We start from the raw sequence: 922,746 nt of genomic DNA, 5'->3' as shown, positions 1-922,746 counted from the left end.
CACCTTGTTTTCGTCTTTTGGATAATAATAAAGCCGCAGCTCGGCCAGGTTGATGACAATGCCTTTGCGCGGGGTGTCCGGCAGCAGCATTTGCGTCGGTATGGTCAGGACCGACCCGGCCTGGGGCAGATAAGGGTCCGTGCCCGGATTGGCCTCCAGCATGGCAAGCAGGCCGATTTTGTGCGCCGCGGCGATGGCTTCCAGCGAACCGCCGTCATTGGCGACGGTGGCGGTAATATTTTCCCCGATTAAACGGCTGTTTTCCGCCGGCAGGGCATATTCGGTGGCGCCGGCGGAGGAGCTCCCCAGCAGAAGTCCCCCGGCGAGGCTGGTAACGAAAGCGAAGCATTTAAGGGTCCGCGCATAGTTCATATTGATTTCCCGCATTGTTTTTATCGTAAGCCGAAGACCCTGTTCCGTTGTCGCGGCGGCGACAGTCCGGGGTCCGGCTCCACGTTTAACAGCCAAACCTCGCGCTCGCTATCAGATAACGCTGATAATGTGAGTTTAGCAAAGGAACAAAATGATGGCGGGTTAAGCGCAGCGGCAAGCACACCTTTCGCCCGGGTGTTATCTGGGCGGCAGGCAATGCGGTGTTGCGGGCGGGGATGGGCGTGATCGCGCAGAAGGCGCCCCCTCAGGCGCGCGATTCTGGCTCACAAGAAGACGGCGGCAATGGGTATTACAGGTTAGCAGCCTTGGCCCTGATGCTGCGCACCATGGCTTCCAGGCCCTGCGAGCGGGACGGCGTCAAATGCTGGCCGAGCGCCAGTTCGTTAAAAAATGGCCGCACGTCCAGCGCCACGACCTGCTGCGGCGTCAATCCCTGGTAAAGAATAAACACCGTGGCGATCAGGCCTTTGACAATGGCCGCGTCGCTGTCGCCCAGCAGCCGGACATTGCCCCGGTCGTCGGTGGCGATAACAATCCATACCTGGCTCTGGCAGCCGGCGATAAGGTTTGCGGCGCTGCGCGCGCCCTCGGGGAGCGGCGGCAACTGAGCGCCCAGCTCGATGATATACATGTACTTCTCTTCCCAGTTGCCGCAGCGGGAAAAGTTACGCAGCAGTTTCTCTTTGTCCGGCAAATTTGCCATCAACGGTTCTCCCTGGCTATCAGTATTAACCCAGCAATTGACGCACGCGGATCAAACCGGCCACCAGCCTGTCGATATCTTCCCGGGTGGTATAGAGCGCCAGCGAGGCGCGGCACATGCTAGGCACCTGATAATACGCCATCAGCGGCATTGCGCAATGGTGCCCGGTACGAATGGCGATCCCATACTGATCGAGGAAACTGCCCACGTCGTAGGCATGATGCTTGCCCAGATTAAAGGCGATCACCCCGGCCCGGTCGGCGGGACCGTACAGGATCAGATCCGGCACCTGCGTCAGCGCCTCAAGCGCGTAGCGCATCAGTTCCCGCTCGTAGACGTGGATATTCTCGATGCCCAGGCTCTCCACATAGCTCAGCGCCGCCCCCAGCCCCATCATCCCGCCGGTATTGGGGGAGCCCGCCTCAAAGCGCCACGGCGCTTCCAGAAAGGTGGTGCCTTCGCTCAGGCTGACGGTGCGGATCATCGAACCGCCCCCTTCCCATGGCGGCATCAGGTCCAGCAGCTGTTTTTTGCCATACAGTATGCCGATGCCGGTGGGACCGTAGATCTTATGGCCGGAAAAGACGTAGAAATCGCAGCCCAGCGCCTGCACATCCACTTTCTGGTGCATAATGCCCTGGGCGCCGTCCACCAGCACCACCAGATCGGCGGCGGCGGCCCGCGCCCGGGCGATCAGGCGCTCAAGCGGGTTCACCGTGCCCAACACGTTGGAAACCTGGGTGATCGCCAGCAGCCGGGTACGGTCGTCCACCAGCGCATCCAGGCGCGATTCATCCAGCGTGCCGTCGGGCAGCAGCGGCAATACCCGGATTTCCACCTGTTTTTCCCCGGCGATAATCTGCCAGGGAACGATATTGGAATGATGCTCCATCTCGGTGATGACGAGGTTGTCGCCGGGCTTGAAAAAATGGCGTCCATAGCTGTTGGCCACCAGGTTGATGCCTTCGGTGGTGCCTTTGACAAAAATGATTTCATCCGTCGAGGCCGCGTTGATAAAACGCGCGGCCTGGGCGCGGACATCTTCCATCCGGCCGGTGGCTTCGGCGCTCAGGGTGTGGATGCCGCGATGCACGGCAGCGTATCCCTGGCGGTAATAGTCACTTTCGGCATCGATGACGACACTGGGTTTCTGGGCGCTGGCGGCGCTGTCGAGATAGGTTAGCGGTTGTCCGTTAACCTGCCGCGCCAAAATCGGGAAATCCGACCGTACACGTTCAATGGGATACGACATTTATTCCCCCCTGCAATGAATCGGCAATACGCGTCAAGACCGTTTCCCGCACCGTCTGGTTATCAATCGCCTCGGTAATGGCGGCGGCGAAGGCATGGATAATCATTTTTTCAGCATCCTCCCGTTTAATGCCCCGGGATCGCAGGTAGAACATCTGCTCTTCGTCGATGCGCCCCACGGTGGCGCCGTGGCTGCATTTCACGTCGTCGGCATAAATTTCCAGCTGCGGTTTGGTATCCACCTCGGCGAGGCGATCCATCAGCAGATTGTTATTGGTCATCTGGCCGTCGGTCTTGATGGCGTGTTTGGCCACTTTGATCAGGCCGTTAAAGACCCCTTTGCCACGCTCGCGCGCGATGATCTTATGGAGCTGGCGGCTCAGGCAATAGCCTTTATTATGTTCAAGATAGGTACGGGTATCCGCCACGTCGTTGCCCGACGGCAACAGCAGGCTGTTGATAGCCAGATCGGCGCCTTCGCCGTCGAGGCGGGCGCTGGTCTGGTGGCGGGCCAACCCCGCCCCCAGCAGGAAGCTGCTGCTGCGCACCACCGCGTCGCGGCCGATATGGATATCGTTATGGGCGAAGTGGTAGCTCACACGGTTTTCAAACGCCAGCTTGATATGCGCCAACCGGGCATTATCGCCTACCGCCAGCGTCAACCGCGACCCGGTGAAATGGGCCAGGGTTTCGTCGACGCTTGCGAAATGCTCGATAATCTGTCCCTGCGCGCCGCCGCCCACATCGATATGGTGGCGATAGTGGAGCGTATTCAATTCTTCCGGGTTCGCCCCGCCACTGCTCAGGTGCAGCAGATACAGCGGTTTTTCGGCCGTTTTACCCGCCGGAAGGCGAATGCGCGTGGTTTCGCAACTCAGGCTCTCGGTCAGGTGCAGGAAGATTTCCGGCTGGATGGGCGCCGGCAACGGCAGGCGTTCGGCGCCCTGCTCGACCGTCACCTGCCAGAAGCCGGTGTCGCTATCGCTCAGATGCGGCGCAAAACGGCCGTTGACGAACACCAGGCGCACGGCATCCAGATCCAGACTCAGCCGGTCGCGCTCATCCAGGCTAAGGCGTTTGCCCGCCGCAAAGGCGAATCGGTGCGCTAACAGGCCGTCCAGCGGCGTGTATTTCCAGTGTTCGTGTTTACGCGTCGGCAGGCCGAGGCGCTCGACGCTTTGCCAGTGTTCATAAGCCTGGGCGGAGCGGCTCAGGCTCTGCCCTTCGAACAGATGGTGCCATTGTTGCAACGCCTGGGCATTATTGTTGTTCGGTAAGCCAGCCATAGCCTTGCTCCTCAAGCTGTTTCACCAGGGAAAAATCGCCGGATTTTACGATGCGGCCCTGGTAAAGCACGTGCACGTGATCCGGTTTTATATAATCCAGAATACGTTGGTAATGGGTGACGATAATAAAAGAGCGCTGTTCATTGCGCAGCGTATTGACGCCGTGCGCCACCACTTTCAGCGCATCGATATCCAGCCCGGAATCGGTCTCGTCCAGGATGCACAGGTCCGGCTCCAGCGCCGCCATTTGCAGAATATCGTTACGTTTTTTTTCACCGCCGGAAAAGCCGACGTTTACCGATCGGGTCAGCAGATCGGGGGGCATTTTCAACAAGGCGATTTTTTCTTCGATAAAATCGGCAAAATCAAAGCGGTCCAGGGGTTCTTGCTGCCGGTATTTACGCACCGCGTTCACCGCGGTCTGCAAAAAGAACTGATTGCTGACGCCGGGAATCTCCACCGGATACTGGAAGGCCATGAAAATACCTTCGCCCGCCCGCTCTTCCGGCTCCAGCGCCAGCAGATCCTTGCCTTTGAACAGCACTTCGCCGTCGGTGACCTGATAGTCATCCCGCCCGGCAAGCGTGGCCGACAAGGTACTTTTGCCGGACCCGTTAGGTCCCATGATCGCATGCACCTCGCCGGGCCTGACTTCCAGGTTCACTCCCTTGAGGATGACGTTATCTTCCACACTGACGTTTAAATTGCGAACTGTTAACATATTTTTTCCTTTACCCGACTTTCGGTGCGCCCGTACGGGCAGCACATGCTGGTGCGCAGTCGGCAACTAAAAAGCGGGATTAGCCCACGCTGTGTTCCAGGCTGATAGCCAAAAGTTTTTGCGCCTCGACGGCGAATTCCAGCGGCAGTTCCGAGAACACATCCTTACAGAACCCGTTTACAATCATAGAGATGGCGTCATCCTCGCTGATCCCGCGCTGGCGGCAATAAAACAGCTGATCTTCACCGATGCGCGAGGTCGTCGCCTCATGTTCCAACTGGGCGGTATTGTTGCGCACTTCCACATAAGGGAAGGTGTGCGCACCGCAGTCCGCGCCGATCAGCATCGAGTCGCATTGCGTGAAATTACGCGCATTGGTGGCGCTGGGCATGATTTTCACCAGCCCGCGGTAAGTGTTCTCGCTTTTCCCCGCCGAGATACCCTTGGAAATAATGGTCGAACGGGTGTTCTTGCCGATATGGATCATCTTGGTGCCGGTATCGGCCTGCTGGCGTCCATTGGTCAGGGCCACCGAGAAGAACTCGCCCACCGAATTGTCGCCGCGCAGAATAACGCTGGGGTACTTCCAGGTAATGGCCGAACCGGTTTCCGACTGCGTCCATGACATCTTGGAGTTTTCGCCGGCGCACAGCGCCCGCTTGGTAACGAAGTTCAGGATGCCGCCTTCGGATTCGCTGCCGGCGAACCAGTTCTGCACCGTGGAATATTTCACCTCGGCGTTTTTGTGGGCGATAACTTCCACCACCGCGGCGTGCAGCTGATAGCTGTCGCGCACCGGCGCCGAGCAGCCTTCGATATAACTGACGTAACTGTCTTCGTCGGCAATCAGGATGGTGCGCTCGAACTGCCCGGTTTTCGCGGCGTTAATGCGAAAGTAGGTGGACAGCTCCATCGGGCAACGCACGCCTTTGGGGATGTAGACAAAGGTGCCGTCGGAAGCCACGGCGGAATTCAGGGCCGCGAAAAAGTTATCGTTGGGCGGCACCACGCTGCCCAGGTACTGCCGCACCAGATCCGGATGTTCATGGATGGCTTCGCCAAACGAACAGAAGATAATGCCTTCCTTCGCCAGCTTGTCGCGATAGGTGGTCGATACCGACACCGAGTCGAAAATGGCGTCGACCGCTACCTCGGCGCCTTCACGCACCGGTACGCCCAGTTGGTTGAACGCTTTTTCCACTTCATCGGTCAGGTAATTCTTGGCCGCGTCCTGGCCTGGCTGCTGCATGGCGCCGGGTTGGGAACCGCAGTTGTCGTCGCAGCTGCCGCAGGAAGGGGCGGAATAATAGCTGTAATCGTTATAATCCAGTTTTTTATAATGCGCTTTCAACCAGTGCGGCTCTTCCATTTCCAGCCAGGCGCGGTAGGCATTAAGGCGAAACTCCAGCATCCATTCCGGTTCATTACGTTTAGCCGAGATTGCCCGCACCACGTCTTCACTGATGCCATGTGCCAGCTCGTCGGTGACCAGTTGGGTAAAAAAGCCTTCTTTATAACGTTCGCTTTTTATCCAGGGCTGCGCGGCGTCAATCGCCTCGGGAGTTTCAATAGTGCTTCGTGCCATAATGGTTCATCGCTCAAAGGCCAAAACTTTCGCCACACCCGCAGGCATGTTGAGCTTTGGGATTGTTGAATTTAAATACGTGATTCAAGCCTTCCTGCACGAAGTCCACTTCCGTGCCGTCGATAAAAGGCATGGCTTTCAGCGGGACAAAAAGCCGCGCGCCGTCACGCTCATAAACCAGTTCGCTTTCTTCGGCCGCAGCGGTCGCCACGTCCATCACATAACCGAAACCGGCGCAGCCGGATTGTTTCACGCCAAGCCGTAACCCTTGCATGGCGGAATTTTGTTCCATCAGATGACGGATTTGCCTGGCGGCGCTGGCGCTGAGGGTCAGGCCTTGCCAGATGTTTTCTTCCAGTGAAAACGTTTCAACCGTGTCCATTTGCATAAAACTTACCTCTCAATGTTTCAAGACGATAAACAGCAATCTCTCTATGTTAGTGATATGAATATTCACTGCAACCTTGCACTTTGCATGGGAATAGCTAAAAACGGCGGTTAAAACAGGCATTAAGTTAATTATAGTCGCTATATTACTGCCCGGCCCGCCGCACCCTCGGCAGGCTGTTTTTATAATCCACTGAAATAAAAGGCATTTTATCTCGAATACCCCTATTAAAAATACCAGAACTTTTCGGCGCGCGAATATAAAAATAATCATCGAAAAAAACTATTTTTACGAGAGGTTTAAACAAAAATATCATTACCGCGTCAGGTTAGCGCAATTGTTACCCATTTTTTAATAGCCCAGCGCCGGTGGACGCGCCTCTATTTGCTGAAAACAGCGCCGCCCCAATTGATAATGATAACCATCTCGATTTTAATTAGCATTAATTGCGCATAGGTATTCATAATAATGCAATTTTGACGCCTAAAAAGGCCGGCCCCGCGCAACGATAATCGGGTTTACCATACCCCTGCGCAAGGGTAGCGGCACAAGCAATACGTGCGGTACGTCACACGCGGCAGCATCGTTCCATTCACATTTATTATACAATTATATCACAGTTAGAACCAGATATCGCCGGCGCTGTCGATCCGACGCAGGCGGGTTAACCCGCGATATTTTTTTACATCATTTCGCGCGCCTCCCGGCATGGCGGGCGGTATGCTAAGACTCACGTTTTTTTCCGGAATAGTCCTTTATGCCCTCCCCAGCCGTTTCTCCCCCGGTCCTGTCCTCGCCGCAGCTGAACCGGCGGATATTTCCCATTATCTTTTTCACCTTTATCTGCTACCTGACCATCGGCATACCGCTGGCGATCATTCCCGGATTTACCCATAACACCCTGGGCTACAATCAGGTGATCGCGGGTTTTGCCATCAGCATCCAATATGCGGCGACCCTGCTCAGCCGCCCTTACGCCGGGCGTTACGCCGACCTGCTGGGGCCAAAAAAAGGGGTGCTGCTCGGACTGGGATGTTGCAGCCTGAGCGGGGTGTTTTGCCTGCTGGCCAGTGGGTCCGAGAGCCTGCCGTGGGCCAGCCTCGGCCTGCTGTTCGCCGGGCGCCTGATATTGGGCGTGGGCGAAAGTTTCGCCAGTACCGGCGCCATCTTATGGGGTATTGCCAGCGTCGGGCAGCGCCATACCGCCCGGGTGATATCCTGGAACGGCGTCGCCACCTATGGCGCCATCGCCATTGGCGCGCCGCTGGGCGTGTGGCTAAACGCCATCGGCGGCCTGGGCGTCATCGGCGCGTTTATCCTGGTCGCCGCCCTGCTCGCCTGGGTGCTGGCGCTGCGTAAAACCCCGGTGGCGATTGTTCCCGGTAAACGCATCGCCTTTGGCATCGTGGTCGGCAAGATCTGGCTTTATGGCGTGGGACTGGGATTGGGTACCCTGGGGTTTGGGGTCATCGTCAGTTTTATCACGCTTTATTACGCCGAATATGCCTGGGACGGCGCCGCCTTCGCGCTGACCCTGATGAGCGGCGCTTTTGTCGGCGTGCGCCTGGTGCTCGGCAACGCCATCCATAAGTACGGCGGGCTGAACGTCGCGCTGGCGTCGTTTACCGCCGAGGCGCTGGGACTCTTGTTGATATGGGCGGCCCCCGGCCCGGTGCTGGCGTCCCTGGGCGCCCTGCTGACCGGCGCCGGCTTTTCGCTGGTCTTCCCGGCCCTGGGCGTAGAAGCGGTCAAACAGGTCGCGCCGCAAAACCAGGGCACCGCCCTCGGCACCTTCTCGGCCTTTCTGGACCTTGGGCTCAGCCTGGCCGGACCGGCGGCGGGACTGGTGATGTCGCACCTGGGCATGTCGAGCATCTATCTGTGCGCGGCGGCGATGGCCGCCCTGGCCGCGGTATTGATGCTCAGGCTGAAAGCGCGGGTTAGCCCCGGGCAGCCGGGTTAGGCAACTCTTCCCCGGCCCTGAGCACCACCGTGGTCAGGCGGGAAATACAGTTAAGCCTGCCGCGGCCATCGGATATCAGGATCTCCCATACCTGATGCGTTTTCCCCAGATGGATGGCCCGGCACACGGCGCGCACCTGGCCGTCGGTAACCGGGCGCAGGTGGTTGGCGTTGATATCCAGGCCCACCACGATGTCCTCGCCCTGCGTGCACAGATAGCCGGCCACCGATCCCAGGGTTTCGGCTAACGCCACCGAGGCGCCGCCGTGCAGCAGGCCGTACGGCTGGCGGGTGCGCTCGTCCACCGGCATCACCGCCTCCAGTTCATCCGCGCCAATACGGGTGAAGACGATGCCCAGATGCGCGGCCAGGGTGCCCGCGCTTTTCTGGTTAAGCGCGTCCAGGGACGCGGGACGTTTCCAAATCATCAGATAATCTCCAGCAAGGCTTGCAGGGGGTGGCGGATGCCTTCCCCTTCGATACGTTTCACCTGGCTGCGGCACGAATAGCCGGTCGCCAGGCAGCGGGCGCGCGGCAAGCGCTGCAAGGCCTGCTGCCAGGACAGGGCGTAGATGCCCAGTGAATTATCCAGGTTGGCGCTTTCATGGCCATAGGTGCCGGCCATGCCGCAGCATCCGACGCCGACGGTTTCAAGACTGGCGCCGTAACGGGCAAAAATAGCGGACCACTGCTGACCGCTGACCGGCAGCTCGGTGGATTCGGTGCAATGGCCGAATAAATACCACCCCTGCGGGGGCTGAGCAACCGGCTGCGCGCCGCCGGCATCAGGTCGGCCAGCGGGTACCGGTAACCCGGCGGTATCTTGTGACGTTGTCACTGATACCGGCGGCGGCAGCGTCATCAGCCATTCATGTACCAGCTGTACCTGGAAGTCTCCGCGCCGGTCGCCGAGGATCTCGCGATACTCATCCCGGTAACACAGCACCAGCGCGGGATCCACGCCCACCATGGGCAGCCCCAGGCGCGCGGTGCGGTTAAGGAAATCGGCGGTTCTGGCGGCGGTTTTGGCGAAGCGCTGTAAAAAACCCTTGATATGCTGGGCCTTGCCGTTGGGTGAGAACGGCAGCAATACCGGAATCCCGCCCAGTTTTTCCACCAGACGGACAAAATCCGCCACCACGGCGGCATCGTAATAGCTGGTAAAGGGATCCTGTACAATCAGGACATGGCCCCGGCGCTGCGCGGCCGTCATCGCCTCCAGCTGTTCCAGGGTGATGCCGGCGGCGCGATGCCCCATAAGACGTGTGCGCAGCGAGGGCGTCGACAGCAGGGGTAAATCCACCATGCCGATGCGCGTCCGGCTCAGTTCGCGCAGCCAGGGCTGCTGCAGGAAAAAGTTAAACAGCCTGGGCGCGCGTGCCATCAGCGGCGCGTAGCTTTCGACGCCGGCCACCAGGTGATCGCGCGCCGGACGGAGATAACGGCTGTGATACAGCTGGAGAAAACGGGAACGGAAACCCGGCACATCGATTTTAATCGGGCATTGCGTCGAGCAGGCTTTGCAGGCCAGGCAACCGGCCATCGCCGCCTTGACCTCATGGGAAAAATCATACTCGCCCTGTTTCGCCCGCCGGCTGTTGCGCACCCTGCCGGCCAAATCGCGCAGCGTGGCGATACCGCTGGGCAGTTTTTTTTCCAGCAGCAGCGGGTCGACCCCCTGCACGGCCAGCAGCCTGAGCCATTCCCTGACCAGCGTGGCGCGGCCTTTTGGCGAGTGGATACGGTCGCCGGTGATTTTCATGGACGGGCACATCGGGCTGCGCGCGTCGAAATTGAAACACAGGCCATTGCCGTTGCATTCCAGCGCGCCGCGAAATGACCCGCGCACCGCCACCGGGATCTGCCGGTCGTAGGTGCCGCGTTTGACGGCGTCGATGTGTTTCATCGGCGCGTCGCTGTCCACCGGCGCGCATATCTTGCCGGGATTGAGGCGGTTGCCGGGGTCGAAAGCCGATTTTATACGCCGTAGCTCATGATAGAGCGTCGCGCCGAAAAACGCCGGGCTGTACTCGGCGCGAAACCCCTTGCCATGCTCCCCCCACAGCAGGCCGCCATATTTTGCCGTCAGTTGTACTATGCGATCCGACAACTGTTTCATTAATATTTCCTGGGCGGGATCGCACATATCCAGCGCCGGACGAACGTGCAACACGCCGGCATCTACATGGCCGAACATGCCGTAGCTGAGGTGATGTTCGTCCAGCAGTTGGCGGAACTCGGCGATATAATCGGCCAGATGCTCGGGCGGAACGCAGGTATCCTCGGCGAAAGGTATGGGTTTGGCCGCGCCCTTGCTATTGCCCAGCAGGCCCACCGCCTTTTTGCGCATGGCGTAGATGCGTTCGATGTCGGCCAGCCGATCGCAGATCTGGTAGCCGATGACACCGCCGCCGCCTTCAGCCATCAGCCGATCAAGGCCCTGGCATAACGCCGCCACCCTGGCGGCGACAAGGGACGCGTCGTCACCGGCGAACTCAACGATATTCAGTCCCAGCATCTCCCGCGCTGGCACATCCCGGATCAGCTCGCGGACTGAATGCCAGACAATATCCTCGCGGGCCAGGTTCAGTACCGTCGAGTCCACCGTTTCCACCGACAACGCATGGGCCTGCAGCATAAACGGCGCGTTGCGCAAGGCGGAGTTGAATGAATCATATTTTACATTCACCAAGCGGCGCACCTTCGGCAAAGGCGTAATATCCAGCCGCGCTTCGGTGATGAAGGCGAGCGTTCCCTCCGACCCGGTCAGGATGCGCGTCAGGTCAAACGTTTGCAGGTCGTCGCTGTAGACATGGCGCAAATCGTACCCCGTCAGGAAGCGATTTAACTTGGGAAATGAGTCCAGGATCAGCTGGCGCCGCTCGCGGCAGCGATCCAGCACCGTGCGGTAAATCCGCCCTGCCGCGCCCGCTTCCCCGGCTATCTTTTCCGCCTGCGCGGTAGGCATGGCGCAGGTATCCAGCACTTCGCCCGCCATCAGCACCGCGCGCAGGCCCAGGACATGATCGGACGTTTTGCCGTACACCAGCGACCCCTGGCCCGACGCGTCGGTATTGATCATGCCGCCAAGCGTGGCGCGATTACTGGTGGACAGCTCGGGGGCAAAAAAATAGCCCAGCGGGCGCAGATATTCATTGAGCTGATCCTTGATGACGCCCGCCTCGACCCTGACCCATCCCTGTTCGGGATTAACTTCGAGGATATGGTTCATATGTCGCGACATATCCACCACTACGCCGCTATTAAGCGCCTGGCCATTGGTGCCGGTGCCGCCGCCGCGCGGGGTAAAGGCCAACGAGGCAAAACGCGGCTCCCGCGCCAGCCGGCTGATTAACAGCACATCATCGGTTGAACGCGGAAACAGCACGGCGTCGGGCAACAACTGGTAAATACTGTTATCGGTCGCCATGGTCAGGCGATCGGCGTAGGACGTGGCGCTGTCGCCAGTAAAGCCGCTGCGTTGCAATTGGGCAATAAACTCGAGAACCGGTTGGGCAATTCCCGGCGCCTGGGAGATCTGTGGGATCATTAACTCTGAGCCTGCTTTTCAAGTGTAAAGGGGGCCGGCATAAGGATTTTTATGAAGGTCCGACCCGATTGTTTTATCATATTTTTTTTGGACGCGCGCGTGGACGGAGAAATTTTTTGCCCCAGGCGATGATACCCCGGCGCTGCCGGCAACGCCGGTTGGCCCTAGCGGGCGTTAAAATTGTTGTTATGGCCTGTTAAAAAACGGGGAAATAACGCATCATTAAGACTATTGCTGAACAACGGATCCCCTTTCTCCGATCGTTGCCTTACCCTATTTACCCGCTGTTTATTGAGGTGAAAACTTTTTCATGGATTACCCGCGTCAACTGCTTGATCTGCCAAGGATGCTCTTTAGCGTAACTTTTATCGCGCTGATGACATTAGCCTGTTTTTGGGTGGTGCAGCCTTTTATCCTGGGTTTTGCCTGGGCCAGCATGGTGGTCATCGCCACCTGGCCGCTACTGATCAAAATCCAGGCGTTATTATGGGGACGCCGTTCGCTGGCGGTGCTCGTCATGACCCTGTTGCTGGTATTGTTGTTCGTCCTGCCGCTGTCCGTGCTTATCAGCAGCGTCATTGACAACAGCGCGCCGCTGGTGGCGTGGGCGACCGAGCCAAACCGGCTCACCCTGCCGGCGCTGCACTGGCTGCGCGATGTGCCGCTGGTCGGCCATAAGCTTTATTCCGGCTGGCAGGCGACGATTTCCGGTGGCGGCGGCCCGCTGGTGGCCAAGATACAGCCTTACATCGGCCAGTCGGCGACCTGGCTGTTGTCGCAGGTGGCGCAGGTGGGCAGTTTTCTTATCCATTGCGCCCTGATGCTGCTGTTCAGCGTACTGCTGTATATCCGTGGTGAACGGGTGGCTCTGGCGGTGCGCCATTTTGCCATCCGCCTGGGCGCCGAACGCGGCGACGCCTCGGTCCTGCTGGCTGCGCAAGCCATCCGGGCGGTGGCGCTGGGCGTGGTATTGACCGCCATCGTGCAAGCGGTATTGGGCGGCATCGGGCTGGCGGTATCCGGCATCCCCTTCGCCACCATTCTGACCATCATCATGTTTATCACCTGCATAGCCCAGTTGGGTCCGCTGCCCATCCTAATCCCAGCCATGATCTGGCTGTACTGGAGCGGCGATACCACCTGGGGCACGGTGCTGCTGGTATGGAACTGCGTGGTCGCCACGCTCGACAATATTCTCCGGCCGATCTTTATCCGCATGGGCGCGGATTTACCGATCCTGCTGGTGCTGTGCGGCGTTATCGGCGGCCTGCTGGCGTTCGGGATGATTGGCCTGTTTATCGGGCCGGTGGTGCTGGCGGTATCTTACCGGCTGATCTTTGCCTGGGTGCACGAGGCGCCTTCGCCGAGTGAAATGCACGACCCCGAGAAACACCTCAGTGATTTGTCGGAATTCTAAGCTTAAATTTAATTCGCCAATATAATTTTTCCAGATGAGATAAAACTCATCTGGAAATTAATATACCAACATCATTAATTGTTAGCTTCTTTAACTTTTAATTTACTTATTCGGAGGATTCTTAATGACTCCGCCTCATGTAATTAATATTATTAGCACATCAATTAACTCAACTCACTGATTTTACATCAAGGTTTCCCCTGAGTTAAACGAATTGCTGTGTGTAGTCTTTGCCCGTCTCATAGGATGGGCTTTTTTTTCGCCTTTTTCCCCGCGCAGATTAATCATTGCCTTGGATATTGTTGCCATAAAAGGTGAGCTATAAATCTTTGGCTAAAACAAAAAAGCCGGGGGCGTCCCCGGCTTTTTTTTTCGGTGTTTTTCAGCGAACGGAATATCAGAGTTCGGCCAGGCTTAGCCAGGTCTTTACCACGGTATCCGGATTCAGGGACAAGCTGTCGATACCCTGCTCCATCAGCCAGGCGGCGAAATCTTCATGATCCGAGGGACCCTGCCCGCAGATACCGACGTATTTACCTTGCCCCTTGGCCGCTTTGATAGCCATCGACAGCAGGGCTTTTACCGCCTCGTCCCGCTCGTCGAACAATTCGGAGACTAATCCTGAGTCGCGGTCCAGGCCCAGCGCCAACTGCGTCATATCATTCGACCCGATGGAAAATCCGTCAAAGTGTTGCAGGAACTGATCCGCCAGCAGGGCGTTGGAGGGAATTTCGCACATCATGATGATTTTCAGCCCCTGCTCGCCGCGTTTCAATCCCTGGCGCGCCAGCTCATCCACCACCGCCTTGCCCTGGGCGACGGTACGCACGAACGGCACCATGATTTCCACGTTGGTCAGTCCCATGTCGTTGCGCACGCGTTTAATGGCGTCGCACTCCAGCGCAAAACAGGCTTTGAAATTCTCGGAAACGTAACGGCCCGCGCCGCGAAAGCCCAGCATCGGGTTTTCCTCGTCGGGTTCGTAGCGCTCGCCCCCCACCAGGTTGGCGTATTCATTGGATTTGAAGTCGGACAGGCGCACGATCACCCGTTTCGGCCAGAATGCCGCGGCAAGCGTGGAAACGCCTTCGGTAAGGCGGGCAATGTAGTATTCCTTCGGGCTGTCATAGCCCTGGATCAAATCGTTGATTTCCTGTTTCAGCTTCGGCGTCTGATCATCGAACTCCAGCAGCGCGCGGGGATGGACCCCAATCATACGATTGATGATAAACTCCAGTCGCGCCAGGCCCACACCGTCGTTGGGCAGCCCGGCAAAATCAAATGCCCGGTCGGGATTGCCGACGTTCATCATGATCTTCAGCGGCAGCGCCGGCATCTTATCGATGGCGGAACTGTTAACGGCGAAATCCAGCCGTTCCTGGTAGACGTAACCGGTATCGCCCTCGGCGCAGGAGACGGTAACCTCCAGGCCCTCGGCAAGGCGCTCGGTGGCGTCGCCGCAGCCCACCACCGCCGGGATGCCCAGTTCACGGGCGATGATCGCCGCATGGCACGTGCGCCCGCCGCGATTGGTCACGATGGCGGATGCTTTTTTCATGATCGGTTCCCAATCCGGGTCGGTCATGTCGGTGACCAGCACATCCCCGGCCGCGACCCGATCCATTTCGCTGATATCATGAATCACCTTAACCGGACCGGCGCCGATGCGATGACCGATGGCCCGCCCTTCAATCAGCACCTCGCCGCGGGATTTAAGCTGGTAGCGCTCCATCACCTGGCCGCGCGAGCGTACGGTTTCAGGCCGCGCCTGGACAATAAACAACTGGCCGGTATGGCCGTCCTTGGCCCATTCGATATCCATCGGCCGCTGGTAATGCTGTTCGATTTGCAGCGCCTGACGCGCCAGATCCTGCACTTCCTCATCGGTAAGGGCGAAACGGCGACGCTCGCGTTCGGGAACATCCTCGATGCGCACCTGTTTACTGTGTTCCTGGCTATCGGCATACACCATGCGGATTTTTTTCGAGCCGATATTGCGCCGGACAATCGCCGGTTTGCCCGCCGCCAGCGTGGGTTTATGCACATAGAATTCATCGGGATTGACCGCGCCCTGCACCACCATTTCACCCAGGCCGTAGGCGGCGGTAATAAACACCACCTGGTCAAAACCGGATTCGGTATCGATGGTAAACATCACGCCGGCCGCCGCCAGATCGGAGCGGACCATGCGCTGTACCCCGGCAGAAAGCGCCACGCCGCGGTGGTCGTAGCCCTGGTGTACCCGGTAGGAAATGGCGCGATCGTTGAACAGCGAGGCGTAGACGTGCTTGATAGCCGTCATGACGGCATCAATGCCCTGGACATTGAGAAAGGTTTCCTGCTGGCCGGCGAACGAGGCGTCGGGCATATCCTCGGCGGTGGCGGAGGAACGCACCGCAAACGACGCCTCGTCGTCATCCGCCGACAGCTGCCCATACGCGGCGCTGATGGCGTTTGCGAGTTCCGGCTGGAAAGGGGTATCGATAATCCATTGCCGAATCTGCTTCCCGGCCTGGGACAATGCGCCGATATCGTCGATATCAGTATGATCCAGCAGATCATAGATACGCTGGTTGATGCCGCTCTGATTGAGAAAATCATTAAACGCTTTGGCCGTGGTGGCGAAACCGTTCGGCACGGAAACCCCCAGGGCGGATAAATGGGTAATCATTTCCCCCAGAGAAGCATTCTTACCACCAACGCGGTCTACGTCATGCATTCCGAGCTGGTTGTACCATAATACGCTATCTGAATCATTGTCAGTCTGAGACATCTGATCATCCTTTTATAACTTATAATGAAATAGGGTATTGCTAGTGATAATGCCGGGTGTTAACGATTATTTGACAGAGCGTAGCATAAACTTTATTGCATCTGCCTAGGATGAATCGTGCCAGCGCCAAAAATCAGAGTTTGCCGCAATGGATTTATCGATAAAAACACCCTTAAAGCAACATGCGTACAACATCAGGAGAACATCATGGAACGCAGCGTATTCTTTATTTCCGACGGCACGGCCATTACCGCTGAAGTGGTCGGCCACGCGGTGCTGTCCCAATTTCCCGTCTCCACCACCAGCTATACCCTGCCGTTTGTGGAAACCGAGACCCGGGCCATGGCGGTGAGCGAGCAGATCAATGCGCTCTATAAACAGAGCGGCGTGCGTCCCCTGGTGTTTTATTCCATCGTATCGCCGGTTATCCGCACCATTGTGGAAAACAGCGCCGGATTTTGCCAGGACGTGGTCCAGGCGCTGGTGGCGCCGCTACAGCAGGAACTGGGATTGGCACCGGATCCGGTGGCGCATCGCACCCATGGGCTGACCGCCACCAACCTGACCAAATACGATGCCCGCATCGCCGCCATCGATTACACCTTGGCCCATGATGACGGCATCTCGCTGCGCAACCTGGATCAGGCGCAGATTATCCTGCTGGGCGTGTCGCGCTGCGGCAAAACCCCCACCAGCATTTACCTCGCCATGCAGTACGGTATCCGCGCCGCCAATTATCCCTTTATCGCCGACGACATGGATAACCTGCGCCTGCCGGCGGCGCTGAAACCCTACCATGATAAACTGTTCGGCCTGACCATCGATCCGGAGCGTCTGGCGGCCATTCGCGATGAACGCATGAACAACAGCCAGTACGCCTCGCTGCGCCAGTGCCGGCTGGAAGTTAACGAAGTCCAGTCGCTGTTTCGCAACCATCAGATCCCTTTTCTCAACTCCACCAATCATTCAGTAGAGGAAATGGCGACCAAAATAATGGATTTACTGGGCTTGAACCGGCGCATGTACTAATGCAAATTGCATTATTTTTTTTGAATTCATCTGCTTTTGGTTTATTGTGATCGGCATCACTTCCCGGTATTTCCACCGTTGCGAAGAAGCCATTTTAGAGATTGTCCATGTTTAACACAGATGAATTGCGCACCAGGCGCATTGGTCGTCTTATTGAGCCGGCGAAGCTTGCCGAACTTTTGCCTCTCACCCCGCAGATAACGGATCATGTCAACGGCGCACGCCGGCGTATTGAAAATATCCTTCACGGCAACGATCCGCGCCTGCTGGTGGTGGTGGGCCCCTGCTCCATCCATGATACCGACGCCGCCATCGATTATGCGCGCCAGTTGAATACCCTGCGCGTTCGCTACCAGGATCGCCTGGAGATCGTTATGCGCGCCTATTTTGAAAAACCGCGCACAGTGGTCGGATGGAAAGGCATGATTTCCGATCCTGGCCTGGACGGCAGCTATCGTGTCAATGACGGGCTGGCAGCCGCGCGCCGCCTGCTGCTGGCGCTGAATGAAATGGGGATGCCCACCGCCACGGAATTTCTTGATATGGTGATCGGCCAGTATATTGCCGATTTAATCAGCTGGGGCGCCATCGGCGCCCGCACCACTGAAAGCCAGATCCACCGGGAAATGGCGTCGGCGCTGTCATGCCCGGTCGGGTTTAAAAACGGTACCGACGGCAACACACAAATCGCCGTTGACGCCATTCGCGCCGCCCGCGCTTCCCATATGTTCCTGTCGCCGGATAAGCAGGGCCAAATGACCATTTACCAAACGTCCGGCAATCCCTACGGCCATATCATCATGCGCGGCGGGCGCACGCCTAATTACCACGCCGCGGATGTGCAGCAGGCCTGCGCCCATTTGCAGGAGTTCGGGCTACCGCCGCATTTGCTGGTGGATTTCAGCCATGGCAACAGCCAGAAGCAGTATCGCCGCCAGCTGGACGTGGCCGAATCGGTATGCGCGCAGATACGCGGCGGCTCACGGCGGGTGGCGGGCGTGATGGCCGAAAGTTTCCTGGTGGAAGGCAGCCAGGCCCTGCTACCCGGCCAGGCGTTGACCTATGGCCAATCCATTACCGACGGCTGCCTGGGCTGGGAAGATACCGAAAGACTGCTGGCCATGCTGGCCAACGCGGTGGATACCCGCTTTTGAGCGCATGGACCCCGTCAAAATAGCGCCGAGCTTAGTTAACGCGCCAAGGCCGCCTGAAGGCGGCTTTTTAGATAATAATCCCCACAAAAAACGACGGCAATAAAATCTCATTTTTTGTTAAACCGCCACAAAGTATTAAGTTTTGATTCACCCGCGCAGTGATATGATAAACCCATGCTGGCAAATATTAACATCATTGCACCCGCACGATATATCATTCACCGATCACGACCATAATCTTGCCCGCATAATAACCCCATTAATCATTGTCAATCATAATGAATAAGGAAGAATTCATGCCTAACATGACAAACGCAATAGATATTAACTCTCATGGCAATATGCGGTGCATCGATCAAAAATTGATGACACATAGTTCAAGACATCCTTATACCGAAGCGGTTATGAATGTCAAAAATATTTACTTAGAAGATAAAATCAATAAAACTGAAATAAATGGACACAGCACTGCCCGAGATGGTGATGCACAAGTAGAAAAGAACCATGAGAAAAATATCGACTATTTATTTTGTTGCGTCAATGAACTCCGAAATAACCTGGATTGTTTATTGCGCCCCGGCAATACAAAATATATCGCAATTGAATTAATGGGGAACAAAAAATCCATACCCGCAAAAAACATCTCATTGCCCAGCGGCAGGTCAATTTATGCTGGGTATGTTGAGGAAAGATTAATTGTATCGGACGGCCGCAATTATCATATCGAACACTCCTGGCACACACCATTAACCTGGAAAGCAACTTTTGCCAATTTGCTTGCTCACCTTACCTACGCAAGCGGTTGGTCGAACGCAAAGGACCGGCCCGGCTGGATGCATAAAGCGTTTAACTGGCTTGGCAGCATGGGCGACCCGTTAATTTTCCCACAGGCCGACGGCAAGCCGTTAGTCCCTACCAATTTCACTTCCGGTAATGTTATTTACGCCGCGCAGGCTGATTTTTCGGCGCAGTTAGGCCCGGCAGACACGATTTCACGCGAGGAAAAAGACATTGAGACCACCATCTTATCACCGCCGGTCAAGCAGGCCTTGTCTTCTTCATCTGGGACCGATAAGGCCGTGAAGACCGCCGTTATTCCCAGTCAGTTAATATTTATTATCGATAGCCATGAGTTCAAAATTGCACCCGCGAATCTGGAAGCCGAGGCTCAGTTGCAAAGCCTTATACATTATTTTTTTCAGCAAAACGCAGCGCAGGTGGCCAAGCCCCTGACCATGCTACTTGAATTTGACGCGTATATCGGCCGCGAAATGGCGATTATGTTTCATCAGGGTTTATATCTTAAAGAAAAAAACAACTCGCTTAATATTATTATTTTCAAGATGATTTCCGAAAACATTATTTCCACCATGAACATATTGGCGTTAAAAGGCTCACCCACTGCCGATGACATCGCCAAATATTCTGAAGATCAAATAAGAATTGGCGATTACATTACTGATTTAGAACAAAGAGTGCTGGATGCCACTCGGCGTGTTGATACTAAAATCATCAAAGAGTTGGTGTCGCACATAAGAAATAAAGACTTCCCCACAGCCAAAAAGGAAATAATCGATAATATTAAGCAATCTACATTTGAGATGCGTGTTTATTACAAAAGATTGCTGCATTATTTCATATTATTCACTCAGGCCCTTGATGAATACCGACACCAAATGACACTGGACGATTTCCCTTCATTGGAAAAAGCTTTGTACATTAATTCCCAAGATATTTACAGTGCGTTGATTAGCGGCAACGCTGAACATTTGACAAACAGTTTAATAAAGCTAAAATTCCTTTATATCTTCGAATATACACGTTCCAATGGCATCAGTATATTTACATCAAATTTTATCGTACCGGGAGAAATATCAAACCTGTGGCATATTTTTGTTGAAGATGAAATTGAATTCGACAAAGAGGGGATGAATAAATTATTTGCCGAGGAACTAATAAGTTTCATTTATCAACACAAAACGTCGCACCTGCATTTCGATCAAGCTTTGGATTTAATCGAAATTTCCCGCCTAGATGAAATAAACACAAACGATAAAGGCAACTGGATGGAAAATAACATAAGCTATTTTTATCGTGCACAGGAAATATTATCAAATATTATCGAAGCTAACCAATTTGAAAAAGAAAAATTCCTTGAGAATATTTTTTGGTATAATGACTTCGTCAGCAGGCTTCACAATGACAAAACGCTATTCATTATGATGACATATTTAATTAATTTGCAAAAGCTATTTATTAATGAAGTGGTTAATTTTCGAAGCAACAAAAGACATATAGTTGCAACAACTCAGGAACAACGTATCGCAGCTGCAAAAATTGAAGCGGCACGCAATATATCCCTAAAGGAAACGCAAGAAAAAGATGATTATAGCTTAATACTGGAATATAATAATCTCGAATCAAACGGTCACTTAGAAGTTCTAACCAAGGCCGCGGTTGCCTGGTATATGTCACAACAAAATAATATCGATGATGGTTTTTTAAGCGCTATCAATGTACTCTATATACTCAAACACTTTATCTCGGCTCAACAGAAAATCTCACATGAGCATCACATTCGGCAGCAACAACCTTTCACCAGTGTTTTCCAGCTCAAACCTTCATCACAGATAGATTCGGCTGATGGATATTATAATCAATTCAGATACTACAAAATTCATGATTCTTTTTCTGAAGCACAAAAACTCACCATGATTGCCTTAAATAACTCAACTTTGAATTATTTAGATGTTATTTATCCACCAAAAGACATTATCTGCTTCAAGATATTTTCCCGCAATTACGTCACTAACCATTTATCCCCCTTTACAACGGTATATCTCCCTGCGGAAAATCTTGGCTATCTATCCATTGCAACATTACATAGCAACCGGCAGGTATTATTATCCACATTGAATGGTTTCCCATTCATCGCCGATATCGACACACCGGAAAAAACCGACATTATCCTTCAAATGAAATCATATTGGGCTAATTGCGATACTATTTTTTCGTTACGCAATCGGCCTCAGTTTCCTATTAATGAAACGACACTAGCGTCGCTATTCCCCAAAATCGACGCCAATAGTAATAGACTAACGTCCATGGTTGAAATACTGCTGCGTCCTCCCGAGGAGGAATCAATCGACATCGCCGCGCCGGCATATGGGTTGGTTGCCGTAAAAGATAATGATATAAATTTAATCATCACACCTTATACACCTCAGCAACAGAATACATTCCACCCCTTAAGCATCAACCACTCTTTACTAACAAATTTTGACTATATGAATCAGGCAACATTGATATCCATTGCTGATGAGTTGAAAGAAAAGTTATATGAAGCCACTTGGTTGGAATACATTGCCGCTTTTATCCCATTTTTCACCACGCTTTGCCGTCACTGGCATGATGAAGAGCATGAAATAAAATTTGAAGACGTTATTTTTGATATTTATGATCTAATGTTGACATTAGCTTCTTTTGCCGGGCAGTTTAAAAAAATATCTGAAAACACATTAAAACATGCCTTACATAAGGCCATCGAGCAGAAAATACGGCATGATCTTTTTAAAAAATTTGTCATCAACGAGTTAATCAACGCATCCCCGGAAATAGGGATAAAGTTTACCAAAACCGCTCTAAATGAATTTTTTTCTTACTTTAACGTTATCCATCCTTCAGGTAAGGCTTTATCGGTCTTTGTAGATAATATACAAGTTAACATTCTAGATTCAATAGCGATCGCTAATCGCGCCTTAAAATCCGATAGTGCGTTTAAAAAAAAACTCCGCCAACCTTGGAGAGCAAATGTAAGTGATAAGATATTAGAAACATTAAACACAGGAGTTGCCACAACAAATTCAACATCGGCTGAATTATTTTACGTCATCAATAATAATGACTACTTCCCGGTATTTTGGGATAAATATAACGGTGAATGGAGAATCATCAATTCACATGGCCCCAATTATAAAAACTTTGCTATTCCCGTTGCCCGCACCCATTCTGGCAACTGGGTTGCGAGCGCGGGGCAATTAGTGGACTTGAAATTTTCATCCTTCAGCATAAGTCCAATGAATCACAAGAAATTTGATAATAAAATAATCTTCATGGAGCCTATAAAAACAAGTAGTTATCAAAACATTTCAGATAATTATTTAATTGATTTCCATAAAAAAATATTACATTTTTATCTACAAAGGCATTATTACTCACAAAGGATAATTGGCGCCGAGATAGACATTAATGTTTTTCTGGATCACTCTTTTCATTTTTTTTCCATCAAGCAAGAAATACTGGCTTTACAAGAATTCAATGGATTTACTTATGATATAAAATCAAGCGAACTTGTGATAAAAACGTTAAGTGGCATTGATGATAGCAAAGTGCAATTCCGAGCAGTATGCGGCTGGCGCAGCAAGAACGACATGATGGCAGAAACATATTTCGCCTTGGCCATTAAGATAGGAGAGATGAAATACATCCTTGATTTAAATGAAATCCGTTCTATTTTTGGCTTCAATGACACAAGAGATGTTTTCACAGAAAACGAATGGGTCATGATGATGAATAACTCACCGTCTCCCTTTGAACTGATAAAATTTAAAGATTTTGAATTTATTGGTGATGCCAAATATTTTAATTATCGTGAGGCGACAGCACCGCACACTTATATAAAAAATGGGTTTTTACTAAAAGAGCCCTCTTGGTATAGATCATTAACTATAAAAACAAATACCAGTTTAAAGAACCTCAATGTTTTTCAAGAAACCATTATTAATCCTGAAATTCATTTAGTAGCAAGAGTATTGCGAAATCATTTCGAAAGTTATAATTTTAATGAAGAATTTATTTTATATGTGTTACTAAAATCTGCAATAATTGATAATGCGGGCGCCGCAAGATTATTAAATTTAATCACCCAGGCCAAATCCAACAGGGTGATGAGTCTAGCCATTTTAAGTAATCAGCAAATAATACCCTCTACCTCCGCCTTATTAAAAATCAATAAAGGTAAACTGATTGCTGTTTTTAATTATCTCGATCAGCTTGAGCATTTATTGCTATGTTTGGGTAATGGACGTTTCATAGGTTTGGGCAATGATTTTTTTGGTTTTGCACCCCAGGCAAGAGCCACGTTAATTATCGCCGAGCAGATGGGTACCTTCATCCATGGTCTGTTAAAACCTCATCATGTGGAACAAACTTTTACAGTATTCGCCGGTGATGCGTTCGGCGCGAAAGACGATGCCCCGGTAATGCTGGACGATGTTCCCAGAGAGAAAATCCCTGAATATTTTATCGATGGTCGCATAAAAAAATATCGGGAACAACATATTCCCCGGGAACAGGTACTGTTGGGTAAAGATTGCCATATATCCCGCATTAACGGAGCCACGCCGCGTTTATCTATAAAATTGCGTGGCACACCTTTTATGGTTAATCATATGGACGTTGTCGAGTTTTCCGACATCCTTAAAGGACTGAAATATTTAGATGGTGAGAAATTTGATTTGCGTAGTATTAACAGCATCGAGTTGACATCCTGCTTCAGTGGCTATGGAAGCCGCTATTCTACCGCGCAGGCCCTGGCTAATGAACTGGGGATTAGAGTTTATACTGTACCACCTTATATCAGTGATACTGTAAGGTTAAGAAGGCCTGAATGGTTTCATGACTATTATCCCGAAGAAGTTAGTATGAGCACGAAGGGCACTCCCAGCGAACTGCCGCATTGGACTCACCACCAGGAATATATCAAAGTGCAAAATATGCAGCGCGCAATGCACGAAATTTTGTATGCCATGCGCGACGTTATTCGCCGATTGGAATTCATACAACGCGGGCAAAACATTACAGACAGTCCCTTTCATGGTGTGTCCCAACACGTTCCTTTTATTTACATCGACATATTGCGGTTATTCTACCCACCTAACCCTCACCACCCTCTTATTATAGGGGATATAATATTGCGTCCCGATTCTCTTAAATTGCTTAAAGAAATTATCGCGGATTATACTATTGTCGCCGGCAACGAGGTTTTCATTATCGAACAAGCCTTTATGGATATTATCCTATCAATTGATGAGTATAAATATTTATCCAATCAATTCAATACTACCTCTCTTCAAGACTAAGCGCACGAGCACACTGTCTTAGCTCAAGCACAGAATCACTCAATGCCGGGCTCAGTCAGGCGGCGGCGCGGGAAAGTCGTTAAACGCCGGTCCGTCGTCAAACGGACGGCGCGGAGTCTGGTGTGGCCCGGCCAAATGTGGCGTTGTTTTGTTCGGCCCAGCTGATTATTTGCTGGGCCAGAGAGTGGCGCAGGATAAGGTGGCGATTTTAAGAGGTCACGCCCATGTCGTGCCGCTACCCAATAAATGCAGCGTCTCAAACGCCTGAAACCCGCGCCCTACGCAGCGGGGGGCTGCCATGGAGAAAGAAGAACCCTGTAATACCGGTGTCTGTGCCACGGCGCTAAGACGTTCAAGTGTCGAAAGACTGGCGGCATTTTTTTACTGGCGACGACGTCAAATCAACAGGCTAAATACGCCGCGCCCGCCTATCGGCTTTATGCCAGTTGACATTGCATATGTCGTCATAGCTGTCCGATGCATGGATAAGCATAGGCGAAAGACTATTTACCAAACGACGGGTAACCGTAGCGGCCATATCATCATACGCGGTGGCTACCTGGGCTGACAGTGAACAGCCACCTGAGCGGCTGGCCGGTGCGGTTGATTTGCGCAGCCGACGGCAAAAAGCAAGTTAAGCCAGCCTTTATGGGCCGGCATCAAAGGTTGCCCTTCCCTGCGGCTTTTTTATGGCGGATTATCACCGCGTCTCCCCGACTTAACCTCTCAATCAATTAAACAAAATCTTATTAAAGCTTAATTAAGCTACTCGTTTATATTATGGTAGGTCACTAACTCCTTGCATAACCAATAATACCAACCGGAAATAGGTCGTACACCATTTATCATTGACGTTATCTGGCCCGTACTCATTTCGCCCTCAACCTCGTGAGCATAAGCACAACTTAAGGAAATATATGGTTAATTTAATCAATTACGGCACATCCAATGCCCCATCGGCGTCATCTTTTTATTTGAAACCAATAAATAGTTTGCATTCATTTTCAAAAGTTATCATTAAAGCTAGAAATATTAATCACCCAAAAGAGCCAGATATTCGCCATCAAGGAAACCAGACGGGTATTGCCGGCGACAAACAGCGGTCCACGCCGGGCTCAGATGATAGAATTAATTATTTATATCAATGTGCAAATGAATTGATTCGCAACAAAGACTGCTTACTCACGGCCGGCGGCGTTCGTTATATTAATATCACGCTAATGGATACAACAATTAATCTCCCCGTCAGGCATATTACTTTGCCTAGCGGCCGGGCTATTCTAGCGGGATATTTGGACAGCCGGTTGGTTGTGGTCCACGAAAATAATTATTATATTGAAGATCTGCTGCAGGCGCCCCTCACTGTCACCTCGGCGCTGGGCCAATTGCTGGCGCACCTGGCTCAGGGATATAACACGGGGTATATCCTGGCGCGCCCGGCTTGGCTGGATACGGCTTTAAACTGGTTCGCCAACGCGCGGGATCCGCTGATATTCCCCCAGACGAGCGGCCTGCAGCTCCATGAGCCCGCAGGGCGCCAAACCCTTTATTCAGCCGCTGCCGAGATATCAGCGCATCCGGCCCCCGCGGGCGATAGCCCACGCCCATTAGAAGTCAAGCCGGCTCCGGCGCTTCCAACAGACGCCGTGATGCCCCATCCGCTCGGTGCGCGCACTGATGGCTCGCCTGAGCTTGGCCGCTTTTTCATTGATGACCAGGAATTCAACCTTACACCCGCCAACCCCGCCGGCCGGGCGGTGTTACATGAGCTGGGGCGGGAATTGCAGGCGACGGGCGTTAACCTTGCCAACGGCAATCGCGAGACGTTAATAGAGTTAGACAAGCTTATCGCCGCCAAGGCTGAAGATATATTTTATTATGGGCTTTATTTTAAAGACAAAGCGTATGTACTGCACGTACTGATCCTTAAAACGTTAACCGAAAAACTCTTGACGTCGTTGCTGGGTTTAAGCGCAACAGACACCGACGGTCATCGCCTGATCAAACAGCATATGGCTGATTATAAAACTCTGCACGACTATATTCCGGATATAGAAGGAAAGCTTGTCGAGGCTTATGAAGATATCAATATCGATATCATTAGTCATACTGTAGCTTTGCTGAAAAACAGGGATTTCGCCTCAGTCGTAAATGAACAGATATTAAAAATAAAAAATACCTCATTTTATGATCATGCCTTTCATGTCGAAATATACAACACGCTCAAAGTCATGAAAATAGCTCATGATGAATATACCGCACAGCTTTTCCAAGCCGACCATACCACTTTGGAACGGGTCACTTACACGACCAATCAGGATATTTACACCGCACTGATTGATAACAATAAAAAAGCCTTAACCGAGAGCCTGCTGAAATTAAGGTTTTATTATATATTTGAGTATACTCGTTTTAATGAAATAAGCGTTCATACTAATAACTTTTTATTGCCAGGAGAAATGACCAATCTTGGATACCCTTTCGTCGCTGATGAAACTATAATTGATATTGCGGATATGGAAAGACTCTTTATAAATGAGGCGGAAAATTACATCCATTTTAGGCATAATAAGCATACCCATCTAAATTTTATTCTTAAAATGGTAGAGTTATCTCGGCTGAATGAAGTTCAACCTGAAGACGAGGCATCCTGGCAAGAAAAAAACATTGCACCCTGGGACCAGGCATATGCTATTTTATCGGAAATACTGATTGCAAATTACCAAGAGCAAGAAAAATTCCACACAGAGCAGAAATGGTATAACGACTTAAAAATAAACTCACATGCATATAAGTCAACGCTTATATTACTTGCTTACTTCAAGAATTTGCAAAGAATATTTATAAACATCATTGATTATTTTAGGGGCAAAAATATAACCCTTGTGGCGGATAATGCTGAACAATATATTGCTGCGGCAAAAATTGAGGCGATGAGAACCGAAACTAAAAAAACGCAAGGCCACCATACAGATTATCAGATGCTTTTGTCATATCAGCGACGGGTTTTGGAAGGTGATGTTGAACTTATGATGAAAGCCTCCGTATTTTGGTATCTAAGCACAAAAAACAATTTTGATGAAGACCTATTGTCTTCATTACAAGCATTGTATATTCTAAGAAGTTTTGTCAGCGAACAACAGCATTTTTTCATTGAGTATAAAACGCGCGAACAAGTGGGCCATTTAAGCATTTATCAATTGTCACCTTCAGATAAAAAAGATTCTTTAGAAGATTATTATAAACAATTTTATGATTATAAGCATTTTTACGCCGGTCATGAAGCCCGTAAAAGCAGCCTGGCGGCGATTAACTTGTCCGCAATCGATTATGTCGACGCCATATACCCGCCAAAAGAAATATTTTGCTTTGAAGTTCTCTCGCGAAACTATGTTTCTAACAGCCTATCCCCGTTTAATTATGTTTATTTCCCCCATAAAAATATTGGCTACCTCTCACTTTTGCGATTACAAAGCGGCAAGCTTTTTCTTTTATCAACCCTTAGCGGTTATGTCTTTATCCATGACATTGATAAATTTGATAACCAGCCTTTTGTGCAACAGATGATTGCTTACTGGCGCGGCTATAACGCGAATAAGCAATCGGGGCGCCCAGAGCCGCTGGGGTGCGGGGCTGATTTCCTGGCGGGACTGTTTCCTAATATCGACGCTAACAGCGGCGATCTTACCACCATGATCGACCTGGTGCTTTCTCCTCCGGAAGACGAGCCCATGGGTATGCATGCGGCGCCCTTTACGCTGGTTGCAGTCAATAGTAGCGATATCATATCATTGATCAAACCCTATATTTCACAACCGATTGACTCGTCACCGCCGGTAAGTCTTGATACGCCGCTGATTAACAATATTGATTATTTGTCTCATGCGACACTGCTTACCATTGCCGATCGATTGAAAGAAACGCTGCGTAACCATAGTTGGCCTGAATATATAGCCTCGTTTATTCCTTTTTTCGATACGCTTTGCAAACACTGGTATGATAAAGAGCATGAAATAAAATTCAATGAAATCATGTTCGATCTATTTGATCTCATCACCACGATTGTATTTATGGGGGGGCAATTTAAAAAAATCTCTGAAAACACATTAAAACATGCATTATACAAAGCCATAAAAAACAATACACCGCGAGAGATGCTACAACGATTTATTCTTAATGAATTAGTGCTATCCGCACCTGAAGTGGGAAAAAAACTCGCCGCGGCGTCGGTTAAGGAATTTGCTTCTTTCCTTTTTCCGCTACAGCCTTACGGCAGCTTACTGTTTTTTCTTACCTTGAACATTAAAAATAAAATCACCGAAATTGTTTCAATCGTCAACGAAGCTATCAGAGCAGAATCACGGCGCAAGAAAAATTTGCGGCAGGCATGGAAAACAGATATTGATGCCCGTCTACTGGAAATAAAATCAACGGGTGTTTTGGTTGATAAAATCACGCAAAACAAATTATATTATGTTGTAAATGATAATGACTATTTCAAGGTTTTCTGGGATAAACATTATGGAGGATGGAGGATTATCAATAAAAAAATGACTAATGAAAAAGATTTTGCTGTGCCGGTAGTACGCAGCAGCACCGGCAATTGGATAGCCAGTGTCGGTAGTCGTTCCAGTCATTTCATTGCCTCCTACGATTTTTATGAAGTAGCAAAAAAAAACCGCAATCATATTGAGATAATACAATGTGAAGCTGCGCCCACCTTGTCAAAAAAACCGGATATCGATAACAGCACCATAGATTTCTATAAGCGCGTGATACGATTTTATCTTTATAAAAATGATTATGTGCGTGATATCATTAATCAAAACATACAGCATGAAAATTTTATTGGCAGATTTCATCGCAGCTTTTTCTTTCGCCAGGAGATTATTGATGCTTTAAAGTTTAACGGTTATAGCCAGGATGAAGAATTTTTGGTTTCCGCTATACGGGCCTTGACTGAAAAACAGGAAGGGATTATGCGTTTCCGTGCTATTTGCGGCTGGAAAAACAAGCATTCAACAGTACCTGAAACCTATTTTGCATTAACACTTGATATTGAAAATTATAAATTTATTATTGATCTTAAAGAAATGCGTGGTTCATTCATTTTACTGGATACCATGGATGTTTTCACCGAAAATGAATGGTTGAGCATGTATGACAAATCGCCATTAGAATTCGAACTCATTAAATATAAAGATATCGACTCATTAGAGGATGTTAATTATCTGACATACCGGGAGGCTACGTCGCCGTCCAGTATTCTTAAAAACGGTTTCTTGCTTAAAGAACCAGCATGGTATTTTCCTTTGATTATCAGAAGCAATAATGCTCCTGGCAAACTAAAATATTCAACCGGTTATATGCAATCATCCGATTTTCGTCTGGCCGCACGGGCATTACGCCATTCAACTTATACCTATACGTTTAAAGAAGAATTCCCCCTGCATGTTTTATACAAAACCAAAAAATTGGATAATGAAAGCGCAATAAAACTGACCCGAATGATAAACCAGGCAAAAATAGATAATTTTAATAGCCACGCCATTCTTTCCGACAAATTCAGGATAACATCCATAGAGAACATGCTCAAAATTAACGAAGGCAACCTTTTGGCGCTCTACAGCACGGCCAATTTACTTGAGCATCTATTGCTTTGTCAGGGCCACGGTCGATTTATCGGCGTAGAAAATCACTTTTTTGATCCCGACCTGCCGGCAAGGGTTTCCATCGTTATCGCCGAACAAATGGGCACGTTCGGGCAAGGGCTGCTGACGCTGCGCCACAACGGCAAAAACCTCTTCGTCATGGCGGGCAAGGCCTTTGGCTCGAAGATTGAGATCCCCACATTAATGGATGAACTTCCTCGTGAAAAAGTGCCTATTTATCTGAGTGGCGGCCAGCAAAGAGGCTACAGGGAGCAGCAGGTTTCGCGCGAAAAAATCCTGTTGGGAAAAGATTGTCATATCGACCTGATCAGTGATGCCAAGACGCGCTTAAGGATAAAACTGCATGGCGCGCCCTTTAATGTGAATAACATGGATGCCATTGAGTTTTCAGACATTGTCCGCGGGCTCCCGTATCTGGATAATGCCAAATTCAGGTTTCAGGATTTGGAAAGCATTGAACTTTTTTCCTGTTACAGCGGCTATGGCCGCCGCTATTCGACGGGGCAAATCCTTGCCAATGAGCTAGGTCTGCCTATTAAGGCTTACCCGTATAAAATCAGCGACGATATCCGCCAGCGCAGGCCTGAATGGTTTACCTGGTTTCGACCGGGTAAGCAGCATATGAGCCCGGCCCGCGGCAGCGTCGATTCCTCTCATGGTTCCGAGGATGGAAGCTTCAGCCAAAGCCAGAGGATACATCGCCGGTTGCATGATTTGATAAGCTTCGTACTGAATATGCATAAAAGAATTTTAGTCCAGCGCAACAAGCGCAATCGTGCGGCGGCGCCAAATAACACCACGGCGACGGGCCCTATCCCGGCATCAGCCCCAAATGCTGGTCAAATGCCGTTAATCTATCTGGATATTTTGCAGCAATTATATGGCTATGCCCCGCCCAACGCGGATATTCCCCTTCATATACAATCCCTTAGTCCGCAGTCCTTACATATACTGGATGCCATTATCGCCGAATATCACTTAACCGGCGAGGAGGAGCGCTTTATTGTCGAGCAGGCTTTTCTGGATGTCATACTCTCGCTGGACGAATACCGTTATCTGTCCGATTGGTTTGCGAATGAAATCTGTCCGGGCGATCGGCACTGATGGCATAACCGGACGGATGACGGATAAAGGGCGCGCGCGCAGGCAATCATCTCAACTTGAACAGGATATCTCCAAATGCCTGCCCCACTCCGGCGGCGGCGCGGCCAGGTCGTTAAACGCCGCATCGCCATCAAACGGACGGCGCAGGGCCTGGTGAAGCCTGGCTAAAAAAGCGGTGTCGTTTTGTTCAGCGCCGTCGATAGCCTGCTGGGCCAGATAGTTGCGCAGGATGATGTTGGGGTTTTTAGCCAGCATGGCCTGCCTGCGCCGATCGTTATCGACGTCTTCCTGCAGTAGCCGGCGGCGGTAAGACTGATACCAGCTGTCAAAACCCGCCAGGTCTTTCATTTCATCGCGTAGCGGCGAGCGCGGATTGCGAGCCTCGCTTTCACTTAACAAGCGAAACACCTGCGTGTAGTCGCTGCCTTCACGCGCCATGAGTCCAAGCAGGCCGGTGAGAATATCATTATCTTGTCGATCGCGCGTGGTAAAGCCCAGTTTGGCGCGCATCTCCTCGCCATAAGCGTCCATCAGCGCCGGTTCATAGCAAGCCAGCGCCCGCTCAAGAGAGTCGACCGGCATCAGGCCGGATAACGCCTGCGCCAGTCGATGCAAATTCCATAAACCCACCGCCGGCTGGTTGTCAAACGCATAGCGGCCCTGATGGTCGGTATGGTTGCAGATATAATCCGGCTGGTACGCATCAAGAAAACCAAAGGGGCCATAATCTATGGTAATGCCCAAAATCGACATGTTGTCGGTATTCATCACGCCATGGGCAAATCCCACCGCCTGCCACTGGGCAATCATGCGCGCCGTCCTTTCCACCACATCCGTCAGCCATAAACGGTAGCGATCTTCCAGGCCCAGCCATTGCGGCCAGTGGCGGCCGATAACATAATCCGCCAACTGGCGTACCTTATCGGGTTCGCGCCGGTAGTAGAAATGCTCGAAATGCCCAAAGCGCACATGGCTTGGCGCCACCCGCAGCAGCATGGCGCCCGGCTCCGCTTTTTCGCGCCATACCGGCTCGTCGCTGGTGACGATGGTCAGTGCCCGCGTCGTGCCGATGCCAAGATAATGCAGCGCTTCGGACGCCAGAAACTCGCGTACCACGGAACGCAGCACCGCGCGGCCGTCCCCCATGCGCGAATAGGGCGTGAGGCCGGCGCCTTTCAGATGCCAGTCCATCGACCTTCCGTCCGCCAGTTGCTGTTCGCCGAGCAGTATGCCGCGCCCGTCGCCCAGTTGGCCCGCCCAGGCGCCGAACTGATGGCCACTGTAAACCTGCGCCAGCGGCTGCATGCCGGGCAGCAGCTGTTCGCCGGACCATATCGCCGCATGCCGCTCGTCGAACAGTTCATCGGCAAGAGCCAGCTCGCCGGCCAATGCCGCGCTATGGTAAAGCAATCGCGCGCCGCGCAGCGGCGTGGGCGCAAGAGCGGTATAAAAACCGGGCAACTGGTGGAAATAGCTATTCTTGAATATCGGGGTCTGTGCCATGGTGCCTCCTTACTCAAGTGTAGAACGTCCGGCGACATACCTGTAGTGCGACCACCGGTCTCCCCGTCACCGCTTGCCGCCGCATGAGCCATGGCCGGCCATGCCGCCGGGAAAAATTCCTTTTAGCGCACGGCGTCGCTCAACCACGCGCTGACGTCTTCCAGCGCGTCGCGGTCCTGCGCAAAATCGGCCATTATCCGCCGGCAAGCCAATGCCATATCGGCGGGACGATAGGTTACGCCGGGCAATGCCCTGGCCAATGCCTCCAGGGGACTGGGATTCAAACTGTCGGTAAAGAGTTGGCAGCGGGTTATCACGCCGTGTTCCATGTCCATATGCAATTCCACCCCGCCCCAGGCAAAACGCGCATCCAGCGTATGGCTGAAGGCCGGCGCCTGGCCAAAATTCCATTCCCAACTGCTTTGTTTGGCAAATTGCGCGGCAAACCCGGGCAGGTCCGGCACCTTGTCCGGCGAAATGATTTCGGGCATCACCGGTTCGCCATACCATTGGCTGAACGCGTCGCTCAGGTAGCGGCATAACTGGTGATGCTCGATAGCGGGCAGCACCTCGACAAGATTGGCCACTCTGGCGCGCACCGAGGAAATGCCCTTTGCCTGTAATTTTTTCACATCGGGATTAAGGTATAGCGCCAGTCGATCCAGATCGGCGTTGAGCAGCAGAGTGCCGTGGTGAAATCCCCGATCAGCCGTTTCGCGATAGGCGGAGCCGGAGATTTTACGCTCGCCGTCGGAGGTGCCCAACACCAGGTCGTTACGCCCCGACGCGGTCGCCGCGATGCCCATATCGCGCAGGCCATTGAGGATAATTTGGGTGGAAATGGATTTATCATAGCCCGGCTTGCCGGCCATAAAAGTGAAGCACGTATTACCCAGATCGTGAAATACCGCGCCGCCTCCGCTGCTACGCCGGGCCAGTTTGATATGGTCCTGCGCCATGCGCCGGGTATTGCATTCTTTCCAGGGATTCTGCGCGCGGCCAATCACCACCGTATCCGCATTGCGCCATAAAAACAGCACGCGTTGGGTGGCCGGCATCTGGCGGAAAATACACTCTTCCACCGCCAGGTTAAACCAGGGATCGTAGGAATCGGACAAAAATAGCCGCAGGGATGACATACTTTCTCCCGTCGTGACGACGTTAAATCAGCCGGTTAAATACGCCGCGCCTGCCAATAGGCTTTGCGCCAGTAAACATTGTCCAGCGATGAGCGTATGACGCCGCGGCTGGTCGAGGCATGGATAAACAGATCGTCGGTATCATAGATACCCACATGCAGTCCGTTGGCGCCGCTGCCCGTTTTGAAAAACACCAGATCCCCCGGCAATAGATCGTCACGGGAGATGCGCGTGCCGACTTTAGTCTGCGCCTCTGTGGAGCGCGGTAATATGATGTCAAACCGGTCCCTGAAGGTGCGATAGACAAAACCGGAGCAGTCCACCCCGTCCTGGTTCAGACCGCCATAGCGGTAGGGCGTGCCGTGCCATTGGCGCAGCTGCGCATGGAGACGGGATTGCACCACGCTGGCGTTGGCCAGCCGCGGGTCGGGACTGGGCGCATGGTGGCTACAGCCGGTAATCAATAACGTTACTGCCAACAGCCAAAAGGACATCCGTCTCATTTTCTACTTATGACTCTTTATATTGACCATGCTGATTAAGAAGCGCCCGAAATCATCCGCTGCGACGGTAAAGACGGGCCCGATGCCACCAGCCAGGGGCGCTCGCCGGCCTGGAGCAGGGTAAAATCCACGCCGAACACCGGCGAAAGGATCTCGGGACGCATAACCTGCCCCGCGCTGCCCTGCGCCGCCAGGGCGCCGGAAGACATAAGCCACACCCGGCCGGCATGATGCAGGGTATGGTTAAGATCATGGGCGCAGATCAGCACGCCGAGCCCCGCGGCCGCGACTTCCGCCAGCAGCGCATCCAGGGCCACGCGCTGGGCGATATCCAGGCTGGCGGCGGGTTCGTCGAGCAGCAGTAGCCGGCCAAGGGGGTTCACGTCCGGCCAGATCTGCAGAAACACCGCCGCTAGCCTTACCCGTTGCCATTCGCCGCCGGATAGCTGGCTTAACGGCCGGTCGAGTTTATCCGCCAGCGACAAGGCCGCAGCCAGGTATCCTACGGTTCGATCAATCGCGGCCTCGTCGGCGTTGCGCGGCTGATGCAGCATCAGATACTGGAATACCGGCATGGCGGTGGAGGGCAGCGCCTGCTGGCATAAATAGCCCCGGCGCAGGGCCAGGTCGGCGCCATGCCACTGCCCCACCGGCCGGCCGAGCAGGCTGACGTCGCCCGCCGACGCCATCAGGCCGGCGATACAGGCCAGCAGCGTGCTTTTCCCCGCGCCGTTAGGTCCGATGATATGGATCAGGCTGCCGGGCGGTACTTGGACCGATATCTTCGCCAGGCGCCGCGGCACCGATACGCGCCGCAGATCCAGTAATAACGGCGGCTGCATGGCCGGTGCGCCGTTTATTGCGCCAGGGCCCGTTTGACGGCATCGAGGAGAATGGGATCCTGAGGCGTCATATCCGGGGCAAAGCGTTCGAGGACGGTACCGTCGCGCCCTACCAGGAATTTTTCAAAATTCCATAAAATATCCTGCGGCTGCTTAGGCGCGCGCCCTTTTCCCGCCAGACGCTCATAAAATGCGCTGCCCTGCGGTTTTATCGCCGTGGGTTTCGCGGCGATCAGCGTCCGGTAAAGCGGGTGGCGCTGCTCGCCGTTGACTTCAATTTTACTGAACATGGGAAATTCGACGCCGAATGTCCCGCGACAAAAGGCCAGTATCTCTTCATCGCTGCCGGGTTCCTGGCCGGCAAACTCATTGGAGGGAAAGCCTAAAACCTCCAGCCCCTGGGCATGCCAGGTTTTATAAAGCGCTTCCAGTCCTTCGTATTGATCGGTCAGACCGCATTTCGAGGCGACGTTGACAATCAGCAGTACCGAGCCACGGTAATTTTCCAGGGTGGTAACTTCCCCGGTAATGGTCTTCAGCGGCAGGGTATAAAGGGTATCACTCATCTGAATCTCCTACGGGTTACAGTTAAAATCAGCAGCTTAACGCCATACACCAGCTTATCCTCTTATCCGGATTAATAGCCAGATAAATATCGGCGAGCCAAGGGTGGCGGTTACCACGCCTATCGGCAGTTCCGCGGCATACAGCGCGATGCGGGCAATCACATCCGCCAGCAGCAGTATGCCCGCGCCGGCCAGGGCGCAGCCGGGAAGCAGCCGTCGGTGATCGGTTAATCCCCATAAACGCAAGATATGCGGGACCACCAGGCCGATAAAGCCAATCACGCCGGCCAGGGCTACGCTGATGCCCACCATCCAGCCGAAGGCCAGTACAAACACATTGCGCCAGACAAACACCGGTAAGCCCAATTGCATCGCCTGCTGTTCGCCCAAGGCCTGCAGGTTCATCACCCGGCCCTGCAGGCACAGCCAGAGAATAAAGGGCAGCAGGGACAATACCAGCCATTTGTCGCGCCAGTCCACGCCGCCAAAGCCCCCCATCATCCAATATAATAATTGGCGCAGATCCAGGCTGGTACTGAAATAGACCGCCCAGGTCATCACGGCGCTGCAAACAATGCCAAGCGCGACCCCGACCAGCAGTAGCCGGGCGTTGGAGGCGCGGCGTCTGGCAAACCACAGCAGCAGCATCGTAATCGCCAGCGCGCCGGCCACCGCGCACAGACCCAGGCCCCACACCGGTATCGTCCCCCGGCCAAGCAGTACGCCGAGGGTAAGCGCTACGCCTGCGCCGTTGGCCACGCCCAGCAATCCTGGCTCGGCCAGCGGATTTTCAAAAATATTCTGCATCGCGGCGCCGGCCAGCGCCAGCGCCGCGCCGACGGCCATCACCGCCAGGGCGCGGGGCAGCCTCAGTTGCCAGATGAACATGCGGGGCGTGTCGTCAAGCCATTGGGTCGGCCAGTACCAGACATCGCCGGCGCACAGGCTCACCAGCAGGGCAATAAACACAAACAGCGCCAAAACGCGGACGCGCGCGGCATCGCGACGGGATTGCCGATATTTCAGATCGCTGAAAAGTGGACTGTTTGACGGCATCATCACTTAAGGTCCGGTAATACAAGGTTATCTGGGCACGGAAAACGGGCTTTTATCCTACCGGGATTAACGGCAAAGCGGTAGCGCCAATGGCGGGAAAATGAAGGTTGTGATATCGACGGGATAAACGGCGTTTTACCGGCGGGGCGGGAAGTACTGAAAGAAAAAAAACCGGCGCCATAAGTGGGGAATCAGATGGCGCCGGGTAAGGTGACCCATAGGGTCAATATTAACTCTGTTGTTATTGTTGCGGCTGTTTTATCGGTTCACCGCCGCTTCCCTGGTGTTGGTTTTCCTGACTTTTGCTCTCATGGCCGCTCTGTGCCTGTCCCTGCTTGCCGTTATCACCATTGGGCTGGGCGTGGGTATTATGATCGTCGCCGGTATTGCGGGACGTTGTTTTATGCGCTACCGGCTGCTGGCGCGCCTTGGCGGTTTTACCTTGTCCCGCGGGCGGCTTGGGCGACCAGCGGCCGCCATCCCAATATTCGCCGCGGGTGTTGCGTTCGCCTACATACTTGCCCTTGTGTCCACGCCACCAGGTCGGAGTACGCCAGTCATAGCCATCCCAGTAATAGCCCCGATCGTTACGCGCGCCGATTTGCACCGAGACGCCCTGGGCAGAGGTATGGACCAGCATGCCCGCCATGGCGCCCGTGGGGATGACGCAAGGCGTTGCCAAAAGAGCCATGGCCAAAAATACTGCTTTTTGTTTCATATTCTGTGTCCCTGAATCCATTTGCAGTGGTTATAACAGCCGCGGCAAAATGCCACTATCAGACAAGCACGGATTTGCATTACTCTTACGCTAACCTGACGAAATACTCACACTGAGCCCCGATGCTTTACGGCGAACTGCCGCCCACTGCCCCGCATCCCTAAACGGGCTTTGGCCGGGTTTAATGCGGCTTCGGCCTGATTATTTCATTGCCGCCCTGGTGCGGCTGACCGCCGCCGTTCTGCTGCGGCCGGTTATCATTGCCGCCCTGGTGCGGCTGACCGCCGCCGTTCTGCTGCGGCCGGTTATCATTGCCGCCCTGGTGCGGCTGACCGCCGCCGTTCTGCTGCGGCCGGTTGTCATTGCCGCCCTGGTGCGGCTGCCCGCCGCCGTTCTGCTGCGGCCGGTTATCATTGCCGCCCTGGTGCGGCTGCCCGCCGCCGTTCTGCTGCGGCCGGTTGTCATTGCCGCCCTGATGCCACTGCCCACCGCCGTTCTGCTGCGGCCGGTTATCATTGCCGCCCTGGTGCGGCTGCCCGCCGCCGTTCTGCTGCGGCCGGTTATCATTGCCGCCCTGGTGCGGCTGCCCGCCGCCGTTCTGCTGCGGCCGGTTGTCATTGCCGCCCTGATGCCACTGTCCGCCGCCGTTTTGCTGCGGCCGGTTATCATTGCCGCCCTGATGCCACTGTCCGCCGCCGTTTTGCTGCGGCCGGTTATCATTGCCGCCCTGATGCCACTGTCCGCCGCCGTTTTGCTGCGGCCGGCTATCGTGCCTGTCGTTATGATCCCAGGTGGAAAATTCCTGCCGCCGGCTCGGTTCATGATAGTTGCGCCCGCGCCGGCCATAGCCTGGCGGCGGCGCTATGGTCCAGATACCGTTATACCAATACTGGCCCCGGTCGTTGCGCATGCCGTCAGGCATTTCCTCTATCCAGCGCCCGCCGTCCCAGTACCAGCCGAAATCATTACGATCGCCGATATCATCATCCTCATGTTCGTACCACCACTGTGGCGTACGCCATTGGTAACCATCCCAAAACCACCCGCGCTCGTTGCGTTCGCCGACATGCCGGCCGCGGTGATCGTACCACCAGTGCGGCGGACGCCACTCGTCGCCATCCCAGAAATAACCGCGCTGATCCTGGCTGCCCAGGTTAATCACCATGCCGGGATTATTGGTGCTGATAAATACATCCGCCAGCGCGCCGCAGGGCATCAGCAGCGCCAGCGCACATAATAAGGTGGTCTTTCTCATGATATCTACCTGTGATACAGATACGATTTGCCGCCGTTATAGCAGCGGCCAACGGCCGCCACTATCAGACAATGTCGCCTTTACGATAAACAGGCGATCCCCTTACCAAAACCTGACAATCCGCCATCCCGCGGGGCGCCGGTACGGATTTCCCCCGGGTGCTAAAAGAAGCGGGCATGATGATAATGCCCTGACGGGTAACGCATGCCGCCCCTTTCCCGCCGGCACCCGCCATGTTGACGAAAAAAAAGGCCGCACGGGGCGGCCTTTTCAGAGAGAGGACAATACATCACTCTTTAGGTGAGGCATTCTCGACACGGCTTTTCAACTTTTGCCCCGGACGAAACGTCACCACCCGCCGGGCAGTGATAGGAATATCTTCACCGGTTTTCGGATTACGCCCTGGACGTTGATTTTTGTCGCGCAGATCAAAATTACCAAAACCGGATAATTTTACCTGCTCGCCATTTTCCAGCGCTCGCCGGACTTCCTCAAAAAACAGTTCCACTATTTCTTTGGCATCCCGTTTGCTCAGCCCGAGCTTTTCAAACAGGTATTCTGACATTTCAGCTTTAGTAAGCGCCATAGGTTCAATCCCTCAAGGATGCTTGGAATCGCTGTTTTAGTGCCGCCACACATTTTGCTACGGTCGCGGCAATAGCCTCTTCTTCCAGTGTACGAGCGGTATCCTGTAGTATCAGGCTGATAGCCAGGCTCTTAAAACCTTCCGCTACGCCCTTCCCCCGGTACACATCAAACAAGTTTACGCCAACTACCTGATTTGCGCCAACTTTCTTACACTCTGCCATAATATCTGCTGCAGGGACACTTTCAGCCACCACAATAGCGATGTCGCGGCGGTTGGCCGGGAAGCGTGAAATGTCACTGGCTTCAGGAACTTTACGCGCTGCAACCTTATCCCAGCGTAGTTCAAAGACCAGAGTACGGCCATTTAAATCCAGCTTTGCTTCAAGTTCAGGGTGTATAACGCCAATAAATCCAATATGTTCCCCTGCTAAATACAATGCCGCGCTCTGGCCCGGGTGTAAAGCGGGATTATGCTCAGGTTTGAATTCAATATCAGCAAGTTTGCCGGTAAGTTCAAGTAATGATTCAAGATCGCCTTTCAAATCGTAAAAATCCACCGGCTGGCGCGCTAGATCCCAATGTTCGTCAAAACGCGGACCGGTAATGACCCCCGCCAGCATAAGATCCTGACGAATGCCGAGGTCCGCTGTTTTATCAGGAACAAAGCGCAGTCCACTTTCGAATAAACGAATCCGGTTTTGCTGGCGGTTCTGGTTGTAAACCACCGCGCCCAAAAGTCCACTCCACAGGGACAACCGCATGGCGGACATTTCCACCGAGATGGGGCTGGGCAGCAGCAGCGGCTCCTGGTCAGGGTGCAGCAGTGATTGTATCTTCGGATCGACAAAGCTGTAAGTGATCGCTTCCTGATAACCCCGATCCACCAGCAGCGTTTTTACGCGATTAAGCGGCAATGCCGCCTCCTGGTGCCGGGTCATTTCCAGATTGGCGCGCACGGGCACATTCGGAATGTTATTGTAGCCAAACACCCGGGCCACTTCTTCCACCAAATCTTCTTCGATCTCCATATCAAAACGCCAGGTCGGCGCCACCGCTTGCCAGTTGTCTTGCCCGGCGGTCACGGTACATCCCAGCCGTGACAGGATATCACCGACATCGGCATCGGGAACGCGGTGGCCTATCAGGCGATCGAGTTTTTCGCGACGCAGGGTGATGGTGGCCTGGCGCGGCAGCGCGGACGGTGCGCTCACGTCCACAACCGGCCCAGGCCGGCCGCCGCAGATAGCCAGCAGCAGGCCGGTGGCGCGCTCCATGGCCCGGTGCTGCAACGCGGGATCCACGCCGCGCTCATAGCGATGCGATGCGTCGGTGTGCAGGCCGTAGCGGCGCGCGCGGCCGGCGATAGCCAAGGGGCTGAAAAAAGCGCACTCCAATACCACATCCTGGGTGTCGGCGCTGATGCCGGAGAATTCGCCGCCGAAAATACCGCCCAGCGCCAATGCCTTTTCCCGATCGGCAATGACCAGCGTATCGGCCCGCAGGCGGGTTTGCGTCCCGTCCAGCAGCGTCAGGCTTTCGCCTTCTTCCGCCATGCGCACCACGATGCCGCCGTCAATGCGCTGCAGATCAAACGCATGCATCGGCTGCCCTAGTTCCAGCAGGACAAAATTGGTAATGTCCACCACCGCGTCCACTGAACGCAGGCCGCAGCGGCGCAGCTTTTCCTTCATCCACAACGGCGTGGGCGCGGCGACGTTTATCCCCTTGATCACGCGGCCAAGATAGCGCGGACAGGCGTCGGGGGCATCGACGCGGATCGGCAACCGGTCCTCGATAACCGGCGCCACGACCTCGATGGCCGGTATGTTCAGCGGCAGGCGGTTGATTAACGCCACGTCGCGGGCTATGCCGATAAGTCCCAGGCAATCGGCCCGATTAGGCGTAACGCTGATATCGATAATACGATCGTCAAGCTGCAAATAATCGCGGATATCGACGCCCAGCGGGGCATCCGCGGGCAGTTCGATAATGCCGCTATGGTCGTCCGCCAGGCCCAGTTCGGTGAAGGAGCACAGCATGCCTTCGGACGGCTCGCCGCGCAGTTTAGCGGCTTTGATCTTAACATCACCCGGCAGCACGGCGCCGATGGTCGCCACCGCCACCGTCAAGCCTTCGCGGCAATTGGGCGCGCCGCAGACGATATCCAGCAGCGCGTCGCCGCCGATATCGATTTTGGTCACCCGCAGTTTATCGGCGTTGGGATGCTGGCGGCATTGCGCTACCCGGCCCACCACCACGCCGGTGAAGGCGGGGGCGGCGTCGGCGACGCCGTCGACTTCCAGGCCGGCCATGGTGATCTGTTCCGCCAGCTCATCGCTGGTGATAGCGGGATTCACCCATTCACGCAGCCAAAGTTCACTGAATTTCATGTGCTCGTCCCGCCCTATTTAAACTGTTTAAGAAAACGCAGATCGTTTTCGAAGAATGCGCGCAAATCTGTGACACCGTAACGTAACATCGTCAAGCGTTCCATGCCCATGCCGAACGCAAAACCGGAGTAGACTTCGGGGTCAATACCGACATTGCGTAATACGTTCGGATGCACCATGCCGCAGCCCAACACTTCGAGCCATTTGCCATTTTTACCCATCACATCGACTTCGGCGGAGGGTTCGGTAAAAGGGAAATAAGACGGGCGGAACCGTACCTGCAGGTCTTCTTCAAAGAAATTGCGCAGGAAATCGTGCAAGGTTCCCTTCAGGTTGGTAAAACTGATATTGGTATCAATGATCAGCCCTTCCATCTGGTGAAACATCGGGGTATGGGTCTGATCGTAGTCGTTACGATAAACGCGTCCCGGGGCAATGATGCGGATCGGCGGCTGTTGATTTTTCATGGTGCGGATCTGCACGCCGGAGGTCTGGGTGCGCAACAACCGCGTGGCGTCGAACCAAAAGGTATCATGATCCGCCCTGGCCGGATGGTGGGCAGGGATATTCAGGGCGTCGAAGTTATGATAATCATCTTCAATCTCCGGGCCGGTGGCCACAGAAAAACCCAGTTCGCCGAAGAAGTGCTCAATGCGGGAAATAGTGCGGGTCACCGGATGCAGCCCGCCATTCTCCATACGTCTGCCGGGTAACGATACATCCAGGGTCTCCTGCGCCAGGCGGGCATTGAGCGCCTGCGACTCCAGGCTTTCCTTACGTTCATTCAGCGCCTGCTGCACCTCCAGCTTAACCTGGTTGATCACCGCGCCCGCCGCCGGCCGCTCTTCCGCCGGCAAATCGCGTAAGGTGGTCATTTGCAGGGTTAAATGCCCTTTTTTGCCAAGATATTCGACGCGCACGTTATCGAGCGCCGCGCTGTCCTGGGCTTGTGCGATGGCTGCTTTGGCTTGCACAACCAAATCTCTCAGATGTGGCATTGCTTTCCTCTTTTTCCGGCCTTAATGGCTTAATCGTTAATGGCGAGCAAAAAAAAACCTCCACACCGGGAGGCTTTAGCGCTATTTTTCGTTTCTTTTCTTACGCGCAAGCCCCCGGGATCAGGTGCTAAAGTAAAAAAAGAAGCGGAAAATGGCAGCATTCATGCTTGCATTACCTTAAACGTTGTCGGGGAAGTATCCGTTAGGTGATTGATACTAGCGTAATAAATAAATCCAAAAAATAAAAGAGGGAGTTAAACTCCCTCTCTCATTCATATCACGCCAGCGCGCCTTTCGCTTTTTCGGCAAGGGCGGTAAACGCCACTTTGTCGAATACAGCGATGTCTGCCAGGATTTTACGGTCAATTTCAATAGAGGCTTTTTTCAGGCCGTTAATGAAACGACTGTATGATATGCCGTTCTGGCGGGCAGCGGCGTTAATACGCGCGATCCACAGTTGACGGAACTGACGTTTCTTCTGACGGCGGTCACGGTAGGCATATTGGCCTGCTTTGATAACCGCCTGAAAGGCAACACGGTAGACGCGTGAACGGGCGCCATAATAACCTTTCGCTTTTTTCAGAATCTTTTTGTGACGTGCACGAGCTGTCACACCACGTTTTACGCGAGCCATATGCTCTCTCCTAAAGTCTTATTCGAACCAGTTAAAATGACGCTTATGCGTACGGCAGACATGCGATGACCAAACCCAGATCGCCTTTGGAGACCATGGATTTAGGACGCAGGTGACGTTTACGCTTAGTGGCTTTTTTGGTCAGAATATGACGCAGGTTAGCATGCTTGCGCTTGAAGCCGCCGGAAGCGGTTTTCTTAAAGCGCTTGGCAGCACCGCGTACTGTCTTGATTTTTGGCATTGTCTATTTCTCTACTGCGCATTGTTGATAAAATGAAGCAATGAGGCGAAGGCAACTTACCGCCGTTTGGCGCCAGGCTGCCCTACTTGTCAGGCCTTATTGTTTCTTCTTGGGTGCGAGCACCATGATCATCTGGCGTCCTTCGATTTTACTCGGGAAAGACTCAACTACCGCCAGTTCACTCAAATCGTCACGAACGCGGTTAAGCACTTCGATACCGATCTGCTGATGCGCCATTTCACGTCCACGAAACCGCAGGGTGATTTTGGCTTTATCGCCGTCTTCCAGAAAACGAATCAGGTTGCGTAGTTTTACCTGATAGTCGCCTTCGTCGGTACCAGGCCGGAATTTGATTTCCTTAACCTGAATAACTTTTTGTTTCTTTTTCTGCTCTTTGGTGGACTTGCTCTTCTCATAGAGGAACTTGCCGTAATCCATGATTCGGCAAACCGGCGGCTCGGCATTAGGGCTGATTTCAACTAAATCAACACCCGACTCCTCGGCTTTCTCAAGCGCTTCGTTGAGGCTGACTATGCCGATTTGCTCGCCGTCGATTCCCGTCAGACGAACCTCTGCCGCGCGAATTTCTCGGTTGATACGATTCGGACGCGCCGGTTGAACTCGTTTTCCGCCTTTAATACTTTATACCTCCAGTTGATGAAGATTACGGCTGCGTATCTCTTGCTGCAGCTTTTCAATAATCTCGTTAACGTCGATGCTGCCCAAATCGATGCCGCGGCGTGTACGCACGGCAACTTTGCCCGCTTCGGTTTCTTTATCACCGCAGACCAGCATATAGGGCACCCGACGCAAAGTATGCTCGCGGATTTTAAAGCCTATTTTCTCATTTCTCAAGTCCGCTTTTACACGAATGCCGGCTGCGGACAATCTTTCTGTCACTTTTGCGACGTAATCAGACTGATTGTCGGTGATATTCATCACCACAACCTGGGTCGGCGCCAGCCAGGTAGGATAAAAACCCGCATATTCTTCGGTCAGGATACCGATAAACCGCTCCATCGAACCCAATATGGCGCGATGGATCATTACCGGTACCAAACGCTCGTTGTTCTCGCCTATATAAGAGGCGCTCAGGCGACCCGGCAAGGAAAAGTCCAACTGTACCGTGCCGCACTGCCAGGCGCGATCCAGGCAATCAAGCAGGGTAAATTCAATCTTAGGACCGTAAAACGCCCCTTCACCCGGCTGATATTCAAACGCGATGCCGTTTTCAGTCAACGCGGCGGCCAGGTCTTTTTCCGCCCGATCCCAGGTATCGTCGGTACCGATACGCTTAGCCGGCCGGGTGGAAAGTTTAACCAGGATATTATCGAAGCCAAACGTGCTGTAAATATCATACACCATTTTGATGCAATTGTTTACTTCATCCCGCACCTGGTCCTCGGTACAAAAGATATGGGCGTCATCCTGGGTAAACCCCCGCACGCGCATCAGGCCGTGCAGCGAGCCGGACGGTTCGTTGCGATGGCAACTGCCGAACTCGGCCATGCGCAGCGGCAGGTCGCGGTAGGATTTCAATCCCTGGTTGAAAATCTGCACATGGCCGGGGCAGTTCATCGGCTTAATGCAGTATTCGCGGTTTTCCGAGGACGTGGTGAACATATGCTCGGCATAGTTTTCCCAATGGCCCGTTTTTTCCCACAGGACACGGTCCATCATAAAGGGACCCTTTACTTCCTGATAGTGGTACGCCTTGAGCTTCATGCGCACAAAGGCTTCCAGCTCGCGAAAAATGGTCCAGCCGTCATTGTGCCAGAACACCATGCCCGGCGCTTCTTCCTGCATATGGTACAAATCGAGCTGCTTGCCTATTTTGCGGTGGTCGCGCTTGGCGGCCTCTTCCAGGTGCTGCAGATAGGTGTTGAGCTGTTTTTTATCGCCCCAGGCGGTGCCGTAGATGCGCTGCAGCATTTTATTTTTGCTGTCGCCGCGCCAATAGGCGCCGGACGTCTTCTGCAGCTTGAAATGATGGCAAAAGCGCATATTGGGCACGTGCGGACCGCGGCACATATCAACATATTCTTCATGGTGATACAGGCCTGGCCGGTCGTCATGGCTGATATTTTCATCCAGGATCGCCACCTTATACTGCTCGCCGCGGGCGACAAACGTATCGCGCGCCTGCTGCCAGCTCACTTTTTCCTTAATGACGTCATAGTCTTTATCGGCCAGCTCGTGCATACGCTTTTCCAGCAGGTCGAGATCTTCCTGGGTCAGCGTCCGCTCCAGATCCACGTCGTAATAAAAACCTTTGTCGATTACCGGGCCGATGGCCATCTTGGTGTCGGGCCACAGCTGCTTGATGGCGTGTCCCAGCAAATGCGCGCAGGAGTGGCGGATGATCTCCAGCCCGGCTTCGTCTTTAGCGGTGATAATGGCCAGTTGGGCATCATCGGTAATCAAATCGACGGCGTCGACCAGTTCGCCGTTCACGCGTCCGGCAATACAGGCTTTCGCCAGGCCGGGACCGATATCGCGGGCCACATCAAGGGGTGATACGGGATGATCGAACTGACGCTGGCTTCCATCAGGAAGAGTAATAACAGGCATGGTGGTTTCCTTAATTTGCAGTGGTGATCCATACGCAAGACCACATACAAATTTAATTTATATAGTAAAATCAGAAGGTTGATTGTGCTATCTCGTTATACCTTACGAAATATGGACACAAAGGCGCGCACAATTTCTGTTAGCGCCGCTGTATGACACCGCAACCAGGGCCTGATAGTAACACCATGAACTTATTGGCATCTACAAAAATTTCCCTTGTTCCGCGCCCCCGTCCCCAGGCTCCCCTATTGCCTTAAGCGCCGGGATACGCCGCCGGGCCCGGCGGCGTGCGAAAATCCAGCGTCTGCCGTGATAGGCGTAAACAAAAGGGTGATAAGCGCTAAAAATCCATAACAATTGTGTCCCTTTGTATCGTCCGTGGTGCTAAGCTCCCGCGCGGCGACGTTTGTTCTTCAACATGCTCCGTTTCGTTGGAAATGATTCATGAAAATATCACTGGTTGTCCCTGTTTATAATGAAGCTGAAGCCATACCGCTGTTTTATAAAGCGGTGCGGGAATTTGAGCCCCTGCGGCAATTTGAAGTGGAAATAGTGTTTATCAACGACGGCAGCCGGGACAATACCGCTGAGATCATCGACGCGCTGGCATTGGCCGACAGCCTGGTTAAAAAGGTGGACTTTACCCGCAATTTCGGCAAGGAACCCGCCCTGTTCGCCGGGCTGCGTTATGCCGGCGGCGAGGCGGTCATTCCCATCGATGTCGATTTACAAGACCCGATCGACGTCATCCCCCGGCTAATCGATAAATGGCGCGACGGCGCGGATATCGTCCTGGCAAAACGCTCGGACCGCATGACCGACAGCCGGATGAAACGCACAACCGCCGAATGGTTCTATAAACTGCATAATAAAATCAGTTCGCCCAAAATCGAGGAAAACGTCGGTGATTTCCGCTTAATGTCCCGCGAGGTGGTGGATAATATTCTCACCTTGCCCGAGCGGAACCTGTTTATGAAGGGAATTCTTTCCTGGGTGGGCGGGCGCACCGCGGTAGTGGAATACTCCCGCGCCAGCCGCGTGGCCGGCGAATCCAAATTCAACGGCTGGAAATTATGGAACCTCGCTATCGAGGGCATCACCAGTTTTTCCACTTTCCCCCTGCGCATGTGGTCCTACATCGGACTGAGCGTCGCCCTGTCCTCTTTTTTCTACGCTATCTGGATGGTCATCGACAAATTGGTCTGGGGCAATAACGTGCCCGGTTATCCATCCCTGATGACGGCCATTCTGTTTTTGGGCGGTGTGCAGCTGATCGGCATAGGGGTATTGGGTGAATATATCGGCCGTATCTATATGGAAACTAAAAACCGGCCAAGGTATATAATAAAGAAATAAGCACAGCCCGATAGATGCCGGCAATCATGCCGGCGCTACGCCAGAAACGGAGGGCTATCTGGTGAAAACGGCGGGCGGCGTTTTTGCTACAGAATGCAAACATCTTTATAATCGGGGCTCAACAGAACATTATCATGGCGTATAAAGTGTCAAGTAAAAAAAATGGTTTTGCACCAAAAAGCAGCAAACCCGCCGAAGCGGGTTTGTTTGAATCAGCATGTCATCATGAGGTAAATTATACCAAAGCAGTAACGACAGCGACCCAAAAAGCCATGCATATCAATACTATGCTGGGCAACGTTAAACGATAGAACTGATCCATAACCACCTCACATTTACCTGACATCTTTTAAGAATAATCCTACGCCAATTCTTGTATAAAAAACAGGATCTGGATCATTCTTTAATACATTTAATCTATCAAAAACGCTTACTGGATCACGTAACGGACACCCTTTTCCCTCTTTTCAGCATGCCTTGCGGGTCGCTGGGCGTCAGTGCGTTACATCTGGCCGTTCACCTGCATCAAGACGCCTGACAATCCGGCTAAAACGACCAGTAAAAGCAGGCTAATCCACTTCCAACGTTGTTCTGATTTGCTATTCATCGCGTTCCCCCTCAATCGTCTATGCCTATATCGTCCGGCGGGGCAGAAACTTGAGCGAAAAAATAAAAATAATGACAGCGCCGCTTTTTACGCGCCTGGGACGGGTGGCGATTGGTGCTATGCTGGGAGCCATTTCATTATAAGGAGATTGTTATGACCCAAATAACGACCCTGACCCTGGCGCCTTCGCTGGATAGCGCCACCACCACCGACCGCATGTATGCCGAAGGCAAGCTGCGCTGCTCCGCGCCCCAGTTCGAGCCGGGCGGCGGCGGCATCAATGTGGCGCGGGCGATCGTGCATCTGGGGGGACGGGCCACGGCGCTTTTTCCCGTCGGCGGCCCTACGGGACGGCACCTGGCCGATCTGTTGACCGCGGAGGGCGTCACCGCCGTCGCGCTGGAAACCCAGGACTGGACGCGGCAGAACCTGCATGTCCACGTGGCGAGCACCGGCGAGCAGTATCGCTTTGTCATGCCCGGCGCACGATTGACGGCGGATGAATTCCAGCGGTTCGAAAGCCATCTGTCGGGACTGCCGCAAGGCTCGCTGCTGGTGATAAGCGGTAGCCTGCCGCCGGGTGTGAGCGTGGAAAACCTGCAGCATCTGTTGCGCGAGGCGCAACGCCTGGGACTGCAGTGTATCGTCGACAGCTCGGGTCCGGCGCTGAAAGCCTGCCTGGATGTCGGCAGCCTGGCGCTGGTCAAGCCGAATCAAAAAGAACTGGCCGAACTGGTCAACCGTGAACTGAACGATCCCGACGCGGTAAGGCAGGCGGCCCTGGAAATCATCAGACAGGGCAAAACCCAGCGGGTGGTGGTGTCGCTCGGTCCCCAGGGCGCGCTGGCGGTGGATAAGGATAATGTGTTCCAGGTGGTGCCGCCGCCGGTTAAAAAAATGAGCACCGTCGGCGCCGGCGACAGCATGGTGGGCGCCATGACGCTGAAACTGGCCGACGGCGCGGATTTGCTGGATATGGTGCGCTACGGCGTCGCGGCGGGCAGCGCGGCCACGCTGCATAAAGGCACCCGCTTATGTACCCTGGAAGATACCGGACGTATCTATGATTACCTGCGTCGGGAAAGTATGATCTAAGACCCTAAGCCCACGCCGCCGGATATCGGTTGCAGAATTAGCAGTTGACATCGGCGGCGTTCGCAACAACACTCTCTCAACGCTTGACGGAACGGCGCCCTGCGCTAGCCGCTCGTCCGGCTTTTTAGATTAAGCCCTTTCTTTTGAACCCGGTACGCGCCGTTTCAGGCCGTGCAGTTGCCGGTTCGCTCCAAGGCTCATCGTCGCCGCATCGCCGGCGGTTGCGCCGCGCTGCTTGTTTTTGCGAAGTTGTCACCGAGTTGTCATCAAAAAATTCATACCTTATCGGCAAAACGACTGTAGGGGGATATGACGATGTGGCACGCCATTAGCACCATGTTGGCAGAAAAATTTAACAGGGATGAAATCAGCGAACGGCGGGAACTGCCCGGCGGGGAGTTACACGCCGCCTGGTATCTCCGTTACGGCGAACACGCGGTGTTTGTAAAGTCCGATACGCGCGAGCTGCTGCAAAAATTCACCAACGAGGCCGATCAGCTGGCGATGCTGGCCCGTAGCCATACGGTGCGGGTACCGGAGGTGTACGGCGTCGGCAGCGCCAAGGATGAAAGCTTTTTGCTGCTCGAATTCCTGGTGGAGCGCCCTTTTGACGCCCACGGGGCCTATTGCCTCGGCCAGCAGCTTGCCCGGCTGCATCAATGGAGCGAGCAGCCGCAGTTCGGCCTGGATTTTGACAATGACCTCTCCACCGTAACGCAGCCCAACGCCTGGCAGCGCCGCTGGTCGGTGTTCTACGCCGAACAGCGTATAGGCTGGCAACTGCAGTTGGCGGCGGAAAAAGGGCTCTATTTTGGCGATATTGATAAGATTATCGCCCAGGTCGCGGACCGCCTGCACGATCGCCAGCCCCAGCCTTCACTGCTGCACGGCGATCTGTGGCCGGATAATTGCGCCAACAGCGCTCAGGGTGGCTTTTTATACGATCCGGCGTGTTATTGGGGCGATCGCGAATGTGATTTGGCCATGCTGCCGCTCTACGATCGGCTGCTGCCGCAAATTTACGACGGTTATCAGAGCGTGTGGCCGCTGGATAAGGGGTTTATCGAACGACAGCCGCTTTACCAGCTCTATTACCTGTTGAACCGGGCCAACCTGTTTGGCGGCGAGCATATCGCCATCGCCAACGAAGCTCTGGATAAAATACTGAGCAGTGATTAAGCGGAGCCATGCGGGCGGCCCTGCGGCTGCCCGCGCGTCTTCAGAGCATGCCGAGCAGCTTGAGGACAAAATAGCCCACCACCGCCAGGATAATGGGCAGGATGTATAAAGGAAAAAATTGCAGCAAAATCGTATGACGCGGCATCACGATCTTTTCTTCCAGCTGGGTACGACTCAGCCCCTGGCTGCCGCGGGCCTGCTCCAGCACCATCTGATCCTCGACCCCTTCGCGCACGTGCCTGACCTGGCGCGACATGCGCGCGCCGGAAGCCTGCAGGGCCAGGCCGACAAAAATCAGGAAATAAATTAGCCAGAACATCAGGTTAGCGCTAAACCCCTGGCCATCGAACACCGGTTGCGGCGAGTTGTACCAGAAAACATTCAGAAATGAGGTGTTAAAACGCAGCATATCTATCATGACATGGAAAAAATCAGCCATGACCGCATTGATTCCCTTATTTTGCTCACTATGCTGATAGAGAAATTTCAGGATAGAAATCACGGTAGAAAGTAAAGCCGGTATAAAAATAATCCATCCCGCGAGGCGTTTGATCACGGCCAGGCGGCCAGCTTGTTGATACGTCATGCGTTCCCCTTGTTAAACGACGCCAACCATAGCCCTTAAGTTTATCTATAATTTACCTTTTCTGCTGTGTTTTATTGGTGCTACCCTCTTTCCTCGCCCTTTTTTTGCAAACAGGAGCCCAAGGTATGGCGTTAACCCTACCCAAGGAAGCTGTAATATTTGATATGGATGGACTGATTATCGACTCCGAGCCCTTATGGCATCAGGCTGAGCTGGATGTCTTCGCCGCCATGGGCATGGACGTGTCGGTGCATGACGCGATTCCGGATACATTGGGTATGCGCATCGATCAGGTGGTGAAGGCCTGGTATCAGTTAAGTCCGTGGCAGGGGGCTTCTCTGGAGGAAGTCAGCAACAGCATCATTCAGCGCGCGTTGGCGTTGGTGGATGAACGCCGTCCGCTGCTGCCCGGGGTCGCCCATGCGCTGGAGACCGCCAGGGATTGCGGCATGAAGATTGGCATGGCCTCGGCGTCACCGCTGTTTATGCTGGAACATGTGCTGGAGATGTTTGACCTGCGCCATTATTTCGACCATCTGGCATCGGCGCAGAACCTGCCTTACAGCAAACCGCATCCTGAAGTCTATATCCAGGCGGCGTTAAGCCTGGGCGTCGCGCCTGAGCGCTGTACCACCCTGGAAGATTCCTTCAATGGCATGATTGCCACCAAAGCGGCGCGGATGCGCTCGATAGTCGTGCCCGACATCGCCTTTCGCGCCGATCCCCGCTGGGTGCTGGCGGACGTCAGGCTGGCGTCGCTGGCGGAAATAACGCCCGATCATTTGCGTTAACCCCGGCGCCGGCATCGCCGTCACTTCCGCCGCGCAGGGAGCCACCTGAAAACTCACGTGCGGGCGCCACGCGGCGGGATGGCGTGCTTCAGAGAAAATCGTCGCGCTTGGGCGTAAAGGTATCAATCAGCACGCTATTATCTTCCAGCGCCACCACGCCGTGCATCTCATGCTTTACCGCGCGGTAGGCATCGCCGGTTTTCAGTACCCGCTCATGGCCTTCGATGGTCACCTTGAAGCTGCCGGCGGCGACATAGGCAATCTGATCGTGGATGTCATGCTGATGCGGCGTGCCGATAGCGCCCTTGGCAAAATGCACGCAGACCATCATCAGGTCGTCGCTCCAGGTCATGATTTTGCGTTTAACGCCCTCGCCCACGGCTTCCCACGGCGTTTCTTCGTCAATATAAAAAGTCTTCATGCTTTATTCTCCATTAACCAACCCATTCCGGCGCGATCCTGACGAAGGGCGCGACGGGATACGACGTATTTCCGCTGCTTCATTTTAAGGTCCGGCTTGTGGAATGAAACCGAAAAACATCAAAAGCATGACGCTCCTCATAAAATAAATAAAACAATATTTCATTTTTATTGAATTCACATCCCGGTAGCACTATCATTTCAGCAATAAAAGGACAACGCTTTCCCCCGGGTCAAAGCCATACTACGTACATATTCTGAAAGAGAGGCATTACGACTATGCAAGTTCGCCAAAGCATTCACAGCGATCACGCTAAACAACTGGATACCGAAGGCCTGCGCAGCCAGTTCATGATCGAAAAGATCTTCGAAGAAGATGCCTACACCATGACCTATAGCCATATCGACCGCATCATCGTCGGCGGCATCAAGCCGGTCACCAAAGCGGTGACCATCGGCGGCGAAGTCGGTAAACAGCTGGGCGTGAGTTATTTCCTGGAACGCCGCGAGCTGGGTGTCATTAATATCGGCGGCCCCGGGGTGATTGTCGTCGACGGCAAAACCTACGAGATCGGCCACCAGGAAGCCCTGTATGTGGGCATGGGCGCCAAAGACGTGCAGTTCACCAGCGTCGACGCCGCTAAACCTGCGAAGTTTTACTATAACAGCGCCCCGGCCCATATGACTTACCCCAGCCGTAAAATCACGCTGGCCGAAGCCTCGCCGCAGACCATCGGCGACAACGCCACCAGCAATCTGCGCACCATCAATAAATTTATTGTTCCCGACGTATTGCCGACCTGCCAGCTAACCATGGGTTTGACCAAGCTGGCTGAAGGCAACTTGTGGAACACCATGCCGTGCCATACCCATGAACGCCGCATGGAAGTCTATTTCTATTTTGATATGGATGAAGAAACCGCGGTATTCCATATGATGGGCCAACCGCAGCAAACACGTCACCTGCTGGTGCATAACGAACAGGCGGTGATTTCACCGAGCTGGTCGATCCATGCCGGCGTGGGCACGAAAAACTATACCTTTATCTGGGGCATGGTCGGCGAAAATCAGGTTTTCGACGATATGGACCACGTAAAAGTCAGCGAAATCCGCTAATTATCCCCGGCCGGCGTGTTCCGGCCCTTTAAACACACTACGCTGGCGATGTCCTACCGCCGCCAGCAATGAGGTTCTGGTATGATTTTAGATTCATTCAATTTGCAGGGTAAAGTGGCGCTGATTACCGGTTGCGACACCGGCCTGGGTCAGGGCATGGCTATCGGCCTGGCGGAAGCCGGCTGTGATATCGTTGGCGTCAACATCGTCGACCCTGAAGAAACCATCGCCAAAGTGACCGCCCTTGGCCGTCGTTTCCTGAGCCTGACCGCTGATTTAACCAAAATCGACGATATCCCGGGCATCATTGAGAAATCAGTGGCTGAATACGGCCATATCGATATCCTGGTCAACAACGCGGGCATTATCCGTCGCGAAGACGCCATCGAGTTCAGCGAAAAGAACTGGGACGACGTCATGAACATCAATATCAAAACCGTGTTCTTTATGTCGCAGGCGGTTGCGCGCCAGTTTATCAAGCAGGGCAAAGGGGGCAAAATCATCAATATCGCCTCCATGCTGTCCTTCCAGGGCGGGATCCGCGTGCCTTCCTACACCGCGTCGAAAAGCGCTGTCATGGGCGTTACCCGCCTGCTGGCCAACGAATGGGCTAAGCATAACATCAATGTCAACGCCATCGCGCCGGGTTACATGGCCACGAATAATACCCAGCAACTGCGTGCCGACGAAGGCCGCAGCAAAGAAATCCTGGAACGCATCCCCGCCGGTCGCTGGGGTTTGCCGGACGATCTGAAAGGACCGGCCATATTCCTGGCCTCCACCGCGTCCGATTATATCAACGGCTATACCATCGCCGTGGACGGCGGCTGGCTGGCGCGCTAAGCCCGCGCCCACCCGCCCCCAAGGCGTGGTAAAGGGAAGGCGCGCCTTAGGGCGTGTTTTTCCCGTCCGCCCGGGTCACAGTATTGCGGTAGCTTGCGGTAGCTTGCGGTAGCTTGCGGTAGCTTGCGGTAGCTTGCGGTAGCTTGCGGTAGCTTGCGGTAGCTTGCGGTAGCTTGCGGTAGGGCATATGTCATCTCGGGAAGGTTTCGCTTGCCGTGCGTGAGGGTGTTTTATGTCCTGCCCGGTACCGGCAAGCGACAAAGAGGCCGTACCGTGACGGCCTCCTTGACCTCCACGCGTCCGGCAGTGCGTGCGCCGCTGCGCGGTTCCCGGCATCGCCCATCACGGCTTGTGGACCGCACGGGACGCGCTCCCGGCGCGGCCCTTAGCTTTCGCCGCTCCCGGCGGCTCATCCAGCCGCGATGCGCGCTGCCGGCGCACTCTATGCCGGCACCACGTCAACACCATCGTCTGTGAGTAAAATGGCGTTTTGGGTTCCTTAGTGGTATGTATTTACCGGGAAATCATAACGGTTACATACCCGACACCAGACACTATCCCAAGCAACAGCGCCGCTGTCGTTTCATAAAACGCATTGCCAACAGCGACATGTGGACCGGCATAAAGCGCGCTGACGGCGTCTGTGACCCCGGCATGAGCCGCCGGGAGCGGCGAAAGGCCCGGTTGCGCCGGGAGCGCATACCGGGCCGGTGCATCACGGGGGCATGGGCGACGGAAGGCATCGCACAGCGACGCGCGACCTGCCGGGCGCGCGGAGGTCAAGGAGGCCGTCGCGGTACGGCCTCTTTGTCGCTTGCCGGCACCCGGCATTCCATATAACCGCCAAACGCACGGCAAGCGAAACCCTCACCGCGGCGACATAGATCACCCAGCGAACTGCCAGCGAAACTCACGCTGCGGCCCCATAATCACCCTGAAAACCGCCAGCAAAACCCTCACCGCGGCGACATAGATCACCCAGCGAACTGCCAGCGAAACCCTCACTGCGGCCACCGACATCACCCTGAAAACCGCCAGCAAAACCCTCACTGCGACCACAGACATCACCCTGAAAACCGCCAGCGAAACCCTCACCGCGGCGACAGCCATCTGCACGGCTGTCCAATATCACCAGACCCTATCGGCCGCATAACACCCCAGGGCGGCGATCGCCAAATCGACACACAGCGGATGAAACGGAATCTGTCCCTATGGCGTTTTATCGGGTGGGGTTTCCCCGCCCGAACGAGGCACCATGGCGCAAAAGGCCCGCTATCACCCGCACTGGATAAACCCGGTGGCAAGACCCCGCGCCGCGGGGTTTTTTATTTGTTACAAGGTAACCTATTCCCGCCGCCGACGGATTCCTTTATACTGGACAAATGACCAGTTTAACCGATCGCATCCGCTATGACCGCTGAAGGGCATCTTATCTTCGCTCTGGCGAGCACCATTTTAGCCAAAAAAATGGAGCTCTCGCCCGCGCTTGCCCACGGCGACTGGTGGCATATCGTGGCCGGCGGCCTGGTAACCTGCCTGCTGCCCGACATCGATCATCCCCGCTCCTTCCTCGGCCAACGCCTGCAGTGGATCTCGCTGCCCATCGCCCGCGTCTTCGGTCATCGCGGTTTTACCCATAGCCTGCTGGCCATCATCGCCAGCATCGTGCTCTTTACCCTGAAACTCGACCCGGGAATGCTTATCCCGCTGGACGCGTTCCACGGCATGATCATTGGTTATCTCAGCCATATTCTCGCCGATATGCTGACGCCGGCCGGCGTTCCGCTGCTCTGGCCCTGCCGCTGGCGGTTCCGCCTGCCGGTATTGTATCCGCAAAAAGGCAACCAGCTTGAGCGGGTGCTGTGCGTGGCGGTGCTGATTTTCGCCGTGCAGCATCCGCAGGGCGCGCCGCTGGGCACCCGCATGCCCATCCCGGATTCCGTTGCGGCGTTATGGTCCAAGGTGCGCGGTAATTTCTAATAGCCGTTTTGCAGACAATATCATCTTTTCAGAAAATACCGGGCAATTGCGCGCTGCGCGCCGGTTCCCCGAAAAAACTGTTCTATAGTTGATCTACCGCTCAGATAACCATAACCGCGGACCAGCCACTGTTTGCCATTACACTGGTAAGAGGAGCAATCGACTATGTCAAAACCCACCGATCCTTCACAAGGCAAAACCCCCCTAACCCATCAGGCCCCCGCCCCCGACGGCAGTTCGGCGCAGCCCGGGCTGGGCCATCTCGCGCCGGACGACAACAGCCATCTGGCGCAGCCCGGCACATCGGAGCCGGGTAAACAACCCACCGTATCGGGCTCGGTTAAAAGCCCGCAAAACAGCAATGCCAAGCTTGACGCGCTACAGCCGCATCGTAAATCAGGGTATCAGCAACCCCTGACCACCGATCAGGGCGTAAAAATATCCGACGACCAGAATTCGCTGCGCGCCGGCAAGCGCGGACCGACCCTGCTGGAAGATTTTATCCTGCGCGAAAAAATCACCCATTTTGACCATGAGCGCATCCCCGAACGTATCGTCCACGCCCGCGGCTCCGCCGCACATGGCGTGTTTGAGGTCTACCGTCCGCTGACCGAGATCACCAAGGCCGGATTTCTCAGCGATCCGGCGGTGAAAACGCCGGTATACGTACGTTTTTCCACGGTACAGGGTTCCCGCGGGTCGGCGGACACCGTGCGCGATATCCGCGGTTTCGCCACTAAATTTTATACTCAGGAAGGCAACTTCGATCTGGTGGGCAATAATACGCCGGTATTTTTTATCCAGGACGCGGTTAAATTCCCGGATTTCGTGCATGCGGTCAAACCCGAGCCGCATAACGAAATGCCCCAGGGCGGTTCCGCGCATGACACATTCTGGGATTACGTCTCCCTTCAGCCGGAAACCCTGCACAATGTCTTCTGGGCCATGTCCGACCGCGGCATTCCACGCAGCTACCGCACCATGGAAGGATTCGGCATCCACACCTTCCGCCTGATCAATGCCCAGGGCAAAGCCACCTTTGTGCGTTTCCATTGGAAACCCCTGGCGGGTAAAGCATCGCTGGTCTGGGATGAAGCGCAAAAACTGGCCGGTAAGGATGCTGATTTCCACCGGCGCGACCTGTGGGACGCCATCGAGGCCGGCGACTATCCGGAATACGAACTGGGCCTGCAGCTGATACCGGAAGCAGACGAGCATAAGTTCGACTTCGATCTGCTCGATCCCACCAAGCTGATCCCCGAGGCGCTGGTGCCGGTGGAAATCGTGGGTAAAATGACGCTGAACCGCAATCCGGATAACTTTTTTGCGGAAACCGAACAGGTGGCGTTTCACCCCGGCCACATCGTGCCCGGCATTGATTTTACCAACGATCCGCTGCTGCAGGGCCGGTTATTCTCTTATACCGATACGCAAATCAGCCGGCTCGGCGGGCCGAACTTCCATGAAATCCCGATAAACCGTCCGGTCTGTCCTTATCATAATTTCCAGCGCGACGGTATGCACCGCCAGGATATAGACACCAATCCCGCCGCCCATGGACCCAACTCCATCAATGATAACTGGCCGCGGGAAACCGCGCCGGCGGCGGAAAACGGCGGTTTCGCGTCTTATCAGGAACGGGTGGACGGCCATAAAATTCGCGAGCGCAGCGACTCGTTCCTGGAATACTTCTCGCATCCCCGCCTGTTCTGGCTCAGCCAGACCCCGGCCGAGCAGCAGCATATCGTCGATGCCTTCAGCTTTGAGCTGGGCAAGGTCGGCCGCGCCTATATTCGCGAGCGAGTCGTGGATTTGCTGACCCGCGTCGACGTGGAGCTGGCCAAACAGGTCGCCGCCAAACTCGGCATCCGGCTTTCCGACGATGCGCTTAACACGCCGCCGCCCAAACCGGTCAATGGCGTAGCGCAAGATCCGACCCTCAGCCTGTATGCCACCGGCAGCGGCGCGCTGAAAGGCCGCCAGGTGGCGCTGCTGGTCAGCGACGGCGTCGACGCCGCCGACGTGCTGGAGGCATTGCAGGCACTGAAGGCGGAAGGCGTGCATGCCAAAATACTGGCCTCGCACGGCGGCAACGTGGTGGCGAACGACGGCTCTACGCTGCCTATCGACGCCACCTTTGACGGATCGCCCTCGATTACGGTCGACGGGGTTATCGTGCCGGACGGCAACCTGGACGCCTTGCTGCTCAGCGGCGCCGCGCGGCATTATATTCTGGAAGCCTACAAGCATCTGAAAGTCATCGGCCTTAGCGGTGACGCCAATCGGTTTAAACAGCCCCTGGGGCTGACCGATCTGCCGGAGGACGGCATTTGTGAAGGCGCCGCCACACAAGGCCGGCTGATGCAGGATTTTCTGGATCAGCTGAAGCTGCACCGGGTATGGTCGCGGATTAGCAAAATTGACGGCGTGCCGGCTTAGCGGGCGCGGTCACCGCCAGGCGTCCGTCGCGCGCGCCTGGCGGTGAAAAACGAAATGGGCGATAAGTGAAAAAATTCACTTATCGCCCATCACTTTTCCTACCCGGCGATCATTACAGCATTATTTTTGCGGGTTGGTATCGTATTCCTGGCAGCTCTGGAAGCCCTTATTCAGGACAATATTATTTTGGTCGTAGCTGACGAAATAGTTAATCGGCTTGCCGTCGCGTGTGCCCAGGACATAGGAGTCGCAGGTACCACGGGCGTTAATCATGGTGGCGGAGGTGGACGGAATGCCCCCGATAGCACGGGCCTGCTGTTTAGTCATGCCTTTTTTGACATCACTCACTACAGGTTTTTTCATATAACTGTCGGCACGATCGTAAACGGTACAACCGGAAAGAATGGTAAGCGCGGTAGCGGCGGTAAAGGCAATAACAATTTTCTTATTCATAAGTGTCACCTCATTTTGATATGTATGGATAAGTGTAGAAGACAAAAGGCTTTTTTACAAATCTAAGCGCAACGGTAAGTCACCTTTTTTTTCGTTCGCCCACGGCGGGGCCGTTAACCGTTTTTAGCCATGCTGATGCTTTCGCTAAATTCCAATTCGTTTTACAATCAGGAAATTAATCTTTTTTTTTGCGTCGAACTCGTTGCGACGCCTGCGAGGGAAATAGACACATGACTCGGCAACAAGACATTATTGCAGCGCTAGGGGCAAAACCCGTTATCGATCCGGCCGCGGAATTTCGCGTCAGCGTCGATTTCCTGAAACGTTATCTGCAGCGCTATACCTTTATCCACACGCTGGTGCTGGGCATCAGCGGCGGGCAGGATTCGACGCTTACCGGTAAGGTTTGCCAGGCCGCCATCAGCGAACTGCGCGGGGAAACGGGCGATGAGCGCTACCAATTCATCGCCGTGCGCCTACCCTACGGCGCGCAGCAGGATGAGGCGGATTGCCGGGATGCCATCGCCTTTATCCAACCCGATCGCGTATTGACGGTAAATATCAAAAATGCCGTCCTGGCCAGCGAGGCCGCGCTGCTGGAGGCTGGCATCACCCTGAGCGATTTTATCAAGGGCAATGAAAAGGCCCGCGAACGCATGAAAGCGCAGTACAGCATCGCCGGCATGAACGCGGGTATCGTGGTCGGCACCGATCATGCGGCCGAGGCGGTAACCGGCTTTTTTACCAAATATGGCGACGGCGGCACGGATATCAATCCCATCTATCGCCTGAACAAACGCCAGGGCCGGGCCATATTGGCCTATCTGGGCTGTCCGCAGCACCTGTATCTTAAAGCCCCGACCGCCGATCTGGAGGAGGATCGCCCGGCGCTGCCGGATGAATCGGCGCTCGGCGTCACCTATGAAATGATTGATGATTACCTGGAAGGGAAAACCGTCGCGCCCGAGGCGGCGAAGATCATTGAAGGCTGGTATGCCCGCACCGAGCATAAACGGCATCCGCCAATCACGGTATTTGATGATTTCTGGCGATAAAAAAAAGCGGCCCGCGGGCCGCTTTTTTAACGATGATTTCTGGCTATCTTTTATTTAGTCGCGTCGCGCTGCTGCATTTTTTGCGCGCGTTCCTGGAATTTTTTATTAAACTCCGCTTTTTGTTCCGGCGTTAACACATTATACATCTTGTTTTGCATTTCCAGATTGGCGAGCATTCTTTGGTTTTGTTCCTGCGCCATGCTATTTACCAGGGCCTGGGCCTTGGCGGAATCAAAGCTGTCGGCGGCGATCACGTCATGCATCTGCTGATGCTCGGCGGCCGATGGCTTTTTCATATCTTTCATGGAATCGCGCGCAATGTCATGCATTTTCTGGCGCTGTTGTTCCGTGAGTTTAAGATCCTTAAACATATGGTCCATCATAGGGCCGCGCTGATGTTGCATACCGCCTTTATGATGCATTTCGCCTTGCGCGGTATCGCCGGCTGGCGCCGCGGTAGCGCTGCTGTCCGCGGCGACGGCTAACTGAGCTGAACCTAACACCAGGGTAGTAGCCATAAATAAAGCAGTTAATTTGCGCATAATTTCCTCATATCTGATTATTGTCTGCCGCAAAATAATTTCGCCGGCAGGGTTCGTTACAGATATAAGTGTACTCGCGTTATCTTCAAGTAATGCGAGTAAAAGTAAATAACTTAAAGCCTGAAACTCACTTTTAAGGCAATCATGGAGAAAATATGGATTTTATGTGTGGAAAGCGTTATTTTCCGTGGCAATAAAATGAGGTTTTAGCCACGTCAATATGATAACTCTTACTTTACTCACCGCCAACGAATATTCAGTAATTTCTCTAGCCGCCGCGCCGCAATGATTATTTTCTGTATTTACCGATGGCGCATATTATAAATCAAGCCCGCCGGTTGCGGGCCCGGGCAAGGCGGCCTAGGCAAGCGCGCCCCATGGCGCGGTTCCCTGAGCCATGGATTTATTGCTGGAATGGATAAATCGCGCCCAGGTCCAGCAACTGCGTCAGTTCGTCCAGCGCGGTGCGAACCTCGTTAAGCAGCGAGGGATCCGCCAGATCGTCCTGATTCAGCCGGTCGCGGTAATGCTTGTCGACCCAGAGGTTAAGGCGGTCAAACAGCGCCGGCGTCATCAGCGTGGCGGGATTCACCGCGCCCTGCTCCTGCGCAGTAAGGATCACGCGCAAACGCAGGCACGCCGGACCGCCGCCGTTACGCATGCTCTCGCGCAAATCGACGACGCTCACCCGGTCTATCGCCCGGCCTTCGGCCGCCAGCTCATTAAGATATGCCCAGACGCCATCATGCTCGCGGCACTCCTGCGGCACCACAATAGTCATCTTGCCGTCCCGGCGGCTTAATAACTGGCTGTTGAATAAATAGGTCGCCACCGCGTCGGCCACGGATACGCGCCGCGCCGGCACTTCGAGCGCCGTCAATTCCTGGCCGAGCTGCGCCAGCGCGCGGCTTAGCCGCTCACGGACCCCCTCTCCCCCGGCGAACGCCTGTTGATGATAAAACAACACCTGTTCATTGCTGACGGAAATCACGTCATTATGGAATACGCCCTGGTCGATGACGGCGGGATCCTGCTGGACCATCAGACAACGTTCCGGCGCCAGCAGATGCAGGCGCGCCACGGCTTCGCTGGCCTCACGCGTCTGCCTGGCGGGATAACGCCCCGGTTCGCTGCCCGCCTCCAGGCCGCTTTTGCCATACACGAACATTTGTACCCCCGGGGAATCATAACGTCCCAGGCGATTATGGTTTGCCGCGCCCTCGTCGCCGAACAGCGCGGACTGGGGCAACGCCTCATGGTGGCGGAAAAAGCGCGCGTCTCGAAACACCGCCCGCAGGATAGCCCCTGTGGTTTCGGCCTCTATGGCGCGATGGAATTTATTATGCAGGTTGGCGGGGGTAAAGTGCACCCGGCCGTCGGCGCTGTCCGCCGACGGGCTGACGGTGGCCGCGTTGGCGACCCACATTGCCGACGCGGAACTGAGTATCGACAACAATTGCCGGTGGTCGCGCGCCACCTGCGCCAGGATCTGCGCGTCGTTGCCGGTGAAGCCCAGACGCCGCAAATACGCTAAATGCGGCCGTTCATGGGGCGGCAATACCCCCTGCATAAATCCCGCGTCGGACAACGCTTTCATTTTGGCCAGCCCTTGCCGGGCGGCCAGTCGCGGATTGGCATCTTCGCGCCGGTGGCGCGTCGAGGCTTCGTTGCCGAAGGAGAGGCCCGCATAATGATGGGTGGGGCCGACCAGACCGTCGAAGTTCGCTTCAACACAATGCTGCATGGGCACATCCTGTTTGCTGTGGTGAGGTTGAGCCCGCGCGCGTGCGGCCGTCCGCATACAGCGTCGCCGCCCGCAGCGCTTGCCCCGGCGCCAGGCCGAGCGCGGCGGCCGTGGCAAGGTCAATTTCCAGTGATTCGCGGCCGATTTCACACCGGCAGGCCACGGCGCGAAAACCCTGGTAGTCCTCATTGGCCAACAGGCACCAGGCGGCGTCTTGATTGTGGCGCCCGGCGTCGTCATCCGCCATGATTTGCGCCGTCACCCTGCGGCTGTCGCGCACCGTGCGAATCTGATCAATTTCGGCCTCGAGCGTCGGGCCGCCGTCGAAAATATCGATATATCCCTGGTAACGCAGCCCCTCGGATTCCAGCAGCGCCCTGGCCGGCTCGGTCTGCGGGTGTACCCGGCCGATGACTGCGCGGGCCTCCGGCGCCAGGAAATCCACGTACAGCGGATGCTTGGGCATCAGTTCGGCAATAAACGCCTTGTTGCCGGTACCGCTTAAATAATCGGCGCGGGCAAAGTCAATGGAAAAAAACCGCTGGCCCAGATTGGCCCAGAAAGGAGAATAGCCCTGTTCATCGCAATAGCCGCGCATTTCGGCGAGTACGCGCTGGCCGAAATAATCGCGGAAGGCCGCCATAAACATCAGCCGCGCCTTGACCAGCAACTGGCCGTTGGCGCCATGGCGATAGTCGGGATCGAGAAATAACGTACAGAGTTCACTCAGGCCGGTATGATCGTTGCTCAGGTAAAGGGTCGGCACGGCGTTATAAACATTTAACGCCGTGGAGGCATGCACCAGGGTGCCGACGCGGAAATTATACCAGGGTTCCTTGAGGCCCACCGCCACCTCGATGGCGCTGACCCCGACCACCTTGCCCCGGTCGCTGTCTTCCAGCGCGAACAGATATCCCTGCTCGCCGCGCGCGAGGCCGCCCTGCCAGGTGCGCACCGATCGATCGATGCGGGCCGCCAAAACCTCCTCATTCGCCGGCAGGGAGGTCAGTCCCGCGCCGGCCTTGCCCGCCAGCGTCAGGATATCCAGCAGGTCACGGTGTTCTACCGGTCGGATGATCATCATAATTACTACTCCTCGCCACGCCATGGGGCATAAAACGGTTTTCAACCGATCGCACGATAAACGGGCACCTAAAAGGGCGCCGGGTTGCCGATAACGTGCCGGGCCTTTCCCTGCCTGCAAGTCACGGGCAAACACGCCAGCTGATAATGAGTATAGATTGCACACAACGTGCCAGCTATAGCCAGATAAATGAATAAAATTTATTGGTGTCTTTAAAAACAATAAGTTACACGACATCATTATTCATTTTTAATGAATAAAAAATGAATATTATGCATTGCCGGCGGGGTTGCGCGCTTAAAGGGAATAATTTATGCACCCCGTCGCAGCGGGTGACAGTGGGGCCGGAGAGACGGATTAAAAGTGCGAAACGCCGGCGCGGCATCGCCCTCTTGGCGCCAGCGCTTTAAAAAAGTGCAGTAACGCACCATGGCAGGGCGCCGGCCCTGTGTTCCAGGCGCGCAATAATGCGCGGGCGGTAAGCCAGGCCCGGCTAATCGAAGACCGCGCCGGCGGTTCCGAGCGCTAACGGCGGGTCGACTTTCAGCACAATCCAGTTCGAGGTGACGCGCTGCTGTTTTTCATCCTCCACCGTCAGCGAGAGATGATATTCGTTGCTGGCTCCCGCCTCGTCATGCCATTGCGGCATGATAATCGTCCAGCCGTCGGGCTGATTGCTGCGGGGGGGCGGCGTCAGGCTCAGGGCGTGGGTATCGCCTTGCCAACTGACGGCGGTAATGGTATTGCGGGCGACGACCTCGGGTTTAAGCTCAAGGGATTCACCGCTGTGTAATGACCAGGGCGGGGTGGCGAGAAAAACCGACAGCGTTTTTCGTTGCCGGAACGCCAGCACCGGGGCATTGTTGCGCGCCACCAAATCATAGCGGCTGCCGCGCAGCGTGTGCGCCTGCGCAACGTTGCGTGATGAAAGCTGTTGTTCCAGGGGCACGCCCAGGCGGTAATTGACCGTCAGGGCATAGTTATCCTGCGATTCTCCGCTGTCGCCCTGCGTATGGCTGGCCGTCAGGGTCATCAGCGGCACCGGGGTATAATTAACGCCAAATGCAAACGCCGCGGGGTCGTTACGATAATTGCCGCTATCAAACAAATCCACATTATCGCCGTAGTAGCGCTCATATTTGACCGAGGCGCCCAGCTGCCGGTAAAAGGGCAGGTAACCGCGCGTCGTCAGGTCATAGCCGCCGGCCGTTTGGCGCAGGAACCTGGCGGAATTTTGTTCGGCTTTCATGGCGGACAACGGATAATAGAAATTAGTGGACAGGCTGAGATAATCGCCGCTGGCCTCGGCGCCGACGGCGCCGCGCCGCAGGGAGTCATGGGCGAGAAACTGGTCGTAAAACAGGTTATAGCCCACCTGCCAGCGGCCGGCGTTCCAGCGCTGCCCGAGGCCGATATTCGCCACCGCGCCCTGCGCCGACCCCTGCACGCCGACCTGGCTGAACGTCAGCGCCCGGTTGGGATTATCCCACAGCGGCAACAGCAGTTGTCCTGAACTGCCGGCCAGATCGCCCTGGGGCGAGACATCGAGCGAGATGCTGGAATACCCCAGCGGCTGCAGCATGCTTTCGCTTTGCTGCTGCAGTTGCGTCAACACTTTTTCTTTTGCCTGTTCGACCAGATAAGAACGCCACGACCGATCGCTGGCGTCATTGTTCGCCTCGGCCAGCTGTTTTGCCAAAGTGGCGAGTTTCTTTTCCGTTTCACTTTCGTTTAAATTCCCGCCGCCTAAATCGGGTAGGCTCTGGTGTTCGGAATTTACTGCAACGGAATTATTCTGTGAGGTGGACGAATCCGTGGTCAATGCCGCTGCGCTTAAAGAGAGCCACCCCAGGCATCCAACCACCAGCGGCAGAAAATAAGCGCATACCTGATCCAGACGCACATAGGGCATAAGGACAATATCCCTCTCAGTTCACACCCGGTAAACAAGGCATGGTGCTTTGATGACCGGCTCAATGCCGGACTGCTCATAAAGTAACCCGAGAAAGGCACTATACCATAAACCCGTGACGGTCATGAACCTCCTATCCAGCTCAGTATTTTAAACTACAATTATTAAGCTGCTATGCTTTAATCGGCACCTGCCCGCCACAAAAAAAGTCATATAAGACTAAGGCCCGGAGATAACGATATGAAACCCTTAGAAAAGGAACGATTCAATGGCTTAGAATGGCTGCGCTTTTTGCTCGGTTGTTATGTCATGCTTTACCATACCGCCCATACCTATCCCCAGCTACAAAGCATCAGGGGAATAGGCGAACTGACCAGCATGGGATTTTTCGCCACCAGTTCTTTTTTTGTCTTGTCCGGTTTCCTGCTGGCGCATGTCTACGTCCGCGGCAATCAGCTGCGCGAGCCGGCCACCACGTTCTGGGCCAAACGTTTTTTTAACCTTTACCCGATTCATATCGTGGCGCTGGTGTCCTCCATCCTGGTCATCGCCCTGATGCAATGGCTGGCGATCCCGCCGGACGGGCCCGGCGCCAGCGTGCGCTTCGTGGTCTACGATACCAATGACATACTCGGGCAAACCAATCCGGAGCTGTTCCGCCATTATATGGATAACGCTCAACTGGCGTTCAACAGCGTTTTACAATTGCTGATGCTCCAGGCCTGGAACCCCTACTTCCTGACCTTTAACGCGCCGCTGTGGTCGCTTTCCACGCTGTTTTTCTTTTATATCCTTTTCCCCTGGTTTGCGCCGCGGCTGATGAACGCGCGCAGGACCTGGCTCTGGCTGGCGGTGATCTGGGCGCTCTACCTGCTGCCGCCGGCCTGGGTGGTATGGCAACATTTATACGGCATTCCTTATACCGGGCTGCTGCAGCGGGTGCCGATTTTTCGCGTGCCGGAGTTTTTTGGCGGGATACTCGGTTATGCCTTGTTCCGCCGCGCCCGGTTAAAAGAACAGGTTCTCAGCCGCTGGCAGCGTCGCGCCATGGCCTGTTTCATCCTGGTCTGCTTCCTGGTTGCCGCCGCGCTGTTTACCCATGGCCCCAAGTACTGGTATTTCCTGCTGCATAACGGCCTGCTGCTGCCGTCGCAAATCGCGCTGATTTATCTTTGCGCCCTGGCGCGCACGCCTGACAGCGAATGGCTGCGGCATTGGTCTACACGCCTGGGAGCGGCGTCGCTGTCCATGTTTGCGCTGCATGTGCCGCTGTTCAATCTCGCGCGCACCCTGGAACAATTTTTTCGCGGCGATCCCAAAGCCTGTTTCAGCGATTGGCCCGGGTGCATCGCGGCGGCCGGCGACGTACAGCCCTCCCTGGGCGGCTACCTTATTTATATGCTGACGACTATCGCGCTATGCGTGCTGTTCCAGGAACAGTTTGTGGCGCGCATGCGTAAACGCCTGGTGGCACGCTACCTGACCAAAGAGGCGCGGGTCGGGCGTATCGGCTCCCCCGACCGGTCCCATTCCTGAGCACGGCGAGGCCCTCCCGGTCAATGCCGGCCGGGAAAAGGTAAGCCGGACGTCGTCAAGGTAAGCCCCCGTAGCCGGGAGTCGCGGTTTTTAATATGCAGCGGTTGCGTAACCGGCGCCCCGCACCGGGGGCGGTGATGTCACAGCGCCAGCGGGGAGCCGTCAAAGGGATGACGGTTTATAGCGGAGCGCGCCTGCAGCAGTTGGCGGACGTGTTTTACTAATTCAACCATACATTCATCATGCATCCCGTGGTTATTCAGCTCTTGTTCCAGCGCAAACAAATACTGCGCATTGGTCCCGAGCGGACCGCTGGCACAGGCAATTAGCGGGGCGATAATCTGCGAACGGGTATCCGCTTCAAAAAAAGGATGCTTTGGATCCATCACAAACGCCAGCGCCGTGACTTTTTCATCCCCTTCAAGTTGAAGCTCCGTCCAGGTGGGAATATAACAGCCGGTAAGCATTTCCCGCTTCCATAACAGTTCGAGTTCCTCATGCAGTTTGGCTTCCGGCAACCTGAAGGCCAGGCCGGTGGTCTGGCCGCCTTCTTTGAGCGCCAGCATCCTGCCGGGCTGAGTGGCGGTGCCGCGCCCGGCGGTAAGGCGCAGGCAAAAGGCGCGATGCCACCCCATCAGCGTAGCGGGACTGACTTTATCGGCTTCAAATATCGGGTTCCACATTAAGGAGCCGTAACCAAAGATCCACACCGGGCTATTATCCGGCCTGCGGGAAAGCGTACATTGCAATGAGGCATGACGTTGTTCAGGGGACAGTAACAGCGCCTCGTCTATAATGCCGAAGGCGGTTTTACAATCGGCTTTCTGTAAAAAGTCACGTGTTAACACTCGTTTTTCTTCTCCCGGCTGACGATCGCCACACACTAAGGTAAAGCCGTTCACCCGACACTAACAATAAGAATTATGTAAGAGTCAATTATTTTATTGTGAACATTATGACATTATTCGTTTATCGGGACGCTGGCAAGTTTGATCTTTATCACGTTTAAAAAAGCAGCGGCCCTACCCGGCGCTAAAATCCGGCGCTAGGCGTCCGCCGCTGTCGGGAAGGAAGGTGGCGGGAACGGATGACGGCCGTCAGGTCCGGTTATTTCTTGGGATGCCATCGATCGTCATCGCCTTTCTGGTAACCGTGCTTTACCGCCGCCCAGGCGACCTTGTGCGCGGTCTCCTCGCGGGATTCATCCCCGCGCCGCTCCGACTTATCGGCATATTGATCCCAGGCGTGGTTGAACGCCTCGCGATAAATATCCTGGGCATGCTTGGGTAAAACGTTGGTCACGCTGTCCGGTAAGTCTGAATTGCTTTTATAGGGCATGGTGCGTCTCCTTGGCGAACATGGCTAAGTGTCACTTAAGTATAGAAACTTTGCGGGCACGCGCCAGGCCGGCCGGGGGAAAAACGGGACACATAAATTTATTTATAGATATCTGATAGGCACACTGCCACGAAACAGGCGGATAAAGACGATTAGATGAATAACATAAGATGATTAAAGGGGATATTTTTTGTATTTTACTAGCTTATAATGTGACTTGCCCGATAAAAATCATCTTATAGCCTGTTTTTCCCATCGCTTCCGGATTATTTTCTTCAAGACGGATATTTATACATAACTTGACATTTTATACAGCCGTTTTCTGGTAGGCTTATTCCATAAATTTTATCGTTGGCGCCTGGTTATAATGATAACCGGTAGCAAGCCTGACTCTTTGCAAGGAGATTACCTATCATGAAATCCGCCGATCAGGGGATCAAAACGCGTCACAAGGAATATACCCTGCTGTTTCCCATTGCAGCGCTGGCGGTATTGATAGTATGGGGCGCCACGCCCACTTTCGCCGTGACGGTCATCATCAATCTTATCGCCCTCATCGCCATCCTTGTCAGCGCGTTTAACGTCGTGCGCCATGCCGACGTGCTGGCGCACCGGCTGGGAGAACCCTTTGGTTCGCTGATCCTCAGCCTGTCGGTGGTGATCCTCGAGGTGAGCCTGATTTCGGCGCTGATGGCCACCGGCAATGCCTCGCCCGGCCTGATGCGCGATACCCTGTTTTCGGTCATCATGATTGTCACTACCGGCTTGGTCGGTTTTTCCCTGCTGCTGGGCGGGCGTAAATTCGCCACCCAGTCGGTGAACCTGGCCGGCATCAAGCAATACCTGATGGCCATCATCCCGCTGGTGGTGATTGTGCTGGTGCTGCCCACGGCCCTGCCGGATGGCAATTTCAGCATCGCCCAGGCACTGTTTGCCGCCGCTATCTCCGCCGCCATGTACGGCGTATTCCTGTTGATACAGACTAAAACGCACCAACGCTATTTTATCTACGAGCATGAAGACGGCGACGACGATGATTCCCACGGCAAACCCTCCGCACACAGCTCCAAATGGCACGGCATTTGGCTACTGTTGCATCTGCTGGCGGTGGTAACCGTGACCAAGTTCAACGCCGGTCCGCTGGAACAACTGCTCGGTGATTTGCATGCGCCCCAACAATTCACCGGCTTCCTGGTCGCGCTGCTGATCCTGTCGCCCGAGGGCCTGGGCGCCATCAGGGCGGTGCTTAAAAACCAGGTGCAACGCGCCATGAATTTGTTTTTCGGTTCAGTGCTCGCCACCATTTCCCTCACGGTGCCCACCGTCACCATCATCGCCATCCTGACAGGCCATCCGCTGGCGTTCGGCCTGGGCATGCCGCAAGTGGTGGTGTTGTTAACCGCCATGATCCTGTGCCAAATCTCCTTTTCAACCGGCCGTACCAATGTATTGAACGGAACCGCGCATCTGGCGCTTTTCGGTGCTTATGTGATGACCCTCATGCTGTAGGGCCGACGGCATTTCCTCCCTCATATTGAAGGGGTTAGCGGGCGTCCGCCGTTCCAGGGCCCCGTACTCGTCTACCGGCGAGATAAAAAAATCGAACCGGTATTTCCCTTACCCGGCGCGATAAAACCCTTTCTTCCGCTGATAAGAAAGAATTTTAAGCAAAATATTCGCCATATCGGTTCTTTTTCACCTATTTGATGATGTAGCACTGGTGTTCCGTTCATCATAACTGGTATTTTAGTGTCTCTTTACGACGGACCGCACGGCCCGCCCTGCTCACGTTTTGGCTCGTTGTTTTAATGAAAAATCATCTCTTCACCGGTCTTCGCCCGTTCAGCGCGCTTATTGACGCCTGCTGGAAAGAACCTTACACCACCCAGCGCTTTATCAAAGACATCATCGCCGGTATTACCGTCGGCATCATCGCCATTCCCCTGGCCATGGCGCTGGCCATTGGCAGCGGCGTGGCGCCCCAGTACGGCCTGTATACCTCCGCCGTGGCGGGTATTGTCATCGCCCTGTGCGGGGGTTCCAGGTTTAGCGTGTCGGGTCCGACCGCGGCCTTTGTGGTCATACTTTATCCGGTGTCGCAACAGTTCGGGCTTGCCGGTTTGCTGATTGCCACCCTGCTTTCCGGCGTGATCCTGGTGATTATGGGTTTTGCCCGGCTGGGCAAGCTTATCGAGTTTATTCCGCTCTCGGTCACACTGGGCTTTACCTCGGGCATTGCCATCACCATCGCCACCATGCAAATCAAAGACTTTTTTGGTCTTACCCTGCCCGTGGTGCCGGAGGAGTATGTCGGCAAGGTAGCGGCGCTTTTCGCGGCGTTGCCGACGTTCAATCCCGGAGATACGCTGATTGGCATAGGCACCATGGCGGTGCTGGTCTATTGGCCACGCCTGGGCATCCGTTTCCCGGCGCACCTGCCGGCGCTGATAGCCGGCTCCGGCATCATGGCGGTGCTGTGGCTATTTGATATGCCGGTGGCGACCATCGGCACCCGTTTCGGTTATATCCTGGCGGACGGCACCCATGGGCAGGGTATTCCCCCGATCCTGCCGCAGTGGCTGCTGCCGTGGACGCTGCCCGATGTGCACGGCGTGCCGATGGGCTTAAACTGGCATACCGTTTCCGCCCTGCTGCCCGCCGCATTCTCGATGGCGATGCTCGGCGCGATTGAGTCGTTGCTGTGCGCCGTGGTGCTTGACGGCATGACCGGCAAAAAGCATCAGTCTAATAATGAACTTATCGGACAGGGAGTGGGCAATATCATCGCGCCGTTCTTCGGCGGCATTACCGCCACCGCCGCCATTGCGCGTTCGGCGGCCAACGTGCGCGCCGGCGCCACCTCGCCGGTGTCGTCGCTGGTACATTCCCTGCTGGTGCTGCTGGCGCTGCTGGTGCTGGCGCCGGCCCTGTCCTATCTGCCCCTGTCGGCCATGGCCGCGCTGCTGTTGCTGGTAGCCTGGAACATGAGCGAGGCGCGCAAGGTCATTTACCTGCTGCGCCGGGCGCCCAGGGACGATATCGTGGTCATGCTGCTGTGCATGTCGCTGACGGTATTGTTCGATATGGTGATCGCCATTACGGTGGGCATCGTCCTGGCCTCGCTGCTGTTTATGCGCCGTATCGCCGCCATGACCCGTATCAGCGAATTGCCGCAAAGCACCAGCGGCAAGCTCAGGGCGCTGCGGGTCAACGGTCCGCTGTTCTTTGCCGCCGCCGAACGCATTTTTGAGGAAATCGCCGTGCTGACGGCGCAGGATGACGTGATTATTCTGCAATGGGATGCGGTGCCGGTACTGGATGCCGGCGGCCTGCAGGCGTTTGTGCACTTCAGCGAAAACCTGGCGGCGGGCAAACGCCTGGTGATAACCGATATCCCCTTCCAGCCGCTGAAAACGCTGGCGCGGGCCAATATCCATCCCATCCCCGGCCGGCTGGCATTCTACAGCACGTTGGAACAGGCGCTGGCGGAGGAAGCCAAATAAGCCAACACCGGGCTTAATGCCGCCGTGTTAAAGGGAACCCGTGCCGATGGGGTCGAATCGGGCGTGGTGTTCCGCCCGACCGAGCGCCCCATGGCACGGTAAGCCCGCCAACACCGGGCTTAAAGCAGACCGTGTTCAAGGGAGAGCGTGCCGATGGGGTCGAATCGGGCGTGGTGTTCCCGCCCGACCGAGCGCCCCATGGCACGCTAGGCCCGCCAACACCGGGCTTAAAGCAGCCGTGTTCAAGGGAGAGCGTGCCTATGGGGTCGAATCGGGCGTGGTGTTCCCGCCCGACCGAGCGCCCCATGGCACGCTAGGCCCGCCAACACCGGACTTAAAGCAGCCGTGTTCAAGGGAGAGCGTGCCTATGGGGTCGAATCGGGCGTGGTGTTCCCGCCCGACCGAGCGCCCCATGGCACGCTAGGCCCGCCAACACCGGGCTTAAAGCAGCCGTGTTCAAGGGAGACCGTGCCTATGGGGTCGAATCGGGCGTGGTGTTCCCGCCCGACCGAGCGCCCCATGGCACGCTAGGCCCGCCAACACCGGGCTTAAAGCAGCCGTGTTCAAGGGAGAGCGTGCCTATGGGGTCGAATCGGGCGTGGTGTTCCCGCCCGACCGGGCGCCCCATGGCACGCTAGGCCCGCCAACACCGGGCTTAAAGCAGCCGTGTTCAAGGGAGAGCGTGCCTATGGGGTCGAATCGGGCGTGGTGTTCCCGCCCGACCGAGCGCCCCATGGCACGCTAGGCCCGCCAACACCGGACTTAAAGCAGCCGTGTTCAAGGGAGACCGTGCCGATGGGGGTCGATGCAGACAGGACGTTAACTGCCCGTATCCAGCGCCGGAAAGCTTTTCACCAAATCGTCAATGGCTTTCATCTGCACCAGGAACGGCTCGAGCTTATCCAGCGGCAGCGCCGACGGGCCATCGCATTTGGCATGATCGGGATCGGGATGGGCCTCGATAAACAGCCCGGCAATACCCACCGCCATACCGGCGCGGGCCAGCTCGCCCACCTGCGCGCGACGACCGCCCGAGGCGGCGCCGAACGGATCTCGCGTCTGCAGCGCATGGGTCACGTCAAAAATCACCGGACAGCCGCCGGAAACGCGGTTCATCACGTTAAATCCCAATATATCCACCACCAGGTTATCGTAGCCGAAATTACTGCCGCGATCGCACAGGATAACCTGCTCATTACCGGCTTCACGGAATTTATCAACGATATTGCCCACCTGCGACGGGCTGATAAACTGCGGTTTTTTAACGTTTATCACCGCACCCGTGCGGGCCATGGCCTCCACCAGATCGGTCTGGCGCGCCAGGAATGCCGGCAACTGTATCACGTCCACCACCCCGGCCACCGTCTGCGCCTGAGCCGCCTCATGCACGTCGGTAATGACCTTCACGCCAAACTGCGCTTTCAGCTCCTGAAAGATCTTCATGCCCTCTTCCAAGCCCGGACCGCGATAAGAGTGAATAGATGAACGGTTGGCTTTATCAAACGAAGCTTTGAACACATACGGAATACCCAGTTTTTGGGTCACGGTCACGTAATGCTCACAAATGCGCATGGCCAGATCGCGCGATTCAAGCACATTCATGCCGCCGAACAGCACAAAAGGACGATCGTTCGCCACCGGGATATCGCCGATATTCACCACAAGTTGTTTCATACCTGTACCTTATACTTTTTATCGACCTGCCGGCCGGGGTAATACCGTCCGGCATCGGGTTAATGTAGGGTCACCGACTTCTGCTCGATGGAATGTATCTGAACCTTGATCATTTCACTGATGGGATCTTCCGGACACTGCTCGACAAAATAATTCAGGTCCGAAAGCGCCACGTGATCACACTCCAGCTGGGCATAAATCAAACCGCGATCGCGGATTTCATAAGGATCGTCGGGATCAAATTCCAGCATCGCCTCGCTGGCGCCCAGGGCCAGCTCCATCTGTTTTTCGTCCATCAGCGCCGATTTTAAGGTGTCGAGCAATTTACGCACCACGGTATTGTTATCCGCTTCTTCCAGATCTTCATCCGCCAGCTCGATACCGGTGCCGATATTGCCGCGCAGCCAAATATCCAGCGTATGCTCATCAAGGGTATCGCCGTTAATCGGGTTGATAAGCCACATCTCGCCGTCAAGCCAGCCCGCGCGCAGTATCATCTGGGTAGGGAAAATCACCGGCAGCAGGGGAATGCCCATGGACTGCGCCACATGCAGCAGGATAATGCCCAACGACGCAGGCAGACCCTGGCGGCGCTCCAGCACATTATCAAGCCACAGGGCGTCCGACAGGCGATACACGCCGCCAACGCCGCCAAATCCCCAGGTACGATAAAACAGCTTGAGCAAAAGCCCAAGCTGTTCGTCCTGGTTCAGCTCCACCGAGATCTGCTCCCGCGCGTCCTCGGCCAGCAAACGCAGCTGCTGGCGAACGCTATCGGCGGGAAAATCCTCCCGGATGGCGAGGGAAATACGTATGACACCCTCGCTAAGCGGTGAAAGATTATATTCAAAATCCGCAATATTACTCATAGAAATCCTGTCAGCAGGGGAAGCTTACTGCTAGCCAGCCGGTAAATAGTGTACAGACACGCCAGCCCGCAGATAAATGCCAGCCAGCGGATTTTTTCGCGCCGCGTATTGTTGCCCAGCGCAACAGAGCCGAGCAGGATATAAATAACGACCAACACCAGTTTATCCAGCAGCCAGCGGCCGTCGGCGGTGAAGGGAGAAATGCCCGAGAGGATAATCAGCGTGACGCCGGATATCAATAACAGGGTATCGTTGATATGCGGGACAATGCGCACCCACCCTTTGCTCAGCAGGGTGGAACCGCGCCAGCGCCAATAAAAACGGATGATAAACAGCGTAATGGTGATCCATACCGTTGTTAAATGTAAGTACTTGATGGTCATGTAAGCACTCATCACTGCTCCAGCATCCTATAACCGGCGGGTCTTAACCCGGCCATTGTCCCATTGTTACGCGTTCATTGCCGCCATAATCCCGCCGGGAACCCACCAGGACGAAACCGGCGCGCGCCAACAGGCCGCGCACCGCCTCGCCCTGATGCCAGCCATGCTCCAGCGCCACCCAGCCACCGGGATGCAGGTGGTCGGCGGCGCCCACGACGATGGCCGTCAAATCGGCCAGTCCGTTATCGTCCGCCACCAGCGCGCTTTGCGGCTCGAAACGCACGTCTCCCTGATGCAGATGCGGGTCGTCCACGGCGATATAGGGCGGATTACTCACAATAAGGGTATAGCGCATTCCCTGCAATGATTTAAACCAACTTCCCGTCGCGAAGCGCGCATTGGCGATACCCAGCTGCAGGGCGTTCTCACGCGCCAATGCCACCGCCTCGGGCCGCAAGTCCACGCCGGTCACCCGCCATGACGGCCTTTCGCTGGCCAATGCCAGGGCAATGGCGCCGGTGCCGGTGCCCAGATCCAGCACCTGCGCCGGCTGGTCGGGCAGCAGCGCCAGCGCCTGCTCCACCAAACATTCGGTGTCGGGACGCGGGATAAGCGTGGCGGACGAAACCTTAAGCTTCAGGGACCAAAATTCACGCTCGCCGGTCAGGTAGGCTATCGGTTCCCCCGCCGCGCGCCGCAACAGCAGGGCGTCGAGTCGCGCAAGCTCCTCCGGCGTCAGGGGTGTTTCGCCAAAGGCCAGCAGCCAGGTACGCGCACGTCCGGTGACAAAACCGAGCAGGATTTCGGCATCCCGTCTAGGGCTGTCGCCGCCGGCGAGCCGGCGCGCGGCGCCATCAAGCCACTGGCCGCACTGCATCAGGATTGCTCTGCCAGCGCCGCCAGCTGATCCGCCTGGTACTCCTGCATGATCGGCTGGATCAGCATATCCAGTTTGCCTTCAATCACTTCATCCAGGCGATAAAGCGTCAGGCCGATACGGTGATCGGTCACGCGCCCCTGGGGGAAATTATAGGTCCGGATACGATCGGAGCGATCGCCGCTGCCCAGCAGGTTGCGGCGGGTCGACGCCTCCTCCAGCTGGCGCCGGCGCACCTCGGCCGCGCGCAGCCTGGCGCCCAGCACCGCCAGCGCCTTGGCTTTGTTCTTGTGCTGCGACCGTTCGTCCTGGCATTCAACCACCAGGCCGGTTGGAAGATGGGTAATGCGGATGGCGGAATCGGTGGTATTGACGTGCTGGCCGCCCGCGCCGGAGGACCGAAAGGTATCGATACGCAAATCCCCGGCATTGATCACCGGCAATTCCTCTTCCGGGATTGCGGGCATGACCGCCACCGTGCAGGCGGAAGTGTGGATGCGGCCCTGGGATTCGGTTTCCGGCACCCGCTGCACGCGATGGCCGCCGGACTCGAACTTCAGCTGGCCATAGGCGCCGTCGTTGTCTATTTTAGCGATCACTTCCTTGTAGCCGCCGTGCTCGCCGTCGCTGGCGCTGACGATCTCTACCCGCCAGCGCCGGGTTTCGGCAAAGCGGCTGTACATCCTGAACAGATCGCCGGCAAAGATGGCGGCTTCGTCGCCGCCGGTGCCGGCGCGCACTTCCAGGAAACAGCCGCGTTCATCATCCGGGTCTTGCGGCAGCAGCAGCAACTGCAACTGCTGCTCCAGCTCTTCCTGCAATGCTTTTAACTCTTTCAGTTCTTCTTGCGCCATATCGCGCATTTCCGGGTCGTCGAGCATCGTTTCCGCGGTGTGGATATCCTCCTGTACCTGCTGCCAGCGCTTAAAGGACGCGGTAACATCGGTCAGCTGCGCATATTCTTTCGACAGCGCGCGAAATCTATCCTGATCGTTAATGATGCCGGCGTCGCCAAGCAACACCTCGACTTCTTCTTGGCGCTCTTGCAACGCTTCCAGTTTGGCAACGATAGAAGGCTTCATAGGTGATGGTTTTACCTTATTAGTATAATGAGCTAGTCCAGTCCCAGACTGTCCCGCAGTATTTGCAGCCGTTCGACATCACCGTCACGGGCGGCCTGTTGCAGTGATTTGGTTGGAGCGTGGATAAGACGATTGGTCAGGCGGTGGGCCATGTCGCGGATCACCGCCTCGGGGTCGGCGCCGAGCCTGATGGCCGCCACGGCGCGCTCCTCTATTTCCGCACGCAGGCTATCGGCCTGGGAACGGAAATCGCGAATGGTTTCCACCGCGCTTTGCGCGCGCAGCCAGCCCATGAAATCCAGGCATTCCTGCGCGACGATGGTTTCGGCCTGGACGGCCGCCGACTGTCGCTGGGCGAGGTTTTTTTCAATAATGGCCTGTAAATCATCCACCGTATAAAGATAGGCGTTGGGGACCTTGCCCACGTCCGGCTCGATATCGCGCGGCACCGCGATATCCACCAGCAACATCGGCTGGTTGCGGCGCTGCTTCATAGCCCGCTCGACCATGCCCTTGCCGATAATGGGAAGCGTGCTGGCGGTGGAACTGATAATGATATCGGCACTGGCCAGGCGGTCGTCGAGCCCGGCCAGGTCGATGACCTGCGCCCCGACCTCGTCGGCCAGCAGTTGCGCGCGCTCGCGGGTGCGGTTGGCGATGATCAGCTGCTTGACATGGTGCTCACGCAGATGACGCGCAACCAGTTCGATGGTTTCGCCGGCGCCGACCAGCAGCACCGTGACATCAGCCAGGGATTCAAAAATCTGCCGCGCCAGGGTACAGGCGGCAAACGCCACCGATACCGCGTTGGACCCAATTTCGGTTTCAGTGCGCACCCGCTTGGCGACGGAAAAGGATTTCTGGAATAAGCGTTCCAGCTCGCCGGAAACGGTATGCCCGCGTTGGGAATCCGCAAAGGCTTTTTTTACCTGCCCGAGGATCTGCGGCTCGCCCAGCACCATGGAATCCAGCCCGCTGGCGACCCGCATCAAGTGGCTGACCGCGCCGTCGTCCAGATGCCAGTAGAGGCTTTGGCGCACCTCGTCCGGCTGCAAATGATGATAATCGCATAACCAGCCCACCAGAGATTCCTTGAAATTTTCCTGCTGCGCCACGCTTAGGTATAATTCGGTCCGGTTGCATGTAGACAGCACGACGCCGCCCCGCACCAGCGGTTGCTGGAGCAGGCTGACCAGCGCCTGGTCAAGGGTTTCGGGCGAAAACGCTATCCGCTCGCGTAACGCAACCGGCGCTGTTTTATGATTAATACCTAATGCGAGCAGGGTCATGGAATACGGCTATTAAATAATACGAGTGTTAGTATGGTTATGGTTTGAGTGCATTCTACTTGATGCGCGTGATCAAGAAAAGTCACACCGCATTTTCGACCTATCAGGGCGTGGCGCCGGTAATGAAATAAATGCCGCTTAGCGTGAAAATTGACGCTATCATGGTGTTAAACACCGGACAAAACGCCTTACCCACGAGAAAATTAAGGAAGCAGTTCCCTATGCCGAAGCGTATTCCCGCCTACTACCGCGTATTGCCGCTGGCCGGCCTGCTATTGGCCGCCTGTAGCGTCCACACGCCCTCAGGCCCCGCTAAAAGCCAAACCTCCCCCGAGTGGCAACAGCATCAACGCTCGGTGTCGCAGCTGTCCAGCTACCAGACGCGCGGCTCTTTCGCCTATATTTCCGGCCAGCAAAAAGTCTATGCCCGCTTTAACTGGCAGCAAACCGGCGCCGATCGCTACCGCCTGCTGCTGACCAATCCGCTCGGCAGCACCGAAATGGATTTGAACGTGCAGCCCGGCGTGGCCCAGATTACCAATAACCAGGGTAAGAAGTATGTCAGCAACGATCCGCAGCAGATGATCCAAAAGCTGACCGGCATGAATATTCCCCTCGACAACCTGCGTAAATGGATGCTGGGGCTGCCGGGCGACGCCACCGATTTCACCCTCGATTCGCGCGGCTTGCTCAAACAGGTCAACTACAGCCAGGACGGCCAGCAATGGACAGTGGTTTACCTGGGCTACCATGACGACAGCCGGCCGGTGCTGCCGGCCAATCTGGAACTGCGCCAGGGCGAGCAGCGTATTAAACTCAAAATGGACAGCTGGACCCTGCAATGATTCATCAATGGCCGGCGCCGGCTAAACTCAATTTATTTTTATATATTACCGGCCGGCGGCCCGACGGCTACCATCAGTTGCAAACGCTGTTCCAGTTTCTTGACTACGGCGATACGTTGACCATCGAGCCGGTCGCAGGCGGGGATATCCGGCTGCTGACGCCCCTTGCCGGCGTACGCGACGACGATAACCTTATCGTCCGGGCGGCGCGGTTGCTGCAGCGTCGCCGGTGGGGGGCTAAAAATAATTCCGCCCTGCCCGGCGCCGATATTCGCCTGGTTAAACGCCTGCCGATGGGCGGCGGGCTCGGCGGGGGATCCTCCGACGCCGCCACGGTGCTGGTGGCCCTTAATCATCTGTGGCGCTGCGGCCTTGAGCAGGAAGCGCTGGCCCGTCTGGGCCTCGAACTTGGCGCCGACGTACCGGTGTTCGTGCGGGGCCACGCGGCCTTTGCCGAGGGAATCGGCGAAATATTGACCCCGGCCGATCCGCCGGAAAAATGGTACCTGGTCACCCTCCCCGGCGTAAGCATATCGACGCCGGCGATATTCGCCGATCCGGCGTTAAAAAGAGACTCGCCGGTACGCGCGCTGGAGGCGTTATTAGCGCAGCCTTTTCATAATGATTGTGAGCCAATCGCAAGAAAACATTTTTACGAGGTTGAACAGCATCTTTCATGGCTGTTAGAATACGCGCCGTCGCGACTGACTGGCACCGGCGCTTGTGTATTTGCCGAATTCGATACCGAGTCCGCCGCCCGTCAGGTGCTGGAGCATTCCCCGGCGTGGATGCGTGGTTTTGTGGCGCGAGGCGTTAACGTTTCGCCGCTGCACCGCGTGTTGACCGGGGCGCATTAAGGTAACCGGACCGTTATGCCGCCGCTAGGTGACGGTTCCGCCAGGTTATCTCGATTTATCTTTACCCGTGTGGCATTGCCCTGTATGGCGCTCCGGTCCCGAGTGTTATGCTGTGCAATACCTTCTCTGGACGCAAGCCTGAGGTTCTTCTCGTGCCTGATATGAAGCTTTTTGCTGGTAACGCCACCCCGGAACTAGCACAACGTATTGCCAACCGTTTATATACCAGTCTTGGTGACGCCGCTGTAGGTCGCTTTAGCGACGGCGAAGTCAGCGTGCAAATCAATGAAAATGTACGCGGTGGTGATATTTTCATCATCCAGTCCACCTGTGCGCCAACCAATGACAACCTGATGGAACTGGTGGTCATGGTCGACGCGTTACGCCGCGCATCCGCCGGTCGTATCACCGCCGTTATCCCCTATTTTGGTTATGCCCGCCAGGATCGGCGCGTGCGTTCCGCACGTGTGCCCATCACCGCGAAAGTGGTGGCGGACTTCTTATCCAGCGTAGGGGTTGACCGTGTCCTGACGGTGGATCTGCACGCGGAACAGATCCAAGGCTTCTTTGATGTTCCGGTCGACAACGTTTTCGGCAGCCCGATTCTGCTGGAGGATATGCTGCAGCAGGATTTGGAAAATCCGATCGTGGTATCGCCGGATATCGGCGGCGTGGTACGCGCCCGCGCCATCGCCAAATTGCTGAACGATACCGATATGGCCATCATCGATAAACGCCGTCCGCGCGCAAACGTTTCCCAGGTGATGCATATCATCGGTGACGTGGCGGGCCGCGACTGTGTGTTGGTGGACGATATGATCGATACCGGCGGCACCCTGTGCAAAGCGGCGGAGGCGCTGAAGGATCGGGGCGCAAAACGTGTTTTTGCCTATGCCACCCATCCGATTTTTTCCGGTAATGCGTTCGACAACATCAAGAATTCGGTTATCGATGAGGTCATTGTTTGCGATACCATTCCGTTGGATCCCAAGATTAAAGCACTGCCCAACGTCCGTACCCTGACCCTGTCGGGCATGTTGGCCGAGGCCATTCGTCGCATCAGCAACGAAGAATCCATCTCCGCCATGTTCGAGCATTAATAGCCGCCGACGTCGCCGCCCCGGCGGCGCGCCTTGCTCATTCCACGCCACGGCGATCGGCCGGCGTGTGGTTTAGCCCCCGGATACGGGCCGCCCGGCCCGCCCGTATTAGTGTTTCCCGCTTTTTATGCAAAAAAAATCCCGAACCCGTAAGCAGGTTCAGGACAGGAAATAAAACCAGTCATCGTTGATATTAATCTATGTCGTTGTTTTTTCAATTGTTATCGCCCGCGTTAACGGACAGTGAGAGACACAAGCCGCTGTTTCGACGGCGGCGTTAAATGACCGGTTGCCAACCAGCGGCGCCAATAAAGACCTCCGCCGGATCAGTGCATTTGTCAAAAACCTGGCTCAACCTGCCGGCGCTTAATGATGTCCGGTACGACGGCAGCGGGAATCAAACCTGCGATGCCACCAGTAACGATCGCTGATGCGTTCGTGCCCGCCCATGCGCGCCCCTGCAACCCATAACAAGGCGCCGATAAAAATACCCATGATGGCGCTATGCGCGACCAATGGCGTAAAGTGCAATTGCGGAAGCTGATTTAATACTGAGCAGGCAAGCCCTGCGAGCATCATTATCATACCTACGCCCATCAGGCTGTTGCCACATAAGAGTGCTGATTTGCGTTTCATCGTTCACCTCCGGGTTACTCAATGAAATCGTGAATTGTTCATTCGTCGTCCTTATCAATCTGTGTAAAGTATAGTCAATATCTTGCTAAAGGCATCGTGCCCGCGATCACAGAGTTGACAATAAGTCACACAAATCATAATTCCCTGTCATTTTGTTTTTAAAAGAAATTGATCTCGATCAATGAGATGCGCAATAGCGTGCCGGCACGCGGAATTGCAGCTTTTTTGAACGGCCGGTCACAGCCTGGGGCCAGGGATTACCTCATGATCGGATCAGACGAGAGGAGGTGACTATGTACACTGACGATCTGGAAGTGATAACCAGCCTCGGACTTGCACTGACGATTATCATTCTGTTTTGCGCGTTGCTGTAACGGGCGGGTTTACAAATCGAGGCTCATGTCGACGCAAGACAGATAGCGTTGCGCCGAGGCGGAATAATATTGCCCCTCGCCCAGGATGCTGAAACCGCGGCGACGATAAAATTGCACGGCGTTCGGCGTCGAGGCCAAGGTTAAACGGGTTAACCCCCGGGTTTTCGCCTCGCTGATAATCCGCGCCAGGATACGCGCGGCATATCCCCTGCCCTGGTACGCCGGCAGGGTAAAGATGGCCTCCACCGACGCCCTGGTGACATCCAGGAACCCCGTTGCCACAGGCCCGCCGGCGGCTGTCGCGGCAATGACGAAAAAAGGATTTTGCGTGATGCAGGCAACAAAGCCCGCCGGCATGATGTCCGGCGTAAAAGCCATGATGGTGTCGGCATCATACACGTCCACGCAGCGGGCCCGGACGGCCTGATTGCGGATTAGCCATAATGCCTGCGCCTCCTGGGCGCGCGCCAGCCGCAGTTCCATAATGCCCCCATGACGTTTTCACGCGTTACACATCATCCCATTATTGCCATCAATCCGCCGGCAACGAAAGTGTGTTTTCGCGCGCCAGGGCACCCGCAAGGCCATGAGGCTTGCCCGACGGGGTGATGACACTTCGCTAAGCCGCTGCGGCGCAAATCTGTTAACATGACCGCGGGATCACCGGCGCAGGACCACGGCCGCCTGATTTCCCGTTGTGCGTTGGTCTGTTTAATCGAGAGCAATAGTTGAGAATGAAACCGTAATGACTATCAAGTTGATTGTTGGCCTGGCGAATCCGGGCGCGGAATATGCCGCCACCCGCCATAACGCGGGCGCCTGGTATGTGGATCTGCTGGCGGAACAGTTTCGCCAGTCCCTCAGGGAAGAGAGCAAATTCTACGGGTATACCGCCCGCCTGGCGATTGCCGGACAGGACGTCAGGCTGCTGGTCCCGACCACCTTTATGAATCTGAGCGGCAAGGCGGTCGCCTCTGTTGCCACGTTTTACCGTATTCTGCCGGAAGAAATCCTGGTGGCGCACGATGAGCTGGATCTGTTGCCGGGCAACGCCCGCTTGAAGCTGGGCGGCGGCCATGGCGGCCATAACGGCCTGAAGGATATCATCAGCCGGTTGGGCAATAATCCCAACTTCCATCGTCTGCGCATCGGCATCGGCCATCCGGGCGACAAAAGCAAAGTGGTGGGTTTTGTGCTGGGCAAGCCGCCGGCCAGCGAACTGGACTTAATCGATCAAGCCGTGGCTGAGGCGGTTAAATGCACCGAGATCTTAATCCAGGAAGGCCCGGTAAAAGCGATGAATCGCCTGCACGCCTTCAAAGCCGCCTGATGGCTCTCCGATCCGGAGCAAAAACGGTCTGCCGCCGCGTGCGGACCTATACCAGGCTATGACTCCGGTCGCCCCGGCGCCAATCGAGTTATGCGCGGTTTATGTGTATAATGGGGCATTAACGTATTGATGGTACGGTAAGACTAATTTAACCATCTGATAATAAAGCTATTTAAGGTGATATAACCATGGGTTTCAAATGCGGTATTGTGGGTCTGCCGAACGTGGGTAAGTCCACGCTATTCAATGCATTGACCAAAGCGGGAATTGAAGCGGCCAATTTTCCGTTCTGTACGATTGAACCGAATACCGGCGTGGTGCCGATGCCTGATCCGCGCCTGGACCAGCTGGCGGCCATCGTCAAGCCGCAGCGTATCGTGCCGACCACCATGGAATTCGTTGATATCGCCGGCCTGGTCAAAGGCGCGTCGAAGGGCGAAGGACTGGGCAACCAGTTCCTGACCAATATCCGCGAAACCGAGGCCATCGGCCATGTGGTGCGCTGCTTCGAGAACGATAATATCATCCACGTTGCCGGCAAAGTCGACCCGGTGGATGATATCGACGTGATTAATACCGAGCTGGCGCTGTCCGATCTGGAAGCCTGCGAGCGCGCTATCTTCCGGGTGCAAAAACGCGCCAAGGGCGGCGATAAGGATGCCAAGATCGAGCTGTCCGCGCTGGAAAAATGCCTGCCGCACCTGGGCAACGCTGGCATGCTGCGCACGCTCGATCTCAATGAGGAAGAAAAAGCGGCTATCCGTTATCTCAGCTTCCTGACGCTTAAGCCGACCATGTATATCGCCAACGTCAATGAAGACGGCTACGAAAACAACCCCTACCTGGATAAAGTCCGGGCTATCGCCGCCGGGGAAGGCTCGGTTGTGGTGGCGGTTTGCGCCGCGGTGGAATCCGATATCGCCGAACTGGAAGAAGAGGAGCGAGCGGAATTCATGGCGGAACTGGGGCTGGAAGAACCGGGCCTGAACCGGGTGATCCGCGCCGGCTACGAGTTGCTGAACCTGCAAACCTACTTTACCGCCGGGGTCAAGGAAGTGCGCGCCTGGACCATCCCGGTCGGCGCCACCGCCCCGCAGGCGGCCGGTAAAATCCATACTGATTTCGAAAAAGGTTTTATCCGCGCCCAGACCATCGCGTTTGAAGATTTTATTGCCTATAAAGGCGAGCAAGGCGCCAAGGAAGCCGGCAAGATGCGCTCCGAAGGCAAGGAATATATCGTCAAGGATGGCGATGTGATGAACTTCTTGTTTAATGTTTAATTAAATAGGTCACTCAACTTCGACGCGTCACAGGGCATTTCAAATAAATGATTATCCTAAATCCACGCGGTTGCGTGGATTTTTCGTTTTTAACCGTCTCAACACAGTTATGCTCACTTCTTGATGAGTGGCTGGCTGACTGTCATAAGCAGCATAGCGTTGAGGCGCCGTTATGTGAACTTGACGAGATCCTTGAAGATCAGTTTACCCCAGGTATTGCCCCTGGCCTGGACGAGCAGGCCGCCATCCTTGAGCGGTCCTAGCGCAATCGGCGCGAAACCGAGCTGTTCGGCGAGAACCGCGACCGGCGCCAGCGCATTTTCGTCATCGCTCGACAAAAACACGACGCGGCTGCCGCCATTCACGCTCGGATCAGCGGCCAGAACGCCGGCGGCCAGATGGTTAAAACCCTTTACGAACCCGGCGTCGGTAAAGGCTTTGGCGACAACCGCGGACGACGGCTGATCTTGCAAGTCTTCAACGGCAACGCCGAAAGCATTGGTCATGTCGATGACGGTCTTGCCGCGCCAGGTGGTTTTCTGTTTCGCGACGTCCCGATGTTCCCAAAACGGCACCGCCAAAAAGATGATGTCGGACGCGATGGCATCCTGCAGCGTCCTGGGGACAACGGTGGGGCCGATCGCTTGTGCCCGCTGCATCAACGCTTCGGGAGGGCGACGGCTAGCAACGCTCACATTAATGTTCTTTCTTGCAAACGCCCGGGCGAGCGCCTGGCCTACCGCGCCAAAGCCAATAATCGAATAACTCATGCAAACTCTCCCTTCAGTAGGGGTGACCGGCAGCGTAAGCAGACATGGCAATACCCGCTGGACAATCACCGAAATCAGTCCCGTTAATTGAACGGGATGCCCTATTTATCGACATAACCCGGATCATCTTCGCCACGTTAGCGGGCCGCCACCCGCTTTCCAGCGCGATTTCAGATGGCCGAGGTGCCGCCGTCGACATACAATTCCACCCCATTCACGAAGCTCGATTCGTCTGAAGCAAGAAACAGCGCCACCGCCGCGATTTCCTCAGGCCCCCCCATCTTTCCCCGCGGCACCAGGGATTCGAAATACCGCTTCGTCTCTTCGTCGAAGAGTTGCTCTTGAATAGGGGTGGCGATCTGCCCTGGGCTCAGCACGTTCACCCGGATTTTGCGGCCCTTCAGTTCGTTGAGCCACCCGCGGGCGAATGCAAGCAACGTCGCCTTGCTCGCCGCATAGACGCTGAAACCAGGAAAACCTTTGATTGACGCAATTGACCCGGTCATAAAGATCGATCCGCCATCGTTAAACAACGGCAACGCCTTCTGAACCGTAAACAGCGTGCCGCGCGTATTCAGGCCGAAGGTCGCATCGAAATGCTGCTCGGTAATCTCGCCGAGCGGGACGGCTTCGCCGGTGCCAGCGCTCGCGTACAAGACATCGATCTTGCCCTTTTCCCGTTTGACCGTCGCGAACAGGCGGTCGAGGTCGTCGAGATTGGACGCGTCGCCGCGCACGCCGGTCACGTTGCGCCCGATGAGCTTAACGGCCTCGTCCAACGTCTCTTGCCTGCGGCCCGTGATAAAAACATAGGCGCCTTCTTCTACGAACCGCTTGGCGCTCGCCAGCGCCATGCCGCTTGAGCCACCCGTGATAACTGCGACCTTACCTTCCAGCTTTCCCATGACGTTTCCCCTTTCATCGTGTCGGACAGCGTCTGTATTGCCATTGGTATCAGGACGCTGTATCTTGTGGATCACCGGTCCAGATCATCAAGCCAGTATCTGGACCACTGATCCAAATATACGGATCACTGATCCATTTGTCAAGGTACCCTATGCGAGCCGACGCCAGAAAAAATTACAGCCATCTCCTTACCGTCGCGCGTGAGGTCGTCACCGAGCAGGGCGCGGATGCGTCCATGCGCGAGATCGCCCGCCGGGCCGGCGTCGGGCTGGCCACACTGCTCCGGCATTTCCCGACGCGCGAAGCCTTGTTCGAAGCGTTGCTGCGCACGAATCTGGAGACTCTGACGCAAAAGGCAGGCGAAGTTGAGACGTCGAAGCCACCTGACGAGGCGCTCGTGTCCTGGTTTCACGCCGGGGTGGCGTTCGTTGATAGCTACAGCGGCGTAGTCGCCTTGATGGCCAGCGCCCACGCAGACCCGGAGTCCGCGCTTTACGCGCCATGCATCGCGGTGCGCTCGGCGGGCGCGCGACTGCTGCGCCGTGCCCAGGCCGAGGGAACGGCGCGCGCAGATATGGATGCGGACGACCTGTTCGCCCTGATGTCGGCGCTCGGCTGGCTCGTCGCCCAGCCCGGATTCGCGCCGCGGCGGGATCATCTCTTTCATCTTATTACGAGCGCCATCCTGACAAATCAGCCGGGCAACGCCATTAACAAGGCAACGTAGCAGAGCGCAACGCATGGCTGTTCGCATTGCGTGAGATTGTCCGTTGGCTGGGCGTGGCGGACTATTGTGGCGCGTCAGTCTGATAGCCTGCCACGCCACCCCGCCATGGGTCGTCAGCCGATGAGGATGGCGCCAGCGGCGATCACCGCGCACGCCAGCATCTTGCGCACCGTCAGCGCCTCGCCCAGGAAAAAATACCCCATCGCCGCCGCGAACAGGATGCTGGTTTCGCGCAATGCCGATACCGCCCCCATCGGAGCGCCCGCCATGGCGTAAATGACGATGCCATAGGCCAGCAGAGACACCAGCCCGCCGATAAAAGCCGTGATGAACCCGGGCCGGGGGGTCAATAAACTCGTTACGCCGCGCAGGCCGATGTATACCGCCGGCATCAAGATGCCCCACAAGGCGCACATCCATGCCGTGTATGCCATCGGCGCGCCGGACAAGCGCACGCCGATGCCGTCCGTTACGCTGTAAGCGGCAATGAAACATCCGGTTCCCAGGGCATACGACAGGTTTGCCGGCGCCAGCCGGCGCCCGGTGAAGGTCAGGGAAATGATACCGCCCGATATCAGGGCAATGCCAACCAGAGCGCCCATCCCTATCCGCTCGCCGTCGAACACCGATGCCGCGACGGTGATTAACAAAGGCGAGGAACCGCGTGAAACCGGATAGGTTTGCCCTAGGTCTCCAGCCTGATAGCTCCTGACGAGAAACAGGTTATAACCCACATGCAGCCCCGCCGAAAACAGCGCATACATCCAGCTGGCTTTGGCTGGAGGCGCAAGGCACAAGGCGATGGCGGCGCTGGCAACCGCTACCGCCAGGCACATGACCGTCATCGACCACAGCCTGTCGGCTCCGCCGCGCAAAAGCGTATTCCAGCCGGCATGCAAGAGCGCGGCGCACAGTATCAGTAAAATAATATGAAAGGGCATGCGCCATAGTAAGCAGCCCGGCGCCTTGATGAAAGCAAAGTCTCCTCATTGCTGCATGAAGATATCCTCATGTATCGGTATCAGAGATAGCCTTGTTGGGCCTGGGCTGATTGCGCCATGAGCCAGTGGCGAAAGCTGACGATATGAGGCTGCGATTCGACAGCTTTTGGACAGACAAAATAATAAGCGACCGGCGAAGGGAACGGTATGTCGAACAGCCGGACCAGGCTGCCGTCGCGTAGTTCAGTTTCGACATGTCCGCTGCGGGCCAGGGCTATACCCTGGCCCAGCAGCGCCGCCTGGACCGTCATATTCGTGTCGGCGAACCTGACGCTTTCCCTGAGCGCGGAAATGCCGACCCCCGCCTGTTGCAGCCACAGCGCCCATTTCGGCACCAGATCCGCGCCGTCTCTTGTCAGCAGCGGGTAGCGCAATAATTCGGCAGGCTCATGGGGCGCGCCAAATCGATGCAAAAGATCGGGACTGGCAACCGGAAAGATCTGCTCCCTGAACATGAATTCCGAGTACAGGCCTGGATAATTGCCGGTGCCGAAACGGATGGCCACGTCCGACTCGGCGCTGGAAAAATTGATGGCTTTGTCCGTGGTTTCCAGCGTGACCAGAATTTCCGGATGCCGCTGGGACAAATCCGGCAATCTTGGCAGCAGCCATTTCAGGGCGAAGGAGTAGGTGGTACTAAGCCTGAGCCGGACCCTGCCCTTTTGCTCTCTCAGATCGCTGAGCGTCGCCTCCAGGTGCATAAAGAATTCACGCACGATGGGCGCCAGCGCTGCGCCTGCAGGCGTCAGGCTCAATGATTTACCACGCTGAAATAGCGACAAGCCCCAGATCTCTTCGAGATGTTTAAGCTGATGGCTTACCGCGCTTTGGGTAATATGCAATTCGTCCGCAGCGGCGGTGAACGTTGCATGCCGCGTCGCCACCTCAAAGGCGCGCAGCGTGGCGGTGGGAGGCAGATCCCTCATCATGTTGTTTCCTCGGTGAACACACGCCATAGCGGCTTATATGAACAGAAGCTCATGGTAATACATTCTACACCCCGGCTGAAAAAAAGACGCCGGGGTCTTGCGGTTCTGAATTCATCGAAAATCTACCCCAAGGACGGAACGGGACGTTCAGGCGCCGCCCGTACGCGGCCAAGTCCCCGAAAATTTATATGCCTACGGCATTTGTATTTGATTTCCGTGCCCATCATGCGGCATGCTTTTTTAACATTCGCAAAACGCATTATATCTATGACCCTATTTTGCTTCCCTCGACGCTGGTTCGCATGACCGCTTTTGCCTTTAGCGTAGTGCTGTTTGCCGCTGTGTTGCACGCCACCTGGAATGCCGTGGTCAAAGGCGGCGCCGATAAACTACTAACGACCATACTGGTCACCGCGTGCGCCGCGCTGATCGCCGCCCTGGCGCTGCCGTTTTTGCCCGCCCCCGCCAAGGAAAGCTGGCCTTTTATCGGCGCGTCGGCCCTGCTGCAAGTTCTGTATTTTTGCCTGGTGGCGAGAACCTATCGCATCGCCGATATGAGTCAGACCTATCCTTTAATGCGCGGCAGCGCCCCGCTTATCGTCGCGGCCATGGGCGCGTTATTTTTTGGCGTGGTATTCACGCCGACCGCCTGGCTGGGAATTGCCATAATTTGCGCAGGTATAATAAGCATGGCCATATTTGCGCACGGGCAAGACAAAAAAGGGGTGGTGTTGGCGTTGCTCAATGCCGCTGTTATCGCCGGTTACACCCTTATTGACGGGCAAGGCGTGCGGTTATCCCGCGCCCCCGCCGCGTATACGTTGTTGATTTTCCTGTTTACCGGAGTGCCCCTGCTTGCCTGGGCCATGTGCAGGCGACGCGCTGCGGTAAAAGGCTATTTCGCCGCCAATTGGCATCTGGGCATGGCGGGCGGATTTGGCACCGTCGCCTCCTATGGGCTGGCGCTGTGGGCCATGACGGTTGCGCCGGTCGCCGTGGTTGCCGCGCTGCGGGAAACCTCGATAGTATTTGGGCTTATTCTCTCGGGCCTGGTCCTGCGCGAACGCATAAGTCCATCACGGGTCGTGGCGGCCTGCATCATAGCGATAGGCGCGGGAGTGTTGCGGTTGGCTTAAAATCCCGGCGCTAAAATTTCCCCCAGCCGTTAAGCAATTAATCTGGTTTACATCGCGTAGTACCGAAGGCGATCGCCAGCGCCGGCATTAGAAAGAGACAGCGACGAAAGGCCGTGCCGCAATGCCGTGATGACCACTACAGATTCATTGTTCCCTTATCGTAATCCATCTGGGCTTGCAGAACCTGGGCTGAATGAGTAACCGTCCAGTCAAATAATGCCCGAAACGGCACCTCCAGCGTGCGCCCCAGCGGCGTGACGCTGTACTCCACCGCGACCTGGGAAGCAGGAATAACCCGGCGGGCAAGGATGCCGCTGCGCTCGAGGCGCCTTAGGCTAAGGGTCAGTGATTTTTGGGAAATGCCGTCCAGGCAACGCCTGATTTCATTGAAGCGCAAGGGCTTATGGCACAGCGCCGCCAGGATCAGCACCGACCATTTATCCGTGATCTGATCCAGCAGTAAACGGCTTGAACCGCCGGCTCCCCCCGCCTCTATGGCCGGCTCGTCTTGAGCCGCCGTTTGCCCAGCCTGATTCAACATGCGGTTTCCTCCGGGATACCTGATGACATATTAGTGCCTAATTGACACCTAGTATACGTCATATACCATATGGATTCATAACCCACAAGGAGTTACCCATGTCATCTTTATATCCTGAGCAAACCGCCGATACGCTCGCCGTGGTCGAGGCGTTGTACCGGTTCGCCGCGGGCATCGATCTGCGCGATACCGACCTGCTCGCCTCAGCGCTGGCGGAAGATGCGGTGTCCGATTTCCGGCCCGCCGCGGCAAAAGCCGGATTTGAATACCCGGTGCTGGAAGGCCGGGACACTATTGTCACGGCCCTGTCGAACGCACTTAGCCAGCTCGACACGACACATTCCGTGAGCAATCCGCGGGTCTGCATTAACGGCGATAAGGCGCATCTGGAGGCGTTGGTGGAGGCGCAGCACGTAGCGCGCAATGATAACTCGCGCCACTACCTGATGAAAAACCGCTATAACGTCGAGCTGGTAAGGCGTGACCAGGTATGGCTTATTCAGCGCAACACGGTCGACAACGTCTGGCGGACCGGGGATCCAACGGTGCTCGCGGGTGCTTAGGATCCTTTAACATCCCGCGGCGCGCAGGAAGCCCGTCACCATCTGCGTGAATTCTTCGGGGCGTTCCAGCATCGCCAGGTGTCCGCTGTCCAGTTCGGCATAGCGGGCGCCGGCTATTTGCGCGGCCAGCGCCCGCCCGTGGGCGGGCGGCACCCTATAGTCATGAGTGCAGCCTATGACCAGCGCGGGTTGGGTAATGCGCCCGACCCGATCGCTTACGACCAGAACCAGGTCCAGTTCCACCTGGCGCCCTGTTACTTTCCCCGTCACCGCCGGTGCCATGTACCAATACCAGACCAGGACCCTCGCCATCAACCCGATAGGACACTGTCGTACCCTCGATTTTAACCATTGGCATGATATAAACTCTCACCGTAATCAAAGGAGGCTTTAGGCTAAACTCTGACCGTGCTGTCAAGGTCAAGAGAAAATTCAGGGGTAGCCTGGACGGCTTGCCGTGGTGGAGCGTTGCCGGACGTCATAAAAGCCCTGTTACGTTTTATAAGAACGCGCGCGATCGGTGCGCATTCAAAATATTCTCTTACGTCTTAATAAGAACGCGATCGATCAGTCCCCACTCAAGCGCTTCCTCCGCCGTCATAAAACGGTCGCGATCGAGCGTGCGCTCAACCTCTTCATAGCTGCGCCCGCAATGCTCGGCATATAATCGCGTAATCCGGCGTTTCGTTTGCCGCATTTCTTCGGCGTGGATAAAGATGTCCGAGGCCTGTCCCTGATAACCGCCCAAAGGTTGATGCACGTGCAAACTGGCGTTGGGCAGCGCCACCCGCTGGCCGGGCGCGCCCGCCATCAACAGAAATGATCCCATCGAGCGCGCGGTTCCCATGCAAAGGGTATAGACCGGCGCCTGAATAAACTGCATGGTGTCATACATGGCGAAACCGCTGGTAACGACGCCGCCGGGCGAATTGATATACAGATGGATGGGCTTTTCCGGATTCTCGGCTTCCAGGAAAAGAAGCTGCGCGCAGACCAATGCCGACATCGTATCGTCGACTTCACCATTGAGGAAGATAATGCGTTCGCGCAACAGCCGTGAATAAATATCGAAAGATCGTTCACCCCGGCTGGATTGCTCGACCACCATCGGGATGAGTTGCAGCGCTTCGCGCATGGGCGACTCCTTATGGTTATGGCAAAAATACGCTGTGGCCCGCCAGGCGGATCAGGCGGCAAGCATCAGAGAAGACGTGTCGTCGTTGGCCGCAGGGGGCACCGGGCTGCCCAGCCGCGCATCTGCCAGCCGGTGGATAATAGTCAGAATGGTCCCGCCCGCGTCATTCGGCCTGATATGCAATGTGACATGGCTTGCAAGGAAAGGCGGTTCTGCTTCCCGCAGGCGATAACGTATTTTGCCTTCCCGGGTTGATGAGAGGGGTGCGCATTGCCCCAGGGCCACGCCGGGTAGCCATTTCTCACGCAGCGCGGGAATACTGATGGCCCGCCAGACCTTTTCCGCAGGCGCATCAAGTTCATATTCGAATCGCAGCTCGTTGACGCGATCCCCGGTTTTAGGGTTTGTCATTGATCCATATCCTTCAGCAAAACTTTCAAATCATCCACCCGCGCGGGCCAGTAGGCCCGATACTTCGCCAGCCAGCGGGCGATAAGCGCCAAACCCTGCGGATTAATGTCGTAGTTGACAAAACGGCCCCGCCGCTCTTCGCGCACCAGACCGGCGTTGCGCAGTACCGCCAGGTGCTGCGACATGGCGGATTGGCTAATTTCGATGCCCACGCGCAGCGCGCTGGCGTTCATACTGCCGTCCGCCAGTTTTTCGAAGATGGCGCGTCGCGTCGGATCGGCTAACGCCTTAAAGATGTCGTTTTCTATCATAGCAAACACATTAGCACTTACTTATGTGTCGTGCAAGCTTCCACGCTATTTAAGCGCCCTGAACGCGTGATGGTGCGCGAAAAAGCATGGCGCTATACTGTTTATGTCGCACCGGTTCAAGGCGGTCTGTGACAAACCGGCCCGATATGGCGATAATACGGCAAAGCACCCTTGGGGAAAGGCAACGGCATGACGACAGCGCAGGATGACAATCTGCTGGGAAACTATCTCAGGTATCGCCGCACCAGGCTCGACGCGGCAAGCCTGGGCTATTCCATGACCCGCAGGCGTACGCCCGGCCTGCGCCGCGAGGAGGTGGCGCTGCTCGCCAACGTCAGTACCACATGGTATACCTGGCTTGAGCAGGGCCGCGGCGGCGCGCCGTCGGCCGACGTGCTCGACCGCCTCGCCCGCGCGCTTGCCCTGACGGATGTCGAGCGCGAGCATTTATTCCTGCTGGCCCAGAACCGGCCGCCGGAGGTGGCTTATGCCAAGCGCCGCGGCGTGACGCCGCAGTTGCAACGTATGCTTGACTCGCTGGAATATTGTCCCGCGTATGTCAAAACCGCCGAATGGGACATTATTGCCTGGAATCGCGCCGCCACGGTGGTGCTGGCCAATTATCCGGCGCTGCCCGAATCCCGGCGCAATATTTTGCGCATCATTTTCTGCGACCCCGGCATCAGGACAAAAATACCCAATTGGGAAAGCGTGGCTCGTTTCGTGGTCACCACCTTTCGCACCGAAACGGCCAGGACCGGCGTAGGCGCGCATGCCAGGGCGCTGGTAGAGGAATTAAGCCTGGCCAGCCCGGAGTTCGCGGCCTTGTGGCGTGACCATGACGTCGGCATTTACGGTGAGGGAACCAAGTATATCCGGCATTCGACCCTGGGACTGATCACGCTCGAATATTCGGCTTTCTCCGTCGACGGCAAGCCGGATCTGGGCCTGGTTATCTATAATCCGGCAACGCCCGGCGATCGGGCCGGCATCCGGGCGCTGTTGGCGGCAACCCAGGCGCCTGCGCCGCTACCGCCGGCGATGCCGGAGTAGAAGCCCAGGCCAGGGCGGCGGCGCATTGGCCCCCTGCTACGCTTTTAGCCCCAGGCTTTGCTTGAGGGATTTAAGGTAGCGCCGGCTGACCGGCACCGTCTGGCCGTTGCTCAGTACAATCTCCGCCTGGCCGGAGTCTTCCAGGCGAATTTCGCGCAAATGCGCCAGATTGACCAGGAACTGCCGGTGACACCGCACCAGCGGGGTACGGCTTTCCAGCAGTTTCAGCGTCAGCTCGGTGAAACATTCCCCGCCCTCGATACCGGTGACATACACCCCGCTCAGCCTGGAGTTGGCGAACAGCACGTCCTCGGTTTTCAAAAGATAGATGCGGCTGTGGCCGGTGCAGGGAATGTATTTCAGGGCGCTTTCCTGAACCGCCAGCAGGCCGATATCCTGCTCCGGGCGTTCATTGTGCAGACGGCCAAGCGTCTTGGCCAGGCGCCGCGACTCGATAGGTTTTAGCAGATAATCAAAGGCGTGTTCCTCGAACGCGCGGACGGCGTACTCATCAAAGGCGGTCAGGAAGACGATATACGGCATGCAGGCCGGATCGATCATGCCGACCATTTCCAGCCCGCTGATGCGCGGCATCTGGATATCCAGAAAGATGACGTCCGGATGCAGCCGGTGCACCGCCCCTATCGCTTCCAGGGCATTGGCGCTCTCGCCGACGATGGCAATTTGCGGATCCTGCTGGAGCAGGCAGCGCAGGTTTTCCCGCGCCAGCGGTTCGTCATCGACAATCAGCACGCTCAGCATGGGACCTCTTCCTCCAGCGGCAGGCTCAGGATAATACGGGTAAACAGCTCGGGACGGGATTCGACGCTGATGCCGTACTCCTCGCCATAGCGCACCCGTACGCGCTTATCCACCAGATTCATGCCAAGCCCGGTATTGCCGGCGACCAACCGATACAGACCGGCATTGTCCTCGATGCACAACAGCAGGCGGTGGTCATGCTGCCGCGCGCTCAGGGTCACGATGCCCTGACCCAGCAGTTGCGAGGTGCCGTGCTTAATGGCGTTTTCCACCAGGGGCTGCAGGGAGAAGGCCGGCAGATGCATGCCGAGCAATGCCTCGGGCAGATCAAAGCGGATTTGCAGACGGTCCTGAAAACGCGCCTTTTCAATTTGCAGGTAGGCATTGACATGCTCGATTTCGTCGGCGAGCGTGACCACCTCCTCCGAGCGTTTCAGATTCTTGCGAAAAAACGTCGAGAGATTCTGCACCAGTTGGCTGGCCTGATCGCTGTCGCGGCGGATCACCGCCACCAGCGTATTCAGGGCGTTAAATAAAAAATGCGGATTGACCTGGGCATGCAGCAGCTTGATTTCCGACTGCGTCAGCAACAGTTTATGCCGTTCGTACTGCCCGGCCAGGATCTGCGCGGACAGCAGGCTGGCGATGCCTTCGCCCAGGGTACGGTTGATGGAGCTGAACAGCCGGTTTTTGGCCTCGTACAGCTTGATTGTGCCAATCACCTCACCGTTTTCGCCTTGCAGCGGGATGACCAGCGCCGACCCCAGCTTGCAGTGACGTTGTAACGAACACTGGTACGGCGTCTCGTTGCCGTCGGCATAGAACACTTCATTATTATCAATGGCCCGGCGCGAATGCGCGGAGGAAATCGGCGTGCCGGGTACGTGGTGATCGTCGCCGATGCCGATAAACGCCAGCAGCTTTTCCCGGTCGGTAATGGCGACGGCGCCGATATCCAGCTCCTGGTAGATGACCTCCGCCACCTTCATGCTGTTTTCCTGGTTAAATCCCTGGCGCAGAAAACCTTCGGTACAAACGGCGATTTTCAGCGCGCGGGCGGAAAAGGCCGAGGTATATTTCTCGAACATCGCCCGCCGGTCCAGCAGGATGCGCATAAACATCGCCGCCCCGACGCTGTTGGTGACGATCATCGGCAAGGCGATGCTCCTGACCAGCCGCAGCGCCTCTTCATAAGGACGGGCCACCGCCAGGATAATCATCATCTGCAGCATTTCCGCCAGCAGCGTGACGCCGGCGGCGGTAAACGGATTAAACAGGCGATCGATACGCCCGCGCCTGATCAGCAGCCGGTGCGCCAGACCGCCGAGCAGGCCTTCCACCACCGTGGAAATCATGCAGCTGACGGCAGTCATGCCGCCCAGGGAATAACGGTGCAGACCCCCGGTCAAACCGACCAGCACGCCGACCACCGGCCCGCCCAGCAGGCCGCCCAGCACCGCGCCGATGGCGCGGGTATTGGCGATGGAATCCTGAATATGCAGGCCGAAATAGGTGCCCATAATGCAAAACATGGAAAACATGACATAGCACAAGAGCTTATGGGGCAGTCGGACGGTAACTTGCATCAGCGGGATAAACAGCGGCGTTTTACTCAGCAGGTACGCAATAACCAAATAGACGCACATCTGCTGTAACAACAGTAAAACCAAATTGAACTCATGCATAAACAACGGCTCGTAAAATAACGCCCGTCATGCGCGGCGCGCGCGGGACTCAGTGGCGCTAACTTACCGAAAAACGCCGGCGTTGTCTTTGATGGTACTCACTAATTTGTATGCTGATTACATTAAAAGCGCTGTAAACGGCGGCGGTAGGTTTTGACCCCGCCGCCGCCGTTCTGTTACGCAGGCGCTAAGGCGTAAGCCCGGCCGGCGGCAATACCGTACGCGCGGCTATCAGTCCTTAGGATCAGAACCCTTCCAGCACTAACTTGCCCCGGGATTTGCCGCTTTCCAGCAGCGCGTGCGCTTTGCGCAGATTGGCGGCGTTGATGGCGCCGAAATGCTGGGCGAACGTGGTCTGGAGCACGCCCTGGTCGATAAGCGCGGCAATGCGTTCAAGCAGGTGGTGCTGGTTAATCATATCCGCAGTTTCAAACCGGGAACGGGTGAACATCAATTCCCAGTGCAGGGACAGGGACTTGGCCTTAAGCGGCAATGCGTCGAGCGCGGCCGGATCGTCAATCAGGGCCAGGCGTCCCTGTGGCGCCAGAGCCTCGATCAGTTGCGGATAATAGCTGTCGGTATGCGTCAGGCTCGCCACGTGGGTGACATTGGCGATACCCAACTGCGTTAACTGATCCAGCAGGGGACGGGAATGATCGATCACATGGTGCGCGCCCAGTTTCAGCACCCAGTCGCGGGTTTCCTGACGCGAGGCGGTGCCGACCACCGTCATTCGGGTCAGCCTTCGCGCCAGTTGGGTGAGTATCGACCCCACCCCGCCGCCGGCGCCGATAATCAGCAGCACGTCGCCTTCGCCGCCGTTTTCGGCCACGCCCAGCCGGTCAAACAACAATTCCCAGGCGGTGACCGAGGTCAGCGGCAGCGCGGCGGCATGGGCGAAGTCCAGCGAGGCTGGTTTGTGCCCGGCGATGCGCTCATCCACCAGGTGAAATTCGCTGTTGCAGCCCGGCCGTGTAATGGAACCGGCATAAAAAACCTCATCGCCGGGTTTAAACAGCGTGACGTCCGCGCCCACCGCCTCGACAACGCCGGCGACATCCCAGCCCAGCACGCGCGGTGCGCTGACCTCCGCTTTGGCGCGCACCTTGGTGTCGACCGGATTGACGGAAATCGCCTTGACCGCCACCAGCAAATCGCGCGCTCCCGGTGTCGGTTTGGGCAGGTCGATATCCACCAGCGCCTGGGGATCTTCAATAGGCAGTCCATGCCGGGTATAGGCAATCGCTTTCATCAGTTTTTCTCCCGTAGATCGTCTTAATAAAATGCGGCCCGGGCCATCTGGCGTTCAAGCGTGGCGCAACGCCGGCGCCGGGCGCAATGCGGATTCATCAACATTCTGAAAGTCTAGACTTTTTTTTTACCGCCACCTACCCATAAAATGCACTAACACCTACTCTGTAGAAGTGTAAATCAGCGGCGCCGGAAAGCACATGGCTATTCTGACGCATCATGTTGTATATTTGATGCACTGTGTTTATTTGCCGCCGCGGCGGCCTTCAGGCGGGAAAAGCGGTGAGTTATCAACCAGGCCCAATAGAACACTCTTACCTCGGTTCCAGCGTATACGCCAATCTGCGCCAGGCATTGATTACCGGCCAGCTGAAACCTAACGATCGATTACGCATCCGCGAACTGGCGGCGCAGGTCGGCACCAGCGTAACCCCGGTCAGGGACGCGGTATTGCAGTTGGCCAAAGAACAGGCGCTGGAGATGCGCACGCCCAAAGACATTCGCGTGCCGTCCCTTAACCAAGAACAATACCTGGAGCTGAAAACCCTGCGCCTGGAGCTGGAAGGCATGGGCGCGCAGCGCGCGGCCATGCGCGTCACCCCCGCCGCCGTCCAGCTGTTGACCGTCAATATCCGGCGCAATATTCGCGCCATTACCGAAGAGGATTGGGTGTCCGCGCTCAGGCTTAACAGCGAATTTCATTTACTGGTGGCGCAAAGCGCCATGATGCCGGTGCTGAGCAGCTTTATCGACCGGTTGTGGATGCGCACCGGGCCGCTGATTGCCCAAGCCTACGCCCAGCTCACCCAACAGATGACCATCGGCCATCACCAGACGCTGCTGGCCGCGTTGCGCCAGCGGGACGGTGACGCGGCCGCCAACGCCATGCGCCAGGATATCCTGGACAGCGATGCGATGCTGGCCCGATTTACCGCCGCCAGCCAGACGGCGCCGCCGGGGTAAACCGGTAAACCCGCTCCCGGTCAGACGTGCTGCCCGCCGTTAACCGGAATTTCCGCGCCGTTGACATAGGCGGCGCCGTTGGTGGAAAGAAAATAAATCAGCGAGGCCACTTCCTCCGGCCGGCCCAGGCGCTGCAAGGGTACCTGCCGTTCGATAATATCCTGGGTGCCGGGTGAGAGGATGGCGGTATCGATTTCCCCCGGCGCAATGGCATTGACGCGGATGCCGAAACGGCCGAAATCATAGGCCATTTCGCGGGTCAGCGCGGACAGCGCCGCCTTGGAGGTGGCATAGGCGACGCCGGCGAAAGGATGCACCCGGGTGCCGGCAATGGAGGTCACGTTGATGATCCCGCCCTGGGCCTGCCGCAGCTCCGCAAACAGGCCGTTGGCCAGCAGCGCGGTGGAGAACAGGTTGACATTGAACACCCGCATCCAGGTGGCGTAATCGGTTTCGCGCACCCCCAGCCTGCCGCCGTCGGCGGCCTTGGGCGAGATGCCGGCGTTATTGACCAGCGCGTCCAGCCGCCCGCCCAGTTTTTCTTTGATAAGCGGCAGCGCGGACTCGACGCCGGCGATATCTTCCAGATCCAGATGGATGTGATTGAGCATTTTTTCGGCCCAGGGACATTCTTCCACCCAGCTTTGGCGCGAGGCGGTAAAAATCCGCCAGCCGGCCGCATGGAAATGCTTGACGGTGGCATGGCCGATCCCGCGGCTGGCGCCGGTCAGCAATAAGGTTTTCTGCTCCAAGGCGTTCACTCCCCGGTGATGCGTGATGCAACAAAATCTACCTGAAAACCCTTGCCGGGGCATCCGCTTTTTTCCGCTTGGCGCCGCCCCCCTTATCACCGTTGCGCCATCTTATCTCCCGCGCCCTTCCGATCCGCGGATGCGTGCGGAACGGCGGCGGAGCATTTCCATCACCAATAATAATATCAGCGAGGCGCCCACCATCAGCGAGGCGGCGGCGGCAATGGTCGGATCCAGGTTTTCGCGGATGCCGGCGAACATTTGGATTGGCAGGGTACGCTGTCCGGGACTGGCCAGGAACAAAGTGACCACCACCTCGTCGAATGAGGCGGCAAAGGCAAATAAGGCGCCGGAAAACACGCCGGGGGCAATCAGCGGCAGCGTTACCCTGGCAAACACCAGCCACGGCGGCGCGCCAAGGCTGGCGGCGGCGCGGGACAGGTTGCGATCGTAGTTTTTCAGCACCGCGGTGACGGTGATGACCACAAAAGGCACGCCCAGCATGGCGTGCGCCAGCACCAGGCCGAGATAGCTGTTCAACAGCGATATGCGGGCGAAAAAGAAAAACAGGCCCACCGCCACGATCACCACCGGCGCTATCATCGGCGAGACGATAATCGCCATCACCAGGGTCTTGCCGCGGAACTCGCCGCGCACCAGGCCCACCGAGGCCAGGACGCCGAGAATGGTGGCCAGCAGCGTGGCCAGCGGCGCTATCAGCAAACTATTGCCCAGCGCCCCCAGCCACTCGCGGGAATGAAAAAACGCCTGATACCAGCGCAGTGAAAATCCGTTTAGCGGATAGCTGAGAAACGAGCCGGAGTTAAACGACAGCGGCACGATGATCAGCACCGGCACCACCAAAAACAGCAGTATCGCCGCGCCGTAAAAATTAAAGGCGGTATGCCACAACCGCATCAGGAACAGGCCTTCCTGTCTTATCATCATCATTCTCCCGGTTAATGCGCGGCCAGCTCCGCCTGCGTCCGGGTAACCCGGATGTAGACGATATAGAGCAGGATCACGATGATGAGCAATTGGCTGCCGAGAGCCGCCGCCATGCCCCAATTCATCGTGGTATTGGTGAAGAACGCCACAAAATAGCTCAGCATCTGGTCGCCGGGGCCACCGAGCAGCGCGGGCGTGATGTAATAACCGATGGCCATGATAAACACCAGCAGTCCCCCCGCCGCAATGCCGGCATAGGTTTGCGGCACATACACCCGCCAGAAGGCGGTAAAGGGATGCGCGCCCAGCGAAATGGCGGCGCGCATATAGTTAGGCGAGATGCCTTTCATCACGGCATACAGCGGCAGGACGATAAAGGGCAGCAAAATATGGGTCATGGCGATATACACGCCGACGCGGTTAAACACCAGCACCAGGGGCTTGTCGATAATGCCGGCATACAACAGGGCGCCGTTGATCAAGCCGCCCGATTGCAACAGCACAATCCAACTGGCGGTACGAACAATTAACGAAGTCCAGAAGGGCAGCAGCACCATGATCAGCAGCAGGTTGGCGCGGCCGGCCGGCTGTTTCGACAGCCAGTAAGCCAGCGGGTAGCCCAGCGCCAGGCAGATAAGCGTCACCACCGCCGCCATCAGCAGCGTACGCAGCAGCACCCCGATATACAGCGCCTGCCCCTCGGGCAAACGGGTTATCTCCCCGGTCTGGATATCCACCTTGCGATCAAACACCGCCAGGACATAATAACCGGTAAAAGGCCGGCTGGCCCGCTGCACCGAGCGCCAGACGGTAATATCGCCCCATTGCGGTAAGGCCTGGATCAGCGCGGCGCGGGTCATGCCCGGCGCGTCAGGCGCGGCGCGGGTCATGCCCGGCGCGTCAGGCGCGGCGCGCAGCGTACGCATAATCAGCCCGCGGTAAGCGGGGCTTTCGTAGCTCAGGCGTTTTGCCACCGTGGCAATCTGCCCGTCGGCGCGCGCCCGGCGCAGATCGCTGACCAGCGCCTGGAAAACGGCCTCATCCGGCAGCGCGGTGCCGTCCCACCGGGACAGCGCCGCCGTCACGTTGGGCAGCCCGTCGCGAACCTCGGGGTTCGCCACGCTTTTTATCAGGATAGAGGCGATGGGCACCACAAAACTTATCAGGATAAACAGCAACAGCGGAGCCACCAGCAGCCAGGTGCGGCGCTTGTAAATCCTTTGCGACTGAGACAACTGCTGCTTCAGCGTGGCGGTATTTAACGTGCCGTCGTCGGCATCCCGCGCCGGCATGGCTCTACTTGATGTCATTGTTTCGTCTCCGGAATGCGTGGCGATCCCATGCCGCCAACCCTTACTGGGCGGCCCAGGCGTTAAAGCGCTGCTCAAGATCTTCGCCATGCTCGATCCAGAACTGCGTATCCACCGCCAGGGCATTGGCCAGGTTATCCGGCGACGTCGGCAGGTTGGCGGCAATCGCCGGCGCGATCAGGCCGATGGCGTTTTTATTGGTTGGCCCGTAGGGAATATTTTCCGCAAAGACCTTTTGGTTTTCCGGCTGGTTGGCGAAGGCGATAAACTGTTCCGCCAGGGCCTTATGCTTGGATCCTTTGACGATGGCCCAGCTATCCAGATCGTAGAGGCTGTTGTCCCATACCATTTTGAAATCATGCCCTTCGGTGGCGGCGGCGGCCACACGGCCGTTATAGGCGGAGCTCATGACCACATCGCCGGAAACCAGCCACTGCAGCGGCTGCGCGCCGGATTCCCACCATTGAATATTCGATTTGATTTCATCAAGTTTGCGAAAGGCCCGGTCAACCCCCACCGGCGTCGCCAGCTGCGAATAGACATCCTCGCGCCTTACGCCATCCGCCAGCAGGGCGATTTCGAGGGTAAACTTGGCGCTCTTGCGCAGCGCGCGCTTGCCGGGGAAATCCTTCACATTCCAGAAGTCGGCCCAGCTGGTCGGCGCTTTTTTCAGTTTCTGCGCATCATAGGTCAGCACGGTGGACCACAGGAAAATACCGGCGCCGCACTCGGTGGCCGAACCCGGCACATACTCGCTTTTATCGCCCAGCTTGGACCAGTCCAGGGTTTCAAACAGGCCTTCGTCGCAGCCGCGACGCAGTTCCGGGCCTTCCACCTCCACCAGATCCCAGCCTACCTGGCCGGTTTCCACCATGGAGCGGATCTTGGCCATTTCGCCGTTGTATTCCCCAGCCTCGATGTCGCCTTTGCCCGATGCTTTAAACGGCTGGTAAAAGGCTTTTTCCTGCGCCACTTTGTTCTGGCCGCCGAAGGAAATCACGGTCAGTGTTTCCGCCTGGGCCTGGAAGGCCAGCCCGACCAGCAATGTGGATACCGCTAATTGTTTCAACATATCCTGTCCCCTAAAAAATGCGCCAACGAAAAGTTAAATGATGCATCATACATCAAGCATCTTTCGTGCCACTCTGGCATTTTTTCTTCAGGGAGTCCGCACGCGGTGAATACGGGGGTCTGTCATGGAATGGATGCCGGGTTGCACCCGGGTTATGCGTTAAAGCCGTGCAAAGTTGCAACAGGTTGCACCCTGGCGATGCAGCCGCGTTTGCTTCCCCGGCCTGTATCGGCGACAGGCCGGGAAAAGCGGATTATCACGCTGAGGCGATAGCCACGCACAGGTATTTCATTTCCAGGTATTCGTCGATGCCGAAGCGCGATCCTTCACGACCGAGCCCCGACTGCTTAACGCCGCCGAACGGCGCCACTTCATTGGAGATAAGACCGGTATTCACGCCTACCATGCCGTACTCCAGCGCTTCGGGCACGCGCCATTGCCGGGCGGCGTCGCGGGTAAACACATAGGCGGCAAGCCCGAATTCGGTGGCATTGGCCAAAGCCACGGCCTCTTCTTCGTCGCTGAAGGGGAACAGCGGCGCCACGGGGCCAAAAGTCTCCTCGCGAGCAAAACGCATCTTGCCGGTGACGTCGCCTATCAGGGTCGGTTCAAAAAAGGTGCCGCCCAGCGCGTGGGGCTTACCGCCGGCCAGCAGCGTGGCGCCCTGGGACAACGCGTCGTCGATATGCGCGCGCACCTTGTCGACGGCAGCCGCATCGATGAGCGGTCCCTGCGTGGTGCCTTCCGCCATGCCGTCGCCCACCTTAAGCCGCGCCACTTCGGCTACCAGCCGGGCGACCAGGGCGGGATAAATGCCCCGCTGCACATAGATACGGTTGGCGCAAACGCAGGTCTGGCCGCTGTTGCGGAATTTCGAGGCCATGATGCCGGCCACGGCGCTGTCCAGATCCGCGTCGTCAAACACGAGTACCGGCGCGTTGCCGCCCAGTTCCAGGGAAAGTTTTTTGATAGTTGGCGCGCATTGCGCCATCAGCAGACGCCCCACCTCGGTCGAGCCGGTGAAGCTCAGCTTGCGCACCACGGGACTGGCGCACAGCACCTGTCCCACATCGGCGGCGGGGCCGGTGACCACCTGCAAAACGCCGCGCGGAATACCCGCCTGTACCGCCAGCTCGGCCAGGGCCAGGGCGGTAAGCGGCGTTTGTTCCGCGGGTTTAACAATCATGGTGCAACCTGCCGCCAACGCCGGGGCCACTTTGCGCGTAATCATCGCCGCCGGAAAATTCCAGGGCGTGATCGCCGCGGTCACGCCGATGGGCTGCTTCAGCACCAGCAGCCGCTGCCGGGCCTGGGGCGACTGCAGCACGCTGCCCTCCACCCGTTTTCCCTCTTCGGCAAACCATTCGATAAAGCTGTTGGCATAGGCGATTTCGCCGCGCGCCTCGGCCAGCGATTTACCCTGTTCGGCGGTCAACAGCCGCGCCAAATCCTCCTGGTGCGCGGCAATCAACATAGCCCATTTTTGCAGCAGCACGGCGCGTTGTTTACCGGTCAGCGCCCGCCAGGACACCAGCGCCAGCGCTGCGGCATCGATGGCGCGCGCCGTTTGGGCGGCGCTCACCTGCGCCACCTCGGCCAGTATTTCCCCGGTCGCCGGATTGGTGACGGCTTCGCGCGCGCCGCTGTCGCCGTCGCACCATTCACCGTCGATCAACGCCTGGTGACGGAGCAATTGCGGGTTATTAAGCTGCATCATCTTTCTATCCTTACGTATTTATGACTTGAGCAACCGGCTCAGCAGGTCCAGCGCCGCGGTGAACTGATCATCGGGGATGGTGAGCGGGTACAGAAAACGAATCACATTGCCGTGCACGCCACAGGTCAACAGCAATAATCCCTGTGCCAGCGCCTGTTTTTGGATACTCTTGGCGTACTGCGCGTCAGGCTTGCCGGTAGCCGGGTCGGCAAATTCGACCGCCACCATGGACCCCAGCCCGCGCACGGCGGAAATGGACGGACACGTCTGCCGGGCCTGTTGCAGCACTTCCACCAAATGGCCGCCAAGGCGCTGGGCGCGCTGGCAAAGCTGTTCTTCATCAATTACATCAAGCACCGCCAGCGCGGACGCCACGGCCAGCGGGTTGCCGGCGTAGGTACCGCCCAGCCCGCCCGGCGCCGGAGCGTCCATCACCTCGGCGCGGCCGGCGACGGCGGAAATGGGGATGCCGCCGCCCAGGCTTTTCGCCATGGTAATCAGATCCACTTTCACCTGCGGGCAGTGATCCATGGCGAACAGCCTGCCGGTACGGGCAAAGCCGCTTTGCACTTCGTCGGCAATCAATAAAATGCCGTGCTGGTCGCACAGTTGGCGCAGGCCGACGATAAACTCGGGCGGCGCGACGTTAAAGCCGCCTTCCCCCTGCACAGGTTCGAACAAAATGGCCGCCACCTGATCAGGACTGATATCGGTATGGAACAGGCTGTCGATGCTGGCCAGGGCCTGGTCGACCGACACGCCGTGCAGCGCATTGGGATAAGCCGCATGGAAAACCTGTCCGGGCAGCGGCCCGAATCCCAGTTTATAGGGCGCGACTTTACCGGTCAGCGCCAGCGTCAGCAGCGTACGGCCATGGAACGCGCCGCCGAAAGTAATGACGCCGGGGCGTCGGGTATAGGCGCGGGCTATTTTCACCGCGTTTTCCACCGCTTCCGCGCCGGTGCTGAACAGCGTGGTTTTCGCCGGGCCGGCCACCGGCACCCGGGCGTTGAGCTTTTCAGCCAGTTCGACATAATTGCCGTAAGGCACTATCTGATAGGCGGTATGGGTAAACAGCTCCAACTGCCCTTTGATCGCCGCGACGATTTTCGGATGGCGATGGCCGGTGTTTAATACCGCGATGCCGGCGGCGAAGTCGGTATACTCGCGACCCTCGACGTCCCACAGCGTGGCGTTTTCCGCCCGCGCGGCATAAAAATCACACATTACGCCGACGCCGCGCGGCGTGGCGGCCAGACGACGTTGGTTCAGTTCGCTGTTGTTCATGGTGCTGCTTCTCCCAAAATGGTGCGGCTAAACGTGCGCTATTACAGATCCCAGCCTAACTCCCGATTCTATTTATCCGCTTTGTGGCTCTATAATCCAGTGCCAGTTTTAATTTTTTGCAGGTGCCAATTGCGTTCGTTATTAACCGATATGCTGCTGCAGCATCTCTCCGCCCGCACCGGGGGGCCGCTGCACCGGCGTTTATATGACTGCATCCGCCTGGCGATCCTCGACGGCGGTATTCGCGCGGGCAGCCGCCTGCCGCCGACGCGCGACCTGGCGAAAGAACTGGCGCTGTCGCGCAATACCGTCAGCGCCGCCTACGAACAGCTGCTGGCCGAGGGCTATATATTTACCCGCGCCGGCAGCGGCACCTTTGTGACCGATCATATGCCCGACGGGGCCATGGCGCCGGTGAACGAGCAGCAGCCCGCCTGCGAGCGCCCGGCCGGGGAAGAATTTTCGGCGCGCGGCGCTAATTTGCTGGCCCGGTCGGGCGCCTCGCCCCATCAATGGGGGGCGTTTATGCCGGGGGTGCCTGATGTGTCCGGCTTTCCGCACGGTCTGTGGCGCCGTATCCATTCCCGGCTTATCCGGCGCATCAAGCCCGATTACCTCACCTATTCGCGCATGGGTGGCAGCCCGGAACTGCAGCAGGCGCTGGTGGATTATCTGCGGGTGGCGCGTTCGGTGAACTGTAGCGCGCAGCAGATTATTATTACCGAGGGCACTCACCAGGCCGTCGATCTGCTGGCCAAAATGCTGTGCAATCCCGGCGATCGCGCCTGGATTGAGGAACCCAGCTACTGGGGCATGCGCAATGTGTTGACCATCAACGGCGTCGACGTACAGCCGGTGCCGGTGGATGATCAGGGTTTAAACCCGCCGGACACGGCCGTTGCGGCGTCGCCGCGGCTGATTTGCGTGACGCCGTCACATCAGTACCCCACCGGCGCGGTAATGAGCCTGCAGCGGCGCCAGCGCCTGCTGGCGCTGGCCCAGGAACATAACGCCTGGGTGATTGAGGATGATTACGATAGCGAGTTCCGTTTTTCGGGCAACCCTATTCCCGCGTTGCAAAGTCTGGCGCCGCAGGCGCCGGTTATCTATATCGGCACCTTCAGCAAGACGCTGTATCCGGGCCTGCGCATCAGCTATATGGTGCTGCCGCCGGCGCTGGCGCAGGAGATGCGCGTGGCCCACGCCGAACTGTATCGCGGCGGTCACTGGATAACGCAACTGGCCCTGGCGCAGTTTATCGCCGAGGGACATTACGCCTCCCATATCCGCCGCATGCGCCTGCTGTACGGTAAGCGCCGCGCCGTCCTGAGCCGCTTGATCCTTCAGCATCTGGGTGCGGACGCGCTGCGCGACGACAGCAATGCCGGCCTGCATCTGGTGATGTCGCTGCCGGACGATGTCGATGATATCAAGCTGTCGCAGGCGGCGGGACGGCAAGGCGTTTATGTCAGACCCCTGTCGACCTATTACCTCGGCCCGTCGCGCAAAAAAGGATTATTGCTGGGATATGCCTGCGTGGATGAAGAGCGGATAGAAAGCGCCTTTATGACCCTGCTGGGCTGCATGGGACAACCGGCTCCCGTTGCGCCGCCGCGTTGATACGGCGCAGATAGTGGCGAAGCCGCCCGCGCGGCGCCTGAACGGTAAGTGTTGCAGTATAAACGGATTGCCGCCTTGTGGTGCAGTATGCCGGCGACATCAGCGTGGTAATCATCAAGGCGTCCGACCTGCTGGGGGAACGGCAGAGAACGCCGGCACGGCCTCTTGTTTACGGATAAAAAGCGCAGAAATTCATGAGCTTGCTTACCTTAAGCCTGCCCAGGATATTTGCCTTTTCAGCGTGGAAATCGCTTGTGGCGGTACGGGCGCGATGGTAAATATACTCACCGTAAGCACAAAAACATGCCGCCCGCCTTAGGATAAGCATATTTCGTGCCATAACCTCGTCGGCAAACCGCTGCGCCTGCTTAACTCCCATTAACAGACGTCGTTTCCGAACCGGTCTAGTTACGAGGTTGGATTTTCTTATGCAAAATTACGTGAGTTTTAAAAATATTCAAAAGACCTACGACGGCGACAAGCTGGTGGTGAAAAATCTCAACCTGGATATTGGCGAAGGCGAATTTCTGACGCTGCTCGGCCCGTCGGGTTCCGGTAAAACCACCAGCCTGATGATGCTGGCGGGGTTTGAAACGCCCACCCAGGGCGAAATTTACCTGCGCGGCCAGCCGCTGCACCATCTTCCACCGCACCGGCGCGATATCGGCATGGTGTTCCAGAATTACGCGCTTTTTCCCCATATGACGGTGGCGCAGAACCTGGCCTTTCCGTTGTCGATTCGCCGCATGAATAAAGCCGATATCCAGGAAAAAGTGGATAAAGTATTGGATCGGGTGAAGCTGACCGCCCTCGCCGACCGCTATCCCGCCCAGATGTCCGGCGGCCAGCAGCAGCGCGTGGCGCTGGCGCGGGCGCTGGTGTTTGAACCCAAGCTGGTATTAATGGATGAACCGCTGGGGGCGCTGGATAAACAGCTGCGCGAGCATATGCAGATGGAAATCAAGGCGCTGCACCAGGCGCTGGAGTTGACCATCGTCTATGTCACCCACGATCAAAGCGAAGCGATGACCATGTCGGATCGGGTGGCGGTGTTCAACGACGGCATTATCCAGCAGATCAACAGCCCCAGCACGCTGTATGAGGAACCGCAGAACAGCTTCGTGGCCCAGTTTATCGGCGAGAACAACGGCCTGCTGGCGACCCAGGCAGGCAGCGAGGATGAATTTTATCGCGCCGTCCTGGATGACGGCACCTCGCTGCGCGCGCTGAAGGTACGTCCCAGCTCGCCGGGGCGCAAGATCATGCTGTGCATCCGGCCGGAGCGCGTCAGAATCAATGTGCCGGCCGGCCAGCTGCCGGCGGGGTCGCAGCAAATTAGCGCCAGGATTACGCAGTTTATCTATTTGGGCGATCATGTGCGCATGATAACCGAGGTGGCGGGACAACCCGATTTTATGGTCAAACTCAGCGCCGCCGATTTGGACCCCGCCTGGGTGCCGGGCGGCGCGGTGACCCTGTCCTGGCAGGAGCGGCATCTGCGGGCGCTGGACGCCGTGACCCTGCAATAAACAAAGGCTGGCAATGCCAGCCTTTATTACTTTGGATATGCGCCAGGCGCCGGCCTACATTTTACATGCCGCTTCCCTGTACCTGGCGCCATCGGTGCGGCCCACCACTTGGTCTCCATTAAACAAGCTCACGACCGGGCGCCCGTTATAACTTCCATCCTTAGTCCAAAAACCCTCTGAATTCGCTTCCGTTACTGCTTCACCCGGCCAGCCGCCGGGACGCGCGCCCCATTCCCCAAACATACTGCCCACCGCCCGCTGATTGACGCCGGAGGTCAGATCTGCCGCCACCAGCATTGATTTACCATTGGAGGCACACAATGTTTGAGTATCATCCCACGAATACCTGTTGGTGGAATTAGGTCGATAATAGGTAAGCCATTTTCTTACAGTAAATTTATAAGTGTAATAATACTGATCACCACGCGCCATCAGGGTGACCTCACTGCTGGGGCGGGCATTAAGGGTAACAATACCGTTCTCATCTATTGGCGCGTTTACCGCATTCGAACTGCTCCAGGTCAAACTGCCATTGTCGCCGATGTTGCCCATAGGGTTGATCTGGAACCTTGGCTTGCTGCTGCCGGCATACGGCCCCGCATCAAAACCCACGTTGGGGAAACCCGAGTTTGGCCCAAAGCTGTGAGGATTAGCGACGGGCGAAACGGAATTGATCGCCCGGGGAGACAGGAAGATTGTATCTTGCGTGACGTCCACGCCGTCTACCTGAGCCGTCACGGTGGCGGTACCGCCACGAGTGTTGGTGAAGGTAACCTTGGCTTTTCCATCCGCGCCGGTGACGGCATTTGCCGGCGACGTCAGGCTCGCGCCATTGTTCACCGAGAAAACGACGCTCTTGCCCTCCATCCCGGCGCCCATGCCATTCTCCACCAACAGCTGTACTTCATTATATTCCGCGCCGTTGTCCAGCGACCGGTTACGCAATACATCAAGCGTCAGGATGGCCGGTGAGACAATAAAACTCAATGGCGCGCTGGCTTTGGTGAAACCCGCCACCGCGGCGTTAATCACGACCAGACCGGCCTGGTCGCTGGTGACGTCGACGGCCAGCGTACCGTCGGCGGCAGTGTCGCCGCCCTGCCGGGAAAAGGTGACTCCGGGGCTGGCGGAGGCAAAGGTGACCGCCTGCCCGGCAACCGGGTTATCGTGGGCGTCGCGCACCCGGACCTTGACCTGATGGGCCTCAAGGCCGGCCTCTTTATCGCCGGTGGTGATGACCTCTATCAAGGTGGTATTTTCCGCCGCCGCGCCGGCGACAAAAGTCATGCCGTCGCTGGCTAACGTAAAGCCCGCCACCGTGGCGAAGACCGTTACCGCGCCCGCGCGGGTACTGGTGACACCCACGTCGATAGTGCCGTCGGCCGCTGTCGTGCCGCCGGGATTGGACAGCGCGGCGCCAGGGGTGACGGTGGCAAAGCTGACCGCCTGCCCCGCAATGGGATTGCTGTTGGCGTCGCGCACCTGGACCTTCACCCGATGGCCGTCGCTGTCGCCGGCCACCTTATCACCGGTGGTCAATACCTCTATGGTGGAGCGGGTCTCCGACGCGGGGCCGGCGACAAACTGCATGCCGTCGCTGGACTTGGTAAAGCCCGCCACCGTAGCGCTGACCACTACCGTGCCCGCCAGGGTATTGGTGACGCCGACCTCGAGGGTGCCGTCGGCCGCCGTATCGCCGCCGGGGCTGGAAAGCATGGCGCCGGGACTGGTGGTGGCGAAGGTGACCGCCTGCCCCCTGATGGGATTATCATTGGCGTCGCGCACCGTGATTTTCACCCGATGGCCGTCACTGTCGCCGGCCACCTTATCGCCGGTGGTGACCACCTCGACGGCGGTGCGGGTTTCCGCTGCGGCGCCGGCGACAAAACCCATGCCGTCGCTGTCCCTGGTAAAGCCCGCCACCGTGGCGCTGACCACTACCGTGCCCGCCTGGTTACTGGTGACGCCGACCTCGAGGGTGCCATCGGCCGCCGTATCGCCGCCGGGGCTGGAAAGTGTGGCGCCGGGGCTTGCGGTGGCGAAGGTCACCGCCTGTCCGCCAACCGGATTGTCATTGGCATCGCGCACCGTAACCTTCACCCGATGGCCGTCGCTGTCGCTGTCGCCGGCGATCTTGTCGCCGCGTGTGATAACCTCGACGACGGTGCGGGTTTCCGCTGCGGCGCCGGCGACAAAACGCATGCCATCACTGGCTTTGATAAAGCCCGGCAACGCGGCGGAGACAATGACCACCCCCGCCCGGTTGCTGGTCACATCCACCGTCAGCATGCCATCCTCACCGGTTTCGCCGCCGGGGATGGACAGATGCGCGTCATCGCCCGCCGCCACCCATTTCACCACCGCGCCGGCGACCGGGTTGTCCTGGGCGTCGCGCGCGGTTACCCGCACCTGATGCGCTTGTGAACCCGCAATCTTATCTCCCTGGGTCAGCACCTGGATAAGGGTATTAGCCTCGGAAGCTTTGCCGGCAATAAACGTCATCTCAACGCCGCGGGTGGTAAAATCGCCCACCGTGGCGGTAACCGTTTGCAGCCCCGCCCGGGAGGACACGACGGTCGCCATCAGGGTGCCGTCGTCACCGGTAACATCGCCCTCCAGGGGGGTTACCTGCGCGTCGTTGTCGGCGCCAAAGCTCACCGCCTGGCCGCCGATGGGATTATTAAGGGCATCGCGCACCGTCAGCCTGACCCGATGCGCGTCAATGCCATCCGCCGCCTTATTTCCCGTGGTCAGGACTTCAAGCTGTGTCTGGGTTTGGTCGGCGCCGCCGGCCACAAAGGCGACGGCGGCCTGCTGCGACGAGCCGTCCAGGCTTGCCCGCGCCATAACGGGACCGACGGTGCGGGAGGTAATACCGGTTTCGGTAAAGCCGTCGTCATCGCTCACCGCCGTGGGGGATAATACCGTGGCGCTGTTATCGGCGCTGAAAGCGACCGTCTCGCCGGGCACAGGGTTGCCATTGCCATCGATAACCCTGGCCCGGACGCGAATGGCGGTTTGGCCATCGGCGACCGCGTTGTTGTTCTCTACCGCCAGGCTTGCCAGGGTAACGATTTCCGGTGCGGTCACATTCACCGAAGTCACCGCCCGGTTGGAGAGATTACCCCGGTTATCATGGGCTATCGCGTTGATGCGATAGGTATTATCCGCCCCCGGGGTACCCTGGTAGGCCGGCATGACAACGGTTATCGCCTGCGGAGAAACCTGGGTGATACGCCCGCCGCTCGCCAGCAGCGGCGCGCTGTCCCAATCAATGCGATCCAACCCGTGTTCGGCGGTGATGTCGGCGGTTAAGGTAACCGACGTGCCCGCCGCACCGGTGATTTGGGCCGGTAGCGCCAGACGGATCAGATCCCGACGCTGATAATCGAGCACGATATTATAGTTGCGGTCGACCAGATCGTAGCGGCTGCCGGCCAGGGTTCTGGACGGTCCGACTTTAGAGGAATCGAGATGCGACTGCCAGGATTCGCCCAGCCGGTAATTCAGCTGGAAATTCAGGCTGCTGTCGTTCGCGCCGCCTTTGCCGGTCCGGTGCTGCGCGCCGACGGTGAACAAGGGGATGGGCGTATAGTTAATGCCGGCGGTCAGGGCATAGGGATCTTTTTGCCGACTATCCTTGCCGAACAACGCCACCTCATCGCCGCGGTATTGCTCAAACATCAGCGAACCGCCCAGCTGTGGGTAAGATGGCAGCCAGGCTTGGGCGCGCAGATCGAACCCGTTGGCCGGCCGTTCGTTATAGTCGGCGAAATCCCGCGACGGGTGCCAATCCGTCAGGCCGAAATAACTATTGGCCGACAGCCGCAAATAATCCGTCCAGGCTTCGGCCCCGACGCCGAGCCGGCGATTGTTGCCGGTAATATCGTTATCATAAAAAGTATTGGCGCCGTACAACCAGCCGTCCTTTTCGGTGCGCACGCCCAGGCCGAGATTCACCGTATTGCGCTGGTCGCTGTTACGCACCCCTAATTGCGAAAATACCGTCGAGCGTTCGGTATCCCGCAGGGGAACCAGCAAATCCACCGCGCTGTCGGTAAATCTGAAATCCCGGTCGGCGTTGAGCTGGACGCGGGCGGTGCCGAACTGGTTCAGCCATTGCTCGCCCGCCTGCCCGGCGCCGCCCACCACGCTTGAACGCGCCAAATCGGCGGCGGCGCCGCCGGTGTTGCCGCCCGAGAACAGGGAGCCGGCCGTCTGTGCGCCGCGCGCCAGCTTATCCTCTGCCTGCGAAGATGACTGGACCGGGATGGCTGAGTTAAACAAAGACGTGTGGCTGCGGGGAACGTCGATCTCGTCGCCGGTGCCCAGCGCGGAAAACGATTTGGCGAAATTGCGCAGTCCATTGAGCGTTTTTAGCTCTTCCAGCGTCAGGTTATAGCGTGTCGCCACCGACAATGTCGTCTCGCCCGGCCCCAAAACATAAGGAACCGTGGCGATGGCCATTAAGGGCGCCGCCGTTGACGGCAACGCTGCGGGCGCGGCTTTCGCCATGGCCGGCGTAAAAGACAGGCTAAGCGGAAAGACTATCTGGAAAGCGATATTCAGCCACGCCACCGCACGCCAACGTTGATGAATTACCGGCGGCGGCGTAGATTGGATTTTTTTCATTTGATAATAGCTAAAGAGATTCTTAAAAAGCATCAATTTATCCCACTGGTCAATAACTTCAATTCCCGGCCATATTAATCCGCCGTCGGCAAAGGTTATCCGGCGTAACAAGACCCCATTTAAATAGTGTTACAGGCCAGCATAACTGGCAGCAATATCGAAGAAAATAGCTTTAGTCGATAATATTGCAGACCATACCAGAAATGAAATTAAAAATATTCACTTGAACCATTAAATAGATAAAAAATTACAAATCCTTTAAATTCATTGAATTGCATTAACTTGGTCACTATTTAATTTTTTTAATTAATCTTTAATTTCCTGTAAACTCAATAAACATAACTCATAATATTTTATGGCCGATATACCGGAATATGGCCTGTATTAGTGCTACTACGTGCATTAATTGGCAATCTGCATTCATCGTGGGATAACGGCGCTTAAAGGGATAATATTCATGAAGAAGATGACGTATCCTTGCTGGGACCTCGGGTTTATCCGGGTTAACAGGGGCCATTAAGGCAGCTTCATTTATTTAATAAATAATATGAATGAATCAGGAAAGCAGCAGGCGTGAAGGGGGAGAGAAGCGGGTATTCCCTGCCGACTGAGGCAGGCAAAGGGAATACCCTGATTATTGATTACGGCGTATGAGCGGTCATAACGCCGGTTATCTGCGTACCAACCGGTAAATCCACAGCACCACGATAGCGCCGATCACCGCCACGACAAAACTGCCGAAGTTAAAGCCGTCGACGCGTCCATAACCAAAGAACGTGCTGATATAACCGCCGACCACGGCGCCGATGATACCGAGAATGATGGTAATGATAAATCCGCCGCCGTCCCTGCCCGGCATGATGAATTTAGCGATAATGCCGGCGATAAGTCCAAAAATAATCCAAGATAAAATTCCCATAACAACACTCCTTTATAGCGATTGCCTGTACTTAAAAATCCGTGATGGATACCTAGCCTGAAAGAGCAGTACCAGAAACCTGTTTTATTATAGTCAATGCTCATGATTATGCTGGAAATAATACAGAGAACATCGAGTACCGGAATAGCAAACGCCGGGCGCGATGTCCAGGCCTAAAACGGCAGGCTGGTGATGTCAACCAAGGTTAACGTCCCGCCGAAGACCGCGCCGGTATCAATATAGAACTGATTATAAAAATGCCTGACGCGTTCGAGCGGCGTATGGCCGAAAAAGAAGTGCGTCGCGCCGCTGATGGGCGCCCCGCGCCCGCGCTGGTTGCGGTTGATGCGCTGCCGGCTCCACACCACCAGCTCGGGGTCGACGGTCTGCTGGTAGCGATAATTGTCCAGGGGATAATCCGCGTGCGCGATCACAATATGACGCTGCGCCATTTCAAGGTCGATAATCAGCGGCAGATAAGCGCAGCGCTCAATCAATGCCGCCGCCCGCCGCCGCTGTTCCTCATCCAGGCGCCAAAACCATTGGCCGCCGTTGGCCAGCCACAGGTTCTCTTCGCCGCGGGAAAGGGCGTCGATGGCCATTTGCTCATGGTTGCCGCGAACCGCGCAGAACCAGGGTTGTTCAAGCAGTTCCAGGCATTGCAGGTTTTGCGCGCCGCGATCGATCAGATCACCGACCGAGATCAGCAAATCGCGCGCGCGATCAAACCGCTGGCGCGCCAGTTTCGCCAGCAGCAAATCGTAACAGCCATGCACATCCCCGACCACGAAGATACGCCGCCAGTCGTCTGGGTTGATTTTGCGGTATATCTGTTCCGGCATCATCTGATTCATCATCCCCCCCGATAAGCTCAAGGCCATCATTATCAGCATAGCAGGCTGGGACACGCGGACATCAATAATCTCGCCATGGGGGAAATCGATGATAAAACGTCATTAAAAGCTGTTAAAACAGCCTGATAACGGGCAGCATGAAGGTCTGCACCTTTGTCCGGTATGCTGTATGAATAAACGCCACGCCCTGGTTTCGCTGAATATCGCGGCCTTCTTTTTTGGCCTTTCAGGCATTTTAGGTAAAGTCATTACCACCTCGCCCGCCGCCATAGTATTTGGCCGCGCGCTGTTCGCGGTGCTGGCGTTATCGCTGCTGATGCTCGGCGTACGCGGCTTTCGCTGGCAACGCATCAGCGGCGGCAGCGCTCTGGTGGTCATTGGCGCCAGCGCTATCCTGGCCGGGCACTGGCTCACCTTCTTCATTTCGGTCAAAGCCTCGGGCGTGGCGATTGCCACGCTTGGATTCGCCAGTTTCCCGGCCTTTACCACCCTGTTTGAAAGCATCGGTTTCCGGGAGCGCATTTCGCTTAACGAGATCCTGCTCATCGTCCTGATTTGCCTTGGCCTGATGATGGTCTGCCCGTCCTTTGATATCAGCAGCGGCAGTACGCGCGGGTTTTTATGGGGAATTTTATCCGGCGCGCTGTTGGCGTTGCTTATTATCTGCAACCGCATTACCGCCATCAGTATCCGGCCGGTACAGGCGGCGTTATGTCAAAACGCCGTTATCTGCCTGCTGATGCTGCCCTTCGCTTTCCACGCGTTGCCGCAAGCCTCCGCCGGCGACTGGTTTTACCTGGTGCTGCTGGGGGTATTCTGTACCGGCGTGGCGCACAGCCTGATGGTCACCAGTTTACGTTTCGTCAAGGCGCGCGCCGCGGCGGTGTTTTTCGCCCTGGAGCCGGTCTACGCCATTCTTTTTGCCTGGGCATTGTTCGGCGAACGGCCGACCCCCGGCATGTTTGCCGGCGCCGCGGTGATTATTCTTTCAGTAACGGCGTTTTCACGTCACGATAAAAAAGCGCCGTCTGAGCGGCAAGCCTGACGGGCGAAGGCGCGGGGGAAAGCGCGGGGATTGCCGGCGAGGGACGGGGTTCCCCGCCGGTGGTTGCCGTGCCAGGCGGTTAGCGGATCATCGGCAGCTTAAGGCCGTATTTTTCCGCGCAGGCGATGGCCTCGGGGTAACCGGCATCGGCATGGCGCATCACGCCGGTGGCCGGGTCGTTCCATAATACCCGCGCCAGGCGCTCATCGGCCTTTTCGCTGCCGTCGCAGACGATAACCATGCCCGCGTGCTGGGAGAACCCCATACCCACGCCGCCGCCGTGATGCAGACTGACCCAGGTGGCGCCCCCGGCGGTGCTGAGCAGGGCGTTCAGCAACGGCCAGTCGGAAACGGCGTCCGAGCCGTCTTTCATCGCTTCGGTTTCACGGTTGGGCGAGGCGACCGACCCGCAGTCGAGATGATCACGGCCGATAACAATCGGCGCTTTCAGCTCGCCGGTGCGCACCATCTCGTTAAACGCCAGCCCGGCGAGGTGACGTTCGCCCAGCCCCAGCCAGCAGATGCGCGCCGGCAGGCCCTGGAAGGCGATGCGCTCCTGCGCCATATCCAGCCAGTTATGCAGCAGCCGGTTGTCCGGAAACAGCTCCTTGAGCTTGGCATCGGTCTTATAGATATCTTCCGCATCCCCCGACAACGCCACCCAGCGGAACGGCCCCTTACCTTCGCAAAACAGCGGACGGATATAGGCGGGTACAAAACCGGGGAAATCGAAGGCGTTCGCCACCCCCTCCTCCAGCGCCACCTGGCGGATATTGTTGCCGTAATCCACCGTCGGCACGCCCATTTCATGGAACGCCAGCATCGCCTTGACGTGTTCGGCCATCGACGCCCTGGCCGCGCTGATAACGCTTTGCGGATCGTCTTTTTTGGCCTGGTTCCATTGTTCCAGGCTCCAGCCGGCCGGCAGGTAGCCGTTGAGCGGGTCATGGGCGGAAGTCTGGTCGGTGACGATATGCGGACGGGCGCCGCCGCCGGCGGCGCGTTTGGCCAGCTCCGGCATGATCTGCGCCGCATTGCCCAGTAGCCCGACGGAAATTGCCTCGCCTTTGGCGCAGGCGTATTCAATTAGCGCCAGCGCTTCGTCGATGGTAAACGCCTTGCGGTCGAGGTAGCGGGTGCGCAGGCGAAAATCTATGCGCGACTCCTGGCATTCAATGGCCAGCACGCAGGCGCCGGCCAGCACGCCGGCCAGCGGCTGGGCGCCGCCCATGCCGCCCAGGCCGGCGGTAAGGATCCATTTCCCCTTGAGATCGTTGTCGTAATGTTGGCGGCCCGCTTCGGCAAAGGTTTCGAAGGTGCCCTGCACGATGCCTTGGGCGCCGATATAAATCCAGGAGCCGGCGGTCATTTGCCCGTACATCATCAGCCCGGCCCGGTCCAGTTCATGGAAATGTTCCCAGGTGGCCCAATGCGGCACCAGGTTGGAATTGGCAATCATCACGCGCGGCGCGTCCACATGGGTGCGGAACACGCCGACCGGTTTACCGGATTGCACCAGCAGGGTCTCGTCTTCCTCCAGGTCGCGCAGGCTTTGCAATATGGTTTCGAAACAGGGCCAGTTACGCGCCGCCTTGCCGATGCCGCCGTAGACCACCAAATCGTCGGGACGCTCGGCGACATCCGGATCGAGGTTGTTCTGGATCATGCGGTACGGCGCTTCAATCAGCCAGTTTTTGCAGGTCAGCGCGGTGCCGCGCGGCGCGCTGACGGGACGTGAAACGGCATTGCTAAAATCGTATTTCATCAGGGGTTCCTTTATCTTTAGCGCGTTGACGCATAGCTGGGTAACAAGGATTGTACTTCCGCGGGCAGGGTGAATTCAGCGACCCAAAGACGCATCGCTTCGATATCCGGCGCCAGGAGCCGATCGCTTGCCAGGAAGGCGACACGGTTACGGATAGCCACAAGCTGTTGTTCGAGCGCCGCCGAGCTGTTCAGCGGCCGGTTAAAATCAATGCCCTGGGCGGCGGCCATGGCTTCGATGCCCACCACCACCGAGGTGTTGAAACACATATCCCCCAGCCGGCGGGCGGCAAAGGTGGCCATCGACACATGGTCCTCCTGGTTGGCGGAGGTCGGCAGGCTGTCGACGCTGGCCGGGTGCGCCAGGGACTTGTTTTCCGAGGCCAGCGCCGCGGCGGTGACCTGGGCTATCATAAAGCCCGAGTTCACGCCGCCTTCATTGATCAGGAACGGCGGCAGGCCCGACAGGCCGGTATCGAGCAGCAGCGCCAGGCGGCGTTCTGAAATAGCGCCGATTTCGGCTATCGCCAGCGCGAGGATATCGGCGGCGAACGCCACCGGCTCGGCGTGGAAATTGCCGCCGGAAATCACTTCGCCGCTATCGGTAAACACCAGCGGGTTATCGGACGCGGCGTTGGCCTCGATTTGCAGGATGCGCGCCGCATAGGTCAGGTTATCCAGGCAGGCGCCCATCACCTGCGGCACGCAGCGGATGGAATAGGGATCTTGTACCCGGCCGCAGTCGGCATGGGATACCACGATTTCGCTGCCGTCAAGCAGCGTAGATACCGCCCGCGCCACCGCTATCTGGCCGGCCTGGCCGCGCGCCTGGTGGATACGCGCGTCGAAAGGCTTGACCGAGCCTTTGATGGCCTCAAGCGTCAGGGCGCCCGCCACCAGCCCGGCGGCAAAGGATCGTTCCGCTTCAAACAGGCCGACCAGCGCCAGCGAGGTGGAAACCTGGGTGCCGTTCAGCAATGCCAGCCCTTCTTTCGGCGCCAGCACGATGGGACGCAAGCCGGCCAGCGCCAGCCCTTCCACCGCGCTTATCAGCGCTCCCTTGACCCGCACCTGCCCCTCGCCGATAAGCATCAGGGACAAATGCGCCAGCGGGGCCAGGTCGCCCGAGGCGCCCACCGAGCCTTTGGCCGGGATACAGGGCATGACGCCGGCGTTATACAAGGACAGCAGGGCCTCCACCACCGATAACCGGATGCCGGAATGGCCGCGCGCCAGGCTTATCACTTTGCAGGCCATGATAAGCCGCGTCACATTGTCTTCGAGCAACGCGCCGGTGCCGACGCTGTGCGACAGCACCAGGTTACGCTGCAGTTCCGCCAGCCGTTCGGCGGGAATGCGGGTTTGCGCCAGTTTGCCGAAACCGGTGTTGATGCCGTAGACCACGTCGCCGGTGGCCAGGATCTCCTCCACCGTTTGCTGCGCGGCGTTGATGGCGGTGAAGGCGGCGGGATCAAGCGACAGTTCCAGCTCGCCATGATAGATGGCACGCAGCGTCGCCAGGTCTACCTCGCCCGGCACCAGACGGCATGGGCGTAAAGATGTTACAGAAGATGACATAATCTATTCCTGTCTATACAAGTAAAACCGGCACTTGGGCGCATTACTGGGTTGCGCCCGGGTGCCGCAGTTGCGGCCCGTTGTTGTGCCCTGCTCCGCGAAACCTGGCGAACCATTGCGGTTCGGATTGCAAAGTCAAAGCGCCATGCTTTGCAGCGTTTCGCTGCGTATTTCCTCGGTAACGCGCGCCTTGAGCGCCATAAATTCCGCCGTGGTCTTTAAGGTGTAGTCACGGGGATGGGGGAAGTTTATCGCCACCTCGGTTTTAATCCGTCCCGGTCTGGCGCTGAAGATGGCGACTTTATTGGCCATAAAAATGGCCTCGTCGATATCATGCGTGACAAACAGCACCGTCTTGCGTGACGACTCCCATATTTTCAACAATAATTCCTGCATCAGCACCCGCGTTTGATTGTCCAGCGCGCCGAAGGGTTCATCCATCAGCAGGACTTTCGGATCGTTGGCCAGCGCGCGGGCGATGGCGGTGCGCTGCTGCATGCCGCCGGACAGCTGGCGCGGGAAATGCTGCTCAAACCCGCGCAGGCCGACCTGATCGACAAAATAATCGCAGCGCTCGCGCTGCACGCCCGGGCTCAGGCCCCGTTCCCGCAGCCCAAAACAGATGTTCTGCGCCACCGTCAGCCACGGAAACAACGTATAGCTCTGGAAGACCATGCCCCGATCGGCGCCCGGGCCGTCAATCAGTCCCCCGTCCAGCCACACTTCCCCGGTGGTGGGCCGATCGAGACCGGCGACAATCCGCAGCAGGGTGGATTTACCGCAGCCCGACGGGCCGAGGATGGTAATAAAATCGTTTTCCTCCACCCGGTAGTCGATGGGCAGCAACGCCTGGGTCTGCTGGCCCTTGGGGCCGTTAAAGACGCGCGACACCTGGCGGATGGCGAGTTTTCCGGGGGTCATGAGGAAATGCTCCAGGCAAACAGGCGGCGGTTCACCGCCTTGAACAGGAAATCGGAAATCAGGCCGATACAGCCGATAACGATAATGCCGAAAATAATCTGCCCGGTATTGAGCAGCGCCTGGCTGTCGACAATCATATGGCCGATACCGCTGGACGAGCCGATTAGCTCAGCCACGATCACATAGGTCCAGGCCCAGCCCAGCACCAGGCGCAGCAATTCGGCAATCTCGGGCGCCGCGCCTGGGATCAGCACCCGTCGCACGATACTGCGGTTCGAGGCGCCCAGGGTATAGGCGGCTTCCACCAGATCGCGCCGCGCCGCGCCCACGGTGACCGCGATCATCAGCACAATCTGAAAAAACGAGCCGATAAAAATCACCAGAATTTTTTGCATTTCGCCAATGCCGGCCCACAGGATCAGCAGGGGAATAAACGCCGACGCGGGCAGGTAGCGGCAAAACGAGACAAAAGGTTCAAGAAACGCCTCCACCAGTTTATACGACCCCATCATGATGCCGAGCGGCACCGCCAGTACCGCCGCCAGGATAAATCCGCCCAGCACGCGCATCACCGTCATGCCGATATCCAGCGAAAAATTGTACTCGGTAAACAGCAGGTAGCCTTCGTGCACCATGGTCAGCGGGTCGGTCAAAAAGGTCGGCGACACCCAGCCGGCGAACGTGGCCCAGGCCCAAAAGCCGAAAAACAGGATAAAAAAACCCAGCCCGAGAAACCAGCGCTGCCCGGTTGAAACCGCGCGCAGCGGCACCATCAGCGGGTTGTGCCGTACTTTCTTCGCCGCCGGCAACGGCGCCGGTTGCCCGGCGGCCGGCGAGGCCTTGTCAACGGACATTGCGCGCCCCTTATTGATTAACGTAGCTGGCGTCATACAGTGTCTTGATATCGGGGATTTTGCGGATCACCTTCATTTGCAGCAGCAGTTGCGCCGCCTCCCGGCTGAAGCTGTCGATTTCGCCATTAAAGAACTGGCGGTTCTGCGCCCGGTCCTGCCAGCGCAGGTAGCTGGCCGACTCGGCAAATTCCTTGCCCGATTCCTTAACCGCCGCGCCCATGATTTCATTGGCTTTATCCGGCTGAGCCTTGATCATATCCAGCGCGTCGAAATAGCTGGCGACCAGCGCCTTGGCGGCCTGGGGATTTTGCTTGAGGAAGGCGGGCGTACAGCCCAGCGTATCCATAACCATCGGATAATCGAGGGTGGTGGCCAGGATCTTGCCTTTATCCGGGCTTTGCCGCACCGAGGAAAGATAAGGCTCGTAGGTCATGGCGGCATCGTTGCTGCCGGCGATAAACGAATGGGCGGCGGCTTCGGGCGAGAGCGTGGTGGTCTTGACGTCTTTAAGGCTCATGCCGTTTTTATCCAACATCCAGGCCAAGGCGAAATACGGCGAGGTGCCCGGTGCGTCGACGCTGATGGTTTTGCCCTTCAGCGCCTTGATGCTGTCGATGCCGTTGCGCACCACCAGGCCGTCGGCGCCGTAGGATTTATCCAGCTGGACAATCTGGGTGATGGGCACGCCGTTGGCGTTCCAGGAAATATAGGTTTCCACCGTGGTGGCGGCGCACTGCACGTCGCCGGAGGCAATAGCCAGGTGGCGGTCTTTTTGCGGGATCATTTTGACGGTGACATCCAGGCCGTGGCGTTTAAATATCCCCGCCTTGTCCGCCAGGGTCAGCGGCGCAAACCCGGTCCAGCCGGAAATACCGATGGCCAGCGGCGTGTCGGCCGCCATCGCCGGCAGGGCACCGGCCAGGCCGAGCGCCAGAATAAGGGCGGTCTTCAGCGGTTGAACGCGGCGTTGCAATGACGTACTGGCACAGGCGATGCTCATATCCCACTCCTGAAATAACGCCGGCTAAATTAACCGGCAAAAATGTGTTCGCGGCCGGCTAAGGCGCCTGCCGCCCTGGCTAACAACTGTATAAGCTTGTCTATACAAGACTCTTTACCTAGGCAGGAACTAAGCAAAGCTTGTGCCATCTTGCCCGTGGCCGGTTATTTGACGATAAGCGTCGCCCTGAACGGGCGAGTCCCGCAATCACGGACGCGCCGCGTTGGCAGCGCGCACCCCGTGGCGCGGCCGATGAATCATTATGGCGCGCCATGCACCAAAATCATGCAGGCGATGCTTCTATCGGCCATAAGAGCCGCCTGGCGCGGCTAGCGACGGGAGATATCCGCCCATAGCGCCACGCCATCGCCGTCGGCGGGCCACAGGCGCAGCGGCGCGCCGAGTTGTCGCCACCAGATGCCCTCGCGTTGCGTCAGCGGCGTCTCGCCCTCAAGGTGCCAGCGGCCCGCCAGTACATAGATTACGCCGTCGCCGCCCGCGGGCAGGCGCTGCTCGCCGGTCAGGCGCTCTACTCGCGCCCGCCGGTCCTGGCGGCGGGTCATGATATTGAAATCCCGGCTCGGGCCGCCCGCCAGCCGCGCGCTGATGGCGTCCTCGCCGGCAAAGGCATGCGGCACGCCGGGCCGGGTCAGGGCATGGGATCCGCCGGCGGCGTTATGCAGCGTCACGCCGTCGCCCTCCAGCAGGGCGATAATCCGATCCACGCCGGGGAAGGAGGAAAAGGCCCCGTCGCGGTCGATGGTGGCGATGCTGGCGCGCCAGGCAAACGCCGCCGGGTCGCCGCCCGCCGGCAACGCAGCGGGCGCATCAGGCGGGCAGCTGATAATTTCGCGCGTTTCGCCGCCGCCGTTGCGCCAGGGGGACACCGGCAGGCCGGTGAACGAAAACCTGACCGGCCGGCTCACAGCGCCTCCCGGCGCAGGTCGCGCAGCACGCGGGCGAAAGACTGGGCGCTTTCCCGTTCCAGGGCATGGTGCCCGTCGCTGATTACCCGGCGGCCGGCGACGAACACATCGCGGATTTGGCCGGGGCCGCCGGCAAACAGCCAGCGATTGAGCAGGTCGCCGTCGTCGGCCGAGGCGATATAGGGATCTTCGCCGTCCAGCACCAGCCAGTCGGCGCGCATACCGACCGCCAGCGCGCCCAGCGGTACGCCGCAGGCCTGCGCCCCGCCCCGCAGCGCCGCGCCGTAAAGATTATCGCCGAGCGTGGGGTGCAGCGCGTCGGCCAGACGGTTGCGCCGCCGGTCGCGCAGGCGCTGTCCGTATTCCAGCCAGCGCAGCTCTTCCACCACGTTGAGCGAAACATGGCTGTCGGAGCCGATGCCCCAGCGGCCGCCCTGCCGAACATAGCCATCGGCCGGGAAGATACCGTCGCCCAGGTTGGCCTCGGTGGTGGGACACAGCCCCGCTACCGCGCCGCTGCGCGCCAGGCGGGCCAGTTCTTCCTCATCGAGATGGGTGGCATGGATCAGGCACCAGCGTTCATCCACCTTAACCTGATCCATCAGCCAGCGAACCGGACGGGTTCCCGACCAGGCCAGGCAATCCTCCACCTCTTTTGTCTGCTCGGCCACGTGGATATGTACCGGCAATTCCGCCGCCGAGGCCTGCAGGACCTCGTGGATTTGCCGCGCGCTGACGGCGCGCAGGGAATGGAAACACAGGCCCAGGCGCTGGTGCGGCTGCGTGGCCAGATGGGCTTGCAGCGCCTGCTGCTGGCGCAGGTAGCTGCCGGTATCCTGGATAAAACGCCGCTGCCCGGGGGCCGCCGCCTGTTCGCCGAAACCGCCGTAGGAGTACAGCACCGGCAGCAGCGTCAGGCCGATACCGCTCTCGGCCGCCGCCTGGCTGACGCGCAGCGCCATTTCCGCCGGATCGGCGTACGCATGGCCCTGGGGATCGTGATGCAGGTAATGGAATTCCGCCACCTGGCTGTAGCCGCCCTTTAGCATCTCGATATACAGCTGGCGGGCGATAATGCCCACCTGCTCCGGCGACAGCCGTTGCACCATGCGGTACATCACATCGCGCCAGGTCCAGAAGCTGTCCTTCGGATCGCCGAAGACTTCAGTCAGTCCGGCCATGGCGCGCTGAAAGGCGTGGGAATGCAAATTGGCCATGGCGGGCAATACCGGCCCGGCGAGAGACTCGGCGTCCTGTGCGCCGGCATCTGATTCAATAGCGACGATCGTTCCCTGGGCGTCGATCTGCAGTCGGACATTGTGGGTCCATCCCTGCGCCAGCAGCGCACGGGGGGCAAAATAAACGGGCATGGCGGTTTCCGGTTAAAGTGAGAGTGATAGGAGTGTCTATCCAGACGAAATGCTTATCCACTTGTCTATACATATACATACGCTGAATTGAACAGTAAACTGTTTTGTTATTATCCCTGTCATCAGAGGTCGGAAACGTGTCTGAACTACTGTCAGCGGCGCAACTGTCCGCCATCATGAGCGATACGCCGGCGCCCATTTATCAACGGGTTAAACAGGCGATCGTGCAGCAGATACGTTCCGGGGCCTGGGAGCCTCATCGGCGCATCCCGTCGGAAAGCGAACTGGTGGCGGAGCTGGGGGTCAGCAGGATGACCATTAACCGGGCGCTGCGCGAGCTGACCGGCGAGGGTTATCTGCTGCGGATGCAGGGCGTCGGTACCTTTGTCGCCGAGCTCAAGCCCCAGACCGCCATGCTGGAAGTGCGCAATATCGCCGATGAAATCGCCGCGCGCGGCCATCGCCACAGCAGCACCCTGCTGACCCTGGAAGCGCGCCAGGCGACCGGCGAGGAAGCGTTATCCCTGGGCATCCAGCCGGGTGAGCAGTTGTTCCATTCGCTGATCGTGCATTACGAAAACGATATTGCCGTACAGTTGGAAGACCGCTGCGTCAATCCCTTGACCGCGCCCGATTATCTGCGGCAGGATTTCAACCTGATTACGCCCTATTTCTACCTGACGCAGGCCGCGCCGCTTACCGCCGGCGAGCATCGGGTCGAGGCGGTAAACGCCAGCAGCCGCGAACGCGAGCTGCTCCAGCTGGCGGATAACGAACCCTGTTTGCTGATTCACCGGCGCACCTGGTTCGGCAAACTGGTGGTGACCTCCGCGCGCCTGCTGTATCCCGGCACGCGTTATCAGCTGTTTGGCAGCTTTATCGCCTAGCGCGGGGTGCGCCGCGGTCCAGGGCGGCGCGTTGCCTGAACGGCTGTGGGGTTTCAATAGACTTTTTTATCAACCTAGCGGGAGATCAATCCATGCCGGTAACGGAACATTTTGACGCCGTATGGTCGGGGGCCGACGTGGCGACCCTGCGCAACGGCCGCTATGACATCATCAGGGACGGCGCGATTGCCGTCAGGGGCGAACGCATCGCCTGGGTCGGACCCAGGGACGAGCTGCCGGCGGCGGACGTGGCGGCCCGGCATGATTTCGGCGGCGGCATCGTCACCCCCGGCTTTATCGACTGTCATACCCACCTGGTATTCGGCGGCAATCGCAGCCATGAATTCGAACAGCGGCTTAACGGCGTCAGCTATGCGGACATAGCGGCCGCCGGCGGCGGCATTCTGTCCACGGTCAACGCCACCCGCGGCGCGTCCGAGGATGAACTGATGGCCGCGGCCGTTCCCCGGCTGGCGATGCTGATGGCCGACGGCGTCACCTGTATCGAGATAAAATCCGGCTACGGACTGACGCTTGAGAGCGAAATAAAAATGCTGCGCGTCGCCCGGCGCATCGCGCAGGCCTATCCGGTCCAGGTCAGGACCACGCTGCTGGCGGCCCACGCGCTGCCGCCGGAATACCGGGGGCGCTCCGACGAGTATATTACGCTTATCTGTGAACACTGGATTCCCGAGGTGGCGGCGCTGGGACTGGCCGACGCGGTAGACGGTTTTTGTGAACACCTGGCCTTCTCGCCCGCGCAGATAGCCCGGGTATTTACTGCCGCCCGGCAGGCGGGCCTGCCGGTCAAACTCCATGCCGAACAGCTCTCATCCCTGGGCGGCAGCAGCCTGGCCGCGCGTTACGGCGCGCTGTCGGCGGATCATCTGGAATATGCCACCGACGACGACGCCCGCGCCATGGCGCAGTCCGGCACCGTGGCGGTCCTGCTGCCGGGCGCCTGTTATATGCTGCGGGAAACCCAGCTGCCGCCGGTGGCGCTGTTTCGCCGGCATGGCACGCCGATGGCGCTGGCCAGCGATATCAATCCAGGCACCTCGCCCGCCTGTTCCCTGCGTCTGATGTTGAACATGGGCTGCACCCTGTTTCGCATGACGCCGGAGGAGGCGTTGGCCGGCGTGACGATTAACGCGGCGCGGGCGCTGGGACTGGCGGAATCGCAGGGCACCCTTGAAGCCGGCAAGCTGGCCGATTTTGTTCACTGGCCGGTGGCGCATCCGGCGGAATTAGCTTACTGGCTGGGCGGCCAACTGGCCGGCAGCGTTATTTACCGCGGCGTACGCCGCGCGTAATCCTTCTTTTCAACAGGGTTTTCCAGGAGGGCATCCGCGATGAGCATTACCGAACCTTATACTTTTGAAGCTGGCACCATTCCGTTGTTATTGAGCATCCCCCATGCCGGCACGCGGCTGACGCCCGCGGTGGCGGACGGACTGAGCGACGCCGCCCGGCCGCTGCCGGATACCGATTGGCATATCCCCAGGCTGTACGATTTCGCCCGCGCCCTCGGCGCGCATATCCTCATCGGCACCTACTCGCGGATGGTTATCGATCTTAACCGGCCCGCCGACGACCAGCCCCTGTACACCACCGCCACCACCGGCCTGTATCCCGAAACGCTGTTTGACGGCACGCCGGTGTTTAAACCGGGCGCCACGCCCGATAAGGGGGAACGCCGGCGTTACCTTGATGAAATCTGGCATCCCTACCATCGCAAACTGCAGGATTGCCTGAGCGACATCAAAGCGCAGCATGAATATGCGCTGTTGCTGGACGCCCATTCCATCGCCTCGGTTATCCCGCGGCTGTTCGAAGGCACCCTGCCCGATTTGAATTTCGGCACCAACGACGGCATGAGCTGCGCGCCGTCGCTGGGCGAGGCGCTGGCCTCGTTTTGCCGGCAACAGCCGTTTACCCATGTGATTAACGGCCGTTTCAAGGGGGGATATATTACCCGCGCCTACGGTCAGCCCCACGCCCGCCAGCATGCGGTGCAGCTGGAACTGGCGCAGTGCAATTATATGCGCGAGGAACAGCCGTTCGACTACCTGCCGGAGCGCGCCGGCCAGCTACAGCAGGCGCTGCGCTCGCTGGTTGCCACGCTGCTGAGCTGGGGCCAGCAACCGCGCTAGCGTTGTGTCGCGCCGGTTACCGAGGCGCGCAGGGCGTGGTACGGCGCGGCCCTTTGCTGAGCGGACGGCTGAGCGGACGGCGGGCCGTCGCCCGCTCAGTCGTCGGGGGCGAAACAGAGGGTATATTCGCAGCAACCGTCGCAGCTTGGCGATCGGCAGGTCAACTCGCCGGTCTGCGCCAGGCAAACCTGGCGATAAAAAAACTTCTTCCAGCGCATATTGCGATCGTTCATCGCCACCAGCGCCGGAAAGCAGGCCTGCATCAGTTCCCGCAGTTCGCCGCGCGAGGCCAGGCCCAAATCCTGCCACAAATGGTTAAATCCCAGCGCGGCGACGGCAAGCAGCCGGTTCAGCGGTTCGGCGCCGGCGCACATATATTGCGCCAGCCAGTCGCCGAGCGCCTGGCATTCCTGCTGGCGGGTGCGCGCGAGCAGGGCGAGCAGCGCATCCTGTTGCTGCAATACCGCGCCGCGGGAACCGGGATCCAGCCCTACGCGCCGCGCCAGTGCCTGGTATTGATCGGGGGACAGTCCCATGGCGGCGGGAAAACGCGCGCTTCCCGCCAGATGGTTGGCCAGCAGCCGGCGCAGCCAAATGTCCGGCGGCGCGCTAAGCGGTTGATGCGCGGGACAGGCGACCATCAGGCGACCCCCTTGACGGCGGCGGCGGTCTTTTGGCCGCGCTGTCGCCACCATTGGCCGAGCGTGGCGGCGACCGGCTGCCAGGCGCCGCCGACACAAGGCTCGATGCCGGCCTGTTCCAGGCGCTCCCAGGGTCCCATGCCGATACGGGCGCAGAACACCGCCGCCATGTCCGCCAGCAAATCCACCACGGCGTCCAGGCGCAGCTCCGGCTGGAGCGCCTCGTCGTCGCAGTCGGTTTTACCGCTGCAAAACGGCGGGGTAAAACGTTCGCCGATGGGAATCACGCCGGCGGCGGATACGCTGTAAATCTGGAAGCGCCGCGCATGGCCGAAATGCTCGTCGATGGCGGTTCCATGGGCGGTCGCCACCGCCACCAGGCAGGCGCCGGCGGACTCAGACTCGCCCTGCGAGGCGATGCCGGCCTGGATTTGCGCGCGCTGGCGCATCACCGGCAGGTAGGATCCGGCGTTCTGTGGTATCGCCGACAGCGGGAAGCTCTGGCTGCGATCCTCCCCGAGCATGCCGATGGCATCGGCGCGGCACTGCTGGCAATGCGCCATTTGCGGCATGGATCCGCCGCATAAACCGCGCACCGCCTCGACTTCCCCGGCGGTAGGTTCCGGCTGGCCGCGCAGGCCGTATACCGTGCCATGCTCCGGACGGGAAATCAGCGGCATGACATTATGCAAAAACGCGCCCCACTCCCGTGCTTTTTCGCTGACCGCCGGCAAATGCCGGTCGTTAATGCCGGGGATAAGCACCGAATTGATTTTCACCAGCACGCCGCGCGCGGTGAGACGGCGGATGCCTTCCTGCTGGCGGTCCAGCAGCAGGGCCGCCGCCTCCCGGCCCTCCAGGCGCTCGCCGTCAAACCAGAGCCAGGGATAGATCCGCGCCGCGATATCCGCATCCAGCGCATTCACCGTCACGGTAACGTGATCGACACCGATATCCACCAGCCGGTCGACCACGTCCGGCAGCGCCAGTCCATTGGTGGACAGGCACAGTTTCATATCCGGCAGCGCCAGCCGCAGTCCTTCCAGGGTTTTAAAGGTGCGGGCAATATTCGCCAGCGGATCGCCGGGACCGGCGATGCCAATCACCGACAGCTGCGGCAACGCCGCCGCCACATGGCGCGCCTTGGCGATGGCCTCGGCGGGAGTCAGGACCTCCGATACCACGCCGGGGCGGGATTCGTTGCTGCAGTCGTATTTGCGATTGCAGTAATGGCATTGCAGATTGCAAGCCGGCGCCACCGCCAGGTGCATGCGGGCGTAGCGGTGATGGGCAAAGCGCGAATAGCACGGATGCTGCGCCGCCTTGTCCGCCTGAAGCGGAGTCAGGGAAGCGCCGGGGCCGGAAGAGCCGCAGCCGCTGGATGAGGACTGACAAGATGCCATGTGAACCGCCTTATGCAAAACGACATGACAGGAGTGCTGCAATCGCCATGCCCAGACAAAAGCAGAATAAAATTCTTTTTTTACAAGCCATTACGCCTCTGCAGCATTTACCGTCCCCGGCGTATGACAACATGGCGTGCCGACATTGTCTTAAACCCGACAACACGCCAAAGACGCCGGGCTTAGCGTTGGTCCGTCGTCCGTTCGTCCTGGCTGGCCAGGCGGTAAAGGGTAAAGCCATTGTCGTCGGCCGGCCGGCCGCCGCGCCATAACGGTAACCACCGGGGTCCTGGTTTTTTCTCCGGGCGGGTCAGGCTGTCCTGCACCAGCAGGAGCGTGCAGAGCCGGACGGCCGGATTTTTTGTGACACCGTCACCCTGACCGGAATGACCCGCATAAAGGCGCCGGCCCGCCATACCGGTGACATAATGCAGCATACCCAGTTCCGACTCGCCCATGCCATCGGTGGCCAGGCAACCGGCATCACCCACCCAATTGGCCAGGGGCGAGAAGACTTCTTTATAACTGCGCGCCGCGTCAAACCAGGGCATCAGCAGAACAAAGGCCACCCCCCACAGGGTCGACAGACCGGAAGTCCACGCCAGGAGCAAGCCGACACCGCGGTGGGCGCGCAATATCAGCCACCATAGCGACACCAGCCCACAGGCGGCCATCGCCGCCAGCGGATCGGGGCGCAGCGTAAAAGGCAACGGGAAAACGTGATCCACCCCGGGCCATATGACGCGCAGCAACGCCGGTTCGATGCCGTTGGCCAGCGCAGACCAGGTGGCGACGACCACCATCAGCGCCATGCCGAACAGAGCGTCCAATGCCCGCCGCGCGACGGCCCATCCCTTGCCGTCCCGGCACGCCAGCCCGGCTGCCGCCGGCAGGGCCAGCAACGCCAGGGCGGGATAAACCGGCAACAAATAGATATCGCGCGCCGATCCCGAGGCGCACAGCACCGCCACGCCCACGGCGGAAAAGAGCGCCGTCACGCCATAAACCGGCCGGTGCGCCAGCCAGGCCGATAGTCCAGTCCGCCCCGCCGGCGGCACGGCGTTCACGGCGCCGGCCGGGCGCATCTCCGGCCCGGCCGCCTTAGGGCATAAGCGTCCCGGCGCCAGCCGACTTAGCCCTGCGCGTGCGGCCCGCATCAGGCCGGCAAACACGCCCGCCAGCACGATGACGGAGGCGGGGGCGCCGCCGACCAGCACCGCCCTGATCCTGTCCTGGAATGGATTATCATGCCCGCCAAGCAGGGTATTCCCGGTGAAACGACCGATATTATTCACCCAGAACCACTCGGCGAATAAATCCGGGTCCGCGCGATACAATGCCCATGGCCATGGCAGCGCGAAAGGCAGCGCCGCCGTCGCCGCGCCAAGCCAAAACCGCCGCCCCGCGCGCTGATAGAAGCCGGGTATCAGCGCCAGGCACAGCATCAGCGTCACGCCGGCAATACCCGGCACCAGCAGCCCTTTGCTCAAAAAGGCCACGCCGGCGCCCAGCCCGAACAGCAGGCCATAACGACCGCCCTTTCCTGGCGATGCGGCATACCCCGCCGGGCCGGAGATGCCTGGCCGCGAACCCGCCAACGCCAACCCGGCCAGCGCCAGCGCCGCGCCCGCCATCTGCCCCAGGTCGGCGGTAAATTTATGCCCATGTTCGGTAAGCCCGGCGGTGCCCGCCAGCAGACAAACCGCCGTCAGACGCCAGTCTTGCCACGTGGTAACGCCCTCTTCCCGCCGCGTATCATGCCTCTCGTCATATAAACGCCGCGCCACCCGGCAGCAGGCCCAGAACGTCACGACAAGGCATACCGGCACCGCCAGCCGGGAGGACTCATGGGGCGGCAGCCAGGGAATCAGCCTGGCGCACAGCGCCCCAAGCCAGAACATCAGCGGCGGTTTTTCCAGAAAGGGATCCCCGCCCACATGCGGCACCAGCCAATGCCCGTAGGTCAGCATATTCCAGACAATGCTGAACGAATACGGCTCATCCGCCTTCCAGGGGAAACGGCCGAAGGTACCCAGCACAAAATAGGCGGCAAACAGCAGGTAGGCGCCGCGGCGCATCAGGATCCGGCCGTGCGCGCCATCACCGGTGGCGTCAGCCCGGGGAAAACGGCCCTTTAAGGTCTTTAACATTATTTAATCTTCTATCCCTAACAATTACACTGTGTATTTTATTACACATAAATATATGAATATACACACTTTTATTCACCTGAGGCCGTCTATCATCCCTTTTTCCGGCCGCGATGCCAAGCCTGTCCCACCACAATTTTCGCGCGGTGCGCCGCCGGCGGAGGCAGCGCTGGCAGCCCGGGCCGGCGAAGGCGCCTGGCGGCCTTTTGGACCGCTATGTGTTATCTTAAGCGCCGGAAAAGCCCGTCAGAGCATGACGGCTTATGGATGGATCACTACGTGGTGGAATTTATGATGGAAAAAAAGAAGACCTTCCCGCAGCAGAAAAATCACCTGCATCCGCGCAACCGTCATCGTTCACGCTATGATTTCACCGCGTTGATAGCCAGCCTTCCGGCGCTGGAACCCTTTGTCAAACCCAACGCCTGGGACGATATTTCCGTGGATTTCGCCGATCCCAATGCGGTAAAAATGCTCAATCGCGCGCTGCTAAAGCATTATTACGGCATTGAGCATTGGGATATTCCCGCCAATTATCTCTGCCCGCCGATCCCGGGGCGCGCCGACTATCTGCATTATCTCGCGGATCTGCTGGCGGAAAGCAACGGCGGGGAGATTCCCACCGGCAAAGGTGTGGCCGTGCTGGACATCGGCATCGGCGCCAACTGCATTTATCCCATTATCGGCCAGCGCGAATACGGCTGGCGCTTTACCGGTACGGAAAACGATCCCCTGTCGCTGAACGCGGCGAAAATGATCGTCAGCATGAACCCGACGCTTAAAAATAGCGTGCGGCTGCGCCAGCAAAAAGACAGTAACGCCATCCTTGACGGCATGATCGGTATTGCCGAGCGTTTTGACGTCACCCTGTGCAACCCGCCGTTCCATGCCTCGCAGGAAGAAGCGATCGCCAGCACGCGGCGTAAATTGCATAAGCTGGGCAAAGGCGAGGTGGCCGCCAAGCCGGTGCAGAACTTTGGTGGCAAAAGCAGCGAACTGTGGTGCGAAGGCGGTGAACTGGCGTTTGTCGGCAAAATGGTGACGGAGAGCGTCGGCAAAAGCAAAAATTGCCTGTGGTTTACCTCGCTGATTTCCAAGCACACGACGCTGCCGCCGCTCTATGAGGCCCTAAAACAGGCCGCGGCCGCCGACGTGCGCACCGTGGAAATGGCCCAGGGCCAGAAAATCAGCCGCTTTATCGCCTGGACCTTCCATGACGCGCAACAGCGCGCGCAATGGGCCGCCGAACGCTGGCACTGATGCCGTCGTCGTCGTACCGGCTTGCGGGCAAACGGCCCGCCATGGCCCGAGAGCATCCCCTTTGTTCCCGCCGACACGTCGCCGTGCCGCTTACAAACGGTGCATATTGATATTGAGGATCTGGATGCGATAGGCGACCTGGCGCGGAGTCATGCCCAGCAACCGCGCCGCCTTGGCCTGCACCCAGCCTGATTTTTCCAGCGCCGCGATAAGTTTTTGCCGATCGTCCATATCGCTATCCCCCGGCGCCTCCGCATGCGGCGCGGGCGCCATGCCGCGTGGTATCGCCGCCGGCGCCATGGCGGACGCCTCGCTGTGGTTGAACAGGATCACGTCGCGATCGATAAGCCCTTCTTCCGACATCACCGACGCCCGCTCCAGGCAGTTTTCCAGCTCACGCACATTGCCCGGCCAGCCATACCCCATCAGCAGGCGCAGCGCGCCGTCGCTGATGCGCAGGTCCCGTCCCTGCTTTGCCGCCAGCTTGGCGATCAGGAACTGGGCCAGACCGACGATATCGTCCTGGCGCTCGCGCAGGGGCGGCAGGTTAATAGGCATTACGTTAAGCCGATAGTACAAATCCTCGCGAAAGCGCCCCGCGCGCACCTCTTCCTCCAGGTTGCGGTTGGTGGCGGCGATAATACGCACGTTGACCTTAATGGTGGTATCGCCGCCCACGCGCTCCATTTCGCCTTCCTGCAAAATGCGCAGCAGCTTGGCCTGGAACGACGCGCTGCTCTCGCCGATTTCATCCAGGAACAGCGTGCCGCCGTCGGCCAGCTCGAACCGGCCTTTGCGCTGGCGCACCGCGCCGGTAAAGGCGCCCTTTTCATGGCCGAACAGTTCGCTTTCCAGCAGGTTGTCCGGCAGCGCCGCGCAGTTGAACTTCACGAACGGCTCAAGGGTGCGCGGCGAGTTGTAATGAATGGCGTTGGCAATCAGCTCCTTGCCGGTGCCGCTTTCGCCGCGCACCAGCACGGTGGTATCCCATTTCGCCACCTGGCGGATCACATCGAAAATCTGGCGCATCGGCTGGCTGTTGCCCACCATGTTGTCAAAGCCGTACTGATGCTTGACCTTGCGGCGCAAGGTGTCGCGTTCCTGGCGCAAGGCCTCGGTCTCGACGCTCATATGGCCGACCAGGCGCACGGTCTGGCAAATCAGATTGGCCACCATTTCCAGAAAGCGGGTGCTGGCCGGCAGCCGATCCTCGTGCAGTTCCATCGGCTGCGCCGCCAGCACGCCCAGCGGCACCCCATCCGGTCCCGGTATCGGCACGCAGATAAACGGCAAGCCGTAATCATACAGGTTCAGCCGGTCGAGAAAGCGCGGGTCGTCGGACACGCGCGGCAGCACCAGCGAACGCTGCTGGCTCATCACCGTGCCCAGAATGCCTTCGCCGATGCGATATCGGACATTCTTGCATCCTTTCACCACCTCGGTATCGGCGCCATACAGCGCTTCGATAAACAGGGCGCTGCGGGATTTGTCAAACAGGCACACCATGCCGTACTGCATATAGGCGTGTTCATACAAGGCCTGGATCATGGCCTCCAGGGTCTGTCCCAGGTCAAGTGAGCGGCTGAGCGCCACGCTTATTTTATGCAGCGCGGTAAACTGCTGGGAAAGATCAAAACGCCGTGAAGCCTGCGTGGGAGTGGGGAATTGGCTCATTTTGATTCTCCTGTCATCACCGGACGCCGGAATGGCATGGCGGGCAGCGGCAGGCGCAGGGTCAATAAGGTCCCGCCCTCCGCGTGGATATGAAGATCGATCATGCCCTGATGGTTGCCGATCAGGGTTTGTATCAGCCGCAGCTCCATACCGTGCCCCGGCAGGGTAAAGGTTTGCGCCGGCACGGCGTTTTGCACCGGATGCAGGGACAGATTGTCCTGAAGCGCAAAAAAGAACGCATTATCCTGCGTGTAGGCATGCAGGGTCAGGAGCAGCGGCGAGGCCGGACGTTCACCGGCGAGGATCAGGCAGCGGTCTAGCCACAGGCTTAACGACGCCAGAATCTGGTGGCGCTGTCCGTAGCCCAACAGCACTTCCGGTTCGCACCGCCATTGCAGTTCGCCCAGTGAGCGGATGCGCGGCAGGTACAGATCGGTCAAATCCTGCAGCAGATCGCCTATCGACCAGAAATCGCTTTCTTCTTGTTCCAGGGACGGCCGGCAGGCCTGCAGCCGCGCCAGCGCCTGCTGCCCTTCCTGCCAGGCGGCGTCCAGCCCGGGATGCACCAGGCCGGCGGGGCTCAGGCGGCGCGCGGCGGCCAGCATATTCAGCGGACCGCTTAACTGTACCATCGCCGCGTCCAGTGATTCGCGGATTGCCGCCAGCAGTTTGCCGGAGACCAATTTCTGTTTAAGCTGGTCCAGCCGCTGCTGCGCGCGCTGTCGCTGCTGTTCGCTGTCATCAATCAAGGTCACCAGGGTACGCGGCGGCGCGACATCGGAGAAATAACGGCTGACCTCTTCATTGACTTCCGACAGCGGCCAGATACTCAGCCCGAACACCCGCGGCACGCCGCCGATATGCACGGTGACGCGCTCGCCGGACGCCAGCCGCGCTTTATTTTCCGGATAGCCCATTTCCGCCAGCAGTTCCCGGCCGCCGTAGTCGGCGCACAGTGTTTTATAGGCCAGGTTGTCCATCACGATGGCGTCATGTTCGTCCAGCACCACCACCGGCGCCGGCACGTTGTTCAATACCGCGGCGATCAGGGACATCTGGTTGCGCAGGCGCTGCATCAGGGCGTAGCTGTCGGAGATGTCTTTATGCATGCCGAGGAAATGCTCGATCTGGCCGTCGGGGCTGAAAATGGGCGATATGCTGACCTCGGCCAGGTACAGGCTGCCGTTCTTGCGCTGGTTAATCAGCTGCCCGACCCAGGGCAATCCCTGGATGAGGGTGCTCCACATTTCCTGGTAATGTTTTTTCGGCGTCTGGCGGCTGGCCAAGATATTGTGGTTCACCCCGGTCAGCTCAGGTTCGTCATAACCGGTCAATTGCCGGAACGCCAGATTGGTATAAACGATGCGCGCGTTGGGATCGGTTATCGAAATCGCCACCGACGACTGCTCCACCGCCGTATAAAACAGCCCGGGACGCAATGTTGACAACGCCGGGGCACAGACGGTGGTAGCCATCAACGATGCATCATCAAATAAAGGAATACGCATAACCTCTCCTGCGGGTCGGGATAAAAACAGGCTGTGCGATTCACGACAATTTGTCTGATCTTCCGACAGGATGATGTGAACCGCAGTAACCCGATAAATTGTGCAAGATTAATACCGCATGTTGAAAAACCGGCGAAAACCTTGATCTGAACAGGGGTTTTGCGGCCAAAAAGGGCCGTTGGCGCCCATCATCATCCCCCTGCCGCTCCCCGGCCGGCGGCGGCGCGCGCCGTTATGATCCCTTTTCTGCACCGTATTTGCCCATTTTTTGCCCAGCCTACATTGGCACAGCTTTCGCAATACCCCTTATGAATAGGTATTGCGTCGTCGGGGATCCGAATGAAAGAAATATTGCTGATCGTGCTGGCCAACGGCCTGGTGAACAACATCGTGCTCGCGCGCTTTCTCGGCCTGTGCTCCTTTATGGGCGTCACCAATAAAGTGGATTCGGCGTTGGGCATGTCGATGGCCACCACCTTTGTCATCACCCTGTCCGCCGGCCTGGGGTGGGTTATCTATCACTGGATCCTGGTGCCGCTGGGCATGGAATATTTGCGCCTGCTGTCGCTGATTATGGTGATTGCCTCGCTGGTACAACTGCTGGAGCTGTTTATCGCCAAACAAAGCCCGGCGCTGTACCGCACGCTGGGCATTTTCCTGCCGCTTATCACCACCAACTGCGCGGTGCTGGGCGTGGCGCTGCTGGTGCTGGACGATAACCTCAGCTTCCTGCACAGCGTGGTCTTCGGCTTCAGTTCGTCGCTGGGGTATTCGCTGGTGATGGTGATTTTCTCCGGCCTGCGCGAGCGCCAGGGTAACGCTTCGCCGCCGCTGGTGTTTCGCGGCGCGCCGATAAACTTTATTACCGCCGGCATACTGGCGCTGGCGTTTACCGGCTTCGCCGGGCTGGCCGGATAAGGAGAACAGCGTGGAGAGTATCTTACCGGTGCTGGCGGTTCCCGCCATCGGCACCCTGATCGGTTACCTGCTGGGATATGCCGCCATCTATTTTAAGGTGGAAAAAGATCCGCGCATCGAAGCGGTCATCGCCCTGCTGCCCAACGGCCAGTGCGGCCAGTGCGGTTTTCCCGGCTGCGCCCAGGCCGCCGGCGCCATGGTGCGCGGCGAAGCGCCGGTCGGCGCCTGTACCCCGGGCGGGGCGGCGCTGGCGAAACGCATCGCCTTGCTGTTGGATCGGCCGGCGGACGACGGCGCCGAAAGCGCGCCGCAGGTGGCGGTGATCGACGCCCAGTCCTGCGACGGCTGCGGCCGCTGCCAGAAAAAGTGTAATTTCGACGCTATTATCGGCGCGGCGCGGCAACAGCACGGCATCCTGGGCGATGATTGCACCGGCTGCGCCGCCTGTCTCTCCGTCTGCCCGCGGCAGGCCATCGCGCTGCGGGCCGACCCGCAGCTCACCCCATCGGCCGCAAAACCCCGTTTTGACGTCCGGGAGTCATCCTATGTTTAGCGCCCGCTTAAAACCCCACGGCGGTATCCGCCCCTATAGCCATAAATCCCTGACCCGCGATATCGCCATCCGCCCGCTGGTCATGCCGCGCCAGTTGATTATCCCGCTGCGCCAGCATACCGGGCCGGCGGCGGTGCCGCTGGTCGCCTTGGGTGACAGTGTCACCGCTGGCCAGCGGATAGCCGAGGCGCGCGAAAGAATGTCCGCGCCGGTGCATACCGCGCTGGCCGGCGTGGTCACCCGCATCGTTGAAGGCGAACAAGGCGCGGTTACCGTCAACGTGTCCGCCGACCAGCCGGCGGCGCCCCGCCTGTTGGCCGCCGCCGGCCTGGACGAAGCGCAGGCCATGCTGTCGCTGATTGAACAGGCAGGCATTGTCGGCATGGGGGGCGCCATGTTCCCGGCCGCCGATAAAATACGCATGAGCCTGCGTTATCCCATTGAAACGCTTATCGTCAACGGCGGCGAATGCGAGCCTTATCTCACCACCGACGATCGTTTAATGCGTGAGCAGGCGGAATTTATCATCGGCGGCATCCGCTACCTGCAGGCCATAACCCACGCCAGGCAGGTTTATATCGGCATCGAGGATAATAAAACCGAGGCCATCGCCCGGCTGGACGCGCTGTGCCGGCAGGAAGAACATATCGAGGTGGTGATTCTGCCCTCGCTCTATCCCATCGGTTCGGCCAAACAAATGATAGAAGCGGTGACCGGTCGCCAGATTCCGCAAAACCGCCGTTCCACCGAAATGGGTGTGCTGGTGCAAAATGTCGGCACCTGTATCGCCATCTTCCACGCCATCCGTTTCGGCAAACCGGTTACCCACCGGGTCATTACCGTCAGCGGCCGCGCCATTGAACAGCCGGCCAATCTGCTGGTGCCCATCGGCACGACGATTAAGGATATTATCGGCCAGTGCGGCGGCCTGAAATCACAGCCGGCGCGCATGGTGCTCGGCGGACCGATGATGGGCCGGGCGGTGGAATCGCTGGATACGCCCATCACCAAAGGCACCAGCGGACTGCTGCTGCTTAACGGCGACGAATTGCCGCAGACCCGTCCCAGCGCCTGCCTGCGCTGCGGCCGTTGCCTGGATGCCTGCCCGATGAGCCTGGCGCCGCAGGCCATGTTTGCCGAACTGAAAAACGACGGTTTCGCCAAGGCCCGGCAGCAAGGACTGGATGCCTGCCTGTTGTGCGGATCCTGCGCGTATGTCTGCCCGGCGGCGCTGCCGTTGACGCAGTTTTTCGACTGGGGTCAGCAGCAGTTGCGTCTTATCAAGCGCCAGGAAGACAAGCTGGAGCGCACCCGGCACAACAGCGCCAAACGTCAGGAACGCCTGGCGCGGGAAGCCGCCGATAAAGCGGCCGCCCAGGCGGCGAAACCCGCCAGGCGCGCCAGGCGCGCCGCACCGCCCTCGGAGGAAACACCATGTTAACCGCGCCACATGCCCATCAGGGACTCAGCGTCGACCGGCTGATGTACCGGGTCAATATTTCCCTGTTCCCGGTCGTGATCCTGGCCTTTTTGCAATTTGGCGCCCAGTCGGTCCTGCTGATTTTTTGCTGCCTGCTGACCGCGCTTATCTGTGAGGCCCTGTGCCTGAAACTCAATCCGGCGGCCCAGGGTCATACCTTCGACGGCGCCGCCATTCTCACGGCGCTTATCCTGGCGCTGAGCCTGCCGCCCCATGCGCCGCTGTGGCTGGGCGCTTTCGGCAGCGCGGTGGCGATTATCTTCGGCAAACATATCTACGGCGGCCTGGGGCAAAACCTGTTTAACCCCGCCATGCTGGCGCGGGTGGTATTGCTGATCGCCTTCCCGGTGGAGATGACCCGTTGGGTCAGTCCCGCCGCCTTTTACAACGGCGCCTTTTACCACCTGGGCGTGGACGGCATGACCGGCGCCACCCTGCTGGGCGGCTTCAAGGAAAGCGGCCGCGCCCATCTGGAGCTGCTGTCCAACCTGCTGGGCAACCGCAGCGGCAGCCTGGGCGAAACCTCGTCGCTGCTGCTGCTGCTCGGCGGGCTGTGGCTTATTCAGCAGCGGGTATTCAGCTGGCATATCCCGGTGGCGACCCTGCTGGGATGCCTGGTCCCCGGCCTTATCCACTGGCTGATCGCGCCGGCGGGCATCGTGCCGCCCCTGGCCCAGCTCACCAGCGGCGGGCTGCTGCTCGGGGCGTTTTATATCCTTACCGATCCGGTCACCGGTCCGGGCAGCGTGCGCGGCCGGCTGATCTACGGCCTGCTGGCGGGGTTTATCACCTATTGCATCCGCGCCTTCGGCAATTTCCCCGAGGGTATGGCTTTCGCCGTACTGCTGGTGAATGCGGTCACGCCCCTGATTGACAACTATACCCAGCCGAAGGCCTACGGCTACGTGGGCGGCAAGGAGAAATCATCATGAGCAATCTGCTTGGCCGCGCGGCGGCGCACTACCTGCCGGCGCGGGAAAGCCCGTTTACCCAGGGGTTTTTACTCGGATCCTTTACCCTGATCGTTTGTCTGCTGGTGGCCGGCTGCTGGTGGCTGACCCACGAACAGATCGTGCAGCGCGAAAAGGAGGATACCCAGGCCATGCTGTCGCAGGTGTTCCCCGCCAGTCATTATGACAACGCATTGGCGGACGCGCAGCGAAGCCTGGTTATCGACGGCCGGACGGTGAGCTTTTTCCGCGCCAGCCTCAACGGGCAACCCAGCGGCATCGTCATGACCAGCGAAACCCAGGGCTACGGCGGCCCGATCCAGCTGCTGACCGGCATTGACGCCAAGGGCGCCATCACCGGCGTCAGGGTGATTAGCCATAAGGAAACCCCGGGCCTGGGCGACGCCATCGAGCTCGGCCATAGCCCGTGGATCCGCAGCTTTGACGGCAAGTCGCTGACTAATCTTACCGAGCAGCAGTGGCATGTCAAAAAAGACGGCGGTCAGTTTGACGCCTTTACCGGCGCCACCATCACGCCGCGCGCCGTGGTCAAGGGCGTGCATGAAAACCTGGTGCTGTATCGTGAAAAACAGGCGGAATTCTTGGGCGGCCAAGGCGCGCCGGAAAACGGGGAGAACGAATGATGAGTGAAAACAGCCAGCCGCAGCTGCGGGATATTTTGACCTCCGGCATATGGACCAATAACGTCACCTTTGTGCAAATCCTCGGGCTGTGCCCGCTGATGGCCATCACCACCACCGCCACCAACGGGCTGGGCCTGGGCCTGATGACCGCCATGGTATTGGCCTGCTCCAATTTTATCGTCTCGGCGCTGCGCAAGGTCACGCCCAACCAGATCCGTATTCCGGTCTACATTTCCATTATCGCGTCGCTGGTGACCATTCTCGATCTGACCATGAATGCCTGGATGCACGATTTGCATAAGGTCATGGGTCTGTTTATTCCGCTGATCGTCGCCAACTGCGCCCTGCTTGGTCGGGCGGAAGCATTTGCCGCCCACCATAAAATTATACCGGCGGCGCTGGACGGCCTGGCCACCGGACTGGGGTTTACCCTGGGCCTGACCAGCGTCGGCGCGGTACGCGAGATCCTCGGCAGCGGCACGCTGTTCAGCGGCGCCGCCCTGCTGCTCGGTCCCCATTTTCATTTTCTCGAACTGCATCTGCTGCCCGGCTACCGCGGCTTTTTGCTGATGCTGCTGCCGCCCGGCGGGTTTGTGGTGATGGGCATGCTGCTCAGCGGCATCCGTCTGGTAAAGCGCCTGACCAGCCGGGAAAGCGCATCGCTTAAGCTTGCCCGTCAACCCACCGGAGGTTGTCACTGATGAAATTTTCCGTGGCTCACGTCAACGGCGCGCAGGGCCGCTGTATTGAAATGAAACTCGACGCGCCGGTCACGGTGCGCCAGGCCATCCTGGCCTCGCCGCTGCCGCAGCTGTTTCCTTATCTTGACCCGGATACGCACCGCATCGGCATCTACGGCCGGCTGTGCCCGCCGGATACGCAGGTCGGCGAAGGCGATCGGGTGGAGATTTATTTACCGGCGACGCGCCGCGCCGAAGATGAGGAAGATGAGCAGGATTAACGCCGGCCGGGATCATCCTCTGGTGCAAGGCACGTTATCCGCCCGGCGCCCGCTCCCGGCGGGGTGCGTCGGGGCGCGGGTTATCCGGCCAGGGCTTTTTTTGACAAAGTTAACAATTGGGGAACATTCTTATGGCTAAGATCGGCATTTTTTTTGGTACCGACACCGGCAAAACCCGCAAGATCGCCAAGCTGATCCATCAGCAGTTTGACGGCGAGGCGGACGAACCGAAAAACATCAACCGCGCCACCCTTGAGGATCTGCTCGCCTACCCGGTACTGATCCTCGGTACGCCGACGCTGGCCGACGGCCAGTTGCCGGGCCTGGACGCGGAATGCCAGAGCGAATCCTGGGCGGAATTCGCCGATACCCTGGCGCAGGCGGATTTAAGCGGTAAAACCGTGGCGCTGTTCGGCTTGGGCGACCAGGAGGCCTATCCGGATAATTTCGTCAGCGCCATGGGTGAACTTTACGATATCGTCGCGGACGCGGGCGCCAACGTCGTCGGCGCCTGGCCGCGGGAAGGCTATGTCTTCAGGGCGTCGGCGGCGCTGGAAGGCGACGAATTCGTCGGACTGGCGCTGGACCAGGATAACCAGGCCGACCTGAGCGCCGATCGGGTGGCAACCTGGGTCAGCCTGGTGAAAGCCGCGCTCTAGCGTAGCCGGGATCCCGGCTACGCCGGGGTCGACTCATCCAGCATCACCAGGGCGTCGTGCAGGATTTTCTCCACGTCCATCATGCCGTAGTCAATGCTGCGGATAATGGCGACGGGCTTGGACGGCGAGTTGTAGATGCCGACGATTTCATTCAGTTTGTACTGAATATGCGGCCCCAGCAGCAGGCAGTCGTAGTCGGCGCAGGTATCGCCGATATGCTCCAGATCGACAAAGCTGACCTGGACAGCAAGGCCCTTGGCCGCGGCCAGCGCCTGCATCCTGCGGGCCAGCACCGACGAAGAGGTGCCGGAAACGCAGCATAAGAGAATTTTTTTCATGCTTAACCCTTATCTTTATGAGGTTAAGCCTAGTATGCACCGGCGGCCGGGGAAAATTGTGCCTCATCTCCCGAATTACACTTCGGGTTAATCCCGGACCAACGCCCGCCGGGCGGCGTGTCGGCCGCTACGTCCCGTGTGCGGCTGATTCAGTAAAGCGTCTTTTTCAGCCGGTCCGGCAAGGCCTGGTCGTAGGCGTCGCCATCAATGCCGGCGTTGGAAATCGCTTTCAGCACAGTCCCCGCGCTGGGCAGCCTGTCGCGCGCGATTTGCGTGGCGGGATCCCACAGGCGCGCGCGGATAACGGCGCGGCTGCATTGGAAGAAAACGCTTTGCACCCTGATGCGCAGCACCGTGCGCGGCGGGTTGCCCGCCATGGCGAAACGCGCCAGCAGCGCCGGTTCAACGCTGATGTCGGCCGTGCCGTTGACCCGCAGCGTTTCGCCGATGCCCGGGATCAGGAATAATAACGCGACGCGCGGGTCCTCGACGATGTTCCTGAGGCTATCGATGCGGTTATTGCCGCGCCGGTCGGGCAAGAGCAGCGTGCGGCTGTCCTCGATATGAACAAATCCGGCCGGATCGCCGCGCGGCGACGCATCCAGGCCGCTGCCGCCCGCCGTTGCCAGCACCGCGAACGGCGCGGCTTCGATAAACGGCCGGTAGGCCGGATGAAGATAATCCGTTTCCTTGACAATCGAGGGGGGCGCTACCGCGCCGTATATCGCCTCCAGCTGTGCAGCCGTGGTGAGGCGAAAGTCATCTTGTGGCATAGGTTTCTCCTGCGGGATAATGCGGGCGCAGCGGTAAAAGCGTCATCCATACCTGGCCCGGGACCCTGAGGGCTTAATTGACGATGGAGAGGGAAAGCCCGTCCCATCCTTTGCATCCCACGGTTTGCAGGGCTGTCGACGTCAGCTTGATATTAGCAGACAAGGCGGCAAAAAAGCGCCGCACGCCGATCACGCTCGCATCCTGGCTGGCGCTGTCCAGTATGGCGCCGCCGCGGATCACATTATCGGCGATAATGACCGTGCCGGGATGGGACAGACGCAGCGACCAATCCAGGTAAGCCGTATTATTCACCTTATCGGCGTCGATAAAAATCAGGTCGAAAGGGGCCATGTCATCCCAGGCCGCAAGCGTCGCCAGCGCCGGCCCCACCCGCAGGCTGACCCGTGCGCCAAGGCCGGCGCGCTTGAGATTGTCGCGCGCGACGGCCGCATGTTTTTCCTGGCATTCCAGCGTTATCAGCTCGCCGTCCTCAGGCAGCGCCCTTGCCAGCCAAAGGGTGCTGTACCCGCCCAGCGTGCCGATTTCAAGAATCCGCCGCGCCCTGACCATGCGGGCAAATATAAACAGCAGTTTGCCCTGGTTAGGGGCGACATCATGGGGCGGCAGGCCCGCCCGGCGGTTTGCCGCCGCGACCCGCCGCAGGATCGGATCTTCCGGGACCAGCAGGCGGTTAAGATAATCATCCACTGCCTGGCACATTTGTTGTTGCATACGGCCTCCTGTTGTCATTGCACCTTTCTTTTGCATACCACCCTACTTCCTGATTAGATGGCTGTTAATCGACTTTTGCTGACAAGCTAAGTGAGAAAAAATCACCATGAGACGCCGCATCCCCTCACTGAACGCGCTCAAGGCCTTTGAAGCGGCCGGGCGGCTGGGACTGATGAAATTGGCGGCTGAGGAGCTGTGCGTCACGCACGGCGCCGTCAGCAGGCAGGTTAAACAGCTGGAAAACTGGCTTGGCGTCGCCCTGTTCGCCGGCCCGAAACATGCGCCGACGCTGACGGAGGCGGGATACCGGCTATTGCCGGCCTTGACCTGCGCCTTTGATCAGGTGGATCTGGCCGTGCGGCAGATTGCGGATACCGATGAGGGCACGCTTGACGTTTCATGTCCCGGCACCTTTACCATGCGCTGGCTGATACCGCGCCTGCATCACTTTAACGCGCATCATCCCCGGGTCGAGGTACGCCTGAACTCGGCGGGCACCTCGGCGGATCCCATCGGGGATAATGTCGACGTGGCGATCAGGGTGGGCCGCGCGCCCTGGCCGCCGGGCGTCGACGTCATCCCCTTGTTCAGCGAGAAATTCGGCCCGGTCCATGCGCCGTCAATCCGGCTTGCCGCCGGAAAGCCATGGCCGGCGGCGCTGTTGCACACGGTTTCCCGGCGCAACGCCTGGTCTGACTGGAGCGCGCGCTCGGGCATCGCCGCGGCCGGTGAAGGCGCGGCCGAGTTCGAGCATTTTTATTTTATGCTGGAAGCGGCTATCGCGGGGCTGGGCGTATCGATATCCCCCTGGCCGCTGGTGGCGGAAGATGTGGCGGCGGGACGATTGATCGCCCCCTTCGGCTTTATCGACAGCGGTCTCGGCTATGTGGCCCTGCGTCGCCAAAAGCAAAACCGCAAGGCCGACATTTTTTGCCGGTGGCTGGAAACCGCAGCGCGGGAGTATGTCGCAGGCGCGCGATCCAGACCGCCGGAGGCGACACAGCCATAACGCCGTGCCACGCGTACCTCCTTGCCGGCCATCGTCTAGTTGCCGGCCCGCCCTGCCGGCTTAGCGCGCCGCCGCCGGCGGCTGGCCGTCCCGCGCCAGCGTTTCCAGCCACTGGCGCTGGTAAGCCTGGCGCGCTTTGGCGCGAAGCCTGGTTTCAACGGCATTCATGGCCTCGTCCTGCGGTATCGGCGCGGCCGGGCGGATGTCCCGGCAGTAAAGGATATGCAGCCCCATGGGGCTAGTGACAACGTCACTGATATGCCGCGCCGGCAGGGCAAACAGGGTTTCATCAAGGGAAGCATATAACAGGCCGCGGCTGACCCAACCCAGGTTGCCGCCGTCAAGGGCGGTGGGACATTGCGAATGGCGCTGCGCCAGCCCGGCGAAGTCGCGCACGTCGCGGCGCAGACGCCGGTGCAGGATGGCGATGCGCCGCGCCGCCTGGTCCGGCTGGCAACCCGGCTGCTCTTCATCCACCGTCAGCAGTATATGACTGCATGCGCGCTGCTCCGGACGCATAAAGTTGTCCCGATGGGCGGCGTACCACTGCGCCACGTCCGCCGCCGAAGGCGCCGGAGCCTGCTGCGCCACGTGTTCAAGGACCTTGTCCAGCAGGACTTCATGGGTCATGGCCTCATAGAGGCCCCTGGCGTCCAGCCCTATGGCCGCCAATTGCCGCGGCTGCAGCGCGGCATCGGCCAGGCGCTGATCGAGCTCGGCCACCGCCGCGCGGATATCGTTTTCCGTGGCGCGCAGCCCAAGCGCCCCGGCCTGGTCCACCACCCGGCTTTCAAGCCGCAGCTGGCGGGCATAGCGTGGTTCGAACTCCGTCAGCTGTTCGGCGGTTAATAGCCACGGCGGCGTTTCATACAAAGCCAGCGCCAGTTTTAAGCGGGAAAATACCTGCCATTTTTCCATTAGGGTTTCCTGTGGGTTGATGCGTTTGCCCGCGGCGCGTCCTGTGCCGCCGTGGCGCCGCCAGGAGCCTGGCTCAGCTTTCGCAGACCCGGGGGGTCAGCGCCACCTCCGGCACCCGGAACAACCTGCCTTCGAACAGCACCACATAGGCCATGGGCTGGACATCGCGGATTTCATCCATAATCTGGCCCACCTGGCCCTCCGTCACCACCGGATCGCCGTTAATCGCCAGCGGCAGCGCGGCGCTCACCCAGTCGCCAAACTGGAATTGCCCGGCAATCCAGGGGGCCGAGCCTGAAATCAGCTCATGCTCGCGACAGCCCACGATGCAGTCCTCCGCGACGAAATGCACCTGGTAGATAATCTCATCCTGTAAAAACGTGCCCCATTCCCGCACGTAGCCGATACTGCCCTTGCGGACCAGCTTCTCGCCCCGGGCCTTGCCGGGAAAGGTGCCGTCATTGCGCAGCGATCGGATAACCCGTACCCGATCGCCAAAGTCATAGGTCGGTTTCAAGGATGCACCTCCATTAATCCGCTCCAGGGGATAAAACAGCGTTTGTGGCGTTGATACACCGATAGCCCCGACTGCGCCGCCACCTCGCCTTGCAGAAAGTGCCGGTAGCTGTCGTTCAGCAGGCTCCTGGCCAGCGACCAGTACGCCTTGTTTCTGCGCATTTCACCGGCGTCGCCCGGCGGCAGATCGGCCAGCGGCAGGCTTATCACCCCCGCCAGGCGCTGGTGGAAATCATGCATGATATGCAGGCGTTTCGCGCGGATCACCGCCGGGTCGCAGGGCAGCTCGAAATAAGCGAAAAACGCCTCGGCGGATTCCAGCTCATCAACGCCGGGTAATGTGCTAAACCACTCCATTCTAGCCTCCCGCGCAGCGGGCCAAACCGAAGTCCGGTCCGGGCAAAGCGAATAATTCGCTGTAAAGATCGCGCAGCCGCTCGTCGCTTGGAATCTGCTTCCACTCCTCGGCGCGCGCGCGCAAGGCGTGCAGCAGTTGCTCCACCTGGCCGCCGGTAAGCCGGTATCCCAGCTCGCCGTAGATACGCTCGACCGCGTGCCGCCCTGAATGCTTGCCCAGCACCAGGCGGTGGCCGCGCCCCAGCCGGGCCGGATCGATGCTTTGATAGCAGGCGGGATTTTTCAGCAACCCGGCCACGTGGATACCCGATTCATGGGTAAACACCTGTTCCCCCACCAGCGGTTGCTGGGGGTCGATCGGGCGCCGCGCCGCCTGCGCCACCTGCGCGCATAAGCCGGGCAGATGGTCGAGCCGGATACCGGTGTCGACCTGCAGGCAGGCCTCCAGCGCCATCGCCACGCTTTCAAGCGCGGCGTTGCCCGCGCGCTCGCCCAGCCCCGAGACCGTGGTATTGACATGGGTCGCCCCGGCCCGCACCGCCGCCAGGGTGTTGGCGGTCGCCAGCCCCAGGTCATTATGGGCGTGCATTTCGGTTTCGCCGTGCCAGTGACAGCGTAACGCCGTGATGCGTTCAAAGGTAACGAAGGGATCGAGCACGCCCAGCGTGTCGGCAAAGCGCAGCCGCAGCGCGCCGGCGTCGCCGGCCACCAGGGCTATCTGCCGCAGTTCCTCGTCGCTGGCGCGCGAGGCGTCCTCGCAGCCGACGCTGACCCGCAGCCCCAAAGTTCGCGCGTAGGCAATATGGCCGGACAGCTCCCGCGCCAGCTGCGGCCAGCCCATATGCAGCTTGTAAGCGCGCATCGGCCCGGACGCCGGCAGCGATATATCCACCCAGTCCAGCCCCAGGTCCGCCGACAGCCGGATATCATGGCGGTTCAACCGGCACCAGGACATCAAGGTCTGCCGCGGCAGCGCCCGGCGCACCAGCGCGATGCGCCGGCATTCTTCATCGCCCATCGCCGGCGTGCCGACCTCCAGCTCGCCCGCCCCGGCCCCGGTCAGGGCGCGGGCGATGGCGACCTTTTCCCCGGCGCTGAACGCCACGCCGGGGCTTTGTTCGCCGTCGCGCAGCGTAGTGTCGTTAATCACGATAGCGGTCATCGGCCTGGCTCTCCCGGGTTAACCATAGGTCGGCGCAAAGGCGGCGTTTTCCACCGCCAGCGGACGATCGCCCTGCCAGTACGGCGATAAGGCGCGCAGTTGGGCTATGATCGGCGGCAATTGCTCAATGACATACTCAATCTCTTTTTCGCGGGTATAGCGGGATAGCGAAAAACGGATGGTGCCGTGGGCGGCGGTATACGGAATGCCCATGGCGCGCATCACATGGGACGGCTCCAGGGAACCGGACGTACAGGCGCTGCCGCTGGAGGCGGCGATGCCGACATGGTTTAGCAACAGCAGGATGGCCTCGCCCTCGATATATTCGAAGGCGATATTGACCGTGTTCGGCGTGCGCGGCTGCCCGCCGCCCATCACCAGGGTATGGCCGACGGCGCCGAGAATACCGTCTTGCAGACGATCGCGCATTCGGGCAATCTCGCTGTCCATCATCGGCAAATGGATATCCGCCAGCGCCGCCGCCGCGCCCATGCCGACAATGCCGGCAATGTTCTCGGTGCCGGCGCGCCGCCCGCGCTCCTGGTGGCCGCCGCGCAGCAACGGCCGGAACCGGGTGCCGCGGCGCAGATAGAGGCAGCCGATCCCCTTGGGACCATGAAATTTATGGCCGGAGCAGGACAGCATATCAATGGCGCTCGCGCCGACGGCCACCGGCAATTTACCCACCGCCTGCACCGCGTCGCAATGGAACAGTATCCCTTGTTCATGGGCAAGCTCGGCCATGGCCGCCACCGGATACACCACGCCGGTTTCGTTATTGGCCCACATCAGGGTAACCAGCGCCACGCGGTCGCTGAGCGCCGCCCGGTAGGCGGCCATATCCAGCGCGCCCTCGCCGTCCACCGGCAGGCGGTGGATCAGGTAGCCCTGCCGTTCCAGGTATTCGCATACCGCAAGCGTCGCGGGATGTTCCACAATGCTGGTAATGATTTCCCGCCGCTCCGGGTAGGCCGCCACCGCCGACAGGATGGCGGTGGACGTGGCCTCGGTGGCGCAGGAGGTAAAAATGATTTCACTGTCGTGGCGCGCGCCCAAAAGGCTCGCCACCTGTTCCCGCGCCTTGGCCAGCGCAATGCCCGCGGGCTGGCCGAAATCATGGATCGACGATGGATTGCCGTAGTGTTCGCTGAGAAACGGCATCATCGCTTCCAGGACCATCGGGTCCAGACGTGTCGTGGCGTTATTATCCAGATAAACAGCTTTCATCGGCTTACCTCATTCAACTTCGCTGGTGGAGACCGTGGCCGGGTCGGCCACCACGTGCATAAACCGGCCCAGGCGTTCGATAAGCTTCTGCTGCAGCCAGGCCAGGGTCATATCGGTCATCATGCAACCGCTGCAACTGCCGGACAGCGAGACGGTCACCTGTTTATCGTTCACGCTCAGCAGGCGCATATCGCCGCCGTCGGCCTGGATGTGCGGACGCAGGCCGGCGATGACCTCTTCCACCGCCAGCCAGTTTTCATCGCGGGGCTGCGGCTGCGGCGCGGGCTTGCCTACGGCCTGCGCCACTGCCGGCCTGGCGCTCAATATCTGCTCGAGGGTCTGCTCGATTTTTTCATGGCAGGAGGTACAGCCGCCGCCGGCCTTGGTGTAGTTGATCACATCCTCAAGGGTGGTGAGGCCGTTTTCCAGCACCGCGCGGCGGATATGGCCTTCGTCGACGCCGAAACACTTGCAGATAAGCGCGCCTTCTTCGTGATCGGCGTCCGGCGCCTCGCCCCTGAACTGGGCGATGGCGGCGCGCAGCGCTTCCTGCCCCATCACCGAGCAGTGCATTTTTTCCGGCGGCAGGCCGTCGAGGTAATCGGCAATCTGCTTATTGGTCAGCTGCGCCGCGTCCGTCAGGGTGCGGCCGATAATCAGTTCGGTCAGGGCCGAGGAAGAGGCGATGGCGCTGCCGCAGCCGAAGGTCTGGAAACCCGCCTCCTCGATAATTTCCGTCTCGGGGTCGACGCGAAGCATCAGGCGCAGGGCGTCGCCGCAGCTCAGCGAACCGACGTCGCCTATGGCGTTCGCCTGCTCGACGACTTTGGCATTGCGCGGATGAAAAAAATGATCTTTAACTTTTTCTGAATAATTCCACATACATTTTTCTCCAGTTCACGGGGCGATGCTTGGCGATACCCCGGGTGAATGCCTTAGCTGAATGCCGGTTATGATGCGCAGGTCTGGTGGTCGCACTGGCAGGCCGACGCCTGAAGATCTATCCAGAGGCCCGGCTCGCCGTCCCGGGCGCCCGCCGCGAGCGTCGCGCCCTGCAGATAGGGCCAGTGCGTAACGGCCGCCAGCAGCACCAATCCCTGATACTCGACGCGATACTCCTCCTCCCGCTGCGCCGCGCTCCACTCCAGGGAAACCCGCCAGCCCTGGCAGGCATCGCCCTCAAGCCAAAGGCGCAGGCCGGCACAGGGCGCGGTCAATTGCCGGCGCAATAAAAGCAGCTGTTGCAGGGCTTCCGCTTCAATCTGAATCATGATGTCGCTCCGCGTGGGGGGTACTTAATCATGAGCAAATGTGATGCCAGTCACATCTTTATCGTTATTTCAATAAGATAGCGCCGCGCGGCGCACTAAAAACCCCGAACATGTCGGGGTTGGTTGTCGGTTTTGTCAGGGAATTGACACAAATCAGCGCTGTTCCCGCGCTACTCTTCCTCCCAGCGGCTCTCCTGCCGGAAACGCTCGAAGCGCCTGGGATCGCGTTTTTCCTGATGGCGCTGTACCGTCGGCGCATCCCAGTTTTGCTGGATTTCCGTCAGCAGATGGACGATGGAGGTGGCGGCGGGCACGCTCACCGCCCGTACCCCGACGCGCAGCAGCTGCCGGAACACGCTTTCGCCCACCGCCACGCAGTACAGCGAGAGGCAACCCTCCAGCGCCGCGATACGACAGCCCAGCTTATCCAGGTCATGTCCGGGCTGGACGATAAAATCCGTGACCTGCAGCAGCGTCACCCGATCGGGTTTGACGCCGTAAATCGCCAGCCGGGGCGTCGAGCCGAAATGCTGGTTGACCTGGTGCAGGTCGGTGCTGGCGAACGCGACCCGCAGCGCCCAGTCGGAGGCGGTGGTCACCGTAAGATTGCGCTGGAAGTTGTTCATACGCCGGCGTCCTGTGCAAGTGAGACGGCAGGAAATTGCTGTTTCAGCGGCGAGTGGTACACCGGCTGATGATGATGGCGATGGCGCATCAGGTTGCCCAGTTCGAACAGGGTGTCGCGGATGCCGGCATACCCCTGCCGGGTACGGCGAAATTCGCCCAGACGGTCGTAGAGGGGGAAACCGGTGCGCACCAGCGGCATATCCAGGCGCTCAGCCAGGGAGGCGGCGTGGGAGTTGGCAAAAATCATGTCGGCGGGGGTCTCGGCCAGCAGATCCGCCAAATCCTCCAGATCGCCAATGATGACTTTTTCCACCGGCAGCGCGGCCAGCCCGGGCTGGTTGACCGGCGCCACCGCGTTCACCACGCTCATGCCCTGGCTGACGGCGAAATCGCACCAGCCGCGCAGCAAATCCGCCTCGGCGGCCACCGCCATGCGCCCGCCCTGCAGCTCGCCGTGGCAATCGATCATCGCGTCCAGCATCTGCCCGCGCTGCCGCTCTATCCAGGCCGGCACCTCGCGACCGGAAATCTGGTGCAGCTGTCCGATAAACGCATCCATATGCGCAAGCGTCATCAGATGCGGCAAACGCACGCAGATGCCGCGTCCGCGCGGCTCAATCAGCGCGGCCACGCGGGTGAGCGAAACGCCGATCACAAAGGTGGCGACGCTTTGTCCCAACTGTTCCATCAGGCGCAGCGGTGTGCCGCCCTGGGTCAGCGAGCTGTAATCGCCCGCCGCCAGATGTCCGTCCATGGACTGCGTCAGGTCGGGCAGGATCACCGGCTGCAGGCCGAAAGCCTCGACATAGCTGCGGATCAGCTCCTGATCGCCCGGGGTAAACATATGGCTCAGAAAAATATTCACCCGTTTGCCGCGAATCCCGGCCGCGGGCTCAGCGGGCACCCACTGCTGCACCACGCTTTCCAGCAGCGCGGCATAGCCGTTTTCCATCGAGCCGTAAAAATCCGGCGTGCTGACGGTCAGGATGCCGACCTGCCGGTGCTTGGGATGGCTTGCGCGAAACAGCGCCACCGCCCGCCCCAAATCGCTGCCCTGCGCTTCCGACAGGCCGGTGCTGAGCAGGACGATAATGCGCGGCGCATTGCGCTCGCACAAGGTCTCCAGTGCGGTAAAAATATTGTCGTCGGCGCCCATGATGGTGGTGATCGGCTCCATGGCGGTGGATTGCAGCGGCACCGGCTCGTGGAAATGCTGGATAAAAAACACTTTGGCGAAAGCGCTGCAACCCTGGGCGCCGTGCACCAGCGGGATACAGCTTTCCAGCCCCATGGCGGCCAGGATGGCGCCCAGCGGCTGACCGCTCTTGATCGGGCTGGTGGCCAGCGGTTTTACCGAACGGACAACGTGCGTCATGATCTTCTCCTCAGGCTTTTATCTGCCAGGGCGCCGGCTGGTTAACCTGCGTCCAGACCGGGCTTTCCAGCGTGCGGCACACCGCCTCGGCCAGGTTAACCATGCCGCCGTAGCCGGCGAAGGCCTCTTCGCGCTCCTGGTTGATATCCAGGAACGGCAGCCGGGCTTTATAGGCGGTATACATATTCCTGCCGCCGGCGATCATCATGTCGGCGCGGAAACGATAGGCGGTATCCAGCAGCAGGCGCGGGTTGCCCTCGTCAAGCATCAGCGCGTCCTCCCCCATCAGGGCGCGGATGCGCGCCTTGTCCTCCTCGGTGGATTTGCGCGTGCCGGTGGCCACCACGTCCAGCCCCAAATCCTGCAATGCCGAGACCACCGACCAGGACTTCACGCCGCCCGTGTACAGCAACACCCGCTTGCCGCGCAGCCGGTCGCGCCAGGGCTCAAGGCGCAGCTGGGTCGCCGCCTCCTCGCGCGCGATTAGCAGCTCGGTGCGCGCGGTGAGATCCGCATCGTCCAGCAGCTGCGCCAGCTGGCGCAGCGAGGCCGACATTTCACGCATGCCGTAAAAGCTGCCCTCGAACCAGGGCGTGTCGTACCGCTCCTCCAGCCTGCGCGCAACGTTAATCAGGGCGCGGGAGCAGACCAGCATATTGGCCTCGGCGCGGTGCATGGTCTGGATTTCAGCGAAACGCGCGTCGCCGGAAAGCGTGCACAGGACGCGCACGCCCAGCTCATCAAGCAGCGGCAGCACCTGCCAGAACTCGCCGGCGATATTGTATTCGCCGATAAGGCAGATGTTATGGCCGCGCGCCGCGGGCACCGGATAATCCGCCGGCCAGGGCGCGGGCTCGCGTTGCCCTACGACCTGGCGCAGCATCACATCGCCCGCGATGCGGTTGCCCAGGTTTTTGCTGCCGTAAAAACCGGCGGCGTCGACGGCCACGACCGGAATGCCGGCCGCCGCCGAGGCCGAGCGGCACACCGCCTCGATATCGTCGCCCTCCATGGCCGGCACGCAGGTGTTATAGATAAAGACCGCCGCGGGGTGGTAGCGCTCGGCGATATGCTTCACGGCGTGGAACAGCCGGCGCTCGCCGCGTCCCATGATCACATCCTGCTCGCTTAAATCGGTGGTGAAACCCAGCCGGTTAAGGGCCGGTCCCGAGCTGCGGCTGCCCCGGTTATCCCAGGAACTGCCGGCGCAGCCAATCGGCCCGTGCACCAGATGCGCCACGTCCGCCACCGGCAGCAGGGTAATCTGCGCGCCGTCAAAGGCGCAGCCGCCCGCGGTGGATCCCGGCTTGGGCGGTTTGCACCCGGTTTTATGCTTGCCGTTATGCTCGCAGGCAGGCTCCACGAACAGGGCGGCGATATCAGTATTTTTCATCAGGTTCTCTCCGTAACCGGCAATAGTCTTGCTATGACTCTGGTTTGCAAATCACGGGCCAGCGGCTACCCGCTGTTTTGAAAAGAATTTTTATTGTCGTGAACGCGACAAAACAGACAACCGGCCTGACAGGGGAATACCTGCCCGGCGACATAAGCTGCCCTCAGTAGCCCCTGGCGTTCCAGAATGCGCAGCGATGCCTGAGGGCGAAGTCCTCCACAAAACCGGTATGCTGTACGGCAAGCGCATAGGGCCGCGCGCCGTCGAACACCGGCCAGGCCGGCATAGCCGCGGGCTGGCCGGTATGGGCGAAGGTCCCCCACGCCTGCTGAATACGCGCGGCCAGATCCTGCTGCCGGGCGTCGAAGTCGCGCGGGTCGGCCAGCGCCCAGGGCCGCTGGAAAACATAGGCGATTTCCGCGGCATGATAGGATCCCATGGCCGGGGTAAACGGCGCGCGCGGCAATGACATCGGCGCGTGGGGATCGTCGAACTCGTAGGCGTAGAAGGCCGCCCGTGCGCCCAGCAGCCGGTGCATCGTCAGGATCGGACAGGCGAAGTGCGAGTCCGTGACAATATCGGCGAAAGCCTGATAGTACGACCGGGCGGCGACGTCCGCATACGTCTTCAGCACGGGGGCGGTATCGCCGGGCAAGGCGCGCGCGACGGCGTCCTCAAACCCCCGGCGGTGACTCATGGCAAAGGTGAACGCCTTGAAATTGGCGAACAGCCGCCCTTCGTCGCGGTTGCTGCCCATCAGCACCGGCACCGGAGCGCCCTTGCCCGCCGCAAACGCCTGGTACGGCGGCTCAGGCAGCGCATCCCCTCCCGTCATCGGCGCCCAGCCGTCCCTGCCGCTATTGCCGCGCCGATGGCTGGTCGCCTGGTAAAGCTTTTTCGCCGGCACGCGGCGCAAACACGCCAGCGCGGTCCGCTCATCGCCGCAGCCGAGGTCGCGCGCCATTATCAGCCCGCCGGCTTCCGCCTCCGCGCGCGGTAATGACGTGTCCGGCTGCGCGCAGCTGTCGCTTTGCAGGATCGCCCGCTGGAACAACCCCCGCGATCCGGGCGACAGGAGATGAACGCAGGTGCTGAGCGCCCCGGCCGATTCACCGAACAGAGTGACGTTGTCCGCATCGCCGCCGAACGCGGCGATATTACGCTTTACCCAGCGCAGCGCGGCCTGCTGATCCAGCACGCCATAATTTCCCTCCCCCGGGCCCCGCAGCGCCGGATGCGCCAGGAAGCCCAGGGCGCCGGTGCGATAGTTGGGCGCGACGACGATCACGCCCTGCCGTTCCGCCAGTACGCTGGGGTCATATTGCCCGTTGGAGCCCAGTTCGAGCGCGCCGCCATAAATCCATACCATCACCGGGAAAACCCCGCCCTTGCCGGCATTATGCGGCGCGTAGATATTCAGCGTCAGGCAATCCTCGGCGCTATTGCCGGCCACCGGCAAGGCGGGCTGCGGACACGCCGGCCCGATGCGATCGGCGCTTCGCACCCCGCGCCAGGGGATCGCCGGCGCCGGCGGTGCGAAGCGCAGTTCCCCCACGGGCGGCGCCGCGAACGGAACCCCCAGGAAGGCTTGCCCGTGCGCCGAGACGACACCCCGCACCGAGCCGTCCGCGGTAGCAACAATCCTTGCGGATGCGGCGGGATCGTTGACGATTTGGGGCACTTTCCCCGGCATGTCCATGCAGCCGCACAGCATCCCCCCTAACAACGCCAGCCAGACGCGCCGCCAGATAAACGCGCCGTTACTTTTTTTACCGACCATCCCTTAGCCTCTTAATCGCCAGATACCATGAACAACAGCCCATCACCGTCGTCAGCGCTGAAACGCCCATCCCCTGACTATATTAGCCGCCGCGTTAAAGGATGGCCGCTTTTCACCCTACTTTCGTCAGGATAAAAAAAAACGGCGCCCACAAGGGCGCCTAAACGGACTGACGACGGGATTGGCCAGGGCGGCGGCGAGCCCGCCGCGCCCCGCGCGCCCCTGTTATACCCCCGGGGCAAGCCCGCGGGACGTCACAGCGAAAACTGGTGCTGCGCAAGAGGGTGGGTTTTTCCCAGGCGTTTCGCCAGCCAGGGCGGGATACGCCCCGCCAGCATGGCGCGCAACGCCTGTAATTGCTGTTCAATGGTCATCGGCGGCTTAATCTTGATGGGATGGATATTATTGCGGATCACGCGAGCGGCGGCCGGGCCGCCTATCGCCTCGCAAAACAGCAGATGACAATCGCTTAACATGCGCGCCCGCGCTTCGTTGCCTTCCTCCAGCGCGTCGGGATCGTCGCGATAGCGCCTGACCTGTTGCAGGTAAGGCCCCCGATCGTCAAAAGCATAGATAAAAAACAGCTTGGCCTGGCCGAAATGGCCGTCGATCGCCAGGCCGTCGCCGGAGGCGAAGGCGGCGCGTAATTGCAACGGCTCCGCCCGCTCCGGCTGGGTGGTCAGATGCTGCGGCAGTTCTCCGGCCAGGCAAGACATCACCTGTTGCCACAGCGCCACCGTCGGCTGGCCGGCGCCGGCGGGAAACGCCCGCGCCAGTTGATCAAGGCTCAGCCGGGCCAGCCGCGCCGGCGTCAACGGCTGGCCGGACGCCTTCTCCAGCCAGAGGATCATCTCCCGTGGGGGCATCTGCGGCAGGGTCTGCGCCAGGGCGAACAGACGCCAGAATAAAGGATCGTCGGTTGCGACATTCATCGGTAGGCTCCTGTGGCCATGGGGTTATCCGGCATTTTTACTGGCGCGTAAACGCACCGGGAACGGCGGTTTCCCCGGCTGTGGAAAGATGTAATACGACTTGCCGCCCTCCAGCTCGAACATGCCGCCCCAGCAGGCGGCATCGTCAAATTCAATGCGCACGACCCGCGCCTCCAAATCCTGTTTGGCGATATAGCAGTACAGGTCGGCGCCTTTTTCACTGAATAACACACTCGGCATAGCGGCTTTCTCCCGTAGGGCGGCCCAGGACGCGCCTGGGCCGGTCGGTCAGCGGATCAGGTCGAAGTTATAATCGGTCTTGCCGATTTTCATGGTGTCGCGGTCCAGTTTTTCCAGGGTGGCGTTGACCAGGGTGGTCAATACCGTCATGGCGCCCTCGTAGCCCCAGGTGGCGATACGATGCAGATGATGCCGGTCGAAAATCGGGAAGCCGATGCGGATCAACGGCACTTCAAACTGCTCGCCCAAGGCCAGGGTATCGCGCTGGATAAACTTGCCGTAGGAATTGCCAATCATAAAATCCGGTTTGCGGGTAAACATCAGCGAACGGAAATGCCACAGATCGCAGTTGATATACACCTCGCTTTCCTGGCCGTAAGGCGACGCGGCCAGCACCTTCTTCAGCTCTTTCTGCCAGCGTTTATTGGCGTTATGACACAGGATCACCGTCGGTTCGCAGCCCAGTTCCAGCAGGAACTTGGTCATGCCCATGACAAAATCCGGATCACCGTACAGGCCGTAGCTTTTACCGTGGATCCAGGTATGGGAGTCGAGCATCATATCCACCAGCCGGCCGCGCTCAAGCGTCAGGGCGTCCGGAATCGGCTTGCCGGTCAGCTGGCTTACGGTCATCAGCAGCCGGTCGGTGGCTTCCAGTCCCAGCGGCACATCCACCGGCGTGGCCGGCTGCTGCCAGTTCTCCTGCACCATTTTTTTGGTTTTCAGCAGGTGCCAGGGTTGCAGCAGCAGGGTATCGATGGCGTTCGGCGCGTCGCGCATTTCGTCCTGGGTAGTGCCGCCGGCATACATGCGGTATTCACCGTCCGCCGGGGTGTCCAGCACTTCGGAGGGATCGGACAGCAGGCTGTAGCCAACGCCCATCTGCTCCATCATGCGTTTCAGCACCCGGAAATTGCCGAGATAGGTTTCAAAACCGGTCACCAGGTTGATTTTGCCGTTACGGCCGGGCTGGTAATCCCGGGCGTCGGTTTTATCGGTATATTCGCGGGCGAAACCCTCGAACATATTATCCCAGCCGGTGATATGGCTGCCGATAAAGCTCGGGGTATGGGCATAAGGCACCGGTACCGCGGGGTCGATAAAGCCGTCTTTCTTGGCATTGGCGATAAAGGCGCTCAGGTCGTCGCCGATCACCTCCGCCATGCAGGTGGTGGAGACGGCGATAGCCTGCGGCTTATACAGCGCATGGGCGTTCTGCAGGCCGTTGTTCAGGTTGTTATTGCCGCCGAACACCGCCGCGTCCTCGGTCATCGAATCCGACACGCAGGCCACGGGTTCCTTAAAATGGCGGTTGAAATAGGTACGGAAATACGCCACGCAGCCCTGCGAGCCGTGCACATAGGGCAGCGTATTGGCGAAACCGAGCGAACAAAGCACCGCGCCCAGCGGCTGGCAGGCCTTGGCGGGGTCGATGGTCAGCGCCTCGCGCTTAAAATTCAGCTCCTGGTATTCCCGGGTGGTGGTCCACTCGAAGACTTCCTTGACCCGGGCTTCGCCGTGGGCCTCTTCCAGCTCGCGTTTGCTGGTAAACAGCGCCTGGTATTCCGCTTGCTCGAACAGCGGATAGCAGGCCTTGGTTTTTTCTACACTCTGACTCATGATTCTCTCCTCCCGCGCCACAAATCTGTGAACTGACGGGTTCAGGCTTCAGGCAAACAATCTCAGGCGGTTTTCAGCCAGGGCGCGGTCAACTGGGTCCAGCTCGGGTTATTCAGGGTCATGTCCATATCGCGGGCGAAAACGGCGAAACCGTCGTAACCGTGATAAGGGCCGGAGTAATCCCAGGAATGCATCTGGCGGAACGGGAAACCCATTTTCTGGAAGATGTATTTTTCCTTGATGCCGGAGCCGATAAGATCCGGTTTCAGCGCCTTGATGATTTCCTCCAGCTCGTAACTGCTGGCGTCATCGAACAACAGCGTCCCTTTTTTCAGGTCCGGCAACGTGCGGTCATAGTCATCGTTATGGGCGAATTCATAGCCGCTGCCGATGATTTCCATCCCCAAATCTTCATACGCGCCGATCACATGGCGCGGGCGCAGGCCGCCGAGATACAGCAGCACGCGCTTGCCCGTAAGCCTGGGGCGGAATTTAGCGATAATGGCGTCGGTCTGGGCCTGGTATTTGGCGATCACCGCCTCGGTATTGGCCTGAATGGTCTCGTCGAACAGCGCGGCGATTTTGCGCAGGGACTCGGCAATCTTTGTCGGGCCGAAGAAGTTATATTCCATCCAGGGAATGCCGTATTTTTCTTCCATATGGCGCGAGATGTAGTTCATGGAGCGATAGCAGTGCACCAGGTTCAGCTTCACCTTGGGGGTATTTTCCATTTCCACCAGGGTGCCGTCGCCGGACCATTGCGCCACCACGCGCAGGCCGATTTCTTCCAGCAGGATCCTGGAGGCCCAGGCGTCGCCGCCGATATTGTAGTCGCCGATAATGGCGATATCGTAAGGGGTGGTTTCAAACGCTTCGTCATCGCGGTTGGATAAAATCCAGTCGCGCACCACGTCGTTGGCGATATGATGACCCAGCGACTGGGATACCCCGCGGAACCCTTCGCACCGCACCGGCACGATCGGTTTATCGAGTTTTTTCTGCATTTCCCGCGCCACCGCCTCGATATCGTCGCCGATAAGGCCCACCGGGCACTCGGACTGGATGGAGATGCCTTTGGTCAACGGGAACAGGGTTTCCATTTCTTCAATCAGTTTGGTCAGCTTTTTGTCGCCGCCGAACACAATGTCTTTTTCCTGGAAATCCGAGGTAAAGTTCAGGGTGCCGAAGGCGTTGACGCCGCTGACGCCGGTATAGTAGTTGCGGCGGCCGGCGCGGGAATACTGGCCGCAGCCGATGGGGCCATGGGAGATATGGGCCATGTCCTTGATAGGTCCGAACACCACCCCTTTCGAGCCGGCGTAGGCGCAGCCGCGCACCGTCATCACGCCGGGCTGGGATTTACGGTTGGAAGTAATGCATTTGCCAACGCTTTCCATTTCCGGATCGCTCAGCATATAGTGCTTGGCACGCTCTTTGCGGGCTTTTTCAGGAAAGACTTCCAGAACTTCCTGAATCAGCGCCAGCGTTTGTTCGCCGGTTATATCGGTCATGGCGATGTCCTTACATAATAAATGGGATAGTGACCTAAGCCAGCCGTTGCCGGCTCAGGGCCCCGCGCGGCCGTATCAGGCTGACTGCGCTTCTTCCGCCGCGGTTTTGCCGATGATGGTTTCGTCTTCCACATCCATGATGCCGAATTCCATCAACAGTGCTTCCAGCTCGTCCATGGTGACCGGGGTGGGCACTATCATTTTTTTGTTGTCGACGATTTTGCGGGCAAGCGTGCGGTACTCTTCGGCCTGGCCGCAGGTTGGATCGTATTCGATGACCGTCATACGGCGGATTTCAGCCCGCTGCACGATGTTATGGCGCGGCACGAAGTGGATCATTTGCGTACCGAGCTTGTCCGCCAGCGCCATGATCAGCTCGTCTTCGCGATCGGTCTGGCGCGAGTTGCAGATCAGGCCGCCGAGGCGCACCTTGCCGGACTTGGCGTATTTGACGATGCCTTTGCAGATATTGTTGGCGGCGTACATCGCCATCATTTCGCCGGAGCAGACGATATAGATTTCCTGCGCCTTGTTTTCGCGGATCGGCATGGCGAACCCGCCGCAGACCACGTCGCCCAGCACATCGTAAAACACAAAATCCAGATCTTCCTCGTACGCGCCCTCTTCCTCCAGGAAGTTAATGGCGGTGATAACGCCTCGGCCGGCGCAGCCGACGCCCGGCTCAGGGCCGCCTGATTCGGCGCAGCGCACGCCGCGATAACCGATTTGCAAAACGTCTTCCAGCTCCAGATCTTCTACCGAGCCGACTTCGGCGGCCAGTTCCATAATGGTGTTCTGTGCTTTGGCATGCAGGATCAGACGGGTGGAATCCGCTTTGGGATCGCAGCCGATAATCATCACCTTTTTGCCAATCTCGGCCAGAGCGGCAACGAGATTTTGTGTCGTAGTGGATTTACCTATGCCACCTTTGCCATAAATGGCGCATTGACGGATAGCCATGTGCATTCTCCTGTTAGTCGGTTGACCCTTTCTATTAAGCAGGGAACGTACCAGAAGCCGTCATATTTCAACTTAATGAAATTGCAGAATATTTTTTTAATGAGAAGATTTATCGCCACCGGGTTATGAACAAAGTTCAAACCTTTTGTCATAAAGCAGACACAGCCGGTGCGCACAACGGCTGGCCGCGCGCCAGGTTGGCTTCGCCATTTCGTCATTAAAGGGAACAAACACGCCCCGCCTCTTGCCGCCCACGCGATAAACGAGCGGATAAGCTGCCGCGAATCAGCGAAAATTGTGCGGATTATCAGCAAACTGGCGATCTCCTGGCCATCCGGAGGGAAATGCTGAAAAGAACTTTGACAAAACGGGCCGGCGCCTTTAGTATTCGCCCCGTTCTCGCGATTCCTCTGTAGTTCAGTCGGTAGAACGGCGGACTGTTAATCCGTATGTCACTGGTTCGAGTCCAGTCAGAGGAGCCAAATTTGTGTTTTCATGCCTCTTTGCGAATCTTTATACGATTTAGATTCAATAAGTTAGCGCGAAAAATCTTCCCGATGTATTTTCAGTTTTCCCTCCGCATCGGGAGAATTTGGTGGTCAGATTTGGGGTCATGTTGGTTCGATGACGGAGTGACCCCCAAATGTCTCTTAACGACTCAAAAATCCGCAACTTAAAATCATCTGCAAAACCCTTCAAAGTTTCCGATTCTCACGGCCTGTACCTATTAGTAAATCCAGTCGGTTCACGTCTCTGGTATCTCAAATATCGTATCAATAGTAAAGAATCCCGCCTTGGCTTAGGCGCCTACCCCTACGTATCTTTGGCTGATGCTCGTCAACAGCGTGATGGTATCCGTAAATTGCTGGCGCATAATATCAATCCAGCACAACAGCGCTCTGCTGAAAGAGCCACTTCCTCGCCAGAAAAAACTTTTAAGTATGTGGCACTGGACTGGCATAAAAGCAACCGAACATGGTCAGAGAACCACGCCTCCCGTCTGCTTGCCAGCATGAACAATCATATATTTCCTGTGATTGGACACTTGCCGGTAGCTGAACTGAAACCCCGTCACTTTATCGACCTGCTGAAAGGCATTGAGCAAAAAGGTCTGCTGGAAGTCGCAGCACGTACCCGGCAGCATATGTGCAACATCATGCGTCATGCCGTACATAATGAGTTGATAGAGCAGAATCCTGCAGCAAATCTGGACGGTATCATCGCCCCGCCCGTTAAACGCCACTACCCTGCCCTTCCGCTGGAGCGACTGCCGGAACTATTGGCTCGCATTGAGGACTACCAGCAAGGACGAGAGTTAACCCGCCTGGCCCTATCACTCACCCTTCACCTATTTATCCGCTCCAGCGAGCTGCGCTTCGCCCGTTGGTCTGAGATCGATATCAGAAACAAAATCTGGACCATTCCAGCCACACGCGAAGCTATCCCTGGTGTCCGCTATTCTGGGCGTGGTGCAAAAATGCGCACTCCACACATCGTTCCACTCTCCCGTCAGTCCATCTCTATTCTGGAACAGATACGGGAAATATCCGGGCATCAGGAGTCTGGTATTCCCCGGCGATCACAATCCATATAAACCGATGTGTGAAAACACGGTCAATAAGGCGCTACGCCTGATGGGCTATGACACAAAAGATGAAATCTGCGGCCACGGGTTTCGTGCAATGGCCTGTAGTGCCCTGATGGAGTCTGGCCTATGGGCACAGGGTGCGGTTGAACGGCAGATGAGTCACCAGGAACGCAATAGCGTTCGAGCGGCTTACATCCATAAAGCAGAATATCTCGATGCCCGTAAAGCGATGATGCAATGGTGGTCGGATTATCTGGATGCATGCAGTGATGCTTTTCTGCCTCCTTATGTATGGAGCCGGGTGCAGAAAAGATAAATATCCTAATTAAGAATATCAGTAATTGACGAATACAATAAAAGCAGAACAGGTCGTTTAGTGTACTGCTTTTTATATTAGCTAGCATCATGTCTTAAACAGAACTTCTCATATTGCTAAAACAAATTAGCCCGCAAAACTGTGGTTGAACCTCCCACATTTCAGTACATCACTACCGCATAACAAGCAGGTTACTTTAAGCAATAGACAGAGGCCTACCCTGGTAATTTCCTTTTTTGTTTGAGGGACTTGGTTCTGCTAATAAAACAAAGAACAAAGTTATATGTTGCAGATGTTAATGGAAAAAAATCATTTATCACAAATCATTAACTTAAATGGGTGAGAAAAATCACCCCAAAAAAAGTTAAGGAGTGATGAAGTCAAATTTTCAATGGAGTAAAACAAATGAAATAATAAATTATTGGAGACTGTATGGCTAACGATGTTGTTATTGTATCAGCGGCAAGAACTGCTATTGGTTCTTTTGGGGGAAGTCTATCAAACTTTCCAGCAATTGACTTAGGGGCAGAAGTAATAAAGGGGCTAGTTGATAGAGTCAAAATATCCAAAGAAATTATTCAAGAAGTTGTTATGGGGAATGTCCTCACCGCAGGACTTGGACAAAACCCCGCCCGACAGGCAGCATTGAAAGCTGGACTACCTATTGAAACCTGTGCCTATACCATTAATGAAGTATGTGGTTCAGGTTTAAAAGCAATAGCGTTAGCATACAATGATATTAAATGCGGCAATGCCGATATTGTCATCGCCGGTGGTCAAGAAAATATGGATATGGCCGCTAGAATTCTGTCAGGTTCTCGTACAGGGAAAAGAATTGGCGACTTAAAACTAATTGACACACTTATTAACGATGGATTAAGTGATGCATATAGTAAATGTCATATGGGTGTAACCGCCGAAAATATAGCAAATCACTTTCATATAACAAGAGATGAACAAGACGAGTTTTCTTATGGTTCCCAACAAAAATGTCGAAAAGCTGTTGATGAAGGGAAATTTATTAATGAAATTGTTCCATTATTTTTGGAAAATAATGCTACAGATACAGTTTTTGATAAAGATGAGTTTCCAAGGCCAAATACGACACTAGAAAAACTTCATTCTTTAAAACCAGCATTTGATAAAAATGGCACCGTCACAGCAGGAAATTCGACTGGTATAAACAATGGGGCATCAGCAGTAATTTTAATGTCTGAAAAAAAAGCCAGTGAATTAATGTTGAATCCTATGGTTAGAATCATCGCCTGGGCAGAAGTAGGGGTTGAACCTAGTTTAATGGGGACTGGGCCAATAGAAGCATCTCTAAAAGTGCTTAAAAAAGCAAATCTAAAAATAGAAGATTTAGATTTAATAGAAGTCAATGAAGCTTTTGCAGCCCAGGTGATTTGTATAAACAGAAAATTAGGGTGGGACGTTGAGAAAGTAAATGTCAATGGCGGTTCAATAGCATTAGGCCATCCAATTGGTGCTTCCGGTGCAAGGATCCTTACGACATTAATTTTCGAGATGATAAGAAGAAAATCTCATTATGGATTAGCAACATTATGTATTGGCGGAGGGATGGGAATCGCAATGATTGTCGAAAATATTAATAGTTAAATCTTATATTAATCGAGGTGGGCATGAAAGGAAAAATAGCTTTAGTTACTGGAGGAACCCGAGGCATCGGCTCCTCTATAGCTAAAATGCTACATAATGAAGGATTGAAAGTTATTGTTATATCAAAAAATAAATCATTGGGTGAAAAATGGATAAACGATTCTCATGCAGAAGGATATGATGATTTAATATATTTCCCATGTGATATAAATGACTATGCCTCATGTAATAGCCTCATTTCACAAATAATCAATGAATATGGCTCTATAGATGTATTGATTAATAATGCAGGCATTACAAGGGATAGAACATTTAAAAAAATGTCCATTGAAGACTGGTCAATTGTATTAACTACCAATTTAGTTAGCCTATTTAACATCACTCAACCAATTGTAAGTAAGATGATAGAAAGTAAATATGGAAGAATAGTTAACATTTCGTCGGTTAATGCAGAAAAAGGACAGTTTGGTCAAACTAATTATTGCGCGGCTAAAGCTGGAGTTGTAGGCTTTACCAAAGCATTAGCATTAGAACTAGCAAGCAGCGGAATCACAGTAAATGTTGTATCCCCAGGATATACTGAGACCGATATGGTATTGGGTAAAATACCAACGACCACTCTGGGAAATATTTTAAAAGAAATACCAATTAAAAGACTCCTAAAACCTACTGAAATAGCCGAAGTTGTACGCCTACTGATACAAGAGGATTCTACCTACATCACGGGAGCAAATTTCAACATTAATGGGGGTTATTATATGTAGCAGATGTTATTGAAAACCATTAAGGAGTTAATAATCATGAGCTGTGGAATTACAAGTATCGGGCTATATATACCCCCTCAAACAATAACATCATCCCAAATATCTAAAGAAACTGGGATTCCTGAAAGCATATTGATAAATAAATATGGAATTAGTAAAAAGCGAATAGCTCGCAGTCATGAAACAAGTTATTTTATGGGAATTAAAGCGGCTGAAGATGCTTTGAAAAAATCCGAAATAACCGCTACAGACTTGGATGTAATAATTTGGGTCGGGAGCCAGAATACCGAGAAGTTTATGTGGGTTACGGCGATTAGTTTAGCTTCGGATCTAGGTGCTGATAATGCCTGGGCATTTGATATGACCGCTTTATGTGGATCAATGCTGGCAGGGATATCCATTGCAAAATCATTATTAGATTCGCACCAAGAGTACAGCAACATTCTTCTTGTTGGAGGATGTAGAGACATGGATTATTTAGATACAAACAACCCAAACACACACTTTCTATTAGATTTAAGTTCTGGAGCAGCGTCAGTTTTAATTAGCAATGAAAATTGTAGCAACACCATATTAGGGGATAGTTTCAAATGTGATGGCTCTCTATCTAATATGTGCTATGCAACGCGAGAAACAAAAAAAACACATGGCAATAGTGACATGCAAATAAGATTTCTCATGAATGATTCTGAGAAATTCAAAAACACGTTGAACATGACATCAATAAATAACTTTGAAACTGTAATAAAAAATGCATTGAAAAAATCCAATATGACTCCGAGTGATATTGACTATCTTGCAATTTTGCATATCAAGAGGTCAGCACATGAAGAAATATTAAAAAGAATAAACTTGGAAAATTCAAAATCATTATACCTGTCAAACTTTGGCCACATGGAACAATTTGATCCCATTTTGTCATTATTTTTAGCAGAATCGAAAGGTTTAATTAATAAAGGAAGTAATGTGGTATTGGTTAGTGCTGGCCTTGGGTTTATTTGGGGAGCAATTGTAATCTATTATAAATAATTTAATAAAATATCGAGGCTAATATGAACAAAATATTTACTGCAAATGATGCTGTAGCAAGAGGCGCGTTTGAGTCAGGTGTTAAGGTCGCTACTGGTTATCCTGGTACACCATCAACATCAATCATCGATGATATTATGAGGGATTATAAAGATATTTATTGCGAATGGTCTGTAAATGAGAAGGTAGCATTAGAAGTCGCAATGGGGGCATCATTTTCTGGTGCTAGAAGTTTAGCGGTAATGAAGACCGTTGGTTTAAACGTAGCTCACGATGCCTTGATCTCAGCAGCACAATCACAGATAAACGGGGGCCTTGTTATTGTAGTTGCTGACGATGTCGGAAGAATAACCGATGATTATAATGATTGCCGTTATTACGGTAGAAGTGCCGGCGTCCCGATATTGGAACCAAGTGATAGTTTAGATGCACTAAAATTGACAAAACTTGCATTTAAATTAAGTGAACTATACAGTCTCCCTGTGATAATCAGACTTACTACTGTTACGTGTAAAACTAGTTCGCTTGTAAATATAGATGAAAACTATCAATATTCAGCGAGCAAAAACTTGAAATTTAAAAGTAGCTGCTATGCCGTATTAACCACTACAACTATCATGGGAATGAAAAACAGTGATAATCCGAAAGTTACAAGATTCAATAATGATTTTGTTCATTCGATGGATAGATTGACAGACAATTTATCAAATAATAGCAACATCAACCCTATTGAGTTAAAAGATAAAAAAATTGGTTTTATAACATCTGGCGCATCATACCTCTACTTGAAAGAAACGTTACCTGATGCCTCCATACTTAAACTTGGTGCTATACACCCCTACCCATAGGATTGATAAAAAAAATATCCACCTATGTGGATAAATTATATGTAATTGAAGATGGGCAATCTGTCATCGAAAAAGAAATAAGATCCATGGGCATTAACATCGCTAAAGACGTTGATCTCAAAAAATTCCCAGATTTCACATTCTTCACCCCGGAAATAATAAAAAGCAAATTCCTAGTGAATGATATCGTTGCACAACCATTGCAAGACATTCCATTTAGGCTGCCAATGAATTGTGCTGGCTGCTCTCATCTGTTTGTATATTATATACTGAAAAAATATCACCTTAAGGCAACTACAGATGTAACTTGTGGCGGGTTAGGTATTTTTCCACACATCAATGCATTCACTAATGCTAAACATATGGGAAGTTCTATCGGAATAGCGCACGGTTTCAATTGCGCTAATGATGATAAAGAGAACTATATAGCCGTTATAGGGGATGGAGGTTTTTGGGCTACAGGTATAAATGGTTTAATAAATCTTACTTTCAATAAGGGTAATACAAAAGTAATCATCGTCGATAATCAATGTATCGCAATGACTGGTGGCCAGGATGTCCCATCCTCCAGACCTGAATATTCATCGTCACTCGATATAAAAGAGACTTGTCATGCTTTAGGCATTCAAGATGTAATAGAAGTCGATCCTTATAAAATTGATGATTTTGAAAAAGACGTAATTTCCTCACTCAATAGAGATGGGAACGGGGTAATTATCGTCAAAAAAGAATGCCTAGTTAAGTTTAAACCAGAAGTAAAAGGACAGTGTACAATAGATAACGAAGCCTGTTTGAAATGCAAAGCTTGTCTTCAAATCAGTTGTCCCGCTCTGGAAATATTAAAAGATAATGGTGAAGAGAAGATACATATTGATTCTGGTCTGTGCGTGGGATGTAAATTATGTCAAACAAACTGTAAAAATGGGGCAATTAATTATGAAGCAATTCAATAAACTAAATATAATATTTTGTGGTATTGGTGGCCAAGGTATTGTCTCGCTTGCTAAACTAACTCATAAAATACTATTTATTGAAGGGTATGAAGTTAAATGCTTCGATGTCATGGGATTAGGGCAAAGAGGAGGAAGTGTTTCTTCTCATCTTCGGTTCTCTAAAGAAAAAATCTTATCACCTTTAATACCCGTAGGTCAGGTTGATTATCTAGTCGGCCTTGAACAAACAGAAGTACTGAGGAACATACATTATTTATCAACTGATGGATACTTAGTTGCGAGCGATTACAAGTTAACTTCGCCTAGCGTCAATGCTGGCTTGGAACGTGATACCCCTTACACCGTGAATGATGTATGTGCCACCAAAAAAATAAAAAAAACAATTTTTTATAAAAATATTCTAGAGAATGAAAACATAAGTTACGTGAATCTTAATTTTTCCTTATTGTCTATATTATTATGCTTGCTAGATTATGATTTAGAGTCTGCAAAAGAGACTATAAAGACAATCATTCCACAAAATAGAGATCCAAGAAAATATTCTTGCTTTTGAAAAAGGAATAGATTACTTCAAAAAGCAAGCCTAAGTTGAATCATATAACCCGGAGTCAGAAATGGAGCTTATGAAAGATCGATATTCATCTGTGACAATGTACCAAATAAAAACACTTATATTTGCAATTCCATTTTTAATGGGATTAGGAATTGATTTATATGTTCCCTCATTACCTGCAATAGCAAACTCATTTAACTCACCGAAAACTGCGGTACAACTATCTATTGCAACATATATGTTTGGCTATGGGATCGGTCAGTTTTTTTTAGGTATAATTTCCGATTCTTTAGGGAGACGATTAATTCTTAAAATTTGCAGCATAGTTTTTATCTTATCGAGTTTACTTTGCATTTTTTTATCTCCATCAATTTACTGGTTAAATTTTTGGCGATTTATTCAAGGATTAAGTATTGCCGGACTTGCTGTTGTTGCGCGCGCTATGATTGTTGATGTCTTTTCTGGAAAAGATTTATTTAAATTTACGAATTACTTTGGGCTATGTTGGTCACTCGGCCCAATAATAGGCCCTAATATTGGCGGATATTTACAAAATTATTTTAGCTGGCAAGCTAATTTCCTTTTCTTTGCTATTTATGGTCTCGCTCTGGCCTTTGTATCTTTCAATAGATTCCCTGAGACCAATAATAATTTAAAAAAAATAGGTGAATCATTCAACACTGACAATATAAAAACAGTAGCTTTAGATACTCGCTTCTTGATTTATTGTTTTATAGGTGGTGTCGGGTATGGGGTTATTGTACTTTTTAATGTTGTGGGACCATTTTTATTACAAAAAAAGTACTTAATTACTCCTATCCAATATGGGCACTATGCTCTATTGCTCGGGTTTGCATATTTTTTGGGTTCATTAACAAATAAAAAACTAGTTGACACACATAAAAATGGTGACATTTTGATGTTAGGGCTTAGTGCATGTGTTGCAATCAGCATTACATTTTCATTATGGTCACAATATTCTGTCTCTTCTTTAAAAATCATCATTAGCGGTCTCTTCCTTATTTTCTTTTTCATAGGATTTATTGTCCCAAATACTTTAGCTAACTCAATGAAAATTTTCCCATCAGAAGCCGGCACTGCAAGTTCAATTTTCGGTACGCTAACAGGAGTCATAGTTTCGGTAATATCGTCTGTAGGCTCCGCCACCATATTACTGACGGCAAGCTCACTTTTCTTTAATTACATTTTTTACTTCCTCATTTCTCTTTTTCTTTTTTTAATAATAAAGATTAGATTTATTTCAATGAATGGAGATAACAATGAATAGAGAAGTATTTCAATTATCCATCTATGGAGCAACTTTTGTTGGCCTGCTGGATGGTGTTTTAGATTTAGCACAAATTAAAAAGTATGGCGATTTTGGAATTGGTGCAATAGAAAGCTTAGAGGGCGAGCTAACTCTTTCTAATGGTATTTTTTATCACGCAAATTCTGACGGCGACATTCAAACTCCTGAACCACATTTTAAAACTCCAAAGATGACAGTAACGAAATATATTGCTGACAGAAAATTCACTATTGATGAAGAAATTACTTATCCAACTTTTAAAAAAATCTTGATGGGAAAACTACCTTCTTTAAATTACATATATGCAATTAGAGTAAAGGCAACTTATAAATGGGTGAAATTAATGTCTTATCCAAAACAGGTGAAACCTTATCCAACAATTGATGTAATCTCTGGTAACAAGATAATTAATACAATTAATAATATAGAAGGGAGCATGATCGGATTTTATACACCTTTACCACTAGTAGATTTATGTGGCCCTAGTTTACATTTTCATTTCTTTGATAGTGAACATAAGCTTGGAGGACATATTGTTGATTTTTGTTTTTCTGGCATCACAGTCGAATATCAATATAAAAACACGTTAAACATTCAACTTCCTGATAATGATGATTTTCATAAAAGTAATCTAGATGGAGTAAAAGAACAACTTGATAAAATAATTTCTTCTTTAGCTAACTCATAAGAAAATTGGAGGCAACATGCTTAATTCAAATGAAATTGATAGTTACACTCAAATATCCACAAGCCAAACATTGTGCAGCGGTTTGTTAGAAACCAATTTCAAAGTCAAAGACTTATTGAATTACGGTGATTTTGGATTTGGCGCTACGGCAGGAATGCAGCATAATATAATGATCTTGGATGGGGAAATAATATCCCCGACACTTGATTTTATTGATGAACATGTAGCTATTAGTTTTATATCACACTTTACACTAGATGGTAACTTACAGATAAATAATGCGATGGGCATTAAGGAACTGCGCAATAAAATTAAAGATAATTTCAATTCAACAAATATCATCAATTTAGTTAAAATTAAAGGTAATTTCGATTTTGTGAAAACTTCTTCATTTCCTAAGTTTTCAAGGCCATACCCTGTAATCACAGCTGACATTGTTAATCGATCAGTTAATAGCTGCCATTATTCAACATCAGGTACCCTACTGGCTTTCTGGCTTCCTGAATTTTGCAAATGCATTAATGCAGGAGCAGGAGGATTGCACATTCATTATATAAGTAATGATAAAATGATTTGCGGACATGTTTTGGATTGCAATATTTCGTCAGGAACTGCTGAGTTTTCATCCAAGCACACAATATCATTAAAACTACCTGAAAGCTCTGAATTTCAAAACCTAGAGTTAGGAAGTAATGATGAACTTATCGATAATAGAATAGAAGCCTGGGCCAAAGATGGTGTTGGTGGTAAAGAGCTTTGAGGATCTATATGAATACGGACATTGAAAATTCATTCTCTCGGGAAAAGTACTTTCACCCTCCATAATAATTATTTGTGATCCTTATATAATTTATTAGCATATAGAAATGTTTATTGTAACTTATTGAATTTATTGCATTTAAGTTGACATTTTTTTTCGCCCTTGCTTTTAAAGGCTTAATGGTATTAATGTAAAGGAAATATATTGAACAATGTTAGGTATATAATGAATTACATACAGTTAAAGAATGGTTATTCATCTCTAGAAGTTTCTGATGACAGGCCCAAGCTGCAGCTTTCGGATATGGAAACTCAGAACACTCTTAAAAGAAACAATCATCTAATTCAAAGTACGAAATCATTCTTAATTCATGTTCTTGACAACATTTTGGTAGAAGATAAATTCATTATTTTAAGTGACGAGACGGGAGCAATAATTAATATAATTAGTGACACCCCTATCATGCAACGTTTTTTTGAATGCGGCTTCAAATTAGGCACTAAAATGACTATCGATTCAATAGGAGAAAACGCTCTTGCTCGCTCACTAATAAGTAAAAATATAAATATATCCAGACCTGACCAACATCAAATCAATTTTTTAAAACAATGGACTGAAATTGGAACGCCAATTATTGTAAATGATGACATCGTAGGTGTAATTTCCATATACATAAAATTTGAAGAAGATATATCACACTGTAACCTAGTCATTGATTTAATATCAAGATACATTTCAGCTCTATTAGAAAAAGAAAGTTTATCTAAATATAAAACTGACAAAACCCGTTTTTTTGGATACCTGATATTAAACAATGAGTTCGGATTGACACCTAAGGAAATACAAATTTTATACGAATTATTTCGTGGTGAAAAGTTATCTTCGCTGCCAAAAAAATTATTCGTATCGACTAATACTATAAAAACGCATTTAAAAAACATTTATAGCAAATTAAATGTAAAAGGATATAAGGAATGTTTATCTCTGATTGATGGTGTAATCATGGATAAATTACGAAATTCATAGTATCCAGTGTCCATAGAAACTAATTATGTACTATATCATCCATTAATTATTTTTTATTGCCTTTTCAGAAGCCATGATTACTTTTTCAATTTCTTGTGTGGAGTTTGTCCCAACAATAACAATTCAAAAGAATATCAATAATAAACCATCCAATTTACAAATACCTCACTCAGTTTAAAAGGCTCATGATTTATCTGTTCTTAATGATTTGCATAATATTTTAAGGGTAATTATTCCTCTACACACATCTATCCTTCCCTGGTTTATTCAATGTGGCTTGCTGCCCAAGAGTCGTGGTTAGATGAAAGGAGAAATATAATGCCAGAAAATAACAACCCGGTAAGATTCATGCAAAAGACGCAAGAATGGGTGACTATTCAAGAGGCTGTAGAAATAGCTTCTGATCATTTCGATATGAAAATCAGTTATAGTGATATTTTACGTAACGTTCTTTATGGGAATGTTTTTATATCCATATATTTCCAATCACCGGTTATACTCCGCAAGGTAAAAACCACTAATTACAAAGTAAAACTAACTCCCCTAAATGGTTCACTCATTCATCGTCTTTGCAATTTGGATAGCGTAAGCTTTATAAATAATGAGCGCTTTAAAGTTAGCACTGAACATGAATATATCAGATCTAAGGAGCGAGTTATTGATACTCCCTTACTTGGCTATGAATATGTTATTATTCAGAGTTTGCTTGCACAGTCCCTCAAATTACCCTTACCCATAAAGGGGGCACATGATAATAACTATGGCATTTCAGTTTGTTATAAAGGAGATATATTCCAAATCTTTGAAAATATAACATTGCACGACAGAATTAAGCAACAAATAGAACGACTTCCAAAAGATATTACACCAATATTTTCTGAACATGATCCTTATGTAGACGTGGATGAACAAAGTTCGAAAAAAATTTTCCCTATTTATATTTTACCAAAAGATGCTTTTTTTGTTATCCGTAATGAGGAGTTCGATAAATTACTTAATCTCATTGTTAAAAATAAAATTCCGCCATCATCTTCTACACGGATATCAACACCACTATCTCGCTTGCTCTGGCTTGCCTGTAGGCATAATGAGACTATTAGTCCTTTAGTAAAACAACCATATAAACTCCTCTCAATCTTTGAACAATGGGCATCAGCCGATGGCATAACCGATAGACTGAGCGGAGATACACTTAAAACCGCACTGGAACGCGGATCTCCCCTTTATACACCTGCTTCCAAACAAAAATGATATTTCATGATCTGACCTAAAAACCCGAATTACGGATCATCAAATCCTTAATACGGGTTCATCAGCTTTACCTTCCAGCTTTCCTCGTGCTTTTTTGTAGCCTCCAGAATTTTTTTTATTTTTGTACTGGAGGAAGTTATGACATCTCATCAGTTATTACGACTTAAACAGGTTGAAGAAAAAACAGGCCTGAAGCGCTCTCAAATCTATCTGTATATGAAGGACGGTACCTTTCCCCGTTCAATAAAGATTGGCCCGGCCAGTGTGGCCTGGCTCGAATCGGAAATTGACGAATGGATCAATATTAAATTAGTCCGCCGCTCAATAGGCTGAAGGGAGAAAACACCATGACTATCCCATCACTGAATTACGCCGTATTAACCGAGGCTCTGCACGCATTGAAGGATGGTAACATCCGTCATTGTGAATTGCTCGGATTCACTTTCGACGAAATGAATGCCCTCAACCAATTGTCGCTAGACGAGCTGTTTATCATTAGTCGGGAGTCTTCGCCATTTTTGGTTGTGACGGTTCATCACGACGCATTACGCCTGCTTCTGGCGAAATCCCGCGAGGAGGTTCTGCAGCAACAATGTATCAATCACGCCATCCGGCTGGGTGGGTCGATTGCGCTGCTAACTCACTATTTCGGTCTCACATCCAATGAGGTCAGCCTGCGTCGTAGGTTGCTGGCTATCACCATCCCTCATGGCCGGACACCCATCCCGGATGAAGAGACCGATGCCCGGATCTGGAGGCAATGGCAAAAATGCAGGGTAGCTAATCTAGAATCAGCCGAGGCACTGGAAGCGATGATACAGGTCACTGAGAAATTGTCCGCCCAGCCCGATAACCCCTCACTCACTGTCGTCTGGAACCGTATCAAACTTTTCGAACGTGAAGTGTCTGACAGGGAGACGTCGCATGCCGGATGAGATCGACCGCGATCAGGAGTTCAATGAACAGCGGCTGGAAGATATGATTGAACAAAGCCGTTTCAAACCTGCTGTAACGCCTTCATTATTTCACTGTCAATTTTGCGGTAACTCTATTCCTGAGAAAAGGCGGGAAACGCTCCCTGGGGTGACCACATGTACAGAATGCCAGTCTATCCTTGAACGACGCAGGCGCTAGTCATCATGCCTGCCATGCGCGGGGAAATTATTTTCTCCGCGCATTATTTTTCGCAGAATGACACCGCTCATTTTAGTGCTGGGTAACCCGCTGAATAATAAATTTATTCTTTTTTTAAGCGCTCTTGCGGGGTTTGCCACTTCAGCAACCTTTCAATCGCCGTATCCTCAGACAGGAACTGACGAGCCAGTTGCAGCCGTTCCATAACCTGCACCTTCTGCTGTACATTAAGCGTTGCCGTATCTGATTCTGCTTCGTGAAAAAACTGTTCCAGCCGTTTGTCTTCAGTCCACTGAGCTATAATTGATTTCAGCTCGGTACGGCTGGCACGGTAAGCTTCCTCTTCCCGACCTATCCGCTCCTTTTCAAGATATATGGCAAATTCCCGCTCACGCTGGACACACCTCTCCTCAGCTTTGATTCTGGCATCTTCTAGCTGCTTTGAAATTAGCGGAACAGCCTCCTGCATCGCCGAAATCATCTTAGGGATTTGGCTAATCAACCCACACTGTTTTGTCTGCCGGAACTGAACCAGCCATTCTGCGGAAGAATAAGGTGAGTAAAGTTGCAACAAAAATCGCCCGGTAGGTAGGGTATGTTTCGATACGTGTATCAAAGACTCACTATTTTTCCCACGTATCCACCGTCCCATCTGTTCGTCACGAACATAGCGTTTTTTGACTTTTTTCGCCGGAACATACTCCGTCATTTCAGCAAGATTAAACCCAAAGTACATATCACCGACACAAATAATACTTGGCGTATAAGGCCGCCATAAATTGTCCCAGCGATATCCTCCCGCTTTTAGATCTTCCTTAATATCAATATCCGTACGATGTAGCCTGTCTCCCGGAGCACCCAGCGTTACCCGATAACCCTTTTTTCCCAGAGCTTCAAAAAACCGATTCAGGAACTCAATTCCGTTATCAAATCCCGAATCAGAAACGTTGAGATCCAGTAATTTCTTTTTCGCAGGTTTATAATAGCCATCTTCAGTAACCGAGGAGACTGGCAGATACATTTTAAGATCATTTATCAATCCATAGCCATTACTCGTAACAGAAGCTTGCTTTTGGGCTACCGAAGATGCTGCTTTTGATGCCGTAATGGCAGCAGATTGCATTGATGGGTTGTCATTCTCATGTACCTTTACCGCCTTACTCTTTTTCAAAGCGGGCAGAGCGGGAATTGCAGGCGCAGTCCCTTTCGCCAACGCTTTCCAGTATCCTGCAAGCGGCCTGGGTATCCGCATTTCGCTGCATCGCTTTGCCAGTAACTCAGTACTGATACCATACAGCACAGTTATACGCTCCGCGGGCTCGCTCCAGACCAAGTGGTACAGTGTTTCCCGATCCTGGGGTAAAGTCTGTGCGGCATCGTGTGGATTAATCTCTGACATTGCGTCTCACCTCCTTTGGCCTACATTATCAGAAATATTTGCCTGTTGGTGATTGAAAAAAATCTGACCTGCTTCACATGGATTGGCGCACGATGCTGTTAAAAAAATCGATCGCGATCAGGAGTAGTGGCTCGAAGAGATGATTTAACAGAGCCGTTTCAAACCAGCGACAACGCCCTCATTATTTCATTGTCAATTTTGCGGCATGCCTATTCCTAAGAAACAGCGGCAGACACTGCGCGGTGTGACTACATGCAGGGAATGCCAGTCTATTCTTGAACGCCGAAGACGTTAATCATCATGCCATCCATTCGCGGGGAAATTATTTTCTCCAAGCATTTTTATATTTTCGGTGAGTTAATAATTCTTTATTTTATTTCCCTTCCGCATTAAAAATTAATTACCCCGACAGATAAAACCATTCTTTATCTCATTAACTCTCTCAGTTCTATTTTTAATTTTCTGTTCCAAATCCGTAGTTGATATTGCACCCTGAGTGCGCCGTTAATCACTGACTGACCTGATGGATGTTTATTAGTTCGGGACGATCATTGCTCTTTAAAAATAAAATTCGGGCTGTCACATAACCACAATTCAGGGTGCCGCTGGATGTTCTCGCTGGCCCGTTTAAACCGGAATGCAGAATTGGGATGTGACATTTATTGAACTCCTCAATGTTTTCATTAAAGGAAAATCCATGCGAAAACCCCTTTATCACGTGTTTGTCACCCAGGAAAGTCAACCCGACCCACAGGGAGAAAAAAACACATGGTGGACGAAAATCGGCGTGGCTTTTGCCCACCACGGCAAACCCGGTCTGAACGTGGTGCTGACACCCGGTATTGCCGTTTCCGGAAAGCTGGTGCTCCTTGAGCCCCGGGATGACGGCGATACGACACAGGTTACTCAGCCCGTTTAACCGCCCTTTCCCCTTTTTCCGGCCTTGTGCCGTCTGATGGCGGTACACGTTGCCCGGTTTACCATTCCGAGGCCATCATGCTTTCCACCACCGTATTTCTGGCGGCGGCTATGCAGTGCGCCCCCAGCATTCACCCGTCCACGGCGCTTGATGTGGCGCGGGTTGAATCCGGTTTGAATCCGTATGCCATCGCTGAAATTCTGCCCGGTGGCAAAGGCGTGATTTCACATTTCCCCACGAGCAGGGATGAGGCCATCAGCCTCACCGGACGGCTGGCAGCACAGGGCCGACGCTATTCGGTCGGGCTGATGCAAATCACCAGCACCAATTTCCGCCATTACGACGTGACCGCCCGTGACCTTCTTGCCCCCTGTACCAACCTGTACGTGTTTGAGCGCATCCTCACCGACTGCTACCGCCGTGGCCGTTCCCTGAAGCGTGCGCTCAGTTGCTACTACTCAGGAAATTTCACGACCGGCCAACAGCCGGAATCCGCGTTTAACCAGACCAGCTACATCCAGCGCATCGGCTACGCCGTACCGTCAACGCGGGAAGACCGGCAGCGACCACCCGCCGAAAAGCTCGTGCCTGAAATCCGTTACCCCACCGCCGTCATGCGTGGCGAGCTTACCAATAACGCCACGTCAGTTCTGACATCCCTGCGCTACCCCAATGCCGTGATACGCGGCGCGATACCCTTTCCCGGCCCCAGGAGGAACAATGATGAAACGAAAACAAACTGACTGGCCCGTCCTCTCTTCCTTGTTAATAGCAAGCCCGGCGCTGGCAGCAGACAGCGGATTTAATAAAGCCAATGAGACGCTGAGCAACACCTCTACCGGCCTGCTCGGACTGGCCGCCGTCACCATCACGCTGGCCACCATGTGGGTGGGATACAAAGTCTTGTTTGACGGCAAGAGCCTGCATGACATGCGCAACGTCATCATTGGCGCCATCCTTATCGTCGGCGCGTCAGGTTTCGGTGCCTACTGGGCATCATAAGGGAGGTAACGATGGCTACGCTGAACAAAGCGCTGACGCGGCCTGCCGCCATAGCCGGCATTCCCCTCGTGCCGTTCGTGATGGTCAGCGGGGCCATCGTCCTGCTGGCGGTCTATGTCAGCTATTACCTGATATTACTGCTTATCCCTGCCTGGCTGGAGATGAAGGCAAAGGCCAGAACCGATATTCACTATTTCGGGCTGCTCTGGCTGGCCTTTAAAACCCGTGGACGGTTTGGCACCAATAAACATTTTGGTGCCAATGCCCTGCTGGCAAACCGCTATGACGCCGTCGACGTCTCGGAGTTTATTGAAAAGATGAAGTTAAACGAGCGCGTTACGCTGGAGAAATACATTCCGTATTCCTCCCATATTCATCCGCACGTCATCAGAAACCGCCAGGGTGATTTGGTTGCCAGCTGGGAGCTGGAGGGCACCGTTTTTGAATGCGAGGACGAACACCACCTGACGTTAATGGCGACGCATCTCAATAACGTGATTCGTGCATATGAAGGCCTGCCAGTCACTTTCTATCTTCACCGTATCCGGGAAAAATACCACGATATCTTTGACGCGAATTCAGGCATTCCCTTTTCTGATGAAGTGACCCGGCTGTATTCCCAGCCGATCAACGAAAAGCCGTTCTGGCGGCACCGGCTGTTTTTCACCCTCTGCTACGCGCCCTTCTCTCCGCTGGAGAAAAAGGCCATGAAGGCGCAGCCGTCCGGTAAACGCAAAGCGGCACTGGATGATGCCCTGAAAGTGATGCTGGAATACCGGGAGGCACTGGCATCGGCGCTGTCCCGCTATACGGCGACGCCGCTGGGGATGTATGAAGACAACGGGCGGGTGTATTCCGCCCAGTTGTCCTTGTATCACCGCCTGCTCACCGGCCAGTGGCAAAAGGTGGCGGTCACGCGTGCGCCATTTTACGAAACGTTAAGCACGCCGGATGTTTTTTTTACCACCGACACCGCCGAGTGCCAGACGATCGGCGGCTCCCGCTTTTTTCGCAGTCTGGAAATCAAAGATTATTCGCCTGAAACCGCGACCGGCCTGCTGGACGCGCTGCTGTATGCCGAAAGCGAGTATGTGCTGACGCAGTCCTTCACCTGCATGGCCCGCGATGAGGCGCAGAAGCATATTCGCCTGGCGGAAAAGCGCCTGAATTCGGCGGACGACGACGCCATCTCGCAGCGCGAAGAGCTGATTGTATTGCGCGACCTGCTCCAGTCCGGGCATGTCTCCTGCGGGAAATACCACTTCTCCCTGCTGGTATCTTCAGACAGCCCCGAGCAGGTGGTGAAGGACACCAACGCGCTGGCGCAGCCCTTCGCCGACCTCGGCATCATGACAACGCTGTCCACGCTGTCGCTGCCCGCCGCGTACCTGGCGCAACTGCCGGGGGTGTATACGCTGCGCCCCCGTCTGGTGGCCGTCAGCAGCCAGAACTTTGCCGACCTGGCGAGCCTGCACAATTTTCATCCTCATAAACGAAACGACAATCCCTGGGGCGATGCCATCGCCATCCTCAAATCCCCTGGCGGTGGCGGGTATTACCTGAACCTGCACGACAGCCAGAGCGGACGGGATGACTTCAACGAAAAAACGCCGGGTAATACGGCGATTATCGGTAAAACTGGCTCCGGGAAAACGATGCTGATGACCGTCATGCAGCAACTTATGCAGAAGTACCGCAATCCGGCGACGTTCTCCGCCTCAGCCACAATCCAGCGGTTCACCACGGTGTATTTCGACAAGGACCGGGCGGCGGAGATGGCAATACGCCAGATGGGCGGACGCTACTTCCGTATCCGTACCGGCACGCCCACCGGGTTTAACCCGTTTTCGCTTGCCCCAACCCGGCGGAATATCAGCTTTATCAAACGACTGGTGCGCATGCTGTGCGGCCGCAACGGCAAGCCGCTCGATCCGCGCGATGAGGAGCGGATCAGTGCCGCCGTAGATACCATTATGCTCGACTACCCGCCGGAATACCGCAAGTTCGGTATCACCCGACTGCTGGAAGTCCTGCCGGAGCCGCCAACCACCGATGCCCGCCTCAACGGGTTACGTATTCGCCTTAAACAGTGGGCGCAGGGCGGCGAGTTCGGCTGGGTATTCGACAATGAGGAGGACACCTTCAACATCAGCGACGTCGAAAATTTTGGTATCGACGGTACGGAATTTCTCGATGATGACGATATTCGCGGCCCCATCACGTTTTATCTGCTTTATCGCGTCACCGGTCTGCTGGATGGTCGCCGGCTGGTGATGTTCATGGACGAGTTCTGGAAATGGCTGGCCGATGTCGAATTCTCCCGCTTCTCGCTCAATATGCTGAAAGTGATCCGCAAGCTGAACGGCATCTTCGTCCCCGCCACCCAGTCACCTGACGAAATCGTCAAACACCCGATTGCTCCGGCGATTATCGAGCAGTGCAGCACGCAAATTTTTCTCGCCAACCCGAAGGCCAGCCGGGCGGATTACGTGGAAAAGATGAAAGTGCCGGAAAACGTGTACGACACCGTCAGAAACCTCGATCCGGGTGAGCGCTACATGGTGGTTCTGAAAACGCCGTTACGCGCAGGTGAAACCCGACCGTTTGTGGCGATGGCGAAAATGGATTTAGCGGGTCTCGGGAAACTTACCAAAATGCTGAGCGGGAGCGAAGACAACCTGAAACTGTTCGACACCCTGTATCAGGAAGGAATGCAGCCTGATGACTGGAAAGCCGCCTTCCTTGAACAAGCCCTGTAATATCCATGACGGAGGTAATGAAAATGCGGTTCAGAGATATCATACTGGCGTTATCGCTGTTTATTTCCACCCAGGCGATGAGCGCCGGAATACCGGTATTCGACGCCGTACAGAATACCGAATCCATGAATCAGTGGATCCAGAAACTCCAGCAGTGGCAGGAAACCGTCACCCACTATAGAAGTGAACTCGATGCCTACAAGCAGCAATTAGCCACGGCAACGGGCGTGCGGGACGTTCAGGCATTTCTCCGCGAGGCCAAAAGTCTGAAAACCGATATCGATAATCTTCGTCAAAACGGTATTTCACTGGATGACCTGCTGAGCAACCAAAGCGGGTCATATTCGTCTGAACTTAGTAGCTTGTATAACAAATATAAAACGTTCGATACCTGTAACCCGTCCAGTTCCTCACAGCGTTATCTGGACAGCTGCAAACAGATGATCCTGAATCAGGCCGTAGCGATAGAAAATACGTCCGAGGTTGAAAACAAGATCACGGGCACGCTCGGTGATATATCAGATTTATCAGACCGTATTGCTAATGCGCAGGATTCGAAAGAGTCACAGGACCTGGCTAACGCCATCGCGGCCAAAAGCGTACAATTGAATGCGCTGACCAGCCAGTGGGAGATGTCAGTCAAACAGACTGAACAGCGAGCAACGCTGCTGGAACAGCAAAAACAGAAAGCCTTCGAGCAACAGCAATTAACTGCGCCCGTTGCTGATCTGAACTCTCTATAGGGAGGTTAACATGTTAAAACCCGTATTAACCTTATGCGTCATGTCAGGCATTCTAGTCTTATCCGGTTGTAAAGAGACGAAATCAGAAGCCTGGTATAAAGAACATCCCGATGAAACCTATAAGGTCTATACGCAATGCCTCAGGGATGGCGAGGCAAGCGACAACTGCGAGTTTGCACACCGGGCAGCATTAATGTTTGCCCAGACCGGCAAACCCGGCATCAGGGAAAAATTCGAGACACTGTTTCAGCAGGAAGCCCAAAAAAGAAAATCCGTCACTCAGTAATATTCCCGCCAATAAAAACAGGGGTTCTTCCCTGTTTTATCCCCTGTCTGTTCCTGACTAATGAGAGGCACCATGTCCGGTGGTATTTTTGTTGGTATGGACAAAAACATCATGGATGGACTCAATGCCGTTTTAGAAGGTCAGTCTTCTACCTACGGCACCCTAATCAGTGTGATTATCGTCAGTTCCTTCACCCTATTTATTACGTATCGCGGGTATCAGACGCTTGGCGGCAAACTCCAGACACCGGTTGAAGATGTTGTCTGGGATGTGGGGCGCATGTTGCTGATCACCACTTTCGTTTTAAACCGCGATGGCTGGCTGAATGCTATCATTGCGGCCATTGAAGGGCTTAAGGACGGCATTAGTGGCGATGATAATGTCTGGGCGCTGCTCGACACGGTGTGGGAAAAGGCACAAGCGCTGGGGCAAACGCTGTTTAATCTCGATACCTCCACCTACGTTAAAATGAATGGCGGCTTTGCCGAGGTGCTGGTCTGGGGCGGTGCAACCGTTCTGTTACTGGCTGCAACCTTTGTCAACCTGCTCGCCGAAATCACCATTTTGTTAATGACCACCACCGCCCCACTCTTTATTTTCTGCCTGCTGTACGGTTTTCTTAAACCCATGTTTGATAACTGGCTGAAAACAATATTTACCGCAATCTTAACGATCATGTTCTCTGCCCTGTCTGTCCGGATCGCCATCAACTACCTGAATAAAATACTGGATGCCGCCACAGCAACGTCTGCTGAAAGCAATATGGTGACCCTGGCGGCGCAATGTTTGCTGGCCGGGATTGCCGCAGGCGTCGTGGTGTATTTTTCAGTGAAAATAGCCACTGCGCTGAGCGGTGCCGCCGTGCAGGCCGTGTTACAGGGTGCAGCCATGAGCGGACTGCGCGGGCTGGCGAGCAAATCTGCCGACGTCGCCAGACCCGGCATAAAGGCCGGGGGCCGACTGACCGCCAAAGGTGGCATGGCCGCAGCAGCGACAACCGGCAGGTTCATTGCCGCAGGGGCGGGCAAAGCCGTGAACGCCTGGCAGAAACGTGCCACCGCCATTGAAAGCATTAAACGCCAGAATCAGCAGCGTCACCGTTAGTCCTCCCGACCGTTAATCTCATTTCTCCGTCACGCCGTGGCCTCTGCCAGCGGTGCGGCTTTCCTGCATTTGTCCGATAAGAGGCTTCCATGAAATTCAGCATCTTGCTTCTGGTGCTGTGCGCGCTTACGGGCTGCGCGCAGCATCAGGGCAACCTCCCGCCGGTGTCCGGCGATCCCCAGCCGGTGAATTCCCCCGCCATCATTCAGGAGCTGACTCACCATGTCTGATATTCAGCGCATCATTAATGTCTCGCGCTCTTTTGAATCCATCCTGCTGGAAAAGGAAGAGAGTTCCCGTAACACCGCCTGGCGGGTGGCCGCTGCCGGGCTGATTCTGGCTGCACTGGCAATTATGGCCATTCTTATTCTGCTGCCGCTGAAAACCACTGACATTGAATTGTGGTCGGTGGATAAACAAACCGGCCGTTATGAGTATATGACCCGCATTAAAGAGCGGGATATTGCGTCTGAAAAAGCGCTGGCGCATTCACTGGCGGCACACTATGTCAGACTCCGCGAAGGGTATAATTATTTCTCCCTCCAGCGTGATTACGACGACGTACAATTATTTAACAGCGACAGCGTGAACCGGGATTATCTGGACGGGTTTAACGGCGACCAGGCACCGGACGTTATTTTTAATAAAGCCGAATATGTCGTCTATATCGACATTATTTCCAATGTGCATGCGTCTGCCACCGGGCCGGATAACCTGGCAACCCTGCGTATCAAGCGTACCCTTCGCCGTATCTCTGATAATTCAGTGAAAACGGACTTCTGGAATATCCGCCTCACTTACCGCTATGTCCCGCATCAGCAACTGACGGACAGCCAGCGTGAAGTGAACCCGCTGGGCTTTATCGTCACCAGCTACCAGCGCGATAAAGAACTGAGGAGCGAATGATGCTGAAAAATATCCTGCTCCTGACAGGCTTACTCGCGTCATGCGCGACATGGAGTGCCGCCACCCCGCGCGGCAGCGGCTATGACAGCCGGATGCAGAACGTATCGTATAACAGCCAGAACGCCACCGTGGTGAACACCCGCCCCGGCTACGTCACCACGCTGCTGTTTGACGACGATGAAGCTGTGATTGATGCGCAAGCGGGTTTTCCCAAAGGCTGGACGGTGACGAAGAGTGATAACCGGGTAGGCGTCAGCCCGAACCCCATCACCCAGCCGGTGACGGACGCCAGCGGCAACAACATCAGCCAGGTGTTCCTGCCCACGGCAAAGGACTGGAAGACCAACCTCTTCGTGGTGACCTCAAAGCGTGATTACAGTCTGGAGCTGAACGTGCTGGACCACGATTCCCCCGCGCAGGCGTTCGTTATCCGTTATCACTATCCGTCCGAGGTTCGCCAGCAATCCGCCGCCGCCAGCGCCGCACGTCAGACGCAGCTACGGGAAAGACAGGAGAAGCAGCAGATAGCAGCGGCATTCGGACAGGCCACCACGCCACGCAACTGGCGCTACACCAAACGGGTCGCCGCCGGTTCGGCCACCATCGCACCGGATTTTTCCTGGGATGATGGTCGTTTTGCTTATATCGGTTTTTCCCCCATCAGAACCCTGCCTTCCGTTTTCCGGGTGGTTAACGGACGGGAGCAGGCGCTCACGCCCCGGACAGTTAAGCAGGGTAATTACACCGTGATGGTGGTTCCGGCAGCGCCACAACTGGTGTTGCGTTACGGCACCTCGGTGGTGGGGATCGAAAACGACGGATTCGGGCGCATCCCGATAACCCGCAGCGACACTGTTTCACCGTCCGTTACGCTGGAGGCGAAATGACCGATAAACCTGTCCCGGATGAACCGGAAAAAACCACCGCAGAGCGGGAAGCGGAGGCCCGCGAACGCGCCCGTGCGGCAATGGCGTATCAGGAGCCGGAGCAGAAAACACCGCCCGGCCAGCCGGAAGTGACCCGTTTTCGTAAGGCATCCGGTCGACGCACGCTGATCGTCAGCCTGCTGAGTCTGGCGCTGGTGATCGCCCTGGCATCCGGCGGCGATCGTCTTTTCAGTGCATTGAAAGGGGGTAATGAGAAAGAAGCCAACACCGCGCCGCCGCCCTCCTCCGGGAAGACGCTGCATGAGCGTCAAAATCTGGGCATGGACAATAACCCGTTTAGCCTGTTCGGGCCACACACACAGGACGGAACAGACCCTGCCAGCCAGACCGTCACTCCCGCACCAACGCAGCCACCGGCCCCACCCGCCCTGAACAAGGCAGCCGCGCTGGCTGACGGGGTGAACAACGACCGAACAATGCCGGGCGATAATGCACGCACGTCCCCGGGTGAAACGCGCAGCCACGCAGAAACATCCGACAGTGGGTCATCATCCACGACGTACATATCCTGCCCGTCAGTACTGACCAGGGGAAGGGATGGCAGCCTTCGCTGCCCGGATACTGCCGCGCCGGAAACGGGTAACAACGACAATGCGGGCGTCGCCCGTGTCACCGGCGTCAGACGGTTGGGTCTCGATCCTGATCTCTATATCCCGGTGGACCGCTATATCCCGTGTTCGATGATGTGGCGCTTCGTGTCCGATGTCGGGGGGCATATTTCCTGCCTGGTCAGTGAAGATGTTTACAGCGCCAGCAACCATGTGACGCTGATCCCGGCGGGAACGGTCGCCCGTGGCATCTACCGCACGGGGGCGCTGCAACACGGACGCAGCCGGATGTTTGTGCTGTGGACGGAGCTGCGTACGCCTGAGCCCGGCAGCCTGCAAATCCCGCTAACTGATACGCTGGCCAGCGGCCCGCTCGGCGAGGCGGGGATCTCAGGTTGGATCGACGACCATTTCTGGGAGCGCTTCGGCAATGCCCTGATGCTCAGTACCGTGCAGGACGTGGCTGCTGCGGCGTCGGATGCTGCCCCGGGGAAAGACCGCAATACCGACTACACCGAAAACACCCGCGCCGCCACGGCGGAAATGGCGAAAACGACGCTGGACAGCAGCATCAATATCCCGCCCACCCTGTACCTGAATCAGGGTGATGTCATCGGGATCATGACCGGCACCGACATTGATTTCTCATCCGTCTGGCAGCTACGACTGAAAAAGAGGTGGTATGAACGCTGAAAACCTGTCGCTGGATTTTATGAAAAACCAGCTGTTTGGTGATTTTATTGCGCAGGACGGCCTGACGGAAATTGCCGTTAACCGGCCGGGTGAACTGCATACCAAAATCCGGGGGAAATGGCGAAGACATGAAGCCCCGATTACGCTGCGCCAGTGTTACGCCTTTGCCAGAGCGCTGGCGTCCTGGCAGGACGATAATATCGACGACACCTCGCCGATCCTTTCCGCCACGCTTGAATCAGGCGAGCGCATTCAGGCCATTATTCCCCCGGCCTGTGAGCGTAATACCGTGTCTATTACGCTGCGCAAACCCTCATTCGGGCAGAAAGCACATCAGTCATGGATTAATGCAGGATTTTATAACCGGGTAACGCCACTGAACCCCTGTAGAACGCTTTCAACATTTTGCGTACAAGCCCATTTTAACGGGACACGGGAGCAGACGGTTCAATAAGCACGTTGAATTTACTGAGCGGGGCTGAGTTTCGCGCAGGCCGACGCAATGCGCCGCCCGGCTTCAGCCACCGTGGCGTTATCGGTGGCAATCGATAGGCGGAAATAGGGCGACAAGCCGTATGCGCTGCCGCCCACGCCGGACACGCCGCTTTCCAGCAGATAATCCAGCACGTCAGCTTCGCTTTCGATTTTCGCCCCACCCGGCCGGTAACGCCCGATTAATCCGGCGCAGCGGCAAAAGACAAAGAAACCACCCTGCGGCACCCGCAATTCCAGCCCGTCAATCGTCGCCAGAATATCGGTTATCACGTCGCGCCGTTGCTGATAAGCCGCAACCTGTGGTGCAACAAAATCCAGCCCACCGTTAAAGGCTGCCAGCGCAGCCGCCTGACTCACCGAACTGGCCCCGGAGCTGATTTGCGACTGTACCACTGTCATGGCGGTAATAAGCGCCTTTGGCCCGGCACCGAAACCAATCCGCCAGCCGGTCATCGCATAGGTTTTGGATACGCCACCCACCAGCAGGCTGCGCGCCTGAAAATCAGCGGCCACGTTGAGCAAATTCTGATGTTCGCAGCCATCAAACAGAATGTGCTCATATAAGTCATCGAGCATTACCAGCACCTGCGGATGCCTGCGCAGGACGGCGGCCAGCGCCTGTAATTCAGCAGTGGAATATACCGCACCGCTCGGATTTCCCGGATGATTGAGCACCAGCCAGCGGGTGCGCGGTGTAATACTGGCGGCCAGCTGTTCCGGCGTCAGTTTGTAGGCCTGCTCCAGATGACATTCGACAAAAACCGGCGTGCCGCCGTTAAAACGCACGCTATCCGGAAACGTCGGCCAGTACGGCACCGGCACAATCACTTCGTCGCCATCATTAAGCGTAGCGGCAAAGGCATTGAAAATGACCTGCTTGGCACCATTGGCTATCATGATGTCGGCAACAGCGTATTCCAGCCGATTTTCCCGCTGCAATTTCTGCTGCACCGCCTCACGCAACGCCGGAATGCCCGGCGTCGGCGTGTATTTGGTTTCACCACGCGAAATGGCCTCGTATGCCGCCTGTTTAATGTGATCGGGCGTATCAAAATCCGGTTCGCCGGTGGTGAGATCCAAAATATCCACCCCGGCTTTTTTCAGGTCATTGGTGCGCTGTTTCGCCGCCGCATTGGCGGAAAGTGACACGCGCTGAACGCGGTCTGACAAAGAAATCGTCATCGTAATTTTCCAAAGCTAAAGTTAAGACTGAGGGTTAAAGTCAGGCTCAGGCAGACCGAGGTTTTCACGCAGCGTGCTGAATTCGTATTCTTCACGGAACAACCCGCGACGACGCAATTCGGGGATCACCAGCTCAACAAACAGCGAAAGCTGTTCCGGCATCACTGCAGGCATGATGTTGAAACCGTCTGCCCCGCCTTCTTCCAGCCAGTGCTGGAAATCATCGGCGATATCTTCCGCCGTACCGACCAGCACGCGATGCCCGCGCGAGCCGGCAGCAATTGCGGCCAGTTCACGTAAGGTCAGATTTTCGCGATACGCCAGGTCGGTCAGCAGTTTCACACGGCTCTGATTACCTTCACCGGCAGGCACATCCGGCACCGGCCCGTCGAGCGGAAACACACTCAGATCCATATTAAAGCGGGTGGAAAGCTGGCGGATGCCGTTATCAATATCCACCAGCGAATTCAGTTCGCGCCAGGTTTCGCGCGCTTCTTCCCGCGTGCGGCCCACGATGGGCATTACGCCCGGCAAAATCAGCACGTGATCCGGGTTACGTCCGGCCTCTTTCACCTGCTGTTTCTGCGCACGGTAAAACGTCTGCGCTTCTTCCAGCGTCGCGGCAGCGGTAAACACAACTTCGGCGGTGGCCGCCGCCAGTTTCTGGCCGTCAGCAGAAGAACCGGCTTCAATAATCACCGGACGCCCCTGCGGCGAACGGGTGATATTCAGCGGGCCCTGTACCTGAAAATATTTGCCCTGATGATTCACCGGCTGGATTTTCTCATTCACGAAATACTGACCGCTGACGTTGTCCGGCTGTACCGCCCCTTCCTGCCAGCCTTCCCACAATTTGAACGTCACTTCGAGAAACTCATGCGCCACGGCGTAGCGTTCGGTATGCGCGGGCATATCGTCACGGCTGAAATTGCGCGCCACATCAGTGGAAAACGACGTCACCACGTTCCACGCCGCCCGGCCGTGGCTGATGTGATCAAGAGAAGAAAAGCTGCGTGCCAGATTAAACGGATCGCTGAATGTCGTTGAAGCCGTGGCGGCCAGCCCGATATGGCGGGTTTGTACCGCCAGCGCCGACAGCAAGGTCAGCGGTTCAAGCCGCGCCATGGTGGACGGCAAACGGTAGACACTGGTCGCCAGGGCATCGCCGATGAAGAACATATCGAATTTGCCCTCTTCGGCTTTTTTGGCGATCCACGCCAGCCAGTCGATGTCGGTCGGCGAACCAAGGTTTTCAGTTAAGCGCCAGCCGCTGACGTGATGCCCGAGCGGCTGCACAAACAGGCCAAGACGCAATTTACGCGTGTTTTTTGCAGAAGGTGAAGAAGAAGTCATGGTGTTATCCCTGAGAATAATGGTGAGTTTCGGTTGCCCGCAGGGCTTTTTCGATGTTTTCGGCCGCCATTGAGAACGGCAAACGGGCGGCATTTTCGGCGGAGAATTTCACTTCACGGGCAATGGCCGTAATAATCGTATCGCGGTCACCGTTTAACGAAGGCAATGCCAGTGGTGCGTGATACTGACGCAATAACGCCAGCAACTGCGGCTCAGGCTGGCCGTTATGGTTTTCCATCAACGACTGCACCAGCAAGCCGAAACCGACTTTTTCGCCGTGCAGCCAGCCATGTAATTCCGGCTGATGGGTGAAACGGTTGTGGATCGCGTGCGCCACGCCCGGCGCGGGGGTTTCATCGCGCATACTGTTGGCCATGCCCGCTACCGCGATATTGGCATCGATAACTTTCATCAGCGCCGGTGTCACTTCATGGCGGGCATTGTCCTGTAACGCCTGCGCGCCATACTGTTCAAAGACTTCCACCGCCAGTTGTGCCGCCTGCACTTTCAGGTTCAGCGCCAGACTGTCGTCGCTTTTTTGTTTATACGGGCGGAATTCGTACCATTTAGCCAGCGCATCCACGATGCCCGCTTTGAGATAACGCACATCGTTTTGCGCAATCACATTCGTGTCGACCAGCAGCATCAGTGGCATACGCGACAACGGCTGGCTGCGCACATGTCCGCCGTGCTCGTTATAAATGATGCTGACCGGCGACCAGGCGGCGCAGGTCGCGGCAACGGTCGGCATTGTCACCAGTTCGACGTCGGTCAGCAAATTCGCCACCGCTTTGGCGCAATCAAGCACCCGCCCGCCGCCAATGCCCATCACCAGCGTGGCGTTTTGTTCACGCACGCTGACCAGATGTGTTTCGATTGCCGCATCGGTGCATTCCGTGGTGAGAAAATTGACCTGCCAGCGAATACCGGCCGCCTTCAGGCTGGTTTCCAGTTGCGGATTCACCGCCCCCCATGCTTTCGGGCTGGTGATGATCGCGATATCGGCGGAATGAACGGCAAGCAGATCACCGGTGCGTGAAAGCAGGCCGGGCTGATGATGATAGGTTTGCGGTGATTTTATGGCGAACACGTCGATGTCCTGTAGTTTGTCGTCTGGTAAAGAGAACCTGCCCGTAATTAAACACGGATGTGGATATGGGATATATTCAAGTGTTATTAAAAACATCCTACGAGAATTGAAAAAATTAACAAAGCGCTGAGTGCGGATCCTTATTCACTTATTCGCAATAGAATAGATGAATTTTCGCTATAGCTTATAAACCCCTTGCATCCTGTGCTGGATCAAAGAAATGATAGTGCCAGACAGGGCTAATTTAACTCAATGAAAACAGACGCATCTGGCATCTGCTTATACCGGATACGCTATTTTGATGATTTGTTTTTAATTACAGACTTAAAAACAACGTTAATTAACCCTTATATAAGAAGAGAGTATTATGTCCTCACATCCGATAGATTTTCTTTTACTTGGTAACAATTTTGGCACACCAGAAATGCGGGAAATCTGGTCAGAGCAAAATCGCCTGACACAGCAAATAAATGTCGAAGTTGCGCTGGCATTGGCCGAAGGTGAACTGGGTGTGATCCCGCAACAGGCCGCGCTGACCATTGCGGAGCTGGCCGATGCCAGCCAGCTGAATATTGAGGACATCGCCCTCTCCGGCGCGCAGATGAAACATTCCCTGATGCCGGTGCTCACCGCACTGCAACAGCAATGCGGTGACGCGGGGGAATACATTCATTACGGCGCGACCACGCAGGATATCGTCGATACCGCCACCGTTTTACAGCTGGCACAAACCCTGAAAGTGATCGTCCGTGACAGCACCGCCGTGGCGAATCTGCTGAAATCTTTGGCGCGTGAGCATCAGCACACGCTGATGGCTGGCCGCACCCACGGCATGCAGGCGCTGCCGACCACGTTTGGCTTTAAAGTCGCTGTCTGGCTGGATGAATTTATCCGCCATCTCGACCGCCTTGCCACCATCACGCCGCGCCTGCTGACCGGCAATATCAGCGGGGCGATCAGTACTTACGCCGCACTGGGCGGCGCGGGTCCGGAAGTTGAACGCCGCACACTGGCGCGTCTGAACCTCAATACGCCGAATATCGGCTGGCAGGCCGCGCGTGACCGCTTTTCGGAATACGCCTCGGTGGCGGTGCTGATCAGCGGCACGCTGGGCAAAATCGGCAACGAACTTTACAACCTGATGCGCACCGAAATTAATGAAGTCGAGGAACCGTTCAGCAGCGGAAAAATCGGCTCCACCACCATGCCGCACAAACGCAATCCCGCTGCCCTCGAAGGTCTCGCCAGCCTGACCCAGCCGCTGCTGCACAGCGCATCACTGATTTATCAGTCGATGCACGTGGAGCATGAACGCGATGCGATGAGCTGGCGCGCCGAGTGGATCGCCCTGCCGGAAATCTCGATTTATCTTTCTGCACAGTTGCAAAATGCTCAGGCGATTCTCTCCGGCCTGACGGTCAATAAAGCCCGCATGCTGGCGAATTTGCAGATGCAGGACGGACTGCTGCTGTCCGAAAAAGTGATGTTTGAGGTCGGTAAAAAACTCGGCAAACAAACCGCACATCATCTGGTTTATGACTGCGCCATGCAGGCGTTTGAAAAACAGCAATCTTTTAAAACCGTTCTGCTTGCACATCCGGTTCTGGCTGCCAGTATTACTGAGCAGGATCTTGACCACTGGTTAGATCCGGCTCATTACACCGGCTGCGCCGCGCAAAAAGTCGATGACGTCATCCGCTTTGCCGGGCAGTCCGGCCATTTAACTTCTTCTGGGGATCCGGGTTATGACACAACATTTCAGGCGGCTGACGCTGGATGATAAACACGATTATCTGGCACTGATGCTGGCCGCCTACGCGCCTATAAAAGCGCTCGGGATTCACTTTGATGCCGCCACCGCCGATCTGGCACGCGTTACACAACATCTCGACGATCACGCGGTGTTTGCGCTGTTTGATGACCAGCGGATGGTGGCTTCAGTCACCCTGCGTTTCCCGTGGGGCGCGATGCCGGGGCCGATGGACCTGCCGCATATTGGCTGGTTCGGCACGCATCCGGACTACACCGGTCAGAGTCTCGGCAAAAGGCTGCTGAACTGGTTGGAAGACAATATTCTGATCCGCGAACTGAAAGCCCCGGCTTACTCGCTGGGCACCGCCACCAGCCATCCGTGGCTGCGCGACATGTACCTGAAACTGGGTTTTCAGCCGGTCTTCGAAAGAGACCTCGGCAAAGGGCATATCACGCTGTACCTGAAAAAAATTCTTGATGAAAAAAGCCACACCCGCTGGCTGGAACGTCAGCTACCTACCGGAGTTTAAATGTCAGATATCATGCAGGACCACCAGCCGCTGGCGGTGTTTATTCAGGATTTCCGCCACCAGATGCACCGCCATCCGGAGCTGTCCAACGAAGAATTTAACACCACCGCCAGCATCAGGGCGGCACTGGATAAATATCAGATCCGCGTGTTGGATTTGCCGCTCAAAACCGGTCTGGTGGCAGAAATTGGCGGCATCAAACCCGGCGAACTGGTGGTGCTGCGTTCTGATATCGATGCCCTGCCGATTGAAGAAAAATCCGGCGTGGATTACACCTCGCAAAATCCCGGTGTGATGCACGCCTGCGGCCACGATTTCCACACCTCGGCGGCACTTGGTGCGGCGATTTTGCTGAAAGCACAGGAAGATTCGCTTTCCGGCACGGTGCGCATTCTGTTTCAGGCGGCTGAGGAAACCGGTCACGGTGCCCCGGTGCTGATTGACACCGGCGCGCTCGACAACGCCGCCGTCATTTTCGGCATTCATAACGATCCTGCTTTACCGGTCGGCGTTATCGGCAGCAAAGAAGGCGCATTAACAGCGGGCGTGGATCGCTTTGCGATCACCATCTCCGGTACCGGCAGCCACGCGGCACGTCCGCACGAAGGTAACGACCCGATTATTATCGCCGGACAGGTGATTTCCGCGCTGCAAACCCTGATCGCCCGCAACGTGCCGTCCGCACACAACGCGGTGGTTTCCATCACCCAGGTTCACAGCGGCAGTACCTGGAACGTAATCCCGGATTCCGCCTGGCTGGAAGGCACCGTCCGCACCTTTAATCAGGACACACGGGAACTGATCGAACGCCGTTTCCGGCAGGTTCTCGCGGGCATCGCTGCTGCATTTGATACCGACATCAGCCTCGACTGGCAGCCCGGCCCGCCGTCAGTGGTCAACACGGCTAAATGGGTGGATTTTGCGCTGGCACACGGTGAAGGCTCCGGCTTCGAAGCCCGCCGCGTTGAAGCCAGCCCGATTGGGGAAGACTTCGCGTTTTATCAGCAAAAATTGCCCGGCGCGTTCATCATGATCGGCTCCGGCGGTCCTTACGCGCTGCATCATCCGCAATTTCGCGTTGATGATCGCGCCCTGTTTCCGGCTGCACATTACCTGTCACAACTGGCGGTACAAGCGCTGCAGATTCTCAGTGCGGAAATTCTCAGTAAGGATAAAATCGCATGAATCAGCAGAGACATTTTTCGGTGGAATTACTTCGTCAGCAAACCATGATCATTTTGACCGGGTGGGGAATGCCCGAAAATATTGCGCAGGAAACCGCTGAACTGATGCTGGAAACCGATTTGCTGGGCATTGACTCTCATGGCATATCAATGCTGCCGCATTACGACAAATTACGTCAGGAAGGGAAATGGCACCCTGATGCCCAGGTCACTGTCGTCAGCCAGACGCCGGTAACTGCGGTGCTGGACGGCGGTCATGCCCTCGGCCATGTCACAGCGATGACTGCCATGAAACTCGCGATAGCCAAAAGTGAAAATACCGGTGTAGGGGCCGTTGTTGTGCGCAATTCCAATCATTTTGGCGCAGCCGGGTTGTATGCCCGTTATGCTGCCGCACGCGGTAAAATTGCACTGGTGACCAGCACAACGCGCAGCCGGATGCTGGTGCCGAGCCGGGCGAAATTTCCGGTGCTCGGCACTAACCCGATAGCCTTTGCTGCCCCGTCAGGTGAAAAAGAAGATTTCGTACTGGATATGGCCACCACTACCGTCGCGGCCAATAAAGTCAAAGTGTATGAATTTAATGGCAGCGACCTCCCCGCAGGTTGGGTGGTCAATGAAGAAGGGACGCAAGTTACCGACAGTTCACAAGGAATGGATTATGTTTATCGCCGTAAAGAAGGGGGGCTAACTCCGCTGGGTGGCCTTGAGCAAAGCGGCGGGCACAAGGGTTACGGGCTGGCGATGATGGCGCAAATTCTGGCCGGACCGCTGGCCGGCGCGGCATTCGCCCCAACCCGCGAAGCCGGGGGAATGCCCAATATCGGGCATTTCTTTCTGGCGCTCGATCCGGCGGCTTTTGGTGATCCCGATGTGTTCAAAGCCGAGCTGGATACTATCATCAACACCCTGCACGCCACGCCATCCGCTGCCCCTCAGTCGCCCGTGTTAGTGGCCGGTGAACCGGAAAACCAGAGGCATCGGCAACGCCAGCGCGACGGGATCCCGGTTTCAGACGCCCTTCTGGCACAACTGCATGCGCTCTGCGAGCGTGAACATTTCGTTGATTTATTATCTCCGGTCACCCGGACCTGAAGCGGGAAATACGCCTATGACATTAACGCAGTCGCTGGCGAAACTTATCGTCAGTTCGTTCCCTTCTCCCGCCGCTCACGAAGCAGCACGCGAAGGGTTACTGGATTTTCTGGCGGTCACCCTGCCGGTTTTACGCGGCGATTTACCCGATGCAGGGCTGAACAGTTTGCATCAGGTTTACCGCGCTGACGATCAGGCGACCCGTGCGTTACTGCTCGGGTATGCCGGTCACGCGCTGGATTTTGATGATTTCCATCCCGATTTTCGCGGCCATCCCGGCGTGGTGATTTTGCCCGCGCTGCTGGCGCTGGCATCACAACAACCCGATATCAACGGCGAACAATTTCTCGATGCGTACGTGACCGGCGTGGAAATGGCCGGACGCCTCGGGCTGGCCGCCGGTTCTCAGCATTACAAACTCGGTTTTCACAATACCGCCACACTCGGCACGATTGCGGCCGCCGCCGCCTGTGCGCGGCTGGTGAATGCCGCTGAAAAACAAACGGCGGTGATTCTGGGGATCGCAGCGACACAGTCCGCAGGGTTACGTGCGCAGTTCGGCAGTGACGTCAAACCTCTGCATGCTGGGCTGGCGGCACAGACCGCCGTCATTGCCACACAGTTGACGCTGGCAGGCTTTCACGGCCAGGCAGACAACGTGCTTGACAGCTTTTTATCGGCTTATTGCGCCGGTCAGCAACAGCCGGAAAAACTCATTTCAGACTGGGGCGCGCTGTGGCGGATTGTCTCGCCCGGTCTGGAATTCAAACCCTATCCGACCTGCGGTGGCACGCACAGCGCTGCCGATGCCGCGCGGACTATTCGTCATGACTGGCTGCAAACCGGTCAAAGCACAGACGCACTGATCAGCGCCATCGAACGGATTGAGGTGTCTTTCCCGCCGGGTGGTGATATTGCGGCGTCGGTGCGAAAACCTGCCACCGGCGTTGAAGCGCGGTTCAGCCTGGAATACGTGATTGCGGCGTGTTTGCTGCGCGGGGAACTGCGCTTAGAGGATTTCACTCCGGCACCGGTGAAGACAGAGATTGCCGCGCTGGCAGAGAAGGTGGCACGTTGCCCGGATTTCTCCGCGCCGCCGGACGAGTTCAACCCCGCCGCACGTTTTCATCAGGTGACGGTGTTTTTGCCTGACGGCAACCGGCTGCAACAGCGTTTCACCCGTCAGCAAAGTCTGGCGATCCCGTTTGATTTACCGGCAAAATTGCGTGCCTGTTTACCTGAATTCTCCGACGCACAGAGGACGGAGATTGTGGCGCTGAGCAGGCTGGAAAACCGCGACAGTCTGCCGCGGCTGGTTGACATGTTGTTTGCGAAACAGATTAACGAAGCGCCATTATAAAACGGTCGACAGAAAATGGCGGACACGGACGTTCTCCGCTTCATCCAGCACACTTTTCGTCGGCCCCGACGTCACAATCTTTCCGCCCTCCATAAAGATGACGTTGTCTGCCACTTCACGTGCAAAGCCGATTTCGTGGGTGACGATCACCATCGTTATCCCCGAATGCGCCAGCTTTTTGATCACCTGCAACACTTCGCCCACCAGTTCAGGATCCAGCGCGGAGGTGGGTTCATCGAACAACATCACGTCAGGATCCATCGCCAGCGCACGGGCAATGGCCACGCGCTGCTGCTGCCCGCCGGAAAGCTGCTGCGGCCAGTCATCTTCACGGCTGGCTAACCCGACCTGCCGGAGCAACGCGCGGCCTTTACTGAGTACCTGCTGACGGTTTTGCTTCTTCACCCGCAGCGGCGCATCGGTAATATTTTGCAAAACAGTGCGGTGCGGGAACAGATTAAATTGCTGAAATACCATGCCGGTACGACTGCGCTGCGCGGCTATTTTGCGGCTGCTCAGTTCATACAGCGCCTGCCCTTTCTGCTGATAACCAACCAGTTCGCCACCGATACGGATCGTGCCACCATCGAGCTTTTCAAGATGATTGATGCAGCGCAGCAAGGTGGATTTTCCCGAGCCGGAAGGCCCGAGGATCACCGTGACCGAACCGGCAGGAATATCGAGGCTGATTTCATCCAGAATGGTATTACCGGAGAAACGTTTGGTGACTTTGCGAAATTCAATGGCTTCACCCATGGCTGGTTTCTCCTGCGCTGATACTAGCGCTACTCACCGAGCCTGACGCAGAAGTTTTCCCGGCTTTGCGTTTTACCTTCCGGTGACTGCTGCGGCTGAAATGTCGTTCAACGTAATACTGAATCACTGAAAGCAATGACGTCAGCAGCAGGTACCACAAGGTGGCGACCAGCAGCAGCGGGATAACTTCATAGGTGCGCTGATAAATAATCTGCGCGGAGAACAGCACATCCTGTAATGAAATCACCGAGACAACCGCCGTGGTTTTCAGCTGACCGATCACTTCATTCCCGGCCGGAGGCAGAATGGCACGCATCGCCTGCGGCAAAATGGTGTGGCGGAATATCTGTGCCGGACGGTAACCCAGAGCACGTGCGGCCTCAACTTGCCCGGTGCCGACGCTCTGGATCCCGGCGCGGATAATCTCTGCGGCATAGGCAGACTGATGCATCACTAATGCAATCACGGCGGCGCTGAACGGGCTAATCAGTGAGTTCGCGGAAGCGCTCCAGATTTCACCCACCCACGGCAGCGAAATTGAAATATTCGGGTAAAGCGCGGCAATGTTGTACCAGAGAAACAGCTGAACCAGCATCGGCACACCCCGGAAAAACCAGGTATATCCCCAGCTGACGGCGACCAGTACCGGATTGGATGATAAGCGCATCAGCGCCAGAACCGTACCGCCTGCAAAGCCAAAAATCACGGAAATTGCGGTCAGCTGCAATGTCATCAGTACGCCCTGAATGATCGACGGACCGGTAAAGTTCCCGGCGATCACCGACCATTCAAAACGCGGATTGCTGAGCATGGAATTCCCCACAGCCAGCAATATCAGCAATACGATCAGGGCGCTTATCCAGCGCCCGATATATTTTTTACCGACGATCCGCAGTTCTTCCGGCTGCTGATCGCGTGTTTCACTGCTCATCCGAAAATCTCTTCATTACGTTTTGACTCTTTGACTGCGCCAAAACCGATGGACCATTTATCGAGGATCTTCTGGTAGGTGCCGTCTTTGATCAGCGAGTTCAGGGAGGCCTGCACTGCCTCTTCCAGCCCCGACTGTTTAGGGAACGCCACGGAAACAGGCGCATCATCCACATGAATGGTGCCGGTCAGCGTCAGCGGTTTGACCTGGCTGACCTGATACGTCAGACCTTCATACGGGCCGAAGAACATCGGTACGCGACCGCTGACCACGGCCTGTACACCTGACGGGCGATCCGGGAATACGGCAATTTTGATTGGCGGTTTACCGGCATCAGTACAAATTTTGCTGGCCGCCTCAAGACGCCCGATCTGCGTAGTGCCCGCTCCTGCGCCCACTTCCTGCCCGCACACGGCATCAAAAGAGGTAAATGGCGCAATATTGGCGTCTTTACGCGAGATCACACCCAGGCGCGACGCATCGTAATAACTGACGAAATCGACCTGCTCGAGACGTTTTTTGGTGGCATTGATATTGGATAGCGCGACGTCATAGCGACCGGATTTCAGCCCCGGAATAATGTTGTCGAAACCGCCGGTATCCTGCCAGCGCACTTCCACACCGAGCCTTGCCGCCACGGCATTCATCACATCAATCTCACGCCCGGCGAGCGTTTTATTGTCTTCCTGGAAAAAAGTGGTCGGCGGAGTATTCGGATTGGTGCCTGCAACGATATATCCGCGTTTGGCGATATCCGCCGGAAGCTTACTTTTGAGCGCATCATCAGCGGTGACATGAAAGGTGGTTGAAGACGGAACAATCTGCTCGGCAGCCCACGCAGAAGAGAGACTCCCGGCAATCAGCAAAGGGAGCAGTAATTTAGATAACGTCATGACGGAGCCTTTTCCTGGTTAAAACCTGTGAAAAACCACATAAGAGTTGCGGTAAAAGAGGCAAGGTCATTAGAGGGGCTTCATCATTCATAGAGCAACACCCGCCCTGCCTTAGACCTGATTTTGCGGGCATATACCTTTTACTGGCAAATGAGAAAAAGAGATAAAGATTTCGAAAAAGCGGGAAAGTCAGGGGCGGACTTAAGAGCTCTTTTAATTCAAATTCAAGGTCAACACCGTGGGCTCGCCGCCCACACTGGCCCAAGGGTTTTAAACGAAATCCTTTGGAATCCTACGTTTTTCAACTGTGCGCTAACGCTTGCTGCCTATGTTTCAGGTACAGCAATGACAGGCTGGAATCTTGCCGCGTTGCGGTTCCTTCTCTAAGTCCTGGGGCCTAAGGTGCAAGGTTCAGTCTTTAGGCTCGGAACAGGCCCACTCCATTTCATGTAGTGGTAGCTAACCCCTCCCGACCGTTAATCTCTTTTCCGCGTCACGTTGTGTCCTCTGCCAGCAGAGCGGCTTTTGTCATTTATCCGATAAGAGGTTTCCATGGAATTCAGCATATTACTTCTGGTGTGTACGCGCTCACAGGCTGCGCCGGGAAGACCGCAATACCGACTTCACCGAAAATACCCGCGCCGACACGGCGGAAATGGCGAAAACGACGCTGGACAACAGCATCAATATCCCCCCGGTACCTGAATCAGTGTGATGTCACCGGCATCATGACCGGCACCGATATTGACTTCTCATCCGTCTGGCAGCTACGACTGAAAAAGAGGTGGTATGAACGCTGAAAACCTGTCGCTGGATTTTATGAAAAACCAGCTGTTTGGTGATTTTATTGCGCAGGACGGCCTGACGGAAATTGCCGTTAACCGGCCGGGTGAACTGCATACCAAAATCCGGGGGAAATGGCGAAGACACGAAGCCCCGGTTACGCTGCGTCAGTGTTACGCCTTTGCCAGAGCGCTGGCATCCTGGCAGGACGATAATATCGACGACACCTCGCCAATCCTTTCCGCTACGCTTGAGTCAGGCGAGCGCATTCAGGCCATTATTCCCCCGGCCTGTGAGCGTAATACCGTGTCTATTACGCTGCGCAAACCCTCATTCGGGCAGAAAACGCATCAGTCATGGATTGATGCAGGGTTTTATAACCGGGTGACCGGTAAGGAGCGAACGGAAGGCAAAGATGTTGAACTGACCCGCTATTATCAGAGTGAGGATATGCCCCGATTTATGGAAAAAGCGGTGGAATACGGCAAGACGATCTTTATCGTCGGTGAAACCGGATCCGGTAAAACCACCTATATGAAAACGCTGCTGCACTATATTCCCCGGCACCTCAGGCTTACCACCATCGAGGATAATCCCGAAATCCGGTTCTATCACCACACTAATTATGTCCATCTCTTTTATCCGGCGGATGCCGGGGATAATGCCATTGTCACGCCCGGCAGGCTGATACGCGCCAATTATCGTATGAACCCTGACCGGATATTACTGGCTGAAATTCGCGGACAAGAAGCCTGGGATGCGCTGAAAATCGTCGGTTCCGGGCATGAGGGGTTAATGACTTCCCTGCATGCAGGCAGCCCGGAAGAATGTATTGAAGGGCTGATTGACCGCTGCTATGAAAACCCCAACTGCCGGAACATGCCTTTCGACGTGCTGTTACGCAAGGTGCTTAAGAGCATTGATGTGATAGTCAGCATTGACATTCACAGTGACATACGCCGGATGAGTGATGTTTATTTTAAACCCCTTCATCTCAATAACATGAGAGGTGTATTCAGCAAAGGGCTCCAATAAATAACATATCGAATTACGCAACCCTCGTTCAAATATGAAGGTGACCGAAATGAAAAAAGTAATATCCTCCGCATTATTACTCAGCGCTATGGCGTCATATTCAACCTCCGTCATGGCCGCTGACGCCTGTGAAGTGGTGTTATGCATGTACGGTAAAGCCACCGGTAACGGCGGCGGCAATGAATGCCATTCGGCTGAACGTGCATTCTTTAAAATCGTGAAAAAGAACAAGCACGGTTTTCTGCCGGACCATACTGCCGATGCCAGAAAATCATTCTTACTTGAGTGTGATTCGGCAGACCCGACCATTATCCGTCAGATTATCAGTAAATTTGGCCGCATGCGTGGTTAGTCAGCGGAGGTTATCTTTATGACCAAGCCGGGTTTTATTCAGCACCCCTGGACACATCAGCGCGGGGATTCCATGCGCGCAGCCTGTGTTATTGAGCACATTGAAAATGAGGCGATGCACGGATGCGGCCTTTATTATGAAATTTATCACTACCGGGTTATATGCCGGTTATTGCAATTACTGCAAACACTGAACGCCACTGACAGAATAACGCTGACAGAGGAAGCTAACCGGCGTGGGTTTACACTGGATGAAACCAGCATTAAAGAAAGTCGTCAGTGTTATTCCGACATCATCAGGGAAATCCGCGAGAGCCTCTATTAATCCCTGTATTAATTTTATTCACAGGTCCCCTAGAGCGCCAAAATATTTCAGCCGAGTCCGGCTTAAGGCGTACCGGTTTCAGGTTTTTACGGCCCAGCACATTTTTCGCGGATTAAGGAGTAAAGAAATGGGGGCCGTAAAAATGAGGCAACGGATTACAATTCAGCGCCCACCTTAAGTTAAATTCATTTAAATAATTTCAATAGATAAGCATTATTATTTACCACAAAAAATAATAACCCTAAGAACTAATGGCTGTTTGCAGACAAGCGTAAATAGCGCAATGTAATTTGCGCTATTTACTTACCTATTTATATCCTTACTCTATACTGACTATCGCCTTACCAATATTCCCACCTCTAAGCATGGAAAGAAAAGCGTCTACAATATTATTAAAACCGAGGGTCACTGTGTCTTCTGGGACCACTCTTCCACTTTGAATGTGAGGAATAATGAATTCCTCCAGCTCGTCCTGAAAATCTTTATAGTCGCGCACCAGGAAGCCTTGCAGAGTTAGGCTCTTACCCACAACATCAAACAGGTTATAAGGCGCAATGAGCGGAGTTAACGCGCTGTATTGCGCGATCGCGCCGATAAGCGCCGCGCGCCCAAAATCTTTAAATGCAGCAATAGCAGCCTCGAGCTGTTCACCGCCCACATTGTCCAGATAAACATCGATGCCTTCAGGAATGACATCACGTAACTGCGCGCTTATCTTGCCAGATTGATAGACAAACGCATCGGTATAACCGAGTCTCTCAGTCAGAATTTTAGATTTTTCAGCATTGCGTGTGCTACCAACTATGCGGTTTGCACCAAGCAGTGCTGCAAACTGGGCGGCTGCCGAGCCTACCCCGCCTGCCGCCGAGGAGATATACAGTGACTCGCCGGGCTGCAAGCGGGCAATTTTGGTCAGTGCCACCCAAGCGGTAAGTCCCGTACCTCCTAGCAGACTCAGCCATGCACGTAACGGCACGCCCTCAACGGGGGCAATAACGCGGCCTTCTTCCGGCGTCACTTGTGCATAAGTCCGCCAGCCTTTGCGATGAAATACCCAGTCGCCTGGATGCAGGGCAGGCGTATTCGAGCGTATCACTCGCCCAATCGTTCTGCCTTCTAATGGTTCGTTTAATTCCCAGTCACCATCCATACACTCCCGCATATAAGGATCGACAGAGAAGTGAACGTTCTCGACCCATGCAGCTCCTTGTCCCAAGGGTTCCAGCGGCTGCTCAACGAAGCGGAAATTCTCTGCCAGAGGTTCGCCGTGGGGCCTGGAAATTTGATGAACAAAAATATTATGCTGATTTATAAAATTATCACTACTCACATTAACTACCTTGGTAACATTTAACTAGAGAGGTAACTGTAGTATTGGTTGTGTCAGGAGTTAAATGCTGATTAAGAAATAATAATTAATATATTTGCATAAGCCTGCTTTATCTGGGGCTTTACGTTTTTACGGCCCACCACATTTTTTCGGATTAAGGAGTGAAGAAATGCGGGCCGTAAAAATGAGGCAGCGGACAGAATTATTTTCGCGGGTTAAGGAGCGAAAATAGTTCAGGCACCGCGCCTCACCGGCAAACAGCCGCGCCCACGCGGATTTTGCCGGCCGGGGGGAGCCGAATAAATTTCGCCGCCCCAGCGAGCGAAAAGCTGTCGCCCACGACAGCGGTTTATTTGGGGGGCACAGCCCCGCACACCGTCGCGGCTAAGTCTCCGGCCAAAAGCCGGTAGCGTGGCGCGACCACCCTCTTTAAAGGTCAGCTTCCCTTTTATTCCCGCTGCGAGGCACGAGCAAAGGGAATAAAAAGGCGAAAGCGACCGTCTTAAAGGGGGTGGTCGCGCGTAGCGGGCGACGGTGTGCCGCCGTTGACGTTGGGGGTTTTGGCGCAGCGTCCAGCCGCGACATTACCCCCATGTGACATTACATAAGGGCGTCCAGCCCGCATGTACTGGCGCACGCCGTTCGGGCAGGCAAGCATGCTTTCCTGCACATGGTCGCACAGCGGCCACCTTCTTCGTCCCTGATGGTCGCCCCGCCTTTTCGCCCGACACCGTGAGGCGAACTGATGGGGCGATGTCATGGGGCGAACTGCTGACGAAGGAGGCATCGTGATTTTGAATAAGCTGGCCGTTTCACTGTCGCCGATAGTGAATGGCGCGCTGAGCTTCCTGGCTTTTATGCAACAGCATCAGCTGATGCTGGCGCTGTTATCGGGGCTGACGATGCCGTTTTTCGCGTCGATGAAAAGCGATGAACGGCAAAAAGCCCCGTTGTGGCAAAAGCTGATTATTGCTTTTTCCCTGCTGTGTTTTCTTTCCGGTACGATGGCCCCGGTTGTTATCTGGATTTTCCAGTGGCTTTATCAAGGGCGGGTAGTCGCCAGCATTCCCGTTCTGGCATGGCCGGTGCTGATTACCTTTACTGTAACGGGTTTTATTTTGCATATTCTGCTGCGCAGAGTATTAACACCTGAATTAGACAAAATAAAGAAACACCTCGTGAGGAAAACTACGCTTGAACGGGAATTACGCACCGATGTGCGCACGGTGAAATCACAGCTGCCGGAAACGCTGCATTATGACCCGCTGGATTATATCGATCTGAACAAAGGGTTATTTATTGGCATTGACCGAGATATTCACCCGATGTATTTGCCGTTAAAAGACTGGCAAAAACAACACGCGGATATTATCGGCACCACCGGCGCCGGTAAAGGGGTTGCCACCGGCATATTACTATATCAAAGCATTCTGGCCGGTGAAGGCGTATTTGTGATGGACCCTAAGGATGATGAATGGGCACCCCACCTTTACCGCAAGGCCTGTGAGGATGCTGGGAAACCTTTTGCCCTGATTGACCTGCGAAAACCCCAATACCAGTTTAACCTGATTGAAGAGATCACCGCCGATGAGCTGGAAGAGCTTTTTGTTGCTGGTTTCAGTCTGGCGGAAAAAGGTCAGGAGTCGGACTTTTATCGCATTGACGACCGGAAAGCGGCCCGGATAGCCGCGCAGTTTGTCACCCGTAATACTGCCTCAACCATCCGGGATGTGTATAACGGAGACTACGTTCAGGGTATTGCCGATAAGATAAAAGCCTTTTTTGGGAAAATTGAAGAGCTGGCCTTGCTCAATGCCATTAATGCCCCCACCGAATTTTCGCTTAAGAGGATATTTGAGGAAGGCGGTTGCTGCTATGTGATTGGCTCAATGCGCAACAGCAAAATCATTACCGCTCAGCGCATGCTGCTGGTTCGCCTGTACCAGCTGGCTGAAAGGCGCGAGCGGGTGAAAGACATGCCTCGCCCCATTGCTATTTATCTTTCCGAACTGAAATACCATTTATCCAGGCCCGCGCTGGAAGGCTTAGGCGCGGCGCGCGATAAAGGCGTGCATATTATTATGGACCATCAGTCTATTGCCGATTTAAAAGACTGTCCGGCAGATTTGAAAGGTGACGCCGTTGTCGGCGCTGTCGTTGAGAACGCCAAATTCAAACTGGTTTATCGTGTCATGGATCCGGACACCGCTGAATGGGTGGCCAGAATGTCCGGTACTATATTAGTCGATGATGAGGTCCGCAAAGCGAAAACCGACGCCGTGCTGACAGAGACTATCGACAGTGAACGCACCATCAGGCAGGCCGAGCGTTTCTTTACCGACAGCAATATGATCCTGAACCTACCCGATTTTGTCAGCTTCATCTTTACGACAAAAACTCTCCCCTCTGCTTCTCTGATTTCGCCCATCAGGGTGAAAAAACGCGAACTGGAGATCTGTGCCGTATCGCCCGCGATTGCCGCCACCGCCACAACGGTAAACATCACCCTGGATTTTAGCGAGGAGGAAATCGCCCCCGGACCGGCATCAACGCCGGATATCACCACAACGCGGCCCGATCTTTTTTTTGAAGAGGTGGGCGAAAAAGACACAACAACACCGAATGCCGATAAAGAGGAAAACCCGTCATTGCTGGATTTTTAAAAGGGGGGAATGATGCTTATCACCGCATACCGCGAACGCCAGACGCGGCACCGCGAAAAAATACAACGACTGCTGAATTTCCTGAAGGAAGAAACGTACAGTGACTTTAAAACGCTGATGCTGCTATTCGGCTTCAGAGACCATAAATCGCTGTATTCCCTTCTTTCAAAAGTCGAGGGTATGGGCTTAATACAAAAACATGTCCTGGTATCGCGCACGATGAAAATTTCATTGTGGGGCATAACCAGTGACGGACTGGCCGTAGTGTTAACCCCCGACGATACACTTTTTCCGGCACGGTTTGAGCCATCAAAAATTACCGGCTGGACGCTGGAGCACCACCTTGATAATCAGGCAGCCCGCATCATCCTTGAGCAAAAAGGCGCATCTGGATGGATAAACGGAGATCGCACATCCTTCCTCAGTCGTTATCAGACCAGCCATCGCCCGGACGGACTGATTGCCCTGCCCGGCGGCACCGTGATCGCCATTGAGACCGAGCGCCGCCTGAAAACCAGAGCCCGTTATCAGTCGATCATCGCCAGCCATTTACTGGCCCGGACCCGTAAAGACTGGATTTACGTTTTTTATATCGTGCCGGACCCGCAGAAAAAACGCGGTCTTGAACGGCTCTTTGACACCATCAGGCACGTCATCGTTAACCATCAGCACATCCCGCTGGAAACCCGCCACCGAAATGTCTTCCGCATCTACACGCTCGACGAGTTGCAACGGCTGGATTTAGGCAACTGCATATAGTTGTTCTGTATCACCAACTGCCCCAACCAGCCCACCAGCGGCGCAATGACCGGAAGTAATGCCCTACCGAAATACTCCCCCATCATCAGAATAGACTGGAGTCCAGAATGAACAGAGAAACTGACCGACTTTCGGACGTACTAACCGAAATGAGCGCAAAAGCGCTGGTGACATGGATGACGCATTCCGCATTGCAGGACATACCACGCGAAGCATTACTGGTTCGCGGCCACGATTTTGTCTATGCCCTGCACGCAAATTTTGTGCTGCTGCGTGATGTTCTGTCAGAAACGCTGGAAGATATTGAGCAGAAGAGCCATGACCTCGAAGAAAGACTGGATAGCCTGGAACAGCGGCTGCAGACGCTCCAGAAAGATACTGATAATTTGTATTAGCTCAGACTTGGCCTGGCACAACTACGACACAGGGCCAAACCTAATCTGACAGGCAGCTCTGTGCCCAGGCTGTGTAAAAACTCGGTTTTTGCATTATCTGAGAGCTATCCCCGGTCAGGGACGCAAGATATTTCTGATATTGACTGTATTCGCTGTGATTTGTATGTAGAGGCAGAACGAGGCTTTTTTGGCTTGATATGGAGTGCTAATGGCTTGTTATTAGGGGTTAAAGCAGCCACTACAGCTAGTTGCATTGTTTTCGCAGCTTAATGGCCAAGCCTTCGGTACCCCAGATGGACATCATCCTTTTCAGGTTATAAGCCAGCACATGCAGACTGATTTCTGTGCTGACGTTTTTAAACCGTTTCGTCAGGAAGTGCGTCGCTCCCATCCACATTTTTATTGTCCCGAACGGATGCTCTACCGTTTGCTTTCGCACGACAGCTGTTTGTGGCGATGCGTTAAGCCTGGCTTGCATGTCTTCCATTTCTACTTCATGAACCCAGCGCCTTATACGTCTCGGATCGCGTTTTGATGTGGTGCACCTTGACCGCTGACTGCAATCACGACAGGCCATATTGTTAAAGTACATTTGCTGTTCTAAACCATCCTCAACCACCGTAAATCGGTTCTGAAGCTCGCTACCCATCGGGCAAATATAAATATCTTTTTCCTGGTCATATTTGAACAATGAACGATTGAAAAGACCTTTGCGGTCAGCGCCAGAGGTATCGCCTTTTGGTACTAAGGCTGCGGCACCTAAGTCCTGCGTTGCTTTAATATCACTCCGGCTGTAATAACCTTTATCAGCCAGTACGGTAATATCCGCTTTGCCAACAGCGTCCTGCGCTAATTTTGTCACCGCTGTTAGCTGCCCACGGTCTGGTGTATTCGTTACTTCATGCGCAACAATCAGGTGATATTTAGCATCAACGGCAGTCTGAACGTTATAGCTAACCTGGCGGTTAACATTGTTTATCTTCATCAGCCGGGAATCAGGATCTGTTAGTGACAGCTGCTTATCAGGGTGCTGCACGACGGCCTGTTGGATTCTCTTGAGTTCTTTCAGACGCTTTTGCAGCCATGCCAGTTTTGAAGCGGTTAAATCTATATTTTTTTCGGGCTCAGCAGCCTTGTCAGCTTCATCGAGCTTATTCAGGTAAAGAGCGATACTTTGCTCAACCCTTTCGATGTGGCCTTTTGTTTTCTGGGGCGTGAAGTTGTTCGATTTGCTGTTTACCGCCTTGAACTTACTACCGTCAATGGCAACCACCACATCGGTGAACATCTGCATCTGCCGACACAGATCAATGAAAGCCCGGCAAGCATTTTTGATGCCTTTACCATTGTTTTTTCTGAAGTCTGCAATGGTTTTAAAATCAGGTGTTAATCGCTCAAGTAACCACATCAATTCAACGTTACGATGGGCTTCTTTTTCTAACCTGCGGGATGACTGAATGCGGTTCAGATATCCATAAATGTACAGCTTCAGCATGGTTGCGGGGTGATATCCAGGCCGCCCGGTTTGTTTTGCATTAACGCGCTCGAAGCCAAGCGCATCAAGCTGTAATTCATCAACAAAGACATCAATAACCCTGACAGAGTTGTCTTCTGTGACAAAATCATCCAGCACTTCAGGGAGCAACGTCACCTGATGTCTGCCTTGACCTTTAATGTGGTGAGTCATTTTTTCACCCGCAATATTTAATCGTATGATTCTAATTTTATTAAATAAAGTAGGTTTCAGCATGGGTTTATCAAGAATGGTTGATCATATAAAGCCACTGCTTAGACCAAAAAGTGATCAGCAGTTTTCACACAGCCTGTGCCAGAAGCGGACGTTACTGACAATCTTATATAAAATAATCAGCCTGAAATCATAGCTTCAATTTCCGCTTTGCATTTCATCAAAGATACGATGAGAAACTCCTTTTTTTCCTCAAACCGCAGGGACGGCACGGCAACGGAGACAGCATACAACTCGCTCAGGGAAGACTGTATATGAACGCTGAGGCCGCATACACCCTGCGCATGTTCTTGATAATCCATCGCATGTCCCGCCTTTCGCACTTTGGCGACTTCAGCAAGAATATCTTCCACGCTGCTTAATGATTTTTGCGTCCTGATTTCAGGCGTATGGCTATAAAACGATACTATCTGCTCGTCTTCCAGACGGGCAAGCAGCGCTTTTCCTGGAGCAGTACAGTGGCTAGGGAAAGCTGTTCCAACCGGTGAAATGACACGCAACTCCTGATCGGAAGCATACTGACTGATGAGCAGCGCATGGGCACCACGCATAACGCTGAGATCGACGGTTTCCCGCGTCCGGCGTCCCAGCATTTCCATAGGCGTACGCGCCAGAGCAACCACATCCGTATGCGCTGAAGCCGCAAGTCTTGTCAGCGCAGGACCCAGCCGGATAAAACCTGCCGCACTCAGTAAAAGTTCTTCAGCCTCCAGTGAACTGACCAGCCGGTGTACCGTCGTACGCGGCATTCCGGTATAACGCGACAAAGCGGCGATCGTCAGCCCACGAGGATGTTCTTCCAGCGTCCGCAGCAGCAGAGCTGCCCGAACGATAACACTTGTACCTGAATCAGCAGATTTGGCCGGCATGGAGACTCCTTACTTTCAACTTACATTTTGCGCATTGACATCATCGGATAGAAGCCAGAATACTATATCCGAATGGCGGACGATATCGTCCGAATAACGGTCATTATGGAGCAATTTATGTTACAGATAAATAAAATTGGGGGGGTTACGCTTCTGGCCGTGGCCTGCCTGACAATTATGGTGGGATGCGTAATCGTGCCGGGACTGACCAGTATTTCTGATGCGCTGAACGTGAAAGGTGCAGAGAGCTGGCTTGTTACCTTACCGTCTTTGGGAGTGGTGCTGCTTGGACCGCTTGCCGGTAAATTCATCGAGCGGGCGGGGCTTTACAGGGCACTGTGCCTCGGGCTTTTCCTGTACGGCTTGTTAGGTTCAGCCGGTGCATTTCTTTCCGGTTACATTACAGTCTTTGCCGATCGCTTCCTGCTGGGAGGGGCGACGGCGCTGATCATGACTGCAGGAACGGGTCTGATTTCAGTATTTTATAATGGGCCAGAACGTATGAAGATGATTGCGCGGCAGGGTATGTCGATTGAGCTGGGCGGCGTCATATTCCTGTTTATCGGTGGGTTACTTGCCGCTGCAGGGTGGCGCTGGCCGTTCGCGCTCTATTTATTTGCCTGGCTGATGCTGCTGATGGTACTGATGTTTGTTCCGCGACCTGACAACAGAGCGGAGTCTGAACAGATTAAAACGGATGTCAGCCACGGTACCACTTCACCAGCCGTTCTGATGACCTGGGCAGCCGCGCTGATGTCCATGATTGTCTTCTTTACCGCCATTGTTGTCTTACCCCTGCACCTGCATAAAATGGGAAACACCGAGTCTCAGACGGGATATTTTCTCTCATTTGTTTCTCTGGTTGCCGTCTGTGGGGCCTGGCTGATGCCAAAGCTGGTAAGCCGTTACAGTGATTTTTCAACCTTATCCATTGCTTTCGGCTTTTACGCGCTTGCTCATCTGATCTTTGCTTTTGCGTCTTCCATGCCTTTCCTGATCCCCGGGGGAATCGCGCTGGGACTGGGATTCGGTTTTTCCGTTCCCCTGGTAAATCACCTTATTGTCGAGCTCAGCAGTAACGCTGTGCGTGGAAGAAATCTGGCACGGCTATCAATGGCTATCTTTCTTGGGCAGTTTTTGTCCGCGTTCATGGCTTATCTTCCGGGTACCACTTCAACCGTATTTTTATCCGCTGCGGTAATCGGTGCGTTATTTTCATTGTTTATAAAATTTCGCGCGCCTGCCAGAGTCGCATCCAATACATAATTCACCGTCCGGCTTCATGTGCCGTCAATGTGATTACTTATCCAGTCGGTCAGCCTTTCAATATGTGCCGCCGCCTCAAGTCCCTGAGCGGTGAGCGCATATTCAGTATGAGGCGGTAAAACGGGATAAACCTTTCTCTGGACCAGTGACGTGCTTTCAAGTTCCTTCAGCGTTTTTATCAACATTCTTTCGTTAATTCCGCCCATTTTACGTTTCAGCTCTCCAAAACGATGAGTACCATCCAGGAGGGTTATCAGCGTCAGGGTTCCCCACCGGCTTGTCAGGTGACTGAGCAGCCTTCTGGAAGGACACGTCGCATCAAATATTTCACCGTTACGTAACCGGGTCGCAAGCACATTTTTTTTTACTTCAGCAGGTTCAGAGAATACAGACATTTTTGTAGGTACTTATCCTGGACGTTAAAGAGGGCTAAAGTCATAGTTTACTCTATCGGATACGGGGAAAACCTTCACGATGAAAGCTGTACTCCTTGGCAATGAAGCGGGCGTAGATAATATCGCCTTTACAGACGTTACCGATCCGGGCCAGCCAGGCAAAGGTGAAATACGCGTCCGCATTCATAATGTCTCGCTTAACTTTCACGATTACAACGTCGCTGCGGGTATCCTGCCAGCGCAGGCGGGTCGTATCCTGATGTCTGACGGCGCTGGAACCGTCGAAAGCGTCGGAGAAGGCGTCACAGATTTTCAACCCGGGGATGCGGTGGTATCAACATTTTTTCCCGACTGGGACAAAGGAGAGTGTCCACTCGCCGGTTTCAGCCGAACACCCGGAGACGGCATTGATGGATATGCCACGGAATACGTTGTCCGTCCCGCCCGTTTCTTCACGCATTCCCCCGCAGGATGGACGCATGCCGAGGCGTCAACGCTCCCTACCGCAGCACTGACGGCCTGGCGGGCGTTGATTACCGAAGGCGATCTGCGCCCGGGGGAAGATGTTCTTATCCTGGGCACCGGGGGCGTATCCGTTTTTGCCCTGCAGCTGGCAAAAATGACCGGAGCCCGGGTCTGGGGCACGTCTTCCTCTGAAGAAAAAATGGCCTGGCTGCGTGATCAGGGTGTTGCCGGTGTAGTTAATTACCGTAAAGAGCCGCATTGGGGTAAAAAAATCTTCGAGCTCACCGGTGGACGGGGGGTTGATCATGTAATTGAAATTGGCGGCCCCGGCACGCTGGCTCAGTCAATTGCCGCAGCGCGCATAGGCGGCCGGATTACGCTTATTGGCGTATTTACCGGCATTGCCGGAGAAGTCCCGACGGCGGCAATAATGGGCAAGCAGCTAACCGTACGGGGCATCACCGTTGGAAGTCGTGAGCATCAGAAAGAGATGATCCGCGCTTTTGAAGCCTCTGATGTACGTCCCGTTATTGATAAAGTTTTGCCGCTCGGGGAACTGCAGGACGCATTCCGGCATCAGCTTGCCGGTAAGCACATGGGTAAAATTGTCATAGAGATTTAACAAGTCAGGCCAGCGGAAGCTGGCTTTTTTTTTGCACAAAATGCGGTCTCGATCGTGTTCCGGCACCAAGCAGATTGACTTGTAAACGATGCGCTTTAGAATTAAATCATCAACTGATGATTTATGGAGAGTGTGATGAATAAAGTGAAACCAGCTGGCCTGGAAGTTTCACGGCGCTCGCTACTGGCGGGTGCAGTGGGAATGGCCGTTACACATATGATGTTGCCGCGACTGGCATTTGCTCAGAGCGGCAGTACAAACGGGAATCGTATCGTGCAAAATACAAAAATTTATGGCGACAGCGCTTATCCTGTCTGGTATCGGCGTCCGCTGCCTCTTAATGCTCCCCGCGCTCGCTATACCGGTTTTGCTCCCGGCACGACTCTGCTCAAAAAAGGCACCATCCGGCGTGAAGGGGCAAAACCACTGCCCTGCGACATCATCTTTGAGCGGGACGTGGCTCTTAAAATGCGTGACGGTACAACCATTTATACGGATGTTTTTCGGCCGGTAGCGGAAGGGAAATACCCGGCTCTGGTAGCATGGAGTCCATATGGAAAAGAGATAGGCGGTCAGTGGCTGGATGATATACACGAGCGCTCCGGCGTGCCGCTGGAGTGGGTCTCAGAACTTCAGAAGTTTGAAGGCCCCGATCCGGCCTTTTGGGTCAATGAAGGCTACGTAATTCTGAATCCAGATCCACGTGGGGCTTATAAATCTGAAGGTGATATCTCTTACTGGGGACGGCAGCTGGCTGAAGACGGTTATGATTTTATTGAATGGGCCGCGCAGCAGTCATGGTCAAGTGGAAAAGTGGGTATGGCGGGAAACTCCTGGCTTGCCGTCTCGCAGTGGTTTATTGCAGCCGAGCAGCCTCCCCATCTCACGGCTATCGCGCCCTGGGAAGGGTTTGTCGATCATTTCAGAGAAACGGGCAATCGCGGAGGAATACCTGCGCCGGCATTTCCTGAAGTCATACTGAAATCTTTCGCCGGCGAGAACCTTGTCGAAGATCAGCCCCGGATGATTATGGAAAAACAGCTGATGGATGCCTACTGGGAAGACAAAAAGGCAAGGCTTGAGCGTATCAGCATCCCGGCGTACGTTGTCGCAAGCTATACCAATCACGCTCATACCCACGGATCGTTTGCCGGTTACCGTCAGGTAGCTTCAGAAGAAAAATGGCTGAGAGTTAATAACACAAACGAATGGCTGGATTTTTATACGCCTGCCTATTCGCAGGAGCTTCTGGCATTTTTTGACCATTATCTCAAGGGCCATAACAATGGCTGGGAAAACACCCCCCGCGTGCGTATCTGCGTTCTGGATGATGGCGGTACAGATATTGTTGACCGGACTGAAGACAGCTGGCCACTGCCCCATACTCAGCTGAAAAAAATGTTTATTACTTCCGGCGCGCAGCTCAGCCCTCTGGGTCAGAACATACCGGCGTCTCTGTCCTATGACGTTTCCGGTGAAGGAAAAACGGAGCTTCACTTTACCTTCACGCAGGATACAGAGCTCACAGGCTACATGAAACTGAAGCTCTGGGTGGAAGCCCAGGGGGCTGATGATATGGAGCTTGAGGTTGGCGTTGAGAAACGAAGTAAAGACGGAAAACCGTTTGAACGTCTGCTGGGAGAAGGCGTGAAAGGTCCGGTGGTCGCATCAGGTCTACTGAGGGTTTCCCAGCGCGCGCTTGATCCCAGGCTGTCAACTGAAACAGAGCCATTCCACACGCACACCCGTGAAGAGAAGCTGCACGATGGGGAGATTGTACCTGTGGAAATAGGTATCTGGCCGATGAGCATGCTTTATCATGCAGGTGAAAAACTGGTGCTGACCATTGCCGCACATCGCCCAATACCCACAAGTATTGACATGGGGTTTGGCTCTGCCGTTATTGAACTGCCAGCTTCCGGAGGAACCTTTATGCCAGATGAGAAAATTAAACGTATTTCCCTCGGCGGTCCGGCGTCAACGCTTCTGCCATTTGTCAGTGAACAGCAGGTAGCTACCCCGGTGAGCCGGAATGCAGGCTGGCATATCATTCATTTTGGTGGAAAATATGACAGTTACCTTCAGATCCCGGTTGTGAGTAAAATGGGCAGGGTATTTTGATCAGTAAAAAGCACCGGCCTGGTCCGGTGCTTATCAAGACGGAATCACATGAGCTCACAAGACAGCAGACCTTCAGTACGGGGTCGCCGCCCCGGCGGGGCAGTATCAGGGCGGGATGCGCTTCTTCCCGTAGCTACACGTTTTTTTTCACAAAATGGTTATGACGGTACATCTTTACGAAAAATCGCAGCTGAAGCCGGTGTGGATATGGCTCTGGTGGCGCGCCTTTTCGGTTCAAAATCCGATCTCTGGAATGCGGTTCTTGAACATCTGCTGGATAAGCAACGGCATCATCTTGAAGAAATCAGTGCAATTGAAGACTCGTTCAGTATCAATCCAGCTGAAGGGTTTCGCCGGTTTATCCGCCACCTGACCGCTATCAGCGTGGAAATTCCAGAGTTTCCCTCGCTGCTGCTGAACGAGGCGGCGAGGGGCGACGAACGGCTTGAATACCTTCTCCTGCATCTGGTTACGCCGTTTCGTGACAGCTGTCTGCCCGTCATCAGACTGGCGATGGAGAAAGGCATCATCAGAAGTAATCAACCCTCGCTGACTTTTGCATTAATGATTTCAGCAATTTCGTTGCCTTTGGTCACTCCCGGTCTGATCGATCCGGATGCCCCTCAATCCACCTCTCTTTCCTCTGATATTGCTGATGAGGCTATACGTCTGTTCGTTGTCTCTGAACATTCCTGAACCACTGACCTGTCGCATAAGTGCGTCATGCTTTTAGCAGGTGGCGTCTCAAAGAGACCGGCGATGTATGCAGGCAAACCCGTAAAAAGAAAACGCCCACGCAATATATCATCGGTTGATGATATATTGCTGCTATACATGATGCCCGTCCCTGTTTTACTTGTCGGGCCATCATAAAATTTTTCGTTAGCCTGATTATGTCAAAAGAGGAGTAAGCGATGAAAAACGGAATGCTGGCGTTAAGTATGACTGCAGTGATGAACATGGCCACTGCAGCTGACGTTCCTGATAATTTTCTGTGGGGGGCGGCTTCTGCTGCCTATCAGGTTGAGGGAGCAACAAATAAAGACGGTAAAGGCCGGTCTGTATGGGATTACTATCTTGATGAGAAGCACCTGGCCGGCCCCGGCATATCGGGGAGCGTTGCGATTAACTTTTACGACCGTGATCAGTACCTAAAAGATATCCAGCTGTTTAAAGAGCTCGGGCTGAACAGCTACCGCTTCTCTATCGCCTGGACACGTATTATCCCGGACGGACAGGGACCCGTAAATCTGAGGGCGGTTGCGCACTATCGGCAGTTTATTACCGACTTAAAGGCTGCTGGAATAAAGCCTCTGGTAACTCTTTACCATTGGGATATGCCTGAGTCGCTGTCTGCTGCGGGGGGATGGGAAAACCGGGAGTCGGTGGAATGGTTTCAACGTTATGCTGAAGTTATCTTTGCTAACTTCTCCGATCAGGTTGACCAGTTTGTACTGATTAATGAACCAACCGTTGAAGTTGCAACAAAAATCATGGCCGAGAAGCGGCTGAAAGGTGAGGAGCTTACACTCCCTCCTATTGTTCCTGCTGGTCCCTATCTCGAAACTTCCCTGAAGTCCTATAACCATATTCTGCTGGCCTCCGCAGCAGCAGCGGAGAGTTTTAAGGCAAAAGGCTACAAAGGCCGGCTAGGAATTGCTCTGCCATTTTTCCCGGTACTGACGACAGAGAACGCATCAGATAAAGACAAAGCTGATGCCAGACTTGTTGACGCCATTCTTAATCGCTGGTTCCTTGATGCCATGTACAAAGGAAGCTATCCGGCCGATGTTCTCAAGCTGGCAGCAGACCGACACCTGAATATTGACGTCCAGCCAGGAGATGCAGAACGCATTCATGATGCGGGCATGGGTTTTCTGGGCATTAATTACTATGCGCCTTTCTTTATTCGCCATCAGAAAAATGCTTCAGAAGTCTATTCGCCCGAAATAATCTTCCCGAAAAATGAAAAGCTCGCCTTCAATGGCGCAGTAAGACCCGATCAGTTTTCCGCCCTGCTTGAGCGCGTGCGTGATGAGTACGGCAATCCACCGGTCATCATTACAGAAAATGGTGCAGGGTTTGAGGGGGAAGATCAGTTGATGAATGGAAAAGTGAACGATGTAAACCGCTGCCTGTATCTGGTAGACCACATCCATGCAATGAGGGAGTCGATTGCAAGGGGGGCTAATGTACAGGGTTATCACGTCTGGTCCAGTCATGACAATCTGGAATGGTTGAGTGGCTATAAAAGCCGCTTTGGCATGATATACGTGGACTATGATACCCAGAAACGTACACCAAAACTCAGTGCGGAAATCTATGGAAAAATCATCCGCGGTGAAAATATCCGCGATGCTGACTGTAAAGCGGCAAATTAACTTCTGAATCGAAAGCATTCTGTTAGCCGGGCATTGATTAAAATTAACTGAGTCTGATGAGCTGTAGCTTATTGTGAGCAGTTTCTGATGAAGGTTCGCTCCTCGCTCTCAGCAGACCTTCAGCGTCACGTGTTTGTCTGCTGTGTGCCCAGGCAGTGTGAAAACCCTGACCAAAAACTGAAGTGCGCACGTCTACGCAAAATCTGGAATTGATCGACTGGTTAGTAGAGGAGAATTTTACGTATGAGCGCGGTTTTCAGCTCTGTTTTTGGCAGTTTCAGCGGCCAAAAAAGTTTTCACACAACCTGTGCCAGAAGCGGACGCTGCAAATGGCACTCCGCATCGATTATTGAACGATGTTTGAATAGCCAATTGTAAAAATCAATGCTTTTTTAACCCAGTAAATAATGTGAAAATAATTGTGGGATTATAAGTGATTTTTGAGCTGGCCGTTACCTCACAAACGGAAGAACATAATCAAAATACTCTAATCGAGCAGTCCGAAAAACTTTCCAGTGCTTAGCATTAGCCGGTTCATCACGCTTGTTCGTATGAGTTAAAATAAGGCGTCTCTTTGCTCGCGAAACACCGACAAAAAACGCGCAGCGATTTTCTTCTTCTTTACCAAAGAAAGTCTCATTTTCTACAGCCATGATTACAACCGAATCAAACTCTAATCCTTTGCTTTTGTGAATGGTCAAAATTCGCACAGCTTGATCATCTGCAAATCGTTTTAATGCGAGGGGTAAATCAGATTCGATTTCCAATAAATCTTTGATACGTTCTCTGGCATCGCGAATAACCTGTTTCAGACGCTCATGGGACTCATAATCAGGAGATAATGCAACAAGCGTCTGTAAACCTATATGCTTTAAAAGAGCGCGACCAAATCTCCACCATTCAGAAAAGGGCGTTTCCGTTTTTTTTGCATCAGACACTTCCTTACGATGCTTTCTTATAAGTTGATCAAGACCTTTTCGTACGCTGGTCTGAATCTCTTCATTAGCAAAGGGAACCAGCTGGTTCATCAGGCGGATCCAGGCTTTAGGTTCCCGCTGCGCATAAAGACAGGACAGGTAATCAACGATTAAACGAGCCACTGGTTCGACCGTGATGTCCTGCATTTGCTGCTCATTGCGGTAGGGAATTCCGCGCTGCTCTAACTCTCTGAAGAGGTGATCAGCATACAAATCTGGTTGCCTTGAAACCAGGACTGCAATTTCAGCTGGAGGTAGCTGCTCTTTATTTATCCATCCATCAATTAGGTCAGCCAGATAGATAGCTTCAGTTTGACTGTCTTCAAATTTCCAGGCAAAAACCTCCCCTTCGTCCCCTTTCAGTTGATCATCAGGCATTACAGAGTCAGGATCTAACTTACGAATAATTTCGTTCTGAACACGCAGCAATGTTGGTTTTGAGCGGAAATTGCGATACATGTTGAGCGGCACCGCATTAAAGTCCTCTGTGAAGGACTGGAAAATGCCGTCCAGAGCACCTGCCCAAGCCATAATTTTCTGTTTTGTGTCACCGACTGCAGTCAGTCGAATTTTGGTTCCCTGAAAAGCGAGCTTTACCAGTTCATATTGTAAATTTGTGCAGTCCTGAAATTCATCAAGGAAAATGTCACTATAAGTTTGCCGGATTGCATTTCGGGCTATTTGTGACGTTTGCAATATTTTAATTGCACAGGGAACCAGATCGCCGAATGCTATTTCGTGACGAGATGCCCCGCTTTTCTTGTCTACAATGGTGTAACCAGCATCTAAGGCATATTCACCCGTGAGTACCGGCCTAAATCGATCTATGATGCGCTTGGCAAATGCGTGGAAGGTAAAACTGTCAAAGCGAGAAGCCAGATCCCGTCCACACCTGCGTTCAACGCGTTCTGTAAGGTTTCTGCTGGCATCAACCTTAAATGAGATCGCCAGAATCCTTTTGGGGTATCGACATGTTCCTGTTCGCAAAAGGAAGTCAGCACGCTGTGCAAGCATTTCCGTCTTACCCGCCCCCGGTCCGGCAGTCAGTGCCAGGCAACGTTTACTCGCTTTCGCTGCACGTTTCGCATTAGGTTCCAGCGTCAATCCATCTGCGGGCTGCCATTCTTCGACAGTAATCATTCTGGCAGTTCCGAGAGTTTGGCAATAACCGCATCAGCCAACCTGTCCAGTGAATCTGGCATGCTTTTAAGTAGATCAGCATCATTTAGCTGAGTTAACGCCTCAATGTGAGCTGCGGGTTTACTGCCGAGCTTGAAACGTTGGTGATAGGTATTAAAAAGCGCTAATTCAACATCCCTGTACTGAGATGAATCGTAATGACTTTTTCCAAGAACAGCTTTTATAGTTGCATTGTCGGGCTTCTCTTCCTCAACGTTATAGGCTTCTGGGTACGCAAGTAACATTGCAAAGTCTAAATCCATCGGGTAGGAGAAAAACACGCCGCGCTCTTCAAGCATGTCGAGATAATGTTCGAAGTCTCGAATTTTATGTTTTTCATCATCCCATTTTGGAATTCCGTGAGATTCAGGAAGTTTGTAACGCCTTTGACGTTTGGAAAACTGGTCATTTACGTACTTAATTCGCCCCCATCCTGCCCCATGGCGGGCTACATCAAGATCGAGCAGTGTAAAAAAGGGAATCTTTAACGCTGTAAGTAATCGCCAGAAATGGTTTACATGCCGCCCCCCCAAAGGCGCTATCGTGATGGCTGATTCATCAACGGGCGCACCCTTGGCCTGAAGCAAGCGTGGCAGCACAATCTCTTCGCTATCACCTTCGCCAAGCACTACCAGCCTTGAAAAATAGACTTCCGGAAACGCCTGGACGGCTTCCCTCACAAACTTATGTGCCTCATCAGTTTCATCAGGCAATTTAATACAAGTGACCTGTGTCTCTCGTGACTCATTCAGTCGAAGATAACGTATGAACTCAGGTACTACCCGTCGCAGCATTGTGGGCGCATGCGTAGCAATGAGAGCTTGCGCATCCAGGTTTTTTGTCATGACATTTAGGGAGCTAACAATGCGGCCCAAGTAATGTGGTGAAAGGCTGTTTTCTGGCTCCTCAAGGGCTACCAGAGTGAAGACTGGTGGACGTAATTTATCGGGATCAAACGATACATCTTCTTCTGCAAGAACAGCCCTGCCAATAGCCTGAGACGATAAGACAAGAGAAAGGTAAAGCATGGACTTTTGGCCATCGCTCAGCCTTGAAAAATCGACAAATGAGCCATCGTGACTTGGTGTAAATGAAACAGACAGATGCCTTAACAGCGATTCAATTTCTGATGCGACAAAAGTAATTTTAGGGTCAGCAAAAAATTTACCTTTATGCAGCGTTGCCCATGTTGCCTTTAAACTCTCACTGAAAGCATTCACCGAGGGGTTTGCCGCAAGGCTGTCACTTATTTGATCGGTCAGCCCTTTAATCGTTTCGCGCTCAGCGTCCCAACGAACAGCGCGAAGTAAACGCCCTAGTAATGCATTCGCACCGTAAGTAATATGGTCAGCCGGATCGCGTCTGGCAGGCAGATAGTGTACCTGGATATGATTACGTTCAGCGCGTGGAACCTGAGCGACATTCAGAGGCAAGTCATCTCCATCAACTTCCAGGACATATACCAAAGCGTCTTCAATATCTCCATCCAGCCCTATAGTCGCATTAAGGCGAAAACGCACGCGCGGAACCCCATCCGGCTCGTCCAGTCGCATATGACTAAAATGGGGAGCTACGGTACTGTTGTCCTCGTCATCTTCCAGTTCGGGAAACAGAAAATCAGCCTCTATCCACAGCTGGCGCTCAAGCGGAACCTCCTCCTCATCAAAGGGAACGTGGAAATCTGAACGCTGGATCCGCCTTAACGAAGGGTCGAATGCAAAAAGTCGACACAAAGCCTGGAGAACTGCGGTTTTACCTGAACCATTAGGGCCAATGACATATGTTATATCTTCAAGGCTCAGTTCGGTTGATTCATGTCCAAACGACTGAAAACCAGATAAACGAATCGTTTCAAGCTTCATGCGCCTCCCTACACAGATTAATTATATTTCTAAATCAATTACTTAATCCACTTGCCATCTAACAGCGACGTTCTGTTAAACTCAGACAGAAATATGATAATTACAGAAATTTCTTATTCCTTATTCTTAATAAATTTTAATAACAGTTTTAATGAAAACATTAAAGTCATTTTTGTTAATCCAGTCATTAGGTAATCTCGCTCCCCGACAGCAGAGCTGACACTCGGGTTAGGGCAGAACGCAAATAGGCCGAAGCCGGGGGGAAGTGAGAGCTAAAATTAAGCAAAGCGACTCTTGCATAAGGTCGCCCGGGTGGCGGATTTCTGCACGACTTAAGGACCGGGAAACGAAGCAGCATGCAGAGATTTCGACCATGTAAAGCCCCGGATCGCGTCAGTGTTTTGGTTCAGTCCTTAGTAGCCACTTAATTCGCTACCAGGAAGTTAGCTGCATGCCAGTTATTTACCACCAGACACAAGCCACTAGCCCCGAAATGCCGCCTCTGGTGGTCCAGCGTTGCTTACCGGCTTTACGGTTAGTGGAATCGGACTAACGACCCGAAAGTTCAGGGAATCTAGGGTGGCAGAGAAAAAAGGATGTGTAACCGAGTCTCTTACTACCAAGTTTAGGTGACCTGCTCCCTATGACTCAAGACACCTTGATGTAAGTTTGCATTCCGAACTTCCGCTTCTGGCTCGTTGCCGACTATCAAGTGAAATCGTGTTCTAACAGAGAACACTGCCAGATCAAGTCTGCTCTAATGTATCTAAAAGGAATGAGCGGGCTCTTTGCCGCCCGCCCCGCAGTCTGCGAATTTTCCTGACACTGTATGCCAGTAAAATTCGCATTGGAATTATACACCCTAACACCACTGCTACTCCTCCCACCGCTATGTAAGGTTAAAGCCACATTCCTTTGCGGCTTCTTGCCCCTGCCCTCAGGCTTTATCCATTAAATAACTATGCGCTTTTGAGGCGGCGCTGACCGCTTTGAAAACATAGCGCTTGTCGTTTTTTAGCGCCTGGAGCCATGAGGCAATATAGCTTTCATGCTGCACCTCTCCGACAATCCCCAAATCCGCCATCAGAAAAGCACTTCCCAGCTCCGCCACTAATTCCTCCTCCGCATAATCTGCACTGCCGAATTTCCCTTTCATTTCACGGTTAAGGCGTTTTTTACCACCGCTCCAGTGAACCAGCTCATGCAGGCCGGTAGCATAGAAATTAGCTGCATCAGAAAACAGATGGCGCTCTGGTAGCCATACTTGATCAGTTGAGGGTTGGAAAAAGGCGTTTTGTCCTTTCTCAATGATGTTTGCGCCGCTTTTTCGGATAAGATTTTCAGCCTCCGGCAACGGGTCAAAAGTTGCATCCGGGCTGATGGTTTCAGTTGTCAGCGGAAGACCATCAATTTGCTGAACGTTAAACACGGTGAAGGTTTTCAGCATTGGTATCTGGACAATTTCGCCGTCTTCGCTTTCCTTCTCTAAGGTTGCATAGAAAATGGCTGTCGTGCCGTGCTCCCCTTTGCGCACTTGCCCGCCTTCCGCTTGCGCCTGTTTATAGGTCATCCAGCGTGAATCGTTGAATCCTTGCTCTGACGCACTGCCCCACAACAACATGATATTCATCCCACTGTAAGCAGTACCTGTCGCGTAATTTGAAGGTAATCCTGACATACCAGGTACGCGCTGCCACGGGCATGACCACGGCTTAACTCCTGCTTCAAGTGCAGAAATGATGTTGTCAGTGACAGTCTGATAAATATCGGTTTTGGTTTTGGAAAATTTCGTTTTTGAGGAGCCTGACTGCTCCAGCGGGGATACGCTAGTTGCTGCTGCGGTGTTAGGGGCGCTAGTCTGGCTATGCAGGGAAATAGTCATGTTTTTTCTCCGTCAGTGGTGTGATTTTCGTCTTCGTATCGCCTGACGGTTCGCTTTCCCGGCACCGTTCCGGCCAGCAAGGGCGCAGAATGCGTGCTATTTACCCTTGCGGGACGGGTTGTGTTGGGAAACGATTAACCGGAAGCTGATACGAGAACGGAAGTCACCCGGAGAAAAAGCTGTCACTGCATAGGCGGGCGTAGCGCCCCTTGGTTCGCAGCGGTGAAATAGGTGGAGGGTTGAATTTAGCGATGTTAGTTCAAAGCTGAACTGGCAGTATTTTGAGGTAGACCACATAAGATATGGCAGTCTGAATTGCGAGAGGCGGGAACGTTCGAGGCTAATAGACTAGGAATAAAGCTCCACCCAAAGGCTGTGTTTTCAGTAGGATCGTGAACTCTGCTCAGTAAACAGGTAAGTTTTGCAGTCATTGTAAAGTCCTACAATGTCTACAGCTATGTGGCTGTTGTTTACATGTTAACGCAACAATACCCCCGAGGTTTCGCATTAGCCTGTCTTAAGCATTACCAGCCGACTTTGGGCATTTAGCTGATAGCGAATGATTTTATCGATGAAAACCAATAGGCTAAATTTGGTCATGTTTTGGTTTTAACCCTCGCAATATAGAAGTATTATTTTAAGATTAATCTACTTCCACCTGCTTTCCCTCGCCATTTTTCGGCGTATGTGAAAAGTCATCTCTAAGGTTATTGCCCATGGAGTTATGGATATTTATAGCGGCGATTTATGTAATTTATCTATTGTTTTTCAAAAAGAAAAAACATAAATCTGCAGGATCTTATCCTTCCAAAACCGTGAAAGCGCCACCTAAAGAATGGCTTGCTGACATCAAGAAAAAAGAGGCTGTTGTGAGAAAAGATGACAGTGAAGATGATGATCTGGCAACTTTTACACTGGACAGCGGCCGGAGTGTCGAATACAGAGTAACAACGATTCAACCACAGAATCCCCCTAAAACTACTGGTACTTTGGCTCGATGGGTGCTGCCGGGTGAGGTGACTACTGTGGGTGGTGTGAAGATCACCGATGGTAACTTCTACTTCGGACAGCGGATGAAGCCCGCCGGGCAAAGCATGAGCGGCTATTATGATGATGGCAGCGAGGCATCATTAATTGACGGCACGCTTAAGATATACCCAAAACCTTATCTTTACGAAGATAACTCATTGGGATACTGGCCCAGTTATTCCTCGCTTTCACCTGATGCGCGCGGCGCGTATCTAAACTGGCTGGCAAGTGACAGGCATGATGCAGCATGCCCTGTAGGTTACGTTTTTATCTATCTGTATGGCCTGGAAAGAAAGGCACTGGTTGACAGCCGAGATAATAATACTTCTGGCGCTGAGTTCCGTACTCTATTTAATGAAGTATGCCGGTTACGAACGGTTTTCATTGAAAATCGCTCCTTCCGGAATTACTCGTCCCAGTTACTGGAAGCAATGTCTATTCTGCGCCCGGACGTTGGCCTGGTCGATGTTCTTGACCGTGATTTGAGTTCCAGCAAAGATATGCTGTTTAAGCTTGCGCTGGCAAAGGCTGTGGATGCTGGAGTTCCTGTGTCAGCCGATCTGGCGCTAACGTGGGTAACAAACCACACGGAGTATTCGTTACGAACTCCCGCTCGCCGCTGCGCGAAAGAATTTGCTGCACTTTTCAAACGGCGCTATACCCTCAAATACGGTGAGGGTATGGTTGTCAAACCTAATAAAACGCGACTGCGTCTGGATTACACCCCTGCAAGTCCCAGCTTGCGCGGCGTTCGACTTCCTGTACCAGACTTGCCCGACCCTAGTGCATTGAAGGGCCCAGTCCAGAAAATCATGACGCTTGCAGAGATCTGTACAGATGAACTGGATGCTTACAGCCGCTATCTTGGAAGGAAAGGTACGTCAGAAAATGATACTGCGGCAATTATGTTGCTGCCAGTGGAAATCATTAATGAAAGCGCAGGAAAAGTTTTAAGTACATTCAAACGCTGGGCTGATGAAGTGATCGCGAGTCGCATGGGGTTAACCACCGTTGCTGACTTCTGGGCATATATGGAAGCCAAGTGTCCGGCGAAAATCAATAAAAAAGAGGCCGACCTGATGCAGGCCTTTGCACTGAAAATGGGCTACTGCCTGGCACCTGATCCGCTTTACCACCATGTGAAAGCAGAAGCTGACGGCGCACTGGTTTTATTTGCCGCTGGTGAGGGAACGCGCTTACCACCATCTCCGACTTTTATCTCAGCGGTGATGACGCTAAGGCTGGGCTCAATGGTGGCCTTAATCGACAATAGCCTAGATCAGGCCGAGCAGAAAGTGCTGGAAAATGCTATCGACCATAATTCTGGCCTTAACGAAGATGAAAAACGCTCTTTACACGCGTATTTGACATGGCAGCTTCATACCCCGGCAAACATGACTGGAATGAAAAATAGAATAGCGCTGCTGAGTACGATGGAAAAATCAGCAGTAGGTAAGGTTATCGTGGGGGTCGCCTGCTCGGATGGCAGAATTGAGCCTGCCGAAATCAAGCAACTGGAAAAGATTTATTCCGGCTTGGGATTAGACCCTTCAACTATCTCCGGCAACATCCATCAGCATTCTACGGCAGAGGTTACCCAGCTGTCGTCTGCATCAGAGAGCCCTAGGGCCGCTGAGTTCACGCTGGACGCCAGCGTGCTGTCTCGCCATGAGTCGGCCACAGACGATGTCCGTAAATTACTTAGCGCGATTTTCACCGAGGACGATCCGGAATTGCGTGAGAGCACTCCCGTAGCCGGGGCGCAGGATGGTGGCCTTGATAATACACATAGCCAGCTTTACCACAGGCTTCTGGAAAAGGAACAATGGCCTCGTAAAGAGGCGACAGAACTGTGCGAGAATTTTAATTTGATGCTCAACGGTGCACTAGAGGTTATTAATGATTGGTCCTATGCGGTGGTTGATGCACCAGTGCTGGATGACGCCAATGATGATATCTGGGTAGATCTGCAAATTGCCAAAGAATTAGAGGGATAGTTGATGTCTGTGACACGCATAAGAGTTAAAGAACGGGATGCTATTATCCAATCACTGAAGTCTGGTGTAACGCCAAGAATAGGCATTCAGCACATTCAGGTGGGCCGGATGCATGAGATAACGGCCCTCCACCAGGATATTGAGCGGATAGCGGACGGCGGCGCAAGCTTCAGACTTATCATCGGTGAATATGGATCAGGCAAAACGTTCTTTATGAGCGTAGTACGTTCTATTGCACTTGAAAAAAAGCTGGTAACAGTCAGCGCAGACCTTTCCCCCGACAGGCGCATTCACTCATCGGGAGGTCAGGCGCGCAATCTCTACTCAGAACTTATGAAAAACATGTCCACCCGCAACAAACCTGATGGTAATGCGTTACTCAGTGTTGTGGAGAGGTTCGTCACGGAGGCGAGGAAGGAGGCTGATGCGGATGGCACTCCAGTCTCGTCGGTTATTCACCAACGCCTGGCTGCTCTGTCAGACATGGTGGGGGGATATGACTTTGCTAAAGTCATCGATGCCTTCTGGCGCGGACATGAACAGGATAGCGAGACGTTAAAATCCAATGCCATTCGCTGGCTGCGGGGCGAATACACCACAAAAACCGATGCCCGCAACGATCTCGACGTCCGGACGATTATCTCAGATGCCTCGTTCTACGATTCATTGAAGCTGGTAAGCCTGTTTGTCCGTCAGGCAGGCTATGCCGGATTACTGGTCAACCTCGACGAGATGGTAAACCTTTATAAGCTGAACAACACTCAGGCGAGGACGGCGAACTATGAACAGATCCTGCGGATCCTGAATGACTGTCTGCAGGGTTCTGCAGAGAATATTGGTTTTGTTCTTGGAGGCACGCCAGAATTCTTGTTTGATCCGCGTAAGGGGCTTTACAGTTATGAGGCGCTGCAATCGCGTCTGGCGGAAAATCGGTTCGCTCAGAAGGCAGGTGTGATTGACTACTCGTCACCCACGCTACATCTTGCCAGCCTCACCCCAGAGGAATTGTATATTTTACTGAAAAATCTTCGCCATGTTTATGCAGGCGGAGAGCCCGAGAAGTATCTGGTATCGGATGATGCACTTACCGGTTTTCTGCACCACTGCAGTAAAACCATAGGGGATGCTTACTTCCGTACCCCCCGAAATACCATCAAAGGTTTCCTGGACATGCTGGCCGTGCTGGAACAAAACAGCTCGATAAACTGGCAGACGCTAATCTCGGGTGTGGCAATTGAAGATGACAGGCCCAGCGATATGGATGACGGCATTGCACAGGATGAAGATGATGATGACGGCCTGGCCAACTTCAAATTATGAGCAGCGCTTACGATAGTCTCGATCCACGCGTTCGTAAGTGGGTTTATAAGCAGGGCTGGTCTGCCTTAAGACCCCTACAAGAGAGCGCCATCCCGGCAGTTTTAGCCCGTGACCGGGACGTGCTAATTAGTGCAAGCACTGCAGCGGGTAAAACAGAGGCTTTCTTTCTGCCTGCCTGTTCAGCAATTGCAGGTATCACTAACGGGTTTGGTATTGTTTATATCAGCCCACTTAAGGCGCTGATTAACGACCAGTACCGTCGTCTTGAGAGCCTGGGCGAGGCGTTAGATATGCCGGTGACACCCTGGCACGGTGATGTACCACAAAGCATAAAGAAGAAAATCCGCACTAACCCGTCTGGCATCTTGCTTATTACACCGGAATCACTTGAGTCTTTGCTCATAAACTCACCGGGCTGGCTCAAACAGGCGTTCTCGCCAGTGGCCTACATTGTTATTGATGAGTTTCACGCTTTTATTGGTTCTGAGCGCGGCATGCAACTACTCTCGCTTCTCAACAGAATTGATCATGTGCTGGGACGTCATGCGAATCCGGTTCCCCGCGTTGCATTGAGTGCTACGTTAGGAGAACTGGATAAGGTGCCTGAACTGTTGCGTCCGGATAAGCGATTGTCCTGCGAAACTGTGACAGACAATAATAGCTCGTCCACACTGCAGGTGCAGGTCAAAGGCTATCTCGAGCCAGTGACTAAAAAGGGAGAAGAACCTCAACGCTCAGCAGAAGAACAGGTCTGCGCTGACATCTTCAGACTCTGCCGTGGCGACTCCCATTTAGTCTTTGCAAACAGTCGAAAGCGCACTGAAAGCATTGCGGCGACGCTGAGCGACATGTGTGAGGAAAATGTTGTTCCGAATGAATTCTTTCCACATCACGGATCCTTGTCCAGGGAATTACGCGAGACGCTTGAAGCCCGCCTACAGCAGGGGAATTTGCCCACAACAGCAATCTGTACCATGACGCTTGAGCTGGGTATTGATATAGGTAAGGTGCAGTCAGTTATACAGGTCACTCCTCCGCATTCCGTCTCCAGCTTGCGTCAGCGTATGGGCCGGTCAGGGCGACGCGATTCTCCATCGGTTCTGAGAATGCTGATCTCTGAACAAGAACTTACCGCAACCAGCAGCATTGTAGATCACTTGCGGCTGCAGCTTGTCCAGTCGATGGCGATGATCAGATTGATGATCTCTAAGCGATGGTTCGAACCAGCAGATACTCGCCAGATGCACTACTCCACACTGCTGCACCAGATTCTTGCGATCACCGCACAATGGGGCGGAGTTCGAGCCGATCAACTTTGGACGCAATTATGTCAGACCGGTCCGTTCCGAAACATTGACGTAAATGATTTCAAAAGTCTGCTTAAGTATATGGGGGCAAAAAGCCTCCTCACACAACTTGCTAGCGGAGAAATGGTTATCGGGGCTGAGGGGGAAAAACTAACTAACCATTATACGTTTTACGCTGTGTTCAATACTCCAGAAGAATTCCGCATTGTCACAGGAAACCGAACCCTTGGCACAGTGCCTGTGGACTCCCCTCTTCTGCCTGACCAGCATATAATCTTCGGTGGACGACGCTGGAAAGTGACACAGATCGAGGTGGAGAAAAAAGTTATCTATGTTGAGGCGACCAAAGGAGGACAGCCGCCACAGTTTAGTGGTGGGGGTATGTCTGTACATGATGTTGTTCGCCAGGAGATGCTCGCTATCTACAAGGAAAATGATTACCGCATAGCCATAGGTAGCAAGAGAGTCGATTATGCAGATGCCACCGTCAGAAGCCTCTTTGCAGAAGGCTGTAACAACTTTAAGCGTTACAATCTGCAAAACTCCCATTTTATTTCCGACGGCCAGCGTAGTTACGTTCTCCCCTGGATGGGGGATAAAGTCGTTAATACGATAACGGCCTTGCTCATGCGTAGCAGCTTCAAAGCCAGTTCATTTTCCGGTGTTATAGAGATAGAGCACGCAAGTTTGTCATCGGTCCAACATGCGCTAAAAGAAATGCAGTTGTCGGGCTTACCTTCAGCGTCTGAGCTCGCTGCAGATGTTCCAGAAAAATATCTGGATAAATATGACGATTATTTGCCGGAGTCCCTACTTACGAAAGGATATGGGGCAAAGGCGTATGACATAGAAGGCACGCAGATCTGGCTACAGAACAATATGCTGTAATCTATTGTCATAATTAGGGCATAAAGAAATTATTTACACCCTAATTTATTTTCTCACTGATATTTTTATTTACCTGTAGATTTACTCGGTTTTAGCCCCGGTGTGTTACCCGGAGTATCCTTATTATCACGCCGGCGTTTATCAGGTTTTCCTGTCGATTTAGCAATTGGTTTGGGACCAGGTTTAATAGCCATGATAGTTATCCTTTAACGGTTTAAGAGGGAAGCCCTCTACATCGATATATGGGATGTAATGAAAGTTTTCAATTGAGGTGAACTGTCTTCCAACGATTAACTTGTTATTGTGTGAGCTATGCCCAATATTTTTATGGAATGGAACAATGTGTACTGCAATCGGTCTACTATGAGCGAAAAACGCATGTAAACGCCGAATTCAGCAACTTGTTTGCTTTAGCACTTTGTTAGCATTCATTGCTATCACTCAACTCGACGCTGCTTTAATATTTTGCTTATTTCGTTCACTGCCGCCTGCTCTTCTTTTTGGAACGTATTTGGTTCAATGGTCGCAATCAAAGATTGATAACCTAAAAATGCGGAAACAGCTCCCATCAATATCGTAATAAGATCAGTCTTTCCGTTGTACATAGCCCAGATAGCCGCAGCGAAAGCTAACAAAACGGTAAGAGCAAAGAAAGGCTTCAAGCGCTGAATTTTCTTTCGTTGTTCAATTTTGATGTTTTCAGCTCTAAAGGGACGGTCAGCCAGTAATTCTTCGTTTGTGCAATGAATATAGAGTTTAAACTCACTTTTAGAATTATCATTTACGTTAAAATCCCCGCTAACGTTTATGTCACCGCCATTGTTAAAGTCTCTCAATTTTAACTCCATACTCTAACATTCCACGATTGAATGCTAACAATTTAATAGATGGTGCCTCACCCGTAAGTGGTGCACTCCCCACCTTCTTTTCTGATCATTACTCATACCAAATTAACGTCGATATACATCTTTTCAACATGTTTTCCTGAAATAGCCAATACGTCTCCCGATAAAATTTATACATAGAGTGTAAGTATCCCGCTTAGCGGCCACGTCAGAATCAAGCGGTATTTTTGAAAGCTCTTCGTATTCTCATTTGATTTTATCGAGGCTGCTCATTCACACCGTCATTTACCTAAGCGGGTGTATGCAAATTCTCCTAACCCGGCATTTCCTGTTTGCAGGGTTAGAAGGTGTTCAGATTTTTTCAGTCAACCAGCCACGCCTTACGGCAAAGAGTGTATTACTCAACTATTACTCCCTTTTAGATGCCTTCTTGGCATACCAAATGCGGGGGGAAACACCACATCGCTTCAAGATTACATACCGTTCTCGGATGCCAGATGAGTCGCTTGATTTGTATTTTGAGAAACTGAGCGTGAAGATGAGGCCTCGTTTGCTGGATTTGAGCACTTCGTCGAGCCAGTCACGTTCTGCCCACAGGATAGTCCCCTCATCCCGATATTTACTATGAGCATCTGGTTCTTGCCTCCACTCACCCCAGACTCCGCTCTTCAATACCAGTCTATTTGTATGATCATGCCACAGCCGTTCATCATCATCGGAGGCCAGTCCAAGCAACTTGTTGAGAGACAGCCCTAGTTTTGGACGGGCTTTAGCTCCCCGAGCGGCCCACTCTTCACCCTCGTCAATACCAATGGGATATTTCTCCGGTTCCCAAATCAATGGGTTGAACGGATTATTCGCAGTGTAGCGATCAACACGTCCATCTGAACCAAAACGTGGCAACCAAAGATCGTAATCAGGGGACCTTGAAAACTTTGTACATTGCCCGACCGCACCACGCCCCTTAATCAGCGCGGAATCTATACGGACATGTACGCCATCCGGTGAAGTCCAGTAACCGTAAAGCGGTAGGAACTGATCATCCGAGTCTTGGGAAAAACCGACCTTTGCAAACAGCGACTCTTTGCCAAGAAGCGTTTCTTGATTTTCTTTGCGCTCGCCGAGTAGATATGCCCGAGCCTCTTCTGGAACACAGTCTTTATGATCTGATAACCATGAGCCATCATCAAACGAAACATCTTCGTCTTGTAGGAATTCTTGCCAAGGGTTCAGGCCATCCAAATAATAGCATTGCCGTGCCACGGGCAAGGTCTTCACGAGTGTGGTTACTGCAAAAAGGCGAGCATGCCGTTGAATGTGTTCAGCATAGGTCTCGAACTGTTCGTCGGGACGGTAGCGAACCGTTTCGGGAAAATCGGAAATGCTTTTTGCACTTGGCCAACGTTTGATCACTTCATCGGTTATGTAATCACTGGCTTCATTTTTCGATATATCAAAAAGTCTTGCCAAGCTTGGAATATCGGTTTTATCAAATTCATATCCAAAATCAAAATCAGTTCGTCGGTCTTTATTGACCGGCAAGCCATCGCGTTCAACGATACCTTTTAGAGGCGTTTGAACATCTACCCACAGTTTCTCCAGTTCGGAACTCATGAATTTATCGCCCTCGATATGTCTAAGGCATCGGGCAAGATGAAGTTTGTTGAGCACGTGCAAATCGGTTCGCTTTGCTAGCGCTGCAATTTTTGAACTCAGAGGTTTGAGCTTTTCTCCATTGTGCAGAGCCGCGCGCGCCAATCCCATCAACAGCCATTGCTGTGCATTCAGAAAAGCAAAATGATGCTTATCTGAGGCCAGAGATGAGTTGTCAACCGAATCAAAACGATCAAGCAAGCACCCTATATCTTCTGTCAATCCGATATCAAGCATGCCCTTCAGACTTCGTGCGGCACTCCATCTGACAAAGGCATCACTATCACCAAGCAGATGCCAGATGATATCAGCGAGGACGTCACTTTCGTCACTCTTGCCTGCGAACGCAGCGCGATACTCACCTTCGCCAATTTCATCACCAACCTTTGCAACTGAACTGGAAAGCAAGTTCTCAAAAGCATCTAAAGCCGTCGAAGGGTCAGTGTGGCGAGATAGACTGGTCGCCAGTTGAAGCCATTCGTCTCCTCCGAGCTCAAGGCGCTCCTTCGCTACCGTTTCTAAAACAGTTTGCAACACGAATTTTGGATCGCCGCAGAGTTTGGATAGACGAAGGATGTGTCTGGAGATGCCCGAATAGTGGAGCTCGAAAAGCTCGGATCCCTTGAATGCAAAAAGCTTCTTGATCAGATCAGGTGCGCTCTTCGTTGCATGCACCGAACTATTGCCCCAAACCTCCACACATTCGATTATAAGGTCGAGTGCGCGATCAAATTCAAGCTCGGTAGACTCACAAAGAGCCTCAAGAAACTTGACCCTTTTGTCATACGGGCAAGCAGTCTGGAGTTCCTCTAGCAGGCGACTTCTGCTACCGAACAGCAGCCCATCACTGGCCTCAACTTCTTGAATTGCCGCATCCACCGATGATGCAGATGTAAAGTCACATTTGGCAACAATCGCCGCGACGGCTTTGTTTCGAGCCTGTTCATCCTGCTTCTTGCTACGCTCCTGTACTCCGTATTCAGCGCTCGCCCCACCATAATTTCTTTTGGTATTTTCGATAACGCGCCTACGCCGCGCAGCTTCCCACTGACCTTGGAGATGATCACGCAAACTCTCGTCATTGATCTCTTCAACGGCATCCACACAGCCCAGCAGGCTCTCCCATAGCCCTTCCCACCCACCAAAACTGTGCTCTTGATCGAGCTTCGCTGCCACAAGAGAGAAGATTGCAGCCTTTTCCTTAGGATTGGCAATCGAAAGCAGATCGTGCAACCCCTTACCGACTTGCCACTCATGCCAGCCATGATCTTCACATATTGTAAGAAGCACCGCCGCACGGCGCGCATCAAGATGTCCCGCTTTCGCGAGGTAGCAGGCAAGCTGTGGAAGTCCGTAGGAATAATCCACAACATCCTGATCATCCCAGCGTATCAGCTTGTATATCGCCGGAAAGCCGATGGATGAAGCGGCGGCACGTCCGAACAGTGTCCATCCGAACTTTGATGGCTCATGCTGGAAGATCGTCTGACAAAGGTTCATGAGCCGGTGCGAGACCTCCGGCTTCACAAACCCTCCAGGCTGTTCTGCGGCGTAGTGCAAGGCGGAGTAAATCAAGTCGAAGTCATTACCACCCATCTGATCAAGTTGAACCAAACCTTGTGCGTAGTACTCTTGTGCTTCACCAATGTTCATCGGTAGCAACGATGCAGCCAAATCCTGGTAGGACTCGCCGCGTTGTTCGATGTAGTCATCCTTTACTATGTCGCTGGAAATCATCGCGGAGTACGCTCCTGCGACATCGGACAGATTGGGGCACCTAGCGATAAGAGCGAGTACGCTTAGCTTGTCACCCAGCGAAAACCGGTTCAAGCCAATGATTTCTATGAGCTCTTCAGCCTCTTTCTTTTCGACCGTTTCGCAATGGCGAAGCAGCAGTCTGGCAAGCCCAATGCCGACGTGTCGCGCAACATTGTCTCTTCCGGTTTCAGCTCTCCAGTGGACATCGGGTCTCAACGAAGATTTCCAGACAGTCAAGAATTCGGCCAGAACGTCATTTGAAAGCGTAACCTTCGACAGAAGGGCTGCCTCAATAGGTTTGACTAGCTGCAGGACGCAGGCCACGCCCTTCACAATATCTTCTCGTTCATGCCCGGAAAACTGCTTGCGCTTCTCTGGCTTCCGACCCTTTCGCCCCCTGTTGTGGTCTCTTGTCATGATGAGGCTATCAAGGAACGCGCTGAAGTCAGCTTCGGTGGCTATAGATTTTGCCTTTCGCCCTGTTTTCACTTCCTCCGGCAAAAGATGATGAAAAGACAGCTCTTTGCCTGACGACCAGGACGTGATGCAAGCCGATTGAACAGACATCCAAACCCCGTTAATGCCATGACGTTCGCCATAGTCGTAGCATGATGGCCTACGGTGTCGACATAACTTGAGCAACCGCTTCGCGGCCTGCCTTGAATTCACGATTAAGGAGTCCATCGCCGCACCAGCAATAGCCCCCTGCAGCTCCATTTTATAGTCGGAGTTATCTTTCGGAACTTTGTTCTTGTAACTCTGTGAAAGCAAACTCGTCGCTAGCGAAACAGCCTTGAGTTGACTTTTCGAAAGGCCACACTCCTTAGACAGGAGACCGATTTGCAAGGTAAGAGACAGGCACCTTTTCGATGCTGCGAATTTGGCCAGGGTCTGCAAAGCCTCACTTCCATTCGAGACTTCGTGTTGTGCGCAAAGAGTGATCAGTTCTTCAATTACGGAAAGTGCAAACTTGAAACTCCATATCTGGATATTCCGGTTAAACGACGAGTACTCGTTCTTCAGTACACTCAAGAACATAATCGCCGCGACGTCAGATGCCTCCGGCCCCGAGCGGTCAAACCGTTTGGTCTCATCATCATTATTAAGATGCCAATTTATCCACCCAATGGCCCTGTTTTGATGAATGCGCGCTTCGTCCAGTTCATCGGTAAAACTGTAAGCGACGATCAGACGTGCATCACGCCCACCGCGCCAGCCAGATCGATCATTGAACAGGCGGCGAGAGGCATCAGAATCTCCAAGGATCGTCGCCAGTGCCGGAGAACGCCGGATAAACTGATCACCCCTCGCATTTGCCGAGGCTACCTGTGAGAGTTGCATGGTCAAGCTCAGTACTCTGTCTAGGTTGTCGTCTCGTATGGCAAGCGAGAATGCCGCATAAAGACGCGCAAGTTTCAATTTTCGCCGTCCATATTCAGTCTCGATCATAGAAGGAAACTCATCGGAACCAGCAAGCTGATAAGCTCTGTCGCTGTCGCCAATTACCGCAAGGAAATGCGGAAGCGCTTCTGCAGCGTACATTGAATCCTTCTGGCGCGTTAGGAGCCTTTGTGCAATGGACTGCTGGGCTGCAGCCTCTCTTGCATAGTGGTCCTTGATATAGGTTTCAGTGGGTTCGTCGCGAAAAATCGCACCATGTTTGACCAGCTCAAGCATCGGCGCAAGATCGGATGCCGCGCTTTTGACTTGCGTTTCTGACCAGCCCAGAGCCTCAGCAAGTTCAGTTAACGGAATGGGCGGTGGAAGAAGCGACAAAGCGGCGAAGAATTCGCGAATCTCGATCTCAAGCCAGCCTGCCATATGTAGATCCCGGAATATCTTCACGCATTTTTGTGCGATCAATTCTTCGACGAATATTTCGCTCTGCGGCGCATTGCCGGACACATGCGAGTCCCAACTTTCGACGAGGTACTCAAGGACGCGGGCATTTCCTTGCGAACGCGCGAAAACTGCGGAAAATTCTACATCGGTGATATTTTTACGCCTTGTTTCAAGAAAGCTCCAAGTTTCCTCCTTCGTGAATGGTTCGAGCGCGAGACGCTTCGTCTGGCTCTTTCCGATTACACTTTCCATCCTGTGAGGACGCGCAGTAAGCAGAAGCTTCACACCTTCGATAGGTTCTGCGCTCAGCGATGCAAGGAGAAGCCTAGGGAAGGCGATTTCATTTCGCGCCTCGGCTTCCAACTGCGCATTGTCTGCTGCGTCCAAAACAACCAGTATACCTTGCAGTGAAGACTGACTTTTGACAGTCTCGCTCGCCTGCTTGAAACGCTTGCGGGCAATTTCGATCAACCCATATTGATCGCTGTCGGTTGGAAAAAGTGGATCGCAGAGTCCGCGGGTCGCCAGTTCATTGACGATTTGCAGAAGGCCAACCCGAGGAAGGTGACGTGCCTGGGCTTCGGAGCGATACGACCCGCCTCCGAAACAGTCGAACACCACGATTTCGAAAGTATCTGTCAGATATGTGGTCAGGCTCTGGATGAAGACAGTTTTTCCAACACCGCCGTCAGCATGGAGGAATACGGGAAGATTGCTGGCTTCTATCTCGTCTTTGACATCTTGAGAGGCGCTGCGCTCAACGACATCACCAACATCAACAAACCGCGTATCCGCTGGAAATAACTGATCCTCATCACATTCAAGAGCATCGAGGATATCTTCACGCCTGATAGAATTCTTGCCCTGCCCCTCGATTTGCGACTTCTCTCGGACAAGCTCTACGAGTGCAAACAGCCTCCTTGCAGCCAGTCCGCTTGAGTCAGCCGACCAATCACTGATTGTTCGTCGCAAGAATCGGTTCTGCGCAGGCAAATCATTTGTTGCAGCGCGAAACTCGATGAGCAGGAAAATGTCCTCCGCTTCGACCTTCTCTTCCTTGCACCAGGTTTTGAGGTACTCAAGTTGCTTCTTGGCGCTATTGGACCCCGGTGCGCGACCCGATTTCAAGCACGCGATAGCATCCCAAAGCTCACCAGAAAATTCCGCATTCGTCACGAACCCGAATGACAGTTTCTTCACTATGTCTTCATCCGAAATGCTGGCTTTAAAATTTCGCAGTGTTGCGGCGAATTTCTTGATCGTTTTTTTCAGATAGGATGATGTGACGGGCTCGGAAGCTTCCTTGTATTTGAACTGCAAAATCTGCTGGGCTGTGCAGGTTTCGAAAGTATCTCCATTGCCATAATAAAGAACAAGGTCGGCTATATCCTCTGCCTCCTTTCCAAGCTTTAGATCTTCGTTAGGGGATAGGCCTTCGATCACTATCGCGAAAAGATTATCCTTCGGGAACACAAGCTGAAGAGCTCGCCGCGCTGTCCACCTTTCATGAAAAGTGTGTCCCGCACGTGATACTCTGACTTTGTCTACGTTCCTTACTGCTATATTCATAGAAATCTTGACCCTTAAAAATTATTTGATTTCACCATATCCACGTTTAGAGACCCAAGCCAGAACATAATATTGTAACTACTTGAATACTTTGAACGTCCGCTATTGGCGCAGACTGTGTGAAAACCCTTGCCAAAAACTTAGGGCGCGCGTCTACGCAAAATATGAAATTGCTCATTTGATTAGTTAGGGCCAAATTTTACACACGAGTACGGTTTTTAGCTCTATTTTCGGCAGTATCTCTTTGACCAAAAACCTTTTCACACAACATATGCACAGAACAGGCTCCCAGGTATTTTCTCGGGTACAATTCCACTATGAGGACAGAAACAACACTACCCTCGTAGACATAACCATAGTAACGATTACCAAATGAACGTAGACCGCTCAAATCAATTTATGTAACCCGGCCTATTGGTGGTCACTTTGGTGGTCTTGACAAGAGCCGAATTCAGGTTTAGCTTTTTATTCAGCCAGTTACTGGCAAAGGCGATCCCAGTCAGAGGAGCCAATTTTTGTTCCAGGGATGTCTGCCTAAATCCATGGAAGTAGTAAAATCAATAAGATAGTAATAAATACGGTGACACCCCGTTCCGTGTTGTTCTATTGACTGCCACATCATTTGGGGGCTTTATTGGGGGCCTTGACCGGTTCGATATTTACGGAGCCCCCAAATGCCGTTAACCGATACCACCCTTCGTTATGCTAAACCCCGATCAACAGTCTATAAGCTGACTGATACTCAGGGCCTCTACCTACTTGTTAAACCCAATGGTTCAAAACTCTGGCAGCTTAAATACCGCTACGCGGGCAAAGAAAAGAAACTGTCCTTCGGAGCCTACCCTGCAGTTTCGTTGGTTCAGGCCCGGCAACAGCGTGACAGTGCTCGTAGGCTACTCAGTCAAGATACTGATCCTGCCCTTATCCGCAGCCGGGAAAAACAGGCAAAAAAAATGGGCTTCATGCTTGAAGATGTGGCGCGCCAGTGGCATCAGAGTAACCGGACATGGTCGGAAGATCATGCAAAACGGATCTTGCGTAGCCTGGAAATCTATCTTTTCCCTGTTCTAGGAAGGCGTAATATCACCACTATTGAAACCATTGACCTGCTTCATGTGGTTCAGGCAGTCGAGAGAAAAGGATTTTCTGAGGTGGCGTTGCGCCTGCAACAGCGGCTGACCACCATTATGCGTTTTGCCGTTCAGCACCAGATAATCAAATACAACCCCGCGCTGGATTTAGCCGGCGTAGTCTCTACTCCGCCCATGCAACATCGTCCCGCGCTTCCGTTAACATCAGTGCCGGACTTTTTCTCCCGACTTTCAAACGATAAAGGACGCAAGCTGACCCAACTGGCGTTACGCTTGAATTTTTATGTATTTATCCGCTCCAGTGAACTACGGTTTGCCCGTTGGAAGGAAATCGATTTTGATAATGCTGTCTGGGTTATTCCAGCCAGAAGAGATCCTCTCCCTGGAGTTCGTTTTTCCCACCGCGGTACTAAAATGAAAACCCCTCACCTGATCCCTTTATCACATCAGTCACTAGCCCTTCTAAAAGAAATTGAGCAGATTACGGGTCATTTGCCGATTTTGTTTCCCAATGATCACGACCCAAATAAAACCATGAGTGAGAATACGCTGAATAAAATTCTGCAGCGGCTGGGTTATGACACCAAACAGGATGTATGCGTGCATGGTTTTCGGGCAATGGCCTGTAGCGCCTTACTTGAGTCAGGAAAATGGTCACGCGAAGCGATTGAACTCCAGATGAGCCATCAGGAAAGAAATTCGATCAGAGCTGCCTATAGCCATTTAGCCGAGCATCTTGAGGTAAGAAAACTGATGATGCAGTGGTGGGCGGACTATCTGGATGCAAATCAAAATAATTACGTCGCACCCTATTGTTTTTACAGTAAATAATTAAATAGGTTACCTAGAACTAGCCGAAATGTGCAAAATGTCAGCAGATCTTTTAAAATTGGCAATACAACAATAAAATTCTTGCGCTACTTGTTTAGTCGGAAGTCTGCGCCGATATCAACCAACGGTGCTTGGGCCAGTGTTTGAGGCGGGAAGTCGTAAGCGAGATGAGCAACCGCATTGGAGCGCAGGCCAGATTTGTTATCTTGGCGGATGGATGCATACCCAGCCTGATCCATTTACACACGTAAGATTTTGTCACTTTTTGTCCCTTATTGAAAAGGATAAAAAATGGTAGGGTCAAGACTGTACCTTGTTCGTCCCTAATCGAATTTATATTCATTACGATAGCCACTTTCCCAGATGGTAAATGAATGACGAAATGCCATCACTTTTGCCATTTCGCTTGGCGCCTGTCTGTTAATTGGATAGTTCAAATTATGTCTCGTTTTATCAAATCTCTGCTTATAGTCGCCTATTTTTTTGGTTTTATTCATTCGGCCATGGCCGTAACGCCGGTATACGGACCGCAGCTTCAGGGATTCACCTATCCTTATCCACTGCACTATTATTCCTTTACTTCCCAGGGTGTACCCTTGGCAATGGGTTATATGGATATCCCACCACGAGGATCCGCCAACGGCGAGACGGTGGTGCTACTGCATGGGAAAAATTTTTGCGCAGCCACTTGGCAGGATACCATCAAGGCCTTGAGCCAGCATGGTTACCGGGTGATAACGCCCGATCAGATTGGCTTTTGCACTTCAACCAAACCCGAGCATTACCAGTACAGTTTTCAGCAATTGGCCACCAATACCCACTCATTGCTGCTTAGCCTGGGTATCGATAAGGCGATAGTGGTAGGCCATTCTACCGGTGGTATGTTGGCAACGCGCTATGCGTTGATGTATCCCGCCGCAGTGCAAAAGCTGGTGCTGGTGAATCCAATAGGTCTCGAGGATTGGAAAGCACTCGGTGTACCATACCGTACACCCGACCAATGGTATGAACGTGAACTGAAGACTTCCGCCGCTAGCATCCGCCAATACGAACTCACCACCTATTATGTCGGCCACTGGAAGCCAGAATACAACCGTTGGGTGGATATGCTGGCCGGTTTGAATCAAGGGCCAGGGCATCAACTGGTTGCCTGGAATTCGGCGTTAATATACGACATGATTTTTACCCAGCCTGTGGTCTATGAATTCAAGGATTTAAAGGTGCCAACGACGCTGATAATCGGTACGGCGGATACCACCGCCATCGGTAGTGACATTGCGTCTGCGGAGGTAAAAGCAACGCTGGGTCATTATGACCAGCTTGGCAAAGAGACGGTTAAGCGTATACCCGAGGGAAAATTGATTGAGTTCGCGGGTTTGGGGCACGCACCGCAGATGGAAGAGCCGGAGCAGTTCAATAACACTCTTTTGCATGTACTGAACCGATAATTCACTATCAGTGTCTTATAGGCGAAAACCGGCAACCCTGCCAGGTTTTCGCCTTTGAATATTCTGAATCAATATGAGCGGCTAACTATGGAATGACGCATCGGGCTTTCAAATTTCATGCCCGCACCTGATTACGCCCAAAAGAATAAATCATGTCCCGAATCTACATAGTACTAACGTTCAACCTCTCACATGCTGCCCCGTTTAATGCCATATCCAGACACCGGATCATTGGCAAAGGATGACGTTTAGTTAATAAGCCAATATCATGCTGGACAGGGACCAATCGAAAAATGCCAATAGAAACAATCCGATTGAGAATAAGATTGAAAGAAAGCGCCCTCCCTGGACTCGTCAAGCCTCACGAATAACGCATAAAGCGCGTCCTAAAGATCGAAGTTCCATATCCCATGGCTGGATACAAACTTGTATAAATGGGACAAGCCAACTACTTTTTACGAAATGATGAATCTGCAAGCATGTTCATTACCAAAATAAATCCATTTATTCAATAAGTTAACGTTAAAATCGTAAAAGTGCGTGCGGACATACAATATAACATTTCGATATATCAAATCTCTCATTCAACTTTCATTTGAAACTTTAATTACTTATGTACAATATTTATTCCATAATCATCATATACATCTACCGTCGCCGAAGAGTCTTATCTCGTGCATTAATCAAATCAGGCATGTAGGCACTTCCAGCGGGCACCGATTTCCCCCACGAATGGAGATGCAATATGAGGATTCGTCACCTTAAATATTTCTTGGTTATCGCAGAAGAATTGAATTTTACACACGCATCGGAGCGCGTGCATATTGAGCCTTCCTCACTGGCTCACGCTATCCATGACCTAGAGGCACAGCTCAACGTAAAACTACTAAACAAACGTAAAGGAAATATTCAACTAACTTGGCCCGGTGAGGTAATGCTTGAAGAGGCTCGTCGAATGCTATCCTTTTTTGAGGATGCGCAATCTCGGGTACACGCCGCTTCCAACGGCCTGTTCGGCAGGATTCGCATTGGTTTAGCTGACGGACTTACTCAACCACGGCTCACAAAATTGCTTGCGAAAAGCCGTGAAGAAGATCCTACCATCGAAATTCGTATCACTGAAATGACGACCACCGAAATGTGGAGTGCCCTTCGTCACAATCAAATTGATATTGGCATAACCGTAGATGGTGAATTCAAGCAAGGATTCATCGCTCAAAATGTTTGGAACGATTCACCTGCCGTGGCAATACCGACTAATCATCCTCTACTTACCGCCAGTAAAGTGTACTTGCTAGAAGCAATGAAATATCCAATGATTATGTGCCATCCTGAAAAATGTGCGGGTGGTTACAAAGTTGTCTCTCGATGGTTTTCAAGCAGAGCACTTTCTTTGCCTGAAGCGGCCGAATATGTTTCGGGACATGAACAAATGCTGATGCTCGTCGCCGCTGGCTACGGAATCGGAATGGGATTGGCCTCGCAACTTTCTCTCTATACCTACCCAGGGGTGATTGTCAGACCCATGGAAGATGATGTGCCGGAGTCATCAATATGCTTTGTCAGAACGGAGCTAGAACCTGAATGCGCCATCGAGCGTTTTATGCATAGAGCCGAAGTGATTAACAACCTTAAGTAAAATCATGAAATCAATTCCTACCTCTCAGGCATGGTCGATTCATGCGGCCATGTTTTTTTATCATCTTACTGAGAAAATATATCGTTTCGTCAACACTCCTATATGAATTTCCCTTGATCAAAAAAATCCAATCTATCGCAAATTCAACGATAAATTAATCAATATGATCTCTATGAATAGCTCATAATTTTTCCTATGCTGACTGTTTTTTTTCAATTTTTTTCAGCACCATAAAATAAGTGTAGTTAACTAATAATTTAACTTTTTGTTACCTCCTCGTTTCACCATCTATGTTCATTCTTTGGTTCGTGCTACCTCGCTCTTACACCAGCCTGACTAAGCGGTGGAGTACACATTACTCGTCAAAACAATACGGTGAGCTACATGAGCCCATTCTTTGCTGAATTTCCGTGTTGGCTTTCCTGTAATACAGGCTAGTCCCGTGAATGTCACCGTGTACTAAGGAGTAACCAATATGCTTAATAAAACACCTGTTACTGATCAGGAGCATCGCATCCTTCGCCGTGCTGAAGTTGAGGCGAAAACCGGCTTTAAGCGTGCCCATATCTATAACATGATGAAAGAAGGCAAATTCCCCAAAGCCTTGCGACTTGGTATACGCGCCGTCGGATGGGATTCAGCCGAAATTGATCAGTGGATCATGGACCGTCTTAACGAGCGCATCTGACTGCTCCAAGTTTTTCGATAACCAGGAGCAAACTATGCAGGTGATTTCTGTCATTTCGACAAAAGGTGGGGTGGGTAAAACAACCGTCGCCGTGAACCTCGGTGGTTTTATCGCCGATGCCGGACTGCGGGTGCTACTGCTTGATCTGGACATACAACCCACTTTGTCGTCCTACTATGAACTGGTCCACCGTGCCCCTGGCGGTATTTATGAATTTTTGGCCTTCAACAAACGTGATCTTGCGCGCCTGTCTTCCCACACCGCAATCAAACACCTGGAAATGATGTTATCTAACGACGAGCATCGTCAACTGAGGCTGAGATGGATCGCACCAGCGAAAGGGGAAACTGACTATGCCTGATATCTCCCCACAGGATATGGCGGTGAAACTAATGGCCGACGGTTTTACCCGTACTGCCACGGTAGCAAACACCCTAAGCGATCCGATTTCAGATACACCAATAATCGTCACGCTTGACGAACTACGCCCTTATGAACTGGACCCACGCCTAACACGCAATCCACTCTATGAGGAAATAAAGGCCTCCATTCACGAGCGAGGACTTGATGCCCCACCCCCGATTACCCGCCGGCCGGATGCTGACCATTACATCATTCGCAACGGTGGAAACACCCGACTGGCAATACTTCGCGAGCTATGGGCTGAAACAAGGGAAGCGCGTTTCTTCCGTATTTCATGTCTGTTTCGCCCCTGGCCGGACCGTGGCGAAATTATCGCGTTGACCGGCCACCTAGCGGAGGACGAATTACATGGCAGACTATCCTTTATTGAGCGGGCGCTCGGTGTTGAGAGAGCTCGCGAACTCTACGAGCAGGAAACCGGCAAATCGCCATCACAGTCAGAGCTTGCGCGCCGCCTCAAGGCCGATGGGTATCCCGTTCCACAGCCTCACATCAGCCGCATGCAAGAAACCATCCAGTATCTGCTGCCGGCCATCCCGACAGTTCTGTTTGCCGGACTCGGGCGACCACAAATCGAGCAACTGACCAGCCTGCGCCGGGCTGGCGCCAGAGCCTGGGAGTCACTTTGCACGACAAAAAGTTCACCTGTAGATTTCCCCACTTTGTTCCAGGACGTGCTGGCTTTGTTCGACAATGCACCTGGGAACTTCAGCGCTCAACGGGTCCAGGACGAATTGATCGGCCAAATGTCCGAGCTGCTCGGCGTCGAATATGACACATTGGCCTTTGAGATCTTTGATGCTGAAAAGCGCTGGCAAATACTGAGTAGTGAAGCCTCTTCGCCGCCGGTAAACGCGTCTAAGGTAGCCCTCTCAACACCGCAACAGAAAGCGATATCACCCGCTACTTCCAAGGCATCAACCCTATCGCAACCGGCACCAGTCATAATGCCACCGAAAACAGCCGCTATTCCTAGATCTAGCGTGCCGAGTATTATCTCTCCCGTATCATCGCCAAGCGGCGAAACTCCACCGGATGGTCAAGATGAGGGAAATGCCCTACTCGCCTCAGTGCTGCAGGAGCATATCGTCACCCCCGCGGGAACGACAGAAAGGCTTGAGTCGATTCAGCAACTCATTGCCGACCATACCGGTCAAACCCACCCGGACTTCGAACAAAACGTTCTGCGGGCCATCCCCGTGCAGGTTGGCGGTCTTTATCCGATCACCGACATCTGGTACATCGATCCGACGCTGGACGAGCCTGGCCGCTTGCGTACCCATATCGCCCAGTTCGCGAGTGAAATCGCTAGCGAAGCCGGGGATGCTGACAACATTGAAACCTGTGAAATCGGTATTGGTTTTCGGTTCCGTCAGGACGCTGTAGTCTTTGAGCCATTAAGCAGTCCAGTTCTGTCACTGTTACATGCACTGAGTGCGACTTATGATTCCGCTGACTATGCCGCTGCGCGCGCTGAAACGTTGCCCTTGGCAAATGTTCTGGGCCATCTGCTGCTGGGAACTCCAGACCAGGCCAGCCCGTCTCAGGAACAGTTTTACCGGCTCAGCGACAGCGGCCTAGTGAAGCTGTTCCGTTTGCTTAGACTTGCCCGGCGGCTAATGGATATAGAGGCCGGCATCAAAAATAGCGTTAATGCCGTCCACGGGTCATGAGGAGCACCGCTATGTCCGGTCCGCATCCGCTCAACCAGGCAGTGATCGCCCAGGCGCTTCATGATTTGCGCAACGGTCAGTTGCGTCGAGCCAAATCCATGGGATTTGACGATGAGGATTTGGATGCGCTTAAGCGTCCGGCAATGGCTAGCGTACTGGCCAACGCCACCGTGTCTTGGTGCTCCGTCAGCGTGAACCACGATGTGCTACGCCGTTTATTGCGCCAGGTCGACAACGTCACCCAGGAGATCGAACAAATCGATCGACTCCTACGCCTGGGCGCCAGTACCGACCTCATTTGTAAATTCTTTGGCCTGACCCACCAAGAGATAGCACTGCGTCGTAGCATAATCGGTTTGCCCAGGCGTAAGGGCCGCCATCCCATACTGACTGAGGAGCAGGACACCGATTTATGGCACCGCTGGTCCGCCGCCGTGAAAAAATCCGGCATAGCACCGACAAACGATATGGCAATGCTGGACATCGCTGCCGACTTTGCAGAAAACACGGCTCTGCCCCTTTCAGTTATCTGGAATGCCATACGCGGATGGATTGATGAAGGGTTGACCTGATGGATAGTCCACGCCGATCTCGCGGCCCCGTACCGCTGGACGAGCTGTTCGATCAGGCGTTTCAACGCCTCGACATTCAGCACTCGGTTTTGGCCAGACCACTATCCTCGCCGACCGACGGGTTCATTTTCAGTGGCAATAGGCACGATAGCGTGCCGCGCGCCCTGCTGCTCGATAAACGTCTGACCCCACTTGAACGCAACGCCTGGCAGGTCTTCCGGCTTTTGCTCAATGAGGATGGCATCACCGTTTTGCCCACCTACAACCAGTTGGCTCCTTGGCTGGCATCGATGCCATGTGCCGCGCGCGCGTCACATGAAACGGTGGCTCGCGCCCTTACACTGCTGCGGCTGACGCGCTGGCTGAGTCTGGTCAGGCGTCGCCGTGACCCGATGACGGGACGTATACAGGGCAATCTGTATGTCCTGCATGACGAACCGCTCACCCCTTACGAAGCGATCCAGCTTGATACAGATTATTTGGAACTGGCCAGCAAGTCTCTGGCGCATGCCAACAAATCAGTACAGCGTGTGGGCATGCATACCCTGAGAGAATTGACAGAAGACCCCATGCTCAAGGGGCAAGTACTACCAAGTCGCCTGCAGGTATTGTCGCAGCGATTGCAGGCTCAAGGCTGGGACGCGGCATCAAGTTATCCACAAGGAATGGATAATTACGATCCCGAAGACCGGACAAAAGACCTTCTTCGGAATTGTGATGCACCGTCTTCGGGATCCGAAGCAGGTGAGAAAACCAGCAAAACCCACTCTCTTCGGGATCCGAAGGCTGATAGTACAGTACGTAAAAAAGAAAAAATAAAAGAAGTACGTACAGTACCGCGCGCGCAAGGCGTTTTGCACCTACCCGGCCGTTTCATGGCGCTCAGTGCCGAGCAGAAGACTGGCGCACTGGCGGCATTACAATCGCTCGACTCGGAGCTACACCAGGCCATTCTGGAAGAATGGGATGTCCGGTGTGGATCCAAAGAGGTGCGCAATCCAGCCGGCTACTTGTTTGGTATTATTCAGAAGGCCATGCGCGGCGAGTTTCACACCTGGGCGGGACAGAAGACAGCAACGGCAAGCCGAGCACCCGAGCCACAATCTTCGCGACCGGTTGATCTCGAGGGCGCACAAGCGCATATCGCCCGGCTACGCGCCTTACTTCGTTTGTCATAACCGCAACTGATATGAAGACCCCTCTCATAATAAAATTATCATCCGTGTCCGAATGTCTGCTGAATTCCATAGCCGCCTATACCACTGGTATAGCTCTACACACAGCTTTCCGGCACCGAATGGAACATGCAAAGTCCTGACGAAACTTATCCCACAAACAGGCTGTCCGGCAGTGCGGTTTAATGACTGACGGCATTCCGAATAATACCGATGCTAACGACTCATTTCATCAACGATGAGTCATCGCTATGGCAAACGAAACAGAATCTTTGCAGTTGAACCTGGGATCATTACGCAGCGCGATGTCGCTGACACTGCATACCCATCACGCTTCTCGCATCTGGCACGGACGAGCGGCTACCGAGGGCAAGCCTGGCATTGTCGGCTTGAATGGTTTCGTTGCGATAATGAACAAACTCAAACGCGGTGCAGAACAAGACGATCCCTATTCCGATTGGTGGATGCTGCGTATCGAAGACAAACTCGCCGCCACCAGCGAGCAACTCCAGAACCTGCGCGAACAGGTTGACCAGGCGCTGGCAGAGGTGCCACCGGCCCTGTCGCTGGGTGAGAACCTCAACGTGCAACCTGTGAAGTTGCCGCTGTTCGTGGCATCCCAACTCGGCTTCATGGCGGTCTACCTGCTTGCCGATTATGACGATCTGGCCCGGCGCATGATCCTGGCGCATCACACTGCCATGATTGACCGCAGCACGCTGGAGCGCTGGCTTAAAGAAGGCGCGCATGCATTACGTAGTCTTTTCAGTCTGGCGCAACAGTACCGCTACTCTGGCACGAAGCGTGACGATTTTGCCGCGAACAATGCCGCGGCGCGCGTTGTCCTGGAGAAATATGGCGAACTGCCGCAAGACGTGCTTGAAGGCACCCACCGTTCCCGATTTGCGCCGCCACTGCAACATCGGTTGACGATACCCACAACATCACGTCGCGATGAAACTGAACAGGGTGTGACGGATGATAGCCCCGGTCTCGTAGCCGGTACGCCAACCCCTCAGGCTGGATTGCCTAAAGACGAGGCAACCGATTTCGATGACGAAGGGGAGCCAGAATGAACGTTTCGAATCGTTTTGTCGGGCTGGAACAGGCAGACTTCCGCAGTCTGGAACACGCAGCCTACCTAAAAGGCCTTTTAAGACCTTTTAAAGGTAAGGGGAGTCTGGAGGACTGGGCCAGCCAATGTATTTCACTGCGCGACGACCTGATCGCACTGGCGCAACGGCGAGTGATGCCGCAGACCGACACCTACCCATTCAACCTGCTATACGTGCAACTGGCCCAGCAAAAGACTGGCGCAGGGACGACCTTCCTACGCTGGCGCAACCCTGACCGTTCCAGGATGGGTGTAGGACTGTGGGAAGAACTGATGAACAGCTCATTACAAAGAATGCCCTCTACCCTTCGTGAGAACCTTTACGCCATTGAGCAACAACGCATCGTACTCAACATGCAAATCAGCCTCACCCATCACTTCGCCCGACAGGCTATGGACTGCGCCAGCAAAATGGCACAGGCCGAAGCAGTTTACCAGCGGTACAACATGACCCACACCACTGAGGAACACAACCTATGAGCACACATTTCTACGGCGAGGGCAATATTGGTTCTGCGCCAGAATTCCGGGAGTTTCCAAACGGCAACGAGGGGCCGCGTCGGCTGCTGCGCCTGAACATCTATTTCGACAACCCGGTACCGATCAAGGATGGCGGCTTTGAGGATCGCGGAGGCTTCTGGGCCCCGGTGGAGATCTGGCATCGTGATGCCCAACACTGGGCCGGTCTTTACCAAAGGGGGATGAGGGTGCTAGTTGAAGGCCGCACAGTACGCGATGAATGGGAAGACGCCGACGAGAACGAACGCGTGACGTTCAAAATTGAGGCTCGTCGTGTCGGCATACTGCCGTACCGCGTCGAGTCGCTGAAGCTCAGTCCGAAACCGACGGCGGAAGAACAAGCGGCGGTTAAGTAATTAAGCAGTTTTACAGGCGAAACTTGTGAACTAGGGCCGCCTGTGCGCCCAGAACGGGACTATTATCGGTTGCAAGGTGTACAAGCCGGCAGCCCAGCAGTTGGGGGGGAAATCCTCGAATTAGGGATTCTTCCGGAAATCCCTTTACGATTCAAAGGATTAATCCAAAAAGACTTCCTCGTTTAAGTCCGGACGGATCTCGATACTAAATCTACCGTCATCCCTAATTGACCATTTTTTAATCAAGTCTTTATTCTGGAATGCTGCCAGCAAGGATGATGCCTCCTCAATATTAACGAGGGTGAGTGTTGCCTTATATTTCTGATTGAAGATTTTGGAGTATTCTTTTTCACTTAGATACTCTACTAAAACAGCAACATCTGCTCTTCGATTATAGCTAGCATCCAGTAACTTAATAATTATTTTTATTTTAAGTGAGTCATTATCTGATATCGCAATGATAGACTGCATCACTTCATGTGAAGTAGCAAGATTGTCAAGAAACGATGCATTATACTTATCATGATATCTTACCAGCAGAGTAGCCTTTTCTTTCGTATTGAATTTATCGGAATTATTTATGGCCTGTAGCATTTTCTCAAGGAATGTATCTTCGGCAGATGAATGAAGATAGTAATTGGTATCGCGGAAAAACTCTTCTTTATTTTTTGAAAACCAGTTAACAAAAACCTCTACGACGGCAACTTCATTTAATTTAATGAAAAGCTCAGAGATTTTATCAAATACATCTGAATCAAGGGTAAGTTTATTGTTTTTAACAAGCCTATTGAAGTTATCAATACTAAGTCGCTCGTCAAACTCATGGATATTTATATAGACAGATTTCATGGCTTCAGCATATGCACTGTCGCTGAGCTTATCATTACAAATGACCTTCATATAAAGGAGGTCATAATTTGCTCCATCAACTACTCCGGCGTCTCGATTGCTTAGGTATATCGCATGCTGCTCAATATAGCCTGTCAGAACGTCTTGATTGCAGTCTTCATAAATGTAGGCAAGAAGCGTTTCCCAGCTTGGTGCAACACGGTCGTAGCGATAAAACATGTCATGGTAAGAAAGGAGATCTTCCCCCACATCTACCGCTTCAGTAAAGCGGCCAAGGTCTGAAACGGTAAACGTCATGTTTTTAAGGATCTCAATCCTGAGTGCATCGCTCAGCGCAGGGTGTTTGAGCATTTTCACTACCGTTGCGCTATCCTCTTCTGAATCAATAAAGATGTCGCGCACAAAAGTATCAATATTATTGTCAACATACTCTCTTACTGTATTTAGCTGGTGTTCATTAATTAACGAAAAGGGTGTTTTATCAACCTGTTCGCAATCAATATTTTTATTTTCCAGCAATGCAGAGACAACGATCCTATAGTTCGATTTTGTGAAAGTGTACATAAAGTTATTTGCCACAAACTTTAAAGCCTGATACTCAATATCAACAACAGGCAATGCAACTTCATCATATACAACACCGAGCGATTTTATGTTATCTAAAAATGGATTTATCGTTGCGGCATCAAGACTGGATATAATACCATAACCCCTATTTTTCACGAATGTTTGGTATTTGTTTCGTTGTATAGATGCTTTGAGGCTGACATAGGCTATCATATTAACCGTAATTTTGGTTTGTATAACACCTGTTCCACTTTCTTCAAGAACTGATACCATTTTGTCGAGATAACGGTTTTCTTCCAGTGCAGCCTTGATGAATTGTACAAATAATGAAGGTTGAACAAATTTAGTATCTAATACTGTAAACACAGGTATTATTTTTGTTGAATATTTATTAAAAATCGCCGAGATCATTTCATCAAGATTTGAAATACAATTGTTCAGCATATACGCAACAACTTGGTGGTGTATCGCTCCCTCACGATATATAAAATGCTGGCTTACCAATTCTGCAAGAACTTCTTTTTCATTATCAAGAGAATAGTTATCATTAGCTTCTTCGCAACTTATATATCTACCTACTGATTTAATGTAATCATTGTCATTAACGGAAATGGAACCCTCTTGGAATATAGAACGGAACATCATGAAATCCTGCATCAGAAAACCATTCGCAAGCAAATAGTAAAGTGCTTCAAATCCTCCGTGACGAAGACCTGAGCGGATAGTCTTGAGTTGCTCTTCCCCAATAATATCGGGATCATTCATACTTTCAAAATATTGCTCAGCTAGCTCCTTGAATTTGACCCATCCGATCAACTTCGTTAGCTCTGATAATGATATCGCATTACGTGTTCGGATGTTTTCCTTTACCATTTCTATTTCAGACAGTATTTTCTTGTATTCGGCATCCCTGCCAGAGGCTACTAACACTGCTCTGCGGTTATACTCATCAATTACATTGCTTTTTCCGAACTCTATGTAATGATCCCCATATCTCTTGTCGATAAGCCCAATATATGTTTTCTTTGATGAACTGAAGAAGGAAACGAAATCACTTTGGTTAACACATAGACCATCAGCGTTATAGTAGGTTTTACTAGAATAAGAATTTTCTGCAAGTGCAAAATTTACAATGCTCCATAATTCCTTCGAGACATATCTACAAATAATTTCTTCTCTTACATCTGAATCCGAGGTGGCTTTTTCTTTTTTAATAATTTCAAGTTTAATAGATAATTTATCTAATTTATCATCAAGGGAGGAAAAATATTCTTCATGTAGCTTCCTTTGCCGATAATCATTTATGAACGAATAAAGGACACCAGATTTCTTATCAACGAGATTATAATCCTGGGCGTACAGATTTTTATAAAAAACCAGTGCAAATATTTTTGCATCATTATGATTATTATCAACAACCTGCTTGAATAGATTGAATTCATTGGCAATGTTTTGTAATGAGCGCATATCGCTTATATACAATGATGTTTGCTTAAGAAGACTATCTTCTGCAACTGGGAAATCTTTAAGTTTGTTTTTCAGATGCGTGTAAGCGTTTCGGCTATCCATGATTGGGATAATTGGAAGAATGAAGTCGAAAAATTTAGTCCGTACATCAGCCCCCAAAAAAATATCATCTCTGCATGCGTACACGAATCTGACAGGTTCGCTCCCGATATTATTATTCACAATCTGGTTGATCTCTCTAAGTTTTACAAAAACCTCTGTATTACCCAGTCTATCTAGATCTTCAAAAACAACTATTTTCCGTCTTGTCCGGGAGAAAAAGTAGACGATTTCATCCATGCAATTATTGAGCAGTGATGGTGAATCCTGGGTGGTTATATCAGCGCTACCTTGCAAAAATGCTATTTTGCTGAGTTTTAATTTCTTATCAAAAATACCAGCTTTGGATGCCACGCTGACAATACTGAACAAAGTTATTAATGCAAAAACCGATGATAGTCCAAACCGTAAAAGATAAATGCTTTTAAAATAGAGAATATTATCTGCTTCAGCGCCAAAAAACGTTAGTATTTTTGGGGTAAACACTGATAAAAAGAAAAGAGATAACGGGACTACAATTCCTAGGGAAGAGATGAACAGTGAAATTATATGCTTTTTGTTTCTGTTCTGAATTCGGTCTATTCGAGAATCGGGAAGGTTTTCACGACTTTCCTTGTAAAGGATCTGCTGCAGTATACTGAGCTCAACCTCAGCATTTTCATGTGGTTGTTTGTTCCCTTTTTCCGATATATCAAAATCGGCCAATGAAACATTGATATACCCGTTTTCGTAACGTGTATTCAAATAAGAAAGAATTACCGTACTTTTACCGGCCCCATAAGGACCAGTGATAGCAATATTCTTGGTGTCTTTCTTTGAAAAGGCGAAATCCAAGGCTTTGAAGTATTCACGGACGCGTTCGTCGGTTATTATTTTTGGTGTCAGCGTGTCATAAGTTACATCATCTTCTGCGCTCTCAATGACAGGCTGACGGCGAAAATATGTCTGAATTTTGCTAAACAGCCCTTTTATCCTGCATGAAAGTATCATCTATTTTCCTTCATCCTCATAGGATAAGCCTTATTTATTAGTATGGTTTACAAATTAGGATTTTCGACCAGTTATTTCTTAACATGCCTATGATAATATTACATTTTCCCCTTCGATGGTACTAATAACGATGATAAAATTACATGTTGTAAATCAAAGGAATCGATAACTACAGCCATGTTAATTTAAGTTGTCGCTAACGCACCTCTTAACCAGTCGGTCATGAAACTTCTGATTAGCCTGTTCTAGCTCCCCCGATGATGTTAAGAGTCCCCAGTATGCGATCGAATTGAGTCCGACCAATGCAGCTGTGGGCATGTGGGTTGTTGATGCGAAAAAAATCGCATTATTTTTTATAAAATATCAGTTGTCCCACCCGTTTTGGTTTTTATTAGCGTACTGATAAATGAGATTTTTAGTTGAGTTCTGCGTTTCTGACCATACCTCGACCTGAGACGTCCTCCTATGGGTCTGCTAATAGAATACGGTAGCGACCTGATCCCGGTTTTCTGCTGACTGTGAAGACTCAATCACACAGATTGTTATGCATCCTGTAATCACATGTTTGCCGGAACTCAAATGCGAATTTATCTGTGCGAGAAACCGTCTCAGGGTAAAGACATCGGGCGCGTTCTGGGCGCAAAGCAGCGCGCCGATGGCTACCTCAATGGGCCGGGAGTCGTCGTAACATGGTGCATCGGCCATCTCGTCGAGGCCGCGCCGCCAGAAACTTACAGTAAGCAGTACAAGCGCTGGTCCATTGAGCAGTTGCCCATCATTCCCGAACGCTGGCATGTTGAGATCAAATCCAAAACGGCCTCCCAGTTCAAGGTCGTCAAGGCGCTGCTGGCTAAGGCCACCGAACTCATTATAGCGACCGACGCCGACCGAGAAGGCGAGCTAATCGCCCGCGAGCTCATCGACTTATGTGGCTATCACGGGCCAATTCAACGCCTGTGGCTGTCGGCACTGAACGATGCGTCCATCCGCAAAGCGCTCAGTGCGTTGAGGCCTTCAGCCGAAACGTTACCAATGTACTATTCGGCTCTGGCGCGCTCCCGAGCCGATTGGCTGGTTGGCATAAATCTGAGCCGTCTGTTCACCGTTTTGGGACGCCAGGCCGGCTATGATGGCGTATTCTCGGTCGGCCGCGTTCAAACGCCGACACTAAGGCTGATTGTTGACCGCGACCGCGAAATCGCGCGATTTGTGCCCTTGGCTTTCTGGGCCATCGGCGTGACGCTGTCGGCAAATGGACAACCGTTCACTGCGGAATGGATTGCGCCTGACGCCTGTAGCGACGGCAATGGCAGATGCCTGCAGGAGAGCGCCGCGCAACAAGCGACACAACGTATTCGCGCGGCCGGTACTGCTCAGATAATATCAGTCGACACAGAGCGGATGCGTGAAGGCCCACCGCTGCCTTTCGACCTCAGCACGCTTCAGGAAGTCGGCTCCAGGCAGTTGGGACTCGACGTGCAGGAGACACTGGACATTGCTCAGGTATTGTACGAGACGCATAAAGCGACCACTTATCCGCGCTCCGATTCAGGCTTTCTACCTGAAAGCATGCTGACCGAAGTGTCCACGGTCCTCGACAGCCTGCTCAAAACCGACCCCACGCTGCAACCGTTCATCGACCAGCTCGATCGCAACCAACGCTCGCGTGCCTGGAACGACAGCAAAGTCACGGCACACCACGGTATTATTCCAACGTTGGAGCCGGTCGATTTTTCGAAGCTGAACGAGAAAGAGCGGGCAGTTTACCGGCTAATCCGTGCGCATTATCTTGCACAATTTTTTCCCCACCACGAATTCGACCGCACCACCGCGCGTCTCACCTGTGGTGGTCAAATGCTCCAGGCCGTAGGCAAGCAGGTGATCATTCCAGGCTGGCATCTGGTGCTGACCGAGCCGCAGCCGGATAATGATGGCGACGTTGCTGCCAGCAGCCAAGTATTGCCTGCGCTATACCAGGGTCTGTCATGCCATGTGAACGGTATCGATCTCAAGGCACTCAAAACGCTGCCCCCAAGGCATTACACGCAGGGAGAGCTCGTTAAAGCGATGAAGGGTGTCGCCAAATTGGTATCCGATCCTCGCCTGCAACAGAAACTTAAAGACACTGTGGGCATCGGCACCGAGGCAACACGAGCAAACATCATCAGTGGCCTGCTGACCCGCGGCTACCTGCTGAAGAAAGGCCGGGCGATCCGCGCTTCAGACGCGGCGTTTACACTCATTGACGCTGTACCGGCGGCTATTGCCGATCCGGGCACAACCGCAATCTGGGAGCAGGCTCTGGACAGGATTGAGGCCGGACAACTGACGTTGGACATATTCATCGAAAAGCAATCCATCTGGCTGACTCAATTGGTTCAGCAATACCGCGGCTTTACCTTGTCCATCCAGGCCCCTGAAGGCCCAGCCTGCCCGATTTGCGGGGCCGCGACGCGGCAGCGTACCGGCAAAACCGGCGTCTTTTGGTCATGTAGCCGTTATCCCGATTGCAAAGGCACCGTGTCGATCGAATCCTCCGGAGGCGAACGCACAACCGCCCGCAAGCGGCGTGCGGCTCCCAAGGCGTGTTGAGATCAGATAAGTGCTGCTCGTACCGCGATTTCCCGCGGTCGTCAGGCATTGTCCCGCAAACAGCGGGGTATCCCGAGCATGTCCCCACCTTCTGCAAAGGCATGTATCCCGCCAATACTTCGTGTTGCTGGTAGGGATGGAGGTATTTTTCTGCCTGGTTGCGTAGGCGCAACCTGTTGATCAACGATGTCTACGTCCGACCCGAAGGGTCTCCTAGTGACTTGTGCGCGAGATGCCAGGAGACCCCTCGGGGACGACGGTGTTCGATACCGGTACCCGCCGGTGAAACAATGGGTTCCTTTTGTGCGCGGATGTGCGCCGAGCGATACCGACCCCAGCCACGAAACGGGTCGGGTGAGATCTGTTTCAGCGACAGGCCTTGACGACGGCCAAGTCTCTGCAACAGCCACGGGTGGTCCCTCTTTCCCCCGCTGGAGGCATGCTGCCTCCGGCGCCCTGTTCCTCTCCTTCTTAAGATTGAACGTCGTCGGCCCCACAAGCCGGCCAGCATCGGCGCCTTCGCCCCAACCAGAACAGGAGATGACCCATGAACCATCCACCGCTTAAATATGGCAGTGTGTGCAGCGGCATCGAAGCCGTGAGCCTCGCCTGGCAGCCCTTGGGCATGATGCCAGCTTGGTTCTCGTAGATTGAACCGTTTCCCTGCGCTGTCCTCGCCCACCATCACCCACAGGTCCCGAACCTGGGCGATATGACCACCATCGCTGCCCGCATACGCGACGGCAGCGTCTATGCACCCGACATTCTGGTAGGCGGTACCCCTGCCAGGCCTTCAGCATTGCCGGCGTTCGCCAGGGTCTGTCAGACCCACGCGGCGCGCTGACTATCAACTATATGGAGTTAGCCGATGCAATCGATCAAACCAGAGAAGAGCAACACCAACAACCGTCGGTCGTTGTCTGGGAAAACGTCCCAGGCGTCCTCAGCGACCACCCTCTTTCAAGAGGGTGTTTTCATATACACAATCCTTTATGTTAAGGAAAGAATATCAAGATTAATGGTTTATCCCTGCCTTGAGTCTCCGTACAATACCGGCTTTAGATAATATTATCTGATGATGCGCTAAGTTAAGGAAAAGTATGCCGTCACACCAGAACCAGGATCTTACAGAAGAAGTTGCTGGTTTTTTAGCCCATTTCTCATTTTGCGCTCTGGTGGCGCTGAATTTGGCTCGTCAGGACGGGCGCGCCGGCAATACCGTGTCAGACCATCTGTTTTTGATGCGCTGGCTTGAAGGCGCTCAGCGGCAAAAACGCTTCCCCCGGGAAGTCGCCGCCGAGATGCTTTTACTTCAGCGTTTAGGCAAAAAAAATGGCCCTCCAGCTAATTTGCCTAAAAAACTGCAACACCTATGGGAAATTTGTACCGGTATTCGACCGCAACTCAGCGATGTGGCTCTATTAAACACTGCCATTGCGCAATTAAAAGAAAACGGTTGGCTCAACGAATTACTCAGCCAAGCGGAATGGCGCCAGGGTATTCCGACGGATATTGTGCATTCCGGCATTAATGCCATCCTGGCCGAACGCCTGGCGATTGAATCAGCATTCAGCAAAAACGGCATGCTAATGTCTCCCCTGGAGTTTTTGATTTGCGGTGACGCCGCCGCTGCCATCAATGCGTTCACCGACGTTTCATTGACCTTGAGCTCCACATCAGAACCACAAAAATTCCAACTGCTGCCGCCGGTAGCGGCCATAAAGACAGCATGAAGCAAGCTAGGGATCTCACAAGGCATATTCAATTGGATAATGTTGCCTCTTTTGAGAATCAAGACAAATGCCCATCAGGGCACTCCAAAGCCCTGCGTATATATATGGCTAATGGGATTATACGTTTGTCGTCGAATATATCGAGATGCTCTATCACTATCGGAAATAGCGCGTGTTTAAACGGAACTGAAGCTACCATTCACTTGGAAATTGCGTCATACCCCCACCCTGAAATTCATTAGGGCGACGGTTGAATCCATAGCGACTATAAAACTCATCTTTTCCCAGTGCCGCCATTAGCCCTATCACGGAGCCTGGCTTTGCTGTGGCATGCAAGAATGCCATGACCTCATCCATTAATCGTTTTCCGTATCCTTGGCCGCGCAGACGCTCAATTACGCTCACATCCTGAATATAAAAGGCCAGACCACCGTCACCGACCACCTGCGCCTTACCAACCAATTGCCCCGACTGACGCAGGGTGACTGAGAAAAGGGAATGTTGTAAAGCCAAGGTGGTTATGTCGGATGCTGCACTTCCCCACCCCAGGGTTATGCGCATAGCATTGTATTCATCTGCCCCGGGAATTTCATGACGAAGTGTGATCTTCAATTATCCATTCCTTATTTATCCTGACTTTGGCCTGGGAAATTTATACTTTTTATTTTTATTAGGTGATCAATATATAACATTTTTCCCTTGTATCTTTGTAGGAATTATCCTTTTCCTGCCCCTAGTGGTGGGACTCTTTTCTCTACTTCTTTACTCATCCTATTTTAACGATGGGGGTTAAAGAACGGCGCACCCAGATTATCGTTGGCAATACACCCTTTCAATGACGCATCAATAAGGGATGCTTCAACTGCGGATTTATCGTCGCTGACTTTGCCAGGAAATGCCAGTCTGACGCATTGTTCTGCTGACGCTGTCAGTAACATACCCAGGTAGTCCCGGCCTTTAAGACTACGGTGCGACCTGTCGTGCTGGCCATTATCCTCTCCGACGCTTTTCGCGTCTTGTTACTCACCCCTCAAGGGCATCTTCCCTTGCAGGGCGGGTGCCCTTGGTTTCCACAAGGAGTTCCCATGGATCATCAAGCCATTCGTACCCTGATGCCAAAGCTCGTATCGGGTCATATTCCTCGCAATAGCCGGACGTTCAAATTTCGAGTCTTCGACGGGCAGCCGCAGCCGTCCACACTCGGCTTCTACATTGATCCCAAACCGTTCGAAGGCAAAATTATCGCCAAGACCGACGAGGCCATCATCGTCAAAACCGGGCGTGCCGACTTCGCTGCTCTGGATCGTCATTTGGCCACCCAGGAGCCGGACGAAGGCGCGAAGGTGCTGGTTCAACCCTACGCTCGTCGGCGTTTCGACGGTCAGCGCGCGGATACACCCGAAGAGCGCACAGAGTTCGCCTCGGACGGTACGCCCTACATTGTCAAAACGTACATTCTCGGATCAGCACCTGCGAAGTTGCCGGTCCCTGAACTGCGTTGCCCGGAGCTGCAGGAACTAGTTCATCAATTGGAGCAATTGCCTGTATCCGATGGTTTCCGGCGCATAACCCACATGCTTGTGGATGCGGGTGCCAAGGACTTCAACTGGGTCGATCCGCTGCCGCGCGACATCATCAAGACGCCGCCGGCGGTAAGCTTCACCGTTTCCACGGCGAAATTCCAGGGCCAGGTCACCGTGCTCTATAAGCGCGGCGATGACCTCTATGCCGTGGAACTACGTCGCGGCGAAGAGCTGGTCCAACGAGTAGATGAGATTTTCTTCGATATGCTCGGGGAAACGCTGGAACGTCTGATCGATGACGGTACCTGGAAGCAAATCCGGATAGAAGTCGTTTCTGAAAAACGTAGGGTAACTGGTAATTGAAACCGATATGTGACGTTTATTCCAACATAGCCTCCGCAGCCGGGGGCTTTTTTTCAACCCTTAACCCCACACTTTCGTCCGCTCAAGGTGGGCATATCGCCACGAATACGGACACCGGGCAGTACCAATTATTGGTCGATCTCAAGCGGAACATGCGGCACGCTTTGACCATGTTCCGCTGACGATGTCAGCGACATGCCAGGCAGCTTTTGGTCTTTGAAGTTGCGCACAATTTACCGTGTGACCGAACCAGTTCGCACCGCATCCTCGCGCGAACGGCCACCGACCTGTCGGTGGTGATGCTTGCTTTATTCCCTTAACCCACCGCGGTGTTACACACTTTCCCTCAGGGGCGAGTGTGTCCGCTTTTTTGTCCCCAAGCCTGGAGATCACCATGACTATCTCAACCACCGAAAAATCTTTCTTCGATCTGCACATCTCGGGTCTCGGATATCTCAATCGTATCCGCGAAGTGAAACCCAAGAAAGGCGATGCTTTTCTTGCCTGTGACATTGCAGCGCTTAACGGTCCCAGCGATGACGCCTCATATGTACGTTTCGATACGCGTGTATCGGGTTCGGAAGCGCAGCACCTGGTTCGTCGCTGCATCGACGCCGTTGAGGCGGAGAAGAAAGTGATGATCGGGTTCCGCCTCGGCGACCTGTGGACCGACACCTTCACTTATTCCAAGGGGAAGCGTGCCGGCGAACAAGGTGTAAGTCTCAAAGCTCGGTTGCTTTTCATCAGTTGGATCAAGGTAGATGGCAAACAGGTTTATAAGGCCGAGACGAAGTCGACCGATACTGGCGATCATGAAGCGCAAACCACTGCGACGTCCGTTGCACCTTTATCACAGGAAGAGCCAGAACCCTCCACACCTGCTACCGAAGCCGCCGCTAATACCTCCGTATCAGCCGTTGCCGAATCGTTCTGATCGCAAGGCCCCTCCCAGGGGCCGTTTTTTTCCCGACAAAAAACCGGACAGGGTTGGTTTCCCATTGTCTGCTGTCGTCGTAGCTTTTGCCTGCGAAGGTGGAACAAAAGACCAAGGGAACCAAACTATGCCATCATTTTTTTCCTACCCCGGCGACATCAAGAATGCTAGCCTGACTGGACTGGCGCTCGTGGCCGGGTTGTTGGCGGGATGCGCGGTTGCGCCAACATCCGCCCCCACGCCCACTCCGCCACGGGACACACCAAAGGTGGTAGCCCTATCCGGCCCGGAATTCGTACCCGTCGTCCGCTACGGGCGCTATACCCTGGTCGAACTCGTTCCACAACCAGCTCAGCGTGATCTGCTGTTGCAGGTCATCGACGTTTCGGTACCGTCCGCATTTAACGCCAACGTGGGCGATGCCCTGCGACATGTGCTGATGCGCACCGGTTACCAGCTTTGCCACACGCCCGAAACCGCATCGCTGTATGCGCTGCCACTGCCTGCCGCTCACTTTCGCTTCGGCCCCCTGCTGCTGCGCGACGCACTGCTGATGCTGGTTGGTCCGGCATGGGACCTCTCGGTAGACGACGCGAACCGGAAGGTCTGTTTCGACCGGCACGTCGCAACGAAGCACATACACGATGCCATCGCCGGCCAGACCGGGGGCGGTGTTCCCTCCTCCGCTAAAAACGCACAGTCGGTAACGGCGAATGAATCGCCGCCCAGGAAACTGCAACCATGAACATTCAACAAAGCGAGGCCGGACAGGGCCGCCATTCGAGCTGGCTGAAGATCGCGGCTGCCGTCTGGCTGTTCACCATCAGTTTTCTTACGATCACCAATACCGTCGGCATTTCACAGCAGAGTCCTCAGCAACAGATTGCCGCGCTGGACGCCAGGTTCGAGATTTTTGCCGGACGGATGGCAGATATTGAGCAACAGGCCAATGCGGACAAACGCCAGCCAAAACCGGTCACTCACGCCGAATTCACCAGCGCACACCAGGCGCTTCAGGCACGTATCGAGCGGTTTGAACAAACGCATACCGCTGATGCGCAGACCAGAGACCTTCGGGCACTCCAGCGTCGCGTCGAATCTCTTGAACGTCTCGCCAATGCTCTTCAGAAATCCACTCCGGTCGCGACAGTACGCCGCCCGGCAGAGAAGGCGTCGAGACCTTCGATGCCGAACCTACCGTTTCGTGTGGTCGGGGTGGAACTCCGCGGCGGCGAGCGACTGCTGTCGGTCGTGCCACCGGCATCGACATCGCTCAACGATATGCGCCTACTGCGTCAGGGGGACGCCGAGAGTGGATGGATATTGCAATCCATTGAGGCTGATGCCGCGCTGTTTCGCGCCGGCGGCCAGGCGCGGCGCGTGCCGTTGGCCCGGGAGTAACCCATGGCTCCGCGACTGCTCTCCTCTGCCGCGTTCGTCGCCAGTCTCATGTTTTTTGGCGCTGGCCTGACTACGGCACAACCTATGGCGACCACCCCTTCTCGCCTGATCCCTAGCCAACTTCGTCCGAGTATGGCTACCGTCTCTGACGAACGCCAAGCGCAGGACTGGGGGCTGCGCCCAGAAGAGTGGACACGCTACCGGGAACTGATGAAAGGACCGCTCGGTATCTGGTCGCCCAACATTGATCCGCTGACCGCACTCGGCATCGAAGCGCGCAGCGATGAAGAGCGGGACCATTACGCCGAACTGCAGGCGCGAGCGGAAGCCCGCCGCGTGGAGAAGATCCTGGCTTATCAACGTGCCTATGATACTGCCTGGTTAAGGCTGTTCCCCGGCCAGCAGCGCGTGAACTTTCCTGGCACTCCATCGCCCGATACCCGCAACACGGGCTCTGACCGTCTGGCGGTGTTTATCAAAGCGAACTGCCCGCCCTGCCAACAGCGCGTGCAGCAACTGCAGGCCGCAGGGACGGCTATTGATATTTACATGGTCGGCAGCCGGCAGGACGATGAGCGCATCCGCACGTGGGCGACGCAGGCCGGTATCGACCCGGTGAAAGTGCGTGAACGTACTATCACGCTCAACCACGACAGCGGCCGCTGGCTCTCGCTTGGCCTGCCCGGCAACCTGCCTGCGGTAGTGCGTGAGGTGAACGGCCAATGGCAGCGGCAGTAAACACCCCATACCGACTTTGGGCGGCAACAGCGGCTTTGCTGCTGACGCTTGGCACCGGAACCGGCCGCGCCCTGGAGGTGCCACCGCCAGCCTACCAGCTCGCTGCACAGCAGGCGGGCGTGCCGTCTCCGGTCCTCTACGCCGTTGCCCTGCAGGAAAGCGGTACCCGGCTTCGCGGAAGGATCGTGCCTTGGCCGTGGACAATCAATGTTGCTGGCCGCGCCGAGCGTTATGCCACCCATGCCGAAGCTTGTGCCGGCATTCGCCGGGCATTATCCCGGGTTCCTGCAAACCGTATCGACGCAGGCCTTGCACAAGTCAACTTGGGTTACCAGGCCCATCGCTACAACGGCCCCTGTGAAGTACTCGATCCCTATCGGAATCTCGCGATCGCCGCACAAATCCTGCGCGAACAGCATACCCCCGGTGAGGACTGGCTACTCGCTATCGGGCGTTATTACCGGCCCGCTGGCGGCGCCCCCGCTGCGCGCTACCGCCGCAGCGTCAACCAGCACCTTGCGCGTGTCCTTGGCCCCGGAATATCCCTGACTTCTGCGCGGAGTATCACACCATGAAGAAAATATTCTTCCTGCTACTCACCTTGGCGCTGTTTCACTCGACAGCCTTCGCCCAATCCCCCTCTACAAATTTGATCGTCGTTGAAGATCGCGGTGGTGTCTCGGCACTGCCCTATTATCGGGCGCTCGCCCCTCAGGAACTGGCACCATCAGAAGATCATGAACCGGCCCCTACCCCACACAAGGGTGGCCCGGCCGATGCCGAGGCATCTATGCTGCCGATACGCTCCATGCTACTTTCGCCTGGTGTAGAATCGCAACGCATCATTCGCGCACCCGGCCTGTCGCCGCTATTTCTTATCGGGGATGATGAAAGCTCACGCACCTGGTTGCAGCAGCATCGTGTCGCGCTGAGCGAACTCAACGCCATAGGCCTGATCGTCAACGTAGAGACGGCCGAGGCACTGGCCTCCCTGCGACACCTCGCCCCGGATCTTAGGCTCTCGCCTGTTCCTGCCGACGACTTGGCCCAGCGGCTCGGCATTCGCCACTACCCGGTGCTCATCACCGCCACCGGCATCGAACCCTGACGTGAAGTACGTGCTATGGCCCATTCCGTTGAAGTTTTGCTACGCCCCGCGGTGGAGTTGTATACCGTGGCGATCTGCACCGCCGCCGCGACGCTGTGCCTGGTGGCACCGTGGTCGCTCGCGCTGAGCCCGCGACTCGGCCACGGCTCCGCACTGGCTTTCCTGACCTTCGGTATCATCCGCTTTCGTGATGCCTGGACCATCCTGCGTTACCGCCGCAATATCCGCCGCTTGCCTCGCTACATGATTACCAGCCGCGACGTGCCGGTAAGCCAGCAAAGGCTGTTCGTCGGACGGGGCTTTCGGTGGGACCAGCGGCACACCCACCGGCTGATGCAGACCTATCGGCCAGAGTTTCGCCGTTACGTGGAACCCACGACACCCTACCGCCTGGCCCGGCGCCTTGAGGAACGACTGGAGTTTGCACCATTCCCGCTTTCCCGGCTCGCGCGACTGACGTCCTGGGATACACCATGTAACCCTGTACGACCGTTGCCCCCTGTCGGAGGTATGCCGCGACTGCACGGCATCGAACCCCATGAGATGGATGTCACACTACCTCTGGGCGAACGCGTCGGGCACAGCCTTGTGCTGGGAACAACGCGCGTGGGTAAGACGCGGCTGGCCGAGTTGTTCATTACTCAGGATATCCGGCGCAAGAACGCCCTTGGCGAGCACGAGGTGGTCATCGTTTTCGATCCCAAAGGCGACGCCGACCTGCTTAAGCGCATGTATGTAGAGGCCAGACGCGCCGGGCGTGAAGGCGAATTTTATGTTTTTCACCTGGGATGGCCGGATATTTCCGCGCGCTACAACGCCGTAGGGCGTTTCGGCCGCATCTCGGAGGTCGCCACACGCATCGCCGGGCAGCTTTCCGGCGAAGGGAACTCTGCAGCTTTTCGTGAGTTTGCCTGGCGTTTTGTCAACATCATTGCCCGCGCTTTGGTCGAGTTGGGGCAACGCCCCGACTATCTGCTGATCCAGCGTCACGTCATCAACATTGATGCCCTTTTCATGGAGTATGCCGCACAATTTTTTGCCAAGACTGAGCCTAAGGCCTGGGACATCATTGTCCAACTCGAAGCCAAGCTCAACGACAAGAATATCCCACGTAATATGATCGGGCGTGAAAAGCGCGTCATCGCCATTGAACAGTATTTGTCCCAGGTGCGTGTATACGACCCGGTGCTGGATGGTTTGAGGTCTGCGGTTCGTTACGACCGCACCTATTTCGACAAAATAGTGGCAAGCCTGCTGCCGCTACTGGAAAAACTTACCACCGGCAAGACTGCACAGTTGCTGGCACCGGACTATGCCGATTTGAATGACCCACGACCCATCTTCGACTGGATGCAGATCATCCGCAAACGTGCGGTGGTTTATGTCGGACTGGACGCATTGTCCGACGCTGAAGTCGCTGCCGCGGTGGGCAACTCCATGTTCAGCGACCTGGTCTCAGTCGCTGGACATATCTACAAGTTCGGCGTCGACGATGGGCTTCCCGGTGTGGCCAGCGATGTGAAGGTGCCAATTAACGTCCACGCGGACGAATTCAATGAGCTGATGGGCGATGAGTTCATCCCTATGGTCAACAAAGGCGGCGGCGCCGGTATACAGGTCACGGCTTATACCCAAACGCTCTCGGACATCGAAGCCCGCATCGGCAATCGCGCCAAGGCCGGCCAGGTGGTCGGCAACTTCAATAACCTCTTCATGTTACGCGTGCGCGAAACGGCAACTGCCGAACTGCTGACGCGCCAACTGCCAAAAGTGGAGGTCTACGCCACCTCGCTCATGAGTGGTGCAACCGACAGTTCAGATCCTCATGGCAATACCGCGTTTACCTCCAACACCCAAGACCGCATCAGCAGCACAAGCGTACCGCTGATTGAGCCGGCGCATGTCGTCGGGTTACCCAAAGGACAATGCTTTGCGCTGATTGAGGGGGGTAACCTCTGGAAAGTACGGATGCCCCTACCGGCCCATGATCCTGATGAGGACATGCCAAAGGATTTACAAGAGCTGGCCGGTTACATGCGTCAACGCTACGTCGAAGCCGGCGACTGGTGGGACCACCAAGCGGGACCACAGCTTCAGAATACTGAACTGCCGGCGGATCTGGCAGAGGGATCCCTTCAAATGGCGAATGCCGATGAGGAGAAGAAAGGATGAGAGACCCCGCCGTTGTAGCACAGAAGCAGCAGGCGCGGCAGCAGGGCCTGGTCATCGGCCTGATAACGCTGCCTTTCCGGTTTTTAGGTGTGTTATGCGGCTCGCTGCTGCTGTGTATCGTCATTGAGTGTATCGGCACGCACTTTTTTTGGTCTGAACAGGGCTGGCATCATGCTCAGGGCATGTTGCAATATGAAATGACCCAATTCTCTGGGTATTTCATACGTAGCGTTTTGGTACAGGAGCCTGGTCGAACCGCGACTTGGCTGGTCGAAAAGGCCTACAGCTGGCTGTTTGTCAAGAGCGGTCTACTGAACTGGATTCAGGACGCGGCAACACAGGCCAAAGCAAGCGCTCGCAATCAGACCCAAGACTTTCGCTACTACCTGTGTCTGGTCTACATCCATCTGGAGGACGACTTGATCGCTGCCACGTACACTATCCTGATTTTCTTGGTGCGCTTGCTGGTGCTGTGCCTGACCTTGCCGTTATTCGTAATGGCCACATTTGTTGGTTTTGTGGACGGACTCGTTCGGCGTGATGTCCGCCGCTTTAGTGCTGGCCGGGAATCGGGGTTTGTTTACCATCGGGTGAGAGCTAGCCTAAGGCCTTTAACCGTTTTGCCTTGGGTAACTTACCTTGCAATGCCGGTAAGCATTCATCCGTTGCTGATCTTGCTGCCCTGCGCCATTGCATTGAGTATCGCGACAGCCGTCACGGCAAGCACGTTCAAAAAATATTTATGATTGATCATGTTCTTCACAGGAAAAAACTGTACATGGCATTTTCACTTGACTATGATTGCGTTGCGCTTATATCAAAACCCACTGTCAGAAGTTGTCGAGAATAAATTTATAACCAACGAAAAAAAGAACATTTAAATTCACAGCTTAGGCATGGTCAAATGAGACTTCAAACCGTTAGGCTTTTGAATTTCCAATCTTTTGGCAATAAATCTACAGAGCTATTACTTAAAAACACGACATATTTAATCGGCCCGAATGGTTCCGGTAAAACAGCTGCACTACAGGCGCTGTGCCGACTTTTTGCATTCGACCCATCATTGCGTAGAATCAGACGCTCGGACTTCCACGTCCCGTTCGATGAGAAAGCTGCGCCGAATGAGCGACAACTCTGGATAGAAGCAGACTTCTTATTTCCAGAATTAGCCAAGGATGAAGATAACAGCACAGTAGCGCCTCATTTTGGACATATGCGGCTCGATGAACCAGGTGGGATCCCTCGTGTGCGTTATCGTCTCAGTGCCAACATGGGTATTGATGGAGATATCGAAGAAAAATTCGTTTATGTTTTGGATGTGAATGAAGATAATTCTCCGCTTAATACATCAGAAGTACCGCGGACCGAACGTAACCACATCCACGTTCACTACCTGCCGGCAAGGCGCGATCCTGCTGACCATATTGCTTATAGCGCCAATGCATTACTTGGGCGAATACTTCGTTCAGTAAATTGGGACAATGAACGCGATGCGATTAAGGGGCTAACTGATCAAATCAGCAACAATTTGGCTGCCAACCCATCGATAAATGCATTCAGTGAGAGCCTTAAAAAAGCATGGGGGGCGCTACATAAAGGCCGTTTTTTTGCCGATCCTAAGATCACGTTTGTGGCCTCCGAGATTGAGGCCTTGTTGCGTCACATGTCAGTTTCATTCTCCCCAGGACACGATGAAAATCTGGTAGATTTTTCTCGGTTGAGCGACGGTCAGAAGTCGATGCTTTACCTGTCGCTTGTTCTTTCATCTCAGGCAATAGGCAGATCAGTGCTTGCCGGTGATAATGCATCTTTTGACCCGGATAAATTACGACCGCCTGTTTTCACGCTGGTTGCCGTTGAAGAGCCTGAGAACAGTCTTTCACCTCATTATCTTGGGCGAATTGTAAACGCACTAAATACGATGGCTGAAAATGAGGATGCCCAAGCCCTTATAGCCACGCATGCCCCCTCCATGTTGAGACGTGTTGCACCCGAACATATACGCTATTTACGCCTCACTGAAACCCGAACGACACATATTTCGCGCATCCGTTTACCCAAGATGGCTGACGAAGCTCATAAATTTGTCCGCGAGGCTGTCCAGGCATTTCCAGAAATCTATTTCTCGCGCTTAGTTGTTTTGGGTGAAGGGGATAGCGAAGAAATTGTGCTGCCACGTATTCTACAAGCGAAAGGTGCACCGGTTGACGAATATGCAATCACAATAGCGCCGTTGGGAGGTAGACATGTCAACCATTTCTGGCGGCTTCTTTCAGTTCTAAAAATACCCTATATCACCCTACTCGATCTCGATGTGGCAAGGTATCAAGGGGGCTGGGGACGGATCAAGTACACTAATGATCAATTAAGCGAATATCAACCAGACAAAAAACTTCCCCCGAATTTTCAAATTCCGAATTGGAATTCGGATAAAAAAATGATCCGCAATAATCTTAACTACCTTGATGAACTCGAAAAACGGGATATCTATTTTTCTTTCCCGATGGATTTGGACTTCTCCATGCTGCTTGCCTACCCTGCTGCATATGATGTACAGAAAGATCAGTCCGATGAAGCAATAGTTAGAGCTGTTTTAGGTAAAAGTCACCATGAGGCTTCCCAATACAGCAAAAACGAACTAAAGCTTTTCAACACCTACCACCAACGTTTCAAGCTTGGTAGTAAACCAGCTGCACATATTGAAGCATTGGCTCGTCTAAACGACGCTGAATTACTTGCAAACATGCCCGCATCGCTTCAAAGATTGGCGGACGCAATCATTCTCAGAATTGCGGAGTTGCCCGAATGATTGCGATTGATACCTGGACTCCTGCCGATGGACTCACGCTAGAACCCAACGCTCTGCGGGCAGCGAAAGCCCGGAAGCGTTGCCTTGCACTAACAGCAGGGCCGGGCGCGGGCAAAACTGAAATGCTCGCGCAAAGAGCGGATTTCTTATTGCGTACTGGCAGTTGTCGCTACCCAAAGCGGATTCTCGCGATTTCTTTTAAGGTGGATGCCAGTAAGAATCTGAAGAAACGGGTTCTGCAGCGTTGCGGCTTCAATCTCGCCTCACGGTTCGACAGTTATACCTTTCATGCCTTTGCTAAACGTATCATCGACAGATTCCGACCTATTCTGACAGGCAATGACGCCCTAGATATAGATTACAAAATTGGCGATAGAAAATTTATCCGAAAGCAGATTGAATTCAGTGACCTAGTGCCACTTGCAATCCAGATCCTCAATAAATCGGTCATGGCCAGAAATGCGGTTCGTCAGACTTACAGCGATGTTTTTCTTGATGAATTTCAAGATTGTACCAACCAGCAATACGAACTTTTGAAAATTGCATTTAAGGGCACAGCCATTCGATTGACCGCTGTTGGTGATACCAAACAAAAAATCATGGGCTGGGCTGGTGCCCTTGATGGCATATTTAAGACTTTCGTCACAGATTTTGCTGCGGTACCGCTCAATATGTACCGTAATTTCCGCTCAAAGCCGCGTTTGCTGCGCATGCAAAACGAGATCATTCGTAAGCTAGATCCAGCATCGGTCATGCCAGATGAGCAAATCGTTGGTGATGAAGGTGAGGTTTTCGCGTGGCGTTTTGAAGATAGTCGCGACGAGGCAGAATACCTAGCAAATTTGATTTCAGTATGGGTGAAAACAGAACATGTGCCACTTTCGGAAATTGCTATCCTGGTTTCCAAGCAACTAGATTTATATGCCGAACATCTTATGACAGAGCTAGATGCGCGGGGCATCCCATTTCGCAACGAGCAGCAAATGCAGGACATTACGTCGGAACCCGCAGCTCGATTAATCGTGGATTATTTATCTTGTATCTATAGTCAGCGAGAACCTAAAGCCTGGATAAGACTGATGGCTCAGTTAAGCCCGTTTGCTGATGACGAAATGCAGGCTAACTTTAGACAAAGTTTAGACCGAATGCTCAAACAAAACCGAAATAGCGTTGCCAGCGTAGAAATGATTGGCGACTCATTCTCAGGATGGTGGGAGCTGGTAGGAACCTTTTTGAAAAAACTCGGTATGGAAACTCTCACCTCGTTATCACCAGACTATGAATCGCATGATCGGCTCAATGAAATTATCCAAGAAACCAAGACACGCATTGAGGAACTGCTAAAACTTGAACCAAACCTGCCGAAGGCACTTGAACGCTTTTCTGATGACCAAGCAGTACGTATTTTGACCATCCACAAATGCAAAGGTCTGGAATTTGACTCAGTTGTCATAATGGCCGTCGAAAATGAAATATTTTTCGGTGATCAAGATGCCAATCGCTGCGCATTTTTCGTTGGTGTGTCCCGTGCCAAGAGACGACTTGTCCTCACATATGCCAATAGACGATCGCGCCCGGATGGATATACTAAGCGCTGGGACGAGGAACGTTCTTTTCAGAAGGAATATTTCAGCTACGCATTACCCTTTATTTGAATTAGTTATTGCTCAATCTGACAGTCCGCTAAGAACTCAGGCTGTGTGAAAAACCCTAACCAAAAACTGAAATGTGCGCATCTACGCAAAGTATGAAATTGATCTACTGGTTAGTTAGAGCCGAATATTACGTATGAGCGCGATTTTCAGTTCTTTTTTGGCAGTCTCATCGACCAAAAACGTTTTCACACAACCTGAGCGTGAAGCGGGAATTGGTACCCACAACACCGAGAAGAAGGAATATTGTATGAAATATCCTGAGTTTCTATCTTCAGCGAAGAGACATAATTATACATGTAAAGTCTTAAATGAAAAAATAGAAAGTCTAATCAATGATGAGTTGAGTGCTGATGAATATAAATTTCTGGTTGGATCTTTATATTATCTGGCAGGATATATCATAGAATGCTCATTAAAATTCAAAATATTTGAAATAAGTCAGTTTAATAAAACATCTGAAGTAGATGAGTGTGAGTGTACAAAATTAGGTATTGACTACAAAAAAAGAATAAAAACTCATAACTTTTCCAAGCTTCAGGATTATTTAGACTCATTAATAAGTGATGTAAGTTATAAGAGCGATAAAGAGGAAGTAAATAAATTGCTAAAACAATGGTCTCCTGAAATTAGATATTCAAATATAGATCTTGATTACAGTAAAGTAAAAACTCTTTATGCACACACAAATAATTTCCTGAAAAGGATGTAGGTATATAATGCTAAAATCAATCGATTTGATAAATAGACTACATGATGATTTAATGGAAAATATAAACCAAAAAAACATTCATGATTTTTACATCGAGTTACGAATAAATCAAACCATTGATGCTTATATTGTTAGTGACAGTATAAAAAATATTGATGAGCTTTTTTTAAAATCTATTAATAGCGAAGAGTTAAAAAATAAAAATATTGACGTTACATTTTTAAGCGTAAAAAATTCGCAAGACGATGATTATGAACATTTATTCAAAGGTGTAAAAAAATCTCTTGGATTAAGACGTTCATTGGGCGCACTTTTTAACATAAAAAATAATAGTATGCAGAGGAGGAGTAATTTAGTCACCTTTTTTAGTTATAAAGGAGGAGTTGGGAGAACAACTTCACTGGCTTTGACGGCTACCTATTTGTCACGTCAAGGTAAGAGTATTTTTGTTATTGACTGCGATTTCGAAGCTCCAGGATTGATTAATTTTTTTAACAGTTCTCAAACTATTAGCAATAAAAATGGTTTAGTGGAATATCTCAATGATAAAGAGTTTGTCGAAAATTGTAATATTGAGGAATATGTATACAATATTGAAAAGAACTATTCGGGTAGCGGCACAATTAATATGCTGCCTGCGGGAAATATCCTGCATAATGATGAAGATTTGGAAAATTATCTTGAAGGTCTTGCAAAAATAGATTTGCAAGGCTCTAGACTTGTTAACATCTTAGACAAGTTGTTAAATGATGTAAATACAAAATATAATCCTGACGTAATATTAATTGATTCAAGAACAGGTTTTAACAATGTTTTCGGTGCTTTGGCTCAAATATCTAATACAGTAATTGTTTTAGCTGGTGATGATGCACAAAACCAGCCTGGTATTGAATACGTGACTAAAACGTTAAATGAAACTAGTGTTAACTCATGTTTTATTCTATCTATTTTAAGTAGTAACTTCAGTCGCCGATATAATAATTTTGTTAATCAAATTCAAGGCCTATCATCATTTGATGCGGAAATTTTTTATTTCGACCGCCAAAATACGTTGGAATTTATTGGCACACAACTAGAAGATAAAGATGATTTAGATGATTTTATAAACGGCGAAAATGGCTCCACACAATATCAAAAGTTTTTTAAATATATTCATGAAGTAACATCTCACTCTGTACAATTGTTCAAAGGACATAATACTAGCCCAAAGGAAGTTAAAGAAAATGAGCTACTCCTATCTCCAATTGAGAAAGTAAAGGCTGAAACTACGGAAACTACGGAAACTACGGAAACTACGGAACAAATAGAAGAAAATACAACGTTAGATTCTTCGCTGCAAGATAAGATATTAAATAATATAAAATATAAACTACCTAACCTATATGCAGAAAACATCAGGTATTCAGACGAATATATTAGCAAGTACTTTTACTTTCGTCCCTGTATGGAGGATTTATTTATACCAGAAAAAAACATACTTCTTGGGGATAAGGGAACAGGAAAAACAGCTTTCTATAAAGCTCTTCAAATCGATAGTTTTTTTAGTATGTTAACAGCTAAAGCGCAAAAAAATCATTTAGATTACCATGTATTGAATGTTACAAATTTTGAAAATGATAATTTTGAATTTATAGGCTTCGATAGTTATATCAAAGATGAGCTTTTCATTAAAAGATTTTGGATGTTTTATATTTGGAATGCAATTTGCTCTAGGGGGACGTTTGGTGGAGATAATAATGAATTATTAATAAATCTTGACAGCTTCGGCGCACAAGACAAGATCATAAACCTTATCAATGACTCTAATTCTTATGCGAAAATTGAAGAAGAGCTAAATAGCATAAATAATAAATTGAAAAGCGAAGATAAAAGACTAATTGTGACATTTGATCAACTAGATAATATTGTAAAACCATTCCTTTGGAATGATGTCGTTTCTCCATTAGTTAAAATTGCAATGAGATTTTCATACGACAATATTCATCCTAAACTTTTCTTGCGTCGAGATCTTTATGAACGATTGGGTAATCTCACTAATAAGAGTTCCTTTAGTGCTAGAGTTATAAATTTGGAATGGTCTCAAGATGAGATATTTTCATTTTTTCTAAAAATAGTATTTAGCTATTCCAAAGATAGCTTCTTTGAATTCTTATTTAAATCTCTTTCAAGTTCCTCTCTTGTATCCCAGATACGGAAAAAACTGAAGACAAAGGATTTTGAACACAATCAAATTCCGCTGGATAAATATTTAATTCAACCCGTAATCAATGCTTTTTTTGGTGACCCAAGGATGAAAAGCAATGGCAGGGTAAGTACAGCTTATGAAGATTTATATCGCAATATACAAAGTGCAGATAAGACTGTAAATTTACGCCCTTTTATTGACTTATTGATTAATGCCATAAAAGAGCAGGATGAACAAGATTATGAAAAGAAATTTAGGAAAAACTCCATATTAGGTTTAGCTTATTGCACTAGTAGTCACGTCAGGAAAAGTGCTGTAGTTAACTACTTAGAAGATTTATGGAATGAAAAAGGGAATGAGTTTGTCAAATATTTCTGTTTAGACCTATCTAATAATAAGGTTAATGCAGAATATAAAAAAAATGTTTTGAACGAACATGCTTTTGATAAACTGCTTGAAGAGGTGAAACGTAACCATAGCGATGATGAAATTATTAAAAATGGGACTTTAGAAGAGTTTAAACAAGTTTTAATAGCTAATAAAATAATTACACCGTATATGGTTGGGAGCAAGACTAAATACGGATTTGCTTATCTATATACTAATTATCTAGGAATGTAAAAGCTCAACGTATTGCTATTCTAAGCAGTGTTCCGCACTGCTAGAATGGAAGTGACAACAGATTTAAGGACAAATATAAATTGACTTGATCAGTATTTCCCTGTTGTTAGGAATGTAGGGATATGAACTCTTCAAATCTAAGGAATTTTACAGTAAAGAGATCTTGTTGTAGGCGTTGATAGATTTTATCATCAGAAATAAACAGATCGACGCCGTCGCTATAAGCTAAATGTGTTATGTCATGTCCATCATTCCTGCCGGGCTGGCGGCCGTTCGCCATTGCATCCAGAACATAAGAAGTTAGGCAATATAAATAGTTCGTCAAGGGATTGGAATTATTGTAATGCTCAATTGCCTTCATGTATTCTGGGGTGAATTTTTCGATGCCAAGACTATGAAGAAAGCCAACTATGGTCATTTCCGAATAGACCCGGATGGTCGCAGGTGTATAGGAATTCGCCCGGAGTGACTGACGATCCTCCTTTGATGTTGATAATGTTCTACTTAAAGCAGATACACTTTCATCCATGAGCATCGTATCGTATTGAGTAAGTGTACTGATAGCATAGGTATTGCCGCCAAGATCAACTTCGATTTTCTCCGCTTCGGCAAGTGTTGTTGTTTTTATGATTTTTTCCATTAGCACTTTGGTGGCGGGTACGTCATAGTCAGGAATATTAAGAGCGAATGCTTTAGATTGTAAGGTTGCAGGTGATTCCCAAACTATTGAAATATCCCGTGCCAATATATTCATAAGCGAGGACTTTCGGATACGATACTCCCATTCCGATGTCATTCCCGAAATCAGTTCCATGATGCCGAGCTGCGAACATGTCAGCTCAATCGTTATTGTTTCTGGAATTTTGTTAATTTGTCTGAGGATGTTGGTATCAAGGTAGGCTTTCAATTTTATCAAATTCCATATCTTGGGGTGTACGTGAGTTGTGAAAATTTTAATTAAATCATTATCATTGTGCTCTGAAACAATAACTCAGTAAAGACATTTACAAATGAAATGCCTAAGAAACTAACAATATCTGTATCTGCTTGCAGTAATGACTGCTCTTGGACCTAGTTTGACTGTCAGATCTAATTAGACCCAGAGTAGCAATGGTGTCTGATTAAGTATGAACCATTACACTTTATCGCTCAATAGTTTCTATTTTCATCTTCTAATCGCATATAGAGCAAATCATCGTCAGGTCCGGTGCTATGCCCCCACCTCTTAGACATAAATACGATTTCCGTTCACCATAAAAAAACGGTGACCTTCGGCTGCCGATTGTTTACAGCGCACAATTGTACGTAGTCCCATCATCGAGCCATTAGATCCAGAATTTTCGGAGACCAGCACGATGAAACCTATCCACACCTTTGCGAGTCCATGGTGTCTCTATGTCAGCTTGTTGTTGCTCACGCTTACCAGCCGGCAACAAGCATATGCAGCTAGCATCGCAAGCGAGCACGAACAGCTGACTGCACTCACTCGGCAGATTGATCTAGCCGACCGTATGGCAAGCCAGGCTGCCAGCAATGCGCCACAGGAGCGCTCGCGTTACTACTTCGATTACTTGCGTCTACATGCAGACCTGAAACAAGTACGCACCGGTGTGCAGGACTACCTCGTTCCCCAACGTGCCCAACCTCGCGATCCAATCCCATTAAGCGGCAACTACGTCGGCGAATCACTCAGGACTGATGAGGTTTCGCCATGAGCCCGTCAGCCGCTCAGGTTACCGCATTCCAAGCCGATGGAGGATTCCCGCTTACAGTGGTCTCCACCCTTGTGCTCGGCGTCGTCTTCGCCGTACTGCTGCTGTGGGGCGTCTGGGCCATGCGTACCGCCTATGTGGGCTGGGCTGACCAGCGTCTGACACAACGCCAATACTTCGCGGTCATCGTGCGATTCCTCGCGATTTATCTGGTGCTGGGTTTTTTCCTTCTGTCCTGACTGAAACAAAAGGGTTGACTGACATGAACAAATTTTTGGCTTCTCATCACACATACCGCCACATTCTGGCAGTGCTGCTCCCGATGGGGATGACATCTATGCCATGGACATCATTTGCGGCAGGTTTGCCCACCATGGAAGACCCGTCACGCGAGCTCTGGCAGCGGCATCATGCAGACGCTGCAAAACTACGGTTACGACATCGTGATGCTGGTGGCACTGCTCGTCGTTGCGTCCATGTTCGTCGGCGTCTGCTACCACGCCTATACACGCTATTCCGAAATCCACACCGGACGGGCGACCTGGGGCCAATTTGGCCTGACGGTTGCCGTAGGCGCGGTGCTGCTCGTGGTAGGCATCTGGCTGCTAACCACCGCAACCGGCGTGCTGTAAGGACAGTCCCATGGTCAGCGTTTCACTTCCCACACACGACGGACTCGTCACCTTCCTGCCGCACCGTCTCAATCGCCAGCCGGTGGTGGTGCGCGGACTGACGGCCGACGAACTGTGGGTCTGCGCCGGCCTGTCGGCGGCGGTCGGGCTGATCCCGGGACTGTTGCTGGCCTGGCTGACCGGCAGTATCGCCATGGTGCCCTCGTTTATCGTCGCCGGTATTGCACTGGGGGTTTTAGCCGGTGGCGGATATCTGCGCCGGCAAAAACGCGGACGCCCCGACATCTGGCTGTACCGGCAGTTGCAGTGGTGTCTGGCCCAGCGCCACCTCGGACTGGCGGTGCAACTGGGTGGCGAAAGTCTTATTACCCGTTCGGGCTGGTGGACCACGCGACGTATTGCTCGCGCTCATACCTTTCGGAGGGGCGCATGAGCCGCTTTCGCAACGAGGTCCTGCACCTGAAGTCGCATGTCAAGACGCTGCGCCTCGGAGCCTGCGCGCTGTTCGTTGTCTCGCTGATGCTGGGCTTCGGTTGGTGGAACGCGCCCAGGGACCTCACCATCCATGTCCCACCGGACCTGCGTTCAGGCAGCACACGCCCATGGTGGGATGTGCCGCCGGAGAGCGTATACGCCTTCACCTTCTACATTTTCCAACAGCTCAACCGCTGGCCGACCAACGGTGAGGAGGACTATCCGCGCAACCTGCACGCGCTGTCGGCCTACCTTACCCCCGAATGTCGGGCCTTTCTGCAACAGGACTACGAGTATCGCCGCAGCGGCGGCGAGCTGCGCCAACGCGTACGCGGCCTCTACGAAATCCCCGGACGCGGCTATGGCGACGACCCCATCTCACGCGTACGAGCAATATCAAATCACGATTGGATTGTGACGCTCGACGTGAGCGCTGACGAGTACTTCGGTGCCGAACAGGTAAAACGCGCATTGGTACGCTACCGGATTAAAACCACCCGCCTGGACGTCGACCCGGAGCGCAACCCCTTCGGTCTGGCGCTGGATTGCTACGCCGGCGCGCCACAACGCATCGAGACGCCTCCACCCCCATCTGGCACTCCGGCCAATGCCACGGGCGTCCCGCAGGGAGATACCCCATGAAAAAACATGTCCTTTCTGCCCTGGCGGGCCTTTGCCTAAGCCTGGAACTGGCGTCCAACGGTCATGCGGTGGAGATCCTGCGCTGGGAACGTCTGCCGCTGGCCGTCCCCCTGGTCGTCGGCCAGGAGCGCGTAGTGTTCATCGATCGCAATGTGCGCATCGGCATGCCGGCCAGCGTTGGCGACCTGCTGCGCATACAAAGCGCCGGTGGCGCGGTCTACCTGCGTGCCAGCGGACCGATTCCTCCCACACGACTGCAATTGCAGGATGTGACGTCCGGCGCACTGATCCTGCTGGATGTCGCCGCCGAGCCTGCCAAAGACGGCCAGGCGCCGCTGGAGCCGGTGCGCATCGTCGAGGGCGAAGCACCGGCCGTCCACTACGGGGTCGGGGTCGGCATCGACACCGCCACCGACTTTGACAAGCAGACCCAGGGCGCACCGGAACAGCCCACCGCTGCGCGCGAGACTCCCGTCCCCGTCGTGCTGACCCGCTATGCGGCGCAAAACCTCTATGCCCCGTTACGCACCGTCGAGCCCGTCGCCGGCATCGCACGGGTGAACCTGCGCCACAACCTCGCCCTGGACACGCTGCTGCCGACCCTGCCGGTGCGCGCCCAGGCGCTGGCCGCCTGGCGACTTGAGGGTGTGTGGGTCACGGCCGTCCGGCTCACCAACACCGCGGCACGCTGGCTCGATCTGGACCCGCGGGCACTGCAGGGCGATTTCGTGGCCGCGACCTTCCAGCATCCGACGCTCGGTCCCGCCGGCGCGTCGACCGACACCACCGTGGTATATCTCATCACCCGCGGCCATGGCCTGGCTGAATCGCTACTCCCTGTGGTGTCAGCCATTGATGCCACGCAGAATCTTCCGCCCACAGCGGCAGGCCAGGTTTCGGGAGGCGTGCCGCATGAAAAGTAATCCACTGCTCAAATGGCTGCTGATCCCCGTCGTACTGTTGCTGGTGTTCGTCGGCGTCCGCCTCTTCTCTGGCGGCGGCAAGAACCAGCCGGCACCCCAAAATACCGCCAGCAAGCTGACACCTGAAGAGATGAAGGCCCTGGGCATCGAGGGCGATACGCCCCGCGATACTGTCGCCACCCTTGTCGCCCAGGTCAAGCAACTGCGTAACGAGCTTGGAACGGCACTGACCGACAACAAAAACCAGAAGACCGAGAACGAGCGCCTGCGTTCGCGCGAAAGCGCTATCGACCAACGCATCCAGACCGCGCTGGAGGGTGAACGCAGCCGGATGCAGCAGGAGCGTAACCAAGTTGTGAGCGAACGACAGCAAACACAGGGACTGTTGCAAGACCTTCAACAACGGCTGGACGGAATCACCGGTAAGGGCAACAACGCCGACCTGCCGGTGGGGCTCGGTCTCGAAGACGGTGATGGTCAGCAATTCAGCAAGGATGTGAAGTGGATCGAACCTGAAAATGGAAAATCGGGCAACAAAAACACCGGAGCTGGCAGCACGCCATCCTTTCCGACCAGCTTTGCCCCGGCACAGAAGACGCTGCAAGCGACAGCGGAGGCGGTCGCTGATGCAGGCAGCCGCGCCGCGGGTGCCTCCACCAAACCGGTTTACACCGTGCCATCGAACTCAACGCTGATGGGCTCGGTTGCAATGTCCGCGTTGATCGGGCGCGTGCCGATCGACGGCACCGTAAACGATCCTTATCCGTTCAAGGTGCTCATCGGGCCAGATAACCTGACCGCCAACGGCATCGACATCCCTGACGTTGCCGGTGCGGTGGTCAGCGGTACGGCGTCGGGAGACTGGACACTTTCATGCGTGCGCGGCCAGATCCGCAGCGTCACGTTTGTGTTCCAGGACGGCACCATCCGCACCGTACCGGAAGGCAATCCCAGTGATAGAAACGGCGGCAACAGCAATGGCGGTAGCCAGAACGCCAGCACTACCACGCAGGGAGGGCTGGGTTGGATCAGCGACCCCTACGGTATCCCCTGCGTCTCCGGAGAGCGGCGCAGCAACGCTCAACAGTATCTGGGCAGCCAGGCGCTCATCACCGCGGCCGGCGCCGGCGCTGCGTCGCTGATCAAATCCGACAGCGGCAACGTTTCTTACGTTAGCAACAGCAGCGGCTCACTGGGTACCGTCGGTATCACGGGCAACGAAGCCATGGGCCGTATCCTGGCCGGCGGTGTGCAGGAAATGTCGCAGTGGGTCAACAAGCTCTACGGCCAGGCGTTCGCCGCAGTCTATGTGCAGCCTGGTGCCAAGGTTGCCATCCACCTCGAACAACCGCTCGACATCGACTACGACGCCCGCGGGCGCCGGGTCAACAATCAAACCGGAGCCGCTCATGCATCGGATCTGGATTGAAACCTTGGTCGCCCTTTTCGTGGTCTCCTTGCTGGGGGGCTGCGCCACCAGTAAGGAGAAGCTAATGCCCCACGGTGAGCATACCATGCTCGACATCTGGGAGCAGGAAACCGGCGGCAGTGCCGGTGGCAGCCGGGCTGCGCGCCAGTTGCTTGATGCCCGGCAGGATCTACGCCGCCCGCTGACCGCTGACGACCAGCAGGCAACACCGGCCGCCAACGCAACATACACCCGCACCGCGGCTACCGAGATCTATCGCCAGTTCCACCGGCTGCCAAACCCCGATCTGGTGATGTTCGTATTTCCGCACCTTGCGGGTACCGATCCGGTGCCGGTGCCCGGTTACACCACCCTCTTTCCGCTGTATCAGCGTGTGCAATACGCCCTGCCTGACGAGCGCACGGAGCCGTACTGATGACGTGGTTCAAGGCGAGACGTCGCCAGATTCCAGACGCGCCACAAGCACCGGCGGACGCCTGGGAGCACCATATATCGACGCTGGCCGCGCACGGCATTCCCGAGCCCGGCAGCGCACTGAACCCTGGCCTACCGGCCACGGAGGCTGATGCCCAGGCGCTCTACGACATCGCCCCGTCATTTGCGGATCTTCTGCCCTGGGTGGAATACCTGCCCGGCTCGCAGAGCATGCTGCTCGAAGACGGGCACTCGGTCGCCGCCTTCTTTGAACTGACCCCGGTCGGCACCGAAGGGCGTGAACTGAACTGGCTCTGGCAGGCACGCGATGCGCTGGAAAATGCGTTGCAGGATTCGTTCGACGAACTCGATGACAACCCCTGGGTGGTCCAGCTCTACGCCCAGGACGAAACGAGCTGGGACAGCTACTTGCGAACGCTACGGGATTACATCCAGCCACGCGCGTTAGATAGCACTTTTACCGATTTCTACCTGCAATTCTTTGCGCATCATCTGCGCGCTATTGCCAAACCCGGAGGCCTGTTTGAGGACAATACCGTTACGCGCCTGCCCTGGCGCGGTCAGCTCCGGCGGGTGCGGATGGTGGTCTATCGGCGCATCCCTACAACCGAGGTTTCCCGGCGCGGTCAGTCGCCTGAGCAGGCGCTGACCACCATCTGCGACCGCCTCACCGGCGGGTTGGCAAACGCAGGGGTGAAGGCCCAACGTCTGGGTGCCGCGGACATCCATGCCTGGTTACTACGCTGGTTCAATCCGCATCCCACCCTGCTGGGTGATTCCGCGGATGACCAGGCGCGCTTCTTTGCGTTGACGCGCTATCCCGACGAGACCGAAGCGGGCACACTTGAATTGGTCAGCGGTGATTTTGCCCAGCGACTGTTCTTCGACCAGCCGCGCTCAGACGTGGCAACGGGTAGCTGGTATTTCGACGGCTTGCCGCACCGCGTCATTGTGATGGATCGCCTACGCACACCCCCGCAGACCGGCCATATCACCGGAGAGACACACAAAGGCGGCGATGCATACAACGCGCTGTTCGACCAGATGCCGGAAGATACCGTGATGTGTCTGACGCTGGTCGCCACACCACAAGATGTGCTCGAAGCGCATCTTAACCACCTGGCCAAAAAAGCGGTAGGAGAAACACTGGCATCCGAGCAGACCCGTCAGGACGTGCAGGAGGCGCGTAGCCTTATCGGCAGTGCGCACAAACTCTACCGCGGCGCGCTGGCGTTCTATTTGCGCGGGCGCGATAGCGAAGAGCTTACTGCGCGCGGCCTGCAACTGGTCAACGTGATGCTCAATGCCGGCTTGCAACCGGTACGTGAGGAAGATGAAGTGGCACCGCTCAACAGCTACCTGCGGTGGTTGCCCTGCGTATTCGACCCGGCCCTCGACAAGCGGCAGTGGTACACCCAACTCATGTTCGCCCAGCATGCCGCGAATCTCGCTCCGGTCTGGGGCCGGAGTCGGGGCACCGGCCATCCGGGCATCACCTTCTTCAATCGCGGCGGAGAGCCCATCACGTTCGATCCCCTCAACCGACTCGACCGGCAGATGAACGCCCATCTGTTCCTGTTCGGTCCAACCGGTTCAGGCAAGAGCGCGACGCTCAACAACATCCTGAGCCAGGTCACCGCCCTCTACCGGCCGCGGTTGTTCATTGTCGAAGCCGGCAACAGCTTCGGCTTGTTCGGTGACTTCGCCGTCCGCCTGGGGCTGTCGGTGCATCGTATCCGCCTCGCGCCGGGGGCGGGTGTCAGCCTCGCCCCGTTTGCCGACGCCTGGCGCCTGGTGGACACCCCCGGCCAGGTCCAGACACTCGATGCCGATGCGCTGGACGAAGACCGGGAGCCTTCAGCCGCATCGTCTGAAGGCGACGAACAGCGCGATGTGCTGGGCGAGCTTGAGATCACTGCGCGGTTGATGATAACCGGCGGCGAAGACAAGGAGGAAGCTCGAATGACTCGTGCCGACCGCAGTCTCATTCGCCAGTGCATTCTTGATGCGGCCCAACGGTGCGTTGCAGAGCATCGCACCGTGCTGACGCGTGACGTGCGGGATGCCCTGCGCGAACGCGGGCGTGATGCAACACTGCCGGAGATGCGTCGCACGCGCCTGCAGGAAATGGCCGACGCCATGGGCATGTTTTGTCAAGGCATCGACGGCGAGATGTTCGACCGGGCCGGCAGCCCCTGGCCCGAGGCCGACATCACCATCGTAGATCTGGCCACGTTTGCACGCGAGGGCTACAACGCCCAGCTCTCGATTGCCTACATCAGCCTCATCAACACCGTGAATAACCTCGCTGAGCGCGACCAGTTCCTGGGGCGGCCGATCATTAACGTCACCGACGAAGGGCACGTGATCACCAAGAATCCGTTGCTGGCCCCCTATGTGGTCAAAATTACCAAAATGTGGCGCAAGCTCGGCGCGTGGTACTGGCTGGCAACGCAGAACATCGACGACCTACCCAAGGCCGCAGAGCCGATGCTCAATATGATTGAATGGTGGATCTGCCTGAGCATGCCGCCGGACGAAGTGGAGAAAATTGCCCGGTTCCGCGAGCTCACTCCTGGGCAGAAGACGTTGATGCTCTCTGCACGCAAGGAAGCCGGCAAGTTCACCGAAGGAGTGATCCTGTCGCGATCGATGGAAATCCTGTTCCGGGCGGTGCCGCCCAGCCTGTATCTCGCCCTTGCCCAGACCGAGCCCGAAGAGAAGGCCGAGCGATTCGCCTTGATGCAGCAATACGGCATTAGCGAACTGGACGCGGCGGTCAAAGTCGCCGAAAAGATTGACCAGGCGCGCGGCATCGAATCGCTCACGCTTGATGCGATGACCTGATGAGAGATCCCACGATGCAACAACATCGGCGTTTCAGTTACCGCTCCAAGTTCGCTTCCTGGCTGACCGTCCTGGTAATAGTCATCGCATTGGGCATCGTCATGTGGGCGTTCCAACAGGGCCAACACAGCACGCTTCACACAGAAAAAACTGCCGACCAAACCCATGAATCAATACTCATACCTGAAGGACCGCCCTGGCTCTATGGCAATCCCGACGCCCGCTACACCCTCATCGAGTACGCCGACCTTGAATGCCCCTATTGCCGAGCCTACTTCCCGGTGCTTAGGCAGTGGATTGGTGCGAATCCGGAGGTGAACTGGCAGTGGCACCATCTGCCGCTGGCGATGCACGAGCCGGCGGCCACCGACGAGGCCAGGCTTGTCGAATGTGCCGGCGAAACCGCCGGGAACGCTGCTTTCTGGCAGGCGGTGAGCTGGGTCTATACCCACACCGGCGGCGACGGCCAGGGCCTGCCGCAGGATGCGCAGTACCCCGACATGACCCCAGTCCTGCGCCAATGCCTGGCAAGTGCCCCGCCCGATGACATCGTTCGCGTCCAGGCCGCCGAGGCGGCACGAGAAAACATCACTGCCACGCCGACCCTGCAACTGCGGGACAACCAGACCAGAAAAACGCTACGGCTATCCGGCCCCGTTGAGGGTGATGCCCTGCTGTCAGCGCTCGATCTGCTGTCGGCCGGGAGCGAAACGGGTGTCCCAGGCCCCCAAATGCCTGCCGGCGCAGTCGGTGACATGCCCAGGTAGCCGGGATCTTCAAGGCTACGACGTGGTCCGTTCGCGTTGATCCTGCCTTGCTCGCTTCGCATCCCTTCATCGCGAGCAGCCACCGCGTTCCCGGTGGCGGATGCATTCTCGTCCATCTCAACTCATCCCCTGGAGGGCTTTGCCCTTCACCGGGTGGCGCTCTCCTTTTCACTGAAAGGAGGTTTGTCATGTCCCTGACCATCGCTCATTCCCAAGGCGAGCTCCGCGCGTTGTCTGCGCCGGAGCACGAAGATCGGATCATCCAGCACGCCATCGCGTTACTCGAACGCCGCATCTTTCAGGCGGGTCCAACATTGTCTAGGCCTTCCGCTGTGGGCGACTTCCTGCGTCTGAAGCTGGCAGGTGAACCCAATGAGGTTTTTGCTGCGATTTTTCTCAATAGCGCCCACGAGGTGCTGGCTTACGAGCCACTGTTCCATGGCAGCATAACCGAGGCCGCCATCTATCCCCGTGTCGTGGTCCAGCACGCCATGATGCACAACGCGGCAGCGCTGATTATGGCCCATCAACATCCGTCAGGAAACACCGAACCCTCCGCGGCCGACCGGGCAATCACCCAGCAATTGAAGGTGGCGCTTGCGATCATTGATGTAAGGGTATTGGATCACCTCATCATTGGCAAAGGCATGCCCTACTCGTTCGACGAGGCAGGCCTACTGTAGTGCCAACGGCTTGTGCAGATGGCCCGAAACTCTGTCGCAACGCACCATGTCCACGACGATCTTATCCTCACGGGAGCCTTGGCTTCCGTTTTTCCCCATATTGACAAGACACCTGCGCGCACTGCGCTGAATTGCGCCAGGTTCGGTTCAGCAGGGCCAAAAAGTCAGGCTGTCGCGTTCATGTTCAGACCATAAAGACGGCAAGAAATCTATTCTTCAAACTGGATATTTGGCCAAATGGCTATGAAGATGACAATACTGGCAGGGTGTGCCGTCGCCGGCGACCAGGTTCTATAACCACCTTCTATCTTCTATCCGACAGCCGCTCCCCGTGGCCTCGCGGGTCGCTGTTTCATCGAGCGCCTGAAGCTATGAACTTATAAGCAAACGGCCGCTACCAACGTGGATACCTCCATCGCGGCCCCAATCGTCGTAACAACCTGTTCAATCTGGTCGCGCCGACGGCAATCCCGCGCCGCGCGCACATCGAGGGATACATGAATTTACCAGGTTTCGGTGCGTTCCAGGCCAGGTGCCTGATACCTCCCATTGTTCTTCCCGCAAAAAACTGGGTACTCCCAAGTCCGGATTCTTTGTCGCGGCGCGACCCCTTTCGCGGTGGACTGAACCCCTTGATCCATTTCATGAGCGTTCGACATGCAGATTTCCCTTTCCCGCCACCCGGACAGGCACGTAGCAAGCCCGTGGATGCTCGGGTTGTGCCTGGCCCTGCTCAGCCTGGGCGCGCGCGCCGAAGTGCTGGTCGTCACCGACCGCCAGCACCCCGTCCAGTCCGTCCCCAACGCGCGGGTCATCGAGCTGGATGCGCCCGGACGCATCGAGGCCGACTTGGCCGCCAACCTGCCCACCGACCCCGACCAGGCCGCCGCCACCATGCAGCAACGCCTCCAACAAGGAGGCGACCCGCTGCAACGCCGCCTTGGCGCCGCCTGGCAGGGCGTGGCCGAGTCCTGGGGGCTGGGCATCGCCAAGGTCCCCGCCGTGGTGGTCGATCGCCGCTATGTCGTCTATGGCCAACCCGATGTCGCAGCCGCCGTGGCGCGCATCGACAGCTTCCGGAGGACACAGCCGTGATGCGTTCGCTCCCCCGGCGCCTGCGGCTGGCCGCGGCATCGCTGCTGCTGGTGGCGGCCAGCCCCTCCTGGGCCCTGGACACCGCCACCATCGTGGCCTCCACCCTATCGCCCGACTGCCTGGCCTACCGAGTCGTCGGTATCTGCTACTGGCTGTACTGCACCCCGTTTGGCTGCACCGTGCGCACCTCGGTCAAGGTCCGCCACTACATCCCCGATGCGGTGGTCTCCAGCTACACCCAAACCGGCGAGAACCCCTGGACCGAAGTCCGTGTCCTGGGCCTGCCCAACACCACCGCCCAGTCCGGCGGCGACGGCACCACCGGCCACCCGGGCGAGAACAACCTGTCCAAATTCAAGAACGCCGACGTCATCGGCCATCCGGGCGCCGAAGTCTTCAGCCGCTTCGCCAGCGCCTCCGGCTACACCTGCACCGGCGCCGGCACGGCCTTCATGCCGTACTTGCTGAGCACCCTGGACACGGTGGCCTGGCGCTACAACGTCCCCGAATCGGTCTATCCCGAAGCCCTGGTCCCTGGCCAGCGCGAGATCGGCGCGCGCAGCACGCTCAACCTGTGGGGCAGCGTCTACCCACGCGGCGGCTTCCTGCACCAGGCCGACGACTACAAGGCCGGCGCCGTCATCGCCCAGCGTGCCGGCGATATCGTCACCCGCAGCGGCCAGATCCACATCTACCAGCCGCTGCGCGCCACTGCTCGCGACGGCTACTGGCCGGCCGGCGACCTGGTGGAAAGCGATGCTGATACCGGCAAGTGGCAGGAACTGACCCCTACGCTCTCCAGCAGTTGCGCGGTCTTCCCCCACAACAGTACTCAGGTCCAGGCGCAGCAAGGCGACTACGCCTGGGCCCTGTGGCGCCCATATGCATGCTGCCAGCGCCGCGGACAGACCTTCCTTGGCAGTACGGATATTCAGTGAGGCCGGCCATGAACGTATCCCCTTTGCGTAACGTCTTCCGCGGGTGTCTGCTCCCCCTGGCGTTGACCGTTTCGCTGGCAACCGCCAGCGTCAGCGCAGCCCAGACCCGCATCGACAACAGCGGTATCAGCGCCAGCGGTAGCGTCATTGGCGATGACGTGCTCTACAGCATCGGCGGCGGCCGGGCCGTGTCCATGGGCAGCGCCGGCAACATGCGCAGCATCGGAGTCGGGGCGGGCTGGAACAGCAACCTGATCTGCGGCGACATGTCCATCTCCACCACCATCCAAAACCAGCTCAACGGCGTCACCAATGGCTTCCAAACCATCATGTCGTCGGTGATCCAGAACGCCACCAGTGCCGTGGCCTCGCTGCCCGCGCTGATCATCCAGCGCGCCGACCCAGGCCTCTACAACCTGTTGAGCAATGGGATCCTACAAGCCCGGATGGATTTCGACCGCTCCAAGATGACCTGCCGGGCGATTGGCAACCGCCTGGCCGACACGGCCGGCGGCCAGGCCGGCTGGAACCAGTTGGCCGAAGGAGTGGCACTCAAAAGCGCCGTCGGCAGCACCGATGCGGTCTCGGCCATCGAACAGGCCGAATCCAGCAAGGGCAACAGCGGCGTGCCCTGGGTGGGCGGCAGCAACGCCGGCGGGTCCGGCCAAAACGCCATCAAGGTGGTCAGCGACGTCACCCGCGCCGGCTACAACCTGCTCAATGGCCGCGGCGTCACCGACACCGCGTCCATCACCCAGGACGACTGCGGCGAACGGCTGACCTGCCAGGCCTGGTCCTCGCCACAAGCGGCCGCCGATTGGGCCAACCGTGTGCTGGGCGAGCGCGAACAGCAGACCTGCGAATCCTGCACCAAGACCGAGACCACGCCCGGCGTGGGCCTGACACCGGTTATCCAGGAAGAGTACGAAGAAAAACTTCAGGCCCTCCAGGAACTCGTCTCGGGAGCCAAACCCACGACTACCGAGAACCTGGACGTTGCCGGCAGCAACGCGCTGCCGATCACCCGCGGCGTGATCGAAGCCCTGCGCGACGAACCCGACCAGGACCTGCTGGGCAAGCGCCTGGCTTCAGAGGCCGCCCTTTCCAGCGTGCTGGAAAAAGCCTTGCTGCTGCAACGCACCCTACTGACCGGCCGACAGGAGCCCAATGTCGCGGCCAATGAGCTGGCAGTCAAGGCGGTAGATCAGGAAAATAGCACGCTGGAGCAGGAGATTAACAATCTCAAGACCGAGCTGGAACTGCGGCACACCCTGGCCAACAACACCGCCATGGCCATTATCCAGCGTCATGGTTCGAGGGCCGCGGGCTCACGCGGCATCTTCGAAGGCGACACCTTGCGTAACCGACTCGATGAAATTCAGAAGTCGGGCAGCGATACACAATGAGCGTCCCAGCAAGGACCTGGATTTTGCGGCTGTTCAGCCACCGGATTATTCTGGCGCTGGTGGGTTTGCTGCTCGTTATCGGTACCGCCCTGTCCATACACTTTTCCGGTGACCGCATCGTAGATTACATCGCTGATGGTGAGCGCTGGTTGTGGGCATATTCTGGTTATTTTTTCGTCTGGCGCCTGCTTCTCTATACGGCTACAGCCACAGGCTGGCGGCGGCTATGTACACGCCTGCGACAGCAGGACCCTTCAAAGGAATTGTCCCAACGCATAAGGAGAATTGAAATATTTACAGTGATTGCGGTCATTTTACTGGAAAGCCAGTATTCGCTTTCTTAACGCGAATACTTTCTAAACGGTAGCACTCGCTGCCGGCTGCCAAAAGCGATGCACAAAGGGCCCTGGAAGGGGCAAGGGAATGGGGTCCAAGGGGAACGGGCCTACCTGGAAATGATTGATCTTTTCCAAAAGGAAAAGGCTCACCGCTAATCGTACTTTCAGGGGGGGTTATGCTTTCACTGTTTCACCGAAAACGTGTCATCCCTACGGTCGCCACCGCACCGACCGCCGCGGCAAATAGCAAAGAGCTGATGCGTCCGGAATCGGCCGCCACGCTGCTGGCCTCCCCACGCCGGAAGAAATTGCTGGAGCATATCTGGCAACGCACGTCACTCTCGCGCAAGCAGTTCGCGGCACTGTATCTGGTCCCGTTGGAGCGCTATGCCGAACTGGTCCAGCACTTCCCGGCCTCGGAAAGCCACCACCATGCCTATCCGGGCGGTATGCTTGACCACGGTCTGGAAACTGTCGCCTACGCGCTCAAACTGAGACAGTCCCATCTGTTACCTTCCGGCGCAACGCCAGAAGACCAAGCCGCACAAGCCGAAGCGTGGACGGCCGCCACGGCCTACGCCGCGCTGTTGCACGATATCGGCAAGGTGGCCGTGGACCTGCTCGTTGAGCAGGCCGACGGCAGCACCTGGCATCCCTGGCATGGCCCGTTACAGCAGCGCTATCGCTTTCGCTACCGGCCAGAGCGCGAATACCGGTTGCATAGCGCGGCCTCCGGGTTGCTCTACAACCACCTGCTCGACAACTCGGCCCTTGACTGGCTCAGCGATTATCCCGCGCTCTGGTCGGCGCTCCTCTACGTCCTGGCAGGACAATACGAGCATGCCGGTGTGCTCGGTGAGCTGGTAACCCACGCTGATCGCGCTTCCGTTTCACAAGCGCTGGGAGGGGACCCGACCAAGGCGCTGGCGGTACCGAAACACGCTTTGCAACGCAAACTCCTGGCAGGTTTGCGTTATCTGCTTAAGGAAGAGTTCAAGCTAAATCAGCCCGGGCCCTCGGATGGCTGGTTAACCGACGATGCCCTTTGGTTAGTGAGTAAAACCGTTGCCGACAAGCTGCGCGCCCATCTCCTGTCCCAAGGCATCGAGGGCATACCCAGCAGCAATACGGCGGTATTCGACGTGCTTCAGGACCACGGTATCGTCCAGGCGACGCCCGACGGCAAGGCCATATGGCGGGCGACGGTTTCCAGCAGCAGCGGCTGGTCGAATCCCTTCACCTTTCTGAAAATGTCACCTTCGCTCATCTGGGAGCCGGCAAACCGACCCGCACCATTCGAGGGCTCAGTCGAGACTGAACCCATGGTTGAAAATGCCCCCCAGACGACGTTGGTAAACGAAACGCCAGGGGTCGACAGCGCAATAACTACGGCGCCCCAACTCTCCACCAAGACGATAGACATTCTCCTCAATCTGCTTGGCACGCCTGAGCCCGACACTATCGCGCCGGCTGAGGAAGCCATTGTCCCTGAGGATTCAGTACATCACCAGGACGCGCCACCGCTTGATGCAATATCATCAGAAAAAGGCGCTTTCGATATGACCATTGCGCCCTCCGGTCAGCATTTCGTCGAATGGTTACAGCAGGCCATCCAGTCCCATACACTGATTATCAACGATGCCAAGGCTCTGGTGCATACCGTTAACGGTACGGTCTACCTTGTCAGCCCGGGGATATTCCAGCGCTATGTGCAGGAGCATCCGCAGATTACAACCTTTGCCAAGCAGGATCATCTGGCCGCCTGGCAATGGGTGCAAAAGCGCTTCGAAAAGCTGCAACTGCACCGTAAGCAAGACAATGGCCTGAACATCTGGACCTGTGAGGTGACTGGACCACGCAAATCCAGGCGTTTGCACGGTTATTTATTAAAAGACTCTTCATCATTATTTGTTGATAGCCCGCTCAATAACCCTTATCTCACGCTTATCAATGAGTGATGAAATGTCAGATTTGTCAGCACCCGGTGATCCGTGTTAACGATGTTTCGCGATAGCGAACAACAACGCCTCAAACGCCAATTAGCGCTGCCGCATGTCTTATCTATCGCGCAAGGAGAAGAAATAAAAGAGCGCTAGAGTGCGTTCGTGGGCCAGTTTATGCCCAGGCGTACGGCCAGCGTGGCCAGACGCTTGTCCAGCGTCCACAGCCGAGCGTTGGGGGTAATCAGGGTGGAGGCCAGTAACGTCATATCCACCAGGCCGCAACCTTGCCCATAAAGACCTTCCTGCTCAATCAAATTCCTGACCTCGGTCTGATTGGCAGAATGGCAGGTACGTAGCAGCGCTAAATCGCCCAGCGTTCTCCTGCGGGGCGTAGGGGGGGTGCCGCACGCTAATTCCGTCAATACAAACGGGTGGATAAGCACCCTATCCTGCATCATCAGATCAACCAGTTCGACATTGTTTTGGCGGAAATGCTCAATCCAGACACTGGTATCGACCAACACGTCCTGAACAACAGGCATCAGCGGCTCGATTCTTGACGGCGGCGCGGCACGTCTGACATCGCCGGCGCGCTACCGCCGAGGGCCGCAAGACGCTTGGCGGCCTGCACACGGACAAAGGTGTGGATGGCTTCACGGAAAAGGTCAGCTTTGTCCATGTCCGGGCCAGCTAACTCCAGCGCCTGCTCGTACAAATTGTCATCAATAGTGACGGTGGTACGCATGATGTATTATCTCTGTGGCAATGCATCTAACTTGATTCCATTTAACATCAATACCCGCATCTTTGCAATATGCCATCACTACAGATCTTCTCATAGATAGCTTCTTTATACCGGTTTGGATAACCGTGGCAGGCGCGGCTGTGTCGGTCCGGTCACCTAATAGTTAGGTTTTATACTAAATGGCAGCATGGTTTGCTGGAAAGACTGAACATTAGGCTAACCACAGCTAACTGCGGAAAACTATAGGGGACACATTCGTTTCGCATTGTTCATCGCCTTTTCATCGTAGCTGCGATGAACTCAAACGATGTCCATCCGGTGTGGAGAAACACCTATGACTCCCCTCAGTCCTGGCGTACGTGCGATGCGACGGCCTTTACTGCTGTTGCTGAGGATCTTGGTTCTGCTGTTCTTTGCCGCACTGGTTGCCAACCTCCTGGGTATCTACCTGTGCGCCGGTATCGCGGATTGGCAGCAGTGGCTCAAGGACCATAGCGTTCATTTCTTCGTTTGGCGCCTGTGCCTGTATGCATCTCTGCTGGCCGTTTGGCCCTGGGTACGGCGGCACAGGCTTCAGCGTGAACCGCGTTCTGCCCGGGCGCTGCGAACCCTTGAAGTCCTGAGCGTGGGAGCGATCGTGTGCTCCGAAGCCAGCCAGTGGCTGCGCGTAGTATAGGAGGCGGTGATGACCTTGCAGACCACCGACTATCTGGAGTACTACCTGACGCTGATCGCCTGGCTCGTTAACAACGGCGTCTGGAACATCCTCGTTGCCAGCGGCCTGTTCGCCCTGCCCTTTGCCGGGATTTTCATCCAGGAATGGCTGCGGGCGCGAACAGAGGGGGCAGACGAGGGCAATAAAGGCGTGCTGTCATCGATGCGTATTGAGAACCGCATTTGGATGGCGATAGTGGTCATCCTGTTTGGTTGTGTGCCGTATATCGATGTCGACCTGTCTACCATCAAATTTGATACCACCCGCTCTACGCAATGCCAGGTCAGCATCCCGCTGCCCACGGAGACGGGTTGGGAAAAATCCTTTACCACGCTCAACAACCAGAGCGCAAAAGTCCCGGTCTGGTGGTTCTTCATGCATGCCATCTCCAAAGCCGTGACCGGCGCAGCGGTGGCCGCCATCCCCTGTGGCACAGACCTGCGGCAGATGCGCATGGAAATCGACAGCACGCGTATTGACGACCCGGTACTGGCGCAAGAGATAGCCGATTTCATCCACGATTGCTACGGCCCGGCGCGGGCAAAACTGTTTATGGGGCGCCCAGAACTGAGCGAAGCACAGATGTATGACGTTACCTGGATCGGTTCGAACTTTTTTCTCGATACCGGCGGTTATTACGACAGTTATCACTCAAAGACACCGCGCACGGCCTGGCCCTATGACACCACGCGCGACGCGGGGCTGGCGCAGGTGGACAGCGGCGGCGGCTACCCAACGTGTCGACAATGGTGGACCGATGCGGACACTGGCCTGCGCGCCCGGGTACTGGCCGTGGTCAATCCCGACCTGATGACCCGGATGGCGAGGTGGGCAGGCTTCGTCTCACGCACTGAACTTGACGATTCGGTGATCCGCGCGATCGCCGCCCCGCGCCAGCAGAAGATGAACCAGGGGGCGGTATATGCGGACTACGGCGGACAAATCGACATGACGCTGCCCAACATCGCCACCCGCGCCGCGGCGGACGCCGGCGTCACCGTGGGTGCCATTGCCTATTTCCCGGCAATGGATGCGGTACGCCAGGCCCTGCCCATGGTGCTGTCACTGCTGAAGATGGCAGTGATCATCTGCATCCCCCTGGTATTGATGCTAGCGACCTACGATCTGAAGGCTTTCGTGACGGTCAGTTGCGTGTTCTTCGCGCTGTACTTCGTGGAATTCTGGTTTCAACTGGCCCGTTGGCTGGACTCCACCATCCTGGATGCGCTTTACGGATGGGGGCTGGGTGCAGATCGGCCTCAGACAAATTTTGATCCGCTGCTTGGACTCAACAACGCTTTCGGCGACATGTTGCTGAACTTTGTCATGGCGACAATGTTTCTTGTGCTACCAACATTTTGGGTTACAGCTTTAGGATGGGCCGGTGTTCGAGCAGGAAATATGCTACAAGGCTTGACGAATGGCTCCCGGGACGTGGGACAAGCCGGGAGCAAAGGCTCAGATATACTGATCAGCACAGCAAAGAAGTAGCCTTGGTCTCAGTCGTCCTCAAACCGAGGATCGGGGTCATCGTTGTAGTTGTAGGGATGGTAAGAGAGGCTATCGCGATGATCCAGTTCTTCTGTCTTACTCCCCAAGAAGTCGGATTCATCTTGCCCCGTTGAATGTTCGCCTCCCCAAGCTGCTGCAACCGCAAACACCACTAGCAAAGCCAACCAGAACGTAATATACAGAAGCAACCCAAGCAGTACGAGTTTGGCGAGCCACAACAACGCCTTGGCTCCAATCGCAGGAACGCCGCGAGAAATGATCCAGCCAGAGACATGGCGCTCACGACGCACATACCCACGCCAAACCTGTCCCATACCTCGGCCAATTCGATAGGTCCATCGTTTGAAATGTGCGTGCGTAGCCATTGTGATACCTCGTGTCTCAGTTTTCCATTAAATGGATAACTACTCCCAAGGTGTACCCTGCAAAATATGTTGTTCGAGTTCCATCGCATCATGCAGAACCCGGCCAACGACCATCAAATCCTCAGCGTCTATCCGATATATAAGAAAATGACGCGGGCGATGAACAACCCCATCCTTCGATTTGGCACGCTCAGCACTCAACTTAAGATGCCATGACCTCGCGCCTTTGCCGAGTTCTTTTCGCACCACACTACCGAGCCGGCCAGGGTCTGAAGCCACGTCCCGCAACGCTGTAACCAAAAGACGCTCATAGCGCCTACGTGCAGCCTCACCGAACTGAATATGAGTCCATTTGAGTATATTAATTATATCCGATTGGGCAGCGGCCGAAAGTCGATAGCGCATCATTTGCGATGTTGATTCTGCTCACTGCCCGCAGCGCGAACGCCTAACTCACCGATGAAATCTTCGAGCTTGTCATTCTGAACATCTGTAAAACGGCCATCATCGATTTCCCTCCAGCCTACTTGCGCGGCCGCTTTCAGTGCATCAAGTTTGGCCTCCTCAACGTCCTCTCGCTGCTCGAGCAGGCGTAACCCGTCACGCAACACTTCGCTCGCATTCTGATAACGACCTGAATTAACAAGCCTTTCGACCACCTCGTGCTGATGGTCAGTCAGTACCACATTGCGCGTGGGCATGGCTTCCCCCCAAATAACCGTTTGTTCTCAGAATATCACCATTGGCAGATTATGCCAATGGTGCCAGTGGACGTCCACAACTGCGATTTCATGGCTCCATCGAAAGAACTACCGCCTCACGATTCAGGCGGTTCCACCTTGTCCAGCCAGCTCATTAACCCTGTGCGAAGGATTTCTGATCGTAAGGCTGTCCTCCAGAATCTGCCCGTGGCTCATGTCTTCGGTGTACAAGATCTGGCAACCGGCCGTCGCCGCGGCTGCGACGATACAAGCATCATAAAACGAGATCTGGTGCCGATCCGCAATCTGTTGTGCGCGGTCATGAACATCCACCGTCAGCGGTACGACATTGCAGAAGCTACGTACCAGCTCCAGAAAATGTCCAATATCTTCCCAGCTCATCGCAAGCTTGCGACGACACAAGCTGGTCACTTCGTTGAGGACTTGTACGCTAATCACCGGATTCGTCTTCAATAATGCTTCAGCGCTGTCGGCTTTCGTTGGATCTTCAGACAATAGATAGAGCAATACATTGCTGTCCAAAAATGAACTAAATTTAGCCACGCTCATTGGCCTCGTCCCGGCAGAACTTGAAATCGGCTGGCAACTTACCGCGAAAATCACGTAGCCGCGCCAATAAAGCATCAGCCCCTGGCTTCTTGCGAACCGCAAACGTGCGCGGGTCATCGACCACGATCTCAATATCATCGCCTTCACGCAACTCCAGCGCTTCGACCAGGCTGGCCGGTAACCTCACCGCCAGACTGTTACCCCATTTAGCTACTTGCATGACCACCCCTCAATAGATATACATATTCAATTGTATATCCACGAACAGAAATCGCAAGACTCTGATGAAAGAGAAGTCAGCCACAGCTCATTCCTGTTAATTGCTGGCAGTCTGGCGGCGTATACAAAAGGATTTGATAGGGCGGTCAGTAAGGGTGAATGGAATGGCTCAGAAGGGGAACGGGCCTATATGAAAAAGGAAAAGGCCGCCGCCGGCTATAACTCGAGGTGATTTGATGTTCGCGCTATTCCAAAAAAAACGCGCCTCGCCGGCGCCAACGGTCCCGACGGAAATCGATGAAAAAAGTAAAGGACTGATAAAATGGGTATTGACGAATTTGAACCCGCTCGTGCAATTCATTTAGCTGCTACGTTAGCAAGACCATTGGTCAATACAAAGTTATATGATAGAGCACCTGCAGCTCAGATTCATGAATATTTTAAGGATATACCTTCACCTATCTACTTACTCGATCGAAGCATGACTTATTTACAAATGTGGGAAAGCTGTGATGAATCAGTGTTTGAAGCTGATATAGACATTAGGGCTTTACAATCACAACTTCCAGATGGATATCGCTTAATCTAGATGTCAAAAAAGGGGGTCGCACAGATAAGTTGTTCGCAATGGTAATGGTAGGGACTGAAAGTAATGGTCCTGAAAGTGCTGCTTATCATGCCAAGCGATTAGTCGATCTTGTAAATAATATGGTTCCATCACTTAAAGAACTCGTTGAATTAATTTGGCCCGGTGCTGTGTTAGTGACTAAACGATTTTGGCGAGACGAAGTAGGTATGTTTTTTGAGGACGGTAAGGTAATAGGACGTGCCTGGGTTATGCTTACTCCTGCTGACAACACTTCTGACCAAACTCCCAAACTATACATTATTCGACCTGATCAGTTAGCAGAAAGTAAATAGAATAACCGTTGGTCACTTGCGCCTTTGGAACGTTATATGAGTCCATACATCCAGTTAGTTACAACTCTAAAAAGCACACTAATGGGAAAATTTTTTAAAACGAGCGGGAGCGGACCGTCAGTCCTATAGCGGTCTGCTTCGCGCCAAAAGTGGACGTTTTTAGTACCTTTGTTCCTTAAATATAGGAATCAGGCCAGTTAATGGGTAAAACTTTTCATGAGCAGATGAATTAAACTAAACATGCGATGATATAGGTACTCAATATGATCGCTCTCTTGAATTTTCACCTGATTCATTTCGGCGTGACGTATAAAATATTGGTTACCAATGTTGGTCAAATATTTAGCTTCAGCTTCCAAAATATTCCGAAATTCAGGTTTCTCGGTTGCATCATCTAGTAACTGTGTAGCTGATATTTTCTTATTTGATGGGTTGTGTAGACTTTTCAGTCGCTCCCAGAAGTCCCAGAGCTCTTTCACAGCGTCATACCGAATCTGAACATCAAAATTAACGATTTTAGCATTTGCGCGAGCAAGTATTTTCTTTAGCTCAACTTCCGCAGGAACATTCACGCTGGACATCATTTGAACTAATTCAGGGCTAAGAAGCCGGATAATTTCTCCTGATTTCTGAAGCTCGTAAGCCATACCATTTCTGGCAAAAATGACGTTAACTTTTTCGTGAAATTCATTTCTGCCAGCATCAACATCAAAATCGTCAATATGAGTGTGACGGTAGTACGAGTGGTAATCGGTGCCTTCTATAGGAAGGGCAACATGCTTATAGCAAAATTGAAGTAAATCCATAACGTCCAGATAGTCTGGAATGAACGTAACTTGTGTTCTTGACCTGTAACCATACCGACCTTCATCTTCAGGATCGACTCCCAATGGCCATCCTAAATTTGGTACTTCCGCCTGTAGTGCAGCTTTGAAAGTATCTTCATTTGTACCAATACACCCTTGTCCGTCAGGACATTCTTCTGGAAAGTATTTCCCAAAGTAGCCCTTATTTACCAGGACATTGATGTACGAGACAAACCCGGTCCAGACGGTCATAGAGACATCATTGTTGGTTCTCGGTGCAAAACCTTTCTCTTTATCGCTAAAATATTCCACATTCCCCCCTGGGGGTTTATGACTTACCAAAAATCTATGACTGATTCAATTGTTGAGCAAGCATAATTGAGTGAATGTGATGAGATCGATGGTTAAAAAATTACCCAAGTTCCCATTTCCGCTTCATCGCTACTAGCCGACATTCAGATTTGCCTGTACATTTTTACAGCATTAAGCTGACAACTCCTATGTTGCCTGATGCTTAACACTGTCGGCAGATTCAATTCGGTAAACTTCCCGTAAAACCGAATTGCCGGTATCGTCGGATCTGATGCCAAGCAGCTCTGACAGGCAGTTCAGTGCCAGAAGCGGACATCGAATAGTTTCAGCAGCACTAAACCTTATTGACCAAATTGCCTCAACTCATATGGACATGTCTCCGGACGTGTCAACTTCTTTAACTGGCTCACTTTGAGCCTGATCCTCACTCTCTTGGCCGTAAGTGGCTTGCCAGTATTTCATCGTAGGGTTCATTAGTATGTGCAGTACAAGCCACCAGGCAAAAATGCAGGGGGATTGATTGTAATAACTGGCAGGCACATATCCGTGAGCAAGTTGGTTTCGTAAATCACCATAGATTTTATCCACCAGTAAGGCCTGAAGGTTGCCAATTATGTCTACACCGAAAGCTTCAATAATCAGTGGATTATCCAGTAATCCCTTGAGTCCATTTCGCTCTTGCGAACCGTCCCCATGAAGCTGCGATGGCTCTTCACCTTTGATTTTCGCCACATATCTCAGACTATTTTCGAACTGGGGAATCAGCACGTGGCATGCCGTCATAAAGTCTCCATTGAAACCGCAAACCACACCCTTGATGAAAAACTCTTCATGCCCAAACGGGATAAAGGGATGATTGATGAACACATCGCGGAAAAACGCTTCTGAGATTGGATATTTCATTGTGATTTCATCCTTAGCAGGGATAATTTGCCCGGCTACGGCCAACTCATGTTCGATGCGCATTCCCTTCATCATTATAGGCCAAATAACTGCTCCATCTGCATCATCAATCCCCAATCCTGCGGGTATGCGAGCAACGGTCATTCCCTCATGATCAATATGCGTTGCTCCAAACATCCAAGCTATGCTGTTGGCCTTTTGTTCTATTGCCTGAGCCTTAAGTCTCTCGATACCAGTTGGCCGACTGACCAGCATTGCAAGCCTGAAAACCATATCAAACAAATCTCTTCCGACTACCCGACTCTTGGCTTGGTGGACAATCTCACTGATGTCTTGAGGTGGAGACTGAAGGATAGCCATCTGGTGACGGGATTCGATCTGGTAATCACGCATTTCTTCATACAGCGCAAGACGTTCTACTCGGGTTCCTGGAATATTAGCCAGTGCTTCAATAGCATTCTGCATGCAGGCGGCCGAAATCATACCGCCATCTTGGAATTTTGATTCTTCCAGATGCGTATCAGCAAGAAGCCGCCAGAACTCAAACTGTGTATCCCTGTCAGAGCAACTATTCGCAAGCGGGATTGCTGTTTTACAAGCGTCGACGGCAAATGAAAATAGTCGTTGAGCCAGATATTTTTTTGACAGAGACAGAAGTTCTTGGACAATAAAAGGAGGCTCACTCACTTTACAGTCGATCGCGAGTTGCAAGAGTCGCAATGGATAAGGTGAATCCGCTTGTACTTTGGTACGTTCATACTCTGCTAGTAGATATGCCGAAAGCTGATCAAACTCGACCCTGAAATCAGTATTCTTTCGGAAAAAACAACATAGCCGAAGCGCACGCTCTAGGCGCTCTAGAGCACTAGCCCACGCTCCTTGCGATGCCATAATAGCCATGCTGGACGCATAATAAGCGCGAACCGCCAGTAGAGGAAAACGGATTCCACCAATTTTACGAACCCAAAGTGTATCGGCAATACGGGCTTGAAGTTCGGGTAACTCTATCGTCGGGCAAAATTGAGAAAGTACCTCCAGCGACAACCTGCTAATGTCATCCGGAATTGCTGATCTACCCTGACTGCTCTGAAAGCCCGGACCAAATGGTACCTGTGGATTATCTGGACGAAAGTGAAAACCGCAAATATGGATTAGCAGTCTTATCTCCGCTCTTCCATCCCCTAGGCTCGAAAGATACTTTGTGATATCAAAACAGGTAACTGCCAGTTTACTCTGAATTAAGGGTGATAAATCGATAGTGTTAAGTTCATCGAGATTGATATTAATATCGTCCATGTCGTCACCTTGATAATTTGTTAATGCGGAGGACAACTTTTTAAACGCACCTGAGACCGCGAATTGGCGATGAAGCCAACCTGTATAGCTATGTGCATCTACCCGCTGGATTTTTACATGTGAATTGCTATCTTGACTCGCTCTCTCTTTATATACACGGCACTAAATTATGGCAGCTTCTCGCTCAAACCAGACTGTCAGATTTGATAATGTTCTACCTACGAAATCTGTCAGATCAAGTCTGAGCTAATACAACTGATACGCCCAGAAACCACTGCATCTCTGTTATCCACACCTCGGCGGCAGAGATTGCTGGAACATATCTGGCAACGCACGTCACTCTCGCGCAAGCAGTTCGCGGCACTGTATCTGGTCCCGTTGGAGCGCTATGCCGAACTGGTCCAGCTCTTCCCGGCCTCGGAAAGCCACCATCACGCCTATCCGGGCGGTATGCTTGACCACGGTCTGGAAACTGTCGCCTACGCGCTCAAACTGAGGCAGTCCCATCTGCTGCCTGTCGGCACCTCGCCCGAAGACCAGGCTGCACAGGCCGAAGTCTGGACCGCGGCCACAGCCTACGCCGCGCTGCTGCACGATATCGGCAAAATCGCCGTCGATCTTCAGGTCAAGTACGCTGATGGTAGAATTTGGCATCCATGGCATGACCCACTCCGAAAGCCGTACCGCTTCCGCTACCGCAAGGATCGCGAATACCGTCTGCATAACGACGCGACCGGCCTACTTTACAACTGGCTGCTCGACACCCAAATCCTTGACTCGCTCAGCAGCTACCCTGCCCCCTGGTCGGCACTTATCTGTGTACTGGCCGGCCAGTATGAGTACGCTGGGGTGCTAGGTGAACTGGTGATGCAGGCAGACCAGGCTTCCGTGGCTCAGGAACTCGGTGGCGATCCGGCAAAAGCGTTGGCGGCGCCGAAACATGCACTTCAGCGCAAACTGCTCGAAGGTCTTCGCTACCTGCTCAGGGAAGAGCTGAATTTGAATCAGTCACAGGCTTCTGATGGATGGTTGACCCAGGATGCATTGTGGCTGGTCAGCAAGACGGTACCGGACAAACTGCGTGCTCATCTGCTGTCTCAGGGCATCGAGGGCATACCCGCGAACAACACCTCGGTTTTCAACGTGCTGCAAGACCACGGCATCGCCCAACCCACACCGGAAGGCAAGGCGATCTGGAAAGCCACTGCCACAAGCGATACAAACTGGTAGAAAAGCTTCACCTTTCTGCGACTGTCGCCAGCGCTGATCTGGGAATCTGGAGAATGCCCCGAGCCATTCGCCGGCACGGTGACCATTGATAGTACCCTGCCTGGGGACAGTCTTGCTACAAATCCAGACTCGAAAGCAACCTCCGCCTCCTTGTCTGAGCCGGATGCACCATCAACAGTTGCTCCAGCACAGCAAGCCGATCCTGCGCCGAACTGCTGTCGATATTCTACACCCCATCCCCTGAGCATAAAGAAGAATCGCCCGCAAAGTCTGAGGTTATCAAGACATCGTCCTCCTTATCGGCTGCGGTTACACCAACGCTCAAAAAACCCATCCTCGCGTTGGCCGCAGCGCTCATTGAACTTCAAGACTCCCCGGGGCCATCCGGTGAACACTTCATGGACTGGTTGAAACAAGGCATCCAGTCGCACAAGCTTATCATCAACTTTGCCAAGGCCCTGGCGCATTCCGTGGCCGATACCATTTACCTGGTTAGCCCGGGCATCTTCCAGCGTTATGCCCAGGAGCATCCGCAGACGGCTTTACTGGCCAGGCAAGAATATGTGGCGGACTGTCACTGGGTGCAAAAGCGCCTCGATAAGCTGGGGCTTCATCGCAAGCAGGCCTATGGGCTGAACATCTGGACCTGCAACGTCACCGGCCCACGCAAGTCACGACAGCTGCACGGCTATTTGCTTGAAACGTCCGGGCGGCTGCTCGACGAGATGCCCCCCAACAATCTCTATCTGTCGGTTGTCCAGTGAGAGCACGTGCCAGGTGGATACCATGGGTTTACAGACTCCTACCTACCAAGATGGAGAACTCCAGATCAATGCTACCAGGCAGCAGGTACTGGCCGTGGATGCAGGCGATCAGCGCCGACCCGACCAATCCGTTCGGGGGGTCGATACGCTCGCCGAGGCGGGTACCACCACCTGGCCGATATCATGTCCATGGAAGCCGGCAAATCCCATGTCTTGCGGAATGCGCAATCCCTGGCGCTGACATTCGAACATGGCGCCGACCGCCAAATCATCATTTGTGCAAAATACAACATCGACCCGACGGTAGCGATGGCGCCATGTGAACAGCAAATTGTCATTGATGCCATGTTCTCGCGCCAGCTTTTGAGTGCATTCTTTGACGGGTAACCCAACTGCCGAAGGGTAGCTGCGGTGCGTTTTCCAAGTCTGATGTAGAGCCTAGCCGCACGAATGCGATCTTCGTATGAATACATGGACTACCTCCAAAGTGGTCCAAGTTTTCGTCCACACCCCCGGTGGATCACTTTTGCACCGATGGCGACACAAACATCCGTTTCACGCCCTTAGTAGCCATAAAATAGGTATTCTCTGTCCTTTCTGAGCGAAAAGTTGACTGCAGAAAACATTGAAAAATTCCAGTCGAATGGATAATTATCAAGGAGTGGCCTGCAAAGAATTGGCCAGCATTTCCTCTATTAGTCCTCTAGTCCTCGGCGTTGTTGATCGCTAATTCCTGGACAATAACATCAATCAGCCTCGCCACCCGACGTGGCTGAACGCGAGCGGGTGGATAAACGATATGTAAAGCGGTCGGGGAAAGAGCGTAGGGGGCCAGAACCTCGACCAGTCGGCCTGCAGCAAGGTCTGCCTGAACATCCCATATGGACTTTTTACACAGTCCTTGACCCTGCAATGCCCACTGTTTGATTAACTGGCCATTGTTGGTTGTACGTTGTCCGTTAACCGAGACTGCATAGGGTGCGCCATTGGCCTGAAAAGACCATATACGATCGATTCCCTGCATAAAGCGCATCATGATGCATTCATGATGCAAGAGGTCATCGGGATGCAATGGAATGCCTCTATGATGTAAATAATTGGGTGACCCGCAAATCAAACGACGATTTTCCCCAATTGGTTTGGCCTTAAGCGTGGTATTGGAAAATTTTCCATAACGAATCGCAAAGTCGATTCCCTGACTCACCAGATCAACAAAGCTATCGGTCAGGTTGAGATCGATGGTGACATCGGGGTGTTGGGCAAGGAAACGATCGAGAATCGGCACAACACGGGTTTGCCCTAAATCGACTGGTGCAGTAATTTTAATCGGACCAGATATTTTTTGCGTTCCTGATCTTATGCGGCTTTCAAGCTCGTCGGCCTCGGCCAGCAGTCGACGTGCCCCTTCAGCGAAAACTCTTCCTTCGTCAGTGAGACTTAACGAGCGAGTCGTTCGCGTCAGGAAGGTAGCCTTGTAATACGCCTCCAGCATCATCAGACGTTCAGAAACAGAAGCTGGGGAAAGCCCAAGCTCTCGTCCAGCCGCTGAAAGGCTGCCTTTTTCAACAATCATCAGAAACAATTTCAGATTTTCAAGCATTGTTCGGAAATCTCGAAAGATACTTTCGTTATTGCAGCACTTATCAATAATTTCCGCAAGGCATACACTTCCCCTTTCCACCAGAATCAATTAACTGAGGCAGAGACAGATTTTGACGACAAAAACGACGCAGCAACCCGACATCGCACCAGAAATGGCTAGCCTGACGGTATCTATTGTCACACTTTTTGCTTTTGCCTGCGGAGCCACTACAGCCAATGTTTATTATTCCCAGTCGATTGCGGGACTGATCGCCAGCAGCACACATCTTCCTGCGAGCCTTGCGGGACTAATTGTCACTACCACCCAGATTGGTTATGGCATGGGTCTGTTTTTTCTGGTTTGCCTGGCCGATTTGGTTGAAAACCGTCGGCTAGTATTGATCACCACCGTCGGTACCATACTTAGCCTGATTGGCGTCGCGACCAGTACCAGCCCCTCGGTTTTACTAATCACTTCGTTTTCGCTTGGGATTTGTACCGTAGGCAGCCAGGTTCTGGTGCCGCTTGCCGTTCATCTTTCACCCGAACATAAACGCGGGAAAATCATTGGTAACATTATGTTCGGGCTGGTCTCTGGCATTATGCTCTCCCGTCCCCTGGCAAGTTTTTTGGCAGGGCTCTGGGGATGGCGAGCCATATTTGTCTTCTCTGCTGTAGTGATGTTCGGCACCTTCGTGCTAATAGCTCGGGTTTTGCCACAATGGTATCCCCAGCCGAAGCGGGGTTATCTGGCTACGCTGCGCTCAATGTTTAACTTGCTGTCCACTTCAAGGACGCTGCAACGCCGGGCTGCCTATCAGGGTACGATGTTCGGCGTATTCAATATGTTCTGGACTGCCGCTCCGCCCATGCTGCACCTGCGTTTTGGTCTCACACAGTCGGGTATTGCGGCCTTTGCGCTGGCAGGGGCGGCTGGCGCACTTTCAGCACCGCTGGCAGGTAAAGTTGCAGACCGTGGCGGATCAAAAATCGGCACCGGCGTGGTGATTAGTTGTGCAGGTATTGCCCTGCTTATGAGCGGCTGGGGACAGGCGGTAGCATCATTGATGACTCTGGTGTTTGCAGCGATTATTCTCGACGCCGCAACACAGGCGAATCAGGTCTTCGGTCAGCGCGCCATCCAAAGCCTCGATGCCGGGGCTCGGGGTCGGTTAAATGCGGCTTATATGACAGTCATCTTCATTTGCGGTGCGATTGGTTCGGCACTGGGTTCATTTACTTATTATCATAGGGGATGGGACACGACCGCCGTGGTGGGAGCCTGTCTGGCACTGGCGATACTGCTGGTGTTTATGACTGAACTGCGTGCGAAAAAATCTGCATGAATCTCGGCCAGGATGCGGCCCGCGACGGTATGACCTGCATTCTGGGGACCCATGAAATGCATTTTGCTCGCGAGGTAGCCGACCGGATTTATTTCACGGACAAGGAGCGCATAGTCGAAAGCTGACGCGCTTTGGCGTCCGTCCCGGCATACGCATGGTACTTTACTCCACCGCCGATCCCTGGCGGGCAACACGCGTTTGGTGGTTGTTGCGCGTTTTAGGTTTCGATAACGCCGGCGTGCTAGATGGAGGATTCCGAAATGGCAGCGCGAAAACCGGCCGTTGGAAAACGGTGTTAGCCGATGGCGGACCGCGGGCCGGTTCACGGCGACGCCGCGTTCGCAGTTGGTGGCTCAGCGTGATAGCGGCCAGGACGTCATCGGCAACGACCAGATTTGCATTCTCAGCGCGCGGCTGTCGGCACAATTCGCCGGCGTGGAAGGCAACAATTATGGCCGGGCCGGGCGTATCGCGGGCAGTCAAAATATCCCCGCCGCCAGCCTGTTCGATGCGGATGGCGGTACTTTTCTCCCATTGGATCAACTGCGCGCAGATTCTCGCCGTAGCGGCTACGCGGGCGGTGGGAGAACATAGGATCATAACGTTGGTGGAAGTGGACGCGGCAATCAATTGAGATACGATTGAGGCGATGGCAAGGAATCACGGACGACAAGCTTCGGCTTAATGATCATTTCATGCACCTCGCCTTCACGCCTTCCAACATTTGATAGTTGGCTACATCTGCTTAGAATCCTAACCTCACTTTTCCGTAGCGCGGAAATTTATTTGCCTGATCATTTCTACCCATCAGTGAACCTTTACGACAACCATATTCTTCCATACGAATATTTATTAATTTCATATGAAAGTTTATTTGACGCCGATCAAAATATAATATAATTGCGAATGTTATAAGTTAAAAGACTTGTTACAACTCACACTTTTTGAGGAAATGACAATGGAACTCTATCTGGATTCGGCTAATGTAGTGGAACTAAAACAACTCTCGCTAATTATTCCGCTTGCAGGCGTGACCACCAATCCAAGCATTATCGCCGCCAGTAAAATCGCGTTGTGGGATGTACTGCCCCGCTTGCAGGAAGCAGTGGGTAAAGAAGGTCGTTTATTTGCGCAAGTAATGGGTTGCAACGCGGCAGCCATGATTGCTCAAGGAAAGAAACTGTCCGAACGTATTCCAGGGATTGTAGTAAAAATACCCGTTACTGCTGAAGGACTCGTCGCAATTAAGCAATTGAATGCGTCAGGGATTTTAACTCTAGGCACCGCGGTTTACAGCCCAGCGCAGGGTTTGCTCGCTGCATTGGCCGGTGCAAAATATGTTGCCCCTTATGTTAACCGCGTTGATGTACAAGGAGGCGACGGTATCAAAACTATTCAGGAGCTAAAGACGCTTCTCGACTTGCATGCTCCCCAGAGCAAAATACTAGCCGCCAGCGTTAAAACCCTACGCCAAGCCCTTGATTGCCTACTGGCGGGTTGCGAATCCATCACCTTACCGTTGGATATTATACAGCAACTTATTGGCATTCCCTCTATCGCCACCGCCATCTATGAATTCAAGCATGACTCAAATCAAGTGCCTAGCAGACTGAATGTTAGAAATCCAGCATCGCACATTATTAGAGAGAATGTGGCCCCACATCCTTACCTGACCCGATATACAACTTCTGAGTTGAATCAAGATAAAATGCTATTCCCTGATTGAACCACAGCAATGCATCGACACCTAGCAACTCATTGTTTTTAATAAAAATGCATTGTTGGCTACAACCTTTGATATGTGGCACTTTTAATTACAGGGCGAAGTAGAATAAAGATTTCTTAACTTCTGACAATGCCAGCAACCTTTACCGAAAACTATCTTTCTAAAACACGCACGAGAATAAATATTTTAGGCCTCAGATAAAAAACATCGATGCTTCCATGTTAAAAAATATATAAGAAGTGTTATTTTTCTGACTTTCTTTAAGTACAGAATTATAATCAGCATCGATTGAGGCCTAATATTAATCATGAACTATTTAGTTATCGTTTAATGCTCAAATTTCATTCCTTTAGTTTCAGGAGCGTAAAACGTTGAAACAACTGAAATTAACGCTAATACCGAGATATAAACCGATATCGGCCAATACTGACCACTCGATAAACTTAGAAGTCCTGCTGCTACAAAGGGTGCTATTCCGCCTGAAATAAGTGAGGCAAACTCCTTGCTGATCGCGATCCCGGTATAGCGGTAACGTGCATCAAATAGTTCAGGGAAATAGGCTCCCTGAACCGCATACATACCAAATGACCCCAGGCTGATGGCTACTGCCATAGAAAGCACGATCAGATAGGGATCATGTGTGTTGAATAACATAAATGCTGGGAAAGCCCATACAAGAGCGATTAAGGCAGTAATACGGTACATAATTCGGCGGCCAAATTTATCTGACAAATAACCAATAAAAGGTATGGTGAACAGGGACAAACCTGCTGAAACCACTAGACCCATAGTACCGATTGATTTATCAATCAATAAAACCTTAGTTAAATAACTTAGCGCAAACACCTGATACAGATAGGATGTACCATTTTCCCCAACACGTAACCCACAGGCAACAATCAAATTTTTCCTTGAATACTTGAATAAATCCTTAACCGGTTGCTTGCTAGCTTGATTATGCTGCTTCATATGTTCGAATACGGGGCTTTCTTTCACACGCATGCGGATAAGAATACCTACCGCAATCACTACCGAGCTTAAAAGAAATGGAATTCGCCATCCCCAGGATGCGAATTTTTCGTCAGGAAGCCTTTGTACCAACGCAAACACGCCCGCAGCCATCAAAATCCCTACGATAATGCCGGCAAACGGAAGCGAGGCATAAAACCCCCGCTGCTTTGCCGGCGCAAATTCCGACACAATCAGTGATGCGCCAGCCTGTTCCGCCCCGGAACCAAATCCTTGCAATAGCCTTAATACAATTAATAGTATGGTAGACCAAATTCCAATATCATGATAAGCAGGCAGCAATCCAATCAAGAAGGTTGATATCCCCATCAGCAAAATAGTAGAAACCAGCACAACTTTCCTGCCATGGCGGTCACCAATCCTGCCAAAAAAAATGCCGCCAAGCGGACGAGCAAGAAAACCAACTGCGTAGGTTGCAAATGTTGCTAACAAGGCCGTCAACTTATCTAAACCAGGGAAAAAAATTTCAGAAAAAATAAGAGCGGAAGCAGTACCGTATATTGAAAAGTCATACCATTCCATGGCACTGCCAGATACACTGGCAGCAATAACCCGATTCAAATCCTTTTTTTGGACGATAGTATCGTTGTGTGATATATCTTCATTTTCTGAACTTGCACTTGCAATTCCACTCATATAGACCTCATAGGATAAGAGAAACCGTGATTCAATCTTAACGGGTGCAGCCATATTTTTTTGAACTGTCGTACTGTCAATGCCAAGCCCGGCATCAATAATTTGTTTGACCCTCTGAACGAATATCGAAGCCTACCAGGTAGTTATTTGAGTGCAATCCATGTCGGTACTAAGTCCGTTATCCACTTTGGATATGTCTTTAATTAAAACCGTACAGCACGTGATGATCTTTGCCACGATGTTACTCATCATCTTATGTCGCTTGCTATCAGCATCTTGGTACGGTCAGATAAAGCGTCACAGGTGAAACAATTTGCTTAAAGTTTTTTGTTCCTTTTGTTGCACCAGAGCTTTAACACCATTAACTCCCCCGACTACGACGGGTGAAGTATTGTTAAACACTTGTCCTGGATAGTAGATCGTCAAAACCCCCTGCCATCGCGGCTAATAACGAGCCAAGGCCTAAGTAGACTTGGCGGCTGCTCCCAGAAACATCTACCACATCGCTACAGAGCGCAGCTGCTCCGACCGCGTTTATTTTTTTCAAAGTACATACTTTTGTCATCATTACGATTTTTTATACCTTGTTATGGCGTATTCAAAATTTCCGCATCAACAAGACCAAGCGCGCTAACTTAAAAAAATTTCTCCGTCCATTGCTGGCGTTTTAATATCTATTAAATATCAATAAGTTGATGATAAATTGCGTCATCATTTTGTGAATTTCAGCTCATTTTCTTCTACAAAATTCCTCTAACAGTACTAACTCTGCATTTTCAAATATGTACGAAAAAAGTATTATAGGACGTCTAGGAACGTTCCAATAAACATTTGGAACGTTCCAAAAGACTATAATCTGACATAATCTAAGTCAACACGGCACAAATCCAAAATTTCTAAAATGAGATGCACGTCAAAAAAATACATCATGAGCCAAGCCAATGGTAGCGGACAGTAGTAAGGGAGTACCTTTAGTCAATGCAAAATTGATTGAAACGCTTTTTTTGCATATTTCTGTGTTTCACTTGATGCTAAACTAATGCTTATTTTGCAGTTTTATGCTTTCATATGACACTAAGATAGCCTTTGGATGACTTGGCAGCCGATGGATATGAATTCACGACAACAGAATATTTTACAACTTGTTAACGAACGCAGGACAATCAGCGTTAGCGAACTGGCTCGGATTTCGGGTGTTTCAGAAGTCACGATCCGCCAGGACCTTAACATCCTTGAAAAGCGCAGTTATCTCAAACGCATTCATGGTTCAGCTGTTGCTTACGAAAGCGACGATGTTGATGCACGTATGTTGACTAACTTTCAGTTAAAAAAAGAACTTGCAGAGTATGCGGCATCTCAAGTTAATGATGGGGAGACCGTATTTATTGAAGGCGGTAGCACCAACGCCCTGCTGGCTCGGCATCTCGCTGCGATGAAAAAAGTTACCCTGATAACGGTTAGCCACTACATAGCCAATTTATTGAAAGATACAGAATGTGACGTAATCATCCTCGGTGGCCTTTATCAGAAAAATAGTGAATCCGTTGTTGGGCCTTTAACTCGTTCATGTATCCAGCAGGTCCATTTCAATAAAGCTTTCATTGGCATTGATGGCTACATTGCTGAAACAGGGTTTACCGGTAAAGATATGATGCGTTGCGATGTCATCAGCGCCGTGCTGGCAAAAGGCGTGGAAACAATCGCACTTACGGATTCGTCAAAGTTCGGACAAATCCAGCCTTACCCTCTGGCTTCCACTGGCCAGATTAATCGTGTGATAACTGATAATTTTCTTTCCAAGGATTATCAACAACAGCTAAGGCAGAAAGGTATCCAATTAGATTTAGTCGGAGATGATAGGCAGCATGCCTACCCCGATTAATGATATAACATGCTGATAAATATTCAATTATAATCTACAGACTATGATGTTGGCGACTTCAAATTACAGCTATTGCCCTGGCTAACTGGCAAAAAGGGGACATATTTATCCCCTATTTGCTGAACAAAGATCAGACTATCGCGCGGAGATAATCATCCATATCGGTTTTCAGGTTATCGGACTTGGTGCCAAAAATGGCTTGCACACCCGTTCCCGCGATTAGAACACCTGCCGCGCCCAGTTTTTTCAGGGCAGCCTGATCAACTTTGGTAATATCAAGAACACTAACACGTAACCGCGTGATACAAGCGTCCAGATTAGCGATGTTGCCTTTGCCGCCAAATGCAGCCACTAACGCCGGCGCCAGTTCACTGGTACTCACGGTGGACGCTTCAGTCGTGGCATCCTCACGTCCTGGTGTTTTAAGATCAAGCACTTTTATCAATACGCGGAAAACGGTGTAATATACTGCGGCATACCCCATCCCGATAATCGGGAACAGCCATAACCTACTGCCGTTGCCACTGAGTACTATGAAATCGATCAAACCATGTGAGAAACTGGTGCCGTCACGCATGCCGAGAAAAATACAAATAGGGAACGCCAGACCGGCTAAAATAGCATGGATAACATATAGAACGGGCGCAACAAATAAAAAAGCAAATTCAATAGGCTCCGTAATTCCCGTCAGAAAAGAAGTTAAAGCGGCAGAAATCATTATCCCGCCAATTTTTGCTTTATTCTCTGGTTTGGCAGAATGCCAAATGGCAATAGCAGCAGCCGGCAATCCATACATTTTAAACAAAAAACCGCCAGATAATTTGCCTGCGGTAGGGTCTCCAGCCATATAACGTGGAATATCGCCATGGAATACTTGACCAGCGGAATTGGTAAATTCACCAATTTGCATCCAGAAGGGAAAGTTCCAGATATGGTGTAAACCGAAAGGAACCAGCGCACGTTCAACAACACCATAGATACTAAAAGCGACCAGAGGACTTTGATAGGCCGCCCATTGTGAGAACGAGTGAATGACGTTTCCGATGTAAGGCCAGATGAACGCTAAGATAATACCCACAAAAATAGCTGCAAGCCCGGAAATGATCGGTACAAATCTTTTTCCAGCAAAAAAACCCAGATATTCCGGTAGCTTAATTTTATAAAAGCGGTTGAACATATAGGCCGCCAGCGCGCCAGATAATATTCCTCCTAAGACGCCCGTATCAGCGAGATGATTCGCGGCCACTTCGGCGGGAGAAACATGTAAGACCATGGGGGCGATCACAGCCAAGGTTTTAACCATGATGCCATAAGCAACCACTGAAGCCAGCGCAGAGACCCCATCATTATGGGTGAACCCCAAAGCAACACCTATCGCAAATAAAAGCGGCATATTCGTAAATACCGATCCGCCCGCTTCGGCCATGACCTGTGATACCACAACTGGCAGCCAGGTAAAGTTGGCTGAGCCAACACCTAAGAGAATACCTGCAATCGGCAGTACTGAGACCGGAAGCATTAACGATTTGCCGATTTGTTGCAGGTTAGCAAATGCATTTTTAAACATAATGTTGGGTACTCCTGTTTATCATTTATGTTTGCGCAGTGCCCGATGCCATTAAACGTCTGCATTGAGGGCTACCTGAGCGCCTTTTGGACATCACGCAACTTTTCAATATTAAAATATTTAAAAATCAAATATTCCCATTTGCTTTAACCTGTATTTAACAAGTTTGAATGGATCCGCCTTTTATTAAGTGAAAATCATTGCCCATCCCGTAGGTAACCCCCTCATTCCTAAATTTGTGTTAATGACACATTGAGGCTAAGGCACGCAATTGACTTCTAGGGTTCGATTGCTCAAATCAGGCTACCGCTCACCTGTGCGCACCCAGCTGTCGAATCGACTACCTAAAAGGACAAAAATGTCCTTAGCTATGGTTCAGTCCAAACAGCTGTAGATCGCTTCAATCTACATTTATTTTTATACAGAGATTAAAATACTTTCGAATGAAGTATTATTTGATGTCTATCAAAATAAAATGTTATTACGAGTACTATAATTTACAAAGTTTGCTACAACTCACACTTTCTGAGGAAATGACAATGGAACTCTATCTGGATACGGCTGATGTGGTGGCAGTAAAGCGCCTGGCCCGTGTGTTACCTCTTGCTGGGGTGACCACAAATCCCAGCATCATTGCAAGCGGACGGAAACCTATTTGGGAAGTGTTACCCGCGCTTCGCGAAGCCTTAGGGGGCAAAGGTCGTCTTTTTGCTCAAGTTTTGGCATCTACGGCTGATGAAATGGTTGTAGAGGCAAGAAAACTTACGCATACGATTGAAAATCTAATTGTTAAAATTCCTGTCACTTCCGAAGGGCTGGTTGCCATAAAAGCGCTGCGTGAGGAAGGGATTATTACACTAGGCACGGCCGTCTACGGCGCGGGTCAAGGCTTGATTGGTGCTCTAGCCGGTGCTGAGTATATCGCACCTTATGTAAACCGACTGGATGCTCAGGGGGGTAACGGCATTCAAACGGTTACGGAGTTGCAGCGTTTATTAACTCAACATGCACCACATGCTAAAATACTTGCCGCCAGTTTCAAAACTCCGCGACAGGTTCTCGATTGCCTTCTTGCGGGTTGTCAATCTGTAACATTGCCGGTGGATGTGGCAGAACAATTTATTGCAACCCCGGCCGTAAAGGCTGCGGTGGAAAAATTTGAACAAGACTGGCGCAATGCATTCGACTCAACAACACTAGGGTAAATAGGCATACATAGCAGTAGTACCCAAGGGGCGATTTTTTGCCCTTTGGGTAGCGTGTATTATTACAGTTTATCTCTATAGATCAGCTTTTTACTGTCTTAGGGATCATTAAATTTTAGGTAAATTGTGGAATACAATTTTTTTCTTTTGAGACCCACTTATTATTTTATTCCCGCCTGATGAAAATCGTATAAATTAATCGCTCCCACTACTTTTCCGTCATCATCAACAACCGGCGCGGCATTTATATGATGCTCATGCAAAACGTCGAGTGCGTTTGCGGCCAGCATATTCGCCGATAATACAAAACCGGGTTGTGTCATTGCTTCAGAGATAGAAGCATCAAGGCTCCCCTTTTGAATAAGCCAGCGCCGAAGATCGCCATCGGTAAACACACCGACTACGCGTCCTGCCTTATCACAGATTGCAATCAAACCCAGACCTGTTCGGCTGAGTTCCAGCAGGGCGTCGGTAATTGTACTTTCACGAGCAACAATTGGCATCCATTCGCCACGACGCATTATATGATGAACTTTTTTTAGTAACCGGATACCTAGACTTCCGCCAGGATGAGAATGGGCGAACTGTTCGGCACTAAACCCACGGAAGCGCATCACCGCCATAGCGAGAGCATCACCCATCATCAACGTATTTACCGAACTCGCTGTTGGAGCCAGGCCCATGGGGCAAGCTTCGCGTTCAACTCCGACATCAAGCACACATAAGGCCCCTTTGGCTAAAGGAGAGGTTAAATCTCCCGTCATCGCAATTACGGGAATACCATTATCAGCTATGAGTGGCAAAATAGTATCTAACTCATGTGCTCTACCCGAATAGGAAATAAATACCACAACATCTTGAGCATCAATCATCCCTAGATCGCCGTGCAACGCCTCAGCAGGATGCACAAAAAAAGCAGGAGTGCCTGTGCTGGCCAGAGACGCGGCAATTTTTTTACCTATATGCCCTGACTTACCCATTCCTGAAACGACGACTTTACCTTTACACCTTAATAACAACTGGCATGCCAATTCAATACTATTATCCAAACGGGCAAGCATTCGTTGAGCCTCTCGAATTTCTGTTTCCAACGTTTCTTTGGCAAACCCCAAAAAATCCAAATGCATATAGGCTCCTGGCAGTATTTAATATCATTAAAAATCTTAAAGCGAAAATGAACAGACGGACTCAATAATAACTTTTGAATGAGTTAAATTTAAATAAGTATCGGCAAGTTTAAAATCGTATTTTTCCCGTAAAAGCGAACTTAAAATGATGCTTTCAGAATAGTAATTCAGCCGCACCTATTATTCCAAAATCATCACAAAGCTCTGCATTTTTGAAATAAACAGGCATATCATTATGATTATATACATCAAAAACCTCTCTGATTCGAGGAAATAATTTGTCGCCAAAATTTAACAAACCTCCGCCAAAAATGAAACAATTTATATTTAGCGTTGTGTATAAGTTATAAAGCCACACACCCATATAAGTAGCCATCTGCTCCACTGCCCAATTAGCTAGCGGGTCATCGTAATCCAAGGCTTTGATGAGGTGATGAGTATTAATCATATCTGTGCTGCCAGCTAATTCAGTGAGGATACTTTTAGTCCCTTGATCAATTTTACTTTTGATATGCTTGATAATCATCGAACCTGAGCAATATGACATTAGACAACCTTTATTTCCACATCCGCATTCAATACCCTTGCCAGGGGTGACAATCATATGCCCACTTTCTCCCGCCCAGCCATAGCGTCCGCGAAAAAGTTCATTGTTTATAATTATACCTGTTGATATGCCTGTGCTTACCGGGCAATAAAGCATATGTTTAAATCCCCTTCCAGCACCGTTCCGATGTTCGGCTAACGCACCGGTATGAGCATCATTATCAAGCATCACCCGAATATTACCGCCCAAACTCTTTATCATATAATTTCTTGCTGCAAAATTATTTATTTTTGGTAGATTCGCTGTTTTTATAATTTTACCTTCTTCATAAAATACAAAGGACGGCATACCGATACCCACGCCACGAAGATTATTAACCTTTAGGCGCTGGTCTCGCATTATTGTATTAATATTAGACAATATTTCATCAAAAAAACCTTGTGCATCCAAATCAGCATTTGATGCCGTTTTATACTTTAGTACGAGATTTTTATCACCATCAAATAACCCATATGCTGTTTTGGTACCGCCGACATCAATGCCAATCGTAAATGTATTCACAGTTATCGTCCTGTTTAAAATAAAATTTATGAGATTTATTGTGGTAACGACCATAACCATTCTTTCCGGCGATTATCATTAACCAAGGCTAAGGTTTTTTTCGAATTATTTCGATTTTTTTATAAACGGATATAATAAGTCATTAATTTAACCGCAATAAATAATTATATATATAAAAAATACATTTAATAAACTCAAAAAAGACAGCATTTCCCTTATATGCAAAAAGCAAGATAGTACTAACACTACTACCTTGCTCTGTATGGTATTTATAACGTATGTTCCGTACGTGCTATAATATCATCCTGAGATTCAGGAGATAGAGATGTGAAGAATGCAGAATATCCTGCAACTCGCACAACTAGGTCGCGGTGGAGATCTGGATGCTTTTTAGCATCAATCAATGTTTCACGTGAGACCACATTGTACTGGATATGCCATCCTTTCCGATCTTCAAACAGTGTACGTAACAATGATATTAGCTTAGCCCTGTCACTACTGGTTTCTAATGTCGTTGGATTAAGTTTTTGATTCAGTAGCACTCCGCCTAGAATTGAACCTGTAGGTAGTTTACCTACGGAATTTATTACTGCTGTAGGACCCAACCGGTCAGTACTCGCGCTTGGGCTAGCGCCTTCAGCCAACGGGGTTTTGGCTTTCCGACCATCAGGTGTGGCTTGAGTTTCCGCCCCATAAGGCACATTGGCCGAAATAGATGATGTCCCGGCGAAATAAGTGCCACCAATAGGTCCACGCCCATGCCGGGGATTGACGTAGTTTTTCAATTCATCAATATATGCCTGATAAGCTCTTATTAGTAGGATATCAACATTATCATCATCATTACCATATTTAGGCGCGCCATTGATAAGACGCTGCCTCATTTGTTCAGCGGAGTTGCCTTCAAAATTTGTCGCTAAAGCTTTAGCCAACTCTGCTTGTTTAATGGTTTTTTTCTCAAAAACCAGCGTTTTCACTGCCGCCAGACTATTACCTAAATTGGCGATCCCTACTTGTAGCCCCGAAACGAAGTCATATTTGGCACCCCCCTCTTTAATACTTTTCCCCCTTTCGATGCAATCATCAACCAGAGCGGAGCATAAAATATCAGGTACATTTTCTTCGAGCATAGTATCGACTACATATTCTAATTCGATTGATTTGCGAGTAAAGTAGCGGATCTGCCGATCCCATGACATTAATACATCATCAAAACTAGCGAAATTTTCCTTTGATAACGCCTTTTCTTGCGGTAAAAATACATTACCTGATGTCGCATCACGCCCCCCTTCAAGCGAGGCCAGCAACATTCGGGCCATGTTCATGAAACTCATGCCGGTAACCCGATAGCCCCACTTCCCACCAACCGCGCATTCTATACAACCGATGGCGGCATATTCATAGGCATCTTCAGGCTCAACTCCGAGTTTTATAAATTCAGGGATGACGATCTCATCATTATTAAAAGCCGGCATCCCAAAACCGCAGCGGATGACCTTGATACAGGCATCCAGAAAATCACTACTGATGCCAGCATGATAGCGGACACTCAAATTGGGCTGCGTGGAACGCAGGCGTCCGCAGGATTCCAGGATGGCATAGGATAATGGGTTAACCGCATCGACAGCTTCACCATTGACCAATTTCTGCCCACCAATAGTCACATTCTGATAAAGCGGACTTCCCGCGGATGCTTTTGAATGCGAGCCAGAACGGATCTTATTGACTTCGAGAAGTTTAAGCCAGCAGCTTTGTAATAATTCGATAGCATTCGCTCTGCTTAAACTCTGTTTGAGTTCAACATCACGGCGGTAATACGGATAAAGGTATTGGTCAAGACGGCCAAAGGAAACAGAATGACCATTTGACTCAATTTGCAAAATTAACTGAATAAAATAAACTAATTGTAAGGCCTGCCAAAATGTCTGCGGAGGTTGATGGGCGATCAAATCACAATTGTCCGCAATAGCTTGCAGCTCGATTTTTCTGGAAATTCGGGACTCAGTTTCAGATTCACTTCGTGCAAGTCCGGCAAAACGTTTAATATGTTTGCTTACCGCCGCAAGAGTGATATCAACACCTTTCAGAAATTGTTCTTTATGCAGATCGGCCAAATCAGTGAGATTAATACGTGAACGCCGTTCAGCAACTTTTTCCCGCAGACCATCCAGACCCTTCTCAAGGATAGATTGATAATCAACGGCCAAGTGGCCATCCCCTGCATTCATATTACCTTCCACTTTGATAATACCCGACTCGACAATTTTTTTTTGTTCGTCAGTGAAGATACCAAAGCAACGATCACGAACTGTCTGTCCATGCCACCACGGGCAAATTTCATGGATAAAAGCTTTGTCCTGTTCGGAGACTTCGTACCCGGCACCAGGTCGGGTATCCAATTCATCTATCTCATCTTCCAGCCAATCCACAGTATATTCTGGAAATAGGGGTGCGGCGCGCACTTTGCTGGCCTGGTTACCGATAATTAGTTCGTCGTTCTTGATCCAGATCGACCGATTTTCAAGATGATAGGCCAAGGCCAGGGCACGTCTGATTGGTAAGGGTTTATCAAGATGAAGTTTATAAACCTCAGTATAATGCCGTGCGCGTTCCGTACAGACCGCGGGTTTAACTATATTTACCAGCACATTTTTGTGAGCTCTAATGCGATCACTCACTGAAGTCAGATCCAGCTCGGTTGATGGAGTTAAATTCATAATACTCATTAACTTATCCTCTTAACATAACTGTCATTTCCTTACTTCGCAAAATTCATCAAATTTAAGCAAAGAAGGATCTTCAATGATTTTTTCGGGCCATATGTGTAGCTCGAGCGCCGATGTCAGCATTTGCAACATGCGTTAAATACGAAAGACAGTCGTTTCGGCAAACGATAAACTTCTCCTTATGTAAATTAATATACTTTCATACGAAATATATATTGATTATGATCAAAGTTATCAAAACTTCCTGGTTTCTCATCTTAAAAGTATGCGTTACCTCACACTTTGATCATCAACTAAAAGTAACTCATTGGTATTAAAGAAAAATCTGGCGTACCCTAGCGCTTATGCTTCATTCGTTGAGCAGCATTAAAAGCCCCACGCCAGGAGACTATTAGCTTTTAACATCATTTTTATCAGGCGCTATGTCGCACTGTTAATCCCGATTATTTGCCGGCATATAAGCACACTGTTTTTAACAAAAAAACAATATAATGGACACTGGCGCAACAACTAAAAAACATATATATGCAAATACACAACACATAAGTACCGAGTGCTTCCATTTTTACCGAAAAATAAGTGAAACCGTGAACCACGTCATGAAATCTTCATGTGAGCTATAATACTGTTACGAATGAAAGATATTGTCATTCCGTTGGACAATTTCATGCTTTTGGAATTTGATTTTTTTGGTATTAGAAATAGTATTCATTGAAAGCATTATGATTTAAGGGAAGTGTTTTTCCGTTTTTATTTTATAACAGAAAATCATTAGTTAATGAAAATAGGAGCATATATGAGTAAATTTATTTTCTCATCACCACGTAAATATGTGCAGGGCGAAGGCGTCATTTCACAATTAGGTGACTATATCGCCGAGCTAGGTAACAATGCCTTTTTGATCGCTGATGATGTGGTCTGGGGACTCATCGGTGAGCAGGTAGCATCCTCACTTAAAGCAAAGAATGTTAAATTTCATTATGAACGCTTCAATGGGGAAGCTTCACAAAATGAGATATTACGACTGGCTGACCATTCTCGAAAAGCAGAAGCTTCTGTCATTGTCGGCTTAGGTGGCGGCAAAACCCTTGATACGTCGAAAGCCGTAGCGGATGAACTAAAACAGCCCATAGTAATTGTCCCGACCATCGCCTCTACCGATGCACCTTGTAGTGCGCTTTCTGTCATATATACGGACCAAGGAGTTTTTGAAAGCTACCGCTTCTACACAAAGAACCCCGACCTGGTACTGGTTGATACCAAAATCTGTGCTCAAGCCCCAGTGCGCCTGTTTGCCTCGGGTATCGCCGATGGTCTTGCTACCTATGTCGAAGCCCTGGCTGTCAAACGCTCGCATTCCAAATCTATGGTTGACGGTTTACCCACAATTGCCGGAATGGCCATTGCTGAAGCCTGCGAAAAAACGCTGCTGACCTATGGTTACAGCGCTTATGTGGCAGTGGCGGAACACGCCGTTACCCCTGCGGTAGAAGCTGTAGTCGAAGCTAATACACTTCTGTCGGGCCTTGGTTTTGAAAACGCAGGTCTCGCTGGAGCGCATGCTATCCACAACGGTTTTACCGCCATTCAGGGAGAAATACATCATTTAACGCATGGCGAAAAAGTGGCTTACGGCACCCTGACGCAAATGGTGTTAGAACAACGTCCTGATGAAGAAGTTGCCCGGTACATTCGCTTTTACCGCAGTATTAAAATGCCCACATCATTGAAAGAGCTGCATTTGGAAAATGAAAGTTGGGAAAATTTGGTGAAGATAGGCGCGTTAGCAAATAGTGATGGAGATACGCTAAAAAATCTCAATCCCAATCTCACTGCCGAGGACGTAGCCTATGCTATTCGTGCTGTGGATGCTTTTAGTAGAACAGTGATTTAATTTGTTAATCAAAACACTTAAGTAAGAAGACTCTATTTTTTATTTAGAGTGTTGCAGGAAGCGTGAAGGATATGCTGATTTATTATTAAATTAGTTATCCTTCATTGTCCTATTAACTCATTTATCAATTCTGATTTACATTCCCAGATTTTATCACTTTCATTATTTCAAAAAGCTAACATACCGAATTTATTATTTAACGGCTTAAGTTGCATTTTGATAACTCAGCCTCATTTTGGCATCTTTCAATCATTAAAATCCATGTTGATACAGTCTACATTTTAATGCAAAAAAAACGGCCGGTAATCGGCCGTTGAAGATCATATCATATGGAATTAAAGCGTATGTTCCGTTCGGGCAATAATATCATCCTGAGCGTCTGGGGACAAGGCTGTGAAAAATGCAGAATAACCAGCAACCCTCACCACCAAATCACGATATTGGTCAGGATGTTGTTTTGCCTTGACCAGTGTCTCCCTAGAAACAATATTATACTGGATATGCCAACCTTTATGTTCCTCAAAGAATGTGCGGAGCAGAAACATGAGTTTCTGTCGATCGTTGACATTATCGAGTGTCGAAGGATTAAGTTTCTGGTTCAGTAGCACACCACCGAGAATGGATCCGGTCGGCAATCTGCCAACAGAGCTGATTACGGCTGTAGGGCCCAGATGATCGGTACCTGAAGCTGGGCTTGCACCCTCGGCCAGAGGGGCCTTCGCTTTTCTGCCATCCGGCGTAGCCATAGTTGCCGCGCCAAACGGTACGTTCGCCGAAATAGAGGATGTGCCGGCATAATAATTACCACCAATCGGACCACGGCCATAACGCGGGTTATGATAATTTTTGATTTCATTTATGTAAGTCTGGTAAGCACGCGCCAAAAGCTCATCGACACTTTCGTCGTCATTACCATATTTAGGTGCGTTATTGACCAGGCGCTGACGTAATTGCTCACCGGTAAGTCCGTCGAAATCATCTTCCAGCGCTTGGGCAAGTTCTTGCTGGCCAATAACCCCCTCATCAAATACCAATTTCTTGACTGCTTCAAGACTGTTGCCCAAGTTCGCGATACCAACTTGTAATCCTGAAACCCAGTCGTACTTTGCCCCACCCTGCTTGATGCTTTTTGCGCGTTCGATACAGTCATCCACTAGCGCTGAACAGAGAATATCATGGGCATTTTCTTCCAGTACAGTATCTACCACATATTCAATTTCGATAGATTTACGGGTGTAATACTTAATCTGGTTATCCCATGCGTCCAAAACCTGGTTGAATGTATCGAAATTCCCTTTGGAAAGTGCATATTCCTGCGGCAAGAATACTTTTTTACTTGTGGCATCGCGGCCACCTTCCAGCGCGGCAAGCACCACCCGGGCAAAATTTATAAAGCTCATGCCCGTGCAACGATAGCCCCATTTACCCCCTACCGCCGTTTCAATACACCCTATTGCGGCATATTCATAAGCATCTTCTTTCTCTACACCCAGTTTGATGAATTCAGGAATCACGATTTCATCATTGTTGAATGCCGGCATACCGAACCCACAGCGTATAACCTGCACACACGCATCCAGGAAATCTTCACTCATGCCCGCATGATAGCGGACACTAAGATTGGGCTGCGTGGAGCGCAGCCGTCCGCAGGACTCCAGAATGGCATAGGATAAGGGATTAACGGCGTCAACAGCTTCGCCATTGATCAGCTTTTGTCCACCGATTGTCACATTCTGATAAAGGGGACTTCCCGCTGATGCTTTTGAATGCGAGCCCGAACGAATTTTATTAACCTCTAGCAACTTAAGCCAGCAGCTTTGTAGCAGCTCGATAGCCTTTTCGCGGCCAAGGTTTTGTTCGAGTTCAACATCACGGCGATAATATGGGTAAAGATATTGATCCATGCGACCGAAAGAAACAGAGTGACCATTTGATTCGATTTGAAGGACAAGCTGGACAAAATAACATAATTGTAATGCCTGATAAAACGTCCTCGGCGGTTCATGAGCTAACAAATCACAATTTTCCGCGATCAACAAAAGTTCTTCCTTACGGGAAAAACGATGTTCTTTCGCTGCCGTTCTTCTTGCAAGATCCGCATAACGCTCGATGTGATGACTCAACGCTTCCAATGTTATATCAATGGACTTTAAAAACTGTTCACCATGAAGATCTTCCAGAACGGTCAGATTTATACGCGAACGCCTTTCCGATACCTTCTCACGTAAACCATCAAGACCTTTTTCAAGAAGGAGTGGAAAATTAACCGCCAGATGGGCATCTCCCGAAGTCATATTACCTTCGGCTTTGATTATGCCCGTGGCGAGCAGTTCTTTATGTTCGTTGGTAAACATGCCATAGCAGCGATCTTGAACGGTCTGTCCGCGCCACCAGGGACAAACAAGGTGGAGAATACGCTTATTTTCTTCGCTGATCGAAAACCCGGCGCCAGGACGCTCGGCCAGATCGTCAATTTCATTTTCAATCCAATTTACCGTGTATTCAGGAAAAATGGGGGCGGCTCTCACTTCACTTGCCTGATTACCCACTATCAATTCGTCATGTTTTATCCAGATAGTGCGATTTGACAAATGGTAGGCCAGCGCCAGCGCGCGGCGAACCGGAATGGGTTTATCCTGATGAGACTGATAAGCCGCCGTATAATGCTGGGCGCGCTCTGTGCATACCGGTGGTTTCACAATATGAATGAGTGAACTTTTATGTATCTTTGTACGTTCACTCAAAGTTTCTAAATTTAAAGTTGTCATGCAATTATCCTCTCAAGGTAACTTTTAGCCCTTTTTCGTGAGCATATTTTTCAGCAAATTCGAGCAATTCAGGGTCATCAAGTGGTTTTTTAGCCGCAAGATAAGGTTGATCTAACAATGTATATTTATTCATGCCTAATGTGTGATAAGGAAGTATATGGATATCTAACACATCCAGTTCATTGGCTGCAAAATCAATTATTGATATTATTGAATCCTTATCAGCGTTAAATTGGGGGATCAAGGGCACGCGAATGACTATTCTTTTACCAGCCTTTGAAAGCTTTTTAAGGTTCGCCATAACGCGATGTGCCGAACCGTCGGTCCATTCCTTAAATATCTTTGCATTAACATGCTTCAGGTCAGCAAGGAATAAGTCAATATAAGGCAAAGAGGGTTCGATGTAAGACCAAGGCACATGCAAGCATGTTTCGACAGCTGTATGTATGCCTTGCTCATGGCTGCGCTTAAAAAGTTCAAAGGCGGTTTCTGGTGACATAAATGGCTCACCGCCGGATATAGTCATGCCGCCGCCGCTGCGTTGATAAAAAGGTTTATCCCGCAAAACGGTAGACATGATTTTGTCTACATCGGCTTCCTCCCCGCATACGGTTAAAGCCTGACTAGGGCATACATCTTGCAAAAGGGCAAAATGCCTTTCTTCTATTTTTTCACGGTCTATGACAATGCCGTTTAGGGTTCTTTCAATGATTCCTGGGACAGCTTGTTGACACAGATCGCACCCATCCATACACAGTCTGGCATCAAATAGGATGTCTTTCTTACGTGAACGGCTTTCAGGATTCTGGCACCAACGACATCCAAGCGAACACCCCTTTAAAAACACCACTGTTCTGATGCCAGGGCCATCATGTGTCGAGTAACGCTGAATATTAAAGATCATAAGTGAAACCCATTTAGTTCCATATGAAGATTAAACATCTTTCATAAGAAAGCAACATTGATCCATATCAATTTTGGCATAAGTTTGATGATCCGGCCTTGGCAAACATCGAGCAGCATCACAAATCCAGTGTTTTTTCCTATAAAAGAGGCTTTACTATTGTTTCCTCTTGAAATTCGTGCTGAAAGAAACCTCAGGTCCGGAACTTAAAATGAGTCTTTATTTGGCATGTTGAAATATGTTCAAAAATCAGTCATGTGATGGTAATCAACTCTTTAAGGCGGCTCACCACGGCGAACAATTTCCCACTTTCATCAATAAAAGCAATACCATACACAATTGATCTGTAAGCTTTTTTTGTCTTAAACTACACAGGAGTCTAGACCGATTCCCTAGTGGTTTTTAATTCACACCCTGAGGTTTAGCCTCAAAGTGCATTTTTGTGCGCAAAGTCGACTTATCAATGTTGCATTTCCGTTGACGTAATATGATACTTGTGTACGAAACTATTTTCTTCTTCGTATGAAGATCATTGTAACATCGATTATGTGAGGTTGAATATGGAACAGTCATTCACAAGCGCTGTCTTGCCCGAAGATTATAAGGACAACATTGTCCGAATGAAGAAGGAATTACGCAGTAAAATCAATGATGTAGAAGGATTATTCAAAGAAGTATCAGATAAAATTGAGAATGAAATCAATGAAATAAACGCGTTAAAGGAGAAAGGCCACACAGCCTGGCCAGTTATCTCTTACGCGGATATAGCCGCAGGTAATGTTTCCCAAGACACTCTTCAAAATCTCAAGAAAAGAGGTTGCCTGGTGGTCAAAGGACATTTTGCCCGCGAGCAGGCATTGAATTGGGACAAGTCCATGGTCGACTATCTCGATTCCAATAACTTCGATGCTCAGTACCGTGGGCCGGGTGATAATTTTTTCGGTACACTGGAAGCATCAAAACCTGAAATATTTCCTATTTACTGGTCCCATGCTCAGATGGAAGCTCGTCAAGACGAGAGAATGGCAAATGTTCAATCATTTCTGAATAAGTTATGGAAATTCGAATCAAACGGAAAAACCTGGTTTGACCCTGATACCAATATTATTTATCCAGACCGGATCAGACACCGTCGTCCAGGAACCACATCGAAGGGTTTGGGTGCCCACACTGATTCAGGCGCTTTAGAACGTTGGCTGTTGCCTGCCTACCAAAAAGTATTCCGCAATATATTTACCAATCATTTTGATGAATACGATCCTTGGGATGCAGCTTATCGTACTGAGGTAGATGAATATGACGTTCCTAATACCACTAAATGTTCTGCTTTTCGCACTTTTCAGGGATGGACTGCACTTTCTGACATGGAGATAGGCCAAGGACTTCTTCATGTTGTGCCGATCCCCGTGGCCATGGCGTACGTTTTATTACGCCCCTTGCTGAATGATGTGCCTGAAGATGAATTATGTGGTGTCGCCCCTGGAAGGGTTCTTCCTGTCTCAGAAAAATGGCATCCATTATTGATGAAGGGACTCAGCAGCATACCCTCCCTTGAAGCAGGGGATTCTGTTTGGTGGCATTGCGATGTCATTCATTCTGTCGCACCGGTAGAAAACCAGCGCGGCTGGGGTAATGTAATGTATATACCGGCCGCCCCTATGTGTGAAAAGAATCTCGCTTATGCAAGAAGCGTGGCGCAGGCCTTATCACGCGGGGAATCGCCTAATGATTTTCCTAAAGAAGATTACGAGGCAAAGTGGGATAATAGATTTAAGGTTGAAAACTTAAATACTATTGGTAAGAAAAGCCTCGGAATGGAGTCTTAAGCAAAAAGTCAAAACCATGCTGCATCTTAGATAAACAGCATGGTTTATTTCCCGAATGCTTTTTGTGATTGCAATGGCAGTCAATACAGTGCCATATCCGAAAAAAATGTATTTCCTTATATTAGCGCATGATCACTTGGATTCCTGCTGCTACAATCCCCGTATCAACTCCATAAAACTATTCTATTATTTGGCCTAATGATTGCCTGATATAGGAACCCGCTCCTAACAAACCCGGATAAGGATGCCGGATAAGAAAGACAGGCACATCACGTAAATAATCCATGAATCGGCCTTTGCTTTCAAAATTTTTTCTAAACGCAGAAATCAAGAAATCAAGAAAACGAGGAACAATTCCACCCGCTATATACACCCCACCGAAAGCGGCCATACTCAACGCCAAATTTCCACCGAAACGACCCAATATCGCGCAAAAAATAGTCAGCGCCCGTCGGCAATAGCCACAGCCTTCTTTCATTGCCCGATCGGAAACATCTTGGGGAGTAAGACGTTCGGGGATGCCGCCTTCATGCCTGACAATCGCTTTATAAATATTTACCAATCCTGGACCTGAGAGGAGGCGCTCAGCTGAAACATGTCCGAATTCTTTTCTCAATTCCGAAAGGATATAATCCTCTTCTTCGCTATCCGGGGCAAAATCTACATGTCCCCCCTCCCCTGGTAGGCTGATCCACCTTTCGTCAACGTGAATAATATGGGACACACCCAACCCGGTTCCAGCACCATAAACGACAATCGGCATATTCTTAACGGGGTCTTTGCCACCGACTTTGATTATGTCCTTTTCACTAAGCATGGGAACAGCCAATGATACGGCCGTAAAATCATTTATAACTTGGAAATTCTCGAAACCTAGGCTTGCTTTTATCTCACGAATCGAAAAGTGCCAGTTATGGTTAGTCATAGTGACGTTGTCATCACTCACTGGACACGCTATGGCGATACAGCCACAGTGAACCCTACACCGTTGTGTATCCAAATAATGCCTGATAACCGATTCCAGGGAGGGAAAATCCGCTCCAGGAAAAGACTGAATTTGTGTTAACTCACCCGTATGGATGTCGCATAAGCAAAGACGCGCATTGGTACCACCAATATCGCCTACAAGGGCAAATTGAGTCATTTTCTGTTCCTGTTTTTTTATCACTTATCAGTACCCACATTAAACATATGGGCACTGGGTTGTTCGTTTATTTTTATTATTGAGGCGGGTCGACCTGTTCTGTTTAGAGCAAATTGTATCGAATCTAAGATTCACAAATTATGAGAAATTCAGGCGCAATTGGTCGGTCTGTAGCCTTTAAAACCATAATAAGCAATGTACACATAACACAATAACGGGACCACAAATGAAGCCAATAGAGAAAGATGATCGGCAATAGTAGCTTGGAGTATGGGGATTAAGGCACCACCAACAATACCCATACACAGCACACCTGAAGCTCGGCCAGTCAGCTTGCCAAGTTTGTCTAAAGCCAATGAAAAAATAGTCGGGAACATTATCGAGTTGAATAGTCCGATAGCTAGTATCCCCCACATGCCCCATAGGCCGCCGAACGCTATTGCTGATGCGATCAAGAGCACAATGACGATAGCATTAAAAGCCAATAGACGGTTAGGCTTGATACGAGTCATCAAGAAGCTACCGATAAAACGCCCAACCATTGCACCACCCCAGTAAAGGGATAATTTTTTGCTTGCTTCAACTGCTGTGAGCGAAGCAATATCAGGACGTTCCATGAGGCTAATTAAATAACTGCCAATGGAAACTTCAGCACCGACATAAGCGAAAAGACCAATAACCCCTAGTACCAAATGGCGTCTTTTCCAGAGGCTATGGTCTTGCACCTCACCGGTTTCCTTCTCATCACTCAAGATAGGCAATCGGCTAAACCAGATAATAATAGCAATCAGGATAAGGACGCCGGTCAGCACAAGATACGGTGATTGTACCGATGCCGATTCAGTCGCGAAATAATGCTGGGCCTCCACGGGTGGAAGTTGACTTATCTGACCTGCGGTCAATACGGCAGCGGAAAGAATAAATAAGCCGCCAAGAACTGGGCCGATTGTGGTGCCCAGAGAATTAAAAGCCTGCGTCAGATTCAAACGACTTGCTGCTGTTTCAGGACTTCCCAACGAGTTGACATAAGGGTTAGCGGCGACCTGAAGCAAGGTTAGTCCTGAAGCCAAAATAAACAGCGATAATAAAAATAGCGGGTATGACCGTAACGCTGCAGAAGGATAGAAAAGTGCACAACCACCCGCCGCGATCAATAATCCGAGGATAATACCCGCTTTGTAACCTGACTTGCTGACGATTTTTCCTGCCGGATAAGACATGACAAAGTACGCGAAAAAGAAGCTGAATTGCACAAGTGAGGCTTGAACGTAGCTAAGCTCGAAGAGCGATTTCAGGTGAGGCACCAGAATATCATTAAGTGAAGTGATTAATCCCCATATAAAAAACAAGGCTGTTAATATTATCAGTGAACCGCGATAGCTGTTTGTACGTTGTTTGTTCATTTTTTCTCCATTTAAACGAGTAGATTCTCAACCCGTTCCCCTGCCTGATCGGTATATACAGTAAAGTTGAGAAACTCGAATACCCGCTACTTCGTAAATGTTATTAACTTTTGTATAACACTAAGACCATAATATGTATGGATCTTTCATATAAAGAAATAATTCTTCACTCGAAAGATTACACTATCTTCAAATGAAGGCAATCTGCAAATTCAGCATCATTTCAACCGATTTGGTAAGAGCCTGCTTCAAATGTAATAATTTGTTAACGGAAGGGAGGTAATGTAAAGAAAGGGAATAATTCAACGAATTAGAGCGCACTCTTTGCAATGAAAAAACCATAATTAATTGAAATGATTGATTTATTTTTTTTAAAATGCTATAGCCATTTTATTACTTTACTTACTTTGTTCCTCTTTTATGGAGTAAGGACTTTTGTAACTGTCATGTAATCAGCTGCGGCCCAAAGTCTTATACCAATTTAAGATGGAGCCCATTTTAGCCATACGCCGCGATAACATTAAAATTTTACGTATGGAATATTCTGTTGCACAATTTTGTCACACCGAAATTAGAGCTGGCAGACACCATTCACCATTAGCCTTGCTCCCGTAAGGCATGTTTAGCCATATTAGGCGACGATATATCAGCCCTCAACGCACATACAACATAGCGTCGCAGCGGACGTCACACAGGCCTTATTTGCAAAAAGCATATTCCTTTAAGCCTTTTTTGTACTTATTGGCTTGTCCTTAAAGGCAGTCGTCCAGGTTATAAATTCGTAGACGCCATGAATCTCAATAACGGCAGTGACCAACTTTTCGTGATATTTTTCACCAAAAGCAACATGTATAAATTTCAACCACAGGCTGCATTGTCAATGCACAAAAAGAGGAAGCAAAAGGGGAAATTTTTATGTTAACAATATTTGAGACTAGAATAGCATTAACCATATGATTTATATATAAATTATTTTCTAAAAACAAACTCGACTAAACTTTAAAAAAATAATTTAAACCAATCAGCTACAAAGATCTAACCTTAACACAACATTATCCATTTTGAAAACATGTAGTTAACAAATCATCATGGGAATATTCGGTCAAAATTATTCCCAAACAAGTATGGTTAATGGCTTATAAAGAGGAAAAAATTTCAAAAACTCGGCACTATATCATTTTTTTGTTTATTGATATTATTATATTAGAGGAGACACTTATGAAAAATGCAATGCAATTCACGTTTTACCTTCGTTACTTTGAAAAAACTCAGGATGCATCCGCGAGAATATTTAAAAATATATCCGCGGAAACTCGTTATCATATGCTTAATGAATTGATGCAATGGCATATTTCAGATACTCATGAAGACAAAACTTGCTAAGTATAAGTTGTTGCCTAGTACCATCAACGTTACCGGCGGAGCCATTTGTGCTCAAGGATAACTTTATCTAGAGATCACTGGATTCGTTTACCGTCGATAAACAAAGCTATGCTTGTCAAGCAGGTCTTCTTTACTACCGGAAAGCACTTTTGCTTTGCTTGAGAAACGACATTAATTTTTCACATTGCCTATAAATCCAGATTATACTGTATAGAAAGACATATTTCTTTCATCAACATTTTATGAAATTATGTAGAGAACCTGATTTGAGGCAAAGTAATATGATAAAAATGATTGCTGTAGATATGGACGGCACTTTTTTAGATGACGAAAAAAAATACAATAAACCGCGTTTTTTAGCGCTATACAAACAGTTGAAAAAAGAGAATATCCAATTCGTAGTAGCAAGCGGTAACCAATATTATCAATTAATCTCTTTTTTTCCTGAAATTTTTAACGAAATATCATTTGTTGCAGAAAATGGGGCTTATGTTGTACAAGGAGAAGATCCATTATTTTGTGGCAAGATGTCAAAACGAGATGTAGCAAAGATCCTATCTATTCTTTCTGATATTCCTTATCTAAGTTTTGTGGTTTGTGGAAAGGACAATGCTTACATACATTCCGCATCTGCGCCAAATTTCATTCAACTTATGTCAAAACATTATTATCGTCTACAGATAATTGATGATTTTAGTAATATAGAAGATACAATATTTAAATTTTCACTAAACCTTCAAGACAAAAGAATTCCTGAATTAATGACTTTTTTAGGGCATTCTTTGGATGGCATAATTAATCCAGTATCCAGCGGTTATGGCTTTGTCGATTTAATTATACCAGGCATACATAAAGCGCATGGGTTATCTTTGCTGCAAAAAGAATGGAAGATAAATAATGATGAGGTGGTTGCTATCGGTGATAGTGGTAACGACTTAGAAATGGTGGCTCAAGCCGGTTTCGGATTTTCCATGTCAAATGCGCAAGATAAAATTCATAAAATTGCTAAATACAGAACAGAAGATAATAACAATGAAGGCGTTCTCAATGTTATTGAAAAAGTATTATGCCGAACGTATCCTTTTGATTAAAAAAAATTAATTTCTTTGCTTGCAACCCACGTTCTAACTAATAATGTTGTTTCGTCATCTTTATGGTCGGTCATGAAGCGCTGTTATCCTGATTATGTTTTTCATTTAGACTAGGCCTCGCTGTGGGACAAAAGAACGTTCCATGCATTAGGTCTCAGCTTAATATTTATAAACCGTCCCCCTTCAACGTGATCAGCCATTTTGTCACTACAGCGGAACAAATCACTTTTCGTGGAAATGTTACGGTTAGCGAAATTTATCTTTAATTAGATACTTCGCTTTAGTGATTGCAATGGAATAGGCCGGTCCTGAACCACAGTCTTCATTACCAGGGTGGAGGTTAAACGTTGAACACCAGGCATGGCAGATAATTTTTCATCATACAGTTGCTGAAACGCCTGCAAGTCACGGGTAATCACATTTAAAAGATAGTCCGGGTCCCCAAAAAGCCTTTGCGCCTGGATAATCTGAGAAATTTCCAAGACTGCCGCTTCGAAAGCCTTTACCGAATTCCGATCGCCCTCACGCAGGGTAACAAAAACAATTGCGGAGAAATTGAAACCCAGGCTGCCGGGATCAAGGTTGGCACGATAGCCTCTGATAACGCCCGCCGCTTCCAGCGCACGCACTCTACGATGGCAAGGGGAAAGACTTAACCCTACTTTGTCAGCCAACTCCGTTAATGAAAGACGACCGTCAGATTGCAGTTCCGCAAGAATATTACGATCTATTTTATCCATTTGGTAAAATCTCCCTTAAAATGCAATTAATTTGCGAAGAGTTGGAAGCACATTTTAACAACATCAGGATATTCTTGCTACCAAATGAAAAAAATGGACAGAACTGTCTTTTTCTACAGCCTGACATCACGTTCAATGGGGATGGTCAACAAAATGACATTGAGTATTTTTATGACATTCTGGGCAGTATCAGCCCTATTTGTTATCACCCCAGGTGCAGACTGGGCTTATGCAATCTCTGCGGGAATACGAGGTAGTACCGTGGTACCGGCGGTGGGTGGTTTGCTGTTCGGGCATCTCATTGCAACAATAATTGTCGCGGCTGGCGTTGGTACTTTTGTGGCGGGTTATCCCGCCGCCTTAACATTTCTTACCGTAGCTGGGGCCGCCTATCTGATGTGGCTCGGCATCAATATGCTGGTTTATCCGTCCCTACCCAAAGTCAGAGAAGGACATGATTCTGGCTCATGGATGCGATGGGCAGCCAAGGGGATCTGTGTCAGCGGTTTGAATCCGAAGGTATTTCTGTTGTTCCTTGCTTTATTGCCTCAATTTATTGTTCCAGCCTCCTCTTGGCCGATACCTGTGCAGATCATTGCGCTGGGGCTGGTACATATTATGAGTTGTGGGGTAGTCTATTTACTGGTTGGTTATGGTTCCCGCGCAGTATTACAGACGCGTCCCCGGGCGGCACAAATCGTTAGCCGAATCTCCGGTACCGCGATGGTTATCATCGCGGTGCTCTTATTAGCTGAGCAGTTCTTCCGAGAATACACACAATGACGAATATAACGCTCACCCGGCTTCAGACCATGAAACAGCGCGGCGATAAAATAGCCATGCTGACCTGCTATGATGCCACTTTCGCTCATACGGCCAGTATTGCAGGCGTGGATATGTTGCTCATCGGCGATACGCTCGGCATGATCCTGCAGGGACATGACAGTACCCTGCCCGTCACGCTTGAAGATATGGTTTATCACACAGCCTGTGTGAAGCGCGGTAACACCGGCAGCTTTATCATTGCAGACCTGTCTTTCCTGACCTATTCATCTCCCGAGCAGGCGTTGATGAGCTCAGGACTGCTGATGCAGGCCGGCGCGCAGATGGTCAAGCTGGAAGGGGGTGCCTGGCTGTGTGAATCAGTGCGCCAGCTCACCCGTAATGGCGTGCCCGTCTGTGCGCATATCGGGCTGACGCCACAGTCAGTGAATGTTTTTGGTGGGTTTAAAGTGCAGGGGCGCGATCCAGAGCATGCCAAGGAGCTCGTTGAATCTGCCAAAACACTCGAGGAAGCGGGTGCGGCGATGATCCTGGTTGAGGCCGTTCCGGCGTCATTGGGTAAGTCGCTCAGCGAAGCCGTCAGTGTTCCTGTCATCGGGATCGGGGCCGGGGCCGGCACAGATGGTCAGGTGCTGGTGCTGCACGACATGCTCGGTCTTACCCTGACCGGACGGGTACCCAAGTTTGTCCGCAATTTCATGACCGGGCAGGATAGCATTCAGGCCGCGCTTCAGAGTTATGTTGCGGCGGTTAAAGATGGTACTTTTCCGGCAGAAGAACATTGTTACCTGGAATAAATATTTTTATAGAATACAACTGGTGTGATTGATTCTCTCTAAGGGATATAATTATTAATCCATAATAATATTTCTTATAGCGCACTCGTTTTCAATAAGTATTATTAATATTATTCCAGAGTACATTCAGGGAGGGTGCCGTTGGAGACTATCCCTGAATGTTAGACTGAGCAAACACAATGTCATTTGTGGCTAATGGATATGCCGCGCCAAGAATTGATAATTACGCTCGAGGTTATTGGTCGTATGGAAATATAAATCTTCCGCATGATGAGCGCTCATTAATAAATTATATTCAACATTATCACTACCAATGGCCTTTGCAAGGCGAGCAGCGAACTCTTGGCTTTGCAAGCGTGGAATGGTGTCATCCAAGTAACCATGCTGGATCAGGAATGGGGGAGCATCTGCAGTAATATAGTTTTCTGGGTTAGTTGTATCCATTACGCTCTTATCAACTTTGGTTATCTGTTTCCTCATTAACAAGGACTCAAATGAGTCTTCCGTTGAATGCTTCTGTCCATCTATGCCGATTTCTTTCCATTGTGGATCCATCGTCAAAAAATTGATCGGAGGATACCAGGCAATAACTGCCCGGACGCGCGTTGAAACATCGGCATTACCCAGTTTAGGATCTTCCAGGGATTTTACATCCGCAGAAACACCTGCCAGCGCCACCAGGTTGCCCCCGGCTGAACCGCCCATCAGAATGATATTCTCCGGGTCGAAGTTATATTTATTCGCATTGGCGCGAACAAATTTTATTGCGGCTTTCACATCGTTGATCTGCGCTGGCCAAGGTGCTTCAGGGCTGAGACGATAGTTGATGTTCGCTACGGCATAACCTTTCTGTAAACCATAGAGCGCGGGAACCAACTGGTTGTCCATTTTATCACAACCAAAAAACGCGCCGCCGTGGACGTTGATAATGACCGGGTATTTTAACTTCCACTGTTCCGGAAGAAAGATATCCATCTTTTCCGCAGGCGAAACATTTGCATAACTGACATCTAGATACTTGTTTTTAATCCGAGAAATATCCGGGGCCTGACCGCAAGCGTTTGGTCCTTGCGGTGGGCCAATGATTTTTTTGCCATGCCAATCTGATGGCATCGGCACATCTGCCGCATGACTCAATGGGATGCCAGCGAAAAATGCGGCAAGCAAGAGATATCCAATCCTGTTTTTCATTCTTATTACGCTCCTTAAGGCGGTCTTCATTGCCAAGCATAAGGGTTAAAGTTACTCTAAGGTCAAGAGTTCACGTGGAATTTAGCCAAAAGCATGTATCAACATGACAACATTGATTTATAGCATTCACGAATTTGCAGCCCTTAGCGGCATCACGGAATATAACTTGCGTTATTTCGACAAGATTGGCTTATTACCCGCGCAGCGCGACACCAATGGCTATCGGGTTTATCACCAGCGTCAAATAGCCTCGGCACAAATGGTGGTCACACTGCAAAATGCCAGGTTGTCTAATGCCCAGATCAAAACGCTGCTGAAGGATTACACTTCCCGGCATAGTCTGGCAATGCTTAAACAAACCCAGCAACAGCTTACTGCCTATATCCATACTCTTCACAACGCCCAAACGTTCATCGCCTGTCAAATAAGCCAGTTGGAAACGATCCATATCATCAACAATCAGTTGGACACGCCCTTCACGGAAGAAAAAAAATCGGAGTTGGTGGGCGTTATCAGCCTTGAAACGCAGCATATCGGCGATTTTTTTCAGCGGGCAAGTGAATTCAATGCCCCACCTAATTGGTATCTTCACCATCGTTATGGTTTTTTACTGGCTGAAAAAGATATCCAATCAAAGAGTTATCCATTGGATAAATTTTATTGCACCGAACCCTCTATTATCGATCACCGCAGCCAGTATTTATCAGCAGGACGCTATATCAGCCAGTATTGCTCTGGTAGCTTGGAAAACAATCAAAAAGTTTGGTCTTTTGTACAACATATTCGGCAGAATGGATATCGGATCCAAGGCGACATTTTGATTGAGAATGTCAGTGGACCGGCAGTACAGACAAAAAAAAGCGATTTTCTTATCAAAATCATGGTGCCGATAAACTAGATGGTGTGCCATCCGGTCCAGGGAGAGATACAATGACCCGACAAACAACCCTGGGCGTTGAGAAAAACGATCGGCAGTCATATATAACATTCTGATAAACATCATATAAGTTGGATGATCAAGCGCCGAGCATGATCCCGCCGTCCACAGCAATATGCTGACCGGTGACGAAGCCATTTTTCATCAAAAACAGATATGTTGAGGCAAGTTCATCGATACTGGCCAACCGGCGCAAGGGGATGTTTTGTTCAAAATGTTGGCGCGTAGCATCAAGCTGCCGTTGCGGCACATCACGCCAGAACGGGGTGAGCGTCCAGGTCGGCGATACCGCGTTGACACGAATGTTAGGCGCCAGCTCGGCGGCAAGTCCCTCCACCAGGGCATTGATACCCATATTCCCCACATAGCTAGCACAAGCGTCCTGCGCCCTTCCGCCCGTTCCTGAGGTGAACACCATGCTGCCACCCTCACGAATCTTGCCGGCAGCCAATTGACCGATGCGTACGTTGGTAAAGAACTTTGACTCGATGACATGACGGATGACCGTGATGTCGGAACGGACAAAGCCACCTCCCATTACATCGCCAACCATCGAGACGAGATGGTCGAATGCGAGAAGCTTTTCAAACAGGTCTGCAAGCAGGTCGTGGTCATGCGCATCCGCCAGATATGTTTGCACGTTGGTCCCGCGCCGCGTGAGAAAGTCAAGTGCGGCATCCAGCCGTTCCTGATGTCGCCCGACGATGATCAGCCGTGCGCCTTCATCCGCGGCCATCTGCGCCACGCGCAGCCCGATGCCGGAACTGCCGCCGATGACGACCAGCGTCTTATTTTGCATTGTATACATGTTAACTCCTGTTTGGTTATTATTTAAACACAGATACCGCAGCAGCGCTGTTTGTCAGTCTCTTGGTTAAACCACCAGTTCAAATATCAATGGATTCACTGAAAGATGTATGAGTGGGCGACCAATGCAGAAAGAGGCGCGCCTTGTCAGCATTGATGCGGCAGTCAGAACCCAGTGCGACAGTCGCCATCATTTTTCCCCAATATTCGTTTGCTTTCTCCTGACTTAAGGACACCGGCTGTCCCGCAAACTGAAGCTTATTATGGATAGCTAAAGCCATTTCTTTAAACGATGCGTCCCCATTTTCAGCAAAGAATAGTGAGCCGGGCTTAGCGCGCTCCATTGCGGCAAGGTAAAGCTCAGCCAGATCCTCAATATGGACCTGACTCCATCGATGATTTCCATCACCGATATAAACAGCATTGCCAAGCTGTTTAGCCGTTGACGCCAATAAGGGGATTTGTTTGCTTTTTTTACTCAAAAACAAGCCGGTACCGTAAACCATGCCAGGGACGATTACGATGCTGCGGACCCCGGAAAGCGATGCGCGCAAGACTTCTTTGTTAATGTCTACCCGATTGGGAAAAGGCTCCCGGCTTTCCAGAGGGAAATCTTCGGTGAAAACGAAACTTGATGTTTCGGGATACTGCCAGTTTGCCACGATGGCGGAACCAGACGTATAGATAAATGTTTTCCCGGTTCCTCGCAAATGGGCGAGGAAAACAGACGCAATAACCGGGTTGTCGCACTCAGCAGTATGGATAACGGCATCGCACTGTTCCAGCGCCCTCACGATAACTTCGGTGTTATTCAGGTCGCCACGTACAGGTATCATGCCGGCATCCTGAACGAACGCTGCATCGCTGCCCCGCCGCACTAATCCCAATACACTGTAACCGCTTTTTTTTAATACGACGGCCAGACTGCCGCCAATATATCCGGATATACCGGTAACGAAGATCGTTTTTATATTATTCATATTTTTATCCAGTAAACTCCATCCAGGCACCGGCCATGCCTGGGATAAAAAATGAAAGAAATTTGATGTCAATTCACCGTCGGCTAACATGCCGCTGAGTCGGCAGCGAATTAAATATGAGTTTATTTATGGTGCCAGTAAGCCACAGCGCGAACAAAGGCCTCATCACAGCCACGGCGCTGGGTAAAATAATCACTCAGCATCTTTACCGTCTCTCCTTCGCCGGTCAGCCAGATAAAATAGTCGTCAGTTGGCAAAGAAACCTTATCGAGGGCGCCTATAAGTATACCGAGATTATCGCTATGCATCATTCCGCTTCCCAGCCAACTGACGTCGATACCAGTGAGGTCGCCCAGATAATCACGGCCAGTGGATTCATTCGTATAGGCAAACAAATGGAGCTGGTCAGCTTTGATGGCGGGCTTGCGACGCTTGAACGCCGGCAGGCCGGTTTCATCACAGATATAGAGCTGGAAAAGATAATCCTCCGGTACGATAACCGATCCACGTGGACCGCCAATGACCAGCTCTTGTCCGAGCCGCGCATGCTCGGCCCAATCGCTGGCGACACCGCCCTGGTGGATATAAAAATCCAGCGTCAGGGTGTTTTCAGTGTCAAATGCCAGCGGCGTATAATCGCGCGCCAAAGGACGCACCCCGTCTTTCCAGACAACGCCTTCTGAGGTCACCTGGGGCAGATTCAGGGCACCGGTCTTCGGATCGGGAAAGAACAGTTTGACGTGATCGTCAAAACCAGGGGAGTTGAAACCCTTTAAATCCGAACCGACGAACTCAATGCGCCAGAAGTCCTTCGCCACGCGAGTTTTGTTGGCAATCTTAATGCGTCGGAAACACAGTTCGTTGCGTACGCGCTGCGGTTCACGGCTATGATTATTTTCAGTCTTTTTTTTACCCAAAAGAAAATTCCTTGCGTCACGGTGGAATAAAATGTTCTGGTTGGCGCCCACTGCCATTAATGCTTCAGAGCGCGGCGACAATACATTTAGCCAAACTCAGGTCGCCTTCACCCGTGGATCCGCTGACGCCCACGGCGCCGATAATCTCACCGCCGGCACACAGCGGCAAGCCGCCCTTTAACGGCACCAGATGCGGCACAGACAGCATCGCCACTTCCCCTCGATTGATCATGCTTTCAAACAGCTCGGTACTGTCCTGGATGGCGGCGGCGGTGCGGGCTTTACCTTCCGCTACGCTGGCGGAAATCGGCGGCGCGGCGTCCATTTTGCCGAAGGCCACCAGTTGTCCGGCGCGGTCAACCACCGCGATACTGACAGCGATTTTTTGTTTTATGGCGGTCTCGATGCCAACGTTAAGTAATCCCTGCGCCGCCATGAAAGTAATATTATTAGCGGCATAATAATTTAATTGTGACATAAGTATTCCTTGAGAAAGCGGGAGACATTACACTGCCGAGTTCAATGGGCTAACCTAACAGTTGTCCGGGCAATGCGGTACCCTCATTCCTGGTAACAGAGCATTGACTAAAAGGGGAGTCATCATGCCGGTACTGGATGATATAAAGGGATTCGTCACCGTTGCTGAAACCGGTGGATTTACCCACGCGGCCAGAAAGCTGGCTATTTCCACCTCGGTGGTCAGCCGTCGCATTGATCGGCTGGAAACCGAGCTTGGGGTCTGTTTAATGCTGCGCAATACCCGCGGCGTCACGCTGACCCCGGCGGGCAATGAATTTTACCGCCGGGCGCAGTTGATCCTCCGGGAGCTGGATAACGCCTATCAGGCCGTTGCCGAAAGAAAAGAAGAGATCACCGGCTGTTTACATATCAGCACGCCCTACTCTTTCGGTATTCGCCATCTTGAACCGGTGCTGAACCGGTTGAGCACCAGTTATCCCACATTGGAATTTGATATTTCCTACAACGATCGCTACGTGGATTTATTAAAAGAATCCTTTGATGCCGTCATCCGTATCGGCGCCATTAGCGAACTGAGCTTTGCCGCGCGCCGTATCGGCCCCATACCTACCGTCCTGGTGGCCAGTCCGGCCTATCTGGAAAAGCACGGGACATTGCAAACGCCTAATCAGATTTCAGAACATCAATGCCTGATTTATTCCGGCCGGACCCATGCCGAGTGGGTCTTTCAGCGGGGCGAAAACAGGTGGGCCCTCTTGCCCGCAGGTCGTTTCTATTCCGATAGCGGTGAGGTGTTGCTTAAGTGGGCATTGAGCGGGCGCGGGATCGCCGTATTTCCCCATTTCATGGTCAAGGAGGCCCTGTCCGGGGGCGGGCTGGTGCGGCTGTTGCCGGACTATGCCATGCCGGAACACGATCTGTATATTTTGCGTCCCCCGGGCGTGCGGGTGGCGGGCAAGGTACGGGTGCTGTTTGATGAAATGGTGGCCTATTGCCGGGATGCGCTACAGGGACCGTGACAGCCGCAGACGATTCTCCCCTGTTTTGCATCAACTTTTCGGGTGATCAAAAATGGTGATATGGCATGGTCAAAATAACGCTGACGTTAGCGGTAGTACACAGCGATATGCTGATTATTCAGCCATTCAATGGCTACCGGCGTATCAAAAATGTCCTCCAGGATCGCCGGCGTCATGATGTGCGCCGGCGTCCCCTGATAAATCACCCGGCCTTCCTTCATGGCGATGATGTCATCCGAATAGACCGAGGCGAAGTTGATATCGTGGATCACCAGGACGATGGTTTTACCCAGCTCATCCGCCGCGCGGCGGAGCTGCTTCATCATCGCCACCGCGTGTTTCATGTCCAGGTTATTAAGCGGTTCGTCCAGCAGGACATATTTCGTATCTTGGCACAGCACCATCGCCACATAGGTCCGCTGGCGCTGCCCGCCGGAGAGCTCATCCAGATAGCGATGCTGCAAATCGGTCAGGTTCAGGAAGTCCATCGCCGCGGCGATGCGTCCGCGATCGTCCTCATTCAGCCGTCCCTTGGTGTAGGGATAACGGCCGAACCCCACCAGATCCGCCACGGTTAAACGGCTGGTAAACTGATTCTCCTGCCGTAATACCGACAGGTATGTCGCCAGCTTATCCCCCGGCGTAGTGGCCACATCCAGGCCATTTACCCTTACCTGTCCGCCATCCGCCGGCAGCAGGCGGCTGATGACCGAAAGCAGGCTTGACTTGCCCGCGCCGTTGGGACCGATTATCGAGGTGATCCCGCCCTCGGCAATGGTCGCCGTAATCCCTTTCAGTACGGCGACATCGCCATAGCGTTTGCTGACATTCCTGATCTCAATCACAGGGTGGCCTTTTTCAATAGCAAAAACAGGAACAGGGAACCGCCGAGGAACTCAATGACCACCGACAACGCACCGGACATTTTCAGCAGGTGTTCCAGAATCAATTGGCCGCCCACCAGGGAAATGATGCCGAGCAGGAAGGCGGTGGGCAGCAGAAAACGGTGCTGATGGGATCCGCCGATGAGATAAGCCAGGTTCGCCACCATAAACCCCAGGAAGGTCAGAGGGCCCACCAGCGCGGTGGAAATGGCCACCAGCACCGACACCAGCAGCAGGATCACGGTCACGTTGTGCCGATAATCAATGCCCAGGCTAACGGCGGTATCACGCCCCAGCGCCAAAACATCAAAGCGAAAACGCATGCGCCAAATGATAGGCGCCGCCGCCAATATCACGGCCGCCGATACCCCCAGCAGCTCCGGCGGCGCACGGGTAAAGGTGGCGAACATCCGCCCCTGCAGGATGGCAAACTCGCCGGGGGTGAGCAGCCGCTGCAGCAGAGTGGCAAAACTGCGAAACAGGGTGCCGCAGATAATCCCCACCAGCAGCAACAGATGCAGGTCATTGCCCCGCCCGATAAACAGCCAGCGATACAACAACGCGGAAAACAGCACCAGCAGCAGCGATTCGCAAAGGAATTTCCCGACGACACCGAGCAAACTGATGCCTGGTGCATCGATAAAAAAAATCATGGCGGTCTGCAGCAGAACGAACAGCGCCTCAAAACCCATAATCGACGGCGTCAGGACTCGATTATGGGTGACCGTCTGGAATAACAGGGTTGAGACGCCGGCGGCAAAGGCCACCAGCAGCATGGTGGCCAGGATCAGGGCGCGATGCACCAGGATATAGTGCAGATTGCCGCCCAGATTTACCGTCATGAACAGCGCCATGACCGCCAGCGACAGGCCCCCCAGCAGTAATAACCGCTGTTTCGGCGATACTTTTCGATTAAGGGAGATGATGACCGGCGATAGCGCCGGCCTGGCTTTATTCTCTGACATGACGTTTTTGGCTGAGCAGTAACATAAGAAAAACCACGGCGCCGATAACACCCAGGATCACGCTGACCGGAATTTCAAAAGGGTAGCGGATAATCCGCCCGATCATGTCGCAAAACAGTACCAGGCCGCCCCCGAGCAGGCATACCCACGGGACGGTCTTGCGCATATTATCCCCCATCAGCATGCGGACAAGATTGGGAACAATCAATCCCAGGAACGGCAGCGCTCCCACCACTACCACCACCACGCCGCTAACCAGGGCGATAATCGCCAGTCCCATCAGCATAACGCGCCGGTAGTCCAGCCCGACGTTGACGGCGAATGCGCGTCCCATCCCGGCAACCGTAAACCTGTCGGCGACCCAGCAGGCCAGCAGCGTCAGCCCGCCAACCAGCCACAGCAGCTCATAACGGCCTGCCAGCACACCGGAAAAATCCCCGCTTTCCCAGTTGCCCAGCGACTGCATCAGATCGAAATGCAGGGCGGCGAAGATGGTCATGGCGCTGATCACCGCCCCAAACATAATACCCACCAGGGGAACCACCAGCGCCGATTTCAGCACCACCCGCGTCAAAAGCTTCATGAACAGCCAGGTTCCCCCCAGGGCGAACAGGCTCGCCACCGCCATTTTCATCATGATCGACGCCGACGGCATAAGCACCATCATGATCAGCAGGCCCAGGCTGGCCGATTGCGTCGTGCCGGCCATGGAGGGCTCAACGAAACGGTTTTGGGTCAGCAACTGCATGATAAGGCCGGCCACGCTCATAGCACTGCCGGCCAGCAGCAGGGCCAGTGTGCGGGGGACGCGGCTGATGAAGAAAATGTCTTGCATGATGGGGTCGGACCATACCGCCAGCGGGCCGACCGCCCCCGCTCCCGTAAACAGGCTGGCGGCCACCAGGCACAGCAGCGCCAGAAGGCTCAATGCCAGGGGATGCGGCTTCATGCTTCTATAGCGGTAAAGATGTTCATTTCCTGTCCAACGCCTGGTTCACGGTACTCATCAACTGAATATAACTTTGCAGGCCGCCGGCGATATACAGGGACGTCGAGTCCAGATAGACCACCTGCCGCTTTTGCCAGGCGGTGGTTTTGGCGATCAGGGGGTTATCAAGCACCTGTTGCGCCGACTCCCCGGCCGGGCGCCCGATGGCGCTGTCGCGATCCAGTACGAACAGCCAGTCGGGATTGACGCTGAGCACAAATTCAGAGGTGACGATGTTGCCATGCTTGCCCGTCTCTGAGAATACCGTGGCCGGTTTGAATCCCAGTTCATCAAAAATGAAGCCGAAACGGGACCCCGGGCCATAAGCCGATATTTTCCCGCCGCTGACCATCAGCACCAGGGCGCTGCCCGCATTGGCCGTTTTTCCCTTTATCAGGGCTATCTGCTGTCTGAAGGCGTCCAACTGCGTTTTAGCTTGCGCTTCTTTGCCGAAAATAGCGGCCAACTGCTCGGTGCGTTGGGTAAAACTGGCCAGGAAGTGCTGATCGTCCACATCCAATGCAATAGTGGGCGCAATAGCGCTCAGTTTATCGTAGGCATCATGGGCGCGGCCGCCGGCAATGATCAGATCAGGGTTGGCGTTGCTCAGTGCCTCGTAATCCGGTTCAAACAGCGTGCCGGCATTCAAATAGCCGCCGCCGCTGTATTTGGCCAGAAAGGGCGGCAGATGTGTGCTGGTCTGCGGCACGCCTGCCACCGCAATCCCGAGCGCATCCATGGTATCCAGCGTCTGGGGGTTTAACACGATAACTTTTTTCGGCCGCAGCGGGACTTTTGTCGTGCCCTGCGCATGTTCAATGGACAGAGTTGCAGCCTGTCCGGCGGCAACGGCCTGCTCATACCCCCCCGCCAGCGCCAGCATTGACGCCAATAGCGTTATTTTTAAAGCCAAACTCAAGCGCATCATAGACTCCTTGATATCCCTTTCATGCATCATGTTATAAACATAATTTTAACATTGAATAATTCTCATTCTTATTAAAATGAGTGTAATCCCATATCTTTTTCATTTAAAGAGTCTTGCTTCACTCTTTTGTTCATAACGCCGATTCTCGATGTGCTCTACTTCCGCCGCGGGCACGTAGTAATCTACGTCTTCGTTGAAGCTGTGGATAATCCAGGTCACTATCATGCCGGCAAAGCCGACAATCGCCAGCCACCAGATATGCCAGATCATGGCGAAGCCGAAAAACAGGCTGAAGGCGGCGATAATGACGCCTGCGCCGGTATTCTTCGGCATATGGATCTGTTCGTAGGCCAGCGGTTTCTGATAAGCCGTTCCGTCTTCCTTCATCTGCCAGAAGGCGTCGCGATGATCGTTGACATCCGGCACCAGGGCAAAGTTATAGAACGGCGGCGGTGAGGAGGTGGACCATTCCAGGGTGCGTCCGCCCCACGGATCGCCGGTGAGATCCCGGTTCTGATCCCGCTGGATGACGCTGAGAACGATTTGCACCACCTGGCACAAAATGCCCAGGGCGATAAGGACTACGCCGCCGGCCGCCACCATCAGCAGCGGATGGAATTGCGGGTCGATTTGCTGGCTTAAACGACGGGTCATGCCCATGAAACCCAACGCATACAGCGGCATGAACGCAACGTAGAAACCGATAATCCAGAACCAGAAGGCGCGTTTGCCCCATTTCTCGTTCAGGGTGTAACCGAAGGCTTTCGGCCACCAGTAGGTCATGCCGGCGAAACAGCCGAACACCACGCCGCCGATAATAACGTTATGGAAATGCGCTATCAGGAACAGACTGTTGTGCAGGACAAAGTCGGCGCCCGGCACCGCCAGCAGCACCCCGGTCATGCCGCCGATGGAGAAAGTGATGATAAAACCGATGGACCACAGCATGGCGGAATGAAAAACGATGCGGCCCTGATAGATAGTGAACAACCAATTAAAGATCTTCACCCCGGTGGGTATGGCGATAATCATCGTCATGATGCCGAAGAACGCGTTGACGTTGGCGCCGGACCCCATGGTGAAGAAGTGGTGCAGCCAAACACAGAACGACAATATTGTGATGGCAATGGTGGCCCATACCAGGGAGGTGTAGCCGAACAGCCGTTTTTGCGAGAAGGTAGCCACAACTTCGGAAAAGACCCCGAACACCGGCAGGATAAGAATATAGACTTCCGGATGGCCCCAAGCCCAGAACAGGTTGACATACATCATCATGTTGCCGCCCATATCATTGGTAAAGAAATGGGTGCCCAGATAGCGATCCAGGGTCAACAGAACGATGGTGACGGTGAGGATGGGGAATGCGGCGATAATCAGGATATTGGTGCACAGTGCCGTCCAGGTAAACACCGGCATTTTCATCAGCGGCATGTTCGGCGCGCGCATTTTCATGATGGTGGCGAAGAAGTTCACACCGGTCAACGTGGTGCCAATACCCGTCAACTGGATGCTCCAAATCCAATAATCCACCCCTACGCCGGGGCTATACTCTTTTCCCGATAATGGCGGGTATGCCACCCAGCCAGTTTGGGCAAACTCACCCACCCCCAAGGAAACATTAATTAGTATCACCCCCACCACGAAGAACCAGAAGCTCAGGGAGTTCAGGAAGGGAAAGGCCACGTCGCGGGCGCCGATTTGCAGCGGCACAACCAGATTCATCAATCCGATTACGAAAGGCGTCGCCATAAAGATAATCATGATGACGCCGTGAGCGGTGACCACCTGATCATAATGGTGGGGCGGCAGGAAACCGGCTTCGCCGGCGGAGGCCAGCGCCTGCTGCGAGCGCATCATGATGGCGTCCGCAAAGCCGCGCAGCAGCATTACGAAGGCCACAATCATATACATTACGCCGATTTTTTTATGATCCACCGAGGTAAACCATTCATTCCACAGATATTGCCATTTGCCAAAATAGGTAATGGCCGCCACCAGAGCCAGCCCGATAACGACAATGGCGGCCACGGTGATAATAATGATCGGTTCATGATACGGAACCGAATCCAGCGTTAATAAACCGAACATCAGCAATTCCTCGGTCCGGGCATGAAAATGCCCACAGCTAAATTGATAAGTTGAGTAATGTCAGCACCGTAGTGAAGAAATTGTAAACAGTATCGTTAACCTAACAGCAGACTGAAATAGCCGGTACTTCTATTCTTGGTAACAGAGCATTGACTAAAACGGGGGCCCACCATGCCGGTACTTGGTGATATAAAGGGTTACAAGACCGTCGCTGAAACCGGGGAATGACTCATGCAGCGAGAAAATTAGCCATTTCCACTTCCGATGTCAGCTGTCGTCCTGATTGGAGCCGGGGATAATTTTATTCAGGCGTAAAACCCGTGAGAAGACGAAAAATAGATACAGTGAAAAAATAAGGAGTGGATAGTTTTAAGTCAGCGGCTTCTGAAACCCAAAGGAGAATGCCATGATCACTCTTCACCACGCGATGGTGAATGGTCCCGGGACGACTCCCACAGGGCATTCTGCAATACACATTGGGGCGAAGTTCTGCATCGCCTTAAAACTCACATCGAAAAAATTTGAGGGATATAAAAACATGCCGCAGAAACGCGCAACGACCTACCACATCGTAAAACCGGGCGATCCTCATCCGATGGGCTGGACGGTCCCGCCGGTGAACGATCTGCGCTCAGCAATCGAACTCCTTAAGACCTTGCCCGGTCAATACATTGAAACCGACCGGGAGGTGGACCCAAAAGACGAGTTGGCCGGGGTCTACCGATATATCGGCGCCGGCGGCACGGTGATGCGACCGACGCGCATCGGTCCAGCCATGACATTCAATTCCATCAAAGGTTATCCCGGTTCGCGCGTGCTGGTGGGCATGCTGGCAAGTCGAGAGCGCGTCAGCGCCCTGCTCGGCGCGCCAGTGCGGGAACTTGGCATCCAAATGGCGAAGGCCCGACAAAACGTGATACCGCCGGTGGTGATCGACAGGAAAGATGCGCCTTGCCAAGAAGTGGTCTATCGCGCCGATGACGAAGGTTTCGACCTGCGCAAACTCCTACCCGCGCCAACCAATACCACTGAGGACGCAGGCCCCTACTTTTGCCTGGGACTGGTACTGGGGAGCGATCCTGATGACCGTGACAATGTCGATGTAACCATCCACCGGCTTTGCGTACAGAGCAAGGACGAATTGTCGATTTTCTTTGCACCCGGCCGCCATATCGACGCCTTCCGCCAGAAAGCCGAGGCCCATGGCAAGCCGCTGCCTGTATCGATCAATATGGGGCTCGATCCGGCCATCCCCATCGGGGCAACCTTTGAAGCGCCGACGACTCCGTTCGGTTTCGATGAGCTGTGTGTGGCCGGCGGCCTGCGGGGCCGTCCCGTCGAACTGGTGGAATGCCTGACCGTGCCGCAATGGGCCATCGCCCGCGCCGAAATTGTTATCGAAGGGGAGATTCTGCCAAATGTGCGGGTCGCCGAGGATCAAAACAGCAAGACCGGCAAAGCGATGCCGGAATTTCCCGGATATACCGGCGATGCCAATCCTTCCCTGCCCGTTATCAAGGTCAAGTCGATCACTACCCGCAAGAACCCGATATTGCAAACCCTGGTTGGGCCCGGGGAAGAGCATGTCAGCCTGGCAGGCATCCCGACCGAAGCCAGCATTTATCTGGAATGTCATGACGCTCTGCCGGGACTGGTTAAGAACGTATACGCTCACAGCGCCGGCGGCGGAAAGTTTCTTGCCATCCTCCAGGTGGAGAAGAAAAACGCTGGCGACGATGGGATGACCAGACAGGCGGCAATGACCGCCCTCGCCGTCTATCGCGAACTTAAGAACGTGATACTCGTCGACGAAGATGTCGATTTGTTCGATACCAATGACGTGCTTTGGGCAATGCAGACGCGCTTCTCAGGCGATCTGGATACGATCTTCGTACCGGGACTGGCGGGCCACGTTCTCGATCCCTCCCAGACCCCGGAATACGACCCGCGAGTGACGGCCAAAGGCACTACGACGAAGACCATCTTCGACTGCACGGTGCCGTTCCATCTGAAAAAGCATTTCGTCCGCGCGCAGTTCAAGGAGGTTGACCCCAGTCTATGGGCGCCGTCCCTTTTCGGGAAGGCTTCTGTATGACCGAGGAGCCCACGCTACACACTGCCCATTGTCGTAATCACAAATGTGGGCATCGTTAGCCGCATATGGAACGGGTCTATTGAATTACCTGTTTATGCATATCAGCAGTAAACATCCCATGGAGATAATCAAATGAACAATTCAACTCCGCTTCACTTCGTCACACTTCTTGGCAGCCTTCGCAAAGGTTCCTTCAACGCGGCGGTCGCACGCGCCCTGCCCTCGCTGGCGCCTGACGGCGTAAACATCACCGCCTTGGGTTCGGTCCGTGAGTTTCCGCATTACGATGCCGACGAGCAGGCAGCGGGTTTTCCGGCGCCGGTGCTAGCCATGGCTGAACAAATCAAGGCAGCGGATGGTGTCATCATCGTTTCGCCCGAATACAACTACTCCGTCCCTGGCGTGCTTAAGAACTGCCTCGACTGGTTGTCCCGTCTAACTCCGCAACCCTTCGCCGGCAAACCGATTGCCATTCAAACGGCGTCACAGGGGGTGATCGGCGGTGCGCGGGCGCAATATCACCTGCGGCAAAGCCTTGTTTTCCTTGACGCCCAGGTGCTTAATAAGCCTGAGGTCATGATCGGACAGGTCGCTGGCAAGGTGAACTCTGAAACGCTGGAACTTACTGATACAACAACACGCGACTTCATCGCGGGACAGCTCCAGGCGTTCGTTGCTTTCGTCAGCCATTTCAGCAACAATGAAAAATAAGGCTTTATTTTATAGTCGCTAGGGGGCAATGACTATAACAGTGAAAACATTTGACCATTGAATAACCAGAGTGCCCTAATCCTAATTCAGCCGTATCCCGGCATCCACCACAAACTGCGCGCCGGTACAGCCGCGCGCATCATCCGAGGCCACAAACAGCGCCATGGCGGCAATGTCACTGCCCTGTAGATCTATCTTGATGGCCTGCATGTCCATAATCTCCTGCTGAACCGGCGGGGTACGCCAAAGCGCCTGCTGTCGTGGAGTGGAGATGGCCCCGGGCACGATGCAGTTTACCCGGATGCCAAAGGGCCCAAGTTCTCGGGTCAGGGTCCGGTTTAGGCCGAGGATCGCCGCCTTGGCGGTGGTGTAGCCCACCATGCCCGGACGTCCTTTCATCACCGAGGTGGAGCTGGTTAGGATAATGGCTCCGGACTGACGTTCACGCATCGGTATCGCCACTGCCTGGGTGGCGAAGAATTGGTGATCGAGATTGACCGCCATCCGATTGCGCCAATATTCCGGCTCAACGGCAAACATGTCATGTCGGTCGTCGTCGGCGGCATTATTGATCAGCACATCAATACCTCCTTCGCGAGCAGCAATGTCGCCAATTACGGTTCGCAGCGCCGGAATGTCGCGCAGGTCGCAATAATGAAACACCGCGCCATGGACCGCCGACAGCGCCTCGCCGGCGACGGTATTGATGTCGAGAAAATGCACCCGGCTGTGCTGCTGGCTAAACGCCGCCACCAGATCGGCCCCTATACCGCTTGCGCCCCCGGTAATAAGCACCGTTTTCCCCGCCAGGCTCTGGTATTGGGTATAAAGATGTTCACTCATGAGCACTCCTTATTATGATTATGCTGCCCGGCCGCGCTGGCGAAGGTCACTGAGCCGCGTCGCGCGTCAGAAAGTCATAAATAACGTTACCATCCAGCGCGTCGTGTTCCATGCCCAGCAAGTGGGCGATGGTGGCAGCCGGATCTGTCATGCGATGGGGACCCCGTTGCAGACGATCGCGGTAGTAGCCTTTTCTGATGCCCGCCCCATAGGCCAGGATCACGCCATAATTAGCGCTGTGCTCTGTTTCCGCCGTCGGTTTCTGCGGACCATGATTGGCGCCGGGGGCGTTGACCGGGCAGATATCCTCGCCATGGCGGCTGGTGCCCCAGACAAATCCTGTATTATAGGTAAACAACACATCCCCGGCATGGTCGCCCCAATAGCCCACACTCGCCGCATCGGCTTTGCGCAGCGCCCAGGCCACGGCCTTGCGCGGTTGGCCGTCATGCAGCACCTGCCATTCGCCGAGCGCCTTCAGCACCTGCTCCGTCACCGCTTCATAACGGGCCGCAGGCACAATGCCCCCCGCTTCGCGTCCGGCAAGATTAATGAAGATTTCCAGACCGCCGCGCTCGTCCTTTAGATAGACCTGGCTCCGGGCCGCCAAAGGCCGCCCCTGCGCATCCAGGGTAACCAGCCCGCGCCGCGCCAGGTAACGATGAATATCGCACATGTACTCATTGGGTACCGCTCCGTGATCGGAAGCCAGTAGCAGCGTGCAGTCGTCATCCATGGCGGCAATAATTTTGCCGATAGAGCGATCAAGAATCTGATAGCATTCGCGCATCACCGCTTCGTAGCGCGGCGCCTGCGCTGCATCGTAAAACGGCGAACGCGGATCATACTGGCCCAGGCAAAGATGGTGCGACTCATCAATCAGATGATGTACGGCGATCCACAGGGCATAACCCTGCTGATGGGTGAGGTACAACGCGCTGTCCGCCAGCCACAGCGACTGATCTTCCGCATCCCGATACGTTGAGCGGATATAGGTTTCCTGCACCGCGGCTTTCACCGCCCACTGACTGATAAACGGACCGAGTTGTCCCACCAGCGCCTTGCCGAGCTGAGCATCGGAAGCCATGCGCCCAGGCAGCGTAACCTGGCTCTGGATGATTTCGATATCGTTGTGCTCCGGGTCGTAGCGCCCGGGGTAGAAACGCACCTGCCCATAGTCATCATCCGGTCCCAGTGCCAGCCACGGGCTCCATCGGCCTGGCACCAGCTCGGTCCCCCGCTCGCCGTCGCGAATAAGCGGCGTGGCATGGCGGCAGTCCAGCAAAAACGTTTTACCGGTTGCGGGATAATCCAGTCGATAGAGGTTCTTTTCATCTGTCGTGTTCAGCGGCCGCCAGAGCCCTTTATCGTGATAGGCCAGCGGCGACGACGGCGGCCAGCCCAGCGTCTGGCTGCGTTCGGTTCGTGCCTGGCGGCGAGCCTCATAGCGGGTGGTGAATACGGCGGGCGGATATAGCTCCCACGGGCACGGTTCGGCGCGCCCCCAGTAAGGTGAAAAGGTAAAATGCGGAGCCGGGGCGGCGATGCTTTCCGGGAAATGCACCAGGGCGGCCCGCAGCCCGTTGCGCTCAAGCTGATACAGCAAATTAGCGTTCCTGGCGTTGTCCGCGGGAATAGCCTGCCCCACCCAGGCGGTGCCCGGGCTTTGGCCTGATAAAAACGACACCCAGTTCACGTCCCCCCAGGCGGAGATAAACGGCAACAGTTCCGCCGCCGCGCCCTGCTCCAGCATGGTGCGGATGTGGGGTAGCGCGCCCTCGGCCGCGAATTTTTGGATAAGCGGCATCATTAGCCCATCGACGCCGAACACAATGACTTTTTTGCTCATTTCCGGTTTCTTCTCTCGCGCATTTATCCCAAGCTTTTGGGGGAATCAGTTCAGCCGCAACCCGCTTTTGTCATCAAACAGATGCACCCGGCGCGTATCCGGCAGCAAGCTCAGCGTTTCGCCAGGCCGCGCCATGATGCGGTCATGAAATAATGCCGTGGCTTTCTGGTCACCAATATTGAGCATGATCTGGGTTTCGCTGCCGGTGGGTTCAACCACGTTAACCTGTGCATGCAGCCCCCCCGGCTGCTGCAGCTCAAAGTGCTGCGGACGGATACCGTATAACACCCGCAGCCCCGCCGGCTGGCGAGGCATTTCTTGCAGCGGCAGGCGAATACCGTCATCCGTAACCACCCAGCCGGCGTTATCCAGCCGTCCGGCAAACAGGTTCATGGACGGGGAGCCGATAAACCCCGCCACAAAGGCGTTGGCAGGTCGGTCGTAAAGCTCCAGCGGGGTGCCGGTCTGTTCGATTTTTCCCTCGCGCAGCACCACGATGCGGTCCGCCATGGTCATGGCTTCCACCTGGTCATGGGTGACGTATATCATGGTCGTGTTCAGGCGCTGGTGCAGCGCTTTGATCTCGGTACGCAGCTCGACACGCAGCTTGGCATCCAGATTCGAGAGCGGTTCATCAAACAAAAACAGGCGCGGATGGCGCAGGATAGCCCGTCCCATGGCGACCCGTTGCCGCTGCCCGCCAGACAGCTGGGCCGGCCGGCGCTTGAGCAAGGGCGTCAAGCCGAGGGTGACGGCCACCCGCTCTACCTGCTGCTGAATAGCGGTTTTGGCCAACTTCTGCATCCGCAGCGAAAACCCGAGGTTTTCCGCCACGGTCATATGGGGGTACAGGGCGTAGTTTTGAAACACCATCGCCATATCGCGGTCCTGGGGCGACAAATCGTTGATCACCTCGCCATCCAGCGCGATTTCGCCGCTGGTGATGCTTTCCAGTCCGGCAATCATGCGCAGCAAAGTCGATTTACCGCAGCCGGAAGGGCCAACCAGGGCGACAAACTCGCCCGGAAGGATGGTCAAGTCGAGACCGCGGATAATCTGGTTATCTTCGTAACGTTTTTCTATCTGTCGTAATGTCAGGGTAGCCATGGGTTAATCCTTGAGTCCACCAGCGGTCAGGCCATGCACCAGATAGCGGCGCATCAGCAGGGTGAACGCCACCACCGGCAACATCACCAGCGTGCCGCTCGCGGCGATCTTGCTCCACTCCCAACCTTCATATTGGAGAAAATTCACAATCGCGACCGGCGCGGTTATGGCGTGTGTGCGCGTCAAAATCAGCGCGTAAAAAAAGTCATTCCACGAAAAGATGAAACAGAGGATAGCGGTGGCAGCCAAACCGGGTTTCACCAGCGGCAGGGATATCAGCCAGAAGCTGCGCCATAGCGCGCAGCCGTCCAACCAGGAGGCTTCTTCCAACGCCACCGGCACCGCGGCAAAAAAAGTCTGCATCAGCCAAATCACAATAGCCAGATTGAAAGTGAGATAGACGATGGACAGCCCGATGACAGTGTCCAGCAGCCCCAACCAGCGCCAGGCAAGGAAAAACGGAATGGTGAAGGCGATGGGAGGCGCCATGCGCGTCACCAGTATCCACAGCGCGACCTGGCTTCGGGCGCGAAATCGCCAGCGGGTCAATACCCAGGCGGCGGGGACGCCCAGCACCAGAGATAATACCGTTGATATAGCGCTTACCCACAGGCTATTGCTGAACGATGCAAGGAAATTGCCGTCCCGAAGCGCCCTAAACGCATCAACGGTGGGGTGAAACCACAGCGTCAGGTCAAAGACGTCGGCGGCGGGCCGAAACGCCATGATCACCATCCACAAAAATGGCGACAGCAGCAGCAGTACCAGAAAAAGGGTCAATAGCTCCCGTCCTCCTTTGAGGTACGCCCGCCGGGGACGATGCCGCAAGCGCTTTTGTGACATGTTTAGCGTCAGCGCAGCGCTGGCTTCGCCATCAGGTTGTTTTATAGTCATTATTCCACCCCGCCTGGCCAATCAGCCAGCTTAGTACAAAGACGCCCACCAGGATGACCACAGCAATGGCGCTACCATATCCCCACCATGAAAAGTTAAACGCCTGGATAAAGCCGTAATAATTGGTCACTTCAGTCACTGAACCCGGTCCGCCGTCGGTGAGCACGTAGATCAGCGGAAATGCTTTAAAACTGTCGATCAAACGAAACAGCACGCATACCGCCAGCACCGGTTTCAAATAGGGGAAGACGATAAAACGGAAAATGTTGAATGGCCGCGCGCCGTCAAGGCTGGCCGCCTCCTGAGGCTCATTCGGGATCATCTGCAACGCGGCCAGCACCATCAGCATGGTAAAAGGAAACCACTGCCAGACATCCGCCACCGCAATGGCCCACAGCGCCGTGGAAGGATTGGCCAGCAGCGAGTCCAGCGGGTAGCCAAGCCTATCCAAAACCTGATGCAGAGGGCTGATATCCGGGGTGTAAATAATCTTCCAAACCAGCGCCACGATAATCGGCGGCAACACCATGGGGATTAATAACAATGTGCGGGCGCCCTGTAATATCCATGTCCGGCCATTGAGCAATAATGCCAGCAGCAAACCGGTCAGCACCTGGAAAAAAACGCTAAAGAGCGACAGCTTGATTTGCGTGACGAGAGAATGAAGAAAACGATCGTCATGTAATAATTGCTGATAATTTTGCAACGGATGGGCGAAATTAAATGATGTCTGCGGATGGGTCAGGCTAAAAGGCGTCAAGCTGGTGATCACCAGCGCCAATGCGGGCACCAGCGTCAGCGCGGCCAATACCACCAGCGAAGGCGCCAATCCAAGCAGATATGCATTCCTCTGCCGGGTATGCCAGGTAACTTTTGTTTGTTGCATCACATGCCCCGATTATATTTTGACGCCGGCCCGTTTCAGGTCCGCGATAGTGCCGGCCTGCGCCTGCGCCATGGCCTGCTTCGCCGGCATCTGGCCGGACGCAATCAAGGCGATGGCTTTATTGAGCTGTTGGTCTACCTGAGGATAGACGTCGACGGTACGGTACTTCATGTAACCGCCCTTACCGGCCTGCTCAATGGCATCAAGTGATAACTGCGCCAGATCAACGCCGTTTATCACCTGTTTGCTACGGTATGCCGCCGAATCGATATCGCTGCGCCGGGTCGGGGAACCATACCCTGCCTGTACCGCCCGCTGCGTAAGCGGCTTCGACAGCGCCCATTGAATAAAGGCCCATGCCGCTTCTTTATTTTTCGACCCGGCGGGGATACCCAGCGCATGTACCGCCATCCCGGGGAAACGCCCTTTCGGCCCGCCGACCATCGGCCCGAAATGAGCGGTTTTCAGTGTCCGGGAGGTGGCGGGATCGCCTAATTGCGCGAGGTAGGTTTGGCTGGCATCCGTGAAGTTGACCCGTCCTTGCTTCAGTGCCTGGAGCGCCTGATCGGCGCTATAGGTAATACCGCCGTTGGGGCCGAATTCGCGGATCAGATTGGCGAAATAATCCGCCGCCGCCACCGCTTCCGGCGTATCCAGGGTAGGAAACAAATCATCCGGCGCGGAATGGAAGACGTTGCCGCCGAACCCCTGCAGATAGGGGATAAACGTCCAACCATAGTGGTTATCGGTAATATAGCCTGCCACCCGTTCTTTTTTATTAATCGCGCGCAGCACTGTCAGCAGGTCATCTGTGGTTTGTGGAAACGCCAGTCCGGCCTGCTGGATCAAGTCGTAGCGCGATGCCCCGGCCAGCATGGCTTCCACCACCCAGGGAATGCCATACAGCTTGCCGTCGCGCCCGGTTTCCGGCGCCAAGGTGCCCGGCAGAAAATCCTTCAGATCCCAATCGCCCGGGGTGAGATTCGGATTTGCAATGAACTCATCGAGCGGAGTCAGCCAGCCGGCGTTAATCCAGCGGCTGGTGTAGATAAAGGTGACGCTTACCACATCATAGGCCGACCCTTGTGTGGACAGCTCCAGGTCGGCGCGTTGGTTGTACACCGGGAAAGACGGCGTATCCAGTTGAACCTTAGCGCCGGTCAGCGCTTCAAATTCCGGCAAGGAGCGGCGTATGAGCGCCGGCCAGGCCGCGCTAAAGGTAGAAACGTTGAGCGTCACCCCTTCGTATTTCCTTGCGCTATCGGCACCCCGCGCAATGGCGGGCACCATAGCGTAAACACCAAAGGCCGCCATTGCCTTTAACAAATCACGACGTTGCATTATCCGCTTCCTTGATGTAATTGATGGATTCGTCTGGCGCAGCTGCCAACGCACGGTGTTTGCCAGACGAATAATACGGTTTTACAATGATTCGAAAATACACGCTATTTCGCGGCTGTCAGGCAAACATCATAGGAATGAAAGCAAACTCGCCAAAAGACCATTTCGGTATATTGATATTATCAACATTCTCATAAGCTAAGTTATTAACAGGCTATAGCCGGCCAGGTCATATAAGGGAAAGTAAATGGAATTTTTACATATCAGCCCGCTATTCAAAATTCTCTCTGCGAGAGTTCATAGAAAGATAATGAGCTATTAATCCACGCAAGGATAACCACATTAGTGCTCCCCGAAAAAGACTGGCTGGCGCTGATGTGCATATGGCGGAAGTCGGTGAAAACCTTATTACCTGGGAGTGTTTGATTATGGCGCCTAAACTGGGGTTTGCGGCTACGCCCGCAGAAAGACGGCCTTTAGCGCACTGGGCGAATCTGGCGTGATTGGGCCGCCGGTCTTACTTTCTGTGCCACATCCATACGGGCCGCCCTGGATTGCAGGTTGTTAGCCCTGCGGCCAGACTGCCCGGACACTTTTGCCCTGACAAGACAGCCTGGCGGCCTGCCCTACGTTACTTTTTTTGTACCTGATAAAGGTTGTGTTGATCCTGCGGGTGCTTGCGGCCGAGAATAAATGCGCCGACAAAAACAATCAAAATGCTCAGCAGAATGAAGAACAGAATAGCCATGACGATCCACACAGCGTTTATTGCCGCGCCTTGTGCATTTTCCGGCAGCAATAAGCCAATGACCGCCAGGGTAAGGATTAGCACCGCCGCGCTAAAAAGGGTGATATTCACTTCAAACGCCAGCCATTTACCAATAAATGGCGGGCGATAGGGAACCACGCCATTTTCGTCGTAATTGGCGCCGTCGTAAAAGGCCCTTGACAGGACCGCGAAGAAAAAGCCGCCGTAGGCGGCAATCGACATGGCGGTGGCAAACCATAAATGCAGTCTTGCTTCATCACTGGGCGCCCAAATAAAGAATAAGGCAATCAGGGCAAAGCCGACATAACTTGCAACCTGCCAGACAACATGAAAACGCGCATGGGGCACCCATCTTGGGTTAGTCATATGCGTGTCGTTAGTATCGAATATCGCCGGGATAGCACTGTATCCCAGCGTGCTTATGGTAAGAAGAATTTGTAGGGTAAGTATGTTCATTATATTGTCTCCGGTTCCAGCGTCTTTGACTTTATTTTTATCATCTGTAGTCCGCTTGCCATTGAATAAGAATCCCCAGGGTTCGGGTTTACGGCAAACAAAACCTATTGATGAATTGAAAATAATCAGGCACTTAATCGATTACACCGATGCAATCTATTCTTTAGTTATGAGACAAGTCATTCAATCTGCGAGCATATTTCAACTTGTATTATGTTATCTATTCAATAGGGTAAATAAAAAGCGATCTACCGGGTTTCCCTCTATTTTGGTCATTAAAAACCTCCTTCATTGGCTGACGCTTTGTCCTTAAGAAGGTCTAGGGCGACGTCGACGATCATATCCTCCTGTCCGCCCACCATACGGCGGCGGCCGAGTTCCAGCAGAATATCCGCTGTCTTGAGGTTGTACTTGCCGGCTGCGGCTTCCGCATGACGTAAAAAGCTGGAATAAACCCCGGCATAACCCAGCGCCAGCGTTTCACGGTCGACGCGGACCGGGCGTTCCTGTAGCGGGCGTACTATCTCATCCGCGGCATCCATCAACCTATAGAGATCGCATCCGTGCCGCAAACCCTCACGTTCCGCGGCGGCGATAAATACCTCCAGCGGTGCGTTGCCCGCCCCGGCGCCCATACCGGCTAAACTGGCGTCGATGCGTTCGCAGCCTTCCGCGGCCGCCACCAGCGAATTGGCGACGCTAAGGGCGAGGTTATGATGGGCATGGATACCCACTTGAGTTTCGGGCTTAAGCCGGTCTTTCAATGCCCGCACCCGATCGCGCACGCCGCTCATGCCAAGGGCGCCGCTGGAATCCACGACATACACACAGCTCGCGCCATAGCTTTCCATCAGCACTGCTTGCTCAGCCAGACCTTGTGGCGTGTTCATATGGCTCATCATTAGAAAACCCACCGGATCCATACCCATTTCGCGCGCGCACTCCAAGTGCTGGCGTGATACATCCGCTTCGGTACAGTGGGTGGCGACACGGACTATGCGAGCGCCGGCATCGTAAGCATTGCGTAAATCTTTTACCGTGCCGATGCCCGGGATCAGTAGCGTGGCGATACGGGCGGACTTAACGTTTTCCGCAGCCGTGGCGATCCATTCCACATCGCTGTGCCTACCAAAGCCATAGTTGAAACTCGACCCGTCGATACCGTCGCCGTGCGCCACTTCAATGCTATCCACACCGGCGCGATCGAGGGCGGTGGCAATGGCCTTGACATTATCAAGGCTATATTGATGGCGCACGGCATGATTGCCGTCACGCAGAGTGACATCGGAAATGTAGAGTTTTTTTGTGCTGGCAGTCATCAGAGTGTCTCCTTTTGGCCACGGGCCACGCCGGCGGCAATACGACGCTGTGCGATCCTATCGGCACAAGCCAGCGCGGCGGACGTCATGATATCCAGATTGCCCGCATAGGCAGGTAAATAGTGCGCGGCGCCTTCCACCTCGATAAAAAGGGAGGTTTTCAGGCCATGGGTCATGCCCAGGCCCGGCAGATTGACCGGTTTTTCCGGCGGGATGATCTCGAACTGTACTTTTTGTTTGAGATGGTAACCCGGTACGTACTCCTGTACATGGGAGACCATCAGGTCAATGCTCTCTTCAATCTTCCGCTGGTCGGCCAGCTCGGAAAGCACATAGACCGTATCGCGCATCATTAAAGGCGGTTCGGCCGGATTGAGGATAATGATTGCTTTGCCACGTGTTGCGCCGCCGAGTTTCTCTATTGCCGCGCGGGTGGTTTCCGTGAATTCGTCAATATTTGCCCGGGTTCCTGGCCCCGCTGATTTACTGGCGATGGAGGCGACGATTTCGGCATAGTGCACTTTGGCGACCCTGGATACCGCGGCAACCAGGGGGATAGTCGCTTGCCCGCCGCAGGTGACCATATTGATGTTGGAGGCATTTTCCCCATCGAGATTGATGGCGGGAACCACATAGGGGCCTAATGCCGCCGGCGTCAGATCAATCACCTGGATATCATGGGCCTGTAAAACCGCATTGTGATGGGGATGGGCGCTGGCTGAGGTGGCATCGAAAACAATATCGATATCCTTGAACACATCAAGCTTGAGCAGGCCTTCAATGCCTTCGGACGTGGTGGCGATGCCCCATTTGTTAGCCAGGGCAAGGCCGTCGGAGCTGGCAATCACGCCGACCATGGCACCCATTTCCAGGTATTTGCTGTTACGCATCACTTTGATCATCAGATCGGTACCGATATTACCGGGCCCAATGATGCCCACTTTCACTTTTTTTATCATATCCACTCCATATTATTATTCAGCCGGCTGATATGATGCTATCTGTCGAACCTGGCCGGGCGCGCTACTCATTCAGCATCAGATGAAGGTGAGAGACGGAATCCGGCGCTGCCCAATCGCTCCATATCAACTGAAATATATTGTCCCGCTTCAATCCAGTCTGCGGAGGTAGCGCCGCCGGCCATCACTATCCAGCCCTCCTGCAAGGGTTCGTTCGCCTCCGCGGCAAGGCGTGCGGCGGCCACCAGCGAGCGTAGCGGATGGCCGAGCAGCGCCGCGGTGGAACCCACCTGCATCACACGTCCGTTAATATTCAACGTGAGGCCCAGATTGGAAAAATCGATATGCGGATCGCACCATGGCCCGATGACAAAACCGCTTGATGATGCGTTGTCAGCGATCACTTCCGGTAAAGTGAAACGAAAATCTTTATAGCGGGAATCGATAATTTCCAGCGCGGGGGCTATCGCTTCTACCGCGGCCAGCGCCTGTGGGCCGGTTACGTTGCCCGCCAGGGTTTTTTTCAAAATAAACGCAATTTCCGGTTCACAGCGCGGGCGCACAAACCGTGAAATGTCTATTGCTGAACCTTCCTCGATTTGCATCCCTCCGGTGAGCCGGCCCCAAATCACATCGGACAGGCCCATCTGCAGCATCTTTGCCCGGCTGGTGAAGCCCATTTTTACCCCGACGCGCCGTTCCCCTCGGGCTTCACGGCATTTAACCACCGCAGATTGAATGGCGTAGGCCTGCTCAAGAGATAAATGCCCCTCGGGATCAAACTGGCCGATTGCCGTCCCGTTGCGCGCGGCCTGATCGAGCAGCGTTGCGATTTCTGTTACCTGGCTCATGCCGTCACCTCATGATTTTCTTCATTATCCCGAGCCTCAAATACCGCCCGAACCGTACCCAGGCCATTGATGCGCGCAGTAAAAATGTCACCCGGCGCCACCAGAGCCATCGGTCCCAGCGCCCCCGAAAGTACGACATCACCCTCTTTCAATGGGGTCCCCAGGCTGCTCATGGTCCGGGCCAGCCAGACCACAGCGTTAATAGGGTTGCCGAGACAGGCGGCGCCGGCGCCTACACTGACCGGATTGCCATGCTGCTCCAGCACCATGCCGCACAAACGCAGATCGAACTCGGAGATAAGGCGCGGGCTGGTACCCAATACAAAAGCGGACGAGGAAGCGTTATCCGCAATCGTATCCGTGATGCGGATTTTCCAGTTGGCGATGCGGCTGCCGACAATCTCCAGTGCCGGCAACGCATATTCAATAGCGTTAATCACATCCAGATGGCCGGGATGGGTCACCGTGATATCGCGCCCCATGACAAAAGCAATCTCCGCTTCAATCTTGGGCTGCGCCAAAATCGATGAAGGGATGGGTTCGCCGTCGCCGTATTGCATGTTGTCCAATAAAACGCCGAAATCCGGTGTGTCGACACCGAGCTGCTGCTGTACTGCTTTGGAGGTCAGGCCAATCTTGCAGCCCACTATGCGATGGCCTGAGGCGACCTGTCTTTCGATGTTCATCTGTTGAATGGCATAGGCGTCGGTAATTGATAAATCGCTATACCTTTCGCTGAGCGGAGAGAGGTATTCCCTCGTTTCCCCGGCGGTGAAAAGTGCTCTCGCCGCCTCTTCAATCATGTCGCGCGATATCATTTGGTATTGCCTCCGGTCACGGGTTGCATTTCATCTTTGGTGCGGTCCCCGACGGCCCAATGCGTCGCCGGGACGACCGTGGCATACACGCGAATACTCTCCAACGGCGCCCCGGTGCTTTCATGCACCGCGCGGGCAACGCTTTTCAGACAGGTTTTAATGACGTCATCGCTGCGTCCTTCCACAAAAGAAATATGAACAACAGGCATGGTAATTCCCCTTTTATCTGTAGCGATTAGACCTATCCGCCATTTACCATGGATGTTAAATCCTGACCTTGTTATCAGTAATTTGACGGATCCTTATGGTGGAATCATAGTGAGGGCGTTAACCTGCGACCAATACCGAATTTATGATTTACGATACGGGTTGAGTATTGCCCTGGGATCACATTGAAGACAGCCATCAGGCCTATCCGCGGACGTGCAGAAATGCCGGCGGTGGTTCGCCGGGGCAGCCTGCTTCACCGGTAAATTATGGTTTTTCTAACAAAATGTTAACGTTATGAACGTCCAAGTCGATACGGATGGGTAATAAAAATTTCGCTGCGTGAGACCTGATCGAGGAATGCTGTACAGTCCGACAGACAATAAAATATGCCGGTGCTATGTCACATTTTTATCCGATTGAGGCTGGAAATCAGGTCGACAAAATTGTGAAGCAGTTAACATTTCTATCTCAAGGCCTGTCATGGGTTATGCCATGAGCTTAATAGAAGGCCGGAATGTGTGGATGAAAAGGAAAAGATATGGAAATTAAACAGATGCGTTACTTTCTTGCCCTGGCGCAGGAAAATAATTTCGGTCGCGCGGCTGAACGTTTGCATATCACCCAGCCGCCCTTGACGCGGCAAATCCATACGCTGGAAGAAGAATTAGGCACGCCATTATTCATCCGTACCAATAAAGGGGTTGAATTAACCGAAGCTGGACAAGCTCTGCTGGCGGAAGTGCCGAATATTCTCGCCCTGTCCAAGCGCGCGGAACAACAGGCACAGCTTGCCGGCAGCGGGTATATCGGCAGGCTCGATGTCGGCATTTTTACCTCCGGGGTGCTGAACATCATCCCGCGGTTACTGGCTGATTTCCATGCGTTGCGCCCGGAAGTGAAGATCGGTTTGTACAGCATGTCGAAAACCGAGCAAATCGCCGCATTGCATGAACGGCGCATTACCATCGGCTTTAATCGGTTAGTGCCTTATGACGAAGATATCGCAGTGGACTGGGTACAGCGGGAGCCTTATTTGGTCGCGCTCTATGAAGAGCATCCCCTGTGCAAAAAGAAGGTGCTCACACTGCGCGACTTGGACAATGAACCGATGATTCTCTATCCCGATGCGCCGGTCGCCGGTTTGATCGACGTGATCGCGGACGCATTCCGGGCCGAAAAAGCAGCGTTGCGTATCGAGCAAAAAGTGGAGGACGTGGTGACCTGCATCGCGCTGGTGGCCAGCCGCTTTGGTATCTGCGTGACAACGGCTTCTGCCAGTAATTTGCGTTTGCCCGGCGTAGTGTACCGGCCATTGAAATCAGCACATTTAAAAGATATTGAGCTGAGCTGCCTCTATCGCCGGGAAGATAATTCTCCTATTTTACGCGCTTTCCTGGCGTTGATTAAAACGTCACGAGTCGGTCAATGAGCATAGGCCTATGGGTCTTCAATACGTGCTCGGAAACCTTATTCAAAAATTGAATTCCCATTTGTAGCCCATGATGCGGGAAATTTCACGCGCGGCATTGAGTAAGGCAGCGATATTTTTGTCGCTATGCTATTTCGGTAAATAATGGATTGAGCCAATGATGGCAATAATGCCGAACAGGTGGCCGCTAGCCTGGAAAAAGGGGCGCCGAAAAGCATTGATTCCCACGTACAGTTCTTCCGGCGCATCAGCCTAGCCCCGTTTGCGAATCAACGCCAACTCTTCGCGCAATTTATCCGGCGACGTAATCGTGCGGGAAGTCTGGAAAGGAAGCGGCATGGAAAGATAACGTTCGGCCAGCGAGGACGGCCCAAAAGCCAGCACGATTCTCCCCTGCGCCACCGAGTTCAGCTCAATTCTTGAGCCTAGCCGCAGCGAAATTCCCAGCTGGTTCGTCCCATTAATAAAGTTTTATAACTAAAACCACTTAAATAGATATTGATTTTTACCTAGCTAATCGACATAAAAAATTCAGAAAAAAATGATCTAACTTCAATCCTTGTTATGCTCATCGCTTATTTGTTGGCAGCGAGTATAAATTGTTTTTATTTTCTCTTCAAAGCATGAGCTATCGCCACAGTTCAGTTCTGCGCGTAACCAAGAAATTTCATTATAGATAATTTTATGAAAAATTTTCTTTTCTTGAGCATTTTTTAGCCAGCGATGAATATATAGTTTCATTGCATTATCAGTCATGAGCATTTTATCCCTTTTGGCAATTTTTATAGCAATGAGTAAACAATAATAAAAATGAGTAATCAGGATAATTTTTTGCTTATTTTCCATGATTTGGCACCATGTTTTCAGCTAAACCCCAGAACATCCAACTATATAGGCTAAATAGGCTAAGGAAGGTTCCCTATGTCTGGGTTTAGGCAGCGCTGCATGCCGAAAATCACTTCAAGGACCGACATGTTCCATATGAAGATTAAAACACCTCCGAACGAAATATAAATTGATTTTAATCAACCATTTCGATCAAATGTGGCCTGTTCATCTTTAAAACAAGCGCTACCTCACAATTCCCATTTTTTTAGCGAAACAATATCTTCCCTAGCTAATCACTAGAGGGGTTAAACATACTCGCCACAGCAAGCATTCCTCTTACACCATGTGTTTAATGAATTTCATGCGGTGTAGTATTATATTTGATAATCCTTCTCAACGTTGGCACTACTGGTATTAATACCAATCATTTTTTTATTTATGAGCACAGCAAGGGAGCACATAAAAAGCGGGATGGCGAGGAAGTAGAACATAGAAATAGCCTGAATGCCCGTTGCTAGAATCAACCCGCCAATGTAGGCACCAAAGATGGCTCCTGTTCTGCCAATAGCCGTCATTGTACTGGTTCCTGTTGCTCTTATTAATGTTGGATAATAACTAGAAGATAATGACGTCCAGCCAGTATTAACAGAATTTACCGTAACGCCCAGAAAGAAGGCTAAGAAACCGATTATCATGAGATTATAATGAAATTGCGTTAACAACAGAGAAAAGACAACTGCCCCAAGCAAGCCGAAATACATCGTCCGGTGGTAACCTTGTTTATCCATCAGCCAGCCAATTGAAATATTACCTAAAGTGCCGCCAATTTGTGCTATAGCACCAATTAAAGCCGCATCTGAAAGGGTAAAACCACTTTCTCTAATTAATACAGGCATCCAGTTGCTTAAGAAATTAACGCACATCAGGTTCATAAACAAACCAAGCCATAGGCTAAGTGTACAATATAAATATGGCCTCTTTAAAATCTCAATAAGAGTGAATTTCCGGGGAGATAAATTCACATGAGTTATATTTTCTTTAAAATGAATCAGCTCTATATTTTCGCTATGATTTTTAGTTAATTTATTCACAATAGATTGCACATAATCTCTTTTTTTATTTTTTTCCAAAAGATATTGTATAGACTCTGGAAGAAAGAAGATTATTAGTATCAATGAGACAATTGGAAGTATCCCGCCCGTTATAAAAACACCTTGCCAGCCGAAAATTGGCACAACGATTTTTGCTATAAGTCCCACCAAAGCGCTGCCTAATGTTATACCGCAATATATTACACATATCATTGTGGATTTATATTTTACAGGGGCATACTCAGCTATCAGCGTAGCAATATTGGGCTGAGCTGCGCCGAGCCCCAAACCGGTAAAGAACCGCAAAATAATAAGTATATCTACATTTGGTGAATAAGCCGATAAAATAGATAGCAGTCCAAAAAATAATACGGCGCAAAAGATGACTTTTTTTCGTCCAAAACGGTCTGCTACAGTACCTCCAATCAGAACCCCGCAAGCCAAACCGATCAAACCAGAACTCATTACAATACCCATAACTTCATGGTTCACCTTCCATTCATCCATGATGGAGGATGCGACAAAACCCATGATGGTCATATCGAAGCCATCTAATGTCAGGATTAATAAACAAATTAATGTTAAGTAAATGTGAAATCTTAGTAAGGGTTGTGATTCGAGAAACTGCCGAAGTTCTGAAGCATTAGAAATTTTCATGATTCTACCCAAATAAGCATAATTTGTAAGAAAAGAGACAAATATTAGTAAATATTGCCCATTAACCAATCTGGCCAATTTTTCTCGAAAAATATTCTAGAGAGATCCACCGGTGGGTTTACTGGTCGGTTAAAATTATAAAAACTTTCGCCATTCCAACGGATAAGGTATTTTTTAAGTCTATCATTTTCGTTTTCCTGCCGGAATCGCCATTTTTCAATGAGGTCGTCTCGGCCGTTCGGAACCCCGTCACCTTTTGGATCAAGGATAATGCGTGCGCCTCGGCTTCCGCCGCCAGCACTTATATAATCATCAAGCATAGAAAAAATGGCAGCAGATGTGATGGCAAAATGACGCCATAAAATAGCCTCAGTCAACTGAGTCAAACTGTTTATGTGTATTCCATTTTCGATGACCTGCTTCATGGTCATCAATGCCGCAGAACATTCATTACCTGTTTCCTGGGCTGACACGACAAAACCAGCCTTATCGGTCATTCTGTCACGAATAATCTTGCGTAGTTCATCTAAAGGTACAGCAGATTCTGAGAGTGAATTGTCCGCCCACCTTTTAACATCACTAATAGCAATTTCGGCTTGGATTAGATCAACAGACTCGTTCACACTGGTTGACACATCATGTGCAATTTTTTGCGCTACCCTGACACCAAATACTTGGCCCGAATTTAAAGCTGCGCCACCTGGTCGGGTGACACCATGAGTACCGGCCACTTCTCCAAGAGCAAAGCAGCCGCGCAGGCTTGATTCACCCCAGATATCCACATCTATTCCGCCATTCATATGTTGGTTATTGACAGAAAATTCAAGAGGAGCAGCAGTAATGTCATGGCCATGCATTGCATAAAGTTCTATTGCCAGCGGGTTCATACGTTTAAGCCGCTGGAACGGGAGACTATCTTTACAGCCATTATTATTTAAATAGGTCTGTACGTCTGGGTCCAATCTTTCAAGTGAAAATGGCAAATCATCATGCACAGGAACCGGATTACGGTTAAAGTCCATATAGACACGATGACCTTTACGTTTTTGTTCGTCTATAGCCATGTCGATCAAACTTGAACCATAATCCAATGTACGCGTTGCATGGAATGGCCACTGGTACCCTTTGCGAAATATATTTGATGCCAACTCACAGGTTGTCCGATAATAATCAGCCAAAAAATTATGTTCTTTTCCTGTATCGTCTACAGAATAGATATAAGGAATCACTTGCACATAAGTTCCGGAAAGATTCCATGGAAAAGCTGTCCGGGGGGTTCCTATACCAAATTGACTTTCAATGATATTTGTTAATTTAAGCCCAGCTTCGAGCGCCAACCCGAGCGATCCATAACACTTTTTGGGATAAACACTATCACGATACATATCGCCCGGACCGCCCGTGGCTAACACCACATAGGGTGCGTCGATAATTCCCAATCGATACGCATTGTGAGCGGCACTGCTGGTGCTGATCAATAAACCGGTACAGTTTTCATCTCCATTGGCTTTTTTTTTCTTCAGCAATTGCAAGGCCGTAGCACCAGTTAGTAAAGGGATACCTAACCGCTTAGTCTCTTCAAGTAAGACCTTTACCATAAGACGGGAAGTTCGCGGACCGCAACTTGTTGCTCTACCTGCTTCATCATGATCCGTCTGGTAACGCAGAATCGAACCATAGCGGTCTTCCGGAATTTCGAGCCCCAGGAATTGTAGTCCCGCAAGAGTATGAATGGACCCTACTGCCTCCACGTAGGCGATATCTTTATCCATACCGCCCCCCGAGCTGAGAGCATCTGCGAGATGATGGAAGTTATCGCCATTCTTCGCTGTTGCCGCAGTAAACAATGTTTGTTTATCCGAGCCTGAGCACGCGGATGTCCCCATATACAGGCCAGAGGTAGCCAGCAGCACATTAATATTTTTTCGTTTCAGCTCTACGGCGGCACGTAATCCGGCTGCTCCGGTTCCGACAACAACTGCGTCATAACGGTAAAGAGGTATATTCATTCCCTCAATATTTAGGACTTCATCTTCCCTGACCTTATTGAACCCTTTCGGGAAATCGACCTGTGTCAGGTTGTTAAGAATTTGCTGACTGACAATACTCATGTTTATTCCTGATAAAACATATTACGGGTGGCCAAAATAAGCACATATGCCTTGCATGCCGTAAATAAATAATGACGATGAAGTAGAACTCAAATATCGGAATGGCAATTGGTATGGTGAATTGAACCGCTATCGGCCTCCAAGTATGAGATCCGCTGCTTTCTCAGCAAGCATGATGGTCGGCGCGTTGGTATTGCTGCTCGGTACGCGGGGAATGACCGATGAGTCAGTAATTCTCAGTCTATCGATACCAAATACTTTTAGATTTTCATCAACCACTGCCTGACTATCGCCGTTAATCCCCATACGGCAGGTCCCCACCGGATGATGATCTGTTTTGGCGTTCGCACAGGCATATGCAAACAATTCCTGCTCAGTTTTGACCTGAGGTCCAGGCAAGTGAATAGCCTTTATAAAGGGTTTAAGGGCATCCTGGGAAAGGATCTCTCTGACCTGATTCAGACCGCGAATGGACATCTCCCGGTCATAAGGATCCGCCCAGTAGTTCGGGTCAATAAGTGGTGCCGTCAGTGGATCACTGTCCGCAAGCCGCAACGTTCCACGCGAACGAGGCCTGAGAAAGGCTGAATTAAGGGTGACGCCAGAGTTTTTCATCTGTTCCACACCGGCCTCTATGCCCGATCCCAAGCCGAGGTGAAACTGAACATCGGGCGAGCGCGCGTTTTTATCCAAGTACCAGAACCCACCAGTTTCAAACAAGCTTGAAGCAACGGGCCCTTTTTTCAATAGTAAATATTGCAGACCGGCCCAGGCAGCATAATGCGGCTTGAGGTAGGGGTCGTAGGTGTGATCGCCGGTACATTCAGCAATAGCGAAAAGATCAAGGTGATCCTGTAAATTATTGCCCACACCTTCAAGATTAAGAATGACGTTTATTCCCAATTGTTCAAGATGGCCAGCAGGACCGATACCAGACAGCATTAACATTTTTGGTGAGCCGAACGCACCGGCAGAAAGAATAACTTCCCGTTCGGCCCTGACTACCTGTTTTGAACTACCGGATTTGGCCGCAATTTCCACGCCAGTGGCCCTATTGTCTTCAACAATAATTCGAAGCGTTAACGTATTGAGCATAACGGTAAGATTTGGTCTTGACTGGGCAGGACGTAAATAAGCTACTGACGTTGAGGAACGCCTGGCATTGAGCTGGGTTAACTGGTAATAACCAAGGCCGTCTTGCTTCTCGCCATTAAAATCAGGATTGAAAGGTATTGATAGCTCCTGGCCCGCCTGAAAAAAAGCTTCACATATCGGTAATGGGCTAATAGGATTAGAAACACCAAGTGGCCCTTTATAATCATGATATTCATTGACAAATCGCTGATTTTTTTCCGCTTTTTTAAAATAGGGCAAAACATCCTTATAAGCCCATCCTTTTACACCATAGGTTTCTTCCCACTCGTCATAGTCATAACGAGAGCCTCTCGTATAAACCTGCGCATTAATAGAGGAACCGCCACCGATGACCTTAGCCTGGGTAAAACGCAAAACACGATTATTCAGGTGTTTTTGAGGAACAGTATGCCACCCCCAACTGCCCAGCCCTTTGGTCATTTTGGCGAATCCGGCAGGCATACTAAACAATGGATTCTTATCCCCTCCGCCAGCTTCGATTAAAAGAACTTTATTATTGGTGTCTTCGCTAAGGCGATTCGCCAGCACACAACCCGCAGAGCCGCCCCCGATGATGATATAATCGTATTTCACTTTTAACCTCATATAATCGGTATGTAGCTACCAGGACGCTGGCAGCCAAATATTCGGCAAATCTTTATTATTCGAAATAGCGCCTGGCTATTACTTGCCGTTTTTTAACCACCAGTTGGTTCTAGACCCGCTATGCAGCTGTATTGTTTTTTGTTCGGTATAGTCTTCAACAGCATGTTTACCTAATTCCCGGCCCAGGCCCGACTGTTTAAAACCGCCGAAAGGTAATTCAGCAAAACCGTCAAGGAAGGTATTTACCCACACCGTGCCTGCATGAATTTTTCGTGCAGCTTCAAGGCAAATATCAATATCTTTACTCCAGACGGCGGCGGAAAGACCATAGCAGGTGTCATTGGCAATGCTAATCGCCTGATCCTTATCATCGAATGTCAGCACTGACAGCACAGGACCGAACACCTCTTCACGGGCAATATCCATATCAGGTTTTACTTTGCTGACGATGGTCGGTTCAAGGAAAATACCTTTATCCGTCGTGATGCGCTTACCTCCAAGCAGAACTTCGGCGCCCTTTTCTCTGGCGGTCTTGATGGCTTGCTCAATGGTGTTTAACTGATTGTTATTGATTATGGCGCCAACTTTTACTTCAGGATGCAGCGGGTCACCAACAGGTACCTGTCTGGCCTTTTCCACGACCGCCCTGACAAATGTATCGGCAATCTCTTTATGCACCAGAATACGGCTGCCACTATTACAACACTCACCAGCATTAAAATAGACACCAAAAACCACCGCATCCACAGCCGCCTCCCAGTCACAATCAGGGAAGATGATTTGCGGATTCTTGCCGCCGAGTTCGAGAGATACTTTTTTCAGCTGTCGACCAGCTTCTGCCGCAATATGGCGCCCTACACGTGTGGAGCCTGTAAATGAAATCATATCGACATGTTCATGCGTAACCATCGGGCCACCGACTTTATCCCCCAGCCCCGTCACAATGTTCACAACCCCACGCGGCAATCCGGCCTGCTGCATGATCTCACCCAGCATCAGCGTTGTGCCATTTGTAAATTCACTGGGTTTAATAATCGCGGTACAACCCGCGGCAAGGGCAAAAGGCAATTTTTGGCTCAAAATCCATATCGGGAAGTTCCAGGGTGTGATCATCGACACCACACCCACAGGCTGGCGGATAACCACCCCCAACGTAGCATCACCCAGCGAGTTATAGCTTTCGCCGTGTAAAGTTCGAGCTAACGAGGCGGCATAACGCCATAGGTCAACACACCCGCTGACTTCCCCTCGTGCCTGGGTCAACGGCTTGCCTGTTTCCAGACATTCGATCATGGCCATTTCTTCGACCCGGGCGGCGATGCCATCGGCGACCTTAAGCAAAATGTCGGCGCGTTCTTTACCAGAAAGCGATGACCAATCTCCTTTATCGAAAGCACGTCGAGCTGAGGAAATCGCCAGGTCGACATCTTCACGGCTTCCGTCAGGGTAATTCCCCACCACAATGCCATGGGCAGGACCGATACGGTCAACGCGCGCCCGGGAAACAGAGTCGCAAAACTCCCCGTTGATCAGCATCAACCCATTGTAAGGCTTATAATTAGCCAGGATGGTCTCATCGGCTTTCAGAAAATTCATTTTATTCTCCCTGGTAAAGTGCTTTGCGTCTTTCTGAGAAACTGGCCATTCCTTCTTTTGCATCCCTTGTCGTTGCGGACAAGGCGCCGGCCAATGCTTCGAGCGTCATTGCGGTATCGTTACCCAGCCCGGCATCAATAATCTGGCGGGTGAGTTGGACCGCTACAGGGGCCTGAGTGCTGATTTTCTCTGCCAAAGCCAAGGCACTGTTCAGCACGTCCCCTTGCGCGCAAATTTCCTGTACCAGGCCGATATCCAAGGCACGTTGTGCATCCATCCGAATGCCGGTCAGGGCAAGGTACTTAACCTGGCCGGGACCGATAAGCTGCACCAAACGTTGAGTGCCGGACCATCCAGGACAGGTAGCGATACCCGCTTCAGGTAGGGCAAAGGTTGCGGTAGAATCGCAAACACGGATATCGCTGGTGGCCAGCAACTCCAGACCACCGCCAAAAGCATGACCGTTAATTGCTGCAATGACGGGGATACGTAACGCTGCCCAGCGATCAAAAACCCGGTGCCCCTTTCGGACCCATTTTCGCCACATATCCAAAGGGGCCAGAGAAGACCAGATACCGATGTCCGCCCCCACGCAGAAAGCCCGATTGCCCGATGCCGTCAGGATGGCAACACGCAATGATGGGGTATCCTCAATTTCATCAGCAACTCGGTTTAACTCCCCGAGCATAAAGGGGGTCAGCGCATTCAATTTTTCCGGGCGGCAAAGGGTGACAATGGCTATATTATCTTGTATTTCCAGCAACACGCTGCCGTGGTTATCGGCCATGATTGACCTCCGATAGTGTCAGATCCATAGGACATTCAACAAAAATGCGGTTGTCCATTTCCTTTATATTTTCAGAGACCAGGAGAGGAAAATCGGCCTGAGAAAGGATGTCGTTATCCAGATCCATACCCGGTGCTATTTCTGTTACCATAAGACCGTCGGAAGTCAGCTTCATCACACACCGTTCCGTCACATAGGTCACATCCTGACCGCGCTCAATTGCCATGCGGCCGCTGAAAGTAACGTGATCAACATCATTGATGAATTTGCGCGTTTTTCCTTCCAGCTCAATGATCAGTTGGCCATCGTCAATACGCTGTTTTGCTCCCGCCTTAAAGTAGCCTGAGAACACTAATTTTTTGGCATGCGTTGTTATATCCACAAAACCACCACAACCAGCGGTTAGATAGGGTTTGCCAGGCAGTTTAGAGACGTTAACATTGCCGTATTGATCGATTTGCAGGAATGAAAGCAGCGCAATATCAAATCCGCCGCCTTGGAAATAGGTAAACTGTGTGGAGGCCGGCACTATTGCATCAGCATTCGCGGCGCAACCAAATGCAAACCCCAGCAGAGGCATACCGCCTACTGCACCCTGCTCGATCACCCAGGTAACGTCCCCGTTCATACCTTCTTCAAGGAGAATACGCGGAATATTTGCAGAGATACCAAAGCCAAGATTGGCAGTCATGCCTTTCTGTAGTTGCATGGCTGCACGGCGTGCAATTACTTTTTCCGTCCCCCACGGCGCGATCTCGAAAGCACTTTCTGGATGAAAAATTTCGCCGCTTATAGCCGGATCATACTGCACCATCGTGGTCTGCATCTGATCCGGGGCTACCACGACATAATCGACCAGGTTACAGGGAACGTGAACATGATGGGGCTTGAGCGTACCTGCTTTAGTCAGGCGTTTAACCTGGGCGATAACAATACCGCCGTTGTTGCGCACGGCTAAAGCCTGATCGACGGCCCCCAATACACCACCTTCATGCTCAAAGGAGAGATTTCCTCGTTCATCCGACGTGGTGGCCCGGATGATTGCCACATTTGGGACTAGAGGATGGAAATGAAGCCATGTTTCATTGGCGAACTCAATTTTTGAGACCAGCGGCTCGGCTTCGGCCAGGGCATTCATGGCGCAGCCTTGCCGATCAGGGTCGACAAAGGTATCAAGGCCCACCTTAGTTAGCACACCGGGTCTTTTTGCCGCTGCGTCTTTGTGCAGATCAAATAATACCCCGCTTGGCACGTTGTAACCTGCGATCTCATTTTCCACTATCATCCGCCAAATGTTAGGCATGGGTAGGGATGAGGGGCCACTGGGAAGAGAACCCGCGATCACTTTTTTAATCAGACCTGGCTTGGCCAGATGCTCAATGCCTGGGATACCATACATATCGCCGGCGGCGATAGGATGAATCATCGTTAGATTTACCGGCTGGCCTTCCACTTCATAACGCTTACCCAGGGCTCCTAACACAGCATCCGGGCAGTTTAAACCACTGGCTGAGCTAACGGTTATATAAGCGTTATCAGGAATTAAGGCTGCTGCTTTTTGCGCTGTAATGAGTTTTTTCATGGCCTTCACGTATTAAAGATCTTAGGAACCGCAAAACAGAAAATCTGAACCCTGCTTTGCCCGTCATACAATTCTGTGGTTTTGATAAAGCCCAGTAGGACTAAACATTAATTTTTAAAAATAAACTTATAAATCAAAAGTAAAAACCGATTTCAGGCCCTAACATCTCAATCCGATTCATATAATTATGGTGAGGATTGCTGGTAATCAGAGCCAGCTCGTTGTAAAAAATTTGCCTTAACGGGGTCAAAAAAATCAAAATCGAATCGTTCTAGTTTTTTTTGGAACGTTCCAAAAGACTAATACTGTAAGATTTCCGTGTCAATCATGTTAAACACTTATATTTGAAAATTTGATCAGTGTCGCAAAGCTCAATGTAAGACGTAGAAGACTGATAGCAAGCGGCTTAACCTCAAGCGAGGTAGTAGATTTTGCTTCTTTAGCGGTTTACTCTTACGACAACTTTGCACTGTTGGGGAAAAATGTGGTTCTTTCAGCACAAGATGGAAAAGCGACGATCATGGATATTGCTCGCGCTGCAGGCGTGTCGAAATCTACGGTTTCTCTTGTATTGAACAATAGCCCGTTGGTAAAGCCGCTGACGGCAGAAAAAGTAAAAAACGCGGCTGAAAAGCTCGGCTATGTCTATAACCGTAGCGCCGCTAGCCTGCGCCAGGGCACGAGTAACGTTGTCGCTATGGTAGTGAATGACCTGACGAATTCTTTCTTTGTTGAACTGCTAATCGGCGCAGAAAGAAAGTTATTAGAATCCGGTTTTATTACCCTGCTCTCTCACACAGGAGAGGACATTAAACTGCAGGCGCAGGTTCTGTCATCAATGCGGGAACAGAAAGCGGCCGGCCTGATTCTTTGCCCAGCGCTTTATACCCCGCCTGAACTCGCTATAACGCTAAAAAAATGGGGCATGCCTTTCGTAACCGTTATGCGTTCCTTGAATGATGAAGAATCTGATTTTATTGGCTGTGACAATTATCAAGGAATCAAGCTTGCTACCCAGCATCTTGTCAATCTAGGGCATACTGATATTGCGTTTATCGGCCGTAATAGGACTAACAGCGTCAGTGTGGTCAGGCAGGATGGCTATGAGGACTGCCTGAGAGAGAATAATATCAGGATTCATTCTCCCTGGATTATTGCGAGTAAAATCAGTATGCAGGACGGTAAAGTCGCTATACGCAGACTCCTGGCATTGAAAAAACGGCCTACGGCCGTTGTGTGTTATAACGATTTGATCGCAATCGGCGTGCTCAATGAGATCGGTGAGCAGGGGTTGACTGCAGGCAGAGACATCGCGGTGGTCGGCAGCGACGGTGTTGCCATGGCTGGTTTCTGCAATCCCCCTCTTACTACTGTTGCCTTACATAGCCACAAGGTCGGTGAACTGGCGAGTCAGATACTGTTAGAAAGAGTAAAAAATCCTGATGCGCCAGTAGTGAAGCAGCTTTTAAAACCCGAGCTCATCGTGCGCAAATCCTGTGGTGCAGATATTCAGTCGAAAAGTCTTTCTCCTGACGCTTCCTGATAATCTTTTACCAACTGCTTGTGCCAAGTCTGGATACGCGTAGCGGTCTCTTTGTCCTGATTGGCATCATCTAGTGCCAGACCGACAAAAAACGTCGCATTATCTGTCAAGGCACGGGACTGTGAAAACTGGTACCCCTCCGTAGGCCAATATCCCAGAGGAAAAGCCCCTAGCGCAAGTAGACGTGAATGCAGGTCGCCCATTGCGTCTTGGAACCAAGCACTATAGCCAAGCTGATCGCCCATACCGAAAATGGCAAAATACTTACCCTCAATTTTCAGATTATCAAGTTCGCCCCAGCGTTCCTGCCAGTCTTCCTGTACCCCACCGTAATCCCAGGTGGATATACCAAAGATGATCAGAGAATAGCCCTCAACAACATCCACGGTATCGTCCACAGCGTTGTAAATATCGCAGCATCCTTCTGGGAAACAATCAAAAATTCTCTCAGCCGCCATTTCGGTAAATCCGGTGCTGGAACCGAAATAAATACAAACTTTGCCCATAGACATCCCCTTTACTTATCGCCATAATTCAGATTGAATCGACAACAGCAAAAAAAATCAACCTTTTTTTATACTCTATCTAACTTTATGTTTAAGATAAAAACACTAGAGAGTTTATTTTTTCCGATTAAAAAGGCGTTTGAATAACGAAAAAATTCACATCATAAAGATGATATTAAAAAAATAAGTCATAATGTTATTTAATTTTTTACTTTGAAAAGATATTTTAATATTTCTGTAAAATACAAAAAAACATACATCTAAACCAATCACCTTAATATTTTTATCATGTTACAAAAAAGTTTAATTTATTTAAGATAAAATTAATTGGATTAATAAACCTCTTCCGTTATAAATAAGCAAGCGCTTAGAATATGGATTACGATTAATCACGATGACTCAAAAAATTTTATCTTAAGTGATAATGATCACCATGCGCATTTACAAATTTCACTCTCTAACCTTTATATTTATACAAAGAGGTGCTCAATCGAATTAAGCTAATCTCTTTTCATCCGAAAAACGCAAATAGAATCCTTTCCGCCAGGCACTGGGCGTTGTGTGCTTGTATTCTCTGAAATGTCGATTAAATAGTGCCAATGATGAGTACCCGACTTCTTCTGCGATTAACGAGATCGGTTTCTTGCTGATTATTAGTAGGTTACATGCATGATTGATACGTAACTGATTAATATACTCCGTCGCCGTTCTATTGGTATGCTTCTTGAACATTCGGTGAAATGCAGAAATACTGACGCAGGCCATCTCAGCCAGCGTGTCGATTTTAATTCTTTCGCTATAGTTATCATGGATATAAGCGATTAACTGGTTAACCCTCTCATCCTTAAAGTTTTTGTTTAGCGTCGGTTTGGCTTCAGAAACATTAATAAACTCCATCTTTGAATCTTTGGTCATTTTGTAAAGAATGGTGATAAAACGAATTAACCGCTCTGGCCCCTCGTCTGACGCCATGGAAATAATGTCTTCACGAAGAGAGGTAGCGATATTAAGGCTAAAAATCACAGACTGCTGACCAATATCTCGAAAAATCTTCAATGGGGTCATCTCAGGAAAAGTCGTGATAATTTTCTCAATCCATTCAGTGCTGAACCACATGACCACCGCACGATGTGGCTCTGAGGGATTTATTTTCCCATAAGAATGCCAGGAGTGCGGAACATTTGGTCCAAGCAGCACTAAATCATTATCACTGTAGCTTCGAATTTCACTACCAAGATACTTTCTGCCATAGCTATTCAACGTCAGAGTAATTTCATATTCAGGGTGATGGTGCCAGAGGAAAGGGATCCCCTTATCTAGTATACGGTCAAACAGTGACCATGATGAGTTCATATCTATCTGAACTTTTTCATATTGTGGTTTCATAAATCCCCTCGGTTCATAAACGCCATAATAGTACTAGAAACGGAGATTATAGCACTTAACTGAAATGATTAAATCGTCGATCCTTGATCAACAGAGTTATGTTCAACTCAATTGAATATCGAGGTTAATGTTAATTTTCAATTGTTGTTACTCCATTGAAAACTTTGAAAATATGCCATCAACCTTAACAAAAATATTACTTTTAAATCAAAAATGTGATCGTGATCATAAAAAAGGATAACGCCCGATGAGTAGCTCTACGATTATATCCACTGAGCCAGTGAGCACTGATAGCCCAGACTATTCAAAACTCAAGATAATGGTTTACTTCTTGTTTTTCATTTTTGGCAGCATTACCAGCTTGAATGATGTTTTGATACCTAAATTGAAACACCTTTTCAGCTTAAGTTATACGGAAGCCATGCTGGTGCAGTCTTCGTTCTTCTTCGCCTACTTTATCGCCTCGATACCCGCAGGCTTACTGATAATCAAAATGGGCTATATGCGCGCGGCCACTATGGGCTTAGTCACCATGGCCACCGGTTGTCTGCTGTTTATTCCCGCTACCCATGTAGCACAATTTTACGCTTTCCTTTCGGCGCTTTTTATATTAGCTGTTGGGGTTACCTTTATACAGGTTGTAGCCAATCCGCTCATCTCGATGTTGGGGAGCACGCATAGTGCGCATAGCCGGATTACCTTTGGCCATGCATTCAATTCTGTGGGTACTACCGTCGCTCCTTACGTAGGTTCACTGTTTATCCTGGGCAGTCTTTCGCAGGTGGACAGTTCCACATTATCTGGTGATGCCCTGAAAACCTTTTTGGCAAAAGAAGCCACCGTTATTAGCAACACTTACCTGGGAATTGCCATTTTACTTACCGCCATCGCAATGATCATATGGAGCTTTCGCAAAGCGATACCCCCCATACAATACAGCCATAGCATTAATCCCTTTTCAGCGTTTGATTTATTTAAAAGACCAAGATATCTCTTTGGTTTTATTTGCCTTTTTCTGTACGTTGGCGCAGAAGTAGCTATCGGCAGTGTCTTAGTCAGTTTTTTAATGCAATCATCTGTTTTCGGCTTCAGTGCTGAAGTGGCCGGCAAACACGTCGCATTTTATTGGGGTGGCGCCATGGTCGGTCGCTTTATTGGCGCAATGATGATGCGTTATGTTGCACCGGGTAAATTGTTATCCTGCGCAGCCATTGCCATTATTCTTCTGATTACCTATGCCACACTCAGCCACGGCGCCGCTGCCGGCTGGTCAGTACTGGCAATTGGCTTCTTCAATTCTATAATGTTCCCTACCATATTTTCACTTGCATCTGAAGGTCTAGGCAAACGTGCGGCCGAAGGTTCGGGGTTGATATGTTGTGCCATCGTCGGTGGCGCGGTTATTCCACCGATTACGGGCTTTACCGCCGATATATCAAGTTTAACCCTATCACTCTTTGTCCCCGCAATCTGCTATTTGGGCATTTGTCTGTTTGGCATATTTACAACGAAAGCTCGTCAATACCAACCCTCTGCGGGAGATAAATAATGAAATGGGCACTAATCGGTTGCAGTAATATTGCAAGAGAATGGGTTTACGACGCAATTAACGCTGTCGGGGATAGTGTGGAATATATTGTCAGTAGCGACCTGGCTCGCGCCAGCGCTTTTGCTGCCGAACATAATATCCCGAACCCAACTGATGATTTGTTGGTTGCACTACGCGATCCAGATGTCACCGCCGTGTATATTTCCACCAAAAATCATCTTCACTGTAGCCAGGCGTTATCTGCAATTGCATACAATAAGCATGTTATGTGTGAAAAGCCCATTGCGCTGACAGCGGACGATGCTTATCAAATGCTTATGGCAGCGCAGCAACAAAATGTGGTTTTAGCTGTGAATCACCATCTCAGGAATGCCGCGTCAATAAAAAAAATACGCGAAATAATAAAAAGCGGGATCATTGGCCAGATTCTTACCGTCAGCCTACGACATGCAGTTTATCTTCCTGAAAGTTTGCGAGGCTGGAGAATCCATGATAAGGAAAATGGCGGAGGTGTGATTTTGGATATTACCGTCCATGATGCTGATACCCTGCGTTTTATACTTGATGATGACCCGGTTTCAGTTTCTGCAATGGCTCAGTCGGGTACACTCAGCAACGGCGATATTCCTGAGAGTGTGATGGGGATAATGCGCTTCAAGTCCGGCATTCTGGTTAATTTTTATGATTCTTTTACCGCAAAATATGCACAGACCGGATTGGACATTATCGGTACCGAAGGGTCAATTATCGCTAAAGATATCATGACGCAAAATCCTCGCGGTGAGATCTACCTTGTTAATCAGGATGGCTGCAATCCGATCACTATCCACCATGAGAACCTTTATGAGAATTCCTTCAGGCAGTTCAAGGACGCGGTGCAGCATGGACAGGCTCCCGCGGCTTCAAGTGAAGATGGTCAATGGTCTTTGACCATCGGACTGGCGGTGAATGAAGCCGCGTGCAGTGGTAAAACAGTGACCGTTGCAATCAAGGAGTGAACATGCGTTCTGACATTCCTGCCCCTGATATTCTTATTATTGGTTCAGGCATTGGCGGAGCCACTATGGCTGCCGCACTGGCTCCGACTGGAGCCAGTATCTTGATTCTGGAAGCGGGGAAACAGATTATTGACTCTCCCCATAACAGCGATCAGGTGAGTATTTTCCAACATAATTATTTTAAACCTGATGAAGAATGGTTTGACCAAAACATGAAACCTTTTCGCCCGGGTAATTATTATAATATAGGGGGCAATTCCAAATTCTATGGCGCAGTACTGGCACGTTATCGCAAAGAAGATTTTGAAGAAATGCAGCATCTTGATGGTGTTTCTCCCGCCTGGCCATTCGCCTACAACGTTCTGGAGCCTTGGTATAGTAAAGCCGAACAACTTTATCAGGTACGTGGCAACTTTGCCGAGGACCCAAGCGAACCGCACCATTCCTTGGCTTACCCCTACCCGCCGATACCGGATGAACCCTGTATTCGTTCAGTAAGGGATAAACTGATCGCCTTAGGATTAAAACCCTATTCATTGCCTCTCGGCGTTGATATCGATCAATGGCGTAAAACCCGCAACACCCCATGGGATGCACATCCCCATTTCTTTGAGGGAAAAATGGATGCGGAGACCGCAGCGTTAAGCCAGGCGCTGAAATATGGCAATGTCCAGATTCAAACGGAAAGTAAAGTAGTGAGGCTGAACGCCTGTCAGACTACGGGTAAAATTACAGACGTTGAATTTATCTGCCAAGGTGTTCATCAGAAAATAAAATCGCCATTGGTGATACTCTCAGCCGGCGCCATTCATTCAGCCGTATTGCTGTTGCGTTCATCCAGTGATCACTACCCTGCCGGACTGGCAAACAGCTCAGATATGGTAGGTCGCAATTTTATGAATCATAATGCTTCAGCGTTGATTGCTTTCAGTCCCACGTTCAACAACGACTCTTTTTATCAAAAAACTTTTGGATTAAATGATTTCTATCTGTCAGATCCCGAGCTGAGTTGCCCGCTGGGCAATATACAGTTACTGGGTCGGGTTTCAGAAAATATCTTGAAAAGTAGCCTACAGAGAGTTCCTAAATGTGCCTTACGCTATTTATCGAAACATAGCATTGATTTTTATGCCATGAGCGAAGATCTTCCCGAACGTGACAATCGCGTAATGATTGAGGGGGATAAAATTATCCTCAAATGGAAACGCAATAACTGGCGGTCACATATGTTGTTGGTTAAGCGGATGAAAAAGGCTCTAAAGTCCTGCGGCTTCCCGTTGGTATTCAGTAAACCTTTCGACAAAAGAACACCTTCTCATCAATGCGGTACCGTACGCATGGGAGTGGATCCTAAGCTCTCACCCCTAGATCCTTTTTGCCGCGCCTGGAACCATGACAACCTGTTCGTCGTAGATGCCAGTTTCATGCCCACCTCAGCAGCGGTTAATCCCTCTCTGACTATCGCTGCTCAAGCTTTGCGCGTGGCCGATGAAATCATCCGCAGTGAAAGACTGGCCAGCGTGACAAGTATGGAAAACAGCGTGGGCACTGGCTGATATCACGGATTAGGCCATGGCCTGTAATGCAATCTGATCAAAACCAACATCCATGCTCTGCCGACATCAACCAAGCACTGAGGATTGGTATCAGGCGGAGCGAAAGGGGATTAGCAACAATATCACTTACCGGTCTCGTGGATATCGCCGCAACGTTGATCGATGGTTTGAACTACCTTGTGTCACCAAGGCTATATGTTCGATGAACAAGAACGCGATGTTATTATTACAGCGTTGTTGTAGTCATCGAAATACGGCAGATGTCCCAGGCGCAAAGGCATTGACCAGCCAGTCGATGAAACTGCGTACTTTAGGTGCCAAATGGTTGCGACTAGTATACACCGCATAGACGCCGACCGGCGGCGGCGACCAGTCCGGCAGCACCTGCACCAAACGCCCCTCGGCCAGCGCCTCACCGACCACGAATTCCGGCTCACGAACGATACCCATGCCAGCGAGCGCCGCCTCTCGCAACAAATAGCCGTTGTTGGCGCGCAGAGCCCCATCTACCCGCACAATGACCTTGCCGGACGGACCATGCAGGCTCCAGTTCTCACCGCCCAGCACATAGCTGTAAGCCAGGCATTCATGTCCAGCCAGATCGGCAGGTATTAAGGGCGTGCCGGCACGGGCGAGATATTCAGGCGAGGCACAGAGCAATACTCTGGAATCGGTCAGTTTACGCGCGATTAGATTAGGCGCGGGCTGATTGGTGATGCGGATAGACACGTCGAAGCCTTCTTCAACCATGTCTACCATGCGATCGCTCAGCGACAAGTCTAACTTTACCTGCGGATACTGGGCATTGTAACCGGCCAATACTGCACCCAGGCATTCTACGCCGAAACCGACCGGCGCGTTAACGCGCAATAATCCCGCAGGCACCAGGGTATGGGAGCTAACTTCTGCCTCAATATCGTCAAGCTCGGCCACTAACTGTACTACGCGCTGATAGTAAGCCGCGCCGGCGCTGGTCAGGCTGACTCTGCGTGTTGTGCGATTGAGTAACCGGGTGTTCAGCCGTTTCTCCAAGGCGACGATTTGACGCGTGACACTCACGCTAGAGAGATCCATCGCGTCGGCGGCGGCGCTAAAACCACTGTGCTCGGCGACGGCAATAAACACGCGCATGGCTTCGATAGTGTCCATTATTACACTTTATGAAATAAATAATTAATTGTAGCCATATTTATCTCTCTAGTCGATCTCAATAAGCTAAAACCACATTCCCGATTGGCTGGAGACCTCAATGAACACAGACTTCTCTTTGCGACTGAGCGCGTATGGCGCCGCGCTATTGCGCATCACCTTGGGCGCGCTATTTCTCTCCCATGGACTCACCAAACTGCTGGTATCCACACCGGCCGGCACCTCGGCCTTCTTTCAGTCCATTGGCCTTCCCGGCTGGTTAGCTTATTTGACCATGGCCATCGAGCTTGGCCTCGGCGTGGCGCTGGTATTAGGAACCTATGCTCGCTGGCTGGGGTTGATCGGCGTGCCCTTGCTGTTGGGCACGATAGTCAGTGTGCACGGTGCCAACGGTTTCAGCTTTGCCAATGCCGGCGGTGGCTGGGAGTATCCCGCAGTGTGGGCAGTGATGCTGGTCGTTCTGGCGCTGGTCGGTGAGGGGGCCTTTGCATTACGGGCGTCGAACCAGTGAAAAGTATTACGCCGACTATTTAAGACATTCTATGTCACCCAGGATTTTAAAAATTGAAACAATCAATAAATAACCATGAAATGGAGTTAAACATCATGCAGATAACCAGAAAAATCGCTCTCCCTATGTTAATAATTTCTGCTCTATCGTTCAGTTCATTAGCGGCAACCGAAGTGCAAAGCGCTGAGACACATATTGTTATCGGCCATGTTTCTGTCAGCGGGAAAACAACCCGTGATGAGGTGATTGCCGGACTGGAGAAAAAAGCAGAAGAGGCAGGTGCCTCATTCTTTGAAGTCACTGCCGTCGGCGGTAAAAACAAAATGTACGGCAATGCGGTCTTGTTCAAGTAATTTATTCTGTAGCTGAATAGCGAGATAGGCGAATAAGAGGTGATGCCCTCACCTCTTATCTTTTTGACGATACCCGCCGCTATATTGACAAACTAAACTCCCGGCCTCCTTCCAATATTGCATATCGTCCACTGGGGAATATGACTTTCTTCCGGCATGCTTGGGTCAGAAAATTCTTCGCAGCGACCGGATCTCTCTTCGCCTACAACTATAAAAGTGGATAAGCTAATGGGGGATCCGGAAGTGTATGTACCGACTTCCGGATTGCCGTTAACATCACCTGGAACGCTGGATTATCATTATCCACGCGCCAAACCAAATAAAGCAGACTCAGGACGCCCGGCGGCAACTCAATGTCGCGGAACCGTGTGTTGTCGAAACGGATTTTGGTGGCGCTCTCCGGCACCAGTGCCAGCCCCATGCCCGTATTAACCAATGCCAGGATAGTCAGCGTCGAACCAATATGCTGCACAAATTCTGGCCGCACCTCGGCGGAGCGAAACATACCTGCCATCAATTCATGAAAAGGCTGCCAGCTGGAGAGAGCATAAATAATAAAGGGCTGATCATCTAAATCCCGCAGCGTGACTTGCCGTTGCGTGGCCAGAGAATGTTCCCGAGGCACCGCCAGAACAAATTTTTCACGCACCAGGCACTCACAGCCGAATCCCTGCTGATCCAGCGGCGAACGCACAATACCGATATCAGTGCGGTGCAAACGCAGCGCCTCCAACTGCTCAGCGGTGGTCATTTCCCTGAGCGCGATATTGATATGGGGATGGCTCTTCCTGCCTTCAGCGATCACATTGGGCAGGAACTCATAGACGGCGCTGGAAACAAAGCTGATGGTCACTGTGCCTATATCGCCCTGTGCCACTTTGCGGGCGGTGAACGCGGCGCTATGGGCGCGCTCCAGGAGATCCTGCGCCTCGATAAAAAACGCCCTTCCGGCCGCAGTCAGCACCACCGATCGGGTCGTGCGATCAAACAAGCGTATACCGAGCTGATGCTCAAGCAACTGGATCTGCCGGCTAAGAGGAGGCTGAGTCATATTCAGCCGCACGGCGGCACGGGAAAAACTTCTCTCCGTCGCCACCGCCAGAAAACAGCGCAATTGTCCAAGTTCAAACATTTATGCAATTCCTGTATTAATCTATGCCTTGATTGGATTAGACAGCATGAGTCAGCGCATCCAAGATAACACCAGGTCGCGAATTAAAACAGATTTAAGGCAATAACCTATAGCCGGAAAATTTGTGACCTCTATTCACTCTTTAGAACATCCTTACTTGCACTTAATTATAAACATCACTCTTAAGGTGATGAAATATAAAAATATATTCATGAAAACTCATTGGATTCAATGGATATGTACTGTACCCGCGCCGAGGACCGACTATGACCGCTGCAATACAACCCGCTCAGGTAAAACGAACAAATATACGATTTATAATTTTATTATTCATCTTTCTGGCCACGGTATTCAATTACGTAGACCGGGCCACCCTCTCTATTGCCGCACCTTTTATGAGCAAGGAACTCGGATTCGACGCCGTCACGATGGGATGGGCATTCTCCGCGTTCGGTTGGGCCTATGTTGCCATGCAATTACCGGGAGGCTGGTTGCTGGATAAATATGGATCCCGGCTAGTTTATGGGGTTGGTCTCATTGTCTGGTCTTTATTAACCTTTTTACAAGGCTACGTGCATCTCTTTTCGCACGCATTTCTTATCCTGTTTGGGCTGCGTTTTTTAATGGGCATGGTAGAAGCGCCGGCGTTTCCCGCCAACAGCCGGCTCAGCGTGCAGTGGTTCCCGAATAAGGAGCGCGGTTTTGTCACGGCGGTCTATTCGGCGGCGCAGTATATTGCACTCGGTATATTTACCCCCATTATGACATTTATCCTGCAACAATGGAGCTGGCATTCTGTTTTCCACTGGGCCGGCGGCGTGGGTGTTATTTTAGGAGGGTTATGGCTGTGGTATGTGCGCGACCCCCGTCATCATAAGCAGGTGAACCATGCCGAGTATGACTACATCAAGGATGGCGGCGGTATTCCCGATCTGAGCTCCGATGATAAAAAAAAATCCATTACCACCAAGCAGCTTAAATACCTGGTATGCAATCGTATGATGGCCGGTGTTTACGTGGGGCAATTTTGTTTGACATCCATCACCTGGTTTTTTCTCACCTGGTTTCCCACCTATCTTTATCAGGCCAGGGGAATGTCGATACTCAAAGTGGGCGTTGTTGCATCGATTCCCGCTGTAGCCGGTTTTATCGGGGGATTGGTGGGCGGCGTGTTTTCCGATTATTTATTACGGAAAGGTTTTAGCTTAACCGTGGCGAGAAAAACTCCTATAATGGCCGGCATGATTTTATCGAGTACGATTATTCTGGCGAATTATGTTCAGTCCGATGTGGCTATTGTCATTGTGATGAGCGTCGCCTTTTTCTCCAAAGGTTTCGGCAATATCGGCTGGTGCATTCTCAGTGATACTTCGCCGAAAGAAGTGCTGGGTATCGCAGGCGGCGTATTTAATTTTTTCGGCAATATCGCCAGTATTATCACTCCCCTGTGCATCGGTTTTATTCTCTCCCGCACCGGTTCTTTTAATCTGGCCATCCTGTATGTCGGGATGATGGGTATCGTTGGGGCAGTCTCTTATCTCTTTATCGTGGGACCCTTAAAACGCCTGGATTTTGCGGTCCAGTCTTAATACATCGGTTTAATTCATAAAACGTCCATTGCCTGCGGATTAACAGACGTTCTTTCGTACGGTATTACATACTACAGTTGGAAAGGTAAAAGATGACAACTCAATCTCAAAGCGGCGGCGCCATGCAGACGGACCGGATACTGAATATCAAACTTTCTTCAGTGAATGTGCCCTTAACCACCGCGGTCAGTGACGCAAAAGTCTTGACCGGACGGCAAAAGGCCCTGGATGAAGTGGCGCTATTATTCGCTGAAATCGAAACGGAACAGGGCTTCAACGGGTTGGGTTTTACCTATACCCTGCGCACCGGCGGACCGGCGCAATTTGCCCATGCCAAAGAGATCGCGCCGTTGCTTATTGGCGAGGATCCCAATGATATTGCCCGTCTATGGGGCAAAATGGTCTGGGCTGGCGCTTCGGTGGGCCGAAGCGGACTGGCGACCCAGGCTATCGCCGCCATCGATACCGCTTTGTGGGATATGAAAGCCAAGCGCGCCGGATTATCGCTAGCTAAATTACTCGGCGCACACCGGGACGAAGTACGCTGTTACAATACCTCCGGCGGCTATTTGCAGGCGTCGATCGATGAAATGCTGGATAAATCCAGCCAATCCCTGGCGCGCGGTATCGGCGGCGTGAAGATGAAAGTCGGCCATCCGGATCGTAAAGTAGATTTGCAGCGGGTGGACGCGGTGCGTAAACATCTGGGTGATAATGTTCCGCTGATGGTAGATGCCAATCAGCAGTGGGATCGCACCACCGCCCTGCGCATGGGCCGGGTACTGGAACAATATAATCTGCAATGGATCGAGGAACCGCTGGATGCCTATGATGTAGAGGGGCATCGCGCGCTCTCCGCCCAGCTCGACACGCCGATTGGTACCGGGGAAATGCTCACCAGTGTTAATGAAGTAGCTGACTATATTCAAAAGGGCGCCATCGATTTAGTGATGCATGACGCCCCGCGGGTCGGTGGAATCACGCCGTTCCTGAAAGTGGCGAAGATGGCGGAAAATCACGGCTTAATGATGGCCCCCCACTTTGTGATGGAGATCCATTTGCATCTGGCCGCCGCTTATGCTCATGAAACTTGGGTTGAGCATTTTGAATGGCTTGAGCCGGTATTTAATGAACGGCTGGAAATCCGCAATGGCCATATGATCGTTCCTACACGCCCCGGACTGGGTTTTACCCTCCATGAGCAAGTGCGATCCTGGACGGTGGCTCAATATAAAACCGGGCAAGGGAAATAAGCGGCCGATGGCTACGCTTAGAAAGAAGCAGTATTATTAACTTATAAAACCATCAACTTTAGGGTTATTCTCACCCCTGTGACTGAATTATCATGCACAATATTTTTTCAATATTGTGCATTTATTTTTATATAATTTAGCGACATTAATCCCCTTCGAAATTTTGATTAATCAACTGTTGATTTTGAAAAAAATACCATAGTACCTATTATTAATTTCATTGTGACACAAATCACAATATTATGGTGATTTGCACTAGTATAAGCGGAATTTTTAAAACTCATTCATACAAACGCACAATGTTTTATTGCTTTTTATCACTTACAATCCACGAATCATATCTTGGTAATACATTATTTATTATCCGAACGGGATATCCGATATCCTTTTATATCGAACTACAAGCATAACTCTTGGTGACTATTGTTATCATGACTTACAGTCCCCCTACTATAATGCAGAGGTATATTTTAATGAACGTCCAGTCTGAAATTTCACGTAAACAAAACAGCCATATTCGCTATCTAATATTGATTATTGTTTTTTTGATTACCAGTGTTAACTACGCAGACCGCGCAACCCTTTCTATAGCCGGCAGTACTGTTGCGAAGGAACTTGGTTTAGATACGGCGGATATGGGACTGATTTTTTCTGCCTTCGGCTGGTCATATTTATTGATGCAATTGCCTGGAGGCTGGTTGCTCGATAAATACGGTTCAAAAAAAGTTTATGCCTTTAGCCTTTTTTTCTGGTCTCTGTTTACTTTCTTGCAGGGATTCGTGCATCTTCTGCCGCTAGCCTATACAGTAGTCACCTTTTTTATCTTGCGCTTTCTATTGGGCGTAGCCGAGGCCCCTTCATTTCCCGCAAATGCACGCATTGTCGCTGCCTGGTTTCCAACCCGTGAACGCGCCACCGCCTCTTCTTTTTTTAATGCCGGCCAATATTTTGCTTTGGCACTATTTTCCCCGCTGTTGGGATGGTTGACTTATGCCTGGGGCTGGCAACATGTTTTCACCGTGATGGGGAGCGTTGGGTTTGTCTTGACGCTTATTTGGTTGAAATATATACATAACCCATCGGAACATCCGGCGATGTCAGCCAGAGAACTTGACTATATAGTGCAAGGAGGGGCCATGATTGATATGGATTATAAAAAAATCGACCCCTTACAAAATGGACCTAAGTGGAACTACGTCAAACAGATGCTAAGTAACCGTATGCTGATGGGCGTTTTCCTGGGTCAATACTTTATCAATACCATTACTTGGTTTTTCCTTACATGGTTTCCGATATATTTGGTACAGGAAAGAGGCATGTCCATCCTAAAAGTCGGTTTAGTTGCTTCTATACCGGCCATTTGTGGTTTCACCGGTGGCATTTTGGGCGGCATTAGCTCCGATTGGCTGTTAAAGCGTGGTTTAAGCCTAACTGCTGCCCGAAAAATACCTATTGTAGCTGGGATGCTCCTCGCCACCACGATTATTCTATGCAATTACACCGACAATGAAATTCTCGTGGTCGCGCTCATGGCCTTGTCTTTCTTTGGCAAAGGGTTTGGAGCATTGGGCTGGCCGGTGATCTCTGATACCGCGCCGAAAGAAGCAGCAGGACTATGCGGCGGTATTTTCAACGCCTTCGGTAACGTCGCGTCTATTGCCACCCCGCTGATCATTGGCTATATGGTAAAAGAAATGCACTCTTTCAATAGTGCGCTGGTTTTTATCGGAGCCTCGGCCATTGCCGCATTGCTCTGTTATTTACTGGTGGTAGGGGAAATAAAAAGAATGGAGTTGAAAAAAAGCACCATAAACAATGGGTAACGTAAATTGCGTATCATAGCAAGGAACGTTAAGCTACTTTGCTGCCGCGGCGATGAGTTTTAGCAATCGTCAGGCAGCAGGTACGATAGCGGCAACATTAATGGAGATAATCAATGTGATTATAGATGCTTCAAGCAACTATAGATCACGTTTACAGGCTGGCCGCGCGCCTTTCGGATCGGTGGCCAAAGCGGCGGGAAATAAGGGCTGCACTTTCGCTTAGCGCTCGCTGCAACTTTTGTAGCCGGGTGTTAATAGCCTCTTCCGTCGGCAGGATACAACCTATGGCCCCCAGTACTTCGCCCGAATCTCCCCGCAACGCACAGGCTAAGCCGGATAGGCCTGGTAAAAACTCTTCATCTTCCAGAGCAAAGCCATGGCGACGGATTTGGCGCAAGCTTTCAACCAATGTAGCCAACGAACCTATCGTTTTAGCTGTAAACGGCGTAAGCCCCTGATCGGCGACTACTCGCGCGATTTTTGGCTCAGGCAGCCATGCCAGCATCACTTTACCAACCGCAGTCGCATGAGCTGCGGCACTAATATCCTCTATTATCTTCATCGGTTGATTATCCGGTGGCTCCTGGCGCGTTATAATGGTCAGATTGGAGCCGGAAAATGCCGCTAATAATAATGTCACACCTAACTCATGACTTAACCGCCGTAATTCCGGCAGCGACTCGCTTACTAAATCAAAAGGGCCGCTATAGTTATAAGCGAGTTCCAGTAGTCGTGTTCCTAATTGATAGGTCCGGTTATCATCCCGGCGATTGACATAACCCCTAAAGACCAGTGTATTGAGCAAATGGTGGCACGTCGAACTATTCAACCCGCAGCCAGCGGTAATATCCTGTAGCCGTAATGCGTCTGGCTGCTTCGCCAGAATTTCAAGGATATCAAGCGCACGGTTTACCGACTGAATAAGCGTTTTGTCACTAGTCTCCACTGCCGGTATAAAAGAAGGTATTGGCGGACTGATGTCATCGGCCGGCACGATGTTATACATAGTATCTAACACGGGCCAGACATCCTCCGGCTCTAGCCTACGAAACGGCTTGTCAGCTTCATGCGCGCCAGGCGCCAAAGGCTTGGTCATGATGAATCCTTATTACCAAACTACTTAAATGCGAAAGAGTTTCAGCCAGCATTGGCGGACTGCTGATTTATACTCAACAAACGAAATTGAATCACTATGGCTAAAGTGCAAAAGCCCGCGCCGGCAATACATATCCCATACCAATGTCCTTGCTGCCAGACTATACCGCCAACCAACGTGCCCAATGCCCCGCCGAGAAAACGCGTTACCATGTAAAGCGTATTCAGTCGACTCACGGCCTTGGAATCCAGCTGGTAATTACGATTCATACTAATAACATGGCTGATCTGCATCCCCAAATCCATAATTATCACACCGGGTATGAGAGCAAAGGCATTACCGAAACTCAATGCAAACGACAAAAACGACAGCAACATCATCCCTCCGCCGATTAACAATAGAAGGGTCGGGTTTATGCGGGTGGATAAACGGCCCGCCGCTGGCGCAGCCAACACCCCTGCAGCGCCCACCAGACCGAACAAACCCGCATCTCTGGCGGTATAGCCCTGCTGTAGGCTATCCAGGTAAAATGCCAACGTGGTCCAGAAGAGACTAAAAGCACCGAATTGTAACGCAGCGGCCAGCGAGGTAATGCGCAGGATTTGATGACGCTTTACCAGCCCGGTCAGACTGATCAGCAACGACAAATAATTACCTTTAAAGGTGGGCTTTGCCGCTGGCAGCAGAGCCCGCAGCGCAAAGAGCAAAATAATCATGACGGTCGCCGCCATATAATACACTACCTGCCAGCCCAGCCAGGCGCCAATCTGGCCTGAGACAAAGCGTGATAATAAAATACCCAGCAGCAACCCACCCATAACCAGGCCTACCGCCTCCCCCGCCTTTTCCGGACCGGCCAGTTTAGCGGCGAACGGCGGCAATATTTGCGGCACGATACTGGTGAAACCAATCAGAAAGGCAAAGACCAGCAACAACCGGAAATCCGTCGCACGAGCAAACAACAGCAAAGCCAAGCAGGCTAACGTTAGCATTATCGTTACCAGGCGACGACGTTCCATTTTGTCCCCGAGCGGCAGCAGCAAAAACATGCCCAGCGCATAGCCAAATTGGGTCAACGCCGCGATCGCGCTGGCGCTTTGCTGCGTGACGTGAAAACTCACTGCCAGCGTTGCCAGCAGAGGTTGATTGTAATAATTATTGGCGACAACCAGACCGGCGGTTAACGCCATCACCCATAGAGTAAGACGTTGCATAACTACCATTTCTGTTTTCTCTACAGCCATTTCCGCTTTTCCAATGATGATAAATACATACCAGATTCACATATACCGAGTACTAATGAAACTTAAGAATTTGAACAATTTCATAATATGAAATTACAATGGATAGCCATCTTTATTCTTACTGCTAAAAACTCTATCATGACGACTAGAAATAAACAAATTGTGTTTTCAGGGTGTGATTCGTTCGTTCACCGTATATCTACGTTTAGAACCATGAATATAATTTCATATTATGAAATATATCTTTGCCCCTGAGTGTGTTCTAATGGATGTAAGTATCCCGCATAATCGCACCAAGTAATTTTAGGGATAGTCTCACATATTGAAAATTATACTTTTTGATATTTTATTTATTGTATGCACTGTAGGAAATTCGATTTTTTCCACCCCTGCTTACCAGATTCAGGCATTGCCATGTTGGGTAGTCCAGCCGTCAATACGCCGTGGTGATGAAACATGCCTCTGTCAGAAATGTTGGCCAAGACAAGGTTAACCCGTTACACCAGGGCAACATCCTTAATCGGCGTGTCCATCCTGAGATAACTGCCGAAACAATCTCATTGGCAACGGTTGACCGCCCTCTCCAATTTGATGTGTGAATAATTTGACTTATGCATTAATAGACTTGATCATCTTGATGTACAGTTACTGTTGGAGAAAATAACTTTATGTCGAATCCGTGGGAAAAATTAGATCTGGCTTATTATGAAGGCCACATGCAATTCGAAAGCGTACGTCAGGCGCAGATTTTAAGTGAGATAATGCAAAGTCAGTTTAATGATTATACTGTTAGTTCCATCTGTATACTGGGCATTGCGGGTGGGAATGGGCTTGAGCACATAAACAAAAACACAATTTCGAAAGTATATGGCATTGATGTTAATGAACAATATCTTCATGCCTGCCAGAATCGTTTTACAACATTAGATAGCATTCTGGAGCTTCGCCATGCTGACTTGACGTTATCAGATGCCTATGTCCCTGAGGTCGATATTATTGTGGCAAACCTTGTTATTGAATATATCGGATTAAATATCTTTACCAAATTACTGGCTGAAAATCCGCCTAAATATGTTTCATGTGTTATACAGCTTAATTGCGAGAATGCATTTGTTTCCTCAACGCCCTTTGAAGAGCATTTCGAAGAGATTTCTTCATTTCATAATGACATTAATGAAAAACAACTCATTAAGACGTTACAATTAATTGGATTCAGAAATAATTTTGTCAAGGCGCACTCCTTACCTAATAAGAAAAACTTCCTCAGACTCGACTTTGTGAGAGGATAGCGCATTAAATATCAAGCCATACTTAAAAAGAGCAGATAAATGGTACACAGGCACATCAACCCAGGATAGCGACATGCCAAATAGGCATAACAATATAAGAAAGGCGGTCGGGCTGGTCTAGCCCGGAAAAAAACGCGAAAGTCAGTGAACACTCAGCAACGTGTTCTGACCTTGAGGCACAAGGCGAGTGGCTGATAATGATACTGCGCTAACGGCGCCTTACCTTTACTTCGGCAGGTGCTGCGGTTCATCCTCACGGCAAGTTGCTTTCCCAGCCATTATTAGATCACCGACTTCCACAACGCTGCCACCGACAGGCTAGATGTGACTATATTAGTTAAGTTACATTAATGTGTATGAAAATGAGAAAAATGTAAAATTTTTATTTTCTAAAACAATCCAGAGTCGAATTGTGAGTTTGATTCAAAATCAAAAAAATTAAGTTAAATAAATGCAAAATAATAAAAGGAGTTCTTAATCCGCGGTGAGAGCCAAGATTCTAGCGCCAAGGAGTTCCAATGGATCCCCTGGCCTTTTCATTTATAGCTTACGATAAGCTCACGCTTTTAAGCATAACGCTACTGCGTTCAATTTTGTGATTCTGGAAGCCGGTACATTTCGGGGTTTCAACTAAGCCCTACAGCTAACCACTATCGTAGCGGTACAGTTTTTTGGTCACGATAAACTGAAAAATAACTTACTCGATTAAAAGGATACTTGTAAATTTGGGACGAACCATGCTCAGGCGGCAATAGCGCGGTCTTTCTCGAAGCTAAAAGCGCGCGGAGTCACGACAGCATCACCTTCGAAGTTACGAGTAATCTCCACCGTAATAAGGCTATCGCCGGGAAATGCCGGGCTGAGTTCAAGAGTCAGATAGTCAAATAGTGCACGCTCATGAACAGCGATAATGATTTGGCGGTCCATCCCCTTAGATAAGGTGCGCAGTAGCGCTGCGAATTGAGCGATATGGACATCGTCCATCGATTGGACAGGATCGTCGAGTATAAGCCATGGCATGCGTACTGGCACTGATAGGTGAAGCGCCAAAAACAACGTCAGTGCTGCGGTATTGAGGTTACCTTGGCTCAGCATCGCGCCAGGTGAACCCGATGCCTTTCCAGAGCGATGCAAGGTTTCTAGGATGGCTTCGACCTTTCCACCGGCACTGGTGGGAAGCTTGAACGAGGGCACGAACTGCTCCGATGGTGCAAGCCGCACGAAAAGATCGCGCCATACCTTGTTAAGTGAGGTGCTGAAGACTTTCTTAACGATGTTGGATCGCACTGTGTTCGCAGCTTCCGACACCTTCTTCGCCTGGTCGCGGCTGGTCTCGACCTCCTTTAGAGCCTTCTCTATATTCGTCATTCGTGCAGCGTTGTGTTTATGTTCAGCACGCAGAGCATTAAGTTGCTCAAAGTCGCGTATGCGCCTAGCGATTAAGGACTGTGCCTCGATGCACAACGCGGCGACACGCTCTGCATCACCAGAGCGTGCCTCAGTCAGGCGCATTGCCTCTCCGAGCGCTTGGTCGATGCCAGCAAAGTTGCTGGCTGGCTGCCCAACTACCCCCTGAACAGCTGTCTCTATTTCAGGCAGCATAGAGATTGACAATTCATTGCGACGACGCGAGAGAATCAACATCTGTCGTGCCGCGGTTGCAGCAACCATCAACCGTGTGCCTTCGTCAGCAGAAAGTTCCAGGTCTCGAAGTTGCCAAACAATATCCTCCATCAGCGCCTTGCGGACGGTGATTTCAGAAAGATCCTCTGCCGAGAGTTTGCCGTTTCCAGCGCTAAGGAGTTCACGCTGAGCAGCGGCCAAGCGATTACTTTCTTCAGCACGCTCAGTCGTAAGCGCCTGCAAACGGCCGGCTTCATTGGTCAGAGATGCAATCTTGGCGGCGACGTTTACAGCGAGCGGTCCTGCATCTTGATCAGCGAAATCGCGATTGCAGACCGGGCAAATTTCACCACTAATATGCGGGGCAATGCCGGCCAGAGCGTTAGCGAGAGATTTCGCATCCTGGACAGCGCCGGCAAGATCCTTGTTCAGTTCTTCAATGCGGATGGTGGCTCGTTGCACGACCGAGTTGAGTTTATTTACACGCTCGGCGGCGGCGGCATGAGTTTTAAGTAGAGCTTTGCAGCGCGCGACCTCTGCAGCGGCACGACTTAAGGCATCCAGCCGGCTCTTCTCTGGGCCTTCGTCAAGCGGCGGCACGTCGGTAAAGACCTCTCGTACCGTATCGACAGCGCGACCGAGCCCAGCACCTGTGCCCGAGCGCCAAGCAGCCAATTTCTGAATCGCTACCTGGTCGTCGCGTTCCTTATTAGCCTGGTCTCGACTCGCAGCCTCGGACGGCAGTGCTTGCCAGCGCTCTAGTAAGCCGCGAAGCTCCGACCGCATACGACTTAAGTCGGTAAGGCGCTGGTCTTGGTTATACGAGGTGTTTAGCGCCAAGCGAAGCTCGGCAAGATCGGTCGCTTCGGTAACGACTATAGCGGGGCTATCGACTGCAATTTTGGACAGCACCTCGTTGATACGTGTTCTCTGGTCTTCAGCGGCATCGGCCGCATTCGTGAAAGCACGATCTGTTTTGTCGATTTGGTCCTGCAACGATGTTTTCAGCGCTTCTAGACGGCGATAGTCTGGTGCAATCTTTCGAATTCGTGTCACGTGAAACGCAGGATCAAGCCCGTCTACAAGGGCATCAAGGGGGTCGAGCCCGAGCAGTTCCTTTACGAACAGAGTTAGTGGCGAAGTGCTGCCCGTCCTCTGATCGTCATATATTTCGAGGAGGCGTCCAAGCGTCGCCTGGGGCAAATAACAGCGTTCAGCGAAGAAATGAGCGTCACCCTGACCGAACAGTGGATCGGCGATGAAGCTTTTATCGCTGAAAACCAGCGAACCTTCAGTCGCCCCACCTTCGTGTTGCGACGACGTGGAGGTGAGGGCGATTGAACCTCCACCGGTGTCGAGGCTGGTAAGATACGATCTATAAGCATCACCGTCGGCTGCAAGATGCGCAATTTTTCCAGTAAGGCCAAGCTCAAGTGCAGATAAGATGCTCGTCTTACCCATGCCGTTAGTGCCGTGCACCAGCACCACTTGCGCATCGAGCGGCACGACAACTTTACCGCGCAAGCTTCTGAAATTCTCGATGACGAGGCTTTTGAGACGTATGTCAGTCAATGTGGGTCTCCTTCATTATCAAGCACGGCACTGACCGAACCGCCAATGTTCTCGGCTAGCACGCTCTCGACGACGTCCTTGCCCAGCGGCGCGGCCGCAATGAGTGCCTCCATCAGAGTCCCTTTTGCAGTCATAGGTATGGCTCTACGCAAATCTGCCTCCCAGTCGAGCATAGTGTCGACAGAAGGCGGCTGAGTCAGCGGTAGAAGAACAGCAAGCCAATCACGTAGTGCGGCGATCACATCAGGCCCCGTGGGCGCGCCCACGGGCAGGACGCGGCAAACCTTGCTGATCGATTGAACGGTCTCGGAGCGCGGTTGCCCCGAGGTGAGAATAGCAGTCACCGGCCGCTTCGAGCGCATGACATCAAGTGCACGGGTCAATGCCAAGACCTTGCGGACAATGACATCGTCGGCGGTGTCGCCTTTAAGCTCGATGACGATGACAAGGTCATTAGCCCGTTTGCCAGCGACGAGCCCATGTGTGAAATCGAACGATTGAGACCCAACTTTGAACGGTCTGGAAAGCTCGCGGTAACCGCCTTCCTGAACGAGGATATTGATGACGTGATCGCTTGTGCTCATAAGCCAATCTCTCCACGGAACTGGTCGCGTAGCTCTTCGAGATTTGTGGCATCGCTCAGCATTGGCCCCAAGGCTATATATCTAGGACCTACGGAGCCATTACGCCAATTGCCTCTCGGGCTGCGTTGTTGTCGATCTGCTACACGGCCAGAGCAGATCACCACGACATCTTCATCGGTCTCATCGAACGCGCCGCATTCGAGAAGATTAATGATCGTGTTATCATTGGAGGCTAGAAAAATCCGGGCACTTGCCTCTGGCGAGGTCAGGCGAAGCGCGCCCGACCGGGTGTCGGCGGGGTCATCTACCGAGCTAGCCCAACTGGTCGCAGCTTCGTCGAGCCCAATCAGACCGAGCGCAACGGCGGCCTCGCGCTGGCCCGAACTCTTGAGCGCAAGCTTGCCCTTCATTAGATGCGCGGGTTGGTCGTCAATGGGGAAATAAACCTGAACACCGGCAGAGCTCGTTCCGTTCTGGATTTGGTGACGGGCTCTAGCTAAGCCGCTAGCGAGCGCGCGGGCGAACCCAATGCGATCGTGATTGCCGGCGTCGGCAACACGGTCGCGCAGGACCTTGATACCATCGATTATTGCAGCGCGCGCATCTGGATTAAGGCTCGGAGCATCGGCATCGCTGGCCAAGACTTCAAGTTTGGCGGTCAGGACATTTAGGAGCAAAGCGAGAAGCATGGGCTTGGCATAAACTTGCAAACGCGCAGCCTCGCAGATTTCGTCGTGGTGCGCCTCATAATCCTCGTCGCCATAGACAACATTAAGCAAGTTCTTCTGTTCGTCACCGAGATCCTGAGCCGAGAACACGATCGGTGTCGGCTGATCGGTCCATTTCCATCCCCGATGTTGATTTACTGTCGCGAACAGATGCTGGACATTGGCGTCCTGCGCCGACATGCCGATCATCAGCGTTCGTTTGGTCTGGACGAGCGCACTAAGCTGATCGCGTATGATTTTGAACGTGTCGTTGCTACTCCAACTAGTGATCTGCGCCGAACGCGCTACAAGCAATGGTCGATATTTGCCTTCGTTGTCGATAGCGCGCAAGGCACAACCGTGGAATTTGTAGAGAATGGCGGCGGCCGCGGGGTTGCGCAGGTCCTCCCCAGTCACTGTGACACGGTAAAAAGTATCTTCATAGCCGAGTTCCTTCATGGCAGCTTCGAGCAGCCCGTCCCAGTTTGCAGATGCGAATTCAGTCACCGCCCCTTCAAGTGCTAGCATGCCAATAGCGAGATGTTCAGCATCAGCCAATTGGTTCGCGAATGTGTTAGCAAAGTCTAGCCCGACCCAAAGGAGGTAATCCCGGGGCTGACCAGCAAGCTCAACCGACAAAACTGCTGAATACTGTTTCCAAAGGCGACTAAGAAGAACCGGCAGACAAGTCCATTGAATTGAAGTCGTGGCAAAGTCGATTTGTGCACGCTCATCCTCTGATGGCACCGCCATCTCGATGATCCTCTGAAGCGCAAGACGGTATGCGCAATTTGGATTGCCGGTCGCGTTTGCACGTAGAAACTCGAGCAATTTTGCTAGAACACCGTCAAGACCGATGATCCGGTCACGCGATATGCCAGAACCAAGCCAGAAGGCATAGGAACCCTGCGCCACGCCGGTTCCGATACCGGAGAATCTGTTATCTAACAGTGCCAAAGTCTCCTTAATGGAAATAGATGCGGCAGTAGGCAAAGTTTGATCTCCCCATGACATTATCGAACCACTATCGCATCCTCCATGCCCCTTTGCCATCAGTTATTGTGAAGTTGTAGCCCCTCCTGGATTTAGTCTTTCCGCTTAATTAAGTGCTCTGGTTAAAATATAACCCACGGAATGCTCATCATGGAGAAAACGCGTTTCACTAAAACTCAGATCTTGCGAGTCCTGAAAGAAGTTGAAGGTGGCCGGCATGTAAAGGATGCCTGCCGCGAAAATGGTGTTTCAGCAGCCAGCCACAATAACTGAAAATCCAAATATGGAGGAATGAAATCCTCTGATATCAATCGGATGAAAGAGTTTGAAGTAGAAAATTGCCGTCTAAAGCCGAGTTATGCCTCCCTGAGTTTGGATCATGGAATTCATACGGATGTCATAGCAAAAACTTTAACGGCACCTGTAAAACGTGAGTTGGTTGTTATGCCGAGAGGTTATCCGGTCTATATTCGAAGTAACATCGGACCCGAACTTATTGCCGTTGCCCTCGCTGAATGGGCAGAGCATAACGGTGTCATGCTGGATTTTATTCCGTCTGGCTGTCCAATGCAAAACGGGTTTATCGAGCGGACTAACAAAACCCGGCTAACAGAAATACTCAATATGTAGTTGTTCTGGACGCTATACGACGTGAGGTTTTAATAAAAAACTGGCGTACAGAATATATCTAGGGGCAACCCCCAGCTCGCTCAGGCATTGCCGTCAGTTTGGACTGCCCCGTCCCCATAGACAATTTTTGTCCTAACGGTCCGGCCCGTTCAAAGGTCTTCGGACACGACATCCACGAACCTGACCGGTCTCTGGCATGTAATGCACAATTTCATGCTCTTTTATGTTTACTTCTAGGGACGTAAATTTTATTTTTTCTATTTTCCAAGGCTACTAGGTGATATTGTCTGAAAGAAACTACAGGGGAAGCGGAGATCTACCGCTGAACGTTGAATGGCAACAGGTGCTCTTTGTTTAAGTTAACCATTTTAGCCGTTCAGCCGATAGATAGGACTTGAGCATGATAGGGGCTTCTACAGATAAATACGCTGTCGGCAAACAAGGCTTGGGATATATTTATCAGCCTCGCTTCTCAAACTATTGCAATTGCCAGAAAGCACGTCGGTTTTAATTGAAAAGGACGATGACCTCGACTTTGTCGACTCGAATGGAGTCAAAACTCTAGCATCGCTTAAACACAAAGGAGTCGGCGATAGTCTCACCGACCTGTCTACTGATTTCTGGAAGTCGGTTCGAATAGGGCTGGATCGCTATAATCGCGATGGACGCAGCGAAGCCAGTGACGCTTCTTTCTATTTACGACCGGCACTGTTTCGAGCACGTCATTACTGCGACACTTCGTGTTCGAACCACCGATGGATAATGCTGAGGCAGTATCGCTGCCACAGCTTGTTGCCGATGTTCTGGTTATGACCAGATCAAAACTCATCACTCCAATTGCCAATAAATTCAAAAAGCTCAGTGATAATGTGAAAGAAGATTTCCTATCACGGATCGTGATCTTTGATGGTGGACCTCATATTGAGGACGTTCCTTCGATTATCAAAGAACAGCACATGCGCATTATCTGGCGCGATAACGGAGACGCTATCTTCGAACGTCTTGAAGGTTGGTGGAATAATACGATTATCGATCTGCTGGTAGGGAAGCGCAAAGAAGCAATTTTGGGATACGAGATTTCCGACAAGCTGGCAGCATTTTCCGAAGAGTACAAATCGGACAATCTTCTGATTACGTTCAGAGGAAAAATGCCCACTGGAGAAATCGATGCGGTGAACGACCAACGAATCTTTATTGTTCAACTCAGGGAAATAGGCATTTCTTCCAATCGTATTCGTAACGCCATTCTCGACTACTACCGCGCGTTTAAGCAGCGTTCCTCATGGGCTCGCGAAAATCTCTTAGTGGCCGGATAGATGGAAGATTATGAAGACCGCCTCGTCGATGAATGGAACCGCTATCGAGACGTTGTTTTTGAAGAGCTCGATGAGAATGCCGCCGACAAAGTACTTATTGCTGCGGGAAAAGCGCTGTACCAGTGGGCCGACCTTGAGAGCGGTAACATTGGCTCGCTTTGCATCCGAGAACGAGTGACTGAGCCCTATTTGGTGCGGGGAGGATTTCATATCCTTGCGAACAGCCGGCCGCTACCAAGTGTTTTCTGGCACCCTCATTTCCTCAATAGAGTTGGCCAGTTGTTAGGAGCCATGGAATGAAGCGATGGGATCAGCGACCATTCGAAATAAGGAATCTTTTCGATCCTGCATTCTGTGGGCTTGTGCTATTCAGGGCATTGCTGGGCTACGAAGAAAGAATCCCTACGGCATGCCATTTTCTCTCGCACTTCTAATTTTGCCATTATGTCTGCAAAAAGACTCTCGCCAAGTAATTGCAGGAAACCCTCGTAGTTATCTGTTAAAGATCATCGAAAATAATCCCCAACTGCTTGTCGGCTTCGCTGACTGTGCCAGTGATATGCTCCATTTGTGTTTGAAGCCTTCGGGGTGCTCATGGAACGAGGATGCTTTGTCGTGACGCAAGATGGCCGAATGAAAATTGTGTCCAATAGAGTTCGAAAAACGGTTACGGGAACTGATGAATCCATCTCGTGCCAGCGCGTTGCTCGCTTTATTGGAAAAGAATTTTCTCGTATCGCAGACCGCGTTACAGTGTACACGACCTTTGGAATACGCCCATGAAGATTAAGTCGATTCATGTCTACAGCCATGATGGACAACGCCGAGATCTACAGTTTAAAGTAGATGGCTTGAACGTAATCACTGGCCGATCATCCACCGGAAAATCAGCGCTTGCAGAGATCATCGAATACTGTATGGGTCGTTCAATCTTTAACGTGCCTGAGGGCATTATTCGCGACAAAGTATCGCGGTTCGCCGTCATTTATCAATTTTTGCCGGAACAGGGCTAATCGCCAAGCCAACACCTAGGGCAGGTGCCACAAGCTGCGGCACCGTTATGCTACGAAGGGGAAGCTAACTGGTAGTCCCGGATTTTGAGGACCTGGTGGTTAACACCGACGACGACTCGGTGGTCGCATTGCTGTAACGGCTGCTCGGCATCCCGGCTAATCGTACAGATGTGGCGATAGATCAGAGCCGGGAAAACTATGGCGCAAACATCAAACATACCTCCAACTACGCCTAACCGGCAATTTCAAATAATGAACGAAACTTATTCGGGGTTCGGGTAAACCGGCCCAGGGAAGCAGCATAGATTGTTCAGGATCCGGGGCGCGGATCAAATGAAGATAGACCCATTAATTTAGATAATATATCATCTAGAAAAACTATCAGTGAGAAAGTCAGATGAACGACATAATAAAAAAACAAGAAAAAAATATAAAAAATGATAACCTAATTAAATTGAGTAAACCCCATCTTAAAAACTCATTAGCTACCAAGTTGGGAAAAATCACCGAAAAATCTTCTTATTTAGATATGTTTTTAACTGCAATATTCATTATTATTTTATGCGCTGTCTTTTTTTGGCTAGCGCCTGAAGGTCTAGGATTAAAAGAAAATAGAGGTTTCTTAGATGGTTTGTATTTTTGCTTTATAACATTCACAACTGTAGGTTATGGCGATTTATTACCTGTGGGTTTGGGGAGGATAATTTCTATCATACTTGCAATGAATGGATTAGTGATTACCGCTCTCTTAATTGGGAAATTCGCATCAGAAAGACAACAAGCAATTTTGCTACTGTTTCATACGAGCAAACCACCTCAGGTTCGAATGGCCAATTTCCTGCTTAAAGGATTACTAGATAATTAATGACGCCGTTTACCTTATTTTTTGAAGGAATAATCATAATGGAAAAAACAATCCATACTCTAAACGCAAGAGGAAATGTAATGCTTGTGGTGACTCGCGATTACTTTAAATTATCCCCACAAAACATGCATGATCAGATAAACTCAATGAGAGATCAGTTGGTCAAAATTTTAGATGGCAAAGGCATCAAATATGAGAACTTAAAAAGCTCTTTAACTCCTGACAGAAAACGTAAAGAAGTGGTGTTTGTATTTGACACAACTTCGATTGAAAGCGATTCGTATGGTAATAATGTTTTTAAAGAAATGATTCCACTATTCAAAAAGGAAAGCAATCATAGTGTTTTGGTCGGTGATTATATAGGAAGCTCTTTTAATCAGGATTTGTTATATAAATCTTTTTGTGAATCTGTTGTATTAAGTAAAAACGTGAATTATAGACACAGCTCTCAATTTTACATGGTATATATTAATAATTTATCGCAAGACATGTTATCATGTTTTACCGATGGTTTGAAAAATCATCCTGGATATGTTGGATATGCAGACATGTCGTTTCAGTCAAGCCTGAAGATGATTTTATCAACAATGCTAGTCAATTTTTTTATTAAAAATAAAAAATACATAATACAGAGGCATGAGCCTGATCGGGATCATACCGAAGATATAAATATATGCGGATATCCATTTGAGGATAACGGATTTCATTGTAGAAGCTTATCATCTGACCTTTTTGATGTCTTATTGTCTTATAAAATTGAACGACCTGTTATTGATGGATTTAAAGAAGATACGCATTTCTCATTAAATGCTGTACACATTAACCCTTCTGACTTAGATACTTTAAATGTATTAGTTGAAGACGCTCGACTAGAATATATTAAAGGCTTCAAAAAGGAATCATTATCAAGAGCAGGAATGGAAAAAGTATCAGCCGAAGAACTAGCAAATATAATCAAGAAAAAAATTAACTCAAATTATATTTATAGCATGACATACAATTCACAATACAAATTCTCAAAATTCAATATTTTATTGGAATTTAAAAATGTAGATCATGATAGACCAGTAAAGCTTTTGGCTGCAATGTTTTATAAACCTGACATTAACACATTGGAATTACTGACTTTTTTTTAAAATTATAAAGACATGCTCCCTAGGTGTCATTTGTTAGAACATCTATGTGTTAGTTGTCTACCTTGTCGTTTCTTTAACGGAAGCCAGATAGGGTCGGCTGTGCGTCGCAGCACGGCTTCCCGCTGTGGCGTTGCACGCAGACCCAATCGTGTAGACCTCATAGCTGTTAACTGATTGGATTACCTCCGGGGTGATTGCGAACTCGTACGTCATGTTGGCACAACAGACGTACAAAGACCAATCCAGCCCGTTTTGGCGGGCCGTATCTTAGCCAAGCTGCATTGAATATTATAAAACGAGATCAATATCACAATTTTTATCTTCTAATACTTTTCGGGGCCTAACTGGGGGCTTCATTCTAAAACTGAAAAATTAAGTTTAACAAATACAGAGCAATAAAAGGAAATTCGAGTCCAGTCAGAGGAGCCAAGATTTTAGAAAAGCCCGCTTCAGGGAACTGAAGCGGGCTTTTTGTTTTTCATGCAATGGCGCGAATCCCTATATAATTTTGAGGCGATAGGTTAACGTGAAAAATCTTCCCGGTGCATTTTCAGTTTTCCCTCTGCATCGGGAGAATTTAGTGGTCAGATTTGGGGTCATGTTGGTTCGATGACGGAGTGACCCCCAAATGTCTCTCAACGACACGAAAATCCGCAGTCTCAAGCCCTCTGATAAACCTTTCAAAATCTCCGATTCACACGGTTTGTATCTTTTGATCAATCCAGGCGGTTCACGTCTCTGGTATCTCAAGTACCGTATCAACGGTAAAGAATCCCGCCTTGGTTTAGGTGCTTATCCCGATGTATCTCTGTCTGGCGCACGGCAGCAACGCGACGGTATCCGCAAGTTGCTGGCGCAAAACATTAACCCCGCTCAGCAACGTATCGCCGAAAGGGCCGCCCGCTCGCCGGAAAAAGTCTTTGAGACCGCGGCACTGGGCTGGCATAAAAATAATAAGAAGTGGTCGCAGAATACCGCAGACCGCCTGCTTGCCAGCATGAGAAATCATATCTTTCCGGTAATTGGTCATCTGCCGGTAACAGAACTGAAACCCCGTCATTTCATCGATCTGCTGAAAGATATCGAGGCGAAAGATCTGCTGGAAGTCGCGTCCCGCACGAGGCAGCATCTCTGTAACGTCATGCGCTATGCCGTGCATCAGGGGTTAATAGAAAATAACCCGGCGGCGAATCTAGATGGCGTGACAGCCCCACCCGTTACGCGCCACTACCCTGCCCTGCCACTGGAGCGTCTGCCGGAACTGCTGGAACGCATTGATGACTATCAGCAGGGACGGGAATTAACCCATCTGGCCGTTCTGCTGACGCTTCACCGGTTTATCCGCTCCAGTGAACTGCGTTTTGCCCGATGGTCAGAGATTGATTTCAGAAACCGAATCTGGACCATTCCCGCCACCCGCGAAGCTTTTCTGCCATATTTGACATAGAGTTCAACAGCACGGATACGCTCTTCGAACGAATACATGGACTACCTCCAAAGCAGTCCAAGTTTCGTCCGCACTCCCCAACAGATGTGGTGTCCTTTGTCAGGATTGTGTAACAGGGCAAGCAACCACCGAAGAGACAAAATCCAGGAAAGCACGGGTTTTCGCCGGTAGATGATTGCGTGACGGATATAGTGCGTAAAGTGGAAAAAGTTCATCAGGCCATTCAGGGAACAGATTAACCAGTTTACCCTGTGCTAGTAGATGCTCAGCGCCCAACTCCATGACCTGTGCAATTCCATATCCTGCAAGACAGGCGCCATGCATAGTACCGACATTATTCACAATAAGCTGACCACTCAAATTCAGCGATTTTATCTCTTTACCACGTTGAAATTCCCAGGTAAAGAGTTTGCCCGTTTCGGGAGATCGAAACTGAATGCATGAGTGTTCGGGTAAAGCCAAATCATCAGGCGTCACTGGCTTTCCATGCTGCTTAATATATACAGGTGAAGCAACCGTGAGAATACGGGTGTTTAGTAGTTTACGCGCTACTAACGTCGAGGATTTATGTTCACCAAAACGAATTGCCAGGTCAAACCCCTCTGCAACCAGATCGCCCAGCTCTTCACGAGTAGAAAGCTCAACCTGCAATTCAGGATATTGTTTTAGAAAACTTCCTAACCGAGGCCCAAGTATCAGTCTTGAAAAAAACGGATGCACATTGACCCGCAGGCGTCCGCGTACGGAAATACGACCATTGATCGCACAAGCTGCGGCCTCTTCCAGTCCGGCCAGTAACGGGGCGATTTGCTGATAGAAACGGTGCCCCTCATCAGTTAAAGATATTGCTCGGGTAGTACGTTCAAACAGACGGATACCAAGCCGACCTTCCAGCCGGACGATCGCACGACTTACGCCTGATGGGGACATATCCAATGCTTCAGCCGCAGCGGCAAAACTCCCACCATTTACCACAGCAGATAGTACGCCCATACCCTTTAACATGCGCTCGTCGAATGCCATTTTTTCTCCCTTTATTCTGACTGGTAAAGGCCTCGAACTCTATATAACCATGACATTTTGTCATGAGTTATCAGTTATTCATACCCTTTCGCGTTACATAATCCGGTGAGATCAATACCAATATACCGCCATAATTAATGACTTTTTGTCACTTCAAATGTGACATTGATGATATGGATTAACTAATTTTTGTACCGTAAACTTTCCACCATTCATTATTAATACACTCATAGAGGATCACCTATGTTCGTTATTACTGGTATTACTGGCCAGGTTGGCGGTGTGATTGCTCGCTTATTACTTTCAAAGAACCATGAAGTGCGTGCTGTTGTTCGCTCTGTGAAAAAGGGTCAGTACTGGGCCAGCCAGGGTTGTGATGTGGCGATTGCAGAAATGAATGATGCGGTAGCCCTGAGCAAAGCATTCACAAATGTTGAGGGTGTTTTCATTCTTTTACCGCCTAATTTTGACCCATCTGCGGGTTTTCCAGAAAGTCGTGAAATCATTACTGCTTTACGTATCGCGCTGGAGGAAACTCGTCCTCAAAAGGTGGTGTGTTTATCCACCATTGGTGCACAGGCCACGCAGCCGAACTTGCTAACCCAACTGGGAATCATGGAAGACGTATTAGGCACATTACCACTGCCTACCGCATTCATTAGAGCTGCCTGGTTTATTGAAAATGCCGCATGGGATATCCCCTCAGCACAGGAGCAGGGAGAGATCCCGTCTTTTTTGCAACCGCTGGACCGGGCTATTCCTATGGTGGCTACTGCTGATGTTGGCTGCACTGCGGCTGCATTGTTGCAGGAAACATGGTCCGGAAAGCGGATCATTGAGCTTCGCGGACCAGAGAGTATCAGTCCAAACCAACTGGCCGCCAGCTTTACACGGCTATTGGGACGGAAGGTAAAAGCATATGCCGTACCTCGCTACGACTGGAATGCCCTGTTTCTTGCTCAGGGTATGCAAAACCCGTTACCAAGAATACAAATGCTTGATGGCTTCAATGCTGGCTGGATTACATTTTCAGGCAGTCAAACCGAGCAGCGGGTGGGGATACTTGGACTGGAAGCCGTATTGAGCACATTGATTAAAAAACATTTTTCTGAACAACCGGAGATTTTATGAATACGTCGGAAAATCAACCTACCGCATTAATTATTGGGGCCAGTCGTGGCCTGGGGCTGGGGTTAACTGAACGCTTTCTGGAACGTGGCTGGCAAGTCATTGCTACTGAACGTGAGGGCTCAACCCGCCCTGAACTGCGTCAGCTCGCCGCGCGCGACTCACATTTGTCTGTTGAAACACTTGATATGAACAGCGATGAGTCACTTGAAGAATTGTATACTCGCCTGGCAGGAAAAACGCTGGATCTGCTGATGGTGAACGCCGGAACGGTGGGCTCTCCTGATGAATCTTTCGCTAAGCGGCTACTAACAGTAATGCGCACCAATGTCGTAGGTGCAATGTCTGCCTTACGCATTCTGTCACCGACGGTCCGGGCCGACGGTGTGGTCGCCGTTATGTCATCAGAACTGGCAAGTATTGCGGCGAATACGCAGGGTGGATGGGAACCTTATCGTTCCAGTAAATCGGCGCTGAATCAGTCACTGCGCAGTTTTATCGCAGAAAACCCGCAGACACCTTGGTCATTGACGGCGGTAGCGCCCGGTTGGGTACGTACTGAAATGGGTGGTCCTGATGCGCTACTGGATATCGAAACCAGTACACGCGGCGTAACAGAAATGATGATGACCCGTTTTAACCAGCGAGGTATCGCTTTCCTTAATTACCAGGGCAAAACGCTGGAATGGTGAGTCATCAGCGCCATTAATGGCGTTGGCAGTTCATTACACTTTAAAGCTGAGGAACACTATGTCGACCCCTTCTTCCGACAATACTGCATTATCTGCACAACGGACCGTAGCAGAGAGTTTGCCGGACCGCGCTACCGCGCGCACCTAGCTGGCAATGCTTGCGCTAGCCGTCGGCTGTTTTACCTTTGTGAGTTCTGAGATGTTGCCCATCGGGCTACTTGGCCCGATTTCCGACAGCATCCATAGCCGGTCACACCCCGCCCGCCCCCACGCTTTTACCTGTCCATATCACCGAAAATCCCGTGACGCCTGCTGCCCCGCAGAGATCTCCGCTGGAGCACCCCTGTTCCTGTGAAATCACATTTCCCCGGGGACGGATGATGTTGACGTCACCTTCGGCCGAGTTGCTGACCGTCCTGGTTCGTGAGTTCATGCAAGGCCCGCAATCATGATCGGCTTACCGGCGGGCACCCGTATCTGGCTGGTCGCCGGCCAGACTGACATGCGAAAGGGCTTCCAGGGCCTGGCCGGCCAAGTCGTGTCCGCCCTCCGGGAAGATCCATTGTCCGGCCATGTCTTTGTCTTCCGGGGGAAACGAGGCAACCTGATAAAGGTCCTGTGGTCAACCGGTGACGGCCTGTGCCTGCAGGCAAAACGCCTTGAGCGCGGCCGCTTGGTCTGGCCGCAGGTCAAGGAGGGTAAAGTCTTACTGACGCAAGCCAAAAGCGCCTTCAAGGTGATAAAAACCCGGCGTAAAAAGAAAGCCTGCGCCCGCTGCGATGTCATCGTCCAGGCGCCGGCGCCGTCGCGTCCCATCGAGCGCGGCATCGCCGGACCGGGCCTGCTGGCGCGCGTGATGACGGCGAAATACGCCGAGCACTTGCCGCTATATCGCCTGTCGGAAATGTCATCTTCTGTGATGGCCGCTGATGCCTGTGAAGTCGTTTTATGTATGTACGGTAAAACGACGGGAAACGGCGGAGGAAGTCAAGGTCATCCCGCTGAACGCTCTTTCTTTCATATCGTAAAAAAGAACAAACACGGTTTTATCCCCAGCCATACAGCCGATGCCCGTAAAGCATTTTTGCTCGAATGCGAATCAGCGGACCCGGAAATTATCAGCCTAATCATCAGCTAATTTCCGATGATGAAATGTGTGACTTTATGAGATTTTATGCTAGAGTGCATATGAGATAAAGTTACACTGATAGCTTAGGAGAAAACTATGTCACTTACTCGTTTACGCCAGCAGGGGGGCGCCGTGGTTCTTACAATCCCTAGCGACATCGCCACTGATATGGGATGGCAAGTAGGTATAAAACTCGATGTAAAAGCTTCCGGGGACACGATCAGCATTAAACCGGCAGGCAGGGTAGCGCGCGGTCGCAAATCGCTCGCAACGTTGTTGCAGGGCATTGATGAGGAAGAAGTACGTGCGTTCAACGAAGCATCTTATGACGAGCTGAATTCTTATCCGGTCGGTAAAGAGGTGATTTAATGGTTCGCAGAAGAAGCGCCCCGGCGAAGGGTGAAATTTGGCATGCGAGCGGCGATCCGGTCAGCGGAAGAGAGTTTAAAGGCCCGCATTTTTACCTGATTATCACTGAGCAGGCGCTTAACAAAAAGTTAGGTACGGCTATTTGTGTACCTATCACCGGTGGTGGCGGGTTGGCTCGATCAGAAGCGGTTACCGTTTATTTTGATGGTGCAAGTACCGATACCGGCAAGATTACCGGTGTAGCGCTATGTTATCAGGTTCGATCCTTAGACCTGATTGAGCGTCAGGCAAAATATGCTGCAACGGCCGAATCTAGTATCGTTGACGAGGTTTTGGCAAAAGTTATTGATATTCTGGACCCTCAACTGAATTAATCTCAGCCAGAATATATCCCATTATAATACAATTTCCTCAGGCATCCACTTGGGGGAGCATGCATCTTCCACTGATTTAAGTGGGTTGCGCAACATCATGCCGCTGCCTAGCTTGTAAATGGCGCGTTCCACCGGAAGCGGTCATGTTTACTGCCTTGATCTGTCTTTATGGGAACGATTATGTGCTTTCACATACCCTATTCCAATCTTCGCTACGTGGTGGTCACTTTGGGGGTCTTGATAAGAGCAGTGTCCTGCTTTATATTATTTATTAGCCACTTACTGACAACGGCGATCCTAGTCAGAGGAGCCAAGATTTTAGAAAAGCCCGCGTTAGGGATGACCTGACGCGGGCTTTTTGTTTTTGATTTAGTAGCGATTTCGCGTAAGGGATCGGGCATATCGCCTCGCTGATAGATAGTCGCTATGAAATATTCATTTCACTCATTTACCAGCGTGAATTCAATCATGATAAAGCGGCACACCCGGACTGAACAGCAGCAGCATATTGATGCTTGGCAACACCGCGGATTAACTAAACAGCCTTATTGTGAACAGCAGGGTATGACATTCAGTAATTTTTATTGTTAGGTTCATATCTGGCAATGTTATGGATAAAAATTACCGCAGTGGGACCAACCGCAAAATACTTCCCCCACTCCATGCGCCTAACACAGTATTTTTCAACTGATTTATATAAGAAATTCGGTGATTTCATAAAAAGAAATCTATAAATCGCTAATTTCATCCCTGACAATGCAGCGTATTGGTGTCAAAAAATTATTTAGTTATCAAACGCGCCGTCGGAGATATGGATTTTCATGCCTTGAGGGCTAAATCAATTTTATATAGCAATATATTTCAATGGATTAAACTAATCTTCCTATTGAGCTCTACCATGAAGAAACCACCTGTAAATATACATAATTAGTATTATATACTGAGATAAATGGAAAGGACCCATTACAGCGCAAGGCAAGAGGAAGAAGTTGATAATAGAAAATGACGTTCTAGTTTTTAGAATTGGCGATGCTGATCAAGAACCACATGACATATATTTGCTACAAAACATATCCATTGCATCACAAAATCCACCAGCCTATTTAAAGCAACATAATGTTGCGATATTCGACAGCGGTAGTTTCAAAAAAATATGTCCCTTGTATCACAATGACTGTAGGAGACAGTATATGCGAGCGTTAGTTAAAGCAAATCCTCGCGCTGGGCTCTGGTTACAGGACGTACCGATCCCACAAGTTCGCGATGATGAGGTGCTGATCAAGATCCGCAAGACCGGTATTTGCGGAACGGATCTGCATATATGGAACTGGGACGAATGGGCCCAAAAAACGGTACCCGTTCCTCTGGTAACAGGCCATGAATATGCCGGAGAAGTTGTAGAAGTAGGCCGTAATGTCACGCAAATAAGCATTGGCCAGCGCGTCAGCGGTGAGGGACATCTTGTCGATCTCGGTTGCACCGCAGCCAGGGCAGGAAATTTTCATCTGGATCCTCATAGCTTGTCAGTAGGAGTAAACCATCCTGGTGCCTTTGCGGAGTATCTGGCGCTGCCTGCATTCAATGTTATTGCTCTCCCCGATGAGATTGACGATGAACTGGGGGCTATTCTCGACCCGCTTGGTAATGCGGTTCATGTCGCTCAGTCATTTGATTTGGTGGGCAACGATGTATTGATCATGGGTGCGGGGCCTATTGGGATAATGGCGGCCGCGGTTGCGCGATTTGTCGGCGCGCATCGTATATTCATCGCCGATATCAATGCCGAGCGCCTAGCGCTTGCGAACCGGATAGTCGACGCGATTACCCTGGATCCGGACAACACGTCGTTAACAGAAGTTGCTCAGCGTTACGGTTTGTCTGATGGATTCCCTATCGGTTTTGAAATGAGTGGTAGTAATGAAGCGCTGGAATCCTTAATCGGTGCCATGACTTCCGGTGGCCAGATAGCCTGTCTGGGATTGCCTACGCGTAAAGTGACATTGGATTGGAATACAGTAGTTTGCAAGAGCCTGCGTATCAAAGGGGTTTATGGGCGAGAAATGTTCGAGACCTGGCGCAAGACCCTCAACATGCTACAAAGCGGTTTGAACGTTAGGGATATCATCACTCACCGCTTGCCTGTCGATGACTTCCACGCAGGTTTCCAGGCGATGCAAGCAGGGACAGCCGGCAAGGTTATTTTGAATTGGTCTACTTAAGTACAGAGTCGTTACGGCTCTGTTTGTCAGAAAAATTATTTGCCAGTCCGATAAGCCAACGGAGGTTGCGATGACCATTACCCTTGATATTATCAATACCGTTAAAGACCTGGATCCGGCTGAGTATCGCGCGTTTTTTCTTCAAAGCAAGGCGCCCATGTTTTACGATCTGCGATTTCTTATCGCGGCTGAGCAGTCACCCTTGTTAAATGTCAGTAAAATCTTCTATGTGCTGGCGCGGGAGGAAAGGCGGCTGGTTGCGCTGGTCCCGATTTATCTGCAAGACTTTAAGTCTGTTGATCCGTTAGGGTTATTAGTTTCCTCCGCTAAGCTCTCGATAATACCTGAAGAGCGCGGACTGTTCAGTCATATCATGCATTGTACGGACACCACAATCCCGATGTTGGGCGATGCCCCTAGTCTGTATGCCCTAATATTCGATGCTCTTACGAGTATCGCACTGGCTGAGAAGGCGCGCTATTTCTGTTTTCTCAATGTGCAGGATGGCGTGCTTCTGCGTGAAGCTCAACGTTATGGGCTGAATATAAATTACATGGTGGATAAATATACACTCGAACTGGATGCTTTTGCGGATTTTGACAGTTTTGTGCAGGCTTTGCCAAAGGACGGGCGTCATGAAATGGTACGCCAGCTTCGTATCTTTAAACGCGGCGGTGCGCGAGTTCGAATACTGGCTCCTCCCTTTGATAATGAAATTGAGAAACTGGCCCGGTTGTGTTATTTGACAACCAAACGGCTGGGGACGCCGCATTATTGGCCAGAAGCACAATTGGCTGTTTTTTGCCGTCTTTGCGGCGATCTGGTTCGCCTTAGCGTCGTAGAACAGAACGGGCAAATTGTCAGCGGCATTATCTGCTTCGAGGAAGACGGAACTCTCCATGCCTGGTCGGCCGGCATGGATTACGAGCAATCCGAATTCAGCCCTTATACCCTGGCCTTCGCTGCCTTGTACCGCTATGCATTCGAAAGCGGAATTAATCTTATCGAGGGCGGCCGCTTGAATGCCCGCATCAAGACTCGCTTGGGATTGAAACCGAAACGGCTGTATTCCATCGTCAGCCAGGACTTGGGGATACCCGCCGCTACGCAGACTTCTGTGTCTCGACTGAAGCTGGCATCGCAACTGGATGGCGAGGTTCGTCTTGCTTCGCATCCCGCCTTTGATGAGTGGTACCTCACCAGTACCTGGAACGGTCGAGGCCCAACGCGTAGACCTGCCGGAATAGTACGCGCCGCGACTGAGGCCGATGTGATTCGCGCGATTGCATTTGCCAAGGAGCGAGGCATGGAAGTGAGCGTGCGTGGAAATGGGCATAACTACGCCGGTTGTTTTCTTCGCTTTGATTCGCTGATGTTGGATGTTTCCGGCTTGAAGGGACTTGATATCGATAGCCGGCGCACGCGCGCCATCGTTGAACCTGGGGTCAGTAGCGGCCAATTGAGTCATGCACTGGCGGCTAAAGGTTTGGCTTTTCCCACAGGGCATGTAAAAGAAGTGGGTATCAGCGGATTCCTGTTGGGTGGAGGGCTTGGGATCAACTGCAGCCAATGGGGAGGAATGAGCGTGTTCAACGTACAAGCCCTGGACATTGTCACCGCGGACGGTCGTCTACGACATGTTTCCGAAACCCAGTAGCCAGACTTGTTCTGGGCCGCTCGTGGCGCCGGGCCCTGTTCGTTTTTTGTCGTGACCCGCTTTTACCTCAGTTGCTACTCGTTGCCTCGGGCAATAACCAACAGCTTATACACGCTACCTTTCACGCATTTGCACGATTTATTGGCGGGGCTTGACGTCGCATCTCCCCCTGCAAATCTTCAGGTGACGCTGTCTGTCAGCCCCACGACGACGGGTGGCATACCGGCAGTGCAGTTAAATATCTTGGCGTTCGCCGCTAGCCCGCAAGAAGCGCAGGCGCTACGCGAATCTTTTGAAGCCAGCCTGGAACTGCCGCTCACAGCCTTGGCCATCGACCAGCCCTCAAACTTCGAGGCCATTTACGAGCAGTTCAACGGCATGGTGTTATCAAAAAGGTTTTGTGCCGACAATATCCTTACAGATAACACGCAGGAATTGGTTTCCATCCTATCCCGGTATTTATCAGGCGCGCCTTCTCGGAGTACCCTTACAGCGATTCTCTGGCGGGGTGTGACCACCTATCCGCAAGCCGCATTTTCGGCACAGGGCAAGTTTTTTGTATCTACATACGCCCAATGGAACGATGCAAAAGATGACAATATCAATCGATATTGGTTAAAACAGATGTATGACGAGCTTCAGGAGATTGCCCGTAGCAGTTATGTCAACGAGTACGATCTTGAGACAAGGGCGGCCGAGACCAGCAGGTGCTTCGCCGCTGAAAATTGGGAACGATTGCAAAGGCTCAGGCTTGAATACGACCCTGACGGCGTATTTGTTGACGTGCAACAATTGGGGGAGCATGGCGATCTGCCAGGAGCGAAAAACTAAATGGAATGTCGTCGCCTTGGTTCGCCGCGATGGCGTGGCTGATAAAAAGGGGTCTGCAACGCCCTATCGGCGTGTACATCAGCGCCGCCCGGTCGCCACCGCTGTCCGAGCCCATGAACAAATACGCGGGAGGCGCCCAGGCCTCCCCCGGCCGTATTTATTTCAGCGCAATGCGCGCGACACTATCATTCATGCGTTATTGGGGATGCTGATCCGAGTATTTTTCTGACAGCTGCCTTTCTGAATAAATGTGACTTATATCACCTTTTTTCGATCCTGATCCGGTCCCTGAAAATGTGACCCCTCTCCATCACATCATTCGCCGTTTTTCATATTATAGTCGTGAAGTTGTACATAATTGTCTATAGACAACTCAGGATGTTCAGGTGCGCGCCATGAAAGCTTTAAGTAAAAATTCCCAGATCCCACTTTACCAGCAGGTGGCGGAGTGGATAAGAGAAAGTATCTACACCGGAGAGTTGGTCGAGGACGACCGTATTCCCTCTGAATTCCAGATTATGGACATGCTGGAAGTCAGCCGGGGCACCGTAAAGAAGGCGGTCGCCCAGTTGGTGAAAGCCGGGACGCTGGTTCAGGTCCAGGGAAAAGGCACTTTTGTCAAAAAGGAGAACATCGCCTACCCGCTGGGTGAAGGATTATTGTCGTTTGCCGAATCGCTGGAAAGTCAAAAAATCAGCTTCAGCACCTGTGTGGTAACTTCACGAATTGAATCAGCAAATCGTTTTGTTGCTGAGAAGCTGCAAATAAAACCGGGGCAGGACATTTTATACCTTGAACGTCTGCGTTCTATTGGCGATGAAAAGGCCATGCTGATTGAGAACCGTATTAATATTGAGCTTTGTCCGGGCATTACCGAAGTGGATTTTAACAAGGAAAATTTGTTTCCAACGATCGAGCGCCTTTCTCAGCAAAAAATCCGCTACTCAGAAAGCCGTTACGCCGCCCGGTTGATTGGTAATGAGCGTGGTCATTTCCTGGATATCAGCGAAGAAGCGCCGGTATTACACCTGGAACAGCTGGTTTTTTTCTCCCGGACTTTGCCCGTAGAGTTCGGCAATGTCTGGCTGAAAGGTAATAAATACTACCTGGGCACCATCCTGCAGCGCCGGGAGGTGAGTTGAGGCGGTTTTGATAATTATCCAATCGTCATCAATCCAAGCCATTGTCGAGTAACGTGATTAATGAGGAATTTATGCAGGGCATTGAATTCAAATCCGAGTACGTTCAACGCATCCCTGCGGGAATGAGTGTTGATGCGCTCATCCGCCGACTGGCGCAACCGCTGATTGCCGATGGACAGGTGGTCGGGGATTTTGCCGACCATGTCCTGGCGCGTGAAAAGAAATTCCCTACCGGCCTGCCTACAGATCCGGTTGGCGTAGCAATACCGCATACCGATCATCGTTATGTGCGCCGCAACGCCTTCGCCATTGGTATCCTGCCGGAGCCGGTGGCGTTCGCGGATATGGGCGGTGAGCCAGACCCGGTGCCGGTGCGCGTGGTTTTCTTACTGGCGCTGAGTGAAAGCAACAAGCAACTCAATGTGCTGGGCTGGATAATGGATCTGATTCAGGATGACGGGTTTATGCAGAAATTATTCGCCATGAGTAATGAACAAATTCACCAGGCTATTTTAGATAAACTCAATGAACGAGGTGAAATATGAGCCAGACTATTTTATTTGTATGCGCCACCGGCATCGCGACCTCCACCGCGGTGGCCGAAAAGGTAATGGAGTATTGTAAGGAACAAGGACTGGATGTCAATTATTCACAAACTAATGTCGCGTCCCTGCCAAGCAATACCGACGGAGCGACTTTAGTGGTATCCACCACCAAAGTGCCTTATGAACTGGATATTCCGGTAGTTAATGGCCTACCTATAATTACGGGCATAGGCGAGGATAAGGTGCTGGAGAAAATAGCATCGATCCTGAAAGACCAAAAATAATTAATTTAAACTATTCCGATTAATTTATAAAGGCGCTAACGCGAGGTCCCGTTACGTCTGCAACAGGGGTTTGCCATGAATGAAATAGCCCATACCCTATATACGGTCGTGCAATATATCCTGGGTTTTGGCCCGACGGTATTATTGCCGCTGGTATTATTTATTCTTGCTTTGTTCTTTAAAGTAAGACCGGCCAAAGCGCTGCGTTCATCCCTCACTGTCGGTATCGGCTTCGTGGGAATCTATGCCATTTTTGATATTTTGACCAGCAACGTGGGACCCGCGGCCCAGGCCATGGTGGAACGTACCGGTATCAACCTGCCGGTAGTGGATCTTGGCTGGCCGCCGCTGTCCGCCATTACCTGGGGATCGCCGATCGCGCCTTTCGTGATCCCGCTGACCATCCTGATTAACGTGGCGATGCTGGCGCTTAACAAGACGCGTACCGTCGATGTGGATATGTGGAATTACTGGCACTTCGCCTTGGCCGGTACCCTGGTTTATTACAGTACGGGCAGTTTCGTGTTTGGTCTGCTGGCCGCCGGCATCGCCGCGGTGGTGGTACTCAAACTGGCGGACTGGTCTGCGCCGATGGTGCAGAAGTATTTCGGTCTGGAGGGTATTTCATTACCGACGCTATCCGCGGTGGTGTTCTTCCCAATAGGGCTGTTGGTGGACAAAATCATCGAAAAAATCCCGGGGCTTAACCGTATTCATATCGATCCGGAAACTGTGCAGAAGAAGCTCGGCATTTTCGGTGAACCGATGATGGTGGGCACCATCCTTGGCGTGCTGCTGGGCGTTATCGCCGGTTATGATTTCAAACATATCCTGTTATTGGGTATCAGTATCGGCGGGGTAATGTTTATTCTGCCGCGTATGGTCCGCATCCTGATGGAAGGCCTGTTGCCGCTGTCAGAGGCCATCAAAAAATACCTCAACGCCAAATATCCGGGACGCGATGATTTATACATCGGGCTGGATATCGCGGTGGCGGTAGGTAACCCGGCAATTATCTCAACGGCGCTGTTGCTGACGCCCATTTCGGTTTTCATCGCTTTTGTTCTGCCGGGAAATAAAGTGCTGCCGCTCGGGGATTTGGCGAATCTGGCGGTGATGGCGTCAATGATTGCGCTGGCCTGCCGCGGCAACATTTTCCGCACCCTGCTGGGGGCGATTCCGGTCATTGCCGCGGACCTGTGGATTGCCACCAAAATCGCGCCGTTTATCACCACTATGGCGAAAGATGTCAACTTTAAATTTGCTGATGGCTCTAGCGGGCAGGTTTCCAGTTTCTTGGATGGCGGCAACCCATTCCGCTTCTGGCTGCTTGAAATCTTTAACGGCAACATTATCGCTATCGGTTTGGTGCCGGTAATCGGCCTGGTGCTATATGGGGTGTTCCGAATGACGCGGAGAACCGTATATGCCTGATTCCAGCGCGGCTATCGTCATTGATATCGGTACCACCAATTGTAAAGTCACCTGTTTTTCCTGCCAGGATGCCACGCGGCTGGGGGCCAGAAAATTTGTTACTCCCAAACTGATATCGACGCAGGGCGCGGTTGATTTTGACGTCGACCAGCTGTGGCTGGAGATTAAGGCGGCAATGTCCGGCCTGGCGGCGGAATCATCGCTGCCGGTGGGACGCATCAGCATTGCAAGCTTTGGCGAATCCGGTGTGTTCATTGATGATAAGGGAGAAATACTGACGCCGATGCTGGCTTGGTATGATCGCCGCGGCGAAGAATATCTGGCGGCGCTGAGCGAGGTGGAAAGCGCAAGGCTGTATGCCATCACCGGGTTACCTCCGCACAGTAACTACTCCGCTTTCAAAATGCGCTGGTTGCTGGATCGCTATCATTTACACGGACGGGAAGACATCTGCTGGCTGCATGCCCCCGAGTTACTGCTGTGGCGGCTAACCGGACAACGACGCACCGAGATCACGCTCGCCAGCCGCACACTTTGCCTCGATGTCAGCCACGGCGCCTGGTCGCGGGAAGCAGCCGATATTATGCAACTGCCGTTTGCCGCCTTTGCGCCGCTGCTGACGCCGGGGGAAGTTGCGGGCTGGGTCGCTCCCGAACTGGGCCGCGATCTGGGTTTCTGCGAACACGTCAGCGTCACGCTAGCCGGACACGACCACATGGTGGGCGCCCGGGCCCTGCAAATGAAGACGGGGGAAATATTGAACTCAACGGGGACGACAGAGGGCATTTTGCTGCTCAACTCCCGCCCCGCCTTGAGCGTACAGGCAAGCCGGGACAAACTGGCCAATGGCCGTTATTCGTTGCCGGATCTTTATACCCTGTTCGCCTCTTTGCCGGTCGGCGGTTTTGCCCTGGAATGGCTGAGCAACACCTTTCGTTTTACCTTCGGCGAAATCGAAGCTGCCCTGGAGCGCGGCTACCGGCATTATCTGGACGAGATGTGGACACTAGAGGATGTGCCGGTATTTATCCCCCATTTGCGCGGCTCGGGGTCCCCGCATAAGAACCGTCATACCCGGGGACTGCTGTATGGCCTGGGCGACAGTCTGTCCATCGATACGCTGGTCGCTGGTATTTCGCTGGGGCTGGCGATGGAATTCGCCAACTGCTTTGCCTGCTTTGGTGTCCCTGCGGGGCAAACGCTGAAGGTGATTGGACCGGCCACAGGCAATCCGCTCTGGTTGCAATTAAAAGCTGATATTTTGCAGCGCCCGGTGGACGCCATTGCATTTGATGAAGCCGTCTCGGTAGGGGCGCTGCTCACCGCCTGTCCGACGCTGGCGCCGCCGGAGGTGACCGTCGCCGCGCGCTATCTTCCCAATATGCGGCGATACCGGGCGCTGCAAGGTTATCAATTACGCTGGCAGGAGTTTTATCGCTTCAAGCTTCAACAGGAAGGTGTTATTGCTGAATAAGCCTAGGTGGCGCGAAGTACCTAAGCAAATAACTTGAATAAAATAATGCCTTGAATAGTGCATTATTTTATGAGCCAGGAGAGGAATTGGGTTAGTAAATTAAAATTTATCTCTATGTTAGCAACACTAAATGAGGAAAATACTATGCCATTAGTTAATGGAAAGATCCTGCTCGACCGAATTCGCGAAAAGAAAGTGCTGGCGGGTGCTTTTAATACCACGAACCTGGAAACCACAATTTCTATTCTGAATGCCATTGAACGATCGGGATTACCTAATTTTATTCAGATCGCGCCGACCAATGCCCAATTGTCAGGTTATGATTATATTTATGAAATTGTTAAGCGGCATGCCGATAAAATGGATGTCCCGGTAAGTTTGCATCTCGATCATGGTAAATCGCTGGATGATGTGAAACAGGCGGTGCGCGCTGGGTTCACCTCGGTGATGATTGATGGCGCAGCGTTTTCATTTGATGAAAATATTGCGTTTACGCGTGAAGCGGTTGATTTCTGCAAATCATTCGGTGTGCCTGTTGAAGCGGAACTCGGCGCCATTCTGGGTAAAGAAGACGATCATGTCAGCGAAGCCGACTGTAAAACCGAACCGGAAAAAGTAAAGGCGTTCGTCGAGCAAACCGGCTGCGACCTGCTCGCGGTCTCGGTGGGCAATGTCCATGGTTTGGACGATATTCCCCGTATCGATATTCCGTTGCTCCAGCGTATTGCCGCGGTGTCCCCGGTGCCGCTGGTTATTCATGGCGGTTCAGGTATTCATGAGGATATCCTGCGCAGCTTCGTCAATTACAATGTTGTCAAAGTGAATATCGCCAGCGACCTGCGAAAAGCGTTTATTACATCCGTGGGCAAAGCCTATGTTGATAATAACAATGAGGCTAACCTGGCCCGCGTAATGGCGCGCGCAAAATATGCGGTTGAAGAGGATGTCTACGCCAAAATCCTGATGATGAATAAAGGTCACCGCTATATTCGTAAAGCATCTTAAGGTTCACCGAAACCATCTGAGGATAGTATGATCAGGCAAAGCGTCAAAGTAATAAACAGTACGGGATTACATGCCCGCCCGGCGGCTTGTTTAGCCAAGATAGTAAAAAAATATCATTCATCACTTACCCTGATAAACAACGGGAAGGAAATCCCGATTAAAGGAATGATGAGTATATTAGGCGCCGGCGTGAAAGGAAATACCACGATTGATTTGCTGTGCGACGGTCAGGATGAGCATGAGTTTTTGGAGGAACTTAAAACGGAATTTGCCCGTGGCTTCGGTGAAAAAGATTAGTCATTTTAATCTTCAACTTGATGTGATTACCACCACTGCCGCATCTTCAACAAACTCGGGCGGGGTCATCCCGCCCAGGGCAGAATGGGGACGGTACCGATTATAGTGTACGCGCCAGGCTTCAATCTTGCACCGCGCATCGGCCAAGGACATGAACCATTTCTCATTCAGGCACCCCAGCCGGAGTCTGCCGTTGAACGACTCGACCGTCGCATTATCACCGCGCTGATGTTCGCCTGCCCAGAATGGGCGGGCGGGCAGTAAAGTTTCTTAATCATGAAGCGCCAGAATTTCCGCGGCTCCCATGGCATGGTCAAGACTGCTCAACCAGCCATGGCAGTTATAAAAATCATCGTCGGTCAGTTAGCTGTTCCATGGCGGCGCATCACTTTGCTGGATTTGATATTACATAGCTTCATTTCCTGTCATCACCTATATCTCTCTACCCACGCGTGCATTCTATTATCGCTGCATGGGGTTGCTGCTGATAAGGTTGCAAAAAAGCCGTATCCTCGGCGGAGGTATTTTCCGCCCATATTAGCGGACGCCATAGTATATTGTTAAATCCAGCCGCGGCCAAGGTACTTTCAAGAGTATGAGCTGACCAATAGTAAGTTTGCAGGTCGATATCATAAGGCGGTTTATGAAGGTGCAACCCAACTTTGCTTCCATCAGCCCTGGCTTCTGTTTCAGTCAAACTGAAGCCGAATGGGAGGTAATACAACGGATCCGTATTGAAATCAGGGTGAAGTGGCAGAGTTATTAGTTTTCCGCCGGGCTTAAGCAGGGATGCAAAAGACATGAACAAAGTTGATAAATCTTCCAGGCTGTTGATATAAGGTATGACATAGATCGATAGTACAATATCAAAAGTGTTATTTAATGATTCATCAAGATGGGAAAGAAATGTGATACCCTTGGCATCCTTTTTTTCTTGATAAATGGCATGATCAAGCATACCTTTCGATATATCATAGCCAAACACCTCTTTAGCGCCATTATCTATCAGCCACCGCGCATAAAACCCCGGACCGCAGCCGAAATCCATAATTCGCTTGCCGCTTAATTTTCCTAAATGAAACTTTATGGTGGGTGTTTCCAATTGTGTCCGATAGGGTTGAAGAGAAAAAGAATCATAAAGTTCAGCATATTCATCAAAAGTTGCGGGGTCAAAAGTGGTCGCGGACTCTTGGCCTATATTGTTGTCTTGAGAATTGGAATCACTCATTTGTCCTCCGTAAAGCCCTAGAAGGGTGTTATATTTTTTTAAACAGTAGGCATCTCTAATTGACAAGATAATATGATTTAACAGAATTCATTTTTCTGGTTCACCCGAAGAGCGACATGTTATAAACTTAATACCAGTGGAGACAATGATAATGTTCATGAATAACATAAATTTTTTAATAAACATTTTGATCAAGATATCAAGCCGGCCTGATTTACATCTTTATATATAGAAGACAGATAACGCATAGATAACATTCATATTAACTGAGAAGGGAAGCAAATCAATTGCCATTTTTGATGGGCCTGTGTCAAAAAAAGCAATCTCCATGACACCTGTGCTATCAAAGGTGAGTGAAGCCGCTTCATGTCCCGTTGATAACTGGCGGGTTGTCAGGCTGTGCGTCCAATTCAGGCACCGGGTCGACCCCATCTCCCGCCACGACCCCGGGGCTGTGACATTTGCCAGGATTATAGTTAAAGTTGAATCGGCCCCGGTCGCGATAGCGATAGCACGGGGCCATTTTGCGCCGTCGGTTTACCAGCACCCGGTGGTGGGTGTTAAATATGTTCCGCAACCGGTGACGATCAGCGCCGGGATACCATCATTGACCCGCCCATGGGACTATGTTGGTCAAACGTGCGGTACTTGGCCGGCTGTCGCACCGTGCTGTGGCAACGCCACCCGAACACCCAGGGCAATCACGAGCGCAGCGAGCAGCATCACAGCGCCTGCGGCGATAAAGACGCCGGTGACGCCGCTAAAACCGAACACTATGCCGCCCACTGCGGCGCCGGCGGCTATTGACGATTGCACCGCCGCGACGACCATGCCGCCCGCGGTCTCCGCTTGATCCGGGACGGCACGCGCCACCCAGTTAGACCATGCCACCGGCACGCCGCCGAAGGCCAGCCCCCACAAAGCCACCAACAGCATCAGGCCTGTTTCGTGGACGGGGAGCCAGATCATGCCGAACGCCGCCACGCCCACCAGCACAGGCATCAATACCAACGTAGCGCGCAGGCTACGTTCCATCAGCCAGCCGGCCAGCAGCGTGCCGACGAAGTTGGCGATACCAAACCCCAGAAGCATCAGAGACAAACCGTCAGCATCAATAGGGGCCACGCTTTCCAGCGCGGGGCGGATATAGGTGAACAAGGCATACTGGCCCGTATGAGCCAGCACGCAGCCCATCATCCCGATCCCAATGCCTGGGCGGCGGAGCAATTCCAGAACCGATGCGGTGCGCGCCATCTTGCGCGCAGTCATGCGGGGCAGCGTGAACAATTGGAAGACAAGTGTTAACCCGCCAACACCCGCCGCCGCCACAAATGCACTGCGCCAGCCATAGAGTCCCCCCAGGTAGCTTCCCAACGGCACAGAAACCACCGTCCCGATCGCAATGCCGCTGAAGATGATGGATAGCGCCCGCGGCACTGATTTCGCAGGCACCAGCCGCATAGCCACGGCTGCCGCCATGCTCCAAAAACCGCCCAACGCGATGCCCAGCAAAATGCGCATCACCAGTAACACTGTCAGGCTGGAGGACAACGCCACAAGCACGTTGGAGGCGATCATCAGCACGGTAAAAGCCAACAAGACGACGCGCCGGTCAAACCTACGCGTCAGACCGGGCACCAGCAGCCCGGCAAACAGGGCGATGACGGCGGTTACCGTCACCGCTTGGCCGGCAAGCGCCTCCGACACGCCGAGATCGGCTGCCATTGGCGTCAACAGGCTGGCGGGTAGATACTCCGCCGTCAGCAACCCGAACACACCCATCGCCAATGAAAACACGGCCATCCACGCGGGTGCCGCAGGCGCTACGCCGGCCGCACTGCCTGTGTTGGCGGTGGGTCGGCCATCAAAAACGTCATTACTCATCTCGAACATCCCTGGATATCGGTTGTAGCCGCAAGTCTAGCGGCGCAACACAGGATGATCTATGATGCTAAGTCTTGATGTTTTGCTCGAAACGCCGAAAATGACTGAACAAGAACAATTTGCCCTATCGTCAGATCTCATCAGCGAACTGCTGACCGGCATGCGCCTGCAGGGTGTTCAGTACCGTCGCATCCAGACCGGCCCCACCTTTGGCCTGGGTTTCGATGCCAGGCCGGGACATGCTTACTTCCATTTCCTGGCCGTCGGCAATGCCGTACTGCGCACCGATGATGGTACATTGCATGCATTGTCTGCGGGTAGCGCCGTGTTCATGCCTCAAGGCGAGGCTCATCAACTGCTGTCCGCGGCCGAAGTTTCATTTCAGGACATCGGCATGTTCGACGCGGCGCCCCTCGGCGAGGCCGTGAGCGGGGTGAACACATGCCCCAGTACGCATGCTACGCCCAGCGCGGTTCTCTTTTACGGCTGCATGGAGTTCGATCTCGGCGCCATGCAGGGACTCGGCAAGATGATGCCAAGCGTCATGGTGGCTGACACACAAGAGCAGCGCTACCCTGGTTTGCTGGCGATTCTTGACGCAATGAAACGTGAAATCTGCGCAGGCCGCATCGGCTTCGCCGGTATTCTGGCCCGGCTCGCTGAGGTGGCAGGAGCCATGATCGTGCGCGGCTGGATCGAATGCGGTTGTGAGAACGCCTCTGGTCTTGTCGCGGCATTGCGTGATCCGCGCCTGGCCCGCGCCATATTGGCGTTGCACCGCCAGCCTGGCCGTGCATGGACAGTTACAGCGTTGGCCGCGGAGTCGCATGTCTCTCGTTCTGTTTTCGCGCAACGCTTTCACGCCACCATCGGAATGCCGCCCCTGCGCTATGCCACGGAGCTGAGGATGCGTCTTGCCAGCCAATGGCTGCTTCACGAGAGATTATCCATCGACGCCGTCGCCCAGCGTCTCGGCTACACCTCTCAAGCTGCATTCAGTCGCGCCTTCAAGCGCGTCATCGGCCAGCCGCCGGGCGCCAGTCGGCATCGGCTTACATAAGCAAGCGCTTTGGCCGCACTGGACTGACGTTATTTGCGCCGCGCGCACGCGAGGATAAGGCGGACTTTAATCGCGGGTGCAGACCAGACTTCAGGTATCATATTCATCACATAAGCGTGATTTCCGTCGCAAATCCAATATAAGAAGAAAATTTTTTGACTTTTATATATAAAAATCATTATGCATCTTTATGCGATTAACTCTCTGAATCAAATACTCTTTATTCGCACAACGCCTCTCAGACAATCACCGGATTTTTATATATAAAAGTCCGAGATTCGCCCTCGCACTGAAATGCCTTTTTTATCGCAAAACCGAAAAAAAGAGTGATGCCGCCCCCAGGTTGACTTGATCGGCAAGCCTCCTAGAATCCGTCATTATGTCAACACATTGAAGCCAAGATAACAGGTCGGCACGTGATAAAGACCAGTCATGATCGGCGGATAACCATGGGCGCCATTGCGCGAAACAGAGTGCATAAACGATGACGAACAAGAGACGAAGCCAGGAATGGTTTGGACGAACGGATAAATCCGGTTTTATCGCCCGCAGCTGGTTGAAAAACCAAGGCTTGCCTAACGATGTTTTTGACGGCCGGCCGGTTATCGGCATTTGTAATACGTGGTCGGAGCTCACGCCATGTAATGCGCATTTGCGCGATCTGGCCGACCAGGTAAAACAGGGCGTGCTGGAAGCCGGCGGCATTGCGTTCGAATTCCCGGTGATGTCGCTGGGCGAAGCGCTCATGAAGCCCACCACCATGTTATTTCGCAATCTTGCCAGCATGGACGTGGAAGAATCGATTCGCGCCAATCCCATAGACGGGGTCGTGCTGCTGGTCAATTGCGACAAAACCACGCCCGCCTGCCTGATGGGCGCCGCCAGCGTCGATCTGCCCACCATCGTGGTCAGCGGCGGACCGATGCTTAACGGCAAACACCACGGCAAAGATCTGGGTTCAGGCACCGATCTGTGGAAATTCAGCGAAGATTTACGCGCGCAAAAAATCACCCAGGAAGAGTTTAATCAGGCGGAAAACAGCATGTCCCGCAGCCCCGGCGCCTGCAACACCATGGGCACCGCCTCCACCCTCGCCTGCATGGTGGAGGCCCTGGGCCTGACGCTGCCGGGGGGCGCCGCCATTCCGGCGGTGGATGCCAACCGCCGGCGCCTATCGCGCCTCGCCGGCCGGCGCATTGTGGCCATGGTCGAGCAAGACCAGCGGTTATCGCAGATCCTGACGCGGCAAGCATTTGAAAACGCCATCGTGGTTAACGCGGCCATCGGCGGCTCAACCAATTTTATCCTGCACCTGCTGGCCATTGCCGGACGGCTGGGGGTGGAATTGACGCTGGATGACTTTGATCGCCTCAGCCAACGCGTGCCGCTGCTGGCTAACCTGAAACCCTCGGGCGACTACCTGATGGAAGATTTTTATTACGCCGGCGGGGTACCGGCGGTCATCAGCCAGTTGGCGCACCGGCTGCACGGCGAGGTGATACAGGCCAACGGCCTGTGCCTGACGGATAACTACCGTGGCGGCCGCAGTTATAACAATGCGGTGATCGCCGATGCCGCCGCCCCGGTGCAAGAAGACGCCGGCACCGTGGTGTTGCGCGGCAATCTCGCCCCCGACGGCGCAATAATCAAGCCCTCCGCCGCTTCACCTGATCTGTTGTGCCATACCGGACGGGCGTTCGTATTCGAGAATATCGAACACTATAACGCGGTGATTAACGATTTGACCCTGCCGGTGGAAAAAGACGACATCCTGGTGATGAAAGGCGCCGGCCCGCGCGGCTATCCGGGAATGCCCGAGGTAGGCAATTTCGGCTTGCCGAAAAAACTTTTGCTCGAAGGTGTGCGGGATATGGTGCGCATCTCCGACGGGCGCATGTCCGGCACCGCTTTCGGCACTATTGTCCTGCACGTCAGCCCGGAATCGGAGATTGGCGGCACGCTGGCCCTGGTGCAGACCGGCGATTTTATCGAGCTGGACGCCCGGGAAAAAATCCTGCATTTGCGCGTGTCCGAGGATGAGCTGGCCCGGCGCCGGCAGCGCTGGACGCCGACGCTGCCCGCCATCACGCGCGGCTATGCCAGTTTATATATCGCGACCGTGCAGCAGGCTCATCTCGGCGCCGATCTGGACTTCCTGGTAGGTCACTCCGGCGATCATATCGACCGGGAACCGCACCCCGAGTAGCGCCTGCGTATTACCCTCAGCCCAGGCCGCCATGACGGCGACCATTCCAACCCTTGCACTTGATGATGAATCGACTGGAGAGAACGATGAAAAACCATTGGCCTGATGATGCCGCCCTGTTTGCCCTGGCGCGTGAAAAATTATTCGTGGCGTTGGTGGGCGATATCCTGGATACCATGGGTTTGCAGCACCAGTATTTACATCCGCACTTGAAACCCGTCGATCCCGCCGCGGTGATCCTCGGTCGCGCCATGCCGGTACTGGAAGCGGATTTTTTCGATACGCAATATGAGGGTCATAATCCTCTGAGCGCCCAGCCATTCGGCCTGATGTTCCAGGCCCTGGACGACCTGCAAAAGGACGAGGTTTACATTTGCGCCGGCGGTTCCCATCGCTATGCCCAATTTGGCGGATTAATGGCGACCCGCGCCCTTTATTGCGGCGCGGCGGGCGCGGTCGTTCACGGTTTTCACCGCGATACCAACGAAATTCTGAAATTACGGTTTCCGGTAGCGTCTTTCGGCAGTTATGCGCAGGATCAAGGGCCGCGCGGCAAAGTGGTGGACTGGCGGGTACCGATAGAATTGGACGGCATCAAAGTGATGCCCGGCGACGTCATTTACGGGGACCGCGACGGCGTACTGGTGGTGCCTGCCGCCGCAGTGGACGATGCGTTCCACGGCGCATTCGAGAAAGCCAAAGGCGAAAATAACGTATTGGAGGCGTTACGGCAAGGTATGCGCACCACCGATGCCTTTGAGAAATTCGGCATTATGTAGCCGCCGCTTATTGCGGTAAGCCTATCCTTCTGCGAGACAATAAGCGGTTCACTGGGTGCCCTCACCTTTTATTGCCTGGAGTCTGAAAAATGGAAAGTCATATCCACCTCGAAGAAAAGGCGCTGATGAAAAAAATAAGCGTCAAAATTATCCCTCTAATGTTATTAATGTATATTATTGCTTATATCGACCGGCAGAATATCGGTTTTGCCAAATTACATATGGTTGATAGCCTGGGCTTAAGCGAAACCGCCTTTGGCCTGGGCGCATCGCTATTTTTTATCGGTTATTTATTTTTTGAAATTCCAAGCAATATCTTTTTGCATAAAATAGGTCCGCGTATTTGGTTTGCCCGCATCATGATCACGTGGGGTATCATTACCATTCTGCTGGCTTTTACCACCAGCGCCACCATGTTTTATATCTTACGGTTTTTAATCGGCGCGGCCGAGGCAGGACTGTATCCCGGTTTGCTTTATTATATGACCCGCTGGTTCCCGCTTGAATATCGGCCAAAAGTCGTCAGCTATCTCATTATGGCCAGCCTGTTTGCCAATCTGGTCGGCGCCCCGCTCAACGGGATGTTGCTCAGCATGCACGGCGTACTGGGGCTTGACGGCTGGCAGTGGATTTTTATCGGCACCGGCGTGCCGGCGGTGCTGTTGATTATTCCGGTCGTGATGTTTTTAGCCGAAACCCCTGAAAAAGCCAACTTCCTGGACGAAACGGAAAAGCGCTGGCTGGTCAACCGTCTCGACCTTGAGCGCGAGGCCCATCAGGATCATCGCATAACCGGCGTATTGCAGACGTTGATCGACCGCCGCGTCCTTCTGCTGGCGTTGGTGCTTGGGTTTATTTCCTTTGGCGCCTACGGCTTGAGCTACTGGATGCCCACTATCGTCAAAGGGTTCGGCGTATCCGACTTGCATAATGGCTTTATTAATATGCTGCCCTGGCTGATGTCGATTCTGCTGCTGTGGTGGTTAACCGCGAAACCGGGTCGCACCGCCAGCCCGGTGCTCAACATTGCGCTGCCGATGTTCGTCGCGGCGGTGTTCCTGGTGGCCAGCGCCTGGTTTATCAACACGCCCGTACTGAGTTTTTTCTCGATTACCCTGGTGATAATGGCGATATTTTCCATCCAGCCGTGCTTTTGGAACCTGACGCGTTTTCTGAGCGGCAGCGCCGCGGCAGCCGGGCTGGCCGCCATCAATTCCCTGGCCAACCTGGGCGGATTTTTTGCGCAGAATACGGTTCCGGCGATCCGTGATATGACCGGCAGCAGCAGCGCCCCTATGTATTACCTCGGCGTTTGCATGGCCGTCGGCGGCGTGGTCACCTTGCTGGTTATCCGCTATTTGCGCCGCAGCGAAACGCCGCAAAAATCCACCGAACGGGCGGATATCATCCCGCGCTAGGCGCGGCGCCCTACTGCTGCGATTCTTGCCCGCGCGGATAGCAGCAGTTATTTTTGACAGCGCCAGCGGGGTTACCTAAGGTAGGATTTATCCTTTTGCGCCTGATAACCGAAAGCCACCATGAATACGCCCAGCCAGGAATACAAAGCGCCGGCCCTCACTCGCGGACTTAAAATTATCGAATACTTCGCCAAAACCGGGGCGCCGAAAAGTATGGGGCAATTGGCGGCTGAACTAGGGCTGTCATTCAATCACATTTATCGCATCGTGCAGTGCCTGTCGGCAGAAGGCTATTTGTATCAAGATGCCGCCCGGCTTTACCATCTGACCGATAAGGTGCAAGTCAAATACGCCGTCAGTCCAATCCAGCAATTCGCCCTTTCCGAGCAGTGCCAGCGCCTGATGCGCGATTTCTCCTGGCAAACCAATCAGCCCTGCCACTTAGCCTCGTTGAAGGAAGATGATTTTGTGGTGCTGGCGCATGCTTATCCTGAATTCTCCCCCGCCATTGGCGCCCGCGCAGGGGCTACCCTGAATGCGGTTAAATCCAGCTCGGCGTTGTTGTTCCTGGCAATGGCCTCCGACCAGGCCGCACTGCGCCTTATTCGTCATGCCCCGCTGGGACCGGAACTGCGGGCCAACCTGCATCAACAATTAGCGCAAATCGGCGAGCAAGGATTTTCCGAGATCAAACACGACCGGATAATCGGCCTGACATCGGTCTCGTTCCCTGTTTTGGGCCATGACGACCGGGCCGAGGCGGTGATAACCTGCCCCCATTTTGATCATGTGCCCGGTGATTATGATGAACTCAAAAAAAGCTTGCGCGAACTGGCCTCGGCATTAACCCAAATGTATCGCCGATAGACATCCCGGTCCTACTTTTAAGCGGCTTTTTAAGGGCCATATCCAGGACCCATTCCGGCGCGATAGAGAATTGCCCCACATGCCTGAATCCGACAATGTTATCCAGCAAGCCAAACCCCGCTGAACGCTGAAGGGAAGGTGCGGTCCCTATAACATCACTTTTTCCGCCATTTCCCTGCTGTAATTGCGGCTGGCATCGACCAGCACGCGGGTGTAATCCTGCTGAATATCGCCGCGCAGCAGCGCGTCGGTTTCCAGCGTTTCGAGGATTTTGCCGTATTGCATGACGGCAACACGCTGGCAGAGGTGGGCGATGACGCCCAGATCATGCGTCACCATCAAATAGGTCAGCCCTTCCTCTTTCTGCAGGTCGAACAACAAATTGAGGATTTCCGCCTGCACCGACACATCCAGCGCCGAAGTCGGTTCGTCAAGCAGCAGTACGCGCGGCTTGAGGATCAGCGCGCGGGCGATAGCGACACGCTGCCGCTGGCCACCGGAAAGCTGATGCGGATACCGCCGGCGGAACGCGCGGTTCAGACCGACTTTGTCCAGGATAATGTTAATCCGCCGATCACGCTGATCGATACGGTGGATTTGCAACGGCTCCTCAAGAATATCGCCGATCGTGTGACGGGGATGCAGCGAGCCATAGGGATCCTGAAACACCATTTGCACCAGACGGCAGCGGTCGCGGCCAATGCGGTGCTGGAGCGGCTGACCGTCGATTTCCAGCTCACCGCGCCAATGGGTAAACAGCCCGGCGAGACATTTCAGCACCGTGGTTTTCCCGGAGCCCGACTCCCCCACCAGCCCGAAGATTTCCCCTTCACGGACATCGATATTCACCTCCGTCAGTACCTGGGTGGTTTTCGCGCCTTCACCGAACGCAAGATTCAGATTGCGCACGTCGATCATGGTTTTCGTTTGCATTTCGGCTCCTTAATCGGTAAGCCAACTGGCCTGACGGTGCATCACCGGCAGCGGATAACGACGGTTATCCATGTCCGGCAGCGCGCTAAGCAAACCGCGCGTATAGGGATGCCGCGCATTATCCAGATCGGTGGCGGCAATCGACTCCACAATGCGTCCGGCATACATCACCAGCACGCGGTCGCAGAAGCTGCGCACCAGATTGATGTCATGGCTGATAAAAATCAGTCCCAGTCCACGGGTTTTCACCAGATCGTCGAGCAGCGCCAGCACCTGTAAACGCACCGAGACGTCCAGCGCGGAGGTCGGCTCATCGGCAATCACCATTTCCGGGTCAGTGATAAGCATCATGGCGATCATGATGCGCTGCCCCTGCCCGCCTGAAATCTCATGCGGATACAGATGATAAACACGTTGCGGATCGCGGATGCGCACCACATCGAGCATATTGAGCACTTTGCTTTTCGCCTCCCGATAGGAACAGGTGTGATGCGAACGCCACGCTTCGGCAATCTGATCGCCGACGCACAGTACCGGATTGAGCGAGTATTTCGGGTCCTGCATAATCATCGATATGCGTTTCCCGCGCACCCGCCGCATCTGCCGCGGGCTGGCGTTAAGCAAATCGATATCACCGAATTGCATTTTTTCAGCGGTAATGCGTGCTTTTGCCGGATGAAGCTGCAACAGCGCCCGTCCGACGGTGGATTTGCCCGAACCGGATTCACCGACAATCGCCAGTTTTTCCCGCCCGAGTTGGAAGGAAACGCCGCGCACCGCCTGCGTTTCCTGACGTCCATTGACAAAGCTGACGTGCAGATCGCGCACATCGAGTAACGCCGGGGCGTCATTCACTACGGGGATCGAGGATGTCACGCAGGCCATCTCCTAAAAAGTTGAACGCCAGGCTGTTAATCATGATCGCCAGACCGGGAAAGGTCGCAACCCACCAACACTCCATCATGTACGTCCGGCCACTGGAAATCATTGCGCCCCACTCGGGATCGGGCGGCTGCGCGCCCAGGCCGAGGAACCCCAGGCCCGCGGCGGTGAGAATAATTCCCGCCATGTTCATGGTGATACGGATAATGACCGACGGCAGACACAGCGGCACAATGTGGCGCCACAACACCCGCGCCGGGGACGCGCCCAGCAAACGCACCGCCGAGATAAAATCGGCCTGGCGCAGCGAGAGCGTTTCAGCGCGGGCCAGGCGCGCAATCGGCGGCCAGGCGGTGAGCGTAATGGCGATCACCACGTGTTCCAGCCCCGGGCCGAGCGCGGCGACAAACGCCAGCGCCAGCACCAGGCTCGGAAAGGAGATGAAAATATCCGTCACCCGCATCAGCACCATATCCGTTTTACCGCCGAAATAACCCGCGGTGACGCCGAGCAGCAACCCGAGCGGCCCGACGGTGACGGAGACCAGCAGCACGATATAGAGCGTGATGCGCGAGCCGTAAACCAGCCGGCTGAAGATATCGCGGCCAAACTCATCGGTGCCAAACCAATGCGCCGCCGACGGCGGGCTGAGCGCGTTATTCAGGTCCTGCACCAGCGGATGGAACGGCGCGATCCAGGGTGCGAAGAGCGCCACAACCATCAGCAGCAGAACAATGGCGCCGCCGATAGCCGTCAGCGGGTTGCTCGCCATCCGCCACAAAAAATTGCCGATGCGGCCCAACGCCCGCTTCACGCGCCGGCGTTTTTCATCACCGGCGCTGAGCGCCGCAGAATCAAGGGATATCGTCATACTTTTGTCCTCGGGTCAAAAACCTGGTACAGCAGGTCAGAGAGCAGATTCAGCATCACGAAAATTAAACCGACCACCAGCACGCAGCCCATCACCGCGTTCATGTCGCCAAGCATCAGGCTGCTGGTGAGATACGAACCGAAGCCCGGCCAGGAGAAAACCGTTTCAATCAGCACCGCGCCTTCGAGCAGCGAGCCGTAAGCCAGCGCAACCACGGTCAGCAACTGGACCAGAATATTGCGGAACGCGTGATTCCACAGCACATGCCATTCGCTCAGGCCTTTCACCCGGGCGGTGATAATGAATTCCTGCGATAGCTGCGCCAGCATAAAGCTACGCGTCATGCGGCTGATATAGGCCAGAGAGTGAAAGCCGAGTAACGACGCAGGCAGGATCAGGTGATTCAGCGCGTCGCGAAATACCGTCCCGTTGCCGGCAATCAGCGCGTCGATCAGCATAAAACCGCTGTGGCGCGTGACCTGTCCGTCGAGGCTGAAATCCAGCCGGCCCGCGCCGCCTACCCAACCGAGCCAGGCGTAAAACACCAGCAGCCCCATCATCCCGACCCAGAATATCGGCGTGGAATAGCCGGCCAGGCTGATAATCCGCACGACGTAATCCGCAATGCTGTTGCGTTTTGCCGCTGCCAGCACGCCCAGAGGAATGCCGACGCCGGCACCGAGAATGATCGCCAGCGTCGCCAGTTCCATGGTGGCCGGGAACACGCGCAAAATGTCCCGCGTCACCGGCTTGCCGGTCAGCAGCGCATTGCCCAAATCACCGTGCGCCAGGCCGGAAAGGTAAATGCCGAATTGTGTCCACAGCGGTTTATCAAAACCGAGCTGATGGTAAACCTGTTGATAAGTGCTGTGGTCGGCGTCGGGGCCGACAATCGCCAGCACCGGATCCACCGGCATTACGCGGCCAATAAAAAACGTCAGCAGCAGCAGGCCGAACAACGTCACTACGACCTGGAGCAGGCGTTTGCCGATCCGCCCCGCGGGGAAAGGCGCGCGCGCGGTTTGCTTTGTAACCGGCGCCGGAATGGGCATGGTCATAATCCCTTCCCTCCGGCTGGCTGCGCACCCGGCGACACAGGCTGCCGGCTCTCGTCTTTATAGACATCGCGCAAAAAGGTGGTGGCCGACGGATGCGGCAGATAGTTTTTGACGTCCCTGCGCACCACGATGGAATCGATCATTTGCGAAACCGGCACCAGCGCCGGGATCAGGGCGTCGTAGCGTTCCTGAATGGCAAAGTACTCCTGCTTTTGTTTTTCAGGATCACGTTCCAGCAGCGCCCGGTCGATGTCTGTATTGAGCTGTTTATCGTAAAAACCCGTGCGCCAGCCCTGGAAATTGGTGAGACGCGCCGCGTCGCTGTTATCCGGGTTATAGACCAGCGCGCGCAGGCTGGAATGCGGATGCGGTTCCACACCGCTGCCGCCGCGCCCGACCAGCATGGCGAACTTGCGTTCACGCATGGCGCCGTAGATCTGGTTGCCGGTGCCGGTGACTATTTTGGCGCGGATCCCCGCCTGCATCAGCGTGGACTGTACGGCAATCGCGATATTGAGAAACGGCTGATCGGCCAGCACCCGCAGCGTGGTATCAAAGCCGTCGGGATAACCGGCATCGGCCAGCAGCGCTTTGGCGCGCGGAATATCCAGTTTGTAGCCCGGATCCGGCAGGGTTGCCGGCATGCCGACCTGGATCGGCCGCTGGTGCACAATGCCGTAACCGGTCATCAGCGCTTTACCGATGCCCTGATAATCGATGAGATAACGCACAGCTTCGCGTACTTTCGCGTTGGCGAAATGCGGATCTTTCATGCTCATCGCCACGTAATAAATCGTGCCTTTCTTTACCTGCTCGACAACCAGCGCCGGGTCGTGGCTGAGCGCGTTGACATCGGCAACCGCCATGTTATTGGCGATATCCAGGTCGCCCTTTTCAATCATCAAACGCAGTGTTTGCGATTCCTGAAAATGGCGGAACACCACGCGGGATAGCCGTGGATTTCCGCGCCAGTACTGCGGGTTTCGGCTTATATTCAACACGTCTTTGGCCTGCCACCCGTCGAGGCGAAACGGGCCGGAACCCGCTTCATTGGTGGTCAGCCAGCGGTTGCCCCAATCGCCGTTCACCTCATGTGCCTGCACCGTTTTACGATCCAACGCCACCACGCTGCCGAGCGCGGCCAGCGAATAGATCACCAGTTTCGGGTCATTCGGTTTCGGCAGTTGGATTTCAACGGTATCAGGCGACGGCGCACGTACCATTTCATCGACGTTATCTTTGCTGAATCCATAGGATTTCCATACCGATGCCTGCGCCAGGTTCAAATGCAAAATGCGGCGCATCGACCACACCACATCGTCTGAGGTGACCGGATTGCCGGAGTGGAATGTCACGCCTGCGCGCAGATGGAACGTCAGAAGATTGCCGGCATCGTTGACCTGCCACGAGGTCGCCAGCGCCGGACGCACATGCGTCAGCTGTTGCGGATCGAGCTCAATGAGCGGGTCATAAAGGTTGACCACGATACCGACGATATCATTGCCGGTCATCGCTGCCGGATCGAGCGTCAGCAGGTTGTTCATATTCATGCCGACGATCAGCTGGTCGGGCGGCGTTTTCGCCTGCGCCGTCCAGCAGCTCATCATCAGCAGGAGCGCGAATAACCACGCCCCGGGGGGTGTGCCAGTGTTCATGATGTACCTTCCGGGTAGAGTCAGAGGTTTAGTATTTTTTCTGCCCGCAGGTCAGTCGCGGCTGACGGTATGCGTTTCTATGTAGTCAAAATTAATGTCCTCTCCGAGGCCGGGGCGATTGGAAAGATGGACAAAACCCTGCTTATCCATCGGGTCGACAATACTGTTCAGGTAGGCGGCGGGTTCGTCGTATTCGAGGAACGGATGCAACAGGCCGCGTTCGTACCACCGGCAATTGCGGATCGCGCCGACCACGGCCAGGCTGGCCGCGCCGTTGCCGTGCACTTCGCAGTCCATGCCGAACGCTTCAGCCAGACCGGCGACTTTCATGCACGGCGAGATCCCGCCGACGCCGTTGGCTCCGGCGCGTAGGATGTCGCAGGCGCCCGCCTTCACCCAGTCGGCGCGGCTGTGGTGTTTGCCGCCCAGGCTTTCCGGGCCGATCACATCGATAGCGAGGTTTTCCGCCAGCCAGGCATAGGAGGCCATGCTTTCTTCTTCCATCGGCTCTTCGAACCAGGCAAAGTTGAGTTTTTCCAGCGCCTTGCCGATGGTCAACGCCTGGCTGCGGCTGTACCAGTGATAACCGTCGAGCATCAGTTCGATGTCCGGCCCGACGGCTTCGCGCACGGCGGCGCAGGCTTTGATGTCCATTTTCGGGTCTGGCGCGAACGCCACCGGCGGCATCCAGGTATGCAGCTTGATGGCCTGATAACCGCGCGCCACCAGCTTCTCGGCAAACCGGGCGAACTCATCCGGCGTGGAAAGGCCGCCCATCAGCTCATCACCGCACATGGTGCTGCCGTATGCCGGCACTTTTTCCCGGAATCCGCCCAGCAGTTTGTGCACCGGCATGTTCAGTTTACGGCCGATTAAATCCCAGAGCGCCTGCTCAACAAACGACAGCGCGCGTTCGGTCAGCTGGTGCGCGCTGCCGCGCTGCCAGTGCGCCAGATCCTGCCACAACCGTTCGCGGTCAAACGGATTCTGCCCCACCAATACTTTTCTAAAGAAAGCGTTGACCACGTGTGGCCGCACCACTTCCGGCGGCGCGAATGAATATCCGCAGTCACCCTCGTCAGTGGTCAGCGTCAACAACGCCATTTTTGCCTGACTTTCTTCACCCGGATGCGAATGGCCCGCGCTATCAGAAACGCGACGTGTCGGATACGTAAAAACAGAGACCTCAACTGACGTTATTTTCACAGCGATACCTACCATTTCTGGGAGAGTTAACGCCCGCCAGGGCGCGCCGGAGTTACGGCCACATTGAGTAATGTGAGCGCACTCACAATTTTATGAAACTTACAATCACAAATAATAAAATGGTATTTCATTATCGAAGTTAGTCAGTTTGTTTTCATATTTCCTCTGCCAGACGCCGAAAATTTCACCGTAAGTTTGGGCATCCGCATAGGGATATGTGAACAGCTTCACGAAAGAGAGGGGAAATGAGCGCGGCGCAGAAAATAGGCGTAGAGAAGTTGGGGGAATTATTGGCCGGCCTGATGTTGCCAAGGGCTTTCGCTACCGGGCTAGGATGCGCGCAGTTCGCCCACGATCCCGTCCCAACCCTTTGGCCGCGTTAGGGTTTTATCCGCGGCCGGCAAAATCCTGTTGCGGACTTGAAAATTTTGCGCACGCACCCTATTTTCTTTTTTGCTATCGCTGCGTTTGACGCGCCTTTCATCACTTATTGTTGGTATGGAGATAAGCTAATGAAAATTGCTCAAATTGCGCCGCTGTACGAAGCGGTTCCCCCCAAACTCTATGGCGGCACCGAACGGATCGTCGCCAATCTTACCGACGCATTGATTAAAAAAGGACATGATGTCACGCTGTTCGCTTCCGGCGACAGCCAAACCCTGGCGCCATTGCATGCCGGCCGCGATCGGGCGCTGCGTCTTGATCCCGCTCCGCTGAAATCGGATCTGGCCGCCCATTATGTGATGTTCGATGAGCTGCGCGAGCGCGCCGGCGAGTTCGATGTGCTGCATTTCCATACCGATCTGCTGCATTTCCCGTTCTTCGAGTCCGTGGCCGCCAAGACCCTGACCACGTTGCACGGCCGGTTGGATATGACCGATCTGCCCACGGCTTTCCATCGCTGGCGGCAATATCCCCTGGTATCCATTTCCGATTCGCAGCGCCAGCCGCTGCCGTTCGCCAACTGGGCCGGCACGGTATGGCATGGGCTGGATCCCGAACGCTATAGGTTCACCGCCGCTCCCCGGGGGGACTACCTGGCTTTCCTCGGCCGCATCTCGCCGGAAAAACGCCCGGATCGGGCTATCGCCATCGCCCGTCAGGCCGGGATTCCGCTCAAGATTGCCGCCAAGGTGGATGATGCCGATAAAAACTATTTCCGCCAGGTGATTGAACCGCTGCTGCAGGGCGGCGGCGTGGAGTTTATCGGTGAAATCAACGACCGGCAGAAAGCGGATTTCCTCGGCCAGGCGCGGGCGTTGCTGTTCCCCATCGACTGGCCGGAGCCGTTCGGGCTGGTCATGATTGAAGCGATGGCCTGCGGCACGCCGGTCGTGGCCTGGCGCTGCGGTTCGGTGCCGGAAGTGATCGAACCGGGTGTCACCGGCTTTATCGTAGAAGACGAAACGCAGGCGGTGGCCGCCTGCCGCGCCGTGGACACGCTGGACCGCTGCCGGGTACGGACAGAGTTCGAGCAACGCTTTTCGGCCGACGTCATGGCCGATCGCTATGTACAATTGTACCGCCGTTTGCGGCAGCCGGCCGCCAACAGCGATGCCCTGTTGCATGTGGAAAAGGCGGGGTAAGCGCCATGGAAAATCAGCCCCGCTCATCCTGCGACGTGCAGGAACAATCCCCGCACACGGAAGCGAAACGTCCCTCGCTGTATGTCCTTAAGGAAGGCGACAGCTTTCTGGTGACCGATGACTTCGGCGATATCACCGGCCGGAGCGACGGACTCTTTACCGATGATACCCGCCTCTTGTCCGGACTAGGGCTGACTATTGGCGATAATGTGCAGCCGGCGTTTCTCTCCTCGACCGTCAGCCGCGACAACGTATTCTTTACCGCGCATCTGACCAACCCGCCGCTGACGGTAGACGGCCAAACCTTGCCCGCCAACGCGCTGCATATCGAACGCACCTGCTTTTTGTGGCAAAACCGCTTGTATCTGCGCATCGCCATCCGCAATTACAGCGAATACGCGCTGAGTCTGCCGGTCGGCCTGCGTTTCGCTACCGATTTTCGCGACATCTTTGAGATTCGCGGAGCCCGGCGGCCGTTGCGCGGCAGCACGCTGGCGCAACAGCCCATTGAACAGGGCGTCGCCCTGGCCTATCAGGGACTGGACGCGGTTCGCCGGCAAACCGCGCTGACGTTTTCACCCCAGCCGGAGGCCTTGGGCGAAGGCCTGGCGCGCTTTCAGGCACCCTTGCCGCCCCATGGCCACTGGCAATTGCTGATGGAAGCCGGCCGGCAAGCCAGTATCCCGACCGCCGGCCGTTTCCGGCGCGGCGCGGTGGAGGCGAGACGCAAGATGCGCCAGCGCCGGCGCCGGGGGGCGCAACTGACGTGCTCCCAGCCGCTGTTCCAGGCCTGGCTCGACAAAGCGCGCGCCGATTTGGCATTGCTGACCAGCGATTTGCCCACCGGCCCGTATCCTTATGCCGGTATTCCCTGGTTTTCCACGCCGTTCGGACGCGATGCCATCATCACCGCCCTGCAAACGCTTTGGATCGATCCGGCGCTGGCCAAAGGCGTGCTGGCCTATCTGGCCGGCCATCAGGCGGCGGAAGCGTCCACCTTCCGGGATGCCCAACCGGGCAAGATCATGCACGAGACCCGCAAGGGCGAGATGACCGCCACCAATGAGCTGCCGTTCGGGTTTTATTATGGCGGAGTGGATACCACGCCGCTGTTTATCATGCTGGCCGGCGCCTGGTATAAGCGCACCGGGGACGAGGCGTTTATCAGCCGGATCTGGCCGCAGCTGACCGCCGCCATCGCCTGGATAGAATCCAGGCTGGATGCCAGCCCGCTCGGGCTGCTCGACTACCAGCGCGGGGAGCGCAGCGGGCTGGCGAACCAGGGCTGGAAGGACAGCCATGACTCGGTGTCCCATGCCGACGGACGGCTGGCCGAAGGCCCTATCGCGCTGGTGGAGGTGCAGGGCTATGCCTGGCGCGCGCTGCTGGACATGGCGAGCATGGCGGCCAGACGGGGCGAGGCGGAACCCGCCGGGCGCTGGCGCGAACGGGCGGAACGGTTGCGCCAGACCGTGGAGCAGCGGTTCTGGCTGCAGGAGCGCCGTTTTTATGCTTTGGCGTTGGACGGCGCCGGCCGGCCCTGCCAGGTGGAGGCATCCAATGCCGGCCATCTGCTGTACGTCGGCCTGCCGGACCATCAACGCGCATCCCAGGTGATCCGCCGGCTGCTGTCGCCCGCCTTCAACACCGGCTGGGGCATTCGCACGCTGTCCGGCGAAGCGGCCCGCTTCAATCCGATGTCATATCACAACGGCTCGGTATGGCCCCATGATGTCGGTTTGTGCGCGGCCGGCCTGGCGCGCTACGGCGAACGCCAGGGCACGGCGGCACTATTAAGCAATCTGTTCGAAGCGGCCCTGGCGTTTTCCCTGCGTCTGCCCGAGCTGTTTTGCGGTTTTTCCCGCGCGGCAAGCGAGCAGCCCATCGTCTATCCGGTGGCGTGCCAGCCGCAGTCATGGGCTTCAGGTGCGGTATTCATGCTGCTGCAAGCCACGTTGGGACTGGAAATCGACGCCGACCGCCGCCGGATCCGCGTCAACCGTCCCGCATTGCCGGACGGCGTGGACCGCCTGACGGTGGATGACTTGCCCCTTGGGGAAGGCAGGGTATCGCTGGAATTCCGCCGGGTTGGAGGCCGCACCGTCGCTTTCCTGCAACAGCAAGACGGCATCGACGGAGTCACGCTACAATTCAATCAATAACCACGATGCCCGGCTCGCATCGAGACCGGGCATTGTCGTCTCTTACGGAAATTACCTGCCAGTATTAAAAAAGGCCACGGTTTCGGTCAGCCTACGGGTTTGCTCTTCCAGGCCACTTGCCGCTACCACCGCCTGCTGCACAAGCACGGAGTTCTGGTGCGTCACCGCATCGATTTGCACAACGGCTTCGTTAACATGGCTAATGGCTTTGCTTTGTTCATCCGTGGCGTAGGAAATTTGCGACATAATATCCGAAACCCGCTGCACGGCCTCTATCATGTCGTCGATATTGCTCCCGGCCTTTTTGATCTGTGTGGAGCCGCTGTTGACGCGAGCCATGGACTCTTCCACCAGCCCTTTTATCTCCTGCGCCGCCTGAGAGCAGCGTAACGCCAGGCTGCGCACCTCGCCGGCGACCACGGCGAAACCCCTGCCTTGCTCACCGGCCCTGGCCGCTTCCACCGCCGCATTCAGGGCAAGGATATTGGTCTGAAAAGCGATACCGTTTACCACTTCAATAATACTGGCTATTTTGATGGCGCTTTCAGAAATACCGGTCATGGTGTCATTCACGCTCTGCATCATCACGCCGCCGCGAGAAGCAATATCCACCGCGCCGCGGGCCAGTTCGCGCGCTTGCCCCGAATTCTCCGCATTTTGTTTTACGGCGGCGGTAATCTCTTCCATGCTGGAGGAGGTTCTTTCCAGCGATATAGCCTGCTGCTCGGAATGAGCGACTATCTCCTGATTTCCGGCGACGATATCATGGGTGCTGGCGTTGATGATATCAGCGCCATCGCGGATCTCTTCAATAACCGTGGTGAGTTGTTTGCGCATAACACCCATTTCATATATCAGGCTTGAGCTGTCACTGGTTTTTTTATCCACCGCGTGGGAAAGATCGCCTGAAGCAATCCGGGCGGCGACTTCAACGGCATAGCGCGGCTCGCCGCCCAGGGTTCGCAATATCCCCCGGTTGATCACATAGACGAGCAACGAGAGCAGAATGCTGATGGTAACGAATTCAACGATATTCTGATAAAGCGAAACCAGAAATGCCTCGTCGATATCATCAACATACAGGCCGGTCGTGATGATCCAGCCCCAGGGCGACCACGGAATGCTGTAGGCGATTTTCGGCTGAGGTTTCGTCTCGCCCGGACGGGGGAAAACATAGGCGGTATAACCGGCATTATTGTCCCTGGTAACGGCCACCATGTCTCTGAAAATATAGGCCCCGTTGGCATCAGCGATGTCAGACCCTTTGCCAATCAGCATTGCATTGATGGGGTGCATGATGACCTGCGCCTGGGTATTCAAAATCGTGAAATACCCCGAGTTACCATAACGCAGATTCTTGATGGTCTGGAGTGCGCGCTGTTGCGCTTCCGCTTGTGAGATCAATCCTTTGTCAGCAAGATCGGCCTGCATTTTCACTACGCTCTGGGCCAGTTGCGAGACATCCTGTATCGCATTTTTCCGCAGTGTCAGTTGGTCTTGTTTAATCGTCACCGAGCCAAAAAATAACGTTCCGGCCAGGCACACCAACGCGACGACGAGCGGGAGCCATAGTTTATGGGCAAGTGATAATTTCATGGCATGATTCCCTGTGGTTTTATATGGCTGGCAACGCATCGTGCCCCGGAAGTCGGACTGCGCCTTCATATGTTTATCGGAAATAAAAAAAAACAAATTAATCGTTAAAAGTGATATAGAGACGTAATATGTTAATTTTTTGCTATAAGCGAATTAACTGTCTAATAATTAATGATATATTTTCGACCAGGTAATTAACGCGTTGATTTATTTAGATGTAAACACGCGCGTGATCACACTAATAATGGGCAAAGCGTGGGAAGAACGCAGGCTTGTTTGATTGCTGGGAAGCTGCGCCACAGCGGGAATAACCGGGGGCTGCGAAGCATGATGATTAACTGCGGGAAGCCCCCGCGGGAGCGGAAACCGGGGGCTAAGACCCTGCAACCCGCGGCGGGCCGTTATTCCGTCAGCGTCCGATCCGGGCACGGCGTTCCCGCGTCCCGGGGTGAAAGCAGGATAAATACCGAGACCGCGGCGGCCAGGGTGACGGTCATCAATACATAGAGCAGCATGGTGAATGCGGTGTCATAGGCCATGGTCAGGGCATCGCGTCCCAGAGGGGCGAGCATGCGCGTTGCCTGATCGAGGTTGCCGGTAGCGAGCTGGCGCGACGCCTCGACGAGAGGCTGATGTGCGCCATCGCCGGCGCCCGCCCGTGTCACCGCCAAGAACACAAAAGCCGATAGCAGCGCATTCACCATGGCCAAGGCGATACCTTCACTGGCCACCTTGGTGGTGTTGAAGATGCCACTGGCCATACCGGCCTGGTCCCGCGGCACGACGGTCACCGACAGGCCGTCCATCAGGCCCCAGGGAATACCGGTCCCAAGGCCGATAACCAGCAGCGGGCCGGTCAACGCCAGCATTGAGCCGCCGGATCCGACCCGGCTCAGCCAGAACAACCCGCCGGCGGCGACGAACAGGCCTGCGCTTGCCAGCCAGCTTGCGGGTATCGTCCGGGCAAGGATGGCGGCGCCGGCGGGAACGATAAGCATGGGCGCGGAAAGCGCAAGCATCAGCAGACCGGTTTGTATTTCGCTGTAACCCTCCACGCCGATGAAACGCATGGGGAGCACGATAAGCAGGACGACATACGCATAGCAGGTTGCGATGGGCAGGATCTGAACGCCGACGAATCTTCCGTAGCGGAACAGGGAGAGTTCGAGCAGCGGTTGTTTAATGCGGGTCTCTATCATTGCGAAGAGGGCAAACGCGGCGATGGACAGGGCAAACGCGCCGAGCACTATCGCCGCGGACCAGCCGCGATCGGGCGCTTCGTTCAGCCCGAGCGTCAGGAAACCGAGCGCGGCGACAAAAGCCACGGCGCCGGCGCTGTCGAAGCGGGAACTGCCCGGATTGCGCGTTTCTTTCATCACGCCTTGGGCGATAACCAGGGCAATCACGTCCAGGATCGTGCCCGTCAGGAAGATTGAGCGCCAGCCGAAATGTTCTATCAGGCTGCCGGAAACGATCGGCCCCAGGGCAAGGCCGATGCCGAACGTGGTGCCGATCATACTGAACGCCCGGGTCTGCGCATGGCCGGTAAACTCCTGCGCCAGCGCGGCCGAGCCGCCGGCCAGGGCCGCGGCGGCTCCCGCCCCCTGCAGCGCGCGCAACAGGTTCAGCGTAGTGATATCAGGTGCAAAATCGAGCGCAAGGGAGCCCATGGCGAACAGCGCGGCCCCGCCCATAAAAACGCGCTTCCTGCCGTAAACATCCGCCAGTGCGCCTGCGGGAAGCATAAAGCTGCCGAAGGTGAGCATAAAACTATTGGTGATCCAGTTAAGTTGGGCGGCGCTTGCCGAGAACTCAATCCCGATGGTATGCGTGGCCAGCGCCGCGCCGGTAAAGCTGAGCGGCAGGGCCAATGCCGCCAGGCAAACGGCAAACAGCACCAGCGGGCCGCTGCGGGCGTACGAAGACGCCGGGCTTGATGACATGATAAACACCTCGTATGAAAGGGACGATATTGTCCTTCACCGCGACGATAGGCGTTGTTGATTCGGGGATAAATACCGGCAGCGGCGCAGCTGTGTCTCCGGTGGGGAGACAATCACGCGCTTATTCCGCGGTCGCCGAACGCATAAGATCGGCCAGGTGCTCGAGTACCACGCGCGTTTTCAGCGGCATTCGCCGGCCAAGGGGGAGAAGCGCATGCACCGGGGGTCCCTCAATGGATGCCGCCGGCAGCACCCGCCGCAGTTCGCCGCAGGCGACATAGGGATCCCCGACGCGGTCAAAAACCTGCGCAATGCCAAGCCCGCCCCTGGCGGCATCCACCAGCGACCTGCCGTCGGACACAATGGCGCTGATATTGGGGGAAAATTCCCGCACGCGGCCCTCGTCAAAGATATGCCATTGTCTGAGCTTGCCGGAGGCAGAACGGAAAATAACCGCTTCGTGGCGCATCAGATCGCTGACGGAACGGATTGAGGGCCGGCCGTCGAGATAGGCCGGCGCGGCATACAGGCACAGGCGCAGGCCACAAAGTTTTCTCACGGTCATTTCACCGTCCGCCGGCAGTTCTCCCACCCGCACCACGATATCCCATCCTTCGCCCACGGCATCAGTGGCCTTATCGGTAAGTGAAATATCCAGGGTCACCAGGGGATAACGCGCACGAAGCGCGGGAAGCGAGGGAAGAATAAATCCGCCGAACCCCACGGGAATGTCCAGTCTGACCCGGCCGGCGGGATGGTCGCGGCGGGCGGCCAATGCCGTTTCCGCTTCGTGTAAACCGCCTAATGCCGCACGGGCCGCGTCAAGATAGGTATTGCCATCCTCGGTCAAGGTTACCGATCGGGTGGTTCGCTGAAAAAGCTTGGTCCCGAGGCGCGCCTCCAGGCGCTGCACCGCTTTACCCACGTTTGCCTTGCTGGTTCCCAGCTGTTCGGCCGCCCGGGTAAAGCTTGCATGCTGGGCCACGGCCACAAAGGCGGCGATATCCTGCAGTGAAGGAGAAGATTGCGTCATGATTGATCTTCCGGAAACGATAACGTCCTAAATTAGGGTATCGCCGTCGTTTAGTAAATGGTTATCCCAACGGCATTGTCGCTCCCGGAGCTACAGAGAGTCGCTTTTACCGGCGTTTATTTCCCCAGCGCGGCCGGTTATGTTTTCCGTCATCGAAACGCCGCGCGTCTGCCGGCGATCGCCTTAACGGAGCCCTGTTATGCAAAACATCACTGAAAGCGAGCTGAACACTACCCTTTCGCCTTTCGTTATCAACATCCCCCAGCCAGTGCTGGACGACTTAAAGCGCCGCCTGGACGCGACCCGGTTTCCCGAGCGGGAAACCGTACCCGATGCTTCCCAGGGGCCGCAGCTGGCGCGGGTCAGGGAACTCATCGAATACTGGCGCACGCGGTATGACTGGCGCCGCGTGGAGCAACGCCTGAACCGGTATCCCCAGTTCAAAACGAAAATCGATGGGCTCGGCATTCATTTCCTGCACGTCCGATCCCGTCATCCGCATGCGATACCGCTGATCATAACCCACGGCTGGCCGGGTTCGGTGCTGGAATTCCTGGATACCATCGACTTGCTGGTCGATCCCACCGCGCACGGCGGCCGGGCGGAAGATGCCTTCCATCTCGTTATTCCCTCCCTCCCCGGCTATGGCTTTTCAGACAAGCCGGCCGAGACCGGCTGGAACCGGGACCGTATCGCCAAAGCCTGGCATGAACTGATGCACAGGCTGGGCTACGCCGAATATGTGGCCCAGGGCGGCGATTGGGGCAGTCATATCACCATTGCAATGGCCCGGCTTGAACTCCCCGGCTTGCGCGCCATCCATACCAACCTGCCGCTGGTGGCGCCGAAAGAAAAACCGGCGAACCCGACGCCTGATGAACAGCGAGTGTTTGATCAGCTTGACGCGTTCGCTCGGGATGGCTCCGGCTATTATTGGGAAATGGTCACGCGTCCCCAGACTATCGGCTATGCCCTGGCGGATTCCCCCGCCGGACAGTTAAGCTGGATTTACGAAAAATTCGAGTCTTGGTCGGACTGCGACGGCGACCCGGTAAGCGCCTTTGGTTACGATAAAATCCTCGACGATGTGACCTGGTACTGGGTAACCAACTCGGGCGCTTCTTCTGCGCGCATGTATGCCGAACATCCGCACCTGGATTTCTACTCGCTGCCGGTGCGGATCCCGGTCGGCGTATCGGTATTCCCGCGCGAGATCTGGACCGCGCCGCAATCCTGGGCGCAGCAAACCTATCCGAACCTTATCTATTGGAATAAAACGACGCGCGGCGGCCATTTCGCGGCATTCGAACAGCCGCGGATCTTCGCGGATGAAATACGCGCGGCCTTTCGCAGCCTGCGCCCGGCGCACGCGCCCCGCTGAGCAAGACCGGGTTTTGCCTCACGGCCCGTTTATCCGGCACGCGGGCAACCCTATACATCCCATAACGCCGCAACTATCCTAGGATCACCCAATGAAACTGTATATCGCTGATAAAACCTGCTCTGAAGCCGTCCAGATTATCGCCAACGAACTCGGCCTCGAGCCTGAGCTTATTCACTTCGACGTGTTCGGCAAATCCACCTCGAACGGCGATGACTTTACGCAGCTCAACCCCATGCAATACGTTCCTCTGCTGGTTATCGATGAAGAAGAACATCATCCGATTTCCGAGACAATCGTGATTATTTCCTACCTCGCCGACCAGTATCCCGCGACCGGACTGATCCCATTGCGCGGCACGCTTGAGCGCGTCAGGTACGACCAGCTCCTGGTGTTTATCGCCACCGAAATCGCCCAGAAACATATCCCTCTGATGCGCAAACTGATGACGGAACAAGGCATTGCCTGGACCAGCGGCAAAATCGCCGCGGCCTACAGCATCCTTGATGACCGTCTTGCCGACGGCCGCGCTTTTCTGACCGGCGAGACAATGACGGTGGCGGATGCCTATCTCTGGGCCACATTCTGGGGCGATCGCTCGGGGGTCGACATCAGCCACCTTAAAAACGTGGCGAGCTGGAAAGATCGGATGGACGCACGGCCATCGGTGCAAAAGGCGCTCAGCGACGAGCAACGCCTTGTCAACGCGCACCGCGCCGCGCTGACCGCACCGGCGGAATAAGGCAAGCGGGCTCACTTCGCCGTGGTCCAGGCACGGCGTAACCCTTATATTCGCGCCGGCCGGCGGGCCACGAGCACGGCACGGCGCGCCGGCGGATTACGAGGAAAGATAACCAGGGCGGCGGCGGAAATCAGCCCGCCCAGTCACTCATTAAATGGCTCAGATGATCAGTCATCAATTGAGTGGTTAATTCACCATCCCCGGATAACATGGCATCAAGGATAGGTTGATGCTCTTGCGCGGATTTTACCAGCCCGCCACTTTCACGCAGCGCCTTGAGACCATACTGACGGGACTGATCGCGCAGGTTTTCAACAATGGTCACCAAGGGTTCATTTTCGAGCAGCGACAGCAGGCCAAGATGGAACTGGCGATCCATTTCCAGATAACCCGCAATATTCCCTTCCTTGGCATACCCCACCATGTCGGAGGCAATATGTGAAAACTCCTCCCGGCGCGCTTCCACCCGCGGCCTGAGCCTAGCAAGTTTGGCCATCGACGGCACTTCAAGCAATAACCGCAGCTCATAGACGTTATGACGCTCTTTATCGCTGAAATGCACCACGCGAAAACCGCGATTACGCACCGTTTCCATCAATCCCTGGTTAACCAGCGTCAGCATGGCCTCGCGAACCGGGCTATTGGAAACGCCTAATTCTTCGGCCAAGGCCGAGGCGGAATAAATTTGGCCCGGCGCCAGATCGCCGGAAACCAGACGCAATTTCAAAATGGACAGCGCCTGATCGCGCAGATTGGCTTGCCGCAGTATAGGATGTTCCTGTTCCATATAAACCTCAGACTGACATCTTAGTAGTCGATAACATGCTACATTTTAGCCCGAATGAAGGTTCTACTCAATATAGATTCTATTTTCTTATGACCCGGCCGCTAAATTGTTGCTCACCGTGGCGGTACCAGGGCGATGACATAACATTTCCTTATTATAATAAGTAATAGTTATCTGCCTAATCGTTAAACTTCCCATCCCTGGGAGCCTCATCAGAAACTGTATTTCGGCGGCGTTGACCCTTCCTGGTAAATTTCCGCGCTTTTGACGGCGCCGAAGGCGGTATCGTTCTTTTCTAGGATCTTGGCGTATTCGCCGTTCTGAATCAAACGATCGTAGGCGGCTTTCAATGCTTGCAGCAATTGAGCCGAATTCGCGTTGCGCGCCACCGCCGTCGCGGTCGGTCCCCCGCCGATTTCGCCCGAGGCGCTAAGTCCCGCATCGACGCGTATCGATTCCTGCGCCCCGCCGCGGTTAATCAACACGCCGTCGACCCGGCCGCTGTTAAGGGCCAGCACGGCATTATTAATGGATGGAAATGCGCTGACCACAGACGCCTTGTCCGTACATTTCAGCGCGGCGGAGTTGAGCGTGGCCAGCTCAGCGGAACCGGCCATGGCGCCGACTTTATGGCCGCAAATATCAGCCAGCGCCTTGGCCTGGAAGGGCTGGCCTTTTTTCACCAGGAAAGTGCTGTAATCCTGCCAGTTAGTCACAAAATCGGCGACTTTTAATCGTTCCGTCGTGACATAGAACTCGCCATAGGAGATATCGTATTTATTCGATTGCAAGCCGGCCAGCGCGGTGGCGAAAGGGATGAGGCGAATATCGGCCTTCAGACCCAGTATGGCGGCAACCGATTGCGCGAGATCGACATCCATCCCCTTAAGCACGCCGCCTTCTTTATAAGCCAAGGGTTTTCCGGTGTCCGGAACGGCGATGCGCAGTTCGCCGGCGTCCTTTATCGATTGCGGCAGCTGCGCAGCCACGTCATCGGCCTTGCCAATCGCCTCCTGAGACCAGGCGCCGGCGGCGGGAAGCGCGCCTGCCGCCAGCGCGGCAATCAGGCACAAAAGTCGTGAATAATTGAATTTCATATAACTCTCCTGGGATGAATTAAGGGCGCGACGCGGGCTTGAACACTCACTGAACATTGACAATAGCGTGTTACACGTAATATATTACCCGTAACACTTAGCTGCTGCAAGCGCGATGTTTATCCCGCCGTCCGGGCCAGGGTCCTCCAGGAACATCCTCTGCGAGGCAAGTCAATTCAACACGTAAGCGATTGAGGTGAAATAAAAATGGTTAAACCGGAATTTGATGTTGTGATTATCGGCGGCGGCCCATCGGGCTTGTCGGCGGCCTGGGAGCTGAGGGACAAGAATATTCTGGTGCTGGAAAAATCGCATCGTCTTGGCGGACGTCTCTACTCGGTATCACGGGGAGACTATTGGCTGAATCTCGGCGGTCACTTGTTTCCACCGCCGGGATCGCATATGCGCAACATCCTTCATTCCATAGGCCTGGATATCATCAAGATCCCCGGCAATAAATTCGCGATTTATTGGGGCGGTAAAGTGTATAAGCCCAAAATGGTTTCCGCCCTGCCGCTGACCATGCCGATGACACTGCGTGAGCGTTTCGCCCTGGCGACCAAAGGCATGCGGATTCTTAAGGCGGTGAAAGGCTGGCAAAAAGCGATGGCGCCGGTATATGGCGAAAGTAACCAGCGCCGCCGGGCGCGGGTCGCCAGCTATCTGTCGGATAAATCCTTTCGCGAATTTATGGGACCGCTGCCCAAACGGCTTGAAGCGCTTTTTCAATCCGCGGCCCGGCGCGCGGCGGCGGAAATGGAAGACCAGCACGCGGGGGTCGGCGTTTCGCTTTTTGGCGCCGTATGGGCCGGTAAAGGCGATGCCATGGCGCTTAATCTTGACGGGGGTTCGGGCCGTTTCGGCGAGGTAATGATGGAATTGCTGGGCGATCGCGTGCGCTATGACGCTACCGTGAAATCAGTGAGTAAAACCGGCGACCTGGTTACCGTGGTCTATGAAACCGACGGGCGTGAACATAGCGTAACCGCCGCGGAAGTGGTGGTGGCGGTGCCGGCTTACCAGGCATCTGACATGGTCCGCGATATACCCGATGATGTTCGCCAGACCCTTATAAGCGTTCAGTACGGTCCGTTCCCCACCATGGGAATCATCACCGACGAGCCGGGCCCGATGCCCTATGACGATATCTATGCCATCACCACGCCGGATGCCTCGTTTGACATGTTTTTTAATCATGCTAATCCGCTGAGAACAGGCCCGCGCAAACCGGGCGGCAGCCTGATGGTTTATTCCGGCGGTACCCCGGCGCGCGAAATGCTTAAGCTGACCGATGATGAGATTCGTGATCGTTATCTTGCCGATATCTACAAAATGTTCCCGCAATTGCAGGGGCATGTGAAGGAAACCATTGTGCAACGCTGGGTGCCCGGCAATACGTATCGCCCGGCCGGGTTCAATTTTGCCCCCATGCTCGCCTACTGCGAACGCAACGACGTCAATATCCATTTTGCGGGCGACTACTTTGCCGAAATCGGCAATATGGAGATCGCCACCGGCTCCGGCCACGAAGCGGCGCGGCGCGCCCGCGTGCACCTGATGAGCCAGGCGCAAAAAAAGACGCAGCTGAGCATCGTCGAACGGGACCGTATCGCCACCGCCGGGCAGGTGAAGGAAAATGTCTGAATAAAGCCGCGCTCCCGTTTCGCATCGGCATTATTGGGGCGGGCGTGGCGGCAGAACCCCTGCCCGCGAGTTAACGCGGGTCGAAGGTGCGGTCGTCTGCGCCGTTTTCTGCCGTGACATGGACAAAGGGGCGGCCTTGGCGGCCGCTTTTTCAATACCGCAGGCCTGTCACCGCCTGGACGCAGGGCCCTGCCCTCAGTGAGGCCGATCGGGCGCAGGCCACGGTCAAGGTGGTGGATGCGCTTCACCGCCCGGCCGCCACGCGCCGTCTGCCGCAAGCACTATAGCGCCCCGCATGCCGGCTCCCGGTTTCCCCTAAAGCCGGCCCCACGTCAGCGTAAATAATCCCGTGGCGCGCAAAAAAAAGCGTGGTTTTTACTGCCAACCACGCTTGAATAGAGCGATTGAACCCAACCTAAGCGGCTCGTTCCATGCCGTTTTTATAGCGCTGTACCGCGCCCGGCAATTGGCTCCATTCGGTATACCATTGATTGAACAAGCGGAATTGCGCCTCCACGTAGCCGCGCTGACTGTCGGTAAGCGCGTCGGTCCGATTGAAATGCAGCGCGTACTCTTTATTCCCCTTCAGCACCATCATATATTTGAAGAACAGCACCAGATCCGGACCGGCATCGAATGACGACAGAATCGCCAGCGCCTGTTCAAGCTCCTGCGCCCGTTGGCGCGCGTCGCTATCACCGGCCGCCGCCGCCTGAGAAAGATGACACAGATGCAGCACTTCTTCGGGCAGCACGTTGCCAATGCCGGTGATGGCGCCGGTGGCGCCACAGTTGACGAAGCCATGCACTACGGCGGTATCGACGCCAATCATCAGCGTAACGTCATCGTCGCGGCTGGTGATATTCTCCGCGGCGTAACGCAGGTCATCCATGCCCCCGAACTCTTTAAAACCGACCAGGTTGGCATGTTCGCCGCGCAAGGCGAAAAACAGATCGGCGCGGGTAGCGAAACCATAATAGGGACTGTTATAGATAACCGCCGGCAGCTCCGGCGCGGCGGCAAGGATGGCTTTAAAGTGTTCTTTTTGCGCCGCGATCACCGAACCGCGCGATAGCACCCGCGGAATAACCATCAGGCCTTTGGCCCCAACGCTCTGCGCGTGGGCGGCATGGGCCACCGCAGCGGCGGTATTCACCGCGCCGGTGCCGACGATGACCGGAATGCCGGCCTGGGTCAGGCGCTCCACCCCTTCCATGCGCTGCGCGTCGGTCAGCAATGGCCAGTCGCCCATCGAACCGCAATAGACCACCGCCGACATACCCGCGCCGATCAATTCCTGCGCTTTACGCACCAGGGCATCAAAATCGGGCTGCCTGGCCTGTGTGCAAGGCGTCATCAACGCCGGGATCACCCCGGAAAATATATCTGCTTTCATACTACCTCTCCAATGATGGTTCTTAACGGACGGCGTAACGGGATTGCCGGTGCCGTTGGGTTACCGGCGCGCCGCGCCGGTCAGCAATGCCGGATCTATGGCGGAAATGGCCTGCCTGAGCGCCGCTTTCTGCACGGTGGAATAAGGCGGAATCGGCGCGCGCACCGGCCCGACGCTCAGCCCCAGGATTTCACAGGCGGCCTTGATGCCGCTGTTGTAGCGGCCCGCGCCTAGCAGGCGGATCAGCGGATACACTTGCCGCCAGAGATCCGCAACCGCCTGGTCGTCGCCGCTTTCGCTCGCGCGCTGTAATTTCACCAGCCCCGGCGCCATAAAATTGCCGGTGCCCATCACCATGCCGGGCGCTTTCAGCATCAGCGCGGGCAGCATCAGCACGTCTTCGCCGTTGAAAAAAGTGATTTCATCGGCATGATCCATCAGCAGCGCGCTCATTTGCATGATGTTGGCCGACGAATCCTTGACGTATTTGACCTGCGGTATCTCCCTGGCCAGTTTTAGCAGGAAATCCACGTCGAGATGCAGACCAGTGGCCGGGGGAAAGTTGTAAGCGCAAATGGGCAGGCTGGTGGCCGCGGCGACTTCGGCGTAATACGCGAACGCCTCATCAAAACCGATGGGCTCATAGTAGGGGGTCGCCAGCATGATGGCGGTGGCGCCCACGCTTTCGGCGTGCCTGGAAAATGCAATGGCTTCCCGGGACGAGGTTGCGCCGGTATGGGCCAGTACCGTGGCCTTGCCAGCCGCCTGCTCGGCCACGATCGCGACTAAACGTAATCTCTCCTGGTGGGAAAGGACAGAAAACTCGCCGGTACCGCCGGCAGGAACAAAACCATCGACGCCGTCAGCGATATTTTGGTCTACGAGCTTGCGTAGCGCCGCTTCATCGATACCTTCACCGTCAGCGGTGAACGGCGTAACAATAGCGGACAGTACTCCCTTAAGGATCATAAGCTGAATCTCCATTGATAAAAGTCAGAGGGGCGGAAAACCATCGGCGAGCTCGTCTTCCGAGTCCGCCGCAATAGTCAGAAAGCCGTTGATATAGGCACGCCCGGTCAGCGCCGGCGTAATAAACGTACGCGGGCCGGCGCCGCGCACCTGCGCAGCCGTTACCGTAAAAGTGGAACCGATAATGCTCTGCGTGGTGACGGTATCCTGCGGCCGGACCTTGCCTTCGGTGACCAGTTTGGCGAACAGCGCGCTGGTCCCGGTACCGCAAGGAGAACGGTCTATAACGCCCGGCGGCGCCACCACCACGATTTTCGCCCGCAGGTGTTGCGCGGGATCGCAGCGGTAAAACAATACCTGATAGACATCCAGCGCCGCGCCGGTAAGCGGATCGGTGACGCCTTCCCTGGTATAGGCCTCGCGCAGCAGCCGGGCCAGGCGGACAATTTCAGTGGCGTTGTCGCGATCGAGCGACAGGCCGATGCTCTCGGCGGCCACAGAAATATAATAATCGCCGCCATAAAGCAGCTCGACCTGAACCAGACGGCCTTCCAGCCGGCATTCCCCCCGGCCGACCACAAAAGATTCAACGTTGGTAAGCGTTACGGTCGTGAATTTTTCGCCCTCACGCCTGGCCGTCACGCCAACCGGCCCCGCTGGCGTGCGAATGCGAAATGACGTGCTGTCCGCGCGCTCGCGCCACAGATTGGGCAAAAGATTCAGCTCGACTATCACCGAGGCGAAGCCAATCATGCAGTGTCCGCACATCGGCGGGTACGAACCGGGTTCCAGGATCACCGCCCCGATATCGCAGCCATCTTCCTGCGACATAATCGGCACTACGGCACAGGTGAGCCCGCCGCCGCGCGGCTCGTGCACTAGACGGCGCCGCCAGTGGTCGGCCCGGTCGCGCAGCCAGCGCCGCGCGCCGTCAACGGTTGCCGCCTGCGCGGGCAAATCAATACCCGAGAGCACGATGCGCGTCGGATTGCCGCCGGTGTGCGAATCCACCGCGAATATCACCTGCCGATCCCGGCGGCTAAGCCAATCGATGGCGCTTTGCGGCAAGGCGCGGTTATCGGCCATGGTTTTCCACCCGGAACAGCGGCGCGCCTAATGACCGGGCATCAACGGCGATCCCTAGTCCGGGCGCGGTGGGCGCTTTGCCCCGTCCCCGCACGGAGCGCGGGGCATAACCGGCGACATGCTCAAGCGTCCAGTCGTTGAAAAAGGAGGCGTGCATCAGCGCATCCGCGCGGGTACTGGCGGCAACGTGCGCTACTGCGGCGGTGGTCACATCGCCGCCCCAGACATCCTCAATACAAACCGTCATGCCTAAATCCTGCGCCTGGTCACGCATACGCACCGCGCCGGTGATGCCGCCTACCCGCGCCAGCTTGATATTGACCGAGACTGCGCCCGCGTCGTATTTCGCCCGGTACAGCTCCGCGGCATTGATCACCGACTCGTCCATCACTAGCGGCAGCGAACTCATGCGCTGCACCAGCGCACAATCGGCGGTATCGCGGCAGGGTTGCTCGATAAAAATATTCAGGCCGGCCAGTTCCCGCACCGCGATCGCCGCCGACTGCAGATTCCAGCCGCCGTTGGCGTCGGCGACGATCGTCACATCATCGCGACAGGCTTCCACGACGCTGCGGGTCCGCGCGGCATCATCGAAAGGATCGTTGCCCACTTTCAGTTGAAAACGGCTGATGCCCGCCTCCCCGCGCATGCGCACAAAGGCGGCCATGTCGCCGGGGGATGACAGGGGCACCGCTTCATATAAAGGAAAATCCGGCTGGGTCACGCCGCCCAGCAGCGTGGCGATCGGCAGGTTCGCCATTTTGCCCAACACATCCCAACAGGCTATATCGATGGCGCTTTTGGCGCTGTTTTGACCCAGCAGGCAGGCATTCATGCGTTGATGGATGACCGCCAGGTTGGTGGGGTCCAGCCCCAGCAGCGCGGGCGCCATAAGGCAAATCCCCGCGCGCGTCCCTTCGGCGAAATCCGGCAGATAGGTGCCGCCGAGGGTGCAGCTTTCCCCCCAGCCTTCCAGCCCCTCACTGGTAATAATCCGCACCAGCGTGGATGCCTGTCGCTGAGCGGCGCGGCCTTGGGACATCACGTATTCGCCATGGGCGTAGGTCAGTTGATAGCCGTAAACTTCAATTGCCGCGATCTTCATTGTGCTCTCACTTATAGTGATTGGTTATGGGTAATATATTACATTCAACGTTAAGTCTGTCAATGCGCTTTTTCAAACACGGCGTTATGCAAACAGCTCGGCAAAATGCGGATTTAAAAACAGATCGAGCGGGTCCATCTGCCGGCGAATTTGTATAAAACGCGTGTAATCGGGGTAAAGTTCGCTCACCCGCCGGCGGTCGAGAAAGTGCAGCTTGCCCCAGTGCGGCCGGGCCGAAAGCGGTCGCAAAGTCTGATCCACCGCCTGCAAGAAGGGACAATAATTGCTGCCTATGGCGCCTGAAACGGAGATGGACGTGCTGTCACGGCCGCTCTGCGGCGAAATATAGCCGGTATCGGCTTTCTGCCAGCGGACCTGCAGCGGCGAGATCTCATGGGGAAATCCGCTGCGCATCAGATATTGCATGCGTTCGACCGCCTCCCGCGCATCGGCGGCGTCCACCATGTACTCCAGTTCATGGAATTGCGCATCGGTAGTGCCATCGGGATAGATGCGATACGCCCGATCCGTGCGCCGATTCATTGCGCCCTGAGGGAGGTCGGGTCCATCGGCGGACACTTCCCGCAGCAGTTTGACAAAGCAGTGATCGGCCGGCACCTCGCCCAGTTGGTACATCTGGGCGGAATGCGCGCTGGGCATCCACCAAAAAGAAAAATGCCGGTATGCGCCGAGCAGGTAATCCCACTGGCGCAGCACCTCCGACATGGGCAGAATGATATTTTCCTCTTTTAGCCGGTAGGCTGGGACCAGTTGTAAACCGACGCGCACCACCGGCCCGAGCAAACCGAGCGAAACCTGGCCTGCGCGCAGATAATCAGCGGTTTCACCATCGATATCCACCACCTCCCCGAGCCCATTGACGATACGCAGGCTGACCACCTTTGATGACAGCGACCCAAAAGCGGTGCCCGAACCTTTGGTGCCGGTGGCGACGGCGCCGGCGATGGATTGCACGTCGATATCCCCCTGGTTTTCAAGCGACAGTCCCGCGGACCACAGCGGTTCGCCGAGGGCGGCAATGGAGGAACCCGCCGCGACCTGCGCCTGTTGATGCCCCTTATCGATGGCGATGACGCCGCTCAGCGCGCTGAGATCGAGCAATAAACCACCCGTGCGAACGATAGGCGTAAACGAGTGGCCGCTGCCGGCAACCCGCACAGGCTGTCCTTGGCTTACCGCCTGGCGAATGCCTGCGATTGCCTCCTCTTCGCTTGCCGGCCGGAAACAGTTGTCCACGGTGAAGGTTTGATTGCCACCCCAGTTGGTCCATTTGAATTGAGACATCGTCATCACTCCCATTTTTGCGCGATTGAACTTGACGGATAAAAACTAAACTAACATTATGTAAACGGCTACCGGTTATCGATTACCGTAAAGTCTCACATACATCCATAGCGAGTTTCAAGTATGTTTAGGGGAACGAAAGTGACACAGACACAATTGTTAAATCGGCAGGTAGTGGGAGACATCGGAGAACATCAGAGCATGCCCGTGGTGCCGTTGAAATATCATGGGCGTTGGATTGCGGCGGGACTTCTTATCATTGTGGCGGCGGGGTTGATCGTTTCACTTATCACCAATCCGCGTTATCAATGGCAGGTGGTTTCCCAATACCTTTTCGATGCTTCGATTCTCTCTGGCCTGATGGCAACCGTCTGGCTGACACTCGCCGCCATGAGCATCGGCGTGGTATTAGGTACGCTGCTCGCCCTGATGCGCATGTCAAAAAATCCGGTGCTCAACAGTATCTCCTTTATCTATTTATGGATGTTTCGCGGCACGCCGCTGCTGGTGCAACTGATATTTTGGTACAACCTGTCCGCGCTTTATCCGGAGATTACCATTGGTTTTCCGTTCGGGCCCAATCTAGGCACCTTTGACGCCAATCAGTACATTACGGTCTATGCCGCGGCGCTGCTTGGCCTGGGGCTGAATGAAGGAGCCTATATGTCCGAGATCGTGCGGGCGGGCTTGAATTCAGTGCCTGGCGGACAACGGGAAGCGGCGGAAGCGCTGGGCATGTCAAGCTTTCGCGTGATGGTGAAAATCATCCTGCCGCAGGCGATGCGCATTATCATTCCGCCAACCGGCAACCAGCTGATCGGCATGCTCAAGACCACTTCCCTCGTCAGCGTGATCGCCCTGCAGGAATTGCTCTACTCCGCGCAGCTCATCTATACCGCGAACTTCCAGACCATCCCGCTGCTGATTGTGGCCTCGCTATGGTATCTGGTGCTCACCTCTGTTCTTTGCGTGCTGCAGCACTATACCGAGAAGCATTTTTCCAAAAGCGATCATCATTCCCAGGCGCTGCCAGCGCCGGCGGACGAGAAACTTGACGATCACACAGTAAGGAATGCCTGACTATGCCTTTTTCCCCATCTTCCCCGCACGGACACCACTTTGCGGTAGTGGCGCGCGGCGTCGAGAAATCATATGGCCATCTGCCGGTGCTCAAGGGCATTGACCTGACCGTCGAATACGGCAACGTATGCTGCATCCTCGGACCTTCCGGATCGGGTAAAAGCACATTTCTACGCTGCATGAACCATCTTGAGCGTATTGAAAAGGGGTTATTGCAGGTCGGCGGCGAAACGGTCGGCTATCGCGAACACAACGGCAAGCTTTATGAGATGAAAAAGTCCGAAGTGGCCCGGCAACGGGCCGATATCGGCATGGTTTTCCAGAGCTTTAACCTGTTCCCCCATATGACGGTAATGGAAAACATCATTGAAGCGCCGATGCACGTCAAAAAAATCCGTAAATCACACGCCGTCGAACAGGCGATGGTGATGCTGTCCAAGGTGGGGCTGACCGGTAAGGCCAATGCCTATCCCCGTACGCTCTCCGGCGGCCAGCAGCAGCGCGTCGCCATTGCCCGCGCGCTGGCGATGAAGCCCAAATTGATGCTGTTTGACGAGCCGACCAGCGCCCTCGATCCCGAACTGGTCGGCGAAGTGCTGAGCGTCATGCGCGAACTGGCCGACGAGGGCATGACCATGATCGTCGTGACCCATGAGCTTGGTTTCGCCCGCGAAGTTTCCGACCAGGTGGTCTTCATGGACAACGGCGTGGTGGTAGAGCAAGGCAACCCGACTGAATTTTTCAGCCATACCAAAAATGAACGCGCCAAAGCCTTTCTTGGCAAAGTGCTATAACATCCCTTCTGGAGTGCATATGATTGCTTTACCTGACACTGTACGGACCCGCGCTTTTATCAACGGCGAATATGTCGACGCTGAACACCAGCGGGTCTTCGATAACTTTAATCCCGCGACCGGTAAACTGCTCAACCAGATTGCCGCCTGCTCCGCCGCCGACGTTGATAAAGCGGTTAAGGCCGCCCGCGCCGCCTTTGAGCGCGGTGAATGGAGCCGCATGGAGCCGCGCGAGCGTAAGCGCATCCTGCATACTTTTGCCAATCTTATCGAACAACATGCCGCCGAGTTAGCCCTGCTGGATTCGCTGGATGCCGGCAAGCCGTTGGCGGATTGCGAAAATTTCGACCTACCCGATGTGGTCAACAACATTCGCTGGTATGCCGAAGCCATCGATAAGGTCTTCGGCAAGATATCGCCCACCGGCGCGGGCAACCTTGGCCTGATTATTCGTGAACCGGTGGGCGTGGTCGGCATGGTATTGCCGTGGAACTTCCCTGCCGCCACCTTGTCATGGAAAATTTCGCCGGCGCTGGCGGCTGGCAACTCGCTGGTGATCAAGCCGGCGGAACTGGCCTCGCTGTCGACGATACGTATCGCCGGGCTGGCGCGGGAAGCGGGCATCCCCGCAGGCGTATTCAACGTGGTGCCCGGCTTAGGCCATATCGCCGGTAAAGCCTTAGGGCTGCATAACGATGTCGATGCGCTGACCTTCACCGGCTCAACAGAAATCGGCCGGCAGTTCCTGCGCTACGCCGCCGACAGCAACCTGAAGAAAGTGGTGCTGGAATGCGGCGGCAAAAGCCCGCAGATCGTCATGGCGGATATGGCGGAAGACCTGGACGCCATCGCCGAAAACCTGGCCAATGCGGCATTCTGGAATATGGGGCAAAACTGCACCTGCGGTTCGCGCATCCTGGTGCACTCCGCCATTAAAGAACCCTTTATGAAGGCTTTTATCCGGGCCGCGCAGGTATGGAAAACCGGCGACCCCACCGACCGCGCCACCAGGCTGGGGCCACTGATCGAGCCTGACGCGCTGGCGCGGGTATTGAGCGCCATCGCGCAGGCCCAACAGCAAGGCGCCACTGTGCTGCACGGCGGTAGCCAGGTGCGGCAGGATAGCGGCGGCTGGTTTGTCGAAGCCACGATTATTGATGGCGTCACGCCGGATATGGCCTTGGCCCGGGACGAAATCTTCGGTCCGGTGGTGGCGATCCTCACTTTCGACAGCGAGGAACAGGCGGTAAAAATCGCCAATGACTCCGCTTATGGCCTGGCGGCTACGGTATTTTCCAATGACATCAACATCGCCGTGCGCATGGCGCGTCAAATACAGGCCGGCACCGTGGCGGTTAACGGTTACGGTGAAGGCGATATCACCACGCCGTTTGGCGGCCTCAAAACCTCGGGATTCGGCGGCTATGACAAAGGATTCGAAGCCTTTGATCAATACACCCAAATGAAAACCATCTGGGTAACCCTCAGTTGACGCTGAACGCGGCACCGTCCGCCGGCGCTGATCTTATTTTCAACACGTATCAAGGTTCCGCTATGCAAATTCTGGGTGAAAACTTTATCCGCGGTGAACGCAGCCGGCAAAACAGCGTCACGCTGGCCAGTTATGATGCATTTACCGGCGAGGCGCTGCCCTACACTTTTTATCAAGCCACGGAGCAGGAAGCCGTCCAGGCCTGCCTGGCCGCCGAACAGGCTTTCCCAGCCTATCACAGCGCGCCTGCGCGTGACCGCGCCCTTTTTCTCGATGCCATTGCCGATAGGCTGGATGCGCTGGGCGATGAGTTTATCCAGCTGGCGATGCGGGAAACAGCGCTGCCTGAAGGCCGTATCCGCGGGGAGCGCGCGCGTACCAGCGGGCAAATGCGGCTGTTTGCTTCCGTGCTGCGGCGCGGGGATTGCTTTGGCGCCCGTATCGATACCGCGCTACCGCAGCGCGCCCCGCTGCCGCGCCCCGATGTGCGTCAGATAAAACGGGGCATCGGGCCGGTGGCGGTGTTCGGCGCCAGTAACTTTCCCCTCGCCTTCTCCACCGCCGGCGGCGATACCGCCTCCGCCCTGGCGGCGGGCTGTCCGGTAGTCATGAAAGCGCATAATGGCCATATGGGCACCGCCGATTGCGTGGCTAACGCCATCGTGCTCGCCGCCCGGCAAACCGGCATGCCTGCCGGAGTGTTCAATATGATTTATGGCGGCGATATCGGACAAGTCCTGGTGCGGCATCCGGCTATTCAGGCGGTGGGGTTTACCGGTTCGCTGAAAGGCGGCCGCGCGTTATATGATCTGGCCGCCGCGCGCCCCGATCCGATCCCCGTGTTTGCCGAAATGAGCAGCATTAACCCGATGATCCTGCTGCCCGGCGCGCTGGCGGCGCGCGGCGAGGGGATCGCCCGTGAGCTGACGGCTTCCGTGGTCGCCGGCTGCGGGCAATTTTGCACCAATCCAGGGTTAATAATCGGTATATCTTCGCCTGACTTCAGCGCTTTTTTGCAGATGATGCGGCAAAATATCCGGCGCAGCCCGCCGCAAACCATGCTCAACCGCGGCGTACTCGCCAGCTATGAAAACGGACTCGCGCAATTACATCAACACCAGGGCATCACCCATCTCGCCGGGGAGCCGCAGCAAGGTATGCAGGCGGTGCCCCAGCTGTTCCAGGCGCAATCCGGTTTGTTGACCACAGGCGATCCACTGTTGCAGGAAGAGGTTTTCGGGCCGGTGACCATCGCCGTCGCCGTGGCGGACCATGCCGAGCTGACGCGGGCCCTGACGGGGCTGCGGGGGCAGTTGACCGCGACGCTGGTGGCGGAAACGGAAGATTTGCGCCATTTTGCCCATCTGGTTCCTTTACTGGAACGCAAAGCCGGCCGCCTGCTGTTAAATGCTTATCCCACCGGCGTCGAAGTCTGTGACGCCATGGTACACGGCGGCCCCTGGCCGGCGACCTCCGATGCCCGCGGTACCTCGGTGGGCACGCTGGCAATCGATCGTTTCCTGCGCCCGGTCTGCTATCAGGATTATCCGCAGGAATTACTGCCCGATGCGCTAAAAGATGACAACCCGCTGAATCTTTCGCGTTTGGTCAACGGCGTTTACACGCGCGAAAAAATCCGTGCTTAATCAGGTGGCGACGTAAGAAAAGATAACGCTTATCACGGTGCGCTGCGCCCCGAAGGCCAAATGATCTTCGGGGCGTTTTTTTTGATAACCGATACGCTTTGGCGTAACAGGCGCTGGCATAGGTGCGTTTGCCGCGTGGCATGGCACCGCTATTCCTGTACATCCATTCCTAGGCGGTCCGGTTTGCCGGCGGCAACGCATCGCTGCCGTAGCCGACGCCGAAACCCTCGGCAAAAGGGTCTTCGGGATCAAGCAGGAAGGTCGATTGCGCAATAATATGGGCGCGGCCGCGTATTTTCGGGATAATGGCTTCGACATGGGGAGTCAGCTTCGTCGTCTCCTCGAAAGTACCCTCAAAGACTGAACCGATAATGCTTTCGTGCCGGAACCTGTCGCCTAGCCCCTGCTGGCGGCGATAAAAGCGCTGGGCCATGCGCGCCGACGTTCCCGTGCCGCCGGGAGATCGGTCAACGCCTGCTTCGCCGAAAAACACCAGGTTACGGTAGCTGCCGGCGCTGTTTTGCTCTTCGGTGAAAATCACCATCGGCACGTGGCAAGCCTTGCCGGTGGCGGGATCGATGATATGCAGATCGCGATTGACGCTATCGCGAATGGCGCGACCCGCGCTCACCAGTTGCTCCGCATACGCCGGTTGCACCGCCAGCCCCAAACTTGATGCGGCGACCAGCGCATAGTAATTCCCGCCGAAGACGATATCCAGGGTAACGGGACCGCGCGCCGGCAAGTCCACCACCTGGTCTGGGGCCACCATATAAGAGGCGACGTTTTGGATGGTGACCCCTTTCACCACGCCATTAGCGACCTCGACTTCCGCGGTGACCAGGCCGGCGGGGGTATCAAATGAGATGCGCGAAAGGGGTTCGGTCACCTCGACATACCCGTTTTCCACCATCACCGTTGCGGCGCCGATGGTTCCCGCGCCGCACATTAACGGCCACCCGCCGGTTTCGATAAAGACGATGCCAATGTCGGCCCGTGGATCGCAGGGCTGCATCAAGATGCTGCCGCACATTTCCGAACTCCCGCGCGGTTCATACATGAGTAGCTTCCTGATGGCGTCGTGATGCTCCATCAGATAGGCGCGCTTTTCGCTGATACGCGCGCCGGGAACGGGCGCGACGCCGCCGATAACCACCCGTGCGGGCGCGCCGGCGCTATGGGCATCAATCACGGAATACTGGACGCTTGACTTCATATGTGATCCTTACCGTCTGAAAAAACGGGACGCTTCGCATCCGCCGCATAGCCGACCCCAAATCCCTCCTGGAACGGATCCTCCGGATCGACAAAAAAGTTGCGCAGGCCAATAACAAACGCCCGCCCTGTGATAAGAGGTAGCACCATTTCTTTTCCAGCCACGATGTGTACGCCGGTCAGCTTGCCGGTGAAACGGGAGCCGATAATGCTTTCATGGACAAAGGTTTCATCCAATGCCAACGCACCCCGCGCATACAGCTGCGCCATGCGCGCCGATGTCCCCGTCCCGCCGGGAGAACGATCGACACCGGCTTCACCAAACAACACCAGATTTCGATGGGTGCCCGGATGCGAGCCAGGCCCGGTGAAAATCACGTTGGGGATCGGCGTCGCCCCCGTTTCCAATGGATGCCTGACGGCGAGGGTGGCGTTAGTGCTTTCCCGTACTTGCCGGCCAATCAACACCAGCCGTTCCGCACAGGCCGGGACCAACGCCAGATCGAAGCGGTCAGCGGGGACAATGACGTAAAAATTGCCGCCATAGGCAATATCGACATCGACACGACCCTGTCCGGGCACATCGATCTGGTGGTCCTTGACCGCGAGGTATGACGGCACATTAGAGAGCGAGACGCCCTGGACCGCGCCGTCTTTAAGAGCAATATGCGCCGTCACCAGACCGGCCGGCGTGTCAAATACGATCTGCGCGCGTGCGCCGGCCGCTTTAAACATGCCGGTCTCGATCAACGCGGTCGCCGCGCCGATGGTGCCTGCGCCGCACATGGTCAGCCAGCCGCCGCTTTCGATAAACACAATACCCACATCGGCGCGCGGATCGCAGGGCGCCATAATCAGGCTTCCGCTCATCTGTGAACCGCCGCGGGGTTCATACATCAGCAGCTTGCGCACATGATCATAGTGAGCAGCCAAGTACAGCCGCTTTTCATTCATGGTATTGCCCTTGGCTTGCGGGACGCCGCCGATCACAACCCGCGCTTGCGCTCCGGCGGCGTGCATATCAACAACAGAATAGTGAGATCTTGAATGCATCAGGTCTCCTGGGGGATAAAAGAAGCGATAATATCTACCTATCAGAGCGTTGGATAACCTTTACTCGATGGTATAAGCCGGCAGGGCGTCGCCTTGTTTATAGATAGTGGGATCAGTGATCATGCCGTAATCCGTGCCCCACCGCTTATGGATTTGCGCATATTTTCCCGACGCGATCAGGTGCACATAGGCGGCCTGCAGGGCTTGCAGCAACCCCGCGCTTGACTCATTGCGCGCCACGGCCGTGGCGCAGGGACCACCGCCCACACGGCCTGTAGGCACAAAAGGCTGTCCCGACGCCACCAGGGTTAACCCCACTTCGCGGCCGGTCAGCACCGCCTCGACGCGTTTGCTGGCGAGCGCAAGCACGGCATCCGCCATTTGCGGAAAGACGCTGACCTGAGGCGCCGGTTTGCCTTCATCCGCACAGCGCGCCTTGCCGGTTTCCATGGCGGGAACGCCGGAAGACCCCCCCAGGATCGCTATCTTATGCCCGCAGACATCCGCGATGCTTTCAGGCATATATTTGCTGCCTTTATTCACCACGAACGCATCGAAATTACTCCATTCGGTGACAAAGTCGGCAACTTCGACACGGTCTTTGCGCACGAAAAACTCGCCCATGCCGATATCGTATTTCTGTGCCTGCAGCCCTAACAGAATCGCGGGGAAATCCATACCCTGGATCTCCGCTTTCAGCCCCATCGTTTGGGCGACAGCGCTAACCATCTCCGGAATCATGCCGACAGTTTTCCCGTTGGCGACAAAAGAAAAAGGCTGGTATTTTGTCATGGTGGCGACGCGGAGCACCCCGCGTTTTTTTATCGCCTCGGGCACCAGCGCGACAATCTCGGGCACAGCCGCAATGCCGCCCTCCTCACCGGTGGGCATGCTGTTGGCGGGCGCCGCATATGCATATGTTGAGGCGGCACACAGCATCAGCGCGGAACCGACCCATGCCACGCCGATAGTTTTTCGAAAGCGCATTACCCTTCTCCTCAGTCAGTTGTTATCTGTAAGGTGTTATATATTACCGATAGACGATAGCATGTTACGATTTTGTGTCAATCCCTTTCCCCGTCGCCATGATCGGCGCCAGGCTTATCCGCCTTGCTGCGGCCTGGCTAAGTGGCCTTTTGCCGGCACACCCCGCCTCCCCTCCCCTTATTAACTTGTGATGAAACACACAGAAATTATCCCCTGCGCTGCCTATAGTTGTTCTATTAGATGATATCTAGTTCTATCAGACAGAACACGAGGCAATATTATGGCGCGAACAGAGGGGACAAATCCCCAACCCCTGGGCGTAACCCCCAGCGGCGTCGATGTGATCGATCGGGCGATGGCGCTGCTGTTCGCCTTCAGGCAAGAAGATCGGTCGTTAACCCTGACCGAACTCGCCAGGCGCACCGGCTTGTATAAAAGCACGGTGCTCAGGCTGGCGGCGGCGCTTTGCCATCACCGGATGATGATCCGCCTGGAGGATGGCCGTTACAGCCTCGGCTCCGCCACCTTCAGCCTGGGAAACCATTACTTAGCCCACCTGAATCTCAGCGATGTGCTGCTGCCGTTAATGCGTGAGCTTAATGAACAGCTTGGCGAAACCGTGTCTTTTCATATCCGGGAAGGGGATCACCGCTTGTGCCTGTTTCGGATTAATTCGCAATTTGCCGTGCGCGTAAACGTACAGCAGGGCGATGTGCAATCGCTTGAGCGTGGTGCCGGCGGCAGGATCCTGCTGGCCTTTTCCGGAGAGCCCGGCGACATCTACGAACAGGTGCGCCGGGCCCATACCTACGCGTCGCACGGCGAGCGCGACGAGGAAACCGCCGGCATTTCCGCGCCGGTATTCGGCCCCGGCCAGCGGCTTATCGGCGCGCTGGGCATCGTGGCGCCCATCAGCCGGCTGGACATGGCGTTGATGGCGCGGTATCGCCCCATCCTGCTGGAGATTGCCGCCCGCGCGACGGAACGGCTGGGGGGCGACGCGCTACCGCTGCTACGTGCAAAAGAGATAGCTGTTTAATACGTGCTCATCGTTTGGAGTTCGGCGCAAAACGAATCCCATGCTGTCGATAAGTGAAACGATATTGCCTGTAAAAGCCCTTTCAATACCGGGGAGACGGTTTATAACGCCGGTGGCGAAGGCATAAAGGGGACATGATGATGTTTCAATGGTTCACATCGCTTAACAAAATCGAAAAACGCACCTTCTGGGCCTGCTTCAGCGGCTGGGGGCTGGACGCCATGGATACGCAGATGTATGCCCTGTCCATCCCGACGCTTATCGCCCTGTGGGGCATGACCAAAGGACAGGCGGGCATCCTGGGCACCACCGTGCTGATCATGGCGGCGCTGGGCGGCTGGATTGCCGGTATTTTATCCGATCGCTATGGCCGGGTGCGGATCCTGCAGGTGACCATCGCCTGGTTTTCCCTCTTTACGTTCCTGTCGGCATTTACCGATTCCTTTTGGCAGTTGATGATCACCCGCGGCCTGCAGGGCATCGGTTTTGGCGGCGAGTGGGCGGTCGGGGCGGTGCTTATCAGCGAGACCATCAACGCCCGGGTGCGCGGGCGCGTGGTCGGCGCGCTGCAGGCGGGCTGGGCCATCGGCTACGGTATTACCGTTATTATTTCGACCATTATCTTTAATTCTTTTCCCGCCGATACCGCCTGGCGCATCCTGTTTGCCCTGGGACTGCTGCCCGCGCTGCTGGTATTGTGGATCCGGCGCAATATCCAGGAAGCGCCGCTGTATAAAAAAGAACATGCCGACGTCCAGGATCAGTCCAACAGTATTTGGGATGTTTTTTCCTCCCCTTATCGCGCCACCACCCTGAAGGCCATTCTGCTGACCTTTGGTATTTACGGCGGCAATTACGTGATGATTACCTGGCTGCCGGCTTACCTGAAACTGGTGCTGCATCTGTCGATTAACAACGTCGGCGGCTATCTGGCCATTAATATCCTCGGGTCGTTCGCCGGCGCCTTCCTTAATGGCTGGATGGCCGATGCGTTCGGCAGGCGTAAAACCTTTATGATCATCGCCTGCTGCCAGGCCGTGGCGGTAGGGGTCTATACGCTGGCGCCGATCAACCTGACCATCACCCTGCTGCTGGGATTTGTGCTCGGCACGCTGCAATCAGGCACCGCCGCAGGCACCGGCGCCTTTATCGCCGAACTGTTCCCCACCCGGGTGCGCGGTTCGGCGCAGGGCCTGTGCGGTAACGCCGGCCGCGCCCTGGGCGCGGTGATGCCGACCATGGTGGGATTACTGAGCATCAATATGGATTTGGGACCGGCCATGGGCATATGCGCCTGCGCGTCCTATGTCATCGTGGTGCTTGCCGCCATGATGCTGCCGGAAACCCGGGGGCGCGATCTGGGTCATATCGTCATGGCTGAAAACCACACCGCCGAGAGGGCAAAAATGCAATGATTATCGATATCCACGGGCACTACACTACCGCGCCGGATGCCCTTGAGGACTGGCGCAAGCGCCAGGTGGCCGCCCTGACCGACCCCGCTTCCGGCATCAGCGCCGCCGATTTGCGTATCACCGATGAGCAAATCAGGGCAAGCATCGAGCAGAACCAACTGCAAAAAATGCGCGAGCGCGGTATCGACGTAACCCTTTTTTCGCCGCGCGCCAGCTTTATGGCCCACCATATCGGCAACGCCGCCACCAGCGCGGCGTGGGCCGGGATCTGCAATGAATTATGCTATCGGGTCAGCGCGCTGTATCCGGCCTTTTTCGCCGGCGCCGCCATGCTGCCGCAGTCGCCGGGCGTCGACACCCGCTCATGCCTGGCGGAAATGGATCGCTGCGTGCGGGAGTACGGTTTCGTCGCCATCAATCTTAATCCGGACCCCTCCGGCGGCCACTGGACGTCGCCGCCCTTGTCCGATCGATATTGGTATCCGATTTACGAAAAAATGCAGGAATATGATCTGCCGGCGATGATCCACGTCAGCACCAGCTGCAACCCGGCGTTTCACACCACCGGCGCCCATTACCTGAACGCCGACACCACGGCCTTTATGCAGTGCCTGGCCTCGGATCTGTTTACCGATTTCCCCCGGCTGCGCTTTATTATTCCCCACGGCGGCGGCGCCGTGCCCTACCACTGGGGCCGCTTCCGTGGACTGGCGCAGGCGATGCGCATCGACGATATCGAGGAAAAGCTGCTGAACAATATTTTCTTCGATACCTGCGTCTACCATCAGCCGGGCATCGACCTGCTTACCCGCGTGATCCCCGTCAGGAATGTGCTGTTCGCCTCGGAAATGATCGGCGCGGTCAGGGGTATCGACCCGCAAACCGGGTTCGCGTTTGACGATACCCGCCGTTATATTGAATGCGCCCGGCTTGACGACGCTGAACGCCAGCTGATATTCGAGGGCAATGCACGCCGCGTCTATCCCCTTCTCGATCAACGACTTAAGGCCCAGGGCCGTTAAGGAGGCAGTATGCATACCCGAATCAATGCATTAGGTATAGTCAAACGCAACATCGAGCGCACCGATCCGGCCCTGGTCAGACGGCTGGGGGATTTTGGCGTGGCCACGCTGCATGAGGCCATGGGCCGCACCGGCCTTATGCGACCCCACATCCGCCCGGCCTTTGCCGGCGCCCGGTTATGCGGCAACGCGGTGACCGTGCTGGCCCAGCCCGGCGATAACCTGATGCTGCATGTCGCCGCAGAGCAGATCCGGCAAGGCGATATCGTGGTGGTGGCCTGTACCGTGGAAAACGGCGACGGCATGTTCGGCGAACTGCTGGCCACCTCTTACCGCGCCCGCGGCGCCGCCGGCCTGGTGAGCGAGGCGGGAGTACGCGATGTCGGCGCCCTGCGCGACATGGGGTTCCCGGTATTCTCCCGCGTCATCAGCGCCAAAGGCACCGCCCGCGCCACCCTGGGCTCAGTCAATGTGCCGGTGATTTGCGCCGGCGCGCTGGTCAATCCCGGCGATGTGATCGTCGCCGATGACGACGGCGTGGTGGTGGTGCCGCGCGACCTCGCCCGGCAAACGGCCGACGCGGCGCAGCAACGCGAAGATAACGAACAGGCGAAGCGCGAGCGCTTCGCTAAGGGCGAGCTGGGCCTGGATATGTATCATATGCGCGATATGCTGGAGCAGGCCGGGTTAAAGTATATCGATTAAAGCCCATAGGGATGGCCGGAAAGCGTATGAACCCTCTCAGCGTCCCCCCGGCAGCATCAGCATGGCTGTTAAGACCATAAGCGCGGCAGTAGGCAGATGGATGCCGAAGGCGCTTTTGGCGGAGCCTTTCGCGGCGAGAATAAGCAGCATGTCGCCGACCGGAATAAGGGCGCCCACCAACAGGATAAGGCCGACGCCGCGCGGGGTATCCCACGCCATGAACGCCAGTACCATGAATCCCGTCGTCAGGTCGCGCACGCCCTTCAGGCGCAGCCACCATGGAATGTTGACGCCGCTTTCCGGCAGCGGCAGGCCGAAACTGCGGGTCGCGGCGGTGGGGTTCACCATATAGAGGCTGCCAATCGCGATAATCGCGAGTGCCAGGAACAGCGCCAGTCCGAACGTTAGCCAATGCATTTGAGTGTCCCAGGGTGGTAATATAGCAATAGAATATAATCTATCATTGCTAGATTATCAAGCCATCGTATAATAACCGGCAATGACGGCTAAGGTGGTCCGGGAGATAAAAGCATGAGTATCGCCGAGCGGAAAGGCAGGCAGCGGGCGGAACGCGAATCCCGCATTATCGCGGCAGCGCGCGCGATCGCAGAGCGCGAAGGATGGAATGCGGTGACCATCCGCCGCCTGGCACAAGAGATAGAATACAGCCAGCCCGTGCTTTATTCACATTTCGAGAACCGGGATGCGATTGTTGCCGCCGTGGCGATCGAGGGTTTCCAAGAGATCACCGCGGCGCTTCGTGCCGCGGCGCGTGAATCGGACGGACAGCGGAACGCCCTGGAGAATGTCGCCATGGCTTATCTCGGCTTTGCCTTCCGCTGGCCCGCGCTCTACGAGGCCATGTTTGTCCTCCCGACCCCTCTGCGGTTCGCCGAGGCGGATACCAGGCCGGAACTGCGGGCTGCTTTCGACGCCATCGCGACGGTGGTCACGCCGTTTTGCGCCGACGCAGAGGTCATGACCGAGACGTTTTGGGCGACCCTGCATGGCCTCGCCGAACTCGAGCGTTCAGGTCGAATCAGGCCCGGCGCGCGGGTTGAACGCATCCTGCTCGCCGTGCGGGCGCTGCTCGCGTCCCGCAACGATGCTCCCGACCCCGGCGAACAGCCGGGACCCGCATAATCCCGCCGCCTGTCAGTGGGAAGCAGAGGTACTGCGCTCGGCACGAACGGCGGTGCCCAGCGCGCTTAGCATCACATCGCGGGTATGGTTCAGATGTTCAGACAAAATAGACACGGCACGGTCCGCGTTGCCGTCTAATATTGCCTGCAACAGTTCATTGTGATCGCTGTTGCGTTCCCCCTGCTCTGTTGAAACCGGTAAAAGCACCCGCTGATAAATTGAAAACGCCTCGGCAAGCTGTTTGACCATCAAAAAAAGCCATTTGCTGCCGCAGTTTTCCATCATGATAAAATTGAACACCTCATGGCGCGTATGCCATTCAGGATTAAATTTGTCCGGCGACTCAGGTAAGGTCTGGGGAGTATGGACCAGGCGGTGATTAGCGGCGATAAGGCGCGCCTGCCACTCAATATCCCCGCTGGCGATCGACTTGCGCAAGGCAATCCCTTCCAACGTAATCCGCTGTTCCGTTAAATCGATAAGCTCGCCCGCATTCAGCCCGCGCACGCTGAATCCTTGCTGCGGCGCAACGTCCACCAGCAATTCGCCCGCCAGGCGGCTCAGGGCCTCGCGTATGACATTCATGCTCACATCAAACCGCTGGGCAAGTTCGGAAATCTTAAGTTTATTCCCCGGCAGAAGCTGTCCGGTAAGAATCAAGCCCCGGACATGAGAATAAATCGTCTCATTTAGCGACCTTCCCTCTTTGAGAACCTTCATTTTCCTTCTCCAGTGAATTCTTATTTTTCAAATAGTTAAAAGCTTGCTCTGCTAATTAATTCCCATAATAACATAGCCAAAATTAAAAGGATATTCATACATAAAACTTATAATATGCTAAAAAATCCATTTTTTGCTTTAAAAAAGTTTTTTGCCGCGTATTATCAATTTCACCCCCACCGGTGTCAGCCAGGAGTCAGCATGAATGTTCCACTGAATAAGGCGTCCATTGAATTTGAAGGCATGCAGGCAGGCTATTACCACGCCGGGAAAGGCAAGCCGCTGATGCTGATTCATGGTTCCGGCCCTGGCGCCTCCAGTTTAGGCAACTGGAGCCGCGTGCTGGAGCCGCTGGGCCATGACTATCACATCTTCGCCATGGATCTTATCGGTTTTGGCATCAGCGATCGCAAGGCGGAACCACCCTACTTTGATTTCCCCCTGTGGATTCGCCAGGCTAAAGCGATGCTGGATTATATCGGCGCGGCCGAGATCGGCATCATCGGCCATTCGCTGTCCGCCGCCATCGCACTGTCACTGGCGTCTTCCGACAAGCGGGTGTCGGCAGTGCTGACCACCGGCGCTATCGGCGCGCCCTTCCTTGCCACGGCCGCGACTCAGCGCATCTGGCGCTGTCCGCAAAACCGGGACGAACTGATCGCCACGCTGGGTACGCTTATTCATGATCAATCGATCATTGATGACAACTATATCAAGGCAAGAGAGCCGGTCGTGTTTGCGCCCGGTTATGCCGAATATTTCAATGCCATGTTTACCGGCGAACCGCAGCGTTATGTCGAAATGACCACCCTGGGTGATGAGGTGTTGTCCGCTATTAACTGCCCGGTCGTCATGCTGCACGGGCGCGATGATATTCCTTTTCCCAAAAGTACCTCTGAATATTTATCAGCAAAGATTAAATATGCCGATTTACACATCCTGAGTGAATGCTCTCACTCTGTGGCATTTGAAAGAACCAGAGCCTTTATGGCGGCAGCGCATCAACTGTTTCAGTAATTCCATCGCTGCGCCCGAGATGACAAGAATAAAGCGATGTGCGTGGCGATAACGCATCGCCGCAATGCTTAATGACGGTCCGATAATAAGTCGGCTTTTCACTACAAAACACCCTTTCACAGGGAATTATGTTTGCTGTCCTGTCGCGGTATTACAACGAGGAAATTATAATGAATTGGCTGTCTCACTTTAAAAAACGCACGTCCCCTTTATTCTTTTCCTATATTCTGGCGTCAACGGCGCTATCAGCCTTTATGACTACCCCGGTAAAAGCAGAGGAAGACAGATTAGTCGGGTTGATTCCCGCGCTTAAAGCGGAAAAGCCGTTCAAGCTGGGGGTGACCGTAGTCCATCTGAACGATGATTTTTATAAAGGCATTATTTACGGCATTACCGATGAAGCCAAACGCTCCGGCGTGGACGTGGTCCAGGTGTCGGTGGCCGGCGCATACGGCAATGTGCGTGAACAGTTTGCCCAGCTGGAGGCGTTGAAAAGCATCGGCGCCGACGTGGCGGTGTTGGCCCCGGCCGCCTTCAACGGTTTTGACCCCATCATTAAATCCCTCAAAGCGGGCGGCATGAAGGTCGCATCGGTCGGCATCCCCGTGGACAGTAAAAATATCGACTTCGGCGTTCTGCAGGATGATACCTATATCGGCAAACTTATGGCGGACGCCGTCTGTAAATCCCCGGTCACGCCGAAAAATGTCGCCATGATCCCAGGACCCGCCGGGGCCGAATGGGTACGCCTTCGTTATGAAGGTTTCAAGGCGCAGGCAGGTAAATGCGCAACGCCCGTTTCCGTGGTTGAAACGGGATTTGGCGGCGGCATCGATCTGCAGGAAGGTCTGGCCAAGGCCTCCGACCTGATGCTACGCAACCCTGAGGTCAATTTTATCTATACCCCGCAGATTACGCTGGGCATGGGGGCGGTCCAGGCTATCCGCCAGCAGCACCGGCAGGCGTCCGTCGTGAGCTCGGCCATGGTTAAAAGGGCCGTGCCGATGATAGAAGACGGGAAAATGCTGGCCGTGGTATCCGAGCCGGGCATCATCATGGGACGCCTGATTGTTCAGTACGCCATCCGCGCCATGGCGGGAAAACCGCTGCCTAACCTGGCGCCGGCAGGTACCGATGGACTGAATTACGCCCATTACAATGTGCCGAATAAGGTGCTGGACAAGAGCAACGTGGCGACACATCCCTTTGAAACCTATGAAATCGCGCCGGCTGAATGGAAAGTGCCTGCAATGCAGTAAGCCTGGTACGAGGTAACAACGATGTCGACAGAACAGGTAACGGGTAAGGCGCTAAGTCAGGGAAGCTCGCCGCTGCTGCGGATCAGCGGCTTGTCCAAGCGGTTTGGCGCCACGCAGGCGCTGAACCAGGTTTCCATCCAGTTCCAGGCCGGGGAGATCCACTGCGTGCTGGGCGAGAACGGGGCCGGCAAGTCAACTATCGGCAAGATCATCAGCGGATTATATCCAGCAGACGAAGGCGCGATCTGGTATGGCGAACGGCAAGTCTCGTTCAGCAGTTCCCGTGAAGCGCGCCATGCCGGCATAGTGATGGTGTATCAGGAACTGTCCCTGGCGCCGAGCCTGTCGGTCCGCGCCAACCTGTGGCTGGGCGCGGAGAAAGGCAAAACGGTGTTTTCGTTTATCCGCAAAGCCCGGGAAGTCGCCCGGGTGCAGGAAGTCCTGGCCCAGCTTGGGCTGGCCGACATTGATATGGAACGGTCGGTAAGCGCTTTCCCGGTAGCCATACAGCAGCTTATCGAAATCGGGAAATCGTTACTGTCCCAGCCGCGGGTGATTATCTTCGACGAGCCGACGGCCATGCTGGGCGCCGTCGAGAAGGAACGCTTTTTCCGGGTGCTGGAAAAACTGCGGGCAGCGGGTCTGGCCTCGATTTTAGTGACTCATCATATTGATGATGTGATCGCGGTCAGTGACAGGGTCACTATTATGCGCAATGGACAAGTCGTGGACTCATTCCCCGTCGGCGGCGATGTGGATGCTGATGTCATTGTCTCGCGCCTTACGGGCAAGGCGCCCGGCAGCCACGAAATGAATGACAAAGGCAACCTGCGCTTCCCGCCCTTGCTCGACGTGGAAAACCTGCCGGTCAGCCGCGGCGGAACCCGGGTTTTTTCTGTCGGTCGCGGCGAAGTGGTTGGCATCTATGGGGTGGTCGGCTGCGGAGGCGAGGCCTTGCTGCATAACCTGGTCGGCTTCCTGCCCATGCCAGGCGACACCCCTCTCAGCTTCAAATTAGAGGGTTATGCATGGCGGCCCGCAAACGTGTCCGAGGCGCTGAAAAAAGGGGTTTCCTGGCTGCCTGCCGGCAGGGCGGCCAATGGCGTGTATCCGTCCCTGTCCATCGCGGAAAACTTGATGATGACCCAGTTAAAACGGTTCGCTCGCAGCGGATTCATCCGTATTGGCCGGGCAGAATCCATGGCGGACCAACTGCTGCAAGCCTGCGGCGTGAAATACGCTGATAAGCATGACCCGCTTACCAGCCTCAGCGGCGGCAACCAGCAGAAGGTTCTGCTCGCCCGGGCCATGGCCAGCGCCGGAAAAGTGCTGGTACTGGAAGAACCCACCGCCGGCGTCGATATCGCGGCCAAACATGAAATCCATCAGCGCATTCGCGCGCTGGCCTCGACCGGGGTATCGGTGCTGATGTTATCAAGCGATCTGGCCGAAACGATGGCGCTGTGCGACACGGTGTGGACAATGTTCCACGGCAGTATCGTCACGGCATACCGCAACCCTGACGAACATGACAAAGCGTCGATTATCGCAGACGTTGTCGGCCAGGCCGGTCAGGACCAGCCAGATCATTAACCCTTACGTAATGATGAAGCAGGAGTTTGCATCATGAGTACAAGCAGAGAAGCGGGGCTCCTGGCGTCGGGAAAAGGCGTGAAAACCAGACGATTTTCGCTTTCGGACTGGATGCTTCCCCTGTTGATTGTGTTAACCGCCGTCATCGCGGGCTTTATCCAGCCGAGATTTATGTCCGTCAGTAACGGGATAAATCTGGCCTGCCAACTGGCCCCTCTGCTTATTATCTCACTTGGCCAGGCCGTGGCCGTAATAAGGGGGGGACTGGATCTGTCGCTTTCTTCTGCCATGTCCCTCGCAGGCGTCGCGGGCGTGATGATCATGAATCAGTTCGGCGTCCCCGCGGGCCTGGTCGCCATGCTGCTGGTCGGCACGTTAACCGGCGCCGCGTCAGGCATCCTTATCGCGGTTTTTAATACCTCCCCCCTGGTGATTACCCTGGGGATGCTGTCCGTCGCTCAGGCATTCGCTTTAATATTGTCGGGCGGCGTGCCCATTTACGACGTTCCCGCCTCATATATCGAAGCCGTGGGCTATGGCACATTATTAGGGCTTCCCGTGATGGTATGGATTGCCATCGCCTTGACCATCATGATTGGCGTATTGCTCAAATACACGCTGTTCGGCCGCTATGTCTATGCCATGGGCTCCAATGTGTCCGCGGCGTCCAAATCGGGAATCAACGTAAAATGGAATACGGTCCTGGTCTATATGGTCAGCGGTTTCTGCGCCGGAACGGGGGCCATCATCTTAACCGCCTGGACCAGCTCCGCCCAGCCCATCGCGGCGGCGAACCTGACGCTGCAGTCCCTGGCGGCGGTCGTTCTCGGGGGCGTGGCGCTGACCGGCGGCGCAGGCAATCTTCGGCAGGTGATTACCGGTGTGGTGGTATTAACGCTGCTGTCAAACGTGATGAACATGGTAGGCGTATCCGCCTATTACCAGACGCTCGCCGTGGGTGTCGTCATTATTTTCGCCGTTATTCTCGATCGTTTCCGCCGCCATGATTCGCATTAACATTATATTGGCTTCATCCCTATTATCATCGAGGAGTATTACCGTGTCCGATAAGGTGCAATACATCAATCCGGAAAACGCCAGCCCCGCGCAAGGACTCTATTCTAACCTGACCAAAGTGAGCGCGGGAGACCTTTATTATATCTCCGGTCAACTTTCAGTAGGTTCCGATGGCGGCGTGGTAGGTAAAAACGATTTTGACGCGCAGTTTGCGCAGGTGTTTAACAATTTAGGCGCGGTGCTGGCAGCGGTAGGCTGCGATTACAACGATGTGGTGAAATTTAATACCTATCTGGTGGCATCCCAGCATATTGACGCTTTTATGAAAAACCGGAAAGAACTGTTTCCAACACTTTTCGCCACGCCGGATTATGCGCCGAATACGCTGCTGGTAGTGGACCGGCTGGTTAAAGAAGAATTCCTCATTGAAGTGGAAGCCGTGGCCCGCGCGCGCGATTAATTAATATAGCGTTTTTATTGTAAGGTAAAATATGAAACTGGTTACGTATCTGCTTTCCGGCGAGAAAAAAATCGGCGTAATTAACACTGCCGGAAAAGTAGTCGATGTCACTGATATTGTTGCTACCAATGATATGAATGTGCTGATTGACAGCTATGCGACATTTGCCGACAGGCTGCAACGCTACAGTGAACGTCCCGATGAGGATGGCCTGGCGCAGGAAGACGTGCGTTTACTGGCGCCGATTCCCTGTACCCGGCGCAATATTTTTTGCGTCGGCAAAAATTACTCGGCCCATGCGCAAGAGTTTGCAAACAGCGGGTTTGATTCGAGCGCCGCGGCGGGAAATGTCCCCGCGCATCCTATTATCTTCAGCAAACCCTCCACCTCGGTCAGTGGCCCCGGCGACGAGGTAGACAGTACGCTTGATCCCTACCATACCCTCGATTACGAAGCCGAGTTAGCCGTGGTGCTGGGCAAAAAAGGACGCGTGACGCAGAGCGACGATCCCATGTCTTATGTCTTCGGCTACACGCTGGTCAACGACCTCACCTCGCGTCATCTGCAAAAACAGCATAGCCAGTGGCTGCTCGGCAAGGGCATTGACGGATTCTGCCCGATGGGCCCGGTCCTGGTGACTGCCGATGAGTTTGGCGAACCCGGTTCCCAGACAATAGCCTGTACCGTCAACGGCGAAAAACGCCAGGAGGCCGCCATTGCGGATCTTATCTTTGACGTTGCGACCCTAATCAAGACCATTGGACAAAACATTACGCTGCTGCCGGGCGATATTATCGCCACCGGTACGCCTGCTGGTGTTGGAATAGGTTTTACGCCGCCTAGATATTTAAAAAAGGGAGATAAAGTGACGGTGGCAATGAAGGAGATCGGCGAATTAACCAATACGATTATTTGATTTGCAGATAATACATTTTCTCAGGCGTTCACGTTGAAAAATCACCTATTCAGATAACGAGGTTATGATATGGCTAAGATTGTCAGTGCCATCAGTATGTCCCATGTTCCCGGTGCGCTTGGCTGGGCAGACGCGCCCTCCCCCGAGCAGCGAAAACGCCTGGCCGCCATACATGCGCGGTTGAAACACTGTATCGACGATACCAAACCAAATCTGATTATTGCGTTTTTAGACGATCATTTTGAAAACAATTTCCGCAACTTAATGCCGACCCTGGGCGTTCCAGTCAGTGACGCGAATATCGGGCCGGCGGAATATATGATGGAAGCGCTGAAATTCACTACTCAGCACAGCATTGCCAGTAATGCCGGCATTGCGCAAACGTTGCTTGAAAAATTGATTCATGGCGGGTTTGACGCAACACGCATGGGCGCGATTGAATATGGCAATAATCTGATGATGCCCCTGGTCTTCATCAACCCGGAATTCAATATTCCGGTGGTGCCAGTCTATATCAACGTCTTCTCTCCGCCGCTTATGCCGTATTCACGGGCCTACGATCTGGGGTTAAAAGTCCGCGAAATCATCGACACATTGCCTGATGACTATCGTATTCATTTTCTGGCGACAGGCGGGCTTTCGCACTGGCCGCCGGTATGGACTGAAGGCGCGCCGGAAGATGATAAGCTGCTGCAGCGCATGAAGGTGTATCAGACCATCGGTAAGGAAGCGCTGATTGACGACCCGACGCTGTATACCGATTTCGCCCAATATGAAATAGATATGATGAGCAAAATGGAATGGCCGCTCGGTAATAGCCATCCGCTGGTCAATGAAGAATGGGATAGGGAAATGCTGGAGCGCTTTGCCGCGGGTGATGTGGAATATATGCGCGCGCTGACCTATGAGGAAGTGGAGGAGCGCGGCGGACACGGCGGCCATGAGGCGCTCAACTGGGTGGCGCTGATGGGGGCGATGAAAGGCGCGCGCCCTGACTACGTTGCATATGAATCCGTACCGGAATGGATAACGGGAATGAGTTATTTAACTTACCCCGGTCAACAATAAACTTATTTCATACACATTTATCATCGGGAAAAGGAATTTCCTGCGTAAGCTACATTTAAATTAATTAATCTGGTCATAAGGCCATGGGAATATTTTATTCAGCCTGCGGCCAAGCCTTATTTTAAATACTGCCGATTATTGTTTTATTTAAAGATAAATGCGTACTTCATCTGAAAGTTGTAAGACGATGTTTACCAACATGATTGGAGAAGAACTGCCATGGCACGAATTGCAGTAGTTGGCGCTGGCATGGGCGGGCTGGCCTTTGCCTGCGCCATGAAAAACAGCAAACATGAGGTTATTGTGTATGAGCAGGCCAGAGAACTGGTTGAGCTTGGTGCGGGCATCTCGCTGTGGGCGAACGGCACGCGCCTGTTTGCCGAGCTGGGCATTGCGGCGCGCATGGCGGAATGTTCCTGTGAAACGGAAGCCGCGTTTTTTCGCAATGAAGACGGCAGCGTGGCGGCCTCGCAGTTGCTCGCCCGCGATAACTGGTACAGAAATGAATACGGGCACCCCTACTACGGCGCCTTCCGTACCGACCTGCAGGCGGCCTTGCTTGACGTTATCGGCAAAGAACATATCCGGCTGGGCAAACAGCTTACCCGTCTGGAGGATGCAGGCAGCGAAGCGAAACTTTACTGGGCTGATGGTTCGGTGGCGACGGCGGACCTGGTGGTGGGCGCCGACGGCATTAAATCCGTCGTCCGCAATGCGATCAGTGCCTCCGCCACGCCGGTATTCACCGGCAACAGCGCGTTTCGCGGACTGGCCAAAACCGCCGATCTCGACCTCCTTCCCGAACCGCATTCCTTTACCGACTGGATGGGCGATGGCAAGCACGTACTGAATTTTCCCATCGGGAAAAACTTTGCATATCAGACGATCGTGGTTTTTATGGATGGTCCGGAAATATGGCGGCAGGAAGCCTGGCGGGTCCCCGCCGACGCCGGCGCCATCGCCGGGATGTTTAACGGCTGGCATCCCGCCGTCGGGCAGCTTCTTGAACACGTTAACCTGTCCGAGCGCTGGGGGATGTTCCAGGTCAGCCCGATGGCGGCCTGGTATCGCGGGCGCGCCGTGCTCATCGGCGATGCCGCGCACGGCATGATGCCCCATCACGGCCAGGGCGCGATTTCATCGTTCGAAGATGCCGTCGCCCTCGCGCACATCATGAATAATGATGCCCTGGATTCCATCGAATCAAAGCTCGAGAGCTACCAACGCGAACGTAAAGCCCGTGGTGAAAGAATTCAGGCATCGTCGCGCCGGGTGAATGACTGTCTGCATCTTGCGCAGGGACCTGCCCGGGCGGAGCGTGATGCCGTGCTCAACAGTCTTGGCCGGCATTTTTCATGGCTACACGGCTACACGCTGGCCGTGTAACTTTCAGCGCAACGCGCGGCCGCGACGCCGAAGCAGGATACACCGGCGGTTCGCGGCCCTGGCTGGAAGTACCCTGCTTACGCCGTCAGACGGCGAATGGCCGAACAACGCAGCCGCATGGCCTGTTGGGCGATGGCTGAATGCGGGGCCAGCAACTCAAAACCGTGATTGACGCCGGGGTAGAGATGAAATTCCACCGGCACGCCGGCGGCGGCCAGATTTCCCGCCCAGGCCAGGTTCTCCGCGCAAAAGAGATCCAGCTCGCCCACGTCAATATACGTGGGGGCAAGTCCTGTAAAATCGTCCAGCCTGGCCGGGATAATGCGGTTCAGTTGTCCGTCATCCGCTCCGTCCGGGATCCTGGCGCGCCATGCGGTCTGTATTTCGCTGGCGGTGATGGTAAGAAAGGGCGATATTTCCGCTGTCGCATCCGTCGTCCGGTCATCCAGCATGGGGTAAACGAGGATCTGCCCGGCTAAGGCAATGTGTCGATCCCGCGCGAGAATGGCCGCGGACGCCGCGATCCCCCCGCCGCCGCTGTCACCCATCAGCACAATACGATCCGGTTCGATGGACAACTGCGCGCTGTTTTCCTGTAGCCAAGCCAGACCGCTAATAATTTGTTCCGCCTGGCTATCCCCCGCTATCTCCGGGGCAAGGTGATAATCCAGCGCCAGAAAACTGACGCCGCTTTGTGCCACATAGTTCGCCACTATTTTATGATAGGCGGCGATATCGGCGGAGACGCCGCCACCGCCATGCACAAAGAGCACCGTGCCGCGCGAGGGCTCGCCCGCGTTCTGATACCAGCGCGCCAGGCGTTTTTCATTACCCATGGGAATGAAAAATTCCCGGGTCTCTATGCCGGTCGCCTCGGGAAAATGGTCGTTAAGCAATGCGTAAAAGGCGTTGCTCTTGTCCCGCCAGCTCAGAACATCGCCGGGTTGAAAGGCGGGAAAACGTGCAAGCTCGGGCTGCAATTGTGCTAAACGTGCCGCAAGTTCACTGTCCATGACATAAGGCATCACATTTCTCCTGAAACCGTTGATTGACGCCGGTCAGTATTCCACACCATACTTTTGTCTGAAATGACATAAAAAGGGCTTTTTAGGACATGACGCGTCGCATTGGTTTTCTGATTTTTCCCGGTTTCAATCTGCTTGACCTTAGCGGGCCGCTCAGCGTGTTCGAGACCGCTAATCTCCACCTGCCGCCAAAGGAACAATTCCAGCTGGATGTGTGCGCCGTGCGGGCCGGGATGTTCGCCAGTTCCAATGGCCTGGCGGTACACGCCAGCGCTGGCGGAGGCAAACGATTCGATACCCTGGTGGTGGTGGGGGGCAGCGGCGTCGGCCGGGCAAGCTGCGATCCCGCGCTATTGGCGTTGCTGCGGGAGGATATTGCCCACCGCTATGTCTCCGTCTGCACCGGCGCTTTTGTGCTGGCGGCGGCGGGCAGGTTGGCAGGAAGAAAGGTGACCACCCACTGGCGCCGGGTGGCGGAACTGCAGCGTCTGGTCCCTGACGCCCGGCTGCTGGCCGACAGTATCGTGGTGCAGGATGATGATATCTGGACGTCGGCCGGAGCCACTGCCGGAATGGATATGGCGCTCGCGCTGGTCGCGGCGGAACACGGCGAGCCGCTGGCGCATCTTATTGCCCGGGAGTTGCTGATCCCCCGCCGTCGTACCCATGGCCAGTTGCAGTTTATGCGCATGCGGGATATTACCCCGCCTTCGCCACGGATCCAGCGGGTGCTGGCGTTTATCAACCGCAATCTGCGGGGTGACCTCTCCGTTACCATGATGGCGGAAGAGGCGCATCTCTCACCGCGCCAGTTTTCCCGGGAATTTGTCGCCAATACCGGTCTTTCCCCCGCGCGGGCCGTGGAGCGCTTGCGGGTGGAGTTTGCCCGCAGCCGGGTGGAAAACAGCAACCAGACGCTGGCGGCCATCGCGCTGGAGGCGGGTTTTAGTGATACTGCATTAATGCGAAAGGCCTTTTTACGCTGCCTTGGATCCACGCCGCAAAGAATGCGCAAGGTGCCATGGTGAATGCCGCTTCAGTCAGGTGAAATACAGCGCCGGATGAGCACAAAAGCCCGGCCATACTCTCCCTGGCAGGAAGCATACGTATAATGGAAATATGGAATACGATAAGAAAATAGCTAAGAAATAGAACGCTAGAATATCACATCATTACCTGAGTAAATCAGGGAATAGAGTAATCCCTTGCCTTCCTGCGTAACCTTTTCGATACCGTTAAATTTATGCATAGAGCCAAAGAAGCGGTTACGGTAGCTCATTTTATCATTATGGAACTCGCTCGGCCCCCTGATCGCTTGCACAATCGTGGCTCTGGCCAGGTTTTGCCGCACAAACGTATATATTTTCTTTACACCGTCATCTGATAAATCAAGATCGGATACACCCCCTTCATAAGTCATAATCCATATGGGTTTTTTATCTTTTAGAATCAACACGGTGCCATTGGTTTTGCGATAGCCTATAAAATAATTACGATAAATGTAATTATCTCTGGAATATTCGATAAGTTTCATATCCCCATTGGGGGAATCTTTTATGATGATATTCTCAGGAAAGCGATACAAAAAATGATTTGCTTCAACTATAAATGGGATCATTATATTTTACTTATACCCTCATTCGACACTCAGGTTATCCTAAAGCAAAACAAAAACAGCAAAATAAAAAAGCTGAAAAATGACATAAAACATTATGATGAAATTTATCGGCAACAGATGAAATGATGTGATTTTCGTGAGTATAGTCCACAGCGGGTTATTGTCAACAGCAGTGGCAGTCCATGCGACTGAGGTAGGGGAAAGCACGAAAAATCCCGGCGGGCGGTAATCTTCACAAAGAAGAGCCAATGTTCACCCGCCCTGGAGGGGCATCATTGGCGCCATTCCCAAATTTCAACCGGGCGACTTTTGAAATGTCTAACTACGCCGCGGCAAAAATAAACGCCGTCAGGATACGATTATAGCCGGTGGTCTACCCTTTATAAGTCGGTAAAGTCCGTATGAACAGGATGACGCTTTCGAAAGCCACCCTGCTGGAGGATATGAATAGAAGCTGAAGGTTTAAAATGAAGTCCATTCTTCATTGAGCGCTTTATTCATTGTGCCAGGCTTGGACGGGCTTTTTCTTTTTGCCATCTCCAAGGATTCACCAGCGGCGCTTTCCTGCGCGCGACCCACTCTGACCTTAAAGATAGCGACCATATCATTGAGATTTCTTGCCTGCTGTTCCAGGGAAATGGCGGCGGCCGAGGATTCCTGAACCAGCGCCGCGTTTTGTTGCGTGGTGGAATCCATCTCCACCATGGCTTTACTGATCTGATCAATGCCGTGGCTTTGTTCGGTTGACGACGTGGCGATTTCATCGATGATTTGGCTGACATGCGTCACCGACTGCACGATATCCCCCATGCTGGATCCCGCATGATTGACCAATTCCGTACCTGAGCTAATGCGCAGCACCGACTCGTTAATCAGGGATTCAATTTCTTTGGCGGCGGTAGCGCTTCGTTGCGCCAGCGTTCTTACCTCGCCGGCCACGACGGCGAATCCCCGTCCCTGCTCGCCTGCCCGCGCCGCTTCGACCGCGGCATTCAAGGCCAGGATGTTGGTTTGGAAAGCGATACTGTTGATGACACCGATAATGTCGGTGATTTTCTTTGAACTGTCGGCAATGCCGTTCATGGTCAGCACCACATTGTCGACGATTTCACCGCCTTTGCGCGCGTCGAGGGTGGCGCTGGCGGCCAGTTTATTTGCCTGCAGGGCATTATCCGCATTCAGCCTGACGGTCGAGGTCAGCTCTTCCATACTGGACGCTGTTTCCACGACGGCCGCCGACTGCTGTTCAGTCCTCGAGGCCAGATCCGTATTCCCGGCCGCGATTTGCGAAGACGCGCTGGCGAGGTGGCCGACGCTTTCCCGTATGCCCGTAATGATTTCGCTCAGTTTGGTGTTCATTGCGCCCATGGCGCGCGTGAGCTGGCCAAGCTCATCACCGGAATTGGAGGAGATCGCTGAGGTAAGGTCCCCGCGGGCAATGCGTTCCGCCATCGCCAGGTTTTCGATGATGGGGAGTGTTATTTGGCGGGTAATGTACCAGGCCGCCAATAATCCGACGAGGACCGCGGCTACCGCGAGCGCGGAGATGAAGACGATGGCGTCCGTAATGACTCTTTCATTATCATAATCCTGTGCTTCAATAAGATCGCTTGTCGCACTGTTAAGTTCGTCTGCAACGTTGCTCATGCTGTCAGAGGATTTTTGGCTTTCCACGGCTGCTGGGAAGTAAGCGTAGGTACTGGCCTTAATTTTTTGGAAATACGCCAACACGGGAATGACTACCGCTTTTTCTGAGTCGGGAAGCTTAGTAATGCTGGCGGAATAAAGGGTTTCGGCATCATTGTACGACGTCTTAAAAACCGCAAATGCGTCATCAGTATGTTGGGTTATCAGTGTATTCGCGGCATCACGCAGGTTGTCGAGCGACAGCGAAATGTCAAGGAGCGTTGCCCGTATACCAGGTTCAACGGAGGAATCCTGCATTTTTCTCTGCAGGTCATTCAAAACACGCTGTCCATTATCCTGCGTTATTTCTTTGGCAAGTGCGTTACTGTGAACAATATTAGCGAAAAATACATCCCGCAGCTGCTTATAATGCTTTATTTTTTCAGTTAATATTTCGTATTTATTTTTTGTATTGCCCTGCCAATGAGAGACGTCTTCTTTTTCGATTAAGACTTGCATACTGCTTAACGCTTCGCCATTGGCTTTGATCATCTGCTCATCCCCCGTTTGCATATACAACAGGCGATTCCTTCGGGCCAACTCAAGCAAATCGCCAATCTTGTTGGTGTGGTTTGTCCTGACCGCATTACGTTGAATCACATCTAAAGAGTAAATACTGTAACATGACATACCAATGATAATGACAATCAACATTACGAACCCAGTAAAAAGCTTCTTGCCTATGGAGAAATTACGAAACATCAATTTGCCGGTAAACATATAAAATCCCTTGTTAACATATGGATATGCTTTTTAGAATAATATTCAAGTATTCCAAAATGATAATATTTTCATGCTAAAAAGCTTATCGGCAAAAAACTTAATTTTCTTAAGACTAAATTAAGAAAAAGGATATAAAAAGTAAGCTTATGATTTATATGAATTAAATTTATTTACATTTCCCTTAAAACCAGAAAAATGGTGCAATTGTGCGTTTAATGATGAATTGCAATATGAAAAAAATAACATAAAATGCCGTAACTGCAATTTTATAGTGAGATATCTTCCTGAAGCTTCACTTAACCTAAATACATCAAAAAATCCCAGCTAAAATAAAAAATTCAAGAAATTTACGGTCTTTTGGCGTGATGCACATCAAGCTCTAATGACAAAAAAGTAAAAATTTAAAAATAAACATCCGCCAAAAAAATCACGAATTTATATAGCTTATTTATCAAAGATAAACACGTCCAAATTTAACGTGAGAGTGCTTATTTCAGGCATGCATTATTACTTTTCATCATGGATTTTTTCAGCCAGAGGTAGCGGGATTCCAGGCCCTGGCATCCCGTTGAACGCCAGGGCGTTTTTTATGGCCGCATAACGGGATAGTGTCAAAATCCCTATTGCACGACATTATATGCCCGCATACCACTCATAGCCGCGATCTTCCCAGTAGCCGCCTTTTCCGCTGCCCAGAGCATCAAACGCGGTAACGACTTCGATGCGCATCAGATACTTCGCATGCTTATAGCCGAGCTGTCTTTCAACCCGCAGACGCAGCGGCGCGCCATGGGCCACGGGCAGATCCCCGCCGTTCATGCCATAGGCCAGGAGAGTCTGGGGGTGGTAGGCATCGAGCAAATCGATACTTTCATAATAGCGGCCGCTGCCATCCAGCGTCCTCTCCAGCTCGTCCGCGCAATGGAACACCACGTAGCGGGCGCCCGGTTTCACTCCCGCCGCATCCAGCACCCGCCCCAGCGGAACGCCTTGCCATTTGCCGATGGCGCTCCATCCCTCGACGCAATCGTGCCGGGTGATCTGGGTACGGGCCGGAAACCGTTTCAGGTCGGACAGCGACAGGCTCAGCGGTTGCCGCACCAGCCCGTCCACCTGCAGACGCCAGTCGGCAAAGCCGCGCTCCAGCAAGCGGGCATAGTCCTCCGAGTCCGGCATCTGCGTTCCGTTGGCGCGAAAGACCGGCGACAGGTCGGCCTCAGTGTATTCCCGTGCCAGCGATTGACGCCCGAGCAGCATGCGTTGACTGCCCATGGTCAGCTTTTCCACCTTATCCAGCCATGCGGTCACTTGCGCGTTCTGCGTCAGGCCATCGCACCCGGTGAGCAATGTCCCCCCCGCCCCGGCGAGCAGGCCGGCCAGGAGACGCCGGCGTGAAAACTGAGGTTTCATGGCTTGTCTCCTGTTTCGTCAATGGCGTATCGGCCGCTAATCATCGAGCGCAGATTGTTCCAAAGGCCCGAGGCGACCACCATCGCCACATGCACGATGACGAACAGCACCAGGAAAGACGCGGTGAGGAAGTGCAGCGTGCGCGCCGAAGGACGTCCGCCGAACAGATCCGGCAGGAATGGAAACACGGCGTTGAGACCCGGCGACATCGCCAGTCCGGTCAACACCATAAGCGGGATCGCGCCGCCGACGACCGTCAGATAGGCCAGCTTTTGCAATGCGTTGTAGCGCCGCGCCGCTTCCCCCCTGGCGAAGCGCAGGCGCGCGTGGTCGATCACTTCCCGCCACAAATGGCGTAATGACAGCTGAGCCCTGGTAGGCAACAGGTCCCGCCGTAGGTGGCCGCGCCATAGCCCATGCGCCAGGTAGACCAGACCATTAATGACCAGCAGCCAGGCGAAGAAAAAATGCCAATGCCGTCCGGCGCCCAGATCGTGATAGGACGGTAGGGTAAGCCAGGTCGGGAATGCGCGTGCGGCCGCGGCGCCGTCTTCGCTGGAAACGCCGAGAAAGCCGGTGGTTTCGATGCCCAGCGGGCCGATTTGGATATAGCCGCGCGATGTATCGCCCAGTTGCCTGGCGCCAATGGCGATAAACGCCCGATCCGCGTCGGCGCCGTATTGCCCCCAGTAGAGCCGGGGATGGGCATTAAAAATCTGCAATCCGCTCAGTAACAGAATCGACAGGCAGAGGACGTTCACCCAATGCGTAATGCGTACAGGCAATGAGTGCCGCTTAACGAGCCGGCGGCGCCCAGGCGGGGCTGATGGGGTCGGCGCGCTTGATGTATCAGGTTTGTTCATGACAGGCTCCTTGACCGGCTGGCCGACACCGCCAGCCGGCGGGGGTGATTGATTACATCGGGGGAACAACGCCGTTTTTGCCGACGATAAGATTACCGGCGGAAAGCTCGCCGTCCGCGCCCTTCTCTGCGCTGACGAAAACCACCGAGCCGGGCTTCACATCCTCAGGTGTGGCCGGCGCCAGCGTGACGACCGGCGTGCCTTGCGCAATGGAAATCTTTTTTTCCCGGCCGTGATAGCTGACCGTAACGTCGCTGCTGCCCACCGACTTGACCGCATCGGCCACGGTGGCATTGGTCATCGTGCTGTTGGGCTTCAGATCCCAGCCGAAGCTGCCTTCCGCCGCGCCTTTCAGCTGGGGCGGGAAGATCAGCACTTCCAGCGCCCCGTCGCCCCCCGCCGATGTGGGGAGCGACGCGATGCCGACGTAGTCGCCCGGCTTAATGTCGGCGATACCGGCCTTGGCTACCGCCGAGACCCTCCAGCCGGGTTTCAGGGTGACCATGACGGCTTGGCCCTCGCGCGACGTCACCTGGAGCCGGTCACCCGTCAGGGCGGCGACGGTACCCCGTACCCTGACGCTGTTATCGGCGGCGGCAGCCGGCGTCAGAGCGCTGGACATAAGGAGCGCGCCGGTCAGGCCGAGGGCCAGGAAGCGGGTTATTCTTGGAACAGTCATGTTGAATCTCCTGAGCGATGCGGGCACCGCGATAGATTGATATGGCGCATTAAAAAGAAAAACCGTCGCAGGCGGCGCCTGGAAAGCCTGCGACGTGATAACAAACCCCGGTTGGCGGGTATGCACCCGCGACAGCGTAATCAACCTACTAGTTGGTAGGCTTACTGCAGCGCAAAAAACCCCCGGCCACCCCGTTCCGCTGGAGCGGATCAGGCTGACGCGGTCAAATGATGGATCGTAGGCTGGATAATGGACTGAAAAGTTTGCGGATTGCCATAGGCCCGGGCGGCCAGCATCGCGCCGTGGACCGTGGCCATGAAAGCGCCGGCCTCGACGGCCGCACTGGCGCGCAGGTGGAATTGCCCCTGGGCCGCGCCGTTCTGGAGCAGCGACGCGAGCCAGTCAGACTGATCCTGAAAATGCCCGCGGACTTCATCCGCCACCCGGACCGGGATTGTCAGCAGTTCGGCGGCCAGCATCGCGCAAATGCAAAAAGAAGACGTACCATCGCGAATGCAGGTGATCCAGTAATCGGCATAGGCGTTAAGCTCCGCCAGCGGGTCGGCGAGCTGGCTATCAAGGGCCGCCATGCCTGCCCGCGCCTCTTCCCGATACAGGGCGACCACGGTTCTGACCAGTTCTTCCTTGCTGGGGAAATGATGATGGATGCTGGCCTTGCTGATGTGTACCCGGGCGGAAATATCAGCATAGCTGAAGCTGTTATAGCCGCCGGCGGCCAGCAGTAACCGCGCATGGGCGGCGATTTCCGCGGCCTTGGGAGAAAGCTCTGCGTTCATGATAAAAGTCCATCGACCAAACAAAGGGGGTGCGGCGAATGCTGCTTTACCGGCATTGCGGCCCCCGCAATAATGCGGGCGGGGCCCGACACAGGAAAGCCAGAACGCCGTCGCGTGCAATCACCCTACTAGTTGGTAGCCTGGCTGTCAAGAGATCGATCACGCAGGGGCGGCCGGCTATATCCATGACGGCTGCCCGGCCGGAGCCTTTTAGCCCGGTTGCCCTTCCTTATGAAAATGCTGCACCAGCATATCGATGAACAGGCGTACCTTCGCCGCCAGATGTCTCCTGTCGGGATAAATGGCATGGATGGGTATCTCGCTGCCCTGGTATTGCGGGAATAATTTTACCAGCCGGTTTTTCCTCGCGTCATCCTCAGCCAGAAAGGACGGCAGGTAGGCAATGCCCATGCCTTCTACCGCGGCGTCCTTGATGGCCTCGCCGCTGTCAAAACGCAGGCGGCGGCGGCCGTCGATAAGGACCGGCGTCCCATCGGGCCCGGCCAGAGGCCAGGCGCCCGATGCGGAATGCAGGCCGTAGATAAGCCGCTGATGGCCGCTGAGGTCCGCTATGTTTTCTGGCGTGCCATAGCCTTGCAGATAGGCCGGCGCGGCATAAAGACAGGGACGGTATTTCGCAATCAGCCGGGCGACCATCAGCGAGTCGACGGGCATATCGCCCATGCGGATACCGAGATCGAACCCCTCTTCCACCAGGTCGACGACCCTGTCCGTAAAGCTGACCTCGACTTCCAGCTCCGGCCATGTTTTCAGGAATTGATTCAGCAACGGCAGGATAACTATCCTTCCGAAGGCCGCGGTCACGGTGAGGCGCAGCGTACCCCTGGGTTGCAGGCGGCCCTGCCTGACGCTGTGCTCGGCCTCGTCCAGATCGGACAGTATCTGCACGCAGCGCTCGTAAAAATTTTGCCCATCGGTTGTCAGCGACACCCTGCGGGTGGTGCGGTGCAGCAAGCGCGTACCCAGGTAGGCTTCCAGCCGTGCCAGCGACTTTCCGGCCGCGGAGCGGGTCAATCCCATGATTTTGCCGCCGGCGACAAAGCTGCCTGACTCGGCGATGGCCACAAAGGCACGCATGGTGTTGAGTTCAATTCCCCCGCCGCCATGCTGGCCGGCCGCGACGTGACGGACACTCACTGTAGAATCCTTTTCCCGAATGGTTGCGATAGAGTGATTGTGTAGAAACTTATTCACCCAGAAGGATATGCAATGTTACCTGTAAATGCCAGAAAAACGCTGGATGGCTGGATACAAGCGGCGCTGCCTGTGGTCCAGAAAATGAATGGCCAGAGCGAGGCCGGATGGCCCGAGGCGCGCGCGGCCTATACGGCTGGACTGGAAAGGTTATTCCCGGCGCCCGGCGGGGTGTCGTTTACCCCTGTTGATTTGGGCGGCGTCGCCGCGCTGCGGGTCACGCCGGAAAATGTGCTGGAGGACCGCGTGCTGTTCTATATACACGGGGGCGGCTATGTCCATGGCGGGATAAACGCCTACCGCGGCCTGGCCGGAAAATATGCCACGCTGCTGCGCGCCAGCGTCTATGTGCCCGATTACCGGCAAGCCCCGGAGCACCCGTTCCCGGTGCCGATTGAAGATACTTTTACCGCCTATCGCGCGCTGCTTGATAACGGCGTCGACCCGCGTTCCCTGGCGATATCCGGTGATTCGGCCGGCGGAGCGATGGTGGTGACCATTATGAGAAAAGCCAGGGACGCCGGCGTGCCCCTACCCGCCGCCGCCGTCGCCCTTTCACCCTGGGCGGATCTCACGCACAGCGGAAATTCGGCAACCGTCAGGGACGGTATCGATCCGCTGTGCAGCACGGCGTTTCTTAACCAACTGGCCCGTATATTCCTGGCCGGAGAATTGCCGACTCACCCTGATGCCTCGCCGATCTTCGCCGATGTCCGGGGGATTGCGCCCACCCTGATCCAAATTGGCGAAAATGAGGTCATGCTGAGCGGGGCCCTCCGCCTTGCGGCCCATCTCGGGGAAAGCCGGGTACGGACATCACTTGAGGTCTGGCCCGGCATGTTCCATGTCTGGCATTTGTTCTCCGGGGTTCTCCCCGAAGCCGACCAGGCGCTGCGTAACGCGGTGAGGTTTTTGGACGATGCCCTCCCCGCCGCGCCAGGCAATCCGTAAGCCCGCAACGCCGCATCGGCGGCGCGGCGTTTTCCCTTACGCGACGCAACACAGCGGCTATCAGGCCGCCGGGCGGCCCCCGTCACGCTCAGTGGGCAGGTTGCCGGCCGCTGGACGGCTGGCGTCCGCTTATTTTTTCCACAGTTTTTTACTGGCGAGGTCGGCGCCCGCGCGCAGGGCGCGGAATTTTTCCCGCACCACCGTGGGATGCACTTCCGTGCGATAGGTGGCCTGCGAAGAGAAACCGCAGTCGGCGCCGGCAATAACATTGTCGCGACCTACCCGTTCGGCAAAGCGGACCAGGCGTTCGGCAATCAGTTCCGGATGTTCCACGGTGTTGCTGGCATGGCATATCACGCCCGGGATCAACCGCTTGCCCGCCGGCAGCGTAATCTCTTCCCAGAGGTGGTATTCATGTTCGTGGCGTACATTGCCCGCCTCGAAGGAATAATCCGATGCGTTGATATTGAGCATATAGCGCACAAACTCCACGAAGGGCACATCGTGAATGCGCGGACCTTCGTTAATGCTGTAGCAGGTATGATAGCGAATTCTTTCCTGCGGCAGGCCCCGCAGCGCATGATTCAGGATCTCGACGTACTCGCCCGCCTTGCGGTGAATCGCCGCATTGTCCAGGGCGCGATCGGCAAACAGATCGGGCAGGAACGGATCGTCGATTTGCAGGCTGAATCCCGCGTCAATCACCGCTTTATACTCGACGCGCAGCGCCTCGGCCACCGCCGAGAGATACTCGCCTTCGCTGGCATAAAACGCATTGCTGCCCACGCCGGTCGGCGCCACCGACGGGACAAACGCCGAATGGGCGCTCACTTTACCCAATGCGGCCGCCAGGTTGGCCAGGTCGCGCTGCAATTGCGCCGTGCCGTGATAGGCGATAGGTCCGGTGCAGGCCACCGGGACGAATGGCACCAGGTTGCCGCCGAGCATCGCTTCGCCGAAATAGTGCTGATAATAATCGGGAAACGCCTCGATCTCCGCGTCAAAAGCCGTATAACGTTGCCCGGGGCGCGCAGAGAAGCCGCTCATGCGATCGCGGACATAGGCAAAGAAACCGACTTTGGATTGTTCACCGTCGGTAACGATATCAATGCCGTCATCGACCTGTTGCTGGACCGACTCGATCACCGCGTCTTTAATGCAGCGGTCCAGCTCCGCCTGATTATCCGCGCCGTCAATATTCGCCTTCATCAGATCCAGCAATTTCACAGGCCGTGGGAGACTGCCGACATGGGTGGTTAAAATACGTTCAGAGCCTTGCAGTGTGGACATTATTACCCTTCATCTGATGTCAAAATAGGTGAGAAAATAACTTACTATGGCCACAGGCGGATGGGAAGTCCCCCGGCTACGGCGCCTGGACCGGCGCCTCCAGCTGATAGCCGCCATTCTCCAGCAGCTTAAGCTGCGGCAGGCAGGAAAGCAGCCGCCGGGTATAGTCGTGCTGCGGCCGGTCCAGCACATCGTCGCTCCAGCCGTTTTCCACCAGCCGGCCTTTTTCCATGACCATGATGCGATCGGCGACCTGCTCCACCGCGCCCAGGTCGTGGGTGATAAACAGGCAGGCGAAACCGTAGCTGTCCTGCAGGCGGCGCAGCAGCGTCAAAATCTGCTTTTGCACGGTCATATCCAGCGCCGAGGTCGGCTCGTCGGCGACGATAAAAGCCGGTTTGCGGATCACGGCGCGGGCGATGGCCACGCGCTGGCGCTGGCCGCCGGAAAGCTGGTGCGGATAGCGGTCGATGAAAAATTCCGCCAGGCCGACTTCGTTCAATACCTCTTTGACGCGCGCCAGGCGGTGCGCGCGCCCGGTATCATTGAAGACCCGCAGCGGCTCCTCCAGGATCTGGCCGATTTTCATGCGCGGATTGAGGGAGGAATAGGGATCCTGCTGGATGATCTGGCAGGCCAGGCGCCACCGGCGTTTTAACGCCGGGTCCCGGTCGTTGACATCCCGGCCCTCGAACAACAGCGAGCCGGCGCTCACCGGCAACATACCGGCAATCGCCTTGCCGATGGTGGTTTTCCCCGAGCCGCTGGCGCCGACCAGCGCCACCGTTTCGCCCCGGCGCACGTTAAAACTGACGCTGTTCACCGCCCGGGTGACGCGCGCCGGTTGCAACCATGTTTTCTGCCCCGGATAATCGATACTCACGTCGCTCAGCGTCAGTACCGCCGATGCCGACAGTAGCGAGCGGCGGTCGGCGGGCGCTTTTCTGACGGGCATCGCGTCCAGCAGCCGGCGGGTATAGGGATGCCGGGGTTCGGCCAGCAGCCGGCGGCTTTCGCCCTGCTCCACCAGCGCGCCCTGCTCCATCACCATGATGCGCGAGGCGTAGTTGGCCACCATCGACAGATCGTGGCTTATCAGGATTACCGCGCTGCCCTGCTCGGCGGTCAGGGACAGCATCAGGCTCATCACTTCGTGCTGCACCAGCACATCCAGCGCCGTGGTGGGTTCATCGGCGATAATCAGTTTCGGTTCCAGCAGCATCACCGCGGCAATCATCACCCGCTGGCGCATCCCGCCGGAAAATTGGTGGGGAAAGCTGGCCAGCAGCGTTTCGCCGCCGTCCAGCCCGACGCGGCGCAGCATGGCGACGATTTTCTGTTTGCGCTCCTGCGGCGTCAGCGTGGTGTGCAGCGCCAGCCCTTCATCCAGCTGGCGGCCGATGGTCATGGCCGGATTTAGCGAGGTCATCGGTTCCTGGAACACCATGCCGATACCGGCGCCGCGCACCTGGCGCAGTTGCTCGTTATCCAGCGCCAGCAAATCCTGGCCGGCGAACCGCAGCCGATCGGCCCGGCGCGCGATATTGGACGGCAGCAGCCCCATCAGCGCACGCATCGCCAGGGTTTTGCCGCTGCCCGATTCGCCGACCACCGCCAGCACTTCGCGCGGCTGCAGGCAAAAGGAAATGCCGTTCACCACCGTGCGATCCTGCACGCTAATGGTCAGGTTACCGACGTCCAGCAGAGGCTGCGCGGTGTTATTCATTATTGCATCCTCGGGTCAAGATAATCGCGCAGCGCGTCCCCCAGCAGGTTGACGCCCAGCAGCGCAAGGGAAATACAGCACCCCGGCAGCAGGGCCAGGTAGGGCGCCTGGGAAAGATAGGTACGGCTTGCCGCCAGCATATTGCCCCAGGTGGGTTCCGGCGGCGGTACCCCGAGCCCGAGGAATGACAGGGCGCTTTCCGAAATCAGCACCCAGCCCAGCATGGACGTGGCCAGCACCGTCAGCGGCGCGATGCAGTTGGGCAGGATATGATGCAGCAGGATAAATCCTTCGCGATGTCCCATCACCCGGGAGGCGTGGACAAAATCCGTCTCGCGCAGCCCCAGCACCGTTCCGCGCACCACCCGCACCACCGAGGGGGTATAGGCCAGGCCCAGGGCGAGAATAATGCCGTAGCGGTTACTGCCCAGGATGCTCAGCAGGCCGAGTGCCAGCAGGATGCCCGGAAACGCCAGCAGCGTATCGGTCACCATCATGATGACCCGGTCGGTCACGCCGCGCAGATAGCCGCTCAGCAAGCCCAGCACAATCCCCGTCAGCAGCGCGAAGGCCACCGTCAGCACCGAAATGCTGATGCTGGCGCTGGCGCCGAGCATAATGCGGCTCAATACGTCGCGGCCGTATTCGTCGGTGCCGAACCAGTGCGCGGCGCCGGGACTTTGCAGCCGGGCCAGAATATTGATCCGGCTGGGGTCGAACGGCGTCCAGAAGAACCCCACCAGGCTGGCGCAGACGATAATCCCGATCATTAGCCCGCCCAGCAGGGCGTTGGGCGCCAAAAATATTGAGCGTTTCATGATGCGGCCACCCTGGGATCAAACAGCGGATAAAGGGCATCTATCACCAGATTGGTCAGGACATAGATACCGGCGATAAACAGCATGCACCCCTGGATAACCGGATAATCACGGGCATAGATGCCGTCCACCAGCAGCCTGCCGAGGCCCGGCAGGCTAAACACCGTTTCGGTTACCGCCACGCCGCTCAGCAGGTTGCCGAGCGTAAGGCCTATCAGCGTCCAGGTCGGCCCGAAGGCATTGGGAAACACATGGCGCGACAGTACGGTACGCTCGCGCAGCCCCTTGGCGCGGGCGTGGGTGACATAATCCAGGCGCAGCACCTCCAGGGTGCTGGCGCGCATCATGCGCACCAGCGCGCCCACTTCCACCAGCACCAGCGTCAGCACCGGCATCAGCAGATAGAGCACGCCCTGCCAGGCGTTGTCCCGAATCGAGACATACCCCACCACCGGCAGCCAGCCGAGCTTCAGGCCGAAAAACATCAGGATCAGCAGCCCCATCCAAAAACTCGGTATCGACAGCAGAAACGTCGAGAACATCACCAGGCCGACATCAAGACGGGTGTTCTGTTTCCATGCCGCCAGCATGCCGAAAGGCACGGCGACCAGCGCGGCCACGACCACCGCCGCCAGCACCACGCTCATGGTGACGGAAAACCGTTCGAGGATCAGCGGCAGTATCGCCTGTCCGCTCTGGATGGAGTGACCGAAGTCGCCGTGCAGCACCTGGCCGAACCAGATAAAAAACTGCGTCAACAGCGATTGATCCAGGCCCATGTTATGGCGCAAATCCGCCAGGCTGCTCTCGGTCGCCAGATCGCCGAGCATCAGCAGCGCCGGATCGCCGGGCACCAGCCTGGTCAGCAGGAAGACGATCACCGTCACCAGCAGCAGCGTCGGGATCGCCGACGCCACCCGCCTGAAGATAAAACTCAGCATGACGACTCCTTGCCGCTATGACTTAACGGATACGTTCCACAGGCGGGCGGCGGCGGCCAGCCAGGGTTTATAGCCTACGATAACCTTGCGGTGCGCGATAATATCCAGCCCCGGATAGAAAATAATCAGCGGCACCTGTTCGATCATCATGCGGTGCAGCTGGTCGACGATATCCTGCCGCTGTTTGCTGTCGCTGACATAGGCCAGGCTGTCCACCAGTTTGTTGGCCTGGGGATCGTCCCAAACCTTGCGCGGCTGCTTGGCTTTATCGCCGTTGATTTGCTCAAACGCCAGCGCCGGTTCAAAGCGCGCCGAGAAGGTAAAGGTCATCATCTGGTAGCGGCCGGCCTGGTAGCGTTCAAGCTGGGTGGCCCATTCCATGGTGGTGATTTTGGCGTTGATGCCGGCGGCCTGCAGCATCGCCTGCACGATAACCGCCATATCGAAGCTGGGCACGGTGGAGCGTTTATTGGCGATGATTTCAATCGTCTCGCCTTTATATCCGGCTTCCTTCAGCAGCTGTTTGGTACGGGCGGGATCATATTTATAGCCCTGCTTTTCCACTTCTTTATAGTAACCGGAGGCCACGGAAATATTGGAATTGCTCGGCGTGGCCAGCCCCTCGCTGGTGCCCATGGCGATTTGTTCGGTATCCAGCGCCGCGGCGATCGCCTGGCGCAGCTTGAGGTTTTTCAGCAGCGGATCCGCCGTTTGGATAAGCAGCGCGTGGCGCTGGGCGTTGGGCGCCACCGCGATGGCCACATTGGGGTCGGTTTTCAGGTCCGACGCGTCGATGGGGCTGACCTGGGCAACGTCCACCGCACCGGAGCGCAGCCCCGCTTTCACCGTGGCGGCGTCCGGCACGGCCATAAACCGCACTTCGTCCACCAGCGCTTTCTTGCCGCCGACAAAACCATCCGGCGCGCCGGCGCGGGAGCTGTAGCCGTCAAAACGTTTCAGAGAAACGTATTCACCGTGCTTCCAGTTATCGAAGGTAAAAGGACCGGTGGCGATAGGCTTGATCCAGTTGCCCTGCCCGTCCACGGATTTGGGACTGACGACCGCCGCGGCGCCGCAGTCGGTGCGGGCCAGCGTATCGAGAAACAGCGCCACCGGCTGCGCCAGCGTCATCACCACCGTACTGTCGTCCGGCGCGCTTACCGACGTGACGTTGATCTGGCTGCTGCCGTCGAATTCCCGCAGGCAGCGCCACTGGGTTTTCGGATCGGTCCAGTGCTTCCAGCTCCACAGCACATCCTGCGCGCCCAGGGTATCGCCGTTGTGGAATTTGATATTTTTGCGCAGATGGAACACATATTTTTTGCCGCCGTCCTGCACCTCCCAGGTGTCGGCCAGCATCGGCCCGACGGTGCCGTCCTCCCGATAGCCCACCAGCCCTTCCACCACGTGCATCAGCACGTCGTCGGTATTGCCGTCGCGGTTCACGCCCGGCTGGCTGCTGCGGATGTCCTGGTTTAAGGCAAAACGGATGACGCTGTTGTCGGCCGCGCCGGCCCGGGCCGCCATCATTCCCGGCAGGAGCATAACGATACACGCGATTATCTGCTTCATAGTATCCTCAATGGGTCGTTGTTTCGTTCGGACGGCGGCTGTCAGGACAGGGCCAGGGAATATCGGGTAAATTCGCGGTTAATCGCCGGCAGCGGCGCCACCTCCATCGTGCCCGCGGTGGAGTCCATAACGATCATCGCCACGGTGGCCGACAAATCGCTTTGAAAACCGGGACGCGGCGGCCGGCATACCGAATACGGCGCGCCGAAGTCGTCAAAAAAGGCATTTTTCAAATCGTCTGCGCTGAGCTTGGGCTTAGCGCGCAGCAATTGATTCACCCGCCAGGCGCGGTACAGGGTATCGGGCGACGTGCCAATGCCCATTTCGCGGATTTTGCTTTTTGCCGCGTCGCTTTCCCAATGGTTGGCGTGCACCAGGATGCCGTCGGTGGGGTACAGGGTAAAAGACTCATCCGGCGCGCATTCAAAATCAATGGCGAACCCCTCGCGGGTGCTGAGCATCATATTGTTGGAGCAGGACTTGGGCGTGACCGCCACCACCCGCATCGCCAGCGCCATATGCTGCTGCTCCAGCACCTTGCGACGGATCAGGGAAATCGGCACGCCGATCTGGCGGTAGTCGCGCTCGCAGCGCAGATAGTTGGCGGTGATGGCCAGGCCGGCCTGGTTTACGCCGCTGCGCGCCAGGCCGCCGGCCTCCACAAAGGTCAGGTAATCTGGGCCGTCGTCGCGGTGCACTTTCAGTACGATGGAACTGTCGGCGCATTCGGCGCGCCAGTCCCAATTCTGCCCGTGGATCAGCCGTCCGCTGGCGCTGCGCTGCGGCAAAATCACCGCGCCGCTGCAGCCGTCCTTGATAGTATCGTCATGGGCGTCGCGCTGCTCTTTCAGCAACCGGGCCTTGGCGATCACCTCGGTGCGGGCGTTGATCATCACGATGCCTTCCAGCGGTACGCCCGCCCCGGTCGCGATGCCGGTCATTTCCGTCAGGTAGTCGGCATCGAAATCGCGGATGATGGCGCTGAAGGCGGTAATGAGTTCCTCGCGCTGGGCTTGGCTTAATCCTAGCTCGCGCAGCTGATCGCCGTAGAGTCCGACGCTCAGGCGGATGCGATCGCGGGCGATTTCGCCGTATTGCAACCCGCGTTCATGGGCGCTGCCGGATACGGTAACCAGCGGAAAGGGGGTAATCTGCGACATCGTGTCTCCTTAACGGGGGGGTGGCGCGCAACGGTGGCTGCGCAGCACGCGCAGGAAAAAATCCTTTACGGTATCCAGCACTTTCATGCCGTCATGGCCGACATTGGGCACGATGTCCTGGCGCGCGTCGACGCCGTGCCCGAGCAGGCTCTGGTAAAGCGCGGTATTGCGCTCGATGCGGGTCGCGCCGGCGTCGTTACAGCCCGGCATATAATATTTGCCTCCCGGCCGGTGGGTAATTTCCCAGGTTTCCACATCGACCTTGCCCACCACCAGTTGCACCGGCACCTGCCGCAGCGCGGCATAATTCAGCGGTTTGCCGAACATCTGTTCAAAATTGCGCACGCCCACCCACCAGTCCTGGTGTTCATCCAGCAGGGTAACGGAGCCCGGCGCGCCGATGGAGACGCCCAGCAGGCGTTCGGGATGGATATACAGGAAGCGGTGCACAAAATGGCCGCCGCCGGAATACCCGAACAGTAAAAACCGGTCGAACGGCGTGCCGAGGGATGCGGCGACTTCATCCACCATCGACAGCAGTACCCGATCATAGCGGATGCCCTGCTCGATGATGTACTTAAAACCATGGGAGTTGCCGTCTTGCAACGGTCCCACCGGGAACAGCGGCGCCAGGATCACGCAGCGGTTATAGCGGCCGAATTCGGCGAAAGCGTCGCGGTAGGCGGTCATGCTGCGCCCGGTGCCGTGCATGACCACCGCCAGGCAATGTCCGGCGGGATCGGCGTCAAAATCGGGCGGAACGTACATGCAATAGGCAAAACGGGGGTCCTGCCTGCTGGCGAAAATGGTGGTATGGCCGCGCTGATAAAGCGCGCGTCCGCGGGTTTCCGCCAGTTGGGTTTCGTCGAGGGCCATTTTTTTCCTGTTGAAATGACAGGGTGATGAGTGATTTTCATTCAAACATAAAACCAAAATTGGCGCCAATTTAATTGGATAAATATGCGCAAAAACTATCGCCCCCATCACATTTCCCGGTAATATAAAAGTATCCGCTGCGGCAATAACCCAGTAACACGATGATTTACGATAAGAAGCCGCGCGCCGTCCCGCCCATTTCTCCATAGGGTTTTATTATGGCGGCGGTATTTCAGGCGGCGCAAAACGCCTTATAATGCTCTGAATCGACGACCGCCAGGTTAATGAAGGACGCTAAACATGAAGCAAAAAAAGCCCGGCGCATCCGCCAATGTCGCCAACGATATCGCCAAGGATATTAATACCGGCGAATTCACCGCCGGCATGTGGCTGAAACAGGCCGAGCTGGAAGAACGCTATGGCTGCACCCGCGCCGATGTGCGCCGCGCCCTTGACCAACTGGTGATTGAACGGCTGGTGCAGCACGTGCCCAACAAGGGGTACCACGTCTACGCGCCCAATTTGCAGCAGCGCCGGAATATTTCGGCTATCCGCTGTATCCTGGAGTGCGCGGCCGCGCCGGATATTGTCGAGAATATCGGCGAACAGGGCATCGCGCGCCTGACGGACTGCGCGCAGGCGTTCGCCGATGCCACCTGGCACGGCACGTTGCTTGAGCAGTATGAGGCCAATATGGCTTTTCACCGGGCGCTGCTGGCGCCCTGCCTGAACCAGGATATGGTGGAGCTGATTTTCGATCTGCGCAGCCGGGTGCCCTCCGCCCCGCTGGGGCAATGGAGCTCCCATGCCCGGATAGAAAAATCGTCCGGCGAACATTTCGCCATGGTGGCGGCGATCCGCGATCGGGATGCGCCAAAGCTGGCGCGCCTGATTGCGCAACATATCCAGCAGTTGGAATCCAGCGGGGAATAAAGGAAAGCGGCGTCCTCATGTCAGGATTCGGATGATGGCGAGGAAAAAAGACCATCATCCGCTTGAGACGGCGCGGCGCGACAGGGTGCGGCGTCCCTCAGGCCAGCTGCATGGCCAGTTTTATCGCTATCGCCATGCTGTCGGCCTTGGCCTTGCCGGTCCAGGCAATATCAAACGCCGTGCCGTGATCGGCTGAGGTGCGGATGAACGGCAGGCCGGCGGTAATGTTGACACCGTCATAAAACCCTAGTAATTTCAACGGGATATGCCCCTGATCGTGGTACATCGCCACCACCATATCATAATGGCCTTCATAGGTTTGCAGAAAGACGGTATCGGGCGGGCACGCGCCGGTGACGTCCAGCCCTTTGTCGCGCATGGCGGCCACCGCGGGATTAACGACGGTAATTTCCTCGTCGCCGAACAGGCCGTGCTCACCCGCGTGCGGGTTGACGCCGGCTACCGCGATGCGCGGGTGGGGGAAACCGACCCGCCTGAGAAAGGTATCCGCCATTTGAATGACCGTTTCCACCCGCTCGCGGCTCAGCGTGTCGAGAAATTTACGCAGCGCGATATGCGTGGTGACATGAATCACCTTCAGCCGGTCGGTGTACAGTACCATGGCGTAATCCCGGCTCTGCGTCAGCTTGGCCAGCAATTCGGTATGGCCGGGGTAAATATGGCCGGCGGCATGCAGCGCCTCCTTGTTCAGCGGCGCGGTGGCGATGGCGTGGACCTCGCCGGCCAGCGCCAGTCCGGTGGCGTGTTTTACGCAGCGATAGGCCAGGTCGCCCGCCTGCGGCTGCACCTGGCCGGGAACCAATGCCGCGGGCTGTTGCAGCGGCTCATCGATGATATTGATAACCCCGGGCGCAAACCGCGCGTCGGCGGGACGGGCAATGATTTTCAATTCGGCGGGCGGTGTGATCCGCAGCGACAGGATACGGCGCAGGGTGGAAACACAGCCCACCACCACCACCGGCGCACCGGAAAATTCACCTTCAGCCAACGCTTTAATGATAATTTCCGGACCAATGCCCGCCGGATCTCCCATGGTTACCGCAATTGTCTTAGTCACGCGACATCTCCTCAATAAAGCGAATAACTTCTGATAGCGTGGTTTCACCGCCGAAACCGCCCGCTTTGGTCATTACCGGTATGTTTTGCGCCACGCCGCCCAGCAAGCGCCCGTAAGGGACGCAGGCGGCAATCTGTCCCCGGATGTGGAAGCCGGTCGCATCCAGAGCGGAGGCGACCGCGACGGCAACGTCGCCGCCGGTCAGATACAGCCCGCCGATGGGTTGGGCGTCGACCACCCGGCGCGTCAGGCGGCCGAGCGCCAGGCAGATATCCTCGCCCAACCGCTGGCGGCTGATGCCGTGTTGTCGACAGACCGCTTCGATATGCCGTCGCTGATCTTCATCCTGGCAGGTACGAACCACGCAGTGCCTGCCCGCGCGCAATGCCGCGCTCACGTCACCGACCCATTGATCGATCAAGCTCGCCGGGTTTGCGCTGAACAGACGCAGCACATCAATATCCACCAGCCTGACCGCCGCGTTATCCCGCGCGTGGTCGATTTGCCGCCGGGCCGCGGCGCTCATGGAGCCGATAACCGCCAGCAGGGGCGGCGCCGGCGCGAACGGCAGGCTGCGCGCCAACGGGTCAATCAAGCCCGCCGATCCCACCAGCAGCGGCTTGAACGGCAACTGCCGCAGCGCCGCGACGATACGCTGTAAATCGTCGTCCAGCAGGCTGTCGAGCACCACCAGCCGGCAACCCTGTTCCGCCAGGGCGGTAATCCGCATTGCCAGGGAAGCGTCGCGCACCGCCGCTACATCCAGCTCCGCCAGCGGCAGCGCGCTTTGCTCGTTGATCCGTCCGGCTATGGAGGAGGTGGCGACCGGCGTATTGGGATCGCTGGCAAATTCGGTATCGGTTAACCTGCGGCCGTTGACTTCGCAGTGGCCGTTGCGGATGCACCGGCCCATGGCGGGCGCGGCCGCGGCGATAATCGCCAGCGGCGCCTGCGCGCCGTTGAGTGCCGCCTCGATTTCGGCGCCCAGGTTGCCGCGCAGCGTGGAATCGATCTTTTTATACAGCCAGCCGTCCGGCGCGACGGCACGTAATTGCCCTACCGCCCTGCCCACCCTCCGCGCCGCCTCCCCGGCCGGCAGGGCGCGGCTGTCGGTACTGATAACCCAGGCGTCGGCGCAACCGCCGTCGGTGATCGCGTCCGCGCCGCCGAACAGCACATTGACCCGGGCGCCGTGGCGGGTCAGCCCCACGCCCGCATCATTGGCCCCGGTAAAATCGTCGGCGATCACCCCTATCTGCGCGTTGTTTTGCCCGGCCGGCATAGACATTCCTTAGGTTATTATCGGTGGTCACGAGTTATAATGATTATATTTAATCATATTTGATTAACCGTGAGCAAGATCAAATTATCCAAACGGAGACTTAACGCTGATACATGCCACATGGCAGTAGTTTATGACATATTATGATTGAAATCGCGCAATGAGACTAACCGCGGTCAAACAACGCCGGATATCGTTGGCCAACAGCCGCCAACGCGTCGGCCGTGGCAGGTTGCATGCCTTATACGTCTGCCTGACCCGGCGTGGGCGGTACCGGGCCGCAGCTGGCGCGGTTTTCAAACCAGGTTGGCAAGAGAATATGTTCTTTATCATGAGGATGCCGCAGCTGTCCCAGTAACAGCTCCGCGGCACGTTTGCCCAATAAGCCGTTATCGCGCATCACGGTGGCAATCGGCGGCGAGAACAGGCGGCCGATGGCGACATCGTCACAACACACCAGCGACAGATCGCGGCCGAGGACCAGGTTGCGCTGCCCCACCGCTTTCAGCGCACCCTCCAGTAATTGGTTACCGCCCAAAATCACCGCGGTCGGCGGGTGGGACAATGCCAGTAAGCGCGCCATAGCCCGCTCGCCGTGGGCGACCGACAGGATACCTGCCTCTATCATAAAATCAGGCGCCGCCTGGCATGCCTGATAGGCCTCCCGCACGGCGCGGATACGCTCCCGGGTCGGGCGCACATCTCGTCCGACGATCAGGCCGATACGCCGGTGGCCCAACTGCAATAGCGCCCTGGCGGCGGCGCCTACGCCGGTAAAATGATCGGATAATACCGTATTGGCGTTGACATCATCCGGCAACGTACGGTCAATCACCACCATGGGAATGGTGCTTTTACGCAGCACGCTCAGGGTCGCTTCATCATTTTCCAGCGAAGGCAGCAAAATCAGCCCGTCCACCTGGCGTTGTTGCAATACGTCAATATGTTCCGCATCCATTGCCGGCACCCCGCCGGAATTGGTCAGCAGCAGGGAAAACCCCGAGGCCGTCAGGACACTTTCCGCGCCGCTGACGATTGAGGCCAGCAATGGATTGGTGATATCCGAACAGACAAAACCGATAGATTTGGTTGAACGGCGACGCAGGCTTTGCGCCAGGACATTGGGGGTATAACGTAACTTCTCCGCCGCAGCCAGTACCCTTTCCGTCATTTCTTTACTGACGCCCGGTTGCCCTGACAGCACGCGGGAAACGGAGGCGATCCCCACGCCGGCCAGTTCAGCAACTTGACGGATTCCGGCCCGTTCATTGACCGGTGTCTCATTTTTTGAACTCATATACATCCTCGCGCCAAAGAAACTTGACAGTCTGTGTCAACCGCTTTTTAATCACTGGAAACGTTTCCGGAAACGTTTCCAAGCATCATATAACAACATATCGCCGATTATTTTAGGGTTATTACCACCGCCTCGCACGCTGGATGCGAAGGTAAGCATAACTCGTATGTGGTTTTTTATTCCAACGTTGGCCAAACCTGTACACCTACCTATAAGGGGCTCGTCGTGGAACAAGCAATCGCGCAAACGCCGGCAACCCGGCAAGTCATCCGTAATACCATTCTCAGCGCCATCATCGGCACGACGGTTGAATGGTATGATTATTATCTGTATGCCACCGCTGCGGCAACGTTATTCAATACCTTATTTTTCCCGTCTTTCGACCACTTGACCGGTACTATTCTGGCTTTTGCCAGCTTTAGCATCGGCTTTTTCGTCCGCCCGTTCGGCAGCGTGCTGTTTGGCTATCTCGGCGATCGCATCGGCCGTAAAAAAGTGCTGGTGATCACCTTACTCTTAATGGGAAGTTCAACCACCCTGATGGGGCTGTTGCCGACCTATGCCCAGGCGGGTATAGCGGCGCCTATCCTGCTGACCCTGCTTCGCGCCCTGCAGGGGCTTGGCTCAGGCGCTGAATATGCCGGCGCGGTATTGATCGTTGTTGAAAATGCGCCGGCTGAACGGCGCGGTCTTTATGGCGCGATGCCTTATATGGGAGTGGCCCTGGGCCTGTTGTTATCGCTGGCCACCTTCAACTTCTCTTCGCATTTATCTAAAGAAGCATTTGAGGTATGGGGATGGCGCATACCGTTTTTATTAAGCACCGTGGTCATTGCGTTTGGCGTTATTATACGCATGAAGTTAAAAGAGTCGCCCATCTTTGAAGAATTAAAACGCAAGAACGCCGTTATCAAAAACCCGGTGCGTGAAGTATTCAAAACGTCGAAACGCCAGCTGTTTTGCGCCTGGGGCGCTCGGTTAGGCGATAATTCCCTGGCGTATATCTACGAATCATTTGTCATTGTGTATGTCACCCAGCAATTACATATCGCCAGGGACGAAATTGTCACCGCGCTAATGTTCAGCACCGCCTTGCAATTCATTACCGTGCCCTTATTTGGCTGGGTCTCCGATAAAGTGGGGCGTAAGCCCGTTTACATGGGGGGCGCGATTCTTTCCGGCCTGGCGATTATTCCTTTTTTCCATCTGCTGCAAACCCGGGAGCTGGTATGGATTTACGCCGGCCTGTTTCTGGTCTCTTCCATTGCCAAGACCATGATGACCTCGGCGCAAAGTCCATGGCTGGCGGAGATGTTCCCTTCACGGGTGCGCTATACCGGTTTTTCGCTGGCGAGGGAAGTCACCTCGCCCATTTCCGGAGGGATAGCCCCCATCATCGCCCTCAGTTTATTAGCCGTGGGCGACGGGGATCCCAAACTGGTTTGCGCCTACGTCATCGTGCTGTCGGTCCTGACGGCCGTATCGGTATTTCTCGGGCCGGAAACCCGTGGTCGTGATTTACGTGATGTCGAGGCCGAAGGCGGCAAGCAGGCGCACGAGCACGGCGCCTATTCGTCACATCCAAACCGGTAAAAAAATTTCGCGATATAAACAGTCAGTGAGGAGCCTATGAAAATAACCCGAGTTGAGCCATTGCATATTGGTCAGTTCATGTTTGCCCGCGTGGAAACCGACAGCGGATTGGTTGGCTATGGCGAATCCGGTGCCTGGGGCCATATTGAGGCCTCGGGCGCCGCTATCCAGCGTTTCGCTGAATATCTGGAGGGAAGATCAGCGTTTGATATCGAACACCACTGGAATGTAATGCATCGGTTCAGCTATTTCCAGGGACTGGCCATCAATGCGGCCATTTCGGCGATAGATATCGCGCTTTGGGATATTAAAGGCCAGGCCCTGAATGTGCCGATTTATCAATTATTGGGAGGACCGGTGCGCAAAAAAGCGCGGATATATGGCCATATCTATGAACAGACCATTGAGAAAATACTGGAAGAATGCCAGGCTAAAATGGATGCGGGATTTACGGCATTCGGTCATCTCAATCCTTTCCTGGATGAAGGTAATGACAAGGTTTATTTTAAAACCCATATCCGCAAAATGCGTGATGCCATCAATAACGTCAGGCGTATGCGGGAAGTGGTCGGCGATCGGGTCGATTTGTTGATTGAGTTGCACCGGCGCCTGACGCCGCCGGAAGCGGTGACCTTTACCCGCGGCATAGAAGAATATCATCCTATGTTTGTGGAAGACCCCATCCGGCCGGAAAATGCCGATGCCATGGCGCGGGTGGCGGATAAAATCCATGTTCCCATCGCCACCGGGGAGCGCTTTTCCACCCTCTATGAATTCCAGGCCCTGCTGAGCCGCAACGCGATGGAGTTCGCCCGCGTGGATTTGTGCCTGTGCGGTGGAATTACCGGCGGCAAAAAAGTCGCGGCGATGGCCGAAGCGCATCATGTCCAGGTGGTTCCCCATAATCCGCTCTCACCCATCGGCCTGGCCGCCTGTCTGCACTTGGCGGCCGCTATTCCTAATTTCGCCATTCAGGAATATGCCACCGGCTTTGAAGCGGGCATTTTCGCATCCCGCCCCGAGCATTTGGGGAGCAATATCGTGGATAAAGTTCCCCTGCCGCTGGACGGTTTTGTGGATATTCCCGACGGGCCAGGCCTGGGAATGAAATTACTGCCCGACGCGCAGCGTATCCGTCCGCCGTTAAGCAAACCCATTTCCATGCGCCCGCACCTGGATGGTTTTATTGTCGATCAATAACGGCCTGAAGGCGGAAGCGGCACCGCGTGCGTGGCTCGGCGCGTGGCGCACTACGCCGGCGGCCCTTAGCGGATATCCCGATATTCGGAGGTGGCGGGCTTATTGCGGATGGCCTCGGACATAAAGTTCAGGACGTAGCGTAGCGCCGTGGTGGCGAAGCCTTCCTCTTTCAGGCGGCGTGCCGACGTTTCCATCACCATATCCAGGTCAAACTGTACCCGCCCCTCGCCCGCCAGCCGACGGGCGATATTGGTATCTTCGCCATAAAACGCGATAGACGTATCAAAGCCGCCGATACGCAGCAAGGCCCGTTTACTGGCGGCGAAATTACCGCCCACCGCCATATAGCCGGTGCACCAGTAAGTGGGTTTCGCCAGCGCCAGCCAGTAGAATTTCACCAGGACGCTTTTTATTCCCGGCAGGTCGAAATAACGGTATGGGCCGCTGATACAGACCAGATCGCCGCGCTGCGCATAGGCATGCAGCACTTTATCCAGCCAGCCGGACGGCATACGCGTGTCGGCGTCGATAAAGGCCAGAATATCGCCGCAGGCCGATTCCAGCCCTTTCTGGCGGGCGCGGGTGAGGCCTTTTATCGGTTCGTATACGACGCGAACCCCACTGAAGCCGGCGGCGATGTCCGACGTCCGGTCGGTACTGGCGTTATTAACGACAATAATTTCGTACTCACCGGGATGTGCGTGCGCCGTCAGCTCCCGCAGGGCGTATTGCAGGCAGGTCGCAAGATACAACTCTTCGTTATACGCTGGGATTATTAAACTGAGTTTCATCATTACGCTCCTGAGATACGCGACATGCCCTCGGGTACTGCCAGACCGATCCGGGCATAAATCTCTTCCCAGCGGCTTGTCACGGTAGTGATGGAAAAATGCCTGGTTTGCCGCGCGGCATGCTCGCCCATTTTCTGGCGCAGCGCTTTCGCGCGCAGCAAGTGGGTCAGCCTGCGGGCAAAATCCTCAGGGTCCCCCGGCTGCGCCAGGAACCCCGATTGCGCGTCGATATATTCCGGCAGCGCGCGCCAGCGCGCCCCGACCACGGGCAGGCCCGCGCTCATTGCCTGGATCAATACCATGCTTTGTGTTTCAGACGTGCTGGCGATGGCAAAGATGTCCGCCGCGTGAAACACATCCGCCAGCGTGGCTTTATCCAGCGTGCCGGTAAACCTGACGCGATCGCCGACCCCCAGCGCCCGCGCCAGGTGCTCCAGGCGATGGCGGGCGGAGCCGTGCCCCGCCAATACCAGCAGCGCATCGGGCACCTCCGCGGCGATAAGCGCCAGGGCGCGAATCAGCACATCGATTTTTTTTTCGTCCGCCAGACGGCCGGCATAGACAATGGTTGCGTCGCTGAAACCGTGCGCCCGTTTAAGCATGGCGCGGCGTTCGTCCGGGACCGGATGGAACTGGGCGGGATCCACCGGATTGGACAGCACGCAGTGGGGACTGCGCAGGCCAAACGCGCGCATTTCGTCAATCACGGAATGGGAAGGACCGGTCACTAATGCGCAGTGGTTGTAATAGCGGTTGACCGCCCGCAGGCTGACGTTGCGGAAAAATTGCGCCGAAAACGGCGTATAGCCGGCAAACTCCCCGATGGCCCAGTGATTGGTGCCTATCAGCGGAATATCCAGTTGGCGCGCGGCGCTCAGCGCTTCCAGACCGGCGCCGAGAAAAGTATGGGTATGGATAATATCCGGCGCGAAAGACAACAACTGGCGCCAGCGCCGCCCGGTTGGCACCACCAGGCGGGATTGCCCGGTCGAACTGGGCACCGGCAGCGAAAACAGCCGGCGGATGGAAACATTTTTCCCCGCGTCGACTTCCCGTGCGGGTACGCCGGCCACGGCAAAGTCATGTCCGGTGGCGCGTGGCGCAAGAATCACCACCTGATGACCGCGTTTGCCCAATTCCCGGCATCCGGACAATACCGAATCCTGGATACCGCCCAGCTCCGGATAAAAACTGTCGGTAAATACAGCAATACGCATGGAATTACCCCCCTGGCAGCTCAACTCCGTTATTCCGGCGCCGGTAGACGACCACCGCGATGGCGAGCGACACCAGCAACGCACAGGAAAACAGCCACAGCCATACATTGATACGCGCCCATGCGGCGCCGGCAAACCAGCCCAGCAAGAGCAATAAGCCGGACTTGGGCAGCGTCGCCAGGAGATTGAAACCAAGAAACAGCCCGAGCGGAATTTTTGCCGCGCCGGCGCTTAACAACACCACGAACCCCGCCGCATGCGTCAGCTTCGCCGTGACCAGCACGCGCCCGGGATGGCGGCGAAACCGCGCCATCAGCGGCTCCAGCTGCCGGCCGCCCTGGAGGTCGAAACGGCGCCGCAGCAACAACGTGGTGATGCGCCCACTCCGGCCCAGCCCATAGAGAATAACGTCCCCGGTCAGGTCGCCCGCCACGCTGACGGCATAAACGCCGCTAATATGCAGCAGTCCCTGGGATGCCAGGATCGCGCCAAAGACTGTCGCCATCGGGCCTTCCACCAGAACGGCGATAAACAGGGCGGCGTATCCGTAGTTGGCAATGGCGGTCGATATCCATTGCGGCATAGTCCCTCCCGGCATCATTGTTGTTCGCCATTTACCAATACGCTATTTCGCGCCGATATTCTGCGGTAGAAACCATACTATAGAGTTGTTACTGGCATATTACCAAGCTTTGACGAATAAAAATCGGCGGTGCTTTTTTTCTGGCGATGTATGATGATTAAAGATTAAGACCGGTATTTTAATAGCCGGCTTAATCTTTTAATTAAGTAATGTATTAATGCACCGCGATGATTTCTAAAACGCCATTTATTATAAACTGCACCCCTACGCATACCAGCAGAAAACCCATTAATCGGGATATGGCATCGATACCGCTTTTGCCAATCAGGCGCATAATAACGCCGGAGCCGTTCAGGCAAATCCAAAGGATAAAAGAGATGGTGGCAAAGGTCAGCGCTGGACTGACCAGCAATACCCAGCTTTCAAACCCCAGAGAATTATCTTTTAACGTGGAAACCGAACTGATGATCATGGCGATGGTGCCGGGCCCGGCGCTGCCCGGCATGGCCAATGGCACAAAGGCAATGCTTTCCGAACCCTCGTTCAGCATCTCTTGATGTTTGGCATCCACGATAGAGGATTTTTCATGGCGGGGATGGGGAAAAAGCATGCGAAAACCGATAAACGCGACAATCAGCCCGCCGGCAATCCTGAGTCCCGGGATGGAAATGCCAAAGGTGTTCATCACCAGCTGGCCGGCATAAAAAGCGACGATCATGATGAAAAAGACGTACACCGAGGCCAGAAACGCCTGATGTTTGACTTCTTTATAGCTCATGTTGCCGGAAAGGCTTAATAACAGCGCAACCGATGTTAACGGATTCACCAGCGGCAACAGCAATACCAAACCCAAGGTTACCGCTTGCAACAATTGGGAAAGTCCTAACATGGGGCGTACCTCAAACAATCACAGGAACAGACGGCGCATAGCTTAGCATGAAAAAATTACCCTGGCATGGCGCGGCAGGGACAATATTGGCTGACTGCTGTTATAAGCATCTCCTGTAAATAGGTTATATCTTAACGAATGTTAACGGTGGCGAAATAGTGATTCCCGTCCGGAACAGGGTAATGATAAATTTAATTTAAGCGCCGGCGTGGCGCGAATAAGTAAAAATACCGGCGGGCAATGATCCATGCCGCCATGACCGCCGCGCCGCTAATGCGGCGCGCAGGCGCCGGTACGGTCAGCGCCAGCCCAGGCCGGGCGCGACATGGTGCAATATCGCCTCGATCACGTGCGCGTTATAGTCGACGCCTAACTGGTTCGGTACGGTTAGCAGCAGCGTGTCGGCCTCGGCAATCGCTTCATCCTGCGCCAGTTCCTTTATCAGCACATCCGGTTCGGCGGCGTAGCTGCGGCCGAAGATGGCGCGGGTCTTTTCGTCGAGGAAACCGATCTGGTCGCCGTCGCGGCTGCTGTTGCCGAAATAGGCGCGATCGCGCTCGTCCATCAGGGCGAAGATGCTGCGGCTCACCGATACCCGGGGCGCGCGCGTATGCCCGGCTTCCTGCCATGCCGCGCGGTAGGCGCGGATCTGCGCGGCCTGCTGCACATGGAACGGCTCGCCGGTCTCGTCATCCTTTAGCGTGGAGCTTTGCAGGTTCATCCCAAGCTTTGCCGCCCAGACCGCGGTGGCATTTGAGCCGGCCCCCCACCAGATACGCTCGCGCAGGCCGGCGGAGTAAGGTTCGAGACGCAGCAGTCCCGGCGGGTTGGGAAACATCGGCTGCGGATTGGGCTGGGCGAATCCTTCTCCGCGCAGCACCTCAAGCAGGGTTTCGGTATGGCGCCGGGCCATATCGGCATCCGTCTCGCCTTCGGCGGGCCGGTAGCCGAAGTGGCGCCAGCCCTCGATGACCTGCTCGGGCGAACCCCGGCTGATGCCGAGCTGCAGGCGCCCGCCGGCGATAAGGTCGGCCGCGCCGGCGTCCTCGGCCATATAATGAGGGTTTTCATAACGCATATCGATAACGCCGGTGCCGATCTCGATACGGCGGGTCCTGGCGCCGACCGCGGCCAGCAGCGGGAACGGAGAGCTGAGCTGGCGGGCGAAGTGGTGCACGCGGAAATAGGCGCCGTCCGCGCCCAGTTCCTCGGCGGCGACGGCCAGCTCGATGGATTGCAGCAGCGCATCGGCGGCGGAGCGGGTCCCCGACTGCGGGGAAGGCGTCCAGTGGCCAAACGACAAAAATCCAATCTTCTTCATGGCGTATTGTCCTTCTCTTCAGAGTGGCTGGCCGGCATGGTCACCATAAACCTTAGCAATGAGGTTAAATAAATACACAATACTGCTAAGAATTACAACGCCGGCCGTTCAGGCCATCCTGAGAAAAGCGCGCCCCGCGACTCCTGGCGGCGCGCGGAGGTTTCCGCCAGTTATACCGGCAGGCGCCGGCGCAGCGCAAAGCCATACATGACGGCCGAAACGAGCGCCATGGCGCCGGCCACCACCAGCGCGGGGACAAAACCGCCGAACTTGTCGACCACCACGCCGGTGACGATGGGCGAACAGGCGCCGCCGAGGAAGCCGCCGAAATTCTGGATACTGCCCACCGAGGCGACCAGGCGTCTGGAGGTGACGGCTTCGGCGGCCAAAGTCCAGTAGTTGCCGGAGGAAAGGCTGTAGGTAAACATGCCGAGCGTCAGCAGCGCCACCGCCAGCGCCGGCCCGTTGGACGCGGCGGTGACAAACATCGCCAGCGCGGTCATTACCGCGGCCCCGGCGATGGTGCAGCGGCGGGCCTTGAACGGATCCACGCCGCGGCTCACCAGTCGATCGGAGAATCGGCCGCCGATCAGCACCGCCACGCCGCCGGCAATATAAGGCAGCGCCGAGAGCAGGCCCGCGCGGTTAAGGGTAAAGCCCTGCGCCTGCTGGAGGTAGGTCGGCAGCCAGGTGATGTAGAACCAGAAGACGTATTGCAGGCAAAAGCCGCCGATCACCATGTACCAGGTGGTGGCGTAGGTGAACAGGCCGCTCCATTCGCGCAGCGAAACCCGGCCCCGGCCGGCAAGCGCGGCGTCGCGGCGCTGCTGCTGGCCGGCGCTGATATAGCGCAGCTCGTCCCGGTGCAGCCGGGGATGCCGCTCCGGTTCGCGGTAGATAACCAGCCAGCCGATGAGGGCGATAAAACCCAGCATCCCCATGATGATAAACATTACCGGCCAGCCGAATTGCGCCATCAGCAGTGTCGAAATGGGCGGCGCCAGCGCCAGCCCCACTTGGGTGGCCGCAATATACGCGCTGGTGGCCGCCGCTTTTTCCCGTTCGGGAAACCAGGTATCGGCCGCTTTCAGCGCGGCGGGGAATAACGGCGCCTCGCTGATGCCCAGCGCGACGCGCAGGCCGATAAACGCGCCGACGCCGCGGGCAAAGCCGGTAAGGATGGCGACAATCGACCACAGCCCCGCCGCCAGCGCGAGCAACAGCCTGACGCCAAAACGGTCCACCGCCCAGCCGGCGGGCAAATTCATGATGGCGTAAGGCCAGACAAAGGCCGAGAGGATCACCCCCATCATGGCGTTGCTGATATGCAAATCCCGCATAATCTGCGGCGCCGCCACGGAGAGATTGCCGCGATCCAGATAATTGGTAATAGTGAGTAGTGCAATGATGCCAATAATGAGCCATCGCAGATTATGGTGTTTAGGCCTGGTCAGGTTCAGGTATGCCGGCGCGGTATTTTCATGCGCATCGGCCGCGAATGCAGAGTGATAAGATTTCATCGCCGTTCGCCTCCATCGCGCCGGGTACGGGGGCGCTGGGCTATGATTATGGGCCTGCGTCCCAGCGTGGACGCAGGCCGGAGTGGCTTTACCCCATCAGGTGATCAAAAGCCTGTTTGATCTGGCGTTTCAGCGCTTCGCTGACCGGCTGCATCGGCGGACGCGGCTGGAACAGCGGCACCCCTTGCAGCGACTGGATATATTTTACGCAGGCGGGCAAATTATCGTGGGGCAGCGTATTCCACAGCCCGGCCAGGCCGAAATGCAGGGCGCGCGCGGTGGCGTGATCGTTGTTTTCCACGGCGGTAAACAGGTCATGCACCACTGAGGGCACCGCGCTGGTCAGCGCCGAAATCGCGCCCTGGCAGCCCAGGGCAAAAGCGGGGTACAGCAGCGCATCCACGCCGCTGAGGATAATTTTATCCGGGCAGCTGAGCAGCAGATCGGACACGGCTTTCAGGTCGCCGGAGCTTTGCTTCATGCCCACCACGCCGGGCACTTCATCCATAATGCGGCCCATCAGCTCCAGGCTGAGGTAGTTCCAGGGGATAACGTTATAGATAAGGATAGGAACGCCGGTGGCATCGTAGATTTCACGAAAATGCCGCACCGTGGCCTCGGCATCCGGCTTGAACAGATAGTGCACCGGCGTGACCTGCAGCGCATCGAGTTTCATGCCGGCCAGCATTTTGACGCGGGCAATCGCCTGGCGGGTGCTGTTAACGATAAGTCCCGCGACGAAGGGCACGCGGCCGTTATTGGCTTCATATGCCTCGGTCATCGCCTGTTTAAATTCACTGTCGGAGAGCGTATGGCCTTCGCCGGTGCTGCCGCCGACCACAATCGCGCCGGCGCCGCTGTTGATAATAAAATCAATCTGCGGTTTCAGCCCGCCGGTCACCAGTTCACCCCGGGCATCGAACGGCATGGCGATAGGCGGCAGCACCCCGCGCAGTTTAGCCTTTAGATCAGCATGGTTATTCTGACTCATTTTACACTCCTGTTATGGGGATGTTGCGAATACGATATACATCTATTAATGTGAGATAATTTTTCTTTGATCAATACTAAATCCATCAATATGGGATTTAAATCACATTTAATAGCAATAAAATCCAAATAAAATAACCACTATTATAAAATAATTACATTCAACTTTATGATTAATAGCTATTTAATCAAATAACGAAATGAAAACCCAAGCGTAGCCGCAGTAAAATCACAGCGGGTTCTATTTACATTACGGTATATAACCGTAAAATTAATTATTCATATCCCACATTATGGGATTTACGCGATGATTATGGCGCCGGGTCAGAGGACACGCGCCGCGTTTTCATGAGGAGGCAGGCGATGGAGCTTACAGGCAACCTGATTATTGGCAGCGAAATGCAACAAGGGGGCGGCACGCGGTTCTACGCCGCCGATCCCGCCGGCGACAGGCCGCTGGCACCTGATTTTTATGATGCCGCGCCCGCGCAGATCGATCGCGCCTGCCAACTGGCGGAACAGGCCTTTGATGTTTACCGCGCGCTGCCGCTGACGCTGCGCGCCGATTTCCTGACGCGCATCGGCGACAATATTCAGGCGTTGGGCGATGCGCTGATTGCGCGCGCCGTACAGGAAACCGGGCTGCCGCGCGGGCGTATCGAGGGCGAGCGGGCCCGTACCCTTGGACAGCTGGCGCTGTTTGCCGAGGTGGTGCGGCGCGGGGAATTTTTGCAGGTCATCATTGAACAAGCGCTGCCCGCGCGCAAGCCGCTGCCGCGCCCGGACTTACGCCAGCGTCATATCGCGCTCGGGCCGGTGGCCGTATTCGGCGCCAGTAATTTTCCGCTGGCGTTTTCGGTTGCCGGCGGCGATAGCGCCTCGGCGCTGGCGGCCGGTTGCCCGATTGTGGTCAAGGCGCATCCGGCGCATCCCGGTACCAGCGAGCTGGTGGGACGGGCCATCCAGCAGGCGGCGGAGCAACTGCGGCTGCCGCCCGGCGTGTTTTCGCTGCTGCATGGCGCCGAACACAGCGTGGGCGAACGGCTGGTGGCGCATCCGCTGATCCAGGCGGTAGGCTTTACCGGCTCGCGGGCGGGCGGCCTGGCGCTGGTGGCCCAGGCGCGGCAACGCGCCGTGCCGATACCGGTGTATGCCGAAATGAGCAGCGTTAATCCCCAGATCCTGTTGCCGGCCGCGTTGGCTCACCGGGGCGCAGCCATCGCCGGCGGCTATGTGGAGTCGCTGACCTTGGGCGCCGGCCAGTTCTGCACCTGCCCCGGACTGGTGTTGGCCATCGACGGCGAACCGCTGCGGCATTTCTGCCGGCAGGTAACACTGGCGCTGCGAGAGAAGCCCGCCGCCACCATGCTGACCGGCGCCATCTGGCGGGCATGGCGGGAAAACACCGCGGCGCTCGGCGCTGCCGGCGGCGTCGGCCGGCTTGCCGCGGGACAACCGGCGCGGGCGCCCAACCAGGCGCAGGCGGCGGTGCTGGTGACGGATGCCGGCGATTTCCTCGCCCAGCCGTCGCTGAGCCAGGAAGTGTTCGGCCCCACTTCACTGGTGGTGCGCTGCCGGGATAACCGGCAATTGCTGGCGGCGGTACAGGCGCTGGAAGGCCAGCTGACCGTCAGCCTGCATCTGGACGATGCCGATCACGACGATGCGCGGGCGCTGCTGCCCACCCTGGAGCGCCGCGCCGGACGGCTGCTGGTCAACGGCTTCCCCACAGGAGTGGACGTGGGTTACGCCATGGTGCATGGCGGTCCCTTCCCCGCCACCAGCGATGCGCGCACCACGTCGGTGGGCGCCGGCGCCATTAGCCGCTTCCTGCGTCCGGTCTGTTACCAGGATTTCCCCGCCGCGCTGCTGCCCCCGGAACTGCGGCCGCATGGCGCCGCGCCGGTATAAGGCGGCGCGCCGGGCGTGATTGACTCAGCGCGTGAACATCCCGCAATTCGGGATATAATGGCGATGAAGGTTTTTTTTAAGCAAAAACGGCGCATGCGCGCTGGCAAAGGGCGGCCACGTCCGGACCTGGCCCGGGCATGGTAAGCTAAGCGACGGTAGGTAAGCCATCGCGGTGGTCCGTTATCTGATGCAGGGAGTAGGTATGAAAACACGCGCCGACGCTGAAGTCGCCCAGCAGGCATCGATCAAAAGCCTGATCAAGGTTATGCAAATCTTGGAATGCTTCTCCCAACGCGACGCCGATCTGACGCCGGCGGATATTGCCGCGCGCACAGGATTGCCGCGCGCCACTACCCATCGCCTGGTGTCGTCGCTGCGGGATATCGGTTTGCTGGAACAAAACGGCAAACGGGATACCTACAAGCTGGGCATGAAATTATTTCAGCTGGGGAGCCTGGTATTGCAAAACCTCGATCTGGACAGCCATGCCCGTCCTTATGCTACCCGGCTGCAGCTGATCACCGGCGAAAATACGCATCTGTGCATTTTTGACGGCGCGCAGATGGCCTTTGTGGAACGGCAGGCCATGAACAGCAGCGGCAATACCATGATAACCCGCATCGAGGCGGCGCCGGTGCACTGTACCAGCGTCGGCAAGGCGTTTCTCGCCTGGCAATCCGCCGGCCTTATACATAAAATCATTAGCGATTCCCTGCCGGAACGCACGCCGCACACCATTACCGACGGCGATCTGCTGCTGGCGGAACTGCGGCTGATTCATGAACGAGGCTGCGCTTACGATTTGCAGGAAAATGAACTTGGCGTGCACTGCGTCGGCGCGCCCATACGCGGCGCCAATGGCCAGGTTTTCGCCGCGCTCAGTGTGTCCGGGCCGGCGGAACGGTTGCCCCTCCCCCGCCTGGAGGGACTGGCCGGGCTGGTGATGGAGACCGCCCACAAAATTTCGCTGGAGCTGGGCTGGTTGCCGGGCCGCACTGTCGCCGCGGCAACGGCATTCACGCGCCACGATAGCCGCCCGGACCATGCCGGCTGATAGCGGGACGCCCTAAAAAAAGAAGACCGCCAGGCGGCCTTCTCAGGATAACATCACGACCCGGTGCGCTTTATGAGGTTAGCGCCTCCGTGTCGGGCTGCGCAGGCACGGTCGCCTCGCTGCTGGCCAAACGGCTGCGGGGGACCTTGCTGAGATCGAGAATACCCTTGTCCGATATCGCACCGGCCATCGCCGCGTTTGCCGCGCCAAGCGGGGATTCCCCGGCTATTGCGCCAACCATCGCGCCGCCGGGCACGCCGCCGGTGGCGCCCTCGATAATCCCATTGCCGGGTAAGCCGCCGGCGGGGCCGTCAATGATTCCAACGCCGGGCAAATCTGGGACGGGGTCGCCAATTATGCCATCGCCGTGCAAGCCCCCGGTTAACCATCCAGGCAGTACTCCCCCCAGCAATGCGCCGGCGCTGAACAGCCCACCGGACAGCAGGATGCCGGGCAGCATCTTATCGATTAACGATGCCAGCGGGGTATTGGCGATATACAGCTTTAATGTCCCCGACAGATTGGCGGGTAAGCGTGCCAACTGGGTATCGGAGGCATGGATGATCGCCAAACCCTCGGGTAACGTGGGCAGCTCAGTGAGCATCGTGTTACTGACGTCGAGGCTGGTGAGCGTCGAAGGCAGTTCGGGCAAAGCGGTCAAGTTTGTGCGGTTGGCGGAAAGCGTCTGCAACCCCTGGGGCAGACCGGCTGAAATGCTTTCCAGCGGCGTGTTGCTGACGCTCAGTGTCTGTAATCCCTCCGGCAGAGTATCCGATAACTTCGCCAGGTGCGTATTATCAAGGTAAAGCGACGTCAGCGTCGGCGGCAAGCTTGCCGGCAAGCTTGAAATATTCAGGCAGTTCAGGTTCAGATAGGTCGCGCCGCGTTCCAGACAATCTTTTAGCATAAGCACGGCTTTGTTGCGATATTCAGCCTCGCCGTCCGGCGCCAGCTTAGCCCAGTTGTCCCACTCGGCCAATAGAGCGTTATTTTGTTGTGTATCAGCGTGGTCAAATCCATTTACAATTCCCGGAGAGAGACCGGCGGATGAGATTGCGGGGATATCCATATATTTCCTCATTGAAGTGCGTCGAAAATGTGGCACTGAAGAATTCTCAGGTCTGTTTATATCCAGCGGCATGCCCAGATCTCACAGGCCGGCGGGTGTCCGCCCTGTGCTGGCCGCCGCCAAACACCATAAGCGTAGATATTGATTTATGGATGGGTTAAGTCATTATGGTAAAAGAGATAATGACCACGGCCGGCGATGGTTCTTTTCCGGCGGGTACAACGGCGAAATATTCATATAAGCACAGGCTGGTAAGCGGATAATGATAAGCCAACAACGGCGCGCGGATTTGTTATTAGTGGCAACAACGTTAATTGCGGGTTTTGGATGGATCTTCTCCAAGGAATCGTTACAGGGAATGCCGACGTTCGGTTTTATCGGCGCGCGGTTTTTACTTGCCGCCGCGTTCCTGCTGCCCTTTTGCTTCGGCCGGCGAAACCACATCATCCCGGCGGCGATCCCCGGCATTATCGGCGTGGGTTGCCTGCAGGCGGTATCGCTATTGCTGTGGATCTATGCGGTATCGCTCAGTCATGCCCTGGGAGAAGGCGCGTTTATCATGAGCCTGTCCATGCTGTTTGTGCCGTTGGCGGCGTGGATTCTATTCAGGATGCCGCCGTCGCGCCCGTTTTGGGAATCGTTGCCGCTGGCGCTGGCGGGTCTGGCCCTGCTTACCCTGACCCACGGCTGGCAACTTTCCGTCAGCCAGTTCTGGTTTCTCTGCGCCGCGCTGGCCCAAGCGGTATATTTTTGTGTGAACAGCCGTTTTGCCCGTTTAATGCCGGTATTGCCCTTAACCTGTATCCAGTTGTTTTGCACCGGCCTCTGCGGCGTGGCGCTTTCATGGTACTACGAGACATGGCCCGCCGCGATCGGCGCCGATATTTGGCTATGGTTCGCGGCCAGCGCGATTATTGCCACCTCGTTACGATTTTTATTGCAAATGGCGGGGCAGAAAAAAACCAGCGTGGCCAATGCCGCCATTATCATGGTATTGGAACCGGTATGGACCGTTCTGCTCGCGACCCTATGGTATGGAGAAAATATGCCGGCGCAAAAGGCCGTGGGCTGTTGCCTGATTTTGCTGGCGTTAATACTGTATCGCGGCCGTCAATACCTGCTGCTGAAAAAAATTAACGCCTAGCGGCGCGGCGCCTATATCTTGATTTCAGGTTTATAAAGTACATTACGGCAATAGCCGGCCCTGGGTTGTTTATTTTCGGCGCCATTTAGCCTCACGTCCTAATATATAATCATTAGTTATTAACCATAACTTAATAGTAATACCCAGTCCGTGGCATTTCCGCTATTTTTCGGGGAACAGCGGCTTTTTACCCGCTGATTATTCTAATAATCACTTCTCCATTAGGGCAGGAATAATGAGCATAAGCGAACATAACGGCGCGGCAATCGTCCCGCCTGAAGAGCCGCGGGCGTCCCGCTGGTGGCAACAGGAGGACTGGTGGTCGATCATCCTGGCGCTCGCGTTAATCGGGACCGCGTTTATCCTGTTTTCACAGGGCGGCAGTATCAAATGGCTGGCTACCGCGCCGGCGAAATGGACCACCCTGGATGAGGCGGGCCGGGATCTGGTCAGCCGCCTGCCCGCGCTGGCGGGGCTGTACCTGGTCTGGGCGGTGCTGCTTACCGTCAGCGGCGCCATTATCGGCCACCGGCCCGGCACGTTCCTGGCCGGTTTTACCGTGCTGTTTATTGTGGCGGTATTTATTTTCCAGCTCGGCGCCTGGGCCAGCGCCTCGCGTTATAATCTGGAACCGCCGCTGCTGGCCCTGGTGCTGGGTCTGGCGGTGTCCAATCTCTGGCGGATACCGGACTGGCTGGCGCAAAGCCTGCGCGTGGAATACTTTATTAAAATCGGCATCGTGCTGCTGGGCGCCACGCTGCCGCTGACGCTTATCCTCTGGGCCGGTCCGGTGGCGATCGGACAGGCGGCTATCGTGTCGCTGGTCACCTTTTTTGTCATCTATTACGCCGCCCGCCTGCTGGGGCTTGAGCAGCGTTTCGCCGCGGTGCTGGGCGTCGGCGGCGCCGTTTGCGGCGTATCGGCGGCCATCGCCGTGGCGGGCGCGGTGCGCGCCAAACGCGAGCAGGCCTCGGTGGCCATTTCGCTGGTGATTATCTGGGCTATCGTGTCGTTGCTGGTGCTGCCGTTTGCGGCGCGCGCGCTCGGGCTTTCCACCGGCGTCGCCGGCGCCTGGATAGGCACGTCGGAATTTGCCGACGCGGCCGGCATCGCGGCGGCGCAAACCTACAGTGATTTTGCCGCCCATTCGGCCGGCGCCATCGCCGGCAAACCGGATGCCGCGGTGCAGGCGTTTACCCTGATGAAAGTGATTGGCCGCGATATCTGGATCGGCATCTGGGCATTTGCATTGGCTATCGTCGCCACCACCCGCTGGCGCAACGCGGATAATGACATCGACGCCAGGACCGGGGCGGCGGAAATCTGGCAGCGCTTCCCCAAATTCGTGTTGGGTTTTGTGCTGGCCTCGCTGTTCGTTACCTGGCTAAGCAGCCACTACACTCTGGCGGAATACCGCACCACCCTGACGCCGGCCTTTATCGCCCCGATCACGGCGCTGCGCACCTGGGCGTTTATTTTCTGCTTTTTAAGCATTGGCCTGAGCACCCGCTTCTCCCGCCTGACCAGCACCGGCCTGCGGCCGTTTTGGGCATTTACCCTCGGGGTCGTGGTCAATGTCATCCTCGGTTATTTCCTTTCCGCCCATGTCTTTGCGGACTTTTGGAACCAGCTGGGTAATCTGTAATGGCACGGCAAAACCACGCTGTCCGCTGTGCGCACTGTCGTTTTTGCCGGCGCGACCGGGCCGAGATGGAACGTAAGATGCCCGGGCTGTCGGCGCTGGGGTCGGCCTTCGGCGCCAGCCTGGGGGACTCCCGCCTGTGCCTGCATCACGACAGGCTGGTTTCGCCGGACGACCGCTGCGCGGCATTTGCCGCCACACTGATAACGCTACTCTGAAGCCACCGAGGTATGACGTGAAAACACGCCTGTTAACGACCGGATTGCCCTTAGGCATCCTCCTTTTTTCATCAACGCTTGCCGCGCAAACGCTGGTGTATTGTTCGGAAGGCTCCCCCGAAGGATTCAACCCGCAGCTCTTTACCGCGGGCACCACATACGATGCCAGCTCGATACCGATATACAACCGCATCGTGCAGTTCAAAATAGGCACCACGGAAACACAGCCGGGATTAGCGGAGAGATGGGATATCAGCGACGATAAAAAAACCTACACCTTTCATTTGCGCCATGGCGTGAAATGGCAGAGTAATGCCGATTTTACCCCCACGCGCGATTTTAACGCCGACGACATCCTGTTTACCTTTAATCGCCAGAAAGACGCCGATAACCCCTATCACAATGTCTCCGGCGGCAACTATCAATACTTTTCCGGCATGGGTCTGGACAAGCTTATCGCCAGGATAGAGAAGGTCGATGATGATACCGTCCGTTTTGTCCTGAACCGGCCCGAATCGCCGTTCCTTGCCGACCTGGCAATGGATTTCGCCTCCATTACCTCCGCCGAATATGCCGCGAAGATGCTGAAGGCGGGCACCCCGGAAAAAATCGATCTGCAGCCCATCGGCACCGGACCTTTCCAATTAGTGCAATACCAGAAGGATTCCAAAATTGTTTACAACGCGTTTGCCGGCTATTGGGGCGAGAAACCCAAAATCGACCGTTTGATTTTTTCCATTACGCCCGATGCGTCCATACGCTACGCGAAACTGCAAAAAAATGAATGTCAGGTCATGTCATTCCCCAACCCCGCCGATATCGCCAAAATGAAAGACAATAAAGACATCGTGGTAAAGGAACAGGCGGGCCTGAACGTCGGCTATCTTTCCTTTAACGTGGAAAAAAAACCGCTGGACCAGCTTAAGGTCCGCCAGGCGCTAATCCAGGCGGTGGATAAGCAATCCATCCTTGACGCGGTCTATCTCGGCGGCGGACAGGCGGCGAAAAATCTCATCCCCCCGATCCTGTGGGGCTATAACGACGCCGTGCAGGACTATCCCTACGATCCGGCCAAGGCCCGGCAATTACTCAAGGAGGCGGGGCTGGCGGACGGGTTCGCCATCGACCTGTGGGCCATGCCGGTACAGCGTCCTTATAATCCGAATGCGCGCCGCATGGCTGAGATGATCCAGTCGGACTGGGCAAAAATCGGCGTCACCGCCAGGATTGTCACCTATGAATGGGGGGAGTACCTGAAACGGGCAAAAAACGGCGAGCATCAGACGATGATGGCGGGCTGGACCGGCGATAACGGCGATCCGGACAATTTTTTCGCCACGTTATTCGGCTGCGACGCCGCGCACAATGGTTCCAATTACTCCAAATGGTGCTACCCGCCTTTTGAGACGGTGATCCAGGCCGCCCGGATCGAGTCGGACCCGCAAAAACGCGCCGCCCTGTACCGGCAGGCCCAGGTGATCATGCACGACCAGGCGCCCGCGCTGCTGATTGCCCATTCCACGGTCTACGAGCCGATCCGCAAGGAGGTGAAGGGCTATATCGTCGATCGCAAACATCATTTTGAAATCGTCTCGGTAGAGTAAACGGCGCGGTCGGGCTGATGAAGCCCGGCCGTTTCTCCCCCCTTCCCTCCTTGGCAAACATCTGCTGGTCTGCATCCCATGTCCGCTAAGATTCATCAACCCCGCCGGGAAAAATATCTTTCCCGGCGTTGCGTATGGCGGCGATATGCGCGGGGCCGATGCCGCAGCAGCCGCCGACCATGGTGGCGCCCTGGCCGACCCAGCGGCGGATCCACTTCAGGTAGTTTTCCGGACTGAGATCGTCCCTGAGGCGCGAAATGCCGGCATAGGGTTCATCGGAAGGAGGCTCCGGCATAAAGGCGTTGGCGTAGACCCCAAGCGCCGCCGTGGGGGTTGCCGATGCGTCAATGACGCGCCGGGCCGCGACGATCGCCTCGCCCATCGCCTCGGGCTGGCTGCAGTTAAACAATATTCCGGCGGCGCCCGCCCGCAACGTCGCGGCCGCGGCGTCCGCCACCGGTTCCCCCGAGCGCAGCTCCGGCGGACCGGTGCGCCCGGCCTCGTCCTTAAGAGTATACGCGACATACACCGGCAGAGGGCTGACACGCCTGACCGCGTTCAGCGCCGTCAGCGCCTCGCGCGTCGAACTCTGGGTCTCAATCAGCCAAAAGTCGATCCAGGGGGCCAATCCCGCGATCAGCGGCGTCAGTATTTCATCCGCGCGGGCGGGGATGAATTTATCCGGCCGATAGCTTTCAAACAGCGGCGGCAGCGAGCCGGCCACCAATATGGCGGACGGCGGACGGGCGGCGCCGGCCTGGTCGGCCACGCTGCGCGCCAGTTGTCCCGCCAGCCCGGCCAGCGACCTGGCCCGGCGGTGAAAACGCGCCTCCCCCAGCATATGCGGCACCAGCCCGAAGGTATTGGTGGTCAGCACTTGGGCGCCGCTGTCGGCGTAGATTTGATGGGCGCGCGTAACATACTCCGGCGCCTCGATCAGCGCCAGCGCCGACCATTCGGGCAGGCGGAACGGCGCGCCCAGCTGTTCCAGCAGTCGGCCCATGCCGCCATCCAGAACAGTGATGCCGCGGCGGGTGTTTTTTTGCTCGGCGTTGCTCATGATTTGCGACTCCTGAATAAAGTGAAGTGATGCCGCCCGCGCAGGCTCACCGGGGCGTGCCGCGCTGCGGGTAACCCCGGCCGAAACGGCGTTCCAGCCGCCCCTGGAACAGCTCGAGCACCATGGACATCAGCCAGTAAATGGCCGCCGCGGTCGTCAGCATTTCCATATAATGATAGGTGCTGCGGCCATAGGATTGCGCCAGGAAATTCAGCTCCCATAACCCCATCAACGACACCAGCGACGAGTCTTTCAGCATGGAAATAAACAGCGACCCCACCGGCGGCACGATAATCCGCAGCGCCTGCGGCGCGATAATATGGAAGATAATCACCCCGCGCGGCAATCCCAGCGCCATGGCGGCCTCGGTCTGGCCCCGGGGCACGGCAATGACGCCGCCGCGAATGGTTTCGGCCAGGTAGGCACCATAGTTAAGCGAGAGGGCTATGATGCCGGAGCTGAAGGCGCCGAGCACAATGCCCGCCTGCGGCAGCGCCAGATAGATAATCAATACCTGCACCAGCAGCGGCGTGCCGCGAAACAGCGAGGTATAAAACGTCGCGCAGCCGAAGGCGACGGCGCTGGACGACAAGCGGCCGGCGGCGGTCGCTATGCCCAGCAGCGTGCAAAACAGCATCGACAGCGCGGTAATCACCAGGGTTAGGGCCGCGCCCTGGATAAAGCCGTCCGGGGACAGGCGCAGGCCAAGCATAAACGGCAGTTTTTGCCCTATCAGCGCAAAATCCAGATCCAGACGGGAAAACAGCCCCAGCAGCAGCGCCAGCAACAGCGCCCAGGTCAGGGTGGCGCGCAGCCGGAACCCGGCGCGGCCCTGCCGCAAGAACGCGGCGCCGTCGGGAGCCGGTTTTTCCGTGCCGGCGACGGACGACGGCGGCATTACTTCGGCGCCCGGGTAATATCTTCTCCCAGCCAGCGGCGCGAAATCTGCGCCAGCGTTCCGTCGGCGCGCAGGGCGTTTACCGTATCCGCCACGGTCTGATCCCATTGCGCGTCCCCTTTATCGGTGGCGACCCAGTTTGGCTCGGCATACAGCTCGCCGGCGATGCGGAAACGATCGCTTTTGGCGATACGCGCCTTGGCGGTGGCCAGGTCGGACACTACCGCGTCCAGGCGGGCGCCGGCGCCCAGGGCCAGGTTCTGGAACGCGACGGTTTCATCCGTCGGCACCACCTGCACATGATCAAACGGGAAAACAATGGGACGGGCGCCGGGGATCACCAGGCTTTTATTGAGGTAACTTTCATAACTGGAGCCAATACCGACACCGACTTTTTTATTGGTGAGGTCGGCGGCACCCTTAATATTTTTCTCATCTTTATTCACCACCAGCACCGCCGGCGAACTGTAATATGGCACCGGAAAATTAAGGACTTTCGCCCGTTCGGTATTGGGGGTCATGGAGCAGATGCATATATCCCAGCGCCCCCGCCATTTGCCGCCGACGATGGCCTCCCATCCCGGCGTGGCCAGCTCGAGCTTTACGCCCAGTTTTTGCGCCACGGCCCTGGCCACATCGACATCAAACCCGGCCAGCTGGTTATTGTCATCGATAAAACCAAACGGCGGATAATCGTTTACCAGTACGTCGCGCAGCACCTTGGTCTGGTTAACCCGGTCCAGGGTGGCGCCGGCATAGGCCGCGGAAGCGGCGGTGAGTGAAAAAAGCGTTAAAAACGTCAGGGCGGTTAACAAGCGCTGCATAATTTTTCCTGCCGGGGTAAGGGAGTGACTGTCATGACCTCACCATACAGAATGGACGGAATTTGCAAAATATCATCGCAGCATATCTTATATATTTATCAGCTAACAACTTGAAATGACGTTGAAAAGCGCGGCGAAGGCGGTTCGGCCGCACGGAAACGGGATGCGCCGGGGGATGATATTAACCGCGCCAGGATAGCGTGCCGGGCCCGCCAGGCGCGTGACGGCGTCGCCATCCTGTCCCGGTTTTACGCCCGGGAATAAATGTTATTAATTTGTGATACCGCTCATCCGCATCTTTCTGTCATTGCCACTGTGCGGCAAGAGATGGCAATGGCGTAAAGGCGGCGCGCGGCGCCAGGTTCTAGAGTCATAACACTACCTTCCAGGAAGGTTCATGCTTATGATTGCCGGCCACGACCCTACAGCGGCTTTGCCGCAGCCTCAATCCGGAACCGCAATTGCGCCGGGCGTCACGACCATGCCGCGTCCTTTTTATTACCCTGTATTTCCCACGCAGTATTATCAGCTGGAGTACATACGATGACATTAAAAAAAATACTCAGTTGTGCCCTGATGGCGTCTTGCCTGGCGTTGGCCGGCACGGCGTCCGCCGAAATCAAAATCGCGCTGGTGGCAAAATCCCTGGGCAACGGCTTCTTCGAGGCGGCGAACGTCGGCGCCCAGCAGGCCGCCAAGGAACTGGGCGACGTGAAGGTGATTTATACCGGGCCCACCACCACCACCGCGGAAGCGCAGATTGAAGTGCTTAACGGCCTGATTGCGCAAGGCGTGGACGCCATCGCCGTCTCGGCCAACGACCCGGACGCCCTGGTGCCGGTATTGAAAAAAGCCATGCAGCGCGGCATCAAAGTGGTGTCCTGGGATTCCGGCGTGGCCAAGGAGGGTCGCCAGATCCATCTCAATCCGTCCAGCAACGACCTGATTGGCCAGATGAACGTACAGTTGGCGGCCGACGCCATCACCGCCCTGGGCCTGCAAAAGGGGGATACGGCGATCTTAAGCGCCACACCCACCTCCACCAACCAGAACCTGTGGATTGCGGAAATGAAAAAAGTGCTGCCGCACTATCCGTCGGTCAACCTGGTGACCGTGGCTTATGGGGATGATCTGTCTGATAAAAGTTACCGTGAAACCGTCGGCCTGCTGAAGACCTACCCCAACCTGAAGGTGATCATTTCCCCGTCGTCCGTGGGCATCGTCGCCGCGGCGCAGGCGGTAAAGGACCAGGGCAAGATCGGCCAGGTCTACGTGACCGGCCTGGGCCTGCCCTCGGAAATGGCCGGCGCGGTCAAATCCGGCGCCACCAAGAGTTTCGCCATCTGGAACCCGATCGATCTGGGTTATGCGGCCACGTATCTCGCCTATGATCTGGTGAAAGGCAAAACCACCGCCACCCAGGCCGGCATGGGCCGGTTGGGCAACGTGCAGCTGGATGCCGACGGCAACGGCGCCATGTCGAAGCCGTTTGTCTATGATGCCGGCAATATCGATAAATTTTCCAAAATATTCTGATGTGGGCCCCGGCTTATCCCCGGGCGGGATAAGCCGGCGTTTATGCTGGCGGCAGGGTAATGCGGAGGACGTCATGGCCGATGCCACACCATTGTTAGCGTTAAAGGGGATCACGAAAATCTTTCCGGGCGTGCGCGCGCTGGAAAATGTGCGGGTCGACCTCTATCCCGGCAAAGTGACGGCGCTGATTGGCGAAAACGGCGCGGGCAAATCGACGCTGGTGAAGGTGATGACCGGGATTTACCAGCCGGAGGAAGGCGAGATACTCTATAAAGACATCCCGGTAAAACTGGCCACCCCGGACGCCGCCCATAAGCTGGGCATTACCGCGATCCATCAGGAAACCGTGCTGTTTGACGAGCTGTCGGTGACCGAGAATATTTTTGCCGGCCACTACCTGGTCAGCGGGGTATTTAAACGTCTCGACTGGCCGCGGATGCACCGGCAAACCCGCGCGATCCTCAGCCGGCTGGACGTGCAGATCGATCCGCGCGCGGTGTTGAAAGAGCTGAGCATCGCGCAGCGCCATATGGTGGCAATTGCCCGCGCGCTCTCCTTCGACGCCCAGGTGGTGATCCTCGACGAACCGACCGCGGCGCTGTCGCAACATGAAATCAGCGAATTTTACCGCATCGTGGCGCGGTTAAAACAGGAACGCAAAGCGATCCTGTTTATTTCGCATAAATTCGATGAGATTTTTTCCATCTCGGACTATTACACCGTCCTGCGCGACGGCAGTTATATCGGTTCGGGACATATCAGCGATATGACCGAGGCGAAAATGGTCACCATGATGGTCGGGCGCGAAATCAGCCAGGCCTATCCCGCGCCCACGCACCAGCCCGGCGACACCGTGCTGGCGGTCCGCGATCTGAGCCATCCGACCGAGTTTTCCGCCATCTCCTTCAAGCTGCGCCAGGGCGAAATCCTGGGGTTTTACGGCCTGGTCGGCGCCGGGCGCACGGAGTTAATGAAAGCGCTGTTCGGCGTCACCCAGCCCAGCCGGGGGGACATCATTATCGGCGGCAAAGCGCGGCGCTTCGCCAACCCCGCCGAGGCTATCGACGCCGGGATCGTTTACGTGCCCGAGGAGCGCCAGCAGCAGGGGGCGGTAATCGCTTTGCCCATCTATCAAAACATCAGCCTGCCGCAGCTGAGCCGGTTGAATCCGCACGGCATCCTCAATGAAAGCAAAGAAATGGCCCTGGCCGACGACTACGCCCGGCGCCTGCAGGTGAAGGCGTTCAGCTGGCGGCAATCGGTGGAAACCCTCTCGGGCGGCAATCAGCAAAAAGTGGTTATTGGCAAATGGCTGGCGACGCGGCCGCGCATCGTGATCCTCGATGAACCCACTAAGGGGATCGATATCGGTTCGAAAGCGGCGGTGCATCAGTTTATGGCCGAACTGGTCGGCCAGGGGCTGGCGGTGATTATGGTCTCGTCCGAGCTGCCTGAAATCATGGGCATGGCGAACCGCATTATCGTGATGCACGAGGGATTGATGGTGGGCGAATTCAACGCCGCCGACGTCACGGCGGAAACGATAGTCAGTGTCGCCAGCGGCGCCGGCCTTGAGGTAGCATAAACAATGAAAACATTACTTAAACACCGCGAACTGTTCCTGGCCGTGGTGATCCTGCTGATGATCCTGGGTGTGGGCGGCCGCGCGCCGGAATTTCTGCAGCCCGGCAACCTGCTGGAAATGTTCAACGATACCGCGATCCTGATTATCCTGGCCCTGGGGCAGATGATGGTGCTGCTGACCAGGGGCATCGATTTATCGATGGCCGCCAACCTGGCGCTGACCGGCATGATCGTGGCGCTGCTGAACTTTCATTACCCGGCGCTGCCGATCGGGCTGCTGGTGGTTATCGCCACGGCCGGCGGTTTAGCGATGGGCGCCATTAACGGCCTGCTGGTGTGGAAACTTGGCATTCCCTCGATTGTCGTGACGCTCGGCACCATGAGTATTTACCGCGGCATTATCTTTTTACTGTCCGGCGGCGGCTGGATCAACGCCCACCAGATGAGCCCCGGTTTCCTAAGCCTGCCCCGCACCCTGTTCCTGCATTTGCCGATCCTTGGGTGGTGCGCGCTCGCCGTCCTGGCCGCGGTGGGCTATTTCATGCGCTACAGCCGCACGGGGCGCGCCATGTATACCGCCGGCGGCAACGCCACCGCGGCGTACTATGCCGGCATCAACGCCGGCAAAATGCAGTTTATCAGCTTCTGCATCTCCGGCGCGCTGGCCGGCTTCAGCGGCTATCTCTGGATCACCCGGTTCGCGGTGGCCTACGTGGATGTCGCCAACGGTTTTGAACTGCAGATCGTCGCCGCCTGCGTTATCGGCGGCATCAGCACCATGGGCGGCATCGGCACCGTGGCGGGTTGCCTGTTGGGCGCATTGTTCCTGGGGGTTATCAATAACGCCCTGCCGGTTATCGGCGTATCGCCATTCTGGCAGATGGCGATTTCCGGCGGCGTGATTGTTATCGCCGTGATGATGAATGAACGCGCCAACCGGCGTAAGGGACGCCTGATCCTGCATGACGCCGCGCTGGCGCCGCAGCCGGGGCTGAAAAAAGAGGGCAGTATATGAACAAGACCTTATCCTCCCATCCGCAGCCCGAGCCGGTCCCCCTGCGCCAGCATCCGTTGGTCCGCCGCCTGCTGAGCTGGGAGGGGTTTCTGCTGGTCGTGACGCTGCTGGTTTTCGCTGTCAACGCCGCCGCATCCCCTTATTTCCTCAATCTCTGGAACCTGTCGGACGCTACGTTTAATTTCACCGAAAAAGCCATTATCGTCCTGCCGATGGCCATGCTGATTATCGCCCGGGAAATCGATCTGTCGGTCGCATCCATTATGGCGCTCAGCTCCACCCTGATGGGATTTTGCGCGCAGGCCGGGCTGGCGACGCCGGGCCTGGTCTGCGTCGGCCTGGCGGTCGGGCTGCTGTGCGGCCTGATCAACGGCCTGCTGGTAACGCGCCTGAATCTGTCCTCCATCGTGATCACCATCGGCACCATGAGCCTATTTCGCGGCATCACCTATGTGCTGTTGGGCGACCAGTCCATCAACCATTACCCCGCCGGCTTCGCTTTTTTCGGCCAGGGGTATGTGTTCGGCGCGCTGTCGTTCGAGTTCGCGTTATTTATCCTGCTGGCCCTGCTGTTCTACTTCCTGCTGCACCGGACCAACTTCGGGCGCCGCACCTTCGCCATCGGCAATAATCCCGTCGCGGCCTATTATTCCGGCATTAACGTCAAACGCCATAACCTGACGCTTTTTGTCCTGGTGGGACTGCTATCCGGCCTGGCGGCGGTGCTGCTCACCTCGCGCCTGGGCAGCACGCGCCCTACCCTGGCGCTGGGCTGGGAGCTGAGCGTCATCACCATGGTGGTGCTGGGCGGCGTCAACGTACTGGGCGGATCGGGCAGCATGACCGGGGTCATCATCGCCGCCTTTCTGATGGGGCTGGTGACCTTTGGCCTGAGCTTGCTGAACGTGCCCGGCATCGTGATGTCCATTATCGTCGGCCTGATGCTGATAGCGGTGATCTCGCTGCCGATCCTCACCCGCCGCGTTATGGCGCGCAACGGTTAACGCCTCGCGGCATGGCAGAAGAATGGCCTGCGCCCGCTGCTTTTTTGCCAGGCGATCCCACAGAGGGTTAAACCTGCATCCGCCGGGCTGCTACACTTAACTCACGTTTTTTACCTGAAGGCTAACCCGCACTATGTCGGAAAATAACTATCAACCGCCCAAAGTCTGGACCTGGCAGCCGAAACAAGGCGGCGCGTTCGCCAATATCAACCGCCCCATCGCCGGCCCGACCCACGAGGCGACGCTGCCGGTCGGTAAACATCCGCTGCAGCTTTACTCCATGGGCACGCCTAACGGGCAGAAAATCACCATCCTGCTGGAGGAGTTGCTGGCGCTGGGCGAAAGCGGCGCGGAGTATGATGCGTTCCTTATCCGCATCAGCGAAGGCGATCAGTTTTCCAGCGGTTTCGTGGCCGTCAATCCCAATTCCAAAATTCCCGCGCTGCTCGATCGTTCGGCGTCGCCGGCTATCCGCGTATTTGAATCCGGTTCCATCCTGCTTTATCTGGCGGAAAAATTCGGGCGTTTCCTGCCCCAGGAGCGCGCCGCGCGCACCGAAGTGCTGAACTGGCTTTTCTGGTTGCAGGGCTCCGCGCCTTATCTGGGCGGCGGCTTCGGCCACTTCTATAATTATGCGCCGGTAAAAATTGAATACGCCATCGATCGTTTCACCATGGAAGCCAAACGCCAGCTCGACGTGCTGGACCGGCAACTGGCCGAACACCGTTTTATCGCCGGCGAGGATTATTCGATTGCGGATATCGCCATCTGGCCATGGTACGGCAGCCTGGTGCAGGGTGGGCTGTATGACGCCGGCGAGTTCCTGGATATTACCTCCTACCGGCATTTCACGCGCTGGGCCGAGGACATCAGCCGGCGCCCCGCCGTGCAGCGCGGACGCAAGGTCAACCGTACCTGGGGCGATCCCGCCGAGCAGTTGCATGAGCGCCACGACGCGGCTGATTTCGAGCACAATACCGCAGACAAACGCGGCGCGTCTTAAAGCCCGGCGCCAGGGGGCGTTAAAGCTGGTGTAGCGCCCCATGGCACGGTATGTGATTTGATTTAGCGCCATTGGACACCCGGAGGGGGTTTCGCTAGCGGGGAGGCTTATGTTGCCGCGGTGGTGAGGCTTATGTTGCCGCGGCGGTGAGGTTTATGTGGCCGCGGCGGTGAGGTTTATGTGGCCGCGGCGGTGAGGTTTATGTGGCCGCGGTGGTGAGGTTTATGTGGCCGCGGTGGTGAGGTTTATGTGGCCGCGGTGGTGAGGTTTATGTGGCCGCGGCGGTGAGGTTTATGTGGCCGCGGCGGTGAGGTTTATGTGGCCGCGGTGGTGAGGTTTATGTGGCCGCGGTGGTGAGGTTTATGTGGCCGCGGTGGTGAGGTTTATGTGGCCGCGGTGGTGAGGTTTATGTGGCCGCGGTGGTGAGGTTTATGTGGCCGCGGTGGTGAGGTTTATGTGGCCGCGGTGAGGGTTTCGCTTGCCGTGCGTGAGGTGTTCATATGTATTGCCGGGCGCCGGCAAGCGACAAAGAGGCCGTACCGCGACGGCCTCCTTGACCTCCGCGCGCCCGGCAGGTCGCGCGTCGCTGCGCGATGCCTTCCGTCGCCCATGCCCCCGTGATGCACCGGCCCGGTATGCGCTCCCGGCGCCACCGGGCCTTTCGCCGCTCCCGGCGGCTCATGCCGGGGGCACAGGCGCCGTCAGCGCGCTTTATGCCGGTCCACATGTCGCTGTTGGCGCTGCATATTATGAAACAACAGCGGCGCTGTAGTTTTGGATAGGGTCTGGCGTCGGAATGCGATTGACGGTTCTGGAATACAACGGGTACGGAATGCAGCTGGCACAGCGAAAAGTTGGACATGCAGTCATGCAGTCATGCAGTCATGCAGTCATGCAGTCATGCAGTCATGCAGTCATGCAGTCATGCAGTCATGCAGTCATGCAGTCATGCAGTCATACAATATGGCGTTCATCATTCATGCAACTTAAACCTTACGCTTTCAGCCATCAGCCCAAAATAGATACTGATATTTTTCCCGGTAATCACATACCGCGATGAACCCCAAAACGCTGTTTTACTCACAGGCGATGGTGTTGACGTGGTGCCGGCATAGAGTGCGCCGGCAGCGCGCATCTTGGCTGGATGAGCCGCCGGGAGCGGCGAAAGCCCGGTTTGCGCCGGGAGCGCATACCGGGCGGTCCACAAGCCGGGATGGGGGATGCCGGGGACCGCGCAGCGGCGCACGACCTGCCGGACGCGCGGAGGTCAAGGAGGCCGTCGCGGTACGGCCTCTTTGTCGCTTGCCGGCGCCCGGCAATACATATGAACACCTCACGCACGGCAAGCGAAACCCTCACCGCTGCAACATAAGCCTTACCGCCGCGGCACCATAAGCCTCACCGCGCACTACAAACGAAACCCTCACCGCGGCAACATAAGCCCGCCGCAGGCGAATTACGCCGCATCCTCCAGGGTGCTCAGCTCGCGATCCCTCACTTCCGGCATACAGGCGGCGGAGAATAGCCCAATACAGGAATATACGACGATCATCGCGGTAATCGGCCACCAGGAACCGGTCATACTGCAAAAAATACCGGCCAGGACGGGACCGAACCCAACGGCGACCAATCCCCCCAGCTCCTTGGAAATCGCCATCCGGGTGAAACGATTACGCGAGCCGAACATTTCCGCCATGGTGATATTTTCCAGCGCGAACAGCCCCAGCACGGCGAAATTATGGATAATGATAATGCAGGCCATAATGGTGTTAACGTCGTTGCTCTTGTCGACAATCATCGACAGCATAGGATACGCCAGGATAATCGCCGAAATATTCAGCAGGATATAAGGCAACCGCCGGCCGATTTTATCGGACAGCCAGCCAATCAGGGGAATACTGAGAAAGCCTATCACCGAACTTATCATCAGCGCGTCGGTGGGGATCTTTTTTTCAAACAACAGCGTCTGCACCAGATAGCCGGCCAGGAAGGTCTGGATCAATCCTGAATTGCCGGCCTGGCCAAAACGCAGCCCGGTCGCCAGCCAGAAGGCCTTGCTGCCGAACATCGCCGCCAGGGAATGGGTATCAAGCACCGCGTCGGTAACCGCGACCTTGCCTTCGCCGCTGTCCTTCACCTCTTCAAAAACCGGGCTTTCTTTCAGGTTCAGGCGCAGCCAGATGGCAAAAATCATCACCACGATGCTGGATAAAAAAGGAATACGCCAGCCCCAGGCCACCAACTGCTCTTTATCCAGCACAAAAAACATCACGGCCCAAATCGCGGTGGCCGACAGGGTGCCGCAGTTGGTCCCCATGGCGACCAGGGAGGAGATAAGCCCCCGTTTTCCCTTGGGCGCATATTCGGCCAGCATGGTGCCGGCGCCGGAGATTTCGGCGCCCGCGCCCAGCCCCTGGATAATACGCAGAATGATCAACAGTAACGGCGCGTAGATGCCGATCTGGGCGTAGGTAGGCAACACGCCGATTAACGTGGTACAGATACCCATCATGGCGATGGTGATGAACAGCACCCGTTTGCGCCCGATGGTATCGCCCATCCGGCCGAAGATAAACGCGCCGACGATACGGGCGATATACCCCGCGCCGTAGGTGCCCATGGCCAGGATCAATGCCATGGCGGCGGATTGTTCCGGAAAAAACACCTCATGAAAAACCAATGCCGCGCCCAGCGAATACAGCTGGAAATCCATAAACTCCAGGGCGGTGCCCAGCCAGCCGGATACGGAAACCTTGACCAGATCAGCGGTGCTTCGTACCGGCTGATGGCGTGTTGACTCTGTTTTTATACTCATAGGGTTATTCTCTGCAAATTGTCTCAGGCACAGTTTCAGGTACAGAGAGGGGATATCTCCGTTATACATGCCATCAGCGGCGCGCAATGGCGCCCGCCGAATGAATGTGGTGAAAAGATATGCAGATGCTTACTACCATACAAGTATTTTTTGTTCGTTTACCGATCTCCATCACATTTAATTTACATACCAGTGACACCCGCGCGAACGGCGAAAAGCGGCATAAGAGCAGGCGGCCAGGCCGCATGGCGCTGATGCGCGCCAGGCCCGCGGCGCCGTCGCCATGAGGCCTGGCCCGTTCAGCGGATAAAAAGCCGGGACCTGCCGGGCGGCGGACACGGGGCGAACGCGCCGTCCCAGCCTGCAGGCGTCGCCGGCCTAGGCCAGCAGGTATCGGGTGGTGCGCGCGCCGTCGATATACAGCGCGCGCGTATCGCCTGCGGGCAGTTGCAGGACCAGCTCGCGCCAGGCCGGCCGGTAATCGCCGCGCCGCCGGAACCGGATATCCACCCGGCCGGGACCGGCCTGCATATCCCATTCCAGCCAGAGCGCATGCCCGTCCCGCCAGGCGAAACTTTCGCCGTCATCCTCGTACAGCATTCCCGAACTTTCCTCTGTCCCCGGCAGGGGAAACAGCGCCAGGCGGCGTTCATCATCCAGGGTGGGATCCTGGCACTGATAACAGCCGGAAAGCGCAATGGCGGCCCCGGCCCGCACCAGCATCGGCAGGCGCTCCAGCGGCGCGTCCAGGACGATATCCTGGCCGCCGGCAAACCATTGTCCGCTGTGCCAGTCATACCAGCCGGTGGTGTTGTCCGGCAGGTAGACCCGCCTTTTACGCGCGCCCGGCTCCACGACGCTCGCGACCAGGAGATCGCGCCCCAGCATAAAATCATCGGTTTCGGCAAAGGTGCGCTCATCGTGCTCATGATCGAGAAACGTCGGGCGCAGCATAGGTTCGTCCTCGCTGCACGCCTGCCAGAACAGGGTATACAGATAGGGCATCAGGCGATAGCGCAGGCGGATGGCCGAGCGCACCATGGCCGTCGACGACGGGTACATCCAGGGTTCGTTGACCGTGCCGTCATCATTCCAGGAGTGGATGGTAAAACGCGGATGCATCACGCCGTTTTGCACCCAGCGCACAAACAGCTCCGCATCCGGCTTGTCGCCGGCGAAACCGCCGACATCATGGCCGATGTTATAAAGCCCGGACAGGCTCATGCCCAGCCCCATACGGGTATTAAACCGCAGCGTTTGCCAACTGGTGCGGTTATCGCCGCTCCAGGTCTGGACATAACGCTGCATGCCGGCGCAGCCCGAGCGGGAAATCAGATACGGCCGCTTTTGCGGCGCGAACCGCTGCTGGGCGGCCAGGGAGGCGCGCATCATCAGCAGCGGCATGACCGGGCGGATATGTTTAATGGCGATTTCACGGCCAAACCCCTGGCAGCGCGCCTCGCCGTCCCACAGTTCATATTCGTTATTGTCGTTCCAGGTGGCGTCGATGCCGACCTCCAGCAGTTGCCGGGTGACATTTCCCTGCCACCAGGCCAGGGTACGCGGGTTGGTAAAATCGAGATTGGCGCCCTCGTCGTCCCAAAACAGCGAGTTCGCCGGGCCGTCATGCTGGGAATCGCGGATAAACAGACCCTGCTCCGCCGCCGCGGCATACTGGGGATGATCCCGCAGCAGGCAGGGTTTGATATTGGCGGCCAGCTTGATCCCCGCCTGGTGAAACGCCTGTGTCATCTCCCGCGGGCGCGGAAACTTTTCCCGGTTCCAGTTGAAAACATAGCGTTTGTCGTGAATGGAGGTATAGCCGGACGACAGCTGGAACGAATCGCAGGGAATGGCATGTTCGCGGCATAAGGCGATAAAAGCCAGCAGCTGCTGCTGGGCGTCCGGGGCATCGGTGTAATGCATGGTCGACCCGCTGTAGCCAAGGCTCCATTTGGGGCCGAACGCCGTTTTGCCCGTCAGCCGCACCAAAGCCTTGGTGACGTCCAGCACGCGCGGGCCCAGAAACAGATAATAATCCAGATCCCCCGCCTCGGCGCGATAGCGCCGATAGGCCGGATGGTAATTATCCAGCTCGTTGCCTAAATCAAACCAGCTGTTGCTGAGATTATCGTAGAACAGGCCGAAGCTGGCGTCGCCGCGCTGCGTGATGGTGAACGGGATATGCTTATACAGCGGGTCGGTGGACGCCGCGTTATACCCCATGGCGTCGAGATTGCGCATTTCATAGCGCTTGCCGAGGCGATTAAGATCGCCCGCCTTTTCGCCCAGGCCGTAATAACGGTCCTGCCCATACCGGCGCTGATAATGCTCCGCGCCGTCGCCATGGGCGTTAAGCAAATACGCGCCGGTGGGACGATCGCAGGCCAGCGGCAGCCAGCCGCCCGGCGCTATCCGGTATTCCCATTCCAGCCACAGCGGCTGGTGCACCGTTACCCTCACCCGGTCGGTGCTCAGGCGCAGGGACTTGTCGCAATGCTCAAGCTCGAAGGCGGGCAAGGCAAAATCATCGATATATTCGCGATCCCGCCCTTCCCAGGGGACATCCCGCTGCGGCGCGATGCTCCAGGTGCGATCGAGCGCCAGCTCCCCGCCCTTTTTGATCAGCACGCGGAACAGGCCATTTTCCAGCACATACAGGCGGAAAAGATGCGCGCCGTCCACGCTAAGCTCAATAAAGTGGTCGGTTTGCCGGTTCAGTTGCCACTGTTTCAACGTCTTCATAATCTGTTGCTTCCTCTACGTCATACCGGCGCGCCAACGCGCCGTTCGGCAATAAACATCACCAGGAAAATAGCGCCGATCAGGTCAAAAAAACCCATCGCGACAAAGAGCGGGTTAAAGCCGATGGTATCGGCGGTGACGCCGATAATTAATGAAAAAAGAAAACTGGCGATCCACGCGCAGGAACCGCGCATGCCGTTCACCGTCGCCATCTGGCCCTTATCGAAAGATTCCACCACCAGGGCGCTGAGCATGCAGGAGATCACCTGATGGCCGAAACCACCAATGGAAATCAGCAGGATGGCCAGCCAGGGGGTTTGCACCAGCGTCATCAACGCCAGCGACAACATCAGAAAAGCGCCGGTGATGGAACTGGCGACGATCGAATTGATGCGCGTACAGCCAAACCAGCGAATATACAGGCGGGTAAGATAACCGCTGGCGATACTGCCTAAATCGGCGGCGAGAAACGGCAGCCAGGCGAACAGCACAATCTGTTTCAGTTCCATGCCGCGTTCGTTGGCCAGGTAGAGCGGCACCCAAAAACTCAGCACGCCCCAGGCCGGTTCGGCCAGGAAGGCCGGAATGGCGATGCCGTAGAAACGCTTGAGCCGGGCAATGGTTTTCAGCGCTTGCCAGAACGGCTGCCGAACCGGGTCGGGATCATGGTCCTGGCCGATAAACCCGCGTTCATCCTCGCCCAGATTGGGATGGGTCGCGGGAGAGTGGTAAAGCCACCACCATATGCCCGCCCATAGCAGGCCAAGGCCGCCGGAGAGAAAAAAGGCGCCGTGCCAGCCGAAGCTGGCGTGCGCCAGATAAATGATCGGCGGCGCCAGCATGGCGCCGATGGAAAACCCGACGCCGGCCCAACCCGCCGCCACGGGACGTTCTTTTTTAGGAAACCAGTCGCCAATCGCCTTGGCGTTGGCGGGTGTGGCCGCCGCTTCCGACGCGCCCATAAAAAAGCGCAGGATGGCCAGTTGCACCCAACTCCCCGCCCCGGCGTGCAGCAGGCACATGACCGACCAGATCAGGGCGCAAACGAAAAACCCCATTTTTAAACCAATCACATCAATCAGCCAGCCGCAAAACGGTTGGAACACCGTATAGGCCAGTTGGAAGGCGGCGATGATCCACGAATACTGTTCGGTGGTCATATGCAGACTGACTTTTAGCTCGGGCGCCAGGATCCCCAGCGCGTTGCGCGTGATGTAGTTAACGGTGACCCCAAGCAGGAACAGGGCCAGCATCCACCAGCGTAAATTTCGCACTACCCGTTTACCCGCCAGGGAAAGCGCTTTGGTATGGCCTTCAAGATTCATGATTTACCCCAGGTTGCGAACGGCGGGCGCGAGGCGGGAGACGCTGCGCGTTCCGCCGGCTTGCCGTCCATCGGATTACCCTCATTCACACCGCCCGCGTCCAGACGTAAAACGTGACCATCGCCCGACAGTAAAAGAGCCCAAAACGCGGGTCGAGGCCATTTTTTGCAAAGATTTTCATGAGATAGTGAATCCGGCGCCTCTCTGCGCCGGGGGCCCGGGGACGCTGCTGAAGGCGTTATGAAAATTTTTTCATTTGCTAATTTGAAGGCGATCACAAAATGAAAGAAAAGTTGAAAATCACCGATATCGCCCGGGAAACGGGACTGTCCATCAGTACCGTTTCCCGGGTGCTGGCGGGCAAAGCCAATACCAGTCCCGCGGCGCGGTCCCGCGTACTACAGGCCGCCCGGCTGGAGGGGGTCATGAATAATTTGTCCACCGGCCGGTTGCTGTTGAACAGTTTGCTGGTGTTTGCCCCGCCGCGGGCGTTCGACGTGCGTACCGATATTTTTTATTACAAGGTGATCCAGGGAATAAGCCGGGCGCTGGAGCAGCATGAGGTGCGGCTGCGCTACTGCGCGCTGGACGAGAACGACAGCGACGCCGCCCTGTTCCTCGCCAGGATGAACCAGCCGCAGACGGAAGCGGCGCTGCTGGTCGGCATTGATGATGACCGCATCCATACCCTGGCGGCCGAACTGCATAAACCCTGCGTACTGATCAACTGTTACGATCGCCGCATGCGCCTGCCCTCGGTATCGCCGCATCACCAGCTGATTGGCGAATTTTCCGCCCATTACCTCTTCGAGCAGGGACACCGTAATATCCTGACCCTGCAATGCCTGCGACGCTACACCATGGAACTGCGTATGAACGGGATACGCGAAGCCTGGCATGCCCATAACCTGCCCTTTGACGAAGAACGCCATCAGCTGGTGGTGCAAGGGTTCGGTACCGCGGAGTCGGAACGGGCGCTGGGGGATTTTATCCGCCGCTGCCCGCCGGCGCAGCGCCCAAGCGCCATTCTGGCCGGCGGGGATTTTATGGCGGTGGGCGCCGTCAACGCCCTGCGCCAGGCCGGCCTGCGCGTGCCGCAGGATGTGTCGGTGATGAGCATGGACGGTTTTAACCTGGCGGCGATTCATGATATCCCGCTGACGTCGGTGCACGTGCCGCGCGACGAACTGGGCGTGGAGGCCGTCAGGACGCTGCAGCAGCGGCTGTTGTGTCCCGACGCGCCGGTGGGCAATCTGCTGCTGAACGGCAAATTGATGATCAGGGATTCCGTGCGCCGCATCCGCGACAATAAAAACCATTCCGCCGTGCAACGCGACGGTTTGTATGATTAACCTTCAGCCGCATTCCCTTTCAATATGAAGTGAAAACCGGTGGACGGCCGTCACGGCAAATGCCGGTTTCCCGCGCTATATTGGCCGGATTCCATGCCGGCGACATGGCGCGGCGGCAACGATGGCGCACTCCGGGAGCACACCGCATGACCATTCATGATAAACAGCAGATAGCCCTGACTGACGTGTTGCGCCTGCTGGCCTGCGTGGTGATTGTGCTGGCGGGCGTGCATCTGGCCGCCCCGGTTATCGTACCGCTGCTGCTGGCGCTGTTTCTGGCGATTGTCCTGGAGCCGCTGATCGGCCTGATGACACGCCTGGGCCTGCCGCGGCTGGCGGGGGTGGCGCTGCTGAGCGGCGGCCTGCTCATCGCGCTGCTGTTCACGTTGCTCAACATCATGGACGCCCTGCCGGAACTCAACCAGATGAGCAGCCAGGCGGGCGGCCTGCTATCCGGTCCCCTGTCCGCCGGACTGGCCCCGCTGGCGCGCGCCGGGGTCACGCTGACGCCGGACGACGTCATGACCTATCTCGACCCGGGCCAGCTGCTGCGGATGGCCACCCGTACCCTCGGCCGGATTTCGGACATTCTGTCGACGGTACTGGTGGTGTTCCTGATGGTGCTGTTTATGCTTATCGAAGTGCCCGCCCTGGTGGCGAAAAGCCAGCGCCTGCTGCACGCCTCATCGCCGGGCATGGCGGCCATGCGCCAGGGCATCGGCTTCGTCAGTCATTACCTGGCGATAAAAACGCTCTCCAGCCTGGTCAGCGGCCTGATTATCTGGGGCGCCCTCCTGCTGCTGCAGGTCAAGTTCGCCTTTATCTGGGGCGCGCTGGCCTGCCTGCTGAATTTTATCCCGGTCATCGGCTCGGTGCTGGCCGCGATACCGCCGGTCATCCAGGCGTTTATCTTTAACGGCGCCGGCGCGGGCGCGGCGGTGCTGATGGTGTTCCTGGCGCTGAACCTGCTGTTGGGATGCATGCTGGAGCCCTACATCATCGGACGTAAGCTGGATATGACCACCAGCACCGTGATCATCTCCCTGGTGGTATGGGACGGACTGCTGGGCATGACCGGCGTGCTGCTGGCGGTGCCGCTGACCCTGTCGGTTAAACTGGCGCTGGAACAGACCCGCGGCGGCCGTAAACTGGCCTTTATGATGGGTGCGAAGCGCTGATCCGGTCAAAAGCCCCCGGCGCCGCAATAAAAAACCATTACCCCCCCGCCTCATTATTACTTTATCTTATGCCCCGCGAAACGGTTCCCCTTTCACAGCTATCGGCCGGCAGAGCCGACACAACATCACTGACAGGAATAGGTCTATATGGTTGAACATTCTACACAGAGCCCGGCAACGCAAGCGCCTGCGGATACGCTGCAACGCAGCCTGAATAACCGCCATATCCAGCTGATCGCCATCGGCGGCGCCATTGGCACCGGCCTGTTTATGGGTTCCGGCAAAACCATCAGCCTGGCCGGGCCCTCGATCATTTTCGTTTATCTGATTATCGGTTTTATGCTGTTTTTCGTGATGCGCGCGATGGGCGAGCTGCTGCTCTCCAACCTGGCCTATAAATCTTTCAGCGATTTCGCCGCCGACCTGCTCGGCCCCTGGGCGGGTTACTTTACCGGCTGGACCTACTGGTTCTGCTGGGTGGTGACCGGCATTGCCGACGTGGTGGCCATCAGCGCCTATTTTCAGCTGTGGTTTCCCGGCTTCTCCATCTGGATGAGCGCCCTGCTGTGCGTCGCGGTGTTCTTTTCGCTGAATATCGCCACCGTGCGGCTGTTCGGCGAGCTGGAATTCTGGTTCGCCCTGGTCAAGATCATCGCCATCGTCGCCCTGATCGCGACCGGCGCGCTGCTGGCGGCGATGCACTACCACTCGCCCGCCGGCGGCACGGCATCCATTGCGAATCTCTGGCAGCACGGCGGCCTGTTTCCCAAAGGTCTCGACGGTTTTTTCGCCGGGTTCCAAATTGCGGTATTCGCCTTTGTCGGGATTGAACTGGTCGGCACCACCGCGGCGGAAACCCGCGACCCCTACACCGTATTGCCGCGCGCCATCAACGCCATCCCCCTGCGGGTGATTATGTTTTACGTGCTGGCGCTGATGGCCATTATGGCGGTAACGCCCTGGGACAGCGTGGCGCCGGACCACAGCCCGTTTGTGTCGATGTTTATGATGACCGGCCTGCCCGCCGCCGCCAGCGTGGTGAATTTTGTGGTGCTCACCTCCGCGGCCTCCTCGGCCAACAGCGGCATGTTTTCCACCAGCCGCATGCTGTACGGCCTGGCGGAACAGGGCGTGGCCCACCGGCGTTTCGCGCTGCTATCGCGTCGCGCCGTGCCGACCAACGGCCTGGTGTTCTCCTGCCTGTGCCTGCTTATCGGCGTGGCGCTGATCTACCTGATCCCGAACGTGATGACGGTATTTACCCTGGTGACCACGGTATCCGCCATTCTGTTTATGTTTGTCTGGACCATTATTCTCTGCTCTTACCTGGCCTATCGGAAACGCTATCCCGAGCGCCACCGGCAGTCGCGCTTTAAAATGCCGCTGGGCAAGGTGATGTGCTGGGTCTGCATGGCCTTCTTCCTGTTTGTGCTGGTGTTGCTGACGCTGCAGGAGGATACCCGCGCGGCGCTGATGGTCACGCCGCTGTGGTTTATTCTTCTCGCCGCCGGCTGGCGGCTGCGCGGCAAAAATGCGGCCTGAGGCCAGGGCGCCGTCAGCGGTTGCCCGGCGGCCCCGGCGCCGGCATCTGGCGCAAGGTGCGGCATCGGTGATAATGTGGTCGGACGGGACGGCAACACCCATGGGTTTGCCGGCGCACGCCAGCCAGACGACAGTGGCCTGCCAATAAAAGCAGGCAACCATAAGGATCAACAGATGAAAAAGATTCGGGTAGGCGTCATTTTTGGCGGGAAATCGGCCGAGCATGAGGTCTCTTTGCAATCGGCGAAAAACATTGTTGACAATATCGACCGTGAAAAATTTGATGTGACCCTGTTGGGCATCGATAAACAGGGCATCTGGCACGTTAACGATGCCTCGGATTACCTGCTTCATCAGGACAATCCGGCCCGTATCGCCCTGAACCCGTCCCATACCGGCGTGGCGCTGGTGCCCGGACAGGCGAGCCATCAGCTTATCGAAAGCCGTAACGCCAGCGCGCTGGCGCAGATGGACGTGATTTTTCCCATTGTTCACGGCACGCTCGGCGAGGACGGCTCGTTACAAGGCCTGCTGCGCATGGCCAATATTCCGTTTGTCGGCAGCGGCGTGCTGGGATCGGCGCTCTGCATGGATAAAGACATCGCCAAACGTCTGCTGCGCGATGCCGGCCTGCCGGTGGCGCCATTTGTGACCCTGACCCGGGCCAATAGCGCCAGCCATGATTTCGCCTCGGTCAGCGCCCGGCTCGGGCTGCCGCTGTTTATCAAGCCGGCCAACCAGGGATCCTCCATCGGCGTCAGCAAAGTGGCCGACGAAGCCGGATTCAACCACGCGGTGCAACTGGCATTCCGCTATGACCATAAGGTGGTGGTGGAGGCGGCCATTACCGGGCGCGAGATCGAATGCGCGGTATTGGGCAATGACCAGCCGCAGGCCAGCGGCTGCGGAGAAATTATTCTCAGCGACGCGTTTTACAGTTACGAAACCAAATATATCAACGAACAGGGCGCGACGGTGGCGATCCCCGCCGATATCCCCGCCCTGGTCAACGAGCGCATCCGCGCCATGGCCGTCAAGGCCTACCAGGCGCTGGAGTGCCAGGGCATGGCCCGGGTGGACCTGTTCCTCACCGCCGCCGGCGACGCCATTGTCAACGAGGTCAATACCCTGCCCGGCTTTACCAATATCAGCATGTACCCGAAATTATGGCAGGCGAGCGGCATCGGCTATGCCGAGCTTATCACCCGGTTGATCACGCTGGCGCTCGAACGCCATCAGCAGGATAACCAGCTGAAAAGCACCCACCTCGACGCCCCCGGAGCATAAGAGGCCGCTGGCGCGGCATCAGGCCCGCCGCGGTTACGCCAGATAACGCCGGAACCAGGCGATGGTGCGTTGCCAGGCGAGATCGGCGGCCGCCTGGTCATAGCGCGGCGTGGAATCGTTATGGAATCCGTGGTTCACGCCGGGGTAAATATAGGCCTCATAGGTCTTGCCGGCGTCTTTCAGCGCCGTCTCATAAGCGGGCCAGCCCGAGGTAATGGGGGTATCGAGCCCGGCATAATGCAAGAGCAGCGGCGCCTTGATGCGCGGCACGTCCTCCGGTTTCGGCTGCCGGCCGTAAAAAGGCACGGCGGCGCCAAGCTCGGGATAGGCCACGGCCGCCGCGTTGGCCACCCCGCCGCCGTAGCAAAAACCGGTGATGCCCACCTTGCCGTTGGTTTGCCCGCGCCCCATCAGATACTCAATGGCGGCGAAAAAATCATTCATCAGTTTGGTGGGATCCACCTGCTGCTGCAGTTCGCGGCCTTTGTCGTCATTGCCGGGATAACCGCCGACGGAGCTGAGTCCATCGGGGGCGAGGGCCACGAATCCCGCCTTGGCGACGCGCCTGGCCACATCCTCGATATACGGATTGAGCCCGCGGTTCTCATGTACCACCACCACCCCCGCCACCGGCTCCCTGGCCGCCGCGGGACGCACCCGGTAAGCGCGCACCTGGCCGTGGCCGTTGGGCGACGGGTAGGTAATATATTCCGCGGCGATATCCGGGTCGGTAAATTCAACCTGCTGGGCAAGGGCATAATTGGGGCTGAGCAAGGACAGTATGCCGGCGGCGGTCAAACCGCCGACGGCGAAGTGCGCCGCCTTGACCAGGAATTGACGCTTGGTGATCTTGCCATGGACGTAATAGTCATACAGCTCAAGCAGCTGCGGATCAAAATCGTTAGCGTTAAGACGGGTCATGATATCGCTCCTTTCATCCTGGACACGAATTAATCTAGCAGATCCGCAACCGCAAACGAAACGGGTTTCCGCGGTCATGGCGGGAGAGCGGGAAATACGCTGCGGCGTGTTTTTTCATGAGCTTATCTAAACCAAAAAGGTTTACCGGCTGAATATAAACGGTACTTTATCCATTACGTGGCCGGGGATATAGTCTTCGCAGGATGTATATCACTGTCTTTTCGGAGGAAAAATGTCAGAACAGAACCCTAACACCGATCGGCAACCCGTACAGGATCTCCGGTCGGCCATCGCCCTACTGGAAACGATTGCCGGTGAATTCGTCAGCACCGATGTCGAGGTCGATCCCGAGGCTGAATTATCCGGCGTCTATCGCTACGTCGGCGCGGGCGGCACCTGCCAGCGCCCGACACGCAAAGGGCCGGCGATGATGTTCAATACCATTAAGGGATTCCCCGGCGTGCGCGTGGTGACCGGCCTGATGTCTACCCGCGAACGCGTGGGCCATCTGCTTAACTGCGCACCGGAAAGATTGGGTTTCCTGTTAAAGGAATCGGTAGCCAACGCCATAGCGCCGGTCGTGGTCGGCAAGGAAAAGGCGGTATGCCAGGAAGTGGTCCATCTCGCCTCGGATCCGGCGTTTGACCTGCGGACATTATTACCGGCGCCGACCAATACCGAAGAAGATGCCGGCCCGTATTTCACCATGGGGTTATGCTACGCCTCCGACCCGGAAACCAAACAATCCGATATCACCATTCATCGTCTTTGCATTCAAAGCCGCGATGAACTGTCCATGTGGCTGACGCCGGGCCGGCATATCGACGCCTTCCGTGAAAAAGCCGAACGGCTGGGACAGGCGCTGCCGATTTCCATCAGCATCGGCGTCGATCCCGCCATCGAAATCGCCGCCTGCTTCGAGCCGCCCACCACCCCGCTTGGCTTTAACGAACTCAGTATCGCCGGCGCGCTGCGCGGCAAAGCCGTCGAGCTGGTCAATTGCCTGACCATCGACGAGCGCGCCATCGCGCACGCCGAAATTGTTATCGAAGGCGAACTGTTGCCCAACGTACGCGTGCGGGAAGACCAGAACACCCATACCGGTAAAGCCATGCCCGAATTCCCCGGTTATACCGGCGAAGCCAAGGCGGCGCTGCCGGTTATCAAGGTCAAGGCGGTCACCTACCGAAAACACCCGATCCTGCAAACCACCCTCGGTCCCAGCGGCGAGCATGTCAGCATGGCGGGCATTCCCACCGAGGCCAGTATCCTGGATATGATTGAACGGGCCATGCCGGGGCGGGTGCTGAACGTGCATGCCCACACCTCCGGCGGCGGCAAGCTGCTGGCGGTGCTGCAATGCAAAAAAGCCTCGCCGGTTGACGAAGGCCGGCAACGGCAGGCGGCGCTGCTGGCCTTCGCCGCGTTTTCGGAACTCAAGCACGTCATCCTGGTCGATGAGGATGTCGATATCTTTGATACCGACGATATCCTGTGGGCGATGCAGACCCGCTATCAGGGCGACGTCGATACCATCTTTATCCCCGGCGTGCGTTGCCACCCCCTGGACCCGTCGCAGGTGCCGGAATACAGCCCGAGCATTTCGCAGCAGGGCGTATCCTGTAAAACCATTTTTGACTGCACGGTACCCTTTCATCTGAAATCGCACTTTGTCCGTTCCAAATTCAAAAAAGTCGACGTGCGGAAATTTCTGCCTGATTTTAAATAAACCGAGTTGTTAAGATGAGTAAGCGGCGCATTATCGTAGGCATCAGCGGGGCTTCCGGGTTCCAGTACGGCATGAAAGTGCTGGAGCTGCTACATGAACAGGATATTGAAGTGCATCTGGTCATCAGCAAAGGAGCGGAAGCCACCAGGGCGCTCGAAACGACCTATGAGCGCCAGGAGGTGGTGAAACTGGCGGATGAAGTGCACAGCGTAACCAATCTGGGCGCCGCGATAGCCAGCGGCTCGTTTACAACGCTCGGCATGATAATCGCGCCCTGTTCAATGAACAGTCTCGCCGCGATTGCCCATGGACTGGCCGGCAATCTTCTGACCCGGGCCGCCGATGTGATTTTAAAAGAGCGGCGCAGGCTGGTGCTGATGGTCAGGGAAACCCCCCTGCATCTTACCCATCTGAAAAACATGCAATCGGTAACGGAAATGGGCGGGATAATATTCCCTCCCGTTCCCGCCTTTTACCAGGCCCCGCAAAGCGTGGACGATATCGTCCGTCACAGCGCCGCCCGCGCGCTGGATTTATTCGGTCTGGACGTCGGCAATCTTAAACGCTGGGGCGAAATCCCGCGCGGCTGATGCGGAAATAGTCTTCATTCTAAGGAATAATTGATGTTAATTGGTCCATTCGTCAACGGCTGCGCCGTTTTGGCGGGCGGTATTGTCGGCGCATTTTTTGGCGACAAAATCCCCGAGCGGCTGCGCATTGCCTTACCGCTGACCTTCGGTCTCTCCTCAATGGGGCTGGGTATCGCGCTTATTGTCAAAATCCACAGCCTGCCGGTGGTGATATTATCGCTTATCGTCGGCGCGGCCATCGGCGAGCTGGTTTATCTGGAAAGACGTATCGGCATGATGGGTAATATCGCCAAAGGCATTGCCAATCGTTTTTCAGCGGATGACGGCAAGCTGGATCCGGCGGTATTCACCGAAAAATTCGTGGCGATCCTGGTGCTGTTTTGCGCCAGCGGCACCGGTATTATCGGCGCCATGACCGAAGGCATGACCCACGACGCCAATATCCTGTTCGTTAAATCCATCATGGATATATTCACCGCGGCGATTTTCGCCACCGTGCTGGGTTACGCCGTCGCCCTGATTGCCGTGCCGCAGTTAGTTATCCAGCTGTGCATCGCCTCGGCCGCCGTGCTGATTATGCCGCACACCACCCCTGAAATGATGGGCGACTTTACCGCCGCCGGCGGATTTATCATGCTGGCCACCGGGTTTCGTATTGCCGGCATTAAATCGTTCCCGGTGGGAAATCTCTTACCGGCGCTGGTGCTGGTGCTGCCCATTTCCCATTTCTGGACCCTGTTTATTCACTGATCGCCAGGCCATCCCCTTGACACAAATACCGCGGCCCATCTTAGCGGTACCGGGATTTACTGCTATGCTGTGCTCACGTCAGGGGGCACCGGGAGAGTGGAATGGACCTGAAAAGGCTGCGGTATTTTTGCGCTATCGCCGAGCAGGGATCGATCAGCAAGGCGGCCAAGCTGCTGAATATCGCCCAACCGCCGCTGGGCAAAAGGCTGCACGAGCTGGAGGCGGAAATCGGTTCGCCGCTGTTTATCCGCACCCCGAAAAAAATGCTGCTCACCGAGGCGGGCGCCTTTCTTTACCGCCATTCCTGCGAGGTGTTAAGCCAGGTTAACGCGCTGAAAAAACAGACCATCGCTATCGCCACCCGGCAAAAAAGAGTGGTCAAAATCGGCGTATCCTATTTGTATTTGCGTTATTTTAACCAAACCCTGCTGGATTTTTACCAGCGGCAGCCTGACTGGGATATTAACGTACTGGTCTCAGATTCCAGCCATCTTGAAGCGTTATTGGCGCAAAAGGCGCTGGATATCGCGCTGATCCAAAGCCCCAGGGAATGCAGCTCTTTTTATGTACGCGAACTGGCGCCGGTAAAACTTATCGCCGTATTATCAGCCTCATTTTCCCGCCCGTTCGCCGGCAAGCGCGTTAATTTATCCGACATCGGCAAGCTGCCGCTGATATTGCATCACCGTATCGACGGCGAGGGAACCTATGAATTCTTGCTGAATAAACTCTACGCGGAGATTGAGGAAGTGAATATCCTGATGAAGGTGTCCGAGCCGCGGCTGATTCTGGATCTGCTCAATGCGGGTCTGGAGGGCGCGGCGTTTATACCTGATTCAGAGTTTGTCCCCAGCCGGGACGGACATTATTTCTCCTTCGACATCATCCAGGATATCCAAATCTATCAACCCGCTATCGTCACACTGAATACCGCCAAAAATTCTCTTATTCCCTGATTCTTTATAGCGCTCACCACCGCCGGCACTCCTTTCCGCGGCCAGCCCGGCACGGACCGCATAAACTGCGCATGTTAATCCGCACCGGGCCGGAGTGTCGTCTTGTCAGCGAAGAGCGGAAAAGTCCGTCGGCGTTAAAAAGGAATTTTCAATACGTTCGACAATAGGTTTATCCGCCTCGCTGGCCGTACGCTTGGCTATCCACGCCGTATCCGCCTGGAAGGCGCTCCAGCGGACCTCGCGATCGGCCAGGCTGTCCCACTTCAGCAAATAGGTCAGGCTATGGTTGCTGGGGCCGATGAGGGTGGTCCAGAAACCTATCGGCTCGATACCGTACTGGGCAAATAAAGCCAGCGTGGTATTCCTAAAGCGGTCCTGAAGTGCCGGCAGGCGGCCGGGAAGGCAATGATAAACACGCATCTCAACAATCATGTATTTTCTCCGTTAGAGGGGTTTCCCCGGCGGCGGTAGCGGGTAGCGCCGGCGAATCGCAACCGGGGATGACATCATCGGGCAAATGCGCCGGCCGGTAAAGGGTCAGGACATCCCGCGGGTCATATTGCCGTCATCTAGATGTGATGTGATGCGCCTGCGTATATCATCATTGCTGCCAGCCCCGCCGCCCGGCAAGGGCCGGTAGACGACGAGAGACGAGATAATAATATTGAGGCGGAAATGGACATAGTCACTCAGCAGGATATTGACGAACGCTACCGTTTTGCCTGTGAACTGGCGAAAACCGGCGCCCGCCGCGCGTTTGCCTTTTATCAGCAGCGCCACCGGCTGGACGTGGAGCATAAGGGCGGGGATTTGCAGGATGTGGTCAGCATTGCCGACCGCGCCGTGGAGGCCCTTATCCACCAGGCCATCACCGCCAGGTTCCCGCAGGATGGCTTTCTCGGCGAGGAAACCGGCGGCGGCCAAACCGCGTCTTGTACCTGGGTGGTCGATCCGATAGACGGCACCAGCGCTTTTCTCAACGGACTGCATACCTGGTGCGTTGCCATCGGGGTGGTTATCCAGGGCGAACCCATCATCGGCGTGGTCTGCGATCCCAACCACGATGAAATCTTCCACGCCTGCGCCGGCAAAGGCGCCTTTGTCAACGATACGCCGCTGCGGGTACACGGCGGCCAAGCGGTGCGCGACGGCCTGGTGGGCGTGGGGACCTCGGGCCGGGTCGCCCCCGGGGTGTTTACGCCTTTTATCGGCAACCTGCTGCGCGCCGGCGGCATGTTTATCCGCAACGGGTCCGGCGCGTTGATGACGTCCTATGTGGCGGCCGGCCGGCTGATCGGCTATTACGAACCCCATATGAACGCCTGGGACAGCCTGCCGGGCATCGTTATGGTGCGCGAGGCCGGCGGCGTGACGAATGATTTTATGCATAACCAGGGGTTGATGAACGGTAATGCGGTGCTGATGGCCAATCCGGCCGTTTATCGGCAATTGCTGGCGCTTATTGATCAGTCCTGAGGCGATGGGCGCCAGCGCGGCACGCCCAGCTCATGAAACGGGTATCGGCGATGACGGCCTAAGGGTAGCGTGCGCATTCACCTGGCCGGGAATGCAGCACCCCGGCCGAATAAGCCGTTTTGCACGCTAACCGGCAACAGCCATGCCGACGGTCATATGCAATCCATAAAATACCCCGCGGGCCACCAGTTCTCCCGCCACCACCAAGGCAAAACCCAGCGCCAGACCGGCGACGCCGCTGTTGACGCGCCGCAGCATCGGCCAGACCCAGCAGCCCAGGCCAAGGACGACCAGCGCCAGCCGCAGCGCCATCAGTTCGCCGTACCAGGGCACCAGCGCGGCGGACTGCTGCACTGAACTCTGTATTGCCGCCAGTCCGGCCGCCTGCATGACGGCAGCCCCCATACTGACAAGCAACGCCGCGATGCTAAGCGTAACCAGCATCCGGCGGCGGCGGATCTCGATCCCGGCGGCCCGCAGCAATAGCGCGCCCAGCAGCGGCCCGCCGATGAGCACCGTCAGAAAGAAATTCAGCGCGGTATAGCCGTTATTCCAGGTGGGTACGGTATCAATCCGGTAAACCCGGGTCATGGCATAGACGAATACCAGGCCCAGCGCCATGGCAAGCCCCAGCCACGCCTTGCCCAGCGCGCGCGGCATCCTGCCCGTCACCGTCAGCAGCCAGTAGAGGCCGCCCGCGGCGAAAAACAGCGACCCGGCGGCGATTTCATTACTGAGTCCCGACGAACCCAGCCGATTGAGCGAATTAAGCGCCCGCAGCGGCGTGCCCAGGTGCAGCACCGACGCCAGAAACGCCAGGCCCATCAGCAGCCAGAGAACGCTCATCCAGCGATGCAGCCGCAGATGCTGCCCGGCATCGTAATGGCCGGCCATCCGCGCCAGCCCCATGACGATAAACCCGCCCACCACACACTGCCCCAGCACCGTAAACCAAATCAGGGGCCATTCCTGCCATCCCGTACCCATATTACACCTCCCTCGGATTAGCCAGATAGCCGGTGGTATCGTCGCAAGGACGGCTATTGGCGTTAGGCTTAAGCACAATGTTAGGCTTGGTGTAGCGAGCCTGCGGCAACGGCGCCAGCTGAGCCAGCGTACCGTGTTGCCGGCGCAGATCCTCAATGGGACCGAAGTCGAGCGCCCGCAAGGGACAGGATTCGACACAGACCGGTTTCAGACCGACGGCCAAACGCTCCTGGCAGCCATCGCACTTGGTCATATGCCCTTTCGCCTCATTATACTGCGGCGCGCCGTAGGGACAGGCCATGGCGCAGTAGCGGCAGCCGATGCAGACATCCTCGTTAACCACCACCAGGCCGTCATCGCGCTTATGCATGGCCCCGCTCGGGCAGACCTTGACGCAGGCCGGATCCTCGCAATGATTACAGGCAATGGAGAGATAATAGCTAAAGACGTTCTGCTGCCAGCTGCCGTCCGCTTCCTGCCGCCATGTGCCGCCGGCATATTCATAAATGCGGCGAAAACTGACGTCCGGCGCCAGATTTTTATAGTCTTTGCAGGCCATTTCGCAGGTCTTGCAGCCGGTGCAACGACTTGAATCAATATAAAATCCATATTGTGTCGACATGGACTACTCCTTAAAGTCGGACAACTTCCACCAAATTGGTATGCGAAGGATTACCCTTGGCCAGCGGAGAAGGGCGCTGCGTGGTCAGCACGTTAATGCTGCCGGCATGGTCGATACGATTCCCGTCCGGCGCATACCAGGCGCCCTCGCCCAAACCCACTACCCCGGGCATCATTCGCGGCGTGACTCTGGCATTGATCCTCACCTCCCCCCGGTCGTTGAATATGCGGATAATGTCGCCGTCTTTGATCCCGCGCGCTTGCGCATCAAGGGGATTTATCCAGATTTCCTGCGGGTTCGCGGCCTTTAAAATAGCGATATTGCCGTAGGTTGAATGAGTGCGCGCCTTGTAATGAAACCCGGTCAGCTGCAAGGGGTATTTTTTATTCAGCGCATCATCGTAGTTTTCAAAACCCGGGCTATAGACGGGCAGCGGGTTGATTTCATCGCCGGGGGACAGTTGCCAGGTAGCCGCCAGCGTTGCCAGCGCGGCGGAATAGATTTCAATTTTACCAGAGGGCGTGGTGAGCGGATTGGCCGCCGGATCGGCGCGAAAGGCTTTATAAGCCACGAAATGGCCGTCCGGATCGCGCTGCTTGAATATGCCCTGGGCCTGGAGCTGTTCAAATCCCGGCAGCGCCGGAACGGCCAGCCGCGACTGCTGATAAAGATAACGCAGCCACTCTTCCTGCGTGCGCCCTTCGGTAAACTGCTGCTCGACCCCCATGCGGCGGGCGATTTCGCTGGTCATATCGTAGATATTCTTGCATTCGAACCGCGGCTTGATAGCCTGGCTGGCAAAAATCACGTACCCCATATCACCGCTTGACGCGTCCAGACAAAAATCCATTTGCTCCGACGCCGTACAATCCGGCAGCACCAGATCGGCATATTGGGCCGACGAGGTCATATGGTTATCGATCACCACAATCATCTCGCATTTCTTGTCATCCTGCAGGATGTCATGGGTACGGTTGATGTCGGAATGTTGATTGATCAGGCAGTTGCCGGCGTAATTCCAGATAAATTTTATCGGGACGTCAAGCTTGTCCTTGCCGCGTACCCCGTCGCGGGTCGCGGTCATCTCGGTGGCGCGCACGATGGCATCGGTCCATAAGAACATGGAAATACTGGTTTTTACCGGGTTTTCCAGCGTCGGCATACGGACAAAGGGGATTTCATAGGACCCTTCGCGGGCGCCGCTGTTGCCGCCGCTGATGCCGACGTTGCCGGTCAGGATGGCCAGCATCGCGATGGCGCGGGTGGTCGTCTCGCCGTTGGCGTGGCGCTGCGGCCCCCACCCCTGGCAGATATAGGCCGGCTTGGCGCTGCCGATTTCCCGCGCCAGCTGGATGATGCGCGCGGCGGGGATGCCGGTGATGGCGGCGCCCCAGGCCGGCGTCTTCGCCGTCCCGTCCTGGCCTTGGCCCAGGATATAGGCTTTATAATGGCCATTGGCCGGCGCGCCGGCAGGCAGTGTTTTTTCGTCATAACCGACGCAGTATTTATCCAGGAAGGGCTGGTCCACCAGATTTTCGCTAATAAGCACATAAGCCAGCGCAGAAGCCAGCGCGGCGTCCGTGCCCGGCCGGATGGGCAGCCACTCGTCTTCGCGGCCGGCGGCGGTATCGGTATACCGGGGATCGATAACCACCATCCGGGTATTGGACTGTTCGCGCGCCTGCTCCAGCAAATAGGTCACCCCGCCGCCGCTCATACGGGTTTCACCGGGATTATTGCCGAACATCACCACCAGCTTGCTATTTACGATATCGGTCGGGCTGTTGCCTTCCGCCCAGCCGCCGTAAGTATAGTTCAATCCCGCCGCGATTTGCGCCGAACTGTAGTCGCCATAATGGTTCAGATAGCCGCCGCAGCAGTTCATCAGGCGGGCAATCAGCGTTTTCCCCGGCGGCCAGGAGCGGGTCATGGTGCCGCCGAGCGTGCCGGTGCCGTAATTCAGGTAAATGGCCTCGTTGCCATAATCCTTAATAATGCGCTTAAGGTTAGCGCTGATTAAACCGAACGCCTCGTCCCAGCTGATGCGTTTGAATTTGCCTTCGCCACGTTGCCCTACCCGCAGCATCGGGTATTTCAGCCGATCGGGATTATAGACCCGGCGTCGCATCGACCGCCCGCGCAGGCAGGCGCGTACCTGGTGCAGATCCCCATACACGTCATTGCCGGTATTATCGGTTTCCACATATGTGATTTCGCCATCGGCCACATGCATGCGCAGCGGACAACGGCTGCCGCAGTTTACCGTACAGGCGCTCCAGACGATTTTTTCAGCGGCGGGGGACGGGGGTAGGGTTGCCGGATCTCCGTCGGCCCGGGCCTGGCGGCTGAACGGCAGCGCCACGCCGCCGGCGGCCAGCGCCAGTCCGCACACTGCGCTATCCTTCACCAGATTTCGCCGAGTTAGGGGGATATTTAGTAAAGTATTATTATTTTTGCTTTTCATGATAATTCACCCTGAAGATCTCAAATCCCTGTTTAACGATGACATCAATCCGGAACAGTCTCGCCACGCATAAAATGCTACCGAACACAGAAAGCGCGGCGGAAATTCATTGCGGCATAATCATCCTCGCAATGAGATTACCCTTAGGATAGACAGGGGTATTGTCCGGCATCAATAAAACCGATATATATAATTTTATATAACACTTCTTGAATTAATTAATACTTAAAATTCAATTAGTTATTTATTAAATCCCTCTTTGCATTTAAATAATATTGATTCATTAAAGAATTAAAATATGAGTTTGCGCACAGATTTTCGCCCTATTGACCGTACAACGGGGAGAATAAAGACGTTCTTTCTCCCCATGGCGAAAAATATCGCCGGCGCACCCGGCCCGCCATAAGCGAAATAAAGAATAAAACGACCCGCCAGATTTTTAAAAAAACAAGTCCGTTATGGGTATAACGCCCTCCCCCTGGCGATAAAATATAAATACTAATCACTCGCATGTTATTTCGCATTACGAAGCACGACGGATGATCATCGCCGGTTGCCAACCGTTCTATACTGACTTATCACCTTGCGGCATACACCACAGGAGCGCCCTGATGAAACTTCCCGCGACAAGGCACGTGCGCACCCCCATGCTCGACCTGGCTTATGAGGAATATGGTCCGCGGGACGGCGCGGCGGTGATTTTACTGCATGGCTTTCCCTACGATCCGCGCGCCTATGATGACGTGGCGCCTGGGCTGGTAGCGCGGGGCTACCGGGTGATGGTGCCTTATCTGCGCGGCTACGGCCCCACCCGGTTTATCAACGACGGCGTCATGCGCTCGGGGCAGCAGGCCGCCCTGGCCCGTGATCTGCTGGATATGATGGACGCGCTGTCGCTGGAGAAGGCCGTCCTGGCGGGCTATGACTGGGGCGGGCGCGCGGCCTGTATCCTCGCCGCTCTTTGGCCCGCCAGGGTGACGGCCCTGGTCAGCGCGGGCGGTTACAATATCCAGGATATCGCCGCTTCAGCCGCGCCGCAGGATCCCGAGGCGGAGCACCGGTACTGGTACCAATATTATTTCCATACCCCGCGCGGCCGCGCCGGACTGACGGCCAACCGGGCGGCTTTTTGCCGCCTGCTGTGGCGGTTATGGTCGCCTTCCTGGCATTTTACCGACGCCGCCTACGCGCGCACCGCCGCCTCATTCGACAACCCGGATTTTGTCGAGGTGGTGATCCATTCCTACCGCCACCGGTACGGCTATATGGCGGGAGATCCCCTACTGCAGCCGATCGAGGATCGGTTACAACGCCTGCCGGTTATCGCGGTGCCCACCATTTCGCTATGCGGTCTTGACGACGGCGTGGGCGCGGGTCTCGACACCGGCGCGCCGGGCGCCGCCGATCCCGATCGCGATAAATTTTCCGCCTATTATCAACGGCGCCTGTTAGCGGGCATCGGGCATAATATTCCCCAGGAAGCGCCGCAGGCCGTAGTGGACGCCATCGTGGATTTACTGAACCTGTAACGGCGCGGTTTATTGCATGACGGATACGGCATTAATTAAAATGATATATCGCCGGGAAGTTATACATTAATAAGGGTGACCGTAACCATCATAGCGATTTTTCACTGGTCTGGTTACCCTGTCATTCCACGCCTCGTGGCGTGATGGCGACCGCGGTAAAACATAAATTTATCTGGTGCTTATTTGGCGACTGTTTATTTCCTTGTCTCATTTACGATTATAATTATTCAATTAATAACTTGGCAAATTATTGCTCCGGCTCCCGAAATATATCTCTAAATAATAGTAATGTTGGATAAAAGTATTATCCAGTCGCAATGACCGCCGAAAAAAATAACCGGATCGTCCGTTTATACCAGGAATTATTATGCCGAACTCAATAGCCTATGAGCTTGCCGTGATGACGCTGCCTTACCAGCAATGGCACCTTGACCGGCCAGACGCGTCCGCCGTCGTCGCGGCGCTGGAAGAGGGCAAAATTCTGTATTTACCCCGCTTGTCTTTTATATTAACCCCGCAAGAAGAGGCCTTGCTCGATCCCGTCCTGCTGGAGCCGGAACGCAAAAATATCAGCTATCGGCCCGATCGCGACCGGCTGGACGGCGTGGCGGCGCCGGAGCAGCGTCCGGCGGCGCGGCAACTGCTGCAGCGTTATTATCAGGACTGCCGCGCCCTGATGGCGTCATTGCTACCGGCCTACCTTGACGCCTGCCACAGCCCGGCCGGTACCCTGCGGCTGCATCAGGTCGCCGACTGGCGCGCCAGGGCCTCCTGGCGCAAGGATGATAGCCGCCTGCACGTGGACGCCTTTCCTTCACGACCCAACCGCGGCGAGCGCATACTGCGCGTTTTCACCAATATCAATCCTTATGGCATAAGCCGTACCTGGCGCATCGGCGAGCCCTTCCCCCCGCTGGCGCAGCGTTTTCTGCCGCGGCTCAGGCGCTATTCCCCTTTGGCAAGCTGGTGGCTAAACGCCGTTGGCATCACCCAAACACGGCGCAGCCGTTACGATCATCTGATGCTGCAATTGCATGACGCCATGAAAGCCGATGCGAACTATCAGCGCGACGGCCCGCAGTTGGTGATAGCATTCCCGCCGGGCAGCACCTGGATCTGTTTTTCCGATCAAACGCCCCACGCGGCGATGGACGGACAATTCCTGCTTGAACAGACTTTTATGCTGCCGTTGTCCGCCATGCGCGATCCCAGGCGGGCACCGTTAAGCGTGTTGCAATCCCTCGTGCACGAATCCCTCATCTAGCCCGGGCGTCAGCGCCCGTCACATCTGCTGATTAAAAAGACTTTGCAAATTCACAGGTCTTTTACCATCATCAAGTAAAGCGCCCGTCTTTTTCTACAGCTGGAACTATCTTGCAAAACATCACAGTAGCGTTGCGGCACGCCATCGAGCGTACGGCGTGGTATCCCAAACGGCATTCCTATCGGGTGCTGTTCTGGCGAGAAATCACCCCGCTCGCGGTGCCGATCCTGTTCGAAAATATGTGCGTCTTGCTGATGGGGGTGTTGAGCACGTTCCTGGTCAGTTGGCTGGGCAAGGAAGCCATGGCCGGCGTGGGCCTGGCCGACAGTTTTAACATGGTGATCATCGCGTTTTTCGCCGCCGTGGATCTGGGCACCACGGTGGTGGTGGCGTTCAGCCTGGGGAAACTCAATCCCCAGCGGGCACGCGCCGCCACCAGGCAATCGCTGGCGCTGATGACGGTGATCGCCGTGCTGCTGGCGCTGGGAATCGAATTCTACGGCCAGGCGATTATCGATGTGATCGCCGGCAGCGCCGCGCCGCAGGTGAAAGCCCTGGCGTTAAGCTACCTGAAAATCACCGCCTGGAGCTACCCGGCCGCCGCCATCGCGCTTATCGGCAGCGGCGCGTTGCGCGGCGCGGGCAATACCAAGATCCCGATGCTTATCAACGGCGGGATGAATATCCTCAATATTATTATCAGCACTATCCTGATTTACGGCGTGTTTTCATGGCCGGGACTGGGGTTTATCGGCGCCGGCCTGGGACTGACCATCACCCGCTATATCGGCGCTGCGGCGGTAATTTACGTACTGATGATCGGGTTTAACCCGGCGCTGAAAATTTCGCTGAAGAGCTATTTTTACCGGCTGGATACCAGCATCCTGAAGGAAGTGCTGGGCATCGGTATTCCCGCCAGTATTGAATCAGTGCTGTTTAACGGCGGCAAGCTGCTGACCCAGGTGTTCGTGGCGGGTATGGGCACCGATGTGATTGCCGGCAATTTCATCGCTTTTTCCATCGCTTCCCTGATCAATTTGCCCGGCAATGCGTTGGGGTCCGCCGCGACCATTATTGTCGGCACGCGTTTGGGAAAACGCCAGCGCGGCCAGGCGGAACGCCAGTTGAAGCATATCTTCTGGCTGTCCACCCTGGGATTATCGCTGATCGCCTTCCTCTCGGTGCCGTTCGCCGGTCTGCTGGCCGCGTTTTATACCCGCGAGGAGGATGTTATCCACGTGGTGAAAATACTGGTCTGGCTTAACGCCGCGTTTATGCCGTTCTGGGCCGCGTCATGGGTCTTGCCTGCGGGGCTGAAGGGCGCGCGCGACGCGCGTTTCACCATGTGGATATCCATGCTTGGCATGTGGGGATGCCGCATCGTGGTGGGATATACGCTTGGGATCGTGCTGGGTTTCGGCGTGGTGGGCATTTGGCTGGGAATGTTCCTGGACTGGATTGTGCGCGGCCTGTTTTTCTACTGGCGCCTGGCCAGCGGCCGCTGGCTGAAAAAATACCCTAAACTCCGCTCGACCTCCTGACGCGCGCCCGGTGGGGTTTGCGCCGGGAAAATACTATCCCGGCGCCCCCAGGGCAATGCCGGGATAAGCCCTGGATGCGGATTAATACAGCCCCAGCACCCGCCACCAGGTCAGGCCCACGCCCATAAAAATAATCTGGTTGATCACGCTGACCACAAAACCGGTGCGCCACCAGACACGGGTCGGCACATAGCCGGCGCCAAACAGGATGGGACCGCGCGCATGGGTATACTGGGTTAAGGAACAATACAGGCTGCTGGTAAACGCCAGCATAAAGGCCATGGGCAGCACCGGAATGCCGAGCGTCATGCCGACGGCCAGGAATACCGCGTACAGCGCCGCAATCTGCGCGTTGCCGCTGGCGAAAAAATAATGCGTATAAAGATAGGCGGCGTTCAGCAGCAGCAGTACCCAGACCCAGCTGGTCCCGGCCATAAGGTGGCCGATATTGGTGCCGATCAGATCGCCGAACCAAGTGGTGAACCCCAGATTTTTCAGCTGGTTGGCCATCATCAGCAGCGCGGCGAACCACACCAGCGTATCCCAGGCGCCCTTCTCGCTTTTAATTTCTTCCCAGGTCAGGACACCGGTCAACAGCAAAAAGGACAGGCCGACAAAGGACGCGGTGGTGGGGTCGATGCCAAGCCAGGTGCCAAAAATCCACAGCACCAGCAGCAGCAGCACCGTTGCCAGCATTAACCATTCGCCCTTGCCCAGCGGCCCCATTTTTTCCAGCTCGGCGGCGGCGAATACCGGCGCGTCCGGGGTTTTTTTGATCTCCGGGCGAACCAGATAATAAATGCAGGGCGGGACGATAAGCAGCGACACCACGCAGGGCAGCAGCGCGGCCATAAACCAGCCGAACCAGGTGATATGGATGCCGGCGTTGGCCGCCAGTTTGACCGCCAGCAGATTGCCGGTATACGCGGTCATAAACAGCGCCGAGGTAATATCGTTGACATTGCCGATGCACACGATGAGGAAGGTGCCGATCTTGCTGCGCGAGGCATCGTCCGGGTGCGAATTAAAACTGCGCGCCAGGGAATCGGCGATGGGATAGATCACCCCGCCGCAGCGCGCGGTGTTGCTGGGCATGGCCGGCGCCAGCAGCAGGTCGGCAAACGCCAGCCCGTAGGCCAGGCCGAGGGTGCGCTTGCCCAACAGGCGAATCAGCATCAACGCCACGCGCCGCCCAAGCCCGGTCTTGATAAACCCGCGCGCAATCATGAACGCGACCACGATAAGCCAGATAAGCGAACTGTTCAGCTCGCTGAGGGCCGTCACGATGGCGCCGCTGGCGGTTTTATCACCCGCCGCATACGTCAGGGCAAAAATAGTGATGCTGATAATGCCAATGGCGCCGATGGGCAGGACGTTGGCGACGATGGCGACGATGGTGGCGACAAAAATCACCGCGGAATGCCAGGCGGCCGCGCTGAGGCCGGTTGGCGGCGTAAGCGGCCACAGCGCCAGCGCGATGGCGACAATCACCACCAGGGGCAGCCAGCTCAGGCCATAAGACGTTTTTATCTTCACCGGAACTCTTCCTATATTTGCGTTAGGTTGACGAGAGTGAAATCAATTTTAAAAAATGATTTCATTGTGAATAATTCTTATTTGAACGGAACACGACCCACCCTTAAATCGTTCATTGAACAGGGTAGAAAATGTTATTGATAAAATGCGTCAATCCGGTTTATTAAATTGTTTCCTGAATACTGCCGTGGCCGGATCATGCTGAGGCCTTTCAGGACGTTGCCAAACATAGTAATGCAATCTTATTTTAATTAAAAAGAGAAAAAAACGGCGCGCAGGTTAGGTTGATCTATATCAACCCTTTTTGAGTAATGCGCCTGATTTTGCCTATCCTCAGGGAAATTTCATTTTTTATTGTAACAATGTTTAACGCATTATTTCCCGTCCATGGCATTTATCCGCCGGCCATGGCGCCAATCGCGTTATCCCCGCGGACGCCGTCAGGCGAAAATCCGGTTGAAAGGTCAGGACCGACTCGCCACAATGGCTATAGCAACCGCGGGAAACCGTCCCAATCACATTAAGGTCGTCACAGTGCCGTCGTCTTCTTTCCAGGGTTTTACGCCCACCGGGCTGGAATTTCTGCAACAGGTGGTCAAGGAAAACAGCAAGGAGTGGTTCGAGTCTCATCGCGGGGAGTATCAGCGTCATCTGCTGGCCCCGTTTCGCGCCCTGGTGGAGGATCTTGCCCCGGCGATGCTGGCCATCGACGACCAGGTCGAAACGCGCCCGGCGGTGGGCAAAACGCTGTCGCGCATGTATCGCGATACCCGGTTTTCCCGCGATAAATCGCTGTTTCGCAATCGGATGTGGCTGACCTTTAAACGCCATTCAAAGGAATGGACCGACGCGCCGGTGTTTTTTTTCGAAATCACCCCCGATTTTTTTCATTATGGCCTGGGCTATTACTCCGCCAGCAAAGCCACCATGGACCGTTTTCGCCACCTGATGCTGCGCCAGCCGGAAGAGTTTGCCCGCGCCGCCGCCTGCGCGCGCGCGCCGTTTGCGCTGGCCGGCGAAAGCTATAAACGCCCGCTTATCAAAGACCAGGATCCGGCGCTGGCGAGCTGGTACAATCGCAAATCCTTTGCCGTGATGACGACGGATAATAATATCGCCTCCCTGTTTTCACCGGCGCTGGTTGCGCGGCTGATGCGGGATTTTACCCGCCTGCAGCCGCTGTACGCGCTGCTGATGCGCGTGGAAACCCTCAAACAGGTGCCGCTGGAAGATCTCTGAACCGCCGCGCACGGAAGATAACTGGCGCCTGTCACCGGGTTAAATCATCACATTAAAGGGAACGTCTCATGTCATCCTCCGCCGCCGCCAGACTGATTCCCTTTCTGTTGGTATTGGGTTCCATATTGTCGCTCAGCATCGGTTCCTCGCTTGCCAAGGCGCTGCTGTTTCCCCTGATCGGCGCCACCGGCACCACCGCGCTCAGGACGGGGTTTTCCGCCATCGTCCTGATGTTGCTGTGGCGTCCCTGGCGGGCGTCAATCACCTTGCGCGAATATCAATCCATCGCCCTTTACGGCCTGACGCTTGGGATGATGAACCTGTGCTTTTATCTCGCCCTCGAAAGCATCCCGTTCGGCCTGGCGGTGGCGATTGAGTTTGTCGGCCCCCTGGCCGTTACCGTACTGTATTCCCGCAAACTCAGCGATTTTATTTGGATAGCCCTGGCCGTTACCGGCGTTCTGCTGCTGTTGCCGCTGCGCGGCAACGACAGCGGGCTGCCGCTGTCCGGCGTGCTGTTTGCGCTGGCCGCCGCGTTATGCTGGGCGCTGTATATTGTGTTCGGCAAGACCGTCAGCCACCTGCACTCGGGCCAAACCGTGGCCGTCGGCCTGGTGTTCGCCTCGATGGTCACCTTGCCGGTGGGCATGATGGATGCCGGCGCCATCCTTACCCGTCCCGACCTGCTGGCCATGGGGCTGCTTATCGCCCTGCTCTCCAGTTCCCTGCCGATGACGCTGGAAATGGCCGCTTTAAAGCGGCTGCCGCATAAGGCCTTCGGTATCCTGGTCAGCATGGAGCCGGCCGTCGCGGCGCTGGTGGCCTTTGTCATGCTGTCGGAAACCCTGACGCCGACCCAGATTATCGCCGTCGTATTTTCCATTACGGCGGGCATGGGCAGCGCCATCACCGCGCGCGGCAGCGTCGAAACCGTGGTGACCTAGGCTTAATTTGCGCGTATCAAGGACGTCAGCTACTCTTTTCTGCGGACAATAACCCAGGGAGAGGCGATGATGGATTTTTCAGGCTGGCGCTGGTTGAACGAGCCGGATCAATGGGCCCTGAACGGGTCGGTGCTGCGGGTGGCGACCAACGGCAAGACGGATTTCTGGCAACGGACCTGGTACGGATTCCAGCGTCATTCCGGCCATGTGTTCGGCTGCGATATGCGCGCGGATTTCACATTGCAGGCGCGCGTGCGCGGCGATTATCGCCGGTTATACGATCAGGCCGGCCTGATGGTGCTTAAGGACCAGAGGCATTGGCTGAAAGCGGGGATCGAATATACCGACGACCAGCCGATGATGGGCAGCGTGCTGACCGCGCCGGACTCCGACTGGTCAAGCATGCCGTTCGCGGGCGACGCCGGCTGTTTTTGGCTGCGTCTGACGCTCGCCGACGGCTGCGTGCGGCTGCAATATTCCGCCGACGGGAAATACTGGCCGCTGCTGCGCCTTTGCCCGTTTCCGTCCGCGCCGCCCTGGTTCGCCGGCGTGATGTGCTGCACGCCGGAACGCGCGGGGCTGACGGTCGCCTTCGACGATATCCGCCTCGGCAAGCCGCAGGCGAAAGACCTGCACGATTTGACATAACCCGCACCGCCCTCCCTGCCGGCCCCAAGCCCGCGCGGAAAACCCTTTCACTGCAATGCGGACCCTGCTCTCCAGGGAGCTGACCGTATCCGGCTTAGCGCCATACTGTTGCACGGTAACTTACAGCGTCCCCCCATCCGGTAACGCCGGCGCACCGTTGGGATTTTTTCAGCCCTATACCGCACATCGCCATCACACCCGCCAGCCGCTGTCCGTTGCCGGTAATGCCTGAACTTACCCTAGACGGGCGCGATAATTCTGAAGGATTTGTGAGAATAATCGCAGATATCACATTCTGTCGTTTTCACGACCGTGGATAGTGATCTGGCGACATGTATTGCCGGAAAAACAGCATATGATTGGGCCAGAAATAATAATCGTGGTTGATCCGTTTGGAAATACAGCCAATAGCCCTATTTTTACCGATCTGCTCGTCAATACGATGCTTAAAAGGAGATTTGCATGTTAAACGCTCGTCCCAGCGGCCCTATTTGCTTCACACTTCAGGTCTTTCCGGTATTTTTCCATGACAGTCTCTCTTCTCCTGGCGGGATAAGACCGGCGGCGATAGGGTTCAGGTCCCAGCCACGGGGAGGCCGGTTATGCTAGCGGTCGAACTTATCATTGTCTTACTGGCTATTTTCCTCGGCGCCCGCCTGGGCGGTATCGGCATCGGCTTTGCCGGCGGCCTCGGCGTGCTGGTCCTGGCGATGCTCGGGGTTAAACCCGGCAGCATCCCGTTCGACGTCATTTCCATCATCATGGCGGTTATCGCCGCCATCGCCGCCATGCAGGTCGCCGGCGGCATGGATTACCTGGTACAGCAAACGGAAAAAATACTGCGTAAAAACCCCCGGCACATTACGCTGCTGGCGCCGGTGGTGACCTATTTCCTGACCCTGTTTGCCGGCACCGGCAATATTTCGCTTTCCGCCCTGCCGGTGATTGCGGAAGTGGCCAAGGAACAGGGCATTAAACCCTGCCGTCCCCTCTCCACCGCGGTGGTCTCCGCGCAAATCGCCATTACCGCCTCGCCGATATCCGCGGCGGTGGTGTATATGTCGTCCGTGATGGAAAGCCATGGCGTGAGCTATATCCACCTGTTGTCGGTGGTCATTCCCTCCACCTTTTGCGGCGTGGTGCTGATGTCGCTGCTGGTCGGGAGACTGTTTAACGCCAGGCTGTCCGATGACCCGGTTTATCTGAAACGGCTTGAGGACGGCCTGGTCGCCCTGCGCGGCAACCAGGTGACGCAGATCAAGCCGCGGGCGAAAATATCGGTGCTGCTGTTCCTTGCCGGCGTGCTGGGCGTCGTCGCCTACGCCATTATCAACAGTCCCGGCCTCGGCCTGGTGGCAACCCCGGTCATGACCACCACCAGCGCCATCCTTATCATTATGCTCAGCGTCGCCACCCTGATTACCCTCACCTGCGCCGTCGCCACCGAAGCGGTGATCAATTCCAGCACCTTTAAGGCGGGAATGAGCGCCTGTATCTGTATCCTGGGCGTGGCCTGGCTGGGCGATACGTTTGTCCAGGCCAATTTGGATTGGATCAAAACGACGGCGGGCGGCGTTATCCAGGGCCATCCCTGGCTGCTGGCGGTGATTTTCTTTTTCTGCTCCGCACTGCTGTATTCGCAGGCCGCCACCGCCAAGGCGCTGATGCCGATGGCGCTGGCGCTGAACGTCTCGCCCCTGACCGTGGTGGCGTCGTTTGCCGCTGTCTCGGGGCTGTTTATCCTGCCGACCTATCCTACCCTGGTGGCGGCGGTACAGATGGACGATACCGGCACCACCCGTATCGGCCGGTTTGTCTTTAACCATCCGTTCTTTATTCCCGGCACGCTGGGCGTCACCTTCTCGGTGGTGTTCGGTTTCCTGCTCGGCAGCGTTATTCTTTAACCCCCCGGCCCCGGCATGGGGCCGCTTTCCCTTTCCTGCTGATGAGTGCACGCCATGGCGGCGGTTTTGGCTAAAAATGTGATCGCCGCTGAAAAATGACCATTTATTACTTGTATGGTAGTTGGTTCAGAACTATTTTTCCTGTTGCATTCCCTCCGGCATGACCTCCCCCTACTGAAAGGTGAAAACATGGCGACTCAGACAGAAACGCTCAGCGAAAAAGACTCACGGTCGTTGATACGCCGCGTTGCCAGCGCGTCGGCCATCGGCACGGCGGCGGAATATTATGATTTTTTTGCCTACGGCACCGCCGCAGTGCTGTTTTTCGGTCATCTGTTTTTTCCCAGCAGCGACCCGCTGGTCAGCACCCTGGCGGCCTTCGCCACCTATGCGGTGGGCTTTTTGGCGCGCCCCGTCGGCGGCATCGTCTTCGGCCATATCGGCGATAAAGTCGGGCGCAAGAAAGCGCTGGTGATCACCATTTTGATCGTCGGTCTCGGTACGTTTTGCATCGGCCTGCTGCCCACCTATGAGAAAATCGGCGTTTGGGCGCCGGTGCTGCTGATCCTAATCCGTATATTGCAGGGGTTCGGCGTCGGCGGCGAACAGGCGGGAGCGGTGCTGATGACCGCCGAGTATTCACAGCCCGCCCGGCGCGGCTTTTTTGCCAGCTGGGTGCAAATCGGCGCGCCGCTGGGCTTTTTATTGCCGCTGGCGTTGTTTGCCGCGCTGAACGCCGCCCTGTCCCCCGAGCAGATGATGAGCTTCGGCTGGCGCATTCCGTTCCTGCTCAGCCTGCTGCTGGTGGTGGTGGGGCTGTTTATCCGCCTGCGTATCGACGAGTCGCCGGTGTTCGCTAAAATCCGCGCCACCAAAGCCGTGGAGTCGCGTCCGGTCATGGAAGTGATCCGCGACTTTCCCGGCATCGTCGTCAAGGGGGTGTGCGCGAAGCTGATTGAAGCCTGCGTCTTCGCCATGTTTACCGTGATTGTGCTGGCCTACGTCAAGGCCAATAATCTCAGTACCAACCTGCTGATGGAAACCATGATTATCGCCGTGGCGCTGGAGATCCCCGCCATCCCGCTAATGGGGCATCTGTCGGATCGCCTGGGGCGCAAACCCGTTTATATGGCGGGCGCGCTGCTGCAAGTGATTATGATCGTGCCGTTTTTCCTGGCCATTAACCAGGACAGTTTCTGGCTGACGCAGTTGGTGATGATACTGGTGCTGACCCTTGGGCATAGCATGTGCTACGCGCCGCAGGCGTCTTTTTTCCCCGAACTGTTCCCAACCCATATCCGCTGCAGCGGCATCGCCCTTATTTGGCAAATCGGCTCGTTGATCGGCAGCGGCGTGCTCGGCCTGGTGGCGGTAAAAATATTGCAGGTCACCGGCGGGCATTATTACGGTCTGGCGATGTATGTCACGGTGCTGGGGGTGGCGTCGGTAATAGGCCTGGCGCTGATGCCGGAGACGGCGCCGCTGCGGCGCAAGCAAGAATACCAGGACTGGACCAGGCATTAAGCGGGGGCCCGCGTTAACACGTGCGTGTTGTAGCACGGCGTTGGCGGGCATAGCGCCCCGGCGATGGAGGGATAGGGCGAGATAAACGTAAAAATGTGATCAATGTAGCAAAAATACCTTAACGTAACTTGTATGGTAGTATGCATTGATTAGTGGTCAACCTGTTTGTTGCTAAGGGTCATATTGATGAAAATTGTAAAAGCGGAAGTCTTTGTCACCTGCCCCGGCAGAAATTTTGTGACGTTGAAAATCACCACCGACGACGGCCTCACGGGGCTGGGCGACGCCACGCTTAATGGCCGCGAACTGCCGGTAGCCTCCTATCTTAAGGACCATGTCTGTCCGCAGTTGATCGGCCGCGACGCCCATCAAATCGAGGATATCTGGCAATTCTTTTATAAAGGCGCCTACTGGCGGCGCGGGCCGGTGACCATGTCCGCCATTTCCGCCGTGGATATGGCGCTGTGGGACATTAAGGCCAAGGCCGCGAATATGCCGCTATACCAGCTGTTGGGCGGCGCGTCGCGTACCGGCGTCATGGTGTACTGCCATACCACTGGCCATACTATAGACGAAGTGCTGGACGATTACGCCAAACATCAGGAAATGGGCTTCAAGGCCATTCGCGTGCAGTGCGGCGTACCCGGCATGAAAACCACCTACGGCATGGCCAAGGGCAAAGGCCTGGCCTACGAGCCGGCCACCAAGGGCAGCTGGCCGGAAGAGCAGCTGTGGTCGACGGAAAAATACCTCGATTTTACCCCGCAGCTGTTCGCGGCGGTGCGTGAGAAATTCGGCTTTAATGAACACCTGCTGCACGATATGCACCATCGCCTGACGCCCATCGAGGCCGCCCGCTTCGGTAAAAGCGTCGAGCCCTACCGCCTGTTCTGGATGGAAGATCCCACGCCGGCGGAGAACCAGTCCAGTTTCCGCCTGATCCGCCAGCACACCGTGACGCCGATTGCGGTGGGCGAAGTCTTCAACAGTATCTGGGATTGTAAACAGCTTATCGAAGAGCAGCTGATCGACTATATCCGCACCACCATTACCCATGCGGGCGGCATTACCGGCATGCGCCGGATTGCGGATTTCGCCTCGCTTTACCAGGTGCGCACCGGCTCGCACGGCCCATCCGACCTTTCGCCGGTCTGCATGGCGGCGGCGCTGCATTTTGACCTGTGGGTGCCTAACTTCGGCGTACAGGAATATATGGGGTATAGCGAACAGATGCTGGAAGTGTTCCCGCATAACTGGACATTTGACGACGGTTATATGCATCCGGGCGACAAGCCGGGACTGGGCATCGAATTCGATGAAAAACTGGCGGCGAAATACCCCTACGAACCGGCCCATTTACCGGTGGCGCGTCTGGAAGACGGCACCTTGTGGAACTGGTAACAGGAGAAGCGGCGATGAACAGCGTAGTTATCGAACAACCCGGCAAACTGGCGATCCAGCAGCGCGCGATCCCGCAACCCGCCGCCGGTGAAGTGCGCGTGCGGGTAAAATATGCCGGCATCTGCGGCTCCGATGTGCACATTTACCATGGACACAACCCTTTCGCCAAATATCCCCGGGTTATCGGCCATGAGTTTTTCGGCGAAATCGACGCGGTGGGCGCGGGCGTGGACGCGGGCCGTATCGGCGAAAGGGTGGCGGTCGATCCGGTCGTCAGCTGCGGCCATTGCTATCCCTGCTCGGTGGGACGGCCGAATGTGTGTACCGAACTGTCGGTTATCGGCGTGCACCGCGACGGCGGCTTTAGCGAGTACGCCTGCGCGCCGGCTGAAAATGCCTACGTCATCCCGGCGGAAATACCGGACCAGGTGGCCAGCATGGTGGAGCCGTTTACCATCGCCGCCAATATTACCGCCTTTTTGCAGCCCACGCCGCGCGACGTGGCGCTGGTGTATGGCGCCGGACCGATGGGCCTGACCGCTGTACAGGTGCTGAAAGGGGTGTATGGTGTCAGCCGGGTAATCGTCGCCGACCGCATCGCGGAACGTCTTGAGATGGCGCTGGACAGCGGCGCCGACCAGGTGATCAACAATACCGGCCTGTCCTTGCAGGACGAGCTGGCGAAACAGGGCATCCGGCCGACGCTGGTGATTGATGCCGCCTGCCACCCCGCCATCCTGCAGGAGGCGGTCAATCTCGCCTCGCCGGCGGCGCGCATCGGCCTGCTGGGATTTTCCGGCGAGGCGAGCAGCGTGACGCAGCAGAGCATCACCAGTAAGGAAATCTCTATTTTCACCTCGCGCCTGAACAGCCACCGTTTTCCCCAGGTTATCGAGTGGATGGTGCAGGGCAAGATCGATGTGGCCAAATTGATTACCCATTATATGGACGCAGCGGAAGTGGAAGCCGCATTGACGATATTCGAGAAAGATCAGCGCCATTGCTGCAAGGTCATCTTGAAATTCTGATGTGGTGATCCAGGCGATGGCCCCCGGCCATCGCCGCGCTGTCCCTTTTTCATTTCAACACCGAGCCTATGATTATGATGACATTATCAGCAACAAGTCCCGTGGCCGAGGGCGTCAGCACGCCGAAATACGATCGCGACCGCATCAAGACACGCATCGTCCATCTCGGATTCGGCGCGTTCCATCGCGCGCACCAAGGGGTATACGCCGACCGGCTGGCGGCGGAGCATGGCAGCGACTGGGGCTATTGCGAGGTGAACCTGATTGGCGGCGAGAAGCAGATCGCCGATATCCAGCGCCAGGATCTGCTGTATTCGGTTTCGGAAATGGCCGACACGGGCTGGAACTGCCGCGTGGTGGGCACGGTAAAACGCGCCATGCACCAAAGCGTCGACGGCATCCAGGCCATACTTGACGCCATGGCGCACCCGGACATCGCCATCGTCTCCATTACCGTCACCGAGAAAGGTTACTGCCACCACCCCGCCAGCGGCAAGCTCAACCAGCAGCATCCGCTTATCCAGCATGACCTTGCCCACCCGGATGAGCCGCAGTCGGTGGCCGGCGTGATCGTCGCCGCGCTCAAGCTGCGCCGGCAGCGCGGCTTACCGGCGTTTAGCGTAATGTCGTGCGACAACATGCCGGAGAACGGCCATGTCACGCGCAATGTGGTGCTTGAACTGGCCGCGCTGGAGGATGACGGCCTTGCCCGCTGGATTGAGGGCAACGCCACCTTTCCGTCCACCATGGTAGATCGCATCGTGCCGGCGGTAACGGATGAAACCCTGGCGAAAATACAACAGCTGCTGGGCGTCAACGACCCGGCCGGCGTGGCCTGCGAGCCTTTTTGCCAGTGGGTTATCGAGGATAATTTTGTCCAGGGCCGCCCCGCCTGGGAAAAGGTCGGCGCGGAGCTGGTCAAGGATGTCCTGCCCTACGAGGAAATGAAGCTGCGCATGCTTAACGGCAGCCACTCCTTCCTGGCTTACCTGGGCTACCTGGCCGGTTACCAGCACATCAGCGACTGCATGCAGGATCCGCACTACGTCGCGGCGGCCAGGAAGCTGATGATAAACGAGCAGGCGCCGACGCTGCGCACCGTGGATGTGGATCTCGCGGCCTACGCCGATTCCCTGATAGCGCGCTACCGTAATACCGCCCTGAAACACCGCACCTGGCAGATCGCCATGGACGGCACGCAAAAACTGCCGCAGCGCTGGCTGGATGCGATTCGCTGGCATTTGCGCCAGGGCGACAGCTTTGACTACCTGGCGCTGGGCGTTGCCGGCTGGATGCGGTTTGTCGGCGGCGTCGATGAGCAGGGCCAGCCCATCGAGGTCAGCGATCCGCTGCTTGACCAGCTACAAGGCCTGGTAGCGCAAAGCGAACAAGGCGCGGAACGGGTGCATGCCCTGCTCTCCCTGCAGGCGGTATTCGGCGATGATTTACCCGCCAACCCGCGGTTTATCGCACGGGTGCAGCAGGCCTATCAAACGCTGCTGACCCACGGCGCCCGCGAAACCGTGGCGCAGTGGCCCACGGCGGGCTGACCGGCCCAAGTTTTCTGCCGGCAACGCCGGCCGGGGCGTTGCGCCCCGGCCGTTATCGCGCCTGAACGCGCGCGGCTATCCCGCGGCGGATAACATCGCACCGGCACGCCAACCCGCGCGGGCGGGTTCGCGGCTTATTACGTATCGTCGTTGACACAATATTTATTTATGTTCTGCCTATAGTGAGAGTCCCCGTTTTTTGCATAACCCAAAACGTCCCAGGCAGTCACCGCAGTCCCCGAAGTTAAGTTTGACCCTGCAATATAATAAAAATCATCGTGAGGAAAATTCAGAATGCACCATCAAGACAGCGATACCACCGCCCCCGGCGGTCATCACTCCCCCTCCGGGCAGCAACCCGATAACGGCGGCGGTTTTCGCCGGTTCCTGCCGAAGGCGCATCCGATATCCTGGTGGATGCTGGTCATTACCACCCTGGCCATCCTGATGAACTCCATCGACCGGATCATCTTGCCCACGCTGCTGCCGGCTATCATGAAGGATTTCAATCTTAGCGAAATGCAGGCCGGCTGGCTCAATTCCCTGAGTTTTATCGGCACGCTGCTGGGCGCGGTGATTTTCGGGATATTTTCCGATTATATCGGCACCGGCTACAAACGCTGCTATAGCTGGACCGTGGCGGTATTGTTCGAAGTGGTCGCCGGCGTCGCCACCGCCTTTTGCAAAACCCTCGGCGCCTTCCAGTTCCTGCGGGTGATGATGGGCATGGGCACCGGCGGCTCCGAGCCCATCAACGTCGCCCTGCTCGGTGAGTGGTGGCACAAGGAAAACCGCGGGTTCGCCATCGGCGTGCATCATACCGGCTTCCCGCTCGGGCAGTTTATCGGGCCGGCGCTGATTGCGCTGATCCTGGCCTTCGGCACCTGGCGGCAGGCCTTCCTGTTTATCCCGCTGATTGGCCTGAGCATCGTCGTGCTGCAGTTTTTTGTCGGCACGCGGAAAAACCAGGATAAGGTCTATACCTGGATCAAAGACAATAACCTGACGGTGCCGATTGAGGACCACCGGCAAAGCCGGCCCAGCAACCTCAGGCATACCCTGAAGGAATCCTTTTCCTGCCTGAAGAACCGCAACTGCCTGCTGGCCATCGCCCTGATTTTCGGTTTTACCTGGGCGGAGATGGGCATCGCCAATTTCCTTACACTGCAGCTGACGCGTGAGGTGGGGCTGGACCTCTCCACCGCGGCGATTATTTCCGGCGCCTCCGGCATTACCGGCTGGATTGGGCAAATTTTGTGGGGCGGTTATTCCGATATCAAAGGCCGCAGGATTTCACTGTGCGTCATTATCCTGGGATGGATCCTGGCGGCGGCGCTGTGCATGTTTATTACCTCCGCCACCGTCGGCTGGATCATCCTGATTTTCTGGGGGCTGTTTCGCAATTCCCCCTATCCGGTGGCCTACGCGCTGCTGATCGATTCGGCGCCCCAGGCGGCGGCCTCGAGCATGGGTTTGATGATCGGCCTGGCGGTGGGCATCGCGGGCATCCTGGTGGCGCCGACGGCCGGATGGATTATCCATCACTTTGGCTTCGACGTGCATTATATGGTGATCGTCGGCGTGCTGGCCCTCTCCTGTATCCCGCTGTTCCTGATCAAAGAAACGGTCAACGTGAGGAAAATGTGATATGAATACTGAACTGGCCGAGCTGTTGCTGAAGAAAGATATTATCGAGCTGAACCATCTCTATGAAGAATTGATGCCGGTCTGGCCGACCCATCCCAAATTCCATACAAGCAGCGAGGAGACCATCGCCGGCGGCGATGGCAATTATAATACCCTGCTGCATATGGGCGATCATTGCGGCACCCATGTGGATGCGCCCGCCCATTTTATCGCCGGCGGCGCCACCATCGAGACCGTGGCGGCACGGCGGTTAATCGGCCGGGGCATCAAGATTGATGTTTCTTTTCTGCAGCCAAGCCAGGAAATCGCCCTGTCCGCGATTACGGCCTGGGAGGCGCAGAACGGCGCTATCAACGCCGGGGATATCGTGATATTTCGCACCGGCTATGATAAAAAATGGCGCAACAGACCGCACCACCAGGCGTTTATCGCCGATTGGCCCGGACTGTCCGCCGACGGCGCCCGCTATCTGATCGATAAAGGCGTCAACGCCATTGGCACGGACGCCATGTCGTTGGATGCCTATACCAACGCCGATTATCCCTCCCATCACATCGTGCTGGGCGCCGGCGCCTTGATTATCGAAAACCTGGCCAATCTTGACGCCCTGCCGCAGACCTTTTTATTCCTCGCCCTGCCGCTGCGCATCAAGGGCGGTTCGGCCTCGCCCATCCGGGCCGTGGCCCTGGTGTGACGGCGCCGGCGCGGCAATGCCTGTTTATTGCCGCGCCGCGCACAGCCTAATGGCTCAGCTCAAGGCGCAATAGCCGCTCTCCCGCTGCCTGCTTAGCAGCCCACCACCTTGCCCAGGAACGCCTGGCAAAGTTCCAGCTGTTCGAGGGTGACATATTCATCGGCTTTATGCGCCTGGGCGATGGACCCCGGTCCACACACCACCGTCGGAATACCCGCCTGCTGGAACAGTCCCGCCTCGGTGCCGAATGACAGCGAGTCGAAGGACACCTGTTCCAGCGCGCCGGCGCAGCGTTGTTTGAGCTCATCGATGGAGCCGTCGTCGCGCAGCCCGGGATATTCCGACTGTAGCTCCAGCCGGATATCCGCGCCTTCAGCCACCTCGCGCATCGCGGGCAGCAGCTCCCGGGCCACGTTATCCAGCGCGTTTGCCAGCAGGTGGTGGCGAGTGTGCGGCAGCGGGCGGATTTCAAAATCAAACTCGCACCTATCGGGCACCACGTTGACCGCGCTGCCGCCGTGGATGGTGCCCACCTGTACCGTTGACCAGGGCGGTTCGTAGCGGGCGTCGGTATCGCCGTCGCGCCACAACCGTCCCTGATTGCGCAGGAACAGAACCAGTTCGGCGGCGTAGTCGATGGCATTCACGCCCAGATGATTTTGCGAGGAGTGCGCCGCCTGCCCCTGCACCGTGCAGCGCCAGGCGCTTTTCCCCTTATGGGCGGTGGCGACGCGCATCAGGGTCGGCTCGCCGATAATACACCCGGTGGGCCGCGCCCGGTCGCGCGCCAGCTCGGCAAGCAACCCGCGCACCCCGACGCAGCCGATCTCCTCGTCATAGCTGATGGCGATATGCACCGGCCGGGCATCGGCGGCCCGGGCGGCCTGGATAAAGCGGGGCACCATCGCCAGCACGCAGGCCAGGTAGCCCTTCATATCGGTGCTGCCCCGGCCATACAGACGCTGGCCGCGCCGGGTAAGGACAAAGGGATCGCTGCGCCATGGCTGCCCCTGCGCCGGCACCACGTCCGAATGGCCGGACAGGCAGATACCGCCCCGATCGACGGGGCCGATGGTGGCGTACAGATTGGCGCGCTCGCCGTCGGCGCTGTAAACCCGGCGGCTGGCAACACCGTAACCGGCCAGATAGGATTCGACAAAATCAATCAGCGCCAGGTTGGAGCGGCGGCTTAGCGTCGGATAACCCACCAGCGTCGACAGCAGTTCTATGACATCGCTCAATTACGGCTCCTTTGGTTTCACGGTATCGGGCCGGCGTTAACGCCGCTGCTATCAAGGCGTTCTATCCCGCGCGCGGCGTGCTTATGATGACGGGGCGCCCCGCCTTTTGCTGCGCGGCAACCGGCCAGGCCGCGGGGCAGGTTATGATTTTACGGCGATAACATCGATCTCCACCCACCACTCCGGGCGCGCCAGCGAGGTGATCATCAGCCCGGTGGATACCGGGAACACGCCTTTCAGCCAGCGGCCCATAATGTTGTAGACCGTCTCGCGGTAGCGCACATCGGTCAGATAGACCGTAATCTTACAGATATCCTCAAGCTTGCTGCCCGCTTCTTCCAGCAGCATGTTGATATTGTACATGGCCTGCTCGGTTTGCGCGGCCACATCACCCTTGCCCACCGATTCGCGGGTATCCAGGTCCTGGCCTATCTGGCCGCGCAGGAACACCATATTGCCGGCCACCACGGCCTGGCACAAATCGTTATCCAGATTCTGCTCGGGATAGGTTTTCTTGGTATTGAAGGGGCGGATACGGGTGTGACTCATGATGCGTTCTCCATTGTTGCGATTTTAGGTTTGTGGCCGGAAAGCCCCCGGCCGGGTATGGCATTCGCCCGGCGTTTCACGCCAGGAACTGTTTTAACTCCGCGGTGCGCGGATGATCGAAAATGTCCTCGGGGGTTCCCATTTCATGGACGCGCCCCTGGTGCATAAACACGATGCGATCGGCGACCTTGCGCGCAAAGCCCATTTCGTGGGTGACCATGATGATGGTCATGCCGTCGGCGGCGAGCCCTTCGATCACCTGCAGCACTTCGCCCACCAGTTCGGGGTCGAGGGCGGAGGTGATTTCGTCGCACAGCAGCACTTCGGGGTTCATCGCCAGCGAGCGCGCAATCGCCACCCGCTGCTGCTGGCCGCCGGAAAGATTGCCGGGCCAGGTGGCGAATTTCTCTTCCAGGCCGACGCGTTTTAGCAAAACGCGCGCCGTGCGCTCCGCCTGTTCGCGCGGCATTTTTTTCACCAGCGTCGGCGCCAGCATGACGTTTTTACCCACCGTCAGGTGCGGAAACAGGTTAAAGCTCTGGAAAATCATGCCGACGTTTTGGCGCAGCTCGCGCATGGCGGCCGGGTCATGCTGCCGGATGGCCTGTCCGTCCACCGTCAGCTCGCCCTCCTCAAAACTTTCCAGGCCGTTGATGCAGCGCAGCAGCGTGCTTTTACCCGAGCCGCTCTTGCCCAGGATGCAGACCACTTCCTGGCGTTTAATCTGTAAATCAATGCCCTTGAGCACCTCATTGTCGCCAAACCGCTTGTGCAGGCCGCGAATATCGACCACCGCGAAGGCGGTGTCCGCAGGAGTACTATCAGTCATGTCCGTCGGCTCCCTGGATGAGTTGTTTTTCTAAATGCCGGCTCCACCAAGACAGCGGAAAGCACAGGATAAAATAAAGCGCCGCGACGCTGCCGTAGACCAGGAACGGGGCAAAGGTGGCGTTGGAAATAATTTGTCCCGAGCGGGTCAGCTCGACGAAGCCTATCACCGACGCCAGGGCGGTGGCCTTCACCGCCTGGACCAAAAACCCCACCGTCGGCGCCACCGCTACTCGCAGCGCCTGGGGCAGGATGACGTAGCGCAGCTGTTCGCCAAAGGTTAACGCCAGGCTGGCGGATGCCTCCCATTGCTGGCGGGGAATACTCTCCACGCTGCCGCGCCAGATTTCGGCAAGATAGGCGCTGGCATACAAGGTCAGGCACAGGCTGGCGGCGAACAGCGGCGAGGTGTCGACGCCCAGCAGCGCCAGGCCGAAATAGGTCAAAAACAGTTGCAGCAGCAAAGGCGTGCCCTGGAACAGATTGACATAGAGGATCACCAGCACCTGCAGCCAGCGCCGGTGCGATAGCCTGAGCACCAACAGGATGGCGCCGACGATGCCGCCGCCGGCAAACGCGATGGCCGACAGGCCGACGGTCCAGCGCAGCGCCAGCAGCAGGTTGCGGTATATGTCCCATAAAGAGAAATCACTCATGATTTTTTCCCAAGCGACGGTCCGAAGATAAACCGCGGCCCCAGCCAGCCGAGGAACTGGCGCACCATCACCGCCAGCGCCAGGTAAATCACCGCGGCGACGATAAAGGCTTCGAAATTGCGGAAAGAGCGACTGGCGATCAGGTTGGCGCTGAACGACAGTTCCTCGGTGGATATCTGGCTGCAAACCGCCGATCCCAGCATGATGATAATCACCTGGCTTATCAGTGACGGCCAGACGCGCGACAGCGCGGGCGGCAGCACCACGCGGGTAAAAATCTGCCAGCGGTCCAGCGCCAGGCTCTGGGCGGCTTCGACCTGGCTGCGCGCCGTGGCCTCAATGCCGGCGCGGGTGATCTCGGCCGCGTAGGCGCCGAGGTTCAGCACCAGCGACAGTACGCTTGCGGTCACGGCCGACATATGCAATCCCAGGGCGGGCAGGCCGAAAAAGATAAAAAACAGCTGCACGATATACGGCGTATTGCGCACCAGTTCGACATAGCACCCCACCGCGAAACGCAGCCAAACGCCGCCGTGGGCCCGCGCCCAGCCGCAGGCGATGCCAAGCAGCAGTCCAAGCAGCGTGGACACAAGCGTCATGGCCAGGGTGACCAGCGTACCGCCAAGCAATAGCGGCCATTGCTGCAGAATCGGGGAAAAATCAAAAACCATTACCCATGCTCCTTTGGTGTCGGTTCCGCCAGCACCAGCGTCGCCACGTCAGTCATAACGGGCAGCCGCCACAGGCTCGCCAGCAGTTGTCCGGCCGCCTGCGGCGCCAGGCAGCGGGCGGCGCAGCGCAGAAATTTATCGCCCAGGGCCCGGTCTTCCAGCGGGCGGGCGGCGCTGCCGGCGGCCTTGGCGACAAAACACTGCAATTTAGCGCCGTCGCGCAGGGTTATCGTCACGTCCGCGCCTTCCGGGGCGTCGGTGAACAGCGCAGGGTCGGCCCAGCGCGCGCCGCTGGTCATGCTCACCCGGCTCATCAGGTCAATGAGGGTCTTATCCGTCATCAGTCCGTCGTCCAGATGGTCCAGGGTCAGTTCGCCGAACAGTAACGACGCCGCGATGGCGAAGGGCAGGCTAAACTGCGCTTGCTGGGCGGTGCGCGGCTGCGGGTAGATCAGGTTCGCCATGACTACCGGCGGCACGTCGCAGGCGATGCCGGCTATCTGGTCCGGTTCCAGCCGGTGGCGCCTCGCCAGATCCAGCACGCCGTCCACCGCCGCATGTGAGGAGAGGCAGACCGGGATGCGTTTAACATCCACTCCCGGCGCCAGCAGGCACCAGCGTCCGTCCCCCGGCGCCAGCCATCCGGCGTCAAGTTCGCCGTTGTTGCACAGGGCCGCCAGTCCGTAGCCATGGGACAGCGCGCCGGCGGGGCCGTTCGCGCCCTGTTGCGCCAGCAGCGCCGCCGTCACGCCGCCCTCGGCGGCGCGCCCCGCCAACAGTGGTTTGGCGTCGCTGCCAAACGCGCATTTCATGCCGCCGGCGCCGGCAATCGCCAATCCTAACGCATGCGCGGTGGCGTCCACATCCAGCGCCAGCAGTTTGGCGGCCGCCGCGCACGCGCCGATGCCCCCAAGCAGGCCGGTGGTCCACCAGCCGCGATCGTAAAGGGTGCGGCCAAGGGCCATGCCGACGCGGTACTGGCACTCCGCCCCGGCCACCAGCGCGGTCAGCAACGCCGCGCCGTCGGCATGGCGCGCCTGCGCCACCGCCAGCGCCGCCGGAACAATCACCGCCGAGCCATGGACAAATCCGGCATAACAGTTATCGTCAAAATCGAGGGCGTGGGCGGCGACGCCATTGGCAAACGCCGCCGCCGGCGCCGCAAGACGCCGGGAGGCGCCCGCCACCGCCGCGTGACCGTCGGCCGAGGTCTGCGCCGTTAACCGCCGGGCGCGGCCGGCGACGGGGGTAACCGAACCCGCCAGCATCACGCCCAGGGTGTCCACCAGGCAGCGCAGCGCCACCCGGCTCACCGCTTGCGGAATCTCCCCGGGAACCAGGGCCGCCACCCACTGCGCCAGCGGCCGGGTGTCGCCCGGCGCGGCAACTTCTACGGCCGCCCCGCCGGGTTTATCACCCCGCTCTGGCCAAACCGGAGTACCTGTCGTTGTCATAATGTCCGCTCCTGCCGTGGCCTGTTGGCGTCGTCAACCAGCCGGGCCCGCCAGGGTCCGCTGGTGTTCATCAGACCCTGCGCCGGTGCGCGCTCCGTGGTCATCGTCATGCCGCGCGCCGGCATCCCGTTTTATTCCGGCAGGTCGCCCGCCGGGGCGCCCAGCCATTTTTGCGAAATCTTATCCAGGGTGCCGTCGGCCTTGGCGGCGCGCAGGATTTCGTTGACCTTGGCCAGCAGGGCGGGTTGGTCTTTTGGCAACCCGACGTAACAAGGCGAATTGGATAAAATTACCTTCAGGTGCAGGTCCAACTGCGGATGCTTTTGCTTCATCGCGGCGGCAACCGTGGTGCCGATGGCCACCAACTGCGTCTGGCCCGACAAGAAGGCGGAGATGGTGCTGTTATTATCCTCAAAGCGTTTTACCTGCGCGTCCGGCGCCAGCCGGCTTAGCTCTTCGTCCTGCATTGAACCGCGGGTCACGGCGACGGTTTTGCCGGCCAGTTCACCGAAATTGGCCGCCTGGGTCTTGTCGGCGCCGAAGACCGCGTCAAAAAACGGCGCGTAGGCGATGCTGTAGTCGATAACCTTGGCCCGCTCGGCGGTTTTGCCCAGCGACGAGATGGTCATGTCCGCTTTACCGGTTTGCAGGTAGGGCACCCGGTTCGGTCCGGTAACCGGCACCAGGATCACCTTGGCGCCCAGCTTTTGCCCGAGCAGATTGGCCACGTCGATATCCAGCCCCTGCGGCGCCATATCGCCGCCTACGTACCCATAGGGCGGGTAATCCACCGGCACCGCCACGCGCAGCGTTTTCTGGCTCATGATGTTATCGAGCACATCGGCGGCGTTGGCCGCCGTCAGGGTAAAAGCGGCCAGCGCGCCCATCAGCAGCGCTATCACGAAGTGTCTTTTCATAACGATTATCCTGTGTAGACGAAAAAAGGAACCAGGTCCGGCGCCGCATCCGCGCCGGCGCCGGCAGTAATGGCTTAGATGTTATTTCCTGAAATACCCCGCTCTCACCGCCATGCCGATCAGGTTGACAAAAAAACGGCAGGCGGTAATGGCGGTAATGCCGTTCAGGTCTTTTTTCGGCGTGATCTCAACGATATCCATGCCCACCACCCGGCCCTTTTTCACCAGGCCGTGGATGATTTTCCGCGCCTCGCAATAGGTGACGCCGCCCAGGGCCGGGCCGTTGACGGCAGGCATAATAGTAGGATCGATACCGTCCGCATCGAGGGTAATGTAGTAGTTTCCGCCGTCGGGTATACGATCGAGCACCGACTGCGCGCCCTCATCGTGCAGTTCGTGGGCGGTAATAAGATGCGCGCCATACGCCAGCGCGGCGTCCACTTCCTCCTGGCGGGCCGAGCCGTTGGCGCGCAGGCCGATCTGGAAAATTTCGCCGATATGCGCCATTTCCGAGGCGCGGCGTATCGGGCTGGAGTAACCGTCGGTCACGCCGTTAACCTCCTGGCGCCAGTCCAGATGCGCATCAATATGGACCAGGGTAATGGGGCCCAGGGTGTCAAGCGCGCGCAATACCGGAATGGGTATGCCATGGTCGCCGCCTATCACCAGCGGCATGCCGCCCAGGGAAATGATTTTGCGCACCACCGCTTCGGCGGCGTCATAATGGCCGCCCAGTTCACGCGCGTCGCCGGCGATATCGCCGCAGTCCACCATCCGGATCGGCTGGTTGTCCATCAGCGGGCCGCCGATGTCGAAATCATAGCGCTCGATGCTGCGCACGGCGCGATCGGTGGCCTGGCGCACGGCGGTGGGCGCATTGGTCTGGTCGTTGGTCACCTCATCGATGGAGTAAGGCGAACCGTAGGGGATACCCAGCACGGCGATATCCACCGACTCCAGGGTATTGAGGTCGGTAACCACTTCCGAATACAGCAGGCTTTTATGGCCGTGTTTCGGCGCGGTGGTCAGTTCCGGTTTATAGCGGGTCATAGTCATGTCCTGTACTGGTTGTCTAAAAACGTGGGTAACGGCGGCGGGTCAATCCACGCTCCACCACTCCCCCATTGCCCATAGCGTTTCCTCGGTCTCGCTGACCAGGGCGCGTACATCCACTTTCGAGGTGGCGGCCATCAGCGCCACCAGTAATTCGCTCACCATAAAGGCAGGCGTTATGGTGTCGAAAAAAGAGGCGGTCTTTTTTTTCACCAGGATGGTCTCACCGGCCAGACGCGCCACCGGCGAGCTGGCGTTATCGCTGATGGCGACGATTTTCACCTTTTGCTGGGACAGGTAGCGGGTCAGGGCCACCGTGCGCCGCGAATAAGGCGACAGGCAGGAGACCAGCAGGGCGTCTTTTGGTCCGAGAGTGCGCATCAGCGCCATGACGCCGCTCTCCCCGGCCCCTTCCACCAAATGGACGTTATCCTTGAAATAGGACGCCACATGGCAAAAATGAAACGCCACCGGGAAAGACGAGCGCAGGCCAAGACAATAAATATCCCGCGCCTGCGCTAGGATGGCGGCGGCGCGCACCATGGCGGCAAGGTTGTCGTCCCGGCAGGATGCCTGGATATGCCCGGCAGTGGTATTGGCCAGCTCCAGCAGCAGGGAAGACTCGCCCACCTTCTGTTTCATTTCCACCAGCGCCGGCACCCTTGAGCCGTATTCATAGCCTTTCGCGCGCACCGCGTTGACAAAAACAGCGCGGATATCGTCATACCCTTTGAGTCCAAGGCGCTTGGCCAGCCGTGTCATGGTGGAGGGCGGGATCCCCGCCAGCCGCGCCTGTTCACGCATGGACATCACCGCCACTTCCTGCGGGTGATCCAGGACAAATCTGGCCGCCAGCCGCACCTGTTTCGGCAGGGACTCGTACTGGGCATTAATGGCCTGAGTGAGCGTGAGCTGATCCATAAAAGGGGTCCCTAATGCCTATCGTCATAAGCATGATTGCAACAGGTATGCCAAAAATGATTACTAATGATTCAATTGATTCATTTTCGCGGCGGCAGGTACGGCTGGCGAAGGGCGCCGTCGGGAAGACGATGCGACAAAATGATTCCTTTGATTCATTTCCGCGCCAAATTAATTTTTGCCGCGGGTGGCGCGACGGCGGCATCGCTTGGGCACGCCGCGCCAATGCCCGGCTTAGCGGGGAGCCGGTGCCTCATGATGGTGCAAAAGCACCTATTTAGTGCATAGCCTTTTACATGTAATATCGCCAAGAAGCAGGCCTCTAAAAAAATCCAATATTTATCAATTAGATATAATTACAACGCTACTGGCACGCCCTTTGCTTATCTTATATAACGGGACCGAGTTCCATTTTATGAGATAAGCATGAGCATACTGAACAGTACCGCCGCGATTTTGCGCCTGATGAGCACCCTGAAACGCGGCGTGACGGTGACCGATTTGGTCGAACATTTGCAATTCCCCAAAAGCACCGCCTCCCGCGTGCTAAAGCAACTGGCCGAAGCGGGCTTTTTGGACCGGGACGCCAGCTCGCTCGCCTATCAGCCCGGGCTGATGCTGCTGGAAGTGACCCATCTGGTGCGGCGCAATTCCTCATTAACGGATCTTATCGAACAGGCGCTGCGCGAACTGTGCGGATTAACCGGGCATACCGGTTACCTGTCGGTGCTTGACGGCAACGATGTGCTGGTACTGCGCGTTATCCCAGGCGTGCACGCGCTGCGGGTGATCCGCAACGCGGGATCCCGCTCGCCGGCCTGGGGCACCTCCACCGGCCGCGCGCTGCTGGCCCGGCTGCCGGATACCCAGCTGAACGCCCAGTTCCGCGCCGTGCTGTCGCCCGCCAACGACCTGCCGATGCATTTCACCCAGCTGATGGATCGGCTGGCGGTCGTGCGCCGCTGCCATTGGGCGTCGGCGGTTAACGAAGCGGTGGCCGGCGCGGCGTCGGTCAGCTGCGCTGTGGGCGACCCCCACAGCGGCGAAACCGTGGCGTTTTGCCTGACCTTTCCGGCCTCGATGGCGGATGACACGGAAATCCAGCGTCTTTCCCGGCTGTTGTGCGCGGCGGCGATGCAAATCGGCAAAAAGGTCGGCGACCCCTACTGGTTTCGCTAACCGCCGGACGCAGGGTCCCGTGGCCGCATTTCGCCGTTATTTTGCTTTATTTTCAGGAGTGGTTTATGTCACATCGTCAGCATCCCAGCAGCTTTAACCCGGGCACCTTGCTGTTTCTCACGGTGCTCAGCATCTTTGGCGCGGTCATCGGCATCCAGCTGCTGACTACGCTTGGCGTCACGCCCAATACCTCGATTATCGGCGCGCTGGTGGCGATGATCATCGCCCGGGTGCCGCTGCAGCTGTTCAAACGTTTCCGCTCCATACATATCCAGAACCTGGCGCAAAGCGCCATTTCATCCGCCACCTTCGGCGCGGCCAACAGCTTGCTGCTGCCCATCGGCATTCCTTATATTTTCGGCCGGCCGGATCTCGTGCTGCCGATGTTTATCGGCGTTTCGCTGGCCATGCTGCTGGACGGTTATCTGCTCTACCGCATGTTCAACACCACGGTATTTCCGGCCGCCGGCGCCTGGCCGCCGGGCGTCGCCGCGGCGGAATCCATCAAGGCCGGCGATCAGGGTGGGCAACAGGCGGGCATTCTCGGCGCCGGCTTGCTGATAGGCGCCGTCGGTTCCTGGTTTAAGTTCCCCATGGCGGCGCTGGGCACGGCGTTTATCGGTAATATCTGGGCGTTGTCGATGTTCGGCGTCGGCCTGCTGATCCGCGGTTACAGCCTGCCGTTAACCGGGTTCGATATTAATAAAAACTATATTCCCCACGGCATGATGATCGGCGCCGGCCTGGTGGCGCTGTGCCAGGTGATCGCCATGATCCGCGGTAAGAAACTCGATCGTGCCACCGCCACCGCCGATGCGCTGAGCGCGGCGGACGCCGACCGCCGCCATATTCTCGGCTCCCTCGGGCTTGGCGCGGCAGGGTATATCCTTATTGCCACGCTGATTGCGCTGGGCGGCGGGCTGTATACCGCAATGCCGATGGGCATGTTATTGGCCTTTATCGTCTATGCCGCTTTCGCCGCGTTTATCCATGAACTGATCGTCGGCCTGGCGGCCATGCATTCCGGCTGGTTCCCGGCTTTTGCCGTGGCGCTTATTACCCTGATTATCGGCATCATGATTGGGTTTCCGCCGGTGGCGCTGGTCATGCTGTGCGGTTTCTCGGTGGCCACCGGGCCGGCGTTCGCCGATATGGGATACGATCTGAAAGCCGGGTTTATCCTGCGCGGCAATAACGCCGATATCGCTTTTGAGCTGGAAGGACGCCGCCAGCAGCTGTTCGCCGCCCTGATCGCCTTTGTTATCGCCATGCCGGTGGTCTACCTCAGCTACCAGGGCTACTTCGCCAAGGGGCTGGTGCCGCCGGTGGCTAAAGTGTATGCCGCCACCATCCAGGCCGGCGTGTCCACGGACATTGCCAAATCACTGCTGATCTGGGCGGTGCCGGGCGCCCTGATCCAATGGATAGGCGGGTCTTCGCGCCAGTTGGGCGTACTGCTGGCCACCGGCCTGCTGATTGCCAATCCGCTGGCCGGGTGGGCGGTATTGATCGGTATCGCCATACGCCTGGTGGTGCTGCGCCTTGGCGGTGAGCAGCGCCGTCATCAGCTGGAGGTCTTTGCCGCCGGACTGATTGCCGGCGATGCCCTGTTCAGCTTCTTTAATTCGGTTTTTGCCGGCAAGAGCGGTAAATAACGCGGTATCCGCGGGCCATGGCGTTTTTGCAACCCGGGCTATCCTGACCCTTCGTTGAGAGATATTTATGACTTTATTACAGACCCTGCACGTATTTGAAGCATTCGACTCCGCCTTTGCCAGCGGGCAGACGGTGGCGCAACTGCTGGCCGCCTATCCCGCGGCCCAGGTCAGCATTACCGAAATCAGCGGCCCCAAGGGCAAAACCGATTTCGTCAAAGTCGTTATCCCCGGCACCCAGGGGAAACGCGGCGGCGGCGCGGCCCCGACGCTGGGTATTGTCGGGCGTTTGGGCGGCATCGGCGCGCGCCCTACCCGCATCGGCCTGGTATCCGACGCCGACGGCGCCGTAGCCGCCATCGCCGCCGCCGTTAAGCTTGCGCATATGCAAACCCAGGGCGATAGCCTGCCCGGCGATGTGATCATCACCACCCATATTTGCCCCGACGCGCCGACCCGGCCGCATGAGCCGGTGGATTTTATGGATTCGCCGGTGGAAACCGAAGAGATGAACGCTCAGGAAGTGCTGCCGGAAATGGACGCGGTGCTGTCCATCGACACCACCAAGGGTAATCGTATCATCAACCATAATGGGTTTGCCCTGTCGCCCACGGTGAAACAGGGCTACATCCTGCGCGTGGCGGAAGATCTGCTGCGCATTATGGAAATGACCAGCGGACGGCTGCCGGTGACCTTTCCCATTACCACGCAGGATATTACTCCCTACGGCAACGGCGTTTTCCATCTCAACAGTATCCTGCAGCCGTCCATCGCCACGGCGGCGCCGGTGGTGGGCGTGGCCATTTGCGCGCAAAGCGCGGTACCCGGTTGCGGCACCGGCGCCAGCCAGGAAACCGATATCGCCGCCGCCGCCAAATTCGTGGTGGAAGTCGCCAAGGAGTTTACCCGCGGCACCTGCAGTTTTTACGATAGCGCCGAATACGCCCGCCTGTTGGAACTGTATGGTTCCCTGGCCCATTTACAGCAACGTCAATAAGCGAGGTCGTTATGTCCGCAACCTTACTGGGTACCCTGACCATCGGCCAGGCGCCGCGCGCCGATATTACCCCTATCCTGACCGAGCACCTGCCCGCGGGGGTGGAATGCATCCATCTGGGCGTGCTCGACGGCCTGGATCACGCCACTATCGCCCGGCGCTTTCCCGTCCGGCCCGGCGAGGCGGTGCTGACGACCCGGCTGCTGGACGGCAGCGCCGTGATCCTGGGTAAAAGCGCGGTTCGCGAGGCGGTCCAGGCAAAACTCAATGAACTTGAACATGTGGGCTGCCGCACCATCGCGCTGTTATGCACCGGTGAATTCCACGGTCTGGGCTGTGGGCAGGCCTGGCTGCTGGAACCCGATTTGCTGGTGCCGCCGGTGGTAACGGCGCTGACGAACGGGCGCCAGGCCGGCATCCTGGTGCCGTTGCCCGAGCAGATGGCGAGCGAAGGCGCAAAATGGCGCGCCCTGGCGCGTCCGCCGGTGTATGCCGCCGCGTCGCCGTACAACAGTACGCCGCAGCAGTTGACCGCCGCCGCCCTGGCGCTGAAGACCCAGGCCGCGGACGTGATTGTCATGGACTGCATGGGCTATACCGAACAGCATCGCCGGATAGTGCGTGAAGCCACCGGCCTGCCGGTGATATTATCGAACGCCCTGTTGGCCCGCCTGCTGGCCGCCCTACTGTAGCCATGGAAGCCATGGCGCCGCGACCGGCAAAGCCGCCATGGTAATTCATTAAGGAGTGGATGTATGGAACTGCTGTTACTGAGTAATTCGGTGCTGCCCGGCCACGGCTATCTGGCCCATGCCGTCGATCCGATGCGCGCGCTGTTAAAGAACCGCCGCAAGGCGCTGTTTGTACCTTTTGCCGGCGTCACCGTCGCATGGGACGATTATACCGCCAAGGTACGCCAGGCCATGGCGCCGCTGGGCATCGAGCTGACAAGCGTACACACGCTGGATGACGCGGCGGCGGCGGTGGCCCGCGCCGAGGCGATTATCGTCGGCGGCGGCAATACCTTTCATCTGCTGAAATGCTGCCGCGAGCGCGGGCTGCTGGGGGCCATCACCGAGCGCGTGCGCCAGGGCGCGGCCTATATCGGCTGGAGCGCCGGGGCCAACCTGGCCTGCCCCACGCTGTGCACCACCAATGATATGCCGATCGTCGATCCGGGCGGTTTTGCGTCCCTGGGACTGGTGGACTACCAGATCAATCCCCACTATACCAATCAGTTGCCCGCCGGACATCAGGGGGAAACGCGCAACCAGCGTCTGGCCGAGCTGCTGCGTGCCCGGCCGGAGATGACCGTGATCGGCCTGCCGGAGGGCGACTGGCTGACGGTCGCCGACGGCGAGACGCGGCTGGCGGGGCCTTACGACGCGGTGTTGTTCCGCGCCGGCCGGGAGCCGCAGACGCTGAAACCCGGCGCCGCCCCGCTTGACCTTGCCATAACGCGGTAGTCGCCGGTGCGGTTGTCCATTACCAGCCCGGCGGGCTGGAGCCGGGCAGGGTTGCCCCTGCCGGCTGGACACCCTCCGAACCGGCTTAACGCTTATCCTGTGGTCAGGGAATATTCGCCATGAATAGTGCGGAATTATCCGTTAAGACATTAAGCGATTTATGACCTGCAAACGCTGAGAAATATTCATTATATTTAATATTAATAAGAAATTATTTTCCAATAAATTACAATAACATGTTCGCAAAATAAATACTCTTCTCATTATTATACCAGCGCCGCCGATCTGATGAAACATACGCAACAATAAGCGGATACCGCAGGAAAAAATAACTCAACGATAAAAGATATAGAGTGCTGGAAATAGAATTATCCCGCCAATACTTTGAACCAGCCCCCATTTTTGGTCAAATATCCCATCGCCGGCGTTAAATCCGGCTAAAATTGCTAAATCTTGTCTATTCAAAGGCATAACAATGCCCTCCCCGCGCCGCGGCCGGTTCAATGGCGGGCGGCGCCCTATCCAAAAGGAGATACCCATGCTGGCGCCTTATTCAGTTGGATTAAGGAACATACTGTTGGCGATAGTTCTGGCGGCCGGTGCCGGCCCCGCCGTTACCGCCATGGCCGCGCCTCAGCCGGTCGAATCCGGTCCCCTGGCCCCCGCGGCGGCGGTGCTGCCGCCCGATATTCTTTTTGGGCCGTTGTTCGAGGCGGTGCAGCAGGCCAGAATTTTCCCCGATCAGAAAACCTTTGCCGACGCGGTGCCGCGGGAGAACCCCGCCGCCATCCTGGCGCAGTATCAGGATCAGCACGCCCAGGCCGGGTTCGATCTCAAGCGTTTTGTCGCGACCCATTTTATCCTGCCCAGCGAAGGCAAACCCTACCAGCCGCCTGCGGGACAGACCCTGCGGGCGCATATTGACGGGCTTTGGCCGGTGCTGACCCGTAAAACCGATAGCGTGCCACCCTTTGATTCACTGCTGCCGCTGCCGGAAAGCTATGTGGTGCCCGGCGGCCGCTTTCGGGAAGTGTATTATTGGGACAGTTATTTTACCATGCTGGGCCTGGCCGAAAGCGGCAACTGGGAACGGGTCAAAAACATGACCGATAATTTCGCGCATGAAATCGATACCTACGGTCATATCCCCAACGGCAACCGCAGTTATTACCTGAGCCGCTCCCAGCCGCCGTTTTTCTCGTTTATGGTGGAACTGCTCGCCGCGCAGGAAGGCGACGCGGTGTATGCGCGCTACCTGCCGCAGCTGAAAAAGGAATACGACTACTGGATGCGCGGCGCCGACGGCCTCGCCAAGGGCGCCGCCGCCGAACGCGTGGTGCGCCTGGACGACGGCGGCCTGCTTAACCGGTATTGGGACGATCGCGACGTGCCGCGCACCGAGTCCTGGATGGAGGATATCGCCACCGCCGCCAGGGCGAAAAACCGGCCGGCGGCGGAAGTCTACCGCGACCTGCGCGCCGGCGCCGCCTCCGGCTGGGACTTCAGCTCGCGCTGGCTGACCGATCCCCATGATCTCGCCACTATCCATACCACCGACATTATCCCGGTGGATCTGAACGCCCTGCTGTTCCATCTGGAACAGACGCTGTCCCGCGCCAGCAAGGCCGCCGGCGCGTCCGGGGACGAACTGCGCTATACCCGGCTGGCCGACGCGCGCAGCCACGCCATCAACCGCGTGCTGTGGAACCAGCAGGACGGTTATTACACCGATTATGACTGGCGGCAGAAAAAAATCACCCGCCCGATCACCGCCGCCACGGTATTCCCGCTGTTTGTGCGTATCGCGCCGCGCGAGCGTGCGGTCAGCACCGCGCAGGCGGTGCGCGACCAGTTGCTGAAAGAAGGCGGATTAACCACCACCACCGTCAATAACGGCCAGCAATGGGATGCGCCCAACGGCTGGGCGCCCCTGCAGTGGGTCGCGGTACAAGGGCTGCAAAATTACGGCCAGGACGCCCTGGCGCAGTCCATCGGCACCCGTTTTCTTAAAAATGTGCAAAATCTGTATGACGCGCAGCACAAGCTGGTGGAAAAATATGTGGTCGAAGGCAAAGGACTGGGCGGCGGCGGCGGCGGCGAATATGCGCTGCAGGACGGCTTCGGCTGGACCAACGGCGTCACGCTGAAACTGCTGGATGCCTATTGCGGCGCGCTCACGGACTGCAAAAAACACGATCCGGCAGCGGCGGCGCAGCCGGCGCATTAACTGCCGGGAGCACGCCGGAAGGCGTGCTTCAACCACCAGCACCACGCTATCTCTGATGCAGGGCGAAGGGGTAAAAGGGAGGATTACCTTGCAGCCAACAGCGCGCCCAAATGGCCCGCCGGATGGTTTTTGGAAAAATCCTGCGCGGAAAATCCTCTCAATTCCATAAGCGCAATGGCCATGGCGTCCCCGATAGCAAGCGTGGCGCTCGCGCTCACCGTGGGCACGATATCATAGGAACAGGCCTCGCCCTTGATATCAAAGGCAATGGTAATATCCACACTTTCCGCCAGGGGTGAAAGTCTATTCCCCGTTATCGCTATTATCGGTACGCCGCGTTCATGTAAAATAGGGACAAGCTGCATGATTTCTTCGGTTCTGCCGCTATATGAAATTAAGAGAATAATGTCATCAGCGGTAATCATGCCCAAGTCACCATGTTTCGCTTCAACCGGATGGATAAAAAAACTTGGTGTGCCTATGGATGACAGGCTGGAACAAATTTTACGCCCGACATGCCCGCTCTTCCCTACGCCCAGGATAATGACATGGCCGGTGGACGCATGAATTAAATTAACCGCCTCATAAAAGCCGGAGTTGCCGAGTGACGAGGCTATCGCATATAACGCATCGGCTTCTTTAACCATAACCCTGCCGCCAATATGCAGTATCGCTTGCTTATCCATATATTTCTCCTCCTGATAACATGATGGCGCGGGCTCAGACCAGGAGACTGCGCGCTATATTAAGGTCATCCAGGGTGTCAACGCCCAGGGGATTGACATCCACAATGGAAATATCGATGCGCATGCCGTGCTCCAATGCCCGCAGTTGCTCCAGTTTTTCCCGCTGTTCCAGCGGACTGGGCGGCAGTTGGGAAAAGCGGGTCAAAGCATCGCGCCTGTACGCATACAGACCTATATGGTGATAATGCTCGCCGCCGCCCCAGGGAATAGTGTTGCGGCTAAAATAGATGGCCCGTCCGGCCTTGCTTCCCGGCGGCATAGAGACGGCCACCTTAACCACGCTATCGGAAAGCCGCTCGTTCGGGGCGGCGATAACCGATGCCAGCGTCGCCACTTCGGCGCCGGGGCGGCGCAGCGGCGCCACCAGCGTTGTCAGCATCGCGGGATTGGCCGTGGGCATATCTCCCTGCAGGTTCACGATCACCTCATATTTGCCTGCCGGGTCGACAGCTTCCAGTGCGGCAAATACCCGGTCAGACCCGCTGTTAAGCCGTGGATCGGTCATGACCGCCTCACCTCCCACGTCGCGGATGGCCCCGGCAATCGCTTTATCGCCGCAGGCGACAATGACCGGCCCAAGATCGGCTTCTATGCCGCGCCGCCAAACGTGAACAATCATAGGGAGGCCGTTAATATCGGCCAGCGCCTTGTTCGGTAGCCGGGTTGAGGCCAACCGGCTGGGAATAATCGTGACGATATTCATATTATCCTCGGTTGAATCGCGCTTTAAAGCTGCTCATGCGTGATGATTTTTTTATTGGATTTAATTTTCCCATAATTAGCAAAAACATTATTAATATCCTCAAGCGAATGAAAACTCAGTAAATTATCATGCTGCGTACTCCAATTATCCGCCAGCAGCGCCGCGGCGTCGGCCATATGGATACTATCGCCATTCAGATGACACAATATGATTTCAGGCTGTTTCCAGGGTAATCGTTCTGGAATAAACGGCTCATCGGCATGGTATCTGCTGAGCACCACCAGCCTGGAACATTTATCCAGTAGATCACAAGCCTGGCGAAAGCCACGGGAAGCGCCGGTCGCTTCGAATATAAGTTGAAAGCGTTGCCCGGCCATGGGGGCCTTGATTCGGTCCGGATACAGGCTTCGTAATTGGTCGACTTTATAATCATTATGATCATGGATATAAACATCGGCCCCGGTGATTTCGAGCAGCGCGAAAATAAGCAAGCTCCCCAACCCGCCGCAGCCCAGCACCAATATTTCGCCTTTACGGCCCGATACATTGCTTAACGCCACGGCATGAAGCGCCACCGAGAGGGGCTCTACAAGCGCGCCGATATGATCTTTCCGGTAAGCGGGTAATTTATGGACGTACGAATAATGGATGTCTATGTACCCGGCATACCCACGGTTGGTATAATGTTGCTCACCGCCCCTGACGCAAAGATGGCCTTTTTTTTGCCGGCAATAATGGCATTGACCGCAGCGAAAGTTGGGGTCGATAACCACCTGGCTGCCTGGCTGCAAGTTGATTACGCCGGCGCCGGCGGCTTTGATCACACCGCAATGTTCATGCCCTAACGATACGGGATAGCCTTCGTTCCTGTGGCCCAGATAAAATGATTTATCCGTACCGCAAACGCCGCAATAATTTATTTTTATCCTGACATAACCAGGGGCGACCTCTTCCTCAAGCTGACGGCTGGCAAAAGAAAACCGCCCCGGCTCCAGTAGTATCGCTACGGTATTTACGCACGCTCCGCTCATGCGAGCCCCCCCGTCTGTTCCAGCGCCGCAACCGCGGCGGCGGCTTGCTCAAGGGTGTAGTCGATATCAGCGGCGCAATGGGCCGTGGAGACATACCATAGTCCCTCGGGGGTAATCCTGACGCCCCTCGCCTGCAATGCCGCATGCCACATGACGAGCAGCGGATGGCTGAGTTCACGCCGAGCTGTACGATAATCGCGGGCAACCGCCGGCGCTGCCCGAAAAGTGGTGGTCACCGCGCCGGGACTTGCCCTGACTTGCAGGGGCAACGCCGTGCCGTCGGCAATGTCTTGTAATCCCGCCCGCAGCGACTCACTCAGCAGATGAATCCTAGCCAGCTCCGCGCCGCCGTTATCGGCGAGTATTTCCAGGTTAGTTATTGCGCCGGCAAGGAAAGGCGGGAACGCATTATAGGTACCGGTATGCAAGGTTTGGGCGCCGGCAAGCAATCGCATATACTGTTCTTTACCGCCGACAGCCGCCAGGCAAACCGGACCGCCCAGCGCCTTGGCGAAAGTGGCGATATCGGGGATTACGCCATACCTGGCCTGGGCGCCGCCTATAGCTGTCCTGAAACCCGTTTGGATTTCGTCGAATATCAGCGGAATACGGTAGTGGTCGCACAGCTCCCGCATTCTGGCGAGATAGTTTTTTTCCGGCAGGATATTGCTCCAGAAGCTGTTAAACATGATGGGCTCGGTCACCACCGCGGCGATATCCCCGGCCTGGCTGGCTAACACGCGCTCCAGCGCGTCGGTATCGTTCCAGCGTAACGCGAGGATATTACCGGCGTCGCCGGCGGGTTGCCCACGCGACATGGCTAACAGGGCGCCGGTATCTTGGGCGGTGTCTTCCGGGGTACTGAATCCCCAGGCGATATTGTCGAGCCAGCCGTGGTAATGCCCCTCGAAACGGATGATTTTTTCACGGCCGGTGGCGGATCTGGCCAGGCGCAGCGCGACATGCACCGCCTCCGAGCCGGAATTGCAAAAGCGGACCATCTCCGCGCCGGGCACCAAGGCTTTTATTTTTTCCGCCAGGACAATCTCCAGTTCGGTTTGCCCGGCGAAAAATTGGCCCGCCTGATATTGCTGCGCAATGGCGTCAAGGATACGGGGATGGGAATGACCGGTAATTAACGGCCCCCGGCCCAGGACATAATCTATGTATTTATTTTCATCGACATCCCATACATATGCCCCTCGCGCTTTTTGATAGAACAGGGGGTGCGGTTGCCAGTTGGCCCGATTATTACTGGACACGCCTCCGGGAATAACATTCGACGCTTTTTTATACAGCGCGTCGGAAATGGCATAATTCATGCTCATTCATCCTCCTTTTGCTAAATCACCAGTGACCGAAAGTCTTTGATAATGTGAAATGTGATTAGGTTGGTATATTGCCCATTTTTTGCAAAGCAATCGCCGGATCGCGCCACCAAAAATATGTCCTGTCCTGAAATGACAAAAGAGGGGTAATTCCTGGCGTGATATTCTGTTTCACCTTTGCTGATAACGCTCGCCTGCACCCAATCAATGCAATTGGATGAATAATAAAGCCCTAAAATATTTCTTTGGTTCGACGGTAAATTATACCTTCCCTGCGGCGTGGCGGATAATTTACACATTGAGTCTGTGATTATTGAAGATGCCATCCAATACAAGTGGGTGAGGGTGTCGTATGTGATAAAAAATTTCAGGCTGCCGCCGGGAAACGGGATAAACGATAATAACTTGCCCGACGGCGCGGTAACGACCTGCAGGGCGATACCGCCGTCCCGCTGCTCCACCGCTTTAAGCACCGCGGCATAACCGCTGCCGTTGGTATTGGTGCGCATGATGATGTAAAGCGTTGCATTCGCGGGATCGTGCCAGATATGTTTAGGATCCGTTATTCGGACCACATTCCCCTCAAGCCAGCCTGGCGGGGAGGCGTTGATGGTCGGCATCAGGGATCGTGGACCGGCGGTTTCGGAAGGATAAAAGGGAATACCAAAATTCTCCCCGAAGCTCGCCGCGCAATAGTTGAATTTTTCGTTAAAGGAAAAACCGGTGGAAAATGTCCAGGCCGACCTGTCCAGCAGATTATCACGCCCATTGCCCCGCAGTACGACCGGCGTCAGCCCCGCGACGTTCCAGCCGGATATGCCCAAATCGGTTCTTAAATCCATGCACATATAGATAGCGCCGTTTTCCTGCAATATATTCGTCGCAGAACCATGCCACAATTGATTGCGGGTCAGTGCCGCCGGCGCCGACCACGTCAAGCCGTCGTCCTGCGATCTGATGATATAGAGATCGCCAGCGTTGCCGATAATGTAAAGGCAGCCCTGGCATTCGAACAGCCGCGCGTGCCAGAAGGGAAAGGATCCCTGCTCAGCCCAGTGCCGGCCCTGATCGTTGGAAATAAATATTTTACCTATGCCGCGGCGTTTTGTACGGCTTCCGTTGCTGGCTTCCTGGTTATCCAGGCCGGGGCCACCGAGATCCATGGTCACAACCAGCCTGCCGCTGGTCGTTTTTACTATTGAAGGGGTATAGCACCAAAGCCGGGTTGGATTGTTAGAGCGATAAATAATACGCCCATTAGAGTCAGTGTTATCCATAGGTCTGCTCCATGCCATAATCGCATCCTTTAGCGCACTTGTTATTACATTCTTATTGCATTATTTGATACATTCTTATTACGCTCGTTGCTGCGCATCAAAGAACGCTTAATAGTTTTATTTATTATTATTGGAAACTATGTTCAAATTAAACACATGTGGAATAATTCATGTGGAATATTTTAATGACGCATCTAAAAGCATTAAATAATATATCTATAACAGCCTATGCGGCGCGCTGATAAAAAATCATCAGCGTCAGCCACTCCACTCTGGTACATTTTTCTGGTTAATGTCAATATGTATTGATGAAATATATAAACAGTTACTCAACCCGATTAATTTGATAAGGACATAGCGCCCCGCTCATCCTCATTTTATGATATTGGCGCCATATCTCATTGCCAAAAAAGCGCTCGCGGTAAAGATGCGCAGCGGCTTCGCATACCTTAGCCGTAAAGCAAACGTTGGCACTTCCGTCGATAACGGCGCCCAGCACAGGCACCCATAATAAGCAGCATATTCCCCAACGGCCCGCAGATTGAGCAGAATAAGGGCGGGGAACGCAGTCAGCAGTCCGGTAACACCGGTGGCGCCGGCCAGTCTCAACCATGGCGATGCTTTTATCTTTAAGCGGCAGGCCGCCGACGGTGCTTCAGCGCGCTATTCCAAAATGATTCCAGGGAATGCAAGAGGCTGATATTCTTCAGAAGCAAGCCGCATAAATAGCCCCCGCCGCTGATACTCCCATGGCAATGTGTTACTCTTTTACCGGCAACGCCCAAGGCGCCTTTTATTGCCCAATGATGACATTGCCATGGCGGCATGCCGGGATCAGGGGTTGGGTAAAGACAGTATTTTGGCGGAAACTGCAGTTAAACAAGACGGTAATTATGGTAAAAAAATCCACTAAAAACGCCGCCAGCGCGTCGGCGCAAAGCCCTACCCTTATCGATGTCGCCAGGATAGCCGGCGTTTCCCCCATCACCGTGTCGCGCGCCCTGAACCGCCCGGAGCTGGTCTCCCCCGCGGCCCAGGAAAAAGTCTTCGCCGCGGTGCGCGCCACCGGCTATGTGCCGAATATGCTGGCGGGAGGGCTTGCCACCAGCAAAAGCCGGCTGATTGCCATTTTTGTCCCCACCATCGCCAACTCCATTTTCGCCGATACCGTGCAGGCGCTGATGGACAGCCTGACCGCCGAGGGTTATCAAACCCTGCTGGGCCTGACGGGCTACTCCAGCGAGCGGGAGGAGCAACTGCTCGACGCCATTCTGGGCCGCCGCCCCGACGGTATCGTGCTGGCGGGCACGCTGCATACCGATGAAAGCCGCGAGAAGCTGCGCAAAGCGGGCATACCGGTGGTGGAGATTTGGGACTTAAGCGACGCGCCCATCGATATGCAGATCGGTTTTTCCCATGAGCAGGTGGGTATCGAGGTGGCGAATCATTTATTCCAGCGCGGCTACCGGCGCTTCTCGCTGCTCACCCTTGAGGACGCGCGCGGCTTGCGCCGCAGCCGCAGCGTGATAGCCGAACTGGCGTCCTGCGGCGTGCAGGACGTTTCCATCGAGATTATGCCTGCTCCCGCCACGCTGGCCTCCGGGCGCGAAGGGTTAACACGCATTCTGGCGCAGCACGGCTTACCCGAAGTTATCGTGTGCAGCTCTGACACCATCGCCGAGGGGGTGCTCGCCGAGGCGGCCAGCCGGGGAATCCGGGTGCCGGATGAGCTGTCGGTCATGGGTTTTGGCGATCTGTCCAGCGCCGCGCAGGTTTTTCCCGCCCTTTCCACCGTCAGGGTGGACGGCGCCAGGATCGGCCTGCTGGTCGCCCAGGCGCTGCTGGCGCGTTTTAACGCTAAAAACCAGGAGCCCGCCCCGCTGCGCATCGATACCGGTTTTAGCCTGATCGAACGCGGCACCACAAAATTAATATGAATTGGCTCACAAATAACAGGTCTTTTTATTGAATGATTGCGCAATCATATTAGCATGATCGGTGTCAGTCATCGGACCTGGTGTTCCCGCGATCGTAAATGATTGCGCAATCATATCGAACCCCATCTCCTTTTTATCTACCCAGCGCCGCCTGGTACCCTACAAAAAGGAAATAACGTGAACAATAACACCGTCCCGGCGAAGACGAATGTTCGCTATTTGATACTCGCGATGATTTTTCTCGTGACCATTTTTAATTATGTTGATCGTGCCACCCTGTCCATCGCCGCGCCCATGTTGCGCAAAGATCTGGGGTTCGACGCCGTGTCGATGGGCATCGCCTTCTCCGCCTTTGGCTGGGCTTACACCGGCATGCAGATTCCAGGCGGCATCATCCTCGATCGTTTCGGCTTGCGCCTGGTGCTGGGCGTCAGCCTGATCGCCTGGTCGGTGCTGACTTTTCTGCAGGGTTTTGTCGATCTGTTCAGCTCCGCCCTGCTGGCGTTGTTTGTCCTGCGCTTTTTGATGGGCATTGCGGAATCACCGGCCTTCCCCGCCAACAACCGGCTGACGGTGATGTGGTTCCCCGGGCACGAGCGCGGCATGGCCACCGCGGTATTCCAGTCCGCGCAGTACGCCGCGCTGGCGATTTTCACCCCTGTCATGCTATGGCTGCTCAGTACCTGGGGCTGGCAGCATGTGTTTTTCTTTACCGGCGGTACCGGCATCCTGATCGGCCTGCTGTGGTTTTATGTGGTGCGGGACCCGGCCAGACATAAACGGGTCAATCAGGCGGAGCTGGATTATATCGAAGCTGGCGGCGGCCTGGCGTCCATCGGCGAGGCGCCGACGCCGTTCAGCTGGCGCCAGATCAGGACCATCGGCGCTAATCGCATGATGCTCGGCATCTACCTGGGGCAGTTTTGCCTGACCTCCATCACCTGGTTCTTCCTGACCTGGTTTCCCACCTATCTTATCGAGGCCAAGGGCATGACCATCCTCAAGGTGGGGCTGGCGGCGGCCATCCCGGCGGTGGCCGGCTGTCTTGGCGGTATCGTCGGCGGCGCCTGGTCCGACTGGATGCTGCGCCGCGGTTTCAGCCTGACCGCGGCACGGAAAACCCCCATTATCTGCGGCCTGTTATTATCCAGCAGCATCGTTATCGCCAACTATGTGCAATCCGTTCCGCTGATCATCGCCGTGATGTCGCTGGCGTTTTTCGCCAAAGGCGTGGGCAACCTCGGCTGGTGCATCGTCGGCGATGTCTCCCCCCGGCACGCCCTGGGCATCAGCGGCGGCATGTTTAACCTGTGCGGCAACCTGGCCAGCATCGTTACCCCCATCGCCATCGGCGTGATAATCAAGCAATTCGGTTCATTTGATTGGGCGCTGGTGTATGTCGCCGCCATGGGCCTGCTCGGCGCCTTCGCCTATCTGGTTATCGTCGGCCGGCTGCGCCGCCTCGACAGCGAGGACGCGGCGACGCCCGGCGCCGGACATTTCGCCGCCGGTGCAAAACAATCCTAACCCCCATCCCTTTCACAGGAGAATGTATGATGTCCATTACCCCATCCACTGCTCAATGCGCGGATAACGATACCATCAGCTGGGTACGCGTTTCCTCGGTATTCCTGCCTCTGGCCAATCCGATAAGCGATGCCAAGGTGCTTACCGGCCGGCAAAAACCCATGACCGAAATCGCCATTTTATTTGCCGAAATCGAAACCCGCGACGGCCATCAAGGGCTGGGTTTCAGTTATTCAAAACGCGCCGGCGGACCCGGCCAGTTCGCCCACGCCGGCGAAATTGCGCCGGTGCTTATCGGCGAGAACCCCAGCGATATCGCCAAACTGTGGGACAAGCTGTGCTGGGCCGGCGCGTCGGTCGGGCGCAGCGGGCTGGCCACCCAGGCCATCGGCGCCTTTGACGTGGCGCTATGGGACCTGAAGGCCAAACGGGCCAACCTGTCGCTGGCGCGTCTGCTGGGCGCGCAGCGCGATTCGGTGCGCTGCTATAACACCTCGGGCGGTTTCTTGCACACGCCCCTCGATCAACTGATGAAAAACACCGATATCTCGCGGGAGAAGGGCATCGGCGGCATCAAGCTGAAAGTCGGCCAGCCCGATTGCGCGCTGGATATTCAGCGGGTCAGCGCCATCCGTAAGCATCTTGGCGACGGCTTCCCGCTGATGGTGGACGCCAACCAGCAGTGGGACCGCCCCACCGCGCAGCGTATGTGCCGCCATTTCGAAGCGCTGAACCTTATCTGGATCGAGGAGCCGCTTGATTGTTACGACGCGGAAGGCCACGCGGCCCTGGCGGCGCAGTTTGACACGCCCATCGCCACCGGCGAGATGCTGACCAGCGTCGCCGAGCATTGGGAATTTATCAAAAACCGCGCGGCGGATTACCTGATGCCCGATGCCCCGAGAGTCGGCGGCATTACGCCATACCTGAAGGTGGCCGCGCTGGCCGAGCATGCCGGCCTGATGATTGCCCCGCATTTCGCCATGGAGCTGCATGTGCACCTCGCGGCGGCTTATCCGACCGAACCCTGGGTGGAGCATTTTGAATGGCTGGAACCGCTGTTTAATGAACGTCTGGCGATCAAGGACGGCCGCATGCTGGTGCCCACCCGTCCCGGCCTTGGCCTGACGCTGAGTGAACAGGTGGCGGCCTGGACCGCGCAGACCCTGGAAGCCGGCCGGCGCGCCTGACGCACGCCATGCTGGTCAGCGCCTTCCTGTCGGCCGCCGGCGGGGTAAAGCAAAAGCGCCGGCCAGGACCCGGGCAGGCTGAAAAACCTTGTTCAGGGATAACGGCATCGCGCGCGCCGCTGTTTAACCGGCGCGGTGATATTGCTTTCGCCGCCGGCGCTGCTGCATGATGGCGGGGCGGCGGGAACGCTGCGCATAATAAGGCATGCGCGGTACGGCACCCAAGGCGATACCGCGCTGGTCGCGACGGAGGCGGGATGATTTATTGCAAACGCGTTTATGAACCGGTTGAACCCGGCGACGGCTACCGGGTATTGGTTGATCGATTGTGGCCGCGCGGGGTGAAAAAAAACGCCCTGCCGATGGATTTATGGTGCAAAGAGGTCGCGCCGTCGCAGGCGTTGCGGCAGGCGTTTCATGCCTCTTTGCTGGACTATGACGGTTTCCGCGCCGCTTACCGCCAGGAGCTGCGGGACAATGAGGCGGCGTGGCGCCCCCTGGCTACGCGCGCCGCCACGGGGGATGTCACGTTACTTTATGCCTCGCGGGATACGCTGCGCAACCACGCCATGGTGCTGGCGGAATTTTTACTCACCGCCGGTTGACGGCGTCACGCGCTTAAAATATCGGGCACCGTTTTATTGATAAACGTACGGGTATCGGTATCGGCCCGGATGACGTTAATGGTTTTCAGTTCATCCACGTAGGCCGCCAGCTCGGCGCGCAGATGATGGCCGGTGGTGTGGTGGCCGTGGGTATGCTCGGCGAGGATGGCCTTGACCTGCGCCGCGCTGATGGTGCTGGGCAGAAAAGGCGCGAAGATCTCGGCGGTTTCTTCAGGATTATCCACCGCCCACTGCTGGGCGTCGACCACCGCCTGGGTTATCGCCCGGGCGGTCCCGGGGTCGTTGCGCACCAGCGCGCCGCTTAGCGCCAGTACACAGCAGGTGCGATCATGGTAAGCGCCGCTGAGGTTGGTGGCCACCTCGAACAGATCGTCGCGTTCACGGATCAGCCAGCCCTGCGGGTCGGTGGCGGCAATCGCCTGTACCTCGCCCTTGCGCAGCGCCTCGCCGGACAACTGTTCGGGATATTGTACCCAATTGACATCGCTGTCGGGATGGAATCCCTGTTTAGCCAGCTGGATGGCGAAAAAGTTTTTTACCGGGCTTGCCTGGTCGCTTACCGCCACCGCCTTCCCCACCAGATCCCGCACCTGGGTAATGCCGCTGTTTTTGGCGGTGACAAGCCGCATGCAGCCGCCGTGGGTACCCACGGTCAGGGCGACGTCAAACCCCTGCTCCAGGGGTTTTAGCCAGCGCAGCGCCATGCCGATGCCGGCCTCGGCCTGGCCGGTTGACAGCGCGACCAGCGGGGTATCGCCGTCGGTAAAGTTGACCGTTTCCACCTGCAAGCCGTACTTGGTGAAAAACCCCTTTTTATAGGCCACTGAAATCGGCGCCTGGCAAATGCCGGCCTGATGCCAGGCGATGCGCACGGTTTTCAGCGGCGCGGCGACGGGTGCGCCCACGGCCCGGGCCAGGGGTAAGCCGGAGAATAGCCCTCCGCCCAGGGCCACGCCGCCCAATACGCCCGCCGATTGCAAAAAATGCCGTCTTGTAACCTTAATATTCGCCATCATGACTCCCGAAAGAAAATATAAAAAATACGATTTGCGGCGTTATTTATGGGTGCCGAAACCCGCAATAATTACCATTTCACCGCCCCGCTCTGCCAGGCCAGCAAACGATCGCGCACGGCGAACAGCACCGTTATCAAGGTGGAAAATAATAACGCCATCACAATCAGCGCGCCGTACATATTGGAATAAGCGGCCCAACCCTGCGCCCATTGCAAATACCAGCCCAGGCCTGATTTCACTCCCATCATTTCGGCGGCCACCAGTACCGAAAAAGAGGCGCCCAGCCCCATGAACAGGCCGACAAATACATGCGGCAGCGCCGCTGGAATAACCACCCGGGTAATCAGAAACAGGGGTTTGGCGCCCAGGGTGCGTGCCACGTCATAATAACTTTTATCGACGCTCGCCACGCCGGACCAGGTTAATACCGTCACCGGAAACCAGGTGGCCAGGGCAATCAGGAATATCGCCGCCGAAAAGCTGGAAGGAAAGAAATAAAGCGTCAGCGGTAATAATGCCGTTGACGGCACCGGCCCGAGAAACCGTAATATCGGGTGCAGCCAATATCCCAGACTTTTTGAACAGCCGATGGCGACGCCGGTTAAAAATCCGCTCAGGCTGCCGAATAAAAAACCGAAGAACAGCAGACGCAGGGAGTGCAGCAGACTGTCGCCCAGCCGGAGCCAGTCGGTGGCGTAGGCTTCCACCAGCGCATGCGGCGGCGCGAAAAACGGCGCCGGCAGCCACGCCAGCTTGGCGGTCGACACCTCCCAGGCCGCGACAAACAGCGCCAGGGCAAAAAACCATTTACCACCGGACCGGACATGGCGCGTTAGCGGGGCGATAATCAAGCGTAGCAGCGGCAGGCGTTCTCCCAGGGAAAACAATAATAATAACAGGGCGATGCCCGCCGCCAGGGCGTGCGTTTGCGCAATATAAAGCGGGCGGGCAAAACCGACCGGTTTATCCGGCCAGAGGATCATCAGCGCCGCCACCGCGCCCCAGGCGACGGCGGCGCAAAAGCCCATGGTCCAGAACCCCAAGTCCTGCCCTTGCCCTCGCGCAGAGACTGCCGCGGCGGACGAGGCCGCCGGCTCCCATGCCTCGGATGTCATATAACCTCCCGGTAATTTTTGGCGATATAGCCTGGCCGATAAAGAAGCCAAAAAATGAAGGCGACATTATCCGCTGCGGGTATATGCGTTTTTATTCTTTATAAATGCGTTCCCAATGAATATACTCAAATGTGTGTAGCCATAAAGTATATTAATCAAACCCATTCTCATTTAAGCTGCCTGACAGGGGATAAATGTTATTATCAATTAACATTGTTTGGCGATATTTAGCATATTATTAACGTTTACCTTTGCCGGCTAAAACGTTTAATTCAGCAGATGAAGTGACAATATAACTACGCCGCAATTCTCAATAAGTAAATATCATTCTGGAATTAAATATAATTAATTAGACCATAGGTGCGCTTGTGATGGAATTTTTACCGCGTTACGTTAGGGGAAGAAAAAAGTGCCGGATATATATGCATAAAGTAATTATCGTTATGCGGCAATAAGCTTTCGCTATTTATTTAAGGAAACAGCATATGACCCTGATCATCAATAAGCCCGACGCTCCGTCCACCTTTACGCCGTCAGGCGCCGGCGCCGGTCTGCGACTGGATATAAACCGGGTCAGCCATGGTTTTGATCTTGGCGGCGGGCTATTGCCGGTATTGGAGCAGGTCTCAATCAGCGTGGCGCCCGGCGAGTTTATCGCGCTGCTGGGACCGTCGGGCTGCGGCAAATCCACCCTGCTCAGGCTGGTGGCCGGCCTGGAAAATCCGCTTTCCGGCCAACTGCTGGAAGACGGCGAGCCTATTCGGCGGCCCGATCCGGCGCGGGTGGTGGTATTCCAGGATCCCACGCTGTTTCCCTGGCGCACCGTCTGGCAAAACGTGGCGCTGGGCCTGCAAGCGCAGGGATTACTTAACGAACGGGGCCGGCGGCGGGTCGATGGGGTGCTGGAACGCGTGGGGCTGGCGCAGTTTGCCCAGGCCTATCCCCGGCAGCTTTCGGGCGGCATGGCGCAGCGCGCGGCGTTGGCCCGCGCGCTGGTCAACGACCCGCGTCTGTTGATCCTGGACGAACCGCTGGGCAAGCTGGACTCGCTGACGCGCATCCGTATGCAGGGGGAACTGGTCGGCCTGTGGCGGGAAAAGCGCTACAGCGTGCTGATGGTCACCCACGACGTGGAGGAAGCGCTGCTGATGGCCAACCGGGTCGTGGTGTTCGGACCGCGTCCCGCGCGTATCCTGGAAACCATCCCGGTCGCACTGCCCTATCCGCGCAGGCGTAATCATCCCACGCTTATCGCCTTGCGCACCCGGGCCTTGGCGCTGCTGGGGGCCGAAGCCGGCGCCTGACCCGGGCTGCGCGCGGGTTTATTCGAACGCTTTCGCAATGCCCAGCGTATGCGCGTATACCGCTCCGGCCCGGAGCACCAACGCCACCGCATACCCCTCTTCCAGCGCCTGCGGCAGCGCCCCGGCCCGCAGCGCCGCCTGGTGAAACGCCAGCCGCAGCCCTTCCCGCTCTTTGGCCAGGGCCACCGCGGCGGCGGTCACATAACGCAGCGTCAGCGGCAGCGTCGGTTCCCTCAGCAGGGTATTAACGAAAATAGTGCGGTCGTTCTCCACCGGCAGTCCGCTCAACGGCGATGATCGCACACTAATAGCGCCGTCCGCGCTAATATCGATATCGCCGCCCGGCAGTGTTTCCAGCGCCGCGGTGATATAGGCGGCGGCCAAGACGTCGTTCCTGACGGCGCCCAGCCGGCGCGCCAACCGCGCATGGTGTTCAATACAATAAGCACAGCGCGTCACCTGCGCGACCGCCACCGCCACCAGATGTTTATCCCTGCTGCTTAGCGCCCCATTGTTCCAATGCCTGCGGGACAGGTTTCTGAACGCCGCGGCATGCGGACTGGCGGCCTCAAGCGTCGCCAAAATATCGGCATCATGTTGATGGCTCATGCGAGATCCTCGGCATCTAACGAGACGGCGCCCGCCGGCGCGGCGCGTGCCGCGTTACGGCCATCCCGCACCGGATCTTGCGCGGCGAAGGCGGCAATCAGGCTTAACAGGGCGTAAAACGAGATATAGGCGCTGATAAGCCAGGGCGAACCGTCACCCACCGAAAACAGATAGGTGGCGATAAATGGCGTCAGGCCGCCGGAGATAAGCGTCCCTACCTGATAACCGATGGAGACGCCGCTGTAGCGCACCTCGATGGGAAATTGCTCCGAAAACCAGGCCGCGCCCGGTCCATATATCGCGGCGTCGAACACCGCCAGCGCCACGGCCACCACCAGCGGCAGAAACGTCAGATTGCCGTGGTCCAAAAACCAAAAGAACGGCCAGACCAGAATGCCGATGCCCAGGATGCCGAAGACCGCCGGCGCGCGGCGGCCGATTTTGTCGGAGAGCAGCGCCCAGAAAGGCGTGGCGATAATCGCCGCCGCGGAACCGACCAGAACGGCGGTCAGCGCCATGGTGGCGTCGCCGCGTTTTAATACCAGGTAGCTCAGCGCGTACGTGGTTAGGATGGCATACATCGCCGGCTGCGCCAGGCGTAATCCGATGGTGACCAGCAACCCGCGCGGATGCCGGCGGATCGCCTGCGCCACGGGAAAGCGCTGTATTTTCCCGGCGGCCTTGGCGCGCAAAAAAGCCTCGGGTTCGTCAATACGCAGGCGGACGAAAATACCGATGCCGATAAGCACGATGCTGAACAAAAAAGGCAGCCGCCAACCCCAGGCGGCAAAGGCGTCCGCGCTGATCGACGCCCTGACGATAAGAAACGTGCCCGACGCCAGCAGCATGCCGGCCGCCGAGCCGATTTGCGTGAAAGAGCCTAAAAATCCCCGGTTTTTCGGCGTGGCGTGCTCGACCGACAGCAGCGAGGCGCCGCCCCATTCCGCCCCCGTCGCGATACCCTGCAGCAACCGCAGCAAGACCAGCAGGACGGTGGCCCACAGTCCGGCGACGGCATAAGTAGGCAATAACCCGGTCAGCAGCGTCGCGACGCCCATTAAAACCAGGGAGGAGACCAGCACCCGTTTGCGCCCGACCCGATCGCCGAAATGGCCGGCAATGATACCGCCCAGCGGGCGCGCAAAAAAGCCCACGCCATAAGCGGCAAAAGATCCCAACAGACCGGATAGCGGATTGGATGAAGGCGGAAAAAAGGTATGGCTGAAAATCAGCGCCGCGGCGGTACTGTAAATATAAAAATCATACCATTCTACGGTGGTGCCGATAAACGCGGCAAACGCCACTTTACGGCTTCGGCTTCGGTTCCGGCCGGCGCCGGGCAGGTCAACATAATGCGTCATTTTAATACCCCTTTAGCTTGCGTCTTAATACTAAAGCGGCAGGCGGCCCGGGCCGTCAAATAACATTCATTGCTGACGATAGCCGATATTTATCTGAAGTCCCGCCATGGGTCGGCGCGATATTGTGAGCTGCTCAGATTAGCTTATTTTCGGCATAAGATATCACTTTTTCATATTGGATCACCGCGCTTAACTCATCCTACACTGCGGTTTATTAAGCGCCCCAGAGTTAATCAGTGAGCAGCTCACAAGCAGAGGAAGAGACGGTCACATGCCATTATTAAGCAAGACAGCGGATTTACCCCTGGGTGATGTCGCCTATAACCGCATCAGGCACGACATTCTTTGCTGCCGCCTGCTGCCGGGTTCCATGATTACCGAACCGGAGCTGATGGAAAATTATGCCATCGGCAAAAGCAGTTGCCGCGTGGCGCTGGCGAGGCTGTGCCATGAGCATCTGGTTGAATCGCGTCCGCGCAAAGGGTACCGCATCGCGCCGATTACCGTGCAGGACGTCGAGGAGATTTTCACCCTGCGCGTCCAGCTGGAACCGCTGGCGGCGCGGCTGGCGGTAGGCCGTGTCGATATCCAGGAACTGCGCGAGCTGGAGGCGGCCTGCCGTGTGGAGCTGCATGCGCCGTTGCCGGAACAGATCGATGTTTTTATGAACGCCAACAAGCGCTTTCACCTGGCCATCGCCCGGGCGTCGGGCAATAACCACCTGATCCGCACCCTGTCGAGCCTGATGGACGAAATGTCGCGGCTGGTGGCGCTGGGCTTTAACGTGCAGAAAACCAAACCCGAGATCAAGCACGATCATAACGCCATGATTCAGGCGTTTATCGATGGCGATGCCCGGCGGGTGGAGACCATCGCACGCCGCCATATCGAGACCTTCCAGGTGATGACGATGGAAAAGGTCTACGCCACGCTCAGCAAAGGCGGCGCGATCCTGCCGATCCTCGAGCGGAGCATGTCCTTATGAACCCGCCATTGATGACGTTGGCGGCGCGGTCCCAGGATGCCGCGGCGGGGGAAATTATCCGCGCCGAAGGCATCGGCAAGCGTTTCGGCCAGCTGCGGGTATTGGACAATATTTCCCTGGCGGTACGCGAGGGGGAAATCCTCGCCCTGCTCGGCGCCTCGGGATGCGGCAAAAGCACCCTGCTCAATATCCTCTCCGGATTGCTGACCCCCGACGAGGGCGATGTTTTTATCCAGGGCCAGTCCGCCGCCCGCTTCGACCATTGGGAGAAAGTGGCCTATTTGTTCCAGGAGGACCGCTTGCTGCCCTGGCGCAGCGTGCAGCAAAACGTTAATTTCGGGCTGGAGAATACCCGGTTGACGCGCACCGAGCGCGCGGCAAAGGTCGACGACGCGCTGCGGCTGGTGGGGCTGCATGATTTTCGCCACGCCTGGCCGCATCAGCTCTCCGGCGGCATGCGCAGCCGGGTGGCCCTGGCGCGCAGCCTGGTGGTGGAGCCGGAAATTTTATTGATGGACGAGCCCTTTTCCAAGCTCGATCCGCAAACCCGCGGCGTGATGCATAACGAACTGCTGCGTATCCAGCAGTTGAAAGGCGTTACCGTGGTGATGGTCACCCATGACGTGGAAGAGGCGGTGGTGCTGGCCGATCGGGTAGTGCTGCTCAAACCCAACCCCGGCCGTATTCATAAAATCATCGAGATGTCGCTGCCCCATCCCCGCGTGCCCACCGAGCGCGCGGTTGCGGAACAGTCGCGCCTGTTAAGGCTGGAGGTGTGAACATGAAATCATCCGCATCCTGGATTACGCTTATCGGCCAGCGCCTGGTGCTGCTTGCCCTGTTCCTGGTTATCTGGTGGCTGGCGTCCCAGCGCATGCCGTCGTTCGTGCTGCCGGGACCGCTGAAGACCTGGCAGGCGCTGGAAGCCTTGTGGCATGGCGATTCCCTGCTGCACGATATCGGCATCACCTTCTCCCGCGTCTTGTCCGGGTTTCTGCTGGCGACGCTAGTGGGCACGGTATTCGGCCTGGCGCTCGGCGCCAGCCGGCTGCTGGCGCAGTTCTTCGAACCCCTGCTGGCGGTGTTCAATACCGTCTCGTCGGCCATTTGGGCGATATTCGCCATTATCTGGTTCGGCATTTCCGGCGCCACCACCATCTTTGTGGTGTTCATGACCGCCATGCCGCTGATCCTGACCAACGTCTGGCAGGGCGCGCAAACCGTGGATGCGCAGTATGTGGAGCTGGCGCGCAGTTTTCGCATGGGCCGCTGGCAAACGCTCTTCAAGATCTACCTGCCGACCATCCTGCCCTACTTTTTCTCCGGCGCCCGGCTGGCCTTCGGCTTTGGCTGGCGGGTGTCGCTGGTGGCCGAAACCCTCGGCGCCTCGGACGGTATCGGCTACCGTCTGCGCCAGGCCGGGGATCTGGTGCAAACCGATCAGGTGTTCGCCTGGACCTTACTGCTGGTGGCCATGATGCTGTTGCTCGAAGGAGGGCTGCTCAAGCCGCTGGAACGTCATCTTTTCCGCTGGAAACAACGCACACAGGAATAATCGTTATGAAAAAGATATTGATGGCGGCTGCGCTGGCCGCCGGCACGCTGCTGGCCCTGGGTTCCCAGGCGGCGGAAAAAGTCCGCATCGGCTACTGGACCAGCGGCGTCAGCCTGGGGTACGGCGCGGTGCTGGAAAGCCGGGATTTCCTGGCTAAACGCGGTATCGACGCCGAATTTATCCATTTTCCCGATGTGAACGCCCCCATCAAGGCGCTGGCCTCGGGATCGATAGACCTGGCCTTCGGCGCGCCGCTGGCGGGCGTGTTCAGCACCGCGTCAGAAGGCGTGCCGATCAAAATCTTCGCCGCCACCCAGCCGGCCGACGTGCAGTTCGTGGTGCCGGCCGGTTCGCCGATAACCAGCCTGGCGCAGCTACAGGGTAAAAAAGTCGGCATGTCGCCGGCCGGTTCGTCGGTGGCGGTTATCGCCAGCACCATTTTGCAGCAGAACTACGCTATCAAGCCGGCGGATTTCTCGCTGATTGGCGGCAATGAATCGCGCCTGGCGCAGTTCCTGGCGCAAAAGCAGGTGGACGCCGCGGCCCTGCGCTCGCTGACCATCAGCCAGCTTGACGAACTGAAGGTGACCTCCATCGGCAGCTTTGCCGGCGAATGGAAAAAACTGACCCATACCGATGCCCTGCCCTATATCGGCGTCGGCGCGGTGCGCGCCGATCTGATTAACCAGCATCCCGACACCGTGGCGCGAGTCATTGCCGCGCTGCGCGATACCCTGGCCTGGGGCAAGGCGAATCCCGACGCCGTGGTGGCCATTTTGCAAAAACAGGCCAACCTGCCGCAAAAAGACGCGCAGGTCTACATGAGCCGCTGGGACAGCATGAACCGTATCGAGTTCGAGCCGGCGGATATCGACACCCTGAAGCGCGAACATCAGGTCTTTGTCGCCAGCGGCGCCATCAAGGGCGACCTGGACGACGGCCTGTTCGATAACCGCCCTTACCTGGCCGCCAAATCCATCAAGTAATCAGGAGCAATCTGTGAGTAACGTTATGAAAGCCTTAATTCTGGAGCAGCACGGCGACCTCGACCAACTGCGGGTGGTGAACGACAAGCCGCGTCCCGTCGCCGCGGCCGGCCATGTGGTGGTGCGCGTCGGCGCGTCGTCCTTTAATTACCACGATGTGTTTACCGTCAAGGGCATGCCCGGCATCAAGGTGCCGCTGCCGGTGGTGATCGGCTTGGATCTGGCGGGCACAATTACCGAACTGGGCGCGGGCGTCGAGGGCTGGTCCGTTGGCGATCGGGTGCTGGTCAATCCGTTAAAGCCCGGCGTCGGCCTGATGGGTGAAATGACCGACGGCGGCATGGCCGAATATGCCGCGGTGGACGCGCTGCAGCTTATCAGGCTTCCGGCCGGCGTCGGCTTTGCACAGGCCGCCGCGCTGCCGGTGGCCTACGGCACCGCCCACCGCATGCTGATAACCCATAATACCGTCAAAAAAGGCGACCGGGTGCTGATCCTGGGCGCCAGCGGCGGCGTGGGCACCGCCTGCGTGATCCTGGCCAAGCATCTGGGCGCCGAGGTCATCGCCTGTGCCGGCAGCGAGGAAAAAGCCCAGGCGCTGAAAGCCCTCGGCGCCGATCATGTGGTCAATTACCGTGAAACGGATTTTTCAAAATGGGCCATCGGCCAGTACGGCAAGCCACAGCGCCGCACCACGGAAGGCGGCGTCGATGTGGTGATCAACTTTACCGGCGGCGATACCTGGCGCCCCTCCCTGAAGTGTCTGAAACGCGGGGGCATCCTGCTGGTGTGCGGCGCCACCGCCGGCTACGACCCGCAGGAAGACCTGCGTTATGTCTGGAGCTTCGAGCTGACCATCAAGGGTTCCAACAGCTTCTATCGCGACAACCTCGAAGACCTGCTGTCGATGATCGCCGACGGCCGTATCGATCCGGTTATCGACCGGGTCTTGCCCCTGGAACAGGCGGCGGAAGGCCTGCGCCTGATTCGCGATCGCGAGGTGCTGGGCAAAGTGATCGTCGCGCCGTAACGCCGCGCGCGACCCGGCCGGCCGGGGTAGGTTTATGGCCCCGCGCCGTCCGGCCGTTTTGTTTGCAGACTGCATGCTATTAAGGAACAGATTATGACCGATATTACCGTCCCCACCGCCGCCGAAGTCCAGGAGCGGTTGTTAAAAGGCCCGTATCATCAATGGCTCGGGCTGGAAGTCCTGACCGTCGGCGAGGGCGAAATTACCCTGAAGGCGCGCTGGCGCGAGGAGTGGGTGGTTAACCCCGCCGGCGGCTATACCCACGGCGGCATCCTGGCCGCCCTGGTGGATTTGACCGCCGACTGGGCGCTGGTGGCGTTTACCGGCAAAGGCGTGCCGACCCTGGATTTGCGTGTCGACTACCACCGTCCGGCAAAAGGGGATTTAACCGCCGTCGGCACCGTGATCAAAGTGGGCAAGCAGTTTTCCAGCGCCGAGGCGCGGGTGTTCGACAGCGAGGGCCGGCTGGTGGCCAGCGGGCGCGGACTGTACGCCACGGCAACCGCCTAGGAAACCATCATGACCCTCCCGTTGGACCATCTGGTTATCAATACCCACTTCGCCACCGAGCGGGCGGCGCAGTGGTTCCGGGCGCTGGGTTTTACCCTGACGCCGCGCGGCTACCATTCATTGGGGTCGATTAATTACCTGATGATGTTTGCCGATCGCTATCTTGAAATCGTCGGCCTGCCCACCGACGGCGGGCGCCTGCGCCAGGAGCTGCTGGACAGTCCGGCGGGTATCGACGGCCTGGTGTTCGCCACCCGGGATGCCGGGGGCACCGCGCGCGCGCTGGCGGACGCCGGTTTTGCCCTGCAGCCGATCCAGGATTTTTCCCGCGAGGTGGCCAGCGGCGATGAGCATGGGCTGGCCAGGTTCACCACGGTGCGCCTTGCCGCCGGAACCTTTCCCGCCGGGCGGGTGTACTTTTGCCAGCACCACACCCCCGAATGGGTCTGGCGTCCCGAATGGCTTAGCCATGAAAACCAGGTCCAAAGCATTACCGGCCTGACCGTGATCAGCGGCGATGTGGAGCACTGCGGGCGTCAATACCGGCGCCTGGGCGATACCGGGCGTGATTTTGCCTTGCATATCGCCGATTACGCGGCCTTTGCCCGCCGGTTCGATGGACTGCCGTTGCCCGCCGCGGGCCGGGAGATGTTTGCCGCCGTGCATTTTCTGGGCGGCGATCTGGCGCGCATCGCCCGGGGCGCCGAGGCGCAGGGACTGCCGCTATGCTGGCGCGCGGGACGGTTACAGGTGGCGCTGCCCGAATTATCCACCCTACTCGAGTTTTTACCATGATGCAGACAACCAACCTGGGCGCCATGATCGATACCCGGCAGCCGGGCGGGCAGATTGCTTTTATCGCCCCGCTGGCGGACGACACCGCGCAGGAAATCACCTTTGACGAACTCGGCGCGCGCGCCGACGGCATCGGACGCGCGCTGCTGGCGCGGGGCTACCGCGCCGGGGAACGCGTCGCCATCCTGGGGCGCAACTCCATAGATTATATTGCCAGTCTGTTGGGCATCCTGCGCGCCGGGCTGGTGGCCGTCCCGATTAATTTCAAATTTCCGGTCGAGACGCTGGAGAATATCCTGCGCGATAGCGGCGCCCGTGTGCTGCTGGGCGATGCCGATCAGCTGTCCCGGCCGGCGATCGACCTGCCGCGCGTGGTATTTGACGGCGCGGGCGCGGACGGGCTGGCGGCCTTTATCGACCCCGGAGAGCTGACGCCCTTCCCCGCCGGACCGGACGATCTGGCGCTGCTGCTGTATACCTCGGGTTCCACCGGCATGCCGAAAGGGGTGCGATTAACCCATGCCAGCCATGCCTGGGTGGTGCGTACCCGCCTTGAGAACCATGAGCTGGAGGGCGAGCGGGTGCTAATCGCCGCCCCGCTTTACCATATGAACGCGCTGGCGCTGGCGCTGTTAACGCTTGCCAGCCATGTCACCACCGTGCTGCTGCCGCAGTTCAGCGCCCGCGACTATATTAACGCCATTAGCCGCTACCGCTGCAGCTGGCTGACGGCGGTGCCGCCGATGATCGCCATGATGCTGCAGGAAAAGGATTTACTGGCGCGCAGTGATTTAACCAGCGTCAGGGTAGTGCGCATGGGATCGGCGCCGGTAACCGACAGCCTGTTCCAGCAAATCGGCCAGCTGTTGCCGCAGGCGCGCATCATTAACGCCTACGGCACCACCGAAGGCGGACCGGTGGTATTCGGCCCGCATCCGCGGGGCATCCCCACACCGCGGCTGAGCGCCGGCGCCGCCCATCCCCAGGTTAGCCTGCGTTTGCGCGATCCCCAGGGCCGGGAGGCCGCGCGCGGCATTCTGGAGCTGAAAAGCCCGGGCCTGATGCAGGGCTATCACCAGCGTCCGGACCTGCGGCCGCCGTTTACCGATGACGGTTATTATATCACCGGCGATGTGTTCGCCCGCGACGACCAGGGGTTTTATACCTTTATCGGCCGGCTGGACGATATGTTCGTCAGCGGCGCCGAGAATATCTACCCGAGCGAAGTGGAGCACCTTATCGAACGGCATCCCGCGGTACAACAGGCCTGCGTGGTGCCGGTGGCGGACGAGATAAAAGGCACCAAGCCGGTGGCCTGGGTGATCCTGCGCCCCGGCCGGCAGGCCAGCGCCGGGGAACTGAAGGCGTTTACCCTGCGCCACGGCGCGGCCTACCTGCATCCGCGCCATATCTGGCTGGTGGACAGTTTTCCCCTGGCCGGCACCAATAAGATCGACCGCCGCGCGCTGCTGCTCGAGGCGGAGCGGCGCCTTCACCAGGATGACCCATCCCCCCAGGCCACGCCGGGAGCACAGCATGACATTTAACTGGCATAACCCCTATCCCACCGTACGCGCGCCGTTATTTGCCCGCAATGTGGTGGCGACGTCCCACCCCATCGCCGCCCAGGCCGGCAACAGCGTCCTGCTGGACGGCGGCAACGCGGTGGATGCGGCCATTGCCGCCGCCGCGACGCTAACGGTGGTGGAACCCTGCTCCAACGGCCTGGGCAGCGATGCCTTCGCCATGGTCTGGGACGGCGCGCGACTGCACGGCCTCAACGCTTCCGGCCCGGCGCCGGCCAGCTGGGATCTGGCCCACTTCCGCCGCCGTCATGGCGAGGACGGCAACGGCATGGCCAAACGCCCGGAACGGGGCTGGGACTCGGTCACCGTACCGGGCGCCGTCGCGGGCTGGACGGCGCTGCACCAGCGCTTCGGCCGGCTGCCGTTCGAACGGCTGATGCAGACCGCCATCGACGTGGCCGAGCGCGGCGTGACTATTGCGCCGATTGTCGCGGCGAAATGGCGGGCGGCGGTGACCCTACTGGCCGGGCAGCCCGGTTTTGCCGACGCCTTTATGCCCGGGGGGCGCGCCCCCGATATCGGCGAAAAGTTTGTCTTTCCAGCCGCCGCGCGCAGCTTGCGGCTGCTGGCGCGGCAGGGCGGCCGCGCTTTTTATGAAGGCGAAATCGCCGAAAAAATCGTCGCCTGGTCACAGACCAGCGGCGGCAGCCTGACGCGCGGCGATCTGGCCGCCTACCAGCCGGAATGGGTAACGCCCATCAGCCAGGACTACCGCGGTTATACCCTGCATGAAATGCCGCCCAACGGCCAGGGCATCGCCGCGCTTATCGCCCTCGGCATCCTGGAGCACTTTGATCTGGCCGGACTCGCCCTTGACGGCGCCGCGGCCCAGCATCTGCAAATCGAGGCCATGAAGCTGGCCTTCGCCGATGTCTACCGCTACGTTGCCGATCCGGCCAGCATGGATGTGACGCCGTCACAAATGCTGGATAAAGCCTATCTGGCCGGCCGGGCGCGCCTGATCGAGCCGGGCCGGGCGGCGGATCCCCAGGCCGGCCTGCCCGCCAGCGGCGGCACCGTTTACCTGGCCACCGCCGATGAAAGCGGCATGATGGTCTCGTTTATCCAATCCAATTATATGGGCTTCGGGTCGGGAGTGGTGGTGCCGGATTACGGCATCAGCCTGCAAAACCGGGGCGCCGGGTTCTCCAGCGACCCGCGTTCGGTTAACGTGGTGGCGCCCGGCAAGCGCCCGTTCCAGACTATTATCCCGGCCTTTTTGACCAAAGACGGCCAGGCGCAGATGAGTTTTGGCGTCATGGGCGGCGATATGCAGCCGCAGGGCCATATGCAGACGCTGGTGCGCATGCTGGATTTCCACCAGCAGCCCCAGGCCGCCTGCGACGCGCCGCGCTGGAAGGTCAACCGTGATTTTACCCTGGATCTGGAATCCACCGTCAATCCGCTGGTGGCGGAACAGCTGCGCGCCATGGGCCACCGGCTGAAATCGGTTAACGATCCTTATATGGATTTCGGCTCGGGCCAGTTTATCTGGCGGCTGTCGGCGGATCGCGACCACGGTTATGTCGCCGCCAGCGACAGCCGGCGCGACGGCCAGGCGGTCGGATTTTAGCATCAAAATGGCTTTATTTATGAACCGCATACTGATAAGAATGAGGCTTGTGCTTTTGGCGGACAGCCATTATTCGGGGATATGATATGAAGCCGGGATTAAATCACCTATCAGGTAAAGGAACAAAGACCAATACGGGACGTCCGTCGGCGGCAATAGTGACGCTGGCGGCATTGGCGCTGGCCGTCAGCGGCGCGGCGTCGGCCAAAACGCTGGTGTTCTGCTCGGAAGGCTCGCCGGAAAACTTTAACCCGCAGCTGTATACCTCGGGCACCAGCGTGGATGCCAGCGCGGTGCCGGTTTATAACCGGCTGGTGGATTTCAAGACCGGCACCACCGAGCTGCAGCCCAGCCTGGCCGAAAGCTGGGATATCAGCGCCGACGGCAAGATCTATACTTTCCATCTGCGCCAGGGCGTAAAATTCCAGGGTAACAAATACTTTAAGCCCACCCGTGATTTCAACGCCGACGACGTGATTTTTTCGTTTATGCGGCAAAAGGATAAGCAGCATCCTTACCACAATGTGTCCAACGGCACCTATGCCAATTTTGACAGCCTGGAGTTCGGCACGCTGCTGACCGCCATCGACAAGGTGGACGATCACACCGTGCGCTTTACCCTTGCCCATGCCGAGGCGCCGTTCCTGGCCGATCTGGCCTGGTATTTCGCTTCGATACTGTCAAGCGAATACGCCGACGCCATGTTAAAGGCCGGCACGCCGGAACGGGTGGATAGGGATCCCGTCGGCACGGGACCGTTCCAGCTGACCCAGTATCAAAAGGATTCGCGCATTCTGTTCAGCGCCTTCCCCGACTATTGGCAGGGCAAGGCCAAGCTTGACCGTCTGGTCTACGCCATTACCCCCGACGCCTCGGTGCGCTTCGCCAAGCTGGAAAAAGGCGAGTGCCAGGTCATGCCGTTTCCCAATCCGGCCGATCTGCCGCGCATGCGCGACAATAAAGATATTACGCTTATGCAAAAAGCCGGGCTTAACACCGGTTTTCTGGCCTTTAATACGCAAAAGCCGCCGCTTGACAACGTGAAGGTACGCCAGGCGCTGGCCATGGCCATTAACAAACCGGCGATTATCGCGGCCATCTTCCAGGGCACCGGTACCGCCGCGAAAAATATCCTGCCGCCGGGGGTCTGGAGCGCCAAGGAGGATCTGCGCGATTATGAGTTTAATCCGGACCAGGCCCGCGCCCTGCTCAAGGACGCGGGGTTCCCCGACGGCCTGACCATCGATCTGTGGGCGATGCCGGTACAGCGGCCGTATAACCCCAACGCCCGGCGCATGGCGGAAATGATCCAGTCCGATTGGGCGAAAATCGGCGTCAAGGCCAATATCGTCACCTATGAGTGGGGCGAGTACCTGAAGCGGGTCAGGAGCGGCGAGCATCAGGCGGCGCTGATGGGCTGGACCACCGCCACCGGCGATCCGGATAACTTTTTCGGCCCGCTGTTTTCCTGCACTTCGGCCAACGGCGGTTCCAATTCGGCCAGATGGTGTTACGCGCCGTTTGATAAATTGATTACCGAAGCGCGCGCCAGCAGCGACCATAACCGGCGCATCGCGCTTTACCAGCAGGCGCAGGACATGATGCACGAGCAGATGCCGGCGGTGATGATTGCCCATTCAACCATTTTTGAACCGGTGCGCAAGGACGTCACCGGCTACGAAATCGACCCCTTCGGCAAGCATATTTTTTATCAGGTGGACGTCAAGCAATAGCCCCTTCACTCCGCCAGTTCCATAGCCGCCTCCAGGAGCGGCCGCGCCCAAGCCGGAGTGGCGCTCAACGCCCGGGCATCATCGGCCGGGGGAAATACCATTTTCCCCCGCACCGTTTCAAGCACCAGAGTCGGGTCCGGAATTGCGTCGCCGGGCCTGGCATCCAGACTGTTATCGAAAACCTGCACATGGGCAAGCAACGGCAGCAGCTTTATCAGATTAGCCCGCGACGTGACCCACCGTTCCCGTATTTTCTGGGAGGGTATGGCATGGCCGCCATGACTCACGCGCAGCTGTACGCGCCTGATATGCTGCTCCGGTGATGATAGCCCGCAGAACAGCATGATCACCTCATGCGTTTCGCAGGCCTGGCTCAGCAGCCGTGGCATGGTATTGCCGCCCAGCGTGGTTTCAAAGGCATAGTTGGCGCCCCCGGCGATGGCGGCCTCCAGCCGCGAACGTCCAAAGGTCCATGCCCGGCCGTTCGCCTCGTCAGGCTCCAGCCCCAGTTGGGTCATAAGCTCACGGGCATAGGCATCCGGATTAAACCATGCCAGGCCGTGCTCTGCCAGCAGGCTGCCGCCCACCGAACTTTTGCCGCCGCCGTTAACGCCCGCCAGAACAAAAATAAACGGCCGCGCCATTAGAAGCCCTCGCCCGCCTTGGGCCGCCGTTTCAGCGCCCCCCGCCGCGCCAGCACAGAAGCTACATTCACGGCGGCGTCCGGATTTTCTAGCACCGCCAGCCGTGCATTGAACCTGTCGGTCAGGTCATCCAGTACCGATTGCTCACGTGCTTTAAGCAGCAGCAAAGAGTGAGTCAATTCACGATAGGTGGCGACATCCAGCAGCACCATTTCCACGGTGGAATGATTGGTAATGGCCAGGGTTCCGCCCTGATGCACCCTCCGCACCACCTCCCCCCATTTGTTTTTCACTTGCGAGGCGTTTGCCTGCGGCAATTCATCGAAATTAAGCAGTTCCGTGATCATGGTGTAATCTCCGCGAGCGGTATGATTTAGCCATTATGGCAAAAACAGCCTTATATAGCCATTCGAGATTGCTCAGGTGATGAAGAGGTGTTTGGGGAACAAACCGGCATAATGGGCAAGACGTCAACCTCGCCATAAGTTCTGCTTGCCCATCATACCCGCCGCACGTTCCCGCGCGGGCTTGCCGGTGGGTTATTTTATCACCGCGCAGGCGACACGGTCGCCGGCGCCGCCGATGGGCTGGCTTTGGTAATCATCAGGATTGGCGTGGATAACCACCGAGGAACCGTCGCCGTCCAGCAGCGCGGGGCGCGGGGTACCGGGCGTCACCGACACCAGCGTCGAATAGATTTCCGCAAAGGCCTTGCCGTCGGCGCCGGCGTAGATATTGGTCAGGTCGCCCTGATCGTTGGCATTGGCGTTCAACAAACCATGCACCACCGGCATCGCGGAGTGGACATGCCCGCCGGCGTCCTTGAACTTATCTTTGGCATCGCAAACCCCCTTTTCATGGAAATGAATACCGTGCCAGCCGGGAGCAAGCCCCGTGGCCTCCACGCGCATAATCACCCCTTTAGGCGCGTCCGAAAGGGTAATCTTACCCATATCCTTGCCGTCGGCGCCCACCAGGCTTGCGGTATGCACCGCCGGCTGGGGCTGGGCCAACGCCATATTGGCGGTTAAGGCCGTGGCGATGAAAAACACAATACGCCGCATAATAAACTCCTGTAGCAGAACCTGCCGACTGCGGAAGTGCAATGTCGGTCAATGTAGATAAGCGTAGACAGTGGGACGCATATTGTCCTGATTAGCGGCGCTATTCTTGATGTCGGTCATGCCATGCACACCGCCCGGCATCGCGCCATGCCCCGGCCCGGCACCGGCGGCGGCGTATTTATCCGGCGTTAAGCGCCACGGGGACCAGGCCTGGACGGCGCGCCATGTTGATGGTAGGAATGGTGGAGACTGCCGGACAGACATTATTTATCCGCGACAATAAGGAGGGGGAGGCATGAAGACAACCAGACTGCCGGGCATTACACTGGCGGGATTTACCCTGGGCGCGATGGCCGCGCTGTTGCCGGCCGCCACGGCCCTGGGCGCCGAGGTGCCCGCCGGAGTCGAACTGGCGGCCCGGCAGGACATCGTGCGCAATAACGGCAGCGAGCCGGCTTCCCTCGATCCCCACCGGGTCGAGAGCGATGTGGAATTTAATATCATCAGCGACTTCTTCGACGGACTGGTCAGCATCGACAACCACGGCGCCGTGGCGCCGCGCCTTGCCGCCGGCTGGGATAATCCCCGTCCCGGGGTGTGGATTTTTCACCTGCGCCCCGGCATTACCTGGTCGAACGGCCAGCCGATTACCGCCGGCGATCTGGTCTACAGCTGGCGACGCTTAATCGATCCCGCCACCACCTCGCCTTACGAAAGTTATCTGGTAAGCATGCATGTGCTGAACGCCGCCGAGATCGCCTCGGGCCAAAAGCCGGCGGACAGCCTGGGCGTGCGGGCGCTGGACGACGCCACGCTGCAAATCGACCTCACCCAGCCGGTAAGCGCCTTTCTCAGCATGCTGGCGCATCCGTCCCTGGTGGCGATTAATCCCCGGGCCGTCGCGCAGTTCGGCGATAAATGGACCCAGCCGCAGAATTTTGTCGGCAGCGGCGCCTTCACCCTGGCGCAATGGGTAGTGAATGAAAAAGTGGTGGGTGTCAGGAACAGCCGCTACTGGGATAACCAGCATACCGTGATTAACCGCATCACCTATTTGCCCATCGCGTCGGAAACCGCCGATATCAATCGTTATAAGGCGGGTGAAATCGATATTACCGCGAGCGTACCGCAAACGTTATTCCGGTCGCTGCAAACGGACCTGGGCGCGCAGGTGCATATTTCGCCCAAGCTGGCGGTCTATTATTATGAATTTAATACGCAAAAGCCGCCGTTTAACGATCCGCGGGTGCGGCTGGCGCTTAACCTGGGGCTGGATAAAACCATTATCGCCGAAAAAGTGCTGGGGCAAGGCCAACGACCGGCCTATCTGTTCAGCCCGGACAACACCGGCGGCTTTGCGCTCACCCCCCCTGTTTACGCTGGCTGGACCCAGCAGCAGCGGGTGGCCGAGGCCAGGACATTGCTGGCGCAGGCCGGATTTACCCCGGCGCGGCCGCTGAAATTCTCGCTGTTGTATAACACCTCCGAATCGCACCAGCGCATCGCCATCGCCGCCAGCTCCATGTGGAAAAAAAACCTGGGGGTGGAGGCCACGCTTAACAGCCAGGAATGGAAGAGCATGCTTGACACCCTACACGGGCCTAATTTCGACGTGGTGCGCTACGCCTGGATAGCCGACTATAACGAACCGTCCACCTTCCTCAATAACTACGTCACCAACGACAGCAATAATACGGCAAAATACAGTAACGCGGATTACGACCGGGCGGTAAATAATGCCGCCGCCGCGTCGACAAAAGAGGATCGGGCGCGGTATTACCAGCAGGCCGAGGATATTTTGACCAGAGAATCACCGGCCATCCCCGTTTATCAATATGTCTCGGTAAAACTGGTCAAACCCTATATCGGCGGCTTCCATGAAAGCCCACTGGGATATGTCTACGCCCGGGACCTGTACGTGGTTAAACACTAGCTCCCGCCTCCACTGCCCCGCGCAAATAAAATGGGGACCTGCGCAAAGCAGGTCCCCGTATACATCCGATAATGATTAAAGCATCGGATTAATTGTTAAATCCTGCCCAATAAGACCAAGATCAGCAGAATGACGACCACCACGCCGAGCAGGCCGCTTGGGTAATAACCCCAGCTGCGGCTGTGGGGCCAACTCGGGAAAGCACCAATTAGCAGAAGTATTAATACGATTAAGACGATTGTTCCGATGCCCATGGAAAACTCCTTTGTTTATTGACTTGCTGTTTCCAGCGCATTTGCCTCGTTCTAAACAGAGTTTACGTCTTATGAAAGAAATGAGCTCAGTCAGAGATAACGTAATGAGTATAGACATCTTTTCGCGTTTGCCCCGGCTAAATTTCAACGGGTGGCGATTGCTGCATGGACTGAATGGCTGTCAGGGCGATGGTATAGACGATATCGTCCACCAGCGCCCCGCGCGAAAGGTCGTTGACCGGCTTGCGCAGGCCTTGCAGCATGGGCCCGATGGAAACCAGCGCCGCTGAGCGCTGAACCGCTTTGTAGGTGGTATTGCCGGTATTCAGGTCCGGGAAAATAAACACCGTGGCCTGACCGGCCACCGGCGAATCGGGCGCTTTGGTTTTGGCCACATCGGCCATAATGGCGGCGTCGTATTGCAAAGGACCGTCGATCGCCAGATCGGGGCGTTTTTCGCGCGCCAGCCGGGTGGCTTCGCGCACTTTATCCACGTCGCTGCCGGTGCCTGACGTGCCGGTGGAGTAGGAGATCATGGCCACGCGCGGTTCGATGCCGAAGGCCGCGGCCGAGTCGGCCGACTGGATGGCGATGTCGGCCAATTGCCCGGCGTCGGGATCGGGATTGATGGCGCAATCGCCATACACCAGCACCTGTTCAGGCAACAGCATAAAGAACACCGATGACACCAGCGAACTGCCCGGCGCGGTTTTGATCAGCTGCAGCGCCGGGCGGATGGTATTGGCGGTGGTATGCACCGCGCCGGAGACCAGGCCGTCCACGTGCCCCTGTTCCAGCATCAGGGTACCCAGCACGACGTTATCCTCCAGCTGTTCCCGCGCAATCAGCTCCGTCATGCCCTTGCCCTGGCGCAGCGCCACCAGCCGCGCCAGGTAATGTCCCCGCGCGGCGGCCGGATCGATCAAATCGATTCCCGCGCCCAGCGTCACGCCCTGCGCCGCGGCGATACGGCGTATTTCATCGGGGTTGCCCAGCAGCACGCAGCGCGCGATACCACGCTCGGCGCAGATCGCCGCGGCCTTGATGGTGCGGGGTTCATCGCCTTCAGGCAAGACGATGCGTTTGGCGGCCCGCCGGGCCATTTCGGTCAGTTGATAACGGAAGGCCGGCGGCGACTGGCGGCGCGGGCGTTCAGAGACGGCGGTCAGGGAGGCTACCCACCCGGCATCGATATAGCCGGCAATATAGTCCTGCAGATTTTCAACGCGCTGATGATCTTCGGCCGGCACCTCCAGGTTGAAGTTTTGCAGGTTAAGCGAGGTTTGCCAGGTATTGGTGTCCACCATCAATACCGGCAGGCCGGTCTGGAACGCGCGCGCGCACAGCCGGCCTATCGACGGCGCGATATCATAGCCGCCGGTCAGCAGGATGGCGCCGATGTCCACGCCGTTCATGGCCGCCAGGCAGGCCGACACCAGCACTTCCGGGCGGTCCGCGCAGGTCACCAGCAGCGAGCCGGGACGAAACAGGTCGACCATGCCGGTGAGCCCGCGCGCGCAAAAGGTCACCGAACGCACCCGCCGGGTCTGGATATCGCCGGCGTTGACGATACGGGCGTTAAGGTGATGCGCCATATCGATGACGCGCGTGGCGATAAGCGCCATGCTCCAGGGGATAGCGCCCAGGATCGGCATGGGAAAATGACTGAACGGCGGCAACGCCGCATCGGCGGCGCCGTCCTGGCTGGCCTGGTCGAAGATTTCCGACAGGTCGGGACGGGTGCGGCCCTGTTCGTCCAGCGGCGCGTTGATTTTATTGATGATGACGCCCGCCACGCCGCTGTGTTTGCCGATGCCCGCGCACGCCAGCTCCAGCCGCTCCCGCAACTGCGCCGGTGTACCGGTTCCCAGCGCGGTGACCAGCACGATTTCCGCGCCCAGCGCCTTGGCGATGTCGTGGTTCAGCTGGTTGGCGAACTGGTGGCGCCGCGTCAGCATCAGCCCCTCGATCAGCACCACGTCCGCCTGTCCCAGGGCGCTGTGATAACGCGCGACGATGTCTTCCATCAGGACGTCGCGCGCATTGGATCCCAACAACATCTCGACATAGCCCATCTCCAGGGGCGGCGCGACGGCAATCGCGGAGTTGGCCCGGATGATGGCGGTGGTCTGGTCCGGCCGGCTGCTGCCGTCGCGCGGCTGGGCAACCGGCTTGAATACGCTCAGGCGTATGCCTTTGCGCTCAATGGCCCGGATCACGCCCAGGGTGACGCTGGTTAATCCGACGCTAAGGTCGGTTGGGATCAACATAATAGTACGTGGCACGGCGCAACCCCCGGCAATATTCTGGAACGCTATTTTCTCCTATTTTGTGTGAGTTATGCCGTGAGGCCGCCGACAGTTGTCGGCATAAGCCGTCTCATGTCACCGATTGCCCCGCCCCGCCGCGGACCGGCCATTGACCGTCATCACAAAACCGCAACCGGTTTCTGAAACCGGTTGCAGAAAAAAAGTCCATCAGGTATTACTCCCTACACCATGTCATAAGAGGGCCGCTGTATGCCAAAGATCCTATTGTGTTGCGCCGCCGGAATGTCCACCAGCATGGTGGTGAAAAAAATGCAGAAAGCCGCTGAAATAAAAGGACTGGACGTCGAAATAAAAGCGGTGGGGCTGGAAGAGTTTGCCGAGCAATTACCCCATTACGATTGCTGCCTGCTGGGGCCGCAGATCAAATATAAGCTCGGCGATTTCAAAATCATCGCCGATGAGCAGCATAAACCCATCGTGGTTATTAACAGTATGGATTACGGCATGATGAACGGCGAAAAGATATTAAACGACACGCTGGCGCTGCTTAACGCCTAGGAGAAACTATGTCCGGAATTAGCGCATCGGTATTTGGCGTCATTGAAAACACCATCAGTCCCATTGCGGGCAGATTATCCAGCCAGCGCCACGTAATGGCGATCAGGGATGGTTTTATTTCCGCCATGCCGTTCCTGATCGTCGGCTCCTTTATGCTGGTGTTCGCGCACCCGCCTTTTTCCGCCACCAGCGATTGGGCATTTGCGCAATGGTGGCTGCGCATGGCGGCGCAATATGAGTCGGTTATCCTCATGCCGTACAATATGACCATGGGCATTATGTCGCTGTTTATTGCCGCCGCCATCGCTTATAACCTGGCCAACAGTTATAAAATGAACGGGTTTATGGCCGCCATGTTATCGCTGATGGCGTTCATGGTGGTAGCCGCCCCGCAAACCGATAAAATGCTGCCGGTCTCCTCGCTGGGCGGCACCGGGATATTTACCGCCCTGCTGGTGGCGATTTTCGCCACCGAATTAATGCATTTTCTGCAAGTCAGGAATATTGGCTTCCATCTGCCGGAGCAGGTGCCGCCGAAAATACAGCAATCCTTTGATTTACTGATTCCGGTGCTGGCCATATTTTTTACCCTCTATCCCCTGAGCCTGTTTATCCAATCGCAGTTCGGCATGTTGCTGCCTCAAGCCATCATGGCGCTGTTCGGCCCGATTATTTCCGCCGCCGATACGCTGCCGGCGATTTTGATCGCGGTCTTGATCTGCCATTTATTATGGTTTGCCGGCATCCACGGCGCGGTCATCGTCGGCGGCATGCTGCAGGCCTTCTGGCTGACTAATCTTGGCATCAACCAGCAGGAACTGACCGCCGGCCAGCCGCTGACCCATATCTTTATCGAACCCTTCTGGCAGTTTTTTATCGTCATCGGCGGCTCCGGCTCCACCATGGGACTGGTGTTGCTTTATCTGCGCAGCCGTTCCGCCCACCTGCGGTCCATCGGCAAACTCAGCCTGGTGCCCTGCCTGTTCAATATCAACGAGCCGGTGATTTTCGGCTCGCCGGTGGTGATGAATCCGACGCTGTTTATTCCCTTTATCACCGCGCCGCTGATTAACGCCACGCTTGCGTATATCGCCACCCGCACCGAACTGGTTGGCCGGGTGATTTCCATGGCGCCCTGGACGACCCCGGCCCCCATCGGCGCGGCCTGGTCCACCGGCTGGGATCTCCGCGCGGCGCTGCTGGTGGTGGTGCTGCTGGTCGTGTCGACCCTGGTGTATTACCCCTTTTTCAAAATCTATGAACGCCAGCTGCTGGCGCAGGATCGCCCGCTGCCGCAGACCCGGCCGCAGGCGGCATAAGCCGCGCAAAGGTCATCACAATACTCACTGAGGAAGATGGATATGCATTATCAGACGTTGCCCCCTTTTCCAGCGGACTTTCTCTGGGGCGCCTCCACCTCGGCGTATCAGGTGGAGGGCGCCTGGAACGAGGACGGCAAAGGCCCGACGGTGATCGATCGGGCGCAATTCCCGCCGGCGCTGAGCGATTTCACCGTCGCAAGCGATCACTATCACCGCTTTGCCGGGGACATCGCCCTGTTCGCCGAACTGGGGCTGAAGACCTACCGCTTTTCCATTGCCTGGAGCCGGCTGTATCCCGAGGGCGACGGCGAGCTCAATCCGCTGGGTGTGGCCTTTTACCAGCGGCTGATTGATGACATTCGCCGCCACGGCATCGAACCGCTGGTGACGCTGTACCATTTCGATTTGCCCTGGGCGCTGCAGCTTCAGGGCGGCTGGTCGAACCCGCGCACCATCGCGGCCTTTGAACGCTTTGCCCGCACCGCCTTTGCCCTCTTCGGCGATCGTGTCCACTACTGGCTGACGATCAACGAACAGAACATGATGATCCTGAAAGGCGACGTCATCGGTACCCTGCCCCCCGGCACCCCCGATCCGCAAAAGACCCTCTACCAGCAAAACCACCATATGATGCTGGCGCAGGCCAGGGCGATGATCGCCTGCCATGAGCTGCTGCCGGCCGCCAAAATCGGCCCGGCGCCGAATATTTCCTGCGTCTATCCGGCCAGCCCGCGCCCGGAGGATGCGATCGCCGCCAATAATTATTCGTCCATCCGCAACTGGCTTTACCTGGATCTGGCCTGCCATGGCCGGTATAACGCGCTGGCCTGGCGTTTTATGGCGGAAAAAGGCTATCTGCCGCGCATCGCCGACGAGGACATGAACCTGCTTGCGCAGGGGCGTCCTGATTTTATCGCCTTTAATTATTATGCCTCCACCACGGTGGCGGCGGACGTGCCGCGGGAAAACGCCGCCCCGGACAACGCACGCGACATCGAGGATCAGCAATTGCCCGGCATGGATCGCGCGGTGTATATCGGCGCCGATAATCCGCATCTGGAACATAATCAGTTCGGCTGGTATATCGACCCGGTGGGATTGCGCGTGACCTGCCGGGAAATTTATGAGCGTTACCACCTGCCGCTGATCGTGACCGAAAACGGCCTGGGCGCATTTGATACGCTGGCGGCGGGCAACAAGGTGTATGACGATGACCGTATCCGGTATCTCAGCGACCATATACGCCAGTTGCGGTTAGCCCTTGCCGACGGTGTGGCGCTGTTCGGGTATTGCCCCTGGTCGGCGATTGACTTGGTCAGCACCCATCAGGGCATCGGCAAACGCTACGGCTTCGTGTATGTCAATCGCGACGAGCACGACCTGAAGGATTTGGCCCGCTTGCGGAAAAAGAGTTTTTTCTGGTACCAGCGGGTGATTAAAAGCAACGGACAGCGCCTGGAGACGGATATCGGGTATTAAGCCAGCACCCCTTCGCCGGGCGGTCATTTACCGCCCGGCGAAGGGACCGGGAATAACGGAGTCGCGCACCATCAGCCGGCCGCTAAAGGGCTTGAGCGGCGATACCCCCTTGCCGTCAAGTACGTTGACCACCTGCTCCAGCGCGCTTTCAATCATCTGCGCCACCGGCACATGCACGGTGGTCAGCGGCGGATTAAGATAAGACGCCACGGGAATATCGTCAAAACCGAGCAACGAGATCTCGCCGGGCACCGCCCGGCCGCGCTCACGCAGCGCCCTGGCAGCGCCGATGGCCATATCGTCGTTGGCGCACACCAGCGCGCTGAAGGCGGCCGCGCCGTCCAGCAGCGCCAGGCAGGCGTTAAACCCGCTGTTTAACGACCATTGACCGGCGGCGAGCAGCGATTCATTCACAGGTATGCCCGCGGCGTCCAGGGCCAGGCGGTATCCCGCCGCGCGCGCGGCGGCGGTGGGCGACCCGGCCGCGCCGGTGATAAAGGCGATGTCCCGGTGTCCCTGCGCGATGAGATACGCCACCGCCTCGCGGGCGTCGCGCTGATGATCGGCGAATACGCAATGCTCGCGGGCATGCGGCAAATCGCGGTTGATCACCAGGAACGGGATATCGTGCCGGGCGATCAGGCCCATCAACTCCGCTTCACCCAGGAAGCTCGGATAGATAATAATGGCGTCGCAGCGGCGATCCAGCAGGAACTGGATCGCTTCAAGCTCGCTGTCGACGCTGTGTTTCCCGTCCACCAGGATAAGCTGCCGGCCGTAGTTTTCGGTCATTTTGGCGGTCTGGTACAACAGTTCGCTGAAATAAGGACCGTTAAACAGGGTGTTGGTGACGATCAGGCCGATACTTTGCGAATTTTTGGTCGCCAGGCTCCTGGCCAGCAGGTTGGGACGGTAGCCGGATTCTTCAATAGCCTTGAATACCCGTTGGCGCGTTGTTTCCTTGACATAATTATCGCCCGACAGGACACGGGACACCGTGGATTTGGAGACGCCCGCCTTGATCGCAACATCCTGCATGGTAATCATTGCAAAACCCTATTCATCCCATGACTGGGGAGAAAATCGCCTGGCGCTGATTTTAGCATACCGGCCTTGCCGGGATAAGATATCCGCGCTGTTTACGGCGCTTTTGCCGCGGCGGTGGGATGAGAGGAATAGCGCCCCGGATTAAGCGCCGGCGCCGGCCCCGCCCGCGCCAGTCCGGGCCGCAGGGGGGGTTAGCCGAGCGCGGCGTCGATGGCGCGCAGCAGCCGCGGATCGTCAGCGGTGACATCGGGCGCAAACCGCGCGATAACCTTGCCCTGCCGGTTGATAAGGAACTTTTCAAAATTCCATAATACGTCCTGGCGATTGGTGGGGTCGACCCCATAGCCCTTCAGGCGCTCGCGAAACGGGCCGTCGCCGGTAGCCACCGGTTGCGCCGCGGTCAGCTGGGCGTATAAAGGATGCTGATCCTCGCCAAGCACCGATAATTTGGAAAACATCGGGAAGTGCACGTCATAGTTGACGGCGCAGAAGTCGCTGATTTCCGCGTCGCTGCCCGGTTCCTGGCCCTTGAAGTTATTGGCGGGAAAACCCAGCACTTCCAGCCCGCCGGCGCGCCGTTCCTGGTAAAGTTTTTCCAGCCCTTCATACTGCGGCGTCAGCCCACATTTGGACGCCACGTTGACCACCAGCAGCACCTTGCCGCGGTACGCCGCCAGGCTACCGGGAGTACCGTCAATGTGTTTAAGCGGTATGTCGTAAAGAGACTCGGTCATGTTTTATCCTTTTCAAATGATAGAGGGCCAGGTTTCATCGGCGGCACGCCCCGCCAGGGGAACGCCGGGCGCCGCCGGTCATGCCGCGCAAACGACCTATGACAATAGCGCGCCCGGGGCGCAGGCGCAAGGCAAGGCGCGCCGGCGGTCAACCTGACAGCGCCGGGTCCCGCGCCGGCCGTCAGGGCGCAAGCCGGCCGTTTTCAATGCAAACGGTATCGAAGGCATACAGCACCTCCGGGTCCGGCAGAGCCAGGTTCTTATCCTTGCCCTGGTATGGCAGGCGCCCCAGCAGGTCGCGCAGGATATTGACGCGCGCCGTATGTTTATCGTCGGTATGCACCACTATCCACGGCGTGGTCGGGGTATGGGTGCGGGTCAGCATGAGGTTGCGCGCCTCGCTGTACGGCTTCCACAGCTTGGTGGCCTGCTGGTCGATGGGGCTGATTTTCCACTGTTTCAGGGGATCGGTGAGACGGGATTCCAGCCGCTCCTTTTGTTCGCGCTTGCTGATATCCAGATAATATTTGATAAGCTTAATGCCCGAGCGCACCAGCAGCTGTTCAAAATCCGTCACGGTGTTCATAAATTCTTCGTACTGCTCGTCGGTGCAAAACTTCATCACGCGCTCGACGCCGGCGCGGTTGTACCAGCTGCGGTTGAACAGCACCATTTCCTGCGCCGCCGGCAGCTGCGCCACGTAGCGTTGGAAATACCATTCGGCCTGATCCCGTTCCGAGGGTTTGCCAAGGGCGACTACCCGGATTTCACGCGCGCTCAGGTGTTCGGAAATGGTTTTGATAATGCCGTCTTTGCCCGCCGCGTCGCGGCCCTCGAAGATCACCACGATTTTATCGTTGGCGCTGATGATTTCGCGCTGCAGCTTGACCAGCTCTACCTGCAGTAAATGCAGGACCTGATCGTACTCCTTGCCGGACGGGATCTGCGCGGAGGGTGATTCCTGGTCGTCGTTATGGTGCTTTTTTTTGCTCATTGTTACTCCCGATGGATGAGATTCCTGATTTCAGCCCTGAGTATGGCATTCAATTGGCCGTTGCGTGAGGATGGCGGGTTTTAATGTTTTTTATACAGAACTATCAAGCGCAAGCGTTATGATGGCGTTACTGCTGGAACAATAACCGGGGGATGCCATTGGAACTGTACACCGAGAGAATGCATTTGCGCCCCGTACGGGTAAGCGACGGCGACAGCCTGTACCGCATCTACGGCGACCCGGAAACCCAGACCTTTAATCCCGCCGGTCCCTATCCCGATCTTGCCTATGCCAAGCGGGTGCTGGCCGGCTGGCTGACCCATTGGCAGGCTTTCGGTTTCGGCACCTGGGCGATTAAGCTCAACCGCGGGCCGGAGGCGATTATCGGCTTTGGCGGCCTGAGCGTGCGCCCCTTGGGCGACCGGGTCATCAATAACCTGGGTTACCGGTTCGCGGCCGATGCCTGGGGAATGGGCCTTGCCACCGAATTTGCGCGGGCGGCGGTCGCCGCCGGCTTCGGCGCGCTCGGGCTCGCGGAGATCTCCGCCACCGTCCGGGAAAACCATCTGTCGTCGCAGCGGGTGCTGATTAAAGCGGGACTCGTACGGGCCGGCAGCATTGACGATGTGCCGGGCCACGTACCCAGCCTGCTGTTCACGCTGCGCGCTGGCGACTATGATCCCGGCAAAAACGCGGCAGACGACCCTCCCGGGCGATAGCGCGGCCAGTACGATGTTGTCCTTGACAGCCGCTGGAATTCCCGATAATTTGCCACTTTATAAAACACTTTTATAAAGTCGTCCTGCCCGCCGCCCCGGCACACAATAGCGCGGCGACAGACTCTGGAGCGCGGATGAGCATCAAAATGATTGCGGTGGATATGGACGGCACGTTCCTGGACGACGGCAAAAATTATGACCGGCAGCGATTCAGCCGGCAATACGACAGCCTGCGCCGGCGGGGCGTAAAGTTTGTGGTGGCCAGCGGTAATCAGTACTACCAGCTGATCTCCTTTTTCCCCGACATTGCCGGTGAAATCGCCTTTGTCGCCGAGAATGGCGCCTACGTCGTCAACGGCGGCCAGGAAGTGTTCTGCGGCGAGTTCAGCCGGGAACACTATGAAAGGATCTTGGCCGTGCTGGCGGAGATACCTTATCTGCACACCGTCGTCTGCGCCAGGGAAAGCGCCTATCTGCTTAACAGCGTCGCACCGCACCTCTACCGGCGGATCAACCGTTATTATCATCGCCTGGCGGGGGTAGATAATTTTTCCGCCGTCACCGGCACGATATTTAAATTTGCGCTCTCGCTGCCCGATGAAAAATTACCCGGGTTTATCCGTTTTATCGCCGCTGAACTGGAGGGCATCGTCACCCCGGTATCCAGCGGCCATGGGTCGGTCGATCTGATTATTCCCGGCCTGCATAAGGCCAACGGGCTGCGGATACTTCAGCGGCTATGGCATATCTTGGATGATGAGGTGGCGGCCTTCGGCGACGGCGGCAACGACCTCGAAATGCTGCAACAGGCGGGCTACGGCTACGCCATGGCCAACGCGCCGGACACGATCAAAGCGGCGGCCCGTTACCTCGCCGCCTCGAATAATGAGGCCGGCGTATTAGGCATTATCGACGACATTTTGCTGCCCGCCCCGCCCTTCGCCTGAGAACCGCCGTTTTTCGTGTTCGATCAGCCACTGCTTGCGCCATAAGCCGCCGCCGTAGCCGGTCAGGGTGCCGTCGGCGCCGATGACCCGGTGGCAGGGTATCAAAATGGCAATCTGGTTGGCGCCGTTGGCCCGGGCCACCGCCCTGGTCGCGGTGGGACGCGCGATGGCGGCGGCCACCGCCGAATAGCTTCTTACCTGGCCCGCGGGGATGGCGCGCAAGGCATCCCAGACCCGGCGGGTAAATAGCGATCCATGCTCGGCCAGCGGCGTGGCGAAGCGGCAGGATGCGCCGGCGAAATAGTCGTTCAGCTCGCGCTCCAACTGGTCGGTGACCGGCGTGCTATCCATCACGATCTCCGAGGCGGTGAGGTTCCTGAGCCGGGTGAGTTCCGCGGGCAACGCCGGGCGATCGGCAAACTCCAGCAGGTGCAGCGCCTGCTGGTCCGCCACCGCCAGCATGGAGCCGAGCGGGGTGTCCAGCCAGCGGCTTTTCAGAAACCGGTGCCGCCGGGCCTGGCTGGGATTCATGCCCAGGTGCCGGGTAATGGCGGCGCGAAAACCGCTGCCCGATTCAAAGCTGGCCTCCAGCTGGGCCTCGATGACGTCCGCCCCCATCGTCAGTTGGTGAATGCCCTTGCCCAGCCGGCGCAGCCGCGCCATCTCAAGAAAGGTGACGCCAAACTGGCGTTTAAACGCCCGCCTTACGGTGGAGGGATCCAAACCCGCCGCGGTCAGGTCGTCTTCCGACCATTTTTTTTCCGGGTCGCTTTCCAGGCGGGCCAGCAGCATGCCCAGGGTTTTATCCCGCGCGCCGAACAACGACAGGGGCTGGCACCGTTTGCACGGTCTGAAACCCGCCTCCATGGCCTCGACCACGGTGGCGTAAAAAACGGCATGTTCTTTTTTGGGCTTGCGCGCCGGGCAGGTCAGGCGGCAAAACACGCCGGTGCTTTTGACCCCCACGAACGCAAAACCATCATAGACCGGGTCGCGCGCCAGCAGCGCGGCGTATAGCGTATCCACATCAGGCAGTTCAAAAAACATCGCGATCGGCACCCTGTAACCCAACATAAGCGCCATCTTAAAGGAATGTATTTTTGCCGACGACATTTTTCGGGCGTTGATTTTTTTGCCCGATCCGCGCGGCGACGCCCCTAGTATCGCGCCGCCAGCCGGCGGGCGAACCGGGCCACGCACTCCAGGCCGTGCGGCCAGGCGCCAAAACCGGACTGGGCGTTGATATGGCCGGCCTCCCCCACATCCACCAGTTCGCTGCCCCAGGCGTCGGCCCAGTATTGCGCGCGCGGGAACGCCAGCAGTGGATCGTTATGGCTGGCGAACATCAGGCTGGGCACCGGCAGCAGTACCGGCAGGATGCGATCCTCGATTTCAAAGCGCACCGGCTCGGCGGGCGCCACCAGGACGACCCCGGCTATTTGGCCGGCGCAGCGGCTGGCATAATACCAGGACGACAACGCGCCAAAGCTATGGCCTATCAGCAATGCCGGCGGCGCCGGTGCGTCCAGCGCGCGCCTGATGGCCGTTTGCCAGCCGTCGAGATCCGGCTGCAGCCAGTCGCGCTGGGCAATACGCCGCCAGGCGGGAAACGCCCGCTGCCAGCAGGTTTGCCAATGCTCGGGGCCGCTGTCGTTGATGCCTGGCACCAGTATCACGCGCAGCGGCGCATAAACGTCGGCGGCGGGCGATTGGCCGTCGGCGGCCCGCGGCGGATAAACGCCCGGCCCAGAGCGCGCCGTATCGCCGGGCGCGGCGCGTTCTGGCCCAGGCTGCCCGTTCACGGCCCGTTGCTGCGCCGGCCGGCGAAGGTTCATGCCGGGAACCGCGCCAGCACGGACATGACCGCCAGCAGATCGGCGCTGCCCCCGGGGCTGAGATTGCGCCGCGTCAGCGCGCGATCCATGACCTCCAGATCCTGCTCGCGCCAGCCGTCCGCCAGCAGCCGCCGGGCATAGCCGCGCACAAACCGCAGCCCGCCGAGGCCGCCGCGCGCCACCAGATTGGTATCGGGATTATGGGCCATCAGCACCAGCAGGCAGTGCAGCAGCGCGCTTTCTCTTTCCGTCCCCACCGCCAGCAGCCGATCCCAGGCCGGCAGGGCATGATCGCGCACGGTGGCGAATCCGCGGGCGGCCTCGCCCCGCGCGCCGGTCAGGCCATGGCGCAGGTAAATATGCTCGCCCACGGTAGCCGCCCGGCGGCAACCGGCCAGTTCCGTCGCCACCAGCCGGGCGCAGATCGCCGCCACGTCGGCGCATAACCCGCTGCGGGTCAACGCCTGCCCCATCCCGCTCAGGCGCCCGGCGGCGACGCACAGCAAGCCCAGGGAAAAAATTCCCCCTTTATGGGTATTGACGCCGCCGGTAGCGGCAAACATGGCGTGCTCGCAGGCCAGGCCGGTGGGGCGGATTTCAGCCAGTACCCGCTCCGCCGGCATACCGGCGCACCGCCCGCCCAACGCGATAAACCGGCCGAACCAGGGCGCGATGGCCGTTATGCTTTGCATAAACAGCGGCAAATCCATATCGCGGTGCGCGCCGTTGTTGCGGCCGTCCACCAGCCCGGGTTTTGGCGTCAGCATCACTTCCTCGCGCAGCGCGGCGGCGGCCAGCAGATCAAGCGCTGGCGGCGGCGCGGCCTGACGGCCGGCGTCATCCCATATCATTGGCGACGCGGATGGCGCAGCCCATACCGGGTAGCCGGCGCCGGCCGTCCGAACGCCGTTATCAGCGGGCAAAATAAGCATCCAGCAGCCCCTCTATTTTAGCAATAACCTCTTCCTGCGGATGGCGGCGCGACCGCGCGCAGGCATGGGCGGGCTGGTCGCACAGCAAACACGGCCGTCCCGCCTGATCAAGGGAGCGGCGGCCGATAACGCCGCCGGCCGGGGAAAGCACATCAATATCCCACAGCCGCCCCAGGGGATGCTCCTGCTCTAGCGCCACCGTGGCGGCCTTGATTTCCACGGCGGCATGATCCACCGCCCAAAATGCCTCCGGACCGGTGTCCGGCCACCACACCGCGCGCGCCAGCACCGGCCAGCCGCGCTGCGCCAGCAGCGCGTCGCAGGCCGCCAGCGCGGCGCGCATCGAGCGCCGGTAGCGGGCCGAATCCTTCACCGGGCCAGGCGACACCAGGGTCAATGAAATAAGCGGGCGCCGGTGGCGCGTGAGCCATTCCGTTTGCCGCGCGGCGCGCAGATCCCGGGCCGTCAGCAATTCCTCCAGCGAAACGGCGAACTGCAGTGAATCGGCGATCGTCATTTAGCTGTCCTCTTGAACCTGGCGCACCACGTCAATGACGCTGCCGTCACGATAGCGGATAACGCCGACAATGCGCCGGGTAAACGCGATGGCCTTCGGCTCGCCGGTCAACCCCACCGCCCGTTGATAAAGCTGTTCGATATCCAAGACCTCCAGACCGGCGTCCACCAGACGCTGGCGCACTTCCGGCCGCGCCGGATTGACGGCAATCCCCTGATCGGTCACCAGAACGTCGATGCTCTCGCCGGGCGTCACCAGGGTGGTGACCCGGCGCACTACGGTTGGGATCCGGCTGCGCGTCAGCGGCGCCACCACGATGGTCAGGTTGGCGGCGGCGGCCACGTCGCAGTGCCCGCCGGACGCGCCGCGCATCACCCCGTCGGAGCCGGTTATCACATTGACGTTAAACGCCAGGTCGATTTCCAGGGCGCTTAAAATCACGATATCCAGCTGGTCGCAGCAGGCGGCCTTGGCGCCGGGATTGGCATAGACGTTGGTGGAGATCTCGATATGATTGGCGTTGTGCTCAAGGGAGGCCGCCGCCTGGCCGTCGAAGGATTGCGTATCCAGCAGCCTGGCGATCAGGCCCTGCTCAAACAGATCGACGATGCTGCCGGTAATGCCGCCCAGCGCAAAGCGCGCCGCGATACCCAGGCGTTCCATTTTCTGCGCCAGGAAGCGGGTGCAGGCGGTGGAGGATGCGCCGGAGCCGGTCTGGAGGGAAAAACCCTCGACAAAATAGCCGGAGTGTTCGATGACATCGGCGGCGGTGCGGGCAATCATCAGCTCGCGCGGATTACTGGTCACGCGTGCCGCCCCCACGCTTATCTTGGCCGGGTCGCCCACCTGATCCACCGTCACGATATAATCCACCTGATCCTGCCCCAGGCTGGCCGGCATATTGGGAAACGGCACCAGCGCCTCGGTAAGCAGCACCACTTTGCGGGCAAACTGCGCGTCCACCATGGCGTATCCCAGCGAACCGCAGCGGGATTTGCCTTGGGTGCCGTTGGCATTGCCGAACTCGTCGCTGCAGGGCACGCCCAGAAAGGCCACATCTATCTTCAGCTCACCGTCCTGCAGCAGTTTCACCCGGCCGCCGTGGGAATGGATTTGCACCGGTTCTTCCATCAGGCCGTGGGAAATGGCGTCCGCCAGCTTGCCGCGCATGCCGGAGGTATAAATTTTGCTGATGACGCCGGCGCGGATCGGCTCGATCAGCGCATCGTTGCAGGTCATCAGCGAGCTGGAGGCCAGCGTCAGGTTTTTAAATCCCAGCCGGGCCAGCGTCTCGACCACCCGGTTGATCACCATATCGCCCTCACGGAAGGCATGGTGAAAAGAGATGGTCATGCCGTCCCGCAGGCCGCTGCGCTCGATGGCCTGCTCCAGGCTGGCGCACAGTTTACGCTGGTGTTTGGCCTGGCCGTCGGCCAGCCACGGCGTAAGGCTGTTGGCATGGCTGAACGGCGCCAGCGGCGGCAAATGGCGGTACTGCGCCTGTAAATCGTCTGTTACGTCACTCATTAGGTATTCCTGTCATTCTGTTAACGTGAAAACACTTACCGCCGCACACCGGAAGCCCGGGCGCGCTCCAATACCACCTGGGCATGGTTGATAATGGGGCCGTCAATCATCTTGCCGTTAAGTGAAATCACCCCCAGCCCGTTGCGTTCGCCTTCTTCGGCCGCCTGGATGACGCGCTCGGCGTAATCCACCGCTTCCTGGGTGGGCGCGTAGGCGTTGTGCAGCAGTTCAATCTGGCGCGGGTTAATCAGCGATTTGCCGTTAAAACCCATTTTGCGCACCAGATCGACCTCGCGCAGGAAACCGGCATCGTCGTTGATATCGGCATAGACCACGTCAAAGGCGTCGATCCCGGCGGCGCGGGCGGCGTGCAGCACCGCGCAGCGGGCATAGAACAGTTCCGTGCCGTCGCCGCGCTCCGTTTGCATATCCATGACATAATCGAACGCCGCCAGCGCGATGCCGATAAGCCGGGGCGAGCAGCGGGCTATCGCCACCGCATTAATAACGCCGATGGCGGATTCGATAGCCGCCATAATGCGGGTGGATCCAACCTCGCGCCCGCATTCGCGCTCGATGCGCTCGATATGGGTTTCCAGCTCGTGGATATCCTCCGGACTGTCGGTTTTAGGCAGTCGCACCACGTCGGCGCCGGCGCGAACCACCGCCGCCAGATCCTTCAGGCCGAAGGGCGTATTCAGCGGATTGATGCGCACCACGGTTTCGATATCGCGGTACATCGGGTGCTGCAGCGCATGGAATACCAAAATGCGCGCACTGTCCTTCTCGCGCAGGGACACCGCGTCCTCCAGATCGAACATGATGGAGTCAGGACGGTAGATAAAGGCGGTGGACAACATGGCGGCGTTGGCGCCGGGGATAAACAGCATACTGCGGCGAAGCTTTTTCATGACAGGTGTTCCCATTGGATGCGATCGGCCCCGGCGGCCCGGAGCACCGCCGTCTGCACGCGGGCGCGGATCACGCAGTCCAGCGCCCCTTTATCGTCGATAATGATCAGTCCTTCTTTGACATCCATGGCCGCCAGCGTCGCGTCGATCACCCGGCGGATCTGCGCGCCGAACTGCTTTATCACCTCGCTGTTGATCACCACGCTTAATTCGCCGCTGTTAGGCGCGACCTTGACCAGCAAATCGCTGGACTCAAAGGTGCCCGCCAGGGCCTCTTGTATGATTTTCATAATGCGTTCCTGATTAAAAAACACGGCTAAATAAAAGGTCCCGGGCCACATTACGCGCCCGTTGCGCAGATCCCGGCCAGCGGCCTCGTCTCGCGCCGGCAAAGATAAGCAAAGGTGCTCGGCGGGACGAGGTCGCGGATGCGCGCCATTTGCCGTTGCGAAAGCAGCGCCCGCACCTCGGAAGCTGATATCGCCCGGCCCGGCGCATGGCATGCGCGCGCGATCTCCACTACCCGCAACGGCGGCTGCGCCGCGCGATCCGGGTCTTCGAGCCACTCGTGCATATCGTGGTTATATTGATGGGTCACCGGGCAATAGGGCTCGGTGCCGACATAACGGTGGGTAATGCCCAGCGGCGGCGCGATATAATGACGGAAAATCAGTAAATCCATGGCGCTGTAGGTTTTGCCCACCAGCCCGGCGTCACGCAGGAAGTAGCCGGGAAAGGTGGCGCGCGAGATCAGGTAGTCGGACCCGTCATGCACCGTCACGTTGGCCAGATGCGCCACGCCCTGGCGCACCATGTCCAGGCGCGCGGCATACGGAAACAGCGACACGTCTTCGCGCACCACAAAGATATGCACCCAGGCGCAGGCGGCGGCAGCCTGTTCCGCCAGATAGCGGTGGCCGAGGGTGAAGGGGTTGGCGTTCATCACCACCGCGCCGATGGGCGCGCCCGGCCGGTAATATTGCGCAAGCGAACGGCTGTAGCGCCGCACGCCCACCGGCGTATTTTCCATCAGCACCGCCACCTGGCCCGTCTGCGCCAGGGGGTAAAAACCGCAGCCGCGAAATACGCCGATGTTCGCCGGCCGGGTATACAGGAACAGATGGAAATGGCCCTGGCGTATGGCCAGTTGCTCCACCTCGCCCACCAGCCGTGCGCTCAGGTTATCGCCCCGGTAATCCGCCGCCACCGCGACGCATTTGATCACATTTCCCGCAATGCCGGCGCATCCCACCAGCCGCCCGCCGCTGCGGGCCACCACGAATCTGGCGATATCCGCGTCCATGCCCAGAAGACTTGCCTCCAGCAACGCGCGCACGTCCGCCAGGTTATCGCGCGGGTGGTTAACGGTCAGCACGGAAAAGTCCAGGGGGTCCCGATCGTACATACAGTTTTTCCTATCATGGAGTAAAAAGCCGGCGGCGCAGGCGCGGCGCTACGCGGCGATATGGGACGCCGCGGCGGCCGTGGGCCGCTGCGCGTCGATGACCATATTGCGCAAATGGCCGATATTTTCTATTTCGACCTCGATGCAGTCGCCGGCCTTCATAAACAGCGGCGGCGTGCGTTTTTTACCGACGCCGCCCGGCGACCCGGTAATAATCACATCGCCGGCATTCAGCCGGGTAAAGGTGCTGATATATTCAATCAGCTCGGCGATGCTATGGATCATGCTGCGGGTATTGTCGTCCTGCACCATCAGGCCGTTAAGCCAGGTCCGGATGCTGAGCGCATGGGGATCGGGGATTTCGTCGGCGGTGGTCAGGTAGGGTCCGAACGCGCCGGTCCGCCGCCAGTTCTTGCCGGCGGTGAACCAGGTGTGCTGCCAGTCGCGGGCGGAGCCGTCCATATAACAGCTGTAGCCAGCGACATGGGATAAGGCGCGATCGGCGGGGATATCCTCGCCGCCCCGGCCGATAATCACCGCCAGTTCCCCCTCGTAATCAAACTCCGCCGAATGGCTGGGTTTTTCGACCGGCGTGCCGTGCCCGGTCTGTGAATCGGCAAAACGCACGAAGAGGGTGGGCGCCGGATTCATTTCATTGAACTCCCGGCGTTTGGCGGCATAGTTCATGCCGACGCATAAAATTTTGTCCGGATGTTCGATTACCGGCAGGAACGTCAGCCCGGCGAGGGCAATATCCGCCGGCGCGCCGGCCAGTTCGCGGGCCAGGGGCAGCGCGTTGCCCGCCAGCAGGGCCTTCAAATCCGGATAACGCTGGCCGAAACGACGGCCCAGGTCCACGATGCCGCCGGGCGTGACGATGCCGTAGCTTTTGGTGCCCTGATGAAGATAACTTGCGAGTTTCATAAACATTCCTGTGTTAACTACCGGCGCCGGCGCCGGTTCAGAGAATAAAATTGCCCAAGACCAGCAACGCGACCGAGACATTGATGGCACCGCCGATGCGGGTGGCAATCTGGGCGAACGGCATCAGCGCCATGCGGTTGCCGGCGGTGAGGATGGCCACGTCGCCGGTGCCGCCCTGCCCGCTCTGGCAACAGGAGACGATGGCCACGTCGATGGGGTGCATGCCGATTTTTTTGCCCACCAGGAAACCGGTGCCGACCAGGGTGCCGACGGTGCTGACTATCACCAGCAGGTTGGTCAGGGTGAAGGCGTTGACCAGCTCTTGCCAGGGGGTGATGGCCACGCCCACGGCAAACAGGATCGGATAGGTCACCGATGTCTGGAAGAATTTATATACCACCTGCGAGCCTTCCAGCATGCGCGGCGATACGCCGTGGGCCAGTTTGATCAGCACCGCGATAAACAGCATGCCCACCGGCGCCGGCAGGCCGATAAGCTTATAGCCCAGCATGCCCACCATATAGAGCAGCACGGCCAGCAGCGCGCCGGCGGCAATGGTGGTCACGTCGGTTTTACCGGCGGCGGCCTGGGCCGGTTCCGCGTCGGCGGCGTCTTGCGCGCCGGGCCTGGTGGGCATCAGGTTGCCTTCGCCGGTGAGGTGGGGATAACGCTTGCCCACGCGGTTAAGGCAGCCGGCAATCACAATGGCGGTCAGGCCGCCGAGCATCACAATCGGCAGGATGCGGCCAAGCGCCACTCCCTGCTCCATGTGCAACAGCGAGGCGTAGCCGATGGAGAGCGGAATGGCGCCCTCGCCGACGCCGCCGGCCATGATGGGCAGGATCAGGAAAAAGAAAATCTGGAACGGCGGCAGGCCGAGCATCAGCCCGACGCCCATGCCCACCAGCATGCCTGCCACTTCGCCGCACAGCATCGGGAAAAAAATGCGCAGGAATCCCTGGATCAGCGTGCGCCGGTTCATGCTCATGATGCTGCCGACAATAATGCAGCAAATATAGAGATAAAGAATATTGGTGGTTTTAAAAAACGCGGTGGTGGAAGCGACCACGACATCGGGTAATAACCCGTAATGCACCAGCGCCGAAGGAATAAAGGTGGCACAGATGGCGGCGGCCCCCATTTTACCGATAATCGGCAGTCGTTTGCCGAATTCACCGCAGGCGAAGCCAAAAAATGCCAGCGTGGCCACCATTACCACGATATCGCTGGGTAATTTCCCGCTCAGGCAATCAATGCCGATCAGCGCCCCGGCCAATAAAAATAGCGGCAGGGGAATAATACCTACTTTCCAGGTATCCAGGATATGCCACCATTTTTCCTTTGCGGAAATTTTTTTTGCGTGTGTTGTATCCGCGACAACAATATATGAATCATCTGTCGTGCTCATTATCTGCCCCTTTATCAATTAGTGCAGGCATAATAAAGACCAGTACGCATGAAATATGTGATTGCATTCAAATTAAAACCGCTATTTTAAAGGCATTTAAGATTTTAATGGTTTTAATTATTTCATGTACAATCAATAGATTCAATTTAACGCCATGAAGTTTTAATGGTGTCTATGGCGTTAATGGTTTTTAGTGTTTTAATGGTTTTAATTCCCGGCAAGGGTATATGTTAATGAAAGGTGATGGGAATGTATTATATTTACCTGATGCTATTTTTAATCGCGGGACGAGGAAGGCTAAAGCATTGCCAGGCTGTGTTTGCGATCACATTTTGCGGGGCAGCCCCTTACAGCCTTTTTTAATCATGATAAGCTGAATTATCAGGTAATCATTCTTCCTATGGCCGAAGTATATTATGCGCGTGAGAATCTCATTCCATATAAAGCTTTTTATAAGCCTTATCGTTTTTTTCTCGCTGCTGCTTACGCTGATAGGTATTTATTATTACTACGATCTCGATAAACAACTGTATGCGGAAATCGGTGCGCGGGCCCAGGTGCAGGCGCGGGAAATCGCCATGATCCCATCGCTGATAGACGCGGTCAAAATCAAGGATATAGCCGCAATCGCCGCCCTGATGGACACCTTGGCCCAGCGCAGCGACGCCAGTTATATCGTTATCGGCGACCAGCAGGGGCTGCATTTGTATCATTCGCGTTATCCGGAGCAGGTGGGCAAGTCGATGATCGGCGGGGATAATAGCGAAGTGCTGGCGGGGAAAAATATTATCTCCATTCGTAAAGGCGGTCTGGGCATATCCCTGCGCAGCAAAGCGCCTATTTTCGACAAGCATAATAATATTATCGGCATCGTCTCCATTGGCTATTTGAAAACGCATATCGACACCCTCAGCGCCGGCAAATTGGTTAACATACTGCTGGTGGCATTACTGTTGCTGCTGGCGTTGTTTATCTTTTCATGGTGGTTTTCCAATACCATGAAAAAGCAAATGTTCTCACTGGAGCCGCGGGAAATCGGTTTATTGGTGCGCCAGCAAAAGGCGCTGCTGGAATCGATCTTCGAAGGGGTGATAGCCATTGATAAAGAATACAGGATTGCGCAAATTAACCGGGCGGCAAAATTATTATTATCCCTGTCGGCCACCTCGCGCGAACTGCGCGGCCGCCCTTTGTCGGCGGTAATTAAACCCATCGCTTTCCTCGCTGAACACACCATGCTGGCCGGCGACACCCATGACGAAATATGCCTGTTCAACGACGTCACGGTTATCGCCAGCCGGGTAAGGATCATGCTGGAAGGCAAGTTGCAGGGGTGGGTGATCAGTTTCCGCGACCAAAAGGATATCGATAGCCTGAGCATTCAACTCAGCCAGGTGAAACGTTATGCCGACAACCTGCGCATCCTGCGGCATGAACAGCTGAACTGGACCGCCACGCTTGCCGGTTTGCTGCATATGAAACGTTACGACGAAGCCATCCATTATATTGAAGCACAATCGGAAAGCGCCCAGGAAATACTCGATTTCATCTCCGCGCGGTTCTGCTCGCCGGCGCTGTGCGGCCTGCTGCTGGGAAAATATGCCGGCGCCCGCGAAAAAGGCGTGCAGTTGCTGTTCGACCCGGCCTGTCATTTAACCCGCATTCCTCCCCGCCTGCGCGACACCGAATTAATGTCGGTGGTCGGCAATATCCTCGACAACGCCATTGAAGCGACCCTGCAGCGCGAGGGCGAGCATTACCCGATCGAAGTCTATATCGTTGGCGGCGACCGGGAACTGGTGATTGAAATCGCCGATCAGGGTATCGGCATCGCGCAGGACAACGTCGAACGCATCTTTACGTTTGGCGTGACCACCAAACTTCATGGCGACCATGGCCTGGGTCTGCATCTGGTCGCCAGCTACGTCCACCACGCCGGCGGCGCGATAGAAGTCTCCGCCAACCAACCCTACGGGACGGTATTTTCCGTATTTATACCCGTAACCAGCCTTGCGACCACGGTGGGCCCCCTCACCCCGGATGAACCTTATTATGCAACCTGAAATTTTTGACGTGCTTATTGTTGAAGATGAAAGCTCACTGGCGCGGCTGCATGCCGATTTTATCGATAACCACGACAAGCTCCGGCTGGTGGGCGTTGCCGGTACGTTGAAAGAAGCGCGCGAACAGCTGCTGCAAAAACGTCCCCGGCTGATATTGCTGGATAATTATCTCCCCGACGGCCAGGGTATCTCGCTTATCGACAGCGAACTGCTGCGCGGGCTTGAGTGCTCGGTGATTTTCATTACCGCCGCCAGCGACATGAACACCTGCAGCCAGGCCATCCGCTGCGGCGCGTTCGACTATATTCTGAAACCGGTATCCTGGAAGCGCCTGCGTCATTCCCTGGAGCGTTTTATCCAGTTTGCTTTGACTCAGCGGGCGTTTAAGGTGGTGGATCAGCAAAATGTCGATATCCTCTACCAGCTCCAGTCGAAAACCTTCAGTCAGGAGGCCGGCAGCAAAGGCATCGAGGAAAATACCCTCGGTCTGGTAAAGCAGATATTCAGCGCCGGTGACAGTGATTTACTTTCGGTTGACGATATCGTCGGCCGCACCGGGCTGAGCAAAACCACCGCTCGCCGCTATCTGGAATATTGCGTTGACACCGGGTTCCTCGGCGTGGAAATGCGCTATGGCAATATCGGTCATCCGCGGCGCTTATATCGCCGCGCTCCGCCGGACGCGCAACCCGGCGCGCAGTAGCATAGCCATGGCGCGCCGGGCCCGTCGATACCGCGGGGTTACAATGGTTCCGTCTGCGCCTCCACCACCGCCAGCGCCACCATATTGACGATACGCCGCACCGAGGCCACCGGCGTGAGGATATGCACCGGTTTCGCCACCCCCATCAGCACCGGCCCGACGGTAACGCCTTCGGAAGAGGACACCCGCAGCAGGTTATAGCTGATGCGCGCGGCCTCCATATTGGGCATGATCAGGATGTTGGCCGCGCCCTTGAGCGGGCTGTCCGGCATCAGGTCGCGGCGAATGCTTTCCACCAGCGCCGCGTCGCCGTGCATCTCGCCGTCAATTTCCAAATCGGGCGCCATCTGGTTGACCAATTGCAGGGTCTTGCGCATCTTGCGCGCCGCCGGGCAATCCGAACTGCCGAAACTGGAGTGCGACAGCAACGCCACCTTGGGCTCGATGCCGAACCGCCGCACCGTCTCGGCCGCCATCAGGGTAATTTCCGCCAGTTGCTCCGGCGTCGGGTCGTCATTGACATAGGTATCGGCGATAAAGGTATTGCCGCTGGGCAGCAGCAGCGCGTTCATCGCGCCGGCCACATGCACGCCCTCGCGATAGCCGAAGACCGATTCCACCACCGCAAAGTGCTCTTGATAACTGCCGACGGTGCCGCAGATCATTGCGTCGGCCTCGCCGCGCCGCACCATAATGGCGGCTATCAGCGACGGATTGCCGATCAGCGCCCGCTGCGCCTGCTCGGGCGAGACGCCCTGGCGTTTCATGATCTGGTAATATTCGCCCCAGTACTCCTTAAAACGCGGGTCGGATTCATTGTTCACCACTTCAAAATCCTTGCCGGCGATAATCTGCAGGCCCAGCTTTTGCAAGCGCATCTCGATAACGCTCGGGCGGCCGATCAGGATCGGCAGCGCCAGCTTCATGGTGACCATTTCCTGGGTGGCGCGCAGTACGCGTTCCTCCTCCCCTTCCGCCAGCACCACGCGTTTCAGCTGTTTGCGCGCCTGGGCGAAAATCGGCCGCATAAACAGATTGGTTTTATAGACGAATTCGGTCAGTTTTTCGGTATAAGCGTCGAAATCCTTGATGGGACGGGTCGCCACGCCGGAGTCCATCGCTGCGCGCGCCACCGCCGGGGCAATCTTGACGATAAGCCTTGGGTCGAAGGGTTTGGGAATAATATACTCCGGCCCGAACGACACATCCTGGTCGCCGTAAGCGGAAGCCACCACATCGCTTTGCTCGGCCAGCGCCAGATCGGCGATGGCGCGCACGCAGGCCAGCTTCATTTCCTCATTGATGGTGGTGGCGCCCACGTCCAGCGCGCCGCGAAAAATAAACGGGAAGCAAAGTACGTTATTGACCTGATTGGGATAGTCGGAGCGGCCGGTACAGATAATGGCATCGGGGCGCACCGCCTTCGCCAGCGGCGGCAGAATTTCCGGCTCGGGATTGGCCAGCGCCAGAATCAGCGGCCGCGGCCCCATGGTCTTCACCATAGCCTGGGTCAGCACGCCGGGGCCTGAGCAGCCCAAAAAGATATCGGCGCCGGGGATGGCGTCCGCCAGGCTGCGCATGCCGTTATCCTTGATGGCGTAGGCGGCCTTGGTTTCCGCCATGTTCTCTTCCCGGCCCTCGAAGATTACGCCGCGCGAATCGCAAACGACGATATTATGACGCTGCAGCCCCAGCGCCACCAGTAGGTTCAGGCAGGCGATGGAGGCGGCGCCGGCGCCGGAGACCACCAGCTTGACGTCGCTCATATTCTTTTCCACTACCCGCAGGCCGTTCAATACCGCGGCGGTGCAGATGATGGCGGTGCCATGCTGATCGTCGTGGAATACCGGGATTTTCATGCGTTCACGCAGTTTTTTCTCGATATAAAAACATTCCGGCGCCTTGATATCCTCCAGGTTGATGCCGCCGAAGGTCGGCTCCAGGGCGGCGATCACCTCGATAAGCTTATCGGGATCCAGCTCATCCACCTCGATATCAAACACATCGATGCCGGAAAACTTCTTAAACAAAACGCCCTTGCCTTCCATCACCGGTTTGCCGGCCAGGGCGCCGATATTCCCCAAGCCCAGCACCGCGGTGCCGTTGGAGATAACCGCCACCAGGTTGCCGCGCGCGGTATATTTAAACGCGGCCAGCGGATCCCGGGCGATCTCCAGGCATGGCGCCGCGACGCCCGGCGAATAGGCCAGCGCCAGATCGTGCTGGGTGGCCAAGGGTTTGGTCGGGGAAACCTGGATCTTGCCGGGCTGCGGGAACTGATGAAAATCCAAAGCGCTTTGTTTTAGCTGTTCGTCCATTGTAGGATCCCTTGTATTCTCTTAAGACTTGTAAAGGAATGGTTCGACGTTAGATCCCCTCTAGTATAAAGAGCGCGCACAGTCAAACTATGAAGCAAGGCATAGTCTGCATAACATTATGAGACACGTATCACGTCCAGAAAATAAAACACTTTTTCATTATCTATTTCCCTTCAGGGTAGCATAACCAAAACATATTGGCGGAAAGGCATGATCTACACCCCGGCGCGCAATTCCACCTGTCCGCCGGGTCCCCTAACCCGTCCGGAGATATCCCGTTGCCGTACTGTTTTACCCGGGACAACTAATATGTATACCTCTTCGTGTTTCGCTTTGAGGAATACACCCATGCAAAAAGGACTTCCGCTCACTTCACCTCCCTGTTCTGGTCCTTATCAGTCCGTTCCCCAAGCGGATCAGGCACAGAAAAGCCCTGTGCCTGGGAAAACGGCATTTTCACACCGTCTTGACGTTGCCTCCTGTTCCTCTGAACAGGTTGCCCTGAAATTACCATCGGATACCCGCCGGCCGGCCGGCCAAACCAGGTCTTACTGGAAGATCTGGCTCGCGGGCGTTGCCGTTCTGGGCGGCGCGACCTGTGCTTACGGCTCTTTTCTTCGCTGGCGGTCGGGAAATATCGACGGCGGCCTGGCAGGCGCCGGCGTGCGGGACAATCTTCTTCCTTACCCGTTAGCGTTGGGTGCGCTAAACAGTACAGACCTGAATAGGCTTATGCCGCTTGCAACGTTGCCGGAGGATACAGCATCGTCATCACGCGGACTTAACCCCTATCGCGGCCATGTTACGACGCGTGGGGACGGGGCGTTCGCAGCCGAATTGCACAATAAGAACAAACAAATTATTCGATTTCTCAAGAAAACCCATTATCTGGATAAAGGTAAGAAACCGCATGAATTCAGTAAGGTGGAGATAACCGCCGCGGTTGCCAAATACCTATCTTTCGCGGAGCCGAAGGATAAAAAATCTATCGCCCGGCTGCTGCTGAACGCCGCCAATTTTTATGACGCCCATAAGAACGACACATTATCATCGGAACAAGCCGGCTCAGTCATCGGGCAGTGGCTTTTCGACAATATACTGGGAACATCACCCGATATGGCAATGGCGATAAGTGTCGCTAACGCCAGCTACCCTTTTATGTTTACCATCGACAGCATAAGGTACTTGCTTTCCTCTGAGGGCTTACAAGCGGAAGGGAAAGTGGATTTTAATATCTTGACTGAAACGGACCAGGCGATATTAAAAAACAAATGGGACAGCGAGGTATGCAAACACATCCCCCTATTGACTTATTATGGTCGTGACCCACAGGTAAAACACTTATCCCTGGATGATTTTGAATTCGCCTCGCTGTTCTCCGGCTCATTATTTTTATATGAAAACGGCATAAACCTGGGGGAAACCCATTGGCGCGAGGTGGTAAAAACCGGCGCGCTATTATGGGATATTGCGCTGCGCGACGGCGTCAGCGCGGATATGCTTAAATACTACTCGCTGCCCGCCCTGCTCTTCCAGGCCGTTAACCATCCTGGGAAATTCATTGCCGAGGAGGAGTCAAATCCGTTGCTACTGCGGGCCAGGGCGCTGGACGAATACCGGGCGCACAGAGTCCAGGTAAGGAACGCGCTCGAGGACCTCGACAACAAAATCAACCGCTTTAAGAAAGCCGTAGAACAATGGCTAACACGGGGGCAGCTTGCCGACAGTATCATTGACCGTTGCCCGCGCGACACTATTTTTCCTTTGACCATCATGGTCAATCCGGCGATGACCCTTGAACAGAGAAACAGTGAAGGCAAAAAGCACGCCAAAGAAGCCTATTTAAACAACGTCTTTGTTCCCTGTAAAACAGCGCCGGAAAGCCTTGATAATGAGTACAAAAAGCACACCAATATTGTCGCAGACCGTTATTCCGAGTGGGATGAAATCCTGATCAAAAATGCGCTTGGTTCAGTAGAAAAAACTGAGCGTGACTTTATTTTAGCAGACCACGCCATCATTCATCGCCTGCGGATAATACCCTTCTTAAAGGCTAACGCACTTATTCCCGCCATGCGGGATAATGGCGCTGGCCACTATGATTTTGATAATATCAAAGAAGCGGATGTTTTTTCAGTGAGCCTCAGCGGTGAAAAACGCTATTATGCCATGAAGGGGAAAATCGGCATTGGTTATCACATTATGCGGTTTGACCAGCATCTGCCGCATGATGGCAGAAAAGAATACAGTAATTTACATCCGCTTATTGCCTATTTTAACGGAGAGGCTGAAAAAAGCGTCATCAAAAATGAGGACCAAACCAACGACGGCTTGACTGTTTTTATGACAAACAGCCACCGGGAGACATTCTATAATGCCCTTTATCAGTCGGGATATACGCTCTCTGACCTGCAAAAAATATGGGCTGTGGCAAAAAATATCATCCCCTTTTATGACTGTGTTGATGGTGCTTTGAAGCACGATCTTGAAAAAGCCGTTCCCGCCTGTTTGCTGGACGCTGTGGCGTTTTTTACCGTGACTGCGAAAATAGCCGATGTGAGCCAAAAATTTGGCGCCAGTATTATCAAAGGGTTGAGTAAAAGCCAAATGGTGTTTGCTGGTAATGCGCTGACTAAAAACACCCTGAAGTCGGCGGGCGCTCAAGTTATCCATCACATCAGGCTGCCAACCGGTAAAGAAAGCACTTCTCTGCTAATAGGTACCCTCAAGGCCGCTGATCCTGGCGTTGACATATTGTCCGCCATAAGCAGCCATTCCCTAAGAAAATTAATTAAACATTTTGAACAATATGGCAAAAAAAACCAGTTTGATAAACTCGTTGATAAACTGAAATTCGCGGAAATGAAAAAGAGCATACCACCACCGGTCAGGCTCAATGAGGGAAAACCGCTATCGTCGCCGGTAAGAGAGCACACCGCGCAATCTAAATCGGGAATCCTGGCTGGTGGGGGACAAGAACAGCAAAAGCTTCAATTTATGTTTAATAATAACCACGGGCACCCACCTCAGCCCGCATGGGCCGACAACCCATTGGTTGATCTGGCTGGCATACCCGACCGTTCCACGTTTATGGCGCCGATGAACCGATTCTATGCTGAACTTTATCCGTATAAATTCGACCATACCCGCGATATTGCCGATGCTATTAAGCAGCATTATGCTTCGCCGACAACTTACCAGTTTGGTTATGGAGAAGATATCTTAAAAATTCCAGCGGAATTTTCTTTGCTGAGAAACCATATCAATCAATTTATTCAGGAAGTGGATCGAGCCCATAGCCATGCGGCGTTTGTTAAGGACAAGTTCCATAGGACAACGATGACACTGCCGGAAGGCATTATGCAATATCCTGAAAAAAATCCAATAAAATGTTATTTATCAAAGGTTTTGAAAACCGATGATCCGTCCATTATTTTCCAGGCCATGACCAGGCTGAGATATCACACCGAACAGATTGTAAAGTACTTCGAAACCACCAAACAAAGCATCATTTTCGCCACTTGCTCCACATCGGCGCGCCCCTACGCATATCGCGCCCAAAGTCCCATGGGATTTACTTATGCGGACGATATAAAAAGCAGGGTAATCATTATGGTTGATAATTTTTATGCCGCGCAGCCCCTGAGCACCCTACCCCGCCACACCGTGCTGCATGAAGTTTCACACCATTCCGGTTCATTAGATTTCTTGATATCACCCTCTACAAGCAGAGTGGGAGATGCCAGTGAGTTTATGGAGAGTTTTGATGATGCGCTAAACAACCGCTGTACAAACTACGTTAATATTGAGGATGATTTTGCCAGGGCATTCAATTACGATCGCGGCAACATGGCCCTGGGTAAGCAGCAGATTCGTGAACTGCTGCTTAGGGATCCGATGTTGAAAGCAAATGCTGTCATGGATAATGCCGATTTTATAGCAAGATTTCTTACTGATATAGCTGAGAATAAGCCTTTTGATTATGATTATATCAAGCCAAAAAACAAAAGGGCGGCTGCGCTAATGCCAGATAATATAAGGTTAGACGCTATGGTTTCTTTTATTTACAGAATGGCCATGAATAGCATATATAATAGCGATCCAGATGCTACATAAAGCAAGCCTATTAACGGGAAAACCATGTCACCATTGATTGTATTGGCCGCCGGCAGCCTGCGCCCGGCGCTAACGCCGCTGCTGGCCCGTTACCGTACCGTTGCCGGCCAACAGGTGACGGTGGAGTTCGGCCCCGCCGGCCTGCTGTCCCGGCGCATCGAGGCGGGCGAGCACTGCGATCTGTTCGCCTCGGCCAATACCGGCCATCCCGCCCGGCTGCGGGAAAAGGGGTTGGCGCTGGAGGTCCGGCCCTTTGCCCGCAACCGGTTGTGCCTGACGGTAAAACGCGGACCGCGCACCGACGGCGCCGACTGGCTGGCGCTGTTGAGCGATCCCGGGTTGGTTATCGGCACCTCCACGCCAGGCTGCGATCCTTCCGGCGACTACGCCTGGCAATTGTTCAATACCGCCGCCGCCCTGTTGCATACCGGCGCGGCCCCTCTGAAACAGCGCGCCCGGCCGCTGGTGGGCGGCGCGGATACCGCGCCCATTCCCGCGGGCGAGCTGGCCGCCGGGTGGATTATCCGCCGTGGGCTGGCCGATATCTTTATCGGCTACGCGCATTACGCGCCAAGGCTTGAACAGGATCCGACGCTGCGGGTGGTCGTTATCCCGGACTGCCATAATGTCTTCGCCACCTATGCCCTGGCGCTGCGTTCGGCGCCGGCCCGCGCGCTCGCGGACTTTATTCTTTCGGCGCCGGGGCAGTTTTTTTTGCGCCAAGCCGGATTCCTGTCCCCCTGCGCCCCCTTGTCCTGAGCGCGACGCAGGCGAGACAATCGCCATAGCGCCCGCTTGGCGCAATCTTATGACGCCGCATCCGGCCCGCGCAGGTCAAACAGCGGAGCCAGGACCCGATGTTGCCGGCCCCGGTCATCAATATCTATCCCCTTGACCACGATATCGTAGGCGCGTTTCAGGTTTTCTTCGCTTAATACCGTACGCGAGGCGCCGTGCAGCCACTCCCGCTCCGGCAACAGCAGCACGGTATTATCGGCCAGCAGCGACGCATGGCAGGGATCGTGGGTGGTAAACAGCACGCTGACGCCATGGCGGCGGGCCAGCCGGCGGATCAGGCGCATCACCGCCTGCTGGTTAAACAAATCCAGCGCCGCCATGGGTTCATCCAGCACCAGCAAATCGCTGTGGGTCGCCAACGCCCTGGCGATCAGCACCAGTTGCTGCTGTCCGCCCGACAGCGACAGGTAGGCGCGCGGCGCCAGCGCCGCGATTCCCAGCATCTCCAGCGCCTCACGGGCCATGGCTTCGTCCCGGCGCGAGGGCATCTGCAACAGCCCGACGTGGCCCGCCCGTCCCATCAGCACGATATCAAACACCCGGTAGGAAAAGGCCGGCGTAAAACGCTGCGGGACAAAACCAATACCGCCGTGGCAGCGGATATCGCCGCTCAGTGCGGGCAGAATACCGACCAGGGTATGCAGCAACGTGCTCTTGCCGCGCCCGTTGGCGCCAAGGACGGCGCAGATCTCGCCGGGCTCGCAGGCGAAGTCCAGCGGCCGGAATAACGGCTCCCCATGACCGAATGCCAGGCCCCGGGCATTGAGCGTAGCGCCGATCATTGCGTTCTCCCGCGGCTGTCGCGGATCAGCAGCCAGGCAAACAGCGGCGCGCCGAGCAGCGCGGTAATAATGCCCAGAGGGATTTCGGCCTGGCTTAGCGTACGCGCCACATCGTCCACCAGCACCATAAAGGCGCCGCCGAGCCAGAACGCCGTGGGCAACAGGCGCCGGTGATCGGCGCCCACCAGCATGCGCGCAAGGTGCGGGATCACCAGCCCAATCCAGCCTATACTGCCGCTGACCGCCACCTGCGCCGCCGTCAGCAGCGCGCACAGCACCAAGACCAGGCGCCGCAGGTTAACCACCGCCATGCCCAGCGCGCGCGCATCGTCGTCGCCCAGGGAAAGAATATTGATGCGCCAGCGCAGGCGATACAGCAGCGTACCCGCGCCCAGTACCGGCGCGAACAGCATCAGCAACTTATGCCAGCTGGCGGTGGCGAAGCTGCCCAACAGCCAAAATACGATACTCGGCAGCTTTTCCTCGGTATCGGCCAGATATTGCAGCAGGCTGACCAGCGCGGCAAAAAAGCCGCCCAGGATAATGCCCGCCAGGATCAGCATCAGCCGGTTTTCGCGCCCCAGGGTGGCGGCAATCATATACACCAGCAGCAGCGCCAGCAGGCCGAAGAAAAAGGTGGAGGCCATCAGCAGCAGCGGCGCGAGGCCAAGCAGGATAGCCAGGGTGCCGCCAAACGCGGCGCCCGCGCTGACGCCGATAATATGGGGATCCACCAGCGGATTATGGAATACCCCCTGCAACGCGGCGCCGCACAGCGCCAGCGCCCCGCCCGCCAGGCAGGCGGTAAGGATGCGCGGCATACGGATGGTCCAGATAACCTGGTAGTCCAATGTTCCCGGCTGCAGGGGATGGGCCAGTTGCTGCATGACGCGCAGGGGCGACAGGCTGAACTGCCCGATGCCCAGGGACAGGAAAACCATGGCGATCGTCAGCACCGCCAGCAGCCAGGGGGCCGCGGCGCTAAGCTCTGGCTTCGCCCTAGCCGGCATCGGGACGCGGCCGCCACGCCATGCGGTAAAAATGGCGATAATAGGCATCGGCCTGCTTATCGATATCCACATCGGCAAAACGCTGCGGATAGAGCTTTTTCGCCATCCAGAGCTCGCCGACGGCCAGCGCCTCCGGCATCGGATATCCCCAGGCCTTGGCATATTCCGGCATCAGATAGACCCGGTGATGTTTAACCGCGTCGACGGATTGCCAGGCCGGATCGCCGTTAATCTGTTGCACCACCTCAGGATAGCGGTCCTGGACAAAAATCACCTGCGGATCCCAGGCCAGCACCTGTTCCATCGACACCTGCTTAAAGCCGCTGACGCTGGCGGCGGCCACGTTCAGCGCGCCGGCGTGGCGCATCATCAGGCCGGTATACTTGCCCGCGCCGTAAGTGGTTAACTCCGGGTTGGCCATATACACGCGGATACGCTTATCGGCTGGAATGTCCTTGAGCCGGTCGTCGGTACGCGCCCGCGCGCTGAAGGTATAGTTAATCAGCGCCTCGCCCTGATCCCGGCGGTTTACCACCTCGGCTATCAGCCGGATACCCTGGCGCAAGCCCTGGTTGTATGCCTCTTCCTCATCCGCCATGGCGGGATTGAGCTTGCCCTGTTCCCCCGGCTGATCCTGGCGTAACGACACCGCGATCACCGGGATCCCGGCGGATTCTATTTGCCTGATCATTTCCGGCGGCGCGTAATTGGCGACAAACACCACCTGGGGATGCAGCGCCAGCAGGCTTTCGATATTCACCTGGTTAAGATCGCCGGGCATCGGCAGGGTCGCCAGGCGCGGAGCGAAGCGGGCAAAATCCGGTCCAAGCTGCTTTTTCCAGCTCGACAGCACGCCGACCACGTCGTCCGCCGCGTCCAGTTGCACCAGCAGGTTCAGGGTTTGATGTTGCAATACCACCACCCGGTCCACGCGGTCGGGTAGCGTAACGCTGCGCCCCAGCTGATCGGTGAGGGTCCGCGCCGCGGCAGCGCCGGCGCTGGCCGTCATCGCCAGGGAAAGGAGGACAAACGTGAGGAAAACGCGTAAACGTGCTGCAAAGTGAGACATAATAATCGCTATGGGAGGAGGAATTCGGTGTGTAATGAAATATATAACGAGTGCCCCGGTTGCACAAGGACCTAAGAGCGGCGCCACGCCGGAAACTTATGCTCCCGGCGTGCCATCGGAGACGATATCAAGCGCGTCAACGCGGCGCCCCTGATGGCGGGAAACAACGCTTTCCCGCCCTGACGGACGGGAAAGCGACGCAATCATTCCCAGCGTTTTAGCAGGATGCTGGCGTTCACGCCGCCAAAACCAAAACCATTGGACAGCGCATAGGTCATGGCCACCGGTTCCGGCTCGCCGCGCACCAGATGCAAACCCGCCGCCGCCGGATCGGGATTGTCCAGGTTAAGGGTGGCGGGCACGATTTGGTCGCGCAGCGCCAGCACGGTAAAGATGGCTTCCAGGCCGCCTGCGGCGCCCAGCAGATGCCCGGTGGCCGATTTGGTGGAGGTAATGGCCAGTTCGCTGTGGTCGCCGAACAGATGTTTTACCGCGTTGATCTCGCCCAGATCCCCCACCGGCGTCGAGGTGGCATGAGCATTCAGATGCCGTACCTGCGCGGGGGTGATACCGCCCTGGCGCAGGGCGATCTTCATCGCCCGGTAGGCGCCGTCGCCGTCTTCCGCACCCGACGTCATATGGTAGGCATCGGCGCTGGTGCCGTAGCCGATGATTTCCGCCAGCGGCGTGGCGCCGCGCGCCAGCGCGTGCTCGAGTTCTTCAACCACCAGCAGTCCGGCGCCTTCCCCCATGACAAAACCATCGCGGTCGCGATCGAACGGACGCGAGGCGGTGGCGGGAGCGGCGTTGAAATGCGTGGAAATGGCCCTGGCGGCGGCAAACCCTCCCAGGCTGACGGTATCGATGGCGGCCTCGGCGCCGCCGCACAAGGCAATATCCGCCTCGTCGTTGCGGATCAGGCGCACCGCGTCGCCAATAGCCTGCACACCCGCCGCGCAGGCGGTAACCGGCGCGCCGATCGGCCCTTTGAACTGGTGTTTAATGGAAACATGGCCGGCGGCCAGGTTGGCGAGAAACGACGGCACCGTAAAGGGCGACAGCCGGCCCGGACCGCGATTATCCGAGGTGCGCACCGCGTTGGCGATGGCCGGGAAACCGCCGATGCCGGTGGCGATAATGGTCGCGGTGCGTTCTTTCTGCTCATCCGTGCTTGCCGTCCAGCCCGCCTGGCGCAGCGCTTCATCGGCCGCCGCCATGGCGAACAGGATAAACCGGTCCATTTTCTTCTGGTCTTTCGGCGGCACAAAACGGTCCGGATACAGGCCGCCTTCCGGGTCTTGTTCCGGGTCGGGAACCTGGCCGCCGATTTTCACCGGCAGTTGTGCAACCATCGCCTCCGGCAAGGGGCGGATGCCGGACTGGCCCGCCAGCAGGCGCCGCCATACGGTTTCTGTACCGCAGCCTAAAGGCGATACCGCGCCCATACCGGTAATAACGATTCGACGGTTACTCATAAAAATTCCTTGTGCGGATATGCATCATGATGGTTTTGCTTTTCCTGTCTTGTTTCCAGCCGACGCTTTATGCTTTCACCAGCACGCGGCCCGGCGGCAATTGTGACGTTTAGATGGGTGAGCGTCTCGCCGGTATCCCGGTCGACGAGCACCGGCGCGACTTTCCCGGCATGCCGGCGGTTAACAGGCACGATGGCGATATCCTCCTGCGCAAGGGCCTGGTTGCCCCATTGCAGCAGGGTCAGCAGTACCGGAAAAAACGCCTCGCCCCGTTCGGTCAGTAAATATTCAAACCGCGCCGGACGCGTGCTGTAGGCCTGTTTGTATAAAATGCCGTTGCGCACCAGGGTTTTCAGCCGACGGGTAAGCATGGTCGGCGACAGACCCAGGCTGCGCTGAAATTCATCAAACTTGCTGAGTCCCTGGAAGGCGTCGCGTAAAATCAACATGCTCCACCATTCCCCCACCAGCTCAAGCGATTGCGCGATGGGGCAATCCATCGCGCCGATATTGGTTTTTTGCATGGCTGAACGCTCCTGGTGCCCCAAGCCGGCCCGTTTTGCGCAGGTGACTACCATAATTGTAGCCTTCGGGGAAGTCACTCTAGCGTACAAGTGTACGCTGAACAAGTCCGATCAGTGCGGGTCATTGGTTTGCGCCGCCGCGTCGCGCCGCCGGCAGCTTTTTATGCGCATGTTTACGCCATTTTTGGCGATTAACCCTGTTTGTGTTGTTTTCCAGCGGTATTAACCTTTCCTTTTATCGCAATAGCTATAATTCCGCACAGATAGCCACCATGATTAAATTAATTTGCCGCAGGAAATATATAAGTTTTTTTTATCGACCCGGCCTATTACTGGCTGCGCTTTTATTTATTTTATTTCAGTGCATATATTGATAGCGGCTATAAGTATTGGCGCACTGTCCATCGGCATGGAGAAGGCAATGAAGTATCTGATCAACGATCGCATTGTATTTAATACGCTGGAATATCGTTTATCCTTATTAGCGGATGATGAAACGGCGGTCAATCTCTCCAATACAGCCGGGCGCGTATTAGAAGCGCTTATTATTTCCCATGGCAACGGAGATACCGTCAGCCGGGAAGATTTATTTGCCAACGTCTGGGAAAAACATGGCTTATCCCCCTCCAACGGTAATTTAAATCAACAGGTCAGCCTGATCAGGAAAGCGCTGATCGCGCTTGGGCTGGAGGCCTCGGCCATCGTCACCCTGCCTAAACGCGGACTTAAGCTAAACGATCGTTTGGCTATCGCCGTATATGATCAATCGCCGGATCCCGCATTGGACACACCCATTGCCGATGATAACGGCGGCGGTATGGAGACCGTAGCCCCGAAGACAGATCCTTTCACTAAAGAACTTATGATAAATTTATTTTTAGCGCTGTCGATTATTATCACCGCGTCGACTACCTATGTCTATTTCAGGCAAGACGACAGGCAGCCTCTCTATTTCTTTAAGAATATTGATTCATGCAATATTTATACCTTGCGTCCGATAAACGACCGGGAGCGCCCGGATCTGGCCGCGCATATCCAGCGGGCCATGGCGGGAAATATTGCACGCTGCGACGCCCATGACAAGGTGCTGTTCTCCCGTACCGCCGCCACGATAAAGGACGGCATCAACCGCCGTACTTTCCTGGCGAAATGTGAACAGGAGGCCGGCGGTAAACTCACCGGTTGCCTCAATTTCTACTTTTATAACTGGGACGTCTGATGAAAAGAATCTGGCTTATCCTGGCGTTGCTCCTGTTATCGCTTACGCTGTTTTACCGCAGTCATTACCGCGGCGGTATTTCCGGCTACCAGTGTTCCGCCCTGATGGTTTATCGTTCAGCCATTCCCGCCGGATCGTTAACCTACACGGTGGAAGCCAAAATGTTTTTTACCAGTCCGAGCCAGGGTTTTTATGCCCTTAACGGCACCCTGGCCCATGACGATCGCCTCTATAACCTGCACCGGAGCCGCTTTTTTAGTTACCGGCAGCAAAACCAGCAGGGTTTATATGAAATAACCATTACCCGCGAAATTGTCTCCACGCTGGATAACGCCCCCGACGGTATCGCCAGCCCGGTGCTCCTGCCGGTAGGCGCATCCCTGTTGCCCAGCTTTAGGCGTATCGATAAAAACGCCATCCTGGTCAGCCTGCTGTATTCGCCATTTTTTATCTGTGCGAGTGATTAAGCATCATTATCAATTTACCCGGCCTGGATTGCCGCCTGCGGCGCCACAATTCGCCCGCGCCGCGGCGGCGGCGAATTAACGCCGCCCTATCTTTGACTAACCGGCCCGGAAGATAAATACTTCTAATGCAATCCGGCCGCGTAGCGCGCCATTGCCGCGGCGGCCGGTTGTCCCGTCCCGTTACCGAGAGTCCAGGTATGCCATTGATATAACCTTATGAGAAAAAGCAGATATTTCGGTTTTCCCCGGCCAGATAAACAGACGGCGCCATCGCCTGAACGCCCCCGCTTTACCCTGCTGTTTGAATTGGGCGCATCCGCCGCGCTGCTGATCGTCGCCCTGATAGCCATTAACGTCTGGCATCTCTGGCAAACCTACCAGTCGGCGCTGGCCAAATCCCAGACCGCCACCATGAACCTGACCCAGGCGCTGTCGCAGCATGCCAGCGATACCTTCGCCCAGGCCGAAGCCACGCTTGATGAACTGGCGCAACAGATCGCCGCCCTGGGCAGCGGCGCGGCGCAGTTGCCCAGGCTGCATCAGCTTTTCCAGCAAAAAACCGCCGGGTTAAAGCAAATCAGCGCGCTGTCGCTGTTTGACGCCACGGGCCAGATGATCGTCACGGCGGCTGAGCGGTTGCCCGCCGTCAACGGCTACGCCGACCGGGATTATTTTATCTATCACCGCGACCATCCCGAACTGACCCCGCGCATCGGCAAGGTTATCCGCAGCCGCATGACCAATGCGCTGATCGTGCCCATTTCACGCCGGCTCAACCATCCCGACGGCAGTTTTGCCGGCGTACTGCTGGAAAGCATTATGATCGATCATTTCCGCAGCTTTTATACCCGGTTTATGATAAGCGATGATTCAACGTTAATGATGCTGCTCGACAACGGTACCGTGCTTTACCGTCACCCGTATAATGAAAAAGTCATCGGCACCACCATCGCCGGTTCGCCGCTATACCGGGATAATATCCGCCAGCACAGCTCGGGTATCGTCAACAGCGCCCTGGGAGCCGATCCGGCGCAAAAACTCTATAGCTATACGCATCTCAAGCAGTTCCCGGTGATCGTCACTACCGGCCTGTCGCTGGATCAGACCATGGCGGACTGGCGCCAGGACGCGTTCAACCATGTGGTGATGACGCTTATTTTTATCGCGATGATTACCGTGGTCTGCCTGGTGCTGATGCGTCAGGCGCGCGCGCGGATGCGCGCCGAGCAACAGCTCATCCACGCCCAGCAGGAGCTGCGCAAGTTAAACCGGTCGCTGGAGCGGCTGGCGCGTTCGGACGGACTGACCGGGCTTTACAACCGGCGGCATTTTGATCTGTCGCTGGACAATGAATTCCAGCGCGCGCTGCGCACGCAGCAGGTATTGGGCATCATTCTGCTGGACGTGGATTATTTTAAACAATTTAACGATCTGTACGGCCATGTGGCCGGTGATAATTGCCTCAAGCGTATCGGGCACACCCTGAAAAACCTGCCGCTGCGCCACCGCGACGTGGTGGCGCGCTACGGCGGGGAAGAATTTATCGTCCTGCTGCCCGCCACCGACCGGGACGGCGCCCTGGCGGTGGCGCGGCGCATCCAGCAAGGGATCGTGGCGTTGAATATTCCCCACCAGGGCAGCCCGGCCGGTATCCTGACGTCCAGCCTGGGCGTTTTTGTCGGCCTGCCGGAGGCTGGGCAGGACACGCCCAGCCGGCTGGTGGTCAAGGCGGATTCGGCCCTGTACCAGGCAAAACGCCAGGGACGCAACCAGATTTGCCAGGCCTGATGATCCAGGCGTCAGATGCCGCTGAACCAGTTATACCCCTGATCTTCCCAATAACCGCCGGGGTTGGTGTTGTCCACCGACAGGGAAACGATATGCTTGGCGTTTTTAAAGCCCAGCTTGGTCGGTACCCTGAGCCTGAGCGGGAATCCATAGGCGTCCGGGAGTGCCTTGCCGGCAAAATCCAGCGCCAGGGTGGTTTGCGGATGCAGGGCGGTGGCCATGTCGATACTGGAATAATAGCGATCGGCGCAGCGGAAGCCGACGAAGCCGGCGCGCAGGTCCGCCCCGACCCGTTCAAGAAAGGTACGCAGCGGCACCCCGCTCCACTGGCCGATGGCGCTCCATCCCTCAATGCAGATAAGCCGGGTAATCTGGCTTTGCCGCGGCAGCGCCCGCAGTGTATCCAGCGTCCAGGGCCGCTTATCGGCCACCCGCCCCGACACCTCCAGCCGATAAGTGGAGAGATCGATTTCCGGCACATTATATTCGGGATAAAAAGCATTGAAGGGGAACGGGTTGGCAACCTGATCCGCGCGATAGGTTTGCGCCAGGCGCTGCCCGCTGAACAGCCAGCCTTGGACCCGGTCGTTCCAGCGCGACATGGCCCAAAGCACCTTATCCACCTCGTCGCCGTCCTGCAGGTTACAGCCGGTAAGCAGGGTCAGCGCGCCCAGGGTCAGGCCGGAGCGCAGCAACAGACGCCGCTGCAAACGATAAAGCGCCTTCTGCTGCGCCGGTTCGAGCTTTAATCCGCTGTTTGATCTGTTATTCATCCTGCGCATCCCGGGGCGAACGGCGTATAACGCCGGTGATCATGGGCCAAAAGGTGGACGGCACGGCGATCACCATCGCGACATGAACCACGGCGAATAATACTATGCCGCTCATGGCGAAAAAATGCACATACCGCGCCCGGTCGAAGCCGCCAAACAGCGCCGCCAGCCGGTAAAGCTGTACCGGCTTCCACATGGACAGCCCGGAAAGGACCAGCAGCAGCCCGCATGCCAGGGCAAACCAGTAAAAGGCCTTCTGAATGGCGTTATAACGCCCAAGCCGGTGCGCCAGGCGCAAGGTCAGCGCCAGCTTAACGTCGCGCGCCAGCGTGCGCGGCGTCAGCGGCAGGAAGTCGCGGCGAAAATGCCCGCTGCCGATCCCCCACAGAATATACAGCAGGCCGTTTGCCGCCAGCGCCCACATCACCGCCAAATGCCAGGCGATGGCGCCGCCCAGCCACCCGCCCAGGGTGAGGACGCTGGGAAAGGTAAAGGCGGGAAAAATCGGCGAGGCATTGTAAATGCCCCAGCCGCTCATCAGCATGGCGCACAGTATCGGCACATTCAGCCAGTGCATGATGCGCACCGGGGCGCGGTGCCGGCGTATTTTGGTTAACGACGGGGAAGAAGGTGGGTTCACTGGCGCTCCAGGATCGGCCGGTTAACAGGCCGGGCGGCCACGCCGCCCGGCCTGAAACACGCATCGGATATTACATGGGAGGCACGGTGCCGTTAACACCGGCCACAATACGCGCCGCCACGACATGATCCGCGCTGCCCGGCGCCGGGAACAGGATAATATGCGCGCCGGGTTTCAACAGCGAGCGATCACCGGGTGACAGTGTCACAACAGGCACATCATCCGGCACCACAACCTTTTTTTCGCCGTTCTGGTACTTCACCGTCATGGTGCGTCCGTTGGCATTTACCAGCGTGCCCACGGTGCCGTTGGTCATGGTGCCGACCTGGCCGTCGGATCCCTGCCAGGGCCGGAACCCTTCGCCGGAACCGCGCAGCGACGGGTCGAACACATGGACTTCAAGGGCTTTTAAGGTGCCGTCCGGCTGCGGCGCCGCGGCGGTGCCGATAAAGCTATTCGGTTTAATATCGCTGATTTTACCCTGCGCCACCGCGGAAATGGTGGTTTTGTCATTCAGGGTGGCGGTGACCGCCGCGCCCTTGCGATCGGTAAACTTCAGCTGGTCGCCGCTGAACTGCGTCACCGTGCCCCGCACCGCCATCGGTCTGGCGGGGGCGTCCGCCGCCATGACGGCGGGGGCGCACAGCGTAAGCATGCCCAGCAGCATGCCGGATAAAAGGGTATAACGAGCCATGAACGTCTCCTGTTCCAGTTTTGCGGCCTGTGGCGCGCCGGATATAACATTTTTTATACGACTTTATAACATTACGCGCGTTTTTGACATTTGGCTTGGGCAAAAAACGCTTTCGCGGCGGGAAGATGTTGAAAGATATTTCAGCATGAACGGCATCAAGGCCTGGCGCAGACAGAATAAAGCGGCGGCAGGGCATGGCGGCAAGACGATTAAAAGCGCGTGACCAGGGCGCGATGCATGGCTCACATCCTGTGGGCCATCCCACGGGCCAACGCCTGCGGCGTTGTGCTAAAGCGCTCCCGGGTGTCGTGGTATGGCTCACCTCCCTGTGGGCCAACGCCGTATCATTCAGGGTTTGAGGATGACTTTGGTCCAGCCCTCGTCGCGATCGTCAAAATGCTGGTATGCCTCCGGCGCCTGCGCCAATTGCAGGCGATGGGAAATAATTTGTGACGGTTTCGCCTTGCCCTGGTGAATCAGGCGCGCCAGCTGACGGTTATAGGCCTTGACGTTGGCCTGGCCGGTGCGGATTTGCTGGCCTTTAAACCAAAAGCTGCCGAAATCGAACGGCATTTTACCCTCTTTGGCCAGCTCCTGGCGCGCACCCGGATCCTGCGGAACAAATACCCCCACCACGCCGATGCCGCCGGTGGCTTTGGTGGAGGCCACCAGGCTGTTCATGGTAACGGAGATATCCTCATGGCCGTGTTTATCGCAACACTGGTAGCCGACGCATTCGCAGCCGCAGTCGGTGCCGCGCCCGTCGGTCAGGTTTAAAATTTTCTCCACCGCCGCGTCGCCGACGCCGTTAATGGCCGTGGCGCCGAGTTTCTCGGCCAAGGCCAGACGGCTTGGGTGGGTATCCACCACAAACACCTGCGACGCGCCCTTGATGATGGCCGAATGGGCGGCCATCAGCCCCACCGGGCCGGCGCCGTAGATGGCGACGCTATCGCCCGGACGCAATCCCGCCAGTTCCGTGGCATGCCAGCCGGTGGGGAAAATATCGGATAGCATCACGTAATCGTCCTCTTTCTCCTGCGCGTCGCGCGGCAGCACCAGACAGTTGAAATCGCCGAAGGGCACGCGCAGCAACTCCGCCTGACCGCCCTCATAAGGTCCCATTTCGGCAAAGCCGTAGGCGGCCCCCGCCGATCCGGGGTTGGCGGTCAGGCAGAACCCGGTCAGCCCGCGTTCGCAGTTTTCACAAAACCCGCAGCCGATGTTAAACGGCAGGCAAACATAATCCCCGACCTTGATGCGCTCCACCCCCGCCCCGGTTTCAATAACCCGGCCCAGGTTTTCATGTCCGAAAATACGGCCCGTTTCAAAGCTGGTGCGGCCTTCATACATATGCAAATCCGAACCGCAGATATTGGTGGTGGTGATGCGCACCAGTACGTCGGTTGGCTTGATGATTTTCGCGTCCGGCATATCCTTCACCGCCACATCGCGTGGACCGTTATAAACGACTGCTTTCATGATTTCCTCCGGAACATGTCACTGTGATTGGGGGCAAAATGGTTTCTATCCGCATGCTTAACGGATAGACCAAAAGCCGCCGGGGCGCTATTAATGATGAGTTTTTTTACACAAAATATCGCGGCGGATAAGGATAACAATCGAGGCGGGACGTGCGTTAGAGTGAGATGACCTGTGGCATAAGGCGCTGAATAAAGGCTAATTAATCAGTATTGATGAACAGTGACCGGCGCAATACGACCTTGCGGGTACAACATCATGCCCCGCTCGGCGGCGGGGCATGATGCCTGGCGGTTAACGATTAACGTCGACGACAATCCGGCCACGGACTTTGCCGTCCAGCAGCGCGCCCGCGGTGGCGATGACCTCGCCCAGGCCGATTTCCCGGCTGATGCTGTTTAACAGGCCGTCGTCCACCAGGGCGGCGATTCGCTGCCAGGCGATCAGGCGATCGGCCACCGGGCGCATCACGCTATCCACCCCGGCCAGGGTCACGCCGCGCAGGATAAACGGCGCCACGCTTGCCGGCAAATCCATGCCCTGGGCCAGGCCGCAGGCGGCCACGGTACCCTGGTAGCGTAAACCGGCGCAGACATTGGCCAGCGTATGGCTGCCGACGCTGTCGATGGCGGCGGCCCATTGTTCCTTACCCAGCGGACGCCCCGGCGCGGAAAGCTGCGCCCGGTCGATAACCTCGGCTGCGCCCAGTTGCCGCAGATGTTCCGCCTCCTCCTGACGCCCGGTGGACGCCGTTACCTCATAGCCCAGGCGGGAGAGGAACGCGATGGCAAAGCTGCCGACGCCGCCGTTGGCGCCGGTAACCAGTACCTTGCCCCCCGCCGGCGTCACGCCGTTTTTCTCCAGCGCCAGCAACGCCAGCATGGCGGTATAACCGGCGGTGCCTATCGCCATGGCCTGCCGGGCGGTCAGCCCCGCGGGCAGCGGGATCAGCCAGTCGCCGTTCAGCCGCGCTTTTTGCGCCAGCCCGCCCCAGTGTTTTTCCCCCACGCCCCAGCCGTTAAGCAGCACCGCGTCGCCCGCTTTAAAAGCGCTATGATCGCTATGCGTGACGATACCGGCCAGATCAATGCCCGGCACCAGGGGGAACGTGCGTACCACCGGGCCTTTACCGGTAATGGCCAGCCCGTCTTTATAGTTGAGCGTGGAATACGCAACATCTATCTGCACATCGCCCGCGGGCAGCTGCGCCTCGTCCAGGCGGGTATGGCGGGCACGATAGCCTTGTTCGTCTTTCTCAACCAAGATTGCGTTAAACATGCTGATTCCTCAAATGGTCTTTAAATATCGTGAGCCCGGCAAGGGTTCAGCGCGGCAGACCGGCGAAAAACCCGTCGGCGAACCGCTGTAAAGGTTGGGGGCCGCCGGCCAGCCGGGCGCGCATTACCGCCCCTTCCCAGCCGATCCAGAAAAATTCCGCCAGGCCTTCGCAGTCCGCGTCCGGCGGTAATTGCCCGGCGGCGCGCGCCAGCCGCAGGCAGCAGGCGACCCGCTGTTGCCATTGCTGCAAAATGTCGCTGAGCTGGCGGCGGTAGCTTGCCGGCAGCACGTTGATTTCCTGCCCGAGATTGCCCACCAGGCAACCGCGTCTGAAATCGTATTTCGCCATGCCCAGGCTGAGGTCGGACACCAGCGCCCGCAGGCGCTCCAGCGGCGGCAGGGTTTCGTCCAGCAGCCAATGGTCCAGCTTGCGCAGAAAATAGCGGCCGTAGTAGTCGATAATCGCCTGCCCGAACGCTTCCTTGCTCTCGAAGTAGTAGTAAAACGAGCCTTTCGGCACGCCCACCTGCTTCAGGATGCCGTCGATACCCGAGGCGCTGAACCCCTGCTCGGTCAGGATAGCGGTACCGCAGCGAATCAGATTTTCACGGGTATCCGGCTGGTCCCGGGCGATTTTCGGCGGACGCCCGCGCCGCGCGGCAACAGTTTTTTCATTCATGGTAATAATATAGACCGATCGTCTATAAAAATCGAGTGTAACCTGTTCCACCGCGCGGTTTATTGCGCCGGATCATGATCCGGCAAACGCCAGGCCAACCGGCCTGGCGAACGTCGCGGGCAGCGTTACCCGGAGGAATCAGTCATGCGCGGTGACCGCGGCAGGCGCCGGCTCCGCCTGCAATTGCGTCGCCGGCCGGTTCCGGCCGCGCATAAACCACGCCGGGATAATCGCCAGGAAGAAAAACACCGCCACGATATAAAACCCGTCCTGATAGGCGAACAGCTGCGCCTTCGGCACCAGCATGGTTTCCAGGTAGGCCATTGAGCCGGGATTCACGCCTTGCGGTAAGCGGCTGCCGAACGGATTGCCCCAGTGGGAATAGAGCAGCGCCAGGCGGGAGATGGATTCCGCCGCCGTGGCGTTGGCGGCCGTCAGCGCCTGCGCCAGGGCGTCGCCGTGAAAAATGGTACGCCGGTCGATAATCACCGACAGCAGGTTAACGCCAAAGGCGCCGCCCAGCTGGCGGACAAAATTAAGGCTGCCGGATCCCTGGGCCAGCTTATCCGCCGGCAGCGCCCGCAGCGCCCCGGCGTTCAGCGCCGGCAGCATAACGCCCAACCCGATACGACCCAGCACGACCCACAGGGCCATGGTCCAGAAAGGGGTATCGACATCGACGCCGCCGGACAGCCAGCAGGACAGGCCGAAAATCGCCAGCCCGGCCATCACCGGCAGATGCGGCGGCAGGCGATCGCTCAGTTGTCCGGCAATGGGAAATATCAATCCCAGCACCAGCCCGGAGGGCATCAGCAATAATCCGGAGCGGGTGGGCGTATACCCCTGCACGGTTTGGACAAACAGCGGGATGATATAGGTGGAACCGTAAATGCCGGCCCCCAGCGCGAAGGCCACCACGCACCCGGCGGAAAAACGCAGGTTATTGAATACCCGCAGGCTAAGCAACGGCTGCGGCGCCACCAGTTCCCACAGGATAAACGCGGCGGCGGTTATCAGGGCGGCGGCAAACATGCCGATAATAAAAAAAGAATCCCATCCCTCGCGCTGGCCGTTGGACAAACCGGTGAGCAGCGTGATCAGCGCGCAGACCAACAGCAAAAACCCGAGGCCGTCGAACCTGCGGCGCGGCGCGGCGGCCTGCTTATCCAGCCCCGGCAGGATAACCATCGCCGCCGCCATGCCGGCAACGCAGAATGGCACCACCACCAGAAAGACAAAACGCCAGTCGTACTGATCGACCATCAGGCCGCCGACCGTCGGCCCCAGCGCCGGGGCCAGCACCACGCCCACCCCATAGATGCCCATGGCCTTGCCGCGCTGCGCGGGAGGAAATACCTGCGAGAGCACCACCATCGCCATCGGCTGGATAATGCCCGACGCGCAACCCTGTAGCACCCGGGCCAAAATCACTTCGGCGCCGCTGGCGCTGGCAAAGCCCAGCAGGCTGCCGGCGATAAACACCGCCAGCGCGCCGACAAACGCCCGCCGGTAGCCGAACCGCTCCAATACCCAGGCGGTCATCAGCATGGTGGCGGTCATCGAGGCTAAAAAAGCGGTGGAGAGCCATTGCACCTGATCCTGCCCCAGGCCAAACGCCCCCATGATATCGCGCATGGCCACGTTAACGATGGTGGCGGTGGCGGTGGTGGCGATGGTGCCCAGCATCACCGTGCCGGTGGCCAGCCAGCGATACGCGGGACCAAAACGCTGCGCCTGGGTCTCAATGGGCGACATTGATGGCCACCTCAACCATCAGGCCGGGTTTCAGCCGCGCGTCGGCCTGGTCAAAGGCAATACGCACCGGCACCCGCTGGGTGATTTTGGTAAAGTTGCCGGACGGATTGGGACTGGGCAGCAGGGCGAATTGATTGGTGGCGGTATTGCCGACCCGGATCACGTGCCCATGGGAAACCAGATCGGGATAGGCGTCGATGCCGATATCCACCGGCTGGCCCACCGCCACCTTATTCAGCGCCGTTTCCTTAATGTTCGCCTCCACCCAGACGTTGTGCGGATCGTGGACCATCATCACCCACTGTCCTGCCTGCACATAATCCCCCACATCGCCCAGCGTACGATCCACCACCCCGTCCACCGGCGAGCGCAGGGTACGATCGGCGATTTCCTGGGTAATCTGCTGCGCCTGCGCCGTCAGCGCCACCAACTGCTGGCGCTGCATATCGATCTGCCGGTCCAGCACCTGCAGCTGCCCGCGCTGCGCCCGGGCATTGGCCAGCGCCGCCCGCTGCGACAGCAGCTGCGCCTCGGCCTCCCGCTGCTGATCCTGACGCTGCAGCAGGGCGGTATGGCTTTCATCCCAGGTCTTGCGCGGCGTCAGTCCGCTTTTCACCAAACTATCGTCACGCTGGAAATTGGCTTGCGCCAGCGCCAGCTGATGCCCGGCGTCGGACAGCGTCGACTCCGCCACGGTCAGTTGCGCCTGCGCCTGCTCAAGGGTGGCCTGGGTGGTTAAATCGGCGGTCTGGCGCTGCGCCTCGGTATAGCGGATTTGCGCATTGGCGGATGCCAGGTCGCCTTGCACCGCCGCCAGCCGCAGCCGGGCGTCGCGGTCGTCGATCTGCGCCAGGACCTGGCCTTTTTTAACATGATCGCCATCCATCACCGGACGCGCCACCAGCCAGCCGTCCACCCGGCTGGCCAGGGTCACCACCTCGCCGCTAATATGGGCATCATTCTCGGCCACATGGGCAAAACGCCAGTCAAGCCAGGTGATAAACCAGATAGCCAGCGCTATCACCACCACCAGCCCGGCGATAACCCAGGTTTTCTGCCGATTGTTAAGACGTTTAAACCGGGTGAGGGACAGAAATCGCCGCTCGTGTACACCACTATTCATACGGGTTCCCTGTCGACGACGGCCAAACTGACCAGCACCTGTTCCAGCAAACGGTTCATTTGTTCGATATCGTTATCGTCCACGCCGGCCAGCGCCCGATCGCGCACCTGCTGGGCCATCCCCTCCACCTGCTGGACCCGCTGCATGCCGGATTCGGTCAGATGGATCTCTTTGGCGCGGCGATCGCTGCCTTCGCGCCGCTCGATAAACCCCTGGTTTTGCAGGTTATCCAACAGGCGCACCACCGAGGACGCATCCAGATAAATGGCTTCGGCCAGGTCTTTTTGCAGCATCGGCTTGTCCGCGCGCGCCAGGTATAACAGCGGCACCCAGGTGGCTTCCGTCAGGCCATAGGGCTGGAGCTTGCGATCGATAACCCGCCGCCATTGCCGCGCGGTCTGGGCAATCAGGTTGGCGAAATGGCGCTTGGGCGACGGAGCGGGCAGCGTTGAATCGGTTAAAGACGAGGTAGGTGTTGATGACATAGGGAATAGATTCCAACACATTAGTTGATATATAAATAATAACTCCCTGTACCTATATATTGTCAAGACTTTACCGGCGCGACACGCCATTCCCCCTGCCCCATTGACCTTACTGGCGATTACGAGGCATTATCATTTGGTCAACATATTCATAATCATCGTAAAAGTGATCCCGCATTGCGATTTTGTCAGAGGACGCATTGATGCTCCGCCGTTTTTTTAGCTACTACCTTCCTTATAAGCGCTTGTTTGCGCTCGATTTCGGCTGCGCCATTCTCGCCGGCCTGCTTGAGCTGGGTTTTCCCATGGCGGTAAAACTCTTTATCGACAAATTACTGCCCGCCCAGGACTGGGTGCTGGTATGCGTCTCCGCCGCCGGCCTGCTGCTGATTTATTTGCTCAATACCGGGCTGATGGCGGTGGTTAACTATTGGGGCCACGCCCTGGGCGTGGGCATAGAAACCGATATGCGCCGCGAGGCGTTTAATCATCTGCAGAAGCTCTCGTTCCGTTATTACGACAATACCAAGACCGGCCACATCATCACCCACGTCACCAAGGATCTGGAGGAGGTCGGCGAAATCGCCCATCACGGCCCGGAAGATCTGTTTATCGCCCTGATGACGTTTATCGGCGCGTTTATCCTGATGGCCACCGTCCATGTGCCGCTGGCGATGCTGACCGTTATCATTGTCCCCGCCATGACCTGGCTGGTCAGCAGCCAGGGCGCGCAGATGACGGACACCTGGCGCAAGCTGTTCCGCCAGGTGGGTAATTTCAACGCCCGCATCGAGGAGAGCATCGGCGGCATCCGCGTGGTCAAGGCCTTTGCCAACGAACGCCAGGAAGAAGCCCTGTTTGCCCGTGATAACGACAGCTACCGCGCCACCAAGCTGCGCGCCTACCGCATCATGACCGCCAGCCTGACCCTAAGTTATCTCAGCACCCGCCTGGTCCAGCTGATCGTGATGGTTGCCGGCACCTGGTATGTTATCAAGGGCGAGCTAAGCTACGGCGGTTTTGTCGGTTTCCTGCTGCTGGTGGAAGTCTTTTTCCGCCCGGTTGCCAAGATTTCGGCGGTGCTGGAGAGCTATCCCAAGGGCATTGCCGGCTTTAAGCGTTTTACCGGGCTGATGGATACCGTGGCCGATATCACCGACCGCCCCGCCGCCCTGGCGGTGGACAGCCTGCGCGGCGATATCGTCTATCGCGACGTCAGCTTCGGCTACCGGGCCGATAAACCGATCTTCAGCCATCTGAACCTGACCATCCGCGCCGGCGAAACCGTGGCCTTTGTCGGCCCGTCCGGCGCGGGTAAAACCACGCTGTGCTCTTTGCTGCCGCGCTTTTATGACGTGGATGCCGGAAGCATCAGCGTGGACGGCATCGATATCCGCGATATGACCCAGGCTTCGCTGCGCGGCAATATCGGCATTGTGCAACAGGACGTATTCCTGTTCGGCGGATCGATCCGCGAAAATATCGCCTATGGCAAACTGGACGCCACCGATGAGGAAATCTGGCAGGCGGCGCGGCGGGCGCGCCTTGACGAGCTGATCGCCGCCCTGCCGGAAGGACTGGATACCCTGGTGGGCGAGCGCGGGGTAAAGTTGTCCGGCGGCCAGAAGCAGCGTCTGTCCATTGCGCGTATTTTCCTGAAGAACCCGCCAATCCTGATCCTCGACGAAGCCACCTCGGCGCTGGATACCGCCACCGAGCAGGCCATCCAGCACTCGCTGTCCGACCTGTCACGGGGACGTACCACGCTGGTGATAGCCCATCGCCTGGCCACTATCCAGCATGCCGATCGCATCGTGGTGGTGGATACGCAGGGCATTATTGAACAGGGCAGCCACAAGGAACTGCTGTTGCGGCACGGCACTTATGCCCGCCTGCATCAGGCCCAATTCGGCGCGGCCTGATTGCCGCGCGAATTAACCGAATAGCGTTGAAGTTATGTTAATGAAATAACCTCAACGGCTATTCTTTTTGACCAAAAACAATAATCATCCATTAATTACAAGGCAATGCAATTATAACTCAGGGTATTATATCTTGTGACTCATCTCGCCTATTAATCAATTTTCTCGTAATAACACCCCTATCTTAGATTTGACGCAACGAATTGTGTGGTCAACAGGCCGATATTAGCGGTTAACAAAAAACGTTAACTTTCTTTGAGGAATGTATGGACTTCTTTATTCAACTGGCCGTTATTCTGGCCTGTCTGTTATACGGCGCCAGAAAGGGCGGTATCGCCCTCGGCCTCCTGGGCGGTATCGGGCTGGTTATCCTGGTCTTCGTCTTCCATCTCGAACCCGGTAAACCCCCGGTCGACGTCATGCTGGTGATTATCGCCGTGGTCGCCGCCTCCGCCACCCTGCAAGCCTCCGGCGGCCTGGACGTCATGCTACAAATCGCCGAGCGACTCCTGCGGCGCAACCCCAAATACGTCTCCATCGTCGCCCCCTTCGTCACCTGCTGCCTGACCATCCTCTGCGGCACCGGCCATGTGGTCTACACCATTTTGCCCATCATCTACGACGTGGCGATTAAAAATAATATCCGCCCCGAACGTCCCATGGCCGCCAGCTCCGTCGGCGCCCAGATGGGTATTATCGCCAGCCCCGTGTCGGTCGCGGTGGTCTCCCTGGTGGCCATGCTCGGCAATGTGTCTTTTAACGGCCGCCACCTCGACTTCCTCGACCTGCTGGCCATCACCGTTCCCTCCACCCTGTGCGGCATCCTGGCCATCGGCATTTTCAGCTGGTTCCGCGGCAAGGACCTGGATAAGGACGAGGTGTTCCAGAAATTTATCGCCGACCCCGAAAACCGCCACTATGTCTACGGCGATACCGCCACCCTGCTCAACCAGAAGCTGCCGCGCAGCAACTGGGTGGCGATGTGGATTTTCCTCGCCACCATCGCCGTCGTCGCGCTGCTGGGCGCGATGCCGCAGCTGCTGCCGGTGTTCGGCGGCAAACGGCTGTCGATGGTATTGGTTATCCAGATGTGCATGCTGTTTTCCGGCGCCCTGATTATCATCGCCACCAAGACCAACCCGGCGGCCATCTCGAAAAACGAAGTCTTCCGCTCCGGCATGATTGCCATCGTGGCGGTCTACGGCATCGCCTGGATGGCGGAAACCATCTTCGGCGCGCACCTGGCCGAAATCGAAGCCAGCCTCGGCGCCATTATCAAGGTCCATCCCTGGGCCTACGCGCTGGCGCTGCTGGTGGTCTCGAAGTTCGTCAACTCCCAGGCCGCGGCGCTGGCGGCGATTGTGCCCCTGGCCCTGGCCATCGGCGTCGACCCGGCCTATATCGTCGCCTCGGCGCCCGCCTGCTACGGCTATTATATCCTGCCGACCTATCCCAGCGACCTGGCGGCTATCCAGTTTGACCGTTCCGGCACCACCCATATCGGCAAGTATGTCATCAACCACAGCTTTATCCTGGTGGGCCTGATTGGCGTGGGCGTCTCAAGCCTTGTCGGCTGGATCCTGGCCGCCGCCTACGGCTTTTTATAATAATCCGCTAGAAAATCCCGCCGCATTGCGGCGGGATGCGGGCGAATGCGCAATCTCTGAGCAAACAGACCCTTTACGTCCCTTCCCCCTTTGACATCGCCCACCACCATCGCTATTATGCGAACCCAGCGATTCCTCTGTAGTTCAGTCGGTAGAACGGCGGACTGTTAATCCGTATGTCACTGGTTCGAGTCCAGTCAGAGGAGCCAATTTCTTGTTTTCATGCCGCTTTACGAATCCCTATGTGGTTCATATTCAATAAGTTAGCGTGAGAAATCTTCCCGATGCATTTTCAGTTTTCCCTCTGCATCGGGAGAATTTGGTGGTCAGATTTGGGGTCAAGTTGGTTCGATGACGGAGTGACCCCCAAATGTCTCTTAACGACACAAAAATCCGCAGCTCAAAACCATCCGCTAAACCCTTCAAAGTTTCCGATTCTCATGGCCTGTACCTTTTGATCAATCCCGGCGGTTCACGTCTCTGCTATATCAAATATCGCATCAATGGTAAGGAATCCCGGCTTGGCTTAGGGGCTTATCCCGATGTTTCTCTGGCTTACACCCGGCAGCAACGTGATGGCATACGCAAGCCGCTGGCGCAGAATATCAATCCAGCACAGCAACGTATCGCAGAGATAGCTGCCAGCTCCCCTGAAAAATCCTTTAAACACGTTGCATTAACCTGGCATAAAAGCAATCGAACCTGGTCACAGAACCACTCCGTACGTCTGCTTGCCAACATGAACAATCACATCTTCCCGAAATGTGCCAACCCTACCGCGCGCAGACAAAGGGCAAGGTCGAGCGCTTCAACGGTTACTTGTGGCGTTCGTTTTATGTGCCGCCGGCAAGTCGTCTGAGCCAGAGCGGCTTGCAGCTCGATGTCGTCACCGCCAATGCCGAAGTGGCGCGTTGGCTGCGAGAAGTTGCCAACGACCGGGTGCACGGCACGACACAGGAAAGGCCGGCGGCACGGCTGGCAAAGGAAGTGCCCTGTCTACAGGCGCTGGCTGTGCCCTGGCGCGGGAATATCGCTGCTGCGCGGCCACAAGGGCAAGCCGCAAAGGAGCCCGCCCCGCCACGTCGGCCGGCAATCGTGCCTGAGCGGCTGGCAGAAACGACGCCTGAGCAGCACCCCTGGCCGTCTATGAGCAACTGCTGTTCAACGTCCGGCAAGGGATGGCGGTATGAACTTACAACATGAACGGATAGCCCGGTTGTGCGAGACTCTGAAGCTCTCCTTCATGGCACAAGGCTACGGCGCGGCGGCTCAGCAGGCGGCCAAGGATGAGACGGCTTACAGCGACTTCCTGGAGGCGTTGCTGCGCAAAGAGGTCGCGGGACGGAACGTGCGAAAACAAAGCATGATGACACGCATGGCGGGCTTCCCGGCGATCAAGACGCTGGAACAGTTCAACTATGACTTCGCCAAAGGCGTTAAGCGCAGCCAGATTGAAGAACTGGCCGGACTGGGATTTATCGAACGCAACGAGAACGTGGTGTTGGTCGGCCCCAGCGGCGTGGGCAAAACCCATTTGGCGATGGCGCTGGGTTACAAGGCAACGCAGGCCAACATCAAAACGCGTTTTACGACAGCATCGGACTTGCTGCTGGCGTTGAGCACGGCACACGCGCAAAACGGTGATGCGCCGGGCCATCAAGGCTTACCGCCTGCTTATCATCGATGAAATAGGCTATCTACCGATGAACCGCGAGCAGGCCAACCTGTTCTTCCAGGTGATCGCGGCGCTCTACGAAAAGGGCAGTTTAATCGTGACCAGTAACCTGCCGTTCGGGCAGTGGGATGCAACGTTCGCGCATGACGCCACCCTGACGGCGGCACTACTGGATCGGCTGCTGCATCATGCCCATATCGTGCCGATTGCCGGCGAAAACTACCGACTCAAGCACCAACGGCAGGCCGGAATGGTTCATGGAAACAAAGTAGCCTGATCCAGCAGTGAAATCAGTGAACAACCAGGACTTGCTAGTATTGATACAACCCCGGCTAAATTATCCGTTTCGCAACCAGTCAATAAATGCCCTCATCGCTGGCGATATAGCTTTACCCACGATCCAGCAAAGGTAATATCCATCAAACTGACTCTCCCATGCCTCGAGAACGCGATGAAGCGCGCCAGAGTCGAGATGAACACTCACTCTTTCCGCTGTGACCTGAGCAACGCCGATCCCCGCGATGGCAGCCCGATATTGACGTTCCCGGTCATCCACTACCAGATTTCCTGTAACGGAAATATTTTTTAACTGTCCATTAAAAGAAAACTGCCAGGGCTCTGGGGTCACCTTGCCCGGCCAACGCCAGCCAATGCAATTATGCTGGCTTAAATCTTCCGGCTGTTTAATGTTTCCACGTGCTTCAAGATAGGATGGCGCGGCCACCACTATTTGATGTAACCGCTCACCAATGGGAACCGCAACTAATCCTGGGTCAAGTACTTCACCAAGCCGTAGAGAGAGATCGAATCGTCCCGCCATAAGATCCGCGGGGCAGTCATTTATCGTGAGATCAATATGCACATCGGGGAAAGAGGCAAGAAAACCCGCTACCTTACAATCCAGAAACATTTCAGCAGCCGAACGAAAGGCATGAATTCGAATATTTCCTTTAACGATACTGCTTCGCGAATGCGCTTGCATGAACGCATCGGCAAGATTTTCCAGTAATGGCGCAGTTTGAAGATACAGCACTCGCCCCTCCTCAGTGAGACACACTGAGCGTGTGGTGCGATTTAAAAGTCTCAATCCCAAGCGCTCTTCAAGTCCCTGGATTTGTTGGCTGACCGCAGAGGCGGATATACCGAGTTTGTCCGCCACAGCCCTGAAGTTCAGTTTCTCCGCCACCATGATAAAAGTCTTAAGCGCCAAAAAATCCGAACGGCTAATCATTACTACCTCTCTATTATTAAATTGCTCTAATAACTGCATCCAGTTATGGCTGTATTAATTAATTAAAAAGAACAATTATAATAGCGGCAATCCAGACAAACCAGCAAACTAGGAGAAGGGGCTAATGGTTGACAGAAACCGACTTACCTTAGAACAACGACTGCAGATAACGGAAGATAAGCTGGCCATTTATGAGCTTATTGCCTCTCATCCCCCCAGTGCCGACAGCGGGCTCGCTGAATATACGGCCTCTGTTTATATGGAGGATGGTGTGTTTAATCGAGGTGAAGGGTTAGATGGTGCTAAAGGCGTGAACGCGATCGCAGCATTTATTCTCAGACCAGCACATGAAAAGGCAATTAAAAGCGGACTAGCACATTTTGCCGGGCTGCCGCTTATCGACTTACGAGGCGATACGGCTATTGTCACCTCCTATTTACAGCTATTACAGTTGGATCAACAGGGAGAACCACGTGAGATGGCCAACCATGGATATTCTACCGGGTATCGTATCCATCGGGTAGTGGTTAATCGTTGGGAGCTGGAACGTCACGATAATCGCTGGAAAATACGCAGCAGAACGCTTCTTCCTGTCGACGGAACCGATGCGCCGCGTCAACTGTTAGCCCGCGGTCTCTCTGATATTCTTAAAAGCACACGTCAGAATTCATAAACAGCCAGGAGATACATAATGAGTGAAGAAAATCGCCAGTTCTTATCGTCGCTTTTCCAGTCGGTAGCCAACCAAGGATGGGGAGAGAATTTTATGGCCGCATTACACGAGGATCTGGAATTTAATGCACTGGGAACTTCGCCAGTTTCAGGATGCTATCGGGGGAAGATAAACTACAGGAATAATCTTCTTAACCACCTTGATGACAAACTGGAATCATGGCCTGTGCCGATCATCGATGCAATGATAGTTGACGGAGATTATGCCTGCCTGCGTTTCCATGCTACAGGCGGTAAAGGTAAAAACGGCGTGAACTTCAATATGCAATACTGCTGGGTACTGCGCATAAAGGATAAACAAATTGTAAAAATCTGGGGGTATTATGATTCGATCATCATGAATGCACTTTTTGAAAAGTCGTAACTAAAATTGAGTGACAGTTGTTTGATAAAAAATAAATTACCGCAAAAACATAGCTTTATACTAAAAAACAGTAGGGCTAATAATCAACTTCTATAAAAGAAGTATTGCTGAAATATAGTTATATTAAGATATTCATAAACCAGTGACGTATGCCATACTATGACCAGTCCCCCCTCTGGTTAATCCATCGCCAGGCTAGTAATGTTTAATGGGAAGAGATCACTGATATAAAGCCCCCGAGAGCACAGTCAGAGGAATCCATCAGCACTTCCCCGATGGAACTCAGTCTTTGAACCGCCCACGGACAGCATTAAGTTCGCGGATAAACGTGGGGGGTTCCTTGGCGAGGGGTAAACTGTCCCGGTCCCGAATGGCGTCGTAGCCGTCGATAGGATCGACCGGCAGTGCCGAGAAAAGCGGCTCCAGATCGGACTGGGCAGCGCCTTGTTCGGCGACCAGCTCAAAGGTTTTGCGATTCGCGGCAGGCGAGGTCAGCGAAGCGACGAGGACCTGGGCGATCTGGGCACGGGCAACCACACCGTCGGAAGGCGATCCGGCCCAGTGCGTGTCTCCTTGTCGCATCACGAGACGGTGCTGTTCGGGTGTATTGTAGTCAAACCATCCGGGACGAACGATGGTGTAAGGCAGACCACTGGCGCGCACAAGCCGCTCCCCACGCCGCTTCCAGTCGTGTCCGATAGTGGGTTTCGTGACACCGACCGTGGTCATTAGAGCGATCCGCGCCGGGGCTTGCAAAACGCTCAAGATGTTGCGCACCGCGCCGTAGTTCACCTGCTCGGCTCCTTGCGGATCGTTCCCGCTGATGCCATGTGTGAAGATGATGCCTGTGACGCCTGCGACCGCGTCGTGCAGTGTCTCGGCCCGGGTCAGGTCACCCACGACGACCTGGACGCCAGCGGGGAACAATTTCGCCTGGCCCGGATCACGCACCAGAGCCCTGGTCTCATATCCCTTCCTGAATGCTTCCGCGACGACCGGTCTGCCGATGCTACCGCTTGCACCGACAACCAGGACAACAGGTTTATTTGTACTCATTAGCTTCTCCGGTCCGGGATCACTTTCAGTTGATTGTAAAGCCGCCTGCGGCTGCTTCGAAGCGGCGATGGCAGTGCCGGCTAACAGTAAATGAGCAAGCATGAGCGTCAGAAATATTTTGCAGGCGAAACAATTCATGTCGCACACTCCCTGAGTGATATCAATAAGATGTTATATCGCACGGCTCCGCCATCGTGTGAATTGCTGCATTGCTTTGCCTCTTTGTCGAGACAAACCATCACCCCAGAGATCGACGTAAGCGGGCGGTGCGGCAGTCGGTGACGCCCGAATAAGAAGCACATTGAGAACCCGAACGGAAGCGGCATTGCCAGTGGTCTGTGTTTGTCTAAATCCAGCATCGATGAATTCAAATGCGACAAACGGTCCTCATTAAAGCTATAAGGTGCAAACAGGGCATAGCGCCAAGCCGGGATGACATTTATGTCCTCACATTGAATTCTTTTTCAGCACGACCCATCTTACGTAGGAAGCTGACTTTAATTAAGAGGGTTATAACGCATTCAATGTTGAATGAAATTAATAAATAACTTCACGTCAGCGCCGGATTAACGGCTCTGGCGGTAAGCAATGTTCTGTGCAACCGTTAGCGTTTCGCAAACCTCAGAAATAGAGTTCACCTTTAAAATTCCCGGAAGCTTCTGCGTGTCCATCGGCAAACATCCTTACAAATTCGAAATCGAAATAATCCACCAGTTGTTCCTGTCCGACAAAAAACAGCGCCGTCGCCAGGCCATCCGCGGTGGCGGCATCGTCGGCAACAGCCCAGGTTGCAACGACATCTCGAACCGGTAGTCCTGTGCGGGCATCAAGCACATGATGGAGTCCATCACCCCATGCCCGTCGGTTAACTGCGGATGCACACAGCGCGCGTCCCTGTAAAGCGGCAACCCCGATCGCCATTGTGGGATTGAACGGATGCTCCAGCCCAATCCGGAGGGTGGATCTCCCAAAGTGACGGATATCACCACTGCCATCGACGACAAACTGGTCAAAACCTGCATCTCGGAGAATTTCAGAAACCATGTCCACCAGGTAACCTTTTCCCACAGCGCCAACATCGATCACAACAGCCCTGCGTGTGTTAAGCGAAGTTCCCTGACGCATAATGTCCTTCGACCAGACCGCTGTGTCACTCTCTATTACTGCGTTCCTGACCAGGTCAGGCGCGGGTTTAAGCGTATAATTTCTGTCATAACCGAGCAATTCGAGGGCACGCCCCACCAAGGGATCCACGGCACCGCCGGTTATGGCGTGCAGCCGGTCATAGAGAGAGAATAATGCGTGCGCATCCTCAGGAAAATCAAAACATCCTCCATTGGGCGCCGCGGCGATTCGAGACACCAGAGAATCTGCTCGAAAGCGCGAATAAACCGCCTCAAATAGCGCGATCCTATCAAGGATGGATTGACGCACACCGGTCCCCAATGGGATAAGCGTCTCGATTTCCCATCGGGTTCCTATGGCCTCAAATGAAAATTTTCCCATATACCGCCTTTTCAATACCCTCAAACTCCCTTATGCGCCGCGGTATGCCTTTCACCTTACCGCATGGTTTATTTCCGCGGCATAACCATGAATTAATCACACGCAGCCGAGGTCAAGGGCCGAAGCGTCCCGATGGCTATTTCCACGCCGTGACACCCTATCCATCTTGAAATTAACAATAGTTACATCAGATTACTTGTGCATCAGGCTTGGGCGGCAGGTCGATATCGGTAATCACCCCGCTATCGTTAACATCTATTAGCAAGGGGGGATACCTTCTCAGCACCTCTTTTGCCCCACAAACGCCCCGCAATTGCAAAAGCACATCAATCGCCTGCGCGGAAAAACCTACCGGATGCCCTGGTTGATGACGATATACCGGCCTGACAGTCACATGCTGGTCAAGCGCAAGTGCAACTTGCTGATAAATAGCGTGGCTGACAAAAGGCATATCAGCTAATTGTACCAACCACCCTTTCCAGCCCCGACACGTATTTACCCCCGCGGCAATCGTTTCTCCAAGCCCATCGGTATCAGCACAGCTAAAAGTCACGTGGAAAGTCCGGCATATCTGATGAATTGACGTGTAAGAGGAACGAGTCACAACGTGAATTGGTAGGCCAGAACGACTCGCATTGAGCAAGGTCTGCTGGAACACAGTGACGCCATTATCAAGCAGATGCTCGAGTTTGAGTCCTATACCGCCGGCTGTTCTATATCGAAGCCCGTGACCGGCGGCGGCAATCAGTATACCAACAGGAAGCATTGCCCTTGCCCTCTCGCAACACATTCGATGAATCGCCCCATAACGTACAACCGTCGATATCATGATTAACCATTATAATTATACATCTCACATCTGGAAGGTTAACTTTATTGTGGTTTAGGCATTTTGTGACTGATAATCAAGATCTTGTTAACCTTATGCTATACCTGATCAATGAACCCATGACACATTGCATCCTCTCGCCAAAACGCGGCTATCTTCATTAGGTATGAAATATTGTGTTGCCAAAGATCGGGTGGCGAATCGAGGCGTGTTTTCCAAACTCGGAATGACACAGGTATAAATTTATGTATTAAATGCTATTAATCAATGCGTTAAAGAGATTTAATCACTAAATCTATCGCCTTTTATTCATGATTTAATGGCGACACAACCAGATCATATGATGAACAGTTATGAATAATTTTCACTAAGCCTAGCAAGTTTCAACAATAATCAATTGCTGCCCACCTGTTAAACTTACACGGTGAAAATGTTTACTGAATGTCAGCGTTTTGAATTTTACGGCATAGGATAGAGACAACATGACCCTACGTTATATATGACGCTATCGCGGTTTCATGCTGTCATGATTTAAGTTAAAAAACGTTCATATCATTAGAAAATAAAGCGTTTTTAGCGATGATAATAGAAGGGATTCTAAATATTAAAAAAGTAGATGCGCGATTAGAAATCTGCACCGGTGGCTGAGATATAGCAGTTAATCGTTATTATAATAAATACTGATTACGACTCTCTATTCAGATGGGTATTTTTAGACTCAAAATTGGGTTATGTCCATGCCAAGAGTAAACGATCCGATATTTATCATTTAATGCTTACATAGCTAAATCTTATAGTAACACCTTGTCAAAGGGATATTTGCATTCGCCATTATAACGAGAGCGCAACCTTGTTGCATTCAAGATGAATCCTACTTATTACTGGAATACAAATATGGCTGAAAACATACCGTTAAACATCATTGTCAATGGTGAGCCTCATGAGCTTTCTGTTGATCCCCGGGTTACCCTTCTGGACGTGCTGCGCGAGCACCTGGCGCTGACAGGCACTAAAAAAGGCTGTGACCAAGGCCAATGTGGTGCCTGTACCGTACATATTGATGGGAAACGCGTGCTGAGTTGCCTGACCCTGGCGGCGCAAGCAGACGAAAAACAGATAACAACCATCGAGGGATTGGTCAAACGCGATGGTACTTTACATCCTGTACAGGCGTGTTTTTTGCAACATGACGCTTTTCAGTGCGGTTATTGCACACCGGGACAAATTATGTCGGCGGTGGCGTGCATCAGGGAGGGACATGCCGGATCCGAACAAGAGATCCGCGAATACATGAGTGGCAATATCTGCCGCTGCGGCGCCTATCCGCATATCGTCGATGCCATCAAACAGGCGGCCCTTGCGCTGAATAAGGAGTCGGCATGAATGAATTCTCTTACCATCGGGCACAAACTTTAGATGATGCATTGTCGCAGGTCACCCCTGAAGGCGGGCGTATTCTGGCCGGCGGCACAACCCAACTGGATTTGATGAAGTGTAATGTTGAAAAACCGCAGCGGCTTATCGATATCACCCGCCTGCCCGGTTTGAGCGACATTTTTTTCTCGGCGCAGTCCATCCGGTTCGGGGCGCTGGTACGGATGAGTGAATTGGCAGCTCATCCGGATTGCCGCAATCTCGCTCCGGTTGTTTACGGCAGTCTTTGGCAGGCCGCCTCTCCCCAGATCAGAAATATGGCGACTATTGGCGGCAACCTGCGCCAGCGTACCCGCTGCGTTTATTTTCGCGATCCGGAAACATTTTCCGCGTGCAATAAGCGTCACCCCGGATCCGGGTGCGCCGCTCTTAAGGGCATTAACCGTAATCACGCGATACTTGGCGCAAGCGCCAGCTGTGTCGCGGTGTATCCGGGAGATTTGGCGGTCGCGCTCACGGCCTTCGACGCCAGAGTGATATTACGCAATACCGCCCAGCGTGAACGCAGTGTCCCTATTGGACAATTTTATCAATTACCTGGAACCACGCCTGACAAGGAACACGACATTGCGCCAGATGAGATCATTATCGCTGTCGAAATACCACGTGTTCCCGCGTTGGAACACTCCTATTATTTGAAAGTGCGCGATCGCGCGTCCTATGAGTTCGCCGCGGCCAGCGCGGCGGTGGGTATCGAACTGGATGGTCGAATGATCCGTGATGTGCATATTGCGCTCGGCGGCGTGGCCACCAAACCCTGGCGTGCAGTCCAGGTTGAAAACGCCTTGCGCGGCAAGACATTCAGTGAAGAAAACATCAGTGAAGCGGCACAGTTGGTCATCGCGGATGCCCGGCCATTGGAGCACAATCATTTTAAAATGGTGCTCGCGCCGAAGGTTATTACCCGCGCATTGCTCACCGCAGGAGGATTATCATGAAGCAAGAAACCGATAAGGTACGCCGCGGCTTGCTTAAAGCGACAGCCATTGCTTCCGTCGTCAATGGAAGCGGTATTGGTTTTGGTTCGGCGCAGGCGGCGCAACAAACCGGGACCGCCACGCCGCCCGAAACCGGGAAATATGAGGCCCTGGGGGCCGCCCGCCCGAGGGGCGACGGCGCGGTGAAAGTCAGTGGAGCAGCCACCTATGCTGTTGAACACCAGGTAGCCAATGTACTTTATGGCGTCGTCATTCAATCCACCATTTCCAGCGGCCGAATTATCGGTATGCAGACGGACGCCGCCCTGGGTGCGCAAGGGGTCGTCGCCGTTTACACCCATTTAAACACGTTGAAGATACACAGACCCACGCCGATATCCCAGGGGGGAGCGGCGCAATCAACCTATACTCCGCTTCAGGATGACCGGATTATCCACAACGGGCAAAATATCGGTATTGTGATTGCCGAGACTTTTGAGCAAGCCACCTATGCGGCCTCGCTGGTTAAAGTTGAGTATCAGGAGACGCAGGCCCTGATCGCGGCGACCGATCCCAACGCCAAGCCTAAAAACATGGATGCGCTTAGCATCAATATCGGCAATGCACAGCAGGCTATGGCCAGCGCCGACGTTAGAATAAGCGGCCATTACATCACGCCACGCGAATACAATATGCCGATGGAACCCCATGCCTGTATCGCCCAATGGCAAGATAACAAGCTGACGGTATGGGAGCCAAGCCAGTGGGTGGCGGGCGCCCAGGTGGAGATCGCCGAATGGATGGGCATCGACAGGAGCGATGTCCACATTATTTCTCCTTATGTCGGCGGGGGATTTGGCTCCAAACCGGTGCCCTACAGTCATGTTGCGCTGGCCTGTGCCGCGGCACGGGAGTTAAAACGTCCGGTGAAAGTGTCGTTAACCCGGCCGCAGACGTTCACCGGTTTTGGCGGACGAGCGGCGACCTCACAACATTTAGAGATGGGCGCGACGCGTGACGGCAAGATAACGGCCATTATTCACGACAGTTTTAGTGAAACATCCTTAGACGACGTTTACGCTGAGAACTGCAATCGTGTGACGGCGCGGCTGTATGGCATTCCCAATGTGCAGTCCCGCCATCGTGTCGTGCCTATCAATACCGTGACTCCGGGCTGGATGCGCGCGCCGGGAGAAAACCCCAGCGCCTTCGGTTTGGAAGTGGCGATGGATGAAATGGCTTATGCGCTTAATATCGATCCGCTTGAACTCAGGTTGCGTAATTGGGCTGATCATGACTATCAGCTCAACAAACCCTGGAGCCTGCGCCGGTTGCGCGAAGCTTACCTTGAAGGCGCGAAAGCCTTTGGCTGGGTTAAGCGCAGCATGGCGCCGCGGTCAATGCGCGAAGGTCGTGAGCTCATCGGCTGGGGTATGGCCTCGGGAACCTATCCGGTAAACCTTCAGCCCGCTGAAGCAAAACTCATTTTGCAACCCGACGGCAGGTTTATTTTGCAGAGCGCCGGGGCGGATATAGGGACCGGGACCTATACCATACTGGCGCAAACGGCCGCGGAAGTACTGCAAATCCCCTCAGAAAAGATAACCGTGCAGCTTGGCGATACCTTTTTGCCCAGGGCTGGTGTTGCCGGTGGCTCCCAGCTCGCTGGCAATCTGGCGGCCGCAGTGAATAAAACCTCTTCTTTGATGAGGGAGCGTTTGTTGACCTTGGCTGTCGAGACGCCGGATTCGCCGCTGCATGGGGTTGACCGCGGGCGTTTAGTGCTGGCTAATGGCGAAATCCGTATGGCGCTGCGCCCCAGTAAGACCATCACCCTATCACGATTGCTTCAGGTGGCGAATATGGACCGTCTGGAGGTGACAGGCGGCACATTTTCGCAGGATGCATCGTCTGAGGAGCGGGATAAAATTGTGGGAGCACTGAATACCATGACCCGGCCGCAGGATGTTTCCGCCCACAGCTGGAGCGCTCAATTCGTCGAAGTCAGGGTTGATCAGGATTTTGGCACCGTACGCGTCAAACGCATGGTAGGCGCCTTTGATAGTGGCCGTATTTTTAATCCCACGCTCGCACGGAGCCAATGGATTGGCGGTATGATTATGGGGCTGGGCCAATCATTGCTCGAGGAAGGCATTATCGACCCTAATAACGGTCGGGTGATCAATAATAATTTGGCTGACTATCTGGTGCCGGTCAATGCCGACGTTCCCGAGATTGTCACCATTGATGTGGGCCAGCCTGACTACAAGGCGACAACCATGGGCGGTAAAGCCGTGGGAGAATTGGGTATTGTCGGGGTTGCCGCGGCGATAAGCAATGCGGTGTTTCACGCGACCGGCAAGCGTATCAGGGAACTGCCTATCACCATGGATAAATTGATTTAATAAGGAAGGGGCTTATCACCAATAAGCCCCTATAATCCTTGCTACGGGATATGATTTTTTTCTTTCACAATATGGCACATAACCGACAAGGCAATTTCCGCCGGGGTTTTACTGCCAATATTGATGCCGATAGGTGCATGCACCCGTTCCAGTTGCTGAGAGGTTAACCCCCCTATTTCAGCCAGCCGGCGTAACCGGGTATTGCTATTACGCTCCGACCCCATCACACCCAGATAAAACGCCGGGGTATTGACCGCTTCCATTAAGGTCAAATCATCAATACGCGGATCATGCGTCAATGCCACTATTGCAGTATTGGCATGGCAACCATTGAGCTCCAGGTACCTGGCGGGAAATACATTTTTCAGGATGGCCTGGCGGTGAATGCGATGTCTGAAGTTATCAAGGATATCGTCCCGAGTCTCACATATGATGGTTTCGAAACCCAGCCCAACGGCAAATTCCATGCAACAAATGGCCACTTCTGACAAGCCGGCGATGATGACGCGCGGCGCTGCCGCAATAGTCAGAACGATTTTTTCATCATGACGTTCTACCACCGTACTGCTACGCCATTCCGCTTTTTCAAGAGATTCGCAACTAAACGGCGGCGCAACGACTTTTCGCAAAGAAAATCGCCCTAGGAGCGCCTGGTGCAATTCCACAAGACGGTTTGTATAGTGCGATGCCACGGGTAAATACTCAATAAGAATATCAAGCACACCGCCGCAGGGCAATGTGCGATCAGGGGGCAACCCGCCCTCGCCATAACGGACAACCTGGCTTGCATGCCGGAACTCACCTTCCTGTATCCTGCGAATAAAATCTTCTTCGATACACCCTCCTGACAATGAACCGCAGAATTGACCTGCCATATTGATAGACATCATGGTGCCGGGTGGGCGGGGGGAAGAGCCAAACGTGTTCAATACGGTGCAAAGCCACACCGGTTGTGTTTTAATCCAATTAATTGCGTGTTCAATGACCATGATATCGAGATTTTGCATTCTTAGAGTCCCTGAAAATTTAGGTATTAAATTTTCGCGCAAGCTCAGTTAAAATATAGAAAAGCATGAACTTAGCTTCAACAAACGAAATATCAATTTTCCGTATCGCGAAACCCTTAAAGAATCCAAACACCCTATTCTTTTAGAAACATTGATTGCTGATAGAGTGACACCGCAGTAAATATAACTTTCTTTAATAAAATCAGCGAAGAACAAGAATACTTTAGTATAGCTAATAAAATAAAATTGACTATACCGATATATTGATAAGGCCTGTGAGTTTTTTTCATTAATTCAACTGGCTATTTTAGTAAAATTACATGAAATAAATATTCATCTATTATTTTTCATCGGCCATACGGTATCTATTTCAGTGAGCATCTGAATGCCCTAGGGATATTATTGCGAATCAATCTGAAACAATTTAGCATATGACTTTTCCGCCAAATATCGGGCGACCACAGCCGTATGGCGCGAAAGCTTCATCTCAATCAGTCTCTCTGTTAACAGTTCTGGATAGCGTTAGCTGGCTGCGGGTCCCAAGCCAGACACTTAAGCCGAGCCAAAGCGCGGAAAGCGGCACGGCGACGATGGAAATACCCGTCATGCTCAACCCCAGCCCCACCAGTCCGGCATAGGTCCACCCTGCGACCTGATCGCCGACGCGATACACCACGGTATCGATGAAATTTTTTGCCTTATAACGATCCTCGCGAGCCACTGAGGTGAACAGGACCTCGCGCGTGGGCCTTGCCAGGCTGAAATTCGTCACCCGGCGTATCACCTGTACCACGACGAATAAACCGATCGCCGGATAGGCGGCAATGCCGGCAAATCCCACCAGGCTAAACAGCGGCAGCGCGCACAGAGTGACCACCACGCCCAGCCAGCCGATAAGACGTCCGGTCAGGAAAAGCTGTAAAACCAGGGTGATGGCATTCACCCAGAAATCTATACGGGCAAAAAATACCGTCCTGGCCGCGCTGTTCACAAAATTACCCTCGGCAATACTGGCCTGCTGAAAATACAAAAAGGTGGAGGTGACGCTATAAAACAACATGAAAAACGCAATGCCCAATAAATAGGGGGAGCGAAAGGTATGCGTCATGCCGGCGAACAGTCCCCCGCCCAGGGCCTTATTGGATTCGTCGCCCCGCAGGGGGCGTTGGAAGACATCGCTGACCCTGGACAGCCGGCGCGAAGCAAACACGGCCATCTCAAGCAGGATCATGGCAATGATAAGCAAACCGTTCTGCCCCACCATTTCAACAAAACCCGCCGTCAGGCTCGACCCCACCAAACCGCCGAGCGTCGCCCCGGCGGCCAGGAAACCAAACAGCCGTTTGCCTTGTTCACGGTCGAACACATCGACGATAAACGACCAGAATACCGACACCACAAACAGATTAAAGACGGAAACCCAAATAAAGAATGCCCTGCCGACCCACACCGATTGGCCGGGTGTGGCCACCGTCATCAGCAGCATGAAGATAAGCAGGTTGACGATAAAAAAACGATAGGTTACTGCAATAAAACGCTCGCGCGGCCATCGCCGCACCGCGGCGGCAAACAGGGGATTCACCGCCAGCATCGCCAGCAGCGTGCCGGTAAAAAGCCAGGGCAAATTGCGCACGCCGCCCGCCACGCCCAACTCATCCCGAATCGGCCGCAACACATAATAAGCCAGGAAAAGGGCAAACACATACAGCCAGGACCATGCCAGCGCCGGGATCTCTTCAGGTTGGATATTAACGATCCGTCGTAACGAACCGGTGAGTGTGGTGATAACTCTTTTTTTGCCATTGATCAATTTTGTGGGCATGGCATGACTATTCCGTCGTTTTTGGGTCTATTAAGCGTTAATGGGCCGTATCCAGAGTTTCCAGAGCCAACGCAGCGATTATTCCAACACTAAACTTAACAGGCGCACACTGTATAAAACAGTCCGCAAATCCGCATAGACTTATGAAAATGGTGCATTAATGGTAATTTTCTCCTCCTCGGCGATGTCGCCTTTTCCACGCTATATCACCTATGACTGTTCCTAATGAATATGAAGGGATGGTCCTGGCTCTCGGAAAGTAAAGTAATCCCAGCACGAAGACTCATGAATATCACTCATAACGGCAAGTAAAACATAAGAGTAATTTTTCATCACTATTTCTTCTATAGTCCCTTATATAAGCAATTGATTATTCTTTTGCGGAAATGAATGGATTTTGATCAGGTTCGTGTGAGTAAAAATGATATTCCCCCTTTCAGTACTGATGAGGAATATTTATCAGCTATCACTCAAGAATCTGCTTATCGGATGCTTCATCATTGTTAAAAACTGTAGCTTATGCGAAAGAAAACGCTTCCGTCCCGAACGATAACACAATTTTCTGAGGTACTTTCTCTATGCCAACATGGTTAATTACCGGTTGTTCCACCGGACTTGGTCGCTATCTCGCTCAGGCGGTTCTTGAGCGTGGATGGAACGCGGTGGTTACCGCGCGGGATCCGGTAAAGGTTCAGGATATTGTCACATCCTATCCCGACACCGCGCTGGCCGTGGCGCTGGATGTGACCGACAGCACCCAGATCGCCGAGGTGGTGCGCCAGGCTGAAGCTCGCTTCGGCGGGGTGGACGTGCTGGTGAACAACGCCGGCCACGGCTACCGCGCTGCGGTGGAGGAAGGCGACGAGGCAGATGTCGACGAACTGTTCGCCACCAATTTTTTTGGCCCAATAAAGATGATCAAGGCGATACTGCCCGGCATGCGGTCCCGGCGCAGCGGCGCCATCGTCAACGTTTCATCCATCGCCGGTCGCGGCGCCGAGCCAGGGTCCGGATATTACGCGGCGACCAAATTCGCACTAGAGGGTATGTCGGACGCGCTGCGAAAAGAGATCAGTCCGCTTGGTATCAAGGTGCTGGTGGTGGAACCCGGTGCGTTTCGTACAGATTTTGCCGGCCGTTCATTGCAGCAATCAAAGACTGTTATCGCTGATTACGCCAATACCGCCGGACTGCGCCGGAAAGAAAAGGATAATAGCCATGGTAAGCAGCCCGGCGATTGCGCGCGCGGTGCCCAGGTAATCATCAAGGCCGTCGAGGCGGCTGACGCGCCCTTCAGGCTGCTATTGGGCAGCGATGCCGTTAAGTATGTCCGCTCCCAATTGGAAACCCAGCTAACAGAAGTGAATGCCTGGGAAAAAATCAGTGTCACCACCGATTTTCCCAGTTGAGATCTCCGCCGCCGCGGCTTACTTATTTCCCCAGTCAGGGCGGCGATAATGGCATTGTTAATATTCTGGCAGTGGCTTGCGGGTATCAACCAAGAGGATAAGGCAAGAATCATCCATGAATACGCCTATTGTTTAGCCGCCAAAGTATTACTCTTTTTACAGCACAACGCGATATATTCACAATGCCGGATACGACTGCTTTAATAAATAGCAGACAATTCAGGACCTTCAAGAGTTCTGTTCCTGAATTATCATTATCCAGAACAAGGGAGTCAACAGATGAAAACCACCGGCTATGCCGCCTTCAGTACCACTACCCCATTGGCGCCGTTTGTATTCGAACGGCGCGCGCTGCGCCCTAACGATGTCGCCATGGAGATACTCTTTTGTGGAGTCTGCCATTCGGATCTGCATACGGCGCATAACGACTGGGGCTGGACAACCTACCCTATTGTCCCCGGTCATGAAATTGTCGGCCGCGTCACCGACGTCGGCCCCGACGTCACCCGCTATAAGGTGGGTGATGCGGTGGCCGTAGGCTGCATGGTGGACAGTTGTATGGAATGTGACCAGTGCCATAACGGAGAGGAGCAGCTGTGCCGGGAAGGCAATACCGGCACCTACTGTGGTCTGGACCGCATTACCCATGAACCGACACAAGGCGGTTACTCCAAGCATTTAGTGGTGCGCGAAGAGTTTGTGCTGCGCGTGCCGGACGGGCTGGATCTTTCACGGACCGCACCGCTACTGTGCGCCGGCATCACCACCTATTCACCGCTGCGCACCTGGAACGTCGGTCCGGGCAGCCGGGTCGGCGTGATTGGCCTTGGCGGGTTGGGCCATATGGCGGTCAAGCTGGCGGTTGGCCTGGGCGCGGACGTGACTGTCCTGAGCCGCACCGCCAACAAGGAAGCCGATGCCCTTGCCCTGGGCGCCGACTGCCTGCTGATTTCCACGGATGAGGAGGCCATGGCGAAAGCCGCCTCCGGGTTCGATTTGATTATCGACACCGTGCCGGTCAAGCACGATCTCAATCCTTATATGCCGCTGCTGGATATCGACGGCACATTAGTACTGGTGGGCCAGGTCGGTCCCCTTGCCGAACCGAGCACCGTGCCTCTGATCCTGGGCCGTCGCCGGATCGCCGGCTCGCCCATCGGGGGCATTCGCGAAACCCAGGAAATGCTCGACTTCTGCGCAAAGAAAAACATCCTGCCCGACTGCGAGATGATCCGTATGGATCAGATAAACGAGGCTTTTACGCGGATGGAACAGGCGGACGTACACTATCGTTTTGTGATAGACATGGCCTCTCTACCGGCTTGATACTGTATGGATTTTAGGTAATTAGCTACTTTTATCATTACAATACAGGTTGAGTCACGGTGATTTTTTGTGCAAAACAGGAGATAATTAGGAGTGAAAATTCTAGCAGTCGATAAATACTAATCATCAGTTGAAAAGATTATTTGAAAAAGGCGACGTACTGTCGCCTTTTCTTATTTTTAATCATACAGTTAAAGAAGAAATATCTATAACAAAGCGATATTTCACATCACTTTTCAGCATGCGTTTCCAGGCATCATTGATATCCTGGATATTAATCATTTCAACATCAGCAGTGATGCCGTGCTCACCACAAAAATCCAGCATTTCCTGGGTTTCTGCAATGCCGCCAATCACCGAACCGGCGACTGATTTACGTCCCAGGACCAGCGGTGCGGAGTTCAGCACCGGGTCCAGTTCGCCCAAATAGCCCACCAGCACCAAGGTACCGTTAAGGGCGAGCGTCGTGACATAAGGCTTAAGATCGTGAACATAAGGCACCGTATCGACGATAAGGTCAAATTCTCCTTTTACTGCCGCCATTTGGTCGTCATCGGTGGAGATCACTATGTGATCGGCACCAAGCCGGCGCGCATCCTGCTCTTTACCGGGAGAACGGCTAAAGAGTGTGACCTCGGCGCCTAACGCTTTGGCGAATTTCAGCCCCATATGGCCCAAGCCGCCAAGGCCGACCACCGCCACTTTGGTCCCTTTGCCTACTTTCCAGTGGCGCAATGGCGACCAGGTAGTGATACCGGCGCACAATAGCGGCGCCGCGCCCTTCAGATCCAGGCCATCCGGCACTTTGACCACGAACTTATCCGATACCACGATGGTTTCGGAGTAGCCGCCATAGGTCGGCATTTTATCGTGACGATCGATATCGTTGTAGGTCAGCGTATTGCCTTCTTCGCAATACTGCTCAAGCCCCTGCTTACAAGGATCGCAGTGCTGGCAGGAATCCACCATGCAACCGACGCCAACATGATCACCGGCTTTAAAACGCGTAACTTCCGCCCCCACCCGGGTGACGCGGCCAATGATTTCATGCCCGGGCACCATTGGGAAGGTCGCATTGCCCCAATCATTGTAAGCATTATGAATATCTGAATGGCACACGCCACTGTACAAAATTTCAATCACCACATCATTAGCCCGGGGATCGCGGCGCACAAAATTGTGCGGCACCAAATCTTCTTTCACGGCCAGTGCGGCGTAACCACGTACATTCATCGTCATACTTTTCTCCGGAATCGCCTGTTTTGCGTTACGAATTATAGAGATTAGGCTCTAAAAGCGAATTAATGAGATATTAAATAATTAACCTTTATAAGGTTATCAAGGATTGCAATTCACGATTAGAGGTGAATTTCAGATTGCACCAATGAATCTTATTCACCAATAACCCTGTACAGATGGCGCCACCACGCATTAACACCGCTTGAGGCGACAATAGGGTCCCTCAGTCCCGGACCAATCACCTTTTCGGGCGCATTCAACACCCGGGCGCGATGCCGTGATACAGGGCGGCCAAGCTTGTGCAGGAACACACCGTCCGGCCAACGCGACCGCTCTTCCAAAGCCTGGCGGGCGTCAGCGTATGATATCTGCGTATGAAAATTGCAGCTTGAAATAAGAATATTGCGGTGTAATAAAGTGAGATTAAAACGCATAAACAACCCGCTTAAGGTTCCTTAAGCGGGTTGCGGGTTGATCTTCAACGGGATAGAGCAATGGCGGCTCAGCTTTCGCTGCCGACGGCATCATGCGGCAAATCGCCATAAGGACATTGCGCCACGCCGATGGTGCCGCGGGTGATGCGCTCCACGTTTTCCTGCGCTTTTTTCGCATCCAGCACCCAGGTCCGGTAGAAATCAAACGGACATTCGGCAATGCCCTTTTCACCATCGCCCGAATGATAGACGCCGGTATAGCCTCGATGGAGCAATTTAAAAAGATGGTTCTGTGACTGATCGTATTTACGCGCATCGCGAATTTCAGGTATCGACAACTGGGCATACTGAATACCCATCTCCTCTTCCCCGCATTCACCCAGCGTATGGCCGTCAAACCCGATAATGGCGGAATGGCCGAAATAGGTATAAACGCCATCAAAGCCGGTGCAGTTCGCCACCGCGACATAGCAGTTATTGGCCCAGGCCATGGCTTTGGAAATAAGCACCTGCTGGTCTTTCGCCGGATACATATACCCCTGGCACCTGACAATCAACTCGGCGCCCTTCATGGCGCAATCGCGCCATATTTCCGGGTAATTACCATCATCACAGATGATAAGACTAATATTGATCCCTTTCGGTCCCGCGACCACATGAGTGGTATCGCCAGGATACCACCCCTCCACCGGGACCCACGGCAGGATTTTGCGATATTTTTGAATAATATCGCCTTGATTGTCAATCAGGATCAGGGTGTTATACGGGACTTTGGCCGGATGTTCCTCATGCCGTTCGCCGGTAATGGAAAACACGCCCCACACATTAGCTTCACGGCATGCAGCCGAAAAAACCGCCGTTTCATCACCAGGAATGGTCGACGCCGTGGTCATCATTTCGTCCGGATCGTACATAATGCCCATGGTGCTATACTCAGGGAAAATAATTAAGTCCATCCCCGGCAGGCCTGATTTAACACCTTTAACCACTTCCGCTATTTTTCGCGCATTCTCCATAACTTCCTGCCGGGTATGCAAACGCGGGATTTTATAGTTTACAACCGCGACCCCGACACTGGTCGGGCTACTGGAAATATCACCATGACGCATATTAACTCCTTACATGTTTTTAAGAAAAAGGGTATCGGCACATCATTGCGATGTGAAATTTAACAATTACAAGAATAACCCCAGGCCTGCTTTATAAGGGTGCGTGACGCATAACACACTTATCGCCATTTACTCCACTGGCAATAATCTAGGCCAGCGTATCCATGGATTTTTTATGGCTATATTTTTTATTACGGAAATAATGAAAGGCTAAAAATAGCAACATTAAAATGACAAACCCTGCCCCGACCATAGTGAAGACAAGCTCGTTAAAAGCAATTTCAGGATTAAACTCGACTGTAATGTTATAAACAGCCACGAAAAAAGACATAAATACAATCAGGTAGCCCAGGCTGTTGCGCCAGACGTTTTTTGTCTGTATTGACTCCGTCTGCTGGCTTAGCCGGTTAACAATCCTGCCATCCATGGTATCGGTTATCATCATGCCGGCGGTAAATACGCATCCCATGATGGCCGCATACATCGCCTGCCAATTTTGATTGCTATTGCTGGCAACATAACCCCACGCCGCCGCCTGCGTCGCCGTATCGAACACCGCGGCGAATATGACCCCGACCAGAATAATAGACAACGGATTGGACTGTTTTAATAATCGGGTCGGGAACAATTTCATTTTCCAACCTACCGGGCGGTAATTGGCGCTGTTCATTAGTGTCCACAGATTTGTCACGCCAATGGCCAAGAGCATTAACGTCGGCAGCCAATCAAGGGAAAACCGCACAGGGGGGGGCAAGGTAAGGGTTTGCGTAAAATAGCTTACGAATATGGCAATGCCTGTCACCAGGCCGCCGTGGCCGATGGCAAACAATGTCCCCACCCACTTGGCATGACCATGCTTATGCCTGATAGCATGCCAGGTCAGGCCGTCGATACAGGCGATATGATCGGGATCGAGGCCATGCCTCAATCCTAGGGCAAACATGATCAGTAAACTTGATAGCTGTAGGTTTAATTCAGTCATAATATAATCACTCCGTTCCGGGGGGTAAAAACGCAATGGGAAAATTCAGCTTTCAGCATCTCGGGATCAAGATCTTTACCAATTACCACCAACTCGCTTTCATGTACGGCATCCCCCATCCATTCATCGAGATGATTTAGCGTGGTGAGCATGCGCACGCTCTGAAATACCACCGGTTCCGTAAAACCCTTGGCATTTAGCAGACCTTTCGTCCGAATCATTTTATCGCCATCCACAGCGAGCAGTGCGGTCATCCATGCCATGAAACGGTTAATATCCAGCGGCGAGCGTTCCCGCAGCACCAGGGTAGAAATGGATGGGTCATGCTCATGGGTATGATCGGTTAATAAATCAGGCTCAATTTTCAATTTTTCCGTCAAACTAAAGCCATGGGTATTCATGAGTTCGGTGATATCCACGCGGCCATATTCACTGACGTGGATATGCGCAATGGGATTGAGAGATTGTATCCGTTGTTTGACCTGATGGAGCCTTTCGGGCGTAACCAGATCGGCTTTGTTCAGGATGATAATATCGGCAAAAGCAATTTGCTCTTTTGCCTCCAGGCTACCTGCAAGATTTTTATCAATATTAACCGCATCCACCACCGAGATAAACGCGTCCAACTGGGCGCGGCGGCTTATCTCATCGGAAACAAAAAAAGTGGACGCCACCGGCGCCGGGTCGGCAAGGCCGGTTGTTTCAATAAATATATATTCAATATCATCCGAGCGCTGCATCAGCTGATCAATCGTTTCTATAAGATCACCGCGCACCGTGCAGCATAAACAGCCGTTATTAAATTCAATCAGCTGCTCATCGCTGTGTGTGACTAACAGTTTTGCGTCAATGCTCATTTCACCGAATTCATTGACAATAACCGCGATTTTGGCGCCTTCATTTTGCAAAAGCATATGATTTAATAAAGTCGTTTTTCCGGAACCTAAATAGCCGGTAATCACTGTGATGGCGATATGCCGTTTGTTAATCATAATAGCCCCTGTAGCAGTTGACCTTTATGTCAGCTACCCTAAAGATGAAATAATCGAGCCTGGGAGGGTGGGTGATTACTGCGGTGTGGCAACCACCGTTTCCGTCATTTTTCGAATCGCCTCCTCGCGAATCACTTTACGGTTGGCCGGCGGCAATACATCACCGCGCAGTTGATCGTAAGGCACCACCACCCAGCAGGCGCATCCCCAGATACATTCACCGGCCATGCCTTTAAAACGAATGGCGGGTTCGGAAATCATCGGTCCGAGATCGATAAGCCAGGCATGTTCAGCCAGCTTCGCTTTCCAGTTGAGCGCATCGTAATTCTTCTGGCTATTCCAGAACGCGGCCAAATCGGTTTTTGCCACCCCGGGTAAAATCACGTTGCAGTAAGACGTCAGGGCATCAAAAAATTCGTAATGATAGACTTGCAGCGACGAGCCGGTTTCCATCAGATAGCTGCCGGTAATGGCTTCCTTAACATTGTGCGTCAGTTTTTCCAGGTTCATTTCGCGAGAGCAATGGATATGCAGTTCGGCAAAATCGGTTTCGAAACTGTCGGTCAAACCGTCGAAAGTCGCAATAAACTTAGTCCACTGCGCCAGGGTTTCATCCCAGACATCGCCGCTTTGTCCTGGGAGCACCTGTACCCCGGGATGGGTCAGCTTGGCAACGTTGAACAGCGTCCAGTTGCGGGATTTGGAACTGATGGTTTCGTGCGGTGCGCCGGTGAAGCCGGTCGGACGTAAAGAACGAAATAATACCCGGCTCTTGTCAAGCACGGCGAACCGCATAAAAGAATCGGCGACGAAGCGATTAGTCACCAGTTGTTTAAATTCATGGCGTACTTTTTGATTGCCGGTATCGGTATAGGATGACAGCCGTTGCCAGCTTTGCTCTGGATTTACGACAAAGAACCCGCCGGTAAAGGGGCTACGGTACAGATCGCCCCAAACTGTGGTCACGCCAGCATTTTTATCGTCATCAAGCATGCAATCGAGCTCATTAAGCGTGGTGTAAAGCCCTGGACTTTCTTTGTAGATATCCGGATCGCCGCTATGGGGCAACTGGCCGACGCCTATCACAGGCATGCGGCGCCCCAGTTTTACCGTCGCCAGGTGGCGCGCCAAATCCATCACGATCCCGCTGCCGGTTCCCCCCGCCAGGCTGAAGGACACCGTAATCATAGAGGGTAAGGTTGCCTCTTCAATATGGCTGACGAATTGCTCCAACGCGTTATGCATCGGGCGGTTGCCGTCATAATAGGCATTGGCGTATAAACCCTTGGCAATGGAGCGTGGGAAATGCTCTCCCGCCTTGGGGAATTTAGTATCATGGGGCACATAGGACTCGTAATTGGGATTCCAATAATAACGGGGATATTCCAGTTTCAGATATTCACGCGTGCGGTTCATCCCTGAAAAGTAGCTGTCCGTATCTTTCATATCCAGAACAATAGCCTGGAATTTGAAACGCGAAGCGGGAATGCCGCGCTCCTCAAGACGTTTTACCAAGGCGCCGGCATAATCCTTGGCGATTTGCATATCCTGATCGCCGATATCAACCACCATGGCGGCAAAGCGGGCACGCGGATCCTCCAATAAGTCCTCGACTTCACCGGTGCGCAGCAAAGCTTCCACATACGCAATGCCGGTCCTGCCAATACCGATGGCATGCAAGCAGTGCGGAGCCTGGACACCGGTAGCGCTGTTATATAAAGAAGCTGTCATTTTATATTCTCCTGGAGTACATGATTAACATTGCGCATATTCGGTTGGATATGCGGTACAAAGCCACAACTTAATCACACTGAATTCAACAGCGAACACTGAAAGTTTCGATTTTATCCAAAAATCCGAGATCTCTTAAGATATGCGCAACGGAGGTTGCCCGCTCATTGGCGACATATAAGATATAGTCTTCGACAAATAATCCCGGGTCGGAGGATATTATGCCTTCCTCTATTAACCTGACGCCTTTTTCCAGGTTTTCCCTGTGCAATTGTGTTCGCCAAATAGGTGATGAGATGGTAATAGCCTCATTATCGACTTTCTCAATATGCAGAAATTTATCGCCCACTACCGTGGGGACCTGGTAGCCGTCACCGTATTTTATGATCACTTCGTTCCAGTTAAGCGGCATGGTGGACTCCTTTATATTTCTCCCCGAATAGCCGGGTATGGCAGATTTATCCATCGTTTGCCGGTTATGATATTGCGGCCGGCCACGCCTGTCTGCGCGTCGGAAGGCTCGCAAAGCAGCAAACCCTGTTCGAGTAATAAGGCATGGGATAGCCTTTTTTCATTTTGGCTACTTGCGTCATAACGCGTTTTCGCCTGCGCGAACAGCCGCAGATCGCTTTTCGCCAGGGACGGCAGGATAAAACGCATCTCTTGAGCGGAGCCGGCGGCGTAATGATTCACCATGATGTTCTGCCCGAAAGACTGGTGGATCGCGCGGGTCAGTTGTTCGGCCGTTTTTTTACTCAAACGCGCGCAAACCACTTCGACAAAAGCCGGCTCATAGCCGTCGGAAATGCCTAGCTGGTTTTTCAACGCGGCAAATGCCGATGGCTCTTTTACCGCCATCATGACCAACACGTGCAGCCAGCGATTGCCCCACGGGGTACGCGCGGCTGAATGTTGCGTCAATGGCGCCGCCAGCCAGTTAAGCTGGCGTAGTATTTCCCACAACCCTGCTCCGGCGCGATCCTGCAGCAATGAAGATAACGCCTGATACAACTTCCCTTGTTCTGATGGGGTCGGCTCCAGGTCCGGCACCATCAGGAAACCTGCGGTAAAGGGATTTTTGAACAAATCACCGCACGATGGCGTAATACGCTGATTCAATTGATCATTACACAGACATTCCAATTCATTTAACGTGGTATAGACATTCGCCGGCGCGATAGTGTCATTCGCCGCCGAAGCCGGTGCCAGACCTATGCCAGTAACCAGGATCCGGCGACCGAACCGCACGGTGGATAAATGCCGGCTGAGATCCATCGCAATAGCGCTTCCGACCGCATCAGCCAGGGAAAACACAATGCAGACCACGGATTCGGTTTCTGTTTGGCCGACGCTTTGGGCGAATCTTTTCAGGGCATGCCAGGCGGGCCGTTCACCGTGATAATAGGCCAGGCTATACATGGCCTTGACATAGGCCCGGCTGAGGCTATCCCGGTCCGGCGCGTTCCGCTCCGATTCCGTTAGCCAGGGAGCAAAGGTATCCGGATTAGGTATCAAGGGATATTCCAGTTGGAGGTGCGCGGCGTGCTGGCTGAAAAAATCGCCAAGCGCATCGGGTTTACCTTGCTCGATTGCCAATGATTCATAAAAGTATTTATTACCGTCCAGGGCCGCGGGCAATACTGGGAGACCAGCGTCTGCCTCTCCGGCCATATCCACCGAAAGGATGCTCAGCCGTGACCGTTCATGATCCAGCAGAGTGTCGGGCATTTGGCTGACAAATTGACGCAAGAAAGCATTGGCCGCCATGCCGATACATACCAGATGAACATTGTAAGGCACCGCCTCGTCATCGCTGATACGGTGTATACCTCGGGTTAAGGCGTCAAGTTTGCGCTGGCGCAGTTTGGCATCGGTACTGCCGATGGCCGGAACCGGCCTGCCGCGTAGTAAATCTATCCCAATCGCTGATGGCATACATCCTACCTCGTCTGTGTTTAACATTTCAGCCCGGCGATACATTGGCCCGTCTTCGCGAACCAGAGAGTCAACATTCTGGCTGGCGGCAAGCCGGCGGGCTTTATAGCTCATCAAGGCAAAAAAAAAGAGCCCCAAAAATGCGTGGTTGAACGCATTTTTAGAGGCTCTCTTGCCTGGAGTGATATCGGCCATCTGGGCGATAACATGGTTAAACCTTAAACATCAGGGTGCCTAAAGTCAACACCCCGGCAACATGAGATTATTTTTTTTTAACCTATTGATATTAGGCATATCGAATTTATCTTTTTACAAATTTTCCTTAGGATTAAGATGGTTACATAAATCATTCCCTTGAAGATGTTTTTCTTATACATCAGCGCATTTATTGAAAGATTTTAATATCGCCATACATATTAGTACATGGTTAATATGCTGGATAGAAAACATCTTATGACACATCCGACTAAGTAAATCGTTACCAGCGACGTAATTCAATTATCACATCGTATAAGTAAATATGATTTTCAATCCGGTTGCTTTATTTTTATTCTGCTTTTAACTACTGGATATCGCGGATGACATATAATCCAAATATCATATTCAACAAAAATCCTGGCGAAAACTGGAAAAGGAAATTAACCAATGATATTAAACAAGCATAGTGATGCCGTCAGGGTTGGCGTCTTATTCTCCTCGACGGGATTCACCTCAAAAATCGAAAGATCGCAAATGGAGGGAACATTTTTTGCCATTGAAGAAATCAACAATAATGGAGGAATCAATGGCAGGGAAATTATTCCTATTTACTACGATCCCGCCAGTTCGCCTTACCGTTTCGCTGTTTATGCGGAAAAACTGATAAAAGAAGATCTGGTCAACGTGGTTTTCGGCTGTTATATGTCCAGCACGCGAAAAGCCGTGATGCCTATTATAGAAAAATGGCAAAAATTACTCTTTTACCCAACACCTTATGAAGGTTTTGAATTTTCAAACAATATCATCTACACCGGTGCGTCACCCAATCAAAATAGCTTTTTTTTGGCTGATTATATGGCAAGCAATTATGGTACCCGTGTTTATATGGTTGGCAGTAATTATATTTACCCTTATGAGTCAAATCGCATCATGAGCGATTTCATGACCAACTTTCCGGGAGGGGCGGTGGTGAGCGAGCGTTATGTGGATCTGAATGCCGGCCGGGAAGATTTTCACTCTATTGTACAGGACATTAAATTAACCCACCCCGATTTTATATTTTCCACAGTGGTTGGTAGAAGTACCCAAGAATTTTATTTAGCCTGCCATGATGCAGGACTTCATCCAGATAAAATTCCAATAGCCAGCCTGACCACCAGCGAAGCGGAAATTTCAGAAATGCGCACGGGGGTGTCAGCAGGACATATCACTTCAGCGCCCTATTTTCAATCAATTGATTCTAAACGCAATAAAGACGTTCTCAGCCGATTTAAATCTAGCCCGTTTTATACCGTTGAGCCGAATATGTGTTGGGAGGCCGCCTATTTTCAGGTGCATCTTTTCGCTAATGCAATGGCAAAATCCGATACCGATGACATAAGCCAGCTGTTTCCGTATCTGCTGAACAGCGAATATGACGCCCCGCAAGGAAGGGTGAAAATCAATCCGCACAATAATCACACATTATTGTATCCTAAAATTGGCAAAGTGAATAAACAGGGGCAATTTTCCATTATCAAAGAAGTCACTCAAGGGGTGGATGCAGATCCCTACTTTGTTAACTATTCTCCGCCTGGGGTTGATAATGATAACGCATAAAATTTTCAACCGGGCAAAAAACAAAAGCGCCAGCCTGCGTTTTTTCAGACGTATCAGGAGCTGTAAAGTCGTTATATTTCATCCTGATGATGATGACCTCAAAATTCTCACGCAGCAACTGCACCGTATTGGCTGCCAAAGCCTGACAATATGGCCGCCAGTAAAAGAGGTGCCCGACGATATCGACGCGATATTCTGGGCCGTGCGCATGGAATACCTCGCTGATGAATACCTGATGCAGCATACGGATATCCCGGTCATTGCCATTATCAATTATGAAAATCCCACCGTTATCGACGCCGCGCTGCATGTAGGGGCTAAGACATTGATGAGCAGTCCCATCCGTCCAATCGGGGTACTTTCCAGCCTGGTGATGGCATTTAAAAATCATTACGACTGGAAGGACTTAAACCGTCGCATGGAAAAACTTTCCACCAAATTACGTATTGCCGATGTCATCAGTCAGGCAAAGGTGATTATTTCCACCATCCGGGGCGTTGATGAACTTGAAGCCTACGCGATCATTCGCGAGATGGCCATGAATGAAAGAATGTCGATCGAAGACATGTCGAAATCCTTGATTCGGGCCAATGAATTACTCCAGCTAAATAAAAAAAAGCATGACTTAAAATGAACACAATCCCCGAGTGATAAAGTGAACGCGGGCCGGTAGATTCCCGTTAATGCGCCAGCCCGGTGCTTTCCCAGTATTCAATATCGGCATCACAAGCGTCATCACTCCGGGTAGCGCAGCGCATCGACGATGACGGATAAGGCAGGAGAAAATTGCCGCCGGTTCGGATAGTAGAGATGATAGCCGGGATAGGGATCGCACCAATCATTAAGCATACGAATCAACCTTCCCTCGGCGATGTGCTCAAGCACCATATCTTCGGGGACAAAGGCCAGGCCGTGTCCAGCCAGTGCCGCCCTGACGATGGACGAACTGTTGTTAAATACCCATTGTCCCGACACACGGAGCTTGACCTGCTGTCCATCCTTATCAAAATCCCACGGCAATAAGCCGCCATGGGTTGGAAGCCGAAGATTGATGCAATTGTGCTGAGCCAAATCACTTGGCGTCCCGGGCAGAGGCCGCTTTGCTAAATAGGCAGGTGAGCCGACGACAGCGATGCGCATATCGGGACCGATACGCACGGCGATCATATCCTTAGCCACCTGATTGCCCAGGCGAACACCGGCGTCGTAGCGCTGGGACACGATGTCCGCCATGGTGTAATCAATAGTGATCTCGACATTGATATCGGGATACTCGCCGAGGACTTTGGATAGTTTTGGCCACAGCACACTGTTTGCAGCATGCTCAGCCGATGTAATACGAACCGTTCCTGCGGGCTTGTCACGCAGCGCATCCACGACGCCCAGTTCAGCATCGATCTCCTCAAGACGAGTCGAAACGTTAAGGAATAGCCGCTCCCCGGCTTCGGTAGTGGAAATACTCCGGGTGGTGCGGGTCAGCAATTGGACGCCCACCTGAGCTTCGAGTCCACTGATGGCATGGCTTAATGCGGAAGGGGTTACGCCAAGCAAGGCAGCCGCCCGGGTAAAGCTACCTTCGCGCACGACGTTGATAAAGGCGAGGACCTGGCTGAAGTTTTTGCGGGCCATTCTAGGACACCTCCGCCAGATCGGACGGATAGCGTAGCGCTTCAATCAGCACGGCCATGGCTCGCGAAGAAGATTGACGGCGTATCGGATAACAGAGGTGATACCCCGGAAATATTGGGCTCCACTCTTTCAAAACCTGTATTAGCTCGCCACGGTTAATATAGGGCTGCGCCATTTCCTCCGGCACATATCCCAGACCGAAACCTGCCAGCGCGGCATGCAGAATCTGCCTGGTGCTATTAAAAACCAGTTGACCGTCGACCCGCACATTCAATTGCTGCGGGCCCTTTTTGAACTCCCAGGCGTAGATTTCGCCGTGGCTCATCAGATATAAATTGATACACTCATGCTCCGTGAGATCGTGCGGCGTTCCGGGAGCAGGACGCCTTGCCAGGTAGTCTGGCGAAGCAACAATCGCCACACGCATGTCCGGTGCAATCCTTATAGCAGTCATATCACGAGCCACTTCACTGCCCAGGCGTATCCCCATGTCATATCGTTCAGCGACAATATCGGTAAAACGGGACTCCACAATGAGTTCGACCTTGATATCGGGATACTTGGGCAGCAGTTTGACCAGCCTGGGCCACAATACGGTTTCGGCCGCATTTTCAGTAGCTGAAATACGAATGGTGCCTGCGGGCTTGTCGCGCAATTCGCCGACGGCTGTCATTTCCTCCTCGATTTCCTCGAACCGGGGCGCAATGCGATCTATCAAGCGTTGACCGACCTCTGTCGGCGATACGCTGCGGGTGGTTCGGGTCAGCAGACGGACCCCCATTCTTTCTTCAAGGGAACGCATGGTGTGGCTCAGTGCCGACTGGGACATTCCGAGTTGCGCGGCAGCGCGCGTAAAACTTTTTTCGCGTGCCACCGCAATGAAGACCAACAGATCACTGTAGTTATCTCTCGGCATTGCCATAGTCCCTATAGATATTATTCATGAAAATGACTCACAAGTGTTTCCCAACTTTACCATCTAGTCGCCGCCAGATCCATTATCTATAGTAAGGCTCATAGTAAGAATGCGTCACAACAGCGTCGCACAGGTCCCTCGCCTCTTCATTGCCGCGCCTCGAATGCGCGGTTGATATGGGGTTTCGAGATGGAGGCGGATCAGCAAAGACGCACTATGGAAAGTATGACGGAATGGCTGAAAGCAGTAGTGATAAACGACTGACCAAAAGCTCGCTTGAGCCTATCGAACCGCTCAAGGAAGAATCCATTCAATTAAGCAGGACGATAAGGACCGCCGATGAAGTCACTTGCATTGAATACCGCCGTTTTGCTGCTTCTTGCTGCGAATGTATCAGCCCGGCAGATTCCAGAGGTGATGGTCACCCGTGCCGGCTCGCAGGCGTCCAGCGCAGGTCCCGAGAAGAATTTTACGGGGCCGGTTCGTGTGGATTCCCGTTTTCAGGCGATCTCGCCGGGCAGGGCCGGCGGCGGTATAGTCACGTTCGAGCCGGGTGCTCGCACCGCCTGGCATACCCATCCACTGGGGCAAACCTTGATCGTCACAGCCGGCGTGGGCTGGGTTCAGCAATGGGGAAAATCACCGCAAGAAATCCGACCGGGTGATATCGTCCAGATCCCACCAGGTGCCAAACACTGGCATGGCGCCGCCGCCACCACCGGTATGACCCACATGGCCATCGCCGAAGCGCTTGACGGAAAATCGGTCGATTGGCTGGAAAAAGTATCGAACGACCAGTATCAAACCGCGACGTCGCACGCAGCGACGAAGTAGCGACGCCGCCTTGTCAAGGATTTAGCTTTTTGGCATCGCGCGGTGGCGAACCGGGAACGACGGACGGTAACACTGTTGAAAGTCAAATCCGACGCGCTGGCAACGCTGCCTAAGTTAGACAAATCAAAGGAACTGCCCATGTCTGGTATTGATTTACAACGCGAGCCAAGTGGCCGCGAAACAATAAACCTGCAGCGCCGTCATTTGCTGGCTTCAGCCGCAATCCTGGGCATTGCGCCATGGGTGCTCTCTGCCTGTATGACGTCCGCAGCTTTCGCGGCCGATACCCAGACCTCTTCCACCGCCGGTTCACTGCCGGCCAGCCAGCGGCGCAAACTGGGCACCCTTGAAGTCTCCTCCATTGGCCTGGGCTGCCAGTGGGTACCGGGTACGACCAGGGATTCGGTATCCGACTTCTATCATAGCCCCCTCGATCGGAAAGCGGCGATAACACTCATCAGGACGGCAGTCGAGCGTGGAATTACGCTTATCGACACCGCTGAAGCCTACGGTCCCTTCATCTCCGAAGAAATTGTCGGCGAGGCACTGCAGGGCATACGCGGAAAAGTGGTCATTGAGACCAAATACGGCTGGAATTTCGATCAAAAGACAGGCAAGCCGCTCGGCGGCCTCAACAGCCGGCCGGAACACATCAAGCTCGTGGTCGAAGGCATGCTGCGGCGTCTGCGCACCGATCGCATCGACCTGCTCTACCAACACCGCGTCGACCCGGCCGTGCCGATCGAAGACGTGGCCGGGGCGCTCAAGGATCTGATCGCCGAGGGCAAAGTGCTGCACTACGGCCTTTCCGAACCCGGCATCCAGACCATCCGCCGTGCGCATGCGGTGCATCCGCTGACGGCTATCCAGAACGAGTACTCAATGCTTTGGCGTGGACCGCAGGCGGCGGTCCTGCCGGTCTGCGAGGAGCTGGGCATTGGTTTTGTCTGCTGGAGCCCGCTTGGCATGGGCTTTCTGACCGGCAAGATCACCGCCGATACGCGCTTCGTTGCCGACGGTCCGCGGGAGTTTCGCGCTACAGTGCCCCGCTTCGCCCCCGATGCCCTGCGCGCCAACATGGCGCTGGTGGACGTGGTCAGGACCTGGGCCGAACGTAAGAACGCGACGCCGGCCCAACTGGCGCTGGCGTGGCTGCTGGCGCAAAAACCCTGGATTGTGCCGATCCCCGGCACCACGAAAATTGCCCATATGGAAGAAAACCTTGGCGCCACCGCGATAAGGTTCACTCCCAATGAACTGCGCGAACTCAACGCGGCCGTGGCGTCAGTCAAGATCCAAGGCGATCGGCTTTCAAAAGGCGTGCTCGCGTTGTCAGACGTTGAAGCGCCGCCGAAAGACTAGCGAAACCCCATGCTTTGGCCCGTGGCGGAGTAAGCCTACTGCTAGAGGGCAGCGCTTTATCTTACGGCTTTACCGCTATCGACCAGGCCGGCTTGCGCGGCGTTATGTTTCACCACGGTTGGCGGTCCGATTCATTCAGCAACGGACGACCACCTTGCCAAAATGCGAACCGCTGTCGAGGTGGGCATAAGCTGCCCTGGCATCGTTAAACTCAAAAATGCGGTCAATCGCTGGTTTGATATTGGACATCGCCATAATCGCACAAACATCTTCCAGCGTTTCACGACTGCCCACTGAAAACGGCCTGAAGGTTGCCAGGCTGCCAAATAACGCTAAAAAATCGATGCCTGCTCCCTGGGCGCTTAAAAAGCCAATGGATGCGATTTCGCCGCCAGGAGCAATCGCGCGCAGCGACTCGGCGATAGTTCCCGGTCCACCGACTTCCACAATACGATCAACGCCCTTGCCCTGCGTCAATTCACGCACCCGCTCGCCCCAATGGGGTTCTTCCTGGTAATTGATAACCTCGCTGGCGCCAAACTGGCGTAATCGTTCCGCCTTGGCGGCACTTGAGGTTGTTGCAATGACCGACGCGCCAAGAACCCGGGCAAATTGCAAAGCGAAGATAGAGACGCCGCCGGTTCCTTGGATAAGTACGGTGTGTCCAGCGCGTATTTGCGCGGTGCCGCTCAATGCGTTCCATGCCGTAACCGCTGCGCAAGGCAGGGTCGCCGCCTCCTCAAAGGAAAGATTGTCGGGCATATGAACGACAGCTTCCTGGCTAACCACTTTGAATTCGCAAAGCCAGCCATCGTTCTCACTGCCATAACCGCGCTGATTCGAATACATCGGCATACGCCCGCCAAACCAGCGGGCATGGAATAGACCCACCACCCGATCGCCTATTTTAAAATCGTGCACATCCGGCCCGACGTCGACAACCTCCCCCGCGCCATCGCTGGTCGGCACCAAGCCCTTACGATGACTAAGGGGATAGCGATTGCCCAGCATGGCAATATCGCGATAATTCAGTGAAACGGCCCGAACCCGGATTAATACTTCGCCTCGTTGCGGTCGCGGCGTCTCTTCTTCACACTGTTGAAGATCATCTAAGCTTCTAAAATCAAGCAACCGGTAAGCTTTCATAATATTAGTCCTCTATAATTTTATAAGCTGCCGCCAGCCAATCTCTGCCACGAATAGGGAAACCGTAGTGTTTTTCCCCAAGAATAATGGCAAGACGGCAATACCCGCACGGCGCAGCTTGCTGATGGTTGTGAACGGCGATAAGTAGCCGATCCACCCGAAACCATCTACGTCCCTGAATTACAGCGTTCTTCCATAGAAGGCGGTCAGCTTGCCGATGGCGGCGTTCACATACTTGGGAACCCAGTAGGTTTCGATATGTGTGGCGCCATCAATAATAAACAATTCCTTGTCCTTGGTGCCGGTGGCCTTGGGGAACGCATCTTTGGTCATGTACAGGCTGTCGGCCTTGCTGCCCGCGATCATCAGCAACGGCTGTTGGATAAGATCAATATGGTCGGTGGCGTCGAAGCGCATCAGGTCCAGCAGGCTGCTGGTGGTGTACTTGAAGGTTGAGCCGGGGTGCGCATACGTCTTCCAGTAGTACTCGTAGCCCTGGCGATACAGTTCAAACGGCAATTTGGCAATCTGCGCATCGGTGAGATTGGCATCACCCGAATAGAGTACTTTACCGCCGGCCGCTTCCTGGGCGCGGGCGGCGGAAGCCTGCTGCAGGCGCTGCTGGATAGTGTCCATTTGCGAATCGTTGTAGCCATTGCGGCGAACCCGTCCCGAATTGAACATGCTCACCGTCGCCAGCGACTTGAATCGCTTGTCGGTTTGCGCCGCGGCCAGCGAGTATCCCCCGCCGCCGCAGATGCCGAGCAGACCCAGGCGTTTCCCATCGACGCCGGCATATTGAGTGATGTAGTCCGCCATACCGTGGATATCCTCAATGCGGTACATCGGTTTGTCCACGCTGCGCGGTTCGCCACCGCTGGCTCCCTGATACGCCGCATCGGCGGTGATGGTAATGTAGCCATGCTCAGCCAGTCGCTGCGCATACAGACCGGCCACCTGCTCTTTCACCCCGCCGTTCGGATGCGCTACCACCACCGTCGGATAGGACTTCTTCGGATCATAGTTGGCAGGGGTATAGACGTTGGCGGCAATATCCAGGCCATTGAGCTTATAGGTGACCGGATGGATATTGACCTTACCGGGCTCATTTTGGGTAATGGCGCCATCGTAGACCAGGGTAAACGGGTTATTCCGATAGTCCGCCGCCCCGGCATTGCCTGCCGAGAGGCTGACCATGGCGGCCAAGAGCATGGCCTTGATCATTTTGTTTTTCATATTAATACTCCTAAAGGTGAAAACGTCGCGCGCCGGCAAGATGTTCCGCCATCATCGCGACCACCGGTCTTTGCCTGCGCGGCGCCCGGGCTACTCGCCGCGGTTGACCTGTTGTTTTGTCAGTCCAGTTTTTTCTCGGCAAGGAACGTCGACACGAGATCCGCAATCTGGACATTATTTAAGTCTGCAAACGGAAAATGGGTGTTGCCTTTAATACCGATCTCGGGCAGATGTACGACCGTGACATCACCGCCGTGCTTGTTAACGACATCACGCCACTTGCGCGCCATTTCAAGACGCGCGCGCCAGCTATCCTGGGCCGGCATGTCAGTCGGTTTGTCAGGGATATTGTCGCCGTAATAAATGACTATGGGGATGCGCGTCAGCGCCATGAATCTGTCCAGGGGAACAGTCTCGCCCCGCACAATATCAAAGGAACTGGTGATCGGCGCCGGTACCTCGCCATCAGGAAAGATAAAGCTGCTGCCCGGCTCAAATGCCACGATAGCTTTGACATTCTTGTTCTTGATGGCCGTCAGCCAGCCCGGCCCGCCGCCTTGCGAATGAGTGAACAGGATACCTGGGCCTATCTTGTCAAAGAGCGCGGAAGCACCGTCGGAGACGACATTCATGTCAAACGGTCCGGTATTGGGGGTCATCGACCGGAAGAACTGATCGAGCGTCCCGGCGCTGCGGTCAAATTGCACGCCTTTGAAATACTCAGGCCAGACTCCCACGCGAAATTGGTTGAACCACATTTGTTCGTCCGGCGTAGGCTTGACCAGGGTTTCGACCATACTGCGGCCGGCATTTCCCCGACGAGGCTGGTCAATCAGATACGTGGAGAAACCCCGTCGTAGAAAAATGTTTTGAAAACCCTCGCGGCCATCCGCCGTGGTTTCCCAGGTTTTGGAGAATTGACCGGCGCCATGCCACATGACGATGGGATACTTCCGGGGATTGACCGGTATCTGATAAAAAGCATAGAGATGGTCGCCGTGATAGGTTTGCCCTGCTGGCTCCATGGGCTTTTTGGGGTCAAATGTGCCCGGCGCGGTGTTCACATTCCCGCCGACGGTAAAACTTCCCTGCGCTTGAATGACCAGCGGCTTTTGCGAGTTTGTGTCAGCGGCGGTCGCATTAAAACCAGCGGCCATAGAGGCCACCACCCACGTAATAGCCCAGAGTCGTTTCCAGCGGCTTGCTATCATATTATTATTTCCTCTTCACGTTACTTATCAGGTTGCGCATATACGGCTTTGATAATGGGTAAGGACGACATTGCACGTGGCCACCCTGCATAAAATGCGAGTTGAGTGGCAACCTCCGCCGCCTGGGTCTTCGTCAATCCACTTTCACGGGCCTTGTTCAGGTGGAAGGAAAGCTGCTCGAGCTGCCCTCGGGCGATAAGTGCAGCGACCGTAACCAAACTGCGATCACGGGCTGCCAGATCGGGTTGGCGCCATAAGTCCGCAAACAGAACATCGTCGGTATAACGCGCCAATTCGGGCGCAACCGGTGCGATATTTTCCTTTACAAGCGCCGCCCGCTCAGCCTCGGCGGCCTTATCGACCGGCAACAGTGCCGACGACTCGGGACGTGATGTGTCGGGTGTGATCCCACGTTGTTTGAAAACGCTCTTCGCGACGCCTACAGCCGACATGGCATTCGGCCACCCCGTGTAGAAAGCAAGATGAGTGATCAGCCCGATGATTTCACTGGGCTTAACGCCATTATCCAGCGCCAGATTGATGTGCGAGGTCATCTGCGCCGCTTGCCCATTGGCGAGCAATGCGGACAAGGTCACCAGGCTGCGGTCGCGTGGAATGAGCTCGGTGCGCTTCCACAAATCGCCAAACAGCACGTTCTGGGTGTAGGCAAAGAGCTGTGGCGCGGTTTCTCTGGCCTCGCGCGCAGCTGGGGTATCGGGTACAACATCCTGGGCGGTGGCCTGCGCCGGCAGGCTAACCAAGAGAATGGGAATCAGCGTGCTGAGAAGTTTCATGACAGTAACTTCCTCTTCAATCCGAGTGGTTTTCTACCCGGATACTACGGGCAAACTCTCTTTTGATTAAGAGCACTATTACGCATGTCTTGTTGAATGAGATTCATTAATGAGTATTGCTATAGGTTGCTAAATATTGCTATAGCGTATAAATCCGCGCCTGATGGTCGTTTAATTTCGCCATTGATGAAATGGATTCAAAAGTCTTTGCTGATTTTGCCATCTAGTCACCTACCCGGGTAAAAGCTAAATTTCAGGAGTAGTAAATCTTTATCGCCAATGGCATAGACGACGCCACTTCGGTTGTGGCTGGTACATAACCCTCCTTGTGATGCCGTGTGATGCTGCTGCCGACAATTACTGATAATGAGGGCAAGATTTCAGTCGCTCGCTATCCCGCCGCTCTAAAGGCCCGCGTCGGGTGTTAATTTTGTGAGAAATAACGTTGGAGATGAACATATGCAAATGCAGGATCTGAAAGGTAAAGTCGCGGTAATTACCGGCGCCTCAAGTGGCATCGGCGAAGCCACGGCACGTCTGCTGGTCGCTGAGGGCGTCCATATCGTATTGGCGGCGCGGCGGCGCGATCGAATCGAAGCACTGGTTGAAGAGCTTGGCAACAAGGCGACCGCTATAGTGACCGACGTTACTGACAATAGCCAGGTCGAATGGCTGTTTGCACAGGTAAAAGAGACTTTCGGCGGGCTCGACCTGCTGCTGAACAATGCCGGCCTTGGTATCCATGCCCCCTTTGCCGAGAGTGCGCCGGAACAATGGCGCGGCATGATCGATACCAATCTGATTGGGCTGCTTAATTGCACCCATGCCGCCATTCCGCTGCTGCAGGGTCGCCCTGGCGCGATGATCGCCTCGATATCCAGCACTGGCGGCCGCTATGGCGTAGAAGGCTGGTCGGTCTACTGCGCGACCAAGTACGCCGTGGTCGGCTTCCACGAAACATTGCGTAAGGAACTGGGCGCGGTAGGTATTCGCGTTTCTGTTATTGAACCCGGCGCGGTCTGGACGGAATTTGGCCACAACCTGCCTGAGCAGGCGCTACGCGAGCGGCGCGCAGCTTTGGATGCCCTGCACGCCGAGGATGTCGCCCAGGCGGTTGTTTATGCCTTTGCTCAACCGCCCCGCGTACTGGTGCAGGAAATCCTTGTTCGGCCTGTAAAGCAGGTTGCGCCCTAATCAAGCAATTCGCTTCGGCAAATGATCCTTATCCCTGCTATCGGCACCTCATGGAGATTCGTTACGCCGCGACCGCTTAGCACAGCACTACAGCAATGTGCCCTCAGCCGGATAGCCTGTATTAATGCGATCTTCCCACGGTATCGCGCTGACTCGCTTGTTACATATATAGCCAGAGAATGAGATGAACGTAAAAGCAAAAGTAACGACAGTGGCGTGGATGGCCACCTCTATCGTCATGACAGCTGGATGGCCGGTCGGTAACGCGGCCGAACGCCAATCCACATCCGTAACCGCCAGCACTGAAGTATGGAAAGTGGCAAACATACGCACCGCCTACGCGGACGGCACCTATACCGCTACGGGGCAATACGGGAATGCGCCCTCGTTTATCACGGTTACCGTTACCCTGCATGCTGGTCTCATTACATCCGCAAACATCAAAACCCATGCTACCAATCCCATTTCACTGGATTATCAGCGGCGGTTCGCCGACGCGGTTCCTGCGGTCGTGGTCGGCAAGCCTATTGAGCAGGTCAAAGTGGACCGTCTTGCCGGCTCAAGCGGCACGCCGGAGGGCTTTAATGCCGCTCTGGAACAAATCAAGAAACGGGCAGCCAAATCAGGTTGACCCGGCTGATACAACCCGCGGTTGTATACCGGTACAAGCCAGGTTTACAGGACCTCATTTATTTGCGCCAGCCCTTTCACCTTTGCGCCGGCAGCGCGGTCGGTATAGATAAAACCGACGACAGAAACAAGTCGTAGCACACGCCGTGCAGCAGGACGCCGAGATACAGCAGGAACCGCCCTTTCTCACTGACGCCCAGGGCGAAAAAAGCGTAGCGAACGAACCTGTCCAGCATGCCGATCAGCAGCATGTACTTAACGCCCAGGCGGCGGAACAGCAAAGGGATGCACAGCATAAAAAAGATTTCAGACGTTTGGCCGAAAACCATGGCGGTGCTGACATCGCTAAGCCAACATCGCGCGGAACGCGAGATACCATGGGCCCGGCTGCGAGCCCTTTTGATATACCCACCCGTAAACCTCAGCGCCAGTCACCGGACGCCCAAGCCCCGTCCTGGACGGCAGACCTGGTATTTATAGCGGGGCAGCCCGTAAGCCTGCATTTCATCTCCTGATGTATACCGGGAGTGGAACTCAGCTTTATCGTCTGCTAACAACTCTATTAATTAACTTGTTATTATTTATTGTTATTTTTCACCCAGGTTTGCATCTGATCGATTTCCGGCTGCTGAGCGTTGATGATATCTTGCGCTAATTTCCTCATTTCAGGATCTTTACCATATTTGAGTTCAGTTTTAGCCATTTCAATGGCGCCTTGATGATGCGCGGTCATACCTTTTGCAAAGGCTACATCCGGGTTGGACGACATCATTCCCGCCATCATGTTGTCATGCATACTTTGCATTCCAGACATGTACTCTTGTGCTGCTGGCGACATTGAGGACTGATTATCCATATTCATACTTTGGCCGGCGGCGAACACAGCTACGGGAGACATCAACGCTATCACCACAACTAATAATTTCTTGTTCATTTAGTTACCTCATTATGTTAGGTATTATTAACATTATAAATATTAACGATATTTATTTTTTTGAAAGACCACAATGGCATACGAACAATTGTGGTCCTATAATGAAACTCAATTCATTTTCTTCAAATGTTCATCAGCCATTTGCTGATGGACTTCTGAAAATCCATTTTTACCGTTCTCGTGTATGACAGCTGCTTTTTCATGCTCATTCATATCCTTGAAGGGCTGGGCCGTCACCGGTTTTTTCACTTCCTGGTTATTACCCATCATTTTTTTGTGCTGCTCAGCCATATACTGATGGGCTTGGGATTGTCCATTTTTCGTGGATTCATGAATATTAGCTGCTTCCTCATGTTGGTCCTGCTGCAGCTTGCCAGCAGCAATCTTATTTTGTTCTGGGGATTTTTTCACCATCAATTGATGGGCCTGCGCGCTACTGTTATTAACAGACTCATGCACATTGCCATCACTCGCAGCATAAGCACTCGTAGCAAAAACTAAGGCCATTGCGGTAGTCAAAATAATTTTTTTCATCTTAAATTCTCCAATTATGGATACTTCAGCGTTCAGATGGGTAGAGACCTAGTATCCGAAGTTTTATTTCCAGAAGCTGACTCATTTGTTAAAAAAATTGTTATAGCTCAATAATCAGGGCTAAGGATAAATTATTCAGCACGCTGTGCCGCCAAAAGAATTAACCGTTAACTCATATATTATCTCAGGATGCTTGCAAGTTAAGACTAATTATATAACGCGAATTCTGTTTAACACGTGACTGCATGATGACATTTTTGTCATTCTTGATAGTTAAAACATATATACAATTCAATATGTTACAATTATAGTGTTACAGACTTATCCTTAATCCGCCAAAAACAAACGAGGGTGCGCTGAGTGACTGCGTTGCGCATGGAATTTACAGCATTTTATCTTGCTCAAGGGAGCCGATGACTCCGGCGCATCGCCGGAGTCAATCACTCGGTGTTGAATGATTAATTAACCGGTAACTTCAATAAAACGCATTCATCCCCTTCACCAACGACACACCTAAACTAAATCACAATAGATCAGAGTAAAGAAAATAATCAATATGGACACAAGTTTATTATTTCGAGTGTCATTAAAGATTTGCTGAATATGGCTATTTTGGCAAGCTTATTATAAACTTTGTTGATATAACATCGGAGGTAACGGATATCTTACCTTGATGCGCGCCAATAATAGATTTCACAATGGCTAAACCGATACCACTACCATCGCTGCTTCTTTGTCTCGAAGGATCGACACGGTAAAAACGGTCGAAAAGCCGCGGCAGATGCTCGGCGGGTATGGGGGTACCTGGGTTTTCAACAACTAGCTGTACATCATCGATAGTATCCGTCACGCTCACTGTGACTGAATGGCCTGGGGACGTATAACGTACGGCATTTGACAGCAGGTTACTGATAACGCGGCGTAGCATCAGAGGGTCGCCTTTTACCAATAATGGACTGCCAATGAAGTGCAAGCTTACCCCGCGTTCTTCAGCTAACGCTTCAAAAAAATCGAATACTTTGATAATTTCTTTTTTGAGATCAATAGAAACACATTCAGGGATAAGTAAGTTATTATCGGCCTGAGCAAGGAATAACATGTCATTCACCATATTTGCCATTCGAGAAAATTCTTCCAGATTTGAATAAAGAATATCCTGATACTCCTTTGATGAACGAGTCTGGCTAAGTGTAATCTCCGTTTGCGTCACCAAGTTAGTAATCGGGGTCCGTATCTCATGGGCAATATCCGCGGAAAAATTTGACTGGCGAGTGAAAACATCTTCAATTCTGCCAATCATGTGATTAAATGACACAATGAGTTGTTCTAGTTCAATGGGTACTTTCGTTGACAATAATCTCACATGCAAATTTTCTGAAGTGATGCTTTTTATCTTTCTGCTTACACGTCTAAGCGGTGCATGCCCTTGATAAACAGCAAATAATACAACCAGTACAATAATCATACTGAACAAGAGCGCGGTGATTATCAGTTTATATTTCAGCTCTTGGATGTAGTGCAAATGGAAGTCGATGGAAAGTGCAATAAGAAGTGTATATCTTGTCGTTTTACCGTTAACGAAGGTACTGACAGGTAGTGCCACAACGCGATAACTGGCCGCTTCCATTTTGCTGTTATTGATAACGGCTTCCCCTGTGGATTCATCTTGCCACATGATAATATTATTGGCATTAATTTTATCGAAAGCAGGAAGTAATGCTCTTATCTTAGTAAAATCAGGGCCGTCCGTGGATTGATAAATAACCTGATTTTTATCATTTGCGAGATTGACGAAGATATTTTTATGATTAACAATTGCGTTAATGATTTTATCTAAGCGTATGTTTTCAGATTCTTCTTTCTCGCTGAGTATATTAGCCAAGGTCGCGCTGATTTGTTTTAAATCGGCTATATCCTGCTCGCCAAAATGCCTTTCGACAGAATTGATCATAATCCAGGTGAAGACGAAAAAAGCGGCAATGGTTGTCAAGCTGATAAAGAAGGTTAACCGGAAGGCCAGAGAGAAAGGGCGTTGCATCGGCTTAATCAGCATCCGGCACCTCTAGTACATAACCTACGCCGCGTACTGTCTGGATAAGTTTTGGCGTAAAATCATTATCTATTTTCGCCCGCAGGCGTTTAACAGCAACATCAATTGCGTTTGTATCGCTATCAAAGTTCATATCCCAAACCTGGGAAGCAATCAAGGAACGAGGCAATACTTCCCCAGTATGACGGATAAAAAACTCTAAAAGTGTAAACTCTTTACTGGTCAGTATAATTTTCACACCGCCCCGGGTTACCCGCCGTGTGACCAAATCCAACGTCAAATCCGCAATGCGAAACTGGCTTTCAGCAATAACGGTGGTACCCCGTCGCAACAAAGTGCGTACCCGCGCCAAGAGTTCAGCAAACGCAAAGGGTTTAATCAAATAATCGTCGGCCCCCAATTCAAGTCCTTTTACCCGATGCTCCACTGTGCCCAATGCGGTCAAAAGTAAAATCGGCATGCCCTTTTCCGCTGAACGCAGCATTTTGACAATATCCCATCCATTAACATCAGGCAGCATGATATCAAGGATCACTAAATCATACTCCGCTGTCATTGCAAGGTGATAGCCTGTCATACCGTTATCCGCTAAATCAACAATAAAACCAGCCTCTGTTAATCCCTTGCAGAGATATTCTCCTGTCTTCACCTCATCTTCAACAACCAATAATTTCACGCATCCTCCGACACAACGACGTTGTTACATCATTCTAGTGAGCCGATAGCCGATATCAATAGACGATCACTAAAATGACAGCATTGTCATCGTTTTGTCATGCGTTAATCAGATTAGGCCAATTTATGTCTGTCCATAATAATCTTTAAGGGTCCAGTCCATTCGGGCGGCGAGGCCGTGTTGATCTGCCTCGCGTCCGTGCCAGGCCGGGCATTAATGACATGGTGCATATTACGCGGTTAAACGCTGTTTACTTTAACATGCACTTCTCCTTGATTGGCGAACATTCATTCAAATTCCAATCGCTGGCCGATTAAAGCTCTGCCCCTGGCCCCCCAGAAGGTACGCCGCGAGAAATGGTTATTATCACTGCTATTTATTAATCCAGCTAATAAAGCCATGCGGATTACAACCACTAATCTCATAACGACATCTACGCTATCCTTATAAAATAGATAGACAAAGATTTTCACATTTTCATATTTTCACAGAGGATAACGCTATGCAAACCCTAACATTGAATAACGGAATTGAGATGCCCTTGATTGGGTTTGGTGTTTTTCAGATGACTGACGCAGCGGAGTGCGAGCGTGCTGTCATTTCCGCCATTGAAACCGGTTATCGTCTAATCGATACAGCAGCCTCTTATCAGAATGAAACCCAGGTCGGTAACGCATTAAAACAAAGTGGCATTGCGCGCAACGAGCTATTTATCACCACCAAACTTTGGTTGCAGGACACCAGTTATGACGGCGCCAAGGCGCAGTTTGAGCGTTCACTTAATCGACTCCAGCTTGATTATGTCGATTTATATTTAATCCATCAGCCCTATGGTGATGTCCACGGTGCATGGCGGGCAATGGAAGAACTGAATCAGACTGGAAAAATTCGCGCCATAGGCGTAAGCAACTTTCATCCCGATCGCCTGGCGGACTTAATGGCATTCAATAAAATCCCCCCGGCAGTCAATCAGGTCGAGGTCAATCCGTTCAATCAGCAACTTCAGGCGGTCCCCTGGATGAAAAGTCGTGGCATCCAGCCAGAAGCCTGGGCGCCATTTGCGGAAGGACGCAACGGACTTTTTCAAAATCCAGTATTAACGAAAATAGGGGCGAAATACGGTAAAAGTGTCGGACAGGTGATATTGCAATGGCTTTATCAGCGCGGCATTGTTTCTCTGGCAAAAACAGTTAGAAAAGAACGTATGGCAGAAAATATTAATGTACTTGATTTCGAACTGAACACCGATGAAATGACTCATGTCGCAGCAATGGACACCGCGACCAGCGCTTTCTTTTCGCATCGTGACCCGGCAATGGTGGAATGGCTGGCTACGCGCAAGCTGGATGTCTAAGCCGAACTCAGAACAGAAATTTTCCGACTTAAATCTGCTAAGAGTGCATGCTTATTAGCGGGGCGCCCCGGCCAAATACGTATCCAACGCGGAACAAGGTGTGAAACAAAGGGCATCCTGCCTGGTTGATGTGCGCCGTCATCTCCTGCACGACATGGCACAAAACGGGCAATGAGCAGGCATGTCACTAATCCGACCGCGCCCGCCAAGGCAAACACGAAATGCCAGCTGAAAAGCTGGCCAATCCATAAGCCCAGCGGAACCCCCACCCGTATGGCCACAGCCAGGCCCGGCATCATCCGGCTTAATGCGCTGCCGCGCCACTAAAGAGCTACTGCCTTCTGATATGACGCCGCTGCGGCCGTCATGCCAGGCCTTCGTGGCAGCCTTCGTCAGCGATCAACCGTCTTGTCGGCGTCGTCGCTGCGGATGCAGAAGTATCAGGAACAGCATCAGGGCGATCGCGACCAGGAGAGCAAGCCCGGCGAACGCAATACGATAGCCAAGGAGGCTAATCGACACGCCGAGCAGCACGGCGCCGAGTCCGTAGCCGATGTCGGCGGTGGCAAAAAATGTCGCGCTGGCAACCCCGCGGCGGTCCTCGGGTGCAATGGCATATGTGATGGACTGCAGGAGCGGCAGTGCCACCCCGTAGCCGAGGCCGAACAGCGCGGCCGAGGTCAGGAAGACGGTGAGACCGTCTGCCCAGCCGAGGACGAGAAGTCCGGCAAGCATCGCGGCGACGCCGGGAACGAACACGATTGTCGCGCCGAAGCGGTCGGTTATCCGTCCGACGCCAAGGCGTACGACGAGAAGGGCGAGGGCGAAGACGGTGAAATAAAGGCCGATGTGCGTGACGCCCTGGTGGATGCCATAGGCGGCGACGTAGGCCATGATCGCCCCGTAGGGCATGACGACGAACAGGAGGACCGCACACACGCGCAGCACGCTCTTCTCGAGCAAACGCTCCCAGCCCCGCGGCGACACTACGGGATCAGGGACCGACGTCGGGAGGGAAACCTTGGATTGTCGGCACCGGCGTCGATCCCCGACCCATAGGCCGGTGATGATGGCGACCAGGCCGGAGGCGACGCTGGCGATAAACAGCCAGTTGGCGCCCCACTGCTGGTGGATCATCAGTCCGAGGTTTGGGCCGGCGGCCATGCCGATGGTATTGGCAAGCGCATAGTAGCCGATGCCCTCGCTGCGGCGAGAGGCTGGAACGAGGTCGGCGGCGACCGTCGCGGCTCCGGTTGAGGAGGCGCTGAACCCGACTCCCTGGACCAGGCGCAGGCTGATGATCACCGGGAGTATGCCGGCGACGGTGAACAATGGGGAGATGACGGCCATGATCGCCACGCCCAGCAGGTAGACGGGACGTCGACCCCAGCTGTCGGCAAGGCTGCCCCACATAAGCCGGGGCAGGAGCGATCCGACGGTATATCCGGCGACGATGACGCCGCCCGCCGCGGTGGTGCCGGCGCCGATGTCCTGCACGAACAGGGGCAGCGTCGGGGTGAGCATGAATGTCATCATATACATGAACACCGCGCTGACCAGCAGCAGGACAAACCGGGACGTCCATAGCGGGTCCCGGGCGGCGGCGCGGTGCCCCTGGCCTGTCATACTTGCCATGCAGGACCCGTCTTTCCCCCGGCGACGGAGGCCTTACTCCCACACAATGGAGCGCCCCCCCATCCCATGCCCGCCATTTTCAATAGCGTTGGACGGCCAGACTCGGCGGGCAGAGATCCCCAATTGGCTTCGTTACATTGAATACACACAATAAGTTTCCATCAATCAATTCGGGGGTCGTAAAAACGCGCCTCATGTGCCCCTCAGCTTTAAAAAAGCCGGCGGCCTGGCGTAAGAGACGAAGCTTTGAATGCAATGCTGCGCAAGTAGCACGACAGCGCTGGACGCGGTGGCTCCGTCACTGAAAAGCCTACAAGCACTTGGCCCCCTCGTTAAGGCCATAATCCCGCATGCCCTATTGAACTGAATTCATGAATACACAACGGATAGCGTTTCCCGCGTGGCAGATCCCGCAACGTGCCAGCGAATGGCATAACACGGCGACTCAGCGAAAATGAAAGAGAGCTTAATGGCGATGGCCCGGTAGTCAGCGTGAACGCCGGCAGCTTAGTCTGCTGCGTGACGGGGATCGGTGGTTGAGTGATGACTATCGAACCTGGCAATTTTTAATGACCCGGGCGCGCGCCGGCTTACTTTGCATGCAAGCGCACTCTTTCTTTATGCTAACAGCATCACTCCCCCACCCCTAGCTGCGCCAAGAAAAAAGAAAGTGAGAGATTACTCATGGGGTAACACGTTTTTAAAAACCCTCTTCAGCAGGGGACCATGTTAAAAGAGCCTCTGAATCAGAGGCTCTTGCCATCATGAAAAAACATTTAAATGAGGGTGCTCAGATTTGCAGTTTGCGATCAGTTGGTTTTATCCTGGCCGCGATGCTGCTCGGCCTGCTGCTCATGAATAATCGATGATTGACCATTATTGGATTTTTCATGAGCGACGGCGGCCTTTTCATGCTCGCTCATGTCAGTAAAGGTTTTTGACGTGGCAGTGTCACCCGGCGCCTTGTTTTTTATCTGCTTTTTGTGCATTTCCGCCATACTCTGATGGACAGGGGAATTACTATTTTTTAGATTTTCATGTGACAGCGCGGCTTTACCATGTTCATCCATATCCATCGTTTTCGGATCAGTTCCCTGGATTGCGGCATCCTGCTTTGATGACATCATCTGATGTGCCGGTGCCTGGGCATTATTTATCTGGTCATGCACATCCACGGTTTCAGCTGCCCATGCGGAAGAAGCGAAGATCATGGCAACAGCGAGGGTAATAAGATTTTTTTTCATAGTTCATACTCTCCAGTAACAAACAGTAGATGGTTAGCGTTTCATGATCGGAATCCGGGATGTCTACCCGCGGTTTATTTATGACTCGCAACCCCAGTTTTTATTTCAGTCCAGGTCTTAAGCGAAACGTCTCATTCCACTGTTATCCTGATTTACGATTGAGTATAAAGATCTGGTTCTGTTTAACGCGTGACGGGATGATGACAATTTTGTCACCCGGCATCAGCGTTAATCTGCTGTTTATCCAGCACCGGGAAAGAGAGGCTTCACTTTCCGTCATCGCAATATCTGGCTAGAAAAAGCATATTGCTGCTCATTCCGGATAGTCGTTTAAGCGCTTCAAGATTAGCGAAAAGTGGCAGGATCGCATCGACATGTGCTTCCCGTTTCATCAGTCGAACTTGACCAGGTCCTTTAAGATCAGTTGACCCCAGCCTTTTTCCCGCGCCTGCACCAGCAGGCCACCTTTCGCCAGGGCGCCAAGTGAGATCGGAGCAAAACCGAGCTTCTCCGCCAGTGCCGCTATCTCTGCTGCTGCGCTGTCGTCGTCGCTCGCGAGGAACACGGCCCTCTTGCCACCATGGACGGCCGGATCCTGCCCAAGAACGGAAGCGCCCAGATGGTTGAAACCCTTGACGACTTTTCCACCCATGAAAGCCTGCGCGACGACCGCGGCCGAAGCCTGTCCTTTCAGTTCCTCGGCGAGCACGCCGTAGGCGTTGGTCACATCGACGATGGTCTTTCCCTGCCAGGTCGACAATGTTTTCGCGACATCCGGGTGCGATTCGTAACGGACGGCCAAAAAGATGATGTCTGCCTTGATGGCTTGCGCCAGTGTGGTGGGAATGACCGTGGGTCCGATTGCGGCAGCATCGGCAGCAAAACGTTCCGGATCGCGCGTGGTAGCAACCAATACGTCGATGCCGCTGCGGGCGAAGGCTTTGGCCAGCGCCTGGCCAAGTTTGCCGAAGCCGATAATTGCATACGTCATCAGTGCTCCTTGTTTGTTAGATCTAAGCCAGGCCGCCGTCGACGGCGACCGCGCTGGCCGTTATGCCCGGGTCAGCCAAGGTTTGCAGCCGCCATCCCGGCCGCCCGTGCCAGTGCCAGCGTGTCGATATACTCCCGGATGTGCGTCACCTTGCCATCTTGCACCGTCATGGCGAAGACAAAATGGTCCACGAACGCCTTGTTCGTGGCCTTTATTTTTCCCGTGCTCAAACCCACGATCAGGACGCGGTCGGCCTGCGCGATAAATTCGAGGGGCGCAGAAATGGACGTTTCCACCCTGTCAGCGGCCTTGTGAAAAAAATCAGCCAACCCCGTATGCCCGCAGTACGTGCCGGCCAGCGGCCACTCGCCCGGAATGACCCACTCGACATCGTCGTCCGTCAACGCCAGCACACCTTGCAGATCGCCGCGGCCCAGTGCTGCAAAGAGTGCCTTCACGATCTGCACGTTCCCTTGCGTGCTCATCGCGCCAATCCGATATCGACGTGCATGGCAATATCGAACGTGCCGGCGCCGTTTTTTGCCAGGCCGATCATCAAGAGGCCAAGCGATTCGAGCGTCTGGGCCATATGCAGGGCACCAATGTCCAAAGGCCGCAGGCCGAGACTCCCGAGGAAAGTCGCAACGCGGGCCTTGGCTTGCCCATCGTCGCCTGCGATGAACGCGTCGAGCCGCCCCCCCTTGGCAAGCACAGGGCCGAAGAGAGTGTTGAACGCTTTCACGACATGCGCACCGGCGGGGAGGCCTTTGGCCGTCTCCTGCGCGCCGGAACTGCCGTTGGGGGACACGAGGCCCGAGAGGTCGGGTGCGATAGGGTTGGTGATGTCGATGATCACCTTGCCGCCCAGCGCCGCCCCGAAATCGGCCACCACCGACGCCGCACTGCCGTATGGCACGGCGAGGATGACGATGTCGCCCTTGGGTGCGGCGCCGTACGTCCCGGTGGTCGCGCCAGCGCCAAGCTTATCGGCAAACGCCTGCGCCTTGGACGGGTCGCGGCCGATCACCTCGACGGTGTGCCCAGCCTTGATGGTACGGCCCGCGATTGCCGTGGCCATGCCGCCGGCGCCGATGATGCTGATAGTGCTGATGGGAGTGCTCATATTGTTTCCTCGTCAGTTAACAGGTTGCTCGTCATGTATTACCGGGACATCGCCCCGGTAATACAGCGCGCGTCAGGCGGTCGGGAAATAGTGGCCGTTATCCATATCGGCGAACAGGTCGGGCTGAGTAGGTTCCCAGCCCAGAGCCTGCCGGGTGATAAGGCTTGATGCCGGGAGATCGAGCGTGACCAGATTTGCCAGGAAGCCAAAGTAGCCCGGCAACATCAGCACGTCCGCGGGAATGCTCACGGCCGGCACGTTCAGGCGGCTGCCAATGGCCTCGGCGATGGCGCGGAACGGGATGCCCTCACTCTCGACCCCATGCCAATATTTGCCCGCCTCACCCTTCTCCAGCGCCAGGCGGAACAAGATGGCGAGGTCACGGGCGTGTACGGCCGGCCACAGGTTCGCGCCTTCTCCCGGATAACCGATGACGCCCTTCTCCTTCGCCAGCCCGATCAACAATGGCAGGAAGGCGACGTCGGTCGTGCTGTGCGCGATGGTCGGGATCCGCACGATCGACGACCGCACGCCCCGCTCGGCGAGGCCGATGACGGCGAGATCGACGACGTTACGCACCCGCAGGGTCCCCTTGTACGCATCGCCGCCGGGAAGTGACGGGTCCTCCTCGGTGGCTGGCCGGCCCAGTTTTTCCCAGCCGGGCGCGCCGATGCTCCCCGACACGACCAGCGGCTTGCCGCTTCCCGCCAGCGCCTCCCCGTACGCGAGCATGATCTGGCGTTCCGCGGCGGCCACGGCGTCGATCCCGCCGGAGGGAAGCAGGTCTTGCCTGTGGGCGACGTGAATGACGCCGTCGGCGTCCGCCGCCGCCGCCTTGAGTCCCTCAAGGTCGGAAATATCTCCGCGCCGCACCTTGGCGCCAAGTGCGGCCACCGCCTCTGCGGCTTTATCCGAGCGGGCCAGGCCGGTAACGTCGTGTCCGGCCGCGATCAGTTCAGGGATGATGTACGAACCGATATGGCCGGTTCCTCCAGTAACTAAAACGCGCATGGTGCTGTTCCCTGTCAGTGAGATGAAAAAATAGCGCTACGGGTGAGCTCAGCCGGGAAGGCTGACCCCGATTGAAAAGTGGGTGTGCTTGATGGCGTGGGCGAGCAGGCCCAGCGACAGCAGGCAGACGTGTTCCAGCGTCCGCGCCATGGGCAGCAGTCCGATATCCATCGGGCGCAGCCCGAGGCTTTCAATGAATACCGCGATATGCCCCTTCGCCCGCGCGTCATCGCCCGCGATGAAGACGTCTAGCGAGCGCCCCTGGAAGGAGCCGGCGGCCAGGACCTGGGAAAACAGGGTGTTGAATGCCTTGACGACAACGGCGTCCGAAGGCGCGGCCTTCATGATCTCCCGCGCGCCGAAGCTGTCGCCAGGTGTCACAAAGCTCGTGAGGTCGGCGGCGACGGGGTTGGTGATGTCGACCAGGAGCTTGCCTGCCAGCTTGTCACCGTATTGCTTCACGACGTCCAGAACGGCGGAGTACGGAACCGCCAGGATGACAATATCCCCGGCCGGGGCGGCGCCGAACGTGCCTATGATCGCGCCGGCGCCAATCTGCCCGGCCAGCGCCCGCGCCTTGGCGGCGTCGCGGCTCATCACCTCGACGGTGTGTCCGGCCTTGGCGGCCAGGCCGCCGATCGCTGCGGCCATGCCGCCTGAGCCGATGATGCTGATAGTGCTCATGTGCAGTTTCCTTAGTGATAGAAGGCTAATCATTCATGGCTTGCCGGCGGCGATCCGGTGACCGCGTTCAACATACAAACCATGGTAGCCATATCACTTGTAATAAGCAAGTATTGTTACTTGTAAAAAGAAAGTAATCATAACATTTGCTTGCGATATGCAAGCAATGTTAATATTTCACCATGAAAACAACAGATAAAGAAATCAGGTCCCACTGCGCGGTAAACTACGGCGTGGAGATCTTCGGCGACCGGTGGTCGCTCTTGATCATTCGCGACATCGTTTTTGCCGGTAAGAAGACCTACGGCGAGTTCCTGAAATCGGAAGAGGGGATCGCGACCAATGTCCTTGCTTCCCGCCTTGCCTTTCTTGAGGCGCAAGGCATTCTCTCGCGGGCGCCCAGCCCCAATGACGGGCGCAAGGACTTCTATACGCTGACCGAGAAAGGCCTGGACCTCATTCCCATCATGCTGAGCATTGTCCTGTGGAGCGCGCAGCACGATGCGAAGTCATACGTGCGGGGACAAAAGGAGTTCATTGCGAGAATCAGTCAGCATCCCGTGCAAGTAAGCGAAGAGGTGAAGGCACAGGTTCGCAATGGCGGATGCATATTCCCCGATGGCAACGGGTGAGCAGGACGGCAAGCATGCCTGTTAACTCCCGCAAACGCTGTGCGCACGCGAGCAGCGTTTTATTCTGGGCCTGCCCGAGATGCTGGACAACGGCCATGACTTCCCCGCCCCGCCAGCCAGGTTAAACGATAGGGAATACCCTAACTCACGCGGAAAATACCCATGAGAGCGGAATCTGGTCGATGCCGGGGAACCGGTGTCAGGCTGGGCTGGGGTTTGAACGAACTGGCTAAGATGAGCTACTGCCATATTGCAGCCAAGATTCGTCATCCTTTCGAAACCCTGTTTGCCGCGACTTATGAAACGATTGATATATCAACGCTGCGCGGCAGGGAAGTCTATTTCCTTGACAGGATTGCCTCTGATCAACTGGTCAGGGTCGTGCCCACGATCGATAGGCCTAAGCCTCTCTATGCTATGGCCAATGGCAAAGCCATTCTATCCCATTCTCCCGCCCTGGAGTTGGCGCTGAGCGCGGTGCAAACAGAGTGCCAGTCGATCCTGGGAATCAGGAATAGAGAAGGCTTACCGATGCGGGAATTCGCCCCAGACTTCCACCAGATAATCAATGAAAACCCGCATTTTTGCCGGTAGGAACCGGCGGCTGACATAAACCACATACAGATTGAATTCCCCAAAACTCCATTCAGTCAGGATCCGCTGTAACTTCCCGCTGGCGATATCCTCACTTACGATAAAATCCGGCTGCGCCATAATGCCCCCGTCGGCCAACGCCAGGTGACGCAGCAGATCGCCATTGGTGGCATGCACCGTAGGCTGGATACGTACCTGGATTGCTGTTCCCGCCGCATCATAAAACTCCCAGTTATCACTTGAGCTGAGATAAGAATAGCCCAGCGTATCGTGGCCGGCGAGATCGGCGGGAGTCATGGGTACGCCGCGCTCGGCCAGGTAACCTGGCGCGGCGCAAACGATCATATTGATGCGCGCTATCTTGCGGGCAATCAAATTGGGGCTCGGGGCTCGGGTAATGCGGATGGCGAGATCAAACCCTTCATGTACTAAATCAACCACCCGATCAGAGAGATCGATATCAAACTGCAAGTCCGGATGCCGCCGATGAAACTCAGGCAATACCGGCGCTAATTGATGGATACCGAACGACAGCGGCGCACTGATGCGAAACGATCCGGACAGCCGCAGCGCGTATTGCCCCACCACAGCCTCGGTTTCGGCGATACTGGCAAGTATCTGTTGGGCACGCTCATAGAGCGCCTCGCCTGGTTCGGTTAGCGATAGCCGCCGCGTGGTGCGCTGCAGCAAGAGCGCGCCGAGATGATTCTCCAATGCCGCAATCTGGCGTGACACCGCCGCTCCCGATGTCGCCAGTTTATCCGCCGCCCTGGAAAAACCGCCTTCCTCTACCACTGTGGCAAAGACCTGCATAGCTTTGACGATATCCACTTCATTTCTCTTATTATTACGTTTTACGTAATAGTCATATTCTCATAGCGCCATTTTTCCCACCATTAAAAACGCTTATTGTATCAATTCGCTTGTTCAGTCATCGCCATCACCCCCTATACCAAAAGGAAATTGCTATGAAAATAACCGTTATCGGCGCAGGCAATATGGCCGCAGGTTTCGTCAAACAACTGACCAAAGCCGGACATCTGGTGTACATCGTCGGGCGCGACGCCGGCAAGTCCGAAGCGCTGGCTAAGCAATTCGGAGCCAAAACCACGGAACCCGCCAAGGCCGCCGGGGCGGACGTGATTATTCTCGCCACCGCCTACGGTGACGCGGTGAACGCGCTGCGCGCCCTTGGCAATCTGGACGGCAAGGTGATTATTGATATCACCAACCCGTTGAGCGCCGATTATATGTCGCTCACCCTTGGACACGTCACGTCCGCGGCCGAGGAAATCGCCAACGCCTTCCCCGGCGTCCGTCTGGTGAAAGCCTTCAACACGATATTTGCCCAGGTACTGGCCGCCGGTCCCGAGTTGGCGGGCAGCACGGTGCCGGTGTTTATCGCCGCTGACGATGCATCGGCAAAAGAAACGGTATCCACGGTGGTTCACTCGCTGGGCTTTAGCGCGATTGATGCCGGCGGATTAAAAAATGCCCGTTATCTTGAGCCGCTGGGCGGGTTGAATATCTACTTTGGCTATGGCGCCGGACTTGGCACCACCATTGCGCCGACCTGGCTTATCAACAAATAACCGGCGTCCAGACACGCTATCTAATAAGAAGAGTATTATCATGCAATTATCATCTCATGTCGTGACTGCCGCACTGGCGCTTGGGCTGGCTGTTTCCTCCGCATTTGCCGCTGATAAAGCCAAAAGCGCGAATGACGCCATACCACCGTTGATGCAGGAACTGTCGAAATATCAGAGCGCTGAAAAAAACGTTAATAACAATCTTAAAACGTTTGATACTCTCGATTTCGACGTATATACCCATCAGAAATGGGATCGCCTGCATGAAAGCCATGCCCAGGATATCCTGGTGCATTATCCTGACGGCCATACGACCAAAGGATTGGCGGCCCATATTGTTGAATTAAAGCAAACATTCGTTTTTGCGCCGGATACGCATATCAATGTGCATCCGGTGCGCTTTGGTTCGGGCGAATGGACCGGGGTCATCGGCATGATGGAGGGAACCTTCACCAAACCGATGCCTTTGGGAAACGGCAAAATGGCGGCACCCACAGGCAAGCCATTTAAGCTGACGATGGCCACCCTTGGCCATTGGACTAAAAGCGGCGTGATGGATGAAGAGTATTTGTTCTGGGACAACGCCTCGTTTATGCAGCAAATTGGATTGGCACATTAATATTATCCTAGGCGCTGGGAATTGACCCCCGGCGCAGATAAAATTGGCGATTCACGCGGCCAGTTCTTCTTCCTGGCGATTTTTCCAGCTTTTTATGTGCGTGACTTCAGCTGTATGTACACCGCTGACGCTCAGCCAGTGCACGATGGGAAGGGGTAGTCTGGTTTACCTTAATTCCTATGCCTGAAAACGACGAAAAACAAGATAACAAATCTATATAGGATAATCATGAGGATATCATGTTAGGACCATGGCTTAATAGTGCGGCAATTATCTCTGGGGGACTGCTAGGCATTTCATTCGCCAAACATGTACCAGAGCGGCTACGTGAAGGATTACCCGCAACTTTTGCGCTGGCATCGATATCGATCGGTATTGTGATGGTGATAAAAGTACAGAATATGCCGGCGGTAATTTTCGCATTGATCCTTGGAACCACATTAGGTGAATTGTTTTCCCTGGAGCATGGCGTTAAATGGGGGGCAGGAAAGCTTCAGTACTGGCTATCCCGAGTCATCAAAACCCGTAGCACTATGCCAGCAAAAGAATTCGCCCAAAGTTTTACCGCTATGATTGTCCTGTTTTGTGCCAGTGGACTAGGCATAGTCGGCGCATTGACCGAAGGATTCGAAGGTAATTATCAGCTGCTGCTGGTTAAATCGATTATGGACTTTTTTACCGCGATGATTTTTTCGATGTCACTTGGGATTACCTTAGTGATGGTGGCCATACCCCAGTTGTTAATCCAGAGCGCTTTATTTGGACTAGCGGTGTGGATTATGCCATATATGGATAAGGCGGCTTTCGCCGATTTCTCGGCCTGCGGTGGTATAATTATGATTGCCGTGGGACTTCGCATCGCACAGATTAAAATTTTTTCCGTGGTGAATTTTTTACCAGCGCTATTGTTTGTTGTGCCACTTTCTTTTGTATGGAGGGCACTGATGACAGCTTGAAAAAAAATTCTCTGTCGTGCCATTTTTTTTTTGCCACTATAAAAAATTGCCGCGGCATCATAGTAGGCGACCGTCTAGCGCCGTATTGCCCCTTACTCAGCAGGGATGTCGAGGTGCCACGGCAGGAGATCTTTGATCTTGTTGATGGGATGTTCCGCGATAACTGCCAGCACATGACGCAGATACGCTTCCGGTTCCACCCCGTTTAGCTTGTGCAACGCCCGTTCACCGCCGCGGTCCGAACCGAAGAACAGGCAATTTTTGCGGCCCGGGCTCACTACCCGCAGCGCGTTTGCGGCGATATTGTTATCGATCTCCGCCCAGCCATCGCCGGCGTAGTAACACAACACCTGCCAGTGATTCATCAGATAGTTGGACGCCTTCGCCGTATCGGCCTGGCGCGACAGCGTGGTAAAGGCCCTATCAGTAACGATCGGGATCGTGCTTCGCACCCCTGCCTTCGTTACCCGGCCGGACGCCCCCGGATACAAATATCACCCGCACAGCGCATTGGGATACCGCCAGGCAAGGACAACGATGTCTTCAGCGGTATACCGGTATCAGGTATTGGCAATTCGATTGATGCAGCGTTGCTATCTCCTCTTTGCCTTGCGGATAAAAGCACTCTATATCCGGCCCCTGACGGCGCGTTAATTTCAGCTTTGGCAAATAAGTGTCATACAGCATCAAAATAAAATTCTGCAGGCCGCCCGTATCTCCGTTATAGGTAAATAGCGCGTATTCACCGCCCGCCAGTATTACCGGTTGACCTATGGGGGCATACTTTGGCTGAAGCGCAGTGGTGTAACGGAATATGACTTCCTGCCCCATTTCAGGGCTTTTATTCGGCAGTACATGATTTAGACCAAACAAGACGGACGGTAAGATCCGCGCTTGCGCCAAATAGTGAAACCAAAAATCCGTATGCAAATCGGCGCGAAAAAAAGTGCTATCCCGCCCAAGCGACCCGGTATAGCTGCTGGTGACGCCGTATAACTGCACATCCCGTAAGGTGACATAGGTGAGCGGCGGTATAGTCGCGGCGCCTGGTCGTATCGGAGGACAAATGCCAAACGACGGCCACTCCGTCGTATCGCGGTAAAAGGCGGGCGTTTGGCCAAACTGTTTTTTAAACGCCCGGGTGAAGCTCTGCCGGGAGTCAAAATGATATCTGATGGCAATATCAATAATGGGTAAATCGGTGACGCATAACGCCACCGCTGCCCGGGACAATCTGCGCGCCCGGGTATATGAACCCAGCGTCGTACCGGTTATTCTGGAAAACATACGTTGTAAATGCCATTTTGAATAACCTGATTTACTCGCAATCCGATCCATTATTAATGGCTGATCCAAGTTATTTTCCAACCAGCCCAGCAGGGCAAAAATGATGTGGGAGGGATCCATCGGCATTCCTCATAACACTCATGGGCATAAAAAAACACAAACCGGGTGCCGGACCGATAGCCCCAACCCCCAGGTGGCGCATAAACGATTTAAAAAGATGAGTGTTTATAATGGCTATAACCACCCTGCCAATAATTCTGCTCCAATGACCGGGCAAGGTCCTTTTCCGACATGACCGACGCCACGCCTTCTTCCTGGGCGGTTTTGGCCACCTTAACGGCGATCGCGCGCGATATTTGCTGAATATCATTCACCGGCGGCAGTAGCGGCCCCGCGCCGGTCATCGCCAATGGCGAAGTGGCCGCCAATGCCTGGCTGGCCGCCATCAGCATGCCATCGGTGACGCGGCTGGCGCCCGATGCAAGAATGCCCAGCCCCAGGCCAGGGAAAATATACGCATTATTGCATTGGGGAATATCATAGCGTCGATCCTGGTAAATCACCGGCGCAAACGGGCTGCCCGTCGCTATCATTGCCGCGCCTTCGGTCCAGGCGAGCACGTCCTGCGGCCGGGCCTCCGCGCGCGATGTCGGATTGGACAGCGGCATAATAATCGGCCGCGGGCAGTGGCGCAGCATTTCGTGCACGATTTCCTCAGTAAACAGCCCTGTCTGGCCGGAGACGCCGATAAGCACGCTCGGCTTGGCGTGACGCACCACGTCCAGCAGCGAGACGCTGGGTGTAGTCAGGCCCCAGCCGGCGAGCGAGGAGCGGGCGGTCACCAGCCGGCGCTGGAAATCAAGCAGGTTGGGCATATCGTCGGTCAACAGACCAAATCTATCGACCATAAAGACCTGGGCACGGGCTTCTTTTTCTCCGGCCCCTTCCGCCATCATTTGCGCGATGATATTTTCAGCAATGCCGCAGCCGGCGGAACCCGCCCCGAGGAATACGACCCGGTGATCGCGTAACCGGCCGCCCGCGGCATGGCTGGCGGCGATCAGGGTTCCCAGCGTTACCGCGGCGGTACCCTGGATATCATCGTTAAAACAGCACAGCGTATGGCGATAACGTTCAAGCAGCGGCATGGCGTTCTTTTGGGCGAAATCCTCGAACTGCAACAAGACGCGGGGCCAGCGGGTATTGACCGCCACGATAAAGGCGTCGATGAAGGCCATATATTCGTCATCGTTTATGCGCGGGTGCCGCCAGCCCATATACAGCGGGTCGTCCAGGCACTGCATATTGTTGGTTCCGACGTCCAGCATGATCGGTAACGTTTGTGCCGGATTAATGCCGCCGCAGGCGGTATATAAAGAGAGCTTGCCGATAGGAATGCCCATGCCGCCAATGCCCTGATCGCCCAACCCGAGAATGCGCTCCCCGTCGGTAACCACAATGATTCTGATATCATGTTTAGAGAAATTCTGCAGCATGTCGTCAATACGATCCCGGTCCGGATAGGCAATAAACAACCCTCTGGCGCGGCGATAGATCGCCGAAAATCGCTCGCAGGCCTCGCCAACCGTTGGGGTGTAAATAATCGGCAGCATTTCGTCAAGATGATAACGCAACAAATTATAAAACAATGTCTCGTTGGTATCCTGGATATTACGCAAATAGATATGTTTCGAAATATCCCGTTTAAATTGGCAGTATTGAGAATAAGCGCGCTCCGTTTGCTCGCCGATGGTTTCGACCTGATTCGGTAACAGTCCGCAGAGATTGAGGGCGCGACGCTCTTGTTCGGTGAAAGCCGATCCCTTATTCAGCAAGGGATTATCCAGCAGCAATGACCCGGTATAATGTGTGTACAACGTTTTGCACGATGCCATTTCACAACCCTCGCAGATAACATCAATAAATACGCTTGTATTTATATTTTTCCACTCACAGCCGGCGAGCAGCTTGGCATAAAGCAGTTGTCCGCACCCGGCTAAAAAACCCATCAGTGGTGACTGTTATAGCATGTCAGGTTGCAACTCTCAGTTAAATTTAATTATTAATATGCATTTTTAACTATTTAAAGTTTTTTAATTAAACAAAGATTAATTAAATTACCAAAAAGATTGTGTGATGAGTAGCGCACACAAATTATACGTCTGAGTATAAAATAAAACATCATAATTTTATAATATGTATTTAACGTCAGCTATTTAATCAATAAAACCCATTAACCTCTTATCAGCGCACCGCCAAAACAGCAAGGTGATTATAATGGAAAAAATCGACAAACCAATTGAGAATTATGAAAAAACAGCAACGTCGCCCTCATCGACATTCTTCAGGCAATGCAACGGCGCTGATATCAGTTCGGTGCCGTTGATTCTTTTCATTACCATCGCCAGCATCGTGTTTATTTCCGCCTATTCCAGCTACCTGCCTAAAAATATGATTGGTGGTTTGGCCGTCATTATGACCCTGGGATTTTTGCTGTCGCATATTGGCCGACGGATTCCCGTGCTGCGCGATATTGGCGGCCCAGCCATTCTTTGTCTAATGGTACCGTCGGTAATGGTTTTTTTTGGCGTTTTTAAAATTAATACCCTGGAGACGGTACACCTGTTAATGAAGGAGGCCAACCTGCTGTATTTTGTTATCGCCAGCCTGGTGGTCGGCAGTATCCTCGGCATGAACCGTATTGTCCTGGTGCAAGGCATGATCCGTATGTTTATACCCTTGCTGGCGGGAACCGCAACGGCGGCGATAAGCGGATTGGTGGTGGGTAAATTATTCGGGTATAGCGTTTACCATACTTTTTTCTTTATTATCGTCCCCATCCTGGGCGGCGGGATTGGCGAAGGTATTTTACCCCTTTCCCTGGCTTATTCCGCCATCCTGGGCGCCTCGCCGGATGTTTACGTGGCGCAGTTGGCTCCCGCCGCCGTCGTGGGCAATATTTTCGCTATCGTCTGCGCCGGCGTGCTGGCCCGTTTGGGCACCCGCCGCACTCACTGGAGTGGCGATGGCACATTAATCAGGTCGGCGGCGGAAAATGCCTTGTTTGCCCGAAAAGAAGAAGAACGTCCGGTGGATTTTGCGCTGATGGGCGGCGGTTTATTGATGATTTGCACCTTTTTCATCGTTGGGGGATTAGTCGAAAAATGGGTTCATATTCCCGGACCGGTATTGATGATTCTGATTGCCGTACTGTGTAAATACGCGCGGGTGATCCCGGCAAAGATGGAGGAAGGAGCCCATAGTTTTTATAAATTTGTATCCACCACACTGGTATGGCCGCTTATGATTGGACTGGGCATGCTGTATGTCCCGCTGGAAAGCGTCGTCGCGGTGTTCTCCCTCGGCTATGTGATCGTCTGTGCCTCGGTGGTCATTTCCATGGGCGTCGTGAGTTTTCTGATTGCGCCTTATCTCAATATGTACCCGATCGAGGCCGCCATCGTCACATGCTGCCACAGCGGACTGGGCGGGACCGGCGACGTTGCCATTCTATCAGCGTCAAACCGCATGTCATTGATGCCGTTCGCCCAGATATCCACCCGGATCGGCGGAGCATCGACGGTCATCGGCGCCACATTACTCCTTGGATGGCTGATCTAGCATCAGCTACCGGGCCTATGCCAACGCCGTTCTCCGCGGGCTTAAAAATAACCTTGCCCACGTCTGATGCCAACATTTCCAAGGCAGGACTCGTTGTTTCTATTTACAAAACTTTAACGTATTTGACACGACTTAAATTGCTTTTTTATTTCAATCTGTTTTATTTGTTGACCAAGGGTAACGCAACCCACGAGGACGATGCCTTATGCGCTGGCGCAACTCAGCCGACAGTTTCGGCCATATCAGCATTGCTATCCACTGGCTGGTGGCGTTGGCCGTTTACGGTATGTTTGCGCTAGGCCTGTGGATGGTGACGCTTGGCTATTATGCGACCTGGTATCATCGCGCGCCCGAACTGCACAAAAGCATCGGCTGTCTCCTGTTCGCCATGATGATCTTACGCCTGATCTGGCGTTTTATTTCCCCGCCGCCCAAACCCCTCAGCCATTACTCGCCGCTGACCCGCGCCGGCGCGGTGCTGGCGCATTGGACTTTATATATCCTGCTCTTCGCCCTGCTTACCAGCGGGTATTTGATTTCCACCGCGGACGGGCAGCCGATAAATGTATTCGGCTGGTTTTCCGTTCCGGCCACCCTGAGCGGCCTGGCGGGGCAAGCCGATTTAGCGGGCGACATCCATTTGTACCTGGCGTGGTGCGTGGTGATCCTGTCGGTATTGCACGGCCTGGCCGCGTTAAAACATCATTTTATCGATGGCGACATCACGCTTAAGCGGATGCTTGGGTATCACCTTCATCAACCTGCGCAATATAAGGAAAAACACCATGCTGAAAAAGACTAGCCTGGGCCTGGCGACGGTCGCGTTATTTTTCGCCTCGGGCATAGCCGTTGCGGCGGAGTATAAAATTGATAAACAGGGCCAGCATGCTTTTATTCAATTCAAGATCAAACATCTTGGCTACAGCTGGCTCTACGGCGGTTTTAGGGATTTTGACGGCGGCTTCACATTCGACGCTGATAATCCCGCCGCCAGCAAGGTGAACGTGGTGATTAACACCGCAAGCGTCGATACCAATCATGCGGAACGCGATAAACATCTCAGGAGCGCGGAGTTCCTCAACGTAGCACAATATCCCCAGGCCACCTTCGCCTCCACGCAGGTGAAAAAAGACGGCGATGAATGGGATATCACCGGCAACCTGACGTTAAACGGCGTGACCAAACCCATTACCCTGGAAGCCAAATTGGTCGGCCAGGGCAACGATCCCTGGGGCGGCTATCGCGCGGGTTTCGAAGCTGAAGGAACCCTGGCGCTAAAAGATTTTAATATCACCACGGATCTGGGTCCGGCCTCGCAGCAGGTGGACGTGCTTATTTCAGTTGAAGGGATCAGGCAGTGACCTGCCGGCCATCCCCGTTTTTTCACCGCCGCCAGGGTTCTCTGCTGTCCGGCGGCGCAATATCCGTCAGAACGACGTGGTTAAGCCGGCATAATAGGCTCGTCCTGGTTCGTTATATGTTAATGCGCCTTCGTTTTCACGATAAATGCGTTTATCCAGCAGATTGCTGATACCGACATTGACCCGGACATTTTTTGTCACATCGTAATTCAGGCCGACGCCCAGCACGGAATAAGCCCCCAGTTCTTTGCTGGACAGCGAGCCGACTTCGTTGCGTATGTCCGCGTATTCACGCGGTTTCTGCCGGCCGTACATGGTCCAGGCCGCATTGGCGGACAATTTATCGTTAACCTGCCAGTCCAGCAGGGTATTGATGGTGTATTTGGGAATCACCGATAGCGGATTGCCGGTTTCCTTATTCTCGGAGGTGATCATATAAGTGGCATTGGTACGCCAGTTCAGCGTATCGGGCAGCACCGGTATCGCCAGATTAGCCTCCAGCCCTTCCACCAGCGCCTTGCCGCCATTTTCCCAGCGCAGGATATTGCCGCCGTCCGACGCGGTGCCGATAACATCGGTGCCGGCCACGATTTTATTACGGTAATCGTTACGGAAATAAGTGATGCCGGCGTCATAGCCGTTGGCAGTAAATTCCAGGCCGATCTCTTTGTTGATACTGATTTCCGGGTTTAAGTCATCGTTGCCGAGCAGGTAGCAGGCGCCGGTGGCGACCCCCGCCGGGCAGCCGTTGCCATTGGTGCGCAATAAATACCCTTCGCTTGATTGATACAGATTAGGCGCCTTAAACACCCGGGCGATGCCCGCCTTGAGCTTGAAAAAATCGCCGAGCTCCTGGGACATATTCAGGCTGGGGCTCCAATTGGCGCCGAACTTGCTGTGATAATCGAAACGCAGTCCGGGGATAAGGTCGGTGCCTGGTAGGGCTTCGATATTATCTTCAAAATAGAGCGCGCTTAATTCCGCGCTATTTTTACTGCTGCGCAGCGCGGGATTGCCCGATACACCGCCGATGTTCGCATTGGTCTGGCTGGTGGCATGCATCGATGCCGGGTCGTTCAGCTCTTCGCGGTTCCATTCGGCGCCAAGGGTAGCGGTTTGATCCACCCATAACTTCAGCGGGATATTCAGCTCCGTATTGGCTTTGTAGTTCTCCAGCCGGCTGGTGGAGAAGGTGTCGCTATTGATCATGCCTTCTACGCGTCCCGTCGACCCCTCCATCAGGCGCGTATTATTGGTTTTTTCATAATAGAAGCCGGTGCGGGACTGGCCCCAGTCCCAGACGCCGTTATGGGTCACGCCATAATTCTGGCGGTACATGCGGTTGGTTTCCTCGCCATACAGCGTCGGCACCAGGCTGCTGACGTTACCATTGCTGTACTGGGTATCGCCGGTGTAGATATTGCCCTGGCGGCTGTAGCCGTATTCGAAGTCCATGCTTTGCCGGGGATCGATTTTCCATGATAGCAGCGTGTTGATGTCCTTGTTGCGCACCCCTTCGCGGCCGGCGGCATAGGAGCCATTTTGCTGGGTATTGATATCGGGGCTGTCGGCGTCGGTTTTATTGATATTGCCGTACAATCGCATGGTCAGCACATCGTCGATCAGCGGACCGCTCAGGCTGAAATTGGCCCGTTTGGTGGCGCCTTCCTTATCATCCTCCGGCTGGTTGGTATACAGGGATAACGACCCGTGCCAATCGTTGGTCGGCCGCTTGGTGATAATATTCACCACGCCGCCCGCAGCGCCGGAACCGTAGCGCGCGGCCGCAGGCCCTCTCAACACTTCGATCCGCTCGACCATCTCCACCGGCACCCAGTTGGTATCGCCGCGGGTATCGCGCTCCCCGCGCCAGCTGTAGCGCACCGCATTACGCGACGTGACCGGTTTGCCGTCTATCAGGATCAGCGTATTTTCCGGCCCCATGCCGCGGATATCGATTTGGCGGTTGTTGCCGCGGCTGCCCGAGGCGCTGTTGCCGGTCAAGTTGACGCCGGGCATTTTGCGGATGATATCCGACAGGTCATTTACCGGCGTTTCTTTTTTAATGTCGTCCGCGGTAATAATGGATACGCCGGGCTGCTGTTTCAGCTCCTCTTCGGCCGTGGCCTTGACGACCATCACGTCCTCGCTGTCGGTTTCCCCCGTCGTTTCGGCGCCGGCGCCGCTGCTGAAAATGGCGGTGAATAAAATGGCGAGCGGTCCCATAGTGAAATTTTTAGTTACACACATTTATTATGATCCTATTGCAATTTATATTTTCCCAAGAGAATACGAATAGTAATAAGAATCGTTATCATTGTATATGAATGCGGGAATTCTTCACATTTTCTCCTTAATGTGAAGAACGGTGGTTTTCTGAGCATACCAGTGCGTGAGCCAGGCCGCGCTTTCTGCGACGTCTTGAATGGGGAATGCAAAGCCGGTTGCCGGAGAATATCAGCAGTAATCGGGTAAGCGCCCAGAGCCTGCCACCGCCGTTGGGCAACCCGCAGCGGAAATGCCCCGCTTGCGCCGTGCCTCCGGCACGTCCAGTTCCGGGGCGGGCGGCATATCGGAAAGGGTCAGGCAGGACGCCGTCGCGCCCTGCCGGGTATTACTGCAGCGCGATACGCATCACGTCATCCGGGCTGGTGGCTTCCTGCTGGCGGCTGGAGGCCTGCTTTACGCTGACATACAGCGTTTGGCCGTCGGGCGACAGGGCCAGGCTATTCGGGTGCACCGGGGTAGCGATGGTGCGCAGCACGTTATAGGTCTTGGCGTCGATCACGCTCACCTGCCCCGCCTGGCGGTGGGTTACATAGACTTCGTTGCGCGTCGGGTTAAACAGCACAGCCAGCGATGCCGGCACGCCGATTTTCGCCAGGATATTACCGTTGCGGGTATCCGCCACCAGCACCTGCGGCTGTTTGGAATCGGTGATAAACGCGCGGTGCGTCGCCGGGTCCAGGCTGAGGTTGAGGAAAAAGTGTTCCGTCGCGGTTTCATCGAGCTTTTTGCGCAGCACCACGTTGTTGGTGACGGTGTCGATGGACAGCAGTTCGTTGTCGGCATTGGTCACGTACAGGCGTTTTGCCGCCGCGTCCAGCGCCAGCCCGGTGCCCATTTTGCCGATATCGTCCAGGGTGGCGCGCAGGGTCAGGGTAGCGCCGTCCACCACCCATATCACGCTGGACTCACCCAGTCCGGCGATATAAAGGGTATTGGTCTCCTGGTCCACCACCAGCTCACGCGGCGCCAGCGGTTTGACGGTGTCAGAACGCTGGCGCCCATCCAGCACCAGCCGGCCTGTTACCGCGCCGGTTTTGGCGTCGATGGCGGTGACGGCGCCGTCGACGGTGTTGCCGAAGTATAGGGTATCGGTCTTGGTATTGATGGCGGCGCCGAAGGGTTTGATATCGTTGTGGATAATCTGGGTGATATCAAGCGTGGCGGGGTCGAGGCGATATACCACCCCGCCTTTGTCCAGCTTGCGGCTTTGCGAGGTGGCCAGGTAAAGCGCGTCGCCTTGCGTGCTGTACGCCATCTCGTAAGCGCCTTTGCCGACGGGTTTGCGCAGCGGCTCCTGTGCCGCCCATGCCTCCTGGGCCAGGGTAAACAACAGCGCGCCAGCCAGCAGCAGCGCATACGCCGCGCGTGGCCCCGGCCGTCCGCCGGTGGTCGTTATCACGTCCATACTATCTCCATTTCAATGAATTGAGGTTGCCGCCGGGCCAGCGCCAGGCAGCTAAAAGGGGTTTCACATTGCATCAAGAAGCAGCAAGAGCCGGAACGTCATGGCGTCCCGATCTTTATATGAGAATAATAATCATTATTTTTTGAAAAGCACAATGATTTTACCAACCCAATCAGGTGTTTCGTAACGCATTCTGACACCGCAAATGAATGTCACCCGACGCTAAACCGGGCCGTGGCCGCACCCCTTTTATCGCTACCGTCTGCTTTAGCGGCCGGCTTCATTTCACCGTCGGGCAGCCCTGTACGGCGGTGGAAGCCGCGCGGTTCGGCGGTATTCAGCCGGAGACTTTTTTTAACGCCGGCGACGTTCCGCGGATATGGGGATTCCTCGGCCGTATCGTCCCGGATTCATCACCGCGATGAAAATGCTGCCGACAACCAGTACGGCGCCCAGCAGCTTGCCCTGATCCAGTTTTTCGCCCAGTATCGCCGCCCCCAACAACACCGCCAGCGCCGGGCTGAGTAGCGACCAGGGAAGGATTTGGTTTACCGGATACTTTTTCAATAACCAGTACCAGAGCGAATAGGATATCAGCGACGAACCCAGCGCGCTGTAGATTATCCCAAGCCAACCCCGCCAGCCCGCCGCCAGGAACAGCGTCAATTGGTGATGCTCCGTTAGGAAGGAACAAAGTGAAACCAGGGGAATGGCAAACAGCGACAGCCAGCCGGTCATCGCCAGCGGCGGGATCGGCGGCGATCGCTTAATCACAATAGTGGTCACGGCCCATCCGCCGGCGCTTAACAGCAGCAAAGCCGGCCCATGCCATGAATTCAGCGCGGGGCTGCCGGAGAGCACCACCACGCCCGCCACAGCGCCGCAAACACCGATTATCTGCCGCAATGTGAGCCTTTCCTTCAGCCATACCGCCGCCAGCGCCATCGCCATCGGGGTCCCCATCTGTACCAGCACGGCCGCGCTGCCGGCATCGGTATAGCGCATACCGAGCAGCAGCAGTGAAAAGTGAACAAAACCAAAGGTAAATGCCAATAAACACAGTAGCGGGACCTGTTGCCACCGTATTGGATTGAACGGCACCAGTACTGCCGCCACAATCATAAAGCGAACCAACAACATCAGCAGAGGCGGCAGTTCCATCAGGCCGAATTTCATGGCGATCACGTTGAACGCCCAGCCCGATGCTACCACCAGCAGAATCAGCACATCCTGGAACAGCAGTTTTTTCAACGGTTGACCATAACCGGCGTGCGCCGGTGGTAGTCGCTTTCCCGCTGGAAACAGGCGGCGATGCCCATCAGTCGCTGTTCGCCGCCATCCGGGCCAATCAGCTGCATGCCGATGGGTAAGCCCGCACTGTCAAAACCGGCGGGAAGGTTCAGGGCGGGCAGCGCGGCCAGGCTGGCAAGCGCGTTAAAGCGCATATTGCCGGTGAGCACGCTCTCCTCATCATCGCCGATGCGTACCTGCGTCTGGCCTTTCAACGGCGCGGTAAACGGCAGCGTGGGTGCCAGTATCACGTCCACTTGGTTGAATTTTTCCACCATTTGCTGTCGTAATGCGGTGCGATAGCGCTGCGCCTGCAAATACTCCACCGCGCTGATGCCCAGGCCGGCCTGCAACAGCAGGCGGACATCTTCCCCGTACTCCCCGGCCCGGTCCGCCAGCCACGGTGCATGCAGCGCGGCCGGCTCGGCCAGATTGATTAACACCAGGGCATTAACCGCCTGCTCCAGTCCGCTGAACGACAGGGTTTCGCAGCGGCCCCCGGCGGCGCGGAACCAGTCCGTCAAATCATGATAGGCGCGCGCCACGTCCGGCTGTACTTTCTCGCTATACTCCCCCAGCAGGCCAATGCGCAGGCCGTGCAGATCGGGTAAGGCGGCGGGTACGGTATCGCCGGTCAGCGCACTGAACATCAGCGCGCAGTCTTCGGCATAGCCGGCCAGCGGCCCGACGGTGTCGAGACTGGCGGCCAGCGGGAAAATGCCGTCGGTGGCGATCCGTCCCACGCCCGGGCGCAACCCGGTAACGCCATTCATGGCGGCGGGCAGCCGGATGGACCCGCCGGTATCGGTGCCCAGCGCGCCCAGCGCGCTGCGCACCGCCGCCGCCACGCCCGATCCACCGCTTGAGCCGGCTGGTATGCGGTTGCCATCCCAGGCGTTGCCGCTGGGGCCGTAATGGGGATTATCCGTCGTGCCGCCCCAGGCGAATTCATGCATATTGGTGCTGCCGATGATAATCGCGCCGGCCCGTTTTAACCGCCGCACGACCCCGGCATCGCGCTGCGCCAGCGATCCGGCCAGTATCCGGCTGCCGGCGTGCATCTCCTGCCCCGCCAGGGCGATATTGGCTTTAATGGCGATCGGCATCCCCTGGAGGGGACCGAGATCGTAGCCCTGCTCCAGCAGCGTCTGGCTGGCCTGCGCCACGTTGCGTGCCTGATCGCGATAAAGCGCGTTAAACGCATTCAGATCGCGGGTGGCGGCTTCGCGTGCCAGGCAGGCCTCCAGCAGCTCCGGGAAGCTGAACTGCCGGGCTCGCACCCGGCGTCCGGCTTCGCCCATGGAAAACGCTAACAGGTCGTCCATCAGCCCTCCTCCACGGCCATCGCCGTCGGCGGATGCAGCGGCGAGACCCAAGCGGTGGCCGGCAACAGGGCCGGCGGGAAATGGCGCGCGCCGTAGGCGGCCACGCCGGCGGCCCGCTGCGCGCAGTCGCCAAGCAATGGGAGTAATAGCGCGGCATCCGCCGGGGTATAAAGGTTAATCAGCGCCAAACGCGCGGCGATTTCATCATTCATGGCCCCGCTCCTACTGTTTACCCATGGCATCTACCGCCTGCTTGGCTTTGCCGGCCAGTTCGGTATTCACATTGCTGTCGTAGGACGTGGCGGCCGAGGGATAGGCCTTGATGTTTTTGGCATACAGGGCAATGTTCATATTGTTGTCCCACGCTTTTTGCGAGACCAGCACATTCTCCGGATAGCCCTTGGCGTCGATTTCGCGCAGCACCGCGGTGCGCACCAGATCCTTGGGCACATTGGGGAAGTATTTGGCGGCAATCTCCACCGCCCGGTCGGTATTGCTGTAAATAAAGCGCGACGCCATTTCAAAGGCGGTCACCACGCCCTGCGCCTGCGCGGGGTTCTTGTCGATGTAGTCCTGGGTCGTGGTCAGGCTGGAGAACGCAAAGGGAAACCAGTCCTGGTTGGCGGAAAATGAATACACCACATGCAGGCCGTTCTGCTTTTCCGCCATCGAGGTCTGCGGCTCCACCGCCAGCGCGTAGTCGGCACGATCGGCCACCACCGCCGGGATTTCATTGCCTATAGCCACATGCACCAGCTTCACATTGCTTAATTTTTGCTGCTTGATCAGATAGCTCATAAATGCCCAGGTGGTGTCGGGCTGCGGACTGGTCACCACCCGCTTATTGGACAAAAAGCTCAGGTTATTTTGCAGCGGCGTGGCGTCCTTGCCGAAGATAAACACCGTCGGCGCGTTTTGCACGCCGGCCACCACGACTCCGCCGCCGCCATTTTCATGGGATTTCGGCACAAACACCGGGTCCTGGATGGAAAAATCCGCCGAACCGCCGATCACCGCCGCCCAGGATTGGGAGCCGCCTCCGCCGGTGCTGATCTTGACCTCAAGGCCCTGCTGTTTAAAAAAGCCCTGTTCCTGCGCGACATACAGCGGCAGGTAGAGCAATGATTGAAAAGCCTGGTTGATGCGCACCGGCGTTTGCGCCGCCGACGCCGACCCCCACACCGCGCCGCACAGTACCGCAGCCAGGGTAAAACTACGTATACGCTTGCTTGTATTCATTTTTCAGGCCCTTTCCCATGAGAGAATCATACGTTCGAGTAAAGCAACTAACCCGTTGAAAATCAGCATCATAACCATCACCAGCACAATACCCGCCAGGACGATATTCATACCGAAATTGGAACTGCCCAGCAGGATCATATGGCCGACGCCGGCGTCGGAGGAGATGTATTCCCCGACGATGGCGCCCACCAGGGCGAAACCGACGTTCAGGCGCAGGCCGGACACGACCCACAGCATGGCGGACGGCACTACCAGCTTGACGAAAATCACCGTGCGCGAGGCATCGAAGGACCGCAGCAGGTTTATCAGGTCGGGGTCGGTGCGCAGGGCGCCCTTATAGGAGGTGGTCAGCGAAACCACCACGCAGGAGAAGGCGACGATAACCACTTTGGACAGCATTTCCGTGCCAAACCAAATGATAGTGATGGGCGCGATGGCCAATACCGGAATGGCGCCGATGGCGGCGATAAAGGGCGCGGCCAGATCGGAAATAAATTTGGAGTACCACAGCAACAATCCCAGGATAGACCCGCCTATCGCGCCGACGACAAAGCCTATCAGCGTCTCGTAGGTGGTGATTTGAATGTCGGCCAGCAGTTCGCCGGACTGGAAGCGCTGCACCAGCACCTCCCACACCATGCTGGGACTGGCGAACAGGAACTTGCTGATGCTGCCGTTGCGTACGCCGATTTCCCAGCCGGCCAGCAGGCCGGCCACTATCAGTATCTGCAACAGCAGCAACGTATAGCGCCTGACGGCCGGGGTACGGAAAAAGGACTCCAGCCGTTCGCTCTTGCGGGACGTGTTCACCCGGGTAGGTTGCGGAATACTGCTCATGATTGCGCCTCGCGAAAAACATTCATATATTGACCGGGGCGGCGCCGATGCTGCGCCAAATCATTTCGTAATACTCATTGAAGCGCGGCGAAAGCCGGCGCTCGGGAATGATCATGCTGTCGGTTTCCAAATCGACCCTTATCTCGTGTACGATTTCGCCCGGCCTGGCTTTCATGACATAGACCCGATCCGAGAGCGTGACCGCCTCCTCGATATCGTGGGTGATAAATATCACCGTCTTTTTCTGCTGTTTCACCACCGTCAGCAGTTCCGACTCCAGCGAGACTTTCAGCGGATAATCCAGCGCCTTATACGCTTCATCCATCAGGATGATTTCGGGCTCGGTAACCATGGTGCGCATTAACGCCACCCGTTGTTTCATGCCGCCGGACAGCTGGGCGGGATATTTATCCTCGTACCCTTCCATGTGGTAAGTACGCAATAAGTCGGCGGCGCGTTCACGGGCGATTTTTTTATTTATTCCCCGCACCTCCAGGCCCAGGATGATGTTCTCCAGCACGGTTCGCCAGGGGAACAGCAGGTCTTTTTGCAGGACATAGCCCAGATCCGGCGAGGGGCTGCCGGTGGTCTCGCGGTTTTTGATAATGATGTGGCCGTCGTCCGGCGCCAGCAGGCCGGTGATAATATTAAACAGCGTGGATTTACCGCAGCCGCTGGGGCCGACAAAGGAGATAAACTCATTTTCATCGGCATGAAAATCCAGGGCATTGAGCACCGCCACCGGCCCCGCGGCCGAGACATAGCTTTTGGAGATGTTAACTGCTTCCAGGGTATGCGGCATGGCGTTATTCCCCCACCTGTCTGGCATGGTAATGGCGGACGGTTAACGGCGGATCGGATGCCCGCACCGGCACATAATCTTTGAGGAAAAAGTACCCCATATACCCTACGCTGCGCGCGCGGGTGATATCCTGCCGGATGTTGACGCTCGCCAGGGCGATGCCCGCCGCATTGCCGGTATCGGCAATAATATGGCCACGCGGATCGATGATGCGGCTGTGGCCGTGATACAGCAGGTTGCCATGGGGACCGTGCAAATTGGATTCCACCATCCAGCATTGATTTTCCATCGCGCGCACCCGGCCGAACAGGGTATAGCTGTCGACCATGGAATCCTGCTCCGGGTCCCGGCTGTCGCCCGCCAGCCCCCAGGCGGTGGGCATGATCATGATATCCGCCCCGTTGAGGGCCAGTTCGCGGGTACTTTCAGGAAACACCTTGTCATAACAAATCAGCATGCCGATGCGGCCGAGCGCCGTATCGAATACCGGGAAACCCTCGCCGGGATAATAAACATGCTTCTCGTCCCCCGGCTGGTGCACTTTGCGATAGCGGCCCACCTCCCCGCCCGGTCCCAGCAGCACCACGGTGTTGAACAGGACTTCCGGGTAACGGGGATGGCGCTCGGTCATGCCCACTACCGCATAGACCTGATGCCGGATCACCGCCTCGCGGATCTGGCCGATGCCCTCCCCGCTTTCGATCACTTCGGCGTTGGCGAATTGCCAGGCCACGTTATCGAAATCCAGACTCAGGGTATCGGTCAGGTAGCCTTGCAAAATTTGCTCGGGAAACACCACCAGCCTGGCGCCGGCGGCGACGGCCTGCGCCAGTAGCGCGAGGATATTGCCGACATTACGCGGCTTGTCATAAAACGCCTGCATGGAAACGGTAGCAATAATGGTTTCGCTCACGTCCTTCTCCCGTAGCTTAATGAATCAACCGCCGCCGGTTTTCCCGGACCCGCGGGTTGCGCTGGTTTTCACATCATGCCGCCTATTTTTCATTTACACCAAAATGTTTTTCTTATAGTAAAAAATAAGCGATCCATGAGAAAATAACGTACACTTCAGCGCTAAGTAGGTACTCAGTATTCCGGAGCGGGCGATGGAGAATAATAGCTACAGTAAAACGGCAGGTATAAGGACCGCGTTGACCACCGAGCAGGATTTCGGCAAACGGATTAAGGCCATGCGGGTGGAACGGCGCTGGACGCTGGAACAGGTGGCGAAAAACTGCGGAGTGTCCATCTCGACGCTGTCAAAGATAGAAAATGGCCAGGTATCGGCCTCCTTCGACACCATCACCAAAATTGCCAACGCCTTCGATTTGTCCTTCAGCGATTTGTTCAGGCAGAACGCGTCGTCCGCAGCAAATGCCCGTCCGCCGGTGGCGGGCCGCCGGACCGTCACCCGCGCGGGAGAAGGATTGGTATTTACCAACGCGCATTACATCTACAATGTGCACGCCGAGGAACTGACCCATAAGGGCATGATCCCAATAGTCATGCAGATTACCGCACGCGAAGCGCCGCCGCAGGACCAATGGTCCTGCCATGAAGGCGAAGAATTTATCTACGCGATCAGCGGGACAACCATTTTGCATACCGCCTGGTATGCCCCGCTTTGCTTATTGCCCGGCGACAGCGCCTACATTGATAGTTCGATGCCGCACGCCTTTGTGACGCAGGGAGAACAAGATGCGTCCATTCTGTCCATTTGCCTTACCGATAAACTGGACTTTGAGCAACATGCAAGCGCCGCGCCGTTATAGCCATTGCGGAACAGCCCATTCCGCATCCGCAAGCCATTGCGCCTATTGGTTTGGCCAACGACGGGCCAGAACAGGTTCCTGCCGGTAAGCCCATCATGATTGCGGACCTTACGTCAGTTCACCAACCAGGACGGTTAGCAACCCGGCCAACGGTAATGAGCGCTTCTGTCGCTGTGTACCACGGGCCTGTCATTATCAGCGAGACACTGTTGAATAAATCGGAATGCAGGCATTTTGGTGTGCAATAAAAAATTAACGATTAAAATTAAATATAAAAACATTTCAAATATTGTCACAAAAAAAATTATTCAGTAATGACCATGTTATAAAGGAAGAAAATATAGCAGTCTGATATTTTAAAAATCCCGATATGTACTGGCGTGAATACTAAAAAAATAATACTTACTCAGGCCCTGAACATACCGAGAGATCGATTATGCTGTACGCCACCGAACTTATTCAAACAGGATTTTATCTCAGCGTTTAACTATCATCATTCAATTGACAGTGATTGTTTGCGAATGCACTATCCCGCGCCTACTTTTCTGCCCCGTCCTGCAACTCAGATCGCGCCACCATGTTGCGGGCGGAATCCGCTGCGGCCTGGACTTGCGAACGCTGGGTGATCAATGAGGACTCAGTCTGTGAGGCCCGTTCTGATGCATTGCTGCGGGCGGAGTCCGCTGCGGCCTGGACCTGCGAACGCTGGTTGCTCAATGAGGATTCAGCCTTTGAGGCGCGCTCTGATGCATTGCTGCGGGCGGAGTCCGCTACGGCCTGGGCCTGCGAACGCTGACTGCCGAATGAGGACTCAGCCTTTGAGGCGCGTTCTGATGCATTGCTGCGGGCGGAGTCCGCTGCGACCTGGGCCTGCGAACGCTGGTTGCTCAATGAGGACTCAGCCTTTGAGGCGCGTTCTGATGCATTGCTGCGGGCGGAGTCCGCTGCGGCCTGGGCCTGCGAACGCTGACTGCCGAATGAGGACTCAGCCTTTGAGGCGCGTTCTGCGGCATTGCTGCGGGCGGAGTCCGCTGCACTGCGAGCCGAATTACGGGCAGAGTCCGCAGCGGCTCTGGCCGAGCTGGCATCATGCGCCATTGCGGTGCTGACACAACCCGTAACTAGGATAAAACTCAAAAAAAAATGTTTCATATTCATGATGTAATTCCTATGTTATTCGTTTCAGAAACGTCCATCGATAATATAATCCGTAACTGGATTTCTATTATTTATGGTTAGCGATCATGGCAAGGTCTTTATGCCATGGCAGCCATTAAAACAGCAAAAAATAATTTCTACATTTGGAATAATCCTAAATAGTAACCTAGGGTTACTATTTTTTAAAACAGTATTTATAAAATAAAAAATTAATTAAATTGTCATGAAACCGCAATCTGTTCTCCGGTATAGCAGGACTTTTCATCGTAAGCGATGAGATGGTCTTCCCCCTTCTTCACGACAGCATCCATTTCCGCCATGATGAATAAACTTCAATCAGAAGAAAAAGTAAAAGGTTTACGAAAGCAAACCTGTCACTATCATTATGACTGCCGTCTTGCAATACGGGGGAAGACCCTATACGTACGCCCAGCGCCGTCTGTTGATTACCCGTCAAGTTGTTGAAAATGATGTCCAGGGTTCGGGGTTCAACCCAAAATCCCCGCGACGCAGAACGCTGAGCTGTTGGCTAACCGAGCTTCCTGCGTATTACCCAGGTACAGGCGATGATTTTCCGCATCAAACGCAGTGGCGAATAAATGCCCGGTCCCGGCGCCTGCCAGCACATTGATAAGCCGCATTCTTTTGGTGAATTGCTGCCGGCATCAGCCGGGTGGCGCACCGTTTTAAACGGCGCGGGGCGTGGCGGATTACCTTCGTCATGTTCCTGATTACCGTTGGCGTTTCTACCTTGGGCAAGGGGGAAGAGACCTTGGATTTTTATGCTATTCTTATCCCCCGGCTGTTCAGTCTGGGCTATAACAGTGGTCGCGTGCGCCGGAGCCGGTATTTCGCTAACCCAGGATATCGGTCTGCGGCTGGTGATGTGCGTGGTGCTGTCCGCCATTGGCCAGGTCAGGCCAGTGCGTTGAGACCCATAAGGGTCCTGAAAGGCATAGGCGCCGGGAAAACGGGCCGAATGGCAACATGCCCGGAACGGTTACCCGTTCCGGGCTAAGGAGTACCGTGATGGATGATAAAGACTGGCTGATTATTCGTACCGTTTATGAATTAAAAAACGTTACCCGCGCCGCCCAATTACTTAATACGTCCCAGCCGGCGCTCAGTTACCGTCTCAAGCAGATTGAGAAAAAGCTGGATGTGCAGCTTTTCGACATGAGCCACAAAAGCCTCACGTTTACTCTGCAAGGAGAACAAATCGCGCACTATGCGGTTAAGGTATTGCAGGACTACCGGGATATGAAAGAAAATTTGCAGCAATGCGGTGACCGGCTGCGCGGAGAAATACGCATTGGCGCTTCCAGCAATTATGCCGCCTACCGGCTGCCAAAGCTGCTGCAAGACTTCATCGCCCAGCATCCCCAGGTGGCGGTGAATGTCACCACCGGCCTGAGTCTGGAAATTTTCCACCAGCTTCAGCGCAATGACGTGCATCTGGCGCTGGTTAAAGACGATCTCAACTGGAAAGAGGGCAAACACATGGTGGATGAAAATTATTTTTTTATCGTTTACCATCGCCCGGTCGACCTGGCGGATCTGCCTCATCTGCCGCAGATCCGCATCAGCCACGGTCCCTATATCAGTACCCTGCTCGATCGCTGGTGGAACGCCAGTTTCTCTGCCCCGCCGCGGGTGGCCATGACGGTGGACAAACTGGAAGTCTGCCTGGAAATGGTCAAACACGGACTGGGTTATGCCATTTTATCCAACTACCTTCCCTTCGATGCCGCGTTGCACCCCTGCCCCATATTCGACGAAGATAATAAGCCGATCACCAATCACACCTGGCTGCTGTACCGGCATCATGCCCTGCACACGCCGCGCCTGGCGCGCTTTATCCAGCTGCTGTCCGCCCCGGCGCCCGCGGCTACAGGCTGCGCAACCTGGCAATTTGCGTCGGATGGTTCCTGAACTGCATATAAAGCGCAACCAGAGTGACCAGACCGATAGCGCCCAGTATCAGCCAGGGCAACGCAGGCGTGGCGGTACGCGTGCCGAAATCATACAGCCAGCCGCCGCCGCTATAGCCAAGGGCCCCGCCGACCGCCGCGCCCATGCGGCTAAAGCCCATGTAGCTGCCTCTGGCGCGATAATCAGACAGCTCCGCGCCCAGCGTTTCGCGCGCCGGTTCGGCGATAAGCGAGCCAAGATAAAACAAGATGACCAGGCTGAACAACACCATAAGCCGGTCCACATACCCGACCAATACCAGGCTGGCGGCCATTAATGCCAGGCCGAAGATCAGCCGTTGCTCCAGACGGAAACGGCGTTCGCTCCAGCGCGCCAATGGATAAAGCAGCAGGAGGGCCATCACCGCGTCAATGGAGTACATCCAGCCCACCGCCGCCGGCGAACCGGCCACCGCCTGTACTGCGATGGGCAACATCAGCATCACCTGCACGTTGAGCGTGTAATAACCGGTCAGGATCATGACATAACGGCGAAACGGCTTGTCGTTAAATGCCCGCGCCATGCCCGACAGAATGGGCGCACGGACGCTGGAAAGCTTGTAATCAGGTAGCTTCCAGGCATTCCAGCCGGCAGCCAGGATAAACATGGCCATACCCGCGAAACAAACGCTTTGGAAGTCATAGGCCATTAATAACCAGCTGCCCAACAGCGCGCCCAGCACCCGGAAAGCGCTGTCTTCAACCATCAGGATCGAGTAAAAGCGCCCGCGCTCGTTGGGGCGTACCAGTTTTATCACCAGCGCCGATCGGCAAGGAGAGAACAGCATGCCGCCAATGGCCGCAAGCGTACAGGCCATCATCAAAATCCAGCCACGATCGGCAAAACCCATCAGGCCCATGCCGGCGGCGCGCAGCAACATGCCGATCACCAGCATCGGTTTAGCGCCAAAATAGTCGGCAATGGCGCCGCCGAGAATACTGGTGCCCGACTGGATAAACTGCCAAATACCCAGCGACACCCCGACTATAACCGCCGGCCAGCCCAATTGTTCGACAAAATGCACCGATAACAGGGGAAAAACCGCCGAAAAGCCCAGTTCCAGCAGCATATTATCAAGGAGTAAAAAGCGCTTTCCTGCACGACGTGCCCGCGCGGTAACTGGAAGCATAAAGTGCCCGTATGAAAAAATCATCCCTATAACAGCCGGTAACCGCGCCTTAGCGTGCGGGAACCAGCCTCATTATTCTCAGCGTTTGGCCAGCGCGATAAGACAAAGCTCGGTGAACAGCACCTGAGCTGTGATTTGTGCGGTGTTCGAGGTGGCATCGTACTGAGGCGCCACTTCCACGACGTCTGCGCCGACGATATTCATGCCGGCCATCGAACGCAGGATTTGTTGTACCTCGCGCGGCGTCAGGCCGCCAACTTCGGGCGTCCCTGTGCCCGGGGCGTAACCGGGGTCAACCGAATCAATATCAAAGGAGATATACACCGGACGATCGCCTATCACTCCTTTGATTTTCTCGATGGCATAGGCGGTGCCTTTTTCCAGGATATCTTCACCATAAATTACGGTCATGCCGGACTCGAGGGAAAACTCGCCGTGGTAGGTGCCGCCGCCGCGGATACCGATTTGCACGCATCGCTCCGGGTCCAGCACGCCGTCCAGCACCGCCTGGCGGAACGGTCCGCCGTGGTGGTATTTCGTGCCGTAAGCACCGGACGTATCGCAGTGGGCATCAAAATGCACACAGGCTACCGGCTGCTTTTTACCTACCGCTCGCAGAATGGAATAGGTAATGGAATGATCGCCGCCGACGGTAAGCGGAACCACTCCCGCATCCATCACGCGCAGATAATAGTTTTCAATATCCTGGTGACATTGTTCCAGGCTGCGCGGATTGGTGAAGGCCACATCCCCAACGTCCATCACCTTGAGTACGCCGGCCGGGGCAATATTCAGAATGCGATCGTAAGGCCCTACGCGGCTGACCGAGCGCACCGCCTGCGGACCAAAACGGCAGCCGGGACGGTCGCCGGCGCCCAGATCCATGGGAACGCCGATGATAGCGACATCCAGGCCGGCGAACTGTTGCTGGTAAGCGCCTGCGTCATAGGCCAGGTTGAGGAAGGTCGCCGGGTCGGCCAACGGCCACCGGCTGTGGCCGGGAGCGCGACTGGCCTCCAGCACTTTTCCCGCGGCGGCGAAATCCGGATTATAAATTTTGCCGTCTTCAATATGATTGCCAAATTTTTCGATCAGTTGTGTCAATTTTTCCTGGTTCATAACAGCCTCTTTCGGGATATACCGACGCAGGGGTGTCGCCAGCCCTACGCCAAACAGATGTTTACACGCCCCGTGGGTGACGCGTTATTTCAAATTACCGCTGAGAAAACATTGCAGCCGTTCGCTTTGGGGATGGGTCAGCACTTCCTGTGGCCGTCCCTGCTCTTCAATTTTTCCCTGGTGCAGGAACAACACCTGGTTTGAGACATGCCGGGCAAAGCCCATCTCATGGGTGACGACGATCATGGTGCGGCCTTCCTCCGCCAACAGTTGCATGACCTTGAGCACCTCACCCACCAATTCCGGGTCCAGGGCGGAGGTTGGCTCGTCAAACAGCATAATGTCGGGTTCCATGGCCAGCGCCCGGGCAATGGCCACGCGCTGCTGTTGGCCGCCGGATAAATGCGAAGGATATTTGTTGGCCATTTGCATCGGTAAGCCCACTTTATCCAGATAAAGTTTAGCCCGTTCATAGGCATCCTTTTTTTGCATACCCAGAACATTGACGGGGGCGAGCATAATATTTTCCAGCGCGGTAAGATGGTTCCATAAATTAAAATGCTGGAACACCATGCTCAGGCGAGTACGGATCTTTTGCAGTATTTTGCCGTCGGCGACTTGCATCCGGCCTTGACGGTCTTTAATTGTTTTTATCAATTTACCGTCAAAAAATATCGCACCGTCATCCGGCCGCTCTAAAAAATTAATACAACGCAGTAGCGTACTTTTGCCCGAACCGCTGGCGCCGATCAGACTGACGACATCACCGGCCTTGGCGCGCAGTGATACGCCACGCAATACCAGATTATCGCCATAACTTTTACTAAAATTATCAACAAAGAGCTTTTCCAATGCCTTGTCCTGTCAAAATAAAAATGTTTTATGTATTCATCGGGCGCATAAATGCCAGCCAGCGACGCTCACCCAGGCGGAATAATGTAATCAGGGCGCATGAAGCCATTAAATAAATCAGTGCCGCAATGCCATAAGCCTGAAAGGAAATATACGTCTCAGCATTGACATCCCCCGCCACTTTCAGCACATCAGGCACCGTGGCCGTAAAGGCTATGGCCGTCGCGTGTAACATCAGGATGACTTCATTACTGTAGTAAGGTAAAGCGCGCCGCAGCGCGGAGGGTAGAATAATGGTTCGGTACAGCATATGCCGGCTCATGCCAAATGCCCGCGCCGCTTCAATCTCACCTGGGGAAATAGAGCGGATGGCTCCGGCAAATACTTCTGTGGTAAATGCCGTGGTATTTAAGCCCAGCGCCAGTATGGCGCAATAAAAACCATTGCGGAAAAAATCATTTAACAGCGGCTGATCGTGCACCCATTGCAAACTGTAGACGCCGGTGTAAATAATCAACAGCTGAATATACAGCGGCGTGCCGCGAAAAACATAGGTAAAACACCATACCGGCACTGAGAAATATTTTATTTTTGAGGCACGCATAATAGATAATGGTAGCGAAAATGAAAACCCCATCAGCAGCGAGGCAACCAATAACCAGAGGGTTATTACCAAACCGGAATATTGGTAGCCATCATGCCAGATATAGGCTTTCCAATAAGTTTGCAGAATTTCAATCATAATCCCGCCTCCCTCACGCCAAGCTCATAACGTTTACTCAAGAGCGCAATCACCACGCCGGATATGCTGGTGACCAGTAAATAGAACAACGCGGCAATCACCAGATAGAAAAAGAGTTGCCCGGATCCTTTACCGACCTCCTGGGCCGCTTTGGTAATATCCGACAGGCCGATTATCGATACCAATGCGGTGGCCTTGACCAGAATAAGCCAGTTATTGCTTAACCCGGGCAGGGCAAAACGCATCATCTGGGGAAACATAATCAAACGAAAACTCTGCCAGCCACCCATGCCGAATGCCTTGGCCGCCTCCATTTGGCCGGCAGGCACCGCCATAATGGAACCGCGAAAGGTCTCGGTGAAATAGGCGCCATAGATAAAACCCAGGGTAATCACGCCGGCGCCAAAGGGATTAATATCGATCTGTTGCCAGCCAAAGGCGTCGGTGGCGTTATTAAGCCCCATTTGCAGGCTGTAAAATACCAGCAGCATAATGGCCAAATCAGGGATACTACGAATGACCGTGGTGTAGAGAGTGGCAATACCGCGCAAGACCAGGCTACCGGATAACTTGGCTACCGCGCCCGCCAGTCCGAGCAGCATTGCCACCGCCAGTGAAGCCAGGGATAGACGGACGGTCATGCCGATACCGGCGAGCAACATATCGCTATAGCCCTGTGGGATCATAAATACCTCGTTTCGCCGGTAATGTTATTGGCCGTAAATATCGATGCTGGGCGGAAAGTATTTGCGGGCTATTTTCTGATAGGTGCCGTCGGCATGCAGTTCCTTTAACGCCTGGTTAATATTGTCGGCCAGCTGTTGGTTATTTTTGTCGACGGCGATAGCCGATTCACCGGTGCCCAGCAGCGGATCCTCGATGGCGTTGCCGGCAAAGCGATAGCCTTTTCCCTTATCCGTGGACAAGAAGCCCAGTTCCCCCTGCACTTCACCGGTAAGCACGGCATCCAGCCGGCCGGAACGAAGGTCGCTATAGGCCAGATCCTGATTGCTATAAGAGATCACTTTTACTCCCGCCGGCGCCCACACTTTTTTAGCAAAAGATTCTACGTTGGTGCCCTGCTCGACACCGACGCTTTTACCGGCCAGACTCGCGGTATCCGCACTGAATCCGGCATCGTCCCTGGCAATAAGACGCGAATGCCCGACATGGACTTTATTGGTGAATAAAAGCTGCTTTTTACGCGCTTCGGTAACGCCGATAGAAGCGAGAATTGCGTCAAATTTTCGCGATTTTAAGGCCGGGATCATGGTAGATATTTCCGTTTCCACCCACTGGCACTTTTTTTGCAATTTGGCGCAGATGGCATTGCCCAGCTCTATTTCGAAACCGGTCATCTGACCGTCGCTGCCGCGATACTCAAAGGGCGCGTAGCCTAATGCCGTGCCGAATCTCAGGATATTATTATCTTGCGCCCAGACAGAGGCGCTCAACAGCGAACACATTAATACTAGTAAAGCGCCTGTGTGTTTCTTACCCGAAAAATTCATAATGCCTCAACCTTTATATTTAATGAGTAATAAAAAACAGCATATAATTTAATTTACCATGCGCTTCGAGCACGGTTAAATATTGCAATCACTATGCCAGCTTTTTTATTTTATAAAATTAAACAAAAACGTTTACTTAACCCTATGAATTATCATTGATTTAAATTAATAAATTAAATTTTCCATGCAACCAATGTCACGATGAATAAAATCTTTTTATTACTGATTTCTTTTTACTATAAAAGAATTTTATTATAAAAATCACCTCCACGACCGCCTGCACTTAATATGTGCGCACCTGCACTTAAATAGCGCCGCTTTTGGTTAATTTCATTTTTAACTTTTTCAAATAACACCATTTCCTTAGCGTTGCGGTGGGTAGCTCACCGCTCGCGGCGCGGATACGCGCCTGGACCACAGTATCCTCAGGCAGTCGTGGCCGCCACATCGCGTTACCCTGGGTATAAAAGCGCCGAAAACGAGATTTTGCTCACTGAAAACGGCTAACTAAACGTTTAGCTTAACAACATAAACGTTTAGGTCGGTATTAAAACCGCCATTGAGACCAGAAAATGCCCATGCGAAAAGTCACTATGCGGGACATCAGCCAAGCCACGGGTTTATCCATGTTTACGGTATCCAAGGCGCTTAACGGCGGTGAAGGCGTGTCGGAGGAGAGCCGCAACATGATCCTGCGGACGGCGCGGGAACTGGGTTATGTTCCCAATCGGGCGGCGCAGGAATTGCGCCGGTCCAGCCGGGATTCGGTGGCGGTGATCACCGCCCACGCGTCAAACTCTTATTACCTCAACCTGATGTCCGGCATCCAGCAAACGCTGCGGCCCTCGAACTGGACGGTGGTGGTGGGCGATGTCGCGGTGGACGGCGTGTACGATCCCTGCCTTGAAGACCGGATGATCAAGCGGCTTATCGAGTCACGCATGGCCGGCGTGATTGCCACGCTGACGCTGAGCCCCGACAACATCAGGCTGCTGGAAACATGGGGGATCCCCATTGTTTTTGTTGACTCGGCCCCCCTGGGTGAAAACAGCCATCCCAGCGTCACCACCGATAACTATAACGCCAGCCTGCTGGTGGGAGACCATCTGGCCTGGCACGGCTATCGCGAATGGCTGTTCCTGATCTATCCGGAAAAATGGACCACGCGCTTTGAGCGCGAACGCGGCATACGCGAAGCGGCCCGCCGCCATGACGCCCGGCTGGTGGTGCTGGAAACCGATAACGACACGCACTCGGCATATGCCATGCTCGGACAGTACCTGGAACAAACCGCGCGGCTGCCGGACGTGCTGATTGCCGGCAACAACCCCTTGCTGCTGGGGGCGTTAAAACTCCTGCAGGACCGCCGGATCGCCATTCCCGCCGACATGGCGCTGGTCGGCTATGACGAATTCGACTGGGCGCCGCTGCTTAACCCACCACTTACCACCCTGAACGAACACAGCGAAGAGATCGGCCGGCGCGCGGCCGAAATGCTGGTGGCGCTGATCGGTGAGCAAACCGGGCCGCAAAACGCGACGCCCTTGCCCGTATTCCGGCGCGAGTATCAACAGCAGGTACCGGCGGAGCTTATCGTCCGCCAGTCCTGCGGCTGCGGTTTTCCCGCCGCGTCCAAAAAGAAAGAAGAGTCGTAACCGGGCAACGCCTTTGCAGGATGTCCCGGCGCGCTGTACCTACACCTGTGCTATCCAACAATACGTGAAGTGAAGGGGAATCGAATGAAAATAATCCATAAAACATGTCTGTCCGTGGCCGTCGCCGCCGTGGTCGCCGCCACGCTCAGCCTGGCGCCCGCGGTCCAGGCGCAGGCCGCGCCGAAAAAGATCGCCCGCATCGGGTTAATGGTCCAGGACATGTCGAATCCATTTTTTTCCGCCATGACCAAAGGCGGCAAAAAAATGGCCGGCGAGATCGGCGCGACGCTGAACGTCCAGGACGCCCAGCTGGATCTGTCCAACCAGAATACCCAGATCGACGCTTTTATTCAGCAGGGGGTGGATCTGATCGTGATTTCCGCTGTGGATGAATCCGGTATCGAGCCGGCTATCGAACGGGCCAAAGCCGCCGGCATCATTGTGATTGCAGTGGATACCCCGGCCAAAGGGGCGGACGCCGCCGTTATGACCAACGCCGTGCAGGCCGGGGAAAAGTCCTGTGACTACTTATTTACCCAAATGGGCGGCAAGGGGGAAGTACTACTGGTGGACGGTACGCCTATCCAGACCATTATAGATCGCATTAAGGGCTGTAAAAACGTCGCCCAAAAATACCCCGGCATCAAGATTGTCGGGCAACAGTCTTCCCGCAACGACCGGGCCTCCGGACTGGCGGTGACCACCGATATGCTGACCGCCCACCCCGACGTCACCGGTATTTTCGGCATGAACGACCCCTCAGCCCTGGGCGCCGTGCTGGCGGTGGAACAGGCGGGCAAGGCGGGAGGTATTAAGGTCACAGGCGTCGACGGCAGCCCGGAGGCAGTGGACGAGCTCAAGCGATCAGGCTCGCCCTTTATCGGCACCGCCACGCAGAATCCGGGGGAAATGGTGCACCAGGCCATTAAGATTGCCCAGGATATCGCGGCTGGCAAACCGGTTGCCGCGCGCACCGTTCTTATTCCCAGCGTGCTGGTCACGCGCGACAACGTGGCCGGCTACCCGGGCTGGTAAGCGGCGAAACATCAACACGGGCGGGATGGGCGACGCGGCCTATTCCGCAGGGTGAGGACGATGGCTGACAGAACGGCACACCCCCTTTTACAGCTTGAGGGGATCTCGAAACGCTATGGCGCCACGCTGGCGCTAAATGATGTCCGCTTCGAATTGCGGGCCGGGGAAGTCCACGCCCTGATGGGCGAGAACGGCGCGGGCAAGTCGACGCTGATGAAGATCCTGGCCGGCAATGTGGCGCGCGATAGCGGTCGCATCCTGATCGACGGTAATGCTATCGCTATCCGATCGCCGCGCGATGCGCGCAGCAACGGCATCGCCATCATCCACCAGGAGCTTAACACGGTGCCGGATATGACGGTGGCCGAAAACCTGGCGCTGGGCCAGGAGCCACTGACCCGCCTGGGGTGGCTGGATCGGGAACGGATGTACCGGGAGGCACGGCAAAAACTGGAGCGCATCCAGGCGGATATTGATCCCCGCCAGCCGCTCGGTGCGCTGAGCATCGGCCGGCAGCAGATGGTGGAGATTGCCCGCGCCGTCAGCGAGGATGCGCGCGTCCTGGTGCTTGACGAGCCGACGGCCGCCCTGTCCCGCACTGAAGCGCAGGCGCTCTACGGTATCATTAACCAAATGAGCCGCGCGGGCGTGGGCATGATTTACATCTCGCATCGTATGGAGGAAGTCTGGCAGTTGGCGCATCGCGTCACGGTGTTTCGCGACGGCGGCTGGGTGGGCACCCGGGACATGCGCGATATCTCTCCCGCCGAGGTGGTGCGCATGATGGTGGGGCGGCAAATCATTGATCTTTATCAACATGACGCCCGCGTGCCCGGGGAGGTACTACTGGGTGTGACCGGCCTGGCGGGGGATAAGGTCGGTCCGGTGACTTTTCAGGTACGGGCCGGTGAGGTGGTGTGCATGGCCGGGCTTATCGGCTCGGGGCGGACCGAAATCGGCCGCCTGCTGTTCGGCGCCGACCCGCGCACGGCGGGTACGGTGCGTCTGGCGGGACGGGAAAGCGCCCCCGCCGATCCAACCGCCGCGATTGCCGATGGGATCGGCATGGTATCCGAGGATCGCAAGGCGCAGGGGCTGTTTCTGGACCATTCCGTTGAGCGCAATATCGCGCTCAGCTCGCTTGACCGCTACGTCACCGCCGGCGTGATCAGGCAGGGCGCCGTGCGCGCCGCCGTTACCCAACAGATGGCCCGGCTGCGGCTGCGGCTCAACGCACTCGACCTGCCGGTAAAGGACTTATCCGGCGGCAACCAGCAAAAGGCGGCGCTGGCGCGCTGGCTGCTGCGCGATTCCCGGCTGCTGATCCTTGACGAGCCCACCCGCGGGGTCGACATCGGGGCCAAGCGGGAAATTTATGAGCTTATCGATCAGCTGGCCCGGGCCGGAAAAGCGGTGCTGGTGATTTCATCCGATTTACCCGAAGCCATCGGTATCAGCGATCGGCTTCTCGTGATGCGTAACGGACGCATCGTCCATGAAATGTCCTCGGCAACGGCGACGGAAGAGATCGTGATGCTTCACGCCACGGGGACGTTTGCCGGTCAGCCGGAAGAAAGTGAAGGTGGGTAATATGAACAAAGAGAATCCTGTTTCCGCAACGCCGGCCGCCCGGGCGCCGTTTGATTTTGCCCGCTGGTGGGATCGGGTGGGAATTCTGATGGTGTTGCTGGCGCTGGTGCTACTGATGTCGCTGTTCGCCCCGAATTTCAATCGGGTGGACAATCTGCTGAATATCGCCCGCTCCATATCCGTGAACGCGATCCTGGCGGCGGGACTGACTTTTGTGATCCTGACCGGCGGGATTGATTTGTCCGTCGGCTCTATTGTCGCCGTCTCAGGCGTAGTGTCCGTGGTGGCGGCCATGGCCGGCTGGCCGGCGCCGGTGGCGATTCTCGCCGGCACCCTCGCCGGAGCCGCCTGCGGGCTTATCAACGGCACGCTGACGGCCTACCTGTCGCTGGCGCCGTTTATTGTTACCCTGGGCACCATGACATTTTTACGCGGACTGGCCTACACCATCACCGAAGGCCAGCCCATTGTGTCAAGCAGCCTGAGCTTTCGCGAACTTGGCAACGGCTACCTGGCCGGCATCCCGATCCCGGTGATCATCATGGCCGTGGTGTATGTGCTGGCGTGGTTTATCCTGGAGCGCACCCGCTACGGGCGCCACCTGTACGCGGTGGGCGGCAATGCCCAGGCGGCGCGCCTGGCCGGGGTGCGAGTCAATCGCATTACCACCTCCGTGTATGTTATTGCCGGCATCTGCTCGGGCCTGGCGGGTATTATCTTTGCGGCGCGGGTTATCTCGGCCCAGCCCACGGCGGGCACCGGTTATGAACTGGACGCCATCGCCGCGGTGGTGCTGGGGGGCACTAGCCTGTCGGGCGGACGCGGACGAATTATCGGCACGCTGATCGGCTCCATTATTCTTGGCGTGCTGAGCACCGGGCTTATCCTCCTCAGCGTCCCCTTCTTCACCCAGCTACTGATCAAAGGAATCGTTATTATCCTGGCGGTGGCCATCGACGGGCTTAAACAGCGCCCGGAGCTGTTCACCTTCTGGCGCCGGCAAAAAACCCCGCCGTCATAACGCCGCCTGGATGTTCCCTTACTCAGTCCGCTGTCGCGGCAGCGGACTCTATGCCTCTTGTTATGGAGACCCTGCATGTCAGATACCATTACCGTCACGGATCCGCTTTCCGGGCAGCGGGTGCATGAACCCGTGATATTCGCCATCGAACGGGATGTTGCCGGCGACCTGTGGCTGGCCGCCACCGACAGTGGCGAGCCGGTGCTCTGCCAGCGGCTCGCCGCCGGTTCAGGCCATGGCCGCACCCGCTTTATCGCTACCGTCAGCTTTACCGGCCGGCTTCGTTTCACCCTCGAGCGGCCCTGTACGGCGGTGGAAGCCGCGCGGTTCGGCGGTATTCAGCCGCTGCCCGGCAAAGAAATTGACTGTTTCGCGCGCCTCGATACCGGCGCCTTCGATCTTGAACTGTGCCGCGGCACCGCCCAGGGGGCGGGTTCATCGAAGTGGGGCATCCGCCATTTCCGCGCCGCCGGGGATGGTTTTGAGTTGCTGCCGTCCGGGAATAACGCCATCGGCGGGTTTTATGGCCCCTTTTTCACTCCGGAAAACGGGCTGATCAACCCCCCCGAACATACCACGGTGGCCATTGAAACCGTGGAATGCGGACCGGTACTGCATCATTACCGCATGCATGGGGTGATCCCCGACGGTCTGCTGCCGGAATTACGCGGCAAGCGCTTTAGCATCGACTGGCAATTTTTTTATAAAACACCCTTCTTTCAGCGCCGCTACCGGGTCGATAGCTTCCAGACCGAGATCAACGGCCGCTCGGTAACCGATAAAATCACTGTCGGCGATGAGTTTGAAGGCGGCCCGGGACAGCTGGTATTTGATCGCTTCGCCGCCTACGGTGGAACGCGCTATCGCGCCGGCGATCCCTACGCCGGGGAACTGGTGGCGATGGTGGCCGATACGGTGGCCAACTCAGCGAATCACAGCCCGAAATTTGAAGAGTTCCGCGCCCGGCTGGCGGATATGGCGTCGGCCCACTGGGATCTCTACTGGCGCCTGTTCTGCGCCTGGGAAAACGTGCTCGACGAAGACGAACTGCGGGACAGGCTGGCCCGGGTAAGAGCCCGCGCGCACGTCAGCGCCGATCTGAATGACCGCCCCTGGGTCTTGACGGACCAGGCGGTGGATGTCTCCGCCATGGCGCATGAAACGATTTTCCCGGGACCGGCCAGCAAAACGGTGGAATACCACCAGGACGCGTGCCGCGCCATGGTCTGGTGGACTTCACGCCCCTCCGGCGCCTTTCAAATTGTGCAGCGCCGCCAGTCCGGCTGGGTGAACTGGGGCAGCAACGGCGAGAATGAATGCCCGGAACTGCCGACCGGGGTGGCGATCAAAACCGCTTACGGTCATTTCGCCGCATGCTGGATGCAAGTTGCCGACCAGCTTGAAACACCGCCGGTGGTCACGGTGGGTGAAGGAGAACGCTGATGATTTTATGTTGCGGCGAAGCGCTGATAGATATGTTGCCCCGCGTTACCGCGGGCGGGGAAGCCGCCTTTCTTCCCTGCCCCGGCGGCGCGGCGTTCAATACCGCGATAGCCCTTGGGCGGCTCGGGGTGCCGACGGGGTTGTTCTCCGGTCTGTCATCCGATTTTATGGGCGGGATACTGCGCGACGCCCTGTCGCGCGCCAATGTCGATGGCACGCATGCGGCCTGCTCCGCGCTCCCGACCACGCTGGCGTTTGCGCAATTGGTTGAGGGCCAGGCGCGCTATACCTTCTATGACGAGAATACCGCGGGCCGCATGCTGACGGAAAGCGATCTGCCGGCCACGCAAGAGGCGACCGCCCTGCTGTTCGGTGGCATTAGCCTGATCGCCGAGCCTTGCGGCAGCGTCTATGAAGCCCTGATGGCGCGTGACGCGCCGCAACGGGTGATGTTCCTCGACCCGAATATCCGCGCCAACTTCATCGCCGACCGGGAGACCTATCTTGCCCGCCTGCAACGCATGATGGCCCTGGCGGATATCGTCAAACTCTCCGACGAGGATTTAGCCTGGTTCGGGGAAAGCGGCAGCGACGAGGAGATTGCCGGCCGCTGGCTGGCGCGCGGTCCAAGCCTGATGGTCATCACCCGCGGCGCTGCCGGCGCCGACGCCTATTCGGCCGCCGCCAGGGTGCATATTCCGGGGGTCAAGGTACCCGTGGTGGATACGGTGGGAGCCGGAGATACGGTAAATGCCGGGATACTGGCCAGCCTGCACGCCCAGGGGTTGCTGACCAAGGCGGCCATTGCCGGACTGAACGAGGAGCAGATGCGCGCCGCGCTGGCGCTCGGGGTTGGCGCGGCCGCGATTACCGTGTCGCGCGCGGGGGCGAATCCGCCTTGGGCTGATGAAGTTGTCGCGTGGTGACACGGCGCCGCGGGGAATGGCCCAGCGTGCGGGACGCATCGTGGCGCTGGCAGGAAAAGCCTCATCTTCGTTTAACCGACTTAGCATGCTGGCATGGCACGAAAAAATCATGCCCGGCCCCCTGATATGCCTGCTCCGCAAACGCTGATACCGCAATCCCTGTCATTGTGCTCCCGGATTTGGACTTCCGGGAGCATTAGCCTGGCGATTTACTCCTTCGCTATCGGCACGGCGTTTTCATCGATTTTGGTCTCGCCCTGAATAGCCGCAATCTTCTTCTCAACGTCTGCGACCTGCTCTTTGCCGTGCAGTAATGTATAGGTCAGATCAAACTGGGTGCTGGCTCCCGGCTGCAGTTGCTTAACGCGTTTTTGCTCACGCTCGATGGTGACCGGGTAAGCATAGCTGGTGCCTGGTTCGATACCCGTTACATACCCCTGTTTTACCGTATCGGTATTCTTCCATAACGTCAGCACGGGTAACTGACGGGTATCGAACTGGATGGATGCGCCCTGATCTCCCTCTTTGTTCACGACTGCCGCCAGTGATTGGTGGTTCTGGTCGGATAGCGGCCTGATGTTAAAAACCATTTCATCAAACCCTTTGGTCGGACCGGCAAAGGTTTGCCATGTCTTCAGTCCGTCTTTGGCATAATCGTTAAACGGACTGATACTGGCCATCGGCGCCAGGAAGCGCGCGCCGTTTTCCAGAATCGGCGCGCCGAAATTGCTGTGATAGATAATCTGGTAATCGTGGGGATAATCCGCATGGTTGGTTAAGACGTCATGCAGGCTGAAACTGTTGCTACCGGGCACATAGCGCAGTTCGGTCATGGTCTGCAAATCGGCTTTCTTGAAGGTGCTTTCCTTGATCAGGCCACGAATATGAATTTCATAGGGCGCCGTATCCGCCACCTCCACTTCCACCTGTGAGGCCGGGGTGTTGCCCGCTTTACCATGCAGCGTGTAGATTTGACCGTCTGCGGTAACCGGATGACCGGTCCATTCATAGCCACAGCGGACTATCATTTCATTAAAACCTTCCAGCCAGCCCACCCCATTGCGGCTTTCCAGATTGATAAACGCCGGGTTGACCACCTCTTTGACGGGGGAATCCCAGCCCATTTTCGAACCGAAGCCTTCAACCCGCAGCAGGTTCATCCCGCGGGTTGGACTCAGGGTAATGGTGAGGCCATCTTTGCTGCTGATGACAATCACTTTGCTGCCTTCTTGTTTACCGCCATGCAGCACTTTCTGTTCAATGCTGAACGTCTTATCCTTTACCTTCAGCTCTGTGCTTGAAATCTTCCAGTTTCCCTTTTCAGCGCCCACTTCAGCACTTGTCAGCACCCAGGTTTTAGCCGCGGCATGACCCGAAATCATGACTGCAAGTACCGTTAAAGCCAGTTTAGTTTTCATTTCTCTTCCCTTTTGCTGAATCGATTATTGTTTTGCCTAAGAAAATCTACCGGCAAGCAGGTTAAAGAAATGTGATGAGCTTCACCTGATAGAAAAGTGAACTAAAAATGCGATAAAAATGGGGTTCATATCGCAATAATAATGAAATAACATCGATGCATTACTTTATATTTGCGTTATACAACAACATTTGCTTTATCGTTTCAGCTAAATTATTACTGATGTGGCCCGGACGTGTGCGCCGGGTAGAAATGACGAGGCGTTAACCAAAAGCGGGTCAGGGATGGTTTAGGCTGAAACTGACGCACAGGTGTTTCTCCTCCCGGGAAAACTAACGGGCGCAAAGACTGGGAAGCCCGGCGCCGTTTTCCCCTGTCAGGCGCCCTTTTGTGCCGGCTGACGAATCGGGCTTTGATTCGCCAGCCGTAAGCCTTGTAGGCACAGGAACTTCTGTGAGGTTTATCGGCAATGCGGAAAAACAAGGTGCCATTTCTGGTCAGCCGATAAACGTAGCGCCAGGCCGCAGGTCTTGTCAGCCAGCATAAGCCGGTTATTCTTCAGGCGCATGATAGGCACTCACCCGTCTTCCGGCCCGCTTACGGGCACAGGCTCTTTTCGCATCACCAGACATAGAAAAGCCCGCGTCAGTTCCCTGAAACGGGCTTTTTACCAGGCGATCTCTATCGTTGCTGCCGGTCAACAATTTTTATAAGTCGAATCGATCCAGATTCATCACCTTCGTCCAGGCCGCGACAAAGTCTTTAACAAACTTTTCTTTGGCATCACTGCTGGCGTAAACCTCTGCTGATGCGCGTAATACGGCATTAGAGCCAAATACCAGGTCGGCGCGCGTTGCACTGTATTTGACCTCGCCACTGGCGCGATAGCGCCCCTCGAATCGTTCACCTGAGGAGTCGATGGCTCTCCATTCAATGGCCATATCCAGTAGATTTACAAAGAAGTCAGTATTAAGTTCACCCAGGTTATTTGTAAACACGCCAAGCTGGCTGCCATCGTAGTTTGTTCCAAGCGCCCGTAAACCCCCGATGAGCACCGTTAATTCCGGCACGGTGAGGGTAAGCTGCTGTGCCTTGTCGATCAGGAGATCCTCAGTCGATGTACTGTCGAAAACACCGCGATAGTTACGGAAACCATCCGCTTTTGGTTTAAGCAATTCGAACATGGCGATATCAGTCTGATCCTGGCGGGCATCCACACGACCTGGGGTGAAAGGCACATCAATCTCAACGCCGGCCGCTTTCGCCGCCCGTTCTACACCGACCACGCCGGCCAGCACGATCACATCCGCCAGGGAAGCTTTTTGCAATGACTGCTGAATGGCTTCCAGCGTGGGCAGGACGCGGGCGGCAATGACGTTCACGTCCCATTCTCTTTGCGGTAGCAGCGCCAGCCGTGCCCCGTTTGCGCCGCCCCGTTTGTCGCCGCCGCGGAAGGTTGATGCCGAAGCCCATGCCACCGAGGCCAGTTCACCGGCGCTCAGGCCGGATGCGGCAATTTTTTCTTTCAGCAGTGCGATATCGGCGCTGGTCGGGTGATATACCGGCAGCGGCAGCGGATCCTGCCAGATTAAGTCTTCTTTTGGCACCTCGGGCCCGATATAACGCGCCTTGGGTCCCATATCCCTGTGAGTCAGCTTGTACCACGCCCGGGCAAAGGCTTCGTTGAAAGCCTGGGGATCGTCATGGAAACGACGCGCTATCTTTTCAAACTCCGGATCGAAACGAAGCGTCAGATCGGTGACCAGCATGGTGGGTTTGCGTTTTTTTTCGGCATCAAAGGCATCAGGAATACTCTGCGGCGCATTGACCGCTTCAAACTGGATAGCGCCCGCCGGACTGCGCGTCTGTACCCACTCATATTTAAACAGATTTTCGAAGAAGTTATGGCTCCACTGCGTCGGCGTCTGCGACCAGATCACTTCCAGACCGGAGGTGATGGCATCAGCCCCGGCACCCGAGCCAAAACTGCTCGCCCAGCCCAGGCCTTGCGCTTCAATAGGCGCGGTTTCAGGGTCAACGCCGACATGGCTGGCGGGACCTGCGCCATGCGTTTTGCCCAGCGTATGGCCGCCGGCGATTAACGCAACGGTCTCTTCATCGTTCATCCCCATATTGCCGAAGGTGGCGCGGATAGCCGGGGCGGCCGAGGCGGGATCACCACTGTGGTTGGGGCCTTCGGGATTGACGTAAATCAGCCCCATTTCCGTTGCGCCCAGCGGTGATTGCGCCAGCGATTCAGGATGGCGGTGTTCAAGCCAGGTTGTCTCGCCGCCCCAGTTCACGTCCAGATCGGGTTCCCATACGTCTTCGCGCCCGGCACCAAAGCCAAAGGTACGGAAACCGGAGTTTTCCAGAGCGACGTTGCCCGCAAGGATATAGAGGTCGGCCCAGGAAATTTTTTGCCCGTATTTTTGCTTCACCGGCCACAGCAAACGGCGCGCCTTGTCGAGGCTGACATTATCTGGCCAGGAGTTCAACGGTGCGAAGCGCTGCTGGCCGCGTCCCGAGCCGCCGCGCCCGTCGACGGCGCGATAAGTCCCGGCGCTATGCCACGCCAAGCGGATGAAAAGACCGATATAACTGCCCCAGTCGGCGGGCCACCAGGGTTGCGACTCAGTGAGCAGCGCTTTCAGGTCGGCTTTGAGCGCGGAGTAATCTAATTTGGCGAATTCCTGGCGGTAATCAAAGGATTCGTCCAACGGGTTAGAGCGGGTTGAGTGCTGATTCAGGAGGTCGACTCTGAGCTGGTTAGGCCACCAGTCCCGATTATGTGTCCCTCCGCCGGATGCCTTATTGGAATTTCCTTCATGAAAAGGGCATTTACTCTCTGATGCTTCTCTTTCTGCTTCAACAATCGGCTTTGCGTCTTTTGCTTCTTCATCAATCGAATTGCTCATGACCATACTCCTTTTATGTATTCTCATTGCTACTCTATACGCGGACTTAACCCAGTCACACCTGTATTACCCTATGTATTTGATAGACCTCTCCATAGGATTACAGCGTTCATTCTTTGGTGTTAATCATGCAAGCGTTCTTTCCCTGCGCCTATATTGCCAGTTAATGGCAAAGGGATTCCCTGCCAGAGACGCAAAATAAGAAAAGCCCAGGCGGATTGATAAATATTGATCAGGGCGGCTTGTTGCCAATATGTTAAATTGCCAGTAAGTAGTATAAGTGTTAGGATATTATATATTTTGTATAATCCGTAGAGGCCCTATGCTGCAGCACGAGAGCATCAGCCATAAAGTTTATGAGCTGCTAAAGCAGGAGATCATTTCCAATCAGCTTAAATCCGGTGAGCGGCTTATCGTTAAAAATCTGAGCGTACGGTTTGGCGTCAGCGGCATACCCGTGAGGGAAGCGCTGTTTCGTCTCGCCGCAGAAAAACTCATTTTACTGGAGCATAACAAAGGATTCCGGGTGGCGGATAAACCCGACGCCCGGGATATTGCCCAGTGGCAGCAGGCGCGCCTGCTGATTGAGCCTGCCATAGCCGACATGGTCCTTACGAATATTACGCCGGATGAAATCGCTTATCTTCGCCAGCTCAATGATTCCATGCGTACCCACCATTATGGCCCCCGGTATGAACAGTACAGTTATTTCATTAATCTTAATGCCGAATTTCATAAGCACATTGTCATTGCGTCACGTAATGATTTAATTATCGAGATGTACGCCACCCTGAACTATGGACCGCAGGTGGGCCGCTTTCACGAGGAGCGCGGCGTGCCTGACCTGCAACTGTTGTGCGATGAGCATGATGAGATTATCGATGCCATAGAGCGGCGGGACGCGGAAATGTATCGCAGTAAATCAGCGGACCACATCATCCTGGGCTTTGACCGCCAAATCTCATACAGCACAGCCCGATAAAACGCGCCCTTTAGTTTCCCTAACGCTGCCGGGCGGGCGTAGGGATAAATCCGCATATTCCTCAGGGCAGGTAGCGCCCGTGGTTTTCCCGGATGGCGTCGAAGATATCCCCGGCCTGTTTTCCGCTAACCAGGCCATCGCGGACGATGGCGGATGAACTGTCTTGGAACGGGATGTAGCCGTGATACTTTGGCCGGACATAGGCATTGGCAACGGTTGAAAACGTGTTGCGGAAAAAGTTGCCCGTCAGTTCGTTGGCATGGTGATCATGCCATGCCCGGACATTGGCGGGCTGTCCGCCGTTTTCAACCACCAGCGTGGACTGTACGCGTTCTGACACATACCGCATGATGTGGTCGATAAGACCAGGCGTTAGCCCGCAATGCACGGAAATCGCCAGCCCGGTCCCGCCCAAAATGGATCCACGCATAGCCGGTTCGCCGCAGTGGGGAATGTCAACGAAGCTGACGGGCCTGCCGTCGTCAGGCGTGGCGTAATTGACATAACCGAAAATGGCGGGACACAGGTCAACACGTCCCTGAGCCATTTCATCCAGCAACCCGATGGGGTTAAGATCAACCAGCCCGGGCTGCTGAGAGGAATAAATCTCCCTCATAAATGTCAGCGCCTGGGCCGCCACCGCCTTATCCAGGACAAAATCATTGCCCAAAAAAAGCGTGCCCCCCAGCGACAGGCTAATGGCATAAAATGTCAAAAGCGCATGAGGTCCGCCCAACGACAGCGCCACCCGTCCCGGGTTTAACCGGCTCAAACGCAGGACTTCCTGCCAGGTGTCCGGCTGGGCCGAGGCGGCCTGCCCGGCCAGCGCGCAAACCTGGGCGGCGGCATCAATGGGAATGGCCCAGTGCCGGCCGTAATACTGGTAACTGTCAAAAGAGGGACCTACGCTGCTGTTACGCAGGAAGGATAACTGCGCCTCGCTTAGAAACGCCTCCAGGGGACGTAAACAGCCTTTCTCCGCCGCTTCACCGATGCCGGGATTATCGACAATCAGGAAATCATATCTCTCGGCGAGCTCATCAATGGGATGGGACTCAAAACCTTCCAGTTTCTGGACAGCCCAGTCCACCTTTACCGCACCGTCTTCTCGCGCCCACGCCTGAAGAGGCCGGTGGCCGCGCGGATGATCCCAGGTTAACCCTTTGAATGTTTTCATTATAATTCCTTTATTAATTAATAAGATACCAAACACTGACCCTGATTCTATCGGTTAGCACGCATAGAAATTTCGATCATCATCACACTTTTTTAAATATTATATATAATATCTAATAAATTTCGCCTAAATTATTTCCATCAATCATCCCCGCCCCGGATGGCGGCGTTTCTGAGAGCAAGAGGTCGTTTTATGTCAATTCTTAAAGGGTATCGGGTACTTGACTGTTCAATTGCGATGGCCGGGCCGTTTGCGGCGCTGCGCATGGGGGATATGGGCGCCGATGTGATTAAAGTCGAGCCGACCTCCGGCGAATGGCAACGCCACACGTCGGCCGGCGCCGCATTTGGAAACGTCATCAACACGTCGTTTCTGTCCCTGAACCGTAACAAGCGCAGCCTGGCCGTGAACCTGAAAGATGAAGAGGGCAAGGCGCTGTTGTATAAGCTGGTTAAAACAGCGGATGTCTTTATTCAAAACTATCGCCCGGGTGTCGCTGCGCGTCTGGGCGTGGACTATGAAACCCTGAAAAAAATAAAACCGGATTTAGTGTATGTTTCAATGTCCGGCTACGGGGAAACCGGTCCCTATTCAAAACGCCCGGGCCAGGATTTACTGTTGCAGTCGCTCAGCGGCGCCATGCTCAGTACCGGTGCGGCCGGTACCCCGCCCCAACCTTCCGGCCAGTACGTGGTCGACGCCATTACCGCGTATACCGCATTTGAAGGGGCGCTGGCGGCGCTCCTTCACCGTGAACGTACCGGCGAAGGCCAGTTGGTCCAGGTCAACATGCTGGATGCGATCATCGCCAACCAGATGCAGGAAATGACCGTATTCACGCAGGGCCGCAAACCGCAGCGCCGCAGCGAAGAACCGCACGGGCACTGTTATATCCGCGCGCCGTATGGTGTGTTTAAAACGGCCGACAGCTATATCACCCTGGTGACGCCGCACCTGCCCACGCTCGGCAAAATCCTCGACGTGCCTGAATTCGACACCATGGAAGATGAAGTCGACGGGCATACATTGCCTCAGCGCGATTTCATTTTCCGGGTGACCCGCGAAAAACTGCGGGAGCGCACCACCAAAGAATGGCGGGCCGCTTTTGATGCGGAAGGACTGTGGAGCAGTGAGGTCTACGGTTATGAAGACGTGGTGCAAGATCCGCAGGTCATTCACAACGAAACCTTCGTCGAATACGACCATCCGAGCGAAGGGAAAGTGAAGACGCCGGGCTTCGCCATTAAATTCAGCAAAACCCCCTCTTCCATCTATCGCCCGACGCCGTTTGTCGGCCAGCATACGGATGAAATCCTGGCCGAACTGGGCTTCACTGAGCAGCAAATCGCCGCCCTGAAGGAAACCGGCACGGTCATCCGCACCAATGGAGAGAAAATCGATGGCTGAGTTCGACTTTGAAATTGATCCCAACGTGCAGTTTACGTTGGCGGACAGCGTCGCCATTATCGCGCTGAATCGCCCGGAAAAACTGAACGCCGTCACCCCCGCCATGTCGGTCGCCATCACGAAACTTGCTTCATGGTGTAACGAAGCGCCTGACGTCCGCGTGGTGGTACTGACGGCAAACGGCCCTAAAGCCTTCTGCTGCGGCAGCGATATCAAAGAGCTGGATTCTTACCCGTCTCCGTGGATCCACCGTATGAAACACGATCACTGCGACGCGATGGCGGAAATCACCAAACCCACGATCTGCGCGATTAACGGTTACGCCCTCGGGGGCGGCCTGGAGCTGGCTTTGTGCTGTGATATCCGCGTCAGCACCCGTAATGCCCTTTTTGGCGCGCCGGAAATCAAGTTGGGCTGGGTCGGCGGCGGCGGTATGGCGGTGTACCTGAATAAAACCATCGGCGCGTCCCGCGCGTCGCGCATGCTTTACACCGGCGATCCGGTTGACGCCGCCACCGGACTGGCATGGGGCATCGTTGATGAATTGTTTGAATCGGCCGAAGCGATGATGGCGTCGGTGAAAGCGCTGGCCTCCACTATTGCGTCACGCCCGCCGATTGCGGCCCAGACGGCGAAGCTGAACATGCGCGCCGCGGTCAATATGCCGCTCGACCAGGCTGTTCGCTACGAGCGCGACCTGCGTACCCTATGCTTTTACACCGACGATGCACGGGAAGGTAAAGCCGCGTTTAAAGAAAAACGCACGCCGCATTTCAAAGGGGAATAACGCCTCACTATCCGGTGTCCGTGTTTAGCGGACCCCTTTTACAGCTGAACATCTTATTATCAAACACCCTAATCATCTTTGGTGATGAGGAATAACTATAGCCACAGAACAGGGGAAAACCCTATGAGTCACGCAAAACATCCATCTATGAAAGGGGTAGCAGCCGCCTCCCTGGTCGGCTCTGCGCTGGAATGGTTTGATTATTTCCTTTACGGCACGGCGGCAGCGCTGGTTTTTAATGAAATCATGTTCCCCAAGGGGCATGCAGTTGTGTCTACGTTATTGGCCTTCTCCACACTTGCCCTCGGATTTTTCGTCCGCCCCTTTGGCGCCGTCTATTTTGGCCAATTGGGGGATAAAATCGGCCGGAAAAAAGTGCTGGTGATTACATTATTAATAATGGGGATTGCGACCACGCTGATTGGTTTTGTGCCGACCTATGATTCCGTGGGCCTTTGGGCTCCGGCGATGCTCGTGACCTTGCGGCTGATTCAGGGTTTTGGCGCGGGAGCGGAGTTTGGCGGCGCGGCTATCCTCAGCGCGGAAAGCGCACCACCGCATCGCCGGGGATTTTATTCGTCTTTCCCGGGAGTGGGCGTATATATCGGTCTGTTGCTATCGGCAGGTACGTTTGCTGTACTCACCCAACTGCCAAAAGAGATATTTTTAGCCTGGGCATGGCGGGTGCCGTTTTTGTTCAGCTCTGTGCTGGTGGTCATTGCACTGTTAATTCGTATGAAGGTTTCCGAAACATCAGCGTTTGAGAAACTGTCGACAACCGAGGCCGTCAGCAAGAGCCCGCTGCGTGATCTTGTCCGCACTGAGCGCAGGAGCCTGCTTGTGGTCGCCGGCTCCCAGGTGGCGCAGAGCGGCGTAAGTTATGTCTATCAGACTTTTGTCATTACCTATATCGTCGGCACCCTGCATATGGCATCGTCCGTGGGGCCGATAGCGGTTGCCATCGCGGCAGGCGTAGCCATGTGCACCACGCCGATGTTCGGCGCGATGTCTGACCGGTTTGGGCGCCGCGCCATCTACATGTTCGGCGCCGTTTTTTCAGCTGTCTTCGCCTTCCCCTTTTTCTGGCTGGTGAATACCGGGACCACCTGGGGAGTCATCATCGCCATGACGCTCGGTGTCGGTGTCGGCGTTGCCGCCATGCTCGGCACCCAGGGATCGTTTTTCTCGGAAGTTTTCCCATCGAAAGTGCGCTTTAGCGGATTGTCCCTTGGTCGCGAAATCAGCGCATCCTTGTCAGGCGGCATTGCGCCCTTAGCCGCCGTCGTCCTGTCCAGCATGGCGGGTGGCGCGTCCTGGCCTGTCGCCTGCCTGGCCGTTGCCATGAGTTTGGTTACCGTTGTCGCCGTGGCCTGTGCGCCTGAAACGCATAAATTGGATCTCACTGAATTTACCGATAGTGGAAGCCATGCGCCAGATAATGAAGTCCACGCCGTGGACGCGCGCTATGAGCAGGCCCGGCATTGAAAAAAAATTCACATCCGGGTCTCTTCATTACGGCGCCTCACGGCGCCGTATTCATACTTATTAGCCAGCGGCATAGTGCCGGGCATAGTGCCGGCATAGTGCCGCCATTGAACTCCCTGGGCGCCGCTGGAATCCATCGGCCACTGACCGATCACCCCAGCCGTTGAAGCGCGAGTTCCACAAACCGGCGCAGCTTGGCCGTCATGCGCCGGTCGGCCAGATGAACGAGAGCCAGCGGCCATGCCGGCGTGGCGGTATCGCGCAGCAGCCTGACCAGACGCCCCGCGGCCAGGTCAGCGGCTATTTCGAAATCCGCCAGCAGCGCCACGCCTAAACCCTCCCGCGCCGCCGACAACAATGCGGCGCCGTTATCGGCGACCAAGCGGCCCGATACCTGGACTGGCGGCATGCCGGCGAATTGCCAGCGGTTGCGCGGCGCGCCCTCCCGGAACAGCAGACACGCATGTTGTGCCAGGTCAGCGGGGGTTAGCGGTACGCCATGCTTCGCCAGATAATCGGGCGCGGCACAAACCTGCCTGAAGCAAGGGCGCAGTGACCGCGCAATCAACCCGCTATCCGGCAGGTCGCCGAATCGGAATGCGGCCTCTATGCCCTCCTCGGTCAGGTCAACGATCCGGTCGGTTAGCCGCAGGTCGACCTCCACGTCCGGGTAGAGCCTGAGGTAATCGTGAATGAGCGGCGTGACGACATGGGTGCCGAACGACACAGTGGCGCTAACCCGCAAGCGCCCGGTGGGGCTGCCATGGCGTTCCCGCGCCGCATCTTCCGCCGTCTCGACGCGGGCGAGCACGTCTAAACAGTCGGCGAGGAAGGCCTGTCCCACCTCCGTCAGGTTTTGCCGGCGGGTGGTGCGCTGGATAAGCCTGGTTCCGAGCCGGCGTTCCAAATCCTGAATATGATTCGCCACCATGGTGGGGGACAACCCGCAGACCTTGGCTGCCGCGCTAAAGCTGCCCTTTTGCGCCACGCGGACAAACACGGCCATGCTCTCAAGTCGGTCCATTTCACACTCCTGGTTGGGTCTGTTCGCAGAATTAAGCGGATTATCCAAATGAAAGTGCTCAATTATAGTTCTTGTCTGGGGATTCCGGCGCGGTTGCGCCGATAAATCGTATGAGTAAGACAGCGCAAGGAGAAATGACATGGGCAGGCTTGAGCATAAGGTGGCGTTGATCACGGGCGGCGCGCGCGGACAAGGCGAGGCGGAAGCGCGTTTATTTGTTCAGGAGGGCGCGCGCGTATTCCTTTGCGACGTGCTGGAGGAGGAAGGCCAGGCGCGCGCCGCAGAGATGGGGGCGGGTGCCAGCTTTGCGCGCCTTGACGTGACTGATGCCGGCGCCTGGCAGCGGGTGGTGGCCGAGATCGAGGCACGGACAGGCCGGCTCGACATTCTTATTAACAACGCCGGCGCCAATGTTCGCCATGCCCTCACCCATACGACGCGGGAGGAATGGGAGCGCATGTTGAACGTCAACCTTACCGGGCAGTTTCTCGGCATACAGGCGTGCGCACCCCTGATGAAGCACGGCGGCGGCGGCAGTATTGTCAACCTGGGATCCACCGCCGGCATTATGGGCCATCCGGTCGCTGGCTATTCCACGTCAAAGTGGGGCGTGCGCGGCCTGACCAAATCGGCGGCGATCGAGCTCGCCCCCGCCAACATCCGTGTTAACGCGCTCCATCCCGGCGTCATAGCCACGCCGATGATGGACCCGGCCGGTCCGCTATTTCGCGCGCTGGTCGAGCTGACACCGCTGGGCCGCGCGGGCCGTCCCGAGGAGATGGCAGAAGTGGTTCTGTTTCTCGCCAGCGATGCCGCCAGCTTTATCACCGGCATCGATCTCGCCGCCGATGGCGGCTTCAGCGAACTGGGCACTTACGGCGCGGTGTGGAAGCACCTCCACGCCGCAACCTGACGGACTTTATGGCGCGTTCCATATCAAGCACCGCCGGCATATAGAGGAACGTCCAATGGCGATTGACCACCTACGCCGTTATTTGCTGGCGTGCGCAGACGCCGACCCGGGCCGCGCATCCGCCGCCATTAAGGACAGGTTATTTCCCTTAGCCGATATCGGTTGACTGCGACAGCGCCTGCCATTCGTGCGCGCTGCGGCGAAGCTCGTCTGCGCGCGCCATCAGTGTCTCGAAGGCGTTCGTCCCCGCAGCCCATCGCACCGGCGGCGTTTTATCTTCGGCAAGCCTGACCACGGCCTGGCCAAATTTAACCGGATCTCCGTCCTGGTTATGGTTCGTATTGGCGAGGGCCCCGCGCTTGGCTTGACTCGACTGTTGATAATCATCAACCACGCGATCGCCGAACCTGACCGAGGTTGACTCGAGAAAATCAGTGCGAAAAGGACCCGGATGGATGCAGGTTGCCCTGATCCCGAAAGGTTCAAGTTCGATGCTCAGGGATTCGGACCAGCCCGCGACGGCAAACTTCGTCGCGCAGTAAATGGATGCGCCGTCGAATCCGGTGATGCCGCAGGTCGAAGAGACGGTAATAACATGGCCGGAACGTTGTGCCCGCATTAAGGGCAGCACTGCCCGCGTGACATTGAACACACCGAACCAGCGAGGCGCGGAGGTGGCAAAGCTTGCGCATTTGCGGCAGCGGCCCTTGCCGTCCGCCATCACGCTGGGGGATGGCGGGGCCAAACCCGGCCGAGTCTACAGCCGGCGTTTAATTTTAACCAGCGCGTCAACCAGGCGGTGCCTATCCGCGTCGCTAAGATGGGGTGCATGCAGCAAATTATACATTTCCGCCTTATCCGCTTCACTGAAACCACCGGCGAGCAACCGCTGGCCGATCGAATTGAGTATCACCTTGTCCTGGTCGGCGATGGCCCCTCTGACCTCATCAAGGCTTCTCGGTTGCCATGACGGTTCAGGGCTGGATAACCAGTCAGCCAGATAACGGTATTGAATAGCCTTGGCCACATCCATCTGAGCCTGGATAAAGGGCAGCACAGACTGCGGATCCAGGCCCAGGGCCTTGGCATCTTCCTGGGCCGAAGCCACCACCTTCCGTTCCCGCGCCAGGTCTTCTACGGGCAAGTGATGCTCCGCCTTGTAACCGGCGACATCTTTCATCACCAACAGGCGCTGGTTTATGGCGGACGACAGATGAGGAACCGTCACAGTCGACACCGAGCTGGCGAATACCGCCCCGGCCATGAAAAATGATGATAAAAGCAAAACGATATGGTGCATTTCATTCCTCCCCTGCGACACTTAAGCAAAACAAAAGCATACAACAGAAACAATACCGTACAGTGACAATAGGGGATAATACCTTGACTTTATTGTCGTCTGGTTGCGCTTTGCCGCCAGGGCTGCCCCCGGACGGCGATCGCACGGCCCGTCGCGCCCCAAGATCAGCCCGTCCGCAGGCATTGCCCAAACAGCGTCAATGCGTCTACCTACTAGGGATTATGGCAACACGCTAAAAGATGCATGTATAATGCATCATAAATTTTCCCTCTCTCTAAGGTGTTACCATGCAGTATCGCGATCAGGCCCTTGGCTCTCTTGCTATAACCATTCCGCGCGCCACCCGGCTATTCCGTGAGTACGGTTTGGATTTTTGCTGTGGGGGCAAACAGACCCTGTTGCGGGCCGCCGAAAAACAACTCCTGGACATTGAACTGATTGAAACGCAACTGGCGGCATTGATGGAGCAGCCCGGTGAAACCCGACCCTGGCAGGACAGCGCCTTGACTGAACTGATTGATCATATCCTGGCGCGCTATCATCAGCGCCACCGGGAACAATTGCCGGAACTGATTTTGATGGCGGAAAAAGTAGAACGGGTACATCAGGATAAACCGGCATGCCCGCGTGGGCTGGCCCGACAATTGACCCTACTCTGCCGGGATTTGGGGGATCATATGATGAAAGAGGAGCAGGTGCTGTTCCCGATGATTAAGCAGGGAATGGGCGTCCATGCGGCCGGGCCGATTTCCGTCATGGAGCTTGAGCATGACGATGCCGGGCGGCAGCTTGAAATCATCAGTGAATTGACCCATAACGGGACGGCGCCGGCCATGGCTTGTACGACCTGGCGTGCGCTTTATGCAGGCATTAATGAATTTACCGATGATTTAATGGAACATGTTAACCTGGAAAATAATCTGCTGTTTCCCCGGGCGCTGCGCGGAGAATAACACCCTAATCCCGCTGAAGACGGCCACTAGCGGATCGGTAATTCCGGCGGGATAGCGGCTTTATCCGTCTTCACCCGGTTCGATAGCATGACGCCGGAAATGATCACCACAGCGCCGACCCACTGCGCCAGGCCGGCCGGTTCCTTCAGCACAAATACCGACAGGAATACTGTAATAAAGGGGACTAAATTGATAAAAGAGGCCGCTTTGGTCGCCCCGATTTCGTCGATGCCTTGATTAAAGAATAAATAAGCCAGCACCGAGACCGCCGATCGACATAAAAATTATCGAGGCAATACTGATAAGGGTGATCCCCCGCCCGGGATAACAAAATGCCACCTGATGATACGCATCAATGAATACCCAAGGTAAAAAAGCCAGGCTGCCGTAGAAGAACAGGAAAAACATCCGCACCATGCCCGGGATGGGAATGTGCCATTTTTTGATTAACACATTATAAACGCCAAAACATAAGGTACTGATTAACAGCATAATATCGCCATAATTGTAGGATGAATCCTGCACACTATGCCAATTGCCGCCGCTGATGGTAATCGCCACCCCCAGGTAGGCAACAATCAATCCCAGCAGTTGCCAGGGTTTAACGCGCTCCATGCCGGATAAAGACGCCATCAGCAGCGTAATCAGCGGGATGGTCGCCTCGATAATGCCGGCATTGAATGCGCTGCTGATATTCAGGCCGTTAAAGTAAAAGTAATAACATAAGGTCACGCCAAAAACAGCCGTGACCAGCATGCGCATATGGGTCACCCAGTTGATATGCAGCAGCTGTTTTTTATTATCAATTAAAATAAAGATGATCGCCGCGGCCAGGAAAAAACGGACAAAGGTGACGAACGAAGGAATAAATACCGCCAGGGCATATTTACCCGCTATTGCCGAACCACCCCAAAAAAAGGCGGAAAGGGATAATGTAATATAGACTTTCATGCGCATGTTATTTGGTCCCATAAAACATGAACAGCTTCTTCATGTTCTCTTCCAGACGTGCAATATAGTTATATTCAGCCCGCAGCAAACGATCGGAGAGGGTGTCCTGGCAGGATAATTCGCTAATCAGGCCCATGACAAACTCCACCGTATCGCCCTGAATCGTGCTGACGTGCTGATCGAAGGCCTTCTCCAGATGGGAGTAACCGGTGATGCCGCAGTAAAATTGCGTCACTTTTATTGCATCGCGAATCTCGCGCAGCATACGGTCTTCCAGGCGAATAATCTCATAGCGGTCGATTATCCGGCGGATGAAAGCGTAGAGCGTGGCCACTTTGTCATCCTTGAAATGATAATTCTCCACATCCCAGGGCACGTGCCGTTCGTGTACCCGCGTCTGGTGATTAAGACGAATACCGGGCAGCGTTTCGGCGCGCGAGGCAATATTCCATAACGACGCCAGCCCGACGCCGTACAAAAACAGCACGCTATTTTGTATTTGCCGCAGCGTCACGTCCTGGAAAAAGGTAATGCAGCCGTTGGTAGACCCGGTCATGCCAAGGGATTTGAGGTAGTGGTAAACCTTACTTGATTCGGAGGGGACGATTTTTTTATTATACAAATCAAGCTGTTCATTATCACCGGCCTCCAGGCCCAAATAGGTGCTGATAAGACCGACGCTTCTTAGACGCAGCAGCAGATCCCGATCCCTGGGTTTGTTGATGTCAACGCTGTCGGCGCGGATAAAGGCGTCCAACGGCAAGGTTAACGATCGCCGCTCCATCTCGTCGCAAAATTCCTCGATCCAGGCGCGGTTTTCTCTGGCCGGCGTCACAAAGGTGGCATCAAAGATATGCAGGTATCCCCGGGTTTGCTTGACCAGCGGTTGCATTGCCGCCATTTCTTTGACGACATTGGCGGGCGAGCGCGCCCGGATGCCCGTAGACTCATTGCCCAGGAAACGCTGCGCGTTGCAAAATACGCACGGGTAAGGACAGCCGCGTTTCATTAAAATGCCGGTTTTGACCGGCCTGGCGGTACGCACGCTTTTCAGCGCAATATCATGGGCCGCGAAACACAGGCCATCGAGATGATTATTCGCCGCCCGGTTGGCGTTAATACGGCACTCGCCGGTCGCCCGGTCCCGCCAGGTGATGCCGGCGACATCGTTAAGCGGAAAGCCGTTGCTGAGGGCGTCGACCATGCGGTGGAAGGTAATCTCCCCTTCTCCCCGGCAAATGGCGTCGATGGACGGATAGGCCGACAGAATGCCGACATCCTCATACGAAACATGCTCGCCGCCCAGGACGATAAAAGGTTTGGGATCGGCAAACAGCGCCAGCCGCTGGCTTATCCTCAACGCCGAATGCAGGGTGGCGTAATTCACGCTAAAGCCGATCAGGGCAAATTTTTCCTGGGCGATCAGCTGGGCCATAGCGCTTTCCGTTAAACCGTCCACCCGCAAATCGTACAGCTCCACGCTATGCCCGCTCGGCCGTAGCTGGGCGGCAATCAGCGCCAGCGCCAGGTTTTCATATTGATCATACAGTTCGCGCATCCCCACGGTTTCCGTCTGCGGATTGATCAGAGCGATCCTCATGCCACCTCCCCTATGGAACAGCAATAAAATGCCATCAAGCCATACCCGCGCAAACGCATTACTCTTCTATACGGCTCACTAATAGGGATATTATGTAATGATATTTACCGGGCTTGATAGGACAGGAAGGGACAAGATGCGTATAAATCATGCCAAAAAAGGCCACCATGTCGTGGCGGTAGCCTACGACAGGCTGCGAACCTTCGAGTTTGGCTGCGTGGTGGAATTTTTTGCCGTGGCGCGCCCGGAACTGAACGTCGACTGGTACCGCTTTACGGTTTGTACCGCTGATAAGCACCTGATCCATGCCGTCGGCGGTATCCGCATGGAGATAGAAGCCGATCTCGATGTGCTGGCCACGGCGGATACGATCATCATACCGGCCTGGCGGGATATCAATGAAACCCCTTCGGAACGCCTGTTGCAAAGCCTGCGTGACGCCTACCGGCGCGGCGCGCGCATTTGCAGCATCTGTACCGGGGTATTTGTGCTGGCGGCGGCCGGCCTGCTGCACGGCAAAAGCGTCACCACCCATTGGCATCACGCCAGGCTGCTGGCGCAACGTTATCCCGATACCATCGTCTTGCCCTCGGCGCTGTATGTTGATCAGGGGCAAATCATGACTTCGGCCGGATCGGCGGCCGGGCTGGATATGCTGATGCATCTGGTCAAGAACGACTATGGCCACCGTGTCGCCAATATGGTGGCGCAGCGTCTGGTGATCCCTTTTCACCGGGAAGGGAGCCAACAGCAGTTAATCAAAACCAAAGTGGTGGAAAAAGGGGAAAACCGCATTGCCTCCCTGGTTGACTGGCTGCGGGGCAACCTGATACTGACCCATACGGTTTCCTCGCTGGCAAAACGCGCCATGATGTCCGAGCGGACGCTGCAACGCCATTTCCAGGAAGCCATGGGACTGCCCGTGATGCAATGGCTGGCGCAGTGCCGGTTGGATTATGCCAGGGAGCTGTTGAGCAGCGGGTCGCTGTCCATCGCGCGCATAGCCGAAGTCTCCGGCCACAGCTCGGAGGCCACGTTTCGCCATCAGTTCAGGCTGCATGAAACGATTTCGCCGACCCAGTTTCGCCGCCAATGCCAGCAAAAATACGGCGCGGCGTCCGCGCATGCCCCGCAGTCAGGCGAAGATTTGCCGCGGTAAAACAGGCTGCGCCGGCAGCGATGGGGGGAATGGCGCTATTTCATCAGCCGGCGCCGCTTTACCTGAAGCCATTGAATCCTGCCGACACCGGCAATCTTGTCGCGTATTGCGCGGCGTGGGAAATCAGTAGATCATGCCCTCGCCGAATGCCCCTTCCACCATACATATCCGCGCGGCGAAACCGGCGCCCCGGCGCAGGCTTTCCGCCAGCGTGTCACCCGCGGCATGGGCCAGCAGGAACGCGGTGATAAAAGCGTCTCCGGCGCCAAGGGTATCCACCGGCGTGATCATCTCCGGCGCCTGGCTGAACCAGCGGCTGCCGTCGAACAGCAAAGCGCCCTCGGCTCCGCGGGTGGCGATCGGCAGGCGGCAGCCCGCATGCCGGGCCGCGGCAAGCACTTCCCGTGTTTCCCCCAGGCTGCGGTCCGCGCAGGAGAAAAAGCCGTAATCCAGCCAGCGACACAGCGGCAACGCCCGCTCAATTTCAAAATCATCTGAAAAATCATAGGATAAACGGCCAGGCAGCATGCCAAGCGCCGGCAACAGGGCGTCGGCATAGCTGTAGGCGCTGGTATGCACCAGTGTGAACTGGCCTAGCCAGGGCATATCCTCCAGGGCAAAATCCATGGCTATTTTTTGACGAATGCCGCCGGCGTTGGAGCCGAGAAAGCGGCGCTCCCCCTGTTCGATGGTCAGGCTGGCATGGCCATTTTCGCCGGCCGCCACCAGGCAGCGGGAAATGTCCACTCTCCTCGCCGCCAGCACGCGGCGGATATGCTCCGCCGCCCGATCGTCGCCAAAGACGCCCAGATAGGCGGCCTCGGCCGACAGCAGCCGGGCGTATACGCTGAAGTTAAGCGCGTTCCCCCCGGGATAACCGATGCCGGTATGGGTATAGCGGTCGATAACGTTATCGCCTAGTCCGAGTACTTTCATCATGTCGTCCCTCAGTAGGGCACCTGTCCCATATACCGCCGCGTCTCCAACGGATGCCGCCGCTCATTGGCCAACGCGGCACGGTATTCGCACATCACGCTGTAAAACAGTATCGGGTTAAAATAGTCCACCACGCTTACCGGCATCACGCCCAGGCCCAGTTCCCGGGCATCGATAATTTCCACCTTATCGCCATACCGGCCCAGGAAGGCATGCGCCCGTTCGTCCAGCGCCCGGGTGCGGCCTTCGTTCATCATCAAAATCCAAGGCGTATTGGCATCCGTCACTTCAAACGGACCGTGGAAATACTCGCCGCTGTGGATGGACGCCGCGTTAAGCCACTGCATTTCCATCAGCGAGCAGATGGCAAAGCCATAGGCATGGCCGTAGGACGCTCCGCTGGAAAGAATATAAAAAAGCGACTCCTGCGCATAGCGTTTGGCAAACGCTGCGCTGCGCGCCTGGACCTGACGACGGGCCCGGGCGATAACCCCGTCGATCTGCTCCATGCCGGCCAGGAAATCGGCATAGCCGTCGAAGCCTTCGGTCTGCTGCAACGCCTCGACGCACAGGCTCAGAATCAGCGCCATCGGATTATTGATAACCTGGCTGTCATCGCCCCAGGCATACAGCAGATTGCTGTCGGAGAAATCGATCAGGCCTGCCCGCTCGTTATGGGTCAGGGTGACGGTGGCGCTGCCCCGGCGCTGGGCCAGCTCCGCCGCCGCCACCGACTCGGGGGTATCGCCGCCGTGGGAGCAGACAATCGTCAGCGATTGCCTGCCCAGCGTCTTCGGCGCGGCATGGACAAACTCATTGGCGGTCATCATATAGCTGTGCAGGGTGGTGGATTCGCTATTAAGAAAATAATTAGCCGGGTACATATCCACCAGCGAACCGCCGCAGGCCACCAGGAACACCTGGCGCAGCCCACCCTGCGGGCGGAAACGCTGTTCAATAAGGGAAGAAATAATTGCTGCAGTATTCATAAATTAGTCGCCATACACATTGAAATTAAAATATTTTTTCGCCAGCTGATCATAGGTGCCGTCGCTGCGGATCGCCGCAATGGCGCCGTTGAGCTGTGCCAGCAGCTTGTCGTCCTGCTTACGCACGCCTATACCGGTGCCGGGGCCAAAAATGACATCGTCTTTTACCTGCGGATCAACCAGGCTGAAATTCTTGCCCTGGGGTTTGTTCAACAGCGCGTCGGTCACCACCGTCGCATCATCCAGGGTCGCGTCCAAACGTCCGACCACCAAATCGGCATAGACCGCTTCCGCGCTGGGGTAGGAAACCAGCTCGACCCCCTGATCCTGCCAATGTTTCTTGGCATAGGCCTCGAATACCGACCCCTGCTGCACGCCCAGGCGCTTGCCGCGCAGGGATTCGGCGGTCGGCTTGAGGCCGCTGTCTTTCGCGGCGATCAGATACGCCGGGGTATTGAATAATTTATCGGAGAAGTCGATGGCTTTTTTACGCTCATCGGTGATCGACAGCGAAGAAAGGATGGCGTCGAACTTGCGGGCATGCAGCGCCGGGATCAGGCCATCAAAGCTGTTTTCCACCCACACGCACTTAGCCTGGAGATGAGCGCAGATCGCATTGCCCAAATCAATGTCAAAGCCCTGCAGACTGCCATCCGCGGCTTTCGACTCAAACGGCGGAAAGGTGGCATCGGTGCCGAACCGGATTTGTTGCTGGGCTGATGCCTGGCAGGTGAGCCCCGCCAAAGCCAGGCCGAGGGATAACAGGGCAAGCGTTTTTTTCATCATTTACTCCTGATAAATATACCATAAAATAGACCATACAAGATATACGCCTGCGCCGTGAGATACGCAATTCATTTTTCTGTTTTATGCCGGCCTGACGGGTCGTGATGGCGTGATGGTCTGCTTAATGCCGGCCCTTTATCGCGCGGCGCCGATGAATTTCCGATGACGGAACAACGGCTGAGCGGCTATACTGGCCCCATTGCCCCAGTGTAATCCGGACTAAAAAACAGACCATGAGCGAGCCGAGCGAAGGTAAGCGCCGTCCACGCCGGGCCTATCTGCAGGCCAGGCAGGCATTGCTGAATTTATTGAGCACCCCTGAGTTCAACGATGGCGATCAGATCCCGGCGGAACGGGATCTGGCGGCCCAGTTGGGCATCAGCAGAATGACGCTGCGCAAAATCATTGATGAACTGGTCGCGAGCGGCGTGCTGGAGCGGCGCGGCAACCAGGGCACCTGGCTGACCCATACCACCATAGAGCGCCCGCTGACCCAGGCGATTGAACTGGGTATCAGCAAGATCACCGAGCTTAATGGCGCGGTGCCGGGAAGCAGGCTGATTTATTTCCAGGATACCCAGGCCAGTTCCCGCCTCGCCGCGCTGCTGAAAATCAGCGCCGGCGATCCGCTGGTGATGATTAAACGCCTGCGGCTGGCCGATAGCGAGCCGTTCTGCCTGGAAACCAGCTACCTCCCCCGCGCCATAATCCCGGATCTGACGGCGGAGATGCTGGAGCAGAATGGTTCGCTGTACCGGCTGCTGGCGGAGCGGTATCACATTTTCGGCGTGTCCGACGAGGGCACTATCCGGGTCGGCATCATGAATGAAGAAGAGCAGGCGTTACTGAACGCGCCGCCGGACAGCCCGGCGCTGGTATACCGGGGCGTGATCGCCGACCGTTTTCAGCAGCCGGTGGAATATCTGGTGTCGGTGAATCATCCACAGCGGGTGTCGTTTCGCATTAGCCACCGCTAGGTCGCCGGGCGCTAGGAAAACGCGGATAACCGCTCCGTTGCCTCGGCTCCCCGCGCCGTGATAAGTGCCGCCGTCATGCCCATTTAGCGCTATGGGCATTATTTCCTGGATTCCGCAGCCACGCGTTAACCCTGTTAAGTACGCCCCCCGCTGGCTTTAAGGGATTTTATAGCCAGTTTTTTTCCCATTCCGGTTGGCCGGAAAAGCGGTCGGCAAGAAAATCTATCAGCGCCCGGGACTTCTGAGCCAAATATTTTGCCGGGGGATAAACAGCGTAAAGGCCCAGGGGCGGAGCTTCATAATGTCCAAGCACGGGCATGACCCGCCCGTTTTGTAGCGCCTCGCCCGCCACGAAAGCGGGTAGACGGGCAATGCCCATTCCTTCGGTGGCCGCGCGCAGGCAAACCTCCGCATTTGAGAACTTCATTTTCCCTCTGACCGAATGAACATGTAACTGTTGGTTATCATCCAGAAAAGGCCAGAGAAATGGATCGCGAAAATTGGTGTCCAGAATACAGTTATGATCGGCTAGTTCCCCCCAATGCGAGGGAGTGCCGTGATCGTTGAGGTAGTCTCTTGATGCCACCATGACGATACGGATATCACAGAGCTTACGGGCGATGAGACTGCTGTCATCAAGGTCGCCTATACGTAAAGTCAGATCGAAGCCCTCATTAACAACATTCACCAGCCGGTCAGAAAAACTGACATCAAGCTCTATGTCGGGGTAACGGCGGGCAAAAGCGATCAGCGGCGCGGTAAGCTGAGTGGAGCCGAAAGTGACGGGGGCCGACAGCTTCAGCTGGCCGGAGAGACCTTTAGATGCGTTAAGTAAATCTTCATTCAGCGCATCATATTCCGCCAGCAAAGGGCGGATCCGCTCGTAATACGCCAGTCCTAATTCCGTCGGCTGCAGCGAGCGGGTGCTGCGCCTGAACAGAGTAACCGCAAGCGCCTTCTCAAGCCGTGAAATCAGTTTAGAGGCCTGCCCATGGCTGGTAGACAGCCGCTGTGCCGCGGCCGTAAAACTGCCCGTCTCGATCACCGCGATAAACATACGATCACAGTCCAGTCTTTCCATTTTGATTCCGGCAACAAGGCTATCGGTGCGTCACCATAGCAAACAAAGGCCCGCCAGGGGATAAGAACAGATAAAATGATGATGATATAAAGTGCTTTATCCAGGCCGTCGGTTCAGGTCATCAGGCGGGGATAAACCTGCCCAGCCTGATTTATATTTTCTTCTGATATCCGTCAAAAATGAAAAAGCAGCCTGAGTCAACGCGATGAATAAACGCGTTGATGACCTGATAATTTCCATTTTGGAACAAAACTTAATCTGAATGATGGGATAATATCCATAATGGAAATAAGGTATCTTCCTCACATCAACCGACTGAGAGGAACTTACCATGACCGACACGCGTACCGCACCTTATGCCGCCCTGATCATGCGCCTGGCGCTGGGTATCTTGTTTCTGGCCCATTTTAGCCTGAAATTTTTTGTGTTTACGCCCGCGGGAACGGCCAAATTTTTCGCCTCGCTCGGCCTGCCCGGCGGTCTTGCCTATATTACCATGGCGGTGGAACTGGTGGGAGCCATCGCACTGATTTTGGGCGTGTATACCCGCGTAGTGGCGGTGATCCTTATCCCTATACTACTGGGCGCGATTTTTACCGTTCACGGACCCGCCGGCTTTTTCTTCACCAACCCTAATGGCGGGTGGGAGTTTCCCGCCTTCTGGATTATCGGGCTGATCGTTCTGGCGCTCACTGGCGATGGTAAATATGCGCTTAAACCAACCTTGAGTCAGCGTTAAGGGGAACCCGCATGCTTGTTAATGGAAAATGGACCGCCGAATGGCATCCCGTACAGGCAAAAGATGAGAAAGGCGGATTTGTTCGTCAGGCTTCCAGTTTTCGTCATTGGGTCACCCCCGAGGGGTTGCCGGGCATTACGGGTGACGGCGGTTTCAAGGCCGAGCCGGGGCGCTACCATCTGTACGTGGCGCTGATTTGTCCGTGGGCGTCACGTACCTTAATAGCCAGAAAATTGAAAGGACTGGAGGATGTGGTTAGCCTATCAGTCGTTGAACCCTGGCTTCTTGACGAGGGCTGGCACTTTGGTGATTATCCGGGAGCCAACCGCGATGATCTCAATCAGGTGGAATGGCTGCATCAACTCTATACGCGTGCCGATGCTAACTATACTGGCCGCGCCACCGTGCCGGTGCTGTGGGATAAAAAGAGTCGAACCATTGTCAGTAATGAATCCGCTGATATCGTGCGTATGTTTAACAGCGGCTTCGGGACGCTGGCTCGTTCCGATATCGATCTCTATCCGCCTGAATTTCAGGCGGAGATCGATTTATTAAATGCGGAAATCTATCCGGCGCTGAATAATGGCGTTTACCGGGCTGGATTTGCCACCTCGCAAATCAGCTATCAGGAAGCCTGCAATGATGTTTTCGGTATGCTTGACACATTGGAGAAACGCCTGAGCGACGGGCGTGTTTATCTCACGGGGGATAAGATGACCGAGGCGGATATCCGTCTGTTCGTGACATTGATTCGATTCGACGCGGCTTACCACGGTTTATTTAAATGTAATATCCGCCAGCTTAGGCAATATCAATTTCTTTTCGCGTTTACCCGGCGCCTATTGCAGGTACCGGGCATAAACGAAACCGTTAACATGGATCATATCAAACAGGGATATTATTCCATTAAAGCACTGAATCCCAATGGCATCGTGCCGATGGGGCCAGACTTGCACGATTATGGTTTTCACGAGGACGAGCTGAAATGAAAAAATTAGTTGTTCTGCTACATGGTGTCGGCAGTCTCGGGGGCGGGTATGGAGGGAGTGGCACAGCTTTTACGCCAATTACTGCCTGACGTTATTTTTTCCACGCCCGATGGCACGTCTTCCTTTGCCGGTGGTAACGCCGGTTATCAATGGTTTAGCGTGCAAGACATTACAGAAAATTCCCGGCCACGTCGTATCGCGGAGGCGCGCAGCGCGTTTGACGGGGTTTTAAGGGAGATATTCAGGCAGCATGACTTCGTGCCGGGTGAGGACCAGCTTATTCTCCTCGGCTTTTCCCAGGGCGCTATTATGGCCCTGGACGCATTGGTCACAAACCGGCTGCCACTGATTGCGGTTGTGGCTTTTTCCGGACGCTTATCTTCCCCTGAGCCCTGGAGCGGGCAAATACACGCAAAAGCGCTTCTTATCCATGGTACGTCGGATGCCGTAATACCCTGGCGGGAAAGCGAAAATGCCTGCGTCCGGCTGAGCGATGCGGGTATCGAGGTCGAAACCCTTTTCGAACCCGGGATATCACATACCCTTTCTATATCGGGTATAAAAAAAGCGGCTGAGTATATCGCCCGGCGCTTCAATTTAAACGGGTGATTTGTATTCCCCCAGTGTGTCTGAAAACGTGCCGGACCCGCTCTTTTCTGCTAAGAAGCCTGTCAGAAAACGCAGTGTAGTTTGGCAATATTTTCAGGGAATATTGAGTTACAGGTAAGAAATCTTTAATGAAAATTCCGGTAAATAGCTTTATCAGAGACTAACGAGTTTGATGAAAACGCTTAGACTTGTTTGCCACGAACTTAACATTTAATCCTGTTTTCGCGCTATGCTCACTTAAGGGCCCAGGGGATGAATACTTTTGAGTTTTCCATTAAATCCGAATCGATAAGCTTTCTCCGGCAAGGGGGGGATCGCGCGATAAAAATCCCGGCAGGTTATGTTCATGCCGCCAAACACCTGTTTAAGTCAGGAATGCTCACTGCGTATGACCTGGAAATGTTGATTTATCGCATTGAAGAGATGATTGAATCCGATAAAGACCTATTTCCCGTTAACGGCGGCGCGTTGTGCCAAGATGAATTAATGAAAGAGGTGAGTAGTATTTACCTCGATGGGTCTAACGTCATTTTACCATCAGAGATTGAAGCGGCGTTCAACACGCTGGCGGATAGGTTGTCCTATTCTGCCATTGCTATCCCCCCGGAAAAAGTCCCCAGCCTTACGTATTTTGTCTTTATCAGGGAAATGACTCATCATTTCCACATAGACAAGATAACCATACTATAACCTCATTTAAAGCTCGCATTTAAGGCAACGCTTTTTAGCTGCTTTGGACGTATACACACCTTAATGCGACGGTATCGGCGTTTTGCCCGAATCCAGCGCTTGGGCCTACTATGCAGGTAGTATTTCGTTATTTCACCAGCCGGATAGCGAGGAATAAGGACGCTATTTCTGCGTCCTTTCCGCAGGGTCTTATAGCGTCGCTATTACTTTAGATTTTCAGGAAAATGAGCCGGCAGTTCATCTGCCGCGCAATTTATTACCGTTTCGTTATCCGCGCCGCAATCGCGAATAAAGGTTATCGTCGCAAATTCGTCTATCACCTCCGTGGGATAGGCTGGGCCTTGTTCGCGTAGCAATGCCATTTCCTGGAGATGATCATTTTGAAAACAAACCGTTTTTTCCGGATGATCAATGACCCAGCGCGGGAAAAATATGGTGCCGTGAAAGATATTGTCTTCCAGATTGGCGATCAGGCTGACATCCGTGCCGGTGGGCTCTGTCCAGGATATTTTATAGACTTTATTGGCGACGCGAACGATAAACGCTTGCTGATCCCTCACCCAGCGATTCCCTACAATCCCGCTATGGATGCGATAGTCAAGAGTAGCGGCGTTTTTGACATAAATTTCATAATTCCAGCCATTATCATAGGTATACACTAAATGTTTGCCGACAAAACCGCTTAAATCGTTCTTATCAAAGGTATTCATACCCTTTTCCTCATCCGTTTTTTATACTATAAACATTTTATTGTTAGATTAAAAAACGTATTATCAGAACATATTAAACGAAATTTTGGATTGGTTATGGCATTAAAAACCACCCTGGAGCAATGGGAATTATTACAATCCATTGTGCAAGAAGGCAGCTTTGCCAAGGCGGCCGAAAAATTCAACCGCAGCCAGTCGGCCATAAGTTATAAAGTCGGTTTATTGCAGGAACGCCTGGGGCTTCCCCTGTTGACCCTCAACGGGCGTAAGGCGGAGCTGACCAAGGAAGGCTTCTGCCTGCTTGAGCAGGCGAAACCCTTGTTGCGGTCGTTTTACGCGCTGGAAAAACGCGCCTTAATGCTAAAACAAGGCGACAAGATGCGCGTGCGCATGGCTGTTGACAGTATTTTCCCCAAACATCATCTCTTCGGGGCAATGCGCGCCTTTCAGCGCCAGTACCCGGCTATTTGCATCGACCTGATGGAAGTGCTTCGCAGCGAGACCACCGAGCAGCTGATAGCCCGCCAGGCCGATCTCTACCTGGTGACCTGGCGTGACGATCTGACGGCCACAGGTAACAAACTTATTGAACTCACCTTTATGGCGGTGGTCAATGCGTCCCATCCGTTACTGTCGCAGCCCTACCCGATCATGGACAACGCCCTGGCCTCATGGCCGCGTATTGAACTGACCCATATCAGTCAGGATGCGCCGCCAAAAGAAGCCGTTTCCGTGACGGACAGTTGGACATTCACCACCATTGAATCCGCCATAGACGCGGTAGTCCATGGCATCGGCTATGGCTGGTTACCCGTTGAGCATATTAAAAAACAGCTTCAGTCCGGTGAACTTGTCCCCTTACCGCTGATGTATGGCCAGACACGCTCAACCGCCCTTTATCTGGTTATTGACGAAAACAGCAAGGTTTTTGATAACGAGATCAACGCGCTGGCCCGGCATCTCTCTTTTTATGCCTCGCAGTCATAGCCTATCCTGCCGCCCTACCTTAGCGGGTTATCGGGAGCAGGATTAAGCGCTGGCCCGTGCAATAAAATGCCAGTTCAACATCACGCGTTCCGCCGGCGCGTCCGGGTTATCAATTTTTTTAAGCAGCAGGGAAACGGCCTGGCGGCCTATTTCCCGCGACGGCTGCTCAATGGTGGTGAGCTGGGGCGACACCATCTCGGCCAGTTCAGAACCGTCGAAACCGACTACCGCGATATCGCGCGGAATGGACAGTCCGGCGGCTTCAATGGCGCGCATGGCGCCCGCCGCCAGCGTATCGGATACGGCAAACACCGCATCCGGGCGCGGATCCGCATCCAGCAATGTTTCCATGGCCGCCTTGCCCGCCCTGCTGCTCAGGTCGCTGGCATACGCAATGGCTTCATAACCGGGGGCCTGCCGGCGCAGTATCGTTTTATAGCCCCGCTCCCTGAGCTGGGCATATTTGTAGCTGAGATCGTGATTGATAAGCGCAATACGGCGGCATCCGCGTTTCAGCAAATGCCGGACGGCATGCTCCGCCGCGTCGGTATCATTGATACCGACGCAGGAAACGTTGCCGGCATCGGCATATTCCGCGCACTGTACCCACGGCGTCTGGCCAATCATGGCGCTGAGCTCGGGCAAGGTTGAAAACGCATCCATGGTAATAATGCCATCGACCATTTTGCCCGAGAGCAATCCCAGGCTTGATTTTGACCGTTCGATGTCCGAATTCGAGTTGCATAGCAGGATACGGTAGCCGTTTTTTTCCGCTTCTTCCTCAATCCCTTTCACCACCACGGCACAGAAGGGATTGGCGATATTCGAGACCATCACCAGGATCATGGAGCTTCTGGCGGTTCTCAGTTGACGGGCCAGCAGGTTGGGCTGGTAGTTGCTGGCGCGGATAGCCGCCAAAACGCGCTCGCGGTTATGGACTTTCACGGTATCACTGTTATTCAGCACCCGGGACACCGTTGCCACCGAGACTCCCGCCAGTTTAGCTATTTTTTGAATCGACATTACGACAACACATCCTGCGGTCATCACCCTATTACCAGAGGCTACCACAGTTTACTTGCGGCATGAATCAAAGCCCGGCGTTTCTGTCTGCGCGCCGGGCGTCCGTTCTCAATCGGCGACGGTAACCCAGCCCTGCTGCCGGTGGCTTTGCACGATGGCATCAATAACGCGCATCACGCCGGCACCCTCATAAAAGGTGGCGAACGGGCTGCAGCCCTTCGCCGGCGCCCGGCCGTCGCGCACGGCGGTATAAAATTGCAGCATCATGTTCTTGAACGCATCCGGCCAGCCTTCAATGTGCCCTCCGGGGAAGTGCGCACTGTGCGCCACGTCGGCGTTCATCAGCCCCGGATCGTCGCAGAGCAACTGGTTGGCCGCTGTTCGATGTCCGATCCACAATTGCTGCGGCGTTTCCTGATCCCAGGCGACGGAAGCATCGCTGCCGTTCACCTCAAAACTCAGCCGGTTTTTTCTGCCCGCGCTGACCTGCGACACACTGAAACAGCCTTTGCTACCGTCGTCAAAGCGGAACAGGACAAACCCCATATCTTCCGTGGTAACCGGGCGGTCTTCGTAACGCGCGTCCTGTTGCCCGGCGGAAAACGTCGAATTGCCCCGCATATTGGCTTTACGCGTTGGCCAGACGGTGGATAAATCCGCCATGACCGCGGTAATCCGCCGGCCAGTGACAAACTGCACCGTGTCGCACCAGTGCGAGCCAATATCCGCCACGGCGCGGGAGCTGCCCCCAAGGGCGGCGTCCACGCGCCAGTTGTAATCGGTCTCCAGCAGCATCCAGTCCTGCAGGTAGCTGCCGTGCGCCGAAAACAACCGGCCCAACCGCCCGTGGCGCAGCATACTGGCGGCCTGCTGCACCATGGCGAACTGCCGGTAGACGAAACTGACGCCGTGCACCACCCCTGCCTGCTCGGCCATGGCGACCAGTTCGCCCGCCTCAAGGGCGGTCAGGCACAAGGGTTTTTCCGAAAAAACATGTTTGCCGGCGCGCAGGATTTTGCGGTTGATGTCGGCATGCAAATGGTTGGGCGTACAGTTATGCACCACATCGAGTCCGGGATGGGCCAGCAAGTCATCAATGTCGCCGTAAGCATAAGGAACATTCAACTGCGCCGCTTTAGCCTTGGCGTCGGCCAGCGGCGTATCGCACAGCGCCACCACCTCGACAAATCCCAGCCGGCGGATGGCTTCAATATGGGCAGGGCCGATAAAACCCGTGCCGGCGATACCGACGTTAATCATGAGTAGCATCCTCCCCCAGCCCCAGCATACGGCGCGCGTCTGCGCGGTCCTCATTGCCGGCGGCAAAATCATCAAAAGCCCGGGCGGCGACCGGAATAATATGGCGGCGGATAAAGTCGCCGCCTTCACGGGCGCCGGTTTCGCCGTCCTTCAGGCAGCATTCCCATTCCAACACCGCCCAGCCGTCGAAGTCATACTGGGACAGCTTGCTGAATATTGCTTTAAAATCAATCTGACCGTCGCCCGGAGAGCGGAAACGCCCCGGCCTGTCCATCCAGTTCTGATAGCCGCCGTAAACACCGCTGCGCCCGTTTGCCGCAAATTCCGCATCCTTGACATGGAAGGCTTTGATGCGCGAGTGATACCGATCGATAAATGCCAGATAGTCCATATGCTGCAGATGCAGATGGCTGGGATCGAACAGGATATTACAGCGCGGATGGTTATCCACCCGCGCCAGGAAACGTTCGAACGTGGCGCCGTCGTGCAGGTCCTCACCCGGATGGATCTCAAAACATACATCCACCCCGTTCTGGTCAAAACAGTCCAGTATCGGCCGCCAGCGCAGCGCCAGTTCATGAAACGCCTCGTCCAGCAGCGTCTGGTTATGCGGCGGCCAGGGATAGAAATACGGCCAGGCCAGCGAGCCGGAAAAGGTGGCGTGCGCCGTTAATCCCAGCTTTGCGGACGCGGCGGCCGCCTGTTTCAACGCCTGGGTCGCCCATGCCCGGCGCGCCCCCGGGTTTCCCCTGACGGTAACAGGAGCAAAGTTATCGAACGCCAGGTCATAGGCGGGGTGGACGGCGATAAGCTGCCCCTCGAGATGGGTGGAAAGCTCGCTAATGGTCAGTCCGTGGCCGGCCAGTTTTTCCAGGATTTCATCGCAATAGATCTGGCTGGCGGCGGCTTTTTCCAGGTCAAATATCGCCTTGTGATTACAAGGGATCTGCAAGGCGGTATATCCCAGCGAGGCGGCCCACTGCGCCAGCCCGTCAAGCGTATTAAACGGGGGTTGCTTCCCGATAAACTGGGACAAAAAAATGCCCGGACCTTTAATCGTTTTCATTACATCTCCCAAACTCAAACATGCTCTGGCTCTTTATATTTAAAGTAAAAGAAGAAAATTACCGCGATAACGGCGGCGGACACCGCCGGGATCCACCAAAAGGTGACCCACGCCTGCGGCACTGTCTGTCCCGCCACCAGGCGGTTGTAAAGCGCGCCGGAAATCTGCGAACCCAGCAGCATGCCGATGCCATAGGTAAACATGACGATCATGCTCTGCGCCTGCCCTTTGACCTTTGCGCCGGCGACGCGGTCGGTATAGATAAAACCGACGACAAAGAAAAAGTCGTAACACACGCCGTGCAGCAAAATGCCGAGATACAGCAGGAACCGGCCTTCCTCACTGACGCCCAGCGCGAAAAAGGCGTAGCGGACGAACCAGGCCAGCATGCCTATCAGCAGCATGTATTTGACGCCCAGCCGGCGGAATAGCAGGGGAATAACCAGCATAAAAAAGATTTCAGACATCTGGCCGAAGGACATGGCGGTGCTGACATCGCTGATGCCGACATCGGCAAGATATGACGCCGTATAGGCATAGTAGGTGCCCAGCGGTACGGAAATCAGCATGGCGCAGAGCGAAAACACAAAGAAATGGCGGATTTTCAGCAGCGCGAACGCATCGGCGCAGAACAGATCGCGCAGCGCCAGCGGCTGCCCTTTGGCCGGTGCCGGCGTATGGGGCAACGTCAGGCTGTAAACCGCCAGCAATACCGAGCAGATGCCCGCCACCCAGAAAATATTCACGCTGGCCGACACGCCGGTAACACCAATGAATATGCCCGCGACTATCCAACCGATGGTGCCGAATACGCGCACCACAGGGAAGCTTTTATCGACATTTTTCAGGCTGTGGAAGGCAATATTGTTGCCCAACGCCAGCGTCGGCATAAAACAGAGCGTATAGCCGAACAGCAGGGCAATAAGCAGCGTGCCGTTGCCATCGATCAATGCCTGCGGCACGAACCAGAGGATCGCCGCGCCGGCCAGATTCATCACCGCCATGACTTTCTGGGAAGCAAAAAAGCGATCGACCAGCATGCCCAGCACAAACGGGGACAAAATCGAAGCGATGGGCCCCGCCGAGAACGCGTCGCCAATCAGCAATGACATATTGTGATGCGCCATCACCAGCCCCAGGGTAACCGACCAACTTCCCCAGATAAAAAATTGTAAAAACATCATCAGGGACAGCCGCGGTATCAGGAACCGATGCTGTACTTGGCTGACTTCACTGCTTTCCAGTGTTGACATCATGAGTTGCCTCGCCTTAAAAAGTAATCGATTACAAAACGTGTTTGCACAAAAGTAATCGATTACAAATTAATTATCCCGCTCTTTATAACAAAATTGCGATTTGAATCACGATAAAACCCCGGTTAAAAACGCCCGGTTCAACGATGGCCAATCCCTTCGAGATAGGCGCAGAACATATCCGCCATGGCGTCGGAATAGGCGGTGATCTCGGCGGCGGTACGGGGACCCGCGGAAAAATGTTTCCCCACGGTACTGAGGGTCGTCATGATCAGGTCGCTTGCCAGTGCCCGGGCTGGTAGCGACGCGTTGGGCAGCACCTCCCGCATAAAGGCTTGCACAGCCTGGTCGATCGCCGCCTGGGCCTCATGCGCCTCGGGAACATCCCGATAGAGGGGAGCGGCATCATTTAGCGCCACGCGCATCTCGGCCTCCTCGCATTCGGAGCGAATAAAGGCGTTAACTAATATGCGCAAACGCTCCAGCGGCGGTGTCCCGCCATCGTCAAGGATGCGCCGCAGTAATTCCGTGGTTTGCCGCCATTCATCGCTTTGGAGACGAAAAAGGATCGACGCCTTATTCGGGAAATACTGATACACCGATCCAATGCTCACACCGGCCCTTTCGGCAACCCGCGCGGTGGTGAACCGCGGCGCGCCCTCTTCCTTTAAAACCTGAGTAGCCGCTTCGAGAATCGCGGCCACAAGCTCTGCCGAACGCGCCTGTTGGGGTATTTTTCGTGAGGAAATCTGCGGGTTTCGGCGATGGGTCATGGGGGCCCTGGCAACGTGAAGGTGAATGCGAATAGGAAACATGACGAATTAGTCGTATTCTAAAACGCGAGTAATTACTCATATTATCCGGCCGCCGCAAGGCGGTCAACATCAGCCCTCCACTATCGGACGCTTTTATGATCACCACACTCTCCACCGCTCCGCTGGCTCCCCTGCTGGATCGCCTGTTCAAACAGGCGGACGAGGCGCGCAGTCCGGCCTGGGCGGCAATGGCGCACGAAGAACGCGAACGCTTTATGCACAGCAAGACTGACTATCTCGCGCTCTATGGGCACCTGAAAGACCTCTGGCTGCCGGTCTCGCGCGAAACCGGCACGCTTCTTTATATGCTGGCGCGCAGCGCCAACGCACGCACCATCGTGGAGTTCGGCACGTCGTTCGGCATCTCGACGTTATACCTGGCGGCGGCGCTGCGCGACAACGGCGGCGGCCGGCTTATCACCAGCGAGTTTGAACCGTCCAAGCTGGCGCAGGCGCGCGCGAATCTGACCGCCGGCGGGCTGATCGACCTGGTGGAGATCAGGGCCGGCGACGCGCTCAAAACGCTGGCCGCCGATCTGCCCCCGTCCATCGACCTGCTGTTGCTGGATGGCGCCAAGTCGCTCTATAGCGACATCCTTAACCTGGTCGAAAAGCGGCTGCGGCCGGGGGCGCTCATCGTCGCCGACAATACCGACTACAGCCCCGATTATCTGGCGCGCGTGCGCTCGCCCGCCGGGGAGCTACCTGTCCACGCCATTCGCCCAAGACGTGGAATTGTCCATCAAACTCGGTTGAGCATGACTTCCCATGTTTTTCATTCAGGCGATGCCATTACGCCAATATTCATTACCGGCGCCACGGGGTGGCGCTTTGCAGGGATTAATGCATTATGACTGATACGCTTAAGCGGGATCCCGCGCAGAAACGCCTCATGCTGCTGATGGCGATCTTGTTTGTTTCCTATTTGTGCGTGGCCATTCCTCTCCCTGTCATTCCCGTATTCGTGACCGGGAAGCTGGGATTCGGCAATGTCTACGCAGGTCTCGGCGTTGGCGTCGCCTTTCTGTCGACGGTATTGACCCGCGGCTATGCCGGCAACCTGGCCGACCGCCGTGGCGCCAGGTATGCGGTCAGGATGGGGCTGGGCTTTTATACGTGCGGGGCTCTCATTTCGTCGGGGGCGGGATTTTTGCCCTACGCCCCCTGGCTTGCGTATCTGGTTCTTATCGCGGGCCGGTTGCTGGTCGGCCTGGGCGAAAGCCTGGCCGGCGTCGGCATTATCCTATGGGGGGTGGGTTTGGTGGGGCCCGCGCGTTCAGGCCAGGTACTGGCCCTGGTCGGCGCCGCCATTTACGGCGCCCTGGCCGTCGGCGGCCCGGTGGGACTGGCGCTGCTGAAATGGTTTGGCTTTTCCAGCACCATGGCTGTGAGCGCGCTGCTCTGCGCCCTGGGCCTGCTGGCGATCTGGCGCGTGGCCGGCGTCGCCCCGTCTGCGCACGGCAAACGCCCCGCCTTTACGAACGTGCTCGGCAGAATCTGGCTGCATGGGGTGGTCGTTTGCCTTCAAGGCATTGGATTTGCCGCTATCGGCGCGTTCTTCGCCCTCTATTTCCTGCATCAGGAATGGCATTACGCCGGGCTGGGCCTGACGGCTTTCGGCTGCGGATTCGTCCTGGTCCGCGTGCTATTTGGCCATCTGCCCGATCGCATGGGCGGCCTTCCCGTGGCGCTTGGATCGCTGGCAATCGAAGCCATCGGCCAGATTCTTATCTGGAGCGCGCACGATCCCTCCCTCGCCCTTGCCGGCGCATTCCTTACCGGACTCGGGTGCTCATTGGTCTTTCCGGCCATGGGGCGTGAAGTGGTCCATCTCGTGGAGCCGCATCTGCGCGGCAGCGCCATGGGCGGGTACGCGGCCTTCCAGGATCTCGCCTATGGCTTGACGGGGCCTGTGGCGGGATTTCTGGCGGACCGCGCCGGCTACGGCAGCCTATTTCTGGTCGGCGGGATTGCGGCGGCGATGGGCTTTTTCATCGCGCTTTATCTCTATCGCGCCAATACCGCCGTGGATGCGCGCAACCCCCGTGCGTCGGGAGATTGACCACGTCAGCGCGTGCGCGGGTTCTCCCGGCGCATTCGCCTACGGGCCTCCCAGGCCCTGTTGCTTGCAAATGCATTACTCGGGACCGGTTTTGGGCCTGGCGGGAAATACCGCCGAGAAGAGGTTCAGATAGATTTGCGCCAAACCCTCATGCGTGGTTTGCCGCTGCCGCGTCAAGATTCGCAGCATGGTTCCCTCGCTGAGCACCGCTATCAGCTCCGCCAGGTTGGCGGCGGCGTCATGGCTCATCTCCGGATAGGACTGCATCAGCATATGACAGCCTTCCCGAAAGAGCACGGCATCAACATCCAGCAGAATCCGGGCAATGCGCGGATTGCGCGTCGCCTCCGCCGAGACCTCCAGCATCAATGCCTGGTTGATTTCCGTCTCATCGCCATCCAAAAGCCGGTGATCCGCCAAAGCCAGGGCCATATGTTCCAGGTTGTTATCGTTATCACGCATGAGTTGCACCCGATGCTTGACGATACGATGCGCGATTTCTTCGATAATCGCCTCTTTATTGGTGAAATACCGGTATATCTGGCCGACGCTCAACTGGGACTGCGCCGCGATTTCAGCCATACCGGCGCCATGGAAACCGTGTTTACGAAAGCATAGGCGGGCGGCGGCGATAATATGATCGCGCCGATCCGCAATTTTCTGTTGCCTGTCGGGCACCAGGGGTTTGTTTTTAGTTGCCATCAGGTGCTAATCCTTTCCCGGGGCCAGCAATAAATTTACCGATAAGTCGGGCTAAAAGGCAATCGCCAGGCGCCGATGATAGCGGACGGATGGCGTTGACCGCCAGGGCTACTGTTTCCATCCGCCGCCCAGGACTTTGTAAAGGGTGATCTGTTGCTGCAGCAAATCCAGCTGCGTCGTGATTTGCGACTGTTGCGCGCTATAAAGCGAACGCTGAGCCACCAGCACAGACAGATAATTATCCACACCCTGGCGATAACGCATATTCGACGCATCATAGTTTCGCTGGTTGGCCGCGGTGTTCAGCGAACGGGCGGCCAGTTCGTCCTGATAGGTCGACTGGCCGGCCAGGGCGTCCGAGACTTCTTTAAACGCGGTTTGGATGGATTTTTCATAATTCGCCACCTCGATTTTTTGCGAGGTTTTAGCGATATCCAGATTGGCCCGGTTCACGCCGCCATCAAAAATTGGCAGGGTGATTGTCGGCACAAACGACCAGGCCGCGGTCCCTCCTTCCAACAAATGTCCCAGGCTGCTGCTTGAGGATCCGCCCGCCGCCGTCAGGCTGATGCTTGGGAAAAATGCCGCCCGCGCCGCGCCGATATTGGCGTTAGCCGCTTTCAGGGTATGTTCGGCGGCAATAATATCCGGCCGCCGCGTCAGCAAATCGGACGGCAGGCCGGCCGGTGTCGCCGGGAAACGCCACTCTTTATCCAGGCGGGCATGCTCGGCCAGACCGGCGGGCAGCCCGGTTCCGGCCAGCAGGCGCAGCGCATTGATATCCTGCCGTACCTGGCGGGTATATTGCGCCACATCGGCCTGGGCGCTGCGCACCGTGGTTTCCGCTTGCGCCAAGTCCTGCGAGGTGCTGACGCCGGCATCATAGCTGCGTTTGGTCAAATCATAGGATTGTTGCTGGCTGGCGGCGGTCTGTTGCGCCAACAGTAATAATTCATTGTCCGAACACAATGTCAAATATCCCGTCGCCACTTCGGCAATCAGGCTGATTTGCGTCGCCTGCTGCGTCGCCTCGGTCGACAGATAGCTTTCCAGACTTTTGTCGCGCAGACTGCGCACCCGGCCGAAAAAATCCATCTCCCAGGAAGTGACGCCCAGGCTGGCATCGTATTGATGGTAGGTTACCGGCCCGGAGCTTTGGGTCGAATACAGGTTCCCCGGCAAATGTTCCGCCGTTTGACTGGCGGACAAATCTACCGTGGGCAGCAGCGCGGCCCGGTCGATATGGAATTGCGCGCGCGCCGTCTCGACATTCAGCGCCGCTACCCGCAAATCGCGGTTATTGGCTAACGCCAGGCCGATCAGTTGATGCATGGCCGGGTCGGTAAAGAATGTTTGCCAGCGGATATCCGCGCCGTCCGCCGCCTTGCCGCGCTGGCCGGCGGCGTCCCAGTCCGCGGCCACCGGCATTGCCGGCCGGTGGTACGCCGGCTGCAAGGTACAGCCGGCCAGCGCCAGGGAAATCATAACAGGCACAAGGGCCGGAACCAGATAACGTTTATTCATGAGAGGTCGCCTCGGACTGCGATGCTTTTTTGTTTTTACGGGTGAACAGGTTGACCACGACGACATAAAACATCGGCACAAAAAAGATGGCCAGGAAGGTAGCGGTAAGCATGCCGCCCACCACGGCGGTGCCAATGGAATGTTGACTGCCCGATCCGGCGCCATGGGAAATCGTCAATGGCAAGACGCCGAGGATAAACGCCATCGAGGTCATGATAATGGGGCGGATACGCAGCCTGGCCGCGTCAATGGCAGACTCGACCAGATCTTTGCCCTGCTTTTCATGCAGCTCTTTGGCGAACTCCACAATCAGGATGGCGTTCTTCGCCGCCAGCCCGACCGTGGTCAGCAGCCCGACCTGGAAAAAGACATCGTTTTGTAATCCGCGCAGCAATACCGCGCCGATGGTGCCCAACACGCCAAGCGGTACCACCAGCAGCACCGAAAAAGGTATGGACCAGCTCTCATACAAGGCGGCGAGGCAAAGGAATACCACCAGCACCGAAAGGCTGTACAGGGCCGGCGTCTGCGAGCCGGACAATTGTTCTTCATAAGACAGTCCGTGCCACTGCACGCTGAAGCCCTGCGGCAATTTGGCGGCGATGTCATTGACCGCCTTAACCGCGGCGCCCGAACTCAACCCGCTTGCCGGCGATCCCATGATCTCCACCGCCGAGACGCCGTTGAAACGTTCATAGCGGGGTGAGCCATAGATCCATTTACCGCTGCCGAAAGCCGAGAACGGTACCATCTGGCCGCTGCCGTTGCGGAAATACCATTTATCCAGATCTTCCGGGGTCACGCGCGATGAGGCGTTGCCCTGGATGTAGACCTGCTTGACGCGGTCCTCATACATAAACTGGTTTACATAGGTGGAACCCCAGGCGGCGGACAGCGTATCGTTGATATCGTCCAGGTTCAGGCCCAGCGCGCTGGCGCGCTCGTCATCAATAAGCAGCTGGTACTGCGGTTCGTCCTCCATCCCGTTGGGACGTACCGCCGTCAGGCGTTTATCCTGCGCGGCCAGTTGCAGGAACTGATTACGCGCCGCCATCAAGGCGTCATGGCCTTTGCCGGCGTTATCCTGCAGGTAGAAGTCAAAACCGGTCGCGTTGCCCAGCTCCATCACCGCCGGTGGGATCAGCGCAAAGGCCTTACCGTCTTTTAACGTGGCGAAGTGCTGCATGGCGCGGCCGGCCAGCGCCTGCACCGACAGGTTGCTGCCGCCGCGCTCGCTCCAGTCCTTGAGTTTGACAAACGCCATGGCGCTGTTCTGCCCGCGGCCGGAAAAGCTGAAGCCGTTGGCGGCGAATACCGAGCTCACCGAGGCGGATTCCTTGTCCAGCAGATAGTTTTCCATATCCATCAGGACCTGCTGGGTGCGCAGCGCCGAGGCGTTGGCCGGCAGGGTCACCTGCATCATCATCACGCCCTGGTCTTCGTCCGGCAGAAAGGACCCGGGAACACGGGTAAACAAATAACCGGTGGCCGCCACGATAAGCAGGTAAACCAGCATAAATACCCCGCGCCGTGAGATAACGCCGCCGACATAGCGGGTGTAATGCACGGTGCCCGAATCAAATTTGCGGTTGAACCAGCCGGAGAAACCGCGCTGCGATCGCTCTCCCGCCGAGGCCCTGAGCAGGGTGGCGCATAATGCCGGCGTGAAAATCAGCGCCATCAGCACCGACAACGCCATGGCCGAAACAATGGTGATGGAGAACTGGCGATAAATAATCCCGGTGGAGCCGCTGAAAAAAGCCATCGGGACCAGCACCGCCGCCAGCACCAGGGCGATGCCAAACAACGCGCCCTGAATTTGCGCCATGGATTTGATGGTGGCGTCTTTCGGCCCGAGCTTTTCTTCGGACATGACCCGCTCGACGTTTTCCACCACCACGATGGCGTCATCCACCAGCAAGCCTATCGCCAGCACCATACCGAACATGGTCAGCGTATTGATCGAGTACCCAAAGGCCGCCAGTATGCCAAACGTACCAAGCAGGACCACGGGCACCACCATGGTGGTGATGAGCGTGGCACGCAGATTTTGTAAAAACAGCAGCATGACGCAGAACACCAGCACAATGGCTTCAAACAAGGTTTTGACCACCTCTTCTATCGAGGCGCTGACCACCGGCGAGGTTTCGTACGGGTATTCGATCCTGACGTTGTCCGGCAGGGAAGACTGCAGACCGGCGATGGTGGCTTTGACCGCTTTGGCGGTATCCAGCACATTGGCGCCGCTGGCCAGTCTTAACGCCATCCCGGATGAAGGCTTGCCGTTAAAAGTTGACGAAATGCTGTAATCTTCCGGCCCCAAATCAATATTGGCGACATCGCGTAAGCGCACCTGCGAGCCATCGGTATTCACCTTAAGCAGGATATCTTCAAACTGTTTCACGCTTTCCAGGCGGGTTTTACCGATAATCGTGGCGCTGAATTTGGCATTCTTTACCGAAGGCAGCCCCCCCAGTTTACCGGAAGAAATTTGCACGTTTTGCCGGGTAATGGCGGTACTGACATCGCTTGGGATCAAGGAATATTGATACAATTTGGCCGGGTCCAGCCAGATACGCATGGCGTATTCGGAACCCATCACCATAAAGTCGCCCACCCCTTTGGTACGGGCGATGGGGTCTTCCAGTTTGGACACCAGGAGATTGGCCAGATCGGAATCGCTCAATTTGCCGTCTTGCGAAATCAGGCTCACCACCATCATGAAATTGGCCTGATATTTAGCGACCCTCAGCCCTTGGGTGGTCACCTCGGTGGGCAATTGCGACTCCGCCAGCGAAACCTTGTTTTGTACCTGTACCTGCGCGGTATCCGGATCGGTGCCTTGATCGAAGGTCGCGATAATGGTGGCGCTGCCGTCGCTGTTACTTTGCGATTCAAGGTAACGGAGGTTGTCCAGGCCGTTCATTTGCTGTTCGATAACCTGCACCACGGTTTTTTGCGTGGTTTCCGCGCTTGCGCCAGGATAGGTCACGGAAACCGAAATAGCCGGAGGCGCGATATTAGGGTATTGGTTGATCGATAAAGACAAGATGGACAAGCCGCCCGCCAGCATAATGACGATGGCGATGACCCAGGCAAAAATGGGACGTTCGATAAAAAACTTCGACATCTTGTTTCCCCTATTGTGCCGACGGATCGGTCATCGAAGAGTTGTTGCTGCCCGTTGAGGCGACGGCGTTCCGACGTTCGCTGGCGTTAACCTTGATACCGGCGCGGATATTCTGGAGCCCGTCGGTAACGACTCTTTCACCAGCCTGCAGCCCCTGCACCACCAGCCACTCCCCGTCGATCATTTCGCCGGTGGCGACAGTGCGTTGTTCGATGGTGTCATCGGTTTTCACCACATAGACGTAAGGTTTACCTTTGACGTCATGGCCGACCGCTTCCTGGGGAATAAGAATGCCCTGCTCCTGCACGCCCTGGCGCAGGACCGCATGCACAAACATCCCCGGCAGCAGTTCGTTATGCGGGTTGGGGAACGATGCCCGCAGGGTTACCGATCCCGTCCCCTCATCCACCGTCACTTCAGAAAACTCCAGCTTGCCCTCCTGTTGATAGATGCTGCCGTCTTCTAGGGTCAGTTGTACCGCCGCGGCGTTATCGCCGGCCGATTTCAGATGGCCCTGCGCCAGCGCCCGGCGCAAACGCAAGAGATCCTGAGAGGATTCGCTGATATCGACGTACATCGGATCCAGCTGTTGGATGGTGGTCAGATAGCTCGTCTGCCCGCTGGTCACCAAAGCGCCCTCGGTGTATATCGACCGGCCGATATGGCCGGAAATCGGCGCCTTGACCTGGGTGTAATTCAGATTGACCCGCGCGGTTTCCACATCAGCGGCCGCTTCTTTGGCGGCGGCGACCGCATCGTCGTAAACCTGGCCGCTGACGGCGTGGGCTTCCGACAGCGGCTTGTAGCGTTTGGCCAGCGCAGCGGCGTTGGTGAACGTCGCCTGCGCCTTATCATAGGCGGCCTGATACGTGGCGGGGTCGATCTGATATAACGGCTGGCCGGCCTTCACCTCGGCACCCTCGGTGAAAAGCCGCTTCAGGATAATGCCGTCGACCTGCGGCCGGACCTCCGCGCCCTTTACCGCCGTGGTCCTGCCGGGTAATTGGGTGGTAAGTGTTACCGGCTGGGTATGTAGCGTGACAATACTGACTTGCGGTATGGCGGCTGGTTGTCCGGCCGTTGGCGAGGTCGAGTCATCACAGCCGGCAATCAACAAAAACATACTGATAATCAGTAATTTTGGATGCGTCATCGGTTCACTCTTTCAATCGTTATGTTTTGAGAACAATCATTCTCAGAAAGAGTGGATATTACCCTAACGCCGGCCGCGATAACGTAAGGCTTGCGTTAACAATAATGTCAAATTGAATCGCAAAAACACCTTTTTTGCCGTTATGGTATGCCAGGAGGATTAATATCATGGCAAGGAGACGTTTATTTTCGCTGTTTGCCTTGGGGAATATTCAAGCGCACTCATCGAGGCAAAATCTGCCGCCGGCTGTATTAACGATCAACAAGAATAAAGCAGCCGGCATAACGTAACAAAACGGCCAATACCGATAACACGCGGGATGTGGCATTCATATGAGACGGGGTCACTTGCAATGACTTTATCTCATTCCCCGGGTGTTTTATGATGCCGAACCAGCGTCAATACTTTCGGGGGTGGAAACACGTGAGTAAAAGCAAACAGACCGCAAGAAGCGCCTTTTCCCGCCTTGACGCGGCGGATCGCAAGCTCCTCGCCCTGCTGTCGGAGGACGCAACGAGAAGTTACGCCGAGCTGGGCCAGTTAATGCATTTATCGCCGCCCGCCATCCACGAGCGGGCCAAGCGTCTAAGACAGGATGGCGTCATCAAAGGCACGGTCGCCCTCTTGGACGGCAAAAAGCTAGGCCGCCCCTTGCTTGCTTTCGTGCACGTTGACACCAAAAACTGGACAAGTACCCGCCGGATTCTAGAATTTCGCGCCTTTAATGAAGTCGAGGAAATCCACACGGTCACCGGGGAAAGCGCTATCCTGCTCAAGGTCCGCACGCAAGACACTCAGTCCCTGGAGGCATTGCTTGGCAAGATTCATGAAATAGAGGGCGTGTCTTCCACGCATAGCCATATCGCCCTCTCTACCTACCTGGAACGCGGCCCGAGTCCGTTAATGGATGGCGACGACGCGGATTGAAAAAATGGCCGCCGCATTTCCCTGCGTTTTTTTCAGGCGTGTTTCCAAGGTGCATACAGGCTATTAAGGCTGAAGAATATTCAGGATTTCATGGTCCGGCAAGACACTTAAACAGATGTGCCGCGAACCGCGTTCGTATTTTCGCGCCTCTCGCCTTATACACTTCCTAGCGCCGAATATTATGTGAGAAAATTATATTACCGCAGAATAATGTTCAACCAGCGATAGTGAATGACGATATGGTACCTCTGACCAAGACCGCGATAATACTTTTGGATCCCCTCCCGCTCTGGAAAAAACTGAACGTCACGGCTTTTCTGGCGACAGGCATTGGCGATGCCTCCCCCGAGGCCATGAGCGAGATATATATCGATGCGGATGAGCGGCAATATACCCGACTGTTCGGGCAACCTATAGTCGTATTTTCGGCTTCGCAGGATACGCTGTTACGCGCGCTGCGGGTTGGTCAGGAGAGGGGCCTGACGTGTTCCGCCTATGTGAACGCCATGTTTGATCAATCCCATGGCGAGGAAGGGCGCAGGGTTTTTCGCGCCGAGCACGCGCACAGGCCGGATTTAGTGGGGCTTGCCGTGCGTGGCCCGCGCAAGGATGTCGATAAGGCAATCAAAGGCGCCCGGCTCCATCCGTAAGCACGGGTAAAAATACCGCCGGTGTCACGGGTTCGATGACCGCGTCAATTCCGCCGTGCGTCCCGCGCCCCGCAATGCGATAAAGATGACGATGGCGGTTATTGCCGCGATTGCCGAAAGCACGTCGAGCAGGAGGCTGAACACGCTCTGGTAAATTGCGGTCAGGGCCTCAGGGGAAGACGCGTTGAGGGCGGCATTCGCCCCTGCCAAATCGCCGCCTGCCAGGCGCTGCGCGGCTGCGCTGGCCGATGATGGCGCCTCCGGCAGTAAAGAATCAAACCGGGGGATAAGCAACGCCACAAGCAGCGCGTTTACCATCGCGAGCGCGATGCCTTCACCCGCCACGCGGGTGGTGTTGAAGATGCCCGTCGCCATGCCGGCGCGTTCGCGCGGCACGACGCTGAGGGCGAGCCCGTCCATCAGCCCCCAGGGAAGACTGATGCCGATGCCGATCAGCAGGAGCGGAGCAATCAGCGCCGGGCCGGCCTCGCCGCCCGCCCAGCGGCCCAGCCATAAGAGACCGCAGGCCGACAGCATCAGCCCTGTTCCGCACAGCGCAGCGGAGGAAAACCATCGCGTGAGCAGGCCCGCGATGAGCGGCAGGACCAGGAGCGGACCGCAAAGCGCCATCATGATCCATCCGACCTTCAGTTCACTCATGCCATTGATGCCGACGAGCCGGATGGGAAGCAGCACCAGCAGGACCACAAAAGCGTAAGCCGGCGCCGCGGCCAGCAGTTGTACAGCGACGAAACGCGGAATACGAAACAGCGACAGGTCGAGCATCGGCCGCCGCGCGGAGGTTTCTACCAGGACAAAAACGGCGCCGAGGAGCAATGCGCCGGCCAAAGACACAATGACCGGCGTAGCCAGCCAGCCGGCCGCCGGCGCGACCAAAATGCCGTTGGTAAGGAAAGCCAGCGCGGCGGTGAAGCTGACGGCGCCTTTCCAGTCGAGGCCTGCGGCGTCGGGATCGCGCGATTCGCGCACCACGCCGGTGCCAAGAAGGAACGCCGCGCCGGCAAGGACCGCCGCCAGGAAAAAGATTGAGCGCCAGCCGAAGATAGCGATCATAAGCCCTGAACTTATCGGCCCGAAGGCCAGGCCGATGCCGAAACTCGTGCCGACCACGCTGAAAGCCCTGATGGCGCCGGGACCGGTGAATTCTTGCGCCAGCGCCGCCATCACGCCGGAGAACGCTAACGCCGACGCGACGCCCTGGGCGGCGCGCAGCAGATCGGCGGTGAACAGGTTTGGCGAGAAGGCAAGCGCGGCCGAAACGATGCACAGGGCGCAGGCCCCGCAAAGGAAGATCTTCTTCCGTCCAAAGGTATCGGCGAGCGCTCCGGCAGCCATCAGGCAGCTGCCGAAGGCGAGCATGAAGGCATTGGAGATCCAGGCGAGTTCCAGCGAACTGCCTTCCAGCGCCCGGCCGAGCGTCGGAATGGCCACGGCCGGCCCGGTGAAGGCGAGCGGGTTCGCCACCGCGATAAGGCAGGCAGACAGGAGTACGCAGGCCTTGCGCAACGCGCCGCCTGAAGTCTGGTTAGTGTTCAAATAAACCTCATTGATGATTTCAGCGTGCCTTAACGGCGGCGCTGCCGCAAAAATAATGCCATGGAGCTTACGCGATATATTGGCGAATAGGTGTCGCCACAGCGGCGACACCTATGATGCAAGGACGGGGGGCTGGCGAGGAAAGGGAATGTAGGACTGATATCACTTATGAGCATGATGAATAAGTCCTATGAATAATGGTCCCATTGTCATTAATCATCTTTGCCTTATGCTGGCGGTGGCATCCTCGAAAAAGGATTCTCGCTTTTCCCAGCCTTATTCACATCATAATGACCAGCAGGCTGGTCATTATCGTCGGGCATCTATGCTGGAGAAAATAGTCATAAATCGACTGATGATATCCGCCTTACCGTTGGCGCTACCTCCGTCGGCCACTTTTGCTGAGGAAACATCCATGATTGATATTACCAGACACGGCTCCACGCCCGCCGCCAGCGGTCCGGAGAGCTATTTTACCGGCACGGTAAGTATCGACGCGCCATTCCAGGCCACGCCGCCCGCGCGCGTGGGGGGCGCGACCGTCACGTTCCAGCCCGGGGCCCGCACGGCCTGGCATACGCATCCGCTGGGCCAGACGCTGATTGTCACCGCAGGCCAGGGGTGGGTGCAGGAATGGGGGAAGCCGGCCCAGGTCATGAATAAGGGCGATATCATCTGGATACGGCCCGGCGTTAAGCACTGGCACGGTGCGTCGGCCACCTCCGCCATGTCGCATCTCGCCATTGCCGAGTCCCTGGACGGCAAAGCCGTCGACTGGCTGGAAAAAGTCACCGACGAGCAGTATCAGCAGTAAGCCCCGCCATACTATGGCTCGCCTCCCGGCGCGCCATGGCAATACGCGCCCCACGCCTGCCTTGCGATTCTGCTGCGCGCTATCACGATAGTGCGCTTCCCGGGCTTTTCCGTATCACCATCAGGGCGCTGGCCGAGGTGAACAGCGCAATGATCCAGGCCATCGTCCAGGGCGTGCCGTCGCTCAGCCACGCCAGCAACAGGGATGAAATAATCCCGCTCCCGTACTGTAATGAACCCATTAATGCCGAGGCGGATCCCGCCATTCCCGGCACGTCATCCATTGCCGCGGCGGTAGACGTGGCGGCAATAACCCCGTTCATGGAAAAAAAGATAAACACGCTGATGACAATGAGCACGATACCGCCCACCTGCATTTTTGTCGCCAGCGCCAATATCACCGCGGCGGCGGCGGCAATCGAGGTGGCTATTTTCAGCAGCGTGTCCAGTTTGTGGCGCTGCACCAGCTTACGGTTGACGGCGCTGATGGCCATCAGGCCAATCACGTTTATGGCGAACAGCCAGCCATAATGCTGGGGATCAACCTGGTAATAACTGATATAGACAAACGGCGAACCGGTAATAAAGGCATACGCGGCAACATAATAGAAGGTCACGCACAGCGTATAGCGCATGAATGTCCTGTTCTTCAGCAAAGAAACATAATTAGCGAAAGCGCCAGCGAGTGAGGCGTTGATCCGCCGCGCCTGCGGCAGCGTTTCCGGCAGCCACCATAAGGAGATAAACATCAGCGTTCCTATAATGGCCAGTAACCAGAAAATGGCGTGCCAGGACGCCACCCTGATCATCTGTCCGCCGAGCAGCGGACCTGCTATGGGCGCGATGGCCATAATCATCATCAGCGTCGACAACATTTGCGCTGCGCGGGTGCGGGTAAATAAATCCCGGATCATCGCGCGCGCCAGCATCGGTCCAATACAGGCGCCCATCGCCTGGAATACCCGCCAGAAGACGATTTGAGTAATATCACGCGACATGGCGCAGCCTATGGACCCGAGGGTAAACAGCACCATCCCGATAAATAACGGCACCCGGCGCCCCAGGCGATCGCTTATTGGCCCCCAAATAAGCTGTGCTATGGTAAAGCCAATTAAAAAACCGGTGATGGTCAATTCCGCGCTCCCCCGGAGATCGGCTGACATGGCCGGCATCGCGGGTAAATAAATATCTGTCGACAACGAGGTGAATGCCATTAAAGCACTCAGGATGACGATAAATAACAGCCCGGTATTGTGACTTGTAGCAATAAGCACTCGTCTTTCTGTTTTCTTCATAATGTTCTTTTTAGCGTATACGGGAGGTGGCAGAAACCTCATCTTAGCCTTGAACCCTTCCCGGGTAACCTGATGAAAATATAATGTGGCTATGAGTCAGATTCATAAATGGCCGTTTTGGCGCCGAGGGCCGCCATTCGAGCGCTAGAGGCCGTCGCACCCTTGGCCGCCCTTGGCCGGTAAACGCGCCGTTTCAGGTTTACCGCGGTGTTGTTATAGCGCGTGACCCTGGGGACATAAATGATAACAAACGCAATTGCCGATATTCGCAACGGATATCACGCCGGGATAATTTTAAATCGGTTAATATATTAATTATTTTTACCGCTTGAATTTTATGGGGTTTTTATTACTCTTTACTGAGAGTTTTCTCAAAGCAAAAAAATAACCGGATATGATAAAAGTGGCAATTGCACCTGCCCATTATGAACGGTAATTTGTAAGTGTATTAATAATGAATTAATCGGGAAAATATATATCAACACTCAATTACGCGTGTTTATTCAGCGCTGAATTTATTGTAAGAATGGATTATTATTTTTTATTTACACATTAACGCAATGCAATAAAATTGACATCGCACGTTGCATCTGGACATATCGCTATTACGCGACATTTAATACACAGCTTATTCAGGTATCTGTTATGACAAAAACCACCCTTTCCATAATGTTGGCCGGTTTTATGCTGCTCGCTTCCGGGTGCGCCTATATTGCTAATTCGCCCGGCACCAAGCCTTCCGTGACGCCGCCAAAGCTGGTAAGCCCCCCGGGGCAAAAGCAGTTTTGGAATAATGCTAAACTGTTCGGCCCTGTTCCGGAAAGATACCAGAATGAGGGCGATAAAGAATGTGCCGCGCAGGGAAATGGCAAAGCCATCGGTTATCATCCCAATCCAAAAGATTATTATGGCAAGTATTTTGGCAAAAGGGGCTATCTGTGCGCGTTCCATTGACGCCGGCCCAGGCCGGTATTCCGGGCCTTGCGGCATCGCGCGGCCCGGCGCGCCCATCTCAACAGCCAGGCCGTATGCTCACCCGCCGCGCGTTTTGCCGCCTTAATCGACAATCTCAATATTCACCAACCGGCTGTCGGCGCGCCCGCGATCGTCGATCGCCCGGATGCGGTAGCGCCCGCTGTTGATGGGCCGCCAATCAAGGGCCGTTTTGCTGGCGGAGCTGCCGAGATAGATATCATCGGCAAACCAGTACACCCGGTTGCTGTCGGCATCCGTCACCGCATTAAACGAAATCCGGTCGCGCCCCGGCTGTGATTGCCTCAGGGTATAGGTCGTGTTCTTTAACGGCGACGTAATCCGCGGCGGATTACCGCTGACGTCCACGCCGCCATCCTGGCAGTGATTCGCCGGCGGTTTGCGCTTGGGCAGGCCGGCCTGGGCAAAGACGTTCGCCAGATCCGACGGCCAGAACTCAAACACCTCGGTGCGGGTCTTATCTTCATCGTAAGGCGGGCAGGCCACGTCGCCGGTCAGTTTATCCAGCCGCACCGGGCGATACACCGTATCGACCTTGATTGGCGACTTGCCGGGAATAAACCAGGTTTTGCCTGTTTGCCGGCACCACGGCGTCGGTAAATCCCCGCTGGCGAGGCAGATATCGACCCGTTTCAGCTGCTTTGGAAACGGCTGCTTCGGTTCCTGTAATGAGGGATAACTGGCGTTAATGCCGTCGATTATGTTGAAGAACAGCGGCGCGGCCGCTTGCGCGCCGACAAAGACATTATTGCCGGCGCCGTCGAAATTCCCTTCCCATACCACCAGGACGTAAGGGCCGAAAATCCCGACGCTCCACGCATCGCGAAAGCCCCAAGAGGTGCCGGTTTTCCAGTAGACCGGTAACGATGCGGGTTGTTGAGCCAGCGTATCGCCGGGACGGCGGTGTTGGCGCAGCATGTCGAGGGTGATGAAGCTGGCTTGCGCGCTGAGTAACCTGACCGGGGCGGAACGCGGATCGGTTTTTTGCATCCGCAACGCTTGCAGCTCGCCGCGATTCGCCAGTAGCGCATACAGTTTTGCCAGTTCCTGCATCGTCACCTCGCCCCCGCCCAATACCAGCGCGAGGCCATAGTGGTTCTCGCTGGACATATCGGCAATGCCGGAGAGCCGCAGGAACTGATAAAACGACGGCTGCCGGAGCTGCGAAGCGACGAACACGGCGGGAATATTGCGGCTGAAGTTCAGGGCATCCGTCGCGGTGACCGGACCGAGAAAGCGGCGGTCGAAATTCTCAGGGGCATAGGCGCCAAACGCCGAGGGCACATCCTTGAGGATAGTCATCGGATGCAGCACGCCCTGCTCCAAGCCCAGCGCATAAATAAAGGGTTTGAGCGCCGACCCCGGCGAGCGTTTAGCGTTGGTGCCATTCACCTGTCCCTGAATGCCGCGGTTGTAATAATCCGCCGACCCGGCCAGCGCGCGTATTCCCATATCGCGGGTATCCACCAGCAGCACGGCGGCATTATGGATGCCCCGGCGCTCGTTGCGGGTGATAAACGCGGTTACCTGCCGCTCGACGAGCCGCTGCAAGCCGGCGTCCAGCGTGGTGTCGATACGGGTATCGGTGCCGATATAGCGCTGGTTTTGCTGGCGCAGCTGCTCGATAAAATGCGGCGCGATAAACGGCAGCCGCTCGGGCTGGCGCAGCGCCAGCGGCAGCCTGAACAGCGCGCCCTGGCTGGCGTCGACGCCGTAGTGCCGCTGCCAGCGCTGGAACAGCCGGTTGCGCGCCTGCGAGAGCAAGGCGCCCAGCACGCCGGCGCCGGCATCGATGCGATAACGCGGCGACTGCGGCAGCACCGCCAGCGTCAGCGCTTCCGGCAAGGTCAGATCTTGCGGCGCCTTGTCGAAATAAATCAGGCTGGCCGCCCCGATGCTCTCTATATTGCGGCCATAGGGGGCGCTATTCAGGTAGGCTTCGAGAATATCGTGTTTGGAGTAACTCAGTTCCAGCTGCGCCGCGCGCAGGACCTGCATGATTTTGCCCGACGGCGCGCGGGTATTGAGATGCCAGCGCATGCGCGCCAGCTGCATGGTGATGGTCGAGCCGCCCTGCATTTTACCGCCCGCGACATAACTGCGCCAGAACCCCCGCGCCAGGCTGAACGGGTTGAAGCCGGGGTGGAGGTAAAACCAGCGGTCCTCATGCAGCAGCAGGCCTTTGACCGCCAGCGGGGAAACCCGCTCCAGCGGGGTCCATAAACGGTAGCGGTCGTCGCTGGCGAGGGCGATACGCATCAGCGTACCCTGCCGGTCATAGTAGACCGACGATAAAGGTTGCCCCCGGGAAAGCGGCGGATGAGGCCACAACCGGCATGCCAATACCAGCAACGCCAGTAAAAAAACCGCCATGGCAATGTTTTGCAGCCGGCGTTGCGCGGCGGCGGATAACACGGGAAAGAGGTTCATCTCAATACCCAGGGCGGTTTACGCCCCGGTCCTCCATGGCGGGGCGCTGACCGCGGCATATTATTGTTTAGCCGCCGCGCCGACCAGCAGTTTTTGGCCGCCGATGGACTGCGCCTGGACGTCACGATCATACATGGCCTCGCCATAAGCCGGCGGGATGACAAAGCTGCCGGTGTTGGTGGCTTTGATCTGATAGACAAACTCCTGCGCAACGGGGCCGGCGCTGCCGTAAATAACGACACGATCTTCGCGGATATCGCTGTAATCCGGCGCCCAGGTGGACCCGGAGGCCGCCAGCGGCGATTGCCAAGACGGCGGCGCGTTGGCGTCGCCGTTCTCGTCGGCGTCCCCATCGCCCTGGCCGGACGCCGGTTCCGGCGGCGTTTGCTGCACCACTTCAAATCCGCCCGGCAGCAAATCGACAATCGCCAGATTGCTTTGCCCTTCTTTGGCGTTGGCGCGTATGTTCAGATGCACGCTTACCGTCTGTCCCAGCGTTACCCGGGTTACCGGCTTGCCCTGGTCATCGGTGTAACTGCGGGTGATTTCCAGGCCGCGCGCTATGGCTTTTTCCGGCGCGGCCAGATCGTAGCCGGCCTGCGTCACCACATACCAGGCCGGCGCGTCATGACCATTTTCAACGCGAATCGCTTGCGCATCGGCGGTAAAATCGCCTTTGGCCAGCCACCCCTGCATGCTGGAAATCAGCTTGGGCCCGACCTGTTTATCCGCGCTGATTTGCGTGATTTTCAGCGCGCCCGGTGCCGTGGCCTGTGCCGCCGCCTGCGCGGAGTAACTCTCCAGCGCCAGAATACTCATCGCCGATGAATAGGTGGTGTAGCGCTCCTCCTTCAGCGCCCTGATCATATTTTCCAGCACCTGCGGCGGAATCGAGGACACTTTTTCCGGGAAGTGACGGGTGATGAGATACAGTCGCGTCGCGTCCTGTACCAACGGGTCGAAATAAGCCTGGGTCCACCAGGCTTTTCCATATGCGTTGCCCAGTTGCGTCCAGGTCGGCTGCAACAGCGCATTGGCTTCATCGTCCATTTTCAGCAGGCGATAAGCCGACGCCAGATACAGCGCGCCGAGATCGGTTTTCCAGCTGTCGGGGTACCGCTGCTGTAAAGCGTCCTGTACCGACGCCAGCGAACTGGTGGTGATTTCCCCCTGCCGGGTCAGCAGATAGGACGCCCACGCGCGCAGGCGCAGAGTATACAAGTCGTCATGCTGGTTGGCGGCCAGCGCGCGCAGCGCCGCGTTCGCCTCGTCCAGCATACCGTCCGGCAAGGCATATCCCGCGTCTCTCGCTTCCAGCAGGGCTTGCACCACATACGGGGTTACGAACGGATCGGTTTCCGGCGACGAGCGCCACATGCCGATCGCGCCGCTGCCGTTTTGGCGCGAACGCAGCACCGCCAGCATGTTTTTCAACTGCTTACCGTTTTCCGCCTGGCTTTGATTGCCGTTGATTTCCGGGTGCGCGCCCGCGAGAATCAGCGGAATCGAGCGGCTGACGATCTGCTCGGAACAATAATACGGATAATCCGCCAGATATTGCGACAACCCGCTGGCCAGCACCAGCGGCGAATTGGAGACCGCCGCTTTACGCACCGCGTAAGCATCGAACATCCGGCGCAAACCGGCGATATCCTGGCTACGGCCGCTCATGCGTCCCATGATGGACTGGGTGCGAAATGGCATGGCCGGACGCACCGAGATACTGAGCGTGCGGCGGCTGGCTTTGTCGGTACCGGCGTCATCCCGCACCTGGGCGTCAAACACCAGCGGCGCATCGCCCGGAACGGCATTGGCGCGCAGGCGGAAGCTGATGGCGCCTTCGTGTTTTTCGGCAAGCTGGAGGTCGCGATCCGCGCCGCCGACCACGCTCAGCTGCGGTGGAACCGTGAGATGCACCGCAATCGCCGCAGTTTTGCCGTTCAGTCCTTCGAGGTTATTGCTGACGCCGACGCTGACATCAAATTCATCGCCCGGGGCCACCATCGCCGGGACATTCGGCGTCATGATGACGTTGTCGCGCACGACGGCCGAGGTTTGCGCTTTACCGATTTTGTCCGGCGTTACGGAAATCGCCATTACGCGGATTTTGCCGTTGAAGTAATCCGGCACCTGATAATCAAATCGCTTCTCGCCGTTCACGTCGGTAATGCCGGACCAATACGCCACCGGCTTGTCGCGCTGACGTTTGAACGGATTGACGTTAAGATCCAGTCCTTCGCCGCCGTCACCGCCCGGCGCGGCCGCCAGTTGCATCAGCTTGCTGAACTCCGGCAGGATCAGGTCGAGGATTTGCGCGCTCTTAACGCCCAGCTCACGTTTGCTGAAGAAATACTCGAGCGGATCCTTCAGGCGATAACGCGCCACCTGCAAAATGCCCTCGTCGACGGCGAACAGCGCAACCTGCTGCGGGCCGTCGGTAGACACCGTCATCGCCAGGTTTTCGCCCGGTTTAATCACTGCCGGCACCGCGACACCGAGGCTGTTCTGACGCGCCTTGGTGCTGATTTTAAACGGCATGACGCCGTAGCTCAGCGGGCTCATAAAGATTTCATTGGAATTCACATCACGCACAAACTGCACGTTGATGTAGCCGTTACCCTCCATGCCCGCCGGAACGCGGATTTTCTGCACCGAACTGGTGGTATCGGTATGGAACCACTGCCAGCTGTAGACTTTGTCTTTTTCAATGGTTATCAGCCCGCTGCCGGTGTACGGCGCGTTAATCGACACCTCGATGTCCTCCCCCGCCGCGTATTCCGCCTGGTTCAGCTTCAGCGTCAGTTCCGCGTTGCGATCCAGGGCGCGGCTAAGGTTAGCGTTGCCGGCGACGCTATAGGCGATGCGGTTCAGCGCCTTGCCCCGCGCGTCTTCAATCACCAGCACAAAGTCGCCCGGCCGGCCGGTGGCAAGTTTGAGATCGGCGCCCTGCTCGGTCAGCGCCAGCGGCTGTTCAGACAGCCGCACTTCCTTCATTTTCGATTGATATTTATAGACGCCGGAATCCTGCCGGGTCAGCACGGAAATGTATTTCTGCTCGATCAGCGCGGCTTTCAACGCCGGCGGCGCGATCCGCCGGAGCGAAGGGTCGACGGCGATGACATTCAGGTGACGGACGGCGTCACGATTGATGTAGCCCAAATCGCCGTCCGCCTTCACCCCGACCAGGTAATCGTACGGCGACACCAGAACGCGCGCCGTGGCCGCGACGGAACGGCCGCCGCCGGCCACAAAGGCTTCCGCTAGCAGCTGCAATTGATAGGTCGCGTCGGCGTATGACGTCAGATCCAGCGGAATAGCCGCCGCGCCGTTTGCGTCGGTCTGGCGGTCCTCCAGCGCGGTCTCAAACCCATCGCTGTTCTGGCGATCTTCGTAGAACGCGTAGTCCGGGTATTGATCAAAGCTCGGATACATCGGGCGCAGCGTCAGTTTCGACGTGACGCGCCGATCCTGCGCCGGGGTCCCGAACAGGTTCTGCACATCGATATTGGCCCGCAGTTCCGAGGGTTTGACCCAGCCCTGCCGGCGATCCGGCGTCAGCTGCAGTTTCACTTGCAACTGATCCGGCTCGAACGCTTTCACGTTCACCGCGGTATGCCCCAGCAGCGTCGACGACGCGTCGTCTTTGCCGACCAGATACAGATAGACGTTCCATTCGCCGGTGGGGGAATTATCGTCGGTGGTATAACTCAGCTCGTTGAAACCGCCGGCGCCCAGCGTCAGCGGAATGGTGCTCATCAGCTTGTCGCGCGGATCGTGGATTTCAGCGCGCACCGGCACGCCGGCCAAGCCGATGCCCCAGTCGGCGGCACGGGTAATCAGGCCGATATGAAAGGTCTCCCCCGGGCGATAAACGCCGCGATCGGAGAACAGATAGCTGTTCAGCGTACGCGGATCGTTCGGGGTTTCTTCCCCGTCGACGTCAAAGCGCGAGAAATCGAGACCGCGGTCATTGTTGCTATCGGCCGGCAGGAAGGACACATCGCCCTCTTTTTCCACCAGAAACATGACCGGCGCGCGCTCGCTGGTGTAGACATCCAGCGCGGGAAAACGCACGTGGCCGTCGGCGCCGGTGGTCCGGGTCAGCAGCGTGACGCCGTTTTTGGCGATAACCGACACCTTGGCGTTGGCGACCGGCGTACCGCTATGAATCGACTGCACAAATACATCGCGGGTTTTATCCTGCGCGCGCTTGGCGATAATGCCCAGATCGGTGACGACCACAAAGCGCGAATCCCCCGCCGCGGCCTCCTCTTCGTGCTGGTCATCGTCCTGGTACAGGTTGCCGTCGTCAGCGGCCGGCGTCGCCTGCTTTTTGTTGGGATCCCACTCCGTAAGCGTCAGCAGGAAGACGCCGCGATGCGAGCGCGGATCGGTGGAAAGATAACGGGAGAGATCAACGCCCTGATAATTTACCTCCCCCGGATGGCCGCTGTTCACCGCCGCCTGATAGGTAAAGCGCTCGGTAAAATACTCATCATTCAGGCGGTTGAAATCCGCCGATGAATACTGCCGGCTCTTGAACGACACAATGTGCTGTAGCTGGCTGGGAATCACCCGTTTGATATCGAGACGCAATCCCGGCACGTTACGCGCGGCTAAGCTGATTTGCCTGTCGCCGTTCACCGACAGCAGCGAGCCTTGCGACACAAATTGCAGGGATTTGGGATACTCCGGCACCGGTACGACACGGTAGACTTTTTCCGGCATTTTATAGCCGCCGGCAGAAACCAGAACGTTGTCGATTTCCACCAGCATGGCGCGGTGCGCCGGGGCATCGAAACGAAAGCTGAACTGCGGCTGGAACTCGTTTTCGGCGTCATTAAGCTGGACATCCACGGGCGAGGACTGCGCGAGCACGTTATTTTCAACGTTCCCGATCTCCCAGTTGGCGTAGTCATCCGGGCCGGCGGCGGCGTCTCGATCGTTTGGATTGTGCTGCGGCAGCAGCCAGACTTTCACCGCGCGGCGCAGGTCTTTATCCTTTACCGCATCGCTGAAGGCTAGAATCAACGCGCGCTGGCTGCTGGCGCCATCGGCATCAACGATCTGCGCGCTGGCCTCTTTAACCGCCAGGCTGTAGAGCGTCGGCACGGAAACCGTCGCGCCGCCGGGCTGCGCGGTGGCATTGGACGGCACCGCGGCTTTCACGCCCGCGCCGATGGCGATACGCACCGAACCGCCGTGATCCAGGGGTTGCAGCGGTTCGGAGTGCACCCAGGCGTTGAGCTTTTTCTGGTCATAGACCACGGAATAACGCAGTTTCGACCCGGACTTGGCGTTACCTTCAAGCAGATCCAGGGCAATCCGTGTTTCGAAACTGGCGGCATCCACCGGCGCGTTGAATGTAACGTTAAAAATCGCGCTGCGTTTTTGCGCATCCTGCGGGTCCTGAAAATACTCGGCTTCGCCAAGCTGATAGCCGAACGCCGGCGCGCTGAAGGCGTACCGCCTGGTCGCCAGCGTGGTTTGCGGCGCGAGCAGGACGTCCGGGGTGAAATTCACTTCATATTCGGCGCCCATCGGCAGCGGATTTTTCGGCGTGAAGACTAACCTATGGTCGTTCACCCATCGCCACTCGCCGGCGACGGCCGGTTTGAGCGCAATGCCTTTTGCGACGACCTTGCCGACATCGCTCAGCGGCGCGGCGGCGTTGCTGAAATTGAAGATAGCCTGCTGCGGCGCGGCTTTTTGCGCCGCGTAATTCACCGCTTCCGGGCCGCTGACGCTGACGCTGGTTTGCTCAGGCACCATCGGCGCCGATTCGATGAGCTGCGGCCGGTTCAGCCACCAGTGCCAGCCGTAAACGGCCGCGCCCGCGGCGCACAGCAAGACCAGAATCGACAGGCTGACGGCGAGCGGGTGTTTATCCGCCCCGCCTTCCATATGCCCGACGCCGCGCTTGAGCCCACGGGACAGCGCCGTCCACCAGGCAGGGGCGCGCCAGTGGATATTGCCGACTAACGGTTTCATGATGCGGCCGAGCAGACCCAGGAGAAAAGCCAGCGCGCGCAACAGGCCCTTTATCAGTATAAAAGGCAGGCGCAGCAAAAATCTGAGTACATCCATTTGTAGCGATACTCCCCATCCCTATCAGCGTTATTGATACTTTAGCGAAAAATAGGGGTAAAAAGTGATTTACGCAGAGTATTTTGGCGGCCGTTCACGTTGTTTCTACAAATCGCGCTCTTTTTGTGCCCGCTGCCGGTCATAATATTCATATTCGGCGGCGATGATTTCATCAAGCAACGAATCGACGTCGGCTTTATGGGTATCTTCGGCGAACTGCCCGGTCAGGAGGGTTTCCGGGGTCAATTTACCGTCTTCATATAATGCCCAGATTTCCTTCGCATAGCGGGTTTCCAGCAACCGCGGCGCGAACCGTCCGTAGTATTCGGTCATATTATTTACATCGCGCCCGAACATCGCGGCGGCAAGATTGTTCGCCGCGGCATCGACGGCCTGGGGCAGATCGATAATCACCGGCCCGTCGGCATCCATCAGCACGTTAAATTCGGATAAATCCCCGTGGACGATACCCGCGCACAGCATCCGCACGATATTGCGGATCATGACGGCGAAATCGGCCACCGCCTCTTCTTCCGTCAGGATCACGTCGCTCAAACGCGGCGCGACCACGCCCTCGGCGTCGGTGATAAGCTCCATCAGCAGTACGCCGTCCAGGCAAATATAGGGCTGAGGTACGCGCACGCCGGCTTGCGCCAGGCGGAACAGCGCATTGACTTCCGCCGTCTGCCAGGAGTCTTCCTGCTGTTTGCGTCCGAACTTCGAGCCTTTTTGCATCGCGCGCGCGTTGCGGCTGTTACGGACTTTGCGCCCTTCCTGATATTGCACGGCCTGTTTAAAGCTGCGTTGCGTGGCTTCTTTGTAAACTTTGGCGCAACGAATCTCTTCACCGCATAACACGGTGTAAACGTCGGCCTCTTTGCCGCTGCGCAGGCGACGGACCACAGAGTCTATCAGACCGTCATCCACCAGCGGTTGGATTCTATTTGGAATTTTCATGCAGCCTTGTACCCTATTTCAGCGCTTGAGGGAATGACCGGCGCAATATTCTTGCGCAGCCCGATACCTTTTGCCGCACTGATTAGTAGCATTATCCATTATCTCTTTATGCCCAGATGGACGCCATTATGCCACATTATTTATCGATGCTGGGCGTTATGCGCGCATTCCCCCCACCTGCCGACAAATGTTTCGTCACAAAGCGCAACATCGGCGGGACGCCGCGGCGGGGGAATTAACTTAAATCAACGTTTTTGCTGCCGCAGAGCCAGGTGATAATAAAGCCGGCGGCATAGGACACCAGCAGCCCGGCGCTATAGACCAACATCCCGGCATAGATGCCCTGCGCGGACGTCATCAGCGGGATGGACAGGATACCGGAAGGACCAAAAACGGTATTGAGGCCGACCGGTAATCCCAGATAGGCGACGGCGCCCAGGAAGAACCCGCCGACGGCGCCGCCAAGACAGGCGGTGACAAAAGGTTTTACCCTGGGCAGCGTGACGCCGTAGATCAAGGGCTCGCCAATGCCGAGGATGCCCGGGATAATGGCGCCCTTGATCTGGGCGCGCAGCAGCGAACCCGTTTTCGCCCTGACGTACAGCGCCATTGCCGCCCCCACCTGTCCCCCGCCGGCCATGGCCAGGATTGGAAACAGCGAATTAAACCCCTGGGCATCCATCAGGGCGAAATAAACCGGGACAAAACCCTGGTGAATGCCGAACATCACCGCAAGCAGGAACAGGCCCGCCAGGACGGCGCTGCCGAACGGGTTGCCGTTCAGGTGCAGAAACAGCCATGACATGCCCTTATACAGCGCCCCGCCGGCCGGCATGATCACCACAAAGGTCACCGCCCCCATGATCAGCAGGGTGATGACGGGGGTCAGAATCATATCCAGATTATCGGGCATCACCCTGCGCACCCTGCGCTCGACCCAGGCGCCCATGATGGTGGCGATCAGCACGCCGATAATGCTGCCCCTGGGATCGATGGGCAGGCCAAAGAAGCTGTCGATACCGGAATAATACCCGACCCTGGCGTCCGGGACGTAACCCAGGACAAACAGCGAGGCGATAATGGCGCCGTTCACTCCCGTGCCGCCAAACGCCTTTTGGGCGTTATGGCCTATCAGGATGCTCAAAAAAGCGAACAGGCCTTTACTGAACACTTTCATATAACCGATGATGCCGATAAGCCAGGCATTGGGCGACGCAACCCCGATAACCAGGCTTTGCTCCAGCAGGGTGGCGATCCCCAGCAGTAATCCGGCGGCGATAAAGCCGGGTATAAGCGGCGTGAAGATGGTGGCGAAGCGGGTGAAAAAGTGATGCAGGGCGCCGCTCTGGCGTGATTTAAGCTGCCTTTTATTCTGCGCGGCGATAGTGATGAGATCGCCTGCGCCCTCGTCGGCCTGCGGCTCCACGCGGCTTAGCGCAGCATTCATGATATCCGCCGCGGTTTGCGCCTTGCCGGGGCCGAGCACGATCTGTAGCTGATCATCCCCCTCGATCACCCCCAGCACGCCGGCGATTTTTTTCAGCGCCGCGCCATCAACGCGCGCGCTGTCTTTCAACGTGAGCCGCAGCCGCGTCATGCAGTGGCCGCAAACCGCGATATTATTCCCCCCGCCGACCAGGGCCAGTATCTGTTCAATCATTGCTGTGTTGATTTTCGCCATGCGCATGGACACCTGTGCTGAAAGACCGCCCGGTTAACACCGGTGCCGGGCTTTAGCATCATGCCGCCGTCTGGTGATGCAATCAATTCACCTCATGAACATTTTTGTTCATGCCGCCGCCGCGGTCAGGACATGATCAGGCCGCCGTCGATATTAATGGTTTGCCCGGTCAGGTAGCGGGCATCGTCGGAGGCTAAAAACGCCACCAATCCGGCGACGTCCGCCGGCTGCCCGGCCCGTTTCAATGGAATGCCGCGTACCCACTCCGCCATCAGTTCGCCTTTACCGTAGCGCTTTTGGTCGGTACTGAGGATTTCGCCCCAGACCCGGTCGTTATACTCCCACATCTCGCTTTCAATAATGCCGGGGCAAAACGCATTGACCGTAATATTATGCGGCGCCAGTTCATGGGCCAGGCTTTGGGTGATGCCGATGACCCCCATTTTGCTGGCGGCATAGTGCGGCGTATAGATAAACCCCTGCCGTCCCTGGCCGGAGGAGGTATTGATCAGGCTGCCGTACCGCTGTTTCACCATGATTTTCGCCGCCTCGCGGCAGCATAACCATACGCCGGTGGTATTTACCGCCAATATGCGCTCAAAATCGCTTTTCGGCATCGAATCAAAATAATCGATGGTGATGACGCCCGCGTTCTGGATGGACACCTCCACCGCGCCGAATTTCTCCAGCGCCTGCCGGTACAGATCCCGCACCTGCGCCTCGTCGGTCACGTCGACCCGCAACGGTAAAATGTCCGCGCCGTATTGTTGCCGCAGCCGATCGGCGGTGGCGAATATCCGTTCGGCGTCCGAGACCATCACCAGATTGGCGCCGTCGCGGGCGAAACGTTCGGCGATGCCGGCGCCGATGCCGCGACAGGCGCCGGTAATCACCACGGTTTTACCACTGAAATCTCGTTTCATCATGTTATCTCCACGTTGTTGGCGACGACATCCGCCGCGCGCCGGAATGGATCCGCGCGTTCAGCCGGCGCGGCGCTTAGCCATGGCTGGCCTCAGACATCGCCTGCTGCGCCGCCTGCTGCTTTTTTTCGTGGCGGCGCATCAGCGTGACCTTGCTTTGCAGCCGCTGCTGGAACTGATCGATTACCACGGCGGTGACGATCACCAGGCCCTTGATCACCATTTGCCAGAATTCGCTGACGCCCATCATCACCAGGCCGTCGGCAAGAAACACGATGACAAAAGCGCCGATAATGGAACCGAACACCCGCCCGCGTCCGCCGGATAGCGCCGTGCCGCCGAGCACCGTGGCGCCGATGGCGTCCATCTCGAACATGTTGCCGGTCATCGGATGGGCGGTTTGCAATTGCGAGGCCACCACCAGTCCCACCAGGGCGGCGCACAGGCCGGAGAAGGCATAGACGAAAATCTTCACTTTCACGATGGGCACGCCGGCCAGGCGCGCCGCCGGCTCGTTGCCGCCGATGGCGTAGATATAGCGTCCCAGCGGCGTTTTTTTAGTCAGGTACATGCCCAGCAATACGATGGCGATCATCAGCCAGATCGGGTTATACACACCCAGCAGGGTGCCGGAACCCAGCGTGGCGAAGCCGGTATTGCCCAGGGCCGCCAGGCCCGACAGGTTGGGAAAGGTTTTGCCGTCGGTGGTGAGCAGCGCCGCGCCGCGCGCCACATACATCATGCCCAGGGTGCAGATAAAGGGCGCCACCCCCAGCCGGGTGATCACCACGCCGTTGATCGCGCCGATGACCGTACCGGCGAGCGCCACCACGATAATTGTCTCCACCACGTTTAAAAACAACAGGTTGTCGCCCCATAGCGGGATGCCGAGGGTGAGCAGCGCGCCGCCGATCATGCCGCACATCCCGGCCACCGCGCCGACCGACAGATCGATGCCGCCGGTGAGGATCACAAGCGTCATGCCCACCGCCAGCAGGCCGGTGATGGCGACATGCTGCGTCATAATCAGCAGGTTCGAGGTGGTGATAAAGTTCGGCACCATGGCGCTGAAAAAGCCGATGACGATTAGCAGGGCGATAAAGGTGCGCGCCTTGAGCAAATACATATAAACGAGATATTTTCGGCTTTGCATAACCTGTCCTTAATCATGAGGCGTCGAAGCGCGGATAAGCGTTTCCCGGTTTACCCCGGCGCGTGGCAGGTCGGCGGTGATTTTACCGTCGGCCATGACAATGACCCGGTCCGCCAGTTGCATCACTTCGTCCAGTTCGGACGAGGAGAACATCACGGCCAGTCCCTGCTGCGCCATGGCGCCGATCAAATGATACACATCGGTTTTCGCCCCCACGTCGATGCCGCGGGTGGGTTCGTCGAGGAATACCACCTGCGGCTGGGTCAGCAAGGCTTTGCCCAGCACCACCTTTTGCTGGTTGCCCCCGCTCAGGGAGGTGACCGACAGATCGACATCGCTGACTTTGATGGCCAGTGTATCGATCATCCGCCGCACCGCACCGGACTCCTTGTCATTGCGGATCGGCAGCAGCGTTTGCCAAAAGCGTTTGCTGCGCAAACTGGAGAGGGTCATATTGGCTTTGATCGACAGCAACTGCACCAATCCTTCCGCCTGCCGGTCCTCGGGCACCAGCGCCATGCCCAGCGCCAGGCGCCGGCGGAACGAAAGGTGTTCGATGCGCCGGCCGCCGAGGGTTATCTCGCCGGCATCGGGTTTAAACACGCCGAGCAGCGTCTTGAACAGCTCAGTGCGCCCGGCGCCCAGCAGCCCATACACGCCCACCACTTCCCCCCGGTGCAGGGTCAAACCGACGCCGTTAAGGGCGTAGCCGCCATTTTGATGCAGCAGCGTCAGGCCGCGGGCCGCCAGGACCTCCTCCCCTTTCACCGCCGGGCTGTAATCAAAATGCTTGGCTTTTTCCCCCACCATGCTGGCGATGATCCAGGGGATGCTCGCCTGGGCGATTGCGCGCTCGGCGACGAATTTGCCGTCGCGCAAGACCGTAATGCGATCGCCGATGGCCATCAGTTCCTCCAGCCGATGGGAGATATAGATAATGGTGACGCCGCGGCGCTTAAGCTGTTCGATAACATTGAACAGCACCTTGACCTCGGACTGGCTCAGCGCCGACGTCGGTTCGTCCATGATAAGCACCCGCGTGTCTTTTGACAGCGCGCGGGCGATCTCCACCAACTGCTGGTGGCCGATCGCCAGCTCCTCCAGCGGCGTGAGCGGATCGACATCCAGCTCCAGGCGTTCGAGCAGCGCCTTCGCCAGCTGATACTGGTAAGTCACATTAATGCGGCCGCGCTGGAAAAACTCATTGCCGATAAAAATATTGTCCATGACCGTCATGTTGGGAAACAGATTCAGTTCCTGGAAAATAATGCTGATACCCAGTTTTTCCGCCTGATGGGTGGAGCCGAGCGCCACCGGCTGGCCGTCGAGCAGGATTTGACCGCTGGTGGGGGTTTCGACGCCGGCCAGCATTTTCATCATGGTGGATTTACCGGCGCCGTTTTCACCGATCAGCACGTTAACCTGGTTGCGGTAGACCCGATAATCAACATTATCGAGCGCCACCACGCCCGGATAGAGCCGCGATACGCCGCGGGTTTCGATAATGACCGGCGCGCCCTGGCGCAGGGAGGCGCGCGGCGTAACCCGATCGTTGACATAATGGGACCGGGGTTCGGCGGCGGCGGCGGTGCGTGGGTTTGCCATGGCGCTCTCCTTATTGCGTAATCTTAACCGGCGTGATGAGCAGCGGCGGTTGCGGCGTATCAAAGGCGCTGAACACCCCGTACACCGTTACTTTGCCGCCGACGGCAAAGGTCTGTTTCGCCACGGTGTTGATGGCCTGCTGGTTAATGGCCTTGCTGAAATCACCAAACAGATTCTGATCGTTAAAGTCGGCATAACTCAGCCCGCGATAGCTGTCGCGCAAATCGGTGCCGCGAAAGGTCGGGCCAATCTGCACGTTGACTTCCCCGGCCGCGTCGTCGCTCTTTATCACTATCTGACCGTTGCGGGAGGTGGTATTCACCTCGCTGATGGCGCCGGTCACCGAGACGGCAAACACGCAGGGATTTTCTTCCTGGCTGCGGTAGCCGAACTGCTGGCAGGCGGCGTCAAAATCCGTGGCATGGCCGATTTGCGTCAGCAGGCTGCCCAACGGCCTGGCGGAGGCGATCACCTGGGGCGCTATTTTCTGGTCGAATAACTGTGCCGCCTTGGCTACATTGGCGTTCGGCGGGTTTTTCAGCTCCGCCAGCTGCCGCTCCGACACGATGCGGCAGCCGGATAACGCCACGGCAACCAGCACCGCCCATAGCATGCGCGTTGACATCCGTTTTATCTCCTTACGCGCCCCGCGCAGCCACGGGGCGCGATACACATCGGTGACGATCGCCGTCGTTATTGCTGATAATTAAAACCGTTCACTTTATCGGCGTTGTTCTGTTTAATCAGAATGCCGCGGAACATGATGCGTTCCTTACCGCTATAGCTGCCTTTTTGCAGATACTGGTCAAGGATTTCCACGCCCTGGGAGGCGATGGCCTGTGCCTGGAGCATGACGCTGGCATAAAGATCACCGGCCTTGATGGCGTCGCGTTCATCGTTGCTGCCGTCAATGCCGACCACGGTGACATCTTTACGGCCCGCGGCTTTGAGCGCCGCTATCGCCCCCAGCGCCACCGGACCGTTGCCGGATATCACGCCTTTGATATCAGGGTGGGCCTGTAAGATACTGTCCATGATACGTTTCCCTTCAAGCAGGTTGCCTTTGGCGTCCTGGCGGGCAATCATTTTCATCTCCGGATACTGGTCGATGACATTGTGAAAAGATTTTGAACGCGTCACGCAATTGTTGTCGGCCAGGTTGCAGGTCAATTCGGCATAGCTGCCTTTTTCTCCCATTTTTTCGACGAATTCATTGGCCACATCGGAGCCGGCCTGGAAGTTATTGTGGGTGATCTGCGCCAGCGCCACGCCGTCCACCGGGATTTCCCGGTTGATAAGCACCACCGGCACGCCGGCGTCCTTAGCCTGTTTTACCGCCGCTACGCTTGCCTGCGAGTCGGCGTTATCCAGAATGATGCCCTGCACTTTACGCCCGATAACCAGGCTTATCAGTTCCCCCTGGCGTTTCACATCCTCGCCGTGGGACAGCACCAGGGTTTTGTAGCCCATCGCCTGCGCTTTGGCTTCGGCGCCTTTGGCCTCGGCGGAGTAATAGGGGTTATCAAGGGAGTTGACCAAGATGGCGATGGTGCCTTTCTCGGCGGCGAAGGCGTGCGGCAGATAACAACCCGCCATGAGGGCGAACAGGGTAAGATATTTTTTCATGATAAGGTCTCTCGTGATCATTGTTTTTTTACCGTGGGTACAACGGGTGCACAACGTGGTTGGCCTGAATTCGTCCTCCGGCGGGCCGGTTACCAAATGGTAAACCCGCCGTCAATCATCAGATCCGCGCCGGTAATCATGTCGCTGCCGTTGCTGGCGAAAAACACAATGGCGGCGGCGATTTCGTCGGTATAGGCAAAGCGTCCCAGCGGGATTAATTTTTTCATCTGCTCCCCTTTCTCCCCGCGCCAGGCTTTCTCGCCCATGGGCGTCAATACGACGGTGGGCGACAGGGTATTGACGTTAATGCGGTGCGGCGCCCACTCTTTCGCCATCACCTTGGTCATGCCCAGCAGGCCGGCTTTGGCAGAGGTATAGGCGCAATGATTATCGATGGCGATGGAGGCGGCCTGGGAGGCGATATTGATGATCTTCCCGCCGCGGCCGCGGGCTATCATGCTGCGGGCGGCGGCCTGCGCGCACAGGAACGGACCGGTGAGGTTTACCGCCAGATGTTTTTGCCATTGGTCGAAGGCGGTGTCGATTGCCGGCTCCAGCTGTACGTAACCGGCGCAGTTCACCAGGATATCGATCTGGCCCTGGCGCTGCTCCACCTGGTTAAACGCCTGCGCGACCTGCGCCGGGTCGCTGACATCGCATTCGATATAGCTGACCCGGTCCTCGCCCAATTCCGCCGCCGCCGCGGCTTTGCCCGCGCTGTCGAAAGCCGGATAAAGCAGCGCCAGCGCCGCGCCTTTCGCCAGCATCATGCGATTGGCGGCCATGGCGATGCCGCCCAGGCCGCCGGCGACCACCGCCACCTTGCCGGCCAGCGATTGCGCGGGGTCCACGCCATAGCGCAGATTGACGTCATACTGATTATCGTTCATCACGGGTCTCCATGGGTGAAAGGCCGTCGTCACAGCCGGTAAATGATGGCGATTTTCGCGCGCGGGGGTGGTTTAATTCATTTTCGAATAAAACTATATATTGTCATTTTGATCATTTATGAGGCCAGGATCAGGTTTCAAACAAAAACTGAATATGATGACATAAGCTTGTTTTTCAGCGTGTTATAAATTTGATGGCAAAATTGACCCTGATTAACCTGCTGAAATGTAGGATTTTTTAGCTATCTTTTTCCTGTTCATTTTCGAATGAAAATCAAAAAAAAGACAACCGACGCAACTCGCTTTCGCCTGCGCGCGACGTTACTATTTGCCGGTAAGCCTCGGGGGATGGAATACCGATAGGAGTATCATGATTGAAAAGCAAAAATGAGCAGTGGGCTGATATGCAGCATCGCCGCAGCAAAATACTGGAAATGATAAAAGAAGACGGCACCGTGTCGGTGAAAATGCTTACCGATACCTTTGACCTGACCGAAGCGACGATCCGTTCAGACTTACGCGTGCTGCAGCAGCAAGGCTATATCCAACGCTACCACGGCGGCGCGACGCTGCTGGACGGCAAGCAGAATACCCACGCGCTGCTGCTGGCGCGCCAGACCCAGCTTGGCGAAAAAGACGCCATCGGGCAATTGGCGGCCAGTTTTATCGAGCCGGGCGACACGATTATCCTGGATGCGGGCACCACCACCACGGCTATCGCCAATCATCTGAACCATATCAAAAAGCTGTCGGTCATCACCACCGCCGTCAATATCGCCCTGCAATTAGGCGGCGAGCCGGGGGTGAATATCCTGTTGACCGGCGGTACCTTTAAATTTCCCACCCTGTCGACTTCCGGCGAGAAAGCCGCCAGCTTTTTCGAAAATATGCTGGCGGAAAAACTGTTCCTGGCCACCGCCTGCATTTCACCGCGCGCCGGGCTGAGCTATCCCAGCGAAACGGACATCAAGGTGAAAACGGCGATGATCAATTCGGCCAATACGGTATTTGTGGTGGCGGACTCCACCAAGATCGATAAGGTCTCGATGTTCGCCCTGCCCTGTGAATGGCGCAAGATTCATTATCTGATTACCGACAGCGGCATTACCTCCGACGCAAAAGCCGCTTTCGAAGCCTTGGGCATCCAGGTACTGGTGGCGCAAACCGCCGGCGCGAGATCCTGATGCGCCGGGCGGCAAGCTTAAAGGCAGTCTCAGGTCTCAGGGGAGAATAAAACTGAGGAAAATTGAATGGTCTACGATCTTGGGCATCGTCATGTTATTGGCGTCTACTCGAGCGCTGTTTTTGATTTGACAGGGTCCGACGCGGTATTCAAAAGCCAGGGAGAGGAAGAATACCGGAAATTTCACGAGTTCCAAAGTCAAAAACGTCATGCAGCCGCACAATCCTAGCCCCTTAAAGGAACTTCTTGCCAGGATGGCGAAAATTCAATCCGTGGAAGAAAAGTATAAGATTCTACATCCGGGTTATGAAAATCGCCTGAGAATTTCCATAGTCACCGCCAGTAATGCGCCATCACATGAACGCGCCTTAAACACGTAGAAGAGCTGGGGCGTGATGGCGAATGACGCATTCTTTCTCGGCGGTATTGAAAAAGGCAAGGTATGAGGGGTACTGAAACCACACATTTTTTTCGATGATCGGTCTCCCTATCTTCTGACCGCCAGCGCGGTTGTTCCCTCCGTGCATATCCCCTTCGGTGTTATCAATCAAGCAAATTGACGCGATAAGACCTGCCGTACAGGTAAAGACCACTATCGCGCGTCCAGATACCTTTGCCGATTCCCGCTCGACGAACGTCCGTATGCGCGGGACCACGCCACTGTCCCGCAGGGTTTTCAATATCACCAGTCCCAAAGACGGCATAAGCGGATGAGATTGAAATTGATGCAAACCACCATTATTTAAACAGGTAGGGTCGCTCTTAGAAGTGTGTTTAGAGGCGCCTTGAAAAGCACCTTTAAAAGACTTAAAACAAGCGAAGCTAACAGGAGACTAAAAATGACCTTTACAATTTTGACCTCTACCGCCGCCAGTATTACTGAGCTAAAACGTAACCCGATGGGGACGGTCGCCGACGGCGGAGGCAACGCAGTGGCTATCCTAAACCGTAATGAGCCCGCGTTTTACTGCGTCCCCCCCGAGCTTTACGCTTATTATCGGGAACTGGCGGAAGATGACGAGTTAAACCGGATTGCTGATGAGCGTTTGGTTGACCCTGCGTTTATCAGCGTAAAACTCGATGAATTATGAATTAAAATTTGAAAAGCGGGCGCTAAAGGAGTGGCATAAACTGGGTAATACCGTGCGGGATCAGTTTAAAAAGAAACTTGCCGAGCGCCTTATGCAGCCGCATGTACCTTCAGCTCAGCTGCATTGCAGCAGCAACCGTTATAAAATTAAACTCCGGGCCAGCGGCTACCGGCTGGTTTATGAAGTTAATGATAAGGAAATCCTGTTGCTGTCATCGCTATAGGCAAGCGCGATAACGATGATGTCTATGCTGCGGCCGACAAGCGCTGAACATTTTTCTCTTAATGTATCTTCTCAATCCGGGGCAATCAAATTTATAAGACGAACCGCTATGCGATCAGGTCATGAACCAGGCTGCCGCAGGCTGGAAGATGAGCTCGATAATCAATAGACGCAACTATCACCCGTGGTTCATATAGCTTGATGTTTTGTGCTCTTTACCTCATTTCCTTCGCCACGCCTCTGCCAGAATACCCGACAACAACCTCATGATTTTCCAGGGATGCGGCAATGAGCGATATAGCACTGACGGTCAGCATGCTGGCACTGGTGGCGGTGATAGGGTTATGGATAGGTAACTGGCGTATATACGGCGTGGGTTTGGGTATCGGCGGCGTGCTGTTCGGCGGCATTATCGTCGGCCATTTCGCCCATACGGCGGGACTGAGCCTGAACGGCGATATGCTGAATTTTATCCAGGAATTCGGGCTTATCCTGTTTGTGTATACCATCGGCATCCAGGTCGGGCCGGGATTTTTCTCCTCATTACGCGTCTCCGGCCTGCGGCTCAATCTTTTCGCCATGCTGGTGGTGGTGTTGGGGATGCTGCTCGCGGCCCTGATCCATAAAGCGTTTAACGTCCCCCTGCCCGTGGTGCTCGGCGTGTTTGCCGGCGCGATAACCAATACGCCGGCCCTCGGCGCCGGTCAGCAAATTCTCACCGATCTCGGCACCGGTCCCGCCCAGATTAACCAGATGGGCATGGGCTACGCCATGGCCTACCCCTTCGGCATCTGCGGCATCCTGCTGACCATGTGGTTTATTCGCTTTGCATTGCGCATTAATGTCGAGCGCGAGGCGGAACAATTCGATAGCGCCAGCGGCGCCGGCCACGCCCAGTTGCAGACCATGAATATCCGTGTCGTCAACGCCAATCTCGAGGGGCTGGCGATGCAAGAGGTGCCGGTGCTCAACAGCAGCGAAATCGTCTGTTCGCGCTTAAAGCGCGGCGAGAGCTTGATTGTTCCGCTGCCGACCACCCTGATTCAACAGGACGATTTGCTGCACCTGGTGGGGTTGAAAAGCGATCTGGAGAAAGCGCGCCTGGTGATCGGCCAGCAGGTGGATACGTCGCTGTCAATGCAGGGCACCGACCTGCGCATGGAGCGGGTGGTGGTCACCAACGAAAAAGTCCTGGGCAAAAAGATCCGCGACCTGAATTTTAAACAGAAATACGACGTGGTGGTTTCCCGGCTGAACCGCGCCGGGGTGGAACTGGTGGCCGGCAGCCATGCCAGTCTGCAGTTCGGCGATATCCTCAACCTGGTGGGCCGGGCGGAGGCAATCAATGCCGTGGCCGCGCTGGTGGGCAACGCACGGCAAAAATTGCAGCAGGTGCAGATGCTGCCGGTGTTTATCGGCATCGGTTTGGGCGTATTGCTGGGCTCGCTGCCGCTGTACGTACCGGGCTTTCCCGCCGCGCTGCGCCTCGGCCTGGCCGGGGGACCGCTGGTGGTGGCGATTATCCTGGGACGCATCGGCAGTATCGGCAAACTCTATTGGTTTATGCCGCCCAGCGCTAACCTGGCGCTGCGCGAGCTGGGCATCGTGCTGTTTCTCTCGGTGGTGGGCCTTAAATCCGGCGGCGGTTTCGTGCACACGCTGATCCAGGGCGACGGCCTGTCGTGGCTGGGCTACGGGATCATCATCACCGCCGTTCCGCTGCTAGGCGTCGGCCTGCTGGCGCGCGTGGTGTTCGGGATGAACTATCTCACCCTTTGCGGCATGCTTGCCGGCTCGATGACCGACCCGCCGGCGCTGGCTTTCGCCAACGCCCTGCATGGCACCAGCGGCGCGGCGGCGCTTTCCTATGCCACGGTTTACCCGATGGTGATGTTCCTGCGCATTCTGTCGCCGCAGCTGCTGGCGCTTATTTTCTGGGTCTGACGGCGCGCCGCCGGCCGGGAGGGACGGGCGTACGCGGCACCCGCGTACGCCTGGCGCGGAGGCTAAACGCGTTACTGATGCGCCTGTCCGGTATTCGGCTCATTGGCCTTATTGGGGTCCTTGCGCTCCACCGTCGACGTCGCGTGGCGCAGTTTTGCCACCGCGTTGGCACTCACCGCCGGCGCGTCATTGCCCCAGGCGCCGCGGATAAAGCTGAGCAGATCCGCCGCCTGTTTGTCGTCCAGGCGCCAGCCGAAGTCCGGCATGGTCAGGCCCGTCACGGCGTCCCTGGTGACCGCCATTTTACCGCCATGCAAAACGATGCTGATTAACGACGACGGATCGTCGCTCAACACGACCGGATTGCGCGCCAGCGCCGGGAAAGTTTTGGCATAACCCCGGCCGTCGATACGGTGGCAGGCGGCGCAGTTGTCCATATATTCCTGCGCCCCCGGTTTGCTCATATCGCCCCGGATAAGCGCCGCGGAAGTGACATCATCCGCGTACGGCGCCGGCGCCGCGGCGGACGGCCGCAACGATTTAAGATAGACCGCCATCGCCCGCAAATCCGCGTCATTCAGGTATTGCGTACTGTGTTCCACCACATCCGTCATGGAGCCGAAGGCCGCGCTGGTATCGGTACGGCCGGTTTTCAGGAACATCGCCAGCTCATCCGCCGACCAGCGCCCCAGGCCGTCTTTGCCCGTACCGGTAAGATTGGGCGCATGCCAGCCCTCCAGCGTGCCGCCGGTCAGGTAGGCGTCGTCGGACTGATCCAGCGCCTTCTCCTGGAACGCGATGCCGCGCGGCGTATGGCAGGTGCCGCAATGCTCCAGCCCCTGCACCAGATAGGCGCCCCGGTTCCACTCTTCGCTTTGGCCGCGGTCCGGCTTGAACGCATCATCATCATGAAATACCCAGTTCCAGGCCGCCAGCGGCCAGCGCATATTCAGCGGCCAGGGGATATCGCTGTCGCGATTGGCCTGCTTCACCGCCGGCACCTGCTGCATAAAAAAATCATACAGCGCGTGCATATCTTCATCATTAATCCTGGCGAACGCGGTATAAGGCATGGCCGGGTAGAGGTGATGGCCGTCCTTCGCCACGCCTTCGCGCACCGCTTTGGCAAAATCCTCATAGCGGTAGTCGCCTATACCGGTGTCTTTGTCCGGCGTAATATTCGTGGAGTAAATCGCCCCCAGCGGCGTGGACATTTTCAGCCCGCCGGTAAACGGCTTGCCGCCGGCGGCGGTGTGGCAGGCCACGCAGTCGCCGGCGGTGGCCAGATATTGTCCTTTGCCGGCCGGCTGGCTATCGGCTGCCGCGTTGACCGCGGCCGGCAACAGCGCCAGCGCCAGCAAGGGAAGCGCTGCATTCCATAGAGTGCTCATCTCAGTCCCTTCCCTGTTAAGCCTGGACCAGCGGTCCGGGGTTGGCCAAATACTGCGTGCGAATCGCATTGGCGGCAAATAGCGCGGTGGCGCCGACAATACCGGTGGGGTTATACGACAGGTTCTGCGGGAAACAGCAGGCGCCCAGCACAAACAGGTTGGGGACATCCCAGCTTTGCAGGTACTTGTTCACCACGCTGGTGGCGGGATTATCGCCCATCACCGCGCCGCCGGTGGTATGAGTGGACTGGTAGGGCCGTACATCGTAGTGGGCGTTCATGCCTTTAAAACCCATTTCGTAATGCTCAGGCCCGATGGCCTTGGCGATTTCCTCCGCCTTGCCGCCGATAAAATGGGTCATTTTCAGCTCGTTGTGCTGCCAGTCAAAGGTCATGCGCAGCAGCGGCTGGCCGTGATGATCTTTATAGGTGGGGTCGAGATCGAGGTAGCACTGTTTATACGGCATCACCGATCCGGACGAACCGACGCTCATGGTGTGCAGGTAATTATCTTTGATCGCCTTCTTCCAGCCGGTTCCCCATTTTGGCGCCTGGTTGGAAATGCTCATCTGCTGGATGGGGCGCCCGCCGGTAATGGTGGCGGAAAGCGTGGCGCCGCCGATGAATCCCAGCCCGCCGTGGTCAAAGTTTTCCGCGTTGAAATCATCGATAAACGTACCGGTGGCGCCGGTGGCGGCAAAGGGATTGAAATGGGTGTCCGGGTCGAAGAACAACGCGACGCCGCCGTTCATCTGGTAGGCATAGTTACGCCCGACCACGCCTTCGCCAGTGGCGGGATTGTAAGGCTTGCCGATTTTCGACAACAGCAGCAAACGTACGTTGTGCAATTGGAACGCGCTCAGCACCACCAGGCTGGCGGGCTGTTCAACTTCCTGGCCGTTGGCGTCGATATAGGTGACGCCGGTCGCCCGGGTGCCGGCGGCATCGGTATTGACGCGCAGCACATGGCACTGGGTGCGCAGCTCAACGTTTTTATGCTGATAGAGCGCCGGCAGCACGGTGCTTTGCGGCGACGCCTTAGCGTAATTAAAGCAGCCGAAGCGCTCGCAAAAACCGCAGTAGTTGCACACCCCCAACTGAACGCCATAGGGATTGGTATAAGGTTCGCTGCACAGCGCCGCCGGCAGCGGAAACGGATGATAGCCCAGTTCGGTCGTCGCTTTGCTAAACAGCATGCCGGAATACTGTTGCTTGAGCGGCTTGGTCGGATACGGGTTCTGGCGCGGCGCCTCGAAGGGGTTGCCGCCGGCGATTTTGTCGCCCTTGAGATTGCCGGCCTGTCCGGCGGTGCCGCAAATTTTTTCGAACTTATCGAAAAACGGCTCCATCTCCGCGTAGGTAAAGGGATAGTCCTGCACCGTCATATCCTGGGGGATAAAATCCGCGCCGTACCGCTCAATCACGGTGCTGCGCATGCGCAGATCGGCCTCCAGGGGGCGCCACAGCATGCCGTTCCAATGCACACCGGCGCCGCCGACGCCGTCACCCGGCAGGAAGGAGCCAAAACGCCGGTAAGGCAGCGCGGTTTCGCTGGTGGTATGCCGCACGGTTACCGTCTCTTTTGACGCATTCTGAAAGAGCTTTAACCGGATACCGTAGGTCAATTCATCCATTATGCGCGGGTAGGCGAAATCGGGATAGGTATCGCGCTGCTCGCCGCGCTCCAGGGCCAGGATATTCAGGCCGGTTTCCGCCAGTTCCATCGCCATCAGCGAACCGGTCCAGCCGAAACCGACGATAACGATATCGACCGGGTCTTGTTTTATCGCCACGTCAGACGCTCCTTTTCCCTGAAATACTGACCGGTCCCAATGGATAGGGCTTATTGGGGTTGTCCATCGTCTGCTGGTAATCGGCGCGCGCGCCCGGGAACCCAATCAGCTTCCATGACGCCAGCGTTTGATTGCCGCCGTGCATGGGATCGGCCAGGTAACCTTCTTTGGCGTTGTCCAGCAACTGGGCAAAAAACAGCGCGCCCGGCACGTTAGCAAACGTCAGCTTGCCGCTTTCCAATTCGCGCAGCACGGATTCCTGCTGTTGCTGGCTCAGGGCGGCGAATTCTTTGGCAAAGAACTGCCGGCAATGATCGTTGACGGCCTTGATGCCGCGGCGATAGGTATCGCGCGGCGCCAGCGGGGACTGATAACCCAATTCGGGCGCGGCGTCGGCAAAAGGAGGCTGCATATACCAGAGATGGCCGTAACCGTAGGGCAACTCCATTTGCTTATCGATATAAACCGGAACGCCTTCACTTACCGCGCCCGGCCCATATTCATCGGTGGGAATCAGCCGGTCGACGGCGGCCAGGATAAAGCGCCATTCATCATTATTAAAAAAGGTGGGAACGTAGTGGGCGGAAACGCCAGCGGATGTGGCGGAGGTTGCCTGGCCGGCGAAGGAAACAAGGCCGCCCCCCGCCGCGGCCAGGGGAATAATCGACAGCGTTTGTTGCAAAAAACGCCGCCGTGAGGGGATGTCCTCATCGTTTTGCTTGCTCATAGATCTTCCATTAAGGGTGTTAATCAATGTGCTGAGCGCCACCGTCACCAGCCCGGTAACGTAGGGCGCTAATAATTATTTGTATGATAATTTTATCGCCAGAATAAGCGGAATTTTTGTCAGCACAAGTTATAAAAATGTTAACTTATGTAAACTTCAAAAACAGTTACCGGTAACACTTTTACTTTTTGCAAAATTAATAGATTGATATAAATACTTATTTTTCCCGGCTATCGCTGTGCGTCATGGGTTATTACCAAAACGTGCTATTGGCAAAACCGGTAATCTTGATTTTGGCGACAGGGGGGTTGAGCGGCGAGGATAAGCAGAATAGGAAATCCTTCTTATGTTTCCCCGCGCGGGCTTCGGGAGAGCGCGTGACGTGTGATGCCGGCGGTCACCGCCGGGCTGATGGCGCTATTCGATGCGAAACGCCGTGACAATCATGTGCCGGAGCTGTGCCGGCGGGTAGTCCAGCAGCGCATTTTTGCTGGTGGATTTTTCCAGGCACACCGCCAATTCTTCCGGGCTGAGCGGCAGGTCGTCCCGCCAGAAAGGGACAATGGCGTTGCGGGTGATAAATTCCTGCAGATAACGTTCCGGGTCGTCCCGACCTGCGGGAAGGACGCTGACGGCCAATGCGGCCATCAGTGCCCGCTGCCGGGGGTGGTCGCTGTCCGCCAGCAGTTGCAGAAACGGCAGCAGCAGCCGGCCGCAGACCTGGCCATGATGGTAGCTGCGCAAGGCACCGACTTCACCGGCGATGCCGTGGATCACGCCCAGTCCCGCCATGCTCAGCGTCAGCCCGCCCAGGTAGGAGGCCTGCATGATAGCCTCGCGGGCATCGGCGCTGCGGTTTAACGCCGGCCAGGCCCGCAGGAAAAGACGGATACCGGTAAGCGACATTTCGCGCGACAGGCTACTTGCCGTTTTGGACAGATACGCCTCGAACAGATGGGTGAACGCGTCGATGGCGCAGCAGGCCAGCACCGCATCCGGCGCGCCGGCCAGCAGTTGCGGGTCCAGGATGGCCACCTGCGGCACAAAGTTCGGGTGGCGCAGCGACGCCTTGACTTTATGGGTGCGGGTATCGGTGATCACGGCGTTTTGCGTCGCTTCGCTGCCGGTGCCGGCGGTGGTGGGAATGGCGATTAAGGGCAGCGTAGCGCCGCTCACCTTGGCGTCGCCCACCTTTTCCATATAGCGCAGCGCCGGCAAAGGATGCTCCGCCAGGGCGGCGAACGCCTTGGCGGCATCCAGCACACTGCCGCCGCCGATGGCGACGATGCGCCGCGCTTTGCCGCGCCAGCGCGCCACCCACCCGTCAATATCCTGCGGCGACGCCTCATGGCCGACGATCTCGGTGCCGACCAGCAGGGGCGCCAGCGCATCCGCCATCCCGGCATAGATCGCCCCGCCAAGGAACGAGCGGCAGCTGAACAACAGCGTCGGCTGCGGGTCGGCGTGCAGCAGGGGAAGCAGTTGGCTGATACTGCCGGCGCCGAACCAGGTTTGCCGGTTGGCGATCATCAGGCTGGTGGTCATAGAATCTCCTTGGCGGGGGGCTAGAACTACAGCATAATCCAGCGCCGCCGGGCAAAACAACGCTTTTCGCCGCCGGGACTGACTGCCAGGCACGGCGCCAGGCGCCGGCAAATCCGGCGTCAGGCATCCCCGGCGCGGCGGTTTTCCGCCAGGCAGATAAACGAGGCAGCCCGGATAATCTGCTGCGGCCCGCCCTTTGGCGGCCACAGTCCCGCGGCATAGTGTTCCGCGCGTAAACGGGCGCGCTCCTCCAGGCTGGCGAAGGTCCAGATATGCGTGATGCGCGGCGGCCCGTCCAGCGCGTACATATTGATGATCAGATGCGAGGTGTAAGCCTGCGCCGGCGCAAGCGCCTGCGCCCATCCCGCAAGCGTGGGAGATAATCCCCCGGGCTTCAGCCAATAGGTGCGGAATTCATAACAGGCCCCCGGCTGCGCCAGTTGGGACGGCGCGGGCGGCAGGAAAGGAAAAGGCTGATAGCTTTCCATGCTGAGGGCGATTTGCGCATTTACGATATTAAACGGCGTGCTGTCCAGCTGCGCCCGCCGTCGCTCCCGCCACAATGCCTCTTCTGAGTGAAACTCGCGCAGCAGGAGTAACTGGAACAGCTCGCCAAGCTCGGTACGCCAGAAACCCACCACTCTTCCCCCGGCACCGGGCGCCGTCACCCATGCCCAGGCCCGGGCTGAAGCCGTATCAAGTTCCAGCGCCGGCACGGACAGTGTTGTCAGCTCATATAACATAGGTTTTCCAATGGATGTAGTTGATATCCGCGCGGCTGAAAGGATCCTTCCCCACCCTCTCCTCTCCCTGCCGCCGATAGGCCGCCTTGCCGGGATGGGTCGCGAGGGGAAAGTGTAACCGGCGCCTGGCCGCGGATAAATCCGCATTCGGTTGCGGGTATCGCTACCAGGCGTTGCCAATGCCCGCCCTCCCGCAGAGATCACACCTTCTTTACAAGAAGAATGTCTCCCGGCTGGCAAATTCCGCCGGCAGATCGCCAGGCAATACTGCCAAAGGGCAGCGCTTATACCTAAAAGCCGGGCATTTATAAGCAGAGGATTTTTTCCATTTCGCCTGCCGCCGCTTATAATGGCAAGACGAACAATCACGGATTCATTTCCTATTAATCACCTTATTAAGGCAATAAAAATGGATTTACGCAAAACCTCTCTCGCACTGCTGATCGCCGCGATGCTGCCGGCGGGCGGCGCGCTGGCGGCGGCCAACGATGTGCTGGTCTATTGCTCAGAAGCCTCGCCTGAATCGTTCAACCCGCAGATTGCCAGCTCCGGCCCGTCATTTGTCGCCAGCTCGCAGGTGCTGTATAACCGGCTGATCACTTTCCGGGAAAGCGATAATCTGCCCATCCCTTCCCTGGCCGAGGCGTGGACCATCAGTCCCGACGGCAAAACCTATACGTTTACCCTGCGCCAGGGCGTTAAGTTCAACAGCAATAAATATTTCACCCCGACCCGCGACTTTAACGCCGACGACGTTATTTTCTCCGTACTGCGGCAAAAAGACGACAATCACCCTTATCATAACGTGTCCCACGCCGCCTATGAGTACTTTAACGACGTCGGCCTGGGTACCCTTATCCAGGAAGTGAAAAAACTGGACGATCGGCATGTCCAGTTTATCCTGAGCAAACCCGACGCCACGTTCCTGGCCGACTGGGGCATGGACTTTACCTCCATCCTCTCCGCGGAATATGCCGACGCCATGCTGAAGGCCGGCACGCCGGAGCGGGTGGACACCGATCCCATCGGCACCGGCCCGTATAACCTGAAAGACTATAAAGTCGACTCCCTGATCCGCTACGAGGCCAATCCGCATTACTGGCAGGGCGACGTGCCCACCAAACGCCTGATTTTTTCTATTACCCCCAACGTCAGCACGCGTCTGGCCAAGCTTGAGAAAAATGAATGCCAGATTATCCCCGCGCCGAATCCGGTCAATTTTGATCAAATCAAAAGCAATAAAGATCTGGTGCTGCACAGCGTGGACGGCATGAACGTGGGCTACCTGGCCTTTAATACCGCGAAAAAGCCGTTCGATAATGTTCTGGTGCGCCAGGCGTTAAACTATGCGGTGGATAAAAAAGCGATTGTCAACGCGGTATTTCTCGGTTCCGGCACGGTGGCGAAATCGCCCATTCCGCCCAATATGCTCGGTTACGATAAGGATCTCGCCGATTATCCTTATGACCCGGCCAAGGCCAAGGCCTTGCTGAAGCAGGCGGGTTTTGCCCAGGGCTTTACCACGGATTTATGGTCGATGCCGGTGCAGCGCCCGTATAATCCCAACTCCCGCCGCATCGCGGAAATGATCCAGAACGATTGGGCCAAGGTGGGCGTGACGGTAAAAATCATCACTTTCGAATGGGGTGAATACCTTGCCGGCATCCGCAAGGGCGAACACGCCTCCGCGCTGTTCGGCTGGATGTCGGATAACGGCGATCCGGATAATTTCGCCAATGTCCTGCTGGGATGCGACAGTATCAACAGCGGGTCCAACGCGGCGTTCTGGTGTGATAAACAGTATGACGCGCTGATAAAACAGGCCAAGGTCATCAGCGATCCGGCCCAGCGCGCCGCGCTGTATAAACAAGCGCAGGACGTGTTCCATCAACAGGCCCCGTGGGTGCCGCTGGCAAACGGTAAAACCTTTTATGCCACGCGCGCCAATGTCACCGGCTACAGCGTCAGCCTTAACGGCAGTGATTTTTCCAAGGCCAGGCTGAACTAAGAGCGACAGCAACGGCGCGGTCGGGGGCAGGATTCCGGCCGCGCCATGACGGCTAAGGGAACCGCGGCCGTCTTTACGGCAGCACCCGCTTGATGGCGGACTCCAAGTCGTTGATATCGAATTTTGCCACATACGCATCCGCCCCGACCTTGCGCACATGGTCCTCATTGGCGCTGCCCGACAAGGACGAATGGATAATAACGGGAATGTGTTTGAGGAACTCATCGCGTTTGATATTCAGCGTCAGGGTAAAACCGTCCATCTCGGGCATTTCCAGATCGGTTAACACAAACGCGATTTTATCCGTGACAGGTATGCCTTCCGCCCGCGCTTCTTCCGCCATTTTATTGATTTTTTTCCAGGCTTCCAGGCCGGTGACGTGCGTCAGGAAGGGGATGTTCATCATCGTCAGGCCCTGTTCCAGCATTGAACGGGCGACTTTGGAGTCCTCCGCCACAATGGCCACCGCCCCTGGTTTCAGGGTAAAGGTCTGCTTCTTTTCGCTTTCCAGGTGCGCCGTGCGATTGGCGGGAATGATGTCATACAAAATCTGCTCAACATCCAGCACCAGCGCCAGCGGGGTGTCGGTTTTATCATTGTTCAGGCGCGCGATGCTGGTGATATTGCGGCTTCTGACGCCCGCCTCGGCCGCCAGGACCTGGCTCCACTCAAGACGGACGATATCGTCGACGGATTCCACCGCGAAAGCCTGGGTGCTGCGGGCATATTCCGTTACCAGCAAGATATTCAACCCGGTCTTCGGCACGCAGCCGACGATGGCCGGCAAATCGATAACGGGCATAATCTCGCCGCGGATATTCGCCATGCCCATCAGCGGCGACGTCATGCCGGCGGCTTTGGTCAGCTTCGGCATCGGCACTATTTCACGCAGCTTAAACACGTTGATGCCGTACAATTCGGCGTGTTCTTCATCGGGGGGCGACCCCAGGCGGAATAACAGCAGTTCAAATCGGTTCGATGAGGTGAGATTGGTTCTCTCCTCTACCTCTTGTTGAAAATTATCCATACTTTCCCCAATAAAAATAGCGATTGATGCGTGGAAACAAGGCGGTTTGACTGATTCGGAAAATAAAGAATAATTCAACGTATAATGTTATCGGCCGACGGGGGGAAATACTTAATATTACTGCGGCAGCATAAAAACGGGCGTCGGCGACCTGGCGGCCGTTTAACAGGAACTCGCCGCCAGGCTGGATAAACCCTACCACCATGCGCAGCGTGGTGGTTTTACCGCAGCCGCTGGGCACCAGCCGCTCGCCCGGTGCGATGGCGAGGTTAATGCCCTCCACGGCGCGGTGCCCGCCAGACGACCGGAAAGGAGGGACAATCCAGCGCCCCGCCGTCTTGCGGGGCGTCCTGTAGCGGCGCCGGGGGCGACATTTTCCCGCTGCGGTAGCGGAAAACCGCGTCATCGCCGGTCCAGCGGGTGGATAACACCCGCCGCGGCGCGTCCTGGAAATTGCCGGCGGCGCCGTGCAGGGTCAGGCCATGGAACACCAGGCAGTCGCCGGGTTCCAGCGCCCAGCTGATAATCCGGTAGTCTTGCCGCCGCGCTTCAATATCCGGCAGGATGTCCCAGCTGTCGTCGTCGCCCTCGCGCAGCTGGCCGGTGGCGAACCACTGGGGACGGAACCATTTACCCCAGCGGTGCGAGCCGGCGACAAATTCCAGCGCCGTGGCGCGCGTCACGGAGCCGGTAGGCAGCCAAAGGGTGCAAAAGTCACTGCCGTCCACCGGGCTATACGGCTGATCCTGATGCCACAGGGTGCGCTGGGAAGCGCCGGGCATTTTAGCCAGCACATGATCATGCAGGAAATTGATTTTGCCGGCCCCTAGAAGGCCGGCGGCGATTTCCTTGGCGGGCGATTCATAAACAAATTGTTTGATGGCCGCAATGCGCCGCCAGTTATCGCTGTCCTGGAAAAACAGTTTAGTTTCGGGGTCGGTATAGCGGCCGTGATCGCTGGGCGCGGCGATATTAGCCATGATGCCCTGCTCCACTTTCTCCAGCCATTGGCGGGAAAAGGCCTGGCGGATAATAACGGCGCCATCGCGCTGAAACGCCGCTTTATCCTGGGGTGTGATAGTCAACATATTGCCTCCCGGCTGAATGCGGCGCGCGACCCGCCGCAGGCCGTTTGCGCCGGCAAAAGCGTTCCGGCGGGCTTAACGCGGGCGCGTGGCCATTATTCTCAGACTTTTTCAGGATTCCAACGGCCCGGAAATTCCTGGCCGCCGAGCTGGCGGTTATAGAACATGCCCAGATACCATGGGAAATAGTGATAAGACCAGGCGCACAGGCGATTGCCATATTTCAGAAAAGCGCGCAGCAATTCCTGAAGTTCTTCTTTGGTTTGCGCCGCGGCTACCGCCTCGCGCAAGATACCGGCGTATTCTTCCAACTGATATAACCCGCTGACGCCTAAATAGCTGGAGTAAGGCACGTCGAATTCCCGCAGCGTTTTATTAAAATCCTGCAACGAAAGCGTATTGGTCAGCGTCAGTAACGGGTACATGGTATACATAATATAATCACGCAGCATGCCGTTGGCGAAATCCCAGGCGGTAAAATACTGGCCGTAGGTGCCGGTGGACTCCACCTGTCCCAAACGGATGGCGCGCAGGTCCTCGGGCTCCGTCAGTTGGATCCTGTCGGCTTCCGCCAGGAAGCGTTTGGCCGCGTCCGTGGTGGCCGCGGGCTGGCGCGGTACGCCCGGGTGGGCCTGCTTATCATGAGCGGAAACCTCGACAAAAATCTTATCCTTTTGCCAGAAGAGATTATTCCACACCGCCTTGCCCACATCGGGCAGTAAATGACAATATTCCTCCAGCACCTGTCCCAATACCGGCTGGGCCAAAGGCTCCAGGCCGACGCCATATTGAATCGACATTTTATTGCCCGTTGACTGGGAATAACGCAGCCGGCCCACCGGGCAATCGGTAATCATTTCGCGATGGTGCACCGGCGCGCTGCTGACGATGGGCGTCCAGGCATACATGGATGCGCCGGACACAACCGGATGCGCCTGCAGCACTTTAAACGGCAGGTGCTGCCAGAACTCTTCGCACAGCTCGGGGTTCTTTTCATCATTTAATTCAGCGACCACGGTAACGCCCAGGTCGGGCCAGCTTATATCAATTAAACGTCCCATCTTTATTCCTCGTTGGTAAAAATACGTTGTCTTATAATCCACCGCCGGGCGATGTTTATATTTTGTGTAATACCTTATTCAGAAAGGTCCTTGTTCTTGGATTCTCCGGCGCAATAAATATTTTTTGCGGCGGTCCCTGCTCGATAATTTCGCCGCCGTCCATGATGACCACCCGGTCGGCGACATTCCTGGCAAATTCCATCTCATGGGTCACCACGATCATGGTCATGCCCTGGCGCGCCAGGTCCTGCATTACGCTTAACACTTCGCCAATCATTTCGGGATCAAGGGCGCTGGTGGGTTCGTCAAACAGCATGACCTCCGGGTTCATCGCCAGCGCGCGCGCAATCGCTACGCGCTGCTGCTGCCCGCCGGATAATTGCGTGGGGTAATAGGCTAATTTATCCGCCAGGCCCACCCGGGCCAATAATTCCGCGGCGTTGTCGCGCGCCTGTTTTTTATTCATTCGCAGGACGCTTACCGGCGCTTCCATGACGTTTTGCAACGCGGTCATATGTGAAAACAAATTAAAGCGCTGAAAAACCATGCCGATGCGCTGGCGCAGCTTGGCGATATTTTTCTCGCTGTCTTCCTGCATCAGGCCGTTTTTCATGCGGTATCCCATCAGGGCGCCGCCGACGTGGATGGTGCCCTGCTGAATTTTCTCCAACCGGTTGATACAGCGGATAAGCGTGGTTTTTCCCGAACCGGACGGGCCGATAATCACCGTGGTTTCGCCGGTTTTCACCGTCAACGACACATTACGCAGTACCGGCAGTTCGCCATAGAATTTCATCACATCACGGCAGACGACCGCATCCGGTAGGCTATCTGATTGATTAACGCTCATCGGCAAGCTCCGCTAAAAGAGATGAGGATTTTTTGGCGCGCCGCTTTATGCTCGCCCCTTTTAAATGCCGGTTGAGATTTTTTTCCAACAGCATTTGGATGGCGGTCCAGCACGCGGTCAGCAGCAAATAATAAATAGAGATGCCGAGATAAACCTCAAACGTCATAAAGGTGGCGGCCTGTAATTGCTCCGCGACACGAAACATTTCTGAAACACCGATAATACTGAGCAACGCCGTGGTCTTGAGCATATTATTAAATTGATTGCCCAGCGCGGGGACAATCACCGGGATGGTCTGCGGCAGAATAATGCGCCGCATCAGCAACCGCGGCGGCATGCCCAGCGCTTTGGCGGCCTCGGCCTGGCCGCTGTCGATGGATATAATGCCGGCGCGCGTAATTTCGCTCATATACGCCGCCTCGTGCAGGGCGAAAGACACAATGCCCGCGACCACCGCCCCGGAAATCATGAACGGCCCCAACGGCATCACGGCGGGGAAAATATCAAAACCCAGTAAATAGGGCAGGCCAAAATAAATCAGTACCAATTGTACCAATACCGGCGTGCCGCGAAAAAACCAAATATAAAGCTGGTTAAACGCCTTTAATATCCATAAGCGGCTTATTCCCGCCATTGCCAATGTAATACCTAATACCGTGCCAATAAGCTGGGACAGTACAGCGGAAACAATCGTTAATATCAGCCCCTGAAATAAAACGGCTTGCGGATGAAACACAAAATTCAGGAAAAATGGCAGATTAAATTGCATATGAATTTGATTTAGCAAGGTACGCTCCTCACAGCATGGTCGCCCCGCCCCGTCAATCGCAGGGGTGCTCGCTGTCGCACAGGGCTACGCCATGTTCAATACCCCATTTCTGGACGATTTTCGTCATGGCGCCGGATGTATTCAGTTCATCCATTGCCGCCTGGATCGCCTGGCGCAGGTCGGTATTGTTTTTCACCATGGCCACCACCCACGTTTTGGCGGGCACCGGCATATCGACGGTCTGGAATTTATTTTTGGCCTTCGACATGTAAAAATTAATCACCACCGTATCGCCGACCATGGCATCGGCGCGGCCCAGCAGCAAATCATGGAACGCGGCGACGTTGGTGCCCAACGACACCAGGGTAATCGCCGGTTTACCTTCGCTCACCAGTTTGTCGCTTTCCTGCTTGACCACCGACTCATTGCGGCTGCCCATCAACGCCGCCACCCGGCGGCCCGAGAGATCCGCAAACGACGCCAGATGCAGGGGATTTCCCTTGACCACCAGCAGGCCGGACTTTACCCGCCAGTAATCCACCAGCCCATAGCGCTCCGCGCGTTCCGGGGTTTTCCCCAGGCTGGCCATGACCAGGTCGCACTTGCCGGTATCCAGCGCGGCAAAAATACCGGAAAATTGATAATTATCGATTTGGGTTTTCACCCCCAGGGTCTTGCCCAGCGCATTCATAATATCCACCGCGGCACCGCTGGGTGTTTTGCCGTCCTCGGCCATGCCTTCCGCCGGGGGGTTTTCCAGGTCGGAGCAAAAGGTCAGTTGCCCTTTCGCCTTGATATCCGCCGGTGCGGCGACGGCGGCGTTTGCCCACCCCGGCGCGATGCCGAACGACAGGCTTAACACGGTACCGATAATCAATTGTTTTTTATTCACCCTGCTCTCCCGACACCTTGGTTGCTGTTGATAACGTCGTCACACGAGAATGATATCCAGGCCGTTAACATCTGTTTAACCCGATGAAATTGAACATACCGCCAGCAAAACGGGGCGTCAAGTTATGTATATACAAATAAGATAATTATATGGATGATTTTTGCGCTATTTTAGATAGATTTAAGTTAACATAATGTTTTTTAACAAAATTAAATTATTATTAGAGTATATACATAAGATATCAAATGTAGTGGCTTTTGACCGGATTGACTTCAGGACGGATAGATTTATATCGTTTGCGGGGGGGTCTGCCGCGCCGGTGGAGGTTTGGCTGGCGGTAAGGACTATGTTGCGCCGGTGGGGGTTTCGCTTGCCGTGCGTTCGGTTGTTTCATGTAGTGCCGGGTGCCGGCAAGCGACAAAGAGGCCGTACCGCGACGGCCTCCTTGACCTCCGCGCGTCCGGCAGGTCGCGCGTCGCTGCGCGATGCCTTCCGCCGCCAGTTCCCCCGTTATGCACCGGCCCGGTTAGCGCTCCCGGCGCAACCGGGCCTTTCGCCGCTCCCGGCGGCTCATGCCGGGTTCACAGGCGCCGTCAGCGCGCTCTATGCCGGCCCGACTATCGCTGTCAGTAATAAATAGTAAGAAACAATAGCGCCGCTGTTGATAAGGAGAAGGAAGAGTGAGCCGGGAAGCTGACAATCATTGAGGTAAACAGCCGCAGCATGAAATTACAGCCCGCCAAACCAGGCCTATGCCCTAGTCCCCCGAATCTGTAAGCGTATTAGATACATCGCACCTGGCGCTTTTAATTTAAAGCCGGAAGCGAGCATATGGCATTAGACATTAGACATTAGACATAGGGCTTTGGGCTTTGGGCTTTGGGCTTTGGGCATTTAACGTTTAGCATTAGCCATTTGGCTTTGAGCATTTATCGTTTGGCATTAGCCATTAGCCATTAACCATCAGGCTGTAAACTTTAGCGCAAAATGAATACTGATACCTTTCCCGGTAAGTGCATGCCGCAAGAAACCCAAAAACGCTATTTTACTCACAGGCGATGGTGTTGACCTGGTGCCGGCATAGAGTGCGCCGGCGGCGCACATCGCGGCTGGATGAGCCGCCGGGAGCGGCGAAAGCTAAGGGCCGCGCCGGGAGCGCGTCCCGTGCGGTCCAAAAGCCGGGATGGGTGATGCCGGGAACCGCGCAGCGGCGCACGACCTGCCGGACGCGCGGAGGTCAAGGAGGCCGTCGCGGTACGGCCTCTTTGTCGCTTGCCGTTACCCGGCAACACATACGAACACCTCACGCACGGCAAGCGAAACCTTCGCGAGGCGACATATGCCCTAGCGCACCCTGACGCATGGCATCCTAACGCACGGCAAGCGAAACCTTCGCCGAGGCGATATATGCCCTAGCGCACCCTGACGCAGAGTACCTTAACGCACGGCAAACGAAACCTTCGCCGAGGCGATATATGCCCTAGCGCACCCTGACGCAGGGTACCTTAACGCACGGCAAACGGAACCTTCGCCGAGGCGATATATGCCCTAGCGCACCCTGACGCAGGGTACCTTAACGCACGGCAAGCGAAACCCGCGCCACGGCAACATAAAGCTTACCGCCAACCGCAAACCAAACCCCCACCGGCACAACCTAATCCTTGCCCCAAGGCTCTCCGCCGGCTCCGGCGCGAACTCATCCATAAAGCGGCCATAGCGTCGAAACCCCTTAGCGCAATACGCCAGTATTCAAAACGCGCCGGCGTGTTTAGCGGCAATCTCGTGCCCATACGGATGTGAGCCAAAAACACCGGGAGGGTTTCAGCCCGGGTTGGGCGTATCCCGCTGCAAATTCGCCGGGCTGGGCCCGAAACGCACTAAAAAGCGGTGGCGTTCCCCCGGATAAATCAAGCGCACAAAGGTGATCAGCTCCCCCGACAGCCAGGTGCGCCTGGCAATGGAAATGCACGCCGTACCGGGCGATACCGATAATTGCCGCGCCAGCACATCGTCGGCGGAAATAGCGCGCAGGGAGTGCTCGCCTTCCGACCAGGGGATATTGCTTAACAACCAGCTGCCCGGCGGCATCTCGATAAACTCCTCCTGCGCCGCTTGCGGCACTACCGCCAGATTGATTTGGCGCGCCTCCAGGGCGAAAGGCAGGTTATCGGCGTAATGCATGACATCGATACATAGCATGCGTGCGTTAACGGGTATGCCGATATGTTCCGCTTCGACCGCGTCGGTAATAGTGCGGATGCCGCGCGACAGCAGCGAAAAACTGTACATGCTGTCGCTGGCCAGGACTTCGGCGCGAATATCCTGAATGGCCAGCAACGGCTCCTCGACACGCGGCATGGCGACGAAAGACCCTTTCCGGCGCTTGCGCACAATCATCCCGGCGGCCACCAGCGTCGACAGCGCTTTATTTACCGTCATTCGCGAGCATTGATAGACCGCCATCAATTCCTGTTCGGTGGGCACCCGATCGCCGGGATGCCACTCGTTGCTGAGGATTTTGTTTTTAATATCGTTCTGGATGCCCTGATGGATGGGCAGGGGTTTGACCCGCGAACGCTTAGGGATGAGCGGACTTGGCTCGGCGTGAGCGGGCGGGGCTTGGTGTAGCGGTGACTCGTTTTTGCTCATAATGGAGGTTTTCCCAAAGTATCAGCGATTAAGTATATACAAAACAAAAAGCAAATTCGCGCTATCATTTTTTCTTATTCATTTTTATCTTCGTTTTATGTATATACATAAAATAAGCCTATATGAACACGGCGTTTCCACCCCGATAAACACATTAATTTACTGTTTTAACGCTGCTTTATCATAGGATATTCGTATGAATATTGATCTGTTTTTCATCATAATGATATTTACATCCCAGTTCTTTATTATATTGTATATACCAATAGACTTCATCAGGGCGCCATTTTCGCCGGGACGCGGCGTCGGCGGCACAAGGGCAAATCGCATGATAAGAGTGGGAGTTGATATCGGCGGCACGTTCACCGACTTTGTCGTCTGGCGCAGCGACGCGCGGCAGGCGCCGTTATATTGTTTTAAAGTGCCCTCCACTCCGCCCCATTTTGCCGAGGGTTTTAAACAGGGCTTCGAGCGGTTATTGTCGGCATTGGCCGTGGGGCCGGAAGAACCGGTGGTGGTCATGCACGGCACCACTGTGAGCACCAACGCCGTGATCGAGCGTTCACAGCCGCCGGTCGCCCTGTTCGTCACCCAGGGATTTCGCGATATCCTGGAACTGCAGCGCCTGCGTCTGCTCGATCCCACCAATCTGCGCGGCACGCGCGGCCTGCCGTTGATCGAGCGGCACCAGGTTTTTGAAATACGCGAACGCATGGCGGCTGACGGCGGCGTTATCGACGCGCTGTCGGCGGAATCGGTGGCCGGCGCGGTGGCGCAGGTGGTGGCCGCCGGGCTCGACAGCATCGCCGTCGCCTATATCAACAGCTATCAGGATCCCCGCCATGAGCGGGAAACGCGCGCATTGATCCGGCGGCTCGCGCCGTCCCTGGATGTCTGCCTGTCCAGCGAGGTGTGGCCGCGCCCCGGCGAATACGAGCGGGCGGTCAATGCGTTGCTTAATGTCTATGTTAAGCCCCGGATGTCCTCATACCTGGGGCAGATTGAACACTACCTGACCAGCCGTCTGCGCCACGTCCAGCTGTTTATCACCCGCTCCAACGGCGGGGCCATGTCCGCGCGCGAGGCGCGCCATTTCCCGGTGCATACGCTCCTGTCCGGCCCCGCTTCCGGGGTAACGGCGGCGCAGCTAATTACCCGCGCGGCGCCGGAGCAGCATTTTCTGACAATGGATATGGGCGGCACCAGCACCGATATTTCCCTGATCCGCGCCGGCATGCCGACGGTGGTGGAGCAAACCGAGGTCGGCGAGTTCCCTCTGACCATGCCGGTTACCGGCATCGAGGCGATAGGCGCCGGCGGCGGTTCCATCGGCCGTTTCGACGGGCCGGTGTTCCGCGTCGGCCCCAAAAGCGCCGGCGCCTGGCCCGGCCCCGCCTGTTTTGCGCGCGGCGGCGCCGAGCCTACCGTGACCGACGCCTACTTATTATGCGGTTATCTGGACGCCGCCACTTTTCTCGGCGGCGAGATGCCCCTGGACACCGCTGCGGCCCGCGCCGCCTTCGCTCCCCTGGCCGCGCGCATGGCCGCGACGGAGACGGACGCGGCCGGCGCCGCCATCGCCATCGCCACCTCCAATATGGTCGCCAGCGTATTGCCTTATCTGGCCCGCCACGGTGTCGATCCGCAGGACGTGACCCTGGTGGCGTTCGGCGGCAACGGCGCCATCCACGGTCCGCTGCTGGCGGCGGAAATCGGCATCCCACGGGTTATCGTGCCCAACAATCCGTCGGTATTCTGCGCCGTGGGCGGCGTGGTCGCCGAACTGACCCATGACACCATCGCCATCGTACAGCAGGGCGCGATGGATACGGCGCGCTTGCAACAGACCTTTGCCGGGCTGGCGGACGCGGCCAGGGCCTGGCTGGCGCGGCAGACCGACCCTGGCAACGTGGTCGCGATCGCCCTGGAGTACTGGGCGGATATGCGCTATCGCGGCCAGTCGTTCCAGATCCCGGTGCGCATTGAGGCGGCCGCCCCAGACGGCATCAGCACCACGCTCGCCGTCGCCGCGTTTCACGCGGAGCATTTACGCTTGCATACCCATGCCGACACGGAGGCGTCCGTTGAATTTATCGAACTGCGGGTGCGGGTGCGCGGCGCGCTGGCCGCGCCGGAAGGCAATGCGGCGACGCGGCCGGCGGGCGGCGGCCGACCCCGCCCCCGCGGCTTTCGGCGGCTGCATATCGGCGCGGCGTTGCTGGAGGATTGCCCGGTTTATGACCGCACCGTATTGGGAGTGGATGCCCAGGTACCGGGGCCGTGCATTATCAGCCAGAGCGACGCCACCGTGCTGGTCCCGCCCTTTTTTACCGCCAGGGTGCATGCCGGCGGCGACATTATCCTGACGCAGGAGCATTGATTGTGGATCCCATCCAAACGGTCATCATGAATAATCGCTTTAACGCCATTGTCGAAGAAGCCTCCGTCACCCTGTATCGCACCGCCCATACCACCTTCGTCAAACTGGTACAGGATTTTCAATGCGGACTGGCCACGCCGGCAGGCGAAATGTTCGCCTATCCCAGCCACAACGGCGTTAACGCCTTCATTGGCCTGCCGGTGGCCGGCGGCCTGCACGGCATCGGCGTAGAACATCTTGAGCCCGGGGATTGCATTATCACCAACGACCCTTTCAGTACCGACGGAATGGTGACGCATATCATGGATGTTTCCATGGTGCGGCCGGTCTTTGTCGGCAATGAGCTGGTGGCCCTGGCCTGGTCGTTCGTGCATGCCTCCGATATCGGCGGCGCGGTGCCGGGCAGTATTTCGCCGGCGTTTACCGAGGTGTTCCAGGAAGGCCTGCGCGTCAGGCCGACCAAACTCTACAAACGCGGACAGCTCGATACCGCCATCCGCAATATCTTTATCGATAACAGCCGCATCGCCGATGAGCTGTGGGGCGACTTCCAGGCCATGATATCGGCGCTGGCCAGTATGGATAAGCGGCTGAATCAACTGTGCCAGCGCTATGGCGTGGCGGCGGTGCGCGCGGGCATGGAAGCGTCCATGGCCCTGGCCGATGCCAAGGCCCGCCAGGTTATACGCCGCATCCCCGACGGGGATTATCCCTTCGCCGATTATGTCGAAGGCATGAGCGAAGGAGATTTTATCCATATCCACGCCGTGATGCGCGTGCGCGACGAGCGCATTGTATTCGACTTCAGCGGCACCGACCCGCAGGTGGCGGCGGCCTTTAACTACGTCACCGGCGCGCGCGCCCACCCCTATACCCTGCAGGCGTTTATCTATTATATCCTGACCCGGGAGCCGGAAGCGCCGCGTAACGCGGGCCTGCTGCGCGCCCTTGAGGTCATCGCCCCGCGCGGCACGGTGATGAACGCCGAATTTCCGGCGGCCGGCGGTTCGCGGGTCACCACCAGCACCCGCGTTTACGACGTCATCCTGGGCTGCCTGAACGCCGCCCTGGCCGACGGTCTCACGGCGGCGGGTCCCGGCATGTCGGGAGTGATTGTGGTTTCCGCCAAAGATCCCCATGGCGAGGGCAATCGCGTCAGCGTGATCAATCCCTTGTGCGGCGGCGGCGGCGGACGTTTCGGCCTCGACGGCACCGACGGGGTGGACTCCCGCTCCGGTTATCTGCGCACGGTGCCTGCCGAAACCATCGAGGCCGAGACGGTGATGCGGGTGAAACGGTATGGCCTGGTGACCGACAGCCAGGCGCCCGGCCGCTGGCAGAGCGGCGCCGCCATTGCCCTGGAGCTGGAAAATACGGGTCCCGAGGCGGTGATGACGGTGCGCGGCATGAATCGTTTCTATTTTCAGTCCTGGGGCGCGCGGGGTGGGCAATGCGGCCATTTGGGATCCGTATTGCTCAATCCCGGCACCGATGATGAGCGCAATCTGGGCAAGATTGATGTCCTGAAGATGCAACGCCACGACGTGGTGCGCCTGACCTCGCCCTCGGGCGGCGGCTTTGGCGACCCTTTTCTGCGCGATCCGCGCCAGGTTGCCCACGATGTGCGGCGCGGCCTGGTGTCCGTCTACAACGCCCGGGCCAGTTACGGCGTGGCGGTGGACGACAGCGGCCGGCTCGACCCCGATGCCACCGCGCGGCTGCGCGCCGGGCACAGCAGCGTCGCGCACGGCCTGTTTACGCTTGGGAGCGCGCGCGATCGCCTGGATCGGGTCTGGCCGCGCGAAATCCGGGCGGCGCTGGCCATGAGCCTGATGCGCGAGGAGCGCCGCCTGCGCCAGTCCCTGCGCCTGGCGGTCATTAAACGCCTGACGGCGGAAAACCGGCCGGTCAGCCTGACGATGATGGCCGCGGTTATCGCGGAAGAATTGCAGTACCTCAGGATGCACTGATTTTCCCCATCGCTCCGTTCTCTCATACTGGAGATCAACCATGTGTCATGTTCTCAGGCTTGCCTTGTCAGGCAAAGCGCGCCAATTACGACTGCTGGGCTGCGCCGCGTTATTATCCGTTGCCGGCAGCCTGCCGGCGGTCGCGCTGGCGGATACCGTCAATATTGCCTTTTCCGCCGCGGTGACGACGCTTGATCCGCAGCAGGCCACCGTGGTGCAGACGGATTTAAGCGTCATCAGCCATATCTACTCGCCGCTGGTGATACGCAATCCCGACCTCGGCATTACCGGCGTCGTGGCGGAATCATGGCAGGCTATCGACGACAACACCTGGGACTTCAAGCTGCGCCCGGGCATTACCTTTGCCAATGGCAAGCCGCTGGATGCCGCGGTGGTAAAGTGGAATTTCGATCATTTACTCGATCCCGCGCATAAAACCCGCGTCAAGGAATGGTATAGCCTGATCGATCATGTCGACGTCGTGGCGCCCGACGAAGTGAAAATCATTACGCGCATGCCCTTCCCCGGGCTGGTGGCGCAGCTGAGCATGCTGTTCATGATGGAGCCGTCATGGACCGCGACGCACGATCCCAGCCGCGAAGCCATGGGCAGCGGCCCGTATCAGCTGGCGGAATACGTGCCGGGCGAACGGGTGGTGCTGACGCCCAACCCCACGTATTTCGGCACCCAGGTTTTCGGCACGCCGGCGCCGCATGACAAAGTCGTGCTGCGCATGATAAGCGAACCGGCGGTACGGGTGTCGGCGTTGCTGGCCGGCGAGCTGGATCTGGCGCTGGATATTCCGCCCACGGATATCGCGCGCATCAACAGCAGCGGCATCGCCCATGCCGGCTGGGGAGAAAGCAGCCGCGCGATGATCATTAAAATGAATAACCTCAAGCCGCCCTTCGCCAACAACCTCAAGCTGCGCCAGGCGATGAACTACGCCATCGATCGCCAGGGCATTATCGACGCCATTTATAACGGTCACGGCGCCATCAGCAAAGGCCAGCTGCTGTCGCCCATGTATTTCGGCTACAACGATAAACTGCAGCCCTACCCCTACGATCCGGACAAGGCGCGCCAGCTTATCGCCGAGTCGGGATTGCCGCAGCCCATTTCCTTTGAACTGCAGGTGCCGCTGGGACGTTATCTGTTAAGCCAGGAAATCGGCCAGGTGATCGCCGCCCAGCTGCAGGAAGTGGGTTTGAACGTCAGCATCAAGGAAATGGAATACGCCAACTGGTCCAACGCCTATACCCGCGGCGATATGGGGCAGGCAGCGTTTTTAGGCCAGGCCTGGCCGACCCTGGACGCCGACGGCCTATTGGGTCTGTATCTGCCCACCGACCCCGGCGCTTACTGGAAGGATGACGTTTTTGCCGGCCTGGTGATGAAAGGCCGCTCAACGGTTGATAAGCAAAAACGCGCCGCCTGGTACCAGCAGGCAACCGAACGGATGCGTGAACAGGCGCCGCTGGTGTTTTTATTTAACCAGCCGCTGACCTATGCCACATCGAAGCGATTCACCTGGCAAACGCGCGGCGACGACTGGGTGCGGGTTTTCGATTTAGTGGCGAAATAAACAGGCGGTGGCGCGTGGCGAAATATATTCTGTCCCGACTGCTGGAAGCCCTGGCGGCGGTATTCGGCCTGGTGACCCTTATTTTCCTGGTGTCGCGGTTACTGGGGGATCCGGTTTCTTTATTGCTTCCCCAGGGCGCCAGCGCCGCCGACCTGCAGGCCCTGCGCGAGCAGCTCGGCCTGCAGCGTCCCTTGCTGGAGCAATATCTGCGTTTTCTCGGCCATGCGCTGGCCGGCGATTTCGGCCAATCCTTTTTTTACCAGCATTCGGCGCTGGGGATTGTGCTGGAACGGATGCCGGCCACGCTGCTGCTGGCGGCGCTTTCCGCGGTGACCGGCATTCTGGCGGGCTGCCTGGCCGGTTTGATTGCCGCGCTTTACCGTAACTCGGTATGGGAGTTCCTGGTGTTGACCCTGGCGATGCTCGGACAGGCCACGCCGGCGTTCTGGCTGGCGATTATGCTGATCCTGGTGTTCTGCGTCGATCTTGGCTGGCTGCCCACCGGCGGCACCGGCAGCCCGCTGCATTTGATTTTACCCACCGCCGTGATGTCTATTTTCGTCGCCGCCAATATCACCCGCCTGTTCCGTTCCAGCCTGCTCGACGTCATGAGCGAGGATTATATCCGCACGGCGCACGCCAAGGGCCTGCCCCCGCGGGTGATCATGACCTGGCATATGGCGCGTAACGCCATGCTGCCGGTGGTCACCATGAGCGGGCTATTGGTGGGCGAAATGCTCGGCGGCTCGGTGGTGGTCGAAACCATTTTTTCCTGGCCGGGGGTCGGCAGGCTGATTGTCGAGGCGGTGGCGAACCGTGATTTTCCCGTGATCCAGGCGGGAGTCATGGTGGTGTCATGCCTGTTCCTGCTGGTCAGCCTGGGGGTGGATTTGCTCTATAGCCTGCTGGACCCGCGCGTGAGGCAAACGCGATGAGCCGCATGAACGTGATGCGCGCCGTGGGACGGCGTATTGGGTCGAGCGCCATCGGCGCTGTCGGCTGGCTTATCATGGCGTTATTGCTGCTGGGCGTGTTGGCCACCTTCGTGATCCCCCTGCCCAGCCCGGTACACGGCAATCTGGCCCTGCGGCTGGCGCCGCCCACGTACCGCTTTTTTGCGCCGGACGCCCATCCGCTGGGCACCGATCAGTTGGGCCGGGATATGTTGAGCCGGCTGCTGTACGGCAGCAGGGTCTCGATAATGGTGGGGTTTAACGCGGTGTTGATTGGCGGCCTCGTCGGCGTGGCGGTGGGCATGATTTCGGGGTACGCCGGCGGCCTCATCGATCGCCTGCTGATGCGTATTGTCGATATGCAGCTCTCGATACCGCTGATTCTGCTGGCGCTGATCATTATCGCCGCCACCGGTCCCAGCCTGGGCAACCTGATTATCGTCCTGGCCCTGACCAGTTGGATCCGTTATGCCCGTATGGTGCGCGGGCAGGTGCTGGCCCTGCGGCAGCGGGAATTCGTCCTGTCGGCGGTGGCCGTCGGCGCCCGGCCCTGGCATATCCTGCGCTATTACATTTTGCCGAATATCCTGACGCCCATCCTGGTGATCGCCACCCTGGAGTTTTCGCGCGTGATTCTCCTGGAGGCCAGCCTGAGTTTCCTCGGGCTGGGCGTGCAGCCGCCCTGGCCGAGCTGGGGCCGGATGCTGGCGGAGGGGCGCGCGTATATCGCCACCGCCTGGTGGGTCACCACCTTTCCGGGACTGGCGATAGTCGTGACGGTGATGGGCGCCAACTTTACCGGTGACTGGCTGCGCGATTATTTCGATCCCAAACTGAAGTCCGCCGGGGAGTAGCGCCATGCAGCCTTTGCTCGACGTGCGTAATTTAACCGTGGCCGTTCCGGCCGGACGCGGCGCGCCGCCGGTCAGGATTATCGACGATATCAGCTATAGCCTGGAGGATAACCAGACGCTGGGCATCGTCGGCGAAAGCGGCAGCGGCAAGAGCATGCAGGCGCTGGCGATGCTGGGATTATTGCCGCCGCGCAGCCGCGCCCTGGTCCACGGCGAGGTCATGTTCCAGGGGCACAACCTGCTGAGCCTGTCGGATAAAGCGCTGCGCGCCATCCGCGGCGCGCAGATCGGCATGATTTTCCAGGAGCCGATGACCTCGCTTAATCCGGTGCTGACCATTGGCCGGCAACTGGCGGAACCCCTGGTGCATCATCTGGGGATGAGCCATGCCAAGGCGCGCCGGCGCGCCGTCGACCTGCTCGGCCTGGTGGGCATCGCCGACCCCGCGCGGCGCGTCAGGCAGTATCCCTTTCAGTTTTCCGGCGGCATGCGCCAGCGGGTCATGATCGCCATGGCGATTGCCTGCAAACCCAAACTGCTGATTGGCGATGAGCCGACCACCGCCCTGGACGTGACTATCCAGGCGCAGATTATTGCGCTTATCCGCGATCTGCGCGACGAAATGAAGATGTCCATCATTTGGATTACCCATGACATGGGCGTGGTGGCCGCGATGGCGGACAGCATGCAGGTGCTGTATGCCGGCAAGATCATGGAGACGGGACCGGTGGAAAGGGTGTTCAGCCAACCCCACAGCGCCTATACCTGGTCGCTGTTGCAATCGATCCCCGGCCGGGGACAGCGACCCCGGCAACCGCTGTTCCAGATTGCCGGCCAGCCGGTGGATCCGGCGCGGCGACCGCCCGGCGACCCTTTTGCGCCGCGCAATCCGTTCGCCACCGCGCGGTGTTTTCTTGACGCGCCGCCGCTGCGTCCCGTCTCGCCCGATGAACCGCGCCATCGGGTGGCGGCCTGGTACGATTTGCCCCGCTGCCTGGCGGATCTTGATAAGGATAACGCGACATGAACGGCATGCCCCCGAGCGCCCCGCCGCTGCTGCAGGTGGAAGGATTATGCAAAGACTATCCCGCCGGCGCGTCTTTACTGGGCGCGCGCGCCGTGCTCAGGGCGGTTGACGGCGTCAGCTTTACCCTGGCGCGGGGGGAAACCCTCGGGCTGGTGGGCGAGTCCGGCTCGGGCAAAAGCACGGTGGCGCGCTGCGTGATGCAGCTGGAACGGCCGACCGGCGGCCAGGTATTGCTTAACGGCCGCGACCTGGTCGGTATGAGCCAGTCCGCGCTGCGGCCATTGCGCAAGGTGATGCAGATTATTTTCCAGGATCCCTATTCTTCCCTCAATCCACGGATGACGGTCGGCCGTTTTGTCGCGGATCCCATAGTGATCCATGAGGGCAAAATACCCCGTGAGGCGCTTATGCAGCGCGTGCGGGCCCTGTTTGCCAAAGTCGGCCTGGACGCCCGTCATCTCGGCCGCTATCCCCATGAATTTTCCGGCGGCCAGCGCCAGCGCGTCTGCATTGCACGGGCGCTGGCCATGTCGCCGCAGTTGATCGTGGCCGATGAGCCGATAACCGCCCTGGACGTCTCCATCCAGGCCCAAATCATAAACCTGCTGCAACAGCTGCAGGATGAACAGGGGCTGGCGTATCTGTTTATTTCGCACGACCTGGGCATGGTGCGCCATATCTGCCATCGGGTGGCCGTCATGCTGCGCGGTCTGATCGTGGAAACCGGCCCCGCCGAGGCCATTTTTCACGATGCCCGCCACCCTTATACCCAGGCGCTGCTGAGCGCCACCCTGGAAGCCGACCCCGCGCGGGAACGGAGTAAAGCGCGTCTGTTTTTCGACGCCGGCCAGCTTGACGGCAGGGCTCCCGGTTTTATGAAAGAGGTGACCCCGGGCCACTTTGTCAGGGAGTATGGCCACGCCCGCTGAAGAAAAGCCTCGTGCTTATTATTAATTGTATATACATAAATATTAATTGTATATACAATAAACCTGTCCGCGCCGCCGCGCCATAAGGGCCGCCAGCGCACGTTTTAGCGAAAACCATGACAGGAGAACGTAATGAGCTATACCAGCCTGGGGGATGTGATCGATCACGTTCGCAGCCAAACCGCGGCCATGGCCCGCGAGGAGCCCGCGGAGATTTACGCCTTTCGCACCGGAACCCTGGAGAACCAGGCGGGCAGCTACGGCCAGTATTTCGGTACCTGGGATATCGCGGCCGGTATGATGCGCGATTATTCCATGTATACCTATTATCCCTTGCTGCAAATCATTGAAAACCCGGATATCACGCTGCCGCAGTTCTGCTTTATCCTCGACAGTTTCGATCACCCGTACAGCAACTACCTGCGCTACAGCGGATTCCCGCAGCTGGGCAAACTGGCGCTGTCCCTGCGCGAATGGCTGCCGCGGGCGACATCGCGCCAGCAGGCGATAGAGGCGATCCGGGCGTTTTGCATCTATACCGATACGTTTGCCGCCTGGTCGTTCCATTATTTCCCGTGGGGACTGGGCAAGCAGTTTACCTACGCCAACCCCGAGGTGGCCGCGCCCGCCATTGCCGATGCATCCCGGCGGGTGCATATCAAGCCGGGCCGCAAGATCCGCCTGACCTGGCAACCGCTGGATATTACCGTGGATGCCTATCTGGCGGTCCATGAAAATCCGGAGTTATGCCAGGACCTGATGGCGGCCCTGCCTTTTACCGTCCTGCAAGATCACGCCGTGGTCACCGGCGAATCCATGTACGCCTGGTGCCCGCTGGTATCCACCGCGCCGATACAGGTGCGCGAGCGGATCTGCGACGCGCCCAAAGGGCGGCTGCGTTTTTCCCAATCCACCGGCCAGAAATTTATCGTGCAGTACGGACCGACCACCGAGGACCTGGCCCAACCGGTATTGGGAGAGGTCATTCCCGAGCATGCCGATCGCCTGGATAAGGTCGGCGCCGAGGTATGGAAAAGCACCTTTGACACCAAAACCCCCATCTGGCTGACCGTCGAGCTGGTCTGAGCAAGGGGCAACAGGGCGGCTTGCGCCGGCGTTTGCCGGCTGACCAGGCCGCCGCGCTTTGGCCGCGGCGCGGTTGATGTTTTTATTGGCAGGAAAAAACCATGACGATTATGTTAAAACCCGGCGCCGTCACGCTGGCTGAACTTGAGTGTATTTACCGGACCGACGAGCCCGTACGGCTGGATCCCGCGATGGAGCCGGCCATTCGCAAGAGCGCGGCGCGCGTAGCGGAAATCGTGCAGGGCGAAGCGGCGGTCTACGGCATCAATACCGGCTTTGGCAAATTGGCCTCGGTGCGTATCCACGCTGACGATGTGGTAAAACTGCAGCGCAACCTGATTTTGTCGCACTGCTGCGGCGTGGGCGACGCGCTGGCCAAACCGGTGGTGCGTCTGATCATGGCGCTGAAACTGATTTCGCTGGGCCGGGGCGCCTCGGGCGTGCGTTATGAGGTTATCGGCCTGATTGAAGCCCTGCTGGCCCACGATATCATGCCCGTGATCCCAAGCCAGGGATCGGTTGGCGCGTCCGGGGATCTGGCGCCGCTGGCGCATATGGTGGCCGCCATGATGGGCGAAGGCGACGCGGAGCTGCGCGGTCAGCGCATGCCGGCGGCGCAGGCGCTGGAGCAGGCGGGCCTGCGGCCTATCATCCTGGCGGCCAAAGAAGGACTGGCCTTGATCAACGGCACCCAAGCGTCCACCGCGCTGGCGTTGAAAGGGCTGTTCGGGGCGCACCGGGCGCTACAGTCGGCGCTGATTTCCGGCGCGCTGGTCACCGATGCGGTCATGGGCTCCACCGCGCCGTTCCATGACGAGATTCACCAGCTGCGCGGCCATCCCGGTCAGATTGATACGGCGCGGGCCCTCAATTGGCTGCTGCGCGGGTCGGAAATCCGCTTAAGCCATCTGGCAAACGACGAGCGGGTGCAGGATCCTTATTGTATCCGCTGCCAGCCGCAGGTGGCCGGCGCGGCCCTGGACCTGATCCGCCAGGTCGCCGTCACGCTCGCGCGCGAAGCGAACGCCGTTACCGACAACCCGCTGCTGTTATCCGATAACAGCGTGGTGTCCGGCGGTAATTTCCACGCGGAGCCGGTGGCTTTCGCCGCCGATATCCTGGCGCTGGCCATTTCCGAGATAGGCGCTATCGCCCAGCGGCGCATCGCCCTGCTGGTCGACCCGGCCATGAGCTTTGGGTTGCCCGCCTTTCTGGTGGCCGCGCCCGGACTGAACTCCGGCATGATGATAGCCGAGGTCACCTCCGCCGCCCTGATGAGCGAAAACAAGCAGATGACGCATCCGGCATCGGTAGACTCCACCCCGACGTCAGCCAATCAGGAAGATCATGTTTCCATGGCCTGCCACGGCGCCATGCGGCTGGGCAGGATGCTGGATAATCTGTACGCCATCCTCGGCATTGAGGTGATGGCCGCCGTACAGGGCCTTGAATTCAGGCTGCCGCTGCGGACCAGCGCGCCATTGGCGATGGCGGCGCGCCGCGTCAGGGAGCAGATTGCGCCGTTGACGGTGGATCGGTATATGGCCGGCGATATCGCCGCCGCGGCGCAGCTGGTGGCCTCCGGCGCGTTGATTGACAGCGTGGGGGACCAGGGGATACTGCCGCCGCTGTGATCCTGCGGCCGTACCGTCATCCCGGCGCTGGGGAAGCCCCGCGCCGGGCGCAGGTTTCACTGCAACCCGCCGGTGTTGCGGCGCTACCCGCATCACTGCGGTTCGGCCGGCGGCACCGCCGCCAGCAGCGCCCGGGTATAGGGATGGGCCGGGGCGGAGAAAATCTGCTCCCGCCCGCCGGTTTCGACTATGCGCCCCTGGTACATCACGGCGATACGCGGCGCCATATAGCGCACCACGCGCAAATCATGGGAGATAAACAGGTAGGCCAGCCCATGCTCCCGCTGCAACTGCTTCAGTAAATTAAGGATCTGCGCCTGTATCGACACGTCCAGGGCCGAGACCGGCTCGTCCAGAATCAGCAGCCGCGGTCTCAGCGCCAGCGCGCGGGCGATGCCGATGCGCTGGCGCTGGCCGCCGGAAAACTCCGCCGGATAACGCTGCGCCAGCGCCGGATCCAGCCCCACCTGGCGCATCAGCGCATAAATCCGTTTTTGCCGCTCGGCGGCGTTGCCGATGCGATGCACGGTAAGCGGCTCGCCGATAATATCAAAAGCGGTCATGCGCCGGTTGAGGGATGCGTAAGGGTCCTGGAAGACGATTTGAAATTCCCGGCACAGCCTGGCGTTGCGCCGCCTGGGCAGGGCGGTAATATCCTCGCCGTCGAACCAGACGCGCCCGGCGGTCGGACGCGTCAGCCCCACCAGCACCGCGCTCAGGGTGGATTTGCCGCAGCCAGACTCGCCCACCAGGCCCAGGGTTTCACCGGCGTTCAGCGTCAAATCCACCCCACTCACCGCCATGACGGCGGCGGCGCGGCGCAAACCGCCGCCTGACGGCGGGTAATGTTTTTCGATGCCCTCCACCCGCAGCAGCGGCGGTGGCGCGGTGGGGCTTGCGAGCGGTATACCTGCGCTTGACATAGGCGATTAGTTCCTCTCCATGAGGACCGGCGCGGCCAGTTCATGGGCAAAATGACAGGCGCTGGCATGCGCGGGATCGGCCCCGTCCGCGCGCAGCGGCGGTATCTGGCCGGCGCAGATCGGGCGCTGCCGGCACAGCTGGCAGCGCGGGCGGAAGGCGCAGCCCGCGGGCAGGCGGGATATCAGCGGCGGCTCGCCCTTGATGGCCGCAAGTATCCGGTCCACGTCGTCGTCCAGGCGCGGAATGCTCTCCAGCAGCGCCCGGGTATAGGGATGGCGCGGCGCGCGGAATATCCGCCCCACCCGCCCTTGTTCGACGATACGGCCGGCATACATCACCAGCACCCGATCGGCGTACTGCGCCACCAGGCCCATATCGTGGGTGATAAGCAACAGCGCCGCGCCGGTCAGCCGGCAGGCGGCGCGCATGCTCGCCATGACCTGGGCCTGCACGGTAACATCCAGGGCGGTGGTCGGCTCGTCGGCGATAATCAGCCGCGGATGGTTTACCAGCGCGATGGCGATCAGGATGCGCTGGCACAGCCCGCCCGACATTTCGTGGGGATAACGTTTCATTTTGTCGGCGGCGTCGCGGATACCCACCAGCGCCAGCACCTCTTCCGCCCGGGCGGCGCGCTGCCGGCGGGTAAGCGAGGGCTGGTGGCGGCGGATGCTTTCGGTAATCTGCCGCCCGATGGTCAGCACCGGGTTAAGCGAGGACATCGGATCCTGGAATATCATGGCGATCTCATCGCCGTACGGCCCGGCGCCCCGCCCCGCCTCCGGCGCCGGTAAATCCCGGCCGTCAAAGCGCATCCTGCCGGCGGCCACCTCGATGCCCGCCGGCAACAGCGACATCAGCGCCAGCGCCGTCAGCGTCTTGCCCGAGCCGGATTCACCGACGATGCACAGGGTTTCGCCGCGTTCGACGCTAAAGGAGATATTATCGATCGCCCGGCAACGTTCCCGGCCGGTGGCGAGATCAACGCTTAGCCCCGTCACCTCCAGCAGCGGCGCCGGGAGTTCATGGCTTGTCATAAGGACCTTCCCAGCGGGTCGAGCGCCTTATGCAGCGCGTCGCCCAGTTGATTCAGCGCCAGTACCAGCACCAGTAACAGCAGGCCGGGTACCACGGCATACAGCGGCGCCGTCGCCAGGTAATCGCGGCTGCTGCTGAGCATCGTTCCCCACGAGGCGGCCGGGGGCTTGATGCCCAGGCCGATAAAAGATAAGGACGCCTCCAGCAAAATGGCGTGGCCTGCCGCCGACGCCAGCTGCGTTATCACCACGCCGATGCTGTTGGGCAGCACATGACGCAGCATGATGCGCCACGGGCCGCTGCCCTGCACCACCGCCGCCTTCACATAGTCAAGCTCGCGCTCGCGCAGCACCGACGCGCGCATCAGGCGCGCAAAAATAGGGATGTTCACCAGCGCCACCGCGATACAGATTTGCGCCAGCCCGGCGCCCAGGATGGCCACCGTCATGACCGCCAGCAAAATGCCGGGATAGGCCAGCAGGATATCGCAGCCCCGCATCAGCAGCGCGTCCAGCCAGCGCGGCCCCATGCCGGCAACCAGTCCCGCCACGATGCCCAGTCCCGCGCCCGCGCTCACGCTGATAAACCCCACCAGCAGGGAGATGCGCGATCCGAACAGCGCCCGGCTGAGCAGATCCCGCGACAGCTCGTCGGTGCCCAGCCAATGGCCGCCGGTACCGGCCGGCACCAGCCGCAGCCCGGCAAACTGGACATCCGGATCGCAAGGCGCCAGCCAGGGGGCCAGCAATGCCGCAAGCGTAATCATCGCCACGCCGCACAGGCCGAACAGGCCGGAGGGCGTGGCGAGCAGCGCCCTTAGCAACCGCAGCCGGCCGGGTCCGGCCGCCGCCGCGCCGCTCGTTTCCACAGCGTCTGCGCTCATCACGCCGCCCCCTTGACCAGGCGGATGCGCGGGTCAACGGCGCCGTACAATACATCGACCGCCAGGTTCAGCAGCAGGAAAAACAGCACCAGCACGATCAGGATCCCTTGCACCATGCCGTAATCGCGATTGATAATGGACTGTACCAGCAGGCGCCCGATGCCCGGCCAGGCGAACACCGACTCGATAACCACCGCCCCGCCCAGCATGCGGCCCAGCAGAATGCCGGTCATGGTGACAATCGGCAGCAGTGAATTACGCAGCACATGCCAATAAATGATATGCCCGCGGCTCAGTCCCTTGGCCCGCGCGGTACGGATGTATCCCTCTCCCAGCGTGTCAACCACCGCGCCGCGGGTCGAGCGCACCAGCACCGCCGCGCCGTGCAGCCCAAGCGTCAGGGTAGGCAGCACCAGCGCCTGGGCGAAACCGGCGAACGATTCATCAAGGCTGACAAATCCCCCCGGCGGCAGCCAGCCCAGGGTGACGGCGAACAGCAGGATGGCGAGCATGCCGAACCAGAAATTAGGCGTGGCCACCGCCACGGAGGAAAAGACCGACGCCAGCCAGTCGACGGCTTTGCCCTGCCACAGGCCGGCGGCCAGGCCCAACGGCACCCCCACCGCCAGCGCGCTGAACAGGGCCGTGGCGGCCAGCAGCAGGGAATACGTCAGGCGGCTGAAAATCAGCTCGCTGTTATCGCGATGATAGATATAGGAGACGCCGAAATCGCCGCGCGCCATATGCCCCAGCCAGGCGGCATACTGTACCGGCAACGGCCGGTCGAGGCCATATTCCACCCGGATGCGCTGCACATCCTCCCGGCTTGCGTCCGGCCCGGCAATCAGTTCGGCCGGATCGCCCGGCATGGCGCGCACCACCGCGAACACGATAATGCTTGAGACGAGCAGCACCGGGATCCACTGCATCAGCCGGCGTAGCAGATAGGCGGTCATCGTCTGTTTCTCCTGGTCCGGCTCATGGCTGGAAGGAAGCCGCGCTCAGGATCGGCATGCCGTCCAGATTAAAACGCACGCCCGTCAGCCCCTTGGCGGAGGCCCACAGCACCGGCAGCGTCGCCACCGGCAATACCCAGTTTTGCTCCAGCATAAAGCTGTCGATGCGCTGCCAGGCGCGATCGGTTTGTTCATCCGGCGGCCGCGAGGTCACCAGGGCCACATCGTCCTGGTACTGCTGGGATTTGACGCCCGCCAGGTTATCGGTGGCGCGGAAAATCACCGCCGACATCAGGATGGTGGACGGACCGCGGCCGGCGCGGGCGTAGACATGGGCCGCCATTTGGAAATCCCCTTTGCGCAGGCGCGATATATAGGCGGCCTCGGACATTTCGACGATATTCACCTTCAGGCCGATGTCGCGCAGCGCGCTTTGCAGCATCTGCGCCATGGCGCCAATCTGCGGCTCGGACTGACTGCGCGACATCAGCGATATTTCCGCCCCGGCGGCGCCCGCCTGCTGGATCAGCTGTTTAGCCTGGGCCAGATCGAAGGTACAGGCGTTTTCATGCCCCGCCGCCTCGCGCTGGCTAAAATGCGGCCAGGGCAGGCATTTCACCCGGGCGTCCGGGCCGGCGATATCATGGGCGATACGCGCGCGATCCAGCGCCAGGCCGATGGCGCGCCGCACTTCGGGCTTATCCAGCGGCGGGGTTCGGGTATTCAGCGTAATATCCAGCACCCGTCCCTCCACGGTGGCGGCGCCGGTGGCGAAACCGGCCGCGGCCAGCTGTTCGGCGGCTTCCCGGTCCAAAGACGGCAAAAAATCCACCGTGCCGGCGCGCAGCTGCATCACCCCGGACTGCTGATCGGGAATCACTTTCAGGGTGATTTTCTTTAGCGCCGGACGCGGCCCCCAGTAGGCCTCGTTACGCACAAACACCGCGTCCTCGCCCGGCAGGTAGCGGCTCAGTTTAAACGGACCGGTGCCGTTGCCGCCGGTTTTGATTTTTTTAGGCGCGCTGCCGTCGATAATAAACGCCAGATCCAGTAAATCGAAGATTGCGTCCGAGGCGCCGGCAAAATGCAGTATCACGGTGCGATCGTCGGGCGTATCGATACTGCCGATCATTTTGGCCAGCGGCAGGATATTGGCGCCGTTAACCGGATCGCGGGCATAGTTCAGGCTGAACGCCACATCCCTGGCGGTAAACGGCCGGCCGTCATGGAACGTCACGCCGTCCGCCAGTTTAAGCGTCAGCGTTTTGCCGTCGTCGGAGCGGGTCCAGGACCGCGCCAGCTCCGGCTGCGGACGGCCGTCGGCATCCAGGCGGATCAGCGTGTTATACAGCAGATGCGTCAGCACAAAGGTGCCCATGCGCAGTTCCGTCGGATCAAAGGAGGTGATATCGGCGCTTTGTCCAATCACCAGGGTATCGCGCGCCGCCGCCAGGGCCTTGCCGCCCGCCAATGCCAAGCTTAACAGCAGCGCCAGCAGCAGGCCGCCGGCGCGGGCACGGCCGCTGAACATCTTTAACGTCATACTATCCCTCATACTCGCTTCAACGATGGACCAACCAACGGCAATGCGTTATTTGATCAAATTATTGTCTGTTGTTGTCCGAATACTATTGAATAAAGTCGATTTATAACAGAAAATAACTCCACATCTCATATGATTTGATCAAATATCGTTATGCGAAAAATAGATAAGCCCATCCACGACGGCGAACCGGACATTACCGACCGGCTTCGGGACGCCATCATCAACCGGCAGGAGTTCGACGCCGGGGCGCCGCTGCGCATCGACGCGCTGGCCACGCGTTTCGGCGTGTCCCATATGCCGATACGGGCGGCGCTGCAGCGGCTGGAAAGCGAAGGGCTGATCGTCGCCCAGCCCAATAAGGGCGCGCGGGTGGCGGCGGTGGATGAGACCTTCGTGGCCGAATTGCTGGATGTGCGCATGTTGATTGAAAGCTACCTGGCGCGCCGCGCCGCCGGGCGCATGACGCCGCAGTGGCTGGAACAATTGGAAACGCTGCGGGCGCGGCACGAAGAGGCGGTTGCCCGCGGCGACGCCGCCGAGGCGCTTACCGCCAATCGCGATTTTCACGCCGCCATTCATCACATTGCCGCCAACCGCGACGCCAGCCTGATTCTCGAGCGGCATTGGCGGCTGATCCGCGCCCTGTGGAAACGCTACGGTTATCAAGCCGACCGTTTTGCCGGCGTGGTGGCCGATCACCGTCTCTTGCTGGCGGCCTTCGCCGCCGGCGACGGTGAAGCGGCGGCGGCCGTAACCGCCGCCCATACCGCGCGCGCAAAGCTGGTGCTGCTCAACCGGATGCGTGACCACGCCCCGCCCGCGGACGGGTCGCAAACCTTTGACGCCGCCACGAAGGAACCCCATGAATAATTCGCGCATCGCCGCGCTGGAACTGGTGCATTGTCCGGTCACAACCAAAACCACCTGGTCATTTATCCGCCTGACGCGGGCGGACGGCGCATGCGGCTGGGGCGAGGCCAGCTGGGTGCGCGAGCCCGGCGCGCTCGACGCCTGCCATGACGCCGCCCGGCGATATCTGCTGGGACAGCCCTGGGAGGCGCTTGCCGCTTTTATTGCCCGGGAAACCCGCGGCGTACCCCAGGCGGCGATGGCCAGCGCCCTGGAACAGGCGATGTGGGATATCCGGGGCAAGGATAGGGGCGACTATGCGGCATCGCTGGCGGGCGGCGGCTACCGCACCCGCATCCCGTTGTATGCCAATATCAATCGCAGCATCGTCCAGCGCGACGGGGCGGGTTTCGCCCGGGCGGCGCAGCATGCGCGCGCGGCGGGGTTTAACCGTATCAAGATAGCGCCTTTCGACGGCCTGACCCCCGATATCCGCCTGACGCCGCTGGGCCGGCGGCGGCTGGACGATGGGCTGGCGCGCGTGGCGGCCACCCGCGCGGCCATCGGTCCCGCCGCCGAGCTGTATGTGGATTGCCACTGGCGCTTCGACCCGCCGGGCGCGTCGGCGGTATTACCGGAACTGGCGGCGCTTGGCGTCAGCTGGTTCGAGTGCCCGCTGGCGGAAACGCCGGAAAATATCCCCGCCCTGAAACACCTGCGCGGCGCAGCCAATACCCTGGGCATGCGCCTGGCCGGCCTGGAGGAACTGACGCATCCCGCCGCGTTTCTTCCCTGGCTCGCCGCCGGCGCTTACGATGTGGTGATGCCGGATGTCAAATATGCGCGCGGCATCACCGGCGTGCTGGAGGTGGCAACGCTTGCGGCCGCCCACGGCGCCGGCTGCGCGCCGCATAACCCCAGCGGACCGATTGCGCATGCCGCCAGCCTGGTGGCCTGCGCCATCAGCGAGGGCATTGAGCAGTTGGAGCATCAATTTGATGAAACGCCGGCCTTCTGGCGCCTGGCGGCCGCCGATTTCCCGCGCCCGGCGAACGGGGCCAGCCTGACGCCCACGCTTGCGGGGCTGGGCACGGCGCTCAGGCGGTAAATGGCGGGCCGGGTGCCGTATCACCGGCGGCCCGCCCCGTTCAGGAGGCGATGCCCAGGCCGACGATATTGGCCGCCAGGATAATCACCATCGCGCCGAGGCTCAGCACCCGCACCGGTTTTTTGCCCACGGCCAGCCACTCTTTGAGCAGCAGGCCGACGATGCCGCCGCACAGCACATAAAAGCTCATATGCAGCATCCAGCTGACATAACGGTATTGTTCCGGAATATTGGCGTGTCCCCAGGCATAGAAGAAAAATTGCAGATACCACATGACGCCGCCGAGGATGGCGAACAGCGCATTGGCTATCAGCAGGGATTTCCCCACGGATAAATCCGCTTTTATCGACAGTTCGGGCCTGGTGGCCAACCGGAAAAAACAGTAGGCCAGATTGACGATAGCCCCGCCGCCCATGATGATCACATAGCTGGGCAGCGCCACGTACAGCGGGCTGATGCCGATATTTTTGGCGGCGATATGCATCGGCACCGCGGCATCCATGGCAAAGGACATGCCGGCGGAGAAGATCCCGCACAGCACGGCCAGGATCAGGCCCTTCTTAAGACTGAACTCCTGGGCGCTGACGCCGAGCGCTTTTTCCTTCATTACCCCGGCATAGCTGACGATGCCGACGCCTATCAGGGCGACGAACACGCCCAGCAAGGTGATCTGGCCGCCGGTCGAGCCGGCCATGGCGCCGAACTTCCCTTGCAGGATAGGCGTCATCAGCGTACCGACAATCAGGGTGATGCCGATGGCAATGCCGATCCCCATGGACATGCCGAGATAACGCATCGTCAGGCCGTAATTAATATTTCCCACGCCCCACATGGCGCCAAACAGAAATACCGGCAGCAATGTCGACCAGGAAAACGCGCCGAAATAGCCCCAGAAATCGGGGAGCAGGATGGCGCTGACGGTCCAGGGCAACACCACCCAGGAAAAGAACCCGCCCAGCGACCACATGGTCTCCCAGCTCCAGCGCCGGACCTGCTTGAACGGCGCGTAAAAACAGGCGGCGGAAGCGGCGCCGACGAAATGCCATAATATACCGAGGAAAATTGAGCTGCCCATTTACAATTCCTTAGAAAATAATTTGCATAAAGTGATAGGGACACATGCCGGAAAATGAATGCCAATGTAATTTTGTATTCTAAGCATCGGAATGAGCCTTACCTTCATATCCACGCCATTCAGATCGTCACCCTGGCACGCATATAAAGAGGGATGTGATGAGTATCACAAAAACATAATTGATTTATTTGCGGCAGGTTCTCATAAGCTTATTTTTTATCGCTCAAAAAACAATGTATTATTAATAAAAAAATCGGCACGACGTTTCATTTTTTTTATTATTCGCGCTCATTTATCGACAACAATCTTAATTATCGTAAAATAAAGTACATAATTTATGCCATGCTAATTTAAATTAATGTGTTGTTTTTAAATCTAAAAATAATAAAAGCGTTCTTTTTTAAGGCTGAATTTTTCACACCTATAACCGATTTTTACCACTCCCGCGGCATCTTTACATGATTGCCATCTTTTGTCCGGTACTGGCAATGGGAAGAAGGTCTTGGGGCGGCGCTTGCGTTACGATACCGGCAAAGATCAATCCACAGGCGATATATCGCCTGTTATTACGCCATGCGCATAAAACAAGACGTGTTACTTCTTACTAACAATTCTGAAATCAACCGAAGGTTATCATTATGACTAATCGTATGATCCTAAATCAAACCGCCTATTTTGGCCGGGGCGCTATTTCGCATATTATCGATGAAGCAAAAGCCCACGGTTATAAAAAGGCGCTGATTGTTACCGACCAGGAGTTAATCCGCGTTAAGGTGGCCACCCGGGTATTCGCGTTACTTGATCAGGCGGGTTTTGCCTTCGACGTTTTTGATGAAGTGATGCCAAACCCCACGGTCTCCGTCGTCAAACGCGGCGTAAGCGCCTTTAAAGCGGCCCAGGCGGATTTTCTTATCGCCATCGGCGGCGGTTCGCCGCAGGATACCAGCAAGGCCATCGGCATTATCATCGCTAATCCCGGCTTCGCCGATGTGCTTAGCCTGGAAGGCGTGGCCGCCACCACCGCGGCCAGCGTACCGGTGATCGCCATACCCACCACGGCAGGCACCGCGGCCGAAGTAACGATTAACTACGTGATTACCGATGAGGACAAACGGCGTAAATTCGTCTGTGTCGATCCCCACGATATTCCGCTGGTGGCGATTATCGACCCGGACATGATGTCCAGCATGCCCGCGTCCCTGAAAGCCGCCACGGGCGTAGATGCCTTGACGCACGCCATTGAGGGCTACACCACCCGGGCGGCCTGGGAACTCACCGATATGTTTCACCTGAAGGCCATCGAAATCATCGCCCGCTCGCTGCGCGCGTCGGTTCAGGGCGATGCCAGGGGCGTGGACGACATGGCGTTGGGGCAATATATCGCCGGCATGGGATTTTCCAACGTCGGCCTGGGGCTGGTGCACGGCATGGCGCATCCGCTGGGGGCGTATTACAACACCCCGCACGGCGTCGCCAATGCCATTCTTCTGCCGCATATTATGGTCTACAACGCGGCGCAAACCGGTGAAAAATTCCGGGCGATCGCCGTGGCGATGGGCGTTGAGAACGCGGCCGCCATGCCGCTTGAGCAGGCGAGGACGGCGGCCATCGACGCGGTGAAGGCGCTTTGCCGCGAGGTGGGCATTCCCGCGCGGCTGCGCGAAGTCGGCCTGAGGGAACAGGACATCCCGGCGCTGGCGCAGGCGGCGCTTGACGACGTCTGTACCGGCGGCAACCCCCGGCAAACCAGCCTGGAGGATATCAAGGCGTTATATCAGGCCATCTTCTAATCCCCCTCCGTCCCGGTAAAGACCTTGCCGGCGCGGCGGGAAGACATCCCCGCCGCCCGGTTTCCCCACTCCACCGGGTCGTTTCCGTCAGCTGAAAATCATTTTTGCGCCCTGGATCACAGTATGGTTTCGCAGTGAGAATCTAACATTAGGTAATCGATTACCTAATGCGAATAAACATGCAAAAACCCATAGCTATCCGTGATGTCGCCCAGGCGGCGGGCGTCTCCACCGCCACGGTATCACGTTATATGAACGGCAAGTTTCATGCGATGAGCGCGGACACCCGATTGCGCATTGAAAGCGTGATTGACGCTATGGGCTATAAACCGAACGATGTGGCGCGCACGCTGCGCAGCACCAAAAGCAACACCATCGCGGTGATCGTGTCCGATATCCTCAATCCCTATTCCATCGCCATCCTGCAAGGGATCGAGGAAGCCTGCGCGGCGTTCGGCTATACCATATTCGTCTGCAATTCCAGGGAACTGCCGGTAAAGGAGAAAGAATTTATCGAGATGATGCTGGCGAAACGGGTCGACGGTTTTGTGATAAATACCACCGGCGGCAACGATGGTCTTATCGCCAGCCTGGCCGAGCGGACCCCCGTGGTGCTGGTTGGACGTAAAATCAGCCAGGGGGCGGTGCAGGCCATTACCGTGAATAACGCGCAGGGCATGGCCCTGGCGGTGGATCATTTGCGGGCGCAGGGTTGCCGTTCCCTGGCATTGCTCAGCCCGCCCACCACCGGGATCAGCCCGCGCATGGAACGCGTTGAGGCTTTCCGCGCGCACGCCGCCCGCGTCGGGGCCGACGGCATCATCAGCGAAATCCAGATTATCGGCCGTGTCCAGGTCGAGCCGGTCGCCGACGCCCTGCAACATATCATGGCGCGGCGCGACCCGCGGCAACGGCTGGGCATTATCGCCACCAACGGCATGCTGGCGCTGGCGGTGCTCAAGGCCGCCAAGGTCCTGGGATATGCCATTCCCGCCGATTTCCTGTTTATCGGTTTTGACGATACCGAATGGGCCTCGGTCAGTTATCCCAGCCTGACGGTGGTCGCGCAACCGACCTACGAGGTCGGCGCCGCCGCGGCGAAAAGACTGATCGCCCATTTGATTAAAAAAGAACCGCAAAATGGACCGGACGCCATTGAATTACCGGTGAAACTGATCCCTCGAGACTCAACCCTGACTTAATTTTTACCGCCAGGGTAATCGATTACCCTGCTGGACCGGAGGCAGCGATGCACATTCAAGATATCAAGACTTACGTGGTGGTACAAAAACTGGATACGCAGTTCGGCATGTCCCAGTGGTTATGGGATAGCCGGGCCAGCTGCCTGTTGGAAATCATCACCGACGAGGGCGTGATCGGCTGGGGCGAGTGTTTTGGCCCGGCCAGGGCCAACGCCGCGCTGATCAATGAATTATTCGCCCCGCTGCTGATCGGGCAGGATCCGCTGCAGCGCGCGCCGTTGTGGGAAACCCTCTACAACCGCACCCGAGAATTCGGCCGCAAAGGCATCGCGGTTTCCGCGCTGTCCGGTATCGATATCGCCCTATGGGATATCGCCGGCAAAATCATGGGGCAGCCTATCGCGGCATTGCTGGGCGGCGCCGCCGCGGTGCCGGTCACCGCCTATGCGTCGTCTTTTTATTATTCCGGCGATGCGCGCTATACGCTGGAAAAAGACGCTGAAGAGGCGCTGAACCAGGGATACCGGGCCTTTAAAATGAAAGTGGGCGGCCTGGGGCTTCGCCAGGATGCGCAACGGGTGGCGCGGGTGCGGCAGTTGATCGGCCCCGATGCCGGCCTGGCGGTGGATGCCAATCGCGCCTATACCGCGCGCGAGGCCATCCAGTTGGGCAGGATGATTGAGGAACAGGACATCTCCTGGTTTGAGGAGCCGGTGCTGCCGGATGATTTCACCGGCTATCGCGAGGTGAGAAGCGCGTTGCATATGCGCATCGCCGGCGGCGAATCGGAATTTACCCGTTTTGGCTTCCGGCCGTTCCTGGAACAACGCTGCGTGGACATCGCCCAGCCGGATGTCGCCGCCTGCGGCGGCCTGGGCGAAGCGTGGCATATCGCCGTGATGGCCACCGCCTTCGGCGTTGATTGTTATCCCCACCTCTGGGGTTCCGCCATCTCCTTGGCCGCCACGCTGCATTTAATCTCCGCCATTCCGGTGGCGGTGCCCTCGATGGTAAAGGCGCGACCGCTGCTGGAGCTGGATCGGGCGCCCAACGTCTTTCGCGAACAGCTTTCCGACTTAGTCATAGGGCCGTCGATGCCGGTGCCGGATAAACCGGGGCTGGGCATTGAAATCGACCGGAGCCTTATCCGGCGCTACGCGCAATAACACGGCCGGCACGTTCGCCAGGCCACGTCACCCTACGATGGAATCATTAAAATAAACACAGAATGGGACAGGATATGAGTCATGCAAAATGGTACCGTATCGGCGGCACATTGATGATTGGGCTATTTGTCGCTTATCTCGATCGTTCAAACCTCTCCATTGCGCTGCCCGGCATGGAACGCGATCTGGGTTTTTCCGGCGCGGCGACCAAAAGCCTGGCCTTGACCGGCTTTCTTATTGGCTATGCGGTGGCGAATTTTTTCGGCGGCTTCCTTACCTACAAACTGAACCCCAAAACCACCATCGTCAGCATGGTGCTGATCTGGTCGCTGGCCCAGGTGATGACCGCCTGGGTCACCTCGCCCACGCTGTTGATTATCTACCGCATTATTCTCGGCATCGCGGAAGGCATTTACTGGCCGCAGCAATTCCGTTTCGCCCGCGCCTGGTTTACCAAAGATGAAATCACGCGCGGCACCAATCTTATCCAGTTTTACGGCCAGTTCCTGGCGCTGGCGCTGGGGTTCCTGATCCTGACGCCCATTTACGACGCCCTGGGCTGGGAATGGATTTTTTATATCACCGGCGGGCTGGGCCTGGCGATCGTGGTGCCGTTATTTTTGCTTTTCCTGAAAAACGCACCGGATGGCGGCAGCGGGGCGGCGGCCGAAGAGGCGCGTCCCGCCGGGAAACTGACTTTCCAGGCGCTCGGCGGTTATCCCTTCCTGTTATTGATATTCAGTTATTTCGCCAACGGCATGCTGTTTTGGGGCATTACGCTGTTTATTCCGATGCTGGTTCATTCGCTGGGCTTTACCGGCCTGTGGCAGGGGTTTGCCAGTTCCCTGCCCTATATGCTGGCGATTGTGTTCGCCATTCCGATGGCCTATATCAGCGATCGTACCCAGAAACGCGGGCTGATCGCCGCCTCGGGACTGGCCGTCGCCGGCATACTGCTGGTCATGTTGCCCGTTATTGATAATCCGGTGGCGAAAATGGCGTTGATTACCCTGGCCATCGCTTATTTCACCAGTAGCTACACCACCAATATCTGGTCGATTATCACCTCAAGCGTCCAGCCCGAAGCGGTAGGCCCGGCGGCCGGGGTGATTAACGGCATCGGCGCGGGCGGCGGCGGCACCACCGCCGGTTTTGTCGTTGGCGTGCTGTACAGCAACACCGGCTCCTATCTGGCGGGATTCAGCGTTATCGGCGCGGTAGCCATCCTGGGCGGGCTGGCCGTCTATCTTTATACCAAAATCCAGCGCACGGACGTGAGCGCGCAATAACGTGGCCGCGCCCCCAGCCTTTGCCGCCGTCAATGCGCCGGGGGCGCCGCCGCCGGCTTGGTTATTTTCTTCATCAGCGGCACCATGGCGGTGGCGATGATAAAGCACCACATGATCGCCATAAACGTATCGCTGAAGGTTAACGTGCGCGCCTCGCGGTAAGCCAGCGACCACAGCTGGCGCAACGCGGCGGCGGCGGCGGAGGACGGATCGTAGCCGAGCCGGGTAAATTGCCCGGCCAGCGTATCCAGCATGGCGTTCATCGCCTCGTTGGACGCCGTCAGGGATTCCGCCAGGCGGGAATAATGCAGGTTGGTGCGATCGTTGAGCAACGTCGCGCACCAGGCAATGCCGATGGCGCCGCCCAGGTTGCGCATCAGGTTGAAGAGCCCCGAGGCCATTTTCAGTCGTTCCGGCGCCAGGCTGCCCAGGGTCAGCGTGACGACCGGGGCGACGGAAAACTGCTGCGCCATGCCGCGGAACGCCTGGGGTATCAGCAGTTCCCGCGCCCCCCAGTCATGGGTAATCGGCATAAAATTCCACATGGAGAAAGCAAAGCAGGCAAGGCCGAACATCAGCAGCCAGCGCAGATCGATACGGTTGGCAAAAAAGGAATAAACCGGAATGGACAAGACCTGGAAGATGCCGGTGGAAAATACCGCCATACCGATCTGCAGCGCGCTGAATCCCCGGACCTGGCCGAGGAACAGCGGCGTCAGGTAGATAGTAGCGAAGATGCCGACGCCGGTGATAAAGGAGAAAAAACAGCCAAGGGCGAAGTTGCGCTCTTTTAACGCGCGCAGATCGACAATCGGCCGGGCAAAGGTTAGCGAGCGCCAGAGAAACAATACGCCCGCCACGGCGGAAATCCAGGCGGTGGCCAGGATAACGCCATCACCAAACCAATCCCAGCGCGGCCCCTCCTCCAAAGTGTACTCAAGGCAGCCCAGGCAGAGCGCCAGCAGCACAATGCCAAGGTAATCGGCGCCGCGCAACAGCGCCAGGTTGGCGCGGTCAATCCTGACCATAAGCGGCACGGCGACGGCAACAAAAATCCCCGGCACTAAATTGATAAAAAAGAGCCAGTGCCAGGAATAGTTTTCGGTAATCCAGCCGCCCACCGTCGGCCCAAGCGTCGGCGCCAGCGACGCGATGCCGCCGACGGTGGCGGCGGCGAACACCCGCTGCGGCCCGGCAAAAAAGATAAAGGCGGTGGTAAACACCAGCGGGATCATCGAACCGCCGAGAAATCCCTGCATCGCCCGGAACAGAATCATGCTCTGGATATTCCACGCCCAGCCGCACAGCAGGCTCGATAAGGTAAAGCCAATGGCGGAAACGCAGAACAGCCAGCGGGTCGACATCACATGCGCCAGCCAGCCCGAAAGCGGTATGACGATGATCTCGGCGATCAGATAGGCGGTCTGGACCCAGACGGTTTCATCGGTGCCCGCCGACAGGCCGCCGCCGATATCCTTTAACGACGCCGAGACAATTTGTATATCCAGCAAGGCGATGAACATGCCGACGCACATGGTGGCAAAGGCGAAGATACGGGTGGGCAGCGTCATGCCGGCCGGCAGGGCCGCCACCGATGAATGCGCGGCCGGCGCGGCGGCGGCGCTCACGGGCGTTCCGCTTCGCGGCTGTCGATGGCGGCGGTTACCGACAGCCCCGGGCGCAGCAGGCCCAGCGTGCCGTCGTCGCGGTCAAGATTGATGCGCACCGGGACGCGCTGGACGATTTTGGTGAAATTGCCGGTGGCGTTTTCCGTCGGCAGCACGCTGAACTGCGCGCCGGTCGCCGGCGCCAGGCTGCTGACCGTACCGTGGAACACCCGCCCGGGCTGGATATCGGCCCGCACCGTGGCGCGCTGTCCCGGCCGCATATCCGCCAGCTGATCTTCTTTAAAATTGGCGTCCACCCACAAGCCCGTGGCCGGGATAATGACCAACAGCTGGCTGCCGGCGCCGGCCCAGGCGCCCAACCTGGCCCGCCGGTTGCCCACCACGCCGTTTATCGGCGCGCGGATCTGGCTGTACTCCACATTAAGCCGCGCGAGATCGCGCCCGGCAACGGCCTGATCCAGCGCGGCCTTGATCTGGCCTTTTTCGCTATCGGTGACCGCCAGCTGACGCTGTGCCGCCAGGAGCGCCGCGCGGGCCTGCTGGCCATCGGCCACCGCCTGCCGGTAGTCGGCCTCGGCTTTTTGCAGGCTTTGCACGGAGACGGCGGCGGACATCTGCAGTTTTTGGTAGCGATCCAGGTCATGGCGGGTGCGTTCCGTTTGCGCGTCGTAACCGGCGATGGCGGCCTTGGCCTGCTCGATCAGCGCTTCCTTTAAACTGCGCGTCGAGGCCAGATTGACCAGCGCGGCCTGCTGCGCGGCGATTTCGCTTTCCGTTTTCGCCAGTTCGGCCCGGTAATCCCGATCGTCAAGGCGCACCAGCACATCGCCGGCATGCACCGCCTGGTTATCGGTGACCTCGACGCTTGCGACATATCCCGCCACTTTGGCGCTGATGGTGGTGATGTCGCCGCCGATATACGCATCGTCGGTGGTCTGCATAAAGCGGCTTTGAGTCCACCAAAAATAGCCGTAACCGGTAAGTATTGCCGCGCCGGCCGTCAAGGCCATAAGCATCAGGACGCGGCTTTTTTTCATGCCGCGCGGCGGCGCGTCGCTTGCGCTGAGAGGCGTGTTCATCGGGCTATCCTGTTAAGCAAATTTTTTAGCGGGCGGGTTAAAACGCAGGTTGTCATCCCCGGTCGTTTCTTTTAGCTGCAAAAATGCCATGCGGTAGCGCATTTGCTCGCTGGCCATCGGTCCCGGGCCTACCCGACAGGCCGCGTCGGTCATTTTTTCACCGGTTACGGCATCCACCAGTATCGGCTGCGCCGGCACGTTGGTTTCCCGGTTGACCAGCTGTGTCGCGATGCCTTCGGGGGCGAAATGGGCGTTGCCCCAGGCCAGCAACGCCCATAATACCGGCTGGAAATCGCGTCCGGCCTCGGTCAAGTGATATTCGTGGCGGGGAGGCTTATCGCTGTACTGCCTGCGCTCCAGCAGGCCGTTTTCCACCAGTTCGGTTAACCGGCGCGTCAGCATATTGGGGGCGATCTTCAGACTGGCCTCGAATTCATAAAATCGCGTCAGGCCGTAGAAGGCGTCGCGCAGGATCAGCATGCTCCACCATTCCCCTACCCGTCCCAGGCTGCGGGCGATGGGACAGGGCATGGCGCTGAAATCGGTCTTGGTCATGGGCGGGCGCTCCGGCTGGTAACTATCAAGTTGAAAGTAGCATACCGCCAGTGACTATCATTATGCAAGTCTATGCCTAAAAAAAGGCCCATAGGGTATAGTCAAAGCGGGCACTCTCGCGCCGCATGCCGCGCGTAGGGTTTTTGACCGGCCGCCGGCGCGGCATTCTCAATCAAGGCAGGTGTTGCATGTCAGATCATCAGCATAGCGTTTCCCAGGCCGCCACCCTGCGCGTCTGCCGCCCCTGGCCCGGGATCATGGCCTTTTACGACGGGCGCATCCCCCATAAGAGACTTTACGGCGCGCAAGCTAACTGGCTCGATGACGGCGCCTTCTCTCTCGGCACCGCCACCTACGCCATCATCGCGGGCCACGAGGCGGTGGTGTACGATACCCACATGACGCTCGATCACGCCGCGGCGATCCGCGCCATCCTGGAAGAAGAGGGCGTCACCGCCATCAGGGTGATCATGAGCCATTGGCATACCGATCATGTCGCGGGCAACGCGGCGTTCGCCGATTGCGAAATCATCGCCTGCGACCTGACCCGGCAATTGCTGATAGAACACCGCGAAGAGCTGGAAAACGGCGCCCCGCCCATTACGCCGCTGGTCCTGCCCACCACCACCTTTACCGATCGCCTGGACCTGACCGTCGGCGCCCTCTCCCTGGAGCTGCGCCAGTACGATATCCACAGCGCGGACGGCCTGGTGGTGCGCATCCCTTCGCTGGGGCTGCTGTTGGCCGGCGACACGCTGGAGGATACCCTGACCTATGTCGCCGAACCCGGACGGCTCGCGATACACCTGCGCGAGCTGGCCCGCCTCGGGCAGTGGGATTTCCAGCGGATCCTGCCGAACCACGGCCGCTTAGAGATGATTGCCGCCGGCGGCTACCCGCGCGACCTGATCGCCGCCACGCAGCGGTATGTGGAACAGCTGCTCCGGCTGCCGGCACACCCGGAATTAGCCGCTTTGCCGCTGGTGGAGTTTGCCGCCGCCTCGCTGGCGACCGGCGCGGTGGCCTGGTTCGAGCCCTATGAGGCGGTACACCGGCATAATATCGCCAGCGTGCTGAAGGCGACCGGCGCCGATTGCCGGCCACAGCCTGGCTGAGTGAGGATCAGCCGCGCGGGAGTTCGCCGCGATTTTCGCGGCAAGGCGGCTGCGGCGCGCGGCTGGACTGCCGCGGGTGGACGTCACGCCGGTTTGCCCGCCGCCATCAGACCATAGCGATCAGTTCGCGCCGCTGCCGCGGCGTCAGCGCCGGTCCGGTCGCCGCCGCCGCGTTTTCCGCCATGTACCTGGGATTGCCCGTGCCCGGTATGGCGCAGGTGACGGCGGAATTGGCGAGCACGAACTTCAGCGCCAGCTGCGCCCAGGACGCGGCGCCGGCGTCTGCGGCCCAGCCGGGCAGCGGCGTCGCCCCCAGGCGCCTGAGCAGCCCCCCGCCGCCAAACGGCGTGTTGCAGATAACGGCCACCCCTTTGTCACGCGCCAGGGGGAGCAGCCGTTGTTCGGCCGCGCGATCGTCCAGGGCATAGTTAATCTGCAGAAAATCCAGCGGCGTGGCGTTGATGAGGCTCTCCAGCGCATCGTACGCCGCAGGGGTATAGTGCGTGACGCCGATATAGCGGATGCGTCCCGCCGCTTTCATCGCGCGCAGGGTGGGCAGGTGCGTTTGCCAGTCCAGCAGATTATGGATTTGCATCAGATCGATGCGATCGGTTTGCAGTAAACGGAACGACGCCTCCATTTGCCGGATGCCGGCCTCGCGTCCGGAGGTCCATACCTTGGTGGCGAGAAAGGCCCGGGGCCGCAGCCGCCGCGCCCCCAGCAGTTCGCCGGTGGTGCGCTCCGCCCGGCCGTACATGGGCGAACTGTCGATAACCGTGCCGCCGGCGGCAAACAACGCATCCAGCACCGCGGGAAGCCGCGCATACTGACTGTCGCCGGGCGCGACATCAAAGCCGCGATAGGTGCCAAGGCCGATAACCGGCAGCGCTTCGCGCGAGGAAGGGATAGGACGGGTCGGCATAGGCGATGCTCCTGGCGAAGGCGGCCGCGGGGATACCGGCGGCGCGCCGAATGAAACCCTTGCGCCCAGGGTGCTCCAGGCCGCCCATCCGGCGCCGAGGCGCAAGAGCCGGCGGCGGGATAACGGCGCCATCGTCAGCCCGCCTGGCCGGGATACCGCCCGGGCGCGATAGACGGCGCACGCCGCAAGGCGCGGCAGGCCCCGGCGTAGCCTGGTGATAGAGATTGACCGCCGATACCCAGGTCGAGCCGTTTTTGCATCCCACGATCCCCCCTACTGTTTGCCCGCCGTTATTACCGCATATAGCTTATCGTATTACTATAAGCCGGCGCCAGCCGACATAACGGCAATAGCGGGTGCATCATCCCTTTAGACTTACCGGCAATTGTAATATATTCAGCTAAGCTATTTGATAAAACGGTCAATATCCTATGTCGCTCACCCATATCCTCCATGCCGGTCAGCCGGTAAATCAGCAGATTTACCGTTTCCTGCGCCAGGAGATTGTCACCTGCATAATCCCGCCGGGTTCGCTGCTTTCCGAAAAAGAAATCTCCGCGCGGTTTAATGTCTCGCGCCAACCCGTGCGCGAAGCTTTTATTAAACTGGCGGAAACCGGGCTGGTCCAGGTATTGCCCCAGCGCGGCACCTTTGTGCGTAAAATCTCCGCCAGGCTGGTTGAGGACGGGCGTTTTATCCGTGAATCGCTGGAAAGCGCCGTGGTACGCCGCGCCGCCAGGCAGGCCCGCCCGGAGTATCTTGAGCGGCTGGAATATAATCTGGAGCTGCAATCGCGCTCGGCGCAAAAAAACGATAGCTTTGAGTTCCTGCGGCTTGATGATGATTTTCACCGGCTTATCGCCGGCAGCATTGATTGCGCCCTGGCCTGGGAAACGGTGGAAAATATCAAGGCGGCGATGGACCGGGTGCGTTTTCTGACCTTAAGCGAAGTCTCGCCGCCGGACCGGCTTATCGAACAGCATCATCATATTCTCCGCGCCATTAAAGCCAAAGACGCCGACGCCGCCGAACAGGCGATGCGCCTCCATTTGCAGGAAATGATTTTCTCCATTACGCCTATTAGCGAGCGCAACGGCGAATGGTTTGAGGATGACTGAATAGCGCGTCATGGGCGTACGGAACGCGGCCGGCGCTACCGGCCGCGGGGATGGCGGGATGAGAAACAGCGGCGCGCGGCGCCGGGAATCAGCCCGGCCGCCGCGGCGCAATACCTTTACGCCGTCTCCGGCGCGGCCGCCGGCGCCACTTCCGGCACGGTATCCGGCCAGACCTTATCATAACTATAGCCGGTCAGGTCTTCGACGACAGCCCGGGTGCGCGGGTCGACCTGGCGTTTATCGCCGTTGTTCTTCAGCCGCTCGATGTCCTGCACCAGAATGGTATGGGTGCGTTTATTCAGTCTGAACGTCAGCGCGACGCACAGCGCCAGCACCAGCAGGCCGCCGGTGCCGATAAACAGCAGCATGGCGATGGTCTTTACCGCCTGCGGGGACTGCACGGCGCTGCCGGTAATAAACCCCCCTTCCTGCAAAATCACGCCGACAAAAAAGGTGGCGATGGCAACACTTGTCTTGCGGGAAAAGGTCATCACCGCGGCAAACAGCCCTTCGCGGCGTTTTTTGGTCACCATCTCGTCGATATCGGGAATAAACGGAAAGACGTTCCAGGGGGTAAATTCCAACAGGCAGCGTCCTATCTGGTAGGTGATGGCGATAGCGTAAAGCATCAGGACCTTGGCCGGCGGATTATTCAGGTACACCGCAAGCAGCGCCCCCAGGCAAACCAGCATAATGGTATAGCCGCAAATATACAGGCGGGAGGGACCGTATTTAATAATCGCCATGCCCGCCAATAATGTCACCGGCAGGCCGATAATACTCAGGGAAAGCAGGCCCGCGGCAAATGACGCGGAGACGCTTAGGCAATACACGCAGAAAAAGACAAAGACGGTATTAAAGATATCCTTGGCGGTAAAAGACAGCAGGTAAATGGCGATATGTTTACGAAAAGCGCGTATTTTCAGCGTCGAGCCATACTCTATCCATAGCCGGCCAAAGCGCTTTAATTGCTCGCCAACGCTGTGTTTATCGGTGGATTTGGCGCGATCCAGATCCGCCAGCATGGCCGGCGTCAACGCCCGCTCCCAGGTCACGCTATACGAGACCATGATGCATACCGCGAACAGCACGGCAAAAAACAGGCCGTTAACCAAATAGGCCGTAGGGTTGTTTTCCCCGAAATGGCCAATCAGCAATCCCGGAATGAAGGTTGCCAGGAACGTGCCCATCGCCGAGAGGAACATGCGACAGGTCGATAATTTGGTGCGCTGGTTAAAGTCCTTGGTCATTTCCGACGGCAGGGTTTCCCAGGGGATCAGCACCATCGCGGCAATGATTTCAAATAATAAATATACCGACAGATAAAACCAATAATTCATGCCGTTAAGCCACAATAAGGCATAGACCAGCATGAGCGGCGAACCGATTAATAAAAAGAAGCGCCGGCGGCCAAATTTTTTACCAAAATAGTTTTTGTAAAAATGGTCGGTAAAACTTCCCATAAACAGGCTGACGATAGCATCGACAATACGCGCGATACCCACAATCGACGCCGCCTGTATCGGCGACAGGCCGACAAAGGTCGTATAGTAGAACAACAGCCAGGCGCCGATAACGGTAAACGCCCCCCCGCCCATGATATCGGTAAGGCCATAGCCGATACCGATAGGTATTGTGACTTTCCTCGACATAACGTTAAGCCTCTATTTTAAATTTTATGCGGCGAGACAATAGATAATTATTCGCTGCATTTAAAAAATGACGATAAAGTCAAAAATAATATTATGTCTCAAATATTAAATCTGACTCATGCAATAACAGCGATCGCTAAAAATCAAAATAAACCTTGGCATTCTGATAACAAATATTACCGATAAGTTTTTCCAGCAAGGCCTGGTCGGCGGGAATATGTCCCGCCGTGACCCACTCGCCAATCAGATCACATAAAATGCGGCGAAAATAATCATGCCGGGTGTAGGAAATAAAGCTGCGCGAGTCGGTAAGCATACCGACAAAATTCATTAACAGTCCGTGGTCGGCCAGCGTGGTCAGCTGGCGGATCATGCCGCGCCGGGTATCGTTAAACCACCAGCCGGCGCCGAACTGCATGTTCGATTTAACCCCGCCCCCGGTTTGGAAATTGGCCAGCGTGGAGGCCACCACGTCATTGAGCGACGGATCCAGGTTATAAACGATGATTGTCGGCAGGGCGTCCCGTTGCGCCATGGCGTCGAACAGCCGGTTAAGATGCGGCGCGATGTCGGACTGATCGCAAATGGAATCGTAACCGACATTCGCGCCGAGCTGCTGAAACATCCGGGTATTGGCGTTACGCAGCGCGCCAAAATGGATCTGCATGGTCCAGCCGCGTTTGGCGTAAAAGCCGGCCAGCGCCAGCAGCACCGCGGATTGGTAACGGACCTGGTCGTCGCCCGCGAGCGCGTCGCCCGCCCTTTTCCGCTGGAACAGCGCTTCCTGTTCCATTGGCGTGGACGGTAAATAGGCAATACGCGTCAGGCCGTGATCGGAAAGCCTGCCGCCATGCTGGTGGAAATAGCCGACGCGGGCATCCAGCGCCGCCAGGTAGTCGTCAAAACGGTGAATGGCGGCGCCGTTGAGTTGCTCAAGACGGGCGATAAAGCGCCGGAATACGTCGCCGTCGGCCTCCAGCGCCTCGTCGGGCCTGAACGTCGGCAGCACCCGGGTGGCAAAATCCGCGTCATCGCGCAACGCCTGATGGTATTCCAGGGAATCGGTCGGGGCATCGGTGGTACAAATGACCTCGACATTGGATTGACGTATCAATCCGCGCGGTGAAAACGATGGCTGTTGCAATAGCGGATTGACCCGATCCCAAACGCCCCGCCAGTTTTGACCGTTCAGGGGCTCGGTGATACCGAAATAGAATTTAAGCTCCAGATGGGTCCAGTGGTAGAGCGGATTGCCGACACAAGCCTCGACGGTCTGCGCCCAGGCCTGGAATTTTTCCATCGCACAGGCGTTGCCGGTAATGAATTCCTCGGGTATGCCGTTGGCGCGCATGGCGCGCCATTTATAATGATCTCCGGCCAGCCAGAGTTCGGTCAGGTTGGCAAAAGGACGATCCTCGGCGATAACCCGGGGATCAAGATGGCAGTGGTAGTCGATAATAGGCGCAAGCGCGGCGACCTGATGATAAAGCTCGCGCGCGCAATCGCTCTTTAACAAAAAATCCCGGTCGATAAATGCCATTTCACACCTGCTGATGATAAACAATGCGCACTACCATACTAGATGGTTCAACACGGTGTTTTGAACGCAGTCACACTTCTTGGGCAGGCGGCAAAATATCCCTATCGCGGCGCCGGTTATGACGAAACCTCTCTTAGCGCGCGCATTACGATAAGCCCCCGCCGGCGCTGCGGCGCAGGCCGTCCCGGGGCTGTTTTGTTAGCCAAATGCCATTATTCAGGCGCTTTTTAAGCTAAAATAGCGTCATCAGGGCAGTGAATGCCCGGCTGGCCCTGCGCTGACATGGGCTGAATCTTGTGCCTTTCTCCTCCACCTCTCCAGGGAGTTTTCATCATGACCACAAAAAAGATTTTGCTGCTGGTCGGCGATTACGTCGAAGATTATGAAGCCATGGTGCCGTTCCAGGCATTGCAGATGCTGGGCCATCGCGTGGACGCCGTCTGCCCCGATAAAGGCAAGGGCGAATACGTGCTGACCGCGATCCATGATTTTGACGGCGCGCAGACCTATAGCGAGAAACCGGGCCATCGCTTTGTGCTTAACGCCGATTTTGCCGCCGCGCGGGCGCAGGACTATGACGCCCTGGTGATCCCGGGCGGCCGGGCGCCGGAATATCTGCGGCTCAATCCCGCGGTGATCGCCTTGGTGCAGGAATTTGACGCCGCCGATAAACCCATTGCCGCCGTATGCCACGGACCGCAGATCCTGGCGGCGGCCGGCGTGCTGAAGGGCCGCACCTGCAGCGCCTACCCGGCCTGCGCGCCCGAGATTCGCCTGGGGGGCGGCCAGTATGCCGATATCGGCGTCGATCAGGCCTGGGTGGACGATAACCTGGTCACCGCGCCGGCCTGGCCCGCCCACCCGCAATGGCTGGCAAAATTCGTCGAGCTGCTCGGCCGCTAGCCCTAGCCCCTGAGGCGCTACCGGCGCCATGCCGGCCGCGCCTCAGTCGATTTCTCCGCGGATAATTTCGGCCAGCAGCGCGGCCCGCAGCGGGATATCGGCGATAATGATATGTTCATGGCGGGCATGGATGCCGGCCCCGGTGGCGCCCAGGCCGTCAAGGGTGGCGATGCCCAGCGCGGAGGTGAAATTGCCGTCGCTGCCGCCGCCCACCGCCTTGCCCGCCAGCGCGACGCCCAGCCGTTGCGCGGCGCGTTGCGCCTGGCTAAACAAGGCCATGTTTTGCGGCGTTTGTTCCATCGGCGGCCGGGACATGCCGCCGGTTATCTCGATGCTGATCCCCGGCAGTGTCGCGCAGATGCCGTGAATCGCCGCCAGCAGGCGTTCCGCCTCCGCCATATGCGTGACGCGCAAATCCACGCCAAGGTAGGCCTGGTCGGCCACCACATTGATTTTGCCGCCGCCCTGCGCCGCCCCGACGTTAACCGTGGTGCCCATCTGCGGCGCGTTCAGGCTGTGCAGATACAGGATTTGATGCGCCATTTCCTGGATGGCGCTGACGCCCTCCTCCGGATTATTGCCGGCATGGGCGGCGCGTCCGGTAATCCTGATATCAAAGCGGCCCACGCCCTTGCGGGCGATTTTCGCCTCATGGGTATGGGCAACGGCTGGTTCCGCCACCAGCACGCGATCGGCGCCGGCCGCCTGCCGCTCTATCCATTGACGCGAGCTGGGGCTGCCCAGCTCCTCATCCGACGGGCATATAAAGACGACCCGTTGGCCGTGCAGCAACCCGCATTGTTGCAAGGCGCGCACCGCCCAGATCGCCTGGACCAGTCCCGCTTTCATATCCAGCACGCCGGGACCGAAAAGCTTGCCGTCCCGTTCAGCCATCTCCAGTTCGTCGAGTTCCCACACAGTATCGAAGTGGCCGAGAATGCAGGTCAGCCCGGGCCCCTCGCCGACGGAAAAGGACAGGTGATCGCCCAGCGTCTCCTGCCGGTATACCTGCGCGTCCGCGCCCAGGCGCTCGACCGCCATGCTTTGCAGCACCGCGCCGCACCGGTCCACCGCGGTTTTATTTAACGACGGCGACTGCGCCTGTACCAGGCGCTTGATATCGCCAAGGAGTTCGCAAGCGTGTCGTTGCAGGTAGTCATAGGGAGTTGGCATGGGTCGGTTTCCTGTCCGGGAGAGCGGGTGGGTGATGACGGATATCTATAACGTACTCTGCATCACATTTCCATACCGGTGTGAGTGAGAACGGCGCAAGCGCCCGCGCGATGGCGGCGACGGCATGGCCAAGACCGCCGCCGCTGACCCGTACGGCTTTGCCGCTGGGTTTTATCGTCCTCTTCTCCAGGGCTAATGATGGCGCAGGCCGCTGCGCAGGGTTTCGCCATAGGCCAGCGCGGCGATGAGCGACGCGCCGGCGGCGGCGATGACAAACCAGGCGGGCGACTGCAAATCCCCGGTGGCGCTCACCAGCCAGGTGGCGATAAAAGGCGCGGTACCCCCCAGCAGAGTGACGGGAATATTCAGGCTGACGGACAGCCCGGTATAGCGGATGCGGGTAGGCATGATTTCCGCCATGGCGCAGAGCGCGGTGGCCGAATGCGGGGCAAACGCCAGGCTCATCAGGCACAGCCCCAGCACCGTCTGGTTAAAATTGCCGGCGTTAAGCAGATGAAACGCCGGATAAGTGACCAGCGCAATGGCCAGCGAACTGGCGATCATCAGCGGGCGCCGGCCGATGATATCGCTCAGCCAGGCGAACCCGGGCAGCAGGCAGCAATAGAACGCCAGACTGTACAGATTGGCGCGCTGCGCCTGCGCCAGGGAGAACCCCAGCACCACCGACAGATAGGTGGGCGAATAAATATAATAGATATAAATACAGGCGGAAGGCGCCGCGATCAGCCCCATGCCGATCAGGATGGCGCGCCATTCCTGGCGTAATCCCGTCAGCAGCGGGGCTTTTTCCACCCCGGCGGATTTTTTCACCTTGGCGAAATGCGGCGTTTCCTCCAGCTTCAGGCGCAGATAAAGCCCGACGAACCCCAGGGGCAGCCCCGCCAGGAACGGCAGGCGCCAGCCCCAGGCATGCAGGTCTTCGGCGGACAGCAGGGCGGTCAGCGCCGTCGCCACCCCGCCGCCGGCCAGCAGCGCCAGGCCGATGGTGAAGGTTTGCCAGCCGGTATATAACCCCCGCCGGTGCGGCGGCGCGTATTCGGAAATAAACGACGTGGCGCCGCCGTATTCGCCGCCCACCGAGATTCCCTGGATCAAGCGGGCCAGCGTCAGGATCACCGGCGCGGCCAGGCCGATGGTGTCGTAGGTCGGCATTAAACCGATGACCGTGGTGGAGCCGGCTATCAGCATAATCGCAATCGACAGCGGTATTTTGCGGCCGTAGCGATCGCCCAGATGGCCGAAGATAATACCGCCCAGGGGACGGGAGGCGTAGCTGATGGCAAACACCGCAAAGGTGAGCAGCAGGCTGGCGGCCTGGTTTTCCGCCGGGAAAAACAGCCGGGCGATCACCGAGGCGAAATAGCCGTAAATCACAAAGTCAAAATACTCGATGAAATTACCGATGCAGGCGGCGACCAGCGCCCGTTTATGCTGCGCGGTCACCCGCGGCGCATACTGCGCCGTGATAATTTTTGAACTCATGGTGCATCTCCTCCAGGGGGATGGGATCAGGCCACGGTGCCGCCGCCGTCTACGACCAGCGACGCGCCGTTAATATGACTGGACGCCGGTGACAGTAAATACGACACCATCTGCGCCACATCGTCGGGGGTGCCGTACGGCGCCGTCGTCGCCCGTTTGATGCCGCCGCCCGGCGCCTGTTCGGCCGCCATGCGATCGATGGCCTCGATCATGGCGGTTTGCGTGGGACCGGGCAGTACGGCGTTGACCCGCACTTGGCTGCCGACGCATTCCAGCGCGCTGCTCCTGACCAGGCCCAGCACCGCGTGTTTACTGGCGACATAACCGGCCATGTTGGCACGGCCGCGTATCGCCGACGTGGAGGCGATGGCCACGAAACTGCCGCCCTGCCGGCGCAGCAGCGGCAACGCGTACTTCAGGCAATAAAAGGTGCCGCAGGTATTTACCGCCAGCACCTGGCGAAACATGTCGCCGGGGTAGTCGCTTATCTCCCGCACGGCGCCCGCCATGCCCGCGCAGCTGACAAACCCCTGGCATCCGCCGTAGAGACGGGCGGCGGCGCCGGCCAGCGCCGCCACATCGCGCTCGCTGCCGATATCGCCGGCCACAGCCGTCGTTTCGGCGCCGAGCGACGCGCACGCGCGCCGGCACGCCTCAAGCGCCTGCGCCTCCTGTTCCGCCAGCACCAGGCGCCATCCCTGCCGCGCCAGGGTTAACGCCACCGCGCGGCCGATGCCGCCGCCCGCGCCGGTAATAATCGCCACCGGATCTGTCATCATGGTGCTCTCCGCGATCAGGGATAAAGACGCGCCAGCAGGCGGCGATCTTCCACGGCGAACCCGCCGCCATACACATCCGAGGTCATGAAATGCGCGCTCAGCACCTCAGGCTCCAGCGCCGCGATGGGATCAAACGGGCTGGCGTGCAATGTCCAGTCGATATGGCCGCGTACCGGCGCCGAATAGCGCAGCGGCGTGCGGCGATAGACCACATCGGCATAGGCGGTGGCCGGTTTTTCCGGATCGGGCAGGCGGCGCACATGAATTTCGCCCGCCGGCTGTTCCGCCTCGTCGGTGAGCAGCACCAGCGGCGCCGCGGCGTCGGGAGTAAAATGGAAATCCGCCAGCGGCACGTTGCGCCGCCGCACCCAGCCGCTGATTCGGCCGTCGTCGGTTTCACGGAAGGCGTAGTGGGTATCCTTTTTGGTGTAGCCGAACAGCTCGCGGCCGGCGCAGATGCCCATCGGGTCGCTGCAATACATGAAGATATGGGTTTGGGTAAACAACGACTGGTAACGCACCGGCACCGTGACCATCAAATCAAACATTTCCCCGCTGTGTAGTGCCAGGGTATGGCCGGGCGAAAGCATGAAACGGAACGCCACCCGGTCGTTGACCAGTTCGAAAGGGGTATCGCGCAGCAACGCCTCTACCTTGCGCCGTTCGACCCGGGTCACCACTTCCAGCGTGCGCAGCGGACATTCCCATTCCACGGGGTAAGCCGGCGCGTAGGGAGGATTGACGCCGCTGTCGGGATGCATTTTGTAATCGCCAAACATATAACACTCCTTTCCAGGATCCAGGGTTGATGTTCAGGGCGCCTCGGCGATGGACCGAAGCGCGGGGGTACGCGGCGCCGGCGCCGAGGCGACGGCAGGCCAGGGATAATCGACAATGGCGTCCGGACCAAGCTGCCCGAGGGCGGTGACGCCGCACAGCGCCATGGTCGCTTCCAGCTCCTTGCGCAGTATGTCAAGGCACAGGGCCACGCCCTGCTCGCCCAGGGCGCCGAGACCGTACAGAAAAGCGCGTCCGATCATCACGCTGTCCGCCCCCAATGCCAGGGCGCGCAGCATGTCCTGGCCGCTGCGGATGCCGCCGTCCATGATGATTTCGCCGGCATCCCCGACGCTGTCGGCAATCGCCCGCAGCGCGCTGATGCTGGACGGCGCGCCGTCCAGTTGCCTGCCGCCGTGGTTGGAAACGACAATGGCGTCGGCGCCGGCGCCGAACGCCCGGCGGGCGTCGCCGGCGTCCATGATGCCTTTAACAATCAGCCTGCCGCCCCAGCGCTGCTTCACCCAGTCGATATCGTCCCAGGTAACGGTACGGTCGAACTGACGGCTGACCCACTCGGCAAAACCCAGGGTATCGGTGACTCCCCGCGCATGGCCGACGATATTGCCGAACGTCCGGCGTGGCGTTCTGAGCATGGCGGCGCACCAGCGCGGGTGCGACAGCATGGACAGGATGCCGGACGCGGTCAGCGCCGGCGGCACCGACAGGCCGTTGCGGATATCCTTATGGCGCTGCCCCTGGATCGGCAAATCCAGCGTCAGCACCAGGGCGGAACAGCTTGCCGCGCGGGCGCGGGCGATCAGATCGGCGATAAACCCCCGATCCTTCATCATATACAGCTGTAGCCAGAACGGCTGCGCGAGCCGGGCGGCCAGATCCTCGATGCTGCAGATGCTGACGGTGGACAGGGTGTAGGGCACGCCGGCCGCCGCCGCCGCGCGGGCGGCCAGAATTTCGCCATCCGGCCAGATCATGCCGGTCAGGCCGGCGGGCGCCAGCGCCAGCGGCAGCGCGGCCGGCTGACCCAAAATGGTGGCGCGGGTACTGATATCGGCGACATTGCGCCCGACCTGCTGGCGGAAATGCAGCCGCGCCAGATCGAGGCTATTGGCGCGGTAGGTGGACTCGGTCCAGGATCCGCTGTCGACATAATCGTAAAATAATCCCGGCACGCGCCGCCGTGCCAGGCGGCGGAGATCGTCCACGCAGGTGATGACCGGCTTCATAAGCCCGCCCCGGCCGCGACGACGGGATTATCCTGCTCGCCCAGCCCGCCGATGCCCGCCCTTACCCGCTGGCCGGGCGCCAGATAGACTGGCGGCCGTAATCCCATGCCCACGCCCGCCGGGGTGCCGGTGGCGATAATATCCCCCGCCTGCAGGCTCATAAACCGGCTGACATAGGCCAGCAGTTCCGCCACGCCGAAAATCATATCGCGGGTGGAGCCGTCTTGGCGGCGCACGCCGTCCACCTCCAGCCACAGCGGGAGATCCTGCACGTCGGTAATCTCATCCGGCGTCACCAAATACGGCCCGAGGGGCGCAAAAGTATCGGCGCATTTGCCTTTATCCCACTGGCCGCCGCGCTCCAGCTGATAGGCGCGCTCCGACACATCGTTGAACAGGCAGTAGCCCGCCACGTGTTCCATCACCCGCCCCGGCTCCAGGTAACGTCCGTCCTGGCCGATAACAATCCCCAGCTCCACTTCCCAGTCGACCTTGGCCGCCCCGGGAGGAATTTCGATGGCGTCAAAAGGACCGGTGATGGCGCTGGCCGCTTTTAAAAACAGGATAGGCTCGGTGGGCAACGCCATCCCGGCCTCCCGGGCGTGGTCGCGATAATTCAGTCCGACGCAAATGATTTTACCCACCCCGGCGATACAGGGCCCCAAACGCGCCTGCGCCGGAACCCGCGGCAATGTGCGCGCATCCAGGCCGTGCAGCCGCCGCAGCTGGCCGGAGGAAAGCGCGGCCCCGCGCCAGTCGTCGATTACGCCGCCCAGATCGCGCCGCTCTCCCTGACGGTCAATCATGCCGGGCCGTTCCCGCCCGGCGTCTCCCCACCGAAATATCTTCATCCGTCTTCCCCTTGCCCGGCCATCACCGGCTGGCGACGGCGCAGGCATTAATATGTACTTTGCATACAAAACACATTTACTTAAGGCGAAATGCATCAACATGTCAAAAAAAAGTTAACGAAATGATAAATCCGTCACTTTTTATGCCCTGGATGTGAGAGCGATCACGTAAGGAGTTTGATGCGTTGGGACGGCATAATGAAAAACGATGCCGCTAGCCGATGGCGGCGATTTGATTGTGATATGCTGATAAACAGGTACTCATTGAAATGATTAAGCTATGTCGGAATCTACGGATAAACACTCTATTCAGCATCGCGCCTATCAGCTGTTGAAATCCATGATCGACGACGGCCGGCTCTCTCCGGGCGAAAGACTGCTGGAGGTGCATGTGGCCAAGGCGTTCGGCATCAGCCGTTCCCCGGCGCGCCATGCGCTGAAAAGACTCTGCGAGCAACAGCTTATCCAGGAAGTCGAGGGACGCGGTTATGAAGTGGCCGGCGCGCGCGCGACGGACGGCGTGGCGCACCATGCCAATCTGGATATGATCAAAATCCCGGCCGTAGCGCGCTGGGAAAGCATGTACGGCCAGCTGGAACAGGCGCTGTGCGCCAGTATTATTTTCACGTCCGTGCGTATTATCGAAGAACGCGTGGCGGAACATTTTAACGTTAGCCGCACGGTGGTAAGGGATGTGCTGGCCCGGATGCACAGCGTCGGGCTGGTCAGCAAAGACGCGCCCGGCCGCTGGATTGCGCCCCAGGTGACGCCGGAACGAACGCATCATCTCTACGAAATCCGCTGGCTGCTCGAGCCGCCGGCCCTGCTGCAGGCCGCGCCCCGGGCGCCAAGGCTTCATATGGAGCAGGCGCGCAACCGGGTAAAACAATCGCTGGGCGGCTTTCCGCGCGACGGGTTTAACATGGATGTGGTCGAAAACGATTTGCACGACATTTTATTGTCGTATTGCCCCAATAAAGAAATCCTGCAGACGCTGGCGCGCACACGGATTTTATTTGTTCCCACCCGCTATTTATTTGATCCGGTGCTGCAAATCCCGCTATCGTTAATCGAGGATGCCCTGCACGAGCACCTGCACATCTACGATCTGCTGCTGGCCCATGACCATCAGGGGGCGGCGGATACCCTGTGCCGCCATCTCCAGCGTGCGGATGAACGCTGGCTGCAGCGGTTCAGCAGCGCTTTCGGGCTGCCCAAGGTGCAAATTCCCGCCTATCTGGTGCCGCTGTGACGTCCGGGCCCCTTTTCGCTGACCTCCCGGCCGCGGCGCCGGGACGTCGGTACGGGGATCTCTTTTTATCACGGCTTACACCGTGGCAACCGGCGTGACGGGCGAGCCTACCGCGCCCGGCAGCCGCAATGGCGGCGCGGTCAGCAAGAACGCGTGGCGTTGATGGGCGCAAAGCCAATCGGCGAGTTCGCTTAAATGCCACAGCTCGCCCAGGTAAACGCCCAGCCGGAACAGGCACAGATCGTGCAGGGGATGCGAGGGATAAAAATCCTGGTGCAACGGGCGCGCCGGCAATATTTCCACGGCCGGATTGTCGGCGATTAACGCTACCACGCCGCATTCTGCAACCCATTGGCGCAGCGCCGGATCGCCGCCGTCCAGGCCGGCAAAATGATGTGCGAGATAATCCGCGTCCGGGGCGCCGCCCATGGCAAATATAGCCTCATCCATACCGGTACGGAAACACACCATATCCCCGGGCCGGATGACGATATTGTCCGCCGCCAGGATCTGTTGCAGCTGCGCATAGCCAAAGGCAAAGCGCCGGATGCCGAAATGCTTTTTGATGTCGATCATCACCGCCCGGCCCTGGACGCCATGCCGCGCCATATTTTCAATACCCAGCCGCTTTGCGCCCTGGTGGCCGCCCTGGCCGCAGCCGCAGCCGCAGCCGGGCCGGAAATCACGCTCGCCGATGATATCCACACCGGCGCGGTAGCCGTTATAGAACACCATTTCGGGCGTGCCGTCGCCGCACATGTCGAACCATTGGCCCATATGCGCCAGGCTGTCCCACTGCGTGGAATATTGCAGCGCCAGCGTCACGCTGTCGTCGCAGATAATATCGGTCAGGCGAGCGTCATCGCGCGACAGCGGATAGGTCATGTTGGGATGCTCGCCGCGCCGCGTGGCGTTAAGCCTGGGCGGCGGCCGCCTGGGATTCATCGCCGTGCCGCCGGGCAGATCCAGCGGCAGGCTCAGGCAAAAGGTGCGACCGGTTTTTACCTCGGCCACGCCCTCGCGCACTTTCTCAGGCGTCAGCAAATTAAGCCGGCCCAATTGATCGTCGGGGCCAAAATCGCCCCAGGTGGCGTATTCCGGACGCCGGGTCCAACGCGTTTGTTCGCTCATCGTCCTCTCCTTACGCCTGCGGGGTTAAGCGCATCGGCTCGACCCTGGGCAGCCACACGGCATAAATCAACGCGCCGAACAGCCCCACGATCCCCGCCAACACCAGGGGAATCACAAAAGAATGGGTAAACTGCATCAGCACGCCTATCAGTATCGGTGAAATAATGCCGGCGAGATTGGCCGCCATATTCTGGATGCCGCCGATGGTGGCGACATTGGCGCGGTTGGGGGCCACGTCCGAGGGCAGCGCCCATAGCGCCGCCGAGGCGAAGGTCGCGGCAAAGTTGGCGAAGCAGAGCGCGGACAGCGCCAGGGTGACGGTAGGTGAAAAAGCGGCCAGGCCAATCACCGAGCTGCCCAGCATACCGCCCACCAGCGGAATTTTACGCGCCACCGACAGCGAAACGCCGCGCCTTACCAGGCTGTCCGATAGCAGCCCCCCGCACCAGCCGCCGACAATGGCGGCGATACCGGGCAACATGCCCAGCAGGCCGAACTTCATCAGCGAAAGATGGAAGGTTTCCACCAGATAGGTGGGAAACCAGGTAAAAAAGAAATAGGAAACAAAGTTGATACAGAAAAAGCCGGCCATCATGGCCTGCACGGTACGCTGCGCCATGAGCTGGCGCACGCTCATCGGCGCGCCGGTGGCCTGCTCCTGGTTGGCCTCGATAAACGCCACCTCCTCCCGCGACACCGTGCCGTGCTGGCGGGGGTCGCGATACCACAGGTACCAGCCTGCCGCCCAGATGACGGCCACCAGGCCGGAAATGACAAAGGTCATGCGCCAGCCCACCCCGGCTATCAGGAACGAGATCAACGGGATAGCCAGGGTGCCGCCGATTTTGCTGCCGTTATTAAAGGTGGCGGCGGCAAAACTGCGCTCCTGGCGCGGAAACCAGCGGGTGACGGTCGCCGCGCTGGCGGGATAGCTGGGGGCCTCGACGGCGCCGAGCACAAAACGGAACCCCACCAGGGCGCCGATGCCGTGCGCCAGGCCGCAGGCGGCGGTGGCCAGGCCCCAGCCCAGGCTGCTGATGGCGAAGGTTACCCGCGGTCCCCACTTATCCACCAGCCAGCCGCCGGGCAGTTGAAATAACACATAGCTCCAGAAAAAGGCGGACAACAGCAGGCCGCTGTCGGTGCTGGATAAATGCAATTCCTCCGACATAAACGGCATCGCCACGCTCATGGCGGCGCGATCGATATAATTGATCGCGATGCCGACGGACAGTACGGTGAGAATAAGAAAGCGCATTTTTCCCATAGCCCTCGCGTTAACGACGGTCTCGGGCATAGCCGCGCTGTTATTGGAATCAAGCGACATAAAGCCTCCATAACATGATGGTTAACGGCAGGTATCCGAACACACATCATCGCGCCGGCGGCGGCCGGGCGATGATGTGCGGCAGGCTAGGCACGGCTGCGCAGGGACACCGGCCGTTTGCCCGCCGGGGCGTCCTCGACGATGGGCTCCACCTTCCCCATCAGGAACAGGTAGTTGATAATGCCGAGCACCACCAGCCCGGCGGAGAACACCAGCGCAAAGGTAAACGAGCCGGTGGCCGCCACAATGGCGCCGGTCACGATGGGACCGATGGCGCCCCCGAGGTTGGAGACGGTATTTTGCAGGCCGGCGACGATGGAGACGCTGTTTTTCGGCGCCACATCGCCGGGCAGCGCCCAGACCTGCGAAGCCGCGACGGTGGTGCCGGATTTCGCCACGCACAGCAGCAGCACGGTCATGAAAATGGAATCCGTAAACGGGGCGAAACCGATGCACAGCGCCATCAGCAGGCCGACTGTCAGGAACAGCTTGCGCGTGGCGGTCAATGACAGGCGCCCGCTCTCCACCACGCGATCCGAGGCCCAGCCGGCGACCACTTCAATCACCATGCCGCAGATCAGCGGCAGCGCGGCCACCATGCCCATCTTGATAAAATCCATGCCCTTTTCCTGCACCAGATAGGTCGGCAGCCAGGTGATAAAGAAATAGGAGGTATAGTTTATGGTGAAAAAGCCCAGGCACATGGCCCAGATATTGCGATAGCGCAGCAGCTTGTACCACCGCATCGGCAGCACGGATTTGTCGCCGTGTTTCTGCACCTGTCCGTCCAGGATATAGCTGACTTCCTGCGCGCTGATGCGTTTATGATCCGCCGGGTTTTCGGTATAGATGAAATACCAGGCGATCACCCACAGTATGCCGATGCCGCCGATGATCATAAACGTCAGCCGCCAGTCCACCATATAAATCATCCATACGATAAGCGGCATGGCCACGGCGCCGCCGAACTTCGAGGCGCTGTCGAACAGGCCGGAGACGGTGGCGCGTTCCGTGTCGGGGAACCAGCGCGCGGTAATGCCGGCGTTGCTGGGATACGCCGCGGCCTCGCCGACGCCCAATGCCAGGCGCAGCGCCAGCAGGGATTTAAACCCGGTGGCCAGCCCCATGACCGAGGTGGCGATGGACCACCAGGCCACCGCCAGGCCGAGCCCCTTTTTCTGGCCGAAACGGTCGGCAAACCAGCCGGCCGGAATTTGCAGCAGCGAATAGGACCAGAAAAACGCGGCCATGATAAAGCCCATCATTTCCGCGTTCAGGCTGAGTTCTTTGATCAGGTGCGGTGCGGCGGCGGAGAGTACGGTGCGATCAATATAGTTAATGGCAATGGCCAGCCACATCAGTCCGGCGACCCACCAGCGAATGCGCGATTTAGCAGCTATTGTATTCATCGTCAACGAGCCTGTAGAGGAGAGGTTTAAGTCGCCGGATAACGTATTATCCGGCATTGCATACCAGGCGGCGGCCGCGCCCGTTATTTTCGACGCCGTTATAGCGCGTTCATGATATTCACCGGCCGCTCATGCTGGCAGACGCACTGGATAATCTGCTGTACGCAGCGTTCGCCGATGGCGCTGATGGCGCCGTCGGTATAGCCGGCGATATGGGATGTCGGCAGGAAATTAGCCAGCGTAAACAGCGGATGGGCGGCCAGCGGCTCCTGGGTAAACACATCGGCGGCCGCGCCGGCGATGACCCCGTCGCTGAGCGCCGCATACAGGTCCTGTTCGTTAACCACGCCGCCGCGCGCCACGTTGATCAGGAACGCCGAGGACTTCATGCGCTTGATGCGCGCCGCGTCGAATAAATTGCGCGTCTCATCGGTCAGCGGCGTATGCAGGGTAATAAAATCGCTTTCGGCGGTCAGCCTGTCCAGCGTGACGAATTCGACGCCGTGTTCGGCGGCAAAACGTTCGTCCGGGTAAAAATCAAACGCCAGCACGCGCATAGCGAATCCCCGCGCCCGCAGGGCCACCTGCTTGCCGATATTGCCCAGGCCGACAATGCCTAAGGTCTTGCCGTAGACGTCGGTGGCAAAAATACGCGGCCAATCGCCCGCGCGCGTGCCGGCCACCGCCTGCGTCACCTGGCGCGCGCCGCTCAGCATCAGGGAAAAGGCAAAGTCGGCGACGGCATGCTTATTGGCGTCGGGTACGTTGGTGACGTAAATGCCGCGCGCGCGCGTAGCGTCCAGATCGATATTATCGACGCCGACGCCATGTTTGCAGACGATCTTCAGGCCGGGCGCTGCGTCGAGCAACGCGGCGTTGACCTCGGTAAAGGCGACGATCATCGCCACCGTGTCCGCCAGATGCGGCTCAAGGGCGGCAAGGGGCGCGTCCGCGGGTAACATTATCAGTTCAAAACCCTGTGCTTGCAGCCGGTCGATGGGGGAAGCATCGTATTTGGCAAACGAGGGCGAGGTGCAGATCACTTTCATCGTAGCGTCCTGGTAGGTCACAAGGCGGCACCCGGGTGCCGCGCCGCCATCACTGCAGATATTGATTCACGATCTGGCGAATCTTCTGCTCCTGTTCCGCGCTGAACCGGACGGCGTAACGGCTTTCGCCCACGTCATGGCCCATCAGCGCCACCGCTTTTTTCACCGCCGCCGGAGAAAAGGCCACGCTGTAAAGATCGGTGCGCAACCCTGTCACGTTTTCCTGCGCCCGGCGCGAACCCGCGATATCGCCGGTATGGAACAATGACCAGATGGCGTTGATTTCACGGGGCGCGACGTTGGCCAGCCCGGAAATACAGGCGGTGCAGCCGTCGACAAAACCTTGGTGAATCAGGGAGTCAGGGCCATTCAGCACGTTAAAACCGTCGATGTCCGCGGCGACTGCCAGGAAACCACTCAGGCTTTCGTAGCTGCCCGCGCTGTCCTTGATACCGATAATATTGGGGTGCTGCGCCAGGGCGCGCACGGTATCCGGCTGTAACGTATTGCCGGTGCGCGCCGGAATATTGTAGAGGAATACCGGCACCTCGAGGGCGTCCGCCACCGCCCGGTAGTGAGACATTAATTCATCCTGTTTCAGCGGCACAAAATACGGCGTGATCACCGAAACCGCGTCGACCCCCAGTTTGGCCACCTGCCGGCCAAGGCGAATGGTATCGCGCGTGGATATTTCACCGATATGGGCCACCACCGCCGCCTGGCCCGCCGTTTCATCGACGCAGGTTTCGGTAACCGCCAGCTTTTCACGCTCGTTAAGCACGAAGAACTCGCCGTTGGTGCCGCCGCAGAAAATCCCGTTGCCGGCGTCCAGCTGGCGCCGGATCTGCGCGCGCATCTCCTTGGGATGGTATTCGCCCTGAGGGTCGAAGGTGGTGACGATGGCGGTCAGTACGCCTTGAATAGTATGGCTCATAATATCCTCTTGATTAATCAATAATTCTTTTGCGGAAATAATGCCAGGTAGATGCCGCGGACATCCGCCGCGCTCACGGGCGCGGGGACATTTTTCATCAGCCGCTGTACATCCAGCGCCGCCGTCACCAGATAAGAGAGATTATCGGCGGCGATCCCCAGCTCATCCAGGCTGGCGGGAAGCCGCAGACGTTTTACCAGCGCGGCGAAATAGTCCACCAGCGCGTGTGATTTCTCTTCCTCGTCAAGCGACGTATCGGCCGTGGGCAGCAGATCGTAGGCCCGGGCGAATTTCTTTACCGCCGCCGGCCGTACGAAGCGCATGCAGGGAGCGAGCAGGATAGCGTTGGCCACGCCGTGCGGAATATGGTACTTGCCGCCCAACGGGTAGGACATGGCGTGGACCAAATGGGTGCCGGCGTGGGCAATCGCCGCGCCGCCGTAATAGGATGCCCACAGCATATCCAGACGCGCTCCCAGGTTGGCGGGCTCGGCCACCGCGGTTTCCAGGCTGGCGAACAGTTTTTTCAGGCCGATCAGGGCATAGTTATCGCTGACCGGGTTGGCGACGGTGGCGGTAAAACATTCGATTAAGTGGCATAACGCATCGATGCCGGTGGAGGCGGCGATATGCGCGGGCATGCTGGTGGTGAGTTCCGGCGCCAGCGCCACGATATCGGGCAGCATGATCGGCGAAATGATGCCGACTTTGGTCTCTTGTTCCGGAATGGCCAGTATGGCGTTGGGCGTGGCTTCCGAGCCGGTGCCGGCGGTGGTGGGGATCAGCATCGAGGCGACGCGGGCGCGCGGTTTTTCGCCGGCCAGCAGCGCGTCAAGCGTCGGCGCGCCGGGCACGCACAGCACCGAAAACAGTTTCGCCACATCCAGCACGCTGCCGCCGCCGATGCCGATAACCATATCGACGTCCCGCACCTCCAGCGACGCCAGGATGCGCGCGACGTCATGCTGACTCGGCTCCGGCGGCACGCTGTCGATAATATCCACCCGGCGGTCCGGGCTGCGCGCCTGTGCCATCACCGCGCGCACCGCGGGTATGGCGGCGATATTTTTATCCGTCACCAGCAGCACGCGCCGCTTATCCTTAATAAGGTAGCCGATGTCGCTAAGCGCCTGGTAACCGCTGATAACGGTGCTATTGATATTCATTAATCCCGCCTCGCCTCCGACGCCCTGTTCTGATGTCGTTATATTGATTATATTTTGTCATTTTGACCGCATTACTCTTGCCTGTCTTGGCTATTTTATAGGTTATATGCGCCATGATTACCTTGATCATGCTCACATTTAATCAATTATGATTTTATATAATCACAAACAATCATTTTGTCGCCGGCGGGGTAAGCGCCGGGTCAACGGCCTGCGGGAAGGAGGTAACGAGAAAGGCCAGCGGGAACGCTGGTGGGCGATATTGACGTGACAGGGTGTCACTTTTTAATCCGGTCCGGGGTCAGCCGGCGTTCAACGTCTATAAAGGAAAGATCCAGACCTGTCCGGCGGGCAATGACAGCCGGCACAGCCCGTCACGCGCGGCGGTATCGCCATAGGCGCGCACCGGTATGCCCTCGGCGGCGGTGCGGAACAGGTATTCCCAGCGGTTGCCAAGGTACATGCGGGTCAGCAGCGGCAGTGAAAGCGTATTATCCCCGGCATCGGCGGCCCCGTCGGCAAAGCGTACCTGTTCCACCCGGATAACGGCCGCCGCCTCCTGCCCGACCGCCAGCCCCGCGCCGGCGCCGCCCCACAGCGACCAGTCCTGGCCGTCGATGCGCGCCCGCCCCTCGCGCAGTTCCATCACGCGGCCGTTCAGGCGGTTGTTGCTGCCCATAAACTCGGCGGTAAACAGGGTCGCCGGCGCGCCGTACATTTCCTGCGGGGTGCCCTGCTGCTCTATCCTGCCGTTATTGAGCAATAAAATCCGGTCTGAAATGGCCATCGCCTCGTGCTGGTCATGGGTGACCATCAGCGCCGACAGGCCGAGCCGGATAATCAGCTCGCGCAGGAACACCCGCGCCTCCTCGCGCAGTTTGGCGTCCAGGTTGGAGAGCGGTTCGTCGAGCAGGATAATGGGCGGGTTATAGACCAGCGCCCGGCCGATGGCCACCCGCTGTTGCTGTCCGCCCGAGAGCTGGTGGGGGTGGCGTTGGCCCAGATGCCCCAGGCCCAGCTGATCGAGTACCGCCTGCACGCGGCGGGTCAGCTCCGCGGACGGCACCTTACGCAGTTTAAGGGGGTAAGCGACGTTGTCGAATACCGTTTTGTGCGGCCAGAGCGCGTAGGACTGGAATACCAGCCCCAGGTTGCGTTCCTCCGCCGGCAGCTCGACGCCGGCGGCGCCGTCGTACAGCAGGGTATCGCCGATGGCGATGCGGCCCTCGGTGGGTTTTTCCAGCCCGGCCACCGCCCGCAGCAGGGTGGTCTTGCCGCTGCCTGAAGGCCCCAGCAGCGACACCACCTCCCCCTGCGCCAGCTGCATCGATACCCCGCGCAAAACCGAATTATCGCCGTACTTCAGGTGCAGGTTCTCCACCGACAGCTCAATCATACATTTTCACTCCAAAACGTAAGGCGACGCCCAGTCCGAGCACGACAATCAAAATATTGATAAACGACAGCGCCGCCACGATGTCGATGGCCCCCGCCGCCCACAACGACACCAGCATCGAACCGATGGTTTCAGTGCCGGGGGAGAGCAGGTATACGCCGGTGGAATATTCACGCTCGAAGATCAGGAACATCAGCAGCCAGGAGCCGATCAGGCCGTAGCGGGATAACGGAATGGTGACATGGCGGGTGACCTGGCCCTGGCTCGCGCCGGTGCTGCGCGCGGCTTCTTCCAGCTCCGGCCCCACCTGCAGCAGCGTCGAGGAGATCAGCCGCAGCCCGTACGCCATCCAAACCACCGTGTATGCCAGCCATACGCTGAAAATGGTGTTGCGCAAGGATCGCAGCCAGACGATAAAATGCTCGCGCAGCCCGTCGGCAAACGGCAGCGCCGATAATAATCCGTCTTTCAGGGAGCGATCCAGCCACATGGGAATAAACAGGAACACCCATAAAAACGCCAGCCCCGCGAGCAGGCCGGGCACGGCCCTGGGCACCAGCACGCTGTAATCCATAAAACGGGTGACGCCGTCCGGTTTGCGATGCAGCGCCAGGCCGATAAACAGATAACACATTACCGCGATGGCGCCGCCAATCACGCCGATGCTGATGGAATTGACAATGGCGCGCATCAGATTGGTCTGCCCGAGGATGAGGCGGAATGTCTTGAGCGACAGCTGCGCCCAAATATCCACCCCCACCCCCCAGTTGGTGATAAACGCGCGCAGCATGACGCCCGCCAGCGGTACGCCGATGGTGACCGTCAGCCACGCCACCACCACCACGCCCGCCACCCAGCGCCATTTACCCAACGGCAGCAGCCTGGCCTGCGCGGCTTTGCCTTTGACGGTGACAAAGCGGTTCGCGGTGCGCATCAGCCGCCGCTGCAGCATGACCAGGGGCACGGTGAGGCAAATCAGCACTACCGCCACCGCCGCCATCAGATGATAGGACGGCGTGCCGAGCTTATTGGTCAGTTGGAACAGATAGGTGGCCAGCACCAGGTTGCCTTCGGGATCGCCGAGCACCAGCATCAGGCCGAACACTTCCAGCCCGAGGAAAAACAGCAGCACGCAGGCGTAGAGGATCGCCGGGCGCACCATCGGCAGGCTGACCGAGAGCATCACCTGCAGCGGGGTGGCGCCCACCGTGCGCGCCGCCTCCTCCACATCCGATCCCACGCTCCTGAGCGCCGAGGAAATGTACAGATAGGCGTGCGGCACGTGGGTCAGACCGGCAATGACCACGATGCTGCTCATGGCGTAGATATCCCACGGAATAAAGCCCACCAGGCTTTGCGCCCAGAGCGAGAAAAAGCCTACCGGCCCCGCCGCCACCACGTATCCGAACGCCAGCACCATCGGCGAGACAAACACCGGCACCAGGATCAGCGGCTCGATAAACCGGCGGCCCGGCAGGTCGGTCCTGATCATCAGGAACGCCAGGATGCCGCCGAGCGGGATGGCGATGGCCACCAGGCCGAAGGCCAGGATAAAGCCGTTGCGCAGGGCTTTATAGAAGTCGGGATCGGTGAAGATAAAGCGGAACGCCCCCAGGCTGAACACCTTTGAGGGTGAAAAGAACGGGGCGGACAGGAAGCTTTGGATAATGATAAATGACAGCGGTACATAGATAACCAGCGCGGTTAACAGCACGACCACGCCTCTCGGCAAACGCCGCCAGGTAGTGCGCAATGTCTTCATAATGATCCCTGACGGCCGGTTATTTGTTCACCGCGGCGCGGAATTGTTTGATGAACTCCAGCCGTTTATTTTGTTCCAGGTATTCCAGCAGGGTTTCATCTACCGGGATCGGCTTGAGCGCGCCGCCCAATTTTTTGGTCATGCCGTCAAGATCGTTGTCGCCGGCGATATCATTGCGCAGTGAGGTGATATCGGCCTTATTGGCCAGTACGTCCTGCCCTTGCGGCGACAGGACATAATCCAGCCAGAGTTTGGCGGCATTTTTATTTTGCGCCTCGCTGCTGATGAACATGACCCGCGAGAGCACCAGGATATAGTCGTTGGGATAAGAAACGCCCATGGAGGGGTCGGTCTTGATGCGGGCGTCGGCATAGGATCCGAGGATGTTATAGCCGATCAGGTTTTCCCCGGAGGAGACCCGTTCCAGCATGGTGCCGGTGGACGACTGTACCGACAATCCTCCTTTGGCCGTCTGGGCCAGGGTGTCGAAGTAATGCGGGTCGGCCTTCATATCCTGTACCGACAGCATGAATCCGAGGGCGGATTTTTCGATGTCGTAGGTGGTGACCTTGTTTTTGAATCGATCCGGCTGGCTTTGGATTAATTTGGCCAGCGCGGCATGGGACGCGGGAACTTCATTGGCCGCAATCAGCCGTTTGTTGTAGATAAATACCAGCGGTTCGAAGGTGGTGCCATAGGCCTTTTCCTTCCATACCGACCATTTGGGCAGGTTTTTCACTTCCGGCGAGGCGTATTGCAGCGCATAGTCGGTGGCCAGTTTGAGCGCGGTATCCATGGACGAGCTCCAGATAACGTCGCCGCTGTTGCCGCCCGCCGCCTGCTCGCTGATATACCGGTTATACAGTTCGGTGCTGTTCATATCGTTATATTCCACTTTTATTCCGGGATACGCCGCCTCGAATCCCTGGATCAGGGGCCCCGCGGCCTGGGTATCGGTTGTGGAATAGATAATAACCTTGCCTTCCTTTTTCGCGCCGTCCACCACTTGCTGGTAGCCGGCCGGGTAGCCCGCCGGCAGCGCCAGTGCCGGGGCGGCTGCGCCCAGTAAAACAGCCATACCGACCATAGGAATACTGAATTTCGTCGACATGCGTTATGTCCCATAACAATTATTGTAAGAAAAATTAACATATAGTTAAAGAATCCACCGGCGCAATAGCGCCTTTTCGTTATCTTCTTAATTTGTGAGTAGGCGCATATAAAAAAATTGCGCGGCGGTGAGGGGGGACTGCACCATTTTGAGGCGCGCCGGCGGGGCGTAGATCGCGGACGGAGGAGACCGCCGGCCAGGTGCGGGCCGGCGGGAAGCGTGGCTTAGAGGGCGGGGATCATGCCGCCGTCGACGCGGATTACGCCGCCGGTCATATAAGAGGCCTGGCGGCTGGCGAGGAATGCCGCCACCGCGCCGTATTCTTCGGGTTTGCCGTAGCGACCGGCCGGGATCGTCGCCGCGCTTTTAGCCGCTATCTGTTCGACGCTGAGGTCTTCCCGTGCGGCGCGGGCGGCGTCCAGCTGCCCTACCCGTCGGGTGGCGATGCGGCCCGGCACCATGACGTTTACCGTGATGCCGTCGCGGGCCACTTCAGCGGCGAGGGTTTTCGACCAGCCGGCCAGCGCGAGGCGTAGGGTGTTGGAGATGCCGAGATTGGCAATGGGCGCCACGATGCCGGACGAGGTGCTGGTGATAATGCGGCCCCAGCCCGCCGCGCGCATGTCCGGCAACACTTTGTCGGTCAGCAGGATGAGCGATCCGACCATGGCGGAAAACTGGGCGTTCCAGAGTTCCGGCGCCACGCCCGCGGCCCCGCTGGGCTGTGGGCCGCCGGAGTTATTGACCAGGATGGCTACCGGCCCGAGGGCGGCGCGGATATCGGTCAGGATGGCGTCAAAGGCGTCCTGGCGGGTGAGATCCAGTGTCCAGGCGCGGGCGCTGCCGCCCTGCGCGTTAATCAGCGCCACGGTTTCATCAAGCGTGTTTTGCGTGCGTCCGCAGACCGCCACCTTGGCGCCTTCCGCCGCCAATGCCAGCGCGATGGCGCGCCCGAGGCCGCCGCCCGCGCCGCTGACCAGCGCTACGCGCCCCTGAATGCCAAAATCCATTACCGACTCCTGTTTGATTGAAATAATGATTTAACAGCGGTGTATTCCGCCTGGTGTTAGCGCAATGTTGGCGTGCCATGAAGCGCTCGGTCGGGCGGGAACACCACGCCCGATTTGACCCCATTGGCACGGTCTCCCTTGAACATGTCTGCTTTGAGCCCGGTGTTGGCGGGCTTACCATGCCATGGGGCTCGGTTTGGCGGGAATACCACGCCCGATTGGACCCCATTGGCACGCTTTCCCTTGAACACGTCTGCTTTGAGCCCGGTGTTGGCGGGCCGCCTTAATCCGGCTTGCTGCTTTTACTGACCTTAGTGCGTCCGTTTTCGTAGGCGGATTGCAGATGACGGCGCATGATTTCCGCGGCTTCGGCCATGTGTCCTTCCAGGACGGCGTCGATGATCGCCACATGTTCGCCGCACCATTCGCGCACCCGCTGCTTATTGGTATAGCTGCCGAATTCCAGCAGACGACGCAGGCGGTTCTGCTGTACGATGGCCTGCAGGATAAAAATATTGCCGCTTAATTCCGCCAGCGTTTCATGGAAGCTGGCGTCGGTGTCGAAAATCTGCCGCCCGTCGACGCTTAAGATATCCGGGTGTGAAATCAGGAACATATGCTGCTGGCGCAGGCGCCTGAGCGTGTTTTTATCCGCCTGGAAGCCGGGGGACAGCAGCGCGCCCGGCTCAATCATCAGCCGGAACCGGTAACCGTTGCTGAACGCCACGTCGGTATTGAGCGTCGGCAGGAACGACCAGCCGTGGCCTTTATTGCGCGCAATCAGTCCGTCCTCGGACAAGCGCAGCAACGTGCGCGCCAGGACATTGCGATCGACGTCATAGCGCTGCGAGATCTCGGTTTGGGTCAGGGATTCCGGCAGTTTGCCGGCGATGCGGTCCCGGACCAGCTGTTCATACAGGTCCTGATCGCTGCTGGCGGGTACATCAATGCTGATGCGCTGGATTTCATCATAGGGCTTAACCAGGAAAAATCCCTGGTTGCGCCGCGTTTCGATGATGCCCAGTTCGCACAGCAGTTTCATGGCCGCGCGCACCGGGGTGCGGGAGACGCCCGCCATATCCGCCAGTTGCTGTTCGCGCAGGTGATGCCCCGGCTCGAATTTCGCCTCGCGTATCAGATCCAGGATTTGATTTGCCAGTCGCCGTCCGCTGGCCGTCGCCGTTTGAGTCATGGAGTGCCGCATCCAAAAAGTATTTGTTGCATACTATTATACAATAACCCATTAAACAATAACACCTTCAAATAGCGTGCAAGCCCTTATATAGTGCAGAATGTGCACCAAAAAAGAGCCTTGACAACCCCTTTCAATTGTATTTAATGATACACAAAGAGCAATTACGCTCATCACCCCCGGAGCCTGACATGTCTAAAAACTTGTTTTTGCGTCGCTATGCCGTCGTTACCCTGGCCGCGTTATGTCTGGGCGCCCCCCTGATGAGCCAGGCGGCGCCTGAGCTGGTCAGTAAGGGCGAGCTGACCTATGGCACCGCCGCCACCTTTATGCCGTTTGAATACATGAAGGACGGCAAGCTGACCGGCTTTGATATCGACCTGATCAACGCCCTGTCGGCCAAGCTGGCGCTGAAACCGCAGCCGATGTCCATGGAGTTCAAGGGATTGATCCCGGCATTGCAGGGTAAGCGTCTGGATATCATCAACTCGGCGATGTATATCAACCCGGTGCGTTCCGAGCAGGTGGAATTTGTGCCTTACCTGAAAATCGGCAGCCGGGTGGTGGTCGCCAAGGGCAATCCGGAGAAGATTACCGGCCGCGACCTGTCGCTGTGCGGCAAGAGCATTGCCGTGACCCTCGGCGGCATTGAGGAAAGCCAGGCGCGCGTGAGCAGCAAAGCGTGCCAGGACGGCGGCAAGGCGGCCATTAACGTCATGACCTTCCCGGCGGCCACCGACTCGGCGGTGGCGGTGGCGCAAAAGCGGGCCGATGCTGAATTTCTTTCCACCCCGGGCGCCGTGGCGCTGCTGAGCGAAAAAGGCGATACCTTCGAAACCACCGGCGATGAATTCGAGGCCGATACCCATATCGGCATTGCGCTGCGCAAAGGCGACGCGCAGATGAAAACCCTGATTGAAACCGGCCTGAAAGAACTTGTTGCCGACGGCACCTACCAGAAATTGATCGCGAAATGGCAGTTCCCCGCGTCGGTGGCTATTTTTTGATCATCACCACGTTTTCCGACCGGTCCCGGCGTTTAAGGAAAGTCCATGTCCCTTGATCTTGTTTGGCAGTACCTGCTCTCCCCGGCGTTCTTCCAGGGCGCGTTAATGACCCTGCTGTTGACGGTGTGCTCGTTGTTTTTCGGCATCATCATGGGATTGGTGCTGGCCCTGTTACAGGAGTCCCGGTTACGTATCTGCACGGGGCTGGCCTTCTTTTATCTCTGGCTGTTTCGCGGCACGCCGGTGCTGTTCCAAATCATTTTTGTCTATAACGTCCTGCCCGGTTTCGGCGTGCGGTTCTCGGCGTTTACCTGCGCGATCCTGGCGCTGTCGCTGAACGAGGGCGCGTATATGGCCGAAATCCTGCGCTCCGGACTGCAGGCGGTACGCAGCGGACAGCGCACCGCGGGCATGGCGCTGGGCATGACCGGCGGGCAGATCATGCGCAAGATCGTGCTGCCGCAGGCGGCGCGGATTGTGCTGCCGCCGATGGGCAACCAGATGATCAGCATGCTCAAGTCCAGCGCCCTGGTCTCGGTGATTGCGGTGCAGGAACTGCTTCTTATCGCCAACCAGACCGCCAGCGCCAGCTTCCGCTATTTCGAGGCCCTGTGCGCCGCCGGTATCTATTATCTGGTGCTGACCACCCTCTTTATGTTGGGCCAGGCCTGGCTGGAGCGTTACCTCGACCCGAAAAAACGCAGAAAGCCGGCGTTGTCATTCACCGAACGCCTGCTGCGCGGCAGTACCGGCACGACACACTGAGGGAAAAATGATGAAAAGCACAAAACCGGTTCTGGAGATCATCGGCGTCGATAAACATTTCGGCGCGCAGCATGTGCTGAAAAACTGTTCGCTTAACGTGGCCGAGGGCGACACCGTGGTGCTGATAGGCCCCTCCGGCTCGGGCAAATCCACCCTGCTGCGCTGCGTCAACCTGCTGGAACCCATCGAAGGCGGCGCCATTTTTTTCCGCAACCAGGATATTACCCATGCCGATATCAAGCCGCACCGGCTGCGCCAGGACATCGGCATGGTGTTTCAAAGCTATGAGCTGTTTTCCCATCTCACCGCCGCGGAAAACATTATGCTCGCGCCGATGACGGTGCGCGGCGTCAGCCGCGCCGAGGCCCAGGCCCAGGCGCTGGAACTGCTGGGCAAGGTGCGCATACCGGACAAGGCCGACGCGTTTCCCGACGAGCTGTCCGGCGGCCAGCAGCAGCGGGTGGCCATTGCCCGCGCCCTGGCGATGAAACCCAAGCTGATGCTGTTCGACGAGCCGACCTCGGCGCTGGATCCGGAAATGATCCGCGAGGTGCTCGACGTCATGGCCGATCTGAGCGCCGAGGGCATGACCAGTATCGTGGTCACCCACGAGATGGGGTTTGCCCGGCGCGCCGCCAACCATATCGTTTTTATGGAAAACGGCGAAATCATTGAAAACGCCCCGAGCGAGAAGTTTTTCGGCGGCGATGTGAGCGAGCGGGCGCAGCGCTTCCTCGACCAGATATTGCACTGATAGTTAGTGCCAATCATGCATGCCCTCGTCAGGGCGTTTATTCACCTCAGGAGATGTCGATGAGTCTTTCATCGCCCGATATCGGCAGGATGAAACGCGATCTTGCCGCGCTGGTCGCAATCAATACCGAAAACCCGCCGGGGCGCGAGCGCGAAGCGGCGGAACATATCAGCCGGCTGCTGGCCGATGCCGGTTTTGACCTGACGCTTAGCGAATACCTCCCTGGCCGCACCAATGTCATTGCGCGCCTGGAAAATGGCGCCGGTCCCTGCTTCGCCTTTAACACCCATATCGATGTGGTGCCGGCGGGCGACGGCTGGAGCCAGGATCCCTTTACGCTTACCGAGCGCGACGGCAAATTGTATGGCCGCGGCTCCTGCGACGCCAAAGGGCCGCTGGTGGCGATGCTTGAGGCGATGCGCATGCTGGCGGCGCATCGCGACGGCTGGCGCGGCACCCTGATGGGGATTTTCGTCGCCGACGAGGAGGTGGCCAGCGAAGGCGCCAAATTCTACGTGCGCGAGACGCCGGCGAAAATCGACTACGCGGTGATTGGCGAACCGACCTCTAACAGCACTTATTCCGCCCATAAAGGCAGCCTGCGTCCGCTGGTGCGGGTGCACGGCGTTACCGCGCACTCCGGCACGCCGGAGCTGGGCGAAAACGCCATCTTCCGCGCGGCGCAGCTGCTGGGTCTGGTGGAACATGCCCACGAACACAGCGTGCGCTGCCATTGCCACCCGCTGGTGGGATCCGCCAGCCTGACGGTGACGCGCATCAACGGCGGCCATGCGGATAACGTGCTGCCGGACAGCTGCGAGCTGCTGCTGGACCGGCGCATGGTGCCGGGGGAAGACGAAGAGCAGGTTAAACAAGAGATCCGCGATCTGCTTACGCTGGCGCGGGAAAAGTTCGGCGTGCGCAGCGACATCGTCACCTTTAAACCGACCACCGGCGGCGCGACGGAAACCGACTCCGGCGATCCCATCGTACTGGCGGGCCTGGATGCCTGTCGCGCCCACGGCAATGCGGAGCCGGGGCCGTTCGGCTTCCAGGGCGGCTGCGATCTGGTGCATTTTCGCAGTCTCGGCACCAAGGGCATCGTTATCGGCCCGGGATCCCTTGCCGACGCGCACAAACCCGATGAGTTCGTGCCCATCGATGAATTTATTGCCGCCAGCGAGATCTATCGCGACGTGGCGCTGGCGATGATGAGCCGCTAAGGAGCCCGGGTGAAAGCCACTTTGTATCGCGCCGCGCTGCGCTACCCGCATCTACGGCTGTATACCGCCTCCTCGGGCAGCGTGGCGGCGCTGGACGAGCTTTACCTGCTGCTGGAGGATCAGGCCTTCCAGGGCCTGGGCGAGGTGCGGGTGAATATCGCCTACCTGAACGGCTACAGCCCGCAGCAGGTGCTGGACGACGTCCTCCGCTGCCTGCGCCGGCTGGATCTTGCCCTGGACCCCGCGCAACTGCTGGCCGGGCTGGATACCTGGGCGGCAGGAATTCTGGCGCCGACGCGCATGCTGCTTGATGTGGCGCTGCATGACCTGCTTGCCCGGCGCCAAGGCATCAGCGTCGCCGGGTTGCTGGCGCGTCCCCGGGACGCGGGCGGCGCCGTGCCGCCAGGCGGGGAAACGGCGCGGGAGCGGCACCCCGTGGCCATTGCGCCGGCGCAGGACGGCGCGTCTTCGCCGGTGGTGAGCTATCGCACTAACCAGACGCTGTTCTGGTCCTCGCGCGAGCAAATGCTGCAACAGGCCGAGGCGTATGTGGACCGGGGTTTCACCGAGTTGAAACTGCGGGTCGGCGTGGCCGGATTTGACCAGGACCTGGACCGCGTCGCCGCCCTGCGCCGCCGTTTTGGCGCCGGCATCAGCCTGGCGGCGGACGCCAACGGCCAGTGGCCGGCGCGCGAGGCCCTGGCGCGCCTGCGGGCCCTGGCCGCCTACGATTTACGTTATATGGAGCAGCCGATTGCCGATGGCGCGGCCGACGACCCGGAACACGGCTACGCGGCGCTGGCCGCCGCCAGCCCGATCCCGCTGATGCTCGACGAAAGCATGAGCAGCGAGGCGGATCTGGCCCGCGTCATCGGCCTGGGCGGCAAGGTTTGGGCGCACCTGAAGCTGGTGAAAATGGGCGGCATCGGCCCGGCCCTTGCCGCCGCGCGGCGGCTTAACGCCGCCGGCGTGCCTTTTATGATAGGCCAAATGAATGAAGGCGCGGCGGCCACCGCCGCCGCGCTGCATGTCGCCTGCGCCTCCCGCCCGGCCTATGCCGAACTGTATGGCGCCGACGGGCTGGGCAACGATCCGGTCGCCGGACTTATCTATCAGCAAGGGCTGGTCTGCAGCCCTTGCGCGTCCGGGTTGGGGGTCGGTTTTGACCCCGCCCGGGCGGAATTCATCCAGGAGTTCTGTAAATGACAAACCCAAGCGCAGTAAACAAGACCCCGTTGCCCGATCTGGGCCGCGTGACGCCGGGCGGCGAATCCGCCTTTGGCGAAGAGGAATACCGCGGACGCGTCGAGCGCGCGCGCGCCCTGCTCACCCAGGCCGGGCTGGACGTCATGGTCATCACCGGTCCGGAAAATATTTTCTATCTCACCGGCCAGCAGACGCCGGGATATTACACCTTTCAGGCCCTGGTGCTGCCGGTGGAGGGCGATCCGGTATTCGTTATCCGCCAGTTGGAATATTTTAACTTTATTTCCAACACCTTTATCCGCGACGCCGCCATTTATACCGACGGCGATAATCCGGTGAATTTTCTGCTGGGCGTGCTGAAGGACCGCGGCTGGACCCGGCGCCGCATCGGCATTGATAAACGCGGCTGGTTTCTGCCGATTGCCGTTTACGAAGCGTTGCAAGCCGAGCTGGGCGTTATCCACGACGCGGCGGGCGTGATTGAACAGCTGCGCGCGGTGAAATCCGCCGCCGAGCTGGAAAAAATGGCCCACGCCGCCCGCTATGTCGACGCGGGCATGCTGGCCGGGCGCGCGGCCATCCGGGCCGGCGCCACCGAGAACGACCTGGTCGCCGCCATGATGGGCGCGGCCATCGCCGCCGGATCCGAATATATGGGCATGGAACCGCTGGTCTCCTCCGGCCCGCGTACCGGCGTGCCGCACGGCACCTGGCGCCGGCGCAAAATCCAGGACGGCGATCCTATCTTCCTGGAAATGGCCGCCACCCACGATCGCTATCACGCGGCGCTGATGCGCTCGGCGTGGCTGGGCAAACCGCCCGCCGTGGCGCTGGAAATGGAAAAAACCTGTCAGGAAGCCCTGCAGGCGGCCCTTGACGCCATCCGCCCCGGCGCCACCTGCGAGGCCCCGCATCTCGCCTGCCAGAAAGTGATCGACCGCGCCGGGTATACCGATAACTTTAAAAAACGCACCGGCTATTCCATCGGCGTGTCGTTCGCGCCGGACTGGGGCGAAGGCGCAATCCTCAGTCTTTACAGCGGCATCACCACCGAACTGCAACCGGGCATGACCTTCCATATTCCGCCCGCGCTGAGAATCTATGGTGAATTCACCGTCGGCGTCAGCGAAACCATCGTGGTGACCGAAACCGGCTGCCGGGCCCTCGGGGCGGTGGACCGGCCGTTATACCGGCTTTAGCCGGGCGCTGTATGCGCCTGCCTGGCCGGCGCCCGCCAAGGCGGCCAGGCCGCGCCGGCAATGCTCCGCCCCGGCGGCGCAACCTCTCCCACGCGCCCGGCCCCATGGCCGGGCTGCGGTATCGGTTCTTCGTTATCAGGTCAGACAGGAAAGCATAGTTATGAAAGACATCAGTGAAAGCCAGGCACGCCTGCGCGGTATTTTTAATATCACCGTTACCCCGTTTACCGCCGACGGCGCATTTGATTTCGCGGGACTGGCGCGCAATATCGAGCGGGTCATCGGGCTGGGCTACGACGGCGTGCTGATCGGCGGCACCTACGGTGAATTCCCGGCGATGAGCGCCGATGAGCGCGCCCGGTTATTTCGCCACGTCATGGACGTGGTGGGCGACCGGGTGCCGGTGATGCTGTGCAGCGCCGGTTCCGACGCGCGCACGGTGCGCGATTTAACGGCACTTGCCGGCGAACTGGGCGGCCTGCCGATGGTGACGCCGCCGTTTGTCTCCGAAGTGACCGACGCGCAGATCGTGAGTTTCTTTAAACAAATGGCCCCGCTTTCACGCACCGGCATCCTGGTGTATAACGCGCCGGGCATTGGCATCACGCTGCCGCCGGCGGTACTGGAACAGCTGGCGGATATCGGGGGCGTGGTGGGCATTAAGCAAGGCGATCTGAATCCGACCGCCATCGACCAGATCGCCAACCGCCTGTCCGGCCGCCTGCGGCTATTCTGCGCCTCCGATCTGGCGTTCCTCGGGCCGATGATGTGCGGCTTCGACGGCATCAGCAGCACCAACAGCTGCGCGCTGCCGGAAATCATTCTGGCCGCCTATCGCGCGCTTGAGCGCGGCGACGCCGCCACCGCCCGCGATCTGCATAGCCTGTGGTATCCCTACCGCGCCCTGGCCCGCCGCCACGGCCAGCCGCAACTGGTCAAGGCCGCCATGAACCTGCGCGGCTTCGACGGCGGCCATGTGCGCGCGCCGCTTCTCGATCTGGAAGCGGACGTCATCGCCCAGGTGGCGGCCGAACTGGCGCGCCTGGCCGCCGACCCGCGCGCCGGCGTATCGGCGGCGTTATAGCCCCGTCTCCCGCCGCCGCGCCGCGGCGGTTAAAAACGCCATCAGCAGCGGATGCGGCCGGCGGCGGGAAGACGAGAGCTCGGGGTGGCCCTGTACCCCCAGATAGAATACATGGCGGGTAAATTCTATACCGTCGGTAATGGCGCCGCTGGCATCGGTGGCGCTGAAGCGCAGGCCGGCGATGTCCAGATCCCGCTTCAGCGCCGGGTTAAGGTGGAAACGGTGGTTATAGCGCAGGGTTGACCGGTCGCCGAGCAACTGGTGCATACGGCTGCCGGGCTCGCTCAGCATCATATGGTCGCCCAGGCGGTGCCGGGGAAGACCGGCCGTTTCCGCCAGCGGAACAAAGGATTTTACCGGCGCCAGGGGATCGGCCTCGGCCAGATTTACCCCGGTGGAGCCCAGCATGCGCTGGGCCACCGCCGTCGCCATGGTTTGCATGCCCAGGCATAAGCCCAGGGTGGGAACAGCGTTATCCAGGGTATAACGCGCCGCGGTTATCTGCCCGGCCACGTTGGCCATGGCGGCGCCGCCGGGCAACAGGACGCCGTGCGCGCGTTTGAGGATATCGCCGCAAGGCTCCTGCGGCGAGGCAAACAGGATATTAAGCCGCAGCGCCAGGGCGTCGGCGGCATCGCCGAGCGCGGCGACGGCGGCGGGATAGGCCTCCAGCTGATCCCGCCGCGTGCCGAGCAAAACGATGGCCAGCGGCGAAGCGGCGGCCCCGGCCAGGCTGTGGGGCGCGGCGGCGGGAGCATCCCGCCCGTTGCCCAGGCCGGGGTCGACGGCGGGTAACGCCCCGGTCGGGGCCACGCCAGGCACGATCTCGATAGCATCGTCAGGGGAAGTTTCCCGCCAGCGGCCAAAGCCGTCGCGGCGCCATTGCCCCCAGGCGCTTTCGATGGCGCCGTTGCGGCGAAAAACCAGGCCCTGGGGCGACATATCCACCCGGATCAGCTGATAGTCCACGGCAAGACGGCTTAGCGCCCGCAGCCGGCCGGGCAACTCGGCCAGCTGCGCCGGACCGAGCGGGATCACCCAGTCCCGTCCGGCCGGCAGGGCGGCCAGTTCAGACCAGCGCTTCGGCGTATCTATGGCGTCGCCGCTCAGGCGTTCGTGCCATATCAGTCCGCTGGTGACCAGCGCGCCGGCGGCTATCGCGTGCTGGCAGGCGTCGGGATAGAGGGCGGTATCCCATGCAATGGCCAGGTGCGCCAGCGGCAGGCGCAGCCGACGCGCCAGGATGGCGGCCATGGCCCCATAGAGCGCCGGTTCCGGCGTGTCGTGCGCAACAAAGAGCAATGTCATGGCGATAAGTCCTTAATGGTCGGAACACGGCAAAAAAAGTCTGGGCAATCCGCCTGGAGACGTGATAGCTTAAATTGATTTTATTGTATCACATAATACAATTTTATTATTTCATAGATAGGGGAAATGATGTCAGCTGAATTACTTGCGCCTCGCTTACGCCGGGTGAGACCATCGCCGACCGCGGCGATTTCCGATCAGGTCCGCGCGCTAACCGCCGCCGGCGTGGATGTGATTAACCTCGGTGAAGGCGAGCTCGACTTCGATACACCGGCGCACATCAAACAGGCAGGCATAGATGCGATTGTACAAGGTGAAACAAAATACACAGCCGTTCCCGGCACGGCGGCCCTGAAAAAAGCCATCATCGCCAAATTCAGCCGCGAAAACGGCGTCGACTACGCGCCCCAGGAGGTCATCGCGGGCAGCGGCGCCAAGCAGCTGATCTTCAATGCCCTGCTGGCGACAGTCTCGGCCGGCGACGAAGTGATCATCCCCGCCCCTTATTGGGTATCCTATCCGGATATGGTGGCGCTGGCCGAAGGCGAAGCCCGCATCGTACCCTGCGCCGAGGCCCACGGCTGGAAACTGCGCCCGGCCGATCTCGCCGCCGCCATTACGGCCAGGACCCGCTGGCTGATACTGAACTCCCCCAACAACCCCACCGGCGCGGTCTACTCGCGCGCCGAGCTGAAGGCGCTGGCCGCGGTGCTGCTCGACAATCCGCAGGTGCTGATCATGGCCGATGATATCTACGAGCATATCTGCCATGCGGCGGGCGAATTCGTTACCCTGGCGCAGGTAGAGCCCCGGCTGAAAGATCGGGTGCTGACGGTAAACGGCGTGTCGAAAGGCTACTCGATGACCGGCTGGCGGCTGGGCTATGCCGGCGGCCCGGACTGGCTGGTGGCGGCCATGCAGATATTGCAATCGCAAAGCACCTCCAATCCCAGCTCCATTTCACAGGCCGCGACGGTGGCGGCGCTGGAGCAGGGCCTGGGATTTATGGACGCCTGGATGGCGACCCTGGCCAGGCGCCGCGCCGTCATCATGGCCTGCGTCAACGCCATCGACGGCCTGGCGGCGGCGGTACCGCCGGGGGCATTCTATGTGTTCGCCAACTGCGCCGGCATGATCGGCAAAAAAACACCGGCGGGCGCCACCCTCGCCAGCGACAGCGATTTTGCCGCCTATCTCCTGGACGCCGGCCATGTCGCTACCCTGCAAGGCTCGGCCTTCGGCGCGTCGCCTTACCTGCGCATCGCCTACGCCATCGACGATAGCCGCCTGAGCGAGGCCTGCGAACGCATTACCCGCGCGTGCCGCGCCTTACGCTGAAGACTCGGCGCGTCGTCCTCCTTGCCAGCGCCCCGTTGCGCCGGGCGCTGGCTTTTATCCCCCGTCCCCGTCCCGGCAAAGGCCGGTTAACCCGCCGGCAGCCGGTCCAGTATCGCCTGGGCGGTGTTCACATCGGTCACCAGGGAATTGATCATGCCCGATCGCACCGCGCCGATAATGCCGGCGGCCTTTTCCGGCGTGGCGGCCACGCCGATGGTCAGCGGCGTGCGCCTGAGCTGTTCCGGCGAGGCGGCGATCATGCGCGCCTCCCCTTCCCAGTGCAGCACCTCGCCGGTCTCGGTCACGTAATGGCGCAGCACGTCGCCGGCGGCCCGGCTCAGCGTCTTTTCATCGGCGATGGCGGTGGTGGATTCGCCGGGTTTGGGCGCATGGGTCAGCCCGATGCCGACAATCGCCACATCCAGCCGATCCCATAACGAAATAATATCCTGCACGCTGCGATCGGCGAGAAACGCGTCGCGCAGCTCGGCGGACGATATATAGGGCGCATGCAGGAAATAGGGCTTGCCTTCCATTTGCTCGGCGGCGCGCCGGACGAACTCCGTAATCTGGAAATGGGGAGCGGCCTGCTGCATACCGCCGTTCAGCGCCACGGTCAGGATGCCCGGCAACCGCGGCATGCCCGTCAGGGTCACCTCCCGCACCGCCCTGCCCCAGCCGATGCCCAGCACCGATCCGGCGCCCAGTCCCGCCTGTTCCAGCAGCGACGCCAGCGGCGCGGCCAGCGAGCCCAGGACGTTGGCCGGCGGCGCGTCGACGACAAAGGCCTTTTTTAATCCCAGGCGCTTAATCAGGTCCGCCGTCATATTCTCAGGCGAAGAGAGCGCCACCACCTCGATGCGCACGATGCCGGCGGCACGCGCCTTGTTCAGCAGCCGTGAAATGGTGGCGGTGGAGACATCGAACTTGCGCGCAATTTCCACCTGGGGCATGTCGGACTCGTAATGCAGCTTCGCCACCATATGCATCATGGCGCGAGTAGCTGCAAGATCTTGCAAAATTGGCTCTTTCAGCTTGAAATTCCTTTCTGTAATGTATTACACTCACCTCTGTCGATGGGGAATTATTGCGCAATATGCGGGAAATTGCAATCGTTCCCCAGGGAGAAACCCCTTATAAACCGCAGCATTGGGACCATTTTCTCCCATTTAATCAAGGACGATGATGACAAAGGGTAACAACGTATCACCGCGTTTTTTGTCTGTAATAAATTTCAGGTAAAGGAGAAATTCATGTCAAAAATGTCCACCTCAGAATTACGCAGCTATCAACAAATCTGTGGCAGCAACGGCGCCATGTTGGTTATCGCCTGCGATCAGCGAGGTGCCATGCGCAGCCTGCTATCCAACGATCCCGCCCGGCAGGCGCAGATTTCCGAACACGAACTGGGACTGATCAAGGCCGATATCACCCGTTACCTGGCAAGCAAGGCGTCATGCGTGCTGGTCGATCCGGTCTGCGCCGTGCCGCAGCTGGTGGACGACGGCATCATTGCGCGCGACACGGCGCTGCTGATAGGCCTCGACGCCTCCGGGTTCGACACCACGCCCGAAGGCTACCGGCTGTCGCGGCTGGTTGACCATATCAACGCCCGGCGGGTGCGCGAGCTCGGCGCCACCGGCGGCAAGATCATGGTGTATCTGCGCTCGGATCGCGCCGGGGCGAACCAGCACAATATCGCTATACTGCGCCGATGCATCGAGGATTTCACCCGCGAGGATTTATTGTTGGTGGTTGAGTTCCTGACGTATAAACTCGATGATGAAACGGACGAGGAATATAAGCAGAAAATCCCGGAGCTTATCTATGGTGGCACGAAAATCTGCCTGGAATGCGGGGCCAAGGTGCTGAAATTACCCTATCCCGGTTCGCCGCAGGCCTGTGCGGACATCACCCGGCTTGCCGGCGACGTGCCCTGGGCCGTGCTCTCGGCGGGCGTCGATCACGCCACCTTCCTGACCCAGGTGGCGGACGCCATGAGCAAGGGCGCCTCCGGCGTCATTGCGGGCCGTTCGTTATGGAAAGATTGTATTTCCCTGGACCGTGAGGCCACCCGGCAAAAACTGGAAACACTGGCTATTCCCCGGCTGAACGAAATTCAGGCCGTGATTAAACAATATTTTCACGCGACCCGGCCGACGAGAGACGCGTTAACGGAGCAGGTAAAACATGTCTGACAAGGGCGCGGCGACCGACAGCATCCGGTTTTCTCCTGCTAATGGCGCCCAGGCGTCGCATCAGGACCGGCCGGAAAGTGACAACGGCAAGCGGATTATCATGATCAACGGTATCCCCGCCTCCGGTAAAAGCACCCTCGCCGCAGGCCTCTCCCGGCAGTCCGGCTGGCTTTCGTTATCCCTGGACGGGATCAAAAACCCGTTTCTGCAGCATCTGGGCGGTGTCGACCGCACGATGAACCGTACCCTTGGCAAAGCCAGTTACCAGGTCATCTGGTCCATCGTGGCGCAGGCCCCGGCGGGAAGCACCTTTATCATAGACGCCTGGTTTGGCTTCCAGCCCCGGGAGCTATTAGCGCATTATCTGGCGCACGCCGGCGTGACGCGCCTGGTCGAAGTGTGGTGCCGGATTTCCGCGCAACTGGCGGCCGCCCGCTATGCCGCGCGCCTGGCGGACAGATTGCCCGGCCATCCCGGCGCGGAATATCTACCCGAACTGCGGGCGCTGGCGGAACGCGCCGGACCGATGGCATTAGGGCCGGTCTTTAGCGTCGACCAGGACCAACCGCAGGATACCCGCGTTATTTACGACTGGATAATGCAAACATTGCCGCGCGCCGCGGTGATATAACCACAAACTGTAAGGAGATAACTCACACCTGACCGAATATAATAGAACATTGCTGCTTAAAAAGGCCTTCTTCATATATAAAGAAAGCCCGTAATAGTATTTGGCATTATTTTTCAAAACAACTCTTTATTATTATTTACAATATTGTAGAAATAGATAAAGATGGATCACAGTTTTTATAAGGAAACAGAAACATACTAGTATATATCTATACCTAGCTAAAAAGGGTCTTTATGTTAACGGACTGGATTAACGAAAGTAACGTTCGCTTAATTAATCAGGCGAAAGACTGGCAAAGCGCAGTGGCGTTATCGGTGCAGCCGCTTATCGATCAGCATGCGGTTGAGAGCCGTTATCTCCAGGCTATTTACGCCATGCATGAACAAATAGGCCCTTACTATGTCTTGGGCGAAGGCATTGCCATGCCCCATGCCCGGCCGGAGGAAGGGGTAATTAAAACCGCCTTGTCCTTGGTTATCGTTTCGCAAGGCGTGACCTTCGGCAGCGAAGATAACGATCCGGTGTACGTTATTTTTGCCCTGGCGGCCGTCGACAGCCATTCACATATTGAAATGATTGCGAGCCTGTCAAAATTATTTTGCGATGAGGAGGCGGTAAATACCTTAAAACATGCGCGGGATGAACAAGAGATTTTGGCCATACTGCGCCATTTTTAACGTATCACCCTAAGGGGCGATAACCATCAACCCAGGCGGCCATCAACGCCGGTGGGCCAGGCGCATGGCCGGTTAATGGCTATTCAGGATGGGCAGGCCGCAGGCTGTCCGCCGGAAGCGGTATTGAGCTATCGTCATCGGCGTCATGCCGGCCCGATGGCGGCGGTTACCCTACAGATGAATCACTTAAGGAACCTGTATTATGAAAAAATTATCAATTCTGGCGGTATGCGGGGCGGGACTGGGCAGCAGTTTTGCGTGCGAAATGAGTATTGAGGCCGCGTTGAAAGATCTGGGCGTGGATGCCGATTTGTCTCATTGTGATATTTCCAGCGCCACGTCAAGCAGGGCGGATATAATAATGACTGGCGAAAACTTCCGATCACAGTTCCAGCATTATACGATAAATGCCACTATTATTTACCTTAAAAGATTGGTTGATAAAAACGAAATAAAAGAAAAACTAACGCCAGTATTACAGGAAAAAGGCTACCTGGCTTGATATTGATTGATTGATAATCCGATTGTTGCAAACCCTACAGGGGACTTATTATGTCTTTCCTCCATTTTATTGTCAACGATGTGCTCGGCCAGGCGTCGATACTGATATCATTGATCGCCATGATTGGGCTTATCGCGCAAAAAAAGAGCCCCGGCCAGGTTATTACCGGCACGCTTAAAACGCTATTAGGATTTTTAGTCCTGCTGTCCGGCGCCAATATTATCGTCACTGCGCTCAACTTCCTCGGCGATGTATTCCAGAAAGGATTCCATATGCGCGGGGTGGTCACCGACGTGGGTTCCATTGCCGGCATCGCCCAACAAACCCTGGGACGGGAAACCGCCCTGATCATGGTTCTGGCGTTTGTAATTAATATTCTTATCGCCCGTTTCACTCGCTATAAATATATTTTCCTCACCGGCCAGGCCTCGCTCTGGATGGCCACGGTATGCTCGGTTATCGGTTACATGGGCGGGCTGCGGGGGACGGAATTAATCCTTATCGGCGGCGTTATCGCCGGCGTCATGGCGGTCGGCATGCCGGTGCTGGCGCAGCCCATTGTGCGCAAGATAACGGGGTCGGACGATATTGCGCTGGGCCATTTCTGCACTATTGGTTATATCGTGCAGGCGGGCGTGGCGAAGCTTACCGGCGATGTCGGCAAAAGTACCGAGGATCTGGAGCTGCCCCAGTCGTTTTCCTTTCTCCAGGACACGTATCTCTCCATGATGGTGGTGATGATCCCGATCTACCTGATTCCGTCCATCGCCGCGGGCCCCTTGGTGATCGCCCCTTATGCCCACGGCGTTAACTACCTGGTCTATGCCTTCCTGCAATCGGTACAGTTCGTGGTCGGGGTTTATGTCCTGCTGGCGGGCGTCAGGCTGCTGCTGGCGGAAATCGTACCGGCGTTTCGCGGCATCGCGCTGCGCATCGTGCCCAACGCCATTCCGGCGCTGGACTGCCCGGTGCTGTTCCCCTATGCCCCCAACGCGGTGATTATCGGTTTTATTTCCACCACCATCGGCTCGGTTATCGGCATGTTCCTGTTCCCAAGCATGGGACTGGCGATGATCCTGCCGGGCATGCTGACCAATTTTTTTGCCGGCGGCACCGCGGGTATTTTCGGCAATGCCGTCGGCGGACGGCGCGGCGCCATCATCGGCGGCGTGTTCCATGGGTTGTTTATTACCCTGCTGCCCGCGTTGCTATTGCCCCTGCTCGGCCAGTATGGGTTTTCCAACGTCACGTTCAGTGATTCGGATGTCATCAGCGTCGGACTGGTGTTCGGTCATATTCTTAACTTTTTCCATTAACCGTACGCGGAGGATCCATGGTCTCGTCTATTGATACTATCCTGGCGCAGGGGCTGGCGCCGAAAGAATGCGCCAAAGCGCTTAACGAACTGGGCAAGACGCTGTTTGAGCGGCAGGACACGGACGCCGCCATCGCCTGCTGGGAAAAGAGCGTCGCGTGCTACGGCAAGCCCGGCCCCGCCCAGGCGCATCTGATGAAAGCCTACAACCTGAAACGGCGCCAGTGCTCCCAGCGCGGCGACAGCGCGGGCATCGAGGCGTTTTCCCAGAAAATCGATGCGCTGATGCAGCAAAGCAAGGACGCCATCCGTTATGGTTTTTAACCGCCGGCGGCCCTGACGTCAAAATAACCCTGCCGGGACGGCGGCGCGTCCCGGCGGGCAGTTGCCGTTCCCTGTCCGCGCGCGACATCAATAGCTGAATGCCAATTATTCCGCTTTGCCGTCAATTTAACAAAATGATTTCACTTCTCTTTTTTTTGTTGATCTACATCATACCTGTATTCATCCACACTCGCATTATTGCCCATACGGAATATATTATTATTATCTGAATGTATGGCATCATTAGAAGAATCAAATTAATTAGTGTGCTTAATTTAGTTAATTAAAAATTTTCAGTTATTTTAATTATTAAAGTCAATTAAATATCCCGCTGCGTTTTGTTGATTTTAATGCAATGTCCGATGAGCAGGAGAATAAAGTGCAAACCTTTAATGCCGATATCGTCATCGTAGGGGCGGGGGGCGCGGGTTTACGCGCCGCCATTGCCGCCGCGCAGGCCCATCCCAACCTGACTATCGCCCTGGTATCGAAAGTATACCCCATGCGCAGCCATACCGTGGCCGCCGAGGGCGGGTCCGCCGCCGTCACCCAGGATCATGACTCTTTTGACTCCCATTTCCACGATACCGTCTCCGGCGGCGACTGGCTGTGCGAGCAGGACGTGGTCGATCATTTTGTCCGCCACTGCCCGGAGGAGATGACCCAGCTTGAACTGTGGGGCTGCCCCTGGAGCCGCAAGCCCGACGGCCGGGTGAACGTCAGGCGTTTCGGCGGGATGAAAATCGAACGTACCTGGTTCGCCGCCGATAAAACCGGTTTCCATATTCTGCATACGCTGTTCCAGACCTCGCTGAAATATCCGCAGATCAAGCGCTTCGACGAGCACTTCGTGCTGGATATCCTGGTGGACGACGGCCAGGCGCGCGGACTGGTGGCCATCAATATGATGGAAGGCACGCGCATCTGCATCCGCGCCAACGCCGTGGTCATGGCCACCGGCGGCGCCGGCCGCGTTTATCGCTATAACACCAACGGCGGCATCGTCACCGGCGACGGTATGGGCATCGCCCTGCGTCACGGCGTGCCGCTGCGCGATATGGAGTTTGTTCAGTACCACCCCACCGGCCTGCCCGGCTCCGGCATCCTGATAACCGAAGGCTGCCGCGGCGAAGGCGGCATCATGGTCAATAAAGACGGCTACCGCTATTTGCAGGACTACGGCATGGGGCCTGAAACGCCGCTGGGCCATCCGGAAAACAAATATATGGAACTGGGTCCGCGCGATAAGCTGTCCCAGGCGTTCTGGCACGAATGGCGCGCCGGGCGCACCATCGCCACGCCGCGCGGCGACGTGGTCTATCTCGACCTGCGCCATTTGGGCGAGAAAAAGCTGTTGGAACGGCTGCCGTTTATCTGTGAACTGTCTAAGGCCTATGTCGGCGTCGATCCGGTGAAGGATCCCATCCCGGTACGCCCCACCGCCCATTACACCATGGGCGGCATTGAAACCGATCAGCAATGCGAAACGCGCATCCGCGGCCTGTTTGCCGTCGGCGAATGCTCCTCGGTGGGCCTGCACGGCGCCAACCGTCTCGGCTCCAATTCCCTGGCCGAGCTGGTGGTGTTCGGCCGCCTGGCGGGCGAACAGGCCGCGGCCAGCGCGGCGGCCGCGCCGGCCGCCAATAACGCCGTCCTCGACGCCCAGGCGCGGGACGTGGAAACCACCCTGCAACGCCTGATGGACCAGCGGGGCAATGAAAAATGGTCGGCCATCCGCGACGAGATGGGCCTGTCGATGGAAGAAGGCTGCGGCATCTACCGTACGCCAGAGCTGATGCAAAAAACCATGGATAAGCTGGCCGAGCTGAAAGAGCGGTTTAAACGGGTTACCATTACCGATACCTCCAGCGTGTTTAATACCGATCTGCTCTACACCATTGAGTTGGGCAACGGACTGGAGGTGGCCGACTGCATGGCGCATTCGGCGTTCCACCGCCGGGAATCGCGCGGCGCCCACCAGCGGCTCGATGAGGGCTGTACCGAGCGCGACGACGTGAATTTCCTCAAGCATACCCTGGCGTTTTATAATCCCGACGGCGCGCCGCGTCTGGAATACAGCGACGTGAAGATCACCACCCTGCCGCCGGCCAAACGGATGTACGGCGGCGAGGGCGCCGCGGCCGCGGTACAGGATAAAAAGGATAAGGAGCAGGCCAATGGCTGAGATGAACACGCTGAAGCTTGAGGTAATGCGTTATAACCCCGAGCAGGATCAGGCCCCCCATCCCGTGGTTTACGACGTGCCTTATGACGCGCAAACCTCGCTGCTGGACGCGCTGGGTTATATCAAGGATAACCTGGAGCCGGACCTGTCCTTCCGCTGGTCGTGCCGGATGGCCATTTGCGGGTCCTGCGGCATGATGGTGGACGATGTGCCGAAGCTGGCCTGTAAAACCTTTTTGCGCGAATATCCCCACGGCATGAAGGTCAAGGCCCTGGGCCACTTCCCCATCGAGCGCGATCTGGTGGTGGACATGACCCATTTTATCGAGAGCCTGGAGGCGATTAAGCCCTATATCATCGGCAATAACCGCCAGCCGTCGGAAGGCACCAACCTGCAGACCCCGGCGCAGATGGCCAAATACCATCAGTTCAGCGGCTGCATCAACTGCGGCTTATGTTATGCCGCCTGTCCGCAGTTCGGGCTGAATCCGGAGTTTATCGGCCCGGCGGCCATTACGCTTGCGCACCGGTACAATCTGGATAACCGCGACCACGGCAAAAAGGAGCGGATGGCGCAGCTGAACGGCGAAAACGGCGTCTGGAGCTGCACGTTCGTCGGCTACTGCTCGGAGGTGTGTCCCAAACATGTGGATCCCGCCGCCGCCATTCAGCAGGGCAAAGTGGCGAGCACCCAGGACTTTATGATCGCCATGCTGAAACCTCGCTAAGGGAGTGATTAACATGATAACAACCAAACGCAAGCCCTACGTTCGCAGCATGCCGGCCAACTGGTGGCAGAAGCTGGGGTTCTACCGTTTTTATATGCTGCGCGAAGGCACCGCCGTACCGGCGGTCTGGTTCAGCCTGGAACTGATCTACGGACTGTATGCGCTGAAGGCCGGCGAGGCGAACTGGGACGGGTTTGTGCATTTCCTGCAAAACCCGGTGGTGCTGGCGCTTAACTTGCTGACGCTGCTGGCGGCGCTGCTGCATACCAAAACCTGGTTTGAGCTGGCGCCCAAGGCCACCGTGCTGGTCGTCAAGGATGAAAAGGTCGGTCCGGCGCCGTTTATCGCCACGCTTTGGGGCGTTACGCTGGTGGTGACGGTGGTGATACTGGCCGTGGCCCTTGTCGTTTAATCAGGAGAACGCTATGAATCAAAATCCGAAACGCGCCGATGAACCGGTTTTCTGGAGCCTGTTCGGCGCCGGCGGCATGTGGAGCGCCATCGTCGCGCCGGTGATAATCCTGCTGGTGGCCTTTTTGCTGCCGCTGGGCTGGTATCCGGGCGAGGCGCTCAGCTATCCGCGGGTGCTCGCGTTCAGCCATACCCTGATAGGCCGCCTGTTCTGGCTGCTGATGATTGTCCTGCCGCTGTGGTGCGGGCTGCATCGCATTTATCACTGCACGCATGACCTGAAAATTCATGTGCCGGCCGGCAAATGGGTGTTTTACGGACTGGCCGCCATCCTGACCGTGGTGACGCTGGTGGGCATTTTTTAACCAGGGCAAGTTAACCTACCCCCTATCCGCACGTTAATCAGCAACGCCCCGCCACCCGTATCCCGGGTGGCGGGGCGTTGCCGTTATCGGGCGTTGTTTTTAGCCCACTACCCGCAGCTTCCCATCCTGTCTCATTTCGTCGAGCTCCAGGCCGACCATTTGCATGGACTGCAATGCCGCCAGCGTCTCACGCGCCTCCTGCTCATCGAGCAGGCTCATGGCGAATCCCACATGGACCAATACCCACTGGCCGACCAGCGCGGCGGGTTCGCCTTCGCATACCAGGGCGATATTTACCGCGCGCTGCACGCCGCAGACCTCGATACAGGCCGGCTGGTGAATATCGGCCCCGACGGCCACGATCTTACCGGGAATGCCTATGCACATACTCTCTCCAAGGGATGTTACTCCAGCTCCAGCTGCCTGACGCGCAGGCTGTCGCCGCCGTTAACCTGCAACGCGTGACCGCCGCAGCGCGGGCAGCCCGCGCCATGGTGCGTTATCTCGACGGCGGCGCCGCATGACCAGCACCAGGCCGGCGCCGGCCGCACGTCAAGGTGCAGCGCGCTGCCTTCGGCCAGCGTGCCGCGGCACGCCGTGCCGAACGAAAAACGCAAGGCGCTTTCCTCGATGCACGACAGCGCGCCCAGTTCCAGCCAGACCCCGGTCACCCGCCGCGCCCCGTGCGAGCGGGCCTGCTGGTCAATCAGCGCCAGCGCCTCGTAGCACAGGGAAAGCTCATGCATCCGGGGCGCCGCCCCGGCCGCGGGTGAGCCAGGCGCGGCGATCGGCGTCCGGCGGGCTGTCGCCGTCACGCACCGGCAACGACAACGCCATTTTCACGCAGTGTTCCGCCAGGGCGACCGCCCCGGCGCCGGTCAGCCCGGCATCCAGCGGCGACATCAGGGAACAGGAGAGATAGGGCCTCCGGCCCGCCAGCTCGCCGCTGATAAAGGTGACATTGCCGCACGGCAACGCCAGCGCCCGCCGCGCGCCGTTTTCCATCGGCGGCCATTCCTGGCCCGGCCCCGGCAATACCCACAGGCTCAGCATCCAGGGGGTCAGCAGGCATCCCAGCCACTGCTGTTCAAACAGGGTGAAACCGCAGGCGCGTACCGGCACCGCCGGACGGAAAAACGGCAAATCGCGCATGCGCTCATCGGCGATGCGCCGGAACAGCGGCTCCAGCCACGACGCGGGCGCGTCGCCGACGGCAGCCGCGGCCTCATTAGCCCTTGTCCGGGCGGGAGGATCTTCATACCGCGGCATGGGTATCTCCCTTATCAAAAGGGTCATTGTCGTCGGGCCGGGAAAAGGGGCCGGCGTCAGGGTCGGGGGGCGCGTCGCTGGCATCCCGCGCCGACACGGTCACGCCGCTTTGCTCCAGCGCGGCAATCACCTGCCCCAGCGCCGGTTCCACCGCCCGCGCCACGCAATCGGTCAGGCCGATGCGCATGGTCAGCGCTTGCGGCTCCACGCCCACCAGGGTCAGGCGGCGCGGAAACGCGTCCAGCAGGCGCAGCGCCATCAGCGCATCGGCCAGTCCCAGCTGATGCGGCGACAGCTTTTGCGTCAGGAACGCGGGCACCTCATCGTCGCGCAGCACCACCACCGCGCCGGGGGCATGGCCGGCGAGCACCGCGTCGGCCACGATCAGATGATCGCGGCCGGACAGGGTTTCCAGCAGCTCCATGCCCGAGGTGCCGCCGTCCAGGATGTCGATGGCGGGCGTGAACCGGTAACGGCGCGCCAACGCTTCAACGATGCGCACCCCCACCGCTTCATCGCTCAGCAGCAGGTTGCCGATACCCAGCACCAGAATACGCATCACAGCACCTTTACCCGGTTCACTTCCCGGCCGGTCGCGTCCACCAGGTGCACGGCGCATGACATGCAGGGGTCGAAGGAATGGATGGTGCGCACCACTTCCAGCGGCCGGGCGGCGTCGGCCACCGGCGTGCCCACCAGCGACTGCTCGTAAGGCCCCGGCACGTCCTGCCCGTTGCGCGGGCCGGCGTTCCAGGTGGAGGGGACCACCGCCTGGTAATTGGCAATCTTGCCATCCCTGATAACCACCCAGTGCGACAGCATGCCGCGCGGCATTTCGCCGAAGCCTACGCCGCGCAGTTCCTTATCCAGCGGAATGTCCGGCTTGATAAAGGTCTGGTGATCGCCCCGGCCGATATTGTCCACCAGCAGTTGCCACATCACGCTCAGCGAGTCTTTCAGCACGCAGCAGTGCACGGTGCGGCCGATGACTCGCCCCAGGGTGGAATGCAGATCGGCCTCGCGCAACGTGTTGCCGGTAAGATGGCGATAGGCGGCGCCAAGCTGCGAAAAGTGGGTTTGCGCGCCCTCGTGGCCCGCCGCCAGCCCGCACAGCAGCCAGGCCAGCGGACCGACCTCCACCGTCTGGCCGTAGAATATCGGTGATTTTACCCAGGAATATTTACCGTCCTCCTGCCAGCCGGTGTACTGCGGCCGGGTACGGCCCTCCCAGGGGGCCAGCGGCTCGTCGTCCTGGTACCAGGCATGTTTGGCGCTTTCCTGGATGCCGTCCATCAGGAACGGGTCGGTATGGCTGGCGATGGGGCGGAAACGGGCGGCGTCGCCGTCCTCCAGATAACCGCCCGTCAGCCAAAAGGTCTCGCCCTTGCCATCCAGCGGCAGCTCCGGCACGCTCAGGTAATGCCGCGCCCCGCGCCCCAGCGTCAGCCACTGCGGATAGTGGGCGGCGATCACCACGCAGTCGACTTTATACACCTGCTCGATAAAGTCGCCCAGCCGGTCGATAAAGGTTTTGACATACATCAGCCGTTCCAGGTTCAGCACGCTGGGCATATCCGGGTTGATGGCGTTGGCGACGCCGCCGACGGCCAGGTTCTGGATATGCGGCGTTTTGCCGCCCAGCATGGCGACGATGCGGTTGGCGTCGCGCTGGCATTCCAGCGCCTGCAGGTAATGAGCCACCGCAATCAGGTTGACTTCCGGCGGCAGCGCCATGGCCGGATGCCCCCAATAACCGTTGGCGAAAATGCCCAGTTGACCGCTGGCCACCAGATCCTTGATCTTTTGCTGTACCCTGGCGAACTCCGCCGCACTGTTCAGCGACCAGGTGGACAGGCCTTTGAGCAGCGTTTCGGCTTTCACCGGATCCGCCTTGAGCGCCGAGGTAATATCCACCCAGTCCAGGGCCGACAACTGGTAAAAATGCACGATATGATCGTGGATGCTGTGGGCCGCCAGGATCAGGTTGCGGATATACTGGGCGTTCACCGGCACGCTCATGCCCAGGGCGTGTTCCACCGCGCGTACCGAGGCGATGGCGTGCACCGTGGTGCACACCCCGCAGATACGTTGGACAATCATCCAGGCGTCGCGCGGATCGCGGCCCTGGAGAATTTCTTCCATGCCGCGCCACATGGTGCCCGACGACCAGGCCTTGACCACTTTTCCCTGTTCAATTTCGCAATCAATACGCAGGTGGCCCTCGATACGGGTAACAGGATCAATGGTGATGCGTTGGCTCATGCTCTACCTCAATCGGACGATCGTGATGGCGGTCCGCCGTCCCGGACAGGACCGGCAACAGGCGAATCAACATTATGTAAGCACAGACTTCGATAGCGACGAAGCCCACTGAAATCAGGATTTCACCCACGGCGGGGAAATAGCGGTACCCGCCGCCGGGATTGAAGGCGATCAGGGAATAATCCAGGCGCCACAGCGCCGCGCCCGACAGCATGCACAGCCCGCCGATAAACAGCGCGCGGGCGTCCCGGCGGCAGCGTCGCAGGCAGAGCATCAGCAACGGCGCCAGCATCAGGCCGATTTCCGCCCAGAACAGCGCGGCATAGCGATCGCCCGCCCATAAATAGCCGGTCTTGCCGCGCCAGATCACTTCCGCAAAGCGCAGCAGGATGAAGATCGTCAGGAAAACGGCGATAATGCGCGTCAGGCGCGTGAACAGCGGCGTTTCGTCCGCTCCGCGGCCCGCAAGCCCCGCCCGCACCAGCGAACCTTCAAACACCACCATCGAAAACCCCATGATAAAGGCGGTCAGCAGCGAAAACAGCGGCAGCATTTCGTAGCTTTGCCACAGGGGATGCACCTTGATGCCGGCGGCAATCATCAGCGACCCCATGGAGGATTGATGCATGGTGGGCAGCAGAACGCCCAGCGACAGGATCAGGAACATCCCTTTATCGAGCCATTTGCGCGGAGCGTGCCATCCCCACTTTTCACACAGTACCGGCGCGAACTCGAGCGCCATGATGCCGATGTAGATGGTCATGCATACCGCGGTTTCAAACAATACCGACGAGGTATTGAAATAGCCGGGAAGATAAAAGTACGGCAGGTTCCAGTAGCGGCCGACGTCGATGGTGATGGACAACCCGCCCAGCGAATAGCCGAACAGGCTGGCCAGCAGCGCCGGACGCATCAGCGGGTGGAATTCGCCGCGGTTGAAGACGTAGACCGCCCAGGCCAGCGCCCACCCGCCGCAGGCCAGGCCGGTGCCCACCAGCAGGTCGAAGGCAATCCACAGGCCCCAGGGATAACCGCCGTTCAGGTTGGCCACCGAGCCGATGCCGAACAGCAGTCGCCTGAGGATAAGCCCCGCGCACAGTATCACCAGCGGCGCCAGGTACATAATGGGCCTGGCGAACAGACGTCCGCCCAGCGGGCTGGCCTTATGCATCGTCATGATTATTCTCTCCTGGTGGCGCTACGCGCGTCGTTTTGGCGCCTGACGCCTCCCGCCCGCCCGGCGCATCGTCGCCGGCCGCGCCGGATAGATCAGGCCCGGCGGCCTTATCGTCGCCGTCGTGTCCGTCGCGGGTATTGCGCCGCACCAGCAGCGCCAGCCCGGCAAATACCGCCAGCGGCAATACCATGCCTTTATACAGCGAATGCTGGATATGCTCCGAGCGCGCGCCGGTGGACAACTCCGCCAGCGCCGGCAGGTCGAGGTTTTGGTACGGCACCCCGGCCAGCACCAGCACCTGGGTGCCGCCGCCTTCTTTCTCGCCGTAGATATGCGGTTCATACCGCGGCAGGGCGCGCGCATAGCGATCCCCATCCCCAAGGGTCTGGCGGGGATACAGATATTCAACGCCCGGGGTCAGCGCCAGACGCTGGCGGGCTTCGGCCAGCAGCGCTTCCCTGGTGCCGAAAATCACCGCGCCGGTGGGACAGACCTCGACGCATCCGGGCAAGCCGCCGTTATCCAGCCGGGCGACGCCGGGCTGGTTGCACAGCTCGCATTTATGGATTTGGCCCAGCGGATTGTCATAATCGTATTTCGGCACGTTAAACGGACAGGCCACCATGCAATAACGGCAGCCGGTGCAAATATCGGCGTTGTAGTGCACCACGCCGGTCGTGGGGTGTTTTTTCAGCGCGGACACCGGACAGACCGATACGCAGTTCGGATCTACGCAGTGCATGCATTGCTTTTTGATATAGGCGTAGCCGTCCTGGGCCTGATCCTTATTTTTGCCGGTGCCGGAGGTCCACACCTGGATAATATTGTTGGTATACGGGCTGAGCTTGTCATTATCCGACCAGGTGGCCGCGCCGCCGGCATAGGTTTTCCCCGCGGCTGGCCTGGGAGAATGATTGACCTGCTGGCATTTTGTCACGCAGGCCTGGCAGCCCACGCAGAGCGTGGAATCGTACAGCATGCCCAGCGCGCCCGGAATGGGCGGTTTATTCTGCGCCTGCGCCAGCGCGGCGGCGGGTACGCCCGCCAGCAAGGCCCCGGCGCAGGTCAGTTTAAAAAAATGACGTCGGTTCACGGCTCACTCCTCCCGGGACGAAGCGTCGGTCCGATCCCGGCGCTGTTTATTCTGCGCCCGGCCCAGTTCACGCACCGTCATCAGGCCGACGCCCGCCACCACCCCCAGCACGCCGCCGATAAGGCCGGTGGCGGTGGCGGAGCGCGGCGCTCCTTCCGGCTGATGGACGGCGGGTTTTTCCGCCCTGGGGGTGGGGTTTTCCACATTCGCCAATTGGAAAATCCCCTTGGTAAAGCCGATGCCCTGCTCATTGCAGCCATAACAGGGATGGCCGATGCCCACCGGCCAGATACCGCCGCCCACATCGCAAAACTCCAGGGTCGGGCAGTTGCCGTAGGTCTCCGGTCCTTTACAGCCCAGATGGTACAGACACCACCCCTGGCGATGCCCCTCGTCGCCGAATTCCCGGGCAAAACGCCCCGCGTCGAAATGCGGCCGCCGCTCACAGTTTTCATGAATCAGACGGCCATAGGCAAAGGTGGGCCGGCCGGCGGCGTCAAGCGCCGGCGCGCGCCCCCAGGTAAT

796 protein-coding genes, 2 tRNA genes, 1 other RNA gene, 27 pseudogenes and 1 other annotated feature (2 of these 827 running past the window's edge) are annotated in these 922,746 nt (G+C 55.8%); of the genes and pseudogenes, 395 read left to right on the top strand and 431 right to left on the bottom strand.

Features of this window, described 5'->3' with window-relative positions; translation table 11 throughout:
* The 7 genes from ACL2XF_RS07995 to sufA all read right to left on the bottom strand — a co-directional run.
* Positions 1 to 372, bottom strand: partial view of a L,D-transpeptidase family protein gene (locus ACL2XF_RS07995; RefSeq protein WP_413728398.1) — the beginning only. The gene continues 699 nt to the left of window position 1, outside the view; only the first 372 of its 1,071 coding nucleotides appear in the window; the start codon lies at positions 370 to 372; its stop codon lies off the left edge, out of view.
* A 310-nt stretch (positions 373 to 682) separates the two neighbouring features.
* Complete coding sequence (gene sufE / locus ACL2XF_RS07990; RefSeq protein ID WP_410015016.1) at positions 683 to 1,096, bottom strand: cysteine desulfuration protein SufE; 414 nt, start codon at positions 1,094 to 1,096, stop codon at positions 683 to 685.
* Between the two features lie 25 nt (positions 1,097 to 1,121).
* Positions 1,122 to 2,348 carry a cysteine desulfurase SufS gene (gene sufS, locus ACL2XF_RS07985; RefSeq protein ID WP_413722898.1) on the bottom strand — a complete coding sequence of 409 codons (1,227 nt, stop codon included), beginning with the start codon at positions 2,346 to 2,348 and terminating at the stop codon, positions 1,122 to 1,124.
* Positions 2,332 to 3,633: a Fe-S cluster assembly protein SufD gene (gene sufD, locus ACL2XF_RS07980; protein WP_410015014.1), complete on the bottom strand. Its 1,302-nt coding sequence runs from the start codon at positions 3,631 to 3,633 to the stop codon at positions 2,332 to 2,334. The genes sufS and sufD overlap by 17 nt, the downstream gene beginning before the upstream one ends.
* A complete protein-coding gene (gene sufC, locus ACL2XF_RS07975) occupies positions 3,608 to 4,354 on the bottom strand; it encodes a Fe-S cluster assembly ATPase SufC (protein WP_410015013.1) in 747 nt (248 codons plus the stop codon). The genes sufD and sufC overlap by 26 nt, the downstream gene beginning before the upstream one ends.
* 79 nt (positions 4,355 to 4,433) lie before the next feature.
* Positions 4,434 to 5,939 carry a Fe-S cluster assembly protein SufB gene (sufB, locus tag ACL2XF_RS07970; protein WP_410015012.1) on the bottom strand — a complete coding sequence of 502 codons (1,506 nt, stop codon included), beginning with the start codon at positions 5,937 to 5,939 and terminating at the stop codon, positions 4,434 to 4,436.
* 13 nt (positions 5,940 to 5,952) lie between these two features.
* On the bottom strand, positions 5,953 to 6,327 hold the full coding sequence (gene sufA, locus ACL2XF_RS07965; RefSeq protein ID WP_410015011.1) for a Fe-S cluster assembly scaffold SufA: 375 nt from the start codon (positions 6,325 to 6,327) through the stop codon (positions 5,953 to 5,955).
* A gap of 757 nt (positions 6,328 to 7,084) precedes the next feature.
* Here sufA and ACL2XF_RS07960 point away from each other — a divergent pair.
* Positions 7,085 to 8,290, top strand: coding sequence for an MFS transporter (locus ACL2XF_RS07960; RefSeq protein ID WP_410015010.1), 1,206 nt, complete (start codon positions 7,085 to 7,087; stop codon positions 8,288 to 8,290).
* Here ACL2XF_RS07960 and ACL2XF_RS07955 read toward each other — a convergent pair.
* Together ACL2XF_RS07955 and ACL2XF_RS07950 are read right to left on the bottom strand one after the other, a co-directional pair.
* Positions 8,268 to 8,717 (bottom strand): hotdog fold thioesterase, encoded by a 450-nt coding sequence (locus ACL2XF_RS07955; protein ID WP_410015009.1) that lies wholly within the window; start codon positions 8,715 to 8,717, stop codon positions 8,268 to 8,270. The genes ACL2XF_RS07960 and ACL2XF_RS07955 overlap by 23 nt on opposite strands.
* Positions 8,717 to 11,839, bottom strand: a complete 3,123-nt coding sequence (locus ACL2XF_RS07950; protein ID WP_413728397.1) for an FAD-binding and (Fe-S)-binding domain-containing protein — start codon at positions 11,837 to 11,839, stop codon at positions 8,717 to 8,719. Before ACL2XF_RS07950 ends, ACL2XF_RS07955 begins: the two co-directional genes overlap by 1 nt.
* A 310-nt stretch (positions 11,840 to 12,149) precedes the next feature.
* Here ACL2XF_RS07950 and ydiK point away from each other — a divergent pair, with 310 nt between their 5' ends.
* On the top strand, positions 12,150 to 13,256 hold the full coding sequence (gene ydiK, locus ACL2XF_RS07945; RefSeq protein WP_413728396.1) for an AI-2E family transporter YdiK: 1,107 nt from the start codon (positions 12,150 to 12,152) through the stop codon (positions 13,254 to 13,256).
* A 157-nt stretch (positions 13,257 to 13,413) separates the two neighbouring features.
* Positions 13,414 to 13,518, top strand: an RNA gene (rprA, locus tag ACL2XF_RS07940) — antisense sRNA RprA.
* A gap of 135 nt (positions 13,519 to 13,653) precedes the next feature.
* On the opposite strand, the gene ppsA is transcribed toward rprA, so the two are convergent.
* Positions 13,654 to 16,029 carry a phosphoenolpyruvate synthase gene (ppsA, locus tag ACL2XF_RS07935; RefSeq protein WP_410015006.1) on the bottom strand — a complete coding sequence of 792 codons (2,376 nt, stop codon included), beginning with the start codon at positions 16,027 to 16,029 and terminating at the stop codon, positions 13,654 to 13,656.
* A 207-nt stretch (positions 16,030 to 16,236) separates the two neighbouring features.
* Here ppsA and ACL2XF_RS07930 point away from each other — a divergent pair, with 207 nt between their 5' ends.
* The 4 genes from ACL2XF_RS07930 to ACL2XF_RS07915 all read left to right on the top strand — a co-directional run bounded on the left by ACL2XF_RS07930 (position 16,237) and on the right by ACL2XF_RS07915 (position 31,128).
* Entirely contained in the window at positions 16,237 to 17,058 is an 822-nt protein-coding gene (locus ACL2XF_RS07930; RefSeq protein ID WP_410015005.1) for a pyruvate, water dikinase regulatory protein, read from the top strand.
* A gap of 107 nt (positions 17,059 to 17,165) precedes the next feature.
* Complete coding sequence (locus tag ACL2XF_RS07925) at positions 17,166 to 18,212, top strand: 3-deoxy-7-phosphoheptulonate synthase (RefSeq protein ID WP_410015004.1); 1,047 nt, start codon at positions 17,166 to 17,168, stop codon at positions 18,210 to 18,212.
* Positions 18,213 to 18,508: 296 nt separating this feature from the next.
* Positions 18,509 to 24,352 carry a hypothetical protein gene (locus tag ACL2XF_RS07920; RefSeq protein WP_413728395.1) on the top strand — a complete coding sequence of 1,948 codons (5,844 nt, stop codon included), beginning with the start codon at positions 18,509 to 18,511 and terminating at the stop codon, positions 24,350 to 24,352.
* 917 nt (positions 24,353 to 25,269) lie between these two features.
* Positions 25,270 to 31,128, top strand: coding sequence for a hypothetical protein (locus ACL2XF_RS07915; RefSeq protein WP_413728394.1), 5,859 nt, complete (start codon positions 25,270 to 25,272; stop codon positions 31,126 to 31,128).
* Between the two features lie 51 nt (positions 31,129 to 31,179).
* Here the strand turns inward: ACL2XF_RS07915 and ACL2XF_RS07910 are convergent, their stop codons facing one another.
* The 16 genes from ACL2XF_RS07910 to thrS all read right to left on the bottom strand — a co-directional run bounded on the left by ACL2XF_RS07910 (position 31,180) and on the right by thrS (position 46,132).
* Positions 31,180 to 32,631, bottom strand: a complete 1,452-nt coding sequence (locus ACL2XF_RS07910; protein WP_413722905.1) for a protein adenylyltransferase SelO — start codon at positions 32,629 to 32,631, stop codon at positions 31,180 to 31,182.
* 122 nt (positions 32,632 to 32,753) lie between these two features.
* Positions 32,754 to 33,770 (bottom strand): lipoate--protein ligase A, encoded by a 1,017-nt coding sequence (locus tag ACL2XF_RS07905; RefSeq protein WP_413728393.1) that lies wholly within the window; start codon positions 33,768 to 33,770, stop codon positions 32,754 to 32,756.
* A 35-nt stretch (positions 33,771 to 33,805) separates the two neighbouring features.
* The gene (locus tag ACL2XF_RS07900; RefSeq protein ID WP_410014999.1) at positions 33,806 to 34,264 is read right to left on the bottom strand and encodes a C40 family peptidase; all 459 of its coding nucleotides are present in this window, start codon (positions 34,262 to 34,264) and stop codon (positions 33,806 to 33,808) included.
* A 44-nt stretch (positions 34,265 to 34,308) separates the two neighbouring features.
* Complete coding sequence (gene btuD, locus ACL2XF_RS07895) at positions 34,309 to 35,115, bottom strand: vitamin B12 ABC transporter ATP-binding protein BtuD (RefSeq protein ID WP_413728392.1); 807 nt, start codon at positions 35,113 to 35,115, stop codon at positions 34,309 to 34,311.
* Between the two features lie 14 nt (positions 35,116 to 35,129).
* The gene (locus ACL2XF_RS07890) at positions 35,130 to 35,681 is read right to left on the bottom strand and encodes a glutathione peroxidase (protein ID WP_410014997.1); all 552 of its coding nucleotides are present in this window, start codon (positions 35,679 to 35,681) and stop codon (positions 35,130 to 35,132) included.
* Between the two features lie 54 nt (positions 35,682 to 35,735).
* Positions 35,736 to 36,737 carry a vitamin B12 ABC transporter permease BtuC gene (gene btuC, locus ACL2XF_RS07885; protein ID WP_413728795.1) on the bottom strand — a complete coding sequence of 334 codons (1,002 nt, stop codon included), beginning with the start codon at positions 36,735 to 36,737 and terminating at the stop codon, positions 35,736 to 35,738.
* A gap of 241 nt (positions 36,738 to 36,978) precedes the next feature.
* On the bottom strand, positions 36,979 to 37,455 hold the full coding sequence (locus tag ACL2XF_RS07880; RefSeq protein ID WP_413728391.1) for a DUF2502 domain-containing protein: 477 nt from the start codon (positions 37,453 to 37,455) through the stop codon (positions 36,979 to 36,981).
* Between the two features lie 181 nt (positions 37,456 to 37,636).
* The gene (locus tag ACL2XF_RS07875) at positions 37,637 to 38,710 is read right to left on the bottom strand and encodes a DUF2502 domain-containing protein (RefSeq protein WP_413728390.1); all 1,074 of its coding nucleotides are present in this window, start codon (positions 38,708 to 38,710) and stop codon (positions 37,637 to 37,639) included.
* 289 nt (positions 38,711 to 38,999) lie between these two features.
* Complete coding sequence (ihfA, locus tag ACL2XF_RS07870; protein ID WP_011411244.1) at positions 39,000 to 39,296, bottom strand: integration host factor subunit alpha; 297 nt, start codon at positions 39,294 to 39,296, stop codon at positions 39,000 to 39,002.
* A 4-nt stretch (positions 39,297 to 39,300) separates the two neighbouring features.
* Positions 39,301 to 41,688, bottom strand: a complete 2,388-nt coding sequence (gene pheT, locus ACL2XF_RS07865) for a phenylalanine--tRNA ligase subunit beta (protein ID WP_410014994.1) — start codon at positions 41,686 to 41,688, stop codon at positions 39,301 to 39,303.
* A 14-nt stretch (positions 41,689 to 41,702) separates the two neighbouring features.
* Positions 41,703 to 42,686 carry a phenylalanine--tRNA ligase subunit alpha gene (pheS, locus tag ACL2XF_RS07860; protein ID WP_410014993.1) on the bottom strand — a complete coding sequence of 328 codons (984 nt, stop codon included), beginning with the start codon at positions 42,684 to 42,686 and terminating at the stop codon, positions 41,703 to 41,705.
* Between the two features lie 47 nt (positions 42,687 to 42,733).
* Positions 42,734 to 42,856, bottom strand: a sequence feature (Phe leader region).
* On the bottom strand, positions 42,807 to 42,851 hold the full coding sequence (gene pheM, locus ACL2XF_RS07855) for a pheST operon leader peptide PheM (RefSeq protein ID WP_001386830.1): 45 nt from the start codon (positions 42,849 to 42,851) through the stop codon (positions 42,807 to 42,809). (Overlaps the previous feature by 45 nt.)
* Positions 42,857 to 42,963: 107 nt before the next feature.
* Positions 42,964 to 43,320, bottom strand: coding sequence for a 50S ribosomal protein L20 (gene rplT, locus ACL2XF_RS07850; RefSeq protein ID WP_162365778.1), 357 nt, complete (start codon positions 43,318 to 43,320; stop codon positions 42,964 to 42,966).
* Positions 43,321 to 43,363: 43 nt separating this feature from the next.
* Positions 43,364 to 43,561, bottom strand: coding sequence for a 50S ribosomal protein L35 (gene rpmI, locus ACL2XF_RS07845; protein ID WP_162365777.1), 198 nt, complete (start codon positions 43,559 to 43,561; stop codon positions 43,364 to 43,366).
* 96 nt (positions 43,562 to 43,657) lie between these two features.
* Complete coding sequence (gene infC / locus ACL2XF_RS07840) at positions 43,658 to 44,200, bottom strand: translation initiation factor IF-3 (protein ID WP_162365931.1); 543 nt, start codon at positions 44,198 to 44,200, stop codon at positions 43,658 to 43,660.
* A 3-nt stretch (positions 44,201 to 44,203) separates the two neighbouring features.
* Positions 44,204 to 46,132, bottom strand: a complete 1,929-nt coding sequence (gene thrS, locus ACL2XF_RS07835) for a threonine--tRNA ligase (RefSeq protein ID WP_410014992.1) — start codon at positions 46,130 to 46,132, stop codon at positions 44,204 to 44,206.
* A 444-nt stretch (positions 46,133 to 46,576) separates the two neighbouring features.
* On the opposite strand from thrS, the gene ACL2XF_RS07830 reads away from it, so the two are divergent.
* The 4 genes from ACL2XF_RS07830 (at position 46,577) to ACL2XF_RS07815 (ending at position 50,369) form a co-directional block, all read left to right on the top strand.
* Positions 46,577 to 47,488: a glycosyltransferase family 2 protein gene (locus ACL2XF_RS07830; RefSeq protein ID WP_413722910.1), complete on the top strand. Its 912-nt coding sequence runs from the start codon at positions 46,577 to 46,579 to the stop codon at positions 47,486 to 47,488.
* Between the two features lie 134 nt (positions 47,489 to 47,622).
* Positions 47,623 to 47,799: a hypothetical protein gene (locus tag ACL2XF_RS07825; RefSeq protein ID WP_410014990.1), complete on the top strand. Its 177-nt coding sequence runs from the start codon at positions 47,623 to 47,625 to the stop codon at positions 47,797 to 47,799.
* 449 nt (positions 47,800 to 48,248) lie between these two features.
* Positions 48,249 to 49,190 carry a 6-phosphofructokinase II gene (gene pfkB, locus ACL2XF_RS07820; RefSeq protein ID WP_413728389.1) on the top strand — a complete coding sequence of 314 codons (942 nt, stop codon included), beginning with the start codon at positions 48,249 to 48,251 and terminating at the stop codon, positions 49,188 to 49,190.
* Positions 49,191 to 49,505: 315 nt separating this feature from the next.
* Positions 49,506 to 50,369: a fructosamine kinase family protein gene (locus tag ACL2XF_RS07815; RefSeq protein WP_410014988.1), complete on the top strand. Its 864-nt coding sequence runs from the start codon at positions 49,506 to 49,508 to the stop codon at positions 50,367 to 50,369.
* Between the two features lie 40 nt (positions 50,370 to 50,409).
* Here ACL2XF_RS07815 and ACL2XF_RS07810 read toward each other — a convergent pair whose 3' ends face one another.
* A complete protein-coding gene (locus ACL2XF_RS07810; RefSeq protein ID WP_410014987.1) occupies positions 50,410 to 50,955 on the bottom strand; it encodes a YniB family protein in 546 nt (181 codons plus the stop codon).
* A 125-nt stretch (positions 50,956 to 51,080) separates the two neighbouring features.
* On the opposite strand from ACL2XF_RS07810, the gene hxpB reads away from it, so the two are divergent.
* Positions 51,081 to 51,746 carry a hexitol phosphatase HxpB gene (gene hxpB, locus ACL2XF_RS07805; RefSeq protein WP_413722911.1) on the top strand — a complete coding sequence of 222 codons (666 nt, stop codon included), beginning with the start codon at positions 51,081 to 51,083 and terminating at the stop codon, positions 51,744 to 51,746.
* An 88-nt stretch (positions 51,747 to 51,834) separates the two neighbouring features.
* Here hxpB and ACL2XF_RS07800 read toward each other — a convergent pair whose 3' ends face one another.
* Entirely contained in the window at positions 51,835 to 52,167 is a 333-nt protein-coding gene (locus ACL2XF_RS07800; protein ID WP_413728388.1) for a cupin domain-containing protein, read from the bottom strand.
* A 278-nt stretch (positions 52,168 to 52,445) separates the two neighbouring features.
* Here ACL2XF_RS07800 and kduI point away from each other — a divergent pair, with 278 nt between their 5' ends.
* Positions 52,446 to 53,282: a 5-dehydro-4-deoxy-D-glucuronate isomerase gene (gene kduI, locus ACL2XF_RS07795; RefSeq protein ID WP_410014984.1), complete on the top strand. Its 837-nt coding sequence runs from the start codon at positions 52,446 to 52,448 to the stop codon at positions 53,280 to 53,282.
* Positions 53,283 to 53,363: 81 nt separating this feature from the next.
* Complete coding sequence (kduD, locus tag ACL2XF_RS07790) at positions 53,364 to 54,125, top strand: 2-dehydro-3-deoxy-D-gluconate 5-dehydrogenase KduD (protein WP_410014983.1); 762 nt, start codon at positions 53,364 to 53,366, stop codon at positions 54,123 to 54,125.
* Between the two features lie 885 nt (positions 54,126 to 55,010).
* Here the strand turns inward: kduD and ACL2XF_RS07785 are convergent.
* Positions 55,011 to 55,235, bottom strand: coding sequence for a hypothetical protein (locus ACL2XF_RS07785; protein WP_413722912.1), 225 nt, complete (start codon positions 55,233 to 55,235; stop codon positions 55,011 to 55,013).
* Between the two features lie 300 nt (positions 55,236 to 55,535).
* On the opposite strand from ACL2XF_RS07785, the gene ACL2XF_RS07780 reads away from it, so the two are divergent.
* Both ACL2XF_RS07780 and katE read left to right on the top strand, forming a co-directional pair.
* Positions 55,536 to 56,105, top strand: coding sequence for a metal-dependent hydrolase (locus ACL2XF_RS07780; RefSeq protein ID WP_413728387.1), 570 nt, complete (start codon positions 55,536 to 55,538; stop codon positions 56,103 to 56,105).
* Positions 56,106 to 56,270: 165 nt separating this feature from the next.
* Positions 56,271 to 58,544 (top strand): catalase HPII, encoded by a 2,274-nt coding sequence (gene katE / locus ACL2XF_RS07775; RefSeq protein ID WP_413722914.1) that lies wholly within the window; start codon positions 56,271 to 56,273, stop codon positions 58,542 to 58,544.
* A 120-nt stretch (positions 58,545 to 58,664) separates the two neighbouring features.
* Here the strand turns inward: katE and osmE are convergent, their stop codons facing one another.
* Positions 58,665 to 58,997, bottom strand: a complete 333-nt coding sequence (gene osmE / locus ACL2XF_RS07770; RefSeq protein WP_410014980.1) for an osmotically-inducible lipoprotein OsmE — start codon at positions 58,995 to 58,997, stop codon at positions 58,665 to 58,667.
* 230 nt (positions 58,998 to 59,227) lie between these two features.
* Between osmE and nadE the strand changes: the two genes are divergently transcribed.
* Positions 59,228 to 60,052 carry an ammonia-dependent NAD(+) synthetase gene (nadE, locus tag ACL2XF_RS07765; RefSeq protein WP_410014979.1) on the top strand — a complete coding sequence of 275 codons (825 nt, stop codon included), beginning with the start codon at positions 59,228 to 59,230 and terminating at the stop codon, positions 60,050 to 60,052.
* 50 nt (positions 60,053 to 60,102) lie between these two features.
* On the opposite strand, the gene spy is transcribed toward nadE, so the two are convergent.
* From spy to ACL2XF_RS07745, 4 genes are all read right to left on the bottom strand, one after another.
* A complete protein-coding gene (gene spy, locus ACL2XF_RS07760; RefSeq protein ID WP_410014978.1) occupies positions 60,103 to 60,594 on the bottom strand; it encodes an ATP-independent periplasmic protein-refolding chaperone Spy in 492 nt (163 codons plus the stop codon).
* A gap of 403 nt (positions 60,595 to 60,997) precedes the next feature.
* A complete protein-coding gene (astB, locus tag ACL2XF_RS07755) occupies positions 60,998 to 62,338 on the bottom strand; it encodes an N-succinylarginine dihydrolase (RefSeq protein WP_410014977.1) in 1,341 nt (446 codons plus the stop codon).
* Positions 62,322 to 63,422: an arginine N-succinyltransferase gene (gene astA, locus ACL2XF_RS07750; RefSeq protein ID WP_413722915.1), complete on the bottom strand. Its 1,101-nt coding sequence runs from the start codon at positions 63,420 to 63,422 to the stop codon at positions 62,322 to 62,324. Before astA ends, astB begins: the two co-directional genes overlap by 17 nt.
* 493 nt (positions 63,423 to 63,915) lie before the next feature.
* On the bottom strand, positions 63,916 to 65,334 hold the full coding sequence (locus tag ACL2XF_RS07745) for a YchO/YchP family invasin (RefSeq protein WP_413728386.1): 1,419 nt from the start codon (positions 65,332 to 65,334) through the stop codon (positions 63,916 to 63,918).
* 240 nt (positions 65,335 to 65,574) lie between these two features.
* On the opposite strand from ACL2XF_RS07745, the gene ACL2XF_RS07740 reads away from it, so the two are divergent.
* Positions 65,575 to 66,870 (top strand): acyltransferase family protein, encoded by a 1,296-nt coding sequence (locus ACL2XF_RS07740; RefSeq protein WP_413728385.1) that lies wholly within the window; start codon positions 65,575 to 65,577, stop codon positions 66,868 to 66,870.
* Positions 66,871 to 67,010: 140 nt separating this feature from the next.
* On the opposite strand, the gene ACL2XF_RS07735 is transcribed toward ACL2XF_RS07740, so the two are convergent.
* Positions 67,011 to 67,718 carry a gamma-glutamylcyclotransferase gene (locus tag ACL2XF_RS07735; protein WP_410014973.1) on the bottom strand — a complete coding sequence of 236 codons (708 nt, stop codon included), beginning with the start codon at positions 67,716 to 67,718 and terminating at the stop codon, positions 67,011 to 67,013.
* 259 nt (positions 67,719 to 67,977) lie between these two features.
* Positions 67,978 to 68,208, bottom strand: a complete 231-nt coding sequence (gene chaB / locus ACL2XF_RS07730; protein ID WP_413722917.1) for a putative cation transport regulator ChaB — start codon at positions 68,206 to 68,208, stop codon at positions 67,978 to 67,980.
* 414 nt (positions 68,209 to 68,622) lie between these two features.
* Here chaB and chaA point away from each other — a divergent pair, with 414 nt between their 5' ends.
* Together chaA and dauA are read left to right on the top strand one after the other, a co-directional pair.
* Positions 68,623 to 69,717, top strand: coding sequence for a sodium-potassium/proton antiporter ChaA (gene chaA, locus ACL2XF_RS07725; RefSeq protein ID WP_410014971.1), 1,095 nt, complete (start codon positions 68,623 to 68,625; stop codon positions 69,715 to 69,717).
* Between the two features lie 299 nt (positions 69,718 to 70,016).
* Positions 70,017 to 71,711 carry a C4-dicarboxylic acid transporter DauA gene (gene dauA / locus ACL2XF_RS07720; protein WP_410014970.1) on the top strand — a complete coding sequence of 565 codons (1,695 nt, stop codon included), beginning with the start codon at positions 70,017 to 70,019 and terminating at the stop codon, positions 71,709 to 71,711.
* Positions 71,712 to 72,530: 819 nt separating this feature from the next.
* On the opposite strand, the gene kdsA is transcribed toward dauA, so the two are convergent.
* The 6 genes from kdsA to hemA are packed head-to-tail and all read right to left on the bottom strand — an operon-like array spanning position 72,531 to position 77,885.
* On the bottom strand, positions 72,531 to 73,385 hold the full coding sequence (kdsA, locus tag ACL2XF_RS07715; protein ID WP_410014969.1) for a 3-deoxy-8-phosphooctulonate synthase: 855 nt from the start codon (positions 73,383 to 73,385) through the stop codon (positions 72,531 to 72,533).
* A 59-nt stretch (positions 73,386 to 73,444) separates the two neighbouring features.
* Positions 73,445 to 74,254 (bottom strand): invasion regulator SirB1, encoded by an 810-nt coding sequence (gene sirB1, locus ACL2XF_RS07710; RefSeq protein WP_410014968.1) that lies wholly within the window; start codon positions 74,252 to 74,254, stop codon positions 73,445 to 73,447.
* Complete coding sequence (locus ACL2XF_RS07705; protein WP_410014967.1) at positions 74,251 to 74,649, bottom strand: SirB2 family protein; 399 nt, start codon at positions 74,647 to 74,649, stop codon at positions 74,251 to 74,253. Before ACL2XF_RS07705 ends, sirB1 begins: the two co-directional genes overlap by 4 nt.
* A gap of 31 nt (positions 74,650 to 74,680) precedes the next feature.
* On the bottom strand, positions 74,681 to 75,514 hold the full coding sequence (gene prmC / locus ACL2XF_RS07700; protein WP_410014966.1) for a peptide chain release factor N(5)-glutamine methyltransferase: 834 nt from the start codon (positions 75,512 to 75,514) through the stop codon (positions 74,681 to 74,683).
* Positions 75,514 to 76,596, bottom strand: coding sequence for a peptide chain release factor 1 (gene prfA, locus ACL2XF_RS07695; protein WP_410014965.1), 1,083 nt, complete (start codon positions 76,594 to 76,596; stop codon positions 75,514 to 75,516). Before prfA ends, prmC begins: the two co-directional genes overlap by 1 nt.
* A 32-nt stretch (positions 76,597 to 76,628) precedes the next feature.
* Positions 76,629 to 77,885, bottom strand: a complete 1,257-nt coding sequence (gene hemA / locus ACL2XF_RS07690; protein ID WP_410014964.1) for a glutamyl-tRNA reductase — start codon at positions 77,883 to 77,885, stop codon at positions 76,629 to 76,631.
* 221 nt (positions 77,886 to 78,106) lie between these two features.
* Between hemA and lolB the strand changes: the two genes are divergently transcribed.
* The 3 genes from lolB to prs all read left to right on the top strand — a co-directional run bounded on the left by lolB (position 78,107) and on the right by prs (position 80,687).
* The gene (lolB, locus tag ACL2XF_RS07685) at positions 78,107 to 78,730 is read left to right on the top strand and encodes a lipoprotein insertase outer membrane protein LolB (protein ID WP_410014963.1); all 624 of its coding nucleotides are present in this window, start codon (positions 78,107 to 78,109) and stop codon (positions 78,728 to 78,730) included.
* Positions 78,727 to 79,587 (top strand): 4-(cytidine 5'-diphospho)-2-C-methyl-D-erythritol kinase, encoded by an 861-nt coding sequence (gene ispE, locus ACL2XF_RS07680; protein ID WP_413728384.1) that lies wholly within the window; start codon positions 78,727 to 78,729, stop codon positions 79,585 to 79,587. Before lolB ends, ispE begins: the two co-directional genes overlap by 4 nt.
* Positions 79,588 to 79,739: 152 nt before the next feature.
* A complete protein-coding gene (gene prs, locus ACL2XF_RS07675; protein ID WP_331122568.1) occupies positions 79,740 to 80,687 on the top strand; it encodes a ribose-phosphate diphosphokinase in 948 nt (315 codons plus the stop codon).
* Positions 80,688 to 81,053: 366 nt separating this feature from the next.
* Here prs and ychH read toward each other — a convergent pair whose 3' ends face one another.
* Both ychH and ACL2XF_RS07665 read right to left on the bottom strand, forming a co-directional pair.
* The gene (ychH, locus tag ACL2XF_RS07670; RefSeq protein WP_410014961.1) at positions 81,054 to 81,323 is read right to left on the bottom strand and encodes a stress-induced protein YchH; all 270 of its coding nucleotides are present in this window, start codon (positions 81,321 to 81,323) and stop codon (positions 81,054 to 81,056) included.
* Positions 81,324 to 81,706: 383 nt separating this feature from the next.
* Positions 81,707 to 82,180 (bottom strand): GNAT family N-acetyltransferase, encoded by a 474-nt coding sequence (locus ACL2XF_RS07665; RefSeq protein ID WP_413728383.1) that lies wholly within the window; start codon positions 82,178 to 82,180, stop codon positions 81,707 to 81,709.
* 262 nt (positions 82,181 to 82,442) lie between these two features.
* Between ACL2XF_RS07665 and pth the strand changes: the two genes are divergently transcribed.
* Positions 82,443 to 83,027: an aminoacyl-tRNA hydrolase gene (gene pth, locus ACL2XF_RS07660; RefSeq protein ID WP_410014959.1), complete on the top strand. Its 585-nt coding sequence runs from the start codon at positions 82,443 to 82,445 to the stop codon at positions 83,025 to 83,027.
* A 188-nt stretch (positions 83,028 to 83,215) separates the two neighbouring features.
* Positions 83,216 to 84,307 carry a redox-regulated ATPase YchF gene (gene ychF, locus ACL2XF_RS07655; protein WP_410014958.1) on the top strand — a complete coding sequence of 364 codons (1,092 nt, stop codon included), beginning with the start codon at positions 83,216 to 83,218 and terminating at the stop codon, positions 84,305 to 84,307.
* A gap of 170 nt (positions 84,308 to 84,477) precedes the next feature.
* On the opposite strand, the gene ACL2XF_RS07650 is transcribed toward ychF, so the two are convergent.
* Together ACL2XF_RS07650 and ACL2XF_RS07645 are read right to left on the bottom strand one after the other, a co-directional pair.
* Entirely contained in the window at positions 84,478 to 85,077 is a 600-nt protein-coding gene (locus ACL2XF_RS07650; RefSeq protein ID WP_410014957.1) for an NADPH-dependent F420 reductase, read from the bottom strand.
* A 170-nt stretch (positions 85,078 to 85,247) separates the two neighbouring features.
* A complete protein-coding gene (locus tag ACL2XF_RS07645; protein ID WP_410014956.1) occupies positions 85,248 to 85,982 on the bottom strand; it encodes an SDR family NAD(P)-dependent oxidoreductase in 735 nt (244 codons plus the stop codon).
* 152 nt (positions 85,983 to 86,134) lie between these two features.
* On the opposite strand from ACL2XF_RS07645, the gene ACL2XF_RS07640 reads away from it, so the two are divergent.
* Positions 86,135 to 86,710, top strand: coding sequence for a TetR/AcrR family transcriptional regulator (locus ACL2XF_RS07640; protein ID WP_413728382.1), 576 nt, complete (start codon positions 86,135 to 86,137; stop codon positions 86,708 to 86,710).
* Between the two features lie 113 nt (positions 86,711 to 86,823).
* Here the strand turns inward: ACL2XF_RS07640 and ACL2XF_RS07635 are convergent, their stop codons facing one another.
* Complete coding sequence (locus ACL2XF_RS07635; protein ID WP_413728381.1) at positions 86,824 to 87,651, bottom strand: EamA family transporter; 828 nt, start codon at positions 87,649 to 87,651, stop codon at positions 86,824 to 86,826.
* Between the two features lie 80 nt (positions 87,652 to 87,731).
* Positions 87,732 to 88,637, bottom strand: a complete 906-nt coding sequence (gene gcvA, locus ACL2XF_RS07630) for a transcriptional regulator GcvA (protein ID WP_413728794.1) — start codon at positions 88,635 to 88,637, stop codon at positions 87,732 to 87,734.
* A 305-nt stretch (positions 88,638 to 88,942) separates the two neighbouring features.
* On the opposite strand from gcvA, the gene ACL2XF_RS07625 reads away from it, so the two are divergent.
* A complete protein-coding gene (locus ACL2XF_RS07625) occupies positions 88,943 to 89,776 on the top strand; it encodes an EamA family transporter (protein ID WP_413728793.1) in 834 nt (277 codons plus the stop codon).
* A 136-nt stretch (positions 89,777 to 89,912) separates the two neighbouring features.
* Here ACL2XF_RS07625 and ACL2XF_RS07620 read toward each other — a convergent pair whose 3' ends face one another.
* On the bottom strand, positions 89,913 to 90,317 hold the full coding sequence (locus ACL2XF_RS07620; RefSeq protein WP_410014953.1) for a winged helix-turn-helix transcriptional regulator: 405 nt from the start codon (positions 90,315 to 90,317) through the stop codon (positions 89,913 to 89,915).
* A 98-nt stretch (positions 90,318 to 90,415) separates the two neighbouring features.
* On the opposite strand from ACL2XF_RS07620, the gene ACL2XF_RS07615 reads away from it, so the two are divergent.
* On the top strand, positions 90,416 to 90,880 hold the full coding sequence (locus ACL2XF_RS07615) for a nuclear transport factor 2 family protein (protein ID WP_410014952.1): 465 nt from the start codon (positions 90,416 to 90,418) through the stop codon (positions 90,878 to 90,880).
* A 6-nt stretch (positions 90,881 to 90,886) separates the two neighbouring features.
* On the opposite strand, the gene ACL2XF_RS07610 is transcribed toward ACL2XF_RS07615, so the two are convergent.
* The 4 genes from ACL2XF_RS07610 to ACL2XF_RS07595 all read right to left on the bottom strand — a co-directional run bounded on the left by ACL2XF_RS07610 (position 90,887) and on the right by ACL2XF_RS07595 (position 92,737).
* Positions 90,887 to 91,162 carry an alpha/beta fold hydrolase gene (locus ACL2XF_RS07610; protein WP_413728380.1) on the bottom strand — a complete coding sequence of 92 codons (276 nt, stop codon included), beginning with the start codon at positions 91,160 to 91,162 and terminating at the stop codon, positions 90,887 to 90,889.
* Positions 91,163 to 91,421: 259 nt separating this feature from the next.
* Positions 91,422 to 92,015 (bottom strand): ATP-dependent Clp protease proteolytic subunit, encoded by a 594-nt coding sequence (locus tag ACL2XF_RS07605; RefSeq protein WP_413728379.1) that lies wholly within the window; start codon positions 92,013 to 92,015, stop codon positions 91,422 to 91,424.
* 51 nt (positions 92,016 to 92,066) lie between these two features.
* Positions 92,067 to 92,426, bottom strand: coding sequence for an SRPBCC family protein (locus ACL2XF_RS07600; protein ID WP_413728378.1), 360 nt, complete (start codon positions 92,424 to 92,426; stop codon positions 92,067 to 92,069).
* The gene (locus ACL2XF_RS07595; RefSeq protein WP_410014948.1) at positions 92,423 to 92,737 is read right to left on the bottom strand and encodes an ArsR/SmtB family transcription factor; all 315 of its coding nucleotides are present in this window, start codon (positions 92,735 to 92,737) and stop codon (positions 92,423 to 92,425) included. The genes ACL2XF_RS07600 and ACL2XF_RS07595 overlap by 4 nt, the downstream gene beginning before the upstream one ends.
* Before the next feature lie 189 nt (positions 92,738 to 92,926).
* Here ACL2XF_RS07595 and ACL2XF_RS07590 point away from each other — a divergent pair, with 189 nt between their 5' ends.
* On the top strand, positions 92,927 to 93,790 hold the full coding sequence (locus tag ACL2XF_RS07590) for a helix-turn-helix transcriptional regulator (protein ID WP_410014947.1): 864 nt from the start codon (positions 92,927 to 92,929) through the stop codon (positions 93,788 to 93,790).
* Between the two features lie 36 nt (positions 93,791 to 93,826).
* Here the strand turns inward: ACL2XF_RS07590 and btsR are convergent, their stop codons facing one another.
* The 3 genes from btsR to ACL2XF_RS07575 form a co-directional block, all read right to left on the bottom strand.
* The gene (gene btsR / locus ACL2XF_RS07585) at positions 93,827 to 94,552 is read right to left on the bottom strand and encodes a two-component system response regulator BtsR (RefSeq protein WP_413722927.1); all 726 of its coding nucleotides are present in this window, start codon (positions 94,550 to 94,552) and stop codon (positions 93,827 to 93,829) included.
* Positions 94,546 to 96,237 carry a LytS/YhcK type 5TM receptor domain-containing protein gene (locus tag ACL2XF_RS07580; protein WP_410014945.1) on the bottom strand — a complete coding sequence of 564 codons (1,692 nt, stop codon included), beginning with the start codon at positions 96,235 to 96,237 and terminating at the stop codon, positions 94,546 to 94,548. Before ACL2XF_RS07580 ends, btsR begins: the two co-directional genes overlap by 7 nt.
* Before the next feature lie 244 nt (positions 96,238 to 96,481).
* Complete coding sequence (locus tag ACL2XF_RS07575; protein WP_410014944.1) at positions 96,482 to 97,489, bottom strand: zinc-binding alcohol dehydrogenase family protein; 1,008 nt, start codon at positions 97,487 to 97,489, stop codon at positions 96,482 to 96,484.
* Positions 97,490 to 97,770: 281 nt separating this feature from the next.
* Between ACL2XF_RS07575 and ACL2XF_RS07570 the strand changes: the two genes are divergently transcribed.
* Complete coding sequence (locus ACL2XF_RS07570; RefSeq protein ID WP_410014943.1) at positions 97,771 to 98,451, top strand: GntR family transcriptional regulator; 681 nt, start codon at positions 97,771 to 97,773, stop codon at positions 98,449 to 98,451.
* Between the two features lie 20 nt (positions 98,452 to 98,471).
* Here ACL2XF_RS07570 and ACL2XF_RS07565 read toward each other — a convergent pair whose 3' ends face one another.
* The 6 genes from ACL2XF_RS07565 to ACL2XF_RS07540 form a co-directional block, all read right to left on the bottom strand.
* Positions 98,472 to 99,203 carry an SDR family NAD(P)-dependent oxidoreductase gene (locus ACL2XF_RS07565; protein WP_410014942.1) on the bottom strand — a complete coding sequence of 244 codons (732 nt, stop codon included), beginning with the start codon at positions 99,201 to 99,203 and terminating at the stop codon, positions 98,472 to 98,474.
* A gap of 111 nt (positions 99,204 to 99,314) precedes the next feature.
* Positions 99,315 to 100,154: an ABC transporter permease gene (locus ACL2XF_RS07560; RefSeq protein WP_410014941.1), complete on the bottom strand. Its 840-nt coding sequence runs from the start codon at positions 100,152 to 100,154 to the stop codon at positions 99,315 to 99,317.
* A gap of 8 nt (positions 100,155 to 100,162) precedes the next feature.
* The gene (locus ACL2XF_RS07555; RefSeq protein ID WP_413728377.1) at positions 100,163 to 101,461 is read right to left on the bottom strand and encodes an ABC transporter permease; all 1,299 of its coding nucleotides are present in this window, start codon (positions 101,459 to 101,461) and stop codon (positions 100,163 to 100,165) included.
* 43 nt (positions 101,462 to 101,504) lie between these two features.
* A complete protein-coding gene (locus ACL2XF_RS07550; RefSeq protein WP_410014939.1) occupies positions 101,505 to 102,533 on the bottom strand; it encodes an ABC transporter substrate-binding protein in 1,029 nt (342 codons plus the stop codon).
* A gap of 256 nt (positions 102,534 to 102,789) precedes the next feature.
* Entirely contained in the window at positions 102,790 to 104,247 is a 1,458-nt protein-coding gene (locus ACL2XF_RS07545) for an NAD-dependent succinate-semialdehyde dehydrogenase (RefSeq protein ID WP_413728792.1), read from the bottom strand.
* Positions 104,248 to 104,268: 21 nt separating this feature from the next.
* Complete coding sequence (locus tag ACL2XF_RS07540) at positions 104,269 to 105,537, bottom strand: 4-aminobutyrate--2-oxoglutarate transaminase (protein ID WP_410014938.1); 1,269 nt, start codon at positions 105,535 to 105,537, stop codon at positions 104,269 to 104,271.
* A gap of 129 nt (positions 105,538 to 105,666) precedes the next feature.
* Between ACL2XF_RS07540 and ACL2XF_RS07535 the strand changes: the two genes are divergently transcribed.
* Together ACL2XF_RS07535 and ACL2XF_RS07530 are read left to right on the top strand one after the other, a co-directional pair.
* Complete coding sequence (locus tag ACL2XF_RS07535; RefSeq protein WP_413728376.1) at positions 105,667 to 107,157, top strand: PLP-dependent aminotransferase family protein; 1,491 nt, start codon at positions 105,667 to 105,669, stop codon at positions 107,155 to 107,157.
* 428 nt (positions 107,158 to 107,585) lie between these two features.
* Entirely contained in the window at positions 107,586 to 108,686 is a 1,101-nt protein-coding gene (locus ACL2XF_RS07530; RefSeq protein ID WP_410014936.1) for an ABC transporter ATP-binding protein, read from the top strand.
* Positions 108,687 to 108,740: 54 nt separating this feature from the next.
* Here ACL2XF_RS07530 and ACL2XF_RS07525 read toward each other — a convergent pair whose 3' ends face one another.
* The 3 genes from ACL2XF_RS07525 to ACL2XF_RS07515 form a co-directional block, all read right to left on the bottom strand.
* Entirely contained in the window at positions 108,741 to 113,318 is a 4,578-nt protein-coding gene (locus tag ACL2XF_RS07525; RefSeq protein WP_413728375.1) for an Ig-like domain-containing protein, read from the bottom strand.
* Between the two features lie 670 nt (positions 113,319 to 113,988).
* The gene (locus tag ACL2XF_RS07520; protein ID WP_410014934.1) at positions 113,989 to 114,237 is read right to left on the bottom strand and encodes a GlsB/YeaQ/YmgE family stress response membrane protein; all 249 of its coding nucleotides are present in this window, start codon (positions 114,235 to 114,237) and stop codon (positions 113,989 to 113,991) included.
* 173 nt (positions 114,238 to 114,410) lie between these two features.
* Positions 114,411 to 115,091 carry a metallophosphoesterase gene (locus ACL2XF_RS07515; RefSeq protein WP_410016818.1) on the bottom strand — a complete coding sequence of 227 codons (681 nt, stop codon included), beginning with the start codon at positions 115,089 to 115,091 and terminating at the stop codon, positions 114,411 to 114,413.
* 169 nt (positions 115,092 to 115,260) lie between these two features.
* On the opposite strand from ACL2XF_RS07515, the gene ACL2XF_RS07510 reads away from it, so the two are divergent.
* The gene (locus tag ACL2XF_RS07510; protein ID WP_410014933.1) at positions 115,261 to 116,136 is read left to right on the top strand and encodes a DMT family transporter; all 876 of its coding nucleotides are present in this window, start codon (positions 115,261 to 115,263) and stop codon (positions 116,134 to 116,136) included.
* A gap of 79 nt (positions 116,137 to 116,215) precedes the next feature.
* On the opposite strand, the gene hutU is transcribed toward ACL2XF_RS07510, so the two are convergent.
* From hutU to ACL2XF_RS07475, 7 genes are all read right to left on the bottom strand, one after another.
* Positions 116,216 to 117,901 (bottom strand): urocanate hydratase, encoded by a 1,686-nt coding sequence (gene hutU / locus ACL2XF_RS07505; RefSeq protein WP_413728374.1) that lies wholly within the window; start codon positions 117,899 to 117,901, stop codon positions 116,216 to 116,218.
* A gap of 17 nt (positions 117,902 to 117,918) precedes the next feature.
* Positions 117,919 to 119,478 (bottom strand): histidine ammonia-lyase, encoded by a 1,560-nt coding sequence (gene hutH / locus ACL2XF_RS07500; RefSeq protein WP_410014931.1) that lies wholly within the window; start codon positions 119,476 to 119,478, stop codon positions 117,919 to 117,921.
* A gap of 135 nt (positions 119,479 to 119,613) precedes the next feature.
* Positions 119,614 to 120,399 (bottom strand): ABC transporter ATP-binding protein, encoded by a 786-nt coding sequence (locus ACL2XF_RS07495; protein ID WP_410014930.1) that lies wholly within the window; start codon positions 120,397 to 120,399, stop codon positions 119,614 to 119,616.
* Positions 120,396 to 121,172, bottom strand: a complete 777-nt coding sequence (locus tag ACL2XF_RS07490) for an ABC transporter permease (protein ID WP_413728791.1) — start codon at positions 121,170 to 121,172, stop codon at positions 120,396 to 120,398. Before ACL2XF_RS07490 ends, ACL2XF_RS07495 begins: the two co-directional genes overlap by 4 nt.
* Before the next feature lie 91 nt (positions 121,173 to 121,263).
* The gene (locus tag ACL2XF_RS07485; protein ID WP_410016816.1) at positions 121,264 to 122,154 is read right to left on the bottom strand and encodes an ABC transporter substrate-binding protein; all 891 of its coding nucleotides are present in this window, start codon (positions 122,152 to 122,154) and stop codon (positions 121,264 to 121,266) included.
* A 428-nt stretch (positions 122,155 to 122,582) separates the two neighbouring features.
* The gene (locus ACL2XF_RS07480; RefSeq protein WP_413722932.1) at positions 122,583 to 123,179 is read right to left on the bottom strand and encodes a HutD family protein; all 597 of its coding nucleotides are present in this window, start codon (positions 123,177 to 123,179) and stop codon (positions 122,583 to 122,585) included.
* On the bottom strand, positions 123,176 to 124,549 hold the full coding sequence (locus ACL2XF_RS07475; RefSeq protein WP_410014928.1) for a formimidoylglutamate deiminase: 1,374 nt from the start codon (positions 124,547 to 124,549) through the stop codon (positions 123,176 to 123,178). The genes ACL2XF_RS07480 and ACL2XF_RS07475 overlap by 4 nt, the downstream gene beginning before the upstream one ends.
* Before the next feature lie 176 nt (positions 124,550 to 124,725).
* Between ACL2XF_RS07475 and hutC (ACL2XF_RS07470) the strand changes: the two genes are divergently transcribed.
* The 3 genes from hutC (ACL2XF_RS07470) (at position 124,726) to hutG (ending at position 127,589) form a co-directional block, all read left to right on the top strand.
* Positions 124,726 to 125,436, top strand: a complete 711-nt coding sequence (hutC, locus tag ACL2XF_RS07470; RefSeq protein WP_413723444.1) for a histidine utilization repressor — start codon at positions 124,726 to 124,728, stop codon at positions 125,434 to 125,436.
* Positions 125,437 to 125,528: 92 nt separating this feature from the next.
* Positions 125,529 to 126,749: an imidazolonepropionase gene (gene hutI / locus ACL2XF_RS07465; RefSeq protein WP_413728373.1), complete on the top strand. Its 1,221-nt coding sequence runs from the start codon at positions 125,529 to 125,531 to the stop codon at positions 126,747 to 126,749.
* A gap of 39 nt (positions 126,750 to 126,788) precedes the next feature.
* Positions 126,789 to 127,589, top strand: coding sequence for an N-formylglutamate deformylase (gene hutG, locus ACL2XF_RS07460; RefSeq protein ID WP_413728372.1), 801 nt, complete (start codon positions 126,789 to 126,791; stop codon positions 127,587 to 127,589).
* Between the two features lie 95 nt (positions 127,590 to 127,684).
* On the opposite strand, the gene ACL2XF_RS07455 is transcribed toward hutG, so the two are convergent.
* The 3 genes from ACL2XF_RS07455 to ACL2XF_RS07445 all read right to left on the bottom strand — a co-directional run bounded on the left by ACL2XF_RS07455 (position 127,685) and on the right by ACL2XF_RS07445 (position 131,783).
* Positions 127,685 to 128,230 carry a nitrogen fixation protein NifQ gene (locus ACL2XF_RS07455; RefSeq protein WP_413728371.1) on the bottom strand — a complete coding sequence of 182 codons (546 nt, stop codon included), beginning with the start codon at positions 128,228 to 128,230 and terminating at the stop codon, positions 127,685 to 127,687.
* Positions 128,230 to 129,633: a nitrogenase cofactor biosynthesis protein NifB gene (gene nifB, locus ACL2XF_RS07450; protein WP_413722936.1), complete on the bottom strand. Its 1,404-nt coding sequence runs from the start codon at positions 129,631 to 129,633 to the stop codon at positions 128,230 to 128,232. Before nifB ends, ACL2XF_RS07455 begins: the two co-directional genes overlap by 1 nt.
* Before the next feature lie 182 nt (positions 129,634 to 129,815).
* On the bottom strand, positions 129,816 to 131,783 hold the full coding sequence (locus tag ACL2XF_RS07445; protein WP_413728370.1) for an ArnT family glycosyltransferase: 1,968 nt from the start codon (positions 131,781 to 131,783) through the stop codon (positions 129,816 to 129,818).
* Between the two features lie 294 nt (positions 131,784 to 132,077).
* Here ACL2XF_RS07445 and rlmF point away from each other — a divergent pair, with 294 nt between their 5' ends.
* Entirely contained in the window at positions 132,078 to 133,043 is a 966-nt protein-coding gene (gene rlmF, locus ACL2XF_RS07440; protein WP_413728790.1) for a 23S rRNA (adenine(1618)-N(6))-methyltransferase RlmF, read from the top strand.
* Between the two features lie 90 nt (positions 133,044 to 133,133).
* On the opposite strand, the gene nifA is transcribed toward rlmF, so the two are convergent.
* On the bottom strand, positions 133,134 to 134,717 hold the full coding sequence (gene nifA / locus ACL2XF_RS07435; RefSeq protein WP_410014922.1) for a nif-specific transcriptional activator NifA: 1,584 nt from the start codon (positions 134,715 to 134,717) through the stop codon (positions 133,134 to 133,136).
* Positions 134,714 to 136,225 (bottom strand): PAS domain S-box protein, encoded by a 1,512-nt coding sequence (locus ACL2XF_RS07430; RefSeq protein WP_413728369.1) that lies wholly within the window; start codon positions 136,223 to 136,225, stop codon positions 134,714 to 134,716. Before ACL2XF_RS07430 ends, nifA begins: the two co-directional genes overlap by 4 nt.
* A gap of 339 nt (positions 136,226 to 136,564) precedes the next feature.
* Between ACL2XF_RS07430 and rsxA the strand changes: the two genes are divergently transcribed.
* The 8 genes from rsxA (at position 136,565) to ACL2XF_RS07390 (ending at position 142,390) form a co-directional block, all read left to right on the top strand.
* On the top strand, positions 136,565 to 137,143 hold the full coding sequence (gene rsxA, locus ACL2XF_RS07425) for an electron transport complex subunit RsxA (RefSeq protein WP_162365699.1): 579 nt from the start codon (positions 136,565 to 136,567) through the stop codon (positions 137,141 to 137,143).
* Positions 137,144 to 137,153: 10 nt separating this feature from the next.
* Positions 137,154 to 137,696 carry an RnfABCDGE type electron transport complex subunit B gene (locus ACL2XF_RS07420; RefSeq protein ID WP_413728368.1) on the top strand — a complete coding sequence of 181 codons (543 nt, stop codon included), beginning with the start codon at positions 137,154 to 137,156 and terminating at the stop codon, positions 137,694 to 137,696.
* Positions 137,689 to 139,137 carry an electron transport complex subunit RsxC gene (gene rsxC, locus ACL2XF_RS07415; RefSeq protein WP_413728367.1) on the top strand — a complete coding sequence of 483 codons (1,449 nt, stop codon included), beginning with the start codon at positions 137,689 to 137,691 and terminating at the stop codon, positions 139,135 to 139,137. Before ACL2XF_RS07420 ends, rsxC begins: the two co-directional genes overlap by 8 nt.
* Positions 139,131 to 140,108, top strand: a complete 978-nt coding sequence (locus ACL2XF_RS07410; RefSeq protein WP_410014918.1) for an RnfABCDGE type electron transport complex subunit D — start codon at positions 139,131 to 139,133, stop codon at positions 140,106 to 140,108. The genes rsxC and ACL2XF_RS07410 overlap by 7 nt, the downstream gene beginning before the upstream one ends.
* On the top strand, positions 140,105 to 140,770 hold the full coding sequence (rsxG, locus tag ACL2XF_RS07405) for an electron transport complex subunit RsxG (protein WP_413722940.1): 666 nt from the start codon (positions 140,105 to 140,107) through the stop codon (positions 140,768 to 140,770). The genes ACL2XF_RS07410 and rsxG overlap by 4 nt, the downstream gene beginning before the upstream one ends.
* Positions 140,767 to 141,471 carry an electron transport complex subunit E gene (locus ACL2XF_RS07400; RefSeq protein ID WP_413722941.1) on the top strand — a complete coding sequence of 235 codons (705 nt, stop codon included), beginning with the start codon at positions 140,767 to 140,769 and terminating at the stop codon, positions 141,469 to 141,471. The genes rsxG and ACL2XF_RS07400 overlap by 4 nt, the downstream gene beginning before the upstream one ends.
* Positions 141,471 to 141,731, top strand: coding sequence for an RnfH family protein (locus tag ACL2XF_RS07395; RefSeq protein WP_413728366.1), 261 nt, complete (start codon positions 141,471 to 141,473; stop codon positions 141,729 to 141,731). Before ACL2XF_RS07400 ends, ACL2XF_RS07395 begins: the two co-directional genes overlap by 1 nt.
* 131 nt (positions 141,732 to 141,862) lie before the next feature.
* Positions 141,863 to 142,390: a flavodoxin gene (locus ACL2XF_RS07390; protein ID WP_413728365.1), complete on the top strand. Its 528-nt coding sequence runs from the start codon at positions 141,863 to 141,865 to the stop codon at positions 142,388 to 142,390.
* 17 nt (positions 142,391 to 142,407) lie between these two features.
* Here ACL2XF_RS07390 and ACL2XF_RS07385 read toward each other — a convergent pair whose 3' ends face one another.
* The 3 genes from ACL2XF_RS07385 to ACL2XF_RS07375 form a co-directional block, all read right to left on the bottom strand.
* A complete protein-coding gene (locus tag ACL2XF_RS07385) occupies positions 142,408 to 142,728 on the bottom strand; it encodes a PTS sugar transporter subunit IIB (protein ID WP_413722943.1) in 321 nt (106 codons plus the stop codon).
* Positions 142,729 to 142,877: 149 nt separating this feature from the next.
* Entirely contained in the window at positions 142,878 to 143,501 is a 624-nt protein-coding gene (locus ACL2XF_RS07380) for a pyridoxamine 5'-phosphate oxidase family protein (protein WP_413728364.1), read from the bottom strand.
* 73 nt (positions 143,502 to 143,574) lie between these two features.
* Positions 143,575 to 144,234, bottom strand: coding sequence for an O-methyltransferase (locus tag ACL2XF_RS07375; RefSeq protein ID WP_413728363.1), 660 nt, complete (start codon positions 144,232 to 144,234; stop codon positions 143,575 to 143,577).
* Positions 144,235 to 144,340: 106 nt separating this feature from the next.
* Here ACL2XF_RS07375 and ACL2XF_RS07370 point away from each other — a divergent pair, with 106 nt between their 5' ends.
* Positions 144,341 to 145,243 carry a LysR substrate-binding domain-containing protein gene (locus ACL2XF_RS07370; protein WP_413728362.1) on the top strand — a complete coding sequence of 301 codons (903 nt, stop codon included), beginning with the start codon at positions 144,341 to 144,343 and terminating at the stop codon, positions 145,241 to 145,243.
* Positions 145,244 to 145,303: 60 nt separating this feature from the next.
* Here the strand turns inward: ACL2XF_RS07370 and nifM are convergent, their stop codons facing one another.
* The 16 genes from nifM to nifH form a co-directional block, all read right to left on the bottom strand.
* Positions 145,304 to 146,161, bottom strand: coding sequence for a nitrogen fixation protein NifM (gene nifM, locus ACL2XF_RS07365; RefSeq protein ID WP_413728361.1), 858 nt, complete (start codon positions 146,159 to 146,161; stop codon positions 145,304 to 145,306).
* Positions 146,162 to 146,234: 73 nt separating this feature from the next.
* Positions 146,235 to 146,678: a nitrogen fixation protein NifZ gene (locus tag ACL2XF_RS07360; RefSeq protein WP_410014907.1), complete on the bottom strand. Its 444-nt coding sequence runs from the start codon at positions 146,676 to 146,678 to the stop codon at positions 146,235 to 146,237.
* The gene (locus ACL2XF_RS07355; protein WP_413728360.1) at positions 146,675 to 147,034 is read right to left on the bottom strand and encodes a nitrogenase-stabilizing/protective protein NifW; all 360 of its coding nucleotides are present in this window, start codon (positions 147,032 to 147,034) and stop codon (positions 146,675 to 146,677) included. Before ACL2XF_RS07355 ends, ACL2XF_RS07360 begins: the two co-directional genes overlap by 4 nt.
* 1 nt (position 147,035) lies before the next feature.
* A complete protein-coding gene (gene nifV, locus ACL2XF_RS07350; RefSeq protein WP_413728359.1) occupies positions 147,036 to 148,196 on the bottom strand; it encodes a homocitrate synthase in 1,161 nt (386 codons plus the stop codon).
* An 18-nt stretch (positions 148,197 to 148,214) separates the two neighbouring features.
* Entirely contained in the window at positions 148,215 to 149,423 is a 1,209-nt protein-coding gene (nifS, locus tag ACL2XF_RS07345) for a cysteine desulfurase NifS (protein WP_410014904.1), read from the bottom strand.
* A gap of 9 nt (positions 149,424 to 149,432) precedes the next feature.
* Entirely contained in the window at positions 149,433 to 150,305 is an 873-nt protein-coding gene (nifU, locus tag ACL2XF_RS07340) for a Fe-S cluster assembly protein NifU (protein WP_410014903.1), read from the bottom strand.
* A 68-nt stretch (positions 150,306 to 150,373) separates the two neighbouring features.
* Positions 150,374 to 150,694 carry a hypothetical protein gene (locus ACL2XF_RS07335; RefSeq protein ID WP_413722948.1) on the bottom strand — a complete coding sequence of 107 codons (321 nt, stop codon included), beginning with the start codon at positions 150,692 to 150,694 and terminating at the stop codon, positions 150,374 to 150,376.
* A gap of 170 nt (positions 150,695 to 150,864) precedes the next feature.
* Entirely contained in the window at positions 150,865 to 151,320 is a 456-nt protein-coding gene (locus ACL2XF_RS07330; protein ID WP_410014901.1) for a NifB/NifX family molybdenum-iron cluster-binding protein, read from the bottom strand.
* On the bottom strand, positions 151,317 to 152,696 hold the full coding sequence (gene nifN / locus ACL2XF_RS07325) for a nitrogenase iron-molybdenum cofactor biosynthesis protein NifN (protein WP_413722949.1): 1,380 nt from the start codon (positions 152,694 to 152,696) through the stop codon (positions 151,317 to 151,319). Before nifN ends, ACL2XF_RS07330 begins: the two co-directional genes overlap by 4 nt.
* A 10-nt stretch (positions 152,697 to 152,706) precedes the next feature.
* Entirely contained in the window at positions 152,707 to 154,089 is a 1,383-nt protein-coding gene (nifE, locus tag ACL2XF_RS07320; protein WP_410014899.1) for a nitrogenase iron-molybdenum cofactor biosynthesis protein NifE, read from the bottom strand.
* 163 nt (positions 154,090 to 154,252) lie between these two features.
* Positions 154,253 to 155,869 (bottom strand): carboxylesterase/lipase family protein, encoded by a 1,617-nt coding sequence (locus ACL2XF_RS07315; protein ID WP_413728358.1) that lies wholly within the window; start codon positions 155,867 to 155,869, stop codon positions 154,253 to 154,255.
* A gap of 254 nt (positions 155,870 to 156,123) precedes the next feature.
* The gene (locus tag ACL2XF_RS07310) at positions 156,124 to 156,801 is read right to left on the bottom strand and encodes a NifB/NifX family molybdenum-iron cluster-binding protein (protein WP_413728357.1); all 678 of its coding nucleotides are present in this window, start codon (positions 156,799 to 156,801) and stop codon (positions 156,124 to 156,126) included.
* A 24-nt stretch (positions 156,802 to 156,825) separates the two neighbouring features.
* On the bottom strand, positions 156,826 to 157,041 hold the full coding sequence (gene nifT / locus ACL2XF_RS07305; protein ID WP_410014896.1) for a putative nitrogen fixation protein NifT: 216 nt from the start codon (positions 157,039 to 157,041) through the stop codon (positions 156,826 to 156,828).
* Positions 157,042 to 157,089: 48 nt separating this feature from the next.
* Positions 157,090 to 158,661, bottom strand: a complete 1,572-nt coding sequence (gene nifK / locus ACL2XF_RS07300) for a nitrogenase molybdenum-iron protein subunit beta (protein ID WP_413728356.1) — start codon at positions 158,659 to 158,661, stop codon at positions 157,090 to 157,092.
* Between the two features lie 62 nt (positions 158,662 to 158,723).
* Entirely contained in the window at positions 158,724 to 160,172 is a 1,449-nt protein-coding gene (gene nifD, locus ACL2XF_RS07295; RefSeq protein WP_410014894.1) for a nitrogenase molybdenum-iron protein alpha chain, read from the bottom strand.
* 75 nt (positions 160,173 to 160,247) lie between these two features.
* Positions 160,248 to 161,132 carry a nitrogenase iron protein gene (gene nifH, locus ACL2XF_RS07290; RefSeq protein ID WP_410014893.1) on the bottom strand — a complete coding sequence of 295 codons (885 nt, stop codon included), beginning with the start codon at positions 161,130 to 161,132 and terminating at the stop codon, positions 160,248 to 160,250.
* Positions 161,133 to 161,538: 406 nt separating this feature from the next.
* On the opposite strand from nifH, the gene ACL2XF_RS07285 reads away from it, so the two are divergent.
* The 16 genes and pseudogenes from ACL2XF_RS07285 (at position 161,539) to ACL2XF_RS07210 (ending at position 174,971) form a co-directional block, all read left to right on the top strand.
* Positions 161,539 to 161,614, top strand: a tRNA-Asn gene (locus tag ACL2XF_RS07285).
* Between the two features lie 161 nt (positions 161,615 to 161,775).
* Positions 161,776 to 163,036 (top strand): annotated as a pseudogene (locus ACL2XF_RS07280) (tyrosine-type recombinase/integrase).
* 432 nt (positions 163,037 to 163,468) lie between these two features.
* On the top strand, positions 163,469 to 164,656 hold the full coding sequence (locus ACL2XF_RS07275; protein ID WP_413728355.1) for an acetyl-CoA C-acetyltransferase: 1,188 nt from the start codon (positions 163,469 to 163,471) through the stop codon (positions 164,654 to 164,656).
* Positions 164,657 to 164,679: 23 nt separating this feature from the next.
* On the top strand, positions 164,680 to 165,420 hold the full coding sequence (phbB, locus tag ACL2XF_RS07270) for an acetoacetyl-CoA reductase (protein ID WP_050917462.1): 741 nt from the start codon (positions 164,680 to 164,682) through the stop codon (positions 165,418 to 165,420).
* Between the two features lie 36 nt (positions 165,421 to 165,456).
* Positions 165,457 to 166,449, top strand: coding sequence for a 3-oxoacyl-ACP synthase (locus ACL2XF_RS07265; RefSeq protein WP_413728354.1), 993 nt, complete (start codon positions 165,457 to 165,459; stop codon positions 166,447 to 166,449).
* Positions 166,450 to 166,472: 23 nt separating this feature from the next.
* A complete protein-coding gene (locus ACL2XF_RS07260; RefSeq protein WP_413728353.1) occupies positions 166,473 to 167,297 on the top strand; it encodes a hypothetical protein in 825 nt (274 codons plus the stop codon).
* 26 nt (positions 167,298 to 167,323) lie between these two features.
* Positions 167,324 to 168,250, top strand: a complete 927-nt coding sequence (locus ACL2XF_RS07255; RefSeq protein ID WP_413728352.1) for a thiamine pyrophosphate-dependent enzyme — start codon at positions 167,324 to 167,326, stop codon at positions 168,248 to 168,250.
* Positions 168,234 to 168,803, top strand: coding sequence for a 2-oxoacid:acceptor oxidoreductase family protein (locus ACL2XF_RS07250; RefSeq protein ID WP_413728351.1), 570 nt, complete (start codon positions 168,234 to 168,236; stop codon positions 168,801 to 168,803). Before ACL2XF_RS07255 ends, ACL2XF_RS07250 begins: the two co-directional genes overlap by 17 nt.
* Before the next feature lie 61 nt (positions 168,804 to 168,864).
* Positions 168,865 to 170,091 carry a multidrug effflux MFS transporter gene (locus ACL2XF_RS07245; protein ID WP_413728350.1) on the top strand — a complete coding sequence of 409 codons (1,227 nt, stop codon included), beginning with the start codon at positions 168,865 to 168,867 and terminating at the stop codon, positions 170,089 to 170,091.
* Positions 170,084 to 170,800: an acetolactate decarboxylase gene (locus ACL2XF_RS07240; protein ID WP_050917467.1), complete on the top strand. Its 717-nt coding sequence runs from the start codon at positions 170,084 to 170,086 to the stop codon at positions 170,798 to 170,800. The genes ACL2XF_RS07245 and ACL2XF_RS07240 overlap by 8 nt, the downstream gene beginning before the upstream one ends.
* Before the next feature lie 16 nt (positions 170,801 to 170,816).
* On the top strand, positions 170,817 to 171,560 hold the full coding sequence (locus ACL2XF_RS07235; RefSeq protein ID WP_050917468.1) for an acetolactate decarboxylase: 744 nt from the start codon (positions 170,817 to 170,819) through the stop codon (positions 171,558 to 171,560).
* 225 nt (positions 171,561 to 171,785) lie between these two features.
* Positions 171,786 to 172,586, top strand: coding sequence for a LuxR C-terminal-related transcriptional regulator (locus ACL2XF_RS07230; RefSeq protein WP_413728349.1), 801 nt, complete (start codon positions 171,786 to 171,788; stop codon positions 172,584 to 172,586).
* A 318-nt stretch (positions 172,587 to 172,904) separates the two neighbouring features.
* A complete protein-coding gene (locus ACL2XF_RS07225; protein WP_050917470.1) occupies positions 172,905 to 173,837 on the top strand; it encodes a hypothetical protein in 933 nt (310 codons plus the stop codon).
* A gap of 138 nt (positions 173,838 to 173,975) precedes the next feature.
* A complete protein-coding gene (locus ACL2XF_RS07220) occupies positions 173,976 to 174,170 on the top strand; it encodes an AlpA family transcriptional regulator (RefSeq protein WP_009635172.1) in 195 nt (64 codons plus the stop codon).
* A 14-nt stretch (positions 174,171 to 174,184) separates the two neighbouring features.
* Entirely contained in the window at positions 174,185 to 174,772 is a 588-nt protein-coding gene (locus ACL2XF_RS07215; protein WP_413728348.1) for a DUF2857 domain-containing protein, read from the top strand.
* A complete protein-coding gene (locus ACL2XF_RS07210) occupies positions 174,762 to 174,971 on the top strand; it encodes a TraR/DksA family transcriptional regulator (RefSeq protein WP_413728347.1) in 210 nt (69 codons plus the stop codon). Before ACL2XF_RS07215 ends, ACL2XF_RS07210 begins: the two co-directional genes overlap by 11 nt.
* 103 nt (positions 174,972 to 175,074) lie before the next feature.
* Here ACL2XF_RS07210 and ACL2XF_RS07205 read toward each other — a convergent pair whose 3' ends face one another.
* On the bottom strand, positions 175,075 to 176,370 hold the full coding sequence (locus tag ACL2XF_RS07205; RefSeq protein ID WP_413728346.1) for a hypothetical protein: 1,296 nt from the start codon (positions 176,368 to 176,370) through the stop codon (positions 175,075 to 175,077).
* A 148-nt stretch (positions 176,371 to 176,518) separates the two neighbouring features.
* Here ACL2XF_RS07205 and ACL2XF_RS07200 point away from each other — a divergent pair.
* From ACL2XF_RS07200 to ACL2XF_RS07140, 13 genes and pseudogenes are all read left to right on the top strand, one after another.
* Positions 176,519 to 176,665, top strand: a pseudogene (locus tag ACL2XF_RS07200) (TraR/DksA family transcriptional regulator); the annotation flags it as partial.
* A 402-nt stretch (positions 176,666 to 177,067) separates the two neighbouring features.
* Positions 177,068 to 177,289: a hypothetical protein gene (locus ACL2XF_RS07195; protein WP_413728789.1), complete on the top strand. Its 222-nt coding sequence runs from the start codon at positions 177,068 to 177,070 to the stop codon at positions 177,287 to 177,289.
* A 77-nt stretch (positions 177,290 to 177,366) separates the two neighbouring features.
* Entirely contained in the window at positions 177,367 to 178,032 is a 666-nt protein-coding gene (locus ACL2XF_RS07190; protein ID WP_413728345.1) for a lytic transglycosylase domain-containing protein, read from the top strand.
* On the top strand, positions 178,013 to 178,291 hold the full coding sequence (locus tag ACL2XF_RS07185; protein WP_050917476.1) for a TrbC/VirB2 family protein: 279 nt from the start codon (positions 178,013 to 178,015) through the stop codon (positions 178,289 to 178,291). The genes ACL2XF_RS07190 and ACL2XF_RS07185 overlap by 20 nt, the downstream gene beginning before the upstream one ends.
* Before the next feature lie 11 nt (positions 178,292 to 178,302).
* On the top strand, positions 178,303 to 181,050 hold the full coding sequence (locus ACL2XF_RS07180) for a VirB3 family type IV secretion system protein (protein ID WP_413728344.1): 2,748 nt from the start codon (positions 178,303 to 178,305) through the stop codon (positions 181,048 to 181,050).
* Between the two features lie 23 nt (positions 181,051 to 181,073).
* Positions 181,074 to 181,793, top strand: coding sequence for a type IV secretion system protein (locus ACL2XF_RS07175; RefSeq protein WP_413728788.1), 720 nt, complete (start codon positions 181,074 to 181,076; stop codon positions 181,791 to 181,793).
* Between the two features lie 10 nt (positions 181,794 to 181,803).
* Positions 181,804 to 182,079: an EexN family lipoprotein gene (locus ACL2XF_RS07170; RefSeq protein WP_103826096.1), complete on the top strand. Its 276-nt coding sequence runs from the start codon at positions 181,804 to 181,806 to the stop codon at positions 182,077 to 182,079.
* Positions 182,080 to 182,151: 72 nt separating this feature from the next.
* Positions 182,152 to 183,183, top strand: a complete 1,032-nt coding sequence (locus ACL2XF_RS07165; RefSeq protein WP_413728343.1) for a type IV secretion system protein — start codon at positions 182,152 to 182,154, stop codon at positions 183,181 to 183,183.
* Positions 183,184 to 183,272: 89 nt separating this feature from the next.
* Entirely contained in the window at positions 183,273 to 183,413 is a 141-nt protein-coding gene (locus tag ACL2XF_RS07160; protein WP_181005845.1) for a hypothetical protein, read from the top strand.
* Positions 183,406 to 184,089, top strand: coding sequence for a virB8 family protein (locus ACL2XF_RS07155; RefSeq protein WP_413728342.1), 684 nt, complete (start codon positions 183,406 to 183,408; stop codon positions 184,087 to 184,089). Before ACL2XF_RS07160 ends, ACL2XF_RS07155 begins: the two co-directional genes overlap by 8 nt.
* The gene (gene virB9 / locus ACL2XF_RS07150) at positions 184,086 to 184,976 is read left to right on the top strand and encodes a P-type conjugative transfer protein VirB9 (RefSeq protein WP_413728341.1); all 891 of its coding nucleotides are present in this window, start codon (positions 184,086 to 184,088) and stop codon (positions 184,974 to 184,976) included. Before ACL2XF_RS07155 ends, virB9 begins: the two co-directional genes overlap by 4 nt.
* Positions 184,973 to 186,277 (top strand): VirB10/TraB/TrbI family type IV secretion system protein, encoded by a 1,305-nt coding sequence (gene virB10, locus ACL2XF_RS07145; protein ID WP_413728340.1) that lies wholly within the window; start codon positions 184,973 to 184,975, stop codon positions 186,275 to 186,277. The genes virB9 and virB10 overlap by 4 nt, the downstream gene beginning before the upstream one ends.
* Positions 186,267 to 186,650, top strand: a pseudogene (locus ACL2XF_RS07140) (P-type DNA transfer ATPase VirB11); the annotation flags it as partial. The gene virB10 and the pseudogene ACL2XF_RS07140, both read left to right, overlap by 11 nt.
* Before the next feature lie 92 nt (positions 186,651 to 186,742).
* On the opposite strand, the gene ACL2XF_RS07135 reads toward ACL2XF_RS07140, so the two are convergent.
* The 3 genes from ACL2XF_RS07135 to ACL2XF_RS07125 are packed head-to-tail and all read right to left on the bottom strand — an operon-like array spanning position 186,743 to position 190,397.
* Positions 186,743 to 187,954 carry an aminotransferase class I/II-fold pyridoxal phosphate-dependent enzyme gene (locus tag ACL2XF_RS07135; RefSeq protein ID WP_103826101.1) on the bottom strand — a complete coding sequence of 404 codons (1,212 nt, stop codon included), beginning with the start codon at positions 187,952 to 187,954 and terminating at the stop codon, positions 186,743 to 186,745.
* A 21-nt stretch (positions 187,955 to 187,975) separates the two neighbouring features.
* Positions 187,976 to 189,307 (bottom strand): LLM class flavin-dependent oxidoreductase, encoded by a 1,332-nt coding sequence (locus ACL2XF_RS07130; RefSeq protein ID WP_103826102.1) that lies wholly within the window; start codon positions 189,305 to 189,307, stop codon positions 187,976 to 187,978.
* Positions 189,308 to 189,311: 4 nt separating this feature from the next.
* Positions 189,312 to 190,397 carry an iron-containing alcohol dehydrogenase family protein gene (locus ACL2XF_RS07125; RefSeq protein ID WP_103826103.1) on the bottom strand — a complete coding sequence of 362 codons (1,086 nt, stop codon included), beginning with the start codon at positions 190,395 to 190,397 and terminating at the stop codon, positions 189,312 to 189,314.
* A 367-nt stretch (positions 190,398 to 190,764) separates the two neighbouring features.
* Here ACL2XF_RS07125 and purB point away from each other — a divergent pair, with 367 nt between their 5' ends.
* The 5 genes from purB to ACL2XF_RS07100 are packed head-to-tail and all read left to right on the top strand — an operon-like array spanning position 190,765 to position 196,318.
* Positions 190,765 to 192,177: an adenylosuccinate lyase gene (gene purB / locus ACL2XF_RS07120; RefSeq protein ID WP_103826104.1), complete on the top strand. Its 1,413-nt coding sequence runs from the start codon at positions 190,765 to 190,767 to the stop codon at positions 192,175 to 192,177.
* The gene (locus ACL2XF_RS07115) at positions 192,143 to 192,679 is read left to right on the top strand and encodes a GNAT family N-acetyltransferase (protein ID WP_103826105.1); all 537 of its coding nucleotides are present in this window, start codon (positions 192,143 to 192,145) and stop codon (positions 192,677 to 192,679) included. Before purB ends, ACL2XF_RS07115 begins: the two co-directional genes overlap by 35 nt.
* Complete coding sequence (locus ACL2XF_RS07110; protein ID WP_103826106.1) at positions 192,680 to 193,864, top strand: amidohydrolase; 1,185 nt, start codon at positions 192,680 to 192,682, stop codon at positions 193,862 to 193,864.
* Complete coding sequence (locus ACL2XF_RS07105; RefSeq protein WP_413728339.1) at positions 193,861 to 194,958, top strand: Ldh family oxidoreductase; 1,098 nt, start codon at positions 193,861 to 193,863, stop codon at positions 194,956 to 194,958. Before ACL2XF_RS07110 ends, ACL2XF_RS07105 begins: the two co-directional genes overlap by 4 nt.
* A gap of 16 nt (positions 194,959 to 194,974) precedes the next feature.
* Positions 194,975 to 196,318, top strand: coding sequence for an MmgE/PrpD family protein (locus ACL2XF_RS07100; RefSeq protein WP_103826108.1), 1,344 nt, complete (start codon positions 194,975 to 194,977; stop codon positions 196,316 to 196,318).
* Here ACL2XF_RS07100 and ACL2XF_RS07095 read toward each other — a convergent pair.
* Genes ACL2XF_RS07095 through ACL2XF_RS07085 form a run of 3 tightly spaced genes read right to left on the bottom strand, consistent with a single transcriptional unit; the run spans position 196,313 to position 198,898 of the window.
* Positions 196,313 to 197,074 carry an amino acid ABC transporter ATP-binding protein gene (locus ACL2XF_RS07095; RefSeq protein WP_413728338.1) on the bottom strand — a complete coding sequence of 254 codons (762 nt, stop codon included), beginning with the start codon at positions 197,072 to 197,074 and terminating at the stop codon, positions 196,313 to 196,315. The genes ACL2XF_RS07100 and ACL2XF_RS07095 overlap by 6 nt on opposite strands.
* Entirely contained in the window at positions 197,067 to 198,005 is a 939-nt protein-coding gene (locus ACL2XF_RS07090) for an amino acid ABC transporter permease (protein ID WP_413728337.1), read from the bottom strand. The genes ACL2XF_RS07095 and ACL2XF_RS07090 overlap by 8 nt, the downstream gene beginning before the upstream one ends.
* Positions 198,002 to 198,898, bottom strand: coding sequence for an ABC transporter substrate-binding protein (locus ACL2XF_RS07085; RefSeq protein WP_103826111.1), 897 nt, complete (start codon positions 198,896 to 198,898; stop codon positions 198,002 to 198,004). The genes ACL2XF_RS07090 and ACL2XF_RS07085 overlap by 4 nt, the downstream gene beginning before the upstream one ends.
* A 604-nt stretch (positions 198,899 to 199,502) precedes the next feature.
* Here ACL2XF_RS07085 and ACL2XF_RS07080 point away from each other — a divergent pair.
* The 4 genes and pseudogenes from ACL2XF_RS07080 to ACL2XF_RS07065 all read left to right on the top strand — a co-directional run.
* Positions 199,503 to 199,698: pseudogene (locus ACL2XF_RS07080) on the top strand (hypothetical protein); the annotation flags it as partial.
* Positions 199,688 to 200,716: a P-type DNA transfer ATPase VirB11 gene (gene virB11, locus ACL2XF_RS07075; protein ID WP_413728336.1), complete on the top strand. Its 1,029-nt coding sequence runs from the start codon at positions 199,688 to 199,690 to the stop codon at positions 200,714 to 200,716. The pseudogene ACL2XF_RS07080 and the gene virB11, both read left to right, overlap by 11 nt.
* 49 nt (positions 200,717 to 200,765) lie before the next feature.
* Positions 200,766 to 201,068: a TrbM/KikA/MpfK family conjugal transfer protein gene (locus ACL2XF_RS07070; protein ID WP_103826113.1), complete on the top strand. Its 303-nt coding sequence runs from the start codon at positions 200,766 to 200,768 to the stop codon at positions 201,066 to 201,068.
* A gap of 18 nt (positions 201,069 to 201,086) precedes the next feature.
* Positions 201,087 to 201,392 (top strand): hypothetical protein, encoded by a 306-nt coding sequence (locus tag ACL2XF_RS07065; protein ID WP_103826114.1) that lies wholly within the window; start codon positions 201,087 to 201,089, stop codon positions 201,390 to 201,392.
* 319 nt (positions 201,393 to 201,711) lie between these two features.
* Here the strand turns inward: ACL2XF_RS07065 and ACL2XF_RS07060 are convergent, their stop codons facing one another.
* Positions 201,712 to 202,722: an MDR family NADP-dependent oxidoreductase gene (locus ACL2XF_RS07060; RefSeq protein ID WP_205569706.1), complete on the bottom strand. Its 1,011-nt coding sequence runs from the start codon at positions 202,720 to 202,722 to the stop codon at positions 201,712 to 201,714.
* A gap of 788 nt (positions 202,723 to 203,510) precedes the next feature.
* Between ACL2XF_RS07060 and ACL2XF_RS07055 the strand changes: the two genes are divergently transcribed.
* The 3 genes from ACL2XF_RS07055 to ACL2XF_RS07045 all read left to right on the top strand — a co-directional run bounded on the left by ACL2XF_RS07055 (position 203,511) and on the right by ACL2XF_RS07045 (position 206,539).
* Positions 203,511 to 205,385 (top strand): type IV secretory system conjugative DNA transfer family protein, encoded by a 1,875-nt coding sequence (locus ACL2XF_RS07055; RefSeq protein WP_413728335.1) that lies wholly within the window; start codon positions 203,511 to 203,513, stop codon positions 205,383 to 205,385.
* Between the two features lie 12 nt (positions 205,386 to 205,397).
* Positions 205,398 to 206,144: a MobC family replication-relaxation protein gene (gene mobC / locus ACL2XF_RS07050; protein WP_413728787.1), complete on the top strand. Its 747-nt coding sequence runs from the start codon at positions 205,398 to 205,400 to the stop codon at positions 206,142 to 206,144.
* A gap of 107 nt (positions 206,145 to 206,251) precedes the next feature.
* Positions 206,252 to 206,539: a hypothetical protein gene (locus ACL2XF_RS07045; RefSeq protein ID WP_075337573.1), complete on the top strand. Its 288-nt coding sequence runs from the start codon at positions 206,252 to 206,254 to the stop codon at positions 206,537 to 206,539.
* 244 nt (positions 206,540 to 206,783) lie between these two features.
* Here the strand turns inward: ACL2XF_RS07045 and ACL2XF_RS07040 are convergent, their stop codons facing one another.
* Positions 206,784 to 208,226 (bottom strand): IS1182 family transposase, encoded by a 1,443-nt coding sequence (locus ACL2XF_RS07040; protein ID WP_043135453.1) that lies wholly within the window; start codon positions 208,224 to 208,226, stop codon positions 206,784 to 206,786.
* A 179-nt stretch (positions 208,227 to 208,405) separates the two neighbouring features.
* Positions 208,406 to 209,155 (bottom strand): IclR family transcriptional regulator, encoded by a 750-nt coding sequence (locus ACL2XF_RS07035; protein WP_413728334.1) that lies wholly within the window; start codon positions 209,153 to 209,155, stop codon positions 208,406 to 208,408.
* Positions 209,156 to 209,272: 117 nt separating this feature from the next.
* Between ACL2XF_RS07035 and ACL2XF_RS07030 the strand changes: the two genes are divergently transcribed.
* On the top strand, positions 209,273 to 210,421 hold the full coding sequence (locus ACL2XF_RS07030) for an MFS transporter (protein WP_413728333.1): 1,149 nt from the start codon (positions 209,273 to 209,275) through the stop codon (positions 210,419 to 210,421).
* Positions 210,422 to 210,435: 14 nt separating this feature from the next.
* Here the strand turns inward: ACL2XF_RS07030 and ACL2XF_RS07025 are convergent, their stop codons facing one another.
* Entirely contained in the window at positions 210,436 to 210,816 is a 381-nt protein-coding gene (locus ACL2XF_RS07025) for a winged helix-turn-helix transcriptional regulator (RefSeq protein ID WP_413728332.1), read from the bottom strand.
* Between the two features lie 79 nt (positions 210,817 to 210,895).
* Between ACL2XF_RS07025 and ACL2XF_RS07020 the strand changes: the two genes are divergently transcribed.
* The 4 genes from ACL2XF_RS07020 to ACL2XF_RS07005 all read left to right on the top strand — a co-directional run bounded on the left by ACL2XF_RS07020 (position 210,896) and on the right by ACL2XF_RS07005 (position 216,405).
* Positions 210,896 to 211,903 (top strand): zinc-dependent alcohol dehydrogenase family protein, encoded by a 1,008-nt coding sequence (locus tag ACL2XF_RS07020; protein WP_413728331.1) that lies wholly within the window; start codon positions 210,896 to 210,898, stop codon positions 211,901 to 211,903.
* Positions 211,904 to 212,038: 135 nt separating this feature from the next.
* A complete protein-coding gene (locus ACL2XF_RS07015) occupies positions 212,039 to 214,024 on the top strand; it encodes a CocE/NonD family hydrolase (RefSeq protein WP_413728330.1) in 1,986 nt (661 codons plus the stop codon).
* 48 nt (positions 214,025 to 214,072) lie between these two features.
* The gene (locus ACL2XF_RS07010) at positions 214,073 to 214,720 is read left to right on the top strand and encodes a TetR/AcrR family transcriptional regulator (RefSeq protein WP_413728329.1); all 648 of its coding nucleotides are present in this window, start codon (positions 214,073 to 214,075) and stop codon (positions 214,718 to 214,720) included.
* 218 nt (positions 214,721 to 214,938) lie between these two features.
* Positions 214,939 to 216,405, top strand: a complete 1,467-nt coding sequence (locus ACL2XF_RS07005) for a glycoside hydrolase family 1 protein (RefSeq protein WP_413728328.1) — start codon at positions 214,939 to 214,941, stop codon at positions 216,403 to 216,405.
* A 452-nt stretch (positions 216,406 to 216,857) separates the two neighbouring features.
* On the opposite strand, the gene ACL2XF_RS07000 is transcribed toward ACL2XF_RS07005, so the two are convergent.
* The 3 genes from ACL2XF_RS07000 to ACL2XF_RS06990 all read right to left on the bottom strand — a co-directional run bounded on the left by ACL2XF_RS07000 (position 216,858) and on the right by ACL2XF_RS06990 (position 222,305).
* Entirely contained in the window at positions 216,858 to 218,522 is a 1,665-nt protein-coding gene (locus tag ACL2XF_RS07000; RefSeq protein ID WP_413728327.1) for a UvrD-helicase domain-containing protein, read from the bottom strand.
* Positions 218,519 to 220,423, bottom strand: coding sequence for an ATP-dependent nuclease (locus ACL2XF_RS06995; protein WP_075337577.1), 1,905 nt, complete (start codon positions 220,421 to 220,423; stop codon positions 218,519 to 218,521). The genes ACL2XF_RS07000 and ACL2XF_RS06995 overlap by 4 nt, the downstream gene beginning before the upstream one ends.
* Positions 220,424 to 221,360: 937 nt before the next feature.
* Positions 221,361 to 222,305: an ArdC family protein gene (locus tag ACL2XF_RS06990; protein ID WP_075337578.1), complete on the bottom strand. Its 945-nt coding sequence runs from the start codon at positions 222,303 to 222,305 to the stop codon at positions 221,361 to 221,363.
* 716 nt (positions 222,306 to 223,021) lie between these two features.
* On the opposite strand from ACL2XF_RS06990, the gene ACL2XF_RS06985 reads away from it, so the two are divergent.
* Genes ACL2XF_RS06985 through ACL2XF_RS06975 form a run of 3 tightly spaced genes read left to right on the top strand, consistent with a single transcriptional unit; the run spans position 223,022 to position 228,846 of the window.
* Positions 223,022 to 225,331 (top strand): TerB N-terminal domain-containing protein, encoded by a 2,310-nt coding sequence (locus ACL2XF_RS06985; protein WP_075337579.1) that lies wholly within the window; start codon positions 223,022 to 223,024, stop codon positions 225,329 to 225,331.
* A gap of 3 nt (positions 225,332 to 225,334) precedes the next feature.
* Entirely contained in the window at positions 225,335 to 226,651 is a 1,317-nt protein-coding gene (locus ACL2XF_RS06980) for an ATP-binding protein (RefSeq protein ID WP_075337580.1), read from the top strand.
* The gene (locus tag ACL2XF_RS06975) at positions 226,648 to 228,846 is read left to right on the top strand and encodes a DEAD/DEAH box helicase (protein ID WP_075337581.1); all 2,199 of its coding nucleotides are present in this window, start codon (positions 226,648 to 226,650) and stop codon (positions 228,844 to 228,846) included. The genes ACL2XF_RS06980 and ACL2XF_RS06975 overlap by 4 nt, the downstream gene beginning before the upstream one ends.
* Before the next feature lie 65 nt (positions 228,847 to 228,911).
* On the opposite strand, the gene ACL2XF_RS06970 is transcribed toward ACL2XF_RS06975, so the two are convergent.
* The 3 genes from ACL2XF_RS06970 to ACL2XF_RS06960 all read right to left on the bottom strand — a co-directional run bounded on the left by ACL2XF_RS06970 (position 228,912) and on the right by ACL2XF_RS06960 (position 236,513).
* A complete protein-coding gene (locus ACL2XF_RS06970; RefSeq protein WP_254902640.1) occupies positions 228,912 to 229,040 on the bottom strand; it encodes a hypothetical protein in 129 nt (42 codons plus the stop codon).
* Positions 229,041 to 229,283: 243 nt separating this feature from the next.
* Entirely contained in the window at positions 229,284 to 229,694 is a 411-nt protein-coding gene (locus ACL2XF_RS06965; protein WP_050088135.1) for a hypothetical protein, read from the bottom strand.
* Between the two features lie 405 nt (positions 229,695 to 230,099).
* On the bottom strand, positions 230,100 to 236,513 hold the full coding sequence (locus ACL2XF_RS06960) for a hypothetical protein (RefSeq protein WP_413728326.1): 6,414 nt from the start codon (positions 236,511 to 236,513) through the stop codon (positions 230,100 to 230,102).
* A gap of 674 nt (positions 236,514 to 237,187) precedes the next feature.
* Between ACL2XF_RS06960 and ACL2XF_RS06955 the strand changes: the two genes are divergently transcribed.
* The 11 genes and pseudogenes from ACL2XF_RS06955 (at position 237,188) to ACL2XF_RS06905 (ending at position 248,042) form a co-directional block, all read left to right on the top strand.
* Positions 237,188 to 238,435, top strand: coding sequence for a tyrosine-type recombinase/integrase (locus ACL2XF_RS06955; RefSeq protein WP_132921186.1), 1,248 nt, complete (start codon positions 237,188 to 237,190; stop codon positions 238,433 to 238,435).
* Between the two features lie 440 nt (positions 238,436 to 238,875).
* On the top strand, positions 238,876 to 239,883 hold the full coding sequence (locus tag ACL2XF_RS06950) for an alpha/beta fold hydrolase (protein WP_413728325.1): 1,008 nt from the start codon (positions 238,876 to 238,878) through the stop codon (positions 239,881 to 239,883).
* 745 nt (positions 239,884 to 240,628) lie between these two features.
* Positions 240,629 to 241,522 carry a LysR family transcriptional regulator gene (locus ACL2XF_RS06945; RefSeq protein WP_132921184.1) on the top strand — a complete coding sequence of 298 codons (894 nt, stop codon included), beginning with the start codon at positions 240,629 to 240,631 and terminating at the stop codon, positions 241,520 to 241,522.
* A 475-nt stretch (positions 241,523 to 241,997) separates the two neighbouring features.
* Entirely contained in the window at positions 241,998 to 242,210 is a 213-nt protein-coding gene (locus ACL2XF_RS06940) for an AlpA family transcriptional regulator (RefSeq protein WP_132921183.1), read from the top strand.
* A 34-nt stretch (positions 242,211 to 242,244) separates the two neighbouring features.
* Positions 242,245 to 242,547, top strand: a pseudogene (locus ACL2XF_RS06935) (ParA family protein); the annotation flags it as partial.
* A gap of 16 nt (positions 242,548 to 242,563) precedes the next feature.
* A complete protein-coding gene (locus tag ACL2XF_RS06930; RefSeq protein ID WP_413728324.1) occupies positions 242,564 to 244,306 on the top strand; it encodes a ParB family protein in 1,743 nt (580 codons plus the stop codon).
* Positions 244,307 to 244,317: 11 nt separating this feature from the next.
* The gene (locus ACL2XF_RS06925; RefSeq protein WP_132921181.1) at positions 244,318 to 244,878 is read left to right on the top strand and encodes a DUF2857 domain-containing protein; all 561 of its coding nucleotides are present in this window, start codon (positions 244,318 to 244,320) and stop codon (positions 244,876 to 244,878) included.
* Positions 244,878 to 246,056 (top strand): STY4528 family pathogenicity island replication protein, encoded by a 1,179-nt coding sequence (locus ACL2XF_RS06920; protein ID WP_132921180.1) that lies wholly within the window; start codon positions 244,878 to 244,880, stop codon positions 246,054 to 246,056. Before ACL2XF_RS06925 ends, ACL2XF_RS06920 begins: the two co-directional genes overlap by 1 nt.
* A 248-nt stretch (positions 246,057 to 246,304) precedes the next feature.
* Complete coding sequence (locus ACL2XF_RS06915; RefSeq protein ID WP_413728323.1) at positions 246,305 to 247,129, top strand: PFL_4669 family integrating conjugative element protein; 825 nt, start codon at positions 246,305 to 246,307, stop codon at positions 247,127 to 247,129.
* On the top strand, positions 247,126 to 247,647 hold the full coding sequence (locus ACL2XF_RS06910; RefSeq protein WP_132921179.1) for a DUF3158 family protein: 522 nt from the start codon (positions 247,126 to 247,128) through the stop codon (positions 247,645 to 247,647). The genes ACL2XF_RS06915 and ACL2XF_RS06910 overlap by 4 nt, the downstream gene beginning before the upstream one ends.
* Positions 247,644 to 248,042 carry a single-stranded DNA-binding protein gene (locus ACL2XF_RS06905; protein WP_132921178.1) on the top strand — a complete coding sequence of 133 codons (399 nt, stop codon included), beginning with the start codon at positions 247,644 to 247,646 and terminating at the stop codon, positions 248,040 to 248,042. Before ACL2XF_RS06910 ends, ACL2XF_RS06905 begins: the two co-directional genes overlap by 4 nt.
* A gap of 159 nt (positions 248,043 to 248,201) precedes the next feature.
* On the opposite strand, the gene ACL2XF_RS06900 is transcribed toward ACL2XF_RS06905, so the two are convergent.
* Positions 248,202 to 252,014, bottom strand: coding sequence for a DNA-binding protein (locus ACL2XF_RS06900; RefSeq protein ID WP_413728322.1), 3,813 nt, complete (start codon positions 252,012 to 252,014; stop codon positions 248,202 to 248,204).
* Between the two features lie 579 nt (positions 252,015 to 252,593).
* On the opposite strand from ACL2XF_RS06900, the gene ACL2XF_RS06895 reads away from it, so the two are divergent.
* From ACL2XF_RS06895 to ACL2XF_RS06885, 3 genes and pseudogenes are all read left to right on the top strand, one after another.
* The gene (locus ACL2XF_RS06895) at positions 252,594 to 254,606 is read left to right on the top strand and encodes a DNA topoisomerase III (protein WP_413728321.1); all 2,013 of its coding nucleotides are present in this window, start codon (positions 252,594 to 252,596) and stop codon (positions 254,604 to 254,606) included.
* A gap of 649 nt (positions 254,607 to 255,255) precedes the next feature.
* Positions 255,256 to 255,581, top strand: a pseudogene (locus ACL2XF_RS06890) (DNA cytosine methyltransferase); the annotation flags it as partial.
* A gap of 125 nt (positions 255,582 to 255,706) precedes the next feature.
* Entirely contained in the window at positions 255,707 to 256,339 is a 633-nt protein-coding gene (locus ACL2XF_RS06885) for a DUF2913 family protein (protein ID WP_132921176.1), read from the top strand.
* Positions 256,340 to 256,531: 192 nt separating this feature from the next.
* On the opposite strand, the gene ACL2XF_RS06880 is transcribed toward ACL2XF_RS06885, so the two are convergent.
* Positions 256,532 to 256,951, bottom strand: a complete 420-nt coding sequence (locus ACL2XF_RS06880) for a GNAT family N-acetyltransferase (protein WP_413728320.1) — start codon at positions 256,949 to 256,951, stop codon at positions 256,532 to 256,534.
* Positions 256,952 to 257,424: 473 nt separating this feature from the next.
* Here ACL2XF_RS06880 and ACL2XF_RS06875 point away from each other — a divergent pair, with 473 nt between their 5' ends.
* The 13 genes from ACL2XF_RS06875 to ACL2XF_RS06815 all read left to right on the top strand — a co-directional run bounded on the left by ACL2XF_RS06875 (position 257,425) and on the right by ACL2XF_RS06815 (position 272,557).
* A complete protein-coding gene (locus ACL2XF_RS06875; protein ID WP_413728319.1) occupies positions 257,425 to 258,225 on the top strand; it encodes a GTPase in 801 nt (266 codons plus the stop codon).
* Between the two features lie 394 nt (positions 258,226 to 258,619).
* Positions 258,620 to 259,159: an STY4534 family ICE replication protein gene (locus ACL2XF_RS06870; RefSeq protein WP_413728318.1), complete on the top strand. Its 540-nt coding sequence runs from the start codon at positions 258,620 to 258,622 to the stop codon at positions 259,157 to 259,159.
* A gap of 127 nt (positions 259,160 to 259,286) precedes the next feature.
* Positions 259,287 to 259,904 carry a PilL N-terminal domain-containing protein gene (locus tag ACL2XF_RS06865; RefSeq protein WP_413728317.1) on the top strand — a complete coding sequence of 206 codons (618 nt, stop codon included), beginning with the start codon at positions 259,287 to 259,289 and terminating at the stop codon, positions 259,902 to 259,904.
* Entirely contained in the window at positions 259,901 to 260,560 is a 660-nt protein-coding gene (locus ACL2XF_RS06860; RefSeq protein ID WP_413728316.1) for a hypothetical protein, read from the top strand. Before ACL2XF_RS06865 ends, ACL2XF_RS06860 begins: the two co-directional genes overlap by 4 nt.
* Positions 260,561 to 260,608: 48 nt before the next feature.
* The gene (locus ACL2XF_RS06855) at positions 260,609 to 261,298 is read left to right on the top strand and encodes a TIGR03759 family integrating conjugative element protein (protein ID WP_413728786.1); all 690 of its coding nucleotides are present in this window, start codon (positions 260,609 to 260,611) and stop codon (positions 261,296 to 261,298) included.
* Positions 261,283 to 261,873 (top strand): lytic transglycosylase domain-containing protein, encoded by a 591-nt coding sequence (locus tag ACL2XF_RS06850; RefSeq protein ID WP_413728315.1) that lies wholly within the window; start codon positions 261,283 to 261,285, stop codon positions 261,871 to 261,873. Before ACL2XF_RS06855 ends, ACL2XF_RS06850 begins: the two co-directional genes overlap by 16 nt.
* Positions 261,870 to 262,406, top strand: coding sequence for an integrating conjugative element protein (locus ACL2XF_RS06845; RefSeq protein WP_413728314.1), 537 nt, complete (start codon positions 261,870 to 261,872; stop codon positions 262,404 to 262,406). The genes ACL2XF_RS06850 and ACL2XF_RS06845 overlap by 4 nt, the downstream gene beginning before the upstream one ends.
* Before the next feature lie 15 nt (positions 262,407 to 262,421).
* On the top strand, positions 262,422 to 264,578 hold the full coding sequence (traD, locus tag ACL2XF_RS06840) for a type IV conjugative transfer system coupling protein TraD (protein WP_413728313.1): 2,157 nt from the start codon (positions 262,422 to 262,424) through the stop codon (positions 264,576 to 264,578).
* Positions 264,575 to 265,324 (top strand): TIGR03747 family integrating conjugative element membrane protein, encoded by a 750-nt coding sequence (locus ACL2XF_RS06835; protein ID WP_413728312.1) that lies wholly within the window; start codon positions 264,575 to 264,577, stop codon positions 265,322 to 265,324. Before traD ends, ACL2XF_RS06835 begins: the two co-directional genes overlap by 4 nt.
* A 158-nt stretch (positions 265,325 to 265,482) precedes the next feature.
* Positions 265,483 to 267,387, top strand: coding sequence for an ATP-dependent nuclease (locus ACL2XF_RS06830; protein WP_413728311.1), 1,905 nt, complete (start codon positions 265,483 to 265,485; stop codon positions 267,385 to 267,387).
* Complete coding sequence (locus ACL2XF_RS06825; protein WP_413728310.1) at positions 267,384 to 269,042, top strand: UvrD-helicase domain-containing protein; 1,659 nt, start codon at positions 267,384 to 267,386, stop codon at positions 269,040 to 269,042. The genes ACL2XF_RS06830 and ACL2XF_RS06825 overlap by 4 nt, the downstream gene beginning before the upstream one ends.
* Before the next feature lie 247 nt (positions 269,043 to 269,289).
* The gene (locus ACL2XF_RS06820; protein WP_413728309.1) at positions 269,290 to 269,751 is read left to right on the top strand and encodes a hypothetical protein; all 462 of its coding nucleotides are present in this window, start codon (positions 269,290 to 269,292) and stop codon (positions 269,749 to 269,751) included.
* 7 nt (positions 269,752 to 269,758) lie between these two features.
* Positions 269,759 to 272,557 (top strand): tyrosine-protein kinase family protein, encoded by a 2,799-nt coding sequence (locus ACL2XF_RS06815; RefSeq protein WP_413728308.1) that lies wholly within the window; start codon positions 269,759 to 269,761, stop codon positions 272,555 to 272,557.
* Positions 272,558 to 272,663: 106 nt separating this feature from the next.
* Here the strand turns inward: ACL2XF_RS06815 and ACL2XF_RS06810 are convergent, their stop codons facing one another.
* Positions 272,664 to 273,464 carry a hypothetical protein gene (locus ACL2XF_RS06810; RefSeq protein ID WP_413728307.1) on the bottom strand — a complete coding sequence of 267 codons (801 nt, stop codon included), beginning with the start codon at positions 273,462 to 273,464 and terminating at the stop codon, positions 272,664 to 272,666.
* A 448-nt stretch (positions 273,465 to 273,912) separates the two neighbouring features.
* On the opposite strand from ACL2XF_RS06810, the gene ACL2XF_RS06805 reads away from it, so the two are divergent.
* The 16 genes and pseudogenes from ACL2XF_RS06805 (at position 273,913) to mobH (ACL2XF_RS06730) (ending at position 288,836) form a co-directional block, all read left to right on the top strand.
* Positions 273,913 to 274,272, top strand: a complete 360-nt coding sequence (locus tag ACL2XF_RS06805; RefSeq protein ID WP_413728306.1) for an RAQPRD family integrative conjugative element protein — start codon at positions 273,913 to 273,915, stop codon at positions 274,270 to 274,272.
* Positions 274,269 to 274,508: a TIGR03758 family integrating conjugative element protein gene (locus tag ACL2XF_RS06800; RefSeq protein ID WP_413728305.1), complete on the top strand. Its 240-nt coding sequence runs from the start codon at positions 274,269 to 274,271 to the stop codon at positions 274,506 to 274,508. The genes ACL2XF_RS06805 and ACL2XF_RS06800 overlap by 4 nt, the downstream gene beginning before the upstream one ends.
* An 83-nt stretch (positions 274,509 to 274,591) precedes the next feature.
* Positions 274,592 to 274,901, top strand: a pseudogene (locus tag ACL2XF_RS06795) (TIGR03745 family integrating conjugative element membrane protein).
* 10 nt (positions 274,902 to 274,911) lie between these two features.
* Positions 274,912 to 275,334, top strand: a complete 423-nt coding sequence (locus ACL2XF_RS06790; protein WP_413728304.1) for a TIGR03750 family conjugal transfer protein — start codon at positions 274,912 to 274,914, stop codon at positions 275,332 to 275,334.
* Complete coding sequence (locus ACL2XF_RS06785) at positions 275,331 to 276,017, top strand: PFL_4703 family integrating conjugative element protein (protein WP_413728303.1); 687 nt, start codon at positions 275,331 to 275,333, stop codon at positions 276,015 to 276,017. The genes ACL2XF_RS06790 and ACL2XF_RS06785 overlap by 4 nt, the downstream gene beginning before the upstream one ends.
* Positions 276,014 to 276,940 (top strand): TIGR03749 family integrating conjugative element protein, encoded by a 927-nt coding sequence (locus ACL2XF_RS06780; protein WP_413728302.1) that lies wholly within the window; start codon positions 276,014 to 276,016, stop codon positions 276,938 to 276,940. Before ACL2XF_RS06785 ends, ACL2XF_RS06780 begins: the two co-directional genes overlap by 4 nt.
* The gene (locus ACL2XF_RS06775) at positions 276,930 to 278,369 is read left to right on the top strand and encodes a TIGR03752 family integrating conjugative element protein (RefSeq protein ID WP_413728301.1); all 1,440 of its coding nucleotides are present in this window, start codon (positions 276,930 to 276,932) and stop codon (positions 278,367 to 278,369) included. Before ACL2XF_RS06780 ends, ACL2XF_RS06775 begins: the two co-directional genes overlap by 11 nt.
* Entirely contained in the window at positions 278,350 to 278,784 is a 435-nt protein-coding gene (locus tag ACL2XF_RS06770; protein ID WP_413728300.1) for a TIGR03751 family conjugal transfer lipoprotein, read from the top strand. The genes ACL2XF_RS06775 and ACL2XF_RS06770 overlap by 20 nt, the downstream gene beginning before the upstream one ends.
* Positions 278,784 to 281,651, top strand: a complete 2,868-nt coding sequence (locus ACL2XF_RS06765; RefSeq protein ID WP_413728299.1) for a conjugative transfer ATPase — start codon at positions 278,784 to 278,786, stop codon at positions 281,649 to 281,651. Before ACL2XF_RS06770 ends, ACL2XF_RS06765 begins: the two co-directional genes overlap by 1 nt.
* 14 nt (positions 281,652 to 281,665) lie before the next feature.
* On the top strand, positions 281,666 to 282,418 hold the full coding sequence (locus ACL2XF_RS06760) for a DsbA family protein (protein WP_413728298.1): 753 nt from the start codon (positions 281,666 to 281,668) through the stop codon (positions 282,416 to 282,418).
* A gap of 188 nt (positions 282,419 to 282,606) precedes the next feature.
* Complete coding sequence (locus tag ACL2XF_RS06755) at positions 282,607 to 283,101, top strand: JAB domain-containing protein (RefSeq protein WP_413728297.1); 495 nt, start codon at positions 282,607 to 282,609, stop codon at positions 283,099 to 283,101.
* A 708-nt stretch (positions 283,102 to 283,809) separates the two neighbouring features.
* The gene (locus tag ACL2XF_RS06750) at positions 283,810 to 284,196 is read left to right on the top strand and encodes a TIGR03757 family integrating conjugative element protein (protein ID WP_413728785.1); all 387 of its coding nucleotides are present in this window, start codon (positions 283,810 to 283,812) and stop codon (positions 284,194 to 284,196) included.
* Positions 284,196 to 285,134, top strand: coding sequence for a TIGR03756 family integrating conjugative element protein (locus tag ACL2XF_RS06745; RefSeq protein WP_413728784.1), 939 nt, complete (start codon positions 284,196 to 284,198; stop codon positions 285,132 to 285,134). Before ACL2XF_RS06750 ends, ACL2XF_RS06745 begins: the two co-directional genes overlap by 1 nt.
* Before the next feature lie 8 nt (positions 285,135 to 285,142).
* Positions 285,143 to 286,540: an integrating conjugative element protein gene (locus tag ACL2XF_RS06740; RefSeq protein ID WP_413728296.1), complete on the top strand. Its 1,398-nt coding sequence runs from the start codon at positions 285,143 to 285,145 to the stop codon at positions 286,538 to 286,540.
* Positions 286,537 to 286,884 carry a hypothetical protein gene (locus ACL2XF_RS06735; protein ID WP_413728295.1) on the top strand — a complete coding sequence of 116 codons (348 nt, stop codon included), beginning with the start codon at positions 286,537 to 286,539 and terminating at the stop codon, positions 286,882 to 286,884. The genes ACL2XF_RS06740 and ACL2XF_RS06735 overlap by 4 nt, the downstream gene beginning before the upstream one ends.
* Before the next feature lie 170 nt (positions 286,885 to 287,054).
* Entirely contained in the window at positions 287,055 to 288,836 is a 1,782-nt protein-coding gene (mobH, locus tag ACL2XF_RS06730) for a MobH family relaxase (RefSeq protein WP_413728294.1), read from the top strand.
* Positions 288,837 to 288,970: 134 nt separating this feature from the next.
* Here the strand turns inward: mobH (ACL2XF_RS06730) and ACL2XF_RS06725 are convergent, their stop codons facing one another.
* On the bottom strand, positions 288,971 to 289,363 hold the full coding sequence (locus ACL2XF_RS06725; protein ID WP_413728293.1) for a type II toxin-antitoxin system VapC family toxin: 393 nt from the start codon (positions 289,361 to 289,363) through the stop codon (positions 288,971 to 288,973).
* Positions 289,363 to 289,566: a type II toxin-antitoxin system VapB family antitoxin gene (locus ACL2XF_RS06720; protein WP_413728292.1), complete on the bottom strand. Its 204-nt coding sequence runs from the start codon at positions 289,564 to 289,566 to the stop codon at positions 289,363 to 289,365. Before ACL2XF_RS06720 ends, ACL2XF_RS06725 begins: the two co-directional genes overlap by 1 nt.
* 364 nt (positions 289,567 to 289,930) lie before the next feature.
* Between ACL2XF_RS06720 and ACL2XF_RS06715 the strand changes: the two genes are divergently transcribed.
* Together ACL2XF_RS06715 and ACL2XF_RS06710 are read left to right on the top strand one after the other, a co-directional pair.
* On the top strand, positions 289,931 to 290,242 hold the full coding sequence (locus ACL2XF_RS06715) for a hypothetical protein (protein WP_413728291.1): 312 nt from the start codon (positions 289,931 to 289,933) through the stop codon (positions 290,240 to 290,242).
* 9 nt (positions 290,243 to 290,251) lie between these two features.
* On the top strand, positions 290,252 to 291,772 hold the full coding sequence (locus ACL2XF_RS06710) for a conjugal transfer protein TraG N-terminal domain-containing protein (protein WP_413728290.1): 1,521 nt from the start codon (positions 290,252 to 290,254) through the stop codon (positions 291,770 to 291,772).
* An 8-nt stretch (positions 291,773 to 291,780) separates the two neighbouring features.
* Here ACL2XF_RS06710 and ACL2XF_RS06705 read toward each other — a convergent pair whose 3' ends face one another.
* The 5 genes from ACL2XF_RS06705 to ACL2XF_RS06685 form a co-directional block, all read right to left on the bottom strand.
* Positions 291,781 to 292,158: a DUF3742 family protein gene (locus tag ACL2XF_RS06705; protein ID WP_413728289.1), complete on the bottom strand. Its 378-nt coding sequence runs from the start codon at positions 292,156 to 292,158 to the stop codon at positions 291,781 to 291,783.
* 39 nt (positions 292,159 to 292,197) lie between these two features.
* Positions 292,198 to 292,563 (bottom strand): type II toxin-antitoxin system RelE/ParE family toxin, encoded by a 366-nt coding sequence (locus tag ACL2XF_RS06700; protein WP_413728783.1) that lies wholly within the window; start codon positions 292,561 to 292,563, stop codon positions 292,198 to 292,200.
* A complete protein-coding gene (locus tag ACL2XF_RS06695) occupies positions 292,563 to 292,859 on the bottom strand; it encodes a type II toxin-antitoxin system ParD family antitoxin (protein WP_132921138.1) in 297 nt (98 codons plus the stop codon). Before ACL2XF_RS06695 ends, ACL2XF_RS06700 begins: the two co-directional genes overlap by 1 nt.
* A gap of 123 nt (positions 292,860 to 292,982) precedes the next feature.
* Complete coding sequence (locus ACL2XF_RS06690) at positions 292,983 to 293,429, bottom strand: PIN domain-containing protein (protein ID WP_413728288.1); 447 nt, start codon at positions 293,427 to 293,429, stop codon at positions 292,983 to 292,985.
* Entirely contained in the window at positions 293,416 to 293,649 is a 234-nt protein-coding gene (locus ACL2XF_RS06685; RefSeq protein WP_413728287.1) for an AbrB/MazE/SpoVT family DNA-binding domain-containing protein, read from the bottom strand. Before ACL2XF_RS06685 ends, ACL2XF_RS06690 begins: the two co-directional genes overlap by 14 nt.
* A 321-nt stretch (positions 293,650 to 293,970) precedes the next feature.
* Here ACL2XF_RS06685 and ACL2XF_RS06680 point away from each other — a divergent pair, with 321 nt between their 5' ends.
* Together ACL2XF_RS06680 and ACL2XF_RS06675 are read left to right on the top strand one after the other, a co-directional pair.
* Entirely contained in the window at positions 293,971 to 294,237 is a 267-nt protein-coding gene (locus ACL2XF_RS06680; RefSeq protein WP_413728286.1) for a hypothetical protein, read from the top strand.
* Positions 294,238 to 294,275: 38 nt separating this feature from the next.
* A complete protein-coding gene (locus tag ACL2XF_RS06675) occupies positions 294,276 to 294,569 on the top strand; it encodes a hypothetical protein (protein ID WP_413728285.1) in 294 nt (97 codons plus the stop codon).
* Between the two features lie 197 nt (positions 294,570 to 294,766).
* On the opposite strand, the gene ACL2XF_RS06670 is transcribed toward ACL2XF_RS06675, so the two are convergent.
* Complete coding sequence (locus tag ACL2XF_RS06670; RefSeq protein ID WP_413728284.1) at positions 294,767 to 295,687, bottom strand: stationary phase or STEss regulating sigma factor; 921 nt, start codon at positions 295,685 to 295,687, stop codon at positions 294,767 to 294,769.
* A 363-nt stretch (positions 295,688 to 296,050) separates the two neighbouring features.
* Positions 296,051 to 297,886 (bottom strand): DUF4209 domain-containing protein, encoded by a 1,836-nt coding sequence (locus ACL2XF_RS06665; protein ID WP_413728283.1) that lies wholly within the window; start codon positions 297,884 to 297,886, stop codon positions 296,051 to 296,053.
* Positions 297,887 to 298,111: 225 nt separating this feature from the next.
* Here ACL2XF_RS06665 and mobH (ACL2XF_RS06660) point away from each other — a divergent pair.
* Positions 298,112 to 299,880 (top strand): annotated as a pseudogene (gene mobH / locus ACL2XF_RS06660) (MobH family relaxase).
* A gap of 108 nt (positions 299,881 to 299,988) precedes the next feature.
* On the opposite strand, the gene ACL2XF_RS06655 reads toward mobH (ACL2XF_RS06660), so the two are convergent.
* The 3 genes and pseudogenes from ACL2XF_RS06655 to ACL2XF_RS06645 form a co-directional block, all read right to left on the bottom strand.
* Positions 299,989 to 300,210 (bottom strand): substrate-binding domain-containing protein, encoded by a 222-nt coding sequence (locus ACL2XF_RS06655; RefSeq protein ID WP_413728282.1) that lies wholly within the window; start codon positions 300,208 to 300,210, stop codon positions 299,989 to 299,991.
* A gap of 26 nt (positions 300,211 to 300,236) precedes the next feature.
* Positions 300,237 to 300,353, bottom strand: a pseudogene (locus tag ACL2XF_RS06650) (integrase); the annotation flags it as partial.
* Positions 300,354 to 300,583: 230 nt separating this feature from the next.
* Positions 300,584 to 301,480 (bottom strand): LysR family transcriptional regulator, encoded by an 897-nt coding sequence (locus ACL2XF_RS06645; protein ID WP_413728281.1) that lies wholly within the window; start codon positions 301,478 to 301,480, stop codon positions 300,584 to 300,586.
* Positions 301,481 to 301,592: 112 nt separating this feature from the next.
* Between ACL2XF_RS06645 and ACL2XF_RS06640 the strand changes: the two genes are divergently transcribed.
* The 3 genes and pseudogenes from ACL2XF_RS06640 to fsa (ACL2XF_RS06630) form a co-directional block, all read left to right on the top strand.
* Complete coding sequence (locus tag ACL2XF_RS06640; protein WP_413728280.1) at positions 301,593 to 302,807, top strand: MFS transporter; 1,215 nt, start codon at positions 301,593 to 301,595, stop codon at positions 302,805 to 302,807.
* Between the two features lie 282 nt (positions 302,808 to 303,089).
* A complete protein-coding gene (locus tag ACL2XF_RS06635; RefSeq protein ID WP_413728279.1) occupies positions 303,090 to 303,401 on the top strand; it encodes a hypothetical protein in 312 nt (103 codons plus the stop codon).
* Between the two features lie 364 nt (positions 303,402 to 303,765).
* Positions 303,766 to 304,425: pseudogene (fsa, locus tag ACL2XF_RS06630) on the top strand (fructose-6-phosphate aldolase); the annotation flags it as partial.
* 435 nt (positions 304,426 to 304,860) lie between these two features.
* Here fsa (ACL2XF_RS06630) and ACL2XF_RS06625 read toward each other — a convergent pair.
* Positions 304,861 to 306,198 carry an MFS transporter gene (locus tag ACL2XF_RS06625; RefSeq protein WP_165934092.1) on the bottom strand — a complete coding sequence of 446 codons (1,338 nt, stop codon included), beginning with the start codon at positions 306,196 to 306,198 and terminating at the stop codon, positions 304,861 to 304,863.
* A 1,111-nt stretch (positions 306,199 to 307,309) separates the two neighbouring features.
* Here ACL2XF_RS06625 and ACL2XF_RS06620 point away from each other — a divergent pair.
* Positions 307,310 to 308,080 (top strand): DNA-binding transcriptional regulator YciT, encoded by a 771-nt coding sequence (locus ACL2XF_RS06620; RefSeq protein ID WP_132927711.1) that lies wholly within the window; start codon positions 307,310 to 307,312, stop codon positions 308,078 to 308,080.
* Between the two features lie 130 nt (positions 308,081 to 308,210).
* On the opposite strand, the gene ptsG is transcribed toward ACL2XF_RS06620, so the two are convergent.
* On the bottom strand, positions 308,211 to 309,647 hold the full coding sequence (gene ptsG, locus ACL2XF_RS06615; protein WP_132921131.1) for a PTS glucose transporter subunit IIBC: 1,437 nt from the start codon (positions 309,645 to 309,647) through the stop codon (positions 308,211 to 308,213).
* Positions 309,648 to 310,186: 539 nt separating this feature from the next.
* Here ptsG and fsa (ACL2XF_RS06610) point away from each other — a divergent pair.
* Positions 310,187 to 310,852, top strand: coding sequence for a fructose-6-phosphate aldolase (gene fsa, locus ACL2XF_RS06610; protein WP_132921130.1), 666 nt, complete (start codon positions 310,187 to 310,189; stop codon positions 310,850 to 310,852).
* Positions 310,853 to 311,013: 161 nt separating this feature from the next.
* On the opposite strand, the gene gutQ is transcribed toward fsa (ACL2XF_RS06610), so the two are convergent.
* From gutQ to ACL2XF_RS06595, 3 genes are all read right to left on the bottom strand, one after another.
* Complete coding sequence (gutQ, locus tag ACL2XF_RS06605) at positions 311,014 to 311,979, bottom strand: arabinose-5-phosphate isomerase GutQ (RefSeq protein WP_132921129.1); 966 nt, start codon at positions 311,977 to 311,979, stop codon at positions 311,014 to 311,016.
* A 154-nt stretch (positions 311,980 to 312,133) separates the two neighbouring features.
* On the bottom strand, positions 312,134 to 313,087 hold the full coding sequence (locus tag ACL2XF_RS06600; RefSeq protein ID WP_165934091.1) for an ROK family protein: 954 nt from the start codon (positions 313,085 to 313,087) through the stop codon (positions 312,134 to 312,136).
* Positions 313,088 to 313,356: 269 nt separating this feature from the next.
* Positions 313,357 to 315,804 carry a formate C-acetyltransferase/glycerol dehydratase family glycyl radical enzyme gene (locus ACL2XF_RS06595; protein WP_132927710.1) on the bottom strand — a complete coding sequence of 816 codons (2,448 nt, stop codon included), beginning with the start codon at positions 315,802 to 315,804 and terminating at the stop codon, positions 313,357 to 313,359.
* An 805-nt stretch (positions 315,805 to 316,609) separates the two neighbouring features.
* On the opposite strand from ACL2XF_RS06595, the gene ACL2XF_RS06590 reads away from it, so the two are divergent.
* Positions 316,610 to 317,707: a glycerol dehydrogenase gene (locus ACL2XF_RS06590; protein ID WP_132921127.1), complete on the top strand. Its 1,098-nt coding sequence runs from the start codon at positions 316,610 to 316,612 to the stop codon at positions 317,705 to 317,707.
* 335 nt (positions 317,708 to 318,042) lie between these two features.
* On the opposite strand, the gene ACL2XF_RS06585 is transcribed toward ACL2XF_RS06590, so the two are convergent.
* Positions 318,043 to 320,475: a formate C-acetyltransferase/glycerol dehydratase family glycyl radical enzyme gene (locus ACL2XF_RS06585; protein WP_413728278.1), complete on the bottom strand. Its 2,433-nt coding sequence runs from the start codon at positions 320,473 to 320,475 to the stop codon at positions 318,043 to 318,045.
* 4 nt (positions 320,476 to 320,479) lie between these two features.
* Entirely contained in the window at positions 320,480 to 321,379 is a 900-nt protein-coding gene (locus tag ACL2XF_RS06580) for a glycyl-radical enzyme activating protein (protein ID WP_132921125.1), read from the bottom strand.
* 560 nt (positions 321,380 to 321,939) lie between these two features.
* On the opposite strand from ACL2XF_RS06580, the gene ACL2XF_RS06575 reads away from it, so the two are divergent.
* The gene (locus tag ACL2XF_RS06575; protein WP_413728277.1) at positions 321,940 to 323,205 is read left to right on the top strand and encodes a DUF1479 domain-containing protein; all 1,266 of its coding nucleotides are present in this window, start codon (positions 321,940 to 321,942) and stop codon (positions 323,203 to 323,205) included.
* 178 nt (positions 323,206 to 323,383) lie between these two features.
* Here ACL2XF_RS06575 and glk read toward each other — a convergent pair whose 3' ends face one another.
* Positions 323,384 to 324,370, bottom strand: a complete 987-nt coding sequence (gene glk, locus ACL2XF_RS06570) for a glucokinase (protein ID WP_413728782.1) — start codon at positions 324,368 to 324,370, stop codon at positions 323,384 to 323,386.
* A gap of 128 nt (positions 324,371 to 324,498) precedes the next feature.
* Entirely contained in the window at positions 324,499 to 325,752 is a 1,254-nt protein-coding gene (gene fucP / locus ACL2XF_RS06565; protein WP_413728276.1) for an L-fucose:H+ symporter permease, read from the bottom strand.
* A gap of 1,131 nt (positions 325,753 to 326,883) precedes the next feature.
* Between fucP and sgrT the strand changes: the two genes are divergently transcribed.
* Together sgrT and ACL2XF_RS06555 are read left to right on the top strand one after the other, a co-directional pair.
* Positions 326,884 to 327,135 (top strand): glucose uptake inhibitor SgrT, encoded by a 252-nt coding sequence (gene sgrT, locus ACL2XF_RS06560; RefSeq protein ID WP_413728275.1) that lies wholly within the window; start codon positions 326,884 to 326,886, stop codon positions 327,133 to 327,135.
* Positions 327,136 to 327,416: 281 nt separating this feature from the next.
* Positions 327,417 to 328,226, top strand: coding sequence for a Cof-type HAD-IIB family hydrolase (locus ACL2XF_RS06555; RefSeq protein ID WP_132921120.1), 810 nt, complete (start codon positions 327,417 to 327,419; stop codon positions 328,224 to 328,226).
* Between the two features lie 266 nt (positions 328,227 to 328,492).
* On the opposite strand, the gene ACL2XF_RS06550 is transcribed toward ACL2XF_RS06555, so the two are convergent.
* Positions 328,493 to 328,966 (bottom strand): Lrp/AsnC family transcriptional regulator, encoded by a 474-nt coding sequence (locus ACL2XF_RS06550; protein WP_132921119.1) that lies wholly within the window; start codon positions 328,964 to 328,966, stop codon positions 328,493 to 328,495.
* Positions 328,967 to 329,119: 153 nt separating this feature from the next.
* Here ACL2XF_RS06550 and ACL2XF_RS06545 point away from each other — a divergent pair, with 153 nt between their 5' ends.
* Together ACL2XF_RS06545 and panB are read left to right on the top strand one after the other, a co-directional pair.
* Positions 329,120 to 329,749 (top strand): LysE family translocator, encoded by a 630-nt coding sequence (locus ACL2XF_RS06545; protein WP_132927709.1) that lies wholly within the window; start codon positions 329,120 to 329,122, stop codon positions 329,747 to 329,749.
* A complete protein-coding gene (panB, locus tag ACL2XF_RS06540) occupies positions 329,746 to 330,546 on the top strand; it encodes a 3-methyl-2-oxobutanoate hydroxymethyltransferase (protein WP_413728274.1) in 801 nt (266 codons plus the stop codon). The genes ACL2XF_RS06545 and panB overlap by 4 nt, the downstream gene beginning before the upstream one ends.
* Before the next feature lie 192 nt (positions 330,547 to 330,738).
* Here panB and ACL2XF_RS06535 read toward each other — a convergent pair whose 3' ends face one another.
* Complete coding sequence (locus tag ACL2XF_RS06535; RefSeq protein ID WP_132927708.1) at positions 330,739 to 331,659, bottom strand: alpha/beta hydrolase; 921 nt, start codon at positions 331,657 to 331,659, stop codon at positions 330,739 to 330,741.
* Between the two features lie 181 nt (positions 331,660 to 331,840).
* On the opposite strand from ACL2XF_RS06535, the gene ACL2XF_RS06530 reads away from it, so the two are divergent.
* Complete coding sequence (locus tag ACL2XF_RS06530; RefSeq protein WP_132921117.1) at positions 331,841 to 332,635, top strand: MerR family transcriptional regulator; 795 nt, start codon at positions 331,841 to 331,843, stop codon at positions 332,633 to 332,635.
* 118 nt (positions 332,636 to 332,753) lie between these two features.
* Here ACL2XF_RS06530 and ACL2XF_RS06525 read toward each other — a convergent pair whose 3' ends face one another.
* From ACL2XF_RS06525 to ACL2XF_RS06510, 4 genes are all read right to left on the bottom strand, one after another.
* Positions 332,754 to 333,482 (bottom strand): SDR family oxidoreductase, encoded by a 729-nt coding sequence (locus ACL2XF_RS06525; protein ID WP_413728273.1) that lies wholly within the window; start codon positions 333,480 to 333,482, stop codon positions 332,754 to 332,756.
* Between the two features lie 79 nt (positions 333,483 to 333,561).
* Positions 333,562 to 334,551 carry an NAD-dependent epimerase/dehydratase family protein gene (locus ACL2XF_RS06520; RefSeq protein WP_413728272.1) on the bottom strand — a complete coding sequence of 330 codons (990 nt, stop codon included), beginning with the start codon at positions 334,549 to 334,551 and terminating at the stop codon, positions 333,562 to 333,564.
* A 32-nt stretch (positions 334,552 to 334,583) separates the two neighbouring features.
* On the bottom strand, positions 334,584 to 335,435 hold the full coding sequence (locus ACL2XF_RS06515) for a siderophore-interacting protein (RefSeq protein WP_413728271.1): 852 nt from the start codon (positions 335,433 to 335,435) through the stop codon (positions 334,584 to 334,586).
* Between the two features lie 7 nt (positions 335,436 to 335,442).
* Positions 335,443 to 335,856: a GlcG/HbpS family heme-binding protein gene (locus tag ACL2XF_RS06510; protein ID WP_413728270.1), complete on the bottom strand. Its 414-nt coding sequence runs from the start codon at positions 335,854 to 335,856 to the stop codon at positions 335,443 to 335,445.
* 124 nt (positions 335,857 to 335,980) lie between these two features.
* Here ACL2XF_RS06510 and ACL2XF_RS06505 point away from each other — a divergent pair, with 124 nt between their 5' ends.
* Positions 335,981 to 336,877, top strand: a complete 897-nt coding sequence (locus tag ACL2XF_RS06505; RefSeq protein WP_132921112.1) for a LysR family transcriptional regulator — start codon at positions 335,981 to 335,983, stop codon at positions 336,875 to 336,877.
* Positions 336,878 to 336,963: 86 nt separating this feature from the next.
* Here ACL2XF_RS06505 and ACL2XF_RS06500 read toward each other — a convergent pair whose 3' ends face one another.
* From ACL2XF_RS06500 to cyoB, 5 genes are all read right to left on the bottom strand, one after another.
* Entirely contained in the window at positions 336,964 to 337,722 is a 759-nt protein-coding gene (locus ACL2XF_RS06500; protein ID WP_203523263.1) for an ABC transporter ATP-binding protein, read from the bottom strand.
* Entirely contained in the window at positions 337,719 to 338,615 is an 897-nt protein-coding gene (locus ACL2XF_RS06495; protein ID WP_413728781.1) for an iron chelate uptake ABC transporter family permease subunit, read from the bottom strand. The genes ACL2XF_RS06500 and ACL2XF_RS06495 overlap by 4 nt, the downstream gene beginning before the upstream one ends.
* 97 nt (positions 338,616 to 338,712) lie before the next feature.
* Positions 338,713 to 339,675 (bottom strand): ABC transporter permease, encoded by a 963-nt coding sequence (locus ACL2XF_RS06490; RefSeq protein WP_413728269.1) that lies wholly within the window; start codon positions 339,673 to 339,675, stop codon positions 338,713 to 338,715.
* Positions 339,676 to 339,697: 22 nt separating this feature from the next.
* The gene (locus ACL2XF_RS06485; RefSeq protein WP_413728780.1) at positions 339,698 to 340,639 is read right to left on the bottom strand and encodes a siderophore ABC transporter substrate-binding protein; all 942 of its coding nucleotides are present in this window, start codon (positions 340,637 to 340,639) and stop codon (positions 339,698 to 339,700) included.
* A 102-nt stretch (positions 340,640 to 340,741) separates the two neighbouring features.
* Entirely contained in the window at positions 340,742 to 342,730 is a 1,989-nt protein-coding gene (gene cyoB / locus ACL2XF_RS06480; RefSeq protein ID WP_413728268.1) for a cytochrome o ubiquinol oxidase subunit I, read from the bottom strand.
* Positions 342,731 to 343,325: 595 nt separating this feature from the next.
* On the opposite strand from cyoB, the gene ACL2XF_RS06475 reads away from it, so the two are divergent.
* Both ACL2XF_RS06475 and ACL2XF_RS06470 read left to right on the top strand, forming a co-directional pair.
* The gene (locus ACL2XF_RS06475) at positions 343,326 to 344,825 is read left to right on the top strand and encodes a UbiD family decarboxylase (protein ID WP_413728779.1); all 1,500 of its coding nucleotides are present in this window, start codon (positions 343,326 to 343,328) and stop codon (positions 344,823 to 344,825) included.
* Between the two features lie 132 nt (positions 344,826 to 344,957).
* Complete coding sequence (locus tag ACL2XF_RS06470; RefSeq protein ID WP_413728267.1) at positions 344,958 to 345,536, top strand: NADPH-dependent FMN reductase; 579 nt, start codon at positions 344,958 to 344,960, stop codon at positions 345,534 to 345,536.
* 81 nt (positions 345,537 to 345,617) lie between these two features.
* Here ACL2XF_RS06470 and ACL2XF_RS06465 read toward each other — a convergent pair whose 3' ends face one another.
* The 12 genes from ACL2XF_RS06465 to ACL2XF_RS06410 form a co-directional block, all read right to left on the bottom strand.
* Positions 345,618 to 346,379 carry an SDR family NAD(P)-dependent oxidoreductase gene (locus tag ACL2XF_RS06465; RefSeq protein ID WP_413728266.1) on the bottom strand — a complete coding sequence of 254 codons (762 nt, stop codon included), beginning with the start codon at positions 346,377 to 346,379 and terminating at the stop codon, positions 345,618 to 345,620.
* Between the two features lie 46 nt (positions 346,380 to 346,425).
* Positions 346,426 to 348,228, bottom strand: a complete 1,803-nt coding sequence (locus ACL2XF_RS06460; protein ID WP_413728265.1) for an alkaline phosphatase family protein — start codon at positions 348,226 to 348,228, stop codon at positions 346,426 to 346,428.
* Between the two features lie 45 nt (positions 348,229 to 348,273).
* On the bottom strand, positions 348,274 to 349,335 hold the full coding sequence (locus ACL2XF_RS06455; protein ID WP_413728264.1) for an ABC transporter ATP-binding protein: 1,062 nt from the start codon (positions 349,333 to 349,335) through the stop codon (positions 348,274 to 348,276).
* A 3-nt stretch (positions 349,336 to 349,338) separates the two neighbouring features.
* The gene (locus ACL2XF_RS06450; protein ID WP_413728263.1) at positions 349,339 to 350,115 is read right to left on the bottom strand and encodes a carbohydrate ABC transporter permease; all 777 of its coding nucleotides are present in this window, start codon (positions 350,113 to 350,115) and stop codon (positions 349,339 to 349,341) included.
* Positions 350,116 to 350,209: 94 nt separating this feature from the next.
* Positions 350,210 to 351,115, bottom strand: a complete 906-nt coding sequence (locus ACL2XF_RS06445; RefSeq protein WP_413728262.1) for a carbohydrate ABC transporter permease — start codon at positions 351,113 to 351,115, stop codon at positions 350,210 to 350,212.
* 12 nt (positions 351,116 to 351,127) lie between these two features.
* Positions 351,128 to 352,456 (bottom strand): ABC transporter substrate-binding protein, encoded by a 1,329-nt coding sequence (locus ACL2XF_RS06440; RefSeq protein ID WP_413728261.1) that lies wholly within the window; start codon positions 352,454 to 352,456, stop codon positions 351,128 to 351,130.
* A 631-nt stretch (positions 352,457 to 353,087) separates the two neighbouring features.
* Entirely contained in the window at positions 353,088 to 353,681 is a 594-nt protein-coding gene (locus ACL2XF_RS06435; RefSeq protein WP_132921099.1) for a DUF6640 family protein, read from the bottom strand.
* A 275-nt stretch (positions 353,682 to 353,956) separates the two neighbouring features.
* A complete protein-coding gene (gene dmpG, locus ACL2XF_RS06430) occupies positions 353,957 to 355,000 on the bottom strand; it encodes a 4-hydroxy-2-oxovalerate aldolase (protein WP_413728260.1) in 1,044 nt (347 codons plus the stop codon).
* Entirely contained in the window at positions 355,000 to 355,956 is a 957-nt protein-coding gene (locus ACL2XF_RS06425) for an acetaldehyde dehydrogenase (acetylating) (protein ID WP_413728778.1), read from the bottom strand. Before ACL2XF_RS06425 ends, dmpG begins: the two co-directional genes overlap by 1 nt.
* Positions 355,957 to 356,027: 71 nt before the next feature.
* Complete coding sequence (locus tag ACL2XF_RS06420) at positions 356,028 to 356,810, bottom strand: 2-keto-4-pentenoate hydratase (RefSeq protein ID WP_413728259.1); 783 nt, start codon at positions 356,808 to 356,810, stop codon at positions 356,028 to 356,030.
* A complete protein-coding gene (locus ACL2XF_RS06415) occupies positions 356,807 to 357,628 on the bottom strand; it encodes a 2-keto-4-pentenoate hydratase (RefSeq protein WP_413728258.1) in 822 nt (273 codons plus the stop codon). Before ACL2XF_RS06415 ends, ACL2XF_RS06420 begins: the two co-directional genes overlap by 4 nt.
* Positions 357,625 to 357,837 (bottom strand): tautomerase family protein, encoded by a 213-nt coding sequence (locus ACL2XF_RS06410; protein WP_132921094.1) that lies wholly within the window; start codon positions 357,835 to 357,837, stop codon positions 357,625 to 357,627. Before ACL2XF_RS06410 ends, ACL2XF_RS06415 begins: the two co-directional genes overlap by 4 nt.
* 539 nt (positions 357,838 to 358,376) lie before the next feature.
* On the opposite strand from ACL2XF_RS06410, the gene ACL2XF_RS06405 reads away from it, so the two are divergent.
* Positions 358,377 to 359,267, top strand: a complete 891-nt coding sequence (locus ACL2XF_RS06405) for a LysR substrate-binding domain-containing protein (RefSeq protein ID WP_413728257.1) — start codon at positions 358,377 to 358,379, stop codon at positions 359,265 to 359,267.
* 252 nt (positions 359,268 to 359,519) lie between these two features.
* On the opposite strand, the gene ACL2XF_RS06400 is transcribed toward ACL2XF_RS06405, so the two are convergent.
* The 8 genes from ACL2XF_RS06400 to ACL2XF_RS06365 all read right to left on the bottom strand — a co-directional run bounded on the left by ACL2XF_RS06400 (position 359,520) and on the right by ACL2XF_RS06365 (position 369,659).
* Complete coding sequence (locus ACL2XF_RS06400) at positions 359,520 to 359,702, bottom strand: IclR family transcriptional regulator C-terminal domain-containing protein (protein ID WP_413728777.1); 183 nt, start codon at positions 359,700 to 359,702, stop codon at positions 359,520 to 359,522.
* 117 nt (positions 359,703 to 359,819) lie between these two features.
* A complete protein-coding gene (locus ACL2XF_RS06395; RefSeq protein ID WP_413728256.1) occupies positions 359,820 to 360,113 on the bottom strand; it encodes a hypothetical protein in 294 nt (97 codons plus the stop codon).
* A gap of 356 nt (positions 360,114 to 360,469) precedes the next feature.
* Positions 360,470 to 361,843, bottom strand: coding sequence for an MFS transporter (locus ACL2XF_RS06390; protein WP_413728255.1), 1,374 nt, complete (start codon positions 361,841 to 361,843; stop codon positions 360,470 to 360,472).
* Between the two features lie 44 nt (positions 361,844 to 361,887).
* Positions 361,888 to 363,954 (bottom strand): FAD-binding protein, encoded by a 2,067-nt coding sequence (locus ACL2XF_RS06385; RefSeq protein WP_132921089.1) that lies wholly within the window; start codon positions 363,952 to 363,954, stop codon positions 361,888 to 361,890.
* A 129-nt stretch (positions 363,955 to 364,083) separates the two neighbouring features.
* Positions 364,084 to 365,682, bottom strand: coding sequence for a GMC family oxidoreductase (locus ACL2XF_RS06380; RefSeq protein ID WP_413728254.1), 1,599 nt, complete (start codon positions 365,680 to 365,682; stop codon positions 364,084 to 364,086).
* A 90-nt stretch (positions 365,683 to 365,772) separates the two neighbouring features.
* A complete protein-coding gene (locus tag ACL2XF_RS06375) occupies positions 365,773 to 367,290 on the bottom strand; it encodes an aldehyde dehydrogenase family protein (RefSeq protein WP_413728253.1) in 1,518 nt (505 codons plus the stop codon).
* A 1-nt stretch (position 367,291) separates the two neighbouring features.
* Positions 367,292 to 368,077 carry an enoyl-CoA hydratase/isomerase family protein gene (locus ACL2XF_RS06370; RefSeq protein ID WP_413728252.1) on the bottom strand — a complete coding sequence of 262 codons (786 nt, stop codon included), beginning with the start codon at positions 368,075 to 368,077 and terminating at the stop codon, positions 367,292 to 367,294.
* Entirely contained in the window at positions 368,067 to 369,659 is a 1,593-nt protein-coding gene (locus tag ACL2XF_RS06365) for an acyl CoA:acetate/3-ketoacid CoA transferase (protein WP_413728251.1), read from the bottom strand. The genes ACL2XF_RS06370 and ACL2XF_RS06365 overlap by 11 nt, the downstream gene beginning before the upstream one ends.
* A gap of 352 nt (positions 369,660 to 370,011) precedes the next feature.
* Here ACL2XF_RS06365 and ACL2XF_RS06360 point away from each other — a divergent pair, with 352 nt between their 5' ends.
* The gene (locus ACL2XF_RS06360; protein WP_243701378.1) at positions 370,012 to 371,202 is read left to right on the top strand and encodes a LacI family DNA-binding transcriptional regulator; all 1,191 of its coding nucleotides are present in this window, start codon (positions 370,012 to 370,014) and stop codon (positions 371,200 to 371,202) included.
* Here the strand turns inward: ACL2XF_RS06360 and ACL2XF_RS06355 are convergent.
* Both ACL2XF_RS06355 and ACL2XF_RS06350 read right to left on the bottom strand, forming a co-directional pair.
* Positions 371,169 to 371,708, bottom strand: coding sequence for a flavodoxin (locus tag ACL2XF_RS06355; RefSeq protein WP_413728250.1), 540 nt, complete (start codon positions 371,706 to 371,708; stop codon positions 371,169 to 371,171). The genes ACL2XF_RS06360 and ACL2XF_RS06355 overlap by 34 nt on opposite strands.
* 495 nt (positions 371,709 to 372,203) lie before the next feature.
* A complete protein-coding gene (locus tag ACL2XF_RS06350) occupies positions 372,204 to 373,094 on the bottom strand; it encodes a helix-turn-helix domain-containing protein (protein WP_132921082.1) in 891 nt (296 codons plus the stop codon).
* 247 nt (positions 373,095 to 373,341) lie between these two features.
* On the opposite strand from ACL2XF_RS06350, the gene ACL2XF_RS06345 reads away from it, so the two are divergent.
* Genes ACL2XF_RS06345 through ACL2XF_RS06335 form a run of 3 tightly spaced genes read left to right on the top strand, consistent with a single transcriptional unit; the run spans position 373,342 to position 377,197 of the window.
* Positions 373,342 to 374,643 carry a sugar MFS transporter gene (locus tag ACL2XF_RS06345; protein WP_132921081.1) on the top strand — a complete coding sequence of 434 codons (1,302 nt, stop codon included), beginning with the start codon at positions 373,342 to 373,344 and terminating at the stop codon, positions 374,641 to 374,643.
* Positions 374,643 to 375,641, top strand: coding sequence for a Gfo/Idh/MocA family protein (locus ACL2XF_RS06340; protein WP_413728249.1), 999 nt, complete (start codon positions 374,643 to 374,645; stop codon positions 375,639 to 375,641). Before ACL2XF_RS06345 ends, ACL2XF_RS06340 begins: the two co-directional genes overlap by 1 nt.
* A gap of 2 nt (positions 375,642 to 375,643) precedes the next feature.
* Positions 375,644 to 377,197, top strand: a complete 1,554-nt coding sequence (locus tag ACL2XF_RS06335; protein WP_413728248.1) for a GMC oxidoreductase — start codon at positions 375,644 to 375,646, stop codon at positions 377,195 to 377,197.
* Positions 377,198 to 377,440: 243 nt separating this feature from the next.
* Here the strand turns inward: ACL2XF_RS06335 and ACL2XF_RS06330 are convergent, their stop codons facing one another.
* On the bottom strand, positions 377,441 to 378,346 hold the full coding sequence (locus ACL2XF_RS06330; RefSeq protein WP_413728247.1) for a LysR family transcriptional regulator: 906 nt from the start codon (positions 378,344 to 378,346) through the stop codon (positions 377,441 to 377,443).
* 100 nt (positions 378,347 to 378,446) lie between these two features.
* Between ACL2XF_RS06330 and ACL2XF_RS06325 the strand changes: the two genes are divergently transcribed.
* Positions 378,447 to 378,857, top strand: a complete 411-nt coding sequence (locus ACL2XF_RS06325) for a DoxX family protein (protein WP_413728246.1) — start codon at positions 378,447 to 378,449, stop codon at positions 378,855 to 378,857.
* A gap of 53 nt (positions 378,858 to 378,910) precedes the next feature.
* Positions 378,911 to 379,210 carry a YdgH/BhsA/McbA-like domain containing protein gene (locus tag ACL2XF_RS06320; RefSeq protein ID WP_413728245.1) on the top strand — a complete coding sequence of 100 codons (300 nt, stop codon included), beginning with the start codon at positions 378,911 to 378,913 and terminating at the stop codon, positions 379,208 to 379,210.
* Positions 379,211 to 379,418: 208 nt separating this feature from the next.
* Here the strand turns inward: ACL2XF_RS06320 and ACL2XF_RS06315 are convergent, their stop codons facing one another.
* Complete coding sequence (locus tag ACL2XF_RS06315; protein WP_413728244.1) at positions 379,419 to 380,342, bottom strand: LysR family transcriptional regulator; 924 nt, start codon at positions 380,340 to 380,342, stop codon at positions 379,419 to 379,421.
* A gap of 266 nt (positions 380,343 to 380,608) precedes the next feature.
* Here ACL2XF_RS06315 and ACL2XF_RS06310 point away from each other — a divergent pair, with 266 nt between their 5' ends.
* The 3 genes from ACL2XF_RS06310 to ACL2XF_RS06300 all read left to right on the top strand — a co-directional run bounded on the left by ACL2XF_RS06310 (position 380,609) and on the right by ACL2XF_RS06300 (position 385,007).
* On the top strand, positions 380,609 to 381,931 hold the full coding sequence (locus ACL2XF_RS06310; RefSeq protein ID WP_132921065.1) for an MFS transporter: 1,323 nt from the start codon (positions 380,609 to 380,611) through the stop codon (positions 381,929 to 381,931).
* A 92-nt stretch (positions 381,932 to 382,023) separates the two neighbouring features.
* Positions 382,024 to 383,184 carry an L-talarate/galactarate dehydratase gene (locus tag ACL2XF_RS06305; RefSeq protein WP_413728243.1) on the top strand — a complete coding sequence of 387 codons (1,161 nt, stop codon included), beginning with the start codon at positions 382,024 to 382,026 and terminating at the stop codon, positions 383,182 to 383,184.
* A gap of 473 nt (positions 383,185 to 383,657) precedes the next feature.
* The gene (locus ACL2XF_RS06300; protein ID WP_413728242.1) at positions 383,658 to 385,007 is read left to right on the top strand and encodes an MFS transporter; all 1,350 of its coding nucleotides are present in this window, start codon (positions 383,658 to 383,660) and stop codon (positions 385,005 to 385,007) included.
* A gap of 151 nt (positions 385,008 to 385,158) precedes the next feature.
* Here ACL2XF_RS06300 and ACL2XF_RS06295 read toward each other — a convergent pair whose 3' ends face one another.
* Both ACL2XF_RS06295 and ACL2XF_RS06290 read right to left on the bottom strand, forming a co-directional pair.
* Positions 385,159 to 386,103, bottom strand: a complete 945-nt coding sequence (locus ACL2XF_RS06295; RefSeq protein WP_413728241.1) for an IclR family transcriptional regulator — start codon at positions 386,101 to 386,103, stop codon at positions 385,159 to 385,161.
* 41 nt (positions 386,104 to 386,144) lie between these two features.
* Positions 386,145 to 387,347 carry an MFS transporter gene (locus tag ACL2XF_RS06290; RefSeq protein WP_413728240.1) on the bottom strand — a complete coding sequence of 401 codons (1,203 nt, stop codon included), beginning with the start codon at positions 387,345 to 387,347 and terminating at the stop codon, positions 386,145 to 386,147.
* A 668-nt stretch (positions 387,348 to 388,015) separates the two neighbouring features.
* Here ACL2XF_RS06290 and ACL2XF_RS06285 point away from each other — a divergent pair.
* Entirely contained in the window at positions 388,016 to 388,636 is a 621-nt protein-coding gene (locus ACL2XF_RS06285; RefSeq protein WP_413728239.1) for a class I SAM-dependent methyltransferase, read from the top strand.
* Between the two features lie 741 nt (positions 388,637 to 389,377).
* Here ACL2XF_RS06285 and ACL2XF_RS06280 read toward each other — a convergent pair.
* Genes ACL2XF_RS06280 through ACL2XF_RS06270 form a run of 3 tightly spaced genes read right to left on the bottom strand, consistent with a single transcriptional unit; the run spans position 389,378 to position 394,079 of the window.
* Complete coding sequence (locus ACL2XF_RS06280; RefSeq protein ID WP_413728238.1) at positions 389,378 to 391,831, bottom strand: AAA family ATPase; 2,454 nt, start codon at positions 391,829 to 391,831, stop codon at positions 389,378 to 389,380.
* A complete protein-coding gene (locus ACL2XF_RS06275; RefSeq protein WP_413728237.1) occupies positions 391,828 to 392,415 on the bottom strand; it encodes a hypothetical protein in 588 nt (195 codons plus the stop codon). Before ACL2XF_RS06275 ends, ACL2XF_RS06280 begins: the two co-directional genes overlap by 4 nt.
* On the bottom strand, positions 392,412 to 394,079 hold the full coding sequence (locus ACL2XF_RS06270; RefSeq protein ID WP_413728236.1) for an SIR2 family protein: 1,668 nt from the start codon (positions 394,077 to 394,079) through the stop codon (positions 392,412 to 392,414). The genes ACL2XF_RS06275 and ACL2XF_RS06270 overlap by 4 nt, the downstream gene beginning before the upstream one ends.
* A gap of 186 nt (positions 394,080 to 394,265) precedes the next feature.
* Between ACL2XF_RS06270 and ACL2XF_RS06265 the strand changes: the two are divergent.
* The 7 genes and pseudogenes from ACL2XF_RS06265 to ACL2XF_RS06235 form a co-directional block, all read left to right on the top strand.
* Positions 394,266 to 394,742: pseudogene (locus tag ACL2XF_RS06265) on the top strand (transposase); the annotation flags it as partial.
* A gap of 758 nt (positions 394,743 to 395,500) precedes the next feature.
* A pseudogene (locus ACL2XF_RS06260) lies at positions 395,501 to 396,361 on the top strand (ABC-three component system protein).
* Positions 396,358 to 396,844 (top strand): annotated as a pseudogene (locus ACL2XF_RS06255) (three component ABC system middle component). The pseudogenes ACL2XF_RS06260 and ACL2XF_RS06255 overlap by 4 nt, the downstream one beginning before the upstream one ends.
* Positions 396,841 to 397,074, top strand: a complete 234-nt coding sequence (locus ACL2XF_RS06250; RefSeq protein WP_413728235.1) for a hypothetical protein — start codon at positions 396,841 to 396,843, stop codon at positions 397,072 to 397,074. The pseudogene ACL2XF_RS06255 and the gene ACL2XF_RS06250 overlap by 4 nt, the downstream one beginning before the upstream one ends.
* Positions 397,075 to 397,471: 397 nt before the next feature.
* Positions 397,472 to 397,939 (top strand): potassium channel family protein, encoded by a 468-nt coding sequence (locus ACL2XF_RS06245; RefSeq protein WP_413728234.1) that lies wholly within the window; start codon positions 397,472 to 397,474, stop codon positions 397,937 to 397,939.
* A gap of 38 nt (positions 397,940 to 397,977) precedes the next feature.
* Positions 397,978 to 399,075: a hypothetical protein gene (locus ACL2XF_RS06240; RefSeq protein ID WP_413728233.1), complete on the top strand. Its 1,098-nt coding sequence runs from the start codon at positions 397,978 to 397,980 to the stop codon at positions 399,073 to 399,075.
* A 628-nt stretch (positions 399,076 to 399,703) separates the two neighbouring features.
* Positions 399,704 to 400,501: pseudogene (locus ACL2XF_RS06235) on the top strand (tyrosine-type recombinase/integrase); the annotation flags it as partial.
* Positions 400,502 to 400,621: 120 nt separating this feature from the next.
* On the opposite strand, the gene ACL2XF_RS06230 reads toward ACL2XF_RS06235, so the two are convergent.
* Complete coding sequence (locus ACL2XF_RS06230; protein WP_413728232.1) at positions 400,622 to 401,545, bottom strand: LysR family transcriptional regulator; 924 nt, start codon at positions 401,543 to 401,545, stop codon at positions 400,622 to 400,624.
* A 243-nt stretch (positions 401,546 to 401,788) separates the two neighbouring features.
* Between ACL2XF_RS06230 and ACL2XF_RS06225 the strand changes: the two genes are divergently transcribed.
* The 17 genes and pseudogenes from ACL2XF_RS06225 (at position 401,789) to ACL2XF_RS06145 (ending at position 416,125) form a co-directional block, all read left to right on the top strand.
* Entirely contained in the window at positions 401,789 to 402,676 is an 888-nt protein-coding gene (locus tag ACL2XF_RS06225; protein WP_410014835.1) for an NmrA family NAD(P)-binding protein, read from the top strand.
* Positions 402,673 to 403,365, top strand: coding sequence for an SDR family NAD(P)-dependent oxidoreductase (locus ACL2XF_RS06220; RefSeq protein ID WP_413728231.1), 693 nt, complete (start codon positions 402,673 to 402,675; stop codon positions 403,363 to 403,365). Before ACL2XF_RS06225 ends, ACL2XF_RS06220 begins: the two co-directional genes overlap by 4 nt.
* A gap of 448 nt (positions 403,366 to 403,813) precedes the next feature.
* Positions 403,814 to 404,089 (top strand): annotated as a pseudogene (tnpB, locus tag ACL2XF_RS06215) (IS66 family insertion sequence element accessory protein TnpB); the annotation flags it as partial.
* Positions 404,090 to 404,272 (top strand): annotated as a pseudogene (locus tag ACL2XF_RS06210) (IS66 family transposase); the annotation flags it as partial. It lies immediately after the preceding pseudogene.
* The gene (locus ACL2XF_RS06205; protein WP_410016809.1) at positions 404,270 to 404,503 is read left to right on the top strand and encodes a TrbM/KikA/MpfK family conjugal transfer protein; all 234 of its coding nucleotides are present in this window, start codon (positions 404,270 to 404,272) and stop codon (positions 404,501 to 404,503) included. The pseudogene ACL2XF_RS06210 and the gene ACL2XF_RS06205, both read left to right, overlap by 3 nt.
* Before the next feature lie 87 nt (positions 404,504 to 404,590).
* Entirely contained in the window at positions 404,591 to 404,863 is a 273-nt protein-coding gene (locus ACL2XF_RS06200; protein ID WP_413728230.1) for an antitoxin, read from the top strand.
* On the top strand, positions 404,863 to 405,237 hold the full coding sequence (locus ACL2XF_RS06195; RefSeq protein WP_413722955.1) for a type II toxin-antitoxin system PemK/MazF family toxin: 375 nt from the start codon (positions 404,863 to 404,865) through the stop codon (positions 405,235 to 405,237). The genes ACL2XF_RS06200 and ACL2XF_RS06195 overlap by 1 nt, the downstream gene beginning before the upstream one ends.
* A gap of 426 nt (positions 405,238 to 405,663) precedes the next feature.
* A complete protein-coding gene (gene tnpA / locus ACL2XF_RS06190; protein ID WP_410014831.1) occupies positions 405,664 to 405,828 on the top strand; it encodes an IS66 family insertion sequence element accessory protein TnpA in 165 nt (54 codons plus the stop codon).
* Between the two features lie 599 nt (positions 405,829 to 406,427).
* Positions 406,428 to 407,456 carry an L-threonine 3-dehydrogenase gene (tdh, locus tag ACL2XF_RS06185; protein ID WP_413728229.1) on the top strand — a complete coding sequence of 343 codons (1,029 nt, stop codon included), beginning with the start codon at positions 406,428 to 406,430 and terminating at the stop codon, positions 407,454 to 407,456.
* Positions 407,457 to 407,526: 70 nt separating this feature from the next.
* Positions 407,527 to 409,944, top strand: a pseudogene (locus tag ACL2XF_RS06180) (GNAT family N-acetyltransferase).
* A gap of 395 nt (positions 409,945 to 410,339) precedes the next feature.
* Positions 410,340 to 411,086 (top strand): GntR family transcriptional regulator, encoded by a 747-nt coding sequence (locus tag ACL2XF_RS06175; RefSeq protein WP_410014828.1) that lies wholly within the window; start codon positions 410,340 to 410,342, stop codon positions 411,084 to 411,086.
* 71 nt (positions 411,087 to 411,157) lie between these two features.
* A complete protein-coding gene (locus ACL2XF_RS06170; RefSeq protein WP_410014827.1) occupies positions 411,158 to 411,631 on the top strand; it encodes a PTS sugar transporter subunit IIA in 474 nt (157 codons plus the stop codon).
* A complete protein-coding gene (locus tag ACL2XF_RS06165) occupies positions 411,628 to 411,915 on the top strand; it encodes a PTS sugar transporter subunit IIB (RefSeq protein WP_410014826.1) in 288 nt (95 codons plus the stop codon). The genes ACL2XF_RS06170 and ACL2XF_RS06165 overlap by 4 nt, the downstream gene beginning before the upstream one ends.
* A 75-nt stretch (positions 411,916 to 411,990) precedes the next feature.
* A complete protein-coding gene (locus ACL2XF_RS06160) occupies positions 411,991 to 413,349 on the top strand; it encodes a PTS galactitol transporter subunit IIC (protein WP_413722957.1) in 1,359 nt (452 codons plus the stop codon).
* Positions 413,342 to 414,823, top strand: coding sequence for an FGGY-family carbohydrate kinase (locus ACL2XF_RS06155; RefSeq protein WP_410014824.1), 1,482 nt, complete (start codon positions 413,342 to 413,344; stop codon positions 414,821 to 414,823). Before ACL2XF_RS06160 ends, ACL2XF_RS06155 begins: the two co-directional genes overlap by 8 nt.
* 144 nt (positions 414,824 to 414,967) lie before the next feature.
* On the top strand, positions 414,968 to 415,828 hold the full coding sequence (locus ACL2XF_RS06150; protein WP_413728228.1) for a class II aldolase: 861 nt from the start codon (positions 414,968 to 414,970) through the stop codon (positions 415,826 to 415,828).
* Positions 415,829 to 415,855: 27 nt separating this feature from the next.
* Entirely contained in the window at positions 415,856 to 416,125 is a 270-nt protein-coding gene (locus tag ACL2XF_RS06145; protein WP_410014822.1) for an HPr family phosphocarrier protein, read from the top strand.
* A gap of 12 nt (positions 416,126 to 416,137) precedes the next feature.
* Here the strand turns inward: ACL2XF_RS06145 and ACL2XF_RS06140 are convergent.
* The 3 genes and pseudogenes from ACL2XF_RS06140 to ACL2XF_RS06130 all read right to left on the bottom strand — a co-directional run.
* Positions 416,138 to 416,344: pseudogene (locus ACL2XF_RS06140) on the bottom strand (integrase core domain-containing protein); the annotation flags it as partial.
* A 223-nt stretch (positions 416,345 to 416,567) separates the two neighbouring features.
* Positions 416,568 to 417,353: a class I SAM-dependent methyltransferase gene (locus ACL2XF_RS06135; RefSeq protein ID WP_413728227.1), complete on the bottom strand. Its 786-nt coding sequence runs from the start codon at positions 417,351 to 417,353 to the stop codon at positions 416,568 to 416,570.
* 633 nt (positions 417,354 to 417,986) lie between these two features.
* Entirely contained in the window at positions 417,987 to 419,156 is a 1,170-nt protein-coding gene (locus ACL2XF_RS06130; protein WP_413728776.1) for an MFS transporter, read from the bottom strand.
* 142 nt (positions 419,157 to 419,298) lie between these two features.
* Between ACL2XF_RS06130 and ACL2XF_RS06125 the strand changes: the two genes are divergently transcribed.
* From ACL2XF_RS06125 to ACL2XF_RS06105, 5 genes are all read left to right on the top strand, one after another.
* Positions 419,299 to 420,297, top strand: a complete 999-nt coding sequence (locus ACL2XF_RS06125; protein ID WP_413722961.1) for an AraC family transcriptional regulator — start codon at positions 419,299 to 419,301, stop codon at positions 420,295 to 420,297.
* A gap of 484 nt (positions 420,298 to 420,781) precedes the next feature.
* The gene (locus ACL2XF_RS06120; RefSeq protein WP_413728226.1) at positions 420,782 to 422,503 is read left to right on the top strand and encodes an IlvD/Edd family dehydratase; all 1,722 of its coding nucleotides are present in this window, start codon (positions 420,782 to 420,784) and stop codon (positions 422,501 to 422,503) included.
* Positions 422,504 to 422,589: 86 nt separating this feature from the next.
* On the top strand, positions 422,590 to 423,282 hold the full coding sequence (locus tag ACL2XF_RS06115; protein ID WP_410014818.1) for an RraA family protein: 693 nt from the start codon (positions 422,590 to 422,592) through the stop codon (positions 423,280 to 423,282).
* An 89-nt stretch (positions 423,283 to 423,371) separates the two neighbouring features.
* Entirely contained in the window at positions 423,372 to 424,700 is a 1,329-nt protein-coding gene (locus tag ACL2XF_RS06110) for an MFS transporter (RefSeq protein WP_410014817.1), read from the top strand.
* Positions 424,701 to 424,820: 120 nt separating this feature from the next.
* The gene (locus ACL2XF_RS06105) at positions 424,821 to 425,567 is read left to right on the top strand and encodes an IclR family transcriptional regulator (RefSeq protein ID WP_410014816.1); all 747 of its coding nucleotides are present in this window, start codon (positions 424,821 to 424,823) and stop codon (positions 425,565 to 425,567) included.
* A 147-nt stretch (positions 425,568 to 425,714) separates the two neighbouring features.
* Here ACL2XF_RS06105 and ACL2XF_RS06100 read toward each other — a convergent pair whose 3' ends face one another.
* Genes ACL2XF_RS06100 through ACL2XF_RS06075 form a run of 6 tightly spaced genes read right to left on the bottom strand, consistent with a single transcriptional unit; the run spans position 425,715 to position 432,172 of the window.
* Positions 425,715 to 426,485 carry an ABC transporter ATP-binding protein gene (locus tag ACL2XF_RS06100; protein ID WP_413723448.1) on the bottom strand — a complete coding sequence of 257 codons (771 nt, stop codon included), beginning with the start codon at positions 426,483 to 426,485 and terminating at the stop codon, positions 425,715 to 425,717.
* A gap of 24 nt (positions 426,486 to 426,509) precedes the next feature.
* The gene (locus ACL2XF_RS06095; RefSeq protein ID WP_410014815.1) at positions 426,510 to 427,376 is read right to left on the bottom strand and encodes an ABC transporter ATP-binding protein; all 867 of its coding nucleotides are present in this window, start codon (positions 427,374 to 427,376) and stop codon (positions 426,510 to 426,512) included.
* Positions 427,348 to 428,253: an ABC transporter permease gene (locus ACL2XF_RS06090; RefSeq protein ID WP_410014814.1), complete on the bottom strand. Its 906-nt coding sequence runs from the start codon at positions 428,251 to 428,253 to the stop codon at positions 427,348 to 427,350. Before ACL2XF_RS06090 ends, ACL2XF_RS06095 begins: the two co-directional genes overlap by 29 nt.
* Positions 428,250 to 429,305: an ABC transporter permease gene (locus tag ACL2XF_RS06085; protein WP_413728775.1), complete on the bottom strand. Its 1,056-nt coding sequence runs from the start codon at positions 429,303 to 429,305 to the stop codon at positions 428,250 to 428,252. Before ACL2XF_RS06085 ends, ACL2XF_RS06090 begins: the two co-directional genes overlap by 4 nt.
* Before the next feature lie 2 nt (positions 429,306 to 429,307).
* Positions 429,308 to 430,966 (bottom strand): ABC transporter substrate-binding protein, encoded by a 1,659-nt coding sequence (locus tag ACL2XF_RS06080; RefSeq protein ID WP_413722965.1) that lies wholly within the window; start codon positions 430,964 to 430,966, stop codon positions 429,308 to 429,310.
* Positions 430,967 to 431,017: 51 nt separating this feature from the next.
* Positions 431,018 to 432,172, bottom strand: a complete 1,155-nt coding sequence (locus ACL2XF_RS06075; RefSeq protein ID WP_413728225.1) for a mandelate racemase family protein — start codon at positions 432,170 to 432,172, stop codon at positions 431,018 to 431,020.
* Positions 432,173 to 432,684: 512 nt separating this feature from the next.
* On the opposite strand from ACL2XF_RS06075, the gene ACL2XF_RS06070 reads away from it, so the two are divergent.
* Both ACL2XF_RS06070 and ACL2XF_RS06065 read left to right on the top strand, forming a co-directional pair.
* Positions 432,685 to 433,758: a glycosyltransferase family 4 protein gene (locus ACL2XF_RS06070; RefSeq protein WP_410014811.1), complete on the top strand. Its 1,074-nt coding sequence runs from the start codon at positions 432,685 to 432,687 to the stop codon at positions 433,756 to 433,758.
* 5 nt (positions 433,759 to 433,763) lie between these two features.
* Positions 433,764 to 435,920: a glycogen debranching N-terminal domain-containing protein gene (locus ACL2XF_RS06065; RefSeq protein WP_413728224.1), complete on the top strand. Its 2,157-nt coding sequence runs from the start codon at positions 433,764 to 433,766 to the stop codon at positions 435,918 to 435,920.
* 51 nt (positions 435,921 to 435,971) lie between these two features.
* On the opposite strand, the gene ACL2XF_RS06060 is transcribed toward ACL2XF_RS06065, so the two are convergent.
* The 3 genes from ACL2XF_RS06060 to ACL2XF_RS06050 all read right to left on the bottom strand — a co-directional run bounded on the left by ACL2XF_RS06060 (position 435,972) and on the right by ACL2XF_RS06050 (position 440,492).
* Positions 435,972 to 437,516 carry a methyl-accepting chemotaxis protein gene (locus ACL2XF_RS06060; protein ID WP_410014809.1) on the bottom strand — a complete coding sequence of 515 codons (1,545 nt, stop codon included), beginning with the start codon at positions 437,514 to 437,516 and terminating at the stop codon, positions 435,972 to 435,974.
* Positions 437,517 to 437,917: 401 nt separating this feature from the next.
* Positions 437,918 to 439,459: an MFS transporter gene (locus tag ACL2XF_RS06055; RefSeq protein WP_410014808.1), complete on the bottom strand. Its 1,542-nt coding sequence runs from the start codon at positions 439,457 to 439,459 to the stop codon at positions 437,918 to 437,920.
* A 121-nt stretch (positions 439,460 to 439,580) separates the two neighbouring features.
* Positions 439,581 to 440,492, bottom strand: coding sequence for a LysR family transcriptional regulator (locus tag ACL2XF_RS06050; protein WP_410014807.1), 912 nt, complete (start codon positions 440,490 to 440,492; stop codon positions 439,581 to 439,583).
* Between the two features lie 199 nt (positions 440,493 to 440,691).
* Here ACL2XF_RS06050 and ACL2XF_RS06045 point away from each other — a divergent pair, with 199 nt between their 5' ends.
* Together ACL2XF_RS06045 and ACL2XF_RS06040 are read left to right on the top strand one after the other, a co-directional pair.
* On the top strand, positions 440,692 to 441,873 hold the full coding sequence (locus ACL2XF_RS06045) for an epoxide hydrolase family protein (RefSeq protein ID WP_413722974.1): 1,182 nt from the start codon (positions 440,692 to 440,694) through the stop codon (positions 441,871 to 441,873).
* 91 nt (positions 441,874 to 441,964) lie between these two features.
* Entirely contained in the window at positions 441,965 to 442,615 is a 651-nt protein-coding gene (locus tag ACL2XF_RS06040) for a glutathione S-transferase family protein (protein ID WP_413728223.1), read from the top strand.
* A 130-nt stretch (positions 442,616 to 442,745) separates the two neighbouring features.
* On the opposite strand, the gene ACL2XF_RS06035 is transcribed toward ACL2XF_RS06040, so the two are convergent.
* Both ACL2XF_RS06035 and ACL2XF_RS06030 read right to left on the bottom strand, forming a co-directional pair.
* Positions 442,746 to 443,402, bottom strand: a complete 657-nt coding sequence (locus ACL2XF_RS06035; protein WP_410014804.1) for a GntR family transcriptional regulator — start codon at positions 443,400 to 443,402, stop codon at positions 442,746 to 442,748.
* Positions 443,403 to 443,614: 212 nt separating this feature from the next.
* Positions 443,615 to 444,499, bottom strand: coding sequence for a transporter substrate-binding domain-containing protein (locus tag ACL2XF_RS06030; protein ID WP_413722976.1), 885 nt, complete (start codon positions 444,497 to 444,499; stop codon positions 443,615 to 443,617).
* 207 nt (positions 444,500 to 444,706) lie between these two features.
* Here ACL2XF_RS06030 and ACL2XF_RS06025 point away from each other — a divergent pair, with 207 nt between their 5' ends.
* Positions 444,707 to 446,143, top strand: a complete 1,437-nt coding sequence (locus tag ACL2XF_RS06025) for a protoporphyrinogen/coproporphyrinogen oxidase (protein ID WP_413728222.1) — start codon at positions 444,707 to 444,709, stop codon at positions 446,141 to 446,143.
* A gap of 415 nt (positions 446,144 to 446,558) precedes the next feature.
* Here the strand turns inward: ACL2XF_RS06025 and ACL2XF_RS06020 are convergent, their stop codons facing one another.
* From ACL2XF_RS06020 to ACL2XF_RS06000, 5 genes are all read right to left on the bottom strand, one after another.
* Positions 446,559 to 447,539 (bottom strand): dihydrodipicolinate synthase family protein, encoded by a 981-nt coding sequence (locus tag ACL2XF_RS06020; RefSeq protein WP_410014801.1) that lies wholly within the window; start codon positions 447,537 to 447,539, stop codon positions 446,559 to 446,561.
* Between the two features lie 60 nt (positions 447,540 to 447,599).
* Complete coding sequence (locus ACL2XF_RS06015; RefSeq protein ID WP_410014800.1) at positions 447,600 to 448,508, bottom strand: dihydrodipicolinate synthase family protein; 909 nt, start codon at positions 448,506 to 448,508, stop codon at positions 447,600 to 447,602.
* Between the two features lie 24 nt (positions 448,509 to 448,532).
* Positions 448,533 to 449,594, bottom strand: coding sequence for a proline racemase family protein (locus tag ACL2XF_RS06010; RefSeq protein ID WP_410014799.1), 1,062 nt, complete (start codon positions 449,592 to 449,594; stop codon positions 448,533 to 448,535).
* A complete protein-coding gene (locus ACL2XF_RS06005) occupies positions 449,584 to 450,699 on the bottom strand; it encodes a mandelate racemase/muconate lactonizing enzyme family protein (protein WP_413728221.1) in 1,116 nt (371 codons plus the stop codon). Before ACL2XF_RS06005 ends, ACL2XF_RS06010 begins: the two co-directional genes overlap by 11 nt.
* A gap of 84 nt (positions 450,700 to 450,783) precedes the next feature.
* On the bottom strand, positions 450,784 to 452,004 hold the full coding sequence (locus tag ACL2XF_RS06000) for a D-arabinono-1,4-lactone oxidase (protein ID WP_413728220.1): 1,221 nt from the start codon (positions 452,002 to 452,004) through the stop codon (positions 450,784 to 450,786).
* Between the two features lie 141 nt (positions 452,005 to 452,145).
* Here ACL2XF_RS06000 and ACL2XF_RS05995 point away from each other — a divergent pair, with 141 nt between their 5' ends.
* From ACL2XF_RS05995 to ACL2XF_RS05980, 4 genes are all read left to right on the top strand, one after another.
* On the top strand, positions 452,146 to 453,084 hold the full coding sequence (locus ACL2XF_RS05995) for an amino acid ABC transporter permease (RefSeq protein ID WP_410014796.1): 939 nt from the start codon (positions 452,146 to 452,148) through the stop codon (positions 453,082 to 453,084).
* A 2-nt stretch (positions 453,085 to 453,086) separates the two neighbouring features.
* Complete coding sequence (locus tag ACL2XF_RS05990; RefSeq protein WP_413722979.1) at positions 453,087 to 453,878, top strand: amino acid ABC transporter ATP-binding protein; 792 nt, start codon at positions 453,087 to 453,089, stop codon at positions 453,876 to 453,878.
* A gap of 19 nt (positions 453,879 to 453,897) precedes the next feature.
* Complete coding sequence (locus tag ACL2XF_RS05985; RefSeq protein WP_410014794.1) at positions 453,898 to 455,370, top strand: aldehyde dehydrogenase; 1,473 nt, start codon at positions 453,898 to 453,900, stop codon at positions 455,368 to 455,370.
* 62 nt (positions 455,371 to 455,432) lie between these two features.
* Positions 455,433 to 457,016 carry an aldehyde dehydrogenase (NADP(+)) gene (locus ACL2XF_RS05980; RefSeq protein WP_413728219.1) on the top strand — a complete coding sequence of 528 codons (1,584 nt, stop codon included), beginning with the start codon at positions 455,433 to 455,435 and terminating at the stop codon, positions 457,014 to 457,016.
* A 169-nt stretch (positions 457,017 to 457,185) separates the two neighbouring features.
* Here ACL2XF_RS05980 and ACL2XF_RS05975 read toward each other — a convergent pair whose 3' ends face one another.
* From ACL2XF_RS05975 to ACL2XF_RS05965, 3 genes are read right to left on the bottom strand one after another with little or no spacing between them, the layout of a single operon-like run.
* On the bottom strand, positions 457,186 to 458,232 hold the full coding sequence (locus ACL2XF_RS05975) for a proline racemase family protein (RefSeq protein WP_410014792.1): 1,047 nt from the start codon (positions 458,230 to 458,232) through the stop codon (positions 457,186 to 457,188).
* A complete protein-coding gene (locus tag ACL2XF_RS05970; protein ID WP_410014791.1) occupies positions 458,229 to 459,284 on the bottom strand; it encodes a proline racemase family protein in 1,056 nt (351 codons plus the stop codon). The genes ACL2XF_RS05975 and ACL2XF_RS05970 overlap by 4 nt, the downstream gene beginning before the upstream one ends.
* 60 nt (positions 459,285 to 459,344) lie before the next feature.
* The gene (locus ACL2XF_RS05965) at positions 459,345 to 460,271 is read right to left on the bottom strand and encodes a transporter substrate-binding domain-containing protein (protein ID WP_410014790.1); all 927 of its coding nucleotides are present in this window, start codon (positions 460,269 to 460,271) and stop codon (positions 459,345 to 459,347) included.
* Positions 460,272 to 460,551: 280 nt separating this feature from the next.
* Here ACL2XF_RS05965 and ACL2XF_RS05960 point away from each other — a divergent pair, with 280 nt between their 5' ends.
* From ACL2XF_RS05960 to ACL2XF_RS05945, 4 genes are all read left to right on the top strand, one after another.
* Positions 460,552 to 461,310, top strand: coding sequence for an IclR family transcriptional regulator (locus ACL2XF_RS05960; protein ID WP_413728218.1), 759 nt, complete (start codon positions 460,552 to 460,554; stop codon positions 461,308 to 461,310).
* Between the two features lie 134 nt (positions 461,311 to 461,444).
* Positions 461,445 to 462,725 carry an MFS transporter gene (locus tag ACL2XF_RS05955; protein ID WP_410014788.1) on the top strand — a complete coding sequence of 427 codons (1,281 nt, stop codon included), beginning with the start codon at positions 461,445 to 461,447 and terminating at the stop codon, positions 462,723 to 462,725.
* Positions 462,722 to 463,747: an amidohydrolase family protein gene (locus tag ACL2XF_RS05950; RefSeq protein ID WP_413728217.1), complete on the top strand. Its 1,026-nt coding sequence runs from the start codon at positions 462,722 to 462,724 to the stop codon at positions 463,745 to 463,747. Before ACL2XF_RS05955 ends, ACL2XF_RS05950 begins: the two co-directional genes overlap by 4 nt.
* A gap of 9 nt (positions 463,748 to 463,756) precedes the next feature.
* Positions 463,757 to 464,452 carry a 4-carboxy-4-hydroxy-2-oxoadipate aldolase/oxaloacetate decarboxylase gene (locus ACL2XF_RS05945; RefSeq protein WP_410014786.1) on the top strand — a complete coding sequence of 232 codons (696 nt, stop codon included), beginning with the start codon at positions 463,757 to 463,759 and terminating at the stop codon, positions 464,450 to 464,452.
* A 36-nt stretch (positions 464,453 to 464,488) separates the two neighbouring features.
* Here the strand turns inward: ACL2XF_RS05945 and ACL2XF_RS05940 are convergent, their stop codons facing one another.
* On the bottom strand, positions 464,489 to 464,869 hold the full coding sequence (locus tag ACL2XF_RS05940) for a DUF4267 domain-containing protein (protein WP_410014785.1): 381 nt from the start codon (positions 464,867 to 464,869) through the stop codon (positions 464,489 to 464,491).
* 114 nt (positions 464,870 to 464,983) lie between these two features.
* Between ACL2XF_RS05940 and ACL2XF_RS05935 the strand changes: the two genes are divergently transcribed.
* A complete protein-coding gene (locus ACL2XF_RS05935; RefSeq protein WP_413722982.1) occupies positions 464,984 to 465,595 on the top strand; it encodes a WHG domain-containing protein in 612 nt (203 codons plus the stop codon).
* Between the two features lie 12 nt (positions 465,596 to 465,607).
* Here ACL2XF_RS05935 and ACL2XF_RS05930 read toward each other — a convergent pair whose 3' ends face one another.
* Complete coding sequence (locus tag ACL2XF_RS05930) at positions 465,608 to 466,315, bottom strand: GntR family transcriptional regulator (RefSeq protein ID WP_413722983.1); 708 nt, start codon at positions 466,313 to 466,315, stop codon at positions 465,608 to 465,610.
* A 201-nt stretch (positions 466,316 to 466,516) separates the two neighbouring features.
* Here ACL2XF_RS05930 and ACL2XF_RS05925 point away from each other — a divergent pair, with 201 nt between their 5' ends.
* The 8 genes from ACL2XF_RS05925 (at position 466,517) to ACL2XF_RS05890 (ending at position 475,031) form a co-directional block, all read left to right on the top strand.
* Positions 466,517 to 467,332 carry an alpha/beta fold hydrolase gene (locus ACL2XF_RS05925; RefSeq protein ID WP_410014782.1) on the top strand — a complete coding sequence of 272 codons (816 nt, stop codon included), beginning with the start codon at positions 466,517 to 466,519 and terminating at the stop codon, positions 467,330 to 467,332.
* A 170-nt stretch (positions 467,333 to 467,502) separates the two neighbouring features.
* Entirely contained in the window at positions 467,503 to 468,591 is a 1,089-nt protein-coding gene (locus ACL2XF_RS05920; RefSeq protein WP_410014781.1) for a substrate-binding domain-containing protein, read from the top strand.
* Positions 468,592 to 468,612: 21 nt separating this feature from the next.
* Positions 468,613 to 470,184, top strand: coding sequence for a sugar ABC transporter ATP-binding protein (locus tag ACL2XF_RS05915; protein ID WP_410014780.1), 1,572 nt, complete (start codon positions 468,613 to 468,615; stop codon positions 470,182 to 470,184).
* Between the two features lie 33 nt (positions 470,185 to 470,217).
* The gene (locus ACL2XF_RS05910) at positions 470,218 to 471,201 is read left to right on the top strand and encodes an ABC transporter permease (RefSeq protein ID WP_410014779.1); all 984 of its coding nucleotides are present in this window, start codon (positions 470,218 to 470,220) and stop codon (positions 471,199 to 471,201) included.
* 43 nt (positions 471,202 to 471,244) lie between these two features.
* Entirely contained in the window at positions 471,245 to 471,661 is a 417-nt protein-coding gene (locus ACL2XF_RS05905; protein ID WP_410014778.1) for a RidA family protein, read from the top strand.
* A gap of 31 nt (positions 471,662 to 471,692) precedes the next feature.
* A complete protein-coding gene (locus ACL2XF_RS05900; RefSeq protein WP_413728216.1) occupies positions 471,693 to 472,577 on the top strand; it encodes a fumarylacetoacetate hydrolase family protein in 885 nt (294 codons plus the stop codon).
* 69 nt (positions 472,578 to 472,646) lie between these two features.
* Positions 472,647 to 473,645, top strand: coding sequence for an extradiol dioxygenase (locus tag ACL2XF_RS05895; protein WP_410014776.1), 999 nt, complete (start codon positions 472,647 to 472,649; stop codon positions 473,643 to 473,645).
* A 219-nt stretch (positions 473,646 to 473,864) separates the two neighbouring features.
* Complete coding sequence (locus tag ACL2XF_RS05890) at positions 473,865 to 475,031, top strand: FAD-dependent oxidoreductase (protein WP_410014775.1); 1,167 nt, start codon at positions 473,865 to 473,867, stop codon at positions 475,029 to 475,031.
* 77 nt (positions 475,032 to 475,108) lie between these two features.
* Here ACL2XF_RS05890 and ACL2XF_RS05885 read toward each other — a convergent pair whose 3' ends face one another.
* Positions 475,109 to 476,056: an alpha/beta hydrolase fold domain-containing protein gene (locus tag ACL2XF_RS05885; protein WP_413728215.1), complete on the bottom strand. Its 948-nt coding sequence runs from the start codon at positions 476,054 to 476,056 to the stop codon at positions 475,109 to 475,111.
* Between the two features lie 89 nt (positions 476,057 to 476,145).
* Between ACL2XF_RS05885 and ACL2XF_RS05880 the strand changes: the two genes are divergently transcribed.
* A complete protein-coding gene (locus ACL2XF_RS05880; RefSeq protein WP_410014773.1) occupies positions 476,146 to 477,084 on the top strand; it encodes a GlxA family transcriptional regulator in 939 nt (312 codons plus the stop codon).
* 128 nt (positions 477,085 to 477,212) lie between these two features.
* Here ACL2XF_RS05880 and ACL2XF_RS05875 read toward each other — a convergent pair whose 3' ends face one another.
* From ACL2XF_RS05875 to ACL2XF_RS05845, 7 genes are all read right to left on the bottom strand, one after another.
* Positions 477,213 to 477,674: a DUF5680 domain-containing protein gene (locus ACL2XF_RS05875; protein ID WP_410014772.1), complete on the bottom strand. Its 462-nt coding sequence runs from the start codon at positions 477,672 to 477,674 to the stop codon at positions 477,213 to 477,215.
* A 462-nt stretch (positions 477,675 to 478,136) separates the two neighbouring features.
* Positions 478,137 to 480,080 carry a methyl-accepting chemotaxis protein gene (locus ACL2XF_RS05870; protein WP_410014771.1) on the bottom strand — a complete coding sequence of 648 codons (1,944 nt, stop codon included), beginning with the start codon at positions 480,078 to 480,080 and terminating at the stop codon, positions 478,137 to 478,139.
* Between the two features lie 636 nt (positions 480,081 to 480,716).
* On the bottom strand, positions 480,717 to 481,493 hold the full coding sequence (locus ACL2XF_RS05865) for a molybdopterin-binding protein (RefSeq protein WP_410014770.1): 777 nt from the start codon (positions 481,491 to 481,493) through the stop codon (positions 480,717 to 480,719).
* Entirely contained in the window at positions 481,490 to 482,356 is an 867-nt protein-coding gene (locus ACL2XF_RS05860) for a cytochrome b/b6 domain-containing protein (RefSeq protein WP_410014769.1), read from the bottom strand. The genes ACL2XF_RS05865 and ACL2XF_RS05860 overlap by 4 nt, the downstream gene beginning before the upstream one ends.
* Positions 482,357 to 482,408: 52 nt before the next feature.
* Positions 482,409 to 483,035 carry a hypothetical protein gene (locus ACL2XF_RS05855; protein ID WP_410014768.1) on the bottom strand — a complete coding sequence of 209 codons (627 nt, stop codon included), beginning with the start codon at positions 483,033 to 483,035 and terminating at the stop codon, positions 482,409 to 482,411.
* A gap of 209 nt (positions 483,036 to 483,244) precedes the next feature.
* Positions 483,245 to 483,832, bottom strand: a complete 588-nt coding sequence (locus ACL2XF_RS05850; protein ID WP_410014767.1) for a TetR/AcrR family transcriptional regulator — start codon at positions 483,830 to 483,832, stop codon at positions 483,245 to 483,247.
* Positions 483,833 to 484,042: 210 nt separating this feature from the next.
* Complete coding sequence (locus tag ACL2XF_RS05845; RefSeq protein WP_410014766.1) at positions 484,043 to 484,990, bottom strand: LysR family transcriptional regulator; 948 nt, start codon at positions 484,988 to 484,990, stop codon at positions 484,043 to 484,045.
* Positions 484,991 to 485,062: 72 nt separating this feature from the next.
* Here ACL2XF_RS05845 and ACL2XF_RS05840 point away from each other — a divergent pair, with 72 nt between their 5' ends.
* Complete coding sequence (locus ACL2XF_RS05840; RefSeq protein WP_410014765.1) at positions 485,063 to 485,998, top strand: alpha/beta hydrolase; 936 nt, start codon at positions 485,063 to 485,065, stop codon at positions 485,996 to 485,998.
* 129 nt (positions 485,999 to 486,127) lie between these two features.
* Here the strand turns inward: ACL2XF_RS05840 and ACL2XF_RS05835 are convergent, their stop codons facing one another.
* The 7 genes from ACL2XF_RS05835 to ACL2XF_RS05805 form a co-directional block, all read right to left on the bottom strand.
* On the bottom strand, positions 486,128 to 487,288 hold the full coding sequence (locus tag ACL2XF_RS05835) for a cobalamin-independent methionine synthase II family protein (RefSeq protein WP_410014764.1): 1,161 nt from the start codon (positions 487,286 to 487,288) through the stop codon (positions 486,128 to 486,130).
* A 76-nt stretch (positions 487,289 to 487,364) separates the two neighbouring features.
* Positions 487,365 to 489,014: a dipeptide ABC transporter ATP-binding protein gene (locus tag ACL2XF_RS05830; RefSeq protein WP_410014763.1), complete on the bottom strand. Its 1,650-nt coding sequence runs from the start codon at positions 489,012 to 489,014 to the stop codon at positions 487,365 to 487,367.
* Positions 489,014 to 489,832 (bottom strand): ABC transporter permease, encoded by an 819-nt coding sequence (locus ACL2XF_RS05825; RefSeq protein ID WP_410014762.1) that lies wholly within the window; start codon positions 489,830 to 489,832, stop codon positions 489,014 to 489,016. The genes ACL2XF_RS05830 and ACL2XF_RS05825 overlap by 1 nt, the downstream gene beginning before the upstream one ends.
* Complete coding sequence (locus ACL2XF_RS05820; protein ID WP_410014761.1) at positions 489,829 to 490,773, bottom strand: ABC transporter permease; 945 nt, start codon at positions 490,771 to 490,773, stop codon at positions 489,829 to 489,831. Before ACL2XF_RS05820 ends, ACL2XF_RS05825 begins: the two co-directional genes overlap by 4 nt.
* Positions 490,774 to 490,788: 15 nt before the next feature.
* Complete coding sequence (locus ACL2XF_RS05815) at positions 490,789 to 492,345, bottom strand: ABC transporter substrate-binding protein (RefSeq protein WP_410014760.1); 1,557 nt, start codon at positions 492,343 to 492,345, stop codon at positions 490,789 to 490,791.
* A gap of 41 nt (positions 492,346 to 492,386) precedes the next feature.
* Positions 492,387 to 493,505, bottom strand: a complete 1,119-nt coding sequence (locus ACL2XF_RS05810) for a C45 family autoproteolytic acyltransferase/hydolase (protein WP_410014759.1) — start codon at positions 493,503 to 493,505, stop codon at positions 492,387 to 492,389.
* A gap of 9 nt (positions 493,506 to 493,514) precedes the next feature.
* Positions 493,515 to 494,381: an alpha/beta hydrolase gene (locus tag ACL2XF_RS05805; RefSeq protein WP_410014758.1), complete on the bottom strand. Its 867-nt coding sequence runs from the start codon at positions 494,379 to 494,381 to the stop codon at positions 493,515 to 493,517.
* Between the two features lie 300 nt (positions 494,382 to 494,681).
* Between ACL2XF_RS05805 and ACL2XF_RS05800 the strand changes: the two genes are divergently transcribed.
* Positions 494,682 to 495,314 (top strand): GntR family transcriptional regulator, encoded by a 633-nt coding sequence (locus tag ACL2XF_RS05800; RefSeq protein WP_410014757.1) that lies wholly within the window; start codon positions 494,682 to 494,684, stop codon positions 495,312 to 495,314.
* A 97-nt stretch (positions 495,315 to 495,411) separates the two neighbouring features.
* Here ACL2XF_RS05800 and ACL2XF_RS05795 read toward each other — a convergent pair whose 3' ends face one another.
* The 3 genes from ACL2XF_RS05795 to ACL2XF_RS05785 form a co-directional block, all read right to left on the bottom strand.
* Complete coding sequence (locus ACL2XF_RS05795; protein ID WP_410014756.1) at positions 495,412 to 496,392, bottom strand: D-threonate 4-phosphate dehydrogenase; 981 nt, start codon at positions 496,390 to 496,392, stop codon at positions 495,412 to 495,414.
* Complete coding sequence (dtnK, locus tag ACL2XF_RS05790; RefSeq protein ID WP_410014755.1) at positions 496,385 to 497,674, bottom strand: D-threonate kinase; 1,290 nt, start codon at positions 497,672 to 497,674, stop codon at positions 496,385 to 496,387. The genes ACL2XF_RS05795 and dtnK overlap by 8 nt, the downstream gene beginning before the upstream one ends.
* 241 nt (positions 497,675 to 497,915) lie before the next feature.
* On the bottom strand, positions 497,916 to 498,971 hold the full coding sequence (locus ACL2XF_RS05785) for a LacI family DNA-binding transcriptional regulator (protein WP_410014754.1): 1,056 nt from the start codon (positions 498,969 to 498,971) through the stop codon (positions 497,916 to 497,918).
* 225 nt (positions 498,972 to 499,196) lie between these two features.
* Between ACL2XF_RS05785 and ACL2XF_RS05780 the strand changes: the two genes are divergently transcribed.
* Positions 499,197 to 500,564: an MFS transporter gene (locus tag ACL2XF_RS05780; RefSeq protein WP_410014753.1), complete on the top strand. Its 1,368-nt coding sequence runs from the start codon at positions 499,197 to 499,199 to the stop codon at positions 500,562 to 500,564.
* 36 nt (positions 500,565 to 500,600) lie between these two features.
* Positions 500,601 to 501,764, top strand: coding sequence for a mandelate racemase/muconate lactonizing enzyme family protein (locus ACL2XF_RS05775; protein ID WP_413728214.1), 1,164 nt, complete (start codon positions 500,601 to 500,603; stop codon positions 501,762 to 501,764).
* Between the two features lie 65 nt (positions 501,765 to 501,829).
* Here the strand turns inward: ACL2XF_RS05775 and ACL2XF_RS05770 are convergent, their stop codons facing one another.
* From ACL2XF_RS05770 to ACL2XF_RS05740, 7 genes are all read right to left on the bottom strand, one after another.
* Complete coding sequence (locus ACL2XF_RS05770; protein ID WP_410014751.1) at positions 501,830 to 502,558, bottom strand: glycosyltransferase family 2 protein; 729 nt, start codon at positions 502,556 to 502,558, stop codon at positions 501,830 to 501,832.
* Positions 502,558 to 503,772, bottom strand: a complete 1,215-nt coding sequence (locus ACL2XF_RS05765; protein WP_413728213.1) for a glycosyltransferase — start codon at positions 503,770 to 503,772, stop codon at positions 502,558 to 502,560. The genes ACL2XF_RS05770 and ACL2XF_RS05765 overlap by 1 nt, the downstream gene beginning before the upstream one ends.
* Before the next feature lie 4 nt (positions 503,773 to 503,776).
* Positions 503,777 to 504,355, bottom strand: a complete 579-nt coding sequence (locus ACL2XF_RS05760) for a DedA family protein (RefSeq protein WP_410014749.1) — start codon at positions 504,353 to 504,355, stop codon at positions 503,777 to 503,779.
* Between the two features lie 214 nt (positions 504,356 to 504,569).
* Complete coding sequence (locus tag ACL2XF_RS05755) at positions 504,570 to 505,244, bottom strand: MarC family NAAT transporter (RefSeq protein ID WP_410014748.1); 675 nt, start codon at positions 505,242 to 505,244, stop codon at positions 504,570 to 504,572.
* 298 nt (positions 505,245 to 505,542) lie between these two features.
* Positions 505,543 to 506,565 (bottom strand): LLM class flavin-dependent oxidoreductase, encoded by a 1,023-nt coding sequence (locus ACL2XF_RS05750; RefSeq protein ID WP_410014747.1) that lies wholly within the window; start codon positions 506,563 to 506,565, stop codon positions 505,543 to 505,545.
* Positions 506,566 to 506,735: 170 nt separating this feature from the next.
* Positions 506,736 to 508,085: an MFS transporter gene (locus ACL2XF_RS05745; protein ID WP_413723003.1), complete on the bottom strand. Its 1,350-nt coding sequence runs from the start codon at positions 508,083 to 508,085 to the stop codon at positions 506,736 to 506,738.
* Positions 508,086 to 508,173: 88 nt separating this feature from the next.
* On the bottom strand, positions 508,174 to 509,076 hold the full coding sequence (locus tag ACL2XF_RS05740) for a dihydrodipicolinate synthase family protein (protein WP_413728212.1): 903 nt from the start codon (positions 509,074 to 509,076) through the stop codon (positions 508,174 to 508,176).
* A 362-nt stretch (positions 509,077 to 509,438) separates the two neighbouring features.
* On the opposite strand from ACL2XF_RS05740, the gene ACL2XF_RS05735 reads away from it, so the two are divergent.
* Positions 509,439 to 510,986 (top strand): aldehyde dehydrogenase (NADP(+)), encoded by a 1,548-nt coding sequence (locus ACL2XF_RS05735; protein WP_413728211.1) that lies wholly within the window; start codon positions 509,439 to 509,441, stop codon positions 510,984 to 510,986.
* 202 nt (positions 510,987 to 511,188) lie between these two features.
* Positions 511,189 to 512,040, top strand: coding sequence for an IclR family transcriptional regulator (locus tag ACL2XF_RS05730; protein ID WP_410014743.1), 852 nt, complete (start codon positions 511,189 to 511,191; stop codon positions 512,038 to 512,040).
* A gap of 70 nt (positions 512,041 to 512,110) precedes the next feature.
* On the opposite strand, the gene ACL2XF_RS05725 is transcribed toward ACL2XF_RS05730, so the two are convergent.
* Entirely contained in the window at positions 512,111 to 513,109 is a 999-nt protein-coding gene (locus ACL2XF_RS05725) for a hypothetical protein (protein ID WP_413728210.1), read from the bottom strand.
* Between the two features lie 265 nt (positions 513,110 to 513,374).
* Here ACL2XF_RS05725 and ACL2XF_RS05720 point away from each other — a divergent pair, with 265 nt between their 5' ends.
* The 4 genes from ACL2XF_RS05720 to dppA all read left to right on the top strand — a co-directional run bounded on the left by ACL2XF_RS05720 (position 513,375) and on the right by dppA (position 517,717).
* On the top strand, positions 513,375 to 514,253 hold the full coding sequence (locus tag ACL2XF_RS05720) for a DMT family transporter (RefSeq protein ID WP_410016805.1): 879 nt from the start codon (positions 513,375 to 513,377) through the stop codon (positions 514,251 to 514,253).
* Between the two features lie 235 nt (positions 514,254 to 514,488).
* Positions 514,489 to 515,898, top strand: coding sequence for a YeiH family protein (locus ACL2XF_RS05715; protein WP_410014741.1), 1,410 nt, complete (start codon positions 514,489 to 514,491; stop codon positions 515,896 to 515,898).
* Between the two features lie 65 nt (positions 515,899 to 515,963).
* A complete protein-coding gene (locus ACL2XF_RS05710; RefSeq protein ID WP_413728209.1) occupies positions 515,964 to 516,113 on the top strand; it encodes a hypothetical protein in 150 nt (49 codons plus the stop codon).
* A 29-nt stretch (positions 516,114 to 516,142) separates the two neighbouring features.
* On the top strand, positions 516,143 to 517,717 hold the full coding sequence (dppA, locus tag ACL2XF_RS05705) for a dipeptide ABC transporter periplasmic-binding protein DppA (RefSeq protein WP_410016804.1): 1,575 nt from the start codon (positions 516,143 to 516,145) through the stop codon (positions 517,715 to 517,717).
* 85 nt (positions 517,718 to 517,802) lie between these two features.
* On the opposite strand, the gene ACL2XF_RS05700 is transcribed toward dppA, so the two are convergent.
* From ACL2XF_RS05700 to ACL2XF_RS05690, 3 genes are read right to left on the bottom strand one after another with little or no spacing between them, the layout of a single operon-like run.
* Positions 517,803 to 518,777, bottom strand: coding sequence for a homocysteine S-methyltransferase family protein (locus ACL2XF_RS05700; protein ID WP_413728208.1), 975 nt, complete (start codon positions 518,775 to 518,777; stop codon positions 517,803 to 517,805).
* A gap of 46 nt (positions 518,778 to 518,823) precedes the next feature.
* Complete coding sequence (locus ACL2XF_RS05695) at positions 518,824 to 519,675, bottom strand: amino acid ABC transporter permease (protein WP_413728207.1); 852 nt, start codon at positions 519,673 to 519,675, stop codon at positions 518,824 to 518,826.
* On the bottom strand, positions 519,675 to 520,499 hold the full coding sequence (locus tag ACL2XF_RS05690; RefSeq protein WP_413728206.1) for a transporter substrate-binding domain-containing protein: 825 nt from the start codon (positions 520,497 to 520,499) through the stop codon (positions 519,675 to 519,677). The genes ACL2XF_RS05695 and ACL2XF_RS05690 overlap by 1 nt, the downstream gene beginning before the upstream one ends.
* Before the next feature lie 576 nt (positions 520,500 to 521,075).
* Between ACL2XF_RS05690 and rhaS the strand changes: the two genes are divergently transcribed.
* The 5 genes from rhaS to yghU all read left to right on the top strand — a co-directional run bounded on the left by rhaS (position 521,076) and on the right by yghU (position 526,641).
* A complete protein-coding gene (gene rhaS, locus ACL2XF_RS05685) occupies positions 521,076 to 522,035 on the top strand; it encodes a rhamnose ABC transporter substrate-binding protein (protein WP_413723449.1) in 960 nt (319 codons plus the stop codon).
* Positions 522,036 to 522,108: 73 nt separating this feature from the next.
* Positions 522,109 to 523,620 carry a sugar ABC transporter ATP-binding protein gene (locus tag ACL2XF_RS05680; RefSeq protein WP_413728205.1) on the top strand — a complete coding sequence of 504 codons (1,512 nt, stop codon included), beginning with the start codon at positions 522,109 to 522,111 and terminating at the stop codon, positions 523,618 to 523,620.
* Positions 523,621 to 523,623: 3 nt separating this feature from the next.
* Positions 523,624 to 524,634 (top strand): ABC transporter permease, encoded by a 1,011-nt coding sequence (locus ACL2XF_RS05675; protein ID WP_410014735.1) that lies wholly within the window; start codon positions 523,624 to 523,626, stop codon positions 524,632 to 524,634.
* On the top strand, positions 524,631 to 525,638 hold the full coding sequence (locus ACL2XF_RS05670; RefSeq protein ID WP_410014734.1) for an ABC transporter permease: 1,008 nt from the start codon (positions 524,631 to 524,633) through the stop codon (positions 525,636 to 525,638). Before ACL2XF_RS05675 ends, ACL2XF_RS05670 begins: the two co-directional genes overlap by 4 nt.
* A 133-nt stretch (positions 525,639 to 525,771) precedes the next feature.
* Positions 525,772 to 526,641 (top strand): glutathione-dependent disulfide-bond oxidoreductase, encoded by an 870-nt coding sequence (yghU, locus tag ACL2XF_RS05665; protein WP_410014733.1) that lies wholly within the window; start codon positions 525,772 to 525,774, stop codon positions 526,639 to 526,641.
* A 1,456-nt stretch (positions 526,642 to 528,097) separates the two neighbouring features.
* On the opposite strand, the gene ACL2XF_RS05660 is transcribed toward yghU, so the two are convergent.
* The 3 genes from ACL2XF_RS05660 to ACL2XF_RS05650 form a co-directional block, all read right to left on the bottom strand.
* Positions 528,098 to 529,456: an MFS transporter gene (locus ACL2XF_RS05660; RefSeq protein WP_413728204.1), complete on the bottom strand. Its 1,359-nt coding sequence runs from the start codon at positions 529,454 to 529,456 to the stop codon at positions 528,098 to 528,100.
* Positions 529,457 to 529,834: 378 nt separating this feature from the next.
* Positions 529,835 to 532,201: a TIM-barrel domain-containing protein gene (locus tag ACL2XF_RS05655; RefSeq protein ID WP_413728203.1), complete on the bottom strand. Its 2,367-nt coding sequence runs from the start codon at positions 532,199 to 532,201 to the stop codon at positions 529,835 to 529,837.
* A gap of 20 nt (positions 532,202 to 532,221) precedes the next feature.
* Complete coding sequence (locus ACL2XF_RS05650) at positions 532,222 to 533,526, bottom strand: MFS transporter (protein WP_413728202.1); 1,305 nt, start codon at positions 533,524 to 533,526, stop codon at positions 532,222 to 532,224.
* Positions 533,527 to 533,807: 281 nt separating this feature from the next.
* Here ACL2XF_RS05650 and ACL2XF_RS05645 point away from each other — a divergent pair, with 281 nt between their 5' ends.
* The 4 genes from ACL2XF_RS05645 (at position 533,808) to ddlA (ending at position 538,885) form a co-directional block, all read left to right on the top strand.
* A complete protein-coding gene (locus tag ACL2XF_RS05645; RefSeq protein ID WP_413728201.1) occupies positions 533,808 to 534,878 on the top strand; it encodes a LacI family DNA-binding transcriptional regulator in 1,071 nt (356 codons plus the stop codon).
* 146 nt (positions 534,879 to 535,024) lie between these two features.
* Positions 535,025 to 536,056, top strand: coding sequence for an AI-2E family transporter (locus tag ACL2XF_RS05640; protein ID WP_410014728.1), 1,032 nt, complete (start codon positions 535,025 to 535,027; stop codon positions 536,054 to 536,056).
* Between the two features lie 147 nt (positions 536,057 to 536,203).
* The gene (gene cycA, locus ACL2XF_RS05635) at positions 536,204 to 537,598 is read left to right on the top strand and encodes a D-serine/D-alanine/glycine transporter (protein WP_413728200.1); all 1,395 of its coding nucleotides are present in this window, start codon (positions 536,204 to 536,206) and stop codon (positions 537,596 to 537,598) included.
* Between the two features lie 174 nt (positions 537,599 to 537,772).
* Positions 537,773 to 538,885 (top strand): D-alanine--D-alanine ligase, encoded by a 1,113-nt coding sequence (gene ddlA / locus ACL2XF_RS05630; RefSeq protein ID WP_413723017.1) that lies wholly within the window; start codon positions 537,773 to 537,775, stop codon positions 538,883 to 538,885.
* Positions 538,886 to 538,918: 33 nt separating this feature from the next.
* On the opposite strand, the gene yghX is transcribed toward ddlA, so the two are convergent.
* Positions 538,919 to 539,806 carry a YghX family hydrolase gene (yghX, locus tag ACL2XF_RS05625; RefSeq protein ID WP_413728199.1) on the bottom strand — a complete coding sequence of 296 codons (888 nt, stop codon included), beginning with the start codon at positions 539,804 to 539,806 and terminating at the stop codon, positions 538,919 to 538,921.
* A gap of 232 nt (positions 539,807 to 540,038) precedes the next feature.
* On the opposite strand from yghX, the gene ACL2XF_RS05620 reads away from it, so the two are divergent.
* The 4 genes from ACL2XF_RS05620 (at position 540,039) to ACL2XF_RS05605 (ending at position 543,831) form a co-directional block, all read left to right on the top strand.
* Positions 540,039 to 541,535: a UbiD family decarboxylase gene (locus ACL2XF_RS05620; protein WP_410014724.1), complete on the top strand. Its 1,497-nt coding sequence runs from the start codon at positions 540,039 to 540,041 to the stop codon at positions 541,533 to 541,535.
* A 14-nt stretch (positions 541,536 to 541,549) separates the two neighbouring features.
* A complete protein-coding gene (locus ACL2XF_RS05615; RefSeq protein ID WP_410014723.1) occupies positions 541,550 to 542,125 on the top strand; it encodes a UbiX family flavin prenyltransferase in 576 nt (191 codons plus the stop codon).
* Between the two features lie 33 nt (positions 542,126 to 542,158).
* Positions 542,159 to 542,875, top strand: coding sequence for a DUF554 domain-containing protein (locus ACL2XF_RS05610; protein WP_413723019.1), 717 nt, complete (start codon positions 542,159 to 542,161; stop codon positions 542,873 to 542,875).
* Between the two features lie 101 nt (positions 542,876 to 542,976).
* Positions 542,977 to 543,831, top strand: coding sequence for a LysR family transcriptional regulator (locus ACL2XF_RS05605; protein ID WP_410014721.1), 855 nt, complete (start codon positions 542,977 to 542,979; stop codon positions 543,829 to 543,831).
* Between the two features lie 105 nt (positions 543,832 to 543,936).
* On the opposite strand, the gene ACL2XF_RS05600 is transcribed toward ACL2XF_RS05605, so the two are convergent.
* A complete protein-coding gene (locus ACL2XF_RS05600; protein WP_410014720.1) occupies positions 543,937 to 544,263 on the bottom strand; it encodes an NIPSNAP family protein in 327 nt (108 codons plus the stop codon).
* 243 nt (positions 544,264 to 544,506) lie between these two features.
* Between ACL2XF_RS05600 and ACL2XF_RS05595 the strand changes: the two genes are divergently transcribed.
* Positions 544,507 to 545,307: an inositol monophosphatase family protein gene (locus tag ACL2XF_RS05595; protein ID WP_413723021.1), complete on the top strand. Its 801-nt coding sequence runs from the start codon at positions 544,507 to 544,509 to the stop codon at positions 545,305 to 545,307.
* Between the two features lie 126 nt (positions 545,308 to 545,433).
* On the opposite strand, the gene ACL2XF_RS05590 is transcribed toward ACL2XF_RS05595, so the two are convergent.
* From ACL2XF_RS05590 to dmsA, 3 genes are read right to left on the bottom strand one after another with little or no spacing between them, the layout of a single operon-like run.
* The gene (locus ACL2XF_RS05590; protein WP_413723022.1) at positions 545,434 to 546,294 is read right to left on the bottom strand and encodes a DmsC/YnfH family molybdoenzyme membrane anchor subunit; all 861 of its coding nucleotides are present in this window, start codon (positions 546,292 to 546,294) and stop codon (positions 545,434 to 545,436) included.
* 1 nt (position 546,295) lies between these two features.
* Positions 546,296 to 546,916, bottom strand: coding sequence for a DMSO/selenate family reductase complex B subunit (locus ACL2XF_RS05585; protein WP_413723023.1), 621 nt, complete (start codon positions 546,914 to 546,916; stop codon positions 546,296 to 546,298).
* A 10-nt stretch (positions 546,917 to 546,926) separates the two neighbouring features.
* Positions 546,927 to 549,380, bottom strand: a complete 2,454-nt coding sequence (gene dmsA / locus ACL2XF_RS05580; RefSeq protein WP_413728198.1) for a dimethylsulfoxide reductase subunit A — start codon at positions 549,378 to 549,380, stop codon at positions 546,927 to 546,929.
* A 611-nt stretch (positions 549,381 to 549,991) separates the two neighbouring features.
* On the opposite strand from dmsA, the gene ACL2XF_RS05575 reads away from it, so the two are divergent.
* The 3 genes from ACL2XF_RS05575 (at position 549,992) to ACL2XF_RS05565 (ending at position 553,714) form a co-directional block, all read left to right on the top strand.
* Positions 549,992 to 550,909 carry an alpha/beta fold hydrolase gene (locus tag ACL2XF_RS05575; RefSeq protein ID WP_413723025.1) on the top strand — a complete coding sequence of 306 codons (918 nt, stop codon included), beginning with the start codon at positions 549,992 to 549,994 and terminating at the stop codon, positions 550,907 to 550,909.
* Positions 550,910 to 551,276: 367 nt separating this feature from the next.
* Positions 551,277 to 552,173 (top strand): Kdo hydroxylase family protein, encoded by an 897-nt coding sequence (locus ACL2XF_RS05570; RefSeq protein ID WP_413728197.1) that lies wholly within the window; start codon positions 551,277 to 551,279, stop codon positions 552,171 to 552,173.
* Between the two features lie 110 nt (positions 552,174 to 552,283).
* Complete coding sequence (locus ACL2XF_RS05565; protein ID WP_413728196.1) at positions 552,284 to 553,714, top strand: EmmdR/YeeO family multidrug/toxin efflux MATE transporter; 1,431 nt, start codon at positions 552,284 to 552,286, stop codon at positions 553,712 to 553,714.
* Positions 553,715 to 553,795: 81 nt separating this feature from the next.
* On the opposite strand, the gene ACL2XF_RS05560 is transcribed toward ACL2XF_RS05565, so the two are convergent.
* Complete coding sequence (locus ACL2XF_RS05560) at positions 553,796 to 555,250, bottom strand: DASS family sodium-coupled anion symporter (RefSeq protein ID WP_410014712.1); 1,455 nt, start codon at positions 555,248 to 555,250, stop codon at positions 553,796 to 553,798.
* 483 nt (positions 555,251 to 555,733) lie between these two features.
* Between ACL2XF_RS05560 and ACL2XF_RS05555 the strand changes: the two genes are divergently transcribed.
* The 10 genes from ACL2XF_RS05555 (at position 555,734) to ACL2XF_RS05510 (ending at position 567,829) form a co-directional block, all read left to right on the top strand.
* Positions 555,734 to 556,489 (top strand): DUF2461 domain-containing protein, encoded by a 756-nt coding sequence (locus tag ACL2XF_RS05555; protein ID WP_413728195.1) that lies wholly within the window; start codon positions 555,734 to 555,736, stop codon positions 556,487 to 556,489.
* A gap of 68 nt (positions 556,490 to 556,557) precedes the next feature.
* A complete protein-coding gene (locus ACL2XF_RS05550) occupies positions 556,558 to 557,433 on the top strand; it encodes an EamA family transporter (protein ID WP_410014710.1) in 876 nt (291 codons plus the stop codon).
* A 66-nt stretch (positions 557,434 to 557,499) separates the two neighbouring features.
* The gene (locus ACL2XF_RS05545) at positions 557,500 to 558,081 is read left to right on the top strand and encodes a DUF1349 domain-containing protein (RefSeq protein WP_413728194.1); all 582 of its coding nucleotides are present in this window, start codon (positions 557,500 to 557,502) and stop codon (positions 558,079 to 558,081) included.
* A 602-nt stretch (positions 558,082 to 558,683) separates the two neighbouring features.
* Positions 558,684 to 559,985 (top strand): anaerobic C4-dicarboxylate transporter, encoded by a 1,302-nt coding sequence (locus ACL2XF_RS05540; RefSeq protein ID WP_413728193.1) that lies wholly within the window; start codon positions 558,684 to 558,686, stop codon positions 559,983 to 559,985.
* 189 nt (positions 559,986 to 560,174) lie between these two features.
* Positions 560,175 to 561,509 carry an MFS transporter gene (locus ACL2XF_RS05535; protein WP_410014708.1) on the top strand — a complete coding sequence of 445 codons (1,335 nt, stop codon included), beginning with the start codon at positions 560,175 to 560,177 and terminating at the stop codon, positions 561,507 to 561,509.
* A 186-nt stretch (positions 561,510 to 561,695) separates the two neighbouring features.
* Positions 561,696 to 562,910, top strand: coding sequence for a D-mannonate dehydratase ManD (gene manD / locus ACL2XF_RS05530; RefSeq protein WP_331123072.1), 1,215 nt, complete (start codon positions 561,696 to 561,698; stop codon positions 562,908 to 562,910).
* Between the two features lie 14 nt (positions 562,911 to 562,924).
* A complete protein-coding gene (locus ACL2XF_RS05525) occupies positions 562,925 to 563,938 on the top strand; it encodes a Zn-dependent oxidoreductase (RefSeq protein ID WP_413728192.1) in 1,014 nt (337 codons plus the stop codon).
* 77 nt (positions 563,939 to 564,015) lie between these two features.
* Positions 564,016 to 565,488 (top strand): mannitol dehydrogenase family protein, encoded by a 1,473-nt coding sequence (locus ACL2XF_RS05520; RefSeq protein WP_413728774.1) that lies wholly within the window; start codon positions 564,016 to 564,018, stop codon positions 565,486 to 565,488.
* A 294-nt stretch (positions 565,489 to 565,782) separates the two neighbouring features.
* Positions 565,783 to 567,135 carry an MFS transporter gene (locus ACL2XF_RS05515; protein ID WP_413728191.1) on the top strand — a complete coding sequence of 451 codons (1,353 nt, stop codon included), beginning with the start codon at positions 565,783 to 565,785 and terminating at the stop codon, positions 567,133 to 567,135.
* Position 567,136: 1 nt separating this feature from the next.
* A complete protein-coding gene (locus tag ACL2XF_RS05510) occupies positions 567,137 to 567,829 on the top strand; it encodes a cyclase family protein (RefSeq protein ID WP_413728190.1) in 693 nt (230 codons plus the stop codon).
* Positions 567,830 to 567,921: 92 nt separating this feature from the next.
* Here ACL2XF_RS05510 and argE read toward each other — a convergent pair whose 3' ends face one another.
* The 9 genes from argE to ACL2XF_RS05465 form a co-directional block, all read right to left on the bottom strand.
* A complete protein-coding gene (gene argE / locus ACL2XF_RS05505) occupies positions 567,922 to 569,070 on the bottom strand; it encodes an acetylornithine deacetylase (RefSeq protein ID WP_413728189.1) in 1,149 nt (382 codons plus the stop codon).
* Between the two features lie 141 nt (positions 569,071 to 569,211).
* A complete protein-coding gene (locus tag ACL2XF_RS05500) occupies positions 569,212 to 569,622 on the bottom strand; it encodes a RidA family protein (RefSeq protein ID WP_410016801.1) in 411 nt (136 codons plus the stop codon).
* Positions 569,623 to 569,695: 73 nt separating this feature from the next.
* The gene (locus tag ACL2XF_RS05495; protein WP_413723029.1) at positions 569,696 to 570,448 is read right to left on the bottom strand and encodes an amino acid ABC transporter ATP-binding protein; all 753 of its coding nucleotides are present in this window, start codon (positions 570,446 to 570,448) and stop codon (positions 569,696 to 569,698) included.
* Positions 570,441 to 571,103: an amino acid ABC transporter permease gene (locus tag ACL2XF_RS05490; RefSeq protein WP_413728188.1), complete on the bottom strand. Its 663-nt coding sequence runs from the start codon at positions 571,101 to 571,103 to the stop codon at positions 570,441 to 570,443. Before ACL2XF_RS05490 ends, ACL2XF_RS05495 begins: the two co-directional genes overlap by 8 nt.
* Complete coding sequence (locus ACL2XF_RS05485) at positions 571,100 to 571,774, bottom strand: amino acid ABC transporter permease (protein WP_410014701.1); 675 nt, start codon at positions 571,772 to 571,774, stop codon at positions 571,100 to 571,102. The genes ACL2XF_RS05490 and ACL2XF_RS05485 overlap by 4 nt, the downstream gene beginning before the upstream one ends.
* The gene (locus tag ACL2XF_RS05480) at positions 571,774 to 573,228 is read right to left on the bottom strand and encodes an MmgE/PrpD family protein (protein ID WP_413728187.1); all 1,455 of its coding nucleotides are present in this window, start codon (positions 573,226 to 573,228) and stop codon (positions 571,774 to 571,776) included. Before ACL2XF_RS05480 ends, ACL2XF_RS05485 begins: the two co-directional genes overlap by 1 nt.
* A 131-nt stretch (positions 573,229 to 573,359) precedes the next feature.
* Positions 573,360 to 574,145, bottom strand: a complete 786-nt coding sequence (locus ACL2XF_RS05475; protein ID WP_410014699.1) for a transporter substrate-binding domain-containing protein — start codon at positions 574,143 to 574,145, stop codon at positions 573,360 to 573,362.
* Positions 574,146 to 574,226: 81 nt separating this feature from the next.
* Entirely contained in the window at positions 574,227 to 575,195 is a 969-nt protein-coding gene (locus tag ACL2XF_RS05470; RefSeq protein WP_410014698.1) for an agmatinase, read from the bottom strand.
* Positions 575,196 to 575,243: 48 nt separating this feature from the next.
* Complete coding sequence (locus tag ACL2XF_RS05465) at positions 575,244 to 576,119, bottom strand: MurR/RpiR family transcriptional regulator (protein WP_410014697.1); 876 nt, start codon at positions 576,117 to 576,119, stop codon at positions 575,244 to 575,246.
* 14 nt (positions 576,120 to 576,133) lie between these two features.
* On the opposite strand from ACL2XF_RS05465, the gene ACL2XF_RS05460 reads away from it, so the two are divergent.
* The 7 genes from ACL2XF_RS05460 to treA all read left to right on the top strand — a co-directional run bounded on the left by ACL2XF_RS05460 (position 576,134) and on the right by treA (position 583,643).
* Positions 576,134 to 576,400 (top strand): hypothetical protein, encoded by a 267-nt coding sequence (locus ACL2XF_RS05460; protein WP_413728186.1) that lies wholly within the window; start codon positions 576,134 to 576,136, stop codon positions 576,398 to 576,400.
* A 145-nt stretch (positions 576,401 to 576,545) separates the two neighbouring features.
* Positions 576,546 to 577,298, top strand: a complete 753-nt coding sequence (locus ACL2XF_RS05455) for an IclR family transcriptional regulator (protein ID WP_410014695.1) — start codon at positions 576,546 to 576,548, stop codon at positions 577,296 to 577,298.
* 65 nt (positions 577,299 to 577,363) lie between these two features.
* A complete protein-coding gene (locus ACL2XF_RS05450) occupies positions 577,364 to 578,953 on the top strand; it encodes an OPT/YSL family transporter (protein WP_413728185.1) in 1,590 nt (529 codons plus the stop codon).
* A 67-nt stretch (positions 578,954 to 579,020) separates the two neighbouring features.
* Positions 579,021 to 579,950, top strand: coding sequence for a DUF1177 domain-containing protein (locus ACL2XF_RS05445; protein ID WP_410014693.1), 930 nt, complete (start codon positions 579,021 to 579,023; stop codon positions 579,948 to 579,950).
* 11 nt (positions 579,951 to 579,961) lie between these two features.
* Positions 579,962 to 580,642, top strand: a complete 681-nt coding sequence (locus ACL2XF_RS05440; protein WP_413723034.1) for an AroM family protein — start codon at positions 579,962 to 579,964, stop codon at positions 580,640 to 580,642.
* Positions 580,643 to 580,705: 63 nt separating this feature from the next.
* The gene (gene pepE / locus ACL2XF_RS05435; protein WP_410014691.1) at positions 580,706 to 581,416 is read left to right on the top strand and encodes a dipeptidase PepE; all 711 of its coding nucleotides are present in this window, start codon (positions 580,706 to 580,708) and stop codon (positions 581,414 to 581,416) included.
* A 538-nt stretch (positions 581,417 to 581,954) separates the two neighbouring features.
* On the top strand, positions 581,955 to 583,643 hold the full coding sequence (treA, locus tag ACL2XF_RS05430) for an alpha,alpha-trehalase TreA (RefSeq protein WP_413728184.1): 1,689 nt from the start codon (positions 581,955 to 581,957) through the stop codon (positions 583,641 to 583,643).
* Between the two features lie 83 nt (positions 583,644 to 583,726).
* Here the strand turns inward: treA and ACL2XF_RS05425 are convergent, their stop codons facing one another.
* The 6 genes and pseudogenes from ACL2XF_RS05425 to ACL2XF_RS05400 form a co-directional block, all read right to left on the bottom strand.
* Entirely contained in the window at positions 583,727 to 584,329 is a 603-nt protein-coding gene (locus ACL2XF_RS05425) for a KpsF/GutQ family sugar-phosphate isomerase (protein ID WP_413723036.1), read from the bottom strand.
* A 34-nt stretch (positions 584,330 to 584,363) separates the two neighbouring features.
* Positions 584,364 to 585,092 (bottom strand): 3-deoxy-manno-octulosonate cytidylyltransferase, encoded by a 729-nt coding sequence (locus ACL2XF_RS05420; RefSeq protein WP_413723037.1) that lies wholly within the window; start codon positions 585,090 to 585,092, stop codon positions 584,364 to 584,366.
* A 23-nt stretch (positions 585,093 to 585,115) separates the two neighbouring features.
* Positions 585,116 to 585,610 carry a hypothetical protein gene (locus ACL2XF_RS05415; RefSeq protein ID WP_413728864.1) on the bottom strand — a complete coding sequence of 165 codons (495 nt, stop codon included), beginning with the start codon at positions 585,608 to 585,610 and terminating at the stop codon, positions 585,116 to 585,118.
* Between the two features lie 162 nt (positions 585,611 to 585,772).
* A pseudogene (locus ACL2XF_RS05410) lies at positions 585,773 to 586,123 on the bottom strand (alcohol dehydrogenase catalytic domain-containing protein); the annotation flags it as partial.
* Entirely contained in the window at positions 586,120 to 587,451 is a 1,332-nt protein-coding gene (locus ACL2XF_RS05405) for an aspartate aminotransferase family protein (RefSeq protein WP_413728183.1), read from the bottom strand. The gene ACL2XF_RS05405 and the pseudogene ACL2XF_RS05410, both read right to left, overlap by 4 nt.
* 14 nt (positions 587,452 to 587,465) lie before the next feature.
* Positions 587,466 to 588,614, bottom strand: coding sequence for a sialidase family protein (locus ACL2XF_RS05400; protein WP_413728182.1), 1,149 nt, complete (start codon positions 588,612 to 588,614; stop codon positions 587,466 to 587,468).
* A gap of 1,007 nt (positions 588,615 to 589,621) precedes the next feature.
* Here ACL2XF_RS05400 and ACL2XF_RS05395 point away from each other — a divergent pair.
* The 4 genes from ACL2XF_RS05395 (at position 589,622) to ACL2XF_RS05380 (ending at position 593,987) form a co-directional block, all read left to right on the top strand.
* A complete protein-coding gene (locus ACL2XF_RS05395) occupies positions 589,622 to 590,665 on the top strand; it encodes a LacI family DNA-binding transcriptional regulator (protein WP_413728181.1) in 1,044 nt (347 codons plus the stop codon).
* A 231-nt stretch (positions 590,666 to 590,896) separates the two neighbouring features.
* On the top strand, positions 590,897 to 592,192 hold the full coding sequence (locus tag ACL2XF_RS05390) for an MFS transporter (RefSeq protein WP_413728773.1): 1,296 nt from the start codon (positions 590,897 to 590,899) through the stop codon (positions 592,190 to 592,192).
* A gap of 26 nt (positions 592,193 to 592,218) precedes the next feature.
* Positions 592,219 to 593,382, top strand: a complete 1,164-nt coding sequence (locus ACL2XF_RS05385) for an L-talarate/galactarate dehydratase (protein WP_413728180.1) — start codon at positions 592,219 to 592,221, stop codon at positions 593,380 to 593,382.
* 257 nt (positions 593,383 to 593,639) lie between these two features.
* Positions 593,640 to 593,987 carry a DUF488 domain-containing protein gene (locus ACL2XF_RS05380; RefSeq protein WP_410014681.1) on the top strand — a complete coding sequence of 116 codons (348 nt, stop codon included), beginning with the start codon at positions 593,640 to 593,642 and terminating at the stop codon, positions 593,985 to 593,987.
* Positions 593,988 to 593,992: 5 nt separating this feature from the next.
* On the opposite strand, the gene ACL2XF_RS05375 is transcribed toward ACL2XF_RS05380, so the two are convergent.
* Together ACL2XF_RS05375 and ACL2XF_RS05370 are read right to left on the bottom strand one after the other, a co-directional pair.
* On the bottom strand, positions 593,993 to 595,024 hold the full coding sequence (locus ACL2XF_RS05375) for an ABC transporter substrate-binding protein (RefSeq protein ID WP_413728179.1): 1,032 nt from the start codon (positions 595,022 to 595,024) through the stop codon (positions 593,993 to 593,995).
* Positions 595,025 to 595,092: 68 nt separating this feature from the next.
* Positions 595,093 to 596,139 (bottom strand): ABC transporter permease, encoded by a 1,047-nt coding sequence (locus ACL2XF_RS05370; RefSeq protein ID WP_413728178.1) that lies wholly within the window; start codon positions 596,137 to 596,139, stop codon positions 595,093 to 595,095.
* 491 nt (positions 596,140 to 596,630) lie between these two features.
* On the opposite strand from ACL2XF_RS05370, the gene ACL2XF_RS05365 reads away from it, so the two are divergent.
* Complete coding sequence (locus ACL2XF_RS05365) at positions 596,631 to 597,443, top strand: ABC transporter ATP-binding protein (protein ID WP_410016799.1); 813 nt, start codon at positions 596,631 to 596,633, stop codon at positions 597,441 to 597,443.
* An 18-nt stretch (positions 597,444 to 597,461) separates the two neighbouring features.
* Here the strand turns inward: ACL2XF_RS05365 and ACL2XF_RS05360 are convergent, their stop codons facing one another.
* Complete coding sequence (locus ACL2XF_RS05360; RefSeq protein WP_413728177.1) at positions 597,462 to 598,052, bottom strand: carboxymuconolactone decarboxylase family protein; 591 nt, start codon at positions 598,050 to 598,052, stop codon at positions 597,462 to 597,464.
* Entirely contained in the window at positions 598,049 to 599,413 is a 1,365-nt protein-coding gene (locus ACL2XF_RS05355; protein ID WP_413728176.1) for an MFS transporter, read from the bottom strand. Before ACL2XF_RS05355 ends, ACL2XF_RS05360 begins: the two co-directional genes overlap by 4 nt.
* Positions 599,414 to 599,684: 271 nt before the next feature.
* On the opposite strand from ACL2XF_RS05355, the gene ACL2XF_RS05350 reads away from it, so the two are divergent.
* The 10 genes from ACL2XF_RS05350 to ACL2XF_RS05305 all read left to right on the top strand — a co-directional run bounded on the left by ACL2XF_RS05350 (position 599,685) and on the right by ACL2XF_RS05305 (position 610,166).
* Positions 599,685 to 600,398 (top strand): GntR family transcriptional regulator, encoded by a 714-nt coding sequence (locus ACL2XF_RS05350; RefSeq protein WP_410014676.1) that lies wholly within the window; start codon positions 599,685 to 599,687, stop codon positions 600,396 to 600,398.
* Positions 600,395 to 601,177: an ABC transporter ATP-binding protein gene (locus tag ACL2XF_RS05345; RefSeq protein WP_413728175.1), complete on the top strand. Its 783-nt coding sequence runs from the start codon at positions 600,395 to 600,397 to the stop codon at positions 601,175 to 601,177. The genes ACL2XF_RS05350 and ACL2XF_RS05345 overlap by 4 nt, the downstream gene beginning before the upstream one ends.
* A gap of 2 nt (positions 601,178 to 601,179) precedes the next feature.
* Complete coding sequence (locus tag ACL2XF_RS05340) at positions 601,180 to 601,953, top strand: ABC transporter permease (protein ID WP_410014674.1); 774 nt, start codon at positions 601,180 to 601,182, stop codon at positions 601,951 to 601,953.
* A gap of 5 nt (positions 601,954 to 601,958) precedes the next feature.
* Positions 601,959 to 602,939 carry an ABC transporter substrate-binding protein gene (locus tag ACL2XF_RS05335; protein WP_413728174.1) on the top strand — a complete coding sequence of 327 codons (981 nt, stop codon included), beginning with the start codon at positions 601,959 to 601,961 and terminating at the stop codon, positions 602,937 to 602,939.
* 13 nt (positions 602,940 to 602,952) lie between these two features.
* Positions 602,953 to 603,969 (top strand): quinone oxidoreductase family protein, encoded by a 1,017-nt coding sequence (locus ACL2XF_RS05330; protein WP_413728173.1) that lies wholly within the window; start codon positions 602,953 to 602,955, stop codon positions 603,967 to 603,969.
* 93 nt (positions 603,970 to 604,062) lie between these two features.
* Positions 604,063 to 604,479: a PaaI family thioesterase gene (locus ACL2XF_RS05325; RefSeq protein ID WP_331122548.1), complete on the top strand. Its 417-nt coding sequence runs from the start codon at positions 604,063 to 604,065 to the stop codon at positions 604,477 to 604,479.
* A gap of 9 nt (positions 604,480 to 604,488) precedes the next feature.
* Positions 604,489 to 605,274, top strand: coding sequence for a VOC family protein (locus ACL2XF_RS05320; RefSeq protein ID WP_413728172.1), 786 nt, complete (start codon positions 604,489 to 604,491; stop codon positions 605,272 to 605,274).
* Positions 605,271 to 606,821 (top strand): class I adenylate-forming enzyme family protein, encoded by a 1,551-nt coding sequence (locus ACL2XF_RS05315; RefSeq protein ID WP_410014670.1) that lies wholly within the window; start codon positions 605,271 to 605,273, stop codon positions 606,819 to 606,821. The genes ACL2XF_RS05320 and ACL2XF_RS05315 overlap by 4 nt, the downstream gene beginning before the upstream one ends.
* Positions 606,811 to 608,433, top strand: coding sequence for a gamma-glutamyltransferase family protein (locus tag ACL2XF_RS05310; protein WP_413728171.1), 1,623 nt, complete (start codon positions 606,811 to 606,813; stop codon positions 608,431 to 608,433). Before ACL2XF_RS05315 ends, ACL2XF_RS05310 begins: the two co-directional genes overlap by 11 nt.
* A gap of 86 nt (positions 608,434 to 608,519) precedes the next feature.
* Complete coding sequence (locus ACL2XF_RS05305) at positions 608,520 to 610,166, top strand: ABC transporter substrate-binding protein (protein ID WP_413728170.1); 1,647 nt, start codon at positions 608,520 to 608,522, stop codon at positions 610,164 to 610,166.
* A 5-nt stretch (positions 610,167 to 610,171) separates the two neighbouring features.
* On the opposite strand, the gene ACL2XF_RS05300 is transcribed toward ACL2XF_RS05305, so the two are convergent.
* From ACL2XF_RS05300 to sodC, 3 genes are all read right to left on the bottom strand, one after another.
* On the bottom strand, positions 610,172 to 610,810 hold the full coding sequence (locus ACL2XF_RS05300; protein ID WP_413723048.1) for a hypothetical protein: 639 nt from the start codon (positions 610,808 to 610,810) through the stop codon (positions 610,172 to 610,174).
* Positions 610,810 to 611,157 (bottom strand): type II toxin-antitoxin system prevent-host-death family antitoxin, encoded by a 348-nt coding sequence (locus ACL2XF_RS05295; RefSeq protein ID WP_413723049.1) that lies wholly within the window; start codon positions 611,155 to 611,157, stop codon positions 610,810 to 610,812. The genes ACL2XF_RS05300 and ACL2XF_RS05295 overlap by 1 nt, the downstream gene beginning before the upstream one ends.
* A 192-nt stretch (positions 611,158 to 611,349) precedes the next feature.
* The gene (gene sodC, locus ACL2XF_RS05290) at positions 611,350 to 611,874 is read right to left on the bottom strand and encodes a superoxide dismutase[Cu-Zn] (RefSeq protein WP_410014665.1); all 525 of its coding nucleotides are present in this window, start codon (positions 611,872 to 611,874) and stop codon (positions 611,350 to 611,352) included.
* A gap of 295 nt (positions 611,875 to 612,169) precedes the next feature.
* Here sodC and ACL2XF_RS05285 point away from each other — a divergent pair, with 295 nt between their 5' ends.
* On the top strand, positions 612,170 to 613,807 hold the full coding sequence (locus ACL2XF_RS05285) for an ABC transporter substrate-binding protein (protein ID WP_413728169.1): 1,638 nt from the start codon (positions 612,170 to 612,172) through the stop codon (positions 613,805 to 613,807).
* 95 nt (positions 613,808 to 613,902) lie between these two features.
* Here ACL2XF_RS05285 and ACL2XF_RS05280 read toward each other — a convergent pair whose 3' ends face one another.
* Both ACL2XF_RS05280 and pta read right to left on the bottom strand, forming a co-directional pair.
* Positions 613,903 to 614,061, bottom strand: coding sequence for a DUF3309 family protein (locus ACL2XF_RS05280; RefSeq protein ID WP_410014663.1), 159 nt, complete (start codon positions 614,059 to 614,061; stop codon positions 613,903 to 613,905).
* 137 nt (positions 614,062 to 614,198) lie between these two features.
* Positions 614,199 to 616,331 (bottom strand): phosphate acetyltransferase, encoded by a 2,133-nt coding sequence (pta, locus tag ACL2XF_RS05275; protein ID WP_413728772.1) that lies wholly within the window; start codon positions 616,329 to 616,331, stop codon positions 614,199 to 614,201.
* 249 nt (positions 616,332 to 616,580) lie between these two features.
* On the opposite strand from pta, the gene ACL2XF_RS05270 reads away from it, so the two are divergent.
* Genes ACL2XF_RS05270 through ACL2XF_RS05260 form a run of 3 tightly spaced genes read left to right on the top strand, consistent with a single transcriptional unit; the run spans position 616,581 to position 619,690 of the window.
* Positions 616,581 to 616,889 (top strand): PTS sugar transporter subunit IIB, encoded by a 309-nt coding sequence (locus ACL2XF_RS05270; RefSeq protein WP_413728168.1) that lies wholly within the window; start codon positions 616,581 to 616,583, stop codon positions 616,887 to 616,889.
* A gap of 8 nt (positions 616,890 to 616,897) precedes the next feature.
* Complete coding sequence (locus ACL2XF_RS05265) at positions 616,898 to 618,208, top strand: PTS sugar transporter subunit IIC (protein ID WP_413728167.1); 1,311 nt, start codon at positions 616,898 to 616,900, stop codon at positions 618,206 to 618,208.
* A gap of 42 nt (positions 618,209 to 618,250) precedes the next feature.
* Positions 618,251 to 619,690: a glycoside hydrolase family 1 protein gene (locus tag ACL2XF_RS05260; RefSeq protein ID WP_410014660.1), complete on the top strand. Its 1,440-nt coding sequence runs from the start codon at positions 618,251 to 618,253 to the stop codon at positions 619,688 to 619,690.
* Between the two features lie 27 nt (positions 619,691 to 619,717).
* On the opposite strand, the gene ACL2XF_RS05255 is transcribed toward ACL2XF_RS05260, so the two are convergent.
* Together ACL2XF_RS05255 and ACL2XF_RS05250 are read right to left on the bottom strand one after the other, a co-directional pair.
* Positions 619,718 to 620,737 (bottom strand): LacI family DNA-binding transcriptional regulator, encoded by a 1,020-nt coding sequence (locus ACL2XF_RS05255; protein WP_413728166.1) that lies wholly within the window; start codon positions 620,735 to 620,737, stop codon positions 619,718 to 619,720.
* Positions 620,738 to 620,928: 191 nt separating this feature from the next.
* On the bottom strand, positions 620,929 to 621,471 hold the full coding sequence (locus ACL2XF_RS05250) for a glutathione peroxidase (RefSeq protein ID WP_410014658.1): 543 nt from the start codon (positions 621,469 to 621,471) through the stop codon (positions 620,929 to 620,931).
* Between ACL2XF_RS05250 and ACL2XF_RS05245 the strand changes: the two genes are divergently transcribed.
* Complete coding sequence (locus tag ACL2XF_RS05245) at positions 621,470 to 621,628, top strand: hypothetical protein (protein WP_410014657.1); 159 nt, start codon at positions 621,470 to 621,472, stop codon at positions 621,626 to 621,628. The genes ACL2XF_RS05250 and ACL2XF_RS05245 overlap by 2 nt on opposite strands.
* Positions 621,629 to 621,652: 24 nt before the next feature.
* Here the strand turns inward: ACL2XF_RS05245 and ppk2 are convergent, their stop codons facing one another.
* Complete coding sequence (ppk2, locus tag ACL2XF_RS05240; protein ID WP_413723053.1) at positions 621,653 to 622,465, bottom strand: polyphosphate kinase 2; 813 nt, start codon at positions 622,463 to 622,465, stop codon at positions 621,653 to 621,655.
* Between the two features lie 158 nt (positions 622,466 to 622,623).
* Between ppk2 and ACL2XF_RS05235 the strand changes: the two genes are divergently transcribed.
* Complete coding sequence (locus tag ACL2XF_RS05235) at positions 622,624 to 623,184, top strand: GNAT family N-acetyltransferase (protein WP_413723054.1); 561 nt, start codon at positions 622,624 to 622,626, stop codon at positions 623,182 to 623,184.
* 134 nt (positions 623,185 to 623,318) lie between these two features.
* Entirely contained in the window at positions 623,319 to 624,131 is an 813-nt protein-coding gene (locus tag ACL2XF_RS05230; RefSeq protein WP_413728165.1) for a Cof-type HAD-IIB family hydrolase, read from the top strand.
* On the opposite strand, the gene ACL2XF_RS05225 is transcribed toward ACL2XF_RS05230, so the two are convergent.
* The 10 genes from ACL2XF_RS05225 to ACL2XF_RS05180 form a co-directional block, all read right to left on the bottom strand.
* A complete protein-coding gene (locus tag ACL2XF_RS05225) occupies positions 624,084 to 625,205 on the bottom strand; it encodes a bifunctional transcriptional activator/DNA repair enzyme AdaA (RefSeq protein WP_413728164.1) in 1,122 nt (373 codons plus the stop codon). The two genes, ACL2XF_RS05230 and ACL2XF_RS05225, sit on opposite strands and share 48 nt — an antisense overlap.
* 83 nt (positions 625,206 to 625,288) lie before the next feature.
* Complete coding sequence (locus tag ACL2XF_RS05220; protein WP_410014652.1) at positions 625,289 to 625,966, bottom strand: RBBP9/YdeN family alpha/beta hydrolase; 678 nt, start codon at positions 625,964 to 625,966, stop codon at positions 625,289 to 625,291.
* Positions 625,963 to 626,817, bottom strand: coding sequence for a triphosphoribosyl-dephospho-CoA synthase CitG (gene citG, locus ACL2XF_RS05215; protein ID WP_413728771.1), 855 nt, complete (start codon positions 626,815 to 626,817; stop codon positions 625,963 to 625,965). Before citG ends, ACL2XF_RS05220 begins: the two co-directional genes overlap by 4 nt.
* 61 nt (positions 626,818 to 626,878) lie before the next feature.
* Entirely contained in the window at positions 626,879 to 627,415 is a 537-nt protein-coding gene (citX, locus tag ACL2XF_RS05210) for a citrate lyase holo-[acyl-carrier protein] synthase (RefSeq protein ID WP_413728163.1), read from the bottom strand.
* Positions 627,416 to 628,942 (bottom strand): citrate lyase subunit alpha, encoded by a 1,527-nt coding sequence (gene citF, locus ACL2XF_RS05205; RefSeq protein WP_413728162.1) that lies wholly within the window; start codon positions 628,940 to 628,942, stop codon positions 627,416 to 627,418. It abuts the gene before it with no gap.
* Between the two features lie 35 nt (positions 628,943 to 628,977).
* Entirely contained in the window at positions 628,978 to 629,853 is an 876-nt protein-coding gene (gene citE / locus ACL2XF_RS05200) for a citrate (pro-3S)-lyase subunit beta (protein ID WP_410014649.1), read from the bottom strand.
* Entirely contained in the window at positions 629,850 to 630,143 is a 294-nt protein-coding gene (gene citD / locus ACL2XF_RS05195) for a citrate lyase acyl carrier protein (RefSeq protein ID WP_413723060.1), read from the bottom strand. Before citD ends, citE begins: the two co-directional genes overlap by 4 nt.
* Before the next feature lie 50 nt (positions 630,144 to 630,193).
* Positions 630,194 to 631,258, bottom strand: coding sequence for a [citrate (pro-3S)-lyase] ligase (citC, locus tag ACL2XF_RS05190; RefSeq protein ID WP_410014647.1), 1,065 nt, complete (start codon positions 631,256 to 631,258; stop codon positions 630,194 to 630,196).
* 48 nt (positions 631,259 to 631,306) lie between these two features.
* A complete protein-coding gene (locus tag ACL2XF_RS05185) occupies positions 631,307 to 632,182 on the bottom strand; it encodes a fumarylacetoacetate hydrolase family protein (protein ID WP_410014646.1) in 876 nt (291 codons plus the stop codon).
* A gap of 37 nt (positions 632,183 to 632,219) precedes the next feature.
* Positions 632,220 to 633,590 carry a 2-hydroxycarboxylate transporter family protein gene (locus ACL2XF_RS05180; RefSeq protein ID WP_413728161.1) on the bottom strand — a complete coding sequence of 457 codons (1,371 nt, stop codon included), beginning with the start codon at positions 633,588 to 633,590 and terminating at the stop codon, positions 632,220 to 632,222.
* Between the two features lie 416 nt (positions 633,591 to 634,006).
* On the opposite strand from ACL2XF_RS05180, the gene ACL2XF_RS05175 reads away from it, so the two are divergent.
* Together ACL2XF_RS05175 and ACL2XF_RS05170 are read left to right on the top strand one after the other, a co-directional pair.
* On the top strand, positions 634,007 to 635,653 hold the full coding sequence (locus ACL2XF_RS05175; RefSeq protein WP_413728160.1) for an ATP-binding protein: 1,647 nt from the start codon (positions 634,007 to 634,009) through the stop codon (positions 635,651 to 635,653).
* Positions 635,643 to 636,356 carry a response regulator gene (locus ACL2XF_RS05170; protein WP_410014643.1) on the top strand — a complete coding sequence of 238 codons (714 nt, stop codon included), beginning with the start codon at positions 635,643 to 635,645 and terminating at the stop codon, positions 636,354 to 636,356. The genes ACL2XF_RS05175 and ACL2XF_RS05170 overlap by 11 nt, the downstream gene beginning before the upstream one ends.
* 38 nt (positions 636,357 to 636,394) lie before the next feature.
* Here ACL2XF_RS05170 and maeB read toward each other — a convergent pair whose 3' ends face one another.
* Entirely contained in the window at positions 636,395 to 638,674 is a 2,280-nt protein-coding gene (gene maeB, locus ACL2XF_RS05165; RefSeq protein ID WP_410014642.1) for an NADP-dependent oxaloacetate-decarboxylating malate dehydrogenase, read from the bottom strand.
* 348 nt (positions 638,675 to 639,022) lie between these two features.
* Here maeB and ACL2XF_RS05160 point away from each other — a divergent pair, with 348 nt between their 5' ends.
* A complete protein-coding gene (locus ACL2XF_RS05160; RefSeq protein ID WP_413728159.1) occupies positions 639,023 to 642,790 on the top strand; it encodes a hypothetical protein in 3,768 nt (1,255 codons plus the stop codon).
* Positions 642,791 to 642,814: 24 nt separating this feature from the next.
* A complete protein-coding gene (locus tag ACL2XF_RS05155; RefSeq protein ID WP_410014640.1) occupies positions 642,815 to 643,549 on the top strand; it encodes a substrate-binding domain-containing protein in 735 nt (244 codons plus the stop codon).
* Between the two features lie 47 nt (positions 643,550 to 643,596).
* Here the strand turns inward: ACL2XF_RS05155 and ACL2XF_RS05150 are convergent, their stop codons facing one another.
* The 5 genes from ACL2XF_RS05150 to ACL2XF_RS05130 all read right to left on the bottom strand — a co-directional run bounded on the left by ACL2XF_RS05150 (position 643,597) and on the right by ACL2XF_RS05130 (position 648,448).
* Positions 643,597 to 644,367 carry an ABC transporter ATP-binding protein gene (locus ACL2XF_RS05150; RefSeq protein ID WP_413728770.1) on the bottom strand — a complete coding sequence of 257 codons (771 nt, stop codon included), beginning with the start codon at positions 644,365 to 644,367 and terminating at the stop codon, positions 643,597 to 643,599.
* The gene (locus tag ACL2XF_RS05145) at positions 644,367 to 645,311 is read right to left on the bottom strand and encodes a FecCD family ABC transporter permease (RefSeq protein WP_410016795.1); all 945 of its coding nucleotides are present in this window, start codon (positions 645,309 to 645,311) and stop codon (positions 644,367 to 644,369) included. Before ACL2XF_RS05145 ends, ACL2XF_RS05150 begins: the two co-directional genes overlap by 1 nt.
* 58 nt (positions 645,312 to 645,369) lie before the next feature.
* Complete coding sequence (locus tag ACL2XF_RS05140) at positions 645,370 to 646,389, bottom strand: ABC transporter substrate-binding protein (protein WP_413728769.1); 1,020 nt, start codon at positions 646,387 to 646,389, stop codon at positions 645,370 to 645,372.
* A gap of 263 nt (positions 646,390 to 646,652) precedes the next feature.
* Entirely contained in the window at positions 646,653 to 647,924 is a 1,272-nt protein-coding gene (gene fabF / locus ACL2XF_RS05135; protein ID WP_410014639.1) for a beta-ketoacyl-ACP synthase II, read from the bottom strand.
* Positions 647,921 to 648,448 carry a winged helix-turn-helix transcriptional regulator gene (locus ACL2XF_RS05130; RefSeq protein WP_410014638.1) on the bottom strand — a complete coding sequence of 176 codons (528 nt, stop codon included), beginning with the start codon at positions 648,446 to 648,448 and terminating at the stop codon, positions 647,921 to 647,923. Before ACL2XF_RS05130 ends, fabF begins: the two co-directional genes overlap by 4 nt.
* Positions 648,449 to 648,869: 421 nt before the next feature.
* Here ACL2XF_RS05130 and ACL2XF_RS05125 point away from each other — a divergent pair, with 421 nt between their 5' ends.
* The 3 genes from ACL2XF_RS05125 to ACL2XF_RS05115 all read left to right on the top strand — a co-directional run bounded on the left by ACL2XF_RS05125 (position 648,870) and on the right by ACL2XF_RS05115 (position 651,922).
* Entirely contained in the window at positions 648,870 to 649,667 is a 798-nt protein-coding gene (locus ACL2XF_RS05125) for a winged helix-turn-helix domain-containing protein (RefSeq protein ID WP_413728158.1), read from the top strand.
* Positions 649,667 to 650,134 carry a FidL-like protein gene (locus ACL2XF_RS05120; protein ID WP_410014636.1) on the top strand — a complete coding sequence of 156 codons (468 nt, stop codon included), beginning with the start codon at positions 649,667 to 649,669 and terminating at the stop codon, positions 650,132 to 650,134. Before ACL2XF_RS05125 ends, ACL2XF_RS05120 begins: the two co-directional genes overlap by 1 nt.
* 216 nt (positions 650,135 to 650,350) lie before the next feature.
* Positions 650,351 to 651,922, top strand: coding sequence for a diguanylate cyclase (locus ACL2XF_RS05115; RefSeq protein WP_413723068.1), 1,572 nt, complete (start codon positions 650,351 to 650,353; stop codon positions 651,920 to 651,922).
* Between the two features lie 11 nt (positions 651,923 to 651,933).
* Here ACL2XF_RS05115 and ACL2XF_RS05110 read toward each other — a convergent pair whose 3' ends face one another.
* From ACL2XF_RS05110 to ACL2XF_RS05070, 9 genes are all read right to left on the bottom strand, one after another.
* Positions 651,934 to 652,695 (bottom strand): molybdopterin-dependent oxidoreductase, encoded by a 762-nt coding sequence (locus ACL2XF_RS05110; RefSeq protein WP_413723069.1) that lies wholly within the window; start codon positions 652,693 to 652,695, stop codon positions 651,934 to 651,936.
* Entirely contained in the window at positions 652,688 to 653,335 is a 648-nt protein-coding gene (locus ACL2XF_RS05105) for a cytochrome b/b6 domain-containing protein (RefSeq protein ID WP_413728157.1), read from the bottom strand. Before ACL2XF_RS05105 ends, ACL2XF_RS05110 begins: the two co-directional genes overlap by 8 nt.
* Positions 653,336 to 653,405: 70 nt before the next feature.
* On the bottom strand, positions 653,406 to 654,029 hold the full coding sequence (locus tag ACL2XF_RS05100) for a hypothetical protein (protein ID WP_413728156.1): 624 nt from the start codon (positions 654,027 to 654,029) through the stop codon (positions 653,406 to 653,408).
* 348 nt (positions 654,030 to 654,377) lie between these two features.
* Positions 654,378 to 655,511, bottom strand: coding sequence for a glutathione-independent formaldehyde dehydrogenase (locus ACL2XF_RS05095; RefSeq protein WP_413723071.1), 1,134 nt, complete (start codon positions 655,509 to 655,511; stop codon positions 654,378 to 654,380).
* A gap of 294 nt (positions 655,512 to 655,805) precedes the next feature.
* A complete protein-coding gene (locus ACL2XF_RS05090; RefSeq protein WP_410014630.1) occupies positions 655,806 to 656,789 on the bottom strand; it encodes an MDR family oxidoreductase in 984 nt (327 codons plus the stop codon).
* Positions 656,790 to 656,835: 46 nt separating this feature from the next.
* The gene (locus ACL2XF_RS05085) at positions 656,836 to 657,468 is read right to left on the bottom strand and encodes a TetR/AcrR family transcriptional regulator (RefSeq protein ID WP_410014629.1); all 633 of its coding nucleotides are present in this window, start codon (positions 657,466 to 657,468) and stop codon (positions 656,836 to 656,838) included.
* A 138-nt stretch (positions 657,469 to 657,606) separates the two neighbouring features.
* Positions 657,607 to 659,223: a DHA2 family efflux MFS transporter permease subunit gene (locus ACL2XF_RS05080; RefSeq protein WP_413723072.1), complete on the bottom strand. Its 1,617-nt coding sequence runs from the start codon at positions 659,221 to 659,223 to the stop codon at positions 657,607 to 657,609.
* Entirely contained in the window at positions 659,210 to 660,346 is a 1,137-nt protein-coding gene (locus ACL2XF_RS05075) for an HlyD family secretion protein (protein WP_410014627.1), read from the bottom strand. The genes ACL2XF_RS05080 and ACL2XF_RS05075 overlap by 14 nt, the downstream gene beginning before the upstream one ends.
* Positions 660,343 to 660,831, bottom strand: a complete 489-nt coding sequence (locus ACL2XF_RS05070) for a MarR family winged helix-turn-helix transcriptional regulator (protein WP_410014626.1) — start codon at positions 660,829 to 660,831, stop codon at positions 660,343 to 660,345. The genes ACL2XF_RS05075 and ACL2XF_RS05070 overlap by 4 nt, the downstream gene beginning before the upstream one ends.
* A gap of 203 nt (positions 660,832 to 661,034) precedes the next feature.
* On the opposite strand from ACL2XF_RS05070, the gene ACL2XF_RS05065 reads away from it, so the two are divergent.
* From ACL2XF_RS05065 to istB, 6 genes and pseudogenes are all read left to right on the top strand, one after another.
* Positions 661,035 to 662,753, top strand: coding sequence for an ABC transporter ATP-binding protein (locus ACL2XF_RS05065; RefSeq protein WP_410014625.1), 1,719 nt, complete (start codon positions 661,035 to 661,037; stop codon positions 662,751 to 662,753).
* A 266-nt stretch (positions 662,754 to 663,019) separates the two neighbouring features.
* Positions 663,020 to 664,360: an anaerobic C4-dicarboxylate transporter gene (locus ACL2XF_RS05060; protein ID WP_413728155.1), complete on the top strand. Its 1,341-nt coding sequence runs from the start codon at positions 663,020 to 663,022 to the stop codon at positions 664,358 to 664,360.
* A 133-nt stretch (positions 664,361 to 664,493) separates the two neighbouring features.
* Positions 664,494 to 664,569 (top strand) — tRNA-Asn (locus ACL2XF_RS05055).
* A 161-nt stretch (positions 664,570 to 664,730) separates the two neighbouring features.
* Positions 664,731 to 665,120: pseudogene (locus ACL2XF_RS05050) on the top strand (Arm DNA-binding domain-containing protein); the annotation flags it as partial.
* A pseudogene (locus ACL2XF_RS05045) lies at positions 665,114 to 665,550 on the top strand (IS21 family transposase); the annotation flags it as partial. The pseudogenes ACL2XF_RS05050 and ACL2XF_RS05045, both read left to right, overlap by 7 nt.
* Positions 665,547 to 666,312 (top strand): annotated as a pseudogene (istB, locus tag ACL2XF_RS05040) (IS21-like element helper ATPase IstB). The pseudogenes ACL2XF_RS05045 and istB, both read left to right, overlap by 4 nt.
* A gap of 60 nt (positions 666,313 to 666,372) precedes the next feature.
* Here the strand turns inward: istB and ACL2XF_RS05035 are convergent.
* Positions 666,373 to 667,305, bottom strand: a complete 933-nt coding sequence (locus tag ACL2XF_RS05035; RefSeq protein ID WP_413728154.1) for a LysR family transcriptional regulator — start codon at positions 667,303 to 667,305, stop codon at positions 666,373 to 666,375.
* 85 nt (positions 667,306 to 667,390) lie between these two features.
* Between ACL2XF_RS05035 and ACL2XF_RS05030 the strand changes: the two genes are divergently transcribed.
* Together ACL2XF_RS05030 and ACL2XF_RS05025 are read left to right on the top strand one after the other, a co-directional pair.
* Entirely contained in the window at positions 667,391 to 667,939 is a 549-nt protein-coding gene (locus ACL2XF_RS05030) for a nuclear transport factor 2 family protein (protein ID WP_413723075.1), read from the top strand.
* Between the two features lie 18 nt (positions 667,940 to 667,957).
* Complete coding sequence (locus tag ACL2XF_RS05025; protein WP_413728153.1) at positions 667,958 to 668,362, top strand: nuclear transport factor 2 family protein; 405 nt, start codon at positions 667,958 to 667,960, stop codon at positions 668,360 to 668,362.
* Positions 668,363 to 668,644: 282 nt separating this feature from the next.
* Here ACL2XF_RS05025 and ACL2XF_RS05020 read toward each other — a convergent pair whose 3' ends face one another.
* The 3 genes from ACL2XF_RS05020 to ACL2XF_RS05010 all read right to left on the bottom strand — a co-directional run bounded on the left by ACL2XF_RS05020 (position 668,645) and on the right by ACL2XF_RS05010 (position 671,690).
* Entirely contained in the window at positions 668,645 to 669,556 is a 912-nt protein-coding gene (locus tag ACL2XF_RS05020) for an SDR family oxidoreductase (protein ID WP_413723077.1), read from the bottom strand.
* A gap of 483 nt (positions 669,557 to 670,039) precedes the next feature.
* Entirely contained in the window at positions 670,040 to 670,924 is an 885-nt protein-coding gene (locus ACL2XF_RS05015; RefSeq protein ID WP_413728152.1) for an FAD:protein FMN transferase, read from the bottom strand.
* Between the two features lie 187 nt (positions 670,925 to 671,111).
* A complete protein-coding gene (locus ACL2XF_RS05010; RefSeq protein ID WP_413728151.1) occupies positions 671,112 to 671,690 on the bottom strand; it encodes a nucleotidyltransferase family protein in 579 nt (192 codons plus the stop codon).
* 957 nt (positions 671,691 to 672,647) lie between these two features.
* Between ACL2XF_RS05010 and ACL2XF_RS05005 the strand changes: the two genes are divergently transcribed.
* The 3 genes from ACL2XF_RS05005 to ACL2XF_RS04995 are packed head-to-tail and all read left to right on the top strand — an operon-like array spanning position 672,648 to position 676,509.
* Entirely contained in the window at positions 672,648 to 673,136 is a 489-nt protein-coding gene (locus ACL2XF_RS05005; RefSeq protein WP_413728150.1) for a (2Fe-2S)-binding protein, read from the top strand.
* Positions 673,133 to 674,125: an FAD binding domain-containing protein gene (locus ACL2XF_RS05000; protein ID WP_413723081.1), complete on the top strand. Its 993-nt coding sequence runs from the start codon at positions 673,133 to 673,135 to the stop codon at positions 674,123 to 674,125. The genes ACL2XF_RS05005 and ACL2XF_RS05000 overlap by 4 nt, the downstream gene beginning before the upstream one ends.
* Positions 674,122 to 676,509 (top strand): xanthine dehydrogenase family protein molybdopterin-binding subunit, encoded by a 2,388-nt coding sequence (locus ACL2XF_RS04995; protein ID WP_413728149.1) that lies wholly within the window; start codon positions 674,122 to 674,124, stop codon positions 676,507 to 676,509. Before ACL2XF_RS05000 ends, ACL2XF_RS04995 begins: the two co-directional genes overlap by 4 nt.
* 41 nt (positions 676,510 to 676,550) lie before the next feature.
* Here ACL2XF_RS04995 and ACL2XF_RS04990 read toward each other — a convergent pair whose 3' ends face one another.
* Together ACL2XF_RS04990 and ACL2XF_RS04985 are read right to left on the bottom strand one after the other, a co-directional pair.
* Positions 676,551 to 677,516 carry an XdhC family protein gene (locus tag ACL2XF_RS04990; protein ID WP_413728148.1) on the bottom strand — a complete coding sequence of 322 codons (966 nt, stop codon included), beginning with the start codon at positions 677,514 to 677,516 and terminating at the stop codon, positions 676,551 to 676,553.
* A gap of 487 nt (positions 677,517 to 678,003) precedes the next feature.
* Complete coding sequence (locus ACL2XF_RS04985; protein ID WP_413728147.1) at positions 678,004 to 679,338, bottom strand: NTP/NDP exchange transporter; 1,335 nt, start codon at positions 679,336 to 679,338, stop codon at positions 678,004 to 678,006.
* Between the two features lie 578 nt (positions 679,339 to 679,916).
* Between ACL2XF_RS04985 and ACL2XF_RS04980 the strand changes: the two genes are divergently transcribed.
* Together ACL2XF_RS04980 and ACL2XF_RS04975 are read left to right on the top strand one after the other, a co-directional pair.
* On the top strand, positions 679,917 to 680,747 hold the full coding sequence (locus ACL2XF_RS04980) for an oxidoreductase (RefSeq protein WP_413728146.1): 831 nt from the start codon (positions 679,917 to 679,919) through the stop codon (positions 680,745 to 680,747).
* Positions 680,748 to 681,026: 279 nt separating this feature from the next.
* Complete coding sequence (locus tag ACL2XF_RS04975; protein ID WP_413723086.1) at positions 681,027 to 682,073, top strand: NAD(P)-dependent alcohol dehydrogenase; 1,047 nt, start codon at positions 681,027 to 681,029, stop codon at positions 682,071 to 682,073.
* Between the two features lie 183 nt (positions 682,074 to 682,256).
* Here ACL2XF_RS04975 and ACL2XF_RS04970 read toward each other — a convergent pair whose 3' ends face one another.
* The 8 genes from ACL2XF_RS04970 to ACL2XF_RS04935 form a co-directional block, all read right to left on the bottom strand.
* Entirely contained in the window at positions 682,257 to 683,312 is a 1,056-nt protein-coding gene (locus tag ACL2XF_RS04970; protein WP_413728145.1) for an NAD(P)-dependent alcohol dehydrogenase, read from the bottom strand.
* Between the two features lie 152 nt (positions 683,313 to 683,464).
* The gene (locus tag ACL2XF_RS04965) at positions 683,465 to 683,746 is read right to left on the bottom strand and encodes a hypothetical protein (RefSeq protein ID WP_413723088.1); all 282 of its coding nucleotides are present in this window, start codon (positions 683,744 to 683,746) and stop codon (positions 683,465 to 683,467) included.
* Positions 683,747 to 683,814: 68 nt separating this feature from the next.
* The gene (locus ACL2XF_RS04960) at positions 683,815 to 684,855 is read right to left on the bottom strand and encodes an aliphatic amidase (RefSeq protein WP_413723089.1); all 1,041 of its coding nucleotides are present in this window, start codon (positions 684,853 to 684,855) and stop codon (positions 683,815 to 683,817) included.
* A gap of 148 nt (positions 684,856 to 685,003) precedes the next feature.
* Entirely contained in the window at positions 685,004 to 685,837 is an 834-nt protein-coding gene (locus tag ACL2XF_RS04955; RefSeq protein WP_413723090.1) for a hypothetical protein, read from the bottom strand.
* The gene (locus ACL2XF_RS04950; protein ID WP_413723091.1) at positions 685,834 to 686,829 is read right to left on the bottom strand and encodes a CobW family GTP-binding protein; all 996 of its coding nucleotides are present in this window, start codon (positions 686,827 to 686,829) and stop codon (positions 685,834 to 685,836) included. Before ACL2XF_RS04950 ends, ACL2XF_RS04955 begins: the two co-directional genes overlap by 4 nt.
* Before the next feature lie 75 nt (positions 686,830 to 686,904).
* A complete protein-coding gene (locus tag ACL2XF_RS04945) occupies positions 686,905 to 688,560 on the bottom strand; it encodes a tubulin-like doman-containing protein (RefSeq protein ID WP_413723092.1) in 1,656 nt (551 codons plus the stop codon).
* Between the two features lie 85 nt (positions 688,561 to 688,645).
* A complete protein-coding gene (locus tag ACL2XF_RS04940; protein ID WP_413728144.1) occupies positions 688,646 to 688,972 on the bottom strand; it encodes a hypothetical protein in 327 nt (108 codons plus the stop codon).
* An 11-nt stretch (positions 688,973 to 688,983) separates the two neighbouring features.
* Positions 688,984 to 690,495 (bottom strand): hypothetical protein, encoded by a 1,512-nt coding sequence (locus ACL2XF_RS04935; RefSeq protein ID WP_413728143.1) that lies wholly within the window; start codon positions 690,493 to 690,495, stop codon positions 688,984 to 688,986.
* A gap of 645 nt (positions 690,496 to 691,140) precedes the next feature.
* On the opposite strand from ACL2XF_RS04935, the gene ACL2XF_RS04930 reads away from it, so the two are divergent.
* On the top strand, positions 691,141 to 692,292 hold the full coding sequence (locus tag ACL2XF_RS04930; RefSeq protein ID WP_413723095.1) for a transporter substrate-binding domain-containing protein: 1,152 nt from the start codon (positions 691,141 to 691,143) through the stop codon (positions 692,290 to 692,292).
* On the top strand, positions 692,279 to 692,926 hold the full coding sequence (locus tag ACL2XF_RS04925; RefSeq protein WP_413723096.1) for an ANTAR domain-containing response regulator: 648 nt from the start codon (positions 692,279 to 692,281) through the stop codon (positions 692,924 to 692,926). The genes ACL2XF_RS04930 and ACL2XF_RS04925 overlap by 14 nt, the downstream gene beginning before the upstream one ends.
* 101 nt (positions 692,927 to 693,027) lie before the next feature.
* Here the strand turns inward: ACL2XF_RS04925 and ACL2XF_RS04920 are convergent, their stop codons facing one another.
* Both ACL2XF_RS04920 and ACL2XF_RS04915 read right to left on the bottom strand, forming a co-directional pair.
* Entirely contained in the window at positions 693,028 to 693,921 is an 894-nt protein-coding gene (locus ACL2XF_RS04920) for a LysR family transcriptional regulator (RefSeq protein ID WP_413728142.1), read from the bottom strand.
* 1 nt (position 693,922) lies between these two features.
* Positions 693,923 to 694,837, bottom strand: a complete 915-nt coding sequence (locus ACL2XF_RS04915) for a LysR family transcriptional regulator (protein ID WP_413723098.1) — start codon at positions 694,835 to 694,837, stop codon at positions 693,923 to 693,925.
* A gap of 339 nt (positions 694,838 to 695,176) precedes the next feature.
* Between ACL2XF_RS04915 and ACL2XF_RS04910 the strand changes: the two genes are divergently transcribed.
* Positions 695,177 to 695,671 carry a cupin domain-containing protein gene (locus tag ACL2XF_RS04910; RefSeq protein ID WP_413728141.1) on the top strand — a complete coding sequence of 165 codons (495 nt, stop codon included), beginning with the start codon at positions 695,177 to 695,179 and terminating at the stop codon, positions 695,669 to 695,671.
* Positions 695,672 to 695,809: 138 nt separating this feature from the next.
* Complete coding sequence (locus ACL2XF_RS04905; protein WP_413728140.1) at positions 695,810 to 697,033, top strand: aldo/keto reductase; 1,224 nt, start codon at positions 695,810 to 695,812, stop codon at positions 697,031 to 697,033.
* 135 nt (positions 697,034 to 697,168) lie between these two features.
* Here the strand turns inward: ACL2XF_RS04905 and ACL2XF_RS04900 are convergent, their stop codons facing one another.
* The 4 genes from ACL2XF_RS04900 to ACL2XF_RS04885 form a co-directional block, all read right to left on the bottom strand.
* Positions 697,169 to 698,179, bottom strand: coding sequence for a zinc-dependent alcohol dehydrogenase family protein (locus tag ACL2XF_RS04900; protein ID WP_413728139.1), 1,011 nt, complete (start codon positions 698,177 to 698,179; stop codon positions 697,169 to 697,171).
* 180 nt (positions 698,180 to 698,359) lie between these two features.
* Complete coding sequence (locus ACL2XF_RS04895; RefSeq protein ID WP_413723101.1) at positions 698,360 to 699,415, bottom strand: alpha/beta hydrolase; 1,056 nt, start codon at positions 699,413 to 699,415, stop codon at positions 698,360 to 698,362.
* A 119-nt stretch (positions 699,416 to 699,534) separates the two neighbouring features.
* On the bottom strand, positions 699,535 to 700,572 hold the full coding sequence (locus tag ACL2XF_RS04890; protein WP_413728768.1) for an alpha/beta hydrolase: 1,038 nt from the start codon (positions 700,570 to 700,572) through the stop codon (positions 699,535 to 699,537).
* 74 nt (positions 700,573 to 700,646) lie between these two features.
* Entirely contained in the window at positions 700,647 to 701,420 is a 774-nt protein-coding gene (locus tag ACL2XF_RS04885; protein WP_413723102.1) for a carboxymuconolactone decarboxylase family protein, read from the bottom strand.
* Positions 701,421 to 701,879: 459 nt separating this feature from the next.
* Here ACL2XF_RS04885 and ACL2XF_RS04880 point away from each other — a divergent pair, with 459 nt between their 5' ends.
* Entirely contained in the window at positions 701,880 to 702,614 is a 735-nt protein-coding gene (locus ACL2XF_RS04880) for an SDR family oxidoreductase (protein WP_413723103.1), read from the top strand.
* A 184-nt stretch (positions 702,615 to 702,798) separates the two neighbouring features.
* Positions 702,799 to 703,245, top strand: coding sequence for a hypothetical protein (locus ACL2XF_RS04875; RefSeq protein WP_413728138.1), 447 nt, complete (start codon positions 702,799 to 702,801; stop codon positions 703,243 to 703,245).
* Positions 703,246 to 703,307: 62 nt separating this feature from the next.
* On the opposite strand, the pseudogene ACL2XF_RS04870 reads toward ACL2XF_RS04875, so the two are convergent.
* The 5 genes and pseudogenes from ACL2XF_RS04870 to ACL2XF_RS04850 all read right to left on the bottom strand — a co-directional run.
* Positions 703,308 to 703,591: pseudogene (locus ACL2XF_RS04870) on the bottom strand (MFS transporter); the annotation flags it as partial.
* 230 nt (positions 703,592 to 703,821) lie between these two features.
* Positions 703,822 to 704,178: a DUF305 domain-containing protein gene (locus ACL2XF_RS04865; RefSeq protein WP_413728137.1), complete on the bottom strand. Its 357-nt coding sequence runs from the start codon at positions 704,176 to 704,178 to the stop codon at positions 703,822 to 703,824.
* A 108-nt stretch (positions 704,179 to 704,286) separates the two neighbouring features.
* Entirely contained in the window at positions 704,287 to 704,712 is a 426-nt protein-coding gene (locus tag ACL2XF_RS04860; RefSeq protein WP_413723106.1) for a copper-binding protein, read from the bottom strand.
* Positions 704,713 to 705,319: 607 nt separating this feature from the next.
* The gene (locus ACL2XF_RS04855; protein ID WP_413723107.1) at positions 705,320 to 706,765 is read right to left on the bottom strand and encodes a Cu(+)/Ag(+) sensor histidine kinase; all 1,446 of its coding nucleotides are present in this window, start codon (positions 706,763 to 706,765) and stop codon (positions 705,320 to 705,322) included.
* On the bottom strand, positions 706,755 to 707,438 hold the full coding sequence (locus ACL2XF_RS04850) for a copper/silver response regulator transcription factor (RefSeq protein WP_413728136.1): 684 nt from the start codon (positions 707,436 to 707,438) through the stop codon (positions 706,755 to 706,757). Before ACL2XF_RS04850 ends, ACL2XF_RS04855 begins: the two co-directional genes overlap by 11 nt.
* A gap of 502 nt (positions 707,439 to 707,940) precedes the next feature.
* On the opposite strand from ACL2XF_RS04850, the gene ACL2XF_RS04845 reads away from it, so the two are divergent.
* Positions 707,941 to 708,792, top strand: coding sequence for an aldo/keto reductase (locus ACL2XF_RS04845; protein ID WP_413723109.1), 852 nt, complete (start codon positions 707,941 to 707,943; stop codon positions 708,790 to 708,792).
* Between the two features lie 399 nt (positions 708,793 to 709,191).
* On the opposite strand, the gene ACL2XF_RS04840 is transcribed toward ACL2XF_RS04845, so the two are convergent.
* The 7 genes from ACL2XF_RS04840 to ACL2XF_RS04810 all read right to left on the bottom strand — a co-directional run bounded on the left by ACL2XF_RS04840 (position 709,192) and on the right by ACL2XF_RS04810 (position 715,480).
* Positions 709,192 to 710,427, bottom strand: coding sequence for an MFS transporter (locus ACL2XF_RS04840; protein ID WP_413728135.1), 1,236 nt, complete (start codon positions 710,425 to 710,427; stop codon positions 709,192 to 709,194).
* A gap of 809 nt (positions 710,428 to 711,236) precedes the next feature.
* Positions 711,237 to 711,671, bottom strand: coding sequence for a copper-binding protein (locus ACL2XF_RS04835; protein ID WP_413728134.1), 435 nt, complete (start codon positions 711,669 to 711,671; stop codon positions 711,237 to 711,239).
* 391 nt (positions 711,672 to 712,062) lie between these two features.
* The gene (locus ACL2XF_RS04830) at positions 712,063 to 712,662 is read right to left on the bottom strand and encodes an NADPH-dependent F420 reductase (protein WP_413728133.1); all 600 of its coding nucleotides are present in this window, start codon (positions 712,660 to 712,662) and stop codon (positions 712,063 to 712,065) included.
* A gap of 71 nt (positions 712,663 to 712,733) precedes the next feature.
* Positions 712,734 to 713,147 carry a nuclear transport factor 2 family protein gene (locus ACL2XF_RS04825; RefSeq protein ID WP_413728132.1) on the bottom strand — a complete coding sequence of 138 codons (414 nt, stop codon included), beginning with the start codon at positions 713,145 to 713,147 and terminating at the stop codon, positions 712,734 to 712,736.
* Entirely contained in the window at positions 713,144 to 713,785 is a 642-nt protein-coding gene (locus ACL2XF_RS04820) for an NADPH-dependent F420 reductase (protein WP_410014606.1), read from the bottom strand. Before ACL2XF_RS04820 ends, ACL2XF_RS04825 begins: the two co-directional genes overlap by 4 nt.
* A 72-nt stretch (positions 713,786 to 713,857) precedes the next feature.
* On the bottom strand, positions 713,858 to 714,796 hold the full coding sequence (locus ACL2XF_RS04815) for an SDR family oxidoreductase (RefSeq protein ID WP_410014605.1): 939 nt from the start codon (positions 714,794 to 714,796) through the stop codon (positions 713,858 to 713,860).
* 48 nt (positions 714,797 to 714,844) lie between these two features.
* The gene (locus ACL2XF_RS04810; RefSeq protein WP_413728131.1) at positions 714,845 to 715,480 is read right to left on the bottom strand and encodes an NADPH-dependent F420 reductase; all 636 of its coding nucleotides are present in this window, start codon (positions 715,478 to 715,480) and stop codon (positions 714,845 to 714,847) included.
* Positions 715,481 to 715,662: 182 nt separating this feature from the next.
* On the opposite strand from ACL2XF_RS04810, the gene ACL2XF_RS04805 reads away from it, so the two are divergent.
* The gene (locus ACL2XF_RS04805) at positions 715,663 to 716,112 is read left to right on the top strand and encodes a winged helix-turn-helix transcriptional regulator (protein WP_413728130.1); all 450 of its coding nucleotides are present in this window, start codon (positions 715,663 to 715,665) and stop codon (positions 716,110 to 716,112) included.
* A 162-nt stretch (positions 716,113 to 716,274) separates the two neighbouring features.
* Positions 716,275 to 716,706, top strand: a complete 432-nt coding sequence (locus ACL2XF_RS04800; RefSeq protein WP_413728129.1) for a hypothetical protein — start codon at positions 716,275 to 716,277, stop codon at positions 716,704 to 716,706.
* On the opposite strand, the gene ACL2XF_RS04795 is transcribed toward ACL2XF_RS04800, so the two are convergent.
* Complete coding sequence (locus tag ACL2XF_RS04795) at positions 716,638 to 717,537, bottom strand: LysR family transcriptional regulator (RefSeq protein WP_413723116.1); 900 nt, start codon at positions 717,535 to 717,537, stop codon at positions 716,638 to 716,640. The genes ACL2XF_RS04800 and ACL2XF_RS04795 overlap by 69 nt on opposite strands.
* 137 nt (positions 717,538 to 717,674) lie before the next feature.
* On the opposite strand from ACL2XF_RS04795, the gene ACL2XF_RS04790 reads away from it, so the two are divergent.
* The 3 genes from ACL2XF_RS04790 to ACL2XF_RS04780 all read left to right on the top strand — a co-directional run bounded on the left by ACL2XF_RS04790 (position 717,675) and on the right by ACL2XF_RS04780 (position 719,873).
* Positions 717,675 to 718,298 (top strand): NADPH-dependent F420 reductase, encoded by a 624-nt coding sequence (locus tag ACL2XF_RS04790; protein WP_413723117.1) that lies wholly within the window; start codon positions 717,675 to 717,677, stop codon positions 718,296 to 718,298.
* A gap of 40 nt (positions 718,299 to 718,338) precedes the next feature.
* Positions 718,339 to 718,917 carry an ester cyclase gene (locus ACL2XF_RS04785; protein ID WP_410014599.1) on the top strand — a complete coding sequence of 193 codons (579 nt, stop codon included), beginning with the start codon at positions 718,339 to 718,341 and terminating at the stop codon, positions 718,915 to 718,917.
* A gap of 239 nt (positions 718,918 to 719,156) precedes the next feature.
* Entirely contained in the window at positions 719,157 to 719,873 is a 717-nt protein-coding gene (locus ACL2XF_RS04780; protein ID WP_410014598.1) for a DUF554 domain-containing protein, read from the top strand.
* Positions 719,874 to 719,965: 92 nt separating this feature from the next.
* Here ACL2XF_RS04780 and ACL2XF_RS04775 read toward each other — a convergent pair.
* The 3 genes and pseudogenes from ACL2XF_RS04775 to ACL2XF_RS04765 form a co-directional block, all read right to left on the bottom strand.
* A pseudogene (locus tag ACL2XF_RS04775) lies at positions 719,966 to 720,283 on the bottom strand (IS66 family transposase); the annotation flags it as partial.
* Between the two features lie 133 nt (positions 720,284 to 720,416).
* Entirely contained in the window at positions 720,417 to 721,280 is an 864-nt protein-coding gene (locus ACL2XF_RS04770) for a helix-turn-helix domain-containing protein (protein ID WP_413728128.1), read from the bottom strand.
* A gap of 89 nt (positions 721,281 to 721,369) precedes the next feature.
* A complete protein-coding gene (locus tag ACL2XF_RS04765; RefSeq protein ID WP_413723119.1) occupies positions 721,370 to 723,055 on the bottom strand; it encodes an NAD-dependent malic enzyme in 1,686 nt (561 codons plus the stop codon).
* 382 nt (positions 723,056 to 723,437) lie between these two features.
* Here ACL2XF_RS04765 and ACL2XF_RS04760 point away from each other — a divergent pair, with 382 nt between their 5' ends.
* The 3 genes from ACL2XF_RS04760 to ACL2XF_RS04750 all read left to right on the top strand — a co-directional run bounded on the left by ACL2XF_RS04760 (position 723,438) and on the right by ACL2XF_RS04750 (position 726,142).
* Complete coding sequence (locus ACL2XF_RS04760; protein WP_410014595.1) at positions 723,438 to 724,781, top strand: 2-hydroxycarboxylate transporter family protein; 1,344 nt, start codon at positions 723,438 to 723,440, stop codon at positions 724,779 to 724,781.
* Positions 724,782 to 724,986: 205 nt separating this feature from the next.
* Positions 724,987 to 725,583: a cytochrome b gene (locus ACL2XF_RS04755; RefSeq protein WP_413723120.1), complete on the top strand. Its 597-nt coding sequence runs from the start codon at positions 724,987 to 724,989 to the stop codon at positions 725,581 to 725,583.
* Positions 725,570 to 726,142 (top strand): YceI family protein, encoded by a 573-nt coding sequence (locus tag ACL2XF_RS04750; RefSeq protein ID WP_413723459.1) that lies wholly within the window; start codon positions 725,570 to 725,572, stop codon positions 726,140 to 726,142. Before ACL2XF_RS04755 ends, ACL2XF_RS04750 begins: the two co-directional genes overlap by 14 nt.
* Before the next feature lie 66 nt (positions 726,143 to 726,208).
* Here ACL2XF_RS04750 and ACL2XF_RS04745 read toward each other — a convergent pair whose 3' ends face one another.
* The 9 genes from ACL2XF_RS04745 to ACL2XF_RS04705 form a co-directional block, all read right to left on the bottom strand.
* Positions 726,209 to 728,392, bottom strand: coding sequence for a TonB-dependent siderophore receptor (locus ACL2XF_RS04745; RefSeq protein ID WP_413728127.1), 2,184 nt, complete (start codon positions 728,390 to 728,392; stop codon positions 726,209 to 726,211).
* A gap of 364 nt (positions 728,393 to 728,756) precedes the next feature.
* The gene (locus ACL2XF_RS04740; RefSeq protein WP_413728126.1) at positions 728,757 to 729,836 is read right to left on the bottom strand and encodes a YncE family protein; all 1,080 of its coding nucleotides are present in this window, start codon (positions 729,834 to 729,836) and stop codon (positions 728,757 to 728,759) included.
* A gap of 354 nt (positions 729,837 to 730,190) precedes the next feature.
* Positions 730,191 to 731,078, bottom strand: coding sequence for a DMT family transporter (locus ACL2XF_RS04735; protein WP_410016791.1), 888 nt, complete (start codon positions 731,076 to 731,078; stop codon positions 730,191 to 730,193).
* A gap of 5 nt (positions 731,079 to 731,083) precedes the next feature.
* The gene (locus tag ACL2XF_RS04730; RefSeq protein WP_413723122.1) at positions 731,084 to 732,451 is read right to left on the bottom strand and encodes an amidase; all 1,368 of its coding nucleotides are present in this window, start codon (positions 732,449 to 732,451) and stop codon (positions 731,084 to 731,086) included.
* On the bottom strand, positions 732,451 to 732,663 hold the full coding sequence (locus ACL2XF_RS04725) for a hypothetical protein (RefSeq protein WP_410014590.1): 213 nt from the start codon (positions 732,661 to 732,663) through the stop codon (positions 732,451 to 732,453). Before ACL2XF_RS04725 ends, ACL2XF_RS04730 begins: the two co-directional genes overlap by 1 nt.
* 10 nt (positions 732,664 to 732,673) lie before the next feature.
* Positions 732,674 to 733,690, bottom strand: a complete 1,017-nt coding sequence (locus ACL2XF_RS04720; protein WP_410014589.1) for an ABC transporter substrate-binding protein — start codon at positions 733,688 to 733,690, stop codon at positions 732,674 to 732,676.
* A 3-nt stretch (positions 733,691 to 733,693) separates the two neighbouring features.
* Positions 733,694 to 734,530: an ABC transporter permease gene (locus tag ACL2XF_RS04715; RefSeq protein ID WP_413723123.1), complete on the bottom strand. Its 837-nt coding sequence runs from the start codon at positions 734,528 to 734,530 to the stop codon at positions 733,694 to 733,696.
* A 22-nt stretch (positions 734,531 to 734,552) separates the two neighbouring features.
* Positions 734,553 to 735,332: an ABC transporter ATP-binding protein gene (locus ACL2XF_RS04710; RefSeq protein WP_410014587.1), complete on the bottom strand. Its 780-nt coding sequence runs from the start codon at positions 735,330 to 735,332 to the stop codon at positions 734,553 to 734,555.
* Between the two features lie 4 nt (positions 735,333 to 735,336).
* The gene (locus ACL2XF_RS04705; RefSeq protein ID WP_413728125.1) at positions 735,337 to 736,245 is read right to left on the bottom strand and encodes a carbon-nitrogen hydrolase family protein; all 909 of its coding nucleotides are present in this window, start codon (positions 736,243 to 736,245) and stop codon (positions 735,337 to 735,339) included.
* 193 nt (positions 736,246 to 736,438) lie between these two features.
* Here ACL2XF_RS04705 and ACL2XF_RS04700 point away from each other — a divergent pair, with 193 nt between their 5' ends.
* Entirely contained in the window at positions 736,439 to 737,104 is a 666-nt protein-coding gene (locus tag ACL2XF_RS04700) for a helix-turn-helix domain-containing protein (RefSeq protein ID WP_410014585.1), read from the top strand.
* Between the two features lie 537 nt (positions 737,105 to 737,641).
* Here ACL2XF_RS04700 and ACL2XF_RS04695 read toward each other — a convergent pair.
* On the bottom strand, positions 737,642 to 738,262 hold the full coding sequence (locus ACL2XF_RS04695) for a hypothetical protein (RefSeq protein ID WP_413728124.1): 621 nt from the start codon (positions 738,260 to 738,262) through the stop codon (positions 737,642 to 737,644).
* Positions 738,263 to 738,935: 673 nt separating this feature from the next.
* Here ACL2XF_RS04695 and ACL2XF_RS04690 point away from each other — a divergent pair.
* The 3 genes and pseudogenes from ACL2XF_RS04690 to ACL2XF_RS04680 all read left to right on the top strand — a co-directional run.
* Positions 738,936 to 739,028 (top strand): annotated as a pseudogene (locus tag ACL2XF_RS04690) (hypothetical protein); the annotation flags it as partial.
* A gap of 16 nt (positions 739,029 to 739,044) precedes the next feature.
* On the top strand, positions 739,045 to 739,194 hold the full coding sequence (locus ACL2XF_RS04685; protein WP_413723553.1) for a hypothetical protein: 150 nt from the start codon (positions 739,045 to 739,047) through the stop codon (positions 739,192 to 739,194).
* Between the two features lie 97 nt (positions 739,195 to 739,291).
* Positions 739,292 to 740,194, top strand: a complete 903-nt coding sequence (locus ACL2XF_RS04680; protein WP_413723126.1) for a LysR family transcriptional regulator — start codon at positions 739,292 to 739,294, stop codon at positions 740,192 to 740,194.
* Here ACL2XF_RS04680 and mdtH read toward each other — a convergent pair.
* The 6 genes from mdtH to ACL2XF_RS04650 all read right to left on the bottom strand — a co-directional run bounded on the left by mdtH (position 740,151) and on the right by ACL2XF_RS04650 (position 745,529).
* A complete protein-coding gene (gene mdtH / locus ACL2XF_RS04675) occupies positions 740,151 to 741,362 on the bottom strand; it encodes a multidrug efflux MFS transporter MdtH (protein WP_410014582.1) in 1,212 nt (403 codons plus the stop codon). The two genes, ACL2XF_RS04680 and mdtH, sit on opposite strands and share 44 nt — an antisense overlap.
* Positions 741,363 to 741,440: 78 nt before the next feature.
* A complete protein-coding gene (gene speB, locus ACL2XF_RS04670; RefSeq protein ID WP_410014581.1) occupies positions 741,441 to 742,481 on the bottom strand; it encodes an agmatinase in 1,041 nt (346 codons plus the stop codon).
* Positions 742,482 to 742,565: 84 nt separating this feature from the next.
* Positions 742,566 to 743,333: an ABC transporter ATP-binding protein gene (locus ACL2XF_RS04665; protein ID WP_410014580.1), complete on the bottom strand. Its 768-nt coding sequence runs from the start codon at positions 743,331 to 743,333 to the stop codon at positions 742,566 to 742,568.
* Positions 743,334 to 743,361: 28 nt separating this feature from the next.
* Positions 743,362 to 744,075 carry an ABC transporter permease gene (locus ACL2XF_RS04660; protein WP_413728123.1) on the bottom strand — a complete coding sequence of 238 codons (714 nt, stop codon included), beginning with the start codon at positions 744,073 to 744,075 and terminating at the stop codon, positions 743,362 to 743,364.
* Positions 744,072 to 744,758: an ABC transporter permease gene (locus tag ACL2XF_RS04655; protein ID WP_413728767.1), complete on the bottom strand. Its 687-nt coding sequence runs from the start codon at positions 744,756 to 744,758 to the stop codon at positions 744,072 to 744,074. The genes ACL2XF_RS04660 and ACL2XF_RS04655 overlap by 4 nt, the downstream gene beginning before the upstream one ends.
* Before the next feature lie 27 nt (positions 744,759 to 744,785).
* Positions 744,786 to 745,529, bottom strand: coding sequence for a transporter substrate-binding domain-containing protein (locus tag ACL2XF_RS04650; protein WP_413728122.1), 744 nt, complete (start codon positions 745,527 to 745,529; stop codon positions 744,786 to 744,788).
* Positions 745,530 to 746,164: 635 nt separating this feature from the next.
* Between ACL2XF_RS04650 and ACL2XF_RS04645 the strand changes: the two genes are divergently transcribed.
* The 6 genes from ACL2XF_RS04645 to ACL2XF_RS04620 all read left to right on the top strand — a co-directional run bounded on the left by ACL2XF_RS04645 (position 746,165) and on the right by ACL2XF_RS04620 (position 753,256).
* On the top strand, positions 746,165 to 747,241 hold the full coding sequence (locus ACL2XF_RS04645; RefSeq protein ID WP_413728121.1) for a LacI family DNA-binding transcriptional regulator: 1,077 nt from the start codon (positions 746,165 to 746,167) through the stop codon (positions 747,239 to 747,241).
* Positions 747,242 to 747,325: 84 nt separating this feature from the next.
* Complete coding sequence (locus ACL2XF_RS04640; RefSeq protein ID WP_410014576.1) at positions 747,326 to 748,276, top strand: ABC transporter substrate-binding protein; 951 nt, start codon at positions 747,326 to 747,328, stop codon at positions 748,274 to 748,276.
* A gap of 60 nt (positions 748,277 to 748,336) precedes the next feature.
* A complete protein-coding gene (locus ACL2XF_RS04635; protein ID WP_413728120.1) occupies positions 748,337 to 749,866 on the top strand; it encodes a sugar ABC transporter ATP-binding protein in 1,530 nt (509 codons plus the stop codon).
* A 1-nt stretch (position 749,867) separates the two neighbouring features.
* On the top strand, positions 749,868 to 750,887 hold the full coding sequence (locus ACL2XF_RS04630) for an ABC transporter permease subunit (RefSeq protein ID WP_410014574.1): 1,020 nt from the start codon (positions 749,868 to 749,870) through the stop codon (positions 750,885 to 750,887).
* A gap of 75 nt (positions 750,888 to 750,962) precedes the next feature.
* Complete coding sequence (locus ACL2XF_RS04625) at positions 750,963 to 752,330, top strand: hypothetical protein (RefSeq protein WP_413723129.1); 1,368 nt, start codon at positions 750,963 to 750,965, stop codon at positions 752,328 to 752,330.
* A complete protein-coding gene (locus ACL2XF_RS04620; protein ID WP_410014572.1) occupies positions 752,330 to 753,256 on the top strand; it encodes a carbohydrate kinase family protein in 927 nt (308 codons plus the stop codon). The genes ACL2XF_RS04625 and ACL2XF_RS04620 overlap by 1 nt, the downstream gene beginning before the upstream one ends.
* 209 nt (positions 753,257 to 753,465) lie before the next feature.
* On the opposite strand, the gene ACL2XF_RS04615 is transcribed toward ACL2XF_RS04620, so the two are convergent.
* Together ACL2XF_RS04615 and katG are read right to left on the bottom strand one after the other, a co-directional pair.
* Entirely contained in the window at positions 753,466 to 754,674 is a 1,209-nt protein-coding gene (locus ACL2XF_RS04615; RefSeq protein ID WP_410014571.1) for an aldose 1-epimerase family protein, read from the bottom strand.
* A gap of 706 nt (positions 754,675 to 755,380) precedes the next feature.
* A complete protein-coding gene (katG, locus tag ACL2XF_RS04610; protein ID WP_413728119.1) occupies positions 755,381 to 757,591 on the bottom strand; it encodes a catalase/peroxidase HPI in 2,211 nt (736 codons plus the stop codon).
* A gap of 322 nt (positions 757,592 to 757,913) precedes the next feature.
* Between katG and ACL2XF_RS04605 the strand changes: the two genes are divergently transcribed.
* The gene (locus ACL2XF_RS04605; RefSeq protein WP_410014569.1) at positions 757,914 to 758,573 is read left to right on the top strand and encodes a GntR family transcriptional regulator; all 660 of its coding nucleotides are present in this window, start codon (positions 757,914 to 757,916) and stop codon (positions 758,571 to 758,573) included.
* A 61-nt stretch (positions 758,574 to 758,634) separates the two neighbouring features.
* Here ACL2XF_RS04605 and ACL2XF_RS04600 read toward each other — a convergent pair whose 3' ends face one another.
* Complete coding sequence (locus ACL2XF_RS04600; RefSeq protein WP_410014568.1) at positions 758,635 to 759,750, bottom strand: hypothetical protein; 1,116 nt, start codon at positions 759,748 to 759,750, stop codon at positions 758,635 to 758,637.
* A 192-nt stretch (positions 759,751 to 759,942) separates the two neighbouring features.
* Between ACL2XF_RS04600 and ACL2XF_RS04595 the strand changes: the two genes are divergently transcribed.
* From ACL2XF_RS04595 to ACL2XF_RS04585, 3 genes are all read left to right on the top strand, one after another.
* The gene (locus ACL2XF_RS04595; protein ID WP_410014567.1) at positions 759,943 to 761,157 is read left to right on the top strand and encodes a CaiB/BaiF CoA transferase family protein; all 1,215 of its coding nucleotides are present in this window, start codon (positions 759,943 to 759,945) and stop codon (positions 761,155 to 761,157) included.
* Complete coding sequence (locus tag ACL2XF_RS04590; protein ID WP_410014566.1) at positions 761,150 to 761,944, top strand: enoyl-CoA hydratase/isomerase family protein; 795 nt, start codon at positions 761,150 to 761,152, stop codon at positions 761,942 to 761,944. Before ACL2XF_RS04595 ends, ACL2XF_RS04590 begins: the two co-directional genes overlap by 8 nt.
* 123 nt (positions 761,945 to 762,067) lie before the next feature.
* Complete coding sequence (locus ACL2XF_RS04585) at positions 762,068 to 763,429, top strand: MFS transporter (protein ID WP_410014565.1); 1,362 nt, start codon at positions 762,068 to 762,070, stop codon at positions 763,427 to 763,429.
* Between the two features lie 151 nt (positions 763,430 to 763,580).
* Here the strand turns inward: ACL2XF_RS04585 and ACL2XF_RS04580 are convergent, their stop codons facing one another.
* Complete coding sequence (locus ACL2XF_RS04580) at positions 763,581 to 764,453, bottom strand: LysR substrate-binding domain-containing protein (protein ID WP_410014564.1); 873 nt, start codon at positions 764,451 to 764,453, stop codon at positions 763,581 to 763,583.
* 139 nt (positions 764,454 to 764,592) lie between these two features.
* On the opposite strand from ACL2XF_RS04580, the gene ACL2XF_RS04575 reads away from it, so the two are divergent.
* Positions 764,593 to 765,366, top strand: a complete 774-nt coding sequence (locus ACL2XF_RS04575) for an SDR family NAD(P)-dependent oxidoreductase (RefSeq protein ID WP_410014563.1) — start codon at positions 764,593 to 764,595, stop codon at positions 765,364 to 765,366.
* Positions 765,367 to 765,514: 148 nt separating this feature from the next.
* Here ACL2XF_RS04575 and ACL2XF_RS04570 read toward each other — a convergent pair whose 3' ends face one another.
* Together ACL2XF_RS04570 and ACL2XF_RS04565 are read right to left on the bottom strand one after the other, a co-directional pair.
* Positions 765,515 to 766,087: an SDR family NAD(P)-dependent oxidoreductase gene (locus ACL2XF_RS04570; RefSeq protein ID WP_410014562.1), complete on the bottom strand. Its 573-nt coding sequence runs from the start codon at positions 766,085 to 766,087 to the stop codon at positions 765,515 to 765,517.
* A gap of 36 nt (positions 766,088 to 766,123) precedes the next feature.
* Entirely contained in the window at positions 766,124 to 766,666 is a 543-nt protein-coding gene (locus ACL2XF_RS04565; protein ID WP_413728118.1) for a chorismate mutase, read from the bottom strand.
* Positions 766,667 to 766,953: 287 nt separating this feature from the next.
* On the opposite strand from ACL2XF_RS04565, the gene ytfE reads away from it, so the two are divergent.
* The gene (gene ytfE, locus ACL2XF_RS04560) at positions 766,954 to 767,619 is read left to right on the top strand and encodes an iron-sulfur cluster repair protein YtfE (RefSeq protein ID WP_413723135.1); all 666 of its coding nucleotides are present in this window, start codon (positions 766,954 to 766,956) and stop codon (positions 767,617 to 767,619) included.
* 26 nt (positions 767,620 to 767,645) lie between these two features.
* On the opposite strand, the gene ACL2XF_RS04555 is transcribed toward ytfE, so the two are convergent.
* The 3 genes from ACL2XF_RS04555 to ACL2XF_RS04545 are packed head-to-tail and all read right to left on the bottom strand — an operon-like array spanning position 767,646 to position 770,170.
* On the bottom strand, positions 767,646 to 767,879 hold the full coding sequence (locus ACL2XF_RS04555) for an EamA family transporter (RefSeq protein ID WP_413728117.1): 234 nt from the start codon (positions 767,877 to 767,879) through the stop codon (positions 767,646 to 767,648).
* The gene (locus ACL2XF_RS04550) at positions 767,857 to 768,570 is read right to left on the bottom strand and encodes a DMT family transporter (protein ID WP_413728116.1); all 714 of its coding nucleotides are present in this window, start codon (positions 768,568 to 768,570) and stop codon (positions 767,857 to 767,859) included. The genes ACL2XF_RS04555 and ACL2XF_RS04550 overlap by 23 nt, the downstream gene beginning before the upstream one ends.
* A 7-nt stretch (positions 768,571 to 768,577) precedes the next feature.
* The gene (locus ACL2XF_RS04545) at positions 768,578 to 770,170 is read right to left on the bottom strand and encodes a B12-binding domain-containing radical SAM protein (protein WP_410014558.1); all 1,593 of its coding nucleotides are present in this window, start codon (positions 770,168 to 770,170) and stop codon (positions 768,578 to 768,580) included.
* A gap of 136 nt (positions 770,171 to 770,306) precedes the next feature.
* On the opposite strand from ACL2XF_RS04545, the gene ftrA reads away from it, so the two are divergent.
* A complete protein-coding gene (gene ftrA / locus ACL2XF_RS04540; RefSeq protein WP_413728115.1) occupies positions 770,307 to 771,329 on the top strand; it encodes a transcriptional regulator FtrA in 1,023 nt (340 codons plus the stop codon).
* A gap of 123 nt (positions 771,330 to 771,452) precedes the next feature.
* On the opposite strand, the gene ACL2XF_RS04535 is transcribed toward ftrA, so the two are convergent.
* Genes ACL2XF_RS04535 through ACL2XF_RS04525 form a run of 3 tightly spaced genes read right to left on the bottom strand, consistent with a single transcriptional unit; the run spans position 771,453 to position 774,037 of the window.
* On the bottom strand, positions 771,453 to 772,265 hold the full coding sequence (locus ACL2XF_RS04535) for a PfkB family carbohydrate kinase (RefSeq protein WP_413728766.1): 813 nt from the start codon (positions 772,263 to 772,265) through the stop codon (positions 771,453 to 771,455).
* A gap of 11 nt (positions 772,266 to 772,276) precedes the next feature.
* Positions 772,277 to 773,254: an SIS domain-containing protein gene (locus tag ACL2XF_RS04530; protein WP_410014556.1), complete on the bottom strand. Its 978-nt coding sequence runs from the start codon at positions 773,252 to 773,254 to the stop codon at positions 772,277 to 772,279.
* A gap of 3 nt (positions 773,255 to 773,257) precedes the next feature.
* Positions 773,258 to 774,037 (bottom strand): ABC transporter substrate-binding protein, encoded by a 780-nt coding sequence (locus tag ACL2XF_RS04525; protein WP_410016787.1) that lies wholly within the window; start codon positions 774,035 to 774,037, stop codon positions 773,258 to 773,260.
* Between the two features lie 236 nt (positions 774,038 to 774,273).
* On the opposite strand from ACL2XF_RS04525, the gene ACL2XF_RS04520 reads away from it, so the two are divergent.
* Entirely contained in the window at positions 774,274 to 775,017 is a 744-nt protein-coding gene (locus ACL2XF_RS04520; RefSeq protein WP_410014555.1) for a GntR family transcriptional regulator, read from the top strand.
* A gap of 166 nt (positions 775,018 to 775,183) precedes the next feature.
* Here the strand turns inward: ACL2XF_RS04520 and ACL2XF_RS04515 are convergent, their stop codons facing one another.
* Positions 775,184 to 776,098, bottom strand: a complete 915-nt coding sequence (locus ACL2XF_RS04515; protein WP_413728114.1) for a LysR substrate-binding domain-containing protein — start codon at positions 776,096 to 776,098, stop codon at positions 775,184 to 775,186.
* Positions 776,099 to 776,429: 331 nt separating this feature from the next.
* On the opposite strand from ACL2XF_RS04515, the gene ACL2XF_RS04510 reads away from it, so the two are divergent.
* The 4 genes from ACL2XF_RS04510 (at position 776,430) to ACL2XF_RS04495 (ending at position 779,125) form a co-directional block, all read left to right on the top strand.
* Positions 776,430 to 776,837: a DoxX family protein gene (locus ACL2XF_RS04510; RefSeq protein ID WP_413723139.1), complete on the top strand. Its 408-nt coding sequence runs from the start codon at positions 776,430 to 776,432 to the stop codon at positions 776,835 to 776,837.
* A gap of 11 nt (positions 776,838 to 776,848) precedes the next feature.
* Complete coding sequence (locus tag ACL2XF_RS04505; RefSeq protein ID WP_413728113.1) at positions 776,849 to 777,826, top strand: glutathione S-transferase family protein; 978 nt, start codon at positions 776,849 to 776,851, stop codon at positions 777,824 to 777,826.
* 48 nt (positions 777,827 to 777,874) lie between these two features.
* Positions 777,875 to 778,435, top strand: a complete 561-nt coding sequence (locus ACL2XF_RS04500) for an alpha/beta hydrolase (protein WP_413728112.1) — start codon at positions 777,875 to 777,877, stop codon at positions 778,433 to 778,435.
* Positions 778,436 to 778,687: 252 nt separating this feature from the next.
* Complete coding sequence (locus tag ACL2XF_RS04495; RefSeq protein ID WP_413728111.1) at positions 778,688 to 779,125, top strand: hypothetical protein; 438 nt, start codon at positions 778,688 to 778,690, stop codon at positions 779,123 to 779,125.
* Between the two features lie 203 nt (positions 779,126 to 779,328).
* On the opposite strand, the gene ACL2XF_RS04490 is transcribed toward ACL2XF_RS04495, so the two are convergent.
* Entirely contained in the window at positions 779,329 to 779,835 is a 507-nt protein-coding gene (locus ACL2XF_RS04490) for a phenolic acid decarboxylase (protein ID WP_413723143.1), read from the bottom strand.
* A 96-nt stretch (positions 779,836 to 779,931) separates the two neighbouring features.
* Between ACL2XF_RS04490 and ACL2XF_RS04485 the strand changes: the two genes are divergently transcribed.
* Entirely contained in the window at positions 779,932 to 780,822 is an 891-nt protein-coding gene (locus ACL2XF_RS04485; RefSeq protein WP_413723144.1) for a LysR family transcriptional regulator, read from the top strand.
* 42 nt (positions 780,823 to 780,864) lie between these two features.
* Here the strand turns inward: ACL2XF_RS04485 and ACL2XF_RS04480 are convergent, their stop codons facing one another.
* The 5 genes from ACL2XF_RS04480 to ACL2XF_RS04460 form a co-directional block, all read right to left on the bottom strand.
* Entirely contained in the window at positions 780,865 to 781,845 is a 981-nt protein-coding gene (locus ACL2XF_RS04480; RefSeq protein WP_410014535.1) for a LacI family DNA-binding transcriptional regulator, read from the bottom strand.
* Between the two features lie 108 nt (positions 781,846 to 781,953).
* Positions 781,954 to 783,105: a Gfo/Idh/MocA family protein gene (locus ACL2XF_RS04475; RefSeq protein WP_413728110.1), complete on the bottom strand. Its 1,152-nt coding sequence runs from the start codon at positions 783,103 to 783,105 to the stop codon at positions 781,954 to 781,956.
* The gene (locus tag ACL2XF_RS04470) at positions 783,098 to 784,171 is read right to left on the bottom strand and encodes a sugar phosphate isomerase/epimerase family protein (RefSeq protein WP_413728109.1); all 1,074 of its coding nucleotides are present in this window, start codon (positions 784,169 to 784,171) and stop codon (positions 783,098 to 783,100) included. The genes ACL2XF_RS04475 and ACL2XF_RS04470 overlap by 8 nt, the downstream gene beginning before the upstream one ends.
* Before the next feature lie 14 nt (positions 784,172 to 784,185).
* Positions 784,186 to 785,427: an MFS transporter gene (locus tag ACL2XF_RS04465; RefSeq protein ID WP_413723148.1), complete on the bottom strand. Its 1,242-nt coding sequence runs from the start codon at positions 785,425 to 785,427 to the stop codon at positions 784,186 to 784,188.
* A 137-nt stretch (positions 785,428 to 785,564) separates the two neighbouring features.
* Entirely contained in the window at positions 785,565 to 786,197 is a 633-nt protein-coding gene (locus tag ACL2XF_RS04460; protein ID WP_413728108.1) for a TetR family transcriptional regulator, read from the bottom strand.
* A gap of 137 nt (positions 786,198 to 786,334) precedes the next feature.
* On the opposite strand from ACL2XF_RS04460, the gene ACL2XF_RS04455 reads away from it, so the two are divergent.
* Positions 786,335 to 787,093 (top strand): O-methyltransferase, encoded by a 759-nt coding sequence (locus ACL2XF_RS04455; protein ID WP_413728107.1) that lies wholly within the window; start codon positions 786,335 to 786,337, stop codon positions 787,091 to 787,093.
* Complete coding sequence (locus ACL2XF_RS04450; protein ID WP_413728106.1) at positions 787,090 to 788,301, top strand: MFS transporter; 1,212 nt, start codon at positions 787,090 to 787,092, stop codon at positions 788,299 to 788,301. Before ACL2XF_RS04455 ends, ACL2XF_RS04450 begins: the two co-directional genes overlap by 4 nt.
* Before the next feature lie 75 nt (positions 788,302 to 788,376).
* Here ACL2XF_RS04450 and ACL2XF_RS04445 read toward each other — a convergent pair whose 3' ends face one another.
* From ACL2XF_RS04445 to ACL2XF_RS04430, 4 genes are all read right to left on the bottom strand, one after another.
* Complete coding sequence (locus ACL2XF_RS04445) at positions 788,377 to 789,003, bottom strand: TetR/AcrR family transcriptional regulator (RefSeq protein WP_413728105.1); 627 nt, start codon at positions 789,001 to 789,003, stop codon at positions 788,377 to 788,379.
* 108 nt (positions 789,004 to 789,111) lie between these two features.
* Positions 789,112 to 790,527 carry an efflux transporter outer membrane subunit gene (locus ACL2XF_RS04440; RefSeq protein WP_413728104.1) on the bottom strand — a complete coding sequence of 472 codons (1,416 nt, stop codon included), beginning with the start codon at positions 790,525 to 790,527 and terminating at the stop codon, positions 789,112 to 789,114.
* Entirely contained in the window at positions 790,520 to 793,657 is a 3,138-nt protein-coding gene (locus ACL2XF_RS04435) for an efflux RND transporter permease subunit (RefSeq protein WP_413728103.1), read from the bottom strand. Before ACL2XF_RS04435 ends, ACL2XF_RS04440 begins: the two co-directional genes overlap by 8 nt.
* Before the next feature lie 10 nt (positions 793,658 to 793,667).
* The gene (locus tag ACL2XF_RS04430) at positions 793,668 to 794,810 is read right to left on the bottom strand and encodes an efflux RND transporter periplasmic adaptor subunit (protein WP_413728102.1); all 1,143 of its coding nucleotides are present in this window, start codon (positions 794,808 to 794,810) and stop codon (positions 793,668 to 793,670) included.
* A 423-nt stretch (positions 794,811 to 795,233) separates the two neighbouring features.
* Here ACL2XF_RS04430 and ACL2XF_RS04425 point away from each other — a divergent pair, with 423 nt between their 5' ends.
* Both ACL2XF_RS04425 and ACL2XF_RS04420 read left to right on the top strand, forming a co-directional pair.
* Complete coding sequence (locus tag ACL2XF_RS04425) at positions 795,234 to 795,737, top strand: Lrp/AsnC family transcriptional regulator (RefSeq protein WP_413728101.1); 504 nt, start codon at positions 795,234 to 795,236, stop codon at positions 795,735 to 795,737.
* Between the two features lie 227 nt (positions 795,738 to 795,964).
* Positions 795,965 to 796,387, top strand: a complete 423-nt coding sequence (locus tag ACL2XF_RS04420; protein WP_413728100.1) for a DUF2000 family protein — start codon at positions 795,965 to 795,967, stop codon at positions 796,385 to 796,387.
* Between the two features lie 24 nt (positions 796,388 to 796,411).
* Here ACL2XF_RS04420 and ACL2XF_RS04415 read toward each other — a convergent pair whose 3' ends face one another.
* A complete protein-coding gene (locus tag ACL2XF_RS04415; protein ID WP_413728099.1) occupies positions 796,412 to 797,944 on the bottom strand; it encodes an MFS transporter in 1,533 nt (510 codons plus the stop codon).
* A 343-nt stretch (positions 797,945 to 798,287) separates the two neighbouring features.
* Between ACL2XF_RS04415 and ACL2XF_RS04410 the strand changes: the two genes are divergently transcribed.
* The gene (locus tag ACL2XF_RS04410) at positions 798,288 to 798,758 is read left to right on the top strand and encodes a cupin domain-containing protein (RefSeq protein WP_413728765.1); all 471 of its coding nucleotides are present in this window, start codon (positions 798,288 to 798,290) and stop codon (positions 798,756 to 798,758) included.
* A gap of 82 nt (positions 798,759 to 798,840) precedes the next feature.
* Here ACL2XF_RS04410 and ACL2XF_RS04405 read toward each other — a convergent pair whose 3' ends face one another.
* Positions 798,841 to 800,052: a multidrug effflux MFS transporter gene (locus tag ACL2XF_RS04405; RefSeq protein WP_410014522.1), complete on the bottom strand. Its 1,212-nt coding sequence runs from the start codon at positions 800,050 to 800,052 to the stop codon at positions 798,841 to 798,843.
* 645 nt (positions 800,053 to 800,697) lie between these two features.
* Between ACL2XF_RS04405 and ACL2XF_RS04400 the strand changes: the two genes are divergently transcribed.
* Complete coding sequence (locus ACL2XF_RS04400; protein ID WP_410014521.1) at positions 800,698 to 801,006, top strand: hypothetical protein; 309 nt, start codon at positions 800,698 to 800,700, stop codon at positions 801,004 to 801,006.
* Between the two features lie 102 nt (positions 801,007 to 801,108).
* On the opposite strand, the gene pbpC is transcribed toward ACL2XF_RS04400, so the two are convergent.
* From pbpC to ACL2XF_RS04350, 10 genes are all read right to left on the bottom strand, one after another.
* Entirely contained in the window at positions 801,109 to 803,475 is a 2,367-nt protein-coding gene (gene pbpC, locus ACL2XF_RS04395; RefSeq protein ID WP_413728098.1) for a penicillin-binding protein 1C, read from the bottom strand.
* Positions 803,476 to 803,535: 60 nt separating this feature from the next.
* Positions 803,536 to 809,562 carry an alpha-2-macroglobulin family protein gene (locus ACL2XF_RS04390; RefSeq protein WP_413728097.1) on the bottom strand — a complete coding sequence of 2,009 codons (6,027 nt, stop codon included), beginning with the start codon at positions 809,560 to 809,562 and terminating at the stop codon, positions 803,536 to 803,538.
* Between the two features lie 105 nt (positions 809,563 to 809,667).
* A complete protein-coding gene (locus ACL2XF_RS04385) occupies positions 809,668 to 810,519 on the bottom strand; it encodes a PA4780 family RIO1-like protein kinase (protein WP_410014518.1) in 852 nt (283 codons plus the stop codon).
* 235 nt (positions 810,520 to 810,754) lie between these two features.
* Positions 810,755 to 812,200 (bottom strand): PTS N-acetylmuramic acid transporter subunit IIBC, encoded by a 1,446-nt coding sequence (murP, locus tag ACL2XF_RS04380; protein ID WP_413728096.1) that lies wholly within the window; start codon positions 812,198 to 812,200, stop codon positions 810,755 to 810,757.
* Between the two features lie 125 nt (positions 812,201 to 812,325).
* The gene (locus ACL2XF_RS04375) at positions 812,326 to 813,123 is read right to left on the bottom strand and encodes an SDR family oxidoreductase (RefSeq protein WP_413723464.1); all 798 of its coding nucleotides are present in this window, start codon (positions 813,121 to 813,123) and stop codon (positions 812,326 to 812,328) included.
* A 76-nt stretch (positions 813,124 to 813,199) separates the two neighbouring features.
* Entirely contained in the window at positions 813,200 to 814,276 is a 1,077-nt protein-coding gene (locus tag ACL2XF_RS04370) for an ABC transporter permease (RefSeq protein ID WP_410014516.1), read from the bottom strand.
* A gap of 9 nt (positions 814,277 to 814,285) precedes the next feature.
* The gene (locus ACL2XF_RS04365) at positions 814,286 to 815,881 is read right to left on the bottom strand and encodes a sugar ABC transporter ATP-binding protein (protein WP_413728095.1); all 1,596 of its coding nucleotides are present in this window, start codon (positions 815,879 to 815,881) and stop codon (positions 814,286 to 814,288) included.
* A 10-nt stretch (positions 815,882 to 815,891) separates the two neighbouring features.
* Positions 815,892 to 816,506 carry a DUF2291 family protein gene (locus tag ACL2XF_RS04360; protein ID WP_413728094.1) on the bottom strand — a complete coding sequence of 205 codons (615 nt, stop codon included), beginning with the start codon at positions 816,504 to 816,506 and terminating at the stop codon, positions 815,892 to 815,894.
* Positions 816,507 to 816,574: 68 nt separating this feature from the next.
* Positions 816,575 to 817,507 (bottom strand): D-ribose ABC transporter substrate-binding protein, encoded by a 933-nt coding sequence (locus ACL2XF_RS04355; RefSeq protein WP_410016783.1) that lies wholly within the window; start codon positions 817,505 to 817,507, stop codon positions 816,575 to 816,577.
* Between the two features lie 89 nt (positions 817,508 to 817,596).
* Positions 817,597 to 818,397, bottom strand: a complete 801-nt coding sequence (locus ACL2XF_RS04350) for a GolD/DthD family dehydrogenase (protein ID WP_413728093.1) — start codon at positions 818,395 to 818,397, stop codon at positions 817,597 to 817,599.
* Between the two features lie 374 nt (positions 818,398 to 818,771).
* Here ACL2XF_RS04350 and ACL2XF_RS04345 point away from each other — a divergent pair, with 374 nt between their 5' ends.
* The 6 genes and pseudogenes from ACL2XF_RS04345 (at position 818,772) to ACL2XF_RS04320 (ending at position 822,837) form a co-directional block, all read left to right on the top strand.
* Positions 818,772 to 819,581, top strand: coding sequence for a DeoR/GlpR family DNA-binding transcription regulator (locus ACL2XF_RS04345; RefSeq protein ID WP_410014512.1), 810 nt, complete (start codon positions 818,772 to 818,774; stop codon positions 819,579 to 819,581).
* A gap of 66 nt (positions 819,582 to 819,647) precedes the next feature.
* Complete coding sequence (locus tag ACL2XF_RS04340; protein ID WP_410014511.1) at positions 819,648 to 819,809, top strand: 5'-nucleotidase; 162 nt, start codon at positions 819,648 to 819,650, stop codon at positions 819,807 to 819,809.
* Positions 819,790 to 820,140: pseudogene (locus tag ACL2XF_RS04335) on the top strand (5'-nucleotidase). The gene ACL2XF_RS04340 and the pseudogene ACL2XF_RS04335 overlap by 20 nt, the downstream one beginning before the upstream one ends.
* 279 nt (positions 820,141 to 820,419) lie before the next feature.
* The gene (locus tag ACL2XF_RS04330) at positions 820,420 to 820,671 is read left to right on the top strand and encodes a type II toxin-antitoxin system Phd/YefM family antitoxin (protein WP_413728092.1); all 252 of its coding nucleotides are present in this window, start codon (positions 820,420 to 820,422) and stop codon (positions 820,669 to 820,671) included.
* Positions 820,661 to 820,941, top strand: a pseudogene (locus ACL2XF_RS04325) (type II toxin-antitoxin system RelE family toxin). Before ACL2XF_RS04330 ends, ACL2XF_RS04325 begins: the two are co-directional and overlap by 11 nt.
* Positions 820,942 to 821,181: 240 nt before the next feature.
* On the top strand, positions 821,182 to 822,837 hold the full coding sequence (locus ACL2XF_RS04320; protein WP_410014510.1) for a putative transporter: 1,656 nt from the start codon (positions 821,182 to 821,184) through the stop codon (positions 822,835 to 822,837).
* A gap of 71 nt (positions 822,838 to 822,908) precedes the next feature.
* Here the strand turns inward: ACL2XF_RS04320 and ACL2XF_RS04315 are convergent, their stop codons facing one another.
* From ACL2XF_RS04315 to ACL2XF_RS04295, 5 genes are all read right to left on the bottom strand, one after another.
* On the bottom strand, positions 822,909 to 824,228 hold the full coding sequence (locus tag ACL2XF_RS04315; protein ID WP_413728091.1) for a c-type cytochrome: 1,320 nt from the start codon (positions 824,226 to 824,228) through the stop codon (positions 822,909 to 822,911).
* 16 nt (positions 824,229 to 824,244) lie between these two features.
* Complete coding sequence (locus ACL2XF_RS04310) at positions 824,245 to 826,020, bottom strand: GMC family oxidoreductase (protein WP_413728090.1); 1,776 nt, start codon at positions 826,018 to 826,020, stop codon at positions 824,245 to 824,247.
* Between the two features lies 1 nt (position 826,021).
* A complete protein-coding gene (locus tag ACL2XF_RS04305) occupies positions 826,022 to 826,747 on the bottom strand; it encodes a gluconate 2-dehydrogenase subunit 3 family protein (protein ID WP_413728089.1) in 726 nt (241 codons plus the stop codon).
* 417 nt (positions 826,748 to 827,164) lie between these two features.
* Positions 827,165 to 828,292, bottom strand: coding sequence for an iron-containing alcohol dehydrogenase (locus ACL2XF_RS04300; protein WP_413728088.1), 1,128 nt, complete (start codon positions 828,290 to 828,292; stop codon positions 827,165 to 827,167).
* A gap of 119 nt (positions 828,293 to 828,411) precedes the next feature.
* Positions 828,412 to 829,035: an NIPSNAP family protein gene (locus ACL2XF_RS04295; protein WP_413728087.1), complete on the bottom strand. Its 624-nt coding sequence runs from the start codon at positions 829,033 to 829,035 to the stop codon at positions 828,412 to 828,414.
* 409 nt (positions 829,036 to 829,444) lie between these two features.
* On the opposite strand from ACL2XF_RS04295, the gene ACL2XF_RS04290 reads away from it, so the two are divergent.
* Positions 829,445 to 831,043, top strand: a complete 1,599-nt coding sequence (locus ACL2XF_RS04290) for an ABC transporter substrate-binding protein (protein ID WP_413728086.1) — start codon at positions 829,445 to 829,447, stop codon at positions 831,041 to 831,043.
* Between the two features lie 73 nt (positions 831,044 to 831,116).
* Here the strand turns inward: ACL2XF_RS04290 and ACL2XF_RS04285 are convergent, their stop codons facing one another.
* From ACL2XF_RS04285 to hutC (ACL2XF_RS04250), 8 genes are all read right to left on the bottom strand, one after another.
* Positions 831,117 to 832,070, bottom strand: coding sequence for a chemotaxis protein (locus ACL2XF_RS04285; protein WP_410014503.1), 954 nt, complete (start codon positions 832,068 to 832,070; stop codon positions 831,117 to 831,119).
* Positions 832,063 to 832,353 (bottom strand): ATP-binding cassette domain-containing protein, encoded by a 291-nt coding sequence (locus ACL2XF_RS04280; protein ID WP_410014502.1) that lies wholly within the window; start codon positions 832,351 to 832,353, stop codon positions 832,063 to 832,065. Before ACL2XF_RS04280 ends, ACL2XF_RS04285 begins: the two co-directional genes overlap by 8 nt.
* Positions 832,340 to 833,158: a phytanoyl-CoA dioxygenase family protein gene (locus ACL2XF_RS04275; RefSeq protein ID WP_413728085.1), complete on the bottom strand. Its 819-nt coding sequence runs from the start codon at positions 833,156 to 833,158 to the stop codon at positions 832,340 to 832,342. The genes ACL2XF_RS04280 and ACL2XF_RS04275 overlap by 14 nt, the downstream gene beginning before the upstream one ends.
* A 98-nt stretch (positions 833,159 to 833,256) precedes the next feature.
* On the bottom strand, positions 833,257 to 834,216 hold the full coding sequence (locus tag ACL2XF_RS04270; RefSeq protein WP_413728084.1) for a hypothetical protein: 960 nt from the start codon (positions 834,214 to 834,216) through the stop codon (positions 833,257 to 833,259).
* A 55-nt stretch (positions 834,217 to 834,271) separates the two neighbouring features.
* Positions 834,272 to 835,066 (bottom strand): amino acid ABC transporter ATP-binding protein, encoded by a 795-nt coding sequence (locus ACL2XF_RS04265; RefSeq protein WP_410014499.1) that lies wholly within the window; start codon positions 835,064 to 835,066, stop codon positions 834,272 to 834,274.
* Complete coding sequence (locus tag ACL2XF_RS04260) at positions 835,056 to 835,853, bottom strand: amino acid ABC transporter permease (protein ID WP_410014498.1); 798 nt, start codon at positions 835,851 to 835,853, stop codon at positions 835,056 to 835,058. The genes ACL2XF_RS04265 and ACL2XF_RS04260 overlap by 11 nt, the downstream gene beginning before the upstream one ends.
* A 34-nt stretch (positions 835,854 to 835,887) precedes the next feature.
* Positions 835,888 to 836,727, bottom strand: coding sequence for an ABC transporter substrate-binding protein (locus ACL2XF_RS04255; protein WP_413723169.1), 840 nt, complete (start codon positions 836,725 to 836,727; stop codon positions 835,888 to 835,890).
* Positions 836,728 to 838,548: 1,821 nt separating this feature from the next.
* Entirely contained in the window at positions 838,549 to 839,376 is an 828-nt protein-coding gene (hutC, locus tag ACL2XF_RS04250; protein WP_413723171.1) for a histidine utilization repressor, read from the bottom strand.
* 328 nt (positions 839,377 to 839,704) lie between these two features.
* On the opposite strand from hutC (ACL2XF_RS04250), the gene ACL2XF_RS04245 reads away from it, so the two are divergent.
* The 9 genes from ACL2XF_RS04245 (at position 839,705) to hutH (ACL2XF_RS04205) (ending at position 851,794) form a co-directional block, all read left to right on the top strand.
* On the top strand, positions 839,705 to 841,756 hold the full coding sequence (locus ACL2XF_RS04245; protein WP_413723172.1) for a hydantoinase/oxoprolinase family protein: 2,052 nt from the start codon (positions 839,705 to 839,707) through the stop codon (positions 841,754 to 841,756).
* Positions 841,757 to 841,758: 2 nt separating this feature from the next.
* A complete protein-coding gene (locus ACL2XF_RS04240; protein WP_413728083.1) occupies positions 841,759 to 843,726 on the top strand; it encodes a hydantoinase B/oxoprolinase family protein in 1,968 nt (655 codons plus the stop codon).
* 40 nt (positions 843,727 to 843,766) lie between these two features.
* Positions 843,767 to 845,311, top strand: a complete 1,545-nt coding sequence (locus tag ACL2XF_RS04235; RefSeq protein ID WP_413728082.1) for an ABC transporter substrate-binding protein — start codon at positions 843,767 to 843,769, stop codon at positions 845,309 to 845,311.
* 14 nt (positions 845,312 to 845,325) lie between these two features.
* On the top strand, positions 845,326 to 846,246 hold the full coding sequence (locus tag ACL2XF_RS04230; RefSeq protein ID WP_413728081.1) for an ABC transporter permease: 921 nt from the start codon (positions 845,326 to 845,328) through the stop codon (positions 846,244 to 846,246).
* Positions 846,243 to 847,118 (top strand): ABC transporter permease, encoded by an 876-nt coding sequence (locus ACL2XF_RS04225; protein WP_413728080.1) that lies wholly within the window; start codon positions 846,243 to 846,245, stop codon positions 847,116 to 847,118. The genes ACL2XF_RS04230 and ACL2XF_RS04225 overlap by 4 nt, the downstream gene beginning before the upstream one ends.
* 4 nt (positions 847,119 to 847,122) lie before the next feature.
* Positions 847,123 to 848,145, top strand: coding sequence for an ABC transporter ATP-binding protein (locus tag ACL2XF_RS04220; protein WP_410014490.1), 1,023 nt, complete (start codon positions 847,123 to 847,125; stop codon positions 848,143 to 848,145).
* Entirely contained in the window at positions 848,142 to 849,074 is a 933-nt protein-coding gene (locus ACL2XF_RS04215; RefSeq protein WP_413728079.1) for an ABC transporter ATP-binding protein, read from the top strand. The genes ACL2XF_RS04220 and ACL2XF_RS04215 overlap by 4 nt, the downstream gene beginning before the upstream one ends.
* 132 nt (positions 849,075 to 849,206) lie before the next feature.
* The gene (locus tag ACL2XF_RS04210) at positions 849,207 to 850,160 is read left to right on the top strand and encodes a hypothetical protein (protein ID WP_413728078.1); all 954 of its coding nucleotides are present in this window, start codon (positions 849,207 to 849,209) and stop codon (positions 850,158 to 850,160) included.
* Between the two features lie 101 nt (positions 850,161 to 850,261).
* Positions 850,262 to 851,794, top strand: a complete 1,533-nt coding sequence (hutH, locus tag ACL2XF_RS04205) for a histidine ammonia-lyase (protein ID WP_413728077.1) — start codon at positions 850,262 to 850,264, stop codon at positions 851,792 to 851,794.
* A 92-nt stretch (positions 851,795 to 851,886) separates the two neighbouring features.
* Here the strand turns inward: hutH (ACL2XF_RS04205) and ACL2XF_RS04200 are convergent, their stop codons facing one another.
* Genes ACL2XF_RS04200 through ACL2XF_RS04180 form a run of 5 tightly spaced genes read right to left on the bottom strand, consistent with a single transcriptional unit; the run spans position 851,887 to position 857,138 of the window.
* Entirely contained in the window at positions 851,887 to 852,717 is an 831-nt protein-coding gene (locus ACL2XF_RS04200; protein ID WP_413728076.1) for an ABC transporter ATP-binding protein, read from the bottom strand.
* A 6-nt stretch (positions 852,718 to 852,723) separates the two neighbouring features.
* The gene (locus ACL2XF_RS04195; RefSeq protein ID WP_413728075.1) at positions 852,724 to 853,755 is read right to left on the bottom strand and encodes an ABC transporter ATP-binding protein; all 1,032 of its coding nucleotides are present in this window, start codon (positions 853,753 to 853,755) and stop codon (positions 852,724 to 852,726) included.
* Positions 853,752 to 854,639, bottom strand: a complete 888-nt coding sequence (locus ACL2XF_RS04190) for an ABC transporter permease (RefSeq protein WP_413728074.1) — start codon at positions 854,637 to 854,639, stop codon at positions 853,752 to 853,754. Before ACL2XF_RS04190 ends, ACL2XF_RS04195 begins: the two co-directional genes overlap by 4 nt.
* Complete coding sequence (locus ACL2XF_RS04185) at positions 854,639 to 855,595, bottom strand: ABC transporter permease (protein ID WP_413728073.1); 957 nt, start codon at positions 855,593 to 855,595, stop codon at positions 854,639 to 854,641. Before ACL2XF_RS04185 ends, ACL2XF_RS04190 begins: the two co-directional genes overlap by 1 nt.
* Before the next feature lie 22 nt (positions 855,596 to 855,617).
* Entirely contained in the window at positions 855,618 to 857,138 is a 1,521-nt protein-coding gene (locus ACL2XF_RS04180; RefSeq protein WP_413723182.1) for an ABC transporter substrate-binding protein, read from the bottom strand.
* Between the two features lie 153 nt (positions 857,139 to 857,291).
* Here ACL2XF_RS04180 and ACL2XF_RS04175 point away from each other — a divergent pair, with 153 nt between their 5' ends.
* Complete coding sequence (locus ACL2XF_RS04175; protein WP_413728072.1) at positions 857,292 to 858,011, top strand: GntR family transcriptional regulator; 720 nt, start codon at positions 857,292 to 857,294, stop codon at positions 858,009 to 858,011.
* A complete protein-coding gene (locus tag ACL2XF_RS04170) occupies positions 858,004 to 859,098 on the top strand; it encodes a mandelate racemase/muconate lactonizing enzyme family protein (protein ID WP_413728071.1) in 1,095 nt (364 codons plus the stop codon). Before ACL2XF_RS04175 ends, ACL2XF_RS04170 begins: the two co-directional genes overlap by 8 nt.
* A gap of 40 nt (positions 859,099 to 859,138) precedes the next feature.
* Here the strand turns inward: ACL2XF_RS04170 and rhaT are convergent, their stop codons facing one another.
* Positions 859,139 to 860,173 carry an L-rhamnose/proton symporter RhaT gene (gene rhaT / locus ACL2XF_RS04165; protein ID WP_413728070.1) on the bottom strand — a complete coding sequence of 345 codons (1,035 nt, stop codon included), beginning with the start codon at positions 860,171 to 860,173 and terminating at the stop codon, positions 859,139 to 859,141.
* Positions 860,174 to 860,811: 638 nt separating this feature from the next.
* Between rhaT and fucO the strand changes: the two genes are divergently transcribed.
* From fucO to ACL2XF_RS04145, 4 genes are all read left to right on the top strand, one after another.
* A complete protein-coding gene (gene fucO / locus ACL2XF_RS04160; protein ID WP_410014479.1) occupies positions 860,812 to 861,963 on the top strand; it encodes a lactaldehyde reductase in 1,152 nt (383 codons plus the stop codon).
* 179 nt (positions 861,964 to 862,142) lie between these two features.
* Positions 862,143 to 863,165 carry a LacI family DNA-binding transcriptional regulator gene (locus ACL2XF_RS04155; protein WP_413728069.1) on the top strand — a complete coding sequence of 341 codons (1,023 nt, stop codon included), beginning with the start codon at positions 862,143 to 862,145 and terminating at the stop codon, positions 863,163 to 863,165.
* Between the two features lie 47 nt (positions 863,166 to 863,212).
* Positions 863,213 to 864,331: a mandelate racemase/muconate lactonizing enzyme family protein gene (locus ACL2XF_RS04150; protein ID WP_413728068.1), complete on the top strand. Its 1,119-nt coding sequence runs from the start codon at positions 863,213 to 863,215 to the stop codon at positions 864,329 to 864,331.
* A gap of 74 nt (positions 864,332 to 864,405) precedes the next feature.
* A complete protein-coding gene (locus ACL2XF_RS04145) occupies positions 864,406 to 865,620 on the top strand; it encodes an MFS transporter (protein ID WP_413723188.1) in 1,215 nt (404 codons plus the stop codon).
* Between the two features lie 29 nt (positions 865,621 to 865,649).
* Here the strand turns inward: ACL2XF_RS04145 and ACL2XF_RS04140 are convergent, their stop codons facing one another.
* Genes ACL2XF_RS04140 through ACL2XF_RS04130 form a run of 3 tightly spaced genes read right to left on the bottom strand, consistent with a single transcriptional unit; the run spans position 865,650 to position 868,882 of the window.
* Positions 865,650 to 867,191: a DHA2 family efflux MFS transporter permease subunit gene (locus ACL2XF_RS04140; protein WP_410016782.1), complete on the bottom strand. Its 1,542-nt coding sequence runs from the start codon at positions 867,189 to 867,191 to the stop codon at positions 865,650 to 865,652.
* Between the two features lie 53 nt (positions 867,192 to 867,244).
* On the bottom strand, positions 867,245 to 868,327 hold the full coding sequence (locus tag ACL2XF_RS04135) for an HlyD family secretion protein (RefSeq protein ID WP_410014469.1): 1,083 nt from the start codon (positions 868,325 to 868,327) through the stop codon (positions 867,245 to 867,247).
* Between the two features lie 12 nt (positions 868,328 to 868,339).
* Positions 868,340 to 868,882: a winged helix-turn-helix transcriptional regulator gene (locus tag ACL2XF_RS04130; protein WP_413728067.1), complete on the bottom strand. Its 543-nt coding sequence runs from the start codon at positions 868,880 to 868,882 to the stop codon at positions 868,340 to 868,342.
* A 188-nt stretch (positions 868,883 to 869,070) separates the two neighbouring features.
* On the opposite strand from ACL2XF_RS04130, the gene ACL2XF_RS04125 reads away from it, so the two are divergent.
* A complete protein-coding gene (locus ACL2XF_RS04125) occupies positions 869,071 to 869,997 on the top strand; it encodes an MBL fold metallo-hydrolase (RefSeq protein WP_410014467.1) in 927 nt (308 codons plus the stop codon).
* A 106-nt stretch (positions 869,998 to 870,103) separates the two neighbouring features.
* Here the strand turns inward: ACL2XF_RS04125 and ACL2XF_RS04120 are convergent, their stop codons facing one another.
* The gene (locus ACL2XF_RS04120) at positions 870,104 to 870,919 is read right to left on the bottom strand and encodes an aldo/keto reductase (protein ID WP_413728066.1); all 816 of its coding nucleotides are present in this window, start codon (positions 870,917 to 870,919) and stop codon (positions 870,104 to 870,106) included.
* A gap of 431 nt (positions 870,920 to 871,350) precedes the next feature.
* Here ACL2XF_RS04120 and ACL2XF_RS04115 point away from each other — a divergent pair, with 431 nt between their 5' ends.
* The gene (locus ACL2XF_RS04115; RefSeq protein ID WP_410014465.1) at positions 871,351 to 872,037 is read left to right on the top strand and encodes a GntR family transcriptional regulator; all 687 of its coding nucleotides are present in this window, start codon (positions 871,351 to 871,353) and stop codon (positions 872,035 to 872,037) included.
* A 116-nt stretch (positions 872,038 to 872,153) separates the two neighbouring features.
* Here the strand turns inward: ACL2XF_RS04115 and ACL2XF_RS04110 are convergent, their stop codons facing one another.
* Both ACL2XF_RS04110 and uxaC read right to left on the bottom strand, forming a co-directional pair.
* Positions 872,154 to 873,689 carry an MFS transporter gene (locus tag ACL2XF_RS04110; RefSeq protein WP_413728065.1) on the bottom strand — a complete coding sequence of 512 codons (1,536 nt, stop codon included), beginning with the start codon at positions 873,687 to 873,689 and terminating at the stop codon, positions 872,154 to 872,156.
* A gap of 136 nt (positions 873,690 to 873,825) precedes the next feature.
* Positions 873,826 to 875,229 (bottom strand): glucuronate isomerase, encoded by a 1,404-nt coding sequence (gene uxaC, locus ACL2XF_RS04105; RefSeq protein WP_413728064.1) that lies wholly within the window; start codon positions 875,227 to 875,229, stop codon positions 873,826 to 873,828.
* 333 nt (positions 875,230 to 875,562) lie between these two features.
* On the opposite strand from uxaC, the gene ACL2XF_RS04100 reads away from it, so the two are divergent.
* The gene (locus ACL2XF_RS04100) at positions 875,563 to 876,132 is read left to right on the top strand and encodes a DJ-1/PfpI family protein (protein WP_410014462.1); all 570 of its coding nucleotides are present in this window, start codon (positions 875,563 to 875,565) and stop codon (positions 876,130 to 876,132) included.
* Positions 876,133 to 876,174: 42 nt separating this feature from the next.
* Here the strand turns inward: ACL2XF_RS04100 and ACL2XF_RS04095 are convergent, their stop codons facing one another.
* From ACL2XF_RS04095 to ACL2XF_RS04070, 6 genes are all read right to left on the bottom strand, one after another.
* The gene (locus ACL2XF_RS04095) at positions 876,175 to 877,305 is read right to left on the bottom strand and encodes a M20 family metallopeptidase (protein WP_410014461.1); all 1,131 of its coding nucleotides are present in this window, start codon (positions 877,303 to 877,305) and stop codon (positions 876,175 to 876,177) included.
* 192 nt (positions 877,306 to 877,497) lie between these two features.
* Positions 877,498 to 878,808, bottom strand: a complete 1,311-nt coding sequence (locus ACL2XF_RS04090; RefSeq protein ID WP_410014460.1) for an MFS transporter — start codon at positions 878,806 to 878,808, stop codon at positions 877,498 to 877,500.
* Positions 878,809 to 878,834: 26 nt separating this feature from the next.
* Complete coding sequence (locus ACL2XF_RS04085) at positions 878,835 to 879,587, bottom strand: SDR family NAD(P)-dependent oxidoreductase (RefSeq protein ID WP_413728063.1); 753 nt, start codon at positions 879,585 to 879,587, stop codon at positions 878,835 to 878,837.
* Between the two features lie 14 nt (positions 879,588 to 879,601).
* Entirely contained in the window at positions 879,602 to 880,366 is a 765-nt protein-coding gene (locus tag ACL2XF_RS04080; protein ID WP_410014458.1) for an acetoacetate decarboxylase family protein, read from the bottom strand.
* A 33-nt stretch (positions 880,367 to 880,399) separates the two neighbouring features.
* Positions 880,400 to 881,611, bottom strand: coding sequence for an alpha-hydroxy acid oxidase (locus ACL2XF_RS04075; protein WP_413728062.1), 1,212 nt, complete (start codon positions 881,609 to 881,611; stop codon positions 880,400 to 880,402).
* On the bottom strand, positions 881,608 to 882,462 hold the full coding sequence (locus tag ACL2XF_RS04070) for a fumarylacetoacetate hydrolase family protein (protein ID WP_413723195.1): 855 nt from the start codon (positions 882,460 to 882,462) through the stop codon (positions 881,608 to 881,610). The genes ACL2XF_RS04075 and ACL2XF_RS04070 overlap by 4 nt, the downstream gene beginning before the upstream one ends.
* A gap of 280 nt (positions 882,463 to 882,742) precedes the next feature.
* Here ACL2XF_RS04070 and ACL2XF_RS04065 point away from each other — a divergent pair, with 280 nt between their 5' ends.
* The gene (locus ACL2XF_RS04065; protein WP_410014455.1) at positions 882,743 to 883,714 is read left to right on the top strand and encodes a GntR family transcriptional regulator; all 972 of its coding nucleotides are present in this window, start codon (positions 882,743 to 882,745) and stop codon (positions 883,712 to 883,714) included.
* Positions 883,715 to 883,789: 75 nt separating this feature from the next.
* Here the strand turns inward: ACL2XF_RS04065 and ACL2XF_RS04060 are convergent, their stop codons facing one another.
* From ACL2XF_RS04060 to ACL2XF_RS04010, 11 genes are all read right to left on the bottom strand, one after another.
* Complete coding sequence (locus tag ACL2XF_RS04060; protein ID WP_413728061.1) at positions 883,790 to 884,845, bottom strand: cyclase family protein; 1,056 nt, start codon at positions 884,843 to 884,845, stop codon at positions 883,790 to 883,792.
* A gap of 10 nt (positions 884,846 to 884,855) precedes the next feature.
* Complete coding sequence (locus ACL2XF_RS04055) at positions 884,856 to 886,172, bottom strand: MFS transporter (RefSeq protein WP_410014453.1); 1,317 nt, start codon at positions 886,170 to 886,172, stop codon at positions 884,856 to 884,858.
* Positions 886,173 to 886,258: 86 nt separating this feature from the next.
* Positions 886,259 to 887,581 carry an MFS transporter gene (locus tag ACL2XF_RS04050; protein WP_410014452.1) on the bottom strand — a complete coding sequence of 441 codons (1,323 nt, stop codon included), beginning with the start codon at positions 887,579 to 887,581 and terminating at the stop codon, positions 886,259 to 886,261.
* A 98-nt stretch (positions 887,582 to 887,679) separates the two neighbouring features.
* The gene (locus ACL2XF_RS04045; RefSeq protein WP_410014451.1) at positions 887,680 to 888,630 is read right to left on the bottom strand and encodes a phosphoglycerate dehydrogenase; all 951 of its coding nucleotides are present in this window, start codon (positions 888,628 to 888,630) and stop codon (positions 887,680 to 887,682) included.
* 49 nt (positions 888,631 to 888,679) lie between these two features.
* Positions 888,680 to 889,564 (bottom strand): dihydrodipicolinate synthase family protein, encoded by an 885-nt coding sequence (locus ACL2XF_RS04040; RefSeq protein WP_413728060.1) that lies wholly within the window; start codon positions 889,562 to 889,564, stop codon positions 888,680 to 888,682.
* A 17-nt stretch (positions 889,565 to 889,581) separates the two neighbouring features.
* Positions 889,582 to 890,730 (bottom strand): iron-containing alcohol dehydrogenase, encoded by a 1,149-nt coding sequence (locus tag ACL2XF_RS04035; RefSeq protein ID WP_413728059.1) that lies wholly within the window; start codon positions 890,728 to 890,730, stop codon positions 889,582 to 889,584.
* 319 nt (positions 890,731 to 891,049) lie between these two features.
* Positions 891,050 to 892,126 (bottom strand): ABC transporter ATP-binding protein, encoded by a 1,077-nt coding sequence (locus ACL2XF_RS04030; protein ID WP_410014448.1) that lies wholly within the window; start codon positions 892,124 to 892,126, stop codon positions 891,050 to 891,052.
* The gene (locus tag ACL2XF_RS04025) at positions 892,119 to 893,888 is read right to left on the bottom strand and encodes an ABC transporter permease (protein WP_410014447.1); all 1,770 of its coding nucleotides are present in this window, start codon (positions 893,886 to 893,888) and stop codon (positions 892,119 to 892,121) included. Before ACL2XF_RS04025 ends, ACL2XF_RS04030 begins: the two co-directional genes overlap by 8 nt.
* A gap of 19 nt (positions 893,889 to 893,907) precedes the next feature.
* Positions 893,908 to 894,975 (bottom strand): ABC transporter substrate-binding protein, encoded by a 1,068-nt coding sequence (locus ACL2XF_RS04020; RefSeq protein ID WP_413728764.1) that lies wholly within the window; start codon positions 894,973 to 894,975, stop codon positions 893,908 to 893,910.
* 248 nt (positions 894,976 to 895,223) lie between these two features.
* Entirely contained in the window at positions 895,224 to 896,009 is a 786-nt protein-coding gene (locus ACL2XF_RS04015; protein WP_413728058.1) for an SDR family oxidoreductase, read from the bottom strand.
* Between the two features lie 283 nt (positions 896,010 to 896,292).
* Positions 896,293 to 897,201 (bottom strand): GntR family transcriptional regulator, encoded by a 909-nt coding sequence (locus ACL2XF_RS04010; protein ID WP_410014445.1) that lies wholly within the window; start codon positions 897,199 to 897,201, stop codon positions 896,293 to 896,295.
* Positions 897,202 to 897,392: 191 nt separating this feature from the next.
* On the opposite strand from ACL2XF_RS04010, the gene ACL2XF_RS04005 reads away from it, so the two are divergent.
* The 7 genes from ACL2XF_RS04005 (at position 897,393) to ACL2XF_RS03975 (ending at position 904,439) form a co-directional block, all read left to right on the top strand.
* Positions 897,393 to 898,208 carry an ABC transporter substrate-binding protein gene (locus ACL2XF_RS04005; protein ID WP_410014444.1) on the top strand — a complete coding sequence of 272 codons (816 nt, stop codon included), beginning with the start codon at positions 897,393 to 897,395 and terminating at the stop codon, positions 898,206 to 898,208.
* 45 nt (positions 898,209 to 898,253) lie between these two features.
* On the top strand, positions 898,254 to 898,973 hold the full coding sequence (locus ACL2XF_RS04000; RefSeq protein WP_410014443.1) for an amino acid ABC transporter permease: 720 nt from the start codon (positions 898,254 to 898,256) through the stop codon (positions 898,971 to 898,973).
* Between the two features lie 10 nt (positions 898,974 to 898,983).
* Positions 898,984 to 899,727, top strand: coding sequence for an amino acid ABC transporter ATP-binding protein (locus ACL2XF_RS03995; protein ID WP_410016780.1), 744 nt, complete (start codon positions 898,984 to 898,986; stop codon positions 899,725 to 899,727).
* Positions 899,728 to 899,786: 59 nt separating this feature from the next.
* Positions 899,787 to 900,950, top strand: a complete 1,164-nt coding sequence (locus ACL2XF_RS03990) for a M20 family metallopeptidase (RefSeq protein ID WP_413728057.1) — start codon at positions 899,787 to 899,789, stop codon at positions 900,948 to 900,950.
* Between the two features lie 9 nt (positions 900,951 to 900,959).
* Positions 900,960 to 902,156, top strand: a complete 1,197-nt coding sequence (locus ACL2XF_RS03985; RefSeq protein WP_413728056.1) for a mandelate racemase/muconate lactonizing enzyme family protein — start codon at positions 900,960 to 900,962, stop codon at positions 902,154 to 902,156.
* On the top strand, positions 902,153 to 903,355 hold the full coding sequence (locus ACL2XF_RS03980; protein ID WP_410014440.1) for a M24 family metallopeptidase: 1,203 nt from the start codon (positions 902,153 to 902,155) through the stop codon (positions 903,353 to 903,355). The genes ACL2XF_RS03985 and ACL2XF_RS03980 overlap by 4 nt, the downstream gene beginning before the upstream one ends.
* A 160-nt stretch (positions 903,356 to 903,515) precedes the next feature.
* Positions 903,516 to 904,439 (top strand): dihydrodipicolinate synthase family protein, encoded by a 924-nt coding sequence (locus ACL2XF_RS03975; protein ID WP_413728055.1) that lies wholly within the window; start codon positions 903,516 to 903,518, stop codon positions 904,437 to 904,439.
* Here the strand turns inward: ACL2XF_RS03975 and ACL2XF_RS03970 are convergent.
* Positions 904,434 to 905,747, bottom strand: a complete 1,314-nt coding sequence (locus tag ACL2XF_RS03970) for a glutamine amidotransferase-related protein (protein WP_413728054.1) — start codon at positions 905,745 to 905,747, stop codon at positions 904,434 to 904,436. The genes ACL2XF_RS03975 and ACL2XF_RS03970 overlap by 6 nt on opposite strands.
* 129 nt (positions 905,748 to 905,876) lie before the next feature.
* Here ACL2XF_RS03970 and ACL2XF_RS03965 point away from each other — a divergent pair, with 129 nt between their 5' ends.
* Positions 905,877 to 907,085 (top strand): aminotransferase class I/II-fold pyridoxal phosphate-dependent enzyme, encoded by a 1,209-nt coding sequence (locus ACL2XF_RS03965; RefSeq protein WP_410016779.1) that lies wholly within the window; start codon positions 905,877 to 905,879, stop codon positions 907,083 to 907,085.
* Positions 907,086 to 907,171: 86 nt separating this feature from the next.
* On the opposite strand, the gene ACL2XF_RS03960 is transcribed toward ACL2XF_RS03965, so the two are convergent.
* On the bottom strand, positions 907,172 to 908,104 hold the full coding sequence (locus ACL2XF_RS03960; RefSeq protein ID WP_410014437.1) for a sugar-binding transcriptional regulator: 933 nt from the start codon (positions 908,102 to 908,104) through the stop codon (positions 907,172 to 907,174).
* 234 nt (positions 908,105 to 908,338) lie between these two features.
* Between ACL2XF_RS03960 and ACL2XF_RS03955 the strand changes: the two genes are divergently transcribed.
* From ACL2XF_RS03955 to frdD, 10 genes are all read left to right on the top strand, one after another.
* Positions 908,339 to 909,283, top strand: a complete 945-nt coding sequence (locus ACL2XF_RS03955; protein ID WP_410014436.1) for a tagatose-bisphosphate aldolase — start codon at positions 908,339 to 908,341, stop codon at positions 909,281 to 909,283.
* Between the two features lie 100 nt (positions 909,284 to 909,383).
* Positions 909,384 to 909,914, top strand: a complete 531-nt coding sequence (locus ACL2XF_RS03950) for an AAA family ATPase (RefSeq protein ID WP_413723467.1) — start codon at positions 909,384 to 909,386, stop codon at positions 909,912 to 909,914.
* Between the two features lie 233 nt (positions 909,915 to 910,147).
* Positions 910,148 to 910,591: a PTS sugar transporter subunit IIA gene (locus ACL2XF_RS03945; protein WP_410014435.1), complete on the top strand. Its 444-nt coding sequence runs from the start codon at positions 910,148 to 910,150 to the stop codon at positions 910,589 to 910,591.
* Between the two features lie 202 nt (positions 910,592 to 910,793).
* Positions 910,794 to 911,093 (top strand): PTS sugar transporter subunit IIB, encoded by a 300-nt coding sequence (locus ACL2XF_RS03940; protein WP_410014434.1) that lies wholly within the window; start codon positions 910,794 to 910,796, stop codon positions 911,091 to 911,093.
* Between the two features lie 50 nt (positions 911,094 to 911,143).
* A complete protein-coding gene (locus ACL2XF_RS03935) occupies positions 911,144 to 912,409 on the top strand; it encodes a PTS sugar transporter subunit IIC (RefSeq protein WP_413728053.1) in 1,266 nt (421 codons plus the stop codon).
* A 17-nt stretch (positions 912,410 to 912,426) separates the two neighbouring features.
* Positions 912,427 to 912,732, top strand: coding sequence for a hypothetical protein (locus ACL2XF_RS03930; protein ID WP_413728052.1), 306 nt, complete (start codon positions 912,427 to 912,429; stop codon positions 912,730 to 912,732).
* Positions 912,733 to 913,111: 379 nt separating this feature from the next.
* Positions 913,112 to 914,917 carry a fumarate reductase (quinol) flavoprotein subunit gene (gene frdA, locus ACL2XF_RS03925; protein WP_410014431.1) on the top strand — a complete coding sequence of 602 codons (1,806 nt, stop codon included), beginning with the start codon at positions 913,112 to 913,114 and terminating at the stop codon, positions 914,915 to 914,917.
* Positions 914,910 to 915,644: a succinate dehydrogenase/fumarate reductase iron-sulfur subunit gene (locus tag ACL2XF_RS03920; RefSeq protein WP_410014430.1), complete on the top strand. Its 735-nt coding sequence runs from the start codon at positions 914,910 to 914,912 to the stop codon at positions 915,642 to 915,644. Before frdA ends, ACL2XF_RS03920 begins: the two co-directional genes overlap by 8 nt.
* Positions 915,645 to 915,660: 16 nt before the next feature.
* Positions 915,661 to 916,056, top strand: coding sequence for a fumarate reductase subunit FrdC (gene frdC, locus ACL2XF_RS03915; RefSeq protein ID WP_410016777.1), 396 nt, complete (start codon positions 915,661 to 915,663; stop codon positions 916,054 to 916,056).
* 13 nt (positions 916,057 to 916,069) lie between these two features.
* Positions 916,070 to 916,420 carry a fumarate reductase subunit FrdD gene (frdD, locus tag ACL2XF_RS03910; RefSeq protein WP_410014429.1) on the top strand — a complete coding sequence of 117 codons (351 nt, stop codon included), beginning with the start codon at positions 916,070 to 916,072 and terminating at the stop codon, positions 916,418 to 916,420.
* Between the two features lie 99 nt (positions 916,421 to 916,519).
* On the opposite strand, the gene hybG is transcribed toward frdD, so the two are convergent.
* The 8 genes in view from hybG to hybO are tightly spaced (at most 17 nt apart) and all read right to left on the bottom strand, a layout consistent with a single transcriptional unit that may run on beyond the window.
* Positions 916,520 to 916,807, bottom strand: a complete 288-nt coding sequence (gene hybG / locus ACL2XF_RS03905; protein ID WP_413728051.1) for a hydrogenase maturation factor HybG — start codon at positions 916,805 to 916,807, stop codon at positions 916,520 to 916,522.
* Between the two features lie 17 nt (positions 916,808 to 916,824).
* Positions 916,825 to 917,166, bottom strand: coding sequence for a hydrogenase maturation nickel metallochaperone HypA (gene hypA / locus ACL2XF_RS03900; RefSeq protein WP_413728050.1), 342 nt, complete (start codon positions 917,164 to 917,166; stop codon positions 916,825 to 916,827).
* Positions 917,159 to 917,689 carry a hydrogenase-2 assembly chaperone gene (gene hybE / locus ACL2XF_RS03895; RefSeq protein WP_413728049.1) on the bottom strand — a complete coding sequence of 177 codons (531 nt, stop codon included), beginning with the start codon at positions 917,687 to 917,689 and terminating at the stop codon, positions 917,159 to 917,161. Before hybE ends, hypA begins: the two co-directional genes overlap by 8 nt.
* Positions 917,676 to 918,248, bottom strand: coding sequence for a HyaD/HybD family hydrogenase maturation endopeptidase (locus tag ACL2XF_RS03890; protein ID WP_413728048.1), 573 nt, complete (start codon positions 918,246 to 918,248; stop codon positions 917,676 to 917,678). Before ACL2XF_RS03890 ends, hybE begins: the two co-directional genes overlap by 14 nt.
* Positions 918,248 to 919,951 carry a hydrogenase 2 large subunit gene (gene hybC, locus ACL2XF_RS03885; RefSeq protein ID WP_410014424.1) on the bottom strand — a complete coding sequence of 568 codons (1,704 nt, stop codon included), beginning with the start codon at positions 919,949 to 919,951 and terminating at the stop codon, positions 918,248 to 918,250. Before hybC ends, ACL2XF_RS03890 begins: the two co-directional genes overlap by 1 nt.
* A complete protein-coding gene (gene hybB, locus ACL2XF_RS03880) occupies positions 919,929 to 921,128 on the bottom strand; it encodes a Ni/Fe-hydrogenase cytochrome b subunit (RefSeq protein ID WP_413723207.1) in 1,200 nt (399 codons plus the stop codon). The genes hybC and hybB overlap by 23 nt, the downstream gene beginning before the upstream one ends.
* On the bottom strand, positions 921,115 to 922,221 hold the full coding sequence (gene hybA / locus ACL2XF_RS03875) for a hydrogenase 2 operon protein HybA (RefSeq protein ID WP_413723208.1): 1,107 nt from the start codon (positions 922,219 to 922,221) through the stop codon (positions 921,115 to 921,117). The genes hybB and hybA overlap by 14 nt, the downstream gene beginning before the upstream one ends.
* Positions 922,222 to 922,224: 3 nt before the next feature.
* On the bottom strand, positions 922,225 to 922,746 hold the 3' portion of the coding sequence (gene hybO / locus ACL2XF_RS03870; RefSeq protein ID WP_410014421.1) for a hydrogenase 2 small subunit. It continues 606 nt past the right edge of the window; only the last 522 of its 1,128 coding nucleotides appear in the window; its start codon lies beyond the right edge, outside the window; it ends in the stop codon at positions 922,225 to 922,227.

It is taken from the genome of Sodalis sp. RH19, from assembly GCF_047324215.1.
In the GTDB taxonomy this organism is placed as follows: Bacteria; Pseudomonadota; Gammaproteobacteria; order Enterobacterales; family Enterobacteriaceae; genus Acerihabitans.
The sequence above is the reverse complement of the archived record's forward strand: the minus strand, read 5'-3'. Positions and strand labels throughout refer to the sequence as shown.

Bases quoted from the DNA above. Each gene is read 5' to 3' on its own strand.
- ACL2XF_RS04615 (WP_410014571.1), bottom strand. From the start codon at position 754,674: ATGAAAACTAAACTGGCTTTAACGGTACTTGCAGTCATGATTTCGGGT.
- ACL2XF_RS05475 (WP_410014699.1), bottom strand. From the start codon at position 574,145: ATGAAAAGACACTTCGTGATAGCGCTGCTGATGGGCGCGCTGGCCGCT.
- ACL2XF_RS05745 (WP_413723003.1), bottom strand. From the start codon at position 508,085: ATGAAATCTTATCACTCTGCATTCGCGGCCGATGCGCATGAAAATACC.
- ACL2XF_RS05655 (WP_413728203.1), bottom strand. From the start codon at position 532,201: ATGAAGACGTTGAAACAGTGGCAACTGAACCGGCAAACCGACCACTTT.
- ACL2XF_RS05935 (WP_413722982.1), top strand. From the start codon at position 464,984: ATGAGTATCGCCGAGCGGAAAGGCAGGCAGCGGGCGGAACGCGAATCC.
- ACL2XF_RS07005 (WP_413728328.1), top strand. From the start codon at position 214,939: ATGAAAAACGGAATGCTGGCGTTAAGTATGACTGCAGTGATGAACATG.
- ACL2XF_RS07955 (WP_410015009.1), bottom strand. From the start codon at position 8,717: ATGATTTGGAAACGTCCCGCGTCCCTGGACGCGCTTAACCAGAAAAGC.
- ACL2XF_RS06555 (WP_132921120.1), top strand. From the start codon at position 327,417: ATGATAAAAATGATTGCTGTAGATATGGACGGCACTTTTTTAGATGAC.
- maeB (WP_410014642.1), bottom strand. From the start codon at position 638,674: ATGGACGAACAGCTAAAACAAAGCGCTTTGGATTTTCATCAGTTCCCG.
- ACL2XF_RS05765 (WP_413728213.1), bottom strand. From the start codon at position 503,772: ATGCGTATTGCTGTATTTACCGACAGTTTTTATCCGGAGCTGGGCGGT.
- ACL2XF_RS05085 (WP_410014629.1), bottom strand. From the start codon at position 657,468: ATGAATGAAAAAACTGTTGCCGCGCGGCGCGGGCGTCCGCCGAAAATC.
- ACL2XF_RS04020 (WP_413728764.1), bottom strand. From the start codon at position 894,975: ATGGTCGGTATGGCTGTTTTACTGGGCGCAGCCGCCCCGGCACTGGCG.
- ACL2XF_RS07930 (WP_410015005.1), top strand. From the start codon at position 16,237: ATGGAACGCAGCGTATTCTTTATTTCCGACGGCACGGCCATTACCGCT.
- ACL2XF_RS07650 (WP_410014957.1), bottom strand. From the start codon at position 85,077: ATGAGTTATTCGATTATTGGCTTTGGCGCGGTAGGCCAGGCGCTCGCC.
- ACL2XF_RS05950 (WP_413728217.1), top strand. From the start codon at position 462,722: ATGATTATCGATATCCACGGGCACTACACTACCGCGCCGGATGCCCTT.
- ACL2XF_RS04600 (WP_410014568.1), bottom strand. From the start codon at position 759,750: ATGAAAACATTCAAAGGGTTAACCTGGGATCATCCGCGCGGCCACCGG.
- ACL2XF_RS05740 (WP_413728212.1), bottom strand. From the start codon at position 509,076: ATGAGTCAGAATAACCATGCTGATCTAAAGGCTAAACTGCGCGGGGTG.
- ACL2XF_RS04635 (WP_413728120.1), top strand. From the start codon at position 748,337: ATGGCTGACAGAACGGCACACCCCCTTTTACAGCTTGAGGGGATCTCG.
- ACL2XF_RS04785 (WP_410014599.1), top strand. From the start codon at position 718,339: ATGCAATTATCATCTCATGTCGTGACTGCCGCACTGGCGCTTGGGCTG.
- ACL2XF_RS07645 (WP_410014956.1), bottom strand. From the start codon at position 85,982: ATGGGAAAGCTGGAAGGTAAGGTCGCAGTTATCACGGGTGGCTCAAGC.
- ACL2XF_RS05840 (WP_410014765.1), top strand. From the start codon at position 485,063: ATGTTACCTGTAAATGCCAGAAAAACGCTGGATGGCTGGATACAAGCG.
- ACL2XF_RS06755 (WP_413728297.1), top strand. From the start codon at position 282,607: ATGTCCCTGACCATCGCTCATTCCCAAGGCGAGCTCCGCGCGTTGTCT.
- ACL2XF_RS07800 (WP_413728388.1), bottom strand. From the start codon at position 52,167: ATGAAGACTTTTTATATTGACGAAGAAACGCCGTGGGAAGCCGTGGGC.
- ACL2XF_RS06685 (WP_413728287.1), bottom strand. From the start codon at position 293,649: ATGCAAGTAGCTAAATGGGGTAACAGTCTGGCGGTGAGGTTACCGGCC.
- ACL2XF_RS05070 (WP_410014626.1), bottom strand. From the start codon at position 660,831: ATGTCATCAACACCTACCTCGTCTTTAACCGATTCAACGCTGCCCGCT.
- ACL2XF_RS04640 (WP_410014576.1), top strand. From the start codon at position 747,326: ATGAAAATAATCCATAAAACATGTCTGTCCGTGGCCGTCGCCGCCGTG.
- ACL2XF_RS06230 (WP_413728232.1), bottom strand. From the start codon at position 401,545: ATGGCATTCGACGAGCGCATGTTAAAGGGTATGGGCGTACTATCTGCT.
- ACL2XF_RS07095 (WP_413728338.1), bottom strand. From the start codon at position 197,074: ATGGGTGAAGCCATTGAATTTCGCAAAGTCACCAAACGTTTCTCCGGT.
- katE (WP_413722914.1), top strand. From the start codon at position 56,271: ATGTCAAAACCCACCGATCCTTCACAAGGCAAAACCCCCCTAACCCAT.
- ACL2XF_RS04440 (WP_413728104.1), bottom strand. From the start codon at position 790,527: ATGAATAAACGTTATCTGGTTCCGGCCCTTGTGCCTGTTATGATTTCC.
- ACL2XF_RS05270 (WP_413728168.1), top strand. From the start codon at position 616,581: ATGCCAAAGATCCTATTGTGTTGCGCCGCCGGAATGTCCACCAGCATG.
- ACL2XF_RS07830 (WP_413722910.1), top strand. From the start codon at position 46,577: ATGAAAATATCACTGGTTGTCCCTGTTTATAATGAAGCTGAAGCCATA.
- panB (WP_413728274.1), top strand. From the start codon at position 329,746: ATGACGAATATAACGCTCACCCGGCTTCAGACCATGAAACAGCGCGGC.
- pepE (WP_410014691.1), top strand. From the start codon at position 580,706: ATGGAACTGCTGTTACTGAGTAATTCGGTGCTGCCCGGCCACGGCTAT.
- ACL2XF_RS04930 (WP_413723095.1), top strand. From the start codon at position 691,141: ATGATATTAAACAAGCATAGTGATGCCGTCAGGGTTGGCGTCTTATTC.
- ACL2XF_RS05230 (WP_413728165.1), top strand. From the start codon at position 623,319: ATGAGCATCAAAATGATTGCGGTGGATATGGACGGCACGTTCCTGGAC.
- ACL2XF_RS07640 (WP_413728382.1), top strand. From the start codon at position 86,135: ATGCGAGCCGACGCCAGAAAAAATTACAGCCATCTCCTTACCGTCGCG.
- ACL2XF_RS05980 (WP_413728219.1), top strand. From the start codon at position 455,433: ATGCAAATTCTGGGTGAAAACTTTATCCGCGGTGAACGCAGCCGGCAA.
- ACL2XF_RS04140 (WP_410016782.1), bottom strand. From the start codon at position 867,191: ATGACGCTGCCCACCCGTATCTTCGCCTTTGCCACCATGTGCGTCGGC.
- ACL2XF_RS05345 (WP_413728175.1), top strand. From the start codon at position 600,395: ATGAACCCGCCATTGATGACGTTGGCGGCGCGGTCCCAGGATGCCGCG.
- ACL2XF_RS04680 (WP_413723126.1), top strand. From the start codon at position 739,292: ATGGATGATAAAGACTGGCTGATTATTCGTACCGTTTATGAATTAAAA.
- astA (WP_413722915.1), bottom strand. From the start codon at position 63,422: ATGATGATCATCCGACCGGTAGAACACCGTGACCTGCTGGATATCCTG.
- ACL2XF_RS06535 (WP_132927708.1), bottom strand. From the start codon at position 331,659: ATGCCATCAGATTGGCATGGCAAAAAAATCATTGGCCCACCGCAAGGA.
- ACL2XF_RS06245 (WP_413728234.1), top strand. From the start codon at position 397,472: ATGAACGACATAATAAAAAAACAAGAAAAAAATATAAAAAATGATAAC.
- ACL2XF_RS06525 (WP_413728273.1), bottom strand. From the start codon at position 333,482: ATGTATACAATGCAAAATAAGACGCTGGTCGTCATCGGCGGCAGTTCC.
- dmsA (WP_413728198.1), bottom strand. From the start codon at position 549,380: ATGAAAAGCAAAAATAATAATACTTTACTAAATATCCCCCTAACTCGG.
- ACL2XF_RS07555 (WP_413728377.1), bottom strand. From the start codon at position 101,461: ATGACATCAAGTAGAGCCATGCCGGCGCGGGATGCCGACGACGGCACG.
- virB9 (WP_413728341.1), top strand. From the start codon at position 184,086: ATGATGCTGAAAAATATCCTGCTCCTGACAGGCTTACTCGCGTCATGC.
- ACL2XF_RS07130 (WP_103826102.1), bottom strand. From the start codon at position 189,307: ATGACTTCTTCTTCACCTTCTGCAAAAAACACGCGTAAATTGCGTCTT.
- ACL2XF_RS04455 (WP_413728107.1), top strand. From the start codon at position 786,335: ATGATCACCACACTCTCCACCGCTCCGCTGGCTCCCCTGCTGGATCGC.
- sufS (WP_413722898.1), bottom strand. From the start codon at position 2,348: ATGTCGTATCCCATTGAACGTGTACGGTCGGATTTCCCGATTTTGGCG.
- ACL2XF_RS06005 (WP_413728221.1), bottom strand. From the start codon at position 450,699: ATGAAGATCGCGGCAATTGAAGTTTACGGCTATCAACTGACCTACGCC.
- ACL2XF_RS05170 (WP_410014643.1), top strand. From the start codon at position 635,643: ATGCAACCTGAAATTTTTGACGTGCTTATTGTTGAAGATGAAAGCTCA.
- ACL2XF_RS04340 (WP_410014511.1), top strand. From the start codon at position 819,648: ATGGTCTACGATCTTGGGCATCGTCATGTTATTGGCGTCTACTCGAGC.
- ACL2XF_RS07825 (WP_410014990.1), top strand. From the start codon at position 47,623: ATGGCGTATAAAGTGTCAAGTAAAAAAAATGGTTTTGCACCAAAAAGC.
- ACL2XF_RS05605 (WP_410014721.1), top strand. From the start codon at position 542,977: ATGGACCTGAAAAGGCTGCGGTATTTTTGCGCTATCGCCGAGCAGGGA.
- ACL2XF_RS06295 (WP_413728241.1), bottom strand. From the start codon at position 386,103: ATGACCAAGCCTTTGGCGCCTGGCGCGCATGAAGCTGACAAGCCGTTT.
- sufD (WP_410015014.1), bottom strand. From the start codon at position 3,633: ATGGCTGGCTTACCGAACAACAATAATGCCCAGGCGTTGCAACAATGG.
- ACL2XF_RS07410 (WP_410014918.1), top strand. From the start codon at position 139,131: ATGTTAACCGCGCCACATGCCCATCAGGGACTCAGCGTCGACCGGCTG.
- sgrT (WP_413728275.1), top strand. From the start codon at position 326,884: ATGGCTTATAAAGAGGAAAAAATTTCAAAAACTCGGCACTATATCATT.
- ACL2XF_RS05990 (WP_413722979.1), top strand. From the start codon at position 453,087: ATGCCTTTTTCCCCATCTTCCCCGCACGGACACCACTTTGCGGTAGTG.
- ACL2XF_RS06325 (WP_413728246.1), top strand. From the start codon at position 378,447: ATGAACACAGACTTCTCTTTGCGACTGAGCGCGTATGGCGCCGCGCTA.
- ACL2XF_RS07905 (WP_413728393.1), bottom strand. From the start codon at position 33,770: ATGTCATCCCTGCGGCTATTTTTGTCCGATTCCTACGATCCCTGGTTT.
- ACL2XF_RS04465 (WP_413723148.1), bottom strand. From the start codon at position 785,427: ATGATGTCAACACTGGAAAGCAGTGAAGTCAGCCAAGTACAGCATCGG.
- chaB (WP_413722917.1), bottom strand. From the start codon at position 68,208: ATGCCCTATAAAAGCAATTCAGACTTACCGGACAGCGTGACCAACGTT.
- ACL2XF_RS05155 (WP_410014640.1), top strand. From the start codon at position 642,815: ATGTCACCATTGATTGTATTGGCCGCCGGCAGCCTGCGCCCGGCGCTA.
- ACL2XF_RS06505 (WP_132921112.1), top strand. From the start codon at position 335,981: ATGCCGGTACTGGATGATATAAAGGGATTCGTCACCGTTGCTGAAACC.
- ACL2XF_RS07745 (WP_413728386.1), bottom strand. From the start codon at position 65,334: ATGCCCTATGTGCGTCTGGATCAGGTATGCGCTTATTTTCTGCCGCTG.
- citD (WP_413723060.1), bottom strand. From the start codon at position 630,143: ATGAAAATCATACAAGAGGCCCTGGCGGGCACCTTTGAGTCCAGCGAT.
- kduD (WP_410014983.1), top strand. From the start codon at position 53,364: ATGATTTTAGATTCATTCAATTTGCAGGGTAAAGTGGCGCTGATTACC.
- ACL2XF_RS05420 (WP_413723037.1), bottom strand. From the start codon at position 585,092: ATGAATATCGTCACGATTATTCCCAGCCGGTTGGCCTCAACCCGGCTA.
- ychF (WP_410014958.1), top strand. From the start codon at position 83,216: ATGGGTTTCAAATGCGGTATTGTGGGTCTGCCGAACGTGGGTAAGTCC.
- ACL2XF_RS04110 (WP_413728065.1), bottom strand. From the start codon at position 873,689: ATGTCGAGGAAAGTCACAATACCTATCGGTATCGGCTATGGCCTTACC.
- ACL2XF_RS07045 (WP_075337573.1), top strand. From the start codon at position 206,252: ATGAACAGAGAAACTGACCGACTTTCGGACGTACTAACCGAAATGAGC.
- ACL2XF_RS05400 (WP_413728182.1), bottom strand. From the start codon at position 588,614: ATGGATCTCGGTGGCCCCGGCCTGGATAACCAGGAAGCCAGCAACGGA.
- ACL2XF_RS04745 (WP_413728127.1), bottom strand. From the start codon at position 728,392: ATGTGTGTAACTAAAAATTTCACTATGGGACCGCTCGCCATTTTATTC.
- ACL2XF_RS04565 (WP_413728118.1), bottom strand. From the start codon at position 766,666: ATGCACCATATCGTTTTGCTTTTATCATCATTTTTCATGGCCGGGGCG.
- ACL2XF_RS07515 (WP_410016818.1), bottom strand. From the start codon at position 115,091: ATGAATCAGATGATGCCGGAACAGATATACCGCAAAATCAACCCAGAC.
- yghX (WP_413728199.1), bottom strand. From the start codon at position 539,806: ATGACCCGTCTTAACGCTAACGATTTTGATCCGCAGCTGCTTGAGCTG.
- ACL2XF_RS07155 (WP_413728342.1), top strand. From the start codon at position 183,406: ATGTCTGATATTCAGCGCATCATTAATGTCTCGCGCTCTTTTGAATCC.
- nifU (WP_410014903.1), bottom strand. From the start codon at position 150,305: ATGTGGAATTATTCAGAAAAAGTTAAAGATCATTTTTTTCATCCGCGC.
- ppsA (WP_410015006.1), bottom strand. From the start codon at position 16,029: ATGTCTCAGACTGACAATGATTCAGATAGCGTATTATGGTACAACCAG.
- ACL2XF_RS05735 (WP_413728211.1), top strand. From the start codon at position 509,439: ATGGAGCTTACAGGCAACCTGATTATTGGCAGCGAAATGCAACAAGGG.
- ACL2XF_RS05615 (WP_410014723.1), top strand. From the start codon at position 541,550: ATGAGTAAGCGGCGCATTATCGTAGGCATCAGCGGGGCTTCCGGGTTC.
- gcvA (WP_413728794.1), bottom strand. From the start codon at position 88,637: ATGAGGGATCTGCCTCCCACCGCCACGCTGCGCGCCTTTGAGGTGGCG.
- ACL2XF_RS04620 (WP_410014572.1), top strand. From the start codon at position 752,330: ATGATTTTATGTTGCGGCGAAGCGCTGATAGATATGTTGCCCCGCGTT.
- ACL2XF_RS06120 (WP_413728226.1), top strand. From the start codon at position 420,782: ATGACGAACAAGAGACGAAGCCAGGAATGGTTTGGACGAACGGATAAA.
- ACL2XF_RS07925 (WP_410015004.1), top strand. From the start codon at position 17,166: ATGTTTAACACAGATGAATTGCGCACCAGGCGCATTGGTCGTCTTATT.
- ACL2XF_RS04915 (WP_413723098.1), bottom strand. From the start codon at position 694,837: ATGCCGAGAGATAACTACAGTGATCTGTTGGTCTTCATTGCGGTGGCA.
- ACL2XF_RS04330 (WP_413728092.1), top strand. From the start codon at position 820,420: ATGACCTTTACAATTTTGACCTCTACCGCCGCCAGTATTACTGAGCTA.
- ACL2XF_RS04525 (WP_410016787.1), bottom strand. From the start codon at position 774,037: ATGAAAAAAACGCTTGCCCTGTTATCCCTCGGCCTGGCTTTGGCGGGG.
- ACL2XF_RS05185 (WP_410014646.1), bottom strand. From the start codon at position 632,182: ATGAAACTCGCAAGTTATCTTCATCAGGGCACCAAAAGCTACGGCATC.
- ACL2XF_RS05555 (WP_413728195.1), top strand. From the start codon at position 555,734: ATGGCTATAGCAACCGCGGGAAACCGTCCCAATCACATTAAGGTCGTC.
- ACL2XF_RS05110 (WP_413723069.1), bottom strand. From the start codon at position 652,695: ATGAATAACAGATCAAACAGCGGATTAAAGCTCGAACCGGCGCAGCAG.
- ACL2XF_RS04170 (WP_413728071.1), top strand. From the start codon at position 858,004: ATGAATAATTCGCGCATCGCCGCGCTGGAACTGGTGCATTGTCCGGTC.
- ACL2XF_RS05570 (WP_413728197.1), top strand. From the start codon at position 551,277: ATGCCGAACTCAATAGCCTATGAGCTTGCCGTGATGACGCTGCCTTAC.
- ACL2XF_RS06870 (WP_413728318.1), top strand. From the start codon at position 258,620: ATGACTATCTCAACCACCGAAAAATCTTTCTTCGATCTGCACATCTCG.
- ACL2XF_RS04960 (WP_413723089.1), bottom strand. From the start codon at position 684,855: ATGCGTCATGGTGATATTTCCAGTAGCCCGACCAGTGTCGGGGTCGCG.
- ACL2XF_RS07115 (WP_103826105.1), top strand. From the start codon at position 192,143: ATGACACAACATTTCAGGCGGCTGACGCTGGATGATAAACACGATTAT.
- mobH (WP_413728294.1), top strand. From the start codon at position 287,055: ATGCTTTCACTGTTTCACCGAAAACGTGTCATCCCTACGGTCGCCACC.
- ACL2XF_RS06000 (WP_413728220.1), bottom strand. From the start codon at position 452,004: ATGTCTCAATTCAAATGGACCAACTGGGGTGGCAATCAAACCTTCACC.
- ACL2XF_RS04830 (WP_413728133.1), bottom strand. From the start codon at position 712,662: ATGACGTATGCAATTATCGGCTTCGGCAAACTTGGCCAGGCGCTGGCC.
- ACL2XF_RS03935 (WP_413728053.1), top strand. From the start codon at position 911,144: ATGTCTTTCCTCCATTTTATTGTCAACGATGTGCTCGGCCAGGCGTCG.
- ACL2XF_RS04995 (WP_413728149.1), top strand. From the start codon at position 674,122: ATGAAGCAAGAAACCGATAAGGTACGCCGCGGCTTGCTTAAAGCGACA.
- ACL2XF_RS05440 (WP_413723034.1), top strand. From the start codon at position 579,962: ATGTCCGCAACCTTACTGGGTACCCTGACCATCGGCCAGGCGCCGCGC.
- ACL2XF_RS06315 (WP_413728244.1), bottom strand. From the start codon at position 380,342: ATGTTTGAACTTGGACAATTGCGCTGTTTTCTGGCGGTGGCGACGGAG.
- ACL2XF_RS07485 (WP_410016816.1), bottom strand. From the start codon at position 122,154: ATGGCGGCCGACACGCCGCTGGCCATCGGTATTTCCGGCTGGACCGGG.
- ACL2XF_RS06170 (WP_410014827.1), top strand. From the start codon at position 411,158: ATGCAGGGCATTGAATTCAAATCCGAGTACGTTCAACGCATCCCTGCG.
- ACL2XF_RS05855 (WP_410014768.1), bottom strand. From the start codon at position 483,035: ATGACTGTTCCAAGAATAACCCGCTTCCTGGCCCTCGGCCTGACCGGC.
- sufE (WP_410015016.1), bottom strand. From the start codon at position 1,096: ATGGCAAATTTGCCGGACAAAGAGAAACTGCTGCGTAACTTTTCCCGC.
- ACL2XF_RS07370 (WP_413728362.1), top strand. From the start codon at position 144,341: ATGAGACGCCGCATCCCCTCACTGAACGCGCTCAAGGCCTTTGAAGCG.
- ACL2XF_RS07180 (WP_413728344.1), top strand. From the start codon at position 178,303: ATGGCTACGCTGAACAAAGCGCTGACGCGGCCTGCCGCCATAGCCGGC.
- ACL2XF_RS05490 (WP_413728188.1), bottom strand. From the start codon at position 571,103: ATGAGTGATTTCTCTTTATGGGACATATACCGCAACCTGCTGCTGGCG.
- ACL2XF_RS06085 (WP_413728775.1), bottom strand. From the start codon at position 429,305: ATGCCCATTCCGGCGCCGGTTACAAAGCAAACCGCGCGCGCGCCTTTC.
- hutU (WP_413728374.1), bottom strand. From the start codon at position 117,901: ATGAAATACGATTTTAGCAATGCCGTTTCACGTCCCGTCAGCGCGCCG.
- ACL2XF_RS06495 (WP_413728781.1), bottom strand. From the start codon at position 338,615: ATGGCGCTGTTCATGACGGTAAATCTGGGCGGCAATCTGCACTATATC.
- ACL2XF_RS04730 (WP_413723122.1), bottom strand. From the start codon at position 732,451: ATGGACGACCTGTTAGCGTTTTCCATGGGCGAAGCCGGACGCCGGGTG.
- ACL2XF_RS05450 (WP_413728185.1), top strand. From the start codon at position 577,364: ATGTCACATCGTCAGCATCCCAGCAGCTTTAACCCGGGCACCTTGCTG.
- ACL2XF_RS03965 (WP_410016779.1), top strand. From the start codon at position 905,877: ATGTCAGCTGAATTACTTGCGCCTCGCTTACGCCGGGTGAGACCATCG.
- ACL2XF_RS05100 (WP_413728156.1), bottom strand. From the start codon at position 654,029: ATGGCTCGTTATACCCTTTTATCCGGCATGCTGCTGGGCATGCTTACG.
- ACL2XF_RS06160 (WP_413722957.1), top strand. From the start codon at position 411,991: ATGAATGAAATAGCCCATACCCTATATACGGTCGTGCAATATATCCTG.
- ACL2XF_RS04385 (WP_410014518.1), bottom strand. From the start codon at position 810,519: ATGAAAATTCCAAATAGAATCCAACCGCTGGTGGATGACGGTCTGATA.
- hypA (WP_413728050.1), bottom strand. From the start codon at position 917,166: ATGCATGAGCTTTCCCTGTGCTACGAGGCGCTGGCGCTGATTGACCAG.
- ACL2XF_RS07035 (WP_413728334.1), bottom strand. From the start codon at position 209,155: ATGCCGGCCAAATCTGCTGATTCAGGTACAAGTGTTATCGTTCGGGCA.
- ACL2XF_RS07580 (WP_410014945.1), bottom strand. From the start codon at position 96,237: ATGCATGAGTTCAATTTGGTTTTACTGTTGTTACAGCAGATGTGCGTC.
- hutC (WP_413723444.1), top strand. From the start codon at position 124,726: ATGAGCGATACGCCGGCGCCCATTTATCAACGGGTTAAACAGGCGATC.
- ACL2XF_RS04235 (WP_413728082.1), top strand. From the start codon at position 843,767: ATGTGTCATGTTCTCAGGCTTGCCTTGTCAGGCAAAGCGCGCCAATTA.
- ACL2XF_RS05225 (WP_413728164.1), bottom strand. From the start codon at position 625,205: ATGTTGGGTTACAGGGTGCCGATCGCGATGTTTTTTGAACTGCCTGAT.
- ACL2XF_RS06725 (WP_413728293.1), bottom strand. From the start codon at position 289,363: ATGCCTGTTGTTCAGGACGTGTTGGTCGATACCAGTGTCTGGATTGAG.
- ACL2XF_RS05480 (WP_413728187.1), bottom strand. From the start codon at position 573,228: ATGACAACGACAGGTACTCCGGTTTGGCCAGAGCGGGGTGATAAACCC.
- ACL2XF_RS05140 (WP_413728769.1), bottom strand. From the start codon at position 646,389: ATGACGGCCAGCGCCGGCGCTGCCGCGGCGCGGACCCTCACCGATCAG.
- nifV (WP_413728359.1), bottom strand. From the start codon at position 148,196: ATGACCGCTATCGTGATTAACGACACTACGCTGCGCGACGGCGAACAA.
- ACL2XF_RS05425 (WP_413723036.1), bottom strand. From the start codon at position 584,329: ATGGATAAGCAAGCGATACTGCATATTGGCGGCAGGGTTATGGTTAAA.
- ACL2XF_RS06415 (WP_413728258.1), bottom strand. From the start codon at position 357,628: ATGATATCGCGCGACATGATTGAAGAGGCGGCGAGAGCACTTTTCACC.
- ACL2XF_RS03945 (WP_410014435.1), top strand. From the start codon at position 910,148: ATGTTAACGGACTGGATTAACGAAAGTAACGTTCGCTTAATTAATCAG.
- ACL2XF_RS04075 (WP_413728062.1), bottom strand. From the start codon at position 881,611: ATGAAGCCGGTCATCACCTGCGTGGACGATCTCCGCCGCCTGGCACGG.
- ACL2XF_RS05610 (WP_413723019.1), top strand. From the start codon at position 542,159: ATGTTAATTGGTCCATTCGTCAACGGCTGCGCCGTTTTGGCGGGCGGT.
- ACL2XF_RS07610 (WP_413728380.1), bottom strand. From the start codon at position 91,162: ATGGCACCGGCGGTGACGGGGAAAGTAACAGGGCGCCAGGTGGAACTG.
- ACL2XF_RS03990 (WP_413728057.1), top strand. From the start codon at position 899,787: ATGAGTCTTTCATCGCCCGATATCGGCAGGATGAAACGCGATCTTGCC.
- ACL2XF_RS04590 (WP_410014566.1), top strand. From the start codon at position 761,150: ATGGCTGAGTTCGACTTTGAAATTGATCCCAACGTGCAGTTTACGTTG.
- ppk2 (WP_413723053.1), bottom strand. From the start codon at position 622,465: ATGAGCAAAAAAAAGCACCATAACGACGACCAGGAATCACCCTCCGCG.
- btuC (WP_413728795.1), bottom strand. From the start codon at position 36,737: ATGCCGTCAAACAGTCCACTTTTCAGCGATCTGAAATATCGGCAATCC.
- ACL2XF_RS06745 (WP_413728784.1), top strand. From the start codon at position 284,196: ATGCGTTCGCTCCCCCGGCGCCTGCGGCTGGCCGCGGCATCGCTGCTG.
- ACL2XF_RS07015 (WP_413728330.1), top strand. From the start codon at position 212,039: ATGAATAAAGTGAAACCAGCTGGCCTGGAAGTTTCACGGCGCTCGCTA.
- ACL2XF_RS06860 (WP_413728316.1), top strand. From the start codon at position 259,901: ATGAACATTCAACAAAGCGAGGCCGGACAGGGCCGCCATTCGAGCTGG.
- ACL2XF_RS07595 (WP_410014948.1), bottom strand. From the start codon at position 92,737: ATGATAGAAAACGACATCTTTAAGGCGTTAGCCGATCCGACGCGACGC.
- ACL2XF_RS05710 (WP_413728209.1), top strand. From the start codon at position 515,964: ATGGAACGTAAGATGCCCGGGCTGTCGGCGCTGGGGTCGGCCTTCGGC.
- ACL2XF_RS07100 (WP_103826108.1), top strand. From the start codon at position 194,975: ATGACATTAACGCAGTCGCTGGCGAAACTTATCGTCAGTTCGTTCCCT.
- ACL2XF_RS04450 (WP_413728106.1), top strand. From the start codon at position 787,090: ATGACTGATACGCTTAAGCGGGATCCCGCGCAGAAACGCCTCATGCTG.
- ACL2XF_RS06465 (WP_413728266.1), bottom strand. From the start codon at position 346,379: ATGAGTGAACATCTTTATACCCAATACCAGAGCCTGGCGGGGAAAACG.
- ACL2XF_RS04725 (WP_410014590.1), bottom strand. From the start codon at position 732,663: ATGAATGATGAAATCGCCGCGCGTTTGGCGCTGATTAACCTTTATACC.
- ACL2XF_RS04390 (WP_413728097.1), bottom strand. From the start codon at position 809,562: ATGGATGTACTCAGATTTTTGCTGCGCCTGCCTTTTATACTGATAAAG.
- ACL2XF_RS07030 (WP_413728333.1), top strand. From the start codon at position 209,273: ATGTTACAGATAAATAAAATTGGGGGGGTTACGCTTCTGGCCGTGGCC.
- ACL2XF_RS05090 (WP_410014630.1), bottom strand. From the start codon at position 656,789: ATGTTTAACGCAATCTTGGTTGAGAAAGACGAACAAGGCTATCGTGCC.
- ACL2XF_RS06680 (WP_413728286.1), top strand. From the start codon at position 293,971: ATGGGTATTGACGAATTTGAACCCGCTCGTGCAATTCATTTAGCTGCT.
- ACL2XF_RS04885 (WP_413723102.1), bottom strand. From the start codon at position 701,420: ATGAAACTTCTCAGCACGCTGATTCCCATTCTCTTGGTTAGCCTGCCG.
- ACL2XF_RS05495 (WP_413723029.1), bottom strand. From the start codon at position 570,448: ATGACTGATAGTACTCCTGCGGACACCGCCTTCGCGGTGGTCGATATT.
- ACL2XF_RS05785 (WP_410014754.1), bottom strand. From the start codon at position 498,971: ATGAGTTCAAAAAATGAGACACCGGTCAATGAACGGGCCGGAATCCGT.
- phbB (WP_050917462.1), top strand. From the start codon at position 164,680: ATGAAAGGAAAAATAGCTTTAGTTACTGGAGGAACCCGAGGCATCGGC.
- rhaS (WP_413723449.1), top strand. From the start codon at position 521,076: ATGGCGTCTTGCCTGGCGTTGGCCGGCACGGCGTCCGCCGAAATCAAA.
- ACL2XF_RS04025 (WP_410014447.1), bottom strand. From the start codon at position 893,888: ATGAAGACATTGCGCACTACCTGGCGGCGTTTGCCGAGAGGCGTGGTC.
- ACL2XF_RS06960 (WP_413728326.1), bottom strand. From the start codon at position 236,513: ATGAATATAGCAGTAAGGAACGTAGACAAAGTCAGAGTATCACGTGCG.
- ACL2XF_RS04360 (WP_413728094.1), bottom strand. From the start codon at position 816,506: ATGTCAACGCGCATGCTATGGGCGGTGCTGGTTGCCGTGGCGTTATCC.
- ACL2XF_RS05385 (WP_413728180.1), top strand. From the start codon at position 592,219: ATGATGTCCATTACCCCATCCACTGCTCAATGCGCGGATAACGATACC.
- ACL2XF_RS07330 (WP_410014901.1), bottom strand. From the start codon at position 151,320: ATGAACAACTTCCAGCGCAATCTTACGGTGACCACCGCCTCCGACTGG.
- purB (WP_103826104.1), top strand. From the start codon at position 190,765: ATGTCCTCACATCCGATAGATTTTCTTTTACTTGGTAACAATTTTGGC.
- ACL2XF_RS07880 (WP_413728391.1), bottom strand. From the start codon at position 37,455: ATGAAACAAAAAGCAGTATTTTTGGCCATGGCTCTTTTGGCAACGCCT.
- ACL2XF_RS06785 (WP_413728303.1), top strand. From the start codon at position 275,331: ATGAGCCGCTTTCGCAACGAGGTCCTGCACCTGAAGTCGCATGTCAAG.
- ACL2XF_RS06070 (WP_410014811.1), top strand. From the start codon at position 432,685: ATGAAAATTGCTCAAATTGCGCCGCTGTACGAAGCGGTTCCCCCCAAA.
- ACL2XF_RS07265 (WP_413728354.1), top strand. From the start codon at position 165,457: ATGAGCTGTGGAATTACAAGTATCGGGCTATATATACCCCCTCAAACA.
- ACL2XF_RS07000 (WP_413728327.1), bottom strand. From the start codon at position 218,522: ATGATTACTGTCGAAGAATGGCAGCCCGCAGATGGATTGACGCTGGAA.
- ACL2XF_RS07605 (WP_413728379.1), bottom strand. From the start codon at position 92,015: ATGCGCGAAGCGCTGCAACTCATCCCGATGGTGGTCGAGCAATCCAGC.
- ACL2XF_RS07085 (WP_103826111.1), bottom strand. From the start codon at position 198,898: ATGACGTTATCTAAATTACTGCTCCCTTTGCTGATTGCCGGGAGTCTC.
- ACL2XF_RS06195 (WP_413722955.1), top strand. From the start codon at position 404,863: ATGGTTCGCAGAAGAAGCGCCCCGGCGAAGGGTGAAATTTGGCATGCG.
- ACL2XF_RS06850 (WP_413728315.1), top strand. From the start codon at position 261,283: ATGGCAGCGGCAGTAAACACCCCATACCGACTTTGGGCGGCAACAGCG.
- ACL2XF_RS06055 (WP_410014808.1), bottom strand. From the start codon at position 439,459: ATGTCATCAAGCCCGGCGTCTTCGTACGCCCGCAGCGGCCCGCTGGTG.
- ACL2XF_RS06955 (WP_132921186.1), top strand. From the start codon at position 237,188: ATGCCGTTAACCGATACCACCCTTCGTTATGCTAAACCCCGATCAACA.
- ACL2XF_RS06105 (WP_410014816.1), top strand. From the start codon at position 424,821: ATGAATACGCCCAGCCAGGAATACAAAGCGCCGGCCCTCACTCGCGGA.
- ACL2XF_RS06165 (WP_410014826.1), top strand. From the start codon at position 411,628: ATGAGCCAGACTATTTTATTTGTATGCGCCACCGGCATCGCGACCTCC.
- ACL2XF_RS04710 (WP_410014587.1), bottom strand. From the start codon at position 735,332: ATGCCGCATACCCTGGAAGCAGTTAACATCTCCAAAAGCTATGTCTCG.
- spy (WP_410014978.1), bottom strand. From the start codon at position 60,594: ATGCGCAAATTAACTGCTTTATTTATGGCTACTACCCTGGTGTTAGGT.
- ACL2XF_RS06310 (WP_132921065.1), top strand. From the start codon at position 380,609: ATGACCGCTGCAATACAACCCGCTCAGGTAAAACGAACAAATATACGA.
- ACL2XF_RS04015 (WP_413728058.1), bottom strand. From the start codon at position 896,009: ATGGATTTTGGCATTCAGGGGCGCGTAGCGCTGGTCAGCGGCGCGGGC.
- ACL2XF_RS04245 (WP_413723172.1), top strand. From the start codon at position 839,705: ATGATAAGAGTGGGAGTTGATATCGGCGGCACGTTCACCGACTTTGTC.
- ACL2XF_RS05620 (WP_410014724.1), top strand. From the start codon at position 540,039: ATGTCAGAACAGAACCCTAACACCGATCGGCAACCCGTACAGGATCTC.
- ACL2XF_RS06365 (WP_413728251.1), bottom strand. From the start codon at position 369,659: ATGAAAAAACTCATTACAGCGCAAAAAGCAGCAGCCTTAATTCCTGAT.
- tdh (WP_413728229.1), top strand. From the start codon at position 406,428: ATGCGAGCGTTAGTTAAAGCAAATCCTCGCGCTGGGCTCTGGTTACAG.
- ACL2XF_RS06990 (WP_075337578.1), bottom strand. From the start codon at position 222,305: ATGACTATTTCCCTGCATAGCCAGACTAGCGCCCCTAACACCGCAGCA.
- ACL2XF_RS06590 (WP_132921127.1), top strand. From the start codon at position 316,610: ATGAGTAAATTTATTTTCTCATCACCACGTAAATATGTGCAGGGCGAA.
- ACL2XF_RS04185 (WP_413728073.1), bottom strand. From the start codon at position 855,595: ATGACCGCCTATCTGCTACGCCGGCTGATGCAGTGGATCCCGGTGCTG.
- ACL2XF_RS05865 (WP_410014770.1), bottom strand. From the start codon at position 481,493: ATGAAACCTCAGTTTTCACGCCGGCGTCTCCTGGCCGGCCTGCTCGCC.
- nifM (WP_413728361.1), bottom strand. From the start codon at position 146,161: ATGGAAAAATGGCAGGTATTTTCCCGCTTAAAACTGGCGCTGGCTTTG.
- ACL2XF_RS04080 (WP_410014458.1), bottom strand. From the start codon at position 880,366: ATGTTTGGCGATTACAAAATGCATCCCGACAGCGGCGTCAATCCTCCC.
- ACL2XF_RS04010 (WP_410014445.1), bottom strand. From the start codon at position 897,201: ATGACTCAAACGGCGACGGCCAGCGGACGGCGACTGGCAAATCAAATC.
- ACL2XF_RS07220 (WP_009635172.1), top strand. From the start codon at position 173,976: ATGACATCTCATCAGTTATTACGACTTAAACAGGTTGAAGAAAAAACA.
- ACL2XF_RS06975 (WP_075337581.1), top strand. From the start codon at position 226,648: ATGAGCAGCGCTTACGATAGTCTCGATCCACGCGTTCGTAAGTGGGTT.
- ACL2XF_RS04120 (WP_413728066.1), bottom strand. From the start codon at position 870,919: ATGCCGACCCGTCCTATCCCTTCCTCGCGCGAAGCGCTGCCGGTTATC.
- ACL2XF_RS05670 (WP_410014734.1), top strand. From the start codon at position 524,631: ATGAACAAGACCTTATCCTCCCATCCGCAGCCCGAGCCGGTCCCCCTG.
- ACL2XF_RS06715 (WP_413728291.1), top strand. From the start codon at position 289,931: ATGCGACGGCCTTTACTGCTGTTGCTGAGGATCTTGGTTCTGCTGTTC.
- ACL2XF_RS05985 (WP_410014794.1), top strand. From the start codon at position 453,898: ATGATTGCTTTACCTGACACTGTACGGACCCGCGCTTTTATCAACGGC.
- hybG (WP_413728051.1), bottom strand. From the start codon at position 916,807: ATGTGCATAGGCATTCCCGGTAAGATCGTGGCCGTCGGGGCCGATATT.
- sodC (WP_410014665.1), bottom strand. From the start codon at position 611,874: ATGCGGCGTATTGTGTTTTTCATCGCCACGGCCTTAACCGCCAATATG.
- ACL2XF_RS07105 (WP_413728339.1), top strand. From the start codon at position 193,861: ATGAATCAGCAGAGACATTTTTCGGTGGAATTACTTCGTCAGCAAACC.
- traD (WP_413728313.1), top strand. From the start codon at position 262,422: ATGGCCCATTCCGTTGAAGTTTTGCTACGCCCCGCGGTGGAGTTGTAT.
- ACL2XF_RS05340 (WP_410014674.1), top strand. From the start codon at position 601,180: ATGAAATCATCCGCATCCTGGATTACGCTTATCGGCCAGCGCCTGGTG.
- ACL2XF_RS06275 (WP_413728237.1), bottom strand. From the start codon at position 392,415: ATGAGCACAAGCGATCACGTCATCAATATCCTCGTTCAGGAAGGCGGT.
- ACL2XF_RS05860 (WP_410014769.1), bottom strand. From the start codon at position 482,356: ATGAACAAACCTGATACATCAAGCGCGCCGACCCCATCAGCCCCGCCT.
- ACL2XF_RS06090 (WP_410014814.1), bottom strand. From the start codon at position 428,253: ATGACGATATCCCTTGATTCTGCGGCGCTCAGCGCCGGTGATGAAAAA.
- ACL2XF_RS06710 (WP_413728290.1), top strand. From the start codon at position 290,252: ATGACCTTGCAGACCACCGACTATCTGGAGTACTACCTGACGCTGATC.
- ACL2XF_RS04570 (WP_410014562.1), bottom strand. From the start codon at position 766,087: ATGGCGGACGGCAAGGGCCGCTGCCGCAAATGCGCAAGCTTTGCCACC.
- ACL2XF_RS07620 (WP_410014953.1), bottom strand. From the start codon at position 90,317: ATGTTGAATCAGGCTGGGCAAACGGCGGCTCAAGACGAGCCGGCCATA.
- ACL2XF_RS07175 (WP_413728788.1), top strand. From the start codon at position 181,074: ATGCGGTTCAGAGATATCATACTGGCGTTATCGCTGTTTATTTCCACC.
- ACL2XF_RS06435 (WP_132921099.1), bottom strand. From the start codon at position 353,681: ATGAACATACTTACCCTACAAATTCTTCTTACCATAAGCACGCTGGGA.
- cycA (WP_413728200.1), top strand. From the start codon at position 536,204: ATGGTTGAACATTCTACACAGAGCCCGGCAACGCAAGCGCCTGCGGAT.
- ACL2XF_RS06970 (WP_254902640.1), bottom strand. From the start codon at position 229,040: ATGGCTATTAAACCTGGTCCCAAACCAATTGCTAAATCGACAGGAAAA.
- chaA (WP_410014971.1), top strand. From the start codon at position 68,623: ATGAAATCCGCCGATCAGGGGATCAAAACGCGTCACAAGGAATATACC.
- ACL2XF_RS05380 (WP_410014681.1), top strand. From the start codon at position 593,640: ATGATTTATTGCAAACGCGTTTATGAACCGGTTGAACCCGGCGACGGC.
- rsxC (WP_413728367.1), top strand. From the start codon at position 137,689: ATGTTTAGCGCCCGCTTAAAACCCCACGGCGGTATCCGCCCCTATAGC.
- ACL2XF_RS04755 (WP_413723120.1), top strand. From the start codon at position 724,987: ATGCGCTGGCGCAACTCAGCCGACAGTTTCGGCCATATCAGCATTGCT.
- nifE (WP_410014899.1), bottom strand. From the start codon at position 154,089: ATGAAAAATACTGATATCGCCGCCCTGTTCGTGGAGCCTGCCTGCGAG.
- ACL2XF_RS04910 (WP_413728141.1), top strand. From the start codon at position 695,177: ATGAAGTCACTTGCATTGAATACCGCCGTTTTGCTGCTTCTTGCTGCG.
- ACL2XF_RS07785 (WP_413722912.1), bottom strand. From the start codon at position 55,235: ATGGCTGTCGCCGCGGTGAGGGTTTCGCTGGCGGTTTTCAGGGTGATG.
- nifT (WP_410014896.1), bottom strand. From the start codon at position 157,041: ATGCCGAGTGTGTTATTCAGTGAAAAAGGCGCCGACCTGTACTGCTAT.
- ACL2XF_RS04285 (WP_410014503.1), bottom strand. From the start codon at position 832,070: ATGGATAATTTTCAACAAGAGGTAGAGGAGAGAACCAATCTCACCTCA.
- murP (WP_413728096.1), bottom strand. From the start codon at position 812,200: ATGGCGAAAATCAACACAGCAATGATTGAACAGATACTGGCCCTGGTC.
- tnpA (WP_410014831.1), top strand. From the start codon at position 405,664: ATGAAATATTCATTTCACTCATTTACCAGCGTGAATTCAATCATGATA.
- ACL2XF_RS07495 (WP_410014930.1), bottom strand. From the start codon at position 120,399: ATGACCCCCGGAAAACTCGCCATCCGCCAGGTGTCGCGCGTCTTTAAC.
- nifA (WP_410014922.1), bottom strand. From the start codon at position 134,717: ATGAGCCAATTCCCCACTCCCACGCAGGCTTCACGGCGTTTTGATCTT.
- ACL2XF_RS05065 (WP_410014625.1), top strand. From the start codon at position 661,035: ATGCTCCGCCGTTTTTTTAGCTACTACCTTCCTTATAAGCGCTTGTTT.
- ACL2XF_RS06760 (WP_413728298.1), top strand. From the start codon at position 281,666: ATGCAACAACATCGGCGTTTCAGTTACCGCTCCAAGTTCGCTTCCTGG.
- ACL2XF_RS05550 (WP_410014710.1), top strand. From the start codon at position 556,558: ATGTCATCCTCCGCCGCCGCCAGACTGATTCCCTTTCTGTTGGTATTG.
- ACL2XF_RS04490 (WP_413723143.1), bottom strand. From the start codon at position 779,835: ATGAATACCTTTGATAAGAACGATTTAAGCGGTTTTGTCGGCAAACAT.
- ACL2XF_RS06395 (WP_413728256.1), bottom strand. From the start codon at position 360,113: ATGGAAAATAAGCAAAAAATTATCCTGATTACTCATTTTTATTATTGT.
- ACL2XF_RS04550 (WP_413728116.1), bottom strand. From the start codon at position 768,570: ATGAAAGTCTATATTACATTATCCCTTTCCGCCTTTTTTTGGGGTGGT.
- ACL2XF_RS06370 (WP_413728252.1), bottom strand. From the start codon at position 368,077: ATGGCCGATAACCACGGCAGCGTGTTGCTGGAAATACAAGATAATATA.
- ACL2XF_RS05285 (WP_413728169.1), top strand. From the start codon at position 612,170: ATGAAGACAACCAGACTGCCGGGCATTACACTGGCGGGATTTACCCTG.
- hutG (WP_413728372.1), top strand. From the start codon at position 126,789: ATGAGCATTACCGAACCTTATACTTTTGAAGCTGGCACCATTCCGTTG.
- ACL2XF_RS04815 (WP_410014605.1), bottom strand. From the start codon at position 714,796: ATGCGCGTTTTAGTTACTGGAGGAACCGGCCATATCGGTTCGTACATC.
- ACL2XF_RS04740 (WP_413728126.1), bottom strand. From the start codon at position 729,836: ATGGACGTGATAACGACCACCGGCGGACGGCCGGGGCCACGCGCGGCG.
- ACL2XF_RS06915 (WP_413728323.1), top strand. From the start codon at position 246,305: ATGGCAAACGAAACAGAATCTTTGCAGTTGAACCTGGGATCATTACGC.
- ACL2XF_RS06645 (WP_413728281.1), bottom strand. From the start codon at position 301,480: ATGCTTGAAAATCTGAAATTGTTTCTGATGATTGTTGAAAAAGGCAGC.
- ACL2XF_RS04145 (WP_413723188.1), top strand. From the start codon at position 864,406: ATGAGTCATGCAAAATGGTACCGTATCGGCGGCACATTGATGATTGGG.
- ACL2XF_RS07490 (WP_413728791.1), bottom strand. From the start codon at position 121,172: ATGGTGCCGCTGCGCGCGGTTTCAACCGGGCAGCGCTGGTTTCTCGGG.
- ACL2XF_RS06835 (WP_413728312.1), top strand. From the start codon at position 264,575: ATGAGAGACCCCGCCGTTGTAGCACAGAAGCAGCAGGCGCGGCAGCAG.
- thrS (WP_410014992.1), bottom strand. From the start codon at position 46,132: ATGCCTGTTATTACTCTTCCTGATGGAAGCCAGCGTCAGTTCGATCAT.
- ACL2XF_RS04300 (WP_413728088.1), bottom strand. From the start codon at position 828,292: ATGACCACCAGCCTGATGATCGCCAACCGGCAAACCTGGTTCGGCGCC.
- ACL2XF_RS05800 (WP_410014757.1), top strand. From the start codon at position 494,682: ATGAAGCAAAAAAAGCCCGGCGCATCCGCCAATGTCGCCAACGATATC.
- ACL2XF_RS04195 (WP_413728075.1), bottom strand. From the start codon at position 853,755: ATGACAAGCCATGAACTCCCGGCGCCGCTGCTGGAGGTGACGGGGCTA.
- ACL2XF_RS04070 (WP_413723195.1), bottom strand. From the start codon at position 882,462: ATGAAGATATTTCGGTGGGGAGACGCCGGGCGGGAACGGCCCGGCATG.
- ACL2XF_RS05260 (WP_410014660.1), top strand. From the start codon at position 618,251: ATGCATTATCAGACGTTGCCCCCTTTTCCAGCGGACTTTCTCTGGGGC.
- ACL2XF_RS06805 (WP_413728306.1), top strand. From the start codon at position 273,913: ATGAAACCTATCCACACCTTTGCGAGTCCATGGTGTCTCTATGTCAGC.
- hybC (WP_410014424.1), bottom strand. From the start codon at position 919,951: ATGAGCCAACGCATCACCATTGATCCTGTTACCCGTATCGAGGGCCAC.
- ACL2XF_RS06675 (WP_413728285.1), top strand. From the start codon at position 294,276: ATGGTAATGGTAGGGACTGAAAGTAATGGTCCTGAAAGTGCTGCTTAT.
- ACL2XF_RS04810 (WP_413728131.1), bottom strand. From the start codon at position 715,480: ATGAGCACTATCAGCATCATCGGCTCAGGCGGCATGGCCGCAGCGATC.
- ACL2XF_RS07375 (WP_413728363.1), bottom strand. From the start codon at position 144,234: ATGCAACAACAAATGTGCCAGGCAGTGGATGATTATCTTAACCGCCTG.
- ACL2XF_RS04975 (WP_413723086.1), top strand. From the start codon at position 681,027: ATGAAAACCACCGGCTATGCCGCCTTCAGTACCACTACCCCATTGGCG.
- ACL2XF_RS07205 (WP_413728346.1), bottom strand. From the start codon at position 176,370: ATGTCAGAGATTAATCCACACGATGCCGCACAGACTTTACCCCAGGAT.
- ACL2XF_RS06830 (WP_413728311.1), top strand. From the start codon at position 265,483: ATGAGACTTCAAACCGTTAGGCTTTTGAATTTCCAATCTTTTGGCAAT.
- ACL2XF_RS06020 (WP_410014801.1), bottom strand. From the start codon at position 447,539: ATGAAAGCAGATATATTTTCCGGGGTGATCCCGGCGTTGATGACGCCT.
- ACL2XF_RS04400 (WP_410014521.1), top strand. From the start codon at position 800,698: ATGACAAAAACCACCCTTTCCATAATGTTGGCCGGTTTTATGCTGCTC.
- ACL2XF_RS06530 (WP_132921117.1), top strand. From the start codon at position 331,841: ATGACAACATTGATTTATAGCATTCACGAATTTGCAGCCCTTAGCGGC.
- ACL2XF_RS04790 (WP_413723117.1), top strand. From the start codon at position 717,675: ATGAAAATAACCGTTATCGGCGCAGGCAATATGGCCGCAGGTTTCGTC.
- pbpC (WP_413728098.1), bottom strand. From the start codon at position 803,475: ATGAACCTCTTTCCCGTGTTATCCGCCGCCGCGCAACGCCGGCTGCAA.
- ACL2XF_RS06305 (WP_413728243.1), top strand. From the start codon at position 382,024: ATGACAACTCAATCTCAAAGCGGCGGCGCCATGCAGACGGACCGGATA.
- ACL2XF_RS07160 (WP_181005845.1), top strand. From the start codon at position 183,273: ATGAAATTCAGCATCTTGCTTCTGGTGCTGTGCGCGCTTACGGGCTGC.
- ACL2XF_RS04970 (WP_413728145.1), bottom strand. From the start codon at position 683,312: ATGACGATGAATGTACGTGGTTACGCCGCACTGGCCGTGAAAGAAGAT.
- ACL2XF_RS05220 (WP_410014652.1), bottom strand. From the start codon at position 625,966: ATGAACCTTCGCCGGCCGGCGCAGCAACGGGCCGTGAACGGGCAGCCT.
- ACL2XF_RS07385 (WP_413722943.1), bottom strand. From the start codon at position 142,728: ATGAAAAAAATTCTCTTATGCTGCGTTTCCGGCACCTCTTCGTCGGTG.
- ACL2XF_RS04890 (WP_413728768.1), bottom strand. From the start codon at position 700,572: ATGGCCGCTGGTTTTAATGCGACCGCCGCTGACACAAACTCGCAAAAG.
- ACL2XF_RS04175 (WP_413728072.1), top strand. From the start codon at position 857,292: ATGCGAAAAATAGATAAGCCCATCCACGACGGCGAACCGGACATTACC.
- ACL2XF_RS04350 (WP_413728093.1), bottom strand. From the start codon at position 818,397: ATGAACGATAATCAGTATGACGTCAATCTGCGCTATGGCGTGGACCCC.
- ACL2XF_RS04090 (WP_410014460.1), bottom strand. From the start codon at position 878,808: ATGAGTTCAAAAATTATCACGGCGCAGTATGCGCCGCGGGTGACCGCG.
- ACL2XF_RS05715 (WP_410014741.1), top strand. From the start codon at position 514,489: ATGAGCATAAGCGAACATAACGGCGCGGCAATCGTCCCGCCTGAAGAG.
- ACL2XF_RS07590 (WP_410014947.1), top strand. From the start codon at position 92,927: ATGACGACAGCGCAGGATGACAATCTGCTGGGAAACTATCTCAGGTAT.
- ACL2XF_RS05350 (WP_410014676.1), top strand. From the start codon at position 599,685: ATGCCATTATTAAGCAAGACAGCGGATTTACCCCTGGGTGATGTCGCC.
- ACL2XF_RS05080 (WP_413723072.1), bottom strand. From the start codon at position 659,223: ATGTCGCCCATTGAGACCCAGGCGCAGCGTTTTGGTCCCGCGTATCGC.
- ACL2XF_RS07395 (WP_413728366.1), top strand. From the start codon at position 141,471: ATGAAATTTTCCGTGGCTCACGTCAACGGCGCGCAGGGCCGCTGTATT.
- sirB1 (WP_410014968.1), bottom strand. From the start codon at position 74,254: ATGAGTAATATTGCGGATTTTGAATATAATCTTTCACCGCTTAGCGAG.
- ACL2XF_RS05305 (WP_413728170.1), top strand. From the start codon at position 608,520: ATGAAGCCGGGATTAAATCACCTATCAGGTAAAGGAACAAAGACCAAT.
- ACL2XF_RS06490 (WP_413728269.1), bottom strand. From the start codon at position 339,675: ATGAAGCCGCATCCCCTGGCATTGAGCCTTCTGGCGCTGCTGTGCCTG.
- ACL2XF_RS06965 (WP_050088135.1), bottom strand. From the start codon at position 229,694: ATGGAGTTAAAATTGAGAGACTTTAACAATGGCGGTGACATAAACGTT.
- ACL2XF_RS07400 (WP_413722941.1), top strand. From the start codon at position 140,767: ATGATGAGTGAAAACAGCCAGCCGCAGCTGCGGGATATTTTGACCTCC.
- ACL2XF_RS06510 (WP_413728270.1), bottom strand. From the start codon at position 335,856: ATGTCACAATTAAATTATTATGCCGCTAATAATATTACTTTCATGGCG.
- ACL2XF_RS05725 (WP_413728210.1), bottom strand. From the start codon at position 513,109: ATGGATATCCCCGCAATCTCATCCGCCGGTCTCTCTCCGGGAATTGTA.
- ACL2XF_RS07090 (WP_413728337.1), bottom strand. From the start codon at position 198,005: ATGAGCAGTGAAACACGCGATCAGCAGCCGGAAGAACTGCGGATCGTC.
- pheT (WP_410014994.1), bottom strand. From the start codon at position 41,688: ATGAAATTCAGTGAACTTTGGCTGCGTGAATGGGTGAATCCCGCTATC.
- ACL2XF_RS04835 (WP_413728134.1), bottom strand. From the start codon at position 711,671: ATGAAAAAAAATCTTATTACCCTCGCTGTTGCCATGATCTTCGCTTCT.
- ACL2XF_RS05760 (WP_410014749.1), bottom strand. From the start codon at position 504,355: ATGCCGCAATGGATATCGACCGCCATTGCCAACTACGGATACGCCGCC.
- ACL2XF_RS07475 (WP_410014928.1), bottom strand. From the start codon at position 124,549: ATGCCCGTTTATTTTGCCCCCCGTGCGCTGCTGGCGCAGGGATGGACC.
- ACL2XF_RS04270 (WP_413728084.1), bottom strand. From the start codon at position 834,216: ATGGGACGTTTAATTGATATAAGCTGGCCCGACCTGGGCGTTACCGTG.
- ACL2XF_RS06825 (WP_413728310.1), top strand. From the start codon at position 267,384: ATGATTGCGATTGATACCTGGACTCCTGCCGATGGACTCACGCTAGAA.
- ACL2XF_RS05640 (WP_410014728.1), top strand. From the start codon at position 535,025: ATGACCATTCATGATAAACAGCAGATAGCCCTGACTGACGTGTTGCGC.
- ACL2XF_RS04985 (WP_413728147.1), bottom strand. From the start codon at position 679,338: ATGCCCACAAAATTGATCAATGGCAAAAAAAGAGTTATCACCACACTC.
- btuD (WP_413728392.1), bottom strand. From the start codon at position 35,115: ATGCAGCCGCCGTTATTACTGGATCTGCGGCGCGTATCGGTGCCGCGG.
- ACL2XF_RS05355 (WP_413728176.1), bottom strand. From the start codon at position 599,413: ATGACGCATTATGTTGACCTGCCCGGCGCCGGCCGGAACCGAAGCCGA.
- ACL2XF_RS05075 (WP_410014627.1), bottom strand. From the start codon at position 660,346: ATGAATAGTGGTGTACACGAGCGGCGATTTCTGTCCCTCACCCGGTTT.
- ACL2XF_RS06200 (WP_413728230.1), top strand. From the start codon at position 404,591: ATGTCACTTACTCGTTTACGCCAGCAGGGGGGCGCCGTGGTTCTTACA.
- ACL2XF_RS05005 (WP_413728150.1), top strand. From the start codon at position 672,648: ATGGCTGAAAACATACCGTTAAACATCATTGTCAATGGTGAGCCTCAT.
- ACL2XF_RS04820 (WP_410014606.1), bottom strand. From the start codon at position 713,785: ATGAGCACTCCCATCAGCACTATCAGCATCATCGGCGCCGGCGGCATG.
- ACL2XF_RS07625 (WP_413728793.1), top strand. From the start codon at position 88,943: ATGACCGCTTTTGCCTTTAGCGTAGTGCTGTTTGCCGCTGTGTTGCAC.
- ACL2XF_RS05300 (WP_413723048.1), bottom strand. From the start codon at position 610,810: ATGGCGCGGCCGTTTATTTTTGTTCTGGCGGGCGTTAACGGCGGCGGC.
- ACL2XF_RS05815 (WP_410014760.1), bottom strand. From the start codon at position 492,345: ATGAAGCAGATAATCGCGTGTATCGTTATGCTCCTGCCGGGAATGATG.
- sufC (WP_410015013.1), bottom strand. From the start codon at position 4,354: ATGTTAACAGTTCGCAATTTAAACGTCAGTGTGGAAGATAACGTCATC.
- ptsG (WP_132921131.1), bottom strand. From the start codon at position 309,647: ATGTTTAAAAATGCATTTGCTAACCTGCAACAAATCGGCAAATCGTTA.
- ACL2XF_RS05535 (WP_410014708.1), top strand. From the start codon at position 560,175: ATGGCGACTCAGACAGAAACGCTCAGCGAAAAAGACTCACGGTCGTTG.
- ACL2XF_RS03920 (WP_410014430.1), top strand. From the start codon at position 914,910: ATGGCTGAGATGAACACGCTGAAGCTTGAGGTAATGCGTTATAACCCC.
- ACL2XF_RS04005 (WP_410014444.1), top strand. From the start codon at position 897,393: ATGTCTAAAAACTTGTTTTTGCGTCGCTATGCCGTCGTTACCCTGGCC.
- ACL2XF_RS07355 (WP_413728360.1), bottom strand. From the start codon at position 147,034: ATGGAGTGGTTTAGCACATTACCCGGCGTTGATGAGCTGGAATCCGCC.
- ACL2XF_RS04445 (WP_413728105.1), bottom strand. From the start codon at position 789,003: ATGGCAACTAAAAACAAACCCCTGGTGCCCGACAGGCAACAGAAAATT.
- ACL2XF_RS04150 (WP_413728068.1), top strand. From the start codon at position 863,213: ATGCACATTCAAGATATCAAGACTTACGTGGTGGTACAAAAACTGGAT.
- ACL2XF_RS07020 (WP_413728331.1), top strand. From the start codon at position 210,896: ATGAAAGCTGTACTCCTTGGCAATGAAGCGGGCGTAGATAATATCGCC.
- ACL2XF_RS04470 (WP_413728109.1), bottom strand. From the start codon at position 784,171: ATGAAAACGATTAAAGGTCCGGGCATTTTTTTGTCCCAGTTTATCGGG.
- ACL2XF_RS04990 (WP_413728148.1), bottom strand. From the start codon at position 677,516: ATGCAAAATCTCGATATCATGGTCATTGAACACGCAATTAATTGGATT.
- ACL2XF_RS06790 (WP_413728304.1), top strand. From the start codon at position 274,912: ATGGTCAGCGTTTCACTTCCCACACACGACGGACTCGTCACCTTCCTG.
- ACL2XF_RS06515 (WP_413728271.1), bottom strand. From the start codon at position 335,435: ATGGCAGTGGGCGCCAACCAGAACATTTTATTCCACCGTGACGCAAGG.
- ACL2XF_RS06025 (WP_413728222.1), top strand. From the start codon at position 444,707: ATGGTTAAACCGGAATTTGATGTTGTGATTATCGGCGGCGGCCCATCG.
- ACL2XF_RS07600 (WP_413728378.1), bottom strand. From the start codon at position 92,426: ATGACAAACCCTAAAACCGGGGATCGCGTCAACGAGCTGCGATTCGAA.
- ACL2XF_RS04530 (WP_410014556.1), bottom strand. From the start codon at position 773,254: ATGAATACTGCAGCAATTATTTCTTCCCTTATTGAACAGCGTTTCCGC.
- ACL2XF_RS05010 (WP_413728151.1), bottom strand. From the start codon at position 671,690: ATGCTTCCTGTTGGTATACTGATTGCCGCCGCCGGTCACGGGCTTCGA.
- ACL2XF_RS04055 (WP_410014453.1), bottom strand. From the start codon at position 886,172: ATGTCGCTTGATTCCAATAACAGCGCGGCTATGCCCGAGACCGTCGTT.
- ACL2XF_RS07615 (WP_410014952.1), top strand. From the start codon at position 90,416: ATGTCATCTTTATATCCTGAGCAAACCGCCGATACGCTCGCCGTGGTC.
- citG (WP_413728771.1), bottom strand. From the start codon at position 626,817: ATGATATGGGATGACGCCGGCCGTCAGGCCGCGCCGCCGCCAGCGCTT.
- citF (WP_413728162.1), bottom strand. From the start codon at position 628,942: ATGAGTGACGTAACAGACGATTTACAGGCGCAGTACCGCCATTTGCCG.
- ACL2XF_RS05730 (WP_410014743.1), top strand. From the start codon at position 511,189: ATGAAAACACGCGCCGACGCTGAAGTCGCCCAGCAGGCATCGATCAAA.
- ACL2XF_RS05690 (WP_413728206.1), bottom strand. From the start codon at position 520,499: ATGCAGCGCTTGTTAACCGCCCTGACGTTTTTAACGCTTTTTTCACTC.
- ACL2XF_RS03970 (WP_413728054.1), bottom strand. From the start codon at position 905,747: ATGACATTGCTCTTTGTTGCGCACGACACGCCGGAACCGGCGCTCTAT.
- ACL2XF_RS06340 (WP_413728249.1), top strand. From the start codon at position 374,643: ATGAAATGGGCACTAATCGGTTGCAGTAATATTGCAAGAGAATGGGTT.
- ACL2XF_RS05540 (WP_413728193.1), top strand. From the start codon at position 558,684: ATGCTAGCGGTCGAACTTATCATTGTCTTACTGGCTATTTTCCTCGGC.
- ACL2XF_RS06130 (WP_413728776.1), bottom strand. From the start codon at position 419,156: ATGGCCGTGTTTTCATTGGCGATGGGTGTGTTCGGGTTGCTGACGGCG.
- ACL2XF_RS05485 (WP_410014701.1), bottom strand. From the start codon at position 571,774: ATGGTTTTTGATTTTTCCCCGATTCTGCAGCAATGGCCGCTATTGCTT.
- ACL2XF_RS06875 (WP_413728319.1), top strand. From the start codon at position 257,425: ATGGATCATCAAGCCATTCGTACCCTGATGCCAAAGCTCGTATCGGGT.
- ACL2XF_RS07065 (WP_103826114.1), top strand. From the start codon at position 201,087: ATGACCAAGCCGGGTTTTATTCAGCACCCCTGGACACATCAGCGCGGG.
- ACL2XF_RS05875 (WP_410014772.1), bottom strand. From the start codon at position 477,674: ATGATCCCATTTATAGTTGAAGCAAATCATTTTTTGTATCGCTTTCCT.
- ACL2XF_RS04220 (WP_410014490.1), top strand. From the start codon at position 847,123: ATGCAGCCTTTGCTCGACGTGCGTAATTTAACCGTGGCCGTTCCGGCC.
- ACL2XF_RS04370 (WP_410014516.1), bottom strand. From the start codon at position 814,276: ATGCAAAGCCGAAAATATCTCGTTTATATGTATTTGCTCAAGGCGCGC.
- ACL2XF_RS06995 (WP_075337577.1), bottom strand. From the start codon at position 220,423: ATGAAGCTTGAAACGATTCGTTTATCTGGTTTTCAGTCGTTTGGACAT.
- ACL2XF_RS06390 (WP_413728255.1), bottom strand. From the start codon at position 361,843: ATGAAAATTTCTAATGCTTCAGAACTTCGGCAGTTTCTCGAATCACAA.
- ACL2XF_RS06080 (WP_413722965.1), bottom strand. From the start codon at position 430,966: ATGAACACTGGCACACCCCCCGGGGCGTGGTTATTCGCGCTCCTGCTG.
- ACL2XF_RS05675 (WP_410014735.1), top strand. From the start codon at position 523,624: ATGAAAACATTACTTAAACACCGCGAACTGTTCCTGGCCGTGGTGATC.
- ACL2XF_RS04920 (WP_413728142.1), bottom strand. From the start codon at position 693,921: ATGGCCCGCAAAAACTTCAGCCAGGTCCTCGCCTTTATCAACGTCGTG.
- ACL2XF_RS06115 (WP_410014818.1), top strand. From the start codon at position 422,590: ATGAAAAACCATTGGCCTGATGATGCCGCCCTGTTTGCCCTGGCGCGT.
- ACL2XF_RS04805 (WP_413728130.1), top strand. From the start codon at position 715,663: ATGAAAACAACAGATAAAGAAATCAGGTCCCACTGCGCGGTAAACTAC.
- ACL2XF_RS04630 (WP_410014574.1), top strand. From the start codon at position 749,868: ATGAACAAAGAGAATCCTGTTTCCGCAACGCCGGCCGCCCGGGCGCCG.
- ACL2XF_RS06455 (WP_413728264.1), bottom strand. From the start codon at position 349,335: ATGGCTACCCTGACATTACGACAGATAGAAAAACGTTACGAAGATAAC.
- ACL2XF_RS05360 (WP_413728177.1), bottom strand. From the start codon at position 598,052: ATGAGCCATCAACATGATGCCGATATTTTGGCGACGCTTGAGGCCGCC.
- ihfA (WP_011411244.1), bottom strand. From the start codon at position 39,296: ATGGCGCTTACTAAAGCTGAAATGTCAGAATACCTGTTTGAAAAGCTC.
- lolB (WP_410014963.1), top strand. From the start codon at position 78,107: ATGCCGAAGCGTATTCCCGCCTACTACCGCGTATTGCCGCTGGCCGGC.
- ACL2XF_RS04000 (WP_410014443.1), top strand. From the start codon at position 898,254: ATGTCCCTTGATCTTGTTTGGCAGTACCTGCTCTCCCCGGCGTTCTTC.
- fucP (WP_413728276.1), bottom strand. From the start codon at position 325,752: ATGAACAAACAACGTACAAACAGCTATCGCGGTTCACTGATAATATTA.
- ACL2XF_RS04100 (WP_410014462.1), top strand. From the start codon at position 875,563: ATGACCACAAAAAAGATTTTGCTGCTGGTCGGCGATTACGTCGAAGAT.
- ACL2XF_RS07235 (WP_050917468.1), top strand. From the start codon at position 170,817: ATGCTTAATTCAAATGAAATTGATAGTTACACTCAAATATCCACAAGC.
- ACL2XF_RS07010 (WP_413728329.1), top strand. From the start codon at position 214,073: ATGAGCTCACAAGACAGCAGACCTTCAGTACGGGGTCGCCGCCCCGGC.
- ACL2XF_RS04035 (WP_413728059.1), bottom strand. From the start codon at position 890,730: ATGAATATCAATAGCACCGTTATCAGCGGTTACCAGGCGCTTAGCGAC.
- ACL2XF_RS05600 (WP_410014720.1), bottom strand. From the start codon at position 544,263: ATGATTGTTGAGATGCGTGTTTATCATTGCCTTCCCGGCCGCCTGCCG.
- ACL2XF_RS05035 (WP_413728154.1), bottom strand. From the start codon at position 667,305: ATGCAGTTATTAGAGCAATTTAATAATAGAGAGGTAGTAATGATTAGC.
- ACL2XF_RS06985 (WP_075337579.1), top strand. From the start codon at position 223,022: ATGGAGTTATGGATATTTATAGCGGCGATTTATGTAATTTATCTATTG.
- ACL2XF_RS05470 (WP_410014698.1), bottom strand. From the start codon at position 575,195: ATGACCCGCTATAAACCGGAACTGACCACCGCGCCGAAACACGGCCAT.
- ACL2XF_RS04625 (WP_413723129.1), top strand. From the start codon at position 750,963: ATGTCAGATACCATTACCGTCACGGATCCGCTTTCCGGGCAGCGGGTG.
- dtnK (WP_410014755.1), bottom strand. From the start codon at position 497,674: ATGCCGGCCGGGCAAAACAACGCGCAGATAGGGGTGATCGCCGACGAT.
- ACL2XF_RS04880 (WP_413723103.1), top strand. From the start codon at position 701,880: ATGCAAATGCAGGATCTGAAAGGTAAAGTCGCGGTAATTACCGGCGCC.
- ACL2XF_RS05160 (WP_413728159.1), top strand. From the start codon at position 639,023: ATGCAAAAAGGACTTCCGCTCACTTCACCTCCCTGTTCTGGTCCTTAT.
- ACL2XF_RS05520 (WP_413728774.1), top strand. From the start codon at position 564,016: ATGACATTATCAGCAACAAGTCCCGTGGCCGAGGGCGTCAGCACGCCG.
- ACL2XF_RS06950 (WP_413728325.1), top strand. From the start codon at position 238,876: ATGTCTCGTTTTATCAAATCTCTGCTTATAGTCGCCTATTTTTTTGGT.
- mdtH (WP_410014582.1), bottom strand. From the start codon at position 741,362: ATGCTTCCAGTTACCGCGCGGGCACGTCGTGCAGGAAAGCGCTTTTTA.
- ACL2XF_RS05250 (WP_410014658.1), bottom strand. From the start codon at position 621,471: ATGACCGAGTCTCTTTACGACATACCGCTTAAACACATTGACGGTACT.
- ACL2XF_RS06155 (WP_410014824.1), top strand. From the start codon at position 413,342: ATGCCTGATTCCAGCGCGGCTATCGTCATTGATATCGGTACCACCAAT.
- ACL2XF_RS06740 (WP_413728296.1), top strand. From the start codon at position 285,143: ATGAACGTATCCCCTTTGCGTAACGTCTTCCGCGGGTGTCTGCTCCCC.
- ACL2XF_RS04030 (WP_410014448.1), bottom strand. From the start codon at position 892,126: ATGATTGAGCTGTCGGTGGAGAACCTGCACCTGAAGTACGGCGATAAT.
- ACL2XF_RS06355 (WP_413728250.1), bottom strand. From the start codon at position 371,708: ATGGGCAAAGTTTGTATTTATTTCGGTTCCAGCACCGGATTTACCGAA.
- ACL2XF_RS04365 (WP_413728095.1), bottom strand. From the start codon at position 815,881: ATGGCAAACCCACGCACCGCCGCCGCCGCCGAACCCCGGTCCCATTAT.
- ACL2XF_RS06350 (WP_132921082.1), bottom strand. From the start codon at position 373,094: ATGAAACCACAATATGAAAAAGTTCAGATAGATATGAACTCATCATGG.
- ACL2XF_RS07390 (WP_413728365.1), top strand. From the start codon at position 141,863: ATGGCTAAGATCGGCATTTTTTTTGGTACCGACACCGGCAAAACCCGC.
- ACL2XF_RS05095 (WP_413723071.1), bottom strand. From the start codon at position 655,511: ATGAAAGCAGTCGTTTATAACGGTCCACGCGATGTGGCGGTGAAGGAT.
- dauA (WP_410014970.1), top strand. From the start codon at position 70,017: ATGAAAAATCATCTCTTCACCGGTCTTCGCCCGTTCAGCGCGCTTATT.
- ACL2XF_RS06930 (WP_413728324.1), top strand. From the start codon at position 242,564: ATGCCTGATATCTCCCCACAGGATATGGCGGTGAAACTAATGGCCGAC.
- ACL2XF_RS07810 (WP_410014987.1), bottom strand. From the start codon at position 50,955: ATGACGTATCAACAAGCTGGCCGCCTGGCCGTGATCAAACGCCTCGCG.
- ACL2XF_RS06945 (WP_132921184.1), top strand. From the start codon at position 240,629: ATGAGGATTCGTCACCTTAAATATTTCTTGGTTATCGCAGAAGAATTG.
- ddlA (WP_413723017.1), top strand. From the start codon at position 537,773: ATGAAAAAGATTCGGGTAGGCGTCATTTTTGGCGGGAAATCGGCCGAG.
- ACL2XF_RS05180 (WP_413728161.1), bottom strand. From the start codon at position 633,590: ATGAGCACGACAGATGATTCATATATTGTTGTCGCGGATACAACACAC.
- cyoB (WP_413728268.1), bottom strand. From the start codon at position 342,730: ATGTTCGGTTTATTAACGCTGGATTCGGTTCCGTATCATGAACCGATC.
- ACL2XF_RS04875 (WP_413728138.1), top strand. From the start codon at position 702,799: ATGAACGTAAAAGCAAAAGTAACGACAGTGGCGTGGATGGCCACCTCT.
- ACL2XF_RS04855 (WP_413723107.1), bottom strand. From the start codon at position 706,765: ATGCTGATTAAGCCGATGCAACGCCCTTTCTCTCTGGCCTTCCGGTTA.
- ACL2XF_RS07540 (WP_410014938.1), bottom strand. From the start codon at position 105,537: ATGAACAACAGCGAACTGAACCAACGTCGTCTGGCCGCCACGCCGCGC.
- ACL2XF_RS05695 (WP_413728207.1), bottom strand. From the start codon at position 519,675: ATGCCGCCGTCGTCCGTCGCCGGCACGGAAAAACCGGCTCCCGACGGC.
- gutQ (WP_132921129.1), bottom strand. From the start codon at position 311,979: ATGCATTTGGATTTTTTGGGGTTTGCCAAAGAAACGTTGGAAACAGAA.
- ACL2XF_RS05960 (WP_413728218.1), top strand. From the start codon at position 460,552: ATGGCGCGAACAGAGGGGACAAATCCCCAACCCCTGGGCGTAACCCCC.
- ACL2XF_RS06205 (WP_410016809.1), top strand. From the start codon at position 404,270: ATGTCATCTTCTGTGATGGCCGCTGATGCCTGTGAAGTCGTTTTATGT.
- citX (WP_413728163.1), bottom strand. From the start codon at position 627,415: ATGACGATCGCCGATTCACTGCAGTTCGCCGTTTCGCTGGAGGAATTG.
- ACL2XF_RS05975 (WP_410014792.1), bottom strand. From the start codon at position 458,232: ATGAAGTCAAGCGTCCAGTATTCCGTGATTGATGCCCATAGCGCCGGC.
- ACL2XF_RS04315 (WP_413728091.1), bottom strand. From the start codon at position 824,228: ATGAGCACTCTATGGAATGCAGCGCTTCCCTTGCTGGCGCTGGCGCTG.
- fsa (WP_132921130.1), top strand. From the start codon at position 310,187: ATGGAACTCTATCTGGATACGGCTGATGTGGTGGCAGTAAAGCGCCTG.
- nifK (WP_413728356.1), bottom strand. From the start codon at position 158,661: ATGAGTCAGAGTGTAGAAAAAACCAAGGCCTGCTATCCGCTGTTCGAG.
- ACL2XF_RS04840 (WP_413728135.1), bottom strand. From the start codon at position 710,427: ATGGCAAGTATGACAGGCCAGGGGCACCGCGCCGCCGCCCGGGACCCG.
- ACL2XF_RS04210 (WP_413728078.1), top strand. From the start codon at position 849,207: ATGAGCTATACCAGCCTGGGGGATGTGATCGATCACGTTCGCAGCCAA.
- ACL2XF_RS05775 (WP_413728214.1), top strand. From the start codon at position 500,601: ATGAAAATAACCCGAGTTGAGCCATTGCATATTGGTCAGTTCATGTTT.
- hxpB (WP_413722911.1), top strand. From the start codon at position 51,081: ATGGCGTTAACCCTACCCAAGGAAGCTGTAATATTTGATATGGATGGA.
- ACL2XF_RS06290 (WP_413728240.1), bottom strand. From the start codon at position 387,347: ATGGCTGTAGAGAAAACAGAAATGGTAGTTATGCAACGTCTTACTCTA.
- treA (WP_413728184.1), top strand. From the start codon at position 581,955: ATGCTGGCGCCTTATTCAGTTGGATTAAGGAACATACTGTTGGCGATA.
- ACL2XF_RS07890 (WP_410014997.1), bottom strand. From the start codon at position 35,681: ATGAGTGATACCCTTTATACCCTGCCGCTGAAGACCATTACCGGGGAA.
- ACL2XF_RS07165 (WP_413728343.1), top strand. From the start codon at position 182,152: ATGTCCGGTGGTATTTTTGTTGGTATGGACAAAAACATCATGGATGGA.
- hutC (WP_413723171.1), bottom strand. From the start codon at position 839,376: ATGAGCAAAAACGAGTCACCGCTACACCAAGCCCCGCCCGCTCACGCC.
- ACL2XF_RS06720 (WP_413728292.1), bottom strand. From the start codon at position 289,566: ATGCGTACCACCGTCACTATTGATGACAATTTGTACGAGCAGGCGCTG.
- ACL2XF_RS07245 (WP_413728350.1), top strand. From the start codon at position 168,865: ATGGAGCTTATGAAAGATCGATATTCATCTGTGACAATGTACCAAATA.
- ACL2XF_RS04660 (WP_413728123.1), bottom strand. From the start codon at position 744,075: ATGATTGAAATTCTGCAAACTTATTGGAAAGCCTATATCTGGCATGAT.
- ACL2XF_RS04085 (WP_413728063.1), bottom strand. From the start codon at position 879,587: ATGATGACAGATCCGGTGGCGATTATTACCGGCGCGGGCGGCGGCATC.
- ACL2XF_RS07900 (WP_410014999.1), bottom strand. From the start codon at position 34,264: ATGTCCTTTTGGCTGTTGGCAGTAACGTTATTGATTACCGGCTGTAGC.
- katG (WP_413728119.1), bottom strand. From the start codon at position 757,591: ATGAGCAATTCGATTGATGAAGAAGCAAAAGACGCAAAGCCGATTGTT.
- ACL2XF_RS06460 (WP_413728265.1), bottom strand. From the start codon at position 348,228: ATGAGCAAAAAAGTCATTGTGTTCGGCGTCGATGGGCTAATGATGCCG.
- ACL2XF_RS06335 (WP_413728248.1), top strand. From the start codon at position 375,644: ATGCGTTCTGACATTCCTGCCCCTGATATTCTTATTATTGGTTCAGGC.
- hybE (WP_413728049.1), bottom strand. From the start codon at position 917,689: ATGCCGCGGTATGAAGATCCTCCCGCCCGGACAAGGGCTAATGAGGCC.
- ACL2XF_RS04505 (WP_413728113.1), top strand. From the start codon at position 776,849: ATGCTTGTTAATGGAAAATGGACCGCCGAATGGCATCCCGTACAGGCA.
- ACL2XF_RS05370 (WP_413728178.1), bottom strand. From the start codon at position 596,139: ATGACATCCGAGGCATGGGAGCCGGCGGCCTCGTCCGCCGCGGCAGTC.
- ACL2XF_RS04800 (WP_413728129.1), top strand. From the start codon at position 716,275: ATGAGAGCGGAATCTGGTCGATGCCGGGGAACCGGTGTCAGGCTGGGC.
- ACL2XF_RS06575 (WP_413728277.1), top strand. From the start codon at position 321,940: ATGGAACAGTCATTCACAAGCGCTGTCTTGCCCGAAGATTATAAGGAC.
- ACL2XF_RS04950 (WP_413723091.1), bottom strand. From the start codon at position 686,829: ATGATTAACAAACGGCATATCGCCATCACAGTGATTACCGGCTATTTA.
- ACL2XF_RS05460 (WP_413728186.1), top strand. From the start codon at position 576,134: ATGCCTATCGTCATAAGCATGATTGCAACAGGTATGCCAAAAATGATT.
- ACL2XF_RS04200 (WP_413728076.1), bottom strand. From the start codon at position 852,717: ATGTCAAGCGCAGGTATACCGCTCGCAAGCCCCACCGCGCCACCGCCG.
- ACL2XF_RS04130 (WP_413728067.1), bottom strand. From the start codon at position 868,882: ATGACCAAGACCGATTTCAGCGCCATGCCCTGTCCCATCGCCCGCAGC.
- ACL2XF_RS05585 (WP_413723023.1), bottom strand. From the start codon at position 546,916: ATGTCGACACAATATGGATTTTATATTGATTCAAGTCGTTGCACCGGC.
- ydiK (WP_413728396.1), top strand. From the start codon at position 12,150: ATGGATTACCCGCGTCAACTGCTTGATCTGCCAAGGATGCTCTTTAGC.
- ACL2XF_RS06470 (WP_413728267.1), top strand. From the start codon at position 344,958: ATGAACAATTCAACTCCGCTTCACTTCGTCACACTTCTTGGCAGCCTT.
- ACL2XF_RS07260 (WP_413728353.1), top strand. From the start codon at position 166,473: ATGAACAAAATATTTACTGCAAATGATGCTGTAGCAAGAGGCGCGTTT.
- ACL2XF_RS05525 (WP_413728192.1), top strand. From the start codon at position 562,925: ATGAACAGCGTAGTTATCGAACAACCCGGCAAACTGGCGATCCAGCAG.
- ispE (WP_413728384.1), top strand. From the start codon at position 78,727: ATGATTCATCAATGGCCGGCGCCGGCTAAACTCAATTTATTTTTATAT.
- ACL2XF_RS07025 (WP_413728332.1), bottom strand. From the start codon at position 210,816: ATGTCTGTATTCTCTGAACCTGCTGAAGTAAAAAAAAATGTGCTTGCG.
- ACL2XF_RS04305 (WP_413728089.1), bottom strand. From the start codon at position 826,747: ATGAGCAAGCAAAACGATGAGGACATCCCCTCACGGCGGCGTTTTTTG.
- ACL2XF_RS07950 (WP_413728397.1), bottom strand. From the start codon at position 11,839: ATGATCCCACAGATCTCCCAGGCGCCGGGAATTGCCCAACCGGTTCTC.
- ACL2XF_RS04935 (WP_413728143.1), bottom strand. From the start codon at position 690,495: ATGCCATCAGCGATTGGGATAGATTTACTACGCGGCAGGCCGGTTCCG.
- ACL2XF_RS05890 (WP_410014775.1), top strand. From the start codon at position 473,865: ATGGCACGAATTGCAGTAGTTGGCGCTGGCATGGGCGGGCTGGCCTTT.
- astB (WP_410014977.1), bottom strand. From the start codon at position 62,338: ATGCAGCATTGTGTTGAAGCGAACTTCGACGGTCTGGTCGGCCCCACC.
- ACL2XF_RS06695 (WP_132921138.1), bottom strand. From the start codon at position 292,859: ATGCCCACGCGCAATGTGGTACTGACTGACCATCAGCACGAGGTGGTC.
- ACL2XF_RS07110 (WP_103826106.1), top strand. From the start codon at position 192,680: ATGTCAGATATCATGCAGGACCACCAGCCGCTGGCGGTGTTTATTCAG.
- ACL2XF_RS06225 (WP_410014835.1), top strand. From the start codon at position 401,789: ATGTTCGTTATTACTGGTATTACTGGCCAGGTTGGCGGTGTGATTGCT.
- mobC (WP_413728787.1), top strand. From the start codon at position 205,398: ATGCTTATCACCGCATACCGCGAACGCCAGACGCGGCACCGCGAAAAA.
- ACL2XF_RS06735 (WP_413728295.1), top strand. From the start codon at position 286,537: ATGAGCGTCCCAGCAAGGACCTGGATTTTGCGGCTGTTCAGCCACCGG.
- ACL2XF_RS05310 (WP_413728171.1), top strand. From the start codon at position 606,811: ATGACATTTAACTGGCATAACCCCTATCCCACCGTACGCGCGCCGTTA.
- ACL2XF_RS07530 (WP_410014936.1), top strand. From the start codon at position 107,586: ATGCAAAATTACGTGAGTTTTAAAAATATTCAAAAGACCTACGACGGC.
- ACL2XF_RS04155 (WP_413728069.1), top strand. From the start codon at position 862,143: ATGCAAAAACCCATAGCTATCCGTGATGTCGCCCAGGCGGCGGGCGTC.
- ACL2XF_RS06775 (WP_413728301.1), top strand. From the start codon at position 276,930: ATGAAAAGTAATCCACTGCTCAAATGGCTGCTGATCCCCGTCGTACTG.
- pth (WP_410014959.1), top strand. From the start codon at position 82,443: ATGACTATCAAGTTGATTGTTGGCCTGGCGAATCCGGGCGCGGAATAT.
- btsR (WP_413722927.1), bottom strand. From the start codon at position 94,552: ATGCTGAGCGTGCTGATTGTCGATGACGAACCGCTGGCGCGGGAAAAC.
- ACL2XF_RS07520 (WP_410014934.1), bottom strand. From the start codon at position 114,237: ATGGGAATTTTATCTTGGATTATTTTTGGACTTATCGCCGGCATTATC.
- ACL2XF_RS06420 (WP_413728259.1), bottom strand. From the start codon at position 356,810: ATGAGCCAGGTAACAGAAATCGCAACGCTGCTCGATCAGGCCGCGCGC.
- sufB (WP_410015012.1), bottom strand. From the start codon at position 5,939: ATGGCACGAAGCACTATTGAAACTCCCGAGGCGATTGACGCCGCGCAG.
- ACL2XF_RS07240 (WP_050917467.1), top strand. From the start codon at position 170,084: ATGAATAGAGAAGTATTTCAATTATCCATCTATGGAGCAACTTTTGTT.
- ACL2XF_RS07230 (WP_413728349.1), top strand. From the start codon at position 171,786: ATGAATTACATACAGTTAAAGAATGGTTATTCATCTCTAGAAGTTTCT.
- ACL2XF_RS05145 (WP_410016795.1), bottom strand. From the start codon at position 645,311: ATGGTTTTCCTGTCCCTGGGCATCGGGCAGTTCAGCCTGTCGCCCCTG.
- ACL2XF_RS03950 (WP_413723467.1), top strand. From the start codon at position 909,384: ATGATCAACGGTATCCCCGCCTCCGGTAAAAGCACCCTCGCCGCAGGC.
- ACL2XF_RS04945 (WP_413723092.1), bottom strand. From the start codon at position 688,560: ATGACAGCTTCTTTATATAACAGCGCTACCGGTGTCCAGGCTCCGCAC.
- ACL2XF_RS05390 (WP_413728773.1), top strand. From the start codon at position 590,897: ATGATTTTTCTCGTGACCATTTTTAATTATGTTGATCGTGCCACCCTG.
- ACL2XF_RS05320 (WP_413728172.1), top strand. From the start codon at position 604,489: ATGACCCTCCCGTTGGACCATCTGGTTATCAATACCCACTTCGCCACC.
- ACL2XF_RS05680 (WP_413728205.1), top strand. From the start codon at position 522,109: ATGGCCGATGCCACACCATTGTTAGCGTTAAAGGGGATCACGAAAATC.
- ACL2XF_RS06780 (WP_413728302.1), top strand. From the start codon at position 276,014: ATGAAAAAACATGTCCTTTCTGCCCTGGCGGGCCTTTGCCTAAGCCTG.
- ACL2XF_RS04275 (WP_413728085.1), bottom strand. From the start codon at position 833,158: ATGTTGACTATCACACCCCAGGATAAAGCGGCGTTTCAGCGCGATGGC.
- ACL2XF_RS04060 (WP_413728061.1), bottom strand. From the start codon at position 884,845: ATGAGCGAACAAACGCGTTGGACCCGGCGTCCGGAATACGCCACCTGG.
- hemA (WP_410014964.1), bottom strand. From the start codon at position 77,885: ATGACCCTGCTCGCATTAGGTATTAATCATAAAACAGCGCCGGTTGCG.
- ACL2XF_RS05445 (WP_410014693.1), top strand. From the start codon at position 579,021: ATGACTTTATTACAGACCCTGCACGTATTTGAAGCATTCGACTCCGCC.
- ACL2XF_RS04770 (WP_413728128.1), bottom strand. From the start codon at position 721,280: ATGGATCCCTCCCACATCATTTTTGCCCTGCTGGGCTGGTTGGAAAAT.
- virB10 (WP_413728340.1), top strand. From the start codon at position 184,973: ATGACCGATAAACCTGTCCCGGATGAACCGGAAAAAACCACCGCAGAG.
- ACL2XF_RS06520 (WP_413728272.1), bottom strand. From the start codon at position 334,551: ATGTTAGCCGACGGTGAATTGACATCAAATTTCTTTCATTTTTTATCC.
- ACL2XF_RS05885 (WP_413728215.1), bottom strand. From the start codon at position 476,056: ATGCCTTATGTCATGGACAGTGAACTTGCGGCACGTTTAGCACAATTG.
- ACL2XF_RS06770 (WP_413728300.1), top strand. From the start codon at position 278,350: ATGCATCGGATCTGGATTGAAACCTTGGTCGCCCTTTTCGTGGTCTCC.
- ACL2XF_RS06145 (WP_410014822.1), top strand. From the start codon at position 415,856: ATGATCAGGCAAAGCGTCAAAGTAATAAACAGTACGGGATTACATGCC.
- ACL2XF_RS04720 (WP_410014589.1), bottom strand. From the start codon at position 733,690: ATGAATACAAGCAAGCGTATACGTAGTTTTACCCTGGCTGCGGTACTG.
- ACL2XF_RS04355 (WP_410016783.1), bottom strand. From the start codon at position 817,507: ATGAAAAAATATCTTACCCTGTTCGCCCTCATGGCGGGTTGTTATCTG.
- ACL2XF_RS06150 (WP_413728228.1), top strand. From the start codon at position 414,968: ATGCCATTAGTTAATGGAAAGATCCTGCTCGACCGAATTCGCGAAAAG.
- ACL2XF_RS05660 (WP_413728204.1), bottom strand. From the start codon at position 529,456: ATGAGTATAAAAACAGAGTCAACACGCCATCAGCCGGTACGAAGCACC.
- ACL2XF_RS05770 (WP_410014751.1), bottom strand. From the start codon at position 502,558: ATGATGAAACTCAGTTTAATAATCCCAGCGTATAACGAAGAGTTGTAT.
- ACL2XF_RS05965 (WP_410014790.1), bottom strand. From the start codon at position 460,271: ATGCGCTTTCGAAAAACTATCGGCGTGGCATGGGTCGGTTCCGCGCTG.
- ACL2XF_RS04580 (WP_410014564.1), bottom strand. From the start codon at position 764,453: ATGGACCGACTTGAGAGCATGGCCGTGTTTGTCCGCGTGGCGCAAAAG.
- fucO (WP_410014479.1), top strand. From the start codon at position 860,812: ATGACTAATCGTATGATCCTAAATCAAACCGCCTATTTTGGCCGGGGC.
- rpmI (WP_162365777.1), bottom strand. From the start codon at position 43,561: ATGCCAAAAATCAAGACAGTACGCGGTGCTGCCAAGCGCTTTAAGAAA.
- ACL2XF_RS07635 (WP_413728381.1), bottom strand. From the start codon at position 87,651: ATGCCCTTTCATATTATTTTACTGATACTGTGCGCCGCGCTCTTGCAT.
- ACL2XF_RS04925 (WP_413723096.1), top strand. From the start codon at position 692,279: ATGATAACGCATAAAATTTTCAACCGGGCAAAAAACAAAAGCGCCAGC.
- ACL2XF_RS03890 (WP_413728048.1), bottom strand. From the start codon at position 918,248: ATGCGTATTCTGGTGCTGGGTATCGGCAACCTGCTGCTGAGCGATGAA.
- ACL2XF_RS04475 (WP_413728110.1), bottom strand. From the start codon at position 783,105: ATGATTAACGTCGGTATCGCCGGCACGGGTTTTATCGGCCCTGCCCAT.
- ACL2XF_RS07210 (WP_413728347.1), top strand. From the start codon at position 174,762: ATGCCGGATGAGATCGACCGCGATCAGGAGTTCAATGAACAGCGGCTG.
- prmC (WP_410014966.1), bottom strand. From the start codon at position 75,514: ATGCAGTGCGGCCAGTGGCTTGATGGCGCCGCGCGCCGGCTCGCCGGC.
- ACL2XF_RS06220 (WP_413728231.1), top strand. From the start codon at position 402,673: ATGAATACGTCGGAAAATCAACCTACCGCATTAATTATTGGGGCCAGT.
- ACL2XF_RS05120 (WP_410014636.1), top strand. From the start codon at position 649,667: ATGAAAAGAATCTGGCTTATCCTGGCGTTGCTCCTGTTATCGCTTACG.
- ACL2XF_RS04535 (WP_413728766.1), bottom strand. From the start codon at position 772,265: ATGAAAGTACTCGGACTAGGCGATAACGTTATCGACCGCTATACCCAT.
- ACL2XF_RS07560 (WP_410014941.1), bottom strand. From the start codon at position 100,154: ATGATGATGATAAGACAGGAAGGCCTGTTCCTGATGCGGTTGTGGCAT.
- ACL2XF_RS05325 (WP_331122548.1), top strand. From the start codon at position 604,063: ATGACCGATATTACCGTCCCCACCGCCGCCGAAGTCCAGGAGCGGTTG.
- ACL2XF_RS06240 (WP_413728233.1), top strand. From the start codon at position 397,978: ATGGAAAAAACAATCCATACTCTAAACGCAAGAGGAAATGTAATGCTT.
- ACL2XF_RS06885 (WP_132921176.1), top strand. From the start codon at position 255,707: ATGCCGTCACACCAGAACCAGGATCTTACAGAAGAAGTTGCTGGTTTT.
- ACL2XF_RS04955 (WP_413723090.1), bottom strand. From the start codon at position 685,837: ATGACTGAATTAAACCTACAGCTATCAAGTTTACTGATCATGTTTGCC.
- ACL2XF_RS05255 (WP_413728166.1), bottom strand. From the start codon at position 620,737: ATGATTACCATGCAGGATGTTGCGATCAAGGCGGGCGTCTCCAAATCC.
- ACL2XF_RS06385 (WP_132921089.1), bottom strand. From the start codon at position 363,954: ATGAGTATTGTCAGTCAGCAAATTCTTAACAACCTGACACAGGTCGAT.
- ACL2XF_RS05820 (WP_410014761.1), bottom strand. From the start codon at position 490,773: ATGCTGAGTTTTATCTTCAGGCGGGTGGCGTCGGCGATCCCGACGCTG.
- ACL2XF_RS05955 (WP_410014788.1), top strand. From the start codon at position 461,445: ATGATGATGTTTCAATGGTTCACATCGCTTAACAAAATCGAAAAACGC.
- ACL2XF_RS05970 (WP_410014791.1), bottom strand. From the start codon at position 459,284: ATGCATTCAAGATCTCACTATTCTGTTGTTGATATGCACGCCGCCGGA.
- ACL2XF_RS04905 (WP_413728140.1), top strand. From the start codon at position 695,810: ATGTCTGGTATTGATTTACAACGCGAGCCAAGTGGCCGCGAAACAATA.
- ACL2XF_RS07550 (WP_410014939.1), bottom strand. From the start codon at position 102,533: ATGTTGAAACAATTAGCGGTATCCACATTGCTGGTCGGGCTGGCCTTC.
- ACL2XF_RS07665 (WP_413728383.1), bottom strand. From the start codon at position 82,180: ATGGAACTGCGGCTGGCGCGCGCCCAGGAGGCGCAGGCATTATGGCTA.
- ACL2XF_RS05910 (WP_410014779.1), top strand. From the start codon at position 470,218: ATGAGTACAAGCAGAGAAGCGGGGCTCCTGGCGTCGGGAAAAGGCGTG.
- ACL2XF_RS06900 (WP_413728322.1), bottom strand. From the start codon at position 252,014: ATGATACTTTCATGCAGGATAAAAGGGCTGTTTAGCAAAATTCAGACA.
- ACL2XF_RS06855 (WP_413728786.1), top strand. From the start codon at position 260,609: ATGTTTTTTGGCGCTGGCCTGACTACGGCACAACCTATGGCGACCACC.
- ACL2XF_RS06895 (WP_413728321.1), top strand. From the start codon at position 252,594: ATGCGAATTTATCTGTGCGAGAAACCGTCTCAGGGTAAAGACATCGGG.
- ACL2XF_RS04115 (WP_410014465.1), top strand. From the start codon at position 871,351: ATGTCGCTCACCCATATCCTCCATGCCGGTCAGCCGGTAAATCAGCAG.
- ACL2XF_RS06015 (WP_410014800.1), bottom strand. From the start codon at position 448,508: ATGATCCTTAAGGGAGTACTGTCCGCTATTGTTACGCCGTTCACCGCT.
- rhaT (WP_413728070.1), bottom strand. From the start codon at position 860,173: ATGGGCAGCTCAATTTTCCTCGGTATATTATGGCATTTCGTCGGCGCC.
- ACL2XF_RS07445 (WP_413728370.1), bottom strand. From the start codon at position 131,783: ATGTTAAAGACCTTAAAGGGCCGTTTTCCCCGGGCTGACGCCACCGGT.
- sufA (WP_410015011.1), bottom strand. From the start codon at position 6,327: ATGCAAATGGACACGGTTGAAACGTTTTCACTGGAAGAAAACATCTGG.
- ACL2XF_RS03995 (WP_410016780.1), top strand. From the start codon at position 898,984: ATGAAAAGCACAAAACCGGTTCTGGAGATCATCGGCGTCGATAAACAT.
- ACL2XF_RS05830 (WP_410014763.1), bottom strand. From the start codon at position 489,014: ATGAATAACACCGCGCAGCCTCTGCTGGACGTCGGTAACCTGACCATT.
- prfA (WP_410014965.1), bottom strand. From the start codon at position 76,596: ATGAAGCCTTCTATCGTTGCCAAACTGGAAGCGTTGCAAGAGCGCCAA.
- dmpG (WP_413728260.1), bottom strand. From the start codon at position 355,000: ATGACTGCCAGCACAAAAAAACTCTACATTTCCGATGTCACTCTGCGT.
- ACL2XF_RS04965 (WP_413723088.1), bottom strand. From the start codon at position 683,746: ATGCGTTTTAATCTCACTTTATTACACCGCAATATTCTTATTTCAAGC.
- ACL2XF_RS07170 (WP_103826096.1), top strand. From the start codon at position 181,804: ATGTTAAAACCCGTATTAACCTTATGCGTCATGTCAGGCATTCTAGTC.
- ACL2XF_RS05940 (WP_410014785.1), bottom strand. From the start codon at position 464,869: ATGCATTGGCTAACGTTCGGACTGGCGCTGTTCCTGGCACTCGCGATT.
- ACL2XF_RS06060 (WP_410014809.1), bottom strand. From the start codon at position 437,516: ATGAAATTATCACTTGCCCATAAACTATGGCTCCCGCTCGTCGTCGCG.
- ACL2XF_RS04135 (WP_410014469.1), bottom strand. From the start codon at position 868,327: ATGAACACGCCTCTCAGCGCAAGCGACGCGCCGCCGCGCGGCATGAAA.
- hutH (WP_410014931.1), bottom strand. From the start codon at position 119,478: ATGTCATCTTCTGTAACATCTTTACGCCCATGCCGTCTGGTGCCGGGC.
- ACL2XF_RS07455 (WP_413728371.1), bottom strand. From the start codon at position 128,230: ATGGTCGCCTGTCCCGCGCATCAACCGCTTAGCGCGCCGCCGGACATT.
- ACL2XF_RS04520 (WP_410014555.1), top strand. From the start codon at position 774,274: ATGAGCGAGCCGAGCGAAGGTAAGCGCCGTCCACGCCGGGCCTATCTG.
- ACL2XF_RS05575 (WP_413723025.1), top strand. From the start codon at position 549,992: ATGAAACTTCCCGCGACAAGGCACGTGCGCACCCCCATGCTCGACCTG.
- ACL2XF_RS06585 (WP_413728278.1), bottom strand. From the start codon at position 320,475: ATGACAACTTTAAATTTAGAAACTTTGAGTGAACGTACAAAGATACAT.
- frdD (WP_410014429.1), top strand. From the start codon at position 916,070: ATGAATCAAAATCCGAAACGCGCCGATGAACCGGTTTTCTGGAGCCTG.
- rplT (WP_162365778.1), bottom strand. From the start codon at position 43,320: ATGGCTCGCGTAAAACGTGGTGTGACAGCTCGTGCACGTCACAAAAAG.
- ACL2XF_RS04495 (WP_413728111.1), top strand. From the start codon at position 778,688: ATGAATACTTTTGAGTTTTCCATTAAATCCGAATCGATAAGCTTTCTC.
- ACL2XF_RS06040 (WP_413728223.1), top strand. From the start codon at position 441,965: ATGAAACTGTATATCGCTGATAAAACCTGCTCTGAAGCCGTCCAGATT.
- ACL2XF_RS05455 (WP_410014695.1), top strand. From the start codon at position 576,546: ATGAGCATACTGAACAGTACCGCCGCGATTTTGCGCCTGATGAGCACC.
- ACL2XF_RS04180 (WP_413723182.1), bottom strand. From the start codon at position 857,138: ATGACGTTAAAGATGTTCAGCGGCCGTGCCCGCGCCGGCGGCCTGCTG.
- ACL2XF_RS07920 (WP_413728395.1), top strand. From the start codon at position 18,509: ATGCCTAACATGACAAACGCAATAGATATTAACTCTCATGGCAATATG.
- ACL2XF_RS07525 (WP_413728375.1), bottom strand. From the start codon at position 113,318: ATGAAAAAAATCCAATCTACGCCGCCGCCGGTAATTCATCAACGTTGG.
- ACL2XF_RS04430 (WP_413728102.1), bottom strand. From the start codon at position 794,810: ATGACGCATCCAAAATTACTGATTATCAGTATGTTTTTGTTGATTGCC.
- ACL2XF_RS06035 (WP_410014804.1), bottom strand. From the start codon at position 443,402: ATGGAACAGGAACATCCTATACTGCGGCAAGCCAATCTGCGCGATCAG.
- ACL2XF_RS05650 (WP_413728202.1), bottom strand. From the start codon at position 533,526: ATGAATCTTGAAGGCCATACCAAAGCGCTTTCCCTGGCGGGTAAACGG.
- ACL2XF_RS05175 (WP_413728160.1), top strand. From the start codon at position 634,007: ATGCGCGTGAGAATCTCATTCCATATAAAGCTTTTTATAAGCCTTATC.
- ACL2XF_RS05265 (WP_413728167.1), top strand. From the start codon at position 616,898: ATGTCCGGAATTAGCGCATCGGTATTTGGCGTCATTGAAAACACCATC.
- ACL2XF_RS05115 (WP_413723068.1), top strand. From the start codon at position 650,351: ATGAGAAAAAGCAGATATTTCGGTTTTCCCCGGCCAGATAAACAGACG.
- ACL2XF_RS07225 (WP_050917470.1), top strand. From the start codon at position 172,905: ATGCCAGAAAATAACAACCCGGTAAGATTCATGCAAAAGACGCAAGAA.
- ACL2XF_RS04780 (WP_410014598.1), top strand. From the start codon at position 719,157: ATGTTAGGACCATGGCTTAATAGTGCGGCAATTATCTCTGGGGGACTG.
- ACL2XF_RS05515 (WP_413728191.1), top strand. From the start codon at position 565,783: ATGCACCATCAAGACAGCGATACCACCGCCCCCGGCGGTCATCACTCC.
- ACL2XF_RS07070 (WP_103826113.1), top strand. From the start codon at position 200,766: ATGAAAAAAGTAATATCCTCCGCATTATTACTCAGCGCTATGGCGTCA.
- ACL2XF_RS03975 (WP_413728055.1), top strand. From the start codon at position 903,516: ATGAAAGACATCAGTGAAAGCCAGGCACGCCTGCGCGGTATTTTTAAT.
- ACL2XF_RS05645 (WP_413728201.1), top strand. From the start codon at position 533,808: ATGAAAGAAAAGTTGAAAATCACCGATATCGCCCGGGAAACGGGACTG.
- ACL2XF_RS04405 (WP_410014522.1), bottom strand. From the start codon at position 800,052: ATGAAGAAAACAGAAAGACGAGTGCTTATTGCTACAAGTCACAATACC.
- ACL2XF_RS05805 (WP_410014758.1), bottom strand. From the start codon at position 494,381: ATGGCCCTCGACGAAACCCAACTGGCGGAAACCCGCGGACGCGCGCTT.
- ACL2XF_RS04225 (WP_413728080.1), top strand. From the start codon at position 846,243: ATGAGCCGCATGAACGTGATGCGCGCCGTGGGACGGCGTATTGGGTCG.
- ACL2XF_RS04895 (WP_413723101.1), bottom strand. From the start codon at position 699,415: ATGAAAAACAAAATGATCAAGGCCATGCTCTTGGCCGCCATGGTCAGC.
- ACL2XF_RS04125 (WP_410014467.1), top strand. From the start codon at position 869,071: ATGTCAGATCATCAGCATAGCGTTTCCCAGGCCGCCACCCTGCGCGTC.
- ACL2XF_RS06765 (WP_413728299.1), top strand. From the start codon at position 278,784: ATGACGTGGTTCAAGGCGAGACGTCGCCAGATTCCAGACGCGCCACAA.
- ACL2XF_RS04500 (WP_413728112.1), top strand. From the start codon at position 777,875: ATGGAGGGAGTGGCACAGCTTTTACGCCAATTACTGCCTGACGTTATT.
- ACL2XF_RS06445 (WP_413728262.1), bottom strand. From the start codon at position 351,115: ATGCAACAAACAAAAGTTACCTGGCATACCCGGCAGAGGAATGCATAT.
- speB (WP_410014581.1), bottom strand. From the start codon at position 742,481: ATGAACCAGGAAAAATTGACACAACTGATCGAAAAATTTGGCAATCAT.
- ACL2XF_RS05755 (WP_410014748.1), bottom strand. From the start codon at position 505,244: ATGTTAGGACTTTCCCAATTGTTGCAAGCGGTAACCTTGGGTTTGGTA.
- ACL2XF_RS05750 (WP_410014747.1), bottom strand. From the start codon at position 506,565: ATGAAGAAGATTGGATTTTTGTCGTTTGGCCACTGGACGCCTTCCCCG.
- ACL2XF_RS03955 (WP_410014436.1), top strand. From the start codon at position 908,339: ATGTCAAAAATGTCCACCTCAGAATTACGCAGCTATCAACAAATCTGT.
- ACL2XF_RS05375 (WP_413728179.1), bottom strand. From the start codon at position 595,024: ATGATGGCGAATATTAAGGTTACAAGACGGCATTTTTTGCAATCGGCG.
- ACL2XF_RS06545 (WP_132927709.1), top strand. From the start codon at position 329,120: ATGACATTGAGTATTTTTATGACATTCTGGGCAGTATCAGCCCTATTT.
- ACL2XF_RS07915 (WP_413728394.1), top strand. From the start codon at position 25,270: ATGGTTAATTTAATCAATTACGGCACATCCAATGCCCCATCGGCGTCA.
- ACL2XF_RS05850 (WP_410014767.1), bottom strand. From the start codon at position 483,832: ATGAACGCAGAGCTTTCTCCCAAGGCCGCGGAAATCGCCGCCCATGCG.
- ACL2XF_RS06135 (WP_413728227.1), bottom strand. From the start codon at position 417,353: ATGAGTGATTCCAATTCTCAAGACAACAATATAGGCCAAGAGTCCGCG.
- ACL2XF_RS07250 (WP_413728351.1), top strand. From the start codon at position 168,234: ATGAAGCAATTCAATAAACTAAATATAATATTTTGTGGTATTGGTGGC.
- ACL2XF_RS07215 (WP_413728348.1), top strand. From the start codon at position 174,185: ATGACTATCCCATCACTGAATTACGCCGTATTAACCGAGGCTCTGCAC.
- ACL2XF_RS04860 (WP_413723106.1), bottom strand. From the start codon at position 704,712: ATGAAAAAAATTATTTTGACTACCGCAATGGCCTTAGTTTTTGCTACG.
- ACL2XF_RS05895 (WP_410014776.1), top strand. From the start codon at position 472,647: ATGGCTAAGATTGTCAGTGCCATCAGTATGTCCCATGTTCCCGGTGCG.
- yghU (WP_410014733.1), top strand. From the start codon at position 525,772: ATGTCGGAAAATAACTATCAACCGCCCAAAGTCTGGACCTGGCAGCCG.
- ACL2XF_RS04190 (WP_413728074.1), bottom strand. From the start codon at position 854,639: ATGAGCGCAGACGCTGTGGAAACGAGCGGCGCGGCGGCGGCCGGACCC.
- ACL2XF_RS06110 (WP_410014817.1), top strand. From the start codon at position 423,372: ATGGAAAGTCATATCCACCTCGAAGAAAAGGCGCTGATGAAAAAAATA.
- ACL2XF_RS07310 (WP_413728357.1), bottom strand. From the start codon at position 156,801: ATGAATGTCGCAACCGACGATCCTTTATTCTGGCGTCTGTTCGCCCTG.
- ACL2XF_RS04460 (WP_413728108.1), bottom strand. From the start codon at position 786,197: ATGACCCATCGCCGAAACCCGCAGATTTCCTCACGAAAAATACCCCAA.
- ACL2XF_RS05030 (WP_413723075.1), top strand. From the start codon at position 667,391: ATGGTTGACAGAAACCGACTTACCTTAGAACAACGACTGCAGATAACG.
- osmE (WP_410014980.1), bottom strand. From the start codon at position 58,997: ATGAATAAGAAAATTGTTATTGCCTTTACCGCCGCTACCGCGCTTACC.
- ACL2XF_RS04515 (WP_413728114.1), bottom strand. From the start codon at position 776,098: ATGGAAAGACTGGACTGTGATCGTATGTTTATCGCGGTGATCGAGACG.
- ACL2XF_RS06925 (WP_132921181.1), top strand. From the start codon at position 244,318: ATGTCCGGTCCGCATCCGCTCAACCAGGCAGTGATCGCCCAGGCGCTT.
- ACL2XF_RS06625 (WP_165934092.1), bottom strand. From the start codon at position 306,198: ATGAGTGGAATTGCAAGTGCAAGTTCAGAAAATGAAGATATATCACAC.
- ACL2XF_RS04045 (WP_410014451.1), bottom strand. From the start codon at position 888,630: ATGAAAGTGATCTGCACCTCGCCCTCGTTTGCCAAATACGATGCTTCC.
- ACL2XF_RS07510 (WP_410014933.1), top strand. From the start codon at position 115,261: ATGAATAAACGCCACGCCCTGGTTTCGCTGAATATCGCGGCCTTCTTT.
- ACL2XF_RS06410 (WP_132921094.1), bottom strand. From the start codon at position 357,837: ATGCCTGTTGTTCATATTTCTTTTGTGGAAGGACGCAGCGATGACGTC.
- ACL2XF_RS04765 (WP_413723119.1), bottom strand. From the start codon at position 723,055: ATGGCATCGTGCAAAACGTTGTACACACATTATACCGGGTCATTGCTG.
- ACL2XF_RS04645 (WP_413728121.1), top strand. From the start codon at position 746,165: ATGCGAAAAGTCACTATGCGGGACATCAGCCAAGCCACGGGTTTATCC.
- ACL2XF_RS05945 (WP_410014786.1), top strand. From the start codon at position 463,757: ATGCATACCCGAATCAATGCATTAGGTATAGTCAAACGCAACATCGAG.
- rsxG (WP_413722940.1), top strand. From the start codon at position 140,105: ATGAGCAATCTGCTTGGCCGCGCGGCGGCGCACTACCTGCCGGCGCGG.
- ACL2XF_RS06475 (WP_413728779.1), top strand. From the start codon at position 343,326: ATGGGCTGGACGGTCCCGCCGGTGAACGATCTGCGCTCAGCAATCGAA.
- ACL2XF_RS06800 (WP_413728305.1), top strand. From the start codon at position 274,269: ATGAGCCCGTCAGCCGCTCAGGTTACCGCATTCCAAGCCGATGGAGGA.
- citC (WP_410014647.1), bottom strand. From the start codon at position 631,258: ATGTACGATCGGGACCCCCTGGACTTTTCCGTGCTGACCGTTAACCAC.
- ACL2XF_RS05595 (WP_413723021.1), top strand. From the start codon at position 544,507: ATGGACATAGTCACTCAGCAGGATATTGACGAACGCTACCGTTTTGCC.
- hybB (WP_413723207.1), bottom strand. From the start codon at position 921,128: ATGACGATGCATAAGGCCAGCCCGCTGGGCGGACGTCTGTTCGCCAGG.
- ACL2XF_RS05590 (WP_413723022.1), bottom strand. From the start codon at position 546,294: ATGGGTACGGGATGGCAGGAATGGCCCCTGATTTGGTTTACGGTGCTG.
- hutI (WP_413728373.1), top strand. From the start codon at position 125,529: ATGCCGGTAACGGAACATTTTGACGCCGTATGGTCGGGGGCCGACGTG.
- ACL2XF_RS05335 (WP_413728174.1), top strand. From the start codon at position 601,959: ATGAAAAAGATATTGATGGCGGCTGCGCTGGCCGCCGGCACGCTGCTG.
- ACL2XF_RS05280 (WP_410014663.1), bottom strand. From the start codon at position 614,061: ATGGGCATCGGAACAATCGTCTTAATCGTATTAATACTTCTGCTAATT.
- virB11 (WP_413728336.1), top strand. From the start codon at position 199,688: ATGAACGCTGAAAACCTGTCGCTGGATTTTATGAAAAACCAGCTGTTT.
- ACL2XF_RS07380 (WP_413728364.1), bottom strand. From the start codon at position 143,501: ATGCCACAAGATGACTTTCGCCTCACCACGGCTGCACAGCTGGAGGCG.
- ACL2XF_RS04900 (WP_413728139.1), bottom strand. From the start codon at position 698,179: ATGAAAGCTTACCGGTTGCTTGATTTTAGAAGCTTAGATGATCTTCAA.
- ACL2XF_RS06300 (WP_413728242.1), top strand. From the start codon at position 383,658: ATGAACGTCCAGTCTGAAATTTCACGTAAACAAAACAGCCATATTCGC.
- ACL2XF_RS06865 (WP_413728317.1), top strand. From the start codon at position 259,287: ATGCCATCATTTTTTTCCTACCCCGGCGACATCAAGAATGCTAGCCTG.
- ACL2XF_RS06485 (WP_413728780.1), bottom strand. From the start codon at position 340,639: ATGCGCTTGAGTTTGGCTTTAAAAATAACGCTATTGGCGTCAATGCTG.
- ACL2XF_RS06050 (WP_410014807.1), bottom strand. From the start codon at position 440,492: ATGACGCAATCTTCTCCTTCACTGCAGGATATCGCCGCCTTTGTGGCC.
- ACL2XF_RS05395 (WP_413728181.1), top strand. From the start codon at position 589,622: ATGGTAAAAAAATCCACTAAAAACGCCGCCAGCGCGTCGGCGCAAAGC.
- ACL2XF_RS05315 (WP_410014670.1), top strand. From the start codon at position 605,271: ATGATGCAGACAACCAACCTGGGCGCCATGATCGATACCCGGCAGCCG.
- ACL2XF_RS04845 (WP_413723109.1), top strand. From the start codon at position 707,941: ATGCAAACCCTAACATTGAATAACGGAATTGAGATGCCCTTGATTGGG.
- ACL2XF_RS04215 (WP_413728079.1), top strand. From the start codon at position 848,142: ATGAACGGCATGCCCCCGAGCGCCCCGCCGCTGCTGCAGGTGGAAGGA.
- ACL2XF_RS04435 (WP_413728103.1), bottom strand. From the start codon at position 793,657: ATGTCGAAGTTTTTTATCGAACGTCCCATTTTTGCCTGGGTCATCGCC.
- pfkB (WP_413728389.1), top strand. From the start codon at position 48,249: ATGACCCAAATAACGACCCTGACCCTGGCGCCTTCGCTGGATAGCGCC.
- ACL2XF_RS06405 (WP_413728257.1), top strand. From the start codon at position 358,377: ATGGAAATTAAACAGATGCGTTACTTTCTTGCCCTGGCGCAGGAAAAT.
- ACL2XF_RS05015 (WP_413728152.1), bottom strand. From the start codon at position 670,924: ATGGGAAAATTTTCATTTGAGGCCATAGGAACCCGATGGGAAATCGAG.
- citE (WP_410014649.1), bottom strand. From the start codon at position 629,853: ATGAAAAAGCTTCGCCGCAGTATGCTGTTTATCCCCGGCGCCAACGCC.
- ACL2XF_RS06940 (WP_132921183.1), top strand. From the start codon at position 241,998: ATGCTTAATAAAACACCTGTTACTGATCAGGAGCATCGCATCCTTCGC.
- ACL2XF_RS07780 (WP_413728387.1), top strand. From the start codon at position 55,536: ATGACCGCTGAAGGGCATCTTATCTTCGCTCTGGCGAGCACCATTTTA.
- kduI (WP_410014984.1), top strand. From the start codon at position 52,446: ATGCAAGTTCGCCAAAGCATTCACAGCGATCACGCTAAACAACTGGAT.
- ychH (WP_410014961.1), bottom strand. From the start codon at position 81,323: ATGAAACGCAAATCAGCACTCTTATGTGGCAACAGCCTGATGGGCGTA.
- ACL2XF_RS06010 (WP_410014799.1), bottom strand. From the start codon at position 449,594: ATGGCCGATAACCGCGCCTTGCCGCAAAGCGCCATCGATTGGCTTAGC.
- ACL2XF_RS04700 (WP_410014585.1), top strand. From the start codon at position 736,439: ATGGAGAATAATAGCTACAGTAAAACGGCAGGTATAAGGACCGCGTTG.
- pta (WP_413728772.1), bottom strand. From the start codon at position 616,331: ATGTTGATCCCAACCGACCTTAGCGTCGGATTAACCAGCGTCACCCTG.
- ACL2XF_RS04480 (WP_410014535.1), bottom strand. From the start codon at position 781,845: ATGTCGATTCAAAAAATAGCTAAACTGGCGGGAGTCTCGGTGGCAACG.
- ACL2XF_RS06845 (WP_413728314.1), top strand. From the start codon at position 261,870: ATGAAGAAAATATTCTTCCTGCTACTCACCTTGGCGCTGTTTCACTCG.
- ACL2XF_RS04825 (WP_413728132.1), bottom strand. From the start codon at position 713,147: ATGAGCACGCAAGGGAACGTGCAGATCGTGAAGGCACTCTTTGCAGCA.
- ACL2XF_RS04980 (WP_413728146.1), top strand. From the start codon at position 679,917: ATGCCAACATGGTTAATTACCGGTTGTTCCACCGGACTTGGTCGCTAT.
- ACL2XF_RS07040 (WP_043135453.1), bottom strand. From the start codon at position 208,226: ATGACTCACCACATTAAAGGTCAAGGCAGACATCAGGTGACGTTGCTC.
- ACL2XF_RS04065 (WP_410014455.1), top strand. From the start codon at position 882,743: ATGTCGGAATCTACGGATAAACACTCTATTCAGCATCGCGCCTATCAG.
- nifD (WP_410014894.1), bottom strand. From the start codon at position 160,172: ATGACCGATATAACCGGCGAACAAACGCTGGCGCTGATTCAGGAAGTT.
- fabF (WP_410014639.1), bottom strand. From the start codon at position 647,924: ATGAGTAACCGTCGAATCGTTATTACCGGTATGGGCGCGGTATCGCCT.
- ACL2XF_RS07135 (WP_103826101.1), bottom strand. From the start codon at position 187,954: ATGACGATTTCTTTGTCAGACCGCGTTCAGCGCGTGTCACTTTCCGCC.
- ACL2XF_RS06595 (WP_132927710.1), bottom strand. From the start codon at position 315,804: ATGAATTTAACTCCATCAACCGAGCTGGATCTGACTTCAGTGAGTGAT.
- ACL2XF_RS05020 (WP_413723077.1), bottom strand. From the start codon at position 669,556: ATGAATTGTTTCGCCTGCAAAATATTTCTGACGCTCATGCTTGCTCAT.
- ACL2XF_RS06125 (WP_413722961.1), top strand. From the start codon at position 419,299: ATGATGCTAAGTCTTGATGTTTTGCTCGAAACGCCGAAAATGACTGAA.
- nifH (WP_410014893.1), bottom strand. From the start codon at position 161,132: ATGGCTATCCGTCAATGCGCCATTTATGGCAAAGGTGGCATAGGTAAA.
- ACL2XF_RS06100 (WP_413723448.1), bottom strand. From the start codon at position 426,485: ATGATCGACGTGCGCAATCTGAATCTTGCGTTCGGTGAAGGCGCGAAA.
- ACL2XF_RS05025 (WP_413728153.1), top strand. From the start codon at position 667,958: ATGAGTGAAGAAAATCGCCAGTTCTTATCGTCGCTTTTCCAGTCGGTA.
- ACL2XF_RS05870 (WP_410014771.1), bottom strand. From the start codon at position 480,080: ATGTTTACCGGCAAATTGATGTTTCGTAATTTCTCCATAGGCAAGAAG.
- ACL2XF_RS05405 (WP_413728183.1), bottom strand. From the start codon at position 587,451: ATGAGCATGAATTATGCCATTTCCGACGCGCTGTATAAAAAAGCGTCG.
- manD (WP_331123072.1), top strand. From the start codon at position 561,696: ATGAAAATTGTAAAAGCGGAAGTCTTTGTCACCTGCCCCGGCAGAAAT.
- ACL2XF_RS06550 (WP_132921119.1), bottom strand. From the start codon at position 328,966: ATGGATAAAATAGATCGTAATATTCTTGCGGAACTGCAATCTGACGGT.
- nifN (WP_413722949.1), bottom strand. From the start codon at position 152,696: ATGACGCACGTTGTCCGTTCGGTAAAACCGCTGGCCACCAGCCCGATC.
- ACL2XF_RS06175 (WP_410014828.1), top strand. From the start codon at position 410,340: ATGAAAGCTTTAAGTAAAAATTCCCAGATCCCACTTTACCAGCAGGTG.
- ACL2XF_RS06665 (WP_413728283.1), bottom strand. From the start codon at position 297,886: ATGGACGATATTAATATCAATCTCGATGAACTTAACACTATCGATTTA.
- ACL2XF_RS05835 (WP_410014764.1), bottom strand. From the start codon at position 487,288: ATGTCCACACTGCAAGGCTCTGAACGTATTTTAACCACCCATGTCGGC.
- ACL2XF_RS07275 (WP_413728355.1), top strand. From the start codon at position 163,469: ATGGCTAACGATGTTGTTATTGTATCAGCGGCAAGAACTGCTATTGGT.
- ACL2XF_RS06620 (WP_132927711.1), top strand. From the start codon at position 307,310: ATGAATTCACGACAACAGAATATTTTACAACTTGTTAACGAACGCAGG.
- ACL2XF_RS06440 (WP_413728261.1), bottom strand. From the start codon at position 352,456: ATGCAACGTCGTGATTTGTTAAAGGCAATGGCGGCCTTTGGTGTTTAC.
- ACL2XF_RS04760 (WP_410014595.1), top strand. From the start codon at position 723,438: ATGGAAAAAATCGACAAACCAATTGAGAATTATGAAAAAACAGCAACG.
- ACL2XF_RS06285 (WP_413728239.1), top strand. From the start codon at position 388,016: ATGTCGAATCCGTGGGAAAAATTAGATCTGGCTTATTATGAAGGCCAC.
- ACL2XF_RS05510 (WP_413728190.1), top strand. From the start codon at position 567,137: ATGAATACTGAACTGGCCGAGCTGTTGCTGAAGAAAGATATTATCGAG.
- ACL2XF_RS05295 (WP_413723049.1), bottom strand. From the start codon at position 611,157: ATGATCACGGAACTGCTTAATTTCGATGAATTGCCGCAGGCAAACGCC.
- rsxA (WP_162365699.1), top strand. From the start codon at position 136,565: ATGAAAGAAATATTGCTGATCGTGCTGGCCAACGGCCTGGTGAACAAC.
- ACL2XF_RS05245 (WP_410014657.1), top strand. From the start codon at position 621,470: ATGTTTTATCCTTTTCAAATGATAGAGGGCCAGGTTTCATCGGCGGCA.
- ACL2XF_RS06905 (WP_132921178.1), top strand. From the start codon at position 247,644: ATGAGCACACATTTCTACGGCGAGGGCAATATTGGTTCTGCGCCAGAA.
- ACL2XF_RS05925 (WP_410014782.1), top strand. From the start codon at position 466,517: ATGAATGTTCCACTGAATAAGGCGTCCATTGAATTTGAAGGCATGCAG.
- ACL2XF_RS07575 (WP_410014944.1), bottom strand. From the start codon at position 97,489: ATGAAAGCGATTGCCTATACCCGGCATGGACTGCCTATTGAAGATCCC.
- ACL2XF_RS04865 (WP_413728137.1), bottom strand. From the start codon at position 704,178: ATGAACAAGAAATTATTAGTTGTGGTGATAGCGTTGATGTCTCCCGTA.
- nifB (WP_413722936.1), bottom strand. From the start codon at position 129,633: ATGGCATCTTGTCAGTCCTCATCCAGCGGCTGCGGCTCTTCCGGCCCC.
- ACL2XF_RS05920 (WP_410014781.1), top strand. From the start codon at position 467,503: ATGAATTGGCTGTCTCACTTTAAAAAACGCACGTCCCCTTTATTCTTT.
- ACL2XF_RS07960 (WP_410015010.1), top strand. From the start codon at position 7,085: ATGCCCTCCCCAGCCGTTTCTCCCCCGGTCCTGTCCTCGCCGCAGCTG.
- ACL2XF_RS06330 (WP_413728247.1), bottom strand. From the start codon at position 378,346: ATGGACACTATCGAAGCCATGCGCGTGTTTATTGCCGTCGCCGAGCAC.
- ftrA (WP_413728115.1), top strand. From the start codon at position 770,307: ATGCGTATAAATCATGCCAAAAAAGGCCACCATGTCGTGGCGGTAGCC.
- ACL2XF_RS03980 (WP_410014440.1), top strand. From the start codon at position 902,153: ATGACAAACCCAAGCGCAGTAAACAAGACCCCGTTGCCCGATCTGGGC.
- ACL2XF_RS05545 (WP_413728194.1), top strand. From the start codon at position 557,500: ATGATGGATTTTTCAGGCTGGCGCTGGTTGAACGAGCCGGATCAATGG.
- ACL2XF_RS06250 (WP_413728235.1), top strand. From the start codon at position 396,841: ATGAAGATTAAGTCGATTCATGTCTACAGCCATGATGGACAACGCCGA.
- ACL2XF_RS04605 (WP_410014569.1), top strand. From the start codon at position 757,914: ATGCTGCAGCACGAGAGCATCAGCCATAAAGTTTATGAGCTGCTAAAG.
- nadE (WP_410014979.1), top strand. From the start codon at position 59,228: ATGACTCGGCAACAAGACATTATTGCAGCGCTAGGGGCAAAACCCGTT.
- ACL2XF_RS04320 (WP_410014510.1), top strand. From the start codon at position 821,182: ATGAGCGATATAGCACTGACGGTCAGCATGCTGGCACTGGTGGCGGTG.
- ACL2XF_RS04485 (WP_413723144.1), top strand. From the start codon at position 779,932: ATGGCATTAAAAACCACCCTGGAGCAATGGGAATTATTACAATCCATT.
- ACL2XF_RS06815 (WP_413728308.1), top strand. From the start codon at position 269,759: ATGCTAAAATCAATCGATTTGATAAATAGACTACATGATGATTTAATG.
- ACL2XF_RS05125 (WP_413728158.1), top strand. From the start codon at position 648,870: ATGAAGTATCTGATCAACGATCGCATTGTATTTAATACGCTGGAATAT.
- ACL2XF_RS06065 (WP_413728224.1), top strand. From the start codon at position 433,764: ATGGAAAATCAGCCCCGCTCATCCTGCGACGTGCAGGAACAATCCCCG.
- ACL2XF_RS04040 (WP_413728060.1), bottom strand. From the start codon at position 889,564: ATGAGCCATACTATTCAAGGCGTACTGACCGCCATCGTCACCACCTTC.
- ACL2XF_RS07875 (WP_413728390.1), bottom strand. From the start codon at position 38,710: ATGAGAAAGACCACCTTATTATGTGCGCTGGCGCTGCTGATGCCCTGC.
- ACL2XF_RS06375 (WP_413728253.1), bottom strand. From the start codon at position 367,290: ATGAATTTTCTGAAAGCCGATGAGACCATCCTGGCTAATTATAAGCCT.
- ACL2XF_RS06920 (WP_132921180.1), top strand. From the start codon at position 244,878: ATGGATAGTCCACGCCGATCTCGCGGCCCCGTACCGCTGGACGAGCTG.
- ACL2XF_RS06690 (WP_413728288.1), bottom strand. From the start codon at position 293,429: ATGAGCGTGGCTAAATTTAGTTCATTTTTGGACAGCAATGTATTGCTC.
- ACL2XF_RS06045 (WP_413722974.1), top strand. From the start codon at position 440,692: ATGCAAAACATCACTGAAAGCGAGCTGAACACTACCCTTTCGCCTTTC.
- ACL2XF_RS05130 (WP_410014638.1), bottom strand. From the start codon at position 648,448: ATGCAAAAAACCAATATCGGCGCGATGGATTGCCCCATCGCGCAATCG.
- ACL2XF_RS07190 (WP_413728345.1), top strand. From the start codon at position 177,367: ATGCTTTCCACCACCGTATTTCTGGCGGCGGCTATGCAGTGCGCCCCC.
- ACL2XF_RS06030 (WP_413722976.1), bottom strand. From the start codon at position 444,499: ATGAAATTCAATTATTCACGACTTTTGTGCCTGATTGCCGCGCTGGCG.
- ACL2XF_RS07545 (WP_413728792.1), bottom strand. From the start codon at position 104,247: ATGCAGCTTAATAACCCGCAATTGCTCCGTCACCAGGCGTTGATCGAC.
- ACL2XF_RS06705 (WP_413728289.1), bottom strand. From the start codon at position 292,158: ATGGCTACGCACGCACATTTCAAACGATGGACCTATCGAATTGGCCGA.
- ACL2XF_RS05465 (WP_410014697.1), bottom strand. From the start codon at position 576,119: ATGGATCAGCTCACGCTCACTCAGGCCATTAATGCCCAGTACGAGTCC.
- ACL2XF_RS05900 (WP_413728216.1), top strand. From the start codon at position 471,693: ATGAAACTGGTTACGTATCTGCTTTCCGGCGAGAAAAAAATCGGCGTA.
- nifS (WP_410014904.1), bottom strand. From the start codon at position 149,423: ATGAAAGCTGTTTATCTGGATAATAACGCCACGACACGTCTGGACCCG.
- ACL2XF_RS07740 (WP_413728385.1), top strand. From the start codon at position 65,575: ATGAAACCCTTAGAAAAGGAACGATTCAATGGCTTAGAATGGCTGCGC.
- rlmF (WP_413728790.1), top strand. From the start codon at position 132,078: ATGGAAAAAAAGAAGACCTTCCCGCAGCAGAAAAATCACCTGCATCCG.
- ACL2XF_RS03930 (WP_413728052.1), top strand. From the start codon at position 912,427: ATGGTCTCGTCTATTGATACTATCCTGGCGCAGGGGCTGGCGCCGAAA.
- ACL2XF_RS04545 (WP_410014558.1), bottom strand. From the start codon at position 770,170: ATGAGGATCGCTCTGATCAATCCGCAGACGGAAACCGTGGGGATGCGC.
- ACL2XF_RS04695 (WP_413728124.1), bottom strand. From the start codon at position 738,262: ATGAATATGAAACATTTTTTTTTGAGTTTTATCCTAGTTACGGGTTGT.
- ACL2XF_RS05880 (WP_410014773.1), top strand. From the start codon at position 476,146: ATGACGCGTCGCATTGGTTTTCTGATTTTTCCCGGTTTCAATCTGCTT.
- ACL2XF_RS04940 (WP_413728144.1), bottom strand. From the start codon at position 688,972: ATGCCGCTTAACTGGAACGAAGTGATCATAAAATACGGTGACGGCTAC.
- ACL2XF_RS04715 (WP_413723123.1), bottom strand. From the start codon at position 734,530: ATGAGCAGTATTCCGCAACCTACCCGGGTGAACACGTCCCGCAAGAGC.
- ACL2XF_RS07185 (WP_050917476.1), top strand. From the start codon at position 178,013: ATGAAACGAAAACAAACTGACTGGCCCGTCCTCTCTTCCTTGTTAATA.
- ACL2XF_RS06980 (WP_075337580.1), top strand. From the start codon at position 225,335: ATGTCTGTGACACGCATAAGAGTTAAAGAACGGGATGCTATTATCCAA.
- ACL2XF_RS04575 (WP_410014563.1), top strand. From the start codon at position 764,593: ATGGGCAGGCTTGAGCATAAGGTGGCGTTGATCACGGGCGGCGCGCGC.
- ACL2XF_RS04375 (WP_413723464.1), bottom strand. From the start codon at position 813,123: ATGAAACGAGATTTCAGTGGTAAAACCGTGGTGATTACCGGCGCCTGT.
- ACL2XF_RS07430 (WP_413728369.1), bottom strand. From the start codon at position 136,225: ATGCGTATTCCTTTATTTGATGATGCATCGTTGATGGCTACCACCGTC.
- ACL2XF_RS04265 (WP_410014499.1), bottom strand. From the start codon at position 835,066: ATGAGCGTTAATCAATCAGATAGCCTACCGGATGCGGTCGTCTGCCGT.
- ACL2XF_RS05810 (WP_410014759.1), bottom strand. From the start codon at position 493,505: ATGTCGCAGATTACCCCCTTTCCGCTGGTTACCGTATCCGGCAGCGCC.
- ACL2XF_RS07815 (WP_410014988.1), top strand. From the start codon at position 49,506: ATGTGGCACGCCATTAGCACCATGTTGGCAGAAAAATTTAACAGGGAT.
- kdsA (WP_410014969.1), bottom strand. From the start codon at position 73,385: ATGAAACAACTTGTGGTGAATATCGGCGATATCCCGGTGGCGAACGAT.
- ACL2XF_RS07910 (WP_413722905.1), bottom strand. From the start codon at position 32,631: ATGGCACAGACCCCGATATTCAAGAATAGCTATTTCCACCAGTTGCCC.
- ACL2XF_RS06700 (WP_413728783.1), bottom strand. From the start codon at position 292,563: ATGCGCTATCGACTTTCGGCCGCTGCCCAATCGGATATAATTAATATA.
- ACL2XF_RS07195 (WP_413728789.1), top strand. From the start codon at position 177,068: ATGCGAAAACCCCTTTATCACGTGTTTGTCACCCAGGAAAGTCAACCC.
- ACL2XF_RS04585 (WP_410014565.1), top strand. From the start codon at position 762,068: ATGAGTCACGCAAAACATCCATCTATGAAAGGGGTAGCAGCCGCCTCC.
- ACL2XF_RS04685 (WP_413723553.1), top strand. From the start codon at position 739,045: ATGCTATTCTTATCCCCCGGCTGTTCAGTCTGGGCTATAACAGTGGTC.
- ACL2XF_RS03940 (WP_410014434.1), top strand. From the start codon at position 910,794: ATGAAAAAATTATCAATTCTGGCGGTATGCGGGGCGGGACTGGGCAGC.
- ACL2XF_RS07705 (WP_410014967.1), bottom strand. From the start codon at position 74,649: ATGAGTGCTTACATGACCATCAAGTACTTACATTTAACAACGGTATGG.
- hutH (WP_413728077.1), top strand. From the start codon at position 850,262: ATGACGATTATGTTAAAACCCGGCGCCGTCACGCTGGCTGAACTTGAG.
- ACL2XF_RS06345 (WP_132921081.1), top strand. From the start codon at position 373,342: ATGAGTAGCTCTACGATTATATCCACTGAGCCAGTGAGCACTGATAGC.
- pheS (WP_410014993.1), bottom strand. From the start codon at position 42,686: ATGCCACATCTGAGAGATTTGGTTGTGCAAGCCAAAGCAGCCATCGCA.
- ACL2XF_RS07335 (WP_413722948.1), bottom strand. From the start codon at position 150,694: ATGATTCAGATTGAAGCGGAAGCCCTGCAACAGCTGCTTTTATTGCGC.
- ACL2XF_RS04595 (WP_410014567.1), top strand. From the start codon at position 759,943: ATGTCAATTCTTAAAGGGTATCGGGTACTTGACTGTTCAATTGCGATG.
- ACL2XF_RS06910 (WP_132921179.1), top strand. From the start codon at position 247,126: ATGAACGTTTCGAATCGTTTTGTCGGGCTGGAACAGGCAGACTTCCGC.
- ACL2XF_RS06750 (WP_413728785.1), top strand. From the start codon at position 283,810: ATGCTCGGGTTGTGCCTGGCCCTGCTCAGCCTGGGCGCGCGCGCCGAA.
- ACL2XF_RS06820 (WP_413728309.1), top strand. From the start codon at position 269,290: ATGAAATATCCTGAGTTTCTATCTTCAGCGAAGAGACATAATTATACA.
- ACL2XF_RS05825 (WP_410014762.1), bottom strand. From the start codon at position 489,832: ATGAAACGCTCAATATTTTTGGCGCCCAACGCCCTGCTGGGCGGGCTA.
- uxaC (WP_413728064.1), bottom strand. From the start codon at position 875,229: ATGGCATTTATCGACCGGGATTTTTTGTTAAAGAGCGATTGCGCGCGC.
- ACL2XF_RS05000 (WP_413723081.1), top strand. From the start codon at position 673,133: ATGAATGAATTCTCTTACCATCGGGCACAAACTTTAGATGATGCATTG.
- ACL2XF_RS06580 (WP_132921125.1), bottom strand. From the start codon at position 321,379: ATGATCTTTAATATTCAGCGTTACTCGACACATGATGGCCCTGGCATC.
- ACL2XF_RS05915 (WP_410014780.1), top strand. From the start codon at position 468,613: ATGTCGACAGAACAGGTAACGGGTAAGGCGCTAAGTCAGGGAAGCTCG.
- ACL2XF_RS05060 (WP_413728155.1), top strand. From the start codon at position 663,020: ATGGACTTCTTTATTCAACTGGCCGTTATTCTGGCCTGTCTGTTATAC.
- ACL2XF_RS04290 (WP_413728086.1), top strand. From the start codon at position 829,445: ATGGATTTACGCAAAACCTCTCTCGCACTGCTGATCGCCGCGATGCTG.
- ACL2XF_RS05700 (WP_413728208.1), bottom strand. From the start codon at position 518,777: ATGAGCAACGCCGAGCAAAAAAACACCCGCCGCGGCATCACTGTTCTG.
- ACL2XF_RS04510 (WP_413723139.1), top strand. From the start codon at position 776,430: ATGACCGACACGCGTACCGCACCTTATGCCGCCCTGATCATGCGCCTG.
- ACL2XF_RS04295 (WP_413728087.1), bottom strand. From the start codon at position 829,035: ATGTTATATGAGCTGACAACACTGTCCGTGCCGGCGCTGGAACTTGAT.
- ytfE (WP_413723135.1), top strand. From the start codon at position 766,954: ATGCAGTATCGCGATCAGGCCCTTGGCTCTCTTGCTATAACCATTCCG.
- ACL2XF_RS04050 (WP_410014452.1), bottom strand. From the start codon at position 887,581: ATGAATACAATAGCTGCTAAATCGCGCATTCGCTGGTGGGTCGCCGGA.
- ACL2XF_RS05930 (WP_413722983.1), bottom strand. From the start codon at position 466,315: ATGAAGGTTCTCAAAGAGGGAAGGTCGCTAAATGAGACGATTTATTCT.
- ACL2XF_RS07315 (WP_413728358.1), bottom strand. From the start codon at position 155,869: ATGGTCGGTAAAAAAAGTAACGGCGCGTTTATCTGGCGGCGCGTCTGG.
- ACL2XF_RS04095 (WP_410014461.1), bottom strand. From the start codon at position 877,305: ATGCCAACTCCCTATGACTACCTGCAACGACACGCTTGCGAACTCCTT.